The following is a 905,862-nucleotide window of genomic DNA, read 5'->3' on the forward strand; positions in this document are numbered from 1 at the left end:
GAAGACCCGCGCCATGAGCATCTTGTCCGGGCTGATGTCGATGCCCGGGACGGTGTTCGCCGGCGAGAAGGCCGCCTGCTCGATCTCGGCGAAGAAGTTCTCCGGGTTGCGGTCGAGCGTGTGGATGCCGACCTCGATCAGCGGGTAGTCGCTGTGCGGCCACACCTTGGTCAGGTCGAACGGGTTGAAGCGGTACGTCTTGGCGTCTTCGTACGGCATGACCTGGACCGAGACACGCCAGGCCGGGAAGTCGCCGCGCTGGATCGCCTCGTAGAGGTCGCGGCGGTAGTAGTCGGCGTCGGCGCCGGCGAGCTGCTCCGCCTCGATGCCGGTGATCTCCTCGTTGCCCTGCAGGGAGTGGAAGTGGTACTTCACCCAGAAGCGCTCGCCGGCCGCGTTGATCCACTGGTAGGTGTGGGAGCCGTAGCCCGGCATGGTGCGCCAGGAGCGCGGGAGGCCGCGGTCACCCATGAGGTAGGTGACCTGGTGGGCGGACTCCGGCGACAGCGTCCAGAAGTCCCACTGCATGTCCGCGTCGCGCAGCCCGGAGCCGGGGAGGCGCTTCTGCGAGTGGATGAAGTCGGGGAACTTGATGCCGTCTCGGATGAAGAAGACGGGGGTGTTGTTGCCGACGATGTCGTAGTTGCCCTCGGTCGTGTAGAACTTCACCGAGAATCCGCGCACGTCGCGCCAGGTGTCCGGCGACCCCTGCTCACCGGCGACGGAGGAGAACCGCTGGAGCGTCCGCGTGCTGGTGCCCGGCTGGAAGACCGCGGCCTTGGTGTAGGCGCTCACGTCGCCGGTCACGACGAACTCGCCGAACGCGCCGCCGCCCTTCGCGTGGACGATGCGCTCCGGGATCCGTTCCCGGTTGAACTGGGCGAGCTTCTCGACGAGGTAGCGGTCGTGGAGCGCGGTCGCGCCGTCCCGCCCGGAGGTCAGCGAGTGTGCGTCGCTGGCGACCGGCGTTCCGGTCTGGGTGGTGGTGTAGTCGTCCGACATTCTTCTCCTCGTGCTTCTTCTTTTTCGCTGGTATTCACTGGCAGGACGGACACAGCCCCCAGAACGTGACCTCGGCCGTGTCGACCAGGAACCCGGCGGCATCCGATGGGTGCAGGCACGGCGCGTGGCCCACGACGCAGTCGACGTCGGCGACGGCGCCGCACGACGAGCAGACCACGTGGTGGTGGTTGTCGCCGGTGCGCCGCTCGTAGCGCGCAGCGGACCCTGCCGGTTCGATTCTCCGCAGGAGTCCTGCGGAGGTGAGGTCGCCCAGCACGTTGTGGACGTTCTGGATGGAGGTGCCCGGCAGCGTCGGCTGCAGTGCCCGGAACACGGAGTCGGCATCGGCGTGCGGGAGCTGGTCCAGCGCGTCGAGCACGGCGATCCGGCCGCGCGTCACCTTGAGTCCGGCGCCGCGCAGTGCGCTCTCCGGCCGGTCCGTGTCCATAACGTCGACCCTAGCCGGATGTTTTGAATAACTAAAAATACGCGGTGTCCCGGGCGTGGCGCTCGGTGATCGGCCGTCTCCGCAGTTCGACCGGGTGTTCGAAGGCGCGGGTGACCGGGCCGACGGCCTTCTGGATGGTACGCAGCGCCTCGGACTCGGTCTGCGCCTGGACCGACACCACCATGCGTCGCTGATCGCGGATTCGGATGACCGTGAGCTCCATGATTCCCCTTCGTTCGGCCGGGGCGGGTGAACGCCCTCATTTATCTAGACGGGGCAGTCCACCTGTCATGACGCCGGATCGATGATCTCAGCGCGAGCGCGAACGCAGCCGGGTCTCTTCGAGGTCGAGCAGGGACTGAGCCTCGGAGAGCACACGCGATGGGTAGGCGCCGCGCGCCCTCTCCAGCAGCAGGCGGCTGCGCTCGGCGTCGACGACGGCGAGCCGGAGCGTCCGGTAGACGTGGTGCGGTCGGTTCTCCTGCGACGTCTCGCTCATCACCGTGCGTTCCCAGGCCGACTCGGCGCGCAGGTACGACGACTGCCTGACCCGCTCGACCACTTCGGGATCGACGGGGGTCGTCGTCTCCGCCGCCGACTCCGGATCGTCGAGCACGGCCAGCCCGGCTTCGCTCAGGTCGTCGAGCAGTTGTGCCAGGAGGCGGCGATCGGCGCCGGTGTCCGCCCCCTGGAGGCCGAGGGTGCGGATCAGCCACGGCAGCGTCCCGCCCTGCAGCACGAGGCTGACGAACGCCACCGTGAAGGCGATGAGGATGAGCTGCGGGCGATAGGGGATGTCGCCCGGCAGCGACTGAGCAGCCGCGAGCGTGACCACTCCGCGCATGCCGGCCCAGCCGAGCACGACGCCGCCCTTCCAGTCGATCGCCTCCTGGCGGTACTCCTCCAGGTCGCCCCGATGTCGCTCGTAGCGCTGCTCGGCCCGCTGCTTGCGGAGCGCCTGCCAGCGGTAGCGCACCGGATGGTCGCGGAAGTAGCTGATCATGAGCCATTCCCGGAGCACGGCGTTCTCGGCGTGCTCCGCCCGTTTTCGGAGGCCCAGGATGAGCGGCACGATCAGCACGAACCGGATCACGATCAGCGAGAACACCGCGATGAGCCCGAGTCCGATCGCGTTCCAGACGCTCAGGATCTCGGGGTGCTCGACATCGGCCACGAGGGTGCGCAGTTCGAGCCCGATCAGCAGGAACACGCCGTTCTCGAGCAGGAACTGGATGGTGCGCCAGTTGATGGCGTCGCTGATCCGGGCCTGCGCGCTGAAGTGCCGCGGCGCTGCGTGACCCGTGTACAGGCCGGTGATCACCACGGCGAGGACGCCAGAGCCGTGCAGTGCCTCCGTCGGGGCGAAGGCGGCGAAGGGCACGACGACCGAGAGCGCCGTGTCGAGCACGGGGTCGCTGAGCTTGGAGCGGACCCAGACGGAGACGAACCCGACGACGAGGCCGATGGCGACGGCGATCACCACGGCGGTGAGGAAGTCCACCACTCCGGCCCATGGCGTGGTCAGGGCCCCCAGGGCTCCGGCCAGTGCCGTGCGCAGCAGCACCAGTGCCGTCGCGTCGTTGACGAGGCCCTCGCCCTCCAGCACGGTCAGCAGCCGGGGCGGCAGGCCGAGCTTCCGTCCGACAGAGGTGGCGGCGACAGCGTCCGGCGGGCTGATGATCGCGCCGAGCGCGATGGCGGCCGCCAGGCTCAGATCCGGCAGCATGGTGAACAGGACGAAGCCGGAGGCGAACGCCGTGATCACCACGAGCACGACGGAGAGCCCGGCGATCGGGGCGAGATTCCGCCGGAAGTCGGTGAGCGGGACGGAGATCGCAGCCGCGTAGAGGATGGGCGGCAGGAGTCCGTCGAGGATGATCTCCGGGGGCACCTCGATCTCTGGCACCCCAGGCAGGAACGACAGAACGACGCCGACGATGACCAGGATGATCGGCGCCGCGACGCCGAGCTTGCGGGCGAAGGCGGCCACGCCGACGATGACCGCCACTGCGATCACGGCGTAGACGCCCAGCTCCATCTCCTCAGCGTACGGGGAGGCGGCCGGAGCGCCAGGGGTGCCGCGTCGGTGAGGGGTGCGCCTCAGCGGTGTGCGCGGAGCCCGTCGACGGCCATGGCGATCACGCGGTCGCGCTGCGCGTCGTCGTCGAAGGCGACGCCGGCGATGCCCGAGACCATGCGGATGACGTCGCCGATCGTGGCGTCGTCGCGCAGTTCGCCCGCCGCCTGAGCGCGGTGCAGCAGCGGCTCTCCGGCGTCGTAGAGGGAGGTGCGGCAGCTCAGCAGGACGGGGGAGTCCTTGTTGAGTCCCTCGATCAGGGCCCGCTTGGTCCCGACGTACGTGACGAAGCGGCGCAGCCACGCCTCGACCGCATCCCACGGCTCGAGGGAGCCGGCCTCGTCGGCCGCGCGGACCACGGCGGCCACCTCGTCGATGTAGACCGCCTCGACCAGCGCGTCCCTGGTCGGGAAGTTGCGGTACAGCGTGCCGATGCCGACGCCCGCGCGCCGCGCGATGTCCTCCAGCGGAGCGCCGGCGCCCTGCTCGGCGAACGCCTCCCTCGCCGCGGTCAGCAGCGCGTCGAAGTTGCGGCGGGCGTCCGCTCGCTGCGGGCGCGCCACGCCGAGGGTAGGGGTCTGAGTGCCGGTCACGGCGTCGATCCTTTCACGGATTCCTTGGAAAGGGTTGCGAAGCGGAGGCTGCCTCCGGTATTGTCATTCTCGTAACCGGAGGAACCCTCCGAACGGAGCCTCCCTCCATTCTAGCCCTTTTCGGGCATCACCTCGAGAAACGGAACCACCGAGAATGTCTCGATCCCACCCCGGACTGACCTTCGCCATCCTGGCGCTGAGCGTCGGTTCCTTCGCGACCCTCCAGTCGCTCGTCGTCCCCGTCCTCCCCGTCATCCAATCCGACCTGCACACGACCACCGCAGGCGTCACCTGGACCATGACCGCGTGGCTGATCGCCGCCGCCGTCGCCACACCGCTGCTCGGCCGCGTCGGCGACCTGGTCGGCAAGCGCCGCATCCTGGTGCTCGCGCTGCTGGCCGTCGGCGTCGGAAGCGTCGTCGCCGCTGTAGCCCCGACGATCGGCGTCGTCATCGCCGGCCGTGTCATCCAAGGCCTCGGCGGGGCCATGTTCCCGCTCGCCTTCGGCATCATCCGCGACGAGTTCCCTGCGCGCCGGCTGCCGTCCGCCATCGGCGCCATCGCCTCCATCATTGCCATCGGCAGCGGGCTGGGGACGGTCCTCGCCGGTCCGCTCGCGGCCGCCCTGAGCTGGCGCGGCCTGTTCCTCCTGCCCGTCATCCTCACCGGGACGGCCGCCGTGCTCGCGATGATCTTCATCCCCGAGTCGCCGACCCGCGCCACCGGCCGGGTGAACCCGTGGGCCGCTGTGCTGCTCTCCGGCTGGCTGATCGCCCTGCTGCTGCCGCTCAGCACCGGCGCGCAGTGGGGATGGTCGTCGCCCGGCGTGATCGGTCTGTTCGCCGCCGCCGCTGTGCTGCTCGCCGCCTGGGTGCTGGTGGAGCTGCGCTCCGCGAGCCCGCTCGTCGACATGCGCCTGATGCGCGAGCCCGGCGTCTGGTCGATGAACGCGGCAGCCGTCTTCATCGGCGCCTCCATGTTCGCCGTGTTCGCGTTCTTCCCGCGGTTCGTGCAGACGCCGGCCTCCACCGGCTACGGTCTCGGCGCTTCGGTGGCGGGGTCCGGCATGCTGATGCTCCCGATGCTCGTCACGATGGCGGTGACCGGGTTCCTCAGCGGCCCGCTGGCCCGCTGGGTCGGTTTCCGCGCCCAGATCGTGCTCTCCGCCGTGATCATGGGCGCGGCGAGCCTGTCGCTGGCGTTCCTGCACGGGTCCCTCCTGGCGGTCGCAACCGCCTCCGGGGTGTTCGGCATCGGGCTCGGGCTCATCTACGCCGCGATCACGAGCGTCGTCGTGCAGAGCGTTCCGGCCACCCAGACCGGCATCGCGAGCGGGATGAACGCCAACCTGCGCACGGTCGGCTCGGCCGTCGGCGCCGCCGTGATGACCGCTCTGGTCACCGGAGCGATCGCGCCCGACGGGCTGCCCGCGGAGAGCGGCTACACCGAGGGCTTCGCGACAGCGGGAGTGCTCGCGCTCGCCGCGGGCGTCGTCACCGTCGTGGCCGCCGGCATCATGCGGGCGGCACGCAACCGGACCGCCGTGGAGGCCGTAGCGGTGACCGCCGACCCGTTCGCCGCCGACATCGAGGCGGCGGGCGAGCTCGCCCTCCTCCCGGAGGCGGCCCTGAGCGAGGCCGCAGAGATGGCGCGCCTCGCCGCGAAGGTCGACGGCGAGCAGGACGGGGGACGGACGCCCGTCCGCGAGACTCTCGAAGTCGCCTGACGATACGACGATCGGTCGGCACGGCCATCGGTCAGCGAAGCGGTCACCCGGTGAGGGCGGCCGCTTCGCTGCGCCAGCGGGCCAGGAGCGACCACGGATCGGGCGCCCCTGCGGCGACGCGGGCGACGTGCTCGAGCAGAGCCGCATCCGTCTCGAACCACTCGGTGCCGGGGATGCGCAGGTGTGCGAACTGCTCGTGCCGACGGTGCTCCAGCGCGCGGTCTCCCCGCTCGAAGGCCAGTACCTCGTCGTGCGGGAGGGCACTGAACCGCTGGGTCGGATTGGCCGTGGTCCCGATCTTGATGCGGTCGCTGTACCGCAGGTAGTAGACCACGTCGACGCGGGCCGCCGCCGGTTGCTCTGGCCGTGGCTCGCCGACGCGCCACTCGCAGACGGCGCAGATCCAGCCGGAGGGGTACCGCACGCCGAGCCGTGAGCCGCAGAAGGCGCACGGTGACGGCAGGAGGTCGGTCACGCCGAATTGCGCGTCGACTTCGTCGTGCGCCTCCAGGAGGTGCGGCAGGCAGAGCCGGAGCGAGGCGCCCGGGTGCGCCGGCCTGTCGCAGAGCGCGCACGGGGTGTCCATGTCGGGAGGCTAGCCCGGCCCACCGACAGCGGTCAGCGCCGGCTTCACCACTGGCTCAGCGCGGCGGGCGGCACCGGATGACGTGGAGGTCGCCGCTCAGGCCGAGCGGTCCGTCGGCATGGGCGGTCAGCACGGTGACGCCGCGCCGCAGGGCCAGCTCGCGGCCGCCGGAAGCGCCGCCTGCGGCCTCCACCGTCCCCTCTCCGTCGAGCACGACGATCACCGAGAACCCCGGGTCCAGCTCCCGCGACCCCGAGACGCGGATGCGCTCCGCCGAGAAGAAGGGGTCCGCCTCGCCGGGGAACAGCGTCTCGGCGCCGCGGACCTGCCGCAGTGCCGCGATGCGGTCTTCCGGGGTCGCATCGCGGACGAGCCCGTCGATGGCCGTGTCGAGGTCGAGGCCGAGCAGCGCCTCCCGCTCGGTCAGGCTGCGCCGTTCCAGGAGCACGGAGAGGTCGGTCGGCTGCTGCAGCTCGACCAGCGTCACCCCCGGCCCGATCGCGTGGGCGAGTCCCGCAGGTACCAGCAGCGTGTCCCCGGACGACAGCGGGACCGTGTTCATCGCCGCGAGCATCGCCTCCGCGTCCTGCCCCGCCCACCAGACGCGCACCTCCTCCGGCGACACGGCGCGCCGGAAGCCGAGGGCTGCGTAGGCGTCCGGCTCCGCCTCGATCACCGCCCAGGCCTCCGTCTTGCCGAGCGGGCTGCCGAGGTGGCGCGCTGCGAAGGCGTCGTCGGGGTGGTAGTGGACGAAGAGTCGTTCTGCGGTGTCGAGCAGCTTCACCAGGAGCATGGTGCGGGCGCCGAAGCGTTCGACGTGCGCAGTGCCCAGGAAGGACACGGGATCGGCGGCCACGGCCTCCCGCAGCGTCCGGCCGTCGGGCAGCACGGTCAGTCCCACGCCGCCGCCGGCGAACACCTCGGTCGTCGATCCGACGAAGTCCTCCGGAGTGAACGGGCTCCGCTGCGGGGTGCCGCGGAAGCGGGCGATGCCGGCGCCGCCCCGGTAGGGACGGTCGAGGGGCTGGTTGGGGCCGAGCAGCAGCGGCGTCGCGGTGGTCACCGACCACAATGTAGTACCGCTGCGGTCAGGCGCTCGCCACGCGGTCGATCGCGAAGTTCTGATCGAAGATCCCGTCGGGGTCCCAGTGGGCCTTCAGGCGCCGGAGCCGGTCCAGTGTCTCCGGCGGGAACGCGTCCTCGACGCGCTCCGGCGCGTGACCGGACTCGAAGCTCAGGTAGAGGCCGTCCATCAGCTCGCGGCTCTCCTGCCATGCCGCGTCGAGGCTCTGCAGGCCGTTCATGGAGACGGCCGTCACCGAGAAGTTCTGGTGGCGGTGGGCGTACGCGGTCGCCGAGGAGGGGACGTCGTTGATGGCGCCACCGACGGATCGGAGCTGGATCATGTCGGCTTCGCCGCCGCGGGTGAGCGAGGCCAGGCTCCGCGAGATCCGCCTGTCCAGGTGGACCGCCAGGCCGGTGCGAGTGACGGCCGTTTGCTGTCCGGAATGGACCGCACCGGAAGTCGGGAGGACGTCCGCGTAGGCCGTGGCCTCGGCCCGCCGGCCGACCACCTGCCCGATCCGGGTGAACGGCTCGAGGGCCCGAACCGCTGCGTCCGTGTCGGTCCCGGCGAAGACGACGGTCGCCTGCGCGAAGGGCTGTGCGCCTCCGAAGAGATAGAGGAAGGCCGAGATCGAGCGCGGCGCGCTCTCGACCGTCGCGCCCCAGCGCTCGAGGAAGCCCGCCGTGTCCGCGATCGCGTACGCGAAGGACGCGTGGACGACGGAGGCGTCGGTCGATGCACGGAAGCGGAAACCGGTGACGATTCCGAAGTTCGCTCCGGCGCCCCGGACGGCCCAGAACAGGTCGGGCTCGTCCGTAGGGGACAGCGTTCGGACGACACCATCCGCCGTCACGATGTCCGCCCCGACGAGAGAGTCGATGGTCAGCCCGTGCTTGCGTCCCATCAGGCCGATGCCGCCGGTGGTGGCGAGGCCGCCCACGCCGACGTCACCGGAGTCGCCGGAGCTGATGGCCAGCCCCCACGGCCGAAGCGTCGAGGCGACCCGGCCCCAGCGCGCACCCGGCCCGACCTCCACGACGCGGTCGTCGATCCGCTCGATGGTGGAGAGGGCGCCCAGGTCGATGACCGTGCCTCCGACGTTGGTCGAGATGCTGCTGATGCCGTGGCCTCCGCTGCGGACGGAGAACGGGCCGCCCTCCTGCCGCGCGAAGGCGAGGGCCTCCGGGACCTCGGCGGGGACGCGCGGGCGGACGACCGCGGCGGGGGAGCCCTCAGCGCTGTAGACATGACGGACGAGCGGGTAGCGGTCGTCGCCGGGACGGATGATGTCGAGCACGGCTCCTCCTCAGAGCGTGGGAGCCTCGGCCTGCGGGCCGGCGCTCTTGTCGACGAAGTACTGGACAGGCGTGTCGGTGAGCGGACTGGTGCCCGCGAGGAGTTCGGCGACGTGGACCCCGATCTCCTCGCCGTCGATCCAGCGGAGGTCGTCGATTCCGGCCAGCCGGCGGGCGCGGGTGCGCACCACGCCGAGGATCACCTCGTAGACACGTGCGCCCCGGCCGGCCATCTCCGCGGCGATGGTCCGGGTCATCGACTTCGTGGCAGCGGCGGTCAGCGCGACACCACCACCGCCGGGGAACGCGATGTCGGCGCTCAGCCCGTTGAGCTGAACGAGCACGCCGTCGCGCGAGATCAGCGGGTACAGCGCCCGGTAGGCGCGGAACACCGCGGTCTGGTTCTCGGCGACGAGCGTGTCCCACTCGGCGTCGGTGAGGGCGAGGAGCGGCTTGCGCCCCTGATCGCCCCAGGAGGCGATGGTCACGACGACACCGTCGAAGCCGCCGTACTCCGCTTGTAGCGCCTGCACCGATTCGCGGAAGTCCGGCGACAGTGCGTCGAGCACGGCCGTGCGCAGGTTCTCGTCGCCGACGCGTGCGGCGAACTCCTCGGCTCGGGAGGCGCTCCTGCTGGTGGCGATGACGCTCGCCCCGCGGGCGAGCAGCGCCCGGACGACTCCCTCTCCGACGCCGCCGACGCCGCCCACGACGAGGATGGTGCTGGTGCGGAGGTCCTGAGCGGGGGCGGCCCAGCTCGGCTCGGTGATCGTGTTCATGAGTCCTTCTTCTCTGCTTCGGTGTTGGTCTCCGCGGTCCTGCGGATGTGGCTCAGCAGGCTGTCGAGCGCCTTCTCCAGACCGTCCAGCTCCTCGCCGGTCAGCCCGTCGGCGAACCATCGGCGCGCCGAATCCAGGTGCGGCCCGATGGCGCGCCGGTACAGCGTCCGGCCCTCCGGCGTCAGGCGGGAGAGCGTCGCTCGCCCGTCCTCGCCTCCCGCCGGCCGGGTCTCGACGAGGCCGCGCTTCTCCAACCGCCGCAACTGGTGGGCGAGCCGGCTGGAGTCCCAGCCGATCGCTCGGGCGCACTGGGCCGGCCGGACTCCCTCCTCGTCGTTCGAGTGGAGGTGCGCGAGGACGGTGAATTCGGCGTCGGAGAGTTGCGCGTCGTTCCAGAGGTCCCGGCCGACTTCGCGGCGGAGGGCGTCCATGACGAGTTGGAGCGTTTCCCAGGTGTGGAGTTGCTGAGGCGACATTCTTGCTGACACGTCAGTAATCATGCATCATTGCTGACGTGTCAGCAACCGATTTCGCCTCAGGCGGAAGCGGTGCCCGCAGACGCGTACCGCTCGGCGAGCGTCGCGAACGCGTCGGCGAGTTCCGGGGGCCCCACGACCTCCATCCGCACCTCGAACCTCCCGAACGATGCGGCGAGTGCGCCCCACGACCATGCGCCGGCCTCCAGGCTGCACCTCCGCTCGTCGATGGGGGTGACCGAGCCGTCTCCGGCGAAGGGGAGGACGTCGCGCGCGGGCAGGTCGAGGATCACCGTGCCCCGGCAGGGCCAGTCGTTCGTGTCGGCTCCCTTGAACCGCGCGGACACGAACTCGTCCACGTCGCCGCCGGGCACCGTGCGCGGCGCGAAGCGTGCGCCGTTGGGGATCCGCAGCTGAAGGCGATCGACGCGGAAGAGGCGCCAGTCCTCGCGGTCGAGATCCCAGGCGAGGAGGTACCACCGCCCGCGGGAGGCGACCAGATGGTGCGGTTCGACGCGACGGGGGGCGAGCGGCTGCCGGTCGTCGGTGCCGGACCCGCTGCCGCTGACATAGTCGAAGCGGAGGGTCTCGCGATCGCGGATGGCGTACGCCACGGCAAGAAGCACGTCGAGCGAGACGTCCGTGGGCGCCGCATCGCCGGGCCCACCCACGGTGGTGACTTCGAGCGCGTCGAGGCGGTGACGCAGCCGTGACGGCATGACCTGCCGGATCGTGCCGAGCGCGCGGACCGCCGCCTCCCCGATTCCCGCACCCGTCGCCGGCGCAGTCCGCAGCGCGATGGCCACCGCCACAGCCTGATCGTCATCGAAGAGCAGGGGAGGCAGTTCGTCGCCCGGGTCGAGCCGGTAGCCGCCGTCGGGTCCCATCGTCGAGCCGATGGTGTAGCCCATCTCCCTGAGGCGCTCGACGTCACGACGAACGGTGCGATCGCTGACCCGCAACCGCGACGCGAGGACCGATCCCGGCCAGTCGCGCCTGCTCTGCAGCAGCGACAGCAGGCTGAGCAGCCGCGATGTCGTGGTCATGTTCTCGACCCTATGTGCTGTCTAGGACAGAAATAGACCTATACGGCTGAGACGCTGAATCGTCGAGCCGATCGGGCCGACCATGAAGAGGAGCAGAGATGACCATCCAGACGACACCCCACCTGAACTTCCGCGGCGACGCTCGCGAGGCGCTGGAGTTCTACCAGTCCGCCTTCGGAGGCCACGCCGTCATCCACACGTACGCCGACTTCGGGATGCCGGCCGAGCTGCCGGGCGCGGACAAGGTCGTCTTCGGCCTCGTCACCGCCGAGAACGGATTCCGGGTGATGGGCTACGACATCCCCGGGCGAACGGAAGGCTCGACCGCAGGAGGCGGCTCGACCCGGCGCGAGAACAACACCACCGTCACGGATCAGGCGTCGTTCGTCTCGATCAGCGCCGCCACCCTCGACGAGTTGCAGGCCTCCTGGGATGCGCTCGCCGTGGACGCCGTCATCGTCGAGCCGTTGGCCGCCTCCGCCTGGAGCGCCGGATTCGGCATGCTCACGGACCGGTTCGGCGTCACCTGGAGCGTCAGCGTCAGCGCGTAGACGCCCCCGTCCGCTCTCGCCGCAGACGTCGGCGCCGCCTCATACTGAACCCATGGCTGAGGGAACGAAGGCAGATCCGTGGACGCTGACGACGGCACCCGGGTCGAGCGAGTACACCATGTGGCGCGACGAGGAGGCCGGCCCGCCTGCGCTCGTCTGCCAGGTCGGTTCCACGACCCTGAAGTACCACCTCAGTGCGATCGACGATCTCGCCGCCTGGTTGCGCGAACAGGGCGACTGGGTGCCGCTCGGCGCCGCCGACGAGCAGAAGCCGGCCGCCGACGGTTCGGTCGAAGCGTGGGGACGCTCCGAGACCAACCCCGTCGGCGGCTGGTACGGGCTGCGCAAGGGCTACCGGGGGCGGTTCGGGATGTACCTCCCGCCGCTCCTGGAAGCCCTCGGCCTGGCCGAACTCACCCACGACGCCCGCAACAACCGGGTGCGGGCGCTCTGACCGGGCAGTTCAGCGACGAGTAGCCCGCCCACTCCGCGCTGACGCCCCTCAGCTCAGGCTCGGCGACTGCAGGGGCGCGGATCCCAGAACGTCGAGCAAGGCCAGAGCCTCGGCGTCGCGCGAGCCGTGAGGTGCCGAATACAGGACGAGTTGCTGGTCGCGGTCGGAGAGTGTGAGGGAGTCGCAGTCGACCGTCACGTCCCCGACGAGTGGATGCCGGAACGTCTTCGTGAGCGTCGGCGCCGACTGCACATCGTGCCGTTCCCAGAGGCGTGCGAAATCGCTGCTGTTCGTTCGGAGCTCTTCTATGAGGTCGCGGACAGCCGGGTCAGAGGGGTACCGGGCGCCGGCTACGCGGAGTCGCGTCACGACCCTGTGCCGGAAAGCCGCTTCATCGGAGATTCCGTACATCGTCTCGCGGGGCCCAGCCGGCGCGAGAAACGCCTTGCGCGCGAGGTTGCGGTCCGCCGGGTCGAGCGACCCGAAATCCTCCATGAGCGCGGCGGCGAGATCGTTCCAGGCCAGAACGTCGAAGATCGCCGACGTCACGAACCCTGCGGTCTGCGGAAGTCGCTGTAGAAGGGCGACGATGCTCGGGCGGACGTCTCTGCAGTGCAGACGCGACTGAACCGACGCAGTGCCTGCCAGGAGGTGGGCGTGTTCCGACTCTGCATCGGTCAGGAGCAGTGCGGCCGAGATCGCGGCCAGCACCTCGCTCGACGGCCGCGGTGCCCGCCCTTGTTCCAGCCGCACGTAGTACTCGGTGGAAATGTGGGCCAGCACCGCCACTTCCTCCCGGCGAAGTCCCGGCGTCCGTCGTCGCGGACCCGGGGCCAGCCCCACATCCTGCGGGGACAGTCGCTCCCGCCGGCTGCGGAGGAACAGACCGAGTTCTCGCTTGTCCATGCGCCCAGTCTGCTTCCTTCCTGGCCGCGGATCGTAGTACCGGTGGTGCCTGCCTCCGCAGCCTCCGGCCGGCGGAGGCTGGGGACATGACAGAGATCATCGCCCCATCCTCAATCGGCCTGCTCACCGGGAAGGTCGTTCTGATAACCGGCGCCAGCCGCGGAATCGGTGAAGCGGCAGCTCGCTTGTTCGTGCGGGAGGGCGCGTCCGTCGTGCTCGCAGCCCGTGACATCCGCGCCCTCGAACGCATCGCCTCCGAGCTGCGCGCAGGCGGTGGCACAGCGGATGCTGTCGCCCTGGACCTCGCCGAGCCGGCGAGCATCCGATCGACCGTCGATCGCGTGGGCGAACTCCACGGTCGCATCGACGGGGCGTTCAACAACGGCGGCGTCATCCAGCGGCCGGGTGCTCTGGATGCTACGAGCGGCATCGACATCGACGCCCAGTTCTCCGTGAACTTCCGCGCGCATTGGACGGCGATGACCGCGGAGGCGGCCCTGATGAGGGAGGGCGGTGGCGGCGCCATCGTCAACACCTCGAGCATCGGAAGCCGCCGTGCCAACGCCGCGCTTCCGGCCTACGGCGCGATGAAGCGAGCACTGAACAGCATCACCGAGACCGCCGCTGTCACCTGGGCGCCCGACGGCATCCGTGTGAACGGCATCGCCCCGGGGGGAACGTCCACGGAGATGATCGACGCGTGGGAGAGGGCGACGCCGGGAGTCATCGAGCGGCTCTCGGCACGGATTCCACTCGGGCGGATGGCCGACCCCAGCGAGATCGCTGAGGTCGCCGCGTGGTTGCTGAGTGACCGTGCTTCGTATGTCACCGGCGCCATCGTGCCGGTGGATGGCGGCGCCGGAGCCTGAGCTGTGGCCGAAGTCTCGGGCTGCCGGTAGCGTGGCCCAATGGCGGATAGCGGTCGCATGAGTGTGCTCACCTCCCAGCAGGACGATTTCCCCCGCTGGTACCAGGACGTCCTGGAGAAGGCCGAACTGGCTGAGAACGGTCCGGTGCGCGGCACGATGGTGATCCGACCGTATGCCTACGGCCTGTGGGAGCGGATGCAGGCCGAGGTGGACCGGCGCATCACGGCGACCGGAGCCGAGAACGTCTACCTGCCCCTGTTCATCCCGCAGTCCTACCTGGAACGGGAGGCCGAGCACGTCGAAGGCTTCAGCCCTGAGCTCGCCGTGGTCACGCACGCGGGTGGCAAGCAGCTGTCCGAACCGGTCGTCGTCCGGCCGACGAGCGAAACCGTGTTCGGCGAGTTGATGTCCAAGTGGATCCAATCGCATCGGGATCTGCCGATGCGGCTGAACCAGTGGGCGAACGTCGTGCGGTGGGAGATGCGCCCGCGCCTGTTCCTGCGGACCTCCGAGTTCCTGTGGCAGGAGGGGCACACCGCGCACGCCACCCAGGAGGATGCGAACGCCTATGCGTTGCGGATCCACCTGGACGTGTACCGCGACTTCTTGCAGAACGTTCTTGCGATCCCCGTGCTCGTCGGAGTCAAGTCCCGTCGCGAGCGGTTCGCCGGGGCGATCAACACGATGACCTGCGAGGCGATGATGGGCGATGGCAAGGCGCTTCAGATGGCCACCAGTCACGAGCTGGGCCAGAACTTCTCGAAGGCATTCGATATCACCTTCACCGACAGCTCCGGACAGGTCGAAACGTGCTGGACGACGTCGTGGGGTTCCAGTACACGCATGGTGGGCGGGCTGATCATGGCGCACGGTGATGACCGGGGAATCCGCATCCCGCCCCGTGTCGCACCGGTGCAGGTCGTGGTCGTCGCCGTGAAGGACGACGAGCGGACGCTCACCACCGCTTCGTCACTCGTCCGTGAACTGATCGCGACCGGGGTGCGCGCCCGCCTCGATGATCGGACCACGCAGGGCTTCGGCCGGCGTGCCACGGAATGGGAGCTCAAGGGTGTGCCGGTCCGGCTGGAGGTCGGGCCCCGAGATCTCGAATCCGGCCGGGCGACGATCGTGCGACGCGACAGCGGCGCCAAGGAAGCGGTCGCGCTCGACGCGATCGGCACAACTGTCGTCGATCTCCTGGAGACGATGCACACCGAGATGATCGAGGCAGCCCGCCGGCGACTTACGGCCCGCACGGTGGAGGCGACCTCCGTGCCCGAGGCTCTCGACGCTGCGAGAACGGGCTTCGCACGAATCCCATGGAAGCAACTCGGCGAGGAAGGCGAGGACGCGCTCAACCGCGAAGCCGTCAGCGTCCGCTGCCTGCAGACCCGCGAGGGGACAGTGCCGGGCAGCGCAGACCCCGACTCCGAGCTCGTGGCGATCGTCGGGCGGAGTTATTGACCGGAGCTGCTCAGCACGCGCTCCAGCTCCGCCAGGGTCGGCGGCATGGCGCCGGCCCTCGCCACGGTCAGCGCAGCTGCGTGGGAAGCCATCCCGCCCATCGACAGGAGCGTGTCGTCCGACACGGCGCCGGCTCGAAGCTCGGGCAACGCGTGGCCGAAGACCGCGCCCGCGATGAGGCCCGCCATGTACGCATCTCCGGCGCCGATGGTGTCGACCACCGACGTGCGCGGTGCGTCGACCCCCACCTCCGACGAGCGGGTCCTCAGGATGCTCCCCCGCTCGCCCAGGGTGAGCACCGCCACAGCGGCGCCGTGATCCACGATCCAGTCCAGGACCGAGCGGTGATCCCATCCGGGAAACAGCCAGGCCGCATCCTCGTCGCTGAGTTTCACCAGGTGCGCGTGCCCGCTGTACCAGCCGACCATCTCGAGGGTGCGCGGTCGATCCGGCACGAGTGCAGGCCGCACATTGGGGTCGAAGGTGACAACGGTGTCCGGATGCAGGCCCTCGACCAGTCTTCTCACGGTCGTCGCGCCCGGCTCCAGGAGGGCGCCGAGCGAGCCGGTGTGGAAGACGGCGGTCGTCGGCGCAGCGATCGCCCTGAGCGTCCACTCGAGATCGAAATCGTAGCGAGCGACTCCGTTCGCATCGACCTGCGCCGTGGCGACGGATGTGCCGCCTTCGGCGGCCTCCACGATCGTCTCCACGTGCGCCGTCGCCAACTGGGCCGCCAGCAGACGACCGTTGTCGTCGTCCCCCCAGGACGTCGCGAACGTCGTCGGAAGACCGAGGCGGCCCAGCCCGAACGAGACGTTGAACGGGCTGCCTCCGGCGTGCGCGGTCCGTACGCCTTCTCGCTCGACGACGTCCACCAGAGACTCGCCGACGACGAAGACGCCGGCCGTTACGCCCGTACTCACGCGACAGGCTCTAGCCAGGTCAGCCTCGAACGCCCGCCCACCGCCAGCGGCTCCAGCTGCAGGTTGAAGCGGGCGCAGTAGTCGGCTGATTCGTGTGCCTGGAACGCAGCAGTGGACTCGTACTCCTCGTACACGAAGAACCTGTCTCGGCGGCTCGCCATGGTGAAGACCTCGAATCGCCGGTTCCCGGGCTCTGCTCGAACCTGCACGCCGTAGTCGGTCAGGAGCGAGGCGATGGCGTCTTCCGCGCCGGGGAGGGCGTCGATTTCCGCGTACAGGAATCGGGCATCGCTCACTCCTTCTGCGCTCCCGTCATGATCGCCACGGCGTCCGTCATGGAGTGCGACTGCGGGGTGATGGTCGCCGCGCGCTTGCCGAGCCGCTGAATGTGGATCCGGTCGGCCACTTCGAACACGTGAGGCATGTTGTGGCTGATGAGGATCACGGGGATCCCCTTGTCGCGCAGTCGTTTGATCAGGTCGAGGACCTGGCGGGACTCGCGCACGCCGAGCGCGGCCGTGGGCTCGTCCAGCACGACGACCTTCGAACCGAAAGCGGCTGCTCGGGCCACAGCGACGGCCTGGCGCTGGCCGCCGGAGAGGTTCTCGATGGGGACGGCGACGTCCTGAAGCGTCGAGATCCCCAGCTCGGTCAGCTCCGCCCGTGCCCGCTGCCTCATGGTCTTGGTGTCGACCATGCGCAGAACAGAACCGAGGAAGCCGGGCCGGCGCAGTTCACGGCCGAGGTACATGTTGGCGGCGACGTCGAGGGCAGGCGACACGGCCAGCGACTGGTAGACCGTCTCGATGCCGGCTTCTCGCGCGTCCTGCGGGCGGCGGAAGTGCACGACCTCGCCGTCCAGCCGGATCTCGCCCTCATCCGGGATCTCCGCCCCGGTGAGGCACTTGATCAGTGTCGTCTTGCCTGCGCCGTTGTCGCCGATGATTGCGAGCACTTCGCCCTCGAACAGTTCCAGGCTGACGCCATCGAGTCCGACGACGTGACCGTAGGTCTTGACCAGGCGGCGGGCCGACAGGATCGGCGTGCGGGTCTCGGTGATGGTCGTGTTCACTTTCGTACCTTTCGGATCCACTGGTCGATGGACACAGCGACGATGACGAGGATTCCGACCGCGAGGGTCTGGTAGAGCACATCCAGCCCGGCGAGGGCGAGCCCGTTGCGGAACACGCCGACGATCAGCGCACCGAGGAGGGTGCCCCAGATATTGCCGCGACCGCCGAAGAGGCTGGTCCCGCCGATGACCACGGCGGTGATGGCGTTGAGGTTCGCGTCGACGGCGGCATTCGGGCTGGAGCCGTAGTCGCGACCGATCTGGATCCACGCCGTGAGCGCCACCACGACTCCGGCCACCAGGTAGACGCTGAGAAGGACTCGGCTGACGCGGATACCCGTCAGGCGGGCCGCCTCCTTGTCATCGCCCACGGCGTAGACGTGTCGTCCCCAGGCGGTGCGAGCGAGGGCGAAGCCCATGACGACGTAGAGCAGGATCATGAGCAGCACGCCGTAGGTGATGTCCACGCCGAAGACTCTGAGGGTCAGGCCGGTCCAGGTGAGAAGACCGGGCATGGAGGTTCCCTGGACCGTTGCGCCGTTCGAGATCAGCAGCGTCAGTGCGGTGAAGACGCTCAGGGTTCCCAGGGTGACGATGAACGGCGGCAGGTTCAGCCGGGTCACGAGCAGGCCGTTGATGAGTCCGGTCGCGAGTCCCGTGATCAGGCCGAGCAGCAGCGCGACGATGCCGGGAAGGCCCAGCCCTACTGCAGCGTTGCCCATGACGATGGAGCTGAGGACCATTGCTGCGCCGACGGAGAGGTCGATGCCCGCGGTGAGGATCACCAGCGTCTCGGCCACAGCCAGCGTTCCGATGACGGCGACCTGCTGGGTGATCAGGGAGAGATTGGTCGGTGCGAGGAAGCGCGGGTTGATGATCCCGAAGACGATGATCGAGATGACCAGGACGATCGCCGGGCTGATCGCGGGATAGCGGTGCAGCACCTCGCGCACTCGCATCATCGGTGTCTGACGGTTGATGAACTCGTCCGCGAGATTCAGCGACGAGGTCGGCGGGGAAGTTGTCGTATTCGGATTGGTCACGGTGGATCTCCAGTGATGTGTGTTCAACCGAGGGGAGGGCGCCCCGCTGGGGAGCGCCCTCCCCGTGGATCAGTTCTGCCAGCAGGTCGTGGCGCCCTTAGTGGCGTCCACGCTCTCGAGGCCCGAGACGGCCTTGTTCGTGATCAGGGTGGAACCGGTGTTGAAGAAGTCGAGACCGTCGCTGGTCTTGGGCTTCTCACCGCCCCGAGCGATCTTCGCGATGGCTTCCATGCCGAGCGAGGCCATCTTCGACGGGTACTGCTGCGCGGTGGCCCCGAGGATGCCGTCCTTCACGTATCCGACGCCGGTGCAGCCGCCGTCGATGCTCACGATCGTGACGCTGTCCTGCTTGCCGGCGGCCTTGAGTGCCTGGTACGCGCCATATGCGGCCGGTTCGTTGATCGTGTAGACGACGTTGATGTTCGGGTTCTTGGAGAGCAGGGTCTCCATCGCCGTGCGGCCGCCGTCTTCGGCGCCCTGCGAGGCCTGATGCCCGACGATCTCGTACTGACCGCCCGTGCCGCCGGTGTACGAGCCGCTCGCGTCCTCGCCGCCGTTCTTGCTCTTGTCGCCGACATCGATGCCCATGCCGGAGAGGAACCCGTGGTCGCGGTCGACGTCGACCGAGACGATCTGGTCGGAGAACAGGTCGATCATCGCGATGACGGCCTTCTTGCCGCCCAGCGTGTCCGCCGTCCACTTGCCGATGGACTCGCCTGCAGCGAAGTTGTCGGTCGCGTACGTGATGTCCACGGTGTTGGCGGGGTTCGGGGGCGTGTCCAGTGCGATCACATAGAGGCCGGCGTGGCGCGCCTTGCCGATTTCGTTGTTGACCGCGGGCCCGTTGGGCGTGATCAGGATTCCCTTGTCGCCGCGGGAGATCGCGTTCTCGATCGCTTGGATCTGGGTGTCCGTGTCACCGTCCTTCTTGCCGGCGGCCAGGGTGAGCTTCACGTTGTTCTTCTTCGCGTCCGCTTTGGCGGCGGTCTCCATGGCGACGAAGTACGGGTTGCTGGTGGTCTTGACGATCAGCGAAACGCCGACCTCGTCATTCGGCCCTGCGGTCGAGCCGCCGGCCGAGCCGGACGAGCAGGCGGTCATGGTGGCGGCGACGGCGGCAGCCATTGCGAGTGAGGCGAGGGCGACCTTGCGGGATCGACGCGGGAATCGGGTGGGCATCTTCGGCCCCTTTCTGTCGGAGGGCCTGATGCCCTGACAACGGTGTCATCGGCCATGATGACATACCCGGGAACATTTCGCTACACTCGTTCACACGGCGGAGATGGGGCGTAATGACATCGTTATCGGGCGTTGGACCAAGCGCGGCCCGGCGAGTGACGATCCGCGACGTCGCCCGCGAGGCGGGCGTCGGTATCAAGACCGTGTCCCGCGTCATCAACAACGAACCCAATGTGGCGCCGGCCACGGGGGAGCGCGTACGTGCCGTCATCGCACAGTTGCAGTGGGAGCCGGACAGCCTCGCCAGCAACCTGCGACGGGTGCATGCCCGCACCAAGTCGATCGGGCTGCTGCTCGGAAGCGTGGACAATCCGTTCGCCGCGACGATTCACCGCGCCATCGAGGACGTGGCGGCGCAGCACGGTGTCGCCGTGCTCGCGTCCAGCCTCGACGAAGATCCCGTCCGCGAAGTTTCCGCAGTGGAGAACTTCCTGCGTCGCAAGGTGGACGGGCTCATCCTCACCTGCTCGACCGGCAGCCAGGCGTACCTCTCCGAGATCCTTCCGGAGAAGGTCCCCGTCGTCTTCATCGACCGGGAGCCATCCGACTACATCGCAGACGTGGTGCGCTCGGACAACTTCGGCGGGGCGGCGATGGGCACCCGTCATCTCCTCGGCCGCGGCCACCGCCGGATCGCGGGGATCTTCGACAAGACCGGAATCTGGACCGCGCAGCAGCGCAAAGCCGGCTTCCTCAGCGCCCTCGACGAGTTCGAGGTGGACGAAGGTCTGCGCACCGTCGTCGATGACGTCACGACCTCGGCGGCGGCCGAAACGGTCGTGCAGAACCTCCTCAGCTCGCCGCGACCGCCGACGGCGATCTTCAGCAGCCAGAACCTGATCACGGTCGGCGTCGTCCGCGCCCTCCGCAAGCTGGGCCGCCAGCACGAGGTCGCCGTGGTCGGCTTCGACGAGATCGAGCTGGGAGACCTCCTCGATCCCGGCATCACGGTCATCGCGCAGCATCCTGCGCGAATCGGGACGATCGCCGCCGAGCGGATGTTCCAGCGGCTCGAGAACCGCACCTCGGACGCGGTTCACGAGGCTGCAGACCTGGTCTCGAACGTGGACCTCGTCATCCGCGGCTCGGGAGAGATCGCGCCTCCGCTCCTGTAGGTCATTGCCATGCCTGCCTGATCGGGTCCATCATGCCCGCGTGACGAGTCGGGACGAGCCGATCGGTCGCGGGACATGAATCCGGCGGCTCGTCGAGTGCAGCGCGTCTACCTGACCCTGATGCTCGGCAACACGCTTGCCGCGTCGTTGATCTGGGGTATCAATACGCTCTTCCTGCTCGACGCGGGGCTGTCGAACTTCGAGGCATTCGCTGCGAACGCGTTCTTCACCGCCGGCATGGTCGTCTTCGAAATCCCGACGGGTGTCGTCGCCGACACGGTCGGACGGAAAGCGTCGTATCTGCTGGGCACGATCACCCTGTCGGTGACGACCGGCTTGTACTGGATGCTGTGGCTCTGGCACGCGCCGTTCGTCTGGTGGGCGATCGTGTCGGCGCTGCTCGGCCTCGGCTTCACGTTCTTCTCCGGCGCGGTGGACGCCTGGCTGGTGGACGCGCTGGCGTTCGCCAAGTACGCGGGGAGTCTCGAGGCCGTGTTCGGCCGGGGCCTGGTCGTCACGGGGATCTCGATGTTCGCCGGATCGGTTCTCGGCGGCATCATCGCCCAGGCGACCAATCTCGGTGTGCCGTTCCTGTTGAGGGCGGGTGTGCTCGTGGTCATGCTGGTGTTCGCCGCCATCGTGATGAAAGACCTGGGCTTCACGCCCGACCACTCGATGCGCCCGGTCGCGGCGACCAGGAACGTGCTGAAACAATCGATCGATCACGGGCTGCGCAGACGGTCGGTGAGGTGGGTGATCCTGTCGGCGCCGTTCGCCTCCGGTGTCGGGATCTACGCCTTCTACGCGCTGCAGCCGTACCTGCTCGAGCTCTACGGTGACAAGACGGCGTACTCGATCGCGGGGCTCGCGGCCGCCATCCTCTCGTTGGCGCAGATCGCGGGTGGCGTGCTCTCCGCGCGCGTCCGGGGGCTGTTCGCGAAGCGCACCACGACGGTGATCGGGGCATCGCTGGTGAGCATCCTGATTCTCGTGGCACTCGGGCTGACCAGCCTGTTCTGGTTGGCGGTCGTCTTCCTGGTGATCTGGGGTTTCGTGTTCGCGGTGGCCGGTCCGGTTCGTCAGGCCTACCTGAACGACATGATCCCGTCGAAGCAGCGTGCCACCGTGCTGTCGTTCGATTCGCTGTTCGGCAGCCTCGGCGGAGTCTTCATCCAGCCGGCGCTGGGACGTGCGGCCGACCTCTGGGGCTACGGCACGTCGCTGGTCATCGGCGGAGCGGTCGAGCTGATCGGCATCCCGTTCCTGTTCGCCAGCCGGCGCCAGAAGGACCCGGCCGACACCAGGACGCTGCAGACGGACTCGGCGTCGGTCGAGCCGGGGGCTGCAGCGGCGGCCGACCCGGATGCGGCCGGGCCGCGGCCATCGTGAGCTGCGAACTCAGACCTCCGAGCCATCTCCGATTTGCGGCGACCACTCAGATGTCGGTGGTTTCCCCTAAATTGGGGGCTAGGAGAAAAAATCCCCAAAACACAACATGTAGTGGAATGACAATCGTGTCATTCGGGTTATATAGTGGGTGAACACCGCGGGAACGCGGGACACCACGACTTCAAGGGGAGGCCATCATGGACTACGAAAACGACAGCGTTGGCGGCTACTCGGTTCCCGTCGACCCCATGGACTTGCTGCAGTGCGACAGCTGCCAGTAAGGCGCTAGCACCGAGCACGAAGACCCCGGAGGCCCAGGCCTCCGGGGTCTTCTGTCATCCCGGGGCGTGCATCCGCCGGTCGGTAGAATCGTCGGGTGCCAGTGAATCCAGAGCTGCAGGGGCGGGAATTCCCGCCGACCCGGCCGTACCTCGTGGGGCGTGAGAAGGTGCGCGAGTTCGCGCGGGCCGTCTTCGCCACCGACCCGACCAGCTACGAGGTGGAGGCTGCGCGCGCCGCCGGCCACCGCGACCTGGTGGCGCCGCCCACGTTCCCCGTCGTGGTGCAGGAGGCCACGCTCGCGCAGCTCCTCGCCGAACCGGACTCGGGCATCGACTTCAGCCGCGTGGTGCACGGCGACCAGCGCTTCAGCTTCAGCCGCCCGGTGTTCGCCGGCGACGAGCTGACCGCGACGCTCCGCGTCACGTCCGTCAAGACGCTCGGGGCGCACTCGATGGTCACCGCCGAGTCCACCATCGTCGACGCGGACGGCGCGCACGTCGTCACCGCCACCTCCACCCTGGTCGTTCGAGGAGACGAGTGATGGCCACGACTGACACCAACCCGGGCAGCACGCCCGACTTCGACGCTCTCGCCGTCGGCGACGTGGTCGCCGAGCGCACCGTCGAGCTGAGCCGCGACTCGCTCGTCCGCTACGCGGGCGCCTCCGGTGACTTCAACCCCATCCACTACCGCGACGACATTGCGACGTCGGTCGGGCTCCCCGGCGTGATCGCCCACGGGATGCTGACGATGGGGCTGGCCGTCCAGCCCGTCGTCGACTGGGCCGGCGACCCGGCGCTGGTCGCCGACTACCAGGTGCGCTTCACGCGCCCGGTCGTCGTCGACCCGTCCGAGGGCGCGACGGTGACCGTGACGGCGAAGGTGGGGCAGCTGGATGCGGAGGCGCGCGTCGCCCGCATCGACCTGACCACGACCTTCGGCGGCGAGACCGTGCTCGGCAAGGCGCAGGTCCGCGTCCGGTTCGCATGACCGACGTCACCCCGGCCCTCGCCGAGCTCACGACGATCCGCGTCGGCGGAGCGCCGGCGGCGTTCGTCGCTGCGGACGACCGCGAAGGACTCGTCCAGGCGGTCCGTGATGCCATCGCGTCCGGCGAGGAGTGGTTCGTCCTAGGCGGAGGATCGAACCTGGTCGCGAGCGACGAGGGCTTCGACGGGACCGTCGTCCACGTCCGGACGCGCGGCGTCGAGCGGCTCCCCTCGCCGGTCGGCCGCGTGCGCATCCGGGTGCAGGCGGGTGAGCCGTGGGACGACCTGGTGGCGCTGACGGTGCGCAACGGGTGGACGGGCGTCGAGGCGCTCTCCGGCATCCCCGGATCCACCGGAGCCGCACCGGTGCAGAACATCGGGGCGTACGGGCAGGAGCTGGAGTCGTCGCTGGTCGGCGTCGAGTTCTTCGACGAGCAGACCGGCGAGGTGGTGTACCTGGGGCGCGCGGAGCTCGGGCTCGGGTACCGCACGTCCGTCCTCAAGCGCGGGCGGCGCGGGGTCGTGCTGTCCGTGGACCTCGAGCTGGACGACAGCTCGGCCACCGACGGAGTAGGGGCGCCGTTGAGCGCGCCCGTCGCGTACGGCCAGCTCGCGGACGCTCTGGCGGTGCCTCTCGGATCCCGCGTACCCGTCGCCGAGCTGCGCCGGGCCGTGCTGGCGTTGCGTTCGTCCAAGGGCATGGTCCTCGACCCGACGGACCCGGACTCCGTCAGCTCCGGCTCGTTCTTCACGAATCCGATCGTGTCGGAGGGCTTCGCCCGCTCGCTCCCGGCCAACGCTCCGCGGTGGCCACAGGAGCCGCAGGAACCGGATGCCGTGATCGGGCTGCCGCCCGGCGGTGTCCATCCGCTCGATGTCCCGCCGCTCGCGACCGCCGAGTACACGGTGAAGCTCAGCGCGGCCTGGCTCATCGAGAATGCGGGGATCCGCCGAGGCTTCGCGCTGCCGGGGTCGGGCGCCGCGATCTCGTCCAAGCACACGCTCGCCATCGTGAACCGGGGGAGCGCGACGGCTGCGGATGTCCTGCAACTCGCCGAGTTCATCCAGTCCCGGGTGCAGGCTGAGTTCGGCGTGGTGCTGCAGCCGGAGCCGGTCATGCTCGGCGTCGCGCTCTGACGGCGGATGCGCAGCCGCCATGGGGTGGACGCCCCGCGAACTCTGAGAGTATTCTCACGCCCGGCTCCCTAGGCTGAGTCCACCGCGGCGCGCTGGCGTCGACGTGGAGTGAAGGGGACGACATGGGATTCCTTGACCGCCTGCTCGGACGGGAAGAGCCGAAGGGGACCGGTGGCGGACCGCAGAACGCCGCATACCCGCCGGCGCCACCCGCGGCGCCGGGACCGCAGGCCAACGGCCCCGCCCGCAGCGACGACGAGATCGCCGTGGAGCGCTACCGCTACCTGCTGCGCACAGCGCCGCCCGAGACCATCGAGCAGGTGCACGAGGAGGCGTTCGCGAAGCTCAGCCCGGAGCAGCGACGACTGCTCTTCCAGCAGCTCAGTGAGAGCGCGCCGACGGGGGAGCAGCCGCGTGGCGACGACCCGCGATCGCTCGCGCAGTCGGCGACGCGCTCCGAACTGCGGCAGCCGGGGACGCTCGAGCGAGCGCTCGGCGGCGGGCGTGGCATCGGCGTCGGCGGCGCCGGCGGGATGGGATTCGGCAGCATGTTCGCGAGTTCGCTGTTGGGCAGCGTCGCGGGTTACGTCATCGGCTCGGCGCTCGTCAGCGCCTTCCTGCCTTCGCCGTGGGACAACCAGGCGGACGGCGGCGGCGACCAAGGCGGCGACAACCAGAACGCGAACGACCAGGGCGGCGACAACGGCAGCGGCGACAGCTCGGGCGACAGCGGTTCCGGTGATGGCGGTACGGGCGACGGCGGCGCCGGCGACGGATCGGTTCAGGCCGCCGGCTGGGACGGCGGTGGCGACACCTCGGGCACCGATTCCGGCTGGGGCGGCGACCAGGGCGGAGGCGACTGGGGCGGTGGCGGTGACTGGGGCGGCTTCGGCGGCGGCGATTTCGGCGGAGGCGATTTCGGCGGAGGCGACTTCATCTGATGCGCGGGTGGGCGGGAGCACAGCGCATGCTTCCGCTCAGCTCCGCGCCGCCGCTGCGAACGGCAGCACAGCCGCGGCGCCCGCACGCAGCAGTTCCTGTCCGGCGACGGTGATCGTCCAGCGGCTGTCCACCAGATCGTCGACCAGCAGCACCGGAGCGCCGGGCGGCAGTTCCAGCCCCTCCGCCGAGAAGCGGTCCCACACGGATGCCAGGCGGAACGCGCTGTTCCCTCCCGGCTGGCCGGACGGGGGTCCGCCCCGCCAGGCGAGCGTTCCGGCGTACGGCAGCCGTCCGACCGACGCAAGGCCGCGGGCGAGCGACTCGATGAACTGGGGCCGACGCCGGGAGGGCAGCGCGACGACCGCGCCGGGGCGCGCCTGCCAGTCCCATTGGGCCAGCACGCGGACGCAGGCATCGAGAACGGCCGGAGGGATCGGCTGGTCCGGAGCTCCGTCTGCGAGGAGCTCTCGAAGGCGGCCGCCCCATCCCAGGTCGGTGAGCCGCGCCAGGGCCCGGCCCGTCTGAAGCTGCTGCTCCGGCTTGAGCTTGCCCTTCACCCCGACGCCGAGCCGGTCCGCTCCTGTCGGCCACAGCTTGCGCGGCTCGATCTCTACCCCCACCCGGTCGAGCAAGGACCCGACCTCGCCGGCGGTAGCGCCATCGACCTCGGCCGGATACCAGACGCCGGCGCAGTTGTCGCAGCGTCCGCACGGCCCGGCGGCCGGATCGTCGAGTGCGCGCTGGAGGAACTCCATCCGGCACCCGGTCGTCGACTCGTAATCGAGCATGGATCGCTGCTCGGCCTCCCGAGCTGCGGCGATCCGCGTGTACCGCTCCTCGTCGTACCGCCACGGCACGCCGGTCGCCACCCAACCGCCGCTCACCCGACGTACGGCGCCGTCGACGTCGAGGACTTTCAGCAGGAGCTCGAGGGTGGACGCGCGCAGGTCGACGCGGCTCTCGAGCACGCGGGTGGATTGCGGTTCGGCTCCCAGCGCCTCCAGCACCGCCGTCGCCTTCTCGTGCGAGGGCATCGACGCCGTGGCGAAATACTGCCAGATCGCCTGGTCCTCCGGGCCCGGGAGGAGCAGCACGTCGGCGTTCTCGGTCGCGCGGCCGGCTCGCCCGACCTGCTGGTAGTAGGCCACGGGCGAGGACGGCGCGCCGAGGTGCACGACGAACCCGAGGTCGGGCTTGTCGAACCCCATTCCGAGCGCGCTCGTGGCGACCAGGACCTTGACCTCGTTGCGCTTGAGCCGACCCTCCAGATCCTCCCGCTCGGCCGTGTCGGTCTGGCCGGTGTACGCATGGGCTTCGTGGCCCGCACGGCGCAGCACCCGCGCGGTGTCCTCCGCTGCCGACACCGTCAGCGTGTACACGATGCCGCTGCCGGGGAGGTCGTTCAGGTGACCGGCCAGCCAGGCGAGCCGGGTGGTCGCGTCGGGAAGCGGCAGGACGCCCAGGCGCAGCGATCGGCGCGCCAGCGGGCCTCGGATGGTCAGCACCTCGGCTTCGCGGCCGGCCCCGAGCTGTTCGACGACGTCGGCGACCACGCGTTCGTTCGCCGTCGCGGTGGTCGCCAGGACGGGCACGCCGTCGGGCAGCAGCGCGATGAGGTCGCGCAGCCGGCGGTAGTCGGGGCGGAAGTCGTGACCCCAGTCGGAGATGCAGTGCGCTTCGTCGACGACCAGCAGACCGCTGCGTTCGACGAGTGCCGGGAGCTGGGTGTCGCGGAACTCGGGATTGTTCAGCCGTTCGGGAGACACGAGAAGGACGTCGACCGAGTCGTCGCGCAGACGCGCCGCCACGTCCTCCCACTCGTGCCGGTTGGCGGAGTTGATCGTCACCGCCCGCACGCCCGCACGCTCGGCCGCGGAGACCTGGTCGCGCATCAGGGCCAGGAGAGGGGAGACGAGGATCGTCGGGCCGGCTCCTCGCGCCCTCAGCAGCATGGTGGCGACGAAGTAGACCGCAGACTTGCCCCACCCCGTCCGTTGCACGACGAGCGCCCGGCGGTGGTCGTCGACGAGTGCGCTGATCGCCTCGAACTGCCCGTCGTGGAACTCCGCCTCCGGTCGCCCGACCAGGGCGCGGAGTCGGAGGAGGGCATCGTTCGTGGTGGTCATGAAGACATCGTCTCAGGGACGCCCGACGTGCGAGCGGCGATGCGGACATCTGTGGAGACAGAGGTCCGCATCGCCGCTGTGGACGAAAACGCTGTGGACGAAACGCGAGCGCTATCCCCGGGGCACGACGCGGCGCCGCTGCGAGGCGCGAAGGCCGCCCAGCAGCGCCGACACGACGATGACGAGGCCGAGGACGGCCGCCGCCAGCGCCCAGGCGGATCCGGGCGTCAGCGAGGCCAGCCAACTGCCGGCCGCGTCCGCCCGCTCTGCGGAGGACACGATCCACAGCGTGACGGCGGCGAAGACGGTGAGGAGTGCTCCCCACACCACCCCTCCCCAGCGGATCGGCGCCGGCGCTGCGGACGAGGTGGGAATCTGCTGCTCGGACATCTCAGGTCTCCTGTTCGTTCTGTTCTCAGTGCTGCAGGAGGACCGGCGGGCCCTCCGCGGTGATCCGGAACCCGGCGACGCCGTCACCGGCCAGGATGAGCGCCGCGACGGTCAGCACCGCGAGCAGGATCCCCAGGAAGATGAGGAAGCCGCTGCGTCGGCGGGCGAATCCGGCGACGAGGACGACCACTCCGACGACGAGCGTGGCCGCGGCGAGGCCTGCCGCCGTGGTGAAGCGGGCGACATCGGTCAATTGCGGCCAGAGGATGGCCACCAGCGAGCCGGCCACGAGTGCGAGCCCGACCGCGAGCCAGCCGATGGCGGCTCCCACTCGCGGGTTCGCGGCGCGATAGGCCTCCCGGCGTGCGGCGGCGTCCGCCGTCGCGACGGCGACCTGGGCGCGCAACTCGGCGGAACGCTGCGCCTTGACCGTGCGCATGTCGGCGGCGAGGCGCTGCTTCCAGGCGGCGTGGTCCGCCCGCCACTGCGCCTGCCGCTGCTGCCAGTCGGCGACCTCCTCGGTGGACGCGCCCTGCTGGGGCGTCGGCGGGGGCGCAGGCTCTGACGCGACGTCGAGCTGGACGGTCTCCGCGGTCCCGGCCGGATCGGGGACCGTGGTCGCCCCTGGCGCGCCGGCAGCACCAGCAGCGTCAGCAGGGGCAGCGTCAGCAGGAGCAGCAGTACCGGCAGGAGGCGCGGTCGCCGACGGCGTAGCGGCCCCCGCCTCCCACACACCCGGTGCCGTCCGTCCGGTCGCACGTGCGTCCGAATTCCGCACCGCCACGACGATCAGCGCCACCACGGCGCCGATCACCACGAGCGTCCACACCAGCCGCCCGACCAGGTCGCCCCAGGCGGAGACGTCCCAGAACGCTCCGTGCGCCCACCAGAACCCGCTCGTCCAGGGGAGCAGCGATAGCAGCAGCATCACGCCGATCGCCACGACCGGCGGTTCGAAGTCGCCCTCGAACAGGCTCTGCAGGTGGATGCGGCCGTCGCGGTCCGGAAGAAGGGCCCAGGCCGCCGCATAGAGCAGCAGCACCGGAGCGCCGAGGATGCCGGCGACGACCACGATCCCTCGCACGATCAGCGGGTCGATGCCCAGCCGGTACGCGATCCCGGCGCACACGCCACCGAGCCAGCCGTCGGCGCGGACGACGCCGAGGCCGCGCATCCAGTCGAAGAAGCGGGTCCCGCGACCGGAGAAGCCGGTCCGCGGCCCGCCGTACGGATTGCCGGGAGTCCCCACCGGCCGGGTGGATTCGTTCTGTGCCATGGCTCTCATCCTGGCCGGGGCGTCCGGCCGGGGGTATCCGGTGAACCCCTGAGCCGACCCTGATTGCGGCCCTCCACGGGTGCGGGGGCGCTCGGGGTCTGCTTGGATCGTGGCATGTCCTCCACGGCTCCCGCCGGCCCGCGCACGGTCGCCGGTCGACCTCCGCTCGCGCGCCCGCGCTCGTGCGTGGTGAGCGGGGTGAGCGCCGGGCTGGCCGACCACCTGGGCTGGCCCGTCACCGCGGTGCGCTGGGCATTCGTCGGGGCGTCTCTCCTCGGCGGGGCAGGCGTCCTGCTGTACCTGTGGCTCTGGGCGCTGACGCCGCTGCGGACTCCCTCGCCCGCGGACCCGGCGGAGGGGGTGAGCCGGCGGGTGAACATCCCGTGGGTGCTCGCGGGCGCCGGTGCCACTGCGGGGATCGCCGCGATCGTGCTGGCCGCGGGCGGGGCTCTCGGCGCGGGTTTCGGCGCCTTGATCGCCTGCGCGGCGCTGCTCGTCGTGGCCGTCGCCTGGGAGCAGCTCGCCGACGAGGAGCCCGCCGCCTTCTCCCCGCTCTCGCCGACCGCGTTCCGTCTGTCGTCCGGCGCCTTCCTGGTGGTCGTCGCTCTGGCGCTCGCCGTCACCCAGGATGCCGGAGGCCCCGGCGTGCTGTGGCTCGGCATCCTGATCACGATCCTCGCCGGCGCCGCCGTGCTCGTCGCGCCGTGGGGGCTACGACTCTGGCGGGAGCTCATCTCCGAGCGCACCGCCCGTATCAAGGAGGAGCAGCGCGCCGAGATGGCGGCGCACCTGCACGACTCCGTTCTCCAGACGCTCGCCCTCATCCAGAACCGGGCCGGCGCGTCGAGCGAGGTGGGCCGGATCGCCCGCGCCCAGGAGCGGGAGCTGCGGGAGTGGCTGTACGCCGACGCCGCGGCGGTGACCGGGGACCGGGAGCGCGACGTGAGCGGCGAGCTGCGGGAGGTGGCCGCGGCCCTCGAGATCGACCACGCCGTCCACTTCGATGTGGTCGCCGTGGGCGAGCCCGTGAGCGACGCGCCCTCCGAACTGGGCGCCGCGGCACGGGAGGCCATGCTGAACGCCGCGCGCCACGCCGGCGGGGAGGTCTCCGTCTACATCGAGCACGGCGAGGGCCACGTCGACGTGTTCGTCCGCGACCGGGGGCACGGTTTCGACGTCGCCGCCCTTCCCGAGGGGCGCCTCGGCGTCAGAGAATCGATCATCGGGCGGATGCGCCGCGCGGGCGGTCAGGCGACCGTCGCCGCGCGCGACACCGGCACCGAGATCCAGCTGAGCATCGACCTTCCGAGCGAGACGACATGACCGAACCCACCGACAGCCCCTCACCCGTCACGGTGGTGGTCGTGGACGACCACTCCATCTTCCGCTCCGGGCTGCGCGCCGACCTCGACGAGCGGCTGCACGTGCTCGGTGAGGCCGCCGACGTGGATGCCGCGGTCGCCGTCATCCTGGAGACGCGCCCGGATGTGGTCCTGCTCGACGTGCACCTGCCCGGCGGCGCGGGAGGCGGGGGTGCGGAGGTGATCCGCCGCGTGCTGGACGGCGGCGCCTCCAGCCGATTCCTCGCTCTCAGCGTCTCCGACGCCGCAGAGGATGTGGTGGGCGTCATCCGCGCGGGAGCCCGCGGCTACCTCACCAAGGGCAGCTCGGGCCGGCAGGTGAGCGATGCGGTGCTCGCGGTGGCCGGCGGCGACGCCGTGTTCTCGCCGCGGCTCGCCGGTTTCGTCCTGGACGCCTTCGGCGCCGCCTCGGGAGAGCAGGCCGAGTCGACCGACGAGCTGGACCGGCTCTCGGCCCGCGAGCGGGAGGTCATGCGGCTGATCGCCCGCGGCTACGCGTACAAAGAGGTGGCGGCCGAGCTGTTCATCTCGATCAAGACCGTCGAGACCCATGTGTCGGCGGTTCTGCGCAAGCTGCAGCTGTCCTCCCGGCACGAGCTGACGGCCTGGGCACTGGAGCGGAAGCTCCTCTGATCGACCGCTTTGCGGGCGACTGCCGCCGTCCCGTACACTTGACGCGGTGGTTGAATCTGCCAAGCTTTTCTGCGCCCTTTTTTCCAGGTGCGGCGACGGCAGAAGTGCCGCGTCGGCCCCGGGCATCCGCAGCACGTTCGGATGTTCGATCGGCTAGCCTGGATGAGATGGCGACGTGAGGTCTTGCGATTCGCTTTCCTAGGGCGGTAGCTCAATTGGCAGAGCAGCGGTCTCCAAAACCGCAGGTTGCAGGTTCGATTCCTGTCCGCCCTGCAAGTCGGCACTCTGGTGCCGATCCACGAAAGGTGTAACGAGGTGGCCCGAAAGGTAATCGACGAGCCGAGCGAGGAGATCGTCGCGAACGCGAGGAAGGATCGCGCCGAGCGGCGCAACCCCTTCGCGCGGATCGCCCTGTTCATCCGGCAGGTCATCGGCGAGCTCAAGAAGGTCGTCACGCCGACCCGCAAAGAGCTGTTCAGCTACACCGGCGTCGTGCTCGTTTTCGTGATCATCATGATGGCTCTTGTGTCCCTCCTTGACTGGGTGTTCGGCATGGGTGTCGTCTGGGTCTTCGGAAATCCGAAGTAGACGACGTCGATCGGGCCGCACGGGCCCTCCCGACAAGAAATGGAATGAATTCAGTGTCTGAGACGAATCGCGACGACGTGGACTGGGCCCCCGCTGCCGAGCAGTCCTCCGAAGACGACGAGGCGCAGACCGGCAACGTCCTCGCGAGCGAGGACGAGGCGTCCGACTCCGCCGAGCACGAGGCCCTGCACGTCGTCGCCGACGACGGCACCGAGGTCGACCTCGACGCGGTGCTGGATGCGATGGCGGAGGCGGTCGACCCCGAGGCCGACCGCGTGGTCGAAGAGGCCCTCGAGGTCGATGACGCCGACGAGGCCGAGGCGGCCGCAGAGGCCGTCGAGGGCGAGGAGGAGGACGCGGTCGCCGATCCGTACGAGGCGTTCCGCACCGAGCTGCGCTCCAAGATCGGCAAGTGGTACGTCATCCACTCGTACGCGGGCTTCGAGCGCCGCGTGAAGTCCAACATCGAGAACCGCATGGTCTCGATGAACATGGAGGACTACATCTACGAGGTGCAGGTCCCCATGGAGGACGTGGTCGAGATCAAGAACGGCCAGCGCAAGATGGTCAACCGCGTGCGCATCCCCGGCTACGTGCTGGTCCGCATGGACCTCAACGAGGACAGCTGGTCGGTCGTCCGCCACACGCCCGGTGTCACCGGCTTCGTGGGCAACGCGCACAACCCGACGCCGCTCCGCTTCGAGGAGGCCTTCTCGATGCTGAAGAGCCTCGTGCAGATCGAGGCAGCGCCGGCCAAGGGCGCCGCGAAGGGCCAGAAGGCCGCTGCGCGCGTCATTCCCGCCGAGGTCGACTTCGAGATCGGCGAGACCATCACCATCAAGGAGGGCTCGTTCGCGGGCCTGCCTGGTTCGATCAGCGAGATCAAGCCGGAGAGCGGCAAGCTCACCGTGCTCGTGTCGCTGTTCGAGCGGGAGACGCCGGTCGAGCTCAGCTTCGACCAGGTCACGAAGCTCTAGGGAACATCCAGAGCCTCCGGACTGTTTCCCCCCGAGGATTTCAATTCACCGGGTCTCGGAAGGGCCGAGAAACCGGGAGAGCGAGACGGCTGCGGCCTGACCCGCTCGAATACACAAAGAAGGAAGAGACATGGCACCGAAGAAGAAGGTCACCGGTCTGATCAAGCTTCAGATCAACGCCGGCGCTGCCAACCCGGCCCCGCCGATCGGCCCGGCCCTGGGTCAGCACGGCGTGAACATCATGGAGTTCTGCAAGGCGTACAACGCGGCCACCGAGTCGCAGCGCGGCAACGTCATCCCGGTCGAGATCACCGTGTACGAGGACCGCTCGTTCACGTTCGTCCTGAAGACCCCGCCCGCGGCCGAGCTGATCAAGAAGGCCGCCGGCGTCCCCAAGGGCTCCGGCGTCCCGCACACCACCAAGGTCGGCAAGCTGACCCAGGAGCAGGTGCGCCAGATCGCCGAGCAGAAGATGGTCGACCTCAACGCCAACGACATCGACGGGGCGTCGAAGATCATCGCAGGCACCGCCCGTTCGATGGGCATCACGGTCGAGGCGTAAGCCTGACCCCCTCAAGACATCTCGTGGAAGAGCCGGCCAGGCTCGCACCACATTCTCGTTAGGAGAAATCTCATGGCACAGAAGTCCAAGGCCTACCGGGCCGCGGCCGAGAAGATCGAGGCCGGAAAGTTCTACACCCCCGCCGAGGCCGTCGCCCTGGCGAAGGAGACCGGCTCCGCCAAGTTCAACTCGACCGTCGAGGTCGCGCTGAAGCTCGGCGTCGACCCGCGCAAGGCGGACCAGATGGTCCGCGGTACCGTCATTCTTCCTCACGGTACGGGTAAGACCGCCCGCGTCATCGTGTTCGCCACCGGCCCCGCAGCCGAGGCGGCCATCGCGGCCGGTGCAGACGAGGTCGGCGGCGCCGACCTCATCGAGAAGGTCGCCGGTGGCTACACCGACTTCGACTCGGCCGTCTCCACCCCGGAGCTCATGGGCCAGGTCGGCCGTCTCGGAAAGGTGCTGGGCCCGCGTGGCCTGATGCCGAACCCGAAGACCGGCACCGTCACGCCGGACGTGGCCAAGGCCGTGTCCGACATCAAGGGCGGAAAGATCGAGTTCCGCGTCGACAAGCACGCCAACGTGCACTTCGTCGTGGGCAAGGCGGGCTTCACCGCCGAGCAGCTGAACGACAACATCTCGACCGCCCTCGAGGAGGTCGTGCGTCTCAAGCCGTCCGCCGCGAAGGGTCGCTACATCCAGAAGGGCGCCGTGTCGACCACGTTCGGCCCGGGCATCCCGCTGGACGTCAACGCCATCTGAGTTCGCTCCGCGAACATCCCCGAAGGGTCGGGACCGCTCGTCGGTCCCGGCCCTTCCGGCGTTTTCCAGTGCCGCCGGGATATTTGCGCGATGAGAATTCTTCATCCTGGGCAACGGACGCAACAGAAGGTTCTACCCCCTCTTGTGGTGGTAGAAGACGCAGGTTTAGGGTCGCTTCTGTCGCGCGTCGCGCGGCGGCTCACTGTCGAGTCCGTCCGAATCGAAGGATGACATCCATGACACGTCGCACCACTCGATCCCTCCACAAGAGGGCGCTCGGGATCGTCGCCACCACGTCTGCCGTGGTGGCTTTGTCATTGGCGGGGGCATCAGCGGCCGGCGCCGCCGACCGCGTGCCGTACGCCGGCTCCGTCCCAGCGTGGGCCACCGCGGCCAACGACACGGGAGCGGCCCCCGCGGCCGCCACGGTGCAGGGCGAGATCTACCTGCCCCTGCGAGACCAGAAGGGCGCGGAAGCGCTCGCCAAGGCGGTGTCGAACCCGCTGGACCGCGGTTACCGCAAGGCATTGTCGCCGCAGCAGTGGATCAACCGGTTCTCGCCCACGAAGGCCGACTTCGATTCGGTGGTCAACTTCATCAAGGCAGCAGGGCTCACCATCCAGGGCGTCCCGGACAGCCGCCAGTACGTGGTGTTCCGTGGAACGCCCGACCAGCTCGGCTCCGTGTTCGGAACCTCGCTGCACACCTTCAAGCACGGTGACCACGACCTGATCGCGCCGGCCTCCGCTCCGTCGGTCCCGGCATCCATCGCCTCGAAGGTGTCGGCGATCAGCGTGGAGCAGTCCCGGACCACCACGCGTCCGGATTCGATCAAGCAGGGCGATCTCGGCGCCTCCGGCGACCCGCAGGTCTCGCGCAAGATGGCGGCCGCGGCGCCGGTGATCGACGCGCCGTGCTCGCAGTACATCGGCCAGAACGTCGTGACGGTCCCGTCCGCGTACAACGGCCAGACCCAGTACAGCACCAACAACTGCGGCTACACCCCGGCGCAGCTGCGCAGCGCGTACGGCCTGACCGACCTGGCGAAGAAGGGCATCAACGGCACCGGCCAGACGGTCGCCATCATCGACGCGTACGCCAGCCCCAGCATCCTCAAGGACGTCAACAGCTACTCGCAGCAGAACGGCGAGCCGACGCTGACCAACTCGAGCTACCAGCAGCTGGTGCCGAGCCCGAGCCAGTTCACCGACCAGGACCTGTGCCAGCAGCCGAGTGGATGGCAGGGTGAGCAGACGCTCGACGTCGAGTCGGTGCACGGTGTGGCTCCCGGCGCGCGCATCCTGTACGTCGGCGGAACGGACTGCTCGGGCGGCCTGGACATCGCGATGTCGAAGATCCTCGACAACAAGCTCGCCAACATCGTCAGCAACAGTTATGGCAACCTGGGCGAGGCTGTCCCGTCGGACGTGATCCAGGGCGAGGTCAACCTGCAGCTCCAGGCGGCGGGCGAGGGTATCGGCCTCTACTTCTCCAGCGGTGACAACGGCGACGAGGTCGCGAACCTCGGCTACGCATCGCCCGACTTCCCGGCGTCCTCCCCGTGGGTGACCTCGGTGGGCGGCACGAGCACCGCGATCGATCAGAACGGCAAGATCGCGTGGGAGACCGGCTGGGGCGACCAGTTCGACCAGATCGTCAAGAACGCGAACGGCACCCTGAGCTACGCCCAGCCGCTGCCGGGCACGCGTTTCGTCGGCGGGGCGGGCGGTGGCGTGAGCGCCGTCTTCGCCCAGCCGGACTACCAGCGCGGGATCGTGCCGGCGGCTCTGGCACAGGGCAAGCGCGTCTCCCCGGACGTCGCGGCGCTCGCCGACCCGTACACCGGCTTCTCGATCGGGATCCGGCCCATCGTCGACGACACCACCCTCGCAACCGGCGACTACATCAACGAGACCTACGGCGGAACGTCGCTGGCCTCGCCGATCGTCGCGGCTCAGATCGCGATCGTCCAGCAGGCCGCCCACACCACCATCGGGTTCGCCAACCCGACGCTGTACGGCGTGAAGCGCATCCTGCCGAACGCGTTCCGCGACGTTCAGCCGCAGAACCCGCCGCAGGCGCTCGTCTACACCAGCAAGATCAGCGGCAACACCTACCTGATCACGATGGACCAGGACACCTCGCTGAAGACCGCGAAGGGTTACGACGACGTCACCGGACTCGGCGGCGTGTCGTTCGACCTGCTCAGCTGGGTCGCCCAGGGACGGCACTAGCCGCACCAGCGCCAGCGCAGCACCACCGACCGGCCGTCTCCTGATCGGAGGCGGCCGGTCCGCTGTCTAGGCTGGAGGGGTGACTCTCACCATCCGCCCGGCCGTCGCCGGTGACGAGGCCGCCCTGGCGGCCGTCGCCGCCGTGACCTTCCCGCTGGCCTGCCCGCCGCACACCACCGACGAGGCGAAGGCCTCGTTCATCGCGCAGGTGCTCTCAGAGGAGCGGTTCGCCGAGTACGTGTCGGACGGTGACCGGCGGCTCCTCATCGCCGTGGACGGCGACGGCGTCGCGGTCGGCTACACCATGGTCAACCTGGGCGAGCCCGCCGACGACGACGTGCGCGCCAGCATCCGCCTGCGGCCGAGCGCCGAGCTGAGCAAGTGCTACGTGCTCCCGGGCCACCATGGCGAAGGGGTCGCGGGCCGGCTGATGACCGAGAGCGTGCGCGTCGCGGCAGAGTCCGGGGCGGCCGGGATGTGGCTGGGCGTGAACGAGGAGAACGCGCGCGCTCAGCGCTTCTACGGCAAACACGGCTTCGAGCGCGTCGGATCCAAGCGCTTCCTGGTCGGCGACCGTTACGAGGACGACTGGGTGATGGAGCGCCCGCTCTAGCCCTCGGCGACCTTCACGACGACCTTGCCGCGGGTGTGTCCGCTCTCGATCGCGGCGTGAGCATCGGCGATCCGGTCGAGCGGGAAGATCTGGTCGACGTGCACACGTACGTTCCCCGCCTCCAGCAGCCGCGCGATGACCGCGAGGGTGTTGCCGTCCGGAGCCACCTTGTAGTGCGTGCCGCGCAGGCCCGCAGCCGCGACATCCGCTTCGAAGGTCGGCCAGCTTCCCGTCGGCGCGTTGATGATCAGGCCGCCCGGGCGGACCGCCGCCAGGGAGCGGGTTCCGGTGTCGTCGTGGACGTTGCCGACGAGGTCGATGACCACGTCCGCGTCGTGCACGACCTCCTCGAAGCGGGTCGTGGTGTAGTCCACGACCTCCGCGGCGCCGAGCGACCGGAGCCAGGAGGCTTTGCCGCCGGAGGCGGTGGCGATGACGTGGGCGCCGAAGTACGAGGCGAACTGCACCGCGAAGTGCCCGACGCCGCCGCTTCCGGCGTGGATGAGCATCCTCTGCCCCTCGTGCGCCTTGGCGACCTCGACCACCATCCCCCAGGCGGTGAGCGCGGCGAGCGGCGCGGCGGCCGCCTCGATGTGCGAGAGCGTGGCCGGCTTCCGCACCACACTCAGAGACGGGACCGAGAGGTACTCGGCGTAGCTGCCGCCGTAGCGGGGCACCATCACCATCCCGAACACCTCGTCTCCGGGGCGGAGCGGATGGGCGCTGTACGGCGACTCGACCACCACTCCGCTGAAGTCGTGGCCGAGGACCGCGGGGAAGTTCTGGATGGCGTCGAAGACGCCCCGCCCGGAGCGCGTCTTGGCGTCGAGCGGGTTGACGCTCGCCGCCACCACCTTGATGATGAACTCGGCGTTGACCCGGTCGGGGTATGCGGTCTCGCCGATCCGCAGGGAATCGGGACCGCCCGCGCCGTCGAGCAGCGCCGCTCGCATCGTCTTCGGCATTCGTCATCCCCTCGTCGTCACCCGCTGCTCTCGAGCGGTGTCCCCCCAGTCAAGCCCGGACATGATTCACCGGTGTTACGGAGGGGTCACCGCATGTGAACACTCTGTTTCGGATACCCCCAGTACGTTCCCAGCGACGCGCCGGTTAGGATTCATCGACCCACGACCGAGGAGCCGCCCGTGCGACGATTGCTGCGCATCGCCCGCGAGCCGTTCGCCGTCCCCTCCTTCGCCCGCGGATGGCAGCGCGCGGTGCCCCTGCTTCTCGGTCTCGGCACCCTTTGCGTCCTCGGCGGCCTGACGATCATCTGGGCGGCCCGCCTGACGGTGCCGTACGCGGTCTACGTCAGCGAGCTCGGCGCACATGGAGCGGCCACCGCCGGGGCGTTCGCGGTCGCCCTCCTGCTCATCGCCTCCGGCGGGTTCGCCATCGCGCTGGCGAGCGGCCACGTGCGGTCCTCTGCGCCGGTGCTCAGCCGCTGGGCGCCGGCGGTCACGCTGGCCTTCGCGGCCGTCTGCTTCGTGCTCGCATCGCAGGTGACGTGCTCGGCCTACTGCCCGGTGCCGCTGGTCGACCCGAAGTCGACGCCGCAGGACCTCATCCACACCGTGTCGGCGGTGCTCGGATTCGGGGCCGCCTGCTTCGCCATGCTGCAGGTGGGTTTCAGCCGCGCCCTCCCGCGCGTCTCGCGGCTGTCGCGGGTCAGCTGCGCCACCGTGGCCGTCATCACGATCATCGGCGGCCTGCTCGCCATCGTGCGCGTCGGGGCGGATGTCGGCGCCTGGCTGGAGCTGATCGGCACGACGGTCGCCGTCGCCTGGATCGCGGTCTACGCCGTCGCGCTGACGCGCATCCCGCTCGCTGTCGCACCCGAGCCGGTGGAGGCGCTCGCCGAAACCGTCGCCGACCCGGCTGCGGGATCGGCCGCCGGCGCGGCCGCAGAAGTCGCCTGACGCAGCACCTCGATGAGGTCGGCGGCCAGGCTCACCAGCTTGGCGATCTCGGCGTCGTCGCGGTCCACCCAGCGGCACTCCGGCTCGTCGCGGAGCGGGACGAAGCCGTCGTGCTGCTCCCAGACGAACAGGGTGCGCTCGGCGCCGAGGACGTACTGCTGCCACCAGATCTGGCGGAGGTACGGGCGCGGGATGCTGCGGAACGGCTTGTTCGTCGTCTTGATCTCGGCCAGCTCGATGCGGCCCTCCGAGCGGAGGATCAGGCCATCCGGCGTCGCCAGGTGGCGACGATCGCGTTCGGCGTGGAAGAGCAGCTCCGACGGCTCGATGCCGTGCGTCGCGGCCACCCAGGCGGCGATCTCCGGCTCACGTGAGCGGCCGTGCTGGGTGAAGACGTTCCCGCTGAAACCGCTCCCGTGGAGCTTGTCGTATGCGGCCGCCCGGATCGAGCGCGCGCTGGAGAGCTTCGCGACGTCGGTCGCGGTGATGCCGCGGCTGCGGGCACGCAGCCAGCCCACCCGGTCGCTGGAACGCGCGACGACGCGCGCCAGGTGTCCCGTCTGGCCGGGGATGGCCGGGACGACGGGGACGGGCGCCGGCCGCGCCGGACTCAGATCCGCTAGAACGGCCGGCCGGTACAGGTCGGCGTTGCGGTACGGAGCGGAGTCGAGCACTCCTCCATTGTGCCGCCTCCCGCCGACCCTCGCCGTCACTCCACGCGCGTCGCCCCGAGTTGCCGCCGGGCCTCGTCGATCGTCGCCAGCGTGTCGACCGCCTCGTCCAGCGGATGCAGCGGCGACTCGGTCCGCCCCTCGGCGACATAGCGGGCGAGCGCTGCGGCCTCGTACGCCATGCCCTCGCGGTACGGGCGCCCGTACGGGTCGCGCCAGTGCGCCGCGAGAGTGCCGTCGCTGCGGAAGACGCGCAGGCCGCTCGGTCCCCAGAACGGGCTGTCCAGCTCGACCCGGCCCGCGCTCCCGCAGATGGTGGCCAGCGACGGCGTCCCGGCGAGGAGGCTGGTGCTCAGCAGTGCCTGGGCGCCGTGTGCCGACGACAGCACGAGTGCCGCCTGCTCGTCGACCCCGGTCGGGGCGAGGGTGCCCGTCGCGACGATCCCGGCGGGCGCGCCGAGCGCGAACGACGCCCACGACACGGTGTACACGCCGAGGTCCAGGAGCGCCCCTCCCGCCAGCGCAGGATTCCAGAGCCGGCCTGACGGATCGTAGGCGGCTCTTCCGCCGAAGTCGGCCGTGACGACGCGCAGCTCGCCCAGCGCCTCCCGGTCGAGGAGCTGCCGGACGATGTCGGTCTGCGGCAGGTAGCGCGTCCACATCGCCTCCATCGCGAAGACGCCGGCTCGGCGGGCCGCGGCGACGATCCGCCCCGCCTGCTCGGCGGTCACCGCGATGGGCTTCTCGATGAGGACGTGCTTGCCCGCCGCGATGGCGAGCAGCGCGTGCTCCAGGTGCTCGCTGTGCGGCGTCGCGACGTAGACGACGTCCACATCGGGGTCGGCCACGAGCGCATCGTAGGAGCCGTGCGCGCGATCCACGCCGTGCGCAGCAGCGAACGCCCGGGCGCGCTCGATCGAGCGGGAGCCGGCAGCCACCACGCGCTGGGTGGTGTGACGGTGCAGGGCGGCGGTGAAGTCGGCCGCGATCCCACCCGGTCCGAGCACGCCCCAGCGCAGCGGAGGCGCGTCGGCGGGATCGGGATGGCGGGGTTCGGGCAGGTCGGCGAGCGTGTCCGTCATCGGGGTCAGACCGGCTGCGGGTTCGAGACCGTGGGCGCCTGACGTGTGCCCGCGACAGGAGCCGCCCAGCGGACCCCGTTGGCGAGGACGCGCCGCACCTGCGGGTGGAAGTACACCGGGTACTCCTGGTCGCCGGGGCTGAAGTAGAAGATCTTGCCTCGCCCGCGGGTGAACGTGACGCCGGAGCGGAACACCTCGCCCCCGGTGAACGAGCTGATGAAGACCACGTCGTCGGGCTTCGGGATGTCGAAGAACTCCCCGTACATCTCCTGGGCGTCGATCACGATCGGCTGGTCCACGCCCTCGGCGATGGGATGCGCCGGGTCGACGTTCCAGACGAGTTCGCGCTCTCCGCCCTCCGGGTTTCGCCACCGCAGCGAGCAGGTGGTTCCGAGCATCCGGATGAAGATCTTCGAGAAGTGCCCTGAGTGCAGGACGATCAGGCCCATCCCGCCCAGGACGTGCTGGCGGACGCGCTCGACGACGTCATCGGAGACGCGGTCGTGGGCGATGTGGCCCCACCACAGCAGCACGTCGGTCTCGGCGAGCGACTGTTCGCTGAGGCCGTGCTCGGGGTCGTCGAGGGTGGCGGTGCGAACGGCGACGTCGTCGCCGAGGAGCTCGCTCAGCCCCTCCGCGATGGCGCCGTGGATGCCGCGCGGGTAGATCGCGGCGATCTCGGGCTGGGTCGCCTCGTGGACCCCTTCATTCCAGACGGTGACGCGCACGGTCATGGTCATGCTCCTTTCGTGGCGGATGCGGTCGCGGTGGCGGTCTCGGTGACGTGAGCCAGCCGCACTTCGGCGCCGATGCGTGCCGACTCGTAGGCGGCGTCGATCACGCGGGCCCGATCCAGCGCGAGCGAGCCGTCCCAGTCGGACCAGTGGTCGGGGTCGGCCACGTGCTCGAGGAACGTCTCGACGACGGCCAGGTGGCCGCGGCCCGGATCCGCCGTGACGGTGATGTCCTCGCTCTGCTCGCCGTCGCCGGTGAAGATGGTGAGCTCGCCGGAGGGGGCGTAGTCGACCACGCGCAGGTCCGCCCCGCCCTCCGTGCCGTACAGGGTGATGCCGAACTCGTCACCGGCGGGCCGGTAGGCGGCCCAGCTGGTTTCGATGACGATCGAACCGCCGCCGTCGAGGCGCAGCAGCAGGCTGGCGAGGTCTTCGACCTCGTATGCCGATCCGACGTGCTGTTTGCCCGCGCTCGCGCCGCCGCGGCCGCGGATGCCCAGCTCGGCGTGCGTGACGGCGGAGACGGCGGTCACGCGCGGCTCGCCGAAGAGGTGCAGTGCGTAGTCGAGCACGTGCACGCCGATGTCGATCAGGGGACCACCGCCCGCCATCTCCCGGTTGGTGAACCAGCTGCCGAGCGCCGGGATGCCCGCCCGCCGCAGCCAGATGGCCCTCGCGTGGTACGGGCGCCCGATCTGCCCGGCGTCGATGGCCGCCTTCAGCGCCTGGATGTCACCGCGGCGGCGGTGGTTGAACGCGACCTCCAGCACCCGGCCGGCGCGGTGGGCGGCGTCGACCATCGTCTGTGCCTCGGCGGCCGTACGGGCGATCGGCTTCTCGCTGAGGACATGGATGCCCGCATCCAGCGCCCCGACGGCGATCGGGGCGTGCAGGAAGGTCGGGACGGCGACGCTGACGACGTCGAGGTCGCCTTCTGCGACCAGGTCCTTCCAGTCGCGGTGCAGCCGGTCGAGGCTGTACTGCTCGCCGAGTTCGGCGCGCGGCCCGTCCTCCATGCCGGCGATGGTGACCAGCTCGACGCCGGGGAGGGCGTCGTACGCGGCCATGTGCTGCTGGCCGGCCCAGCCGAGGCCGATGACTCCTGCGCGGAGGGGGCGGCCGAGGGGTTCGCTGTTGGTGCTCACGGCATTCCTTTCATGGGGTGCTTTCACTGTGTGCGTCAGGTGCGTTGTCGAATCGATTCGAGAAGGTCGGTGGGAGTGCGTCTCATGCCGGTGTACCCCGTTCAGCGGAAGAGGGAACGGGGTGTCCCGGCGTCCGGATCGAGTGCGCGTTGGACGACCATGATGGCGGCTCCGATCACCCCGCCGGTCTCGCCGGATCGCGACTGCGTGATGGTGAGGTGCTGCGTCGCCAGCGGTGTGGACCGCTGGTAGACGACTTCGCGCATCCCGGCGAGCAGTTGCTCGCCGACGCGGGAGAGGCTTCCGCCGACGACGATCGTCGACGGGTTGAGGAGGTTGACGCACGTCGCGACGACCGCCCCGAGATCGCGGCCCGCCTGGCGGATCGCGCTGTGCACGGCAGGGTTGCCGCTGCGCGCGAGCTCCACGACGTCATCGCTGGTCGACGCCTCGAAGCCGGCCTCGGCGAGTGCCCGGGCGATGGCAGGGCCGCTCACCAGCGACTCCAGGTCGGCGTCCTGCACTCCGTGGCTCGGCGTATCGGTGCCGAACGGCACGCGTACGTGGCCCAGATCGCCCGCGGATCCGAGGGCCCCGCGCTGCAGGCTGCCCCCGCTGATGATGCCGGCGCCGACGCCGGTCGCCACCTTGATGAACAGGAGATCCGTCTCGTCGGGCCACATCAGCGCCTGCTCGCCGAGCGCGAGCAGGTTCACGTCGTTGTCGACCAGCACCGGAACGTCGAAGACGCGGCGGATGTAGTGCGGGATGTCGAAGCGGTCCCACCCTGGCATGATCGGCGGGTTCACGGGCAGGCCGGTCGAGTGCTCCACCGGCCCCGGCACTCCGACGCCGACGCCGATGAGCTCGTCGGGCTGCCGACCGGAAGCGATGTACAGCTCGCTGGCCACCTCCAGCGCCCAGTCGAGGATGGGCTCCGGGCCGTCGGCGATGCTCAGCCTCCGGGATTCGCTGGCCGTGATGGTGCCCGCCAGATTGGCGAGGGCGACGATGCCGTGGGTGGCTCCGAGGTCGATCGCCACGATCACGCGGGAGTCCGGATTGAACCGGATCCGGGCGGGCGGTCGTCCGCCTGACGACACGTCGTCGCCGGCGGGCGCCACGAGCCCCGCCTCGGTGAGGATGTCGATCCGGGAGGCGATGGTCGAGCGAGCCATTCCCGTCAGCTCGGCCAGCTGCGCACGGGTGCGGGGGATGCCGTCGCGCAGGATCGCCAGCAGCTCCGCGGCGTCTGCGGCGACGAGCACCGAATCTCGCGCGCTGTCGGTCATGACGGTATTGAACCACAGTGCCGGTCCGCCACCTAAAGATATGCATTCACCCGTCGACTTTTGTTTGACATCCGGCAAAAGCCGAGCTTGAATGGAGGCGCGCCTTCCGGCGCGTCCACCCCGCTTCCACCCCATTTACCTCGACGAGGAGAACAGTGTCGACGTCAAAAGTCTCCGTGCAGCTGTACACGGTCCGAGAACTCCTGACCGAAGACACGGTCGGCACCCTCAAGCGAATTGCCGACATCGGGTTCACCCAGGTCGAGCCGTTCGCATTCCTCACCTTCGGTGATGCGCTGCGCGACGGCCTGCGCGAAGCGGGTCTCTCCGCGCCCACGACCCACCAGGGTTTCATCGGCGGCGACCTCGACGAGGTGTTCGAGTCGGCGAAGGCTCTCGGCATCCAGACCGTGATCGACCCGTTCGTCGCACCGGAGCGCTGGCAGAGCGCCGCCGACATCGCGCAGACCGCCGAGGGGCTCAACGCCGCTGCCGAGGTCGCGGCCCGCCACGGCATCCGTGTCGGTTACCACAACCACGACCACGAGATCTCGAACACCATCGAGGGCGTCACCGCTCTCGAGTTCTTCGCGGGTCAGCTGGCTCCCGAGGTCGTCCTCGAAGTCGACACCTACTGGGTCGCGGTGGGCGGGGCCGACCCCGTCGCCCTGCTCCCCAAGCTGGGCGACCGCGTCGTCGCGCTGCACATCAAGGACGGGCCGGGCACGCACGAGACGAAGGACCAGGTCGCCGTCGGCCAGGGCTCCCTCCCGATCGAGCAGATCATCGCAGCAGCCCCCGACGCCCTTCGCGTGATCGAGCTCGACGACTCCCGCGGCGACCGATTCCAGGCCGTCGCCGACAGCTTCGCCTTCCTCAACGGCAAGGGCCTCGCATGAGCGGCGGCCCGGTCGGAGTCGGCGTCATCGGCGCCGGAGTCATCAGCAACCAGTACCTCGAGAACCTCACCGCCTTCCCTGACCTCGACGTCCGCTTCGTGGCCGACATCGACCTCGAGCGCGCCAAGGCGCAGGCCGAGAAGTTCGGCGTGCCCGGGTCGGGAACGGTCGAGGAGCTGCTGGCTGACGACGGCATCGAGATCGTCGTCAACCTGACGATCCCGAAGGTGCACGTGGAGGTCGCGCTGCAGGCGCTCGCCGCCGGCAAGAACGTGTGGAGCGAGAAGCCCTTCGCGCTCGACCGTGCGAGCGGTCAGGAGCTGCTCGAGGCCGCGCACTCCCGCGGGCTGCGGGTCGCGACCGCGCCGGACACCTTCCTCGGCTCCGGCATCCAGTCCGCCCGTCGTCTCATCGAGAACGGTGACATCGGCGCACCGCTCACCGCGCTCACCCTGATGCAGAGCCCCGGCCCCGAATCGTGGCACCCGAACCCCGACTTCCTGTTCCAGGAGGGCGCCGGCCCGCTGTTCGACATCGGCCCGTACTATCTGACCGCTCTGGTGCAGATCTTCGGTCCGGTCGCACGGGTCAGCGCGAGCGCGTCTCGCGCGAAGGAGACCCGTGTCATCGGCTCCGGTCCACGTGCCGGCGAGGAGTTCGCGGTCACCGTGCCGACCCACGTCAGCGCCCTGTACGAGTTCGAGACCGGCCAGACCGCGCAAGCGGTGTTCAGCTTCGACTCGAAGCTCGGGCGCACCCAGTTCGAGGTCGCCGGGGTCGAGGGAACGGTCGTCGTGCCGGACCCCAACACCTTCGAGGGCGAGCTGCTGGTGCACGGGGTGGATGGAGTGAACACCGTCCCGTCGACCGGCACCACCGACACGCGCGGCATCGGCGTCGTCGAGCTGGCACGGGCCATCCGCGCCGGGATCCCCGAGCGGGCCTCCGGCGAACAGGCCTACCACGTGCTCGACATCATGGTCTCGACCATCGAGGCGGGGGAGTCCCGCACACCGGTCGAGGTGCAGAGCACCGTCGACGTGGCTCCGGCCCTGCCGGAGGACTGGGACCCGCGAGCCGCGACCCTGCGGTGACCGACGACATGACGGACGCAAGCGCGACGAACGGCGGACTCACCCGCCGCGACGAGAGCACCGCCGGTTCGCGCCTCCGGGTGGCGATCGTCGGCGGTGGGTTCATGGCCGAGGTGCACACGCGCGCCGCACGGGCGGCGCGAGCCGACCTGGCCGGCATCGTCTCGTCGACGCCCGAGCGGTCGGTCGCGGCGGCCGACCGTCTCGGCATCGCCCGGGCGTACGGCTCCCTCGACGAGCTGCTCGCCGATGACACGATCGACGTGGTGCACGTCACCACGCCGAACGCCCTGCATGCCGAGCAGGCGGCCGCCGTACTCGCCGCAGGCAAAGACGTGGTCTGCGAGAAGCCGCTGACCACCTCCGTGACCGATGCCGAGTCCCTGGTCGCTGCGGCCGAGGGCCGGACGGCGACCGTGCCGTTCGTCTACCGGTTCCACCCCATGGTGCGCGAGGCGCGCTCCCGGTTCGCCTCGGGCGAGGCGGGCAGCGTGCTCAGCATCAACGCCTCCTACCTGCAGGACTGGCTGCTGGGCGCCGCCGACGACAACTGGCGCGTCGACGCCGATCAGGGCGGCCGGTCGCGCGCCTTCGCCGACATCGGATCGCACCTGGTCGACCTGGTCGAGTTCATCAGCGGCGACCGGGTCAGCCGGGTCGCCGCCACGAAGCGGACCGTCTTCGCCGAGCGCGCCGCCCACGCCGGTATCACCACCGAGGATTCGGCCGCCGTGGTCATCGAGACGCGCTCCGGCGCACTGGGTACCCTCCTCGTCTCACAGGTGGCGCCAGGCCGCAAGAACCGGCTCTGGCTCGAGATCGCCGGCAGCTCCGAGAGCGTCGCCTTCGACCAGGAGCAGCCGGAGACGCTCTGGGTGGGTCGCCGGAAGGGCAGCCTCCTGATCCCGCGCGACGCGGACCAGCTGAGCCACGACGCGGCGCGTCTCTGCGTGGTGCCCTCCGGGCATCCCCAGGGCTACCAGGATGCGTTCAACGCGTTCGTCGCCGACAGCTACGCGGCGGTCGCGGGCGAGAGCCCGGAGGGGCTGCCGCGCTTCACCGACGGCCTGCGGGCCGTGCGGATAACGGACGCGGTGATCGACTCGGCCGAGTCGGGAACCTGGATCGAGATGGGAACAACGAATGACTGATGTCACCAGCGGCGACAGCGCCACCGAGTCGGGTCGCACGCACCCGGTCACCCTCTTCACCGGCCAGTGGGCCGACCTGACGCTGGAGGAGGTGGCGAAGTACGCCTCGGAGTGGGGCTACGACGGCCTCGAGATCGCCTGCTCGGGCGAGCACCTCGACGTCTGGCGCGCCGCCGAAGACGACGCCTACCTGCAGGGCCGCCTCGACATCCTCGACCGCTACGGCCTGAAGGTCTGGGCCATCTCGAACCACCTGAAGGGTCAGGCGGTCTGCGACGACCCGATCGACTTCCGCCACCAGGCCATCGTCGGCTCGAAGGTGTGGGGCGACGGCGACCCGGAGGGCGTGCGCCAACGCGCAGCCGAAGAGCTGAAGCTGACGGCGAAGGTCGCCCGCAAGCTCGGCGTCGACACGGTGGTCGGCTTCACCGGCTCCAGCATCTGGCCGTACGTCGCCCAGTTCCCGCCGGTCCCCGCTGAGGTGTTCGACCGCGGCTACCAGGACTTCGCCGACCGCTGGAATCCCATCCTCGACGTGTTCGACGGCGAAGGCGTGCGCTTCGCCCACGAGGTGCACCCGTCCGAGATCGCCTACGACTACTGGACCAGCGTCCGCACGCTCGACGCGATCGATCACCGTGAGGCGTTCGGCTTCAACTGGGACCCGTCCCACATGATGTGGCAGGACATCGACCCGGTCGGCTTCATCGTCGACTTCCAGGACCGCATCTACCACGTCGACTGCAAGGACACCCGCCTCCGGCCCAAGAACGGCCGTGCCGGAGTCCTCGGGTCGCACCTGCCCTGGGGCGACCCGCGCCGCGGCTGGGACTTCGTGTCCACCGGCCACGGCGACGTGCCGTGGGAGGACGCCTTCCGGGCACTCGAGTCGATCGGCTACGCCGGCCCCATCTCCATCGAGTGGGAGGACGCCGGGATGGACCGCCTGCACGGCGCGAAGGAGGCCGTCGGCTACATCCGCTCCCTGCTCTGGAAGCAGCCGACCGCGTCGTTCGACGCGGCCTTCAGCAACCAGGACTGACCCGGGCTCGCCGGTCGCGCACCCACCCCCGGATCGCGGCGACGATCGACGCGAGGATGACGACCGACGCGAGGATGACGACCGAGGCGAGGATGACGACCGACGCGAGGATGACGACCGACGTCCTTGAAGAAGGTACGCTCGCGCCCGGCTAGGCTCGGGGCGTGACGGGCACTGAGGAGACCATCAAGGGCGAGGACTGGTACGGGCGCGAGCTGGACGGGGTGGAGTACACCGGCGTCGTGTTCGACGACGTCGACATGACCGAGCTGAGGTCGAACGGCGCGACGTTCACCGAGTGCGTGTTCCGGAAGGTCCGCTTCAACGTGAGCGAGCACACCGACTCCGCGTTCGTGAACTGCCGGTTCGAGTTCTGCAACTTCTTCGACAGCGCCTTCCGCCGGTGCAAGCTGACCGGCAGCATCTTCCAGGGCTGCGAGTTCGCCCTCCTGAAGGTGGAGGGCGGCAACTGGTCGTTCGTCGGCCTGCGTCGGGCGGAGCTGAAGGGCGCGTCGTTCGAGGGCGTGCGCCTGCGCGAGGCGGACCTCTCGGAGGCCCGGTGCCAGGAGGCCCGATTCGAGGGCTGCGACCTGAGCGCCGCCGCACTGACCGGCGCGGACCTCACCGCCGCCAGCATCGCCGGGAGCGACCTCACGGGCGTCGACCCCTCGGAGGTCGTCCTGCGCGGAACCGTGATCGACGAGCGGCAGGCCGTCGTCCTCGCCGAGGCGCTCGGGATGGTCGTGGTCCCGGTTCCCCGGTAGCCGCTTTCGGTGTTACGATACGGAACGTGTCGTATTCCGAATCCTCCCGCCGACGCGGTCGCCCGCGCGACGAAGCTCTCGACGCGCACATCCTGAGCACGGTCAACGAACTGCTCACGGAGCGCGGCTACGACGGCGTCTCCTATGAAGAGGTTGCCCGCCGTGCCGGGGCATCCAAGCCGACGCTCTACCGACGATGGGCGACGAAGCGCGACATGGTGGTCGCGGCCGTGAAAGCAGGCCCCGCGGGGCGTGACGACGATGGCCCGATCGACACCGGCTCCCTCCGCGGTGACCTCCTCGCCCTCTGCCGCAGGCTCCTCACCACGATGCAGTCCACCGACGGGCAGACGGCGCTCGCACTCCTGGAGGCCGGCTTCGACGATCCCGAGCTGGGCGAGACGATCGAACAGACGGTCGGGCCCACCGGCGCCCGGCTGCCGGCGTCCGTCGTCGCCGCGGCGGTCGCCCGCGGCGAGCTCCCCGAGGGCGTCGATCCCTTCGCCTTCGAGGAGGTGACGGGGTCGGTCCTGCTGCTGCGGCGGCTGAACGGCCTGGCGACGCCTCCCGAGTACCTGGAGGCCCTGGTCGACGCCGTCCTGATCCCGGCCCTGCAGGCAAGCGCGAAGCGGACCGGCGCCCTCCCGGCCGGCATCTTCTCCGGCCGCACGTCAGGCGACGCCGGCGCCTGACGCACCGGCGCACTCCTTCCCACACTCACCCGCACAACCTCCGAGGAGACCCATGCCCACCATCGACGGATTCACCTACGCCACCATTCCCGGCCAGGCAGGCGTCCCCCTCCACGTCGCCGTCGGAGGTTCAGGCCCCGCGCTCGTGCTGCTGCACGGCTTCCCGCAGACCCACTACATGTGGCGGGAGGTGGCTCAGCGCCTGGCCGCGGAGCACACGGTCATCGTCCCCGACCTCCGCGGCTACGGCGAGAGCGGAAAGCCGGAGGAGGACGGCCCGGAGACCTACTCGAAGCGCACGATGGGGGAGGACGTCGTGTCCGTCGCCGCCGCGCTCGGCCACGACCGTTTCGGGCTGGTCGGCCACGACCGCGGAGCCCTCGTCGGCGTGCGCGCGGCCCTCGACCACCCCGACCGGGTGCGGTACCTGGGCATCCTCGATGTGCTTCCGACCCTGGACACCTGGGAGGTTCTGCACGGCGTCGACGCGAAGGTTGCCTGGCACCTCTACCTGATGGCGCAGCCGGTGGGCCTCCCCGAGCGGATGATCGCAGCGGTCGCCGAGGACTTCTTCGCGTCCTTCCTCGATGCCTGGGACACCGACGGCTCCACGTTCACTCCGGAGGTGCGCCGGCACTACATCGACAGCTCGGTGGACGCCGTGCCCTCGATCGTCGCAGACTACCGCGCCAGCGCCGGGATCGACCTGGAGCAGGACCGCGCCGACCGGGAGGCGGGACGGCGCCTCGCCATGCCGGTCGCCGTCCTGTCGCAGGACTGGGGGTCGCAGCTCGGCTTCGACGCGAGCGCGATCTGGGGCGCCTGGTCGGACGACTCGACGTACCAGCCGATCGACGCCGGCCACTTCATGGCAGAGGAGAAGCCGGATGACGTCGCACAGTTCATCCGGCTTCTCGCTGCCCGCTCCCGCTGAGCGGGCGACGGCTCAGGCGACCTCGGTCACCGCGCCGTGCTTGATGTGGAGCCGCCGCTGGGCGCGCTTCGCGACCGCGGTGTCGTGGGTCACGATCACCACGGTGAGCCCGCGGTCTCGCCACAAGCCCTCGAGGAGGTCCATGATCTCGTCACGGGTCTCCTCGTCCAGGTTGCCGGTCGGCTCGTCGGCGAGGAGGACCTCAGGGTCCTTCACGAGGGCGCGCGCGATGGCTACCCGCTGCTGCTGACCGCCGGAGAGCTCGGAGGGCAGGTGGTTGCCGCGGTCGGCGAGCCCGACGGAGGCGAGCGCCTCGGCGGCGCGCCGCTTCCGCTCGGCGGAGCTGACACCCAGGGGGGCGAGCGCCGTCTCCACGTTCTCCTGGGCGGTGAGCGTCGGGATGAGGTTGAAGCCCTGGAAGACGAAGCCGATCTCCTTGGCGCGGATCTTCGCCAGCCGGGCATCCCGCTGCTTCGAGAGGCTGTCCGCGCCCAGCTGCACCGAGCCGGACGTGGGCCGGTCGAGCGCGCCGAGCATCTGCAGCAGGGTCGACTTGCCGCCGCCGGTGGGGCCCTGGATGGCGACCAGCTGGCCGTCGGGGATCTCCAGGGTGACGTCGTTCAGTGCGACGACCTGGCGCTTGGACTGGGTGTACTTCTTGGTCACATCGGTGAGGGTGTACATCGTTTGCTCCTTGGGTGGTGACCGGCTCAGGCGACCGAGCGGAGGGCGGCGGCGGGGCGGAGGCGCGATGCGCGCCAGCCGCCGATGGCTCCGGCGAGCAGGCCGCCGAGGACGGCCAGTGCGACGGCGCCGACGATGATCCACATCGTGACGGGTGCGTGGAGCGCGATGTCCGCAGAGGTCGTCGCCGCTTGGCGTGCGGCGCCGAACGCACCGCCCCCGCCGAATCCGGCACCGCCCCCGAACCCGGCGCCGCCGGTCTCGGCCCCGGTCCCCGTTCCGGTCCCTGCGCCTGCCCTGGTGGCCCCGGCCGCGTTGGCGACTCCGTGGCTGATGCTGCCCGTCAGGGTGGGCGAGACCAGGTTCACGACCAGGACGCCGAGGAGGCCGACCGCGACGCCGATCACGCCGCCGATGAGGCCCTGCACCACGGACTCGCCGGCCACCTGGCCGACGACGCGGCCGTTGGACCAGCCGATGGCCTTCAGCGTGCCGAACTCGCGCGTGCGCCGGGTCACGCCGGAGATCGTGAACAGGATGGCGATGAGGAACGCTGCGGCCAGCACGATGACCGAGAGCCAGGTGCCGAGGTTGCCGATGAGTTCGCCGGCGCTGCCGAGCGAGCCGGACACGGTGGAGGCGAGGTCGGCCTGGGTGCTGACGGTCGCGCCGGAGACCGCCTTGGTGAGGTCGGTCTTGATCTGGGCGATGTCGCCGGACGAGGCCGCCTTCACGTAGACCGAGGAGATCTTGCCGCTCTGGCCGGCCAGGGTCTGCGCGACGTCCAGCGGGATGTACGCGTTCGCGGCCGTGGTGGAGTCGGAGCCGGTGGCCGCGACGATGCCGATGACGGAGAAGTCGGTCCCGCCGATCGTGATCTTGTCGCCTACGGCCTTGCTCGCGGTCTTGGCGTAGCTCGCGTCGAGCACCACGACGTCCTTGCCCTTGTCGGCCGCGGCGAAGCTGCGCCCGCCGGTCAGGGTGACGGAGGCGAGCGGTCCGACCGACTTGCCGGCCGGGTCGAGCCCGAGCACCGAGAACGAGTCGACGGTGAAGGAACTGCCGCCGGCGCCGTCGGAGCCGCCGGTCGGCGGGGCGGTCGACTGGGTCGCCTGGCCGCTCTGGCGCTCCTGGCGGAGCTGGGCGAAGTCGGGCAGCGTGCCGCTGAAGCTGGTGTTGGTGAGGGAGAGCACGGCAGCGGCCGCATCCACGTTGTTCACCTTCTCGACGGTGGCGAGCGTGGTCGCGTCCATGACGGTGGTCCCGCGGGTCGCCTGGAGCCGGGAGGTGTTCACCTGCCGCGCAGTGCCCGTGTCGGTTCCGGCGTTCGCCCCGAAGTCGAACCGCGGTCCGCCTCCTGCCGCCTGGTCGGCGGTCGCACCCTGGGCGGCGGCGGGCTGGCTGACCGTGATGTCGGTGCCGACGCCGTAGACGGACTGCAGGACACTCTCCTGCGCTTGCTTCACGCCGGCGGAGACGGCGTTGACGATGATGACGAGGGCGATCGCCAGCGCCATGCCGATGGCGATGATGATCGTCTGCTTGCGGCGGTTGAACAACTCGCGCCGCAGATAGGTCCCGAACATTGGCTTCCAAACTGTGCTGTCGGATGAACTTCTTGCGGGAGGTTAAGGACCGCCGTTTTCGAGCCCCTATGGCGAAGCTATGGGTTAGCCGTGTGCGGTCCACCCTGTGGGATGTCACACGCTGTGCCGCTGCCGTGTCTGCATGTTCAGAAGCCTCGAGAAGGAGAGAACCATGCAGAACCGGACGCACGTGATCGTCGTCGGAGGCGGCTACGCGGGGGTGACCGCAGCCAACCGTCTCACCCGGAACGACGCGGTGCAGGTCACGCTCGTCAACCCGCGGCCGGTGTTCGTGGAGCGGATCCGGCTCCACCAGCTGGCCGGCGGGTCCGACGATGCCGTGGTGGACTTCGGCGACGTGCTCGCGCCATCCGTTCGGTTGCTCGTCGGCGCCGTCGAGAGGATCGACGCGTCCCAGCGCAGCGTCCGGCTCGCCACCGGCGAGGTGCTCGGCTACGACTACCTGGTCTACGCGGCTGGCAGCGGCGGCGTGGTCGCCGACGTCCCTGGCGCGCGCGAGCATGCGCTGCCCATCGCCGACCTCTCGGACGCCCGACGGCTGCGCGCCGCGCTCGCCGAGGTCGATGCCGCAGCGCCGGTCGCTGTGGTGGGCGCCGGCCCTGCCGGCATCGAGGTCACCGCCGAGCTGGCCGAGGGCGGACGAAACGTGGTGCTGCTCTGCGGAGGGAGTCTGGGCCCCACCCTGCACCCGCGAACGCGCCGGTCCGTCCACCGGCAGCTGGCCGCCCTCGGCGTGACCGTGGAGGACGGCCCCGGATCCCGAGCGGTGTCCGTGTCGGCGGATGCGGTGGAGCTCGCCGACGGTCGCATCCTGCCCAGCGCCATCACCGTCTGGACGACCGGCTTCTCCGTCCCCGAGCTGGCGCGGCGCAGCGGCCTGATCACCGACCCGATCGGCCGCCTCCTCACCGACGAGACGCTGACCAGCGTGGACGACGACCGCATCGTGGCCGCAGGGGATTCGGCGGCGCCCTCCGGTGTCCCCCTGCGGATGAGCTGCCAGGCGGCCGGCCCCCTCGGCGGGCACGCAGCCGACACCGTTCTGCGCCGGATCGCGGGGGAGACCCCCGAGCCGTTCTCGATGGGCTTCGTCGGTCTCTGCCTGAGCCTCGGGAGGGAGCGCGGCATCTTCCAGGTCGAGCATCGTGACGACACGGCGACGGCCATGCGCATCGACGGTCGCGCCGGAGCCCGGGTGAAGGAGCTGATCTGCTGGGGCACCGTGAAGCAGCTCTCGCTCGAGGCGCGGCACCCCGGGATCACACGCCTGCCGGCGGTCCTCGGGGACCGCGGCCGCCGCCGTATGATCGCAGCGGGGGACGTCCTGGCGACGGCCGCAGACAGGGGATGAGGATGGGCTCACGCGTGCCGGATCCGGCGACCGAGGTCTTCGTCGCCAACCGCAACCTCCTCTTCACCGTCGCCTACGAGCTGCTCGGTTCCGCGGCTGACGCCGAGGACGTGCTGCAGGAGACCTGGCTGCGCTGGTCCGGGGTCGACCACGACGAGGTCCGCGAGCCGCGCGCGTACCTCGTGCGGATCGCGACCCGGCTGGCCCTCAACCGTCTCCGCAGCGCTCAGCGCCGGCGCGAGACGTACGTCGGGCCGTGGCTGCCCGAGCCGCTGCTCACGTCTCCGGACGTCGCGGAGGACGCCGAGCTGGCGGAGAGCGTGTCCATGGCGCTGATGGTCGTGCTCGAGACCCTCGGGCCGACCGAACGCGCGGTGTTCGTGCTCCGGGAGGTCTTCGGGTTCGAGTTCGCGGAGATCGCGGCGGCCGTCGACAAGTCGCCCGCGGCCGTGCGCCAGATCGCCCACCGGGCCCGCGAGCACGTGGAGGCGCGCCGCCCGCGGGTGGCCGTCTCTGCGACGGAGGCGCGCGCCGCGCTGGAGACCCTGCGGGTCGCCCTCGAGAGCGGCGACCCGCGCCCGATGCTCGATGTGCTCGCGCCCGACGTGGTCCTGCTGAGCGACGGCGGCGGCATCAAGCAGGCGGCGCTCCGCCCCATCGTCGGGGCCGACAAGGTCACGCGCTTCGTGGCAGGAGGCCTCAGCAAGGCCCCGGCGGAGGTCACCGTCCAGACGACAGTCGTGAACGGCAGCCCGGCGCTCGCGGTCTACGTGGGCGGCGAACTGGATGGCATCCTCACTGCGCACCTGGACGGTGGCAGGATCGACGGCCTCTACTTCGTCCGCAACCCGCAGAAGCTGACCAGAGTCACGGAGGAGACAGCCCTCTCCCGTCGCTGACGGGAGAGGGGCGCCGCTCAGAGACTTCATAGGTTGTGCAAAGACGGCATCCATTCGCCTCCTCATAATGGGAAAGGTGACCATCAACACTCGCGCCGCCACCGGCCCCTCCAGCCAGCCCCGAAGCCTCCTGCGCCGCGCGGACGGCAGCGCCATCCGGGTCCTCGTCGTCGACGACGAGGCGACCCTCACGGACCTGCTCGCGATGGCACTCCACTACGAGGACTGGGACGTCAAGACGGCCGCGAACGGTCAGCAGGCCCTCCAGCTCTCCCGCGAGTTCAAGCCGGACGTCGTCGTGCTCGACATCATGCTTCCGGACATCGACGGCCTGCAGGTGCTCTCGCGCATGCGGGCGGACGGCAACGAGGCGCCGGTCCTCTTCCTCACCGCGAAGGACTCGCTCGACGACCGCATCGCCGGTCTCACCGCGGGCGGCGACGACTACGTCACCAAGCCGTTCAGCCTGGAGGAGCTGGTCGCGCGCCTCCGCGGGCTGCTCCGGCGCTCACGTGCGGCGGTCGCCGACCACGACGACCCCGTGCTGATCGTCGGCGACCTGGTGCTCGACGAGGACAGCTACGAGGTGCACCGCGACGGCGATCCCATCCAGCTCACGGCCACCGAGTTCGAGCTGCTGCGGTTCCTGATGCGCAACCCGCGCCGGGTGCTCAGCAAGGCGCAGATCCTCGACCGGGTGTGGAGCTACGACTTCGGCGGGTCCTCCAGCGTGGTCGAGCTGTACATCTCGTACCTGCGCAAGAAGATCGACGCCGGTCGCGCGCCCATGATCCACACGGTCCGGGGCGCCGGCTACATGGTGAAGGCCGCGCAGTGACCTCAGCCCGCGTCGCGGGTGCCCCACCGACCGCCGCCCCACCGACCACCGCACCGGACGCCCGACCCGCGAGACGCCGGTTCCCCCGCCTGCGGCCGTTCCGCTCCTGGACGCTGCGCAGCCGCGTCGTGCTCGTGGTCGTCGCGATGCTGGCGGTGCTCGGCGCCGTGATCGGGACCGTCAGCGTCTTCGCCCTCCAGAACTACCTGATGCAGCGGCTGGACGGGCAGCTCACCTCCGCCCTCGAACGCGGACAGCACGCCGCCGACCGCATCAACGCCGGCGGCCCGACCGTGCCCGAAGCGGCCGGGGTGGTCCAGACTCCCGGGCAGCCGACGGGAACCCTCGGCGCTGTCCGCAGCGCGGACGGCGGCCTGCTGTTCCGCCCGGTGATCCTCGCCGACCGGCCACCGGACTCCTCCGCCAACCAGCCGCTCGCTCCGAAGCCGGTGACGATCGACGGGCTCGCCCTCCTGAGCGTTCCCGCTGACCAGAAGCCACGCACAGTCGACCTCGGTCCGGCCGTCGGCTCGTACCGCATCGCGGCGGCGCAGCTCAGCAACGGCGACAGCGTCATCATCGGCCTGCCGCTCAGCGACGTGAACGCCACGGTCGCACGGCTGACGCTCGTCATCGTGCTGGTCACGCTGGCCGGTCTGGTGTTCGCCTTCCTGATCGCGAATGTGGTGGTGCGCCTGGCGATGCGCCCGCTGGAGCGCGTCGCCGGCACCGCGGAGCAGGTGGCGTCGCTGCCGCTCGACCGCGGCGACGTCGCGCTCTCCGTCCGGGTGCCGGAGGCCGACACCGATCAGCACACCGAGGTCGGAAAGGTGGGAGCGGCCCTCAACCGGATGCTCGGGCACGTGGCGTCGGCCCTGACCGCACGCCAGGCGAGCGAGCAGAAGGTGCGCCAGTTCGTGGCTGACGCGAGCCATGAGCTCCGCACGCCGCTCGCCTCCATCCGCGGCTACGCCGAGCTGACACGGCGCGCCCCGCACGAGCTCCCGCCGGACGTGACCCGCTCCCTCGGCCGCATCGAGTCGGAGGCGACGCGGATGACCTCCCTGGTAGAGGATCTGCTGCTGCTGGCGCGCCTCGACGAGGGCCGCGAGCTCGACCGCGACCCGGTGGACGTGACCCTCCTGCTGGTGGACGCGCTCAGCGACGCCCACGCGGCAGGCCCCGACCACGAGTGGATGCTGGACCTGCCCGACGAGCCCGTCGAGGTGCTCGGCGACGCTCCTCGGCTGCACCAGGTGCTGATGAACCTGCTGGCGAACGCCCGGGTGCACACGCCCGACGGCACGAAGGTCACCGCGGGTCTCCGTGCGGACGCCGAAACGGGCACGGCGGTGATCACGGTCGCCGATGACGGCCCCGGCATCCCCGAAGAACTGCAGGCGACGCTCTTCGAGCGGTTCGCCCGGGGCGACAGCTCGCGCAACAGGGCCACCGGATCCACCGGTCTGGGACTCGCGATCGTCCACGCTGTCGTCCTCGCTCACGGGGGAGAGGTGACGGTCGCCAGCGAGCCTGGCAGCACCGTCTTCACGGTGAGGCTCCCGCTGGCGCCCGCTCCGGAGCCCGCGGCAGCTCCGGCCCCGGCGCCGGTCAGCGCGGATTGACCCGATTTGCGCCGGAGGACGGCATCCCGTACTCTGATCGGAGCCAAAGACCGCTGGTCGTCGTGCATGCATGACCGAAGATCCACTCAGGTGGGCGCCCGCGCAGGTGTATGAAGCAAGTTCCGCAGTCTTCTGCGTCGCCAGCTCCGTGCCTCTGCGCCGGAGCTTTTTTCTTTGCCTGCGGCACCGTTGCCCAGCGACTTTGGCGGGCACATCGCCTCCGCGATGTGCGACGAAGAAGATTGAGGAGTAGGCCATGGCGAACAAGGAAGCCACGGTTGCCGAGCTCGAGGGACTGTTCGAGAGCTCTGCCGCCGTTCTGCTGACCGAGTACCGCGGTCTCACTGTTGCCCAGCTCAAGACGCTGCGCAAGTCCATCAGTGAGCACGCGACGTACGCCGTGGTGAAGAACACGCTGACCAAGATCGCGGCCAACAACGCGGGCATTTCGTCGTTCGACGACGAGCTCGCGGGGCCGTCCGCGATCGCCTTCGTGCACGGTGACCCTGTCGCCGTCGCGAAGTCGCTGCGTGACTTCGCCAAGGCAAACCCTCTGCTGGTGGTCAAGGGCGGTTACTTCGACGGTAACGCCCTGACCGCAGAAGAGGTAGGCAAGCTCGCCGACCTCGAGTCCCGTGAGGTTCTGCTGGCCAAGCTGGCCGGCGCCTTCAAGGCCTCGCTGTTCGGAGCCGCATATCTGTTCAACGCACCGCTGTCGCAGGCCGTTCGCACGGTCGACGCGCTGCGTGAGAAGCAGGAGTCCGCTGCCTGAGTCCTCACGGACCAGGACAGCGGTGAGTAACCACACACACTAAGGAGAGAACAATGGCAAAGCTGTCGACTGACGAGCTGCTCGACGCGTTCAAGGAGCTCACGCTCATCGAGCTGAGCGAGTTCGTGAAGAAGTTCGAGGAGACCTTCGAGGTCACCGCCGCCGCCCCCGTCGCCGTGGCCGCCCCGGCCGCCGGTGGTGCGGGCGCCGCCGCCGAAGAGGTCGAGGAGAAGGATTCCTTCGACGTCGTCCTCGAGGCCGCCGGTGACAAGAAGATCCAGGTCATCAAGGAGGTGCGCGCCCTCACCAGCCTCGGCCTCGGTGAGGCGAAGGCCCTCGTTGACGGCGCACCGAGCACCGTGCTCGAGGGCGCCAACAAGGAGACCGCCGACAAGGCGAAGGCTCAGCTCGAAGAGGCTGGCGCCACCGTCACCCTCAAGTAGTCGACGCCCCGTCGGGGCTCTTCTGCAGACAGGCTGACAGTCGTCTGATCGCGACGCGGACTCCTCCTTTATAGAGAGTGTCCGTGTTGTGGAGGGCGTCGCCCCCGCAATGGGGCGACGCCCTCCGTGCGTTTAACGACGTCCGGACGCGGATGCTCAACCATCCCACGCGTCCGATCGCGCCTGCCCGCGTGCATCGGTGTGCAAGGACGCACAACCGGAAGAAGAACCACGATGAGTACCAGCACCTGGCGTGCCTACGCCTCCGCACTGCGCGACTTCGGTCACGCGATGCTCCACGGCGAGGACCGCGACAGCGGTTGCCACCCGCCGGATCTGTGCCGCAGGACCCTCCTCTACGACAGGTACCTGCGGTAACACCTCTGAAGCGCCCTCGGCCAGCCCGGCCGGGGGCGCTTCGTCGTCAGTCGCTCCGTCGCCCCTCGCCCCTAGACTCCGACCGTGACTGCCGAACCCGATGACGTGACCGAGACCCGCACCGCCTACGACCTCGTCGCGGAGGACTACGCCGAGCTGCTCCAGGACGACCTCGCGGAGAGCACGTACGACCGCGTGATGCTGGGCGCCTTCGCCGAGCTGGTTCAGCGGGCCGGAGGCGGGCTGGTCGGCGACCTCGGCTGCGGCCCCGGGCGGATCGCCGGATATCTGGCAGGCCTCGCGCTCGACGTGGTGGGCATCGACCTTTCGCCCGGGATGGTGGAGGTCGCCCGGCGCGACCATCCCGCCATCCGCTTCGAGGTCGCCTCCATGGCGGCGCTGCCGTTCGCCGACGGGCAGCTGGCCGGCGCGCTGGCGTGGTACTCCGTCATCCACACGCCGGAGGAGCGGCAGGACGAGCTCTACGCCGAGTTCGCCCGGGTCGTCCGCCCGGGCGGCGTGCTGCTCCTGGCGTTCCAGGTGGGGGAGGAGGTGGTGCACCTGACGCACGCGTACGGGCACGCCCTCGAACTGCACACCCGCCGGCAGGTTCCGGAGCGCGTGCGCTCGCGGCTCGCGGAGGCGGGGTTCACTGTGCAGGCCGAGCTGACCCGGCAGCCGGTGCCGCCGGAGAAGTCGCCGCAGGGCTACGTCCTCGCCCGCCGCGAACTTGATTAACATAGGCAAGCTATATATAATTGTTCTCATGCCCGAGACTCCCGAACTCCACCAGATCCTCGGCGACCTCGTGGTCGCCGCACACCGCCTCACCCGTCTCGCCGCCCGCGTCACCGGGAGCACCGAGTCGCCTGCGACCTGGCGCACGCTCAGCGTCCTCCAGACCGTCGGCGCGATGCGCCTCGGCGAACTCGCCACGCACAGCCGGGTCTCGCAGCCGACGATGACCAAGATCGTCCGCAACCTCGTCGACGCCGAGTGGGTCAAGCGCATCGCCGACACCGCCGACGCCCGCGCCTGGCAGATCGCCATCACGGCGAAGGGCGCCGACGCGCTCCAGACCTGGCGGGACGAGCTGTCCGCCGCTCTCGTGCCGATGTTCGCCGACCTCAGCGACGACGAGCTCGCCGCCATGCGATCAACCGTCGAGATCATCGGGTCACGCGTCGACCTCTCCGCCGCCGCCTCGGCCGCGCTGGCCGGCAGCCGCTGACCGCACCCGCCCTCGCACCCCCACCTCCCCATCCGCAGAACAGCCAAGGAGCCGACACACCTCCATGTCGCATGAAAGCCCCACCAGCATCCTGAAACAGCCGACCGCCGTCTGGGCGGTCGCCTTCGCGTCCGTCATCGCCTTCATGGGCATCGGGCTCGTCGACCCGATCCTCCCGGCGATCGCCAAGAGCCTCCAGGCGACACCCACCGAGACGGAGATGCTCTTCACGAGCTACCTGCTGATCACCGGCATCGCCATGTTCTTCAGCAGCTTCATCTCCAGCCGCATCGGCGCGAAGAAGACGCTGCTGATCGGACTCGCCCTGATCGTGGTCTTCGCGCTCGCCGCCGGCCTCTCGCAGAACGTCGAGTCGATCATCGGGTTCCGCGCCGGCTGGGGCCTCGGCAACGCCCTGTTCATCTCCACGGCGCTGGCGACCATCGTCGGTGCGGCGTCCGGAGGCACCTCGTCGGCCATCATCCTGTACGAGGCGGCCCTCGGGCTCGGCATCGCGATCGGCCCGCTGCTCGGCGGGCTGCTGGGCAGCTGGAGCTGGCGCGGCCCGTTCTTCGGAACGGCCACCCTGATGGCGATCGGCTTCATCGCGATCGTCTCCCTGCTCAAGAAGAACCCCGAGAAGCCGCAGCCGACGCGCCTGTCCGCTCCGTTCCGCGCGCTCGGCCGTCCCGCTCTCGGCTTCCTCGCCGCCGCCGCGCTGTTCTACAACATCGGCTTCTTCGTGCTGCTGGCCTACACGCCGTTCGCGCTGGTGCCGCTCGGTGTCGAGGATGCGATCACGCTGGGCCTGATCTTCTTCGGCTGGGGCCTCGCACTCGCCATCACGTCGGTCCTGGTCGCTCCGCTGCTGACCGCACGGATGCCGCGCACCCGCGTGCTGTGGCTGGTCATGCCACTGCTCGCGCTCGACCTGCTCGCCGCCGGCCTGTTCGTCAGCTCGCTGGTCGCGCTGATCGTGTGCGTGATCGTCGGCGGGCTGCTGCTCGGCATCCTGAACACGGTGCTGACCGAGTGCGTGATGGAGGCCACCGACCTGCCACGCTCCGTGGCGTCGAGCGCCTACTCGGGCGTCCGCTTCCTCGGCGGGGCGATCGCGCCTCCCGCGGCCACGCTTCTCGCCGCCATGGTGGGCCCGGCGATGCCCTTCTACGCCGGCTGCATCTCGGTGCTCGTCGCCACCGCGCTGATCCTGATCGGCCACAAGCACCTGAAGCGGGTGGATGCGCCGCACGAGTCGACCCAGCAGGAGGCCGAAGTGCTGTCCCTCGCGGACGCCGACTGAGGCGGACCTCCGGGCCAGCCCCGAAGAACCCCCGATATGCGGAGAGCCGCCCCGGCCTAGCCTGGGCGGCTCTCCCCGTCATACGGGCCCCGAAAGCCCGACGGGCGGCCTCCATGTGCTGACCGTGCCTACCCGAAAGGCGCGCTCAGCCGGACGGCCGCGAAACCATTCTCTCAGAAGCCCGGCTGTTCTCCGGCGTCAACGCGGCGGCGCGGTGGATGATCGCACCACCAGGCTGACCGGCGAGCGCACGGAACCGGTCCGGGGCTCGGCGCCTGCCAGCTCGTCCAGCAGTATGCGCGCCGCCGTCGCTCCCTGCTCGAACGGGTCCTGCGCCATCGTGGTCAGCCCGAAGCCCGCCGCGTAGTCGTGGTCGTCGATGCCGATGACCGAGAGGTCGTCCGGCACGCGGAGGCCGTGATCCCCGGCCGCCAGGATCGCGCCGAAAGCCATCTCGTCGGAGCCGGCGAAGACCGCGGTCGGCCGCGGTCCAGGGCGGCCGAGCATGCGGTGCATCGCCGCGCGGCTCTCCGGCAGCGAGAAGCCACCGGGGATGACCCACTCGGGACGGACGGGGAGTCCCGCGTCGCGCATCGCATCCTTGAAGCCGTGCAGCCTCCCGATCGGCACCTGGCTGTTGAGGCCCTCCTCGTCCTCGCCGCCGAGGTGCGCGATCGCGGTGTGACCGAGCGAGATGAGGTGCGTCGTGGCGGTGTAGGCGGTGGACGTCTCGTCGATGCCGACACTGCGCAGACCCTTCACCGGGCCGCCGACCACAATCGTCGGGTGACCCAGCGAGGCCAGCTGCTCCCGCTCGTCTGTGGTGAAGTCGAGGCAGAGCGCGAGGAGCGCGTCCGTGCGCTTGCGCAGGATGCTGCGGTGGAACACGCGCTCACGGTCTCCGCGGTGGCCGCCCAGGTTGAACAGGATCATGTCGTAGCTGGCCGACCGGAGTTCCGCATCCACGCCCTCCAGCACCTGGGTGTAGAACCAGCGGCTCACCGACGGGACGACGACCCCCATGGCGAGGGTCCGCCCGCTGGCGAGGCCGGACGCGCTCGACGACGCGACGTAGCCCAGCTCGTCCGCCGCCTGGCGCACCGCCGCCCGCGTCTTGTCCGACACGTTCGGGAGCCCGCGCAGCGCCCGCGAGACGGTGGCCGTCGAGACGCCCGTCGCGCGCGCGACCTCCTCGATCCCGGGCATGGGCGCGCCGCTCAGACGTCCTGCTGGGCGCGCAGCAGCGCCTCCTCGGCCTCCTGCCGCCGCGCCAGGATGCGGCGGCGCAGCTGCAGGAGGCCGATGAAGGCGAGCACGAGCGCCAGCAGCGTGAGCGCCCACCCGAGCGCCGGTTCGCCGGTCAGCTCGCAGAAGAGCGTGATCCCGAAGAACGCGACAGCGAAGAAGCCGACGAAGCCGAGGCCGACGTCGACCATCTCACGGGAGTCGCTGAACCGCATGGTCAGCCCTTCACGCCGCCGGCCGTCAGACCCGCGACGATCCGGCGCTGGAAGATCAGCACCAGGATGATCAGCGGGACGGTGACGATCGTCCCGGCCGCCATGATCGCGGTGTACGGCTCCTGGTGCGGCTGGCTGCCGGTGAAGGAGGCGATGGCCACGGTGACCGGCTGGGTCGCGTCGCTCGACAGCTGGCTGGAGATCAGGAACTCGTTCCACGACGAGATGAACGCCAGGATCGCGGTCGTGAACACCGCTGGGGCGGCGAGCGGCAGGATCACCTTGCGGAACGCCTGCGCCTGCGTGCACCCGTCGATGCGGGCCGCCTCCTCGAGGTCCCACGGCATCTCCCGGAAGAACGAGTTCAGCGTGTAGACCGTCAGAGGCAGTGCGAACGAGATCTCCGGGATGATCAGCGCCTGGTAGGTGCCCATCCAGCCGATGTTGGTGAACAGCTGGAACAGCGGCGTGATCAGCGCGACGCCGGGGAACATCGACGCGGCGAGGATGATGCCGAGCACGATGCCCTTGAACCGGAAGTCGAGCCGGGCGAGGGCGTACGAGGCGAAGATGCCGACGACCAGCGAGATGGCTGTGACGCAGAGCCCGATGAACAGCGAGTTCAGCAGGGCGCCCGGCAGGTTGTTGCCGAGTTTCGTCGAGAGCGCCGTCGCGTAGTTGTCGAGCGTGACGTGGGTGAACCAGGGCGTGTTGTCGCTCGTGAAGCCGACCTCGCGGAACGAGGTGACGACCATCCAGTAGAACGGCAGGAGGCACCAGATCACGATCACGAGCGCCTGGATGCCCGTGCGGGCACTGGCGTTCCGGCGACGGCGCCCGGAGCGGTTGGTGGTGCGGGTGCGGGGGAGCGCGCCCGCTTCGGCGGTTGCGGCGGCCTGTCCGGCGACGGCGGTCATCACTTCGCCCCCTTCTGCTGGGTCTCCTGTGTTCGGACCACGTTCGTCCCGAGCAATCGGACGAAGATGAACGCGATCAGGAAGATGATGATGAACGTGATGGTGGAGAGTGCTGCCGCGCTGTTGAACCCTTGCCTGATCTGGTCGACGACCAGGATCGACAGCGTCGTCGTGGCATGACCTGTGCCACCACCGCCTCCGGTCAGGATCTGCGGCAGGTCGTAGATGCGGAGCGCGTCGAGCACGCGGAACAGGATGGCGACCATGAGCGCCGGCTTCAGCAGCGGCAGTGTCACACGCCAGAACCGCTGCAGGGTGCCTGCGCCGTCGACCTTCGCCGCCTCGTAGACGTCCTCGGGGATGACCTGGAGGCCGGCGAGGATGAGCAGCGCCATGAACGGCGTCGTCTTCCAGGTGTCCGCGATGATGACAGCGAAACGGGACGCCCACTCGTCACTCGTCCAGAGGATGTGAGCGCCGAGCACGGCGTTCGCGACACCGGCGACCGAGAAGATGAAGAACCAGAGCTTCGCGGTGACGGCGGTCGGGATCGCCCACGGGATGAGGATCGCGGCGCGGACGAAGCCGCGGCCGCGGAATGCGCGGTTCATGATCAGCGCGAACCAGAGGCCGAGCAGGGTCTCGAGGACGACGGTCGTCACGGTGAAGAAGAAGGTGACGAACACGGCGCTCCAGAAGCTGGAGCCGAGGTTGCCGGGCGGGCAGCTGATCGTGGTGCCGTTCGGCCCGGCGCACTGCTGGAACAGCCAGTGCGCGTAGTTCTGGAAGCCCGCGAAGCCGCCCTGCACGAACAGGCCGGTGGCGGGATCGAGGCCGGCGTCCTTCTGGAAGGACATCACGATCGCGCTGACCACCGGATAGCCGATGACGATGGCGAGGAGGACGAGCGTGGGGACGATGAGGTAGAGGGCCCAGCGACTCTGCTGGCGGCGGTTCTTCTTGACGCCGGCGCGGACAGGCGGTGTGCCGTCACGACCGGTCTGGGTGGACGAGGGGGCGACGACGTTCGACGTTGACATGTGTGCCTCCGGAGGAGATCTGGGTAGGGGTGGGGCCGGGCGGCGGGAGAGTTCCCGCCGCCCGGCGACCGATTCCGGCCGGGCTCAGCCCGCCGTGGCGGTCTGGATCGCCGAGGACATGTCCTTCAGCGCCTGGTCGACCGTCTTGTCGCCCTTCAGCGCTGCGTACGCGTTGTCCTGAACGGCCTTGGTGATGGCCGGGTAGAACGGCGACACCGGACGGGGCACGCCGTTGGCGATCGACGTCTTCAGGGTCGACAGGTACGGCAGCTGGTTGTTCAGCGCGGGGTCGTCGTACAGCGACGACACCACGGGTGCGAGCGATCCCTGGGTCACGAAGAACTTCTGCGTCTCCTCGCTCTGCAGGAACTTCAGGAACTCGAACGCGGTCGCCTTGTGCTTGGAGTACACGCTGATAGCCGCGTTGTGACCGCCGAGGCTCGAGACGCCCGGCTTGCCGGCCGTGACGCCCGGCAGCGGTGCGATCCCGAAGGTGTTCTTCACCGTGGACGAGCCGTCGGTCTTGGCCAGGTTGTAGACGTACGGCCAGTTGCGCAGGAACAGCAGCTTGCCTGCCTCGAACGCCTGCCGGCCCTGCTCCTCCTGGTAGGTGATGGCCTCTGCCGGGATCTGCCCGTTCTTGAAGCCGTCCACCAGCCGGGTGAGTCCCGCCTTGGCTTCGCTCGAGTCGACGGTGACCTTCTTGCCGTCCTCGCCGACGATGGTGCCGCCGTTGGTGTTGATCGCCTCGGCTGCATTCACCGTGAGGCCCTCGTACTGCGCGAACTGCCCGGCGTAGCAGCCGATGCCCTGCGCCTTGGCGATGTCGCAGTCCTTGAGCATGTCATCCCACGTCTTCGGCGGGGTGGTGACCAGGTCTTTGCGGTAGTACAGGATGCCGCCGTCGGAGGTCTGGGGTGCGGCGTACTGCGTGCCGTTGTAGGTACCCGACTTGACGGTCGGCGCGAGCAGGGACGAGTTGTCCATCTTGAACGTGCCGGTCAGCGGCTGCAGCCAGCCCTTGGCGGCGAACTCTGCCGTCCAGACCACGTCGACATCGACCACGTCGTAGTTGGAGTCCTTCGCCTGGAAGTGCTGGACGAGGTCGTCGTGCTGCTGGTCGGCCTGGTCGGTCTGCTCCTTGAAGGTGACCTTCTCGTTCGGGTGGGCGGCGTTCCACTTCTCGATCAGCGGGCGGACGACGTTGGAGTTGTCCTTGCCCTGCACGTAGGTGATCGGGCCCTTGCTGTCGGTGTTGGCGCCGGCGTCGCCGCCGCCGCTACCCGACCCGCCGCCACCGGTGCATCCGGCCAGTGCGAGGCTCGCCAGGGCCACACCGGCGATCACGGAGAGACGCGCTGCTTTCATTTCACTCCTCATTGAGCTCTTGGTGCGGGCGCGGCTGCGCCCGGGCTCACCGTACCCCGACCGTCGCGCGTCATGCAAGCGTTTACGTCAAGCGCTTGCATCACGGTTCCGTCACGCGGGACCCCGGCCCGGTCCACCCCCGAGGGAGGGCTACGCTGAATCCATGAGCGGGATGCGCGGCATGGGTGGCGGCGGCCGCGGGCGCATCAGCGGCGGCGACGCCGAGGCGCAGCGGGCGATCAACGCCGGCGCGCCGAAGATCCCGCATCTGTTCCGCCGCATCGTCGAGCTGTTCGCGCCGCACCGGATGGCCATCGTCGTCACCATCGCGCTGGTGCTCGTCGGCGCCGCGCTGACGGTCGTCCCTCCGCTGCTCACCGAGCGCGCCTTCGACCACGGGCTGTTCCCGCCCGGCGGCAAGCCCGACCTCCCGGTGCTCGTCGAGATCGTCGTCATCATGCTCGTCGTCTTCGTCGCCTCCGCCCTGCTCGGCGTGTGGCAGACGTACCTGACGGCCTCCGTCGGCAACAAGGTGATGGGCGCGCTGCGCATCCGGCTGTTCTCGCACCTGCAGTCCATGGAGCTGAGCTTCTTCACGCGGACCAAGACCGGCATCATCCAATCGCGGCTGCAGAACGACGTCGGCGGGGTCGCCAGCGTCCTGACCAACACGATGTCGAGCATCCTCGGCAACACCGTCACGGTGATCGCCGCCCTCGTCGCGATGCTCCTGCTCAACTGGCAGCTGACGATCGTCGCCGTCGTGCTGATGCCCATCCTGGTGATCGCGCAGCGCCGGGTCGGCCAGGTCCGCGCCAGGATCGCCACGAAGACGCAGGAGTCGCTGTCGGACATGACGGCGATCACCCAGGAGACCCTGAGCGTGTCCGGCATCCTGCTGTCGAAGAGCTTCAACCGGCAGGGCGCGGAGGTGCAGCGCTACTCCGACGAGAACGGCAACCAGATCCGCCTGCAGGTGTCGCAGGCGATGAGCGGCCAGTGGTTCTTCGCGATGGTGAACGTGTTCCTCTCGTCCATCCCGGCGATCGTCTACCTGGTCTCGGGCTGGCTCATCCTCGGCGGTGCGCCCGACATCACGGCGGGAACCATCGTCGCGTTCACCACCGTGCAGGCGCGACTGCTCTTCCCGTTGCTCGCGCTGATGCGCGTCGCGCTCGACCTGCAGACCTCGGGCGCGCTCTTCGCCCGCATCTTCGAGTACCTCGACCTGAAGCCGGCGATCGCCGACCGCACGGACGCGGTGCCGGTCGACCCGGCGCGCGACCTGGGGCGCATCGAGTTCGACCACGTCGTGTTCCGCTACCCGGACGCGCGCGAGGGCGAGCGCAACACCCTCGACGACGTCTCCTTCGTCATCCGGCCCGGCGAGTTCGCCGCCTTCGTCGGCCCGAGCGGCGCCGGCAAGACCACGGTGTCGTACCTGATCCCGCGGTTCTACGACGCGACGAGCGGCCACATCCGCTTCGGCGACGCGGACGTCCGCGACCTGCAGCAGGAGTCGCTGGTCTCGCACATCGGGGTGGTCAGCCAGGAGACGTACCTGTTCCACGCCACCATCGCCGAGAACCTGCGCTACGCGCGGCCCGACGCGACCGACGAGGAGCTGGAGGATGCGGCCCGGCGGGCGAACATCCACGAGACGATCGCCGGCTTCCCCGACGGCTATGCGACCGTGGTCGGGGAGCGCGGCTATCGGCTCTCCGGCGGCGAGAAGCAACGGATCGCGATCGCCCGCGTGCTGCTCAAGGACCCGGAGGTGCTGATCCTCGACGAGGCCACCAGCGCGCTCGACACCATCTCGGAGCGGGTGGTGCAGCAGGCGCTGGACACGGCCTCCAGCGGCCGCACCACCATCGCGATCGCCCACCGGCTCTCGACGATCGTCTCGGCCGACGTGATCTTCGTGATCGACCACGGGCAGGTCGTCGAGCACGGCACCCACCGCGAGCTGCTCGACCTCGGCGGCGTCTACTCGCGGCTGTACCGCGAGCAGACCGAGACGGTGGTCCTGGAGGAGTAGGCCGCGCAGGCCGCGGTGAGAGTTAGACTGGGCTAACTTTCGCGAGCAGGCGGGGAGGCCGGATGAGCGTCGACGTCACCGAGCGCCGCCCCCGCGCCGCGCCCGCGCGCATCCTGCTGCTGCTCGGGCCGGCCTTCGTGGCCGCGATCGCCTACGTCGACCCGGGCAATGTCGCCGCCAACCTGACCGCCGGCGCCCGCTACGGGTACCTGCTGGTCTGGGTGCTCGTCGCCGCGAACGCCATCGCCGTCTTCGTACAGTACCGCTCGGCGAAGCTCGGCATCGTCACCGGGCGCAGCCTCCCGGAGCTGCTGGGGGAGCGGCTGGGGACGGGCGCGCGGCGGGCGTACTGGGTGCAGGCCGAGCTCGTGGCCGCGGCGACCGACATCGCGGAGGTGATCGGCGGCGCGATCGCGCTCAATCTGCTGTTCGGCCTCCCGCTGCCTCTCGGCGGTCTCATCGTCGGGGTCGTAGCGATCGGCATCCTGGCGGTCCAGACGCGGCGCGGTCAGCGGCCGTTCGAGGCGGTCATCCTCGGGCTGCTCGCGGTCATCGCGGTCGGTTTCCTGGCCGGGCTTTTCGTGAGTCCCATCGACTGGGGGCAGGCGGCCGGCGGTCTGGTGCCGCGGTTCGACGGCGCCCCGACGGTGCTGCTCGCGGCGAGCATGCTCGGCGCGACGGTCATGCCGCACGCGATCTACCTGCACTCGGCACTGGCGCGCGACCGGCACGGCGCGACACCGGACGAGCAGCACGACGCCGGCCGGATCCGCACACTGCTCCGGGCGACCCGGCTGGATGTGGTGCTCGCGCTGGTCCTCGCCGGTGCGGTCAACATCGCCATGCTGCTTGTCGCCGCTGCGTCGCTGCGCGGTGTCGCCGGGACGGACACCATCGCGGGCGCCCACGCTGCGATCTCCTCGGCGTTGGGCCCGGCCGTCGGTATCGTGTTCGCGGTCGGCCTCCTCGCCTCGGGCCTGGCCTCCACGTCGGTCGGCAGCTACGCGGGGGCGACGATCATGGGCGGTCTGCTGAAGCTGCGGGTGCCCCTGCTCGCCCGTCGGGTGGTGACCCTCATCCCGGCGGTCGTCATCCTGGCCCTCGGCGTGGACCCGACGTGGGCGCTGGTGCTGTCGCAGGTGTTCCTCAGCCTCGGGATCCCGTTCGCGATGATCCCGCTGCTGCGGCTGACCGGCTCCCGGGCCGTCATGGGCGACGCCGTCGACCCGGTCTGGACGCGCATCCTCGGCGCGGTCGTGGCCGGCCTGGTCGTGGTGCTCAACCTCGTCCTCGTCGTGCTGACCGTCACCGGCGGCTAGCTCGCCAGCCGCGTGTGCGCCCCTGCGTCACGTTCGCGCCTGCGCGCCCCGTAGCGCACGTTACAAACGGGCGCACTCACTCCGCGTGCGTCCTACGGCACCGGCCGGGTAGCCACCCAGAGGGCGGCGGCCTCGGCCTCGCCGAGTGTCACCGCGGCGCCGGCGACGTACACGGTCAGCACGCCGGCGAAGGCGGGATGCCGTTCCACGGTGAGCGCGGTGTCCAGCCCGATGCCGCGCTCGCCGAGAGAACGGAGGACGGCAGGGTCGGCGTCCGAGATCCGGACCACGGTGAGGGACGCGGCGGGAGGGGCCGCGAGCAGCGGCACCGCGTCCGGCCGGCGGGGGGTGCCGTCGGCAGTGGGGATGGGGTCGCCGTGCGGATCGCGCGCCGGGAAGCCGAGCCGGCGGTCCATCCGCTCCACCAGGTCGTCCGAGACGGCGTGCTCCAGCACCTCCGCCTCGTCGTGCACCTCGTCCCAGCCGTAGCCGAGCTCCTCCACCAGGAAGGTCTCGATCAGCCGGTGCCTGCGCACCATCGCCACGGCGTGCCGGCGGCCGGCGTCCGTGAGCTCGACGCCGCCGTACCGCTCGTGCGCGACCAGCCCCTGCTCGCCCAGCCGCCGGATGCCGTCCGACACGGTCGCCGCCCGCACGCCCATCCGCTCGGCCAGCTGCTTCACGGTGACCGGCCGATCCGACCATTCCGTGGCGGTCCAGATGATCTTGAGGTAGTCCTGAGCGACGGACGACAGCTCGGACACGGACATGAGGCGATTCTAGGGCGGCCCGTCACGGGCTCGTCCGCGACGGGCCGCGCTGTTAAGGTGGGTCGGGTGAAGTACGCAGAGACCATCATCGACTTGGTCGGCGACACTCCGCTCGTGAAGCTCAACAGGCTGACCGACGGAATCGCGGCGACGGTGCTCGTCAAACTCGAGTACCTGAACCCCGGAGGTTCGTCGAAGGACCGCATCGCATCCCGCATCATCGACGCTGCGGAGCAGGACGGGCTGCTTGCGCCCGGCGGCACCATCGTGGAACCGACGAGCGGCAACACCGGAGTCGGGCTCGCCCTGGTCGCGCAGCAGCGCGGCTACCGGTGCGTGTTCGTCCTCCCCGACAAGGTGGGGGAGGACAAGATCAACGTCCTCACCGCCTACGGAGCGGAGGTGGTGGTGACGCCCACGTCGGTGCCGCCCGAGCATCCCGACTCCTACTACTCGGTGTCCGACCGGCTCGCCGCCGAGATTCCGGGGGCGTTCAAGCCCAACCAGTACTTCAATCCGAACGGGCCGCGCAGCCACTACGAGACCACCGGTCCCGAGATCTGGCGCGACACCGACGGACGCGTGACCCACCTGGTCGCGGGCGTCGGGACCGGCGGCACCATCACGGGGACAGGACGGTACCTGAAGGAGGTGTCCGAGGGGCGCGTGCGCATCATCGGCGCCGATCCGGAGGGCTCGGTCTACTCGGGAGGCACCGGCCGCCCCTATCTGGTGGAGGGCGTGGGCGAGGACTTCTGGCCCGGCGCCTACGACCCCGAGGTCGTCGACGAGGTGATCGCGGTCAGCGATGCCGAGGCGTTCCGGATGACGCGTCGGCTGGCGCGCGAGGAGGGCATCCTCGTCGGCGGCTCCAGCGGCATGGCCGTCGTCGCCGCGCTCCGAGCCGCGAAGGACCTGAGCGCCGACGACATCGTCGTCGTGATCCTGCCCGACGGAGGCCGCGGCTACCTCGCCAAGATATTCAACGACCGGTGGATGCAGTCCTACGGCTTCAGCGAGGTGCCCGACGAGTCGACGGTGCACGACGTCGTGAAGACCAAGCGAGGCGACCTGCCCGACCTGGTGCACACGCACCCGTCGGAGACGGTGCGCGACGCCATCCAGACGATGAACACCTACGGCGTCTCACAACTGGTGGTCCTCACCGCGGAGCCGCCCGTCATGATGGGCGAGGTCGCCGGCGCGCTCGACGAGCGCTCGCTGGTGGACGCGGTCTTCAGCGGGCACGCCGAGATGAGCGACTCCGTCGGCACGCACCTCGGCGAACCGCTGCCGCTCATCGGCATGAACGAGTCGGTGACGGCGGCGCGAGCAGCGCTGGCGAGCGCCAGCGCCCTCCTGGTCACCGACGGCGGCAAGCCCGTCGCGGTGCTCACCCGCCAGGACCTCCTCAACTACTTCAGCGACTGACGCTGCCTCAGACGCACCACGCGAGACGGAAGAAAACGACCATGACACACGGCTTCGCCACGCGCGCCATCCACGAGGGTCAGGAGTTCGACCCCACCACCGGCGCCATCATCCCCCCGATCTACCAGACGTCGACGTTCGTCCAGGACGGCATCGGCGGCCTCCGCAACGGCTACGAGTACGGCCGCGGCGGCAACCCGACGCGCACGTCCCTCGAAACCCTGCTCGCGTCGCTGGAGGGCGGCGTCCGCGCGCTGTCGTTCGCGTCGGGCCTCGCGGCGGAGGACGCCCTGCTGCGGGCGGCACTGCGCCCGGGCGACCACATCGTCCTCGGCAACGACGCCTACGGCGGCACCCACCGGCTGATCGACCGCATCCACAGCGAGTGGGGCATCCGCAACACGACCGTCGACCTCGCCGACCTGGATGCCGTGCGGACGGCGCTCGGAACCGACGGCACGCGGATGCTCTGGATCGAGACGCCGAGCAACCCGCTGATGAAGATCAGCGACATCGCCGCGCTCGTCGAACTGGGGCATGCGGTCGGCGCGGTCGTCGTCGTGGACAACACGTTCGCCTCCCCGGCCCTGCAGCAGCCCCTCTCGTTCGGGGCGGACGTCGTCGTGCACTCGACGACCAAGTACCTGGGCGGCCACTCCGACGTGATCGGCGGGGCGCTCGTGTTCGCGGACGAGGAGCTCGCCGCGAAGGCCCAGTTCCTCCAGTTCGCCGCCGGCGCCGTCTCCTCGCCGATGGATGCGTGGCTCACCGTCCGCGGCATCAAGACGCTGCAGGTGCGGGTCCGTCGGCACAGCGCCAACGCGCAGGCGATCGCGGAGGCGCTGGTCGGTCACGCCGGGGTCGAGACGGTGTACTACCCGGGGCTGCCGGACCACCCCGGTCACGACCTCGCGGCGCGGCAGATGAGCGGCTTCGGCGGGATGCTGTCCGTCGCGCTCGCCGGGGGTGCGCAGGCGGCGCGCCGGTTCGCGGAGTCGACCCACGTGTTCCAGCTGGCGGAGTCACTGGGCGGCGTGGAGTCGCTGATCGGCTATCCGTCGGAGATGACCCACGCCTCGGTGAAGGGAACGCCCCTCGAAGTCGCGGACAACATCGTCCGGCTCTCGGTCGGTATCGAGGACGTCGACGACCTGCTGGAGGACGTGGAGCAGGCGCTCGGTCGGTAGCCGGCGCTAACCTCGCCGCATGGACCAACGCATCAGCCTCGTCACGCTCGGCGTCTCCGACCTGGGGCGCTCGCGCGCCTTCTACGAGGAGGGGCTGGGCTGGGTGCCCGCGGACGCGCCCGAGGGCGTCGTCTTCTACCAGCTGCCCGGGATGGCGTTCGCTCTCTTCGGCCGCGACGATCTGGCGGAGGACGCCCGGCTGCCGATCGACGGTGCGTTCAGTGGCATCACCCTCGCCTGCAACCAGCGGTCGGAGGGCGACGTGGATGCCGTGCTCGCGCAGGCCGCGGCGGCCGGCGCGCGCATCCTGAAACCGGCCGAGCGGGTGTTCTGGGGCGGCTACTCCGGCTACTTCGCCGATCCCGACGGCCACGTCTGGGAGGTGGCGTACAACCCCGGGTGGACGCTGGCGGCCGACGGAACGCTCACCGTCGGCTGAGTCTCGCCCGCCGATTCGTGACGAATGCGGCGTTACCCCATCCCGATTCGTGACGAATGTGGCGTCTCGCGGCGCTGAGGCACCGATTCGTCACGAATCGTGCACGGCCACCGGGTACAGGCGCGTCGCCCGCTCGAAGAAGCGCGGGGGAGTCGGGTCGGCCTCCACGTGGCCCGTCCGGTGGAGGCAGCGCAGGTCGGCGAAGAGGCCGGGGAGGCCGAGGAGGTGCAGCTCGTCCACGGTGATGCCGGGGCACTGCGTGATGAGGGCGAGCAGCCGGGCCCGCGCGGCGTCGTCGCCGCGCTCGGTCAGCAGCGTCTCGCTGAACGGCACCCGTGCCGTCGTGTCCCACATGGCGACTCCTCGCTCGTGCCTGCGCGACGACGATTCGTTGCGTGGCAGAGTCAGTTATAGGGGAAGCCTCAGCGCCCGGCAAATGGTATATGAGGGAATCCACATGGATGCGCCGCAAACGCGCAACTAATCGGCATCGGCACCCTGGGCGCGACCGGACCACTGCGCGGGATCTCCTGGGCGGATTCACGGGAGGCGGGGGCTTGTCCGGGTGCCGCGCGCCACCGATAGTGGAGGGGTGAGGACTTTCGGGGTGGAGGAGGAGCTCCTCCTGGTGGACGAGCGCGGGGCGGCTTCGCCCGTCGCGCCTCTGCTGCTCGCCGACGCCCCGCCGGTCATCGACGGACCCTCGGTGAGTGCCGAGATCCAGCAGGAGATGATCGAGACGCAGACGCGTCCGCAGCTCCGGACCGGCGAACTGCTGCTCGACATCATCGCAGGGCGCGAACTGGCAGACGGTCTCGCCCGAACGCACGGCGCCCGTGCGGCCGCGGTGGCCATGTCGCCGATGCGGCTGCGCCCGCATGTCACGGAGGACCCGCGCTACGCGACCATGATCGAGCGCTACGGGCTGACGGCGCGCGGAACCCTCGTCTGCGGTTTCCACGTCCACGTCGGCATCGAGTCGCGCGAGGAGGGCGTCGCGGTGCTGGACCGCATTCGCACCTGGCTGCCCACGCTGCTCGCGCTGAGCGCCAACTCGCCGTTCTTCGGCGGCGCCGACACAGGGCACGCGAGCTACCGGTTCGTCGCCTGGCACCAGTGGCAGAGCGCAGGACCCACCGACGTCTTCGGATCGGTGGAGGCGTACGACCGGTTCGAACGGTTCCTGGTCGACACCGGCGTCATCCTCGACACGGGGATGCTGTACCTGGATGCGCGCGTCTCGCGGAAGCATCCCACCGTCGAGATCCGCGTCGCCGATGTCTGCCTCGATCCCCGGGACGCCGCCACGATCGCGGCCATCGTCCGGGCGCTGGTCGACACGGCCGTCGCCGAGTGGCATGCCGGGGTCGCGCCGGCGGCCGTCCCGTCCGCAGCCCTGCGCCTTGCCGAATGGCAGGCAGCACTCACCGGGGTCGCCGGGATGCTTCCGCACCCGGTCACCTGGCGGGAGGCCTCCGCGGGGGAGGCCGTGCAGGCGCTGCTCGGGCACACCTCGGCGGCGCTCGAGGCGAACGGCGACCTGGCGGTGGTCCGTCGGGGCCTGGAGCGCATCCAGCAGACCGGGGGAGGAGCCGGCCGGCAGCGCGCCGCGTTCGCCCGCCGTGGGCGCATCCGCGACGTCGTGGCGCACGTCGTCACGGCGACCCACGAGCAGTCGGAGGACGACGACCTGGTCGTCGCATGACCGCCGCCACTGCGCGTCACGCGCCCTTCCGTGCGCACGCGATCGCGCCTATTCTGCGGTCATGACGGAGAAGGAGCTCGCGCACCAGCACGCCGTCTACACCTACGGCTCGCTGCCGCTCACCCTGATGTACAGCCCGACCGCCACCGCCGCGTGGGAGGTCTACTACGGCGGCGAGTACCTCGGCCTGATCGAGGAGGTGCACACCACGGGGGAGCTGTGGCCCGCCTTCGTCGCGCGCCTTCCCGGCGAGGAGGACGCCGGCGACGGCATCCCCGCGAGGGACTGGCGGGTGGCCGTGGAGATCCTCGCAGGTCAGGCCGGTCTCTAGAAGGCGAACTGCGACCACTCGTCGCGCGCCAGCTCCATCTGCTCGCCGCGGGAGTCGACGATCCAGGCGTCCGGTGTGCAGGCCACATAGGTGCACAGCAGCGTCTCGCTCGCCCAGCCGTCCGCGGTCCGCACCCACCGGACCAGATGGACGTCCGCCCCCACCTTCGGAACGTTGCCGATCGGAGTCTCGAAAGTCGTCACGCTGCACTCCTTCCCCCGGTGCCGCCTGTCTGAGACCGACACTAGCGGGGTACAGGACCGGGGGACAAGAGGTGCCGTGCGTCAGTTGCCGCTGTCGTCCTCCAGCGGGTCGAACTCGTCGTGCTCCGGCTCGAAGACGCCGTCCGCGTCATACGGTTCATCGTCGCCGCCCTCGGCGATCGCGTCGACATCCACCGGTTCGCCCGACGGCGTCTCCGGCCAGTTCTCCTTGGCGTCGGTCATGGCACACCCCTTCCCGGATGCTCTCAGGGCGATCGTAGACGCGCGGCGGTGCACCGAGAAGGCCCGTCACTCGCCGGGCTCACGGCCGGTGAGCCGCACCTCCTCCACGTCGAGGCGGCGCTGCACGTCGCGGAGGACGATGTCGTCGATCTCGCCCTCGTCGCGCAACCGGACGACCTCCTCGCGCTTGCAGGCAAGCAGCGCCAGGCGCAGCTCGGTGTCCTGGCGGCTGCGCTCGACGGCCTCCTCGCCGCCCTCCGACTCGTCTTCGGCCTCCAGCAGCTCCAGGTGCTCCTCGAACTCGTTCTGGATGCGCTCGCCGAGCTCGGGGTCGACACCGAGCCGACGCACCAGCTGCGGGAGCTCGTCGAGTGCCGCGCGGGTGGCGGTCGTCTCGGCGAGCCGCAGTTCGTGTCCGACGGCCTCGTCGCCCGGCAGCTTCGCCCAGCGGACCAGGCCGGGCAGCACCAGGCCCTGGACGACGAGGGTCACGATGATCACTCCAGTGGTGACGAAGACGATGAAGTCCCGGCCGGGGAAGGGATGTCCGGAGCCGATCGTGGCGGGGACGGCCAGCGCGGCGGCGAGGGAGACCGCGCCCCGGAAGCCCGACAGGCTGCTGACGACGCGCCAGCGATTGCTCATGCGCCTCGCCTTCTGCTTCGGGCGGCGGTCGAGCAGGCGGATCAGGAACACCGTGGCGAACTGGAAGACGAACCGCACCGCCACGATCGCCACGGTGACGGCGACGATGGCGACCAGCCCCAAGCCGAGGTCCCGGGTGGCCAGTTCACCGACCGACCGCGGCAGCTCGATCCCGACCAGGACGAACAGGCTCGCATTGAGCAGGAACGTCGAGAACGACCAGAAGGCGTCGGACTGCCGCCGCCCCTCAGCGACGCCGATCCGCGGCGCGGCCTGGCTGATGATGAGTCCGGCGACGACCACCGCCAGCACACCCGACGCGTGGATGAGCTCCGCGAGCAGGTAGGCCGTGAACGGAGTGAGAAGCATCGCGATGTTCTGCGTGATCGCGTCGCGCAGCCGCCGGCGCGCGAGGATGGCCGCCCAGGCGACGAGGGCGCCGATCGCGGCGGCGGCGAGGTAGGCGAACAGGAACGTGACGGTCACCGCACCGAGGCTCACATCGGCGTCGCCCACGGTGAATCCGACCGCGAGCGACCACAGCACGAGCGCGGTCCCGTCGTTGATCAGGCTCTCGGCCCGGAGGATGGTGACGTTGCGGCGCGGCAGCGCATGGGTGAACGAGGTCATCGCTGTCGCATCCGTCGGGGCGACGGCGGCTCCGAGCACCCAGGCCGGACCCCACGGGAGGCCGAGGCTGTGCGCGAGGACCGCGACGGCTGCGGCCGTGACCACCACCAGGCCGGTGCTCATCAGGACGATGCTGCGCAGGTTCGACCTGATCTCGCGCAGCGACGTGGTGAGGCTCTCCCAGTACAGGATCGCCGGGAGGAAGAGGAACAGCACCACCTCCGGCGCCAGTTCGATGTGGCGGAACAGCGGGACGAGCCCGATGAGCACGCCGAAAGCCACCAGCAGCAGCGGCTGGGCGACGCCGATCCGGCGGGCGATCACCTTCGTCAGCAGGGTGGTCACGCCGATCACGACGAGCAGTTCCAGTCCGAGCACGCGCCCTCCTCGTCGTCATCCTCCCGCGGCGGGGCGGGCGGCGGAACCTTCAAGCGGCTGAGAGTGAGCGCATAGAAAGTGCGGAGGAGACGCATCAGAGCGCCATACCGCCGCGAAAGGTCACGGGAATGTCACGACGCGAGGGTGTCGGCATGACGCACGAAACCTCCATCCCCGAACCGCCGGTCCTGGCGCTCGACGTCGTCGTCCCCGTGTTCAACGAGCAGGCGACGCTCGAGACGTCCATCAACCGCCTCCACGACTACCTCACCCGCTCGATCGGGTGGAGCTGGCGCATCACGATCGCGGACAACGCGAGCACCGACTCCACGCCCGGCATCGCGGACTCCCTCGCCCGGGTGCTCCCCGGCGTCGACGCGGTGCACCTTCCGCTCAAGGGGCGCGGCCGCGCGCTCAAACAGGTGTGGCTCGCGTCGCCGGCCGAGGTGCTGGTCTACCTCGACGAGGACCTGTCAACCGACCTCGCCGCCCTGCCGCCGCTGGTCGCGCCCCTCTTGTCCGGGCACTCCGACCTGGCGATCGGGACTCGTCTCGGCCGCTCCGCGCGGGTGACCCGCGGAGGCAGGCGCGAGTTCATCTCCCGGAGCTACAACTTCCTGCTGCGTCGCACCCTCGCCGTCGGATTCAGCGACGCGCAGTGCGGGTTCAAGGCGATCCGGAGGGAGGTCGCTCAGCGGCTGATCCCGCTGGTCGAGGACGACGGCTGGTTCTTCGACAGCGAGCTCCTCATCCTGGCGGAGCGCGCCGGCCTGCGCATCCACGAGATCCCGGTCGACTGGATCGACGACCCGGACAGCTCGGTGGACATCGTCGGGACGGCCCGCGCAGACCTGAAGGGCATGTTCCGGGTCGGCAGCAACCTGGCACGGGGCCGGATCCCGCTGGACTCCGTCTACGCCGAACTGGGCAGACGCCCGTTCGCGCCTCCCTCGCCGCCGGGCTTCTTCGGCCAGGTCCTCCGCTTCGGCGTCGTCGGAGTGCTCTCGACGGTCGCCTACGCGCTGCTCTACCTGCTCCTCCAGGGCGTGATGTCCCCGCAGGCGGCGAACTTCGCCGCGCTGCTCGTCACCGCCGTCGCCAACACCTGGGCGAACCGCCGCTTCACCTTCGGCGTGAACGGTCCGGGGATGGTGCGTCACCAGTTCCAGGGACTCGTCGTCTTCGGGATCGCGTGGGGCCTCACCAGCGGATCGCTGGCGGTCCTGCACACGGCCGCACCCCAGGCGTCCGCGCACGTGCAGCTGATCGTGCTGACCGTCGCGAACCTGGTCGCCACCCTGCTCCGGTTCGTGCTGCTCCGGCTCTGGGTGTTCCGCTCGGCACGCCGGCGGCCGGCGGCGACGGCTCCGCCCGTCGCCGGTCCCGTATCCGTCCCCGCCCCCGCCCCCGTCCTCACCGTGACAGAGAAGAAGTGATCGCCATGACTGCCACCACCACGACCCCCGCGACCGTGTCCTCCCCGCCGTCGGCGGCCTCGCCTCCTGGGCGCCTGCGCGGGATGCTGCTCCGTCTGCTGCGCGGCCGCGCAGGAGCCGCGACCTGGGAGCGTCCGGCCCTGCTCGGCCTCCTCGCCGTCACCGCGCTGCTGTACCTCTGGGACCTTGCGGCCAGCGGCTACGCCAACTCCTTCTACTCGGCGGCTGTGCAGGCGGGTAGCGAGAACTGGGAGGCGTTCTTCTACGGCTCGAGCGACGCCGCGAACTCCATCACGGTCGACAAACCGCCCGCGAGCCTGTGGATCATGGCCCTCTCGGTGCGCCTGTTCGGGCTCAGCTCGTGGAGCATCCTGGTCCCGGAGGCGCTGATGGGGGTGGCGACGGTCGGCCTCGTCTACGCGATCGTCCGTCGCCGCTTCTCGGCGCAGACCGCGCTGCTCGCCGGCGGGGTGCTCGCGATCACGCCGGTCGCCGCCCTCATGTTCCGCTTCAACAACCCGGACGCGCTGCTGGTGCTGCTGCTGACACTCTCGGCGTACCTGACCCTGCGCGGCATCGAGACCGGGCGCCTCCGCTGGGTGGTCTGGGCCGGCGTCGCCGTCGGTTTCGGGTTCCTGACCAAGCAGCTCCAGGCATTCCTGATCCTGCCCGTGCTCGCCGGCGTCTACCTGGCGGCGGCCCCGGTGTTGTGGCGGAAGCGGTTCGCCCATCTCCTGGCAGCGCTCGCCGCCGTCGTCGTCTCCGCCGGCTGGTGGGTCGCCATCGTGGAGCTCGTGCCCGCCTCCCTCCGGCCGTACATCGGAGGGTCGCAGACGAACAGCTTCCTGGAGCTCACCTTCGGCTACAACGGGCTCGGCCGGCTCACCGGAGCGGAGACCGGTTCGGTGACCGGCGGCGGAGGAGGGAACACCGGAGGAGGGATGTGGGGTGCGACCGGCATCCTGCGGCTCTTCGAGAACGAGATCGGCGGTCAGATCACCTGGCTGCTCCCCGCAGCGCTCGTGCTGTTCGTGGTGGCCCTCGTGCTCGGGCGGCGGGTCGGCCGAACGGATGCGCGACGCGCGACGCTCGTCGTCTTCGGGGGGTGGCTGGTGGTCACCGCCCTCGCGTTCAGCTTCATGGCCGGCATCTTCCACGCCTATTACACGGTTGCGCTCGCCCCGCCGCTGGCCGGAGTGGTCGCCATCGGCGCCTCCCTCGCCTGGCGGGGGCGCCGGCGGCTCTGGGTGCGCATCGTCTCCGCGGTCGTCGTGCTCGGCACCGGCGTGTGGGCCTGGGTGCTGCTCAGCCGAGCCGCGGACTGGCTGCCCTGGCTGAAGGTCGTAGTGCTCCTGGTCTCCGTGGTGGCAGCGGTGCTGCTCCTCCTGCCGCCGCGCCGGGCTCTGGCGGTTCCGACGATCGCCGCTGCGCTCATCGCGGGGCTGCTGGCTCCCTTCGCCTACACGATGGAGACGATCACGACCGCGCACACCGGGTCGATCGTCACTGCGGGACCCGCAGTGGCGAGCGGGATGGGCGGACCGGGCGGTGGACGCGGGTTCGGCGGCGGCGCCGCGCAAGGTGGTGCGGGTGCTGCGCCGGGCGGCGCGGGTGCAGCGCCGGGCGGCGCGGCGGCTCCGGGAGCGGCGACCGGGACCACCGGCCGCGCGGCAGGCGGTGGGATGGGCTCGCTCCTCGGCTCAGGCACCGTGGGAACGAAGATCGCCGCGCTCCTGAAGAGCGACGCGTCCCGCTACACCTGGGCGGCCGCCGCGATCGGCTCCAACTCGGCCGCGGGGTATCAGCTCGCGACCCAGGAGGCCATCATGCCGATCGGAGGCTTCAACGGTTCCGATCCGTCGCCCACGCTGGCGCAGTTCAAGGCCTACGTCGCCGCCGGCCGCATCCACTATTTCATCGCGGGAGGCGTCGGCGGCCAGTCGAACGGCGGGAGCAGTGCGTCGAGTGAGATCGCAGCGTGGGTGGCCGATACGTTCACCGCGCAGACCGTGGACGGGGTGACGTTCTACGACCTGACCTCCTGAAGCGACCGATGTCGGGGGTCCGCGCCATCATGGCATCATGACGGAACGCGGGCCCTCGACCACGCCCGCGCCCGGCGCGGAGCACGAGCTCCCCGACCCGCGCGTCCCGGCGGCACCGCACGGCCGGCTGGGTGTGGCCGGCGGCACCGCGCTGTACATCGCTGCGGTGCTCGGCACGGGCATCCTCGTGCTACCGGCGCTCGCGGCCGCTGCCGCGGGGCCGGGGGCGATCATCGCCGTGGCCGCGCTGGCCCTCATCTCGGTCCCGCTGGCCGGTACCTTCGCCGCGCTGGCACGACGCCACCCGGACGCGGGCGGCGTCGCCACCTTCGCCCGCCGCGCCTTCGGGCCGGATGCGGCCAGGATCATCGGCTACTGGTTCTTCTTCGGGGCGTCGATCGGCGCGCCGATCGCGGCGCTCATGACGGCCCGCTACGTGGTGGCCGTGATGGGAGGCGACGGAGCCACGACGACCCTCATCGCCGTCGGCCTGATGGTGATCCCGGTCGTCGTGACGGCGTTCGGTGTCCGCTTCGCAGCCTCCGTCCAGCTCGTGCTGTCGGGAGCTCTCGTAGCCGTCCTGTTGTTCGTACTGACGGCGGCAGCCCCGCACGGCCAAGCCGCCCACCTGCAGCCGCTCCTCCCGCACGGCTGGGCGGGTGTCGGCCTCGCGATGAGCCTCTACATCTGGGCGTTCGCCGGGTGGGAGGCCGTGGCCGGGATCGGCGGCGAGTTCCGTGACCCGCGCCGCGACATCCCGAGGGCCACCGCCCTCGCACTGATCATCGTCTCGGTCGCGTACCTGGCCATCCAGACGGTGACCGTCACGGTGCTGGGCGACCGTGCGGCCTCCAGCCCGGTGCCCCTCCTCGACCTGGTCGAGGTGGCGACCGGCCGCGGCGGTGCGGTGGTCGTCGCGGTGATCGCGGCCATCGTGGTGACCGGAGTGTTCAACGCCTACCTGGCGGCGTTCAGCAAGCTGGGTGCGGCGATGGGACGCGACGGCGACCTGCCCGCCTGGTTCGGGCGCGGGGTCGAGAACGGAGCGGTGGCCCGTCGGGGGCTGCTCCTCTCGGCGGTCGTCATGGCCCTGTACTCCGTCGTCGTGCTGGCGAGCGGCGATCTGCAGCCGTTCATCCTGGTGCAGACGAGCATCGCAGCTGCGGTCTACGGGCTGGGCGTCGCCTCCGCGGTGCGGCTGCTTCCTACGCGATCGGTCGGCTGGTGGATGGCCGTTGTCTCCTGTCTGCTCGCCGCCGGACTGCTCCTGCTGGCCGGATGGCACCTCGTCTTCCCCGCGGGGGTCGCTTTGGTGGCGGTGATCGTGGGGATGTTCGCCCGTTCGTCGCGGCGCCGTGGCCTCAGTCGCCCGGCCGCGGATCGCGCATAATAGGGGCAGCCGCGAGGCGGGCCCCAGCTCTCGCCGCCACGCCGGCCGATCGCGAGAGCAGGAGGGGCTCAGCATGACGGAGCATCAGCGCGCCCCCAGCATGCGCGACGTCGCCGCGCTGGCCGGAGTCTCGCATCAGACCGTCTCACGCGTGATCAATGGGCACGCCAGCATCCGGGAATCGACCAGGCAGCGCGTGCGCGACGCGATGCTGCAACTCCACTACCGCCCCAACCGCGCCGCCCGCGCCCTCGTCACCGCGCGGTCGCGCACCATCGGCGTCCTCTCGACGTCGGCCGCGGCTCTGTACGGGCCGGTGTCCAGCATCAACGCCATCCAGGATGCCGGGCGCACGGCCGGCTACTCGGTCGCCGTCGCCCAGCTCCCGGACCTCAGCCGTGAGTCGATCGCCGCGGGCGTCGACCATCTGCTCGCCCAGTCCGTCGAGGGCATCGTGGTCATCGCTCCCCAGGAGGTGGTGATCGAGCAGCTGGAGACGGCGGCGCTCGATGTGCCGTACGTGACGCTGCAAGGCGGGGCCTCCTCGCTGCAGCGCGAGCTGACGGTCGACCAGGTGGCCGGCGCCCGGGCGGCCACCAGGCACCTGATCGATCTCGGACACGAGCGCATCGTGCATCTCTCCGGCCCTCTGACCTGGTTCGAGGCGCAGGCACGCGCGCACGGGTACCGCACGGAGTTGGGGGAGGCCGGGCTCGAGGCCCCGTCGGTGCGGGAGGGCGACTGGACGGCCGAATCCGGGTACCGCCTGGGCCTCCACGTGCTCGATGACGCCGCTGTGACCGCCGTGTTCGCCTCCAACGACCAGATGGCACTCGGCGTCTATCACGCAGCGAACGAGCGGGGCCGCCGCATCCCCGACGACCTGAGCGTGGTCGGCTTCGACGACATCCCGGAGGCCGCCCATTTCTGGCCGCCGCTCACGACCGTCCTGCAGGACTTCACAGAGCTCGGACGGCGCAGCGTCGAGAGCCTGGTGGCCGAGATCGAGGGCGGCCGGGAGCCGACAGCCGTGAGCCTGCTGCCCGACCTGATCGTGCGGAGGTCCACCGCGCAGCGTACGTGAGCGCGGTCGCCCGGGGTACCGCAGGGACGTCGGCTCGGTCGATCGGCGGTTCGCCCGTCGGAGGTTCGGCCTAGGCTGGTCGCCATGAGCTCGCGCGACGTGGAATCGGTGTCCGCAGGCTCCGCATCCCGACCACCGGCCACGGCCGGAGGCGTGCTCAGTCCCCAGTTCCGGTGGACCAGTATCGGGATGTGCCTGCTGATCACCCTCGCCGCGTTCGAAGCGCTCGCGGTGACGACGGTCATGCCCGCGATCAGCCGGGAGCTCGACGGCGCCGCGCTGTACGCCTTCGCTTTCGCCGGTCCGCTGGCGGTCGGCGTCGTCGGGATGGTGTCGGCCGGAGCGTGGGCCGACCGCAGCAACCCGCGGTCGCCGCTGATCGCCGCCGTCGCCCTGTTCATGACCGGCCTGCTCATCGCCGGCACGGCCTCCACGATGCCGATCTTCGTCGTCGGGCGGCTCGTCCACGGCCTGGGTGGCGGGGCGCTCACCGTCGTCCTCTACGTCATCGTCGCGCGTGTCTACCCGCCGCGGCTGCACCCGCAGATCTTCGCCGGGTTCGCGGCCGCGTGGGTGATCCCGTCGCTGATCGGACCCTTCATCGCGGGAGTGCTGGCCGAGACCGTCGGCTGGCGCTGGGTGTTCCTCGGCGTGGTCGTGCTGACGGCCCTGGCGATGCTGATGGTCGTCCCCGTGATGCGCGCAGTCCTCGGCGCTCCGCTGTCGCCCGCGCCCTTCCGCGCCGCCCGGCTGCTCTGGGCGGTGCTGCTCGCCGCCGCCGTCCTGGCGCTGACCCTCGCAGCGGAGGCGACCGGGCCCGTCCTGTGGATCGCCCCGGCGCTGGCCGCTGTGCTCGCCGCCTTTGCGATCCGGCCGTTGATCCCGGTGGGCACACTCCGCGCTCGCCGCGGCCTCCCGAGCGTCATCCTGATGCGCGCGCTCGTCGCCGGGACGTTCTTCGCGTCGGAGGTGTACGTGCCCTTGATCATGGTCACCCAGTACGGACTCTCGGCGGCGATCGCCGGGCTCGCATTGACAGCCGCCGGGCTGACCTGGTCGGGCGCATCCTGGGTGCAGGGTCGCTTTCCGGGGATCGGCCACGGCTTGGCCGCCCGCCTCGGAGCGCTCGGTCTGACGATCGCGTTGGCCTCCCTCATCGCAACGGCGCTGTGGCACCTGAACCCGGCGATCGTGGTGGTCGGCTGGGCGTTCGCCGGGGCGGGGATGGGCATCCTCTACCCGCGGCTCGGCGTGCTCACCCTGGAGTACTCGAACCCTGACGACCAGGGGTTCAACAGTTCGGCGCTCACCATTGCCGATTCGACGGGGTCGGCGGTGGCGCTGGCCGCGACCGCGATCGTGTTCGCTGCGCTGCGTGGGCTTCCCGGCGGTTGGCCGTTCGTCGGCGCGTTCGCCATTGCGGCGGTGCTGTGCCTGGTCGCGTGGGTCGTCGGACCTCGGCTGCGCCGGCGCTGACGGCCGGACGCGGGTCGCGCACGGGCGCCTGATCGCACGAGCGCGGACTCAGCGCGCCACCCGTTGCACGGCGGCGTCCGCTTCCTCGACGATGGCCCGCATGCCGTCTTCCGCCGCGGCCGCGTCTCCCCGGCGGACGGCGGCGGCGACCTCCTCGTGCAGCCGGATCGCCTCCGGGTTGGCATTGTGGGGCATGAGGGCGTGAGCTGTCCGCCCGTTGAGCGCCTCCGCCACGGCGCTGTTGAGCGCCGCGAAGACCGGGTTGCCGGACGCCTCCAGCAGGATCCGGTGGAAGTCCCGGTCGTGGGCCAGATACTCGTCTCGGTCGGCGGAGCGTTGGGTCGCCGACATCCCGACGATCGCCGCTGTGAGCGCGCCGCACTGCTCAGGTGTCGCCCGCGAGCTCGCCAGCCGGGCTGCGACCGGTTCGACGGCGAGCCGGAGTTCGCTGAGGTCGCCGAGCGCGTCGAGACGGTCGGGCCCGGCCAGGCGCCAGCCCAGGATCCGGGGGTCGAGGGCCTGCCACTGGCCGGCGGGCAGGACGACCGTCCCGCGTCGCCGGCGGGCCTGCACGAGACCCAGCGACTCGAGCACGCGGATGCACTCGCGGAGGACGGTGCGGGAGATGCCCAACCCCTCGGGCGTCAGGACCGTCCCGACCGGGATGTCGCCGGAGACGATCCGGGCGCCCAACGACGCAATGGCCTGCTCATGCAGGGAGCCGGGCGCTGGCTGGGTCACACTTCATTATCGGCGGCGGGACACGTCGGGTCAAAGCGGCTCGCCCCACGGATACATCAGCTAATACCTTCATTGATTAGACACAAATCAGATTTATTCCTAGAGTGTTCGTGCCCTACCCGCATCACGACCGAGGACGTTCATGACTACATCGATGCTCACGCTGCTCACCGCAGCGGCCCCCGCCCCCACTCCCCAACCGACAGCCCCCGAGGGGCAGCTCATCATTGCGGCGATCGCCGGTATCGCCGTGATCGTGGTACTCATCACCTGGCTCAAGCTGCACCCCTTCCTCTCGCTCCTCCTCGGCTCCCTGGTCGCAGGCATTGCAGGAGGGATGGCGGCGGATACGGCCGTCGCCAGCTTCATCACGGGCTTCGGCAACACGATGGGCAGCGTCGGCGTGCTCATCGGCCTCGGCGCGATGTACGGCAAGCTGCTCGCTGACTCGGGTGGCGCCGACCGCATCGTCGACACTCTCGTGTCTCGGACCAGTGCGCGGCTCCTGCCCTGGACGATGGGCGCGGTCGGAGCGATCATCGGCCTGCCGATGTTCTTCGAGGTCGGTCTCGTGCTCCTGATGCCGGTCATCATCCTGGTGACGCGCCGCTCCGGGCTCCCGCTGATGCGGATCGCGTTGCCGACGATCGCCGGCCTCTCCGCCATGCACGGACTCGTGCCGCCGCATCCCGGCCCGCTCGTCGCGATCGGCGCCCTCGGCGCCAACCTCGGGCTGACCCTGGCCTTCGGCGTGATCGTCGCCATCCCGACCATCGCCATCGCCGGGCCGCTGTTCAGCCGTCTTGCGGCGAGGTGGGTGCCGGTCGGCGTCCCGGCGCTGTTCGTTCCGGAGGAGGGCGAGACCCGCCGGCGCCCGACGTTCGCGGCGGCGCTCGCCAGCATCCTGCTGCCGGTCGTGCTCATGCTGGGCAAGGCGGTCGCGGACATCGCCTCGCCGACCGCCTCGCCGGTGTGGAAGGTCGTGCTCGACTTCCTCGGCACGCCGGTCATCGCGCTGACCGTCGCCGTCCTCGCCGGCCTCCTGCTGCTCGGAGTCGGCGGCGGGATGGACCGTAAAGCGATCTCGACAAGCCTCGGCGCATCGCTTCCGCCCATCGCCGGGATCATCTTCATCGTCGGCGCCGGCGGCGGCTTCAAGCAGGTCCTCGTCGACACCGGAATCGGGCAGGTCATCGCGGGCTGGGCGACCGGCGCCAGCGGCATCGTCGTGCTGCTGCTCGCGTGGACGGTCGCGGCGCTCATCCGCGTCGCGACCGGGTCCGCGACGGTCGCGACGGTCACCGCAGCCGGCATTCTGCTGCCGCTCACCGAGCACCTCTCGACGCCGATGGTGTCCCTCATGGTGCTTGCGATCGGAGCCGGCTCCGTGTTCTTCTCGCACGTGAACGACGCCGGGTTCTGGCTGGTGAAGGAGTACCTGGGCCTGAGCATCCCGCAGACGCTGAAGAGCTGGACGGTGCTGGAGTGCCTGATCTCGCTCGTCGGGCTGACCGGTGTCCTCCTGCTGAGCTTGTTCGTGGGCGGACTGGGGTGAGCGCCCGCGCGGTCGTCGTGATGGGGGTGGCGGGGTGCGGTAAGTCGACTGTCGCCGAGCTGCTCGCGGAGCGCCTGGACTGGGAGCTGCTGGAGGGTGACGCCCTGCACCCGGCGGCGAACGTCGAGCGCATGGGGGCGGGCATCCCGCTCACCGACGACGACCGCGCTCCCTGGCTCGCCGCCGTGGCCGCGTGGATGGACGAGCGCCTGCGGACCGGCCGCTCGGTCGTCATCGCCTGCTCCGCCCTGGCGCGGCGCTACCGCGATGTGCTGCGGCGCGACGAGGTGGTGTTCGTGCACCTGACCGGCTCACCCGACTTGCTGGCCGAGCGCCTGGCGTCGCGCGAGCACCACTTCATGAAGTCGGGGATGCTGCAGTCGCAGCTCGCCACGCTGGAGCCGCCCGCCGACGACGAGCAGCACCTCACCCTCGACATCGCCGAGACGCCTGCCGCCCTCGCCGCCCGCGCCGCCGCCGCCCTCTGACCGCTTCCCCTCTCCCCACCGTCGAGTCCGCAGATTCTGCACACGACACGCCGTGCGCGCGTGCAAAGTTTGCGGACTCGACGGTGGGGAGCGGAGGTCGGAGGGGGCGGGAGTCAGGCGCGGGCGGCGGCGTAGGCGGCGCGGATGGAGGGGTGGGTGTCGACGGGGAGGGCGGCGGAGGTCTCGACACTCCAGGTGGGCCGTGTTCCGGTCAGTGCCCACGCCGCCTGGACGGCTGCGCCGTCGGCGACGTACTCGCCCGGCGCGGGAACCTCGATCGGCGCGTCGAACACCTGCGCGGCGACCTGCGCGACGGCCGGGTTCTGCGCTGCGCCGCCGATGAGCAGGACGCGGCGCTCGCGCACCCCGGCCGCGCGCACGGCATCGAGGCCGTCGGCGAGTCCGCAGAGCATCCCCTCGATCGCTGCGCGCGCCAGGTTGGCGGGGGTCGTCGAGGCGAGCGTGAGCCCGTGGATGCTGGCCTTCGCGTCCGGGAGGTTGGGGGTGCGCTCGCCCTCGAAGTACGGAACGAGCACCACACCGCCCGATCCCGGCTCTGCGGAGAGGGCGAGCGTCGCGAGTCCGTCGTGGTCGACGGACAGCAGCCCGGCGATCGAGCCGAGCACGCGGGCGGCGTTGAGCGTGGCGATGAGCGGCAGGGAGAGACCCGACGCGTCGGCGAAGCCGGCGACCGTGCCCGAGGCGTCCGCGATGGGCGCGTCCGTCACGGCGAACACCGTGCCCGAGGTGCCGATGGAGACGACGACGTCGCCTTCCGCGGCACCGAGTCCGAGGGCGGCTCCGGCATTGTCTCCGGCTCCCGGTCCCACCAGCACGCCAGCGGGAGTGCGTCCGGCCGCCTCGGACGGGCCGAGCACACGCGGAAGCACCACGACGCCGGACCCAGCAGCAGCAGCCGGTGCGTCGGCCGACCCCGCCTCCCGCCCTGGCCGCCCGAGCGCCCGCTCGAACAGGTCGAGGTCGTACGCGCCGGAGGCGGCGCCCCAGTATGCGGTGCCGCTGGCGTCCGAGCGGTCGGTGGTGAGCGCCTCCAAGTCCGGGCCGAGCTCGCTCTCGCCCTCCGGGCCGTAGCCGCGCAGCCTCCAGGTCAGCCAGTCGTGGGGGAGGGCGACGGCCGCGACGCGGGCGGCGTTCTCCGGCTCCGCGTCGCGCAGCCAGCGCAGCTTGGTCGCTGTGAAGGACGCGACCGGCACGACGCCGACCCGAGAGGCGTACTCCTCCGCGCCGACCTCGTCGATCAGATCGCGGGCGGCCTGCGCCGAACGGGTGTCGTTCCAGAGCAGGGCGTCGCGGATCACGCGACCCTCTGCATCCAGCACGACCATCCCATGCTGCTGCCCGGCGACCGAGATCGCGGCGACGTCGTCGAGCCCGCCCGCCTCGGCCAGCGCCTCCTGCAGCGCCGACCACCAGGCGGCCGGGTCGACCTCCGTCCCGTCCGGATGTGCGGCACGCCCCGAGCGCACCAGCGCACCGGTCTCGAGGTCGCGGACGACCACCTTGCAGCTCTGGGTCGACGAGTCGACCCCAACGACGAGCGTCACGGAGTTCCTTTCAAGCCCACTCCCACCCGCCGTCGAGTCCACGAATTCTGCACGTTTTCGGCGCGAGAACGTGCAAAAAGTGTGGACTCGACGGTGGGCGGAGGCGGAGGCGGAGGCGGAGGCGGAGGGGGGAGGCGGAGGGGCGGGGCGGGGCGGGGCGGTTAGCGCGCGTTGAGGAGGTGCTCGAGGGCGAGCTGCTGCAGGCGCACGAAGCCGAAGCCCTTGCCGCCGAAGTACGCAGCCGCGTCGAAGTCCTCGAAGGCGCTCCGGTCGGCCAGCAGGTCGTCGTACGACTCGCCTTCGCCGAGGGTCGGCTGCGACAGCTGGGTCACGCGGGATGCCTCGAGCGCCTCCTGAACCTCCGGGTCGGCGCGGAACGCCTGCGCGCGCTCCTTGAGGAGCAGGTAGGTGCGCATGTTGGCCGCTGCGGAGTCCCAGACGCCCGTGATGTCCTCGGTGCGGGACGGCTTGTAGTCGAAGTGACGCGGGCCCTCGTAGGCGGGTCCGCCGTTGGGGCCGCCGTTCTCGAGCAGGTCGACGAGCGCGAACGCGTTCTGGAGGTCGCCGTGGCCGAACACCAGGTCCTGGTCGTACTTGATGCCGCGCTGCCCGTTGAGGTCGATGTGGTAAAGCTTGCCCTGGTACAGCGCCTGGGCGATGCCGGCGGCGAAGTTGAGGCCCGCCATCTGCTCGTGCCCGACCTCCGGGTTCACGCCCACCAGCTCCGGCCGCTCCAGCGTCTCGATGAAGGCGAGGGCGTGGCCGACCGTCGGGAGCAGGATGTCGCCGCGCGGCTCGTTCGGCTTCGGCTCGATGGCGAAGCGGATGTCGTAGCCCTTGTCGGTGACGTAGTCGCCGAGGAGGTTGACGGCCTCGCGGTAGCGCTCGAGGGCGGCGCGGATGTCTTTCGCGGCGTCGTATTCTGCGCCCTCGCGGCCGCCCCACATGACGAAGGTCTTCGCGCCGAGCTCGGCGGCCAGGTCGATGTTGCGCAGCACCTTGCGCAGCGCGAAGCGGCGCACGGCGCGGTCGTTGGAGGTGAAGCCGCCGTCCTTGAAGACCGGAGCCGAGAACAGGTTGGTGGTGACCATCGGCACGATGATGCCGGTGTCGGAGAGCGCCTGCTTGAGGCGGTCGATCTGCTTCTGGCGCTCGGCGTCGGTCGAGCCGAAGGCGAAAAGGTCGTCGTCGTGGAAGGTGAGGCCGTAGGCGCCGAGCTCGTCGAGCTTGTGCACCGCCTCCACCACGTCGAGCTGGGGACGGGTCGGGCCGCCGAACGGGTCGGTGCCGTTGTAGCCGATGGTCCACAGTCCGAACGAGAACTTGTCGGCACGGGTGGGGGTGAGACTCATGATGTTCCTTCAGCGTCGTCGGTGATTTGTTGTTTCAATAAACTTATACAGCACCAGGAGGGTGCAGCGCGACTCCCCTGGGCGGATTCGGAGGACTTCGGATTCGGAGGACCGCGGAATCAGAGCACTTCGGTGAAGACGGCACCCACGGTAGCCGCTTCGACCTCCGACGTCACCAGGCGGGCGTCGTCCAGCGTGACGGCGTGCACCGGCCCGGTGATCGTGAGCGAGGCCGAGGTCTCGCGGACCGCGCACGACGGACCGATCCACAGCTCTACCGCGCCCGGCTCCACGATCCGGCGCATCGCCGGGTCGGAGAACGCGAGACGGGTGGTCGGCACGGCGAGCCGGACGACCGCCTCCTCGCCGGGCTGAAGCTCCACACGTCGGTAGCCGAGCAGTTGCGCGACCGGACGCGTCACGCTGGCGTGGACGTCCCGCGCATACAGCTGCACCAGGTCGGTCCCGGCGCGCTCGCCGGTGTTGCGGATGCGCACGGTCGCCGTGAACGTCCCGCCGGCGGCGACCTCGGGGTCGACCGTCAGCTCCGACCGCTCGAAGGTCGTGTACGAGAGTCCGTGTCCGAACGGCAGCACCGGAGTGCTGTCCGCGCTGGTGATCTCGTTGGGCCCGCCGAGCAGCGGGTGGAGGTACGAGTACGGCTGCGCGCCCGCCGAGCGGGGGAGCGACACCGGCAGGTGCCCGGACGGGGCGACCCGACCCGACAGCACTGCGGCGATCGCGGCGCCGCCCTCTTCGCCGGGGAAGAAGGCCTGCAGCACGGCCGCGGGCGCCGTCACGCCCTCCACCGCCCAGCCGATCGCGTACGGCCGGCCGGAGAGGACCACGAGCACGACGGGTGTGCCCGTGGCGACGACCCGCTCGACGAGCTCCCGCTGGATGCCCGGCAGCTCGAGGCTCTCGACGTCGTTGCCCTCACCGACCGTTCCGCGGCCGAACAGGCCCGCACGGTCGCCGACGACGATCACGGCGACATCGGAGGCGCTCGCGGCGGCCACGGCTGCGGGGATCCCCGACCGGTCGTCGCCCTCCACCGCGCAGCCGCGCTCGTGCACGACCGAGGCGGACGGGAACTCGCCGCGCACCGCCTCCAGCACCGAGGGCAGCTCGAAGCCGAGCGGGACCTCCGGGTGGTGGGCCAGCACATGGTTCGCGAACGAGTAGCAGCCCATCAGGGCCTCCGCCTCGTCGGCGTTCGGGCCGAGCACGGCGATCCGCGCCGGGGCGTCCGCGAGCGGGAGGGTGCCGTCGTTGGTGAGCAGCACCAGCGACTCCTCGGCCAGCCGCAGCGCGACCTCCCGGTGGGCGGGCGTGTCCAGGTCGATGGAGGTGGGCGGTTCGTCGAACGTGGCGTCGAGCAGCCCGAGCTCCTCCTTCTGCGCGAGCACCCGCAGGACCGCGCGGTCCACGAGCGCGACGTCGGTCCCGCCCGAGCGGATGCGCTCGGCGAGCGGCTCGAGGAAGGCGTCGCCGGTCGGCAGCTCCACGTCGATCCCGGCAGCCAGCGCCAGGGCGGCGGCCTCGCCGAGATCCGCCGCGACACCGTGCATCGTGTGCAGGAAGGCGACCGAGAAGTAGTCGGAGACCACCGTCCCGTCGAAGCCCCACTCGTCGCGCAGCACGCCGGTCAGGTACTCCGGCGATGCGCCGATCGGAACGCCGTCGAGCTCGGCGTACGAGTTCATGACCGACCGCACACCGCCATCCCGCACGGCCATCTCGAACGGCTGCAGGAGGGTGTCGCGCACCTCGCGCGGACCGGCGTGCACCGGGGCGTGGTTGCGCCCGGCCTGCGACGCCGAGTAGCCGACGAAGTGCTTCAGCGTGGCGTGGACGCCGGCGCCCTGCAGGCCGCGGACGTACGCGGTGCCCAGCGTCCCGACGACGTACGGGTCCTCGGCGATGCATTCGTCGACGCGTCCCCAGCGCGGGTCCCTGATCACGTCCAGCACCGGAGCGAGCCCCTGGTGGATGCCCAGCTCGCGCATCGAGAGCCCGATCAGCCCGGCCATCTCCTCCACCAGCTCAGGGTCGAAGGACGCACCCCAGGCGAGCGGCGTCGGGAAGGTCGCCGCCTTCCAGGCTGCGAGCCCGGTGAGGCACTCCTCGTGCACGAGCGCCGGGATGCCGAGCCGCGTCTCCTGGGTCAGCCTCCGCTGCTCCGCCCACAGCCAGGCGGCGCGCTCGACCGGGTCGACCGGCCGGGTGCCGTAGACGCGCGTCAGCTGGCCGAGGCCGTGCGCGGTCATGTCCGCATAGGCGCCCGGGTTGCCCATCTCGCCGGCCATCGGAGCGACGAGTTCGTCGCCCTTGTCGACCCAGTAGCCGACCAGCTGGGCCAGCTTCTCCTCCAGTGTCATGGAGGCGAGCAGGGCGCTGACGCGCTCGGAGGGCGCGGACGAGCGCGGGAGGGATTCGGTCATGTCGATCTCACTTCTCGATCTGAAGAGTCGGGCGTCAGCCCTTGACGGCGCCGGTCAGGCCGCCGACGATGCGGCGCTCGAACAGGCTGAAGAACACCAGCGCCGGAATCATGGACAGCGACGTGAACGCCAGCACCTTGGCCGTATCCACGGAGTACTGCGACGAGAACGCCTGCACTCCGAGTGGCAGCGTGAACGTCGCCTCGTTGTTGAGGAGGAAGAGGGGCAGCAGGTAGCTGTTCCAGCTGGCGATGAAGGCGAGGATGCCCACGGTGATGACGCCGGGCATCGACAGGCGCAGCACCATCCGCCAGAAGAAGCCGAGCCGGCTGCAGCCGTCGATGAAGGCGGCCTCCTGGATCTCGTCGGGGATCGCGCGCAGGAACGGCACCAGGATGATGATCGTCGTCGGCAGCGCGAATGCGATCTGCGGGAGGATGACGCCGACCAGCGAGTTCATCAGTCCGAGGTTGCGCACCACGATGTACAGCGGGGTGATCGCCACGGTGATGGGGAACATCAGGCCGGCCGCGAACAGCGCGTACAGCAGGCCGCGCCCGCGGAAGCTGTAGCGGGCGAGCACGTAGCTCGCCATCAGGCCGAGCAGGATGACGCCGATCGTGGTCACGACCGCGACGATGGTCGAGTTGCCGACCTCCGCCCAGAAGGTGCCGCCGGTCAGGACGTCGATGTAGTTCTGCACGTTCCACGGGTTGGGGAACCCGGCAGGGTCGACGGTGATCTGCGAGTTGGTGCGGAACCCGCCGAGCACGATGTACGCGATCGGGGCCAGCATCAGCGCGATCACGACGAGGGCGATGAAGTAGACGCTGGGGGAGCCCCAGGGCAGAGCCTTCGCCTTCTTGCGATCCGGGGCATTCAGGACGCCGGGGGCGTCGGGAGCGTCCGGGATGACGACCATCGCGCTCATCGCTTCTTCCTTCCGGTGCGCCTGTCACCCGTGATGGCGCCCTCGGTGTCGCGACGGAGCACGAACCGCTGGTAGAACAGCGCGACGATCAGGGAGATCAGGAAGATGACGACGGCGACGGCGTTTCCGTAGCCGAAGTTGCCGGCGTTGCGGCCGTTGGCGACCATGTAGGTCGCCATGGTCGAGGTGCCGGCGGTGGAGGCGACGTACTGGCCCCAGATGATGTACACGAGGTCGAACAGCTGCAGTGCGCCGATGATCGACAGGAAGGCCCAGATCCGCAGCGTCGGGCCGAGCAGCGGGAGGGAGATCCTCCGCTGGATCTGCCAGTACGACGCGCCGTCGAGGGCGGCCGCTTCGTACAGCTCCTCCGGGATGCCCTGTAGGCCGGCGAGGAAGAGGATGACGGCGAAGCCCACGTACTTCCAGGTCAGGATGGCGAGCAGCGTCCAGATCGCGATGCTCGGGTCGGACAGCCAGTCGTGGGCGAGGAAGCCCATCCCGATGTTCTTGAGGAAGCCGTTGAGCGCCCCGTTGGTGGAGAGCATCAGGCTCCACCCGGTGCCGACGACGACCTCGGCGATGACGTACGGCACGAAGATCAGGACGCGGATGATGGACTGGCCGCGCATCTTCCGGTTGAGCAGCAGGGCCAGCAGGATGGCCACCGGCCCCTGCAGGACGAGCGAGCCGATCACGATCAGGCCGTTGTGCATCAGGGCTTGCTGGAAGGCGGAGTCCTGGAGGATCGTGACGTAGTTCTGCAGGCCGACGAAGTCGGTCGCTGGACCGTAGCCCTGCCAGCGGAAGAAGCCGTAGTAGGCGGCGATCACGACCGGGAAGATCACGAACGCCAGGAAGACGATCGCCGCGGGTCCCGCCAGCAGCAGGATCTCGAGGCGCATGGCCCAGCCGGTACGCCGGCGGCGCCGCGGCGACGGGAGCGACGCGACCGCGCCGCTCCCGTCGTGCTGCGCGAGACCCGACTTCGGCAGGACGCCGGTGGTGGTGTTCTCGCGGGTGTTGCTCACGAGTACTGTCCTCAGCCCTTCTTCGCGGCGTCGTTCGCCGCCTGGATGAGCTGCTTCGGGTCGCTCTTGCCGGCGAGCATGTCGACGACCGCGACGTTCAGCGCGTTTCCGACGTTCTGGCCGAGCACGGTGTCCAGCCACTGCGAGACGTACGGGGCCGCGTTGTAGGCCTTGAGGACGTCCTTCAGGTAGGGCTCGGTGACGACCTTCTGCGCCTCGGCGTTGACCGGCGGGGCATTGAAGGCCTTGTAGTAGGCCTCCTGCTGGTCGGTCGTGGCGACGAAGTTCAGGAAGTCGGCGCACTCCTTGGGGGCCTTGACCGAGCACGAGTACCCGTCGACGCCTCCCATGATGGAGCCGGGCTCACCCTTGCCGCCGGAGACCTCCGGGAACGGGTAGAAGCCGAGGTCCGGAAGCGGCTTCGTGTCGGGCGTGAGCGATGCGATCACTCCCGGGTCCCAGGCGCCCATGAGTTCCATGGCCGCCTTGTGGTTGGCGACGAGGCCGGCCGAGCTGCCAGCGCCCTGCTGGGCGGACGTGGTGAGGAAGCCGTCGTTGAATGGCTTGGTGGCGGCGAACTTCTGCAGATCCTCCGCGGCCTTCAGCCAGCAGCCGTCGCTGAACGACTTGGAGTCGGCGGTCTTCTCCATCGTGGAGCCGGCGCACTCGCGCAGCGCGAACCAGTAGAACCAGTGCGCGGCGGGCCAGGCGTCCTTCGCGCCGAGCGCGATCGGGGCGACGCCGGTGGACTTCAGCTTGGTGACGTCCGAGTTGAGGTCGTCGATGGTCTTGGGAGCGTCGGTGATCCCCGCGGCCTTGAACAGGTCCTGGCTGTAGAAGAGACCGCCCGGGAGCACGGCGATGGGCATCGCCCACACCTTGTCCTGGTAGGTCTCCGCCTTGAACGAGCCGGAGGAGATGTTCTTCTTGGTCGTGGAGTCGATCTTGCCGGTGATGTCCATCAGCTGACCGGCGTTGACCATGGCCGCCATCTTCCCGCCGCCTCGCTGCAGGAAGATGTCGGGGGCGTCGCCGGAGTTGAGTGCCGTCTGGAGCTTTCCGTCGAGGTCCTCGTTCTGGATGGACTGGACCTTGATGGTGACGTTCGGGTTCGCCTTCTCGTAGGCGGCGACAGCGTTCTTCCAGAACTCCTGGCCGGGGCCTGTTGTGGAGTTCTGCCAGAGGGTCATGCTGACCTTGCCGTTGCTGCTGGAGCTGTCGGAGCCGCCGCTGCACCCGGTGAGGGCGAGCGCGCCGGCCATCACGACGGCGGCCCCGGTGAGGAGCTTGGTGCCTTTCATGTGATTCCAACCTGTTCTCTTCGTTGAGGTGGGGACGGATGGAAGTGTCGCAATTCGCCGGGAACGTGTCAAACGTTTTCGAAAACCTTTTCTACGGTAAGCTCTGGCGGCATGGGACGGCGTCCGACGATCAATGATGTGGCCGAAGCGGCAGGCGTTTCGGTCGCCACGGTGTCGAAAGCGGTCAACGGTCGCTACGGCGTCGCGGTCGAGACGGTGGAGCGCGTTCTGCAGGTCGTTCAGGAGCTCGGCTACGAGTCGAGCCTGGTCGCCAGCTCCATGCGCTCCCGCCGCACGGGGGTGATCGGAGTGCTCGTCGCGGACTTCGAACCGTTCTCCGCCGAGATCCTCAAAGGCGTCGGCGCGGCCCTCCACGACTCCCGCTACGACCTCCTCGCCTACAGCGGCTCGCGCCAGCCGTCGAGCGAGGGTTGGGAGCGCCGCTCGCTCAGCCGCCTCAGCGGAACGCTGATCGACGGGGTCATCATGGTCACTCCCACGGTGGTCAGCGCGAACGCGGACGTCCCGATGGTCGCGATCGACCCGCACACCGGCCGCGCCGACGTTCCGACGGTGGAGTCGGACAGCTTCGGAGGCGCGCGCAACGCGACGGCGTTCCTGATCAGGCTCGGTCATCGCCGCATCGCCTACGTCGCCGGCCGCCCGGACCTGCGCTCGTCGAGCCTCCGGGATGCCGGCTACCGCCACGCCCTCGGGGAGGCGGGGATCCCGTTCGACCCGTCCCTGGTCGCGGTGGGGCGCTACGAGCACAACACGGTGCGGGAGGTCGCGCTGCCGCTCCTCCGCCGGCCGGACCGTCCGACAGCGGTGTTCGCCGCGAACGACGTGTCGGCGATCGCCGTGATGGAGGTGGCGGCGGAGATCGGCCTGGACGTGCCGCGCGACCTGTCGGTCGTCGGTTTCGACGACGTGCCGGAGGCCTCCCAGTACAGCCGCCCGCTCACCACCGTGCGGCAGCCGATGCAGGGACTGGGCGCGGCGGCGGCCGACCTGCTCGTCGGGCTGATGAGCGGCGAGACGCCCGAGCGCATCCACCTCCGCCTGCCCACGAAGCTGGTGCGGCGGGCGACGACGGCGCCGCCGGGGGAGTGACGGCGCGGGGTTTCGTGCTCCTGAATTCCGCGGTGCGCGGCTCCTGTTTTCAGGAAATCGCGCCCGCGGTCCTGTTTTCGGGAGATCGAGCGCCGTGCGCCGGTCCTGTTCTCAGGAGATCGAGCGCCGTGCGCCGGTCCTGTTCTCAGGAGATCGAGCGCCGTGCGCCGGTCCTGTTCTCAGGAGATCCTTCGATGTGGGTGTCTGCCAGTCCTGAATTCAGGACGTACGGCAAGGTGTGGTGGCCGTTCTCCTGAAAACAGGACCCTCTCCCGCCCTTCCTGAAAACGGGACAGCCACACCCTTCCGGCCACACCCTCCCGGCGAGGCCCAGCCAGCGCCACCTCAGCGCCGCCTCAGCGCCGCCCCCGCGCCGCCTCAGCGACCGAACCGCGCCGCCAGCCACCCGGCCTGCGTCCGCCACTGCGCGGCCCCGCCCCCTTCGTGGTCGTTGAACGGGTACACCTCGATCGCGCGGTCTTCGGCGGCGAGGTGGTTGTACGCCGCGAACGTTGTCGACGGCGGCACGACCGTGTCCATCAGCGCGACCGAGAACAGCGACGGGGCGTGGATGCGCCGGGCGAAGTTGACGCCGTCGAAGTACGACACCGTCCGGAAGACGTCGGCGACCTCGTCGCGGTGCACGGACAGGTAGGTGGCGAGCTCCCGGTAGGGGCCGTCTGCCGCGACCTCCACTCCCCGACGGAACGCGCAGAGGAACGCGACGTCCGGCATGACGGCGGCGACGCCGCCGGCGAGGGCTCCGGCGGCCAGCGCGATCCCGCCGCCCTGGCTGCCGCCGGTGACGGCGATCCGGTCGGGGTCGACGAACGGGAAGCCGCGGGTCGCGTCGACGGCGCGCACCGCATCCGTGAACACTCGCCGGTAGTAGTAGCTCTCCGGCGCGTGGATGCCGCGGGTCATCACGCCGGGCGTCGCCGGTCCGGAGCCGTGCGGGTCGGGGGTGTCGCCGCCGCTGCCCCAGCCGCTGCCCTGGCCGCGGGTGTCGACGAAGACGTGCACGTAGCCGGCCAGCGCCCAGCCGACGTTCTCTCCGGCGATGCCGCGCCCGCCGCCGTAGCCCTGGAACTGCACCACCGCGGGGAGCGGTCCGTCGGCGTTCAGAGGACGCGACACCCAGGCCCGCACCGGCTCGCCGCCGAAGCCGGGGAACACCAGGTCCTCGACGATGAGCTGCGTCACCGGCGTGTCCGCCGGGGTGAGCTCCGGGGTTCCGCCCGCGGCTCGCGCCTCCGCGATCGTCCGCTCCCAGAACGCGTCGAAGTCGGCGGGTTCCTGCACCTCCGGACGGAAGGCGAGCAGTTCGGCGTGGGTCAGGTCGGTGAGCGGCATCGGTCTCGCTTTCGGTGCGGGTTTCGGTCGAAGGAGGGCGTGGCCGACATTGTGGCACAGCCGCAGTCAACCCCGACCTATCTCAGGTCGTGACCACGATCTTCCTCCCCGCGTTCGTTCCCGCGTCGAACCTCCGGTGCGCGTCGACAACGCGGCCCACGTCGAAGGTGGTGTCGATCGCGGGGCTCAGCCTCCCGAGGCGCACCGCGGACCGGTACGCCGCCTCCATGCGCGCCACCACCTCGGGTTGCAGGAGGTCGTCGTACCCGCGGTAGCCCACGACCGTCACCGACCCGTCCACGGGCTCCGGCGTGGGCCGGCTGTCGAGGAAGCCCGCGGCGACCAGCGTGCCCCCGGCACGCGTCGACCGCAGCAGGTCGCGCTGCCCTGGACCGCGGACCAGGTCGAGGACGATGTCCGCGCCCGCTCCGCCGGTGAGCCCGCGGACGGCCGCAACCAGGTCGTCGCGACCGCTGACGACGACGGAGGCCGCGCCCGCCGCGAGCAGGTCGTCGCGCTTCCCCGGGTCCCGCGTGATCGCGATCGGTGTCGCCCCGAACTGGCCAGCGAGCTGCATCGCCGCGCGCCCCACGCTCCCGGAGGCGCCGGCGACGAGGACGACATCGCCCGCGCGCATCCCGGCGCGTTCGACGAGCGCTCCGTACGCCGTCGAGAATCCGACCCACGTCGCCGCTGCTTCCACGACGTCGAGGCTGCCGTCCGGCCGCGCGAAGACGGCGCTCGCCGGGAGCGTCGCGTAGTCGGCATAGGTGCCTCGGGCGACCGGGTCCGCGACGACCGCGACGACGACCGGGTCACCGACCCGCAGGCTCACGGTTCCCGGGCCCACCGCATCCACGACGCCTGTCGCCTCGACGCCCAGGCGGGAATGCGGCAGGGCGATCGGGGCCGGCGACATCCCGGAGCGCATCATGACGTCGAGCGGGTTCAGCGCGAAGGCCTCGATGCGGATGCGCACCTCCCCCGCCTCCGGTTCGGTGACGGGCTCTTCGACGATCCTCAGCACGTCCGGCCCTCCGAACTCGTCGAACACGACCACTCGTGGCATTGCGACTCCTCTCCGCCCGTACCCGGGTCTCCGCCCATACGGGCTGTGCACTTTCCTTCACGCTACGGACGGGCCGGTTACCCGGAGGTACCGTGGATCCATGCAGAATGCTGCGGGTCCGGTGTTCCTCGCCGACTGCCCCGCCCGGCAGGCGGTCGAGATCGTGTCCGACAAGTGGGCGGCGGTGGTGATCCATGCGCTGAGCAGGGGGCCGCGCCGGCACGGCGAAATCGTGGAGGCCATCGGCGGCGTCTCCCGCAAGGTGCTCACGGAGACGCTGCGTCGGCTCCAGCGCTCCGGTCTCGTCGAACGCGTCGAGGAGCCGCCGAGGCGCATCGAATACCGCCTCACCGATCTCGGGCTGACGTTGCTCGGACCGATCGAGGCGCTGAACGACTGGGCGAGGACCTACGGCGAGGCGGTGACCGAGGCGGAGGAGGCGGAGGAGGCGCAGGAGGCGCAGGAGGCGCAAGAGGCGGCGGCGTCCTAGCGCGGCCTCCGACGTGTGCGACAGTGGCAGCATGCCCGCACCGAGCCGTCCGACACTGGAGGCGATCGCCCGTGAGGCGTCCGTCTCGCTGTCCACGGTCTCCAAGGTGCTGAACGGACGGCCAGGAGTCTCCACGGCGACCCGGCGCCGCGTGGAGGACCTGCTGCACGACTCCGGGTATGCGAGGCGCGGCGTCGACGCCGAGCGCGGCGACTCCGTCGAGCTGGTCCTCGAGAACCTGGCGAGCGAATGGTCCGTGGAGGTCATCCGCGGCGTTGAGCGGGTGGCGCGCGAGAGCCGACTCGCGATGACGCTGTCGACCATCGGCGATTACCACGCGGTCGGCGACGAACTGATCACGGGGGTTCTGCGCCGCAAGCCGGTCGCGATCGTGCTGCAGTTCTCCAACCTCACCGCCGACCACCGGCGACAGCTACGCACCCGCAACATCCCGTTCGTCGTCGTCGACCCCGCCGGCGACCCTCCGACGGACGTCCCTGCCGTCGGCGCGACGAACTGGGCGGGCGGGCTGACGGCCACCCGGCACCTGCTGGGGCTCGGGCACCGCCGCATCGCCGCCATCGGCGGTCCCTCTGACCTGATGTGCTCCCGGGCCCGGGTCGCGGGATACCAGGCGGCGCTCCAGGAGGCCGGCGTCCCGGCGCCCACGCACGTCGACGGCCACGGCTTCTCCCGCGAGGACGGCGAGCGGGAGGGACGGAGGCTGCTGACCAGCCAGGATCGGCCGACCGCGATCGTCTGCGCCAACGATATGCAGGCGCTCGGTGTGTACGACGCGGCGTTCGCGCTCGGACTCGACGTGCCGGGGGATGTGTCCGTCGTCGGCTTCGACGATGCGCCGTCGGCGTCGTGGGCCCGTCCGCCGCTGACGACCATCCGGCAGCCGCTGCAGGAGATGGCGGAGGAGGCGACCCGGCTCGCCCTCCGGCTGCGCGTCGGGCCCATCGAGAGCACCCGGATGGAGCTGGCGACGACCCTGGTCGAGCGCGGTTCGACCGCCCCTCCCCGGCGCTGACGAAAGTTTTCCAACCGCCTCCCGAAACTTGTCTCGCCTTCCGAGGCGCTCTAGCGTCGCACGGGGACGAACTCAGGGAGGCCGACGATGACCGTCGAACCGCAGCTCACCGTCGCCATGATCGGCTACGGCTTCATGGGGGCAGCGCACTCGCAGGGCTGGCGCACGGCTCCGCGCTTCTTCGATCTGCCCGCAGAGCCCGTGATGACGACCATCGTCGGGCGCGACGCGGAGCGGGTGGAGGCGGCGCGCGCGAAGTTCGGCTGGCAGCGCGCCGAGACCGACTGGCGCCGCGTCATCGACGATCCGGAGATCGACATCGTCGACATCTGCACGCCGGGCGACAGCCACGCCGAGATCGCCATCGCCGCGCTCGACGCAGGCAAGCACGTGCTCTGCGAGAAGCCGCTCGCCAACACGGTCGCGGAGGCCGAGGCGATGACCGCGGCTGCCGAGCGTGCCGCGGCGAACGGCATCCGCTCGATGGTCGGCTTCAGCTACCGCCGCGTCCCGGCGATCGGCTTCGCCCGCCGGCTGGTTCAGGAGGGCCGGCTCGGCGAGATCCGCCAGGTGCGTGCGTTGTACCTCCAGGACTGGCTGACCGACGAGAACGGACCGATGACCTGGCGGCTCGACAAGGCCTCCGCCGGCTCCGGCTCGCTCGGCGATATCGGCGCGCATGCGGTCGACCTGGTCGAGCACCTCACTGGCTCGCGGCTGAGCGGCGTCTCCGGGACGCTGGCGACGTTCGTCGAAGAGCGCCCGCTGCTCGGCGAGACGGTCGGCCTGTCCGGCACCGCCTCCGAGGAGCGCGGCCGTGTGACCGTGGACGACGCCGCCTGGTTCACCGCGCGCCTCAGCGGGGGAGCAGCGGCTGGAGCGATCGGCGCTTTCGAGGCCACCCGGTACGCGACCGGTCGCAAGAACGCGCTGCGACTGGAGCTCAGCGGCTCACGCGGAGCCATCGCCTTCGACCTGGAGGCGATGAACGAGCTCCAGTTCTACGACGCGACCGCCCCAGCCGGGGAGCAGGGTTTCACGCGCATCCTCGTCACCGAGCCCGAGCATCCGTACATGGCGAACTGGTGGCCGACCGGGCACGCCATCGGCTACGAGCACGCCTTCAGCCACGAGGTGGTCGACTTCGTGACCGCCATCCAGGCCGGAACCGAGCCGGAGCCGTCGTTCGCCGACGGCCTCCACATCCAGCGCGTCCTCGACGCCGTCGAGCGCAGCGCGGCTGACGGCAGCGCCTGGACCCCGATCGACTGACAGAGCCCGATCGACTGACAGAGAAGGAAGCATGAGCAAGAACGCACTGATCGTCCGTGGAGGCTGGGACGGGCATATGCCCGTAGAGACCACAGACCTCTTCATCCCGTTCCTGGAGCAGAACGGCTTCGAGGTGCGGGTCGAGGAGGGCACTCCCGTCTACGCCGACGAGTCCTACATGGACACGGTCGATCTGGTGGTCCAGGTCAACACGATGAGCACCATCGAGGACGCCGAGTTCCGCGGCCTCCGCCGGGCCGTCTTGAACGGCACGGGGATGGCCGGCTGGCACGGCGGTATCGCCGACTCGTACCGCAACAACGCCGACTACCTGCACATGATCGGCGGCCAGTTCGCCCACCACGCCGGCAAGGACCCGGCGGAGCGAGTCGGCGACCAGTCCGACAACTACATCCCGTACACCGTGCACATCACCGACTACGGCAAGACCCACCCGATCACCGAGGGGATCGAAGACTTCGGGCTGGTCACCGAGCAGTACTGGGTGCTGAGCGACGAGTACAACGACGTGCTGGCCACCACGACGCAGGCGGTGCGGCCGTGGGACTCGTGGCACCGCCCGGTCACCTCGCCCGCGATCTGGGCCCGCCAATGGGGCGACGGCCGCATCTTCGTCTCCGCCCCCGGCCACCGCCTCGAGATCGTCGAGAGCCGGCCGGTCCGCACCATCATCGAGAGGGGGATGCTGTGGGCAGCCCGCTGAACGTCGGCGTCATCGGAGTCGGCGTCATCAGCCGGCAGTACTTCGAGCACTTCCCGCAGCTCCCGAACCTCCGCCTGACAGCGGTCGCCGACCTGGACCGCGAGCGCGCCGCCGCCGTCGCCGCCGAGCAGGGGGTCGCTGCGCTGACGGTGGACGAGCTGCTCACCGACGCCCGAGTGGATGCGGTTCTCAACCTGACCATCCCGGCCGCGCATGCGGACGTCGCAGTGCGCGCTCTCGAGGCGGGCAAGCACGTCTACGGCGAGAAGCCGCTGGCCCTCTCGACGGAGGAGGCCGCCCCGGTCCTGGAGCGCGCCTCCGCCCTGGGACTCCGCGTCGGCAGCGCTCCCGACACGGTGCTCGGGACGGGCATCCAGACCGCGCGGGCCCTGCTCGACGACGGACGGATCGGCGACCCGGTCGCGGCGGCGGTCGCCTGGAGCGCGCCCGGTCACGAGCTGTGGCATCCCGCCCCCGCGTTCTACTATCAGCCGGGCGGCGGCCCGCTGTTCGACATGGGCCCGTACTACCTGACCAGCCTGGTGACCTTCTTCGGACCGGTCGTCCGGGTGTCCGGCGCGGCGGTGCGCTCCACGCGGGAGCGCCGGATCGGAACGGGCCCGAACGAGGGCACCGTCATCCCGGTCGACGTGGACACGCACGTGACGGCCATCCTGGAGCACGCCTCCGGCGTCGTCTCGACGGTGACGGTCTCCTTCGAAGTCTGGGCGACCCGCACCCCGAAGTTCGAGGTGTACGGCACCGCAGGGACGATCGCCGTCCCCGACCCGAACATGTTCTCCGACACCGTCGAGCTTGCGACCGCCGATGACCGCGAATTCCACCCGGTGCCGGTCGCAGCCGGATACGCCGACGCTGGGCGCGGCTACGGCCTCGCCGACCTCGCCCGGGCCATAGAGACCGACCGTCCGGACCGGGCCTCCGGCGAGCTGGCGTTCCACGTGCTCGAGATCATGGAGGCCGTGCTGCGGGCAGGCTCGACGCACACGGTGGTCGAGCTGGCCTCGACGGTGGAGCGCCCGGCCGCAGTGCCGCTCGGAGCCCGCCCCGAGAGCTGGTGACGGCTCCGTGGTGCTGCCGCGCTGACGTCAGCTGGTCAGCAGCGCGCCGCCGTTGACGTCGAGGATGGTTCCGGTGACGAAGTCGTTCTGCATCAGGTAGAGGTGTGCCATCGCGATCTGCTCCGGCTCGCCGACGGCTCCGACGAGTGTCGCCTGCGCAAGCTGGGCGAACATCGCGTCACGCTGCGACGCCGGGATGCCATCCCACATCGGTGTCTTGACGGCGCCGGCGCGGACGGCGTTGACCCGGACCGGGGCGAGCTCCACCGCGAGGCCCCGCACGAGGCCCTCCGCCGCCCCGGCCCCCGCGGCTGCGAGCGCGGCGCCGGGCCTCGGCCGCTGTCCGACCGTGCCGGTCGTGAGCGAGATCGAGCCCGTGGGCCGCAGGCGTCCGAGCGCGTGCTTGACGACGGTCACGGCGCCCCAGAATCGCACGTCGAGGACCGCCCGGGCGTCCTGCAGGTCGAGTTCGGCCAGGGGTCGAGGTGTGAACTCGTCGCCCGCGGTGAAGACCAGGTGATCGGGCTTCTCGAACCGCTCGAGGACGGCGCCGACCTGCGCATCGTCGCGCACATCGAGCACGGCCCCTGTGCACCCGTCGGGCAGTTCCCGCAGCGCTGCGTCGATGCGCTCGCTGCTCCGCGATGCGATCGTCACGTTCGCACCTTCGAGAGCTGCTGCCTGTGCCGTCGCCAAACCCATGCCGGAGCTTCCTCCGACGACGAAGACGTGCTGTCCATCCATGTTCATCCGTACCTCATCCATTCGTGCCTCCCAGCAATTGATGTCTCATTGAGACATGAGGCAGGCTAACACAGTGATGTCCCAGCGGGACATGGCTGGTAGAGTCGGCGCATGACCAGGTGGCGACCCGAGGGCGAGGAGCGCCTGCGCACGGCTGCCATGGAGTTGTTCCTGACGTACGGATACGACAACGTCACCGTCGCCCAGATCGCGGAGCGTGCAGGGCTGACGCGGCGCACGTTCTCGCGCTACTTCGCCGACAAACGCGACGTGCTCTTCGCCGGCTCCGAGCAGTTGCCCGTGGCGCTGGCAGACGCGTTGAGGCAGGTGGACCCCAGGCTCGGCCCGTTCCCGGCCATGCTGCAGGCTCTGGCCGATGTCGGCGCGCTGCTCGGTGAACGGGTCGCCGACCATGCTGCGCAGCGTCGCGAGGTGATCTCCGGGAGTCCGGAGCTGCAGGAGCGCGCGCAGGCAAAGTACGCTGCCGTTTCCGACGCCCTCGGCGCGGCGTTGGTGGAGCGTGGCGCCGACCCGTCGACATCCACGCTTTTCGCGGATGTCGGCGTTGCGATCTTCCGCAGAGGCTTCGAACGGTGGACCGACGCCCCCCATGAAGCCGACCTGGCGTCGCGCATCCGCGAAGCGGCCGGTCAACTCCGGGATGCGGCAACAGGGATCACCGCCGACTGACCGGCCTCGACGTACGGTGATCCAGCCGGCGTGAACGGCCGACCGCGGGTCGGGCGTTATGGTCGATGCATGTCTGCATCCGACCTGAGCACGGTCCGCCCCAGCGCGGGCGGAGCCACGGATGCGCTGCGCCGCAGCAACCTGGCGACGATCCTCGGGCTGGTCCACCGCGACGGCGCCCTGTCGCGCAGTGACCTGACGCGACTCACCGGGCTCAACCGCTCGACGGTGGGCGACCTGGTCGCCGAACTCGCCGGACTCGGTCTGGTGGAGGTGGATGAGACGCCCGGCGGCGGCCGCGCCGGCCGGCCGAGCCCGGTGGTCCGCGTGTCGGACAGCGTCGTCGCGGTCGCGGTGAACCCCGAAGTGGATGCGGTCATCGTCGGCCTCGTCGGGCTCGGCGGGAGGGTGCTCAAGCGCGTCCGCATCGAGACGGCCTCGGCCCGTTCGGCGACCGAGACGGTCACCCTCGCGTCCGCGGGGATCGCCGGGATGCTGGCAGGAGAAAGCGGACGGCGCGTCGTCGGGATCGGCGTCGCCGTCCCAGGGCAGGTGCGCCTCTCCGATGGCATGGTGCGCGAGGCGACGCACTTCGGCTGGGTGGACGAGCCGCTCGCAGCGCGACTGTCTGAAGCGACCGGCCACCGGGTCTGGGCGGCGAACGCTGCTGTCCTGGGTCTGCGCGCCGAGAGCGCGTTCGGCGCGGGCCGAGGCGTGGACGACCTGGTGTACATGATCGGCGGGGCCTCGGGCATCGGCGGCGGCGCGATCGGCGGCGGACGCCTTCTCACGGGATCCGCCGGCTACGCGGGCGAGTTCGGCCACACCTTCGTCCGCTCCGACGGCCGCCACTGCTCATGCGGCTCCCGCGGATGCCTCGAGGCCGAGGTGACCCAGGCCGAGCTGCTGGAGGCGGTCGGTCTGGAGTCGGCGCAGGCGCCGTCCCTGGGGGAGCGCTTGGCGGCGGCGGACGACCCGGCGGCGCTCGCCGTGATCGAGCGCGACTACGCCCTGCTGCAGATCGCCACCCGGAACGCGGTGAACGTCTTCAACCCGTCGACGCTGGTGCTCGGCGGCTTCCTCGCGGCGCTGTACCGCGGCGGACGTGCCCATGGAGCGCCGGACCTGCTCGCCGAGGCGGTGCACTCCTCCCGGGAGGGCGTCGTCGTGTCGGAAGCGGCGCTCGGCCCGGACCAGCTGCTCATCGGCGCGGCCGAGCTCGTCTTCTCCGAGCTGATCGCCGATCCTGCTCGCGCGCTCGCCGCGGCATAATCCCGTTCCGCACGGGATAACGCGAATGTTGTTAAGGCGAACTAACTGTTTTCGGCTGAAAATGCAGCGATGAGAGCGACAAGTCCGGCTTGCATTCTCCTCCATCGTCGCTTATGTTGTGTTCACCAACAAATGCATCGGAGTGGCTGCGAAGCCTGCATACGCGCGTCCACTCCACTACAAGGAGGTAACAGATGCGCAAGAGGCACCTCGCGATCGGCGCCGTCCTGGCCGCCGGTGCGCTGATGCTGGCCGGCTGCTCCGGCTCATCCCCGTCGTCCGACAGCACCGACGGCAAAGGCAAGACCCTCACGCTCTGGCACTACGAGAGCGAGGACTCGGCCATGGGCAAGGCCTGGAACGAGGCCATCAAGGAGTTCGAGTCCGAGACGGGCGCGAAGGTGAAGTTCGAGGCCAAGGCGTTCGAGCAGATCCGCTCCACCGCCTCCCAGGTCCTCAACTCCAACCAGGCGCCCGACATCCTCGAGTACAACAAGGGCAACGCGACGGCCGGCCTCCTGGCCAGCCAGGGCCTGCTCAGCAACCTCGACGATGCCGTCAAGAAGTACGGCTGGGACAAGAAGCTGGCCTCCAGCCTCCAGACCACCGCCAAGTACGACGACAAGGGCATCATGGGCTCCGGCTCCTGGTACGGCATCCCGAACTACGGCGAGTACGTCGAGGTCTACTACAACAAGGACATGTTCGCGAAGTACGGCATCGAGGTCCCGAAGACCTACGACGACTTCGTCGCCGCCCTCCAGAAGTTCAAGGACAACGGCGTGACGCCGCTGGCCGAGTCGGCGGCCGAGTACCCGCTCGGCCAGCTCTGGTACCAGCTCGCGCTGACCAAGGCGAACCGGTCGTTCGTGAACGACTACCAGCTCTACAAGGGCAAGGTGAACTGGCAGGGCCCCGAGCTCTCGAATGCCACCAAGACCGTGGACGACTGGGTGCAGAAGGGCTACATCTCCAAGGACTCCTCCGGCCTGAAGGCGGAGGACGCCGGCACCTCGTTCATCGCAGGCAAGTACCCGATCTTCTTCTCGGGCAGCTGGTGGTACGGCCGGTTCCAGACCGAGATCACCAACTACCAGTGGGGCACGTTCCTGTTCCCCGGCACGAAGCTGTCGCCCGGATCGGCCGGCAACATGTGGGTGATCCCCGAGAACGCCAAGAACAAGGGCCTCGCCGAGAAGTTCATCGACATCACGATGAGCGACAAGATCCAGGCGATGATCGGCAACAACGGCGGCGTCCCTGTGGCGGCGAAGACCAGCGACATCACCGATGAGAAGTCGAAGGAGCTGATCGCGAACTTCAACACCCTCACCGGTGAGGACGGCATCGCGTACTACCCCGACTGGCCCACGCCGACCTTCTACGACCAGCTGAACGCCGGCCTTCAGGAGCTCATCAACGGCACGAAGACTCCGGCCGACGTCAACAAGGAACTCGGCTCCGAGTACCAGTCCGGCGTCGACGACATCGTCAACCAGTAACCCCACCCTGCCGTCCCCCCACCCCCCACCGTCGAGTCCGCACGTATTGCACACGACACGCCGTCTGAGCGTGCAGAAATCGTGGACTCGACGGTGGGTGGGAGGGCCGCGGCAGGGCAACGCAAGGAGAGAACGCATGAGCGAGCTCAGGGTCGCGGTTCGCGCACGGAGCGAGGGCGTAGAGGGCGCGGGGCGCCAACGGCACCCGCGCAAGCGCAGCGAATCGTTGGTGCCCGGGCAGGGGCACGGCCGGTTCTGGCTGTACCTGCTCCCGGGGTTCGTCCTGCTGGCGGTGATCGTCCTGGTCCCGCTGGTCTGGAACATCTACCTCAGCTTCACCAGCTACCGAGGCATCCGGCCGCCCAAGTTCATCGGCCTGAACAACTGGGTCCGCCTGTTCGGCGACGAGAAGTTCTGGACGTCGTTCGGCAACTCCATCGCGATGGTGATCGCGATGGTGGTGATCCCGACGCTGGTCGGCCTCATCCTCGCCGCGATGCTGTTCGACCTGATCGGCAAGAAGTTCGGAGGCCGGCTCGCCAGCTTCCTCCGCGCCACCTACTACCTGCCGCAGATCCTCCCGGTCGTCATCGCCGCGATCGTGATCGGCTGGATCCTGCGGCCCGACAACGGCGCGCTGAACACCATCCTGCAGACCGTCGGCCTCGGCCAGTTCGCCCACAACTGGCTCGGCAGCCCGGACACCGCGCTCGCGTCGATCATGGCGGTGATGGTCTGGGTCCAGATCGGCTACCCGGTCGTCATCTTCATGGCCGCGCTGCAGCGGGTCGACCCCGAACTCTATGAGGCGGCGGAGCTCGACGGCGCCAACTGGTTCCAGCGGTTCCGGTCGATCACCGTGTCGATCATCCGCCCGGAGATCTTCGTCGTCACCCTCACCTGCACCATCGCCGCCCTGAAGGTCTTCGGCCCGGTCTACACCCTCACCCGGGGAGGCCCCGGCACGGCGACCATGGTGCCGAGCGTGTACTCGTACAGCGAGTTCTTCCAGAGCCAGCAGGTGGGATACGGCGCCACGATCGCGACGGCGCTGACCGTCGTCATCATCGCCGTCTCGGTGCTCTTCATGATCGCCCAGAACCGCGCAGAGCGCAGGGAGAACGAGATCTGATGTCCACCACCATCACGCGTCCCCGAGCGGACGTCGCTCCCGCGGAGCCCCGCCGGCTGAAGCGGCAGAAACCGCGCAAGACGGCGACCGACTGGATCATCCTCGTCGTCGCGATCGTCATCGGCGTCGCCATCGCGTTCCCGTTCCTGCTGATCGTGCTGAACTCGTTCAAGAGCCCGGCCGACTACAACAGCGGCGGTCCGCTCCAGCTGCCGACCTCGTTCTACACGGACGGGATCGTCAACTTCTGGAACCGGGTGAACTTCCCGGAGAAGCTGTGGAACTCGTTCTTCATCTCCGGGATGGTCGCGCTGCTCTCGGTCGTCCTCTCGGTGCTGAACGCCTACGCGCTCGGCATCGGCCGGGTGAAGGCGCGGACCTGGATCATCGTGCTGTTCCTGCTGGCGAACATGCTGCCGCAGGAGGCCCTCCTCTACCCGCTGTACTACATGTTCAAGCAGGTGGGGCTGTACGACAACGTGTGGGCCGTCATCATCATTTTCACCGTCATCCAGAGCGCGTTCGGCACCTATCTGCTGTCGAGCGTGTACGGCACCTTCCCCAAGGAGGTGCTGGAGGCCGCATCGCTCGACGGCGCCGGCCGCTGGCGCATCCTGTGGCGCGTCGTCGTGCCGATCTCGCGCCCCACGCTGAGCGTGCTGCTCATCTTCTTCTTCATCTGGACGTGGAACGAGTTCCTGATCCCGCTGACCTTCCTGGTGTCGAACGACAACCAGACCGTCCCGGTGGCGATCAGCGTGCTGCAGGGCGACCGGCTGATGGATGTGACCACCACGTCCGCGTCGGCGCTGCTCGGCCTCATCCCCACGCTCATCTTCTTCCTCATCTTCCAGCGCACCCTGACCCGCGGCATCACCGCCGGCGCGGTCAAGTAACCGGAGCATCCCCGCATGAAGTTCACCGATGGTTTCTGGATGCTGCGCGACGGCGTCACGCCGATCTACGCCCAGGAGGCGTACGACGTGGCCGCCGGCGACGGCACCCTGACGATCACCGCACCCGCCAAGGTCATCGAGCGCCGGGGCGACACCCTCAACCGCCCGACGTTGACCGTCACCCTCAGCTCGCCGCTGCCCGGAATCGTGGGCGTCCGGATCGAGCACTGGCAGGGCGTGCGCGCCCAGCCCGGATTCGAGCTCCGGACGGAGGACGGCCATGCCGAGGTGTCGGTGGACGACGAGGCAGGGACGCTGACGACCGGCGGCCTCACTGCCACCGTGAAGCGCGGCGCCCCCTGGTCGCTGACCTTCTCGGCCGGAGACCGCGTGCTCACCTCGAGCGGCCACAAGTCGGTCGCCCACCTCACGGTCGACAGCGACGGCACCTACGTGCACGAGCAGCTGGCGCTCGGCGTCGGCGAGCTGGTCTACGGGCTGGGGGAGCGCTTCGGTCCGCTGGTCAAGAACGGCCAGGTGGTCGACGTCTGGAACGCCGACGGCGGCACCTCCAGCGAGCAGGCCTACAAGAACATCCCCTTCTATTTGACCAACCGCGGCTACGGGGTGCTGGTGAACCACCCGGGACACGTCTCGTACGAGATCGGGTCCGAGACGGTCGAGCGCGTCCAGTTCTCCGTGCCGGGGGAGAGCCTCGAGTACTACCTGATCTACGGTCCGACGCCGAAGCAGATCCTGGAGCGGTACACCGCGCTGACCGGCCGGCCGGCTTCGGTGCCGGCCTGGTCGTACGGGCTGTGGCTCTCCACGAGCTTCACCACGGCGTACGACGAGGAGACGGTCACGTCGTTCATCGACGGGATGGCCGAGCGCGACCTCCCGCTGTCCGTGTTCCACTTCGACTGTTTCTGGATGCGCGAGTTCAACTGGTGCGACTTCGAGTGGGACCCGCGCACCTTCCCTGACCCGGAGGGGATGCTCGCCCGGCTGCACGAGAAGGACCTGCGCGTCTGCGTCTGGCTCAACCCGTACATCGGGCAGCGGTCCCCATTGTTCGCGGAGGCGGCGGAGGCCGGCTACCTGGTGAAGCGGCCCAACGGCGACATCTGGCAGTGGGACCTGTGGCAGGCGGGGATGGGCCTGGTCGACTTTACGAACCCGGACGCCACCCGCTGGTACCAGGACAAGCTGCGCGGACTGATCGCCCAGGGCGTCGACTGCTTCAAGACCGACTTCGGGGAGCGTATCCCGCTCGAGGTGGAGTACTTCGACGGCTCGTCCCCGGAGCGCATGCACAACCTGTACACGCAGCTCTACAACGAGGCCGTGTTCGAGGTCCTGGAGGAGGCGAAGGGCGCGGGCGAGGCCGTGCTGTTCGCGCGCTCGGCGACGACCGGAGGCCAGCAACTGCCCGTCCACTGGGGCGGAGACAACACCTCCAGCTACGAGTCGATGGCCGAGACACTGCGCGGCGGACTGTCCCTGGCGCTCAGCGGATTCGGGTTCTGGAGCCACGACATCGGCGGCTTCGAGGGCACCCCCGACCCGGGCGTGTTCAAGCGCTGGACGGCGTTCGGCCTGCTGTCGAGCCACTCGCGCCTGCACGGCAGCGACTCGTACCGGGTGCCGTGGGCGTTCGACGAGGAGGCGGTCGAGGTCACACGGGCGTTCACGAAGCTGAAGCTGCGGCTGATGCCGTACCTGTTCGCCGCGGGCCAGGAGGCGCACGCGGCGGGAACGCCGGTGATGCGGCCGATGCAACTGGAATTCGCCGGCGACCCCGCGGTCGACTACCTGGACCGGCAGTACATGCTCGGAGCCGACCTGCTGGTCGCGCCGGTCTTCTCGGCGTCGCAGGTCGAGTTCTACCTGCCTGCCGGCACCTGGACCGAGTGGTTCTCCGGCGAGCAGGTGGAGGGCGGACGCTGGCTGCGGCAGACGCACGGCTTCGACAGCCTCCCGCTGTACGTGCGGGAGGGTGCGGTGCTGCCGCTCGGCGCCCGCGACGACCGGCCGGACTACGACTACCGCGAGGGGCTGACCCTGGTGGCGTACCCGGGGCCGGACGGGACGCGGAAGGTGCGCGTCACGACGCCGGACGGCGAGGTCGCCGAGTACACGGTGACCCGCAGCGGCGGAGCCCTCACGGCGTCCGGTCCGACCGAGTACCCGCTCACGCTCCGTGACGCCGCGACCGGCCGCACCGCCGCCGCGGTGGCCGGCACGGCCTCCCTCCCTTCCGTCCCGTGATCCTTCCGCCGAGTGGTGAGCAGATGTCGCAACTCGGCGACAATTCGAGCATCTACTCACCGCTCGGCGGATGAGACCGGGGGCGGACGGTAGGGTTACGGGGAAAATGGACAGCAGGGCGACGGCGGGCACGAACCTCGACACGGTGCGGCGGCACAACCTCGCCACCGTGCTCGGCATCGTGCACCGGGAGGGTCCGCTGGCGCGCTCGCTGCTCACCCAGGCGACCGGCCTGAACCGCTCGACTGTCGGCGCGCTGGTCGGCGAGCTGGCCGAGCTCGGGCTGGTGCAGGAGCGTGAGCCGGCAGTCAGCAACCGGGTCGGCCGCCCGTCGCCCGTGGTCGCCGCCGACGGGCGTGTGGTCGCCCTGGCGGTGAACCCGGAGATCGACGCCGTGACCGTCGGAGTGGTCGGGCTGGATGCGGCCGTCCGCCGGCGGGTGCGGTACCCGACCGGCCACATCCCGACCGCTGCGGAGGCCGTCGCCATCGTGTCCGCGGTCATCGACGGACTCCGTCCCGACCTCGCAGCGGCGACGCGCGTCGCCGGCGTCGGCGTCGCGGTCCCCGGGCTGGTCCGCGAGGAGGACGGCGTGGTGCGCCTCGCTCCGCACCTGGAGTGGTCGGAGGAGCCCTTCGCGTCGGCCCTGGCGGAGGCCACGGGCTTCCCGGTCCTGGCCGCCAACGACGCGAGCCTGGGCGCGAACGCCGAGCGCCTGTTCGGCGCGGGCCGCGGGGCGAGCGACCTCGTGTACCTGAATGGCGGCGCGTCGGGCATCGGCGCCGGAGTGATCGTCGGGAGCACGCCGCTGACCGGGATCAGCGGCTACGCCGGCGAACTCGGTCACACGCTGGTCAACTCCGCCGGGGTGCGCTGCCACTGCGGCGCGATCGGGTGCCTGGAGACCGAGGTGAGCCAGGGCGCTCTGCTTCGTGTGCTCGGCATGGAGGCCGCCGACGCCGACGAGCTGGAGCGCGGACTGTCCGCAGCGGTGGAGGCGGGGGAGCCGTCCGTGCTCGCCGAGGTCGACCGCCAGGTCCGCTTCCTCGCCACCGCGCTGCGCACCGCCACCAACGTCTTCGACCCGCAGCTGATCGTGCTGGGCGGGTTCCTCGGCGCATTGCATGCGCTCGACCCGGAGCGCCTACCTCGCCTGGTGGCGGAGCAGGCGCTGGCCGCGAGCGCCGAGCGCCTCACCATCGCGCGCGCCGAGCTGGGGTCCGACATCCTCATGATCGGCGCAGCAGAGCTCGCCTTCCGGCCGTTGCTGGCCTCGCCGGCCTCCTGACCGGGGGACCGATCCGGGGGACGGTGAGCGACTGTTCCCCCAACGAACAACATCGTGGCCGCAATTGCGATGCGCACGTTCACATCGCCGCGCCTCCCAGTATAGGATTGCTCGTACCCGGCGGATCGAATCGATTCGAGAATTCGGGTTCGACAGCACCGCGGAGCAACCGCGGTGCTCTTCTCTTGCGTCCGACGGCGGGCGCGGCCCATCCACCTCTCGACTCGCCAAGGACCCTCGTGACCACCGTCGTGCATCCCGGAGACTCGCTCTCCGGCCGCCAGCGCCTCGCCTACATCCTGATTCTGGGCGCCCTGACCGCACTCGGTCCGTTCACGATCGACACCTACCTGCCGGCGCTGCCGACCCTCCAGAACGACTTCGGGGTCTCGACGGCTGCGATCCAGCTCACCCTCACAGCGACGACGATCGGCTTCGGCGTCGGTCAGCTGCTGGTCGGGCCCTGGTCGGACAAGATCGGGCGGCGTGTCCCCCTGATGGTCGCCACCGCCGTGCACATCATCGCCTGTCTGGCTGCGGCGATCGCGCCCAACGTCGAGTTGCTCGGCGTTGCCCGCGCCCTGCAGGGGATCGGCGCGGCCGCGGGCGGCGTCGTCGCGATGGCCATGGTGCGCGACCTGTTCGGCGGCCGTCCCCTGGTGCGGATGCTCAGCCGCCTCGCGCTCGTCAACGGGCTCGCGCCGGTGCTCGCGCCGGTCCTCGGGTCTTGGCTGCTGCTCGTGATGCCGTGGCGGGGCATCTTCGTCGTCCTGGCGGTCTACGGTCTCTTCGTGGTGACCTGCGTCGCACTCTGGATCGTCGAGACGCTGCCGAAGGCCCGCCGCCATGGTCCCGGGCATTCGAGCGTCGGGCAGCGCTACAAGGCTGTCCTCAGCGACCGCGTCTTCGTCGGCATCGCCATCGTCGGCGCGGCCAACTTCACCGGCCTGTTCTCCTACCTGTCGTCGAGCTCGTTCATCTTCCAGGAGATCTACCGGTTCAACGCGCAGCAGTATGGGCTGCTGTTCGCCGTCAACTCGATCGGAATCATCATCGGCGTGCAGTCCGCCGCACGGATCACGAAGTACGTGGGGCCGCAGTGGATCCTGGCCTGCTCCACGCTCGTCATGTTCCTCTCGTCCGTGACGATCGTCGTGCTCGACCAGGCGCACGTGGGGCTCTGGGGCATCGTCATCCCGCTCTGGTTCTTCATCTGCGCCTGCGGTTTCGGCTTCCCGTGCGTCCAGGTGCTGGCGCTGAACGGGCACGGCCACGAGGCCGGGACGGCAGCCAGCCTCCTCGGCGCGCTCAACTTCGGAACGGCCGGCATCGTGTCCCCGATCGTCGGCATCCTGGGGGTCGGGAGCGCTGCGCCGATGGGAGCCGTCATGGCGATCTGCGCCCTCGTCTCGATCGCGTCGCTCTGGCTGGTGGTGCGTCCGCGTACGGTTCCCGAACTCGCGCACTGATACGCCTCTGGAGTCCGGAGGGGCTGCGGGTACGGTGACCGTATGAGCGAGCGCCAGGTCCCCGGTCCGAAGACGGATGCGGAGGGGCACGACCTCGCGGGAGCGGCGAAGGTCAGCCGGCGCTGGCCGGTCGTGTCGGCGTCCGTGGCGGTCGGGCTCGTCGTGATCCTCGGGGTCATCATCGCGTTGCGCCCCCGGCTTCCGTTCGAAGTCGACACCGAGTGGATGGGCGAGATCGTCGAGCACCGCTCGCCCCTCTGGCTCGGCCCGGCGCTGTTCTTCAACTACGCGGGAGGCGGCATCGTCGGGTCGGTCGTCGTGCCCGTCGTGATCTTCCTGCTGCTCCTGGCGTTCCGCAGACCGTGGGGCGCCCTGTTCTTCGCGATCGCGAGCGCGGCGTCGGTCCTGTGCGTCCAGCTCCTCAAGCTCACGGTCGGGAGGGCGCGCCCCAGCGAGATCCTGGTGCACGCCGACGCCGGTTCATTCCCGTCGGGGCATACGGCGAACGCGGCCACCATGGTCGTCGTCCTGGGCATCCTCTTCCCCCGGGTGTGGGTGTGGTGCCTCGGGGTAGCGTGGGCCATCCTCATGGCCGTGAGCCGCACCTACCTCGGCGCCCACTGGATCAGCGACACCATCGGCGGCCTGCTGCTCGGCGCGGGGGTCACGATCATCGTCTGGACTCCGCTGGCGCACCGGCTGGCCGTGGAGGCGACGAAACCCCATCCGTTCTTCCTGGCCCGTTCGCCGGCCTAGGTCAGACTCTCTCGGCCGCGGCGTAGGCGCCCGGAGTGGAGCCGACGACCGCCTTGAACTCGCGGCTGAAATGCGCCTGGTCGGCGTACCCGAGATCGGCCGCCAGGGCGGCCAGAGTCGGTGCGTCCGCCTCGCGGAGGGCGGCAGCGGCCTCTTGCAGCCGGTAGCGCTGGATGAGCCACTTGGGCCCGAACCCGATGTGCCCGACCACCAGGCGTTGCAGGTGGCGCACGCCCATCCCGAAGCGATCGGCCAGCTCCTCCACCCGCAGCAGGGTGCGGTCGGTCTCGACAGCTGCGACGATGCGGTCGACGAGCCGCGCGTCGTCGTCCGGCTCGGGGAGGGTGTCGAGCCAGGTCTCGAAAGCGTCGATGGCGCCCCGGGCATCGTCCGCGACCATCGCCTCCCTGACCGCGGCCGTCATCGTGCCGGTTCCCACCGCCGGGAGTCGATCGAGAGGCAGGACATCCGGCACGGTTCGGAGGGAAGCGCCGGCCCAGTCGCGGGCGGTGCCCGGGTGGAGCAGGACGCCGAAGGCCCATCCGGATCCTTCGAGCGTCCGGGAGCCGAGACCGCGGTGCGCCCGGAAGAGCGCTGCGGAGCCCGGCTCGATCACGAGATTCGCGGTCGGGTACTCGAGGACGTCCTGTCGCACGGCGACACCGTGAGGAAGCGACCAGCGGGGCATCCAGTAGTGACGGACGAACAGGGCCGCCCGCCCATCAGCGGCGTGGCGTTCGATGCCGACGGGGGAGGACATCCGGCTCGGTGTGAGCAGACCTTTGCTCCGCGGCTCGACCCCGGTGCGCACCGACATGACGCCATCCTGACACGAGAGGAGGCGGCCATGCGGCGGGCGGCCAGCGCCAGGCGCCGCCAGGCGGCCACCCGACTCAGCGCACGATACGGATGCGCTCGAACCAGTAGAGGAGCCGCGGCCAGGCGCGACGCAGCTGGTTCAGCGTCATCGGCTCCTCCGGCCGGGTCACCGGCACGTCGAGCTCTTCTGCCACATGCTCCATGTCGCCGGGGGACCAGAACTGCCCGCGCATCCGGATGAGCAGCCGTCCCTCCTTCGAGGCGACGAACAGCTGGGGGAGGACGTCGAGCGTGCTGCCCTCGTAGACCTGCACCACGATGACGGCGCCCGCCTCGCCGGGCGCGACGTGCGTGGTGCGGCCGAAGAAGCCGCGCTCCCGCACACCGTCAGGACCGAGGATGATCGTCGTGTTGAGGAACGACGCGACGCCGACGATCGTCGCCGCGATCACGACCAGGTGGGCGACGAGCACGAACGGCCATCCCGGACCCGGGATGGTCAGCCAGTAGAGGACGGCGAACACCGGCGTCGTGAGAGCGAGCACCGTGACGATGCCGCGGGTGAACAGGTGCCGGTGCGGGCGCAGCACGGTCTCGCGGGTCATGCCCGCGTCCCGGTCCACGTCGGTCTGCTCACTCACCTCACGAGCCTGACCGATCACGGGCCCCTCCGGTAGCGGCATTTTGGGGGACACCCGTACAGGGGTGCCCCGGCGCGAGCCTCAGCCGGCGGCCCTGGCGATCAGCGCGCGGATCCGCTCCTCGTCGTCGGTCGTCAGGTCGAGGATCGCGAAGGCGACCGGCCACATCGTCCCGTCGTCCAGCTGCGCGGGGTCGTTGAATCCGAGCGTCGAGTACCTGCGCTTCTCCGAAACTGCTCGACGCGTTCTGCGCCGATCGGAACATGCCGTCAGTGTGCCGAAGTCTGTTCCGGGAAAGGCGGGAGTTCGACGCGGTCGTGGAAGCTCCTGCCCATCGCGATGCCGGCAACTTTCGGAAGGCCCATCATTGTCAACGCGGTGTTCCTCGTGAGAAGCTGCAATCTGTTCTTCGGGGCGAACGCCAAGCCCAAGCCCCGTGCGGCGTCCTGCTTGGAGCGGATCAGCGGGGCCAACCGCTCGTGGTAGCGCGTGAACGCCTCCGTGTGGTCGTTGGTTCGCGCGAGTTCCGCCGCCAGCGTGTACGCCTCGACCATGGCGAGCGCCGTCCCCTGCCCCGCGAGGAATGACGGGCACGCGCCGGCGTCGCCGACCAGGGCGACGCGGCCGGTCGACCACGACTGCATCGTGATCTGGCTCACCGAGTCGAAGTAGAAGTTCTCGGCGCGGGACATGGCTGCGAGCATCTCGGGGACTTCCCATCCCGAGCCTTCCAGTTTCTCGCGCAACAGGCCCTCCTGTGCGGGGCGCTGGGCAGGCACCTCGCCGTCGTGACGCAGGCTGAACAGGAGCAGCGTGGCATCCTCGCGAAAGGAGAGGCGGACCGCCTGAAACCCGACTTCGGCGTACATCATCGCGACGAGTTCGTCGCGTTCCGGATACCGCTCCACCTCGAATGCGGCCACCACCATGCCGAGATACTTCTCGAACAGCTCATCCGGTCCGAACGTCAGCTCGCGCACCCGCGAATGCAGACCATCCGCGCCGATGACGAGATCGAAATCGCGGACGCTCCCCTTCTCGAACGTGACGTGGACCCGGTCGCCGTCGTCGGCGAGCTCCCGAACCGTATCGCCGAGCATGAGCTCCACAGCGCCGTCGATCGAGTCGTAGACGACCTGGGCGAGATCGGTTCGCGGAATGCTCAGATACCTGTCGTTCGATTCGATGACGGCTTCCGGGTTGAATGACGCGATCCTGCGTCCGTTCCGATCGATCGCCCTCGCCTCGGTGAACACGTACCCGCGTGTCCGGAGCTGGGGCACGATCCCCATCCGCTCCGCCACGTCGAAACCGGCTCCCCAGAAGTCGATCAGATATCCGCCGGTTCGCAGAGCCGGCGCGTGTTCGACGATGGTGACGTCGTGATGCAGCTTGTTCAGCCAGAATGCAAGCGTGGGGCCGGCGATTCCGGCTCCCACGATCAAGACCTTCACGTCAATCTCCTCTCTCCCGCTCCCATCGTCACGGGGTGAGCAGCGTCTGCTGATACAGCGCCAGCCGGGGCCGTCCATCCAGAACGGTGTAGACGCTCGCCATGTAGGCGACGAACGGCTGCGTCACGCCGGCGCGCGTTGCGCGGGCGCGGTAGACCAGCGCTGCCGAATCGGGTCCGATCGCAATCCGTCGGAAATCGGAGAGATCGTATGCGTCCCAGGGTGGGGAATCCTCGAGGCTGCGCGCAATGGTCGCACGATCCAGCACAGTGCCATCGACCAGGATCATCACGGCTTCGGACGTCATGAGGGCTTCGTAGAAGGCGCCGGCCGTGGACGAGCACAGCGCGTCCCACCCGGCCGTTTCGATCCGGATCAGTTCGTCGATGGACAACGTCTCCACACGAGGGCACAGTTCTCGTCCGCCCGGCGGCTCGGGCGGTCGAGGAGGCGTTCGGCGATGGATGGTCATGGCTCAGCGCGTTACGGCGCGCAGGACATCGGTGGTGTGCAGCCACCCGACCAGGCGGCCCTCACTGACGACGGGAAGGTCGTCGGTGGCTGCCGCATCCACGACGTCGTCCAGCACAGTCGAGAGGTGCTGGTCGGGAGCGAGGGCGGTGGCACGCACCGTGATGTGCTCCACCGTCGCACTCGCGCTTCCCTCGTCCGTCGCGAGTGCCTGCGCTGCGTCGGCTGCGGTGAGGATGCCGATGAGTTCTCCATCGGGACCGATCACCGGTGCAGAGCGGCGACGGGCGTCGGCCAGCGTGGCGAACGCCTCGCCGGCGGCCTGATCGGGGGCGAGGGTGGGAGGCGGGTCAGCCATCACATCCCCGACGCGCGTCGTGGCGAACCCCCGCCGTGCCGGGTCGTGGAGGTCGACCCCCCGGCGGGTCAGCTTCCGGGTGTAGATGGTGTCGCGGCTGAGCAGGCGCGACGTGCCGGTCGCGACGATGACCGCGAGCAGCAGGGGCAGGATGATGCTGTATTCGCCGGTGAGCTCGAAGAGGATGAGTCCGGCCGTGATCGGCGCCCGGGTCGCACCGGCGAACACGGCTGCCATGCCGACCAGGGCGAAAGCGCCGGACTGTCCTGCGAGATCCGGGACGGCCAGTCCGATCGCCTGACCGGCGGCGGCCCCGAATGCGGCGCCGACCACCAGGCTGGGGGCGAACACGCCCCCGGAGCCGCCGATGCCGATCGTCAGGCTGGTCGCAACGATCTTCGCGATCACCAGCAGCAGGAGGAAGCCGATGGCGTACTTCCCGGCGATGCTCGCCTCGAGAACCGGGTAGCCGACCCCGTACAGCTGGGGCAGGGCGAACAGCACGAGACCCACGAGCAGGCCGCCGACCGCCGGGCGTGCCCACTCCGGCCAGCGCCAGGCCCGATCGCAGAGGTCTTCGATGGCATAGAGGATCCTGCTGAACAGCACGCCGACCGCCCCCGCCGCCAAGCCCAGGGCCATGAACAGGAGGTACTCGGACGGTCGGGCGATCGAGAACGAAGGCAGGGTCAAGAAGGGGTGGTCGCCGAGGATGGACCGTGCGATAACGGAGGCGGTGATGGACGACAGCATCACGGCGGCGAAGGAACGGGTGGCGAAGTTGCGCAGGATCAGTTCCAGGGCGAAGAAGACGCCGGCGATGGGTGCGTTGAAGGTGGCGGCGATCCCGCCGGCTGCTCCGCAGGCGACGAGGGTGCGAAGCTGGTTCTCGGGCATCCGGGTGATGCGACCGAGCGTCGAACCGAGGGCGGAGCCGATCTGGACGATCGGCCCCTCCCGTCCCACCGATCCGCCCGAGCCGATCGTGATCGCCGATGCGAGCGCCTTCACCACGGCCACCCGGCCGGGGATGGGCCCGCCCTTCCTGGCGACCGCGTACATCACTTCCGGGACGCCGTGGCCTCGCGCTTCGCGCGCGAACCGGTGGACGAGGGGTCCGTAGATCAGCCCGCCGACGGCCGGGGCGAGAATGACGAACGCCCCGCCGAGCCAGGGGACCCAGGGGTTGGCTGGGTGGCCGGACGTTGCGGCGTAGTCGGGCGTGCCGGTGAACAGGAGGGTCGCCGTCTGCACGAGCCACCGGAACGCGACGGCTGCCAGCCCTGCCCCTGCGCCGACGACGACGGCGGCCGCCATCAGCGGCGCCGATCCGGCGGCCGCGCCCTGAAGCCATGAGCGCAATCTCGTGCCTGAGCCCGACAATGAGTTGACGAGTCGTTCCGCGACCGCGGTCACTGTTCCCCAATCGTGTATTGCTGCAACTGTTGCATGAATGCACAAAAAGCGTAACACTGGAGGCGCTATGGATAGTCACGGTTTTCCTCACGAGGCGACGGAGGCGACCCTGCGGGCGTCCCGTGCCCTTCTGGGGATCGTCGCCCGGTCGGTCGCCGACGCTCTCGAGAGCGTCACGCTTCCGCAGTTCCGGGTGCTCGTGGTCCTGGCCGGTTCCGGGGGGATGCGGATGGGGGCGTTGGCGGCACGGGTGGGGGCCGTGCCGTCAACGTTCAGCCGCACGATCGACCGGATGGTCGACGGCGGATGGGTCGAGCGACGAGAGAGCCCGGAGAGCCGGAGGGAGATCCTCGTGGAGCTCTCCGATCAGGGACGACAGCTCGTGGAGCTGGTGACCGACAGGCGCCGCCGTCAGGTGGCGGCGGTCCTCACCACTCTGACGCCGGCCGAGCAGGAACGGGTGATCGAGGGCTTGGAGCTGTTCTCGGGCGCGGCGGGCGAGCCGACGCCGGAGGACCTCCTGATCCTCGGCCTCTAGGTCCTGTGGTCGCGCATCTGGTGACCGGAACGGCTGGAGGGGTCGGTCACGTGCCGGGCAGGAGCGTGTCGAGCATGTATTCGAGTTGCTCTGCGGTGAAGGCGCCCGGGTGCCGGACGAGGACGCGGCCGGACGGGTCGAGGATGACGGTGTAGGGCAGGCCGGTGATGTGGAACCGGCCAGCGATGGCGCCGTCTGCGTCCGTCGCCAGCGGGAAGCGGACCCCGCTGCGCTCGGCCAACGCCCGGGCCGGGGCGACGGAGTCGGACACGTCGATGCCGAGCAGGTCGGCGCGTCCGGCGAACTCGGCGGCGGTCTTCTGCAGGGCGGGCAATTCCTCCGTACAGGCGGAGCAGGTGCTCGCCCAGAAGTTCAGCACGGTGTAGCGCCCGTCCTTCTGACCGGTGCCGTAGCGGCCGGCGCCGGTCAGAGCGGGGAGTGCGAACGGCTGCGGTGTCGCGCCGACTCCGGCATCAGTGTCCGAGAGGTCGGCGGGGGCGGAACCGCCGACCGTCGCGCGCTGGGCGGCGGGGAGCAGGTCGACGGCCTCCTGCGCCATCGTGTGGGCGAAGGCGGCGGTGCTGGCGGCGTCGGTGCCGAACTGGCCGAGCGCTCGTTCGGTGCCGGAGGGGTCGATGAAGAAGATCTCTGTGCCGTGCACGACGGAGCGGTCGGCGGCATCGAGCTGGATGGGCACTCCGTACGCCTGCGCCACGGCGGCCAGCTGGGCGGCCGGCGCCGTCCCGAAGTACCAGTTCGCGGCCGATCCCAGTCCATGCGCGGTCGTCCAGTCCGCGACGTCGCTCACAGCCGGATAGTACGGATTCGCATTGATGGAGACGAAGGCGACCCGTTTGCGGAGCGCGCCGAGGTCGCTGTCCGCCTTGGCCACATCCTGTGCGAGCAGGGTGCACAGGTCTTGGCACCGGTCGTCGTTGAAGCTCAGCACGACTGCGCGGCCGCGGAACTCGTCGGCCGTCATGGGCCGCCCATGCTGGTCGGTGAGGCTGTAGCCGGGTGCGACGGAGGCGGCGTGTCCGAGCGGGTCGAGCTGGAGGAGGTCCGCGGCGGCGGCGGAGATGCCGGGAGCCGTCGGCGCGGTGGCTGGAGTGGACGGCGGAGAGGGGATGGCCGCTGCTACGAGGACGCCGGTGAAGGCCGCCAGAACCGCGATGGCTGCGACGATCAGGGGCCAGGTTCGGGCGGGTCGACGGGTCACTGTTCCTCCGTGTCGTTGATGCGGTGCCTTCTGCGCGCCACGGCCACTCCCGCCAATCCCGTGAGAACGACCGCTGTGGCGATCGTCCCCAGCGCGAGCGGGTGGGCGGACACGGCCGACCCGAGCGAGCCGGCCGCTGCCTGGACGAGCGCGATGACGGACGGCTGAGCGGGTGGCGCGATGAGGACCCGGACGCCATAGCTGAGCAGGTAGATTCCGACGCAGGTCAGCACGATCGCCGCGATCCGGGGCATGTAGCGGGCGACGCGCCGGCCGCCGAGGCGGACCGCCTCCGCTCCGACGAGGGCGGCGACGATGCTGCAGGCCGAGACGAAGACGCCCATCCCGAGCGCGTAGGCGAGCGCTGCGGCCACGGGGGCCAGGGGGGTGCCGGAGGTCACGGACGGAGACGCGGCGGCGAGGAAGAGGGGGAGGGTGCAGCCGAGCGAGGTGACGGCGAAGGCTGCGCCGTAGCCCGCCATGGCAGGGACATCGCGTCCGGAGCGGAACGGCAGGGCGAAGGCGGGAAGTCGCAGGGAGCGCCCGGAGGCGCCGAACACGCCGACGACGAGCAGGATGAGCCCGAGCGCGGCGGTGAACGCCGGCGTCCAGGCCAGCCCGAGCGTGAGTCCTCCGGCGGTGGCGATGCCGACGACGGCGAACACCGACACGAATCCGGCGGTCATCGCCGCCGACGCGCGCAGGGCGCGGAGGATGCGGACGTGCCTGCGATCCTCGTCGGCGCCGAGGAAGACGCTCAGGTAGGCCGGAAGGAGCGGGAAGCCGCACGGGTTCAATGTCGCCGCAAGTCCGAGGGCGAAGGCGTAGACCAGCGCGGTGCCGGTCACAGCTCGTGCCTCCGGTCGTAGCCGGCGAGGCGCTGGAGGTACTCGTTGTACTGCAGACGCTCTGCCTCGGCCCGCGAGGCCGAGCGTTCGTTCCTGCGGGTCGTGCGCTCGTCCGACCGCTGCCACTGCAGAAAGAGGACGCCGAGCACGATCAGGGTGGGGAGCTCGGTGAACCCCCAGGCGATCCCGCCGCCCACCGCCTGATCCGCGAGCGGCGAGATGCCCCATCCGGGAACCGGCGCGCGGTAGAAGCCGACGACGAGGCTGACCGACATCATCAGCATCACGCCGAAGAATGCGTGGAACGGCGTGGTGGCGCCGAGCTCCAGGATCCGCACCGTCGGGGCGGCGTACCGGCGGAGCCCGCGCGACGTCTGGCGCGGAGACGGGTCGATCCCGAGCACGCACCAGAAGTACAGGAACCCGATGGCGAGGAAGTGCAGCAGCATCAGGTTGTGCCCCCACATGGTGCTCATCAGGGCGTCGAAGACCGGAGTGAAGTAGAGGCCGTAGAGGCTCACCAGGAAGAACGACAGCGACGTGACCGGGTGCGCGAAGAAGCGCGCCACCCGACTGTGGAGGACGGCGAGCAGTCCCCGGCGCACGGACCGCACGCCGGGCGGCCGCGCGGGCAGCGCGCGCAGGGCAAGCGTGACCGGCGCTCCGAGGACGAGGAAGATCGGCGCGAACATCGACAGCACCATGTGCTGAACCATGTGGGCGCTGAAGAGCTCCATCCCGTAGCCGTCGATACCCGTCGCTGTCATCGCCAGCACGATCACCACCCCCGCGCTCCAGCACAGGGTCCGGTGAACCGGCCAGGAGTCCCCCCGGATCCGCAAGCGTACGACGGCGACGAGGTAGGCGGCGAGCAGCACGAGCATCAGTGCCGGGATGATCGGCACGGGCTGGGGGTGGAAGGCGGCCATCCGGGCCGGCGTCGGGGGGCTGGTCGGCATCCACATGAGCCCGGTCATCCGCGGTGGCGCAGGCGCGGGCGAGCCGGGCGGCGCCGAGGCCACGAGGAGGATTCCGAGCGATGTCATGAACGCTGCTGCCAGTTCCGAGTGGTGCATGAATACAACTGTTGCAAGACTACACGGATCGTCGAGAACTCGTATGTCCGCTTGACTCACGACGGCAGTGGCGTACGGATGCATTCATGTCGATCACCTCCGGAGGCGTCGACCTCCACGCCTTGACGGCCGCACTGGCTTCCCGGGTCGACGGCGAGGTGCGATTCGACGACGGATCGCGCGGCGCCTACTCGACCGATTCCTCCAACTACCGGCAGATACCGATCGGGGTGGTCGTCCCGCGGACCGTGGAGGCGGCGGTCGAGACCGTCATCGTGTGCCACGAGCTCGGCGTTCCGCTGCTCAGCCGCGGCGGAGGGACGAGCCTGGCGGGCGAATGCACGAACAACGCCGTGGTCATCGACTGGAGCAAGTACTGCAATCGGCTGGTCTCGGTCGACCCCGAAGCGCGCCGCGCCGTCGTCGAGCCCGGTATCGCCCTCGACGATCTGAACGCCGAGCTGGCCGAGCACCGTCTGATGGTCGGACCGAAGCCCGCGACCCACTCGCACTGCACCATCGGCGGGATGATCGGCAACAACTCCTGCGGCTCGACCGCCCAGGCCTACGGGAAGATGGTGGACAGCGTCCGCCGACTGGAGGTGCTCACCTACGACGGTCTGCGCCTGTGGGTCGGCCCGACGTCGGAGGAGGAGTTCGAACGGCTCAGGGCCGAAGGCGGCCGGCGCGCCGAGCTCTACGAGGGAATGCGCGCCCTCGCGGACGAGTACGGCGACGACATCCGCGCCCGGTTCCCGGACATCCCTCGACGGGTCTCGGGCTACAACCTCGACTCGCTCCTGCCGGAGGCGGAGTTCGACGTCGCCCGGGCGCTGGTCGGCTCGGAGTCGACCCTCGTCACGGTCCTGCAGGCCGAGCTCGATCTCGTGCCCGTCCCGCCGGAGAAGACCCTGCTGGTGCTGGGGTTCCCCTCGATCGACCAGGCGGCCGACGCGGCGCCGGCCATCGCGCCGTACGAGCCGACGATGATCGAGGGCCTCGACGACGTGCTGGTGGGCAACCAGAAGATCAAGCGCGAGAACGCCGATGCGCTGAACCTGCTGCCGGAGGGGCGCGGCTGGCTGGTGGTGGAGCTCCCCGGGCAGACCCCGGACGAGGTGCGGGACAAAGCGAGGCGCCTGCGCGCCGCCCTGGAGAAGCGGGACCCGGCCCCGACGGTGCGCGAGTTCGACGACCCCGCGCATCAGCGCCAGATCGTGGAGGTCCGGGAGGCCGGTCTCGGTGCGTCCGCTTGGATCCCGGGCCGCCCGGACACGTGGCCGGGCTGGGAGGACGCCGCGGTGCCGCCGGACAGGCTGGGTGACTACCTGCGCGACTTCGGCGGGCTGCTGCGCGAATTCGACTATGACGACGTGTCTCTGTATGGACATTTCGGGCACGGCTGCGTGCACTGCCGCATCCCCTTCGATCTCACCACCGAGCACGGCATCGCGCAGTACCGCGCATTCATCGGGCGGGCCGCTCACCTGGTGGCCGACTACGGCGGTTCGTTCTCGGGCGAGCACGGAGACGGGCAAGCCCGGGGCGAGTTGCTGCCGATCATGTTCGGCGAGCGCCTGATCGAGGCGTTCGAGCGGTTCAAGGCGCTCTTCGACCCGGACGACCGGATGAACCCCGGCAAGGTCGTCAAGCCGTACCGGGCGACGGAGAACCTGCGGCTCGGCACGGAGTACCGGCCGAAAGTGGACGTTCAGCTGCACTTCTCATACCCGCACGACGAGGGCCGGTTCGACCGGGCGGCCCTCCGCTGCGTGGGCGTCGGCAACTGCCGGAGCCACTCCGGCACCGTGATGTGCCCGTCGTTCCGGGCGACGAACGAGGAGGAGCATTCGACGCGCGGGCGCTCCCGGCTGCTGTTCGAGATGCTCAGCGGGGACTACCGGCCGGGACCGGTCGAGGACGGCTGGCGCTCCACCGAGGTGCTCGACGCGCTCGACCTGTGCCTGGCGTGCAAGGGCTGCCGCTCCGACTGCCCGGTGGAGGTGGACATGGCCACGTACAAGGCGGAGTTCCTCTCGCACCACTACGAGGGCCGGCTGCGTCCGGCCGCCCACTACACGATGGGCTGGCTGCCGCTGCTCGCGCGTCTCGTCCGGGTCGCCCCGGGCCTGGTCAACCGGGCGGCGCGGCTGCCCGGGCTCTCTCGTCTGGGCAAGCGCCTCGGCGGCATCTCTCCCGATCGGCCCGCCCCGCGGTTCGCGCCCGAGCGGTTCACCGACTGGTTCGCGAAGCGGCCGCCCGCGCCTCCCGCCCCGCTGGGCGACGTGATGATCTGGCCGGACACCTTCACCGACAACTTCCACCCGTCGATCGGGCGGGCCGCGGTGACGGTGCTCGAGGACGCGGGCTACCGCGTCGTCCTCCCGCCCGGTCATCTGTGCTGCGGCCTGACCTGGATCTCCACCGGGCAGCTGGGAGTAGCAGAACGGATGCTGGCGCATACCGCGGAGCACCTGGCCGCCGCCCTCGGCGACGACGTGCCGCTGGTCGGCCTGGAGCCCAGCTGTCTCGCGGTGTTCCGCTCGGACGCGCCGGAACTCCTGCCAGAGAACCCGGACATCGCCCTGGTCGCTTCGCGCGCGACCTCCTTCGCGGAGCTGCTCGAGCGCACCCCCGACTGGTCGGTTCCCCATGTGGGCGGCAGCGCCGTCGTGCAACCGCACTGCCACCAGCACGCCATCGGCGGGTTCGCCCCCGACCAGCGCATCCTCGACGCCGCGGGCATCGAGACGACGACGGTGGAGGGGTGCTGCGGCCTGGCCGGCAACTTCGGGTTCGAGGACGGCCACCTCGACGTGTCCGTCGCCGCGGCCGAGCATGCCCTGCTCCCGGCGATCCGGGACGCCGGGCCGGGCAGTCGCGTGATCGCCGACGGGTTCAGCTGCCGGACGCAGACCGAGCAACTGTCCGACGCCTCCCGGCCGCTGCATCTGGCCGAGGTGCTCGCCATGGCGCTGCGCTCTCGCCGCGGTGAGCCCAGTGGCGTGGACCGCCCGGGACGCGAAGCCGAGCGCATCCCGGCCGACGCCGTGGAACGCGCCCTCAGCTCTCCCCGGGTGCGCGAACGGTCATGAGGTGCGGGCCCGCCGTCGTCGCCGTGGGCTCCGGTCGGTGCACACCCCGTGGGCGGTAGCCGAGCGCATCCGCTGCGCCCACGATGTCGGCGAGGTACCAGATCGTCGCAAGCCACATCTCCGTGCCCTGGAGGCCGGGAAGGGTTCCGGCGCGGAAGCCGAAGCCCTCGCCGTCGACCCATCGCTCGAGCGCGGCGTCGAGCAGCCGACGGGCCGTCTGGTCGACCTCGACCCTGCGATAGCCCGAACCGCGGGTCAGCCAGAGCGGGTGCGCGACGTCCAGGATGTTGCAGGCGTCGTGGCGATCCTCGGCGAAGGAGCGGACATCCTGCACGTGCGCGAGAACGGTGTCGACCGCCCGCTCGGGGTAGGGCAGGGGAACGCCGAACTGCGCGAACGTCCCCCGTGTCGCGCGGTAGAACCCGTTGACGAGCTGGAGACGGCTGCCGTCGGTGGCGACGCGCCCCCACATCCCCGTCGCCGGATCGGCGTGGGTGACGAGCCAGCCGAAGAGGGCCTCGCGCAGACCGGAGGGCAGGGTGTCGCCGCGGTGGTCGCTCCACAGCACCGCGGTGCCGAGTGCGTCGACCCACGCGCCGGCGTTCCACGCCTGCGCCTCCCAGGGGAGCGCGTCGCAGAACGAGGCGAGGTCCGCCGCGGAGGATGAGGTGACGAGCGTGAGCGGGTGCGGGAAGACCGAACCGAGCAGGTCGAGGGCGTAGCCGACCGACAGCACGTGGTACGCCGAGTCGCCGTCGAGTTCGGCTGGACCGGCGGGCGAACCGTCGGGGAGCAGGGAGGGGACCAGGCCGGTCGCGGGGTCCTGCCATCCGCGGAGCCGCGCCGCCTGCTCGTCGCCGGCAAGCTGCGGAGGAGCGCTTCCGATCAGGAGGTCGGCGATCTCGATCGCGTCGGCCTGTGCACGCACGGACGGGGTGGTGCCGGGCCGGTCGACGAAGAGCCGACGATCGGCATCCCAGGAACGTTCGAGGATGGCGTGGCCCTGCCCACGGGCCCGATCGGCGAATGCGGCCAGACGCGAGGGCAGATCACCGGGCTCCGGAGCGGCATCCGCCGGGGCGATGCGCCACCGGATGCGGCGCGCGGGATTCCCGCCGACGACCGCGCCGGCGGGGACGTCTTTCGTCACCACCGCGCCGGCCGCGAGCACTGAGCGGTCTCCGACGGTGACGCCGTCCAGTATCACGACGTGCGAGCCGATCCAGACGTCGTCGCCGACACGAACGCCCGCGGAGGTCAGCGGCTGCCGGAACACGGGGAGGTCCGGATCGCTCATCGTGTGATTGAAACCGAGGATCGACGTGTGAGCGCCGATGCGGACCCCGTCACCGAGTTCGACCCGTCCCCGGACGACGGTGTACGGGTTGATGCTGCAGTCGGCACCCGCGCGGAGCGACCCGGTGAGGTAGGCGCCGGCCGCGATGTACGTCCGATCGCCGAGCCGGAGCTCGTCGTTGTCGACGGCGGCGAGCTCGGAGACGAAGCATCCGTCGCCGATGTCGTGGTGGGGCCGCCTGCCCAGCTCCTGCAACGCCTCCCGCTGGCGCTGCTGCCGGGATTCGTCGGCCTCCGCCCAGAACCGCCACGGCGAGTAGTCGAGCGGGCTGCTCATGCTCCGCGCTCCGGAGCCGGAGCGGTGGACGCCCGGACGTTGAGTGCGGGGTTCACCGTCACCCGGTGGACGGGACGCGACGGGTCCTCCAGCCGCCGGAGGAGCAGGTCGACCGCAGCAGCGCCGAGCGCCTCCCGGGGCGGCCGCACGGCGGTCAGCGCGGGAGAGAACATGGCCGCGACCTCGTCGTCGTACGCGATGATCGACAGGTCTTCCGGCACGCGAATGCCGCGGGCGAGCGCCAGATCGGCGAACGCCATCGCCTCCGCGTCGGGATGCACGAGCAGCGCCGTCGTCCCCCGCTCCACCGCGGTGTCGAGAGCCGCGTCGACCGCGGCCGAGAACTCCGGGCTGGTGCGGTCGGGCAGGAACGACTCGAAATGCTCGGTCGGAGTGAGGTCCAGCTCCCGGCACGCTGCATCCCAGCCCTGCGAGATCTTCCGCGAGGTGGGAGAGTCGCGCGAGATCACCAGCCCGACCGTCCGGTGGCCGAGGCTCGCCAGGTGCCGCGCGGCGAGCACGGCGCCCAGCGCATGGTCGGAGGTCACGGACTCCACCGGTTCATTGCCGGGCAGCACGATGGCCTCCCGTTCCACGAGCACGCTCGGCACGCCGCACTCGGCGAGCCACTGGATGACATCCTGGGCGTGCGGGGTGTCGGTGTTCGGCGCGACGATCAGGCCGTCGACGCCCTCGGCGTTGACGAACCGCTCCAGCACGGGCCGCTCGTCCTGCAGCGAGTACGACGCGGCGCGGACGAGCACCCGAACGCCGCGACGGCGCGCCTCCTGCTCCATGCCGCGCGTAACGCCCGGCCAGTAGTAGTTCAGGGACGGAACGAGTACGGCGATCGTGCGGGGGGCGCCGGACTCCTCCGGCGACGACGGTGCCACCTCGTCGTCCTCGTCCGCGATCACGACGGGCGGCACCGCACCGCCATGGATGCGGACGAGCAGGCCCTCGTCCTCCATCTGGGCGAGGTCGCGGCGCAGCGTGACCGGTGAGACCCCGAGTTCGTCGATGAGTTGCGAAATGCGCACGACCCCGTCGCGCGAGAGCGACGCCAGGACGTGCGAGCGCCGGGCCGGCGCGAGCAGGGAGTAGTTGGCCTTGTCGTTCATCGGGGTTCCTCTGTGGTCGATACGAACAGTTCTACCGTGACCGAGAGCGCGCGGCGGTCTGTGACGACGAGCTCGAGACGGGTGAGTCGTGAGCCCCAGACGGAGGTGAGGAGCGGGTCGTCGAGTTCGAGCGCTGTGGTGCGCGCCTCGACCTCCGACGGCCACTTCACCACGACGGGGCGGGCGCCGTCGAGGGGCGTGATGCGGGCGCCGCCGTGGGAGAGCCGGACGTCGCCGGCGAGGAGCATCCGGACGGTCGTCTCCGGCTCCGGGTCGCCGGCGGCCCACGGGTCGAGATCCCAGGTGTCGTCGACGCGTACGCGCGGGACGCGTCCGCGGTCCAGCGCCACCCGACGGCGCCAACTGCGCAGGCCGGGCAGGTCGTACGCGCCGGCGAGGTCGAGGGCGAGCCCGCCGTCCTCAGGGCGGACCTCGCGCGCCGCGAACTCTTCACCGGCGGACTGAGCGACACCGCGCACCTCCGGCACAGAGTGCCACGAGCTCTGCATCGTCCAGATGCCGTAGCGGTCCGGACCGAAGGTCTGCGCCGTGTAGGTCGGCCGACCGGCGTCGACCACCACCGGCACTCCGTCGACCGCCACGATGAACGAGCCGACGTCGTTGTGGTTGTGGGACTCGCCGTTGTGGCCGCCCTTGGCCGCCAGTGCCAGGCCGCGAGAAGTGCCCGTGGCCTCCCTCGCGATGGCGAGTTGGACAGAGGGAAGCCAGACATCCCGGGGCAGCGGCGGCTCCGTGGTGGTCGCCGCCACCCACTGCTCGTCGCTGATGGCCCGCAGGAGCCGCCCGAGGCCCTGCTCTTCGGTCGCGGACGGCGTGCCGTGTACCCGGTGGGAGGCCGCGAACGCCTCAGCGTCGCTGTCGCCGAATCGCCGCGCCGCACGATGGAGGGCCGACCAGGGCAGTCCGGTGGGCGGCTTCGCCCGGCCGTCTGCGACGTTGACGAACCACTCGCCGCCGAGCTGCATCGAGTGCGGGTAGGCGACGGTGGCGCGAAGCGACGGGATGCCTGCGGCGTACGCATCCACCGTGCTTTCCGTCGCGGAGGCGAGGAGGTCCAGCGCCTCGAGTGCGCGGAGCGCCCCCTCCCACCAGTAGCCGTACCCTTCGTCGATCGCGCCGTCGTCGGGCAGTACGGCGAGGAAGCGGTCGAGATCCGCCACGGCGGTGGCGACCACGCGTCCGCGCAGCTCGGCTTCGCCTGGCCCGTCGAGCAGCCGAAGCGCAGCAGCCAGCACGTTGGCGTGGATCCAGGCGTTCCAGTTGATCGGGGGGCGCTCGTGGCCGATCCACCACCAGTCACGACGGTTCAGGAACGGCTCGAAGACGCGACGGGATGCCTCGAAACGGATGCGCGAGCGCAGGCCCGGGTATCGCTCGTCCAGGGCGTCCCCGAGAACGTGGTCCGCCCAGGCCAGCTGGGCCACCGCCTCCCCGGCCCCCAGATCGAGGAAGGGGTCGTCGGCCACCGCGACGATCGAGCCGTGCCGGGCGAACGCGTCGTCGTGCGCGGGCCAGCACCACGAGCTCTGCTCGCACAGCAGCGTGATCCCGTCGGCGACATCGTCGATCCGCGCGTCGTCGAGCGTCACCGCGGCCGCGACGACGGCGCGGCTGAGCCGCCGCTGCCGGGCGAAGGCCGCGTCCTCCCAGGCCGAGCGGTCGCCATCGCGGTGATACCTCGCGGCGTCGCTCGCCAGCGGCTGCGGCCAGGGGGTGCCGTGCTCCTCCGCCGCTGCGGCGAGGATGGGATCGACCGTCGCAAGGTCGGCGGCGATCGCTGCCCAGGCGGCCCGATCGGTCGCGGACGGAACCGGCAGAGCGCGATCGGCGGAAACCAGGAGGCCTGTGGGATTGAGCTGTCCGAAGGCATCGTGGAGGGGACCGTGAACTGTGGCGGATGCGGCGGCCGCGGTCATCCGGTGCTCCTCTCCGAGCGGTAGGCGGCAGCATCGCTTCCCGGTGCGCCCATGATCGAAAATGATCGTATCACGATCAAGTAACGTGTTGTGGTGATCGTTTTCGTTTGCTAATCTCCCAAAGTGATCACGATGATCGTGGTCCTGCCTCAGCCCATTCGAAGGAGAATTCGTGAGCACGCCGCTGGTCGACACCCGGTCGGACTGGACCCGGGACCAGTGGACGGCGCACGCGGATCGACTTCTCGCCGGAGCCCGCCGCTGGGCATCGCCCGGCAACGGACGGATCACGCCTCCCGGCGCTGAAGGCGGCTACGGCCGCGCCGTCGATGGGCTCGAGGGGTTCGCGCGCACCTTCCTCCTCGCCGGCTTCCGCATCGCGGGGGAGCGGGGGCAGGGTGTGGACGCGCTCATCGACTTCTACGCGAAGGGCATCGCGACCGGAGTGGACCCGGACGCCGCCGACCGCTGGGTCCGCCCGGAGGAGCACGCGCAGGCCAAGGTGGAGGCGGCCTCCCTCGCCCTCATCCTCGACATGACCCGTCCCTGGCTCTGGGAGCGGCTCGACGAGCAGACGCAGCAGCGCGTCATCGACTACTTCTCGGCGATCGTCGGCGACACCACGTACCCGCGCAACAACTGGCTCTGGTTCCGGATCGTCGTGGAGACCTTCCTCCGCTCGGTCGGCGGGCCGTGGTCGGCGCGGGACATCGCCGACGATCTCGGCCGGCACGACTCGTACGTGCGGGCCGACGGCTGGATCGCGGACGGCGTCGAGCGCTCCTTCGACCACTACACCGGCTGGGCTCTGCACCTGTACCCGATCCTCTGGTCGCGGATGCAGGGCGCCGCCGACCTCTCCGGCGGTCGCACCGCACAGGATGTGGCCGCGCTCGATCGCTACCTGGTGGACGCCGTGGCCCTCGTCGGCGCAGACGGGTCGCCGCTCATCCAGGGCCGCAGCCTCATCTACCGCTTCGCCGCCGCCGCGCCCTTCTGGGCCGGCGTGCTCGCCGACGTCCCGTCGTCGTCGATGGGCCGGCTCCGGCACGCGGCGAACCTCGCGGTGACCCACTTCGCGGAGGCCGGCGCGCCCGACGAGCAGGATCTGCTGACGATGGGATGGCACGGCGACTGGCGCCGGCTCGCCCAGTCCTACTCGGGCCCGGCATCCCCGTACTGGGCGACGAAAGGGATGCTCGGCATCTCCCTCCCCGCCGACCACCCTGTGTGGACCGCTCCGTCCGAGCCGCTTCCCGTCGAGGAGGGCGACGACCTGCGCGTGATCCGTGCCGCCGGCTGGCTCGTCTCCGGCACGCAGGCCGACGGGATCGTGCGCGTCGTGAACCATGGCACCGACCACTCGACGCCCGGCTCGTCGGTCGGCGACTCGCCGATCTACACGCGGCTCGGGTACAGCACGGCGACCGCACCGCTGCACGACGGCCGCGCCTGGCGCGAACCGCTCGAGCAGTCCGTCGCTCTCGTGGACGACCGCGGCCGCGCCTCCCATCGCGCGGGCATGGAGTTCCTCGAAGCGCGACTCGACGGCGACGTCGCGGTCGGCGCCTCCCTCGCCCACGCCCACTGGATCGATCCGGCCGAGTCCCAGATCCGGCACGGATCCGGCATCACCGGCGCCGCAACCTCGGCCGGGCGCATCCTCACGGTCTCGCTGGTCCGCGGCCCGTGGGAGGTGCGGCTCGTCCACCTCGACCACGCCGATGGCAGCGCGAGAACCCTCCGTATCGGCGGATGGCCCCTCGCCGCCGACACCGCCGTCGCGGCCTCCGTCAGTGGCTCCCTCGCCCGCGTCACCCTCCCCCAGGGCGATGGCGAGCTCGAGAGCAGCGTGCGGCTCCTCGCCGGATCGGGATCCGCCGCGATCGTCGAGCGGAACGATGCCAGCCCGCTCGGCTCCACCGCGGCCGTCCCGGTCATCGAACGGGATGCTGCAGCACCCGATGAGTGGACCGCCGTCCTCGTGACCCTCGACGCCGCGCAGTCCGGCGAGCCCGGGCGCGCCGCGCTCGCTCTCGACGACGACCGGCTCGCCGTCACCTGGCCCGACGGTGCGACCACCGCCCACGACCTCACCACCTTCCGATCCGCGACCCCGACGGCTCGGTAGCCCAGACCCGGTAGCTCACGACCGGGAACCCATTGCAAAGGAGCAGCATCCCCATGAATCGCAAGTTCACAGCCGCGGTGGCCGTCGGCATCGCCGCCACGCTGTCGCTCGCGGGCTGTAGCGGCGCCGCCTCGCCGGCGCCCTCGGCCTCGTCCGACAACACGCCCGTCACCATCTCGATATCGGGATGGAGCCTCCAGACCACGCCGGAGTTCCAGGTCCTCGCCGACGGCTTCCACAAGGAGCACCCCAACGTCACCGTCCAGGTCAAGGACTACGACGCCGCCAACTACGCGACGCTGCTGACCGCCGACCTCGCCGCGGGCACCGCACCGGACGTCGTGGCGATCAAGCAGGTCACCGACATGGTCACCTTCGCCTCCGGCGGGCAGCTGGTCGATGTCTCCGACGTCAAGCTGACGAACGGCATCAAGGGCGCGAGCTCCTACAAGCTCGATGGCAAGCAGTACGCCATCCCCTACCGCCTCGACGGCAACGTCCTGTTCTACAACAAGGACCTCTTCAAGGCCGCCGGCGTCGCCGACCCCGACGGTTCGTGGACGTGGGACGACTACACCGCCGCCGCCGAGAAGCTCAAGACCGGCCTGAAGGCCGCCGGGAGCTCGGCGCTGCCCGCGTATCTTCACACCTGGAACTCGCAGGTGCAGGGCTTCGCGACCGCTCAGGCGTCCAAGGCGGACATGCTCTCGGGCAACTACTCCTACATGAAGCCGTTCTACGAGCAGGCGCTGAAGATGCAGGACGACGGGCTGCAGCTGCCCTTCGCCACCGCGTCGGCCAACAAGACGACCTACCAGGCCGAGTTCGGCAAGCAGCAGGCTGCGATGGAGCTGATGGGCTCCTGGTACGTCGCCACGCTCCTCGCCCAGCAGAAGAGCGGTGACGCCGACACGTTCCAGTGGGGCATGGCCCCGGTGCCGCAGCGCACGTCGGCGACCGCCGGCACGGACAAGACCCCGGTGACTTTCGGTGACCCCACGGGCTTCGCCATCAACGTCAAGACGGACGGCGCAAAGCTCACCGCGGCGAAGGAGTTCCTCTCCTACATCGAAAGCGAGAAGGCCGCAGAGTCGCTCGCCCAGATCGGTATCTCCCCGGCGCTGGTCACGGATGCGGTGACGAAGAGCTTCTTCGGTCAGCAGGGCATCCCGACCGACTCCCTGTCGAAGTTCGCGTGGGGCAGCCAGAAGATCGCCCCGCAGAACCCGCCGTCGCCGAAGACCCCGATCGCCTCGACCGCACTGACCGCGATGCACAGCGCGATCATGACCGGCTCGACGTCGCTCGACAAGGCCATCAGCGACGCCGGCGCCCAGTTCAAGAACCAGGCCGGCTGATCCGACTCCCCGGGTGGGGCGCGTCGCCTGGCGCGCCCCACCCCATCCCCTCACTTCCACGAACCGTAAGGACGAGCACATGACGGCGATCGCCACCGACGTCGACACGTCACCGGCCCCGCGCCTCCCGCGACGCAGGTCGAAGTTGCGGATGCGCAACACGATCATCGGGTGGAGCTTCATCCTCCCGAACTTCCTGGGCTTCGGGTTGCTGACGCTGATCCCCGTCGTGACGCTGTTCTACCTCGGCTTCACGAACTGGAACATCTTCGGCACCGCGAACTGGACAGGTCTCGCGAACTTCCAGCGCCTGCTGGGCGACACGACGTTCCACACCGCTGTGCTGAACACCTTCTACTTCGCGATCCTCCACATCCCGCTCACGTTCGTCGTCTCGCTGGGGCTCGCGCTGCTGCTGAACACCAAGCTGCGCGGCGTCGCCTTCTTCCGCACGGCGGCGTTCTTCCCGTACATCACGTCGATCGTCGCCATCGCCGTCGTCTGGAACCTGCTGTTCAGCCCGCAGTACGGGCCGATCAACCAGCTCCTCCACTCCATCGGAATCGCCAACCCGCCGACCTGGCTGCAGTCGACCACGTGGGCCATGCCCGCCACGGTGATCGTCAGCACCTGGCGTGACATGGGCTACTACATGATCCTGTTCCTGGCGGGACTGCAGACGGTGCCGCGCGAGCTGCACGAAGCGGCCCGCGTCGACGGCGCCGGCGTCTGGCAGCGCTTCTGGAACGTGACGATCCCGTGCCTGCGGCCGACGACCTTCTTCGTCACGGTCATGCTCACGATCAACTCGTTCAAGATCTTCGACCTGATCCTCGTGATGACGAACGGCGGTCCGGGCAACTCGACGCTGGTGCTCTCGCAGTTCATCTACCAGACCGCCTTCGTGCAGAACCAGTTCGGCTACGCATCGGCGGCATCCATCGTCCTGTTCTTCATCTGCATCATCGTGACGATCATCCAGTTCCTCATCAACAAGCGACGGAGTGCCTGATGAGCGCGATCACCGAACCCGGCACGCTCCAGACGAGCCTTCAGGAGCTGGCCGAGCGTCCTCCTCAGCGCGAGCCGCGCACGCCGCGAAGCCCGGCGCGCCGTGTCGGCCGTGTCGTCGGCTATGTGGTGCTCGTCATCGCCGCCTTCGCACTGCTCGTGCCGTTCTTCTGGATGGTGTCGAGCTCGCTGAAGCCGGCCAACGACGTCTTCTCGGTCCCGGTGAAGTGGCTCCCAGAGACGTGGGACTGGAGCAACTACGCCGACATCTGGACGCACTCGAACATCATCGTCTGGATCCGCAACACGCTCGTGCTCGCGATCGCGGTCACGATCCTCCAGGTCTTCACCGGCTCGTTCGCCGCCTACGGCTTCGCGCGGATGAAGTTCCGCGGCCGGGATGTGCTGTTCCTGGGCTACATCGCGACCATCGCGGTGCCGTGGCAGTCGTACATGATCCCGCAGTTCATCATGCTCTCGAAGATGCACCTCGCGAACACGCTCTGGGCCATCATTCTGCTCCAGGCGTTCAGCGCCTTCGGCGTGTTCCTGATGAAGCAGTACTACGAGACGATCCCCGAAGAGCTCTCCGAGGCCGCCAGGATCGACGGCCTGAGCGAGTACGGCATCTGGTGGCGGATCATGGTGCCGCTGTCCGTGCCGGCGATGGCGAGCCTCACCCTCCTCACGTTCGTCACGGTGTGGAACGACTACCTGGGCCCGCTCATCTACCTGCGGAACCCGGACCTCTGGACGCTTCAGCTCGGGCTGCAGACATTCGTGAGCAACCAGTACGCCGCCAACTACGGGCTGATGTTCGCCGGTCTCGTGATCTCGGTCGTGCCGATCGCCGTCGTGTTCCTCCTCGGGCAGAAGTACTTCGTCGAGGGCATCGCGACCAGCGGAATGAAGGGCTGACGGCGATGCGACGGATCTCCCACGGCTTCGCCTCGACGGCGTTCGACATCGTCTACCTGGGGCTTGCGACCAGCGTGATGCTCGTCGTCGCGAGCCTGCCATTGCTGCTGCTCGCCATCGGGACCGACCCGGTCGAGAGCTGGCCCTACCTCGCCGTGGCAGCGGCGCTCGCCGCCCCCGGCATCAGCGCGGCCTTCACGGTGTTCCGCGAGCACGGGCACACCGGGGTGGGGCCGTTCCGCGGCTTCCTCCGGGGATACCGGGCGACCTGGCGCAAAGCGCTCGCGATCGGGGCGGGCACCGCGGTGCTCCTGGTCGTGCTGCTCGTCGACGTCCGCGCGCTCTCCGCGTCGGCCGTCGGCGTGGTGGTCGTGCCCGTGCTCCTGATGCTGAGCGTCCTCACGCTCGCCGCTGGAATGCTCTCGCTCGTCGCCATCGCGGAGGTGCCGATCGCGCGGATGCGCGACGTCGTGCGCGCGGCCGTGCTGCTCGGCGTGCGGCGGTGGTACCTCACCCTCGTGTCGCTGCTCATCGGCGCCGTGCAGATCGCACTGTTCGCGAACGTGCCCGCCATCGCGGCCGGTGTCACCGCCTCCGCCGCTCTCTATCTGATCTGGGCCAACGGCCGCTACACGCTGCGCCCCGTGCTTCCGGCCCCCAGGCCGGTGACCGACTGACCGCCACACACTCTCCAAAGCCGATTCGACAAGGACTGCCACGCATGACCTCTCTCTCCTCCGCCCCCGGGCATCTCGACGCCGTCCGGACCGAAGCCCGCACGGCACTCGAGGCGGCGATCGCCACCACGCGGCGCAACATCGAGAAGTTCGGCGCCGCCTACCCCGACGACACGACGGCGGACGGCGTCTACCCGGTGCGCCCGGCCTCGCGGGACGTTCCCGAGGGCGGTAACCACGGCTGGACGACCAGCTTCGTCCCCGGCATGCAGTGGATCGCGTGGGAGGCCACCGGGGACGACGAGTTCAAGGAGGCCGCCCTGCGGCACGCCCGCGACTTCGAGCGCCGGGTGGACGAGGGCCAGGACCTGGACACGCACGACCTCGGGTTCCTGTACAGCCTCTCGTGCGTCGCCGCCTGGCGTCTGACGGGGGACGAGGAGGCGCGACGCGCCGCGCTGGCCGCCGCCGACCACCTGATGACCCGCTTCCTCGAGCCGGCCGGCATCGTGCAGGCGTGGGGCGACCTGTCCGACCCGCGCCAGGCGGGCCGCACGATCATCGACAGTCTGATGAACATGCCGCTGCTGACCTGGGCCTCCGAGCAGACGGGCGACGAACGGTACGCGGAGGCCGTGCAGCGGCACACGCTCCAGCTGCACGACCACATCCTGAGGCCCGACGACTCGACCTTCCACACCTTCTACTGGGACGTCGAGACCGGCGAGCCCCTCCGCGGTGCGACCGAGCAGGGCGCGCACGACGACTCCTGCTGGGCGCGCGGCCAGGCGTGGGGCATCTACGGCTTCGCCCTCAACTACCGCGCCACGGGCGACGAGCGGTTCCTCGACGCGTCGCGCCGCTGCGCTGCGTACTTCCTCGCGCACCTTCCCGCCGACAGCGTCGCGTACTGGGACCTCGTCTACACCGACGGCAGCTCTGCGCCGCGCGACAGTTCGGCGGCCGCGATCGCCGTCTCCGGTCTGCGCCAGCTAGCCGTGCTGGAGGACGACCCGGAGGCGGCCGCGCGCGCGACGGAGGCGGCCGATGGGATCCTCGCCTCCCTCATCGCGGACTACACGCCGGAGGATGAGGCGTCGGACGCCCTGATTCTGCACGGCGTGTACAACCTGCCAGGCGACCACGGCGTCGACGAAGGCAACCTGTGGGGCGACTACTTCTACCTGGAGGCGCTCCAGCGCACGGTGGACCCCGAATGGGAGCTGTACTGGTGAGCCCGGCGCGACCCCGAGGGGAGGCGCCATGCGGTTCGTGACCTTCCGCACGCAGGACGGCGAGCGGCCCGGCGCGGTCCTGTCCGGCCCCGACGCAGGCGCCGACTCCGACCGGATCCTCGATCTGTCCGACATCGCATCGCGCGTCGAGGACCTCCTGGCCGATGGCGCGCTGCTCGCGCAGGCCCGCACAGCGGCCGAGACGGCAGACGCGACCGCGCTCCCATCGCTCGGCTCGGTGAGGCTCGCCGGCCCCGTGACGCCGGGCAAGATCCTCTGCCTCGGCTACAACTACCGGGGCCACGTGCCGGACGGCGTCGATCCGCGAGCGGACGACCCCGAGTGGCCGGACGTCTTCGTCAAGACGCCCAACACGTTGGGCGGCCCCTCGGACGCAGTGCCCATCCCGCCGGGCGCGACCGACGTCGACTACGAGGGGGAGCTCGCCGTCGTCATCGGGCGCCGAGCTCAGCGGGTCCCGATCGAGGACGCCCTCGACCACGTCGGCGGCTACACCATCCTGAACGACGTCTCCGACCGGGCCTGGCAGCGCCGGCAGAGCCAGTGGGCGCTCGGCAAGTGCTCCGACGGCTTCGCACCGCTCGGCCCGTGGGTGGTGACGCCCGACGAGGTGCCCGACCCGCAGAACCTCCTCGTCGAGGTGGTGCGCGACGGCGTCGTCACGGTCTCGCAGTCGACCTCGACCACGATCTTCAGCGTGGCGTTCGTCATCCACCACCTCAGCCAGGTCCTGACGCTCGAGCCGGGCGACGTCGTCTCCACCGGCACCCCGCAGAAGCTCCCCGCCGCTCAGGAGGCGCACCGCCCGCTCGCCGGCGGCGACGCCGTCACCGTCCGCATCTCGCGCATCGGCGAGCTCACCACCACCTTCAGCAGTGCCAGGGAGGCCGCAGCATGATCCTCGATTCCTTCCACCTCGACGGCAAGGTCGCGCTGGTCAGCGGATCCAGCCGGGGTCTCGGCCAGGGCGCGGCGATCGCGCTCGCCGAAGCCGGCGCCGACATCGCGCTGCTCGACCGGGGCGACTCCTCCGAGACCGCGGACCGCATCCGGGCGCTCGGTCGTCGGGTGCACCGCATCCGCCGCGATCTCACGTCGGCGACGCCCACCGAGCTGTCGGATGCGGTCGCCGAGGCGATCGCCGAGCTGGGCGGTCTCGACATCCTCGTCAACAACGCCGGCACCATCCGGCGTGCGCCCGCCGCCGACTACTCCACGAGCGACTGGGACGACGTGCTCGCGGTCAACCTCGACGCCGTGTTCCACCTCTCGCAGGCGGCCGGCCGCCACATGATCGCGCGGGGGAGCGGCCGCATCATCAACGTGGCGTCGATGCTGTCCTTCCAGGGCGGCGTCTTCGTCCCCGCCTACACCGCGTCGAAGCACGCGGTCGCCGGGCTCACGAAAGCGCTCGCCAACGAGTGGGCGGCCGCGGGTGTCACCGTCAACGCGATCGCGCCCGGCTACATGGCGACCGACAACACGGCGGCCCTGCGCGCCGATGAGGAGCGCGAGGCGTCCATCGTCTCCCGCATCCCCGCAGGACGCTGGGGCACGCCGGCCGACCTGCAGGGCATCTTCGTCTTCCTCGCCTCGGATGCCGCCGCCTACATCACCGGGGCGATCGTGCCGGTCGACGGCGGCTGGCTCGTCCGCTGACCCCTAGATTCGAAAAGGAGAATTCATGACCACCCCCATCGAACAGCGCTACGCGACCAACCCTGCCCAGATCCCGGGGATGACGACGCAGGAGCTGCGCGACGCCTACCTCATCCCCGAGGTGTTCGACCCGGGCGAGATCCGCCTCACCTACACCCACCACGACCGCATCGTCCTCGGCGGAGCGACCCCGGCCGGAGGCGTCCTCGAGCTCGGCGGCTACGCCGAGATCCGCAGCGACTACTTCCTCGAGCACCGCGAGCTGGGGATCGTGAACGTCGGCGGCGCCGGGACGGTGACGGCGGATGGCGAGGTCTACGAGCTCGTGAACGGCGCGTGCCTGTACCTCGGCCGCGGCATCCGCGACGTGTCGTTCGCGGGCGACACGGCGCAGTTCTACCTCTTCTCCGCCCCCGCGCACACGGCCTACCCGGCTGCACTCGTCTCGCCCGGCGAGGGCACCGTCCGCGAGCTCGGCGACCAGGAGACCAGCAACCGCCGTACGCTCAACCAGTACATCCACGAGAACGGGATCAGGAGCTGCCAGATCGTCATGGGCGTGACCCAGCTGCACCCCGGCTCCATGTGGAACACCATGCCCGCGCACACGCACGACCGCCGCACCGAGTGCTACCTGTACTTCGACGTGCCGGAGGACGCGCGTGTCATCCACCTTCTCGGCGAGCGCGAGGAGACCCGTCACCTGGTCGTCGCCGACCGGCAGGCGATCATCTCGCCGAGCTGGTCGCTGCACTCCGGCGTCGGTACGGCTGCATACTCGTTCGTGTGGGCGATGGCGGGCGAGAATCAGACCTTCGACGACATGGACGCCGCGCCGGTGACCGAACTCCGGTGACCGCGGTGCTGCTCGCCGCCGGCGAGACGATGGCGATGGTCGCTCCGCGAACGGCGGAGCGACTGCACGCCGCCGACGCCTTCCGTGTCGACGCTGGAGGCGCCGAGTCCAACGTGGCCGGTCACGTCGCCGCCCTCGGGCACTCCGCCGCGTGGTTCAGCCGGCTGGGTGCGGATCCGCTGGGCGACCGCATCCTGAACCGCCTCGCGGCTCGCGGGATCGACGTGTCGACGGTGGTCCGGGATGCGGCCCACCCGACCGGGCTCTACGTGAAGGACCCCGGCCACGGCGTTCACTACTACCGCGCCGGGTCCGCCGCCTCCTTCCTCAGTGCGGCCGACGCCGACGCGGTCGACCTCGCGGGCGTCCGCGTGCTGCACGTGTCGGGCATCACGGCGATCATCTCGCCGTCGGCGGCGGAGTTCCTCGAACGTCTCATGGTGCGCGCCCACGCCGCCGGAGTGCTCGTCAGCTTCGACGTGAACCACCGCCCCAACCTGTGGGACGCCGAGACCGCCGGTGCGGTCCTCGCACCGTTCGCCGCGCGCTCCGACATCGTGTTCGTCGGGCGCGACGAGGCGGAGCGGCTGTGGGGAACGGCCACGGCCGAGGAGGTGCGCGCCCTCCTCCCCGACGTCCCGGAGCTCGTCGTGAAGGACGGAGGGCACGGCGCGACGGCCTTCGTGGGCGACGAGGCGGTGTTCGAGCCGGCCCTCCGGGTCGATGTGATCGAAGAGGTGGGAGCGGGCGACGCCTTCGCCGGCGGCTACCTCGCGACGGTGCTCAGCGATCCGCCCGAAGGGAACGCATCCATCGACCGACGACTGCGCGCGGGGCACGCCCGCGCGGCCCTCGTCCTCGCCACGACGAGCGACTGGGCAGAAGAAGAGGAGCAGGTATGACGGACTGGTTCGAAGAGGCCTTCGCCGGAGCGCCGCTCATGGCGATCCTGCGCGGCATGGGGGAGGAGCGCTCCCTGGCGCTGTCGTCGACGGCGTGGGATCTCGGCATCGACGCCGTCGAAGTGCCGCTCCAGACCGCCGAAGACGAGCGCGCCCTCCGCGCGGTCGTGCGTCTCGGAGAGGAGCGCGGCAAAGTCGTCGGGGCCGGCACCATCCTCACCGTGGAGCAGCTGGATGCCGCAGCCGCGGCGGGCGCGCGGTACGTCGTCTCGCCCGGCCTCGATGCCGCCGTCGTGCGCGCGGCGCAGGAGCGCGGCATCCCGATCCTGCCCGGCGTCGCGACGCCCAGCGAGGTCCAGGCGGCGCTCGGTCTGGGCCTGACCTGGCTCAAGGCCTTCCCGGCGACCTGGCTCGGCACGCAATGGTTCGCGCACATCCGCGGTCCCTTCCCGCAGGTGCGGTTCGTCGCGACCGGCGGCCTGAACGCCGCCAACGTCGGCGACTACCTCGCGGCCGGGGTGCGGGTCGCTGCGGTGGGCTCGGCGCTCGAAGACCCTGCCCAGCTCGAGCTCATGGCGCAACTGCTCGCGCGACGCTGACCGTCGACGCGCGGGCGTTCAGTTCGGGCAGCACGTAGGTGCGCTGGACCGGCCGCCGGGCGCCGTCCGTCAGTCGCGCGACCATCGTCTCGACCACCAGCCGCCCGACGTGCTGACGCGGCGGCCGCAGCGCCGTGATGGGCGGCTCGGCGCTCGGCGCCACCTCGTCGTCGTACGCGATGATCGCCAGGTCCCCGGGGATCGACCAGCCGTGGTCGAGCGCATGCTGCTGCAGGAGCACGGCCTGCGGGTCGGAGTGCACGAAGAGCGCTGTGGTCGACGTCTGCCGGCAGCGCTCCAGCAAGCCGGCGATGGAGACCTGCCGGGCGTCCACATCCATCTCCTCCAGCGTGGCGGCGACGTCGACCGTGCATTCGAGACCAAGCTCGCCGATCGCCCTGTCCCAGCCGCGGCGAAGCTGCCAGGAGGTCGGCGAGCCTGTCGACGTGAGGATGCCGACACGCCGGTGCCCGAGGCTGGCGAGGTGGCCGACCGCGAGCGATCCGCCGAACACGTGGTCCGTGGTGACCCACTCGAGGCCGGTGACCGCGAGCGACGACGGCGCGCGGCGCTCGGCGAGCACCACCGGGATCGGAAGGGACTCGAGCCAGCCGAGGAGCGCCCGGCCATCGGCGCCGCGGGTCTCCGGGGCGGCGATCAGCCCGTGGAGGGTGCCCGACTGCACGAGCGTCGCGATCTGCCTGCGCTGGTCGTCGACGGAGTAGCTCGCGCCGCGCAGCACCAGCTGCACGCCCTGCTCCGTGGCCGCGGAGCGGGCGCCGACGATGATCTGCGGCCAGTAGTAGCTGAGCGAGGGGACCACCATCCCGACCCGGAACCGGATGGGCGCATCCGCCGAACCGCCGGCGCGGGCGGTCGTGTCCAGCCGGCTCCGCAGGGTCGCCCCGCCGTGCACGCGCGTGAGGAGGCCGCGGTCGCCGAGGTGGCCGATGTCGCGCCGGATCGTCAGTTCGGCGACGTCGAGCAGACGCGCCAGCTCCGAGACCCGGACGGACCCGGTGCGCTGCAGTTCGGCCAGGATCCGCTCGCGCCGCGACACGGCGAACGGCCGCGGGTCAGAGCTCTCGTTCATGAGGCCACACGATAGCGGACTTGTGTGGAATGGAGCGGAGTAGTTCGAATCCATTCGATTCGGTTCGTTTCTGTTCGGTTCTCTTCCGCTCCGCTGGGTATCGGCAGAAGGATGACAGCCGCAGATGAAAGTCCGCCTCGTCGCGGAGGCGGAGGACGGAGACAGAGATGTCGGAGGCGATGGCGCCCCGTACACGGTCCTGGCGGCGAATCCGCGGGGCGGTTGTGACCATTGCGAGCGCCGGCGTGCTCGCGGCATCCATCGGCTTTCCGGCCGTGGCACAGGCGGCGGTGACCGATCCGGTCGTGGTGACGCTGAACGGCGCAGACGTCGCGTCAGCGGCCAAGAACGTCAACGGCCTCACCTTCAAAGGCTTCGGACTGCTCTCGGGCAACTCGACCAGCTCGTTGCTGATGGACTACAAGGCGCAGCACCCCGACAAGTACTGGCAGCTCGTCCAGACCCTCTTCGGCGGCACCAACCCGATCATGAACACGGTCAAGATCGAGATGGGCAACGACCGCAACACCTCCACCGGCCCCGAGGCCGCGACGATGCGCACCCGTGCCGAGTACCCGAACGTGCAGCGCGAGCCCGGCTTCCAGCTGGCGGCCGACGCCCAGAAGGTCGCAACGGGCACCGTGCACGTCAGCCTCCTGCGCTGGAGCCGCCCGACCTGGGTGACGACGGATGCCGACCAGTACATCTGGTTCAAGAACACCGTCCTCGCCGCGTACCGCGAATACGGCATCATGGTCGACTCGATCAACCCCGACACGAACGAGACCGGCACTCCGAACATCGCGCTGTACGAGTCGTTCTCGGGCTGGCTGCGCGCCGACACGAAGGGCTACGAGGGCGCGACGGCCGACGACCCCAACAACGGCTTCCGGAGCGCCGAGGAGTCGCGGCTGTTCCACAGCATCAAGACGATCGCCGCAGACACGGTCGGGACACCGCCGCTGTCGTTCGGAAACGCCATGACGGCGACCGACCCGACACTGCGCAACGACGTGGACGTGGTCGGATTCCACTACAGCAGCGCCGACGACGCCAACGGCAACATGAAGAAGCTCGCCCAGCAGTTCGACAAGGAGGTGTGGAACTCCGAGGGCCAGTCGACGTTCTCGAGCTCCGCCGACCGGCCGAACAACAACGCGAGCGACGAAGCCGGCGGCGCCGGGACGCAGTTCGGCGGCACCAACAGCGCGCTCGAGATGGGCAACTGGATCACCACGGGGTTCGCCGCCTCCAACCGCACCTTCAGCATCTTCCAGCCCGCGATCGGTTCGTTCTACGACGGCATGCAGTACTCCTCGAAGGAGCTCGTGAGCGCGCGCGACCCGTGGTCGGGATGGACGTACTACGACGGCGGCCTCGACGTCCTCGCCCAGTTCACGCAGTTCGCGAAGCTCGGCTGGGAGAACGCGGACAACAGCGCAGGCATCTGGCGGGCGATCCCGCAGGCGTCGGCGAGCCAGCTCGGCACGGGCAACCCGCCGAGCGGCGCCCGGACGGGCGGGGCCTCGTACACGACCCTCGCGGCACCCGACGCATCGGACTTCTCGACGGTCATCGTCAACGACAGCTCCTACACGCGCACCTACAGAATCGCCGCCAACGGCCTGAACCTCGGCGACGACACCACGATGGAGCTGTGGGAGACGCGGGCCGCGGACGCCGGCCAGGCCTACGATGCGAACTACCTGAAGCCGGTCGATGAGCTCCAGCCGGGGGCCGACGGGTCGTACACGTTCACGGTCAAGCCCTGGTCGACGCTGACGGCGACGACCCTCGACCACGCCACGAAGGCGCCCGACGGCACGCTCACGCCGAAGGCCGGCTACGGCAACACCCTGCCGACCTCCACCGAGTACACGGCGGCCGACGGCGGACGCGACGTGCTCGACACGGATGCGTCGGGCGCCACGAACGGTGTGACCGACGACTCCTACCTCTACGCCGACGACTTCGACTACGCCGACGAGGGCGACGTGAAGACGTACGACGCTGCGACCGGCACGCTCGTCGACAGCGGGGAGTCGTACCTCGACAGCCGCGGCGCGAAAGTCAAGCCCGCCGGAACTCCCGGCGTCGCGACAGTCGACAATGGAGCCACCCCGCGCTACACGAACGACACGAACGGCGCGTTCGAGTCGGTTGCGACGAGCGATCCTGGTCACGGCCGCGTGCTGCGACAACAGGTCGGCCCTGGGATGGCGGGCAGCGCCTGGAACGCGGGCGACCCGAAGACGACGATCGGCGACGGCCGGTGGGCCAACTACACGGTGTCGTCCGACGTGGCGTTCGAGGCGGCGGCTTCGGGCGAGTACGCAACGATCGGCGCCCGCGAGCAGGGCGGCACGGCGAACGGGCAGAACGTCTCGGCCGCCGAGCTGAAGGTCGACCCCACCGGCGCCTGGACCTTCCTGCGCTTCGGCGCCGCCATCGCCAGCGGCACCGTCGCCGGAAACGCCGGAGTCGCCTTCAAGCCCGGTGCAGGAGTCTGGAACACTCTCGCCGTGACCGTGGCCGGATCCGTCTACAGCGCCTCGATCAACGGCACGCAGATCGCGACGTACACCGATGCCTCCCCGCAGGCCACGGGCCGCATCCAGCTCGGATCGAGCTTCGACTTCGTCGACTTCGACAATCTGAAGGTCACGACGGTTCCCGGCTACACGCCGTACTACACCCAGCTCATCGACGGCATGCACCAGGCGAGCTGGGCGAACCGCTCGACGCCGGTGCTCCAGTTCGACAGCGGCTGGAGCAACATCAACGGCCAGGGGATGTTCGAGTACCAGCGCACAGCTTCCAACAGCACGCGTCAAGGCGCCGCGATGACCTACACGTTCGCGGGCACCGGGCTCGACATCATCGGCACGAACACCGGTAAGCCGACGCTGAACGTCACCGTGGACGGGACCCAGGTGGTGGCGAACGCGCCCACCTGGGCCGCCGGAAGCGAGCGCACGGCGTTCGAGCTGCGCGGCCTGAGGAACGGCACGCACACCGTGGTCGTCGCGACCGCCAACGCGAGCCCGATCGACGTGGATGCGGTGGGCGTCATCACCGCGAACGCCGACTCGTCCGCGGTCGACACGGCACCCCTGGCCGCAGTGGTCGCGAAGGGCGACGCGCTGCACTCGGACGACTGGAGCGCGGACTCCTGGTCCCGGGTGAGTGCGGTGCTGAAGGACGCGCACGCTGCCCTCACGGATCCGTCCTCGTTCGGTCTCGACGCCGAAGGCGCCGCCGCGATCACCTCCCGGCTGACGGCGGCGATCGATGCGCTCGTGCCAAAGGACGTCAGCACGGACGTGCGCGATCTCGGAATGATCGCGGTGTCGACGGCTGGACGCGCGCTGCCCAAGACCGTCTCGATCGACGACTCGGATGTCGCAGCCACCTGGGATGCCGCCTCCCTCGCGGCGGCCGCCTCGACAGCGGAGCTCGGCAGCTTCACGGCGACGGGACGCGCGACGGACAAGAATTCGGCCGGGGTGTACCAGCGCTTCAGCATGGTCGTCCTGATGGTGCCCGCGAACCTCGCGTACTTCGTCGACTCCGGCGCATCGACGTCGGCGGCTCCCTCCGCCTACGCCGCCGCAGCCGCTCTGTTCCCATACCTGCAGAACGGCACAGCCGACCAGAAGTGGGACGGCACGGCCACCGGCTCCACGTGGGGCTACTCCACGACAGCGACGACCGTCGCGGCCGGCACGCCGACCGACTGGGGATCCTCCTACGTCGGCGCCGATTACAACAAGCCCGTCACGTACCACCTGAGTCTGCCCGCGGGCAGCTACAACATCGTCGGCGTGCAGGCGCCTCGCGCCGGCCTGACGACGAACGTCTACTCGAAGGTGGGCGTCCACGGTGGCTCCGCCACGACGGTGACGGCGGTCTCGAACGGGTCGGTCACGCCCGTCGCGCAGCGGATCACCCTCGACGCGCCCGCGGTCGTCGATCTGGAGTTCGGCACGAACGGCACGAGTGGCTACAACGCCCGGCTCGCACTCGCCTACGTTCAGGCGCTTCCGCGCGACCTCGGTGTGCAGGGGACCGTGGGCCTCGCGGACGCGCTGCCCGACACGGTCACGGTCGGTGGGGCGGAGACGGCGGTCAGCTGGGACGCCGCATCCGCTGCGCAGCAGCGCACCCTGTACGGCACGCTCACCGTCTCGGGCACGATCGGCGCAGACAAGGCGCCCATCGTCGCCTCGTACGAGGTGATCCCGAAGGGGCTCGTGTACTTCATCGACTCCGGCACCAACGGCGCCGCCTCGCCCGAGTACAGCGCGGTGCAGCTGTCGGTGCCGAGCCTCCTCAACGGCGCCGTCGACCAGGCGCAGCCCGCTGCCGGCCAGTGGGGCTACGACCCGAACGGGATGGTGACGAAGTCGTCGACCGACATCACCAACAAATTCTCGACAGGGCTGTACCAGAACACCACCCGGCTGACCTATCACCTGCCGTTGCCGGCCGGGACGTACACACTCACCGGCGGCTTCACCGAGTGGTGGAACCTCGCCCGGTCGATGTACCAGACCGTGTCGGTGAACGGGACGGAGCTGGCGAAGGGGAGCGTCCCGCTGTCGGGCACGAACACGCCGCTCACCGCGGACCTCACCTTCACGCTGACCGCGCCCGCCACCGTCGACTACGTCGTCACCAACGAGGGCGCAGGCAGCGAGAAGCCCGTCATCTCCTGGCTGGCCGTCGCGGATGTGACCAAGGCGGCGGCTCCCAGCGACGTCACGGCTGTCACGACGGGCGACACGTCCGTCCGCGTCTCGTGGGCCCCGTCGTCGCCCACCGGTCTCGGGTTCACCGGGTACCGCGTCTACGACGGAGACGACTCCACCCCGGTGTGCACGACGACGAAGACGTCATGCACCATCACCGGGCTCGACCTCGGCTCCACGCACACCTACACGGTGACCGGCGTCAACCAGCTCGGCGAGGGCTCCCCCTCTGCAGCATCGAACCAGGTCACACTTCCGGACGTGCGGTCGGACGATGGCGCCACCTCGGCTCCCGGCAAGGCGGTGCTCTCCTCGAACGACGGATGGGACAACGGGCTGAAGGACGGGACGTTCGACATCACCATGAACCTCTGGTGGGGCGTCAACGGTCAGCTGTTCCGGCTGTACCAGGACGGCACGCTCGTGAAGTCCGTGCGGCTCCCGATGGTGTCGCCTCTCGGCCAGCAGGCGGTCGTCCACATCGACGGCCTGAAGAACGGCACCTACACGTTCACCGGCGGACTGGAGAACTCGAAGGGCACCACGGCCACCCAGCCGCTCACCGTGAAGGTGACGGATGCGTCGCCGGGCACACCGGTGCTGTCCGCGGGCGCCCAGCGCGCAGACGGCTCGTTCGCCCTCTCGGCGGACCTGTGGTGGGGGACCAACGCGACTTCGTACACGTTCCGCGAGGGAGCCACCGTGATCGGCTCCGGCAGCCTGACGGCCGCCACCCCGAGCGCCCAGCACGCGTCGGTCGACGTGACGGGTGCATCCGCCGGTACCCACACCTACACGGTGACGTTCACCAACAAGGCAGGCTCCACGACGAGCAAGCAACTCTCGGTCAAGCTCCGCTGACGCGCTATCGTCGAGCGTGTTCGCCGAAGGAGGTCGATGGTGCCGATCACGGACCCGCTGCGGCCTGTCCCTCGGGGCTTCGCCACCGGCGAGTTTGCGCTCCGTCCGATCACGGCGGCCGATGCGGAGGCCGACCATGCCGCGCTGATGGAGACGCGCGAGGAGCTGCGTTCGTGGGAGCAGACCGCGTGGCCCGAGGACGACTTCACGGTGGAGGCGAACCGCGAGGACCTGGCCGGCCTCGAACAGCGGCATCGGGAGCATCGCGCCTACACCTACACCGTGACGGAGCCCGGCGGCGGCCAGTGCCTGGGCTGCGTCTATGTCTTCCCCACAGAAGCCACGTTCCTTGCGAAGTCCACCGTGACCGCCGTGACCGCGGATGCGTGGGCGGACGTCGAGGCCGTCGTCTATTTCTGGGTTCGCCGCACGCGCATGGAGACCCGCATGGACGAGCGTCTGCTCTCGGAGCTCCGCACCTGGTTCAGCGGCGGAGAGTGGGGCCTCCAGAACGTCGTCTTCGTCACGAGCGAGCTCTTCACGCATCAGGTGGAGCTGATCCAGCGCACCGATCTGGGCCTGGAATTCGAGCTGGAGGAGCCCGGCAAGCCCGCGAGATACCTCGTCTACGGCTGACGGACCGCCATGCACCAGCTCACCCGTGACCAGGCGCGCCGCCTCGCCGTGCAGGCGCAGCTGCTGGACGCCGATCGTCCGGACGACGTGGTCGGGATCGCAGAGCAGCTCGGCGCCATCAAGATCGACCCGACGGCGACCATCGCCCCGGCGGAGCACACCATCCTGTGGTCGCGGATCGGCCCGACGTACGACAGGGGCCAGCTCGCGAAGGCCGTCGAATCGGACCGGCTGCTGTTCGAGTTCGACGGTGCCTTCCGCCCGGTGAGCCTGCTGCCGTTGATGCTGCCGGCAATGCGCCGCTGGCCGCGCCGCGAGAGCAGCAGGCAGTGGCTGGAGGCCAACGATGCCTTCCGGATCGAGATCCTGGCACGGCTGCACGCGGAGGGTCCGCTCCTCGCGAGCGAGATCCCGGACACGGCGCAGGTGGCTCGTCCACCGGACGGTTGGTACGGGCCCAACCAGGTGGTGCACATGCTCGACTTCCTGCAACGGCAGGGGGAGGTCGCCATCGTTGGCCGCGAGGGGCGCCACCGGCGGTGGGACCTGGCCGAGCGCGTGTATCCACAGGGCCTCCCCGAATACGCCGAGGAGGAGGCCGAACGCCTGCTGAACGAGCGGAGGCTGCAGGCGGCCGGCATCGCCAAGCAGAAATCGCCCTGGACCCCGGTGGGGGAGGCCGGCGAGCCTGCGGTCGTCGAGGGGATGCGCCAGAAGTGGCGTGTCGACCCGGAGGCGCTCGCGGCCCTCGAGAACGACCCGGGCGGCCGTGTGGCCTTCCTCAGCCCGTACGACGGCATGCTCTTCGACCGCCCGCGGCTGCGCGAGCTGTTCGATTTCGACTACGTGCTCGAGCAGTTCAAGCCGAAGCCGCAGCGGAGGTTCGGCTACTTCGCCCACCCGATCCTGCTGGGCGACCGATTCGTGGGGATGCTGGACGCCGAGGTCGACCGCGAGCGCGAGGAACTCCGGGTCACGGCCGTGCACGAGTTCGTTCCTTTCGACGAGGACGAGCTCGAGATGATCCACGCCGAGATCACGGACCTGGGCCGGTGGCTGGGCGTCGACGTCCCGGAGTGGTGAGACAGTATGAGAGGTCTCAGGGCCGCTCGGCCCCTCGTTGAAGATCAACCACTCAGCTCGGTCGAGGACTATCGGCTAGCGCTTCGCGATCACCTGCCACGTGTTCGCATCGCCACCGGCGTATTGGACAACGATGGTCGTGTGCTTCCAGTCGTCGCGATGTGGTTCAGAGGGCTAATCGGCTACCTCTTCTTCTAGGGTAAGGCGACGACCGCTTCCGCACACGTTTCCCGCGGCTTCAAGAACTCCCGGGTGATGCCTGCGACCCGAAAACGGAAACACCTCGGGTCTTCGCGGGACGTTATGAGACCAATATGGTCCTGGACGTGCTCGTATCGAGCACGATCCTCACAACAGTCGAGCGCGATCCTCACAACAGGCAGCCGGTGTTTGGCAGGCGCCAAGTCCTATATCCAAGTCAATATGCGCGGAATCGTGGCGAGGCGCCGGATGCCGCGACCAGTGACGTGGCCTAGTTGACGTGCGCCGTCCGGTGATCCGGACGTTATCCAAACGGCAATGTCGGACGTGTTCGGTATTCTTCTTGGCACGTACCAACGAAAGGACCTCGGTGCCCGAAGAGGCCGATATTGACATCGATTCAACCAGCCATGGCGGTCCCGCAGAGCCGCTGACGCCATCTGGGACTCTTCGAGAGGATCTCCTGGAGTTCTTGTTGGACTTATGGACGAGCCAGCGGGAAGTCCTCCGGCTCGCGAAGCAGTGGTCGCGATATGAGGGAGAGATCGATGCGGCAACGGAGCGAGCGCTCGCGGCGATGGGTTCGAGCGGAGACGACTTGCTTGCGGGGGTAGAGGCGGCCCGGGCCGAATTGCGATCAGACTCTAAGCTGTCGTCCGATCAAAAGAACCAGGCCCTTAGGCGTGCCCTTCAGAGCATGCCTAACGAACGAGCCCAGAAGGCGAATGGACGCGCCGGGGCCGCTTTCCGAAGCGTTACCAATCGTCGAAAGGATTTGGGCCTCCTTTCCTCGCAGCTGGTCACTTTGGTTGCCGATTTTGAACTGTTCGTTTTGAGGGTCACGACTGCTTGGCTCGAATTCGATTCGTCACACGTAGCTGACCGAAAGAAGGAGCTGTCGTTCGAGCAGTTGCAACGATTTGGTTCGGTTCACGAGATACGCCAGTCAATGGTGGACACATTTCTCGAAGAACACATGCGTAAGTCCGCCGCATCGTGGTTCAGCGCATTCTGCTCGATGCTGAATGCCGACAAGATTGAAGGTTCAGACGACTTTGTAACGCTTGAGGTGTTCCAGCGGCGTCATATCATCGTGCATCATGGCGGCCTTGTTTCGCGGCAGTACATGAACCAGCTCGCCAATCACAAGCACAGTGCGAAGCTCGGGGACCATCTCCCTGTGGACCTAACGTACGTTGAAAATGCAGCAGACGCCCTGGCGATCGCCGCGCATTCCATTACAGTTGCCGCTCTCTTTCAAACGGTCAAGTCGGCAGATGAACGCACGTGGGTCGAAACTGAGGTCGGGGAACTCACCTTTCTTCTGTTGAACCAGGAGCGCGAGAAAGTCGTGGAGCGCTTCGTTAGCAAGTTCAGGCTTGATCGGATTAGGCGCGAGTTTTCGCAGGGGCAGATCAGAGTCAACGGTTGGATTGCCGCCAAGCGACTTGGCCACGGAGATGAGGTCCGTGCGCAAGTCGAAGCGTGGGATGTCGAGGCAAAGGACGACGGCTTTAAGCTCGCCAAAGCCGCACTCCTTGGGCGGCTGCATGATGCCGAGAAGTACAGCAAGCGAATGATCGCCGCGGGCGAATTCTCGCCGTACGCCATTGGCACGTGGCCTCTATTTGAAGACATCCGCGAGGAGCTGCTCAAGGCGGTTGACGCCAAACCGTCTCCATCGTCACGGCCCTTTAATTTCTTGCGCGTCATTTCCCCCGATGCCGCCAGCAAGAAGGACGCCACTGAGAACGGGAAGTAGCCGCGATCGGTAGCAAGAATGGTGCTAACCAGACCGCGGTTTATCTGGTTAGATAGTTGGAACCGAACTCAGCGAAAGGGACGATATGTCCGGAGAAGACTTCTGACGCATCTCTTTGTAACACCAAGAGAGGGAGCCGCATCGCGGCTCCCTCTCTTTTTCGCTAGAGTTGCGGCGGTCCCTGCATCGTCCGGGGCGAATACGAGTATGGGATCCTCTGTTTTTCCAGACGCGCTCGCCAGCGCGCGCCTGACGGCGTCCGGCCAGATGCAGGGCGAATCACCGTCATCGCCCTGCGCGGCGGCTAAATCCTCTCCACCCACACCATCGACCCTGACCGCTACTACTGGCGAAACCAACAAGAAGAGCCCGGCCGATGGCCGAGCTCTTCTCAGTAACCTAATGTCGCGACTCAATGTCACCTATGTCGCGACTCAATGTCACCTATGTCGCGACTCATCACAATTGGCGGAGAATGGGGGATTCGAACCCCCACGCAAGCCTTCTAATGGCCCGAGAAGCCGCCAAGATCGCCGGAATTCCGGGCATTTCGTGGGCTTTGTGATGACAGCGATCGCGTGCGATTTCAGAAAAGTGTGGGCAAAGTGTGGGCACGGACTTCATCGGCCGTCTGCAACACGCACCGTTGGCGTCACCATTCACGTGATCACTTGCCGCTGGTCGCCGCTGCCATCTCGCAACCAGAGGGGTGCGCGCCAGCAGCGCTAAAGATCTCCAGACTCTTCGGCCGGTGGAGCCCCTCACTTTGCAGAGTCCCGCCAACCAAACTGAGCTTGGAGACGGGCTGGGCAGGACGGACTGGTACATGATGGAACCTTTCCGGCCGATCGGACACTAGGGGATATGAGCAACGTTGGATCGGACGAGGCGGACGCCTGGTCCCTGGCGCGAGACGGGGATCCTGACGCGTTCACGTCCCTGTTCGACAAGCATCGCGACCGCGTCTTCGGTCACGCGCTGCGACTAGTCCGTCAGCCGCACGACGCAGAGGACGTCACTGCCGTGGTCTTCCTGGAGGCCTGGCGTCGCCGCGACGCCGTCCGCGTTGTCGACGGCTCGATCATCGCCTGGCTCCTGGTCACCACGAACAACACCGTGCACAACCTCGAACGCGGTCGCCGCCGTCACCGCGGGGCGCTCGCCCGCATGTCCGAACCCGGTCTCGAGCCTGACCACGCCGACGGCGTCGCCGACAACCTAGACAACAAGGAACGGGACCGACGCGTTCGGGACGCGTTCGCCAGCCTGTCGACCGCCGATCAGAACGTGATCACGCTCTGCGTGCTGGAGGAGCTTCCGCTCGCCGAAGCGGCACGCACCCTCGGCGTCCCCGTCGGGACGATCAAGTCCCGGCTCTCCCGCGCCAAACGCCGCCTCGGCGATCTCACGCTCGCCTCCGAACCTATCCAGCCCGCCTTCGAAGGAGGTGCAGAATGACCGCCACCGGCCCCGTCTTCGATCCGGCGCGCAGCGCCATCCTCCGCGACATCCTCCACGAGACCGTCGCCAAAGCGCCGGCGCGACCGACGCGCACCCGTTTCGCTCTCGTCGGCGGTCTCGTCGCAGCGGCCGTCCTCCTCGCGGGGGGAACCGCCGCCCTGGCACTCAGCGGCGCCCTGCACTTCGGACCGTCGGAGCCCGCGCCCGCGCCGGCTCCGACACCGAGCATCACCTCCACGCCGGCCCCGACGCCCACGTCGACACCGTCTAGTCGCCCCATCGCCGTTCAGACCACACCGATCCAGCGGCATGACGTCAACGAATTGGGATCGACGCCGTGGTCGCTGGACCTCCCCGGTACCGGACGGTCCTGTGAGCAGCGCCACGTCTACGACATCGCCGACGGCCTCGCTCTTGTTCAGCTGGGGGCACATGTCGTCGGCGACGGCAGCCCGGATTGCAACGATGACCTGCAGCACGTCTCCGTGTCTCTCGTCGACACGCGACAGGGCACGCCCATGTGGACGCGCGAATGGACCTGGCACGCTGCGCCACTGTACGACGTCGGCGTCATGGTTCTCGGCACGTCGGGACGGATCCTCGTCGTCGACGAGGCGTTGGGAGGCGGACCGCATGACGTCATCGACCTTGCCACCGGTCGGACTCTGGCGGACTTCGCCGGCGAGAAGGCCGACATCCTGCTCAACGCGCAGGCCGTCCCGGGTGATTCGGGCGACATCGTCATGAGTACTCCCAACTCGATCGTCCGGGTCGACCCCCGCGACGCGCACAGTCCTCGGTGGTCAACGGACATCCCTGGCAAGTCGGCTTCGGTCTACCCGATGGTGGGCGACACCGACTTCCTCCCTGTCAGCATTCTGTTGAACGCGCCCGGTCCCGACGGGGGCCCCTACGAGTCCGCGCGCATCGACCTACAGACCGGACGGCTAGACCCTGGACCGAGCGCCATTGCGCTCATCCAGACCGACTCCCATCCAGCGGTGATCTCCCAGTACACCGCGGGACAGCCCACCGAACTGACCGGTCTCGATCGGTCGGGCCAGGCAACCTGGACTCGGCGGCTCCCACCGGGCTCCGATGTCCGGGCCGTCAGCACATCGACCAGTGTCCCTGGTACCGACGTGAACTATCCGGGCGCGTCCGACCTCATCGCCGTCGTATCTACCTCCGGGATGACCATTCTGGAATCCGCCTCCGGAACGGAACGCTGGTCCGCCTCCACGGCACGATGCGGGTTGACGGACCGTGTCGCCGGGTCCTCCCCTCTCGTCACCGTCTTCCTCGATCCCGAGCACGACACCCTGACGGTCGTCCACGACGGCACCGGCACCTGTACCTTCACAGCGTCGACGGGAGCACCTCGGCCGCTGCCGGATCTGCCGAGCGGGTCGGCGCTTTTCTTCGGCCCTGACAACACCTACGTGTTCACGAACGAACCGAGTGGCGACCTCACGGCATTCGACCGACAGACGGGGACGAAGCTGTGGAGCTCGACCGCTACGAATCCGGGCTCATGGTTCTTCGCAGGCGGCTATCTCGTGCGCTTGAACGGCGACCAATTGACAGCGGTGGGCTGAGACGCTGCGGATCAGGAGCCGACGATGGCAAACTGCGCCGCGCGTCGGTCGACCGTGTCAGAAACGAGCCTGGATGGAGCTCCGGGCTCGCAGCCGACGGCCTTCCTGGGAAAGCGCACGGCGAGGAGGGCGGCGGGTGCGCCTGGCCGGCCCAGATTGCTGCGCTAACGCAGGCCAGAAGACTCGGGCCAAAGAGGGCACAGACAAAAAAGAAGCCGCGAACGGAGAGGACAAATCAAGGGAGAGGGCGACGGAATCAAGAGATCGCAACGTACGGAGGAAGAACGAATCGGACACGCAGCCGATGAATGACGATCGAAGGCAATGCACGTAGGCACTCTTTTGAGTGGACCGTGTTATGTCTCAGGACATAGGTGACGAATCTGCCTCAGGACATCGGTAACACTTCGGCGGTCTTTGGTGGTGACACTTCTCCCCGATCTTTGAGGAATGAGCCGTGTCGAACCCGTTGATCCCCGTGTCCGTCTCGCGATCGCCCAGTGGCCACCGGATGCCCCGCGCGGGTCGGTGACCACCTTCTGCACCGAGCACGGCATCTCCCGAAAGACCTTCTACGAGATCCGCAAACGCGCGGCGGAGGACGGCCCCGCCGCGGCGCTCGAACCCCGATCCCGTCGCCCTCGAGCCAGCCCAGGCAAGATCACCGACGAGATCAAACAACAGGCCATCCAAGTCCGGGCCGCGCTGGAACAGTCCGGCCTGGACCACGGCCCAATCAGCGTCCACGACAGGATGCGGGCGCTTCGGATCACCCCGGTTCCCGCGGTGTCCTCACTGGCCCGTATCTTCCGCGACGCCGGCGTCGCCCGCCTCGAACCGCGGAAACGACCACGCGCCTCCTACCGCCGGTTCGTCTATCCGGCGCCGAACGCCTGCTGGCAGATCGACGCCACCGAATACGTCCTCACCGCAGGGCGCAAGTGCGTCATCTTCCAACTCATCGACGACCACTCCCGCCTCGCCGTCGCCTCCCACGTCTCCTTGACCGAGAGCTCGGAAGGCGCGATCGCCGTGGTCACCAAAGCAATCCGGATCCACGGTGTTCCCCAGCGGCTGCTGTCGGATAACGGTATGGCGCTCAACCCATCCCGGCGCGGGTTCGCCGGGCAGCTGACCACCTACCTCGCCTCCTTCGGCGTCGAGGCGATCACCGGCAAACCATTCAAACCCACCACCCAAGGCAAGAACGAGCGCTTCCACCAAACCCTGTTCCGCTACCTCGACAAGCAACCCATCGCCGCCACCCTTCAGCAGCTGCAGGAGCAGGTCGACGCGTTCGACATCATCTACAACACCCAACGACCCCACCAAGCCCTCCCCGGACGCATCACCCCGCAGCAGGCCTGGCAGGCCACCCCGAAAGCCGAATCACCAAGGCCACCTGCACACGACTCCCGACTCGGACGCCGTGACGACGGCATCCGCGTCAAGCTCGTCGACCGCGGCGGCAGCGTCGAGTTCCACGGCATACGATTCGGCATCGGCCGCGACTACAGCAAGAAACGAATCGCGATCATGGACACCGGCCCCACCATCATGTTCTTCGACCTGGGCGGCACCCTCATCATCGAACAACCCTGGCCCTCACCCGGCGTCAAATACGTCAGCAACGGCCGACCCCGCGGCCGACGACCCAACCCCACCCCAGAAGAACCGTCACCGATGTCCTGAGACATCAACCGCTACCGATGTCCTGAGACACTTCCGCTTCCGATGTCCTGAGACATCACACTTTTGAGTGGACCGAAAAATCGCCGGAATGTCGGGGGTCGCGTGTAAACCCAGTTGCATGGCCAAACGGGGGAGCTTCGGCAGGGTTGAACGACGCGTGGCGTCCTATGCGCGGCAGCGGCAGGAGCACGAGGTGGCGGCTGCTCGACGTGCTGAAGGGCGCCAGCTTCAAGTCGTCCACAACCTCGAAGCAGAGCAGCTACGAGCGTCGGAATCCCAATCGCGCACGCGGACAGATGCGCTTCGACGACTGCATCACCTTGGCCAAGACCTAGACCGTCTGCGACGAGAAGAAGATGCGCTCCTGACCGATCGGGACGAACTAATCTCCCAGTTGAGGCAACTAGGAACCAGTTGGAACGCCATCGCAGCGGCCACCGGGCTGAGCCGACAAGCGCTCAGCAGGCGTACTTCCAAGACCCAGGGGTGGTCGTGATGACTTTCCTTCCGCCCCGCACGGAGCAGCCTGGCGCGTTGAGACGCCGAGTCAAGGGTGCAGCTCCGCTGCATCGCGAAGCGACGCGCAGCGCCCTTGACACGGCCTCTCAACGCGCGATCCTCCTTTGTCGGGGTGGATGCAGAGATGCGGGTCGCGTGAATCACTGGTGCGCGTCAAATCGACTCGTAGAGCACAACGTGTAAGTAAAAGTTCATCGCGCAGATAGCCGGCTCAGGAGCCGAGCAAGGAGGTCGAGGTGGGAACCGTCACTCCCTACGAAACGGGCGGCGGCCGTCGATGGCGTGTGCGCTACCGGACGCCGGATCATCGACAGACCGACAAACGTGGCTTCACGACAAAGCGCGATGCTGAGCTGTTCCTAGCCAACATCGAAGTTTCCAAAGCCGCTGGCTCGTACGTCGATCCGCGCGCCTCGCGGATCACGGTCGGCGAACTCGCCGTCGACTGGCTCGCCAACAAACGCCAAGCGATGAAGCCCTCCAGCTTTCACTCCGTCGACACCTCCTGGCGCGTCTACGTGGAACCACGTTGGTCCACTACCGCCGTCGGCTCGATCCGGCCCAGTGCCGTTGAGCAGTGGATCCGCGAGCTCGGCGAAGGCTCGGCCGTCTCGACGCAACGCGTCCGTTGGACCGCGGACGAGTCGCGCCCGCGATCCGCCACCGTGGTGCTGCGGGCGCTCGGCGTGCTTGCCGGCATTCTCGACGTCGCTCTGAAAGACGGTCGCGTCGCGAAGAACGTCGCCCGCGGCGCCGACGGGACGCCCCGCAAACACTCGAGCAAGACCCGCCGCTACCTGAGCCATGAGGAAGTTATCCGCTTCGCCGAGGCGGCCGATACGGACATGCAGGCGACACTTCTGATCGTCTTGGCGTACTGCGGACTTCGATGGGGCGAGGCAACTGGGCTGCGTGTGCGGGACGTCGTGATGCTGCGCCGACGACTGCAAATCAATCGCACCGCGACCGAAGTGAACGGAAACGTCGTGGAGGGTCTCCCTAAGACTTGGGAGAAGCGTTCCGTCCCATTCCCACCATTTCTCGCCGAACCCCTAGCGCGCCTGTGCGAAGGGAAGGAGCCCGACGACCTGCTGTTTTCGGACCGCTTCGGCGGCTTCCTGAGGCGCCCCAGCGCCAGCAACAATAAGCGCTCCTGGTTCCTGACCGCTCTCGCGGGAGCAGGCCTCGAGCGGCTCACACCGCACGACCTCCGCCATACCGCCGCGAGCCTCGCCGTCAGCTCAGGAGCGAACGTGAAAGCCGTCCAACGGATGCTCGGACACAAGTCTGCGGCGATGACGCTGGATACCTATGCAGACCTCTTCGATGATGACCTGGATGCGGTTGCGATGCGCCTAGATGCCGGAGGCCGTCAGAAAAATGTGGGCAAAGTGTGGGCACAGCGAGGGCGCAGCGACGACTAAATGAACCCTGGAGTGCCGAACTTCTGCGCTACCACTGGGATCGCAGGGCAGAAGCCGAAAGGATAAATTGGCGGAGAATGGGGGATTCGAACCCCCGAGGGCTTGCACCCAACACGCTTTCCAAGCGTGCGCCATAGGCCACTAGGCGAATTCTCCTGACGTCGCCGTTCGCTGTCGCGGCCGGCGGCTCACAGAATCATACTCGATCCGCGGAGGGCGGACGCGCACACGGCGTCCAGCGGCACCCGCTACAATGGTTCCCGGCTCCCCACGTGGCGCCATCCAGGCCAACTCCCCCAGGGCGGAAACGCAGCAAGGGTAACCCGGCTCTGGCGGGTGCGTGGGGGGTCTTTTTTCGTCCAGCCTCCGGCCATCGGCTCCGCGTATATTGAGCCGAGCAGTGCCGGGTCTTCTACGCCTTGTAGAATGACTCGTGTCTCTTCTGTAGAGCAGCGCAGAGCAGTGGATGGACGGGGTGCCGCAGGTGACCGAGCAGCTGACCGAACTGGCGACTGAAGCCTTCGTCGTGGGCTTCCCGCTGGTCTTCGACCTGGAGCAGGTCGTGCGCTTGACCACGGACGGCGTCGGCAGCATCCCGGCGACCCCGTACAACTCGTTCGGCCACGCCCGCGAGCTGGCCGGCCCGGACGACGACTTCGTCTCGGTCAACAACGACACCCTGTACTCGATCGCCCAGGTGGACCTCGGCGTCGGGCCGATCCGGCTCAGCGTGCCGGAGGCGGGGGAGCGCTACTACGTCCTGCAGTTCGTGGACGCCTGGACGAACAACTTCGCATACGTCGGCACGCGGGCGACAGGGGGAGGCCCGGGCGAATTCCTGCTGCTGCCTCCGGACGCAGAAGCGGACACCGAGGCGGACGTCGCACGGGCGAGCATCCCTGCGATCCGCTTCCCCACCCGGGTCGCCACCATCGTCGGCCGCTGGGCGGTGGACGGCGAGGAGGACCTCCCCGCGGTCCACACCCTGCAGGATGCGCTCACCCTGACGCCGCTGCACGAGACGCTCGTGCCGCCGGAGGGTGTCCCTCAGGTCGTCCCCACCGAGGGCGAAGCGCTCGACTTCTTCGAGAAGCTGCGCGTCTGGTCGCAGGCGTTCCCCCCGGCGGAGCGCGACCGGCCCGCCCTCGACTCGTATGCGCCGCTGGGCGTTGTGAGCCCGTACACGATCGCCGAGCAGCCGGAGGGCGTCCGCGACGCGCTGATCGAGGGTTACGCGCTCGGCAAGGAGGCTCTGGAGGCGTCGCTGCACACCGCCGGCTCGTTGCGCGACCACTGGCAGGTCGACCTCCACGTCTTCGACTACAACCTGGACTTCTTCGAGGTCGGCGCGCTCGACTCTCCCGAGTGGAAGCTCCCGGATCCGCGGACGCGCTACGCGCAGCGGGCCGCGGCCGCCCTCGCCGGTCTGTGGGGCAACCACGCGTACGAGGCCGCCTACCTGATGACCTACGAGGACGCGGCAGGCGAGCCGCTCACCGGAGAGCACGAGTACCGCCTGCACCTGCACCAGACCCCGCCCGTCGGCGCGTTCTGGTCGCTGACGATGTACGACCTTCCGCACTTCTACCTCGTCCGCAACCCGCTGGGCCGCTACTCGGTGGGCGATCGGACACGCGGGCTGGTCTACGACGACGATGGAGGACTGACCATCACCATGAGCGCTGCACGACCGACCGACGAGAAGGCGGCCGCCAACTGGCTGCCGGCGCCCGAGGGGGCGTTCCGGCCCATCCTGCGGCTGTACGCGCCCGGGGATGAGGTCCTCGACGGCCGATGGTCCGTTCCGGCGATCGAGCGGGTCGGCTGACGTGGCGCGCTCCATCTACATCACCTCCGCGGAGGGCCACACCGGCAAGTCGACCGTCGCCCTTGGGGTCCTGGAGGCCCTCCGGCACTCGGTGGGCCGGGTGGGCGTGTTCCGTCCGATCGCCCGCTCGACCGAGGAGCGCGACTACGTGCTCGAGCTGCTGCTGCAACGGACGACGGCCGAGCTCTCGTACGAGGAGGCCATCGGCGTCGGCTACGACGACGTCCACGCGGACGCGGATGCTGCGCTCGCCGAGATCGTGCGGCGCTTCCGGGCCGTGGAGGCGCAGTGCGACACCGTCGTCATCCTCGGTTCGGACTACACCGACGTGGGGAGCCCCACCGAGCTCGCGTACAACGCCCGGATCGCCGCGAACCTGGGCGCCCCGGTCCTGCTCGTGCTCGGCGGACGGATCGGGCAGGGCTTCGGTGAGCGGCTGGGTCAGGCCGACCCGCGCTCGCCGGAGGAGCTGCGGCAGCTCGCGGAGCTGGCGATCGCCGAGCTGCGGGCCGAGCACGCGGGCCTGCTGGCGGTCGTGGCGAACCGCGCCGACGCGTCCCGCCTGGACGAGATCGTCGCCGCGGTGGGGACCGCCGTCGGCGCGGCCGCGGTGGCGGCCGGCAGCAGCGACCGTCCGCCGGTGTGGGCCATCCCGGAGGACCCGTTCCTGGTCGCGCCGAGCATCCGCTCGATCATGGAGCAGACCGAGGGCGAGCTGATCGCGGGCGAGGAGGCGCTGCTCGCGCGCGAGGCGCTGGGCGTCGTCGTCGCCGGCATGTCCATGAACAATGTCCTGCCCCGGCTCGTCGACGGCGCTGTAGTCGTCGTTCCCGGCGACCGCACCGAGGTGCTGCTGGCCGTGCTGATGGCGAACGCGTCGGGCACATTCCCGTCCATCGCCGGCATCGTGCTCAATGGCGGGTTCGACCTGCCGGAGCCGATCGAGCGGCTGCTCGTCGGCCTCCGCTCGCCGCTCCCGATCGTGCGCACGCGGATGGACACCTACGAGACGGTCGTCCGGATCACGCACGCCCGCGGCCGGCTGGCGGCCGACTCGCAGCGCAAGTACGACACGGCGCTCGCACTGTTCGAGCGGCACGTGGATGCGGGCGCCCTGCTCTCGCGGCTGAACGTCTCCCGCCACGACGTGATCACCCCGCTCATGTTCGAGTACGACCTGATCGAACGGGCGCGGGCCGCGAAGAAGCACATCGTGCTGCCGGAGGGGGAGGACGACCGCATCCTGCGCGCGGCCCACACCCTCCTGGCGCGCGGCGTCGCGCAGCTGACGATCCTCGGCGAGCCGTTCGAGGTGCGGTCGCGGGCGATCGAGCTCGGGCTCGACCTGTCCGGCGCCGAGGTGCTCAGCCCGTTCGACGACGTGCTGCGCCTGCGGTTCGCGGAGGAGTATGCGCGGCTGCGGTCGCACAAGGGCATCACGGTCGACCAGGCCGCGGACACCGTCACCGACGCCTCCTACTTCGGCACGATGATGGTGCACCTGGGCCTGGCCGACGGGATGGTGTCGGGCGCCGCGCACACGACGGCCCACACGATCCGTCCGGCGTTCGAGATCATCAAGACCACGCCGGGCGTGTCCGTCGTCTCCAGCGTCTTCCTCATGGCGCTGGCCGACCGCGTCCTGGTCTACGGGGACTGCGCGGTCATCCCGGACCCGACCGCCGAGCAGCTCGCCGACATCGCGGTCTCGTCGGCGAAGACGGCGCAGCAGTTCGGCATCGAGCCGCGGGTGGCCATGCTGTCGTACTCGACCGGCGACTCCGGCGCTGGGGCGGACGTGGAGAAGGTGCGCACCGCGACCGAGCTGGTCCGGGGACGCGCGCCGGAACTCGCGGTGGCGGGTCCCATCCAGTACGACGCCGCGGCGGATGCGGCGGTCGGCGCGGCCAAGATGCCCGGCTCGGATGTGGCCGGCCGGGCGACCGTGTTCATCTTCCCCGACCTCAACACCGGGAACAACACGTACAAGGCGGTGCAGCGGAGCGCCGGCGCCGTCGCGATCGGTCCTGTCCTGCAGGGGCTGCGGAAGCCGATCAACGACCTCTCCCGGGGCGCGACGGTCGACGACATCGTCGACACCGTGGCCATCACCGCGATCCAGGCGGCCCTCTCATGAGCGCCGTCCTCGTCGTCAACAGCGGCTCGTCCTCCTTCAAGTACCAGCTGATCGACAGCGAGACCGAGGAGTCGCTGGCGTCGGGACTGGTGGAGCGGATCGGCGAGAAGAGCGGGCACACCACGCACCGAGGGCCGGACGGCACCACCGAGCGCACGCTCGAGATCCCCGACCACACAGCGGGCTTCCGTGCGATGCTCGACGCCTTCGCGGCGGAGGGGCCGAGCCTGGAGGAGAACCCGCTGGCGGCGGTCGGCCACCGCGTCGTCCACGGCGGCAAGCGCTTCTTCGAGCCGACCATCGTGACGCCGCTCGTCGAGATCAACATCGAGGACCTCTCCGACCTCGCGCCGCTGCACAACCCGGCGAACCTGGAGGGCATCCGGGCCGCGAAGAAGGCCTTCCCGGACGTGCCGCACGTCGCCGTCTTCGATACCGCCTTCCACCAGACGCTCGCACCGGAGGCGTACACGTACGCGATCGACGCGGCGCTCGCCGAGCGCCACCGGGTGCGGCGCTACGGCTTCCACGGCACCTCCCACAAGTACGTGTCGGAGGCGGCGGCCGCCTTCCTCGGCCGCCCGCTCGGCGAGCTGAAGCAGATCGTGCTGCATCTCGGTAACGGGGCGTCGGCGTGCGCCGTCGACGGCGGACGTTCAGTCGACACCTCGATGGGCATGACGCCCCTCGAAGGTCTGGTCATGGGGACGCGCTCCGGCGACCTCGACCCGGCCGTGCTCATCCATCTGTCCCGCCGGGCGCATCTGTCGACCGACGAGCTGGACGAGCTGCTCAACCGGCGCAGCGGGCTCCTCGGGCTCTCCGGCCGGGGCGACATGCGGGATGTCCGTCATGCCGCCCGCGACGGCGACGAGCAGGCGCGGCTCGCGCTGGATGTGACCGTGCACCGGCTGAAGCACTACATCGGCGCGTACACCGCCCTCCTCGGCGGCCTGGACGTGCTGACCTTCACCGCGGGCGTCGGCGAGAACGACGCCGCACTGCGCGCCGACGTGCTCACCGGCCTCGAGGTGCTCGGCATCCGGCTCGATCCCGACCGCAACGCCGCCCCGTCGCACGAGGCGCGCGTCATCTCCACGGACGACTCCGCCGTGACGGTGCTGGTCGTCCCGACCAATGAGGAGCTGGAGATCTCCCGGCAGTCGCTGCAGGCCGTCCGGGAGTCCACCGGCGGCTGACAGGAGACGGCCATGCGGCGACGGAGCGGCGACGGCGGCAGGCGAGGGATGCCTCGACGGCGTCTCCGTTCGCGCCTCGCCGTCGCTGTGGCGGCGGTCTGCGCGGCCGTCCTCGCCCTCCCGGCGCTGGTCGGGTGCACCGCGACCGACGGAGGCGGCGCACGGTTCGTGACGCCGCCGCTCGTCCGGTACAGCGCGGTGCTGTGGCCGGTCCCGCTGCAGCTGGTCGGCGCCGAGCCCGGGGCGCGGCTGCGGCTGACGGCGCACCTCGTCACTGCACGCGGCTCCTGGACCTCCGCGGCGACGTACACGGTCCCGGCGGCGGGGACGCTCGACCTGGCGCACGCCCGTCCACAGCTCGCCCCCTTCACCGAGCCGGACTCCGCCGGGCTGTTCTGGTCGCTGCGCGGCCCGCGAATCTCCGGGACCGCGGCCGTCCGGCAGTGGATGCTCGAGACCAGCCACGTCACCATCACGGCGTCGGACGGCGACCGCGTGGTCGCCTCCCGTCGCTTCGAACTGGACGGGCTCGCGGCCTCCCAGTCCGTCCGCACGCTGTACACGCGCGACCTGCGGCCGGCGATCGACCCCCGTCTGCCCCGCGAGACGCACGAGGACGTCCCGCTGGGCACCTTCTTCAGCGCGGCGACCCTGGAGCACCCGCGCACACCGATCGTCCTCATGTTCGACGACACCACCCCCGGCGCATCCGCGGACTATGTCGCGCCCTTGATGGCGCAGTTCGGCGCGTCGGTGGTCCGCGTGCCGGTGACGACGGCGACGGACGGCATCAGGGCGACCGGCATCATCTCGGCGACGACGGTGCAGGCCGTGTTCGACTGGCTCGCGCAGCGGCCGGACATCGAGCAGGATCGGCTCTTCGTCTACGGCACCGGCGCGGCCGAGCAGCTGGCGGTCTGGGCCGCGACCCGGTTCCCCTCCCGCGTGTACGGACTCTTCCTCGCGGGCGGCACACCTGCGCTGCTGTGCCTGCCGGGCACCGGCGTGAGCCCGGCCTTCGAGGATGCGGCCGGTGTGCCGTGCCTGTCGGACTCCCGGACCGTCGTGCCGTCCGCCATCCCGCCGATCGACGGTGTGGAGGGACCCGTCGTCCTCGCCTGCGGAGAGCGGGACGAGGTCCTGCCCGGCGCCTGCGACTGGCAGCGCGCACTCGCCTCGACCCGCAGCCCTCGAGCCGGCGACTCCGTGGTCTACGCGGTCGGCGCGGCGCATCCCGTCTCCGTTCCGCCCGGGCTGCCGCTCTCCCTGCCCGCGTCGGGAGGCCAGCCCACCGAGAAGGCGCGCGTCGCCTTCTGGAACGCGGTCGGCCGCGCGCTGCTGAAGGCGGACCTCCAATGACCGGGCGTCGCCTGGCGCGCCTCCTCCGAACGGCAGCGGTCGCGGCCGCCGTGGCGCTCGCCGCGTCGTCGTGCAGTGCCGCCACGGTGGGCGGCCCGCGGTTCGTCTTCAGCCGGTTCGGCGACGGGATGACGCAGCCGGTCGGCATTCAGCTCACCGGCCTCGAGCCGGGTCACCCGGTGGTGGTCGCCGCACGTGCGCACACCTCGGCCGGCTGGTACGACGCGCAGGCCGTCTACGCCGTCCCTCCCGACGGCCACGTGCGCCTGTGGTCGGAGGAGCCGGTCGTCGCCCCGTACCCGCGCCCCGACGGCTCCGGCCTGCTGTGGAGCCTCGCCGGCCCGCCGATGAGCCAGCAGCAGCTCGAAGGGCAATGGGTGTTCGGGTCGCTCGACGTGCGGTTCACCGCCGAGCAGGACGGCCGCGTTGTCGCCTCCGCTCCACTGCACCGGGCGCCGCTCGCCGCGGGCACCAGCGACCGGGATGTGCTCGGCAGCGACCTGATCGCGACCGGCGACCCTGAGGCGTCGCAGATCGCGCCGGCCGCTCGTGTCGCCGGCCTGGTCGAATCCGTGCCGACACCGGTCGACCTGCGCCCGGGCGTCATCGTGATCGACGGCGACGACGGGGGCGCGTCCGGTGCTTTCGTGGCGCGGATGATCGCGTCGGCCGGGTTCCCCGCGGTGGTCCTCCCCGCCTTCGTCCCCGCCGGGCGGATCCCCGGCTCCGCCGCGCTGTCGGTGGAGACGTTCGACGCCGTCCTGAGCTGGTTCGCGACCCTGCCGATCGTCGACGAGGATCGCATCTTCGTGTACGGGACGGGCCGCGCGTCGTCCCTCGCCCTGTGGTTCGCGGCGAACGATCCGAGCCGCATCCACGGGGCGTTCGCGGCGAGTGGGGCCACAGCGCTGCAGTGCACCTCCGCCTCGGGCAGCCCGCTGCTCATCCAGTACGGGCGCGCCCTGCCGTGCGCCAACCCGGAGCGTACGATCGCCGACACCGACATCCTCCCGCTGCAGCGCATCCCAGGTCCGCTGGTGCTGGCGTGCGGAACGGCCGACCGGCTCCTCCCGACCGCCTGCGACTGGACGCGCGCCGGCCAGGCGGCACGCGGAAGCGTCGACGGGGATGCCTTCCTGTACATCGATGGAGCCGGACACGACATCACCACGCCGCCGCTGCTGCCCATCGGGCTGAGCGAGCAGTCGCCGGGGACCGCGCAGGCCACCGAGGACGGGAGGGCGGCCTTCTGGGCGCTCGTCGTCGGCAAGCTGGCGGGGGCGATCCGGCCATGAGGCGCGTGGCGGCCCTCCTCGCGGTGCTCGGGCTGGCGCTCGTCGCGCTGGTGGGATGCGGTCCGGCCCCGAGCGCGGTGGGTCCCCGTTTCGAGGTGAGCGAGGAGCCGAGCGGGGTCTGGGAGCCGATCCACGTCCGTGTCGTCGCGCTGCCGCCCGGGGCGCGCGTGACGCTGAGCGCGTCCACCCTCGACGGGGCGCTGTGGAAGTCGCAGGCGGTGTACATCGTGCCGTCGTCCGGGGTCGTGGACCTGGACACCGAAGCGCCGATCCAGGCGCCGTTCACCGGCGCCGACGGGATGGGGCTGTTCTGGTCGCTGGGCACGGCCTCCGGCGCCTCGGCCACGTCCGCCCAGCAGTGGGGCGGGGCCAGCATGTCGGTGGACCTGGAGGCGGTCGTCGACGGTCGACGGGTCGCCGCGCGCCGCATCCACCGGGTCGGGCTGACGTCGGTCGCCCCGTCGCGCGCCGTCTTCGACGACGGCATCACCGGCGACTACTTCCAGCCGGCGACCGCGTCACCGGCGCCCGAGCCCGCCGTCCTGGTGCTCGACGGGACGGACCCGGGCGCGCCGACCGGGGTGCTCGCGGCATCCACCCTCGCGGCCATGGGCTATCCGGCTCTCGCGTTCTCGACCTACGGGTCGGCGGGCGAGCTGAACATGGTGCGGACGCTCCCTGCGGAGCGCGTCGTGGCGGCGCTGAACTGGCTGCGCGAGCAGCCCGGTGTCGACCCGCGGCGGGTCTACGTCTTCGGCACGTCCCGTGGCGCTCAGCTGGCGCTGTGGACGGCCGTCGCGCATCCGGAGCTGGTCTACGGAGCGATCGCCCCGGCCGGGACGACGGGCTTGGTCTGCCCGTCGCCGGTGCCCGGTCCCGCCGTGACCGTCGGCGGCGCCTGGGTGCCGTGCGTGAGCGGGACGCGGGACGTGACGCGGGCATCCGTGCTCGACCTGACGCGCATCCGCGGACCGGTCGTGCTGGGCTGCGCCGGCCAGGACGAGCAGCTCGACAACGCCTGCACGTGGATGGACGTGGCGGCGGCGGTGCGTCCGGCGCACGGAGGCGACGCGTACGTCCACGCCCCCGACGCGACGCACCTGTTCTACGTGCCGCCGTACACGCCGCTCTACCTTCCTCCGCCGCCCGCCGCGCAGGCCACGGAGGCCGCCAGAGTGTCGCTCTGGTCGGCCATCGCGCGGGCGCTGGACGTCCGCGGGCCCTGAGGCCGGATCCCCACCCGAATGTCGGCGGCGCCAAGTACCATGTGTGAGTGGTAACCGCCCTGTATCGCCGCTATCGGCCAGACACCTTCGCCGAGATGATCGGCCAGTCCCAGGTGACGGAGCCGCTGATGACCGCGCTGCGCACCAACCGGGTCAACCACGCCTACCTCTTCTCGGGCCCCCGCGGCTGCGGAAAGACGACGTCCGCCCGCATCCTGGCCCGCTGCCTGAACTGCGCAGAGGGCCCCACCGACACTCCGTGCGGAAAATGCGCGAGCTGCATCGAGCTCAGCCGCGACGGCGGAGGCTCGCTCGACGTCGTCGAGATCGACGCGGCCAGCCACAACGGCGTCGACGATGCCCGCGACATCCGGGAGCGGGCCATCTTCGCGCCCGCCCGCGACCGGTACAAGATCTTCATCCTCGACGAGGCGCACATGGTGACGCCGCAGGGCTTCAACGCGCTGCTCAAGATCGTCGAAGAGCCGCCGGAGCACGTGAAGTTCATCTTCGCGACGACCGAGCCCGAGAAGGTGATCGGGACCATCCGCTCCCGCACCCACCACTACCCGTTCCGGCTGGTGCCCCCGGCCCAGATGCTCGAGTACGTGCAGAGCCTGTGCGACAGCGAGGGCATGACGGTCGCGCCGGGAGTGCTCCCGCTCGTCGTGCGCGCGGGCGGCGGCTCGCCCCGCGACACGCTCTCGCTGCTCGACCAGCTGATGGCCGGCTCCGAGGGCAGTGCGATCGAGTACGAGCGCGCGGTCGCGCTGCTCGGCTACACGCACGCTGCGCTGCTCGACGACGTCATCGACGCCATCGCTGCACGGGATGCGGCGGGCGCGTTCGCCGCGGTCGACCGGGTCATCCAGACGGGCCAAGATCCGCGGCGCTTCGTCGAAGACCTGCTCGAGCGGCTCCGCGACCTCATCGTCGTCGCCGCGACGAGCGTGGAGGGCGCCGCCGCGGTCCTCCGCGGAGTGCCGCAGGACGAGCTCGACCGGATGGGCATGCAGGCCATGAAGTTCGGCGCGGCCGAGCTCAGCCGCGCCGCCGACATCGTCAACGCCGCCCTCACCGAGATGACGGGTGCGACCTCCCCGCGACTGCACCTCGAGCTGATGATCGCCCGCGTGCTCGTCCCGTCGAGCGACGACAGCGAGCGCGGGGCTCTCGCCCGCGTTGAGCGGCTCGAGCGCCGGGTCGGCGTCAGCGACGCCGTCGCGGCGGAGTCCCGCGAGCGTGTGGAGCCGAGTGCGCGTCCCGAGCGATCGGCCGCGCCGGTACGACCGGCGGCTGCTGCTCCCGCGGCGGCTGCTCCCGCTGCTTCTGCTGCTCCTGCGGCAGCACCCGCGGCACAGCCGGTGGCGGCGCCCGCGGCCGAACCGGCCGCGCGTCCCTCCGAGCCGGCCCCTGCCGCCGCCGCGCCGGCCGCTGCCGAGCCTGCGGCGAAGCCCGGTGCCGCGCCGGTCTCCACGCAGCAGGTCAAAGACTCGTGGCCGCAGATCCTCGAGGCGGTCCAGCGCGCCAAGCGCAGCGCCTGGATGGTCGTCTTCACGGCCCAGGTACGGTCGCTGAACGACGACGTCTTGACGCTCTCCTTCCCGAGCGATAACGACGTGCAGAGCTTCCGGCAGCCCGAGGCGGGTGGCGCACCGGGTGTCAGCGAGTACCTGCGTCAGGCCATCGTGGAGGTGCTCGGCATCCGCGTGAAGTTCATCGCGCGCGCCGACTCCGCGCCCGGTGGGGGTGGCTCGCCGCGTCCGTCAGCCGGTGCGCCGTCGGCGCCGACAGCCGAGACGTGGCCCGGCGCGGAGCCGGGCGGAGCTGCTTCGGCTGCGCCCGCCGCTCCCGCGCCTACCGCAGCTCCCGCGCCTACCGCCGCTCCCGCGCCTACCGCAGCTCCTCGGGCGAGCGCCTCCGGCCCTGCGACCACCACGGACACGCCCGCGGCCTCCGTCACCGAATGGGCGACGGTCACTATCCCGTCGTCCCCGCTTGCGCAAGAACCCGCCACGGCCGTCGCGGTCACCGCCTCCGTCGCGACGCTCGAGCGCCCCGCCCAGGCAGCGGCACCGTCCGCTCCTCCTGTCGCGGTCCCGGCCCCCGCCGATCTTCCGGACGACGAGCCGCCGTTCGACGACGTCCCTCCGCCCGAGAGCGAGCCGCCGTTCGAGCCGCCCGTTCCCGACGAGCCGACCGGGGACTGGGCCGCCGCCCCCGCTGCTTCGCCCGCCGCCGCGCGCCCGGAGCCCGCCCCCGCCGCGCGCTCCGCGCGCCCGTCCTCCGCCCCGGCAACCGGCTCCCGCACGCCGACCTTCCAGCAGCCGCAACGCTACGGCGAGGCGGTGGTCCGCGAGATCCTCGGTGCGACCTTCATCGAGGAGCAGCCAGCGCCTCCGACCCCGGGGATGAGGTAGCCGGTGTACGAAGGCATCGTCCAGGAGCTGATCGACGAGCTGGGGCGGCTTCCGGGCATCGGCCCGAAGTCCGCGCAGCGCATCGCGTTCCACATCCTGCAGACCGAGACGTTCGACGTCACCCGCCTCGCCGAGGTGCTGCTCGAGGTGCGCGACAAGGTCCGCTTCTGCGAGATCTGCGGCAACGTGTCCGAGCAGGAGACGTGTTCCATCTGCCGTGACCCGCGCCGAACGCCGTCGCTCATCTGCGTCGTCGAGGAGGCGAAGGACGTCGTCGCCATCGAGCGCACCCGGGAGTTCCGCGGCCTGTACCACGTGCTCGGCGGCGCGATCAGCCCGATCGACGGCGTCGGCCCCGACGACCTCCGCATCCGCCAGCTGATGCAGCGCCTCGCCGACAACACGGTGCAGGAGGTCATCATCGCGACCGATCCCAACCTCGAGGGCGAGGCGACCGCGACCTACCTCAGCCGGCTGCTCACCACCCTCGACATCCGCGTCACGCGGCTCGCCTCCGGACTGCCCGTCGGCGGCGACCTCGAGTACGCCGACGAGGTCACCCTCGGGCGCGCATTCGAGGGCCGGCGCCAGGTCTCCTGACCGCATCCGTCACATGAAGGAACGGTGATATCCCGGCCGGTAGGATGGGAAACCCGTGAGTTCAGGAGAGTCCGTGGCCCTCATCGTCCAGAAGTTCGGCGGATCGTCCGTCGCGACAGCTGAGAGCATCAAGCGCGTCGCGAAGCGCATCGTCGAGACGCGCAAGGCCGGCAACGAGGTCGTCGTGGCGGTCTCCGCCATGGGCGACACGACGGACGAGCTCGTCGATCTGGCGCACGAGGTCACCCCCATCCCCGAGCCCCGCGAGCTCGACATGCTGCTCACGGCGGGCGAGCGCATCTCGATGGCCCTGCTCGCCATGGCGATCAAGAGCATGGGCTACGACGCCCGCTCGTTCACGGGCAGCCAGGCCGGCATGATCACCGACGCGCAGCACGGCTCCGCCCGCATCGTCGACGTCACCCCCGGCCGCATCCAAGACGCTCTCGGCGAGGGCGCCATCGCCATCGTGGCCGGTTTCCAGGGCTTCAGCCGCGAATCCCGAGACATCACCACGCTGGGCCGTGGAGGCTCCGACACGACCGCGGTCGCCCTCGCCGCGGCCCTGCACGCCGAGGTCTGCGAGATCTACACCGACGTCGACGGCGTGTTCACGTCGGACCCGCGCCAGGTTCCGCTCGCCCGCAAGATCGACCGCATCACGAGCGAAGAGATGCTGGAGCTGGCAGCCGCTGGGGCGAAGGTCCTGCACATCCGCGCCGTGGAGTACGCCCGACGCCACAACGTCACGCTGCACGTGCGCTCCTCGTTCTCCAACAAAGAGGGCACCTACGTGCTCAACGAAGCGGCGGCGGCCGAAGCCGCCAAGAAGGATGGAACCGTGGAAGAGCCCATCATCTCCGGCGTTGCCACCGACCTGAGCGAGGCCAAGATCACCGTCGTCGGCGTCCCCGACGTCCCGGGCAAGGCCGCGCAGATCTTCAAGATCGTCGCGAAAGCCAACGCCAACGTCGACATGATCGTCCAGAACGTCTCCGCCGCCGCGACCAGCCTCACCGACATCTCCTTCACGCTCCCGAAGGCCGAGGCGCAGCGCGTTCTCACCGCCCTCACCGCGGAGCGCGACGAGGTCGGCTACCAGTCGCTGCAGTACGACGACCAGATCGGCAAGCTTGCCCTCGTCGGCGCCGGGATGCGCACCAACTCCGGAGTCTCGGCGAAGCTCTTCGAGGCGCTGTACGACGCCGGAATCAACATCGAGATGATCTCGACGAGCGAGATCCGCATCTCGGTCGTCACCCGGGCCGACACGGTGGCCGAGGCCGCCCGTGTCGTGCACACCGCCTTCGGGCTCGACGGCGACGAGAAGGCCATCGTCTACGCCGGGACCGGCCGCTAGTCCGATCGCGGGAATAGCCGCGCGCAGCACGGCATTGACTTCACCAACCGACCCGAAGGGGCTGACATGAGCGAGTTCACCGATACCGAGAGCACGGGCTTCGACGTCGCCGTGGTCGGCGCGACCGGCCAGGTGGGAGCGGTCATGCGCCGCCTCCTCGAAGAGCGCGACTTCCCGGTGAAGAGCATCCGCTTCTTCGCGTCCTCCCGTTCCGCGGGAACGACCCTCACGTTCAAGGGCGAGGAGATCACTGTCGAAGATGTGGCGACGGCCGACGTCTCCGGAATCGACATCGCCCTCTTCTCCGCCGGCGCCACCGGCTCCAAAGCGCACGCCCCCCGCTTCGCCGAGGCGGGAGCCATCGTCATCGACAACTCCAGCGGCTGGCGGATGGACCCGGACGTTCCGCTCGTGGTCTCGGAGGTCAACCCCGACGCCATCGCGGAGGCGCGCAAGGGCATCATCGCGAACCCGAACTGCACCACCATGGCGGCCATGCCCGTCCTCAAGCCCCTGCACGACGAGGCCGGCCTCACCCGGCTGGTGGTCAGCACCTACCAGGCCGTCTCCGGTTCCGGCCTCGCCGGTGCCGAGGAGCTGGCGGAGCAGGCACGCGCGGCTGTCGCCGACGAGCACCTGCTCGACCTCGTGCACGACGGCTCCGCTGTGACCATGCCCGACCCGGTCAAGTACGTGCGCCCGATCGCGTTCGACGTCATACCGCTCGCCGGCTCGATCGTCGACGACGGGCTGAACGAGACGGACGAGGAGAAGAAGCTGCGCAACGAGGCGCGCAAGATCCTCGGCCTCCCGGAGCTGCTGGTCAGCGGTACGTGCGTGCGCGTCCCCGTCTTCACCGGGCACTCGCTGTCGATCAACGCCGAGTTCGCCAAGCCGATCAGCGCAGAGCGCGTCGCCGAGCTGCTGGCGGATGCGCCCGGAGTTCAGCTGACCGACGTGCCGACGCCGCTGCAGGCGGCCGGAAGCGACCCGAGCTTCGTGGGCCGCATCCGCGCCGACGAGGGTGCGCCCGCGGGCCGCGGCATCGCCCTCTTCGTGAGCAACGACAACCTTCGCAAGGGCGCTGCGCTTAACGCGGTGCAGATCGCCGAACTCGTCGCCGAGCGCCTGGCCACCCCCGTCACCGCGTAGCCCAGCCCATCCATGGGTCGCAACACGCCGCTATCCTTCGTCGATAACGGCGTGTTGCGTCCTGGGGATGCATCGGCGGCGGGAATTGTCTCGATATCGAGAGATCCAGGGCGCCCGCACCGAGGGTGGATGCCGCTCCCGTCATAGGATTGGGGGGTGAGCAATTCTCCCATCGACGTCGTCCTGATCGGCGGCGGCATCATGAGTGCCACGCTGGGGGCCATGATCCAGCGCGTCCAGCCCGACTGGAGCATCCGGATCTACGAGCGCCTGGGCGAAGTGGCCCAGGAGTCGTCCAATCCGTGGAACAACGCCGGCACCGGCCACGCCGCACTCTGCGAGCTCAACTACATGCCTGAGGCGTCGGACGGCACGGTCGACCCGGCGAAGGCCATCAGCATCAACGAGCAGTTCCAGCTCAGCCGCCAGTTCTGGTCGAGCCTGGTCGCCGCCGGCGATCTGCCCGAGCCGAACACGTTCATCAACTCGACCCCGCACATGACCTTCGTGCGCGGCCGCGACAACGTGCGCTACCTGCGCAAGCGCTTCGAGGCGCTCAAGGACCAGCCGCTGTTCTCCGGGATGGAGTACTCGGAAGACCCGGCGGTGATCGGCGAGTGGACCCCGCTCCTGACCAAGAAGCGCAGCCCGAAGCAGCGCATCGCGGCCACCCGGGAGACCGCGGGCACCGACGTCGACTTCGGCGCTCTGACCCGCGCCCTCATCGACAACCTGGTCGAGAACGGCGCCGAGCTCGCGCTCAACCACAGCGTCCGCAGCATCAAGCGCACGAAGGACGGCCTGTGGAGGCTGCGCGTCCGCCACGAGGTGGGCCACACCACGCACGTCGCCACCGCCCGGTTCGTGTTCGTCGGCGCGGGCGGCGGTGCGCTGCACCTGCTGCAGAAGTCCGGCATCCCCGAGATCAACGGCTTCGGCGGGTTCCCGATCTCCGGGCAGTTCCTCCGCACGACGAACCCGAAGCTGGTCGCGCAGCACCAGGCGAAGGTCTACGGCAAGGCCGCCGTCGGTGCCCCTCCGATGTCCGTTCCGCACCTCGACACCCGCGTGGTCGACGGGCAGGCCTCGCTGCTGTTCGGGCCGTACGCCGGATTCAGCCCCAAGTTCCTGAAGACGGGATCGTGGTTCGACCTCCCGGGTTCGGTGCGTCCAGGCAACCTCGGGCCGATGCTCGCCGTCGCCCGCGACAACTTCGACCTTATCAAGTACCTCGTCGGCGAGCTGCTGGCGAATCGCGCCAAGAAGCTCCAGGCGCTGCAGGAGTTCATGCCGACGGCGAAGAGCGAGGACTGGGAGCTCATCACCGCAGGCCAGCGGGTGCAGGTGATGAAGAAGGACGCCAAGAAGGGCGGCGTGCTCCAGTTCGGCACCGAGGTCGTCGCGGCCGAGGATGGCTCGATCGCCGGTCTGCTGGGGGCCTCGCCGGGCGCATCCACCGCGGTCCCGATCATGGTCGACCTGCTGAAGCGCTGCTTCCCGGACCGCTTCGCGGGCTGGCTGCCGACCATCAAGGAGCTCATCCCCACGGTCGGCACCACGCTCAACGACCGGCCGAAGGAGGCGCAGCGCGTGCTCGCCACCACGGCCCAAACCCTGCACCTGCAGAACTAGCGACGCTGGACCTGCAGAACTAGCGACGCTGGACGTCAGCGTGGGCGACCTGTTATGGTCGTCCACGCTATGAAGTGAGAACCTCCTGACGTCCCGCGCCTGAGGCGCCGTCGATGTGAGTGAGGACCCTTCGGTCATCGCGCTGCCCGACCAGGCACTGCCTGTTCAGTCATTCGGGCGCTCCAGCGCCGCTCACGACGGAGACCGCCCGGCGGGAACCTGCTCCCTGTGGAGCGCCCGGAAGGACGGTTCCCCATGCCAACGATCACTCTCACACCCCTCCGCGCCGACGGCGTCTCCGTCGTCTACGGCGACCGCCGGGTGCTCACCGACGTCTCGCTGACGGTCGCTCCCGGCCGGCGGCTGGGCCTCATCGGCGAGAACGGCGTCGGCAAGTCGACTCTGCTCCGTGTCCTGTCCGGGAGCGAGACACCGGACGCGGGGGTGTTCACGCGCCCGGAGCGCACCGGCTTCCTGTGGCAGGAGGTCCGGTTCGAGCCGGGTGACACGCTCGCTGCACTGCTCGAGCACGCGCTGTCCGAGGTCCGCTCCATCGAGCGCGAGCTGCAGGATGCCGCCGACGGTCTCGAGTCCGGCACCGCGGCGGCCGCCGCCCGGTACGACGCCGCGCTGGCCGCGGCCGAGCGGGCGGAGGTCTGGAGCGTCGACGCGCGTCGCGACGAGCTGCTCGCCGGCCTCGGAGTGGGCGACATCCCGCTGGGCCGGCGGCTCGGCGAGGTGTCCGGCGGTCAGAGGAGCCGGTTCGCCCTCGCGGCGCTCCTGCTCGGACGACCGGATGCGCTCCTGCTGGACGAGCCCACCAACCACCTCGACGACGATGCCGCCGCTTTCCTCGAGCGGCAGCTGAAGGGATGGGCGGGACCGGTGATCTTCGCCAGTCACGACCGCGCATTCCTCGACGCCGTGGCGACCGGACTGCTCGACCTCGACCCGGCGAAGTCCGGCACGACCGTGTTCGGGGGCGGCTACAGCGCGTACCTGGCTGAGAAGGACGCGGAGCGGGCGCGCTGGGAGAAGCAGTTCGCCGACGAGCAGCTCGAGCTGAAGGAGCTCGAGCACGCCGTGGACGTGACCGCTCGGTCCATCGCCTGGTCCGGCAAGATCCGCGACAACGACAAGTTCGTGAAATCGGTGAAGGGCAACGCGCTCGACCGCCAGATCAGCCGCCGCATCCGCAACGCGGAGGGCCGGCTGGAGGAGCTCCGCGCGGAGCAGGTGCGGAAGCCTCCCCCGCGGCTCGCGTTCGCCGGCATCCCCTCCGGGTTCCAGGCGCTGGGCGACGACGCGGGCCTGCTGGTGCAGGCGCGGGAGGTCCGCATCCCCGGCCGGCTCGACGTCGACGAGTTCTCGGTCCCGGGCGATGCGCGCATCCTCGTCACCGGGGCGAACGGCGCGGGCAAGTCGACGCTGCTCTCCGTGCTCGCCGGACGCCTGGAGGCGGTCAGCGGGTCGGTGCAGCGCAGACGGGGACTGCGGGTCGGGCTGCTGGAGCAGGATGTGCGGTTCTCGGACCCCGGCGCCTCGCCGCGACGGATCTACGAGTCGGCGGTCGGGGAGCGGCGGGCGGAGACCGTCCCGCTGACCTCGCTCGGGCTGATCGCTCCGCGCGACGCGGACCGGCCGGTGGGTGCCCTCTCGGTCGGTCAGCAGCGGAGGCTCGCGCTGGCGCTCATCGTCGCCCGGCCGCCGCACCTCTTCCTGCTGGACGAGCCCACCAACCACCTTTCGCTGCGGCTCGCCACCGAGCTGGAGGAGGCGCTGGGCGCATACCCGGGCGCAGTGGTGGTCGCCAGCCACGACCGCTGGCTCCGGTCCGCGTGGGAGGGAGAGACCGTACGGCTTGCTTAACCTTCGAACCTATGTTCGAATGGAGGCATGCGTTGGAGTGGTCAGGAGCTGTCGGTCGATGAGCCGTCCGCCCTGCCCGGGCTCGCCCGGCTGAACAACCTCGTCCGCTCTGTGCGGACACCCGACTTCGCCGGCATCACGTTCCACGAGGTGCTGGCGAAGTCGGCGCTCAACCGCATCCCGGGCGGCGGGGGCCCGATGCCGTTCGGCTGGACGATCAACCCGTATCGCGGCTGCTCGCATGCCTGCGTCTATTGCTTCGCGCGGCCGACCCACACCTATCTCGACCTCGACTCGGGCAAAGACTTCGACAACGAGATCATCGTCAAGGTGAACGTCGCCGAGGTCCTGCGCAAAGAGCTGGCCAAGCCCAGCTGGGGCCACCATCCCGTCGCGCTCGGCACCAACACCGATCCCTACCAGCGGGCCGAGGGGCGTTATGCCCTCATGCCGGGCATCATCGATGCGCTGGCCGACTCCGGCACCCCGTTCAGCATCCTCACCAAGGGGTCGCTGCTGCGGCGCGACCTCGATCGCCTCGCCGAGGCGAATACGCGCGTGCCCGTCGACCTCGCCATGTCGATCGCCGTCTACGACGACGAGCTGCAGCAGTCCGTCGAACCGGGCACGCCGACCACCAAGGCGCGACTGGCCACGGTGACGGCGGTCCGCGAACACGGACTCGACTGCGGCGTTTTCCTGATGCCGATCATCCCGTATCTGACCGACACGCGGGCGCACCTCGACGAAGCCCTGCGGCAGGCGAAGGAGGCCGGAGCGACCTCGGTGCTGTACTCGGCCCTGCACCTGAAGCCCGGCGTCAAGGAGTGGTTCTACCTCTGGCTCGGGCGCGAGCATCCCGAGCTCCTCCAGCAGTACCGCAGCATGTACGGCCGGGGAACGTACGCGCCGCAGGAGTACCGGCGCTGGCTGGCCGACCGCATCAAGCCGCTCATCCGGTCGTACGGGCTCGAGCGCGGGCAGGAGGATCCGCTGACCGGGGGCGTGCGCTCGAGCGCGCTCGGGATGCTGCGCGACGACGACGGGGAGCGGCAGCCCGTCGTCAGTGCGTCGCTCACCGGGCTGGGGGTGCAGCCCACGCTCTTCTGAGCATCGTCGGCCGGGGTACAGTGCACCGGGGTACACAGCGGCCCTCGGGGATGTCATAATCCGGGAGGGACCGGCGAATGCTCGGGCGGAAGGGACGGACGTCGTGTCGCTCGGTCTGCCCAGCCACCTGGCACGACCGGCGAACTCGCGCGCCCTCGCCACGGCCGCCCGCTGGGCGGGGCTGGTCTGCCTGGCCGCAGCCGTCGTCAACGTCCTGAGTTCGACCCTCCAGTACGACAACCCGACCTCCTGGGTGACCCTGCTGGTCCTCGTGCCCATGGTCGCCCTGCTGCTCCTCCTCGCCCGCGGCCGGACCGCCGTGCTCACCATCGCGTACCTGCTGGTCGGGACCGTCTGCACGTACTTCTACGTCGTCGCCCTGCTCACGGGCACACCCACGTATCGCGACACGAACCTGTTCGTCATCGCACTCCCCGTGGTCGCCATGACGCTGGTCGGAGGAACGGGCACCGGCGCGATGGCCGGCATCCTCTGGGCGACGCTCGGCTTCGCACTGGCGGAGGCCGCCGTCATCCTCGGCGCGATGACGGCTCACCGGACGTACGTCCCGGATGCCATCTCGCTGGGCGCCTACCTGTTGCTCGTCGGCGTGCTGGCCTTCGACGGGCTCACGCGCGGCACGCGGTCGCGTGCGCAGACGGCCCTGCACCGGGCCGTGCGCGACGCGCGTCTGATCGACCTGCGCCGCGAGATCCTGGCGGCCGCCACCGCCGACCTCCACGACACCGTGCTCAGCGAGCTGATCGCCGTCGCCGGCTCCCGGCCGGGTCCGATGGATGAGCGGCTGACCCGGCGCATCGAGGCCGACCTGCATGGTCTGGGGCAGCAGGTGCCCGGTGCGGGCCCGGCGGGGCCGGGGGACGAGAGCCTCCCGACCGAGGCGGACCCCTGGTACGACAGCGAGCTGCACCGGGCGATCGAGGCGGCGCGCGACGAGGGCCTGACCGTCGACATCTCCGGCGACCGCGGCTCGTTCGTCGGCCTCGACACCGAGGTCCGCCGTGCGGTCGGCCTGGCCGTGCGTCAGTGCCTGGTCAACGTCGTGCGGCATTCGGGCAGCCCGACCGCCGAGGTCGCCCTGTCTGAAGGGGCCGACTCGCTCTCGGTGATGGTGGTGGACGGCGGCAGCGGCTTCCCCGCCTCGGGCCCGGCCGCCGACCGGCTCGGCCTGCGCCAGTCCGTCCAGGACCGCATCGCGCGCGTCGGCGGCAGCGTCGACATCTACTCGACCGCCGACGTCGGCACCACAGTGATCCTGACGGTTCCGACCGGAGCAGTGGCGGAGCAGGCGGGAGGCGGCGCCGGATGACCGCGCTCTCCTCGCAGGCGATCATCGGCGCGCGTTCGGCGGTCGTCGAACGCACGCCGCAGCGCCTCGACCCGCTCGGCGCCCAATCCGCCTGGCTCCTCGTCCCGCTGCTGGGCGGTCTCGCCGTCGTGTACGCCGTCTGCTCGACGATCGGCCACGCCGGACAGCTCCGCGATCCGGCGCTCGCGGTGATCGCGATCGGGGTGCTCCTGCTCGCCGCCGTCGTCGCCTCCCTCCGATCGCATCCCGGTCTTGCTCCGTTCGGCCGGTGGACGCATTTCTCCGTGATCCTGACCGCGCTGACGGCCGCCTGCCTGTTCACGTCCTCGGTCTGGGGGCGCAACGCGCGCATCCAGGACGACTGGGGTCAGATCGCCGTGGCACTGCTCCTCGTGGCGATGCCGCTGTACCGGCCGATCGGCGAGGTCGCCGGTTCGGCGATCGTCTCGGCGCTCGTCCTGGGCGCCCTCGCCGCGGCCCAGCACTCGCTCGTCATCGTCTCCGCTCCTCTGGTGTACGCGAGCGTGGCGGCGACGCCCATCCTGGCGCTCGCGGCCGGTGGTGCGGGCTACGCCTGGACGCTCACCGGCGAGACGCTCCGCTGGCGGGAGGTCGCTCGCGAAGGCCAAGCGCGTCTCGAGGGCGAGCTCCGTCAGGCGGCGGAACGCATGGTCGCCCAGGAGCGCATGACCTTCCTGAACGCCGAGGCGGTGCCGTTCCTCACCGAGCTCGTCCGGCGCGGGACCGTGACGGAGGAGGATGCCGGGACCGCGCGCGGGATCGCCGACCGGCTCCGCGGCATGTCCGTCCGCGCCGTCGGCCGTCCGTGGCTCGCCGACACCCTCGACCTCGCCCTCGGCTCGCGCGCCGCGCTTCCGGGTGCGGGTGGGGAGGCGCCCGCGGAGCGCGTCGACGATCCCGACCACCTCGAACGGGTGCTGACCGCCGACCAGCGCGCGATCGTCGGAGCCCTCATCGCGACGGTCGCCGCGCGTCCCGGCCTCGACCCCTCCACCCTGGTGATCTCCGCCCGCGGCGCGCAACGACCCGTGTTCGTGCTCTCGGCGCACGTCGATGAGGCGCGGTCGGAGCTGCGCCGCGAGCTCCTGCCCTTCGTGAGCTCCCTCAACGCGCTGGCGATGCGGGCCACCATGCGGGTGCGCGGCGTCGAGCTGACCGTGCGGTTCGCCTATCCGGTGGAGACGTTCCCGTACCCTGAGGGGAGAAGACGATGACTCCTCCGCACTCCGATCCGACCGCCGGCGCCCCCGCAGCCCCGTCCGAGCCGCGCATCCGCCTGGCGATCCTCGACGACCACGAGATCCTGCTCGACAGCCTGGCCTCCTGGATCGAGCGGAACGCCCCGGAGTTCGACCTCGTCGTCCGCGCGGCGAGCTGGCTCGAACTCGTCCACAGCGACGCGTTCCCGACCGATCTGGTCATCATGGACCTCCAGCTCAAGGAGTCGGTGTCGATCGGCGCCCGCGTCCGCACCTGCCGTGCGGCGGGCGCGAAGGTCGTCGTGCTGAGCGCTGTCGACACCCCGGAAGACAGGGACGCCGCGCTCGCGGCCGGAGCGATCTCCTACGTCAGCAAGTCGCAGCCGATGACCGAGCTCGTCGCCGCGGCGCTCGCAGCGGCCGGCCGGGGACCGGGCAGCAGCACCCCCACGCCGCCGGCCTGGCGGCCCAAGCCGCTCATCCCGGACTCGGCTCGTCCCCGCTTGAGCGACGGCGAGCGGCAGGCGCTCGTCCTCTACGCCGACGGACGGACCACCTCGGAGGTCGCCCGCGCGATGAACGTGCAGTACGAGACGGCGAAGACGTACCTGCGACGGGTGCGCGAGAAGTACGGGAAGGCGGGGCGGCCCACCAGCTCCCGCGCCGATCTGATCCGCCGCGCCGCGGAGGACGGCTACCTCACCTGACCCGCGTCCGCGGTCCGGGTCGCCGCTCCGCATAGGATCGGTGCGTGGCAAAACTGTATTTCCGCTACGGCGCGATGAACAGCGGCAAGAGCACGGCCATGCTCCAGGCTGCATACAACTACGAGGAGCGCGGCCATCGCGTCCTGCTCGCGAAGCCGTCCATCGACACCAAGGGCGACCTCGGCATCCTGTCGCGGCTGGGCGTCACCCGCCGGGTCGACTTCCTCATCGCTCCGGAGACGGATGCGTACGGCGCGTTCCAGCGGCACCGCGAGCGCACCATCAAGCGCTTCGACACCGATGTGAGCGCGCTGCTCGTGGACGAGGCCCAATTCCTCACCGAGGCGCAGGTCGACGACCTCCTGCGCATCGCTCTGCTCGACGACGTGCCGGTGCTCGCCTACGGCATCCGCACCGACTTCCAGACGGTGGCGTTCCCGGGCAGCCGCCGCCTGCTGGAGGTCGCGCACAGCCTCGAGGAGCTGAAGACGATCTGCCGCTGCGGCCGAAAAGCGATCTTCAACGCGCGCAAGATCGACGGCGTCTTCGTCTTCGACGGCGACCAGGTCGCCATCGACGGCGCGTCCGTCTCGTATGAAGCGCTGTGCGGCAACTGCTACCTTCAGGAAAGCCGCGGCGTCCTCAACAACGGCCGTCGGCGCTGGCCCGTCGACGCGGCACCCGCCTACGTCGACGAGCCGGACCCGGACTTCACCTAGGCTCCCTCCACCCGAAGGAACTGGACACCATGAGAATCTCCGTGATCGGCTGCGGCTACCTCGGGGCCGTTCATGCGGCGTCGATGGCCCACCTCGGCCACGACGTCGTCGGCATCGACGTCGACGAGGCGAAGATCGCCTCCCTGTCCGTCGGCCGGGCGCCCTTCTTCGAGCCCGGCCTCCCGGAGGTGCTCGAGTCGGCGGCAGCGTCAGGACGGCTGCGCTTCACCAGCGACTTCGCCGCCGCGGCGGACGCCGACATCCACTTCGTGGCCGTCGGAACGCCGCAAGTCGCAGACGGGGATGCCGCAGACATGCGCTTCGTCGACGCCGCCTTCTCGTCGCTGCTGGAGCACGTGAAAGATGGCGACCTCATCGTCGGCAAGAGCACCGTGCCGGTCGGGACGGCCGCGCGCCTCGCCGAGCTGATCGCCGAGAAGCAGCCGGGCGCGACGCTCGCCTGGAATCCGGAGTTCCTGCGCGAGGGCTTCGCGGTCAAAGACACCGTGAGCCCGGATCGCCTCGTCTACGGGGTCCCGGACGGCGCGGCCGGAGAGCGCGCGACCGGCCTCCTGAACGAGGTCTACGCGTCGGCCGTCGCCGCAGGTACGCCGGTGATCTCCACGGACTACGCGACGGCGGAGCTCGTCAAGGTGTCCGCCAACGCCTTCCTCGCGACGAAGATCTCGTTCATCAACGCGATGGCCGAGATCGCAGAGGTCACCGGCGCCGACGTGACGAAGCTCGCCGACGCGATCGGACACGACGCCAGGATCGGGCGACGTTTCCTGAACGCCGGGGTCGGCTTCGGCGGGGGCTGCCTGCCCAAGGACATCCGCGCGTTCAGCGCGCGGGCCCGCGAGCTCGGTCAGGGCGACGCCGTCCGCTTCCTGGACGAGGTGGACAAGATCAACCTGCGTCGCCGGACGCGCGTCGTCGAGCTCGTCCGTGAGGAGGCGGGAGGTCTGGCGGGTGTGCGCGTCGGCGTTCTGGGGCTGGCGTTCAAGCCGCACTCCGACGACATCCGCGACTCCCCGGCCCTCGAGATCGCCATGCGGCTCGCCGAGGCCGGCGCGCTCGTGACGGCGACGGACCCGCAGGCGGTGGAGAACGCGCGCCGCCGTGCGCCGGGCCTGGTGTTCGCCGACTCGGCGGAGGAGGCGGTGCGCGACGCGGATGTCGTCTTGCTGATCACCGAGTGGCCCGAGTTCACGGCCCTCGACCCGGTGGGGATCGGCGCGCTGGTGGCGCACCGGACCATCATCGACGGCCGCAACTCGCTCGACCCGGCGGCGTGGCGTGCAGCGGGCTGGACGTACCGCGGCCTCGGCCGCTGAGCCTTTCCGGCGGTTCCTGGAGTCGCCCCTTTTTGGGGGCGCCAAAAAAGTGAGGATTTGTTAGATTTGTCGCATGGCGACAGGTCTGACCGTGCCGGACGCGCCGCCGCGTCCTGACTCCGCAGCGCAGCCCACTGCGCGGCGGCGCCGTCGGCTGACCCATCCGGCCGGCATCACGGTCCTGTCCGTGATCGGATTCGTGCTGCTGTTCGCCATCGTGTGGATCGGCGTGCGCGGCTTCCTGGCGCAACGCGCCCTCAACGACGCGGTTCCAGCCGCAGAGCGCGTGACATCAGCGGTCGGCTCCGGCGACCTCGCCACGGCCGGCCGGGCCGCGGACGAACTCCGGCAGCGCACCGGTGACGCCGCCGCTCTCACCTCCGACCCGATCTGGATGACCGCGGAGGGCGTGCCCTGGATCGGGCCCAATCTCACAGCAGTCCGCACCGCCGCCGCAGCCTCCAACACCGTCGCCGCGCGGGTCGTGAAGCCGCTGGTCGCCGCGGGCGGCGCCATCGATCTGCGAGGACTCGCCGTCACCAACGGGCACATGGAGCTGGCCCCGCTCGTCGCCGCCCAGCCCACTGTGGCCAAAGCGGCCACCGCTTTCGCCGCGGCACGCGCCAGCGTCGCCTCCATCGACACCGGGGCCCTGGTGAACCCCGTCGCCGGGGGGATCGACCGTCTGCACGGCGTCCTGGACAAGGCGGCTCCGTCCGTCCAGGCTCTCGGGAATGCGGTGCGCCTGCTCCCCTCGATGCTCGGGGCCGGTGGACCCCGCGATTACCTGCTCGTGGCGCAGAACCCGGCGGAGTTGCGTTCCACCGGTGGCCTGATCGGAGCGGTGGCGCTCATCCACGCCGATGGGGGAGCGGTCTCGCTGCAGCGCCAGTCGGCAGGCACGGCTATCGGCCCCTGGGAGGCGCCAGTCGCCGACGTCCCGCTTGCGACGCAGGGCCTCTACGGTCCACTCGTCGGCCGCTATCTTCAGGACGCCAACCTCACACCGGACTTCCCACTGGCCGCGGCCACCGCGGCCCGGATGTGGACAACCGCGTACGGCGGATCCGTCGACGGCGTCATCACGGTCGATCCCGTCGTGCTGAGCGGGCTGCTGAAAGCGACAGGACCCGTGACGCTGCCGAGCGGAGACCGTCTCACCTCGTCCAACGCCGTGAAACTGCTGCTGAGCGACGTGTACCGCCGGTATGCCGAGCCTGCTCAGCAGGACGCCTTCTTCGCCTCGGCGGCGACGGCGGTCTTCGATCGGATGTCCGCCGGGGGAGTGGACGGCAAGAAGCTCCTCAGCGCCTTCGCCGCTGCGGGCCAGTCGCGCCGTGTGCTGATCTGGAGTGCGCATGGGAGCGACCAGAAGGTTCTCGCGGGGACGACGCTCGCTGGCGCTCTCCCGCGGTCGAACCTGTCCTCTGCCGGCATCGGCGTCTACTTCAACGACGCGACCGGCTCGAAGATGGACTACTACCTCGGCAGCTCGGTGGCGGCCGGCTCTGCGGTGTGCCGGGCCGACGGCAAACCGTCGACCGTGGTGAGCGTGACCCTCACCAACCGCGCCCCCGCAGACGCCGGAGCTTCCTTGCCCCGTTATGTGACCGGAGGCGGGACGTACGGTGTCACTCCCGGGAACATCCGCACACGGGTGGCCGTCTACGGTCCCTCCGGCGGCCTGCTGGCCGCCACTCAGAGCGACGGAGCCGACTATGCGACGGTGGCCGGAGTGGACACCTCGCGTCCCGTCAGCCTCTTCACCGTGGAGCTGGCGCCGGGCCAGTCCAAGACCGTGTCGGTGCAGTTCCTCAACGTGAGCCAGACCGCGGCGAACCTCGATGTCGTGACGACGCCGACCCTTCCGGGTGACGGCTCGACCCCCGATGTGGGGGCACAAAAGGCGGTCGCGCCCATTGTCGTACAGTGCAGTTCGGTCGTAAAGTGAGTTTTATTCAACTCCCGACCTAAGCCGGGGCCCTAACTGGAAGGCGGGCCGATGTTCAAGAAAATTCTGGCGGCGATCGCCGTGACCGCGGGGCTGCTGGTTGCCGCACCCGCGGCCGCGAACGCAGTCGACTACACGAACGGCGCGCAATGCTCCTTCGACGTCAGCGTCGTGGAGGCGGGTGGATCCGCGACCCTCATCTGCATCCCCGGAACCTGGTCGCCCGGTGAAGCGATCGACTGGACCGTCACCGGCCAGAACGGCGCCTCCTTCAAGCTGGCCTCGTTCAGCACCGCAGACAGCAGCCTCCACTTCGTCAAGCACTCCAACGCGGACGGCAGCGACGTGCTGTCGGTGACGCTGCCCGCAGACGCCTCCGGCACGTACAGCGTCGTCGGGCACGGTCAGACCAGCGGGCACGAGTGCCCCGCGACCCTGACCGTCCTCCCCGCCGACCAGGCCAGCAGCACCATCAACGACCCGGGCAGCAGCGACGGGCTGGCGCACACCGGATCGGTCGTCGCCACCTGGGCGATCTGGATGGGCGGCTCGCTCGTCGTCCTCGGCCTGATCGCGCTGGCGCTCATCGCCTGGCTGCGCAAGGTGAAGACCACGTCCTGACCCCTTCCCCGCCCCCACGCCGATTCCCGGTCGAGCTTCACGCTCGGCCGGGAATCGCCGTGTGACGGGGAATCCCGACGCAGGAGGCCGCGTTGGAGTCAGGGTGAGCGCCACCAGCATCCCCCTCAACGTCCTCGACCTCGCCAGCCGTCCTGCCGGCGGAACCAACGCCGACGCGGTCGGCGGCACGGTGAGGCTCGCCCAGGCGGCCGAGCGGCTCGGCTACGACCGTTTCTGGGTCGCCGAGCACCACGGCATGCCGGGCATCGCCTCCAGTGCCCCCGCAGTGCTCATCGCCGGTGTCGCGGCCGCCACCGAGCGCATCCGCGTCGGCAGCGGTGGAGTCATGCTCCCCAACCATGCGCCTCTGGTGGTGGCCGAGCAGTTCGGCACGCTGCGCGCCCTCTACGGCGACCGCATCGATCTCGGGATCGGCCGAGCGCCGGGCACCGATGGCGCGACCGCGATGGCCCTCCGCCGGAGCCCTGAGGGCCTCGGCGTCGACGACTTCCCGCAGCAGCTGCTCGACCTGTTCGGCTTCTTCTACGGCGGCATGAGCGACGCCAACCCGCTGCACGGCATCACCGCCGTCCCGGGGCTGGGCGACGCGCCGCAGGTGTGGCTGCTCGGCTCCAGCGGCTACAGCGCTCAGGTGGCGGCCGCACTCGGCCTCCCCTTCGCGTTCGCGCACCACTTCGCGGGCGAGAACACGGAGGCGGCGCTCGACCTGTACCGGTCCCGCTTCGAGCCCAGCGACATCCTGAGTGCGCCGCACACCATGATCGCCGTGAACGTGGTGAGCGACGACGACCCGCAGACCGTGCGCGCGCAGTCGCTCCCCGGGCAGCTATCGTTCCTGCAGATGCGTCGCGGGATGAAGCCGGAACCCGTGAGCATCGAGGAGGCGCTCGCCTACGCGTTCACGCCCCTGGAGGAGGAGTTCATCGCCTCCCGCACCGCCCGGCAAGCCATCGGCACGCCGGACGAAGTCAAGGCGCGCCTGGACTCGCTCCTCGCTTCGACGCAGACCGACGAGCTCATGGTCTCATCGGGCGCGGCCACGGTGGAGGGGCGCATCCGGTCGCTTGAGATCGTCCGGGAGCTGTACCCCGCCGCATGACGCACCGTGACGGCGGCCCGCGCGGTGGCCGTCGTCGCGAGGTACCGTTGGGCCTCATCCCGGACCCCGAGGCAAAGGCGGAACCCATGTCGCACCCACTGACCGTGGTCGGAGTGAGCGGAAGCCCCACCCACCCGTCGCGGACCACCGTGCTCGTCGACGACGTCGCCCGCTCGTACGCCGAAGCGGCCGGGGGCGTCGCCCGCACCATCCAGCTCGCCCCGCTGCTGCCGGAGCTGGGCGCAGGGCCGTTCCGCAACAGCCTGAGCCCCATCGTCACCGAAGCGCTGGAGGCGGTGGAGACCGCCGACATCCTCGTAGTCGGATCTCCCGCCTACCGGGCGACCTACACCGGGCTGTTCAAGCTGTTCTTCGACCACATCGGCCAGTACGCCCTCATCGACAAGCCGGTGGTGCTCACCGCGACCGGTGGAAGCGACCGCCACGCCCTCCTGGTGGAGCACCAGATGCGGCCGCTGTTCGGCTTCTTCCAGTCGCTCACCGTCCCGCTCGGTATCTACGCGGCCGAGAGCGACTTCGCCGACTACGAGATCCGCTCCGAGGAGCTGCGTGCCCGCATCGACACCGCGGTCGCGCGCACACTGCCCCTCATCCGCGCGAACATCGACCCGGAGGCCCGGTTCGTGGGCCGCGAGTTCGCCCGGCCGGACGCGTTCTAGGGAGCTACGCCCCAACGACAGAAGTGCCGGAGCGAATCGCTCCGGCACTTCTGTTTTGGTCGGGGTGACAGGATTTGAACCTGCGGCCTCTTCGTCCCGAACGAAGCGCGCTACCAAGCTGCGCCACACCCCGAAGGCCTCATCCAGGATACACGAGCGCGGCTGTGCTCATGACCACGGGGAGGCCGGGAAGCCTAGGACGCGGCGGTCAGAGTGACCAGCGAGGCCTCCGGGCGGCAGGCGAAACGGACGGGCGCGAAGATCGATGTTCCCAGGCCCGCCGAGACGTTGAGGTAGGCGGAGCGGAAGGCGTGACGCCACACGCTCAGGCCCTTCACCTGGGTGCGCGGGATGTCGCAGTTCGTCACCAGCGCGCCGAAGCCCGGCACGCACACCTGGCCGCCGTGCGTGTGGCCGGCGAAAATCATCGCGGCGCCGTAGGTGACGAAGGCGTCCAGCACTCGCCGGTAGGGGGAGTGGGTGACGCCGATGGTCACCGCCTGTCGCTCTGAGGCGACTCCTTCGTCGGGCCACGTGGTGTCGTCGGAGAACGGGTCGTTCTCGCGCAACTCGTCGAGCGCGCCGGGGATGGCCTCCACCCGGTCGTAGCGGATGTGCGGGTCGTCGACGCCGAACAGCTCCAGGTGGGTGCCGCGCACCTCCATCGCCGCCGCCCGGTTGTCCAGGTCGACCCAGCCGAGGTCGCGGAAGAACGCGGTGAGGGAGGCCGTGTCGAGGCGGGCGGCCGACGGCGCCTTCTTGGTGCGCGACGGCCCCAGGAAGTACTTCAGCGGGTTCTTCGCCTGCGGGCCGAAATAGTCGTTCGAGCCGTGCACGAACACGCCGGGGATGCCGCGAAAGCCCTCGTAGGCGGCGCGGACGCCGTCCAGGCCGTCCGCATGACCGAGCACGTCGCCGGTCTCGACGATCAGGTCCGGCTTCAGCCGCGCGAGCGACCGGATCCACTCCTGCTTGTCCTGCTGCCACGGCGCCATGTGGAGGTCGGAGAGGTGCAGGACCCGGATGGGCTGAGCGCCGGCGGGCAGCACGGGCACGCTCACCTCGCGCAGCGTGTACGCACGCCGCTCCACGAGCGAGCCGTAGGCGAACGCCGCGGCGCCTGCACCGGCCACGAGGGCCAGCGCGGACGCCACGGGACGCAGAGCTCGTCCGGCCACTAGCCGTTCGCGCCCGGTGTCGGGGGCGGGCTGCCGCCGGCCACGGTCAAACTGATCTGGGTGCCCGGCTTGGCAGGAGTCCCTGCGGCCGGGTCCTGCGCTTGGACGATACCGGAGGGGCTGTTGCCGCCGGAGTTCTTGGCGCCGAAACCGGCAGCCGCCAGCGCCGCCGCAGCATCCGAGTACTTCTGTCCGACGACGTTCGGCACGGCCACCAGCGAGCCGTTGCTGGTGAACAGCGTGATCGGTGTGCCCTTGCCCACCTGCGTTCCGGCGGGCGGGTCGGTGGCGGAGATCGTGCCGGCCGGCGCCACCGAGTCCTGGGGCCCGCCGTCGGCGGAGTCGAGGCCGAGGCCGGTCAGGATCGACTTCGCCTCGTCGGGCGTCTTGCCGGTGAGGTCCGGCACAGCGACCTGGACGCCGCGGGTGAGCTTGTCCGGTGCCGCCGGGAAGTCATCGCCGCCGTACTTGCCCACGGCGGCGGTCATCATGGTGCGCATGACCGCGGTGCGGGCGATGGCCGGAGTCGTCCCGTGCGTCGGGTAGATGCGCCGCATGTCCTGGTGACCGCTGACGTTGCCGACCCAGTAGGCGCCCGCGACCTTGGTTGTCGAGGCGACGAGCCAGAGCTGCTCGTTCCCGTCGGTGGTGCCCGTCTTGCCGAGCATGTCCTTGCCGGTGCGGTTCATGCCGGACGCGGTTCCGTTGCCCTGGAGAGGGCCCTGGAGCGCCTTGGCCATCGTGTTCGCGACCGCCGGATCGACGGCTTGAGTGCACTTGCTCGCGGGAGGTGCGACCTCCTTGCCGCTTCCGTCCACGATCTTGTCGATGGCGACGGGCGTGCAGGTCATGCCGTTGTTGGCGATGCCAGCGAAGGCCGTGGCCATGGTCAGCGGCGCGATGTTGTTCGTGCCGAGGACGGAGCCGGGGTCGGAGTTGAGGTCTGCTCCCGTGGCAGTGTGCACGCCGAATGCCTGAGCATCCTTCTTGATGTCGCATAGGTCGAGCTGCGAGGCCATCGATACGAAGGCCGTGTTGATGGACAGCGTCGTCGCGCTCTGGGCGCTACGGATACCTTCCTCGCCCGTTGAGTCGTTCGTCGGCCTGTAGGTGCCGTTCCAGTCGCCCGTGCACGAGTTCTTGAACTTCGTGTAGGTGCGAATGTTCGCGTTCACCGACTCATTGAGCGAGTGCCCCTGCTTGAGCCACTCGGCGAGCGTGAACACCTTGTACGTCGAGCCGACCTGGAAGCCGTTCGAGCCGCCGTAGTCCTGGTCGGTGGCGTAGTTCACCGAGGTGTACTGCTTGCCTGAGTTGAGCACCTCGGGGTCCTGGCTGTAGGTCTTGTTCTGGGCCATGTAGAGGACGCGGCCGGTTCCCGGCTGCACTCCGGTGAGAACCGCCCCAAGATCGATGTCTCGGTACGTCTGCGGGACGTAGTCGGCGATCGTCGACTCGGCCACCTGCTGCAGCTGCAGATCGAGCGTCGTGTAGATCTTGTAGCCGCCGCGGTTGAGGTTTCCGGTTCGCGTGTCCCGGTCGGCGCCGAAGGTCGGGTCGTTGAGGATGATCTTCTGGACGTAGTCGCAGAAGTAGGCGGAGCCTCCGGCGGTCTGGCAGCCGCGCGCGGACGGCGTGATCACCGGCTGGATGGGCGTCTTCACGGCCTCGTCGTACTGCGCCTTCGTCAGCTTCTTGTACTCGTACATCTTGCCGAGGATGTAGTCGCGGCGCTCTTTGTTCTTCGCGTAGCCGTCGGCTGCGCCGTTGGTCTTCGACGCGGGGTCGTCGATCTTCAGGCTGGTCGGCTCGTTGACGATCGCGACCAGGCTGGCCGCTTGCGCCGGAGTGAGCGCTGCGGCGGTCGTGTTGTAGTAATAGTGCGCCGCGGCCTCGATGCCGTAGACGGATCCGCCGAAGCCGGCGATGTTGAGGTACCCGACCAGGATCTGGTCCTTGGTGTACTTCTTCTCGATGCCGATGGCGTACTTCATCTCCTTGACCTTGCGGTCGGGGGAGACGCCCGTGGAGTCGTCCACGCACTGCTGGTACTTGGTCTTCTGCTCCTTGGTCTTGACCGGGAGCGCCTCGCACTTCTGCAGCAGCACGTTCTTCACGTACTGCTGGGTGATCGAGGATCCGCCCTGGACGCCGCCGCCGGCGACGGTCGACAGCACACCACGGACGGTGCCCTGCACATCCACGCCGCCATGGCTGTAGAAGCGAGGGTCCTCACCGGCGATCGCCGCGTCCTTGGCCGCCTGCGAGATCTGGTTGAAGGCGACGGGGAGACGGTTCTGGGAGTAGAAGGTGGCGAGCGGGACGTCCTGGTCGCCGTTCTTCGCATAGATGGTGGTCGGCTGGGCGAGCTGGTCGACGTTCAGGAACTCCGGAAGACCCTCGAACACGCCGATGCTGTTATTGGCGGCCATACCCGTGACCGCGATCGCGGGGGTGACGGCGGCGGTGACCAGAAGACCGGCCACGACACTCATGCCGATGAACGCACCGGCGGCGCCGAGCACACCTCTAGCCTGTGGTTTTTGCGCAGACATAGGATCAGAGTAGGTGATGAACCTGCAAATCCCCCCGAACCGAGGAGCACAATGCCGCGCTGGGAGTACCTGACCACCCCGCTGATCATCCACAACACCGCCGCGATCCTGAACAACTGGGGCTCCGAGGGCTGGGAACTGGTGCAGATCGTGACCGGTCCGGAGGGCGGACTCGTGGCCTACCTGAAGCGGCCGATTGAGGACGGGGAGCAGGCCTGATGGCCGACGTGGAGGCGCGTCTGGCGCAGCTCGGCATCGAACTTCCCGCCGTGGTCCCGCCCGTCGCCGCGTACACGCCGGCCGTCCTGGATGGAGGCTACGTCTACACCTCCGGGCAGCTGCCGATGGTCGCGGGCGCCCTGCCCGCCACCGGCAAGGTGGGCGAGGGCGACGGCCTCGTCTCCGCCGCGGACGCGAAGGAGTACGCCCGGACCTGCGCACTCAACGCCCTGGCGGCTGCGAAGAGCGTCCTCGGTTCGCTGGACCGGGTGCGTCGTGTGGTGAAAGTCGTCGGCTTCGTCGCCTCCGACCCAGCGTTCACCGGGCAGCCGGGCGTCATCAACGGCGCGTCCGAGGTGCTCGGCGAGATCTTCGGCGATGCCGGGGTGCATGCCCGCTCCGCTGTCGGGGTGGCGGTCCTGCCGCTCGACTCTCCCGTCGAGGTGGAGCTGATCCTCGCCATCGACTGACGATGATGCGATCGACGAAGGGGCGGCGCCGGGTTGGCGCCGCCCCTTCGTCTATCGACCGATGGTCAGGACAGTTTGGCCTGGATGGAGCTCATCACCGCGGTGTCGGCCAGCGTCGTCGTATCGCCGACCTCGCGTCCCTCCGCCACATCCCGGAGCAGTCGCCGCATGATCTTGCCGGAGCGGGTCTTCGGCAGCTCCGACACGATGAAGATGTCGCGCGGGCGTGCGATCGCGCCGATCTGCTGGGCCACGTGCTTGCGGAGCTCGGCGGCCACATCCAACGCTTCCGCCTGCTCGAGCTGGTTCTGCTTGATGATGACGAAGGCGACGACGGCCTGCCCGGTCGTCTCGTCGTTCGCTCCGACCACGGCCGCCTCGGCCGTGAAGGGATGCGCGACCAGGGCCGACTCGATCTCCGCCGTCGAGAGGCGGTGCCCTGAGACGTTCATCACGTCGTCCACCCGGCCGAGCAGCCAGATGTCGCCGTCGGTGTCGTAACGAGCGCCGTCGCCGGCGAAGTACTTGTCGCCGAACTTGGACCAGTACGTCTCCGTGAAGCGCTCCGGGTCGCCCCAGATGCCGCGCAGCATGCTCGGCCACGGCTCGGTGACGACGAGGAGGCCGCCCTGGTCCTTGCCGACCGGGGTCCCGGCCTCGTCGAGGATGTCGATAGAGATCCCGGGCAGCGGCACCTGCGCGCTTCCCGGCTTCAGGGTGGTGACGCCGGGGAGGGCGGAGATCATGATCGCGCCCGTCTCGGTCTGCCACCAGGTGTCCACGATCGGAGTGCTGTCGGCGCCGATGACCTCCCGGTACCACATCCACGCCTCGGGGTTGATCGGCTCACCCACCGACCCGAGCACGCGGAGGCTCGAGAGGTCGAACTTCTGTGGGTGCTGGCGTCCGATCTTCATGAACGAGCGGATGGCCGTGGGCGCGGTGTAGAAGATCGAGACCTTGTACTTCTCGATGATCTCCCACCAGCGGCCGGGGTGCGGTGTCTCCGGAGTCCCCTCGTACATCACCTGCGTGGCGCCGTTCGCCAGCGGGCCGTAGACGACGTAGGTGTGGCCGGTGATCCAGCCGACGTCGGCGCTGCACCAGTACACGTCCGACTCCGGGTGCAGGTCGAACACGTTCTTGTGGGTGAAGGCCGACTGGGTGAGGTAGCCGCCCGAGGTGTGCAGGATGCCCTTCGGCTTGCCCGTGGTGCCCGAGGTGTAGAGGATGAACAGCGGCTGCTCCGCCGGGAACGCCTTGGCGACGTGGTCGGCGTCGACGAGTGCGAGCTCGTCGTGCCACCACAGGTCGCGGCCCTCGGTCCAGGCGACCTCGTTCTCGCCGCGCTTGACGACGAGGACGTGCTCCACGGTGTTCGCCTCGCCGCTGAGCGCGGCATCCACCGCGTCCTTCAGCGGGAACACGCGGCCCTTGCGCCAGCCGCCGTCCGCGGTGATGACCAGCTTGGCCTCGGCGTCGTCGATGCGGGAGCGCAGGCTCTCCGCGCTGAAACCACCGAACACCACCGAGTGGATGGCGCCGATGCGCGCTACGGCGAGCATCGCGACGACCGCCTCCGGGATCATCGGCAGGTAGATCGCGACGCGGTCTCCGGCGCGGATGCCGAGACTGGTGAGCAGATTGGCCGCCTTCTTCACCTCGGCGGTCAGCTCGGCGTACGTGATCGAGCGGCTGTCGCCGGGCTCGCCCTCCCAGTGGATCGCGACCCGATCGCCGTTGCCGGCCAGCACGTGCCGGTCGAGGCAGTTGTAGGCGACGTTCAGCTCGCCGTCGTCGAACCACTTCGCGAACGGGGGCTCGCTCCAGTCGAGGGTCCGCGTGAACGGCGTGTGCCAGTGGAGGAGCTCACGGGCCTGGTCCGCCCAGAACCCCAGGCGGTCGTCAGCGGCGCGCTCGTAGAGGCCGGCGTCGGCGACCGCTCCGGCGGTGAACTGCTCGGACGGCGGGAATCGGCGGGCTTCGTGGAGCAGGTTGTCGATTGTGTTGCTCATGGGGAGGCTTTTCGCTCCTTTGCGATGCGGTCGATACAGGTCGTGGCGCGACAATGCCTGACTCTACAACCTGGCGGGAGTCGCTCCCACGGAGACTTGCGTTTGCATCGATTCTGCGTAAACTGGTGCCCGGCCGAATGTAAATTCGTGCGTGCGGCGCAATCGATTCCCCCCAATCCTGCGCCGCAGTGGCCGCACCTGTTCCCCCCAATAGGTGCGGCCCCCCTTTTTTAACCGGCTTTGACCGGGCGCGCGGTCGCGGATCGGTGTTTCGTCCCCGATTCCGCGGGCCGCCGGACTTCTCCACAGATCGATCGCCCGCCGCTCATCCGCGCAGTCGGATTCGTAGCGTCGTGGCATGACAACCGATACGACAGCGTCTCCTCCGGACGAGCCGGGCCTCTGGCGCACCTTCGGCCCGCTCGCCCCCTACCTCCTCCGTCCCGGTCTCACCGACCTGTTCCTGATCGGGAACGGCGAGCTGTGGAGCGACGGCCCTCCCAATGGACTGCGTTGCGAGGAGGGCTGGAGCGCCGAACCCGACGGCGCCCGTGAGCTCGCGGTCCGGCTGATCGCGGCCGGTGGGCGTCACATCGACGAAGCCACCCCGTTCGTCGACGTCCGGCTGCGCGGCGGAGTGCGCGTGCATGCCGTCCTGCCGCCGGTGTCGACCGGAGGTGCGCTGCTGTCCATCCGCGTGCCCTCGCGCCGACAACCGGTGCTGGAGCAGCTCGTCGCCAGCGGAGCCGTGAGCCCGAGCGATCATGACCTGCTGCTTCATGCGGTGGCGGCGCGTACCAATCTGCTGATCTCAGGCGCGGGAGGCTCGGGGAAGACGACGCTGCTCGCCGCCCTGCTGGCGAACGCCCCGCCGACAGAACGCATCGTCGTGATCGAAGACGTGGCCGAGCTCCGCATTCCGCACCCTCACGTCGTGGGGCTGGAGACGCGCCAGCCGAACGTCGAGGGCGCCGGCGGCATCGGATTGTCGCGGCTGGTCCGGGAGGCGCTCCGCATGCGGCCTGACCGTCTCGTGCTGGGCGAGTGCCGGGGAGAAGAGGTGCGCGACCTCCTGGGCGCCCTGAACACCGGCCACGACGGCGGAGCCGGAACGCTGCATGCGAACTCCCTCGAAGACGTGCCTGCCCGCTTGGAGGCGCTTGGCGCGCTCGCGGGGTTGACCGACCAGGCGCTCGCGCGGCAGGCGGTCAGCGCCATCGGGCTGGTCGTCCACCTCGAGCGCACGGACGGGATCCGGAGGATCGCCGCCTTCGGGCGGCTGGGCGCCGGCACGGATGGGCGTCTGACGGTGCAGAGGGTCACCGACCGGGCAGGGAATTCGCCGTGAGGAGGACGAAGGCGGGTGCAGAAGCGGACTGGGTCGCAGGCCTGGCGGAATCGCTCGGCGTGCTTCTCGACGCAGGACTGACGCCGCGATCGGCATGGACAGCGGTCGCGGCGCATCGTGCCCATCCCGTCGCTCGCGCAGTCGTCGCCTCACTCGGCAGCCAATCGTCTTGTGCACGCGCCATCGTCGAGGCCGCCGCCACGGACGACCTGCGGACGATCGCCGCCACGTGGCAGGTCGCCGAGGCGTCCGGTGCGCCGCTCGGGCACGCGCTGCGCTCGGTCGCGGAGACGCTCAGAGACGTGGCGGAGGCCGAAAGGGAGAGCGAAGTGGCGCTGAGCGGTCCCCGGGCCACCGCTCGCCTCGTCTCGTGGCTGCCTCTCGCCGGGGCAGCGCTCGCGCTGATGCTGGGGGCGGACCTGATCGGCACTGCCGCCTCGACCGCCGGGGCACTGTCCCTCGGCGCCGGCGCGGCGCTCCTGCTCGGCGGTCAGTGGTGGATGCGGGCCCTGGTGAGCAGGGCGCTCCGCCGAGGTCCCGTGCCGGGACTCGCCGAGGAGCTGATCGCCGTCGCGCTGACCGGAGGAGCCTCGATGGAAGCCGCCGTCCGCGCTGCTCGGCGCGCCGTCGAAGCTGCCGGCCTGCCGGAACCGGACGATGGCGCTGCCCGCGCGCTGCTTCGCCTGGCCGAGTCGGCCGGTGCGCCGGCGGTCGAGATGCTCATCGCGTCGGCGCGTCAGTCGCGCCGGGCGGCCCGCGCGGAGGCCCGGCGGGCCGCGGCGACCTTGGGCGTCGCACTCATGCTGCCGCTCGGCGTCTGCGTTCTGCCGAGCTTCCTCCTGCTCGCCGTCGCGCCGCTCGTTCTTGCTTTGTTGTCCTCCACAGTCGGTGGCCTGTCATGAGTTCTCCACAGATCGAGCGCACCCGCGACCGCCGCGGGTCGGGTCCCGAAGGATGGGAACCGAAGGACATAGCGCGGGGCACGAACGAGAGGAGAACCCATGCGGCTGACGATGAAGAGGTTTCGGAGGTTCAGGGGTCGATGGGCCGACGACCGCGGGGCGGCGACGGCCGAGTACGCCATCACGATTCTCGCGGCGGTCGGCTTCGCCGGGGTCCTGGTCGCGCTTCTCAAGGGCGACGAGGTCAAGGGCATCCTGTCCGACCTGGTGCACCGTGCGCTCTCCGGGGGATGAACGGGGCAGCGTCAGCGCGGAGTTCGCGGTGGCCTTGCCCGCCGTCCTCGCCTGTCTCGCGCTCTGCCTGGGTGCGGTGGCAGGCACGGCCCAGTACGCCGGACTTGTGGGCGCCGCAGCGGTCGCCGCCCGCCTGGTGGGGCGGGGTGACGACCCAGGAGGCGCAGGTGGGACGGTCCGCGACGGCGCCGAGCTGGCGATCACGAGAGACGGAGACCTGGTGTGCGTGTCGATGACGGCGGCGAACGGCGGAGCGTTGGCCGCAATCGGGGTCCGGCTGACCGCACGGGCGTGCGCGCTCGACGAGGCGGTTCCTCCGTGAGGCGGCACGGGGTCAGAGGTCGCTTGGCGGATGACCGCGGATCGGGCTCCGTGCTTGCGCTCGGCATCGTCTGCGCCGTGCTCTGCGTGGCCGCGGGCGGTGCGGCGGTGGACGGAGCTGCGGCCGCGCACTCCCGCGCGGCCGCGGCAGCCGATCTCGCGGCGCTCGCCGCAGCAGACGTGGCTTCAGGACGGGCGCCCGGCGTTCCGTGCGAGACCGCCGGCATCGTGGCGCGCGCCAATGGCGCCGACCTCACGCGATGCGATCAGGCAGGCGTGATCGTGGAAGTGACCGCCTCGACGCCGTACCTCGGGATGGCGGCCTCCGTATCCGCTCGCGCCGGTCCTCCGGAAGGAGGGTGACGTGAGAGGGCGCTCAGTCGAAGACCGTCTCCAGATAGCGGTAGGACACGGCGGTGGGCTGGAGCCCGTGGCCGTCGTCGGAGGCGTACTCGCGTTCGGTGCCGGAGGCCCGGACGTAGAGATAGTGCTTCGAACCGACCGGCGCCGTGATCTCCAAGCGGGGGCGGGCGTCTCCGGAGTCGAGGAATCCGGTCGAGATCGTCTTGCCCTCGAGCGGGCCGTCGATCAGTTTGGCGGTGTACATCATCGTCGTTGCCATACGGCCATTCTCCTCCTGCTGGAGGGCGTGGCAAGAGAGCAGCGACGGGTCCTTCCACAGTTCCGACGAGCGGCGGCGGGACTGCGCCCAGGGCGAACTCCGTGGGACGGATTAGGCGGACAAGCGGCGAAGGTGTGTATGGTTTGCCTGTCGGACGACCGGCCCTCTGGGGCGTGGGCGCCGCCGCCGGGGGAGCGGACCACGCCGGTCCAGTCGTGGACGACAGTCAGCTGTGGACGACACAGCGTGTGCATATTAAGAGGAGTCAGGTGCCTGACACGAAGAAACTCGTCATCGTCGAGTCTCCGAACAAGGTGAAGTCGATCGCCCAGTATCTCGGCGACGGCTACGAGGTCATGGCCTCGGTCGGGCACATCCGTGACCTCATCGAGCCCAAGAACCTCCCGCCGGAGCTCAAGAAGGGATCGCTCGGCAAGTTCTCCGTCGACGTCGAGAACGAGTTCGAGCCCTACTACGTGGTCTCCGACCAGAAGAAGAAGACGGTCGCCGACCTCAAGCGCGCCCTCAAGAACGCCGACGAACTCCTGCTCGCGACGGATGAGGACCGCGAGGGCGAAGCCATCGCCTGGCACCTCGTCGAGGTGCTGAAGCCGAAGGTCCCCGTGAAGCGGATGGTCTTCCACGAGATCACCCGTGAAGCGATCGAGAAGGCTCGTGACAACACCCGCGAGATCGACACGGCACTGGTCGACGCGCAGGAGACCCGGCGCATCCTCGACCGCCTCTACGGCTACGAGGTGTCCCCGGTGCTGTGGCGCAAGGTCGGCCCCGGTCTCTCCGCGGGCCGCGTGCAGTCCGCAGCCACCCGGCTGGTGGTCGACCGGGAGCGCGAGCGTCTGGCCTTCGTCCCCGCGTCGTATTGGGGACTCACCGCTCAGCTCGCCCCGGAGGAGGGCAACGCCTTCGACGCCCGGCTCGCCCGGCTCGACGGAACACGGGTCGCCACCGGGCGCGACTTCGACGACCACGGCCGTCTCACCTCCGAGGCCCGGACGCTCGACGAGGCGTCCGCGACGGCGCTCGCCGACGCGATCCGCAGCGAGACCACAGAGGTCGCCGTCTCCAAGGTCGACTCCAAGCCCTACTCGCGGCGACCGGCCGCGCCGTTCACCACCTCCACGCTGCAGCAGGAGGCCGCCCGCAAGCTGCGCTTCTCGGCGCGGCAGACCATGAGCGTCGCCCAGTCGCTCTACGAGAACGGCTACATCACCTATATGCGCACCGACTCCGCGTCGCTGTCGCAGCAGGCGATCAATGCGGCGCGCACGCAGGCCGCCAAGCTGTACGGACCCGAGACGGTCCCGGACAAGCCGCGCACCTACGCCTCGAAGAGCAAGAACGCCCAGGAGGCGCACGAAGCGATCCGCCCGTCAGGAGAGACCTTCCGCACCCCGAGCGAGCTGGAGCGGTCGCTGCGCGGACCGGAACTGCGGCTCTACGACCTGATCTGGAAGCGCACGGTGGCCTCCCAGATGGCCGACGCCAAGGGGCAGACGGCCTCCGTCACCGTCGAGGCGCGGATCACCGAAGGCCCGCTCGACGGCACGCTGGCCGAGTTCACCGCGAGCGGTACCGTCATCACCTTCCGCGGCTTCCTGAACGCCTACGAGGAGGGGAAGGACGAGGAGCGCAACGCGTCCGACGCCGCCGAGGCGAAGCTGCCCCCGCTGACCGAGAAGCAGCCTCTCGGCGTACAGGACGTCGCGGCCGACGGCCACGAGACCACCCCGCCGCCCCGCTACACCGAGGCCAGCCTCGTCAAGTCGCTGGAAGAGCTCGGGATCGGCCGGCCCTCCACGTTCGCCAGCATCATCTCGACGATCATCGACCGAGGCTACGTCACACAGCGCGGTCAGGCGCTGGTGCCGAGCTGGGTCGCGTTCTCGGTGGTCCGGCTGCTCGAGGACTACTTCGGCGACCTGGTCCAGTACGACTTCACCGCCGAGATGGAGGACGACCTCGACCGCATCGCAGACGGAGAGGCGGAGCGGGTCGACTGGCTCAACAGCTTCTACTTCGGCAGCGGCAAGCACAAGGGACTCCGCCGGGTCATCGACAACCTCGGCGAGATCGACGCGCGCAGCATCAACTCGATCACGATCGACGACGGCGTCACGCTCCGCATCGGCAAGTACGGCCCTTACCTCGAGGTCCCCGACCCGGAGGCCGGCCCCGACGCGCCCCCGCGGCGGGTCAACATCCCGCCGGAGCTGGCCCCCGACGAGCTCACCCCCGCCAAGGCCCACGAGCTGATCGAGGCGCCGGTGCAGACGGACCGGGTGCTCGGGAGCAACCCCGAGAACGGCAAGCTGGTCCTCGCCAAGGACGGCCGGTTCGGCCCGTACGTGACCGAAGCCGACCCCGAGGACGAGACGACGGCCGACCCGGCCACCGGCGAAGTGACCGAGCCGGCGAAGAAGACCAAGAAGGCCGCGGCCGCCAAGCCGCGCACCGCCTCCCTGTTCAAGTCGATGGACCTGGCGAGCATCGACCTCGACACGGCGCTCAAGCTTCTGTCGCTGCCGCGCGTCGTCGGAATCGACCCGGAGTCCGGCGACGAGATCCAGGCGCAGAACGGCCGCTACGGTCCCTACCTCAAGAAGGGCGCCGACACCCGGTCCCTGCCCAGCGAGGACGACATCTTCGAGATCGACCTCCCCGGGGCGCTCGAGCTCTACGCTCAGCCGAAGTACGGCAACCGCCGTGCATCGAGTGCGCTCAAGGAGTTCGAGGCCGACCCGGTCAGCGGCAAGCCCATCCGGATCAAGGACGGCCGCTTCGGTGCATACGTGACCGACGGCGAGACGAACGCGACCATCCCGCGCGGGGAGACCGTCGACGAGGTCGACTTCGCGCGCGCCGTGCAGCTGCTCGCCGACAAGCGGGCGAAGGGACCGGCCAAGAAGCCGGCCGCCAAGAAGCCCCCCGCCAAGAAGCCGGCCGCGAAGAAGCCGGCTGCGAAGAAGCCGGCCACGACGCGGACGACCGCCGCGAAGAAGACCGCCGAGTGAGCCGCGGCCTCTTCATCACGCTCGAGGGTGGGGACGGTGTGGGCAAGTCCACCCAGGCCGCCCTCCTCGAGGAGTGGCTGACCGGACGCGGCCGCACCGTTGTCCGCACCCGAGAACCGGGCGGCACCGACGCGGGCGTGGAGATCCGGGAGATCGTGCTGCACCACCGCGGTGACATCGCCCCGCGCGCGGAAGCGCTCCTCTACGCCGCCGACCGGGCCCACCACGTGGCCACCGTCGTGCGGCCGGCCCTGTCGCGCGGAGAGGTCGTCCTGCAGGACCGCTACCTCGACTCGTCCGTCGCGTATCAGGGCGCCGGCCGCGTGCTCGACGCCCAGCAGATCCGCGACCTCTCGCTCTGGGCTGCGGAAGGCCTCCTCCCGGACCTCACCATCCTCCTCGACCTCGACGAGGAGTCCGCCCGCGCCCGGCTCGACCGGTCCCGCACCCGCTACGACCGGCTCGAAGCCGAACGATCCGACTTCCACGCGCGTGTGCGTGCGGCCTACCTCGGCCTCGCCGAGGACGAGCCGGACCGTTTCCTCGTCGTCGACGCCGGCCGGCCGGTGGACGAGATCGCCGCGGAGATCCGCGAGCGGCTCGCGGACCGCGTCTGACCGCTGCGTCGCCGTGTCCGCTGTCCGACCGTGTCCGCCGTGCCAGCTAGCCTGGAACCCATGACGGTGTGGGACGAGCTGACGGGGCAGGACGAGGCGATCGAGGTCGTCCGGGCCGCCGCCGAGGGGTCCGCAGCGCCGTCCGCGACGGGTTCGGCGACCGGCCGCGGCATGACGCACTCCTGGCTCATCACCGGGCCGCCCGGGTCCGGCCGCTCCAACCTCGCGTTCGCCTTCGCCACAGCCCTGCTCAGCCCCGGCACGCCGGAAGGAGACCTCGCCACTCGGCGCCAGGTCGAGGCCCGGACGCATCCCGACCTCGCCGTGCTCAGCACCGAACGCGTGATCATCTCGATCGACGAGGTCCGTTCGCTCGTCGCCAGCTCGCAGTTCTCCCCGTCCGTCGGGCGCTTCCGCGTCATGATCATCGAAGACGCCGACCGCATGACCGAGCGCACGTCCAACGTGCTGCTGAAGGCGCTGGAAGAGCCGCCGGAGCGGACGGTGTGGATCCTGTGCGCCCCGAGCGACGCCGACCTGCTACCCACCATCCGGTCCCGCGTTCGTACCGTCCGTCTCCGCGTGCCGAGCGTCGGCGACGTCGCAGAGCTGATCCGGCGCCGCGACGGCGTGGACCCGTCCACGGCCGAGCGCGCCGCCCGCCACGCGCAGAGCCACATCGGGATGGCGCACCGGCTGGCGACCCACGAAGAGGCCCGCCGCCGCCGCGAGCAGACCCTCGAGCTCGCGCTCGGCATCCGCTCCGTCTCCGACGCGGTCCTCGCGGCGGCGAGCCTGCTGGAGATCGCGGGAGCCGACGCCAAGGCGATCACGGAGGAGCGCGAGGCGGAAGAGCGTGAGAACGCGCTGCGCTCGCTCGGGATCGAACCCGGTGGGACGATTCCGCCGGCGCTGCGCGGTCAGCTGCGCCAGCTCGAGGAGGATCAGAAGCGCCGAGCGACACGCAGCCTCCGCGACGGCATCGACCGGATCCTCGTCGACCTGCTCTCGCTGTACCGCGACGTGATGATGATCCAGCTCGGCAGCGACAGCGAACTCGTGAACATCGAGTTGCGCGACCAGCTCGATGCTCTCAGCGCCCACACGACTCCGGCCGCTACGCTCGCCGCGATGGATGCCGTCGCGACCGCGCGGGAACGGATCGACGGCAATGTCGCCCCGGCCCTCGCGCTCGAGGCCATGCTGACCACGATCCTGCGCGGCACGACCGTGCGAAAGGGGAGCGACCTGTGATCACCAGAACCGGCCGGGCCGGCTCCGGCCGAGCCGTCCAGCGTCGTCGGGCCGTCCGCACCGCCGCTGTAGCGGTGGCCGCGGTCGTCGCCCTCACGCTCACCGGCTGCGTGACCTGGTTTCTTCCGGCGAAGGCGCCCGCGACCTCCACGCCGGCATCCGAGAAGGTCTCCGCCGCACTCCAGCCGTACTACAGCCAGGTGCTGCACTGGACGTCCTGTTCGAGCGGCAAGCAGTGCACGACGGTGAAGGCGCCCCTCGACTGGAACGACCCGGGGGCCGGGCAGGTCAACCTGGCGCTCATTAGGCAGGCCGCGAAAGGCACCAAGCAGGGATCGCTGCTGACCAACCCCGGCGGCCCCGGCGCCTCCGGTTTCGACTTCGTCAAGGACTCCGTGGACTACGTCGCCGATGCGACCCTCCAGGACCACTTCGACATCGTCGGGTTCGACCCCCGCGGGGTCGGACGCTCGACGGCGGTCAAGTGCTACGACGCCAAGCAGATGGACGACTATCTCTACGGGATCACGCCCGGCGTCCGCGGGTCCGACCAGTGGATCGCGGAGAACACCACGGTCGCCAAGGATTTCGGGAAGGCCTGCCAGAAGAACACCGGCGCCCCTTTGCCGAAGGTCGACACGGTGAGCGCGGCGCGCGACCTCGACCTGATGCGCGCGACCCTGGGCGACACGAAGCTCAACTACCTCGGCTACTCCTACGGCACCTACCTCGGCGCGGTCTACGCCGGGCTGTATCCCGGCAAGACGGGTCGCCTCGTGCTCGACGGCGCCCTCGACCCGGCGGCCACCAACTTCGAGGTCACCGAAGTGCAGGCCAAGGGCTTCGAGAGTGCGCTCCGCGCCTACCTGAAGAGCTGCCTGACCCAGAAGGGCTGCCCGTTCATGGGAACGGTGGACGACGCCATGGCCACCGTCGCGCAGCTGCTCGCGGCCGTGGAGAAGAGTCCCATCCAGAACTCCGACGGGCGCGAGCTCGGCGCGAACACGCTCGTGACGGCGATCATCACCCCGCTATACGACGCGACGGCGTGGTCGTACCTCGACAAGCTGTTCGACTCGGTGATGAAGGGCAGCGCATCGGTCGCGTTCACCCTGGCCGACACGTACAACAACCGCTCGGAGGACGGCACGTACTCCGACAACTCGACCGAGGCGTTCGTCGCCATCAACTGCCTCGACTACACGTACGACGCCGACCCGGCGCTGATGCGGCAGCAGGCGGCGGAGCTGGCCAAGGCGGCACCGGTGATCGGCCCGTACATGGCGTACGGCGATATCGGCTGCGCCAACTGGCCGTACAAGGCGACCGGGCACCGGGGCCCCATCTCCGCTGACGGATCCGCTCCGATCCTAGTCGTCGGCACGACGAACGACCCGGCCACCCCGTACGTCTGGGCGAAGAACCTGGCGTCCGAGCTGCAGAACGGCCACCTCCTCACCTACAAGGGCGAGGGGCACACCGCCTACAACAAGTCGAACTCCTGCGTGAACGACACCGTGGACTCCTACCTGGTGAAGGGCACGATCCCCGAAACGGGGAAGACCTGCTGAGAGTGGTGCAATTTTGCAGGGGATGAAATAATCGTGATCGTGTCTGCGGCTCCCGTTTCCACCCTGACCGAGCTGGGCCTGCGCGAGCGCAAGCGCATCGCCACCCGCCGGGCGATCCAGCTCGCCGCCGTGGAGCTCGCGGGCGAGCGGGGCTTCGACCGCGTGACGATCGACGAGATCAGCCACGTGGCGAACGTGTCGCCGCGCACCTTCTTCAACTACTTCCCGTCGAAGGAGTCGGCGATCATCGGCGAACTCCCGGAGCTCCCCGACGCCGAAACGATCGACCACTTCGTCACTGCGGGCCGGGACGAGCCGATCCTCGAGGGCATCAGCACCCTCCTCATCGCCGCCATCGACGTGGGCGACACCGGTGAGCCCGACCAGAGCGACGGCGCAGAGGATGCGCTCAACATGCAGCGCATCCACCGTCTCCGCCGGGCGCTCCTCAAGGACAACCCGGAGCTGTTCGCCTTGCGCATGGCCAGCATGCACAAGTTCGAGGATGCGCTCAGCGGGGTCGTTCAGCGCCGGCTGGAGCACGACGATCCGTCGCTCGCCGACGACCCGGAGACGTTGCACCAGCGGGCGCGACTGGTCACCTACGTCGCCTTCGCCGGGATGCGGCACGCGTGGTCGTGCTGGGCCGATCATGGCGGCGTCGAGCCGCTGTCGGACCGGCTGCGGAGCTCGTTCGAACAGCTCTCCGCGCTCGGCACACAGGTCCGCTGACCCGTCCTCCGCCGCTGTTCGAGACTCCCGCTTGGATCGGGTAAGCTATCTGACTGTGCGTCGAGCGGAAGCCCGGCCCACGCCGCCCTAGCTCAGTCGGCAGAGCATCTCACTCGTAATGAGAAGGTCAAGGGTTCGATTCCCTTGGGCGGCTCTCTTCGGCCCCATCCACGGCACCAATCGCGGATGGGGCCGTTCCTGTTTTCTGCCCGGTGGACACGGATATGTGTTTTCCCGTGCACGGGGCTGGTCCGGGGGGTAGCCTGGTCACAAAGTTGAGGATCAATCAAGTCTGCCCGAGGCTGTCATGAATGCATCGAGATCCCACCGGGCGCGCACGCGCGGCCTGTTCGCCGCAGCGCTGAGCGCGCTGCTCCTCACCGCCGCAGCGCTCGGGTCCACGGCCCCCGCGACGGCCGACACGATGCCGCCGGATCCGACGAACCCGGCGTCGCCGCCGACGGTCGGTGCGACCGCGCTGCCCACGGTGCAGATGGACGGGGTCGCATGGTCCCAGACCGTCGTCGGAGATACGGTCTACGTCGCCGGCAAGTTCACCACTGCTCGGCCCGCCGGTTCTCCCGCCGGCTCCAACACGACTCCACGCAGCAACTTCCTCGCTTACAACATCACCACAGGTGTGCTGAACACCTCCATCAACGTTCCGCTGAACGCCCAAGCGCGTGCGGTCGTGGCCTCCCCCGACGGATCCCGGGTCTACGTCGGGGGGGATTTCACGACGGCGGGAGGGGCGACCTTCTACCGGATCGTGGCGATCAGCACCGCCACCGGTCAGCCCATCGCTTCGTTCCGGCCGGTCATCGACAGTCAGGTGCGGGCGCTCGCAGTGACCAACACGGCTGTGTACGCCGGCGGAACCTTCTCGAGCGTGAATGGCGTGGCACGCGGTCGCATCGCGAAGCTGGATCCCACCAACGGATCCCTCGTGAGCTCCTGGACGGCCTCTGCGGACGCCCCGGTGAGCGCGCTGGCGGTGAGTCCCGACGGTAACAGGGTCTACGCCGGCGGGTCCTTCGCGAACATGAACGGCGCTTCCCACTACGGCCTGGCGATGCTGAGCGGCGCGACGGGCAGCGCACTCCCATTCCCGACGAACACCGTCGTGCGCGACGCCGGAGTCAACGCGGGCATCACCTCTTTGGCGGCCACCGCCGACCGGGTGTACGGCTCGGGCTACGTGTTCGGCTCCGGTGGGAACCTGGAGGGCAGTTTCGCCGCAGACGGCACCACCGGGGCCCTGATCTGGCTCGAGGACTGCCACGGCGACACCTATTCGGTCAAGCCGCTCGGCGACGCTCTCTACCTCACTGGGCACCCCCACGATTGCCGGAACGTCGGCGGCTTCCCCGACACGAATCCACGGACCCACCACCACACGATCGCCTTCTCGAAGGCACGTACCGGGACGCTGACGAACGATGGGAACCGGTCCTACGCGAACTTCCGGGGCCAGCCCTCGCCCACGCTCCTCAACTGGTTCCCCGCATGGACGGTCGGCACGTTCACGGGTCAGAGCCAGGCGGCGTGGACGGTCGACGGGGACAGCCGGTACGTAGTGGTCGGGGGAGAGTTCCCCTCGGTGAACGGGATGGCCCAGTACGGCCTGACCCGCTTCGCCTACGACTCGGTCCGGCGGAGCACGACGGGGCCGAACAACAACACTGCGCTCACGCCTACTGCTGCCTCCACCACGGCCGGCCAGGCGACCGTCAGTTGGACGGCCACCTACGACCAGGACAACGTCTCCCTCACCTATGCGCTCGCGCGTGACGGGGACACCGCGCATCCGGTGTACCAGACCACACGCAGCTCGGTGTTCTGGAGCCTGCCGGCGATGTCGTTCACCGACACCGGGCTCGCCGGTGGCAGCGCGCACACGTACACGCTCACGGTGACCGACCCGGACGGCAACCGCATCTCGCGCGTCGGCAACCGCGTCACCATAGCGGGCGGCGGGGCCAACCAGCCTCCGACGGCATCGTTCACGGCCGCCGCGAACGGCCTCGCCGTCTCCGTCAACGGCAGCGGCTCGAGCGACCCGGACGGCACCATCGCGTCGTACGCCTGGAACTTCGGCGACGGAGCCACCGGCTCCGGAGTGACCGCCGGGCACACGTACGCCGCCGCCGGAACGTACACGATCACGCTCACGGTGCGCGACAACGCGGGCGCGACGGCGACGACGACACGGCAGGTGACCGTGGCCGCGACGTCCGGGACGACCCTCGCCTCGGATGGCTTCGGCCGGACGGTCACGGGAGGCTGGGGCTCCGCGGACACGGGCGGAACCTGGACGGCGTCCGGGACCACCACCTCCTACTCCGTCGCCTCCGGAACCGGGCAGATGGTCGATCCGGCCGGCTCGACGAAGAGCGAGACGCTCGGCGGGGTGTCGTCGACGCGGGCCGACTCGACCATGACCTTCACCACGGACGTGTCGCCGACGGGAGGTGGCGTATTCGTCTCCGCGATCGCCCGGCAGGTCGGCACCTCCACGTACGAAGGCCGCGCGTGGCTGAGCGCCGCCGGCGCGGTCCAGGCGCAGCTCCTGGTCAACGGCACATCCGTGCAGTCGGTGACCGTGAGCGGCCTGACCTATGCGGCCGGGAACCAGCTGAGCCTCCGGGTGCAGGCGGTCGGCACGTCGCCGACCACGCTGCGGGCGCGGGTCTGGTCGTCGACGCAGGCGGAGCCGGCCGGCTGGCAGGTGAGCGCGACGGATTCCACGGCTGCCCTGCAGGCTGCGGGGGCGGTCGGATTGCGAGCATACCTGTCCTCGGCGGCGACGAACACGCCGGTGACCGTCCGCTTCGACAACTACCTGGTCTCGGCGGTTCCCTGAACAGCGGCCGCCATCGAGGGCGCGTAGCGGCGTTCAGGTAGCCCGGGTAACATACCCGGATGCACGAATCGGACCAGCCGGTCACCGGACCCGACCCGTCCAGCGTCCCGACTCCTCCCACTCCAACCGACACGTCGCCCGACTCCGAGCCGCCCACGAACACCGGCTCGGGCCGTCGCGCGGCGGTTCGCCCTCCGGTCGGAGGCGGGATCGGCGCCGGCGTCATGGCGGCGATCCGGAAGCACCCGAAGACGTGGATGGCGGCCGCGGGAGCGGTGGCGTTCGTCCTCCTCGGGACCGGGAGCGTGGCGCTCGGCGCCACCATCGGTGCGCCGGCCGCAGCGGTCGGCGTCGCAACCACCTCCTCGGCCACGCCTTCCCGCACGGCGACACCCACGCCCACACCGACCGCCGACCCCGCGCGCCCGGTGCCCGCCGCCCAGGCGGCGGCCACGCGCGTCCGCACCTGCTCGGTCGCCGGCCTCGCTGCGGACGGCCGCCTCGGCAGCCTCGAAGCGCAGGTCGTCAACGCCAAGACCGGACAGACGCTGTTCGACCGCAACGGGGTGAAGCCGGGCCCGACGGCCTCCGTGCTCAAAACCCTCACCTCGGCGGCTGCGCTGGCGACCCTCGGACCGGACTACCGCGTCTCCACGACGGTCGTGGCAGGCAGCACGCCGGGTCAGGTCGTCATCGTCGGGGGAGGGGACGTGACCCTCTCGCGCCTGCCGGACGGCCAGGCCTCCTTCTACACCGGTGCTCCGAAGATCCAGGATCTGGCGAACCAGGTGAAGCAGGCGATGGGCGGACAGCAGATCACCTCCATCGTCGTCGACGCCTCCCTCTTCGGTGCGCCGTTCTGGCAGCCGAGCTGGGACGAGCACGAGGAGCGCATCGTCGAGGGCTCGACCCCGTACATGACGTCCCTCATGGTGGACGGCGACCGGGACGACCCGACCGCGGTGGAGTCGCCCCGCAGCACGGACCCGGTGTCGCGCGCGGTGCAGTACTTCCAGCAGTACCTGGGCACGAACGTCGGCGTCAGCCAGGGCGTTGCCCCGGCCGGCGCACGCCAGCTCGGCGCCGTGCAGTCGCAGCCGGTGACGACCCTGATCGACCAGGCCATGAAGGTCTCCGACAACACGATCATGGAGGAGCTCGCCCGTCTGGTCGCGATCAAGAACGGCGCGGGCAACACCTTCGACGCGCTGAACGCCGGCGTCCTGGCGGGGCTCAAGGGCTACGGGATCGACACTTCGGGCATCCACATCGCCGACGGCTCCGGGCTCAGCGCCGACAACGCGGTTCCGCCCTCGTACCTCACCCAGCTCTTCATCAAGGTGCTGAACCGGCAGAACGGTCTCGGCGTCATCTACGACGGCCTCCCGGTCGCCGGCAAGTCGGGCACGCTCGGGCCGGGCTACAACCGGTTCACCGGCTCGAGCTCGGTCGCGCGCGGGTCGGTGTTCGCGAAGACGGGATGGATCGACAACGGATACACGCTGTCCGGCATCATCAACTCCGCAGACGGCACCCCGCTGACGTTCGCCGTGTTCGCCCTCGGCAACGTCGGGGACAACGCCAAGCAGGCGATCGACAGCCTCGTCGCCGGCTTCTACAGTTGCGGCGACAACCTCTCCAACGGCTGAGCCGGCGACCACAGAGCCGACCGGAGCGAAAGGACGAGCATGGGCACCGCGCTCTTCATCGTGGACATCCAGAACGACTTCACCGAGGGAGGCGCGCTCGCGGTCGCGGGCGGAGCCTCGGTCGCCGCGGCGGTGACCGCCCACCTGCGTGAGCATGCCGACGACTACGACATCATCGTCGCCAGCCGCGACTGGCATGACGCCGACAACGACAACGGTGGCCACTTCGCGGTCGACGCGGAGCCGGACTTCGAGGACAGCTGGCCGGTGCACTGCGTGGCCGGCACGGCAGGCGCCGACTACCATCCGGCGTTCGACACCTCGCGCGTGACCCACCACGTCCGCAAGGGGCAGGGCGTGCCGGCGTATTCGCTGTTCGAAGGGACCACCGACTCGGGAGGGACGGTGCGCGACCTCCTCGATCAGTACGGCATCCAGACGGTCGAGGTCGCGGGGCTCGCCACGGACTACTGCGTCCGGGCATCGGCCCTGGATGCGCTCGCTCACGGACGAGAGGTGCGTGTGCTCACCTCCTTGGTGGCCGGTGTGGCGCCGGTCAGCTCGGAGGCGGCCCTGGCCGAGCTGGCGCAGGCGGGGGCCGAACTGGTCGTCTGACGGCGTGGACGACGGCGACACAGCGCGCTACGCTGATTGCTAGCTCATCTAGTAATCAGGAGGCGAAGTGTCGAAGGGTGTCCGGGATCGAGGATCTGCCCCCGAGCCCGCCCGCTGGCTGCGGATCGTCGTGCCCGCCGTGCTGGTGCTCATCTGGCTGACGCTGGCCGGCATCGGAGGACCGACGTTCGGCAAGCTCTCCGGCGTCTCCAGCAACGACCAGGCGGCCTTCCTCCCGGCCAGCGCCGAGTCGACCGAGGTGCAGGAGTGGCAGAAGCGCTTCACCGACTCCGGCTCCATTCCGGCGATCGTGGTCGTCGAAGCCGAGCAGACCATCCCGAAGAGCGAGCTCGCGACGACCTACGCCGAGCTGGGGACGAAGCTGGGTGCCGTAGACGGCGTCCAGGCACCCGCCGACGGAGCGAGCACCAGCGTGGCCGGGCCGATTCCGTCGGAGGACGGCCGGGCGGTCGAGTACATCGTCCCCATCGTCGACTCCAACGAGGTGAAGACGGTCGTGGCCGACCTGCGTGCAGTGGTGACGGATGAGGCCCCCGAGGGCACACGCGCCTGGGTCACCGGACCGGCCGGGCTCACCGCCGATCTGGTGAGCGCCTTCGGAGGCATCGACGGCATCCTCCTGCTCGTCGCCGTGGCCGCCGTGTTCGTCATCCTGCTGCTGGTCTACCGCGCGCTGCTGCTGCCGTTCCTCGTGCTGCTCACGTCGGTGTTCGCGCTGTGCGCGGCGATCCTCCTGGTGTACCTGTTCGCGCTCTGGGGCTGGATCACGCTGTCCGGGCAGAGCCAGGGGATCCTCTCCATCCTGGTCATCGGCGCTGCGACCGACTACTCGTTGCTGCTCGTCGCCCGCTACCGCGAGGCCCTCGAGCAGCAGTCGTCCCGCTGGGTGGCCATCGTCCGGGCCTGGAAGGCGGCGTTCGAACCGATCCTCGCGTCCGGCGTGACGGTCATCCTGGCGCTGCTCTGCCTGCTGTTCTCGGACCTCAACTCCAACAAGAGCCTGGGGCCGATCGCGGCGATCGGCATCGTCTTCTCACTGCTGTCGGCGCTGACCTTCCTGCCCGCACTCCTGGCGGTGTTCGGCCGTGCCGCGTTCTGGCCGTTCCGGCCGGTCGTCGGCGGGCGTCCCCTGAAACACGCCGAGGGCGAGGCGCCGGTCGGCCTGGAGGGCGTGCACGGGCTGTGGCGGCGCATCGGCGGGCTGATCGGCCGTCGCCCGCGCGTCACCTGGATCGTGTCGTTCGTCCTCCTCGCCGCCTGCGCGCTCGGCCTCACCCAGCTGAAGGCGAACGGTGTCCAGCAGACCGATGTCGTCCTGACCCAGTCGGATGCGGTGAACGGTCAGGCGATCGTCGCGAAGCACTTCGACGCGGGGTCCGGCTCGCCGGTGCTCATCGTCGCGCCCGAGGCGCAGGGGGATGCGGTGCTCGCGGCGGCGAAGAGGACCGACGGCATCGCCTCCGCCGCCTTCTACACCGGAGGCGGCCGGCCGCAGCCCGGTGTCGTGGCGGACCCGGTGGTGAAGGACGGCCGGGTGCTCATCCAGGCCACGCTCGCCTCCGAGCCGGGTTCGGCGAAAGCGGAGGCGGTGGTGAAGGACCTGCGCGGCTCGTTGTCGTCCGACGGGTCGGTCCTGGTCGGCGGCGTGACCGCCATCGCCCTGGACACGAACGAGACCGCGCAGAGCGACCTGGCCAAGATCATCCCGATCGTGCTCGGGGTCATCCTCGTCATCCTGATGCTGCTGCTGCGCTCGATCCTGGCGCCCGTGCTCCTGATAGGCAGCGTCGTGCTGTCGTACGCGGCGGCGCTCGGGATCTCAGCGCTGGTGTTCGACAACGTGTTCGGCTTCCCTGGGGCGGATGCGGCGGTGCCGCTGTTCGGCTTCGTCTTCCTGGTTGCGCTCGGCGTGGACTACAACATCTTCCTGATGACGCGGGTGAGGGAGGAGTCCCTCCGCATCGGGACGCGGCCGGGCATCTTGCGCGGGCTCGGCCTCACCGGAAGCGTCATCACCTCGGCGGGGGTCGTGCTGGCGGCGACGTTCGCGGCGCTGGCCGTCATCCCGATCCTGTTCCTGGTGCAGATCGCGTTCATCGTCGCCTTCGGGGTGCTGCTCGACACGGTCATCGTGCGCACGCTGCTGGTTCCGGCCGCCTCGTACGACATCGGCCGGGCGATCTGGTGGCCGTCGAAGCTGTGGAGGGACCGGCAGCGCGAGGCGCGGGCGGAGGTGTCGTCGTAGCGGGGTGCAGCCGGTGCCGTGACAGAGTAGTGGCATGACGCGCATCCACGTCGACCGGCACCCCGGACCGGATCCAGTGCTGCTGGTCCACGGCTTCGCCTCCACGGGCGCGCTGACCTGGGAGGCGACAGGATGGGTGGCGGCGCTCGCCGAGGCGGGACGGGGTGCGATCGTCCCCGACCTGCGCGGCCACGGCGGCAGCGACGCTCCGCACGACCCGGCCGCGTACTCGCCCGAGCTGTTCGCCCAGGACCTGCTGGCCGTCCTCGACGAGCAGGGCGTCGAGAGCGTCGATGCTCTCGGCTACTCGATGGGCAGCTGGGTCTCGCTCGCGCTCGTCGGGATCGCCCCGTCCCGCGTCCGCCGACTGGTGGTCGGCGGTGTCGGGACCGTCGAGCAGTTCGCCCGGTGGGGCGTCTCCGCCGTTCAGGCGGCGCTGCGGGACGAGGACGCCGGGCTCGATCCCGCCAGTCCGCTCGCCCCGCTGCTCGCCTCCCTGCGCCAGGCTCCCGGAATCGACCGGGAGGCGCTGGCGGCGTGCGCGGCGGGCATGGCCGCACACCCCCTCCCGCTCGCCAGTACGGTGCCCACCCTGCTGGTCGTCGGGGAGGTGGATCCGGTGACGGAGGGCGCGGACGAGGCGGCACGCCTGCTCGGCGCCGAGCTGGTCGTCCTGCCGAAGCGCAACCACGTGACCACCCTCAGCGCCCGCGCCTTCAAGCAGGCCGCCCTCCCGTTCCTGGGAGCTTCGGCGCTCGCACCGTAGGCGCGTACCGTGCGTCGTACGATGTGCGAGGACCGAAGGAGGGCCGCATGGTCGACGCGCTCGATGCCGAGCTGATCGCGCTGCTGGCCGCGGAGCCCCGGCTGGGCGTGTTCGAGGCGTCCCGGCGGCTGGGGGTGGCACGCGGGACCGTGCAGGCGCGGCTGGACCGGCTGCAGCGGAGCGGCGTCGTCCGGGACTTCGCACCCACCATCGACACGGAGCGGCTCGGCTACCCGGTGACCGCGTTCGTCACCGTCGAACTGGCGCCAGGCGGGGACAGCCTCGCGGCGACCGTCGTGCAGCATCTGGAAGCCATTCCCGAAGTTCTGGAAGTGCACCGCGTGACGGGGCCGGGCGACCTCATGGTGCGGGCGGTGGCGCGCACCAATTCCGACCTGCAGCGCGTGATCGACCGCATCGGCGCCGACGACGCGGTCCGGCGGACCTCGACGGTGATCGCCCTGACCGCCCTGATCGACCACCGCACCGTGCCGCTCGTTCGAGCAGCGGTCGCGCCGGAAGACGACCCCGTGACCACAGAGGAGGAACACGACTGATGGACGAGAAGGCTCTGCTGGAGCGCGTGCCCGACAGGCTCTACATCGGAGGCGAATGGACGACCGGATCCGCGGGGACGTTCCCCGTGTTCGACCCGGCGACCGGGAACCGCATCAAGGAGATCGCCGACGCCTCACCCGAGGACGGCATCCGGGCGCTGGATGCGGCGGTGGCGGCCGCTGACGCCTGGGCCGCGACGCCGGCGCGAACCCGCGGTGAGATCATGCGCCGTGCCTTCGACCTGCTGCAGGAGCGCCGGGACGAGTTCGCGCTGCTGATGACGCTCGAGATGGGCAAGCCGCTGGCGGAGGCCAACGGCGAGGTGACCTACGGCGGCGAGTTCCTGCGCTGGTTCTCGGAGGAGGCGGTCCGGATCACCGGCCGCTACGGCGAGAACCCCGAAGGCACCGGGCGGATGATCGTGTCGCAGCATCCCGTCGGGCCGTGCTTCTTCATCACGCCGTGGAACTTCCCGCTCGCGATGGCGACGCGGAAGATCGCGCCGGCGCTCGCCGCAGGCTGCACGGTCGTGATCAAGCCGGCCGAACTGACGCCGCTGACGACGCTGTACTTCGCGCAGCTGCTGACGGACGCGGGGCTGCCCGCCGGTGTGCTCAACGTGGTGACCACGACCTCCTCGGGCACGGTGTCCGCGCCGATCATCGCCGACTCGCGCCTCCGCAAGCTGTCGTTCACCGGCTCCACCGCCGTCGGCAAGAAGCTGCTGCAGCAGGCCTCCGAGAACGTGCTCCGCACCTCCATGGAGCTGGGGGGTAACGCGCCGTTCGTGGTGTTCGACGACGCCGACCTCGACAAGGCGGTGGAGGGCGCCATGCTCGCGAAATTCCGCAACATCGGAGAAGCGTGCACGGCCGCGAACCGGTTCATCGTCCACGAGGACGTCGCCGACGAGTTCGCCCGCAGGGTGACCGAGCGCGTCGGCGGGCTGAAGATCGGGCGCGGCACCGAGGACGGGGTGACCATCGGACCGCTGATCAACGAGGGCGCGGTCGACAAGGCGGCTTCGCTGCTGCAGGATGCGGTCACGCGCGGCGCGTCCGTCCTGACCGGCGGTTCGCGGCTGGAGGGCTCCGGCACGTTCTTCGAGCCGACCGTGGTGACCGATGTGCGGCCCGGGAGCGAGATCCTCCGCGAGGAGATCTTCGGGCCGGTGCTGTCCATCATCCGGTTCTCGGACGAGGACGAAGCGGTCCGGCTGGCCAACGACACCGAGTACGGGCTGGTCTCCTACGTCTTCACGAAGGACCTGGCTCGCGGCCAGCGGATGATCGAACGGCTGGAGACCGGGATGATGGGCCTGAACGTCGGCGTGGTGTCCAACGCCGCAGCGCCGTTCGGCGGCGTGAAGCAGTCCGGACTCGGCCGCGAAGGCGGCTTCGAGGGCATCCACGAGTACCTGAACACCAAGTACACGCTCACGCCGAACCCGTTCGGAGTGTGACATGGCGGCCACAGAAGCGGTCATCGTCGACGTCGTCCGCACCCCGTCAGGGCGTGGGAAGCCGGACGGCGAGCTGTCCGACATCCACCCGGCCGACCTCCTGGCCGGTGTGCTATTGGAGATCGTGGGACGCACCGGGATCGACCCAGCCGTCATCGACGACGTCATCGGCGGCTGCGTCACCCAGTCCGGCGAGCAGGCGGGCAACATCATCCGCACGGCCGTGCTCAGCGCCGGCTTCCCGGAGAGCATCCCGGGGGTCACGATCGACCGGCAGTGCGGGTCCAGCCAGCAGGCGGCCGCGTTCGCGGCGCAGGGAGTGATGGCCGGGGCCTACGACGTCGTCATCGCCTGCGGGGTGGAGTCGATGAGCCGGGCCCCGATGGGGTCGAACGTGCAGGGGGCGGCGCTCGGCGGCGAGCTGCTCAAAGGCCGGTACCCCGACGGACTCGTCAACCAGGGCGTCGCGGCGGAGCTGATCGCCGACCGCTGGAGCTTCGACCGTGCGCAGCTCGACGACTACGCCGCCTCCTCCCACGGCCGGGCGGCGTGGGCTGCAGCCGACGGTGCGTTCGACGGCGAGCTGGTCGCCGTGCCGACCCCCGACTCCGGCAGCGTCGTCGCCGACGAGACGATCCGGCCGGGGACGACGCCGGAGAAGCTCGCCCAGCTGCAGCCGGTGTTCCGCACCGACCGCCTGGTGGCGCGCTTCCCGCAGCTGGAGTGGCGGATCACGGCGGGCAACTCGTCGCCGCTGACCGACGGGGCATCCGCAGCGCTGATCATGAGCGCGGAGGCGGCGAAGCGGCTCGGTTTGCGTCCGCGCGCCCGCTTCCACTCGTTCGCCGTGGCGGGCAGCGACCCCCTGCTGATGCTGACCGGCATCCTGCCGGCGACGCGCAAACTGCTGGAGCGCAGCGGTGTGCGGATGGACGAGATCGACGCGTACGAGGTCAACGAGGCGTTCGCGCCGGTGCCGCTGCTCTGGCAGCAGGAATTCGACGCCGACCCGTCCCGGCTGAACCCGCGCGGCGGCGCCATCGCCCTCGGCCATGCGCTCGGATCGTCCGGAACACGCCTGCTTGCGACCCTCCTGAACGAAGTGGAGGCGCGCGGCGGCCGATACGGCCTCCAGACCATGTGCGAGGGTGGCGGCACGGCGAACGCGACCCTCATCGAAGTGCTGCGCTGACCGGCGCAGTGCGTCCAACCGATCGAAACGAAGGAGAACCATGCAGCTCGACGGATGCTCCGCCCTCGTCACCGGTGGTGCGAGCGGACTAGGAAACGCCACAGCGCAGACCCTGACGGAGGCCGGCGCGAGCGTCGTGATCCTCGACCTCCCGCAGTCGGAGGGGGAGAAAGCGGCGACGGCACTCGGCCCGACCGCCCGCTTCGTCGCCGCCGACGTGACCGACGAAGCGCAGGTGCAGGCGGCCGTGGATGCGGCGTCCGAGCTGGCGCCGCTGCGGGTGGTCGTGAACTGCGCGGGGATCGCCACCGCCGAGAAGGTCCTCGGCCGGGAGGGACTGATCCCGCTCGCGCACTTCGAACGCGTGGTCCGGGTCAACCTGATCGGCACCTTCAACGTCGTGCGGCTGGCTGCGGCCGCGATCGCGCAGACGGACCCCGTGGGGGAGGAACGCGGCGTGATCGTCAACACGGCGTCGGTCGCCGCGTTCGACGGCCAGATCGGGCAGCCGGCCTACTCGGCCTCCAAGGGCGGGGTCGCCGCGATGACGCTGCCGCTCGCCCGCGAGTTCGCGCGCAGCCTCATCCGCGTGATGACGATCGCGCCGGGCATCTTCGAGACGCCGATGATGGCGGGCCTGCCGCAGGCTGCGCAGGACTCGCTGGCCGCCCAGGTGCCGCATCCATCGCGCCTCGGCCGCCCGTCGGAGTACGCGGCCCTGGTCCGCGCGATCGTCGAGAACCCGATGCTCAACGGCGAGACCATCCGCCTCGACGGCGCCATCCGCATGCAGCCCAAGTAGCCCGCGCCTCCCTCCCGATTCGTGACGAATCCGCGGAATCGCGGCGCCGAAGCCCCGATTCGTCACGAATCAGGCGCCGGAGTGGGCCTCCAGGAAGGCGTACACGTCGGAGTCGTCGACACCGGGGAAGGACCCGGACGGTAGCGGCGACAGGATGTGCGCGTGCAGGCGGGCGCTCGGCCACGCCTTCCCCGCCCAGCGCCCCGAGAGGTCCGCCGGCGGGCGCTTGCAGCACGACTCGTCGGGGCAGCGCGACTCCGCACGAACGGTCGTCTCCCGCCCGCGGAACCACTTCGCCTCGTCGAACGGCACGCCGATGCTGATCGAGAAGCCGCCCTCCGCCGTCGTCCCGGTCTGCGTGGCGCACCAGTAGGTGCCCGCGGGCGTGTCCGTGTACTGGTACAGCTCCGTCGTGCGGTTGGTGTGCGTGAACGCGGTGCGGGCGCCCCATTTGCGGCAGACGACCTGGCCCTCGATCGAGCCGGTCACGTCCGTGGGCAGCGGCAGTCCGTCGTTCTCGTACCCCTTGTACAGCGCGCCGTCGTCGCCCACCCGGAGGAAGTGCATCGTCATGTCGAGGTGACTGGTCGCGAGATTGGTGAGCCGCAGCGCGGCGGCCTCGTGGGTCACACCGAATGCGTCGCGGAAGTCCTCGACCGCGACGTCCTTGTCCTTCTTCGCCTGCTGCAGGAACCCGACTGCGGCATCCCTCGGCATCAGGCAGCAGGCAGCGAAGTAGTTGATCTCGAGGCGCTGGCGCAGGAAGTCGGCGTACGACTTCGGCCGGGTGTGCCCGAGCAGACGGTGCGCCATGGCCTGCAGGGCCATCGAGCGGAGGCCGTGACCGCCCGGGATGGACGCCGGCGGCAGGTAGATGCGGCCGTTCTCCAGGTCCGTGATGGAGCGGGCCGAGCGTGGGAGGTCGTTGACGTAGATCAGCTCGAAGCCGAGCTTCTCGGCCATCACGCTGACCTCCCGGTGGGTGAGCGCGCCGCGGACGTGCCCGGACGCCCGCACCTGCTGCTCCGCCAGCTCCTCGATCTCGGGGATGTAGTTGTGCTGGGCGCGCATCCGCTCGCGCAGCTCCGTGTTCGCCCGGCGGGCCTCCTCCGGCGTCGCGATCGCCTCGCTTGCGCGCCGGCTCAGCTCCCGGTGCAGCCCGACGAGCGACCGGAGGGTCTCTGTCGGCGTCCCCTTCGTCGGCTTGACGGCCGGGAGCCCGAGCGACGCGTAGAGCGGACCGCGCTGCGAGCGCGCCAGCTCGATCTCGAGCGCCGCGCGCTCGTCCGGCGGCTCGGTGGACAGTAGGTCCGCCGTCTGCACGCCGAGCGCAGCGGCCAGGGCGCCGAGGAGCGAGATGCGCGGCTCCCGCTTGCCGTTCTCGATCAGGGAGAGCTGGCTGGCGGCCACGCCCGCGGCGGCACCGAGGTCGTCGAGCGTCAGCCCGCGCCGGATGCGGAAGTGCCGGATGCGGTGGCCGAGCGTCGCGACGTCGATGTCCTGCGGCTCCGAAACCAGGGGAGTGCTCATCCCTTCACGATAGCGAAAGAACCGCGATTCTTACAGGGGAATCCGTCTGTTAGACGACCGGAAGATCGCGGAAGCTGGATGCAACACCACTTCTTTCCACGAAAAGGACACCGCTATGAGCATCGCCGAGCTGCCCCTGACCGACGCCGCCCCGTCCGGCGGGCTCGCCGCCGTGCGTGCCTGGGTGAGCGACATCGCGGCACTGACCCAGCCCGACGAGGTCGTCTGGTGCGACGGCTCGCTGGCGGAGGCCGACCGGCTCACCAAGCAGCTCGTCGCCGAGGGAAAGCTCATCCGGCTGAACCCGGAGTGGCGCCCCAACAGCTTCCTCGCCCGCACCGACCCGGGCGACGTGGCGCGGGTCGAGGACCGCACCTTCATCTGCTCCCTCGACGAGTCCGACGCCGGCCCGACCAACAACTGGCGGGAGCCCGAGGGGATGCGGGCCGAGCTGCGCGGCGTCTTCGCCGGAAGCATGCGCGGCCGGACGATGTACGTCGTCCCGTTCTCGATGGGACCGGTCGGCGGGCCGCTCTCGCAGGTCGGCCTCCAGCTCACCGACTCGGCCTACGTGGCGGTCAGCCTCGGGATGATGACCCGCGTCACCGAGACCGTCCTCGACCTGATCGATGCGGGCCAGCCGTGGGTTCCGACCGTGCACAGCGTGGGCTACCCGCTCGTCGACGCGGAGGGCGTCCGCCGGGACGACGTGCCGTGGCCGTGCGACACCACCAAATACATCGTGCAGTTCCCGGATACGCGCGAGATCTGGTCGTACGGATCCGGGTACGGCGGCAACGCCATCCTCGCCAAGAAGTGCTTCGCGTTGCGGATCGCGTCCGTCATGGCACGCGACGAGGGCTGGCTCGCCGAGCACATGCTCATCATCAAGGTGACCTCGCCGGAGGGGCGCGCCTTCCATTTCGCGGCGGCGTTCCCGTCGGCGTGCGGCAAGACCAACCTCGCGATGCTGGAGCCGAGCATCCCCGGCTGGAAGGTCGAGACGATCGGCGACGACATCGCCTGGCTGCGACCGGGGCCGGACGGGAGGCTGCGGGCGATCAACCCGGAGGCCGGGTTCTTCGGGGTCGCGCCGGGCACCGGCGAGAGCACCAACCGCACGGCGGTCGAGACGCTGTGGGGCAACACCATCTTCACGAACGTGGCACTGCGCGACGACGGGGACGTCTGGTGGGAGGGGCTGACCGACGAGCCGCCTGCACACCTGATCGACTGGGAGGGGAAGGACTGGACGCCCGAGAGCGGTCGCCCGGCCGCGCATCCGAACTCCCGCTTCACCGTGAGCGCCGCGCAGTGCCCGTCCATCGCCGACGACTGGGATGCCTTCGACGGCGTGCCGATCGACGCCATCCTCTTCGGCGGCCGTCGTGCGACCAACGTCCCGCTGGTGGCTCAGGCGCGCGACTGGCGGCACGGGGTGTTCCTCGGTGCGACGATCTCGTCCGAGCGGACGGCCGCGGCGGAGGGCACGGTCGGGGAGCTGCGGCGCGACCCGTTCGCCATGCTCCCGTTCTGCGGCTACAACATGGCCGATCACTGGGCGCACTGGCTGGAGGTCGGGGAGTCGCTGGGCAGCGCGGCGCCGGCCGTGTTCCAGGTGAACTGGTTCCGCAAGGGCGACGACGGCCGGTTCCTGTGGCCCGGCTTCAGCGAGAACGCGCGGGTGATCGAGTGGATCGCGCGGCGCGTCGAGGGCAGCGCGGGCAGTGTCGGCACACCGATCGGACGGCTGCCCATCGCCGACGAGCTGGACCTCGACGGCCTCGACCTGCCCGCCGAGGACGTGGGCGCCCTGTTCGAGGTCGACGCGGACAGCTGGCTCGCCGAGTGCGACCTCACCGAGGAGTTCTTCGACCGCTTCGGCTCCCGGGTCCCCGCCGCCCTGCGCGCCGAGCTCGCCTCCCTCCGCTACCACCTGCGCGCCTGACCTGCCGCCTCCTCGGGGCCTCCCGCCCCCGTCGAGTACACAAAAACTGCACGCGAATCGCCCGATTCGCGTGCAGTTTTTGTGTACTCGACGGTGGGGGGTCAGACGAGGAGCTGGTGCTTGGCGAGGTCGCGGTAGAGGGGGGTGGTCTCGACGAGCTCGGAGTGGGTGCCGGTTCCGATGACGCGGCCGTGGTCGAGCACCACGATCTGGTCGGAGTCGACGACCGTGGAGAGGCGGTGCGCGATCACGAGGAGCGTGCGGTCCTCCGCCACTGCGTCGATCGCCTCGCGCATCAGCTGCTCGTTGCGGCCGTCCAGGCTGGAGGTGGACTCGTCCAGCAGCAGCACGGGAGGCGCGGCCAGCAGCGCACGGGCGATCGCCAGCCGCTGGCGCTCGCCGCCGGACAGCATGATGCCGTCCTCGCCGACCGGTGCGCCCAGACCCAGCTCGTTGCGCTCGAGCACCTCGGTCAGGTTGACGGCGTGCAGCACGTCGACGCACTGCTCGTCGGTCGCGTCGGGCGCCGCGAGCGTCAGGTTGTCGCGCAGCGAGCCGGCCAGCACGGGCGCATCCTGCTCCACGTAGCCGATCTGCGAACGGAGGGCGACCCGGTCGAGGGTGCGCACGTCCATCCCGCCGAAGCGCACCTCGCCGTCCTGCGGGTCGTAGAACCGCTCGACGAGCGCCAGGATGGTCGACTTGCCGGCGCCGGACGGTCCGACGAGCGCGGTCCGCTTGCAGCGCGGTACGCGGAAGCTGACCCCGTGCAGCACGCCGCCGTGCCGGGAGGACGCGGCGTCTGCTCCGGCGCCCGCGGCGGCCTCGGCCTCCGCGACCACATCCGTGCCGGTGAGCGCCTCGAACGCCAGCCGCTCGGGGGACGGCTCGGCCGGCGCAATTGCACCCGCGCCCGCTGCCTCCGCCGCTACGCCCTCGGCGTCCCCGGCCCCTTCCGGATACGCGAACCGCACATCCACGAACTCGATCGCCGGCGCCTCCGGAGCGAGCCCCTCGTTCGCCGCGCCGATCGTCATCGCGAGCGGCGCGAGCTCGCGGTCGTGCTGGTCCTCGGTCGGCAGGTCGAGGATCTCCTGGATGCGCCCCAGCGCACCGAGGGCCGAGTTGACGGCCGCGATGGCCCCGAACGCCTGGCCGAGCGGCAGGATCATCATGAACAGGAAGAGGATGAACGCCACCAGGTTCGAGATGGTGATCGCACCGCTCGCCACGCGGAACCCGCCGACGCCGAGGACGACGAGGAACGACACCTGCATGGCGATCCCGGCGACCGGCACGACGAGTGCCGAGATCTTCGCGACCTGGATGCCCATCCGCCATGCGCCCGTCGCGTCGTCGTCCACCGCGGCCACCTCGCGCTCGGTCGCGTTCGCAGCGCGGATCGTGCGCACCGAGCTGATCGCGCGCTCCACCGCGGCGGCGAGGTCGCCCACCTTGTTCTGCGCCTTCTGGCTGGCGACCCGGATCCGCCCGGACAGCAGCACCACTGTCACCACCGAGACGGCAACGACCAGCACCGTGAGCCCGAGGAGCACTGGGTCGATGATGAGCATCGCGATGAGCGCGCCGACGAAGGTGAGGGCACCGCCGATCGCCTCGACGAGACCCTGCGTGAGCACCGCGCGCAGGAGGGTGGTGTCGGATCCGACGCGCGACACCAGGTCGCCGGTGCGGCGGGTGTCGAACTCGCTGATCGGCAGCCGCAGCAGCCGTCCGACCAGCTTGCGCCGCGACGACAGCACGACGCCTTCGCCCGTGCGCTGCAGGAGGTAGTGCTGATAGCCCGAGATGAGGCCGGACACGACGACGAGCGCGACGAGACCCCAGACCAGGCCGTTCAGCGGCTGCTGCTTGCCGACCAGGGTGATCACCTGGCTGACCAGCAGCGGCTGCGCCAGGCTCGCCGCAGCGCCCAGGATGCTGAGCACGACCACGACCGAGAGGACGCGCTTGTGCTCCAGGAGGTAGGGGAGCAGCTGCGAGAACCGGGCACGGGGCCCGGCGTCGTCGGTGGGGCGGCCGAAGCCACGCCGGCGACGGGGCGCGGTGGTGGACGTGGTGGACATGACGGTGTCTCCGTTCGGGGGAGGAGGGGCGTCGGAGCGGCGGCGCTATTACCTTCGACCGTACTTCCTATGGACTGCCTGTTTGCTGAAACGGCCGAACCCGACTGCGCAACGCGACTCCACAGCGCGACTGCACGATGCCCGTCCCGAATGTCCGAGGTCGCGGCTACAGTGCTGAACTATGCCGCCCGTCATCGCCGCTCGCGACCTGGTCAAGAAGTACAAGGAGTTCCCGGCCGTCGACGGCATCAGCTTCGAGGTCGAGCCGGGGGAGTCCTTCGGACTGCTCGGCCCCAATGGCGCGGGCAAATCGACGACGATGCGGATGATCGGCGCGGTCTCCACGCGCTCGAGCGGCGACCTCAGCATCCTGGGTCTCGATCCCGACCGCTACGGGCCCGAGATCCGCTCGCAGCTCGGGGTGGTGCCGCAGGCGGACAACCTCGACACCGAGCTGCGCGTGCGCGACAACCTCATCGTCTACGGGCGGTACTTCGGCCTCGCCTCGTCGCACGTCCGCACGCGGGCGGACGAGCTGCTGGCCTTCGCCCAGCTGGAGGACAAGGCGAAGGCGAAGGTCGACGACCTCTCTGGTGGCATGAAGCGCCGGCTCACGATCGCGCGCGCCCTGATCAACGACCCGCGCATCCTGCTGCTCGACGAGCCGACGACCGGACTCGACCCGCAGGCGCGCCACATCCTCTGGGACCGCCTGTTCCGCCTCAAAGAGCAGGGTACGACGCTCGTCCTCACCACCCACTACATGGATGAGGCCGAGCAGCTGTGCGACCGGCTGGTCGTCGTCGACAAGGGCACGATCATGGCGGAGGGGTCGCCGGCCGCCCTGATCCGCGAGTACTCCACCCGCGAAGTGCTGGAGGTGCGGTTCGGCTCCGAACGCAATGCGGAGGTCGCCGAGACGCTCGGCGGCATCGGCGAGCGGATCGAGGTGCTGCCCGACCGCATCCTCGTCTACAGCGAAGACGGGGAGGCCGAGCTGGCGCGCATCGCCGAGCGCGGCCTCCACCCGCTCACCAGCCTGGTGCGGCGATCCAGCCTGGAAGACGTCTTCCTCCGGCTGACGGGGCGGAGCCTGATCGAATGAGCACCACGCAGGAGGCGGGGGAGGCGCGAGCGGCGCAGGAGGCGCTCGCGGCCGCCGTCCGCCCGCGCCGGTTCGGCGCGTGGTACGTCGCGGAGCACCGCTTCCGCGTCATGCGGTCGTATCTGCAGACCGTGCTCGTCACCGGCTTCGGCAACCCGCTGCTCTACCTGCTCGCGATGGGCCTCGGGCTCGGGAGTCTGGTCAGCGCGAGCATTGGTCCGAACGCCGTCGACGGGGTCAGCTACCTGGTGTTCGTCGCCCCGGCCCTGCTCTGCACCGCTGCCCTGACGGTGGCGAGCGAGGAGTTCACCTACCCGATCATGCTCGGGTTCAAGTGGAATCCGACGTTCTACGGAATCAACGCCTCGCCCATCGCCCCCGGGCAGATCATCGACGGCGTGATCATCTCCGTTGTCGCCCGGCTGCTGGGCACGAGCGCGGTCTACTTCGCCTTCATGGTGCTGTTCGGCGCGGTGCCGAGCCCGTGGGGCTGGGTCAGCATCCTCATCGGCACGCTCGGCGGTCTCGCCTTCGGTGTGCCGATCATGGCCTACGTGGCGACCCTCGAGCAGGACACCGGCCAGATCGCCATGCTCATGCGTTTCGTGCTGCTGCCGCTGTCGCTCTTCTCCGGCACGTTCTTCCCCTTGTCGAGCATGCCCGCGTTCCTGCAGTGGATCGGCTGGATCTCTCCGCTCTGGCACTCCACCGAGCTCTCGCGCGTGGTCACGTACGGGATGAGCGAGCCGGTCTGGCTCTCCGTGGTGCACGTGCTGTACCTGCTCGCCCTGTTCGTCGCCTTCTGGGTGTGGGCGCGCCGGATCGCCGCGAGGAGGCTGAACAAGTGACCGCGACCGACGAGCGTCTCGCCGAGACGGGCACCCGGTCCCGCGCCGTTCGCGCCCTCTACGCGGGCAACGCCCGCTCGGTGATGCAGCGCGGCTGGTCGGCCACGCGCAGCACCAACTGGCTGGTCATCGTGTCGGGCTTCTTCGAGCCGATCTTCTACCTCCTGTCGCTCGGCATCGGCTTCGGGTCGCTCGTCGGGAGCATCCACACCTCCTCCGGTCAGACCGTGCCGTACGCGGCGTTCATCGCGCCGGCGCTGCTCGCGACCGCGGCGATGAACGGCGCGGTGTACGACTCCACCTGGAACGTCTTCTTCAAGATGCACTTCGCGAAGCTCTACGAGGGGATGCTGGCCACCTCCCTCGGGCCGCTGGATGTGGCGCTCGGCGAGATCCTGCTCGCCCTGCTGCGCGGGGCCCTCTACGCGGTGGGGTTCATGCTCGTGATGCAGGCGCTCGGCCTCAACCTGTCGTGGTGGGCGCTCCTCGCCCTGCCGGCGGTGCTGCTGATCGCCTTCGGCTTCGCCAGCTTCGGGATGGGCATCACCAGCTACATGAAGACGTTCCAGCAGATGGACTGGATCAACTTCATCCTGCTGCCGATGTTCCTGCTGTCGGCGACGTTCTACCCGATCACCGTGTACCCGGAGCCGATCCAGGCGATCATCCGCGCGCTCCCGCTGTGGCACGGCGTGGAGCTGGTCCGCGGGCTGACGACCGGCGACGTGAACCTCGGCATGCTGTGGCACGTGCTCTACTTCGCCGTGATGATCGTGCTCGGCCTGGTGCTCACGACGCGTCGCCTCCGCGCCCTCTTCCTCGACTGAAGAAGCCGCCGAGTGGTGAGTCGATGCTCGAATCCGGGACGGATTGCGACATCTGGTCACCACTCGGCGGCTACCGAGCCAGGCCGAGGGGTCAGCTCACGTTGTCGGTGAAGTCCACATCGCGCGTCTCCTTCGAGAGGAGCAGCGCGATCAGGGTCAGCACGCCGGCGAGCGACAGGTAGACGCCCACCCAGACCGTGCTGCCGTGGGCCGAGGTCCACAGCCAGACCGCGATGGTCGGGGCGACGGCCGCGCCCAGCACGCTGGACAGGTTGTAAGAGATCGCCGAGCCCGTGTACCGCACGTTGGTCGGGAACAGCTCCGGCAGCTCCGCCCCCATCGGGCCGAAGGTGAGCCCCATCAGCGTGAAGCCGATGATCAGCAGGGCCATCGTGCCGATGGTCCCGCCCGCGAAGAGCGGAACGAAGAGCAGACCGAAGACGATGATCCCGATGGTCACCCAGATCAGCGTCTTGCGGCGGCCGAAGCGCTCCGCCAGCGGACCGGCGACGAGCGTGAAGATGCCGAAGAACACGACGCCGATGATGAGCATCACCAGGAAGTCGTTGCGGCTGTACCCGAGGCCGGGCACGAAGCTGCCGGCGGCGAACGTCTTGCCGGCCTTCTCGGCGGCGGCCTGCGCCTGTGCCGGCGTGGCGGCGGTGGTGCCGTAGGTGAGGGTGAACGCCGTCATCAGGTAGAAGAGCACGTACGTCGCCAGCATGATGAATGTGCCGAGCACGATCTGCCACCAGCTGGTGCGGAAGACGCGCGCCAGGGGCAGCTTCGCGACCTCGCCGGTGTCGACGACCTTCTGGAAGGCGGGCGTCTCGACGAGCTTCAGCCGCACGTACAGGCCGACGATCACCAGCACCGCGCTCAGCAGGAACGGGATGCGCCAGCCCCAGGCGGCGAAGCCCTCGGGGGAGATGGTGAGGCTCAGGATGAGGAACAGCACGTTCGCGACGATGAAGCCGATCGGGGCGCCCATCTGCGGGAAGGTCCCGTAGATCGCGCGCTTGCCGGCCGGAGCGTTCTCGGTCGCGAGCAGCGCGGCGCCGCTCCATTCGCCGCCGAGCCCGAGGCCCTGGCAGAAGCGCATCACGACGAGCAGGAACGGAGCCCAGAACTCCCAGCCGGGAACCTGCGCGGTCGGCAGGCAGCCGATCAGGACGGTCGCGATGCCCATGGTGAGCAGCGAGCCGACCAGGGTGCCCTTGCGGCCGATGCGGTCACCGAAGTGGCCGAACAGGATCGAGCCGACCGGTCGCGCGATGAAGGCGACGCCGAACACGGCGAACGACGAGAGGAGGGCGGTGGTCGGGTCCTCGCTGGTGAAGAAGAGCGAGGGGAAGACCAGGACGGCGGCGGTCGCGTAGACGTAGAAGTCGTAGAACTCGATCGACGTGCCGATGAGGCTGGCGAGGATGACGCGTCCGCGGGTGTTCGCGGGCGCAGGGGCGATGACGGGGGCCGTCGTAGACATGCGTGTGGAGAGCTTCCGAATAACGAGGGGAGGGTGCACGGCGCGTGCGCGGCGTCGGTCGGGCGGAAGGCGCGCGGGGCAGGGGTCGGACGGCGCTTGTGGCGCACCCTCTAGCCTATGCGCGCTCCGGGAGCGGTCCCAATCGGGCGCTCGGTACGCTGGGGGCATGGAAACACTCTTCGCCGTCCTGCATGTCGTCGCCGCCGTCTTCATCGTCGGCCCCATGGCCATCCTCCCGATGACCGCGATGCGCGCGGTGCGTGCGGGGGACGCCCGCCAGGTGGAGACGCTGGCGAAGTCGACGAACCTGCTGTCACTACTCTCGCTGCTGGTCGTGCTGTTCGGGTTCGGCGTCATGGGCCTGGCCGACAAGAAGTACGACCTCAGCATCACGACGCCGTGGATCCTGTGGTCGATCATCCTGTATGTCGTCGCCCTCGGGCTGACGCTCTTCGTCGTGGTGCCGACCATGCGTCGCGCGGGCGAGGCGCTGCGCGACGGCGCCGCCTCCCGCTACCCGCAGATCGCCGCGGGTTCGGGTGTAGCGAGCCTGCTGCTGCTCGCCGTGGTCGTGCTCATGGTCTGGAAGCCGTAAGGCCGCATACTCGGCAGCATCCGCCTCTTGACGGGAGGCGGGCTTCGCTCTACCGTTGTACTCAACAAGCTGGTTGATTAACGAAAAGGTTGAACATGACGGGGGACAAGGCTCTCGACAGGGCGTTCACCGCGCTGGCCGACCCGGTGCGCCGCGCGATCGTCGCGCGGCTGAGCCGGGGTCCCGCCACGGTGAACGAGCTGGCGGAACCGTTCCCGATCTCGCTGCAGGCGGTCTCCAAGCACATCAGCGTGCTGGAGGCGGCCGGGCTGGTCTGGCGGACCCGCGACGCCCAGCGCCGCCCCGTCCACCTGGACGCCGCCGCGCTCGAACGCCTGACGTCATGGATCGACCGCTACCGGCTCGAAGCAGAGGCCCGTTACCGCCGCCTCGACGCCGTCCTCACCGACACGCACACGAAGCACCCGACAGGGGAGAAGGAATCATGAGCAATCCCGTCACCATCGAAGTCGTCGAAGGCACCTCCTACGCCGACCTGTCCCGAGAGTTCGATGCACCGGTGGAGGCCGTCTTCCGCGCCCACACCGATCCTGAGCTGTTCGCGCAGTGGATCGGCCCGCGCAGCCTCACCACCACCATCCGCGAGTGGGATGCCCGCCCAGGCGGCGTCTACCACTACGAGCAGCGCGACGAGGACGGGGTCTACGCCTTCCGCGGCGTGTTCCACTCCGTGGTCGAGGACGAGCTGATCATCCAGACGTTCGAGTACCTCGGGGCGCCGGGCGAGGTGAGCCTCGACCGCCTGCGGTTCGAGCAGCTGCCCGGCGGCCGGACCCGGCTCGTCGGCCGGTCGGTCATGACCTCGCGCGAGGCGCTCGAGCAGATGGTCGCCAGCGGTATGGAGTACGGCGTCCGCGAGGGCTACGAGAAGCTCGACGAGCTCCTGACCCGGACGGCCGCCTGATGGCTGTCCGCTACCTCCACGCGGTCGTCTCCGTCGACGGCTTCATCGCCGACGAGCACGACGACGTCGGCCCGCTGCACGACTGGTACTTCAACGGCGACCATCCGCTCGAGGTCGAGGACCATCCCGAGGTCCACAGCGGCCCCTTCCGCGTGTCGGCGGCCTCCGTCGACTACGTGAGCGGCATCTGGACCCGGCAGAAGGCGCTGGTCATCGGCCGCCGCCTCTTCGACCAGACGAACGGGTGGGAGGGGCACCCGCCGGCGAGCGACCACGTCGTGGTGGTGTCGCACCGCCCGAAGCCGGCCGGGTGGCATCCCGAGGCCTCGTACCACTTCGTCGGCTCGGTGGCGGAGGCCGTCGACCTCGCCACCGAGCTCGCCGAGGGCGGAGAGGTGGGCATCACCGCTGGCGACATCGGCGGCCAGGCGCTCGCGCTCGGGCTGGTCGACTACGTCGCGATGGATGTGGTGCCCGCGGTGTTCGGGAGCGGCAAGCGGTATTTCGGCTCGTTCGCCGACGGGCCGCTCCTCCTCGACAGCCCGGACGTGCTGATCCAGGGGGAGGGCGTCCTCCACCTGCGGTATCCCGTCCGGCGCTAGCCGGCGGAGCAGCGGCGCTCAGCCGCGCAGCGCGCGGAGGGTGAGGGCCGTCGAGAGCGCGGCGTGCGCCGCCTCGGCGCCCTTGTCCTCCTTGGAGCCGGGGAGCCCGGAGCGGTCGATGCCCTGCGCCTCGTCGTCGAGCGTGAGCACCCCGAAGCCGACCGGCTTGCCGGTGTCCAGCGCGACGCGGGTGAGCCCGTCGGTCGCCGCGGCGGAGACGTACTCGAAGTGGGGCGTCCCGCCGCGGATGATGACGCCGAGGGCGACGACCGCATCCGCGCCGGACTCCAGTGCCGCCTTGCTGACGACGGGGAGCTCGAAGCTGCCGGGGACGCGGACGAGCGTGTGCGTCGCCCCGGCGGCGTCGAGCGTCCGCTGGGCGCCGGCGATGAGGGCCTCGCTGATCGTCTCGTGCCAGCTGCCGGCGACGATGACGACGTTCAGGCCGCTCCCGTCGATCCGCTCCTGGGCGCTGGGCGCTCCTGCTCCGCTCATCGTGTGGTCCTTCCCGCCGCGAAGCCCGCGGTCGTCTCGTTCGTGGTCGTCTCGTTCGTCGCTGTCTCGGGGTCGATGTCCCCGATCGCGTGCCCCATCCGGTCGCGCTTGGTCTCCAGGTAGCCCTCGTTGAAGGCTCCGACGCCGACGACGAGCGGTACGCGCTCCTCGACGGCGATGCCGTGCTCCTCGAGCTGGCGCACCTTCTCGGGGTTGTTGGTCAGCAGGCGCACCGATTCGATCCCCAGGTCCTGGAGGATGGCCGTCGCCGCCCCGTAGTCCCTGGCGTCGATCGGCAGGCCGAGGGCGAGGTTGGCGTCGAGCGTGTCGAGCCCCTCCTCCTGCAGCTTGTACGCGCGCAGCTTGTTGATCAGGCCGATGCCGCGGCCTTCGTGCCCGCGCAGGTAGACGACGACGCCTCCCTCGCGCTGGATGGTGTCCATCGCCGCGTCGAGCTGCGGGCCGCACTCGCACTTGAGCGAGCCGAACGCCTCGCCGGTCAGGCACTCGGAGTGCACCCGCACGAGCGTCCCGTCGCGCTGCGGAGTGCCCGCAACGATCGCGACGTGGTCGGCTCCGGTCATCCGGTCGCGGTAGGCGCGCATCCGGAAGGGTCCGTGCGTCGTCGGGACCGTCGTCTCCACCTCGAAGATCACGCGCGAGGTCTCCGGGATCGGCGCGACCGTCTCGAGCGGCTGGTCGCAGTGGAACTCCTGCAGGTACGCGATCAGCGTCTCGATCGTGATGACGAGCACGCCCTCCCGCCGGCCCAGCTCGATCAGGCCGGGGAGGCGCATCATCTCGCCGTCGTCGGCGACGATCTCCGCGATGGCGCCGACCGGTGTCATCCCGGCCAGGGTCAGCAGGTCGACCGCGGCCTCGGTGTGCCCGTCGCGCTCGCGCACGCCGCCCTCGACGGCGCGCAGCGGGAGGATGTGGCCGGGGCGGTGGAGGCTGGACGGCGTCGAGTCCAGGTTGGCCAGCACTCGCAGCGTGTGCGCCCGGTCGGCCGCACTGATGCCGGTGGAGAGACGGTCTGCCGCATCCACGCTGACCGTGTAGTTCGTGCCGCGCGAGTCCTCGTTGTTGACGACCATGACCGGCAGTTCGAGCCGGTCGGCGATCTCGTTGGTCATCGGCGCGCAGATGAAGCCGGACGAGTGCTTGACCGTCCAGGCGATCCACTCCTGGCTGGCGAGCTCGGCGGCGAGGACGACGTCGCCCTCGTTCTCGCGGCTCTCGTTGTCGACGACGATGACCGGCCGCCCGGCGCGGAGTTCCGCGAGGGCCTCCGGGATGCTGGCGAGACTCATGACGCGCTCCGTTCGTTCAGTGCGGGTTCGAGCGCGAGCATGCGCTCCACATGACGGGCGAGGATGTCCGTCTCGATGTTGACGCGATCGCCGGGCTTCCGGTCGCCGAGGGTGGTGGCGCCGAGGGTCTCCGGGATCAGGGACACCTCGAACCAGCCGTCCTCACGTCCGCCGCCGACCGCGCTCACGGTCAGCGAGACGCCGTCGACGGCGATGGAGCCCTTGCGGGCGACGAGCGGCGCGTGCTCCGGGTCGAGCGAGAGCCGGACGACGCGCCACGCGCTCCCGTCGGTGACGGAGAGCACGGTGGCGGTGCCGTCGATGTGCCCCTGCACGATGTGCCCTCCCAGGCGGTCGCCGACCTGGGCGGCGCGCTCCAGATTGACGCGACGGCCGGGCTGGATGTCGTCCAGTGTGCTGATGGCGAGCGTCTCGGCCATCACGTCCGCCGTGAAGCTGTCGGCGTCCTTGCCGATCACGGTGAGGCAGACGCCGCTGACCGAGATGGAGTCGCCGTGGCGCGCGTCGCTGACGGCCAGCGGCCCCCGCACGGTGACGCGGGCGGCGTCGGCGGTGCGCTCGACGGCGGTGATCTCGCCCAGCTCTTCGATGATTCCGGTGAACATGCGTTCAGCCCTCCTGGGTGCGGGTCGGGGTCGGGGTCTGCGGGAAGATGTCGGCGCCCCGGACGTCGACGGGGTCGCCCACGGTACGGGTGGCGCCGTCGGGAACGGGGACGGCGCGGAGGAGGAGGTCGCCGCCGAGCCGTTCGACGTCGAGGATGCGCAGCCTCCGCTGCTCGCCGATGTTCTCGACGCCGATATCGCCGAGTGCGAGCCGCGGGCCGCCCAGCAATGTGGGCGCGAGATAGATCGCGTATTCGTCCACGAGGCCGGCCGCGACGAACGCGCTCGCCAGGGTGGGGCCGCCCTCCACGTAGATGCGGCGGAAGCCGCGCTGGTGCAGGTCGGCGACCACCTCGGTGAGGTCGTGCGTCCCCTCGAAGATCACCGGGTTGGGGTGGCGGAACACCGCGGCATCCTTCGGGATGGCCCGGGTGCCGATGACGACAGGCGTCGGCTGCGTGCCCATCAGCTCGCCGGCGTCCCCACGTGCGGTCAGACTGGGGTCGTCGGCGAGCACGGTTCCGGTCCCGACGACGATCGCATCGGAGGCCTCGCGCTGCTCGTGCACGCGCTGCCGGGCGGCCGCTCCGGTGATCCAGCGGCTCGTGCCGTCAGCGGCGGCCGCACGGCCGTCCAGGCTGCTCGCCCACTTGACGACGATGTAGGGCCGGCCCAGCCGGGCCGTGGTCAGCCAGTCGCCGAGGAACGCGTCGATCTCGTCGCGCAGGACCCCGCCGATGACCTCGACGCCGGCCTCGCTGAGGCGCTCGGCGCCTCCGCCGGAGTGGTGACCGGGGTCGTCCGTGCCGTAGACGACACGGGAGACGCCCGCGGCGATCAGGGCCTCGGAGCAGGGGCCGGTGTGGCCCCAGTGGTTGCAGGGCTCCAGCGTCACGACCGCGGTCGCGCCGCGGGCGCCGCCCTCCGGCAGCTTGCTCAGCGCGTCCACCTCGGCGTGCGGGGTGCCGACACCGCGGTGCCAGCCCTCGGCCAGGATGTTCCCCTCTGCGTCGAGGAGCACGCAGCCGACGCGCGGATTCAGGCCCCGGGCTGGGCCGTTCGCGGCGAGCTCGAGCGCCGTGCGCATGGGGGCTTCCCACGTCATCCCGTTGCCATCCTGTCTCTCACTGGAGACGTGTCACCGGGGTCGCGTGGGCGCCAGCCCATGCGGGCTGCCCACCGTGCTTCCTCCCATCCGGACTGAGCGGCAGGCTCTCACCTGCACGCATTACCGTCGGTGCCGGAATTCCACCGGCTCAGCAGGACGCCTGGGCGTCCCGCTCGCGGACTGTCACCGCCGGTTCGGACTCTCACCGACCCCGGAGCACGTATTTCGTTGTCGAGGGTATCAACGCGCGGCGCCGCCGCCTATTCCCTGGGGCGGATGCGGCCTCCCGTTACGTGGGCGGTGACGGTCTGCGGATTGCCTGCGGACGGTCTGCGGCGGGCTACGCGGCGGTGACGGCCTCGTCGTCGGTCACCGCGTGGAGCGCGCCGGACGGCGACGGCTCGACCGGGCTGACCGGCTGCGTCAGCTGGACCAGCGCCCGCGCGGTGCCCTCGTCGACGATGAGGTCCGTGATCAGCCCGGCGGCCAGTGCGCCGCGCAGGCTGTGCACCTTGGAGGGGCCGGAGACGATGCAGACCCGGCGCGGCACGCGCTTGATCAGGTCGATGTCCGGACCGCTGGCCCGCTCATTGAGCGCGATGCCGTGGTGGCTGCCGTCCTCGCGGAAGAAGACGGTCGCCACGTCGCCCACCACGCCCGACTCGTCGAGCGAGGTGTAGTCCGCCTGGTCGAGGTAGCCGCCGGCGTAGACGTGCGAGCGCACCTCCGAGAAGGGGGAGCCGAGGCCGAACAGGGCCACATCCATCCGCTCCTGGATGTCGAGGATGCGGCGCGTGCTGCGCTCCCGCCACATGGCGTTCTTGGTCTCCGGGTCGTCGAAGAGCGCAGGAACGGGGAACTCCTGGATGGTGCCGGAGTAGGTGTCGCCGAAGCGGCGGAGGATCTCGGACGCGTACAGCACACCGGTCGTGTAGGTGTTGCCCGCGCCGTTGAGCTGCACGAACTCGACGTTGTGCAGCTCCTTCGGAATGAGGTGGCGGCTGAGTGCGCTCATCGTCGAACCCCAGGCGACGCCGACGGTCTGGTTGGAGTCGATGAAGCGGTCGAGGATGCGCGCGGCGGAGATCGCCACGCGCTCCAGCCGGTCGACGTCGCTGATCGCGCTCGGCATCGGCACGATGTGCGCGGCGATGCCGTACCGTTCGTGGATCGCCTGCTGGATGCGCGATGCACCTTCGTGCGGTTCGGCGATCTGGATGGTGACCAGGCCGGACGAGCGGGCGTAGCTGAGCAGCCGCGAGACGCTGGAGCGCGACGTGTGCATCTCGTGCGCGATGGCCTCCATCGTCAGGTCCTGCATGTAGTAGAGGTGACCCGCCTTGAGGGCGTCGCGGACCTTGTCGGGCAGGTGCTCGGTGTCGGGCTGGGGCATTCGGGGCCTTCTTCGCTGGGGCGGCGTTCTCGGGGCGATCGAGGCGCTGCACGTATGTGCATCCGGCTTGATCGAAGTTGTGCTGCCACCGAAGACTATAGCTGCACAGCACCTTCACGTCAGAAGCAACAGGAGAAGATCGTGACGACGTCGTCGAACACCCGCACCGAGGTCCAGCGCCTGGCCGAACGCCCGCGAGCACAGGTGCTCGTCGTCGGCGGCGGCATCAACGGGCTCGGAACCTTCCGCGACCTCGCGCTCCAGGGCGTCGACGTCGTCCTCGTCGAGCGCAACGACTTCGTGTCGGGCGCCTCCGCCGCCTCCAGCCACATGATCCACGGCGGCATCCGCTACCTCGAGAACGGGGAGTTCCGGCTCGTCAAGGAGTCGGTGACCGAGCGCAACGGCCTCCTCAAGATCGCGCCGCACTACGTGAAGCCGCTGGAGACGACCATTCCGATCTTCTCCACGTTCTCGGGCATCCTCGCCGCCCCGCTCCGCTTCCTCACCCACAAGCAGGGCAAGCCGAAGGAGCGAGGCGCGTTCCTCATCAAGACCGGCCTGACGATCTACGACTCCTTCTCTCGTGACGGAGGCTCGGTGCCCCGGCACAGCTTCCACGGCCGGAAGAAGTCGCTGGAGGCGCTGCCCGCGCTCAACCCCGGCCTCAAGTACACCGCCACCTACTTCGACGCCTCCGTCCACGATCCCGAGCGGCTGGCGCTCGACGTGCTCGCCGACGGACTCGCCGCCGGTCCGCACGCCCGTGCCGTCAACTACGTGGAGGCCATCGGCGCCCGCTACGGAGGCGTGCTGGTCCGCGACCGCGAGACGGGCACGGAGTTCACCATCACCGCCGACGTGGTCGTGAACGCCTCCGGACCCTGGACGGACCTCACCAATGAGGCGCTCGGCCAGGGGACCCGGTACATGGGAGGGACCAAGGGCTCCCACATCGTGCTGGACAACCCGGAGCTGCTCGAGGCCTGCGCCGGCCGCGAGATGTTCTTCGAGAACAACGACGGTCGCATCGTGCTGATCTACCCTCTCAAGGGCCGGGTGATGGTCGGCACCACCGACCTCGAGGCGGACATGTCGGAGCGCGCGGTGATCACCGAGGATGAGATCGACTACTTCATCGAACTCGTCTCGCACGTTTTCCCAACGATCCCGGTCACCCGGGAACAGATCGTCTACACGTTCTCGGGCGTTCGTCCGCTGCCCCACCACGACGACACCGCGCCCGGATTCGTCTCCCGCGACTACCGGATCGTTCCGGGCACGGTCGCCGGCCTCGGCGACACCACCGTGTTGAGTCTCGTTGGCGGCAAGTGGACCACGTTCCGCGCCCTCAGCGAGCACCTCGCGAACGAGACGCTGCAGGCGCTCGGCGCCGAGCGCACCGTTCAGACGCTGGGGCTCCCGATCGGCGGAGGCGCCGGGTTCCCGACCACGCCGCAGGCGGAGCGCGACTGGATCGCCCGCTACGGCGCGGATGTCGGCGTCGAGCGCGCAACGACGCTGCTGCACCGCTACGGCACCAAGGCCGCCTTCGTCATCGATGCGATCGCCGGCTGGGACGGGGAGGATGCGCCGCTCGCTGCAGCGCCCACCTACTCTCACGCCGAGATCGACCACCTGGTCCGGAACGAGCACGTCGTGCACCTGTCGGACATCTTCCTGCGGCGCACCAGCCTCGCCTTCACCGGAGCGGTCAGCCTCCCGCTCGTGCACGAGATCGGCGCAATCACGGCAAACGCGCTGGGATGGTCGCCAAATCGGCGCACGGAGGAGGAAGATTCGTTCGTAGCGGACCTCGCCGACGCCCACCGGGTGCAGCTCAAGTCGGGAGACGGGAGCGAAGCCGCAGCTGTTCGATAAATGCACGAACGTGCATTGCACGGTTCTTGTCAAGGTGAGCATGACCGCAATAGCGTTTTCCTGCCCACCCTGACGAGATCCACCCCACAACGCACAACAGGGTGCGGGTCAACTGAACAACTGGAAGGTCAACGTGGACAATATCGGTGTAGATTTCCTGTCTGAGTTGGTGGGCACAGCGATGCTGGTCCTCCTCGGAACCGGTGTCGTGGCGAACGTCGCCCTCATCAAGAACAAAGGCTTCAACGGCGGGTTCCTGATGGTGAACATCGGCTGGGGCATCGCGGTGTTCTCCGGTGTGGTCGTCGCCTACAACTCCGGCGCGCACCTGAACCCGGCTGTGACGCTCGGCCTCGTGGCGAACAACGCCAAGACGTTCGGCAGCGCCGCCGCGCACACCCTGGTGCCGGTCAATTTCATCACGGTGCTCCTGTACATCCTGGCCCAGCTGATCGGTGCCATCATCGGCGCCGTGCTGACCTGGCTCGCGTACAAGAACCACTTCGACGAGGAGCCGGACCCGGCGAACAAGCTGGGCGTCTTCTCGACCGGCCCGGCCATCCGCAGCTACGCCTGGAACCTCGTCACCGAGATCATCGGCACCTTCGTGCTGGTGTTCGTGGTGATCGCCTTCGGACACCAGCCCGGTCAGGCTCCCGGCCTCGCGGCCCTCGGCGCTCTCCCCGTCGCCCTCCTGGTGATCGGCATCGGTGCGAGCCTCGGTGGTCCGACCGGCTACGCCATCAACCCTGCCCGTGACCTCGGCCCCCGCATCGCGCACGCGATCCTGCCGATCCGCGGCAAGGGCACGAGCGACTGGTCGTACTCCTGGGTTCCGGTCGTCGGCCCCGTCATCGGCGGCCTGATCGCCGGATGGCTGGCGCTGCTCCTCCTCCCGATCATCAAGTAAGACCCGGGGGCCGGCCGGGAAACCGGCCGGCCCCTCCTGCTCCACCCCCACAGAACAAAGGAGTCACCTATGGCCGACTACGTCGTCGCCATCGACCAGGGCACGACCAGCACCCGAGCGATCATCTTCGACAAGAGCGGCTCGATCGTCTCGAGCGGGCAGCTCGAGCACGAGCAGATCTTCCCGAAGGCCGGCTGGGTCGAGCACAACCCGATCGAGATCTGGAACAACGCGCGCGAGGTCATCGGCCTGGCGCTCTCCAAGGCGGACCTCACGCGCCACGACATCGCCGCCGTGGGCATCACCAACCAGCGCGAGACCGCCGTCGTGTGGGACAAGAACACGGGCGAGCCCGTCTACAACGCGATCGTCTGGCAGGACACGCGCACGCAGCCGATCGTGGACCGCCTGGCGGCCGACGGCGGCACCGAGCGGTTCAAGCAGATCGTCGGCCTCCCGCTGGCGACCTACTTCTCCGGCACCAAGATCGTCTGGATCCTGGAGAACGTCGAAGGGGCCCGCGAGCGGGCGGAGGCCGGCGACCTGCTGTTCGGCACGACCGACAGCTGGGTGCTCTGGAACCTGACCGGCGGCACGGACGGCGGCGTGCACGCCACCGACGTGACCAACGCCTCCCGCACCCTGTTCATGGACCTGGAGACGCTCACCTGGCGGGACGACATCCTCGAGGTGTTCGGCGTTCCCAAGTCGATGCTGCCGGAGATCAAGAGCTCCTCCGAGATCTACGGGACGGTCGAGTCCTCCAGCCTGCTGCGAGAGGTCCCGGTCGCGGGCATCCTCGGCGACCAGCAGGCCGCGACGTTCGGCCAGGCCGCGTTCGATCCCGGCGAGTCCAAGAACACCTACGGTACGGGCAACTTCCTCATCTTCAACACGGGTGAGGAGATCGTCCACTCGAAGAACGGTCTGCTGACGACGCTGGGCTACAAGCTCGGCGACGCCGCTCCGCACTACGCGCTGGAGGGCTCCATCGCCGTCACCGGCTCGCTGGTGCAGTGGCTGCGCGACAACCTCGGCATCATCTCCAGCGCACCGGAGATCGAGGAGCTCGCCAAGACGGTCGACGACAACGGCGGCGCCTACTTCGTGCCGGCGTTCTCCGGGCTGTTCGCGCCGTACTGGCGGGCGGACGCGCGCGGCGCGCTCGTCGGCCTCACCCGGTACGTCAACAAGGGTCACATCGCCCGCGCGGTGCTGGAGGCCACGGCGTTCCAGACCCGCGAGGTGCTGGATGCGGTCAACGCCGACTCCGGTGTGGACCTGCAGGAGCTCAAGGTCGACGGCGGCATGATCGCCAACAACCTGCTCATGCAGTTCCAGGCGGACATCCTCGGCGTGCCGGTCGTCCGGCCGGTCGTCGCCGAGACGACCGCCCTGGGCGCCGCCTACGCGGCAGGTCTCGCCACCGGGTTCTGGGCGGACCTGGACGACCTGCGCAAGAACTGGCAGGAGGACAGCCGCTGGACCCCGAACATGGAGCCGGAGGAGCGCGAGCGTCAGCTGCGCCTCTGGAAGAAGGCCGTCACGAAGACGTTCGACTGGGTCGACGACGACGTGCGCAACGCCTGACCTGCCCCACCTCGAAGCGCCGTCCGGCTCACGCCGGGCGGCGCTTCGCCGTTCCGGGCGCATCCATGGGGCGCAACACGCCGCTATCGCGCGGCGATAGCGGCGTGTTGCGCCCCACAGATGGTGGGATCAGGCGAGGAGGGGCGCGAGCTCGGTGAGGGAGCGGATGGTGCGGACGCCCGCGTCGAGGGCGTCGCGCTCGTCCTCGGGCGACGGGATCGCGTCGCGCCGGTTGAGCCAGACTCCGGTGAGCCCGGCGCGGGCGGCGCCGATGGCGTCCGTACGCAGCCGATCGCCGACGTACGCGGCCTCGCTCGGCTCGATGCCGTAGAGCTCGCAGGCTGCGTGGAAGATCGCCGCGTCCGGCTTCACGACGCCCAGCTCGCCGGAGGCGATCAGGCGCTCGATGCGGGCATCCAGGCCGACGGCCTCCACCTTGCGCCGCTGGAAGGCCAGGTCGCCGTTGGTGATCAGCCCGAAGCGCACGCCCGGGAGGGTGCGCACCAGAGCATCCAGCGCCGGAAGTGCATCGTCGTGCAGTGACCAGGCCGCGACGTAGTGCTCGAAGTAGTCGGCGAACCAGGCGCTCGCCTGCTCCGCGCTCAGGGCGACGCCGTGACGGGCGGCGAAGTCGCGGGCGCGAGCCTGCCGCTGGCCCTCGAAATCGAGTTCGCCGGCAAGGTAGGAGTGGTAGTGCTCCTCTTCGAGGTCGTGCCAGATCGTCACGACCTCGTCGGCCTCCAGGGCCCCGTAGGGAGCGCCGAGCGCCTCGGCATAGCGGAGGATGCCGACTTCGACGGCCGCCCGGTGCGCGAACAGGGTGTCGTCGAGGTCGAACAGCACGACGCGGGGCATGCTCACGGCTCCGTGTGGACGAAAGTGCTGTGCGGCCAGCCGTCCGCCGGACTGCGTGGGTCGTCTCGCAGCAGTGTGCCCCTCCACTCATCGAGGCGCTCACCGCGCTGCTCGGCTCCCTGCGGCACGACGCCCTCCCAGCGGAAGCCCGTGCGGCGGGCGACGGCTGCGCTGGCCGCGTTGCCCACCAGCGCTCGCCACACCATCCGGGTGAGGGCGAGGCCGTTCGGTGCGGCGCCGAAGCCGTAGTCCACAGCGAGCCGCACGGCCTCCGACATGTGGCCCCTTCCGCGGGCCTCCGGGGCCATCCAGTAGCCGATCTCGCCCTGCCGCTCGCGGATGTCGCCGATGCTGACCATTCCGACCAGGACGCCGTCGGCCCGGACGGCCCACGTGCAGACCCGGCCGCTCGCCCAGCCGTCGGGCACGACCTTCGTCACGAACCCGACCGCGTGCTCCCGGCGGTACGGCGACGGCACGGTCGTCCAGCGGGCGATCGCCGGGTCGGCGCACACCTCGGCGATGCGGTCGATGTCCGCCTCAGCGGGCACGGACAGCGTCACCCGCGTGCTCGTCAGGGTGACCGGCTGCGGCATCAGCGGCTCCGGCGGAGGAAGCCCACGCGGTCGTAGACCTTCGCCAGCGTGCTCTCGGCGATCTCGCTGGCGCGGTCGGCGTTGGCGGCCAGGATCCTGTCGAGCTCGCCGGGGTCGGCGAAAAGGTCGAGCGCCCGTTGGCGGACCGGCGCGAACTCGTCGACAACCACCTCTACGAGGCCCTTCTTGAAGTCGCCGTAGCCCGTGCCCTCGTACTCCAGCTCGATCGACTCGATCGACCGGCCGCTGAGCGCGGAGTAGATGACCAGGAGGTTGGAGATGCCGGGCTTGCCCTGGCGGTCGAACGACACCACGCCGTCGGTGTCGGTGACCGCCCGCATGATCTTCTTGCGCGTGACCTCGGGCTCGTCGAGCAGCCACACGATGCCCGAACCGGACTCGGCCGACTTCGACATCTTCGACTCCGGATTCTGGAGGTCGTAGATGCGTGCGCTCTCCTTCAGGATCATCGCCTGGGGGACGACGAACGTGTCCCCGTAGCGGCTGTTGAAACGCTCGGCCAGGTCGCGCGTCAGCTCCACGTGCTGCCGCTGGTCGTCGCCGACCGGGACCACCTCGGCGTCGTACAGCAGGATGTCGGCGGCCATCAGCACCGGGTAGGCGAACAGCCCGACTGAGGTCGCCTCAGCGCCCTGCCTCGCCGACTTGTCCTTGAACTGGGTCATGCGCGACGCCTCGCCGAATCCGGTGATCGTGTTGAGCACCCAGGCCAGCTGCGCGTGCGCGGGGACGTGCGACTGCACGTAGAGCGTGGAGGCGGACGGGTCGATGCCGGCGGCGATGTACTGCGCGGCGGTACGCCGGGTCTTCTCGCGGAGCTCGGCCGGATCTTGCGCGACGGTGATCGCGTGCAGGTCGACGACGGAGAAGAACGCGTCGTGCGTGCTCTGCAGTTCTTTCCACTGCAGGAGCGCGCCGATGTAGTTGCCGAGGTGGAGCGAGTCGGCCGAGGGCTGCATGCCCGAGTAGAGGCGGGGGAGGTTGGTCATGATTCTGCTTTCGAGAGTGTGGGGGAGTGGATGCGCAGGCCGTCAGAGCGCGTAGTCGACGACCACGGGGGTGTGGTCGGACCATCGCTCGTCGTAGGCGGCCGCGCGGTCCACCGCGACGTCCTTCACTCGTGCCGCGAGGGCGGGAGTGGCGAGCTGGTAGTCGATCCGCCAGCCCGTGTCGTTGTCGAACGCCTTGCCGCGCCACGACCACCACGTGTACGGCCCGTCGACCTCGCCGGCGTGCTTGCGGACGACGTCGACCCAGCCGAGGCCGGCTCCGTCGTTGTAGGCCGCGTCGCCCTCGGCTCCTACGATTCGGTCGAAGTAGGCGCGCTCGTCCGGCAGGAAGCCGGCGCGCTTGACGTTGCCCTTCCAGTTGCGGATGTCGAGCGTGCGATGGCCGACGTTGAGGTCGCCCATCACCACGGCCAGCTCGTTGTGCTTCTGCAGCTCGGGCAGCCGCGCCTCCATCGCGTCGAGGAAGCGGTACTTCTCTACCTGCTTCTCGGTGTCGGCCTCGCCCGAGTGGACGTAGGCGCTGACGACCGTGAGCACCGTCCCGTCGACCTCGTAGTCGGCCTCCAGCCACCGGCCGGCGCTGTCGAAGTCGGTCGGGCCTAGCTCGACCCGGTGGATGGCTGCCCGATGCCGGCTGGCGATCGCGACACCCGCTCGGCCCTTGGCCGTTGCCGGGTCGTGCACCACATCCCAGTCGTCGCCGAGGAGCCCCTGCAGGTCTTCGGTCGAGGCGCGGACCTCCTGGATCGCGAGGATGTCGACGTCGCGCCCATCGAGCCAGGAACTCATGCCCTTGCGGAAGGCGGCGCGGATTCCGTTGGCGTTGATCGTGGCGATGCGCACGGGACTCGAGGGCATGCCTCCAGCCTACCGGGGGCGGCCGACAGCGCCCTCGTCCAGCACATCGTTGAGCTGCTGCTCGGCCTTGGCCACCCTCCGCTGCGCCGGAAGCCGGCTCAGCCAGCCTGCCCGGCTCAGGTCGTCCTGCGCCTCCTGCAGCTCGGCGCGGGCGACCAGCTCCCTGGCCTGGTGCTCCGCCGCGGCCCGCTCCGCGGCCTCCTGCTCGGGCGTGACCCGGCGCGGTGAGAGACCGCGGTCGAACATGCCGATTGCGATCCACGAGGCCGACAGCAAGATCACCCGCGAGATCAGGTTGAACCACAGCAGCAGACCGACGAACACCGCGAACGTGGCGAGGAGGGGGTTCTTCGACGAGCCGAAGAGGAGGCCGCTCAGCACGCTGAGCCCCGCCAGCACGAGCGAACCGAGCAGGACTCCGAAGAACAGGTTGCGCCACGGTATGGCGACGCGCGACATCACCCGGAACATCGCACCGAGGGTGACCAGGTTGAGGAGCACGGACACCACCAGGCCCGAGAAGCGGGCGACGGCGTTCGTCCAGAACGAGTCGGAGCTGACGCCCATCCAATCGAGCAGCAGCGTCAGCGTCTGCGTGCTCAGGATGGTCAGCACCGCCGAGACGATGAAGAGGGCGCCGAAGATCAGCGCGAGCCCGAGGTCGCGGATCTTCTGCAGCACGTAGTTGGTCGCGTCGCGGCTGAGGCCGAAGACGGCGCGCACGGCCTGGCGCGTGTAGAAGAGCCAGCCGATCGCGGTCCAGATCAGGCCGATCGCCGCGATGACGCCCGTCCAGCCGAACGATGTCGCGCTCTGCAGCTGGGTCTCCGGAATCACCCCTGGCGTCGACGGGGTGGCGATGAGGCCGGGCACCGTACGGTTCAGCAGTGCGACGAGGGCGTCGAACACCTGGTCGTTCCCGGAGAGCCAGACGCTGGAGATCGAGAACCCCACCCACACGGCCGCGAAGACCGCGAACAGGGACTGATAGCCCATCCCCGCGGCGCGCAGATTGCCGTCCGAGTGCGAGTAGTTGATGTAGACCCGGTACGGCCGGAGGGCCTGCACCCATTTCGCCCAGCGCGACACCCGGGCGACCGGCCGCTCCAGGCGCTCCTTCAGCGGCTCTGCACGTTCGAGGAGATGCTCGGTGAGCGTCTCCTCGGGTTCGACGGTGCCTTGCGCGCGCTGAAGCGCCGGATCCGGCTCCGCAGCCGAGCGTCGGGGCTTCCTGGCCATGTGGTCAGGATAGCGACGAGGGTCAGGGGCGGCCCCGCATGATCGCCTGCTTGACCTCGGCGATCGCCTGCGTGACCTGGATGCCGCGGGGGCAGGCGTCGGTGCAGTTGAAGGTCGTGCGGCAGCGCCAGACGCCCTCCTTGTCGTTGAGGATGTCGAGACGCACGGCTGCGTTGTCGTCGCGCGAGTCGAAGATGAAGCGGTGCGCGTTGACGATCGCGGCCGGTCCGAAGTACTGGCCGTCGGTCCAGAACACCGGGCAGGACGAGGTGCACGCGGCGCACAGGATGCACTTCGTGGTGTCGTCGAAGCGGGCGCGGTCGGCGACCGACTGGATGCGCTCCTTGCCCTTTTCGGGCTTGGAGTTGGCGACGAGGAACGGCTGCACCTCGCGGTAGCTCTCGAAGAACGGCTCCATGTCGACGATGAGGTCCTTCTCGAGCGGCAGGCCCTTGATCGCCTCGACGTAGATCGGCTTCGAGATGTCGAGGTCCTTGATCAGCGTCTTGCAGGCGAGGCGGTTGCGGCCGTTGATGCGCATCGCGTCCGAGCCGCAGATGCCGTGCGCGCAGGAGCGGCGGAAGGTCAGCGACCCGTCCTGCTCCCACTTGATCTTGTGCAGGGCGTCCAGGATGCGGTCGGTCGGGTACAGCTCGACGTCGAAGTCCTGCCAGCGCGGCTCGCTGTCCAGGTCCGGGTCGAACCGGCGGATGATCAGCGTGACGGTGAACGACTGCACAGGGGCCTCGGGGGCCGGGGGAGTCTCGAGGACGGCGTTCGACATCAGTACTTCCTCTCCATCGGCTGGTAGCGGGTCACCACGACGGGCTTCCAGTCGAGCGTGATGTGGTCTGCGGCATCCGACGAGTGCGGGTCGCCGGTGAGGTAGGCCATCGTGTGCTTCATGTAGTTCTCGTCGTCGCGCTTCGGGAAGTCGTCGCGCATGTGGCCGCCGCGGGACTCCTTGCGGTTGCGCGCGGAGTAGACGACGACCTCGGCGAGGTCGAGCAGGAAGCCGAGCTCGACGGCCTCCAGCAGATCGGTGTTGTAGCGCTTGCCCTTGTCCTGCACCTGCACCTTGCGGTACCGGTCGCGGAGCTGGTGGATGGTCTCGGTCACCTGGGCGAGCGACTCGTCGGTGCGGAACACCTGGGCGTTCCGGTCCATCTCGTCCTGCAACTCCTTGCGGATGGCCGCGATGCGCTCCGTGCCGGTCGACGTGCGCAGCTCGTCGATCATGCCGCGGACCGCGGCGGCAGGGTTCTCGGGGAGCGGGACGAACTCGGCGGTCTTGACGAACTCCACTGCGTTGTTGCCCGCGCGCTTGCCGAACACGTTGATGTCGAGCAGCGAGTTGGTGCCCAGACGATTGGAGCCGTGCACCGAGACGCAGGCGCACTCGCCGGCGGCGTAGAGGCCCGGCACGACGGTGGTGTTGTCGCGCAGCACCTCCGCCGCGGTGTTGGTCGGGATGCCGCCCATGGCGTAGTGCGCCGTCGGCATCACCGGGACCGGCTCGACCACGGGGTCGACGCCGAGGTAGGTGCGGGCGAACTCGGTGATGTCCGGGAGCTTCGTCTCGAGGACCTCGGCGCCGAGGTGGGTGCAGTCGAGGAGCACGTAGTCCTTGTGCGGACCGGCTCCGCGGCCCTCCGCGACCTCCTGCACCATGCACCGGGCGACGATGTCGCGCGGCGCGAGGTCTTTGATCGTCGGGGCGTAGCGCTCCATGAATCGCTCGCCCGAGGCGTTGCGCAGGATCGCTCCCTCGCCGCGGGCGCCCTCGGTGAGGAGGATGCCGAGGCCGGCCAGGCCGGTCGGGTGGAACTGGAAGAACTCCATGTCCTCCAGCGGCAGGCCCTTGCGCCAGATGATGCCGACGCCGTCGCCGGTGAGGGTGTGGGCGTTGGAGGTGGTCTTGAAGATCTTGCCGAAGCCGCCGGTGGCGAAGATGATCGCCTTCGAGTGGAAGACGTGCAGCTCGCCGGTGCTCAGCTCGTAGGCGACGACTCCGGCCGGCTGCGGGACCCCGTCCACGTCGGTCATGATGACGTCGAGCACGTAGAACTCGTTGAAGAAGTTGATGCCGAGCTTGACGCAGTTCTGGAACAGCGTCTGCAGGATCATGTGGCCGGTGCGGTCGGCCGCGTAGCAGGCGCGGCGCACAGGCGCCTTGCCGTGGTCGCGGGTGTGGCCGCCAAAGCGGCGCTGGTCGATCTTGCCCTCAGGGGTGCGGTTGAACGGCAGGCCCATGTTCTCGAGGTCGATGACCGCGTCGATGGCCTCCTTGGCGAGGATCTCGGCCGCATCCTGGTCGACCAGGTAGTCGCCGCCCTTGACCGTGTCGAAGGTGTGCCACTCCCAGCTGTCCTCCTCGACGTTGGCGAGCGCTGCGGCCATGCCGCCCTGCGCCGCACCCGTGTGGGAACGCGTCGGGTAGAGCTTCGAGATGACGGCGGTCCGGGCGTGCGGGCCGGCCTCGATCGCCGCGCGCATCCCGGCGCCGCCGGCGCCGACGATGACGATGTCGAACTCGTGGTAGTGGACGCCGTCGATGACGGTGGATTCAATGGCTTCTGTTGTCACAGGTTTTCCGTGTCGATTCGCGGTTCAGGATGCGGTGATCTGGGATCGGCCCGGTCAGTGCGCCGGGCAGAAGGACGGCAGGTCGGCGGCGGCCGCGCCGGCGGGGCACGGGTCGAACGTGAAGATCACGAGCGTGCCGAGCACGACGAGGACGACCACGGCGGCCAGGATGGCCCACTTGAGGATGAGGTTGACCACCCGGTTGTAGGCGTAGTCGTTCACCAGCGTCCGCATGCCGTTGCCGCCGTGGATGAGCGCGAGCCAGAGCATCAGGAGGTCCCAGACCTGCCAGAACGGCGTCGCGTACTTGCCGGCGACGAAGGCGAAGTCGATCTGCTTGACGCCGTCGCCGAGGACGAGGTTGATCAGCAGGTGGCCGAAGATCAGGATCACGAGCACGAGGCCCGATGCCCGCATGTAGATCCAGCCCCACTTCTCCCAGTTCTTGCCGCGGGAGGAGCGGGCGGTGGGGGTGCGCGGCGCTTCGATGGTCGTCACGTCAGTTCACCTCCGAGAAGATGTGGATGAGCTGCGTCGGGACGAAGCCGGCCATGAGGATCACCCAGAGGGCGATGACGATCCAGATCATGACCTTCTGGTACTTGACGCCCTTGCTCCAGAAGTCGATCAGGATGATCCGGATGCCGTTGAAGGCATGGAAGATGATCGCCGCGACCAGGGCCATCTCGCCGAAGCCCATGATCGGGTTCTTGTAGGTGCCGATCACCGCGTTGTAGGCCTCCGGGCTCACGCGGAGGAGCGATGTGTCCAGGATGTGGACGAGAAGGAAGAAGAAGATGGCCACGCCGGTGATGCGGTGGAGGACCCACGACCACATCCCCTCGCGGCCTCGGTACAGTGTGCCGCCGGGCCGGGTCTTGGCCGGCTGCAGCGTCCCTGTCGCTTGGTCTGACACGGGACAACCCTCCCTGGTTGCGATTCGCTTCATCGGGGCGCGGTGAGCGCAGCGCAAGTCTATGCCGGGACCGCCCCCGACGCCTCTTAGGGTGACCTCAGTTATCTCGACGTCGAGATAACTCCGCCTCGACGGTGGCTGCGCTGCGGCGTACCGTCCACCCCATGACACAGGACGAACCGATCATGCACGGAAGTGCCGACGCCACCGACGAGTCGAAGGTCGCCGGGATCGTGGAGCAGGTGCGGGCGGATATGCAGTTGCGGGGCTCGGAGGACAGCGAGCGGCTGCTCAAACAGCGACTCGCGGACGCCGGCATCCAGCTGCCGCAGGAGGAGATCTCGCGGCTGGTGCAGGAGATCCAGAACGGCCCGTCCGTCGTCGACTAGAGGACGTCCGTGGAGCCGGTGATCTTCAGCGCGTCCACCACCGACTTCACCCGCTGGGCGTTCTCGCTCGTCGTGACCAGGAGGGCGTCGGGCGTGTCGACGACGACGATGTCCTTCACCCCGATGAGGCTGATGACGCGATTGCTCTGACTGACGACGATCCCGCTGGACGAGTCGGACAGCACCCGGGCGTTCTCACCGAGGATGGCGAGATCCGACTTGCGTCCGCCGGAGTTCAGCTTCGCCAGTGAGGCGAAGTCGCCGACGTCGTCCCAGTCGAAGTAGCCGGGGATGACCGCCAGCCGTCCGGCCGCGGCGGCCGGCTCGGCGACCGTGTAGTCGATCGCTATCTTCTCCAGCGCCGGCCAGATGCGGTCTACCGCCGGCCCGCGCGTCGCCGGGTCGTCCCAGGCCTCCGCCAGCTCGAGCAGCCCCGCCAGCAGTTTCGGCTTGTTCCGGCCGATCTCCTCCAGCAGCCGGTCGGCGCGCGCGATGAACATGCTGGCGTTCCACAGATAGGAGCCGTTCTCGAGGTACCGCTCGGCGGTCTCCAGGTCCGGCTTCTCCTTGAAGGAGCCGACCGCGAGGGCGCTCGGCGCGCCCGGGACCTCGAGGCGGTCCCCGTAGTGGATGTAGCCGAATCCGACCGCGGGCTCGGTGGGCCGGATGCCGATCGTCGTGATGTAACCGGCTTCCGCCGCAGCCGCCGCCTCCCGCACTGCGGACTGGAACAGCGGCAGGTTCTTGATGACATGGTCGGCCGCGAACGAGCCGATGATGACGCCGGGCTCGCGGCGCTCCAGGATCGCGGCCGCCAGGCCGATGGCCGCGGTCGAATCGCGCGGCTCGGACTCCAGGACGACGTTCGGGTCGGCCAGCGCGGGGAGCTGCTGCTCGACCGCGAGCCGGTGCGCCCGCCCGGTGACGACCATGATCCGCTGCTCGCCGGACAGCGGCACCAGCCGGTCCCAGGTGTCCCGCAGCAGCGTCTGCCCCGAACCGGTCAGGTCGTGGAGGAACTTCGGCGCGTCGGCGCGCGACAGCGGCCACAGCCGCGAACCGATCCCGCCGGCCGGGATCACGCTGTAGAAGCGTTCGATGGGCGGCCCCTGGGTGATCCTGCGGTGCTGAGTCATGGCGAAAGGATACCGAGCGGTGCCGGACACCGGCCGTTCATCGTGGCGACACCGGCGGCTCGTAGCGTGAGGGCCATGCGGGTCGCGGTGGTCAGCGAGAGCTTCCTCCCCACAGTCAACGGGGTCACGACGAGCGTGCTGCGGGTGCTCGACCACCTCGCGGCCCACGGGCACGAGGCGATCGTGATCTGCCCGGACGCGGGGGCGCCGGCCGAGTACGCCGGCTTCCGCATCCACCAGGTCCCGTCGATCGCGTACCGGCAGTTCCCGGTCGGGCTGCCGAGTCCGCAGGTGCAGCGCATCCTCGCCGGGTTCGGGCCGGACGTGCTGCACGCCGCCTCGCCGTTCTTCTTGGGGGCGCAGGCGATCGCGGCGGCGAACCGGCTCGGCGTGCCCTCCGTCGCCATCTACCAGACCGACGTCGCCGGCTTCGCCCGGCGCAACGGACTCGGCGTCACTTCGGCCATCGCCTGGAAGTACGTCCGGTGGGTGCACGAGGGCGCCGACCTCACCCTGGCGCCCTCCGCCGCGAGCGAGTACGACCTCCGGACTGCAGGGGTGAGCAGGGTCGGCCGCTGGGGCCGGGGTGTCGACCTCGAGCGCTACCACCCCAATAAGAGGAGGACACCGGCCGCTGCCGCACTCCGGGAGCGGCTCTCGCCGGACGGCGAGACCGTCGTCGGCTACGTCGGGCGGATCGCTCCCGAAAAGCAAGTGGAGCGGCTGCGCGCGCTGCGCGGCATCGGCGGGCTCTCCGTCGCGATCGTGGGCGACGGGCCGTCCCGCGACCAGGTCGCCCGCGAGCTCCGCGGACTGAACGTGCACTGGCTGGGCCGGCTCGGGGGAGAGGACCTGGCCACGGCCTATGCGGCCTTCGATGTCTTCGCGCACACCGGATCCGAGGAGACGTTCGGCCAGACCGTGCAGGAGGCGCACGCCTCGGGGCTGCCGGTGGTGGCGCCGCGCGCGGGCGGCCCGATCGACCTCGTCGAGCACGGAGTGGACGGACTGCTGTTCCCTCCGTCCGACGACCGGGCGCTGCGCGCGGCGGTCTCGATGCTCGTCCACGACGGCGCCTTCCGGCGACGGATGGGGGAGGCCGGACGACGGGCGGTGCTCGGCCGCAGCTGGGATGTCATCTGCCGCGAGCTGACCGGTCACTACGAGCAGGTCATCCTCAGTGCCGTCACCGGGGTGGGAGCGTACAGTTAGGTGGCCCCAGCGGGCCGTCTTCCTCTCTCGAGATCCCCGGAGGTGACCGATGGCCAACCTGAACCGACGCGGCATCCCCATGCCCTTCGTGACGCGCACCCGGCGGGTCGAGCCTCCGTCGCCCTCCGTCCCTCAGCAGCCGGTCGACCAGGCTCCGGGGCGCCGCAGCATGGTGGACAGCGCGATCTACGCACACGGCGTCCGGGTCGCCTCGCCGACGACGCTCTCCGACACCTATACGGCGCTCGCCGCCACCCCGGGCGGCGTCGCCTGGATCGGGCTCTACCGGCCCAGTGAGCAGGAGCTCCTGTCGCTCTCGGAGGAGTTCGACCTCCACCCGCTGGCGATCGAGGACGCGATCGTCGCCCACCAGCGTCCGAAGCTGGAGCGGTACGACACCGTCCTCTTCGTCGTGCTCAAGGCGGCGAACTACCTCGACGTCCCTGAGGAGGTCGACTTCGGCGAGCTGCACCTCTTCGTCGGACCGAACTTCGTGATCACCGTGCGCCATAGCGAGTCCCCGGACCTATCGCACGTCCGGCAGCGGATGGAGAGCGAGCCGGAGCTGCTGGCGCTCGGGCCGCAGGCGATCCTCTACGCGATCATCGACGCGGTGGTGGATGCGTACAGCCCGGTCGTCGCGGGTCTCGCGAACGACATCGACGAGATCGAGACGCAGGTGTTCGGCGGCGACGCTCTGGTGTCGCGGCGCATCTACGAGCTGTCGCGCGAGGTCATCGACTTCCAGCGGGCGACGCACCCGCTCTCGGCGGTGATGCTCGCGCTCGAGCGAGGGTCGACCAAGTACGGGGTGACGCAGGAGCTGGAGCGCCGGCTCCGCGACGTCGCGGACCACCTCACCCAGGTGAACGAGCGCGTCGACGGCTTCCGCTACCTGCTGCGCGACATCCTGACGGTGAACTCCACGCTGGTCTCGGAGCGGCAGAACGAGGAGATGACACGCCTCGCGCACTCCAGCCACCGGCAGGGCGAAGAGGTCAAGAAGATCTCGTCCTGGGCGGCGATCCTGTTCGCGCCGACGCTCATCGCCGGCATCTACGGCATGAACTTCACGCACATGCCGGAGCTCAGCTGGCCGCTGGGCTATCCGCTCGCGGTGCTCGCGATGGTCGGGTTGAGCGGGCTGCTGTATTCCATCTTCAAGCGCCGCGGCTGGCTCTGAACGGACCTCCCCGAACGGGTGACAGGCTGCTCGAATGAGCACGTGCCAATCGGGTGAGCATTTGTAACGCTTGCATGAAGAAGCCGGATTTTCGAACGGCGCTGTTCGTCACATTCGGTAACGTGAACCGCAGAAGCCTGCGATTACCCGCGCGGCTACGCATCTTGGAGGAACAACCTTGTCAATCACAGCCCGTAAGGCCGGCCTCGTCGGCCTGGCGGCGGTCGGCGTCATGTCGCTGCTCGCCGCATGCTCGGCTGCCCCGTCGGACAGCTCGTCCGGTGGCGCCGCGAAGAGCGACTTCCAGCCCTGCATGGTCTCCGACTCCGGTGGATTCGACGACCACTCGTTCAACCAGCTCGGCTATGAGGGTCTCCAGCAGGCCGCCAAGTCGCTGAACGTGAAGTACAAGTCGGCCGAGTCGAAGAGCGAGAACGACTTCGCCCCGAACATCGACAGCATGGTCAACGCCAACTGCAACCTGGTCGTGACGGTCGGCTTCCTGCTCAAGGACGCGACGGAGAAGGCCGCGAAGGCCAACCCGGACGTCAACTTCGCGATCATCGACGACAACGAGATCACCGCGAAGAACGTCAAGCCGATCATCTTCGACACTGCTCAGGCCGCGTTCCTGGCCGGCTACTCGGCCGCCAGCTACTCGAAGACCGGCATCGTCGGCACCTTCGGCGGCATGCAGATCCCGACGGTCACCATCTTCATGGACGGCTTCGCCGACGGCGTGAAGTACTTCAACGACCAGAAGGGCAAGTCGGTCAAGGTCGTCGGCTGGGATGTCGACAAGCAGAACGGCTCCTTCACCGGTGGCTTCGACGCCAATGAGACCGCGAAGAACACGGCTCAGGGCATCATCGACCAGAACGCCGACGTGATCATGCCGGTCGGCGGTCCGATCTACCAGTCCGCCGCGCAGGCCATCAAGGACTCGGGTAAGCCGATCGCGATGATCGGCGTCGACGCCGACGTCTTCCAGTCCGACCCGACCGTGAAGGACCTGCTCCTCACCTCGGTCATGAAGGGCATGAAGCCGGCGACCAACGACGTCGTCACCCAGGCGGCCAAGGGCAAGTTCGACAGCACTCCGTACGTGGGCACGCTGAAGAACGACGGCGTCGGCCTGGCCCCGTTCCACGACTTCGCCTCGAAGGTGGACTCGGGCCTGCAGGGCGAGCTCGACAAGATCAAGGCCGGCATCATCGACGGCTCGATCAAGGTCACGTCGCCGTCGTCGCCCAAGCAGTAACTGCGACGAGAACGCATCGACGGGGAGGTCAGCTGCGGCTGGCCTCCCTGTCGCGTTCCGCACTTGTCGCTGACGCTCATCTGAGCACACACTGACATATGTGCAAAAAGGTAGGTTGAACAAGCTCTGTGCTCTTGGGCGAGTAGAGAAGGAAACCCCACCCGAATGAAGCTCGAACTCCGCGGCATCACCAAACGCTTCGGTGCCCTGGTCGCGAACGACCACATCGATCTCACGGTCGAACCCGGCGAGATCCACTGCCTGCTCGGCGAGAACGGCGCAGGCAAGTCCACCCTCATGAACGTGCTCTACGGCTTCTACCAGGCCGACGAGGGCGAGATCCTGCTCGACGACGTCGTCCAGCGGTTCGCAGGCCCCGGCGACGCCATGAAAGCGGGCATCGGCATGGTGCACCAGCACTTCATGCTCATCCCGGTCTTCACCGTCGCCGAGAACGTCATGCTCGGTCACGAGCAGACGAAGCTCGGCGGCCGACTCGACCTGAACGCCGCCCGCGCTCAGGTGCGCGAGATCTCCGCCCGCTTCGGCTTCGACGTCGACCCGGACGCGCTGGTCGAAGACCTCCCGGTCGGCGTCCAGCAGCGCGTCGAGATCATCAAGGCGCTCTCCCAGAACGCGAAGGTCCTCGTCTTCGACGAGCCGACCGCGGTGCTCACCCCGCAGGAGACCGACGAGCTGATGGCGATCATGCGCCAGCTCAAAGAGCAGGGGACCGCGATCATCTTCATCACGCACAAGCTGCGCGAGGTGCGAGAGGTCGCCGACCGGATCACGGTCATCCGCCTCGGGAACGTCATCGGCGAGGCCGAGCCGACCGCGACGAACGTCGAGTTGGCGTCGATGATGGTCGGCCGTGCGGTCTCGCTGACCGTCGAGAAGGAGGCCGCGACGCCCGGTGCGCCGGCGCTGGTGGTGAAGGACCTCTCGGTGATCGATCCGATCGGTCAGCTGGTCGTCAACAACGTCAGCTTCGAAGTGCGCGCCGGCGAGATCCTCGCGATCGCGGGCGTCCAGGGCAATGGACAGACGGAGCTGACCGAGGCGATCATCGGCCTCCAGCCGCGCGTGCAGGGCGAGATCCTGCTCGACGGGAAGCCCATCCAGGGCCACAGCGTCCGCCGGGTCCTCGACGCGGGTGTCGGGTTCATCCCGGAGGACCGCAACGAGGACGGCCTGGTCGGTGAGTTCACCATCCAGGAGAACCTGATGCTCGACCGGTCGACCGATCAGCCGTTCGTGAAGAGCGGCAACATCCAGTTCTCGTATCTCAAGGACTTCGCCGAAGAGAAAGTGCGCGAGTTCGACGTGCGCACCCAGTCCATCGACACCAAGGTCGGGAGGCTCTCCGGCGGCAACGCGCAGAAGGTGGTCCTCGCCCGCGAGCTCAGCCGCGACCTGCGCCTGTTCGTCGCGGCGCAGCCCACCCGCGGTCTCGACGTCGGCTCGATCGAGTTCGTGCACAAGCGCATCGTCGAGACGCGCGACGCGGGCATCCCGGTCATCGTCGTCTCCACGGAGCTCGACGAGGTAGCCGCGCTCGCGGACCGCATCGCGGTGATGTACCGCGGGGGAATCGTAGGAATCGTGCCGGGTGACACGTCTCGTGACGTCCTCGGACTGATGATGGCCGGCGAGACGCCGGAGCAGGCAGGAGCAGCAGCATGACCGGGACCGACACGGCGCCGGCCCAGCCCGCCGGGCCGGGGAGCACGCCCCCCGCGCCCGCACACGACGAGGAGCCCTCGCGCTGGAACCAGGCGGTCCGCGACATCATGAGCGGACCGGTGGTCATCTCGATCCTGGCCGTCGTGCTGGCTCTGGTCGTCGGCGCCATCCTCATCGCCATCACCGACCCCCAGGTGCAGAAGGCCGCGGGCTACTTCTTCGCCCGCCCCGGCGACACGTTCTCGGCGATCTGGACCTCGGTGTCCAACGCCTACGTGTCCATGTTCCAGGGTGCGATCTACAACTTCCGCCGCCCCTCCTTCTCGGCGGGCATCCGGCCGCTCACCGACACCCTGACCTTCGCGACGCCGCTGATCGTCAGCGGTCTCGGCGTCGCGCTGGCGTTCCGCGTCGGCCTGTTCAACATCGGTGGACAGGGACAGCTCCTCATCGCGGCCGCTGCAGCGGCATGGGTCGGCTTCTCGTTCAACCTGCCGCCGGTCCTCCACCTGGTGCTCGCGGTGATCGCCGGCATCGTCGGCGGGGCGATCTGGGCCGGGATCGTCGGCCTCCTGAAGGCGCGGACCGGTGCGCACGAGGTGATCGTCACGATCATGCTCAACTACATCGCGTTCTACCTGATCGCGTACATGCTGCGCACGAAGGGTCTGCTCCAGGCGCCGGGATCGAACAACCCGAAGGCGCCGGCCGTCCACGCGAACGCCGTCTTCCCTCCGCTGTTCGGCGAGCAGTACAACCTGACCTGGGCGTTCGTGATCGTGATCGCGGCGACCGTGTTCGTGTGGTGGCTGATCAACCGGTCGAGCCTCGGCTTCCGCTTCCGTGCCGTCGGTGAGAACCCCAACGCCGCGCGCGTCGCGGGCATCAACGTCAAGAACATCTACGTGTACGCGATGCTGATCGCGGGTGGTCTCGTCGGCCTCGCCGGCGCGAGCCAGGCGCTCGGCGTCTTCCCCCAGGGCATCAGCTCGGGTGTGGATGCGGGCATCGGCTTCGATGCGATCACCGTTGCGCTGCTCGGCCGCTCCCGGCCGTGGGGCGTGTTCATCGCCGGTCTGCTGTTCGGGGCGCTCAAGGCCGGCGGTTACACCATCCAGGCGGCGAACGACATCCCGATCGACATCGTCCTGATCCTGCAGTCGCTGATCGTGCTGTTCGTCGCCGCCCCGCCGCTGGTGCGCGCGATCTTCCGTCTGCCCGCGCCGGGGAGCTCTCCCCGGAGACCGGGTCCCATCGTCACGAAGGAGGTGGAGGCCAAGTGAGCACCACCGCCCCCGTCGTCCCCGACTCCTCGCCGATCGTCCTCGAGAAGGCCGAGATCCGCTCCTGGAAGGCGCCGATCGCCTTCGCCGTCTTCGTCGTGATCAGCGTCGTGCTGTTCTTCGGCTTCGCGCGGCACGGCCAGAGCACCTTCCGGTTCTCCGAGAAGTCGGACGCGATCACCCTCCCGAACCTGACGGTCGACACGTTCGTCACCACGACCGTCGTGACCGTGCTGCTGATCGGGCTGACGGCGCTCAGCGCGTATTACTCGTACCGCGCCAGGACGACGCCGATCTGGGTGGTCATCGTGTTCGCGCTCCTGTTCATGTTCGCGTTCCTCGCCTGGGCGGGATCGGGTGAGCTGCCGGTGCCCGTCACCGGTCTGCTCCTCGGCACGATCAGCCTCTCCGTGCCTCTGGTGTTCGGTGCGCTGGGCGGCGTCATCTCGGAGCGGGGCGGCGTCGTCAACGTCGCCATCGAGGGTCAGCTGCTCGCCGGCGCCTTCGTCTCGGCGATGACGGCCACCCTCACCGGCAGCTGGGTGGTCGGTCTCCTGGCCGCCCTCGTCGCCGGCGTGCTGGTCTCGTTCGTCCTCGCCGCCTTCTCGATCAAGTACCTGGTCGACCAGGTGATCGTCGGCGTCGTGCTGAACGTGCTCGTCACCGGCCTGACCAGCTTCCTGTACTCGACCGTCCTCGCCGGGGATCCGCAGCTGCTGAACCACCCGCCGCGCCTGCCGGAGTGGCCCATCCCGCTGCTGAGCGACATCCCGGTCATCGGCCCTGTGCTGTTCCACCAGACGATCATCGAGTACCTCATGTACATCGCGATCTTCGCGGTCTGGTTCGGACTGTTCAAGACCCGCTGGGGCCTGCGCCTCCGCTCGGTCGGCGAGCACCCGGAGGCCGCGGACACGGTCGGCATCAACGTCAACAGCACGCGGTTCTGGAACGTCTCCCTCGCCGGAGCCGTCGCCGGCCTCGGTGGCGCGTACTTCACGCTGGGCTCTGTGGGCGCCTTCTCGAAAGAGATGACCGCCGGACAGGGCTTCATCGCCCTCGCGGCCGTGATCTTCGGCCGCTGGGATCCGATCCGCGCGACCCTCGCCGCCCTGTTGTTCGGCTTCGCGTCGAACCTGCAGAACGTCCTGGGCATCATCGGCTCGCCGGTCCCCAGCGAGTTCATGCTGATGCTGCCCTACGTCGTCACCATCTTCGCGGTCGCCGGCCTGGTGGGCCTGTCCCGGGCTCCGGCCGCCGACGGAAAGCCGTACATCAAGTCATGAGCGCACAGAACCCGACCCCGGAGTCCATCGACTGGGAGGCCCTCCGTTCGGCCGCGAACGAGGCCATGAGCCACGCCTACGTGCCGTACTCGAAGTTCCCGGTGGGAGCGGCGGCTCTCGTCGACGACGGGCGCGTCGTCAGCGGCTGCAACGTCGAGAACGCCAGCTACGGCGTCACGCTGTGCGCCGAGTGCGGACTGGTGTCGTCGCTCGCCATGACAGGCGGCGGCCGTCTCATCGCCTTCACCTGCGTCGACGGCGACGGCGCCACGCTGATGCCGTGCGGACGCTGCCGTCAGCTGCTGTACGAACACTCGGCCGAGGGGATGCTGCTGGAGACCGTCTCCGGCATCCGCACCATCGACCAGGTGCTGCCCGACGCGTTCGGGCCGCGCCAGCTCGCCGCCTACGCGGCCGAGCACGAGAACGACTGAACAGGAACACCTCTGTGACCGATCTGACCGGAGAGGTCGAGGCGTTCGACGCCGTCGACCTCATCAGGACCAAGCGCGACCGCGGCGAGCTGAGCACGGCGGAGATCGACTGGCTGGTCGACGCGTACACGCGCGGCTACGTGGGCGACGAGCAGATGTCCGCGATGACCATGGCGATCTTCCTCAACGGGATGACCCGCCGCGAGATCAAAGACCTGACCCTCGCGATGATCGCGTCGGGCGAGCGGATGGACTTCTCGGGGCTCGGGAAGCCGACCGCCGACAAGCACTCCACCGGCGGCGTCGGCGACAAGATCACCCTGCCCCTGATGCCGCTGGTCGCCACCTTCGGCGTCGCTGTGCCGCAGCTCTCGGGCCGAGGACTCGGCCACACCGGGGGGACGCTGGACAAACTGGAGAGCATCCCGGGCTGGCGCGCGAGCCTCAGCAACGAGGAGATGTTCGAGCAGCTGCGGAACGAGGGCGGCGTCATCTGCGCGGCCGGCTCCGGCCTGGCTCCGGCCGACGGCAAGCTGTATGCGCTGCGCGACATCACCGGAACAGTCGAGGCGATCCCGCTGATCGCCTCGTCGATCATGTCGAAGAAGATCGCGGAGGGCACGAGCGCGCTCGTCCTCGACGTGAAGTTCGGGTCGGGCGCCTTCCTCAAGGACATCGAGCGCTCGCGCGAGCTCGCCAGGACCATGGTCGAGCTGGGCCGGGATGCGGGTGTCGCGACGTCCGCGCTCCTCACCGACATGAACGTGCCGCTCGGCCTGGCCATCGGCAACGCGAACGAGGTCCGCGAGTCGGTCGAGGTCCTCGCCGGCGGCGGCCCCGCCGACATCGTCGAGCTGACCGTCGCGCTGGCCCGCGAGATGCTGACGCTCGCCGGCCGCCCCGACGAGGATGTGGAGGCCGCCCTGAAGGACGGGCGCGCCATGGACAAGTGGCGCGAGGTCATCCGCGCCCAGGGTGGCGACCCGGATGCGGCGCTCCCCGTTGCGAAGGAGACCCACACGGTGGTCGCGGACGCCGACGGAGTGCTCGTCGAGCAGCAGGCGCTGCCGTTCGGCATCGCCGCGTGGCGGCTCGGGGCCGGCCGCGCGCGCAAGCAGGACCCGGTGCAGCACGCGGCCGGGATCGACCTCCACGCCAAGCCCGGCGACGAGGTCCGCGCCGGCCAGCCGCTCTTCACGCTGTCGGCCGACGAGCCCGCCCGGTTCGAGCGCGCGCTGGACGCCCTGGAGGGCGCCTACCGCATCGCGCCCGCCGGGACCGCGTTCGAGCGCGGCCCGCTGATCGCCGACCGCATCGCCTAGGGTTGGACTCATGAGCGACGCCTGGAACGAGTACGAGCTGGCCGACGGAACCGAGATCCGTCCCCTCCCGAAGGTCTCCCTCCACGATCACCTCGACGGCGGTCTCCGCCCGGCGACCGTGCTGGAGCTCGCGGAGGAGATCGGCCTGGAGCTTCCGGCGACCGACGCCGCAGAGCTCGGCCGCTGGTTCGCCGAGAAGTCCAACTCCGGCTCGCTCGTCGAGTACCTGAAGACCTTCGACCTGACCACCGCAGTCATGCAGACCCGCGAGGGTCTCACCCGGGTCGCGCGCGAGTTCGTGCAGGACCTCGGCGAGGACGGCGTCGTCTACGGCGAGGTCCGCTGGGCGCCCGAGCAGCACCTCTCCCGCGGCCTGAGCCTCGACGAGACGGTCGAGGCCGTGCAGGAGGGGATCGAGCAGGGAATCGACGACGTGCGCAATGCGGGCGGCCGCATCCGCGTGGGCCAGCTGGTCAGCGCGATGCGGCAGAACGACCGCGGGCTGGAGATCGCCCAGCTCGCCGTCCGGCACCGCGACCGCGGGGTGGTCGGCTTCGACATCGCCGGTCCTGAGGCCGGGTTCCCCGCCTCGAACCTGCGCGACGCGTTCGACTACCTCGCCGCCGAGTTCTTCCCGGCCACCGTGCACGCGGGCGAGGCCGACGGCCTGGACAGCATCCGCGGCGCCCTCCTCGATGGCCGCGCCCTGCGTCTCGGCCACGGTGTGCGCCTGGCCGAGGACATCACCATCGAGCGTCAGGACGACGACAACACGTACGTGACGCTCGGCTCGCTGTCGCAGTGGGTCAAAGACAGGGAGATCGCGCTCGAGACGAGCCCGACCTCCAATCTGCAGACCGGCGCGATCGCGGCCTGGGGCGACGACATCCTCGACCACCCGTTCGACCTGCTCTACCAGCTCGGCTTCCGGGTGACGGTGAACACCGACAACCGCCTGATGAGCGGCACGACGCTCACCCGCGAGCTCAGCATCCTCGCCGACGCCTTCGCCTACGACCGGACAGACCTGGAGATCTTCCAGCTCAACGCCGCTGCCGGAGCGTTCCTGCCCCTGGAAGAGCGTGAAGAGCTGGCCGAGATCATCACAGCAGGTTTCGAGGGTTCGTAACCCCCCGGGCGTTACTCTGAACTCATGTCACTGCCACCGCTGCCTGATTCCGCCATCACCGTCGGCGCGCACGCCGTCGACTGGCGCCAGGCGGTCGAGCTGGCCGGCGAGGCGCTGGCCCGCTCGGGAGCGACCGAGCAGGGCTACGGACAGCGCATGATCCAGGTGATCGAGGAGTTCGGGGCGTACATCGTGATCGCGCCGGGCCTCGCTCTCGCCCACGCCCGGCCCGGGCCGGATGTGAATGCGGACGGCCTCGCGGTCGTCACCCTCGACGAGCCGGTGGTCTTCGGCCACCCGCACAACGACCCGGTCTCGGTGGTCCTCGGCCTCGCCGTGTCGACCCCGGAGGCGCACGTCACCAGCGTGGCGGAGCTCGCCAACGTCTTCAACGATCCGGAGGCCATTCCCGCGCTCGCGGCCGCCACCGACGTCGCCGAGGTGCAGCGCATCCTCACCCTGAGCGAAGAAGAGGCGTCGCGGTGAAGATCGTCGCCATCTGCGGCGTCGGCGTCGGCACCTCCGGCATCCTCAAGGTGAACGCCGAGCGCGTGCTCGACCGGCTCGGGATCGACGCCGACGTGACGGCCTCCGACGCCGCCCACATCGACGAGGCGGCGGCCGACGCGCAGGTCGTCCTGACGTCGCCGGAGCTCGTCGACCGCATCGGCCGGACCAACGCCGACGTCATCGTCGTGAACAACTACTTCGACCTCGAGGAGCTCGAGCAGAAGCTCGACGAAGCGCTGGGCTGACGCCCGCCGCTCGCCAGACTCCCGTCGCTCGCCCGACTCCTGTCGAGTAGCGACCAGATGTCACCACTCGACCCGAATTCGAGCATCGACTCACCACTCGGCGGCGGCGGGATGGGCCGGACGGCGGGTCAGTCGCGGAGGAGGGCGTCGATGAGGCCGGGGAAGCGCGCGTCGAGCTCGTCGCGGCGCAGCTGGATCTCGTGCGTGCGGCCGCTGACGATGGTGCGTGTGACGCCGGCCTCACGGAGGGTCTTGAAGTGGTGCGCCATGGTCGACTTCTGGATGTCGACGCCCCACTCGGTCATCGACTTGGGATGCGGGCGCCCGTCGGCGAGCACGCGGACGATCTGCAGGCGGATGGGGTCGCCGACCGCGCGCAGCACGTCGACGAGCTGCACGTCTGCGATGTCGGGGGTGGGGTAGTCGGTCATGCTCACCAAAAACTGTTTGACAATCATCGAACAATAGTCGTACCGTGACAGTATGACATCCGTCGAACAATCGTACCGCAGAAGCCTCCCCGCCCTGCTGGTGCTCGCCCTGGCGCTCTTCGTCGTCGGCACCAACGCATTCGTGATCGCCGGCCTCCTGCCCAGAGTCGCGGCAGGACTTGGCGCCACCGCCACTCAGGTGAGCTGGTCCATCACCAGCTACAGCCTCGTCGTCGCCGTGGCCGCGCCCGCCGTCTCCATCCTGCTGCCGCGCGTCCCGCGGGCGACACTGATGGCGACAGGGCTCGCGGTCTTCGCCCTCGGAACAGCCGTCTCGGCGCTCGCTCCGGACCTGACGCTGTTCATCGCCGGGCGCACGTTCTCCGGGTTGGGCGGTGCGGCACTCGTGCCGACGGCGACCGCCGCGGCGGCCTCCCTCGCGCGCCCCGGCAAGCGCGGTCAGGCGCTCGCGATCGTGGGCGCCGGGTTCACCCTGGCGACCGCGGTCGGGTCTCCGCTCGGCACCGCACTGGGCGGCGCGGCGGGCTGGCGGTTCGCGCTGTGGTGCATCGTCGGCATCGCTGTGGTGCTCGTCGTCGCCATCCCGCTCGTGGTTCGCGGTGTTCCGGTCCCTCCGTCCGTCTCGCTCAGGCGCCGGCTCGCCCCGCTCGGCGATCTCCGGATCGTCGCGCCGCTCGGCACGACCCTCCTGATGATCGCCGGCTTCAACATCGTCTACATCTTCTCGGCGGCCGTCACCCACGCCTCGACCGGCGGGTCGGGAGCGCTGCTCGCCGTGCTGCTGCTCGCCTACGGCGCGGCCGGCGTGGCGGGCAACACGGTGGCCGGGCCGCTCACCGACCGGTTCGGCAGCCGACCGGTGGCGGCGGTCGCTCTCGCGGCGCAGGCCGTCACCCTCGTCGTGTTGGCGTTCACCGAAGCATCCTTCGCCGCGTCGGTGGTCGTGTTCGCCCTGTGGGGCGTCGCGGCGTTCGCCATCGCCATCCCCGTGCAGCACCGGCTGGTGCACGTCGAGCCGGAGAACGCGGCCCTCTCACTCTCCTGGTATTCGACCGCGATGTACGTCGGCATCGCTGTCGCCCCGCCGATCGGCACGCTGGCGCTGGCCGCGGGCGGACCGGTGGCGGTCCCGCTGGCGGGAGCGGTGGTCAGCGTCGCCGCACTCGCGACCTTCCTGCTGGGATACCTCGCCAGGGCGCCGCGCGCCGTCACGGTGTAGACGCCGGGCCGGAGCCGGCGGTGGGCTGCGGCCGTCGGCGGGATGGCGGATAGCCGCGCCGCGGATGGCCGCCATCCCACCGCGAGGTCCTACGCCGTGAGCAGCCGCATCGCCTCGCCCAGCTCCGCCACGCGGGCGGTCGCCGTCGCGCGACGCTCCTCGACGGTGCCCTGGTTGCTGGAGGCGTCGATGTAGATCTTCAGCTTCGGCTCGGTGCCGCTCGGGCGCACCATCACCCGCGAGCCGTCCTCGAGCAGGATGCGCAGCACGTCGCTGGGCGGCAGGCCGCCGAAGCCGTCGCGCAGGTCGTCGATCTGCGCGACCTTCACCTCGCCGAGGTGGCTGGGCGGGGTCGACCGCAGTGCCGACATGATCTCGCCGATACGGGACAGTTCGGTGACACGGATCGAGATCTGGTCGCTGGCGAAGAAGCCGAACCGCTCGGCGAAGGCATCGAGCCGCTGCGCGACCGTCACCCCGTCTGCCGCCAGTCCGTTCGCGAGGTCGAGGAACGCCACGGCTGCTGAGATGCCGTCCTTGTCGCGGACGGTGTCCGGGTTCACCAGATAGCCGAGAGCCTCCTCGTACCCGTAGATGAGCCCGGGAGCCCGGGACACCCACTTGAATCCGGTGAGGGTGTCGGCGAAATCGAGGCGGTACGCCGCAGCGACCGCCGCCAGTGCGGGGGAGGAGACGATGGAGCAGGCCAGCGCCCCGAACGGACCGCGCTCGTCCGCCTGGGCCACCGCGAGCTCGGCGGCGCGCCAGCCGAGCAGCGCGCCCACCTCGTTGCCGGAGAGCCGGCGGTAGCCGTCGGCGCTGGACGCGTCCGGGATGGCGACGGCGAGGCGGTCGGCGTCGGGATCGTTGGCGATGACCAGGTCGGCGCCGGCCTCGCGCGCGGTCGCGAAGGACAGGTCCATCGCGCCCGGCTCTTCCGGATTCGGGAAGGCCACGGTCGGGAAAGCCGGGTCGGGATCGATCTGCTCGGCCACAGGCGTGGGGGAGGCGAAACCGGCACGCGAGAAGACCTCGCGAGCTGTCCGCCAGCCGACGCCGTGCATGGCGGTGTACGCGAACGAGACGGCGTCACGCGGCGTCGAGGTGGCAGCCACAGCGACCGTCGCGTCGATGTACGCCTGCTCGACGTCGTCGGACGCGACCTCGTAGCGGTCCGAGCGGGGCAGGTCGGCAACGCTGCCCCGGGCGACGTCGAGGATGTGCGCGGCGATCTCCGCATCGACCGGCGAGACGATCTGCGAGCCGTGATCCTCTCCGCCGAGGTAGACCTTGTACCCGTTGTCGTTGGGCGGGTTGTGGCTGGCGGTCACCATGACACCGGCGCTGGCCTCAAGATGCCGGACGGCGAAGGCGAGGACGGGGGTCGGCAGGAGGCGCGGGAGCAGCACCGCGCGGATTCCGGCGCCCGCCATGAGCTCCGTCGTGTCGCGCGCGAAGACGTCCGAGTTCTTGCGCCCGTCGTAGCCGATCACCACGGACGGGGTTCCGCCCTCGGTGTGCTCGAGCAGCCAGCGGGCGAAACCGGCGGCCGCCTGGGCCACCAGCACGCGGTTCATCCGGTTGGGGCCGGCGGCGATCGCGCCGCGCAGGCCGGCCGTGCCGAACGCCAGGCGCTCGTCGAAGCGGGAGTGCAGCTCGGCGAGCGCATCGGCAGACCCGGACTCGGCCTCCACGATCAGGGCGTCCAGCTCGTTGCGGGTCTCGGGATCCGGGTCCTGGGCCAGCCAGGCGCGGGCCTCTTCGAGGAGCTGCGCGGTGTCCTTCGTGCTCACAGGACCTCCACGATCTGGGCGAGCAGGGCGCTGATCACCGGCTCGGCCTCGCGGCCCGCGTCGATGACCTCCTGGTGGCTGAGCGGGGTCTTCTGGATGCCAGCGGCCAGGTTGGTGATGAGGGACATGCCGAGGATCTCCATGCCCGCCTGGCGCGCCGCGATCGCCTCGAGGGCGGTGGACATGCCGACGATGTGGCCGCCCATCGCCTTCGCCATCTGCACCTCGGCGGGGGTCTCGTAGTGCGGACCGCGGAACTGCGTGTAGACGCCCTCGTCGAGCGACGGCTCCACCGTCCGGGCGATCTCGCGCAGCCGGGAGGAGTAGAGGTCGGTCAAGTCGATGAAGGTCGCTCCCTCCAGCGGCGAGTCGGCCGTCAGGTTGATGTGGTCGCTGATCAGGACGGGCGTGCCCGGCTTCCAGTGGTCCTTGATGCCGCCCGCGCCGTTGGTGAGGACCATCGTCTTCGCTCCGGCAGCCGCGGCCGTGCGGACGCTGTGGACCACCCGGCGGACCCCGTGGCCCTCGTAGTAGTGGGTCCGTGCGCCGATGACGAGCGCGTGCTTGCCGTTGGCGAGGCGGATCGAGCGCAGCGTCCCGACGTGCCCGGCCAGCGCCGGCTTGCTGAAGCCGACGATCTCGGTGGCGGGGACGGTGGCGACGGTCTCGCCGATGAGATCCGCGGCCTTGCCCCAGCCGCTCCCGAGCGTGAGGGCGATGTCGTGGCGCTCGACGCCGGTCTTCTCGGCGAGTTGGGCGGCTGCCTGGCGCGCCACCCCGAACGGGTCGGCAGCCGGGTCGTCGAGCGGGTTGGTGGTGGAATCCAGCATGAGGCAACTCTACTGAGCCGACGGCTTTCCACAGGTCCGTGACCGGTTGCGCATCGGTGCACCCCCATACGGAAGAATGGTGGCCATGTCGTATGAATTCGAGCGCAAGCAGCGCATCGCAGTGCTCGGTGGGGGCCCCGGAGGATACGAGGCGGCACTGGCGGGCGCGCAGCTCGGAGCCGAGGTGACGCTGGTGGAGCGCTCCGGCGTGGGCGGTTCAGCCGTGATCACCGACGTCGTACCCTCCAAGAGCCTGATCGCGACGGCGGAGGCGACGAACTCCATCGGCGAGGCGACAGACCTGGGCGTCCAGTTCTTCCACCGTGGCGAGACCGGCAAGCCGGTGCGCCCGGAGATCGCGGTCAACCTCGCCGCCGTCAACAAGCGGCTGGTGGGCCTCGCGCGGCAGCAGTCCGAGGACATGCGGGCCGAGCTCGTGCGCTCCGGCGTGCGCATCGTCAACGGCGAGGGCCGGCTCGACGGCGCAGGCGCCGTCATCGTCTCCACCGCGAAGGGCGACTCCGGCACCGACTTCGACCGGGTGGAGGCCGACACGATCGTCGTGGCCGTCGGCGCCTCCCCTCGGGTCCTCCCGTCCGCCGTTCCCGATGGGGAGCGGATCATGACGTGGACGCAGCTGTACGACCTCCAAGCGGTCCCGTCCCACCTCATCGTGGTCGGATCGGGCGTCACGGGCGCCGAGTTCGCCTCCGCCTACACCGCGCTCGGCTCCAAGGTCACGCTCATCTCTTCCCGCGATCAGGTCCTCCCGGGCGAGGACGCCGACGCGGCTGCTGTGATCGAGAACGTCTTCCGCCGGAACGGCATGCAGGTGCTGTCGAAGTCGCGCGCCGAGTCGGTGGTCCGGACCGCCGACGGCGTCGTCGCCACGCTCACCGACGGCCGTACGATCGAGGGCTCGCACTGCCTCATGGCGGTCGGCTCCGTCCCGAACACGGCAGGGATCGGTCTCGAGGAGGCCGGGGTGCAGCTCACGAAGTCCGGCAACATCCGCGTCAACCGCGTGGCCCGCACCTCCATCCCGAACATCTACGCCGCCGGCGACTGCTCCGACTCGCTGCCGCTCGCCTCCGTCGCCTCGATGCAAGGCCGGACCGCCGTGTTCCACGCGATGGGGGACGCCGTGAACCCGATCGAGCTGAGGAACGTGAGCTCGAACATCTTCACCCAGCCCGAGATCGCCACGGTGGGCTGGAGCCAGAAGCAGATCGAGGAGGGCATCGCGCAGGGCGACATCTACAAGCTGCCGCTTAAGTCGAACCCGCGCGCCAAGATGCTCGGCATCCGCGACGGCTTCGTGAAACTGTTCGCGCGCACCGGCTCCGGCACGGTCATCGGCGGCGTGATCGTGGCGCCGCGCGCCTCCGAGCTGATCTTCCCGCTCGCGCTCGCCGTGGAGCAGCGCCTGACGGTCGACCAGGTCGCCCGGGCATTCACGGTCTACCCCTCGCTGTCCGGATCCATCACCGACGCCGCGCGCGCCATGCACATCGTGGTCTGACCAGGCGGCCGGGGGATGGAGATCGGGCTGGTCGTCGGCGTCCTCGCCGTGCTGGCGATCGCAGCGGCGACGACCATCGGGCCGAAGTTCGGTGTGGCGTCACCGCTCATCCTCGTGGTCGTCGGCATCCTGGTGAGCCTGCTGCCGTTCGTCCCGGCTGTGACCATCCAGCCGGAGTGGATCATCGCGGGAGTCCTTCCCCCACTGCTCTACTCGGCGTCGGTGTCCATGCCGGCGATGAACTTCCGGAGGGAGTTCGGGGCGATCGGCGGACTGTCGGTCCTGCTGGTGATCGTCAGCTCGCTGCTGCTCGGCCTGTTCTTCGCCTGGGTCATCCCCGGGCTCGGACTGGGATGGGGGGTCGCGCTGGGGGCCATCGTGAGCCCGACGGACGCGGTCGCGACCGGCATCGTGAAGCGCGCCGGCATCTCGCCCCGGGTGGTGGCGATCCTCGAGGGTGAGAGCCTCCTGAACGACGCGACGGCGCTGGTGCTGTTACGTGCAGCCATCGCTGCGGCCGGCGCGGCGACGTTCACCTTCGGCGCGGTCACGCTGACGTTCCTCTACTCCGTGGTCGTCGCCGTGGTCTTCGGCGCCGTGGTCGGCTGGCTCAACCTGATGGTCCGGAAGCGCGTGAAGGAGGCGACCGTCAATACGGTCATCTCCTTCACGGTGCCGTTCATCGCCTCCATCCCCGCCGAGGCGCTCGGTGCCTCCGGACTCGTCGCCGCCGTCGTCGCGGGCCTGGTGACCGGAAGCCGCGCGCCGCGACTGCTCTCGCCGGAGCACCGTCTGTCGGACGCGCAGAACTGGCGGACGGTCGAGCTCATCCTCGAGGGGCTCATCTTCCTGACGATGGGTCTCGAACTGTTCGGCATCCTGCAGAAGGTGCAGAACGACCATGCCGGGGTGCTGCCGGCGATCGGCATCGCCGCCGGTGCGCTGCTGCTGACCATCCTGGTCCGTGCCGGGTTCGTGGCGCCGCTGCTGGCGCTGCTGTCTCGGCGCCATCGCCGGTCGCAGCGGATACGGCCGCGGCTGGAGCAGCTGCAGCAGCACCTCACCGACCCGGAGGCCGTGCAGCGGGGGATCGCACAGCGGGTGGGGCCGTCCGACACGCGGGCGCTTCCCCCGGGGGCCGAGACCGTGGTGCCGGAGGATGCGGGCGAGGAGGCGCTCGCCGTCGAGGGCGCGCTCGCCGCTCCACGTCTTCCGGACGCGGTGTTCCAGGATCCGCGTTCCGACCGACGCACCGGGCGCCCGCGCACGAGTCGCCCGCGCACCGGTCGCCCGCGCACCCTCTCTCCCAAGGAGGCCGAGCGGCGGCGGCGACGTCTGGCGCGGCGGGGGATCCCGACGGTCGAGAACCTCACCCGCTTCGCCACCCGGCTTCGGCGCCTGCTCGCCGACATCGACTACTTCACCGGTGCGCCGCTCGGCTGGCGCGAAGGCACCATCGTGGTCTGGGCGGGGATGCGGGGAGCCGTCACCGTGGCGGCCGCCCAGTCCCTGCCGGAGCAGACACCGGGACGATCGGTGCTCGTGCTGATCGCGTTCCTCGTCGCCGCCGGCTCCCTACTTCTGCAGGGCGGGACGCTCGGCCCTGTGCTGCGCCTCGTCAAGCCGGCCGGCGCGGATCCGGAGTCGGAGCGGGAGGAGCGGCGCCGGCTCATGGAGCTGCTCTACGAGGCAGGGAAGAAGGTTCCGCAGCCCGCGACGACGGAACGAACGCCGGAAGCCTTCGCCGAGCACAAGGCTGCGCGCCTGGCCCGGCTGCGCGCACAGCGCGACGCGCTGCTGGACGCCCGCGACGACGGCACCTTCAGCGCCGACGTGCTCGCCGGGGCTCTGAGCAACCTGGACGCCGACGAGATCAGCATCGACCTCAAGGGCGACCCGACGGAGGCGACCGGCTGACGGGTGCTGCGTCCTGTTTTCAGGAGGATCGGCGCGTGCGTGGCGGTTCCTGTTTTCAGGAGATCCGCGTGTGCGTGGCCGTTCCTGTTTTCAGGAGATCCGCGTGTGCATGGCCGTTCCTGTTTTCAGGAGAACTGACGCCCGTGGGGCGATCCTGTATTCAGGAGAATCTCCCACTCCTGGACGGTCCTGTTTTCAGGAGATCCGCGGATTAATGCCTCGTGAGTCCTGAATAAAGGCCTGACAGCGCGGTTGAGTCCCGGTTCTCCTGAATTCAGGACGGGAGGAACCGTCCACAGGCTTGTGTGAGGGCTAGTTATTCACTGATCTTCGGCCGCTCCTCTGCGGAGCCGGCGGCCCGGCGAGAGTGGGGGTATGCAACCGAACCCTCTCTTCACCACGCTCCAGCAGTACGGCGGAATCGCCACACGCGCGCAGCTCATCGGGCATGGCATACCAGCGCGAGAGATCGGCGACGCTGTCCGTGCTGGCAGCATTCACCGAGTCCGCCGCGCCCACTACGCGACCGCGCAGGCCGATCCACGGGGGCTGGTCGCCGTCCGCGTTGGAGGAAGGCTGACCGCCGGTTCGGCGACGCGCACCTACGGACTCTGGGGCGGATCCACTGTGCCTGTCCACGTGCGTCTTCCGTCCAATGCAGCGCGCCTACGCCCACCCCACGCGCAGGGGCGCGTCCGTCTCCATTGGGTCGACGGAAGGCTGGCGCGCGAATGCTGGCGTGACGACCCCGAGGAATCGCTGCTGGGGGCCGCTCGCTGGGAGCCCGACGAGACGGCTATCGCGATCCTCGATACAGCCGTCGGCCGAGGCGTCACCACCATCCCTCACCTGACCCGGCTCTTCGCGGACGAGAGCCCGCGACTCCGACGACTGGTCCAGGGCGTCCGGCTGGGCTCCGAATCCGGCATCGAATCGCTCGCGCGCCAGAGGCTTGAGAAGGCGGGACACGAGGTGGAGCAGCAAGTGCTGGTCCCCGGGGTCGGGCGGGTCGACATGCGCGTCGACGGAGGCCTATTGGTCGAGTTCGACGGCTACGAGACCCACGGATCGCGGGAGGCGTTCGAGAGAGACCGAGTGCGCGACAGCAGCACGCGCCTTCAAGGCCTGCCGATCGTGCGCTTCAGTGCACGTCAGGTGCTCCAGCAATGGCCGACCGTCGCGCGCACGATCGCACGGATAGCTGCCGAACCGGCTGGGATGGGTGCGCCGTGATGGAGCGCCGTGAACGGCGCGACGAGCTCCGGCGCGACCGGCGCCGACCCGACGAGCTCCGACTAGACGATGTTCAGAAGGAGGTGTCCCGACGAGACCGTCTCGCCGACCGAGGCGTTGATTCCGGCGACCGTACCGTCTTTGTGGGCGGTGAGCGGCTGCTCCATCTTCATGGCCTCGAGGACCAGCACCAGATCGCCCTTCACCACCGGGTCACCGTCGGCCACGGCCACCTTGACGACGGTCGCCTGCATGGGCGCGGTGACGGAGTCGCCTGTCGCGGTCTCGACGGCGTGCGCGCCCCCGCGTCGCCGCGGTGCGGCGGTGGTCGCCGCGGGCTCGCCGGCGCCCCCGCTGAGCAGCTTGGCCGGAAGGGAGACCTCGATGCGCTTGCCCTCGACCTCGACCACCACGTTGCTGCGGCGTTCGGCGGCGGGCTGGTCGCCCAGCTCACCCGACCACGGCTCGATCTGGTTGTCCCACTCGGTCTCGATCCAGCGGGTGTACACCGAGAACGGCTCGCCGTCCTGCGGCGCGAAGGCCGGGTCGCGGACGATCGCGCGGTGGAAAGGGATCACCGTCGGGAGGCCGGCGACCTCGAACTCGTCCAGTGCTCGGCGAGAGCGCTCGAGCGCCTCCTCGCGGCTGGCGCCGGTGACGATGAGCTTCGCGAGCATGGAGTCGAAGGCGCCGCTGATCACGTCACCCGCCTGGATGCCGCTGTCGACGCGGACGCCTGGTCCGCCGGGCGCTTTGAAGACGTGAACAGGTCCGGGGGAGGGGATGAAGCCACGGCCGGCGTCTTCGCCGTTGATCCGGAACTCGAACGAGTGGCCGCGCGGCGCCGGGTCGTCGTAGTCCAGCTCGCCGCCCTCGGCGAGACGGAACTGCTCCCGGACCAGATCGATGCCGGTGACCTCTTCAGAGACGGGGTGCTCCACCTGGAGCCGGGTGTTGACCTCGAGGAACGACACCGTCCCGTCCTTGCCGATGAGGAACTCGCAGGTCCCGGCACCCTGGTAGCCGACCTCCTTCAGGATGGCCTTCGACGAGGAGTACAGCTTCTCGGTCTGCTCAGGGGTGAGGAACGGCGCAGGCGCCTCCTCGACCAGCTTCTGGTGACGGCGCTGCAGCGAGCAGTCGCGCGTGGAGACGACGACCACGTTGCCGTATGCGTCGGCCAGGCACTGCGTCTCGACGTGGCGCGGCTGGTCGAGGTACTTCTCGACGAAGCACTCGCCCCTGCCGAAGGCGGCGATCGCCTCGCGGGTCGCCGACTCGAACAACTCGCCGACCTCCTCGCGAGTTCGGGCCACCTTGAGGCCACGGCCACCGCCGCCGAACGCCGCCTTGATGGCGACGGGGAGGCCGTAGACATCGACGAAGTCGAGGACCTCGGCCGCATCGGCCACCGGGTTGAGCGTGCCGGGCGCCAACGGTGCGCCGACCTTCTCCGCCACGTGGCGGGCGGAGACCTTGTCGCCGAGGCGCTCGATCGCCTCGGGCGACGGACCGATCCAGGTCAGGCCGGCGCCGATGACGGCGCGGGCGAAGTCCGCGTTCTCGGCCAGGAAGCCATAGCCGGGGTGGACGGCGTCGGCGCCCGACCGGCGGGCGACCGACAGGATCTTGTCGATGACCAGGTACGTCTCAGCGCTGGTCGATCCGTCGAGCGCGTACGCCTCGTCAGCGAGACGGACGTGGAGGGCGTCGCGATCCTGGTCCGCGTACACCGCGACGGACGCGATACCGCTGTCCTTCGCCGCACGAATGATGCGGACGGCGATCTCGCCGCGGTTGGCGATCAAAACCTTGGTGATACGTGGCACAGTTCCCTAGCCTATTGCTCGATATCGAACGCCATTTGGTCGAACCCGACAAAAATGCGGGATCGCAAGCTCCGGCAGCCTACAACGAACCGCGTGCCCGCCGGGCGAATCAACGCGACGGCGACGGGCGCGACGGCGACGGGCGCGACGGCGACCACAGCGAGGTCCACTCCACTCCGAGTTCGCGGACCAGGCCACGAAGAGTGGAGAGCGAGAGCCCCACCACCGTGCTGGGGTCGCCCTCCACACGCGTGATGAACGGACCGCCCAGGCTGTCGATCGTGAACGCGCCGGCGACCTCCAGGGGTTCGCCGCTGGCCACGTAGGCGTCCACCTCGTCGTCCGTGATGTCTGCGAAGGTCACTGACGCGTGAGCGACCGCGCCGGTGGCGGCGTTCTCGCGGCCGTCGCGGTGGTCGATCAGCCAGTGGCCGGAGTGCAGGAGGCCGGTGCGACCACGCTGCTGCAGCCAGCGCTGCCGGGCCACCTCGGGCAGGTGCGGCTTGCCGTGGATGGCGCCGTCGATCTCGAAAGCGGAGTCCCCTCCGAAGATCAGGCCGTCGATCGGCTCGCCGTCCAGAGTGCCGCGCACGGCCTCCGCCTTGAGTCGTGCCAGCAACTGCACCATGGCGGCGGCATCCAGGGGGCCGTGCTCGGCCTCGGCGGCGGCGACGGCGGCAGGCTCGTCGACGTGGGACGGCACGACGACGGGCTCGATACCGGCGGCCCGCAGCAGCGCGAGGCGGGCGGGCGACGTGGAGGCGAGGTAGAGGCGCATGGTGACCTATGGGATGCTCGAAGGATGCCTGATGAGGACGACGGAAACCGCGCAGAGAACGAGGTCGAGCTCGACATTACCAACGTGGCGCACGGCGGCGTGTTCGTCGCGCGGCACGAAGGACGGGTCGTCTTCGTGCCCGACACGATGCCGGGGGAGCGGATCCGCGCCCGGATCGGCGACACCAGCCACGACCGCTTCTGGCGGGGCGAGATCGTCGAGGTCCTGGAACCGTCGCCTGAGCGGCAACCGCACGTGTGGCCGGCCGCCGCCGCGGACAAGCCGCCGACGGAGCGCGCGGGCGGGGCCGAATTCGGTCACATCCGGCTTGCTCACCAGCGGGAGCTGAAGCGCCGGGTCATCGAAGATGCGCTGCAGCGCACCGCCAAGCTCCCAGCCGAAGCGATCGCAACGGCCGGGGCCGGCGGGGGCCCGGTCCGAGTGGAGCCGGTCGAGGGCGAGACGCCCGACGGCACCGGCTGGCGCACGCGCGTCCGGCTCCAGGTGGACGACCGCGGACGGATGGGACCGTTCGCGCCCCGCTCGCACACCGTCGTCCCTGTCGGCGAGCTGCCCCTCGCGACCGACGAGGTCCAGGAGGCGACACCCTTCGGGCAGCTGTTCGCCGGCGCAGAGTCCGTGGATGTCGTCGCCACGGGCCTCGGCGCCTCGCACGTCCTCGTCAACGACGCCCCCGTCCGTTCCGGCAAGCGCACCATCAGACCCCGACGACGTCCCGTTCCCATCCGGGAGCAGGTCGGCGACCGGGAGTTCCGGCTCGACGCACGCGGTTTCTGGCAAGTGCACCGCGGGGCCGCGCAGACCCTCACCGCGGCGGTCCAGTCGGCCGTGGACGAGGCGCTGTTCGACCCCAGGGCTGCCAACCTCGACCTCTACGGCGGGGTCGGGCTGCTCGCCGCCGCCCTCGGCGACCGCTTCGGCTCCACCCTCCGCATCACGTCGGTGGAGAGCAGCGAGACGGCGACCGACGACGCGGCAGAGAACCTGGCGGACTGGGTGGGCGCATCCGCCGTGACCGATCGCGTGGAGCGCTACGTCGCCCGGCTCGCCGCCGACGCATCGGCCGCCGAGCGTGCCCGGCTCCGGGCAGCGACCGTCATCCTCGACCCGCCCCGATCCGGCGCGGGCCGGGAGGTTGTGGACGCGATCGCCTCCCTCACGCCCGCGCAGGTGGTCTACGTCGCCTGCGACCCCGTGGCACTGGCCCGCGACCTCGCCTTCTTCGCCGGCCACGGCTACGGGCTCCGCGGGATGCGAGCGTTCGACCTCTTCCCGAACACACACCATGTCGAAGCGGTCGCCACGCTGACGCGCTGAGCAGGGAGACCGTCGCAATGCATTCACCCCCTACGATGGTCAGCATGGTGCGGGTGGCAATCGTCGATGATCACGAATCCGTGCGCCTGGGGCTGAAGGCCGCCTGTCAGGACGCAGGGTACGAGGTTCTCCTCACCGCGCCCACCGTCGACGACTTCGTCGCCCAGCTGGGCGCGCAGGAATGCGACGTCGTCGTGCTCGACCTGTCCCTCGGGGACGGCTCCAAAGTGACGGACAACGTCAAGCGCGCACAGGCGACAGGAGCCGCGGTGCTCGTCCACAGCATCGCCGACCGCGTCGCCAGTGTCCGGGAGGCGCTCGCGGCCGGGGCGGCAGGGGTCATCCCCAAGTCCTCGCCGACCACCACCGTCATCAGCGCGATCGCGACCGTGGCACGCGGCGACGTGCTGAACAACCTGGAGTGGGCGACTGCGATCGACGCGGACAGCGACTTCGCGAAGGCCCAGCTCGGGCGGCGCGAGCGCGATGTCCTCCACCTCTACGCGTCCGGTCTGCCGCTGAAGGCCGTCGCGGCGCAGCTCGGGATCGCGAACTCCACGGCGCGCGAATACCTCGACCGCATCCGCGTGAAGTACGTCGAGGTGGGGCGCCCCGCGCCCACCAAGGTCGACCTGCTGCGTCGCGCGGTGGAAGACGGGATCCTTCCGGGACTCGATCCCGAGACCGGCAATGAGCGTCCCTAGCGGGGTACGCCCCGGGCTGCCGCTCGAGTCGGCCAAGCCCCGGAACCCCCTCAGCCGCGCTCGGATCGAGCGCATCTCCGACCGGACCGTGTCAGCGTTCGGCCTGGTGTTCGGCCTGCAGACGCTGCCGACCGCGCTCGGCCAGCTGGGCGACCTCCGAGAGCCGTGGGGAACGGTGTGGATGGTCACCATCTTCGGCGGTCTCGCCCTCACGGTGATCCTCGCCATCGTCCAGCGCGGTGTGAAGATCGCGATGGGCGTCCTCTCCGTCCTCTACCTCGCCGCGATCGTGACCTGGCCGCTGCTGGCGGCCGATCCGTCCGCCTTCGGCTCCGACAAGCCCTGGGTCTGGTTCCTCTGCTCGGTGTTCACGGCCTTCGCCGCCGTCGCCTTCCCGCTCTGGCTGGCGATCGCCTACACCTTCGTGACCCCGATCGCCTACGGCATCGTTCGTGCCCTCCCGGCGGGCGGCGGGGCGGGTTTCGAGCTGGCGGCCCTCGACACGATCTACGCCCTCATCCTGGGCGGCGTCATCCTGGCCATCATCGCCATGATGCGCCAGGCGTCGAGCGCGGTCGACACCGCCCAGAGCCAGGCGCTCGACCGGTACGCGAACGCCGTCCGGCAGCACGCGACCGAGGTGGAGCGGGTGCAGGTCGACGCGATCGTGCACGACAGCGTCCTCACCACGCTCCTCTCGGCGGCCTCGGCCCGGACGCCGGAGCAGAAGGAGCTGGCCGCCGCCATGGCCGCGGACGCCATCGGCCACCTCCATGCCGCCGAAGCTGCGACCCCGGAGGACCAGTCGGCCGTCGGGCTGGACCGTCTCACCGAACGCCTGGTGACGGCGGCGAACGCGTTCTCGTCGCCGTTCGAGGTGGCGGTGCGTGACGTCGAGGTGCACACCCTGCCCGTGAATGTGGCCGAAGCCGTCTACTCCGCGACCGTGCAGGCGATGGTGAACAGCATGCAGCATGCGGGCGGGCCGGACATCCACCGCGCGGTCTCCATCCGCGGTGGCGGACCGGCCGCGACGGTCGAGGTCGTCATCCGCGACGACGGGCGCGGGTTCACCGAATCGGAAGTGCCGGCGGAGCGGCTGGGGCTGCGGATCAGCATCCGTGACCGCCTCGCGAAGGTCGGTGGTCGCGCGCGGATCGAGTCGGAGCCGGGGGCGGGGACGACCGTGACCATCCTGTGGCCGTCCGCCGACCAGCCGCCGCTCGGCAGCTCCGCCGTCTCCGCGGGGATGCACGAGCCGGCCGTCGCGGGCGGCCAGGAGGCGGCCGAGTGATCACCCTCAACCGCGTCCTCTTCCTCATCCTCGGTGGGCTCTTCTCCGCCTACCACCTCTTCCTCGCCCTCTCGTCCCTGTCGACGCCGCGGACGACGGGACCGGCGATCGTCGCGATGGTCCTCTACGGCATAGCGACCGTGCTGAGCCTCTGGCCGACCAGCCCCACGAAGATGCCGTTGTGGCTGGCGGCGTTCGATCTCGCCGTCTGCGTGGTCATCCCGATCCTGGTCACCAGTCAGCTGGACCCGGCCAAGGACAACGGCTATGCGACGTGGTACGTCGCGGCGGTCGGCACGCTGATGACGATCTGCGCCGTCCGGCGACAGCAGGTGGTGGCCTGGCTGGGTGTCGCCGTTCTCGCCATCCAGACCGTGGTCTGGGCGGGTCCTGGTGCGCTCGCCGGCCTCGGCGTGGTCGGCTCCGTGGTCTGGGTCGGTGTCGCCGTCGTCATTTCGGGCTCGCTGGCGAAGGCGGGACGCGACGCCCTCCAGTTCGCCCGCGCCGAGCGTGAGGCGACCGAGTGGCAGGCGGCCCAGGAGGCGCACGTGATGGAGCGGCAGCTGCGCCTGCGGCAGACGTACCGGGTGGCTGCGCCGATGCTCGCGGAGATCGTCCGCCGCGGCGGCGACCTGACCGAGGCGGAGCGGCGCGAGTGCCGCTACCTGGAGGGCGCCATCCGCGACGAAATCCGCGGACGACGGTTGCTCAACGACGATGTGCGGCGTGAGGTGATGGATGCCCGCCGCCGTGGTGTCGTGGTCAGCCTCCTCGACGAGGGCGGCATCGACGACCTGGACCAGCGCGGGCTCGAGTCGGTGCTGCACCGCCTCGCGGAGGCGATCCGCGGCACGACCACCGACAAGCTCATCGTGCGGACGGTGCCGCGCTCCTCCAAGACCGCCGTCACGGTGGTGGGCCTGCGGATGTCGGACGACGGCGCGGCCAACGCGCTCGGCGCGGAGTCCGAGGACGACGAGGTCGACCTGTGGCTGGAGATCCCGCGCCCCGTCGCCTGACCCGCCGATCCCACATTCGTGACGATTCGGGGCTCTGAGGCGGGCGAAGCCCGCATTCGTGACGAATCGGGGCGGCCGCGACGCCACCGAGACCGGGGGTTAACGAAGAGAAAGGGGCCGACACCCGAATTGTCGGCCCCTTTTCAAACCCCGAGTCAGGGCGACAACCCGAATATCGCCCTGACTCGCCCCCAAAGCACTCGCCCGCTTACCCTAGTCGGCGAGTGATTGGCGGTGTGACTCACGAGGAGAGACACCTAGCAATATCTATAGTGGCTGCGCTCCCAGAAAATACATAGTCGTCATTTTGGAGGACACCTGGGGGACATTTCACGACCCCCGTTCGAGGCGCATCCACTGAATCACTCATGACCCGCACTCGGGGGATGCCCCAACTGGGGTACATATCGGGTCGACTCAGCCCGAGAAGGAGCGCCAGGCGCCGGGCCCCGGCCGCAGCTCGGTCCGCAGCGCGCGCTGTGTGCGCGCCCACGCATCCGGGTGCTGCGACGTGCGCGCCTTCTTCGCGGCGGCGGCCTGCTCGGCGGCAGCGGCGGCCAGTACCGCGGTCACGGCCGCGACCTCCTCCGGCGTCACGCCACGCGTGAGGAAGCGGAGCTGCGAGGGATCGAGGGCCGGGCCGTTCGGCTCGGCTGCGTGCGCGCCGCTCACAGGGGGATGTTCCCGTGCTTCTTCGGCGGCAGCGTCGCGCGCTTGGTGCGGAGCGCTCGCAGCGCCTTGATCACGGAGATCCGCGTCGCGGCCGGCTCGATGACGCCGTCGAGCTCGCCGCGCTCCGCGGCGAGGAACGGGCTGGCGACGTTGTAGGTGTACTCGTTCGCGAGCTTCGTGCGGACTGCGGCCACATCCTCTCCGGCCTCCTCCGCCCGCTTGATCTCGCCGCGGTACAGGATGTTGACGGCGCCCTGGCCGCCCATTACCGCGATCTCCGCGGTCGGCCAGGCCAGGTTGATGTCGGCGCCGAGCTGCTTGGAGCCCATCACGATGTAGGCGCCGCCGTAGGCCTTGCGCGTGATGATGGTCACGAGGGGGACGGTCGCCTCCGCATACGCGTACAGCAGCTTGGCGCCGCGGCGGATGACGCCCGTCCATTCCTGGTCTGTGCCGGGGAGGTAGCCGGGCACGTCCACCAGCGTGAGGATCGGGATGCTGAACGCGTCGCAGAAGCGCACGAAGCGCGACGCCTTCTCGCCGGCGTCGATGTTCAGCGTTCCGGCCATGGAGCTCGGCTGGTTGGCGACGATGCCGACCGAGCGTCCCTCCACCCGTGCGAAGCCGATCACGATGTTCGGCGCGAACAGCGGCTGGATCTCGAGGAACTCGCCGTCGTCGACGATGCCCTCGATGACGGTCTTCACGTCGTAGGGCTGGTTGGGGGAGTCCGGGATGACGGTGTTGAGGCGGCGGTCCGCGTCCGTGATCTCCAGCTCGGGCTCGGTCTGGAAGGCGGGGAGCTCCGCCAGGTTGTTCTGCGGGAGGTAGCTGAGCAGGGTGCGGGCGTAGTCGAGCGCGTCCTCCTCGTCGCTGGCGAGGTAGTGCGAGACGCCGGAGATCTTGTTGTGGGTGAGCGCGCCGCCCAGCTCCTCGAAGCCGACGTCCTCGCCGGTGACGGTCTTGATGACGTCGGGGCCGGTGACGAACATGTGGCTCGACTTGTCGACCATGATGACGAAGTCGGTGAGGGCGGGGGAGTACACCGCGCCGCCGGCCGCCGGGCCCATGACGATGGAGATCTGGGGGATCACACCGGAAGCCGCGGTGTTGCGGCGGAAGATCTCGCCGTACTTGCCGAGGGCGACGACGCCCTCCTGGATGCGCGCGCCGCCCGAGTCGAGGATGCCGATCATCGGGACGCCGGTCTTGAGGGCGTGGTCCATCACCTTGATGATCTTCTCGCCGGCGACCTCGCCCAGCGAGCCGCCGAAGATGGTGAAGTCCTGGCTGAAGACGGCCACATTGCGGCCGTGGATGGTTCCGACGCCGGTGACGACGGCGTCACCGTACGGGCGCTTCGCCTCCATGCCGAACGCGTGGGTGCGGTGCCGGACGAACTCGTCGAGCTCGACGAACGACCCCTTGTCCAGCAGCAGGTCGATGCGCTCGCGGGCGGTCAGCTTGCCCTTCGCGTGCTGCTTCTCGATGGCCGCCTCGCCGCTCGCGGTCACGGCCTCGTGGAACCGTTCCTTCAGGTCGGCGAGCTTGCCGGCGGTGGTGGTCAGGTTGGGCAGCTGGTCGGTCTGACGGCGTTCGGTGTCGGTCACGCCGTTCACTCTACCGGCCAGTCGAACGGCCGTGCCGTTGACGAAACCCTACAAATCCGGGCGCTTGCGCTGGCGGAGAGTCCCAGTGCGAGAGACTGGGCGCATGGAGTTCCGACGCAGCCGAACCATCGTCCCGGTGCTCGAGGTCCTGCCGGAGGCGGGCTCGACCAACGACGTCCTGAGCGCCCGGGCGGGCGACCTGCCCGATCTGGCGGTGCTGGTGACGGACAACCAGACCGGGGGCCGCGGCCGCCTCGGGCGGGTCTGGGTGACTCCGCCCGGATCGGCGCTCGCCATCTCGGTGCTGCTCAAGCCGGTCGATCTGCCGCCGGCGGCGTACGGCTGGTTCCCGCTGCTCGCCGGGCTGGCGATGAGCCGCGCACTCGGCCCGCTGGTTCCGGGAGGCGTCCAGGTCAAGTGGCCGAACGACGTGCTGATCGAGGGCGACAAGGTCTGCGGCATCCTGGCCGAGTTGCTGCCGGGGATGTCCGGGCTGGTCATCGGGGCCGGGGTCAACCTCCGGCAGACGCGCGAGCAGCTCCCGACCGAGACCTCGACGTCTCTCGCCCTGGCCGGCGCCTCCGCGTTCGATGCCGACACGGTGCTCTCCGCCTACCTGATCGAGCTCACCCGGCTGTATCGCGACTTCCTGGCCGCCGCGGGCGATCCGCTGCGCAGCGCGCTGCGCGACGAGGTCGTCGAGGCGTGCCACACGGTGGGCCGGGCAGTGCGCGTCCAGCTCCCGTCGGGCGACGATCTGGTGGGGACGGCCGTCGGCATCGACGAGGACGGCCGGCTGGTCGTCGAGTCGGATGCGGGCCGCACCGCCGTCGCAGCGGGCGACGTGACGCACCTGCGGTATTAATTGAGCATGACCACCAGCCCGGACGGGACTCCAGAGCAACCCGCCCAGCCTCCCGAGCGTGTGATCGCCCGGCTGCGGTCGAACGCACGGAGGCTCTTCTGGCCCAGCCTCGTGCTCATCGCAGCCGCTGGGGCGGTCGGGTACTTCGCCGGCCGGCTGGACGAGGTCTGGGAGGTCGTCCTGCTCTGGTCCGCCGCGGCGGCCGTGGTGCTGCTGCTCTTCCTGCTGCCGCTGGCGGCCTGGCTCAGTCGCCGCTACACGATCACCACGCGTCGGCTCATCATCCGGCACGGATTCTTCGTGCGGGTGCGCCAGGAGCTGTTGCACAGCCGCGGCTATGACGTCTCGGTGCGCCGCACCTGGTTGCAGAGCGCGTTCCGCTCGGGCGACGTGCTGATCAACTCCGGGCTGGAGCATCCGGTCGTGCTGAAGGACGTGCCGAAGGCCGACCAGGTGCAGCGGGCGCTGTCGGAGCTGATGGACCACTCGCAGACGGTCGTCGCGGTCCGCCGTCAGCAGTCGGAGTCAGTCTCCGACGAGACCACCGTCTGGGGCAGCCGCTAGCGTCGAAGCAGTGCGTGTGGAGCCCGTCCGCGTCGAGACGGTCGCAGCAGGGGCTGTCCGGCGGCCGCGACGGTCCGGCGAGAACACCCACCAGCGGTAGAACGCGAACCGGAACACGGTGCCGAGCGCCAGCCCGACCACGTTGTTGGAGATGTTGTCGGCCAGGAGGCTCTGGAAGCCGAGCAGGTAGTGCGAGACCCAGACGCAGAGCAGGGGGATGGCCATCCCGGCGAGGCTGACGATGAAGAACTCCACGCCCTCGCGCGTCGCGTTCTCGTTGCGGTTGCCCGAGAACGCCCAGTAGCGGTTGCCGACCCAGTTGGTCCCGATCGCCACGAGGGTGGCGATCGCCGTCGCGTACAGGGTCTTATGGGGAACGTTCGCCAGCACGACCAGCATCAGGAGGTTGAACACGATGAGGTTCACCACGAAGCCGACGGCGCCCACCGCGCCGAACTTGATCAGCTGAGGGAGGAGCCGCGCCTTGTGCGTCGGAGTCCGGGTATCGGTCGTCATGCCCCTGCCTGGAGATGCGGGAAGATGGTCTGTGTTCTCGTCACAGTACGCGTGAGAGGTTTCGCGTTCCTGTGAATGCCCCGGTCCAACATGATAAGTATCAGAGGAGCGACGATCCATGGCTAGTCACATCATCGGAGTGATCGGCGGCGGCCAGCTCGCCAGGATGATGATCCCCCCGGCGGTCGAGCTCGGTGTCGAGCTCCGCGTGCTGGAGGAGGCCGAGGGCATGAGCGCGGACCTGGCCGCGACGGGCGTCGGGGACTACCGCGACCTCGACACGGTGCTGGCGTTCGCCGAGACGGTCGACGTCATCACCTTCGATCACGAGCACGTCCCGCAGGCGATCCTGCGGGAGCTGGTCTCGCGCGGCATCCCGGTGCACCCCGGTCCCGACGCGCTGCTGTACGCGCAGGACAAGCTGCAGATGCGGGCGAAGCTCAGCGAGCTCGGCTTGCCGGTGCCCGACTGGGCGGCAGTGGAGTCCGCCGGCGAGCTGGGCGCCTTCCTCGCCGATCACGGCGGCCGTGCGGTGGTGAAGACCGCGCGCGGCGGCTACGACGGCAAGGGCGTCCGTGTCGTGTCGGACGCTGCAGGGGCGGACGACTGGTTCCTCGCCCTCGCGGAGGACGGCCGGGGCGGGGCGCTCCTCGTGGAGGAGCTGGTTCCGTTCCGTCGGGAGCTCGCGCAGCTCGTGGCGCGCCGCCCCTCCGGCGACATCGCGGCGTGGCCGGTCGTCGAGACGGTGCAGCGCGACGGCGTGTGCGCGGAGGTGGTGGCGCCCGCCCCCGGCTCCGCGGGGCGCGTTGCGGAGGTCGCGGAGGACATCGCGCGCCGGGTCGCCGACGGCCTCGGCGTGACGGGTGTTCTGGCGGTCGAGCTGTTCGAGACGACCGACGGGCGCGTCCTCGTGAACGAGCTCGCGATGCGGCCGCACAACAGCGGGCACTGGTCCATCGAGGGGGCGGTGACCGGCCAGTTCGAGCAGCACCTGCGGGCGGTCCTCGACCTCCCTCTCGGGTCCACGGAGCCGCGCTCCGACTGGTCGGTGATGGTGAACATCCTGGGCGGGCCGTCCGAGGGCACCCTGCTGGACCGGTACCCGGCGGCGCTCGCCGCGCATCCCGAGGCCAAGTTCCACGGCTACGGCAAGGCGCCGCGACCGGGGCGCAAGGTGGGCCACGTGACCGTCGGAGGCGACGACCTCGACGACGTGGCGTACCGGGCGCGCGCCGCTGCGGCGTTCTTCGAGGGCTGAGTCAGCTGCCTGCGGGCTTGGCCGTCGCCGGGTGCAGGGCCTGGCGGACGAGCTGCCGGATCTGCGTGTAGTCCGGGTCGGTCGGGTCGATCGTCGGCGGCACCAGCTCCAGCTGCTGCACCGGCAGCTTGCGGGTCTTGAGTCCGAGATCGACGAAGTAGCCCAGCATCGACTGCGGGATGTCCGTCTTCATCACCTGGGCTCCCGCCTTGGCGATGTCCTGGAACTTCGACACCACGTTGACCGGGTTCACCTGCTTGAGGATGGCGTCCTGCAGCTGCCGCTGGCGCGCCATCCTGTCGTAGTCGGAGGAGCCGTGCCGGGCGCGCGCGTACCACTGGGCGTGGTAGCCGTCGAGGTGATGGTTGCCCGGCTCGATCCACTCGACGACGCCGTTGAGGTTCTCGTCGCCGCCGATCGGGATGCGGTCCTTCACCGTGATGTCCACGCCGCCGACGGCATCCACCAGGTCGGCGAAGCCCTGCATGTCGATGAGGACGTAGTACTGGATGGTGAGGCCGGTGGCGCCCTCGAGTGCGTCCCGCATCGCCTCGATGCCCGGCTGGCTGTTGTTCTTCGTGGCGTTCGGGTACAGCTTCGGCTTGTAGAGCTCCACCTCGGTGTAGATCGAGTTGAGCTGGCAGACGTCGACGTCGCACCGGTCCTGGTATCCGTAGCCGTCCGGGTACAGCTTGTGGAGCGGGGACGACGCGGTGAACGGGACGGGGTCGAGGTCGCGGGGGAGGCCGATGGTGACGGCCTGGCCCGTGTTCGCGTCGACGCTGACGATCGACATGCTGTCGGGCCGCAGACCCTCCCGGTCCGGTCCCGCATCGCCGCCGAGCAGCATGATGTTGTACCGGCCGTCGACGGGAGGCTGTGACGGCCCGGCCGAGAAGATGTCGCCGAGGGTTCCGCGGGCCGAGCCGGCGACGACGGACGCGTACCCGGTGGTGCCGGTGAGGATGACCAGCACGAGCACGGAGAACGCCGCGATCCAGCCGCGCGAGCGCGGCGCCGTGCGGACCAGGCGGACGAGCCGGAGGGTGTCGAGGGTGAGCACCACCCAGAGCACCGCATAGGCGATGAGCAGCGCCTGGACCAGCGTGAGGCTGCCGGCCTGCGTGAAGAGGGTGTAGACGGCCATGGGGGCGACCAGGTAGACGACCAGCGTGACGATCGCCAGAAGCCAGAGGAGCACCGTGGCCAGAACGCCGACCCGGCCCAGCCGCCGGTTGCCGGCGAGCAATTGCGCCGACCCGGGCAGGAGCACGTTCATGGTGACCAGCCACCAAGCGCGCTTGGTCATGGTGTGCGACGACGAGGCGTCGGGATGGCGCAGGGGCGTTGCGATGGTCATGGCGTCGGACTCACAGCTGCGATTTGAGGGCCTGGTTCTTCTGCTCGACGCTCGCCTCGAGCTCCGCGGCGAAACGCTCCAGCTTCTGCGCCAGACCCTCGTCGGAAGTCGCCAGGATCTTCACGGCCAGCAGGCCGGCATTGCGCGCGCCGCCGATCGAGACGGTGGCGACGGGGACGCCGGCGGGCATCTGCACGATGGAGAGCAGGGAGTCGAGGCCGTCGAGGCGGGCCAGCGGCACCGGGACGCCGACGACGGGAAGGGTGGTCACGGCGGCGAGCATGCCGGGCAGGTGGGCGGCTCCACCCGCCCCCGCGATGATGACGCGGATGCCGCGCCCGGCGGCCTCTTTGCCGAATGCGATCATCTTCTCGGGGGTGCGGTGGGCCGACACCACCTCGACTTCATGGGCGACATCGAACTCGCTCAGCACGCGCGATGCCTCCTGCATGACCGACCAGTCGGAGTCGGATCCCATGACGACGGAGACCAGCGGAGCGGTGGATGCGGGCATGCGAACATGCTAGGCGGCGCCTCGCGCACGGCGGGCGCGCCACGCGGAGCGCACCCAGCTGACCCCTGAACAGGTCACAGGAACTGCCCAGGGCAAGCCCGTAGCGTCGCCGCCCTATGACGGGTACAGGTGGAACGGTGGAAGAGAAGACGAGACAGGCGACGGGTGGCCGGCTGGCCGCGCTCGACGGTCTGCGAGGCCTCGCCGCGGTGGTGGTGCTGCTGCACCACGCCCTGTATACGAACCCGGACTTTCCTGGTGCGCCAGGGGGAGGCAGGGCTCCGGCCGGCTCCCCGATGTGGTGGATCAGCTACACGCCCCTGAAGCTGTTCACGGCCGGCGTCGAGTCGGTGATCGTGTTCTTCGTGCTCTCCGGGCTGGTCGTCACGCTCCCCGTGATCCGGAAGCGCGGCTTCGACTGGGTCTCCTACTTCCCTCGCCGTGCGGTGCGTTTGCTCGTTCCCGTGATGGCCTCCGTTCTTCTCGCCGCGGTCTGGGTCATGGCCATCCCGCAGAAGTCGACGCAGCCCGACGGCACCTGGCTCAGCAACTCGTCCACCCCCGACTTCGGCTGGAAGTACATCGTCCAGGCGTGGGACCTCCTCGGCGGAGACGGCCAGATCAACAACCCCCTGTGGTCGCTGCGCTGGGAGCTGATCTTCTCGCTCGCTCTGCCGATCTTCGCCGTGCTGGCGCTGGCGGTGCGGAAGTGGTGGATCGGCGGCCTCGCGGCGGCCTGTGCGCTCACCTACCTGGGTGCTTACGCCGGCTCGGGCGAGCTGCAGTACCTGCCCGCGTTCTTCGTCGGAGCCGTGATCGCCGTCCGTCTGGACGCGGTCCGCAACGTCGCCGCCCGGATCAACACGCACTGGTACCGGCACCCGCTCTGGGCGGGACTGACGATCGGCAGCCTCCTGCTGCTCATCGCGCCGTGGCTGGTCGGGCCGAGCATCGGGTTGATGCCAGAGCTCGACGCCGTGCTCAAGGGGATGGTGCCCCTGGCGGCCGCCGGCCTCGTCGTGGCGGCACTCGGCTGGAACCCGCTGCGGGCGACGCTGGAGACGCGCCCCGTGCAGTTCTCGGGGACGATCTCCTTCAGCCTCTACCTGGTCCACGTGCCGATCCTGATCTTCAGCACGTACCTGTTCGCTGGCCAGCCCTGGTACGTGGCGCTGATCTTCGGCATCCCGGTCGCCGTGGTGGTGGCCGTCGGATTCACCTGGCTGATCGAGAAGCGCAGCCACGGCTGGGCCAAAGCGGCGGGCGTCTGGGCATCCGCCCGTTACAGCACCTGGTTCGGCCGCGACGACGTCGCGGAGCGCGAGCCGGAGCGCGAACGCACGGGCGAGCTCCACGGCGAGCGTCGGGACTCAGTCGCGGACGCTCGCCGCTAGTTCCTGCTCGGAGCCGGAGCCGGAGCCGGACCTGGAGCCCGCGGCCGCTCCTGCATCGGTCGCTTCCGCTCCTGCATCGGTCGCGCCTGCCCGGCGTGGGCCGACCGGCTCGGTTCGGGAGGCGAACGCGCCCCCGACCGTCCTGCCCACGCTCTTGGAGAGACGGTGGGCCGGCTTCTCGACCACCAGGTAGAAGAGCGACCCAGCGACGAGTGCGGTGGGGACCGCCAGAGCGGCGACCCTGGTCGGTCCCCAGCTGCCGAAGAGGTAGCTGAAGGTGACGATGATCGGGACGTGGACGAGGTACAGGCTGAACGAGATCGTCCCGAGCCATCTGAACGGCTGATGCGACAGCACCCGTGCCAGCAGGCGCCACTCCAGGCAGCACAGCAGCAGGCCGAGAGCGGCCACGGGCTGCAGGGCCTCCAGCAGGACCGCCAGATTGGACGACGTCGTCATCCAGTGCGCGACCAGCAGCACGGCGGACCCGAGTGCGACGACCAGCCAGACCAGCCAGCCCCAGCGACGCGCCGCGAGCGCTGCGCCCACGCGCTGGATGCGCTCCAGCTGCGTCGCGGCGACGACTCCGAGGAAGAAGCCGGGCAGGTAGCGGAAGGCGGGCGCGTTCGCGTAGAACCCGCAGAGCACGATCGCGACCACCAGGGCGATGAGCAACGGCCACCAGCGTCGCAGGAGAACCGCCAGCCCGACGAACACCGGGAGCAGCAGCGAGAACGCCATCTCCCAGTAGATGGACCACAGCGGGTTGTTGATGAACCAGGAGCCCAGGCTGGGGTCGAGCGAATGGACGACATCCCAGACGCCGGGGCGGAGAACCGAGGTCGTGGACACCCAGGAGCTCATCGCATGCTGAGGGAGCTGCGGGACCAGCCAGGCGAGCGCGGTCGCGAACAGCAGCGAACCGATCACAGGAACGCCGATGCGAGCGATGCGCCGTGGGTAGTACGACATCCAGTCGAAGGCCCGCGGACCGAGCACCGGCAGACTCAGCACGAAGCCGGAGAGCACGAAGAAGACGACGACGGCTTCCGGGCCCGCCGTGAAGATCTTCAGCGGCGTGTAGGTGAACCACCAGCCGATGCTGCCCGCGACAGGTCCAGACATGCCGGGCGAGGAAATGTACGCCGACGAGATCGCGGGGGTGAGCAGCGAGGCGTGGTGCGCCAGCACGATGAGCGCGGCGATACCACGGAGGCCGTCCAGCGAGGTGAGCCGGGAGGCCGACCGGGTGACGGAGGTCGGGGTGGCAGGTGACATGAGAGTGGGGGTGGTGCGCGGATCAGAGGTCGGCGTGGAGCTGCCAGAGGCGCTCGGCGGAGTCCCGCCAGCTGAACGCTCTGGCGCGGTCCGAGGCTAGCACGCGCAGCCGGGAGCGCAGTCCGTCGTCGGAGAGCACACGTCCGATCGCCGCGGCGAGGCGTTCCGGGTACCCGGCGTCGGTTTCGCCGGCGGGGCGCTCAACGGCCAGCCCGGCGCCGCCGGCAACCTCGACCAGAGCGGGATCGTCGGAGTGGATGACCGGCAGCCCGAACTTGAACGCCTCCACGACCGGCAGCCCGAAGCCCTCGGCGACACTGGGGAAGACGAAGACGGTCGCGCGGTCGAGCACGACGGCGAAGTCGGCGTCGTCGAGCCGGCCGAGTGCGCGCACCCGGTCCTCGGGAAGGCCCGCCGCCGCGGCCACGCCGGAGGCCGACGTCTCACCCAGGCGGTCCGGGCCGACGATGAGCAGGGGCATCTCCTGCGCATCGGGCAGGGCGACCGCGCGGATCAGGTCCGCCACGCCCTTGCGCGGCTCGATGGTGCCCAGGGTCAACGCGTACCGGTCGGAAAGGCCGAGGCGTTCTGCGCGCTCGTCGGCGTCCGCCGGGAGGCGCAGCGTCGTGGCGGGTGCGCCGCCGATCACCCGGATGCGGTCGCCGAAGTCGAAGCGGTCGCTCAGCCGATCCGCCACGGCGTGCGTGGGAACGACGACGGCGTCGGCGAACTTCCGTGCCCGCCGGGTCATCGCCTTGGTCCAGGCAGCGGCGGCCGAGCCGAGGGAGGACGGGTGCGTCCAGGCCAGGGTGTCGTGGATGGTGACGGCGAGCTGCTCCGCGGAGACGCCGCGATCGTGGCGGCGCAGCGGGGCGAGCAGGGTCGGGGCGTGCAGCATCCCGAGCGGACCGCCGACCGAGAGGCCGGACTGCCACGCGAGCGCCAGTTCGCGTCGTGCGAGCGGAAGTCTCGTGATGCTGCCAGCGCCGGGGAGGCGCTGTCGGAGGTCGGCCAGCGTCTCGTCGCCGACGGCGGAGACGATCGCCTCCACGTCGCAGCCCGGCGGCGCTGTCGCGATGAGCTGCCGGGTGAGCTCCTCGGTGTAGCGGCGGCTCCCTCGCGGATGGTCGCCGACGAGGTCGTCGACCATCACTCTGAGGGTGGTCATCCTGCTCCCGTCTCGCCGGTCCGTTCGGATCCTATGAAACCATGACCCGGCCCGGAAGACGCTGGACGTCGGCCGCGGTCAGCAGGGCGGCAGCGTGTTCAGGCTCGAACCGAGCACCGCCGTCCCGCCCAGGAGGTACACGGTCTGCGTGTTCTGAGCCGCGAGGTCTGCCAGGACGGACCGCGGGACGCAGCTGCCGTTCGTCGTGAAGAGCGGTGCTCCCTTCGCAGCGGCCAGCGCGGACCCGGCCAGCGCGTCCGGGAACCCGAAGCCGCTCGCCAGATACGCCGTGCTGAAGCTCGGGAAGGAGGTGCGCCCGACCGCTTCTGCGGTCTCGAACCGGTCGCCGCCCCACAGCCGCGTCACCGTGGCGCCGTTGGCCGCCAGGCCCGAGGCGACACCGGCGGTGATCACGTTTTCGCCGCCGACCACCTTCACGGACGTCGTGCCCTTCGCCGTGAGGAACGCCTTCGTGCCGGCGTCGAGGGCCGAGGCGCCGCCGTTCACGAGGACGACGGGGGAGTGGAGGGCGCCCGCCGCCGCGCCGGCCGCGAGGGCGTCAGGGAAGTTCGTCCCGGTGGCGACGAAGGCGGTGGGGATCGAGGTCCCGAAGGCCTTCGTGGCCAACTGTTGGGAGGTATCGAAGCGGTCGACGCCGGCGATGCGGGTGACCGGCGGCCCGAGCTGGCGGAGAGCCGACTCGACGGCAGTGGGCACCGCGTTGACGCCGCCCACGATGACGATGCTCTTCGGTTGCAGAGAGACGATCTCGGCCCGGACGGCGTCCGACAGCGTGTACCCGACCAGGAGCAGGGGGCCGCCCTCCTTCGCGGCCGCCGGCCCGGCGCTGAGCGCGTCCGGATAGTTGAGACCGGTCGCGACGTAGACGGTGTTCGCGGTGGCCGGGTAGGCCTGCTTGGCGATCTCGACGCTGGTCGTGAAGCGGTCCGATCCGGCCACCCGCTGCGTCGGGATGCCGACGATGGACAGCGGGCCGGAGACCGCAGGGCCGAGGGAGTACGTGCCGTACGCAGCGCGGACCGTGTAGCTGGTGTCCCCGGTGGGTGCGCCCGTCAGCGAGACGGACCAGGCGCCGTTGACGACGCTCGCCACTCGGGGCGTCGCCTCGTTCGCGAGCTGCAGGCGGACGGTGGTCCCCGGTGTGGCACCGCTGATGGTCCCGGAGACGACTCCGCCCTGGGTGACGCGGTTGGTGGCCGGGAGGGACGTCACGGCGACGGTCGCGGTCACCGAGACGGCGGGCTCCCAGGTGGAGGCGTAGCGCGACATGACGCTCGACCGCCCGGAGCTCGAGACCATCGGGTAGAAGGCGGTGTAGTAGTCCGGGTCGGTGCAGGCGACGTCCGGGCCGGCCGAGACCAGCCCGACCGCGGTCGTGCCGGTCATCGCGGCGCCGCCGCTGTCTCCGTGGTCGGCGCAGGTGCTGGCGATGATGGAGTTCACGGTGTGGGTTCCGTCAGCGGCGAGGACGGAGACGGTCTGGTCGGTGGCCAGGACCGTTCCGCACGTCCAGCCGGTCGTCGAACCGCTCTTGCAGAGCGGGGCGCCGACGACGGCGGCTGCGATCCCGGTGACCGCGTTGGGGGCGGTGCCGAGCGGCGCCCCGGTTCCGCCCGCGCCCCAGGTGAGCGCGGAGGCCTGGGGCGCGTGTCCGGCCGTGAGCGCGATGAGCGACGAGTCGGAGTCGCTGCCGAACTGGGTGCCTCCGGCGACCCAGCCGCCGAGCGCGCCGCCCGGGGTGCCGCCCGACCCGGTGTAGTTGCTGGGGCCGGTCATCGACAGCTCGTACGTCGTCGAACCGGGCAGCACGCAGTGCCCGGCCGAGAGCAGCTGAGGAGCGTGATTCGCGAGGCCGTAGCCCGGGAACGCCGCAGAGCACCGGGCCGCGTCGGTCGCGTTCTGGATGAGATAGGGCTGGCCGCCGTACACCTCGCCGGCGAGGGGATGCAGAGCGAGGCTGGGCAGGGTGTGCTCGGGAGCCTCGCCGACGACCGCGGCCGCTCCGGCGTCGCGGGCCAGGGCGACCGTCGTCGGATCGGACGAGTAGACCGTGATCGCCGTCCCGTCGAGGTGGGCATCGGCCTCCGCGCCGGTCCGCGTGCGCAAAGCGGCGACGAGCGCGTCGGCATCCTGTGCGGCGGCCGCTTGCGCCAGGTACTGCTCGGGCGAGACGTGCAGGTCGCGCTGCACCGCCTGGGCGACTCCCGGATCGAGTTTCGACGCCGCCGAGCGGAAGGACTCCGCCGAACGCCGCTCGAGGCGCGGCAGCGCCGGCTCCGTGGCGTCGGCTCCCGAGCCGGTGCCCGAATCAGTCCCCGGACCGGAGGTGGCCTGCGGCGCCGACGCCGACACCGCAGTAGCGGCCGGGGTGGTCGCCGCGAAGGCGGGGACCGGAGCCAGGACGGCCAGTCCGGTCGCCGCGGCGACAGCGATAGTGAGTGCTCGGTTCACGGAGATTCCCTCGTCAGCTGGCGAGGTCGGACCGGTGTCCTTCGATCCCCCGCATGGTCGGTGCTGCGAGTCAACCTAATGCTCGCGCCGAAGCCGCCACAAATCCCCCATGCGAGGTATGGCCGCAATGCGGACTTAAGCGAACAAGCCCTCGCGGGTGGCCTCCGCCAAGGCGTCGCGCCAGGGGCGCATCGGAGCGAGCCCCGCCCGCGACCAGGCGGCGTGCCCGAGCACCGAGTAGGAGGGGCGAGGGGCCGGGCGCACGAAGGTGGAGCTGTCCGTGGGCTTCACTCGCTCCGGGTCGAGCCCGGCCTCCGCGAACACGGCGCGTGCGAACTCGAACCAGCTCGCCTGTCCGGAATTCGTCCCGTGGTAGACCCCGGCGGGGGCGTCGGCATCGAGCAGGGCGACGATCTGGGTGGCGAGGTCGCCGGTCCAGGTCGGCTGCCCGAGCTGGTCGTCGACGACGCTCACCGTCTCGTGGCTCGCCGCGAGCTTCACCATGGTCTTCGCGAAGTTGGCGCCGCCGGCGCCGTAGAGCCATGCGGTGCGCACGACGAAGGTGCCGTCCGGGTGGGCGGCGATCGCGAGCTCCTCACCGGCGGCCTTGGTGCGGCCGTAGGCGTTGATCGGGTCGCGCGGGGTGTCCTCGGCGTAGGGCGAGGTCGCGTGACCGTCGAAGACGTAGTCGGTCGAGACCGTCACGAAGCGTGCGCCGTGCTGGGCAGCCGCCACAGCGAGGTTCCCGGTGCCGAGCGCGTTGATGGCGAAGGCGTCGTCCTCGTGCGTCTCGGCGTCGTCGACCTTCGTGTACGCCGACGCGTTGATCACGACATCGTGTCCGGAGACGGCCGCGATCACCGCGTCGCGGTCCGTCACGTCCAGCTCAGCACGGGACAGAGCGGTCACCTCACGCCCGGAGAGGGCCTTCCGGAGGTCCTGTCCGAGCTGTCCGGCCGCACCGGCGATCAGGTAGCGCGCCATCAGTTGTCGAGCGCCGCGCGGGCCTTGAGCGGCTCCCACCAGGCGCGGTTGTCGCGGTACCACTGCACCACGTCGGCCAGGCCCTGCTGGAACGGAACGAGCGGCTCGTAGCCCAGCTCGGAGCGGATCTTGGAGATGTCGACCGAGTACCGGAGGTCGTGGCCGAGGCGGTCGGCGACCCGGTCGACGTACGACCAGTCCTTGCCGGTCGCATCGAGGAGGAGCTGGGTGAGCTCTGTGTTGGTGAGCTCGGTGCCGCCGCCGATGTTGTAGATCTCGCCGGCGCGGCCGTTCACCAGCACCATCGCGATGCCGCGGGTGTGATCGTCGACGTGCAGCCAGTCGCGGATGTTGTTGCCCACGCCGTACAGCGGGACGTGCTTGTCGTCGATCAGGTTGGTGACGAAGAGCGGGATGACCTTCTCGGGGAAGTGGTACGGCCCGTAGTTGTTCGAGCAGCGCGTGATCGAGAGGTTCAGACCGTGGGTGCGGAAGTAGCTGCGGGCGAGGAGGTCGCTGCCGGCCTTCGACGCGGAGTACGGCGAGTTCGGCTCGAGCGGACGGTCCTCCGCCCACGAGCCCTCGGCGATCGAGCCGTAGACCTCGTCCGTGGAGACGTGGACGAAGCGCTTCAGGTTGCTGCGGAGCGCCGCATCCAGAAGCTGCTGCGTGCCGAGGACGTTCGTCTCGACGAAGATCGACGCGTCGCGGACCGAGCGGTCGACGTGCGACTCCGCCGCGAAGTGCACCACGGCGTCCACGGTCGGGAAGAGCTCGTCGAGCAGGCCGCCGTCGCGGATGTCGCCCTTCACGAAGGTGTAGCGCGGCGAGTCCGCCACCGGCGCCAGGTTGGCGAGGTTGCCGGAGTAGGTCAGCGCGTCGAGCACGACGACCTCTGCGCCCTCGAGGCCGGGATAGGCGTCCTGCAGCGTGCGCCGGACGAAGTTGGAGCCGATGAAACCGGCGCCGCCGGTGACGAGAATCTTCATGGGGGTAGGGGACCTGCCTCACGAGTCGTGGATTACCGGGGAGATTCTACCGGGTCGGGCCGGGAAGCCCTTGCGCTCGGGTGAGCACGGACCGCTAGGCTGCCGATCATGGTCTCGGGGGGAATGCGGGCACGGACCCGCGCACTGGTCACAACTCTGCTCACGATGTCGGTCATGGCGCTGGCGCTCACGGCGGCGACGCCGGCCACGGCCGACGACGGCTCGAAGGCCGACGCCTACTACGCCGCGGTTGCGAAGGCGTCCGCGGGCCGGACGCCGACGGAGCAGCAGGAGAACGCCAACGTCGCCTCGGCGCTGGGCGCTCCGGCCGCGGGCGGCTCCGTGCACGCGCTTGCCGCGGCGGACGCCGATCCTGCGAGGTTCGTGGCCGGGAATCTGGCCAGTGACGCCGTCTTCTTCAACGGGGGGGCATGGAACGAGGGTCAGATCTCGTCGTTCCTGAACTCCAAGGTCACGACGTGCACGGGCACGACGCCCACCTGCCTGAAGTCGTACACGACGGCGACCGTGACGAAACCGGCCGATGCGATGTGCAACGGGTACACGGCGGCCGCTTCGCAGTCGTCCGCACACATCATCGCGACCGTGGCGACGTCCTGCGGGATCAACCCGGTCGTCCTGATCGTCCTGCTGCAGAAGGAGCAGGGGCTGGTGACCTCGACCGCGCCGTCACAGGACGCCTACGACTTCGCCACCGGCTGGAACTGTCCGGACACCGCCGAGGGGTGCAGCACCAACACGGCCGACACCACGGGATTCTTCAACCAGGTCTACGGTGCTGCCTGGCAGTTCAAGCGGTACGGCTACGGGAGTGACTTCGGCTGGTTCCCGGTCGGAAAGGTCAGCCCGGTCCGCTACAACCTCGATGCGGGCTGCGGCAGCAAGCAGGTCGCGATTCAGAACAAGGCCACCGCGGCGCTCTACTACTACACGCCCTATACCCCGGACCAGGCGTCGCTCGACAGCTACCCGGGCGAGGGCGGCGCGTGTTCGGCGTACGGCATCCGCAACTTCTGGATGCTCTTCAACGCCTGGTACGGCTCCTCGACCGCCGGATCGGTGCCCTCGTCCCAGCGCGTCGCAGGCGGCGACCGCTTCTACACGGCGGCGGCGATCTCGCAGGCGGCCTACCCCAGCCCGGCCGCAGGGACGGTCACCGCGTTCGTCGCGAACGGGCTCGACTTCCCCGACGCGCTCGCCGCAGCGCCCGCGGCGGCGAAGGCCGGCGGTCCGCTCCTGCTCACGATGCCCGGCGCCGTCCCGGCGGCGACGATGAACGAGCTGGCACGGCTCAAACCGCAGAAGATCTACGTCGTCGGCGGTCCCGCCGTGATCGCCCAGGCCGTCCTCGACCAGCTGGCGACCGTCCAGCCGAACCAGTCCGTCGAGCGCATCTACGGCGGCTCCCGCTTCGACACGTCGATCCAGATCTCCGAGAAGATCTTCGGCACCAGCGCCGGCGCTCACACTGCGTACCTCGCCTCGGGCCTCGGCTTCCCGGACGCCCTGTCGGCGGGCGGGGCGGCCGGAGCGCACGGCCAGCCCGTCCTCCTCGTCAACGGCGGCCTCGCCACGGCCGACTCCGGCACCGTGAACGCGCTCGTCGCGCTCGGCGTCACCACCGTGAAGATCGTAGGAGGGACGTCCATCATCTCCCCGGACTTCGAGTCGAGCCTGCGCAGCCTCGGTTTCACCGTCGCGCGGGTGTGGGGCAGCGACCGTTTCGCGACGAGCATGGTCGTCAACCAGGACGCGTTCGGCACGGCGGCGATCCCGGCGGCGTTCTTCGCGTCGGGGACCACCTTCCCGGACGCACTCGCCGGAGCGGCATGGGCGGGCAAGACGCAGAGCCCGCTCCTCGTCACCCAGGCGGGCTGCATGTACGCCGGAAGCGCCGAGATCGCGATGCGCTCGCAGGTGCTGACCACCCTCGGCGGTGGGAATGCGCTGGGTGATCAGGTGGGGGGCCTGGCGGTCTGCCAGTAGACTCTCGGGGTGCAGATCCGTGAACTGAGCATCCCAGACTCGTACGAGATCACTCCGAAGCAGCACGCCGACGATCGTGGCGTGTTCCTGGAGTGGTACCGGTTCGACCGGCTGGAGGAGGCCGTAGGCCACCGCCTCGACCTCCGGCAGGCCAACACGTCGGTGTCCCGGCGCGGCTCGGTGCGCGGCATCCACTTCGCCGACATCCCGCCGGGACAGGCGAAGTACGTGACGGCAACGCACGGTGCGGTCCTCGACTACGTGATCGACATCCGCGTCGGCTCGCCGACGTTCGGGCAGTGGGACTCCGTGCTCCTCGACGACACCGACCGCCGCGCGATCTACATCGCGGAGGGGCTCGGCCACTGCTTCGTCGCCCTCACCGACGACGCGACGGTGAGCTACCTGGTGACGGACGTGTACAACCCGGGCCGCGAGCATGGGATCAACCCGCTCGACCCGGACATCGCCCTCCGCTTCCCGGACCAGGCGGGCGAACCGCTGCTCTCGCCGAAGGACACGGAGGCGCCCTCCCTCGCGGAGGCCGCCGCCTCGGGCCTCCTCCCCACCTGGGACGAGGCGCGGGCGTTCTACGCGTCGCTCGACGCGTCCACTCACGACGGAGGCAACTGACCGATGCGCGGCATCATCCTGGCCGGAGGCTCCGGCACGCGACTCTGGCCGATCACCAAGGGCATCTCGAAGCAGCTGATGCCGATCTACGACAAGCCGATGGTCTACTATCCGCTGTCCACGCTGATGATGGCCGGCATCGACGAGATCCTCATCATCACGACCCCGGAGTACAACGAGCAGTTCCGGGCGCTCCTCGGCGACGGTTCGCAGCTCGGCATCCGCCTGGAGTACGCGGTCCAGGAGTCGCCGGACGGTCTGGCCCAGGCGTTCATCATCGGCGAGGAGTTCATCGGCGACGAGTCGGTGGCGCTCGTGCTGGGGGACAACATCTTCCACGGGACCGGGCTCGGTTCGTCGCTGCGCAACCACAGCTCCATCGACGGCGCGCTGATCTTCGCGTACCAGGTGAGCAACCCGACCGCGTACGGCGTCGTCGAGTTCGACGACGACTTCAAGGCCATCTCGATCGAGGAGAAGCCGGAGAAGCCGAAGTCGAAGTACGCCGTGCCCGGCCTCTACTTCTACGACAACTCCGTCGTCGAGATCGCCAAGACGATCGAGCCGAGCGCCCGCGGCGAGCTGGAGATCTCCACCGTCAACGAGCGCTACCTGGAGGCCGGACGGCTGCAGGTGCAGGTGCTCGACCGTGGCACCGCCTGGCTCGACACGGGGACGTTCGAGTCGATGATGCAGGCCTCCGAGTACGTGCGGGTCATCGAGGACCGGCAGGGCTTCAAGGTGGGCTGCATCGAGGAGATCGCCTGGCGCGCCGGCTGGATCGACGACGGCCAGCTGGAGGGCCTCGCCGCTCCTCTGGTGAAGAGCGGGTACGGCTCGTACCTGCGCGCGCTGCTCGACCAGGAGTGACCGTCGCTCGCCTTCAGGCGAGTAAAGCTCACAATATCGCCGCTATGTGAAAGAATTCGCAGGAATACTGCGTCGCGACGCCGTTTTGTTGCAGGCGGCAACTAGGCTCGCGGTGTGACGCCCCCTCGCCACCCGTTCCGCCTGCTCACCGCCGCGCTCTCCGTGCTCGCCGTCGTGATGGTGGGCGCGCTCGCGGTGCCCGCTCCGACGGCCGAGGCGGCGAACGCCTCGGACTTCCGGGCGGGCTACATCATCAGCGACTCGAACTTCTACAACGGGGCCGCGGCGGATGCCGGGGCGATCCAGGGCTTCCTGAACAGCAAGGTCCCGGCCTGCCGGGCCGGTTACACCTGTCTGAAGGACTACCGCGAGTCCACCTACTCGCGCACCGCCGACCCGATGTGCGCGGCGTACACGGGTGCGGCGAACGAGACGGCCGCCGCCATCATCGCCAAGGTCGGGACCGCCTGCGGGATCAGCCAGAAAGTGCTCCTCGTGCTCCTCGAGAAGGAGCAGAGTCTCGTCACGGACACCTGGCCGACGAGCGGCCAATACCAGAAGGCCACCGGGTTCGCGTGCCCGGACACCGGTCCGTGCGACCCGAACACCCTCGGCTTCTACAACCAGGTGTACAAGGCGGCGTGGCAGTTCAAGCGCTACGGCAACCCGCCCGGCACCTCCAACGCCTTCACGTGGATCCCGGTCGGTCAGGTGAGCGCCATCCGCTACAGCCCCACAGCCGCTTGCGGATCCGCGAACGTCCTGGTCCGGAACGCCGCCACAGCAGCGCTCTACTACTACACGCCGTACCAGCCCAATCCTCCAGCGCTCGCGAACCTGTACGGCACGGGCGATGGATGCTCGGCCTACGGCAACCGCAACTTCTGGCGGCTCTACACGGACTGGTTCGGTTCGACGACGTCGGGCGTGCCGCCGATCGGCAACTTCGAGTCGGCGAATCTCCAGCCGACGGCCTTCACGATCGGCGGCTGGGCTCTCGATCAGACGCTCAGCTCGATCTCGGTCAACGTCCAGATCACCTGGAAGACGCCGACCGGCACCACCACCACGACGGTCGCTGCCAACGGAAGCCGTCCGGACGTCGCCGCCGCGTATCCGAACGCGGGCGCGGCGCACGGGTTCACCGCGAGCGTGCCGCGCAGCGGCGACGGCCAGTACACCGCCTGTGTGACTGCGCTGCCCGCGTCCGGCAACCCCTCGGGGCCGACGGACCTCGGTTGCCGCGCCCAGTTCTACTCGAGCGCGCTCGGCGGCGCACCGGCGGGCTACCGTGTGCAGGGCTCCGACCGGTACGCGACCTCCGTCGCGGTGTCGCAGTCCGCCTATCCCACTCCCGGCGTCCCCGTGGTCTACCTCGCGTCCGGCCAGGGCTACGCGGACGCGATCGCGGCCAGTGCCGCAGCCGCCGCCCAGAAGGGACCGCTTCTGCTCACCACCGGCGGTGACGTGCCGGCGAGCGTGATGGCCGAGGTGAAGCGCCTGGCTCCGCCGAAGATCGTCGTGGTGGGCGGTCAGAACGTGATCGCCGATGCGGTGCTGGCGAAGCTGGCGACCATCCAGCCGAACGTGCAGCGGATCGCCGGCTTCGACCGCTTCGAGACATCACGGCAGCTGGCGAAGTACGCCTTCCCCGGTGCGACGGGCGCCTACTTCGCGGGCGGACTGAACTTCCCCGACGCGCTCTCCGCTGCGTCCGCGGCCAGCGCCGCCGGTCAGCCGGTGCTGCTGGTGAGCGGCTTCGGCGCGGCGGACGCCGCCACGGCGGGCTTCGTGTCGACCGCAAAGCTGAAGTCGGCCACCGTGGTCGGCGGCCCCGTGATCGTGTCGCCCTCGTTCGACTCGTCGCTGCAGGCGGCGGGACTCGCGGTCACACGCGTGGGCGGAGCGGACCGGTACGACACCAGCCATCTGGTCAACGCGCAGCGCTTCTCCTCGGCGGGAACGGTGTTCGTGGCCTCCGGCATCGACTTCCCGGATGCGTTGTCGGCAGCCGCAATGGCCGGGGCGGCCAAGGCGCCGCTGTACCTGTCGCCCGGCTGGTGCCTCCCGCGATCGGTGGGCAACGACATCGTGGCCATGAAGGCCTCCACGGTGTACTTCATCGGAGGTCCCGCGGCCCTGAGCGGTGCGGTCAGCGGCTACATCGCCTGCTGAGCGGGAACCGGGCCGACCGGCCGTCGACGGCTCAGCGGCTGTCGTCGAGCTGCAGGTAGCGGTAGAACTCCGCCTTGCGCTCGGCGAGGGTGTGGTGCTGGTTGGTCTCGTCGAGGACGAACTCCAGCGGCGTGTCCACCTTGCGGAGCAGCCAGCCGCGCTTGCGCGCGTAGCCGCACATCCAGATGTCTTCGAGGAACGCGAAGTACCGGGGCAGCGTCGTGAAGAACGAGAGGTCGGAGACGATGTCGAGGTCGCACGCGCAGCCGCCGGTCCCGACGTAGCTGACGCGGTCACCGGGCTCGGCGGGGGTCCGCGCCCAGTAGTCGCCCTCCATGGTCCAGGCCCAGTAGCCCGCGATGGTGTGCGGTCCGGAGGCGTCGAGCAGGTCGGTGAGGAAGTGGTCGCTGATGTCCTGGTCGTCGTCGAGCATGACGAATGTGCCGCGCTCGCCTGCCGTCCACAGCCGTCGTGCCACGAAGAAGCGTCCGAGGCCGCCGATGTTGACCGGGCTGCTGAACAGGGAGACGGAGGCGAGGGCGCCGTGCGCCTGATAGGCCGCGATCCGCTCGCGGTAGTAGGCGTCGTCCGACGGACGGTTGTTCCAGAGGAACAGGCGCACCCGGGTGCCCTGCTGCGCGTCGAGCTGCGTCAGCACGGCGTCGATGCGTTCCCGCCGATTCCACAGGCACATGATGACCGCGAGGCCGTCCGGCTCGCCGTGGCGCAGCAGTTCGCGCATCCGGAACCGACCGGCGCGATACCGGCGCATCGCTGCACGCCAGCGCACGGCGGAGACTGCGCGGCGGGCGAAGGAGGCCGCGCTCACCGGGAGACCCACCACAGACGTCCCCACAGCCCGAGTCGCACCGCGAGCCGCAGCGGAGCGAAGTACCAGGCGGAGTAGCGGCGGGAGAGGTAGCGGTAGGCGCTGTCGTGGTGCGCCTGCTCCATGCGCTTGCGCTCCCGGGAGGTCGAGTGCGCGCCGGTGTGGGTCACCACGGCCTCCGGGATGTAGACGTTCCGCCAGCCCGCCTTGCCCAGCCGGTCGCCGAGGTCGACGTCCTCGAAGTACATGAAGTACCCCGGGTCGAATCCGCCGAGCTGACGGTAGGCCTCGCCGCGGATCAGCAGGCAGGCGCCGGACAGCCATCCCGCGTCGCGCCGCGTCTCGGTCTCGCCTTCGGCGCGGTAGCGCACCGTCCATGGATTGCCCGGCCAGATCCGGCCGAACAGCGCGTGTGCGACGCCGGTGCGGAGCGAGGGGAGGCGGCGCGCGGACGGGTACACGGTGCCGTCCGCGTCCAAAATCTTCGGGCCGAGCGAACCGGCGCCCGGCAGCTCTTCGGCGGCGGCGACCAGCGCATCCACGGCCCCGGGGGTGAACACGACATCCGGGTTGGCGACGAGGATGTAGTCGGGATCGATCGCCGCAGCGTCCACGGCGCCGCGGACACCTCCGCCGTACCCCTCGTTGTCCGGCAGCTCGACGAAGCGGAAGCCGGCCGCGGCGACCGCGGCGCCGACCTCCGCAGCCTCGGCGGACGCGTTGTCGGCCACGACGACCTCATCCAGGTGTCCCGCCGTCGCGAGTGAGTCGAGAAACGGATGGATGGTGTCCGCGGAGTTGTAGGTCACCGTGACCGCGAGGACCTGCGGGGCGGCGCGGCGGGCGTCGCCGGTGGGAGTGCCGGTCACGCCGTCGGCTCGACGACCTCGGGGACGGAGTGCACCATCCCGACCGCGAGCGGGAAGTACGCCACGTCGAAAGAGCACGCCTGCGGCATGTCGGAGAGGTGCTGACCGGCCAGGTGCATCAGTGACGCGTTCACGAAGTACTTGCCGGCTCCGAAGTGCGAGTCGCGCAACAGGAAGGCGACGGTGCGCCGTTCCTTCAGCCGGGAGAGCTCCACGCCGATGCGCTTCGTCGTGGTCCCGTAGACCGGCTGGCCGAGCGTGTTGTCGATCTGGATGGCGCACATCCAGTCGTCGATGCCCTCGTCGTGCTCGAGCTCGACCTCGATGCGCAGGTCGTCGCCGGGGTGCACGGGCTCGCCGGGCTCGCGGCCGTCGGCCCAGGCGCGTGCGCCGACGACGCGGGCGTGCTCGACGGCCGGTTCGCCGTGCTTCGAGGCGTGCACGGCTGCCTCCGCCTCCGCCTCGACCACGCGGCGGTCCTCGAGGATGTTGCGGAACTCGGTCACGGCGCCGCCGGGCTCGCCGTCGTACACGACGTGGCCCTTGTTGAGGAGGATGGCGCGGTCTGCGAGCTCGGTCACCTGGCTGAGGTTGTGGGTGACCAGGATGATCGTGCGCCCCTCCTGCTGGAAGGAGCGGATCTTGTCCAGGCACTTGCGCTGGAAAGCTTCGTCGCCGACCGCGAGCACCTCGTCGACGAGGAGCAGGTCGGGATCGGTGTGCACGGCCACGGCGAAGGCCAGGCGCACGTACATGCCGGACGAGTAGAACTTCACCTGGGTGTCGATGAAGTCGCCGATGCCGGAGAAGCTGAGGATCTCGTCGAAGCGCTCCTCGGTCTCCTCCCGGGTCAGCCCGAGGATCGACGCGTTGAGGTAGACGTTCTCGCGGCCGGTGAGGTCGGGGTGGAAGCCTGCGCCCAGTTCGAGCAGTGCGGCGATACGCCCGCGGCGGGCGACGCTCCCGCTGGTCGGGTCGATGATGCCGCCGATGACCTTGAGCAGGGTGCTCTTGCCTGAGCCGTTGTGGCCGATCAGCGCGACCGTGTGCCCGGCCTGGATGTTCAGCGTGACGTCGCGCAGCGCCCAGAACTCCTCGCGGTGCTCGCGGCCGCGGCCGAAGGCGACCAGGCGCTCCTTGAGCGAGTTGTCCTTGCGGATCACGAAGCGCTTCGAGACGTCGGTGACTCGCACGATCTCGGGCGTCTCGGCCTCTTCCGCGGCCTCCCGCGTTGTCGTCATGTCCGTCGTCATGTCACACCACCTGCGCGAAGTTGCCCTGCAGGCGCGCGAACACGCGCTGGAAGCCGAACAGGAGGCCGAGGCCGACCACGAAGGCGATGCCCATCCGGAGCAGCAGGAAGTCCGGGTACTGGGCCGTGGTGTCTCCGGCCACCCACATGGCCTTCTGGAAGCCGAGCACCGAAAGCGTGATCGGGTTGTCCGTGTAGATGTCCAGCCAGATGCCGTAGCCGAGCAGCTTCGCGACCATGGACCAGGAGTACACGATGGGGGAGGCCCAGAGCAGCAGCAGGAGGATGACCTCCACCAGGTACTGGACGTCGCGCAGGTACACGTTGACCGCCGCGAGCATCAGCCCGAACGCTGTCCCGTAGAGAAGGAGCAGCAGCACGGACGGGATGAGGTACCAAGCCTGCTCGTGCAGCGGCGGCTTGCCGACGACGATCGTCGCGATCAGCAGGATGGCGAACTGGATGATGAAGTTGAAGGCGGCGGAGCCGACGCTGGCGAGCGGGAAGATCTCGCGCGGCAGGTAGATCTTCTTGATCAGACCGGCGTTGCTGAGGATCGACGCGGTCGTGCCGCCGATGATCTCGCTGAACAGCCCGTACGCCGTCAGGCCGGTGAAGACGTAGATCGCGAAGTCGGGGATGCCGTGCTCGGCGCCGAGGATCTTGCCGATCACGATGGCGTAGATCAGCAGCTGGGTCAGCGGGCGGACCAGCGTCCAGACGAAGCCGAGGACGCTGTCCTTGTAGCGGGACTTGAGGTCGCGGCGGACGAGCAGCGAGAGCAGCTCGCGGTGGCGGAGGATGTCCCGGATTGCGGCGAGGGAGCCGCTGGATTTGTCGTCGCCGCTGACCGTCACCATCCGCTCCTGGGAGAGCGCACGATATCGATCCAGTGCAGTCATTCGGTCGTCAATCTGTTCTCGGGCGTTCGATGGATTATAGCTTGGAGCGCCGGGCGGCGACCCAGTTGGAGGCGGCGCGCAGCGGCCGGGTGAGCTTCCACGAGGAGCTGCTCTCCAGACCGTGCACGCGCTTGTGCAGGTCGTTCACGATGCGGGTGCGCTCGGACACGATACCGGCGATCCGGTCGGGCGCCGGCGTCGGGTCGGAGCAGAACGCGACAAGCGGGCGCAGCGTGTGCTCCCAGGTGTGCTCGCTCGCGTACGCGGCGATGTTCGCCGCGATCCTCTCTCGGGCCGCCCCGTCGTAGAGCAGCTCCTCGATCGCCTGCGCGAGCGCATCCACGTCCTCCGGCGGCACCACACGGCCCAGGTCGTTGTCGCGGATGATGTCGGCGAACGTGTCGCCGTCGGTGCTGATGATCGGAAGGGACGCCCAGAGGTAGTCGAGGATGCGCGTCCGGAAGCTGAACGCGGTCTCCAGGTGCTCGTAGTGCGTGCTCACGCCCAGGTCCGCGTCGAGCAGGAAGTCGGCACGGTCGGCATAGGGCACCCAGGAGTCGTTGAAGAAGACCGCCTCGCCGGTGAGCCCGAGGGCGTCCGCCCGCTCGCGGGCCTGCACGGCCATCCGCATGGTGGGGATGTTCGGGTTGGGGTGGACGGCGCCGAGGAAGAACAGGCGCAGGTCGGGGTGCGACCGGCGGGCGACCGCGACCGCCTCGATCAGCGTCAGCGGATCGAACCAGTTGTAGATGCCGCCGCCCCAGACGATCACCTTGTCGTCCGGCCCGATTCCGGGGACGGTGCCCTTGATGCCGTGCCGCTTCTGCACGGGAGGCTCGTTCTGCACGCCGAACGGGGCGACGTCGAGCAGGGAGCGCAGGCTCGGGTCGCGGTCGTACGTCTCGGGGTTGATGCGCGCGAGACCGGCGAGCTGGCCGAGCCAGAAGTCGCGCTGCTTGTCGGAGGCGCAGACCAGGAAGTCGGCTCGCTCCAGCTGGTCGTTCAGCACCTCGACGGTGTCGATGGCGACGGCGAGCCGATCCACCGGAGCGAGGTCCTTGCCCTGCTCCAGCTGCTCCAGATGCATGGGGTCGTAGATGTCGGCGACGATGATGGTGTCCGTCGCCTTGATCCACGGGTGGCTGCGCAGGATGTGCCCCTGGAACACCAGCACCTCCGCCCAGTCCACGTGGGCGCGCAACGCGGTGTCGTCCGCGAACGCGACGTGGAAGCGGTCGCTGGAGATGTCGGCCACGCGGTTCGTGGAGATGAGTCGCACGTCGCCGATGGCGCTGAGCGCCTGGGCGATCTCCCAGGCGCGGATGGCCGGACCGGCCATCAGCTCGCCCAGCGTGTCCGGCGTCACGACGAGGATGCGCCGCCGTGCGGTCGTGGTCGCCTCGCTCGTGCCGGCGCTCGAGTCGGTGATCGACATGGTGCTCCTTGCTTCTGGTCGGGCGGGACGGCCTCCCACCGGCTCGGGCTTGACCGGAGGAAGGCGACACCGCGGGAGGCCTCTCGCCCGCGTACGGGTAAGCGCCGAGCACGAAAGCCGCTCAGGAGGCTACCACCGCTTCCCGGGAAGCAGCCGAGCCGCCCGGTCGGCCAGACGGACCACGCGGCGCCGGCGCAGCATCCCGAGCTGTTCGTTCAGTGCCCGGTTCTCGTCGCGGGCGGCGTGCAGTTCGGCCTCCGTGCGGGACCGGCGGTCGTCCGCCTCGGCGACGCGCCGGTCGAGGTCTGCCAGGGCCAGGCCGATGGCCCGGTCCACCGGCTCCCTCGTGCCGTCGATGGGGCGGTCGGCGACCGGGGAGGGCACCCGCTCGGCGATGCGGGTGTCGAGCCGGTACTCGCCGGCGGCGACTCCGGCCTCGAGCTCCTCCGCATCCGGGTGACGACAGAGGTAGAGCGGGTACAGCACTCCGGCGAGCAGCCGCCGGTAGTCGCGCATGCCGTGGTGGTTGGGGCTCGGTGTCAGGTCCGAGTTCTCGTAGGCGCTGCCGGCGTTGCGCACCTTGCGGCTGTACTGCTCCCAGGAGCGCCAGGGGAAGTGCAGCACCTCCACCTCGAGTCCGGCGGGGACCGGACCGCGGTTCTCCAGGTTGACGAAGTGGTTGCCCTGCACGACCTCGACGTCGGGATCGCCGATGTGGACGGCGTCGTGGGTGGCGTGCGCCTTGAGGCCGACCCGGTTCAGCCCGGCAGTGTCGCGGAGGTCGCGGTAGACCAGGCGCTGCAGGCCGGTGCCGGCGAGGGCGGCCGGGCCGATCATGTCGTGGACGGGCACGTCGAAGGCCTGGATCTTCTTCGGGATGCCGGAGAAGACCTCCGCGAGGGTGGGGCCGTCGGCGCGCGGCAGCCAGAACTCGTCCGCATCCGCGTTGACGACCCAGTCGGCTCCGTGCTCGGTGGCCGCTTCGCGCGCCATCCGCGTGACGGTCACCGCCTGCTGCTTCCGGTGCTCCGGGTCGTGATGGAGGACGATGCGGCCGTCGGCCGCGTAGGACTCGAGCAGTTCGGCCGTGCCGTCCACCGATCCGTTGTCCGTGACGATGAGCGTGTCGACGCCCTGGGCCAGATGATGGTCGATCATCGCGCCGACGATGTCGGCCTCGTCGCGCACCATCAGGGTCATCGCAAGTCGCACAGTCGCCTCCTCGGCACCAGTCTAGGCGGGGCGTCCTGAGCATCCTCCCGGCTAGACTTGCCCGGATGACCCCATGGATGAGCCACGCACAGCGCGCGCTCGGCCGGCTGTTCCCCCCGCAGTCGGCAGCGGGGAAGGTGCTTCGCGCAGGCAAAGAGGCAGCGCGCGCCTTCCGCACCGAGTTGCGCCCCGTCGCGCCCGCGAACGAGGACGAGGATCGCGGTCCCGGCCTGACCGACTACGCCGAGTGGCGGGCGCAGCAGCCTCCGCTCGCACCGCTTCCCGCCGGGCCGGCGACCACCTTCCTGGTCATCGTCGAGACGGCGGCGGCCGGCGACGAGCGCGAGGCCGCTCTCGTTCAGATCACTCTCGACAGCATCGCCGCCCAGGTCGCGCTCGAGCCGCGGACGCTCGTCCTCCCCTCCGGGACGCCGCTGCGCGAGGTGCTGCCGGACGTGGAGGAGGACTTCGTGCTCTTCCTGAAGGCCGGTTCGGTCCTCGACCCCCGCGCACTGGAGCAGGTGGCCAAGGAGCACAGGGTCGACCCGGTGCGCCGGGTCATCGCGTTCGACTCCGATCGTCTCGCCGCCGACGGGACGCGCGTCTCGCCGCTGTTCCGGCCGGTCTGGTCGCCCGAGATCATGCTCGGCGCGAACTACCTGGGCCGGGCGTTCGCCATCCGTGTGCCGGATGCGCGCGCCGCGACCGGCGTGACGCTCGACGACCACGGCGTGTGGCGGCTGCTGCTGCGCTCCGACCTCAGCGACGCATCCGTCGGGCGCGTCCCGCACGTGCTGCTCTCGGTTCCGGACGAACCGCAGGCGGCCGCAACAGCGGAGGACGCCGCGATGGTGGCGCGCGCTCTGCGCGATCGCGGCGAGAACGCGACTGCGGAGGTCGCCCACGGCATCGTCCGCGTCCGGTTCCAGCCTGAGCGGTGGCCCACCGTCTCGATCGTGGTCCCCACCCGGCACGGCCGCGCGAACCTGGAGCGCCTGCTGCCGAGCCTGGCGACGACGGACTACCCGGGGTTCGACGTCACCGTCGTCGATAACGGCGGCGAGAGCGACGAGAACGAGGCCTGGTACGCCGGGCTCGATGCGGGCATCCCCGTTCGGCATGTCTGGTGGACCGAGGAGCCGTTCAACTACTCCCGCGTCAACACCGCGACCGCCCGGTCGACCTCGGGCGAGATCCTCGTCTTCCTCAACGACGACACCGAGATCGTCGACGGCGGCTGGCTGCGCGAACTGGTCGGGATGCTGCACCGCGAGGGTGTGGGAACGGTCGGGTTCCAGCACCGCACGGGAGACGGGCTCGTCCAGCACGGCGGCGTGATGCTGGGCCCGGGCGGGTTCGCCGCGAACCTGTTCGCCGGCATGAGGCCGGACGACGACTCCCTGATCGGGCCGGTGCGCTGGTACCGCGACACGCTGGCGGTCACTGCGGCCTGCGTCGGCATCCGGCGGGAGCTCTTCGAGGAGGTCGGCGGCTTCGACGAGCGCTTCCAGCTGACCGGCAGCGACGTGGTCCTCGGTCTCGACCAGATCATCCACGGCAGGCGCAACGTCGTCATCCCGTTCGACGCGGTGCGGCACTTCGAGTCGCTCACCCGAGGTGCGCACGCGCCGCGGTCCGACTCGTTCGCCAGCTACTGGCGCTACCAGCCGTGGCTGGCCGCTGGTGACCCCTACGTCTCGCCGAACGTGTGCCGTCTGGTCGAGGTCCCCCGGTTCGCCGCGGTCGACGATCCGCCGCCCCTGCAGCTGACGATGGCCGGTCTCGGGCGGCCGTGGAAGTCGGACGCGCAGCAGTCCACGATCTCCGAGGACGCGACGGCACTGCTGCCGCTGGCGACCATCACCGCGGAGGAGGTGGAGCAGGTGCTCGCGACGCACCGTGCCACCACCGGCCGCCGGGAGGTGCGGACGATCAACTGGCTGCTGCCCGGTTTCGACCTCCCCTTCTTCGGCGGGGTCAACACGACGCTGCGGATCGCGGACAAGCTGGCGCGCGAACACGGTGTCGCCAACCGGTTCCTGATCAACGGGCATCCCGCGAACGAGTTCTACGAGTCCGCGATCGTCGCGGCGTTCCCGGGGCTCGCCGGCTCCGAGGTGGGCAACTACTACGGCACGGAGGAGGGCCTCGCGGCCGTTCCGCCCGCCGACGCCGCGATCGCCACCTTCTGGCTGACCGCACGCGACGTCGCCAAGACGCCGGGCACGCCGCGCAAGTTCTACCTCATCCAGGACTACGAGCCGTCGTTCTACCCGGCCAGCACGATGTTCGCGATGACGGAGCAGACCTATCGGCTCGGGCTCTACGGCATCTGCAACACCCGCAGCATGCACGACATCTACGCAGGAGGGTACGGCGGGACCGCCACGTACTTCGAGCCGGCTGTCGACCGGTCGATCTTCCACAGCGACGGCCGCGAGAGGCAGTCCGATGAGCCGGTCACCATCTTCGCCTACGCCCGCGATCACTTCAGGAACTGCTGGGAGCTCGTCTACGCGGCGCTGAGCGAGATCAAGCGGCGCTACGGCGACCGGGTGCGCATCGTCGCGGCCGGTGCGAAGTACCTCCCGCCGAGCGCGGACTTCATCGACCTCGGCCTGCTCGACTACCGGGCGACCGGCAGGCTCTACCGCGAGACCGACATCGGGATCACTCTGCAGATCTCCCGTCACCCGTCGTACCTGCCGCTCGAGCTGATGGCGAGCGGTGCCGCGATGGTGGTTCCGGATTCGCCGTGGTTCCGCTGGCTGTTCCGGCCCGGCGAGAACGCGCGGACCACGATGATGACCTACGAGGAGGTGGTCGCCGGCCTCGACGAGCTGGTGCGCGACGCCGAGAGCCGCCGCCGCATCGCCGCGGCGGGCGAGGCAACCATCGACGCGGCCCACTCCGACTGGGAGGCCGCCCTCGACGGGATCTACGACTTCCTGTGCGACCCCGAGGCGACAGCGCTGCCGACGGACGCGCCGCAGTGGGTGGCGCCCTGACTTCTGGCGCCCTGACTTCTGGCGCCCTGACTCCTGGCGCCCTGACTCCTGGCCGTCAATCCGTCACGGCTCAGCCGGCCGGAACCACCAGCGACGCGACGTAGACGACGACGCCGAGACCCGTGAGGATGCCGAGCGGCACCCTCCGCTTGGGGAACAGCAGCGCGGCGCACGCCAGTGAGAACGGGAGCAGCGAGATCCCGTAGCGCGACGGAAGCGGGAACGGGTACGTCCCGAGCGACAACTGCGTGACCACGGTGAGCACGGGCGCCGAGACGACGACCGCGATGAACGTCGCCAGCGCCAGGGCGGCCTTCCGGCGGCCCCAGCGGGAGACGATGACGAGGCCCAGGACTCCGGCGATCGCGAGCCAGGTGGTGATGAGCTGGATGATGAGCCCCGGCGCGCGCATGACCGTTCCGGTATCGCCGACGCCCGCGGCGGCTCCGCCGAGGAACGACCCCGCCTGCGAGATCAGCTGGGTGATGCCCAAGGGAGGCGGCGGGGCGCCGAGCTCGGGCGCCGGGCCCACGGCGACTGCTGAGCGGAACGCCAGCCAGACCAGCTGGATCGCGAAGGCGGCGACCACTCCGATCACGGCGGACAGCGCGCGACGGTCGCGGAAGAGCGCCCCGATCCAGGCCCAGCGTCCGGTTCGCGCGCGGTATGCCGGGATGGCGGCGCGGATGATGAGGAAGATGGCTGCGGCCGCCACAGCAGCGAGGTTCTGGACCTTCAGGAGTGTGACGAACGCGGCTCCGGCGGCGAACCAGGCGATGCCGCGGCCGCGGAGGTCGACGAGGGTCGCTAGGAAGAGCATCAGCGCGCCGGCGGGCAGGGCGGTCGCATCCGTGCTGACGTACGTGTTGGACCAGTAGGCGGGCAGCGAGCCGACGATCAGCAGGGTCGCCCCGAATGCGGCCGGTGTCGGCAGGCGCAGCCGGCGCAAAGCGTAGAACATCAGGAGCGCCGCCGCGGCCAGCCACAGGGCGCCGGCGAAGCGGCCCGCGTCGGTCAGGTCGACGCCGAACCAGGTGAGCGGCTGGGCGAGCACCCAGGTGATCGCGAAGTAGGCGGGGCTGTAGATGTCGGCAGAGGTCTTGCCGTCGATCGGGAAACGCTTGTCGTTCTCGGCGACCGTCCGGGAGCAGCGGTCGTCCGGTGTGGGAGCCAGCAGCCGAAGCCCGCGGCAGCCGAGCTGCGTGCGGGCGTAGAGACCGGCCTCCTCACCGCGGTGCACGACACCCTGCGTGGGCACCTTGGCGAGGTAGTCGATGTACTGGTACTCGTCGATCGGGGACAGCGTCTTGTGCTGCGGCACGTGCACGATGCCGACCAGCAGGGAGGCGATGACGAGCAGGACCGGCGCGAGCAGCGCCCGCCGGCTCACCCGTCGGCGGGGTGCGGCAAGAGGGGCAGAACTCATGGATGGGGCCTCACGGGACGGCGGTCGGACGACCGCACCAGCCTAGCGGGGCGCCGGCCGAGGCGGGCGGTCGGGCGGCCGCCCGGGCCCGCTTGGTAGGCTGGCGGGCGGATCCGCCAGGGAAAGGACCCCATGCCCACCACGCGCCCCGGAGTCGTCTCGGTCGTCCTCGTGAACTTCCGAGGCACCGACGACACGCTCACCGCCATCGACCACCTCGGAAGGCTCGACTGGCCCGCCGACCGGCTCGAGATCGTGGTGGTGGAGAACGCGTCCGGCGACGACAGCGCCGAGCGCATCCGCCGGGAGGCGCCCCACGTCGTCCTGATCGAGTCCAAGGCGAACCTCGGCTTCGCGGGCGGCTGCAACCTCGGTGTGCGGTCGGCCTCGGGCGAGTACGTCGCGTTCCTCAACAACGACGCCAAGCCGGACGCGCGGTGGGTCCGTGCGGCCGTCGAGCGGTTCGAGTCCAGTTCCCGCGTCGGCGCCGTCGCCAGCCGGGTGCTCGACTGGGACGGCGAGAAGGTCGACTACATCGGCTCGGCCATGACCTGGTTCGGCCAGGGCTACAAGCCGCTGACCGCGCAGCCCGTGCCCTCCACGCCGGACGTCCCGAAGGACGTGCTGTTCGGCACCGGTTCGGCGATGTTCGTCCGTCGCTCGGTGTACGAGGCCCTCGGCGGCTTCGACGAGCGCTTCTTCATGTTCTTCGAGGACGTCGACCTCGGCTGGCGGCTCAACCTGGCCGGACACCGCTTCGTCTACGAGCCCGCGTCGCTGGCCTTCCACAAGCACCACGCCTCGATGTCGTCGTTCGGCGCCTTCAAAGAGAGCTATCTCCTGGAGCGGAACGCGCTCTTCACGCAGTACAAGAACCTGGGGGAGGAGGCGCTGGCGACGGCGCTTCCGGCGACCCTCGCGCTGACCGTCCGGCGCGGCGTGGCCAAGGGCGGCCTCGACTCCACCGAGTTCGACCTCCGGAAGGGCGGCTCGAACGATCCCACGATGGAGATCGACAAGGAGACGGTGGCCGCTGTCTACGCCATCGACCAGTTCGTGGAGCACCTGCCGGGGCTCACCGCCGACCGCGAGCGCATCCAGAGCACCCGGGTCGTCGCCGACAGCCGGATCTGGTCCCTGTTCGGCGAGACCGACGCCCCCTCGTACACGGATGAGCACTACCTCGAGGGCTACGACAAGCTGGCCACGGCGTTCCCGGTGACCGAGAGCCCTGCGGTCACCCGCGTCCTGATCATCACGGGTGACCCGATCGGCGCGAAGATGGCCGGGCCGGCCATCCGCGCCTGGAGCATGGCCGAGGCGCTGTCGAAGGACAACGTGGTGACGCTCGTCTCGCTCGCCGGCATCGAGCCGGTGTCGGCCCCCTTCCACGTCGTGCACGTGCGCCCAGGAGACGACCGAGCCATGCGCGCCCTCGAGCGCGAGAGCGATGTCATCGTGTTCCAGGGCCTCGCGATGGCGCTGTTCGAGAGCCTCCGCAAGACCGACCGGATCATCGTCGCCGACGTCTACGACCCGATGCACCTGGAGCAGCTGGAGCAGGGCAAGGAGCTCGGCCGGGCGCAGTGGGACAAGCAGGTCCTCGACGCGACCGACGTGCTCAACGAGCAGCTGGAGCGCGGCGACTTCTTCCTCTGCGCCTCGGAGCGCCAGCGGCACTTCTACCTCGGGCAGCTCGCCGCCCTGGGCCGCATCAACCCTGCGAACTACGACGACGACCCTGACCTCGACGGACTCATCGACGTGGTCCCGTTCGGGCTCTCCGAGACGCCGCCCGCGCACGAGCGCGACGTGCTGAAGGGCGTGCTCCCCGGAATCGGGGCGGACGACAAGCTCCTCCTCTGGAGCGGCGGCCTCTACAACTGGTTCGACCCGAAGTCGCTGATCGAGGCCGTCGCCCGGCTCTCGGAGACCCACGACGACGTCCGGCTGTTCTTCCAGGGCACCAAGCACCCGCACCCCGGCGTCCCGGAGATGGGCATCGTCGCGGAGTCGCGCCAGCTCGCCCGCGACCTCGGCGTGCTGGATCGAGCGGTCTTCTTCAACAGCTCCTGGGTCGACTACGCCGACCGGCAGAACTACCTGACCGAGGCGGATGCGGGCGTCAGCACCCACTTCTCGCACGTCGAGACGACCTTCTCGTTCCGCACGCGCATCCTCGACTACCTCTGGGCCGGCCTGCCGATGGTGGTCACCGAAGGCGACCACTTCGCGCAGCTGGTCGAGGAGGAGAAGCTCGGCGTGGTCGTGCCCTCCGGCGACGTGGATGCGCTGGTCGCGGCGCTCGAGACGGTGCTCTACGACGAGAAGTTCATCCGCGCGGCGAAGCGCAACGTCGCCCGTGTGCGGCAGCGCTACTTCTGGGGCGTGGTGCTGGCACCGCTGGTCGACTTCGTCGCCGACCCGCGTCACGCGGCCGACCTGCTCGCGCGCGGGGTGGTCGGCTCGGGAGCTCCCGTCCGCCGGACCACCACGCGGCGCAAGAAGCACGGCATCCGCCACGATGTGGGGCTGTTCTTCCACTACATGCAGAACGGCGGCCCGACGGTCGTGGTGAAGAAGATCCGGAGCCGGCTGGGGCGGCGGTGACGGACGTGCAGCCCGCGGGCGCACCGGGGATCTCGGTCGCGCTCTGCACGCACAACGGCGCGCGGTTCATCCGGCGCCAGCTGGCGGGCATCCTCGCCCAGACGCTCCCGCCGGAGCAGCTGGTGATCTCCGACGACGCGTCGGCCGACGACACGCTGTCGATTCTGGAGCAGGAGCTGTCCGCGCACCGTGCGTCCGGGGCGCCGACGCCGCGGACGCTCATCCTGCGCAACGAGGCCCCGCTCGGGGTCACCGCCAACTTCGAGCAGGCGCTGCGCGCGTGCGACGGCCACCTCATCGCGCTGAGCGACCAGGACGACGAGTGGGAGCCCGACAAGCTGGAGCGGATGGCGGCGTACTTCGCGTCGCGCCCCGGGCTGGGCTTCCTGCACACCGACGCGACCCTGATCGACGACGACAGCCGCCCGGCCGGAGGGACGTTGTTCGGCGTCCTGGAGGTGACGGATGCCGAGCGCGCCGCGGTGCACTCGGGCCGCGCCTTCGACGTGTTCGTCCGGCGCAACCTCGCGACAGGGGCCACGGCGATGATCAGCGCCGAGCTGCTGCAGGCCGCGCTGCCCTTCCCGCCGGAGTGGGTGCACGACGAGTGGCTGGCGATCCAGGCGGCCGCCCGCGACCGGCTGGAGCTGAGCGAGCGTCCACTCACCCGGTACCGGCGCCACGACGAGAACCAGATCGGCGCGGGGGACCCGACGCTGCGCCACAAGGTGGGCCGCGTGCTCGGCCGGCGCGGTGACCGGAACCGCATGCTCGCCGTCCGGTCGCGACTGCTGGCCGACGCGCTGGCGACTGCCGAGGGGGTCTCCGGCGACCACAGGGCGCTGGCCGAGGAGAAGGCCGTGTTCGAGGCGACGAGGGCGGGCTTCCCCGCCAACCGCCTCGCTCGCGCCGTCCCGGTGCTGCGCCTGGCCGCTCGCGGGCAGTACCCGCGCCTCGCTAGCCGAGGACGGCTGGACGTGCTGCGCGACCTGCTGCAACCCGCCTGACCTGAGCCCGGATGGGCTCGGACGCCGTCGCCCGGAACAGCAGAACGGCCGCCCCGGCGTAGACGACGGTCGCGACGATCAGCACGGTGACGATCCCGCCGGGCGGAGTCCAGGCGGGGGAGCCGAACAGGAACGTCCGGAACGACCCACCCGATCCCACGGCGTAGCGGCGCAGCACGGTCTCGAACGCCCAGAGCTGGCCGATCGCCGCGCCGGCGACGACCAGGATGCGCAGGCGCAGCCAGGTATGCCGGGAGCGGAATGCGTCGCCGCCGAGCAGCGCGGCGAGTCCGATGACGAGGCAGAGGAACAGCGGGAGGTTGTAGCGGCCCTGCCAGATCATCCCGCCACCGTGGATGTAGACCGCCTGAACGATCGCGGGGAGCAGCAGGAAAGCGGCCACGAGTACGGCGGCGACCAGCAGCCGGCGCCCGCGGAGGACCAGGAGCGCACCGAGGGCCAGCGCGCCGATCGCCACTCCCCAGGCGTAGAGCACACCGTCGGGCGCGGGGGTGTCCAGCCAGCCGAACAGTCCCACCAGACCCTGCGAGTACCCGACCGTGCCCAGCAGCACCCGCTGGAAGCCGGTGACCGGCGACGCGCCGACCCCCGGGAACTGCAGTGCGTCGTCCGGGTGAGCGATGGCATTGGCGAGCGAGTTGGTGCCGAGCGTCCATCCCACCGCCGCGATCGTGCCCGCGACCACCGTGGCGACGGCGACCAGCACGGCCGGCGTCCTGAGCAGTTGCAGGATGGCGCCCCGGCGGGCGAGGAGCAGCGGCACGACGAGCGCGGCGAGCACCCACAGCGGGGACAGGCCGCGGGCGTTCACGGCGACGACCGCGGACACGGCCACTACGGCGGCCCGCCCGCGCAGGCGCGCCGGGTCGGGGGAGAGCGTCACCGCCAGCATCCCGCAGAAGACAGCGAGCGTCGCCGTGGCCTCTACCGCGCTGGGGTTCACCGTGCCGCTCAAGAAGATCAGCATCGGCGTCGCGGCGACCCCGAAGGCGAGGATCGGCAGCCGACGCTCGCGGAGGCTGGACACCACGGCGAAGGCCAGCGCCGCGAACAGGGCGGTGAGGACGGCGCTGGCGATGCGCATCGCCACCAGGCCGCCCGCGTCGTGGAAGAGCAGCGACGGCCAGCCGACGAGGGCGTAGTAGAGCGGGTTGTAGAGCCCGGCGGAGGTCGGTGCGACGACGGTCGCGGCCGGATCCTCGCCGGCCGGGAGCGGGCAGGCGGCCGGCACGGAGGGGCGGAAGGCGTAGCAGGTGGTGCGATGGGCGTCCGCGACGTACTGCGGGACGTGCACCAGGTTTCCCCAGGCGGACGGGTCGCCGAACAGCTCACCGCGCACGACGCTGGCTGCGCGGACGATATGCGCCGGTTCGTCCGGCGAGGCCGACGGCGGGGTCGCCCAGGCCCAGACGGCCCCGAGGATCGCGAACACCGCCCAGGCGGCGAAGAATGCGCGCACCGGTGTGCCGGGGCGTCGACCCGACGTGAGAGCGAGGATCCGCGGGGCCGGGCGCGTGGGCGTCTCGACGGAGGCGGTCACCGGAGCGCGTCGGACGTCAGCGTCCGCGGGCCGGCAGCGGTGGCAGGATGCACGGCCACACGATAGCGGACGCCCGTTATGAGACGGGAGCGGTGACGGCCTGCGGCGTGTCGTCGGTCACGCGGAGCACGGAGCGCAGGGCCAGCCACGAGCCTCCGGCCAGGAGCAGCGCGAAGATCACCAGGAGCACCAGGTTGCCGCCCGGCGGCGCCCACGGCGGCGAGCCGAGCAGGAACGCCTTGAGCGACCCGCCGTCGCCGACCGAGTAGCGGCGCAGCGTGTTCTCGAACGCGTAGAACTGCGCGGCCGCCAGCGCGACCACGACGATCCAGCCGAGCCTCCGCCACGCGCCCTCGCCCACCGCGAAGGCGATCCTGTCCGACAGCAGCACGGCGAGCCCCACGATCAGGCAGAGGAACAGCGGGAGGTTGTACCGGCCCTGCCAGATCACTCCTCCGCCGGTGATGTACACGCCCTGGACGATCGGGGGCAGCAGGACGAAGGCCGCGAGCAGCAGCCCGGCCAGCAGCAGCGCCCGCGAGCGGAGGAGGGTGAAGGAGGCGAGCAGCAGCACGCCGATCGCCGCCGTCCACACGAAGAACACTTCCGGTGGCGCCGGGGTGTCCAGCCAGCCGAACAGCCCGATGACGCCGTGCGCGTACTCGACCGTGCGCTCGAGGGTGATGAAGAAGCCGCTGAACGGATTGGTTCCCACACCGGCGAAGTGCTGCGGCGTCGACTCGGGATGGTCGACGGCGTTGAGCAGCGAGTTGCTGCCCAGCGTCCACGCCATCGCGGCGATCGTCCCGGCGACGACCACCGCGGCGGCGACGAGCACCTGACGCCGGCGCAGCAGCGCCCAGAAGGAGCGGCGGTCGAGGAGCACGAGCGGCAGGGCCAGCGCCAGCAGCACCCACAGCGGAGACAGGCCGCGGGCGTTGACGGCGACGAACCCGGAGACCGCCACCACCGCAGCGGCGAGGCCGAGCCGGACCTCCGGACCGCCGCGCACGATCGACAGCACACCGGCGAACACCGCCAGGGTCGCGGTGGCCTCGAGCCCGTTCGGATTGACGGACGCGTTCAGGAAGAGCGTGAGCGGCGTCACGGCGACGGCGAAGCCGAGCACCAGGAACGGCGACGGGTGCCGGCGCCAGAGGACCAGGAACGCGAGTGCGGCGAACAGCGAGGCGAGGATGCCGCTGACGATCCGCATCGCATAGATGCCGGCGTCATTCGAGAAGAGGAGGCTCGGCCAGCCGACCGCGTAGTAGTAGAGCGGGTTGTACAGCCCGGCGGTCGTCGTCCCGGTCGTCAGCGCACCGGGATCCCGGGGGTCGGCCTGCGGGCAGTTCGCCGTGACCTCGGGATGGAAGGCGAAGCAGGTCTCGCGCTGGGTGTCGGCGATGTAGCGCGGGACGGTCACGACATGGCCGTCGGCGGAGGGCGTCCCGACCAGCTGCCCCCGGACGACGCTCGCCGCGCGCACGATGTGCGCGGGTTCGTCCGGCGACCCGGAGATCGGAGTGGCCAGCGCCCAGACGGCCGACAGCGCGGACAGCAGCGCCCACACCACCAGGAACACCCGCCCGGGCGTCCACGTGGCCCGGACGGCCGTGCGGGACGCGCCGCCGGCCGTGGTCGCCCGCACCGGTCAGTCCTTCTTCTCGGTCAGTGCCGTCACCCGGGCCGTGAGCTCCTCGAGCTCCAGCTGCTGGATGGCATGCCGCTCGGCCAGGGTGCGCGTCTTGCTCTCCAGCTGGGTGAGCTCCGAGCTGTGCTGGATGCAGACCAGGAACAGGACGGCGATGCTGACGAAGAACACCAGGTTGACGGGGAGGCCGATGCCGATCAGGCTGCCCAGCCAGTCCAGGATCTGGGGGAAAATGCCGATGATCAGGGCGAGCGTCCCCGCGACCAGCCACCAGATCGCATGCCGTTCGCGCATCCGGCCGCGGCGGAGCATCTCGATGACGACCACCAAGGTGAGCAGTGCGGCGACGATCCCGAAGATGTAGGAGAGCAGTGACATGTCAGACCACCGTCGTCTCGGTGATCGCGGCGCGCGGGCGGATGACGGCGACGACGAGGGCGAGGAAGGCACGCGCGAGGTACACGGCCGACTTGAACGGATTGTGGCTCGGCGTGCCCGTCGTCCGCGGGCGCATCGAGACGGGGACCTGGCTGACCTTCAGCCGGGCACGCGCGGCGATCACGAGCGCCTCGACCGTGTCGCCCAGGTACTCGGCCGGGTAGGCGCGGGCGAAGAGGGCGACGGCGCGCGGGCCGTTCGCCTTGAAACCGCTCGTGGTGTCGTTGAGCTGCGTTCCGGTGATCCGGCTGAGCACGACCGAGAGCAGGCGCATCGCCCACTTGCGGGGCCCGCGGACCGCGTAGGCGCCCTCGCCCGAGAAGCGCGCGCCGATCGCGATGTCCGAATCGGCCAGTGCGTCGAGCAGCGCGGGAACGCCTGCCGGGTCGTGCTGACCGTCCGCGTCGATCTGGACGACCACGTCGTACCCGTTGGTCAGGGCGTACTGGAAGCCGAGGCGCATCGCGCCTCCGACGCCCATGTTGAACGGCAGGCGGGCGACGAGCGCGCCGGCGGCGGTGGCGCGCGCCGCGGTCGCGTCGAGGGAGCCGTCGTCGACGACCAGGACGGAAACGCCCGGGAGCTTCTCGCGAACCTCTGCGACCACCGTGGCGACCGACGCCTCCTCGTTGTAGGCGGGCATGACGATGAGCGTCCGTTCGAGGGACGGGGGCATGGGGTTCACCTTACTGGTCATCGCGCCGCCCGATTCGTGAACACATGGCGGAGGAGGGAGCTGCGGCCGTCGCGGTCGCCGACGCGGATCGCACCAGGGAGCTTCGTCGCGGCATTGAGGCGGCTGGTGACGTGGCGCCGGGCCGCGCGGGCGGCGCGCCGCCATCCCATCGCGTCGAGGTGTGCGGCGACGTCGTGGAAGAACCGTCGCTCCTCGTCGAACCGGCCGCCGTAGCGGGCGGTCGACGACGAGACGCTCGCCTCATGCCGGCGGTAGCGGAAGGTCGGCTCGGGAAGCAGCGCCATCGTCCCCCCGCGGGTGATGATGGTCAGCTGCAGGGCCAGGTCGAGGACGATCTCGTACTCGGGGTCGAAGCCGTTCGCCGCGCGGACCGCTTCTGTGCGCCAGCAGATCGACGGGAAGTACGTCCAGTTGCCGCGCAGCAGGCTCACCGCGAGGCGCTCTCCCTGCAGGATGACCGGGTGCGACTTCGACGGCCGGGACCAGCGCTTCACGCGGTCGGCCAACGGCAGCACCGCGCGGCCGCGATCGGAGATGACGCTCACCTGCGGCTGGAAGTAGGACGTGCCGGGGAAGCGCGCGACGGCCGACCTCATCTGTGCGATGTAGCCCGGCTCCAACTCGTCGTCGCAGCCCATCAGCACGAAGTGCTCGCTCTCGACCAGCTGGAGGGAGCGCGAGAAGTTGCCGCTCACGCCGAGGTTCGTCTCGTTGAGCAGGTACTGCACCCGCGGGTCGCCGATGCTCTGCACCCATTCGCCGGGCGTACGGTCCGGATACTGGTCGTCGATGACCACCAGCCGCCAGTCCGGGTCGGTCTGGGCGAGGACGCTCGTCACGGCGGCACGGAGCTGATCCGGGTCGCCGTAGAACGGCATCATGATGTCGATGGTCACGTCGGGGAGGGGGCCTTCGTCGGGTTGGGTACCTGGCTCGGTCGTTACTATCTTCGCACGCGGAGATCGGGAGCTCAGGTCAGAGCGGCTCGGCGGCGGAGCCCGAACGTGCCCGTCGGCCAGGAGATGACCGCCGCTGCGGCGAGGGCCGCGAGGAAGGCCAGCGAGCCGACCACCCACACCCAGATCGGGCCGAAGGGCAGCGACCACCACCAGTCCGTGCCCGCATCCAGGTTGAGGCCCTGTGCCGCCTCGCCCGTCACATAGCGCCGGAGGTTCGTGTACAGCGCGACGTGGTTCGCGATCCATAGTCCGCCGACGATGAGGATCAGCTGCACCCCGGAGAGGCCGAGTCCCAGCCGGCGGAAGCCCCACAGGCTGACGCCGACGAACAGCAGCAGCAGCGGGTAGATGTAGCGCGGCTGCACGCCGTTCCCGACCGTCACCCGGTCGTGGACGAGCACGTAGAGCGGGACGACGACCAGCGCAACTCCCACCAGGCCGACGGCCAGCGCCTTGCGCAGAGGCGCGTAGCGGAGAGCGCCGAAGGCGACGCCCGCGACGAGGACCACCGACGGCACCCAGACGATCGCGGGCATCAGCGTGTCGAGCCAGCCCAGTCCCCAGGTGCCGAGCGAGCCGGTCCACAGGGAGGGCAGCTGCAAGAGGTTGGCGACCGCGAGCGCGAGGGTCTGTCGCCCCGAGAGCGGCGCGGCCGTCTCGGGGTTGATGACGCCGCCCTGGCTGCCGGTGAGGAAGAAGACGACGCAGACGATCGCGAGCACGAGCGTGAGGATCGACCGGAGCCAGAAGTCGCGCGTCCGCTCGGCCTTCAGCAGGACCACCACGACCATGGCGAGGACGGAGTAGGTCGCAGCGTCGGAGCGCGCGCCGGCGCCCATCAGGGTGGCGACCGTCGCCAGGGCGCCCAGGCCGATCATCCTGCCGCGGCTCTGCGCCTCGTAGAAGCCGACCAGGCACAGCCAGAGGGTGACCGCCGAGATCGCGGCCCAGCCGGACGGATTGACGCTCGGGATGATGAACATGCCGAACGGCACCAGTGCGATCGTGCCGCCCCAGAGGACGAGCCCACGCCGGGGAGGCGACAGCAGGAGGAACAGCGCCGTCAGCAGTCCCACGAACAGCAGGCAGTTGAACGCGCGCATGGCGAGAACGGAGGCTGCGGTGTCCTGGCTGACGAAGACGCTCATCGTCAGGTAGAACACCGGCGGGTAGCCGTGGTCGTTGAACGTGCCGCGCTTGGACTTCTCGAGCTGCTGGGACGCTGCGTCGGGGCAGCGGCCGCTGTGCAGGATGTCGAAGGCGTAGCACTTGGCGGCCTTCGTCACGGAGGCCGGGACGCGCTTGACGCCGGGGTCGGAGGTCGACTCGCAGAGCCCGGCGCGGTCGCCCTGGGCGCACCAGATGCTGCCCAGGTGGTAGTCCTCGTCGGGGCTCGCGCCGACCGGCGAGGCGAACGCCCAGGAGAGCAGGGCGACCAGCAGGGCGACCGGGATCAGCGCCGCGATCACCGTGCGCACGGGACCGAGACCGAACAGGCCGCGCCTGGGGGCCGTCGGTGCGGCCTCCACGTACTCCACGTCGGCGGTCATCGGGCCGTTCCCGCCGGTCCGGCGACGCGATCGACGACGACCTCGCGCTCCTCGGCGGCGGACTGCATCACGGCCTCGGCGACGGCCAGCGTCGCGAGCCCCTGCTCCATCGTCACGATGCCCGGACGGCCGTGCAGGATCGCGTCGCGGAACGCCTCGTGCTCGATGCGCAGCGGCTCGCGCTTCTTCAGGGCGTACCGGATGACCGAGCCCTCGGCCACGCCGCGGAAGGCGGAGACCGCATCCCACTCGGTGGCGTCGGTGCCGTTCTCGTAGAACGTGAGGTCACCGCTCAGCGTGTCGGCGACGAAAGCGCCGGACTCGCCGGTGACGACGGTGATCCGCTCCTTCATCGGCGACATCCAGTTGACCAGGTGGTTGGTGATGATGCCGTCGTCGAGGCGGCCGTTGAAGGCCACCAGGTCTTCGTGCGGGCGCCCGCTGCGACGAGAGGTGTTGGCGTGGACGGTACGGAACGGGCTCTGCGCCAGCCAGGAGGTCAGGTCGATGTCGTGGGTGGCGAGATCCTTGATCACGCCCACGTCCGCGATGCGCGCCGGGAAGGGGCCCTGGCGCCGGGTGGCGATCTGGTAGACGTCGCCCAGCTCGCCGGCCTCCAGACGCATCCGCAGGTTCTGCAGGGCCGGATTGAAGCGCTCGATGTGGCCGACGGCGCCGACCAGGCCGCGCGAGCGGAACGCCTCGGTCATCCGGGCGCCCTGCTCGACGTCGGCCGCGATCGGCTTCTCGACCAGCGCATGCACGCCGGCGTCGGCGAGGCGGAGGGCCACCTCCTCGTGCATGGTCGTCGGGACGGCGACGACGGCCGCGTCGATCCCGGAGGCGAGCAGCAGGTCGAGGCCGGCGTGGACCGGCACGCCGCCGATGTCGGTCTCGATGGCGAAGGGGTCGACGACTCCGGCGAGCTCCACGCCGTCGAGCTCGCGGATCACGCGGGCGTGGTTGCGTCCCATGACGCCGAGGCCGATCACGCCGTAGCGGAGGGCGGCGCCGGAGCGCGGGGCGGCCATCAGCGTCCCGCCTGGGCGAGCGCGTTCACGGCCGTGACGATGCGGTCGAGGTCGGCCTCGGTCAGCGACGGGTGCACAGGCAGCGAGAGCACTTCGCGGGCCGCGCGCTCGGTCTCGGGGAGGACGTCGTTGCGCCCGAAGGACGGCAGCCGGTGGACGGGGACCGGGTAGTACACGCCCGAGCCGATCCCGTACTCCTCACGAAGCGCGCGGGCGAAGCCGTCGCGATCCTCCGGGACGCGGATCGTGTACTGGTGGTAGACGTGCTCGATATTCGCGGCGACCGGGGGAGTGACGACGCCGGAGAGCTCCCGGTCGAACCGGGCTGCGTTCCGGCGGCGGTCCGCCGTCCAGCCCGCCAGCTTCCGGAGCTGAGCACGGCCGATCGCCGCGTGCAGGTCGGTCATGCGGGCGTTGAAGCCGGCCAGCTCGTTGCGGTACTGCGCCTCCATGCCCTGGTTGCGGAGCAGGCGGACGCGGTGGTCGATGTCCGCGTCGGCCGAGACCACCATCCCGCCCTCCCCGGAGGTCATGTTCTTGGTCGGGTAGAGGCTGAACATGGCGAACGCGCCGAAGGTGCCGACGGGGCGGCCGTCGATGGTGGCTGCGTGGGCCTGGGCCGCGTCCTCGAACAGCGCGAGGGAGTGGTCGTCCGCCAGGCTCTGCAGTCCCGCCATGTCGGCAGGATGGCCGTAGAGGTGGACCGGCATGATGGCCGCGGTGCGGGGGCCGATCAGCTGCGCGACGGAGGCCGGGTCCAGGGTGAAGCTGTCCGGGTCGATGTCGGCGAAGACCGGCTCGGCGCCGGCCAGGACCACGGCGTTGGCGGTCGCGGCGAAGGTGAACGACGGGACGATGACCTCGTCGCCCGGGCCGATCCCCGCGGCGAGCAGGCCGAGGTGCAGTCCCGAGGTGCCGGAGTTGACCGCAGCGGTCCTCCGCCCGTCGACCAGGGCCTCCGAGAACTCGGTTTCGAATGCGGCGACCTCCGGCCCCTGGGCGAGCATGCCGCTGCGCAGCACGGCGTCGACGGCGGTGCGCTCCTCGTCCCCGATCAGGGGTCGGGCGGCCGGGATGAATTCTTGCTGGGTCATTCGATTCGTTCGAGAGCGCCGTTCGCCTCTCGGTACCTTTCTCCGGATTGCGGGCAGGTCCATACGCCGCCCTCTTCGCGCAGGGGGACCCCCGCGCGCCCGACCCAGCCGATGCGGCGGGCCGGCACACCGACGACGAGAGCGTGGTCGGGGACGTCCTTGGTGACGACCGCGCCGGCCGCCACCGTCGCCCAGCGGCCGACGGTCACGGGGGCGACGCACACGGCGCGCGCACCGATCGACGCGCCCTCGAGCACGGTCACGCCGACGGGCGTCCAGTCGGAGGCCGACTTCAGCTCGCCGTCGGGGCTGACAGCGCGCGGGTACTGGTCGTTGGTGAAGACGACCGCCGGACCGATGAACACGCCGTCGCCGACCGATGCGGGCTCGTAGACCAGCGCGAGGTTCTGGATCTTGCAGTTGTCCCCGATGGTCACGCCCGCTCCGATGTAGGCGCCCCGGCCGACGATGCAGGAGCGGCCGATCGTGGCGTTCTCGCGGACCTGCGCGAGGTTCCAGATCTTCGTCCCCTCACCCACGACCGCGTCTGCGGACACGTCGGCGTCGGAGGCGACGAAGGTCACGTGGCGGTCCTCTCGGGGTTGCGGCGGACACGGAAGCGGCGTCCGCAGTCGAAAATACCAGTTCCTCGCTCGGAGGGCCGTGTCACAGCCTTCCGCTTCACGACATGATTGAATAGGGGTGCCCTGCTCAGGACACTCGAAAAGGCATCCACCACGCACATGATCGTCTTCATCTACGGAACGACGGCGGAAGCGATCAAGCTCGCTCCCGTGATCCGTCGCCTCCGGGCTCGGGGCAATCGCATCCAGCAGTGGGTCACCATGCAGCACACGGACGCGCTCGAGAAGGTGATGGGGCAGCTCGGTCTGGGCGAGCCCGACGTGGTGATCGCGCACGGCGCGAAGGGCCGGCCGCTGCGCGGAACGCGCGACGTGCTCACCTGGGGCGGCACCGTCGCCGGCTGGCTGCGGCGCAACCGCAAGCGGCTGAAGCGGACTCTGCCCGCCGACACGGTGATCGTCGTCCACGGCGACACCATGACGAGCGTCGCCGGCGCCTTCATCGCGAAGCGCCTGGGCGTGCCGTGCGCGCACATCGAGGCCGGCCTCCGCAGCGGCAACTGGCGGCACCCGTTCCCCGAGGAGCTCGACCGGCGCATCGTCGGCACCATGGCGACGGTGCACTACACGCCGTCCGAGGAGGCCACGCACAACCTCGCCAAGCGCGACAACGTGGTCTACACCCACGGCAACACCGCCCTCGACGCTGTGCTCGACCACGGCGAGCAGGCGGGGACTTCGGAGGAGCCGTTCGGCGTCGCGCTGCTGCACCGGTTCGAGTTCATCTCCAACGCCCAGCTGGTCGACGACACCCTCGCCGTGCTCCAGGAGAGCCCCATCCCGCTCCGGCTCATCGTCGACGTCTTCAACCGCGAGACGCTGGAGAAGGCGCTGGAGAAGACCGGCGGCGACCGCATCCAGGTCATCCCCAAGCTGAGCCACGACGCCTTCGTCGAGCTGCTGAAGCAGGCCGCCTTCGTGGTCACCGACTCCGGAGGCGTCCAGGCCGAGAGCGCTCTGCTCGGCCTCCCCACGCTCATCCACCGCAAGGCGACGGAGCAGGCGGAGGGCATCGGCCGCAACATCCTGCTCTCGGAGTGGGATCTCGGGCGGCTGCGCGGCTTCCTCACCGACTACGCCTCCATGCGCCACGAGCTCGAGCGGCCGGAGTTCTCGCCCTCCGACATCATCGTCGCCGACCTGGTGAGCAGGGGGTACGCCGATTAGCGTCGACCCGGCGGGCGCGCCTGCGAGCGGCGCTCGCGGCATGGTCGCGCGGCACGGCCGCGCGCTCGCCGAGATCGGCATCGTCAGCGCCCTCGGCATCGTGGCCACGACCGCGTTCCAGATCATCACCATCCGAGGTCTCGGCCCGTCGTCCTACGGTCTGCTCGCGGCGGCCCTCGCGCTGATCAACGTCGCCGCGATCGGCAGCTCTGCCCTGCGCAACTCGGTGGCCGTCGGCACGGCCGAGGCGCTGAGCGGCGCCCTGACGCCGGCCGCGGCCGGCCGTCGTCGGCTGGACGGCTCGTTCATCGAAGCCCTGGTCCTGGGTGGTCTCGGCACCCTCGGCGTCTTCGCCCTCTCGTCGACGCTCGCCGCTCCCGGAGCGGTCGGGCTCGTCACGGTGCTCCTCACGGCTGCCGCGATGATCCCGAACTTCCTCTTCGCCCGCGCCCAGGGCCGGCTGCAGGGCGCCGGCGACTCGCGAGCGGTCGTCTGGTGGTCGACGGGCGCGCAGATGGCGCAGGCGGTGCTGGCGCTGGTGGCCGTGCTGCTATCCGCGGAATCCAGCGCCATCCTGGCGATCCTGGTACTGACCGCCCTCGCCGGCGCCGTCGGCGCGAGCCTGCAGGCGCGCCGGGAGGCCGTGCCGCTCACCGGGCGGCCCTTCACCGTCAACAGCACCGTGGTGCTGCTGCTCACCATCGGCTTCGCCTGGCTGACCAACGCCGACGTCGTCTTCGTCCGGGCAGGGACGCCTCAGGATGTCGCCGGCGCCTACGCCGCTGCTGCCGTGCTGATCAAGACCACCCTCATCGTGCCCGCGACATTCTCGCTCTACCTGCTGCCGCGCTTCGTACGGTCCCGGGGGAACGCCGCCCTCACCAACCTCGGCGTGACCGTCATCCTGGTGATCACCGCGCTGACCGGTGTGGCGATGTTCGTCATCGTCGCGGTCGCAGGCGGCTGGATCGTCGGCCTGCTGTTCGGCTCCCACTACGCGCTCACCGGGCAGATCGTCGTCGGGTTCGCGATCGCCTGGCTGCCGTGGGCGCTGGCGCAGGGCATCCTCGTGCGGATCACGGCCGCCGCCTCGCGGGTGGCGCTCGCCGTTTTCGCGGTCGCGACGCTCGCCCAGTGGGCCGCGGCCACCCTGACCCTGCCGAACATCGACGCGTGGCTGGTGGCCAACGGCGTCGTCGGCCTGTTCGTCTTCGTCTCGCTCTACGCCATCCACTGGGTCCTGCTCCGTCGTCACCGCGAGGCCGCACCGGCCGACGCGGCCGAGGAATAGCGGAGGCCGTCATCACCAGTTACGAACCGCTCAACGAGCCGCTGCCCGCCCGCGCAGAGGGCGACGCGCCCGCGCAGGCGGGAGCGCGGTCGTCGGTCGCGCTCATCCTGGGCGCGACGATCGTGTCGGGGCTCAGCGGCTACCTGGTGACCTGGCGGGTCTTCACCGCGAGCGGGGCGGCGGGCTACGCCGTGTTCTCGGTGTTCTGGTCGGCCCTGTTCCTCGTCGTCGGCGTGCTGTTCGGCGTCCAGCAGGAGGCCACGCGGGCCGTCGCCCAGGCGGAGCGGGAGGCAGGCACGGCGGAGCGGGAGGCAGGCACGGCGACACAGAACGGCCGACGGTCCTCGATCTGGCTGTTCGCGGCCGGACTCGCTGTCGTGGTCCTGTCGGTCGTGCTGCTGACCGCGCTGCTCTGGGCGGCCCCGTCGCTCGGGCAGGATCAGGCGGGACTTTCCGTCTTCGTCGCGATCGGAGCCGCGTTCAACTGCCTGGTCGCCGCGGGTTCCGGCGTCATGGCGGGCAGCGGGATGTGGCGGCAGCTGGCGAGCGTCGTCGCGCTCGACGGCGTGCTCCGGGTCGTGTTCGTCCTCCTGGCGCTCGCGATGACGACCGAGCCCTGGGTGCTCGCGCTGGCCGTCATCCTGCCGTTCCCGCTGGCGCTGGCCGCCGTCTTCCTGAGCGCGCCGCGCGCACTGATCGCGCGCGCCGTGGTGCCGGAGCGGATGCGCGGTCTCGCCGTCAACACGCTGCGGACCATGATCGCGGCGTCGGCGACGGCCGTCCTCATCAACGGGTTCCCGCTCATCCTGTCGTTCTTCTCGAGCCCGGCAGGACACAGGCAGCTCGGTTCGCTGGTGCTGGCGGTCACCCTCACCCGCGCGCCCATCCTGGTGCCGCTCATGGCGCTCTCCAGCTTCCTGGTCAGCCAGTTCGCCCGGGCGCCGCAGGGCGCCTTCCGGCTGGTGACGCGCCTGTCGGCCCTCATCGCCGGCGTGGTCGCCGTGCTGTGCCTGTGCGCCTGGGCCTTCGGCGTCCCCGTGGTGAAGGCGGTGTTCGGTGCGCAGTTCGACCTCGACGCCGGGACGCTCACGGCGCTGGTCGCATCCTCCGGGATGATCGGGATACTCTGCGTCACCGGGTCCGCGGTTCTGGCGCGCAACCTCCACGGCGGCTACGCCATCGGCTGGGTCGCTGCGTCTGTCGTCACCATCGCGCTGCTGTTCCTGCCGCTGCCGCTGGAGGGCCGCGCGGCGCTCGCGCTGGCCGCCGGTCCCGCGGTCGGCATCCTCGTCCACCTCTGGTGGCTGCGGCGGGCGCCGGCCGGCGAAGCCGCCGGAGCGGGGCCCGTCGGGCCGGCCGCCGCGCCGTCGATCGGGGAGGAGCAGCGGTGACGCCCGAGCCGCAGCCGATTCCCGACCTCAGCATCGTGATCGCCTCCTACGATTCGGCGCCGTGGCTGCCCAGCACCATCGCCTCCCTCTGGGCGGCCCTCGAACGGTCCACCGTCGCCGCCGAGATCGTCGTCGTCGACGACGGCTCCACCGACGGCACGGCGGCGGTTCTCGCAGAGCTCGCCGCCGCATCGCCCGTTCCGTTCCGTGTGGTCTCGCAGGAGAACCGCGGCCGCTTCCTCGCCCGCTGGGAGGGTGCGCAGGCGGCGCGCGCCGACCGGCTCCTGATCTTCGACTCGCGCCTGCTGATGGGCGAGGACTCGTTCGCATACCTGGACCGCGTGGACGACGACCTCGGTCGTCCGCCGTGGAACGGCCACGTCCCGACGGACCCCGCCTCGCCGCTGGTCGGCCGGTTCTGGGAGGTGCCGACCCACATCTTCTGGGGCGACTACCTCGCTCACCCGCGGCCCACCGAGATCTCGCTCGACAACTTCGACCGGGCGCCGAAGGGGACGGGCTGCCTGGTCATCGACAAGCAGCTCTTCCTCGATGCCTGCCGGGCGGCGTGGCCGGAGGAGAACGCCCACCTGGTCTCCGACGACACCAAGCTGCTGCGGTTCGTCTGCGAACGGCGTCCGCTCCGGCTCGACCCGGGATTCCGCGCGCTGTACCGGCCGCGGACGACGGTGCGCGGCTTCCTCCGCCACGCGTACGACCGTGGCACGCTCTTCGTCGACAGCTACGCGGGGACGAGCCCACTGCGCAACGCCGTCCTGCTGGCCCTCGCCATCGTCCCCGTGCTGGCGGTCGCCGCGCTGGTCGTCGCGCTGGCGTTCGGCGCGTGGTGGGCGGTCGCCGTCATCGTGGCCGTCGTGGTCCTCGGGATCGCGGCGCCTGCTGCGGCTGCAGCGGCGCGCCGCGCGCCCGGTCGTGCGGTCGCGGCGTACCTGACCTACGTGGTGCCCTTCGGTGCGGTGTTCTGGGCCGGACTCGTCCGCGGCCTCCGGGTCCACCGGCGGTCGTTCGCCCGCTGACCGCGCGCGCCCCGGTCGCGGCTCAGGCCGTGTCGCGGTGCGGCAGCCGCAGCCTCCAGCTCATCCCCTGCGACGCCTTGACCGTGCAGATGATGAGCAGCATCCACCCGGACTCGACCAGGATCGAGCTCTCGAACACGCTCGTCACGAGCAGCGCGACGAGGACCAGCGGAGCCCAGGCGTAGACGACGCTTCGCCGGTTCGATGCGAGCAGCCAGGACCGGCCGAAGGCCAGGGCGATGAGGGCGATGAAGAGCAGCAGCCCGATGATTCCGACCTGCAGGTAGACGTCGAGGTAGGCGTTCAACCCGTTCGCATGATAGACGCCCGTCGCCGCCTGGATCGCGGTGAACGGGTACAGGTCGGTCGGCCACGAGCCGACCCACCCCCAGCCCACCGTCTGCTGCACGGGGATCAGCTGCCAGATCTGGATCCACAGCTGGTAGCGCACCTGGAAGTCGGCGCGCGCGTTGAGCAGGTCGATCACCCGCGTCCGGTAGATGTACGCGACGATCAGGACGGCGACGGTGACGACCGCCAGCCCCCACTGGACGTACACGCGCCGGTGCGCCGGCACCCTCCGCATCAGGTACAGCGCCAGCGTGGCGAGCCCGACCACCACCGACACCGCCGCGATGACGGGGGAGTGCGCCAGGAGGATGCAGAGCCCGGCCAGCGCGATGGAGAACGCCGCCACCGGAGGACGGACGGATCGGGTGCGGAGCTCGACGAGGAAGGTCACGAACGCGATCAGCGCGACGATGCTGAGCTGATTGCGCGACCCGAACAGCCCCTGGATCGGGCCGCCGAGCGCGATGTTGCCCTGGATGCCGAGGAACCGCATCGGGGCGTCGAGCAGGAGGCCGCTGAGCACCTCCAGGGACAGCGACAGGGTGAGCAGGAAGCGCAGCGCGTCGCCGACCACCCGGACGATCTGGATGGCGTCGCGGACCAGCGCGATGTAGACGGCGAGGAACGCGAAGATCAGCTGGTAGATCACCGCGCCGAGCGTCGCCCACTGGTACTGGCTCCACAGGATCGACAACGCGCACCAGCCGACGAACAGCAGGGCGGAGATCGGCAGCAGCCCGTGCCACTCGATCAGCCGCCACTGGGCGGCGAACGACAGCGCGGCCAGCACCACCAGGACCCCGAGGGCGCCGATGAGCCCGGGCCAGCCGATGAGGGCGCGGATGGCGTGTGTGGAGAACCCGGTGATCACCGCGAGCAGGGCGAGCGTCGAGGTGAAGCGGGCGGAGCCCAGGAACTCGGTCACCGCGTGCGGCACCAGGGTCCGTCGGGGCGTTGCCATACACAGAATCCTAGGGGGAGGGTCGCTGCGCCACGGCTTTCAGGACACTCCCGCCCCGCCCCGCTTGGTCGCGACCGCCAGCGTCACGAGAAGCGCCCATCCGCCTTCGATGAGCATGCGGCTCTCGGCGAAGCTCTGGGCGATCAGGGCGGCGAGCAGCAGCAGCGGCAGCAGGGCCGTCGCCGTGTACGGCGCGTCGTCGACGAGCTTCGTGCGCGGTCGGTCGACCGCCACGAACCAGGAGCGGCCGAAGGTCGTCAGCACCAGCAGGATGAACACCACGAGTCCGACGATGCCGAGCTGGAGCCAGACGTCGAGCCAGGCGTTGTGGGCCTGCAGGTATTCGACGCCGTTGCGGGTGGCGAGGCCGTCGAACGGCTTCACCCAGGGCGCCCAGTAGCTCACCCACCCCCAGCCGAACACCGGACGCTGCTGCGCCAGGCCGATCACGGCGTGCCAGATGTCCAGACGCCCGGTGAGGTCTTCGCTCTTCCCGAACAGCGCGGGGATGCGGGAGGCGAACACCGACACCAGAACGACGGCCGCGACGACGACGGCGAGGGCCGTGAGGTAGACCGGTGTGCGGCGTGCCGGGCCCACCCGGCGCGTCCACGCGGCGAAACCGAAGACGACGGCGACGGCGATGGCCGCCGCGATGACGGTGGCCGAGCGGGTGAGCGCGAGCGTGAGGACCGCGACGACGAGCCAGCTCGCCGACGATCCTCGGCGCACCGTCCGGTCGGCCAGCTGGATCGCGAACACGATGATGGACAGCAGAGCGATCATCGCGAGCAGGTTGCTGTTGCCGACGATGCCTTGGATCGGTCCGCCGTGGAAGAGCAGGTCCCGGCTCCAGAAGAAGGCGGAGGGCAGCTTCCCCGACGGGACCGGCTGCGCGGGGGTGAGGGGGAGGACCGGCTGCCGGACGACGACGGCGACGATCAGCTCGAACAGCAGGGAGAGCCCGAGGATCCAGCGGAATGCGTTGCCCAGCGCGCTCAGCAGTGCGGTGAGCCCCAGCCGCAGCCCCAGGAACAGACCGCCGACCGTCGTCGCCAGCTGCGCGAGCACGCCGAGGGCGCTGGCTCCGGAGTAGGCCGACCAGGCGATCGAGACGAGGGCGAGGGCGAGGAACAGCACCAGTGTCTTGGGCGTGGTCCGCCAGCGGAACGTCGGACGGGAACGCACCAGCAGCACACCGGTGACCATCGCCAGCACGCCGGCGAGGATGAAGTACCCGGGCCAGCTGATCAGGTCGCGCCAGAAGTCACCGGCGAACAAGGTGAAGAGGACGACGGACGCGAGGACGGCCTCCCCGCTGCCGGTGGCGGCACGCGCGGCACGGATCCGGTCGTTCAGCGCGGTCGGCCGGCTCGTCGCTTCAGCGGAATTGCTCACCGGCGCAGGATAGCTCACGCGTTCGGCATGGCGACGAAGAGCCTGCCCGCGCCGGAGGCGACCGTCACGGTGCGCTCGTCCTCGGTGATCAGCGCGGCCTCCCCGCGGGTCAGCGTGACGGAGCCGTTCCCGCCGGCGAGTTCGAGCGCGCCCTCGGTGCAGAGCGCGATGGCCGTCCCGGTCAGCGGGACCTCGGCGGAGGCGACGCCTACCCCGACGTGCACCACGTCGAGGCGGAAGTCGGGCACGTCGGGCCGGAACTCCTCCACCCCTGGTCCGGGATGCCGGGCGGCGAGCGGCGTCGCATGGATGGGCGTGAAGTCGAGCACGGAGACCAGCTCGGGGACGTCGATGCGCTTGCGCGTCAGACCGCCGCGCAGCACGTTGTCGGAGGCGGCCATCAGCTCGATCCCGAGGCCGCGCAGGTACGCGTGGATGTTGCCCGCCGGCAGGTACAGCACCTCGCCCGGCCGCAGGGTCGCCCGGTTCAGGAGGAGCGCGAGCACGATGCCGGGGTCCCCGGGGAACGCGTCGTCGAGCATCCGCACGGTGTCCGCGTCGCGGTCCTCGGGCAGCGCGCGTGCAGCGCGCACCACCTCGGCGACGAGCAGGTCGACGTCGGTGTCGCCGCCGAGCAGCCACTCGGTCGCGCGCCGCAGTACCGTGCCCGGCTCGCCGTCGAGGGTGCGGGCGAAACCGGAGATCACCGCACCGCCGGCCGCGCCCTCCGCCAGGCGCTCCAGCGCGACACGGCTCTCCGCCGGATCGCGGAACCCGCACAGCGCCTCGAACGGGTCGCTGAGGGCGAAGATCAGCTCGGGCTTGTGGAACGGGTCCTTGTAGTTGCGGTCCGGAGAGTCCGGAGCGAGTCCTGCGGCGTTCTCTCGTTCGAACCCGGCACGAGCCTGCTCGGGGGAGGGATGCGCCTGCAGCGACAGTGGTCCGTCCGCTGCCAGCACCTTCAGCAGGTACGGGAGGTCGCTGGTGCGCTCCCAGGCGGCGAGATCCTCCGCGCCGTCGGCCAGCGCCGGGTCGAGCACCCGGGCGGGGGAGCCGGGATGGGCGCCCAGCCACAGCTCCGCCTCCGGGCTGCCGCTGGGCTCGGTGCCGAGCAGGCCGGCGATGGCCGTCGTCGAGCCCCAGGCGTAGTCCCGCGGAGTGTTGCCGATGCGCACAAACATGCGTCCTGATCCCTTTCGTCGCGTTGGACCAAACTACCAATCGCTTTGTCCGCCGAGGCGCGGGTGCCTAGGCTGACGGCGGCCCGACCATCCCTGTGGACGCACTGGAGCACACATGCCCTTCGAGACCATCGCCGGAGACTTCTACGGCTTCGAGAACCTGCTCACCGACCGCGAGAAGGAGTTCATCGCGAATCTCCGCTCAGAGCTCGAGTCGGAGATCAAGCCGATCGTCAACGAGTTCTGGGAGAAGGCGGAGTTCCCGCACCAGATCGTCGAGGTGCTGCACCGCACCGGCACGATCGGTCTCGGATTCCCTGAGACCGCGGCGTTCGAGAACTCTGCCGTGTTCCGCGGCTGGGTGGCGCTGGAGCTGGCTCGCGTCGACGCCTCGGTGAGCACCTACGTCGGCGTGCAGAACGGCCTGGCCCTCGGGGCGATCGGCGTCTGCGGTTCGGACGAGCAGCGCGCCGAGTGGCTGCCGAAGCTGTCGAGCGGCGAGGTGCTGGGCGCCTTCGGGCTCACCGAGCCGACCTCCGGCTCCGACTCGGCGCAGGGCCTCAAGACCGTCGCGACCCGGGACGGCGACAACTGGGTGCTGAACGGCTCGAAGCGCTGGATCGGCAACGCCACGTTCAGCGACATCACGGTGATCTGGGCGAAGAGCGCGGAGGACGGGCAGGTGAAGGGCTTCATCGTCCCCAACTCGACGCCCGGCTTCACCACCACCAAGATCGAGGGCAAGCAGTCTCTCCGGATCGTGCAGAACGCCGACATCACGCTCGAGAACGTGGTCGTGCCCGAGTCGCTCCGCCTGCAGAACGCGAACAGCTTCAAGGACACCGCCCGCGTGCTGCGCCTCACCCGCGCCGAGGTGGCCTGGGCGGCCGTCGGCGTCGCGGTCGGGGCCTACGAGGCCGCTCTGCGCTACACGAAGGAGCGCGTGCAGTTCGGCAAGCCGATCGCCTCCCACCAGCTGATCCAGGACCTCCTGGTCAAATCGATCGGCAACATCACCGCCTCCATCGGCCTGTGCACCCGGGTGTCGCAGATGCTCGACGACGGCGAGCAGCGCGACGAGCACTCGGCGCTGGCGAAGGCGTTCGCCACGGCCAGGATGCGCGAGACGGTGGCGTGGTGCCGCGAGGCCCTCGGCGGCAACGGCATCGTGCTCGACTACGACGTCGCCCGCTTCTTCGCCGACGCGGAGGCCCTGTACTCGTACGAGGGCACCCGCGAGATGAACACCCTCATCGTCGGCCGCGCGATCACGGGCCAGGCCGCGTTCGTCTGATCGCTCACGGGCCTCGGCTCCTCGGGCGGGTCCGTCTCCGGCGGTCCCGGTAAGGTGGGAAGCTCCATCGAGCAGCAGGAGGACCGCCCGTGGCGTGGTTGGTGACCGGAGGCGCAGGCTACATCGGAGCGCACGTCGTGCGGGCGTTCCGGCAGGACGGCATCGACGTCGTCGTGGTGGACGACCTGTCGAGCGGGCACGAGGAGTTCGTGCCGGCCGAGGTGCCGTTCTACCGGGGCACGATCCTCGACGGCGATCTGCTGAAGCGCATCTTCGCCGAGAACGCGATCACCGGTGTCGTGCACGTGGCCGGCTTCAAGTACGCGGGCGTCTCCGTCCAGCGGCCGCTGCACACGTACGAGCAGAACGTAACGGCGACGGCGGTGCTCCTGGCCGCCATGCAGGAGGCGGGCGTGGACGCGATCGTCTTCAGCTCGTCCGCGGCCGTCTACGGCACCCCCGATGTGGACATCGTCACCGAGTCCACTCCGAAGAGCCCGGAGTCGCCGTACGGCGAGTCGAAGCTGATCGGCGAGTGGCTGCTCCGCGACCAGGGCGTCGCGGCGGGTCTGCGGCACACCTCCCTGCGCTACTTCAACGTGGTGGGATCGGGCGACCCGTCGCTGCGCGACACCAGCCCGCACAACCTCTTCCCGCTGGTGTTCGACGCGCTCGCCGAGGGGCGGACGCCGCGCATCAACGGCGACGACTACCCGACGCCCGACGGCACCTGCGTCCGCGACTACATCCACGTCGCCGACCTGGCCGTCTCGCATGTCGCGGCCGCGAAGCGGTTGGATGCAGGGGCGCCCATCGAGCCCGTCTACAACCTGGGGAGCGGTGACGGCGTGTCGGTCGGCCAGATCATGTCGACCGTCGCCGACGTGACCGGAATCGCGTTCACCCCAGAAGTGGGGCCTCGACGGCCGGGGGACCCGGCGAGGATCGTGGCCTCGGGAGAGCTCGCCGCGCGCGATCTCGACTGGAAGATGCGGCACACGCTCGACGAGATGGTGCGCAGCGCCTGGGAAGCACGCCAGGCGGCGTCCTGACACCGGTCCCGGCCGAGTCCGATCCACCGGGCGTGTCGCGATTGTTGTCGTTAACCGGCGCGTCGCGAACTCTCGACCAGCGGTCAAGGCTTTACGATTCGCGACTTGACGTGAGCGAATGACAACGGTGTAATTAGTGGCACACGGGAATCTCGTGTTTCAGCAGTTCATGGGTGGGGAGACCGATATGCCAGTGCCCGAATATCGTGCCGGGGTACCCGACGACTGGTTCATCGATCCGGTCCGGCTCGGAGTCCCGGGCGTCCGGCCTGCGGAGGTCGAAGACGACAATCCGCTCGCCTGGCAGTCCGACGCGCTATGCGCCCAGACGGATCCGGAGGCGTTCTTCCCCGAGAAGGGCGGTTCCACTCGCGACGCCAAGCGCATCTGCACCTCGTGCGAGGTCCGCTCGCAGTGCCTCGAGTACGCGCTCGCCAACGACGAGCGGTTCGGAATCTGGGGCGGGCTCTCCGAGCGCGAGCGCCGCAAGCTCCGCAAGCGCGCCGGCTGAGCGACCGACACACCGCCGGCTAATCCGCGCCGCGCCCGAGCCAAAGACGGGATCGGCGCGACCCCAACCTAGGCTGACTGGCGATGTATCCGAGAGTCACCGCCATCGTCGTCGCCCAGAGCGGCGGCCCCCACCTGCAGCGCACTCTCGACGCCCTCGCGGAGCAGACCCGTCGACCGGACGCCGTGATCGCCGTCGATTGCGCGTCGCCGGACGACGCCGCACGACTGCTGACCGAGGCGCAGCCCACCCAGCTGATCTCGCTCCCCGAGAAGCTCCCGTTCGGCGCTGCGGTCGCCGCCGCCGTCCGGGTCCTGCCCCCCACCGCAGGACCCGACCAGCTGTTGTGGCTCCTCGCCCAGGACACCGCCCCCGAGCCGCAGGCGCTGGAGGCCCTCCTCGCCGCCCTGGAGGTCTCTCCCTCGGTCGCCGTCGTCGGGCCGAAGCTCGTCGACTGGGACGACCCTGCCTTCATCCGCGAGTTCGGGGAGGCGATGACGCCGTTCGGCGCCTCCCTCCCGCTGGTCGAGAACGAGCTCGATCAGGCGCAGCACGACGGTCTCAGCGACGTGCTGGCCGTGTCCAGCGCCGGGATGCTGGTCCGCCAGGCGCTCTGGGAGCGCCTCGACGGCTTCGACCCCGCCCTCCCGAACGTGGACGACGGACTGGACTTCTGCACCCGCGCCCGCCTCGCCGGGTTCCGGGTGACCCTCGTCGCCCACGCGCGCGTCGCGATCGCCGGCGACGGCCTCGCCGGACCGAACCTCTCGCCCAAGTGGAGCGTGCGCCGTCGGCTGGCGGGGGAGCGGCGCCGCGCCCAGCTGCATCGGCGGATGGCGTACGCGCCCGGCTGGACGGTGCCGCTGCACTGGCTGACGCTGGTCCCGCTCGCCATCCTCCGCGGGCTCGTCCGGCTGCTGCGCAAGGAGCCGGGGTCGATCGGAGGCGAGCTGGGGGCCGCCTTCCGCGTCGCATTCTCGGGGCTCGCCGTCAGCAACGCACGTCGGAGGCTGGCCTCCGCGCGCGAAGTGGGATGGGCGGCCGTCGCGCCGCTACGCATCCCATTCGCCGAGGTGCGCCGCGCCCGCGCACTGAAGCGCGAGGCCGCGCTGGTGCGGCAGCAGGGCGAGCGGCAGGACCTCGACTTCTTCGGCACCGGCGGGGGATGGGCGGTGCTGGCGGCCCTGCTCGTCGGGCTCGCGCTGTTCTTCCCGCTGATCGGGTCCGGAGCCCTCAGCGGAGGCGGTCTGCTCCCGCTCGACACCTCGGTCGGACAGCTCTGGGCCAACCTGGGCTACGGCTGGCGTGACGTGAGCCTGGGCTTCACCGGAGCCGCCGACCCGTTCTCCGCGGTGCTCGCCGTGCTGGGCACCCTGACGTTCTGGCAGCCGTCCCTGTCGCTCGTGGTGCTGTGGATCGTCGCACTGCCACTCGCGGCGCTCGGCGCCTGGCTGGCCGCCGCGCGCCTCACCACGCGCGGCATGCTCCGCGCCTTCGGCGCCCTCGCCTACGCGCTCGCCCCGACGGTCCTGGTGGCCCTGCAGGGCGGTCGTCCGGCGGCCGTGCTCGCCCACGTCCTGCTGCCGTGGCTGTTCTTCGCGGGGCTCGCCGCGCGGCGGTCCTGGGCCGCCAGCGCCACGACGGCCCTGCTCGCCGCCGCGACGGTCGCGTGCGCGCCCATCCTCATCCCCGCGCTCGTCGTCGCCTGGATCGCCGCCATCGCCTTCGGCGGCCGGCGGGCTGCCAGAATCGCGTTCATCCCGCTCCCGGCCGTCGTCCTGTTCGCGCCGCTCGCCTGGCAGCAGATCTCGCGGGGCGCCTGGCTCTCGATCTTCGCCGACCCCGGAGTCCCGCTCGACGCTCGGCAGACCCCCGCGTGGCAGCTCGCGCTGGGCTTCCCGGACGGCACACTCGGCGGCTGGCACGAGCTCGCCGCGAGCCTGCACCTGCCCGCCGCGTCCGCGACCATCCTCGTGCCGATCCTGCTCGCCCCGCTCGGCATCCTCGCCATCCTCGCGCTGTTCCTGCGCGGGACGGTCCGCGCGATCATCGCGCTGCTCGTCGCGTTGGCCGGCTTCCTCACGGCGGTCCTGGCGCTGCACCTGCAGCTCGCGACCTCCGGCGGCACCGTCGTCCCGATCTGGCCGGGCAGCGCGGTGAGCCTGTACTGGCTGGGTCTCATCGGAGCGGCGGTGCTCGCGCTGTCGGCGATCGGGCGTTCCGCCGTCTACCCGGCCTGGGTCGCGATCGTCACGCTCGCCGTTGCAGCGGTCCCGGTCGGCATCGCGACCCTGAACGGGCACGCCGCCGTCGTCGAGAGCGACGGCCGCACCCTCCCTGCCGTGGTGACCGCGAAGGCGGCGACGCAGCCGCGCGCGGGGACGCTGCGGATCGTCCCGGAGCCGGGAGGCGGCATCCGCGCCGACATCGTCCGCGGCAGCGGCGACACGCTCGACCGGCAGTCGACCCTGGCGAACACCGAGCGCGCGCTCACGCCCGGTCAGCGGGACCTCGCTCAGCTCGCCGGCAACCTGTCCTCGCGCAGCGGCTACGACGCCTCCGCCGAGCTGAAGCGGCTCGGCGTCGACTTCGTCCTGCTGACGCCCTCGGCCACTGCGCTCGGGTCGACGGACACCTCGGCCGCCGATGCCACCCGCTCGCGTGCCGAGGTCGCAATGGATGCGAACCCGCTGCTCGCGCCGGTGGGCGCCACCGGAACGGGACGGCTGTGGGCGTTCGACCGGGCAACGTCCGCGGTTCCCGAGGCGGCGCAGATCCCCGTCGACGCGGGCGGTCTGTGGCGGGTGCTCGTCCTGGTGGTGCAGGGACTGGTCATCGGCGTGACGCTGCTGCTGGCCATCCCGACGTCGCGCTCCGCCGACCGCGTCTCCGAATTGAGCGCTCGCCGGCCGCGCGGCCGGAAGGGCGCAGAGCGCGCTGTGGAGCCGGACGACGAACCCGAGACACCAGAGGGCGCAGGAGACGGCGTCGCCGACGAGAGCCTGGACGAGTACGAGGCGGAGCCCGACGACGAGGCGGTCGTCGAGTCCGCCGAGGAGGACGAGGCGCAGGAGGCGGCGGAGGAGCCGGCGGCCGGGCCGGAGCCTGTCGCCGAGCCGGAGCCGGCGGCCGGACCGGAACACGCGGACGACCGCGTGACCACGCCGCCCGGCCCCACCACGCTCGAGGACGGCCTCGAGGAGACCATCATCCGACCCCGACGCAGCTTCGAAGGAGGCGACCGTGGCTGACCGCAAGGGACTCGCGCGCATCGGCATCCGTGCCGCCGGTGGGCTCGTCGGCGTCGCCTTCGCCGTCGTGGCGATCGGAGGCGCGACGCTGCTGCCGCTTCCGGACTTCGCCATCGGCGCGCCCGCGCAGACGGTGACGCCGGTTCCGGCGGACCAGCAGCGCGTCTGCCCCGGTCCGCTGCTGCAGCTCGCAGCGGATGCCGGCGCTGCGACCCGCCCGAGCTCCGTCGGGGAGGCCACGACGGTCACCGACGCAGACGGAGCGGACGTCCGTACCCAGACGCTCAAGCCGGACGCCGACGCGGAATCCAGTGACGAGGCCCCGCTGCTGGCGACCGTATCCACGCCCCAGGGGGCGAAGACGCCTCCGCTGATCGCCGGCGCGCAGCTGCAGAACGCCGCAGCAGAGGACCTCGCCGGACTCGCCGCCGCTGCGTGCGCCGAGCCGAGTGCGGACACCTGGCTGGCCGCCGGCTCGACCGCCCTCGGCCAGACCAGCCTCGTGCTGCTGGCGAATCCGAGCGCCGTGGACGCGACCGTCGACCTTGCGATCTACACGGAGTCCGGCCCGGTAAGCGCTCCGGGCGCGACCGGCATCATCGTCCCGGCAGGGGCACAGAAGGTCGTGGCCCTCGCCGGGCTGGCGCCGTCCGCCTCCGCTCCTGTGGTTCACGTCACCACATCGGGCGGGGAGGTCGTCGCCTCCCTCCAGCAGAGCTTCGAGCAGGGCATCCAGCCGCGCGGCGCCGAGATCGTCGGGGCGACCGGCGCCCCAGGACGGCAGCAGATCATCCCGGGCGTCACCCTCGCTTCGATGAGCGCCATCGAGGGCGCACAGTCGGCCGAAGGCGTCGGCGTCGACTTCCCCGTCGTGCGCCTTCTGGTGCCGGGCGATAAGGACGCCCAGGTGACGGTCGGCGCAGTGGGCGAGACGGGGACGGCCGCGGGGAACTCCTACGCGACCACGGTGAAGGCCGGAACCGTTGCGGAGATCCCCCTGGACAACCTGAAGGACGGCAGCTACACGGTCACCGTGAACTCGAGCGTCCCGGTGGTCGTGGCGGCGCGCACCTCCGTGATCGGGAGCAAGACGCGCGACTTCACCTGGTTCTCGTCGGCCCAGCCGCTGCTGCAGAAGACCCTCGCCGCCGTGCCGAGCGGGTACACCCCGACCCTGCACGTCGCGAATCCGGGCGAAGCCGACCGGACCGTGACGGTGCAGAGCCTGGACGGCGGCGGCTCGCCGATGAAGCTCACCGTCCCGGCGGAGGGGGGAGCGGGCACGCAGCTGAAGCCGGGCACCTACCGGCTGACCGGCGCCGACGGACTGACCGCCAGCATCAGCTTCGCGACCGACGGGCGCTCCACCAGCTACGCGCTGACGCCTCCCGGACCGCTCGCTGCGCCGATCACGGTGTATCCGAACTAGGCCCGTCTCAGAAGTGCCGGTAGCGGTCCGGCGCCAGATCCCACGGGTCCTTGCCGAGCAGTTCGGCAACGGCACGGAAGACGCAGCCTTCGATGTACATCCGCCGGTGCAGCTCGTCGTCGCGGTGAAGCTTCGTGAGGCGCTGGATGGGCACCCGGTAGAGCACGATGCGACGCCGGCCCGCATCCACGCGCCAGCGGTCCACGCCGTCGTCGCCGGAGTTGCCGATCGGGGTCGCCGCGACCTCGAAGTGCACGTCGGCCAGCTCCTCCGGCCAGACCCCCTTGAGGTAGTCGGCGGTGGAGGCGACGGTCATGTCGAAGAAGTCGATCCGGTTCTGCAGCATCGGCAGATGCGGACCGGTCACCGGGCCGCGCGCACCCCGGCCATGGCGGCTCCGCCAGCGGCTCGTCGCCGGCGGCTGACTGCTGGTGCAGCGATTGCGGGGCATGTCGCCATCCTACGTCCGCGGCCCTCCGGTAGGCTCAGGGCCAAATGTTGAGCCGTCCGTGTTCCCGAGTCGCGTGCCCGCGAGACGCCGTGCAGACGCTCACCTACGTCTACGCGGACTCCATGGCGGTCATCGGTCCGCTCAGCCTGTCGCACGAACCGCACTCCTACGACCTGTGCGCCATCCACGCCGAGCGGCTGTCTGCGCCGCAGGGCTGGCAGATCGTGCGCCACGTCGGCGTCACCGACGCTTGAGCCGACCGTCGCGGTAGGTTAGGGCCATGAGCACGCCCCGGGATCCCCGTCTCCAGTCGATCGTCAAGACCTACGACATCCGCGGGCTGGTCGGGTCGGATCTGACGGAGGATGTGGTCGAGGCCATCGCCGCAGCTTTCGTCGACGAAGTGGATGCGTCGGGCACGGACGTCATCGTCGGACACGACATGCGCGACTCCTCTCCGGCCTTCGCCGCCGCGTTCGCCCGCGGCGCGCAGGCCCGGGGCGCCGATGTCGTCTCGATCGGGCTGTGCTCCACCGACGAGTCGTACTTCGCGTCCGGGTCGCTCGGAGCTCCGGCCGCGGTGTTCACGGCGAGCCACAATCCGCCCACCTACAACGGCATCAAGCTGTCGCGCGCCGGTGCGCAGGGCCTCAGCATGGACACCGGGCTCGGCGCGGTCCGCGACCGCGCAGACGCGTACCTGCGTGACGGTATCCCGACGGCGCCGACCACCGGATCGTTCCGCGAGGAGGATGTCCTCGACCGGTATGCGGCCTACCTGCGGTCACTGGTCGACCTGAGCGGGATCCGCCCGATCACCGTGGTCGTGGATGCCGGGAACGGCATGGGGGGCCTCACGGTCCCCGCGGTGCTCGGCGAGGCCGCAGGGCTCCCGGCGCTTCCGATCACGATCGTCCCGCTCTACTTCGAGCTCGACGGCACGTTCCCCAACCACGAGGCGAACCCGCTGGAGCCGAAGAACCTGGTCGACCTGCAGCGCGCGGTGGTCGAGCACGGCGCCGACCTGGGGCTCGCCTTCGACGGCGACGCGGACCGCTGCTTCGTCGTCGACGAGCGCGGCTCCGCTGTCACCCCGTCCGCTGTCGCCGCCATCGTCGCCGTGCGAGAGATCGCGCGGGCGCGCCGGGAGGACCCGGACGCCGAGATCACGGTCATCCACAACCTGATCACCTCCAACATCGTGCCGGAGACGATCGAGGCGGCAGGAGCCGTCCCGCTGCGCACCCGGGTCGGCCACACCCTCATCAAGGACGCCATGCGACGCTCCGGCGCCGTGTTCGGCGGGGAGCACTCGGCGCACTACTACTTCCGCGACTTCTGGAGCGCCGACAACGGGATGCTGGCCGCGATGCACCTGCTCGCCGAGTTCGGCGCCCAGGAGCGCCCGCTCTCCGCGCTCGCGGCCGAGTACACCCCGTACGCGATGTCCGGCGAGATCAACTCGACCGTCGCCGACGTCCCCGCGGCATTCACTCGCGTCGTGGAGGCGTTCGCCCACCGCGCGGAGTTCGACGAGCTCGACGGCCTCACAGTCACCGGTCGGGTCGGCCAGGACGAGCCGTTCTGGTGGTTCTCCGTCCGCCCCTCCAACACCGAGCCGCTCCTGCGGCTCAACGTGGAGGCCGGCGACCACGCCACCATGGCGCGCATCCGCGACGAGGTCCTCGCGCTCATCCGCAGCTGACCCTCCCTCCACCCCCTCGATCTCATTCCCAGATTCGTGACGAATCGGGGATTCGACCCTGCCATTCGCCACATTCGTCACGAATCGCCGCCGCGCGCTGAACCCACATTCGTGACGAATCGGGGCTCCGGCGGCGCCGATTGCCACATTCGTCACGAATCGGCACCGGGCGGCGGGCGGGAGCGGCATGCCAGAATGGGGGCATGCCAGCACCCACCTCGACCGCCCTTCCCTTCAAGGTCGCCGACCTGTCCCTCGCCGAAGCGGGACGACACCAGATCCGCCTCGCCGAGAACGAGATGCCCGGGCTGATGGCCTTGCGCGCCGAGTTCGGCGACGCCCAGCCGCTCGCCGGAGCCCGCATCGCCGGCTCCCTGCACATGACCGTCCAGACCGCCGTGCTGATCGAGACCCTCGTGGCGCTCGGCGCGCGCGTCCGCTGGGCCAGCTGCAACATCTTCTCCACGCAGGACGAGGCGGCGGCCGCCATCGCCGTCGGCCCGCACGGAACGCCGGAGGCCCCCGCCGGTGTGCCGGTGTTCGCCTGGAAGGGCGAGAAGCTCGACGAGTACTGGTGGTGCACCCAGCAGATCTTCGACTGGTCGGAGGAGGCCGCCGCCGACGGCGCCGACTACCTCGGCCCGAACCTCATCCTCGACGACGGCGGCGACGCCACCCTCCTCGTGCACAAGGGGCGCGAGTTCGAGCAGGCCGGCGCCGTTCCCGACGACTCGGAGGGCGACAGCCACGAGTACCGCGTCATCCTCGCTGCGCTCCGCGCGTCGCTCTCGCAGTCGAAGGACCGCTGGACCCGCATCGCCGCGGACCTCCTCGGTGTGACCGAAGAGACCACGACCGGCGTGCACCGCCTGTACGAGCTGGCCAAGGCCGGCCAGCTGCTGTTCGCGGCGATCAACGTCAACGACTCGGTCACCAAGAGCAAGTTCGACAACAAGTACGGCATCCGCCACTCGCTCCCGGACGGTCTCAACCGCGCCACCGACGTGCTGATCGGCGGCAAGGTGGCCTTCGTCGCCGGGTACGGCGACGTCGGCAAGGGCGCGGCGGAGGCGCTGCGCGGCCAGGGTGCGCGGGTCATCGTCAGCGAGGTCGACCCGATCAACGCGCTGCAGGCCGCGATGGACGGCTACCAGGTCGCTCGCCTCGAGTCCGTGATCGATCAGGTCGACATCCTGATCACCGGAACGGGCAACCTCAACGTCGTCACGCTGGACCACCTCCTCGGCCTCAAGCACCTCGCCATCGTCGCCAACGTCGGTCACTTCGACAACGAGATCGACATGGCGTCGCTGGAAGCGCTCCCGGGCGCCGAGAAGGTCGAGATCAAGCCGCAGGTGCACGAGTGGCGCCTGCCGACCGGCCGCAGCATCCTGGTGCTCTCCGAGGGCCGCCTGATGAACCTCGGCAACGCGACCGGGCACCCCAGCTTCGTGATGAGCAACTCGTTCACCAACCAGGTGCTCGCCCAGCTCGAGCTCTACGTGTCGCCAGAGAACTACCCCGTCGGCGTGTACGTGCTCCCGAAGCACCTGGACGAGAAGGTCGCGCGGCTGCACCTGGACGCGCTGGGCGTGGAGCTCACCACGCTGACCGACGAGCAGGCCGCCTACATCGGCGTGCCGGTCGACGGGCCCTACAAGGTCGACCACTACCGCTACTGATGGCACTCGACTTCGCCGACCGGGAGCTCCCCGGCGGCCTCATCCTGCGGGTGCGTGCGGAGCGCGACGCCCCGGCGCTCGCTGCCGCCTATCAGCGCAACCGGGGCCACCTCGCGCCCTGGGACCCGACCCGGACCGAGGACTTCTTCACCGAGGACGGCCAGCTGCAGCAGACCCGCGAGCTGCTGGCGCTGCGCGAGATGGATGCCGGGCTCCCGCTCGTCCTCGTCGAGGGCGACGAGATCGCCGGCGGGATGACGTTGAGCGGCATCGTGCGCGGAGCGTTCCAGTCCGCGACCGTCGGCTACTGGCTGGACCGCAACCACACCGGGCGCGGTCTCGCGTCGGCGGCGCTGGTGGCCGTCATCGAGGCGGCCAGAGACCAGTACGGGCTGCACCGCATCCAGGCCGCGACACTGCTGGCGAACCATGCGTCGCAGTCGGTTCTGACTCGGGCGGGCTTCGAGCGCATCGGAGTCGCGCCGAACTACCTGCAGATCGCCGGCCGTTGGCAGGACCACGTGCTGTTCCAGCGCATCCTGCACGACTGAGCGGGCGACCTGGCGGGCGTCAGGGCGGAGGTCAGGCGGGGGGCCGCGCCTGGGGTTCCTCGGTGTCCGGCCCGGGCGGCTGGTACGGGGGGCCGGCCAGCTCGGGGGCGGCACGGCCGGCGCGCAGCAGCCGGGCGTGCAGGATGTCGCCGACGAACAGGTCGTAGACCAGGACGCCGATCACACCGCCAATGAGCGGCCCGAGGATGGGCACCCACATGTACCCGCTGAACCACGGGCCGTTCCCCGGCACCGCCAGGTCGCCCCATCCCGCGATCCAGGCGAGGAGCCGCGGGCCGAGGTCACGGGCGGGGTTGATCGCGTAGCCCGCGTTGGCGCCGTAGGACATGCCGATCGCGGCGACCGCGAAGCCGATGATCAGCGGTCCCAGGTTGGATTGGACGGCCGTGTTCCGCAGGTCGATGACCGCGACGACGAGCAGCACGAGGAACATCGTCCCGACGATCTGGTCGAACAGCGGCCCCCACATGTTCCCGTTGTAGTACGGGGCGGGGAAGGTGGCGAAGATCGAGAAGGAGGCGAGCGTGTGCCCGTTCACCTTCGGGGGCTTGCTCGCGGTGTCGAACGCGCCGATCGCCGCGGCGTACACCCCGAGCACCAGGGCAGCGCCGACGAAGGCTCCGAGCAACTGCGAGAGCATGTACGGCAGCACCTTCACCCAGGCGAAGCCGCGCCGCACCGCGAACGCCAGTGTCACCGCCGGGTTGAGGTGCGCGCCGCTGACGCCGCCGGCGACGTAGATGCCGAACACGACCGCCATCGCCCAGCCCCAGGTGATGAGCAGCCAGTCGCCTGCGCCGAGGAAGAACGTCGTCGGGCCCTCGGTGCGGCCGGACCCCGGCAGCGCGGCGACAGCCATCGCGACGACGCCGTCGCCGAACGCGATGAGGACGAATGTTCCGAGGAACTCCGCGAGGCACTCGCCCCACAGACCGCTCCTGCGCTTGAGCCCCCAACCTCGGACGAGGACAGGGATCGTGTCATCGGACATTCCGCACCTCCAGAGGGAAGCGGCGTGTCGCCACGTCGATATAATAAGTGTTGCGCAACCTTTGCGATTGCGCAATGAATTTTTCCGCACCGTCTGTGAGGAGGCCCGGATGGAGCTGCAACCCCTTCCGGACGAGGACGGCGGGCACCGCGTGGTCCATCCCGCGATCCTCTACGTGGGCACGCCGGTGCTCCTGCTCGCGTCCCGCAATGACGACGGCAGTGCGAACCTCGCGCCCGCCTCCTCGTACTGGGCGCTCGGCAGGATGCTCGCCCTCGGGCTGGAGACCGACGGGCACACGCTCACGAACATTCGCGAACGCCCGCAGATCACGGTCAACTTCCCGTCGCCGCCGCTGTGGCGCGCGGTCGAGCGCATCGCCGACGTGACCGGCCGGGCCGAGGTCCCGGAGGCGAAGGCCGGCCGATACGCGCACAGCGCGGACAAGTTCGCCGCGGCGGGGCTGACACCACAGCCCTCCGACGTGGTCGACCCGCCGCGGGTGCGCGAGTGCCTGCTGCAGCTCGAGGCGCAGGTGCGGCGGGTGACGCCGGGCGTGACCGGTGACTACGCCATCGTGGAGGCCGAGGTCGTCCGCGTGCACGCCGACCCCCGGATCGTCCGCGACGGCGACCACATCGACCCGCTGGCGTGGCAGCCGATCGTCTACAGCTTCCGCCACTACTTCGGAATCGGCGAGCCGTTGGGCGCACGCGGCTCCGCCATCCCCTCGCCCGCCGCCTGGGGAGAGGAGTCGGAAGAGTCGGAAGAGCCGGAGGGCGGCGACGCGGCGTGCTGGCTCGCCTCCGTCTGCCCGGAGTGCGGTGCGATGCGGGAGGCGCCCGGCGCGTGCCGGCGCTGCGGCGCGGCCTAGGGCGTCACCGCCGAGTTGACCGGCCGGTCGCGGTGATCGGCGTCAGTCCGGGAGTTCGGCGAAGGCGCGCACCGGGAACGTGCCGAACCCCTCGATCGCCGGCGGCGCAGCAGTGAACCGCGCACCGCGCTCGGGGAGCGCTGCGAGGTTCGTCAGGTGCTCGACGACGTGGATGCCCGCGGCGAGCAGGAGGCTGTGGGCGGGGCGTGTGCCGCCCGACTCGGTGTCGTCGATGTTGAGGGAGTCGATGCCGACGAGCGCCACTCCCGCGCCGACGAGCAGCCGGGCGCCCTCCTCGGTGAGGAACGGCGCACCTTCCGCATAGGCGGGGGAGCCGAAGTGCTCGTCCCAGCCGGTGTGCAGCAGCACCGCGCCGCCGGGCGCGCCGATCCCGCTGAGCGCGGAGGCGGTGATGCCGCGGCCGCTTCCTGACGGCACGTGGACGACCTCGGCGGGGAGACCGACGAGGGTCGACAGGTCGAGGCCGGCGAGGTCCGGCCCCTCGGCGTAGCGGTGGTACGGGCTGTCGAGGTAGGTGCCGGTGTTGCCGATCATCGTGATGACATCCATCGCGAACTCGGTGCCCGGAGCGTAGACCGAGCGCGACGCCTCACGGGTGAGATGCGGAGTGATGGTCGGCGCCGGGAGTCCGGGATAGGTGACCAGCCCGGCACGGATGGGGTGGCTGAGGTCGACGATGCGAGGGCGGTGAGGCACGGGACTCCTGGGGTCGGCGGATTCAGGCGGCGGATCGCTGAGAGGCTCATTCCGTCAGCGGCGGGTCGTCAGCGGTCGGGGAAGCCGTGCGGCAGCGCGCCGAGTACGGGGTCGAGGCGTTCCAGCCGCTGCCGTTCGAGCGCCAGTCCGCGCGCGTCGCGCTCGCGGCGGAGCGCGGCGACGGCGACGAGGAACGTCTCCGCGTCGACCGGCGGTAGGGGCGAGACGTACGGCGCCGCTTCGCGGGCGAGCTCGGTGCTGAGGCCGAGCCGGGCGGCCGGCGTCAGGTCCGGCGCCTGCCGGACGAATTGCGCGATCCGGCGGGAGAGGCGGTCGGGCAACCGCGCGACATCCGCCGTCCTCGCCCAGTCGGTGAGGTGCGGGGCCAGGTAGAGCGTGAGCGGCGTCGGCCGCGGAACGCGCACCAGCTGGCTGTAGGTGCCCGCGACCAGGTCGCCCAGCCGCTTGGAGCGGGCGTTGAGGAGGCCGGTGAGCGCCGCGATCGCCCCGACCGTCATGAATATCTCCAGCACACCGACGAGCGCCCGGATGAAGGAGTGCCGGAAGCCGATCGCACCGCCGTCGTCGCGGACGATCCGGGCGCCGACGGCCAGCTTCCCGAGCGACCGACCGCGGGAGGCGAGCTCGACGGTGGTGGGGAGGATGACCGTCCCGAACACCAGGATGAGCACGACCAGAGCGCGCGCGAGCGCCTCGTCGAGGCCTCCACCGGTGGCCGCGAGCAGCAGGATGCAGCCGAACATGACCAGCATGTAGGTCAGCCAGTCGATGATGGTCCCCGCCGCCCGCAGGATGTAGCTTGCGGGCTTCACATCGAGGGCGACGGCCTCGCCCGTGAACAGTTCGCGCTCGTCCTGCGACACGCTCCCCGCCCGGGCCTCCGTCATAGATAGCATCTAAGCAGATGGACCTCGACGCATACACCGCCGCGCACAGCGCCGACTGGGAGGAGCTCTCCCGGCTGGCTGCGAAGCGACGCCTCGAGGGCGCGGAGGCCGACCGGCTGATCGACCTGTACCAGTCGGGGGCGGCCGACCTGTCGGCCATCCAGACGAGCGCCGGCGCGACCGCGGTGGGGGACCGCCTCTCGCTCGCCCTGTCGTCGGCGCGCCTCCGCTTCACCGGCGCGGGATCCAATCTGTTCTCGCAGGTGCCCCGATTCTTCGTGCTGCAGCTGCCTGCGGCCCTGTACCGCCTGAGGTGGATCGTGCTGGGGGTCGCCGTCGCGACGGCGATCATCGCCACCCTGTACGCGCTGTGGATCACCGGCAACCCGGACGTGCTGCGGAACCTGGGCGACGACGCCGACCTGCGCCGCTACGTCGAGCACGACTTCATCGACTACTACTCGAACAACCCGGCGGCCTCGTTCGCCGGTCAGGTCTGGACGAACAACGCCTGGATCGCCGCACAGTGCATCGCCTTCGGCATCACGGGCGTCTACGTGCCGTATGTGCTCATCCAGAACGCCATCGGCGTCGGCACGGCCGCCGGCGTCATGTTCGCGTACGGCCGCGGCGACATCCTGTTCTCGTACATCGTGCCGCACGGCCTCCTGGAGCTCACCAGCGTCTTCGTCGCCGCGGCGGCGGGTCTCCGCATCTTCTGGTCCTGGATCGCGCCGGGTGCGCGTACGCGGGGTCAGGCGCTCGCCGAAGACGGGCGCGCCCTGTTCACCGTCGCGGTCGGCTGCGCGATCTCGCTGTTCGTCTCGGGCCTCATCGAGGGATTCGTGACGCCGTCGGGCCTCCCGGTCTGGGCGAAGATCGGGATCGGCGCGCTCGCTTTGGCCGCATTCCTGACCTACATGCTGGTGCTCGGACGTCGCGCGGTCCGCGCGGGCGAGACCGGCGACCTCACCGAGTACGAGGCAGGGGCGCGGCGCATCGTCGCCGGCTGACCGGCTGTCTCGGCTCTTCGGCTCTTCGGCTCTTCGGCTGAGGCGGTGGAGGCTGTGGAGGCCGGAGACCGTCAGAGCCGCCCGGCCGCCTTCAAGGCCAGATAGCGGTCAGCAAGCGCGGGCGGCAGATCGGCGGGGGCGCCGGTGACGACATCGCCACCCAGCCGCCGGACGGCCGCGGACACCCGGCTGAGGTCGAGCAGCGACCGCTCGGCAGCAGCCGCCCGGTACACCGCCTCGCGGTCCGTGCGCTGCCGGGTCGCCTCCAGGGTGTCCGGGTCGGTGACGCTCGCGACGACCACGAGATGCTTGGCCGTCAGCTGGGGGAGCACCGAGAGCAGTCCGCGGGAGCCGCCGGGCGACTCGATCGAGGTGAGGAGGACGACCAGCGACCGCTGCGACGTCACCGACGCCACCTGTGCGGGCACCGCCGACCAGTTCATCTCGATGAGGGCCGGGTCGATGCCGGCCATCGCATCCACCATCCTGGACAGCAGCTCGGGACCGCTCGCCCCCTGGACGCGCCCACGCATGACCCGGTCGAAGGCGATCAGGTCGACGCGGTCGCCGGCGCGCGACGCGAGCGCGGCCAGCAGCAGGGCGGACTCGAACGCCGTGTCGAGACGTGGCTCGTCGGCGACCCGGGCGGCGGAGGTGCGGGCCGAGTCGATCACGATCACCACACGGCGGTCGCGCTCCGGGCGCCAGGTGCGCACCATGACCCGCGCGCCGCGGCCACCCGACGGGTCGTGCCGCCGCGCCGTCGCCCGCCAGTCGATGGACCGCACGTCGTCGCCGCGGACGTACTCCCGCAGCGAGTCGAACTCGGTGCCCTGGCCGCGGAGCAGGACAGTCGTGCTGCCCTCGAGCTCGCGCAGCCGCGCCAGCCGGGACGGCAGGTGCTTGCGGGCGGCGAACGGAGGGAGCACCCGGATGCGCCCGGGGGCCTCCAGGGTCGCCTGCCGCGCCCACAGGTGCAGCGGTCCCCACGAGCGGATGGTCGCCGTGCCGACCCGGCGCTCGCCCCGCCGCCACGGTCGCAGCGACGAGACCAGCCGGCGCCGCTCCCCGGCCGGAATGCTCACCCGGGTCCGGCTGGGCTCCGCTCCGGCGGAGGGCTCCCAGGCGTCGCGGACGACGCCGCGCAGGACGCGCCGCCCGGTATTGGTGACGTACAGCTCGGACGCCGCCTCGGCGCCCAGACGCACGCGTGCCGGGAGGCTGCGCTGCAACGAGACGTTCCGGGGGGAGGCGGCCAGGATCAGGTCGACCGCTCCGAGCGCCACGGACAGCACGATCCACCCGCCGAGCGCCGCGTACGCCGTCGCATCCCGCGCGCCGAGCAGCACGACGGGGATGACGCCGAGCGCGAGCAGGGCGACGAAACGTCCGGATACGGTCACGCGGCGGCCTAGATCGGGACCTGGACCTGCTGCACGATGGAGCGCAGGATCGCGTCCGCCCCGACACCCTCCAGTTCCGCCTCCGGCCGCAACTGGATGCGGTGCCGCCAGACCGGCAGGAGCATCGCCTGCACGTGGTCGGGGGTGATCGACTCGTAGCCCGACAGCCACGCCCACGCCTTGGCGGCCGCGAGCAGCGCCGTGGTTCCGCGGGGGCTGACGCCCAGCCGGACGGAGGGGCTGCGCCGGGTCGCCCTGGCCAGGTCGACGATGTACGCGAGCACGTCGGCGTTGGCGCCGACAGCCGCCGCCGATTCGCGGGCCGCTGCGAGGTCCGCGGCGCCGAGCACCGGTGTGACGCCCGCGGCGGTGAGGTCGCGCGGGTTGAAGCCGGCCGCGTGACGGCGCAGCACCTCCACTTCGGTGTCCCGCTCGGGAACGTCGAGGGTCAGCTTCAGCAGGAAGCGGTCGAGCTGCGCCTCGGGCAGCGCGTAGGTGCCCTCGTACTCGATCGGGTTCTGGGTCGCCGCGACGATGAACGGGTCGGGCAGGCGGCGGCTGACGCCGTCGACGCTGACCTGCCGCTCCTCCATGGCCTCCAGCAGTGCCGACTGGGTCTTCGGAGGCGTCCGGTTGATCTCGTCCGCCAGCAGGATGTTCGTGAACACCGGCCCCTCCCGGAACACGAACCCGCCGGTCTGCGCGTCGTAGACCAGGGATCCGGTCACGTCGCCGGGCATCAGGTCGGGCGTGAACTGGACGCGCTTCGTGTCGAGGCTGAGCGCGTGACTGAGCGAGCGCACCAGCAGCGTCTTGGCCACGCCGGGCACGCCCTCGAGCAGCACGTGGCCGCGCGCGAGGAGGGCGATCATGAGGCCCGTGACGGCGCCATCCTGGCCGACCACGGCCTTGCCCACCTCGGCGCGGACCGCCGCGAGGGCGGCGCGCAGCCGCTGAGCGTCGGCGGCGGGGCCGGGGGTCGGCGGATGGGAGGTTCCGGTCGTGACGTCGGTCATGCATCCATTCTTCCGGTTGGGCCCGGGGCGGGCGGTGCAGCAGAGGGGGAGACGGCGACCGCGGTCGCGCGTTCGAGCTGCGCGAGGTCGTCCGAGAGGGCGAGGAGGTCGCGGTCGGTGGTGGGGATTCGGTCGAGGAGCACATCCGCCACCAGGGCGCGAGGGGAGCGCGTGACCGCCGCGACCGCGTCCGCGACCTCGTGCGTCGTCGCGGTCGACGGGAGGCCGACGAGCAGGGAGAGCCGCCCGATCGTCCCGACCCGGAGGGCGTCGGCTGCGCGCAGCCGCGCGGACGACCGCTGGTACAGCCGCGCGCGTCCCTCGCGCGTCTCGCCGGCGCGCACCACGACGGGCAGGTTCTCGACGACCAGCGGGCCGAAGCGCCGGCCGCGCCAGATCGCGGCCGCGAGGAACACCGCGATCAGCAGCAGGACGACGGGGGTGACCCATCCTGGCGTCAGCGCGGCGATGTCGGGAGGGCCGGTGACCGGACGGTCGCCGAGCGACGGGAGGTACCAGACCAGCGTGCGGTGCCCGCCGAGCAGGTTCAGGGCGAGCGCGGCGTTGCCCAGCCGGTCCACCCCCTCGTTGCTGATCACGGCCGAGGAGCCGAGCAGATAGACGGTGGAGTCGTCGAAGGACGTGCGGACGAGGGACGCGCGCCCCGATCCATCGGTGAAGCACGCCACGCCGTCGCCGGTCACGCGGTACGTGCCAGGGAGGCCGGGGGTCTGGCTGTCCGTGATGCTGCGCGGGTCGATGCGGCCGGCGCGTTCGGCCGCTCGCACTCCGCAGCCGGCCGACACCGGTCCGCGCGGCTCGCCTGCAGCGCTGATGTCGGGCGCGATGGTCCCCAAGGCCCGGAAACCCGGCTCCACGACGACGAGGGTCCGGCCGTCGCCGGCGAGAGCCCGGTATCCGGAGGCGGGGAGGTTGGCGTCAGGGTCGTACACGAGGACGGTGGCGTCGTCCGCCGCGGCCGAGCGGGCCTCCGCCAGCGTGGTGACGGACTGGACGGCGACACCCTGCCCCCGCAGTACCTGGGCGACGGCCTTCGCACCGCCCGGCGCCGGATTCGCGGGGTCGAGCGGCGTGCCGGCCCCTGTGCGGCCACCGGTGAGGAGGATGCCGAAGAACGCGATCAGGACGGCGATCGCCGCGAGCACGAGCCAGGGCACTGCGCGGCGGGCGGTCCGCCGCACGGTGGGGGACACCGCACGGGCGTCGGCGGGCGGGGGAGCATCCGCGCGGGCGGTGTCGGCCTCCTTCTGCCGTACGGGGGCGGGCGCGCTCATGCGAGCACCCCCGGAACCTGGATACGAGCCCTCTGCAGCCGCTGATCCAGCGCGACCAGCTGCTGGTACGCCGCCTCCGTACCGGGGCGGTCGAGGTAGCGCACCTCGTCGAAGGAGCGGGCCGCTTGACGGAGGGATTCGCTCTCCTCCGGAACGACCGCTGCGGCGCGCTGCGCGAACTCGGCGGCGGTGGTTCCCGGCGTCACCTGCACCAGGGTGCGCTCATCCAGTCCGGCCGCGATGGCCCGGAACTGCTCCTCGACGGCGAGGACCCAATCGCCTGCCCGGGCGGCCTTCTCGGCCGCCGCGCGCAGTTCGGCGGGGGTCCGGGAGCTGTCGGCGCCGAAGAGGGAGCGCCGCTCGAGCGAGGAGCGCCGGTTGAGGCGCGGCCGCCCGAAGACGAAGAAAGCGGTCACGATGAGGCCGGCGACGATGAGGACGACGACGAGCAGCAGCACAGGACCCGCATCGCCGCCCGGCCCTTGGAAGAGCGACGCCAGCCAGTCCTGCACCGCCTTCGAGGCGAGGTCGAACCACGTCGGCTTGGCGGCCTGGTACTCCGGGCGCGCCAGTTCGTCGCGCAGCCACTCCTGCGCCTCCGGCGAGCTCGGGTCCACCGGGATGTCGACGTGGATCACGATCAGCCGGCTTGCCACCCGGCCGGCGGCTGCTGCGGGAACTGCTGCGGTCGCTGAGCGGGAGGGAGGTACGGGTCGGACAGGTCCTGCCCGGTCTGCCGGCCCTCCACGAATCGCACCAGCTCCAGGTCGAGCCCTTCCTTGCGCATCCGCAGATCGATGTAGAGCAGCGAGACGGCTGCGGTCTGGATGACGCTGCCGATGGCTCCAACGATGGAGGTCACGATGCTCGCGAGGACGTTGACGCTGAGCTGGGTGACGAGGAGCTGCGTCATCGTCTCCCCCGAGCTCGAGCTCGCCGAGGTCGGGGCGAAGACGCCGCCGAGGAAGCCCCCGAGCAGCCCGAACGGGATGCCGATCACCTGCGTGATCGCGTACACGATCACGCCGACCAGCGCGATGATCCCGAAGGTGCGCCAGAAGTAGCCGTTCGTCAGCCGCCAGGAGCGCTGGACGGCGGCCCGGAGCGGCAGGCGCTCCAGCACGATCGCGCTCGGGACCATCGCGAGTTTGGTGTTGATCCAGACAGCCAGCGGGATCAGCCCGAGACCGCCGAAGATGCCGACCAGCACGGCGCCGATGGTGCCGGCAGGACCGCCGAGCATCGCCAGCGCCACGACGATCGCGGCGACGAGGGCGAGGGCGACGATCCAGGCGAGGGCGAACAGCAGGGTCCAGCCGATCAGGGCGCCGATGCGGCCGCGGATCAGCTGCCAGAGGGCACGGAAGGTCAGCTTCTCACCCAACGACTCGCGGGCGACATCGCCCACGATGACGCCCTGCAGCAGTGCGCTAAAGATGCTGGTGATGACCAGCGAGAGCACCCCGAGGACGACCGTGCCGCCGATCAGGCCGGCACGCAGCGCGGGCTGATCGCTGATGTCGCCGGAGACCAAGCGGCCGACCAGGAGTGCGATGGCGCCGGCCACGAGCACGGTGACCACGATGGAGGGGATGCCCTGCAGGAGCAGCGCCGCGCCGACCGTGATCCGCGGGTTGCGCCGCAGCGCCTGGAACGGTGCGGCCAGCAGGGGCCCGAGGGTGAGCGGACGGAGCGGGATGAGCCCCGGTTTCGGTGGCGGGGTCCAGCCGGGCTGCGCGTACGCGGGACCGTACTGCTGCTGCCAACCGGGCTGCTGCTGGCCGTACTGCGGGGGCTGCTGCTGCCCGTACTGCGGGGGCTGCTGCCCCTCCTGCCCGGACGGCCCCTGCGATCCCGGCGCCTGCCAGTTCTCTTCGTCGGTCACGCCGTGCCCTTCCGTCCCCCGCGTCGTGCGATGGTCCCATGCTGGCACATCGGCCCGGCGAGCGATGTCCCGTCCACAGGGCACGTCATGGTTTCATTCAAGCCGGTAGCAGCCTGCTCCATTACGCTGATCATGTTGTCCGCGGCCACGGCCGCTCGAGAGGGGTTCGGAGAGACGTCCGACATGACAAGTCGCATCCTGGTGGTCGACGACGACACCGCGCTTGCGGAGATGATCGGCATCGTGCTGCGCACGGAGGGATTCGACCCGGTCTTCTGCGAAGACGGATCGCTCGCCGTGGACACGTTCCGGTCCGCAAAGCCCGACCTCGTGCTGCTCGATCTGATGCTCCCTGGCCTCGACGGCATCGAGGTCTGCGGCCGCATCCGTGCCGAGTCCGGCACCCCGATCATCATGCTGACCGCGAAGTCCGACACGGCCGACGTCGTGAAGGGGCTGGAGTCCGGCGCCGACGACTACATGGTGAAGCCGTTCAACCCGAAGGAGCTCGTCGCGCGCATCCGCACGCGGCTGCGCCCCACCCCGACCGCTCCGCCGTCCGACGAGCTGACGGTCGGCGACCTCGTCGTCGACGTCGCCGGTCATGAGGTGCGCCGCGGCGACGCGCGCATCGCCCTCACGCCGCTGGAGTTCGACCTCCTGCTCGCGCTCGCGTCCAAGCCCCAGCAGGTGTTCACGCGCGAGATGCTGCTCGAGCAGGTCTGGGGCTACCACTACAAGGCCGACACCCGGCTGGTGAACGTGCACGTCCAGCGGCTCCGGGCGAAGGTCGAGCAGGACCCGGACAACCCCAAGATCGTCATGACCGTGCGCGGCGTCGGCTACCGCGCCGGCGCGGTCGCGTAGCGCGGAGACCCTCATGCGCTTGCGGTGGCCGACGCGGGACGAGTGGCGGCAGGCGCCGTCCCGTCTCGTGCGCCTCTGGCGCGGCTCGCTGCAGCTCCGCACGGTCGCCATCACCCTCCTGCTGACCGGCGTCGCCATCCTCGTCACCGGCGTCTACATGGCGCTCAGCATCAGCAACGACCTCTACCAGTCGCGCCTCGACCAGGCACTGCGCGACTCCAGCCGGGCCACCACCACGGCCCAGTCGACCCTCAACGCGTCGGACGTCTCCTCCGGGGACGGCGGCAAGAACCTCCTCAACACTGTGCTGCAGAGTGTGCAGGCGTCGACGTCCAGCCGGCTGGTGGCGGCCTATCGGGTGCCCGGGCAGGACACGGGCGTGCTCGCACCGCCCGACCGCGGCAGCCCCGCCATGAACTCCGTCATCTCGGACGAGCTGCGGGCCAAGGTGCAGAGCGGAGGGACGAAGCAGTTCTACCAGTCGGTCGCGCTCCCGGCGGGCACCGGCGACACCGATCCCGGCATCGTCGTCGGCTCGCAGCTGACCCTGCCGTCGTACGGCAAATACGAACTGTACATCGGCTACAACCTGCGCGACTCCGAGAACACCCTCCTCTTCGTGCAGAACACCCTGCTCCTCGCCGGGCTGGCGCTCATCCTCCTCATCGGCGCCATCACCTGGGTGATCGTGCGGTTCGTGGTCGAACCGATCCGGGTCGCCGCGCGCACCAGCGAGCGGCTGGCTGCGGGAGATCTCGCCGTCCGCATCCCCGAGCGCGGGGAGGACGTCTTCGCGACGCTCGCCCGCTCGTTCAACGGGATGGCGGACAGCCTCCAGAGCCAGATCAACCAGCTGGGGACGCTGTCGCAGCTGCAGCAGCGCTTCGTGTCGGATGTGTCGCACGAGCTCCGCACCCCGCTCACCACGATCCGGCTGGCGGGTGACGTGATCTACGACCAGCGGGAGGCGTTCCCGCCCGCCACCGCCCGCACGGCCGAGCTGCTGCACACCCAGGTCGAGCGGTTCGACCGGCTGCTGTCCGACCTGCTCGAGATCAGCCGGTACGACGCCGGGTCGGTCGTGCTCGACGCCGAGCCCACCAACCTCGTCCGGCTGGCCGAGGACTGCGTGGACGAGCTGCGCACCCTGTCGGAGCAGAACGGGTCGGAGCTCGCCCTCGACGCGCCCGGTGGCTACTTCGACGTGCCGATGGACCCGCGGCGCATCCGGCGGGTGGTCCGCAACCTGATCGGCAACGCGATCGAGCACGGGGAGGGCCGGCCGGTCATCGTCACGGTCGACAGCAACGAGAGCGCGATCGCGCTCACCGTCCGCGACTACGGGATCGGGATGAGCGCGGAGGACATGGCGCACGTCTTCGACCGCTTCTGGCGGGCTGACCCGTCCCGAAAGCGCACGCTCGGCGGCACGGGACTGGGGCTCGCCATCTCCCTCGAGGACGCGACGCTGCACGCCGGCTGGCTGCAGGTGTGGTCCGCTCCGGGCGCGGGGTCCTGCTTCCGGCTCACCCTCCCGCGCGTCACCGGCCGCGAGATCACCGGCTCTCCGCTGCCGCTCCCGCCCGCGGACGCGGGGGCGACGATGCCGCAGCAGGCAGGCACCGGAAGCGAGGCGCGCGCATGAACGGACGCCGACGGACCGCGCCGGTCCGCACCCTCCTCGCGGCCATGACCGTGCTGGTGCTCGCCGCGCTCGCCGCCTGCGCCAGCATCCCCGACTCAGGGCCTGTGCGCCAGGGCGGCCCGGTGGCCCAGGTGAACGACCCGCTCGACCTCGACTTCAACCCGTCGCCGCCCGAGAACGGCGCCAGCCCGCAGCGGATCGTGCAGGGCTTCATCGACGCCGCCTCCAGCCCGAAGAACAACTTCCAGATCGCCCGCGAGTACCTCACGCACTCGATGGCGGCGAACTGGAACCCGGACGAGTCCGTCACCGTCGACGACGGCCGGAACCGCTCCTACGAAGACCAGGGGTCGCTGTGGCGGGTGGATGTGACACCCGTCGCCAACGTGGACGCGGTCGGCGCTTACCGTCCGGTCGCGAGCACGGCTCCGGTCGGCCTGAACTACCAGCTCTCGAAGGAGAACGGCGAGTGGCGGATCTCCGTCGCCCCGGACGGCGTCGTCATCGACGAGCCGACGTTCCGTGCGGTGTACAGCCAGCAGACGCTGTACTTCTTCAGCCCGGGCTACTCCTACCTCGTGCCTGACGCGCGCTGGTTCCCCGCGCGGGTCGCGTCCGCGGCCACCCGCGTGGCCAGCTCGCTGCTCGCCGGTCCCGTGGCGTGGCTGAACGGCGCGGTCGTGACGGCCTTCCCGAAGGGCACGCAACTCGCGGTGCCCTCGGTGACCACATCGGGCGGCGTCGCGCACGTGGACCTCAGCTCGGAGGCCGGGCAAGCGGATCCGGGCCAGCTGCAGAGGATGCAGTACCAGTTGGAGCAGTCCCTCGGCAGCTTGGCCCAGAGCGTGCAGCTGTCGATCGAGGGCAACACCCAGCAGGTCCCGTCGCTGAGCGCCGCGGCGGCCCCCCTCCGGAACCCGCCCGTCGACTCGCGCGCGTACGTCGCGCACGGGGATGTCTTCGGTCCGCTGAACGGCGACACCGTCACCGGTCTCAGCGGGCTGAGCGAGAAGGTGGCGGCTCTGCACCCGACCGCGATCACCCTGAGCGCCTCGCGTGACCAGGCGGCGGTGCTGTCCCAGGCGGGGGTGTACTCGGTGCGCAAGACCGGCGATCCCGTGCGCGTGGACGGCCGGCCCGGGCTCATCGGTCCGTCGCTCGACACGGACGGCTGGGTCTGGTCCGTGCCGGGCGCGTCGCCCGACGCTGTGCAGGTCGCAGCGGCCAACGGCGGGGATGCGCACGCGGTGGCCGTGACGTGGCCCAACGCCACGGCCATCCTGGCGCTGGCGGTCTCCCGTGACGGCACCCGCGTCGCAGCGCTGCTGCGCACGGCGACGGGCTACTCCCTCATGGGCGCGGGAATCGTCCGCGGCGGCAACGGATCGCCGACTTCGCTCACCGAGCCGATCGAGCTGGCTGTGCCCGCCTCCGGGGCGGAATCCATCTCGTGGACGAGCGACCTGACCATCGCCGTGCTGAGCACGACCACCGGTCAGGCGACCAGCATCGCGCAGCAGTCGGTGGGAGGCGAGCAGACGACGACCTCGGGACCGGCGGGCGGGCGCACCATCGTCGGAGCGGCGGGACTTGCGCCGTATGTCGTCCTCAGTGACGACGGCACGCTTCTGGCCCCGACCGGCACCGGCTGGCAGGCGCAACTGGACAAGGTGTCGGCCGTGGCGGTGCAGCAGGGACAGCCGTAGTCCTGTCCACAGCCCGTCCCTAGGACCGGGTTCTCCACCGATTCGCCGCTCGCGGCCCGCGGCGCCGCCGAGCCCGCGAAGCTCGAACCATGACAGCACACACCCTGGTCCGTGAGTCCCTCCTCGACGCTGCGGCGATCGTCCTCCCTGTGCGGTGCGCCGGCTGCGGCCGGCCCGACCGCACGCTGTGCGACGAGTGCCTCGCGGCACTGCATCCGGCTGCGCAGCGGGAAGAACTCGACGGGATCCCGCTATGGTGGGCGCTGCACTACGACGGAACGGCGAGGCGAGTGCTCCTCGCCTACAAAGACGGCGGGCGGACCGACGTGGCGCGTGCTCTCGCACGCGCGCTGCGCTGCGCCGTCGTCGAGGCCCAGCGAGATGCCGAGCGTCGCGACGGGAGCGCGGCGCTGCTCCCGGTGCTCGTCCCGTCCACTCGTGCGGCCTGGCGTCGGCGCGGCTACCATCCCACCCGATCCGTGCTCGCCCGCGCCCACATCCTGGTGCCGCCGCTCTGGGGCGCCCTGCGGCTCTCCCGGCAGACGGCCGACCAGGCGGGGCTCACCCTCGACCAGCGTTCGGGGAATCGCGCAGGCAGCATCGTGGCCTCCCGCCGTCTCGCCGGCCGTGACTGCCTGATCGTCGATGACATCGTCACCTCCGGGGCGACCGTCGCGGAGTCGGCCAGAGCGATCCGGGAGGCGGGCGGACGCGTAGCCGGGGTGGCGGCGATCGCCCGGACGCCGCTTCGGTCCGGTGCCGGCTCTCAGCGGCCGCTCAGCGGACGCACCGGGAATGCCGCCTGTTTTCCTGTTTCTTAACCGCAGAAGGCGCACTACGGTAGTCGAAAAGGCGCGAGCGATCCGCCCTTCCTCAACCGGGCGGTCATCGCGCCGGATCAGGGAGGTCTCCATGGACATCAACATCATCGGACGCAACCTGGGCATCACTGATCGCTTCCGGGAGTACGCCACCGAGAAATCGGAGAAGGTCGCACACCTGGCCGAACGAGCCATCTCGTTCGAGATCAAGGTCAGCCGCCACAACGAGAAGCTGGGCAGCCCGAACGGCGACGACCGCGTCGAGCTGACTCTCGTGGGGCCGAAGGCCACAGTGAGATCCGAGGCGACGGGGCAGGACAAATACGCTGCCTTCGACATCGCCCTGGGAAAGCTTCTGGAGCGGGTGCGCCGAGCGAAGGATCGCAGGAAGGTGCACCGGGGTCAGCACAGACCGACCTCGCTGCGCGAGGCGAGCACCGACGGCTTCAGCGCTGTCGGCCTCGCGGCAGCTCCTGTGGCCGTGCTCGACCAGGTCCGCACCGGAGCGACGCCGGCCGTATCCGATGAGACGGAGGAGACCGCGGAGGCGGAGGAGGAGTACTGCCCCGTCGTGATCCGCAAGAAGGTCTTCGCCTCCGTGCCGATGACCGTGGACGACGCGCTCTACTACATGGAGCTGGTCGGTCATGACTTCTATCTCTTCGTCGACCAGGAGACCAAGCGTCCCAGCGTCGTGTACCGCCGCAAAGGCTGGGACTACGGCGTGATCTCCCTCGACGACGAGGCAGACGAGCTGCAGGAGGTCGCCACCGCTGCGCGGAAGCTCGGCTGACGGGCTCTCCTCACACCACGCCGATGGCGACCGCCCGGGCGGCGGTCGCCATCGGACGTTCATCCAGGCGCCTCTCAGCCTCCACAGGTCGAACGCGGGGGCTGAACAAGTAGCATGTCTCTAGCGTCGGCGGAGTCTGCCGTCCGGCGTGCGTCCGTCGAGGCGCCGGGCCATCGGCCCGACCGAGCGTAAGTGGAGTGCATCAGTGGCCTCAGTTCTTGAAAAGGTCCTCCGTGTTGGCGAGGGCCGCACCCTCCGTCGGCTGGAGGCGTACGCGCGGGCGGTCAACGCCCTCGAAGACGACTTCAGCGAACTCACCGACGAGGAGCTCGCGCGCGAGACCGTCGAGCTGCGCGAGCGGTACGGCAACGGCGAGTCGCTCGACGACCTGCTCCCGGAGGCGTTCGCCGCGGTCCGGGAGGCCGCGAAGCGGACGCTGGGCATGCGGCACTTCGACGTGCAGCTCATGGGCGGCGCGGCCCTTCACCTCGGCAACATCGCCGAGATGAAGACCGGTGAGGGCAAGACGCTCGTCGCGACGACGGCGGCCTACCTCAACGCGATCGCCAGCCGCGGCGTGCACGTCATCACGGTCAACGACTATCTGGCGAGCTATCAGTCCGAGCTGATGGGACGCGTCTTCCGTGCCCTCGGCATGACGACCGGTGTCATCCTCGCCGGGCAGACGCCGGAGGAGCGCCGCGAGATGTACGCGGCCGACATCACCTACGGCACGAACAACGAGTTCGGCTTCGACTACCTGCGCGACAACATGGCCTGGCAGGCGAGCGACATGGTCCAGCGCGGCCACTACTTCGCCATCGTCGACGAGGTCGACTCGATCCTCATCGACGAGGCGCGAACCCCCCTCATCATCTCCGGCCCGTCGTCCGGCGAAGCCAACCGGTGGTTCAACGAGTTCGCCAGCCTGGCGAAGCGCCTGACCCCGGACGTCGACTACGAGGTCGACGAGAAGAAGCGCACGGTCGGCGTGCTCGAGCCCGGCATCGAGAAGGTCGAGGACTACCTCGGCATCGACAACCTCTACGAGTCGGCCAACACGCCGCTGATCTCGTTCCTCAACAACGCGATCAAGGCGAACGCGCTGTTCAAGCGCGACAAGGACTACGTCGTGATGAACGGCGAAGTGCTCATCGTCGACGAGCACACCGGCCGCATCCTGGTCGGACGCCGCTACAACGAGGGCATCCACCAGGCGATCGAGGCGAAGGAGGGCGTGGAGGTCAAGGCCGAGAACCAGACCCTGGCGACTGTCACGCTGCAGAACTACTTCCGCCTCTACAAGAAGCTCTCCGGTATGACGGGTACGGCCGAGACCGAGGCCGCCGAGTTCATGAGCACCTACAAGCTCGGCGTCGTCCCGATCCCGACCAACAAGCCGATGCAGCGCATCGACCAGCCGGACCTCGTCTACAAGAACGAGAAGTCGAAGTTCGACCAGGTCGTCGAAGACATCGTGAAGCGCCACGAGAAGGGCCAGCCGGTCCTGGTCGGCACGACCTCCGTCGAGAAGAGCGAGTACCTCTCGCGGCTGCTCGCCAAGAAGGGTGTGCGGCATGAGGTCCTCAACGCGAAGAACCACGCCCGTGAAGCGGCGATCGTCGCACAGGCCGGTCGCCTCGGCGCGGTCACCGTCGCCACGAACATGGCGGGTCGCGGTACGGACATCATGCTCGGCGGCAACTCGGAGTTCATCGCCGTCGCCGAGATGAACGCCCGCGGTCTCTCCCCGGTCGAGACGCCCGACGAGTACGAGGAGGCCTGGGAAGAGGTCTTCGAGAACGTCAAGGCGCAGGTCGCAGAAGAGGCCGAGAAGGTCGTCGCCGCCGGCGGGCTCTACGTGCTCGGCACCGAGCGCCACGAGTCGCGGCGAATCGACAACCAGCTGCGCGGGCGTTCCGGCCGTCAGGGCGACCCGGGCGAGAGCCGCTTCTACCTGTCGCTGACCGACGACCTGATGCGCCTGTTCAACTCCGGTGCGGCCGAGAGCCTGATGGGGCGCAGCAGCGTGCCGGACGACATGGCCATCGAGTCCAAGGTCGTCAGCCGCGCCATCCGCAGCGCCCAGTCGCAGGTCGAGGCCCGCAACGCCGAGATCCGCAAGAACGTGCTCAAGTACGACGACGTCCTCAACCGCCAGCGCGAGGCCATCTACAGCGACCGTCGGCACATCCTGGAGGGCGACGACCTGCACGAGCGCGTGCAGCAGTTCCTCACCGACGTGATCGACGACATCCTCGACCAGCACACCGGCGAGGGAAGCGGAGACGACTGGGACTTCGACGCGCTGTGGGCAGAGCTCAAGACGCTCTACCCGATCGGCGTCAGCATCGACGAGGTCATCGCCGAGGCGGGGAACAAGGGCAAGATCAACCGCGAGTTCATGCGGCGCGAGATCCTCTCCGACGCCCGCATCGCCTACCAGCGCCGCGAGGAGTCCCTCGGAGCGCCGGCGATGCGCGAACTCGAGCGCCGCGTGGTGCTCTCGGTGATCGACCGCCGCTGGCGCGACCACCTCTACGAGATGGACTACCTGAAGGACGGCATCGGCCTGCGCGCCATGGCGCAGCGCGACCCGCTGGTCGAGTACCAGCGCGAGGGCTTCGCGATGTTCCAGCAGATGATGGGCGCCATCCGCGAGGAGACCATCGGCTTCCTGTTCAACCTCGAGGTCGAGGTCAACCAGGCGCCCGGCGAGGTCGAGTCCCCGGCCGTTGCCGCCAAGGGCCTGGCCCGCGGCGAGGGCGCCACGGCGCTCAGCTACTCGGCCCCGGCCGAGCAGGGCGGCGTCGAGGTGCGCGACCAGCGCGGACAGCTCGAGAAGGCAGCCACAGCCCGTGCCCAGCGCGCCCAGCAGCAGGACGCCGCCCCGGCGCCCGCGCCTGCACAGGGCGCCACGCAGCGCGGTGCGTTCGGTCAGCGCGTCGACGCCTCCGACGACCAGGCGCCCGTGAACCGCGCCGAACGCCGGGCCCAGGCCAAGAAGCGCTAGCGCCGGCCTCACCCGGCAACCCGGAACGGCGGTCCCTATCGGGGCCGCCGTTCCGCCTGTCGGTCATCCGCCGAGTGGTGAGCACATGTCGCAACTCGTCGAGAATTGGAGCATCTACTCACCAGTCGACCGACGCCCATCCGCGCCGTCCGTCAGAGCACGTTGATCGCGCTCGCCCGCCAGCGCTCCCGGTGGCGCTCCAAGCGGATCGCCACGGCACGCGACCGCGCCGGCTGGTGCACCAGCACCACCGCCTCCACGACGCCTTCCGACGGGGCGGTGAGGTGAGGGTCGCCGATCCGCATCCGCGGTCGGAGGGTGTCTCCTGGCGAGACGGCCCGCAGACGGGCGGCCAGCATCGTTCGGCGCAGCAGGTGCACGTATACGGAATCGCTCACCCAGCGTCCGATCTGGTCGAGCGGGCGGGCGCCGGAGAGGATCTCCACGGCGCAGCGGGCGAGGTTGGCGCAGAGCGTCGCCGGGTCCGGGTTGGCGGTCTCCGCGATGACGGCGACGCTGTCGGCCACGGCCGGCACGGTGCGTGCGACGCTGTCGGTGTCGGCCGGCACGGTGCGTGCGACGCTGTCGGTGTCGGCCGGCACGGTGCGTGCGATGCTGCTGGCCGCAGTCGGCAGGCTCTCGGCCTCGGGCGGCGCGGTTCGCGGCATAGGGCGGGTCATCGGGTTCGGCCGGCCGGTCGGTTCGATCGCGGGGGCGAGGGCCGAGTGGTGCATGGAACTCCCTGGTGAAGTGTGTCGGTGGTCCGTGATGAAATAGACCTGTGATATGTACGATGCTCACTTAAGCAGGGGGTCACGCGTCGGGCCAGGGCATATGCGCCCTGTGGATAACTCCCGTCATCGCGACAGGTCGGCCGTTTAGGATGGGGTGGTGTCGACGCTCAGTGATCTCGTCCATGCCCACGGCCGCTCCTCCGAGGAGGACGTCGAGTGGCTGCACGGACTCGTCGGCGACTGGCAGCTCCTTGCCGACCTCGCCTTCGCCGACATCGTGCTCTGGGTGCCGACGACGGACGACGACTTCGTCGCCGTCGCGCACGCGCGGCCATCGTCCGCGGCCACGCTGTTCTACCGTGACTTCGTCGGGCAGCGGATCAAGCCGGAGTGGCGGCAGCAGGTGATCGACGCCTTCCGGTCGAAGCAGATCATCGACACCTCGGCGCCAGACTGGTACGAGGAGACCCCGACGCGTGTCCGGGCCGTCCCCGTCATCCGCCGGCTCTCCGTCCACTCGCCCGACACGGCCGAAGAGCCGGTCGCCGTGATCACCCGCCACACCAACCTGAGCGAAGCGCGCACCCCGAGCCGCCAGGAGCTGACCTTCAACGAGTGCGCGAACGACCTGTTCAACATGATCGCCACGGGCGACTTCCCCGACCTCGGCGCTCCTGCGGCTCCCCGCCGCGGCGCTCCGCGTGCGGCCGACGGACTGATCCGCCTCGACGTCGACGGCACGACCACCTTCGCCAGCCCCAACGCCCTCAGTGCCTTCAACCGGATGGGCTTCACCGGGGAGCTCGAGGGGGAGTCCCTCGCCACCGTGACCACGGGCCTGCTCGCCGGCACGATCACCGTCGACGAGTCGCTGCCGCTCGTCGTGACCGGCCGCGCACCGTGGCGCACCGACATCGAGGCGCGCGGCGTCACCGTGTCGCTCCGTGCCATCCCGATCCGTAACCGTGGCGAGCGGGTCGGCGCGATCGTGCTGTGCCGCGACGTATCCGAGCAGCGCCACCAGGAGCGGGAGCTGATCACCAAGGACGCGACGATCCGCGAGATCCACCACCGCGTCAAGAACAACCTCCAGACCGTCGCATCGCTGCTGCGCATCCAGGCCCGCCGCACGCACTCGGAGGAGGCTCGGGAGGCGCTCAGCCAGGCCATGCGACGCGTTGCGGCCATCGCGGTCGTCCATGACACGCTGTCGACCGGGCTGGCCCAGATCGTCGACTTCGACGACGTGTTCGACCGCGTGCTGCTCCTCGTGGCCGAGGTCGCCGCGAGCCACACGACGACCGTGCACCCGAAGAAGACGGGCCGCTTCGGCTCGCTGCCGTCCGAGTACGCGACCCCGCTGGCGCTCGCTCTCACCGAGCTGGTGACGAACGCGGTGGAGCACGGCCTCGCCGGCCGCGAGGGCCAGGTCGAGATCGTCGCCCACCGTTCGGAGGAGTCGCTGACGGTCAAGGTCGTCGACAACGGCTCCGGCCTCCCCGAGGGCAAGGTCGGCAGCGGCCTGGGGACGCAGATCGTCCGCACCCTGATCCAGGGCGAGCTCGGTGGCGCGATCGACTGGCACACGATGATGGGCCAGGGCACCGAGGTGACCATCGAAGTGCCGCTCCACTACCTCACCAAGATCTGAGGCTGCGCCGCGCCTGAGCGGCGATACGACGCGGGCACGAAGGATGCGGGCGCGAAGAACGCGGGCACGAAAAAGCCGAGGAGGCGCTCGGTGCTAGGTGTGTGAGCGCCGCCTCGGCGGTGTCCGTCGCGCGGCTGAGAGCCGCGCCGACAAGCCGTGGTACGCGGGGGAGCGGGCCGGCCTCAGGAGGCGCGGCGTGCACGAGCGGCGCGGCGCTTGAGCGCGCGACGCTCGTCTTCGGAGAGACCGCCCCAGACGCCCGAGTCCTGACCGGTCTCGAGGGCGTACTGCAGGCAGATCTCGGTCACGGTGCAGCGCGCGCAGACCGCCTTCGCCTTGTCGATCTGGTCGACCGCGGGTCCGGTGTTGCCCACCGGGAAGAACAGCTCGGGGTCCGCGGTGAGGCAGGCGGCTTTGTCGCGCCAATCCATGAAGATGTGCTCCTTGTTTACTGGGGTTCCTGACCGGAGGTGGCCATAGAATGCAGATAAGCAGCCGGGTTGCAGGGTGCTTAGATCCGTGGGGAATCAGACCTGCCCACGACCCTGTGAGCGTTAACTCGACCGTTGAATATGCTCCCATAGCGGTTATCCCGAATCAATAGTTTTGTATGGGATAACGCTGAGAACACCAGCCGGAAACGTCAGGATGCTATAGTGCCCGACCCCCAGAACGCCGCCGACCCCCGGAACGTCTCCGGCGTCGCTCCTGCTGCCGCCACATCGCGTCCCGCCTTCCTGGTGGCGCTGACGGTCCTCCTGGCGCTCGAAGCTCTCCTGGTGCTGGCCCTGGCGGTCTGGCTGCTGATCGACCTCCTCACCGTCCGTCCGGTGTCCTACCCGTCGGCCGTCGCGATCACGGTGCTCGCCTTCCTCGCTGCCGCCTGGGTGATCGCGACGACGGTGGGGCTGCTGCGCCGTCGGAGCTGGGCGCGCGCCTCGGCCGTGACCATCCAGATCCTGCAGGTGGCGGTCGCGGTCGGATGCTTCCAGGGCCTCTACGCGCGGCCGGACCTCGGCTGGGCGCTCCTGATCCCGGCCGTGGTGGCCGCTGTGCTGGCGCTCACGCCATCGGTCGTGCGCGCCACCGCCCGCAACACGGAGCAACACGAATAGGAGCTGACGGGAACAAGCTGCACACTCGGTCTGTTATGTCCGATATCGTGACCGATCTCTCTGTACAGCCCTCCGCTTCCCCGTCGACCATCGACCGCGCCCGCGACAGCTGGGATGCCTGGCATGCCGACCGCCTGCGGGCCGTGGCCGCGCCGACCGGCAACCTGGCGCTCATCGAGACGCGCTGGCTCGCCGCGGACGACTCGACCACCCCGGAGGAGGCCCTGGCCGGCCGGCCGGAGACGGTCACCGCCACCGGCCTCTCGCGCCGAAGCCTGGAGACCGGGGAGCTCGAGCGCGGCATCCGGCTCTGGGACGCGCAGTCGCCCGCGATCCGCGCGTTCGAGACCATCGAGGTCTTCCCGTTCGACCCCAGCTGGGTGATCGAGGCGACGTTCACGCCGGTCTCCGACGACCGCACCATCCCCTTCGAGCACATCCGCGACAACGGGCTCACCCGTGAGCTGGTCGTGCCCGGCGATATCGCCTTCGAGCGCGAGGGCGTGGCGTACACGCTGAGCGCCTTCGACGACGACGGCACGCTGCTGCTCGTCTTCGGCGACCCGACCAACGGGGCGGATGGCGAGGACGGCACGTACGCCTCCGGCCGGTTCCTGTTCGTGGAGCGGGACGGCGACCGTGTCGTCCTCGACTTCAACCGCGCCTTCGTGCCGCCGTGCGGCTTCTCGGACCAGTACAACTGTCCGCTGCCGCCGCGTAACAACCGCTTCGCCGTGCCGGTCACCGCGGGCGAGAAGCGCGTCGTCCTCCGCGACGGCTCGCAGCACTGACCGCAGCACCGACGTTTTCCCTTCCCCCCACAGCACACAGCACAGCACTGGAGAACCCGTGAGAAAGTCTTCCCTGTTCGCGACGCTCGCCGTCGGCCTGGCTTCGGCCCTGGCCCTCGCCGGGTGCGCGGGCGCATCGTCCTCGTCGGCCGGCGGCAGCGACGCGACCATCGCCATCGGCTCGCTCTACGAGCCGGTCAACCTCGACAACACGGCCGGTGGCGGCCAGGGCGTCACCGAGGCGCTGAACGGCAACGTCTACGAGGGCTTGTTCAAGCTCACCGACGACGGCAAGGTCCAGCCGCTGCTCGCGACGAAGTACACCACCAGCGCCGACGGCCTGACCTACACCTTCACACTCCGCGACGGCGTGAAGTTCCACTCCGGCAAGGCCCTGACCAGTGCCGACGTGAAGCGCAGCATCGAGCGGGTGACGGCCGACGACTCCCAGTCCGCCCGAAAGTCGCAGCTCGCGGTCATCAAGAACATCGAGACTCCGGATGACAAGACCGTCACCATCACGCTGTCGTCGCGCTCGATCTCGCTCCCGTACAACTTGAGCTACGTCTGGATCTACGGCCCGGGAACGTCGAACTACAAGACCGCCGAAGACGGCACCGGCCCCTACAAGCTGGGTACGTGGAAGCGCGGCAGCTCGCTCAGTCTCGAGCGCTGGAGCGGCTACTGGGGCGACCAGGCGAAGAACAAAGAGGTCGAGTTCGACTACTTCACGGACGCCTCGGCGCTCTCGAACGCCCTTCAGACGAAGCAGGTCGACATCGTCACCAGCATCCAGAGCCCGGACGCGCTGAGCACGTTCAAGGGCAACAAGGACTACACGATCTCCGACGGCAAGTCGACGACCAAAGAGCTCCTGGCCTTCAACGACAAGGTCGCGCCGTTCAACAACGTCGAGGTGCGCAAGGCGGTCTACTCCGCCATAGACACCAAGAAGCTCCTCAACTCGATCTGGGGCGACTACGGCACACTGATCGGGTCGATGGTCCCGCCGAGCGACCCTTGGTACGAGGACCTCACCAAGGTCAACCCGTACGACGTCAACCTGGCCAAGAAGGAGCTGGCCGAGGCCGGATTCGCGAACGGCTTCAGCTTCACCCTGGACACCCCGACGTACGACCCGCACCCGGCCGTCGCCGAGTTCCTGAAGAGCGAGCTCGCCAAGGTCGGCGTGACGGTGAACATCAACTCCATCTCGGCCGACGAGTGGTACACCAAAGTGTTCAAGAACCACGACTTCACCGCGACGCTGCAGGAGCACGTCAACGACCGCGACGTGGTCTGGTACGGCAACCCGGACTTCTACTGGGGCTACGACAACCCGCAGGTCACGACGTGGGTGAACGAGGCGGAGCAGTCCAGCACGACCGCCGAGCAGACCGCCAAGCTGAAGCTGGTCAACGAGCAGATCGCGAAAGATGCGGCCAGCGCGTGGCTGTACCTGTACCCGCAGATCGTCGTCGCGGACAGCAGCGTCACCGGCTACCCGGTGAACGGGCTGAACTCGCAGTTCTACGCGTACGACATCGTCAAGAAGTAGGGAATCCTCCACACCCCTCGCAGTACTGCACACCTCGATGCTCGGGGAGCCGGCCGGCTCCCCGAGCATTTAACCTGGGATGACCATGGCTTCCTACCTCTTGCGTCGCACCGCGTTCCTCGTGGTGTCGCTGCTGCTCGCCATGGTGGTGCTGTTCTTCCTGCTCCGGGTGCTCCCGGGCGACCCGTCCAACGCGCTGCTGTCGGTCGGCGCCACCAAGGAGCAGATCGCGGCGGCGCAGCGCCAGGTGGGCAGCGATCAGCCGCTGCTGCAGCAGTTCTTCGGCTGGTTCGGGAGCCTGCTGACGCTGAACCTGGGGGAGTCGTTCATCAGCTCCCTGCCGGTCGGCCCGGAGATCGCGGCGCGGCTCTCCGTGACGGTGCCTTTGACGCTGCTCTCCTTCGGTCTCGCGCTCGTCCTCGCCCTCCCTATCGGTTTCATCGCGGCCTGGAAAGCCGACCGCTGGTACGGCGTCGTCCTGTCCGCGTTCTCGCAGCTCGGGATCGCCGTGCCGGTCTTCTGGGTCGGCATCCTCCTCGTCGATGTTTTCGCAATCACGCTGGGCTGGTTCCCGTCCGGCGGCTTCCCGCGCGACGACTGGGAGGATCCGTCGGCGGCGCTCACCTCGCTCGCGCTGCCGGTGGTGACGATCGCGATCGTCATGAGCGCCTCCATCTCGCGGTATGTGCGCAGTGCGACGCTCGACGTGATCGGCAGCGACTACCTGCGGAACGCCCGGGCGCTCGGTTCCGGGTTCACCCGTTCGATGTGGAGGCACGGCGTGCGCAACGGCGCCGTTCCGGTGATCTCCGTTCTCGGCATCGAGCTCGCCACGACCTTCCTCGGCGCGGTCGTCGTCGAGAGCGTCTTCACTCTGCCGGGCCTCGGGAGCATGCTCCTGAAGGCGATCGAGCAGCACGACTACCCGAACATCCAGGGCATCCTGTTCGTCTCGACGCTGCTGGTCCTGATCGTCGGCTTCCTCGCCGACATCGCCCAGCGGCTCGTCGACCCGCGCCTTCGCCGCAGCATCTCGGGCAACGCATGAGCGCGATCGTCGAGCAGGCCGTCGAAGCGGCGGCGCCGGAGCCGGGGGAGCAGACGCGGAGGCGCGCGCGCCGGTCCGTCACGCTGGGGATCGGGCTCACCCTCGTCGGCCTGGTGGTCGTCGTGGCGGTCGTCTCGTTCTTCTGGCTGCCCTACGCGCAGTCCGACACCTCCGGCACCCGGCTGGAGCAGCCGAGCGCCGCGCACTGGCTCGGAACGGACCGCTTCGGCCGCGACCTGCTCACCCAGCTGATGATTGGGGCGCGGATCGCCCTGGCCGTGGGCCTCGGATCGGTGGCGATCGGCGCGGTCGTCGGCATCACTCTCGGCCTTCTGGCCGCCTTCGCCACGAAGTGGCTCGACGACACCCTCTCGGCCGTGCTCGACATCCTGATCGCCTTCCCGACGCTGCTGCTGGCCATGCTCATCGTGGCGGCGCAGGGAGCCTCGCTGGGCACGGCGATCGTCGCGATCGGTCTCGCCATGTCCGCCGTCGTCGCCCGGCTGACCCGCGTGCTCGCCAAGCGTGTGCTCGCGCAGCAGTATGTGACCGCGGCGCGCACGTCGGGGACCACGTGGCCGGGGATCATCCTGCGCCACATCCTTCCGAACATCTGGCCGACCCTCAGCGTGAACCTGGCCCTGCAGTTCGGCGTCGCGGTGCTCGCGGAGGCGAGCCTGTCGTACCTCGGCCTCGGCGCCCCGCCCCCGAACGCGTCCTGGGGACGGCTGCTGCAGGAGGCTCAGGGCACCGTCTCCACGGCGCCGGCGGGGGCCATCGCTCCCGGTGTTGCGCTCGTAGTGCTCGTGATCGGCGTGAACCTGGTCGCCGACGGGCTGCGCGATGTCGCCGACCCGACGAGGAGGAGGTCGCGATGAGCCCGTCGACGCACCCGGGCCCGCCCGCCGAACCGGACGAGGCCGTCGTCATCGACGTTGAGGGCCTGTCCATCGCAACCCGCGACGGCGCGTCGCTCGTGCAGGACGTCTCGTTCCGGATCGCCGCGGGCGAGCGCCTGAGCCTCATCGGCGAGTCCGGGTCGGGCAAGTCGCTGACGTCGTTCGCCCTGACCGGGCTGCTTCCGGACGGCCTGACCGCCGCAGGCAGCGTCCTCCTCGACGGAGTCCAAGTGATCGGGGCACGCGAGCGCGACCTGGTCCCGCTGCGCGGTCGCGTCGCGTCGACGGTGTTCCAGGAGCCGATGACCGCGCTCGATCCGTTGATGCGGCTCGGCCGACAGGTCGCAGAACCGCTGCGGCGGCATCTGGGGCTGCGCGGCGACGCGCTTCAGCGGGCGGTGCTCGACGCGCTCGCCGAGGTCGGCCTCCCGGAGCCCGAGCGCATCGCGCGCGCCTACTCATGGGAGATCTCGGGCGGCCAGCGCCAGCGTGTCGCGATCGCCGCGGCCCTGGCCTGCCGCCCGCGTCTGCTGATCGCCGACGAGCCGACCACTGCGCTCGACGTCACCGTGCAGGCCGACGTCCTGTCGCTCTTGGAGCGGCTGGTGGGTGAGCGCGGGATGTCGCTCCTGTTCGTGAGCCACGACCTCGCCGTGGTGTCGCGAATGGCCGAGCGCGCCCTGGTGCTGCGCGGCGGCCGGGTGGTCGAGCGGGGCACGATCGAGCAGCTCCTCCGGACGCCCAGGGATCCGTACACGGCGGAGCTCGTCCGGAGCGCCCGCGAGCTGGATTCCGCACTGGAGGTGCGATGACCGCCATTCTGGAACTGCGGGACGCCGGCTTCCGCTACCGACGTGCCCAGGCGCCGGCGCTCCACGGAGTGTCCTTCTCGATCGAGAGCGGACGCAGTGTCGGCCTCGTAGGCGAGTCCGGCGCAGGCAAGACGACGGCCCTGTCGCTCCTCCTCGGCCTGTCCCGTCCGACCAGCGGCGCCGTCCTGTTCGACAGCAAGCCCCTGGATGCGCGTGATCGGGAACAGGTCCGCCGGTTCCGCCGCAGCGTTCAGCCGGTCTTCCAGGACCCGTACTCGTCGCTCGACCCGCGGCAGAGCGTCGGGCGCATCGTGGGGGAGCCGCTCGCCTCCCTCCGCGTGGCCTCCGGCGCCGATGCCCGCGACCGCGTCGCCCGTGCCCTGGAGGCGGTGGCCCTGCCCGCGGACGCCGCAGGCCGGTACCCGCACGAGTTCTCCGGCGGACAGCGGCAGCGCATCGCGATCGCGCGTGCCATCGTGTCACGCCCGCGCGTGCTGTTGGCGGACGAGCCCGTCAGCGCCCTCGACGTGACCACGCGCATCCAGATCATCGACCTCCTGGGCGAGCTCGCGGCAGCGGAGGGCATGACCGTCGTCATGGTGTCCCACGACCTGGGTGTGGTCGCGGCACTCTGCGCCGAGACCGTGGTGCTGCAGGGCGGCCGCGTCGTCGAGCAGGGGGCGACGCGAGACGTACTCGGGGCGCCGCAGGACCCCTACACGCGGCGACTCCTCGCGTCCGTCCCCCGGCTCCCGGCCTGACCCGCCCCGGAGCCCGCGGCCGCCGAGTGGTGAGTAGATGTCGCAACTCGGCGCGAATAGGAGCAACGACTCACCACTCAAGGCTGGGAGGGGGGAGAGGGGTGCGGCTAGGCGTCGATGGCTAGCTTCTTGCGGAGCGACGCGACGTGACCGGTCGCCTTCACGTTGTAGAGCGGGAGCCGGAGCGAGCCGTCGGGGTCGACGACGAAGGTGGAGCGGATGACGCCCTCCACGGTCTTGCCGTACAGCTTCTTCTCGCCGTACGCGCCGTACGCCTTGTGCACCGCGAGGTCTTCGTCGGAGAGCAGCGGGAAGTTGAGGCCCTCCTGCTCCTGGAACTCCTTGTTCGTCGCGGGCACGTCCTTCGAGATGCCGATCACCCGGTAGCCGGCCGACTTCAGCGAGTTGAGGTTGTCGCGGAAGTCGCACGCCTCCGTCGTGCACCCGGGCGTCATCGCCGCCGGGTAGAAGTACACGATCACGTTGTCGCCGGCGAAGTCGCCGAGCGAGACCGTGTCGCCGTCCTGGTCCGTCAGGCTGAACGCGGGAGCCTGCTCGCCCGCTTCGAGTCGCACATCCGTCATAGGGCCATTCTTGCAGCGAACGGGAGCGCCGTCAGCGCGCGAACGTCTCCAGCAGCCGCTGCAGCGAGTCGAGCCGCGCGCGGCCCGCTTCACCCAGCCGGCCCTCCTGGACCGCTTCGATGATCGCGCAGTCGGGGGCGTCGGGCAGGTGGGTGCAGCCGCGGGGGCAGTCCTCGGCGAGCTCTGCGAGGTCGGTGAAGGCCTTGAGGATGCTGTCGGTGTTCACATGGCCGAGACCGAACGACCGAACGCCCGGGGTGTCGATCACCCAGCCGTGGCGGCCCGCTTCGTCCTCCACCCGCAGCGACACGGTCGACGACGACGTGTGGCGGCCGCGACCCGTCACCTCGTTGACGCGCCCGATCGCGCGTTTGGCGCCCGGCACCAGGGCGTTCACCAGCGTCGACTTGCCGACCCCGGAGTGGCCGACGACGACGGTGTCGTGGCCGATCAGGGCGTCACGGATGTCGTGCACCGGGATGTTGTCCTGCCGGCTGGTGAAGACGGGCAGGTCGAGCCCGGCGAAGTTGGAGAGGAACGGCGCCGGGTCGGCGAGGTCCGTCTTGGTCACGCAGAGCATCGGCTCGATCCCCGCGTCGTACGCTGCGACGAGGTAGCGGTCCACCAGCCGGGTCCGAGGCTCGGGATTCGCGGCGGCGACCACGATGAGCATCTGGTCGGCGTTGGCGACGATCACGCGCTCGACCTCGTCGGTGTCGTCCGCGCTGCGGCGGAGGAGGGTGGTCCGGGGCTCGATCCGGACGATCCGGGCCAGCGTGCCCTCCTCGCCGGTCGTGTCGCCGACGACCGCGACCCTGTCTCCGTTCACGATCGGATTGCGTCTCAACTCGCTCGCGCGCGCCGCCGTGATCTGCTGCTCCTCGTCGGTGCCTTCACCGAGGAGCACGGTGTAGCGGCCGCGGTCGACGCCGAGCACCCGGGCGATGCGCGCGTCCGCATGCTCGGGCCGGGTCTTGGTGCGCGGGCGGTTGCCCTTCGGGTTCGGGCGGGACCTGATGGTCGACTCGTCGTAGAGGTCGAGCTCGTCGTCCTCGTCGCCGTCCGCCCACCAGGGCCCCGTGCCGTCAGTCACCGAGTTCCGAACGGTCGTGCAGCATACGGGTCCAGAGCTCGGTGAACTGGGGGAGGGTCTTCGCCGTCGTGGCCACGTTCTCGATCTCGACCCCCGGGACCGCGAGACCGACGATGGCGCCGGCCGTCGCCATCCGGTGGTCTTCGTAGCTGCGCCAGACGCCGCCGTGCAGCGGGCGCGGCTCGATCCTCAGTCCGTCCTCGAGCTCCGTCACCGCACCGCCTAGACCGTTGATCTCGGCGGCCAGCGCGGCCAGGCGGTCGGTCTCGTGGTGACGGATGTGCCCGATGCCGGTGATCTCGCTCGGTCCGTCGGCCAGTGCCGCGATCGCGACGAGCGCCGGAGCGAGCTCACCGCCGGTGGTCAGGTCGAGCGTCACGGCGTTCGGGCGCTCGGGCCCGGTCACGGTCAGGCGGTCGCCGTCCCGGGTGACCGTCGCGCCGAAGAGCGGGAGGAGGTCGGCCAGGTCGGCTCCGACCTGCGTCGTCGCCGCGGGCCATCCCGTGATCGTGACGGTGCCGCCGGTGACCACCGCGGCGGCCAGGAACGGCGCAGCGTTGGAGAGGTCGGGTTCGATGTCGACGTCGCGGGCGGCGATGGGGCCCGGCGCGACGATCCAGTGCCCGACCTCCGGCGACTCCACCGTCACTCCGCGCTCCGCGAGGGCGGCGATCGTCATCTCGATGTGGGGGAGGCTGGGAAGCCGCTCGCCGGAGTGCGTCAGGTCGAGACCGTTCTCGAACCGGGAGGCGGAGAGCAGCAGAGCGCTGACGAACTGGCTGGAGCTGGACGCATCCACCTCGACGGCGCCGCCCGTGACGATGCCCGTCCCGTGCACGGTGAACGGCAGGGAGCCGCGGCCGTCGTCGTTCACGTCCACACCGAGCGCCCGCAGCGCGGCGATGATGGCGCCCATCGGCCGGCCGCGTGCGGAGTCGTCAGCGTCGAACATGGTCGGGCCGAGCGCAAGACCGGCGATCGGCGGCACGAACCGCATGACCGTCCCGGCCTGCCCGCACTCGATGGTGGTGCTGCCGAGGAGCTCGTCGGCGGGGGTGATCAGGAGATCGGCCCCGAAACCTCCGGACCCCGGCCGCTCCTCCACGCCGACGCCCAGCGACCGCAGCGCCTCGGCCATATTCGCGGTGTCGCGCGAGTGCAGCGGGGCGCGCAGCAGCGACGGGCCGTCGGCCAGCGCCGAGAGCACCAGCTCCCGGGCGGTCAGCGACTTGGACCCGGGCAGCGACACGGTCGCCGTGACGGGGCCGTCGGCGAACGGCGCCGGCCACAGCGTGTTCGGCTCATCCGAGCGGTTGTCGCCGTACGGGTCGAAGTCTGGGGCGGAATATTTCGAGATCAGCATTGTTGTCAAGATTATCCGTGTTCCCGCCACCAGGAAGGATCAGTCCATGGCCGCCACCGCCGTGCTCGACGCCCCACGCGTCGCCACCCGCCGGTCGGCCGTCGACGCATCCCGCCGGGGCGCAGTGCGTGCGGCGGAACTAGACTGGCCGGTGATGAGCACCGAAACCGAGGATACGGGCCACCTCTTCGAGGAGCAGGCCCTGCCCTTCATGGATCAGCTGTACGCGGCTGCCCTGCGCATGACCAGGAACCCGTCCGATGCGCAGGACCTCGTGCAAGAGACCTTCGTGAAGGCGTACGCGGCCTTCGGCCAATTCCAGCAGGGGACCAACCTGAAGGCGTGGCTGTACCGCATCCTCACCAACACCTTCATCAACACGTACCGCAAGAAGCAGCGCGAGCCCTACCAGGGGACGATCGACGAGCTCGAGGACTGGCAGCTCGGAGGCGCGGAATCCATGTCCTCGTCCTCCAGCCGTTCCGCCGAGGCCGAAGCGATCGACCACCTGCCGGACAGCGCCGTCAAGGACGCGCTGCAGGCCATCCCGGAAGACTTCCGGCTGGCCGTGTACCTCGCCGATGTCGAAGGTTTCTCGTACCAGGAGATCGCCGACATCATGAAGACCCCGATCGGCACCGTGATGAGCCGCCTGCATCGCGGCCGTCGCATGCTGCGGGAGCTTCTGACCGACTACGCGCACGAGCGCGGGCTCTCCGCCGTTCAGGGAGACCGGGCCGTGCAGACCCCCAGGAGCAAGAGATGACCGACTGCGGATGCGAGAAGGCGAAAGCCGAACTCGAGGAGTACCTGCGCAACGAACTGTGCAGCGAGGATGCTGCCGACGTGCGCGAGCACCTGGCGAATTGCGCCGGCTGCTCCGATGAGGCCCACCTGAGCGTCGTGCTGACCGAGGTTGTGCAGCGGGCGTGCAAAGAGACCGCGCCCGAGACGCTGCGCACCGAGGTGCTGCTGCGGATCCGCTCCTTCCAGGCGACCGCCCACTAGGCGGGTCCGGCCAGAGGTCGAGGGGTCGGGAGGTCGGGCTAAGCCGCGCTTCCCGAGCCGACCTCGTGGAGGAAGAAGAGCCCGCCGAGCGGGTCGGTGACCTGCGCGAAGCGGCCGAACTCGCTGTCCCAGGGGTCGCGGACGACCGTGCCGCCCAGCTCGACGACGCGTTGGGATGCCGCCGCAGCGTCGGCGACTCCGAAGTAGATCACCCAGTGCGAGGGGACGCCCTCCGGGAGCATCCCGTTCGCGTCGTACACACCGCCGCTCGGGGATGCGGGGTCGCCGAAGGTCGAGTAGCGGAAGTCGGCGGTGTCGCCGAGGACCTGCGTCCTCCAGCCGAAGACATTCGTGTAGAAGGCGATCTGGGCCGGGAAGTCGCGCGCGTACAGCTCGTGCCAGGCCGGCGCTCCCGTCTCCGCCACGAGTTCGAAGCCGCGGTGCTGCTCCGGATCCCAGACACCGACCACCGCGCCGCCCGGATCCGCGACCACGGCCATCCTGCCCTGGTCCCCGACGGTCATGGCGGGCGCGATGACCTGCGCGCCCGCCTGCAGGGCGGCCTTCTCGACCGCGTCGGCGTCCTCCACCAGCAGGTAGGTCAGCCAGCTGTCGCCCTGCTGGCCGCCCATCACGGGCCCGAGACCGGCCACGGCGCGACCGTCGCGGCGAAAGGTCACGTAGCCGCCGTACTCCTCGCCCGCGGCGTCCGCGGTCCAGCCGAACAGGCTCGTGTAGAAGTCGCGGGCGCCGGGCACGTCGGTGCTCGCGTAGTCGACCCAGCAGGGCTCTCCGAGGCGGTGGTTCGTCACGACGGTCATGCGCTCACGCTACGCCGCGGCGGCGGTTACGTGAGTGCGGCGTGCCGTCACGACTGCGGCCGCGCGACGCACCGCAGTTGTGACGCAATGCCGCAGTCGTGACGCGACGCCGCTGCCCGCTACAGGGTCAGCGCGCGCTGGATGAGGACCGACTGCTCCTGCGCATGGCGCTTCGCGGAACCGGCCGCCGGGGAGGCCGACGGTGGACGCGAGACGACGCCGAGCGGGCGCGGGCCCAGCTTGGAGGTCTCCAGGATCATGTACGGCCAGGCGCCCTGGTTCTCCGGCTCATCCTGCACCCACACCAGCTCGGCGTTGGGGTAGGAGTCGACGGCCGCCTTCAGCTCGGCCGCGGGGAGCGGGTAGTACTGCTCCACGCGCACCAGGGCGATCTCCGGGTTCGGGTTCTTCTCGAGCTCGTTGAGGAGGTCGTAGTAGAGCTTTCCGGCCAGCAGGAGGACGCGCTTCACGGAGTTCTTGTCGGTGATCCGCTTGTCGTCGATCACCGGCTCGAAGCGGCCGTGCGTGAAGTCCTCGACGTTGCTCGCAGCACCGCGCAGCCGCAGCATCGCCTTCGGGGTGAAGACGACGAGCGGGCGCCGCGGGCGGGCGTACGCCTGGCGGCGCAGCAGGTGGAAGTACGACGCCGGGGTGGACGGACGGGCGACGGTCATGTTGTTCTCGGCGCACATCTGGAGGTAACGCTCGATGCGGGCGCTGGAATGGTCCGGCCCCTGGCCCTCGTAGCCGTGGGGGAGGAGCAGCACCAGCGACGACCGCTGGCCCCACTTCTGCTCGGCGGACGAGATGAACTCGTCGACGATGGTCTGGGCGCCGTTGGCGAAGTCGCCGAACTGGGCCTCCCAGAGCACCAGCGCGTCCGCGCGCTCGACCGAGTACCCGTACTCGAAGCCCATCGCGGCGTACTCGCTCAGCAGCGAGTCGTAGATCCAGAACTTGGCCTGGTTGTCGCTGAGGTTCGCGAGCGGCAGCCACTCCTGGCCGTTGACCCGGTCGTGGAGCACGGCGTGGCGCTGGACGAACGTCCCGCGGCGCGCGTCCTGCCCGGCGAGGCGCACCGGGGTGCCCTCGACCAGCAGCGTCCCGAGGGCCAGCAGCTCGCCGAAGCCCCAGTCGATCCCGCCGTTGCGGCTCATCTCGCTGCGCTTGTTGAGCAGCTGCTGCAGCTTCGGGTGGACGGTGAACCCGGCCGGCGGGTTGTTGAACGCGTCGCCGATCATGTGGATGACCTGCTCGCTGACCGCCGTGGTCTCCGGCTCCCCGACGTTGTCGTCGTTCTGGTGCGGCTGCTCCAGGTCGCCGGAATCGCCCGGGGTGAGGATGGGCGTCGAGTTGGTCTGCGCCGCGTGCGTCTCCATGAACGCGCGCTCCAGGCGGTCCTGGAAGTCGCGGTGCGCCTGCTCGTACTCCTCTTCTGTGATGTCGCCGCGGCCCACGAGCGCCTCGGTGTAGAGGCGGCGGACCGAGCGCTTGGCCTCGATCAGGCTGTACATCAGCGGCTGCGTCATCGAGGGGTCGTCGCCCTCGTTGTGCCCGCGGCGGCGGTAGCAGACGAGATCGATCACGACGTCGCGCTTGAACTCCTGGCGGTACGCGAAGGCGATCTCCGCGACGCGGACCACGGCCTCCGGGTCGTCGCCGTTCACGTGGAAGATCGGCGCCTGGATCGTCTTCGCGACATCGGTGGAGTACACCGAGCTGCGGCCTTCGCCGGGAGGCGTGGTGAAGCCGACCTGGTTGTTGATGTTGACGTGGATGGTGCCGCCGGTGCGGTAGGCCCGCAGCTGCGACATCTGCATCTGCTCGACGACGATGCCCTGTCCGGCCATGGCGGCGTCGCCGTGGATGAGGATCGGGAGCGTCAGGAACGTACCGGCCGGGCGACGGTCCTGCTTGGCCCGGACGATGCCCTCGAGGACGCCGTCCACGGCCTCCAGGTGCGACGGGTTCGCGGCGAGATACACCGCGATCTCCTCGCCGCCGGCGCCCTTGAAGGTGCCCTCGGTGCCGAGGTGGTACTTGACGTCGCCGGAGCCCTGCACGGTGCGCGGGTCCTGCGTGCCCTCGAACTCGCGGAAGATCTGGCCGTAGGTCTTGCCCGCGATGTTGGTCAGCACGTTGAGGCGGCCGCGGTGCGCCATGCCGATGGCGACCTCGTCCATCCCCGCCTCGGCGGCGCCCTGCAGGATCGAGTCGAGCAGCGCTATGGTGGACTCGCCGCCCTCCAGGCTGAAGCGCTTCTGGCCGACGTACTTGGTCTGCAGGAAGGTCTCGAACGCCTCCGCCTCGTTGAGCTTGCCGAGGATGCGCAGCTGCTCGTCGTGGGTCGGCTTCTCGTACGGGCGCTCCAGCTTGTCCTGGAACCACTTGCGCTGCGCCGGGTCCTGGATGTGCATGTACTCGATGCCCACGGTGCGGCAGTACGAGTCGCGGAGCACGCCGAGGATGTCGCGCAGCTTCATCTTGCGCTTGTCGCCGCCGAACTGGCCGGTGACGAACTCGCGGTCGAGGTCCCAGAAGGTGAGCCCGTGGTTCTCGATCTCGAGGTCCGGGTGCGAGCGCTGCTTGTACTCGAGCGGGTCGATGTCGGCCATCAGGTGGCCGCGGACGCGGAACGAGTTGATCAGCTCCTGGACGCGGGCCGTCTTGTCGACGGCGCTGGCCAGGTCGACGCTGATGTCCGGGTTCCAGTGGATCGGCATGTACGGGATGCGCAGCTCGGCGAAGATGTCCTCGTAGAAGTTGCGCTTGCCGATCAGCATCTCGTGCACGATCTTCAGGAACTCGCCGGAGCCGGCGCCCTGGATGACGCGGTGGTCGTAGGTGCTGGTGAGCGTGATGGTTTTGCCGATGGCGAGGCCGGCCAGCGTCTTCTCGCTGGAGCCCTGGAACTCGGCCGGGTACTCGAGCGCGCCGGCGCCGATGATCGCGCCCTGGCCCTTCATCAGGCGGGGGACCGAGTGCACGGTGCCGATGCCGCCCGGGTTGGTCAGCGAGATGGTGGTGCCGGCGAAGTCGGCCGCCGTCAGCTTGTTGCTGCGGGCCTTGGTCACGAGCTCTTCGTAGGCGGAGAGGTAGTCGCCGAAGCGCATCGTGTCGGCGCGCTTGATGCTGGGGACGAGAAGGGCACGGGTGCCGTCGGGCTTCGGGAGGTCGATCGCGATGCCGAGGTTGATGTGCGCAGGCGCTACGACCGACGGCTTGCCGTCGACCTCCTCGTAGAAGACGTTCTGGCTCGGGAACTCCTTGAGCGCCTGGATGAGCGCCCACCCGATGAGGTGCGTGAAGGAGACCTTGCCGCCACGGGCGCGCTTCAGGTGGTTGTTGATGACGATGCGGTTGTCGATCATCAGCTTGGCCGGGATGGTGCGGACGCTGGTCGCCGTCGGAACGGTGAGCGACGCATCCATGTTGCTGGCCAGCGACTTGGACATGCCGCGGAGCGGCGTCACCTTGTCTTCTTCAGCCGCCTCGACGGTGGCGTTCGGTGCGGTGACCGGTGCGTCGGCGGGAACCGGCTGCGGCTTCGGCGCGACCGACGTGGTGCGCGCGACGGGCTGCTGGCCGATCACGGGGATGGGCGTGGTGACGGGCTTCGGCTCGTTCGGGTGGGGAGCGGGAGCGCCGCCCGCCGGTGCGGCCGGTGTCGTCGGCTCGGAGGGGGTGGGCGCGGTCGGTTCCGCGGGGCTGGGAGCGGTGGGCTCCGCCGGGGTCGGCACCGTCGGCTCGGACGGGGTGGGGGCGGGGGTCTCGCTCGGCGACGGCGCCTCGCTCGGAGACGGAGTCGAGTCGTCGGCCACGGCCGGGTGGTAGTTCTCGAGGATCGGCCACCAGGACTTGTCGACCGAATTCTTGTCCTGGATGAACTGCTCGTACAGTTCGTCCACGAGCCACTCGTTGGCTCCGAATTCGCCCGAGGAACCGTCTTCGGTGCCCACTCCGGTCAATTGGCTCGACACAGCCGATCGCCCACTCTCTCCATCGATTTCGTACCGATCGGACGGCTGCAGGCCGCCCGCTTCATCCGATCATCAAGCCTAATCCCATCGGCGCTCCGGTGCGGGCGACGAGCCTGGCGGGATACCGTTAATCCCATGCAGTTCTATGGAACGTCGCCCCGTCACGACCTCACCTACTCCGACGTGTTCCTCGTGCCGTCGCGCTCGAACGTCACGAGCCGGCTGGACGTGTCCCTCGCCCCGAACGACGGGACCGGCGCGACCATACCGGTCGTCTCCGCGAACATGAACTCGGTGACGGGCAAGCGGCTCGCCGCGACGCTCGCCCGCCGGGGCGGGCTCGGCGTCCTCCCGCAGGACATGCACCTGCAGGACCTGGACGAGGCGATCCGCTGGGTGAAGGCGCAGCCGGTCGCGTTCGACACTCCGTACGACGCGCGTCCGGAGGAGTCGGTGGCCGACGTGCTGCGGCGAATCCCCGCAGTGGAGGGTCACGGCATCGTGGTCAGCGACGGCGGCGGCGCCTACCTGGGCTGCCTGGCCGCCGTCCAGCTGGGCTCCGCCCTCCCGGACGCCCGGATCGGCGACCTCCTGCACGGCGCTCTGACCTCCCTCGACGCGGAGGACCTGACCGACGGCAAGGCGGCCTTCCAGGTGATGGATGCGGCCGGCCTCGAATTCGCGCCGGTGCTGCGCCACGGCCGCGTGGTCGGGACGCTGTCGAAGCGCAGCGCCCTGCGCTCCACCATCTACACCCCGGCGCTCGATGCGCACGGACGCCTGCGTGTGGCCGCGGCCGTCGGCATCAACGGCGACGTCGCGGGCAAGGCGAAGGCGCTCGCCGCGGCCGGCGTCGACGTTCTCGTCATCGACACCGCCCACGGCGACCAGGACGGCATGATCCGCGCCATCCGCATCGTCAAGGAGCTCGGTCTGGGACTGCCGATCGTCGCGGGGAACGTCGTCACGGAGCAGGCGGTGCGCGACCTCGTCGCCGCAGGCGCCGACATCCTGAAGGTGGGCGTGGGCCCTGGCGCGATGTGCACCACGCGCATGATGACGGCCGTGGGCCGTCCGCAGTTCTCGGCCGTACTCGAGACGAGCGCCGCAGCACGTGAGCTCGGGGCGCACGTCTGGGCGGACGGCGGCGTGCGCTACCCGCGCGACGTCGCCCTGGCGCTCGCCGCCGGCGGCGCCTCCGTGATGATCGGCTCCTGGTTCGCGGGGACGATCGAGGCGCCGGGCCAGCTCGACCGCGACGCGAAGGGCGGCCTGTTCAAGGAGAGCTGGGGCATGGCCTCCACCAAGGCGGTCAAGGGCCGCTTCGAGCGGCTGGACGCCTACGAGCTGGCCCGCAAGGAGCTCTTCGCGGAGGGCATCTCCAGCTCGCGCATCTACCTCGACCCGCTGCGGCCCTCGGTCGAGGACCTGATCGACATGATCACCACCGGTGTGCGCAGCTCGTTCACGTACGCGGGCGCGCGGTCGCTGCCGGAGTTCCACGAGCGCGCGCTGGTCGGCATCCAGTCGGCGGCGGGCTACGAGGAGGGCAAGGCGCTGCCCGTCAGCTGGTAGCCGGTCAGGAGCGCCGGGTGGCGTCCTGGACCTCGCCGACGAGCTCCTCGATGATGTCCTCGAGGAACAGCACCCCCGCCGTCGCGCCCTCCCCGTCGACCACGCGCGCCAGGTGGCTGCCGGAGCGGCGCATCGTCGCCAGCGCGTCCTCCAGGTCGCTGCCCGAGAACACGGTCACCAGACGCCGGATGCGCTTCGCGGGGACCGGCAGCTCGAAGCCGGTCTCCTCCAGGTCGAGCACGTCCTTCAGGTGCAGGTAGCCGGTCGGCTCTCCGTCGGCGTCCGGCACGACGTAGCGGCTGAAGCCATGCTTGGCGACCGCCTTCTCGACGTCCGCCGGGGTGGGCGACGACGGGAGGGTGACCAGGGCATCCAGGGCCACCGCCACATCCCGGACCTTCTTCTCGGTGAACTCGAACGCGGCCGTGAGGGCGCCGGTGCGGTCGGTGAGCACACCCTCCCGGGTCGACTGCGACACGATCGTCGCCACCTCGTCGAGGGTGAAGGTGCTGGCCGCCTCGTCTTTCGGCTCCACCCGGAACAGGCGGAGCACCGCGTTCGCGCTCGCGTTCAGCGCCACGATGATCGGCCGGACCGCGCGCCCGATGCCGACCAGGGGCGGAGCGAGCAGCAGCGCGGCCTTGTCGGGCATCGAGAAGGAGATGTTCTTCGGCACCATCTCGCCGAACACCACGTGCAGGAACGAGACGACGATCAGCGCGACGATGAAGGCGATCGTGCCGATGACCTCCTCGGACCACCCGGTGGCGTGCAGCGGCACCTCGAGGAGGTGGTGGATGGCCGGCTCCGACACGTTCAGGATGAGCAGCGAGCAGACGGTGATGCCGAGCTGGGTGGTCGCCAGCATCAGGGTGGCGTGCTCCATCGCGAACAGTGCCGTCTTTGCGCTTCGCTTGCCGCGCTCGGCGAGCGGCTCGATCTGCGAGCGGCGAGCGGAGATCACGGCGAACTCGGCGCCGACGAAGAAGGCGTTGACCGCGAGCAGCACGACCAGCCAGGCGATTCCGGCCCAGTCACTCATGGGCGGCCCCCTCTCCGTTCGCCGTCTCTGCCACCGTCACCGGGTCGGGTGTGTAGCGGATCCGGTCGACGCGGCGGCCGTCGAGGCGCTCGACGCGGAGCGTCCCGCCCTCGATCGGGACCTCGTCGCCCACCTTCGGCAGCCTCCCGAGCTCGTTCATCACGAAGCCGGCCACGGTCTCGTACGGGCCCTCCTCCGGGACGGTCACCCCGGCCCGCTCCTCCAGCTCGTCGGGGCGAAGGATGCCGGGGAAGGTGATCGAGTCCCGGCCGCGGATCACGCCAGCGCGGGTGCGGTCGTGCTCGTCCGCGACCTCGCCGACGATCTCCTCGACCAGGTCCTCCAGCGTGGCGATGCCGGAGGTGCCGCCGTACTCGTCGACCACGATGGCGAGCTGGTAGCCGCGGGCGCGCAGCTCGCCGAGCAGCGTGTCGAGCCCCATCGTCTCCGGGACGCGCAGCGGGTCGGTCATCAGGGCGGACACCGGCACGCGCGACCGGCGCTGCCTCGGCACGGCGACGGCCTGCTTGACGTGGACGACACCGAGCACGTCGTCGATGTCGTCGCCGATCACCGGGAACCGCGAATAGCCGGTCCGCCGGGCGAGGTCGCTGACCGCGTGGGCCGGGTCGGTGCGCTGCACCGCCTCGATGCGGGGGCGCGGCGTCATGACGTCGGAGGCGGTGCGGGACGAGAAGGCGAGCGTGCGGCTGAGCAGGGTCGCGGTGTCCTCCTCCAGCACGCCGGCGCTCGCCGAGCGGCGCACCAGCGACGACAGCTCGTCCGCGGTGCGGGCGCCGGACAGCTCCTCCTTCGGCTCGATCCCGAGCAGCCGGAGGAACCCGTTCGCGGTGCCGTTGAGCACGGCGACGAACGGGCGGAACACCGCCGTGAAGACGGTCTGGACCGGGATGACGAGCTTGGCCGTCGCCAGCGGAAGCGCTAGCGCGAAGTTCTTGGGGACCAGTTCGCCGAGGATCATCGACAGCAGCGTCGCGACGGCGATGGCCACGATGGAGGCGATGGGCACGACGGCGCCCTCCGGCAGCCCGGTCGCCGTGAGCGGTCCGCGCAGCAGGGAGCTGATGGCCGGCTCCATGGTGTAACCGGTGAGCAGCGTGGTCAGGGTGATGCCGAGCTGCGCACTGGACAAGTGCGTCGAAGTGATCTTCAGCGCCGCGATGGTCATCGTCAGCCGGGACTCGCCGCGGTCACGACGCGCCTCCAGGTCACCGCGATCCAGGTTGACCAGCGCGAACTCGCTGGCGACGAAGAGGCCGGTGCCGACCGTGAGCAGGAGGCCGACCGCGAGCATGATCCACTCAGAGAGCACGGCGTTCACCTCGCACGCTCCGCCAGCGGGCGCACCGTGAGAATGGGCTACGAGAGGGAGGGTCGTCCATGTGCCCGCAAGTATATCGAGGCGGAGAGCGACGCCTGCGGGAGTTCTCAGGCGGATTCCCAGGTGGGGTCGGCGCCGAAATTCTCGGGTCGAATTCTCGGGTCGAAATTCTCAGCGACGTGATGACCGCGTCATAGGGGCCGGACAGGGCGACGGCGCATCCTCGCTCCCGAACCGAGAGGAACGATATGAGCGCCACCACCCCCGACGTCCCGCCCTACCAGGCCGGCCCGGCGGCGGCCGGGAGGCCCGCGCCGCAGCCCGCGCCGCAGTCCGCGCCGCAGCCGGCGCCGCAGCCCGCGCCGCAGCCCGCGCCGCAGCCGGCGCCGCAGCCCGCGCCGCAGTCCGCGCCGCAGCCCGCGTACGCGCAGCCGCCGCAGGGCGCGTGGCAGCAGCCGCAGCAGACCTGGCAGTCGCCGGGTGCGGCGTCGCGTCAGGAGCGTTCGGACCGCGGGAGCATCCTTCGTCGCTGGCCGACCTGGGCGCAGAACACCGCGCTCATCGTGGGCGCGGTCGCAGTTCTCGTGGTCGTGTTCTTCGCCGGCTTCTTCACCGCCCACGCGACGGACGGCGCCGGCGGCGGATTCGGCACCGGGCAGAACGTCGGCCCGCGCCAGTTCGGCGGCCAGGGAGACTACGGCGGCTTCGGCGGCCAGGGCTCGCAGGGCGGGACCGGCTCGGACGGCTCGGGCACCCAGTCGGGCGGCACGAGCGGCAACGGTTCCTGAATTCAGGAGATCATCGTCGTGCTCCGGCCGTCTGAACCCTGGAGGTCTTGCCGTGATCGGCCCGTCCTGAATTCAGGAGATTGCAGTGCGGAGCCGCTCCCAGGTCCTGAATACGGGACCAGCAGTGCGTCCGGGGCCGAATCTCCTGAAAACAGGATCACCCGCTAGTCGAACCTCCTGAAAACAGGACCGTCGCTGGCCGGGTCTCCTGAGAACAGGAGCTGCCGTGGTCGCCGGCATCAGGTGGTCCCGACATGCCGTTACCCCAAGGGCGTAACGGCATGTCGGGACGAGTAGATGGGCGACCGGGGCGGGTGCGGAGGCGACGGCTCCTAGAACGAGGATTCCAGTCGTCCCGGGGAGGGCGGCGGCGCGTAACATGCGGCCCGGATGAAAGAAGGAATCCTCATGTTGGAGTCGTATGTGACGTACTCCGTCCTTCCTGCTTCCGACCTGCAGCGGGCCACCACGTGGTACCGCGACAAGCTGGAACTCGAACCGGAGCAGACCGTCGAGGGCGGTGCCCTCTACAGCACCGGAACCCAGTCGAAGATCTACGTGTACGAGACCGGGAACGCCGGAACCGCCCAGAACACCGCGATGTGCTGGCTGGTGCCGGACATCGAGGCGACCATGGCGCACCTGAGGGAACGGGGGGTCCAGTTCGCCGACTACGACTTCCCCGGCCTGAAGACCGAGAACGGGATCGCGACCGACAGCATGGGCAGGTCGGCGTGGTTCCAGGACAGCGAGGGCAACTACCTCTGCCTGACCCAGCAGACCTGACCCGGACCCGCCGGGCCCGCGGGGCCCGCCGGACACCCCGGACACCCCGGACACCCCGGACGACCCGGACGACCGCAGCAGCCGAGCGCGGCCCCGCTCAGCGGCGCCAGCGCGCCCGGACGTACTGCGGCGGCCAGTAACCGATCTCGACGCCGAGCTCGTGCGCGGCGCGCAGGGGGAAGTGCGGGTCGCGGAGGAGTTCGCGCGCCAGCATGACCGCGTCCGCCTGCCCGCTCTCCACGATCTCCGCCGCCTGCTGCGGCGTCGTGATCAGGCCGACCGCGCTCACGTCGACGTCGGAGGTGCTGCGCACGTGGTGCGCGAACGGGACCTGGTAGCCCGGCTCGACGGGGACGCGGATGCCGGCCTGGATGCCGCCGCTGGAGATGTCGAAGAAGTCGGCTCCCGCCTCCTGCGCCCAGGTGGCGACGGTGGCGGTCTGGTGCTCGTCCCAGCCTCCCTCGGCCCAGTCGCTCGCCGAGAAGCGGACGAACAGCGGAGCCTCGGGCGCCTCCTCGCGGACGGCGGCGATGACGCGAAGCAGCAGCCGTGACCGGTTCTCGAGCGAGCCGCCGTACTCGTCGGTGCGCTGGTTGGAGATCGGGGACAGGAACTGGTGCAGCAGGTAGCCGTGCGCGGCGTGGAGCTCGAGCACGCGGAAACCGGCCTCGATCGACCGGCGGGTGGCGGAGCGGAAGTCGTCGACGACCTTGTCGATGCCGGCAGCATCCAGCTTTGCTGGAACGTCGTACCCGTCGAAGGCGACCGCGGACGGCGCGACCGTCCGCCACCCGCCCTCGGACTCCGGAACGGTGCCGGTGCCGCCGGTCAGCCCCCAGGTGGACGCCTTCCGGCCCGCGTGGGCGAGCTGGATGCCCGGGACCGCGCCCTGCTCGTCGATGAACGCGGTGATCGGCTTCCACGCGTCGCGCTGCTCGTCGGTCCAGATGCCGGTGTCCTCCGGGCTGATGCGGCCCTCCGGACTCACCGCCGTCGCCTCACTGAAGACGATGCCGCTTCCGCCGACCGCGAACCCGCCGAGGTGGACCAGGTGCCAGGTGTTCGGGATGCCGGACCGGTCGAAGACCGAGTACTGGCACATCGGCGAGGTCCAGATGCGGTTGCGCACGGTGACGCCGCGCAGGGTCAGGGGATCGAAAAGAGTAGGCATGCTCCTATCTAAGACTGCAGACCTTCCAGATATGCCCGGAGGTCCTTCGGAGTCGTGAAGACGTGTCCGGCGATGCCGAGGGCTTCTGCGCCGCGCACGTTGGCCTCCTTGTTGTCGATGAAGACCGTCTGCTCAGGCGTCACGCCGAGCTCGGCCATCACGTGCTCGAAGATGTCCGGGCTCGGCTTGATCGTGCCGAGTTCGCCGCTGACGAAGACCTTCTCGAACAGGTCGCCGAGCGTGCCGTGCCGGAAGTAGGACCCGAAGTCGCGGCCGGCGTTCGAGAGCAGCGCCAGCCGGGTGCCGCCCGCTTTCAGGTCGAGCAGCACCTGGAGGGTGTCGTGGTCGATGCTGAGCCAGCTGCGGAAGTCGGCCAGCCAGAGCCGGTGGATGGTCGCGTCGCCCCAGCTCTCGCCCAGCTCCCGTTCGATGCCGCGCCAGTACGACTGGATGCTGAGCGTGCCCTGGTCGAGCGCATCACGGTGCCGCCAGTAGGCGGGCCAGAACACCTCCGCGTCGCCGCCCGCCAGCTCGGCCAGCACCGCACGGTCCTCCTGCGTCGGGGTCGTCGAGATGACCTCGCCGTAGTCGAACACGATCACCTTGCCGGGGATGCCGATCGCCATGCTCTCAACCTATCGTGAGGTCCGGAGGGGTTCTATGGACGATGAGGGAGTGGAGGCGCCGGTGACGGGATGGCAGGGCTGGGACGAGCGGGACGCCGTGGCGTGGATCGCGGTGCCCCAGGAGTCGAGCGACAAGTACTCGCGCGGTGTGCTCGGTGTGGTCATCGGCTCCGACCGCTACCCGGGGGCCGCCGTGCTGGGCGTCGAGGGCGCGTCGCGCACGGGTGTTGGGATGATCCGCTACCTCGGCGCCGACCGCCCCAGCGACCTCGTGATGCGACGCCGTCCTGAGATCGTCACAGCGCCCGGCCGCGTGCAGGCGTGGCTGATCGGTTCGGGCATGGACCCGTCCTCCCGCCCGGACGACGACGCGCAGCGACTGCGGGCGGCCCTCCACGACGGCGTGCCGCTGGTGATCGACGCAGGCGCGCTCGACCTGGTCGGGCGCGCGGCGGGGCCGGTCATCGTCACGCCGCACTTCCGCGAGCTCGCCGGGATGCTGGCCGCGGGCGCAGACGACGACTCCGACGCGGTGACGGCCGACGACATCGCCGCCGATCCTGCGGACTGGGCGATGCGCGCGGCCGACAGCCTCGGTGTGACCGTGCTCCTCAAAGGGCACACGACGTACGTCGCCGCGCCAGGCGGTCCGCGGTACGCCGTGACGGCAGGGCCGGCGTGGCTGGCGACCGCCGGCAGCGGCGACGTGCTCGGCGGCGTGCTCGGCGCCCTGGTGGCGACGCACGCCCGCGAGATCGACGAGGACGGCCACGCGGCGCTCGCCGCCCTCGGCGCGACGGCCGCGTGGGTGCACGGCCGGGCCGGGGAGCGGGCCGCGGCCGGCGGCCCGATCGTCGCGCTCGACATCGTGGGCGCGCTCCCTGGTGTCGTCCGGGACGTCATCCTGACCGTCGCCGACGCGGCCGGCTGACCGCTGATGGCCGCAGTTCAGGACCCCGCCCACGGCATCCCCTAGGATGTGGCCTCATGGGGATGGAAGCGGCGCCGATTCCCGTCCCGGCGACCCCACGGGCAGAACCGGGAGCGCTCCGCCGGGCCGTCCACAGCCCGCTCACCCTGTGGATCGGCTTCCTCCTCGTCCACCTGATCATCAGCGGTCTGGCGCTCGACCAGGGCAAGGGTCTCGGCGACGTCTTCCTCGTCTACAAGCCGTGGGCGCAACTGGCCGCGCAGGGGACCCAGATCGTCGGGGTGAACTCCGACTGGGTGTACCCGTTCGGGGCGATCGTCCCCATCATGCTGCCGTTGCTGTTCGGCGCCGACGGCTACGTCTGGGCCTGGCTCAACATGGTGCTGCTGCTCAACGCCGCCGCCTTCGCCGTGCTCATCGTGGGCCGGGAGCCTCGGCGCATGATCGCCGCCTGGTGGTGGCTGGGCTTCCTGCTGCTCCTCGGCCCGATCGCCGTGGGGCGGCTGGATGCGGTCTCCGCGTCGCTGGCGATCGTCGGGCTGCTCTGGCTGACGCTGCACGAGCGCGCGGCCGTCGTCGTGCTCACCGCGGCCACCTGGATCAAGGTGTGGCCCGCCGCCATCCTGCTGGCCGCCGTCGTGGCCTTGCGCTCGCGGCGGCACATCATCCTGGTCGCCGTCGTCACCTCGGCCATCATCGTGGCGGTCCCGCTGATCTTCGGGGCCGGGTGGCACGTCCTCAGCTTCATCACCATGCAGACCGATCGCGGCCTGCAGATCGAGGCTCCGATCAGCACGATCTGGATGTGGCAGGCGGCCTTCCACGTGCCGGGCGCGGAGGTCTACTACGACGGCCGGCTGCTCACCTTCCAGGTGAGCGGGCAGGGGACGGAGGCGGCGGGCTCGCTGATGAACCCGCTGTTCGCCGTGACGGCGGTCGTCGTGACGCTGATCGGGGTCCGGGCGCTCCGGCGTGGGACGCCGTACACGCGGATCCTGCCGGAGCTGTCGCTCGCGCTGGTGACGGCGTTCATCGCGTTCAACAAGGTGGGCTCGCCGCAGTACGTCGTCTGGCTGGCTGCACCGGTCGTGATCGGCCTGGCGTACCAGGGTCGCGGCTTCCGGACACCCGCCGTGCTCGTGCTCGTGACCGCCGGGCTGACGCAACTGCTCTATCCCTTCCTGTACGACTGGCTGCTGGTACCCGATCCGGCGATGGTGGCCGTGCTGACGGTGCGCAACCTGATGTATTTCGTGATCCTGGGCTGGACCATCGCCGCGCTGTGGCGACGCAGGCACCGTCAGGAGGCGGCGGGCGACCTCGTCCCCGCGCACGCCTGGCCGTTCCGGTCGGAGCCCGGCGCGCACGCGGAACCGATCGGCGGCGCTCCGCGCTGACCGACGCTGACCGGCGGCGTAGCGTGGGTTCCGCGGTCGGATGAAGGAGGAAGACATGCTGGTGGCGTTCTCGGTGGCCCCGAGCGGGGGAGAAGGTGCGGATGCGTCGGTGCACGACGCCGTCGCAGCGGCGGTGCGCGTGGTGCGCGAGTCCGGCCTCCCGAACCGCACCGACGCGATGTTCACGACGATCGAGGGGGAGTGGGACGAGGTCTTCGACGTCGTCCGCAGAGCGACAGAGGCGGTGGGCCGATTCGGAACGCGGGTCTCGCTCGTGCTGAAGGCCGACATCCGCCCGGGGTACTCCGGCGAGCTCGACGGCAAGGTGCAGCGCCTCGAAGCTGCGATCGAGTCCGGGGACTGACGTGGACGTCTACACCCTGGTCACGCTGTTCTACGGGCTGTTCGTGACGTTCGGGCCGTTCCTCGCCATTGTCGCCGTCCTGGTCGGCGGGCTGCTGCTCGGCTGCGTGATCGTGGCGATCGTCGGCGCCGTCCGCACGCGGCTCTCCCCGCCCGAGGAGACGCGCGATGTGGATGTCGCCGAATTCTTCGAGGAGCAGACGGCGGCCGTGGGCGCCGGCGACCGCGGCTAGGACCGTCCGCTGGTCTCCTCACGGAGGCGGCGGCGCGCGCCGGCCTCGGACGCCGCCACGACGAGTGCCAGGATGGCGACCGCACACGCGACGGACGCCAACGCGGGCAGGCCCAAGCCCGCGAGCATCAGCAGCAGCGGCAGCGTGACGGCCGGGATCGCCCACCGCAGGACGGTCTGCCAGGAGTCCCCGAACCGCCGCGCGATGACGGCGTTCGTCAGGTAGAACAGGGCGATGCCCCCACCGAGCGACACCGACAGTGCCGGCGGGAGCGGAACGGCCGGATGGGAGATGGCGGCGGCCAGCGCAGCGGACAGCGCCGTGACCCCGGCGAGCAGCAGGAACGGCAGGAAGCCGACCGTGTCCCGGATGCCCCGCATATCGCCGCGGGCCAGGAGTCGCTCAAGTCCGCTCTGCATGGCATCCGTGCCGTAGAGGAAGAACGACCAGGCCAGTCCGGCGGCGATGGCGAGCCCCAGCAGGCCCACAATGCCGGAGGCGATCGTCCAGCTGCTGCTCACCGCCGCGACGATGCTCAGGACGGATTCGCCGAGGACGATGATCACCAGCAGCCCGAACCGCTCCGCCAGATGCTCGACGTTGACGCCCGCGAACGCCCCGCTCGACCAGCGGCTGGTCGTCAGCAGCAGGAGCACCACCTCCAACGCGATCGCGATCGCCCAGAGGACGAAGTCGGCGGGATGCGGCAGCGCGATCGAGACGAGCCAGAGGACCGCACTGAGGCCGTTGTACGCCAGGACCCTGGCGCGGGCCGCCGGTCCGGTGGACCACGACGACTGCACCCAGAGACACAGGAGCAGGACGCGCAGCAGTCCGTTCCCGGCCGCGAACAGCCAGGCCCGATCGCCCGCAGCTTCGGGAGCCGCGACGGCCATCGCTCCGATCGGGAGCATGGCGATCAGCATGACCACGGAGAGGCGGCGCCGGCTGAACTGCGGAGAGAGGTCCACCACGACAGTCAGATTGACCCACGACCACCACACGGCTGCGAACAGAGCGACGAAGAGCGCCAGAGTGCCGAACGAGGGCTGCACGTGGAGGACGTGGGCCAGCTGCCCGACGAGTGCGACGAAGACGAGGTCGAAGAACAGTTCCATCCAGTCCACCCGCGAGGGGTCCCTGTCACCCCAGGCAGCCATGGTGGCAGCGTAGCGGAGCGCCCACCGCGGCGTTCCGTGCCATGGCCGCTGCGGGTCGAAACGATTCGATATAGGCTGGGCCGGTGACCCTCCTCATCGACGGGCCGACGAAGATGTCGTCGGCCCGTATCCGTCTTGCCCTGCTGGCGCTCGCCCTCGGGGGCTTCGGCATCGGCTCCACCGAGTTCGTCGCGATGGGGCTGCTGCCCAACATCGCGCACGACCTGCTGCCGCAGCTGTACGCCACGTCGCAGAACGAGGCGAACGCGCAGGCCGGGTGGATCATCTCGGCCTATGCGCTCGGGGTCGTCGTCGGCGCTCCGACCATCGCGGCGTTCGCCGCGCGCTGGCCGCGCAAGAAGCTCCTGCTCTGGCTGCTGGTCGCCTTCACGCTCGGAACGGTAGCTTCGGCGGTCGCTCCGACCTTCCAGCTGGTCATGCTCGCCCGCTTCGTCTCGGCACTGCCGCACGGCGCCTACTTCGGCATCGCCTCGCTGGTCGCAGCCTCCCTGATGGGTCCGGGGAAGCGGGGCCGCGGCGTCGCCTTCGTGCTGTCCGGGCTGACCATCGCCAACGTCATCGGCGTCCCGACGATCACGTGGATCGGTCAGCACAGCGGCTGGCGCATCGCCTACCTCGTGGTCGCGGCGATCTTCGCCCTCACGTTCGCGGCGGTCGCGTTCCTCGTCCCGTGGCAGGCCGGCGACGCCCGCGCAACGGTGAAGAACGAGCTGAAGGCCTTCACCCGATTGCAGGTGTGGATGGCGCTGCTCATCGGCGCCATCGGCTTCGGCGGCTTCTTCGCCGTCTACACCTACATCGCGCCGATCGTGACCACGATCACCGGCTACCCGGAATCGTTCGTGCCGTTCGTCCTGGTCGTCGCCGGGCTCGGGATGACGGTGGGCAACATCCTCGGCGGACGCGCGGCCGACCACAGCGTCCGGCGCAGCATGCTGCTGTTCTTCGTGATCCTGCTCATCGGGCTCGGCGTCCTGTGGCTCACCGCGGCCAGCATCGTCGGCCTGATGGTGTCGGTCTTCGTCGTGTCGGGCGCGTGCTCGGCGCTCTCGCCGACCATCCAGACCCGGCTGATGGATGTGGCGCGCGACAGTCAGTCCATCGCTGCGGCGCTCAACCACTCGGCCCTCAACATCGCCAACGCCGCGGGCGCCTTCCTCGGCGGGCTGACCATCGCGGCCGGCCTCGGCTACCTGTCGCCGGTCGTCGTCGGCGCGATCCTCGCGGTCGCAGGCCTCGGTCTGGCGCTCGTCTCGTTCGGGATCGACCGCTCGCGCGTCCGCCGTGGTGTGAACACCGGCGCGGTGCAGGCGCAGCGACCGGAGCCCGTCTCCGTCGACTGAGAGCCGCCGGCCGCATGACGGCCGACGCCGCCCATATGGCGGCCGACGCCGCCCCGTCAGTCGTTCTGGAGGAGGATGCCGTCCTGGATGGCGCGCTTCCGCAGCGCGACCTTCGTGCCGACGTCGTATCCGGCCACGCGGTACTTCTCGCGGATCCGCTTGAGGTAGCTCTTGGCGGTCTCGTCCGAGATGCCGAGCTGGAAGGCGACCGCCTTGACCGGCTCACCCGCTCCGTAGAGCGCCATCACCCGGCGCTCCTGCGCGCTGAGCTTGGGCGCCCCGCCGGCCTCGCCCGCGTTGAGTGCCAGGTCGAGCTCGGCGGAGATGAACGACTCGCCTTTGCGGGCGGCGCGGATGGCCTCCACGATCATCTCGGCGTCCTCGCTCTTCACCAGGTAGCCCATGGCGCCCGCGGCGAGAGCCTCGCGCACGACGGCCGGCTCGGAGTACGTGCTCATCAGGACCGTCGCGACGCCGGTCGTCTTCAGCGTCGACAGCTTCAGCGAGATCGGGATGTTGTCCTTGAGGTCGAGGTCGAGCAGCACCACATCCACCGGGAACTCGGGATGGGTCAGCAGTTCCGGCCAGCTCGCGACGGCGGCCACCATCCGGATGTCGTCCGCAGCGTTGCGGATCCACTCGGTGAGTGCTCCGAGGAGCATCTTGTGGTCGTCGACGATTGCGATCCGAATCGGCGGTTCCTCGCCCATGTCGTGCCTTTCTCTGTGCCTCGGCTGGTTCAGCCCAGCTCCGCAGAAATGTCCCTCACCGTGGTGATCTCGATACGCAGGGTCGATCCGGAGAACGACTCGACATAGCGGCCCACTTTACGGATAGCTTGCCATGCCGCGGGGTCTACCCCGTTTCGCGGCACACCGCTGGTCGAAATGGCGATCGTCATCGTCGCGCCGGGGTTGGCGGTCCGCGGGTAGGTCCCCACCGGCCGGGAGAGGTCGAGCGTCAGCGTGCGCGGAGCTCCGGCCCCGGTCCGGACCGGGTCGCTGATCAGCAGCCAGACGGCGGTGAGGAGACCGTCGCGCTGGTCGCGGTTGAGCCCGGCCGCCAGGCCGTCCGGGTCGGTGAGTGTCACGGAGGGTCCGAGCAGAGCCGACTCGGTGACCGCGTGGTAGAGCCAGGTCTCTTTGCGGCCCTGGATGAGATGGAGGCGGAGCTCGGTGGCGATGCTCGCCGCGGCATCCGCGGTGTCCTCATCGAGGGGCAGGCCGGTGCGGCCGGTGGCGACGCCGTCGAGCAGTCGCTCGGCGGCCAGGTCGAGACGCGCCAGCTCCTCCGAGGCGAGCATCCCGATCGCGTAGCCGGGGGAGACGACGGTGCTCTGCACCTGCACCAGATCGAGCTCGAGCTGCACCAGCGTGCGCAGGGAGCGCACGATCTGCACGCCGACGAGTGGAGGGGCGACCGCGATCGCGACGGTGACGAAGCCGGGGCCGAGCAGCTGCGGGTCGGGCAGGGACCGCCAGACAACGGTCACGGCGAGCACGGCGCCGAGCGCGGCCGTGGCGAGCACGATGTCGCGCGCCGGCCGGACGGGGACGCACAGCAGCAGGGCGGGGCCGACGGCCGCGGCGGCCGTCAGCGGCACGATGGCCCCGCCGAGCGGCCACGAGCCGAGGATGTCGAGCACTACCGCGGCGGCCCAGACCCCGAGCGCGCCGAGGTACAGCCAGAGCGGCAGCTCGTCAGGCAGGCGGAGGCGCAGCACCAGCGCTGCGATGAGCGTCACCGCCACGAGCACCCAGGCGGCGATCGACAGCCCGAGTCCCGGGTACTCCGGGATGTTCAGCCCGAACAGGATGAGCAGGAACGCGATCAGCGCCACGGTGGCGACGTTGAAGCCCAGGTCGAGGCGCGCGCGCCCGAGGGCATCCCGCTCGTCTCCCGCCGCACCGCGGGCGATCGGGCTGCGGGGGACCGTCCGCTCGTCGAGCCTGGTCACTTCGGCACCTCCAGTACGACGGTCGTCCCGCTGCCCGGGGAGGAGAACAGGCGGGCGTTGCCGCCCACGTCCCGGAGCCGGGCGACGATCGACTCGGTGAAGCCCAGGCGGCCGGAGTCGATGGTGGCGACGTCGAAGCCCTTCCCGGCGTCCGTCACCATCGCCCGGACGTTCGTCTCGTCGTCGGTGATCGTCACGTGCGCCTCGTTGACGCCGGAGTGCCGTCGGACGTTCTCGAGGCACTCGCCGAGCGCCAGCAGGAAGGCGTCCAGCACATCGGAGGGCAGCAGCACCTGTCCTGCGCCGTGCCAGTTGACCTCCAGGCCCATCCGCCGGAAGCGCTGCTTGACCGACTCCAGCGTCTTGCCGAGGGTGGACTCCTCCACCGGCTTCAGCTTGTAGTCGCCGGAGCGGGCCGGGTCCGGGGTGAAGCCGAGCCGGAGCTGGCGGAGCAGCGCCGCATCCTCCGCCGCCTGCTCGCGGAGAGCCGCGTGACTGACGCCGACGCCGGAGTGCGCCAGCAGGGTGAGCGTAGCGAGCACCGTGTCGTGCAGCAGGCGTGCGCTCTGCCGCCGGCGCGCCTCCGTCTCACTCGCCTGCCGCTCGACGCGGTACGCCCGGCTCATGGTCGAGATGCGCTTCAGGGTCCGCGGGACCGTGCGGGACAGCCACACGCCGGTCGCAGTCAGGGCGACCCAGCCGGTGACGGTGAACACGAGCGGCTCCACCAGCCGGGAGCCCGTCATCCCGAGCGTGACGCCCAGTGCGGCCAGCGTCGCGACGGCGGAGACGCCCAGGAGCAGCACCCGGGAGCGCGACGTGACCGCGAGCACGGCGACGCAGGCGACCGATGCTGCGCCGATCACTCCGACCGCGCTGATCGCGGAGGGGCCGAGGGCCTGCCCGGGCAGCAGGTGGATCAGGATGAGCGCGACGCCCGAGACCACGATCACCCACATCCAGAGCGTCAGCCGGAGCAGGGCGGCGAGCTGCCACTGGGCGAACCCGAGGCAGACGACCAGCACCAGCGACGCCAGGTAGAGCGGCAACGGCAGGGAGCCGGGGACGGTCAGGCAGAGCAGTGCGGCGACGGTCGCGGTCAAGCCGACGGTGCGAGCCGTCGAAGCGAGGAGACGATCACGCTCCTTCTGGATGCGCGACATGCCCCTCCATCCTCCGTCAGGCGACGAGGAGCCGTCTCAGCTGCGTGCTGACCGCGTCGTCCTCGATCAGGAACCCGTCGTGGCCGAAGTCCGAGCGGATCACCACTGGAACTCTACCGTCCAGCGTGTCCGGAACATGGTAGGCGATGCGCTCCTGGCCCTCGACGGGGAACAGGCGGTCGCTGTCGATGCCGACGACCAGCGTGCGCGCGGTGACGCGGGACAGGGCGGCGGCGATCCCGCCACGGCCGCGGCCGACGTCGTGGGAGTTCATCGCCTCGACCAGCGTGATGTAGCTGTTGGCGTCGAAACGGCGGGTGAACTTGTTGCCATGGAAGTCGAGGTACGACTCGACCGCAAAACGGCCGCCACCGCCGAGCGGGCTGATCCCGCTCTGCCAGGCGCGCTGGAAGCGCTCGTTCAGCTCCGAAGGGCTGCGGTAGTTCAGCAGCGCCATCCGCCGGGCGAGCGCCAGCCCGCGGTGCGGCCCGTCGCCGTCGTCGGCGTCGTAGTACTGCCCGCCGCGGAACAACGGGTCGGTGCGCACGGCCTCGATCTGCACCGAGTTGAGGGCGATCTGGTCGGCGGTAGAGAACGGGGGAGCGGAGATCACGGCGAGCCGCTCGACGCGCTCCGGGAAGGTGACGGCCCACTCCAGCGCCTGCATCCCGCCCATGGAGCCGCCGACAACGGCGGCCCACCGCTCGATGCCGATCGTGTCGGCGAAGACCGCCTGCGCGTTGACCTGGTCGCGGATGGTGGTGAACGGGAACCGCTCTCCCCACTCCGCTCCGTCCGGAGCGAGGGACGCAGGACCGGTCGTGCCCTGGCAGCCGCCCAGCATGTTCGGGACCACGACGAACCAGCGGTCGGTGTCGATCGCCTTGCCGGGGCCGATGATGCCCTGCCACCAGCCGGCCGTGCGGTGCCCGGGGCCGGCGGCTCCGACCGCGTGCGAGTCGCCGGTGAGGGCGTGCAGCACCAGCACGGCGTTGTCGCGCTCGGGCGAGAGCTCGCCCCACGTCTCGTACGCGATCCGGACGTACGGGAGGCTCTCGCCGCTCTCGAAGGCGAAGGCGCCGATCCCCGCGAACTTCCGGTCGCCGGCTGCGTCGGACTCCTTCCAGGCGCCGCTCGCGGGAGGCTTGCCGAGCAGAGTCCTCGCCTGCGCCTCCGTGATGAAACTCGACGGCGCCGTGTCGGCGGATGTCTGCCACTCCATGCGTCCCATTCTCCCGGACCCGGCCCTCCGCTCGCGCTCTGTTACGCCCACCGTCGAGTACACGAAAAGTGCACGCAGAACCGGGGTCGTGCGTGCACTTTTCGTGTAGTCGACGGTGGGGGGGCTCCCCGAGGGGCGGCGTCAGCCCCGGTCGTGCCTGCTGTCGGTGTGCCGCTCGGGGTCTCCGGCGCCCTGCTCCCCGCGCCGGAGCTTCTGCGTCCGGTCGGCCAGGTAGTTGACGATGGTCGCACTCGCGGTGCCGAGGATGAACACCCCGCCGATCATCAGGACGACGGCCAGCAACCTGCCCTGGACCGTGACCGGGTAGTAGTCGCCGTAGCCGACGGTCGCCATGGTCACGCACGCCCACCAGACGGCGTCGCCGAACGACCGGATGTTCGCGCCGTGGGCGTAGCGCTCCACCTCGAACTCGGCGAGCGAGATGACGTAGATGAACATGACGACGAAGCTGCCCGCGATGATGAGGACGCGACGTCGCAGGTGCGACGAGGTGTTCCCGCCGAGGGCAGGGACCCGCTGGAGGGTCGTCAGCAGACGGAACGGGCGGGCCATCGGCAGGAACACGGACAGCAGGTCGACCGGGTTGTGCCGGACGAAGGCAAACTTGTGCCGGGCCAGGGTCAGCCGGACGACGTAGTCGACCAGGAAGAACAGCCAGACGGTGGCCAGGATGCTGAAGAGCGTGACGGTGAGCCATTGCGACTTCGACTCGTCGAGGATGTTCCACGAGTAGGCGATCAGGAAGAGCACGCTGGCGCCGATGCCGGGCCAGGCGGTGGCCCGCTCCCAGCGGAGGCGCTTCCGGTCGTCCTCGTCCATCTCAGTCCTTGATCCGGAGCTCGCCCTTGTGTAGCCGGTAGGGGGCCGCCTGTGCGACCGGTTTCACCACGATGAGGTCCAGGTCGACATGACGGGGCAGGGTCAGCGCGTGGACGATCGTCTCGGCGACGTCCTCCGCCGAGAGCGGCTCGGCGACGTCCTCGTAGACGGCGTCGCGTCGCGCCGTGTCCCCACCGAAGCGCACCAGCGAGAACTCCTCGGTCGCGACCATGCCGGGTGCGACCTCCACCACCCGGATCGGCTCGCCGTTGAGCTCAAGCCGCAGGACCTCCGTCAGGGCATGCTCCGCGAACTTGGCCGCGTTGTACCCGCCGCCGCCGACGTACGCGGTCAGGCCGGCGATGGAGGTCACAACGGCGATGTCGGCATGCCCGCTCTCGGCGGCTCCCGCACGCAGCAGCGGCAGCAGTGCGGAGATCACGCGCTTGGTCGCGATGACGTTGATCTCGTACATCCACACCCAGTCGTCGACGCTGGAGGCTTCGACCGAGTCGAGGCCGTGCGCTCCGCCCGCGTTGTTAACCAGGGCGTTGACGCCTCCCGTCGCGGCGAGGTGGTCGCGGAGCGCATCCACGTCCTCCTGCTTCGTCAGGTCGGCCGCGAAGACCTCGGCGCCGGTCTCGTCGGCCAGCGCACGGAGGCGGTCCTCGCGGCGCGCGACGCCGACGACGTCCCAGCCCTTCTCGCGGAAGGAGCGGACCGTCGCCGCCCCGATACCCGAACTCGCTCCCGTCACGACGACTCGTCTGCTCATGAGGCCATTGTGTCGGGTTACGGCGTGTTTCGGATACGTTGCCCGGGCGGGGCGGCGCGTCTAGCCTGCTGAGAACAGGCGGTGGCCGACCGCTCGCAGACCCTGCGCTTCATGCGCCCCCAGACCCGAAGGAGAGACGCCATGACCGACGCCGCCCACTGGCAGTTCGAAACCAAGCAGATCCACGCCGGAGCCGCACCGGACCCGGTGACGAACGCGCGTGCCACGCCGATCTACCAGACCACCTCGTACGTGTTCAACAACGCCGAGCACGCCAAGAACCTGTTCGCGCTCGCCGAGTTCGGCAACATCTACACGCGCATCCAGAACCCGACGCAGGCGGTCGTCGAGGAGCGGGTCGCTGCGCTCGAAGGCGGCACCGGCGCCCTCCTGGTCGCGTCCGGCCAGGCGGCCGAGACGTTCGCCGTGCTGAACATCGCGCAGGCCGGCGACCACATCGTCTCGTCGAGCTCGATCTACGGCGGCACGTACAACCTGTTCAAGTACACGCTGGCGAAGCTGGGCATCGAGACGACCTTCGTCGAGAACCAGGACGACGCCGAGGAGTGGCGCCGCGCCGTCCGCCCGAACACCAAGCTGTTCTTCGCCGAGACCATCGGCAACCCGAAGATCAACATCCTCGACATCGAGCTCGTCGCCGGGGTGGCGCACGAGGCCGGCGTCCCGCTGATCGTGGACAACACGATCGCCACGCCGTACCTGATCCGTCCGTTCGAGCACGGCGCCGACATCGTCGTCCACTCGGCCACGAAGTTCCTCGGCGGCCACGGCACCGTCATCGGCGGCGTGATCGTCGACGGCGGGAAGTTCGAGTGGACGAAGAACGTCGAGAAGTTCCCCGGCCTCACCGAGCCGGACCCGTCGTATCACGGCGCCAGCTACACGACCGCCGTCGGCGACGCCCTCGCCTACATCATCAAGGCGCGTGTGCAGCTGCTCCGCGACCTCGGTGCGGCGATCGCGCCGGCGAGCGCCTGGCAGCTCATCCAGGGCATCGAGACCCTCTCGCTCCGCGTCGAGCGTCACACGCAGAACGCGCAGGAGATCGCCGAGTTCCTGGAGTCGCACCCGGACGTCGCGTCGGTGAACTACTCGGGCCTCCCGACCAGCCCTTGGTACGCCGCCGCGAACAAGTACGCCCCCAAGGGCGTCGGCGCGGTGCTGTCCTTCGAGCTCAAGGGCGGTGTGGATGCGGGCGCCGCGCTGGTCGACAACCTGTCGCTGTTCAGCCACCTGGCCAACATCGGCGACGTGCGCAGCCTGGTCATCCACCCGGCCTCGACCACGCACTCGCAGCTGACCCCGGAGCAGCAGCTCACCGCCGGCGTCACCCCCGGGCTGGTCCGCCTCTCGGTCGGCCTGGAGAGCATCGACGACCTGAAGGCCGACCTGACCGCCGGTCTCGCCGCCGCCCGCTCCGTCGCCGAGGCCGCCCGCGCCTGACCCGCGCCTGACCCTCGGGGAGCCCCCCGCCGTCGAGTACACAAAAAGTGCACGCAGAACCCCGGTTCTGCGTGCACTTTTTGTGTACTCGACGGCGGGCGTCACCCGGCGGCGGGGGTAAGGCGTCGGGCGGCGAGGGCGTCAGTCGGCGACGGCGACGCACTTGCGGAGGAGGGCGAGTGCCTGGCGGGCGTCGGCGGCGGTGAACGACTGGCGCTCGCCGCCGCGGTCGCGGACGACCCGCTCCAGCAGCTCGGCGTGCTCCGGCCAGCGCTCGGCGGCGTAAGCGGCGGCCGCCGTCTTGGACAGCACATCACCCGTCTCGATGGTCGCGACCAGACGGATCGGCCCGAGTGCGGCCCAGCGCACCGTCTCGGCCCGGATGGGCGCGTCGTCCGCGCGATCGGCGATCTCCTTCTCGAGGCCGTCCCCGATGCCCTGCCAGTAGTCGCGCAGGTTCTCGCGCGAGAAGGCGACGACACCCTCCGCGGTCTCCGGGTGCCGGTCGGAGGTCGGCGACCAGATCACGTCGCCGCCGTCGACGACCCCCTGGACGCCGGACTCCAGCTCCCGCCAGGTGATCCAGCTGAGTTGGGCGCCGGAGAGGGCGGAGACGAGCACGCCCTCGACGACCTGCGGAGCCGTCTCGACCGCATCCGGACCGCGAGCGATCTCCGACTCGGTCAGGTAGACCCCGTCGATGTGCGGGTCGGAGGCCGCGTGCAGCGGGGCCAGGGCCGGGAGGTCGTCGACCGGGTCGCGGGTGACGACGAACACGACGTCGATGTCGCTGATGCCGGGATGCCAGTCCCCGGCGACCGCGGAGCCGGTGACGATCGCGCGGCTCACCAGGCCCGGCGCCAGCCTCCGTTGCTCCAGCAGGAACTGCGTGAGGGCGTCGGCGACGGGAGGCGGCAGCTGCTCGGACATGGTCACTCCAATGCGGGTTCGGGGTCCGCGAACGCCAGCCGCGGCACGAAGAAGAGGAGCACGGCGGCGACGAGAGCGCCGAGGCCGCAGATGGTCCACACGAGCATGTAGCCGAACAGGCTGGCGGCTGTGGCGGTGACCGTCGCCGCTCCGGTCAGCAGCACGACGCCGAAGACCGCGGAGGCGAAGGACCCGCCGATCGTCTTGGTGGTGTTCGTCAGCGCCGTCGCGACTCCCGTCTGACCGCGGGGCGCGGCGGCGGCCGCGGCGGCGGGAAGCGCGCCGACGAGGGCGCCCGATCCGAGGCCGGCTATGGCCATGTTGACGAACACCTGCCAGGTCTGCAGGTGGAAGGGCAGGAATAGCAGGTATCCGGCCGCGACCAGGAAGGCGGCGCCGATGAGTGTCACCCGCGGCGACAGCCACGACGAGATCAGCGGGAAGAGCAGCGCCCCGACGATCATCGAGATCAGGTACGCGCCGATCAGGATGCTGCGCTGACCGGCCGACAGTCCGAGCCCGTAGCCGTTCGCCGGATCGGTGCCCGCGTAGGTGCTCAGCGGCGCCTGCGCGCCGAGAAGGCTGATCCCGATCAGCCCAGCCGTCAGCTGCACCGGCCACATCGCCGGCTGCCGCAGCACGCGCAGGTCGACCGCCGGGTCGGCCTGCCGCAGCTCCCACCTCCCGAACGGGATGAAGGCGAGGATGCCGAGGACAATCAGCGCCCACACCCACCAGGTGCCGACGCCGTTCAGCCGCAGGAAGGTCAGGCCGGACGTGATGAGCAGGAGGCCCAGCGCGAGCAGCGTGAAGCCGACCCCGTCGAGAGTGCGCTGCCCCGGCGCCGGCTCCGACTCGGGCACGCCGAACAGGATCGCGAAGAACACCAGGGTCACGGCGACCGCGGGCACCATCAGCGTCAGCGCGACGTTCCCGCCGAGCGCGCCGAAGAGCAGCCCGGCGCCGACCGCACCCAGGATGGCCCCGGCCTCCAGCGCGACGACGAGCAACCCGGCCGCCCGGCGCGTGCCGGCCGCCGCCGTGCCCGTTCGACGCCCTCGGTCGAAGATCAGCGCCACCTCGAGCGGCAGCCAGACGACGTAGAAGCCCTGCAGGGCGAAGGCCAGCAGGTAGCTGACGAAGTCGCCCGAGAACGCCAGGGCCCACGTCGCGAGCGCGGTGAGGGCCGTCGCGACCAGCAGGATCCGCTTGTGCCCGAACATGTCGCCCAGCTTCGCGAGCACGGGGACGACCAGGGCGGAGACGAGCAGCTGGGCGGCCTCGAACCAGTTGTAGTCGGCGTCGTGGATGCCCAGATGCCGGACGATGTCGGAGATGAGCGGCACGTAGTAGCCCTGCAGGACGCCGCTGGTCAGCTCCACCAGCGCCAGCCAGCCGATCAGGGCGGCCGTCGTGCCGATGGCGACGTTCGCCCTGCTCCGGGTCGACGTCTTCTCCGAGGTCATGCGCGGATGCTAACACCCGGGCGCCCCCGGTACGGTAGAGCAATGGCCAGCGAACTCGACGATTCCGGAGCAGACGTCCTTCAGGAGACCGAGCGGGAGGTTCTGGGCTGGCTGGAATTCGGTGAGGCGGCGCGCCACCTCGCCGGTGAAGTGGTGGAGTCCGGGTTCGAGCCGGACATGGTCGTGGCCATCGCGCGCGGTGGCCTCCTGCTCGCCGGGGCGATCTCGTACGCGCTCGGGATCAAGGCCTGCGGCGCGCTCAACGTGGAGTTCTACACCGGGGTCGACTCGCGGCTGCCGGAGCCGGTCGTCCTCCCCCCGATGCTCGACTCGGCGGCGCTCGAGGCGAAGCGGGTGCTCCTCGTCGACGACGTCTCCGACTCCGGCCGGACCCTCGCCATGGTCGTCGACCTGATCGCCGCCTCGCGTGCCGACGTGCGGACGGTCTGCCTCTACTCGAAACCCCGCACCGTGCTCGAGCCCGACTTCGTCTGGCGCCGCACCGATCGTTGGATCACCTTCCCGTGGTCGGCGCTCCCGCCGGTGACCTCCGCGACCCACTGACCGGAGCAGGGGGAGTCTCGGTGCCGAAGACCCTCGCGGAGCTCGCCGCCGACGGCTCCATCGACCCCGGATGGGCGCAGGCGCTCGAACCGGTCGCCGACCGCATCGCCGCGATGGGCGACTTCCTGCGGGCAGAGGTGCAGGCCGGGCGTCCCTACCTCCCTGCCGGCGGCGCCGTGCTGAGGGCGTTCCGCGCACCCCTGTCCGAGGTGCGCGTCCTCATCGTCGGCCAGGACCCGTACCCGACGCCCGGCCATCCCATCGGCCTGTCGTTCGCAGTCGAGCGCCACGTCCGTCCGCTGCCGCGCAGCCTCCAGAACATCTACCGCGAGTTGCGCGACGATCTCGGACTGATGCCGCCTCCGCACGGCGACCTCAGTGCCTGGTCGGAGAACGGCGTCATGCTGCTCAACCGCGTCCTCACCGTCCGGCCGGGAGAGCCCGCGTCGCACCGGGGCAAGGGGTGGGAGGCCGTGACCGAGCACGCCATCCGCTCGCTCGTCGCCCGCGGTCGCCCGTTCGTCTCGATCCTCTGGGGCCGGGACGCGGCGACGCTGAAGCCCCTCCTCGACGGCAACCCGGTGATCGAGTCGGCGCACCCCAGCCCGCTCTCTGCGTCGCGCGGTTTCTTCGGCTCCAAGCCCTTCTCGCGGGCGAACGCGCTGCTCCAGCGCGCAGGCGAGAAACCGGTCGACTGGTCGCTGCATCCGTAACACCGCCGCAATGCGCGCGACGTAGGCTGGAGGTGCGTGAAGGAGGTCGGCGTGCTGGAAGAGGAGTACCAGGAGCGGCGCGTTCTCCCGCGTCACCTGCGCAAGCAGGAGCCGCCGGAGACGCCGTTCGAGTACGCCATCCGCGAGGTGCGGCCGGAGGACCTGCCGCACATCCGCGAGATCTACAACCACTACGTGGCCAACAGCACCGTCACCTTCGACGAGGATGCGATGACCCTTCGCGAGTGGAAGAGCAAGTACGCGTACCTGAAGAAGCTCGGGATGCCGTTCATCGTCGCCGAGTCGCCGAGCGGGCAGATCCTCGGCTACGCGCTCGTCCAGCCCTGGAAGCAGAAGCGGGCCTACCGGTTCACGGTCGAGAACTCGATCTACCTGGGGGCGGCCTCCACAGGCAAGGGCCTCGGGCCTGTGCTGATGCAGGAGCTCATCGACCGGTCGAAGGCGGCCGGTCTCAAGGAGATCATCGCGGTCATCGCCGACAAGGGCGCTGAGGCGTCCATCCGGATGCACGAGAACTTCGGCTTCACCGAGATCGGGCGGATGGGCCGCGTGGGCTACAAGTTCGACCGGTGGCTCGGCACGGTGCTCATGCAGAAATCGCTGAAGTAGGGGCGGTCCGGCGCTAGGCTCGCCCACGTGACCACCGCCAACCACCGAAACAGCACAGCCGTCGGAACCGCCACCGCCCCCGGCCAGGTAGCGCCCGCCGTCCAGGCGCCCGCGAACCTGCCGCTGCGGAAGCGCCCGGTCGACATCTTCTTCATCGTGATGTTCTCGCTGTTCATCGTCACCTGCATCATCAGCGACGCGATCCCCACCCTCGGGATCCCGCAGACCGCGACGACGACGAACATCCTCGCCCAGTGGAACTACACCTACTCGTCGCAGTACGACCCGTTGTACATGCACGAGCCGCTGTGGCTGCGGTTCATCACCGGGACGAGCGCCTTCGTCTACCTGCCGTTCTACGTGCTGCTGGTCGTCTGCCTGGTGAAGGGGTTCAACTGGATCCAGCTGTTCGCCGTGATCTACGCGACCATGATCATCAGCCTCACGGCCATCCCGATCTTCGGCGTGGAGTTCTTCGGTCCGGTCGGCGACCGCACGCCGAACCCGGTCGTGTTCCTGCTGTACAACGGGCCGTATGTGCTCGTCCCGCTCCTGCTGCTGATCAGGATGCGGAAGCCGCTGCCGTTCACGAGGAGGTTCTGATGCCGCTGCTGGAAGACCTGACGGTGTACGAGGACGAGGGCCGCTACGACGTGTACGACCACTCGTTCCCCGACGAGGATGCGGCGCTCAGCCGGGGCCGCCTGCTCGGCGCCGTCACGGTGACGGCCGACGGCGAGTACCTCCCGTCCGGCGAGGGCGCCCGGTATCCGTACATCGCGCCGGCGCGCACGATCGACGAGGCGCTCGCCGCCTTCGTCGGCTCCGCCTGACGCGTTTCGCGCGGCTGAGCAGTGACTGCCGCTGTTTGTCACACGTGCGGCTGCGCGCGCAGCAGCAGTTGTGACGAACGGGCGCGCTCGCGGCCGCCGGCGCCTACGCGGGGTGCTTCGCGCCCAGCTCGAGCAGGCCGACGCCGCCGACCACCAGCACGAGGCCGGCGATCTGGACCCAGGTGAGCGACTCCTTGAAGAACACCCAGGAGATGATCGCGATCGCAGCGACGCCGACCGCCGACCAGATCGCGTAGGCGATCCCGAGCGGGACGCCACGGCCGAGGGCCAGCGACAGCGCGAAGAACGACGCCAGGTAGCCGACGACGACGATGAGGAAGGCCCACCACCGCGCGTTCTCGCCCGTCGTGAACTTGAGGAACGTCGTGGCGACCACTTCGGTCACGATGGCGACGCCGAGGAAAAGGTAGCCCAGCACGAGGACCACGCTAGCGACAACCGGGCCCCCATCGCCGTCGCCCGGGCCGTGATCGCGAACCTCTCCTAGCAGCGCGCTATGAGTTCACTGCGCGTTCTATCGCCGGTCGCCATCGCGTCTTAGCCTGAAGGCACCGACATCGTCGAACGGAGCGGACGCCGCGCCGGGCGAGTGAGGCCGATGGCATCAAACCGTGGCCGGGACCGCACAGGTCCCGGCCACGTCCATGCCCGGCGTCGACCACCGGCGTCGACGACCGGTGCCGCGTCAGCTCCGCGGCGTCGCCCGCCCCAGCACGGCGTACCCCGCGACCGCGGCGAGAACGGTCGGCAGCAACAGCCATGCCGACACGCCGATCGGTCCGCTCGCGACGAACCAGTCGCCCACGGCGGGCCAGCTCTGGGTGAAGGTGATGACGGCGATCGCGCCGACGATCAGCAGCGCCAGGACTGCGCCGGCGGCCAGGATGCCGTTCACCCGCCAGCGCATGAACAGCCCCGCCGAGAACGCGCCCACCGCGAAGAAGAACAGCATCGCGCTGAAGACGATGAACAGCCGGCCCCAGACGTTCTCCCCGGCGAAGTAGACCGACGTGAAGAGGTGGCCGCCGAGTCCCCAGCCGTTCGTCCACTCCTCGACGGCGGACAGGAGGGTGAACCCGATCGCGTATCCGGCCGCCAGCAGCAGGAAGGTGAGCCCCGCGCCGAGCGAGAAGTCCCGCCGCGTGACGCTGTAGCCGAGAGCGAAGGGGAAGGTGGCGGAGACCACCTGGATCGCCACGACGAGCATGTAGACGAAGATGTAGAACCCGCCGCCGCTCCACTGGGTCCCCTCCATGGCGTCCGCCCGGTCGGTTCCGGACGTGGAAGCCCAGATGATCCACCAGACCAGCCAGTTCACGAGCGTGATGAAGCCCATGATCATCGCAGGGACCCAGATCACGGTCCACTTGTTGACCATGTTGAGCCGGACGACGCGCCAGATGCGCTGCCCGCCGGCGGGCGCCGGGCGGAGGGAGGGTGCGGGGACGTGATGTGCTGTGGTCATGCGCTCTGCTCGATTCCGGTCGTGCTGATGGCGGTCTTGCGGACGATGAGCTGCTGGAGGGACACCGGCGCCAGCTCGAGCCCGGCGGCCGCGGCCGCGGCACGGTCGGTCGGTTCGAGGCCGCCGACCGTGACGGAGGCCAGGCCGCCCAGGCCCTCCCGGTGCAGGACCTCCCGCCCGTGGACGAAGGCGTCGACGGCGCCGCGCTGGCCGACCACCGTGGTGGCGGAGGTGCGCAGCGCTTCCGCGTCCTCGTCGAGAAGGATGCGCCCCTGGTCGATGACGATCACCTGTTCGAGCAGATTGGCCACCTCGTCGATCAGGTGGGTGGAGAGCACCACCGTTCGCGGATGCTCCGAGAAGTCCTCGAGCAGCCGGTCGTAGAACAGCTGCCGTGCGACCGCGTCCAAGCCGAGATAGGGCTCGTCGAAGAAGGTCAGCGGAGCGCGGGAGGCGAGGCCGACGATCACTCCCACCGCCGAGAGCTGACCGCGCGAGAGCTTCTTCATCCGCCGGCCGAGCGGCACGCGGAACTCCTCGACCAGCCGGTCGGCGAAGTCGGCGTCCCAGTTCTCGAAGAACCAGGGTGCGCTGCGGAGCACGTGCTTCGGCTGGAAGTCCTCGGGGTAGCGCTGGCTCTCTTTGATGAAGCAGATGTCCTGGAGCACCCGGGCGTTCTCGGTCGGAGCGCCCCCGAAGACGCGGATCTCTCCGCGGGTTGCGAAGTCCTGGCCGGTGATGAGCTGCATCAGCGTGGTCTTGCCCGCGCCGTTGCGGCCGAGCAGCCCATGGATGCGGCCGGGAGCGATGGTGAGGGAGACGTCGTCGATCGCGGTGAAGGAGCCGAACCGCTTCGTCAGTCCGTTGACCTGCACGGCAGGTCCGGGGAAGGGGAGGGTGGCGCTCATGCGCTCACTCCTTTCGTCGGGGAGGCGTCGGCGGCCTCGGTCTGCGCAGCGGTCCGGATCATCCGGGAGAGCTGCTCGGTGTCGATGCCGAGCTTCGCGGCCTCGGCGAGCAGGGGACGGAGGTACTCGTGCGGGAAGGCCTGGCGGCGCTTGGCGATGAGCCGCTCCCGCGCTCCTTCTGTGACGAACATCCCGATCCCTCGCTTCTTGTAGAGGATTCCTTCGTCGACGAGGAGGCCGACGCCTTTCCCCGCGGTCGCAGGGTTGATCCGGTGGAAGGCTGCGAACTCGTTCGTCGACGGCACCTGTGTCTCGGCGGGGTAGACCCCGTCGATGATGTCGTCTTCGATCTGCTCGGCGATCTGCACGAAGATCGGCGTTCCCTCTTCGATCATCCGAGGTTCACCGGTTCATTACTCATGTAACTAACCAACCAGGTACGACCGCTCTGTGTCAAGAGGCAGTCGGCCGCGTCATAATTCGGGTAGACGGAACGTCCTACAGGTATGACGTGGATCCTGATCATCGCCGCCGCCGTGCTGGCAGTGGCCGCGGCCGCCTGGGCGGCGCGGTGCGTCGGCCGTCGGCTGGCGCTGGCGGTCGTCCGGCCTCGGGCACGGCCGGTGACCCGCATCCACGGCTGCACGGCGACGAGCGTCACGCTGGAGGCGGACCGGCGCACTCTGCATCGCGGACAGTTCGGGCTCTGGTTCGGCGACGGCGGTCACGCCGTCGTCGGGCACACCCGAGCGCACGATCCGGCAGCGGGAACGGTCACCCGGGAGCTGCTGGAGGTGACCGGCGACCTGGAGGCCGTCGACGCCGGCTACTGGACGGGGCACCTCCATGCCGGTCCGGCCGCCCTGCGCCGTCCCTTCCGGGAGGTCGTGATCGACGTGCCGGGCGGCGCCGCTCCCGCCTGGCTGATCCCAGCAGGGGCGCCCGGGCGTCGGGCGACCTGGGCCGTCCACATCCACGGCTGGGCGAGCACGCGCGTCACCGCCCTCCGATCCGTCCCGGCGACGGAGGCCGCCGGGATGACCTCTCTCGTGGTGTCCTATCGCGGCGACGGCGAAGGTCCTCCGGCTGCCGGCGGCGCCTCGCTGCTCGGACTGCGCGAGTGGGAGGACGTGGATGCGGCGATCGGCTACGCCGTCGACCACGGTGCGCAGCGGGTCGTTCTGGTCGGCTGGTCGCTCGGCGGGGGCATCGCGCTTCAACTGAGCGAGCGGAGCGCGCATCGCGCCGTCCTCGATCGTCTCGTCCTGATCGGCCCGGCGTCGGACTGGCGCGCCGTCATCCGGCAGGGTGCCACCGAGCGCGGCCTGCCGTCGTGGACCGGCGGCCTCGTCGTGCGCACGCTCGCCGACCCGGTGAGGAGTGCCCGGCTGGGGCTGCCGGAGCCGATCGATTTCGACCGGCTGGACTGGACGCGGCCCGGCCGCCTCACCCTCCCCACTCTGGTCATCCATTCGGAGGGCGACCGCACGGTCCCGTTGTCGTCGTCGCTGCTGTTCGCGATGGCCAACCCCCGGCTGGTCCGCCTGGAGGAGCTGTCGCCCGCGGAGCACTCGTGGGAGTACAACCTCGACCCTGCCGCCTTCAACCGGGCGGTCATGGAATTCCTCGAGGGCGACCCCCACCTCGGCTAGCTCCCTCGGCCGGCTCCCTCGGCTAGCCTGGCAAAATGGCCGACCTTCACGAGCTGACCGCGCTCGAACTGTGGCAGGAACTCCAGTCCGGGCGCGTCTCGCCCCGAGAGCTGGCCGAGCACTACCTGGAGCGCATCGAGCGGCTGAATCCGCAGCTCGGCGCGTTCGTCACCGTGACCCGCGACGAGGCGCTGCGCCGGGCCGACGACGTGGCGGCGTCCGTTCCGAGGACGGCGCCGCTCTGGGGCCTGCCTTCCGGAGACAAGGACCTGTGGATGCGCGCCGGCGTGCCCACCGGGTTCGGCTCCCGGTCGATGACGGGCTTCGTCCCGGAGACCAGCGACGAGATCGTCGAGACGCTCGACGCCGCCGGGGCGGTCAGCCTCGGCAAGACCAACGCGCCGGAGTTCGGCCTCCCGGCGTACACGGAGTCGCTGGCCGCACCACCCGCGCGCAACCCGTGGAACCCCGAGCTCGGGGCAGGCGGTTCCAGTGGGGGAGCCGCGGTGGCCGTGGCGAGCGGCATGCTCCCGTTCGCACCGGGGTCCGACGGCGGCGGCTCCGTCCGCATCCCCGCGGCGGCCTGCGGCCTGGTCGGGCTGAAGCCCACGCGGGGGCTGGTCCCCGCCGGCAGCGGAATCCCGTCGCTGGCCGGTCTCGTCGTCGACGGGCCCCTGGCCCGCACCGTGGCGGACGCCGCGCTGCTCCTCGACGGGATGATCGCGAAGCGCAACGGGCGGATCGACCACCACTACACGCTGCGGGCTCCGTACGACGACGACGGCCCCTTCCTCGGCACGGCCGTGCGCGGGGAGGGTCGCTTCCAGCTCGGGGTGATGACGACCTCCGCCTGGGACGGGGCCTACGACATCGCCCTCGCACCGGAGGCGACGGAGGCGCTCGCCGTGGCCGTCGACGCCCTGGCGGCGCTGGGCCACGGGATGGAGGAGACCGCACTCGAGCCGGATGACACGTACGCGCCGGCCTTCCGGACTATCTGGCAGGCCGGTGCTGCGCGCCTCCCGGTCGAGGGGGAGAGGCTCGGACTCCTGGAGCCGCTGACCGCCTGGCTGGTGGGGCGCGGCCGGTCGCTGAGCGCTCGGGAGCTGAGCGAGGCGCTCTCGGCGCTGACCGCGTACGAACGGTCGTTCATCCAGCAGCTGTCGTCGTTCGACGCGGTGCTCACCCCCGCGATGGCGCTCACCCCGCGGCCGGTCGGCTGGTACGACCAGGAGGATGGCGAGCGGAACTTCGCGCAGCAGGTGCAGTACACGCCCTTCACGTCGATGCTGAACGTAACGGGGCTGCCCGCGATCGTCCTCCCGGTCCTGCAGACGCAGGACGGCCTCCCGATGGGTGTCCAGCTGATCGGCCGCCCCGGCGGGGAGCGGACCCTGTTGTCCCTCGCCGCCCAGCTGGAGCGCCGGTTCCGCTGGCAGGACCGACGCCCTCCGGTGTGGTGACGCGCGAGCAGAACGCGCCCGGCTGGAAAGCGCGCATTCACCGCCGACGACGTCTTCAGTAGCATGCCCGTGTGAGCGACCGGGAGAGCTTCGGGTCCGTGCTCGACGAGGCCGTCGCCATCGCCGGGCGCTGGCTGGCCGGCACACGCGACGGTCCCATCCCGCCCAGCGCCGACATCGAACAGGTGAAGGATGCCCTCGGCCGCACGCTCCCGGAACGCGGGCCTGCGCCCGAGGACGTCCTGCGGCGGATCGCTGCGGGCATCGAGCCCGGCCTCATGCGGATCGGTTCGCCGCGCTTCCACGGCTGGGTGATGGGAGGCACGCAGCCTGTCGCGCTCGGCGCGGACTGGCTGGTCGGGGCCTGGGACCAGAACGCCGGCCTCCGTACGGTCACGCCCGGCGTCGTCGCGGCGGAGGAGCTCGCCGCCTCCTGGCTTGTCGACCTGTTCGGGCTGCCGGCGACTGCCGAAGTCGGGTTCGTCACCGGGGCGACCGTCGCGAGCCTCGTCGGACTGGTCGCCGCCCGGGACGAGGTGCTGCGCCGGGCGGGATGGGATGCCGCGGAGCGGGGGATCGCCGGGGGACCCCGGGTGCGGTTCCTGGTCGGCGCCGAGCGGCACGGCTCCGTCGACAGTGCGGGCCTGGTCATCGGGCTGGGTCGCGCCCGTGTCGTGGAAGCGGACGAGCAGGGGCGGATGCGCCCGGACGCCCTGCGCGCCGCCCTGGCCGACGACAGCGGGCCGGCCATCGTCTGCCTGCAGGCGGGCAACATCCACTCGGGCGCCTTCGACCCGCTCGACGAGCTGATCGGGATCGCCCACGATGCGGGAGCGTGGGCCCACGTCGACGGCGCCTTCGGCCTCTGGGCCGCCGCTGCGCCGGGGCTGCGCTCTCTGACCGCCGGGCTGGGGAAGGCCGACTCCTGGGCGACGGACGCCCATAAGACCCTCAGCACTCCGTACGACTGCGGGATCGCGGCCGTCGCGGATGCCGGGGCCCTGCATCGTGCGGTGGCCCAGCATGCGGCCTACCTGGCATCGTCCGCGGGCGTCGCGGACCCGGCCGACCGTGTCCTGGAGCTGTCCCGTCGCGCCCGAGGTGTCCCGGTCTACGCGGCCCTCGCGCAGCTCGGGCGGCAGGGCGTGGCGGACCTGGTGCAGGGGCTCGCGGACGCGGCGACCGTGATCGCGGAGGGCATCCGCGCCATCCCCGGGGCCGAGGTGCTCAACGACGTGGTGTACACCCAGGTCTGCGCCGCGTTCGGCAGCGACGACCGCACCCGGGCGGTCGGCGAAGCGCTCCTCGCGGAAGGGACGGCGCTCGCGTCCCCGTCCAGCTGGCATGGGCGGGCGGTCCTGCGGTTCTCGGTCAGCAACTGGCTGACGGATGCGGAGGAGGCCGGGCGAACGGTCGCCGCCGTCCGACGCGCGGTCGATACGACCGCCTGACACGGCGAACGCGGCCGTCAGCGTCCCGCCGCGTACCCCTGCATCCCGCGCGGGTTGGCTGCGGCGCTGAGCACGCCCGTCTGCGGGTCGCGTCCCACCGACGAGAGCCGGCCGAGCGACCAGTCGCCCGCCCGTGTCACGCGGTGGCCGCGCGACTCCAGCTCGGCGATCACCTCGTCGCCGAGCCGCGCCTCCACCACTGCTCCGGCGGGCACCCAGGTGCGCGGCCAGAACGACTCCGCGATGGAGGTGGTGTGCAGCGCCGGCGCGTCGATCGCCTGCTGGGGCGTGTAGCCGCCCACCAGTGTGCGGAGCAGGTAGAGCAGCTGCCACTGGTCCTGCTGGTCGCCTCCCGGCGAGCCGAGCGCCGTCACCGGCACGCCGTCCCGGAGCACCAGGGTCGGCGTCAGCGTCGTCCGCGGGCGCTTGCCGGGGGTCAGAGTGGAGGCGGATCCAGGCTCCAGCCAGGTCATCTGCAGGCGGGTCCCGAGGCAGAAGCCGAGCTCGGGGATGGTCGGCGACGACTGCAGCCAGCCCCCGGAGGGCGTCGCCGAGACGATGTTGCCCCAGCGGTCGATCACGTCGATGTGGCACGTGTCGCCTCGGGTCTCGCCGCTCCGCGAGACCGTCGGCTCGCCGACGCCCTCCGCCGCGACGCCGCTGGGCGGGGTGTACTCGGTGCGCAGCGGCGGCAGGAACGGCTCGGCGCCCGGGATGCGCCCAGGACGGAACTCGGCGGACGCGCGCTCCCCGATCAGCGACCGGCGCTCGGCGGCGTAGCCGGGGGAGAGGAGGGTGTCGAGCGGCACGCCGGCGTCGCCGAAGTAGGCGTCGCGGTCGGCGTAGGCCAGCTTCTGCGCCTCCAGGATGGTGTGGGCGCCGAGCGCGGTCGACGGATCGAGGTGCGCGTCGTCGAAGCCGTCCAGGATGGCCAGCGTCGCGAGCAGCGCCGGCCCCTGGCCCCAGGCGCCGGTCTTCGCGAGGGTGTGGCCGCGGAACTCCAGCGTTACCGCATCCTCGTACCCGGCCCGGTACGCCGCGAAGTCGTTCTCGGCGATGACGCCGGCGTGGTCGCCGCCGTCGGAGTGCCGGTGCGGCGTGCGGACGAACGCGGAGGCCGCCTGCGCGACGGTGCCGGTTGCCCACTCCCTCCGCGCCGCCTCGATGCGCTCCTCGCGCGTCGCCGCGGCGTCGCCCGCTCCGATCAGCCCGCGCAGCACCCGCGCATAGGCCGGGTTCGTGATCAGCTCGCCGGGCTCCGGGATGCGGCCCCCGGGCATCCAGTGCTCGGCGGAGGTGGGCCAGTGCTCGGCGAACAGCGGCGCGACCGTGCGGATGGTCGCGCACACCCGCTCCAGCACCGGGTGGCCCTCCTCGGCGTACTCGATCGCGAACGCGAGCACGTCCGACAGTTCCCAGGTGCCGTGGTCCTTCAGGAGCAGCAGCCAGGCGTCCACGGCGCCCGGCACCGCGGCGGCCAGGGATCCGGAGCCGGGAACCAGCTCGAGCCCCTCCGCTCGGTAGTGCTCGGGAGTCGCGGCGGCCGGAGCGGGCCCCTGGCCCGACAGCACGACCGGCGTCGGGTCGCCCGCCGTCGCGAACAGGGCGACCAGGTCGCCGCCCGGCCCGTTCAGGTGCGGCTCCACCACGTGCAGGACGAATGCCGCCGCGACGCTCGCGTCGAAGGCGTTGCCGCCCCGCTCCAGCACGGCCTGCGCGCTGGCCGTGGCCAGCCAGTGCGTCGACGCGCTCATGCCGAAGCGGCCCTGCAGGGTCGGCCGGGTGGTGAAGGCGGGAGCCGGGGTGAAGCCCATGGCTCAGCTGACCGGTCCGGTGTACTTCTCGCCGGGGCCCTTGCCGATCTCGTCCGGGATCGCCGAGGCCTCGCGGAAGGCGAGCTGCAGAGAGCGGAGGCCGTCGCGCAGGCTGCGCGCGTGCTGGTCGCCGACGTGGGGCGCGCTCGCGGTGACCAGCCCGGCCAGGGCGTCGATCAGCTTGCGCGCCTCATCCAGATCGGTCTGGTGCTCCGGGTCGTCGGCGAGGCCGCACTTCACGGCTGCCGCGCTCATCAGGTGCACGGCGGTGGTGGTGATCACCTCGACGGCGGGCACCTCCGCGATGTCGCGGGTGGCCTCGGCGACGCCCTCCTGGTCGTCGCGCTGGTGGTCGCCGGAGGCGTCGAAGGTGAAGGATGTGTCGCTCACTGCTTTCCTCTGTTAGAATCGTTCGGGCTCCGGGACTTCTGTCCCGGTACGAAAGTGGAGATTCCTCCCACCCGCGCTTGACCGTTTTACAGGTTACCGGGTTGTTGCACTCCGCCACCGCGTGCGAACGCGGGGGTAGTCAGGGTGCTGTACCAGGCTTGCGATCGTCAGATCGCAGGCCGTGCTGGTGCGTGGAACCTCCTCTTTCGCCGGACCGTCACCGACAGTCCGTGGCCGAGAGCAATCGCTTGATCAGAGGAGACAGACATCAGCGATCCCCGTACGAATGACCGTATCCGCGTCCCCGAAGTTCGACTCGTCGGCCCCAGCGGTGAGCAGGTCGGTGTCGTCAAGATCGAGGTCGCACTGCGACTCGCGCAGGAGGCAGACCTCGACCTGGTCGAAGTCGCGCCCAATTCCAAGCCGCCGGTCGCCAAGATCATGGACTACGGCAAGTTCAAGTACGAGGCTGCGCAGAAGGCCAAGGAGGCCCGGCGCAACCAGGCGAACACCATCCTCAAAGAGGTGCGGTTCCGCCTCAAGATCGACAAGCACGACTACGAGACCAAGCGCAAGCGCGCCGAGGGCTTCCTGAAGTCCGGCGACAAGGTCAAGGCGATGATCCTCTTCCGCGGCCGCGAGCAGTCGCGTCCGGAGCAGGGCGTCCGCCTCCTGCAGCGCTTCGCAGAAGACGTCGCCGAGCTCGGCACCGTGGAGTCCAACCCCACGATCGACGGCCGCAACATGGTGATGATCATCAGCCCGCTCAAGAACAAGTCCGAGGCCAAGGCCGAGGCCAATGCAGTACGTGCCGCATCCAAGGCGCGCGCCCAGGGGCGCGACCAGGATGAGGTTGCTGAGACAGCCGACGCTGCTCAGTCCGACGAGAGTTCGCCCGCCCAGGCGACGAACGAGGAGAAGTAATGCCCAAGCAGAAGACCCACTCCGGCGCCAAGAAGCGCTTCAAGATCACCGGCAGCGGCAAGGTCATGAAGCAGCAGTCCGGCATGCGCCACAACCTCGAGGTCAAGTCCACGAGCCGCAAGCGCCGGCTGAACGCCGAGCAGGTCGTCCCCGAGGTGGACGCCAAGGTCATCCGCCGGATGCTCGGCAAGTAACCCGTACGCAGACTTCTAGAAGCACGAAGGAAATCGACTAATGGCAAGAGTGAAGAGGGCCGTCAACGCCCACAAGAAGCGTCGGGTCATCCTCGAGCGCGCCGAGGGCTACCGCGGGCAGCGGTCGCGCCTCTACCGCAAGGCCAAGGAGCAGGTCACCCACTCGCTCGTCTACGCCTACCGTGACCGCCGCCAGAAGAAGGGCGACTTCCGCCGCCTCTGGATCCAGCGGATCAACGCCGCCTCGCGTGCGAACGGACTGACCTACAACCGCTTCATCCAGGGCCTCGGCCTCGCGGGTGTCGAGGTCGACCGTCGCATCCTCGCCGACCTGGCCATCACCGAGCCCGCGACCTTCGCGGCCCTCGTCGAGACGGCCCGCAAGGCGCTCCCGGCCGACACCTCGGCTCCCAAGGCGGACGCCGCGGCGTAACCCGCACCTCCACGAACGGCCCGGTCGACACGTCGACCGGGCCGTTCTGCGTGTCTCGGGTCAGCGGCCCGTCCGCGAGTGCGGTGCGGCGGAACGAGTGCGGTGCGGCGCGCACCCGCAGTTGCACCGCGGCGCCGCAGTAGTGCCTCACTCGGTCGGCGCGACGGCGTCCAGGGCGGCGAGGTGGGCGGGGGTGAGGGCGACGCTGCCGGCGGCGACGTTCTCCTCGAGGTGCGCGACGCTCGCGGTGCCGGGGATGAGGAGGGTGTTCGGCGCGTGCGCGAGCAGCCAGGCCAGCCCGACCTGCGCGGGGGAGGTGCCCGTCTCGGCGGCCACGCGGCGCACCTCGGGGTCGTCCGCGACCTTCGGGAACTGCGGGAATCCGCTTCCGAGCGGGAAGAACGGCACCCAGGCGACGCCTTCCGCGGCGCACAGCGCCAGGGTGTCCTCGAACTCGCGGTTCAGCAGTGAGTAGGCGTTCTGCACGCACACGATCCCGGCGGGGAGGGCGCGGCGCACGGTCTCGGTCCGCACGGCGCTGAGCCCGATCCCGCCGATCAGCCCCTCGTCGCGGAGGGCGATCAGTTCGGCGAGCTGGTCGTCGAGGTCGGGGATCTCGTCCTCCGGAAGCTGGAGGCCGGGACCGACTTCGGGCCGGCGCAGGTTGACCACGTCGATCCGGGAGCGTCCGAGTGACCGGAGGTTGTCCTCCACCTGGGCGCGCAGGTCCTCCGGCCGCTGGGCGAGTGCGATGGGAGTCGGTCCCTCGGAGCGCACGGCGCCCACCTTGGTGACGATCGCGACGGAGTCCGTGTCACCGAACGCGCGCCGGAGGATGTCGTTCGAGACGCTGCGGCCGTAGAAGTCGGCCGTGTCGATGTGGTCGACGCCGAGTTCGGCCACCTGCCGCAGCAGCGCGACTCCGGACTCCCGATCGTCCTCGTAGCGCTCGAGGGACATCGCGCCGTAGCCGATGCGTGCGACCTCCCGGCCGCCCAGTGGGAACGTCCCGCCGGGGCGGGTGGTGGTGTCCGTCATGTCTCCTCCTAGACTGTACGAAGCGGAGGAGCCTCCGCTCGCCCTGACCGTACCACTTAACCGGAGGTGCCTCCACTTTGAGCGCCGATCCCGTCGCCGCCGCTGAGCGCAGACCGCGGGCCGATGCGGCCAGGAACCGGTCCGCCATCCTCGATGCCGCGCGCGCCGCGTTCACGACGACCGGCCCCGAAGCCTCGCTGGAGGGCATCGCCCGGGCGGCCGGCGTCGGCATCGGGACGCTGTACCGCAACTTCCCGGCCCGGGAGGACCTGGTCGCCGCCGTCTACGAGAACGAGCTGAGCGCCGTGCTCGCGCGCGCCGGCTCCCTCCTCGACGAGTACGAGCCGGAGGACGCCCTCCGCGCCTTCATGCGCCTCTACTCCGGCTTCATCGCGACGAAGCGGGGGATGGCCGAATCGCTGCGCGCCGGCGGGGAGCGGACCGCGGCGGCGTCGGCGTGCACCCGGCAGCGGGTCGACGGCGCCATCGCCCCGCTGCTCGCGGCCGGGGTGTCGCGCGGTATCTTCCGTGGCGACGTGTCCGCCGACGACGTCACGGCGGCGATGGTCGGCGTGTTCCTCACCACCGCGGGAAGCAGCGACGACGGGCAGACCGACCGGCTGCTGGACCTCGTCGTCCGCGGGCTGCGCGCACGGTGACCTGAGGCCTCCCCGCACCCTAAGCTGGTGCCATGCTGGACAACCCGCGCTCGCCGCGCGTCAGGGCCGTCGCCAAGCTCGCCAAACGCTCCGCCCGTGCAGAGACCGGACTGTTCCTGCTGGAGGGGCCGCAGGCCGTCTCCGAAGCCCTCACCTTCCGGCCGGAGCTGGTCGTCGACCTGTTCGCGACGCCGACGGCGCTCGAGAAGCACCCAGAGATCGCCCGTGCGGCCGCCGACGCCGACGTGGAGGCCGAGTACGTCTCCGAGCACGTGCTCGACGCCATGGCCGACACGGTGACCCCGCAGGGCTTCGTGGCCGTCGCCCGGCAGTTCCCGGTCTCGATCCGGGAGATCTTCGACGCTTCCGTGAAGCTGGTCGCGGTCCTCGAAGAGGTGCGCGACCCGGGCAACGCCGGCACGATCATCCGCGCTGCCGACTCGGCAGGCGCGGACGCCGTCGTGCTCACCGGCCGCACCGTCGACCTGTACAACCCCAAGGTGGTGCGCTCGACGACGGGATCGCTGTTCCACCTCCCGGTCGCCGTCGGCGCCGACCTCGCCGATGTGGTGGGCCGCGCCCACTCCGCCGGGCTGCAGGTGCTCGCCGCCGACATCAAGGGGGAGGACCTCCTCGCGGCCCGTCGCGACGGGGAGCTCGCCCGGCCGACCGCGTGGGTCTTCGGCAACGAGGCGCACGGTCTGGAGGACGACCTCCTGGGCCTCGTCGACCGCGTCGTCACCGTCCCGATCTACGGACGTGCCGAGTCCATGAACCTCGCGACCGCCGCGTCGGTCTGCCTCTACGAGTCGGCGTTCGCGCAGCGCGCCTGAGCGGATCCCTCCACACCCTTCACGGCTCTCCACAGTCCGGCACCGGGTCGGGGAGCCGTCGCATGCGCCGACTAGACTGGGTGACCGTGTCAGATACCACGGAGATCACCGAATCCGCGGTCGAGGCGGCTGTCGGCGCGGCCCTCGCCGCGATCGATGCCGCGCACGACTCGGCGGCGCTGAAAACGGTGCGCCACGACCACGCGGCCGAAGGCTCGCCGCTCGCGCGCCTCAACGCGAGCATCCGCTCCCTCCCGGGCGACCAGAAGGCCGCGGCGGGCAAGCTCGTCGGCGGCGCTCGCGCCCGCGTCAACCAGGCGTTCACGGCGAAGGAGGCCGAGATCGCCGCCGCGGAGGAGGCCGCCCAGCTCGCCGCAGAGGCGGTCGACGTGACGGCGCTCCCGTCCCGCTGGACCCCCGGCGCCCGCCACCCGCTCAGCCTCCTGCAGGAGCGCATCGCCGACATCTTCGTCGGCATGGGCTGGGAGGTCGCAGAGGGGCCGGAGCTCGAGAGCGAGTGGTACAACTTCGACGCGCTCAACTTCGACGCCGACCACCCGGCGCGCGCGATGCAGGACACCTTCTTCGTCGAGCCGACCGACGCGCACCTCGTGCTCCGCACGCACACGTCGCCGGTGCAGCTGCGCGCCCTCCTCGGCGACGAGCTGCCGGTGTACCGGATCGCGCCGGGCCGCGTGTTCCGCACCGACGAGTTCGATGCGACGCACCTCCCGGTGTTCCACCAGACCGAGGGCATCGCCGTCGACAAGGGCCTGACGATGGCGCACCTGCGCGGCACGCTCGACCACTTCGTCAAGACGCTGTTCGGCGACGAGGCCAAGGTGCGCTTGCGCCCCAACTACTTCCCGTTCACCGAGCCGAGTGCCGAGCTCGACCTCTGGCACCCGACCTTCAAGGGAGGCGCGCGCTGGATCGAGTGGGGCGGCTGCGGGATGGTGAACCCGAACGTCCTGCGGTCGGCGGGCATCGATCCCGACGTCTACTCGGGCTTCGCGTTCGGCATGGGCGTCGAGCGCGCCCTGATGTTCCGGAACGACGTCAAGGACATGCGCGACATGGCCGAAGGCGATGTCCGGTTCTCCCAGCAGTTCGGAATGGTGGTCTGATGCGCGTCCCCCTGAGTTGGCTCGGCGAATTCGTCGACCTCGAGCCCGGAACGACCCCGGAGGAGGTGCACGCCGCCCTCGTGTCCGTCGGGCTCGAAGAGGAGGACATCCACACGTTCGACCTCAGCGGGCCGATCGTCGTCGGCCAGGTGCTCTCGTTCGTCGAGGAGCCGCAGAGCAACGGCAAGACCATCCGCTGGTGCCAGGTGCGGGTCGCGCCCGAGGGCCAGAAGGCCGCCGACGGCGGCGCCGACGTCCGCGGGATCGTCTGCGGCGCCCGCAACTTCTTCGAGGGCGACAAGGTGGTCGTGACGCTGCCCGGCTCCGTGCTGCCCGGACCGTTCCCGATCGCTGCGCGCAAGACCTACGGGCACGTGTCCGACGGCATGATCGCGTCGGCGCGCGAGCTCGGGCTCGGCGAGGACCACGACGGCATCCTGCGCCTGACGACGCTCGGTCTCGACCCGGAGGTCGGCGCCGACGCGGTCGCCCTGCTCGGGCTGGACGACGCCGCTGTCGAGGTCAACGTCACGCCCGACCGCGGGTACGCGTTCTCGGTGCGCGGCATCGCCCGCGAGTACTCGCACGCCACCGGAGCGGCCTTCCGCGACCCTGCGGACGCGGTCGCGGTGGCCGTGGGGGACCACCCCAGCGGCTTCCGTGTGACGATCGACGACGACGCGCCACTCCGCGGCAACGTCGGCGCCAGCGTCTTCGTGACACGCGTCGTCCGCGACGTCGACGGATCGCGACCGACACCGGCGTGGATGATCGCCCGGCTCAAGCTCGCCGGCATCCGATCGATCTCGCTCATCGTCGACATCACGAACTATGTGATGCTCGAGCTGGGCCAGCCCATCCACGGGTATGACCTCGACCGGCTGTCCGGCGGCATCGTCGTGCGCCGTGCGACGCCCGGCGAGACCCTGGTGACGCTCGACGACCAGACGCGGAAGCTCGACCCGGAAGACCTCGTGATCGCCGACGACTCCGGCGCGATCGGCCTGGCCGGCGTCATGGGCGGAGCCTCCACCGAGATCCGCGCCGAGACGCGCAACGTGCTGATCGAGGCGGCGAACTTCGACCCCGTGTCGATCGCGCGCACCGCCCGCCGGCACAAGCTTCCCAGCGAGGCATCGAAGCGCTTCGAGCGCGGCGTCGACCCGCAGGTCGCCGTCGCCGCCGCGGCGCGCGTCGTGCAGCTGCTCGAGCAGCTGGCCGGCGGTCGTCCCGACGAGCTGGGCTCGCTGCTCGACGCCTCGGTCACGGCGGAGCCGATCGGCCTGCCCGAGGGCTACATCGCATCGCTCATCGGCGTCGCCTTCAGCGACGACGAGGTCCGCGGTGCGCTGGCGGAGATCGGCGGAACGGTGACCGAGACGGCCGGAGGCCTCCTCGTCGCCCCGCCGACCTGGCGTCCCGACCTGCGCGACAAGTCCGACCTCGCGGAGGAGGTCGCCCGGATCGTCGGCTACGACCGCATCCCCTCCGTGCTGCCCGTCGCCCCGCCCGGCCGCGGCCTCAGCCGTGAGCAGCGCCTGCGCCGAGCGGTCGCGCAGACGCTTGCGGACAACGGCGCCACCGAGGTGCTGTCGTTCCCGTTCGTGGAGGAGGCGCAGAACGACCTCTTCGGCTCGGCGGAACCGGGCGGGCGCGTTCCCGCTGTCCGCCTGGCGAACCCGCTGGACGCGACCGCGCCGTATCTGCGCGTCTCCCTGCTTCCGGGGCTCCTCGACGTGGCCAAGCGCAACCTGGCCCGCGGTCTGGTCGACCTGCGCGTGTACGAGCTGGGCACCGTCTTCCGTCCGGCCGAGGGCTCGCTGGGCAGCGAGACGCTGCCGCCGGGGGCCGCGCTCCCGGGCGCGGACGTGCTCGCCGGACTGAACGCCGGTATCCCCGCCCAGCCGCGGTATGTGGCAGGGCTTGTCGTCGGCGACGTGGTCGGCAAGCAGCCGGGCGTTCCCGCCGTTGCGGCCGGCCTGGCCGACGCGCTCGACATGGTCCGCCAGACGGCGGCCGCCGTCGGGGTGACCGTCGACGTCGAGCAGTCCTCGCACCAGGCGCTCCACCCCGGCCGCACGGCGCAGCTCGTCGCGCTCGGCGCCGACGGCTCCCACACGCCGGTCGGCGTCGCCGGCGAGCTGCTGCCCGCGCTCGCCCACGAGCTCGACCTTCCGCGCGTGGTCGCGGTGTTCGAGCTCGACCTCGACGCGCTGGTCTCCGTCGCTCCCGCGGACGTGGTCGCAGGCGTCATCGCCGGCTTCCCGGCCGCGACCCAGGACCTGTCGCTCGTGGTCGGCGCAGAAGTGCCCGCGGGCGAGGTGCTGCGCGCGGTCCGCGAGGGCGCGGGCCCGCTGCTGGAGGGCATCCACCTGGTCGACGACTACCGCGGTGCGGGCATCCCGGAGGGGCGCAAGAGCCTCACCTTCGCGCTCCGCTTCCGCGCCGACGACCGCACCCTCACGGCGGCCGAGGCCACCGAGGCGAAGCTCGCCGGTTCCGCCCGAGCCGGCGACCTGTTCGGCGCGACCATCCGCGAGTAGCGGCCGCACCGCATCTAGTGGTCCCGACATGCCGTCACCCCTCGCGGCGAGACGGCATGTCGGGACCATTGGTTTCTGCAGACGCGGATTTGGCGGGGGCCGGGGAGGGCGCGCTAGGGTTGTCCCATGCTTTCCGTCCGGTGCACCGACTCGACGCGTGCGGCTTTCGCCGCCCGCGCCCTGCGCCGACGCCTGCGCGACCGCCGAAGCTAGGCGGCGTTCCGGGCGGTCCTCGTGCAGTGGATCGACGTGGGCGCCGCCGTCGCCGAGACAACCGTCGTCCACTCGAAAAGGAACAAGCATGACTTTCTCGGTCGCTGTCGCAGGCGCATCCGGATACGCGGGCGGTGAATTGCTGCGCATCCTCGCCGGACACCCCGACTTCGAGATCCGCACGGTCACCGCGCACCAGAACGCCGGTCACCCGCTGATCGCCCACCAGCCGCACCTGCGCTCCCTCGCGCACCTGACCCTGCAGGAGACCACTGCGGCGAACCTCGCCGGCCACGACGTGGTGTTCCTCGCGCTCCCGCACGGCGCCTCCGGCGAGATCGCCGCCCAGCTCCCCGATGACACCGTCGTGGTCGACTGCGGCGCCGATCACCGGCTGGAGGACCCGGCCGACTGGGCGGCGTTCTACAGCGGCGAGCACTTCGGCGCCTGGGCATACGGCGTTCCGGAGCTGCCACTGGCCGCAGCAGCGACTGCGGGCGACACCGCCGCCGCAGCGAGCGACACCGCAGGCGACACCGCCGCTGCTGCAAACACCACCGCCGCCGCCCCCAAGCAGCGCACCGCCCTCCTCGGCGCGCGCCGCATCGCCGCTCCCGGCTGCAACGCCAGCGCCGTCTCGCTCGCGCTCGCCCCGGGCATCCAGGCGGGGCTGGTCGAAGAGCAGGACATCGTCGCCGTCCTGGCCGTCGGCCCGTCGGGCGCGGGCAAGTCGCTCAAGACGATGTACCTCGCCAGCGAGATCCTCGGCTCGGCCAACCCGTACGGGGTGGGAGGGACGCACCGGCACATCCCGGAGATCCAGCAGAACCTGCGGAAGTCGGGCGCCACCGCCCCGACCATCTCGTTCACCCCGGTGCTGGTGCCGATGTCGCGCGGCATCCTCGCCACCTCCACCGCCCGGGTGAAGCCGGGAGTGACGACCGAGCAGGTGCAGGCGACGTGGGAGGCCGCCTACGCCGGCGAGCCGTTCGTCCAGGTGCTGCCTGCCGGGACCCTGCCACGCACGGCCGACGTGCTCGGAGCCAACACGGTCCTGATCGGCGTCGCGCTCGACGAGGCGGCCGGCCGCGTCGTCACGGTGCTCGCCCTCGACAACCTGTACAAAGGGACGGCCGGAGCGGCCATCCAGTCCGTCAACATCGCCCTCGGCCTCGACGAGACCGCGGGCCTGACCGTGAACGGAGTCGCGCCGTGAGCGTCACCGCCGCATCCGGATTCGCCGCAGCCGGGGTCGTCGCCGGGCTGAAGGCCAGCGGCAACCGCGACCTGGCCCTGGTGCACAACCGCGGCCCTCTGAACTCCGCAGCCGCCGTCTTCACCACCAACCGCTGCAAGGCCAACCCGGTGCTGTGGAGCGAGCAGGTCATCCAGGACGGCGTCGTCTCCGCGATCGTGCTCAACTCGGGCGGCGCGAACTGTTACACCGGCGCGCAGGGCTTCCAGACCACGCACGCCACGGCGGAGGCCGTCGCGTCGCACCTGGGCATCTCCGCCGGGGACGTGCTGGTCTGCTCCACCGGCCTGATCGGCGAGCAGCTTCCGCTGGACGCCCTGCTGGGCGGCGTGAAGACGGCGGCCGCAGCGCTCGCTCCCGACGCGGGGCTCGGCGCGGCTCAGGCCATCATGACCACGGACACCCGCCCCAAGGAGGCCGCCCACCGGTCGCCGGCGGGCTGGACGGTCGGCGGCATGGCGAAGGGCGCCGGGATGCTCGCGCCCGGGCTCGCCACCATGCTGGTCGTGCTGACGACCGACGCAATGCTCACCTCCGAGCAGCTGGATCGGGCCTTGCGCGCGGCGACCCGCGTCACCTTCGACCGCCTCGACTCGGACGGCTGCATGTCGACGAACGACACGGTCGCCCTGCTCGCCTCCGGGGCGAGCGGCGTGGAGCCGGGGGAGTCCGAGTTCGCCGACGCGCTGACGGAGGTCTGCCGCGACCTGGCCGAGCAGCTCCAGGGCGACGCCGAGGGCGCATCGCACGACGTCGCGATCGAGGTCGTCAACGCCCGCAGCGAGGAGGACGCAGTGACGGTCGGCCGTGCCGTGTCGCGCAGCAACCTGTTCAAGGCGGCCATCTTCGGGAACGACCCCAACTGGGGCCGGGTCCTGGCCGCCGTCGGCACCACCGACGCCGAGTTCGACCCGTACGGCATCGACGTCGCGATCAACGGCGTCCAGGTCTGCACGGCGGGGGAGCCGGACCAGCCGCGCGAGCTCGTCGACCTGACCCCGCGGGCGGTGCACGTCCTGATCGACCTGCACGCGGGCGACGAGACGGCGACCATCCTGACGAACGACCTGACGCACGACTACGTCCACGAGAACAGCGCGTACGCGAGCTGATGGCGATGACGGAGTCCCTGATGACCGACGAAGCGGCCGCCGACCACGAGGCGGCGGCGACCAAGGCTGCGACGCTGATCGAGTCGCTGCCCTGGCTGAAGACGTTCCACGACCAGATCATCGTGGTGAAGTTCGGCGGCAACGCCATGGTGAGCGAGGAGCTGCAGCGCAGCTTCGCCGAGGACATGGTCTACCTGCGCTACGCGGGCATCCGCCCGGTCGTCGTGCACGGCGGCGGACCGCAGATCTCGGCGATGCTCGACCGTCTCGGCATCGACTCCGAGTTCCGCGGCGGCTACCGGGTGACCACGCCCGAGGCGATGGAGGTGGTGCGGATGGTGCTGACCGGACGCATCAACCGCGACATCGTCGGCAACATCAACAAGCACGGACCGCTGGCCGCCGGCCTTTCGGGTGAGGACGCCGGACTGTTCCAGGGCCGCCGTCGCGCTGCGGTGATCGACGGCGAGGAGGTCGACCTCGGCCTGGTCGGAGACGTCGTCGCGGTCGATCCGGAGGCGGTGCTCACGCAGCTGGCGGCGGGTCGCATCCCTGTCGTGTCCTCCATCGCGCCGGATATCGACGACGCCGGCCAGGCGCTCAACGTGAACGCTGATGCGGCGGCCGCCGCGCTCGCCGTCGCGCTGGGAGCCGCGAAGCTGGTCATCCTGACCGACGTCGCGGGTCTCTACCGCGACTGGCCGAACCGCGACTCGCTGCTGTCGAAGATCGAGGCGGACGACCTCCGGGAGCTGCTCCCGTCGCTGGAGTCGGGCATGATCCCCAAGATGGCGGCGTGCCTGGATGCGGTGGACGGCGGAGTGGCGAAGGCTGCGATCATCGACGGCCGGATCGCGCACTCCATCCTGCTGGAGGTCTTCACGCAGTCCGGAATCGGGACGGAGGTGGTGCCCGCGTGAGCGAGGCACTGGAGGAGAACGTGAACGGGCAGATCGATACGGCGCAGTGGCGGGACGGCGCCTGGAAGGCGCCGTTCGGCGAATCCATCATGCGGACCCTGGCGACGCCGAAGCGCATGCTCGTGCGCGGCGAGGGCTGCCGCGTGTGGGACATCGACGGCAGGGAGTACCTCGACTTCCTCGCCGGGATCGCCGTCAACGCGCTCGGCCACGGGCATCCCGCGCTGGTCTCGGCGGTGAGCGCCCAGATCGGGACGCTGGCGCACGTCTCGAACTACTTCTCGACGCCGTCGCAGCTGGAGCTGGCGCAGCGACTGCGCACCATCACGGGAGCCGGAGAGGGCGGCCGCGTGCTGTTCGGCAATTCGGGCGCCGAGGCGAACGAGGCCGCGTTCAAGCTGGCGCGCCTCAACCGCGGTCCGCACGGCCGCCGGACCCGGGTCCTCGCCCTCCACAACTCGTTCCACGGACGCACCATGGGCTCGCTCGCGCTCACCGGCAAGCCGCCGATGCGGGAGCCGTTCGAGCCGCTGCCCGGTGGCGTCCAGCACATCGACTCCACCATCCACGCCCTGGAGGCGGCGATCGACGACCGCGTCGCCGCCCTCTTCGTCGAGCCGATCAAGGGGGAGGCCGGCGTGCTCGACCTTCCGGCCGGCTTCCTGCAGCGGGCGCGGGAGCTGACGGAGCAGCACGGCGCCCTCCTGGTCGTCGACGAGATCCAGACCGGCATCGGCCGCACGGGGAAGTGGTTCGCCTTCCAGCACGACGGCATCGTCCCGGATGCGGTCACTGTCGCCAAGGGCCTGGCCGGCGGTGTGCCGATCGGAGCGCTGGTGACCTTCGGCCGCGCCTCCGACCTCTTCACCCAGGGTCAGCACGGTTCCACCTTCGGCGGGAACCCGCTCGCGACGACGGCGGGCAACGCCGTCCTCGCCGAGATCGAGCGCGCCGACCTCGTCGGGAACGCCGCTCGGCGCGGCAAGGAGCTGAAGCAGATCATCCGCGAGTTCGACTCGCCCCTGATCGGCGCCGTGCGCGGCCACGGCCTGCTGATCGGGATCGGGCTGACCGACGGCGAGGCGCACCGGCTCTCCGACGCCGCCCTCGACCAGGGGCTCATCATCAACGCGCCGAACGAGTCGAGCATCCGCCTCGCGCCCCCGCTGATCGTGGGTGACGCCGAACTCGCCGACTTCCGCGAACGATTCGGCCGCGCCCTCGCCTCCCTCTGATCCCGACATCCCGTTCTCCGACTCCCGTCCGACGACTTCCGAACAGCACGAAAGGGCCCGCATGACCCGGCACTTCCTCCGCGACGACGACCTCTCGCCCGCCGAGCAGGCCGAGGTCCTCAGCCTCGCGGCCGACCTCAAGCGCGACCGCTTCTCGGCGAAGCCGCTCGCCGGTCCGCAGACCGTCGCGGTGATCTTCGACAAGACCTCCACCCGCACCCGCGTCTCGTTCGCCGTCGGGATCGCCGACCTCGGCGGCAGCCCCCTGATCATCCAGAGCGGCGAGAGCCAACTCGGCGGCAAGGAGTCGCTCGCCGACACCGCGCGCGTACTGGAGCGGATGGTCGCCGCCATCGTCTGGCGCACCTATGCGCAGTCGGGGCTGGAGGAGATGGCCGAGGGCACGCGCGTCCCCGTCATCAACGCGCTGTCGGACGACTTCCACCCGTGTCAGATCCTCGCCGACCTGCTGACCGTGCGCGAGCACAAGGGGCGCACCGCCGGCCTGACGATGAGCTACTTCGGCGACGGCGCCAACAACATGGCGCACTCCTACCTGCTCGGCGGGGTGACCGCGGGCATGCACGTCCGCATCGCCTCCCCGGCCGCATACGCGCCCGCGGAGGCGATCGTCGCCGACGCCCGGGCGATCGCGGAGCGGACCGGCGGCTCGGTCGCCGTGCTCACCGACCCGGCGGAGGCGGCGGCCGGCGCGGACGTCGTCGTCACGGACACCTGGGTGTCGATGGGCAAGGAGGACGAGAAGGCCGAGCGCGTCGCCGTCTTCGGCGACTACACCGTCGACTCGCGGCTGATGGGCCTCGCAGCCCCGGACGCGGTGTTCCTGCACTGCCTCCCCGCGTACCGCGGCTACGAGGTGAGCGCCGAGGTGCTCGACGGCCCGCAGTCGGTCATCTGGGACGAGGCCGAGAACCGCCTCCATGCGCAGAAGGCGCTGCTCGCCTGGCTGCTGGAGAAGAACACGGAGGCCGCAGCATGACGGACAGCACCGAGAACGGCGGCGTCGGCGCAGGCGCCGGCGTCGGCAAGACCGGCGAGGGCTCGCTCTGGGGCGCCCGGTTCGCCGGCGGCCCGTCGCCCGAACTCGCCGCGCTCAGCAAGTCGACCCACTTCGACTGGGAGCTCGCGGCCTACGACATCGCAGGGTCACGTGCCCACGCGCGCGCCCTCGCGGCCGCCGGCTACCTCACGGCCGAGGAGCTCGACGGGATGCTGTCCGCGCTCGACGCGCTGGACCGCGACGTCGCCTCCGGCGCCTTCAGCGCCGCCGAGACCGACGAGGACGTGCACGGCGCCCTAGAGCGCGGGCTGATCGAGCGGGCGGGCGCCGACCTCGGCGGCAAGCTGCGCGCGGGCCGCAGCCGCAACGACCAGATCGCGACGCTCATCCGGCTGTACCTCCGCGACCATGCGGGCGTCATCGCCGAGCAGCTGATCGCGCTGGTCGACGCCATCGCGTCACAGGCGGGCGCACATCCTCACGCCGTCATGCCCGGGCGGACGCACCTGCAGCACGCGCAGCCCGTGCTCCTGGCCCACCACCTGCTCGCGCACTGTTGGCCGCTGGTGCGGGACCTCGACCGGCTGGCCGACTGGGATGGCCGCGCCAACGTGTCGCCGTACGGCTCGGGGGCGCTCGCCGGGTCGACGCTTGGCCTCGACCCGCTGCTGGTCGCCCGCGAGCTGGGCTTCGCCCGCAGCTCCGAGAACTCGATCGACGGGACGGCAGCACGCGACGTCGTGGCGGAGTTCGCCTTCGTGGCGGCGCAGATCGGCGTCGACCTCTCCCGGTTCGCCGAGGAGATCATCCTGTGGAACACGCGCGAGTTCGGCTTCGTCACCCTCGACGACTCCTACTCGACCGGCTCGTCGATCATGCCCCAGAAGAAGAACCCGGACATCGCGGAGCTCGCCCGCGGCAAGGCCGGCCGGCTGATCGGCAACCTGACGGGGCTGCTCACCACCCTCAAGGGGCTGCCGCTCGCGTACAACCGCGACCTCCAGGAGGACAAGGAGCCGGTCTTCGACTCGGTCCGCACCCTCGAGACCGTGCTGCCCGCGTTCACCGGGATGGTCGCGACCCTGCGCTTCCACACGGACAGGATGGCGGAGCTGGCGCCCCAGGGCTTCTCGCTCGCCACCGACGTGGCGGAGTGGCTGGTGAAGCAGCACGTGCCGTTCCGCACCGCCCACGAGCTGAGCGGGAGCCTGGTGCGCGTCGCCGAGGGGAACGGCCTGGAACTGCACGAGGTCTCCGACGAGCAGCTGGCCGCGATCTCGCCGCTGCTCACACCGGAGGTGCGCTCGGTGCTGTCGGTGCAGGGTTCGGTCGGCAGCCGCGACGGCGTGGGCGGCACCGCTCCCGCTCGCGTCGACGAGCAGCTCGCCGCGCTCACCGAGCAGGTCCGCCAAGCCGCCCTCGGCCTCCACGCCTCCCGAAGGGACCTCGTCTGATGGCCCGATTCCAGCCCGAGCGGAAGCATCCGTGGATCATCCCGACGATCGTCGTGGTCGCCGTCGCGGTGGTCGTGGTCGGGCTGATCGTGGCAGTCGCCGCGGGCGGCCGGATCTTCTGACGTGACCCTGTACCGGCCAGCGCGCGAGGAGTTCCTGGCATCGTCGCTGGAGGTGGCCCCGCGCCTCCTCGGCGCCGTGCTCCGGCACGACTCTCCGGACGGGCCGGTCGCCCTGCGCATCACCGAGGTGGAGGCCTACATCGGCGACGGCCTCGACCCCGGGTCGCATGCCTTCCGCGGCCGGACCAAGCGCAATGCGGTCATGTACGGGCCACCCGGGCACCTGTACACGTACTTCACGTACGGGATGCACGTGTGCGCGAACATCGTCTGCTCGCCGGAGGGCGAGGCGTCGGCCGTTCTCCTCCGCGCCGCCGAGGTGGTCGAGGGGGAGGAGCTGGCAGAGCTGCGCCGCGTCGGGGGAAGCGGGAGGCGCATCCCGCACCGCGACCTGGCGCGCGGACCGGCGCGGATGGTCGTCGCTGCCGGGATCGTCCTGGCGGATGACGGCGCCGACCTGTTCGCCCCGCCGTTCGAGCTGCTGCTGCCGACCGAGCAGGCCCCGTACGCGACCGGCCCGCGGACGGGCGTCTCGGGCGCCGGGGGTGGACTCGCGTTCCCGTGGCGGTACTGGCTCGCGGACGACCCGACTGTCTCGCCCTACAAGCGGCACCCGAAGTCGCACGACTGACGGGCGCAGCGGTCGCCGCCTCGGCTCAGCCCGCGACGATCCGGAAGGTCCCCGCGCAGACGCACGCCCAGACGATGCTCGTGAGCGTGCCGATAAGGAACCGTTCGCGCGCCTCCGGCTGCTCCAGCTCGGTGAAGCGGCCGACGCCCTTGATGGCGATCAGGACTGCGAGCCCCTCCGGGAATCCGGCCATGATCGTGCCGGCCGCCGCGAACCGTTCCAGCAGCCCGATGGTCGTGCCGCCGCGGAGCACTTCACGCGTCGTCACGCCCTCCGGGGTGAGTGCGCGCACCAGGATGCCGCCGTGCGCGCTGGGCTCGGTCGTGCTGCGCGTCGCGAGGGCGAGCACGAGCTGGGAGGCCGGCCAGCCCCCGAGCACCGCGAGCGCCAGCGCCACGAGCCCGATCAGGAGGCGGAACGCGAGCGGTGCGTGCTGCGCGGGGAGGAGCACGACGATGAAGGACGCCGCGAGCAGGCCGGCCGCGCAGTACACGAGAGGGCGCCGCGGCGTGCGAAGGGTCGCGACGATGCAGCCGAGCGCGGCGACCAGCATGAGGAGCGCCAGGACCCAGAGCGCCCGGGGGAGCGCCGGTCCGAGCAGTGCGGCGATCGGCGGCCAGCTCGTCATGCGTCCTCCTCGGGGTCGGGCGCACCGGTCTGCCGAGCATCGGCGCGCGCCAACAGCCTAGTCAGCGCCGGGATGGCCGCGAACTCGACCCGCAGACCGGCAGCCCGTGCACGGTCGCTGGCGGACTGCGGGGTGATACCCAGCCGGGCTCCCGCTTCGGCCTGGGTCAGGCCGGACGAGACCAGGTCGTACAGCTCCCATCCTGCGGCGCTGCGCCCGTCGCGCAGGGTGAGCAGGAGGATGGTGAGCGCCTCCGCATCGGCAGCCGCCTCGGTGTCGACGACGGCCTCCGCAGCGAACCGCGACGCCGCCCGCTTGGCCCGGGTGACGGCGGCGCGGGCGGCGATGAAGGCGTCTCCTGTGGCCTCCCGCGTGTTCTCGGGGAGGGGGAGGCGGACCGTTCCCAGCCCCAGTCCGACGCTCCAGGCGCCCTCCCTGGTCAGGGTGAGGACGAGGTCGAGAGCGGTCGCGGCGTCTTCTGTGGCGACCTGGAGCTCGTCGCCAGCGTTCCGGTCGGGCGCGGCTGCGAGGCGCGGGGCGTAGCGGTCGCGGATGGTGGAAAGCGCGCTTCCGACGAGGTCGGCACGGCGTCTGCTGTCCACCTGGTCGGCGGTCACGACGAACATCGCGGGCTCCTCTCGCTTTTCTTCCGATGGTTCTTCCGGCCGTCAGGGGTGCAGGCCTGATCCCCAGCATATCAGGACTGTGGGCCTGATCATAGTCTCATCAGGGATCCAGGCCTGATCGCCGTTTCAGGGTGGCGCCGAGGCCGCTGCTACCCTGGTCGGGTGTCCGAAACCGCCCTGTCCGGCCTCACCGCGCAGTCCAACGATCCTTCCTTCTCCGACGTCTGGGACGAGCTGAAATGGCGCGGACTCGTTCACGTGTCGACGGATGAGACCGCTCTGAAGGAGCTCCTCAGGGGTGGACCCATCACCTACTACTGCGGCTTCGACCCGACCGCGCCGAGCCTCCACCTCGGCAACCTGGTGCAGCTCCTGACCATGCGCCGCCTCCAGCTCGCCGGTCACCGGCCGCTCGGGCTCGTCGGCGGATCCACCGGGCTCATCGGCGACCCCCGTCCGACCGCCGAGCGGACGCTCAACACCAAGGAGACCGTCGCCGAGTGGGTCGCCTACCTGCAGGCGCAGGTCGCCCGGTTCCTCTCCGACGAGGGCGAGAACGCCGTGCGGCTGGTGAACAACCTCGACTGGACGGCGCCGATGTCGGCGATCGACTTCCTGCGCGAGATCGGCAAGCACTTCCGGGTCGGCACCATGCTCAAGAAGGATGCGGTGGCCGCGCGCCTCAACTCCGACGAGGGCATCTCGTACACCGAGTTCAGCTACCAGATCCTGCAGGGGATGGACTTCCTCGAGCTCTACCGCCAGTACGGCTGCGTGCTGCAGACCGGTGGCAGCGACCAGTGGGGCAACCTCACCAGCGGGACGGAGCTCATCCGCAAGGTGGAGGGCGTCCACGTCCACGCCATCGGCACGCCGCTCATCACCAACAGCGACGGCACCAAGTTCGGCAAGAGCGAGGGCAACGCGGTCTGGCTCGACCCCGCGCTCACGTCGCCGTACGCCATGTACCAGTTCTGGCTGAACACCGACGACGCCGACGTCATCGACCGGCTCAAGATCTTCACGTTCCTGACGCGCGCCGAGATCGAGGAGCTGGAGCGCGCGGTCGCCGAGGAGCCTTTCAGGCGCGAGGCGCAGCGCCGCCTGGCGTTCGAGGTGACCGCGCTGGTGCACGGTGTCGAGGCCACCGAGGCCACCATCGCCGCCGCCCAGGCGCTGTTCGGCCAGGGCGAGCTCTCCGACCTCGACGCCGCGACGCTGGAGGCCGCGCTCCGCGAGCTCCCCAACACCACCCGCACCGAGCCGCACGCCACGGTGGCCCAGACCCTCGTCGACACCGGACTGACCTCCAGCCTCAGCGAAGCCCGCCGAGCGGTGACCCAGGGCGGCGTCTACGTCAACAACGGCAAGGTCGACGACGCCGAGCAGGCCATCGGGGCCGATGTACTCCCCGGCGACCTGGTGGTGCTGCGGCGCGGCAAGAAGACCCTCGCCGGCGTCTTCGTCGCGAGCCGCGGCTGACGTACGGTTGAACCATGTCGGATGAACCGCAGAGCCCGGGCGAGGACGGCCTGGTCGCGCGCCTCGACGTGATCGAGGAGCAGCCGCTCGACGCGCGCGCCGACGCGTACGCGCAGCTCCACGAGCAGCTCCGTCGCACCCTGGAGGGCGACGACGAGCATGGCCGGGGCTGAGCGCCGCCTCGACGTCGCACTGGCCGAGCTGGGCCTGGCGCGGTCGCGCTCGCACGCGGCGTCCGTGATCGCCGAGGGCCTCGTCACGGTGGATGGGCGACCCGCTGTGCGCGCCTCTCTCAAGGTGGGCGACGCGCAGCGCATCGAGGTGGCCGGCGCCGACCACTACGTCAGCCGGGGAGCGCACAAGCTGATCGCAGCGCTCGACGCCTTCGCCGTCGACCCGGGCGGCCGGGTCGCGCTCGACGCGGGCGCCTCCACGGGAGGGTTCAGCCAGGTGCTGCTGGAGCGCGGCGCCGCACGGGTCATCGCCGTCGATGTCGGGCACGGCCAGCTGTCTCCCGCGCTCGACGGGGAGGCGCGGCTGGAGTCCTACGAAGGGGTCAACGTCCGCTCGCTGACCGCCGCCTCCCTCGCCGGGCTGACCGGGGACGACGTGCGCCCGGACCTGGTGGTGGCCGACCTCTCGTTCATCTCGCTGACCCAGGTGCTGCCGGCGCTGGTCGCGACGGCCGTGCGCGGTGCGGACTTCGTCCTGCTGATCAAGCCGCAGTTCGAGGTCGGCAGGCAGGGCATCCGCGAGGGCGTGGTCCGGGATGCGGGCCTCCGCGCCGACGCGGTCTCCGACGTGCTCTGGGCGGCCCACGACGCGGGGCTGGGCACCGCGGGTCTGATCGCCTCGCCGATCGCCGGCGGACACGGCAACAAGGAGTTCCTGGCGTGGCTGCGAGCGGGTGCACCGGACCCGTCCGGGCTCCGGGATGAGGTCGTGCGCGTTTCGCGCTAGGTGAACGTTCTCCACAAACCCGGCCTGCTGGCCTCGTCCTCGGCGAGAAAACAGACAGAATGGGAGGACGGCTTTCGAGAGGAGACGACGTGGCACCGATCGGTGAAGCGACGCGATACATCCTCGTCGTCGCGCACACCGGTCGTCCTGACTCCCTCGAGGCAGGTGTCCGCGTGTCCCGGCAGCTGCTCGACGCGGGCGTCGTCCCGGTTCTGAGCGCCGACGAGCGCAGAGACCTGCTGGAGGCCGACCCGTCGCTCGACGCGGTGCTCGTCCTCGGCGACGACATCGCTCCGAACGAGCTGGAGCTGGTGATCGTGCTGGGCGGTGACGGCACCATCCTGCGCGCCGCCGAACTGGTGCGCGGCTGCTCGGCGCCGCTCCTCGGCGTCAACCTCGGCCACGTCGGCTTCCTGGCCGAGAGCGAGCGCGACGACCTCGAGACCGCGGTCGCACGCGGGCTCGCGAAAGACTACGAGGTCGAGGAGCGCATGACGCTCTCGGCGCGCGTCAAAGTGGGCCGCGAGGTCGTCTACGAGAGCTGGGCGCTCAACGAGGCGACGGTCGAGAAGGCGAGCCGCGAGCGGATGCTCGAAGTGGTCATCGAGGTCGACGGCCGGCCCATGTCGAGCTTCGGCTGCGACGGCGTCGTGATGTCGACGCCGACCGGCTCCACCGCGTACTCGTTCTCGGCGGGCGGCCCGGTCGTCTGGCCGGGCGTCGCCGCCCTCCTGCTCGTGCCGCTCAGCGCGCACGCTCTGTTCTCCCGTCCCCTCGTGGTCGACGCCGACTCGTCGCTCGCGGTCGAGCTGCTCGACCGCGCCGGCGGTGCGGGCATCCTGTGGTGCGACGGCCGCCGCCCGTTCGACCTGCCGCGCGGCGCCCGCGTCGTCGTCCGCCGTTCGCCCATCCCGGTGCGGCTGGCACGACTCCACCCCGGTCCCTTCACCGACCGGCTGGTGCACAAGTTCGACCTCCCGGTCACGGGTTGGAGGGGGCCGGCGGGGCGTGACTGACGTGCGCGGAGGCATCGAGGAGATCTCGATCAAAGACCTGGGCGTCATCGCCGACGCCTCGCTGCCGCTGGGATCAGGGTTCACCGCGATCACCGGCGAGACCGGCGCGGGCAAGACGATGGTCGTGACGGCGCTCGGGCTCCTGCTCGGCGAACGCGCCGACAGCGGAGCCGTCCGCCTCGGCAGCCCGCAGGCCTGGGTCGAGGGTCGGTGGCGCGTGCCGTCGTCGGGTGACGTCGTGGATCGCGTGCGCGACACCGGGGGAGACGTCGACGCGATCGACGCGCACGAGGCCGAACTGGTGCTGAGCCGGTCGGTGTCGGCCGAGGGGCGCTCGCGCGCCGTGGTCGGCGGCCGCAGTGCGCCGGTCGCAGTGCTGACGGAGCTGGGCGAGCAGCTGGTGGTCGTCCACGGTCAGTCGGACCAGATCCGGCTGCGGTCCGCCGTCGCCCAGCGCGCGGCTCTCGACCGCTTCGCCGGCCCGGCCTTCGCCGAGGCGCTCGCGGGGTACGAGCAGGTCTTCCACCGCTGGCGCGACAACCGGGCGGAGCTCGACGACCTGATCGCCGACCAGGACCGCCGTGCGCGCGAGGCCGAGGACCTCCGCGCGGCGATGGCCGAGATCGAGGCCGTCGCACCACAGCCGGGGGAGGACGACGAACTCGCCGAACGTGCCGAACGCCTGACCAACCTGGAGGAATTGCGGCTCGCCGCCTCGGGTGCACGGGAGCTGCTGAGCGCCGAGGAGTCCGAGGGCGCCGACGCGCTGGGCCTGCTCGACAACGCGCGCCGCCAACTGGAGCGGATGGCTCCCCACGACAACGCCCTCCAGCCCCTCGCCGAGTCGGTGGCAGAGGCGAACTACCTCGTCTCCGACATCGCCGCGCAGCTGTCGACCTACCTTGCGGCGCTCGACACCGACGGCGCCCACGAGCTCGACATCGTGCAGGCGCGTCGCTCCGAGCTCGCCGGGTTGGTGCGCAAGTACGGCCCGACGCTCGACGACGTGATCCGCACGCTCGAGACGGGAAGCCTGCGGCTGCTGGAGCTCGACGGCGACGCCGACCGGATCGGCGAGCTCACCCGCGAGGTGGAGGACGACGCCGCGCTCGTCGCCGAGCTCGCCGCCGACCTGAGCGCCGAGCGCACCGCGGCGGCCGCGCGGCTGGCCGAGGCGGTCAGCGAGGAGCTCTCCGCCCTGGCCATGCCGGACGCACGGATCGTCGTCGAGGTCACGCAGCGCGATCCGGAGGACCTCAGCACGTACAGCGCCATGGGCCGCGATCAGGTCGCCATCCTGCTGCAGCCGCACCCGGGCGCCGAACCGCGCCCGCTCGGCAAGGGCGCTTCCGGGGGCGAGCTCTCGCGGGTGATGCTCGCCATCGAGGTCGTCATCGCGGGCAGTGATCCGGTCCCGACCTTCATCTTCGACGAGGTCGACGCGGGCGTCGGCGGAGCCTCCGCCATCGAGATCGGCCGGCGTCTGGCGCGTCTGGCGGAGTCGGCGCAGGTCATCGTCGTGACGCACCTCGCCCAGGTCGCCGCCTTCGCCACCAACCACCTCACGGTCGTGAAGGGCAGCGACGGCGCGGTCACGGCCTCCAGCGTCCGCCGGCTCGACGGCGACGAGCGCATCGCCGAGATGGCGCGTCTGCTCTCCGGCCTGCCCGACTCCGAGAGCGGCCTCGCCCATGCCCGGGAACTGGTCGACATGGCGTCGGCGGCGCGGGACGGGCATCCATCGGTGATAAGCTGAGAGCCCGTGGTGGATTATTCAGACGCGGGCCCCTCGAGCGGCAGATCTCAGACAAACGGCACTACCAAACACATCTTCGTGACCGGTGGTGTCGTTTCTTCGTTGGGGAAGGGGCTGACGGCCGCCTCCCTCGGCAATCTCCTCACGGCGCGGGGCCTGCGTGTCGTCATGCAGAAGCTCGACCCCTACCTGAACGTGGATCCGGGCACGATGAACCCGTTCCAGCACGGTGAGGTCTTCGTCACCGACGACGGTGCGGAGACCGACCTCGACATCGGCCACTACGAGCGCTTCCTCGACATCAACCTCGGGCAGTCCGCCAACGTCACCACCGGCCAGATCTACTCCAACGTCATCGCCAAGGAGCGCCGCGGCGAGTACCTCGGCGACACCGTCCAGGTCATCCCGCACATCACCGACGAGATCAAGCGGCGGATGCGCCTCCAGGCGCAGCCCGGTCCGGACGGCGAGCCCGCCCCCGACGTGATCATCACCGAGATCGGCGGGACGGTCGGCGACATCGAGTCGCAGCCGTTCATCGAGTCGGCCCGCCAGGTGCGCCACGAGCTGGGCCGCAAGAACTGCTTCTTCGTGCACGTCTCGCTGGTGCCCTACATGAACGCGTCCGGCGAGCAGAAGACCAAGCCGACCCAGCACTCCGTCGCCGCCCTCCGCTCCATCGGCATCCAGCCGGACGCGCTCGTGCTCCGCAGCGACCGACCGGTCTCCGAGAGCAACAAACGCAAGATCGCGCTGATGTGCGACGTGGACGAGCAGGCCGTGGTGAACGCGGTCGACGTGCCGAGCATCTACGACATCCCGACCATGCTCCACCAGCAGGGCCTCGACGCGTACATCATCGACCAGCTCGGCCTCGACAAGGCCAACGACGTCGACTGGAACGGCTGGGCCCGCCTGCTGGAGTCGGTCCACGACCCGAAGCACGAGGTCACGATCGGTCTCGTCGGCAAGTACATCGACCTCCCCGACGCCTACCTCTCGGTCACCGAGGCGCTCCGCGCGGGGGGATTCGCGCACCGCACCAAGGTGAAGCTCAAGTGGATCCCGTCCGATGAGTGCCAGACGCCGGAGGGGGCGTCGACGCAGCTCAGCGACGTCGACGCGATCTGCGTGCCCGGCGGCTTCGGCGTCCGCGGCATCGAGGGCAAGGTCGGTGCCCTGCGCTTCGCGCGTGAGAACGGCATCCCGGCGCTCGGGCTGTGCCTCGGCCTGCAGTGCATGGTCATCGAGTACGCCCGCAACGAGGCAGGGCTCGGCGGCGCGTCGTCGTCCGAGTTCGACCCGGAGACCGAGTTCCCGGTGATCGCCACCATGGCCGAGCAGGTCGACATCATCGCCGGCGGCGACCTGGGCGGCACCATGCGCCTCGGCCTCTACCCGGCGACGCTGGCCGACGGCTCCCTCGTCTCGGAGCTGTACGGCGCCGACGAGGCGTCGGAGCGTCACCGCCACCGCTACGAGGTCAACAACAACTACCGCGAGCAGATCGCCGACGCCGGTCTCTGGTTCTCCGGCACCTCGCCGGACGGCCACCTGGTCGAGTACGTCGAGCTGCCGCGGGATGTGCACCCGTTCTACGTGGGCACGCAGGCCCACCCCGAGCTCCGCTCCCGCCCGAACCGTGCGCACCCGCTGTTCGCCGGTCTCGTCGGCGCCGCACTCGAGCGCCAGAAGGCCAGCCTCCTGTTCGAGGTGGCCGAGGCCGACGCCGAGATGGTGGCAGAGGCCTGATGGCGGACAGCGTGGTCGACAGTGTCGCGGACAGCGTCGCAGGCGACCTGAACGACCAGCCGTTCCGCCCAGAGGTCGTCTCCACCGAGACGGCCTTCGAAGGCAAGATCTGGAACGTCCGCCGCGACGTCTTCCGCTACAACGGCGACGAGATCACGCGGGAGTACGTGGACCACACCGGCGCCGTCGGCATCCTGGCGCTGGACGACGAGGGGCGGGTGCTGCTCATCCGGCAGTACCGGCACCCCGTCCGCCACCGCGACTGGGAGATCCCGGCCGGCCTGCTCGACAAGCACGCGGAGGACCCGCTGACGGCGGCCCAGCGCGAGCTGAGCGAGGAGGCCGACCTCCAGGCCGACGAGTGGAACGTGCTCGCGGACGTCTTCACCAGCCCCGGCGGCAACGACGAGTCCATCCGGATCTACGTCGCCCGCGGCATCCACTCGACCGGCTCCGAGTTCGCCCGCGAGGCGGAGGAGGCCGACATCGAGGTGCGCTGGGTGCCGCTCGACGACGCGGTGGAGGCGGTGATGCAGCGCCGGGTCCACAACGCGCCGCTGATCATCGCCCTGCTGGCCGCGAAGACCGCCCGTGAGCAGGGCTGGACGTCGCTCGGCGCCGCCAACGAGCCCTGGCCGAGCCATCCCAAGCTGAGCAGATGACCGTTGCGGCCGAGGTCGACGCGTTCCTCCGGCACGTCGCGATCGAGCGGGGGCTCTCGGCCAACACGGTCGCGGCGTACCGTCGCGACCTCGCCGTCTACAGCGCCTGGCTGGAGGCGGAGGGGATCGGCGACCTCCAGCAGGTGACGCCCGCGACGCTGTCTGCGTTCGCGGTGCACCTCGGGACCCGCGCGGAGTCGCCGCTGACCGCCTCCTCGCTCGCCCGGATGCTGTCGACGGTCCGCGGGTTCCACCGGTTCCTGCTCGACGAGGGCCGGGTGGAGGCGGACGCGTCGCGCGACCTGCGGCCTCCCAAGCTGCCCAGCCGCCTGCCGAAGGCCATCTCGGTGGAGCAGGTGTCCGCACTGCTGGCCGCGACCGACGGCGACGATGCTGGCGCGCTGCGCGACAAAGCGCTGCTGGAGCTGATGTACGCCACCGGCGCCCGCGTCAGCGAAGCGGTCGGGCTCAACGTGGACGACGTGATCGACGCCGACGTCGTCCGCCTCACCGGCAAGGGCAGCAAGCAGCGGATCGTCCCGCTGGGCAGCTACGCGCAGGAGGCCGTGTCGGCGTACCTGGTGCGGGCGCGTCCGGTGCTGTCGGCGAAGGGCCGGGCGACGCCGGCACTGTTCCTCGGGATGCGGGGGGCGCGGCTGTCCCGGCAGAACGTGTGGCTGATCATCCGAGCCGCCGCCGAGCGCGCGAAACTGGACGTCGAGATCTCGCCGCACACGCTCCGCCACTCGTTCGCCACGCACCTGCTGGCCGGGGGAGCGGACGTCCGGGTCGTGCAGGAGCTGCTGGGCCACTCGTCCGTCGCGACGACCCAGATCTACACGCTGGTGACGGCCGACACCCTCCGCGACGTGTACGCGACCTCCCACCCGCGCGCCCGCTGACGCCTCCGCTCGCTGGCACCTCCGCTCGCTGCTGCGGCCCGTTGCCGCCCCTCGCTGCCGCCCGTACCCGGAGCGAGTGCAGCCGTTTGTCACGTTTGCTGCTGCGCGCGCAGCAGCACACGTGACAAACGGCAGCACTCACGTGGATCAGCGCGCGTGGAGGCGGCGCGGCGCGCGTCGGCGCAGCCAGACGTAGACGGAGCGGCCGTCGGCCCCGGCGCGCCGGGTCGCGGTGAACCCGAGTTTGCGGAGCACGCCGAACGATGGTGCGTTCCACGTCGCGACCGTGGCCCACAGCATCGGGAAGCCGGCGCGGAACGCGGCGTCGGCCACCGCCGAGGCGGCCTCGGTGGCGTAGCCCCCGCCGACGTGGCCGCGCAGCAGCTCGTACGCGATCTCCGGCTGGGAGGCGCTGGCCCGTCCGACGACGAGGCCGCAGTACCCGATCGCCTCGCCGGTCTCGGCCAGCTCGATCGCGTACAGGCCGAAGCCCTGCTCGTCGAACCGGCGGCGCTGCGCGTCCAGCCGTTCCCGCTCCTCCTCGACCGACCCGGGCGGGGGCCCGAGGGGATGCTCCGCGAGCAGAGCGAGGTTCCACTCGGCGTCGCGCCCGTCGCGCGGGCGCAGACGCAGACGCGGGGTCTCCAGGGCGGACGGCATCGGCTGCACGCGGTCAGCGTACCGAACCGCCGGGCCCACGCCCCGCAAGCGGGGCACGGCGCGGATAGACTGTCCCCTTGAAAGACCGCCCACGAGAGGGACGAGGAACACGCAGGTGACGCGCAACGACGAGGTCGAGACCCAGCTTCCTGGCATGGATGCCGCATCCATCGCCGTGAAGCCCGGCCCCACCGGTCGCCCTCAGCGCGCCTTCCCGGCGCCCGCCCCGCTGACGCAGCACGGACCCGCCAAGATCATCGCCCTCTGCAACCAGAAGGGTGGCGTCGGCAAGACGACCACGAGCATCAACCTCGGCGCGTCGCTGGCCGAATACGGCCGCCGGGTCCTGGCGGTCGACTTCGACCCGCAGGGCGCGCTCTCGGCCGGCCTCGGCGCGCACACGCACGACGCCACGACGATCTACGACCTGCTGCTCAACCGCAACGCCGACGTTCAGGGCGCCATCCAGTCGACCTCGACGCCCGGGCTCGACATCATCCCGGCGAACATCGACCTCTCCGCCGCCGAGGTGCACCTGGTCAACGAGGTCGCGCGCGAACAGATCCTCGCCGGGGTGCTGCGCAAGGTCGCGAACGACTACGACGTCATCCTCGTCGACTGCCAGCCGTCGCTCGGCATCCTCACCGTCAACGCGCTGACCGCCAGCCACGGCGTGCTCATCCCGCTGGAGTGCGAGTACTTCGCCCTGCGCGGCGTCGCCCTGCTGATCGAGACGATCGACAAGGTGCGCGAGCGGCTCAACCCGGCGATCGAGCTCGACGGCATCCTCGCCACCATGTACGACTCGCGGACGCTGCACTCGCGCGAGGTGCTGGAGCGCGTCGTCGACGCCTTCGGCGACCGCGTGCTCGAGACGGTGATCTCGCGCACGGTGAAGTTCCCGGACGCGTCGGTGGCGGCCACCCCGATCACGCAGTTCGCGCCCGAGCACCAGGCGGCGGAGGCGTACCGTCAGCTGGCGCGGGAACTGGTGTTCCGTGGCGCCGTCGCCTGAGACGGCCGAACCGCGGGGCACGGCCGAACCGGCGGGTGCGGGCACGGGCGCGGCCGAACCGGGCGAGACCGCGGGCTTCCGCGTTTCGCTCGGCGAGTTCGAGGGCCCGTTCGACCTCCTCCTGTCGCTCATCACCAAGCACGAGCTCGACATCACCGAGATCTCGCTGAGCCGCGTCACCGACGAGTTCATTGCCTACCTGCGCGACCTCGACACCGACGAGAGCCTCGACGAGGCGAGTGAGTTCCTCCTGGTCGCGGCCACGCTGCTCGACCTGAAGGTGGCCGGGCTGCTTCCGCAGGGCGAGCTGGTGGATGCCGAGGATGTGGCGCTGCTCGAAGCCCGCGACCTCCTGTTCGCCCGGCTGCTGCAGTACCGCGCGTTCAAGGAGGCCTCGTCCTGGTTCGCTGAGCGGTTGGAGGCGGAGGGCGCACGGCATCCCCGCCTGGTGCGGCTGGAGGACAAGTTCCGTCAGCGCACGCCGGAACTGGTGTGGACGCTCAGCCTCGACGACTTCGCCGCCCTCGCCACGCTGGCGATGACGCCGCGCGAGATCCCGACCGTCGGCCTCGACCACCTGCACGCCCCGCTGGTCAGCATCCGGGAGCAGGCGGCGATCGTGGTCGGTATGCTGCGGCAGGGCGAGCCGATGAACTTCCGCCAGTTGGTCGCCGGCGCCGAGCAGAAGGGCGTCGTGGTGGCGCGGTTCCTCGCGGTGCTGGAGCTGTACCGGCGCGCGGCGATCGCCTTCGAGCAGCTGGAGCCGCTCGGCGAGCTGACGCTGCGGTGGACCGCGGAGCACTGGTCCGAAGAGAACCTGTCGAACCTGGGAGCCGATTATGACGGTTGAGAACACGGCCGAGACACTGGAGGTGACGGACACCACCGAGGTGCCGGCCCCGGTCGAGGACGCGCAGATCGAGCGCGCGCTGGAGGCCATCCTGATGGTGGCGGACGAGCCGATGAGCGTCGTCACCCTGGCGACGGCGGTCGGCGCGCCGGTGAAGCGGGTGCGCGCGGCGCTGGCAGCGCTCGTGGCCGACTTCGACGGTGAGGCGGGCGGTGCGGACGGCGGGGCGGCTGGGGTCGCTGGCGGCGTGCCGGGCGGCGCGCCGGGCGGCGTGCGTCGCGGCTTCGAGCTGCGGGAGGTCGGAGGCGGCTGGCGCATCTACGTACGCGAGGAGTACGACGCGGTCGTGTCCGGGTACGTCCTCCAGCAGAACCCGACGAAGCTCTCGCAGGCGGCGCTCGAGACCCTCGCCGTGATCGCGTACAAGCAGCCGATCAGCCGCGGTGCGATCGCCTCCATCCGGGCCGTCAACGTGGATTCGGTAGTGCGGACGCTGCTCGGCCGCGGCCTCATCACGGAGCTCTTCACGGACAGCGAGACCGGCGCCATCAACTACGGCACGACCGACCTGCTGCTCAGCCAGCTGGGCATCAACTCCATCGACGAGCTGCCGAAGATCTCCCCGCTCCTGGCGGACGGCGCGGACGGGTTCGAGGGCGATGTCCGCTGAGAACGGGGCGCAGGGAGAGCGCCTGCAGAAGGTGATGGCGGCCGCCGGTGTGGCGTCGCGGCGCGTGTCGGAGGACCTCATCGTGGCCGGCCGGGTGTCGGTCAACGGCGTGGTCGTCACCGAGCTCGGGAAGCGCGTCGACCCGCTGGTGGACCGCGTCGCCGTCGATGGAACCGCCGTCCAGCTCGACACCTCCCGCCGCTACGTGATGCTCAACAAGCCGGTCGGGGTGGTCAGCTCGATGCGCGACGAGCAGGGGCGGCCGGACCTCTCGCGCTTCGCCGCCGGGTACCCGGAGCGGCTGTTCAACGTCGGCCGGCTGGATGCGGAGACCTCGGGCCTCCTGATCCTCACCAACGACGGCGAGCTGGCGCACGTGCTCGCGCATCCCAGTTTCGGCGTGACGAAGACGTACGTCGCGCGGGTGCGCGGCATCGTCACCCCGCAGACCATCGGCCGCCTGACGAAGGGCGTCGAGCTGGAGGACGGTCCGATCGCGGCGGACAAGGCGAAGCTGCTGCAGTCGAACCCGCGCGGCGACGACTCGCTGGTCGAGATCACGCTGCACTCCGGCCGCAACCGGATCGTGCGGCGGATGCTCGCCGAGGTCGGGCACCCGGTCGTGGAGTTGGTGAGGCGGCAGTTCGGGCCGCTGCACCTCGGCACGCTGAAGGCCGGGCAGTTGCGGGACCTGACGAAGGACGAACTGGGGCAGCTGCTGACCATCTCGCGCCAGGGCGAGTGAGCCGTACTGCACACCGGGTGCCTGTTCCTCCTGAATTCAGGTCCCGGATGCGGTGTCATCTCCTGAAAACAGGACCGCGAACCGCGTCTCCTGAATTCAGGAGATTCGGCTCGGGTGGTGCTTGTGGGGCCTTTACTCAGGACGTACAGCACCCCGAGAACCCGTTTCTCCTGAGATCAGGACCCACACGCGCGCCGATCTCCTGAAAACAGGATCGCGAACCCCCGTCTCCTGAATTCAGGAGATTCGGCTCGGGTGGTGCTTGTGGGGCCTTTACTCAGGACGTACAGCACCCCGAGAACCCGTTTCTCCTGAATTCAGGACCCGCACGCGCGCCGATCTCCTGAATCCAGGACCGGCACCGGGCACGATCTCCTGAAAACAGGGGCCCGTGGCGCTGGCTAAGGTGGACGGGTGACTGACACTCCTGCCCGCCTCGCCGGTCCCGTCCGCGTCGTCGGCGCGGGGCTGCTCGGCGCCTCCGTCGGACTCGGGTTGCGCGCCCGCGGTGTCGACGTGCTGCTCGCCGACGCCTCGCCCGCCCACCTGCGGCTGGCCGCGGACTATGGGGCCGGGCGCATCGACGACGGGGGAGTGGAGCCGGCGCTGATCGTGGTGGCAGTGCCGCCCGACCTGACGGGTCGCGTCGTCGCCGACGAGCTGGCCGCCCATCCCACCGCGGTCGTCACCGATGTGGCCAGCGTGAAGGTGGCCCCGCTCGCCGAGCTGGAGGAGTCCGGGCTCGACCTCGCTCACTACGTCGGCGGGCACCCGCTCGCCGGGCGGGAGCGCGGCGGTCCGTCCTCTGCGCGCGCCGATTTGTTCATCGGCCGCCCCTGGGTGGTCGCCGCGCGCCCCGAGAATCCGCGCTCGGCGGTCAACCTCGTGGAGGCGCTCATCCTCGACCTGGGTGCAACGCCCGTCGAGATGGAGGCCGACGAGCACGACGCCGCCGTCGCCCTCGTCTCGCACGCTCCGCAGATCGTCTCCTCCCTCATGGCGAAGCGGCTCGCCGACTCGCCGGACGCCGCCCTGGCGCTCGCGGGGCAGGGCGTCCGCGATGTGACCAGGATCGCCGGGAGCGAGCCGGAGCTGTGGGTGCAGATCCTCGGCTCCAACGCTCCGGCGATCGTCGAGATCCTGCGGGCCTACCGCGACGACCTCGACCGCGTGCTCGCAGCCCTCGGGGATGTCGACGCGTCCGGCGCCCGCCGCACCATCGCGGAGGAGATCGCCGGCGGCAACATCGGCGTCTCGCGCCTCCCGGGCAAGCACGGCCAGGACCGCAGGTATTCGCGCTTCGTGGTGATGGTGGAGGACCGCCCGGGCGAGTTGGCCCGCCTGCTGCACGAGCTCGGTGAGCTGGGCGTCAACATGGAGGACCTGCGGCTCGAGCACTCCCCGGGCGCGCCGTTCGGCCTCGCCGACATCGCCGTGCTGCCCGAGGTGGAGCACCGCACCGTGAAAGACCTGACCGACCGTGGATGGAGGATCACCGGATGAGCGACCCGATCGTCGTCGCCGTGGACGGACCCGCCGGGAGCGGCAAGTCGAGCGTCAGCAAGGCGGCCGCCCGCCGCCTCGGCTGGGCGTACCTCGACACCGGCGCCGCGTACCGGGCGCTCAGCTGGTACGTCGTGGAGCGGCGTCTCGACCCGAGCGACTCCCCGGCCGTCATCGACGCCCTCCCGGACTTCGACTACCGGATCGGCACAGACCCGGACACCTACCACGTGTTCGTCGGCGACGCCGACGTGACCGAGACCATCCGCACGCCGGAGGTCACCGCGGTGGTCAGCGCGATCGCCCGCGTGCCAGAGGTGCGTGCGTTCCTCACCGCGCTGTTCCGCGACATCATCCGGCGCACCGAGCAGGACGGCATCGTCGTCGAGGGCCGGGACATCACCACGGTGGTCTGCCCGGATGCTCCGGTGCGCATCCTGCTGACCGCCGACGAAGCCGTTAGAATGGCGAGGCGTTCCGCGGAGCTGGCCGGCCATTCCGCCGCGCACGTCGGCGAAGCGCTGCGGCGGCGCGACGCGGCCGACGCCCGCGTGGTCGACTTCATGAACGCCGCGGACGGTGTGACCACCGTCGACTCCACCCTCCTCGACTTCGACCAGACCGTCGACGCGGTCATCCAGGTCGTACAGAAAGCAGCACATGTCTGACATCGAAAACGAGCCCACCGGCGACGACGACCTCGTCGCCCGGCTCACCGACCTCGACGAGGACCTTGCGGTCCAGCGCGCGAACGCCCTGCGCAGCGGGCTCGACGAGTACGAGCTCGACGAGACCGACCTCGACCTGCTCGAGATCGCCGGCGAGGATGTGGAGGGCATCACGTACCTCCCGGCCCTGCCGGTCCTCGCCATCGTCGGCCGCCCGAACGTCGGCAAGTCGGCGCTCGTGAACCGCATCCTCGGCCGCCGCGAGGCCGTCGTGGAGGACACGCCCGGCGTGACGCGCGACCGCGTCTCGTACCAGGCGGAGTGGAACGGCCGCCGGTTCACCCTGGTCGACACCGGAGGCTGGGAGCCCGACGCCCGCGGCATCGACGCCTCCGTCGCCGCCCAGGCCGAGGTCGCCATCGACCTCGCCGACGCTGTGCTCTTCGTCGTGGATGCGACGGTCGGCGCTACGGCGACCGACGAGCGCGTCGTCCGCCTGCTCCGCAAGACGCAGAAACCCGTCTTCCTCGCCGCCAACAAGGTCGACGACGCCCGCCAGGAGCCGTACGCGACCGAACTGTGGTCGCTGGGTCTCGGCGAGCCGCATCCCGTCTCCGCATTGCACGGCCGCGGTGTCGCCGACCTGCTCGACGAGGTCCTGAAGGCCCTCCCCGAGGAGTCCGCCTTCGCCAAGCGCGAGATCGGCGGCCCCCGCCGCGTCGCGATCATCGGACGCCCCAATGTCGGCAAGTCGTCACTGCTCAACAAGACGGCGGGGGAGGAGCGCGTGGTCGTCAACGACCTCGCCGGCACAACCCGCGACCCTGTCGACGAGCAGGTCGAGCTCGGCGGCAAGGTCTGGCGCTTCGTCGACACCGCCGGCATCCGCCGTCGCGTGCACCTGCAGCAGGGCGCCGACTTCTATGCGTCGCTCCGCACCTCCACCGCGCTGGAGAAGGCGGAGGTGGCCGTCGTCGTCCTCGACGTCAGCGAGCCGATCAGCGAGCAGGACGTCCGCATCATCGACCTGGTCCTCGAGTCCGGCCGTGCGCTGGTGCTCGCGTTCAACAAGTGGGACCTCCTCGACGACGAGCGCCGCCGCTACCTGGAGCGCGAGATCGAGCAGGACCTCGCGCACGTCTCGTGGGCGCCGCGCGTCAACATCTCGGCGCGCACCGGCCGCCACCTGGAGAAGCTGGTCCCGGCGCTCGAGCTGGCGCTCGAGTCGTGGGACACCCGCATCCCGACCGGCAAGTTCAACGCCTTCCTGGCCGAGCTGACGGCGGCGCACCCGCACCCCGTCCGCGGCGGCAAGCAGCCGCGCATCCTGTTCGGCACGCAGGCGTCGAGCCGCCCGCCGACATTCGTGGTGTTCACGACCGGCTTCCTCGACCCCGGCTACCGGCGCTACATCATCCGCCGCCTCCGCGAGGTCTACGGCTTCGAGGGCACCCCCATCGTCCTCAACATGCGCGTCCGCGAAAAGCGCAAGCGCTAACGCCGCCCGCCCGCACCTCTCGGGCTCGCCGCCCACCGTCGAGTCCACACTTTCTGCACGCGACACGCCGCGAGGGCGTGCAAAAAGTGTGTACTCGACGGTGGGCGGAGGCGCGCGAGACGGAGCGCGCGCGAGGCGCGGAGGCGCGAGACGGAGCGCGCGCGAGGCGCGGAGGCGCGCGAGACGGAGCGCGCGCGAGGAGCGGAGGGGCGCGAGACCGAGCGCGCCCGAGGCGCGGAGGCGCCGGACGGAGCGCGCGCGAGGACTCAGCGCTGGCGGGCGACGTCGAGGATGGGCGCGAACGCGTCCGGCGCGTGGATGACCACAACCGGCGCCGTTCCGCCCGGGAACAGCCGCGCGACGTCGGCCGGGTCGGCCCGGTCGTCCAGCGTGATGTCGATCGACTCGCGCCAACGGCCGTCCGCGAGCCGTTGCACCGTGGCCTCCCACGTGATCCCCGGGGTGGCCCTGGCCTGCAGCCGCAAGTGGATGCCCACGGCGCGCTGGCGCGCCAGCAGCGACAGCAGTCCGCGGTATACCGCGGTCCGTCCGGCGTCGATCAGCCACGGATCGAGCTCGCGGACCAGCAGGTCGGCGTTCCAGAGGATCGTCGTGGCGAACCCGCTGCGCGACTGGTAGACGTCCACGGCGATCACGCCCGGGAGACGGCGCACCGTCTGCCGGAGCGTCCCGCGCGTGATGCCCTCCTCGACCGTGCTGTGCAAGTAGAGAGGCACCGACGGTCGCGGCGGCAGCCCGCCCGCGCGCATCGTGGCGTGGTCGTGGATGCGCTGCGGCCCGTCGAAGAACGCCGCCAGCTCCCGGAGCAGCACCCGCACCCGCTCGTCGGGCGGGTCCGCCTCCACCGCCGCCGCCGTGTCGGCGTACGCGGTCGACTGGTGCAACTCGCCGATCCGGAACCCGTGCGTCAAGGGCGGCCGCGCCTTCACCGTCAGGAACGGCGCGCCGGCCTCCGTCCGCAGCGGGTTCTCCCGGCCCTCCACCCGCGGCACCGGGTCGAGCACGTGCTCCAGCGCGAGCACGCCGACCGAGGCCGGCACCGCAATCCGCCCGAGCGGCGAGCCCGCCACCAGCAGGTGCGTCACCGCGAACCCGGCCGCCGTGGCCGATGCCGCCACCTGCGCCGCCACCATCCCGCCCAGGCTGAATCCGGCGAGCATGACCGGTTCGCCCGGCCGCACACCCGCATCCCGCATCGTGTCGAGCGCTGCGCGGGAGACCGTCGGCTCCACACCGCCGCCGATCAGCAGGTCGGCCGTGAGGTCGTTGGGCGCGGCGCCGGCGCGCGGGTGCCATGACTTCGTGCTGGCGAACTGCACCATCCATCGCCGTCCGCCCTCGCCGCCGATTTCGACCACCCGGACCAGGCCGACGTCGGCTCGGTCGTCGAGGTCCGGATCGCAGAGGTCGTCGATCTCGCGCTGGCTGAGCAGCACCTCCCGCAGCGAACGCACCGAGCGCCGCCGCATCACCCCGGCGGCGATGCCCGGCTGGCCGAGCGGGTCGGGGGAGGGGCCGAGCGGCAACCCGAGCAGCCCGGCCGGAATGTCGGGGAGGCCCGGCGTCGGGACGTAGTCGTCCGGACCGTCGGGATCGTTCCACCAGTCCAGCACGTCCCGGATGAGCGGGAACGCGTGCGCCAGGAAGTCGTCGTACCCGACGCGCGCAACGTCCTGTCCATCCCTCAGCAGCCCGCGCCGGTGACCGAGCCCGACCACCTTGCGCAGAAAAGCAGGCAGTGTGAACACCGCGACGTACGGCCGCGCCCGCCAGCGCGGGAGGAAGACGCCGACGAGCGACACCAGCAGGGCCAGCGGAGCGAACAGCGCGCCGGCCACCCGCGCCGTCCCGCCGATCGTGCGCGGCACCAGCGACAGGTAGAGCCCGCTCAGCGCGATCCGACGAGCTCGACGGGTCGACGGCGGCGGCGACGCGAACGGATACGGGAAGCGCTGCCGCCGTTGCAGGGAGAACCAGACCCACGCCGCGGCGACGCCGATCAGCCACCCGACGACCGCGATGACGGCCACGACCAGGCCGACGGCCGCCAGAAGCAGCCCGAGCACGAACGCGACCGGGATCCCGACGATCAGCCCGACGACGAACGCCAGCCGATCGGCCCACCCGCGGCCCCGCCACAGCTGCGGGGACGGCTGCGACGGCATGCGGTCAGCCTAGCCCGGCCCCTCCGACACTCCCGGAGGCTCGATGCGAATGTATGGAAACGTCACCAGGCAAGCGCGACACGCCACGGCGCTGTGTGAAACTTCCCACCCGCGTGCCCCCAAAGGAGGGGCGACCACAAGGGGGGTATTTGTACCCCGGTCTGTCCTCACTAGTGTGGACAACAGGGAGCCACCCGACCGTGCCCACCCGAGGGCCGGGCTCCTGACTTTCAAGGACGCATACCCGAACATGAGTTCTCACACCTCCTACACCCCTGCCCGGAAACGCCAGCTCGGCTCCGAGAAGCGCACCGAACCCCTCCCGACGGTCCACCCGAAGCCGTCGGACCGGAAGATCACCTGGAGCCGTGTCGCCATCGTGCTGACCGTCCTGTTCTGGGCGATCTACGTGGTCACCACGATCATCCGCCAGTTCATCGACAGCGGCAGCCAGAACTTCCGCTTCACGATGGAGGCCATCGGCTACACGGTCGTGGTGACCTTCCTCACCTTCTCGGCCCTCATGTACCTGGTCGCTCGGCAGGGCGCCCTCCAGCGCTTCCAGAAGCACGTCCGCGTGCCGCGCGCCGAGATCGACCGCCACTTCGCCGAGAACCAGCCGAGCATCACCGTGCTGGTGCCCTCGTACGCGGAGGAGCCGGAGGTCGTGCGGATGACGCTGCTCTCCGCCGCCCTGCAGGAGTTCCCGTCGAAGCGCGTCGTCCTGCTGCTCGACGACAACCCGAACCCGACCGAACCCGCCGTACGGGAGCGCCTCGAGGCCACCCGCGACCTCGCCCACGACATCAGCGCGACCCTCGCCGAGCCGCGCTTCCGCTTCTCCGACGCGCTGATGCGCTACGAGCTCGCCGACGCCGGCGTCTACGCCACTGACGATGCCGCCCGGGAGCTCGCCGATCACTACCGCTGGGCCGCCCAGTGGCTGTACGACCAGGCCGACACGCACACCGTCGAGGACCACGTCGACGTCTTCTTCGCCGACCAGGTCCTCCGGGCCCTCGGCGACGACCTGGCGCTGACCGGGGAGGCCGTCTCCGCCGCCCTCGCCGAGGGCGCCTCCCTCACCTCCAAGCGCGTCGCGCAGCTCTACCGCCGGCTCGCCTGGACGTTCGACGCCGAGCTCGCCGTGTTCGAGCGCAAGAAGTGGGCGTCGCTCTCCCACGAGGCCAACAAGGCCATGAACCTCAACGCCTACATCGGCCTGATGGGAGGGACCTACCGTGCCGAGGAGACGCCGGAGGGTCCCATCCTGAACCCGGTCCCCGCCGGCCAGCGCCGCCCGGGCGACATCGACGTCCCGGACAGCGACTTCCTGCTGACCCTGGATGCCGACTCGATCCTGCTGCGCGAGTACTGCCTCCGGCTCACCTACTTCCTGCAGCAGCCGGACAACGCCCGCGTGGCCGTCACGCAGACGCCGTACTCGTCCTTCCGGGGGGCAGGCACGCGCATCGAGCGCCTAGCCGGTGCGACCACCGACATCCAGCACATCCTGCACCAGGGCAAGTCGTACTACGGCGCCACGTTCTGGGTGGGGGCGAACGCGGTGATCCGCAAGCGCGCGCTGGACGACATCGTCGAGACCGAGTTCGTCGGCGGGTTCGAGGTGCGCCGGTACATCCAGGACCGCACGGTCATCGAGGACACCGAGTCGAGCATCGACCTCGGCACCCACGGCTGGACGCTGTCGAATTACCCGGAGCGCCTCAGCTACTCGGCCACGCCGCCGGACTTCGGCTCACTGATCGTTCAGCGCCGCCGCTGGGCGAACGGAGGCCTCCTCATCCTCCCGAAGCTGTGGCGCCAGGTGAAGGAGCGGAAGCGCCGCGGCGAGACCGTCTCCCGCATCGAGCTGCTGCTGCGCGTCAACTACATGGCGTCGATCAGCTGGGCGAGCTTCGGCCTGGTGTTCCTGCTGGCCTACCCGTACGACGGACGTCTGCTCAGCCCGATGGTGCTGCTCGCCGCCCTGCCGTACTTCATCAGCCAGGCCGCGGACCTCCGCTACAGCGGGTACAAGGCCACCGACATCTTCCGGATCTACGGCTTCAACCTCATCCTGCTGCCGGTGAACCTGGCCGGTGTGCTCAAGTCGATCCAGCAGTCGCTGACCGGCAAGAAGATCCCGTTCGCCCGCACGCCGAAGGTGAAGAACCGCACGGCCTCGCCGTTGCTCTACGTGATCGCGCCGCTCGCCATCGTCGGGTTCTCGCTGTTCACCCTGTGGCGTGACGTCAACGCGCACAACTGGGGCAACGCCGCGTTCGCCGCGTTCAACGCCACCCTCGCGATCTGGGCGATCGTCGCCTACATCGGCATCTGGAACAGCATCGTCGACATCTGGCTCGGGATGACCAAGCCCCTCTACGTGGACAAGTCGCGCAAGCGCGCGGCCGCCGAGGTGGAGCCCGTCACAGCCTCCATCGACTGGCGCTCGGTGCTCTACCACGGCCACGCCGGGGGAGACGTGCCGCACCTGGCCGGTGTCGGCGCCGTCGTCGAGGCGCCGGCCGCCTCCGACGAGGCTGCCGGTCGCGCGTCGGATGAGGTGGATTCGGCCGAGTCCGATGGGGCCGAGTCCGGCGCCACCTCTGGCGAGAAGCAGGCCGCCTGATGGCGCGGTCGAAGAAGGCGTCCGCGGACGGCGGTGCGGGCGCCGTCGAGCGCGCGCAGGCCCCGGAGTCGACCGGCGGCCGTCGGCTCTCCGCCTGGCGGGTGATCGGCGCGGCCCTCGTCGCGATCGTCGTCGTGTCCGTCGGTGCCGTCGGCCTGCAGTGGTGGAGCGCCCGAGCGGCCGTGGACGTGAAGCCGTGGTTCGCCTCCTACGTGGACGTGACCGCGACCCCGCGGTTCGCGTTCGAGAGCATGGGCGGCACGGCGACGAAGGATGCCGTCCTCTCGTTCGTCGTGTCCTCCAAGAAGGACGCGTGCGCGCCCAGCTGGGGAGCCGCCTACTCGCTCGACGAGGCCCGCGGTTCGCTGGATCTGGACCGCCGCATCGCGCGCCTCCAGCAGCAGGGCGGGACGGTCGCCGTCTCGTTCGGCGGCCAGGCGAACGACGAGCTGGCCGTGAAGTGCGTGGACCCGTCCGCGCTGAAGAACGCGTACGCCTCCGTCGTCGACCGCTACAAGATCGGCACCATCGACCTGGACCTCGAGGGCAGCGGACTCTCCGACAAGGACGCCGCCGCCCGCCGCGCGACGGCCATCGCCGCGCTGCAGCAGGAGCGCCGCGCCGCCGGCAAGAGTCTCGCCGTCTGGCTGACCCTCCCGGTCTCGCCGTCCGGCATGACCTCCGACGGCACCGACGCGATCGCGGCCATGCTCAAGGCGAAGGTCGACATCGCCGGCGTCAACGTGATGACGATGGACTTCGGCGGCGCCAAGGACCCGAAGGCGTCCATGGCGAAGTCCGCAGAGTCGGCCGTCTCCGCCGCCCAGCGGCAGCTCGGCATCCTGTACGACCGGGCGAAGCTGCACCAGAGCGACCCGAGCCTGTGGGCGAAGCTGGGCGCCACCCCGATGATCGGGCAGAACGACGTGCAGGCGGAGGTGTTCACGCTCGCCGACGCTTCCTCCTTCAACGCCTGGGCCGTCTCGAACGGGCTCGGCCGGATGTCGATGTGGTCCGCGAACCGGGACAAGACCTGCGGCTCGAACTACGTCGACCTGACCGTCGTGTCGGACGCCTGCAGCGGCGTCTCGCAGGGCAAGAAGACGTTCGCTTCGGTGCTCGGCACGGGTTTCGACGGTCACATCGCGCTGGGGGAGGGCGCCGTCACCACCGCCGAGCCGACCTCGACCGCCACCGCCGACGACCCCGCCACCTCGCCGTACCCGATCTGGGCCACCAAGAACTCGTACCTGAAGGGCGCCAAGGTCGTCTGGCACCACAATGTCTACCAGGCGAAGTGGTGGACCAAGGGCGACGTGCCAGACAACCCGGTGCTGAACGCGTGGGAGACCCCGTGGGACCTCGTCGGCCCCGTCCTGCCCGGTGAGACTCCCATCCCGCAGCCGACCCTCCCCGCCGGGACGTACCCGACGTGGAGCGGAACCGCCCCGTACGATAAGGGCCAGCGCGTGCTCTTCGACGGCGTGCCCTTCGAGGCGAAATGGTGGACGCAGGGCGACAGCCCGGAGGCCGCCAGCGCCGACCCCGACTCGTCCCCCTGGGCTCCGCTCACCCAGGACGAGATCGACCAGATCATCGGCGGCTCCGGCCGCTGAACCAGAATCGGCGGCGGGACGCTGACTCCCCCCATCGCGTCCCGTCGCCGACTACACCTGGACTCCCGCTGCGGGGCGGGAGCCTCCGGGCGCCCGAGCGCGCCTGCCTGTGCAGGTGCGTCGGCGCAGTGCCGGCGGGGATGTGCGTGCCTTCGGGTGGTGCGCCACGTCCCTGCCGGCACACTAGCTCTCCGCTGCGGTCGTGTGTCCGCTCTCGTGCTGACGCCGCCGAGTTGCGACATGATGTCACCGCTCGCCCCGGATTCAGACACCTACTCACCACTCGCCGGCGCCGCGGCGCTCGGGTGCTCGTGCACAGGACGCGTCGCCGACACGGTAGGATGGTCGAGTTGCTTCGTGCGGCCCCGGCCGTAGGGACGACAGCGGGCTGTGGCGCAGCTTGGTAGCGCACTTGACTGGGGGTCAAGGGGTCGCAGGTTCAAATCCTGTCAGCCCGACCGCAAAAAGCCCCGGAACTACGCGGATCTCGCGGGTTCCGGGGCTTTCGTTGTTTTGGGCTCAAGCGCCCTGTGTGTGCAGTGTGTGTGCATTCCGGTTTTCGCGGGGCACCAGTGCGGCGGCACGCTCGGATGCTTCACGATCCGCGGACCCAACCAAGTGGCTGTAGATATCCGCGGTGATGCTGACACTGGTGTGGCCCAGCATCTTGGACACGAGAGCGATATCCGTTCCGCTTGCGAGCAACAGTGACGCGCTCTCGTGTCGCTGTCCATGGAAGGTCATCTTGGGCAGGTTTGTCATGCGGCGAAGCTTCTCGAAAGTGCGGGTGGCGTACTGCGGCTTTAGGGGCTGTCCGTCCGGCATAGTGAACACGTAGCCGGTATCCGTCCACAGCTCCCCGAGTGCTTCAGCTTCTTCGCGCTGGGCTAGCTTCCACCTAATGAGCACGTCCGAGAGAACGTCGCTCAGCGTTAGGGTGCGCCTACCCGAGTCGGTTTTGGGCTCCCCTTCGCTGATTGCGTGTCCCGCCTGCGTGCGGTTGTTGCGGATGGTCAGCGTCCGGCGGGCAAGTTCCACGTCATCCCAGCGAAGCCCGATCACCTCACCGCGCCGCAAACCGCTGAACATCGAGAATTCGAACATGCCGCCGAGACGGTGGTGACTGGCAGTGTCCAGATAGACGCCCACCTGTCCCGGCTGCCACGGCTCGAACTTCTTCTTCTGCACAACGGGCAACTTGAGCCCCGCGCCCGGGTTATGGTCGATCAGATCGTCATGCCACGCCGCCTTGAGCGAACCCTGCACGACCGCGGCGATCCTCCGTACCGTTGTCGCGCCCCGACCACTGCTCACGAGGTCGTCAATGAACGCGTTGACGTGAAAGCGGCGAATGTCCGTGAGTTTCATACGGCCCAGGGTCGTGGGCTTTATGTCGTTGCGGATGTATCGGGCGTAGTTGTCTGCGGTGGTGGCTCGCAGCCCCTCTCCTGTTCGCTGCCGCCGCTCAAACCACTGGTCGATGTAGTCGGCGTATAGCTGTTTGCTCGGTGCCACGTAGGTGCCGGCATCGATCTTGCTGGCCGCAGCGTTGCGTGCCTTTTGTGCTTCCTGCTTGGTGCGGAATCCGGCCTGGCGGATCTGCCGGCGACGCCCGCTCTTAGGGTCGATCCCGGCAGCCAGGTAGTACGCCCATGTGCCGTGTTTCGGGTCCGAGGACAGTTTGAGGCAAGCCGTTCCCAACTGTTTCCCCTGATCGTCTCGGCAGCCGCAGCGGCGATAGACGCTCTCAGCCATTGTCTGTCTCCATTTCGTAGATCCACCCAGAGGCCCTGTCGTGTTCGTCGTAGAACCGTGCGAAAGGGATGTTGAAGGCGGTAGATGCTTTCCAGAGTTGTGCGGCTGTGACCTCATGTCGGCCGTTCCAAATGGCTCGGGCTGCCGAGTAGCTCACCCCGAGCAGTTCGGCCGTCTGCTTGCGACTGAGGCCGTGCCAGATGCATGCGAGGCGGATGTTCTCGCAGAGGCACACACGCAGTGAGGGTGTGGGGGCCTCGCGGACCCCCACACCTGGGCGCACCGTGCTCTGACGTAGCAGCGTCGGAGCGGTCGCCATGTTGGTCATGTTCAGCGGCCTTCGGTCCCGAGGGCTTCGAGCTTGTCGGCCTGGCTACGCATGAGGGCAGGAAGCGCTTCGTAGGTGGCCGCCAGTCGACGCAGATCGTCGGCCGTCATGTCCTCGTAGATGCCTTCGAGCCACACTGACGCGTGAGGGGCTTCGTCGCCCGTGCGGATGATGGAAACCTCCACTTCGCCGTTGTCGAACTCCACGTCCGCGTGGTGTGCCCAGCGGTCGGGCTCGACGCCGGGTTCGTGCCAGCTTCCGTCGCACTCGGGGAAGTCGCACGGGGCGGCCTTCGCGTCGGCGTAGGCGGCTCGCATGGCGTCGGTTTCCGTGGCGTCACGGATGGTTTCGTTGTTGTCGGCTCCGGTAGCCTTGTTGGTGTTCATTTTGATGCACTGCCTTTCGAGTGTTGTTGCATCGGGTGGACTGCCCTTACGCCTGTTTGCCCAGGCGTGAGGGCCTTTTACTTCCGCCGATCGGCGGGAGACGGGGGAGTGGGCAGGAGCCCTCTCTTGCGTGCTTCGGAAACCCAGCGCGACGCTGTTGGGTACGTCTTCTCAAAGTGGAATGCGACCGCCGCAATCGGGCTTTCGTCAGCCTCCTCAGCTGACTCGTAGACCCGGGCCACCTCTTCGAACAGTTCAGGGGTCATGCGGGCGCGGGTGCGTCGCGGCGGATTCGAAGGTTCACGCACTTGATTTGCCGGGTGGCGCGCCCTTGCGGCGGCAACCTTCGAGCCGTATGTGGTGCCGTAGAAAGCTTCGAGGTCTTCGGGGTCAAGGCGTTGTTTGGACTGCGTAAGTGCCAGCGTTGCGTAGCTGCGCCACCATTCAAGCGGCTTGTTTTCGGTGATGCGCTCCAACGCCTTGTCGGCGTCCATCTTCGGCGCGATCACACTTAGCAATCGAACCTCATCGTCCTCGGGGTCCGCAAAAAATAGCAGCCATGCAAGGAACGGCCGTTCGTCGTCCTTCGACCTGACGTAGCAAGCGAAACGCTGGGGCAGCCCGCCGTCTTTTATCTGTACGCGCTCCGGGTCGTCTCCGATGATGAACGGTTGCCAGCCGATACCGACGACCAACTCAAGATCCTCCGGTGCCTCGAAGAGGGCCAGTAGCGGGTCGCGTGTGCTGCTCATAACGTCATTCAATCACACTCATAACCACTTATGCAACTAGTCAAGTGCGCGCAATTCTTCTGATTGAGCGGCCCTATGAGCGTCGGTGCGTTCCGTGGGCGGAGGTGAAAGTTAGGGTCCATGTTACGCTATGAGTATCGAAACAATGCGTATGGAGGTCATAGTGGCACCAATGACAGCAGCGGAGCGGGAGGAATTTGAGGCCCGGCCGTGGAACACCACCCACAGCACATCCCTCTACCTCGAAATGGGGATCAATCAGACGAGGAAGGCAATCAACGCCGGCGAGCTGCCGGGAATCCGCGTAGGCGGTCAGATCCGTGTGCCCACCGCAAGATTGCTTGCCCTGTTGGGTGAGTGAAGAGAACGGTTGTACAAGTAAACAGTTCGGGTCCGGACCAACCCAGAGGCCGCAACCGAAATGACTAGAGAGAATGACAACAATTGGTTTCTCGAACATTTCAGCCTTACGTTCCCATGGGAACATTCCTAGCCTCGTACGACCTCAATGGTGAGGCAATCATCCCCCCTCGATTCGAAGAGGCACCGTTAGAAGACATTGCCCGCGCGACCGCTGCACACCGTTGGCTTGAGCAGCAGGCCGAACTGCGTGGCAAGCGCATCAACCAACTCACTCGCGGCGAAATCGAGCCGGACGACATCACGAACGCTCGCGCCGACCGAGGCACCCATGTTGACCCGGTTGGCAACGGCATCCTGGCCCGCTGGAACAACTGGCGGCAGCCGCTCAAGCGTAAGTACAAGTTCAGCGACGGCTACATGGTGCTCACTGACGACCAAATTCGTGCGCTCAAAGATGCGGGATCTGGAAGCGGCATCCTTCCGCACACGCTCACCTGCTCTCAGGTGGAAGCGGTGGTTGGAGGGGAGGCCCGATGAACCACAAGCTGCAGCATCGTTCGCGCCTGCGCTACCCGTGGGCCGTTGACGGCTTCACCATCGACTTTGACCGGCATGCCCTCCCGCTGACGCACCGCCGCGACACGGCCATTCAACTGGCCATGCAGGCGTTCGACCTCGACCATTTGGAACGCGAGTACGCCATTGCGCTCAGCCCGGCGGACTTCACCGAATACGGGATCCCCAAGACTGACCTCCGCAAGATTGCCGCGCGTCTCGTTTCCCAGGGCTACCGCCTTGACGATCTTGAGCGGCGATACGGGGTGACTCTCCAACCCGAAGATTTCGACCCGGACCTGTTCACCGAGTCCGAAAAGCGTGCCGTGTGCAACGCATTCTGGCGTCGCGGCAAACCCACTGAAGACCTCGAAAAGCACTTCGGAATTCCCGCCCAGCGCCGGGCGTCCAATGACTGAGGCGCGGCACCTGCGGCCACTCGTAGACGCGATCCGCACGCTACCCGAACTCATGCAGGCACCGCCGCCAATGGAAGTCGTGGCCGACACCTTCGATGAAGGCACCGTATGTCTGCTTGCCGGGTACTGGGGCACTGCAAAGTCGTTTGTAGCTGTGTCACTCAGCGGTGCCCTCGCCACCGGAACCGAATGGTACGGACGGCAAGCCCAGCAGCGTCGGGTCCTTTACGTCGCCGCTGAAGGCACCTACGGCATTGCCGCGCGGTTCGACGCTTGGGCGAAGCACCACGTACGAACCATTCCGGAACGTGAGCTAGAAGTGCTCACTGTCCCCGTCCAGCTCAATGACCCAGAGAAGGTCGAAGAGTTGTGCAAAGCAATCCGCGCACACGAATACCGGTTCGTCGTAATAGACACGCTCTCCAAATCCATCGTCGGCATGGACGAGAACAGCGCCAAAGACATGTCCGGCGCAGTCGGCGCACTCTACGACATCCTCGACGCCACCAACGGCGGAAACGTACTCGTCGTCCACCACACAGGCAAAGACAAAGCCACCGTCCGCGGATCCTCCGCCCTCGAAGCCGGCGTGGACACCGTCTACCAGATCGACAAAGACGGCGACCTGTTCAGGCTCCATCGCACCAAGCGCAAAGACGGACCCATGGAAGACGAACGATCCTTCGAACTCATCCCCGTCGAAGACACCAGTTCCGTCGTCCTATCCGTCCGATGGGGCGCGGACATGACGAACAACGCAAAAACTCTGCTGTCCATCCTTGTCCAAGACTTCGGTGCGAGCGGAGCAACCAAAGCTGAACTCCGCTCCGTCTCAAACATGGCGTCATCCAGCTTCTTCCGGGCAGTCAAATCCCTGACAGAACAAGGCCTCATCCGCAACACAGGAACAGACGCACGCCCCCACTACAAGCCCGTATCCCTCGACCTCAACCAGTAAGCGTGTCCACCATGTCCACCCCTGTCCACATCCCCCAGATATGTCCGTCCACCCCCGCCTATATAGCGGGGACAACGGACACCAGCGAACAAGGACCCAACCAAACAACCCAGGCACCACACCGAAGGAGCAGCATGCACACCACCAAGAGGAGTCGTGATCAGCGTGCGTGCGTCGTCGGTGCTATCTGCCCGAACTCCCCGCGTGCGCGTTGGGTGGCCGGCTATGGGCTGCACACACAGTGCACACACCACCCTGTAGCCCGGGCTATCACTGGGCTGTACGGGGCAGCACCTGTCGCAGTGTCAAGTGCGTGGGCTACGGCCGGCAAGGCACAGCGGTGGGGTGAGCTGGCCGCGGAGACTCCTAGCACCACCCCCGCGGGCCCCCCTTTCTCCGGACGCGAGGCCCGCGCCATAGGGCGATTTTTATGTGAGGTGTTTTTGAAACTCGGTTTTGGTGGTGGTGGCTGTGAGGTCTAGTCGGTTGAAGCCTGCGTATTGGGTGGCGTTGCGGCGGGTGCGTGGTTTGGATGCTGAGGCTGAGGCTGCGATTCGTGCGTATGTGCGTGCGGTGGTTTGGGAGTCGGCTGGGTTTCGTGTTGCGGCTCGGGATTTGCGGAGGGAGTTGGAGGGGTTGGTGGGTGATGAGTGAGCGGTATTTGAATCCGGATGGGTCGGAGTGGTCGGAGGCCTTCAAGGGCCAGCGTCCGCCGTTTCAGCGGGGTAACCGGTTGTCGGTAGGGAATCGGGGGCCGTTGAAGCATGGCGCGCATTCTCCGCGCATGTATTCGTCGGTGGCTTTGGAAATTGAGCGGGACCTGAAGGCGACTCCGGGGCTCGAGTATTTGTTTGAGCGGGAGTTTAAGGCGGATACGTGGGCGTATTGCGTGGCGCAGGCGCGTGCGGATCTGGTGGAGGCGTGGATGGATCGGATGGGGTCTGTGGAGGATTGGGCGCAGGCTGCCGAGGGTGGTGTGTCGTCGCCGTCTGAGGAATTTTTGGAGTTGTCGAGTCGTGCGTCTACGTGGGCAACGCGTATCGGATTGGTGCCGAATATTGGCGCTGAGGTGACGGCCCGGATTGTTGCGGCCCGTACTCGGATTGAGTTGCGCGAGCGTCGGAGGGCGGAGAAAAAGGCGGAGCGGGAGGCTATGAAGCTTGCGTATCGGCGGGCGGCGCATCCGTTGGATTTTGACGCTGAGGGTAATCTGCGGTCGGTTGAGGACCGGTTGAAGGATATCCGTGGGGGTGAGTCGGATGGACGCTGAGTCGTTCACGTATTTGAATGAGGATGACGGTTCGTTGTCGATTCTCGACACGGACGCACTGGATAGGCATGTGGCGGCGATCTTCGCGGAGATCACGATGAGCGGTCTACTGGATCATGACCGGGCTGCGGTGGCGTTGGCTGATTTGGCTGCTGCTACGTCTACGGCGTATGTGCGGGTTGTGGCTATGCGGGTTGTTGAGTTGGTGGCGCAGGCTGCGTTGTTCGAGCTGGTTCCGCTTGTGTTGCCTGCGGTGTTCCGCCGGTTGAACGGTTTTGTTATGACGTACCGCCGTTTGAGGCCGTGGGATGAGCATTTGCGGTTCAACCCGGAGGTGCCGGCCGGTGAGTGAGGAGTCGGGGGCGCAGGCGGACAGTCGGCGTGGGGGCGTGTTTCGCGAGGGTGGCAAGACGGTTGTACCGGATGCTCTGGCCGGTTATGTGCTGTCGCTCATCATGACGAACCTGGGGGAGCTTCGGCGGCGCAAGTTGGGGTATGTGCGTGTTGAGTTGCTTGAGCTGCTGGACCAGTTGACTGTTGCGCAGGAGGCCCATACGGCTAGTTCCGTCAACGGAACCGCCGTTATTGATAACGATAGAATTGGGGTATCGGCAGGGGGCAACTTGTCTCCCATTCTTCCCCCTGCCGTCCTCTCCGTGGATCGGGTGGCCGATCAGTTGGGGTGCAGCACGCGCCATGTGACGGGGCTGCTGCATTCTGGTCGGCTTCGGGGTGAAAAGCACGGTCGACAGTGGATTGTCATGCAATCCGATCTTGATAACTACATGACGGGGAAGGCTGCCTAATGGCGAAGCTGGAAAAGGTTACTGAGGCCGATATTTCGGACGCTCAGGAGGCACTTGAGCAGGGTCGCCAGGCGCTGGCCCAGGCCCACGATGCGTTTGTGCGCGGTGACGGCGAGTGGTCCGCTTACAAGGATCAGGAAGCCGTGGTGGAGTACGCCGAAGCGTCGATTTTGCGCCTGGCCCACGCGAAGCGCGAGTACGAACAAGGAATTCGCCGGGAGGAACTGGCGAAGCTTCGCAGTGAGATCGACGCGTTTTCGCTCTCTTCTGGCGATGAGTTCTCAAAGCTCCTGGATCAGGCGGAGTCGGCTTTGGTGGCGTTCGCTACAGCCTTCCAGGATCGCAATCAGAAGGTCGACGACTGGAAGGCCCGCATGAAGGCTTTGAATGTTCTGCCGCTTGGGCCGTCGCGTCTGGTGCCGCCTCAGTCGGAGGCCGGTTTGGGATGGGCAGACAACTACGGGGATGCCGACGTGCAGGCGGGAAACCGGAAGTTCAAGCGCGTCTATTCCGCTGGCTTCCTGACAAGCCTTCTGGTGAGCCTGGGTATTGAGCGTCACGCGCCTGAATACTTCTTCGACACCCACGGCGGCGCGAACGTCACAGATATTGCCTTGGTGCGTTCGGCTGTCGCCGCAATCGACCACGAGTCGCCTGCTATCCCCGATGATGCCGTGTTCTTCCGCGGTGCTGGCGGTGGGGTCATTGTGACCGATAAGGCACACGCCTTCTCGGCTGAGATTCAGAAGCGCGACCACATTGAGCAGATCACGCGTCAGGAAGCTTTGAATGGTTGAGCAGCGCGACGACGCATGGGTAAAGAGCGCGTCCCCGGAGGCAGTTCACGCAGCGTTGAACGCGGGGGAGCTGGTGCAGGTGCTTGGTGGGAAGACCCCCGCCGAACTTGACCACGCCGCGCATGTTGCGTTCACCCCGAAGCGGTTGCTCGCCGAAGCCTACAAATTCGAGTCTCATGAGCAGTTGGTTTCTGTGTCCAATCACTACGGCTCGACCATGCTCGCCGCGAAGCGGGCGGACATGTCCCCGGCACAGTTGGAAAAGCTGAACTGGGTGGAGTCCGCGACGCCGGCCGACGTGTATGCAGCGGAGCAGGCGGGGGATCTCGACAGTTTGCTCGGCCGTGATGTGGTCAACGAAGCCACACGGATCGCTGCCATTCAACAGCGGCTGCGTGACGCGGTCGGCGGAGTCGGGCACTGAATGGGAATCACCTATCACTTCGACCTTCATCTCGACGAGATCGCGGCGAACCTACAAGCAGCACTGACGCCAGCCGCAATGAAGGCTATGGAAGCGGTGATCCGCCCAGAGGTTGCACGGCAGACCCCCGTTGAGACGGGTCACCTTGTGGGATCCGAAGATGTGCGCCCGATTGAAGACGGCTCGGAACTGTTCATCCCCGGCCCCTACGCGGCCCGGCAGCATTTCAGTCTCCACTACCACCACAACACGGGGAACGCGTTGTTCCTTGAGTTGCCCATGGTGTCTCGTGCTGATGCCGCATTGCGGATGGTTGCGGAAGACCTAACTGACCTGTAACAGCAACACAAAACAGATGTGCAAGCCACCCATTGCGGTGGCTTGAGTCATTTAAGGAGAGCACACCGACATGGCATTGCCTGACTACACAGAATTTCTTGACCCCCTGGTCATTCCGATCCGAGGCAAGAACTACACCATCCCCCCGATGAGCTTCGAGGCCGGTCTGCGTATTGCACCGATCTTGGAGGGCAACGTCCCGGAGGGCCTTACCGACGATGACGTTGCTTCCCTCGTGCTGGGGCCGGTGGCAGACGAATTGCGGGCAGATGGGGTGCCCTTCGATGCGTTGAATCGGGTGTACCTGACCGCCCTATCTGAGTACCGATTTGGGCGCGAAGCCGCCGAACTTATGTGGAAGACCGGTGGTGACCCAAAAGCCCTAGAGGAAGTGGTCAGAGCGGCGACGAACAGGGCGACCCGCAGGAAGGCCCGGAAGGCATCGACGCCCTCGCCCAGTACGGGCGCGGCAGCTACGACGAAGCGACGGGCCTCTACGAGTACTACGAAGACGTCCCCCAGGAGCTGACAGCGGAGGCGGGGCAACCTATCCAGCTTTCGCGGATCTTGGCCCATTGGCCGTTGCTCGAATCCGATTTTCAGTCTGAATACGGCCACGACCTGTCACTCCCGGAGATCCGCAATGGCCGGACCTGGCGGTGGTTTCTCGTCCGCGTCAACGGACTGCTGGCCTCAGATACGCGTCTTTACCGGGCACTCACGCCCCAACCCGAACAACTCCACATTGACCCTGACAAGGAACCTGAATCTTGAGCGAAGGACCGATTACTGTCGGCAGTATTCGCGGCGACCTCAAACTAGACGCATCCGACTGGTTTGAGAAGCTGTCTGCCGCTGACGCTGCCGCCAAGAAATTGGGCAACGCCAGTCCGACCGTCAGGGTTGACGCGAAGGTCGATTCGGCGTTGGCGAAGCTTGCTGCTGTCGACGCCGCGCAGAGGAAGCTTGACCTGTCCACGGCGTCTTTGCGGTTGGCGTATCAGCGCCTTGACGAGGTCCAGACGAAGGGCGGCGCTTCTCAGTCGCGGCTCATGTCGGCTCACCTTGCGGCGCAGCGGGCGGAGCTGGCGCACGAGTCGGCAACCCGGATGCTTGCCGCAGCCCAGGCGCAGGAGACTGCCGAAACCGATAAGGCTACAGCTGCCACGGGACGCCTGAACAACGCCAACAACGGATCGGTGCAGCGGTGGCAGTTGATCGCGGCCGCGATTGCCGCACTTATCCCATTGCTTGGTCCTTTGGCTGGCTATGCGGCCGGTGTCGGCGGTGCGCTCGCCGGTATGGGGGCGGCCGGCGCTCTCGCCATTTACGGCATCATTCAGGCGATCCATGACGGCACAGTGGCCGGGGCCGATTATCAGCGCGGGCTCGACAAGCTCAAATATTCGCTGGATTCGCTGGGGAACACGGCGGCCAACCGGATGCTGTCTTCGTTCGGTCAGGCCGTCTCGATCATCAGCATGGCGTTGCCGAACCTGAACAATCAGGTGGGGGTGTTCGCCGGCTACGCGGGCCGTATCGGCACAACCGTGTTGCAGGGCGTAATCAACGCACTGCAAGTGCTGAATCCGTTGTTTGTGCAGGGTGCGGGATATGTTGAGCAGCTCGCAGCCGGGTTCGCGTCGTGGACCTCTAACGGTGGGCTTGAGAAGTTCACCACCTACGCAATGGGTGTGCTGCCGCAGGTTGGCGCCACTCTCGGATCTTTGGCAACGCTGGCGTTCCATGTGGTCGACGGGTTCTCGGCGTGGGGCGGCCCGATTCTTACGGTGCTCAAGGCTGTCGCCGATGCGCTGAATGCGATTCCTACGTCAATGCTGCCGGTGGTTGCCGCGGGTGCTATCGCCGTCGCTGCGGCATTCCGTACCTGGTCGGGGGTCAAGGGATCCATTGACGGGGTGAACGGGTCGCTAGGACAGACCGCCGCCAGCAGTAAGACCGCGTTCGCCGCCATCATGCAGGGCGTGCTCGCGGCCGATGCCGCCATTTTGGCTGGGACCGCTTCTCTGGCTGCGGGCGTCAAGCAGTGGCAGGGCCTTTCCAAGAGTGGCGACGGATGGTCTGAGGCTGTCCGAAAGGGCAACATCAACGTCAACAATTTGGGGCGGACGCTCCAGTCGGTTGGTGGTTTCTGGAACGACTTTGCGAACAACGCCGACATTGCGGGCACCTCCGTACGGCCCCTGTACGACAACGTGAAGTCTCTGGATCAGGCCATTGCTTCGGCTACCCCAGAGGATGCCGCGAAGGCTTACAAGCAGCTTGAGGGGCAGATGAGGGCTGCCGGCAAGTCCTCGGCGGACATGGCCTCCCTGTTCCCGGCGGCGACCGCTGCGATTCATGCGCAGAAACAGGCGTCCAGCGAGGCAGCCGCAGCGGCACGCGACAATGCGGAAGGGCTCGACGCTTCCGAAATGTCCGCGAAGCAGACGTCGGATGCGATGGACAGGCTGAACAAAGCCCTGAAAGGGCTTGGATCGGCGCAGTTAGATGTGTCGTCCGCCAACATTTCGTTCTCGCAGTCGATTGCTGACGCTACGCAGGCCGTCAAAGATAACGGGGCCACGCTCGACCTGAACACGCAGAAGGGCCGCGACAACCAAAAGGCGCTCGACAACATTGCGCAGTCGGGGATTGCGTTGGTTACCGCGCAGCAGGCGGCCGGGGCTAGCACTGGTGATCTGACGGCGAAGATGGGCAGCGCCCGCGATTCGTTCATTGCCGCTGCGGAGCAGATGGGGTTGAACGCCGCTGATGCTGGGCACCTGGCCGATCAATACGGGTTGGTTCCGAGCAACGTTCCCACAGCGTTCACCACGTCTGGGGCGGCGCAGGCAATGGCGGACGCCGCCGCAGTGAAGGCGGCGTTTGACGCGGTGCAGCGATCCATCACGATTCGGGTGAACACCATTGAGACGCGTTCGACCACGCTCTCTGATCTGAACGGTTCTCAGTCCGGCTCTGGTCGCGGCGGAACGTTCCGAGACGGCGGCACCATCCACGCGGCAACGGGGCTCACAGTGCCCGGTGGCGGGTCGTCAAGCATCGATTCAGTGCACGCCATGTTGGCCCCGCTTGAGGAGGTCATTTCAAACCGGTTCGGGCAGGCGTCCCGCAACCGCGGCTTGCTCAAGCTGGTCAACTCGGGTGCTGGCCCGGGCCAAATCGCGTCATACGCGAATCAGCAGGCAGGCGGATCCGCTGGGGGCGGACCGCTCAACGTCAACGTCATTGTCACGTCTAAGGGCGGCATTGACCTCACTCAGTACATCGACGTGCGCGCCGATGCCGCCTTCGAGAAGGGCAGCAACCGCGTCGCGCAGCAACTCCAAGGGGGCCTCTTCTAAATGGCTACATTCACAATGACGCCGCCGTCGTACGGCAAAGTCGTCGGCCGGTTCCTCGTCGCAATCGGTGACGGTGTCGACGCCGACACATACCCTGACGGTGTAGTCCCCACCGGCACCATCACGTTCACCCCCTCCGTGACGAAAGTGCTTGTTGCGAACGGTTCCCCGGACCCGTTCACCTACGAACTGCAACCCGTCACCGCCACCCTGGACTCCTCCGGGTACCTGTCATTCAACAACCAGACCGGTGTGTGGTTGGTTGCCACCGATGACACCAATACCAACCCGACCGACTTCAGCTACACGGTGCAGTACAACATTGCCTACACGGGTGGTGTCATCGACCGGTCGAAGTTCGACATTAAGGTTCCCACTTCCGTATCGAGCGATCCCACCACCTTCACGGATCTCACGAGGGCTGCGCCGATTGCCACCTCCACGGGTACCGCAATCGTCCAGGGCCCCGCTGGACCGGTCACTGACCTGACGATAGGTACTGTCACCACGGGAACGCCAGCAGCAAGCATTACGGGTTCAGCTCCAACGAAGCGACTCAACCTCGTCCTCCCCGACAGTGGTGGAGGTGCGGTGTCACTGGTCGACGCGCATCTGACGGGCACCCCTACAGCGCCCACCCCTCCGACGACCAACAACAACACGACCATTGCCACGACCGCGTTTGTTCAAGCGGCGATTGCGGTGCTCACCGCCCTCACCGCCAACTGTGGCTTGGTCGGCTACAACGCCTCCACTCACACTTGGCCAGCGCGGCCGTCCACTCCCGGCCCAGTCGAATGGATGAGCACCAACGACCCGGCCGCTATTCAACCGCCCGCTATGGCTATCGGCGATTCGTGGGTGCAGCACCCGGACGCTGTCTGATGGCAGGAATCAGCGGCTCCCGCGTCTTCGAGAGTTCCGAAGGCTCACTGTTGGAGCAGACGACCGTCCAGGATCTTCTACTTGTGTTCCTCCACGGGGATCATCGAGGATTCGTTGCAAGGGTCGATGAGCTACTCAAGGCCGGTGACGGTTTGGCACTAGTGGCGATGCTTACGAATGAGCACTGCAATCTTCTGGACTATCTTGTTGGCCGTGATGCCGCCCTCAGCTATGTGGGTGAGCGGGCAATCGAAATCGACCTCACGAGCATCGACCAGATTTGACGGTTCTCTCCGGCTGAAACCTGGCCGGACGCCTCATCACCGCGCTACCGTTTCGGCATGTTTGGAGGCGACCCGCAGGACTGGCACGACGTCATTCTGCGCGGACCCGACGGAGACGAACGCCACTCCCTCCCGTTTCTGCAAGGTCGCCCGCCAGGAGTTGTGCGCCTACCTACGGAGGATGAATGGTTCGAACAATTCGCCCTGGACGCTTGGGAGGCAGAGATCCCGGTATACGTCTTCACGGGGTTCGTGCCCCGCGACGACTGACCCGGCAGGGTCGTGGTTCTAGGTGACCCAGACCAGGTCGACCCGTGAAGGATCAATCGCCCGAATGCCTCGTGGGCGCGGCTGGATAACCGCATACCTCAACACAGACCTGACGATCGCATGTTGCCGTTCAAGGTTCAACTGATCCCACGAGCGAGCGAGAGCAACCCGGCTACTCTCAAATTCGGTGAGAGCGTTCGTTCCGGTGGCTTGATCGAGCCGGAGCACCGCGTCCAGCCGCCGTTGATCTGCGACCTTACGGGCGGCCGAATAGTCTGCACGGGAGAGTTCACCTGCTCCCAGCATTTCGGCCAATTGGGTAAGGACTTCCTGAGCTTTGGCCAGATCGGCGACCTCTGCCGAGTACCGCTCCTCTCCGGACGCTCGACTGGCCAGGAACGCCTCCATGCCCGGGCTCTCTAACCGTGCAAGAACGACACCCGCTATCCATTGCTCGATTTGCAGAGAGTTGATGGACAGTTGGCCACATCCGTCCTTGCCCGGTACTGGTGTGCAAATGTACCGCCGGATTCCTCGATTGCTTGAGCTGTAAAGCTTCGATCCGCACTTGCCACACCTGAGCATGCCGCTGAGCAGGTAGCGGCGAGGAGATGCCATCGACGGCGCGTTCTTACCTGCTAGGACGGCGAGCACTCGGTCGTGCTGCTCAGGGGTGATTATCGGTGGCCACATGGCCGGCCCGATTGGCTCGCCGCGGTGATAGCGGATGCCTGCGATTCTGCCGCCGAGCAATATCCCGCGGAGAGTTTGCACATTCCACGTCTTAGAACGGCCGACTGTCGCAATCGGTTGCTTGTTAATCCACCGTCCAAGGGAGTTCATCGACTCGCCTGCAATGTAGCGCGAGACGAGGTCGCGGATGACTATCGCTTCCGATTCGCGAATGGTGAGTTTGTCGGCTTCATAGCCGAAGGGCCGCCCACCTCCACCGTTTGGCTTGCCCATCTCGGCGTTTTGAAGCATCTTGCGCCTCAACCGAGCAGACTTCCGGCCCGACTCCGCAGCGGCCATAGCGCTCGTGATGCGTGCGACCATGAGGCCGTTGTCGTTACCCAAACCAATGTCGCCAGTGACCGTCGTCACATCCACGCTCGCTGCCGTGCAGACGTCGATGAACTGTTCAAGCTCAACGGGGCGTCGCGTGAGCCTGTCCAAGTGGTAGACGAGGACCGCGTCAATTCGATGGTCCGCAATGTCCACCATCATGCGTTCGTAGTTTGGCCGCGGTTTCGCTGCATACGCTGATACGTCGTTGTCCACATATTCGTCTGCGATCACCCAGCCGCGGTCGATGGCGAGGTTGCGGCAGTCTTCAAGTTGGCGCTGAACGCCCAACCCGTCGCCCGCCTGGTCGGACGATATGCGGGCATAGATCGCTGCTGCTTGCACCTGCTTCATGGGGGCACGATACGTCCGACTACTAGGTTCGGCGGGGGTGTCTTTCGCACCCATCGGGCACAGAGGGGTGTGGTTTTCCGACGTTCAGCCTGCTGGGTGCGGGTTCGGTGGCCCCAGCCAGTAGCCGCCTGTTGGGGTGTTGTCGTACCGCACGAGGTCGTCGGCGCGTTCGAGCGATTCACACACGGCCATTAGGCGGCGCTCGGCGGGGTCAAGGTCCCAGCGGATCACCAAGTATTGGTCGGTGCCGCGCTTGTCCGTGTAACGCCGGATGACGGCTTTGGGTAGCACCGGACTGTCGCGCATGACCAACCAGGTGTCCCTGTCGTAGCGAATTGGCTTTGGGCGGGCCACACGAACATTAGAACATATGTTCGAATTGCCGTGTAACGGATGCTGGGCATAACTTCCAGTTGTGACTCTCAGGGACTCCGTACCGCCGTACGACGATGCCGAGGAAGCAGTGAACACCGCAATGCTTGCGGGGCTTGCAACAATTCCTGCCGTGGGCGGCCCACTCGTTGAGATCGCCTCCGGTCTTCTATCGAGAGTGCGAGCGAAACGGCAATACGAGTTCGACAAGTACGTGGCTGCGGCGATCGAGTCGCTGCAATCGGAGGGGCACCCCACCGTCCACGATATTTTGGACTCCTCGGAATTCATGGCTGCCTACGAGAAGGCATCGCGGTCTGCCGCTGAATCCGCTACGACAGCGCATAGAAGGCGTCTCGCATGGGTGGCTGCCCAGATGGGCGAGTGGAGCAGCGCGCCGCAGGCGCTGAGACAGCAGATGTTCGCGATGGTGAACGACATGGAGGATTCACACGTTCGAGTGCTCTCATTCTTGGACGACCCCGTAGCGTTCATCAGCCGAGCGGACTCGGATTGGTCGCCAGATTCGGTGCTAATGACCTCCCTCCCTGAACTGATTATTCAGTGGGTATTTCAGCGGCAGACGGGATCGCAAACGTTGACCGAGATCATCACGGCGTACCTCGAAAATAACAAGTTGGCGCAGGTACCACAGGCGAGCATGACGGGTGCCGGGGCTCTCTCATGTCACACAACGGAACTTGGGCGGGATCTGCTCCACTTCATCCAGTTTCCAGAGTCGTAGTCAGCTGAGGTTTCGGATGATGGAGAGGACTCCAATCACAATGGCCGTCGCGCCGACGATGATCCCTGCGACAGCGAAGCCTCGCCCGCGCAGAGGCTTGCTCGCGTAACCGCCAATCGAAATCATCAGGCCCAGCACGCCAAGCGCCGCGCCAAAGTAGCCAGTGACTCCAAACACGAAGGCCGACAGCGAGAGCACGAAGCCCGTCACGCTAACGGCGTTCATCGGGGTCCGGGGGGCTTGCACGACGAGAGGCGCATAGGCGTCCGTCCACTGCTGTCCGTCCCACCAACGCATGCGTCCCTGATCGTCGTTGTACCAACCGGCGGGAGTGGTGGGCGGGGGAGGCGTCACGTTCGACATATCGGAAGGCTAGAGGGATCCTCATCTACTGGGTATCCGTGCGCACACCCACTTCGGGGGTCATTCCGGTCCAATCGGATCCAACCGGATCCATATGGATGACAGCCCGGTTGGACGTTCAGCGATAACCCGCAACACTGTCGCCATGACCGACAAAATTCTGGTCGCGCAAGTGCCTGCTGCGGCCGTCGAGCTGGGCCTAAGTCCAACCCGGCTGCTGCGGATCTTGCTTGAGGCGACCGATGCCGAGTGAGCCGTGGGTAGACTCCGAACGCCTTGCTGAGCATCTAGGTAAGTCGGTGTTCACGGTTCGCCGTTGGGCACAATCGGGGATCATTCCCGGCCGCAAAGTAGGTGGGGGCTGGATGTTCCGCGTTAGCGAGGTAGACGACAGCGTGAATAGACAGCCGGCCGATCCTTGGATTCAGTCTCCGCGCTCGCGTGGAAGGCGGCGGATCACCTAGTACCCAGTTCGGGAGAATCACCCACATAAGTGTAGAAACGCTCCACATAGGTACGTCCCACAGTCCATCCAATTGGGCTACGACGATATGAAGATGAAAGATCAACCGACTGAGGGCCAGACGATTGAACTGTGCGCCCGACTGCTGCGCATGGAGCCGTGGAAGCTTGAGTACCTCCTGGCGTCGGAGGGACTGCTGTGAGCTACGTGGAACCGTGGGTTGGCGTGCCCGAGGTCGCAAGGCACCTCGACAAGAAGCCGTACACGATCCGCGAGCTGGCGAAATCCGGTGCCATCCCCGGCGTAAAGCTGGGTTCCGAATGGCGATTCAAGTTGAGTGACATTGACGCTCACCTCAGGCGGCCACTAGACCCGTGGGTGCAGTCGGCGAAGTCGCGGGGGAGAAGGCGGGCGCGGTAAGCAGGGGCACGTCAGCGAACGTCGCACCTTGCCGCTACTATCCAGACATGACGTTTTCGTTTTCGCAGCTACGCTAGCCCACTCGGGGCCAGCGACTTTCGAAAGGAAACCTTCCGATGAAGGCTGCGATTTGCGACGCGTTGTTCCACGTTTTCGGCCGCCATGCTTGCTGCATACCCCCGCCTGGACCGCCCGTATCGGCCAGAAATGGGACACGTATGATGTTGCCCCGTTCAACCTCTACAACATCACCTTTCAGGTGCAGTCCTGGATCCGGAGCAACCTGAGCGACTAGCTCGGCGGCTAAGCGCCCAACTCCGCTGATCTGTCGGCGTTGGGCGCTTCCGTGTGTGCGCGCGTGTGTGCAGTGTGACGACTTGCGTCGGTTTCGATGGGTGGTTCGGTGCTTGACCAACGGCCTGGAAACCAGAGAACTGAGTGCGATTGCGGCGCATCGGTGGTTCCCGGTTGCGTGGGCTACTTCCCTGGGGGTCAAGGGGTCGCAGGTTCAAATCCTGTCAGCCCGACGTAGTGAAAAAGCCGGTGGGCACGAGGTCGCTTGCGACCTTCGTGTCCACCGGCTTTTTCGCTACTCGCTGCTGTCAAATGGGGTCCCCGCACGCGAGGGGCCCCGGGCGCCGACCCGAGCGAAGCGAGGGCCGGCGTCTGGGGTAGCGTGTGGGGCGCAGCTCGCAACGCCCGTGGAGAACCCTCGGCTTATAGCCAAAACGTGGGCTTATAGGCCAAAACGTGTGTCTGGGTCTCTTCGGTCATGCCGCGGTGGGAAGGACCGACACACCCACCGCGGAGCAGGTCTACGCCCTCATGAAGGGACCCCGCCTCACCCAGCTGTCCTTCGCCTACGACACCGTCGACTCCGCCCCGATCAAGCCCCCCGACGGAACGAAGGCGAAGGAGCTGCGCGCCGTGAAGCTCTACGAGGTCAGCCTGGTCCCGGTCGGTGCGAATCAGGACACCAACGTACGCAGTCAAGAGCGCAGGGACCGGCCGGCGCATCCACCGACACGCTGGCCCTGCGCCTCCGCATCCTCAGCGCGGAGCGCTCGCGCCCAGTTTTGCCGCTCTGGCCGGATCATCTTGTGTCCCCCGTGGAAAGAGTGCATCGTTCGAAGGGGAGAGTGGATCATGACTCCTACGCCAAGCTCGACCCGTGAGGGGCGAACGTGAAGCCCCGCGCTGCGGGGGTCCTAGCCGTCATCTGCGCGCTTCTGCTTGCGGTCCTCGGCGGCTTCTTGATTGCAAGGCCACCCTGGAGCATCCTGGGCGCCATCGTCCTGGTCGGGGCGAGCATCCTCCTGTCCGTCGGAGCAGTGTGGTTGCTCCGTCGCTCGTGGTCCGACCCGTGGCCGCCGTATGTCACCCCGACGCTGGAAAAGCGGCTACGGCGGTTCCGCATTCTGTTGATTCTGAACAGCGTTCTGTTGGTCGCCGTGGTCACGCTGACGGTCTACGTGGTCGTTAGCCATGACTGGGGGAGGCTGCTCTTCTCTGCACTGCTTTTCATAGTGGTTCTGAGCAACCTCAGCATGAATCAGCGCACCCTGCGGTACTTACGCGTGGTTCAGTCGGACCAGTCGAGTTCGGAGCACCACGCCTGAGCCGCACGCGCCGCGCATGGCGCACGGCCGCGTCGGCAAGGGAGTCGCGGCGCACTCTTCCCGGCAGGTAGCCGGTACCCGGGGGAAATGACCAAGCCGTGCCGCCCGCGGGCAACTCCGTGCAGGAGAAATCGAGCAGTGTCCGCTCGAGGCGGGCCAGCACCTGCCCCAGGTCGCTCATGACGGCGCGCGCGGGAGCTGTCGCAGGGGCGGAAGTGGGACGCGCCGGAGCTGTAGCGCAGGGTCGCGGTTTCCGGATCATCCCGGTGCGCCGACCGCGCGGCGGCGCTCCTCCGGGTTGATGAGGAGGTCGACGAGGTCTGTGCGTTGCTCGATCGAGCCGAGCCCGAGGGGCAGCGCCCGGACAGCGGGGTCCTCGATGTGCGCAACCAGGACGGAGGCGATCGCCGGCTCCGCATGCAGGTAGGGGCGATCCCAGAAGGGGATGGTGGCAGTGCTGACCGTCTCCGTGAGGGAAAGGTCGTTCTGCATGTCCAACAGCACGCGAAGAGACGCCGCCAACGAATCCTGGCGGTCCCGCCAGCTGTCCGCGCGGAGGGTCTGGTCGATCGACGCCCCGACGGTTGGAGCGCACTCGAGCTGTCCGAACATGGCCCCCAGCCACTTGGCGTAGGGGGGCCAGCGCTGTTCGAGGAGGAAGGCCAGGTGCATCACGACGTGGCTGAGTCGCCCCGCGATGATCCGTGATCCGCGGTCGTCTCCTGCGTCGCCGGCACGGCTCATGAGCGGCAACTCTTGGCCGAGACGGATCCAGTCCGCGGCGAGCACGTAGCGCCAGACATCGTCCGGGTACCAGGTCAGGGCCGACCTGGCGCGTTCGACTTCGCCTCCATCGTCGGCGAAGAGTGGTCCGGCGGTGACCTCCAGGACGGATTGTCCGGAAAGCGAGAGCCAGTCCTGTGCCGACAGCCGTTCTCTGGGATCAAAGCCGAGGCGGGAGACGAGGAAGGAGGTCAGCGTGCCGACCTCGATGTGATGTTGGGCCGCGGATTCGCCGGTGAAGGCGAACCGGACCGGCAGGCCACGGAACTGCAGGGGCAACCTGCTTTCGAGTTCCGTCTCCACCGGCGAAACGAGGTCCGGAGGAACCATGAGGTTCAGGCGCAGGCCCCAGTCGTGATCCCGTGACACGGCATCATCGAGACCGAGCACATCGGAGCCGCCACCGAGTCGTCCCGCGGCGTGCTGCAGACCCGGGAACCGGTCGGCGAGAAGCGGTTTCACAACCTCCTGATAGTAGCTACGAGAGAGCTCGATACCGGTTGGCACAGCCTCAGGCGTCATCGGGCGGCCCGCTCCCATCGTTCGCGTGCGTGGTTGTGATCCTAACCGGCGGGCTTCCGCACAACGGTCTGTTTCATCGCCTTCCGTTCGACGTCTGCATGTGAGCGAACGAGAAGCGACGTCGAGTGTGGCGATCCGGCATCACTTCGACGCTGCGCCGGGCGTGGTCTGGGCAGCATGGACAGAGCCTCGCCTGGTGCGGCGGTGGTGGGGTTCGGACCCCGGCGGCCAGGTGACGTCTCTCGCGCTCGATGTGTGCCCAGGCGGTGAGTTCACGATTTCCTTCGAAGACCCCGGCGGCGAGCAGCACACCAGCTTCGGCGAGTACCTCGTGGTCGAGCCCCTCGCCGAACTCGTTTTCACCTGGTCGTGGGCAAGCGAACCTGGGAACACCTCTCGAGTCAGCGTTCTCTTCCGCCCAACCGGTTCTGGCACTGAGATGCGGTTCGTGCACGGCGACCTTCGTGGCGAATCCCAACACGACTACGAACCGGGCTGGCGGCGCACGTTTTCGAAGCTCGACCGGGTGATCGCCGAGTGGCGCGGATAGAGGCGGACACCGCAGGGGCGCACCATCGCATCCCGCCCGTGGACGTCACCCTCCGTACGACGAACTGATGACCATCGGCGTCCCGTTCGCCGAGCAGATCTGCCCCGCGAGTGAGTCGGCTGCCGTGAAGTCCCCGAGGGGCGCGTGAAGCATCCCGCCGGGGTGGTAGCCGTCGCCGGTGAGCCAGGACGCGAGCGGCGGGATGACCGTCCCAAGCAGGCCACCCGTCGTGCCGTCGTGCTGAGTCGATTCGGAGAGCGCGGTGAGTGCTCCCTTGGCGGAGGCCGTCTTCTGCGCCCATCCGGCGTCGGTGAGGTCGCCGTGGTCGTGCGCCTGGTCGGCGTTCCAGAATGTCTGTACGAGCGTGCTGAGGGCCGCGCACTCCTTCTTCGTTGCCGGGTCCGGTCTGAACGTGTTCGGACTGAAACGGAGGTCGGCCGCGAACCGTGTGTCGTCCGGCACGACGAAGTCGACGCGGACGTGGCTTCCGGCCGCGGTGGTGCCGAGGTCGAAGTCGAAGGCCTGCGCGCCTCCGCAGCTCCCTGACCGGCTGTCCATGCTGCCGATCGCCGGCGCGACTTCGTAGAGCCCGGAGGTGCACGAGAAGTCGACATGGAGGCTGTGAGCCCCAGACGGCATGACCAGCTCCAGGTCGGTCCGCCCTGTGTGGTACAGGCGACCCGTCGGCCAGCTCGCGGTCGACACCTTCGCCGTGGCTGCCGGCGTATGCACCGATACGGCGGTGGTGCAGCCGGTCAGCGCAGCCGCGGCGACGAGTGCCCCGGCCAGCACAGCCAGGCAGCAGGTAATGGGCGTCCGATGCGTCCCGGTCATGGTGTCCTCTCGCTCATCCGTCCAGGAGTCCCAGCCGGACGACCTTGCGGACCGCGTCGATCCGGGAGGTGGCGCCCAGCTTGGCGTAGATGTTCGTCGTGTGGCGCTTGACGGTGCCCTCGGTGATGCTGAGCCGCCCGCTGATCTCGCGGTTCGTGTAGGCGTGGGCGATCATCCGGATCACCTCCAGCTCGCGATCGGTGAGGATCCGGTTCGCTTCGGGCGGCGAAGTTTCGCCGGCGGGCGTCGAGGCAGGTCGGGCTCCGGCGATGAGGTCCCGCAGGGATCGAGCATCGATGCTCTTCACAGCGAAGGCCGATGCACCCGCACGGAGAAGCTGTCGCTGCAGCACGGCATCGGTGTGCATGGTGAGAACCACGATCGCGGTGGATGGCGAGCACCGACGCACCGCGGCGATCGTCTGATCCGCTGTTCTTCCCGGCATCTCGACGTCCAGCAGCAGCACGGCGGGCCGTTCCCGTTCGACCAGCCGGACGGCCTCATCGCCGTCCGCCGCCTCGCCGACCACCTCGACGGAGTCCCGGATGAGCGCGCGCACCCCCTGGCGGAACAGCGCGTGGTCGTCCGCCAGCACCACCGTCCTCCTCATGCGCGCTGCTCCGCGAGTCCGAGTGTGAGGCTCACTGTGGTGCCGCCCCCTGGTCGCGTCTCGATGGCGAGCTCCGCCCCGATCAGTTCCGCCCGCTCCTGTGCCGTGATGAGGCCGAGCGCTCCTGGGCGGATGTTGTCGCGCTCGAATCCGGCACCGTCATCGGCGATGGTCAGCAGGAGCCGGTCGCTGGTCCACGTGGACGTGACCTGGATGCGCGTCCCGCCGGAGTGTCTGCGGGCGTTGTGGATCGCCTCCCGGGCGATGACGAAGGCTTCCTCCCGGAGACCGGACGACAGCGGACGCGGTGCGCCCTCGCTCCGGGCGACGACCTGCGGGGTGTCCGGGCCGAGGTCGGCGACGTAATCCGCGATGGCCTGGTCGAGGTACTTGTCGCCGACGGAGTGCCGCAGGTCGACGGCCAGGGAACGCGTCTCCTCCAGGGCGGATTCCAGCAGGTGCAGCGCCTCGCCGATCAGGGGGTCGGGCGCGTCCGTGTGCTGCATCCCCAGTTGGATGCGCTGCATACCCGCGGCGATGCCATGCGCGACGCGGTCATGGAGTTCGCGGGAGATGCCGAGGCGTTCCTCGCGGTGGGCGACGGCGAGCCGTTCGAGGAGCACATCCACGTAGGCGACGGAGGCCGGCGCGACGCTGTCCATGATGGACCGGTTCAGGGCCCGGGCCACGGCCGAAGGGTCCGGGCGGTCGGGACGCTGGGAGAGTTCTCCTTCCAGCTCGTCGAGTGCGACGTCGAAGAGGACGGTCGCGGCGGTCAGGCTGTCGATGGGGTGGATGTGCTGGCGAGCACGGGCCTGCCCCACGTCGAGAACCGGGGGAGCGGCCTCGTCGGCGGAGAGTCCTAAGCGGCGGACGGTTGCGCGCAACACGGTGCTCACCTGGGCACGGAGCTGATCCGCGACCTCCGGGTCGGCAGTGAGGGGACTGTTACGGGCCGCGAGCCGCCGGATGAGTTCGTGAACGACGGAGGCCTCGATCGTCGCCAGACTCGACGGTCCGTCGGTAAGGGGCTCACTCGACTCCACACGGCCATCTTGCCGGGTACAGGGCACTGCAGGCGCGTCTCAGCATGTGACTTTCGGCACATTCCGCCCGCAGCCTCGGTCGCCTAGCCTGCTGTCAGGCGTCAGCTCTCGGGGGGAGGTGGCGCGAGGGGGGCAGGTTCGGGGGGACCTGCCACCCTCTCTCATCGCCGCTGACCTAGAATCTGGCCATCAGGATGATGCCGAGCGCAGGGCATCCCTTTCCGAGCGCACATCGGGCGTCGGCGTAAAACAGAGGAGTGATTGGAGGTCGCGAATGGGCGTTCCTCCGTTGGTGAGCGGCCGAGATCGGCCAGTGAGCCTCGCCGTCCTGCGGCTCGCTGACAGAGTGCTTCAGGCTGTCGGCTGCGTCGGTGCCGGCGTTTATCTCGTGGCGCTGACCCTCTTCGCCGTATGCACCCTTGTGCCGGATGGCGCCGGGTTGCCATCCGCCAGCGTTGACATCCTCATTGCCTCAATCGTGCTGTTTCTCGCTGTCGTCCTCTCTCTTGCCTTTTCAGCCGTGCAAGTGGCAGCTTTCGCGCTGCGCCGATACGTACTCGAGAGGCGACAAGAAGCGACGACTACGACGTCCGCGTCTGCATGACCTGCCGGAGCGCCAGGCGGAGCTGCGCCTCGATGCGGCGGGCCTGCTCGCTGCTCACGCCCTCGACGCCGAGGCGGCGCTCGGAGCCGCCGCAGCGGTCGCCGTCTCGGGTGAAGTGGATGGCGATCCGCCCGTCCGCGAGCACCGGCTGCTGCTCGCCGCAGTGTGCGCATTCGGAGAAGCTGAACGATCCCATGTCACCACGGTAGGAACCGCGTGTTTCTGTGGCATTGCGGTCGGGAGAAGTCTTGGTGACGGCGGAGCTAGGCGAGCGGTCCTCGGTCGAAGAGCCGCTCCGCGTCGCCCCGCGTCAGTATCCCGTCGCTGACGTACATCGAGAGGGTACGCACGACCGGCGACTCGGGGGCGACTGTCAGCGGGTTCACCCACGCGAGCGCCGAGCCGACGCCCGGGTACTCGCCGACGCGGGCGAACCACGGGTCGTCGGACTCGGGAGGGGCGGTGAACAGCACGGAGGCCGGCGCGCCATCGAAGTGAGAGGTCCAGAGCAGCCAGGGGGAGCGGCTGCCGTTCACGGCCTCCTCGCCCTCGGCGTCGCGAGTGCGAACCGAGGCGTCCCGGCAGGGCGCGAACCGCCAGAAGAATCCGCCGTAGCCGGCGCCCGCACGCCCGAGCGCCCCGGGACTGGTGAGGGTGACAGCCGCATCCACCGCCTCCAACACCAAGCGGAGCGTGAGTTGCCAGGTGCGGTCGTCGACACCCTCGGCATGCCACTCGCGCTGCTCGCGGAGGAGTGCGCTCCCGTCGGCGTCAGGCCACGAGAGCTCCTGGCGCACCGAGGCCACGTCGGACGACGAAGCGTCGACGTCGATCGTCCCGTGGGTGCCGCCCCAGCGGTACGCCCCGGAGCCCTGCTGGTAGTCGGGGCCTCCCCAGAAGTTCGTGACCGGCCGGCCGGCCGCCGCGACCCCCGGCATCGCCACGCCCACCCCGAGGTGCCACGGATGGTCGAGCGGAAGGTGATCGGTGAGCGTCACTCCGCCGAGCGTGCGCACGGGATGCAGGTACGGCCGCGGCGAGAGGGAGGCAGCCCGTTCACGACCGTCGCGGCTGAACGCCACCACGCGGTTCCCGACGACAAGGCCGGCGCCCTCCGCATCAGCGGGAGCCCATGGCAGTCCCAGCTCCGTGAACGTCGCCTCCGCTGCCGCAGCGCGTTGAACATCCCGCGAGATCCCGCGAACGATCAGACGCTCGTCGTCTCCCGCACCGACCCGGTCGACGAACCGGGCCGGGATGACGCGGGGAGGCGGGCCCGTCCGCACTGCCTCCAGCACCGTCATGTACGCCTCGGTGTCGTCCAGTGCGCTCAGGAGGTCGACCTGCCCCGCTCGCGCCTGCAGCAGGTTCTCGAGCAGGTCGTCCCGCCCGAACCGCTCGGCGCGCTCACCGGCAGCATCCACCACCCGCACCTCGTCGAGCACGTAGAAGAAGGTCGCCGTCGCGTCCGACCCGTGCACGGTGACGTACGGCTCGGCCTCCTCGGGGCCGCAGAGCGTGAGCGCGCAGGTGAGGTCCGGCTCGCGTCCCGGCCGGCGCACCCGGACGACCGTCGTGTCGTCGGTCTCCGTGTCGTTGGCGCGGAACGCATCCAACTCCACCCGCAGCACGTCGGTCGCCCGCCGCACCCCGGCGACCCGCATCGCGGTGATGACCGCGTGCGACAGCGCGTTCGTGGCGACGCCGTCGACCACATCCACGCCGTCGAGGGTGCGCTTGCCGGCCCACCGCGAGCGGGTGAAGTACGACAGCGGACGTGTCCAGCTGCCGACCGCGGTGATCGCACGCACCTCCCCGAGGTCCCCGCCCTCGATCGCCGACCGCAGCCACGGGATGGCGTGCGAGCCGAGGCTCTGGAACCCCACCTGCACGAGCCGCCCCGCCCGCGCCGCCGACTCCCGCAACCGGCCGAGCTGCGCCAGGGAGGTGACCGGCGGCTTCTCGAGGTACAGGTCCGCTCCGGAGGCGAGCACCTGCTCCGCCAACTCGAAGTGCGTGTGCAGCGGAGTCGACACGATCACGACGTCCAGGTCCGACTCTGCGGCGAGGAGGGAACCCAGCTCCGGGTACACATGCACGGTGTCGGCGAGCGACCCGGGCGGGAGGGGCGCGGGCTCGGCCACCGCGACCAGCTCCGCACGTCCGAGCCCGGCGAGCCGCGCGAGGTTGCGGCGGTGGACGGCGCCGAACCCGTTGGCGCCGACCAGCGCCACCCGTGCCGCGCCTCCACTCACCGGGTCCCCTCCTCTATCCGCGAAACCGGGTCAGTCCTGCGACGTGCGCGCCTCGACCCGCGTCGACGAGCGGCGCTTGGTCACGGCCGCGAGGGCTGCGGTGTCCAGGTCCTCCAGTCCCATCCTCGCGGTCTCGCGCGAACGCCAGGCGGCGGCAGCGGAGACCAGCGACAGGAGCAGGGTCGCGGTGCCGATGACGAGCGGCACCGACGAGCTCCCGGGAGGGGCGATCGCCGCGAAGATGCTCGGCAGGAAGCCGGTGAGGAACAGCGCGATGTTCTGCGACACCGCGAAACCGGTGACCCGGGTGCGGGTCGGGAACAGCTCCTGGAAGAAGCTCGCGAAGGTCGCGTTCCACAGCTGGTACAGGATGCCGAAGATCAGGATGGCGAGCACGATCGTCAGCGGCACGTTGCCCGAGCTGACGACGAACAGGTACGCGAACGAGAGCAGGCCGGCGGCCAGCGGGCCGAAGATCATCAGCGGGCGACGGCCGATGCGGTCGGAGAGCCGTCCGAAGAACGGGATGAGGATGATCGCGACGATGTTCGCCATCACCGGGATCCACAGGTAGACGGAGGGACTCATCCCGACCCCGTAGGCGGGCTGGGTGGCGTAGGCGGTGCCGAAGACGACGACGGTGGTGCCGATCACGTTGGCGAGGCCCATGCAGACGCAGCGGAACACGGTCCAGCCGTTCTGCCGGAACAGCTCGGCGACCGGCACGCGCGGCACCTTCGCGGTCTTCTCCTCCCGCAGGAACGCGGGCGTCTCCTCCACCCGGGAGCGGATGATCAGGCCGGCGACGATGACGACGACGCTGAGCAGGAACGGGATGCGCCAGCCCCACGCGAGGAACGCCTCGTGAGAGAGGAACGTCGACAGCGGGATGAAGCTGGCCGAGGCGAGGATGCTTCCCGCCTGCGTGCCCTGCAGGCTGAAGCTGGTGAGGAAGCCGCGCCGCTCCTGCGGCGCGTATTCGACGATCATCGCGCTGGCGCCGCCGAGCTCGCCGGCGACGGCGAAGCCCTGGATGAGCCGGAGGACGACGAGCAGTATCGGCGCGAGGACCCCCACCTGCGCGTACGTCGGGAGGAGGCCGACCAGCAGCGTCGAGAGGCCCATCACCATCATGGCGAAGACGAGGACCTTCTTGCGGCCGTACTTGTCACCGAAGTTTCCGAGCACGAAGGCGCCGAGGGGGCGGGCCACATAGCCGACGCCGTAGGTGGCGAGCGAGGCGATCAGGGCGACAGCCGGGCTCTCGGAGGGGAAGAAGACCTGCGGGAACACCAGGGCGGCGGCCGCTGCATAGATCGAGAAGTCGTAGTACTCCAGCGCACTGCCGACCCAGCCGCTCATCGCGGCCCGTCGCGGCATCCGTCGCGCATCTGCCGATGTCACTTCGTCGGGCATCGTCTCTCCTGTCATCGTTGACCGTATGGGTAAGCGCTTTCCGAACGCTTCGTCGTAGATTAGCCCTGAACCGTTTCAACGTCAACAGTCTCCCTCTCATCGGAGAAGCGCCGCCGCCGAAACGCCCGCCAGGATAGGTTGGAGCCGTGAACGAGAGGGCACCCACGCTGTCGGAGGTCGCGGAGCACGCCGGCGTCTCCCTGGCGACCGCATCCCGCGCCCTCAACGGCAGCACCCGCACGGTGAATCCCGAGCTGCGGGAGCGCGTGCTCGCGTCCGCCGTCGCCCTCGGCTACAGCGCGAACCTGCAGGCGCAGGCCGTCGCGCGCGGGACCAGCAACGTCGTGGCCCTCGTCGTCGGTGACATCGCCGACCCGTACTTCGCCGCCATCGCCTCCGGAGTGGTGCGGGTCGCGGACGAGCGGGGGCTCGTCGTCACCATCTCGGCCACCGGTCCGTACGTCGGCGACGCCTCCGTCGAGCGGGAGAAGTCTGCGCTCACGGCGTTGCGCGGGCAACGACCGCGCGCCGTGGTGCTTGCCAGCAGCCGGGTGGTCGGCGCACCGACCTCCGAGCTGCCGTCACGCCGCGTCGCCGTGATCGGCGGAGGGGCGTCGGAGTTCGCGACCATCGACGTCGACAACCGCGGGGGAGCCGCCGCGCTCGCGACCGAGCTGCGGGCCCTCGGGTACCGCGATTTCGCGATCCTGGCGGGGCCGGAGGAGCTCGTCACCGTGCGCGACCGGGTCGAGGGCTTCCGCTCGGTCGTGCCGTCGAGTTCCGTCATCCACGCGGAGTTCTCCCGGGAGGGCGCAGAGCGGGCGACCGCAGACCTGTTGGCGTCGGGCGAGCGCCCGGAGTGCATCTTCGCCGTCAGCGACGTCATGGCCCTCGGAGTGATGGCCGCGCTGCGGAAGGCCGGCATCGCGCCGGGAACAGAGATCGCAGTCGCGGGCTTCGATGACATCCCGCTCGTCGCCGATGTCACCCCGGCCCTCACCTCCGTGGCCCTTCCCCTCGCCGACATCGGTGCTCGGGCGCTCGATCTGGCGCTGTCCGGACACACGGACGCGTCCGCTTCGACCGCGGCGGCCGCCCAGGTCCGGCTCCGCGCCTCCACGCCACGCCGCTGACGCCGGGCCCGCTCACGGCGACCCGCTGGCCCAGGGCTTGACACCTCCCCGACGTGGGCTAATGTAGCGACCTGGTAAGCGCTTTCTCGCGCGCGTGCCGATCACCGTCGATCGGAAGGAAACCCTGTGTCCGACACCGCCACCCCCTCGGTCCGCCTCAACCGCGACCAGCGGAACGCCTTCATCGCGTCGCTGCTCGGTTGGATGATGGACGCCTTCGACTACTTCATCATCGTGCTCGTCTACGCCGAGATCGGGGCGGAGTTCAACGTCCCCCTCGAGCAGATGGCCTACCTGACCACGATCACCCTGATCATGCGCCCGGTCGGCGCCTACCTGTTCGGATTGTGGGCCGACCGGATCGGGCGTCGCATCCCGCTGATGGTCGACGTCTGCTTCTACTCGATCGTCGGCTTCCTCTGCGCCTTCGCGCCGAACTTCACGGTGCTGTTCATCCTGCGGCTGCTGTACGGCATCGGGATGGGCGGCGAGTGGGGCCTCGGCGCTGCGCTCACCATGGAGAAGGTCCCGCGCACCCGCCGCGGCTTCTACTCCGGGATCCTGCAGGCAGGCTACTCGGCCGGCTACCTGCTCGCGGCGCTGGCGTTCCTCCTGGTCCACTCCGTGCTCGGGCTGAACTGGCGGTGGATGTTCGCGCTCAGCATCCTGCCCGCGCTGATCACCCTGATCATCCGTTCGCGGGTGAAGGAGTCGGAGGTCTGGGAGAACACGCAGGTGAAGATGCGCAAGGCCGGCACCTCGATCCGCCGGGTCTTCTTCGACGGCAAGGTGCTGCGGCGGTTCGTGTACCTCGTCATCCTGATGGCCGCGTTCAACTGGATGAGCCACGGCACGCAGGACATCTACCCGACGTTCCTGAAGGCGACCGACCACGGCGGAGCCGGACTGGATGCGGCGACCGCCGGGTGGATCGCCGTCGTGTACAACATCGGCGCGATCGTCGGCTGCATCGTCCTCGGCGGCCTCTCGGACCGCTGGGGACGGAAGGCGACGATCATCCTGGGCGCGGCGCTGACCCTGCCGATCATCCCGATCTTCGCGTTCTCGACCACGGCCGGCCTGCTCTGCCTGGGCTCGGCGCTCATCCAGTTCACGACTCAGGGCGCCTGGGGAGCCATCCCGGCGCACCTCAACGAGATGTCGCCGAACGCCATCCGCGGCTTCTACCCGGGCGTGACCTATCAGCTGGGAAACGTGATCGCGGCGTTCAACCTGCCGATCCAGCAGGCGCTGGCGCCGCAGCTCGGCTACGGGTGGGCGATGGCGTCGACCGTCGGCATCGCCGCCATCGCGGTCATCGTGCTGACCGCGCTCGGCAAGCAGGCGAACGGGATCGACTTCACGGCGGTGCCGGCCGACGCGACGGCATCGGCCTCGACGCGGGCGCGGTAGCGGCCTCCCGGCGCGGCGAGCAGAGCGGGCGGTTCCGCCTTCACGGAGCTTCTGGTACGCTCGGGTAAGCGCTTTCCCAACGCGAAGACGCGAACACACGCAGTCACGAAGGAGTACACGTGTCGTCGATCGGCATCATCATGAACGGCGTCTCCGGGCGCATGGGCTACCGGCAGCACCTGGTGCGGTCGATCCTCGCGATCCGCGAGCAGGGGGGTGTGGAGCTCTCCGACGGCCGCCGGGTCCAAGTCGAGCCGCTGCTGGTCGGACGCTCGGAGGAGAAGCTGGCGGAGCTGGCCGAGCGGCACGACATCGCCGACTACACCACCGATCTGGATGCCGCGCTGGCCGACGACCGCTGGCAGATCTACGCGGACTTCCTGGTGACGCAGGCGCGCTCGGCCGCCATCCGCAAGGCGATCGCCGCGGGCCGGGCGATCTACACCGAGAAGCCGACCGCCGACAGCTTCGAGGAGGCCCTCGAACTGGCCCGCCTCGCCGCCGCAGCGGGAGTCAAGAACGGCGTGGTGCACGACAAGCTCTACCTGCCCGGCATCCGCAAGCTGAAGCGCCTGGTCGACTCCGGCTTCTTCGGCCGCATCCTCTCGGTGCGCGGGGAGTTCGGCTACTGGGTGTTCGAAGGCGACTGGCAGACCGCGCAGCGGCCCAGCTGGAACTACCGGGCCGAGGACGGCGGCGGCATCGTCGTCGACATGTTCCCGCACTGGAGCTACGTGCTCGAAAACCTCTTCGGGCGGGTGGAGTCGGTGTACGCGCAGGCGGCGACCGAGATCCCGCAGCGCGTCGACGAGCAGGGCCGGCCGTATGCGGCGACGGCGGACGACGCGGCCTACGCGATCTTCCAGCTCGCCGGCGGCGTGACGGCGCAGCTCAACTCCAGCTGGACCACACGCGTGAACCGCGACGAGCTGGTCGAGTTCCAGGTCGACGGCACCCACGGAAGCGCGGTCGTCGGGCTGTTCGGCTGCAAGATCCAGCCGCGCGACGCCACACCGAAGCCGGTGTGGAACCCCGACCTGGCCGACACGCACGACTACGCCGCCGACTGGATCGAGTCGCCCGCCAACGAGGTGTTCGAGAACGGGTTCAAGACCCAGTGGGAGGAGTTCCTGCGGCACGTGCTCGAGGATGGGCCCAACCGGTACGACTTCCTGGCCGGCGCCCGCGGCGTCCAGCTGGCGGAGCTGGGTCTGCGCTCCTCGCGGGAGGGCCGGCGGATCGAGCTGCCGGAGGTGTCACTCGCATGACGGCCGTCACCCTCCTGAACGCCGACGGCACGACCGCGGCCGCCGACCTCGGCGACGCGCCCGCCTTCGAGCGCCCGACGGCCCCGCTGCGGTCGCGAGTCGCCTACGCGGCGGCCCACGTCATCCCGAAGCCGTGGGGCGACAACGTGCCCGGCGCTCCGGCCGACATCGACTGGGATGCGACCCTCGCCTTCCGCCGGCACGTCTACTCGTGGGGGCTCGGGGTCGCGGACGCGATGGACACGGCCCAGCGGAACATGGGCCTCGACGCCGCCGCCACGCGCGAGCTGATCGCCCGGAGCGCGGCGGACGCCCGCGCGGTGGGTGGATCGGTCGTCGCCGGGGTCAACACGGACCACGTCGACGAGGCGGTCATCCCCCTCGGCGCCGTGATCGACGCCTACACGGAGCAGCTGCACTTCACCGAGGAGGCCGGTGCGGGGGTCGTCCTGATGGCGAGCCGGCACCTGGCCCGGGCGGCGGAGTCGGCGACCGACTACGAGCGCGTGTACGGCGAAGTGCTGGCTGCGGCCTCCACGCCGGTCGTGCTGCACTGGCTGGGTCCGGCGTTCGATCCGGCCCTCACCGGTTACTTCGGCTCGCGGGAATTCGGCCCCGCCGCCGAGACGGTGCTGCGGATCATCGAGGCGGCGGACGGGCGGGTGACGGGCATCAAGATGAGCCTGCTCGATGCGGACGCCGAGCGGTCACTGCGGGCCCGGCTGCCCGAGGGCGTGCGGATGTTCACCGGCGACGACTTCAACTACGTCGAGCTGATCGAGGGGGATGGGCCGAGCCGGGGAGACGGCGGGGAGGGCATCCACTCGGACGCTCTGCTCGGCGCGTTCGCGTGCCTCGCCCCTGCGGCGTCGGCGTCCATCCAGGCGCTCGACCGGGACGACCCTGCACGCTATCGCGAGATCCTCGCTCCCACGCAGGAGCTGTCGCGTCAGGTGTTCGCGGCGCCGACCTTCCACTACAAGACCGGGGTCGCCTTCCTGTCGTGGCTCAACGGGCACCAGGAGGCGTTCTCGATGGTGGGCGGGATGCACTCGGCCCGCAGCCTCCCGCACCTGTCCGAGATCGTCCGCCTGGCTGCGGCGTGCGGTGCGCTGGAGCTGCCGGAGCTCGCAGCGGCGCGCTGGAGTTCCCTCCTGCGACTGAACGGAGTGGACGCATGAGCCGGCCCGAACCGCGCCTGTCGATCAACCAAGCCACGATCAAGTACGCGGCGCTGGCGGACGCCCTCCGGGTGACCGCGGAGGCGGGCGTCGAGTCGATCGGGCTGTGGCGCGAGCCCGTGGCCGAGGTCGGACTCGACGCGGCGGCCCGGATGGTGGCAGAGTCCGGCCTCCGCGTGTCGAGCCTGTGCCGGGGCGGGTTCTTCACCGCTCCCGGGGGGCCAGAGCGCCGGGCTGCGCTCGATGAGAACCGGCGGGCCATCGAGGAAACGGCGCGGCTCGCTGCAAGCGGCGCACCGGGCTCGGCTGCCGTCCTGGTCGTGGTGGCCGGCGGCCTGCCGGACGGATCGCGTGACCTGGCCGGCGCGCGCGAGCGGGTCGCCGACGCGGTGGCCGAGCTGGAGCCGGAGGCGCGCGCAGCCGGCGTCACGCTCGCCCTCGAAGCGCTGCACCCGATGTACGCCGCCGACCGGGCCGTGCTCTCCACCCTGGGCCAGGCGCTCGACATGGCGGAGCGGTTCCCCGCCGAGTCGGTGGGCGTCGTGGTGGACACCTTCCACGTCTGGTGGGACCCGCAGCTCCCGGAGCAGATCGCCCGTGCTGGGCGGACGGGGAGGATCGCGAGCTATCAGGTCTGCGACTGGGTCACGCCGCTGCCCGCCGACGTGCTGCTGGCGCGCGGGATGATGGGCGACGGCCACATCGACTTCCCTCCCATCACGGCGGCGGTCGAAGCGGCCGGCTACACCGGCGACGTCGAGGTCGAGATCTTCAACGAGGTGATCTGGGCCGCCGAACCGGCCGCGGTGGTCGCCCGGACGGCGGAGGCGTTCGACCGGACCGTGGGACTGCGACGAGTGAGCGCGTGACCGCGACGGCTGCGGCCTCCGGTCGTCCCGTGGGAGGGTAGGCGCGTGAGCGTCATCGTGGTCGCGCCGGACTCGTTCAAGGGGTCGGCGTCGGCCGCTGCCGTCGCGTCGGCGCTCGCCGAGGGCTGGCGGTCGGTGCGGCCGGACGACGAGCTGGTCCTGGCTCCCATGGCGGACGGCGGCGAGGGAACGCTGGACGCGTTCGCCGTGGCGGCGCCCGGGGCTGTCCGGCATCCGGTACGGGTGCTCGGGCCTGACGGTTCCGCCGTCGACGCCAGTTGGCTTCAGCTCCCGGACGGCACCGCAGTCGTCGAGCTCGCCGAGACGAGCGGGCTGGGCCTCATGCGCGAACTCGCGCCGTTCGACGCGCACACCGTCGGCTTCGGCCAGGCGATCGCCGCGGCCCTCGATGCCGGCGCGTCGGCGTTGCTGCTCGCGATCGGCGGGAGCGCATCGACGGACGGCGGCGCCGGGATGCTGTCCGCGCTCGGCGCCCGGTTCCTGGACGCCGATGGACGGCAGGTCCCGACGGGCAACCGCGGCCTCTCCGTGCTGGAGCGCGTGGACCTCGGCCGCCTCCGGCCTCTCCCGGCGGGCGGCGCGCGCATTCTGAGCGATGTGACGAGCCCGCTGCTCGGTCCATCCGGGGCGGCAGCCGTGTTCGGCCCCCAGAAGGGCGCCACCCCGGCCGACATCCCGCTGCTCGAGGAGGGGCTGCGACGGCTGGCGGAGGCTCTGGCGGGTGAACGACCGGTCTCGCCGGACGAGAACGGCGCGGGCGCCGCCGGAGGGACCGGGTTCGGCCTCCTCGCGTGGGGTGCGCGCATGGCGCCGGGCGCCGTCGCCGTTGGTGAGGCGCTGGGTCTCCCGGCTGCGATCACCCGGGCGGATGCGGTCATCACCGGTGAGGGCCGCTACGACTCCCAGTCGGCTGCGGGCAAGGTGCCCGCGTACGTGGCGAAGCTCGCGCGGTCGTCGGGCGTCCCGCTGCTCCTGGTGGCGGGCGCGGTCGAGGCCCCGACCGACGGCTTCGCCGATGCCGTCGCACTCGCCGCCCTCGCCGGCTCCAGGGAGGCGGCGATCGCGGATCCTCTGCACTGGGCGTTCGCGGCCGGAACATCCCTGGCCCGCCGGGTCGGCTAGGGTGGCGGCTGTGACAGACCAGCGGCGGGCGTAGCCCGTACCCGACCGCGCGTCTGCTCGTCCGTAGTCATTCGGGGGAGATGTTCATCTTCCGACTCTCCCCATTGCGGGGTGGACGTGCCAGTCTATGTCCACGCGGCGTCACGCCGCCGGTCACCGGCCAGGTGAGGAGACGACATGTCGGACTTCGAAATCCCTTTGGGCAACACGCCGAAATGCGGCGCGGAACTGCACCTGGTGAGGTGGGTGAGGGTCGGAGGCGAGTGGCGCGCCGAGACGCTGCTGGTCACCTACCGGGCCGCCTCGCACGATGAGTGGCTCGTCGAGCAGCACGGACAGCAGCAGAGCCTCGACCGGAATCAGTGGCTGGTGTTCCAGCCCTGACCCGCGCTATTCGCGCGCGACGATGCGCGTCAGCCGGTACGTCGCGGACGAGTCCCCTGTGCGCTCCGCCAGATCCCACACCTCGAACATCTCGCCGTCGGGGGTGCCGATCGAACGGCGGATGCACTGCGGAGGACCGACAGTGCCGTCCGGCGAGGGGAACGTCAACACCTCCGCCGCCGCCTCCGGACCCACGGGAAGCAACGTCACCGTCGTGCACTCCATGGCGCACCCCCGTCCGCTCGGGCGTCACCCTACGCCGCTCCGCCCGGATGGCGACAGGACCCATCTCGAGTACAAGGGGGCGGCCCCACCCGGGATCAGCGCGGGATGACGTTGAGGTTGCCGGCGAACAGGTTCGCAGGGTCGTAGTGCCGCTTCACGGTGGCGAGACGGGCGCGGGTGTCGGGCGGGTAGACCGCCGCCGCCTCCTCACCGGTCGCGGAGCTGAGGAAGTTCACGTAGGCGCCGTCGACGTACGGGGCGAGCCGATCCCACAGCGCGTCGAATCCGGTGCGCGCCGTGTCGATGACCGGTGCGGGGCCGGCGATCGTGGTGGCCACCATGAGTTCTGCGTCACGGTGGGCGTACGCCGTTGCCTCTCTCGGAACCGCCGACACGGCGCCCCCGAGACTGCGGATCGTGAGGAACGGCGAGCCGGGTGCGGCAGCCACCGCTGCCAGCGTGGAGAGCACCCCAGGCACCTCAGCCGGCCCGACCAGGCCGTTGCGCGTGACGAGCCGGATCCCCGGCGGTGGCACCGCGCCCTCGGCCAGGACGCCAGCATACGGAGTCGGGGCGACGGTGTCCGCGAGAAGCGTTCCGAGCCGGCGGAGCGGGTCGATCGCGGCAGCCGCCTCCTCGGCGTCGTCACCGTCGAAGCAGAGATGGACGACGACGGGCGCCTCCGCTCCACCGGCGAACGGGTTCGCCAGCTCGATGGTGGTGGTCAGCCCGAGGGGCGCCGTGCGGAGGTGGTCCGCCCATCCAGACAGCACGGCCACCGCTTCGGATGCAGGGAACGAGAGCGCCCCGAAGGAGACGTCCGTCGTCCGGTGGGCGACGAACTCGAACGACGTGACGACGCCGAGGTTGCCGCCGCCGCCACGGAGCGCCCAGAACAGGTCGGAGTTCTCGTCGGCGCTCGCTCGCACGACCGAGCCGTCGGCCGTCACCACCTGCGCCGCCAGGAGGCTGTCGATCGTCAGGCCGTAGGCGCGCACCTTCCAGCCCATCCCGCCGCCGAGCGTCAGCCCGCCGACGCCGACGCTCGCGGTGTCGCCGGACGAGATGGCCAGGCCGTGCGGGGTCAGTGCGGCGGCCACCTGGCCCCACGTCGCACCGCCGCCCACGCGCACCACCCCGTGCGCGTCGTCCAGCACCTCCACCGCGTTCAGCTCGGCGAGGTCGATGACCGTGCCGCCATCGTTGGTGCCGAAACCGGGGAAGCTGTGCCCGCCGCCGCGGACGGCCAGCGGGCCCTGCTGCGCCGCCGCGAAGCGGACGGCCGCCTGCACGTCGGCCGCAGTGAGCGGGCGGAGCACCCGCGCCGGTCGTCCGACCGCCAGCAGGGTACGGCTCGCGGACTCGTAGTCCGCTCCGCCTGGCTCGATGATGGCGCCGCCGAAGCCGGGGTCGAGGGTGTCGAGAAGGTCGGTCATGAAGTTTCTCCTGTCGTCGATGCGGGGTGTTCCCGCAGTGTGGGTCGTGCATGAGACGACGGGAGGCGTCGGCCTGTGACAGCGGACACCGATGTCACATCCGGCAGGCGTCCGGCGTCTCGTGTATGAGTGCCATCACCAGGAAGGGGAACCATGTTGCAGAACGAGGGACTGGATGAGTTCGTCGCCCACCGGGATCTGCTGTTCACGGTCGCGTACGAGATGCTCGGCTCCGCCGCCGATGCCGAGGACGTCCTCCAGGAGACGTGGATGCGCTGGGCGGCGGTCGACCACGGAACCGTGGAGTTCCCGCGGGCGTACCTGGTGAGGATCACCACCCGGCAGGCGCTGACCCGGCTGCGCGTGCTCGGCCGCCGCAAGGAGCTGTACGTCGGGCCATGGCTGCCGGAGCCGCTCCGGACGGCTCCGGATGTCGCGGACGACGTCGAGCTGGCCGACAGCGTATCGACGGCGATGCTGCTCGTCTTGGAGACCCTGAATCCGGTCGAGCGCGCCGTCTTCGTGCTGCGCGAGGTGTTCGACGTGGACTACGACGAGATCGCGGACGCCGTGGGCAAGACGCCGGCCGCGGTGCGGCAGATCGCCCACCGCGCCCGGGCGCACGTCGCGGCACGGCGCCCACGGGTCGCCGTCACGGCGGCCGAGACCCGCGCGGCGCTCGACGCGTTCCGGAGGGCGGTCGAGACGGGCGAGATCCAGCGGCTCGTCGACGTGCTCGCACCGGATGTCGTACTGCTCGGCGACGGAGGCGGCATCGTGCAGGCGGCCCTCGCCCCGGTGCTCGGACTGGACGCGGTCATGACGCTCCTCGCCCGGATCTCGGTGGGCGTCGTCTCGGTGACGGATTCGGAGGTGAATGGGCGCCCGGCGCTCATCATGACCTCCGGCGACAGCATCCAGGCGGTGGTGACGACGCGCGTCCAGGAGGGGCGCATCGCCGCCCTCTACATCGTCCGGAACCCGGAGAAACTCTCCCGCCTCGCCGAGCCCACGCCCCTCCGCCGCTGACGCTGCTCAGAAGTCGACGGGGTCCCGCTGGATCGGGCAGGTCATGCAGTGGCCGCCTCCGCGTCCCCGGCCCAGTTCCGCGCCGACGATCGGGATGACCTCCACTCCGGCCTGCTCGAGCAGGGCGTTGGTGGAGGTGTTGCGGTCATACGTGTAGACGACTCCCGGGCGGAGGGCGACCGCGTTGTTGCCGCTGTCCCACTGCTGGCGTTCGGACTCGTAGTTGTCGCCCGCGGTCTCGATCACGGTCAGCTTCGGCAGGCCGAGCGCTTCGGCCACCACCTCGACGAAGCTGCGCTGACCGTGATCGATCACACGCACTCCCGGGGCGGTGTCCTCCGGTACGAGGGTGAAGGTGTGCACGCCGTCCATGATCTGCGGGTAGAGCGTGACGACGTCCCGGTCGGCGAAGGTGAAGACCGTGTCGAGGTGCATCGCGGCGCGGAGCTTGGGCATTCCGGCGACGATCACCTTCTCGGCGGCGCCCCGCTCGAACAGCGCGGCTGCGAGCTGCGTGATGGCGTGCCGGGAGGTGCGCTCGCTCATCCCGATCAGCACGACACCGTTGCCGACCGGCATGACGTCGCCGCCCTCCAGCGTCGCCTGGCCCCAGTCCAGCTCCGGGTCGCCCCACCAGACGTTCGCGCCCACGAAGTCCGGGTGGAAGGAGTAGATCGCCTTCATCAGGAGGGTCTCGTCGTGCCGCGCCGGCCAGTACAGCGGGTTCAGCGTCACGCCGCCGTAGATCCAGCAAGTGGTGTCCCGCGTGTAGAGCGTGTTCGGCAGCGGAGGCATCAGGTACTCGCGCACGCCGGTGGACTCCCGGGCCAGGCTCACGTAGTCGGTGCGGTAGTCCTCGGGCAGGTCGGAGGTCGCGAGTCCGCCGATCAGGTAGCGGGACAGCTCGGACGGCGCGAGCGATTCGAGGTACGCGCGCGTGCCCTCCATGAGGCCGATGCCGACCTCGCCTGGCACGATCTTCCTGTCGAGCAGCCAGCCGCGGGCGACCGGGTCGGCGACCGTCTCGCCGAGGAGCTCATGCAGCTCCACGACCTCCACGTCGTTCGAGCGGAGGTCGCTGACGAAGGCGGCATGGTCCTTGATCGCGTTGTCCACCCACATCACGTCGTCGAACAGGAGGTCGTCCGCATTGGTCGGCGTGAGCCGGTGGTGCGCGAGCCCGGGGGAGCAGACCAGGACTTTGCGCAGCCGCCCCACCTCGGAGTGGACGCCGTAGCCGGAAGAAGTGGACGTGTCGGTCATCGCGATGCCTTTCCTGGATCAGTACGGAGGTGCGTGCGGGAGCTCAGATCGAGATCCAGCCGAACGAGAGGGCGACGATCGCGGCCACGGCGCCGATCACCGCCACGGCCAGGATGACGAGCTCGCGCCCGGTGAAGACCCGGCGGCCCTGCTCGCGGCGGGCCATGATGAAGAGGATGGTGGCCGGCGCGTAGATGATGAACGACAGCAGCACGAACGTGACACCCGCCGCGAAGAGCAGGTACAGCGTGTAGATCGTCGCGAGGACGGCGATGATCGCCTCCCTCCCGAAGCCGCGCGGACTGTCGCGATACGTGTCCCTCGTGATGATCAGCTTCATCGCGTACAGGGCGACCAGGAAGAACGGGATGAGCGTCAGCGCGCTGGTGAGGTCGAGCGCCAGGTTGAACGCGTCGTGCGAGAAGTAGGTGATGATCAGCACGACCTGGACGAAGATAGCGGTCATCAGCAGCGCGGGCACCGGAACGTCGGCCGTGTTGGAGCGCGCCAGGAACCGCGGCATGTCGGCGTCCTTCGCAGCCACGAACAGCACCTCGGCCGCCATCAGCGACCACGCCAGGTACGCGCCGAGGACCGAGACGATCAGGCCGATGCTCACGAACCACGCGCCCCACGGACCGACCGCTGCGGCGAGGACACCGGCCATCGACGGTTGCCGCAGTTTCGCGATCTCGCCCATCGGCAGGATGCCGTAGGACACGATGGTCACCGAGGCGAAGATCGCGAACACGCTGACGAAGCCGAGGATCGTCGCCCGGCCGACATCCTGCCGGCGCTTGGCGTGCCGGGAGTAGACGCTCGCCCCCTCGACGCCGAGGAAGACGAAGACGGTGACCAGCATCGTTCCCGTGACCTGGTCGAACAGCGACCCGGCGTAGTCCGCCCCGCCCCAGTTCTCGGCGAACACCTGCGGCTTCAGGACGAAGATGCAGAGCAGGATGAACACGACGATCGGGACGATCTTCGCGACGGTGACGATCCGGTTGATGACCGCCGCCTCCTTGATCCCGCGGCGGATGAGGAGGAAGAACCCCCACAGGCCGACCGACGAGATGCCGATCGCCAGGATGCTGTCGCCCTCGCCGAGTGCCGGGACCACCGCGCCGATGGTCGACATGATGAAGACCCAGTAGAAGACGAGGCCCATCCCGGCGCTCGCCCAGTACCCGATGGCCGAATAGAACCCGAGGTACTGCCCGAAGCCGGCCTTCGCGTAGGCGTAGACCCCGGCGTCGAGTTCGGGTTTGCGGTTGGCGAGCGTCTGGAACACGAAGGCGAGCATCAGCATCCCGAGCCCGGCGATCGACCAGGCGATGAGCGCCCCGGCGACCCCGGTCTCCTGCGCGAACCGGCGGGGGAGCGAGAACACGCCCGCCCCGACCATGGACCCGACGACCATGCCGGTCATCGTGAGCATCGACAGTTTGGCTGCCGGCGCCTGCTGCAGTGGTTTGTCGGTGGTCGTCACGGGCCCTCCCCAAGGGTGTGAACTGTCGTCGCGCGCGAACGGGCACAGTCAACTCGCCCAGGTCCCCGGGAGGCAAGGACTGATTTTCCGGCAATCGCGCTTATATACCCCAGGCATTAGCTGCTTTACCCGTAACCAGTAGAATGCACAGGTATCCCGGAGGAAAATTGCAGACGATTTACGACGGCGCCCGGATCATCGGCCGCGAGAACATCCGTTTTGGTGACCCTGTTCTGATCGACGATTTCGTCCTCGTGGTCGCCCGCGAGACAATCACCCTCGGGAATTACGTGCATCTGGCCTGCTTCTCGTCCATCACCGGCGGGCAGGAGGTCGAGCTCGGGGACTTCGTCGCCCTCTCGCAGGGCGCCCGCATCCTCACGGGGACCGACGACTTCACCGGCTGGGGCTTCGGCAACTCCACTTTGGACGAGGCCTACCGCAACACCACGCGAGCGCCGGTCAGGGTGGGCCGCTTCTGCGTGATCGGCGCGAACGCGGTCGTGCTCCCCGGCGTCACCATCGGCGAGGGAGCGACCGTCGGCGCCGGAACGGTCGTCACCCGGGACCTCGAACCGTGGGGGGTCTACCTCGGGAACCGGCGGCTGCGCGACCGCGACCGCGACGGCGTCCTGGCGACGCATCGCGCTTTTACGGAGGGACGACGACCATGAACTCACCGCTTCCGTTCGAGAGGCCGGTCTACGTGAGTCGTCCGGCCCTCCCGCCGCTGACGGAGTACGTCCGCCGGCTGGAATCCATCTGGGCGAGCAACATCCTCACCAACATGGGCCCGATGCACGAGATGCTCGAACTCGGCGTGGGAGAACGGGTCGGCGCCGGGCGCGTCTCCCTGTGGAACAACGGGATGAGCGCCCTCCTCGCGGCCGTCAGCTCGCTGCAGCTGCAGCGGCGCAAGGTGGTCGTCACGCCGTTCACCTTCCCTGCGACGGTCCACGCGATCTCGCTCCTCGGGCTCGAACCGGTCTTCGTGGACATCGACGACGACTCCCTGACCATCGACCCGTCGCTCATCGAGGAGGCGCTCGACCCGGAGGTGGGGGCCATCCTCGGAACGCACGTGTATGGCCGTTTCTGCGATACCCGTGCCATCGACGCGATCGCACGTGAGCACGACCTGCGGGTGGTCTACGACGGCGCGCACATCTTCGGCAGGTACGCACCGGTCGTCACCGACGAGCCGCACCGGCTCGGGGACATCACCATGCTGAGCTTCCACGCGACGAAGCTGTTCCACACGGTCGAGGGCGGCGCGTTGATCACCGCCGACCAGGAGACCGACCGGCAGCTGCGCCTGATCCGCAACTTCGGGATCGTCAACGAGCACGACGTGAAAGGACTCGGCCTCAACGGCAAGATGTCCGAGGTGCACGCGGCGATGGGGCTCTCGATGCTCGACATGATGGACGCCGAGATCGACCAGCGGGTCGGAGTGGCATCCCGCTACGTCGAAGCGCTCTCCGGCATCCCCGGACTCCGGATCGTCGCGGGGGGAGACGGAACCGTGCAGTACTTCGTCCTCCGGATCGATGCAGACCAGTTCGGCAGCAGTCGCGACGACCTGCACAACACCCTCCGCTCGCTGAACGTGATCAGCCGCAAATACTTCTCACCTCTCTGCAGCGATGTCGAGCCCTACAACACCCTCCCCAGCGCGCAAAACCTACCGGTCGCCCGGAAAGCGGCTGAGGAGGTCCTCGCGTTGCCGCTGTACGGCGGCCTCAGTCTGGAGGATGCGGATCGCATCGCGGAGATCGTCAGCTGGCACCAGAAGGGCGGAATACTGTGACCAGACCGGTTGCGACGGTGTTGCTCGTCACCCACAACCACATCGGCTTCATCGACAGGGCGATCGCGTCCATCGAATCCCAGGAGTCGCCCTACCCGTTCGACGTGCTCGTCGCCGACGACGCCTCCACCGACGGGACGCGCGAACGGCTGCTGGAGTGGGCTGCGAGCAGCGAGCTCGACATCACCGTGCTCGCTGAGGCCCCACGCCTCGGGATCACCCTCAACTACGCGCGCGGGTTCTCCGCGGCGCAGGGCGAGTTCGTCGGCGTTCTGGAGGGCGACGACGAATGGATCTCGGTCGATAAGCTGCGGCTGCAGGTCGAACACCTCCTCGCGCATCCCGAGCACTCGATGGTCGCCTGCCGGGTGCTCCTGCACGACGAGTCGACGGGAAGCGCCAGCATCGCGCCGGCGATCGGCTTCGCACGGATGTGGACGCCGGTCAACGCCCGTCGGCTGGCGGAGGTGAACTGGTTCGCGACGTTCAGCGCCTGCATGTACCGGGCCGACGCCCTCGAGCGGCTGTCGCCGGAGGTCTTCGAGATCACCTCGTACGACTGGATGGTGAACCTGTCGGTCCTCGCCTTCGGCGACGCCGGGTTCATCCCGCAGGTGCTGACGCTGTACCGTCAGCATTCCGGCGGGGAGTGGTCCAAGAAGTCCCACCGGGAGCGCGACGAGCGCATCCGGCACCTCCTCCCGCGGTACATCGAGCTCTCCAGCCCGGAGGTGCAGGTCGAGCTGACCCGCCTGCTGCACGACCTCGAGTCGCGGGCCGTGCAGCTCGCCGACGTGCTCGACGGCGCCGTGACGCCGCTCCCGACGCAGACGGCCCTGCCCATCCCGCGCAGCATGGGCCCGGCGCCCCGGGTCTCGGTGGTCATGACCTCGTACAACCACGCCCGCTGGATCGAGGAGGCGATCTCGAGCGTGCTGGACCAGACCATGACGGATCTGGAACTGATCGTCGTCGACGACGCCTCCAAGGACGACTCGATGGAGGTCGTCGCCCGCTTCGCGGACCCGCGGATGCGCGTCTACCGCTTCGACACCAACCAGGGGGCGGCGTCCGCGCTGAACTTCGCCGTCCAGCAGGCGCGGGCGGAGTTCGTCGCGGTGATCAACTCGGATGACGCCTGGGAGCGGCACAAGCTGCAGCGGCAGCTGGACGCCTTCGAGGCGCACCCCGAACTGGGCGCGGTCTTCACCAGCGCCCGCTTCGTGGGGGAGGATGGCGAGCTGCTCGCGCCCGAGCGCATCCCGCACTGGCACAACGTCTTCCGCCAGCGCAACCGCTCGCAGGCGCAGTGGCTGCGCTACTTCTTCGAGAACGGCAATGCGCTCTGCCACCCGAGCGTGCTCATCCGGCGCGAGTTCTACATGGAGCACGGGCTGTACGACAACCGGATGCGCCAGCTGCCCGACTTCGACCGCTGGATCGCCCTCGTCAAGCACTGGCCGATCCACGTGCTCGGGGACGAGGACCTGGTCCGCTTCCGGCTGCTGGAGGCGGAGCAGAACGCGAGCTCGAACAGCCGCGCCAACGTCATCCGCGGCTTCAACGAACACATCGCCGTCGACGAGCGGTTCTTCGAGGGCTGCAGCGACGAGCTCCTGGTCGAGGCGTTCGGGGACGCGATGGTCAACCCGCACATCACCTTCCCGGACGAGCGCGAATGCGAGATCGCCCTCCTCTGGTGCAATCTGCCCTGTGCGATGTCGGAGCCCAACCGGGTCCACGGCCTGCGCAGCCTCCGGACGCTGCTGGGAGACGAGAACACCTCCCTGCTCATGCGGTCGCGGTACGGCTTCACCGAGCTGAACCTCCACGCGATCGCCGGGACGGAGACCCACGAGATGTCGGCGGTCACCCGCGAGTGGCTGTCCCAGCTGGAGCAGGGCGCGACCTGGCGGGGCGCCGTCATGACCACCCCGAGCGGTGAGCTGGCCCGCCACGTCTGGGCGCGGATGCGCGAGGTCCCCGTCCGCAGCTGGCCGGGACGCGCCGTCCGTCAGTTCCGTCAGGTGGTCGGCCGGTGACCACCGAAGGTGGCGTCGTCATCCTCGACGACATCTTCCCGAACCTCGCCACCGGCTTCCGCGTCGCGGAGTTCAACTGGCTGATGAAGCGGGATGCGGTCTCGCGCGTGCTCACCACCCAGCCGCTCCTGCACCTCCTTCCCGAATACGCGACGCGCTATCCGGAATTCGCGGAGCGGGTCGAGCCCTACACAGTGGACGAGCTGCGCGGCGCCTCGCTCGCCTGGATGACCTTCCTGAACAACGCGGCGTACTTCCTGGACGACCTGGAGGCCACGGAGACGCCGTTCGTCGTGACCCTGTACCCGGGCGGCGGTCTCAACCTGGGCGACCCGGAGGCGGACGCCAAGCTGGCGGCCGTGCTCGCGTCTCCGATGCTGCGGGCAGTGATCACGACTCAGCCGCGTGTCACCGAATACGTTCGGGCCCTGGCTCCGGAGGTGGAGCTCCAGGAGATCCTCGGCGTGGTCGTGAACCCGCTCTACCTCGGCCCCGGCGCCGGCTTCCGCACCGACTACTACCCGGGCGGCGCCTCCACGCTTCGGCTGGCCTTCGCCGCGCACAAGTACACCGAGCGCGGCCTGGACAAGGGCTACGACCTGTTCCTGGAGGTGCTGCGCGGCCTCAGAAGCACTGGAGTGCCGGTCGAGGGCCATGTCATCGGCGGGTTCTCCGAGGACGACATCGACGTGACCGATCTGGGCGATGCTCTCACGTTCCATGGCACCCTCGAGGCGGAGGACCTGAAGACCGTCTTCGGCTCGATCGACCTCGTGGTCTCGCCGAACCGTCCGGGCGTCCTCTCGGCGAAGGCGTTCGACGGCTTCCCGCTCGGCTCGGTGATCGAGGCGGCGCTCTGCGGCGCCGGGATCGTCGCCACGGACGCTCTGGACCAGAACCGGCTGTTCATGGACGGCAGGAACATCCTCATCGTCCAACCGGACGCCGATGACATCGTGCATCGCATCGTCGAGTTGATCGACGCGCCCGGCGGTATCGGCCGGCTCGCGCAGGCCGGGCTCTCGGTCGCGCGGCGCGGCTACGGCATCGACAGCCAGCTCCGGGCGCGCCTCGACGTGATGGAGCGGGCGCTGCTGCCGCTGGAGGAGCCGGTCGCGGGCTGAGCGCCGCCGCTCGGCGGTTCAGACGGTCGGCAGCGAGTCGAGGTACGCCTTGATCGTCTCATCCGCGGGGCCGACGGCCTGCAGGTCGCCGCGGTTCAGCCAGGCGGCCTGGTCGCACATGTCCGTGACGGTGTCCATCGAGTGGCTCACCAGGACGACCGTCTTGCCGGCGGCGCGGAAGTCGGCGAAGCGCTGCTTGCACTTCTCCTGGAACTCGGCGTCGCCCACGGCGAGAACCTCGTCAACGACGAGGATCTCCGGGTCGACGTTGATGGCGATGGCGAACCCGAGGCGGACGTACATGCCGGAGGAGTAGTTCTTCACCGGCTGATCGATGAAGGCCTCCACGCCCGAGAAGTCGATGATCTCGTCGAGCTTCCTGGTCACTTCCTTCTTCGTCATCCCGAGGATGGAGCCGTTGAGGAAGATGTTCTCCCGGCCCGTCAGTTCGGGGTGGAAGCCGCTGCCGACCTCCAGAAGGGCTGCCACACGCCCGCGGGCGGTGATGGTGCCGGACGTCGGGTTGTAGATCTTGGCCAGGCACTTGAGCAGAGTCGACTTGCCGGAGCCGTTGCTCCCGATCAACCCGAACGTGGAGCCGGTAGGAACCTCGAACGACACGTCCTTGAGCGCCCAGAAGTCGTTGTGGACGGACACGCGCCCGCGCATGATCGCCGACTTCAGCGACTGATTGCGCTCCCGGTAGAGGCGGAAGCGCTTGCTGACCTGGTCGACGGTGATCGCTGCCTCGCTCACAGGGCCTCCGCCAGGTCTTTCTCTTTCGCCCGGAAGACGAGCCAGCCGACCGCGAAGACGATCACGGCGGCGACGACGCAGTAGGTGACGTCCTCAGGGGCCGGCCAGCGGTTGTCGTACAACAGGTTGCGGAACACGGCCACGAAGCGCTCCATCGGGTTGAGCCGGTACAGGTCGTAGACGGTGATCGACGTGCCGAGGAGGCCTCCCGCGTGGGCAGACCGCTCGGCGATCAGGTCGATCGGGTAGATGATCGGCGTGAGGAACATCCAGATCTGCAGCAGGATGCCCACGAAGTGCTGGGTGTCGCGGAAGTACACGTTCGCGATCGACAGCATCAGGGCGAATCCGGCGGCGAACACCGCGAGCACGATCATCATCAGGATGACGGCCGGCAGCCAGGGGAGGACGAACGCTCCGCACAGGGCAAGCACGACGACCAGCACGGTCATTTCGAAGAGCCAGTTGAAGCCGATGGCGCCGACGGTGGACAACGGGAGCACCAGTCGGGGGAAGTACACCTTCTGCACCAGGCCGGCGTTCGCGAGGAGGCTGCCCATCCCGGAATTGACGACCGCCGCGAAGAACCCCCACGGGAGCAGCCCGCAGAGCAGCCAGACCGGGTAGATGTCGAGCCCGCTCGGGTTGCCGGGAGGCGGGGTGGCCCGCAGGATGAAGGCGAAGACGATCGTGTAGACGAGCATGCTCGCCAGGGGGTTCACGAGCGACCACAGCTGACCGAAGACCGTGCGCTTGTACTGACCGCGGATCTCGCGCAAGGTCAGATTGGCGAGCAGTTCGCGCGCCGAAAGCACTTCCTTGACGTATGACATAGTCCCTCGTTAGCTGACCGGCCGGACGAAGGCCAGGCTCAAATCTACCGGAACGGAGACCGGCCGCCTGCCGTCGCTGCTGGGAAGGTGGGGAATCCGCTACTCGCAGGCGATGCCGTCGCCGTCACGGTCCAGCTTGCGGGAGTACCCGGGCTCGCCGACGTGCAGCGGGGCTTTGCCCGCGGCGCGGACGGCGTCGCAGTTGGCGTAGGTGACGTCGGGAGCCGGAGCAGGAGCCGGAGGCGCGGGGGCGGGTGCGGGTGCGGGTGCTGGTGCCGGGGCAGGAGCGGGTGCAGGAGCGGGGGCAGGTGCGGGGGCCGGGGCGGGTGCCGGCGCGGGAGCGGGCGCGAACGCCGACGCGATCGCCGGCTGCGACGCGCATCCCGACAGGATCCGGCCCATCGCGGCCTTCTCGGCGGAGGTGACCCACAGCCCGTAGGTCGCCTTCACGCTGATCTGGCGGGCGACGTACTCGCAGCGGAAGCCCGTGTTCGCGGGCAGCCAGGTCGCCGCGTCCCCTGCGGACTTCTGCTCGTTCGACCTCCCGTCGACGGCGAGCAGGTTCAGCGGGTCGTTCGCCAGGCTGACCCGCTGTGCCTGGGTGAGCTGCTGGGCGCCGGTCACCCAGGCGTTCTGCAGCGGGACGACGTGGTCGATCTGCACAAGGGCCGACGTCTTCTCTCCGCGGATGAAGTGGATCGTCCGGCCGGTGTACTTGTCGTCGAGCGTCCCGGAGAGGACGCGGCACGATCCCTGGCGTACGGTGCCGGTCAGGTCGCGGGCGAGGATGTCGTTGCGGGTGTCGCACCCGTTGCGGTCGACGTCGAGCCATGCCGCGCCGAAGTCGGTGGTCCGCTGGTAGCCGGTCGCCGCCGCCTTGCCCTTCACCGGGAGCGTGGCGAGCACGTCGATCGCGGTCTTGGAGGCGATGCTCTCGCTCGTGAGGGCGACGGCGGGGGCGCTGTCCGCAGCGACGACGGTGGACGGGTCGAGGGGCTCTCCCGGCGTGGCGGTCGGCCTCGGGCTCGCTGTGCGAGTCGGCGTGGCGCTCGCCGTGGACACGGCGGCCACCGGAGCGGTGTCGACCGGGCGCGTGCTGCCGGCCACCCCGGCGCCGACGATCATCAGCAGGACGGCGCCGCCTGCGACCGTGGCGGCGATCGGCCGCGATGCGGGCAGCAGCGCCCACCCCCGTCGCCGTGTCAGCACCGTGTAGAGGGCGGTGAAGAGGCCGACCAGGCCGAGGATGACCAGGAGCGTCCCTGGGCCGGCTTGGGAGACGAGCAGAAGGAGGATGAGGGTGAGCCCGCCGCCCACCCAGGTCCCCGGCCCGATCCGGCGCTTCTTCGTGGAGTCGCTGGCCGCGGGCGTGACCGTCCCGGGCTCGGCGGTGTGCGGCGTCCAGACGGCACCGTCCCACCAGCGCAGCTCGGTCGGTTCGTCGGGGTTCGGGTACCAGCCCGCTGGGGGCAGGGAAGCAGGATCAGTCACGTGAGTCTTTCTCGTTTCGGGCCGAGAGCAGGCTAGCGGGAAACGGGTCGTCTGGTACGGAAATGCCCCCGAATGGGGTGCGTCGGCGTGTTCGCTGTACGAATCCTGTGCATCGATTCCCGACGGGCCTCAACGATATATCGTTGAGTATCGCTGACGACTGGAGGCATACCATGTCCACTTCATTCCCCACCGGCGGGTTCGGCCGTATGGACCCGGATTCCATGTGGCAGGCGTTCGAACAGCTGCGATCGACGTTCGAGAAGAAGGTCGGGCCGCGCATGGGACGCGGCGACGTCCGCGCCGCCGTGCTCAGCCTCCTGAGCGAGAAGCCGATGCACGGGTACCAGATCATCCGCGAGATCGAGGAGCGCAGCGGCGGCAGCTGGAAGCCGAGCGCCGGCTCCGTCTACCCGACGCTGCAGCTGCTCGCCGACGAGGGCCTGATCACCGCCGAGGAGTCGAACGGCCGCAAGACCTATGCGCTCACTGAGGCCGGCCGCGAGGTCGCCGCCGCAGAGGCGGGGACGCCGTGGCAGACCGAGGGGCCGTCCGGCGCTCGCCGCCCGTCGACCGGCGCGCTGCCCAAGGCGGGCGTCGAGCTCGCGCAGGCGGCGGCGCAGGTGCACCGCACCGGGACGCCCGATCAGGTGCAGGAGGCCGTGACCGTGCTGGAGGAGGCGCGCCGCCGGTTGTACGCGATCCTCGCCCAGGGCTGACGGGGTGACGTCGGAGCAGGCGCCCGCTGCGGTGCCCAGGGCCACCGCGGCGACGCCCGCCACTCGCGCGCGCTACCGGCGCATCCTCCGCTTCGCCGGATGGAACCTGGCGGTCACCTGGTGGTACGAGCTGTTCCTGCCGCGTATCGGGCTCTCCGGCGTCGCCGCCCGCACGCGGTCGAAGCGGATGCGGCGGTTCGCCCAGCGCTTCCATGGGCTCGCAGTCGAGCTCGGTGGGCTGATGATCAAGGTGGGGCAGTTCATGTCGTCCCGCCTCGACGTCCTCCCTCCTGAGATCACCAGCGAGCTGGAGGGGCTGCAGGACGAGGTCCCGGCGGTGCCGTTCCCGGCGATCCGGGCTCTCGCCGAAGCGGAACTCGGCGTGCCCCTCGAGAGTGCCTTCGCGTCGGTCGACGAGACGCCGGTCGCCGCCGCCTCCCTCGGGCAGGCCCACCGCGCCCTCCTGACACCGGAGACCGCGGCAGAGGCCGGGATGGAGGCGGTCGTCATCAAAGTGCAGCGGCCCGGCATCGACGCGATCGTGGATGTGGACCTGGCCGCACTGCGCCGGGTCGGGCGCTGGCTCAGCCACGTCCGCCTCGTCTCGGACCGCGTCGACGCGCCCGCCCTGGTGGAGGAGTTCGCGGCGACCAGCCTTCAGGAGATCGACTACCTGCATGAGGCCGCGAACTCGGAGCGCTTCGCGGAGGAGTTCGACGGGGACGACCGCGTGGCCGTGCCCGTCGTCGTCTGGGAGCGGACGACCCGCCGCGTGCTGACTTTGGAGGATGTGACGGCGATCAAGATCACCGACGCGGCGGCGCTGCGAGCGGCCGGGATCGACCCGGCCGACGTGGCGCCCCTGTTCGCCGAGGTGATGTTCGACCAGCTGTTCAGCAGCGGGTTCTTCCACGCCGATCCGCACCCGGGCAACATCTTCGTCACCCCGCGCCCAGGGACGGGCGACCGACCCTGGACGCTGACCTTCGTCGACTTCGGGATGATGGGGGAGGTGCCGCCCGGCACGCGCAGCGGCCTCCGCAAAGCGTTGATCGCGGCCGCCTCGCGCGACGGACGTGGACTGGTGGAGGCCATCCAGGACGTGGGCGTGCTGCTCCCGACGGCGGACACGGGCGAGCTGGAGCGGGCGATGACCCACCTGTTCGCCCGGTTCGGCGGGATGGGCTTCGCCGAGCTGCGGGAGGTCGACCCGCGGGAGTTCCGCGAGTTCGCGATCGAGTTCGGGGACGTCGTGCGCTCGCTGCCGTTCCAGCTGCCCGAGAACTTCCTGCTGATCATCCGCGCCATGTCGCTGACGTCGGGCGTGTGCAGCGCGCTCGACCCGTCCTTCAACCTCTGGGACTCGGTGGAGCCGTACGCGGGGCAGCTGCTGCGCGACGAGCGCGGCAACGTCGTTCAGGATGTGGCGCAGCAGGCGCTCGAGCTCCTCGGCCTCGCCTGGCGGCTGCCGAAGCGGCTCGATGCTCTGGTGACGCGGGTCGAGGATGGCAACCTGGCCGTGAGCACCCCGCGGCTGGAGCAGCGCGTCGCGCGCCTCGACCGGACGGTGCGGCGGCTGGTCGCGGCAGTGGTCTTCGGCGGCGTGGTGATCGCCGGTGCGATCGTGCACACCGCGGACCAGGTGCTCGGCGTCGTGCTGCTGGTAGCCTCCGTCGTTCCGCTGGCGTTCACCGTCTTCACAGGGCGACGGGGGAGCTGAGGCGGAATACCGCCTGGTCGGTGTGCGTTTCACCTGACATGGCAACCACCGAGATCACCTCGACCAACCACGACCAGACCGTCTCCGACGGCATCGTGCTGCTCGACTTCTGGGCCGACTGGTGCGGCCCCTGTCACATGTTCGCCCCCGTCTTCGAGAAGGCGTCCGAGAAGCACTCCGACATCACCTTCGGCAAGATCGACACCGAGGCCCAGCAGTCGCTGGCCGCGTCGTACGGCATCCAGTCGATCCCGACCCTCATCGCGTACCGCGACGGCATCCCCCTGTTCTCGCAGGCCGGCGCGCTGCCGGGCGAGGCGGTGGAGGACCTGATCGAGCAGATCCGCGGCCTCGACATGACCGAGGTCCGGAAGCAGTACGACGAGTTGAAGGCTGCGGCCGAGGCTCAGGCCGCTGCCGGCGGCGCGGGCACGGGCGCGGGCGCGCAGTCGCAGAGCTGAGCGCGTCGTCGCGTGGGGCGCGGGCCTGCCGAGAGGCGGGTGCCGCGCCCTTTTTCGTGCCTCGGGGCGGGTTTCGTGTCCGGGGGCGGGTTTCGTGTCCGAGGGCGCTCCTTTTTTCAGGAGTATCCGGGGTGCGATGAGTTCCTGTTTTCAGGAGATTCGGGCTGGCGCGTGCTTCTGAGTCCCTCATTCAGGACGTGGGAGTCATCCTGGGCCGATTTCTCCTGAGAACAGGAAGCGCGAATCTCCTGAAAACAGGAGCGCATCTCCTGAGAACAGGAAGCGTGGATCTCCTGAGAACAGGAGCCCCGCCGGCCCGTCACTCCGTGCCCGTACTGGTCTCGCTCGGCGGGTCGCCGGTCACGGCTCCTCCGAAACGGAGGGGCGGCCACTCGGCGTCTTCGCAGCGGGCGCAGCCAGCACCCGCCTCACGTACGCCATCACCACCGACGCCCCGATCAGTGCGATGCCGAGCGGCGGCACCACCTGGGCGATCAGCCGCACGACCAGGTCGATCCCGACGAGGAAGCCCTGGTCGACACCCGTCGATGCGTCGTGCTGCAGCGTCAGCGCGTAGCCGAGTTGCGGCAGCAGTGTGGTGAGCAGCAGTCCGGCGAGGGTGAGGGCGATTCCCCACCACAGCACCACTTTCGGTCGCAGCCTGGTTCCGGTCACGAGCGTCCCCCTTCGTCGCGGTTCCCCCGATGCTAGCGGGCCGCGAGCGACGCGCGAAGCGAGTCCGCCCTCACCCGCGCGCCACCGCCCTCACCCGCGCGCCGCCGTGCTCGCCCGCGCCACCAGCGCGGGCTGGAACTCGACGTGCACCGGCGGGGCGTCCGGCTGCGCGGTCAGCTGCAGCAGCAGGTCCATGGCGGTGGCCCCGATCTCCTGGCTGGGTTGACGGATGGACGTCAGCGGTACGACGGCGGCCGACGCGAACGCGATGTCGTCGTAGCCGATCAGCGCTACATCCTCCGGCACCCGGATCCCGGCCTGAAGGAGGCTCTGCAGCAGGCCGATCGCGACCAGGTCGTTGGCGGCGAAGACGGCGTCGGGCCGGTCCGAAGCGCGGCGCCCGGCCAGGGCGGCCCCGACGCGCTGGCCGCCCTCCAGGGTCAGGTTGTCCGTCTCCAGCGTCTCCACCCCGGAGCCGGGCAGCGTCGAGGCGATCTCTTCCGCCACGCCCCGGTAGCGGTCCGCGACCTGCTCGATCGCGAACGGGCCGCCCGCGTACGCCACGCGGCGGAAGCCCTGCTCGACGAGGTGCGACGCGGCGAGGCGTCCGCCCGCGACATCGTCGACGGCCACCGAGCTGAATGAGCGGTCCAGGCTGGTGCGGTCGACGAGCACCGAGGGGATGCCGCGCTCGCGCAGCCGGTGCAGGCGCGGGATGGCGTCCCCGACCGGCGAGATCAGCACACCGCGGATGCGCTCCTGCTCGAACATCGTCAGGTAGTTCGCTTCGCGCTGCTCGTTCTCGTCGGAGTTGCCGACGAGAACCGAGAGCCCGTCGCGTGCGGCGCGGTCCTCGGCCCCGCGGATGAGGGAGGCGAAGAACGGGTTGCCGACGTCGAGCACGACCATGCCGATTCCGCTGCCCTGGCCCATACGCAGCTGGCGTGCGGCGTTGTTCCGCACGAAACCCAGCTCGGCGATCGCCGCCTGCACACGTTCCAGCACTCCGTCCGAGACCCGCTCGGGACGGTTGAGGACGTTGGAGACGGTCCCCACCGAGACGCCGGCGAGGGCGGCGACGTCCTTGACGCTGGCGGACGGCATAGGGCTCCTTCGATCGAGGCAGTGCTGGCATCGTATCGACGTTTCACCGCGGAAGCCAGCAGATATCGTCGCGGGACTTGACGTGTCGATCGAACTCTGGCAAGGTCATTTTCACGTTTCAAATTGAAACGGTTCACACTCGACGCGGAGAAACGTTCCCGACAATGACGTCCCCAGCAACTCCCGCCCCCGGAGGGCCACCGGTCCTCGAACTGCGCGGCGTCGCCAAAGCCTTCGGGCAGGTGATCGCCCTCAGCCGCGCCGACCTCCTGGTCGAGCAGGCGTCCATCCACGCGCTCGTCGGTGAGAACGGCGCGGGCAAGTCCACTCTGGTCAAGATCGTGGCCGGCCTCTACCAGCGCGACAGCGGGGAGATGCGGTTCCGCGGCGAGACGGTCGACTTCGGCACCACGGCGGAGGCGAAGGCCGCGGGCATCGCGGTCATCTACCAGGAGCCGACGCTCTTCCCCGACCTCTCGGTCACCGAGAACATCTTCATGGGCCGGCAGCCCACCGACCGGCTCGGTCGCATCGATCGCAAGGGGATGCGCACGGAGGCGCGCGAGATCTTCCGCCGGCTTGGCGTGCACATCGACCCCGACCGCCTCGCCGAGGGTCTGTCGATCGCCGACCAGCAGCTGATCGAGATCGCGAAGGCGATCTCGCTGGATGCCCGCCTCCTGATCATGGACGAGCCGACGGCCGCGCTGTCGGGCGTCGAGGTCGAGCGGCTCTTCGCCGTCGCCCGCAGCCTCCGTGACGAGGGCCGCGGCATCGTCTTCATCTCGCACCGCTTCGACGAGGTCTTCTCGCTGTGCGACCGGATCACGGTCATGCGCGACGGCGCCTACGTGTCGACGGACAGCACGGTCGATGTCTCCGAGGACGAGATCGTCCGCCGGATGGTCGGCCGCGACGTGACCGATCTGTTCCCGAAGCAGGAGACGACGATCGGCGAGCCGCTGCTCGTCGTCGAGCACCTGACGTCGCCCGGCGTCTTCCACGACGTCAGCTTCACCGTCCACGCCGGAGAGATCGTCGCCCTCGCCGGACTGGTCGGCGCCGGCCGCAGCGAGATCGCCCGCGCCGTGTTCGGCGTCGACGGCTACGACTCGGGGAGCGTCACGGTCGAGGGCCGGTCCGTCCCGAAGCGCCGCCCGACGGCAGCGATGGCCGCGGGCCTGGCGCTCGTCCCGGAGGACCGCCGCAAGCAGGGCCTCGTCCTGGAGGAGTCGGTCGCCCGGAACAGCACGCTGGCCATCCGCACCAAGCTCTCCAAGCTCGGCTTCATCCGCAGCGCCGCCGAGAACGAGGCGTCGCGCGTCTGGGCGAGCCGCCTCCAGCTCAAGACCAACGCGCTGGACACCCTCGCCGGGACGCTCTCCGGCGGCAACCAGCAGAAGGTCGTCCTCGGCAAGTGGCTGGCGACCGACCCGCGCGTCCTCATCATCGACGAGCCGACCCGCGGCATCGACGTCGGCACGAAGGCCGAGGTGCACCGCCTGCTCTCCGAGCTCGCCGGCCGGGGGATGGGCATCCTGATGATCTCGTCCGAGCTGCCGGAGGTGCTCGGGATGGCGGATCGCGTGCTCGTCGTCCGCGAGGGCCGCATCACCGCCGAGCTCGACCGCTCCGTCGCCGACGCCGAGAACGTCATGTTCGCGGCGACGCACGCCCTCGAGGAGGCCGCCCGATGACGACACCGACCCTCACGCCCGAGAAGGTGCCGAACGCAGGACTGCGGATCGCGCGCTCGTTCGTCCGGGCACGCGAGACGGGCATCCTGGTCGCGATCCTCGTGGTGATCGCGGTGACGACGGCGATCAACCCGTCGTTCCTGTTCAGCGCCGACGGCTGGCGCGACCTCCTGCTGACGCCCGCCATCCTCGCGCTCGTCGCGATCGGTCAGGCGATCGTCATCATCACCCGCAACGTCGACCTCTCCGTCGGTTCGGTGGTCGGCCTGACGGCGTACCTGACGGGACGGCTGTTCGCCGACATCCCGGGCATCCCGATCATCGCCGTGTTCGTGATCGGCGCCCTCGCCGGCGCCGTGCTCGGCCTGGTGAACGGCGCGCTGGTCGCCTTCGGGAAGGTGCCCGCGCTGGTCATCACCCTCGGCACGCTGTACGCGTACCGCGGCATCGACGTGCTCTGGGCGGGCAGCAACCGGATCAACGCGAGCGACATGCCGTCCACGTTCCTGGGGCTCGGGACCGGGTCGTTCCTCACGATCCCGTACCTCACCATCCTCGCGGTGCTCGTGATGCTGATCGCCGGATGGTTCCTGCGGAACCGCCGCGGCGGCCGCGAGCTGTACGCGATCGGGTCGGACCCCGCGGCGGCCGAGCTGTACGGACTCAAGGTGACCCGGCGTGTCCTGACGGCGTTCGTGCTGTCCGGCGCGACCGCCGGGCTTGCGGGCGTGCTGTTCGTCGCCCGCTACGGCACGGTCAGCTCGCAGACCGGCTCCGGCCTTGAGCTGCAGGCGGTCGGAGCGGCCGTCATCGGCGGCGTCGCGATCTTCGGCGGGAGCGGCTCCGTCTACGGCGCCGTGCTCGGCGCGGTGCTGCTGCTCACCATCAACCGGGCGCTGCCCATCCTCGGAATCCAGGACTTCTGGCAGCAGGCGGTCGTCGGCGTGCTCATCATCGGCGCCATCGTGCTCGATCGCGTGCTCGCCCTGCGGCTGTCCCGCCGCCTCGTCGCAGAAAGGGAGGTCGCCGCGTGACCGACACCCGCGTCTCCACCGCCGCGCCGACGCGCACCTACCCCGACTACAGCCGCCCGCTCTGGCAGCGCTGGCTGCTCAGCCGCGAGACGGCCGTGATCGCCGCCCTGATCGTCGTCGCGATCGTCGCCTCCGCCGTCGTGCAGAACTTCGGCACGACGGTCACCCTCGGCTTCCTGCTGCTGGATGTGACCCCGATCCTGATGATCGCCCTCCCGATGACACTCGTCATCGTGACCGGGGAGATCGACCTCTCCGTCGCCAGCACCCTCGGGCTCAGCAGCGTCCTCCTGGGCGTGCTGACCAAGGCCGGCTGGCCGATCGAGGGGGCCATGGTGGTCTGCCTCGTGGTGGGGCTGGTCTGCGGAGCGGTGAACGGGTTCCTCGTCACCGTGGTCGGCCTCCCATCGCTGGCGGTCACCATCGGAACGCTGGCGCTGTTCCGCGGCATCGCGGTCGGGCTCCTCGGGACGACGGCGATCACGGACTTCCCGTTCTTCTGGCAGAACCTCGTGCAACAGCGCTTCGGCACCTCCGGCATCCCCGTGGTCATGGTGCTGGTCGTCGTGCTCATCGTGGTCTTCGCCCTGCTGCTGCACGCGACCCCGTACGGCCGCGGGCTGTTCGCCCTGGGCCTCAGCTCGGAGACGGCCGCGTTCTCCGGCGTGAACGTCGCACGCACCAAGTTCGTCGCCTTCCTGCTGACCGGGCTGATCGCGGCGCTCGCCGGCATCTACTGGACGCTGCGCTACGGCAGCGCCCGCGGCGACAACGCGGTCGGCCTCGAGCTCTCCGTGATCGCGGCGGTGCTGCTCGGCGGCGTCTCGATCTTCGGCGGCAAGGGCGCGATGCACGGCGTCGTCGCCGGCGTGCTCCTGATCGGCGTGCTGCAGAGCGCGCTCCGGCTCGCGAACGTCAGCTCGGACGCCATCAACATCATCACCGGCGTCCTCCTCATCCTGTCCGTCCTGTCGCCGCGCATCCTCGCCTGGGCGCGCGGCTCCCGTGCCCGCCGACGGCGACATCAGCCGTAGCGGTCCTGCTCCACCTGCAATCACCCACCCCGAAAGGAACAACGATGTTGCCCTCCACCTCGCGCCGCACCAAGCGCCTGATCGCCCTGGGCGCCGGCGTCGTCGCCGTCGCGCTCGCCGTCACCGGCTGCTCCAGCAGCTCCGGATCCAGCTCCGGCTCCGGCGACAAGAACTACAAGATCACCTTCCTGCCCAAGAACCTCGGCAACCCCTACTTCGACACGTCCGACAAGGGCGGCGAGACCGCAGTCAAGTCGTTCAAGGGCACCTACAACCAGGTCGGTCCCTCGACCGCGACCGCCGACGCGCAGGTCAGCTACATCAACACGCTGACCCAGCAGCAGGTGGGAGCGATCGTGCTCTCGGCCAACGACCCGACCGCCCTCGGCAGTGCGCTGACGCAGGCGAAGTCGGCCGGCGTCAAGATCGTCACCTTCGATTCCGACACCGACGCCAAGTACCGCGACGTCTTCGTGAACCAGGCGACGGCTGAGGGCATCGCCAAGGTCCAGGTCGACACGATCAGCAAGGAGATCGGCGACAGCGGCGAGGTCGCCATCCTGTCGGCCGCGGCCAACGCCACGAACCAGAACGCCTGGATCGACCTGATGAAGAAGGACCTGGCCAAGGACCACCCGAACGTCAAGCTCGTCGACACCGTCTACGGCAACGACGACGACCAGACCTCCTTCGACAAGACGGCGGCCCTGCTGCAGACGCACCCGAACCTGAAGGGCATCATCTCGCCCACGACGGTCGGCATCGCCGCGGCGGCACGTTACCTGAGCACCTCCGACGCCAAGGGCAAGGTCAAGCTGACCGGGCTCGGGACCCCGAACCAGATGCGCGAGTACGTCAAGGACGGCACGGTCGACGAGTTCGCGCTGTGGAACCCGGAGGACCTCGGCTACCTGGCCGCCTTCGCCGCGAAGGCCCTGATCGACGGGACCATCACCGGCAAGTCCGGCGACTCGTTCAAGGCGGGAAAGCTCGGAACCTTCAAGGTTGGCGACAAGGGCACCGTGCTCCTGGGCGACCCGTTCGTCTTCAACAAGGACAACATCGACAAGTTCCACTTCTAACCTCCCGCCCCACCCTCTCCTGCCAATCGAGTGGTGAGTGGATGTCGCAACTCGGCATCGATTCGGGCATCTGCTCACCACTCGACGGCATCGCCAGCCCCTGACGAAAGGCCCCCCGTGCAGCGTGCGTGCTTCCGGTTGCGCGTCGACCCGGTCCACCTGGACGAGTACCGGGTGCGGCACGCGGCGGTCTGGCCCGAGATGCTGGAGGCCCTCAAAGAAACCGGGTGGGACAACTACTCGCTGTTCCTCGCCGCCGACGGCTGGCTGATCGGCTACGTCGAGGCGCGGGACGACTACGCGTCCGCCCAGCAGCGGATGGAGCTCACCGAGGTCAACGCCCGCTGGCAGGCCGAGATGAGCCGGCTGTTCGACGGACTGGACGGGGCCGCCCCGGATCAGTCGTTCGAGCTGATCCCCGAGATCTTCCACCTCGAGGACCAGCTGGAAAAGCTTCGCGATGACAACACACGAAAGGCGCAGGACATTGACTGACTTCACGTCCATCCGCGACCGGCTCGCCGTGCAGGCGATCGAGCTCCCGAGCTGGGCGTTCGGCAACTCGGGCACCCGCTTCAAGGTGTTCGGCACGCCGGGCACCGCCCGCGACCCGTACGAGAAGATCGCGGACGCCGCGCAGGTGCAGAAGCACACCGGCCTCGCCCCGAGCGTCGCGCTGCACATCCCGTGGGACCGGGTCGAGAAGTACGCCGACCTGAAGAAGCACGCCGAGGACAACGGCGTGGCGCTGGGTACGATCAACTCGAACACCTTCCAGGACGACGACTTCAAGTTCGGCTCGGTCACCCACTCCGACGACCGGATCCGCCAGAAGGCGATCGACCACCACTTCGAGTGCATCGACGTGATGAACGAGACCGGATCGCGCGACCTGAAGATCTGGCTCGCCGACGGCACGAACTACCCGGGTCAGGACTCGATGCGCGCACGTCAGGACCGGCTCGCCGACTCGCTCGCCAAGATCTACGAGCGGATCGGGGAGGGCCAGCGGCTGGTGCTGGAGTACAAGTTCTTCGAGCCGGCGTTCTACCACACGGATGTTCCGGACTGGGGGACCAGCTACGTCCAGACGGCCGCCCTCGGCGACCGCGCGGTGGTCTGCCTCGACACCGGCCACCACGCACCGGGCACGAACATCGAGTTCATCGTCATGCAGCTGCTGCGGCTCGGGAAGCTCGGTTCGTTCGACTTCAACAGCCGCTTCTACGCCGACGACGACCTGATCGTGGGCGCTGCGGACCCGTTCCAGCTGTTCCGGATCATCTTCGAGGTGATCCAGGGCGGCGGCTACGGCAACCCCGACGTCGCGTTCATGCTCGACCAGTGCCACAACCTGGAGGCGAAGATCCCCGGGCAGATCCGCTCGGTCCTCAACGTGCAGGAGGCCACCGCGAAGGCCCTCCTCGTCGACCTCGACGCCCTGGACGCCGCGCAGCGCGCCAACGACGTGCTCGCCGCCAACGCCGTGTTCATGGATGCGTTCAACACCGATGTCCGCGCCGACCTGGCGGCCTGGCGCGAGTCGCGCGGCCTCCCGGCCGACCCGATGGCGGCCTACAAGGCCAGCGGCTACCAGCAGAAGATCGAGGCCGACCGCGTGGGCGGCACCCAGGCCGGATGGGGGGCATGAGCATGACCAACGAGACCGTCGCAGCGCTGATCGCCCGCTCCAACCGTCTGGGCTCCGACCCGAGGAACACCAACTACGCCGGCGGGAACACGTCGGCCAAGGGCGCCGAGACCGACCCGGTCACCGGCGAGCCGGTCGAGCTGCTCTGGGTCAAGGGCTCGGGGGGAGACCTCGGGACCCTGAAGGAGTCGGGCCTGGCCGTCCTCCGGCTCGACCGCCTCCGCGCGCTTCAGAACGTCTACCCCGGCGTCGACCGCGAGGACGAGATGGTCGCCGCGTTCGACTACACGCTTCACGGCAAGGGCGGGGCAGCACCCTCCATCGACACCGCCATGCACGGCCTGGTGGATGCGGCCCACGTCGACCACCTGCACCCCGACTCCGGCATCGCCATCGCGACCGCCGCCGACGGCGAGCAGCTGACTGCGGAGATCTTCGGCGGCCGGGTCGTCTGGGTGCCGTGGCGGCGCCCCGGCTTCCAGCTCGGGCTCGACATCGCCGCGATCAAGGCGGCGAACCCGGAAGCGATCGGCACCGTCCTGGGCGGCCACGGCATCACCGCGTGGGGAGACACCAGCGAGGAGGCCGAGGCCAACTCCCTGTGGATCATCGAGACGGCCGCCGCCTACATCGCGGAGCACGGCCGTCCGGAGCCGTTCGGTCCAGCGCTTCCCGGCTACGAGCCGCTGCCGGAGGGGGAGCGGCGTGCGAAGGCGGCCGCGCTCGCTCCGCACCTGCGCGCCATCGCCTCCACGGACCGCGTGCAGGTGGGCCACTTCACCGACTCGGAGGTCGTGCTCGACTTCCTCGCGTCCGCCGAGCACCCGCGACTCGCAGCGCTGGGCACCTCCTGCCCGGACCACTTCCTGCGCACCAAGGTGAAGCCGCTGGTGCTCGACCTGCCGGCCGACGCGTCGATCGAGGACTCCGTCGCCCGGCTGGAGGAGCTGCACGAGCAGTACCGCGCCGACTACCAGGCGTACTACGACCGGCACGCGACCGCCGACTCCCCGGCGATCCGCGGCGCCGACCCGGCGATCGTCCTGATCCCCGGCGTCGGGATGTTCTCCTACGGCAAGGACAAGCAGACTGCCCGGGTGGCCGGCGAGTTCTACGTCAACGCGATCAACGTGATGCGCGGCGCGGAGGCGCTCTCCACCTACGCGCCCATCCCCGAGTCCGAGAAGTTCCAGATCGAGTACTGGGCGCTCGAGGAGGCGAAGCTGCAGCGGATGCCGAAGCCGAAGCCCCTCGCCGGCCGGATCGCGCTCGTCACGGGCGCGGCCTCCGGCATCGGCAAGGCCATCGCCACCCGGCTCGCGGGCGAGGGGGCGTGCGTCGTCATCGCCGACCTCGACCTGGAGAAGGCGCATGGCGCCGCCGCCGAGATCGGCAACACCGATGTCGCGATCGGTGTCGCCGCGGACGTGACCGACGAGAAGGCGGTCGACGCCTCGATCCGGGAGGCCCTGCTCGCGTTCGGCGGGCTCGACCTGGTGGTCAACAACGCCGGCCTGTCGATCTCGAAGCCGCTGCTGGAGACGACGAACGCCGACTGGGATCTGCAGCACAACGTGATGGCGAAGGGATCGTTCCTGGTCTCGCGCGCCGCGGCGAAGGTGCTGATCGACCAGAAGCTGGGCGGAGACATCGTCTACATCTCGTCCAAGAACTCCATCTTCGCCGGCCCGAACAACATCGCGTACTCGGCGACGAAGGCCGACCAGGCGCACCAGGTGCGGCTGCTGGCGGCGGAGCTCGGCGAGCACGGCATCCGTGTCAACGGCATCAACCCGGACGGGGTCGTGCGCGGCTCCGGCATCTTCGCCGGCGGCTGGGGCGCCAAGCGCGCCGCGGTCTACGGGGTGCCCGAGGAGGAGCTGGGGAAGTACTACGCGCAGCGCACGCTGCTGAAGCGCGAGGTGCTGCCGGAGCACGTGGCCAACGCGGTGTTCGTGCTGTGCACGAGCGACCTCGACCACACCACCGGCCTCCACATCCCGGTCGACGCCGGGGTGGCGGCCGCCTTCCTGCGATGAGCGGGGCTGCGATGAGCGGGCTGCGATGACCGGCACTGCGGGCGCCACCGGCACCGTCGCGGCGGTCGACCTGGGCGCGACGAGCGGCCGTGTCATGCACGCGCGCGTCGGCGCGGACACGCTCGAGCTGACCGAGGCCGCCCGGTTCCCGAACACGCCCGTGCGGGTGTGGGAGGGCGACCGCGCCGCCTTGCACTGGGACGTGACGGCGCTGTTCGCGCACGTCCTCGATGGGCTCGGCTCGGTGGCCCGGTCCGATCCGGGGCTGGCGGGCATCGGCGTGGACTCGTGGGCGGTCGACTACGGCCTCCTGCGCGGCGGCCGCCTGCTCGGCGAGCCGTACCACTACCGGGACGAGCGCACCGAGCGCGGGGTCGCCCTCGTGCACGACGCGGTCGAGGCGGGGGAGCTGTACCGGCAGAGCGGACTGCAGTTCCTTCCGTTCAACTCGCTCTACCAGCTCGCTGTGGATGCGGCCGACGGCACGCTCGACCTGGCCGACCGCTTCCTGCTCGTCCCGGACCTCCTCACCTTCTGGCTGACCGGCGCCCAGCAGGCGGAGCGGACCAACGCCTCGACGACCGGTCTGCTCACCGCGGAGGGCGCTTGGAACGACGGGCTGATCGACCGGCTCGGGCTGCCGCGCGCGTCCTTCGCGCCGCTGGTGGATGCGGGGACGTCCGTCGGCGGGCTGCTCCCGTCGCTCGCGGGCGATCTCCCGTTCGCCGGGTCCGGGCCGGCGGTCACGGCCGTCGGCTCGCACGACACCGCGTCGGCCGTCGTCGCCGTGCCGATGGACGCCTCCCGCGCCGCCTACATCTCGTGCGGCACCTGGGGGCTCGTCGGCGTTGAGCTTTCCGAGCGAGTGGTCTCCGAGGAGGGCCGCGCCGCCAACTTCACGAACGAGGGCGGCGTCGACGGCCGCATCCGGTACCTCCACAACGTCATGGGGCTGTGGCTGCTGAGCGAGTCGCTGCGGGAGTGGCAGCGCCGCGGCCTGCACGTCGGGCTGGAGACGCTGCTCGCGGAGGCCGCCGAGCTTCCGCGCCCGGCCGAGATCTTCGACGCCGACGACCCCCGCTTCCTCGCGCCGGGCGACCTGCCGTCGCGCATCGCGACCTGGTTCGAGGAGCGCGGGCTGCGCGCACCCGCCTCGCCCGCGGGCATGGTGCGCGTCATCGTGGAGAGTCTCGCCGCCGCCTTCGCCGACACGGTGCAGCAGGCCACCTCCCTGACCGGCGTCGGCGTGGAGGCGATCCACATCGTCGGCGGAGGCGCCCGGAATGCGCTGCTGTGCCAGGCCACCGCCGACCGCAGCGGGCTCCCAGTGCTCGCCGGGCCGGTGGAGGCCACCGCCATCGGCAACGTCCTGGTGCAGGCGCGCGCCGCCGGCCTCCTCACCGGCGACCTGGAGACGCTCCGCGCCCTCGTCGCCCGGACCACCCCGATCGTCCGTTACGACCCTCGATAGGATCCCTCATGGTCACCCGTCAATTTCCGAAGCCGGTGGAACTGCTGGAGTTGATGCAGTTCAAGAAGCCGGAGCTGAATCTGAAGAAGCGGCGCCTGGAGTCGGCGCTGACGATCGAGGATCTCGCCAGGATCGCTCGCCGCCGGACGCCGAAGGCCGCGTTCGACTACACCGAGGGTGCGGCCGAGGGCGAGCTGTCGCTGGCGCGGGCGCGGCAGGCGTTCCAGGACGTGGAGTTCCACCCCTCGATCCTGCACGACGTGTCCACCGTCGACACCTCGTGCGAGATCTGGGGCGGTCCGTCGGCGCTCCCGTTCGGGATCGCGCCGACCGGCTTCACCCGCCTGATGCAGACCGAGGGCGAGACCGCCGGGGCCGGAGCGGCCGGGGCGGCGGGCATCCCGTTCACGCTGTCCACGCTGGGGACGACCTCCATCGAGAACGTCAAGGCGGCGAATCCGGCGGGGCGCAACTGGTTCCAGCTGTACGTGATGCGGCAGCGGGAGATCTCCTACGGACTGGTGGAGCGGGCCGCGCAGGCCGGGTTCGACACCCTGTTCTTCACCGTCGACACACCCATCGCCGGGGCGCGGTTGCGGGACAAGCGCAACGGGTTCTCCATCCCGCCGCAGCTGACCTTGGGGACCATCATCAACGCGATCCCGCGGCCATGGTGGTGGTACGACTTCCTGACCACCCCGAAGCTGGAGTTCGCGTCGCTGTCCGCCACCGGCGGCACGGTCGGGGACCTGTTGAATGCGGCGATGGACCCGTCGATCAACTTCGAGGACCTCGCGGTCATCCGCCGGATGTGGCCGGGGAAGCTGGTCATCAAGGGTGTGCAGACCCTGGAGGACGCCAAGATCCTGGTCGATCACGGGGTGGACGGGATCGTGCTCTCCAACCACGGCGGCCGGCAACTGGACCGCGCCCCGATCCCGTTCCACCTCCTCCCGACCGTGGCGCGGGAGGTCGGGCACCACACTGAGATCGCGATCGACACCGGCATCATGAACGGCGCCGACATCATCGCCGCCTACGCCCTCGGCGCCAAGTTCACCCTGATCGGCCGCGCCTACCTCTACGGCCTCATGGCCGGCGGCCGGGAGGGCGTGGACCGCACCATCGCCATCCTCACCGACCAGCTCATCCGCACCATGAAACTGCTGCAGGTGAACTCGCTGGCCGAGCTCGGCCCGCAGCACGTCACCCAGCTGGCGCGGCTGCAGCCAGTCCGCCGCGAGGAGTCGCGCGTGGAGGCCGACGCCTAGCCTCGGTCCCCCCGTCAGCGCGGCGTGAACTCGTAGACGACCGCCGACCAGTGGTCCTCGAGCTCGTCCCAGGCCTCCGGTCCGTGGAAGGCGAGCGCGTACTGGACGTTGAGCAGCGGGCCGAGAACCTCCAGTACGTCCGGCAGGAACGGCGTGCCGGGCGGGAAGCCCAGGCCGAAGCTGTGGATGATGCTGTCGTCCGCCGCGCGCAGCCACACGCCCCAGCCCTGGGCGACGGGTGTCGCGACGACCCGGAACACGGTCGCGGGGTCGTAGTCGGCGGGGAGGGCGTCGGGCAGCTCGGTCATGCTGCAACGCTACAAGCCGGCCGCCATCCCGGGAACAAATCGAGCCTCGTCATAGTTGATTGACATGTCAACTGCTTCGGTTGACGTCAGACCTGAAACGAGGACGGCATGACCGACTCCGGCACTGCTCAGCGCACCGCTGAGCGCCTCACCGACCGCGAACTCGCCGTCTGGCGCTCCCTGCAGGACACCACCACCGAGCTGCGCCGCCGCCTGTCGGCCGAGCTGCAGCAGGTGGAGCTGTCGCCAGGGGACTACGCCGTACTGCTCGCGCTGACCGAGGCGTCCGACCGCACGCTGCGCTCATCCGAACTCGCGGACGCCATCGACTGGGAGCGCAGCCGCGTCTCGCACCACCTCGGGCGGATGGAACGGCGTGGGCTGATCCAGCGCACCGACTGCCCCAGTGACAACCGCGGCGCCTTCGTCGTCCTCACCGAGGACGGCTTCCAGGCCATCCGCCGGGCCTCCGGACCACACCTGCGTGCCGTGAAGCGTCTGTTCGCGGACGTGCTCGACGCCGACCAGCTGGAGGCGCTGGCGGACGTTCTCGACACCCTCCGCACCCACCTCGACTCCCCGGAAGGAGACCGCTCATGACCCGCTCCCGTCGGCGACCGCACGTCGCCATCCTCGGTGTCGGACATGTCGGCTCGGCGCTGGCCCGCATCCTCCTGGACGCAGGTTACGACGTCGACGTGGCCGCCTCGGGCGACCCGCAGCGCATCCAGCTCATCGCGTCCGTCCTCATGCCGGGCGCCCGCGCAGCCTGGGCCGCCGACGCCGTCGCCGCGGCCGACGTGGTGATCCTCGCGATCCCGCTGCACCGGTTCGCCGGACTCGACCGGTCGATGCTCGACGGCACGATCGTCATCGACTCGATGAACTACTGGGCGCCCACCGACGGCGTTCAGCCGCTGTTCGAGGACCCCGTGCTGACCAGCAGCGAGGTCGTCCAGCGCGAGCTGCACGGCGCCTTCGTCGTGAAGACGTTCAACCACATCGGCTACCACGAGATGGAGGAGGACCGCCGTCCCGAGGGCACGCCCGGCCGGCGGGCGCTCGGCGTCGCGTCCGACCATCCCGAGGCCGCTGCACTCGTCGCCTCGCTCATCGAGGACGTCGGCTACGACGCCGTCCTCGTCCCGACCCTGCGCGACGGAGCCGCCTTCGAACCGGGCGGCCCGGTCTTCGGCGCACAGCTCGACGCGGCCGGCTTCCGGACCGCCATCGAGGACGAGACCGCCCTGGTCGCCTGACCCTCACCCGCATCACCGCATCACCCGTAACACCCACACCCGAAAGCACTCGCACAATGAACACCGCACCCCAGAGCTTCCCGCTCACCTTCGGCCTGAACACGTTCGGCGACGTCACCGGCGACGCCGAGGGACGCCCGATCTCGCACGCGCAGACCATCCGCGACCTCGTCGAGCACGGCATCGCGGCAGAGGACGCCGGCCTCGACTTCTTCGGAATCGGCGAGCACCACACCGACGACATGCCGCTCTCGGCGTCCGACGTCGTGCTCAGCGCCATCGCGGCGCGAACCGAGCGCATCCACCTCGGCTCCGCGGTCACCGTGCTGAGCTCGGACGACCCGGTCCGCGTCTTCCAGCGCTACTCCACCCTCAACGCCGTCTCCGGCGGCAGGGCGGAGGTCATCCTCGGCCGCGGCTCCAGCATCGACTCGTTCCCGCTGTTCGGGTTCGAACTCTCGGACTACGAGGAGCTGTTCGAGGAGAAGACGAACCTGTTCGCGCACCTGCTCGAGGGCGGTCCCGTCACCTGGGAGGGCAGCACCCGGGCCGGACTGCGCGACCAGGATGTGGTCCCCCACCTCGACACCCCCCTGCCGACCTGGATCGGCGTGGGCGGCAGCCCGGAGTCCGTCATCCGCACCGCCCGCTACGGCTTCTCGCTCATGCTCGCCGTGATCGGGGGACCGGCCTCCCGGTTCGCCCCGTACACGGAGCTGTTCCACAAGGCGCTGGAGCAGTTCGGTCGCGGACCGCAGCAGGTCGGCCTCCACTCGCCGGGGCACGTCGCCGCCACCGACGAGCAGGCGCGGGAGGAGTTCTGGCCGCACTACCGGGACATGATCACCAAGGTCAGCGCGACCCGCGGCTTCGCGATCCCGACCGAGGGCTCGTTCCGGCGCGAGCTCGGTCCGGACGGCAGTCTCTACGTCGGGTCCCCGGAGACCGTCGCCGCCAAGATCGCGGCGAACCTCCGGGCGGTCGGCGCCAACCGATTCGACCTGAAGTACGGCATCCCCGGCATGACCGACGAGTCGCTCCTCAGCGCGATCCGGCTCTACGGCGAGGAGGTCGTCCCGCGGGTGCGCGACCTGCTCGCGTGACCGGGGCGGCCTCCGCAGCACATCATCCCTCAGCCGTGCGCTCCAGGATGAGGAACCGCGCCCCGTAGGCGGGGACGCTGAGCGGGAAGCTGCTCAGGTCGTCCACCGTCCCGACCTCGCTGCCGTCGGCGGCGTCCGTCACTACGGCCCGGTTGGGGAGCGCCTCCGAACGCACCGTGCCGTCCACGGCCGTTCCGGTCATGTTCAGCACGGTGAGCTGCACGATGGGGAGGCCCTGCTCGTCGAGCGTCTCCAGCTCATGCACCATCACCAGCATCCCGGGGTGGGCGACATCGGGCACGTCGACCTGGCGCGCCGTCGCGATGCCCCACTGGTTGCGGATGCGGAGCAGCTGGCGGAGCCGGCTCGCGAACGAGGTGCGCCGCTTCAGCTGCTCGGGCAGTGTCCCGTACAGCGCCCGCGCCCGGGGCATCCCGGAGGCGGACCGCTCGGCCTCCGGGGCGACGCCGAGCAGGTCGTGGGCTCCGCGCTCCACCCAGCGGGTGTCGCCCTCCGCGATCAGGTCGGCCACCTGCTGACGGGGGAGCGTGAGGGCGCCGAGGAGGTCCCAGCCGGACAGCGCGAACACCCCCGGCTGCCAGGCGTTGAACGCCGCGAGCAGCAGGTGGGCGTCGCGGATCGCCGGGATGTCGGCCTCGGTGATCGAGTCGAGCGTCGCATGGCCTTGGGTCGCCGCGATGAGGGAGGCGGACGTGCAGGCGATGCCGTTGGTGGTGAACACGAGGTTGTAGTCGGCCGTCGGCTGCGTGATCGCCTCGGTGAGGTCGGCGCGGATGCGCTGGGCCAGCTCCCCGCCGCTGATCTCCTCGCCGCGGAACGTGTAGACGTCGTTCTGGTGCAGCGTCGCCCAGTGGACCAGCTCGTAGGTGAGCTCGTCGTGGTTCTGCATCCCGTGCACCAGGTTCACCGGTTCGACGCCGAGCTCGAGGGAGGTCCGCAGCGTCAGCCGCAGGAACTCGGTGTCGCCCGTGGCGAGGGCGTGGTGGTACGCGGGCCGGTTGATGAAGTCGTACGACAGGTCCGCGCCGACGGCTCCCGTATCGCGGATGTCCTCCACGGTCAGGTTCAGTTCCTGGAAGGTGAAACCGCCGACCTTGCGCACCATGCCGGCGATGATGTGGTTCGCTGCGTGCGAGAGCGGGTGACCCTCCGACCAGGCGGGCATCCCCTCCGCGCTCTTCTCCACGCCGAGGAAGCCGTTCGCATCCAGTCGCAGGGCGCTCGTCCCCAGGTCGCCCAGTGAGTGCAGGGCGTCGCCGATCACCAGGCGCATCCCCGAGAAGGTCGGGTCCAGCCAGTTCACCGAGGGCTGGCCCTCCTTGAAGTAGTGCAGGTACACCCAGCGGCGGGTGATGCCGTCGACGCCGATGACCGGGGCCGTGGCGCTCCAGTTGGTCTCTTTCACGCCCGGGGCGAAGAAGATGACCCGCTGCAGCTCTCCGATGATGTAGCCGCGGTCGGCGAGGGCGGCCTCGGTCGATTCGTCCAGGTTGACGGAGTCGCGCCCCTCGGGCACCTCGGGAAGCAGGTGCCACTCGTCCGGCGGGATCTCGACCATGTGGTAGATGCCGGGGTAGTCCTTGTACGCCATCTCGGCCAGGCGGAAGTCGGCCCCCTTGCCGGTGTGACCCGGCACGATGTCGTCGATGACGCTGCCGCCGTGCTCCTCGGCGATGTCGGTCAGCCGGCGGAAGGTCTCCTCGTCGCCGAACGCCGGGTCGATCTGGGTGCCGATGCGGTCGAAGTGCCCGTCGACGCTCGGGGTCTCCTGCCAGCCGCGGATGCCGCCCGCCCGCTTCACCGGGCCGGTGTGGACGCCGTTGATCCCGATCCGCTGGAACGCCTTCCACAGCTCCGGGTCGGCCAGCGCCGTCAGGAAGGACTCGCCGGCCCGGGTGATCAGCGAGATCGGGTAGGCGGTGAACCAGACGTCGGAGGTGGAGACCGCACGGCGCGCGTCCGGGCGGGCGTACGGGTTGCGCCACATGCTGGGCGAGCCGGAGAGCTGACGGCTCAGCACGTCGGCATCCTTCAGCATCGACTGACGCACCAGCCACTCGACGTAGGCGGGGTTCTGTCCGTTCGCCGCACGAGGGTCCGAGAAGGTGCGGCGGATGCTCCCGCCACGGAGGTTGGCCCGCGGACGCAGGCGGCGCGGGCGCGCCGGGTACAGCTGCTCGTCGTAGGTGATCTCCTCCGGCGGCGCCTGGTCCTCCGGGTCGACCTCCGGTTCGGGCGTCGCCTGCCCCTCCGCCATGGTCCGGACCTGCTCGGTCACCTCGGGTGCCTCGTCGTCCACTCGGTCTCCTTCCGTGACTGCGAACGGTCAATTGTGCTGTGCGGTGGCCGCGGGCGAAGAGCCGTGCGGGTCACTCGCTCAGGCGTTCGATGAGCTGGCCTCTGGTCAGCCGGGACACGTTCCGCAGTCCACGGGTGCGCGCCACATCGCGGAGCGCCTGGACCGTCAGCTTGTCGAGCTCGGGGTCGTGCTCGACGGGGGTGGTCACGGAACCGGCGAACTCGACGGTCTCCTCCACGCCCTCGTCGCGGACCGACGGCAGGGGAGGGGTCAGGTTAACCGGGTCGCCGTCCTGCCGGTGGTCGGAAGCGGCGCCCGGCGAACGACCGACCAGCTCCGCCAGTTCGTCCTCCAACTGACGGGCGCGCTTCTTCGCCTTCTTGCGGTCGAGCTTCTCAGCGGCGGCCCGCGCCTCCGCGACCGCCTCCTCCGCGCGCTCGAAGGCCTTGGCCGCCGCCTTCTCGAGCTTCTTCTGCTTCGCCATCGCACTCCTTCCCGTCACCATGCACGGTGCCACCTCGCGGACGGGAGGGCAAGCAGGAGCTCGGGAGGGCTTCGTCGCCGACGCTTCCCCCGCTCGGACGGCCTTAGCCTGCCGAGGGTTCGCGCGGCACCCGTTGAACGCCGAGAGCCACCGGGATACCGTCCAGCGGATCGGGGCGCCCCGGGCATCCTCAGCCCACCGCAGCCGCGCCCCGCGACGAGGAGGAGCCGACATGGCGGCACATGCGGGCGAGAAAGCCCAGAAGACCGGAGACTTCTACTGTGCGAAGTGCGACGAGAAGGTCCACGTGACGCAGGGGGACACCATCCCGAAATGCCCGAACGGGCACTCCGAGTTCGAGACCCGGCGCAACGAGCCGGGCAACAAGAGCTGAGGCGACCGCCGAGTGGTGAGCAGATGGCGCAACTCGTCCAGAGTTTGCGCATCCACTCACCAGTCGATGGATGGGCGGGTCAGTACGCGAAGTGGATCTGGGCGCGCTGGCGCCGGGGGGTCTCGATCTCGTCGACGATGGCCTTCGCGAAGTCCTCGCCGCCGATGAAGGAGGCGCCCTCCGCGTCGAACAGGGCGACGTCGTCGCCGACGCGGTAGGTTCCGCGTGGCTCCTCCTTCGGCGCATACGCGCCGTAGGCGGCGGCCGGGCTGACGAAAACCCAGTCGAGGCCCTCCGGCGCGTTCTGGATGAAGTCCTCCAGCACCGCGTTCAGCTCGCGCGCCTCGTCGGCGAATTCTGCCGGGACGTCGCCCTCGGCGAAGCGGGGCGCGCCGGGTGCGGGGCGGAGCGAGCTGAAGCCGCCGATCACGACGAGACGCGCTCCGGATGCGGCGGCGAGCTCCGCGAGGCGGCGGTAGCGGCGGCCGAGAGTGCCCGCGCTCTCGCCGCGCGGCGAGACGGTCGCGACGATGGCGTCCGCGCCCTCGACGGCCTGCTCCGGCTGGTCCGCCGACCCGGTGAAGTAGCGCACGCCCTCCACAGGCTCGGCCGGCTCCGACCGGCTCAGTGAGATGACCTGGTGGCCGCGCGACGCGGCCTCCTGCGCGATGTGGGTTCCGGTGAAACCGGTGCCTCCGATGATGCTGATCTGGGCCATGTCGCCGCCTTTCGCGGGGCGACTGTCGCCCCTTCCTCGGACGGCAACCCGGGGTCCGCGGCGATTCTTCCCACTGTTACGCAGTGCGACCGGCGCGGCAGCTCGCCGCTCAGGCGCGCGGCGGCCCTTCCGGCCTCGGCTGGGCCGGGTTCGTCGGCACGCCGTGCGACGGCGGGTTCATCGTCGGGCCACTCGTCGCGGGCGATACCTTGCTGCCGCCGGCAGCCCCCTGGCTCTGCGTCGGGGAGTCGTCGGTGACCGGCCCGCTGGGCTCCGCGCCGTTCCGCAGCTCCTGCAGCCGGTGCTCCAGCACCTGGACGATGGGGAGGCGGTCGCCGTGCTCGCGCTCGAAGGCGAGCAGCTGCTCCACCCCGGTGGCGTCGAGCCCGTGGATCCGGCTCGGCAGTTCGCCGGTGGTGATGTGGTCGTAGTCGGGCAGCGGGAGTTCGTCGCGGGTGCGGTCGCTCATGCTGTTCCTTTCGTTCGGGATGTCGGGAGGAGGCTCATGCGGTGGGCGCATCCGGCCGGTCGAAGCCGGGGCCGACGCCGATCGGGACGCCGGCCTCCGGGTGGTTCAGGTCGAACGCCGGCGACTCCGAACGGATGCGCGGGATCGACGTGAAGTTGTGGCGGGGAGGCGGGCAGCTGGTCGCCCACTCCAGCGACCGTCCGTAGCCCCACGGGTCGTTGACAGTCACCTTCGGCGCGTGCCGCCAGGTGATCCAGACGTTCACGAAGAACGGGAGGACGCTGACCGCGAGGATGGCCGCCCCCACCGTCGAGAGCTGGTTCATCCACTCGAAGCCGTCACTGGGAAGGTAGTCCGCGTAGCGCCGGGGCATGCCGACGACACCGAGCCAGTGCTGGATGAGGAACGTCGTGTGGAAGCCGATGAACAGCAGCCAGAAGTTCCACTTGCCGAGCCGTTCGTTGAGCATCTTCCCGGTGAACTTCGGCCACCAGAAGTAGAAGCCGGAGAACATCGCGAACACGACGGTCCCGAACACCACGTAGTGGAAGTGCGCGACGACGAAGTACGTGTCGGAAACGTGGAAGTCGAGCGGCGGCGAAGCGAGGATGACGCCGGTCAGGCCACCGAACGTGAAGGTCACCAGGAAGCCGATCGCCCAGAGCAGCGGTGTCTCGAAGGTCAGCGACCCTCGCCACATCGTCCCGATCCAGTTGAAGATCTTCACTCCGGTCGGCACCGCGATCAGCACGGTCATGAGCGAGAAGAACGGCAGCAGCACCGAGCCGGTGACGTACATGTGGTGCGCCCACACAGCGACCGAGTACGCGCCGATCGCGATGGTGGCGTAGATGAGCGTCTTGTACCCGAAGATCGGCTTCCGGCTGAACACCGGGAACACCTCCGACACGATCCCGAAGAACGGCAGCGCGATGATGTAGACCTCCGGATGGCCGAAGAACCAGAACAGGTGCTGCCAGAGGATCGGGCCGCCGTTCGCCGGATCGAAGACGTGCGCTCCGTAGATCCGCTGCGCTGCCAGGGCGAACAGCGCTGCGGCGAGGATGGGGAAGGCGATGAGCACCAGGATGGACGTGACCAGCGTGTTCCAGGTGAAGATGGGCATCCGGAACATCGTCATTCCGGGGGCCCTCATGGTGATGATCGTCGTGATGAAGTTGACCGCGCCGAGGATGGTGCCGAAGCCGGAGAGCGCCAGCCCCACCACCCAGAGGTGGCCGCCGATGCCGGGCGAGAAGGTGTTGGACGAAAGCGGCGTGTACCCCGTCCAGCCGAACGACGCCGCACCCTGCGGGGTGAGGAAGCCCAGCATCACGATCGCCGATCCGATGGCGTAGAACCAGTAGGCGATGGCGTTCAGCCGGGGGAAGGCGACGTCCGGTGCGCCGATCTGCAGCGGCATGATGACGTTGGTGAACCCGGCGAACAGCGGCGTCGCGAACATCAGCAGCATGATCGTGCCGTGCATCGTGAAGGCCTGGTTGTACTGCTCCTTGGTCTGGAAGACCTCCAGCCCCGGCTGGAACAGCTCCGCCCGGATCATCAGGGCCAGCACGCCGCCGAACAGGAAGTACCCGAACGACGTGGTCAGGTAGAGGTAGCCGATGGTCTTGTGATCGGTCGTCGTGAGCCAGCGGAGGATGCGCTCGCCCTTCGGGATCGGCGGTCGCTCCTGGGTCGTCGGGGGCGGCGTGGTGGCCGTCGCGGTCATAGGCCTCTCCTTCCTCGGATGCGCCCAGAAAACCGCGCGGATTCATCCGGCAGGAGGGCTTGACTTGCGCTCGGACGCAGGTGCTAGTTCATCCCCATGAAGACGACGGAACGCATCATGTGGTTGCTGGCGGGCTTCTTCGTTGCCTCGACGATCGTCTACACCGTGTGGACGATCCTCTGGGACCAGGAACGGATCGCCCAGGACCCGAACGGAGACGAGGGCAACCCCATCGAGTGGGCCGGCACCATCCCTCTGTTCCTTGCGGCCATCCTGTCGGTGCTGATCGCGTACTACGTCCGCCGCTCCCTCCGGGCGCTGGGGGAGACGCCGCCCTCGGACCGGACCGACGCGAACATCGATGACGACGACCCCGAGCAGGGCTTCTTCAGCCCGTGGAGCTGGTGGCCGATGACCCTGAGCATCAGTGCCGGCCTCGTCTTCGTCGGTCTGGCGGTCGGGGTGTGGCTGTGCTTCATCGGAGCCGTCGCGGCCGTCATCAGCATCGTCGGCCTCGTCTTCGAGTACTACCGCGGCGTGTTCGCCCGCTGACCCTTCCCGGGTCAGGCAGGGATGTGGTGGAGCTGGAGCCACAGCTCCAGCAGCCCGATCTGCCAGAGGGTGTTGCCGCCGACCGGGCCGTAGGTCCCGTTCGGGTCGGCGAGCAGCCGCTCCAGGTGATCGGTCTGGAAGATGCCCCGCGTGCGCGCCTGCGGCGACGTGAGCACGGACGTGAGCAGGGCGACCATCGACGCGTCGAGGTGCCGGACCCCGGGGACCGGGAAGTACCCCTTCGGCCGGTCGACGACCTCCGGGGGCACGAGCTCGCGCGCCAGGTCCTTGAGGATGCCCTTGCCGTCCTGGTCGGCCTTGAACTCCGGAGGGCACTGGGCGGCGAGCTGGACCAGGTCCTGGTCGAGGAACGGCACCCGGGCCTCCAGGGACCAGGCCATCGCCATCGAGTCGAGGCGCTTCACCGGGTCGTCGACCATGAGGGTGTGCGTGTCGAGGCGGAGCACGGCATCCAGCGCGGTCCCCGCCCCTGGAGCCTCGAGGTGCTTCTGGAGGAGGTGCTCGGCCACAGCCCCGGAGGGGCGCCGTTCGGCAGTCACCACCTGCGCGAGCTCCTCGTGGTCGTACTCCGAGAACGCCCGGGTGAAGACGCGGTGCGCGTCGCTGCGTCGCACGCGGGCGGCCGGCTGGTGGTAGTGGTAGCCGGCGAAGACCTCGTCCGCGCCCTGCCCGGACTGGACGACGGTCACGTGCTCGGCGACCGCCTGGCAGAGCAGGAAGAACGCCGTGACGTCGGGTGTCGTCATCGGCTCCGTCATGGCGTTCACCGCCAGCATGATCGACGACGGCATGCTCGCCGCACCGATATGCAGCTGGTGGTGATCGGTGCCGAACCGCGCGGCGACCAGATCCGAGTACTCGAACTCGTCGCCTTCCTCGCCGCCGGCCGCGTCGAAGCCGATGCTGAACGTCGGGATGCCGTCGAGGCCCGACTCTGCCATCAGAGCCACGATCAGACTGGAGTCGACTCCGCCGGAGAGCAGCACGCCGACCGGGACGTCCGAGACGAGCCGGCGTTGGACCGCTGTCCGCAGCGACGTGTGGATGGCCTCCCGCCAGTCCCGCACGCTCCAGTCGGCCTTGGCCGGGTCGCGGTCGTAGTCCGGGTGCCAGTAGACGCGGTCGCGGGTGCGGCCGTCGAGATCGATCGTGCGGATGGTCGCGGCCGGCAGCTTCTTCACCCCGGCGAGGATGCTGTGCGGAGCCGGCACGATCGAATGCCAGCTCAGGTAGTACTCCAGCCCGACCGGGTCGATCGTCGTGTCGATCCCGCCGCCGGCCAGCAATGCCGGGAGGGTCGAGGCGAAGCGGACGCCGCCGTCGACCTCCGCGACGTACAGCGGTTTGATGCCCAGCCGGTCTCGGATCAGCAGCATCCGCTCCCTGTGGCGGTCGAACAGGGCGATGGCGAACATGCCGACCAGACGGTCGACGAAGTCGTCGCCCCACCGGTCGTAGGCGGCGAGGATCACCTCGGTGTCGCTCTCGGAGCGGAACCGGTAGCCGTCGGACAACTCGGCGCGCAGCTCCCGATAGTTGTAGATGCAGCCGTTGAAGACGACGACGAGGCCGCGCTCGTCGTCGACCATCGGCTGAGCACCCGCGTCGGACAGGTCGATGATCCGGAGCCGCCGGTGGCCCAGTGCCACCCGGCCGTCGTGCCAGGCGCCGTCGCCGTCCGGTCCCCGAGCACTGAGCGCTCCTGTGATCCTGCCGACCGCCTCCACGTCCGCGTCGTCCCGCCATCTGATCTCACCGGCTATCCCGCACACGCCCATCACTCCTCGAGTCGGTAGGCAGGCAATCACCGGATGGAGGCGGGGAAGAGGGCTTGACACCGTCCCGCGCCGGGCATCTCCGGGGGAGCGCTCGCGGGCATACCACGCCGGCCGCCGCCGTCAAGCACGCGACGCCGTGTCTGCGTCGTCCGATGCTCGGGCCATGAGAACATTCGGTGTCGAGGAGGAGCTCCTCCTCGTCGACGACGACGGACGGACGGCTCCGGTCGCGGAGTCGGTGCTGGGCGGCGCCGAGCAGAGGGATGCCGGTGGGCCACAGCTCGCACGCGAGATCCAGCAGGAGATGATCGAAGTCATCTCGCGGCCGCACGAGACCTCCGCGAGATTGCTCGAGGAGGTCTTCGCGGGCCGCGCGCGAGCGGAGGCCGAGGCCGCGCGCTTCGGCGCCCATGCCGTCGCGCTCGCGGCATCACCGCTTCCGTCCCGGCCCCATCCGTCCGAGACCGCGCGCTACCTGGGTTTCATGGAGCGGTACGGCCGCACGGCGCGGACCTCGCTGACCTGCGGGCTCCATGTGCACGTCTCGGTGGATTCGCCGGAGGAGGGCGTCGGAGTGCTCGACCGGATCCGCACCTGGCTGCCGCTGCTGGTCGCCCTGAGCGCGAACTCCGCGGTCGTGGACGGCGAGGACACGGGGTACGAGAGCTTCCGCTTCGAGGCCTGGAACCGCTGGCCCGGGAGCGGACCGACCGAGGTCTTCGGCTCCGTGGACGCGTACCGGGAGTTCGAGGAGGGTCTGCTGTCCACTGGCGTGATCGTAGACCAGGGGATGCTGTACCTCGACGCGCGGCTGTCGCGCACGCATCCCACCGTGGAGGTCCGGGTCGCCGACGTCTGTCAGGACCCGGGGGATGCGGTGACGATCGCCGCCGTCGTGCGCGCGCTCGTCGAGACGGCGGCCCGGGAATGGCAGGCGGGACTGAAGCCGTGCGACGTCCCCGCGACGCTGATCCGTCTCGCGTCCTGGAAGGCCGCGCTGTGCGGCGTGGGTGCGGAGCTGCTGCATCCCGTCCGGATGCGGCCGGTCCCGGCACGGGAGGCGGTGCGTGAGCTGTTCCTGCACATCGCCGACAGCGCGGACGATGCCGGAGACGGGGAGGTGGTCCGGAGCGGGCTGAGCACGATCCTCGCGCGCCGCACCGGGTCCACCATGCAGCGCCGGGCGTTCGCCCGCAGCGGCGACCCCGGCGATGTCGTCCGCGAGGCTCTCCGGGTGCACCAGCGCTCCTCGGGGTCCGTCGCCGCTCTCGCCGACGCCGCTCTCGCCGACGCCGCCGTTCTCGCCGACCGGCAGCGGACAGGGGAGGAGGTGGCCGGACGTGGGAGTGCTCGAGATCAGGGACTTCAGCTATCCCGTCGATGACTTCACGCTGGCGCATGTGCGCGCGGTCCTGGAGAACACACTGCCGGAGTTCCCGTACATCGACATCTCCCTGTTCTTCTCGGGGACCGACCGGGTCGAGTTCCGGATCAGGGACGAGCGCGACTACTCCATCTACGTGAGGGAGTGGCCTGCGCTGTGCGACCAGTGCCTCGGCGACCTGGTGAACGAGGTGATGCTCAGCGGACGCCTCGCCATCGTCGGCGGCTTCCGCGCGGGTCGGCGTGAGCACGACGTCCAGGCGTGACAGGTTCGGAAGGAGAACGACATGGCAATCTACAACGGAGGACGTGCGGTGGTGTTCTACATCGTCGGAGCGATCCTGGTCGTCGCGGGGGTGGTCTGCCTCACCCGGTTCGGCGTGGAGACGCCGGGCCGGAACGACAGCGCACAGTACGTCGCCTGGAACGTCGGCTTCACCGTGGGGGCGGCGATCCTGCTCGGGATCGGCGTGCTGCTGATCGCGATCGGGTTCGTCCGGGGACGCCGCCGGCGCGCCGTGCAGCACGCCGGACCGTCGCGCGACCTGGAACCGGGGGCGACCTCCGAGGTGCGCCGCTAGCCTGCGTCCATGCTGCTGCGTGCGTCGGAGGTGGGCCCTACGATCGACCCATGGCCGACACCTCCCGCCCCGCACCCGAACCGCTCGTGGTCGCCGACCAGGCGGCGTGGCGCGCCTGGCTCGACGAGCACGAGACGGAGCCGGACGGCGTCTGGCTCGTCCTCGCCAAGAAGGGCACGACGGAGCCGACCAGCCTGACCTACGACCAGGCGGTCATCGAGGCGCTGTGCAGCGGGTGGATCGACGGCCAGCGCCGATCCCGGGACGCGGCGACGTTCCTGCAGCGCTATACGCCGCGGCGGACGTCGTCGCTCTGGTCGGAGCGCAACATCCGCTTGGTCGAGGCGCTCATCCAGGAGGGGCGAATGCGGCCCTCCGGACATGCCGAGATCGAGCGCGCCAAGGCCGACGGCCGCTGGGAGCGCGCCTACGCCGGGTCGGCGACGATCCAGGTGCCCGACGACCTCGCGGCTGCGCTGGCGGCCTCGCCCGCCGCGACCGAGACCTTCGAGCGACTGAACGGGCAGAACCGGTACGCCGTCCTGCACCGGATCGTCACCGCACCCAGTGCGACCAGCCGTGCGAACCGCCTGGCCAAGCTCGTCGGGATGCTGGAGCGCGGCGAGACGCCCTACCCGCAGTGACCTCTCCGGCCTGACGGCTTCGGTCAGACCCCGCGCTTGCCCGCGCGGTGGCGCTCCCGCAGATCGACGAGGCCCACCACGAGCGCGACCGCGAGCAGTGCCAGCGTGACGAGGTAACCGCCGCGGACCGCCGCGTGGTACTCGCTCACCGGGTGCGACCCACCGCCCGGGACGGTGGCGAAGAACACCGCCGTCACCAGGGCGACACCGACCGCCGTGCCGATCCGCTGCCCGAGCTGGGCGATCGACCCGGCCGCGCTGCCCTCCTCGGGCGGCACCTCCGACAGCGTCAGCGTCTGGTTCGGTGAGATGACCAGTCCGCCGCCGAGGCCTCCGATCAGCGTCGACCCCGCCATGAACCACTCGGCTGCGGAAGGAGGCGCCAGCGTCGCGGAGGCCAGCAGTGCGCCGATGCCGACGATCACCACGATCAGGCCCACCACGACCAGTGCTCGGCCGAACCGCTGCACCAGCCTCCCCCCGATGAACGCCGACACGGCAGCGCCCAGCGCGAACGGGACACTCACCAGGCCGGCCGCGAGCGGCTGCGCGTGCAGGCCCTCCTGGAGGAACAGCGTGGTCACCAGGAAACTCGCGGGGAGCCCCGCGAAATAGACCGTCGCGATCAGGATGCCGTTCCGGTACGACGCCGTCCCGAACAGTTCCAGGTGCACGATCGGCGAGAGCCCGCGCTTGCGGTACGCCCGCTCCCAGAACAGGAAGGCGACACCGGCGACGGCGAAGGCGATCAGCCAGAGCCAGCGGAGCGGGTCGTCCGTCGACGAGCCCGTCGTCAGGAGGAACGGCAGCATCAGCCCGATAATGGCGACCGCGAGCAGCCCCAGCCCGACGGGGTCGAGCTCCGTGCCTCCCTCGCCGCGGTGCTGGTCGCGGGGAAGGAAGCGGAGGGCGAAGAACAGCGCGATCGCTCCACAGGGCACGTTGAACCAGAACAGGAGGCGCCAGCCGTCGGTGGGACCGCCCAGAGCGATGAGCGAGCCGGCCAGGGTCGGGCCGATCGCGGTGGCGATGCCCACCATCGCCCCGAAGACGCCGAACGCCCTCCCGCGCTCCTCGCCGCGGTACAGCTGCTGGATCATCCCGAGCACCTGGGGCATCTGCACGCCGGCGGCCGCGCCCTGCAAGAACCGCGTCACCGTCAGCCAGACGATCCCCGGAGCCAGCGCGCACAGGGCACTCGCCACGCTGAAGCCGATCAGGCCGATGACGAACATCGCACGCCGTGAGCGCGTGTCGCCCAGCCGCCCCGACGGGATGAGCGACAGCCCGAAAGCGAGCGCGTACCCGGCCACGATCAGCTGCAGCTGCGTCGAGTCCGCGTGCAGCGAGCGCTGGATGGACGGGAGCGCGACGTTGACCCCCGACAGGTCGAGGATGGTGAGCGCCCCGACCGCGATGCATACGGCGAAGGCGGGGCCGCGGCGGCGCTGGGCGTCACCGCTGTCCGCCGCTGTGGGGCCGGGGGAGAGGTGGGTCACGCCGACACCGTACGCCGGTCCGCCTCCCGTCTCGCCCCCACCTCCGCCCACCGTCTCGCCCCCACCTCCGCCCACCGTCGAGTACACGATTTCTGCACGCCCGCACGGCGTGGCGCGTGCAAATAGTGCGGACTCGACGGTGGGGGGAGGAGGAGCGGAACGGGAGGTGACGATTCGGTGAAGACGGAGGGTGGGGGAGTCCCGGGGGGCGGAAGGGGCGCTAGGGTACCCGCGTAAGGCCTAGGAGGGGAACGGCCATGAACGGACTGTCATCCGCCGGCGCATTCGCCACGGCGATCGCACTCGCAGCGATCGTGCTGGGGATCGCGCCGGCCGGGAGCGCGATCGAGCCTGCCGTGCAGGCGGTCGATCTGGTGGTCGCCGGTGTCGCGGGGGCGGCAGCGGCGACGTGCCTGGGGATCGCGGGGGGTGCGCGCCATCGGCGACGCCGGGCGCGCTAGCGGGAGCGCCACCCGGCGACACCGGGGGCGCTAGCGGGAGAACCGCCCCGACCGCAAGGGGTACCCCGAAAAGTTGACAACCCTCCCAGGTGTGTGGAGCATCGGGGGGATGACGTTGGTGGACGGAACCCTCGAGGACTTCGCCCGCGATCTGGAGATCGCGCTGGCGCAGCGCCACGTCGTGGCCGCGTATCAGCCGCAGATCGACGTCCTCGATGGCTCGATGGTGGGCGTGGAGGCGCTGGCCCGCTGGACGCATCCCGATCGTGGCGCGATCTCGCCAGAGGTGTTCGTCGACATCGCCCAGAAGGCGGGGCTGCTGCCGCTGCTGACGGCGCGCATCATCGCCGACGTGACCGCCGACTACATCGCGGGCTCCGCGATCGACATCGCGGTGAACGTCTCGGCGACACAGCTGGAGGACCCGTCGCTGTACGACATGTTCGAGGGGGCGTTCGCCACCGGCCGCTGCGATCCAGCGACGCTGATCGTCGAAGTGACCGAGAGTGAGAGCATCGCCCACCCGGAGCGGGTGGCCGGGCCATTGGAGGCGCTGGCCGCCGCCGGTGTGACGATCTCGGTGGACGACTTCGGCACCGGTCACTCGTCGTTCGCCCGGGTGGAGGCGCTCCACGCCACGGAGTTGAAGCTCGACAAGAGCCTGGTGCAGGCGGACGGGCGGGTCCACGAGGTTGCGCAGATCATCACGGAGGCCCACCAGCGCGGGCTCCGCGTCGTCGGCGAGGGCGTCGAGCGGCGCGACCAGCTCGACCGCCTGGCCGCAGCAGGCTGCGACCGCGCTCAGGGCTACTGGATCGCGAAGCCGCAGCCGGCGAAGGACCTGATCAGCTGGTACCGCAACCGCGCCTGAGCACGCCGCTCAGAGCGCGCCCCTCAGAGCGCGCCCCTCAGAGCGCGTCGAACGAGTCGATGTCGACCCGCGGCTCCTCCTGGCGCGCAGCGGGAGGATCGACCTCGATCTGCGCCCACGTGACGGGCATCCCGGGGGAGAACAGCACATCGACGCCGGGCCCACCGCGCAGCGGCGGGATGGTGACGTAGCCGCCGCCGGCCCGGACGGCCTCGAGGATCTTCCCGCGCAGGTCGTTCACCGGATCGGGAAGGAAGTAGTCCTTTCCGTCGACCGTGAGGCGGTGAACGATCATGTGGTGGATCCTTTCCGTTCGCGTGCTGTAGAACACTATCGCGCGGTCACGATACACCCGTATTCCGGCGTATAAGCTCGAACGCAGCGCCGATGGCGCGGCTCTCAGACATTGAAAGGCATCCGTGGGCACTCTCCGCTACGACGGCGAAAGTTATGAACTGGACGACCGTCTCCTGTTCCACATGCAGATCGCGATCAGCACGAAGCTGCGCCGTGGCGAGAACTTCTTCCTCACCTGGCCGGTCGCCGCCGAGCTGGGCAGCGGCCGGCACACCATCTGGGTCGACAACGGCGTCCCCCTGCACATCTTCTTCTCGGGATCCAAGGTCCCGACGCTCAACAAGGACTGGATCGAGGCCATGATCCAGACCGGTAGCAGGGCTTCCGGAATGATCGTCATGGAGGAGTCGGAGATGCGTCCTCCGGGCCAGCGATGACGCCGGGCCAGCGCTTATAGCGGAACGATTTGGGGAAAACAAGGCCCCCCGATTTTCTTGCTTCACCGGACGGGTAGTTCGATCATCTAACTAGGTCACCGACATGACCCGCGACGGATTGAGAAGTAAGGAAAGAACCATGGCCGAGCAGCTCGCCGACATCATCGATCTCCCCACCGAGTACGTCTCCTGGCACTCGCCGGCGGAGGCGCTGTGGGTGGCCTCCACGCCGACTTCGTACGTGGGCATGGTGGACCGCAACCACGACGGTTTCGTCGCCACCGACTGCACCGGCCGCGAGCTGGGCGTCTACGGGACGCTCGAGTCCGCACGCGTGGCCGTCTACGGCGCCTGGGTCGCTCCGGCGCCGGCCGAGCAGCAGACGGAGCACGCGCTCATCGCCTGATCCCCCGAACCCCCCGGCCGGCGTTTCGGGTGCGCCCACCGGGCTCTGGAGGAACCCCGGCACCGTTCTGGTGCCGGGGTTCCACCGTTTAAACCGGCAGAGGCCACCGGAGGCCGCGAAGAACCCCGGCATCTCAGCTGAGCGACGGCTCCGCCAGCGCCTCCGCCACCGCCTGCTCCACCGTGAGGTCCCGCCCTTCCGCCACGGCGGCTGCCAGCCGCCCCGGCTGCGTCGCCGCGGCCAGACGGTCCAGGTAGCGCTGATGGAAGGTGAACGTCGGCCCGTTGTGCGTGCCCGACCGCTCCCGCAGGGCGTGCGCCGCCCCGGCCAGCCGGCCGGCCCGTTCCACATCCCCGGCCAGAGCCCCGACCGCCGCCAGCCCCTCCAGCCCGTACGCGATCCCCTCGATGTGGCCGAGGGAGGTCGAGAGCGTCACGCTGAGCATGAAGTCCTTGCGCGCGTCCTCGGGCGACCCGAGCAGAAGGTGCGCCCAGCCCAGGTGGTAAGCGGCGATGCGGCCACCGACCGCATCTCCGCTCCGCTGGGTGAGCGCCAGCGACTCGTCGAACCGGTCGAAGGCGGTCCGGAGTGACTGCTCGAGCAGCGCGACCCGGCCGAGGAGCACCAGCGCCATGGCCTCGCCCCAGACGTCGTCCGTCTCGCGGAAGAGGGTGAGGCTGCGGTCCATCACCTCCTGGGCCCGCGCTGTGTCCGGCCGCTCGCCGGCCAGCAGCGCGAGCGCGAGCGAGATCATCGCCATGGCCTCACCGGAGCGGTCGGCGCACTGCCGGAACAGGTCGGAGCTCTCCTGGAGGTCGGCCGCGACGCGTCCGTCCGGGTCCTTCCAGAACCGGATCGTCCTCGTGAAGTAGAGGGCGATGGCCCGGGTGCGGTCGTGCAGCGCGTCGCCCGATTCGAGGGGTTCGTCCATCCAGGTGCGGACTTCGCCGAGCAGGCCGATCACCCAGAAGTAGAGGAACAGGTTGAAGGCGAGCTGGGCCGCGCGGTCCCAGTCGCGCCCGTCGAGCAGGTAGCGTTCGGCGGCGCGGAGGTTGTCGCGCTCGTCGCCGAGCCGCTGCAGCCACTCGCGCTGGCCGCCGGTTTTCAACGGGAGCCGGGCCCGGGCGCTGAGGTCGATGAAGAACCGCGCGTGTGCATCCCGGGCGCTCTGCAGCTCGCCGTCGGTCTGCAGCTGTTCCCGCGCGTACTCGCGGACGATCGCCTGCATGGTGAAGCGGGGCCGGTCCTCGCTGTCGTGCTGGGAGACCAGGCTGGAGTCGACGAGGACGGCCAGGTCGCTGAGCACGTCTGCGGCGCCGCCCTCCGCACCGACCGACTCCGCGGCCTCCAGGGTGAACCCGCCCTCGAAGACGCCGAGCCGTGACAGCAGCGTCCGCTGGTCCGCGGTGAGGAGCTGCGTGCTCCATTCGATGGTGCGCCGGATGGTCTGCTGCCGCTCCGGGAGGTCGCGCGAGCCGCCGACGAGCACCGACAGGCGGCGGTCCAGGCGGTCGAGCAGCTCGGCGGGGGAGAGCACCCGGATGCGCGCGGCGGCCAACTCGATCGCGAGCGGCGCGCCGTCGAGAGCGGCGCACACCCGCGCGACGGCCGCGGCGTTCTCCGGCGTGATCTCGAAGTCGGGCTTCACCGCGTGCGCGCGCTCCACGAAGAGGCTCACCGCGGAGTCTTCGGCCAGCGGTCCGACCTCGTAGCTCTGCTCGGCGCTGACCCGGAGCAGGGCGCGGCTGGTGACCAGGAGCGAGAGCCCGGGGACCGCCGCGAGCAGCCCGGTCAGCATCGGGGCGGCATCCAGGATCTGCTCGAAGTTGTCGAGCACCAGCAGGATGCGGCGGTCGCGCAGCGCCGTCACCAGGTTGTCCAGGATGGGCGCGTCACCGGTGTCGCGTACGCCAAGTGCCTGGGCGATCCGGTTCGGCACGCGCTGCGGGTCGTGGACGGCCGAGAGGTCGACGAAGACCGCGCCGTCGTCGAAGTCCTGCGCGGCGGCGCGCGCCGCAGCGATCGCGAGCCGGCTCTTGCCGATCCCGCCCGGCCCCGCAAGGGTGACGAAGCGCGTCCCGCGGGCGAAGCGGTCGGCGATCGCCGCGATGTCGTCGTCGCGACCGACCAGAGCAGTCAAGGGCATCGGGAGGCGGACCGGCTCGACGACGCGGTCGCCGTCGCTCGCGACGTCGGCCGTGACGAGCGCACGGCTCTGGTCGAAGCGCTCGGCGAGCAGGATGGCCAGGTCGTTCTGGAGGAGCTGCGCGAGTTCCCGGGGCGTCTCGAAGTACTTGTAGGCCGCGCGGTCGTCGTCACGGATGCGGGCGAGCAGGGTCGCCAGCTTCGGCTCGCGACCGGGCGCCGGGCTCTTCACGTAGAGCAGGCGGGGGAGGTCGGGCGGGCAGAGGTTGTACTCGTCCTCGAGACCGGACACCTCCTCCTCCGGGGCGACCCAGCCATAGCGCTCCCAGTAGAGGCCGACAAAAACGTCGCTCTGCTCCAGGTACGCCCGGTAGAGGTCTCGGGGAGGATGCGGCCGGGCGCCGAGTTCGAACATCACGGGTGCGAGGTGGAGGCGCTCGATGGCGGTCCGTGCTGCCCGGCGCTCGTCGGCGAGCTCCTGCAGCGTGGAGGAGACGAAGATCCGGAGCCGCTGGTCCGGCGTCCGAATGACATGAGGGGTGCTCATGTAACGTCATTGTGTTGCGTTCGTGTGGAAATGTACAGGGATGGCGGCGGTTTTGTATCACCTGTCGGGCCTGCCGCGCAAGGCTCTATCCCCGCTCGGTCCGGGGATGTTTGCTAGGGAGGTGAAAGAAATCGCCTGGTACGTCCTTGGATTCTCCGCCGCGGTCTGCGCGATGGCTCTCGGACTGCTCCTGGCGCCCGATGCAGCGGACGCCGCCGAGGGGCCGGGAGGGCTGCTGCAGCACCTGACCAGCACCGAGTGGGCCGACCTCCTCGTCGCCCTGCTCTTCGGAACGATCGCCTTCGTGAGCGGGAGCTACCTGTCGTCCCGGGCGGCCGCGGCGGCCGATGACGCGCGGCCCGCAGCGACCGCGTCTCCGGCGGCGGAGCTCATCCCCGCGGAGTCCGCGGCGTGAGCCCCACCGCCTCCGCTCACATGTCGCGGTAGCGCTTGGCCGCGGCGAGCGCCTCGCGGAGCCCGTCGGCGTCGTAGCGGCGCACGTAGGCCGGGGTGTCGCGCTGCGCGCGCCAGCCTTCGGCCAGCTCGCCGACGTCGACCGCGTCGAAGCCGAACTGGTCGATGAGGGCGGCGACGCGCTCCCGCGCTCCGGCGTCGTCGCCGGCGACGATCAGCGCGCGACGGCCGGGTGTGCCGGCCGGGAGGCTCTGGCTGGTCAGTTCGGCGGCGCCGATGTGGTTGAACGCCTTCACGACGTGCGACTGCGGAAGCACCTTCTGCAGACGCTCCGCCACCGTGGTGGATTCGTCGTCGAGTTCGGCGATGTGACCGTCCCGGTGCGGGTAGTAGTTGTTGGTGTCGATCACGATCTTGCCGGCGAGCTCCTCGACCGGCAGCGTGGCCTCCGCCGCGAGCGGAGTGGTGACGACGACGATGTCACCCGCGGCCGCGGCCTCTGCGGGGGTCGACGCACTGGCGTGCTCGCCCAGTTCCTCCACGAGCGTCTGGAGGGTCGCGGGGCCCCGGGAGTTGCTGAGCACCACGTCGTAGCCGTTGGCGACCGCGAGGCGCGCGAGCTGGGAGCCGATGTGTCCTGATCCGATGAGTCCGATAGTCGTCATGGGGTGGGGAACAGCGCCGGTCGCATGCCCATTCCCGCCCTCTCTCAGCGGATCAGCCGCACAGGTCGACGCCCGCCGAGGTCAGGATGACCGTGCGGTTCTGCTCGGCCAGCGCGTCGGAGTACTTCCCGCTCGCGTCCGTCTCGCTCTTCCAGCCGCACCACTGGAACCCGACCCCCGCGGTCTGCAGCAGCGACGCCGGCACGCCGAGCCCGACGAGCGCCGTCGTGACGGCCTCCGCCCGGCGCAGGGAGAGCGCGGTGTCCGCGGTGTTGTCCGTGGCCTGATCCTTGGAGGCGGTCCCGGTGACGGTCACCGGCTTGCCGTTCTGCAGGATGGCCGGCACGAGGGTGGCGAGCACCTTCTGGGCGGCGGCCGGGTCGGAGAAGTCGGCTGTGTCCTTGGTGAACAGCAGGTCGCTGTTGCGGATGACGACGGGATGCGACCAGTCGGTCTTCGTCGCGACGGCCTCCACGCTGACGGGCGTGACCGCAGGCAGCCCCGCCGCTGCATTCCCGGACGCGGGCTCCGGCAGGAGCGAGAGCGTGCCGCCCGCGGCCTTCACGACGGCCGACCAGATGGCCTCGAGATTGCTGCGGGCGGGGACCGTCAGCGGCTGCTGCGCGCCGGCGACGTCGCCCATCCCCGACCAGTACACCGTGACGCCCTTCAGATCGGTCGGGAGCAGGTTGCGCGCGGTCAGGTCGGAGACGACCTGGGCCGGGTCGGCGTAGAGCAGTCCGGTCCCGGCGAAGTTGAGCGGGTCGGTCGTCTGGAGGCCGCTGCCGACGACGATGACGCCCATCGGGTCGCTGCCGAGGTCTCGGGCGGCCTGGTCGATCGCGCTGAGGAAGTCGACCTCCGGTGCGGAGGCCTTCAAGCCGTCGATGTAGGAGGTGACGGCCGCGAGCTTGGTGCGCTGGTCGTTCTGGCAGACGATGGCGTCCTGCGCCGACGAGCCGAGCGCCGTCGTGCCCATCACCTGCGGGGTGCCGGACGGCACGACGACCGTCACGCTGCCGTTGGTCTTGCCCGCGGCGGCGAGCTGGGAGGAGGCGGACGCCGGAAGTGCGACCACCGGGGCGTTGGCCGTGCTCCCCGCCACGACACCGAGGTTGCGCTTGTGCGACTGGTCGCACGCTTCGCCGGACGCGGTCGCCGGAGTGCACGCGGTCAGGCCGGCGCAGACGGCGACGATGGCCGCGGCGGCGGCCAGCAGACGGGAGCGCGTGCGGGTCACTGGATGCCCCCGGTCGCGCCGGGCGCGCCTGGCGCGGACGGTGTGGACGGCGTGCCCGCCCCTCCCGGCGGCAGCGGCGGGGTCAGGTCCGGCCCCTCCAGGCTGCGGCGGGACCGCAGCTCGCGGATGATCTGGCTGGTGCTCTCCGGGTCGCGCTCCCGCTGCGCCAGCCGTGTGGCGAGCTGGGCGCGGACCACGTCCATCCGGGAGTGGAAGATCACCCGGGCCCCGGTGTACCGGATGGCGTCGTGGGTGTCGAGCTGCAGCGCCGACCGCATCCGCTCCTGGGCGGCGGCGGCCTCCCCGAGCAGGCGATCGCGGTGCACCCGGAGCCGCGCGGCGTGGGCGTGCGCCTTCTCGGCCGCGGTCAGGAGCGGACGCGTGGTGAGCCAGGCGACCACGAAGCTGACGGCGCCGGAGGTGGTGAGCACGCCGAGCATGAGGAAGGCCATGATCGTGTCGGGGGCGGTCCACGAGAACCCGGCGGGCGCAGCGGTCTGCGATCCGCCGACCAGCCCGGTCAGGCCTCCGGCGCTCTGGGCGTCGATTCCGGCCTTGATCCGGGCTATCGTCACGCCGGCCAGGATGGCCGCCCAGACGAGTCCGAGAACGATGGAGGTCGCAATCCAGCGGCGCGACATCACCCCGGCCTGCACGCGCCGGAGCAGGATGGCGATGACGTGCGGGAGGGTGACCACCGCCAGCGAGATGCCGAGCGTGATGATGTACATCTGCAGGCCGATCGAGCCGTACTGGCTGTCGTTCCGGAGCAGCAGCGTGAGCGCCTGGGCGAGCAGGATGTAATCGACGGCGATCATGGCGGCGAGCAGCACGTAGACCATCGCGTGGGCGAACGGGGAGACGTGCCCGACCCGCGGGCGCAGTCGGGGAGGGCGGGTGACGATATCGCGAGCCATGGCGTCCTCTCAGGCGTAGGTGTGGAAGTCGGGATCCTGGGCGGCGAGCTTCGCGTCCAGCCGTTCGACGTCGAGGTCGGCGCGGCGGATGTCGTCCTCCGCGCGTGCCAGGGCCCGCCGGATCAGCTCCTCGCGGGCCTGGGCCTCCGCAACGCGTGCGGACGCTGCGGCGACGTTGCGCGTGCGCTGCCGCTCCAGGTCGGCGACTCCGGCGCGCTCGAACGCCGCGAGCTCGTGCTCGAAGACCTCCAGCGTCTCCACATCGACGGCGTGCCGCATGCGGCGCAGGCGCCACAGCAGCCGGCGGCGCAGGCCACCGGTCCGCGGCACGCGGTAGTCCTTCAGTCGTTCACGCCGGGGCATCGGTCCTCCTGTGGTCGGCCTCGTGAGGGGCGATGGGGTGCAGCGCGTCGACGGCCGTGCTCCGCGAGGTGAGCCAGCCGGCGCGGCGGAGCACCGGCGGGTGCGGCCCCACCCGGCCGGAGGTCGCGTTGCGCAGGGCGCCCCAGTAGACGGCGGCTTTCTCGTCCGAACGGTCGAACATCCGGGCCGCCCGCAGTTGCGCCGTCGTGAAGCGCGCGTTGATGAGTGCGCTCAGCTGGTCGGAGCGGCGGTGCGCGCTTCGGATACGGCGCTCCAGCCTCCGCAGCTCCTCGACGGCCGGACCGCTGCCCTCGTGCAGCCGATAGCGGTCTGCGTCGGGGAGCCGGTCCAGCCGCTCCTCGTACGCGTCGAGGTCCGCGCGCAGCGCGGCCGTGACGACGCGGTGCTCGGTGAGCTCGCGTCGCATGTGCCGGAAGAAGCGCTCCTCCTCGCGGCGGGCGAACCCGTCCGCCCTGGCCTGGAGGCCGGCCACCGTGGGCGTCGAGGCCTCCTGCGACGACGCATCCCTGTCGTGCACCGCCGCAGCGTCGCGCAGCGCGGCCCTGGACAGGCGGCGTCGGGCGAAGGGCCCCAGTCGGAGCGGCTGCGTCGTCATAGGGGGCGAGCGTAGGGAGCGGTTCTGTGCGTCCCCTAGGTGAATGTCGAAGGAAGCCCGAACGTGACCCAACCGTGACCCCGGATAGGGTGAATCGGTGACCCAGAACGAGACCGCCGGCACCGTGCTCGAACTGCGGGACGTCACCTTCCGGCGTGACGGCACGCACATCCTCGACGGCATCGACCTGGCCGTCCGGGCGGGGGAGCACTGGGCGCTCCTCGGACCGAACGGCGCGGGCAAGTCCACCGTCCTCGGCTTCTGCGGAGCGTTGGCCTTTCCGACCTCCGGCACGGTCGACGTGCTGGGCAGCAGGCTCGGGCGGGTCGAGCTGCAGGAGCTCCGTCGGCACATCGGCCATGTGAACCCGCGCCACCCGGTGCGCTCGCCGCTCACCGTCATGGAGGTCGTCCTGACCGGGATCACCGGCACCCTGGAGCCTCCCATGCGCTGGCAGGCGGAGCCGGCGGACGAGCGCCGTGCCCGGGACCTCATCCACTCGGTCGGGCTGGACGACCGTCTGGGCGCCCGCTGGCCGACCCTCTCGCAGGGGGAGCGCGGCCGGGCGCTGGTCGCGCGGGCCCTGATCTCCGCGCCGCGGCTGCTGCTTCTCGACGAGCCGACCACCGGCCTCGACGTCGCCGCGCGCGAGCAGCTGCTGGAGACGATCGACTCCCTGGCGCACACTGCTCCCGAGCTGGCCTCCGTGCTGGTGACGCACCACCTGGAGGAGCTGCCGGAGACGACGACCCACGCGCTGCTCATCGCACACGGTCGCACGGTCGCCAGCGGCGATATCGACGACGTGATCACCACCGACACGGTGACGCGCGCGTTCGAGCACCGCATCCGGGTCGAGAAGGCCGAGGGCCGCTGGAGCGCACGGGCGGTGCGCGAGCGGCCGATCGCCGCCGTAGCGCAGGGCGAGGGCAGATGACGGAGTTCGCGATGGCCGACGACGGCACGTCGATCGCCTTCGAGGAGCACGGCGTCGGCGTGCCGGTGCTGCTGATCGCCGGGCAGGCGACCGGGATGCACGGCTGGGGTCCGTTCGCGGACGCCCTCGCGCGCGACTTCCGGGTCGTGGTGTACGACCACCGCGGCATCGGAGAGAGCGGGCTCGGCGACCCCGCCGACTACTCCACGCGCCTCTTCGCGGAGGACGCGGTGTCCGTGCTCGACGCGGCGGGGATCGCGGCCGCGCATGTCGTCGGGCACTCCATGGGCGGCCGGGTGGCGCAGTGGCTGGCCGCCGACCATCCCGAGCGGGTGCGCCGGCTCACCCTGATCGCCACCACCTCCGGCGACCGGAGCGCCGCACGTCGCGACCCGTCGGCGGTCGCCGACCTGCTGAGCGGCGACAGGGAGCGGATGCTCCCGCTGTTCTTCGACGACGCCTGGGCGTCCTCCCACCCGGCGGAGGTCGACGGCTTCTTCACGCGCGTCGCCTCCCGGCCCGCGCTGCGCGGGCACTTCGCCGCGAGCAGGGACCACGACGGGTCGGCGGTGCTCGACCGCATCCGCTCCCAGACGCTGGTCGTCCACGGCAGCCACGACGCGCTCACCCCGGTGTCGCACGCGCACCTCCTCGCGGACCGCATCCCGCACGCGACGCTGGCCGAGTTCGAAGCGCGCCACGGCCTCCACCTCGACACCCGCGAGGTGGAGGAGGCGGTGCGTGCCTTCCTGCTGCCCGAGGGACAGCGCGCCCGCACCTGATCCCGGCGGCCGGCAGCCGGGTTCAGGCGACCGCGAACGCGCCGTCGCCGGCCGCTCCGACGAACTCGGCGTAATCCGCCTCCGCCTGGTCGGCATACCGGGTCGCCCACTCGGCGGACGCCCGCAGGAACGTCGGCCCGGAGCCCAGATACCCCGACACGAATGCCGCCTTCGGCGAGCGGGCGTGCGCCCGCGCGAGCACCGCTCCGCAGGTGCGGGCGTAGTCGGAGAACTGCGACGGGTTCATCGTCGGGATGTCGAAGGAGGCGTTCCGGTTGCGGAAGCGGCGCATGTAGAAGGCGAACCCCTCCACCCGCAGGAACCCCAGGAACGGGTCCGACACCGCCTGCAGGATGCGCTGGCAGGACACCACGCGGTAGCCCTGCTCGTCCGGCAGGAGGCTGAGGTCGAGGTACCCCGGCAGCGCCGCGACCCCGCCGAAGCGTTCGACGACCGAGGGCTCCGCCTCCTTCAGCTGCAGCAGCACCACCTCACCGACCGGTCCGCGCAGGGCGATGACGAAGCAGCGCGTGCCGACGCTGCCCACTCCGACCACTCTCCGGGCGACGTCGTCGAGCGTCAACTGGGAGGCGAGCAGCGCGGTGTTGGGCGGCAGGGATGCGCGGTACCGCTCGTACGCGCCGAGCGCGAGCGCCTGGATCTCGGGCTCCGCGCGGGTGAGCACGGGCGGACGCTCCACGAATCGCAGCGTCCCGTCCTCGTTCGTCTCCAGGATCTTCCGTCCCACCCGGTCGCTCGTCCGCTTGCGCGACGCCTTGGTCACCTGATCGATCAGCCGCCACGTGTCGTCGCTGAGTATCCGGCGCCCGGAAGCGCGCTGCACGGCCATCGGTGTGAAGTACCGCGGGATGATGGGCATCTCGAGGGCCTGCCGGAGAAAGTCGCGATAGGCGCCGGCCGTCTCCTCGGTGATCCGGCGGGTCTGCTCGGCGGGGAGGCCGAGGGATCGCCCGGCGAGGACCACGCTGGCCAGCAGCCGCTTCACGTCCCACTCCCACGGCCCGACGGTCGACTCGTCGAAGTCGTTGATGTCGAACACCATGGCGTCCTCCGGCGACCGGTACATGCCGAAGTTCGACAGGTGCGCGTCCCCGCAGATCACCACCTCCGCTCCCGTGCTGGGAGCGGTCGCCAGGTCGGCCACCTGGATCGCGGCCGTCCCCCGGTAGAACGCGAAGGCGTCGGCGCTCATCCGCTCCACCCGGAGGTCGATCAGGTTCTGCAGGCGGTTCTCGTGCTGCGCCCGCAGTATCCCGATCGGGTCGCGGCCGGGCGATGGCGAGTAGTCCGCCTGCGCCGAGCGCGGGAGGAGACGGCGGGCGGCCCGGCCCGCTTCGAACAGTTCTGCCGGGGTGAGCGGCGTCTCCGTGCGCTCGCCGGCCTCCGTGACATCCAGAGTCATGCGCGTCCCCTTCCAGGAGGGATCCGCCTCCCGCGGTGTGGCGGGGGGTGCGGACGCGCTCATCATAGGTCTGCGCGAGACCGCTAGGGTATGCAGAATGCACGGATGGATCGAGCACGGGCGCGAGGACGGCGCGGTCGCAGGTCGGGCCTGTCCGCGGAGGGTGCGGCGCCGCTAGCATCGGCCGCACACGGGCCGGACGGCCGTGCGTGAGGAGACCGCGATGATCCCGTTGACCGTGGGCACGATGGTGGAGGCGCCGGACCGCCCGGCCGTGATCGACGGGGCCCGCTTCAACCGGCACACCTTCTGGTGCGGCCAGAGCGGCTCCGGTAAGACCTACGCGCTCGGCGTGGTCCTCGAGCAGTTGCTGCTGAACACCGAGCTGCCGATCGCCGTCTTCGACCCGAACGCGGACTTCACCGAGCTGACCCGCACCCGGGACGACGTGGATGCGGTGGATGCGGCGCGCTGGGCGGACCTCGGCATCCGGGTGTTCCACTCCAGCACGCCCCGGGAGCCGCAGCTCAGGATCCGCTACGTCGACCTCAGCGTCCGGTCCAAGGGGTCGGTGGCGCGCCTCGACCCGATCGCCGACGAGGAGGAGTTCAACGCCCTGCTCCATCTCGACCCCGGGCCGGCCATGGCCTCCCGCGAGACCTTCCTGCCGATGCTGACCACCTCGGCGGACTCCGCGCACCGCCGCCTCGGCCTGCGCATCGACAACCTCGGCATCCTGGAGTGGCCGCTCTGGGCGTTCGGCGGTTCGTCGGCCTCCACGGTCGTGCAGGAGCGCCCCCGGGCGGTCGTGCTGGACCTCGGCGGGTTCTCGCACCCGGGGGAGCCGCAGGCGGCGGCGCTGGGCATCCTGGAGGACCTGTGGGATCGGCGGATGGAGCGGCGTCCCGTCCTGATCGTCATCGACGAGGCGCACAACTTCTGTCCGCCCGTGCCGCGGTCGACGGTGGAGGCGCAGCTGACGGAGCAGCTCATCCAGATAGCCGCGGAGGGGCGCAAGTTCGGCCTGTGGCTGTTCCTCTCGACACAGCGGCCGACGAAGATCCATCCCAACGTGCTCTCGCAGTGCGACAATCTGGGGCTGATGCGGATGAACTCACCGCGTGACCTGGCGGAGCTGGCCGACGTGTTCGGCTTCGTGCCGCATCAGCTGCTGGAGCAGTCGCCGTCGTTCCGCAAGGGGGAGGCGCTGTTCGCGGGGACCTTCACGGACGAGCCGCAGCTGGTCCGGATGGGCCGGCGCCTCACGGTGGAGGGCGGGAGCGACCTCACGGTCGAGGCGCGGACGGCCTGAGCACCGTCTACCGACTCCCCGTCGGCCGGCCCTTCGCCTCCTGCCGCTGCGCCTTCCTGAGCGCGGCATCCTCCTTCATCAGCTCGCGGGTGTGACGCAGGTCGCCGATATAGGGCCGCCACAGCCGGGACCGCGGGTCGGCGTCGACGAGCACCGCACGCACCAGCAACGTGATCGGGATGGCGAGGATGGCCCCGATCGGACCGAGGACCACCGCCCAGAACAGCACCGCGAAGAACGTCAGCGTCTGGCTCAGGGCGACCGCGTTGCCGACCACCTTCGGCTGGATGACCGACTGCACGATCGCGTTGACGACGCCGTAGATGACGATGATCGCGATGACCGTCGGCCACCCTCCGGTCAGGAAGCCGAAGACCAGGGGCGGGATCAGAGCGAGGAAGTAGCCGACGTTCGGGATGAAGCTGCACAGGAACGACAGGATCGCCCAGAGGAGTGCGGCAGGGACGCCGAGAACCCACAGTGCCAGCCCGTTGATCACGCCCTGGACGAGCCCGAGCACGGTGGTGACCACCATGTAGCGCCGGACGCCGTGCCCGAAGCTGCTCAGCGCGAAGACCAGGTTCGGCCGCGCCGGTTCGAGCTGCTTCAGGAGTGTCGGCGTGTAGGCCGCGTCGGCCGGCATGAGGATCAGCATGGTCAGCACGACCACGAGGAAGGCCGTCAGACTCAGCGCGCTGCCCAGGAGGCCCGAGAAGAACCCGACGAACTGGGACGGGTCGAAGCCGGCCTTGATCTGCTGGACCTGCTGCGGACCGAGACCGATCGTCTCCGCCCACTGGGCGAGCTGGTCCCCGAACTGCTGCAGCTGCGGCTTGTACTGCGGGAGCATCCCGATGAACTGCGCCATGGCGACGATCAGCAGGCCGATGAATCCGGCGAGGAGGGCGAACACCGTGAGCGCCACCGCTCCGGTAGCGACGCCGGAGGGGGTGCCGTGCCGTTCCAGCCAGACCCGCACCGGCTGGGCGCAGATCGTCAGGACAAGAGCGAGCAGGGTCGGGGCCAGGATGCCGGCGATCGCGCCCATCCCGAATGCGACCACCACGGAGGCCGCCAGGATCAGCAGGATCGACAGGCCGCGGCTGATGCCGACGCCCGCGGAGCTCTCGGCGTCCGGGCCGGCGGGCGGCGTCTCCTCTGCGCGGGTGCGAGTGCGGCGGCGGAACGGCCAGATCCCTCGCCGACCGGGTGCTGCGACGGGCGCGGCGGACGGAGCCGATCCTGTGGCGTCGTCGGTCATGGTGGTGCCTCCCGATCGAGCGTGGGCCGTGCCGGTGCCGGAGCGCCGCGCGGGAGATGGGTCCGTGCGGCGCTCCGGCGGGCGCGTCACACGGTGGGGGCTGCCGGGGGAACGGTCGGTGCGACCGTCGGCGCGGTTGCGCCGGGGGCGGCGGACGATGCCGCCGGTGCTCCGGTCGACCCCGGGTGCGCTCCGGAGAGCGCGTGCGCCTTCAGGTGCGCGAACTCCTCCGGGGTGATGGCTCCGGAGTCGAGCAGGGACTTGGCCTTGGCGATCTCGTCGGCCGGGCTCGACGCCGCCACCTGGCGGATGTAGTCGTCGGTCGCGGACTGCACCTGCCGCGCCTCGCGCTGGTTGCGTTCGGCCATCCCCGGTCCGCGCGCGATGAGGTAGACGAGTGCGGTGAGGAAGGGCACGAAGATCAGGAAGATGATCCACAGCGCCTTCCACCAGCCGTTCAGCTTGTGGTCGCGGAACAGGTCACTGATGATGGCGAAGAGCGCGAACAGATAGGCCACGAAGGCGAAGCTCCAGAAGAAGAGCCAGATGACGCTCCAGAAGTTGCTCCAGTCCATGATGGGATTCCCCTCTCGACTCCAGCTCGCATGTCTGGATGTGCGGTGAGAGTAACGCGGCCGGAGTTCGCACGGCTAGACCGTATTTCGCGTGGCCCTGCGGGCTCAGGAGAGGAGTTCGAGCTCGGCGGTCAAGCGGTCGACGATCTCCGAGGCCAGGTATCCGAGGTGTCCGACGGAGGAGGCCAGCGATCGGCCCGCGGCGGTGTGGAGTGCGGTGCCCCAGACCGCCGCCTGGAGCGGGTCGGCGCCGCGCGCCGCCAGCCCCGTGATCGCTCCGGCCAGCGCGTCGCCGCTGCCGGAGGTCCCCAGCCCGGCGTCCCCGTCGCCGACCGTGAGGAGCCGCCCGTCCGGCGAGGCGATCCTGCCGAAGCACGAGACGACGGCACGGTACCGGCGCGCGAGCTCCACGGAGTCCGCGTCCAGGTCGTCCACGTCGCGCCCGAGCAGGCGCGAAGCCTCGTCGGTGTTCGGGGTCAGGATGCGCGGCCCGGTCCCGGCGAGGCGGGGATGCCCGGCCAGGGCTCCGAGCGCGTACGCGTCCAGGACGAGGACGGTGCCGCGGCCGGCGGCGCGAGCAGCGCGGGGCAGCATGCGGGCGGTCTCGGCGGCATCGTCCAGCCCAGGCCCGAGAAGGACGGCGTCCGCGCCGGCGAGGTCGTCCGCCGCGAGGCGGATGCCGGTGCCGCGAACACCGCCCCCCGCTGTCTCCGGCAGCGGGACGACGCCCGACTCGGGCACGGCGACGGCGACGTGGGCGGCCACCGACCGGCCGACGGCGAGGGTGAGACGGCCCGCGCCGACGCGCAGCGCCGCCCGGCCGGCCAGCATCGCGGCGCCGGGGGAGCGCAGAGCGCCGCCGACCACCAGGACCTGTCCGCGCGAGCGCTTCGAGCCCGACGGCTCGGGCAGCGGCCAGGAGCGGAGGAGGTCCGGCGTCACCTGCTCTGCTGTCGGTCGTTCAGGTCGGCGGCGCTCAGGCATCCGTCCTGACCTCCCCGGGATGCTCGGTCGCGGGAAGGCCGGCGTCGGCCAGGTGGCTGTCGTCGGCGAACGCCTCCAGCGTCCAGCCGGCGCCGTCGAAGGTGAGCTCGGTGACCGAGGCGTTGGCGACGGGATGCGTCAGCAGGTACTGCGCGAGCTGTGCCTCCGTCATCTCGAGAAGCACGTAGAGGAACAGGCTCACGACGGCGTCGTGCGCGAAGACGACGACCACGCCTCCTTCCGCGAGCGCGTCTCGCAGGAAGGAGCGGATGCGCAGCGCCACGTCCGTCCACGACTCGCCACCCGGCGGACGGTAGTAGAACTTGCCCGTCCAGCGGCGACGCTCGGCCTCGAGCGGGAGCCGGCGCTCCACGCCGATGGCCGTCAGCCGATCCAGGATGCCCAGCTCGCGATCCCGCAGGCGCTCATCGAGCCGAAGGACGACCTCCTCGCCCAGCGCGAAGCGCGCGGTCTGCACGGCGCGACGGTAGGGCGAGCTGAACAGCACGGCGTCCGCCGGGAGCGCCTCGCGCAGCCGGGAGCCGAGTGCGGTGGCCTGGCGCTCGCCGAGCGGGGAGAGGGTGACGTCGGCGTCACGTGCTTCGACGGCGACCACGTCGGCGCCTGATGCCTCGGCCGCGGCGGCGGCCACGTTCGCGGTGCTCTCGCCGTGACGGATCAGGAGCAGGGTGCGAGCGGTCATGCCGAGGACTGTACGCCCGCCCTCCCCGCGAAGGACTGGGTGCCGAGCACGCTCAGCAGCGCCAGCTTCTCGGCGGCCTCCGTGCGCGGCGGAGCGGTCAGCACGAGCAGGCACTGCGACTGGTCCTCGGTGAACAGCGCCTGGCAGTCCAGTTCGATCGCGCCGAGCTCGGCATGGATGAGGGTCTTGTGGTCCTCGAAGCGGCGCGCGACCTCGTGCCGCTCCCACAGCTCCGCGAACTCCGGGCTCTCGGCCAGCAGCGCCCGCACGAGTTCGCCGGCGCGGGATCGCGGCCCCATCGCTCCGTACGCGTCCCGCAGCGCCGCCACCTGCGCGCGGCTCTGGCGCGCCCGATCCTCCTCCGGATACTGCGCGCGGGCGTTCTCCGGGTCGGTGAACCAGCGGTAGTACTCGCTGCGGGCGAGCCCGGTGTAGCCGGAGCGGTCGCCGAACAGCGCGACGGCCATCCGGTTCTGCACCAGCGTTTCGCCCACGTTCGAGAGGACCAGCGCCGGCGTGTCCGACAGCCGGTCGAGGACCCGCTGCAGGGCGGGGGAGACGTGCCCGACTCCCGAGAAGCGGTCGGGGGTGTTGTGCCCGGCCACTCGGTACAGATAGTCGCGCTCGTCGTCGGTGAGCCGAAGCGCACGTGCCAGCGACGACAGCATCTGCTCACTCGGCTGCGGTCCGCGGCGCTGCTCCAGGCGCGTGTAGTAGTCGGTCGACATCGCGGCGAGGAGAGCGACCTCCTCCCGCCGCAGCCCGGGCGCGCGTCGGCGGGCGCCCTCCGGCAGCCCGACGTCGGACGGGTGGAGGTCCTCCCGATGACGCCGGAGGAAAGCGGCGAGGGCAGCACGATCCATTCCTCCATCATGGGGCCCTCGCCGCTGCGGAACCAGGGATCGCGGATCCCTGGATGAACGGTCCGCTTCCTCCGGCCCGCCGGTCGCCGGACAGTGGAGGCATGAACATCTCAGGGAACACCGTCTTCATCCCCGGCGCCACCAGCGGCATCGGGCTCGCCCTCGCCGTCGCGCTGCACGAGCGCGGGAACACCGTCATCGTTGGGGGCCGTCGCGGCGAACTGCTCGAACGGATCGCCGCCGAGCATCCCGGCATCGACACCGTGCGCATCGACACCGCCGACCCCGACAGCATCCGGGAGGCCGCCGCAGAGGTCCTGTCCGCGCATCCCGACCTGAACGTCCTGATCGCCATGGCCGGCATCATGCGCGTGGAGGACTGGCACACGCCGGCCGGCTTCCTCGAATCCGCCGAATCGATCGTCAGCACGAACGTGCTCGGCCCCATCCGTTTGATCGCGGCCTTCGTCGAGCACCTTCAGACCCGGCCGGATGCCACCATCGTGACCGTGTCCTCGGGTCTCGCGTTCACGCCGCTCGCCGCCACTCCGAGCTACAACGCGAGCAAGGCGGCCATCCACATGCTCAGCGAGAGCATCCGCCTCCAGCTGGCCGACACGTCCGTCAGGATCGTCGAGCTGGTGCCGCCGGCCGTCCGGACCGGGCTGCTGCCCGGCCAGGAGGAGAGTGAGTTCGCGATGCCGCTCGACGAGTTCGTCGCAGAGGTGATGGAGCTCATCGAGACGCAGCCGGACGTGAAGGAGCTGCAGGTGGAGCGGGTCAAGTTCCTCCGCTACGGCGAGGCCCGCGGCGACTACGACAGCGTCGTCCAGGTCCTGAACGCCTCCGACCCGCACGGAAAGGAAGCCGCGTAGGCCGGCACTCCGCTGCCGTCGACCGGTGAGTCCCGCCTCAGCGGTCCGCCAGCTCGGCAAGCAGCGAGCCGAGTTCGGCCGGTCGGGTGAACATCGGCCAGTGCCCGGTCGGCAGCTCCACCACGTCGAGGTGTTCCAGCCGGCCGACCTCCGCCAGCACCGGCGAGCCGCCGTCCACCCACGAGCGGAGGTCGGCCGGCGTGAACTCGCAGGCCACGATGGTGGCGGGTACGGCCCGACGCCGGCTGTCGTCGGCCAAGCCGATCGGACTGGTGGGGACCGCGCCGGGCTCGGGCACCGCCGTGCGGCGGAACTCCTCGCGCTGCTCCTCCGTGAGGTCGACCAGGTCGGCATCCTCGAAGTCGTCCCAGGCGAGCAGATCGATCTCGCCGTCCACCGGTGTGAGGTCGCCGGCGATGATGCCGCCGGGTCCGAGCGGCCAGGAGTCGACGTACACGGTGCGCGAGATCCGCTCCGGTCGCTCGCCTGTCGCCGCATAGGAAAGCGGACCGCCTCCCGAGTGGCCGACGAGCACGACGTCCCGCTCGCCCGGCTGCCCGACCTCGTCGATGCGTCGCACGATCGCATCCACCTGGTCCCGGACGCCGATGCTGCGGCGGTCGACGTCGCGCGACTCAAGGCCTGGCAGCGTCAGAGGATGCGCGTGGTGCCCCGAGCGCTCGATGACGGGGGTCACCTCCCGCCAGGCGTCGGCGTTGAGCCAGAATCCGGGAACGAGGACGATTTCCATGGGCCGACGGTAGCGCAGCGGTCCGACATCAGGGGAGGCCGGTCAGAGCAGCGGAAGCCTGCCCACGATCTTGTCCACCCGATTGCGCGGACCGACCACGCTCACAGCCGAGAGACGGAAATCGACGGATGCCGTGGCGCCGACCGTCTCGAGGTACTCGTCGTAGACGCGGGTCTCCTGCGCCGCGGCCGGCATGTCCGCGACGAAGACGCCGTCCGCCGCCTCCGCCTTGCTGCGGATAACCGCGAGCTGCTCCCGCGTCGCGCGGAGGACCGAGCATCCTGCCCAGGGGAGACCGGGATGGGCGCTGCCGTCCGCATCCACCGCTGCGGGCCCGAGCAGCCCCGTCACGTGGGACGCCGTCGCCGCCGCCACGCAGATCGCGGCGTTGGCGGCGACGCCGGGGGCGAGCGACTCCTCCACCACGACGACCCACTTGAGCCGGGCGGAACGGGTGGGAGCTGCGGTGTCCACTTCGTCCGGAGCGAAGCCGACGGTGCTGGTCATACGGTGTCCTCTCGTTCGGTGTCAGGAGGCTGAATCTAGCGAAACGGGAGGCCCTGCGGGCGACGGCCGAACTTTGTTCGGCTGAAGCGCTATTCTCGGCTTCATGGACGAACTTGATCGGGCGATCCTGCGGGAACTCCAGTCGGATGCGCGGCGCAGCAACCGCGACATCGCCGCAGCGGTCGGGGTGTCGCCGAGCACCGCCCTGGAGCGCACAAGGGCGCTGCGGAGGCGGGGCATCATCCGCGGCGCTGTCCTCGACGTCGACCTCGCGGCCATCGGGCGACCCGTGCAGGCACTCATCGCGGTGCGCATCCGGCCGCCATCCCGGCCGGTCATCGAGGGCTTCCGCGACTGGGTCGCGTCGCTGCCCGAGACGCTCGGCGTGTTCGTGACCAGCGGCAACGAGGACTTCATCGTCCACGTCGCGGTGGCCGACAACGAGAGCCTGTACGCCTTCGTGATCGACCGGCTGACCCAGCGGAGGGAGATCGCCGACGTGCGCACCTCCGTGGTCTACGAGCACCTGCGGAACGGCAGCCCCGAACCGGTGAACTGATTCGTGACGAATGCGGCCTCCCGCGCCGCCGAAGCACCGATTCGTCACGAATCGCACACGCGCCCTGGCGACGTCCGCCCTCGGGGCTACGATGTGCGGCACCGCATCCCTCGAGAGGAAACACGCATGCCCGCACTGACCGACACGTTCACGCTCTCCAACGGCGTCACCATCCCCAAGATCGGGTTCGGCACCTGGCAGATCCCGGACGGACCGGAGACCTACGACTCCGTCCGTGCGGCGCTCGACGCCGGCTACCGTCACATCGACACGGCCCGCGCCTACGGCAACGAGGCGAGTGTCAGGCGTGCGGTGCGCGACAGCGGCATCGACCGTGACGAGATCTTCATCACCACCAAGTGCCCCGCCGAGGTGAAGGACGCCGATGGCGCCCGGCACGCGCTGGAGCGCTCGCTCGCGCTGCTGGACCTCGGCCGCATCGACCTGTACCTCATCCACGCGCCGTGGCCGTGGAACGCGCAGGGCAGCGACCACCGCGCCGGCAACATCGAGGTCTGGAAGGTCTTCGAGGAGGCGTACGAGTCCGGCAGCACCCGAGCGATCGGCGTCAGCAACTTCGTGGTCGCCGACCTGGAGTCGCTCATCGACGCGACGGACGTCGTCCCGCACGCCAACCAGATCCGCTGGTTCGTCGGCAACACCCAGCCCGAGACGACCGCCTACAGCAAGGAGCACGACATCCTCGTCGAGGGGTACTCGCCGCTGGCGACCGGCCGCCTCCTCGACAACCCAGACATCAAGGGCATCGCGGAGAAGTACGGCAAGTCGGTCGCGCAGGTCAGCATCCGCTACCTGCTGCAGAAGGACATCCTGCCGCTGCCGAAGTCGACGACGCCCAGCCGCATCGTCGAGAACGCCGACGTCGACTTCGAGCTCTCTGCGGACGACGTGGCCGCGCTGGACGCCCTCGACGCGGGTGAGTGACGGCCGGGCGAGTGACGGCCCGGCGAGTGACGGCTCGGCGGCCCTGTCGATGATTCGCGGCACAGCGGAATAAAGCCGCCCCTCCTGCGTTGGACTTGAGTGCACAAGGCTCAACTTTCAGAAACAGGAGAACACGTGCCTGAGAACTTCACTCCCGACGGTGACAGCGCCAACTCGTTCGACGAGTTCCTCGCTCGGTACCTCGCGGGTGAGCGTGCGCGTAACGCACGCTCCATCGACATCAGCCGCTTCCTCAGCCGGCGCACCCAGGAGATCCTGGCGGAGGCCGGGCGCTTCGCCCTGGAGCACGGGCACAGCGAGCTCGACGCGCTCCACGTGCTGCGCGTCATGGCCGAGCAGGACCCGGCCGCCGACGCCATGCGCCGCATCGGCGTCGACCCCGCCCGGGTCGCCGAGGCCGCCGAGTCGCGCCTGCCCGCCCCGGGCGACACGATCCACGCCGACGGCGCCTCCATCACCGGACCGCTGCAGCGCGCCCTCTTCCACGCCTACCAGGTGGCCCAGGCCTCCGGTGCGACGTACATCGACCCCGAGCACGTCTTCTTCGCGCTCGTGATCGGACGCGACGCTCCGGCCGGCCGTGTGCTGCAGGCCGCGGGCGTCACCCCGGAGGCCCTCACCGACGCCATGCGCCAGAGCACGACCGTCGGCGGCGGGCAGCCGGGCGACCAGGAGGCCGCGGACGGCTCCGAGACCCCGATGCTCGACCAGTTCGGCACCGACCTGACCCAGCTCGCCCGCGACGGCAAGCTGGACCCGGTCATCGGCCGCCTCGACGAGATCGAGCAGACGGTGGAGATCCTCTCCCGCCGCACCAAGAACAACCCGGTGCTGGTCGGCGAGGCCGGCGTCGGCAAGACCGCGATCGTCGAGGGCCTCGCCCGCGCGATCGTGGCGGGCGACGTGCCCGAGCAGTTGCAGGACAAGAAGGTCGTCTCGCTCGACCTCGCGGGGATGGTCGCAGGGACCCGGTACCGCGGCGACTTCGAAGAGCGGCTCACCAAGCTCATGGACGAGATCAGCGCAGGCACGGACGAGCTGATCGTGTTCATCGACGAGCTGCACACCGTTGTCGGCGCCGGAGGGGCCGGCGAGTCCGGCGGCATGGACGCGGGCAACATCCTCAAGCCGCGCCTTGCCCGCGGCGACCTGCACCTGGTCGGCGCGACCACGCTCATGGAGTACCGCCGCATCGAGAAGGACTCGGCGCTGGAGCGGCGCTTCCAGCCGGTGACCGTCGGCGAGCCCTCCATCGAGGACGCCGTGCTCATCCTGGACGGGCTCCGCCCGGCCTACGAGGAGCACCACGGCGTCCGCTACACCGACGACGCGCTCCGCGCAGCGGTGGAGCTCTCCGACCGGTACATCTCGGACCGCTTCCTGCCCGACAAGGCGATCGACCTGATCGACCAGGCGGGCGCCCGCCTGCGCCTGTCGCTGGGCAAGCGCGTGGACTCGTCCGCTCTGATGGAGCGTCTGGCCACCCTGGAGTCCGAGAAGAACGCGGCCGTCGCCGCCGAGCACTACGAGGAGGCGTCGCGCCTGCGCGACGAGATCGAGGCCGTGCAGCGCTCGCTGGATGAGCTCGCGTCCGCTCCCCGGGTGGATGCGGTGGTCGGCGAGCCGGAGATCGCGGGCATCGTGTCACGGGCGACCGGCATCCCGGTGTCCCGTGTCGGCGAGGCCGACCGCGCGCGCCTGGCGCGGCTCGAGTCGGAGCTGCACGAGCGGGTGATCGGTCAGGACGACGCGGTCGTCGCGGTCGCGAAGGCCGTGCGCCGCAACCGCACGGGCCTCGGCGACGAGGGCCGCCCGGTCGGCAGTTTCCTCTTCCTCGGCCCCACGGGCGTGGGCAAGACCGAGCTGGCGAAGTCGCTCGCGGCCTCCCTCTTCGGTTCGGAGAAGGCGATGGTGCGGTTCGACATGAGCGAGTTCGGCGAGCGCCACACCGTCGCCCGCCTGGTCGGCGCCCCTCCCGGGTACGTGGGCTACGACGAGGCCGGCCAGCTGACCGAGCGCGTGCGCCGCAACCCGTACTCGGTGGTGCTGTTCGACGAGATCGAGAAGGCTCACCCGGACGTGTTCAACCTGCTGCTGCAGGTGCTCGACGACGGCCGGCTCACCGACGGTCAGGGCCGCACGGTCGACTTCCGCAACACGGTGGTCATCATGACGTCGAACCTCGGTTCGGAGTTCCTGGCCTCCCGCAGCGGAGCGCTCGGCTTCGTGCCGATGGGGTCGGACGGGTTCGCCTCGGAGAAGGACATCCGCGACCGCGTGATGGGCAAGCTCCGTGAGGCGATGCGTCCGGAGTTCCTGAACCGCATCGACGAGATCGTGCTGTTCCGCAAGCTCGACGCCGTGCAGCTGCGCGATATCGTCCGCCTGCTGCTCAACGCGACCGCTTCCCGGCTGGCCTCCCGCGACATCGCCTTCGAGGCGACGGACGCGGCGGTCGCCTGGATCGCGGAGACGGGCTACGAGCCGGAGTACGGCGCCCGCCCGCTCCGCCGCGTGATCCAGCGCGAGGTCGACGACCGCATCGCGGAGCTGATGGTGAGCGGCGAGCTGGCCGAGGGCGGCCGCGTCCTGGTGGACGCCGAGGCCGGCGACCTGCGTGTCGCCGCCGCCCCCGCCGCGTTCCCCGTCGCCGCGTAACCCGCCCCTCCCTCTCCCGATCGCCCGAGGCGCCGGTCCTGTTCTCAGGACCGGCGCCTGCGCATCCCGGCGAACTACTGGTCCCGACATGCCGTTGCGGCTCGACGGATTACGGCATGTCGGGACCACTAGATGCCCGCGGCACCGGCGCGCCCGGCGGCGGCGCATGTGCGCATCCTGAACATCTCCGAAGCGACGCACACGCAACCCCCTGGAGTCGTTCAGCATCCCCTGGTTGCCTGGAGGGCGTGCCCGATTCCGACCGACCCCGCAGTTCCGCGCGCCTGGCCGCCCTCGACGAGCGACTGGAGCCCGTCAAACGTTTCGAGCTGAAGCCCGCCCGTACGCGCGGCGGGCTGATCGCCCAGTTCCTCGGACTGGCGCTGGTCGCCGCCGTGCTCAGCTCGCTGTTCCTGCTGCCCGGGTTCCTCGGGCTGGGCGCCACCGCCGCCGCCGGTGTCAGCGACTTCGACGCGCTCCCGGCCGATCTGCACATCCAGCAGTTCGCCCAGAACTCGACCGTCTACGCCAAGCAGGGCGGTCAGGATGTGCCGATCGCCACCTTCTTCGCCCAGAACCGGCAGGACGTCGCGTTCGACCAGATCGCGCAGACCATGAAGGATGCGACCGTCTCTGCCGAGGACCCTCGGTTCTACACCGAGGGCGCCGTCGACATCTGGGGGACCCTGCGCGGCGCCGTCGCGACCGTCGCCGGGGGCGATGTGCAGGGCGGCTCCTCGATCACGCAGCAGTACGTGAAGAACGTCGAGGTCGAGAAGTGCGAGGCGCTGACCAGCCAGAAGAAGGTCGAGGCCTGCTACACGGACGCGGCCGGCGTCACCCTGCAGCGCAAGGTGCAGGAGATGCGCTACGCGGTCGAGGTGGAGAAGAACTACAGCAAGAAGGACATCCTCACCGGGTACCTCAACGTCGTCGGATTCGGCGGCCAGGTCTACGGCGTGCAGGCGGCGGCGCAGTACTACTTCGGCACGACCGCCGCGAAGCTGGACCTGGCGCAGGCCGCGACGCTGGCGGCCATCCTGAACAACCCGGCGAACCTGCGCATCGACCAGCCGGACTCGAAGGACAACGGCGCCGCCAACGGCTACGCGCTGACCAAGGCGCGCCGCGACTACGTGCTCGACCGCATGTACATCACGCACACGATCACGAAGCAGCAGCGGGACGCGGCGAAGGCGACACCCATCCAGCCCACGATCACGCCGACCACGCAGGGATGCGCGGCCGCGCAGCAGTACAACGCCGCGTTCTTCTGCGACTACGTGCGGGATGTGATCCTCACCGATCCGGCGTACGGCGCGACCTCCGACGACCGGCTGCAGACGCTGAACCGCGGTGGTCTCAAGATCTACACGACGCTGAACCTCGACCTGCAGCAGGTCGCGCAGGCGTCCCTCAGTAAGTACATCCCGGGCTCCCGGCCGGGAATCGACCTCGGGGCCTCGAACGTCGCTCTCGAGCTGGGCACGGGGCGCATCGTCACGATGGTGCAGAACCGCGCGTTCAACAACACGGACACTCCGATCGACGGCACGACGGCCGTCAACTACAACACCGACGAGGACTACGGCGGCTCGCAAGGCTTCCAGACCGGCTCCACGTTCAAGGCGTTCGACCTGGCCGCCTGGCTGGAGTCCGGCCATAGCCTGTACGAGACGGTGAACGCGTCCCAGCATGTCTTCCCGACCTCGGACTTCACCAACACCTGCGCCGACATCAACGGGCCCGCGTGGCCGGTCACCAACGACGAGGGATCGGCGAGCCGGCTCTCGGTGATGTCCGCGACCGCGGAGTCCGTCAACACGGCGTTCGCCGAGATGGGCACCAAAGTCGACCTGTGCTCGATCCTGAATGCTGCGAAAGGCCTGGGCGTCCACCTCGCGTCCAAGAGCAGCTCCTGGGTGCAGACGCCGTCGCTGATCCTGGGTACGAACTACATCTCGCCGCTCACCATGGCGACCGCGTACGCGGGAATCGCGAACAACGGGATGGTGTGCACGCCGATCGCCATCGACCGCGTCGTCAATGCGGACGGAACCGACCACAAGGTGGGCAAGACCTCCTGCACGCAGGGCCTCAAGCCGGAGATCGCGGCCGGCGTCGCCTACGCGCTGCAGGGCGTCATCAAGGGCGGAGGGACGGCCGCGAGCGCCAACCCGTACGACGGCGTGCCCATCATGGCGAAGACCGGCACCACCGATGACTCGCTCGAGAACTGGCTGATCACCTCGACGACGAAGGTCGCCCAGGCGACCTGGGTGGGAAACGTGTCCGGTTCGACGCCGCTGCGTTCGCTGTACTTCAACGGCGTCGGCGGCGGGAACGTGAAGTTCTCGATCGCCAAGCCCATCCTGAAGGCGCTGAACGCGACCTACGGCGGCACGGACTTCACCGAGCCCACCGACGCCGTGCTCTACGGCAGCCAGATCACCATGCCGGACGTGACCGGCAAGGCCCCGGACGTCGCGCAGAAGCTGCTGGAGGGGCTCGGCCTCGACGTGACCGTCGAGTCCACGCCGGTCGACAGCGACAAGCCGGCCGGAACGGTCGCCGCGAGCGACCCGGCGGCGGGCGCCTCGGTGGAGGACGGCGATTCGGTGACGCTGACGGTCAGCAACGGCCGCAACATCGGGTCGACGCCCGCCCCGACGGCGACGGGAGGCGGCGGGCCGTCGCCGACGCCGACCGGTTCGAAGGACGGCGGCTGAGCGGGCGCGGCTGACGCGCGCGTCCCGGGTCGGGCGGCCGGCTCGTCCCGATCAGGCGGCCAGCGCCTCCACGCCCGGCCACGCCTCCAGGATGCTGGCCCGCAGCGCGTTCGACCGCTCGGCGAACACCCGCTGGCGCCGCACGTACTCGGCCTTGCCCTCGGCGGTCTCGATGGCCACCGGCTCCGCTCCCCAGGGCCGCATGTCGTACGGCGACGCCTGCATGTCGAGGAGCCGGATGTCGCGCGCCAGCTCGAACGCGTCGAGGAGCACCTCGCCGGGCACGAGCGGGCCGAGCTTCATCGCCCACTTGTAGACGTCCATCCCGGCGTGGAGGCAGCCGGGCTGCTCCAGCTCCGGCTGGGTCTCGCGGGTGGGCGCATACCGGTTCAGCGGCACCGCCTTCGGCGTGAAGAAGCGGAACGCGTCGATGTGCGTGCAGCGCAGCTCGTGCGTCTCGACGACCGCGTCGGTCGCCTCCTGACCCAGGCGCAGCGGGACGGGATGCCGGTGCTCGTCCTGCCGGTAGACCATGGCCCACTCGTGCAGGCCGAAGCAGCCGAATCGTCCCGGGCGTGCCGCCGTGGAGCGGAGGATGCGCTCGACGGTCCGCAGAAGCGGCGCCTTCTCGACCTCCATGGCGGTGCGGTCGACGACGAGCGAGTCCGGGGCGGCGCCCGGCACGTACCAGCGCCAGGAGGCACGCGGCTCGCCCGCAGCATCCGCCAGCTCGACGCCCGGCCCCGGATGCCACCGGCGCAGCTGGGCGGGGGAGTACGAGTAGTAGGTGAACAGGAAGTCCCACACCGGATGCTTCTCGCCCCGCGCGGCGCGAGCCCGGTGATCGGCGGTCAGCGCCTCGGCGCGTTCCGCGTGGGCGCGCTCGCGTTCCCGCCAGACCGCTGCGGGCAGCGCGAGGGTTTCGGGAAGGGCGACGGTCACCCTTCGAGGATACGTTCCAGCGGGTTGTCGCGGAGCTTGCGCTGCACGCCGCCGTCGACCAGGCGACGTGCAGACGTGTCCGGCTTCCGTTCGGCCTGGTCTGCGACGCAGGCGCCGAACTCGGCCGCGAGCTCCAGCCGCGGGTAGGCGGTGAGCACCTCGCGGCGGAAGTCGAGCGGGAGGTCGTCGGCGCGGGCGCCCGAGATGTCGAGCGCGGTGGCGATCTCGAGCAGGTGCCCTTCCGCATCCATCGCCGGGTCGACCTCTGGCCAGTTGTGGCGCACGATCACCTCGTGTGCGCGGATGCGGCGCTCCGGAGCCCACCCGGCGCCAGCGGTCAGCGCGATCGCGACGTGCCCGGCGGCATCCTCGTAGGCGAGCGTGTTGTTGTCGAACTCGGGCACGATGCCGAGGTCGTGCAGTAGGGCCGACACGTAGAGCAGTTCGTGGTCGGCGGTCAGTCCCTGCTCGACGGCGAAACCCTCCGCCCACAGCCACGAGCGCTGCACGTGGTTCAGCAGCGACGGCGAGTGGTAGGTCGTGGCGATCTGGACCGCAGCGCGTGCAGCGGCCGTGTCCGGGCGTGCGAAGTCGGAAATACGCATATCCTCATCCTGGCGGATGCAGGAGGGGGATGCCCGCCGAGTTCCTGCACGGACCCCGATTGGAGACGTGATGGATCAGAACAGTGGAGTGACGGCCAAGTCGACCAGTGTACGAACACTGTCGCTGTGGCTGGCGATCGGGGTGCTGGTCGCAGCAGCGGTCCTCGGATCGGTGTTCATCATCGTGGGAGACCAGGCTGCGGTCGCGGGTCGGGCGTGGCTCACCCTGCTGCTCGCCGCGGCCTTCGCCGGGGTGGTGGTCCTCGACTCCGCCGTGGCCGACGGGCCGAACCGGTGGTACCTGCCGGTGTCGATCGGGATCAATGCGCTCCTCTTCGTGATCGGGATCCTCAAGATCTGGGGAGGCTTCTACCAGCCGGAGGACACGGGCGACGCGGGCGTATGGATCGGTCAGCTGTTCCTGTTCCTCTGGATCGTGATCCTCCTGCGCGTCGCGCTGCTCGTCACGCAGACCTACGGGCTCCGTTTCGTCCGCCGCGCCACGAAGCAGCTCTCGCGGGTGTTCGCCACGCTCGCGCTGGTATTCGTCTGGCTCACCGCCGTGCTCCTCGCTCTGCCCGCAGCACTTCCCTCGGTGGATTGGAGCGACGTCTGGTGGCGTTACGTGGGAGCGTCGGCGCTCGTCACGGTCGTCCTGTTCCTCATCCCCGTCGTCCTGCTCGCCTTCGAGCCGCGGCAGCCGCGAGCGCAGCAGCCGGTGCCGCCGTACGGGTACGCGCCGTACCCGCAGCAGCAGCAGTATCCGGGTGCGGCGCAGTACCCCGGGCAGCAGTACCCCGGGCCGCAGTACCCCGGGGCGCCGCAGTACGGCGCTCCCGGGCAGTACCCGGCGGCACCGCAGTTCGGCGCTCCCGGGCAGTACCCGCCTGCGCCTCAGTACGGCGATCCGCAGCAGTACCCGGTCCCGCAGCAGCAGCAGCCGGTCCCGCCGCCGCAGCAGCAGCCGGTCCCGCAGCAGCCGCTCGTTCCGCCGGTCCCACCCCAGCCGCCCGTTCCGCCGGGACCGCCGCAGGGCGAGTGGGCGCCTCCGGCCTCCGAGCCCGGGCAGCAGCCCGACGACTGAACGCCGCTGGGCGCAGACTCAGCCGGCCGGGTGCAGCACGGCGATCCCCGCCGTCGGCGTGGAGTCGGCATCCTGCAGCAGCCGCGCCGCCTCTCCGAAGCCGACCGCCCGGCTGACCAGGTCCTGCGGACGCACCCGTCCCGCCGTGACCAGGGCCAGCATCGCGGGGTAGTCGACGGCCGCCATGCCGTGGCTGCCGAGCACGTCCAGCTCCCAGGCGATCACCCGGCCGAGCGGCAGCTCGGGCACGGCGGTCGCCAGCAGCCCGACCTGGACGTGGCGCCCGCGCCTGCGGAGCGACAGGATGCTCGCCGTGGCCGTCTCCGCCGACCCCACCGCGTCGACGGAGGCGTGCGCTCCGCCCCCGGTGATCTCGTGCACGTGCTCCGGGGCGGCCGCGCCGGCCGGGACGACGGCTTCCGCGCCGACACTCGTCGCGAGCTCGAGAGCCGCGGGGGAGCGGTCCACCGCCACCACCCGAGCGCCCAGCGCGACCGCGACCATCACCGCGCTCAGCCCGACGCCACCGGCTCCGTAGACGGCCATCCACTCGCCCGGCTGGATGCGCGCCCGCTCCGTCACCGCTCGGTGGGCCGTCGCGAAGCGGCAGCCGAGAGCGGCGGCCGCGTCCGCATCCACACCATCGGGTATCCGCACGAGGTTGGTGTCCGCAGCCCGCACCGAGACGCGTTCGGCATGCGACCCCCAGTGGGTGAAGCCGGGCTGCGTCTGCCACGGACACACCTGGGCTGCTCCCGACCGGCACCATTCGCAGGTGCCGCAGCCGTTGACGAATGGAGCCGTCACCCGGTCACCGGGCCGCCAGTGGTCGACACCAGCGCCGACCGCCTCCACCACGCCGGCGAACTCGTGGCCGGGAACGTGGGGCAGGGCCACGGAGCCGTCATGCCCGGCCCAGGCGTGCCAGTCGCTGCGGCACAGCCCGGAGGCGTCCACCCGGATGACCGCGCCGCCATCGGGGACCACCGGGTCGGGCAGGTCCGCCACTTCCACCGGACCGCCGAACCGTTCGTAGTACAGCGCTTTCATACGTCCTCCTGGATCAGCCGGGCGACAGCGGGGAGATCCGCCTCCGCCCAGTTCAGCTCGCTCAGACGGCCCACCGACAGCCAGTGCAGCGCGTCATGGTCCGTGCTGGCGGTGGGCGCGGCTCCGTCGAGCCGGCAGTCGTAGCAGGCCAGGTCGATGGAGCGACCGTCCGCCCTGACCGTCACGGTGCGGTCTAGCAGCGCGCCGACGTGGATGGCCACCCCGAGCTCTTCGCGGATCTCCCGCCGCAGCGCGGCCTCCGGCGCCTCACCCGCCTCGACCTTGCCCCCGGGGAACTCCCACGACCCCGCCGCGTCCTTCCCCGGCGCACGGCGGCACGCGAGGACGCGGTCGCCGTCACGGACGACGGCGGCGACGACGAGAAGCGGCTGCACCACTCCATCCTGCCCTGCGCCCGGACGGGAGGCCGCACCGCTAGCATCCAGGTATGTCGCAGAGCGCGCCCGTGCGGCGGCCGGCCGTCGTCGTGGGCCTCGCCGCCAGCCTCCTGGCCCAACTGGCGATGATCGTCGTCGGGGTGTGGCTCCTCGTGCTCGCCGAGGACGACGCCACGACGCTCGAACTCCTCGCCAGCTGGTGCGGCATCGGCACGATCTACCTCATCGTGGTGCTGATCGTGCTCGGCCGGGTGTCCCGGCGGCCGGACGCCCACGGCGACCGCCCTGCGCGGTGGGAGACCGGCCGGATCGCTCGGCTGGTGTCGATGACCGCCACCATCCTGTCGAGCCTGATCGGGCTCGCCGCCGCGATCCAGGTGCTGGCCCTCCACAACGATCCGCAGATCGGGTCCTTGACCGATGTCATCGGTGTGTGGTCGATGCTGCTCGCCTGGGGTTTCCTGCACTGGGGCTTCTCGCAGATCTACTTCCAGCGCTACTTCGCCGCGGCCGAGCCGTTGTTGCGTTTCCCTCGGGCCGCCGGGGCGCCGCCGACCGAGCCGCGGTTCGTCGATTTCGTCTACTTCGCCTTCACGCTCGGCACCACGTTCGCCGCCTCCGACGTGGAGGTGCTGAGCACCCGGCTGCGCTGGACGGTCGTCTGGCACTCGGTGCTCAGCTTCTTCTTCAACGGCCTGATCATCGTGCTCGCCCTGAACACGATCATGTCCGGCGCGAAGTAGGCGGTCAGAGCAGCGTCTCGACGCCCAGTCGCACCCGGTCGCCCAGCTCGACCCCCTCGGCGCGGCGCACCGCGGTCTTGATGGGGACCACGTACGACCCATCCGACTGGGGGAAGATCGACGTCGACCAGCGGGAACCGCCCAGCGTGACGGAGACCTTCACCGAGTCGAAGCCCGCAGGGGGATGCGGCTGCAGGCGGATCTCCTCCGACACCTCAAGCGGCAGCCGGGCGAAGACGTAGAGCTCGCGCCGGGACGCCCAACGGAACAGCTCGGTCTCGAACTCGTAGCGGTAGCCGGCCATACGCGCCACGCTACCGGTCACGGGTGACAGTGAAAAAGGTGAACCGTCGGTGCGATCGGACAGAATGGAGGGAGGCGGCACGACGACCGCCGGTCCGAGGAGTCCCATGCGCTGGCCGAAGTGGTTCCGCAGGCGTGCCGAGAAGACGACGCGCACGCGTCCCTTCGACGAGCACGCCCTCCCGGAACCCGCTACGCCGACGCTCGAGCAGTCGGTGGAGGAGGGCATGCTCCTCGCGGAATACGCCACCCGCATGTCGGTGAAGAACCACATCGTCGTGGACACCATCCAGTACGGCAACTCGTACGATCCAGCGCTGCACGCGATGGAGGCGGCCGCCATGCTGCGCGAGCTGGCTTCCGAGCAGGGCGTCGCGGCCGGACGGATCGAGGAGGAGCTGGAGACCGCGGAGAACCTCGGCGGCGACGCCGAGCACCCGCACGACTACCGGCGCATCGACGTCGACAACCTGCGGCTCCGGCGGGATGCGGCGATCGCACTCGCTGCGGCACTCCGCGCCAAGGCGGACTCCGAGGAGGAGCTGCTCACGCTCGTGGAGCGCGGCAGGAAGGACGCCTGGGACGAGGTGGGGCGCGCCATCGAGGCCGGGCTGGACGCGTTCTCGGGCGCCGAAGCGCTGAAGGCCGACTACGAGCGCGAGAAGCCGGCGCGATTGAAGCTGCTCATCTGGCGCGACCTCGCCCGGCTGGAGGAGCAGCGCACGGGTTACTGATCCGAGCGGAGGCTGACCGGCGGCACCAGGTCGCCGACCTCCGACCGTACCCAGATGTCGCCCGTCTCGCGTTTCTCCGCACGCGTTGCGAACCGGTACAGGAACATCCGTGCCCGGACGGCGCGCGGCGGCTCCCCGCCGAACGGGTCGCGGCGCAGCAGCTTAAGCGTCGGGCGGTCCGCCTCCAGCAGCCGCAGCAGGAACACCTCGAACCACGGCGAGTCGCGTGAGCCGAGGGCGAGGAACCACATCAGCCAGTCGAGCCTCAAGTGATACGGAGCGAACTGGCGGGGGACCCGCCGCGGGTCGCCCGGCTTGCCGCGGAAGCCGTACTCCAGCCAGCGCGCATCCGGGTCGAGCGGATCGTCGGCGGTGCCCTCGACGACGACCTCGTAGCGCTCCTTCGTCACGCTGCCGAAGGCGCCGTACGCGTTCACCAGGTGCCAGCGGTTGAAGCTGGCGTTCATCAGCTGGCGGCGTGAGAACAGGTTCTTCAGCGACGGCCAGCTCAGCACGACGAGGAACACGGTCGCGGCGACGGCGACCACGGCGAACCAGAGCGGGACGTCGGGCGCGCCGAAGCCTCCGACGTGCGCGCCGCCGAACATCCACGACCAGACCGGGTCGCTGATCGCGGAGGCCGCCAGCACGATCGTGATCCAGTTCAGCCAGGCGAAGTTGCCGGTGGCGACGAGCCACAGCTGGGTCAGCACCATGATGATCGCGGCGACGCTCGCCGTCGGCTGCGGGGCGAACAGGAACCAGGGCACGATCAGCTGCGCGAAGTGGTTGCCGAGCACCTCCACGCGGTGCCACCACTTCGGCAGGAGGTGCGCGGTGCGGCTCAGCGGATTCGGCATGGGCTGCGTCTCGTGGTGGTAGTACAGCGCGGTCAGGTCGCGCCAGGAGCGGTCGCCGCGCATCTTGATCATCCCGGCCCCGAACTCCAGCCGGAACACCAGCCAGCGGACGAAGAACAGGATGGTGATCGGCGGTGCGCTGTCCCAGGCCCCCAGGAAGGCGACGACGAAGCCGGCCTCGCAGATCAGGCTCTCCCAGCCGAACCCGTAGAACGTCTGCCCGATGTTGACGATGGAGAGGTACAGGAACCAGACGATCAGGAAGACGGGGACGAAGACGTAGCTGGGGACGAACTGGCCGAGCCCCAAGACCACGAGCGCCGACAGCACGGCGCCGGTCCAGGCGACGCCGCGGAGCAGCCGGTCGGAGTACCGCCACCGGAACAGCGTCGGCTGGCTTCTGGCGTACGGATGCCGCAGGAACCGGCGCGCGGGAAGCAGCCCGTTATCGCCGAGCAGGGCCGGGAACTGGTTCACCGCCGACAGGAACGCGACCAGGTACAGCGCCGCGACGCCCCGCTCCAGGATCTCGCGCGCGATCGTGTAGTCGTCGCCGGCCAGCCACCCGGTCAGCCACGCGGGGAACTCCATCCGCACCACCTCGCCGTCGGAACGGCATCACCGTACGCCGGGGGAACCGGCGGCGCGAGGGAGGGCGGAGGCTGCGCCGGGGGTCAGGCCGCCAGTTCGGCGTCCAGGCGGATCGGGCGGTGGTCGGAGGCACCGGCGGGGAGCACATCCACGTGCTCGATCTCGAAGCCCGTCGAGGTGACGAAGTCGAAGTAGCCGGAAAAGAACTTGTAGCGCAGGTAGGTGGGCTCGGTCGTGCGCTGGAGCGTGTAACCGGACGTCGTCAGGTGGCGCTCGAGGCCGCGGATGAACCACGGGTAGTTGAAGTCGCCCACCATCACGGCGGGCGTGTCCGGCGAGAGCGAGCGCATCCCGTCGTGCGCCGCGGCGATCTGTTTGCGGCGCAGCGAGTTGAGCGCGGTCAGGGGCGCCGCGTGGAAGGAGCCGACGAGGATGTCCTCCCCGTTGTCCTTGTCGCGCAAATGGACGGCGAGCAGTCGCTCGTTCGCCGGGGCGAGCACGCGGTCGTGCAGCGACTTCTGCACTGCGAAGACCTGGCTGTGCAGGATCTCGTAGCGCTCGTCGCGCACGTAGATGGCGAGGCCGAGCCGGTTGGCGCGCGTGGTGTCGGCGAGTGCCAGGTGGTGCAGTCGTTGCGGGAGTGCCTCGCTGTCGCACTCCTGGAGGCACAGGACGTCGACGTCGTACGCCTCCGCGATCCCCGACAGCTCACCGCTCGCGGCGTGCTTGCGGAGGTTGTAGCTCACGATCCTCAGGGTCATGCACCTCTTCTCGACGACCACCGTCGTGGGCGGCGCTGAGACGCGCCTGCTCTGCCATTCTGGCCCACTCCCGACACGGCTCAAGCGACGCGGCGTGTTCCCACAAGGAATTCACATCACGGCTACCGGCGGTTCGAACGGTACGGTGGTCGCATGGCGCAAGACGCGGTCGTCCTCACCGTCCCTGGACCCCACGGCGACCGGGAGGTGCGCATTTCTTCCCCCGGCCGGGTGATCTTCCCGCAGGACGGCATCACGAAGCTGGACCTCGCGAACTACCTGGTGGCGGTGGGCGACGCGTTCGTGCGCGCCAACGGCGACCGGCCGGTGTCGCTGCAGCGGTTCCCGGAGGGGATCGAGGGCGAGCAGTTCTTCTCCAAGAACCCGCCGCGCGGCACGCCGGGCTACGTGCGGGCGGTCCCGGTGGTCTACCCGAGCGCCCGGTCCCATCCCCAGTTGGTCATCGACGAGCCGGCCGCAGCGGTCTGGGCGGCCCAGATGAACACCGTGGTGTTCCATCCCTGGCCCTCCCGCGCCGAGGACTCCGACAACCCGGACCAGCTGCGCATCGACCTCGATCCGCAGCCGGGCACCGGCTTCGCGGAGGCCGTGCCCGCCGCCCTCGAGCTGCGGAACGTGCTGCAGGAGGCCGGGCTCACGGCCTTCATCAAGACCTCGGGCAACCGCGGCCTCCATGTGTTCGCCCCGGTCGCCCCCGAGCGCGAGTTCCTGGATGTGCGGCACGCCGTGATCGCGGCGGCCCGCGAACTGGAGCGCCGCATGCCCGAGCAGGTGACCACCGCCTGGTGGAAGGAGGAGCGCGGCGAGCGCATCTTCGTCGACTTCAACCAGGCCAACCGCGATCGCACGATGGCCGGAGCCTACAGCCCGCGCGCGCTGGCGCACGCGCCGGTCTCCGCGCCCATCACCTGGGACGAGCTGGAGCACGTGTCGCCGGAGCAGTTCACTGTGCTGACCATGCCGGAGCGGCTGCGGACCGTCGGCGACCCGTGGGAGTCGCTGGGCGACGAACCCGGACGGATCGACGACCTGCTGGGCTGGTGGGAGCGCGACCTGGCCGACGGCCTGGGCGAGCTGCCGTTCCCGCCGGACTACCCGAAGATGCCGGGGGAGCCGCCGCGCGTGCAGCCGAGCCGCGCCAAGAAGGCGTAGTCAGCCGGGCGTCGACGCCGACTCCGCGGCGCGGGCCGCTGCCGAGAGGTCGGAGACGAATGCGTCGTAGGCGGCGTCCCAGCCCGGGTCGTCGCGCAGCCGCAGCAGCGCGGACGGATGCGTGGTGATGAGCACCCCTCGCCCGTCGGATCCCTCCTGGACGTGGCCCCGCTCCTGACCGATGCGGACCGGCCGGCCCAGCACGCTGCGACCCGCCGTCGCGCCGAGGCACACGACGACGCGCGGGCGAACGGCGGCGAGCTCGGCCTCCAGCCAGGGGTGGCAGGCGACGATGTTGCCGACGGCGGGCTTCTCGTGGATGCGGCGCTTGCCCTGCTGACGGAACCGGAAGTGCTTCACGGCGTTGGTGACGTAGACGTCGCCGCGGTCGATCCCGGCGTCAGCCAGCGCCTGGTCGAGGATGCGCCCGGCCGGACCGACGAACGGGGCGCCCTCCACATCCTCCCGGTCGCCGGGCTGCTCGCCGACGAGCATCAGCGGGGTGCCTGCGCGCCCGGCCGAGAAGACGACCTGCGTCGCGTCCCGGTACAGCTCGCAGCCGCGGCAGCCGGGGGCCGCGGCGCGTAGCGACTCCAGGTCGCGCTCGCCGGGGAGGTACTGCTCGGCGCCCGGCCGTTCCTCATCCGCCATGCCGCCCACGGAACCACCGGGCCGGGCTCGACGCAACGGGCCGGCGGCCGGATCGCGGGTCAGGTCAGCACGTCACCGAGATCGTACGCGATCGGCCGGTCGAGCTGCTCGAAGGTGCAGGAGCGGGCCTCCCGGTCGGGGCGCCAGCGCTCGAACTGGGCGGTGTGCCGGAAGCGCATCCCCTCCATCTGGTCGTACCGCACCTCCAGCACGCGCTCCGGGCGCAGGCGGACGAAGGAGACGTCCTTGCTGCCGGAGAAGCGGCTGCGGTCGGTCTCGCCGGTGACCGCCTCGCCGCTCTCGTCGCGCTCCACCAGGGGCTCCAGTTCGTCGATGAGCTCCAGCCGCTTCTTGTCGGTGAACGCGGAGACGCCTCCCACGTTCCGTAGCTGCCCGTCGTCGCCGTACAGGCCGACGAGCAGGGAGCCGACGCCGCGTCCGCTGGTGTGGATGCGGTAGCCGAGCGCGACCACGTCGGCGGTGCGGTGGTGCTTGATCTTCAGCATCGTGCGCTTGTTCGGTGCGTAGGGTCCCGCGAGCGGCTTGGCGACGACGCCGTCGAGGCCGGCGCCCTCGAACTCGACCAGCCAGCGCTGGGCGACATCCAGCTCCGTCGTCGTGCGCGTCAGCTGGATCGGCGCGGGGAGGTCACCGGCGAACTCCTCCAGGGCGGCGCGGCGCTCGGCGAACGGCCGATCGACGTACGACTCGTCGCCGATGGCCAGCAGGTCGAAGGCGACGAACGTCGCGGGGGTCTGCTCGGACAGCAGCTTCACGCGGCTGGCGGCGGGGTGGATGCGCTGCGACAGGGCCTCCCAGTCCAGTCGCTGCTTACCGGCCTCGCCGGTCGGGACGACGATCTCGCCGTCGAGAACGCACGGCCCGGGGAGGATGCGGCGGAACGCCTCCACCAGTTCGGGGAAGTAGCGCGTGAGCATCTTGGAGCCGCGGCTGCCGATCTCCACCGACTCCACCGCCCCCGCGCCCTCCGGGCCGCCGCCCTCGGCGTAGACGATGGCGCGGAATCCGTCCCACTTCGGCTCGTAGCTCACGCCGCCCGCGACGCTGTCGGGCGCGGGGACGGCCGGGACCGCCTTCGCGAGCATCGGGGCGATCGGGGAGGAGGCGGAGGGTCGCATGCTCCGATCATGCCGCGAACCGCGGAGAGGCGGAAGGGACGCGGCCGCTGAGCTCCGCGTCCGGGACGACGCTGGGGATGCGCCGGGAGAGCGCCGGGGTGAGGTAAGGCTTGCCTATACTGGACGACGAAATGTACCGTCCCGATCACGCCACCCACACCGCGACGACCGCGCATCACGACGACCGCGTCCAGTTCCTGGTCGTCGGCGACGAGACCTCCCTCGCTCAGCTCGAGGCGGAACTCGCGCTGCTGCCACTGTGCGCCCGCGGGCGCGTCTTCGTCGAGGTGGAGGACGCCGAGCAGGTCTTCGCTCTGGCGACGCCGATGCGGATGACGGTCACCTGGCTGGCCCGCTCGCACCGCAGCGGCCGGCCCGGAACGGGGGAGCGCTGCGCCCGCGGCGAGGCCGGTTCACGTGCCGTCCGCGCCTGGTGCGACGAGATGCTGTGCGACGGCCCGGGGGAGACCCGCGCGATCGTCACCGGCGGCTTCACCCTGGCGACGGAGGTGCGCGACCACCTCATCCACACGGTCGGCATGTCGCCCGACGCGGTCGCCGCCCCCACCCTCCGCTGACGCGCGCAGCCCGCGCAGCCCGATCTAGTGGTCCCGACATGCCGTTACGACCGGCGTCGTAACGGCATGTCGGGACGAGTCGTTTGCCGGGTGGTCGCGCGGGCGGGACGGGTCAGGCGGGGACGGCGAGGCCCGTGAGCGTCTCGCTCGCGGCCCACAGGTCGCGGCCGAGCTGGGCGTTGCGCGCCTGCGGGTTGGTGCGGCCGTTCGCGGTGAGCCGGTCGAAGTAGGTGCCGCTCGGCGCGCCGACCGGTGCGGGACCGGCGAGGAACAGCAGCGGCGCAGCGCCCGCGGCCACGGAGATGCCGAAGCTGCTGCGGGTCACCAGGTGCCCGAACCGGATCAGCGGTGACGAGTTGCCGAAGTTGGTGGCGATGGTGCCCGGATGGAACGAGTAGGCGCTGACACCGGTGCCGGTCAGCCGCTCCGCCAGTTCCGACGCGAACAGGATGGTCGCCAGCTTGGCCGTGCCGTACGCGCGCCAGCCGCCCTGCCAGGGCCGGCGCTCCCAGTCGAGGTCGTCGACGCGGAGGCTGCCGAAGCGGTTGGCCATGCTGGCGGTGGAGACGACACGGACGTCGCGACCGGAGGCCGCGGTTTCGATGAGCCGCGGGCGCAGCAGCGCCGTCAGCAGGAACGGGGCCAGGTGGTTGGCCTGGATGGTCCGCTCGTGCCCATCCACCGTGATCGCGCGCTCGTGGTACAGGCCGCCCGCGTTGTTCGCGAGCACGTCGATGGTCTCGTACCGGTCGAGGAGGGCGGCGGCCAGGGCCCGCACGTCGTCGAGCCGCTCGAAGTCGGCGAGGAACGGCGTCGCGCCGATCCGCTCCGCGACTGCACGGGTGCGCTCCGGGTTGCGGCCCACCACCGCGACCTCGTCGCCTCCCGCGGAGAGCTGCTCGGCGGCGACTACGCCGATCCCGGAGCTCGCCCCCGTGATCACGATCGTGCGCGTCATCGGTAGCCGCCTTTCTCGAGGCCCGCCTCGATCTCGAACCGGTTGTGCAGCGGGTCGCGGCCCGCTACCACGTAGAGGAGCGGGAACAGCATCCCGTACCGCTGCCACTGCCGCTTGTGCACGGCTTCGTGCTCCAGCACGTCGTCCGTGACGTTCTGGTCGGTCAGGTAGACGCCCCCGACGCAGGATCCGCCACGCCCGAACGTGCGCTTCGGCATGCCGCGGAAGACCGTCAGTCCGGCGCGCCGCTCCACCCGGCCGGTGCTCCACACGAAACCCCAGACGTGCCCGACCGCCGTCGCGTACAGGTAACCCAGCCGGCTGACGGGGGAGTCGAGCAGCAGCCGGCCGAGCGGGGTGCGGTCGAAGGCGGTCACTTCTCGGGCCGGCCGTAAGTCTCGAGCAGGCGCAGCCAGACCTCGCTGATCGTCGGGTACGACGGCACCGCGTGCCACAGCCGGTCGAGCGGAACCTCGCCGACGACGGCGATGGTCGCCGAATGCAGCAGCTCGCCGACGTCCTGGCCGACGAAGGTCACGCCGAGGACGACCCTGCGGTCCTCGTCCACGACCATCCGGGCGGTGCCCTCGTAACCGTCCGCGACGATGTGAGCGCCGGAGACGCTGCCGATCGCGTAATCGACGACGCGGATGCGGTAGCCGGCCTTCTCGGCCCGTGCGGCGGTCAGCCCCACCGACGCGACCTCCGGGTCGGTGAAGGTCACCTGCGGGACGGCCTCATGGTCGGCCGTCGCCACGAAGGCGCCCCACGGTTCCAGCGAGACCTCGCGGCCGCGGGCCCGGGCGCCGATCGCGTCGCCGGCGGCGCGGGCCTGGTACTTGCCCTGATGTGTGAGCAGGGCTCGGTGGTTGACGTCGCCGACACCGTAGAGCCATCCGCCGTCGACCGGCTGTCCGTCGGCGTCGAGCACGCGCATGCTGTCGTCCACGTTCAGCCAGGCGCCCTCCTCCAGTCCGAAGGCGTCCAGGCCGATCCCGAAGGTGCGGGGCAGGCGCCCGGTCGCGACCAGGAACTCATCCGTCTGGAGGACCGTGCCGTCATCGAGCTGCAGCCGGAACGCGTCGTCGTCGGTGCGCTCCACCCGCTCGATGTTCGTGTCGAGGTGGAGGGTGGCGCCGAGCTTCTTCAGCGATTCGGTGACGAGTTCGCCGGCGAACGGCTCCTCCCCGCCGAGCAGCCCATTGCGCGCGATCAGGTGCACCTCGGTGCCGAATCCGGCGTAGGCGGTGGCCATCTCGGTCGCGACGACTCCTCCTCCGAGGATCGCCAGCGACATCGGCACCCGCTGCGCGCTGGTGGCCTCGCGGCTCGACCACGGTTCGCTCTCGCGAAGGCCGGGGATGTCGGGCATCAGCGCCGCGGAGCCGGTCGACACCGCGACCGCGTGCTTCGCCCGCAGGACGGTGACCGTCCCGTCCTCCGCCGTCACGGTGACCTCGCGCGGCGCGGTGATGACGCCCCAGCCGCGGACCAGGTCGATGCCGGCCCCGTTCAGCCACTCGACCTGGCCGTCGTCGTGCCAGTTGCTGGTCATGTCGTCGCGGCGCTTCAGCACGGCGGCCACGTCCAGTGGATCGGTGACCGCCTCGCGCACGCCGCCCACCTTCTGGGCCGCGCGCAGCAGGGCGCCGCTTCGCAGCAGGGTCTTGGAGGGCATGCACGCCCAGTACGAGCACTCGCCGCCCACCAGCTCCGACTCCACGATGACGGTGCGGAGACCGCCCTGCGCGGCACGGTCGGCGACGTTCTCGCCGACCGCTCCCGCTCCCATCACGATGACGTCGTAGTCCCTGGTCTCGGTCATGGTCTCTCCTGCTCTGCGCGGCGCTGCCGCTCTCTGCCTGTGGTCGTCGGGCTATTCGTCGTCGGGGTCGGAACGGATCGGAAGGAGGGGAGCTAGCGGCCCACGAATCGGGCCTCCGTGCGCGCGAGAAACGCCTCCATCCCGATGCGGGCATCCTCGCTGCCCACCAGCCGCACCAGGGCCGGCTGCAGCTCCGCCTCGGCGGCCGCGTCTCCGTCGCGCACCGCGCGCTTCGCGTTGGCGAGTGCGGCCTGCACGGCGAGCGGAGCCTGCGCGGCGACCCGCTCGGCCAGCTCGAGCGCCCGGTCGAACTGCGCGCCGTCGTCGACGACCTCCTGCACCAGTCCCATCCGGTGGGCCTCCTCGGCGTCGAAGAGGTCGCCGGTGAGGATGTAGCGCATGGCGTCGCCCCAGCCTGCGGCCCGCGGGAAGCGCAGGGTCGCCCCGCCGAAGGGAAGGATGCCCCGCGTGACCTCGATCTGGCCGAACCGCGTCCCGCGGGCGGCGACGACGACGTCGGAGGCGAGCATCAGCTCGATGCCGAGGGTCAGGCAGGTGCCCTGCACCGCGATCACGACCGGCTTGGTGAGCTGCTGCCCGGAGACCTGCCACGGGTCGACCCCGTCCGGGCCGACGAAGGAGAGCCCGTCCGCTCCGATCCGTGGCCCGAGATCGGCCAGGTCGAGCCCGGCGGTGAAATGCTCGCCGACCGCATGCACGAGCCCGACGCGGAGTTCCGGGTCGCGCTCCAGCTCGCCGTAGGCGTCTGCGAGGAGGCTGAGCAGCTCGAAGTCGGCGGCGTTGCGCTTCTCCGGGCGGTTCAGCCCGATCAGGAGGATGTGGCCTCGCCGCTCGGTGAGGATCTTGGGCTCGGTCATGGCTCCCACGCTAGCGCGCCGCGTCCTGCGGAACGGGCCCGGTGAGCGCCCCCAGGATGCGGAGGATCACGCCCAGGTCACCCGCGGCGGCGTCCGGCGTCTCCGGCGCGAACTCCGTCAGGCCGGCCCCGGCCAGCTCGAACCGCGCCCGCAACGCACGGATGGCCTCGGTGAGCCGCCCGATCTCGACGCCGAACGGCTCCGGCGCCCCGAGGCCCTCGATGGTGCCGGGGTCGAGCACGTCCAGGTCGACGTGGAGGTAGACGGAGTCGGCGCCGGTCGCCTCCACCGCCCGCACGATCGCCTCCGCGTCGTCCAGCTCGCCCGGTCCGACGACGCGGATGCCGGTGCTGTCGATGAACGCCGACTCGCCGTCGTCGAGGGCGCGCGTCCCGGCCAGGACGAGCTGCGCGGGGTCGAGGCGGTTCCCGTCCGTCGAGGCGAGGCCGTCGGCGCCGTCGCCGAGGAGCGCACGGACCACCATGCCGGTGAACGCGCCGGAGGGGGACGACTCCACGCTGTTGATGTCCGCGTGCGCGTCGAACCAGACCACGGCGACGCTGCCGGCCGGCCGCGCGGCGAGCACGTGCTGCACGCTCGCCAGCTCGACGCCGCAGTCGCCGCCGATCGTGACGACCGGCGCCTCCAGTAGCGCGAGCTCCGCCTCCGTCGCGTCGCGCACGGCGACGAGCGACGAGAACCGGTTCACGCCGGATCCGAGGGATTCGCCTGCAGCAGCCGGAACGGGGACCTGGTGCGTGCGGGCGGTGGGGAGGTCGCCGCGGATGGCGTCGGCGCCGTCGATCAGGCGCATCGCCCGGGAGGAGCTGGACCCCTGCCACTGCGGGACGACGAGGAACGACGCGGCGCTCACTCCTCCGAACCCGACGTCACGGCCGCCTGCGCACCCGACTTGAGGGCGGCGAGCCGGGCCTCCACCTCGGTCATCTCGCCGAGGTCGTCCAGCTGCTCGAACTGGGCGTCGAGGCTGGAGGCGGCCAGCTCCTGCGCACCGCGCACCTTGGCCTCCTCCCGCCGGATCTTCTCCTCGAACCGGGAGACCTCGCTGGTTGGGTCCATGATGTCGACGCTCTTGACGGCATCGATCACCTGGGCCTGCGCCTGTGCTGCCTTCGCGCGGGCGATCAGCTCGGAGCGCTTGCTCTTCAGCTGCTCCAGCTTCTCCTTCATGCCGTTCAGCCCGGACTTCAGCTTCTCGACGACCTCGGTCTGCGCGGCGATCTGCGGCTCGGCGGCCTTCGCCTCGTTCTCGGACGAGATCTGCCGCTGCAACGCCACCTTCGCCAGGTTGTCGAACTTGTCGGCATCGGCGCTGTTGCCGGAGGCCCGGTACTGGTCGGCCTGACGGCTCGCGGCCAGGGCTTTGTCGCCCCACTCGCTCGCGGCCTCCACGTCTTCACGGTGGTCGTCCTCCAGCAGCCGCAGATTGCCGATGGTCTCGGCGATCGCGCTTTCGGCGTCGGCGATGCTGTTGGTGAAGTCGCGGACCATCTGGTCCAGCATCTTCTCCGGGTCCTCCGCCTGATCGAGGAGGGCGTTGACGTTCGCCCGCAACAGTTGCGAGATCCGCCCGAAGATGGACTGCTTCGCCATGTGCTCTTCCTTTCGCTCCGCCCGGATGGGCGATCGTGCCGTGCCTGTCAGAACCGTCCGCCGCCGCGCCTGCTGCGCGTGCCGCCTCCGCCGAAACTGCCGGCGCTGAAGCCGCCGCCGCCGCCGAAACCGCCGCCGCCGCCGCCCATCCCGCCGCCGCCGCCCATCCCGCCGCGCAGCACCGAGTCGATCAGGATGCCGCCGAGGATCGCGCCCATCGCGCCGCTTCCGCCGCCACGACCGGTGCCGCCGCCGAACACGCCGCCGAGGCCGCCGGGCATCCCGCCCATGCCGCCCATGCCGCCCATGCCGTCCATCCCGGACGGGAACCCGCCGACGTCCTGCTGCGCGAGCTGCGTCGCCTCGTCCGCGAGCTGGGCGGCCCGCTGGGCCTGCGCAAGCGCGGACACCGCGTCCGTGGCCGCCGTCTGCTCGGCCAGCCCGGCCAGCCGGCCGGCCTCCGCCAGCCGGGTGCGGGCCTCCGGCCCGACGGCCCCACGGCGCGCGGTGATGAAGTCCTGGCAGGCGGAGACCCGCGCCCGCGCAGTGAGCAGCGTCTGCTGCAGCATCGACTGCGCCCGCTGCGCCTGGGCGCGCGCATCCCGGACGCCCTGCAGCACGGCGTCGATGGAGCGGTTGGCTGCGTCGAGCCGCTGCGCGAGCTCCAACGGGTTGATGCGCCCGTCAGCGCCTCCTAGGCCTCCGGCGCCCGCCGCGCCTCCCGCGCTCAGCGCCGCCTGCACGTCGTCGACCGTCTGCTGCGTGCCGGCGACCGCGGCCGCGATCGTCCCGCCCGGATCGCCCGCCGCGGCGAGCGCACGCGCCTCGGCCAGGTCGCTGCGCAGCTCGGCGAGCGTGCTGTCCATCGACTGCTGGGCTGCCGCCAGGTCGGCGCCGAGCCGGTCGACCGCGTCGAGCAGCAGTTTCGCCTGGTCGGCTGACTCCTCGGCCGCCCGCACTCCGACCGCCGCAGCGCCCGCGTCGCCGCCTGCGGCCTTCTGTGCGGCACCCGCGAGCGCCGTGTCGGCGAAGTCGAGCCGCTCCGTCGCCTGATGCACGTTGTCCTGCACCGTCGCGAGGGAGGCGTCGGTGTAGCGCTGGGCGAGCGCCTCCAGTGTGCTCGTCGTCGCTGCGAGCCGCTGGCGCAGCGCAGCAGCCTCAGCCGCGATCTCGGCCGAGGCCTCGGGGATGCGCTTCTCGAGCGCGCGCAGCTCGTCGAACGCGTCGGCCTGGGCGTCGAGCCGCTGGTTGGCGGTGGCACAGAGCTGGACGATCTGGATGTTCCACTCGCGCCGCTGCTCGTCGGTGTCCGGCTCCGCGTCGTCGAGGCGCTGCTTCAGCGTGAACGCTTCGTGCAGCTGGCCCGTGGCCGCATCGAGGGCGGCCTGGAACGGGACCACCGCCTCCGCACCGTACTGCGCCGTCGCGAAACCCAGTTCGTCCTCACTGGTGCGGATGGCGTCGTCGGTCTGGACGAGAGCCGACCCGGCGCGGCGTTCGAGCTCGCTCAGCGGAATGGTCTGCAACTCGCTCTGCGGCGTCGCCGGTCCGGTGACCGCCTGCTTCTTTCGGGAGCCGCGGGAGCGCACCACGACGAACACGACGACGCCCACGACGATCACGCCGGCGAGGAACAGCCAGAAGAAGACCGCGCCTCCACCACCGCCGCCCACTGCGTCGGAGAGCCCGCTCGCGGCGGCGACACCGGCCCCGGCCCAGTCGCCCGCGTGCAGTTTCGGCTCGATGTCGTTCTGCTCGATGCTGTCGAGCTGGTCCGGGCTCACCGGTCCGTCGTCGTCCCCGGAGAGGTAGTACGTGCGGCCGTCCGTCGCGACGGCGAGCAGGTAGTCGCGCTGTCCCAGCCCGTTGCGCGCGGCTGTCTCATTGGCCCAGTCCGCAGCTTCGGTCGGGTCGGTGAAGTCGGTGACGTAGACGACGTAGAGGTCGATGCGGTGGTCGTCGTACAGCTTCTTCGCCGCAGCGGCGACGCGCGCCTCCTCCGCTCCGCTGAGGACCTGCGCCTGATCGACGACGTGACTGGGGCCGAGGTCGACCGGGTCCTGGGCGGCAGCGGGCGAGGCCTGGACCACGACCGGTCCGGCCATCAGCCCCAGCGCCAGCAGGGGCCCGGTCAGCAGACGTCGCAAGCGCATCCACCCACTCTCTCGGGTCCGGCTGTCATCCAGCCGAGTCTATGCGGGCTCCCTGGTGGTGTCACTGTTTCGGCCTGTTACGGCCACCCGTGCGAATCGGCGCGGAGGCTGCTGGGATGGAGGGACCCGGTCGAGAGGAGGAGCGCATGTCGCAGGCGCCCACCCTGGCCGTCGTCGAGGCCACCCGCTACCGGGACCACGACCCCGCCTACCACGACTACGTGCAGCTCCTGGTGGGCTCGGTGATCGCCGAGGCCCGCTCGCAGGGCTGGACCGTCTCCCGTCACGCGGCCGACCGCGGCCCGGAGGCGCTGCTCGCCGAGACTGCTGCCGCCGACGCGGTCGTGATCGTCGGCGGGGAGGACATCCACCCGCGCTTCTACGGCGGCCCGACCGGCTACCCGCACGAGTCGCGGCACCTTCCGGTGGCCGACGCCGCGCAGCTCGAGCTCGTCCGCGCCGCGATCCGCAACCGGACGCCGCTGCTGGGCATCTGCCGCGGCCTCCAGATCGTCAACGTCGCCCTCGGCGGGACCCTCGTGCAGGACCTCGGTGAGGAGTGCGGCCACGTCAACCGCGGGGTGCCGATCCCGCAGGTGCTCACCACGCACAGCGTCCACCCGGTCGACGGCAGCCGTCTCGCCGATCTGCTCGGCGACGGCCCCGTGGAGGTGCGGAGCGCCCACCACCAGGCGGTCGACGCCCTCGGCGCCGACCTCGTCGTGACGGCGCACTCGCACGACGGGCACGTGGAGGCGGTCGAGCACCGGGAGGCTCCGCTGCTGGCCGTCCAGTGGCACCCGGAGGACATCGCGGCGCCCGAGGGGCAGCTTGCGGCGCTCCTCGGCGCGCTGTCGGCGCGCATCGCCGTCGCGGCCTAGAGGCCGCCCTCATCGAGTGGTCCGGACATGCCGTTCTGCGCCGGGCGTGACGGCATGTCGGGACCACTAGATGGGCGGGATCAGGACGCCGGCCAGCCCTGATCGCCGATCAGCGGCACGAATGCCACGGCACCCAGCTTCGTCTCGCGCAGCGTCCCATCCGTCTCGGCGGTGAACGCCGCGAGGTGCTGCGCGCGCCCCGGCCGCCCCACCGGCATGACGATCCGCCCACCGAGCCGCAGCTGGTCGACCCAGGCCTCCGGAACCGCTGGGCCCGTCGCCGCCGCGACGATCGCGTCGTACGGGGCCTGTGGAGGCCAGCCCAGCGTCCCGTCGCCCGTCACCACTTCGACGTCGTACCCGAGCGCCGCCAGCGTCCCCGCCGCCGCGACCGCCAGCTCCGGGTGCCGCTCGATGCTGACCACCCGGCCCGCCAGTTCGGCGATCACGGCGGCCGCGTAGCCGGAGCCGGTCCCCACGTCGAGCACGGTGTCCTCCGGGCGGATGCGCGCCGCCTGCAGCATCAGCGCGACGATGTACGGCTGCGAGATCGTCTGGCCGTGCCCGATGGGCATCGGATGGTCCTCGTACGCGTACGCCGCCGCCGAGGCCTCCACGAAGAGGTGCCGGGGCACGCGTCGCATCGCGTCGAGGACGCGCTGGTCCTCGATCCCGCGCGGGGCGAGCTGCTCCTCGACCATCCGCGCGCGCTGGAAGAGGTGATCGTGGTCCGTGAGGCTATTGAACCACCGCGGCCGGTCGCTCCTCCAGGGTGCTCCGCGCGTTCTGCACCGCGGCGAGGTCCGCGCCCGCCGATTCGAGCGCCAGCAGGGCCGCGCCGAGGATGGGCGCGGCCGTGACCAGCTCCATCCGGGCCGCCGGAGCGCGCTCCGCGAGCAGGCGTTCGATCGTGCCGAGCAGGCGTTCGTCCCGTCCGCCGATGACCCCGCCGCCCAGGACGACGGGCACCGGCCGGTCGAGCAGGTCGAGCCGCCGGAGCGTCGTGACGGCGAGGGTGGCGATCTCCTCCGCCTGCTCGTCGACCAGGCCTCCGGCGATCGGATCGCCGTCGCGGGCGCAGGCGAAGACGGTGGGGGCGAGGCGGGCGAGCTCGCTGCCGGGCAGGCGCCCGAAGTGGATGGCCTCGATGACGTCCTGGACGCCGGCGAGCCCGAGAGCTGCCGGCACCGCGACCTGGAGTGCCGTCGGAGCGCCGCGACCGTCGGCCGCCCGCGCCGCGAACCACAGTGCGCGCTCGCCGAGGTGCCAGCCTCCGCCCCAGTCGCCGGAGATCGTGCCCAGCGATGGGTAGCGGACCACGCGGCCGTCGGAGCGCACGCCCACGCAGTTGATGCCGGTGCCGCAGACGACGGCGACGGCGTCCGGCTCGCCGGTGCCGGCTCGGAGGAGCGCGAACAGGTCGTTCTCGACGGTCGCGTCCGCCCACGGAGTCCCGGAGATCGCGCTCCGGAACTCCTCGATCTCGCCCGGCAGGTCGAGCCCGGACAGGTACAGGTTGGCCGCGGCGATCGGACGCTCACCCGTCCGCTCCAGGAGGGTCCGGATCAGCGAGGAGACGAGCCCGGCCGAGGCGGCCATCCCGATCACGTGCGGGCTGGAGGTGCCGGTCCGTGCCTCCGCGAGCACCGTCCCGTCCAGCTCGAGGGCGACCGCGTCGGTCTTCGAGCCGCCGCCGTCGACCGCGACCGCGATCGGCGCGGGGTCGCCGCTCATCGTGCCCACGCCAGGTGCTCGCGGTTGTGCGCGATCAGCAGGTCGGTGAGCCGCTCCGCCCGGTCGTACTGCCCGACGAGGGGATGCGCGAGCATGGCGCGCAGGACGCGGTCACGTCCGCCGTGGACGGCGGCGTCGAGGGCGAGCCGTTCGTATCCTGCGACGTGCGCGATCAGGGCGGCATGGTCGTCCGGCAGCGGGTCCACGGGCAGAGCCGTCACACCGCGCGCGTCCACGGTCGCCGGCACCTCGATCACGTGATCGTCCGGCAGGAACGGCAGCGTCCCTCCATTGCGGAGGTTGACCACCTGCACATCGCCGCGGTCACCGGTCAGCGACGCGATCAGGTCGACCGCCGCCTCCGAGTAGAAGGCGCCGCCGCGTTGCGACAGCTGCTCCGGCTTCGTGTCGACGGTCGGGTCGCCGTACAGCTCCAGCAGCTCTCGCTCGACGCGCTGCACCGCCTCCGCCCGCGTGGGGGAGTCGAGCTGCTCGCGGAGCACCTCGTCGTGCGCGTAGTAGTACCGCAGGTAGTAGCTGGGCACGTCGCCGAGCAGCCGCAGTAGCGAGGCCGGCAGCTCTACCTCCTCGGCGAGCTGCTCGAGCCGCGTGCCGAGGAGCTCGGGCAGGACGTCCCGTCTGCCGGAGTCGTCGGTGACGAGCGCCGACCGCTCCCAGGTGAGGTGGTTCAGCCCGACGTGTCCCAGCTGCACCTGCGACGGCTCGACCCCGACCAGTCCGGCGAACCGGCGCTGGAAGCCGATCGCGACGTTGCACAGCCCGACCGCGCGGTGGCCCTCCTGGAGCAGCGCCCGCGTGACGATGCCGACCGGGTTCGTGAAGTCGACGATCCACGCGTCCGCCTTCGCGTGGCGGCGCACCGCCTCGGCGACCCGCAGCACGACAGGGACTGTCCGCAGCGCCTTGGCGAAGCCTCCTGGGCCGGTCGTCTCCTGGCCGATGCAGCCGCACTCGTGCGGCCACGTCTCGTCGCCGTGCCGGGCCCGCTGGCCGCCGACCCGCAGCTGGACGAGCACGACATCCGCCTCCGAGACGCCCGCGACCAGGTCGGAGGTCGGCACGATTCGGCCGGGATGCCCCGCCGCGCGGAACATCCGCTCGCTCATCCCGCCGACCAGCCGCAGCCGCTCCGGGTCCGGGTCGACCAGCCACAGCTCCTCGATCGGCAGCACGGAGCGCAGCCGCGCGAAGCCGTCGATGAGCTCGGGGGTGTAGGTGGAGCCGCCTCCGATGACGGTCAGTTTCACGGGTTATCCCTTCACGCCGGTGAGTGTGATGCCCTCCACGAACACGCGTTGGGCGAAGAAGAAGATCAGGACGACGGGCACGGTGACGAGCATCGTCATGGCCATGGTGAGGCCCCAGTCGGTGCCGTGGACACCCCGGAACGAGGCCAGGCCGTAGGCGACCGGCCAGGCCGCCGGGTTCTCCGAGGTGTAGAGCAGAGGTCCGTAGTAGTCGTTCCAGGAGGCGAAGAACATGAAGATCGCGGTCGCCGCGATCCCCGGCTTCGCCATGGGGAGTACCACGCGCCAGAGCACGCCGAACTCGCCGTTGCCGTCGATGCGGGCCGCGTCCGAGTACTCGCTCGGGATGGTCAGGAAGAACTGCCGCAGCAGGAAGATCGAGAAGGCGTCGCCCAGCAGGTTCGGCAGGATGAGCGGCCACAGCGTGCCGGTCAGCCCCAGCTGCGACCACAGCACGTAGATCGGGATGGCGGTCACCTGCGGCGGCAGCAGCATCGCGATGATGATGACCGTGAACAGCACGCCCGAGCCGCGGAACCGGATCTTCGCCAGCGCGTAGGCGGCCGGCACGCTCGACACCAGCATGAACACCGTCGCCAGGACCGCGTACATCGCCGAGTTCGCGAACCACTGCGCCAGCGGGACGGTCGTGAACACCTTCACGTAGTTGTCCCACTGGAACGGCTGCGGCCACAGCGACGCGGTCAGGGTCTGCTCGCTCGACATCAGCGAGGTGAGGAACACGAAGACCACCGGCGCGATGAACAGCACGGCGAGGACGACGAGCACCGCATGCTCTGCGATCCACGACAGCGTGCGGCGGGTGCGCGCAGACCGCGGCGAGGGGATGCGGCGGAAGGGCGGCGGGCCGCTCGGCGTCGTCGTGCCGGGGGTGAGGGTGGCGGAGGTCATTGGGCGCCTTCCGGGGTGAACGCCTTGAAGCGGCGCAGCAGCAGGACGAGGATGACGGCGGCCACGACGAACAGCAGCACGGCGAGCGCCGACGCGTAGCCGAGCTGGTACGTGCCGAAGCCGCGCACGTACAGCCACTGCGTGTAGGTCAGGAGCGAGCCGTCGGGGTAGCCGAGGTTGGTGGAGATGCCCTGGCCGACCACCGCCTTGCCCGACGCGACGGAGGAGGCGACCGCGGCTTCCGTGAAGTACTGGATGGCCGCGATGACGCCGGTCACGGCGGCGAACAGCAGCACGGGCGAGATCGACGGCATCGTGACGTACCGCACCTTCTGCGCGCCGGACGCCCCGTCGAGGGATGCGGCCTCGTACTGCTCGCGCGGCACGTCCAGCAGCGCGGCCAGGAAGATGATCATGATGTCGCCCATCACCCAGATGCCGAGCAGCACCAGTGAGGGCTTCGACCAGGCCGGGTCGTTGAACCACAGCGGTCCTTTGATCCCGAACCAGGCGAGCACCTGGTTCACCGGCCCGGTGCCCGGGTTGAAGAGGAACACGAACGCCACGACGCTCGCCACCGGAGGGACGAGGGCGGGCAGGTAGAACACCGTCCGCCAGAGACCGGAGGCCCGGCGGGCCCGGGCGAGGAGGCCGGCGATGAGCAACGCGAACGCCGTCTTCACCGGCACCCAGATCACCACGAACCAGAGGGTGTTCAGCGTCGCCAGCCACACGTTCGGGTCCTGGGTGAACAGGTACTCGTAGTTGCGGAGCCCGATCCACTGCGGCGCCGACACCAGGTCGAAGCGGGTGAAGGAGTAGTAGACCGACGCGATCAGCGGGTAGACGAAGAAGATCAGCAGCCCGAGCAGGGCGGGCGACAGCAGGGCGAGCGTCACCAGGTTGCGGCGGCGCCGTCCGGAGGACCGGCGTGCGGGGCGGGCGGTGACCCGCCCCGCACGGTCGATGGTGGTCGTCATGGCGTCGGGCTCACGGACCGGTGCTCAGCGCGAGGGCGTCGTCGATCTGCTTGTCGACCGCCTTCAGCCCGGCGTCGAGGTCGCCGCCCTGGCTCTGGTACTTGTTCCACCAGTCCTCGAACGACTGCTGGTAACCGGCGCCGAGCGGGCTGGCCGGGGTGGTCTGCACGTTCTTGTCCGACGCGACGTCGAGGAACGTCTTGTACTGCTCCGACACCTCCAGCTTCGGCGAGTTCAGCGCATCCTTCGTGGTGGGGACGTTCTTCAGCCCGTTGGCGAGCTTGACCACCGCGTCGGTGTCCGTCGTGAGGTACTTCAGCAGCGCCCACGCCAGCTCGGGCTGCTTGGAGCCCTTCGAGATGCCGATGATGTTGCCGGTGATGTACCCGCCGCCGTAGAGGTCGGTGTGGCCGTCGGCCGTCGGGAAGGGAGCTGTGCCGTAGTGCAGGTTCTTCGCCTGGTCGTCGATGAACGCCGTCCGGTATTCGCCGTCGAGGTTCATCGCCACCTGGCCGGTCTGGAACGCGTTGTCGGCCGAGAACTCCTGGCCGAGCCCCGAGGTGAAGGCGTTGAGCTTGTCCCAGCCGATCTTGTCGACGAACCCCTTCTGCCAGGTCATCAGCTCCTTCCAGCCCTCGCTCGAGCCGATCGCGCTGGTGCCGTCCGCCTTGAGCCACTCGGCGCCGGCGGCGGGACCGTAGTGCGCGGCCGAGTTCTCGTACCAGCCCATGGTCGGGTTGAAGCCGAGGGTCTTGATGGACCCGTCGGCTTTGAAGGTCGTGAGCTTCTCGGCCATCGACTCCAGCTCGCTCAGTGTCTTGGGCGGAGCGGTGTAGCCGGCGGCCTGCAGCAGGTCGGTGTTGTAGTAGAGGCCGTAGACGTCGGCGAGCATCGGCATCGCGCAGCGGGTGCCCTTGTACTCGGTGTACGACTTCACGGTGTCCGAGAACTGGCTCATGTCGACGCCGTCGCGGTCGATCACCTTGTTCAGGCTCCGGAAGGCGCCGTTGGAGCAGAAGTTGCCGACGATGTCGGTGGAGTACGACAGGCCGACGTCGACTTTGCTGCCGGTGGCGATGGCCTTCTGCAGCTTCTCGTCGTCCTGGCCGGAGTGCACATCGACTTTGATCTTCGGGTACTTCTTCTCGAAGTCGTCGACGACCGACTGGATGACCTTCGCCTCCCGGTCGGAGAAGAAGTGCCAGAACGAGACCGTTCCGCTGAGGTCCTTGGGGGTGGTGTCGGCGAAGTTGGCGCCGCCCGACCCTCCGGAGCATCCGGAGAGTGCGAGCGCGGCGGCTGCGGTGATCGCGGCCGCTGCGACGAGATGACGGTGTTTCACGGGTGTGGCTCCCTCACTGTTGGTGGTGCGGGTGGATGGTGCAGGGCGGGGCGCGGATCGCTACGGTGCGATCCGCGACACTTCGGCGAACAGTGCGTCGCGCACGTCGCCGATGAGGTGCTCCCGGGCTCCGCGGAGGACGGGATGGGCGGCGACGCCGGTCGCGACGACGCTGCGGTCGCCCCAGGCGGGGCGGAGTTCTGCGGTGACGAGCTCGGCGAGCCGGGGGCCGCCGGCGAGGCCGGTCGCTCCGCCGAGGACGACGAGCTCGGGGTCGAGCAGGGCGAGCACCGGAACGACGCCGACGGCGACGCGCCGGGCGAGCTCGCCGAGGAGCCGTTCGCGAGCCTCGTCTGCTCCCTCCGCTCCCTGGAACTGCGCGGACAGTCCGTGGGAGGCTGCGAGCCGGGCGACGGCCGGGCCTCCGATGAGGTCCTGCAGATCGCGGGCCTCCTCGTCCAGCTCGGCGGCGGAGCGCGGGATGGGCAGGTAGCCGATCTCGCCGGCGCCCCCCGAGGCCCCGCGGTGGACGCTCCCGCCCTGGTCGACCGACAGCCCGAGGCCTTCGTCCATCCAGAGCAGGGCGAAGCCTCCGGTGTCGCGGCCGGCCCCGTCGGTCCGCTCGGCGAGGGCTGCGAGGTTCACGTCGTTGTCGATGTGCACGGCGATGCCGAGTGCGTCGGAGAGGCGCTTGCGGATGCCCTGCTTCGGCCATTCGGGAAGCGTCTCGATGTAGGTGAGCTCGTCGGTGCGCGGGTCGAGCGCGCCCTGCACGCCGATGCAGACGGCGCCGACGCGCTGGGCGTCGGCGCCCGCTGCGTCGCAGGCGGCGTCGACGGCCAGGCGGAGGTCCTCCTCCGGGCTCCGTGCGGCGAGAGGGGTGACGGCGATGGGGCGTTCCGCGCCGGCGGCGTCGACAACGGTCGAGCGGATCGACTCTGCATCGATGTCGACGGCAACGCCGAGCATTCGGTCGGTGCGCACCGCGTAGCTGGCGGCGTTCGGGCCGCGGCCGCCGGAGACCTCGCCGACGACGTGGATAAGTCCCGCCGTCTCGAGCCGCGAGACCATCTGGGCGGCCGTCGGCTTCGAGAGCCCGGAGAGCTCGCCGATGCGGGTGCGGGTGAGGACGCCGTGCTCCAGCAGCAACGACAGCGCGGTGCGATCGTTCGTCTCGCGCAGCCACCCGGGGGTGCCGCGAACCGGTCCGGCCATCCTCATCCCTTCGTTGGAACGATGTTCTCGGGTGAATGTATCAGGAAAGTTTCTTTATAGTAAAGCTCCTGTTTCGAACTGAACGATGCGGGCGGCTGCAGCGTGCATCAGGTGGAAGGGATTTCACCATGAGAACCACCACGAAACCTGCACGGATCGCTGCCCTCACCGCCGGGACGGCCGCTGTCCTCCTGGCGCTCGCCGCCTGTTCCTCCGCCGGGGGAGGAGGCTACGCGGCGCCCTCCGCGCCGTCTGCGCCACCCGCCTCCGCCGCGTCGGGGGCCGCCTCCGGCACAGTCCTGAAAACCGGCTCGACCACCCTCGGCACGGTCGTCGTCGACGGCAAGGGGATGACCGCCTACGTCTTCGACAAGGACACCCCGAACGCCACCAGCAGCGCGTGCACCGGGGCGTGCGCCTCCCTGTGGCCGGCGATCGAGACCTCCAGCGACCACCCGACGGTGACCGGCGTCACCGGCACGGTCGGCACCATCACCGGCGTCGACGGCAAGAAGCAGGTCACGCTCAACGGACTCCCGCTCTACACGTTCGTCAACGACAAGTCGATCGGCGACGTGACAGGTCAGGCGTACGGCGGGATCTGGTGGGTCGTCGGAGCCGACGGGGCGAAGATCGCCGGCACGTCCTCGTCGTCGTCCTCAGCTCCCGGAACGGGCTACTCGAAGTGAGCGCCGCCCGCGTGCGCGCTCAGGCGAACGCGCGGGCGTGCTCCACCAGCCGGTCGAAAGCCGCATCCAGGTCCGGGTCCACGCGCTGACGGTCCGCGTCGGCGAGGAACCACTCCACGATCTCGCCAGCGCCCCGGGCGAACGGCACAGGGGCGGGCGAGGTCGGCACCAGTGCCTTCACCTTGCTGTTGTCGAAGTGCATGGAGTGGGCCTTGTCGCCGAGAAGTCCGGGCCCGACCTCCGGGACCACCGCCGCGATCGACTCGCTCGACACATGCACGAGGTCGGCCTCCACGCCGAGCGCCTCCGCGAGGTCGCAGTAGATCCGATCCCAGGTCGGGGCTTCGTCGCCGGTGATGTGGAAGCTGTCGCCCACGGCCTCCGGAAGCCCCAGCAGGCCGACGAAGGGCACGGCGAAGTCGGTGTTGTGCGTGATGGTCCACCGGCTGGTGCCGTCGCCGTGGACGACCACGGGGGCGCCGCGGCGCATCCGCTCGAGGTCGGTCCAGCCTCCGGTCGTGGGGATCAGCGTGCGGTCGTACGTGTGCGACGGACGCACGATCGTGACCGGGAAGCCGCGGTCGCGGTACGCCTCCATCAGCAGCTCCTCGCAGGCGATCTTGTCGCGCGAGTACTGCCAGAACGGGTTGCGCAGGGGAGTGGACTCGGTGACCGGCATCCGCGACGGCGGCTTCTGGTACGCGGAGGCCGAGCTGATGAATACGAACTGGCCGACCCGGCCCTCGAACAGGTCGAAGTCGGTCTGCACGTGCTCCGGGGTGAAGGCCAGGAACTCGGCCGCCACGTCGAAGCTGCGCTCGCCCAGGACCTGGTGAACGCTCTGGGGGTCGCGGATGTCCGCGTGGAGCACCTCAGCCCCGTCGGGCAGCGGGCGGGTGGAGCTGTTGCCGCGGTTCACCACCGTGACCTCGTGACCGCGTTCGAGCGCCTCAGCGACGCATGCCGAACTGATCACGCCCGTCCCGCCGATGAAGAGTGTGCGTGTCGCTGCCATCCCCGCTCCTTTACGTTCCGGTCGGGACCTGCCCCGAATGGACAGGCTAGTCCCGAGAGGCGTCGCAGGCGAGGCGGCCGGTTGCGGCGGGCGGTTAGGCGGGCGCGCGTACACTGCTTCGCGAATCCCGACTGTGAGGAGTCCGCCCACCCGTGTTCGCCCTGCGCAGCTGGCCCGGCCTGGCCGTCGCCTGCCTCCTGGCCGTCGTCGTCGCCGTCGTCGTGACGGCCGTCCTCGCGCTGATCCTGCGGCTGATCGGCCGTCGGCGGCAGTGGCCGGAGCTCCTGATCCGCCGCTCCCGCATCCCGTTCCGGCTGTTCCTGCTGGTCATCGTGCTGTGGATCGCCGTGACGATCAGCCTCCCGCCCGACGTCAGCGCGGCGTGGCGCAGCGGCATCCAGCACACCTTCCTCATCCTCGCCATCGCGACCGGCGTCTGGTTCGCCGCAGCGCTGGTGCTCTTCGTCGAAGACCTCGGGCTCGCCCGCAACCGTCTCGACGTGCCCGACAACCGGTATGCGCGCCGGGTCCGCACGCAGGTGCTCATCCTCCGCCGCCTCACCGTGGTCGGCGCGATCGTGGTCGGACTCAGCGCGGTGCTGCTGACCTTCCCGGCGTTGCAGGCGGCCGGCGCGAGCCTCCTCGCCTCCGCCGGCATCGTCGGCATCATCGCCGGTGTGGCGGCGCAGTCGAGCCTCGCCAACCTGTTCGCCGGCATCCAGCTCGCCTTCTCCGACGCCATCCGCATCGACGACGTCGTGGTGGTGAACCAGGAGTGGGGCACCATCGAGGAGATCACCCTCACCTACGTGGTCGTCCACGTCTGGGACGACCGGCGGCTGGTCCTGCCGTCCACCCACTTCACCACGCAGCCGTTCGAGAACTGGACCCGCCAGCACAGCGAACTGCTCGGCTCGGTCGAGTTCGACCTGGACTGGCGGGTCTCGACCGGCGGGATGCGCGCGGAGCTGAACCGCATCCTCGCCACCACCGACCTGTGGGACCACCGCACCGGAGTCCTGCAGGTGACGGATGCGGTGGGCGGCTGGGTGCGCGTCCGCGTCCTCGTCACCGCGAAGGACGCGCCCACCCTGTTCGACCTGCGCTGCCTGGTGCGCGAACGGCTGATCGACTGGATGCAGCGCCACTCTCCCGCCTCCCTGCCGCGCCAGCGCGTGGAGATCACCGAAGAGCAGGAGCCGCTGGAGCGCCCGCCGCGGGTCCGCACGGAGGAGGAGGGCCGGCTGTTCAGCGGGTCGCCGGAGGGGGAGCAGCGTGCGCAGCAGTTCACCGACGCGATCCCGATCATCCGCGACCCGGAGGGCGAGCCGCTCGGGGTCGACCCGGATGACGTGGCGGCGACCTCACCCGCGCCGACTTCACCCTTGCCAGCGAACAACGAGGAGAACCGATGACCGACGGTCCCGACGAGCAGCACCTCCGTCCGGAGGGCATGGACGACGCCACCGTGGATGCGCTCGGCAAACTCTCCGAGGCCCTGGAGGTCGTGGAGCACGCCCGCGGGCTGCTGTACGGCTTCCACCGGCTGACCGGCACGGCCGACTTCACCCTCGGGGATGCCGTCGTCGCGCTCCGCGACGCAGGCCACACCGAGCTCGCCGACCGGATCGAACGGGAACTGCTCGGGCGGAACGTCATCAACGGCCGGTGGACGTTCCAGATCGTCGAGGACTTCGACGACGGCTACTACGCGACGTTCCGCCGGCTCGAGGGCGAGGCGCGTGACACCCTCGCCGGCGGCCGCCGCCACATCTTCGAGTCCGAACTCAAGGAGCAGCGGCGGACCGGCGGCGAGCCCGGCCACGAGGCGCGGCCGTAGCTCCGCCGATAGCACCGCCGGGCGTCCTGAATTCAGGACGCTCGCTTCCGCCCGTGCCGCCGCACTCGGCGAACTCACAGCAAAGACGGGACCATCCCCGCCTCCACCCGTGTTCCTACTACTGACGGCGTCGCAGCCAGCGCGCCGGACGAGGAGGAAACGTGACACAGGACTACCGCAAGAGCACGGAGGCCGTCGCCCAGCTGACGCCGCAGCAGTACGCGGTGACGCAGGAGGCCGCCACCGAGCCGGCGTTCCGCAACCAGTTCTGGAACAACCACGAGGAGGGCCTGTACGTCGACATCGTCTCGGGCGAGCCGCTCTTCGCGTCCGTGAACAAGTACGACAGCCAGTCCGGCTGGCCGAGCTTCACCGTCCCGGTCGAGCCAGACAACATCGTCGAGAAGACCGACCGCACCTACGGGATGGTGCGTACCGAGGTCCGTTCCGCCCACGGCGACAGCCACCTCGGGCACCTCTTCGACGACGGACCCGCCGAGGCGGGCGGACTCCGCTACTGCATCAACTCCGCGGCCATGCGGTTCGTCCCGCTCGCCGAGCTCGAGGCCGCGGGGTACGGCCAGTACGCCCACCTGTTTCAGAAGTAGCAACGACATCAAGGAGACAACAATGACGCAGAAGGCCATCCTCGCAGGAGGCTGTTTCTGGGGAATGCAGGACCTCATCCGCAAGCTCCCCGGCGTGGTGAGCACGCGGGTGGGCTACACCGGCGGCGACGTCCCCAACGCCACCTACCGCAACCACGGCGGCCACGCCGAGGCGATCGAGATCGAGTACGACCCCGAGCGCACCAGCTACCGCGACCTGCTCGAGTTCTTCTTCCAGATCCACGACCCGTCGACCAGGAACCGTCAGGGCAACGACGTCGGCACCGGCTACCGTTCGGCCATCTTCTACGAGGACGACGAGCAGCGCCGGATCGCCGAGGACACCATCGCCGACGTCGACGCCTCCGGCCTCTGGCCCGGCAAGGTCGTCACCGAGGTGACCGCCGCCGGACCGTTCTGGGAGGCCGAGCCGGAGCACCAGGACTACCTCGAGCGCATCCCGTGGGGCTACACCTGCCACTTCGTGCGCCCGGGCTGGAAGCTCCCCAAGCGCGAGACAGCGGCCAACTAGCGGCCGCGGTCTACGGCGCGCTCCAGCAGCACGGCCACCTCCATGTGGCCGGTCTGCGGGAACATGTCGAGCACACGCCCGGCCCGGATGCGGTACGACGGCATCCGGGCCAGGTCGTGAGCCAGGCTCTTCGGATTGCAGCTGGAGTAGACCACGCTCTGCACGGAGGACTCCTCCAGCCAGCCCGCCAGCTCCGCGCCGATCCCTCGGCGGGGCGGGTTCACGATCACGAGCTCCGGCGCCGCTGCGGCGCCGAGGGCGAAGGCGGTGGCGTCCCCGGCGCGGAACGCCACCTGCGGCAGGCCCGCCGCAGCGGCACTCGCGCGTGCGCTCCGCACAGCCTCCCGGCTCGTCTCGACCCCGACCACCCGGCGGCCCGGCGCGGCGACGTGCAGCGCGAAACCGCCGACACCGCAGTACAGGTCCCACACCGACGCGGGCGCTACATCGTCCACCCAGGCGGCGACCTGCGCGTACAGCTCCGTCGCGACGGCCGTGTTGGTCTGGAAGAAGCTCTGCGGCCGCAGCCGCAACGACACGGCGCCCATCCGCATCGGCAGGGCCGACTCCCGGGTGAGCGCCACATCGGTGTCGCCCTCGACGACCGCTTTGTGCTCCGGCTGGAGGTTCACGGTGACGACCCGAACTTGCGGCAGCTCAGCATGCAGCCACGACAGTCCCGCGCGCACCCGCGCGACCGTCTGCTCGGTCCGGGCGACGAAGCGCACCATCAGCTCCCCGTCCGGCGACTCCGTCACCAGCACGAACTTCAGCTCCCCGCGCCGCTCCGGCACCCGGTACGGTTCCAGCCGCTGCCGCGAGACGAACTCCGCGAGAACGGGCAGCGCCGCCCGGATCCCCGGCGCGCAGATCCCGCACTCGCGCAGGTCGACGCCGCGGCCCGCCTCATCGAGGATTCCGACCGTCGGCGCATCGACCGTTCCACTGATGACCATCTTCGCCTTGTTGCGGTAGCCCGCCTCGGCGCTGGCCACCGGCGGCAGCCAGTGCGCCTCGCCGAACGGCGCCAGGAGCTCGCGCGCCAGGCGCTCCTTGCCCTCGAGCTGCTCAGCGTAGGGGACACCCATGAGCGTGCACGAGCGGCATACGCCGGCGTCGAAGTACGAACAGTCCATGGCTCTCGATCGAATGGTGCCCCCAGTAGGATTTGAACCTACGGCCTTCTGCTCCGGAGGCAGACGCTCTATCCCCTGAGCTATGGGGGCCAGGGTGCCCAACCAGGCTAGCATCCCCGCGGGAGCGCCTGCGACAACCGGCGGGCGTCCTCCGGGCCGCCCCAAGCACGTCCTCAGGACGTCGGGACGTTGCCCAGAATGCTCTCCATCAGCGGCGCAGCGTCGCCCGGCTCGAAGAACGCCGTCGACTCGGCGACGATCCAGTAGCTGCCGCGGAACACCTGCACCTCGCCGGAGGTGCCGGGCTTGAAATACCCCTCGATGGTCGGAGGAACGCCGTAGGTCGGCACCGGCTTCGAGTCGGTGATGGCTGCGTTCTTCAGCCCTTCCAGCTGGCCGGTGGGAGGCTTCGCGACCGCGACCTGGATGACGTCGCCGCTCGTCTGGTTGAGCCAGGCGCAGGCCACGCCCTTCCAGTCGGCGATCTTCTTCTCGAGCGAGCCGTCCTTCGGTGCATAGCCCGGGTCGGCCCCGTAGTTCGGGTTGAAGGCGTAGACCTGGTCGGCGGTCAGCACCTGATCGCAGGTCAGTCCGACGGGCGTCGGCGGGTCCGTCGGCGTCGGCGTCGCCGTCGGATCGGGGGCGGACGACCCTCCGCCCTGGGCGGAGCCGGCGGTCGGGGAGGCGGCCGGCTTCGCCGACGGAGCGCACCCCGAGAGGGTGAGGGCGGCCGCGAGCCCGACAGCGGTCATCGCGGTGAGGAAGGCAAAGCGCCGGGAGGTGGAGGGCATGCTGCGTTTCGTCTCTCTGCTCGGCGCGCGCCGTGCGGGAGCGCGCGTCCGCGATGACCCTATCAACCCGCAGGTCGGTGCACGCCGCGAGCGCGCCCGGCGCCCCGGTAGAATCGTTCCTCATGACTCCCGCTGACCTCTCCACCGCCCTCCTCGACATCGTCACGACGGTGGTCGAGCAGCGACGCGAGGCCGGCGCAGACGTCCCGGAGCTGGTGCTGACCGTCGACGACGTCCCGCTGGAGCGGCCCAAGAACCGCGACCACGGCGACTGGGCCTCCAACGTCGCGATGCGTCTGGCCAAGAAGGTCGGCGCGAACCCGCGCGAGCTCGCCGAGCAGATCGCGTCGGCCGCCGCCGGGATCGACGGCGTCGCCTCCGCCGACGTCGCGGGGCCCGGATTCATCAACTTCCGGCTGGATGCCGCCGCGGCCGGGCAGCTCGCCCAGACCATCATCGAGGCCGGCGACGGCTACGGTCGCGGCAACCTCTACGACGGCCTGCGCGTCAACCTCGAGTTCGTCTCCGCCAACCCGACCGGCCCCGTCCACATGGGCGGCGCCCGCTGGGCCGCGGTCGGTGACAGCCTCGCCCGCATCCTGCAGGCCGAGGGCGCGGACGTGACCCGCGAGTACTACTTCAACGACCACGGCTCGCAGATCGACCGGTTCGCGCGCAGCCTGCTGGCCGCCTACCTGGGCGAGCCGACCCCGGAGGACGGCTACGGCGGCGCGTACATCGGCGAGATCGCCGACCGCGTCGTGGCCGAGGCGCAGTCCACGGGGACGGACCTGTCGCAGCTCCCGCGCGACCAGCAGCAGGAAGTGTTCCGCTCGATCGGCACCCAGCTCATGTTCGAGGAGATCAAGGAGCGCCTGCACTCGTTCGGCGTCGACTTCGACGTCTACTTCCATGAAGACTCGCTGCACGAGTCGGGGGCCGTCGAGCGCGCCATCCAGCGCCTCCAGGAGCAGGGCCACATCTACGAGGCCGACGGCGCGATCTGGCTGCGCACGACCACGTTCGGCGACGACCGCGACCGGGTCGTCATCCGCTCCAACGGCGAGCCGGCGTACATCTCGGGCGACCTCGGGTACTACCTCGACAAGCGCGAGCGCGGCTTCGAGCAGAACATCATCATGCTGGGCGCCGACCATCACGGCTACATCGGCCGGATGATGGCCATGGTGGAGGCGTTCGGCGACGTTCCCAACGTGAACCTCCAGATCCTGATCGGCCAGCTGGTCAACCTGGTGAAAGACGGCGAGCCGGTCCGGATGTCGAAGCGCGCCGGCACGATCGTGACGCTCGACGACCTGGTGGATGCGGTCGGCGTCGACGCCGCCCGCTACGCCTTGGTCCGCTCCTCCACCGACTCGCAGCTCGACATCGACCTCGACCTGCTGGCGAAGCGGAGCAACGAGAACCCGGTCTTCTACGTGCAGTACGCGCACGCCCGCACCCGCTCCGTCGCCGCGAACGCCGAGAAGGCGGGCGTCGACCACAGTGCCTTCGCCCCGGAGCTGCTGACGCACGAGACGGAGTCCGCCCTGCTGGGCGGCCTGCAGGAGTTCCCGCGCGTGGTCGCGCAGGCGGCCGAGCTGCGCGAGCCGCACCGCGTCGCCCGCTACATCGAGGAGCTGGCCGGTCTGTACCACGCGTGGTACGCAGTGAGGGACGGCTCGACGCGCGTCCTCCCGCACGGGGACGAGCCCGTGACCGACCTGCACCGCACGCGACTCTGGCTCAATGACGCCACCGGGCAGGTGATCCGGAACGGGCTCGGCCTGGTCGGGGTCTCCGCGCCGGACCGCATGTGACCGACAGCGACCGAGGAGGCCGCCGATGAGCGACAGCACGACCCGGGTGCTCCCGGATGCGGACGGGGCGGCGCCGCGCCGTCGGCGTCCGCGCTGGCTGCGCCTGCTGCTCGCGATCGGCATCCCGGTGGTCGTGATCATCGTGCTGCTCGTGATCGTCGACTCGGCGGCGCGGGCCTATGCAGAGCAGCGGGTGTCGGACGAGATCCAGAAGAACCTGCCGTCCGACGTCCAGGGCACGGTGACGACGCACATCGGCGGCTTCTCGGTGATCCAGCAGTACCTCTCCGGCTCGTTCGAACGGGTCGAGCTGGATGCGCCGAACGTGGTCGCCCAGGGCGCGCCCCTGAGCGCCAAGCTGGTCGCGACCGGCGTTCCGACCGACTTCTCGAAGCCGATCGCCCACGCCACGGGCACGCTGTCCATCAGTCAGGAGTCGCTGAACAAGCTGGTGAAGATCCCGGGCGCGACGGGCGATATCACGCTCGGCGACGGGACGATCGGCTACGACGGTTCGATCGACCTGCTCGGTCTGCCGGTGGGTTACACGGTCACTGCGACCCCGCAGGCGGCCGGCAAGCAGGTGCTGCTGAAGCCGGAGAAGGCCTCCCTGACGACGGGCGCGGGCAACGTGAACCTCGATCGGCTGCTGCAGGCGCTCACCGCCCAGGGACCGTTCCCGGTGTGCGCCGCCCAGTACCTGCCGGACGGCGTCCAGGTCGCCGACATCTCCGTGACGTCCGGCCATGCGACCGTCCAGCTGACGGCCTCCGACTTCGTGATGGACCAGAAGTTCCTGAACAGCAAGGGCAGCTGCTCGTAACACGCACGAAGGGCCCTCCGCGTCCTCGATAGACTTCTGCTGTTTCTCCATCCGGCTTCAGGGGCCAATCCGGGTCCGCTCGCCTAGGAGGCCCCCACTCGTCGCGACCCGTGAGGATCCCTATGGCCACTCCCGAGACCCCTGTCCCCAATCCGCTGGCGCCGCCGTGGCTCCGCGTCCCCGCTGACGCGAACGACCTCGCGCCCGGTCTGTGGTCGCGCACGGCGCACCGCACCGCCGGGGGCGAGCTGACCGTCGGCGGACTGTCCGCCGCTGAGCTCGCCCGTCGGTTCGGCACTCCTGTCTATGTCATCGACGAGGAGGATGCGCGCGACCGCGCCGCCGAGGTGCGTTCGGCCTTCGACCGCGCTTTCACCGAGATCGGCACCGCGGCCAAGGTCTACTACGCCGGCAAAGCGTTCCTGAGCGTCGAGGTGGCTCGGTGGATGGACGCGGCCGGCCTCTTCATCGACGTCTGCAGCGGCGGAGAGCTGGCGGTCGCCCTCGCGGCGGGCGTCGACCCCGAGCGTCTCGGCTTCCACGGCAACAACAAGTCCCTGGCCGAGATCGACCAGGCCGTCGGTGTCGGCATCGGCGCCATCGTGATCGACAGCCTCCAGGAGATCGACCGGGTCGCTGCAGCGGCCGAGCGCCACGGCGTGGTGCAGAGCGTCCGGCTCCGGGTCAACAGCGGCGTGCACGCGCACACGCACGCCTTCCTGGCGACCGCGCACGAGGACCAGAAGTTCGGCATCGCACTGGAGCACGCGGTGGAGGCGGTCGAGCAGATCCGCAGCCACGCCTCCCTCGCGTTCCGCGGCCTGCACTGCCACATCGGCTCGCAGATCTTCGGTGCGGACGGGTTCGCTGAGTCCGCCTCCCGCCTGCTGACTCTGCACAAGCGGCTGCTCGACGGGGGAGACGTCCCCGAGCTCAATCTGGGCGGCGGTTTCGGGATCGCGTACACCGCGGCCGACGACCCCGCTCCGATCGAGCAGCTCGCGCGCCTGATCGCTGCGACCGTGGCTGCGGGATGCGAGGAGCTCGACATCCCGACGCCGGTCGTCGCCTTCGAGCCCGGACGGTCGATCATCGGCACCGCCGGCCTCACCCTGTACACCGTCGGGACGACGAAGGACGTGCCGGTCACGTTCCAGGACGACGGCGAGACGGCGGTCCGCCGCTACGTGAGCGTCGACGGCGGGATGAGCGACAACGCCCGTACGGCGCTGTACGAGGCGGAGTACTCGGTCCGGATCGCCGGCCGCAGCTCACAGGCGGCCGCGCAGCTGGTCCGCGTGGCCGGCAAGCACTGCGAGAGCGGTGACATCGTCGTGAACGCCGAGTACCTGCCGGGCGACGTCGTGCCAGGCGACCTGCTGGCCGTCCCGGCCACGGGCGCCTACTGCTTCGCACTGTCCAGCAACTACAACTACCTGGGGCGGCCGCCCGTCGTCGCGGTGCGCGACGGAGAGGCCCGCGTGCTCGTCCGCGGCGAGACGATCGACGATCTCCTCGCTCGCGACACCGCCTACGACCGCGGCACCGTCCGCAGCCTCATCTCGAAGGAGAGCGACCGCGCATGATCGAGTACCGCAACCTCCGTGTCGCCCTGCTCGGGGCCGGCTCCGTCGGCTCCCAGGTCGCCCGACTGCTGCTGTCGCAGGGCGACGAGTTCGCCTCCCGGATCGGCGCCCGCCTGGAGCTCGTCGGCATCGCCGTGCGCGATGTGGACGCCCCACGCGACGTCGAGCTGCCGCGCGAGCTCTTCACGACCGACGCCAGCTCCCTGATCCTCGGCGCCGACATCGTCGTCGAGCTGATGGGCGGCGTCGAGCCGGCCCGCGGCTACGTGCTGGAGGCCCTGAACTCGGGAGCCGACGTCATCACGGCCAATAAGGCGCTGCTCGCGACGCACGGACCCGAGCTGTTCGAGGCCGCCGAACAGGTGGGCGCCCAGCTCTACTACGAGGCGGCCGTCGCCGGCGCCATCCCGATCATCCGCCCGCTGCGCGACAGCCTGGCGGGGGACCGCATCAACCGCATCCTCGGCATCGTCAACGGCACGACCAACTTCGTGCTCGACCGGATGGACGTGAACGGCGAGACGCTCCAGGACGCCCTCGCCACGGCCACCGACCGGGGATACGCGGAGGCCGACCCGACCGCCGACATCGGCGGGTACGACGCCGCGCAGAAGGCCGCCATCCTCGCCAGCCTCGCCTTCCACACGACCGTCCCGCTCGACCGTGTCTACCGGGAGGGCATCACCAGCGTCGACAAGGCCCAGGTGGATGCTGCGCGCGAGGCGGGAGCGGTCATCAAGCTCCTCGCGATCTGCGAGCGCCTGACCGACCCGGAGACGGGGGAGGAGGGCGTCTCCGCCCGCGTCTACCCGGCACTGATCAGCCGCGAGCATCCCCTCGCCGCGGTGCACGGCGCGCACAACGCAGTCTTCGTCCAGTCCGCCGCCGCGGGTGACCTCATGTTCTACGGCGCCGGTGCGGGCGGCGTCGAGACCGCCTCCGCCGTGCTCGGCGACGTGGTCTCCGCGGCGCGCCGGCACGTGGTCGGCGGCCCCGGCGTCGCGGAGTCGACCCACGCCGGCATCCCGGTGCTCGACATCGGCCGCGTGGTCACCCGCTATCAGATCACGCTCGATGTGGAGGACCAGCCCGGCGTGCTCGCCGCGGTCGCACGGATTCTCAGCGACGGCGGGGTCAGCGTCGAGACGGTCCAGCAGTCGGTGCCCAGCAGTCACACGGGTCCTGTCGTCATCGCGGGTAACGCGGACCTCGCGGCGGGCCTCCCGATTCACGGCGGAGCGACCCCCACCGCTACCCTGGTGATCGGCACCCACGAAGCCGAGGAGGCCGCACTCGCGGCCACCGTCGAGGCTCTCGCGGCGAGCGACGTCGTGATCGCCATCTCTTCCGTTCTCCGAGTCGAAGGATCGTAATGCCCCAGCCGAAGCCCTACAGTCGTCAGTGGCGCGGCGTCCTGCACGAGTATGCGGACCGCTTGAACATCTCCGACGCGACTCCGATCGTGACCCTCGGCGAGGGCGGAACGCCGCTCATCCCGGCCCCCGCGCTGTCCGCGCGGACGGGCGCGCAGGTCTACGTCAAGTTCGAGGGCATGAACCCGACGGGCTCGTTCAAGGACCGCGGCATGACCATGGCCATCTCGAAGGCCGTCGAGCACGGCGCGAAGGCCGTCATCTGCGCCTCGACCGGCAACACCTCCGCGTCGGCCGCCGCCTACGCGACGCACGCCGGCATCCAGGCCGTCGTGCTCGTGCCCGAGGGCAAGATCGCCATGGGCAAGCTCAGCCAGGCGATCGCCCACAACGCCCAGCTGCTGCAGGTGCAGGGCAACTTCGACGACTGCCTCGATATCGCGCGCGAGCTGGCCACCAACTACCCGGTCCACCTGGTCAACTCGGTGAACCCGGACCGCATCGAGGGTCAGAAGACCGCCGCCTTCGAGGTCGTCGAGGCCCTGGGCGACGCTCCCGACTTCCACCTGGTCCCGGTCGGCAACGCGGGCAACTACACCGCCTACCACCGCGGCTACTCCGAGGAGCTGCAGCGTGGCGAGTCGACGAGACTCCCGCGGATGTTCGGCTTCCAGGCCGCCGGGAGCGCACCGATCGTGCTCGGCCACGCCGTGAAGGACCCCGACACCATCGCCACCGCCATCCGGATCGGCAACCCGGCCTCCTGGGAGCTCGCGCTCAACGCGCGCGACGACAGCGACGGCTGGTTCGGCGCGATCGACGACGCCAAGATCCTGGAGGCGCACCGCATCCTCTCGGCCGAGGTCGGCATCTTCGTCGAGCCGGCGTCCGCGATCAGTGTCGCAGGCCTCCTCGAGCGCTCGGAGGCCGGCGCGATCCCCGCCGGATCGACCGTCGTGCTCACCGTCACCGGCCACGGCCTCAAGGACCCGCAGTGGGCCCTCCGCACCGCGGACGGCTCCGACGTGCAGCCGACCGTCGTGCCCGTCGACACCACCGCCATCGCCGACGTGCTCGGCCTGGTCCCTGGATCCGGCACGTCCGCGGCCGAGAACGCCGAGGCCACCGCGTGACCTCGCCGGATCTGCGCGGCCGCACGGTCGTGGTGAAGGTTCCCGCGACGAGCGCGAACCTCGGCCCGGGCTTCGACACCCTCGGCCTCTCGCTCGCGCTGTACGACGAGCTCGAGGTCTCGGTGCGCGATCAGCCCGGCGCGACCGTCGAGGTGACCGGCGTCGGCGAGGGCGAGGTGCCCACCGACGAGAGCAACCTCGTCGTGCGCGCCATCGCGCACACCTTCGAGGCCGTCGGCGTCCCGCTGCCCGGCCTGAACCTGCGCGCCCGCAACAGCATCCCGCACGGACGAGGGATGGGCTCCTCCGGCGCCGCGATCGTCTCCGGCATCATGGCGGCCAAAGGCCTCCTGGAGGGTGTCGTCGACCTCGACGCGCAGCAGCTCCTGGCGCTCGCGAACGACATGGAGGGCCACCCCGACAACGTCGCTCCCGCCCTGTTCGGCGGCCTGACCATCGCCTGGGTGACGCCCGAGGGCCCGCGCTTCAAGAAGCTGATCGTGCACCGCGGCGTCTCGCCGCTCGTGCTCGTGCCCGAGCACGTGATGTCCACTGCTCTCGCTCGCAGCCTCCAGCCGCAGTCCGTCCCGCACGAGGACGCGGTCTTCAACGTCTCCCGATCTGCACTGCTCGTCGCGGCCCTCATCCAGAGCCCGGAGCTGCTGCACGCCGCCACCGAGGACAAGCTCCACCAGAGCTACCGCGCGTCGGCGATGCCGGAGACCGACCGGCTGATCACCCTGCTCCGCGAGAACGGCTTCGCCGCCGTGGTCTCCGGCGCCGGGCCCTCGATCCTCGTGCTCGGCAGCGACCCGAGTCAGCGGCTCGCCGCCGCGAAGCTCGTGGAGGAGGCGGCGCAGACCCGCTGGCAGCCTCTGATGCTGGCCGTCGACTTCAAGGGCGCGACCGTGACCCGGGTGGAACCGGTGCAGCAGGAGGCCGCGACGACGCACTCTGACACACCGGTGGCCTAGCGTCCGAGGCGCAGCCGCCGAGGTGGTAAACTGCAGACGCACCCGAGAAGGACCCGCGTCACGAGCGAATCCAGCTTTCCGGGTGATCTCCTAGCAATCATGCCGTCACTCCTGCCTGCCTTCCCGGTTCCCCGGGCGGCGACGTAGCGCGGATCAGAACGCAGCGCGTATCGGCAGTTCATGTGACGAAGCTTCACAGACGGCGCGCATAGGCGCGCCGGGGGAAAGGATCCTCTTCCGTGACTGATGTCGAACTCCACGCCGGGGGCGTGGACACCAGCGACCTGGCCTCGCTCAAGGTGGCAGAGCTGCAAGCTCTCGCCGCCGGGCTCGGGCTCCAGGGCGCAACCCGGCTCCGCAAGGGCGAGCTGGTCGAGGCGATCGCTGCCGCACGTGCGGCCGCCGCTCCGACCGACGCCGCCGAGCCGGTGCACACCGAGAGCCCTGTCGACGTGGAGGCCGCACCGGCCGCCGCCTCGCAGGTGCTCACCGAGCCGCTGATCGCCGAGCCGCTCATCGCCGAGCCGGCCGGCGCCGAGCGCGTCGAGCCCACCGTGGGCGACCCGGTGCTGCCGCAGACCGATGCCGCCGCCGACGCGGGGGCGCAGGCGCCCGCCGAGCCGCGTCGTCGCGGCTCCCGCCGGGTCAGCAGCCCGGACGGCACCGGTATCGCCACCGGCAACGGTGTCGCCGCCGGCGCGCACGTCAACTCCGGCGACACCGGTGTCGAGTCGCTCATCCCCGATGTGGATGCGCTCCTCGACTCGGCCCTCGCCTCCCGCGAGCAGGCCCGCGGCCCGCTGAACGGCGAGCAGGCGCAGGGCAACGGCCGCCGCCGCCGCGGACGCGGCCAGGGCGGTCAGAACGGCGACCAGGCCCAGGAGGCCGCGGGCGCGCCCGCCCAGAACGGGCAGCAGAACGGCGAGCAGCCGCAGGAGCAGCCCGAGGGCGCCCGCCAGGGCGGCGAGGCCCAGCAGGCCGACCAGGCCGAGGGCCAGAACGAGCAGCAGGGCACCGGCCGCAACCGCCGCAACCGCAACCGCAACAAGAACAGCGGCCAGCAGAACGAGCAGGGCCAGCAGGGCCAGCAGGGACAGCAGCAGGGACAGGGTCAGCCCAAGGACCTCCAGCAGGGCGGGCAGGGTCAGCAGAACCGCGGCCAGCAGGACCAGCAGAACCGTGGCCAGAACGCCCAGAACGACCTCGCAGAGGGCGAGCGCGGCGGACGCTACCGCGACCGCAACCGCAAGCGCCGCGGCGGCCCCGCCGGCGACGAGTTCGAGCCCGAGCTGAGCGAGGACGACGTCCTCATCCCGGTCGCCGGCATCCTCGACGTCCTCGACAACTACGCGTTCGTCCGCACCACCGGCTACCTGCCCGGTGCGAGCGACGTGTACGTCTCGCTCGGCCAGGTCAAGAAGTACAGCCTCCGCAAGGGCGACGCCGTGGTCGGCGCCATCCGCCAGCCGCGCGACAACGAGAACAACACGCGCCAGAAGTACAACGCGCTGGTCAAGGTCGACTCGATCAACGGGCAGACCCCCGAGGAGGCCGCGGCGCGCGTCGAGTTCGGCAAGCTGACGCCGCTGTACCCGCAGGAGCGCCTGCGGCTCGAGACCGAGCCGAGCAAGGTGACCCAGCGGATCATCGACCTCGTCGCCCCGATCGGCAAAGGCCAGCGCGGCCTCATCGTCGCGCCGCCGAAGGCCGGCAAGACGATCGTGATGCAGCAGATCGCCAACGCGATCACCGCCAACAACCCCGAGGTGCACCTCATGGTGGTGCTGGTGGACGAGCGGCCAGAAGAGGTCACCGACATGCAGCGCACGGTGAAGGGCGAGGTCATCGCCTCCACCTTCGACCGCCCCGCCGAGGACCACACGACCGTCGCCGAGCTCGCCATCGAGCGTGCGAAGCGCCTGGTCGAGCTGGGCCACGACGTCGTCGTGCTGCTCGACTCCATCACCCGCCTGGGCCGTGCGTACAACCTGACCGCCCCGGCGTCGGGCCGCATCCTCTCCGGTGGTGTGGACGCGTCGGCGCTGTACCCGCCGAAGCGCTTCTTCGGCGCCGCCCGCAACATCGAGCACGGCGGATCGCTGACCATCCTGGCGTCCGCTCTCGTCGAGACCGGCTCCAAGATGGACGAGGTCATCTTCGAGGAGTTCAAGGGCACCGGCAACATGGAGCTCCGCCTGTCGCGCCAGCTGGCCGACAAGCGCATCTTCCCGGCCGTCGACGTCAACGCCTCCGGCACCCGCCGCGAAGAGATGCTGATGGGCCAGGACGAGGTCAAGATCACCTGGAAGCTGCGCCGCGCCCTCGCCGGGCTGGACCAGCAGCAGGCCCTCGAGATCGTCCTCGGCCGCCTGAAGGAGACCTCGAGCAACGTCGAGTTCCTCATGCAGGTGCAGAAGTCGATGCCCGAGCCGGCCAACGGTCGCGGTGCCGCGCACTCGCACGGCCACGAGAACGACCACCGCTAGCAGCGTTCAGCGCCCGTCCGCCGTGCCTTCTGCACGGTGGGCGGGCGCTTCGGCGTTCCCCGGCACCTCCCGCAGAAAGAAGACCCCATGTTCGAATCGGTGAACACGCTCATCGCCGAGCACGACGACCTGCAGCAGCAGCTCTCCGACCCGGACCTGCACAGCGACCCTGTGCGCTCCAAGCGAGTGAACCGCCGCTACGCGGAGCTCTCGCGCATCGTGGCGTCGTACAACGAGTGGCGGCAGCTCTCCGACGACCTGGAGGCCGCCCGCGAGCTGGCCACCGAGGACGCGGCGTTCGCCGAAGAGATCCCGGGTCTGGAGGAGAGCCTCGCAGCCTCCACCGAGAAGCTGCGACGTCTCCTCATCCCGCGCGACCCGAACGACAGCCGCGACGTGATCATGGAGATCAAGATGGGGGAGGGCGGCGCCGAGTCGGCCCTGTTCGCCGGCGACCTGCTTCGGATGTACCTGCACTACGCCGACTCCAAGCGCTGGAAGGCCGAGATCATCGAGCAGACCTCCAGCGACCTGGGCGGGATCAAGGACGTGCAGGTCGCGTTCAAGGGCAGCTCGACCGACCCGGCCGAGGGAGTCTGGGCGCACCTGAAGTACGAGGGAGGCGTCCACCGCGTGCAGCGCGTGCCGGCGACCGAGTCGCAGGGCCGCATCCACACCTCCGCCGCCGGCGTGCTCGTCTTCCCGGAGGTGGACGAACCGGAGGAGGTCGAGCTCAACCCGAACGACCTCAAGATCGATGTGTTCCGCTCGTCCGGCCCGGGCGGTCAGTCGGTCAACACGACCGACTCCGCTGTGCGCATCACGCACGTGCCGACGGGCATCGTCGTGTCGATGCAGAACGAGAAGAGCCAGCTCCAGAACCGCGAGGCGGCGATGCGCGTGCTGCGCGCGCGCCTGCTCGCGCGCCAGCAGGAGGAGGCCGACGCCGAGGCGGCCGAGTTCCGCAAGGGCCAGATCCGCACGATGGACCGCTCGGAGCGCATCCGCACCTACAACTTCCCCGAGAACCGCATCGCCGACCACCGCACCGGCTACAAGGCCTACAACCTGGACGCCGTCATGAACGGCGCCCTCGACCCCGTCATCGAGTCGAACATCCACGCCGACGAAGAGTCTCGCCTAGCCGCCCTCGCCGACTAACCCTCCCTCGGTCCTCCGCCCACCGTCGAGTACACGATTTCTGCACGCCGCAACGGCGTGTCGCGTGCAGAAATCGTGTACTCGACGGTGGGGGCAGGCCGCGTCAGCGAAGGGCGGTGGTGGCGCGGTCGCGGGTCGTGAGGTCGCGGTGGGTGGCGGCGGCGCGCCAGCCGTCGGCGGTCAGGAGGTCGCGGATCGCCGCGCCCTGCAGCTCGCCGTGCTCGAGCACGAGCGTGCCGCCGGGGTGCAGCAGGCGCTGGGCGACACGCGAGATGGTCCGCACCACATCCAGCCCGTCCGGGCCGCCGTACAGGGCGGCGTGCGGGTCGTGCAGCCGCACTTCGGGGTCGCGCGGGATGGCGTCGTCGGGCACGTAGGGCGGGTTCGAGATCACCACGTCCACCGTCCCATCGAGCTGCGGCAGCGCGTCCGCGAGGTCGATGAACACCGGCGTCAGGTTGGTCGTGCCGACCTCGTCGATGTTGCGGCGCGCCCAGATGAAGGCCTCGGGCGAGTTCTCGACGGCGTAGACGCATGCGTGCGGCACCTCCGTGGCGAGTGCGAGCGCGATCGCGCCGCTCCCCGTCCCGAGGTCGACGGCGACCGGAGCCGGCGAGGGGATGGCGCGCAGCGCGTCGATCGCGAACTGAGCCACCTGCTCCGTCTCCGGACGGGGCACGAATACGCCGGGCCCGACGTTCAGCTCGAGCGAACGGAACGGCGCGCGCCCCGTGATGTGCTGCAGCGGCTCGCGCGCGGCGCGGCGCTCGACCAGCCCCCGGAGCCGTTCGGCGTCCTCCCCTGCGACCTCCGCATCCATCACCACCAGGGCCTGCACGCGGCCGCGGCTGACGCCGAGCACATGCCCGAGCAGCAGCTCGGCGTCGACCTCCGGATCCGGCACGCCGGCCCGGCCGAGTACGGCTGCGGAGTGCTCACGAAGCGTGCGGGCGGACACGGGAGCGGAGGCGGAGCCGGGCGTCGGGGAGCTGGGGTTCATGGCCCGACGAGCCTACCGTCCCGTCACACACCGTTCGGTCGCCTCCCGTCCCGTCACACAGCTTCCGGACGAGGGCTCGGCGTCTAGAGTGGTGACGCGTTCGCATCCACCGTCACCTGTACGAGGAAGAGGCCCATGCCCGGTCACATCTACGACAACATCACCCAGGCCGTCGGACGGACGCCGCTCGTCCGGCTCAACCGGCTCACCGAGGGGGTGGACGCGACCGTGCTCGGCAAGCTGGAGTTCTACAACCCCGCCGGAAGCGTGAAGGACCGCATCGGCGTCGCCATCATCGAGGCGGCCGAGAAGGAGGGCGCGCTGCGTCCGGGCGGAACCATCGTGGAGGCCACGAGCGGCAACACCGGCATCGCCCTCGCAATGGTGGGGGCCGCGCGCGGATACAAGGTCATCCTCGCGATGCCGGAGACCATGAGCAAGGAGCGCCGCGTGCTGCTGCGCGCGTTCGGCGCAGAGATCGTGCTGACGCCCGGACCGGATGGGATGCGCGGCGCGGTCGAGACGGCCCAGCAGATCGTCGAGAGCACCGAGAACGCCATCTGGGCGCGGCAGTTCGCGAACGAGGCGAACCCCGCCATCCACCGCGCCACCACCGCCGAGGAGATCTGGGCGGACACCGACGGCGGCGTCGACATCTTCGTCTCCGGGGTCGGGACGGGCGGCACGATCACGGGCGTCGGCCAGGTGCTCAAGGAGCGCAAGCCCGAGGTGAAGGTCGTCGCGGTGGAGCCGCTCGACTCGCCCATCCTGAACGGCGGGAAGCCCGGCCCGCACAAGATCCAGGGGATGGGCGCCAACTTCGTGCCCGAGATCCTCGACACGACCATCTATGACGAGGTCGTCGACGTGTCGTTCGAGGACGCGCTGGACGTGGCCAAGAAGCTGGCCAGCGAGGAGGGCATCCTCGCCGGGATCTCGTCTGGCGCGATCGTCTGGGCGGCGCTGCAGCTCGCGAAGCGCCCCGAGAATGCCGGGAAGACCATCGTCGCGGTCGTCTGCGACACCGGTGAGCGGTACATCTCCACGCCGCTGTGGGCGGACCTGCTGGACTGAGCGGAGTGCCGATCTTCCGGGCGCGGGAGGACCTCCGCAACGCCCAGCGCCACGACCCCGCGGCCCGCGGCGGCTTCGAGATGGCGGTCGCCTACTCCGGGCTGCACGCGGTGTGGGCGTACCGGGTGGCCCACAGGATGTGGTGCGCCGGCCTGCGGACGCCCGCGCGCTTCCTGTCCCAGTTCGCACGGTTCCTCACCGGCATCGAGATCCACCCCGGCGCGCGCATCGGCCGGCGCTTCTTCATCGACCACGGGATGGGCGTGGTGATCGGCGAGACGACCTGGATCGGCGACGACGTCATGCTCTACCACGGCGTGACCCTGGGCGGCCGGGGGAGCGGGCATGGCAAGCGGCATCCCACCGTGCATGATGGCGTTGTAGTCGGCGCCGGCGCGAAGGTGCTCGGCGCGATCACGATCGGCGAGCACTCCGTCATCGGAGCGAATGCGGTCGTCACGCACGACGCGCCGCCCTACTCGCTCCTGGTCGGTGTCCCCGCGCACCCTCGCCCGCGCTCCGGACACGAGCAGATCCCCGGCGACACCTACCTGGACCCCGCGCTCTACATCTGACCTCCGCCCACCGTCGAGTACACACTTTCTGCACGCGACACGCCGTCCCGGCGTGCAAGATTCGTGTACTCGACGGTGGGCGGTGTGGGCGGTGCCGCAGAGGGGCGTCAGCGGCGGGCGCGCTCGATCGCCTCGCGCTCGCGCTTGCGGGCCTCGCGCAGCTTGGACTCGGCCTCGCGGCGGGCCTTCACCGCCTCGCGGACGGCTTTGTCGCGCGGAATCGGCTGGGGCAGCGGCTCGGGGGCGACAGGTTCGGCGCCACCGCGCTCCCCGATGTAGCGCTCGATCCCGTCGAGGATGCGGTCGAGTCCGAACGCGAAGTCGTCCTGCTCACCGCCGTCGGCGTCGGCATACGCTCCGGTGGCGACCAGCGGCGCGAGGTCGGGGAACCGCTCGGGCGTGACGAGCTCCGCGAGCGCACGCGTGAAGGCCTCCCCGTACGCGGGAGGACCGTCGGCCTGCCGCGAGCGCGTCACGTCCCGCTCGACCACACCGATGGCGCGTGCGTACGACGACAACAGCAGCGCCGTCGACATCTTCTCGGCGTCGGTCAGCGGCAGTGACCGCATCTCGCGGAGACCCCAGTCGAGCACGGCCAGGTTGTTCGGCATGAGCGGGATGCCGCTGATCGGGATGTCGGGGAACCAGGGATGCTCGCGCATCACCTCGATCGTCGCCATCGCCCAGCGCCGCAGCCCGTCGCGCCAGTGGTGGTCGTCCCCCTTCCCGGCCAGTTCGTCGTCGGCGGGGATCGGGATCGCGCACACAGCGTCCTGCATGAGGGCGAGGACGTCGTCCTTGCTGGTCACGTAGCGGTACAGGGACATCGTCGTGAAGCCGAGCTCCCCGGCGATCCGGCTCATGGAGACCGCCCCCAGCCCTTCCGCGTCGGCCAGGTCGATCGCCGCGTCGACGATCCGCTCGATGCTCAGCTCGCGCTTGGGCCCGCGCTGCGGGTGCTCGGCGACGCCCCAGCTCAGGGCGACGGCGCGCGGGAGCGCCTCTTCGACGTCTTCTGGCATCTGCGCGCCTTCCCGGGTGAGGTGTTGACACCCATCCTAGAACTGTGTATCACTTAAACAACCGTATGCGACATAAACAGTTTACGTGACACACAGTCGAAAGGAACCATCATGAACCGACCGGCGATCGACGTGACGGGGGTGCGCAAGACGTTCGGCGCGCAGACCGTCCTCGACGGCATCGACCTCCGCGTGGAGACGGGCAGCGTGTTCGCGCTGCTCGGCCCGAACGGAGCGGGCAAGACCACGCTCATCAACATCCTCGCGACGCTCGTGGAGCCCGACGCGGGCACCGTGACCATCGCTGGGCACGACCTCGCCTCCGATGCCGACGGCGTCCGGCGGGCGATCAGCGTCACCGGCCAGGCAGCGGCGGTGGACGGCGTCCTCACCGCGGAGGAGAACCTGCGCATGATGGCGCGGCTCTCCGGCTTCACCCCGGCCGAGGCGAAGAACCGCGCGAGCGAGCTCATCGAGCGCTTCGACCTCGGCGGTGCGGCGCGTAAGCGGGTCGCCACCTACTCCGGCGGGATGCGCCGCCGGCTCGACCTAGCGCTCAGCCTGGTCGCCACGCCTCCGGTGATCTTCCTCGACGAGCCGACGACCGGGCTCGACACGCGCAGCAGGCAGACGCTGTGGGACATCATCCAGGACCTCGCGCGCCGGGGGACCACCATCCTCCTGACCACGCAGTACCTGGAGGAGGCCGACCGTCTCGCCGACCGGATCGCCGTCCTCGACCGCGGCGTGATCGTCGCGGAGGGCACGGCCGCCGAGCTCAAGTCCCAGGTCGGCGGCGAGGTCGTCGAGCTGCGCGACGGGAGGGGCGACATCGTCCGCGAGCTGCCCACCGATGGAAGCGTGGAGGCGCTGCGCACGGCGATCGACGAACTCGACGCCCTGCACGTCCCCGGCGGGTCCATCGGCATCCGCAAGCCGTCGCTCGACGACGCATTCCTCGCACTGACCGGCCAGCAGGCCGGCACGACATCCACCACTCCGACCACCGTCACCGCGATCCAGAAGGAGGCCGTCCGATGACCGCCCTCACCGTCCCCACCCGCCCGGAGCGGCCGGTCACGCCGCTCACCAGCGCCCGCGTGTTCGTCGGCCGCAGCATCCGCCACTCTCTGCGCGACGTCGAAGCGCTGACCATGGCGATCGTCCTGCCCGTCATGCTGATGCTGCTGTTCACGTTCGTGTTCGGTGGCGCCCTGGATGCGGAGGGCGGCTACGTGCAGTACGTCGTGCCCGGCATCATCCTGCTCTGCGCGGGCTTCGGCGCCTCGAGTACCGCGGTCGACGTCGCGCGGGACATGAGCGACGGCATCGTCGACCGGTTCCGCACCATGCCGCTGCGCTCTCGCGGGGTGGTGACGGGCCATGTGGTCGCCAGCCTCGTGCGGAACCTGTTCGCGACGGGCGTCGTGATCGCGGTGGCTCTGCTCGTCGGCTTCCGGCCCACCGCCGACATCCTGCAGTGGATGGGAGCGCTCGGCGTGGTCGCGTTGTTCATCCTCGCCATCACCTGGCTGTTCGCCGGGCTCGGGCTGGCAGCGAAGAGCGCGACCGCCGCAAGCGGCTACGGCTTCGCGCTGCTGTTCCTCCCGTACCTGTCGAGCGCCTTCGTGCCGACGGACACTATGCCGAGCTGGCTGCAGTGGATCGCCGAGAACCAGCCGATCACGCCGATCATCGAGACCATCCGCGCCCTGCTGTTCGGCCGCGACCCCGGCTCCGACCTGTGGTGGGCCCTCGGCTGGTGCGCCCTCATCATCGCCGCCGCCTACGTCTGGTCCGCCTGGCTCTTCCGCCGCTCCGCCGCGCGCCGCTGACCCGCCCGCTCCCCACTGCCGAGTCCACACTTTTTGCACGCCGCCACGGCGCGTCGCGTGCAGAAAGTGTGGACTCGACGGTGGGGGGAGAGGGGAGGGGCGTCAGCGGGGGCGGGAGGCGAACGCGTGGATGGCGTCGAGCATTCCGGCCGTGTCGAAGGAGCCGTCCTCGTTCTTCGCGAAGTGGTAGGCGTGCATGCCGCAGGCGCGGGCGCCCTCCACGTTCGCGGTCGAGTCGTCGAAGAGGATCGCGTCGGAGGGGTCGATCCCGAACCGCCCGAGCGCCCGCGTGTAGATGCGGCGCTCGGGCTTCCGCGCGCCGAGCACCGCAGAGACGAGGTCGTTGCCGCCGAGCACGTCCACGATCTCGGGAGTGAGCACCGGCAGCGAGTCCTTGAACGGGATGGGGTTGTTCGACAGGAGCGACACCGTCCCGAGCCCTGCCGCCTCGTGCAGCGCGGCGATGGCGCCGGGGATGGGCGTCATCGCGGCCTTGCGCGCCTCCTGCCACTCGGCGAGGCTCAGCCGCGCACCTGTCACTTCGGCGAACGCGTCCAGGTACTCCTCGCTGGTCGAGTACTCGCCGATCTCGGCCGCCCGCTCGTGGCCGCCGGCCCACCAGGAGGAGGCGAGCCGGTACTGGCTCACACCCCCGAGCTCCGCGAGCTTCGGCAGCCGCTTGTGGAAGTCGTAGTCGTAGAGCGTCTTGTCGCAGTCGAAGAAGTAGACATCCATCGCTCCCAGTATCGTCCTCCCAGTCTGTCCCTCTACGCCCCGGCTATCATTGAGCCGTCATGGCTCCCATCTACGACTGCTCGGTCGACTCCGAGCTGCTCACCGGCATGCGTCTCGCGCGGGCGGCGATCGGTCGCGGCGAACTCGTCGTCATCCCCACCGACACCGTCTACGGCGTCGCTGCCGACGCGTTCAATCCCGCTGCTGTCCAGCGCCTCCTCGACGCGAAGGGACGCGGCCGTCAGTCGCCGCCTCCGGTGCTCGTGCCCGGCATCCCGACCCTTGCAGCGCTCGCCGAGCAGGTGCCCGACGAGGTGGATGCGCTGGTCAAGGCGTTCTGGCCCGGCGGCCTCACCATCGTGCTGCCGGCCTCGCCCTCCCTGGTGTGGGATCTCGGCGAGACCAAGGGGACCGTCGCGCTCCGGATGCCGAAGGACACCATCGCGCTGGAGCTGCTCTCCGAGACCGGCCCGCTCGCCGTCTCGTCCGCCAACCTGACCGGTCGTCCGGCCGCGCGCACCGCTGCGGAGGCTGAGGCGATGCTCGGCGACTCCATTTCCGTCTACCTGGACGGGGGAGAGGCCGGTTCCGCCTACGACCGCGTCGAGGGCAAGGACTCCTCGTCGACGATCGTGGATGCGACGGCGCTCGCCTCGGGCTCCGGGGGTCTGCGCATCCTCCGCCACGGCGTCGTGTCGGTCGAGCAGCTGCGGGAGGTCGTCGGCGACGCCCTCGCCGCGCCGTCGGACGCCTGACCCGTGACGCTCCTCCTCGCCCTCGCCCTGATCTCGGCGGTCATCACCTTCGGGATGTCCTTCGTCGTCTACAAGCTCGCGATGCGGTACAAGCTGTACCCGAAGATCCGGGCGCGTGACGTGCACACCCGCCCGACGCCCCGGCTCGGCGGTGTCGCGATGTTCCTCGGCATCCTGGTCGCCTTCGGCGTCTCCTGGCTGCTGTCGAGCCAGTTCGGCGTGCTCTCGCTGATCTTCTCGGATCAGGGGCCGATCCTGGCCATCCTCGGAGCCTCCCTGCTCATCGTCGTCATCGGTGTGGCCGACGACATCTGGGACCTCGACTGGATGACGAAACTGGCCGGCCAGTTCGTGGCCGCCGGACTCGTGGCCTGGCTGGGCGTGCAGATCTACTCGCTGCCGATCGGCGGTCTGACGGTCGGTTCGCCGGTGATGTCGATCATCATCACCCTGTTCGCGATCGTGCTGGTGATGAACGCGATCAACTTCATCGACGGCCTGGACGGCCTGGTCGCCGGCGTCGCGCTCATCGCGAACGGCACCTTCCTCGTCTACACGTATCTGCTGCAGCGCGAGATCAGCCCGCAGAACTACTTCAGCCTCGCGGGAGTGATCGCGGCGATCCTCGTGGGGGCGTGCGCCGGCTTCCTGCCGCTGAACTGGCATCCGGCGAAGATGTTCATGGGGGATGCCGGCGCCCTCCTCATCGGTCTGCTCATGGCGACCTCGGCCATCTCGGTGACCGGCACGATCAACCCGGAGGCCCTGCAGACCCTCGGCAAGTCGTCGCTGGTGCCCGCGTTCATCCCGGTCATCCTGCCGTTCGCGGTGCTCGTCGTACCGTTGCTCGACTTCGGCCTCGCCGTCATCCGGAGGCTTCGGGCGGGCAAGTCGCCGTTCAGCGCCGACCGCAAGCACCTCCACCACCGGCTGCTCGACATGGGCCACACCCACCTGCACGCCGTGCTCATCTTCTACGCGTGGACCGCCGTGCTCTCGATCGGCTGCCTGCTGTTCTTCTTCGACCCGTACTGGATGGCGATCGTCTTCGTCGCCATCGGGCTGGTCGTCTGTACCGCCTTCACGCTCGCTCCGCTCAGTCGCCGCAAGGCGACGGAGGCCGTGGCGGAGCTCGCCCCCGCCGGCAGCCGTGAAGCCGTGGAGACCGCACGATTCGACCAGCTCGACGCCGCGAGCGAACGCACCGCGGCGAAGACGACGCCCGCCCTCACCGAGGAGTCCCGATGACCGACCACACCGACGGCGCCCCGGCGCAGCCGACCTCCACACCCGTCCTCCGGGATGTGCTCCGGTACGGCCTGATCCTGGCCGGTGTCATCGCCGTCGTCGGGATGCTGCTGGGCGGCCTCTTCGCCGGCTGGGTCGGCGTCACCAGCGCCCTGATCGGAACCGCCATGGCCGCGGTGTTCCTGTCGATCACCGCGCTCAGCATCCTGATCGCCAACCGCTTCATCGGTTCCGACCTCTTCGTCGGCCTCTTCTTCGGCATCGTGCTGGGCGGCTGGATCGTGAAGTTCGTGCTGTTCCTGGTGCTCGCGATCGTGCTGCGCGACCAGCCCTGGATCAACCCGGTGGTGCTGTTCCTGAGCCTGATAGCGGGCGTGATCGGATCGCTCGTGGTGGATATGATCGCGGTCTTCCGCTCGCGCGTGCCCTACGTCAGCGATGTGACCCTTCCAGGTGAGAAGCGCTGACCCGTATCCAATTCGTTATGGGCTGAAAACTCTTGTAGAGTTATCAGTGATCCCCCACCCGTTCGCGCTCAGAACCCGTGACGTGCGAGAAGTGCAGGGTGCCCCACCGTTCGTCGTCGCGAGAGCCATGAGCTCGACGCCCCGAAACAGGAGATAGCGCTGTTAGCTAACGCTGTGAACCTGCTGGTCCAGGCCGCAAGCTCCGATGATGGAAGCTTCCAAGGTCCCTCGATCAACGAGTTCTTCCCCCCGACCCTGTTCACCATCGGTGGCCTCGAGTTCAACCGCATCATCGTCGTCCGCATCATCGCGACGATCGCGCTGATCCTCATCTTCTGGCTCGGCACGCGCCGGATGCGCCTCATCCCCGGCCGCTTCCAGTCGGTCGTCGAGATGGGCCTCGACTTCGTCCGCGTCAACATCGCGGAGGACCTGCTCGGCAAGAAGGACGGCCGCCGCTTCCTCCCGCTGCTGACCACCATCTTCTTCATGGTGCTGTTCTTCAACCTCACCGGCATCATCCCGTTCCTCAACATCGCGGGCACCTCGGTGATCGCGGTCCCGATGCTGCTCGCGATCGTCGCGTACGGCGCGTTCATCTACGCGGGCGTCAAGAAGAGCCCGGCGAACTTCTTCAAGAACGCGCTGTTCCCGCCCGGCGTGCCGTGGCCGCTGTACATCATCGTGACGCCGATCGAGTTCGTCTCGACGTTCATCCTGCGTCCGATCACGCTGACCCTCCGACTCCTGATGAACATGGTGGTCGGTCACCTCCTGCTGGTCCTGTTCTTCACCGCGACCACCTTCTTCTTCTTCAACGCGGGCGGGTTCTGGTCTCTCTTCGGCATCGGAACCTTCGCCTTCGGGTTCGTCTTCACCCTGTTCGAGATCCTGGTCGCAGTCCTGCAGGCCTACGTCTTCGCACTGCTCACCGCTGTCTACATCCAGCTGGCAGTCGCCGAGGAACACTAAGAACGATCCGCGCACCCGCACGGATCGCCATCACGGAAGGAAACACACACAGTGGACATCGCTGCAATCAACGGCAACATCGCCACCGTCGGTTACGGCCTCGCCGCCATCGGCCCGGCCATCGGCGTGGGCATCGTCGTCGGCAAGACCATCGAGGGCGTGGCCCGCCAGCCTGAGCTGGCCGGTCGTCTCCAGGTCCTGATGTACATCGGTATCGCGTTCACCGAGGCGCTCGCCTTCATCGGTATCGCTACCTACTTCATCTTCGTCTGAGTCCTCTTTTCTCACTCAGTAAGGAGGAACCATGCTCAGCAGTGTGGTGATCACCGCGGCGGAGGAGCAGCACAACCCGCTCATCCCCGCGTGGCCGGACATCATCGGTGCCCTGATCTGCTTCATCGTCATCCTGTTCTTCTTCTGGAGGCTCGTCCTCCCGCGTATGAAGAAGCTGCTCGATGAGCGTGCAGAGGCGATCGAGGGCAACATCGAGAAGGCCGACGAGGCTCAGCGCAAGGCCGAGGCCCTGCTCGAGGAGTACACCGCCCAGCTCGCCGAGGCCCGTGCCGAGGCTGCGAAGATCCGCGAGACGGCTCGCACCGACGGTCAGAAGATCGTCGCCGAGGCCCGTGAGGCCGCGTCGGTCGAGGCCGCACGCGTGACCGCGCAGGCTCAGGCGCAGCTCGACGCGGAGCGTCAGACGGCGCTCGTGCAGCTGCGCGGCGAGGTCGGCTCGCTCGCGATCGACCTGGCGTCGACCGTGGTGCGCGAGGCTCTCGACGAGGACAAGCGTGCTCAGGCCATCGTCGACCGCTTCCTGGCGGACCTCGAGGCAGACGAGCAGAAGGCAGGATCGGGCAACTGATGGGAAGCGCCACCAGAGAAGCATTGGCCCGGTCCGTGTCGGCACTCGCCGACCTGGGATCCAAGGCCGATCTGGCGACGGCTGAGGACCTGTTCGCCGCAGGACGGGTCGTCGCAGACTCGGCCCAGCTCCGAGCCGTCCTCAGCGACCCCACGGCCGATCCGGCGGCGAAGTCGACGCTCGTGAAGCGCATCTTCGTCTCGCTGCCGGAGGAGACCGTCGGCCTGCTCGGCGTGATCGTCGCGCAGCGCTGGTCCAGCCATGACGACCTGCTCGCCGCGATCGAAGAGCTGGGGATCCGTGCGATCGCCGCCTCGGCGCCGCGGAACGTCGACATCGTGTCCGAGCTGTTCACCTTCGGAGGCGCCGTGACCTCCGATGCGCAGCTCGAACTCGCGTTGCGCAGCAAGCTCGCCTCGAGCGACTCGAAGGTCGCCCTCGTGGAGCGCCTGCTCGGTCCGCGGTCCTCGAAGCAGACGGTCGCCATCGTGCGGCAGCTCGTCGAGCAGCCGCGCGGCCGCAGCATCCGCGAGTCGCTCCGCGCAGCCGCCCGCATCGTGGCGTCGCAGCACCGCCAGACGATCGCGACGGTCTACGCCGCGTCCCCGCTCCCCGAGACCCAGGCCGAGCGCCTGCGCTCCGTGCTCAGTGCCACCTACGGCGACCTGAAGATCAACCAGGTCGTCGACCCCTCGATCATCGGCGGATTGCGCGTACAGATCGGTGACGACGTCATCGATGGAAGCATCGCGTCGCGTCTGGCCGAACTCCGGCTTCAGCTGGCGGGCTGACCGCCCCAAGATAGGAATCACAATGGCAGACATCCAGATCAGCCCCGACGAGATCCGCGACGCCCTCAAGGACTTCGTCAGCAGCTACGAGCCCGGCGGCGCGCAGGCGACCGAGATCGGCCACGTGCTGGACGCCTCCGACGGCATCGCGCACGTCGAGGGCCTCCCGAGCGTGATGGCCAACGAGCTCATCCGCTTCTCCGACGGCACCCTCGGCCTCGCCCAGAACCTCGACGAGAACGAGGTCGGCGTCGTCGTGCTCGGCGAGTTCGACCAGATCGTCGAGGGCATGGAGGTGACCCGCACCGGCGAGGTCCTCTCCGTCCCTGTCGGCGACGGCTACCTCGGCCGCGTGGTCGACCCGCTCGGCAACCCGATCGACGGCCTCGGCGACATCGCCAGCGAGGGCCGCCGCGAGCTCGAGCTGCAGGCGCCCGGCGTCATGCAGCGCAAGTCGGTGCACGAGCCGCTCCAGACCGGCATCAAGGCGATCGACGCCATGATCCCGGTCGGCCGCGGTCAGCGCCAGCTCATCATCGGCGACCGCCAGACCGGCAAGACCGCGATCGCGATCGACACGATCATCAACCAGAAGGCCAACTGGGAGTCGGGCGACGTCAACAAGCAGGTGCGCTGCATCTACGTCGCGATCGGCCAGAAGGGCTCGACCATCGCCTCGGTGAAGGGCGCGCTCGAGGACGCCGGCGCGATGGAGTACACCACCATCGTCGCGGCTCCCGCCTCCGACCCGGCCGGCTTCAAGTACCTGGCTCCCTACACCGGATCGGCCATCGGCCAGCACTGGATGTACGGCGGCAAGCACGTCCTCATCGTCTTCGACGACCTGTCGAAGCAGGCCGAGGCCTACCGCGCCGTGTCGCTGCTCCTCCGCCGTCCGCCGGGACGCGAGGCCTACCCGGGTGACGTCTTCTACCTGCACTCCCGCCTGCTGGAGCGTTGCGCCAAGCTCTCCGACGAGCTGGGCGCCGGCTCGATGACCGGCCTGCCGATCATCGAGACGAAGGCGAACGACGTCTCCGCGTACATCCCGACCAACGTGATCTCGATCACCGACGGCCAGATCTTCCTCCAGTCCGATCTCTTCAACGCCAACCAGCGTCCGGCGGTCGACGTGGGCATCTCGGTGTCCCGCGTCGGTGGCGATGCGCAGGTGAAGTCGATCAAGAAGGTCTCCGGCACGCTCAAGCTCGAGCTGGCGCAGTACCGCTCCCTCGAGGCGTTCGCGATGTTCGCGTCCGACCTCGACGCGGCCAGCCGCCGTCAGCTGGCGCGCGGCGCCCGCCTGACCGAGCTCCTCAAGCAGCCGCAGTACTCGCCGTACCCGGTGGAGGAGCAGGTCGTCTCGATCTGGGCCGGCACCAACGGCAAGCTCGACGAGGTCGCGGTGGAGGACGTCCTCCGCTTCGAGTCGGAGCTGCTGGACCACCTGCGCCGTAACACCGACATCCTCGACACGCTGCGCGAGACCAACGTCCTCGACGACGACACGGTCGCCAAGCTCGGCTCCGAGATCGACGCGTTCAAGCTCGAGTTCCAGACCGGCGAGGGCAAGCCCCTCGCATCGGTCGGGCGCGAGGAGTTCGACGCGATCGACCAGGACGAGGTCGACCAGGAGCGCATCGTCAAGGCCAAGCGCTGAGCGCCGCCGCGATCGCAGAATAGGTAAGAGGAGACACATGGGAGCACAGCTTCGGGTCTACCGGCAGAAGATCAGGTCTGCTCAGACGACCAAGAAGATCACCCGTGCGATGGAGCTGATCTCCGCCTCCCGCATCCAGAAGGCGCAGGCGCGGGTCGCCGCCAGCTCGCCGTACGCCCGCGCCATCACGCGCGCGGTGTCGGCGGTGGCGACCTACTCCAACGTCGAGCACGTCCTGACCACGGAGCCCGAGAAGATCGAACGCGCTGCGATCGTCATCTTCTCCTCCGACCGCGGTCTCGCCGGCGCGTTCAACTCGAACGTGCTCAAGGAGTCCGAGAAGCTCGCCGAGCTGCTGCGCAGCCAAGGCAAGGAGGTCGTGTACTTCCTCGTCGGCCGCAAGGCGCAGGGCTACTTCAGCTTCCGCCGCCGCGCGTTCGAGCGCGTCTGGACGGGCAACACGGACGCTCCGGAGTTCGAGCAGGCCAAGGAGGTCGCCGACGCGATCCTCGAGTCCTTCCTGCGCGACGCCGCGGACGGCGGGGTGGACGAGATCCACATCATCTACAACCGCTTCGTCAGCATGCTGACGCAGGAGCCGCAGGTCGTCCGCCTGCTGCCCCTGGAGGTCGTCGAAGGCGTCGAGGAGCCGGACCGCACCCAGGTGCTCCCGCTCTACGAGTTCGAGCCTGATGTGGCGACGGTGCTCGACGCACTGCTGCCGGTCTACATCGAGAGCCGCATCTTCAACGCCATGCTGCAGTCCGCCGCCTCCAAGCACGCGGCAACGCAGAAGGCGATGAAGGCGGCGAGCGACAACGCCGACAAGCTCATCACCGACTACACCCGTCTGGCCAACAACGCCCGTCAGGCGGAGATCACCCAGCAGATCTCCGAGATCGTCGGCGGCGCCGACGCCCTGAGCTCGGCAAAGTAAACGTCCTACGAGAGAGATAAGAATCATGACTACCGCTACCGCCGAAGCCCAGGCTTCGACCGCGCAGCCGGGTGGCGTCGGGCGCATCGCGCGCGTCACCGGCCCGGTCGTCGACATCGAGTTCCCGCACGATGCGATTCCCGGCATCTACAACGCTCTGAAGACCACGATCACCATCGGCGACGAGTCGAACGAGATCACCCTCGAGGTCGCGCAGCACCTCGGCGACGACCTGGTCCGCGCCATCGCGCTGAAGCCGACCGACGGCCTGGTCCGCGGCGGCGAGGTCCGCGACACCGGCGCTCCGATCAGCGTGCCCGTCGGCGACGTGACCAAGGGCAAGGTGTTCAACGTCACCGGCGACGTGCTCAACGCGGAGCCGGGCGAGACGATCGAGATCACCGAGCGCTGGCCGATCCACCGCCAGCCGCCGGCGTTCGACCAGCTCGAGTCGAAGACCCAGCTGTTCGAGACCGGCATCAAGGTCATCGACCTCCTCACCCCGTACGTCCAGGGCGGCAAGATCGGCCTGTTCGGCGGTGCCGGCGTGGGCAAGACCGTCCTCATCCAGGAGATGATCCAGCGCGTGGCGCAGGACCACGGTGGTGTGTCGGTGTTCGCCGGTGTCGGCGAGCGCACCCGTGAGGGCAACGACCTCATCCACGAGATGGAGGAGGCGGGCGTCTTCGACAAGACCGCGCTCGTCTTCGGCCAGATGGACGAGCCGCCGGGAACGCGTCTGCGCGTCGCCCTGTCGGCTCTGACGATGGCGGAGTACTTCCGCGACGTGCAGAACCAGGACGTGCTGCTCTTCATCGACAACATCTTCCGGTTCACCCAGGCCGGCTCCGAGGTGTCGACGCTGCTCGGCCGCATGCCGTCCGCGGTGGGCTACCAGCCGAACCTGGCCGACGAGATGGGTCAGCTGCAGGAGCGCATCACCTCGACGCGTGGTCACTCGATCACGTCGCTGCAGGCGATCTACGTCCCGGCCGACGACTACACCGACCCGGCGCCCGCGACCACCTTCGCCCACCTGGACGCCACCACCGAGCTCTCCCGTGAGATCGCGTCGAAGGGCCTCTACCCGGCCGTCGACCCGCTGACCTCGACCTCGCGCATCCTCGACCCCCGTTACCTGGGCGAGGACCACTACCGCGTGGCCACGACGGTCAAGCAGATCCTCCAGAAGAACAAGGAACTGCAGGAGATCATCGCGATCCTCGGTGTCGACGAGCTGTCGGAGGAGGACAAGATCACGGTGTCGCGTGCGCGCCGGATCCAGCAGTTCCTCTCGCAGAACACCTACATGGCGAAGAAGTTCACCGGTGTCGAGGGCTCCACGGTCCCGCTGAAGGAGACCATCGAGTCGTTCGACGCCATCGCCAAGGGCGAGTTCGACCACGTCGCCGAGCAGGCGTTCTTCAACGTCGGAGCGATCTCCGACGTCGAGGAGAAGTGGGCGCAGATCCAGAAGGAGAACGGCTGAGATGGCCGTCCTCACCGTCAGCGTCGTCGCCGCCGACCACGAAGTGTGGTCGGGCGAGGCGAGCATGGTCGTCGCGCGGACCGTGGAGGGGCAGATCGGTATCCTGCCCGGCCACGAGCCGCTGCTCGCCATCCTCGCCGAGGGCGAGGTGCGCGTGACCCTGAACGGGGGCGAGTCGATCACGGCGAACGCCGATGACGGCTTCCTCTCCGTCGAGAACAACACGGTCACTGTCGTGGCCCGTCAGGCCGAGCTGGTCTGAGATGGCTGAGCAGCAGCCGGGAGCCCCGCTGGAGCGCCAGTTCGGAGACGTCCGCGTCCCGATGCTGGTGGCGATGGCGGGGCTTCCCGGTTCCGGCAAGTCCACCCTCGCGGAGATCATCGCCGGCCGGATCGGCGCCACGGTGATCTCGGTGGACCCGATCGAGGCCGCCATCCTGCGCGCCAACATCGACTCCGACCAGCCGACCGGTCTCGCCGCCTACCTGGTGGCCGAGACCATGGCCGAGCAGGTGCTGCTCTCGGGTCACTCGGTCGTCGTCGACGCCGTGAACGCGGTGGAGCCCGCGCGGCTCCAGTGGCGTGACCTGGCCGCGCGCAGCGGCGTGAAACTGCGGGTCGTCGAGACGGTGTGCTCCGACCCGGAACTGCACGAGAAGCGCCTCGCCAAGCGGTCGGGCCTCGTCGCGGCGTGGGCGGTCGAGCAGAGCACCGACGAGTACGACGAGTGGAAGGGCGCCTGCGGCGCTCTCCCGCGGATCACGCTCGACACGGCCGCTCCTCTGGGCGAGAACGCGAACGCCGCCCTGGACTTCGTGGAGGGCTAGGGTGCTCATCCTGCTCCCGCCCTCTGAGACCAAGAGGGACGGGGGAGCGGGGTCCCCGCTCGCCCTGGATCGTCTGAGCTTCCCCTCGCTGCATCCTGTTCGCCGGGAGGTGGTGGAGGCTGTCGTCGAGCTCGCGTCGGATCATGAGGCCGCCGTGCGCGCCCTCAAGCTCGGGCCGAAGCAGGCGGGTGAGGTGGAGCGCAACCGGGCCATCCCGTCGGCGCCGACGATGCGGGCGTTGGAGCGGTACACGGGAGTGCTGTACGACGCGTTGGACGCGGCGAGCCTCAGCGAAGCAGAGTGGGAGGTGGCCTCCCGCTCGGTGGCAGTGCAGTCGGCGCTCCTCGGTCTGGTGGGCGCCGCGGATCCGGTTCCCGCCTATCGGCTGTCCTTCGACTCCCGGCTGTCTCTGAAGCGTGGCGCGGCGTCGCTGAAGCGGCGTTGGTCCGTCGCCGGGGCCGCGGCCCTGCGGGATCGGGACGACCTGCTGCTCGATCTGCGGTCGGAGGGGTATGCGGCCCTGGCGCCACTTCCCGACCGCGACGGGGCCCACTACGTGCGGGTGCTCGCGCGCGACGAGAGCGGCGAGGTGCGCGCGCTGAACCACTTCAACAAGCAGGCGAAGGGCCTGCTTGCACGGGCGCTGATCGAGGGGGGTGCGGCGTTCGGATCGACGGACGAGCTTCTCGGCTGGGCCGCCGGTGAGGGCTACGAGCTCCGTCCTGCCGGCGACGGGTCCCGCGATCTTCAGCTCATCGTGCCGGAGGTGCGCGGCGTTCCCGGCAGCCTGATGGCCTCGCTACGCGCCTGAGCGCTGGGTCCGTGAGCGCTGGGCCGCCGGTTCACGGCGAACGTACAGTGGTGCAGTGTTGGAAAGTGAGATATGCTCACAAGCAAGAGAGAGGATCACTGATCCGAGGACGTGGGCGCAGAAATGCTCTTACGGCCTCACTTAGTCGGGCCGATGTGTGGTGGCCGGCGTGTCATCCCCACACGTCGTTTCCACACCGGAGTGTGAGTGCCGATAATCCGCCTGCGGTCGGGCACGAGCGGTAGCGTCCTCACCAGCGAGAATCCGGCGTCGGAGCCACATCCGCCGTCGGCCCGACTCTCTCGGTACTGCCTCCAGGCTGCTCGGTCTTCGGGTTGCTCGGCCTCCGGGCTGCCCGGCCTGCAGATCGCCCGGCCTGCGGGCTGCCGGTCTCCGGGCTGCTCAGGCCCGGAAGCAGCCCTCGAAGTGGTCGTCGACCATACCGGTCGCCTGCATCAACGCGTACATGGTGGTCGGCCCCACGAACCGGAAGCCGCGGCGGCGCAGTTCTTTGCTCAGCGCCGTCGACTCGGCCGTGACCGCCGGGATCTCTCCCCAGCTTCGCGGCCGCCGCTGATCGCGCGGCTCTGGTGCGAAACCCCACATCAGCTCCTCGAGCGGGACGTCGAGCGCCAGCACTGCGCGGGCGTTCGAGATCGTGGCCTCGATCTTGCCGCGGTGACGGATGATGCGCGCATCCTGCAGCAGCTGCAGGACGTCGTCCTCCGTCATCGCGGCGACCCGCTCCGGCTCGAACCCGAGGAAGACCTCCCGGAACGCCGGCCGCCGTCGCAGGATGGTGATCCACGACAGCCCCGCCTGGAAGCCCTCGAGGCACAGCTTCTCGTACAGGGCGCGCGGATCGTGCTGGGGGCGGCCCCACTCCTCGTCGTGGTACCGCCGGTACTCCGGGTCGCTTGCCGACCAGGAGCACCGGGACAGGCCGTCGTCCCCGACGACGAGAGCCGATCGGATGGGCGTCGGTGGAGTGGTGGACGCGATCGCTACGCTCTCGTCGCTCATGCGGCCAGCAGGATCCCTTCGTGCTCGAGCAGCCAGAGCTTGGTGGGAATGCCGTCGCCTCCGCTGTAGCCGGTCACCCGGCCGCTGGACGAGAGCACCCGGTGGCAGCCCACGATGATCGGAATCGGATTGGCGCCCACCGCGCCTCCGATCGCACGCCCGTAGCCGGCGTGGCCGAGGGATGCGCCCAGCTCTCCGTACGAGACGAACGTGCCGAACTCCAGCTCGGAGAGCCGCTCCCACACCGCCTGGCGGAAGGGTGTGCCGTTCAGGCGCACCGGTACGTCGAACGCGCGGCGTGAACCGGCGAAGTACTCGGCGAGCTGCGCGACCGCATCGTCGAGCACGGGCGTACTGCGTTCGGGATGGTCGTCGAGCGGCAGCCGGCCGGCCCGTTCGATCGAGAGCGACGTCACGGCGGTGCCGTCGCTGGTGAGTTCGAGCCGCCCGATGGGGCTCGTGGTGCGGAGGAGATAGGCGAAGGAACTGCTCATGGGTCGACTCTAGAGCGCACGACCGACCCTCCACTCGCGGGATTCGGACATCGGGGAGAACTCGCATCCACCGCCCCCTGTGCACGATTCCTCGCCGCCCGTCATCTCCGCCCCTCCCTCCCGCCGTACTCGCGTCGAGTGGTGACTCGATGTCGCTATTCGGCGCCAGAAACAGCATCAACTCACCACTCGGCGCCAGGGCGGAGGCCGGGGGAGGGCGCGGGAGGGCGCGGGAGGGCGCGGGAGGCCGCGCCTAGACTCGAAGGATGGCGAACATCGAATACCGCACTCTCGGACACTCGGGGCTCGTGGTCTCCACCATCGGCCTCGGCTGCAACAACTTCGGCCGGAAGGACACCGCCACCGAGACGCAGGAGGGGACGGACGCCGTCATCGGCGCCGCGATCGACGCGGGCGTGACCCTGTTCGACACCGCCGACATCTACGGCAAGGAGCGCGGGCTCTCCGAGACCCTGATGGGCAAGGCCCTGGAGGGGAAGCGCGACCGGATCGTCCTCGCCACCAAGTTCGGGATGGACATGGCCGGCGTCAACGGGCCCGACTGGGGCGTCCGCGGTTCGCGCCGCTACATCCGCCTGGCCGTCCAGAGCTCCCTCCGCCGGCTCCGCACCGACTGGATCGACCTCTACCAGCTGCACCAGCCGGACGGCGTGACCCCGATCGAGGAGACGCTGGACACCCTCGACGACCTCATCGCCGAGGGCAAGATCCGGTACATCGGCCACTCCAACCTGACCGGCTGGCAGATCGCCGAGGCGGAGTTCACCGCCCGGCTCCACGGCCACCCGAAGTTCGTCTCCGCACAGAACGAGTACAGCCTCCTGGCGCGCGACGCCGAGCGCGAGGTGCTGCCCGCCGTGAACAGGTACGGACTCGGCTTCCTCCCGTACTTCCCGCTCTACAACGGCCTCTTCACGGGCAAGTTCACCCGGGAGGGCGGCCCGGCCGACAGCCGGATCATGCACCTCCGCAGGCACCTGCTCGAGAACGCTCCGTGGGATCGGATGGACCGCTTCCAGACCTTCTGCGACGACCGCGGCGTCACCATGCTGGAGGCGACCTTCGCCTGGCTGTTGGCCCAACCGGGACTCACCAGCGTGATCGCCGGGGCGACCAAGCCCGAGCAGATCGTCGCTAACGCGGACGCCGCCACAGCGTGGACGCCCACCGCCGTGGACGTCGAGGCGATCTCGGGGATCTTCGCGACGAACTGAGCGGAAACGCTTGTGAGTGAGCACTCACTCCGGTTAGCATGACGGCATGCAACAGGATGCCATGAGCGATTCGCCGCGCACGCGCGCGCAGCCCATGGCGGCCGAGGAGCGCAAGGCGATGATCATCGACGCCGTCATCCCGCTCCTGCTCGAGCACGGCCGGAGCATGACCTCCCGGCAGATCGCCGAGGCGGCCGGAATCGCCGAGGGCACCATCTTCCGGGCCTTCGGCGACAAGGAGACGCTGGTGCAGGCGGCGATCGAGAAGTACCTCGATCCGGAGCCGCTCCGCGAGGCGCTGCGCAGCATCGATCCGGCGCTTCCGCTCGAGAACAAGGTCCGCGCCATCCTGTACCTGCTGCGCGAGCGCTTCCACAGCGTCATGCGGATCATGCCGGTGATCGGCCCGCAGCGTCCGCCGGTACCGCAGGAGCGGGGCGAGTTCGCCCGCATCATCGCGGGCATCCTCCAACCCGAAGCCGACGACCTCACCATGCCGCCGGAGCGGGTGGCTCACATGCTCCGCCTGATCAGCTTCTCGTCGGCGTTCCCCGCTCTCAACGAGGGCATCGAGTTCGGCGTCGACGAGCTCGCCCGCATGGTCCTCGTCGGCATCGCCGGCACGTCGCCGCACCTCGCACCGTCACCCACCACCCCGTCCACCACCCCGTCCACCACGGAGGCATCATGCTCCTGAGACTCCTCGGCCGTTTCCTGCGGCCGCACTGGCCGCTCCTGATCGGGGTGATCGTCTTCCAGCTCGCGCAGTCGCTGCTGTCGCTGTGGCTCCCTACGCTGAATGCCGACATCACCGACAACGGCATCGCGAAGGGCGACACCAGCTACATCCTGTCGGTCGGCGTCGAGATGCTGGCCGTCACGCTGGTGCAGGTCGCGTGTGCGATCACGGCCGTCTACTTCGGCGCCAAGGTCGCCATGCTGGTCGGCCGCGACCTCCGCGAGGCGATCTTCCACCGGGTCGGCGAGTTCTCCGAGCGAGAGGTGTCGTCGTTCGGCGCGCCATCGCTCATCACCCGGAACACCAACGACGTGCAGCAGGTGCAGATGCTGGTGATGATGACCTGCACGCTGCTGGTCTCCGCGCCCATCCTCGCCGTCGGCGGCATCGTGCTCGCCATGCAGCAGGACATCGACCTGTCGTGGCTGATCGCAGTCAGCGTCCCCACCCTCCTCGTGGCGGTGAGCATCATCATCTCGCGCATGGTCCCGCTGTTCCGGCGCATGCAGGAGCGCATCGACCGGGTCAACCGCGTGCTTCGGGAGCAGCTGAGCGGCATCCGGGTCGTGCGCGCGTTCGTCCGCGAGGACGTGGAGACGAACCGCTTCCGGAAGGCGAACGACCAGGTCACCGACACGGCCCTCAAGGCGGGCCGGCTGTTCGCCCTGATGTTCCCGATCGTCATGCTGGTGCTCAACGTCTCCAGCGTCGCCGTCATCTGGTTCGGGTCGTTCCGCATCCAGGACGGCTCCCTCCAGATCGGGACGCTGACCGCCTTCCTGCAGTACCTGATGCAGATCCTCATGGGCGTGATGATGTCGACCATGATGGCCGTGCTCGTCCCGCGCGCGGCCGTCTGCGCCGACCGGATCGGCGAAGTGCTCGGCACCGAGTCCTCGGTCCGCGTCGCAGAGGACCCGATCACCGAGGTGTCGGCGCATGGGACGGTGGAGTTCGTCGACGTGGGCTTCTCGTACCCGGGCGCGGAGCATCCCGTGCTCACCGACATCACCTTCCTCGCGGAGGCGGGCAAAACGACCGCGATCATCGGCAGCACCGGTGCCGGCAAGACGACGCTGGTCAACCTCATCCCGCGCCTTTTCGACGCCACCAGCGGCATCGTGCTGGTGGACGGAGTCGACGTCGCCGACCTCGACCCCGAGGTCTTGTGGTCCCGGATCGGGATCGTTCCGCAGAAGCCGTACCTGTTCTCCGGAACCGTCGCCTCCAACCTCCGCTACGGCAACCCGGACGCGACCGACGACGAGCTCTGGCACGCGCTCGAGGTGGCACAGGCCCGCGACTTCGTCGAGGCGATGCCGGAGCGGCTGGAGGCGCCGATCGCGCAGGGCGGGACCAACGTGTCCGGCGGTCAGCGCCAGCGGCTGGCCATCGCGCGGGCGCTGGTGCGGAAGCCGGAGATCTACGTCTTCGACGACTCCTTCTCGGCGCTCGACACCGCAACCGACGCCCGCCTCCGCGGGGCGCTGGCCCGGGACGTGGCGGACGCGACGATGATCGTCGTCGCCCAGCGGGTGTCCACGATCGTGGATGCCGACCAGATCATCGTCCTCGACGACGGCCGCGTGGTCGGCCGGGGGACGCACGACGAGCTCGTAGAGAACAACCCGACGTACGCGGAGATCGTGTCGTCGCAGCTCGCGGCTCAGGACGCGGCGTAAGGGAGACAGGGATGAGCGACAAGACGACGGCTCCGGCCCGGCCTGCGGGCCCTCCGATGCGGCGCGGCCCCGGCGGCGGCGGACCGTTCGGCGGGATGGGCATGCCCGTCCAGAAGTCCATGAACTTCGGCCCGAGCGCCAAGCGACTGCTCGGCCGGCTCCGCCCGGAGCGGCTGGCGATCGCGGCCGTGACACTGCTGGCCGTGATCTCGGTGACCTTCGCCGTGCTCGGCCCGAAGCTGCTCGGCAACGCGATCAACCTCGTGTTCGCCGGGGCGATCTCGCTGCAGTTCCCGTCGGGGACGACCCAGGCGCAGATCATCGCCGGCCTGCGCGCACAGGGCCAGAACCAGCTGGCCGACCTGCTGTCCGGGACGACGTTCACGCCCGGCGCCGGCATCGACTTCACCGCCGTCGGCACCACCCTGCTCTGGGTTCTCGCGCTGTACGTGCTGTCGTCGGTGTTCAGCTACCTGCAGGCGTACGTGCTCAACGGCGTCACGCAGCGCACGGTCTACCGCCTGCGCGCGGACGTCGAGGAGAAGCTCCACCGCCTCCCGCTGAAGTACTTCGACGGGATGCAGCGCGGCGAGCTGCTCAGCCGAGTCACCAACGACATCGACAACATCTCGCAGTCGCTGCAGCAGACGATGAGCCAGCTCCTGACGTCGCTGCTGACCGTCATCGGCGTGATCGTGCTGATGTTCGTGATCTCGCCGCTGCTGGCCGTGATCGCACTGATCACCATCCCGCTGACGCTCCTCATCACCACGGTGATCGCGAAGCGGTCGCAGAAGCTTTTCGTGGCGCAGTGGCGGCACACCGGTGAGCTGAACGGCCAGATCGAGGAGGCCTTCACCGGCCACTCGCTGGTGAAGGTGTTCGGGCGCCACCGCGAGGTGGAGGCGCGCTTCCGCGAGAAGAACCAGGAGATGTACCGCGCGAGCTTCGGAGCGCAGTTCATCTCGGGCATCATCATGCCGGCCATGATGTTCGTCGGGAACCTGATGTACGTCGCGATCGCGGTCGTCGGGGGCCTCCAGGTGGCGAGCGGCGCGATGCAGCTCGGAGACGTGACGGCGTTCATCCAGTACTCGCGGCAGTTCACCCAGCCGCTCACGCAGCTCGGCTCGATGGCGAACCTGCTCCAGTCCGGTGTGGCCAGCGCCGAGCGCGTCTTCGAGCTGCTGGATGCGGACGAGCAGTCTCCGGACCCGAAGGCCCCGGAGAGCCCGGAGGGCACCAAGGGCCTGCTCGCCTTCGAGGACGTCTCGTTCCGCTACGTCGAGGATACGCCGCTGATCGACGACCTGTCGCTGGTCGCCCAGCCGGGCCAGACGGTCGCGATCGTCGGCCCGACCGGTGCGGGCAAGACGACGCTGGTCAACCTCATGATGCGCTTCTACGAGCTCGACGGCGGCCGCATCACGCTGGACGGCGTCGACATCGCGACCATGAGCCGGCACGATCTGCGCAGCCGGATGGGCATGGTGCTGCAGGACACCTGGCTGTTCAAGGGCACCATCCGCGACAACATCCTGTACGGCCGGCCCGACGCGACCGACGAGGAGGTGCTGGACGCTGCGCGCGCCACGTACGTCGACCGGTTCGTGCATTCGCTGCCGGACGGCTACGACACCGTGCTGGACGACGAGGGGTCGAACATCTCGGCCGGCGAGAAGCAACTGCTGACCATCGCGCGGGCCTTCCTTGCGCGGCCGAGCGTCCTCATACTCGACGAGGCCACTTCCTCGGTCGACACCCGGACCGAACTGCTCGTGCAGAAGGCGATGAGCGCCCTCCGCGCCGACCGCACCTCGTTCGTGATCGCGCACCGGCTGTCCACCATCCGCGACGCGGACCTCATCCTGGTGATGGAGGCCGGCCACATCGTGGAGCAGGGCACGCACGCCGAACTCCTCGCCCGCGGCGGCGCCTACTACTCCCTCTACAACGCACAGTTCGCGGGCGCCGCAGGGGAGTAGGGGTTTCTGCGGGTAATTCGGGGGTAAGCTTGGTGCATGGCCAAGATCACCTCGGTAACCCAGCACGCGGAAGCTGCGCGTCTCGGCCCGCACGACCTCGCGCGAATCCTGGTGGCTGGCCTCGGGCCCACCCTTGTGGCGGCGATGACGGGATCGAAGGATCGCAAGCTTCCGTCGAAGTGGGCTCGGCCCGATGGGCCGGAACCCGGTGACGACTTCCAGAGGCGCCTGCAATTCGGTCATCGGGCGTGGACCGCGCTCGTCCTCAACGAGAACGAGCATGTGGCACGGGCGTGGTTCATCGGTGGCAACCCGTTGCTCGGCGAGGCGACTCCGATCACCGCGATCCGCGAGGACCGCGGAGCAGATGTCATGCGGGCCGTCGACGCTTTTCTCGCCGGTTACCAAGACGTATGACCGGCGGCGCCGACGCCCGCACGTGCACCACAACCGGACTACGACTCCTTCCGGTCACCGACGACCCGATGTTCCGTGTGGCCGTGAACCGATACGGGGCGCTCTCGGCGGTCGAGCGCGAGCCCAGTGGGAACTCCCAGGCATGGGGGCGGTTCGACTCGCCTGGGCGAACAATCTATTCGGCGCAAGAACGGGAAACCGCGTTCTCCGAGGTCATCGCCCAGTTCAAGCGCCAGTTGGGGGCGGTCGACCCACTCGAGGCTGATGCGGCCGCGTTGGGCATGACTCGCAACGAATTCCTCGAGGAGGTCGCTGCCCAGTGGTCAGAGAGGTCGTTCATGGGGCTCGGAGCGGTGCCCGCCTGCTGGCGATACGACCGAGGCATCTACCAGCTCCATGCGCGACCTGGGGGCTGGTGGATCGATCTCGACCACCCCGACACGATTGCCCGACTCGAAGTGGAGATGGAGCCGCTGCTCGCCCGAGAGCACGTCGCGATGCTGACGACGGCCGTTCTCACCGGCGAGAACCGACGCGTCACCACGGCGATCGGCGAGCGGCTTCGTCGCTGCCGATTGGACGACGGCTCGAAGGCACGCGGCCTTCAGTTCCGGAGCAAATTCGGCGGCTCGTGGTGCCGCGCGATCTGGTGGCCCGACCCGGAGGACGATTGGGAGGCCGACATCATCGCGCTCTCTGGGGAGCGCATCCTCCTCAGCGACGAACATCTCGCTCGCGCGAGTGAGCGCTTCCGCATTCGCGTCTTCTAGCCCAGTTCGCCGGCGCACCGGGGGAGTAGGTCACTGCTCCTTCAGGCGGGAGGCGAACGCGCGCACGCACCAGAAGGCGCCGTAGGCGATCAGGCCGAGGGCGATCAGGATCAGCAGGAAGACGCCGAACGGCACCTGCGTCAGCGCCTTCAGGCTTCCGTCGAGACCGCCGGCCTTCTCCGGGTCGGCGGTCAGCGCGCCGAAGACTACGAGGCCGCCGACGATGACGAGGGCGATCCCCTTGGACACGTAGCCGACCCGGCCGAGCATCGTCGTGATCGTCGCCCAACGGTTCGGGGGGAGCCGGAGGTCGCGCTCGAAGCGGTGCGTGACCCCGTTGAACACGAACACCACGCCGACGCCGACGACGATCAGCCCGATGGCTGCCAGTATGAACACGCCGCCGGGCATCGCGAGCAGCTTGGCGCTCGAGGACTTCTCCGACGACGACGAGTCCTTCCCGCCTCCCGAGGCGATCGAGATGGCGACGCCTGCCAGGATCGCGTAGACGACGCACTTGACGACTTCGATCAGCTTCTCGCCGGGCCTGTGGGCGGTGATCGCCTGGAGGATCTGCCACGCCGCGAGGAAGATCAGCCCCACGATGACCGCCCAGAGGACGAACAGGCCGCCCGGGACCGCCACGAGCGCCTGCAGGGCGCCCGACTGGTCGGCGTTCCCGCCTGCGCCGAACGCCACGGCCAGCGCGATGATGCCGATGAGGATGTGCAGGAGGCCGATCGCGGCCAGTCCCACCCGCGCGAGAGCGCGGACGACGGGCTGGCGCTCGACACGGGAGGCGGCCCGGGTGGGTGAGGTCATGGGGTGAACGGTACCCGGCGTTCCGGGCTTCCGGAATCTCGGGTACCGTAGAGGACTGAGTCCGCCGCGTCGTCACGCGGCGGCGAGATCTGAATAGAGGAGGCCGGCATGGACATCGACCTCAGCGTCTTGCGTCTCATGGAGCGCGAAAAGGAAATCCCGTTCGACGAGCTGGTGCAGATCATCGAGCAGGCGATCCTGACCGCTTATCTGAAGCACACCAACCAGGCCGAGCACCGTCATGGCCACAGCGACCAGCCGCCCGCCGCGCGCGTGCACCTGGATCGTAAGACCGGCCATGTCACCGTGTACGTGCCCGAGCTCGACGACGACGGCAACGTCGTCGGCGAGGCGGAGGACAGCCCCAGCGACTTCGGCCGGATCGCGGCCTTCGCGGCGAAGCAGGTGATCAACCAGCGGCTGCGTGACATCGCCGACGACGCGGTCCTCGGCGAGTTCCGCGGGCGCGAGGGTGACATCGTGGCCGGCGTCATCCAGCAGGGCCCCAACCCGAGGATGATCCACGTCGACCTGGGCTCGGTGGAGGCCATCCTGCCTCCCGAGGAGCAGGTGCCCGGCGAGGAGTACACCCACGGCTCGCGCATCCGCGTCTACGTGACGAGCGTCACCAAGGGGACGAAGGGTCCCTCCATCACCGTCTCCCGCACGCACCCGGCCCTCGTCCGCAAGCTCTTCGCGCTCGAAGTGCCGGAGATCGCGAGTGGAGTCGTCGAGATCGTGTCCCTGGCCCGCGAGGCCGGTCACCGGACTAAGATCGCCGTCCGCGCGACCGAGCCGGGTGTGAACGCAAAGGGCGCGTGCATCGGCGAACTGGGCCAGCGGGTCCGGGCCGTGACGGCGGAACTGAACAACGAGAAGATCGACATCGTCGACTACTCGCCCGACCTCTCCACGTTCGTGGCCAGCGCCCTGTCACCGGCCAAGGTGACCAGCGCGTTCGTCATCGACGAATCGCTCAAGGCGGTTCGTGCCCTCGTTCCCGACTACCAGCTGTCGCTGGCGATCGGTAAGGAGGGCCAGAACGCCCGGCTCGCGGCCAAGCTCACCGGCGCGAAGATCGACATCCAGCCGGATTCGATCCTCGACCGCGACTGAGGCCGCTCACTTCACGTAGGCGCCCAGCGACGACTGGACGCCGTCGCTGATCACGCTGCTTCCTCCCACGACGGAGATGTGCGACGGGCCGATCCTGCTCAGCTGGCCGCCGACGGTGGCCGGGACTGCCCCGCCGAGGGTGAGGAGCAGCGGTGCGCCGCTCTTCCCCGCGGCCGCGGAGGCCGAGAGGGCGTCCGGGAAGTCGACGCCCGAGGCGACGAACGCCGATGCTGTTCCGGCCGGGAACGACGCGGCGACGGCTGCGCTCGTCGCGAAGCGGTCGGAGCCACTCACCCGGGTCACCGAGCCGGTCGTGTACGCCGTGAGTCCGTTGAGAACGGCGTCGGAGACGGCAGCCGAACCCCCGACGACGACGATCGACTTCGGGGCGAGCCTCTGCAGCTCGATGACCGTCGGGGCGGGGATCCACGCCTGGGCCGTCAGCAGCAGAGGCGCACCCGCGGCTCGTGACGCGAGGGCTCCCGCGGCCAGCGCATCCGGGAAGGACTCGCCGGACACCAGATACGCGACGGCCGGGCCCGCCGAGGCCGTCGCGCGCGAGACCGCGGCGCTCGTCGCATACCGGTCGGCGCCGCTCACCCGGGTCACCGACCCGGATGTGTAGCTCTTCAGCTGCGTGACGACGGATTCCGCGATGCTGTCGGCGCCGCCGAGGACCACGATCGATCCCGGATGGAGGCGCTGCAGCTCCGTCTGGACCGCCGGCGGAATGGCGCCGGGTTGCACCAGGAGCATCGGGCCGCCGGCTCGGGCTGCGGCCGGCGACCCCGCGAGGGCGTCCGGGAACTGGAGGCCGGACGCGATGTACGCGACGGGAGCGTTCGCCGGGAAGGTGGCGGCCGAGACGGCGGCGCTGGTCCCGAAGCGGTCGGCTCCGGCGAGGCGGCCGACCTTCTGCGCGCTCGCGGGCAGCGCGTAGGCGCGGAGCTTGCCGCCGCCGTCGGTGAAGTAGAGCCGCCCGTTGACGACGATCGGGCTCTGCCAGTGCAGGCCGGTCGCCCCCGCTGCGTCCGTCCACAGCTGCGACCCGGTGGCCGGGTTCAGTGCACGGACTCCGCTCTTGGAGAGGTAGAAGAGCACCCCACCGGCGATGACCGGCGTCGTCCCCGCGATGGTCTGCTTCCATACCGGGACGAGCGACGGCGTGCCACCGGTCGCCTGCAGCTTGAGTGCGGAGATGCCGCTGTTGTTCGCGACGAACACCCAGGAGGTTCCCGAGCCGTCCACCCAGTTCGCGGGCTCGGTGAGGACCTGGCCTCCTTGCGGGACGTCGATCGACTGGAGCTCGCCTCCCGTCGCGCCCGGATGCCCGGCGCCGCTGAGGTTCGCGGTGTTCAGCAGCCGGATCTTCGCGTCCTTGCCGCTCTGCACTGCGAGGTGCGTCACCGTCGAGCCCGCGGGCGGAGCGACCACCTGCGGGGCCGTGCTGCCGAGGTCGAGGTCCTGACTGTTGAGGTCGGCGTAGTCGGAGGGCGTGTAGCTGTCGACGGGGCCGCCGTTCGCCCCTGAGCCGTCCGGGTTGATGGCCAGCACGGTGTCGCCGAAGTCGTGCGTCCCGTCGAAGACCGAGTTGCCGGTGGAGAACAGGACACGCTGCGTGCCCGGGTCCCACACAACGCTGGGCCGGGCCCATACGGCCGACTGCACGTTCGCGCAGCCGCCGGCGGCGATGTGGGTCGTCACGGTGCTGCACAGCGAGTTGAACACGCGCTGCGCCCCGGAGGCGAGGTCGATGGTCGTGACGTGCCCCTGGTAGTCGCCGCGGTCGCCGGGGTAGCCGCCGTTCGACACGTAGAGGTACGTGTGCCCGCCGGTGCCGACGATGGTCAGCGCGGGGGAGCTCTTCTCGTCGTACGGCTTGACGGTCGCGACCTCGGGCCAGCCGCCGGTCGTGGTCTCCACGCCCGTGCCGGTCGCGTACTTGTGCACCTTGCCGTCCAGGCCGTAGCTGTACACGAACGCACCGGCCGGGTCGATGGCGGGGGAGGAGGTGGTGTAGCACGTGGTGCTTCCGTTGTTGATCGTGCAGGAGCCGGGCCCGTTCTGGTGCTTCCAGACCTCGGCGCCTGTTGTGGCGTCCGTCGCCGTGATCCAGCCGTCCTTCGTCGTGGTGAAGAGCAGGTCGCGCGTGCCGCCGGCGGTGGAGACGCCCGGCTGCTCGACGGGAGGCCCGTCCGAGACGCCGGGCAGGGTCGCCGTGAACAGCGGGGTGAGCGATCCGACGGTCGACGGAATGATCTGCGTCTCCGAGGCGTTGACTCCATAGTGCGAGGGGCCGTTCCCGAACTGGCTCCAGGCGACGGATGCCGCCGCAGCAGGCGCTACGACGGGCTGCGCAGCCTGCGCCGCCGTCACGGCGGCAACAGCCATCCCGGTGGCGATCAGGATGTGCAGGGCACGTCGTCCGGCGGGCTTCGCTTCATCGCGGGGTGTGTGCATGGTCCCTCCCGCGCGAAGTGTCCGCCGGTCCTGGCGAGCTGGCAAGTCCTCCAGGCGACGGACAACCGTCTGCGCCGGTAGCCTGGAACAGCCGGTGGACCGTCCGTTCGGCGCACAGCGCCGGGAGGAGTAAGATGGAACCCGTCAGAACGTGCGTCGGATGCCGTTCTCGCGCTCCCCGGTCCTCACTTCTGAGGATCGTCGCCCAGAATTCGCACCTCGTGGTGGATCCGTCCGCCACGCGACCTGGGCGGGGTGCGTGGCTGCATCCGGTCGACGAGTGTCTCGACCTCGCAGTGAAACGCCGGGCCTTCGGGCGGGCGTTGCGCGTGGAGGGGATGCTCGACACCGCGACCATCCGGTCGCACCTCAAAGAACAGGCTGAAGAAGTTGACTTCACATGAGTGACAACCGATGAGCGGCTCGAAATGAGACCCGTCCACCACTAACGCCTGCCCCTGTCTGGGGTGGGCCCAGACAGGAGAATTGTGGCTGCAAAACCACGTGTACACGAGGTCGCGAGCGAACTCGGCGTCGACAGCAAAGTCGCGCTCGCGAAACTCAAAGAGATGGGCGAGTTCGTCAAGGGACCGTCCTCCAGCATCGAGCCTCCGGTAGCCCGCAAGCTGCGCGCCGCCCTCGAGGCCGAGGGTCACTCGGGCTCGGCCAAGCCGGCCGGTGACAAGGCGACCGCTGCTGCGCCGAAGGCCCCCGCCCAGGCTCCGCGCCCGGCCGCTCCGCGCCCGGCGCAGGCACAGGCTCAGGCCGAGGCTCCGGCTCCGGCCGCGGACGACGCTGCGACCGGCCCGAAGCCGGCTGCGCCGATGTCCGTCGCCGAGCGTCAGGCCGCAGCAGAGAAGGCCGCAGCAGAGAAGGCGGCCGAGAAGGCAGCTGCGAGCACCGGTGCCGCCGAGGGCAAGCCCGCGACCTCCGACGCGGTCAAGCCGTCGACGCCGCGTCCCGCCGGCGGGGGCATCCCCCGTCCGAGCGCCCCGCGCCCGGGCAACAACCCGTACTCGTCGAACCAGGGGATGGGCCAGCGCACTCCGCGCCCCGGCAACAACCCCTTCTCGTCGTCGCAGGGCATGGGGCAGCGCCCCTCGCCCGGCAACATCCCGCGTCCGACCCCTCCGCGTCCCGGCTCGCCGCGCATCGGCGCGCCCGGCCAGGGCGGCGGAAACCGCCCGGGCCCGCGCCAGGGCGGCGGCGGTCGTCCCGGCTTCCAGCAGCGCCCCGGTAGCGGCGGCGGTGCAGGTGCCGGTACCGCCGGTGGCTTCCAGCGGCCCGGTGGCGGCTTCGGCGGCCCCCGTCCCGGTGGCGGCGGTGGTCGTGGCCGTGGACCCGGCGGTGGCACCGCCGGCGCGTTCGGTCGTGGCGGCGGCAAGAGCAAGGCTCGCAAGTCGAAGCGCGCGAAGCGTCAGGAATTCGAGATGCGGGAGGCTCCGTCGCTGGGCGGCGTGACCGTTCCCCGCGGTGACGGCGGCACGGTCGTCCGTCTGCGCCGAGGCGCCTCGATCTCCGACTTCGCCGACAAGATCGACGCCAACCCGGCATCGCTGGTCACCGTCCTCTTCCACCTGGGAGAGATGGCGACCGCGACCGAGTCCCTCGACGAGGCCACCTTCGAGGTGCTCGGCGAAGAGCTCGGCTACAAGATCCAGGTCGTCTCGCCCGAGGACGAGGACAAGGAGCTCCTGGAGGGCTTCGACATCGACCTCGACGCCGAGCTGGAGGGCGAGTCCGACGAGGACCTCGAGATCCGGCCCCCGGTCGTCACGGTCATGGGCCACGTCGACCACGGTAAGACGCGCCTCCTCGACGCCATCCGCAACGCGAACGTCGTCGCCGGCGAGGCCGGCGGCATCACCCAGCACATCGGTGCGTACCAGGTGTGGACGGAGCACGATGGCATCGAGCGTGCCATCACCTTCATCGACACCCCCGGTCACGAGGCGTTCACCGCCATGCGTGCCCGTGGTGCGCAGGTCACCGACATCGCGATCCTCGTGGTCGCGGCGGACGACGGCATCATGCCGCAGACCATCGAGGCGCTGAACCACGCCCAGGCGGCCAACGTGCCGATCGTGGTCGCGGTCAACAAGATCGACAAGCCGGACGCCAACCCGGCCAAGGTGCGCCAGCAGCTCACCGAGTTCGGTCTGGTGGCGGAGGAGTACGGCGGCGACGTCATGTTCGTCGACGTCTCCGCGCGGAACGACATCGGCATCCAGGACCTCCTGGACGCGGTGCTGCTCACCGCCGACGCCGGTCTCGACCTGCGCTCGAACCCCAACAAGGACGCCCGAGGCATCGCGATCGAGGCCAAGCTCGACAAGGGCCGCGGCGCCGTGGCGACCGTGCTCATCCAGTCGGGAACGCTGCGCGTCGGCGACTCGATCGTGGCGGGAACGGCTTACGGCCGCGTCCGTGCGATGGCCGACGAGAACGGCGAGGCCGTGCTCGAGGCGGCGCCGTCGCGTCCGGTCCAGGTGCAGGGTCTCTCCAGCGTCCCGCGCGCCGGTGACGTGTTCATCGTCACAGAGGAGGACCGCACCGCCCGCCAGATCGCCGAGAAGCGTGAGGCCGCGGAGCGCAACGCGCAGCTGGCGAAGGCCCGCAAGCGCATCTCGCTCGAGGACTTCACCCGTGCTCTGGAAGAGGGCAAGGTCGAGGCGCTCAACCTCATCATCAAGGGCGACGTGTCCGGTGCCGTGGAGGCGCTGGAGGAGTCGCTCATGAAGATCGAGGTCGACGAGTCGGTCTCGCTCCGCATCCTGCACCGCGGCGTCGGCGCGATCACCGAGTCGGACATCGACCTGGCGACGATCGACAACGCGATCGTGATCGGCTTCAACGTCCGCCCGGACGTGAAGGCGCGCGAGCGTGCGGCCCGCGAGGGTGTGGATGTCCGCTTCTACTCGGTCATCTACAACGCCATCGAGGACATCGAGAACTCGCTCAAGGGCATGCTCAAGCCCGAGTTCGAAGAGGTCCAGTCCGGTGTCGCCGAGATCCGCGAGGTGTTCCGCTCCTCCAAGTTCGGCAACATCGCCGGTGTCATCGTCCGGTCCGGAACGATCACGCGCAACGCCAAGGCGCGCGTCATCCGCGACGGCGTGGTGGTGGGGGACAACCTCGCCATCGAGTCGCTGCGCCGGTTCAAGGACGACGTCACGGAGGTCCGTACGGACTTCGAGGCCGGTATCGGTCTCGGCAAGTACAACGACATCCAGATCGGCGACGAGATCGAGACGACGGAGCTGCGGGAGAAGCCGCGCGTCTAGTCGAATGCAGTGAAGGCCCGGCGGTTCACCCCGCCGGGCCTTCCGGCTTCGTCGAGAAACTCACTAGGAGGGTAAGTTCCATGGCCGACCCGGCTCGCGCGAGGAAGCTCGCGGACAGAATCAAGGAGATCGTCGCCAAGCGGCTCGACCGCGGACTGCGCGACCCGCGCCTCGGCTTCGTGACCATCACGGACGTCCAGGTGACCGGCGACCTGCAGCACGCAACCGTGTTCTACACGGTGTACGGCAGCGAGCAGGAGCGCGAGGACAGCGCTGCGGCGCTCAAGGCGGCGACCGGCATGCTGCGCAGCGAGGTGGGCAAGAACATCACCGCCCGCTTGACGCCGACGCTGGAGTTCCAGCTGGATGCGATCCCCGAGAACGCGGCCCACATCGAGGACCTGCTGCGGGAGGCGCGCGAGCGCGACACCGAGGTGGCCGGCCTGGCCGCCGGCGCCGCGTACGCCGGCGACGAGGACCCGTACGTCAAGCCGCGCACGCTTGACGACGAGGACGAGGACGCCACCTCCTGAAACTGCTGGTCCCGACATGCCGTTACGCCGAAGCGCATGACGGCATGTCGGGACCACTGGATCGCGGCGGTCCTAGGCTGACGGCATGTACGCCGTCTCGTTCTACGATGCCGACCCGGATGCGGGTCCCGAGCACTTCCAGCGGCTGGTTGCGACCTACCCCCGCCACCGCGCCTACCTCGACGAGTTCGCCAAGGGCGGCGAGGTGCTCATGATCGGCACCTTCGGCGACCCGGCGACGCAGGGCTCCATGGCGATCTTCCGGTCGCGGGAGGCCGCGGAGCGCTTCGTGGCCGGCGACCCCTTCAACACGGAGGGACTGGTGTATCGGAACCGAGTCCTGGACTGGGATCCGCTGGAGTTCCCCGCTCAGGGCAGCGTGTAGCCGCCGTCCGCTGCGACAGCCAGACCGTCGGCGAGGAGGCCCGCGAGCGCACGGTCGCGCTGCACGGCATCGGGCCAGATGCCGGCAAGTTCGGACGCCGTCACCGGAATGTGCGACGCTCGCAGCTCGGCGAGGATGCGCCCGCGCACCTGCCGGTCGCTTCCCTCGTAGCGCTTCTGTACGGCCTTCCGCGGGCCGTCGTACTCCGGGTAGCCGGCCTGACGCCACGCGCACGCGTCCGCAAGCGGGCAGACGTCGCAGCGCGGCGAGCGGGCGACGCAGACGATGGCGCCGAGCTCCATCATCCCGGCGTTGAAGGCGGCGGAGGTGGGGCGGTCGTCGGGGAGCAGAGCCTCCATCGCGGCCAGGTCGCGGCGACCGGGCGGAGCGGGTTCGGCCCGCCCCTCGACCGCGCGCGCGATCACGCGGCGGATGTTCGTGTCGACCACCGGGTGCCGGTTCCCGTACGCGAAGACGGCCACGGCCCGGGCGGTGTAGTCGCCGATGCCGGGGAGCGCGAGGAGGGCATCCACATCCTCCGGCACCACGCCGCCGTGCTGCTCCGTGATCGCCACGGCGGCCGCGTGCAGCCACAGCGCTCGGCGCGGGTAGCCGAGCGACTGCCAGGCGCGGACCGCCTCGCCCGGCGGCACCGCGGCCAGGTCGGCGGGTGTCGGCCAGCGCGTCAGCCACTCCTCGAGTCGCGGGATGACCCGGCTGACCGGGGTCTGCTGGAGCATGAACTCGCTGACCAGTGTTCCCCAGGGGGTGAAGCCGTCGCGGCGCCACGGCAGGTCGCGCCGGTTGGCGTGGTACCAGGCCACCACCGTCCCGGCGAAGTCATGCATGCATCGAGGCTAACCGGTGGCGCGGCCCCCGCTCGTCCCAGGGTCTCGCCTGGGCCCCGATGCGGTGAGCACCGGACGCAACCGAGCACCGCCCCTGGGCCCCAATGCGGTGAGCACCGGATGCAACCGAGCGCAGCGCCTGTGCCGTCAGCCGGCGAGCAGCGGTCGCATCCGCTCGACGACCTCGTCGGGGAGGAGGAACGTGCCCGAGCGCTCGACCTCGTGCACCAGCTCGGTGATCGCCGCGTTGATCGGCGCGCCGATCCCCGCCCGCCGCGCCTCGTCGACGACCGCGCCGTTGAGATAGTCGATCTCGGTGAGCTGGCCGCGCCGGATGCTCTGCAGCGTCGACCCGGGGTTCGGCGTCGCGCCCATCCGTCGCTTCATCAGCAGCGGTACGGCCTGGGCGGCCCACCGCGGCGCGTGGGCGACGACGCGCAGGATGCGGTCGTCGAGGCCCTGGATGCTCCCGAAGCGAACCCCGCGCGCATAGCCGACGCGGGTCGCCTCCTGCAGGCTCGCAGTCATGATCGGGCGAAGGCGACGGTCCCCGAGAGCCTCCTGTGCGCTGAGGTCGGTGATAGCGGGGAGAGCGTTGATCTGGTTGACCATGAGCTTGGTCCACTGCGCGCCGGTGAAGTTGTCGATCGCGAAAGCGGGCATGGCGGCATCCAGGATGCGCGCGGCGTCCACGGCCGCGGGCGGCGGTGCGCCGTCGCCCGCACCCAGGTAGGTGTTGGCGGTCGTGGTGACCGAGACCCGCCCGGGGGAGAGGTAGCTCGCGGCGTACAGAGCGAGTGCGCCGACGCACTCGGAGTCCGGGAGCAGCTCCTGCGCCTCGCGGAGGCCGGCGAGGCCGTTCTGGACGACGACGACGGTGATCCCGCCGAGCAGGGCGGCGTTGGCCCGGATCGCCGCGCCCGCATCCTGCGCCTTGGTGCACACGAAGACGAGCTCGGGAGTGGCCTGCAGCGTCTCGGCGACCGCCACGCGGGCGGTGTGGGCGCCCCAGCCTCCATCGAGCCGGAGGCCGCCGTCGCGGATGGCGGCGAGCTGCTCCCCGCGGGCGGTGACCTCGACGAGGTGACCCACCCGGTCGAGGAGTGCGGCGATCGTGCCGCCGATGGCTCCCGCTCCGATCACGCCGATACGCACGCCCTCCAGCCTAACGGCGGCGGGCCGGCGCATCCCTGGGACGCAACACGCCGTTATCGCGGCTGGATAACGGCGTGTTGCGTCCCACGGATGGGCGGCGAGGTCAGTCCGCGAGGACCGGCGCCGGCTCGGCGACCGCCAGAGCCTCGCCGGCGGCGACGGCGGCAGACCCGCCCGCGGGGGACACGGTCGCGGGGGACACGGCCGCGGGGGAGTCGGCGTCGCGCGCCGCGACCGCGGCGGCGGCGCGGGCGGCAGCGCGGCGACCCGGCAGCGCCAGCGCGATGAGCGCGGCGGCCGCGAGCACGCCCGCGCCCACCCACACCGCCGGGATGGCCGCATCCACATAGCCGGTCGGCGTGAGCGTCCCTCCCGCGCCGGTGAACACGGCGGTCAGCACCGCGACGCCGAGCGCGACCCCCACCTCGCGGAGCGTCGAGTTGGTGCCGGACGCCTTCGCGTGATCCGCCGGTCGCATGTTCGCCAGCACGGCCGTCGAACTCGGAGCGAAGACGAGCCCCATGCCGATCCCGGCCAGCAGGAAGGGCGGCCACATCTGCGAGTAGGGGAGCGTGGCCGACAGGGTCAGCGCGATCCAGCCCATCCCGACGGCGAGGAGCGCGAGACCCACGACGACGGGGAGGCGGGTCCCGGTCCGCGACGACACCAGCCCGGTGAGCGGCGCCACCACCATCGGAGCGAGAGTCCACGGCATGGTCATCACTCCGGCCTCCAGCGGGGTGTGGCCCTGCACCACCTGCAGGAACTGGATGAGGATGAAGATCGCGCCGAAGATCCCGAAGCTGAAGGTGACGCCGACCAGGTTCGCGACCGTGAAGCTGCGGTCACGGAACAGGCGCAGCGGCAGAAGCGGCGCGGTCGCCCGCGACTCCCAGAGCACGAACGCGATCAGGAGGGCGGAGCCGCCGATCAGCGGGACCAGCACCTCGGCGCTTCCCCAACCCGCATCGTTGCCGCGCACGATGGCGTAAACGAGGCCCAGGACGCCTGGGGCGGCGAGCAGCAGCCCCACCACGTCGGCGCGGACGCGCTCGCCGAAGCTGTTCGGCAGGGCGAGCACCACCAGCGGGATGGCGATGACGCCGAGCGGGACGTTGAGCCAGAAGATCGCCTGCCAGTTCCAGCCCTGCACGACCGCGCCGCCGATCAGCGGGCCGAGGGCGACGCCGAGGCCGGAGATGCCGCCCCAGATGCCGATCGCGGCGGGTCGCAGGCGGGCGCTGACGCTCCCCGCGAGCAGCGTCAGGGAGAGCGGCAGCAGCGCGGCGGCGCCTGCACCCTGCAGCGCGCGGGCCGCGATCAGCATCCACGGCTCGGTGGCGAGGGCGCTGGCTGCGCTGGCCAGGGTGAAGACGGCGATGCCGGCCAGGAACACCGACCTCCGCCCCAGCCGGTCGCCGAGGCCGACCGCCATCAGCATCAGTGTGGCGAAGGTGAGCGTGTAGGCGTTGACCACCCACTGCAGCTCTTCGATCGACGCCGACAGGTCGCGGGCGATGACCGGCAACGCGCTGGTGACGACCAGGTTGTCGAGGGTCGCCATGAACATGGGCAGGGAGGCCGCGACGATGGCCAGCCAGACGGGCACGGCGCGGGTGCGCGGTGCGGTGGATGCGGTCATGCTGCGCCTCCCAATGTGGTTATTCAATGATTACAAGCCCTGACACTAGTAATCGACTGATAACCTGTCAAGAGTGACGGACAAGAACAGCGAGCGGATCCCGTCGGCGGAACGCCGGGTGCAGATCCTCGAGGCCGCCAGCCGGGTCTTCGGCGAGCGCGGCTACTTCGGCGCGACCACGGACCAGATCGCACGGGAGGCCGGCATCAGCCAGCCCTACGTGGTCCGGATGTTCGGCGGCAAGGAGAACCTGTTCGTGGGCGTGCTGACGCGCTCGCTGGAGCGGCTCCTCGTCGCGTTCACCGAGACGATCGAGCAGTGGAAGGCCGAGGGCTCGCCGGTCCAGGCGGAGCCTCCCGCGAGCGTCACGGTCACCGGAGCGCACGGCGAGATCGGTCGCCGGCTGGGCCTCGCCTACGTCAGCCTGATCGAAGACCGGGGGCTGCTGCTGTCGCTGATGCAGGCGTTCAGCATGGGACAGGACCCGACGATCGGCGGCAAGGCGCGCGACGGCTTCCTGACCATCTATCGCCTGCTCCGCGAGGAGGCCGGCTTCGCGCCCGAGGAGGCGCGCTCGTTCCTCGCAGAGGGGATGCTGCTCAACACCCTCCTGGGCTTGCGGCTGACCGACGAATACGAGAAGGACGACGCGGCCACCGAGCTGATCGAGTGCACGTTCCGCACGAAGCTGCAGCTCGTGCTCGACCTCTCCGCTCACGAAAGTGCGCGGGCATGACGGGTAGCGGCCTCATCCTGATCGACAAGCCGGACGGGATGACGAGTCACGACGTCGTCGCGCGCGTCCGCCGGGCGGCAGGCACGCGCAAGGTCGGCCACGCCGGGACGCTCGACCCGATGGCGACAGGGCTCCTCATCGTGGGGGTGAACTCCTCCACCCGGCTGCTCACCTTCATCGTCGGCGCCGACAAGGAGTACCTGGCCACCATCCGCCTGGGCGCAGCTTCGACGACGGACGATGCGGAGGGCGAACTCCTGGAGGCCGCGTCGCCGGCCGCGCTGGCCGCGATCACCGCGGAGGACATCGCCGCCGGCATCTCCCGGCTCACCGGCGAGATCGAGCAGGTGCCGAGCTCGGTGAGCGCGATCAAGGTGGACGGCAAGCGCGCGTACGCCCGCGTCCGGGCGGGGGAGACGGTCGAGCTCAAGCCGCGCGCCGTGACCGTGTCCGAGTTCGAGCTGCTCGGCACGCGGCGCAGCGAGACGGCGATCGACCTCGACGTCCGCGTCGTGTGCTCGTCGGGGACGTACATCCGCTCGCTCGCCCGCGACCTCGGCGCGGGCCTCGGCGGCGGTTCCGGCCTCGGCGGTCCCGGCGTCGGCGAGGGCCTCCACGGTCCCGGCGTCGGCGGTCACCTCACCGCGCTCCGCCGGACGCGCGTCGGAGCCTTCTCCGTGCACGACGCGCACGATCTCGCTACTCTCGATGCGCAGGCCGCGCTCATCCCGGCGGTGGATGCGGCCAGCAGGCTGTTCGAGCGGCTCGACCTCACCGAGCAGCAGGCCATCGACCTCACCCACGGCCGGCGCATCCACATCGCCGACCGGGAGGGACCCGGAGGCGAGCCGGTCGCCGCCGTCGCGCCGAGCGGAGCACTGGTGGGACTCATCGAGTTCCGCGGAAAGGAAGCCAGGACCCTCGTGAACTTCCCCACGGAGGAAGCCGTCGCCCCGACGGACGGCACCGCATGATCGAGTGGTTCACCACGGTCCAGGTCGTCGTGGCCTGCGCCGCGGGCATCCTGTGCCTCGTGCTCGGGCTGATCGGGAGGCTGCCCGGCGACGTCTCCATGGGCGCGGTCGCCGTCGTGGAGCTGCTGCTGATCGTGCAGCTCGTCCTGGCGATCGTCGGTCCGCTTGTGGGCAACGGCCCGTCGGGGAGCCTGGCCGAGTTCTACATCTACCTGATCTCGGCGCTCATCCTGCCCCTCGCGGGAGGGTTCTGGGCGCTGATCGAGCGGAACAGGTGGAGCACCGTCATCCTGGGCGGAGTGTGCCTCGCCATCGCGGTCATGGTCTACCGGATGGGCCAGATCTGGTTCGTGCAGGGCGCGTGACCGGCCCTCGCGGCAAATAGAATCGAAGCGATGTCCCACCACACCATGTCCGCACGCACGAACTCCGACCCGTCGTCCCCGAGGCGCCGGATGACGGGCGTCGGACGGGTGCTCGTCTTCGTCTACGGCGTCCTCGCGCTGGCCGCGACCGGGCGCAGCGTGTTCCAGATCATCGACCGCTTCCACGAGGCGCCGGTCGCGTTCACACTGTCCGCCCTCTCGGCGGTCGTCTACATCGTCGCCACCATCGCGCTGGTCGCACCCGGGCGCGTCTGGTACCGCGTCGCCTGGATCACCATCAGCTTCGAGCTGGCCGGCGTGCTCGTCATCGGGACCTTGAGCCTGTTCGCGCCCGCCGCGCTCGGCCTCCATGACATCGACCCGTTCGGGCGCGACGCGACGGTCTGGTCCGTGTACGGGATGGGCTACCTGTTCATCCCGCTCGTCCTCCCGGTGCTCGGGCTGCTGTGGCTGCGGTCCCACCGTCCGCGCGTGGGAGCGGCGTCGTGAGGGTCTTCCACGCGGTCTCCGAGATCCCGGACGGCTGGGGTCCGAGCGCCGTCACGATCGGCAAGTTCGACGGCGTCCACACCGGTCACCGGGCGGTCATCGACCGGCTGCGCGCGGTCGCCGCAGAACGCGGGCTCGTCTCGACGGTGATCACGTTCGACCGGAACCCGCTCGAAGTCCTCGCCCCCGAGAAGTGCCCGGCGTCGCTGGTCAGCAACGCCCAGAAGCTCGACCTCCTGGCCTCGACGGGGATCGACGCGACGCTGATGGTCGCGTTCGACCGCGCGCTCGCCGCCCTCGAGCCCGAGGAGTTCGTGCACCACATCCTCGTCGACCGGCTGCACGCGGCCGCGGTGCTGGTGGGCAGCGACTTCCGCTTCGGCGCGCGCGGCGCCGGCAATGTCGCCCTGCTGCGCAGCCTCGGCGAGACGTATGGGTTCACCGTCGAGCTGATCGACGACGTCCGGCCGGAGCACGGCCGCCGGGTATCGTCGACGTGGATCCGGGAGCTGCTGGCGGACGGCGACGTCCGCCACGCCACCGAGCTGCTCGGCTCGGCGCCGACCGTCCGCGGCGTCGTCGTGCACGGCGCGGCACGAGGGCGAGAGCTGGGCTTCCCGACGGCGAACCTGTCGCCGGAGTCGGAGGGCCTGATCCCGGCCGACGGCGTCTACGCCGGGTGGTTGACGGACGGGGGCGAGCGCTACCCCGCCGCCATCTCCGTGGGGAACAACCCGACCTTCGAAGGCGTGCCCCAGAAGCAGGTCGAGGCGTATGTGCTCGACCGCGAACTCGACCTGTACGACCACCGGGTGGAGGTGTCCTTCGTGGAGCGCATCCGCGGCATGGTCGCCTACACCGGAGTGGACCCGCTGATCGCGCAGATCGCCGACGATGTCGAACAGGCGCGCCGCATCCTCGGGACCGACAGCGTCGACAGCGTCGCCGACGCCGCGACCGGCGCGGGCTCGGCCACGGAGACCCCGACCGTCGCAGGCGAGCCCTCCTGATGGCGGACGGCATCCCGGCCGCCGGCGCGCGGCCGCTCTGGCACGGGCGTGCGATCGCGCTGGTCGGCATCCTGCTCGTCGCCGCCAACCTCCGCACCGCCGTCGCGGCGCTGTCGCCGATCTTCGCAGAGATCCGCACCGATTTCGCCGTGACGAGCATCGGCGTCGGGCTGCTCGGGATGCTGCCGCCGATCTGCTTCGCGATCTTCGGGCTGATCGCGCCCTCCTTCACCCGGCGCCTCAGCCTGGAGGCCGTGGTGCTGCTCGCGCTCGGCGTCATGCTGCTCGGCCACGTGGTCCGGGCGGCGGCGCCCTCGTTCGCGGTGCTCGCGATCGGGTCGGCGATCACCTTCGCCGGCATGGGCGTGGGCAACGTGCTGCTGCCACCCCTGGTGAAGCGGTACTTCCCGGACCGGATCGGGCTGGTGACGTCGCTGTACGCGACGGTCATGTCGGTCTCCACGCTACTGCCGCCGCTCGTGGCGGTACCGGTCGCCGACGCGGCGGGCTGGCACGTGTCGGTCGGGATGTGGGGCGTCGTCAGCCTGCTGGCGCTGCTGCCCTGGCTGCGCATCCTGATCACCCATCGGCCGGCTCATCCGGACAGCGACGTGGAGGTCGAGAAGGCGCAGCCGGCGATGGCCGGACGGGTCTGGCACGCGCCGCTGGCCTGGTCGCTCGCCGTGATCTTCGCGGTCTCGAGCCTCAACGCGTACGCCATGTTCGCCTGGCTGCCCGAGATCCTGCACGACGTCGCCGGGGTGTCGGCGGCCGACGCCGGCGCCCTGCTGTCGGTGTATGCCGGGATGGGCATACCGGCCGGGCTGCTCGTGCCCCTGCTCGCCGCGCGCATGCGGAACGTGGCGCTGCTGATCTACGCCGGTGTCGCGTTCTTCATCGTCGGGTACCTGGGGCTCATCCTGGTTCCGGGCACGGCGACGTGGCTGTGGGTGGCGTTCGCCGGCCTCGGTCCGCTGCTGTTCCCGCTGTGCCTGGTGCTCATCAACGTGCGGACCCGCACCCACGCGGGCGCCGTCGCCCTCAGCGGCTTCACGCAGGGGCTCGGCTACACCCTCGGTGCGCTCGGGCCGCTCGCCGTCGGCGTGCTGCACCAGCTGACGTCCTCCTGGACGCTGCCCCTGATCGTGCTGACCGCCACCGCCCTCGCCGCGGCGGCCGCCGGCGCCGTCGCCGCGCGCCCCCGCCACCTCGAAGACTGACCCGCCCCTCCGCCCTCCGCGCCCCTCGCGCCGCTCCGCCCTCCGCGCCCCTCCGCCCAGCCATCGAGTCCTCACTTAATGCACGATTTCAGCCCGGAAACGTGCATTAAGTGAGGACTCGATGGTGGGGGGCGGGGTCAGGGGAGGAGGTGGGCTCGGTGGATGAGGGCGGCGGCGCCGATGAGGGGGCCCTCGGAGGAGAGGGCGGACGGGACGATACGGACCTTGCGCACGAACGGGAAGTAGTGGTGCTCGATGACGGCGCGCATGTGGTCGAAGAGGTCCGGCGTCGAGTGCGAGAAGCCTCCGCCGATCGCCACCAGCTCCAGGTCGAGCAGCGCGGTCGCCGACGCGATCGCGCGCCCGACGGCCTCGCCGGTACGGGCGATCGCCTCGCGTGCGACGAGGTCGCCCGCGGCGTAGGCGGCCGCGAGCTCCTCGCCGGTCGCGCCCTCGAAGCCGTGCTGCCGCGCCCACGCGACGGTGTGCGGACCGGAGGCCATGGCCTCCAGTGCGTACGGGTTGCCGAAGGTGTCCTCTCCACGGATGTCGCCCACCTCGACGTGTCCGATGTGGCCGGCGTTGCCCGTCGGACCGGTGATGACGCGGCCATCGACGATGAGGCCGCCGCCGATCCCGGTCGAGATGACCATGCCCATGACGTTGTCGACGCCCTGCGCGGCGCCCACCCAGTGCTCCGCCATAGTGATGGCGACGCCGTCCATCTCGAGGGTGACGGGCACCTCCAGGCCGAGCTCGGCGGCGACGCCGGCGACGTAGTCGCGCATCGGGTAGTCGCGCCAGTGCGGCACGTTGAGCGGCGAGACGAGCCCGCGCTTCCGCTCGATCGGACCGGCGCTGCCGATCCCGACGCCGACGATCCGCCCGCCCGACGGGAGGGAGGCGGCGGCCGCGCGGACGACCCCGCCGACCGACTCCTCGAGCTCCGGAACGGTCGCCTCGCGGCCGGTGGGGCGCCGGTGGCGCGACCCCTCCACGAGGCGGCCGTCGGCGTCGACGAGGGCGGCCTCCACCTTGGTCCCGCCGAAGTCGACGGCGAGAGCGTAGGCAGGGGAGGATGCGGTGGAGTCTGTGGGCACGAAGCAACGATAAACGAAACGGACTCTGCTCATTTGAGCACTCACCACGCACATGTTGCTCGGCTGCGCACCCCTTCCTAAGCTGGAGGGGTGGGCCTGAACGATTCGGATGAGATCCTCGCCGTCAAAGCCGCAGAGCTCTACTACGAAGCGGGCAAGACGCAGGACGAGATCGGCGTCGCACTGAACGTCTCCCGCTGGAAGGTGGGCCGTCTGCTCGTGGCTGCGCGCGAGCACGGCTTCGTGCGCATCGAGATCGTGCATCCGAGCGCCCGCCGCTTCTCGCTGGAGCGCGAACTCTGCGGGTTCTACGGGCTGGACGACGCCGTGGTGGTTCCGGCCGCGGAGTCCGACGCCGAGGCCCAGGGCCGGGTGGCGCAGGCCGCCGCGGACTACCTGACCACTCTCCGGCCGGTCCCGCGCACGCTCGGCGTCAGCTGGGGCCGCACCCTCCATGCCGTCGCCGCGCGCTTGCGCCCGGGGTGGGCGGTGGGCGTCAACCCCGTCCAGATCAACGGGAGCGTCTCCTCCACCCGCCAGGCCACCGCGGCGGCCGACACTGCCGTCGTCATCGCGCGCAAGGCGCAGGGAACCGCGACCCTGCTGCCCAGCCCCGCCATCTTCGAGCACGCCGCCACCCGGCGGGCGATCGAGGCCGACCGCTCGGTGCAGAGCGTGCTCGAGCTCGCCCGCAGCGCCAACGCCTACCTGTTCAGCGCGGGCGTCGTCGACACCAGTTCGGTCCACGTCGACTCCGGGTACCTCTCGGTGGAGGATGTGGCAGCGCTGGCCGAAAGGGGAGCGGTCGGCGACGTGGTCGGGCGCTTCATCACCGACGACGGGCAGGTCGCCGATCCGGATCTCAACTCGCGCACGCTGGGCCTCAGCCTGGACGAGCTGCGGGCGGCCCGCACCTCCATCGCGGTGATCGCGGGCGAGGCCAAGCACCGGGTGGCGCACGCCGTCGTCGCGAGCGGACTCTGCACCACGCTGATCACCGACGAGGCGACCGCGAACGACCTGCTCGGGCGGACGGCGCCGGGCGCGCAGGGTGCGCAGGCCGCGCCGGGCGCGTCGGGTACTCGTCCCGCGCCGGCCGACGCCCTCGCGAACCAGTAGCACCCAGAGGATTCACCAGCATGACGACCACCAGCATTTGGAGGACCACGTGACCATCGAGACAACGCCGCCCGTGCGCACGCTCGCGCCGGCGGCCCGCGCCGTCGAGGTGCTCGGCAGCGACCTGACGGAGGCGTCGCTGCGGCGCTACCTCGGCGGCATCCCGGGAGTGGATGCGGTCGGGCTGGAGCAGCGCGCCGCCGGCCTCGGCACGCGGTCGATCAAGACCACGAGCAAGAAGTGGGCTCTCGACACGATCATCGAGCTCATCGACCTGACGACTCTGGAGGGCGCGGACACGCCGGGCAAGGTCCGGTCGCTGGTCGCCAAGGCGCTCACGCCGGACGCGTCCGACCCCTCCACGCCGCGGCCCGCTGCAGTCTGCGTCTACGGCGACATGGTGCCGTACGCGGTCGAGGCGCTGGGCGCCGCGCACGCGGGCGCGATCCGCCGTGCAGGAGCCGAGACGGATGGGCACAGCGGCGGCGTCAACGTCGCCGCCGTCGCCACCGTGTTCCCGAGCGGACGCGCCTCCCTCCGGGTCAAGCTCGCGGACACGGCCGACGCCGTCGCCGCGGGCGCGGACGAGATCGACATGGTCATCGACCGCGGCGCGTTCCTCTCCGGCCGCTACGGCCACGTCTTCGACGAGATCGTCGCGGTCAAGGAGGCCTGCCGGCGTGATGACGGCACGTACGCCCACCTCAAGGTGATCCTGGAGACCGGTGAGCTGAACACGTACGACAACGTTCGCCGAGCCTCCTGGCTGAGCATCCTGGCCGGCGGCGACTTCATCAAGACGTCGACCGGCAAGGTCTCGCCCGCCGCCACGCTCCCCGTGACGCTGCTGATGCTGGAGGTCGTCCGTGACTGGCACCTGCTGACCGGCGAGGAGATCGGGGTGAAGCCGGCCGGCGGCATCCGCTCGTCGAAAGACGCGATCAAGTACCTGGTGACGGTCGCCGAGACGGTGGGCGAGCGGTGGCTCCAGCCGCACCTGTTCCGGTTCGGCGCGTCGAGCCTCCTCAACGACGTGCTCCTGCAGCGCCAGAAGCTGGCCACCGGGCACTACTCCGGCGCCGACTACGTGACGATCGACTGACCCGACAGCCAGACCCGACAGCCAGACCCGACAGACAAGAGAGCTGACACCATGAGTTTCCTCGAATACGCCCCGGCTCCGGAGTCGCGGTCGATCCTGAACCTGCGCGACGAGTACGGCCTGTTCATCGACGGCGAGTTCGTCGCCGGTCACGGCACCCCGTTCCAGACGATCTCTCCGGCGACGGAGGAGCGCCTCGCGACCATCGCGACGGCCGACGCCTCCGACGTCGACACCGCCGTCGCAGCGGCGCGCCGCGCGTACGACCGGGTCTGGTCGCGGATGAGCGGCTCCGATCGCGGCAAGTACCTGTTCCGGATCGCACGGCTCGTCCAGGAGCGCGCCCGCGAGCTCGCCGTGGCCGAGAGCCTCGACAACGGCAAGCCGATCAAAGAGAGCCGGGATGTCGACGTCCCGCTCGTGGCCGCCTGGTTCTTCTACTACGCGGGATGGGCGGACAAGCTGGAGCACGCGGGCCTCGGCCCCGCGCCGCGCGCGCTGGGCGTCGCCGCGCAGGTGATCCCCTGGAACTTCCCCCTGCTGATGCTCGCGTGGAAGATCGCGCCGGCGCTCGCGGCGGGAAACACCGTCGTGCTGAAGCCGGCCGAGACCACTCCGCTGACGGCACTGCTGTTCGCCGAGATCGTCCAGCAGGCCGACCTCCCCGCGGGCGTCGTGAACATCGTGACGGGCGCTGGGGAGACCGGCCGCGAGCTGGTCGCGCACCCGGACGTCAACAAGGTCGCCTTCACCGGCTCGACCGCGGTGGGCCGGGAGATCGCCCGGAGCGTCGCGGGCACGAGCAAGAAGCTGACCCTCGAGCTGGGCGGCAAGGCCGCGAACATCGTCTTCGACGACGCGCCCATCGACCAGGCGATCGAGGGCATCGTCAACGGCATCTTCTTCAACCAGGGCCACGTCTGCTGCGCGGGCAGCCGCCTCCTGGTGCAGGAGAGCATCCACGACGAGGTCGTCGACCGGCTGAAGCGCCGGCTGTCGACCCTGCGGCTGGGCGACCCACTGGACAAGAACACCGACATCGGCGCGATCAACAGCGCGGAGCAGCTGCAGCGCATCCGGGAGCTGTCCGACATCGGCGAGGCGGAGGGTGCTGAGCGCTGGACCGCCGACTGCGCGATCCCGGAGAACGGCTTCTGGTTCGCACCGACCATCTTCGACAACGTCTCGACAAGCCACCGCATCGCCCGCGAGGAGGTCTTCGGCCCGGTGCTCTCGGTGCTGACCTTCCGCACGCCGGCGGAGGCGATCGCCAAGGCCAACAACACGCCGTACGGGCTGTCGGCCGGCATCTGGTCCGACAAGGGCAGCCGCATCCTCGCCGTCGCCGACAAGCTCCGCGCAGGAGTGATCTGGGCGAACACCTTCAACCGCTTCGACCCGGCCAGCCCGTTCGGCGGCTACAAGGAGTCCGGCTACGGGCGCGAAGGCGGCCGGCACGGCCTCGGCGCGTACCTGGTGCCCGGACGGTCGGTCTCGGCGCCCGTGTCCATCCCCGCCCGCCTCGCTCGCAAGGGAGCCACCAAATGAGCCGCTTGGCCGTTCCGAAGACCTACAAGCTGTACATCGGCGGGAAGTTCCCGCGCAGCGAGTCCGGCCGCACCTACGAGGTGCTGTCGGCGAAGGGCGCCTTCCTCGCGAACGCCGCCAAGGCCTCCCGCAAGGATGCCCGCGACGCGGTCGTTGCCGCGCGTGCCGCCGTCTCCGGCTGGTCCGGAGCGACCGCCTACAATCGCGGACAGGTGCTCTACCGGATCGCCGAGCTGCTGGAAGGGCGCCGGGCGCAATTCGTCGACGAGATCCAGAAGGCCGAGGGCGTCTCCGCGGGTGCGGCGACGGCGCAGGTGGACGAGGCGATCGACCGCTGGGTCTGGTACGCGGGCTGGGCGGACAAGTTCGCGCAGGTCGCGGGCAACGCCAACCCGGTCGCCGGCCCGTACTTCAACATCTCCGTGCCGGAGCCCACCGGCGTCGTCGGCATCGTCGCGCCGCAGGACTCCAGCCTGCTCGGCTTCGTCAGCGCGGTCGCGCCGGCACTGGTCGCAGGCAACAGCGTCGTGGTCGTCGCGAGCGAGCGCTTCCCGCTGTCGGCGATCAGCCTCAGCGAGGTGCTGGCGACGAGCGACGTCCCGGGGGGTGTGGTCAACATCCTCACCGGGTCGCCGGCCGAGATCGCGCCGTGGCTCGCGTCGCACGCCGACGTGAATGCGCTCGACCTGGTCGGCGCGGGGGACCTCGACTGGGTCGACCTGCAGATCGCGTCGGCAGAGACGCTGAAGCGCGTGCTGACCCCCGAGAACGGCTCCGACGCTGCCGCTCCGTCGCTCGACCGCATCGCGTTCTTCACCGAGACGAAGACGGTCTGGCACACCAAGTCGCTGCTCTAGCCCATCCACCGATTCGTGACGAATCGGGCATCTGACACGTGCTGAGCACCGATTCGTCACGAATCGTGCCTCGCTAGCGCCTCGGCCGATTCGTGACGAATGCGGCGTCTGGCGCGATGTAAGCGCCGATTCGTCACGAATCGGGAGGAGGCGAGTGTTCTTCCGATGCAGCAAGTTGTGAGGGAGTATGGGAGGAGGCGGGGGAGACGAGGGGAGGCCGACGATGGCGGACGAGTGGAGACCGGAGCACGGTGAGCTGGCTCTCGTCGGCGACAGCCTGACGCAGAACGGCGACTGGGATGCGCTCCTCCCCGGCGAGGCGGTCCGCAATTTCGGGATGGCCGGCGACACCACCGACGACGTCATCGCGCGCCTCGGCGACGTGATCGACGCCCGGCCGGCGACGGTCGCCCTCCTCATCGGCACCAACGACCTCGCCTGGCGCCGATCGGTCGAGCACGTGGTCCGCAACATCGAGACGATCCTCGTGACTCTGCGCCGGGAGCTGCCCGATTCGCGCATCCTGGCCCAGTCCGTGATGCCGCGCGGGCACGAGTTCGCCGACCAGATCCGCGACATCAACCGCCACCTGTGGCAGTTCGCGCCCGGTGCGCACGCCGGCTGGCTCGACCTGTGGCCCGCTCTCGCGCTGGAGGACGGCGAGCTGAACCCCGCCTACACCGAGGATCGCCTCCACCTGAATTCCGACGGCTACCGAGTCTGGGCGGGCGAACTCGCCCCCGCCCTGGAGCGCATCCGCGACCTCCCCCCGAACTCCCGCGCCATCACCCTCCCCGACCTCGGCGGCGCCGCCTGACCCACCCCTCGCGGCATCCGCCCACCGTCGAGACACACTTCTTGCACGCCCCCGCGGCGTGTCGTGTGCAAAAAGTGTGGACTCGACGGTGGGGGGAGGGGTCAGGAGGCGCGGAGGAGCGCGGCGTAGACGGCGATGCCGCGGAACCACGTGGCGGTGCGGATGCGCTCGTCACGGGCGTGGAGGGCGGCCCGCTCGTCGGCGCTCAGCTCGAACGGCGTGAACCGGTAGACGGCGTCGCAGATGCCCGTGAAGTGCCGGCTGTCGCTCGCTCCGAGCATGACGTAGGGGGTCACGACGGCCCGCGGGTGCACGGCGCCGATCGCCGAGGCCAGCCGATCCCAGTGCGGACCGTCGGCCGGGGAGACGGGCGACGGCTCGCTGGCGTCGACCGCCTCCACCCGGACGGCGTCGTCACGGATCGCCCGCCGCAGGTGCGTGAGCGTCTCGGCCACCGACGAACCGACGGCGATGCGTGTGTTGACGACCGCCTCCGCCGTCTCGGGCAGGGCGTTCGCGGCGAGGCTGCCGCTCAGCTGTGTGACCGCCGTCGTGGTGCGGACCATCGCCCGCGTCTCGTCGCTCAGCCGGCCGAGGACCGTACGGAGGAGGGGCTGCAGCCGGCGTGCGCGGGTGAACACCGCGCGCAGCGGACCGGTCGCATGGGCGCCCAGCATCTCGACCATCTGCAGGGTGGTCTCGCTGAGCCGGGCCGGGAACGGCCGGGCGTTGAGCCGGGTGATCGCGCGCGCCAGGCGAACGGTCGCCGTCATCCGCGGGGGAGTGGAGGCGTGCCCGCCGTGCTGCTCGACGGTGAGCCGCACGCTGGTGATGCCTTTCTCGCTCACACCGACCACCGCGATGGGCACGTGGACGCCCGGGAAGATGCGCTCCACGACCGCGCCGCCCTCGTCCAGGACCAGGGCCGCACGGATGCCGCGCTCGTCGAGCGCCGCGGCGATCGTCCGCCCGCCCGAACCGACGGTCTCCTCGTCGTGACCGAAGCTCAGGTAGACGTCATGAGCCGGCTGGAAGCCGGTGCGCACCAGCTCCTCCACGGCCTCCAGGATGGCCACCAGCGCACCCTTGTCGTCGATCGCCCCACGGGCCCACAGCGTCTGGTCCTCGCCCGCGCCCGTGAGTTCGGCGGCGAACGGGGGATGCGTCCATCCCTCGGCGGTCGCCGGCACGACGTCGTAGTGCGCCATCAGCACGGTCGGCGTTCCGGACTCGCGTCCGGGCCAGCGGTACAGGAGGGAGTGGCCGTGGCGCTCCCGCTCCAGCGTGGAGTGGAGGGCCGGGTACAACTGGGGGAGGGACTCGATGAAGTGGTCGAACGCTGCCCAGTCGGTGTCCTCGACGACGTTCCGCGACATCGTCGGGACGCGCAGCAGTGTGCGGAAGCGCTCCAGCGCGGCTTCCCGCTCCAGCGCGGCTTCCCGATCCAGCGCGGCGGCCTCCTGCCCCGGCGCGCCCGGCCCCGGGTCACTCACCGGCGGCCGTACGGAACGCGTCGAACGCCGCGTCGTTGAACAGCACGAACCGGACGTGCTCCACCGAGCCCACGCCGGAGGACAACACGGCCCGCACGGTGCTGATCGCGATGCGCGCCGCGTCGTCGAGCGGCCAGCCGTAGACGCCGGCCGAGATCGCCGGGAAGGCGACCGTCCGCGCACCGAGTTCGCGCGCCACGCGGAGGGAGGAGCGGTACGCGTTCTGCAGCAGCGGCGTCCGGTCTTCGTCCGGGGACCAGACCGGCCCGACCGCGTGGATCACCCATCGAGCGGCCAGGTCGCCCGCCGTGGTGGCAACCGCCTGCCCGGTCGGGAGGCCGCCGGGCAGGGTGGTCGCCCGCAGCTGCCGTGTCGCTTCGAGGATCGCGGGCCCGCCGCGGCGATGGATGGCCCCGTCGACGCCGCCGCCGCCCAGCAGCGAGCTGTTGGCGGCGTTGACGATCGCGTCGACGGTCTCGTCGGTGATGTCCCCGCGGACGATGCGGATCAGTTCTGTGTCGGTCATGCCCGCCTCAGCCCCGGTTGTTGGAGAGTTCGTAGACCTTCAGCAGCTCGGCGATGGCGTCGTCGCGCGCGCTGCCTCCCTCTTCGAACATCTCCGAGACGTGCGTGCGGAGGTGGTTCTCGACCAGGAGTTTGTTGAGCGAGCCGAGGGACTTCTGGATGGCGAGCGACTGGGTGAGGATGTCGATGCAGTAGTCCTCGTTCTCGATCATCTTCTCGAGCCCGCGAAGCTGCCCTTCGAGGATGCGCGTCCGGTGCAGCGCACGCTTCTTGATGTCTGCGATCACCCCCTCAGGATAGGCCGGATCCGGCATACCCGGTGGGGGTAGCCGCCCCTGAAGAATCGGGGCGGCGGCGCTGTGCATCCCTCGCGGATACACGAACGCCCCCCGGTCAATATCCCCCTAACGGGGGGGTAGGGGTGGACATACCGCTGGGTCTATCCTCCAGGGAGGGGTTGAGAAATATTCGTTTAACAGGAAAGGCCCGACTTTGCTGAAGAACCTCAGCCCGCTGCTGTCCGGCGCGCTCCTGAGCGCGCTCGACGCCATGAGAGATGGCGAGACACTGACCCTCGTGGGCAGCGGCTACCCGGAAGACCAGATCACCGCACCCGTCATCCACCTGGGTGACGACGTCACGACAGAGGCCGCCGCCGAGGCGATCCTCTCCGTGTTCCCGCTCGATACCGAGAGCTCCTCGCCGATCGTGTTCCTGGACCTCGCCGACGAACCCTACGACGTACCCGACGTCGCGTTCGCAGTGAACGGGATCGCGTCCGACGCCGAACTCCGCCGAGTCCCCATGACCCGTCTCGAACTCGAGCCGTTCCTCGAGCTCGCCCGAACGTCCGCCGTCACGGTGCGGGTCGGCGCCGATGCGCCGCCGTGCGCCTTCCTGCTCCGCCGGGGAGTGCTGTAGCCCGCAGCGCACCCCCGTACACAGCATCCCGCAGCACCACGTCGCCCGCCCGGGCCGGAGAAACAGAGGCCTCCGCGACCGGGCGGGCGCACCAGGTCACGGGCGCCGCGTAGAGTTGTGTCCCGTGTCCAGACCACACACGCCGCAGCCGCCCGCCTTCAACCGCGCTGCTCTCGCGCCCGGGCTGCTGGGGGCCATCGTCCTGCTGGCCGGCCTGGCACTGCTCGGCAGCGACTGGTACCTCTACGTCCGGTACGCCGTCAGCATCCTCGCGCTCATCCTGTGCGTGTTCGCCGTGCAGGCGAAGCTGTGGTGGTGGCTGGTCGGTCTCATCCCGATCGCGGTGGTCTGGAATCCGATCTGGCCGTTCCCGCTCACAGGGATCGTCGCGCAGGCTTTGTCGCTCGCGGGCGCCGTTCTCTTCGTCGCCGCCGCGGTCACGATCAAGATCCCTGCAGACACTCGTCGCTGAACGGCTCCGCAGCCGGTAGAATGGTGCTGCGCGGCCGTCCTGTGCCGCGCGCTCCCGGCGTCAGCCGCGTGAGTCCGGTCCACTCGGTACCGGTCCTCCCGCCCCCGCCGGCCTCACGACCACACGGCGTCGCGCCCTCCGGCAGCGCGCGGCGCCTCCCCTGGAGGACCATGTCTCGTTCCGGTCAGCGCACCAGCCCGACCAGGCCGCAGCAGCAGCGGAAGAACCGGCACGCCAACAACGACGGGCTGATCCCCGTCCTCGCCCGCAAAGTGCGCGAGGTGGAGGCGAAGGCCGTCGACGGCAAGAAGCTCGGCCCCACGAACCGCACCAAGTTCCAGGTGATCGCGTTCCTGATGCGGGAGGAGCGCGCCAGGGCCAAGTCCGACCCGGACCTGAGCGACGCGGCGCGCGCCGAGCAGCTGAAGCGGCTGGACGGCATCGCCACCATCCTGGCGAAGACCGCAGCGCGCGACACCTCGCTGATCTCGCTGCTCGAGAGCGAGTCCCCGTCGACCGCCACCGCGCAGAAGATGCGCCGGGACTGGCTGCTCGAGTCGGGCACGGAGCTGTCGCCCGACGACCTGATCATCACGGTGGAGCGGCCCGTCGCAAAGATCGACAGCGTCATCCCGCCGGAGCTGGCCGAGAAGCAGGTCGTTCCGCAGTCCGTCAAGGCGCGTCAGCTCTCCAACCCGTTCCTGGCCCCGGACCTCTCGCGGCTCACCCCGCCGGCCCCGACGCCGCGCCGGCGCCTCGACTCGTGGGAGCTGCTCGGCCCGCTGTTCAAGTCGTTCGAGTACGGCGCAGGCGGCCAGGCGGCCAGCATGGAGCTGCCGCCCGCGCCGCTGCTCGACCGCTACTCGCCTCCCGGCACGGAGCTGATGCACCACCAGTCACGGTTCATCGAGAGCGTCCGCCAGGGGCATCGCAGCTTCCTGCTCGCCGATGAGCCGGGCCTCGGCAAGACCGCGCAGTCGGTGCTCGCCGCCTCCGTCGCCGGCGCCTATCCACTGCTCGCCGTGGTGCCGAACGTCGTGAAGATGAACTGGGCGCGCGAGGTGGAGCAGTGGACGCCGATGCGGCGTGCCACGGTCATCCACGGCGACGGGGAGGGCCTCGACGCCTTCGCCGACGTCGTCATCGTCAACTACGAGGTGCTGGACCGGCACCTGTCCTGGCTGAGCACGCTCGGCTTCAAGGGCATGGTGGTCGACGAGGCGCACTTCATCAAGAACCTGCACTCGCAGCGCTCACGCCTCGTGCTCGGGCTGGCCGACGCCATCCGCCAGGCGACGCCGGACCCGCTGATGATCGCCCTGACCGGTACGCCGCTGATCAACGACATCGACGACTTCAAGGCGATCTGGCAGTTCCTCGGCTGGATCGACGGCAACAAGCCCACTGCTCAGCTGATGGAGCACCTGGAGGAGACGGGGCTCACTCCCGCCGACTTCGGCTTCTACGCGGCGGCGCGCGAGGCGGTCATCGACATGGGCATCGTCCGCCGCCGCAAGCTCGACGTGGCCGCCGACCTCCCCAGCCGGCGCGTCGTCGACCTGCCGGTCGAGCTGGACGACGAGCTGGGTCGCTCCATCCGCCAGGCCGAGAAGGATCTGGCCGCGCGGCTGGTCGCCAAGTTCCACCGTGCTGCGGCGGCCGGCCGTCCCGACTCCTTCGACGGCGACGACGAGGCGCACCGCCGCCACCTCATCCGCCTGGTGGCCCAGTCGGAGCTGGAGGAGTCCAAGTCCTCGAAGTCCGGCGACAACGTGTTCACCATGGTGCGCAAGATCGGCCAGGCGAAGGCCGGGCTGGCGTCCGACTACACGGCCCAGCTGGCGCGCTCCGTCGGCAAGGTCGTCTTCTTCGCGAAGCACATCGACGTGATGGATGCGGCGGAGGAAGCGTTCGCGGCCCGCGACCTGAAGACGATCTCCATCCGCGGCGACCAGTCCGCACTGGCGCGCCAGAAGGAGATCGACGCGTTCAACAACGACCCGGAGGTCGCGGTCGCCGTGTGCTCGCTGACCGCCGCCGGTGTGGGCCTCAACCTGCAGGCGGCCTCCAACGTCGTCCTCGCCGAGCTGTCCTGGACGGCTGCCGAGCAGACGCAGGCGATCGACCGCGTGCACCGCATCGGCCAGGAGGAGCCGGTCACGGCCTGGCGGATCATCGCCGCGCAGACCATCGACGCCAAGATCGCCGAGCTCATCGACGCCAAGCAAGGCCTCGCCGCTCGCGCGCTCGACGGCAGCGACGTGGAGGTCGGCTCGGCCGACTCCGTGCAGCTCGACGCGCTGATCACCCTGCTGGAGGGCGCGCTGGCGTAGCGGTCGGCCTTCGGTGTCGTCTCAGGCGATCCCGGCGTCGTCCGGGTCGAGGGGGACGGGCCGGTCGTCGTCCGGGAGGAGCTCGTCGTCCTCGTCGTCGATCACAGGAACGTCCTCCGGGTCGTGCACCACCGGCTCCGGCTCGTAGTCGGTCTCCTGCGCCTCGCGGAAGTCGTCGAGGTCCTCGTCGTCTCCGTGTTCACGTCCTCTGGGGTCGCTCATGCCCCGAGGGTACCGCCGGGCGACGCGCGCAGGAAGGCCGTTCTCACTCCAGCTCGATGACGAAGAAGGGGCCGCTGTCGTCGTGCTCGATGTGCGCCGTCCCGCGGAATCCGGCGAAGTCGCCGGTTCCCGTGCCGGGAACGATGTTGCCGAACGCGGAGGCGTCGCCCGGGTGCTGCAGCGCGCCGTGATGCACGGTCACGGACCCGCTGCGGCCATCGTCCAGCCGTCCCGTGATGCGCTCGGCGGCGAGATACCCGCGGCCGCCCTCCTCGGTCCCCGAGGAGACGAAGTGTGCGATCGACTCTCCGACGAGTCCTTCGCTGTAGGTCTTCCGCATGACCACCGCGCCGAGCCAGTCGTCGTCGGCGCCGGACAGTCCGAGGCCGGGCAGTTCGGCCGGCTCCCAGCCGGTGACGGTGAAGCGGGCGGTGATGGTCTCTGTGCTCATGCGTTCACCGTAGACGGGCCGGAGTCCGCCGCGCTTGAAATTTCGCGACAGAGGAAATGTGGGCTAGACAGGGCATATGCCCCATCATTCCCAGGTCGAGATCGAGCGCAAGTACGACGTGGAGGCCGAGGCGCGCCATCCCCAGCTCGTCGGTGTCGGGGCGGTCGCCGTTCAGGGTGAGCCTGTCCGCCACGAACTGGTCGCCACCTACTTCGACACCCCCGACCTCGCGCTGGCGCAGCAGCGGACGGCCGTGCGCGTCCGGCGCGGCGGCCACGACGCCGGCTGGCACGTCAAGCTCCCGGCGGAGGAGGGACGGACCGAGCTGCACTGGCCGCTCACCGACGACGACGAGCCGCCCGCAGAACTGCGGGAGCACCTGCGCTCGATCATCGGGGACGCGCAGCTCGTCCCGATCGCCCGGGTCACCAACCAGCGCGACAGCGTCGTGCTGCAGGACGCCGCGGGTTTCGAGGTCGCGGAGCTGACCGACGACCACGTCCGGAGCGAAGATCTGCGCGCCGGCGGCACGCGCGAGTGGCGGGAGTGGGAGGTCGAGCTCCTCGCCGGCGCCCCGGACACGCGGGAGCGCCGCACCGCGCTGCTCGACGGGATCGAGGAGCGCCTGCTCGCCGCAGGAGCCCGGCCGTCGGCCAGCTCGTCGAAGCTGCAGCGCGCCCTCGGACTCTGATCCGCCTACCACCGGACGACGTCTCCCGTCCAGTGCGATTTTGTGCAGCCCCTCCGGGGCGGGCATGATTCAAGCACGCACGAGAAACGGAGCAGCATGAAGATCGGCATCCTCACCAGCGGCGGCGACTGCCCGGGCCTGAACGCGGTCATCCGCGGGGCGGTCCTGAAGGGGGACCGCGTCCACCGCTCCGAGTTCGCCGGCTTCCGTTACGGCTGGCGCGGTGTCGTCGACGGCGACATCATGCCGCTCGACCGGCACAGCGTCCGCGGCCTCTCGCGCCAGGGCGGCACGATCCTGGGCTCCAGCCGCACGAACCCGTTCGAGGGCGAGAAGGGCGGCCCCGAGAACATCCAGCGGATGATGGACGAGCACGAGATCGACGCCATCATCGCCATCGGCGGCGAGGGCACGTTGACCGCCGCCCGCCGCCTCACCGACGCGGGCCTCCGCATCGTCGGCGTACCGAAGACGATCGACAACGACCTCGCCGCGACTGACTACTCGTTCGGGTTCGACACGGCCGTCGAGATCGCGACGGAGGCGATCGACCGCCTGCGCACGACGGCGGAGTCGCACCAGCGTTGCATGGTGGTGGAGGTGATGGGCCGCCACGTCGGCTGGATCGCCCTCCACTCGGGCATGGCCGGCGGCGCCCACGCCATCCTCATCCCGGAGCAGCCGCAGTCGATCGAGCAGATCTGCGAGTGGGTGGAGTCGGTCCGCGACCGCGGCCGTGCGCCCGTGATCGTCGTCTCGGAGGGTTTCCACCTGGACACGATGGAGGAGGCCCACTCGCACAAGGGCCTCGACGCGTTCAACCGTCCCCGCCTCGGCGGCATCGGAGAGATGCTCGCCCCGATGATCGAGGAGCGGACCGGGATCGAGTCGCGCGCCACCGTCCTCGGCCACATGCAGCGTGGCGGCGTGCCGAGCGCGTACGACCGCGTGCTCGCCACGCGCCTCGGTATGGCGGCGGTCGACGCGGTCTACGAGGGCCGCTGGGGCTCGATGGTCTCGCTGCGCGGCACGGACGTCGTCAACGTGTCCATCGCGGATGCGACGGGCGGTCTGAAGACGGTGCCGGATGCGCGGTACGAGGAGGCGGCGCTCCTCTTCGGCTGAGGTGCTGCTCTTCGGACGACTCCCTGCTCCTCGGACGACTCCCTGCTCTTCGCGGGCTGGCGGGTCTAGGCTCCGTGCTACGAGAGGGAAGGAGCCTGTCCGTGCCGCGATTCGTCCAGTTCGAGGAGTTCGGGTCCCGCGACTACCTGCGGGTGGTGGATCGGGAGCGGCCGTGGCCGGGCCCCGGCCAGATCCTGGTGCGCGTGATGGCGGCGGGACTGAATCCGATGGACTACAAGGCCTACCGGGATGAGCAGGCGGCGGCCCGCATGGGTGTGACGCTGCCCAGCGGCATCGGGATGGACTTCGCCGGATTCGTCGAGGACCGGGGCGACGGGGCGACGCGATTCGAGCTGGGACAGGCGGTCTTCGGCACCGCCCCGTTCGCGTCGATCGCCGACTTCGTCGTCGTCCCGGAGGACGGACAGGTGGTCGCCAAGCCCGACGCCCTGACCTTCGAGGCGGCAGGATCGCTCGGCGTCGTCGGGCGCACGGCCATGGCCAGTGTCCGCTCCCTCGACCTCCACGAGCGCGACACCGTGCTCGTCAGCGCGGCGGCGGGCGGTGTCGGCGTGCTCGCCGCCCAGCTCGCGGTACGGGCGGGCGCGACGGTGATCGGCACGGCGAGCGAGGAGAACCACGACTTCCTGGAGTCGCTCGGCGTCATCCCCGTCGAATACGGGGAGGGGCTGGCCGAGCGGGTGCGCGACGTCATCGACGACGACCATGTCACCGCCGTGCTCGACAACCACGGCCCTGACACCATCGAGGCGGCGCTGGAGCTCGGCGTTCCGATCGAGCGTGTGAACAGCATCGTCGCGTTCGGTCCGGACGCGCACGGCGCGCGGAACGTCGGCGGCAGAGCGGCCGGCAATGACGAGCTCGCCGAACTCGCCGACCTGCTGGCCGAGAACGAGCTGGTGCTGCCGATCGACTCCATCTACCCCATCGAGCGGACGGTCGAGGCGTACGGGAGGCTGGAAGCGGGCCACCTGCGCGGCAAGGTCGTCATCGTCACCGACTGAGCGGCCGGCCCGTCCCGGCCCACGAGAGGAGCATCCATGATCGCAGAGGACATCGCCCGGCAGCTCCGTGCCGCTGGGTTGCGCTGGCAGCCGGCCTCCGGGGACACCTTCGCCATCGACCGGCCCGGCATGGAGGGCGAGCGGTTCACGGTCAGCGAGATGACCATCGAACCGCACCACTTCGACACCGGCACCATCCTCGGGTTCAACGGCACCACGGAGTGGGCACTCGACTCGCTCGCGGTCGAGGACGCGCTGTGGATCCCGCGCGAGGACCAACTCCGCGAGCTGCTGGGCGGCAGCTTCCGCCATCTGGCGCGCACCCCGGACTGCTATCGGGTCACGGTGTTCTTCGGCGACGAGGAGCGGATGTTCGAGCACGACGACGCCGCTACCGCGTACGCGCAGGCGCTGCTCTCGCTGATCGGGGCATCGGTCTCGTAGTTGGGGGCTCGGGCGCTCAGGCGTCGAGCGCCGCGGCCCCGAGCGCGGACGGGTCCCGCACGGACGGGTCCAGCACGGATGCGTCGAGGTCGGCGACGCTTCGCGCGCCCGCCAGCCCTAGCGTGATGTCCAGTTCGGCGATCGTGTTGCGGAGCAGCTCGTGCACGCCGGTCTCGCCGGCGAGGGCGAGGGCGTAGACGTAGGGGCGCCCGAGAGCGACGGCCCGCGCGCCGAGGGCGAGGGCGACCACCGCATCCGACCCCGTGCGGACGCCGCTGTCGAAGATCACCGGCATGCTGTCGGGCACGGCCTCCACGATTGCGGGCAGCGCGTCGAGCGCGGCGACCTCTCCGTCGATCTGGCGGCCGCCGTGATTCGAGACCTGCACCGCATCCACACCCGTGTCGGCGGCACGGCGGGCGTCGTCAGGATGCAGGACGCCCTTCAGCACGATCGGCAGGCGCGTGCGCTCGCGGAGGAACGCCAGGTCGTCCCAGGTGAGGGAGGGGTCGGCGAACACATCGAGGAAGGTCTCGACCGCCGCCAGCGGCTCACCGGACCGCAGCTTCTCGCGCAACGGCCCGGGGTGGTGGCGCAGGATGCTGGCGAAGGAGGCGAGTGCGGCAGGCGTGGGCGTCGTGGATGCGCGTCCACCGCGGGCCGCTCGCTCGCGGAGAAGCTCCCGGAACACGGGATCGCTGGTGTACTGGGCGATGCCGAGTCCACGGCTGAACGGCAGGTAGCCGAGGGAGAGGTCCCGCGGCCGCCAGCCGAGCACGTGCGTGTCGAGGGTGACGACGATCGCCTCGCAGCCGGAGCGTTCCGCACGCGCCACCAGGCTCGCGACCAGTTCGCGCGACGAGCTCCAGTACAGCTGGAACCAGCGGGCGGCGCCGGGGGACGCGTCCTCCATGGCCGCGGCGACCTCCTCCATCGGCTGCGAGGCCTGGGTGGAGAGCATGGCGGGTACCCCGAGGGCTGCCGCGGCGCGCGCGGCGGCGGCATCGCCTCCTCGGCGGGCGAGCTCGAGCACGCCGATCGGCGCGAGCAGCAGCGGGGTGGGGCGCCGGACGCCGAACAGCTCGACGGACAGATCGCGGGCGGAGACATTGCGGAGCACGCGCGGGACGATCCGCCGGCGCCGGAATGCCTCGAGGTTGGCCTCCGCCGTCCGCTCGAGCCCGGCGGAGCCGGCCACGTAGGCGAAGGCCGCTGCGCTCATCCGCCGCTGGGCCGCGCGCTCCAGTTGCGTGAACCCGACCGGGATGCGCGGCCGGCGGCCGGACACCCCCGCCCGGTAGATCTCCGACTGGGCATCGCGTCCGGCGTTCGAACTCATGACCACATCATCCACTGGTCCCGACATGCCGTCATCCTCCCGGTGCGGTGACGGCATGTCGGGACCACTCCATGGGACGCAACACGCCGTTATGCCCGCGCGTGAACGGCGTGTCGCGTCCCATGGATGCCGACTAGCGGCGGCGGCGTGGCTTGGGGGCCGAGCGCGGGCGTTTGCGGGCGCCCTGTTCGGCCTCCCGGGCTGCGACGTCGGGGTTGCGGGAGCTGTGCGCCGTGCGGCCGCGGACGATCCCGATGAACTCGTCGACGAGGGGATGCTGCCCCTCGCGCGGCCAGGTCAGGCCGATGCGGCTCTGCGGGGCGTCCACGACAGGGAGCGCCACGACGTCCTTACGCCGCAGCGCCTTCGCGACGGAGGCGGGGAGCAGTGCGATCCCGTCACCTGCGGCGACGCTCCGCAGCAGCGCCTCGGACGGCTCCCCGCCGACGCGCGGTTCGTCGGCGAGATGCGCGAGGCGCAGCGGCTCCTCCTCCAGCGTGAGCAGGTGCTCGTGGTGCATCACCGCGACGATGTCCTCCGCGTAGAGCGGGATCAGGTGCCGGTCGTCGTCCGGCTCGGCGTCGCGGGCGAACACCATGTCGGCGTCGCCCGCGGCGAGGGCCGCCAGCGGGTCGCCGCTCGGGCGCGCCACCAGCTCGACGCGCGGGAACCGCTCCTCGAACGTGCGGGTCCACTTGCCGACGGTGACGCCGAGCGGGAAGGCGAGGGAGAAGCGGGAGGACACGCGTCGAGGGTAGCGGACGGTAGCCTGGGGGACATGAAGGCGCAGACCATGAAAGCGGCCACGGCGGCCAAGAAGCTCGGCATCTACCTGCCGGCGGCGCCCGACGACTTCCGCGACCGCGAGATCAGCCGGACCGAGCTGGACGGCCTGATCGCCGATCCGCCCGAGTGGCTGCAGACGCTCCGGTCCGAGGGCCCCCACCCCCGCGACGTCGTCGCCCGCAAGCTCGGCGTCTCCAACTCGGGTCTCGCCCGCGGAGGGGTCACGGAGGCGCTGACCACGTCCGACATCAAGGCGCTCCTGGCCGACCCGCCCCAGTGGCTGGTCGACGAGCGGGCGACGCAGGCGGCGGTGCGCGCCGAGAACGCGCGCGTCAAGCAGCGCGACGCCGAGCGCGCGGCCCGGCGCGCTGCCGACGAGCGCTAGAGCCGGCTACTGCATCCGGGCGGTCACATCCCCGCGGTTACATCCCGGAGGGCTGCGTCCCGTCCGGGGAGCGGGTCGCCGACCGCGCCGCCCGCGCGATGGCCTGCGGACCGGTCACCAGGGCGCGGCGCCACGGGGCGACACCGTCGATCTCGACCTGCAGCGAGAAGCTCAGGATGGTGCGGATCAGCACGATGATCCCCAGCACGAACGCATCGGTGAGCGAGGGCGTCGACGTGACGGTCTTCACGAGGTCGGCCGCGACCAGGATCTCGAGGCCCAGCAGGATGACGCCGCCGAAGCTCTCGCGCAGCGTCTTGAACGCCGCCGCGCCGCTCCGCTGACGCCGCCAGGCGACCAGCGCGAGCCCGATCGCCACGAGGAAGCCGATCGCCATGGCGGCGACGCCGGCGAACTCGAACGCCGTGGCGGTCTCCTCGAACAACAGGTGCGCATCCATGCGCTCATCGTGCCACGTAGAATTCTCCGGTGCCTCCCGAATCTCCGGCCGATCCCGGCCTCGACCCCGACGACCTCGCCGTCACCCTCCGCGTCCTCCAGCAGCTGCACGAGCTCGACCAGGAGCACCCGGACTACGTGACCGTGCGCCGGGCGACCGCGCACATGTTCAAGGCGTCGAAGCAGGCGAGGAAGCGCGAGCTGCGGCGCCAGGTCGCTGAGGCGGACCGGGCCGTCATCGCGGCCACCGCGACCGGGGCGCCTGACCGCATCGACGACGAGACCCGGGGTCGGGAGCTCACCTCCAGCACCACCGGTTCCCGGACGGCGGGGACCCTCCTCACCTCCCAGGCCTGCTACATCTGCAAGCAGCAGTACACCGAGGTCGACTGGTTCTACCACCAGCTCTGCCCGTCCTGTGCGGCGTTCAGCCACCTCAAGCGCAACGCGCGCACCGACCTCACCGGCAAGCGCGCGCTCCTCACCGGCGGCCGCGCCAAGATCGGCATGCACATCGCCCTGCGGCTGCTGCGCGACGGCGCGCACCTCACCATCACGACCCGATTCCCGCGCGACGCGGTCCGCCGCTTCTCGCAGCTCCCGGACGCGGGCCAGTGGCTGCACCGGCTCCGGGTCGTGGGCATCGACCTGCGCGACCCGTCCCAGGTGATCGCGCTCGCCGACTCGGTCGCCGAGCGGGGATCCCTCGACATCCTGATCAACAACGCGGCGCAGACGGTGCGGCGCTCGCCCGGCTCCTACTCCCTCCTCGCGGAGGCGGAGACGCAGCCGCTGCCCGACGGCCCGCTGCCCGAGCTGGAGACCTTCGGCCACACCGCCGACCCGCACCCGCTGGCGCTGGAGCGCTCGGTGGCGGCGCACCCGCTGCTGTCGGCCGCCGACGTGCGCGGCACCATCGCCGAGCTGGCGGGCACCGCCGTGCTCACGGCGGACGACCTGGCCGCGGAGGCGATGGCGGCCGGCTCCTCGTCGCTCGCCCGCCACGCGGACGGCACGGCCATCGACGCGGGCGGTCTCGTGCCGGATGTGGCCCACGTGAACAGCTGGACGCAGGCGATCGGCAGCATCGATGCTCTGGAGCTGCTCGAAGTCCAGCTCTGCAACCAGACGGCGCCGTTCATCCTCATCGACCGTCTGCGACCGTCTCTCGCCGCCGCCGGCCGCTCCTACATCGTCAACGTGTCCGCGATGGAGGGCGTCTTCGGCCGCCGCTACAAGGGCGCAGGCCACCCGCACACCAACATGTCGAAGGCCGCCCTCAACATGCTCACCCGCACCAGCGCCGCGGAGCTGTTCGAGACCGACGGCATCCTGATGACCGCCGTCGACACCGGGTGGATCACGGACGAGCGTCCGCACCACACCAAGGTCCGGCTGGCCGAGGAGGGGTTCCACGCGCCGCTCGACCTGGTCGACGGCGCCGCCCGGGTCTACGACCCGATCGTCCGCGGCGAGGCCGGCGAGGACGTTCACGGAGTCTTCTTGAAGGACTACCGTGCGTCGGCCTGGTGAGCAGTACGCTGGCGGCGGGGACGTGAGCGAAGGGACTGGGATGCCGAGCACACCACCCGACGTGCCGCGCGTCACGCCGCGGGACGCCATCCCGACACCCGGGCAGGCCCGGCCGATCCCGGAGGTCGCGAAGGGCGGCCGGATGCGGCACTGGCTGCTCAGCGGCCTCGTCGACGAGCGCGGAACCCAGCAGGGCCCGCACGGCCGCAACCCTGACCGCACCCACACCTGGTGGCAGGTCATGTGCCTCACCGGCGTCGACTACTTCTCGACCCTCGGCTACCAGCCCGCCATCGCGGCGCTCGCCGCCGGGCTCGTCTCGCCGTTCGCGACCCTCGTCCTCGTCGCGCTGACCCTGCTCGGGGCGCTCCCCGTCTACCGCCGGGTCGCCCGCGAGAGCTTCAAGGGCTCCGGGTCGATCGCCATGCTGGAGCGGCTGCTGCCCTGGTGGGCGGGCAAGCTCCTGGTACTGGTCCTGCTCGGATTCGCGGCGACCGACTTCATGATCACCATCACGCTGTCGGCGGCGGACGCGTCGGCGCACGCCATCGAGAACCCGTACTCACCGGGATGGTTCCACGGCAACAACGTCCTCATCACGCTTTTCCTGCTCGCACTCCTGGGGGCCGTGTTCCTGAAGGGGTTCAAGGAGGCGATCGGCATCGCCGTGGTCCTCGTCGCGGTGTACCTGGCGCTCAACGTGGTCGTGGTCGGCACCTCCATCGTGGAGGTGTTCCAGCATCCCACCCTGGTCGACGACTGGTGGGGCGCGCTGTTCCGTCAGAACGGCAATCCGCTCATCGTCGTGGGAGTCGCGCTCATCGTCTTCCCGCGCCTGGCGCTGGGCCTGTCCGGCTTCGAGACCGGCGTCGCGGTCATGCCGCAGATCAAGGGCCGGCCGGACGACGACCCGGCGTACCCGAAGGGGCGCATCCGCGGCGCCGGCCGGTTGCTCACCACGGCCGCGATCATCATGAGCGTCTTCCTGATCACGTCGAGCTTCACCACGACGCTGCTCATCCCGCAGAAGGACTTCCAGCCGGGCGGTCCGGCCAACGGTCGCGCCCTGGCGTACCTCGCGCACGAGTACCTCGGCAACGGGTTCGGCACCGTCTACGACATCAGCACCATCCTGATCCTGTGGTTCGCCGGCGCCTCGGCCATGGCGGGCCTCCTGAACCTGGTGCCCCGCTACCTTCCCCGCTACGGGATGGCGCCGCAGTGGGCGCGCGCCGTCCGCCCCCTGGTGCTCGTGTTCACCGCGATCGCGTTCCTCATCACGCTGATCTTCCAGGCCAGCGTGGATGCGCAGGGCGGCGCGTACGCGACCGGCGTGCTGGTGCTCATCACGTCGGCGTCGCTGGCGGTGACCCTCTCGGCGCGGCGCAAGCGGCAGCCGAGGCGGATGGTCGTGTTCGGGATCATCACCGCGATCTTCGTCTACACGACCATCGACAACGTGATCGAGCGGCCCGACGGCCTGCGGATCGCGGCCCTGTTCATCCTCGCCATCCTGATCGTGTCGATCGTTTCGCGGATAGGGCGCTCGTTCCAGCTGCGCGCCACCTCGGTGACCTTCGACGTGACGGCCCTCGACTTCATCCTGGAGGACGCGGAGGAGGGTGAGATCCGGATCATCTCGCACGAGCCCGACGTCGACACCACGACCGAGTACGCGCAGAAGAACAAGGACGAGCGCAAGTTCAGCCACATCCCGCAGCGCTCGCGCACCATCTTCCTGGAGGTGCTGCGCTCCGACTCCTCCGACTTCGAGGAGGATCTGGTGGTGCACGGCGTCATCAAGCACGGCTACCGGGTGCTGCAGGTGAAGAGCGGAAACGTGCCCAACACCATCGCGGCGGTGCTCATCGAGGCCCGCGACGTCACCGGGGTGGTGCCGACCATCTACTTCGAGTGGACGGAGGGCAACCCGATCTCGAACATGTTCCGCTACCTCATCACCGGCGTGGGAGAGGTGGCGCCGGTCACCCGCGAGGTGCTCCGGGAGGCCGAGAAGGACATCAAGCGGCGACCGGCCGTGCACGTGTCCTGAGCGGGTGTCCGCTGTCCGCAGTCTGCGGCGGCTACTCGACCGCGAACTCGAGCCAGGCGAGGCCCCGCAGGTCGAGGCACAGGCGACCGGCGCGCTCCGACGCGACGGCCAGCACGTCGCCGCAGACCGAGCAGCGCATCACCAGCCCGTGCTCGTCCACGTACACCCGGCCGCGCGCGACGACGGACTGGTCGCCGCAGTTGCCGCAGCAGCCGACCGCTGTCGTGATGTCGGCGGCGAAGACCTCCGACAGCAGGCCGGCGGCGGCGTTGCCGTCCAGAAAGTCTTCGTTCGTTCGATTGGTCTGATCGGTCATGGCGTGCCTCCGATGCCGCCGTAGCGCTCGGTGCGGATACGGGCCGGGTCGTGGCCGGCGTCGACCAGCCAGCCGGAGACCGCCTCGACGAACGGCGTCGAACCGCAGATGAAGAAGGTGGGGGAGTCGGAGGCCGGCAGCGTCCGCTGCATCAGACCCTCGGCGGTGAGGCGGCCGGGCTTCGCCTCCGAACCGGGCGGCGCCTGGCGCGTGTAGACGTAGTCGAGCTGCAGCGGAGCAGCCTGGTCGGTGGCGAGGGCTGCCAGTTCGTCCCGGTAGTAGCCGGAGAACGGCGCGCGCAGCGAGTAGAGGAGGCGGAACGGAGCACTGCTGCCGGCCGCCGCGTGCGCACGGGCCATCGACATGAGCGGGACGACACCTGAGCCTCCCGCGATCAGCTGCACAGGGGTGGAGTCACCGTTACGCCAGACGAACCAGCCACCGACCGGCCCGCGCACCTCCAGCTGGTCGCCATCGTTCAGGCCGCGGACCAGGTACGGCGAGACTTCGCCGTCGGCGAGCTCCTCCACGGTCAGCTCCAGCTCGTCGTCGGGGAGCTCCTGCGGTTCGAGCGCGCCACGGCCACCGCCCGAGGCGATGGAGTAGGAGCGCACCGCCTGGTACCCGTCCGGCGCGGTCAGCCGGATATCGACGTGCTGCCCCGCGAGGTGGCCGTGCAGGCCCGGGATGCGCAACCGGATGGTGCGGGCCGTCGGGGTCTCCATCCGTGTGCCGACGACATCGGCCACCCGCCATACGCTGCTCACCAGTAGCGCTGTTCCTTCCAGGGGTCGCCGTACATGTTGTAGCCGTTCTGCTCCCAGAAACCCGGCTGGTCCTGAGGGAGCATCTGCAGGCCGTTGACCCATTTCGCGCTCTTCCAGAAGTACAGGTGCGGGACGAGGAGGCGTGCGGGGCCGCCGTGCTCCGGCTCCAAGTCTTTGCCGTCGAAGCTGTGGGCGACCCAGGCCTTGCCGCCCAGGAGGTCGGCCAGCGGCACGTTGGTCGTGTAGCCGCCGTAGCTGTGCGCCATCGTGTACTCGAACGTCGTGTCCACATCCTCGAACAGCGTGTCGAGTGCCACACCGCGCCAGGACGTGCCGAGCTTCGACCAGCTGGTGACGCAGTGGATGTCGGTGCTCACGTCCTCCTGCGGCAGAGCCTGGAACTCGTCCCAGCTCCAGCGGTGGACGTCGCCCTTCTCGGTGGTGATCGTGAACGCCCAGTCGTCTTTCGCGATGCGGGGCGTCGGGCCGGCGGAGAGCACCGGGAAGCCTTCGGTCAGATACTGACCGGGAGGGAGGCGCGGGTCGTCGGTCCTCCGACGCCCGGAGAAGCCGGACGAGATGATTCCCATGGGCGAAGCTTATGGGCTCTGGTCCCGGCCGGTCTATGGTGAAGAGCATGACCGCCGTGAATCTGGGGCTCCCGCTGCGTGCGGCGGCGCCCGGCGCCGCGCCGGCCGCCACGGCCGCCGCTGCGGTCGCTCCTCCGAGCACCGAGGGGCGTCCGGAGCACTTGGGGCTGCTCGACCGCTTCGGGCGTGTCGCTCGCGACCTGCGGGTGTCGGTCACTGAGAAGTGCTCGCTTCGCTGCACCTACTGCATGCCGGCCGAGGGACTTCCCGCGATCCCGCGCGACGACCTCCTGAGCGCTACCGAGATCGCCCGGCTGGTCGGGATCGGCGTGCGCGACCTGGGCGTCCGAGAGGTCCGGTTCACCGGCGGCGAGCCGCTGATGCGCGTCGACCTCGCCGAGATCATCGGACTCTCGGCGGCCGCCGCCCCCGGTATCGACCTGTCGATCACGACCAACGGCATCGGGCTGGACCACCGCATCCGCTCGCTCGTCGACGCCGGACTGACCCGTGTCAACGTGTCGCTCGACACGGTCGACCGCGAGCACTTCGCCCGACTCACCCGACGGGACCGCCTCCCCGCGGTGCTGGCCGGCATCCACGCCGCGCATGACGCCGGGATGACGCCGCTGAAGCTCAACGCGGTCATGATGCGTGACACCCTCCAGGACGCCCCCGCGCTGCTGCAGTGGGCGCTGGAGAACGGCTGCCGCCTGCGGTTCATCGAGCAGATGCCGCTCGACGCGGAGCGGTCGTGGCTTCGCGAGAACATGGTGCCGGCAGAGGAGCTGCTGGCCGTGCTGAGCGAGCGGTTCACCCTGGTGGAGGCCGGCCGCGACGATCCGCACGCCCCGGCCGAGGAGTGGCGCGTCGAAGGCTGGACGATCGACGGCGCTCCTGCGACGGTCGGAATCATCGCCTCCGTCACCCGGTCGTTCTGCGCGGCCTGCGACCGGACGCGCATCACCGCTGAGGGGACCGTTCGCTCGTGCCTGTTCGGCGACGACGAGACCGACCTGCGCGGCCTGCTGCGCGGCGGCGCCGACGATGCCGAGATCGCCCGCTGGTGGCGGGCAGCGATGTGGGGCAAGCAGGCGGGACACGGGATGGAGCGGGAGGGGTTCGCGCCGCCCATCCGCAGCATGGGAGCGATCGGTGGCTGAGGTCCTGGTGCGGTACTTCGCCGCGGCGGAGGAGGCGGCCGGCCGGCCCGAGGAGCGCGTCGAGTTGCAGGATGCGACGGTCGGCGGCCTCCAGGCCGAACTCGTCGCGCGCTACGGCGAGCCCATGGACCGCGTGGTCCGCTCCGGCTCGTTCCTGGTCGGCGGCGTCGTCTCGCGCGATCCCTCCCGCGCCCTCACCGCCACCGTCGACGTCCTCCCCCCTTTCGCCGGCGGCTGACCCCCCTCCCGGGGCTCCCATCCACCGTCGAGTCCACACTTTTTGCACACTTTCGCGCCGAAAACGTGCAAAAAGTGTGGACTCGACGGTGGGGGTTACGCCGGGGAGATGGTGACGGCGTCGGGCGGAACGGAGAGGGCGACGCGGGAGCCGACGCGCAGGCGGAGGTCGGCGACGACCGCGGGCGGCACGAGGGCGTCGAGGCGGTCGGTGCGGACCCGGACGAGGTCGGCCTGCGGCTCCAGCGCGGTGACGGTCGCCGGGATGAGCGGGGTGGGTGCGGCGGTGTCCGTGGCGGGGGTCGGTGCGGCGGCGCGCGACGCGGTGGCGGCGGGGGTCGGCGCTGTGCCGTCGGGCGCGAGGAGGCGCACGGCGGAGGGACGCACCGCCGCCCGGACCGGCGACCCGACGGCGATCGGCGACGTGACCGTGCCGGGGACCCGCATCCCATCGGCCGTCTGCAAGCCGTCGTGGGTGCGGACGCCGGTCAGCAGCGTCAGGCCCGAGAGCTCGGCCGTGAAGGGATGCCGCGGCCGTTCGAGCACCTGGCGCGTCGGGCCGTCCTCCACCACGCGACCGTCGTGGATCACGGCGACGCGGTCGGCGAGGAGGTAGGCGTCGAGCGCGTCGTGGGTGACGAGCACGGTGGTCCGCCCCGCGAGCACGTCCGCCAGCATTCCGCGCACGTCGGCCGCCACGCCGACGTCGAGAGCCGACAACGGCTCATCCAGGAGCAGGAGTCTCGGCTCGGCGGCGAGGGCGCGCGCGATGGCCACGCGCTGCGCCTGGCCGCCGGACAGCTCCGACGGCCGGCGGTCGGCGAAGGCGGTGGTGCCGGTGCGCCGCATCCACTCGTCGGCACGCTCTGCCGCTTCCGCGCGGGTCGCGCCGCCCGAGCGCGGTCCGAAGGCGACGTTCGAGCGGACGCTCAGGTGCGGGAACAGGAGGGCGTCCTGCGCGAGCAGGGCGACGCCGCGGCGGTTCGGCGGCCGCCAGACGCCCGGGAGGTCGAACAGCACGTCGTCGCCGAGCGTCGCACGCCCGGTGTCGGGGCGGAGGAGGCCGGCGAGCATCCCGAGCACCGTCGACTTGCCCGCGCCGTTCGGACCGAGCAGGGCGAGCGTCTCCCCGTCGGCCACCGCGAGGTCGACCATGACGTCCCGCGCCGCAGACGACGCGGACACACGCAGGCTCACGCCGCCGTCTCCGCGGAGGGCGCCACGGCCGAGCGACGCCGGGCGCCCCAGGGCCGTACCCGCTCGCCGGCCCCGTGCGCCACGGCGACCACCACGATCGCCACCGCGACGAGGACCAGCGATAGCGCGACCGCCGCATCCGGGTCGGTCTCGCGCTGCAGGTAGATCTCCAGCGGGAGCGTCCGCGTCACGCCCTGCAGGCTGCCCGCGAAGGTCAGCGTCGCGCCGAACTCGCCCAGCGCCCGGGCGAACGACAGGATGGCGCCCGACACCACCGCGGGGAGCACCAGCGGCAGCGTGACCCGGAACAGCACCGACGACGGCCGGGCGCCGAGCGTCGCTGCGACGGCCTCGTAGCGCTCGCCGGCCGAGCGGAGTGCACCCTCCAGGCTGAGCACCAGGAACGGGAGCGCGACGAACGTCTGCGCGATCACCACGGCCGGGGTCGAGAACGCCACGTCCAGCGCCCCGCCGAGCACCCCGCGGCGACCGTAGAGGGCCAGCAGCGCCAGGCCGCCGACGACCGGCGGGAGCACCAGGGGCAGCAGCACGATCGCCCGCACCACGCGCCGCCCCGCGAACGGCACGCGGGCGAGCGCGATGGCCATCGGGATGCCGAGCACCAGGCAGCCGGCCGTCGCCAGCAGCGACGTGCGCAGGCTCAGCAGCAGGGCATCCACCGACGACGGGGAGGTGATCAGCGGGATGAAGTGGGCCCAGTCGACGCGCGCGGCCATCGCCACCAGCGGCAGCACCACGAAGAGCGCTCCGACCACCGCGACGGCGACGATCCAGCGCGGGACGCCGAGCCGCGCCGCCCGCGTGCTCGCAGATCCGCTCATGGTCGCCCGCTCATGGTCGCCCGCTCACGGTCGCGGGCTCACGGAGCACCGAACCCGGCCGCGGCCAGCGCCTTCCGCCCGTCGGGTCCCGCGACGAACGCGACGAACGCCGCGGCGCCGCCCGGGTTCGGCGCATGCACGACGGTCGCAATGGGGTAGACGTTGACGGTCGTCGCCGCCTCCGGGAACGGCACCGACTGGACCGCTGCGCCCGCACCCTTCACATCCGTCCGGTAGACGATCCCCGCATCCGCTTCTCCCGACCGGACCTTGCCCAGCACGTCGGTCACCGACGACTCCTGGCTCACCGGATGCAGCGTCACGCCCGCGGACTTCTCGACCGCCGCCGTCGCCGCACCGCACGGCACCTGCGGCGCGCAGACCACGGTCTTGACCGACGGGGAGGCCAGGTCGGCGAAGCTCTTGACGTGCGCGGGGTTGCCAGGAGGGACGGCGATGGCCAGCACGTTGGTCGCGAAGTCGGTCGGCGTCCCATCGATCACCGCACCCTTCACGGCCTTGGTCATGTTCGCCTCGTCGGCGGAGGCGAACACGTCGGCCGGCGCCCCGGCGGTCAGCTGCGAGACCAGATCCGATGACCCTGCGAACGAGAAGGTCACCTTCGCTCCGGGATGCGCGGCCTCGAACCGGGAGCCGAGCTCGGTGAACGTCTTCGTCAGCGAAGCGGCGGCGAAGACCGTCACGGTGCCGGTCACCGGTGCGCCTGTGGACGGTGTGCCGGTGGCGGCCACGGTGGCCGTGGATGCGCCGGACGGCGTAGCGCTGCACCCAGTGAGTGCGGCCGCGGTGAGGACGAGGGCGGCAGCGACGAACGCGGCACCCCGGATGCGTGCACTCACCGGGCACCCGCCGGCGCCTCGACGATGACGTTCGTCGCCTTGATGACCGCAACGGCGACGGAGCCGAGCTCGAGGCCGAGGTCGCGCACTGCCTCGCTGCTGATCAGGGACACGACGCGGTGCGGCCCGCACTGCAGCTCCACCTGGGCCATCACCCGGTCGGCGACGATGTCGGTGACGAGTCCGACGAAGCGGTTGCGCGCCGATCCGGCCGAGCCCGACGGGTCGGCGGGCAGGACGGCGTTCTGCTTGGCCAACCGGGCGAGTTCCAGGCCGTCCACGACCGTGCGTCCCGCCTCGTCGCGGTCACTGGAGAGCGTTCCGGCGTCGATCCAGCGGCGGACGGTGTCGTCACTCACCCCGAGGTAGAGCGCGGCCTCTTTGATCCGTATCTGCGGCATGATACTCATCGTAGAGCCGCGGATGCGGATTCAGAAGGCTAGAGGCCCACCCACTCCGAGGCGCCGTCGGTGAAGTGCTGCCGCTTCCAGATGGGGACGCGCGCCTTGATGATCTCGACGAGCTCGGCGCACGCGGCGAACGCCTCCGCCCGATGCGGCGCAGCGACGGCGGCGATCAGCGCGAGATCCCCGATGGTCAGCGAGCCGATGCGATGCTGCGCAGCGACCCGCAGACCGGTGGTCCGCGCAACCTCCTCGCAGCACTCGCGCAGGAACGCCTCGGCCTCGGGATGCGCCCGGTAGTCGAGCGAGACGACGCCCTTGCCGCCGTCATGATCCCGGACGATGCCCTGGAACGAGACCACCGCGCCCGCCTCCGCCCGCCACACCCACTCGTCGACGTTCGACGGGTCCAGCGGGTCCGGGGTGACACTCGCGAGGACGTCGCTCATCGGTGGTCACCTCCGCGCAGCTGGTCGAGCAGGTGCGGGAGGAGGTCGTCCAGCACCTCGAGTCCGTCGACCACGCCGCCGCGGGAGCCGGGCAGGTTGACGACGAGCGTGGACCCGGCGACGCCGACCAGTCCGCGGCTCAGAGCGGCGAGCGGGGTCGCCTGAGCGCCGCGGGCGCGCAGCGCCTCTGCCACGCCGGGGAGCTGGCGGTCGAGGAGGGCGGCGGTCGCCTCCGGCGTGCGATCGGTGGGGGAGACGCCGGTGCCTCCGGTGGTGATGAGCACGAGGGGATGCGCGGCGACGGCCTCGCGGAGGGCCGCATCCACGTCGGCGTCGGCCACAATCCGGACGTCCGCGGGGAGGCGGCGCTCGGCGAGCCAGTCGGCGATGACGGGGCCGGTGCTGTCCTCGTAGACCCCGGAGGCGGCGCGCGTGGAGGCGACGACGACGATGGCGTCGGCGGTCGGGGCTGCCGGGTCGGGTGCGGCGGGGTGGGGGGCGGCGGCGGCTGAATCGTCGGCGGCGTGCTCGGTGGCGACGGGCGCGACCGCTCCAGCCGCCTCCGCGCCGTCTTCGCCCCGCCTCCATTCGCCGCGCTTGCCGCCGCTCTTGGCGACGAGCCGCACGTCGGTCAGGCTGGCCGCCGGATCCACCGCCTTCACCATGTCGTGCAGGGTGAGCCCGGCCACCGCTACCGCGGTCAGCGCCTCCATCTCGACTCCCGTGCGCCCGTGCGTGCGGGCGACGACCTCGATCTCGATGGCGCCCGCGTCCGGGTCCAGCTCGAAGTCGACGCGCACCGAGTTGAGCGGCAGCGGGTGGCAGAGCGGGATGAGCTCGCTCGTCCGCTTCGCCCCGCCGATCCCCGCGATGCGGGCCGTGGCGAGGACGTCCGCCTTAGGGAGTTCGTCGGCGGCGACCAGCCGGACGACCTCCGGCGTTGTCACGAAGCGTCCGCGGGCGACAGCCTCGCGGTCGGTCTCGGGCTTGCCGCCGACGTCGACCATCCTGGCTCGCCCGTCGGCGTCGAGATGCGTGAGCTGCGTCATAGCGTCCAGACTGCCACGGTCGCGCCCGACTCCAGCGCGTCCGCCTCCTCCGGGACGTCGATCAGCACATCGGCCTTGGCCATCCCGGCGACGAGATGCGAGGACGGACCCGAAACCGGAGAGACGCCTCCCTCACCGTCGAGCAGGCCGCGCAGGAACTGGCGGCGGCCCGGGATGCTGCGGACGGCGTCGGTCAGGGCCGCCTCGGCCGGCGGCAGGTCGGGAAGGCCGGCGGCCGCGCGGAGCGGCCCGCGCAGGAAGACCACGAACGACACCTGCGTGCTCACCGGGTTGCCGGGGAAGGCGAACACCGGGATGCCGCCGATCACCGCGGTCGCCTGCGGGCCGCCCGGCTGCATCGCTACCGTCGTGACGTCCGCGCCGTGCGGGAGCAGCACCTCCCGCACCACCTCGTACGCGCCGTGCGAGATGCCGCCGGAGGTGATGACGAGGTCGCAGCCGTGCAGGGCCTCGTCGAGGATGCGCTGGAACGCCTCCGGGTCGTCGTCGCTGCTCGTGCGGAGCGACACGGTGGCGCCCGCCTCCTCCACCAGTGCGGCCAGCGCGATGCTGTTCGCGTCGTACACCTGCCCGAACGCAGGGGTGCCCGACGTCACCAGCTCGGTGCCGCTGGTCAGGATGCCCACACGCAGCCGGGCGCGGACGGTCACGTTCTGCACGCCCGCAGCCGCCAGCGCGGCGAGGTGGCGCGGCCCGAGGCGGGTTCCCGCCGGGACGAGCACGTCGCCGCGGCGGACGTCGCTGCCACGCTCGCGCACGTATTCGCCCTTCACGCGGGAGCGGCGGATCTCGACCACGGCGCCTGCGAGGTCGTCGTCGCGGCCGAGCACCAGCTCCGTGTCCTCGACAGGGACGATCGTGTCGGCGCCGGTGGGGACGGGCGCGCCCGTCATGATGCGCAGCGCCGTCCCGGAGATCAGCGAGACCGGGCTGGTGTGCCCCGCCGGGATGTCACCGCTCACCTCGAGGGCGACCGGGGCGCTCGCGATGTCCGCGGCGCGCACGGCGTAGCCGTCCATCTGCGAGTTGCGGAACAGCGGCAGGTCGACCTCGGAGCGCACCTCCGCGGCGGTGACCCGGCCGAGCGCGCGGTCGAGCGGGACCGCCTCCTCCGCCGGCTGCTCGGAGAGGGGTTCGAGCATCCGCGCGACGAGCGCCGCGTGCTCCTCGACGCTGCGGGGCCGTGCGGTCGGGTCGCCTGTCATGCGTTCAGTATCCCGCGTCGGGCCCCCGCTGACAGGTCCCATGGTTGCATCTGCTGGTCCCGACATGCCGTTACGCGCCAGGGGGTGACGGCATGTCGGGACCACTGGATGCGCGCGACGCGCGAGCGGGCGGGTCAGTAGCGGGGGAGGGTGGGGTCGACGTCGCGCGCCCACGCGTCGAGGCCGCCAGCGAGCACGAGGCCGGGGACGCCGGCCTCGGCGAGCAGGCGGCGGGCCGTCTCGGCGCGGATGCCGTGGTGGCAGACGATGACGAGCGGGTCCTCGGGGAGGCGCTCCGCCACCCCGGCCGGATCGCTCTCGACGACGCCGAGCGGCACCAGCAGCGAGCCCGGCAGCTCGACGATGTCGGCCTCCCACGGCTCGCGCACGTCGAGCAGCGTGTGCGGCTCGCCGGCGAGCAAGCGCGCGTTCAGCTCCGTCGGCGACATAGTCTCGCTGACACCGCAGAACAGGTCGTAGTCGATCAGTCCGGTGACCGGCGCGGCCGACGGATCTCGCTCGTACGCCAGCTCACGGAAGCTGCCGCGCAGCGCGTCGTGGACGACCACCCGGCCGAGCATCGGCTCTCCCGTCCCGGTGATGAGCTTCAGCGCCTCGCCGACCATCACGCCGCCGATCACGCCGCAGACCGACGGAAGCGCTCCCGCCTCCGCGCAGCTCGCGACGCTGCCCGGCGCCGGCGGGACGGGGAACAGGTCCCGGTACGTCGGCCCCTGCGCCGCCCAGCTGAGCCCCGCCTGGCCTCCGGTCTGATGCACCGCGCCCCAGATGACCGGGAGGCCGGCCAGCGTCGCCGCATCGTCGACCAGGTAGCGGGTCGGGAAGTTGTCGCTGCCGTCGAGCACCAGGTCGAAGCCGGACAGGATGCGCTCGGCGTTCTGCGCCGTCAGGCGCTCGGGGAAGAGGCGCACGTCGACCTCGTCGCCCAGCTCGCGCACGACCTCCGCGGCCGACTCGACCTTCGGCCGACCGACCTCCGCAGGAGTGTGGATGCTCTGCCGCGGCAGGTTGCTGAGCTCGACCCGGTCGTCGTCGACGATCCCGATGGTGCCCACGCCGGCGGAGGCCAGGAGCGGCAGCACCGCGGAGCCGAGGCCGCCCGCCCCCACGACGAGCACCCGCGCGGCACGGATCCGGCGCTGCGCCTCGGGCCCGAAGCCGGGCAGCTGCGTCGTGCGGGCGTAGCGCGCAGTGCGTTCAGGGGTGAGCTCGGGTCCGGGTGCGACCAGCGGCGGGAGGGCCATGGCTTCAGCCAATCACACGTCCGCGCTCGCTCACACCACGGTGACCTGCACCGTGTGCAGGCCCGTCGCGCCGTCGGGCACCACATCCCGGACCGTGGAGGTCTGCACCAGCCCCTTCGCGTCGGTCGCGCGCACCCGCAGCGTGTGCGCGCCGGGTGCCGCATCCCACGCGTACCGCCACTGCCGCCAGGTGTCCGGCGAGATCGCGTCCGCGAGCGTCGCCTCCTGCCAGGGCCCGTCGTCGACGCTCACGTGGACCGCACTCACGCCGACGTGCTGCGACCAGGCGACCCCGGCGACGGCGACCGTCCCCGCCTTCACCTGGCGCCCCGCAGCCGGCACGTCGATGCGGGAGGACAGCTTCACCGGCCCGCGCTCGGACCAGCCGCGGTCGGTCCAGTAGGAGGTGTGCTTGTCGAACCGGGTGACCTCCAGCGAGACGACCCACTTCGTCGCAGAGACGTAGCCGTAGAGCCCTGGGACGACCATCCGCACCGGGTAGCCGTGCTCGAGCGGCAGCGGCGTGCCGTTCATCCCGACGGCGAGGATGGCGTTGCGCTCGTCGGTCAGCGCCGTCAGCGGCGTGCTCGCGGTCCAGCCGTCCTGGCTGGTGGAGAGCACCATGTCGGCATCTGCGGACGGCCGGGCGCGAGCCAGGAGGTGCCGGATCGGGTAGCCCAGCCAGGTGGCGTTGCCGATCAGGTCGCCGCCGATCTCGTTGGAGACGCAGGTCAGCGTGGTCGTCGACTCCTCCAGGGGCAGCTTCAACAGCTCCGCGAAGGTGAGCTCGACCTCCTGCTCGACCATCCCCGTGATCCGCAGCCGCCAGTCGTGCGGGTCGATCCCGGGGATCTGCAGCGCGGTGTCGATCCGGTAGAAGTCGGCGTTCGGCGTGACGATCGGCGAGAGGCCGGGGATGTCGAAGGAGGCGCCGGCCGGGATGGGCGCGGCGGTCTGGGCGGGCTGCGGCAAGCGGATCGCCGCGCGCGCCGCGGACGCCGTGCGGAATCCGTTCGCCACCGCCTGACCGATCACGAGGGCGAGGGCGCCTCCCGCGGCGGTCGCAGCGGTCGTACCGACGAACCGGCGGCGGCTGACCCGCCCGCTCGGTGCGACACGGGTCGGCTCCGTGTCGCGCAGCATCCGGATCAGAGCGCCGAGGACGAGGATCGCGATCACGGCCGCCAGCGCGGACGGCACGGCATCGACGATTCCGTTCCCCGAGCGGGTCAGCGCGGCCAGCACGCCGACCGCACCGCCGATCCCGATCAGGATGCGCCCCACCGGCGGGCGGATGCTCTCCAGCCAGCCGGCGAGGCCCGCGCCCAGGACCACGACGACGGCGAGCGACACGATGAGGAAGGCCTTGTCCCCGGTGCCGAACACCGAGATGACGGCCTCCTTCAGCCACGGAGGCGCCAGGTCGATGACGAGCGAGCCGACGGTGAGGATCGGGCTGCCGTTCTGCACGACGAACGCGCTCACCAGCTCCGCTGCGCCGACGCCGGCGAGCACGCTCGCGACACCGGCCCCGGCCGGTCGCCAGAAGTCCGTCATGCCGCCAAGATATGTCCGCCGGCTGTGCGCGCGCCACGAGGCGGGAGGACGTGACAGGCTGGGGGTGATGTCCGACTCCACCCCACCCGCCGCCCGTCGCCTCCGTGTCGAGGACATCCCCGGCTGGGCGGGACCGGGCTCCGTCTCAGAGGATGCCGTCTACGACACGTTCGTGAGCTGGGTGGAAGAGGGCGGCATCCAGCTGTACCCGGCGCAGGACGAGTCCGTCATTGAGGTCATCGACACGGCCAATCTCATCCTGAGCACCCCCACAGGAACCGGGAAGTCGCTCGTCGCGGTGGGCGCCCACTTCGCCGCCCTCGCCCGCGGCGAGCGGACCTACTACACCGCGCCCATCAAGGCTCTCGTCTCGGAGAAGTTCTTCGCACTCGTCGACATCTTCGGCGCAGAGAACGTCGGCATGACGACCGGCGACTCGGCGGTCAACGCCGACGCGCCCATCGTCTGCGCGACGGCCGAGATCCTCGCCAACCTGGCGCTGCGCCACGGCGAGGACACCCCGGTCGGGCAAGTCGTCATGGACGAGTTCCACTTCTACTCGGACCCGGATCGCGGCTGGGCCTGGCAGGTGCCCCTGCTGACCATGCCGCACACGCAGTTCGTGCTCATGTCGGCGACCCTGGGCGACGTCACGGCGCTCGCCGCCGACCTGGAGCGGCGCACCGGTCGCGCCACCGCGACGGTCACCGGCGTCGAACGCCCCGTCCCGCTCCACTACTACTACGAGGTGACGCCGGTCCACGAGACCATCGAGGACCTCCTCCATACCGGCCAGTCGCCGATCTACGTCGTCCATTTCTCGCAGCTGGCCGCCCTGGAGCGCGCCCAGTCCCTCTCCAGCGCCAAGATCGCCAGCCGCGAGCAGCGGGAGGCGATCGCGGACCTGATCGGCGGCTTCCGATTCACGACAGGCTTCGGCAAGACGCTCGCGCGCCTCCTGCGCCAGGGCATCGGCGTGCACCACGCGGGGATGCTGCCCAAGTACCGCCGCCTGGTCGAACAGCTCGCCCAGCGCGGGATGCTGCGCGTGATCTGCGGGACGGACACCCTCGGCGTCGGCATCAACGTGCCGATCCGCACGGTGCTGCTGACCGCCCTGACCAAATTCGACGGCACCCGGATGCGGCAGCTCAACGCGCGCGAGTTCCACCAGATCGCGGGACGCGCGGGCCGGGCGGGCTACGACACTGCAGGAACGGTGGTCGCCCAGGCGCCCGAGCACGAGTCCGAGAACCTGAAGGCGATCGAGAAGGCGGGCGACGACCCGAAGAAACGCCGCAAGATCGTGCGCAAGAAGGCGCCGGAGGGGTTCGTCTCCTGGGGCGAGCCCTCGTTCCGGCGGCTGGTCGAGGCGGAGCCGGAAACCCTGACCTCCTCGATGCAGATCACCAGCGCCATGCTGATCAACGTGATCGGCCGCGGCGGCGACGTCTACGGGCACGTCCGCGCCCTGGTCTTCGACAACCACGAGCCGTGGAAGCGCCGGCTGGCGCTCGCCCGCCGGGCGATCGAGCTGTACCGATCGCTGCTGACCGCCGGTGTGGTGGAGGCCGTGCGCCGCGGCGACGAGGTGGAGATCCGCCTCACCGTCGACCTGCAGCCCAACTTCGCGCTCAACCAGCCGCTGTCGCCGTTCGCGCTCGCCGCCTTCGAGCTGTTCGACATCGAGTCGCCGGTCTACGCGCTCGACATCGTCTCCGTCGTGGAGGCGACCCTCGACGACCCGCGACCGGTGCTCTCCGCGCAGCAGTACCACGCCCGGGGCGAGGCGGTCGCGGCGATGAAGGCCGAGGGCATCGAGTACGAGGAGCGGATGGAGGCGCTCGAGGAGGTCACGCATCCCAAGCCGCACGACGTGCTCCTCCACGAGGCGTTCGCGACCTACGCCTCCAGCCAGCCGTGGGTGGCCGACTTCGAGCTGCGGCCCAAATCGGTGGTCCGCGACCTGTACGAGCGGGCGATGACCTTCGGCGAGTTCATCGCGTTCTACAAGCTGGCGCGCTCAGAAGGCGTGGTGCTCCGGTACCTCTCGGATGCCTACCGTGCCCTCAACCAGACGGTGCCGCTCGACCTGCGCACCGAAGACCTCCGCGACATCGTCGAGTGGCTCGGCGAGCTGGTGCGCCAGGTCGACTCCAGCCTCCTCGACGAGTGGGAGGAGCTGGTCCACCCGGACGCCGCCCGCCACGCGGCCGAGTCGGCGGAGCTGGCGCCGCCCGCGCCGCGGAATGTCACCACCAACCGGCGCGCCTTCTTCGTGCTGGTCCGCAATGAGCTGTTCCGCCGGGTCCAGCTCGCCGCACTCGACCGCGTACACGACCTCGGAGTGCTGGAGGCCGAAGCGGCCGTCCTGGCGGGTGCCATCCCTCCCTTCACCGAGGCGCAATGGGACGACGCCCTGGAGGGGTACTACGCCGAGCACGACGAGATGCTCACCGACGCCTCCGCCCGCTCGGCCGCGATGATCCTCGTCGACGAGAAGCCCGAGGGGGAGGACGGTGTCTGGCGCGTGCGGCAGATCATCGCCGACCCGGACGGGCACAACGACTGGGGGATCAGTGCGGACGTGCTGCTCGAGGACTCGGCGCGGGAAGGCGTGGCGGTGGTCCGGGTCACCTCCGTCGGGCGGCTCTGAACGTGCCAGGATCGCTCTCGGTTTGACCCCCGCGGAGCCGCCGTGTGAGTATCGTCACGGTGTCTGCACAGCGCCAGGTCACTTGCATGAACTCCCGATGAAGACTTCGATCGGGAGCAACGGCATCCGACACGGAAAAGAGAACGGTGGACGTCCCCCTCATCGTCGTGCTGGTCATTCTGCTGGCGCTCTTCTTCGACTTCACCAATGGCTTCCACGACACCGCCAACGCGATGGCGACACCCATCGCGACCGGTGCCATGCGGCCGAAGGTAGCCGTCGCCCTCGCGGCCGTGCTCAACCTGATCGGTGCGTTCCTCTCCACCGAGGTGGCCAAGACGATCTCCGGCGGCATCATCCGCGAAGGGGACGGCGGCGTGCAGATCACGCCGGTGCTCATCTTCGCCGGCCTGGTCGGCGCGATCGTCTGGAACATGGTCACCTGGCTGTTCGGCCTGCCGTCGTCGTCGAGCCACGCCCTCTTCGGCGGTCTGATCGGCGCGGCGATCGTCGGGGCGGGCATCCAATCGGTCGACTTCCTGGTGGTGCTCGACAAGGTGATCCTGCCCGCGGTGATCGCGCCGTTCACGGCCGGCGTCGTCGCGTGGAGCGCGACCAAGCTGGCGTACTGGGTCACGCGACGGTACGACGGGCGCCCGGACGGCCGCGGCGGCTTCCGGTACGGCCAGATCTTCTCGTCGTCGCTGGTCGCGCTCGCCCACGGCACGAACGACGCCCAGAAGACGATGGGCGTCATCACGCTCACGCTCATCTCGGCGGGGCTGCAGCCGACCGGTTCCGGCCCGGAGATCTGGGTCGTCGTGGCCTGCGCCCTGGCCATCGCCGCCGGAACCTACTCGGGTGGGTGGCGCATCATCCGCACCCTCGGCCGCGGACTCACGGAGGTGAAGCCGGCGCAGGGCTTCGCCGCCGAGACCAGCACGGCCGCCACCATCCTCGCCTCCAGCCACCTGGGCTTCGCGCTCTCGACGACGCAGGTCGCCTCCGGGTCGGTGATCGGGTCCGGCCTCGGTCGCCGCGGCTCGTCGGTGCGCTGGGGGACCGCCGGTCGCATCGCGGTCGGCTGGCTGCTCACCCTCCCGTCCGCCGCCATCGTCGGTGCGCTCGCCGGCATCCTCGCCGACGTCGGACCGGTCGGCGTGGCGATCGACCTGATCGTCGGAGCGGCGGTGGTCGTCTACATCTTCTGGCGCGCCTCCCGCAACCGCGTCAGCAGCGAGAACGCCGTCAAGCCGGTGCCCTTGCAGGGCAAGAGCGAGGTCGCCGCCTCCGCCAAGGCCGTCAAGATCAAGAAGGTCAAGCCGCTGAAGCGGCCGCGACAGCGGAAGGAGTCCGCATGATCGACTGGGGTGCTTTCGTCCTGGTCTTCGCCGCCGCGCTGATCGGCTCGTGCGTCGTCGTCGCCTTCTACGCGCTCGGGACGCGACTGCTCGCCGCCGCTGGGCGCGCACTGTTCGTCGAACCGGTCGAGTTCACCGACGCGATCACGGTGCTCACCCCCGAGAAGGCTGCGAAGCTGCAGCGCAAGGCCGAGAAGGCGCAGCGCAAGAACCCGCTCACCGCCGCCCAGAAGCGCCTCGCGCTGACCGGCGCGTACACCTGCTTCACCGTATGCGCCCTCGCCGTCATCTACGGCCTGTACCTCATCATCCCGTTCTTCCACCAGTAGCCCGTCCCGGTCCTCGCACATTCGTGACGAATCGGCGGTGTGCGCTGGCGAGAGCCCCGATTCGTGACGAATCGCGCGGCACTACAGGGTCTCCCGATTCGTGACGAATGTGGGGAACGTGGAGGCCGGAGCCCGCATTCGTCACGAATCTGCGGCGGTGCGAGGGAAGGGACGGAGGGGTCAGTCGGTGCCGCGGACCCGCGAGATCGCGTTCATCACGTGGTAGACGGCGATCGCGGCGATCGCGCCGAGGGCGATCCCGTTGAAGGTCAGCTGGCCGAGGTTCAGGGTGAAGTCGCCGACGCCGATGATGAGCGCCGTCGCCGCCGTGAACTGGTTCTTCGGCTTCGAGAAGTCGACCTTGTTGTCCAGCCAGATCTTCACGCCGATGATCCCGATCAGGCCGTACAGCGCCGTCGTGACACCGCCGAGCACGCCGGCCGGGATGGTGTTGATCACAGCGCCGACCTTGGGCGACAGCCCCAGCAGGATGGCGACGGCACCGGCCACCCAGTACGCCGCCGTCGAGTAGACGCGCGTCGCGGCCATCACGCCGATGTTCTCGCCGTACGTGGTCGTCCCCGAGCCGCCGAAGAACCCGGCGATCGTCGTGGCCAGGCCGTCCGCGAACAGCGCTCGGCCGGTGACCCGGTTGACGGAGGGATCGGTCAGCTGGGCGACACCACGGATGTGGCCGACGTTCTCCGCGATCAGCACGAGCACCACGGGGAGGAACGCGGGCAGGATGCCCCACGTCGACGCCGGGGCCGTGAACGGGTTCGCGGGGAGGGCGAACTGCGGCAGGCCGATCCACGCCGCCTTCGCGACCCCGCTGAAGTCGACCTGACCGACGATCACGGCGAACACGTACCCGACGGCTACGCCGAGGAAGATGGACAATCGTCCCAGCATCCCGCGGAACAGCACGGTGCACAGGATGACCGCCGCCAGCGTGACCAGGGCCGTGATCGGGGCCTTGGCGAAGTTGGCGCCCGCGGCCGGGGCCAGGTTGAACCCGATCAGGGCGACGATCGCCCCGGCGACGACGGGAGGCATCAGGCCGTCGATCCATCGCGTCCCCGTGGCGAGGACGATCAGTCCGACGATCGCGAGCAGGATGCCCGTGACGACGATCCCGAAGAGCGCCGACGGCATCCCGTGCGCCTTGGTCGCGGCGACGATCGGCACGATGAACGCGAACGACGAGCCCAGGTAGCTGGGGAGGCGGTTGCCGGTGATGACGAGGAACAGCAGCGTGCCCACGCCCGAGAACAGCAGCGTCGTCGCGGGCGGGAAACCGGTCAGCAGCGGGACCAGGAAGGTCGCGCCGAACATCGCGACGACGTGCTGCGCGCCGAGACCGATCGTGCGCGGCCACGTCAGCCGCTCGCCGGGCAGCACGATCTCGTGCGCCCGCACCTTCTTGCCGTCGCCGTGCAGCGTCCAGGGCAGTGCCATGCGTGTCCTTCACTGGTCTCGAGTCGGAATAGGCTGGGATCGCGCACTCGCGCGTACTCGAGGAACCTGAGTTTCCGCCGAGCCGACCAGCCCAACGATCTTACGGGAGTCCACCATTTCCGCTTCGACCAGCGCGCCCACCACCGCTCCCGGGCGCCTCGACCGCTTCTTCGAGATCACCGCACGCGGCACCACCTGGGGCACCGAGGTGCGCGGCGGTGTGCTGACCTTCGTCACGATGGCCTACATCGTCATCCTGAACCCGCTCATCCTGGGCGGGACCAAGGATGTCGTCGGCCACTCCCTCGGGACCGCTCAGGTCGCCGCGGTGACCGCGCTCAGCGCCGGCGCCATGACGCTCGCCTTCGGTCTGATCGCGCGCCTGCCGTTCGCGTTCGCCGCCGGCCTCGGCATCAACTCCTTCCTGGCCGTCAACGTGGTGAAGATCGTGACCTGGCAGGAGGCGATGGGCCTCGTCATCATCAACGGCATCATCATCGTCCTGCTGGCCGCGACCGGTCTGCGGCGGCTCATCTTCAACGCGGTCCCCGCGCCGCTGAAGACGGCCATCACCGTGGGCATCGGTCTGTTCATCGCTTTCATCGGCTTCGTCGACAGCGGCTTCGTCCGCACGACGACGCTGTCGTCGCCTCCGGTCCAGCTGGGCGAGGCCGGCTCGATCGCGACACTGCCGACCGTCACGTTCCTCATCGCGCTGGTCATCATGGGCGTGCTGATGGCTCGCCGCGTCAAGGGCGCTCTGCTCATCGGGATCGTCGCCGCGACCATCGTCGCGATCATCGTCGAGGCGATCTGGCGGGTGGGCGAGTCCGGGGCCAAGAACCCGGACGGCTGGAACCTCACCGTGCCGCAATTGCCGAAGTCGCTGGTCTCGCTGCCCGACCTCAGCCTGGTCGGCCAGTTCGACCTGTTCGGCGCCTTCGGCCGCATCGGCGCGCTGGCCGCGATCATGCTGATCTTCACCCTGGTCTTCACCAACTTCTTCGACGCCATGGGGTCGATGACGGGCCTCGCCCGCAGCGCGGGCCTGTCGAACGAGGACGGCACCTTCCCGCGCCTGCAGTCCGCGCTGATCGTGGAGGGCGTCGGCGCGATCGTCGGGGGCGGCACCTCCTCGTCGTCCAACACGGTGTTCGTGGAGTCCGCCTCGGGCATCGGCGAGGGCGCGAAGACCGGCTTCGCCAGCGTCGTCACCGGCGTGCTGTTCCTGCTGGCGATGTTCTTCACGCCGCTGACCCAGGTGGTCCCGCTGGAGGTCGCGGCCGCTGCGCTGGTCATCGTCGGTGCGCTGATGGTCGTCCAGATCCGTCACATCGACTTCAGCGAGTTCTCCGTGGTGCTTCCGGTGTTCCTGACGATCATCGTGATGCCGCTCACCTACTCCATCGCCAACGGCATCGGCGTCGGCTTCATCAGCTGGGTGCTCGTCCGCTCGCTCGCCGGAAAGGGGCGCGAGATCAGCCCCCTGCTGTGGATCGTGGCCGCCGGCTTCCTGATCTACTTCGCCCGCGGTCCGATCGAGGGTCTGCTCGGCCAGGTCTGACGGGCCAGGTCCGACCCGCCAGGTCCGACCCGCCAGGTCCGACCGGTCGGACCTGACCCGGGGGTCGCCCTCAGGGTCGAATCGGGGGTTATCCGGATACCGTCCGGACGGCCGCGACGCTTGACTGGATGCATGACCACCACCACCAGCACCCCGTACCAGACCGTCGCGCCCGTCCGGACGCTCAGCATCGCCAGCTTCGCGCTCGGCGCGGCCTCCATCGTCTTCGGATGGACGCTCGTGGCACCCGTGGCCGGCCTCGTCCTCGGCATCATGGCGCTGAAGCGCGAGCCGCTCGGCCGCACCTGGGCGATCTGGGGCATCGTGCTCAACGCCGTGATGCTCGCGGGGATCGCCCTCGTCGGCATGGCTCTGCTGATCGGAGTCGGCGTCGGCTTCGCCGCCCTCCCGTTCGCCTGGATCTGACCGGCCTGCGACCTCCGCATCCTGAGGCTGAGACAATGGGGGGATGGAACCATCCCCCCTCGTCCGGCCGCGCAGCTACGTCACCCGCGGCCGTAAGACCGAGGCCCAGTCGCGGGCCATCGAAGAGCTCTGGCCGGCCTTCGGCCTCGAGTTCGACGGTTCGCCGCTCGACCTGGAGGCCGCTTTCGGCCGGACGGCCCCGCGGGTCGTCGAGATCGGCTTCGGCAACGGCGAGAACCTCCTGACGCTGGCCGAGCGCCACCCGGACCGCGACTTCGTCGGGATCGAGGTGCACGGCGCCGGTATCGGCCGGGTGCTCGGCGCGATCCGGGATGACGGACTCACCAACATCAGGATCATCCGGCATGACGCCGTCGAGGTGTTCGAACGGGGGCTCGCCGCCGCGTCCCTCGACGAGGTGCTGATCTTCTTCCCCGACCCGTGGCCGAAGGCCCGGCACCACCGGCGCCGGCTGATCCAGCCCGAGGTCGCCCCGCTGCTCGCACGCGCCCTCACCGACGACGGGGTGCTCCGGCTCGCGACCGACTGGGAGCCGTACGCCGAGCACATGATCGACGTGCTGGATGCGGAGCCCGGGCTCGTGAACCTCGCCGGTGATGCGCGTTTCGTTCCGCGCCCCGACGACCGCCCTGTCACGAAGTTCGAGCGCCGCGGCGAGCGGCTCGGGCATGCCATCTTCGACCTCGCGTACCGCCCCGCCCGCTGACGCGCGTTCAGCGACTGCGGTGCCGCGTCACGAGTGCGCCGCGGCGCCCCGGCGCATTCGTGACGGCACGCAGCAGTCGCGGCCGGAAGCGTCCCTAGGATGGGCGCATGACGCATGCGCGCACGGTCGACGAGCTCCGGTCCTCCTTCGAGCGAGGGGTGACCAAGCCGCTCGCGTGGCGGATCGGGCAGCTGCGGGCGCTCCGCCGGATGCTCACCGAGCGCTCCGCCGAGTTCGAGGACGCCCTCCTCTCCGACCTCGCGAAGAACCCGACCGAGTCGCAGATCGCCGAGCTCGGGTTCGTCGTCGGCGAGATCGACCACACGCTGAAGCACCTGCGCCGCTGGCTGCGGCCGCGCCGCGTGCCGGTGCCGGGCGCGCTGCTCCCGGCACGCGCCTCCACGATCCTGGAGCCCGTCGGCGTGGTGCTGGTGATCGCGCCGTGGAACTACCCCGTGCAGCTGCTCCTGGCGCCGCTGGTCGGCGCTCTGGCCGCGGGCGACGCGGTCGTGCTGAAGCCGAGCGAGCTGGCCCCGGCGACGTCGTCCGCGATGGCGCGGCTCGTCCCGGAGTACCTCGACCGTCGCGCTGTCGCCGTGGTGGAAGGGGGAGTGGAGGAGACGACGGACCTGCTCGCGCAGCGCTTCGACCACATCTTCTACACGGGCAACGGCAGGGTCGGCCGCATCGTGGCCGCGGCCGCTGTCGAGCACCTCACCCCGGTCACCCTGGAGCTCGGCGGGAAGTCGCCCGTCTACGTCGACGGCTCGGTGGACCTCGCCACCACCGCGCGACGCATCGCCTGGGGCAAGTTCATGAACGCCGGCCAGACCTGCGTCGCGCCCGACTACATCCTGGCGGACCGCTCCGTGGTGGTGGACCTCGCGGCCGCGCTGCGGGATGCGGTCCGCGACCTGTACGGCGACGACCCGGCGCAGAGCCCGGACTATGGTCGCATCGTCGACGACCGCCAGTTCACCCGCCTGACCGGGATGCTCGCCTCCGGGACCGCTGCCGTCGGCGGCGAGCACGACGCCGCCACCCGCTACCTCGCGCCGACCGTGCTCGTGGACGTGGCCCCCGACTCCCCGGCGATGGCGGAGGAGATCTTCGGCCCCATCCTCCCGATCATCGGCGTCGACGGTCTCGACGCGGCCATCCGGTTCATCCGCGCCGGCGACAAGCCGCTCGCGCTCTACGCCTTCACGACGGATGCGCGGGCGCGGCGGCGCATCCTGACCGAGACGAGCTCCGGCGCTGTCGGCTTCGGAGTCCCCGCGGCGCACCTCGCGGTGGCCGGCCTGCCGTTCGGGGGAGTGGGACCCAGCGGCTCCGGCGCGTATCACGGCGAGCGGTCGCTGCGCACGTTCAGTCACGAGAAGGCGGTGCTCAGCAAGCCGCTCGGACCGGACACGCTGCAGCTGATCTACCCGCCATACACGGAGGGAAAGGACCGCTTCGCGCGCGGCCTGCTGCGCAAGCTCGGCTGATCGACACTATGTCGAACAATCCGCAGACGGGCATACATGACGTCCAGTGAGGGGCCAGGTGCCAGGGGTAGGCTCGGCGTTGCCGGAGGCCACGAACGTCCGGCACAAGAGACACATGCCAACGCACAACGAGAGGCAACGGTGCCAACCGTGAACCCGACAGCAACGATGGACGATTCGAAGACTTCGCCCCTCCCGATCATCACGGATGCCGTGATCGACGCGTCCGAGAACGTCTCCGACGTTCCGGCCCAGAGCGGCGACGGACGCCCCACCCGCACAGAGAGCGACTCGCTCGGCACCCGCGAGATTCCCGCGGACGCCTACTGGGGCATCCACACCTCCCGGGCCCTCGAGAACTTCCCGATCGCGAAGCGACCCATCTCCGTCTACCCCGATCTGGTCGTCGCACTCGCCAGCGTCAAGCAGGCCGCGGCGCGCGCCAACCTCGAGATTGGCGTGCTGGAGCCGCACAAGGCCGAACTCATCGACCGCGCGTGCCAGCTCATCATCGACGGCCGCTTCCACGACCAGTTCGTCGTCGGCGTCATGCAGGGTGGAGCGGGCACGTCGACCAACATGAACGCCAACGAGGTCATCGCGAACCTCGCGCTCGAGCTCGACGGCCACCCCAAAGGCGACTACGCGCACATCCACCCGATCGACGACGTCAACCGCAGCCAGAGCACGAACGACACGTACCCGACGGCCATCAAGATCGGACTCACGTTCGCGCTCGGCCACCTGCTCGACGAGCTCGCGCTGCTGCGCGACTCCTTCGCCCACAAGGGCGAGGAGTTCCGCAACATCCTGAAGGTCGGCCGCACCCAGTTGCAGGACGCGGTGCCGATGACCCTCGGACAGGAGTTCCACGGGTTCGCCACCACGCTCACCGAGGACCACGCGCGGCTCACCGAGACCAAGTGGCTTCTCGCCGAGATCAACCTCGGCGCCACCGCCATCGGCACGGGTATCACCGCCGACCCCGGCTACGCCGCCGCCGCTGTCCGCCACCTCAACGCCATCACCGGACTCAACCTGGAGACGGCGCCCGACCTGATCGAGTCGACCAGCGACGCCGGCGCGTTCATGTCGTTCTCCGGCTCTCTCAAGCGCAGCGCGATCAAGCTCTCGAAGATCTGCAACGACCTCCGCCTGCTGTCGTCCGGTCCCCAGGCAGGCCTGGGCGAGATCAACCTCCCGCCGCGCCAGGCCGGGTCCAGCATCATGCCCGGCAAGGTGAACCCGGTGATCCCGGAGGTCGTCAACCAGGTGGCCTTCTCGGTCGCCGGCGCCGACGTGACGGTCACCATGGCGGCCGAGGGAGGCCAGCTCCAGCTCAACGCGTTCGAGCCGGTGATCGCGCACTCGCTGCTGCAGAGCATCACCTGGATGACGCAGGCGTTCCGCACCCTCCGCGTGAACTGCGTCGACGGCATCACCGCGAATGAGGAGCGCCTGGGCGCCATGGTGGGCTCGTCGGTCGGCGTCATCACCGCGCTGACCCCGCACATCGGCTACGCGGCCGCCGCGGCGCTCGCCAAGTCGGCCCTGCTCACCGGCCACAATGTGGCCGACCTGGTCGTCGAGGCGAAGCTGATGAGCCGCGAGGAGGTCACGCGCCTGCTGTCGCCCGCGCGCCTGAGCGGGCTCGAGGTCATCACGACGGCCATCCCGGTCATCGAGGCCGACGCCATCGCGGAGGCGCGGCAGGAGACCGAGTGATCGCCGCCCGCTGAGCGGGCTCCGGCGGGTCAGTTCCCGCCGGACTCCGCCTCGCGGAACAGGGCGATCATGTCGCGTCCCAGCTGGTGCGGCGCGGTCTCGCACGGGCTGTGCCCGGTGCGGTACACGGCGAGCCGCGCGCCGAGGGCTTTCGCGTTCGCCGCGTGCAGATGGGTCGGCCACAGGTCGTGGTCGCCGGTCACGACCAGCAGGGGGATTCCGCTGGCGGCCACCTGCACCCGCACGTCCGGCACCTGCTTCATCAGACCGACGATGTCGTCCACGCTGGAGCGCCGGGTCAGGGAGAAGCGGGACCGCACGAACGCCAGCCGGCTGTCGGAGACGCGGTTCCTGTTCGTGACGATGCCCCAGATCATGAGCCCTGCGCCCTGACGTGCGGTGGTGAGCCAGCTGAGCCAGCCGATGATGCGGACGCCGCGGAAGGCCTGCCCGGGCTCGGGGGGAGCGGTGAGCAGGGTGAGGGAGCGGAACAGATCGGGTCGTTCGACCAGAGCAAGCTGGGCCAGGATGCCCGCGAACGAGTAGCCGAGCACGTGGGCCGGCCCGCCCTCCTCAAGGAAGGCGATCACGTCCCCGACGAGCAGGTCGTACGTGTAGTGGCCGCCGCCCGCCGGCGGCCCGGCCTCGGCCGACTCGTACTGCCCGGCCATGTCGAAGCTCTGCACGTGGTACCCGGCGGCGACCAGGATGGGCGCGAGCAGGTAGAAGTCCTCCTTCGACCCGGTGACGCCAGGAATGAGGACCACGCGGGGGTCGGCCGGGTCGCCGAGGGAGGCGACCGCCAGCTCACCGCTCGGCGCACGGAACCGGGAGAACACGGTGCCGACCGGGGCGACGGACCAGTCGATGTCGGGCAGGGCGGCATCGAGGCGCGAAGCCTCGTCGTCTCCGCCCGTCACGGGTCGCCGCTCTCCGATGGACACGGAACTACGCTAGCCCACCGGGGGCTCGCTCCGTCTCACGTGACCCGGCAGTAGGTAGTGAGATAGCCGATCCCGCCGATCGACACTGTGACCGTCGACCGGTCGCGCAGGAACACGGGAGGCGTCCGCGAGTAGCCCGCGCCGCCGGGGCTGCCGGTGGAGATCAACGTCCCCGGCGGGATGGTGACCGAGCGGGACAGGAACTCGATGAGCTCGGGCACGGACCGCACCATGTCGGCCGTCGAGGCGTCCTGCAGGATGGTGCCGTCGACGTTGGTCGTCAGCCACAGGTCTTGCGGGTCGGGGACCTCGTCCGCGGTCACGACCACGGGACCGGTCGGGGTGAAGCCGTCGAACGACTTGCAGCGCGACCACTGGGCCTCCGAGAACTGGAGGTCGCGCGCGGTGATGTCGTTGACCACCGTGTAGCCCCAGACATAGTCGAGGGCGTCGCGGACCGAGACGTTTCGTGCGGGCTTGCCCATGACGACGCCCAGCTCGGCCTCGTAGTCGACCTGGGTGGAGAGGTCGGCCGGCCAACTCGTCGTGCCGCCATGCCCGGCGAGGGAGTTGGGCCACAGGTTGAAGACGGTCGCCGCCTTCTCGCTCCGGAGCTTCAACTCGGAGGCGTGCGCGGCGTAGTTGGCGCCGATCGCGATGACGTGCGGCGGCCGGAGGATCGCTGACGCGTGGCGGAGTTCGTGGACGCTCGGGAGGCCGGCCCCCGTGGCCTCCATCGCCGCCTCCGCCTCGGCTACGACGCCGCGGACCTCGGCGAGCCCCTCGTCGCCGCGCTCGATCAGCTCCTGCAGATCCCGCGGCGGCTGCGCCATCACCTCGTCGAGGAAGAGCGCTCCGTCTTCGATGACGGCGGCCAGGCGGGGCTTTGGATCTGCGGCGGTGCTGAGGTGCGAGAATCTCACCGATACAGGCTATCGGGGATGCGGCCCGCAGCCGAACGCGCCGGCTATCGGGCGAACCACTCCGCCAGCCGCTCGGCGATCTGTTTGACATCCTCGATCCGCCCAGCGGCCACGGCTAGGACGAAGTCGAACATCGCGTCCTCGTCGTACTTCTCCTCGAAGCCGTTCATGGCGAAGAACAGGGCGCAGAGGATCCATCCTGTCCGTTTGTTTCCATCGATGAGAGCGTGATTGCGAAGCAAGGAGTGCAAGAGCGCCGCGGCCTTCGTATGGATGTCGGGGTATGCGTCTCTCCCGAAGAGCGTCGCACTCGGACGTTCGAGAGCGGACTGCAGGAGCACGGTGTCGCGGACATAGCGGAGCGGCTCGCCACCGTGGACGGCTCGAATGACGACGAGGGCGTCTTCCAGCGTCGGATACCTGGTGTTCACGCGTCCCTGAGGCGCTCGATCAGCCCCGCGTTGATGTCGACCAGTCGATCGACGATCTGCTGGGTCGTGTGATCGTGTGCGGCGACATAGGAGTCGACAGCGTCGAGCACGGTAGCCGTGAAAGTGGAGTGCGTGTCGGCAGCGATGGCTGCGAGCGCGGCAATCTGATCTTCGCGGAACGCGATGAGCTTCTTGCTTCGGCGCGGGGTGGCGGTCTCCGGCATCGTGGTCCCCTCCTATATACTGCGGTCGACACAGTATATACCCGGGTTGTGGGCCGTCAGGCCACGGCGCCGGGCGCCTCGTTCTGCTCGTCGCGGGCGCGGCGGCGGCGCACGATCCGGCGGCGCCAGGGGGACTGGTCCGGCAAGTGCATGCTGAGGGTGGTGTACGCCCAGCGCAGGCGGCGACCGAAGCCGTTCAAGGTGGCGAACGGCCGGGCCGAGATTCCGACGGTGAGCCGCTCGTCGTAGCGGACCACGGTCTCCATCGCCAGGTGGAAGGAGAGGTCGAGGTCGTCGTGGATGTCGCTGCGGTCGCGGTGGACCCGGTCGCGCACCTCCAGCCACACCTCGCGGCGCATCGCGAAGTTCGAGCCGAAGATCGGCGGGTTGCCCAGCCACAGTCCCATCGACCAGAAGTAGCCGCCGATGTACAGCACCTGCCCGATGCCGGCGACGAACGGGTTTCCGTCGTAGAAGACGCCCCGGCCGGTCAGCACGCCGACCTCGGGGGCGTCGACCAGCTCCGCCTCGATGTGCAGCAACCAGTCCTCCGGGGGCCGGGAGTCGGCGTCGAGGCGGGCGATGATGTCGCCGGTGGCCGCGTCGTACCCGGCGGAGGCCGCAGGCCAGATGCCGCGCACCGGCTGCTCGACGACCCGGGCCCCGGCCGAGCGGGCGACGGCGGCGGTGTCGTCGGTGCTGCCGTTGTCGACCACGACGATCTCGTCGGCCGGCCGCAACTGGACCGCCAGGGCGGCGAGGCAGCGGGCCAGCATCTCGGCGTCGTCGAGTACGGGGATGACGACGGACAGGGAGGGCACGAATGCGATCCTACGCGTGCGCGGTGGAGCTCACCTTCTCACGCACGCCAGAGGTGGAGGCCGGCGTAGCTGCGCCAGGGCGCCCAGCGCGTCCCGTAGGCCGCCAGCGCCTTGGGCTCCGCCGGCAGCCCGAGCCGCGCGGCGCCCTGCCGCAGGGCGAGGTCGCCGGTGAGCAGGATGTCGGGGCTGCCGAGCACACGGAGCGCGATGTAGCCGGCGGTCCAGGGGCCGATCCCGGGCAGGGCGAGCAGTCGCCGCTCCAGCTCTTGGCGGGATTCGCCGACGTCGATGCGGAGGCTGCCGTCGGCGAGCGCCTCCGCCGCGCCGATGATCGCGTCGATGCGGCGCGCGGGTCCGCGGAGCACCTCCCGTCCGCGTTCGGCGATGGCCTCCGCGGTCGGGAACAGCCGGGTGAACGAGGCGCTGGCAGGAGCGCCCCCGCCCGGCGCCTCCAGTGCGACCGGCTCGCCCAGCGCGTCCGTCAGACGCGTGAGCGCCGTCCGGGCTGCCGCGACCGACACCTGCTGCCCGATGAGGGCGCGGAACACGATCTCGTCCGCGTCCACCGCGCCGGGGAGGCGGAGGCCGGGCCGCGCCGCGACGCTGGGAGCGAGCGCAGGGTCGGCCGACAGGACGGCGTCGATCGCCTCCGCGTCAGCATCCAGGTCGAGGAGCCGGCGCACACGGGCGACCAGCGGTGCGAGGTCCGCGACGTCGGACAGTGCCGCGTCGCACTGCACCGACGGCGCCGCGGGCGTCCCGGTCGCGGTCAGGCGCACCACGGCCGGGCCGTGCGGCAGCCGCAGGGCACGTGTGTACGAGCCGTCCGCTCCTGCGGCCTCCACGCCCTCGATCGCCCGCGCGGCGAGGAACCCGATGACGGATGCTCCGTCGAACGGGGCCCGAGCCGGCAGCCGCAGCCCCAGCGAGACGGCGCCCGCCTGCCGGTGCGCCGCCACCGGTGCACGGCGCGCGGCCGCACGGATGGCGCCCGGCGTCAGCCGGTACACCTCGGCCACGGTCTCGTTGAACTGACGGACACTGCTGAACCCGGCGGCGAACGCGACGTCGGTGATCGGGAGGTCGGTGCCGGTGAGCAGCAGCCGCGCCGTCTGCGCCCGGTGCGCCCGGGCGAGGGCGAGCGGCCCCGCCCCCAGCTCGGAGGTCAGCACGCGATTCAGGTGACGCGGTGTGTAGCCGAGCCGGCGGGCGAGGCCGGGGACGCCCTCCCGTTCGACCGTGCCGTCCGCGATGAGGCGCATGGCGCGTGCCGCCAGGTCGTCCCGTACGTTCCACTGCGGAGAGCCGGGCACGGCATCCGGCAGGCAGCGCTTGCAGGCGCGCAGCCCCGCCTCGTGTGCGGCCGCGGCGGTGAGGTAGAAGGAGACGTTGCCGGGCTTCGGCGTGACCGCCGGGCAACTGGGCCGGCAGTAGATGCCGGTGGAGTGGACACCGGTGATGAACTGCCCGTCGAACCGCGCGTCCCGTGCGCTCATCGCCCGGTACCGCTCGGCGAAGACCGGGTCCGTCAGCGGGTCGGCCGCCCGCGCGGCGGCGGCGGAGGAGACGGGGTGCGCGATGCTCATGCCCTCAGCCTGACACCATCCACCGACAGGGAATAGCGGGAATCGGACATCAGTGCAGACCGCCCTGCGCTGTCCGCCCATTGGCTCTGGATAGCCTGGACGCATGGATGTCCTCGACTGGCTCTCGTCCGCTCTCGGCGAGGAGGCGCTCGCCGACGGTGTGCTCACGACCGACCCGGCCCTCCTCGATGCGGCGCGGACCGACCGCTCGGGCTGGGCGGCGGAGGGCTCGCCGCGCGCCATCGTCACCGCGCGATCGGTCGAGCACGTTCAGGCCACACTGCGGGCGGCGAGCGAGTTCCGCGTCCCCGTCGTCCCGCGCGGAGCGGGCACCGGCCTCGCCGGGGGAGCGAACGGAACGGACGGCTCGATCGTCCTCGACGTCTCCTCGATGAACCGCATCCTGGAGATCTCGGCCGAGGATCAGCTCGCCGTGGTCGAGCCGGGCGTGATCAACGGCGACCTCAACACCGCGCTCGCGCCGTACGGGCTCTTCTTCGCCCCCGACCCGGCGAGCAAGGCGATCTCGACCGTCGGAGGCAACATCGCCACGAATGCCGGCGGCCTGCTGTGCGCCAAATACGGCGTGACGCGGGAGGCCGTCCTCGCGCTCACCGTCGTCCTCGCCGACGGGCGCATCGTCCGCACCGGTCACCGCACCGTGAAGGGCGTCACCGGCTACGACCTCACCGCCCTGTTCGTGGGATCGGAGGGCACCCTCGGCGTCATCGTGGAGGCGACCGTCCGCGTCCAGCCCATCCCGCCGGGGGAGCCGGTGACCCTCGGGGCGCTGTTCGCCGACGTCCGGGCGGCGGCCGAGGCGTCCGCGCGGATCACCGCAGCCCAGCTGCGGCCGGCCGTCATGGAGCTGCTCGACGCCCCGTCGCTCGAGCGGATCTCCGCGTACCTGGGCCGCGACCGGATCGAGGAGGCGTTCGGCGCGAGTGCCGGCGCCGCCTATCTGCTCGTGCAGTTCGACGGGCCGACGGCAGGTGCGGACGCCGGAGCCGCCGGCCGCCTCCTGGGGGAGACCGGCGGCTCCGTCCGCGTCGCCGCGGACTCCGAGGAGGGCGAGCGCCTGCTCGCGCTGCGGCGCGCCTTCCATCCGGCGCTCGCGTCCGGAGGCGAGGTGCTGATCGAGGACGTCGCCGTTCCGCGCTCGCGCATGCCCGAGATGTTCGCCGCGATCGAGCGGATCTCCGAGCGCTACGGCATCCCCATCCCGACTGTCGCGCACGCCGGCGACGGCAACCTCCACCCCAACTTCGTGTACACCGGTGACACTGTGCCCGATGCGGTGTGGGATGCCGCCAACGACCTGTTCCGCGCCGCGATCCAGCTCGGTGGCACGCTCACCGGCGAGCACGGTGTCGGCGTGCTGAAGCGGCGGTGGCTGGCGGACGAGCTCGGCCCGGACTCGTACGAGCTGCAGGTGAAGCTGAAGTCCGTGTTCGACCCGCTCGGCATCCTCAACCCGGGCAAGGTGTTCGGCGGCCGCTGACGGACGCGGGCCCTTAACAGACTCGACCCCCGGTGGTGCGGCGATGCCTGCAGCGCTCCCGGGGGATCGAGTTATGCCATTAAGAATGCTCCGCCGCACGGCGGAGCGCAACCCCCGATCGTCGCGGCGTCGTCCGGCGGCGTCCGGCGGCGTCCCGCTCAGGCGCCGGCGGTCGGTGCGGGCGTCGGACGTGACGTGTGCGCGTGCACCGGGAGGTGCACGATCCGCGTCGCCGTCACGGTATCGCCTGAGCGGAACCCCAGCGCGCCGATCCTGTCGCCGACAGCGAAAGAGGCCTGCGTCGCCGGGCTCTTCTTCGTTCCGAACGCGGTGCTCGAGCTCACCTTCACCGTGACGGTCGCGCCCGAGGCGGCGTGGATGGTCCAGCTGCCGCCGTCGATCGCGGTGATGGTGCCGACGGCGCCGTGGGCCTTGCGTCCGGGGTGCTTGCCGCTCTTCGACGCGTGAGTGTGGGAGGCCGTGCTCGCCATCGGCGCGGATGCGCTGGACCGCGTCCCGGCGATCGCCGCAGAGACGCCCCACGCCGTGCCGCCGGCGACGACGATCACGGCCAGGACGGCGGCGACGATGCTGAGGCCCAGCACGCGCCGGCGGAGGGAGGCGGGGGAGGCGCCGGCCGGCGTCTCCGGGCTCTCGCTGCCGAGCGGCCGGGTGGGCTGCTCGTCGGGTTGCGGGTTCTCATCGATGTTCATGGTCCCCAGCGTCGCAGCGGGATGTCAGCGCAGTGCCGGGGCTGTGTAAGAGGACGGTAAAGAGACGCTGAACTCCGCGCCGCCTTCCGGCGCGCGTGTCACCGCGATCGAGCCGCCCATCCGCCCCACGAGACGGTGCGCTATCGACAGTCCAAGGCCCGTGCCGACCGACCGCACGTCCCGGTAACGCGCGTGCAGGGCGCCGCGTTCGAACGCGATCGCCGCATCGTCGGCGCTGAGGCCCGGACCTCCGTCGCGGACGGCCAGCCGGACGACGTCGCCCTCGAGCCGCGAGGCCACCACGACCGGGCCTCCTTCGGGCGTCACCCGGAGGGCGTTCTCGATCAGACCGTCGACAACCTGTCTCAGCCGCATCTCGTCCGTCGTGACGACGACCGGCGTGCTCGGGATGTCGGCCGCGAGCAGCACCCCGGCACGCGAGGCGGCGCCGCTCCAGGCGGTCACCGCCCGCTCGACGGTCTGCCGTGCATCCACGCGTTGCGCGTCGAGGGTGAAGTCGTCGGCTTCGAGTCTGGCGAGCTCCAACAGGTCGTCCAGGAACAGCCGCAGACGCTCGGACTCCGCGGACAGCACTCGGCCGGCCTGCGCGACGTCGTCCGGGGCGACGACACCGTCGGCGAGCGCCTCCGCATAGCCCCGGATGGCGGTCAGCGGGGTGCGGATCTCGTGCGACACCGAGAGGAGGAACTCCCGCTGCCGGTCCTCGCTCACCGACAGGGCCGAGTCCAGCCCGCGGAGAGCCCGGGCGATGTCGTCGATCTCGGCGACGGGCTCCTGGTCGATGACGACGCCGCGGCGACCGGCGGCGAGCTCTCTCGCGCTCGCAGCCAGCCGGCTCAGCGGCTTTCCCAGTCGCCGGGCCAGCAGGATGCCGGCGACGCTGGCCGCGCCGAGGCCGACCACCAGGGCGACGATGAGCCACCGGACGAGGTCCGCATTGGCGGCGGCGATGTCGGCGACCTTGCGCACACCGACGATCCCGCCGCCGTCCGGGGTGGGGATCCCGACGAGGACGGCATCCTTCCCGCCCAGCGTGGTGGTTCCGGACACGGCGTGTCCTGCCCGCAGCTGTCGCACGACCGCCGGCCCCACGGAGCGTCGGGCGCCACCGGTCACCGTACCGTCGGGAAGAACCGTGGCGAACCGGTCGCCGAGCGCCTCCAGCCGGGCCTCGGCGACGGGGGATCCGGTCGCCCGTGCTTTCACGAGTGCTGTCGCCTGCGCCTTCAGCTGCTGGCGGGCCTGGCTCTCGGCGACGCTCTGCACCACCTGGAGCGAGATCAGAGCGGTGACGAGCACGGCGATGAGGCCGACCACGAAGGTGGCGAGCATGATCCGGCCGGTGAGGGAGGAGGCCCACCACCCCCGGGCCGGCCGTCGTTCAGCCATCCTGTTCCGCCGCGCTGTAGCCGACTCCCCGCACGGTCCTGATCAGGTCGGACGCGTCCCCCAGCTTCACGCGCAGCTGCGCCACATGCACGTCCACGGTCCGGCTGCTGCTGTAGTCGGCGACTCCCCAGACGGAGGAGAGCAGTTGTTCGCGCGTGAACACCCGTCCTGGCTGCGACATCAGGTGCTCCAGCAGGTCGAACTCGGTCGCCGTCAGCTCCACCCGTCTGTCCGCGACGTCGACGCGTCGGCGGACCGGGTCGAGCCTGACGTCTCCGATCCGTCGAAGCTCGGGCCGGGCCGAGACGGTGGAACGGCGGATCAGGGCGCGCACTCGGGCGACCAGCTCACGGGGCGAGAACGGTTTGGTCAGGTAGTCGTCCGCGCCGAGTTCCAGGCCCAGGATGCGGTCCACCTCGTCGTCGCGCGCCGTGACGAAAACGACAGGCGTCCAGTCGCCGCGTGCGCGCAGGACGCGACAGAGTTCGAGCCCGTCGACCCCGGGGATGCCGATATCGAGCACGATCGCGGCGGGGTGGAGGCGGGAGACGGCCGCGAGAGCCCTGGCTCCGTCGGTCTCGGTGTGCACGCCGAAGCCGGCGTTCGTGAGATACAGCCGTTCGAGGTCGACGATGCTCGCCTCGTCTTCGACGATCAGCACCAGACCCTTGTCTTCGCCCACTCCACCATCCTGCCGGGGGCGGCGACGTCGCCGGGTCGTTTCGCGGTCGCCTTACCGTTTCTTTACATTGCGCTCTCACGTTCCGAACGCGTCGGGCGTGCACTCGGCGCATGGCTTCTCTGCATCCCCGTCCCTGTGCGACCATCGCGCTCTCGATCGCTGCGGCTGCGGCTCTCGTCCTCGCCGCCGGGACCGCCGCCGTCACAGCGGCGGCGGTGAGTGCCGCGACTCCGCCGAGCGTGCCGACCGCGGGCTTCCCGTCCGGTGGCAGCAATCCGGGCATCTTCACGGACACCTGCGCGCCGGCCTCCCGGGCGCCGAACGATCCCATCATGATGCCGGGGATGACCGGGATGTCGATGCAGCACGACTTCTTCGGCAACCGCTCCGTGACCGCCTCCTCGACCGCGCCGAGACTCCGCGGCGGTTCGACGACGTGCTCCACGACGGCCGACTCGTCCGCCTACTGGACGCCCGTGCTGTACCAGAACGGCCGGGCGCTCACCCCCTCCCGCACGCTGCTGTACTGGCGCACGCCGGCGGGCATCGCGGCGACCACGACCAGCATGCCCAGCGGCATCAGCCTCATCGCGGGGGACGAGACGGCCACAGCGCCGCAGAGCACGTCCGTCGTCGACTGGACCTGCACGACCACGGCCGCCGAGCCGCGCCCCGCCCGAGGAGACGCTCCGCACGACTGCCCGGCCGGGTCGCAGCTGCGGCTCGTGATCACCTTCCCGAACTGCTGGGACGGGCACACCTTCGACGGCCGCGACCGGTCCGGCGCCGTGTATGCGACCGACAGCGGATGCCCCGCCTCGCACCCGGTCCACATCCCGCAGCTCGTGCTGCACGTCAGCTATCCGACCTCCAGCGGTGCCGGCATCACCCTCTCCACGGGACCGCAGACGCAGGGACCGCCCGTCACCGGGCACGCCGACTTCGTCAGCGGATGGGACCAGCAGCGGATGGACGCCGACGCGGCCGCCTGCGACACCGCCCAGGTGCGCTGCGGCCCGGTGCGCGGCGCGGACGCTCTGCCGGAAGGCGGTAAGAGCGCGAGACGGTCGTGATGACGCCGGGCCGCACGGGTGCGCGCACAGCGAACGCGCTTTGACGCGGCCCGCGCGCACCGGTTGGATGGGTCACATGGCAGAAGACACCAACCAGAAGCCCGAAGTCGACGCTCCAGAGGGCCCGGCTCCCGAGACCCTCGAGATCGTCGACATCGTCGAGGGCAGCGGCCAGGAGGCCACCCCCGGCGCCAAGGTCGACGTGCACTACCTCGGCGTCGAGTACGAGACCGGCGAGGAGTTCGACTCGTCGTGGAGCCGCGGGCAGTCGATCAACTTCCCGCTCAACAACCTCATCAAGGGCTGGCAGGAGGGCATCCCCGGCATGAAGGTCGGCGGACGCCGCAAGCTCACCGTCCCGCCGGCGCTCGCCTACGGCCCGGCCGGCGGCGGTCACCCGCTGTCCGGCAAGACCCTCATCTTCGTGATCGACCTGCTCGGCGTCAGCTGAGCGGTTCCGCGAGACCGCAAGCGCTCCCTCGGCAGTCGCCGGGGGAGCGCTTCGCGTTTCAGGCGGGTTCTTTCAGGCGGCTCAGAGGCTGGCGGGCTGCATGCGGGTGGGGATGGCGATGCGGTTCCAGATGTTGATGGTCGCGATGGCGAGCAGCAGGTTCGCCAGTCCGGTCTCGCCGAATTCCGCAAGCGCCCGCTCGTAGAGCTCGTCGGGGAGCCCCTCCTGGTGGATGAGGGTGACCGCCTCGGTCAGTTCGAGCGCGGTCCGCTCCCGGTCGGTGAACCAGGGGGACTCGCGCCAGGCGGCGACGGCGAAGACCTTGCGCAGCGGCACGCCCCGGCCCTGGAGGTCGACGGAGTGCATGTCGACGCAATAGGTGCAGCCGTTCACCTGCGATGCGCGGAGCTTGATCAGGTCGCCGAGGGGCTCCTCGACTACTCCGCCGACGTAGCCGTCCAGGTTGACGACCTTGCGGTACCCCTCGGGGGTGACGGACGGGAGCTGGATTCGTTCTGTCATGACCCCAACGCTAGGGACCTCAATGGCGCGGTGTAAGATCCAATTCCACCGATTCTGATCGGACCAATCGGAGGTGCGCTGTGGACATCCACGTCGCCATCGCCGGGCGGGGCGACCGCGCCGAGCGCATCTACCGCCAGCTGCGGGACGCCGTGCTGGATGGCCGCCTGCGGCACGGCGACCGGCTTCCGGCGACCCGGGAGCTCGCGGAGCGCCTGCAGGTCTCGCGCTCGACCGTCTCCACCGCGTACGAGCGCCTCACCGCCGAGGGCTACCTCGTGTCGCGCGTGGGAGCAGGCACGTTCGTCGCCTACGCGGCGGCGGCTCGAGGCTCTCTGCGGGGTGAAGGCCGCGGCGCCGCGCGACCGTCGGCTGCTCGGCCGACAGCCGCCTGGCGCCAGGTCGACGACCCGCTGTGGGCCGAGCCGCTGCCCATCGCGTACGACTTCCGCATCGGCTCGCCCGACCCCGCCCTGTTCCCGCTGGAGACCTGGCGCCACTACGTCGCCGCCGAGCTGCGCGGGTCCTTCGTCCGCAGCGCGGACTATGACGACCCAGCGGGAGTCGCGCGGCTGAGGGAGGGGATCGCCCGCCATCTCGGCGTCTCCCGCTCGGTCGCGGCGGAGCCCTCCGATGTGGTGGTGACGAGCGGCGCTCAGCAGGCGTTCGACCTCCTCGCCCGGGTGCTGCTGCGCCCCGGTGACACGGTCGCCGTCGAGGATCCGGGCTACCCGCCGATGCGTCAGCTGTTCGAGATGGCCGGTGCGCGCGTTGTGCCGGTGCCCGTCGACGGCAGCGGCCTGCGCGTCGACCTCCTTCCGCCCGCGCGGCTGGTATACGTGACGCCATCGCACCAGTTCCCGCTCGGCGGAGTGCTCCCGCTCGAGCGCCGCGTCGCCCTGCTGGAGTGGGCCGCGCGGTACGACGCCGTCATCGTCGAGGACGACTACGACAGCGAGTACCGCTTCGGCGCCCGGCCCCTCGACCCGCTGCAGCGTTTGGATTCCGAGGGCCGCGTGGTCTACGTGGGCACGTTCTCCAAGACGATGCTGCCCGCCCTCCGGCTGGGTTTCGTCATCGCTCCGCCCGCGCTGTTGCACGCGCTGCGTCACGCCAAGCGGCTGACCGACTGGCACAACGACACGGTGACGCAGCGGGCGATGGCCCGGTTCCTCGACTCGGGAGGCTTCGCCCGCCATCTCCGATCGGCGACGCGGGTGTATGAGGAACGCCACGCACTGCTCCTGCGGGAGGCCGGCGGGCTGCTCCCCGGCCTGGAGCCGGTGCCGTCGGCGGCCGGGCTGCACCTTGCGCTCCTCGCCCGGGCCGGCGATCGGCACTTCGATGGGGCTCGCATCGCCGAACGGGCGGCTGTCGCAGGGGTCGGCGTGCAGCCGGTCTCCCGGTTCCGGCTGGGGCACGGGCCGGACGGCATCCTCCTCGGCTTCGGCAGCATCACCGCCGCGCAGATCCCGGACGGCCTGAGGATCCTCGCCGACGCGATCGCGCGCGAGGACGTCGGCGCAGCGGACCGACGGGTGGAATGATCGGAGGATGACGTCCCCGGATGCCGCCGCAGCCTCCGCGGCGCCGACCCCGCCCGCGCCGCCCATGCCGCGACGCCGCGGCCGGCCTGCCGATGTCGACCCGGAGCAGGTGGCCCTGCTGGCGCTGCGGCACTTCGGCGAGCACGGGTACGAGCAGACGACCATGGATGACATCGCCGAGCTCGCCGGCATCGGCCGCCGCACGCTGTTCCGCTACTTCCCGAGCAAGCCGGCCCTGGTCTGGGGCGGCATCGAACCCGTCGTCGGTCCCATGCACGCCGTCCTCGAGGACGCCCCGGCCGGCTGGTCGGTGCGCGAAGTCCTGGCGCACGCCGTCACGTCGGCGCTCACCCTCTCGCCGGAGGCGGAGGAGGCCACCCGGCGCCGCCTCGCGCTGATGGGCGCGCACCCCTCCCTGATCGGCTTCGGCCTCACCGGGATGTCGGCCCACCGCGGTCTGCTCCTGGGTTTCCTCGCCGGGCGGCTCGGAGTGGATGCGGACAGCCTGCGCGCCCAGGTGACCACGGATGCCGTCAGCTCCACGATCTTCTCGGCGCTCCTGTGGTGGGCGCGCGAGGACGACGGCGCGCCCGCGCCCGTGGTCGTCGCGGCGATCGACGCCGTGCTGGGCGGCATCTGAGGCGCCACCTCCGCTCGCCGCCTCTCGCCGCCTCTCGCCGCCGCGCGGTCCGGGCGAGTAGCGTGAGGCCATGCCGATCGAAGACACGTTCCCGCACGGCACCCCCATCTGGGTGGACCTGCAGAGCGCCGACCAGCCCGCCGCCGCCGACTTCTACCGCGAGCTGTTCGGGTGGGAGGTCGGACCCGCGCGGCCGGAGACGGGCGACTTCGCCCTCGCCACCGTGCGCGGTGTCGCCGTCGCCGCACTCGGCCCGCTTCCCAGCGACGACGTGCCGACCGCATGGACGGCCTACTTCGCTGTCGACGACCTCGGGGCGGCGGCCGACGCGGCTCGCGCCGCGGGCGGCACCGTCCTGTTGGAACCAGCAGAGACCGTGCCCGGCATCCGGCTCGCGATCGTGGCCGACCCGGCCGGCGCCGTCGTCGGGCTGTGGCAGCTCCGCGAGCAGAACGCGCCGTGGCTCCGCGACGAGCCGGGGGCGGTCGACTGGCTGGAACTCGTCGCCGCCGACCCAGCGTCGACCTTCCGCTTCTACGAGTCGGTGCTCGGCGTCGGCGTCAGCGAGATGCGTGTCGGCGACGAGCCGTACGGGCTCTTCGATGTGGGGGAGACCAGCGTGGCCGGCGCCTACACATCCGACGGTTCGGATCCGACTCACTGGCTCGTCTACTTCAACGTGGCCGATCTCGATGCCGCAGCGGTGCGGGCCGCAGAGCTCGGCGGCACGCTGCGCACGGAGCCGCTCTCGGCACCGGGCGTCGGCCGCTGGGCCGAGATCGTGGACCCGCAAGGGGCGGTCTTCGCCCTGCTGGAACCGGAGCCCGAGCCGCTCTGACGCCCGCTCTCACCCCCGTCCGCGCGGACGGTCGCGCCCGGTGCTTCTGGTAGACTCTTCCAGTTGCCGTCGAACGGCCGCGGATCAAGAGAGCCCAGGCATACGGCCCCGGGCACCGCGCAACGAGCAGAAAGGGGATCCCTCTATGGCGCTGGATGCAGACACCAAGAAGGCGATCATCGAAGAGTACGCTACCCACCCCGGTGACACCGGATCCCCCGAGGTGCAGGTCGCGATCCTCACCAAGCGGATCAAGGACCTCACCGAGCACCTCAAGGAGCACAAGCACGACCACCACTCGCGTCGTGGCCTGCTTCTGCTGGTCGGTCAGCGTCGCCGTCTGCTGGGTTACCTGGCAGACATCGACATCAGCCGCTACCGCTCGCTCATCGAGCGTCTCGGCCTTCGTCGCTAGTCTTCGATCGACTCCGCGAACTTCTTCGGAACGGGTCGTCACCCCAGGGCATCAGCCCGGGGTGGCGGCCCGTTCTGCGTGTCCGGTGGGTGCGCGTCCCGGCCTCAAGCCGCCGGGGTGCCGGCAGCCACCGCCTGACGCCGCCGCTCGGCCGACTGGTCGAGCAGGGTGGCCGCGACCAGGGCCGCCGCCACCAGGGCGATGCCGATCGTCACGCCGACCAGACCGATCACCGGCGAGGCCAGGGGCAGCAGCAGGATGAGGACGAGCGCGATCGCCGTCTTGAGCGGCCGGATGACCACCTCCGGGACGAGCGGAGCATGCAGCACGTAGAGCATCAGCAGGAACACCGCGACGGGCACCGCGATCGCGTACTCGACGGCGGTGTCGCCGCCGCCGGAGTGCGCAGCGCCGCGCTGAACGGCCACCTCCAGCCCGGCACCGAGGGCGGCAAGCGATCCGAAGACGAAGTAGTGGCCGTAGCCCCAGTAGAACGACCGACCTCGGCGGGTGCGCAAGCCCTCGGCGGCCGGCTCGAGGAAGTACAGCCACCAGAGCGCGAACAGCAGCACCAGTCCGGCCGCGGCGATCCACACCAGTGCTCCGGAGAACCCGGACCGCGCCAGGCCGCTCTGCACACCGACCGCGGAGGCGGACACCGACTCGCCGAGCACGATGATCGTGAACAGCCCGTACCGCTCCGCGATGTGGTGCGGATGCCAGGTCGTCATGCCCGGGCGCTCCGCCCAGACCGGGACGAGCAGCTCCAGGGCCGCACCCGCGACGAACAGGTACACGGCCACCTGGGCCGGGAGGAAGCCCCAGGCGACCCAGAGCAGCTGGACCGCGGCGATCCCCCCGGCGTACCGGAGAGCCGTCGTGCGGCCCGCGGGGAACTCGACGGCCGCTCGGACCCACTGCCCGATCAGGGCGAACCGCATGATCAGGTACCCGATGATGATCGCCGTGAAGTTCTGATGCTCGAACGCCGCTGGCACCCCGGCGGCCAGCACGAGCACGCCGCCCATCTGCACCAGCGTCATCAGCCGGTACGGCACATCGTCGGTGTCGTAGGCGGAGGCGAACCAGGTGAAGTTCATCCACGCCCACCAGATCGCGAAGAACACCATCAGGTACAGCGGCAGCTTGGTGAGCATCTCGCCGGACTCGCCCGCGTGCGCCAGCTGCCCGGCGACCTGCGCGATGGCGACGACGAAGGTCAGGTCGAACAGGAGCTCCAGCGGGCTGGAGACGCGGTGCCGCTCGTCGGTCGAGCGTCCGGTCATCGGGATGCGGAACGCACTGGTCATGTGCGCCAGCATAGGAGGATGCGCCGTCGTGCCGTGCTGCCCCTCCCGATCGCCGTCTATCTGGCCGCGGTGGCAGCGGTCACGCTCGACCCGTCACCCGGCGACCCGGCGGGCAACCCGCTGCTGCGCTCGCTGCTCCGGGCGGTCTCCTCCGTCCCGGGCCTCGGCTGGGTCGACTACGACGTCGCGGAGTTCTCCGCCAACATCCTGCTGTTCGTCCCGATGGGCGTGCTGTTCACGCTGCTGCTCGGCGTCTGGAGGTGGTGGATCGCGGTGGCGATCGGCGTCGCCGCGACGCTCGCCATCGAGTTCTCGCAGCTGTTCATCCCGTACCGCGTGAGCGACGTCCGCGACCTCGTCGCCAACACTCTGGGCACGCTGGCCGGCGTCGTGATCGTGGTGCTGGCCGCCCGGCGCGGGCGTCGCCGTTCGCGGGTGGGCCGGGCGTCGTAGGGTGGCGGCGTGGAGACGCTGGTGAAAGAGCGACGGGATGCCCCCGCGGGCTTCTTCGAGGCGGAGGCCGCGGGCCTCCGCTGGCTGGGCGAAGCGCAGGCGGCCGGCGGGGCACGTGTCGTGCGGGTGGAGGGCGTGGCGGGAGGACGCATCGAGCTCGAACGGATCAGGGAGTCGCGGCCGACGCCCGAGGCGGCGCGCGCGTTCGGTGCGGCGCTGGCCGCGACCCACGCCGCCGGTGCGGCGGCGTTCGGTGCGCCACCCGATGGGTGGGACGGTCCGCTCTTCATCGGACGGCGGCCGCTCCCTTCGGCCCACGAGTCGAGCTGGGGGCGCTTCTACGCGCGGGATCGGGTGCTCCCGTACCTCGACATCGCGGTCGATGCCGGCACGGTGAGGGCCGCAGAGCTCTCCGTGATCCGCGAGGCCGTCGACCGGGTCGCGGCGGGGGAGTTCGACGACGACGAGCCGCCGGCGCGCCTGCACGGCGACCTCTGGAACGGCAACCTGCTGTGGGACGCGCAGGGCGGCATCCTGATCGACCCTGCAGCCCACGGCGGCCATCGGGAGACCGACCTGGCGATGCTCGACCTGTTCGGTGCGCCGTACCTGGAGGAGATCGTCGCCGGATACGACGACGCCCGGCCGCTGCGCGCCGGCCGGCGGGACCGCATCCCCGTGCATCAGCTCCACCCGCTCGCGGTGCACGCCGCCGGCCACGGGCCGTCGTACGGGCGCGCGCTCGCCGACGCGGCCCGGGCGACGCTCGCCCTCTGAGACACGACCCTCCACTCTTCCCTCCGTCGTCCAGAGGGAGGATGATTGCGTTAGCGCAATCAAGGGAGATGATCATGGTCGACAGCGAAGAGCGCGACCTCGTCGAAGGCCGCTACACCCAGGCGGAACCCGAAACCGCCGACCTGCGGAAAGTCCACGGCCGCTACACCGGCACAGCCGAGGACGACCCGATCGAAACGGAGGAGCTCGGCGCCTACGTCGGAGCCCAGCACGACGGAGAGCCGCCGCTGGTGCGCAGCACCCATCAGCGAATCGGCAACTACCCGCGTGCGGAGCACGAGACCCACGCGGAGGACGAGACCCACGCGCAGGACGAGACCCACGAGGAGCACCGGGACTGACGGATTCCGCGGGCGCCGGCCGACCCCGGCGCCCGCGGACACCGCGGTCTGCGGCGTGCCTCGCCTTCACCAGGCAGAGGGCGTCCTGATAGGATGGTGGAGGTCGGCAGTACGCCGATCGACCGGAGCAGGCTGGCAGGAGCTGGTCCTCGGTGGTGGTATCCGGATGCGGTGGCCGTGAGGCAGCAGACCGCAACCGTGTATTTCTACTGATGGCCAGACGGGCTCAGCCCCACGCACCCGCATGGGATGCCGCGTACACACGACGTGTCGAACTGCCTGTTCGGGCTCCGGTGCTCTGAATGAGCACTGCGAAGTCGCGTCCACACGGGACCGCGACGTTAAACAAAGGAGACAGACCTCTTGGAAGGTCCTGAGATCAAATTCGCCGAAGCCGTTCTCGACAACGGCCGCTTCGGCACCCGCACCGTCCGGTTCGAGACCGGACGCCTCGCCCAGCAGGCACAGGGCGCCGTCGCCGCCTACCTCGACGAGGAGACCATGCTGCTGAGCGCCACCAGCGCCAGCAAGCACCCGAAGGACAACTTCGACTTCTTCCCGCTGACCGTCGACGTCGAGGAGCGCTCGTACGCCGCAGGCAAGATCCCCGGTTCGTTCTTCCGGCGCGAGGGCCGCCCCTCGACCGAGGCGATCCTGGTCTGCCGTCTGATCGACCGGCCGCTGCGCCCGTCGTTCGTCGAGGGCCTCCGCAACGAGGTCCAGATCGTCATCACCGTCCTGAGCATCGCTCCTGACGAGTTCTACGACGCCCTGGCCATCAACGCCGCCAGCCTGTCGACGCAGATCTCCGGTCTGCCGTTCTCCGGCCCGATCGCCGGTGTGCGCCTCGCGCTCATTCCCGGCAATGGCGCGCACGAGGACCAGTGGATCGCCTTCCCGAAGGCCGAGCAGCTGAAGGAGGCCGTGTTCGACCTCATCGTCGCCGGCCGCGTCCTCACCAACGAGGACGGCTCCGAGGGCGACGTCGCGATCATGATGGTCGAGGCGGAGGCCACCGAGAACAGCTGGAACCTCATCCAGGGCGGTGCCGTCAAGCCCAACGAGGAGATCGTCGCTCAGGGCCTCGAGGCCGCCAAGCCGTTCATCCGTCAGCTCGTCGGCGCGCAGAACGTCATCGCCGAGCAGGCCGCCAAGGCCATCGCCGACTACCCGGTGTTCCTGCCCTACTCGCAGGAGACCTACGACAACGTCGCGGGCCTCGCCTACGACGACCTGGTGAACGTCTACCAGATCGCCGACAAGATCGAGCGACAGAACGCCGACGACGCCCTCAAGGAGCGCGTCAAGGTGGCCCTCACCGAGAAGGTGGAGGCCGGCGTGCTGCCTGCCGAGGTTCTGACCCAGTTCTCGGCCGCCTACAAGTCGGTCTCGAAGGTCGTCATGCGCGGTCGCGTGCTGCGCGAGGGCATCCGCATCGACGGTCGTGGGCTCACCGACATCCGTCCGCTCGACGCCGAGGTGCAGGTCATCCCGCGCGTCCACGGCTCGGCGATCTTCCAGCGCGGCGAGACCCAGATCCTGGGCGTCACCACGCTGAACATGCTCAAGATGGAGCAGCAGATCGACTCGCTGTCGCCCGTCACCAAGAAGCGCTACCTGCACCACTACAACTTCCCGCCCTACTCGACCGGTGAGACCGGCCGTGTCGGGTCGCCGAAGCGTCGCGAGATCGGGCACGGCTTCCTCGCCGAGCGCGCCCTCGTGCCGGTGCTGCCGAGCCGCGACGAGTTCCCGTACGCGATCCGTCAGGTGTCCGAGGCTCTCGGCTCCAACGGCTCAACGTCGATGGGCTCCGTCTGCGCCTCCACCCTGTCGCTGCTGAACGCCGGTGTGCCGCTGCGCGCCCCGGTCGCCGGCATCGCCATGGGCCTGATCTCCGACGTCGTCGACGGTGAGACCCGCTACGCGGCGCTCACCGACATCCTGGGCGCGGAGGACGCGCTCGGCGACATGGACTTCAAGGTCGCCGGCACCAGCGAGTTCGTCACGGCGATCCAGCTCGACACCAAGCTCGACGGCATCCCGTCGTCGGTGCTGGCCGGCGCGCTGAAGCAGGCGAAGGACGCCCGTACGACGATCCTGAGCGTGCTGAACGCCGCGATCGACCGTCCGGACGAGATGGCCCCCACCGCGCCGCGCGTGATCTCGGTGCAGATCCCGGTCGACAAGATCGGCGAGCTGATCGGCCCGAAGGGCAAGACGATCAACGCGATCCAGGACGAGACCGGCGCCGAGATCTCCATCGAGGAGGACGGCACCGTCTACATCGGCGCCACCGACGGCCCCTCGGCCGAGGCGGCCCGCGCCCAGGTGAACGCGATCGCGAACCCCACCAACCCGGAGGTCGGCGAGCAGTTCCTCGGAACCGTCGTCAAGATCGCCGCGTTCGGTGCGTTCGTCTCGCTGCTCCCCGGCAAGGACGGCCTGCTGCACATCTCCGAGGTCCGCAAGCTCGCCGGTGGCAAGCGCGTGGAGAACGTGGAGGACGTGCTCGGGGTCGGCCAGAAGATCCTGGTCCAGATCACCAAGATCGACGACCGCGGAAAGCTGTCGCTCGCCCCGGTGATCGCCGAGGACGAGAACGCTGCGGAGTCCGCTCCCGCCGCTGAGGTTCCGGCCGAGGCACCCGCCGAGGCGTAACCCTCACGCACCACACGAAGGCCGCGCCGGTTCCCCGGCGCGGCCTTCCTGCGTCCCTGGAGGAGGCGCCGGTCAGGCGTCGCGGGTGAGGAGCGGGCGGAGGCGGTAGGGGATGAGCTCGCCCATGTCGAGGGAGGTCTCGGCGCGGTCGACACCCTCCGTCGACTGGATGACCCCGGTGATCCGGAACAGATCCTCCGCGTCGGTGCACACCACGCGCAGCAGCAGGTCGGACGGCCCGGAGAGGCCGTGCGCCTGCACGATCTCGGGGATCGCCGCCAGCGACTCCACCACGGCCGCCAGGCGCTGCTGCTGCACGTGCACGTTCACGAAGGCGGCCAGCGGGTACCCGGCGGCCCGGGCGGAGATCCGGCGCTCGAACGACAGGAACGCGCCGCTCCGCTCCAGCTCGGCGACCCGGGCCTGCACCGTGTTGCGGCTGAGGCCCAGCCGGTCCGCGAGGGACACATTGGTCGATCGCGGGTCGTCCGCCAGCGCCAGGAGGATGCGGCGGTCGGTCTTGTCGAAGCTGCGCATGGTGTGAAAAGTAGCACCTCCCGGCTGTCGCGGATAGAGCATCCTGCACGGTCGACACGCCGATGGTTGTGCGCGCTGATCCGACAGCGTAGCCTTCCCTCTAATTCCGGCAAGGAGGCCGGAAGCCGGTCGGCGCGCCACAAGCTCCGCCGCCCGGGCGCGAGAGTGAAGGTTGCGTGAACCGTGACGATCGACAATCAGCCCGCCACCCGCCGGGGTGGCTCCCACACGGACCTCGATGGCCTCGGCGAGCTGGGTCTCGCCGGGATCGACCTGGTGAGCCTGCTGGACGCCGAGGGCACCCGCCACGAGGACGACCGCTACGACGCCTGGGTCTCGGACATCGGAACCGACCAGCTGCTCGCGCTCTACGAGGACATGCGGGTCATCCGCCGCATCGACGCCGAGGCGACCGCCCTGCAGCGTCAGGGCGAGCTGGGGCTCTGGCCGCCGCTGCTGGGCCAGGAGGCCGCGCAGATCGGCTCGGGCCGCGCCCTCCGTTCGGACGACTTCGTCTTCTCCAGCTACCGTGAGCACGGCGTCGCCTACTGCCGCGGCGCGGGCCTCGTCGACCTGCTGCGCGTCTGGCGCGGCACCACGCAGAGCGGCTGGAACCCGTACGACATCAACATGGCGACGCCGCAGGTCATCATCGGCGCGCAGACCCTGCACGCGACCGGCTACGCGCTCGGCATCCAGGCCGACGGCACCGACGCCGTCGCGGTCGCCTACTTCGGCGACGGCGCCACCAGTGAGGGCGACGTCAACGAGGCGCTGATCTTCGCCGCGACCTACGCCGCCCCGGTCATCTTCTTCTGCCAGAACAACCAGTACGCGATCTCGGAGCCGGTCTCGCTGCAGGCGCAGCGTCCGATCGCCGACCGCGCGCCGGGCTTCGGCGTGCCGAGCGTGCGCGTCGACGGCAACGACGTCCTCGCCGTGCTGGCCGTCACCCGGGCGGCGCTCGACCGCGCCCGCTCGGGAGGCGGTCCGACTTTCATCGAGGCGGTCACCTACCGGATAGGCCCGCACACGACCGCCGACGACCCGACCCGCTACCGCGACGCCTCCGAACTGGACCTCTGGCGCGGCAAGGACCCGGTGAGCCGCGTGGAGGCGTACCTGCACGCGCAGGGCGCCTTGACCGAGGAACGCCTGGCCGCCATCGTCGCGAAGGCGGACGCCGTCGCCGCCGAGATGCGCGCCGGCATCACCTCGCTCGCCGACCCCGACCCGCTGTCCGTCTTCGACCACGTGTACGCCGAGCCGCACACCGGGATCGCGCGCGAGCGCGACCACTACTCGCGCTACCTGCGCACCTTCGTCGGGGGTGACGAGCGATGACGGCACTGAGCATGGCGAAGGCGATCAATGCGGGCCTCCGCCGGGCGCTGGCCGAGGACGACCGCGTGGTCCTGATGGGCGAGGACATCGGCACCCTGGGTGGTGTCTTCCGCGTCACCGACGGGCTGCAGACCGAGTTCGGCCCACGCCGGGTGATGGACTCGCCGCTCGCCGAGTCGGGCATCCTCGGCACGGCGGTCGGCATGGCGTACCGCGGCTACCGGCCGGTGGTGGAGATCCAGTTCGACGGCTTCATCTACCCCGCGTTCGACCAGATCGTGAACCAGGTCGCCCGCATGCACTACCGCACGCAGGGTGCGGTGCGGATGCCGATCGTCATCCGCGTTCCGTTCGCGGGCGGGATCGGTTCGGCCGAGCACCACTCCGACTCTCCGGAGGCGTACTTCGCCCACACCGCCGGCCTCCGCGTGGTCAGCCCCTCCGACCCGCAGGACGCCTTCACGCTCATCCAGCAGGCGATCGCGTCCGACGACCCGGTGCTGTTCTTCGAGCCGAAGCGCCGCTACCACGCGAAGGGCGACGTGGATGAGGACGCCCCGCTCGCCGACGCACGCCCGATGGGCACCGCGCGGGTGCTGGCGCAGGGCAGCGACGTCACGCTGGTCACCTACGGCGGCCTGGTGCAACTGGCACGCGACGCCGCTGTGGCGGCAGGGGACGACGGCGTCTCGGTGGAGGTCATCGACCTGCGTTCTCTGTCGCCGCTCGACCTCGACACCGTCGTCGCGTCGGTGAAGCGCACCGGCCGGCTGGTCGTCACGCACGAAGCGGCCCTCTCCGGCGGCCTCGCGGCCGAGATCTCGGCCTCCATTACCGAGCGCTGCTTCTACCATCTGGAGCACGCGCCCGTCCGCGTCACCGGGCACGACATCCCGTACCCGCCGGCACGGCTGGAGGCGGCGCACCTGCCGGACCTGGACCGCATCCTGGACGGCATCGACCGCGCCATGGACCGGCCCAACTCGCTGACCGGAGTGGAGGACTGATGGCCGTCCGCGAGTTCGCACTGCCCGACCTCGGCGAGGGGCTGACCGAATCGGAGCTCGTCGCCTGGAAGGTCGCGGTCGGCGACACCGTGCAGCTGAACCAGATCATCGCCGAGGTGGAGACGGCCAAGGCGCTCGTCGAGCTGCCCGCGCCCTACGACGGGCGGGTGTCGCGCCTGTTCGTGGAGCCGGGCGTCACCGTCGCGGTCGGGGAGCCGCTGGTCGCGTTCGAGGTGGAGGCGGGGGAGACCCCGGAGGCGGAGCCGCCGGCTGCGCCGGAGGACGGCGGAGGGCAGCGTCCGGCCCCCGAGGTGGACAAGCGGGAGCCGACGCTCGTCGGGTACGGCGCCCGTCCAGAGTCCGGGGCTCGGCCCGCTCGGCGCGCGCGGCCGGGACTGGCCATCGGGCGGGGGGCGCCTGTCGCGCCTGCCGCTCCCGTCGCGCTGGCCGAGCGGCCGCGCGCCACCCCGCCCGTCCGCAAGTTCGCGCGCGAGCACGGCATCGACCTCGCATCCGTTGTCGGGTCGGGCGAACGCGGGCTGATCACGCGGGGCGACATCCAGTCGTTCGTGGAGCACGCGGCTGAGGAGACGACGGCGGCGGCCTCCGCGGGGTCGCGCGAGAAGCGCATCCCGATCCGCGGCGTGCGCAAGGCGACGGCGGAGGCGATGGTCCGCAGTGCGTTCGGCGCGCCCCAGGCGACCGTGTTCCTGACCGTGGATGCGACCCCGACGCTGGAGCTCGTCGCGCGGCTCCGGACGCAGCCGGAATTCGCGGACGCCCGACCGGGCCTTCTCGCCGTCGTCGCGAAGGCGCTCCTGATCGGCATCCGCCGCACCCCCGAGGTGAACTCCCGCTGGGATGAGGCTGCGAACGAGATCGTGCAGGCGGACTACGTGCACCTCGGCATCGCCGCGGCCACCCCGCGCGGCCTGATGGTCCCGGTGATCCGGGATGCCGACGCGATGGCGCTGGCCGCCATCTCCGGCGCCATCCGGCAGCTCGCCGAGACGGCCCGGGCGGGCCGGACCGCGCCCGCCGACCTCAGCGGCGGAACGATCACGATCACCAACGTCGGCGTCTTCGGCGTGGACGCGGGCACGCCCATCCTGACGCCGGGAGAGGCGGCCATCCTCGCCGTCGGCGCCGTCCGGCGGCAGCCGTGGGAGCACGACGGCGGCATCGCCCTCCGCGATGTGCTCACCCTCGCGCTGACGTTCGACCACCGCATCGTCGACGGCGAGCAGGCGTCCCGCTTCCTCGCCGACGTCGGCCGCATCCTCGCCGACCCCGCCTCCGCCCTCGCCCTCCTCTAGCTCGAACCGGGCCGCCCACCGTCGAGTACACGATTTCTGCACGCGACACGCCGCGCGGGTGTGCAGAAAGTGTGGACTCGACGGTGGGGGGACGCCCCGAGGAGGAGGGGAGGAGGGGTCAGGCGTGGAGGGTGGGGTTCAGGGTGACGCCGGCGGTGCCGGCGCGGCGGAGCACCTCGACGGCGCCGGTGAGCGAGTTGCGGCGGAAGAGCAGGCCGGGCATGCCGGAGAGCTCTGCCGCCTTCACGGTGCGCGGGCGGCCGTCGGCCGTGAGCGGCTCGCCGACCAGGACGACCTTCGTCCCGGCGGTCACGTAGAGGCCCGCCTCGACGACCGAGTCGTCGCCGATCGAGATGCCGATGCCCGAGTTCGCGCCGAGGAGCGCGCGCTCGCCGATCGACACGCGGTGCGTTCCGCCGCCGGAGAGCGTTCCCATGATGGAGGCTCCGCCGCCGATGTCCGAGCCGTCGCCGACCACGACGCCCTGCGAGATGCGACCTTCGACCATGGAGGAGCCCAGCGTCCCCGCGTTGTAGTTCACGAATCCCTCGTGCATCACCGTCGTGCCCGGCGCCAGGTGCGCCCCCAGGCGGACGCGCGAGGCGTCCGCGATCCGCACCCGGTCCGGGGTCACGTAGTCGAGCAGTTGCGGGAACTTGTCGACGCCAGACACCTGGATGCCGGCGCGCTGCAGCCGCGGACGCAGCCGGTCGAGGTCGGCCGGGTTCACCGGCCCGGCGTTGGTCCAGGCGACGATCGGCAGGTGCGCGAAGATCCCGTCGAGGTTGAGTCCGTTGGGGCGCACCAGGAGGTGGGACAGCAGGTGCAGCCGCAGGTAGGCGTCCGGCGTCGAGGCGGGAGGCGCATCCAGCTCGATCTCGACGGTGACGATGTCGATCCGTACGTCGCGCCGCGGGTCGTCGCCCGCCAGTTCTTCGAACTCGGCCGGGGCGATCCAGCGGTCGCGGCCGGCCGGGAGCGAGCCGAGCCGCGGCTCCGGGAACCAGGTGTCGAGCACGGTGCCGTCGGCCGAGACCGTGGCCAATCCGTACCCCCAGGCGGTACGCGGGGCGGCGGGCACGGCGGTGTTCTCAGGCACGTCGGAAGGCATGCCCCTAGGTTAGTAGGGTGCAGAACAGCAGCGTGTCCCTGGACCTCAGCACCACCTCCATCGAGCTGACCCGTCAGCTCTGCGACATCGAGTCCGTCTCCGGCGACGAGGCGACGCTCGCGGACGCCATCGAGGCGTCGCTGAGCGGATCGCCGCATCTGGAGGTCATCCGCGACGGCGACGCGATCGTCGCCCGCACCAATCTCGGCCGCGAGCGCCGGGCGCTCATCGCCGGGCACATCGACACCGTTCCGCTGAACGACAACCTGCCGACGCGTTTCGAGGAGCACGACGGCATCCGCTACCTCTGGGGCCGGGGCACCGTCGACATGAAGGCCGGCGTCGCCGTCCAGCTGAAGCTGGCCGCCGAGCTGACCGACCCCGCGATCGACGTGACGTGGATGTGGTACGACCACGAGGAGGTCAACGCCGAGCTGAACGGCCTCGGCCGCCTCGCGCGCAACCGGCCCGACCTGTTCGTCGGCGACTTCGGCATCCTGGGCGAGCCCAGCAACGGCGTCGTGGAGGGCGGCTGCAACGGCAACCTCCGCGTCGAGGTCCGCACGTACGGGCTGCGCGCGCACTCCGCCCGCGGCTGGGTGGGCGACAACGCCATCCACAAGGCGGCGCCGATCCTCGACATCCTCGCCGCCTACCAGGCCCGCGACGTGGAGGTCGACGGGCTCGTGTACAAGGAGGGACTGAACGCCGTCGGCATCTCGGGCGGGGTGGCCGGCAACATCATCCCGGATGAGTGCATGGTGCACATCAACTACCGGTTCGCGCCGTCACGCAGCTCGCAGGAGGCCATCGAGCACATGCACGAGCTGTTCGGCGACTACGAGATCACCGTGGTCGACCGCGCCGACGGCGCGCGCCCCGGACTGGACGCTCCGCTCGCGCAGGAGTTCGTCGCCGCGGTCGGCGGCGTGGCGAAGCCGAAGTACGGCTGGACGGACGTGGCCCGGTTCAGTGCGATGGGCATCCCGGCGGTCAACTACGGCCCCGGCGACCCGCTCAAGGCGCACGCCGACGACGAGCGCGTCGACGTGGAGCAGATCGTCGCGGTCGAGGAGGGGCTGCGTGCCTGGCTCACCGGCGCCGGCGCCCGCTGACCCCGCCGCGGTCCCCGATTCCGCCCGAGCCCATGCGCTCGGGCGCGGCCCCTGGTGGACCCTGTGGTGGGTGCGGGTGCTCGCGGTGTACCTCGCGGGCCGGGTGGTCACGACCGTCATCCTGCTGAGCTTCGCGGCGGGGGAGGGCGTGAACGCCTGGACCTCCGCCTCGCCGGACTACTTCACCTTCGCCAACATCTGGGACGGCCGCTGGTACCAGTTCGTTGCGAGTGGAGGCTATCCCGCCTCTTTGCCGACCAGCGACGGCATCCATGTCACCGAGAATGCCTGGGCGTTCCTTCCCGGCTATCCGGGCCTGGTGGACGCGGTCATGTTCCTCACCCGGCTGGAGTGGCCGGTCGCGGCCGTGCTGGTGTCCCTCCTCGCCGGTGCGGGCGCCGCGCTCGTGTTCCATCGGCTGCTGCGCCGGGTCGGCCTCGGTGCGTCGGCGAGCCTGTTCGCCGTCGTGCTGTTCTCGTTCTCGCCCGTCTCGCCGCTGTTCCAGGTGGCGTACGCGGAGTCGCTGTACCTCCTCCTCCTGGCCGTCGCCCTGCTGCTCCTGGTGGAGCGGCGGTACGGCTGGCTGTTCCCCGTCGTGCTCGCCATGGCCTTCACCCGGCCGAGCGGACTCGCGTTCGCGCTCGCCCTCGGGATGCACGTCGTGTACCGCTGGGTGCGTCGCCGCGACGACCCGTTCCCGGTTCGCGAGCGGGTGCTGAGCGTCTCCCTCACCGTCTTCAGCGGGGTCGCCGGCCTCGCCTGGCCGGTGATCGCCGCGATCGGAACCGGGTCCTTCACCGCCTACACCGACACAGAGCTGGCCTGGCGCGCGCCCTATATCGGCTTCACCCACCTCGTGCCGTTCTCGCCGTGGTTCCAGGGCGCCGACTGGTGGGCGAGCGCGATGCTGGGCATTCCTGGGTGGGTCGGAATCGTGGTGCTGGTGGTGCTGATCGCGCTGTTCGGCATCCTGCTCTTCTCACCGGCGGTGCGCCGGCTGGGCGTCGACGTGCGCTTCTGGATCGCCGCCTACAGCCTCTACCTGCTCGCCGTGTTCTTTCCGCAGTCGAGCACGTTCCGGCTGCTGATGCCGCTGTTCCCGCTGCTCGGAGCCATCGCTCTGCCGCGCAGCCGCGTCTATCGGGTCGGCATGGTGCTGCTCTTCATCGCCCTCCAGGTGGGGTGGGTGGCCGTCTGCTGGACGATCGACGGCTACGACTGGTCACCACCGTGACACCCACGATTTCCGCAGGCCCGCACGGATGTCGGATAATAGGAGGACATCCACGAAAGGGGAGCTGCATGGCGGCCATGAAGCCGAGGACCGGGGACGGGCCAATGGAGGCTGTGAAGGAGGGACGGCTCATCATCGTGCGTGTGCCGCTCGAAGGTGGGGGACGACTGGTGGTGTCCGTCAACGACGCGGAAGCCAAAGAGCTCCACGACGCTCTAGCGAACGTCGTGACCTCCGCCTGACCAACGCTGTACCGAGAAGGGCCCCGATCGTACGATCGGGGCCCTTCTGGCGTTCAGCGTCTTGCGTGTGCGTGTCGAATGCGTCCTACGGCGCGAGCTTGGTGATCTGCAGCAACCCCTCGCCGGCCGGCGACAGGGCGGCGATGACCGCTCCGGAGGCCGAGGTCTCGGTGATGAGGGTGCGGAACCCGGTTGCGACCTCGTCGCGGGCGGCGGGGTCGGCGACCCGTCCGCGCCACAGCGCGCGGGCGACGAGCACCGTCCCGCCCGGGCGAACCAGGCGCAGGCCGTGCTCGACGTACTCGATGACGGACTGCGGGTCGGCATCGACGAAGACGATGTCGTACGAGTTCTCGTTCATCCGCGGCAGAACTTCGAGGGCCCGGCCCGGGATGAGGCGCACCCGGTTCGAGGGGATGCCCGCCTCGGTGAAGAAGGCGCGCGCGTGCTGCTGGTACTCGACCTCCACGTCGATGGAGGTGAGCTGCGCCTCCGTGCCGCCGGTGAGCAGCCAGAGGCCGGAGACACCGACGCCCGTGCCGATCTCGACGACGTTCTCGGCGTGCGTGGCCGCCACCACCACGGCCGCCTGAGCGCCGGTCGCGGGGGAGATGGGGTCGATGCCGAGCTCGAGCGACTGCTGGCGTGCCCGGGCGATCACCTCGCTCTCGACGACCACGTCGTCGGCGAACCTCCAGTTCGAGTCCTTCTCTGACACAGTGCTCCCGTCGGTCAACCCTCAGGATACGGTCGGCTCCCGCAGCATTCGTGGAGGCATCGCCGCGATACCCTGGAATGGTGTTCGGGCTGACCTTCGACAAGCTGCTGATCGTGGCGGTGATCGCGGCGTTCGTCATCGGCCCCGAGCGCCTCCCCGCGTACGCCGCCAAGCTCGGTCAGCTGGTGCGCTCGCTGCGCGACTTCGCGAACGGCGCGAAAGACCGCATGCGCGACGAGATGGGCCCCGAGTTCGACGACGTCGACTGGAAGAAGCTGGACCCCCGGCAGTACGACCCGCGCCGCATCATCCGCGAGGCGCTGCTCGAGGACTCACCTGCCGAGCCCACCAGCGCGATCAAGCCGGTGACTCAGTCGGCGTACGCGCAGCGCAAGATGCCGCTGGTGGCGGGCGCTGTTCCGCCGTACGACACCGAATCCACCTGACCGCCTTCCGCGCGATCGGCGGCGGTGACGCTACGCTCACGACATGATCGCTACGGAGCAGTCGCTGACCCGGGCGACCGTCGCGCGGTACGCCATCGGCTCGCTGGGTACGGGCGGCTTCTCGACTCTCCCCGGCCTGGTCCTCGTCTACTACCTGACCGACTCGCTCGGCGTCGCGGCGATCGTCGCGGGCATCGTCGTCACCGTCGCGAAGGTCTGGGACGTCATCATCGACCCCGTGATCGGCGCCCGCAGCGACCGGATGCTGGCAGCGCGCGGCTCCCGACGGCCGATGATGCTGCTCGGGGCGATCGCGCTCCCGGTGTTCTTCCTGCTCACCTTCGCCGTGCCGCCGGGGACGGCACCGGGTGCGGCCGCCGTCTGGGTCTTCGTCGCCTTCGTGCTCACCGCCACGGCGTTCAGCCTGTTCCAGGTCCCGTACATCGCGCTCCCGGCCGAGCTGGCCTCCGGCTACGACCAGCGCACGCGGCTGCTCACCTGGCGGGTGGTGGTGCTCACCGCGGCCATCCTGCTGTTCGGCGCCGGTGGACCGGCCCTCCGCTCACTGGGCGGTGGCAACTCGTTCGCCGGGTATGCGCTGATGGCGTTGGTCGCCGGCGTGGTGATCGGCGTCGGGATGGTGGTGTCCGCGTTCGTCGCGCCCCGCGGCCTCCCGGGCGACCCTCCTGCGCGGCAGAGCATGATCGCGACCGTCCGTTCCAACTACGCCGCCGGAGTGCGCGTGCTGCGCGAGAGCCAGCCGTTCCGCGCGCTGCTGCTCGCCTTCCTGCTGCAGGGGCTGGCCACCGGGCTGATGCTGGCCGGTGCGAACTACGTGGCCACCTGGGTGCTCCACTCGGAGGATGCGGTGACGTTCCTCTTCATCGCGCTGATCGCGCCAGCGCTCGTCGTCGCCCCGCTCTGGGGAGTGATCGCCCGGCGGATCGGCAAGGAGCGGGGCTTCGCCGCGGCCAGCATCCTGTTCGGGCTGGCAGCGCTCTCCATGGTCGGGCTGCTGTGGGCGCCGGGGGCGTGGGTCTACGCTCCCGTCGCGGTCGCCGGAGCGGCCTACGCGGGCATGCAGTCCCTCCCGATGGCGATGCTGCCGGACGTGATCTCGCACGACGCCCGCCGCAATGGCGCAGGTCGTGCCGGCACGTTCGGCGGCATGTGGACCGCGGGGGAGACGACCGGGATGGCGCTTGGCGCCACCGTGCTCAGCATCGTGCTCGCCGTCAGCGGCTACGTCTCGCGCAGCGCGGCCGCCGGGGACGCCTCCCAGCCGAGCAGCGCCGTCGCGGGGATCGCCCTGAGCTTCAGCGTCGTACCCGCCCTCATCATCGCCGCCAGCCTGTTCCCGCTGGCGCGCTACCGGCTCCGGAAGGAAGACATCGATGACGTCGTTTGACAGTGGCGCGATCCTGGGGCGGTTGGAGGAGCTGCGGTCCGCCGACGCGCCGACCCACGGCGGCCGGGTGCTCAGCTACGTCTACGATTCGGGGAGGCCGGAGCTCGACGAGCTGGCGGCGCAGGCCATGCGCCTGGTGCAGCCCGTGAACGGGCTCGACCCGACGACGTTCACCTCGGTGGCCGTGATGGAGCGGGAGCTGGTCGGATTCGCCCGGGACCTGCTGCACGGCGACGACGAGGTCGTCGGCTCGGTCACCTCGGGCGGGACCGAGTCGTGTCTGCTCGCGGTCAAGACCGCCCGCGACGTGTGGCGCGCGGCAGGCGGTTCGGGCACTCCCCGGTTGCTCGCGCCGGTGACCGTGCATGCGGCGTTCCAGAAGGCGGCGGCGCTGTTCGACCTCGCTCTCGACCTGGTGCCGGTGGATGCGACGACCGGCCGGGTCGACGCCTCCGCCCTGATCTCGCGGATCGGCGCGGACGTCGCGCTGGTCGTCGTCTCGGCGCCGTCGTACCCGTACGCCACGCTCGACCCGGTCGGGGAGGTGGCGGCCGCGTGCGCGCAGGCGGGAGTGGCCTGTCACGTCGACGGCTGCATCGGCGGCTGGATCCTGCCCTTCTGGACCGACGCAGACGGAGCGCCGCTGCCCGGCTGGGACTTCCGCGTTCCGGGCGTCACCAGCCTCTCCGCGGACCTGCACAAGTACGGGTACGCGCCGAAGGGCTCCAGCGTGCTCCTGCAGCGCGACCGGGACCGGCAGCGCCGGCAGTACTTCGCGACCACCGGATGGCCCGGCTACCCGGTGGTGAACTCCACGCTGCTCGGGTCGAAGTCGGCCGGGGCGCTCGCCGCGTCGTGGGCGATCGTGCAGGCGCTGGGGACGACAGGGTTCGCGGAGCTCGCCGAATCGTGCCGGCGCGCGACGCGCGGCCTCCAGGACATCCTGGGCGACATCGAGGGATTGCGCGTGGTGGGCGAGCCGACCGGTCCGCTCCTCGCGGTCGCCGCGGACGACGCCGTGCCGGCCGACCGCCGCGTCGACCCGCACTACTGGGCGGACCGCGTCCGCCGCCGGGGCTGGGTGCTGCAGCTGCAGCCCGGGCTGGAGCAGACGGACGGCACCCGGCTGCCGCGCACGACGCACCTCACGATCACGCCGGTCACCGAGGCGCGGATCGACGAGTTGGAGGCCGCCCTGCGCGGCGCCGCGGACGAAGCGAGGGGGGTGCCCCCGGTCGACGGGAATGCCGTGCTGGCGTCACTGCCCAGCGAGCTGGTCGCGGGCCTCACCTCCGGCGCGACGCTCGACTCCGCGACCGCCGCGCACATCCTCGCTGCGATCGGCCTCGCCGGCGGCTCGACTCCCGGCCTTCCCGACGACCAGGCGCCCCTCCTCGCCCTCGTGGAGGCGCTCCCGCTCCCCCTCACGGAGCGCCTCCTCACCGAACTCCTGGCCCGAGCCGTGGAACCTCCCGTCCGTCCCGACTCTGCCCCCCGCTTCGCGGCGCCGACTGGTGAGTAGATGCTGTAATTCGGGCCGAATGGTGACTTTATGTCGCTACTCGGCGGGGTAGTGGCCGGAGGTCAGCGGACGGAGAGGCCGAGCTTGCGGCCGGCCAGGCCGCGGCTGCGCGTCGCCAGCCGCTCCGCCACCGCACGGATCGCCACCGCGGCCGGATCGGCGGGGTCGGTCACCACGATCGGCGCCCCCGTGTCGCCGCCGGCGCGAAGCGGGATGCTGAGCGGCACGCTGGCGAGCAGCGGAACCTCCTCGTCCTGCCCGGCCGACAGCCTCCGGGCGACCTCCGCGCCGCCACCGGAGCCGAACAGGTCCAGCACGGTGCCGTCCGGCTGCACGAGCCCGGCCATGTTCTCGATGACGCCGATCACGCGCTGGCCGGTCTGCCGGGCGACGACGCCGCTGCGCTCCGCCACGTCGGCGGCGGCCGGCTGGGGCGTGGTGACGACCAGCACCTCCGCGCCGGGCAGGAGCTGCCCGACCGAGATCGCGACGTCGCCGGTGCCGGGCGGCAGGTCGAGCAGCAGCACATCCAGGTCGCCGAAGAACACGTCCGAGAGGAACTGCTGGATGGTGCGGTGCAGCATCGGCCCCCGCCACGCCACCGCCGCGGAGGCGGAGTCGACGAACATCCCGATCGACACCACCTTCACGCCGTAGGCGACCGGCGGCAGGATCATGTCGTCGACCCGCGTCGGCCGCGGGGCGACGCCGTTCTCGTCAGTGAGGCCCAGGATGCCGGGGATCGAGAAGCCGTGCACGTCCGCATCCACGATGCCGACCCGGAGACCGCGCTCCGCCAGCGCGACCGCGAGGTTGGCCGTGACTGTCGACTTGCCGACGCCGCCCTTCCCGCTGGTCACGGCGTAGACCCGGGTCAGGGAATCGGGCCCGAACTGCTGGCCGTGGGCCGGTCGCCCGGCGCGGAGCTTCTCGGTCAGCGCCCGGCGCTCGGCCGGTGTCATGACGCTGACGTCCACAGCGGCGGCCGTCACGCCAGGAACGGCGGATGTCGCAGCGCGCACGTCCCGCTCGATGGCGTAGGCCGCGGGGCAGCCGACGATGGTCAGCTTGATGCCGACGGTCGCGCGGCCGTCCGCATCCACCGCGACGTCGCCGACCATGTCGAGCTCGGTGATCGGCTTGCGGATCTCCGGGTCGAGCACCGCGGCGAGGGCGCTCCGCACCGCGCCCGCGAGGTCGGCAGTGCCGTCCGCTCCGCGCTCAGGCACGCGCCTGCTCGCCCTCGCCCGCGTCGCTCCTCTCGAGATCCTCGAGCAGTGAACGCAGCTCGGCGCGGATGAAGTCCTTCGTGGCCATGTCCTTCACGGCCAGCCGCAGCGCGACGACCTCTCGGGCCAGGTACTCGGTGTCGGCGAGGTTGCGCTCGGCGCGCTGCCTGTCCTGCTCGATCTGCACCCGGTCGCGGTCATCCTGCCGGTTCTGCGCGAGCAGGATGAGCGGCGCGGCGTACGACGCCTGCAGCGACAGCACCAGCGTCAGCGCGATGAAGCCGAGCGCGGCCGAGTCGAAGCGCCAGGAGTTCGGTGCGAGCGTGTTCCACGCCATCCAGGCGACGACGAACACCGTCAGGCCGAGCACGAACCACGGCGTGCCCATCGCCCGCGCGATCCATTCGGTGAACCGCCCGAAGCGGTCCCTCGACTCCACCGGACTGCGTCGCAGTACCGGGGTGCGGAGTCCTTTGGGGGCGTCGAGCCCCGCGTCCTGCCTACCTCGCGCCACTTCCGCCCCTCCTTCCGTTCACGATGCGGATGCTGCCGGTGGTGTCGGACGGGACCGTGCGTTTCACGGGCTCGTCCTCGTCTTGACTTCGCCAGTCGTCGGGGAGCAGGTAGTCGAGGATGTCGTCGATGGTCACCACCCCGACGAGTCGGTGCTTGTCGTCGACCACAGGGAGCGAGACGAGGTTGTACGAGGCGAGGATGCGCGACACCTCGGCCGCCGACGTGTCGGCGGTGACGGGCTCCAGGCCCGGGTCGAGCAGGGTGCCGAGGCGGACGTGCGGCGGGTAGCGCAGCATCCGCTGGAAGTGCACGACGCCGAGGAAGCGACCGGTCGGCGGCTCGTACGGCGGCAGGGTCACGCAGACCGCGGCGCCGAGGGCGGGCGCGAGCTCGTGGCGGCGGATCAGGGCGAGGCCCTCCGCGACCGTCGCGTCGGCCGAGACGATGATCGGCTCGGTCGTCATCAGTCCACCGGCGGTGTCGGGGTTGTAGCTGAGGAGCATGCGGACGTCATCCGCCTCCTCCGGCTCCATCAGCTCGAGCAGGTGCTCGCCGCGCTCGTCGGAGAGCTGTGCGATCAGGTCGGCGGCGTCGTCCGGCTGCATCTGGTCGAGCACATCGGCGGCGCGGTCGTCGTCGAGCTGGGCGAGGATCTGCACCTGCTCGCTCTCCGGCATCTCCTCCAGCACATCGGCCAGGCGGTCGTCGGGCAGCTCTTCTGCGACCTCGAGCATGCGCTGCTGCGGGAGGTCGAGGAGGGTGTTGGCGAGATCGGCGGGCTTCAGCTCCGAGTAGGTGGCGATCAGTTGCTCGGCCGACTGCGCCTCCCCGCGGTTCTGCTTCTCCCGCACCTCGTTCCAGGTGACGAACGTGGTCGCGCCCTTGCCGAACGGGGAGGCGCCGGTCTTGGGCTTGCGGACGAAGAGCTGGCTGACCGCCCAGTCGCCCGTCTCCGTCTCCTCGATCGCGACGTCCTCGATCGTGGCCTCGCCGCTGCCGTCCGCGAACACGACACGGCGACCCAGCAGCTCCGCGATGACGCGGACCTCACCGCCGCGCTGCTCGAAGCGGCGGACGTTGATGATGCCGTTGGTGATGATCTGCCCGCTGCCGATGCTGGTGACGCGGCCGATCGAAAGGAACACGCGACGCTTGCCGGGAATCTCGACGATGAGCCCGACGACCCGCGGCGGATCGTTCTTGCGGTACACCACGAGCACATCGCGGACCTTGCCGACCCGGTCTCCCACGGGGTCGAACACGGTCGTCCCGGCGAGTCGGGCGACGAACACTCTGGCGGCACTCACCCTCATAACTTAGTCCTCGCGGGTGAATGGAGGCTGGTCGCTGGGCCGCGGACAGGCGCGGATGGAACAATGGGGGGATGAGCACACCTGGCCCCTTGAACGGGCGCAACCGCATCCTCTTCCCGACGCTGCCGCGCGGCGAGGTCGTGGCCACCTTCGAGAGCTATCCGGAGGCGCAGCAGGCGGTGGATGTGCTGGCCCGCGCCGACTTCCCGGTCGACAAGGTCTCGATCGTCGGAAGCGACCTGAAGAGCGTCGAGCGGGTCACCGGCAAGCTCACCTGGGGCCGTGTCGCGCTCGCGGGGGCGGCCTCCGGAGCCTGGCTGGGACTCTTCTTCGGCCTGCTGCTCATCATCTTCTCGCCGACGGTCAGCCTCGCGTTCGTGTTCGCCGCGCTGCTGCTCGGCGCCGGGTTCGGGATGCTGTGGGGCATCGTCTCGTACGCCGTCAATCGCCGCCGTCGCGACTTCACGTCGGTGCAGCAGGTGATCGCCACCAGCTACTCCGTGCTCGTCGACTCCGATCTCGGGAACCGCGCCCGCAACCTCCTGCAGAGCGGGGGAGCGGAGCAGCCGTCGTCGGCCTCCTCGGCCTCCGGCTGGACGCCGCCCGCGCAGCCGCAGCACCCGTCCGACCCGCCGCCCGCGCCGCCGGCCGGCGACGAGCGCCCGCCCGCGCCTCCCGCGTAACCCCCTCCGCCTCCCACCTCACGAGATGGGAGGTGGGTTAGGAGCGGCGGATCCAGGTCTCGACGTCGTCGGGGGTGCGCGGGATGGCCGCCGAGAGGTTCTCGCCGCCGTCAGCGGTGACGAGGATGTTGTCCTCGATCCGCACGCCGATGCCGCGGAAGCGCTCCGGCACCGTGAGGTCGTCCGGCTGGAAGTACAGACCCGGCTCGATCGTGAACACCATGCCCGGCTCCAGCACGCCGTCGAGGTAGAGCTCGCGGCGCGCCTGAGCGCAGTCGTGCACGTCGAGGCCGAGGTGGTGGCTCGTCCCGTGCACCATGTAGCGCCGGTGCTGCTGGTTGTCGGCCTCCAGGGCCTCCTCCGCGCCCACCGGCAACAGCCCCCACTCGGCGGTGCGCCGAGCGATGACGGCCATCGCCGTGGCGTGGATCTCGCGGAACCGGACGCCGGGGCGGACGATCGCGAACGCCGCGTCCGCTGCCTCCAGCACCGCCTCGTAGATCATCCGCTGCGTCTCGCTGAAGCTCCCGTCGACCGGAAGTGTGCGAGTGATGTCGGCGGTGTAATAGCTGTCGAGCTCGACGCCGGCATCCAGGAGGATGAGGTCGCCGGGGACGACCGGACCGTCGTTGCGCGTCCAGTGGAGGATGCAGGCGTGCGGCCCGCTCGCGGCGATGGTGTCGTAGCCGACCGTGTTGCCGTCGGCCCGTGCGCGCCCGTTGAAGACGCCCTCCACCAGCCGCTCGCCGCGGGGATGGGCGGTGATCCGCGGGAGGTCCGAGATCACGTCGTCGAACCCGCGCGCCGTGGCGGCGACGGCCGCGCGCAGCTCGCCGATCTCGAAGTCGTCCTTGACCAGGCGGAGCTCGGACAGGTCGCGGGCGAGCGTGTCGTCCTCGCCGTGGTCCTCCGGGTCGCGGTCGCCGTCGGTGTCGTCCCAGAGCAGCATGCGGGCGGCATCCACCTCGTCGGTGATCGCCGGGTCCGCGTCGCGGAGCACGACCGTGTCGCCGTCCACCGCATCCAGCACCGCCCGCACCTCGGCGATGCCGCGCGTGGGGAGGCCGAGGTCGCCGGCCACCTGCGCGAGCGACGGGCGCGGCCCGATCCAGAACTCGCCGATCTCGGGGTTGGCGTAGAACTCGTCGGAGTCGCGCCCTGCGCGCTCCCGGAAGTAGAGGGTCGCGTCGTGCCCAGCGGCGGTCGGCTCGAGCACGAGGACGCTGCCCGGCTCCGAGTCGGACCCCCACCCGGTGAGATGCGCGAAGGCGGAGTGCGCGCGGAACGGGTAGTCCGTGTCGTTGGAGCGCTGCTTCAGCCGCCCGGCCGGGATGATCAGCCGCTTGCCCGGGAAGAGCTCCGACACGCGCGCACGGCGGGCAGCCGCGTACTCCGCCTGGCGGCGCGGCTCCGGGATCACCTCCGGGCGCTCCGCCCACCCGCTCCCGATGTACTCCCGGAACGCATCCGACCCCGGCGTCGTGGAGCGGTTCTGCGTGGCGCGCGGCGCCTGATCGGTCTGTGCTGGCGTGGACTGCGACATGCCGACCATTCTTCCACTCCTAGGATGTTGAGCATGGCTGATGGACGACGGTTCCGCGGTCCCGTCGATCTGCACACGCACTCGAGCGTCTCGGACGGCACGGAGACCCCGACCGAGCTGGTGCGCGCTGCGGCCGTCGCCGGGCTCGGGACGGTGGCCCTGACCGACCACGACTCCACGGCGGGCTGGGCCGACGCCGCCGCCGAATCGGTGCGCTCCGGAATCACGGTCATCCCGGGCATGGAGCTGTCCACCCGCATCGAGTTCGCCAGCGTGCACATGCTCGGCTACCTCTTCGACCCGGCGAACGCGCCGCTGGTCGCCGAGACGCAGCGCATCCGCGAGGGTCGCATGCGGCGTGCGGAGGACATGGTCCGGCGCATCTCGGCGGACTACGACATCACCTGGGACGATGTCCTCGCCCAGGCGACGGAGGGTGCGACGGTCGGCCGCCCGCACATCGCCGACGCGCTCGTCGCCCGCGGGCTGGCCTCCGACCGGAGCGCCGCGTTCGCCGGCATCCTGCACTGGCGGAGCGGCTACTTCCAGCCGCACTACGCGCCGGAGCCGCTGACCGGAGTCCGGCTCATCCGCGGCGCGGGCGGACTGCCCGTGCTCGCGCATCCGGCGACGGGAGGCCGCAGTCGCGTGATCCCGGAGGACCGGCTGCGCCGCCTGGTCGACGCCGGACTCTTCGGCCTCGAACTCGATCACCGCGAGAACACCGCGGACGGAGTGGCCCGGCTGCGTGAGCTCGCGACCCGGTACGGCCTGCGGATCACCGGCTCCAGCGACTACCACGGCGCGGGCAAGCCGAACCGGCTGGGGGAGAACACGACCGATCCCGCCGTCCTCGACGCGATGATCGAAGAAGCGACAGGCGCGGCGCCTTTCTACGCTCCGTGACGTCCAGCGCATAGCCTGGACCCGGCGGGGGATCGGGAAGCGAGGTGCACGGGTGAGACGGTTCTGGCGAGGTTCGGCGGTCGCTGCCGCCCTGACGGCGGCCCTGGTCATCGCGGGAGGCGCAGCCCCGGCCAGTGCGGACTCCTACCCGTCGTGGGACGACGTGCAGGCGGCCAAGAACAACGCGACCGCGGCCCAAGCCGAGGTCGACCGGATCAACGGGCTGCTGCAGAGCCTGCAGAGCGCGGCGAACGCGGCAGGCGATCTCGCGGTGAAGCGCCTGGGCGAGTACGGCACGGCGGAGGCCGCTCTGCAGACAGCGACGGCCAAAGCCCAGGATCTCGCCCAGCGGGCGCAGGACGCCTCCGCGAAGGCCGACGAGCTGAAGGCGCAGAGCGGGAAGCTCGCCGAACAGCTCACGCGTGCCGGCACATCGTCCGTGTCGCTGCGGCTGTTCCTCAGCCCGAACGCCTCCAGTTCAGACTCGCTCCTCTACCAGCTGGGCGCCGTGTCCAAACTGGCCGACCGCTCCAGCGCGCTGTTCGCGCAGGCCAGCGCCCAGAAGAACCTCGCCACGTCGCTGAGCGCGCAGGCGGCCGACGCGCGCAGCATCCGCGACCAGCTGGCGACGGCGGCGAAGAAGGCGCTCGACGTCGCCACCGCGGCCAAGCAGGCGGCGGATGCGCAGCTCGCCGACCAGAAGAAGCACGCCGACACGCTGTATGCGCAGCTCGCCGCCCTCAAGAACACGGAGGCGTCCGTCGAGCAGAAGTACGCGGAGGGCCAGGCGGCGGCCGCGGCGGCTGCTGCTGCCGCCAACCCCGGCGGAGGGTCCGACGGCGTCGCTCCACCGCCCGGCATGGTCGTGGACCCGGCCGGTGCGCAGGCATACGCCGCGAGCCGGCTGGCGGCCTACGGCTGGGGGAGCGACCAGATGCCGTGCCTGATCAAGCTGTGGAACCACGAGTCCGGCTGGCGTGCGGACGCCTACAACACGTCGAGCGGCGCCTACGGCATCCCGCAGGCGTGGCCGGCGAGCAAGATGTCGAGCGCGGGCCCCGACTGGATGACGAACCAGAACACGCAGGTGAACTGGGGACTGGACTACATCAACCGGTCCTACGGCTCACCGTGCGCGGCGTGGAACTTCGAGATGAGCCACGACCCGAACTGGTACTGAGGTCAGTCGGCCGGCGGTCAGCTGGCGGGCGTAGCTGCCGAGCCGCCGCGCGAGCGGCGACGGCGGCGGCGCGGTGCGCTGTTCCCGTCGCGGTGCTGCGAGCCTCCACCATCGTGCGCTCCGGTCGCGGTCGCGTGATCTCCGCTCTCGGAGGTCGTGGCGGGTGCTGAGGTCGTGCTGCTCGCCGTCGACTCGTCGCTGCCCTGTCCACCCTGACCCGACCCGCCGCGCGTGCGGCGACGGCGGCTGCCGGAGCGCTCCGAGGCGTCCGGTCCGCTGGCGTCCGTGCGGTTTCCGCGCGCGGTCTCCGGCGACTTCACGGCCGGGGTCGACTTCAGTCGCCCGCGGACGCCCGCGGGGATGTCGAGGTCGCTGAAGAGGTGCGGCGACGACGAGTAGGTCTCCGTCGGCTCCGGCTGGCCGAACTCCAGCGCCCGGTTGATGAGGGCCCACTTGTGCAGGTCCTCCCAGTCGACGAAGGTGACCGCGATACCGGTCTTGCCTGCGCGGCCGGTGCGGCCGGCGCGGTGCAGGTAGGTCTTCTCGTCGTCCGGGATGGTGTGGTTGATCACGTGGGTGACGTCGTCGACGTCGATGCCGCGGGCAGCGACGTCGGTGGCGATCAGAATGTCCTTCTTGCCGGCCTTGAACGCCGCCATCGCGCGCTCGCGCTGCTCCTGGTTGAGGTCGCCGTGCACGGCCGCCGCGTTGAAGCCGCGGTCGTTCAGCTCTTCGACCAGCTTGGCTGCGGCGCGCTTGGTGCGGGTGAAGATCACGGTCTTCCCGCGGCCCTCGGCCTGCAGGATGCGCGCGATCACCTCGTCCTTGTCGAGCGAGTGGGCCCGGTAGATCAGGTGCTTGATGTTCGCCTGGATCTGGCCCTCGTCGGGGTCGGTGGCGCGGATGTGCACAGGGCGGGTCATGAAGCGGCGGGCGAGCGCGACGATCGGGCCGGGCATGGTCGCCGAGAACAGCATGGTGTGCCGGGTGGCGGGCGTCTGGGCGAACAGCTTCTCGATGTCGGCGAGGAAGCCGAGGTCGAGCATCTTGTCGGCCTCGTCGAGCACCATCTCCTGCACGTTGCCCAGGTTGAGGAGGCGCTGCCCGGCGAGGTCGAGCAGACGGCCGGGGGTGCCGACGACGATCTGCGCGCCGCCCTTGAGCTGGGCGATCTGGCCCTCGTAGGCCTTGCCGCCGTAGATGCTGGCGATGGAGGTGGGCCGGCCGGCGGCGGCGGTCTCGAGGTCTTCGTAGACCTGGATCGCGAGCTCGCGGGTCGGCACGACGACGAGCGCCTTGACGCCCGGCTCCGGGTTCGGGCCGAGGCGCTGGATCAGGGGGAGGCCGAAGCCGAGTGTCTTGCCGGTTCCGGTCTTGGCCTGACCGATGATGTCCTGCCCGGTGAGGGCCAGCGGGATGGTCTGGGTCTGGATGGGGAACGGCTCGATGATGCCCTTGGCGGCGAGCTGGTCCACCATGTCCTGGTCGATGTTGAGTTCTGAGAAAGTCACTGGTGAGATGCCTGTCGATTCGATGGGAGTGTCCACGCCCTGTTCTCTGTCGCAGGCGTAGGGCCGTCGATCCTGCGCCGACGGCGTGACAAGCCTACTGGACGGTCCCGATACACTGCTGAGCGTGTCAACTTGGTTCATCCGCCGACGGCCGGCCGTCGAGCTCCCGCGCCTCACTCCGCGGGCTCGTCCTGTCGCCACCGTCCGGGTGGATCTGCACGAGGCGATGCCGGATCTCGTGCCCTACCTGGGCCAGGCCGCGTACCTGCAGCTGGAGCAGTTCGAGACGCTGTCGCGGGTCGCCGCAGAGGCGGAGGACCTGCGGGCGAAGGAGCCGATCTCGGCTGCCGCCGGCCACGCCCTGTCGAAGCACCAGGGCATCGTCGCCGAGCTGCGCCGCCGCGGGGACGACCCGGCAGCGGCGATGCAGCCGTTCGCCGCAGAGATCGAGGGCTTCAGCGCGCTGCTCGTCGGTGCCGACTGGCGCGAGACGCTGCTCTCGGCGCTGGTCACTGGGGGCCTGCTCGACGACTTCTTCATCCGGCTCGCCGGCGGACTCCCCGGAGATGTGGGCCCCCGGATCGCGCACCTGCTCGGCTCCGAGTCGGGTCAGGAGGGCGTGCTGGAGGTGCTCCGCGCCGAGATCGGGGCGGACCCGCTGCTCGGTTCGCGCCTCGCCATGTGGGGTCGCCGTCTGGTCGGCGACACCCTCCTGGTCGCTCGCTCCGCTCTGCACCTGTCGGGCAACCGCGCGACCGACGAGGAGCGGATCGAGCCGATCTTCACCGAGCTGATCGCCGCGCACACGCGGCGGATGGACGCCCTGGGCCTCACGGCCTAGCCGCCGCGGGCGTGCGCGTCAGCGCGCGATGGCGCCCTTCGCGAGCTGGTGCAGCAGGCGGTCGTCGCCGGCCGCGCGGAGGCGGCCGATGAGGAGGTCGGCGACCGCCACCACGAGCGCGGTGCCGAGCAGCGTGATCCACCAGATCCAGCCGCCGTTCCACTTCAGGCCCGCCCAGGTGAGGACGACCCAGAGGACGGAGGCCGACACGACGCCGATGGCCGGGACGAGCGCGGAGCCGTGGGTGTGCCGGTTGGGCAGGAAGTAGCGACCGGCGAGGCCGATGATGGCGCCACCGAGGACGACGAAGAGCAGTTCCACGAGAGGGAGGCTAGCCGACGAAGCCGATGCGGCGCGATTCCTCGGTGCCGAGCTCGACGTAGCCGATGCCCGCGGTCGGGACCACGTAGAGGCGGCCCTTGTCGTCGGTGAGCTTCAGGACGCCGCCGTTCGTGAGCGCGGTCTCCACCTGCCCGGTGAGCTCCTCCGCCGAGAGCGACGACTCGAAGCTGAGTTCGCGAGGGGCGTTGACGATTCCGATGCGGATCTCCACGTTTGGTGCCTTTCGAGTCTGACCGGCGGGTGTGAGTTCAGACTACGGCACACGGCTCGCGGCCCCCGGTCACGTTCTCTGTCGGCGGACGCCGATACCGTGAAAGCCATGACCACCCGAGCCTTCCGGATGCGCGCGGAGCGGGCCGTCGGGACCGGCGGTCCGCCCGTCGGCAGCGCGGCGCTCGACGGCGCCCAGTCCGAGGTGCTCGGGCTGGCGGACGGCGCTTCCGCAGCGGTGCTCGGCGCGCCGGGGACGGGCAAGACGACGACGCTCGTGGAGGCCCTCGCAGAGCGGGTGCTCGGCCGCGCCTACGGAACGGACGAGGTGCTCGCGCTGAGTGCCTCGCGGACGGCGGCGACGGCGCTCCGTGACCGCCTCGCCCTGAGGCTGGGCGTGCCGACCCAGGGCCCGCTGGCCCGGACCGCGACATCACTCGCCTTCCAGCTGGTGGGCGAGCGCGCGCGACGCGTCGGGGCGGAGCCGCCGCGCCTCCTGACCGGAGGCGAGCAGGACCAGATCATCGCCGAACTGCTCAGCGGCCACATGGAGGACGGCACGGGTCCGCACTGGCCGGAGCCGCTCGTAGACGAGGTGCGCGCTCTGCGCGGCTTCCGCACCGAGCTCCGGGAGCTGATGGCGCGCTGTGCCGAGCACGGGGTGACGCCATCACGCCTCTCCGAGCTGGGCGCGATCACCGGGCGGGACGAGTGGCGCGCGGCGGCCCGGTTCATCGGCGAGTACCAGTTGGTGGTCGACAGCTACCGTGGCGGGTTCGTCGATTCCGCCGAGCTGATCGCGTCGGCGGTCGCCGTCGTCCGCGACGGCAGTTCCCTCGATCGCCTGCGCGTCGTGTTCGTCGACGACCTGCAGGAGGCCACGGTCGCCACGGTCGCGCTGCTGCGCGCCTTCGCCGAGCGCGGCGTGGCGGTCGTGGCGTTCGGCGACCCGGACGTTGCCTCCACCACCTTCCGCGGCGCCGAAGCCACGGCGCTGGGCCAACTGGAGTCGCGCCTCGGCGTGGCGGTGACGCGGTTCGTCCTGACCACGGCGCACCGCCAGACTCCGGCCCTTCGGGAGCTGACCGCCCGCGTCACCGAGCGGATCGGCACGGCCGCTGCCGGTGTGCAGCGCATGGCGTCCGCGGGCCGCGAGGAGCCGGATCCCGGTGCTCCAGATCCCGGCCTCCCCGAGGCGCGGCCGGAGATCGTCCGGCTCGTTGCGGCCTCCGCCCCCTCCGAAGCGTCCCGGCTGGCGCGCAAGCTGCGCGAGCGGCACCTGCTCGACGGTGTGCCGTGGAGCGAGATGGCCGTGATCGTGCGATCGGGCGCACACGTCCCGGCGCTGGCGCGCGCGCTCGCCGTCGCCGAGGTGCCGACCACCACCAGCATCGCCGGACGACCCCTGCGCGACGATGTCGCGGCCCGGCAGCTCGTCACGGTGGCGGGCGTGCAGCTCGGCACGGTGGAGCTCACCCCGGCGGTCGCGACCGAGCTCCTGCTCGGCCCGTTCGGCGGCCTCGACAGCGTCAGCCTGCGGAGGCTGCGGCTCGCCCTGCGCCAGGAGGAGCTGGCCGGTGAGGGCAACCGCCCGGGCGATGAGCTCCTCGTGGAGGCGCTGCAGCATCCTGCCCACCTCGCCACGATCGACGCCGCTCCCGCCCGCCGCGCCGGACGGCTCGCCGAGACGCTGCGATCCGGCCGCGAGAAGGCGGCGCAGGGTTCCTCCATCGAGGAGCTGCTGTGGCACATCTGGGAGCGGAGCGGCCTTGCGGCGCGCTGGCTGGAGCACTCCCAGCGCAGCGGAATCGTCGCCGACGAGGCGAACCGTCACCTCGACGGGGTCGTCGCGCTCTTCACGGCGGCACGCCGGTTCGTGGAGCGGTACCCCGAACGCCCGGCGTCCGACTTCGTGGTCGAACTCCTCGGGGCGGAGGTTCCGGAAGACACGCTGGCCGCGCGCACCTCAGGGGAGGCCGTCCTGGTCTGCACCCCCAGTGCGGCGATCGGTCGGGAGTACGAGGTGGTGGCGGTCGCGGGGCTCCAGGAGAGCGTCTGGCCGAACCTGCGGCTGCGGGGCTCGCTGCTGCACCCCCAGGACCTTCCCGACGCGCTGGAGGGCCGCGCGACGGCGACCGAGGACGAACGCGCCGAGGTCCTCGGCGACGAGCTCCGGATGTTCGCGCTCGCCGTCTCCCGCTCGCGCGGCCAAGTGCTGCTCACCGCGACGGCGAACGACGACGAGCAGCCGTCCCCGTTCCTCCGGCTCGCGGGCGACCTGGCGGTCGACGACGTGGACGACGGGGCGCATCCCCTGTCGCTGCGCGGCATGGTCGGGCGCCTCCGCCGCCGGCTCGTGACGACCGGGGCGCCGGATGCCGCCCAGGCGCTCGCCCGCCTCGCAGACGCGGAGGTCGAGGGCGCCGATCCGGAGTCCTGGTACGGGCTCCTCGAGCCGTCCACCACCGAGCCCCTGGTCGACCTCGACGATCCCGAAGCGGTGGTGCGGGTGTCGCCGTCACGGCTGGAGACCTTCGAGAAGTCGCCGCTGGCCTGGTTCGTCGACACGATGGCGGCCTCCCCGAGCGGCCTGGCAGCCGGCATCGGCACCGTCGTGCACGCCGTGATGGAGGAGGCGAGCACCAGTGAGGAGCGCGACCTCAGCGTCGAGCGGCTCTGGCAGGGCATCGAGCGACGCTGGGGCGAGCTGGCGTTCGAATCGCCCTGGCTGGAGGAGCGCGAGCGTCGGCGCACACGCACGCTGACCGCCGGCGTCTCCGAGTACCTGCGCGACTTCGAACGAGCGGGCGGCGCGCTGCTCGGCTCGGAGGGCGCCTTCGAGCTCCGGATCGGCCGTGCGCTCGTCCGGGGCACCATCGACCGCGTCGAACGGACGCTGGATGGCACAGTCGTGATCGTCGACCTCAAGACCGGCAACCGCACACCGACGGCGGCTGAGGCCGCCGATCACGCTCAGCTCGGCGCCTACCAGCTCGCCATGGAGCACGGGGCGATCGAGCAGGCCGCCGACCTGCCCTCAGGCGGGGCGAAGCTGCTCTTCGTGTCGAAGGGTGTGCGCGGCAAGGGCTACCGGGAGGTCGCCCAGGACCGCGTGGACGACGAGCGCCTGCAGCGGCTGCGCGAGCGGGTCGCGGGAGCAGCGGAAGGGATGGCGTCCGCCTCCTTCGCCGGCGTGGTCGACCTGGGGGAGCGCGACCCGCACGGAAAGTACGAGTACCGCATCCACCTGGTCCCCGCCGTCAGCGCAGGAGGAGGAGCATGACGGACGAGGCCACCCACATCGACGACGACGGCCTGCTGGAGTGGGCGACCGAGGAGGCCGGGCTCGACCTGGTCGAGCAGGCGTTCTCTCTGGCCGAGCCGGAGGAGCCGGACGGCCTGGACGGCGTCGCGCGGCGACGGCCGGCCCGTTCCCTCGGTGCGGCCGCCATCGCGGAGGCGCTCGGGCTGCCCATCCCCACACCGCAGCAGCAGGCCGTCATCGAGGCTCCACTGCGACCGGCGATCGTCGTGGCAGGTGCGGGCAGCGGCAAGACCGAGACGATGGCGAACCGCGTGGTCTGGCTGCTGGCCAACGGGCACGTCCGGGTTCCCGAGATCCTCGGGCTGACGTTCACGCGCAAGGCCGCAGGCGAACTCGCCGGGCGCATCCGCACCCGGATCGAGCAGCTCGTCGCTTCCGGCGTCACGGACGTCGAGTTCGATCCCTTCGAAGCGCCCGAGGTCGCGACCTACAACGCCTTCGCGAACGCCATCTTCCGCGAGAACGCCCTGCTGATCGGCCGCGAGCCGGAGTCTGCGGTGCTCAGCGAGGCGTCCGCCTGGCAGCTCGCCCGGCGCCTGGTGGTGACCAGCACCGACAACCGGCTGGTCGAGCTCGACCGTGGCGTCGAAGCGGTCACCAGTGCCGTGGTCGGGCTCAGCCGCGCGCTCAGCGAGAACGTCGCCGACGCGGACCAGGTCGAGCGGATGGTGGAGGGGTTCGGCCGGATCGCCGAGCTGCCCACCGGCAATGGCCGGGTGAAGGAGCTGTACGCATCGGTGCGGTCGGCGGTCGACGCCGTCGGCTCGCTTCCCCCGCTGCTCGATCTCGCTCGCGCTTTCGACGCAGAGAAGCGCCGCCGGGGCTTCGTCGAGTACTCGGATCAGGTCGCTCTCGCGCTCGACGTCTGCGAACGCCTGCCCGGCGTGGTCGCCGACTATCGGCGTCGGTTCCGGGTGGTCCTGCTCGACGAGTATCAGGACACGTCGGTCGTGCAGACGCGGCTGCTGTCGCGCCTGTTCGCCGGGCGGCCGGTGATGGCGGTGGGCGACCCGCATCAGTCGATCTACGGCTGGCGCGGCGCCAGCGCGGCGAACCTCGGCCGCTTCTCCGCCGATTTCTCCTCCGATTTCGCCGCGGACGAGTACGCACTGAGCACCAGCTGGCGCAATCCCACCCGCGTGCTCGACGCCGCCAACGTGCTGGTCGCCCCGCTGACCGCGGCCGCCCCGGTGCATGTCGAGCAGTTGCAGCCGCGCCCGGGAGCAGTCCCCGGCGAACTCTCGGCCGTGTTCGAGCAGACGGTCGCCGACGAAGCGGACAGCGTCGCGCTCTGGCTCGCTGCGCGGCTCCGCGAGCGCGACGACGATGGCGCGCCACCCAGCGCGGCGCTGCTGTGCCGATCGCTGAAGAAGATCGACGTCTTCACCAGCGCCCTCACGCGGCACGGCGTCCCGTACCATGTGCTCGGCCTCGGCGGACTGCTGGAGCATCCGGTGATCGCCGACCTGGTGAGCGCGCTCCGGGTCATGCACGATCCGACGGCCGGGTCGGAGCTGATCCGCCTGCTGACCGGCGCCAAGTGGCGCGTCGGCGCCAAGGACATCGCGGTGCTGCGCGATGTCGCCTCCTGGCTCGCCGAGCGGGATCACCGCCACCAACGGCTCGATCCGGAGCTGCGCGACCGGCTGCGCCGCTCGGTGGCCGGCGAGGAGGGCGCCTCCCTGGTCGATGCGCTGGACTTCGTCGTCGAAGCGCCCGACGGGCACTCCCTCCTCCAGGGCTTCAGCCCGGCCGGCCTCGAGCGGATGCGCGACGCCGGACGCCGCCTCGATCATCTGCGCTCGCGCGTCGGCCTCGACCTGCTCGACCTGGTCACGCTGGTGCAGCAGGAGCTCCTGCTCGACATCGAGGTCGCAGCGAACGAGACCGCGCAACTGGGCCAGGCCAGTCTCGACGCCTTCGCCGAGCAGGTCGCCTCCTACCTGGCGGCCGATGACCAGGCGACGCTCGGCTCCTTCCTCTCCTGGCTGGCCGAGGCGGAGCAGCGCGACAATCTCGCCCCCCGCAGCGAGGAGGCTGAGCCCGGCACGGTGCAGATACTGACCATCCACGGCGCCAAAGGCCTGGAGTGGGATGTGGTCGCCGTCCCGCGACTGGTCGACGGCGAACTGCCCGGCCCTCCGCAGAGCAGGAAGGGCTGGCTGGCGTTCGGGCAGCTGCCCAACGAGTTCCGCGGCGACTCCGCCGAGCTTCCCGTCGTCGCCTGGCGGACCGCCGAGACCCAGAAGGACGTCCACGAGTCGATCGCCGAATTCGAGGAGGAGAACGTCGCCCGCCACCTCGATGAGCAGCGTCGTCTGATCTACGTCGCGGTCACGCGCGCTCGGCGGCGCCTGCTGCTGAGCGGGTCGTACTGGTCGACTCAGACGAAGCCGCGTGGGCCCGGCTCCTACCTCCTGGAGTTGCAGGAGGCGGGACTCCTCCCGGAGGACGCCTTCCCCGAGTGTGCCGAGCCCGACGAGAACCCTCTCGCCCTGTCCTCGACAACGCTGACGTGGCCGTTGGAACCGCTGGGGAGCCGCCGCACCCGGGTGGAGCAGGCGGCGGATGCTGTTCGTCGCGCCCGCGACCGCGGCACCGGCGACGGCGGCGTGTACGCCCGCGACCTCGACCTCCTCCTGGCAGAGCGGGCGCGCCGCACGGAGGAGGCCGGGCTCGTCGAGCTGCCCGCTCGCATCCCGGCGTCCCGGTTCAAGGACTACGTCACCGATCCGGCCGCCGTCGCGTCGGCGCTCCGCCGCCCCATGCCCGAGCGACCGTATCGCCAGACCCGGCTCGGCACGCTGTTCCACGGCTGGGTGGAGGAGCGCTTCGGCACCGTCGCGGGAGCAGCCGACGAGCTCGACGCGTACAGCGCCGAACTCGACGACCCGGCCGGCGACGTGCTCGAGGCGGAGCGCTTCGCCGAGCTGAAGGCCACTTTCGAGAAGAGCGCGTGGTCCGGACGCCGGCCGGAGGAGGTGGAGCTGGAGATCCACATCACCCTCGCCGGGCAGGTGGTCGTGTGCAAGCTCGACGCGGTCTACCGCGCCGAGGACGGCCTCCACGACTACCAGATCGTCGACTGGAAGACCGGCAAGGCTCCGCGCGACGCGGACGACCTGGAGCGCAAGCAGCTGCAGCTCGCCCTGTACCGGCTGGCGTTCGCGCGCTACGCAGGGGTCGATCCGGAGCGGATCGACGCCGTCTTCTACTTCGTCGCCGACGACCGCGTGGTGCGGCCGGAACGGCTCTACTCGGAGGAGGAGCTGACGTCGCTCTGGTCGTCGGCCACCGGCTTCATCCCGCCCGAGCGGCGGTAGCCCTCCGGCCGGTCGCCGGGGGTACGGTCGAGCATGGCCTCCACGTCGCCGACGGCCATGATCGGTCCGGTCGCGGTCGACAGCGGGTTCATGGAGTTGGTGTGCACCCGCTCCACCAGGCCGTCCAGCATCTCGACCGCGTCGTCCACGATCGTCTGGTCGCGCACCTCTCGGCCGTGGAGCAGCCAGCGGGCGACCTCCAGCTCGGCGTAGAGCATGGCGCGCTGGGTGAACTGGCGGTCGGTGGCCACCTGACGAGTGGAGGCGTAGGCGCCGAGCGCGCCGTCGGTCGCATCCGGGTTCATGGCGAGCAGCCAGTGCAGGTCGCGGGCGGGGTCGCCGACCCGCAGCGCCGACCAGCCGAGGACGCCGCCGACCACGTCGTCCTCGACGAGGAACGCATCCGCGGTGAGGGAGCCGTTGATCACGGTGGGCTGGAACTGCCAGATGGAGTGGTCGGCCGCGGCGTCGCGCCAGCGGTCGCGGAGGGCCGTCGGCAGCAGCCCCGTCGAGGCGGCGGACTCGATCACCGCGTTGGCTGCGGCGAGGCACTCGGCGGCGGACAGGACCGGGAGCCCGGCCTCCCCGACGAACGCGGTCGGCAGTGCGTGGATGGCGGCGATGGCGTGCCCGATCGAGCCGGCCAGGCCGTCGCCCGGCGGCACGTCGTCGACGGCGATGTGGTGACCGGGCAGGAAGTCGTAGACGACCGCGCGGGTTCCGCCGACCGGCGCCTGACCGAGGTAGCGGGGCACGTCGAACGGCAGCCGGCTGCGGATGCCGGCGGTGAGCGCGCGCAGCGCGACGAGGTCGGCGCTCTGCTCGCTCTCCGCCACCTGCGACGTGGGAACGCGGACGATGACGGTGGCCCCGTCCCGGGTGGCGAGCAGCGCGGAGTCGAAGTCGCCGGAGCCGCCGGCGCTGTGGGTGCGAGCGCCGGAGACATCGAGGTCGGGGACGGCCGAACTGGCCAGCGCGGCTAGAGTGAGATGGGATCTGGCCATGCACCCAGGCTAATCGGGCCTTCCTGCGACGGCCGTCCGCCACGCCCCGAAAGGACCTCGATGTCGTCCGCCCCGACTCCTGCTCTGCCGCTCGCCGCGCTTCCGCTGTCGCGCCATGCGACCGACCGCGACCACGCGGCCCGATCGCGGCCTGCGCTGTTCGACGAGCTGTGGCAGGAACCGACGACCCGGGTGCTGGCGCTCTGGAAGGGCCGGACGCTCGTGACGGCCGAGAGCATCGACGCTGCCACACCGGCCGCCGACGGCTGGTCGGCTCCGGATGCGGGACCTGCCGAACTCGAACTGCTTCCTGTCGAGCGGGTCACCTCTGCGCTGATCCGCGTCTACCTGGGCCGCACCACGGTCGCCACCGCTGCCGAGCCGGTCGGCACCGCTGTCGTGCTGGAGGTGCTGACCGACGCCGCCGCGCAGGAGCTCGAGCCCGACGAGGCACGCTGGGCGTCCCTGCGGACGGTCGCCACAGCACTGACCGACCGCGATGCCGGCCTCTTCACCGAGGCGCTGGCCATGGCGAACTGGCACGCCTCGCACACCCACTGCCCGCGCTGCGGATCGCCGACCGTCGTGGAGCAGGCCGGCTGGGTCCGCCGCTGCCTCGAGGACGGCTCCGAGATCTTCCCGCGCACCGACCCCGCCGTGATCGTCACCGTGCTGGACACCGACGACCGGCTGCTGCTCGGCTCCAACGCGATGTGGGAGCACTCGCGGTACTCGCTCCTCGCCGGGTTCGTCGAGCCGGGGGAGTCGTTCGAGGCGGCCGTGGAGCGCGAGATCTTCGAGGAGGCCGGCATCCGCGTGGTGGAGGCGCGCTACAAGGGATCGCAGCCGTGGCCGTTCCCGGCGTCGGTGATGGTCGGGATGACGGCCCGTCTCGCCGACGATCAGCCCGCGGCGGCGCTCGACCCCGACGGCGAGGAGATCCTCGACCTGCGCTGGTTCAGCCGCCAGGAGCTGTGGGAGGCGCGGGACCAGATCATCCTGCCTGGGCGCTCCTCCATCGCGCGCTCCCTGATCGAGGACTGGTACGGCGGCCCGCTCGACGAGCCGCCGGCGCCGTGACCGCCGAGGCGTCCGGACCGGACGCCCTGCTCGCCGGACTGGACGCACAGCAGCGCGTGGCCGCCGAGGCGCTGTTCGGTCCGGTCTGCATCCTCGCCGGCGCCGGCACCGGCAAGACGCGCGCGATCACCCACCGCATCGCGTACGGCGTCGCCTCCGGCGCCTATGCGCCCAACCGGGTCATGGCGCTGACGTTCACCGCTCGCGCCGCTGCCGAGCTGCGGGGGCGGCTGCGTCAGCTGGGCGCGGGCGGCGTCTCCGCCCGCACGTTCCACTCGGCCGCCCTGGCACAGCTGAACTACTTCTGGCCGCAGGTCGTCGGCGGGCAACTCCCGTCCGTGCTCGACGGGAAGGGGCGCATCCTCGGTCACGCGGCGGAGTCGCTCAAGCTCAAGGTGGACACGGCGACGCTGCGCGATCTCGCCGCCGAGATCGAGTGGCGCAAGGTCTCCGGCCTCGGGATCGACCAGTACACCGCTGCGGGGCGTCCGACTCCGGGCTCCCTGTCCGCCGAGCAGGTCGCCGACCTGCTGCAGCGCTACGAGGACCTGAAGGACGAGCGCAAGCAGATCGACTTCGAGGATGTCCTCCTCGCCTGTGCGGGCATGATCGAGAGCGAGCCCGCGGTCGCGATGCAGGTCCGCGAGCAGTACCGCTTCTTCGTCGTCGACGAGTACCAGGATGTCTCCCCGCTGCAGCACGACCTCCTTGGTCTGTGGCTCGGGAAGCGCAACGACCTCTGCGTCGTGGGCGATGCGAGCCAGACGATCTACTCGTTCGCCGGAGCGCGCAGCGACTACCTGCTGGGCTTCGAGCACGAGCATCCCGGCGCCACCGTGGTGCGGCTAGAGCAGAACTACCGGTCGACGCCCGCGGTGATCGACGCGGCCAACCGCTTGATGCGCGGGCGTTCCGGCGCGCTCACGCTGCGCCCGGCCGAGCTACCCTCCCACGGCGGTGACCTGAGCGAGGTCGCCGTGTCGGAGCCGGCGGCCTACGAGGACGACCGGGCGGAGGCGCGAGCCGTCGCCGAGCAGATCGCCGCCGAGCTCGCCGCGGGCGCCAAACCGGAGCACATCGCGGCCCTCTACCGCATCAATGTGCAGGCGGCGGCGCTGGAGCAGGCGCTCGGCGACCGGGGGATCAGCTATCAGATCCGTGGCTCCAAGCGGTTCTTCGACCTGCCGGAGGTGCGGCAGGCGGTCATGTCGCTCCGCGCGGCCAGTCTGGTCGCCACCGAGGAGCCGCTGTTCCGTTCGGTCAGCGACGTGCTCCGTTCGCTCGGCTGGTCGGTGCAGCCTCCCGAGGGACGCGGGGCCGTCCGGGAGCGCTGGGAGTCGCTCAACGCCATCATGGGCCTCGTCGACGAGCAGCCCCCCGGGCAGACCCTGCGCGGCTTCACGGACGAATTGCACGCCCGTCAGGCCGGACAGCACGAGCCGACGATGTCGGCCGTCACGCTGGCGACGCTGCACGCCGCCAAGGGCCTGGAGTGGCCGTCGGTCTACCTGGTGGGACTGAGCGAAGGGCTCGTCCCGATCAGCTATGCGAGCACCTTCGAGCAGGTGGACGAAGAACGCCGCCTGCTCTACGTCGGTATCACCCGCGCACGCAGGAGGCTGCGGCTCAGCTGGGCGGCGCGCGGCAACCAGCCGGGCAGGCCGTCTCTCCGGCAGCCGTCGCGGTTCCTGGCCGAGCTGCGCCCGGCGGTCGGCCGCCCGGCGGCGGCCCACCCGGCGGCGGCGGCCCACCCGGCGGCGGCCCACCCGGCGGCGGCCCACCCAGCGGCGGCCCACCCGGAGGCCCCCCGCCCGGACGTCACGGCGGCAGACCCAGGCAACCGCACTCGGGGTGCGGCCGCCACGTCCGGCTGACCCAGTCCGCGCCACCCGACGGAAGGCGCGCGCTCGCACCCGGGACTGCCCGGCCGGCTCGCAGATACGTCGTCAGCAGCGCGGCCGCGCGCGCCGCGGTCGCCCCAGCCGCGATCGCGGTCTCGCCGTGCGCAGGTCGCGTGTGCAACTGCGTCGCCATCGCGGGCCAGGCGGCATCGGCATCCGTCCTGTGGAGGTCGAGGCAGCGCAGGCACGGGCCGCGGCCGGGCAGCACCAGCGGGCCGACGGTCACTCCCGTGTCGCCGAAGACCACTGGCAGGTGAGCGACGTCGCGCCGCAGCCAGCGCACGTGCCGGTGCGGCTCGACGGCGTAGGACGCCACCACGACGGCTGCGTCCGCGCGCTCGACCGCGGGATCGGACCACTCCAGTCCGCTCCGGACCTCGACGCCGGCTTCGGTCAGCATCCGCTCGAGCGCGGCGGCCGTGGGACCGGCCCCGTCGAGCACGACGAGGGACGGAGCGGGCACCGGCGACGGGGACGCCAGTGCGGGCGCGACCCGATCCAGCAGGGCGTCGGCGGACCCATCGGGCGCTCCCGCTCGGGAGGCGATCAGCTGCAGTCCCTCGGGGGTGACCCCGCCGGATAGTGCGACCAGCATCCGCTCCTCGGCGTGCGTCACGCCCTCGAGGACGAGGACGGGGTCGTCCACGCCGAACTGGATGCTGTCGGGAGTGCGCCAGACGCGGGGGATGCGGGAGTCGAGGACGTGGACCATCCTCGAATCCTGCCGGAGCGCGGAGGTCGATCAGCGGTTCTCCACAGGTCGACCTCAGCGACGAGAACTGTCCACAGGGTCAGCCTTCGGTCGGCCGGTCCCTGTCGTCCCGCAGCAGGTCCTCGATGGCCTGATCCAGGGCGTCCTGCTCGGGCTCCTGCCCCGTGGCCGCCGCGGTCAGACGGGCGACGAGTGCCGACGGGTCGTCGAGGTCGGACGACTGGGGGAGCAGGTCCGGGTGCGACCAGAGGTCGTCGCGGGCATCCATCCCCACCGCGTCGGTGACCGCGCGCCACATGGCGGCGGCGTCGCGCAGCCGGCGCGGGCGCAGCTCCAGGCCGACCAGCGTCGCGAACGCGGATTCCGCCGGGCCTCCGGAGGCCCGGCGGCGGCGGACGGTCTCGGCGATTGCATCGGCCCGCGGCAGCAGCCGGGTGGCGTTCGCGGTGACGACGTCGACCCAGCCCTCCACCAGTGCCAGCACCGTCTCGAGGCGGGCCAGCGCCTCCTGCTGCTCCTCGGAGCGCGGCGGGATGAGGCGGCCGCTCACCATCGCCTCCCTGAGCTCCTCCGGGTTCGACGGGTCGAAGTTCTCGGCCAACGACTCCAGCGCATCGGTGTCGATGCTGATGCCCTTGGCGAAGGCCGTGATCTGGGTGATCAACTGCAGTCGCAGCCACTTCGCGTGACGGAACAGCCGCGCGTGGGCGAGCTCGCGGACCGCCAGGTACAGCTGGATCTGGTCCTCCGGGATGTCGAGCCCGTCGCCGAAGGCCTCGATGTTCTGCGGGATCAGGGCCGCCTGGCCGTCGGGAAGCAGCGGGATGCCGATGTCGCCGCCGGAGACGACCTCCTTCGACAGCTGCCCGACCACCTGGCCGAGCTGCATCGCGAACAATGCGCCGCCGATGGAGCGCATCACCTGCCCGGCGTTCTGCAGCATCGCCTGCATCTCCTCTGGCGCCTGCTCGGCGAGCACACGGGTGAGGGCGTCCGAGATGCTGAGCGCCACCGGCTCTGCCAGCTGCGACCAGAGGGGCATCGTCTGTCTCGCCCATTCGGTCCGGCCGATCAATTCGGGGGAGGCGCTGAGTCCGGCCACCCCGGTCGCCTGGTCGAGCCAGAGCGACGCGACATGGAAGGCCTGATCGAGCGAGGCGCGTTCCGCCGGCGTGACCGTCTGGGCGCTGTCGGACGCGAGCTGCCGCGCCTGCTGCTCGGCGATGTCCCAGTTGATGCCGCCGCTGGGGTTCATCAGCGCGTTCTGGAGCTGGCCGAGGAGGGCCTGGATGCTGGCCGGGTCGTTCGGGAGGCCGGCAGCGCCGGCCAGCCGGCTCGGGTCGATGGATGCGCCGTTCCCGGACAGGAACTGGCTCAGCATGTCGCGGAACTCGTCGTCCTCGCGGTCCGGGTCCTGGTCGTCGTTGCGATCGTCGGCCATGGTCAGCGTCCCTCTTCTCGAAGTGAGCCGGCCGTCGGTACGAGCGCCGTCGGCTCGGCTTCAGGCTCATGATCTACGCTAGCCGCTGGTGCCGGGGAGGCGGGTATGAATTGGCCTATGCTCGCCTTCGGGCCGTGCGCCCGTGGCGAACACTGCTGTGACGAGCACTGAATGAGAGGACGGGCCGTGACCCTGTTCAGCGACGACCAGCACACGCCGCAGGGCTACGGACCCGACGGCTCGCCGGTCCGGGTCGCGCCGCCGCGCCGCGTCATCGCCGGGTGGATCGCCATCGGCATCGCCGTCGTCCTCGCCCTGGTCCTCGCGCTCGCGCCCGCACCGTTCGTGATCGAGCAGCCCGGTCCCGTCTTCAACACGCTGGGAACCGACCAGGCCGTCGGCTCCCCGTCGGGCGGCGATGCCAAGCAGCTCATCAGCATCCCGGACGAGAAGACCTATCCGACCTCTGGCTCGCTCGACCTCCTCACGGTCTCCGTCGTCGGCAACCCCGACCAGCGCCCCAGCTGGTTCGAGATCGCGAGCGCCTGGTTCCAGCCGAGCAAGGCCGTGCTGCCGCTCGAGAGCGTCTTCCCCCCGGGTACGACGACGGAGCAGTCGAACGCACAGAACGCCGCTCTGATGGTGGACTCGCAGCAGGATGCGATCGCGGCCGCCCTCAACCAGCTCGGCTACACCTTCCCTCAGCACGTCGCGGTGAAGCAGCTCATCACCGGAACGCCCGCCTCCAAGGATCTGAAAGTGGGGGACGAGATCACCACCGTCAACGGAACGGCCATCAGCAGCGTCCAGGGGCTGCGCGACGCCGTGAAGGCGAACGGCACGGGCACAGCCGCCGAGCTCGGAATCGTCCGCGACGGCGCCGCCTCCACCGTCGCCATCACGCCGACCGAGTCGCAGGGCCAGGTCGTGCTGGGCATCGGCGCCGGGATGGACTACACCTTCCCGTTCGACGTGAAGATCCAGCTCAACGACGTCGGCGGCCCCAGCGCCGGCCAGATGTTCGCGCTCGGCATCATGGACAAGCTGACCGCCGAGAACCTCAACGGCGGGAAGCGCATCGCCGGAACCGGCACCATCGACAATGTCGGCGAGATCGGCCCGATCGGCGGCATCCGGCAGAAGATGTACGCCGCGCGCGACACCGGTGGAGCGTCGTACTTCCTCGCGCCGGCGTCCAACTGCGACGAGGTCACCGGCCACATCCCGTCCGGATTGCACGTCTTCGCCGTGAAGACGCTCGCCGATTCCCTCAAAGTCCTGAAGGCGGTGCGGGAGGGGAGCAGCACGTCCGCCCTTCCCACCTGCCCTGCAGGCTGAGCACATCCGGGCCGCAGCGTTCTCCAAGCGTCTGCTGCCTAGGATGGTTCTCACCCCCGCCACGCGAGACCAAGAAGGCCATACGTGAGTTCAACAGCCGCAGTACGACCCGCAGGCCGCCGGCGCGCGGCGATCTGGATCACTCTCGGGGTGATCGTCGCGGTCGTGATCCTGTTCTTCGTCTTCGCAGGGCTGTACGCCGACATCCTCTGGTACCAGCAGCTCGGGTACCTCAACGTGCTCACCACGCAGTGGTTCGCCGGGATCACGATGTTCTTCATCGGGTTCCTCGGGATGGCCCTGCCGCTCTGGCTGGCCATCCAGCTCGCGTACCGGCTGCGGCCGGTCTACGCGAAGCTGAACTCCCAGCTCGACCGGTACCAGCAGGTGATCGAGCCGCTGCGCCGCCTGGCGATGTACGGCATCCCCATCGTGTTCGGCATCTTCGCCGGTGTCTCGTCGGCGAGCCGGTGGGAGACGGCCGCGCTGTGGCTGAACGGCACCTCGTACGGCAAGACCGACCCGCTGTTCCACCTCGACATCGGCTTCTACCTGTTCGCCCTGCCGTTCTACCGCAGCGCTGTCGGCTTCGCGTCGGCGGTCGTGCTGATCTCGCTGCTGGCGACGCTCGCCACGTGCTACCTGTACGGCTCGATCCGCGTGAACGGGCGGGAGGTCCGCATCTCGCGCGCCGCCCGGGTCCAGATCTCCGTGATCGCAGCCCTCTACCTGCTGCTGCAGGGCGTCAGCATCTGGCTCGACCGCTACGCCACCGTGACCGACTCCAACGTCAACGACATGATCAACGGAGCGGCCTACACCGACGTCAATGCGACCATCCCGGGCCGCGCCATCCTGGCGGGCGCTGCCGTGTTCGTGGCCATCCTCTTCGTCGTCACCGCCTTCGTCGGCCGTTGGCGCTTCCCGATGGTCGGAACGGCGCTGCTGATCGTCGCCGCCCTCGTCGTCGGCGCGATCGTGCCGTGGGTCGTTCAGCGCTTCCAGGTCGACCCCAGCCAGAAGACGCTCGAGTCGCCATACGTCCAGAAGGGGATCGACTCCACCCGCGAGGCGTACGGGCTGAGCGACATCGAGACCGTCCCGTACAACGCGAAGACCACGGCCGAGCAGGGCGCCCTCCGGCAGGACGCGCAGACGACCGCGCAGATCCGCATCCTCGACCCCGCCGTCGTGAGCCCCTCGTTCCGGCAGCTGCAGCAGTTCCGGCAGTACTACGCCTTCCCCGAGAAGCTCAATGTCGACAGGTACAACCTCAACGGCACGCAGCAGGATGCGGTGGTCGCGGTCCGCGAGCTGCAGCAGTCCGGGCTCGGCGGCACCAGCAACTGGTTCAACGACACCATCGTCTACACCCACGGCTACGGTCTCGTCGCCGCCTACGGCAACCAGCGGTCGCCAGACGGCCAGCCGGTGTTCATGGAGTCCGGCATCCCGACGACCGGGACCCTCGGCACCTACCAGCCGCGCATCTACTTCGGTGAGCAGTCACCCACCTACTCCATCGTCGGTGCACCCTCCGGCAGCAAGAAGGTGGAGCTCGACTACCCGGGCGGCGCGAACGGCGCACAGCAGACCTACACCACGTTCGACGGCAACGGAGGACCGAAGCTCGACAACGTCTTCAAGCGGCTGGTCTACGCCCTGAAGTTCCAGGATGAGCAGATCGTGCTCTCCGACGCGGTCAACAGCGACTCGCAGATCCTGTACGACCGCGATCCGATCAAGCGCGTGCAGAAGGTCGCACCGTACCTGACGCTCGACTCGCAGGCGTACCCGGCGGTCGTGGACGGGCGTGTGAAGTGGATCATCGACGGCTACACGACGAGCGACCAGTTCCCGTACTCGCACGTCGGGAGCCTCAGCGACGCCACGGCCGACAAGGACACCCCGAAGCCCGCCTACGCCTTCGACGACATCAACTACATCCGCAACTCGGTGAAAGCGACCGTCGACGCGTACGACGGCTCCGTGACGCTGTACGCGTGGGACACCAACGATCCGGTGCTGAAGACGTGGGAGAAGGTCTTCCCGGGGAACGTCAAGCCGGTGAGCGACATGAGCGCGCAGCTGATGAGTCACGTCCGCTACCCGTCGGACCTGTTCAAGGTGCAGCGGGCGGTGCTCGGCCAGTACCACGTGACCGACGCCGGCTCGTTCTACTCGCGTGAGGACGCCTGGACCACGCCCAACGACCCCACGTCGCCGTCCAGCAACCCGGCGCTGCAGCCGCCGTACTACCTGACCATGAAGATGCCGGGTCAGGACTCGCCGGCGTTCTCGCTCTACTCCACCTTCATCCCGGCGGGTACGAGCGAATCCAGCAGATCGGTGCTCAAGGGCTATCTGGCCGTGGATGCGGATGCCGGCGACACCAAGGGGAAAGTGGCGTCCGGCTACGGCAAACTCAGACTCCTGCAGCTGCCATCGAGCGACACCATACCGGGGCCCGGCCAGATGCAGAACCAGTTCGACTCCGACCCGACCGTCTCGCAACAGCTGAACCTGTTGCGGCAGGGTAAATCGGAGGTCATCAACGGCAACCTGCTGACCCTGCCGGTCGGAGGCGGTCTGCTCTACGTGCAGCCGGTCTACGTCCGATCGTCGGGCGAGACCAGCTACCCGCTCCTGCAGAAGGTGCTCGTGGCCTTCGGCGACAAGATCGAGTTCGAGGACACCCTGGATCAGGCGCTCGACGCCCTGTTCGGCGGCGACTCGGGCGCGTCCGCCGGGGACAACAACGTTCCGACCACGGGCGGCACCGCGACCGGTGGGCAGACCGGCACCGGGACGACCACCGGGGGAAGCTCCGGCGGCAGCTCGGCGGCGGGCAACACGGCCCTGCAGCAGGCACTGCAGCGCGCGAACCAGGCGCTCAGCGACAGCCAGGCGGCGCTCAAGTCGGGGGACTGGGGCGCGTACGGCGAGGCTCAGCAGCGTCTGCAGCAGGCGATCGCGGACGCCGTGGCGGCCGAAGGCCAGCCGGCGGCCAAGTAGCGGCAGCACCTCGAAAGCGGCCCGTGCGGATCTCGCGCGGGCCGCTTCGCTGCGTCGAGAGGTGGCCCGTCGGCGGTCCTGAATTCAGGAGATCGACCAGCCTGGCGGTCCTGAATTCAGGAGAATGGCCGGCCTGGCGGTCCTGAATTCAGGAGAATGGCCGGCCTGGCGGTCCTGAATTCAGGAGAATCGGGCCGCGCCGTGCTCCTGAGTCCTGAATAGAGGGCTGGGAGGGCCCGTCCGCACCGCTTCTCCTGAATTGAGGCTGGCCGGCCTGGCGGTCCTGAATTCAGGAAATCGGGCCGCGCCGTGCTTCTGAGTCCTGAATAGAGGGCTGAGGGGGCCCATCCGCACTGTTTCTCCTGAATTCAGGAGATTGGCCGGCCCGGCGGTGCCTGAATTCAGGAGAATCGGGCGGTGTCGTGCTCGTGGATCCTGAATAAAGGGCTGAGAGGGCCCATCCGCACCGTTTCTCCTGAATTCAGGAACCGTCGCGGGAGGTGGCAGACGGGGAGAGCTCCGCCCGCTATGTTCGGGCGCCGTTCGAAGTGGCCACTCGCGCACGCATCACACGTGCCGCTTCTCGCGTCCACACCGGAAAAGTCCCACAAAAGTGTTGCCAGGACTTTGATTGTCAGGTTTACTAACAAACATGGTGATCGACCAGGGCACGCGCTTCGCGACCGCCGAACGCACTCCGCAGCCCGACCGCGGCCTCGTTCCGGGTCGCGCCCTGCGACCGCGGACCAAGGTGCTGCCGGAGCACGCCAGGGGCCACAACCGATCGCTCGTGCTGCAGTCTCTGTACCGCGAGGGGAGGGTGAGCCGAGCGGACCTCGCCCGCACGACGGGCCTCACCCGCGTCACCATCTCGGACCTGGTGGGGGAGCTCATCGCCGAAGGTCTCGTCGTCGAGCTCGGTCAGCGCGACGACGCGCGCCCGGGAAAGCCGGCGGTCCTGCTCGACGTCGACCGCGGTGCCACGCAGATCCTCGGCGTCGACCTGAGCGAGCACGCCGTCTTCCGTGGCGCCGTCCTCGACATGGACGGGCGCATCCTGAGCACGACGGAGATGGAGCTGGCCGGCAGCCGCGGCGCCGAGGTGACGGACAAGGTGCTCGCGCTCGTCGAACGGCTGGTGGAGCAGGCGACAGCGCGCGTGCTCGGCATCGGCATCGGCTCTCCTGGCATCGTGGATGCAGAGGGCACCGTGGCGGCCGCCCCCAACCTCGGGTGGGTCGACGAGCCGCTGCAGCGCCTCGTGGCCGAGCGCACCGGGCTTCCCGTCTTCGTCGCCAACGACGCCAACGTCGCGGTGCTCGCCGAGCACGGCTTCGCCGACGCACAGGGCGACATGATGCTCGTGAAGGTCGGCCATGGTGTCGGATCCGGGCTGCTGGTGGCGGGGGCGCTGGTCTTCGGCAGCCGCTTCGCCGCCGGCGAGATCGGCCAGGTGATGGTCGGAACCGATGACGGCCCTGAGGGGTCGTACGACCGCGAGCGCACCCTGGAGGCCTGGCTTGCGGTCCCGCGGCTCGAGTCGCGCGTCGCGGCCGCCGAGGCCGCCGACGCCCCCGTCGAGCCGGTGCTGCGGGAGGCCGGTCAGCGCCTCGGCGTCGCTCTCGCTCCGATCGTCGGTGCACTCAACCTCTCCGAGGTGGTGCTGAGCGGTCCGGAGGAGTTGATCGACGGCGTCCTCCTGGAGGCGGTCGGTGAGACGCTGCGGAACCGCACGATGGCCGGCTTCCACTCGGGCGTCACCATCCGGATGACGAGTCAGGGCCGCGACATCGTGCTGCGCGGCTGCGTGGTGATGGTGCTCTCCGCACAATTGGGGGTGTCCTGATGACGCTGGTGGCCGACCCGGAAGTCCGGGTGGACGCACCGGTCGCCTTCGGGTTCGCGCCCGGCGTGCGGGAGGCGCTTCCGCGATTCCGGGGCCGCTGCACCGTGGTGCGACTGGCGACGCTGGACAACGACGTGCTCGGCGTGCCGCGCTGGTACACGCTGCAGGAGGCCTGGGCGGAGCAGGGGAGCACCGCCGCGTCGCGGTGGGCCGGGAATCCGGTCGTCTCCGTGTCCGCCTCTGACGACCCGGAACTCGTGCTCGCCACGTCCACCCCCGTCGTCGTGGTCGGCGCCGACAACGCGGCCAACCGCTGGGCGCGCCAGGTGGTGGATGCCATCCGGGAGACATGCAGGTCTGTGCTCGTGGTCGACATGGGCCCGAGGCCCGACCCCTCCTACGCGGATATCGCCACGTTCGGGTTCGACAGGCAGCACGGCGCCGCGCTCCTCGCGCTGCTCACCGCCTCCTGAACACCGACGGGCGCGGGCCACGCGCCTCTTCTGCGACCCTCAGCCGGCCCAGCTGATCCCCAGTGCCGAGCGCAACGCGTGCTGCGCGGCCCCACGGTAGGGCTGGTCCTGTGCGACACGCGCGTACCGGAATCCGAGCGGCATGGCCGCCTTGACGGGATGGCGTGCGGCCTCCGCGCGCAGGTGCCCGATGAACTCCGGCCCCAGGCGGGGAGCTGCGCCGCCGAGCACGATGTTCGGCACGTCGAGCGCCGCCCCCACCAGGAGCAGCGCCCGTGCGAGGACGCGCGCGCCGTCCGCGATCCGCCGCCGCGAGTCCGGTGTCGCTGCGAGGGCGGCGAGGTCGAGCGCCTCCAGGTCCGTGCCGTGCGGAAGCCCGAGCAGGCTGGTCACCGACACGATCTCCTCCAGGCACCCCCGGTTTCCGCATGCGCACACCGGCGCCTCCGGGCCGAACAGCACGGGCACGTGGCCGATCTCGCCCGCGCGGTGCGACGCGCCGGCGACAACGACGCCGTCGATGATCACCGCAGCTCCGACGCCGGTGCTCAACGAGACGAAGAGCTGGCTGGCGCCGAAATCGTCCGCGCCGGGCTCGTCGATGGCGGTGACGGTGGCGGTCGAGTCGGCGATGGCCTCCGCGTCCGCGTCGTTGATGAGATGGATGGGTGCGTCGACGATGCCGGAGAGCTCGCGGGCGAGGTCCACGTCCGTCCAGCCCAGCTGTACGGACTCGCGGATCAGCGGGCCGTCGGCGATGCCGGGCACCTGCACGCCCACTGCCACGATCCGCGCCGTGGTGGCGGACACGAGCCGGCGGACCACCGAACGCACGTCCTCGAGCGACCCCGGTGTCGCGGGCCGCTGCGACGCCTCCGCGACCTGCGCTCCGAGGAGGTCGATCACCGCGCCGCGGACCAGCCCCGGCTGCACGATCAGCGCGAGGAGGACGTGATCCTCGGCGGCGATCCGCAGCGTGGTGGCGCGTTTCCCCCCGGTGCTCTCCGCGAGTTGTCCCTCGACGACGAGGCCGTCGGCGATCAGTCCGGCGAGCAGGGAGGACACGGTGGCGCTGGTCAGTCCGGTCCGGCGCGCGATGGCTGCCCTGGTCGCCGTGCCGTTGCCCGAGAGCACCAGCTGCAGCGCGGTCGTCAGGTTGCGCTCGCGGACCGCCGCCTGCGTCGCCTTCCCGTGCTCCTCTGCCACTGCTGCTCCGCCCTGTCGTTGCGACACGACCCTAGCGAATCCACGACTCCGCCGCCGCACGGCCGGCGCCTCGCCGGCCTTTGCGTGTTCACGCGCGGGGTTTATCCTGACGACGCCCGGTCACGGGCGGTGGTCGACGCGGGGGACGACATGGATGTTCTGGGTACGGATCGCAGCTTCGCCAGCCTCTCCACGGCCGACCTGCTCGAGGCGAGAGACCTCTACCACTGGCACCTGCTCAACAAGAAGAACGTGGTCGGCACGGCGGTCGGGCTGTACCTGATCCGCTCCGACGACCCCTGGCCGGCCGGTGAGCGCCCCGCGACGAGAGTGGCCGGGCGTCGGGCTGCGAGGACGGCAGTGCGCGGAGAGCGCACGTTCGAGAACTCGGAGGTGCGCGACTACTCCTGGCCGTGCATCCTCGTGCTCGTCGACGAGTGGATCCCCGCCGACCGGTTCGGCGCGGGCGAGTCCCAGGCGTCGCCGGACGATCTGGTTCCGTCGACGCTGTACCTGCCGGACGGCAGGACCGCGCCGGTCTGTGTCGTGAAGGTGACGACGGCGCCACCGGACGATTCGCTCCTCCCACCGCGCACCTGGCCGGCCGGGCGGATCGGCGGCGGCTTCCCGCTCGTGAGCGACACGCAGGGCGTGCAGGAGCTCGGCAGCGTCGGAACGCTGGTCAGCGACGGGCACACCGTCTTCGCCCTGACGAGCCGTCACGTCACCGGGCCGGCAGGGAGCCCGGTGTCGAGCATCCTGCACGGACACGTCGCACCGATCGGCCGTGCGAGCGCGCATCAGCTCACGCGCAAGCCGTTCTCGGAGGTGTACCCGGGGTTCCCGGGACTGCGCAGCTTCGCGACGCTCGACGCGGGACTGGTGGAGGTCGACGACGTCACCCAGTGGACGTCCCAGGCTTTCGGGCTGCCGCGGGCGGGGGAGCTTGCCGACCTCAACGAGCTCAACATCGGGGTGCGGCTGATCGGAGCGAACGTGCGCGCCTTCGGCGCGGCCTCCGGTCAGTTGCGCGGCCGCATCGCCGCCCTGTTCTACCGGTACCGCAGCCGCGGCGGCTTCGACGACGTCACCGACTTCCTGATCGCTCCGCTGCCGGGCGAAGAGGACTCCCGCCCGGGTGACTCGGGAACGGTCTGGTACCTGGTGCAGACGGACGGCGCGCCGCTGCGACCGCTCGCGCTGCAGTGGGGTGGGCAGGGCTTCCTGGGCGCGTCCGGCGTCGGCTACGACTTCTCGCTCGCCACGAGCCTGACGAGCGTGCTGCGCCTGCTGGATGTCGAACTCGTCGTCGACTACAACACCGGCCCGCAGCCGTTCTGGGGGAAGACCGGCCACTACACGATCGCCACCTTCGCCTGCGAACAGGTCACCGACGCGAAGCTGAAGAAGCTGATGGTCGCCAACGAGGACCGCATCAGCTTCCCTCTGCAGGGCCTTGGCCACACCGCGATCGACACGACGACCGTCGCCGGCAAGAAGAACGGCGGGTTCGTCCCGCTCGCCGACGTGCCCGACCTGATCTGGAAGAACCTCCCCAGCGCGGTGAAGGGAGGCCGTGACACCGCGTTCCGGACGGGGCCGGAGCATCCCACTCACTTCGCCGACATCGACGAGCCGCTGGACGGGACCACGCTGCGGGAGCGCTGCGTCGCCGATCCGGCCAACGTGTCGGTCTCCGTATGGCAGGACTACTACACCCGCCTCGGGCACACGCAGCCGGACAAGCGCGGCCTCCTGCCGTTCCGGGTCTGGCAGTTCTTCGAGGAGATGGTGGCGGCCATCCAGGCGAAGGACGCGACGCGGTACGTGGCGGCGGCCGGTCTCGTGGCGCACTACGTCGGGGATGCCTGCCAGCCGCTGCACGGCTCGTATCTCTCCGACGGCCTCCCGGACGGCACCGGCTCGGGGGTGCACTCCGCCTACGAGTCGACCATGGTCGACCGCCATGACACGGAGATCGTCACCGCCGTGGCCGGGGCGCTGGAGACCGCGACGCGGCCCGCTGGCGTGAAGTCGGGGGAGGAGGCGGCCGTCGCCGTGGTGCAGCTGATGGACCGGTCGGCGAAGGCGGTCGACCCTCACACCCTGGTGATGGCCTACGCGGCGGTGGCGAAGAAGGCCGGCGACGCCTCCGTTGCCGTCACGGACGCCCTGTGGAGCCAGTTCGGGCCGCAGACGGTCGGTCTGTTCGTCGACGGGGCGCAGACGCTGGCGACGATCTGGCAAAGCGCATGGAAGGCGGCGGGAGGCGCCGGCGCATTCTCGGCCGCACAGCTCGCGGCGGTCGACGAGGCCGCGCTGCAGAAGCTCTACGAGAACCCAGCGTTCGTCCCGTCCCTCGTGCTGGACGACATCGCCCCCGTGCTGCACTGAGGGATGACTGCTGCGCCGCGTACCGTTTGCGGCGTGTCGCCGCGCCGCAGTCGTGACGCCGCACCGCAGTCGCGTCGTCGGGCCGCGCGCACGGGAAAGGCCCCCTGACCGGAGAATCCCCGGTCAGGGGGCCTTAGTGGTTGCGGGGGCAGGATTTGAACCTACGACCTCTGGGTTATGAGCCCAGCGAGCTACCGAGCTGCTCCACCCCGCGGCACAAGAAGAAACTCTAGCACGGGATTGGGGAGGGGTGAAATCGCGAACACCTGCCCGGGCGCGCCCCGTCGTGTGAACCGGTCGTCCTACTAGAGTCATTCCGAGATAGGGGATGCGATGGCGAGTGCCGTGACGAAGTTCCGGGTAGTGGTGGTCGAGGACGACCCGGACGTGGCCTTCTTCATGAAGACCGTGCTGGAGAAGCGGGCGGACGCCGTGGCGATCGCCGTCACCGATCCGTCGCTGGCTCTAGCGCAGATCGCGGAGTTCGAACCGGACCTCGTGATCACGGACATCGAGATGCCCGGGATCTCCGGCCTCGACCTGCTCAAGGAGCTGCGCAGCCACTATCCCGGGATGCCGGTCGTCGTGATGACGGCGCACGTCTCGGTCGACTACGCCGTCTCGGCCCTGCGCGCGCAGGCGGACGAGTTCCTGACGAAGCCCGTGGCGTCCGCCGAACTGGTGGCGATCGTCAACCGGCTGGCGGCAGAAGGGCGCGTCAAGCGGGCGGCCTCCCGGCAGCAGGTCGTGCTCGCCGTCGGTGCGCATCCGGACGACGTGGAGATCGGCGTCGGCGGCATCCTGGCGGCCCATCGCGAGGCCGGCAACCAGGTGGTCATCCTCACCCTGTCGCGGGGCGCCCGCGGCGGGGATGCGAACGACCGCCAGCACGAGTCCCTCGCCTCCGCCGAGCTCCTCGGGGCGCGCCTCTTCCTGGAGGACCTGGAGGACACGCACATCTCGGCTGCGGACCCCACGGTCGGGATCATCGAGCGCGTCGTCGCCGAAGTGCAGCCGGACATCGTCTACACGCACTCGTCGCACGACCGGCACCAGGACCACCGTGCGGTGCACGCCGCAACCAACGTCGCCACCCGTTCCGTGCGGACGGTGTGCTGCTTCCAGAGCCCGTCGGCCACCATCGACTTCCGGCCGACGCGCTTCGTGCCGATCGACGGCTTCACCGAGACGAAGCTGCGCCTGATCGACTGCTTCCGTTCCCAGACCGAGCTCCGCGCCTACCTGGAGCCCGACTTCGTGCTGGCGACGGCCCGCTACTGGTCGCGTTTCGGCGGGGGCAAGAACTGCGAGCCCCTGGAGGTGATGCGCGACACCGCGGACATCTCCGTCCCCGCCTCGACGCTCTCCGCCGAGGCCCGCTACCCCGGAACCCGACAGTAAGAGGACCGCGAATGACCGACACCACACGAACCCGCGTCCTGGTCACGGGCGCCGGCGGCCCCGCGGGCGTCGCCGTCATCCGGTCGCTGCTCGCGCGGGACGACGTGGACGTGTTCAGCGCCGACATGGACGGCTGGGCGAGCGGGCTGTACCTGGTGCCCGAGGACCGTCGGCGCATCGTGCCGGCCGGCCGGTCCGACGGGTTCGTCGATGCGCTCATCGCGATGAGCCGGGAGGACGGCATCGACGTGCTCTTCTCGACCGTGGATGTGGAGCTGCCCGGTCTCGCCGCCCGTCGCGACGAGCTGGAGGCCGTCGGCACCAAGCTGGCCGCGCCGTCGCACGACACCCTCGTCACCTGCCTGGACAAGTTCGCGCTCGTCCAGCGCGTTGCCGGGCAGGCGCGCATCCCGGAGACGCGGCTGCTGAACCGGGAGGGCGTCGGCGCCGGCTGGACCTTCCCCGTCATCATCAAGCCCCGTTCCGGTGCAGGGTCGCGCGGCGTCCGGCTGATCCAGGACCGCGTCACCCTGGAGGCCCTCGGGACCGACGAGAGCATCATCATCCAGGAGAACCTGCCGGGGGAGGAGTTCTCCGTCGACGTGCTCGCCAGCCTGGACGGCGACGTGATCGCCGCTGTGCCGCGCTCGCGGGAGCGGGTGGACTCGGGCGTGTCGATCGCCGGCCGCACCGTGCGCCGGCCGGAGCTCTCCGACACCGCGGCCGCTGTCGCCCGGGCGATCGGGCTGACCGGCGTCGCGAACGTCCAGCTGCGGTACAGCACCGACGGCGTCCCCGCCCTGCTGGAGGTGAATCCGCGCTTCCCCGGCGCGATGCCGCTGACCATCGCCTCGGGCGTCGACATGCCGTCGCTGCTGCTCGACCTGGTCCTCGGCCGTCCGGTGCCGTCGGCCGTCGACTTCGAGGAGCTCGCGAACGTGCGCTTCCTGGAGGACGTCTTCCTGAGTCCGGCCGACGTGCTCGTCTCCGAGAACGCCGCGCATGCGGAGGGACCGGAGGAGTGAGCGTCACCGAGGCGGACCGCCTGCCCGCCCTGCTCCAGGGCGACTTCCACGTGCACTCCACGTTCTCGGACGATGCCAGGAGCACGCTCGCCGAGAACATCGCGGCGGCGTCGGCGGCCGGTCTCCGCACCATCCGGCTGACCGACCACGTGCGCGCGTCGACCACCTGGGTGCCGGAGTTCCTCCGCTCCGTGGCGGCCGAGCGCGTCCCGGACGGGCTGACCGTGGTGACCGGCGTGGAGGCCAAACTCCTCGACGCGACCGGCGCCGTCGACACCCCCACCGATCTGATCGTCGGTCCCGGTGGCGTGGATGCCGTCGTGATCGGCGACCACCAGTTCCCCGGAACGGACGGTCCCTGGTCTCCCACCGCCACGCGCGAGCGGCTCGACGCCGGCCTCTCGGAGGACGACGCCCTCGACCTGCTGATCGAGGCGAGCATCCGCGCGATGGAACGGACCCGTCACGCGCAACTCGCCCACTGGTTCTCGATCCTGCCGAAGGTCGGGCTGGATGAGGCGCAGCTGGGGCCGGAGCGCCTCCTCGCGTGGGCCGAGGCCGCCGCAGCGACGGGCACCATCGTGGAGGTCAACGAGAAGTGGGCCTGCCCTGGTCCCGCCGCCATCACAGCGCTGCTGGACGCCGGTGCGCGTATCGTGGCCTCCACCGACAGCCATCTCGCGAGCGACGTCGGGCGCTACGTACGCGTCCCCGAGCTGCTCGCGGCCGCCGCCGCAGAGAGCCGTGCAGAACGGGAGGGAGCCCGATGAGCCCCGTCGAACCATCGGCCGAGCTGCGCGAGCGCATCCAGGACGAGCTGGAGCGCAACCGCCGCTGGGAGTACCGACTGCCCGCGTACGCCGGGGTGGCCCTGCTCGTCTGCGCCGCCATCGTCGTCGTGCGTGTGGTGTTCCTGCATGTCTGATCCCGGCGCGAAGCGCGTCGTGATCGCGGACGACGACGACGACATCCGCGGGCTGATGACCATCGCCGCGAAGCGGGCTGGTGTCGAGATCGTCGCGGCCGTCGACAACGGGCGGGACGCGCTCGACGCGGTGCGGTCGGGGGGCGTCGACCTCGCCGTGCTCGACATCTCGATGCCCGGGCTCAACGGCGTGGAGGTGGCGGAGGCCATCCGCTCGGACGACCTCACCCGCTCGACACTCATCCTGATGGTGTCCGCGTCGGTGCAGCTTCTGACCGACCACGGCGTCGTCGCCGACCGTTCCGACAGTTTCATCGTGAAGCCGTTCAGTCCCCGGGTGCTGTCCACGCGCATCCGCGAGATGCTGCAGCTGGAGGAACCGGCATGACACTCGACCGCTGGCTCAGCCGCCTCCCGATCGACTCGCCGTCGGCGTTCATGAAGCAGGTGCCGACGATCATCGGCTTCGCCATCGCCGTGGTGATCGCCGCAGTCCCGAACGGAGTGCCCGTCACCAACGGTCCGCTGTTCGTCGCCGGCGTCGGGCTCGTGGTCGTCGCCTCCATCCTGTCGCTCGTCATCCCGTGGCGCCGGCTGCATGCGGAGTGGGCCGTCGTCGTTCCCGTCCTGTCGCTGCTCGCGGTCGGCCTGCTGCGCCTCGGAACCGGTTCGGCGGTGTCGCCGTTCGCGGTGCTGACGCTACTGCCGTTCGTCTGGATCGCCTCCGAGGAGGGGCGCCTCAACATCCTGATCGCCGCGCTCACGACGTTCGTCGTGCTGCTCGCGCCGCTGGTGGTCGATCATGTCGCGCACACGGCCGGTGACGTGGTCCGTGCCTTCTTCTCGCCGATCATCTACCTGATCGTCGCGATCGTGATCAACGAGCTCGCGCACAGGATGCGGATCCAGTTGGCCGCAGCGCACGAGGCGAGCGAGCAGCAGCAGCAGCTTCTGGCGCAGGCGGTCACCGCGCAGGACGAGCTGGTTCTCAACGAGGCGCGCCTGAAGACCGCCAACCGGCTGATCCAGAGCATCTGGAACGCGGTCACTGAGCAGTCCGTGATCGGCACCGACCTCGACGGGCTGATCGACGTCTGGAACCCGGGCGCCGAGAAGATGCTCGGGCTCACCGAGAAGCAGGTGCTCGACGGCAAGCATCACGTCATCGACTTCCATCTGGACTCGGAGCTCTCCGAGCGCCTGCAGGACATGGACGCCCGCTTCACGACGGTGGCGAGCACGGACGAGTTCTCCGCGCTGGTCGACACGGTGCGTGCCGGTTCGGCAGACGTCCGGGACTGGACCTACGTCCGCCCGGACGGCAAGCGGGTCGCCGTCCAGGTCGCCGCGACTCCGCGGCTGGACGAGAACGGCCACCGCGTCGGCTTCATCTTCGTCGCCACCGACATGACGCAGGCGCGGGAGTTCGCCCGGCTGAAGGACGAGTTCGTCGGCCTGATCTCGCACGAGCTGCGCACCCCGCTCAGCTCGATCCTCGGGTACCTGGAGCTGATGCGCGACGACGAGGACTCCCCGTTGTCGGAGGAGCAGCTGCAGTACCTGGCGGTCGCAGAGCGCAACGCCCATCGCCTGCTGCGGCTGGTCGGCGACCTGCTGTTCACCGCGCAGGTGGAGTCGGGACGCTTCCCGCTGGACATCAAGGACGTCGAGCTCTCCGCTGTCGTCTCCGCCTCCGTCGAATCGGCGCGCCCGGTCGCGGCGAACGCCGGCGTGACGCTGCTCGGCGAGGTGCCCCCGCTGCCCCTGGAGGTGCGCGGCGACACGCTGCGTCTCGGTCAGGCGGTCGACAACCTCGTCTCCAACGCGCTCAAGTTCACTCCGTCCGGCGGGACCGTCACGGTGTCGCTGCGGCGGGACGGCGAGCAGGCCGTGATCGCCGTCGCGGACACCGGCATCGGCATCCCGGCCGTGGAGCTCAGCCAGCTCTCGCAGCGGTTCTTCCGGGCGTCGACCGCCACGCGGAACGCCGTCCCCGGCGTCGGCCTGGGGCTCACCATCACCAAGGCGATCGTGACGGCGCACGGCGGTCGCCTGGACATCGCCAGCGAGGAGGGCGTCGGGACCTCGATCAGCATCGTGCTCCCTGTGGAGACGCCGCAGCCGGTGACCGAGGCGATCCCGCGGGCGGAGATGGCGCCGTGAGCGACCGGCCCGCCGAACTCACCATCGACGACCGCGTCGTCGGGGTGGCCGTCGCCCAGTTCGCGCCGGGGGAGGACCGCGTCCACAACCGGGATGTGGTGAGCGGTCTGATCGCCGTCGCCGCGTCGCGCGGAGCCCGGCTGGTGATCCTGCCCGAGTACGCCTCCTTTTTCACCGACCCGCTCGGAGCGTCGTTCGCCCGGAACGCGGAGGGTCTCGACGGCGACTTCGTGGGAGCCCTGTCGGCCGCCGCACGTGAGCACGCCGTCTTCGTCGTCGCCGGGCTGGTCGAACGGACCGACGAGGCCCACAAGTTCTCGAACACCCTGGTCGCGGTCGATCCCGCCGGCGACGTTGTCGCGACGTATCGCAAGCAGCATCTGTACGACGCCTTCGGCGCACAGGAGTCCGACTGGGTGGTTCCCGGTGGGCTGGAGGAGCCGCAGACATTCGAGGTGGACGGCGTGGTCGTCGGCCTGCAGACCTGCTACGACCTGCGCTTCCCCGAGGTGACGCGGCGTCTCGCGGACGCCGGTGCCGATCTCGTCGCGGTCCCGGCCGAGTGGGTGCGCGGGCCGCTCAAGGAGCACCACTGGACGACGCTGCTCGCCGCCCGTGCGATCGAGAACACGCTCTACGTGGCCGCCGCCGACCATCCGCCGGCGATCGGCATCGGCGCGAGCGCGATCCTCGATCCGATGGGCGTGACTCTCGCCGGCCTCGGCGAGACCACCGGCGTCGCCGTCGCGGAGGTCTCGACGGCACGGATCCGCGACGTCCGGGGGCGCAACCCCGCGCTGCGGCTCCGTCGGTACCGCGTCATCCCGCTGTGATCGCGGCGAGCCTCCTCGCCGCCTCCTCCAGCACCTCCAGGCGCTTGCAGAACGCGAAGCGGACCAGCGACGCCGTCCGCGCCGCGTAGTCGGCCCGGCTGAAGGCGCCGAGCGGGACGGCGACCACGCCGGCGAGCTGCGGCAGCGCGCGGCACAGCTCGACCGCGTCCGGGTAGCCGAGCGGAGCGGCGTCCGCGACGACGAAGTACGTGCCGTCGGACGGGAAGACACCGAACCCCGCGGACCGCAACCCGGCGGAGAGGACGTCGCGCTTGTGCGCCAACGTCTCGGCGATGCCGGTGAAGTAGGCGTCCGGCAGCCGCAGGCCGGCCGCGATGGCCGGCTGGAACGGCGCGCCGTTCACATAGGTCAGGAACTGCTTCACCGCGAGCACCGCCGTGACGAGGGCGGGCGGCGCCGTCAGCCAGCCGACCTTCCACCCCGTCGTGCTGAACGTCTTGCCGCCCGACGAGATCGCGACGGTGCGCTCCCGGGCGCCGGGAAGGGATTCGATCGGGATGTGCTCCGGCCCGAAGCTGAGGTGCTCGTAGACCGAATCGGTGACGATCACGGCGTCGTGCCGGTCGGCCAGCTCGACGACGAGTTCGAGGGTCTCTCGGTCGAGCACGGCGCCGGTGGGGTTGTGCGGTGTGTTGATCAGGATGATCCGGGTCCGGTCGGTCACCGTGTCGCGCAGACGGTCGAGATCCGGCCGGAACACGGGAGGTTCGAGCGGCACCGTGCGGTGCACGCCCCCGGCCAGGGCGATCACGGCGCCGTACTCGTCGTAGTACGGCTCGAAGGTCACCACTTCGTCGCCGGGCTCCAGCAGCGCGAGCAGCGTCGCGGCGATCGCCTCTGTGGCGCCCGCGGTGACGAGCACCTCGCGGTCGGGGTCGACCTCCAGCCGGTAGAAGCGGCGCTGGTGCTCCGCCACAGCGAGGCGCAGGTCCGGGATACCGAGGCCGGGCGGGTACTGGTTCTCGCCACCGCGGATGGCCGCGACCGCGGCCTCCAGCACCTCGGCGGGCCCGTCCTCGTCCGGGAAGCCCTGCCCGACGTTGATGGCGCCGGTGCGCGTCGCCAGCGCGCTCATCTCGGCGAAGATGGTCGGTCGCACGGTGCCGTCGGCGCCGAGCAGGCCCGCACCGGCCGCCGTCCGGCGCCAGGCTCCAGGAATCGTCATGGAACCACGCTACGGCCTTACTCGCACCGGACCCATCGGATACGTTGTGGAGAGTCATCGACATGCAGAAGGTCGCCCACAGCAACAGCAAATAGAACGCTCAGGTTGGCATCCCAAGCTGTCTGTGCTTGGAAGGAGCAACACCATGACCGACACCCCGAACACCCCGGAGCCCGCGAAGCCCCAGCACGACGCCGACACCGACGCGGTCGTGGATGCTGCCGCCGGCTCCGAGCAGCACCCGGCCGCGGCGGCGCCGTCCGCCGAGGCCCCCGCGCAGCAGCCGACGGCGGAGCAGCCGACCGCGCCGGAGCAGCCGACCGCGCCGGAGCAGCCGACCGCGCCGCAGCAGCCGACGGCGGAGCAGCCGACGGCGGAGCAGCCGACGGCGCAGCAGCCGACGGCGCAGCAGCCCATCGCCCAGCAGCCGACGGCGCAGCAGCCGACCGCTGACCAGCACTACACCCAGCCGACGCAGCCCGTGCACCCGCAGCCCTATGGCCAGCCGTACGGCCAGCAGCAGCCGCACTACGGCAACGGCGCCTTCGGGCAGCCGGCCGGATACGGCCAGCAGCCGTACGCCCCCAACGGCCACCAGCAGCCCTATGCCACCGCGCCGGGCTCCGCTGCGCCGGGCGCCACGACCACCGCGACGCAGGCCAAGCCCGCGAAGCGCGGCAACACGGGGCTCATCATCGCGACCCTCGCCATCGGCGCGCTCATCGGCGGTGTCGCAGGCGCCGGAGCAGGCGTCGGAATCTTCGCCGCGACGGACGCGGGCAACGCCACCATCAAGACCGTCTCCGGACCGCAGAACATCACGGTCAACGACGCGAACGACGCCAGCACCATCACGGCCGTCGCCGCCAAGGCGTCCCCGAGCGTCGTCACCATCTCGGTGACCGCCTCCAGCTCAGGCGGGACCGGCTCCGGAATCGTCCTGACCTCCGACGGCTACGTGCTCACCAACACGCACGTCGTCACGCTCGACGGGCAGGCCTCCAACGTCAGCGTCACCGTGACCGACAACGACGGCAAGATCTACACCGCAAAGGTGGTCGGCACCGACCCGACGACCGACCTCGCCGTGATCAAGCTGGACAACGCGTCCGGCCTCACCCCGATGACCTGGGGCGACTCCAGCAAGCTGAACGTCGGCAGCACGACGGTCGCCATCGGCGCCCCGCTCGGACTCTCCGGCACCGTAACCGACGGCATCGTCAGCGCGCTCAACCGCTCCATCAGCATCGCCTCCTCCGCCGCCCCCAAGGACGACTCGAACAGTGGAGGCGGCAGCCAGAACCCGTTCAACTTCGACTTCCCCGACCAGGGCGGCTCCGGCTCGCAGCAGCAGCAGCAGACGGCGACCCAGGGCACGATCTCGCTGCCGGTCATCCAGACCGACGCGTCGATCAACCCCGGCAACTCGGGCGGCGCGCTGCTGAACAGCAAGGGCGAGCTCATCGGCATCAACGTCGCCATCGCGAGCGCCGGTGGCTCCAGCACCGACGGCTCCCAGTCGGGCAGCATCGGCGTCGGCTTCGCCATCCCGTCCGATCTCGCCAAGCGCGTCTCGGACGAGATCATCAAGAACGGCTCCGCAACGCACGGCCTGCTGGGCGCCTCCGTCGCGGACGCGAGCAGCGACACCAAGGCCACGACCGTCGGCGCGCTCGTCAAGAGCGTGACGGGTGGCGGGGCGGCCGCGAACGGCGGGCTGAAGGCCGGCGACATCATCGTCAACCTGAACGACACTCCGATCACGAACGCCACCGACCTGACCGCGCAGGTCCGCGCGCAGGCGGCGGGTTCGAAGGTCGACGTCACCTACATCCGCGACGGTCAGACGAAGACCGCCTCGGTGACCCTCGGATCGCTCCCCGCCGAATAATCGGTTCCAACCTCTCCGCAAGGCCGTCCCGCAGCCGCGGGGCGGCCTTCCGAGGTTCGCCGCAGGGGCGGCTGATAGGCTCGACGCCGACCGCTACACCGAAGGATCAGATGCCGGACGACGCCGTGAACACCCTCCCGGGTGTCTCGTACGTGATGCCCGTTCTGAACGAGGTCACGCACGTCAGAGCGGCCGTCGACAGCCTGCTCGCGCAGGACTACGCCGGTCCCTTCGAGGTCACCATCGCGCTCGGGCCGAGCATGGACGGCACGACCCGGCTCGTCGAAGAGCTGGCGGCGGTCGACGACCGGATCCGTGTCGTCGACAACGCGGTCGGCTCCACGCCGGCCGGGCTGAACCTGGCCATCCGCGAATCGCGGTACCCCATCGTCATCCGAGTCGACGCGCACAGCGTCCTCCCTCCCGACTATGCGCGAATCGCGGTCGAGACCATCCTGGAGACCGGCGCCGACAACGTCGGCGGCCTCATGGATGCGCAGGGCACCACGGACTTCGAGCGGGCCGTCGCGCGCGCCTACGGCAGCCGGGTCGGGCTCGGGGGCACCAAGCTGCACGTCGGCGGCGAAGCAGGGCCGTCCGAGACCGTCTACCTGGGCGTGTTCCGGCGTGACCGCCTCCTCGAAGTCGGCATGTTCGACGAGGAGATCAAGCGCGGTCAGGACTGGGAGCTCAACCGCCGCCTGCGCACCACCGGCGGCACCGTCTGGTTCACCCCGCGTCTCAAGGTGACCTACCGCCCCCGCCCCAACCTCTATCGCCTGGCACGGCAGTTCTTCTCCACCGGCATCTGGCGGGGGGAGCTCGCCCGGCGGTTCCCGGCCTCCAACGGGCTCCGCTACTTCGCACCGCCCGTGATGGTGCTCGGCGTGGCGATCGGAACGCTGCTCGGCATCGCCGGGATCGTCCAGGCCGCCCTCGGCGCCGCACCCTGGCTGCTGTGGGGGTTCGCAGCGCCGGTGCTGTACGCGGTGATCGTCGTCGTCTCGGCGCTGCTGTGGGGGCGGCGCGACGGTTTTCGCCCGTTCCTGTGGTTTCTCGTAGTCTTGCCGTGCATCCACTTCAGCTGGGGCGTCGGGTTCATCCTCGGATACCTGTCGCTCACCCGCAACATCACAGCCCACACGGGAAGGTAGGCATGACCGCACCCGGACCCTCGGCGCACGGCGCCCGTCCGTCCTCGATCGCCGAGCTCCGGGCGGTGGCGCAGCCCCCCGAGGTCCGCGGCCGGCGCAACGCGGAGCACTGGACGGCCTCCCTCTACCTGCGCAACCTCTCGCCGTACCTCACCTGGGTGCTGCTGAAGACCTCGATCTCCGCCAACGGCGTGACCGGGCTGATGATCCTCACCGGATGGGCCACCGCGGCCTCGCTGCTCATCCCGGGCATCGGTGGCGCGGCCCTCGCCCTGGTGCTCGGCCAGCTGCAGATGCTGGTCGACTGCTGCGACGGGGAGGTCGCCCGCTGGCGGGGCACGTCGTCGCCGGCCGGCATCTTCCTGGACAACGTGGGCCACTACTCGACCGAGACCCTCATCGCGATCGCACTGGGCATCCGGGCGGCGGGTTATCCGTTCGAGACCCCGCAGGACTTCCTCTGGACCAACCTCGGCACCCTGCTCGCCCTGATCATCGTGCTCAACAAGGCTCTGAACGACATGGTCCGGGTCGCCCGCGCCAATGCCGGTCTGCCGAAGCTCGCGGACACCCAGTCCGAGTACGCGCCCACGCACGGCGCGGTCGCGACGCTGCGCAGGGCGGCCCGCTTCCTGCCGTTCCACCGGCTGTACCACTCGGTCGAACTGACCATCCTGATCTTCGTCTTCTCGATCGTCGGCCTGTTCATCGGTGCGGCCCTGGCCGATCGCATCCTGCTCTCCGCGCTGGTGCCGCTGTCGATCCTCGCGCTGGTCGGCCACTTCGTGACGATCATGGCGTCGCGGCGGGTCCGTGGCTGACGAGCGGCTCCAGCCGCCGGCGATCGCGGTCGTAGTGCTCACCCAGGGCACTCGGCCGGCAGAGCTGCGCCGCGGTCTCGAGTCGGTCCTCGCTCAGGAGGGCGTCACGACCGACATCGTCGTCGTCGGCAACGGGTGGGATCCCGGCACATCCGATCCGCCGCTCCCTGCCGGCGTGCGCGCGCTCGCCCTGCCCGAGAACGTGGGGATCCCCGCCGGTCGCAATGCCGGGGTCCCGCTCGTCGCGGGAGACTGGCTGTTCTTCCTCGACGACGACGCCGACATCCCGTCCTCGACGTTCCTGGCCGACGCCGTCGCCCTGCTGCAGAGCGATCCGGGCATCGGCATGGTGCAGCCGCGCCTGCGCGTGCCCGACGGCACTGCATCGCCGCGACGCTGGATCCCGCGGATCCGCAAGGGCGATCCCGAGCGGTCGAGCAACGTCTTCGCGGTCCTGGAGGCCGTGATCGTCCTCCCCAGGGATGTCTTCGAGCGAGCGGGAGGCTGGGCGGCCGAGTTCTTCTACGCTCACGAGGGGATCGACCTGGCCTGGAAGGTCTGGGACCAGGGCAAACGCGTCTGGTATGCGGGCGACCTGGTGGCGGAGCATCCGTCCGTCTCGCCCACTCGTCACTCGTACTACTACCGGCTCAACGCGCGCAACCGGGTCTGGCTGGCCCGGCGCAACCTCCCGGTCGTCCTCATCCCGCTCTACGTCGGATCGTGGACGGGCATCCAGCTGCTGCGCTGGTTCCGCAAGCCGGCCGTGCTGCGCGCCTGGTTCGGCGGATGGGCGGAAGGGTGGCGCACCGACCCGGGGGAGCGGCGGCCGCTGCGCTGGCGCACGATCGCGCGGATGACCGCTGCGGGCCGGCCTCCCATCGTCTGAGCCTCACCCGGCGATCCTGCTGCTGGGTCAGCCGGCGGCTCGTTCGCCCGGCTCGTCGTCCCCGGTCCGGGAGGGCGCCTCAGACGCCTTCGGGAGGCCCTCGATCGCTCGCGGCCCTGCGGCACCTTCGAGCGCGGCCGGATCGGACCCGCCGTCGTTCGGCTGGGAACGGCGGGGAAGGGCGCCGCGGAGCGCCTTGCCGACACGGACGGCGCGCTCGCCGGTGGCTCGGCCGACGCGTGCAGCGCCTTCGCCTGTCGCGCGCGTGACGCGGACGGCGCGGTCGCCGGTCGCCGATCCCAGGCGCCGAACGGTGCTCGGCCCCTCGATCGGCGTCAGGGCCGGCGGAATGACGAGTGGAGGCGGCCCGAAGGCCAGGCGGGCATTCTGCACGATCCGGCGCCCGAGGATGTTGTTGCCGGTGCCGCCGATGACGGCGCCCACGCCGAAGGGGATGGCGCGGGCGAGGATGCTCGCACCGCCCCGGACGGCGAACTGACGGATGAAGACGCTCTTCAGGCGATCCACCAGAGGACCGACGACAACGGTGGGAAGGCTGGAGGTCACCAGTTCGCCCCAGTAGGCGCTGCGGGTCACGCCGGCCCCGCCGAACTGGCCGGCGAGCTGCCGGACGAGGTCGGAGCCCTCCCGCCCGAGCATCATGGTGAGCACGAGCGCCCGAGCCCGTTCGGGGTCGTCGACCGCGATCCCGTGCAGCTCGCTCATGGACTGCGCGTACAGGGCGGTGGCCTCCAGGAAGCCGGCGGTCTCCAGACCGGACAGGGCGAGCGTCACGCCTGTGCCGATGGCGGGGATGACCGCCGTGGCACCGACGGCCGCACCGCCGCTCGTCACAGCGGCGAGGTACCGGCGCTCGAGGATGCGTGCCAGCTCGTCGGCCGACGCCTCGGGGTTGCGGCGCCGGATGCTGCGCAAGTGCGCCAGCACGGCGGGCCGCTGGATGCCGAGGAAACGGTCCAGGGTGGTGTTCAGAGCGCGCGGGGTGTCCCCGCCTCGCTGCGGACCTCCGGTGACGGAGATGATCGGTTGCTGCTTCTTGGCCATCTCCGTAGAGTGTAGGCCGCTTGCCCGGGAGCGCCATCGATGGAGTCAGGCGCCGTCGATGGAGTCAGGGGATCACCGCGGTCGACGCGCACGGCGATCGCGTTCGTGAAGGTACTCGTGTGCGGACAGCACGCGGAAGTCTTTCGGCAGATGCTCCCGCGTGATGTCTTGCGTCAGCACGGCGACGTCTGTGCCGAGGGCGGCGGCGATCCGGACGATGGTGAGCAGACTGGGATTGGCCCGTCCGCGCTCGATCTTGCCGAAGTTGGTGACGTGCATCGCGGCGAGTCCGGCGATGGCCTCCTGGCTGAGGCCCAGCTCGACACGGGCCTCCCGGATGCGCTCGCCGAGGAGCTTGGCGGCGGGAGCGGCGGAGTTCTTCATGATGCCTCTAGTACACGGCCACCGATGCCGCGGCTCCAGAGCGCGAGAACACCCTTTGTGGAACCTCGCGCTTTGCGCACCGGAAATAGAGGTGATGCACACATCTCGATCGGGGACGAGCCGGCCCGGACCGCCGGCGGCGGCCCGGGCCGGGTTCAGAGACTGATCTGCCAGAGGTACTCCCGGCCGTCCGGCGGGAACCACCGGACGACGAGAACGGTGTCGCGCGAGGGATGCGGCCCTGTCACGCTGGCGAGCACGGACTCGCCGGGCAGCACCGAGCACGGCGCGCTCACCCGCAGTCGTGAGCTCCCCGCGATGCTGACCGTGACCCCGTGCAGGGTCTCACGGCCGCCGTTCACGAGCCGGTAGTGCGGCGGGGTGGTGCGATCGACACTCCACGGGACGGGGTAGGCGAGGCGCCGGGGACGGAGTGCGGGGGAGGGACTGCGGAGAAACCGGAGACGATTCATGCGACGAACCTAACGAGCCCCTCCGACGCTCCCGGGCCCGGAATCGGGCACAAAAGCCACTTCGGGGGAGAACTCGTCGAATTAGTTTCTGTGGACGATTCCTGATGACGCCGATTCAGCCGCTGACCAGGGGTTCGATCAGGTCCCGTAGTCGGCGTTGTAGAGCGCGAGGACCTCGTCGATGGGGCCGTCCAGGACGAGGGAGCCCTTGTCCAGGTACAGGCCGCGCTCGCAGAACCGCCGCAGGTCCTTCTCGTTGTGCGAGACGAAGAACAGCGTCCGGCCGCCGGACAGGAGCTCCTCGATACGGCGGTAGCACTTCTCGCGGAAGCCGCGGTCCCCGACCGCCAGCACCTCGTCGACGAGCAGCACCGGCTCCTCCAGCTGCGAGATCACAGAGAAGGCGATGCGGACCTTCATTCCGCTCGACAGGTGCTTGTACGGGGTGTCGACGAAGTCGCCGATCTCGGCGAAGTCGATGATCTCACCGAAGCGCTCGTCGATCTGCGCCCGCGACATCCCGTGGAGGCCGGCCGTCAGGTAGACGTTGTCGCGCACCGTCAGGTCGTCCACGAAGCCGCCCGTGATCTCGATCAGCGGCGCGACGCCGTCGGTGACCTTCACGGAGCCCTCGTCGGGCAGCAGGACGCCGGCCACCAGCTTCAGCAGGGTCGACTTGCCCTGGCCGTTGCGACCGACGACGCCGATCGCCTCGCCCGGCTGGACCTGGAAGCTGACGTCGCGCAGGGGCCAGAAGTCGTCGGGGCGGGTCCGGCGCTCGCGGGACGAGAACAGGTCCTTGAACGAACGGCGCGCCCCGCGGTTGCGACGGAAGCGCACACCCAGGCCGTCGACGGCGATCACCGGTGCCACTCAGATCTCCTTCAGCACGTCGCGCTCGAAGCGCTTGAACACGGCCCAGCCGATCCCCAGCAGCACGAGCGACATCGCAGCGCTGACGCCGACCAGGAACCAGTCGAGCTCCTCGCTGAAGAAGGCGGACCGGTAGAGGCTGAAAATGCCCGTCAGCGGGTTGAAGGCCGACCAGAAGTGGAGGGAGAACAGCACGTCGGTCTGCGCCCCCGGATGCTCGGTCAGGTACGCGGCACAGTGCCGTGCGGCCACGCCGTCACCGCATCCGCCCGGCAGGTCGCGCGCACTGTAGATAATGGGCGATGCGTAGAACAGGAACCGCAGGGCGAGCTTCACCGCGCGCTCCAGGTCGCGGAAGAACACGACGAGCGGAGCCACGATCAGGCCGACGCCGACCGTCAGGACCGTCTGGATGAGGATGGCGACCGGGAACAGCAGGACGTCGATGTTCAGCTTGGCGCCCGAGATGATCGCGAAGAACGCGAGCACAGGCAGGGAGAGCAGGAACTCGATCCCCTTGGAGGCGACGATGCGGTTGACCCAGATGGTCCGCGGGATCATGGTCGAGCGGATGAGCTTGGCCTCGCGGATGTACGCGCGCGTGCTGTCGGACACGGCGCCGTTGAACCACATCCACGGCAGCAGCGCCGCCAGCAGGAACACGATGTACGGGTTCTCGCCGACATCGCGCTTGAAGATCACGGTGAAGACGAACCAGTAGATCCCGCTCATCACGAGCGGGTCGAGGATCGACCAGACGTAGCCGAGGACGCTCGTGGAGTAGCGGACGCGCAGGTCGCGCTTCGTCAGCAGCCACAGGGAGTGCCGGTAGCGCGTGAAGGGCGAGCGCTGCGCAGGGCGCACTTCAGTCGGGGTACTGGTCACGAGAACCCATCGTATTGATCGAAGCTGCGTGAGGGCTCACGCGGCGGCTTCGACTATACGAAAAGATTCGCGCGCTCCAGGTCCTCCTGGAAGTCGACCTCGACGGCGTACAGGTCGGAGATGTCGACCGGCTCGGCCAGCAGGTGGTCCTGCTCGATCGCGAGCTCGATGCCGCGCTCGAAGTAGTCCTGGTCGCCGACGCGCTGCAGCTGACGCAGCAGGGTCGCCTTGTCGGCCGACGAGATGTAGTTGATGCCGACCGCTTCGCCCAGACCGTTCTTGACGGTCTTGGAGAGCTCCTGGATGTAGCCCTCGGGCCCGGTCGTGTACTTGACCTCCTCGTCGGCGACCGACGAGGTGTTGACCGTGACGAAGGTCTGGTCGCGGGCGACCATCGCGGCGCCGCGCACCAGGACGGCGGGGTCGAAGACCACGTCGCCGTTCATCCACAGCACGCCGCCGGGGCCGGAGGCCTGCAGGGCGCGCATGAGGCTCTTGGAGGTGTTCGTCTGGTCGTACTGCTCGTTGTAGACGAACTGGGCGTCCGGGAACGCCTCGATGATGTGCTCCAGCTTGTAGCCGACGACGATCGTCACCTGGGCGTCTTTGCCGAACGCCGCGTGGATGTTGTCGAACTGCTGCTGCATGATCGTGCGGCCGTCGTTGAGCTCGGTCAGCGGCTTGGGAAGGCTCCGTCCGAGTCGGCTCCCCATGCCGGCCGCCAGAATCACTACCTGGGTCGTCACAATCATCTCCTTGGTCGTGCGGGCCCCGGACACGTTTCACGTTCACGTTCACACTGACGTGTTCACCCAGGGTTCATCCGCGTGTGAGGCGATCGACACGTCGTGTACCGATTCCCTCCGAATGACTGCCCCAGACTACCGGGGGCCCCTGTCGGGGGGCAGGGGTTGACGGATGTCGTTGTTGGGTCGTTATGTTCCTCACAGGACTTTCCTAGGCGCCCGGGCAGGCGGCAGGCCCGTCCAAGGGGTTCGCACCAATGAAGGTATTGGTACGTTAGCGGGGTGAGTTCCGAGCACCGCCGTCCCCAGATCGCCGACCCCGCCGAGGATCGGGAAGAGGGAGTGCAGCCGGAACCGCAGAGGGGGGACACCATGGCGGAGGCCGCAGAGCCGACAGCCGCGCAGAGCGAGGCGGAGGCGGCTCCACCGCCGCGGAACGCCCAGAAGCGGGCCCCGGCCAAGACCGCGGCCGCCGCGGCCGGGACGAGCACGCGCGCGCCGCGCAAGCGGGCGACGCCCGCCAAGCCGCGCTCGACCGCACGCAGCACCGACACCGCACGCAGCACCGACACCGGACGAAGCACCGATCAGGCGCGACCCGTCGCCGAGGCCGCGCCGGCGCCTGTCCTCGACACGCGTCCGACCGTGCTGTCGGTCGGCGGTCTGCACAAGCGCTACGGCGATACGGTGGCGGTCGACGGTGTGAGTCTTGACATCAAAGAGGGCTCCTTCTACGGCATCGTCGGACCGAACGGCGCAGGCAAGACCACCACGCTCTCCATCGTCACCGGTCTGCTGCGTCCGGATGCCGGCCGCGTCGTGGTGCACGGCGTGGACGTGTGGGCCGAACCGGTGCGCGCCAAGCACATCATCGGGGTCCTTCCCGACAAGCTGCGGCTGTTCGACCGGCTGACGGGAGCGCAGTTCCTGCGCTACGCCGGGACGCTGCGGGGATTGAGCGCCAAGACCGTCCGCGCCCGGACCACCGACCTGGCCGCGGCGTTCGGGATCGAGGACGCACTGGACCGCCTGGTCGCCGACTACTCGGCCGGGATGACGAAGAAGATCGCGCTCGCCGCCGCCATGATCCACTCGCCGCGGCTGCTGGTGCTCGACGAGCCGTTCGAGTCCGTCGACCCCGTCTCCGCCGCGAACATCATCGACATCCTGCAGCGGTACACCGCGGCCGGCGGTACGGTCGTCGTCTCCAGCCACGGCATGGACATGATCCAGCGGGTGTGCGACAGCGTCGCCATCATCGTGCGCGGGCAGGTGCTCGCCTCCGGGACCATCGACGAGGTCCGCGGGGAGCAGACGCTGGAGGAGCGGTTCGTCGACCTCGCCGGCGGTCGCAAGGCAGCGGAAGGCATGGAGTGGTTGCACAGTTTCTCGGACTGAAGCTGCAGATCATGGGGAACGCCTTCCGGCGCTCCCCATGGCAGGTTCTCGGTCTGGTGATCGGGCTGCTCTACGGAGCCTTCATCACCGTCGTCGTCGTCGGGTCGCTGGTGGCCGCCCGTGTCGTCGACGACAGCGCCGCCACGCACAGCGTGGTCGTGGTCATCGGCTCCGTCGTGGTCGCCGGCTTCGCGCTGCTGCCTCTGCTGTTCGGCGTGGACGACACCCTCGACCCTCGCGAGTTCGCCCTGTTCGGCATCCCGAACCGGACGTTGGCGACCGGTCTGCTGCTGGCCGGGCTGATCGGCATCCCGGCCCTCGTGCTCATCATCTGCAGCGCTGCGACGGTCGTCACCTGGTCGCAGAACGCGGGAACGGTGCTGCTCGCGCTGATCTCCGCCGCCGTGGTCGTGCTCACCTGCGTGCTGGTCTCGCGCGTCGCCACCGCCATCGCGCACACCCTGCTGGCCACACGCCGGTCCCGCGAGGCGGGCGGGGTCATCGGCATCCTGCTGCTCGTCCTGATCGCGCCGGTGCTGCTGCTGCTCCTCACCGTCGACTGGGGGCGCGACGGACTCGGCGCCCTGGGCGGCTTCGCCGGCTGGCTGGCCTGGACGCCCCTCGGCGCCGCCTGGTCCGCCCCGGGCGAGGCGGCGCAGGGCGCCTGGGGGATCGGCCTCCTGCAACTGCTGATCGCGCTGGCGACCCTCGGCCTGCTCTGGCTGGCCTGGACGGCCCTGGTGGCCCGGGTCGTCGCCTCTCCCGAGCGGGAGGCGCGCTCGAAGGCGTACCACGGACTCGGCTGGTTCGACCGGCTGCCCGGCGGTCCGACTGCGGCGATCGCGGCCCGCTCGATGACCTACTGGGGCAGGGACGCCCGGTACTGGGTGTCGATCGTGCTCATCCCGGTCATCCCCATCTTCGTCATCGTGGCGCTGGCCCTCGCCGGGCTGCCGCCGCACTACATCGCGCTCGTGCCGCTGCCGCTGGTGTGCCTGTTCCTCGGCTGGAGCATCCACAACGACCTCGCCTTCGACAGCACCGCCATCTGGTTGCACCTGGTCTCCGGCACACGCGGCGTGTCGGACCGGGCGGGCCGGATGTTCCCGCCGGTCGTCGTCGGCATCCCGGTGCTCATCGTCGGATCGATCGTCACCACCATCGTCTTCGGCGACTGGGCCGTGCTCCCTGCGGTCGCAGCGCTGAGCGGCGCGATCCTCGTGATCGGACTCGGTCTGTCCAGCATCTCGTCTGCGCTCTTCCCGTATCCCGCCACCAAGCCGGGCGACAGCGCGTTCACGCAGCCGCAGACCTCGGGGGCTTCGGCGGCAGTGGTCCAGTCCCTCAGCTTCTTCGCCATCCTGATCCTGGCCTCGCCCGTCCTGGTGTTCCTGGTCCTCGGCCTGACGGTCAGCCCGTTCTGGCTGGGCATCGCTCCGGTCGTCGCCGTCCTGATCGGCTTCGCCACGCTCTTCTTCGGGCTGTGGCTGGGTGGACGGATCGTCGATCGCCGTGGGCCGGAGCTGATGGCGTTCGCCAACCGCAACGACTGATCCAGAAGCGTCCCGACCCCGGGCGTCTACACTGGAACCATGAACGAAGCGAGCATCTCCGAGCCCGGCGGCATGCCCAGCGGCGGCGGTGCGACCACGCTCGATCGCGAGCTGGAGGAGCTCCTGCAGAACCAGGAGCCCGGCGACCACGAGCGTTTCTCGCACTACGTGAAGAAGGAGCAGATCCTCGAGTCCGCGATGACCGGCAAGCCGGTGAAGGCGCTCTGCGGCAAGATGTGGACGCCGAACCGCGACCCCGAGAAGTTCCCGGTCTGCCCGACCTGCCGCGAGATATACGAGGGCCTGAAGGGCGAGTAGACCGCCGCCTCCGTTGTCACTCGAAGATCGTCGGGAGCACGGGGTCGCCTCGACCGAGCCGGAACGCCTCGTCCGGCAGTTCGCCCATCGCCAGCTCGCGGTGCTCGCGCGCCCGCCGCGTCCCTTCGACGCCCAGGTGCTCGCGGTGCACCTCGCCGCGCGTGACGAGCGGGGTGAGGAGGTCGCGTCCTGTGTCGTCCGGGACATCGCCCTTCTCGACGATGTGGACGACCTCCGCCACCGCGGTGCCCGCCGCATCCAGCCGCCGCACCGGGTGCTTGCGGCCGCCGACGCTCGCCTTGCCGTCCGACTTCTTCGCAACCGGGATCCACTCGCCCGAGCTGCCGTTGCTGCGGTGCGCGACGAGCTTGTAGACCATACCGGAGGCCGGGTTGCCGGAGCCGGTGACGACCGACGTGCCGACCCCGTACGAGTCGACGGGGGAGGCGGCCAGCGCCGCGATGGTGAACTCGTCCAGGTCGTTCGTGACGGTGATCCTCGTTTTGGTCGCGCCCAGGTCGTCCAGTTGCTCGCGCACCTGCTTCACCAGCTTGGGAAGGTCGCCCGAGTCGAGGCGGACCGCGCCGAGCTCAGGGCCGGCGACCCGCACGGCGGTCTCGATCGCCGTCCGCACGTCGAACGTGTCGACCAGCAGCGTGGTGCCCGGCCCGAGCGCATCCACTTGGGCCCGGAAGGCCGCCTCTTCCGAGTCGTGCAGCAGCGTGAAGGCGTGGGCCGCTGTTCCCATCGTCGGAACGCCCCAGGTGCGGCCAGCCTCCAGATTGGACGTCGCAGAGAAGCCCGCGATGTACGCTGCGCGGGCCGCCGCGACGGCCGACCGTTCGTTCGCGCGCCGGGAGCCCATCTCGGCCAGCGGCCGGCCACCGGCTGCGGCGACCATCCGGGCGGCCGCCGACGCGACGGCCGAGTCGTAGTTGAAGACGCTCAGCAGCAGCGTCTCGAGGATGACCCCCTCGGCGAACGGCGCGTCCACGATGAAGAACGGCGACCCCGGGAAGAACAGCTCGCCCTCCCTGTAGCCGCGGATCGTGCCAGAGAAGCGGTAGTCGGCGAGCCAGTCGATGGTCTCGTCCCGCACCACGTGGTTCTCGCGGAGGTACTGCAGTTCGGCATCCTGGAACCGGAACTGCTCGATGAGCTCGAGCAGCCGGCCCGTGCCGGCGAGGACGCCGTAGCGGCGCCCGGCCGGGAGACGGCGGGTGAACGCCTCGAACACGCACTCCCGGTCGTGCGTCCCCGCGAGCAGCGCGGCGTCGAGCATGGTGAGCTCGTAGCGGTCGGTCAGAAACGCGGAGGACGCCGGTCTTTCGGTCACGTCGCCAGCCTACTCACGACCGCCCAGCGACCGCCCAGCGGACGGCCGGGTAGGCTGGACTGCTGTGACGGATGCACCGATTGGGATCTTCGACTCGGGTGTCGGCGGACTGACCGTCGCCCGGGCGATCCGCGATCAGCTGCCGAACGAGTCGCTGCTCTATGTGGGCGACACCGCGCACTCGCCGTACGGGCCGAAGTCCATCGCCGACGTCCGCCGCTACTCGCTCGAAGTGCTCGACTTCCTGGTCGACCAGGGCGTCAAGCTGCTGGTGATCGCCTGCAACACCGCCTCCTCGGCCATGCTCCGGGATGCTCGCGAGCGGTACGACCTACCGGTGATCGAGGTCATCCAGCCTGCCGTGCGGCGTGCCGTCGCTGCGACGCGGACCGGGCGGGTCGGGGTGATCGGCACCGTCGGCACCATCGCCTCCCGCGCCTACGAGGACGCCTTCGCCGCCGCTCCGACGCTCGAACTGTTCACGCAGGCCTGCCCGCGCTTCGTCGAGTTCGTGGAGGCCGGCGTCACCTCCGGCGAGGAAGTGCTGCGGGTGACCGTGGAGTACCTGCGGCCGCTCCGCGAGGCAGACGTCGACACGCTGGTCCTCGGCTGCACCCACTATCCGTTCCTGAAAGGCGCGATCTCGTACGTGATGGGGGAGGGCGTCTCGCTCGTCTCCAGCGACACGGAGACCGCGAAGGACGTCTACCGCACGCTCGTCGGCCAGGGCCTGGAGCGGCGCTCGACGCAGCCTCCGCTGCTCCGCTACGAGGCGACCGGCTCGGACGCCGACGACTTCCTGCGCCTCGCGCACCGCTTCATCGGCCCGGAGGTCCAGGCCGTCGACCTGGTCCACACCGGCGTCATCGACCTGCCGCTGTAGAGCATCCACCCCCACTCGAGGAGATCCCCGTGACCGACATCACCCGCGCCGACGGCCGCACCCCCGACCAGCTCCGCCCCGTCACCATCGAGCGGGGCTGGAGCCGCCAGGCCGAGGGCTCCGCGCTGATCTCCTTCGGGAACACGAAGGTCCTCTGCACGGCCTCCTTCACGAACGGCGTCCCGCGCTGGATGTCCGGAAAGGGCCGCGGGTGGGTGACGGCGGAGTACGCCATGCTGCCGCGTTCCACCAATGAGCGGATGGACCGCGAAGCGGTGAAGGGACGGGTCGGCGGCCGCACGCACGAGATCAGCCGTCTGGTCGGGCGGAGCCTGCGCGCTGTCGTCGACATGAAGGCGCTCGGCGAGAACACGATCGTGCTCGACTGCGACGTGCTGCAGGCGGACGGAGGGACGCGGACGGCCGCCATCACCGGCGCCTACGTCGCCCTCGCCGACGCCCTCGAGTGGGGCCGCGAGCACCGCTTCATCGGGCAGAAGGCGACTCCCCTGATCGACTCGGTGTCCGCTGTGTCCGTCGGCATCATCGACGGAACGCCCATGCTCGACCTCGCCTACGTCGAGGATGTGCGGGCCGAGACCGACATGAACGTCGTCGTGACCGGCCGCGGGCTCTTCGTCGAGGTGCAGGGCACCGCGGAGGGCGCACCGTTCGACCGTACCGAGCTCAACTCGCTGCTCGACCTCGCCCTCGCCGGCACGACCGACCTGACCGCCATCCAGACGGCAGCTCTCGCCCCCACCGCCGGCGCCGCAGAGGCGTGAGCGTGGTCCGGGTCGTCCTCGCCACGCACAACGCGCACAAGGCGCGGGAGTTCCAGCAGATCCTGGGCAGCGAGCTTCCCGGCCTCGAGATCGTCACGTATGACGGACCGGAGCCCGTGGAGGACGGCACCAGCTTCGAGGAGAACGCGCTGATCAAGGCGCGCACCGCCGCCGAGCACACCGGGCTGCCGGCGCTCGCCGACGACTCGGGCATCTGCGTGGATGTGATGGGCGGCGCCCCCGGGATCTTCTCGGCGATCTGGTCGGGCACCCACGGGGACGCCGCGGCGAACCTCCGGCTGCTGCTCGATCAGTTGGCCGACATCCCGGATGCCGCCCGCGGCGCGCACTTCACCGCCACGCTCGCGCTGGTCGTCCCCGGCGGCGAACCGACAGTGGTGCTCGGCGTCTGGCCGGGGAGCATCGCCCGGGAGCCGCGCGGCGACAACGGGCACGGCTACGACCCGATCTTCGTGCCCGACGGCCACGACGTCACCGCCGCCGAACTCGACCCGGCGGAGAAGAACGCCGAGAGCCATCGGGCCCGCGCGTTCGCGGCGATCCTGCCGGCGCTGCGGGAGCTCGCCGAGGCCGGCGGGCGCAGCTGAGAACGGCACTCATTCCCATCAGGGTCCGCCCTCTGGCGGGGGCGCCGACTTCTCTCTACCGTTGAAGTCGAGATGAGTCACGACCACGCCCACACCACCAACCGCAACCGCCTGCTGATCGCTATCGGCATCGTGGCGGCGGTGCTCGTCGTGGAGGTCGTCGGCGCGTTCGTGAGCGGGTCGCTGTCGTTGCTCGCCGATGCCGGGCACATGCTCAGCGACCTCGCCGGCCTGATCATCGCGCTGGTCGCCACCATCGTGGCCGCGCGCCCGGCGACGGACCGGCAGACCTTCGGGTACCGGCGGGCGGAGGTCTTCGGAGCCCTGATCAACGGGCTCATCCTGGTCGTCGTCGCGGTGACCGTCACCATCGGGGCCATCGGCCGCCTGGTCGGCGGCGAGAGCGACGTGCACAGCCTCCCGATGCTGATCGTGGCCGTCATCGGGCTCGTCGCGAACCTGGGGGCGCTGCTGCTGCTCCGCCCGGCTGCCGGTCGCTCGATCAACATGCGCGGCGCCTACCTGGAGGTGCTGGGCGACCTCGTCGGATCGGCGACGGTCATCGTCGCCGCGGTCGTCATCCTCACCACCGGGTTCATGCCGGCGGACGCTATCGCCTCCCTGCTGATCGCCGTGCTGATCGTGCCGCGCGCCGTCTCCCTGCTGCGCGACGTGGTGCGGGTGCTGAGCGAGGCGGCGCCGGCCGATACGGACGTGGCGGAGATCCGCGACCACATCCTCGGCACCAAAGGAGTGGTCGCAGTACACGACGTCCACGTCTGGGCGATCACATCGGGGGCGCCCGTCTTCACCGCGCACGTCGTGTGCGAGCCGGCGGTCTTCCGCTCCGGCCGCACGGGTGCCCTGCTCGACGAGCTGTCCGGCTGCCTGTCGTCGCACTTCGACGTCGAGCACTCGACCTTCCAGCTGGAGCCGGCCGAGCACGCGGCCCACGAGGACGAGTTCCACCGCTGAGCTGTGGTCGGACCTCCGGCGCTGGACGGCGGAGCCGGCGGCGCGGAAGCGGAGGCTCAGGCCTCCGGGCGGGTGCGCGCCGGCTCGTCGACGACCGGGGGAGCGGCGACGGCCTCCGCGTCGGGCTGACGCTTCGCCTTGCGGAGCGACCGGAAGTAGTGGAACAGCGTCGGGATCAGCGTGATGACGACCGCACCGATGAGGATGACGTCGATGTACTTCGCGACGAAGTCCGCAACGGGCGGGATGTAGCCGATCAAGTAGCCGAAGTACGTCACTCCTGCACCCCAGAGGAGGGCGCCGATGGCGTTGTAGAGCGAGTACTTGCGGTAGCTCATGTGGCCGACGCCGGCCGCGACCGGCGCGAAGGTCCGGACGATCGGGACGAACCGCGCGACGATGATCGCGAGCGCACCGAAGCGCTCGAAGAATCTGTTCGTGCGCCGCACGTTCTCCATCGAGAACAGGCCGGACTCCTTGCGTTCGAAGACCTTCGGCCCGGCCTTGTGCCCGATCAGGTACCCGACCTCGCCGCCGACGAAGGCAGCGAACGCGATGGCGAGCGCCACCCACCAGATGTCGACCCCGAAGACCAGCGACGTGTGCGTCAGCAGCCCGGAGATGATCAGCAACGTGTCGCCGGGGAACAGGAAGCCGATCAGGAGGCCGGTCTCGGCGAAGATGATGCCGCACACCACGAGCAGCGCCCACGGACCCGCCGAGTGGATGATGGCGGTCGGGTCGAGCCAGGGAATGAGGCCGGCGTGATGGATCACTGTTCTCCAGGAGGGATCGGTGGGAAAGCTGTGGCCGAGTTTAGCGGCGGCTGATGGCCGGAACCTGCACGAAGCGTGCGAATTGCGGCCAGATCGAAAAGATCATCCCCTGGGTCTACACCCGGTGCGGGAGAAGGGACTCGAACCCTCACGCCGTGAAGCACAGGAACCTAAATCCTGCGTGTCTGCCAGTTTCACCACTCCCGCGGTCGCGCAGTGCGCGGCTACGACATTAGCTCATGGACGCGCGGAGCCACCTCCGTGCCGTACAGCTCGATCGAGCGCATCAGGTCGGCATGCGGAAGGGTGCCGTTGCTCATCTTGACGTCGAACCGGGAGGCGCCGAGGCCCTTCGCCGCGTAGACGATCTTCTGCGCAACGGTCTCCGGCGAGCCGACGACGAGTGCGCCGTCGGGCCCTGCCTCGTGCTCGAAGCGGGCTCGGGAGGCCGGCGGCCAGCCGCGCTCGCGGCCGATCCGGTTGCTCATCACCTCGTAGTGCGGCCAGAGCGTGTCCTTCGCCTCCTCGTCCGTCTCGGCGATGAAGCCGGGGGAGTGGATGCCGATGGGCAGCGACGTGTCCTGCCCGAACTGCTCCAGCGCGTTGCGGTAGAGCTCCGAGAGCGGCTGGAACCGCATCGGGCCGCCCCCGATGATGGCGAGCATCAAGGGAAGACCGTAGTGGGCGGCGCGGACGACCGATTCTGGGCTGCCTCCGACGCCGATCCAGGTCTTCAGCTGAGCGTGCTCCACGTGCGGGTACACGGACTGATCGGTCAGCGGGGCGCGCAGCTGTCCGGTCCAGGTGACCGGCTCCTGGGTGCGGAGGGCGGCGAAGAGGCCGAGCTTCTCCTCGAACAGTTCCTCGTACTGCGAGAGGTCCAGCCCGAAGAGCGGGAACGACTCGACGAAGGATCCCCGGCCGAGGATGACCTCCGCCCGACCGTTCGAGACCCCGTCGAGCGTGGCGAACCGCTCGTACACCCGCACGGGGTCGTCCGAGCTGAGCACCGTGACGGCGGAACCGAGGTGGATCCGGTCGGTCCGGCCCGCGATCGCGGCCAGCACGACCTCCGGTGCGGAGACGGCGAAGTCCTGCCGGTGGTGCTCTCCGACGCCGAAGAAGTCGAGTCCGACCTGGTCGGCCAGCACCCCTTCCGCGACGACGTTCCGCAGCACCTGCGCCTGCGGCAGCGGTGTGCCGTCGGCGTCGAGCGTCACATCTCCGAAGGTATCGATCCCGAGTTCCAGTGTTCCGGCCATGGCCCTGCCCTCAATTCATGCGTCTGCATGGAAGGTAGCACTTGCGCCGGTGGCGGTATTCCCCCTTCGCGCCCCGGTCAGGCCGGCCGTGGCCTCCGTGGCACGTAGCGCGGGATGTAGCGGGCGAGCATCCCGGCTCCGACGAGGCCCAGGATGCCCATGACACCGCTCGCGAAGGAGATCGAGACGAGCGCCGTGAGCAGCGACACGAACAGCGGCGCCGCGGCCTGGCCGGCGTCGGCCGAGAACCGCCAGGCGCCCAGGAACGGCGCGGGCCGGTCCTTCGGGGCCAGGTCCGCGCCGAGGGTCATCACGATGCCGGCTCCCACGCCGTTCGCGACCGCCAGGAACAGCGAGGAGCCGATGTACCAGGCGACGTCGGCGCCGAGGTCCTGCGAGAAGGAGAGCATGAGGAAGCCCAGACCGAGGCCCACCATCGACGGGATGGCGCTCCACATCCGGCCGAACCGGTCCATGATCTGACCGCTCGAGTAGAACAGGGCGAAGTCCACGGCGCCCGCGATGCCGATGATCAGCGCGGTGTTCGATTCGCTGAGCCCGATGGAGACCGCCCACAGCGGCAGCAGCACGGTCCGCGCCGATCGGACCGCGGCGACGAGCGATACTCCAGCGCCCATGCGGGCCAGTACCTCCCGGAACGACCAGATCGTGCGAAACAGCCCGTGCGTGCGCTCCTCGGCATCCTCCTCGCCGGCGGTCACCGGGGTTCCGGACTCGTCGGCGACGCGCGTCGACGGGCCGAACATCTTCTCGGGGTCCGGCAAAGCGATCAGCACGATGACCGAGCCGAGGCAGCTGACGATGAAGATCCAGAACACCGACTGCGTGGAGCCGGTGGCGGCGATCACCGCGGAGGCGATCAGCGGTCCGATGAACCAGCCGCCGCGGAAGATGCCGCCGAGCGTCGACAGTGCCCGCGCCCGGTACTGCACCGGGACGTACGTCGTCATGAAGGCGTGCCGGGCGAGGGCGAAGACGGCCGTCGCGACGCCTACCAGGAAGATCCCGCCGGTCAGCACCCAGTAGTTCGGAGAGAGCAGGCAGATCACCACACCGATGATGGCCACGATGGCCGCACCGATCATCGAGGTGCGCTCGCCGAAGCGCGAGACGACCCATCCACTCGGGATGTCGCCGGCCAGCTCGCCCAGCATCACCATGGAGGCGATGAATCCCGCCATCGCCAGATTCGCTCCGAGATTGCCGGCGGCGACCGGGATGATCGGGATGATCGCGCCCTCGCCGATCGAGAACAGCAGCGTGGGGAGGAAGGCGGCGAGTGCGACGGAGCGGAAGCTGAAGGGGCGCTCGTCGGAAGTCATCTCCTTAACACCGTACAACTTTCTCCGGCCGCGCTCTCCGGCTCCGCCCCAGCGGCCGCCCGGTAGGCTGGAGGGGACATGATCGAACTCGACCTCTCCTCCCAGATCGCGGACCTGCGCTCCACCTTCGACGACATCACCGCGGTGGTCGACGTGCCCCGGCTCCGCGCCGAGATCGCCGACCTGAGCGAGAAGGCGGGAGCGCCCGACCTCTGGGACGACACCGCCAATGCGCAGAAGGTGACCAGCGCGCTCAGCCACCGCCAGTCGGAGCTCGGCCGCATCACCGCGATCGAGCGCCGCCTCGACGACCTGGAGGTGCTCGTCGAGCTGGCCAACGAGGCCGACGACGAGGAGTCCGCCGCCGAGGCCCGGGCCGAGCTGCAGTCGCTGCAGACCGCGCTCGGAGACCTCGAGGTGCAGACGCTGCTGAGCGGCGAGTACGACGACCGCTCTGCGATCGTCACCATCCGCTCGGGCGCCGGCGGCGACGACGCCACCGACTTCGCCGAGATGCTCATGCGGATGTACCTGCGGTGGGCCGAGCAGCACAAGTACCCGGTGAAGGTGATGGACACCTCCTACGCCGAGGGGGCGGGCATCAAGTCCGCGACCTTCGAAGTGGATGCGCCGTATGCGTTCGGCACGCTGTCCGTGGAGGCCGGCACGCATCGTCTCGCCCGGATCAGCCCGTTCGGCTCCGCGGACAAGCGGCAGACCTCCTTCGCGGCGGTCGAGGTCATCCCGCTGATGGAGGAGGCGACCGAGGTCGAGGTTCCCGAGGGCGACATCCGCGTCGACGTCTTCCGCTCCTCCGGACCGGGCGGCCAGTCGGTCAACACGACCGACTCCGCGGTGCGCATCACGCACCTCCCGACCGGTCTCGTCGTGTCGATGCAGAACGAGAAGTCGCAGATCCAGAACCGCGCGGCAGCCATGCGCGTGCTGCAGACCCGCCTCCTCCTGCTGCAGCGAGAAGAGGAGGCCGCGAAGAAGAAGGAGCTCGCCGGCACCATCACGGCCAGCTGGGGCGACCAGATGCGCTCCTACTTCCTCTACGGCCAGCAGCTGGTGAAAGACCTGCGCACCGGGTACGAGTCCGGCAACCCCAGTTCGGTGTTCGATGGCGACCTCGACGGCTTCATCGCCGCGGGCATCCGCTGGCGCGCAGGCAACAAAGCGGAGGCTCAGGCGTAACAGCGCCGGCACGCACCGCACGCCCGGCTCGCTGTCAGGCTTGCGGCCCGTTGGCATGTCGCTACTGCGGAACGCCCCGGGACTGCTTAGTCTCAAGGGGTCATGATCCGGTTCGAACACGTATCCAAGCAGTACGCGGGCACGGCTCGCCCTGCGCTGAACGGCATCAACCTGGAAGTGCTGCGCGGAGAGTTCGTCTTCCTCGTCGGCGCCTCCGGGTCGGGCAAGTCCAGCTGCCTGCGACTCATCCTCAAAGAGGAGAAGCCCACCAAGGGCAACATCCACGTGCTGGGGCAGGACCTCGGCACGATCTCGTCGCGCAAGGTGCCCTACTTCCGCCGCAACATCGGCGTCGTCTTCCAGGACTTCCGCCTGCTGCCGAACAAGAACGTCTTCCAGAACGTCGCGTTCACGCTGCAGGTGATCGGCAAGTCGCGGGGCTTCATCCAGGAGGCCGTGCCCGACGTCCTGAAGATGGTCGGACTCGACGGCAAGGCCCAGCGACTGCCGCACGAGCTCTCCGGCGGTGAGCAGCAGCGCGTGGCGATCGCCCGCGCCGTGGTGAACAAGCCGCAGGTGCTGCTCGCCGACGAGCCGACGGGAAACCTCGACCCCGCGACCAGCGCCGGCATCATGGCCGTGCTGGAGCGCATCAACGCCGGAGGCACGACCGTGCTCATGGCCACGCACGAGGCGGCGATCGTCGACCAGATGAAGCGCCGCGTCATCGAGCTCGTCGGCGGCCAGATCGTGCGCGACGAGCGCCACGGCGGCTACGGCTTCACGGCCGCTGTGCCGATCGCCCAGCCGCTGGAGCGAGACGAGCCGGTGTCGGCCGCCGCCCCCGTATTCGCAGGAGGGTTCCCCGCCCAGCAGGCCGAGGCTCCCATGACGCGCCCGCACGCGCCGACCTCCACGCCGACCGCCCCCGTCTCGGTCCCGCAGCAGACGGCCCCCGTGCAGCAGACGGCGCCCGTGCAGCACCCGGCGCACGTCCAGCAGCCCGCGCCCGTGCAGCAGCCGGCCCCCGTGCAGCAGGAGCAGCCCGCCTATCCCGCTCCCGTGCAGTTCGCGGCCGCTCCGGTTGCGCCGGCGCCGTCGTCGGAGGAGCTGCCGGACCACCTGAACTTCACCGCCAACCTCGACCTCAGCGGGCTGCGCGACGGCGCCGACCGCGACGGCGACCAGAATGTGGGGCCGACGAAATGAGATTCGGACTCATCTGGTCGGAGGTCGGCAACGGCCTCCGCCGCAACCTCTCGATGGTGGTCTCCGTCATCCTGGTGACCTTCATCTCCCTCACCTTCGTCGGGACGGCCGTGCTGCTGCAGATGCAGATCGGCCAGATGAAGACGTACTGGTACGACCGGGCCCAGGTCGCGGTCTACATGTGCACGCAGACGGACAACTGCGCCGGCGGCGCCGCGACGGACCAGTCGATCGAGGCCGTCAAGAAGCAGCTCGAGTCGCCGGAGCTCTCGCCCTACATCCAGAAGTTCTACTTCCAGGACCAGAAGCAGGGCTACGACCAGTTCAAGCAGCAGTTCAAGGGCAACCAGATCGCCGACTTCGTCACGCCGGACATGATCCCGCAGACGTTCTGGGTCAACCTGAAGGACCCGAACAACTCGGCCGTGCTGACCGAGACGCTGTCCGGATCCGCCGGCGTCCAGAGCGTCGTCGACCAGCGGAGCTACCTGGATCAGATCTTCAGCATCCTGAACGCCGCGAGTTACACCGCGATCGGGATCGCGGCGCTGATGCTCGTCGCCGCTGTGCTGCTGATCGCGACGACCATCCGTCTCTCGGCGTTCTCGAGACGCAGGGAGATCGGGATCATGCGGCTCGTCGGAGCCTCGAACAGGTTCATCCAGACGCCGTTCATCATCGAGGGTGTGATCGCCGCGCTGATCGGCTCTGTCCTGGCGTCGGTCGTGATCGCGGTCGGGGTGCAGTTCTTCGTGCGCGGATACCTGAGCGACCGCATCCAGTCGATCAACTTCGTCGGCATGGAGCAGGCCTGGCTGGTGATCCCGATCCTGGTCGTCATCGGCATCGTCCTGGCGGCAGCGTCCGCCAACTTCGCCATCAAGCGCTATCTGAAGGTCTGACCCGCCCGCTCGACTCGCCGGCACGATAGACTGGTCCGCTGCCCGGCACGGTGCCGGGCGGCATCCCGTGCGACGTCAGGAGTGAGCAGTGCCGAAGGAACGTGGTCAGAAGGTCGTGGCCACCAATCGCCGTGCGCGCCACGACTACACGATCGAGGACACCTTCGAGGCCGGTCTGGTCCTGACCGGCACCGAGGTGAAGTCGCTGCGGCTGGGCCGTGCGTCGCTCGTCGACGGCTACGCCTTCGTCGACGGCGGCGAGGCGTGGCTCGACGCCGTCCACATCCCCGAGTACGCCGACGGCACCTGGAACAACCACGCTCCGCGCCGCAAGCGCAAGCTGCTCCTGCACAAGGCGCAGATCCTGAAGATCGAGAACAAGGTCAAGCAGGGCGGCTACACGATCGTGCCGCTGTCGATCTACTTCAACGATGGGCGGGCCAAGGTCGAGATCGCGATCGCCAAGGGCAAGCGCGAGTACGACAAGCGCCAGGCGCTGCGCGAGCGACAGGACAACCGTGAGGCTCAGCGGGCGATGTCGACCCGCAACCACCTGGGCGAGTGACCTCCGGCTGACCGGATCTTCCGTCAGTGGGGAGTGCGAGACTGAGGGCATGGATTCCGTCGCGCAGCGCCTCCCGATCGCAGGAACGTACAACTTCCGTGACGTGGGCGGCTATCCGGCCGGCGGGGGAGTGACCCGCTCGGGCAAGCTGTTCCGCGCCGACGCGCTCGGGCGGCTCGGCGAGGCGGGCCGGGAGGGGCTGCGGGAGCTCGGCATCCGCATCGTCATCGACCTGCGTGATGACTTCGAGGTGGAGGGACTGCCGGACGACCTCGAAGGTCTCGACGTGGAGGTGCTGCATCTGCCCGTCTTCGAGGGCTCCGGCGCCTCCGCTTCCACTGTGGGCGCGACGATCGTGCACCTCTACGACAAGATCGTGTTCCAGCACACGGACGTGATCGTGCGCGCCCTGCGCGAGATCGCGGACACTGGCGACGAACCCGTCGTGGTGCACTGCACCGCGGGCAAGGACCGCACGGGAATCGTGATCGCTCTGGCACTGCTGGCGGTCGGGGTCGACCGCGAGACGGTGGTGGAGGACTACGCCGCCACCGAGGCCAACCTGGCCGGCCCATGGCTGGAGGGCATGCTCGAGCTCGTCCGCGGCTACGGTGTCGAGGTCACGCCGGACCTGCGGATCATCCTGGGCGGGAGCCCGCGGGAGGCGCTCGAGACGACGATCGACCGGATCGAGGAGCGTCATGGGAGCGTTCGCGACTATCTGCTCGCCGCTGGGCTCGATGAAGTGGAGCTGGCGAAGCTGCGCTCCGTCCTCGTCGCACCCGCCTGAGCGGAATTCTCATCGGACCCATAACCGCCTCCCAGCGGCATCCGGGCTCGCGCCTGCTTTCATGTGATCATGAGCAACACCCAGCCGACCGAGCCGCTGCCGCCTCGTCCTGACCAGCCGACCTCGCCGTACCCGCCGAACGAGGCGGGCGTGCCGCGCGCCGTGCCGGCGGAGCCGTTCTACAAGCGCCACGGGCTGGCGTTCGCCATCTCGACGCTGGTGCTCTCGATCGTGGTCCTGCTCGGGCTGTTCACGGCGGGGGCCTTCGCCGTCGCCAGCGTCGTCACGCATGTGGGGGAGCGGATGATCTCGCACGCACAACCTCAGGAGCCGCAGCAGCCGCAGCCCGGTGTGCCGGGCCTTCCTGGTCGGCCGGGTGACGGGAGCGGCTCCGGTGGAGGAAACGGCGGAGGCCAGCAGGGCGGCAACGGGAATCCCGCTCGGGAACTCGTCCGCGGGACCATCGCCTCCCTGTCCGGCGACACCTGGACGCTGACCAAGCAGAACGGCGGCACGGTGACGGTGAAGCTGGATTCCTCCACCGCCTTCGGTCTGCCCGGCCAGCCCGCGTCGAAATCCGATTTCGCGAAGGGCGACGCGGTCATCGTGGTCGGGAAGGCCTCCGGAGGGACGGTGACGGCCACCCGCGTCCTCAAGCTGGCCGGTTACCCCACCCGTCCGCCGTCGACGCCGGGGACGTCGCAGACGCCCGGTTCCTGAGCGTTCATCCCGGCTTCGGGGGGCCGACCCGGCTCAGAGGGCCGCCGGGCTCAGGAGGGCGACCCGGCTCGGGAGGCCGCCCCGGCCTCAGCTCGCCGAGAACCGGGCGTGCACCTGGACCGCGATCGTCAGCTCCTCCGGTTTCAGGGCGAGGGTCGCGCCGCCCGTGCCCGCCGACATCGCCCGTGCGGTCAACGGCTGCACCGGCTGGCCGGGAGCGGACCCGTCTCCGAGCATCCCGGGGTCGCTCAGGGCGAGCGGCTTCACGGTGGTGAGCCCGAGGCTGGTCGCGTAGACCGTCGCCTTCGCCACCGCGTTCTCGACGGCGCGACGTCGCGCCTCCTGCGTCAGAGACTGGCGGCGGGCCTCGGTGAGCGACCAGGCGACGCCGTCGACCGTGACCCCGTCGAGCAGGGACGTCACTCCCACCCAGTCGGAGAGCGCGGCCAGGTCGCTGAAGAGGGCGTCGATGCCGATCTCGGCGTGGTGGACGACATCCTGGCGGCTGCCGTCCGCCGCCCACGGCCGCTCGCCCCACACCCGCAGCTGATCGGACGACCACTGGGTCACAGGGCCGCTCTGAGGGTGATGGAGTTCGCGGAGCTCGGCGCTGAGGGAGAGCTGTCGCTGCGTGGTGAGCGCGAGCACGTCCTCCCGTGCCGGCCCTTCGTACGAGACGCGCAGCCGCACCGCGCCCCGCTCAGCCGGATGCCGCAGCTCGTACTCGCCCTGGACGGTGATGATCGTGTCGGCCATTCACCGATCGTGGCATAAACCGCCGGGCCGAGATGTTGTAGACTGTGAAGCTCGCCGCTCGTCGGCGGGATCTGCATCTGAAGAACTCAACAGCGCGTGACAGCGACCCGGCCACTCGGCCGCGCATGGGGATGATCGGTTTCGACATTGTCTGCGTGACTGTGAGAAGCGGGTCGAGGATGCATGGTTATCTCGTTAACGATCCATGCAAAAAAATAAGTGCCAATAACAAGAGCACTGTCTCGGCTCAGGCCGACTTCGCCCTCGCGGCGTAAGTCCACCTCCGCCATTTAAGAGACCGTCAGTCCGGGAATCGTCCTCTACCCGGGTCCTGGCGTCAGCTAGGGGACTTGCTTCTGCGTTGAGCATCAGGGCGCAGAGGGACTTCCACTGATACTGGGTCCGTCGGAGCAGGTGCCAGCGACAAGCTCCGGGACCGAGAAAGCGTCTTCACTGGATACGCCCGTAGAAGGCACATGACCACAGCAGTGGACGGGGGTTCGATTCCCCCCATCTCCACCATTCGGTCGCTGTCACGCGTTGTTCGAGAGTTGGTATCTGCGTATGGACGCAGATGAGCCGATGTGTGGTCGTCTTCCGGACAGCCAATACGTGGAGCTGGGGTCGCCTTCGCCGGATTCGGGCTCGACTCGGCGTTCGTCGCTCTCGCCGGCTACCTCTTCATCCAAACCGCCCTCGCTCTCTTCACCGGCACGGCCCCGACAGCGTCGGTGGAATCGTCTGGACGGGCATCACGGCGGTCACCATGTTCGTGCTCGCGGCACTCAGGACCCGAACCGGCGCGCACTGCCCGGTGCTCCAGAAAGAGGGCCGCGTGGCCATGATCGACGGCCTGCCGGCCGCGGTGCTGCTCGGCGTCCCGGTGAATACGGCCTTCCGCGCACCCGCGGCAGCGTGATCGCCTCTCGTGGCGCCGAGTGGTGAGTAGGTGCGCCTATTCCCGAGGATTTGCGACATCTGCTCACCACTCGGTCGGTCCCAGCCTGTCCTTAGATACCTCTCGCGGTGGATGCCCGCAGACGTCAGGCGGCGCACCATGAGCGCATGTGGGTGCGTCGTCTCGTCATCGCGGTTGCCGCGTACGCTCTCTTCGCCGGCAGCCTGGCCGTCGTCTACGCCGTTGTGCAGCACAACGGCCGGAATGCGGTCGAGGATGCGCCGCGCCAGCTGCTTAGCTCCACTGTCGATCCGTCTTCCGAACCACATGAGGAACTTGCCCGATTCCAAGGTGTCTTCTGGGTGCGCTACGACGCCGGCGACCGTCCCATCGCCGGAAACGGGTACCTGCACGGCACGATCGCCACGGTGCCTTCCGGAGTGCTGGCCACTGCTCGGGAAGCAGGGGAGGATGCGGTGACCTGGCAGCCGGAGAACGGCCTGAGATTCGCGATCGTGGCGGAGGATGTCGGCCACGGTGATGTCATGATGGCCGGTGCGTCCCTCGACCGCACAGAAGGCAGAGCGGACGCCACGTTGCTCTACGTCCTCCTCGGCCTCATCGCCGGCGCTGTGGTCGTCGCGGTCGCCTGTGCAGTCGACGCGCTCGTGCGCCCTCTTGTCAGCGCGCGCCGCACGCTGCCAGGGTGAGGCCACGACGACAGGGCGGCGGACGGCATGAGCGGACCGGCGCGAGACCTCGGCTGAGCATCCGGGAGGCGCACGCGTGTGGGTGGCACTAGGGCAGATCCTGCCGATATCGCTGGCAGAGGCGCTCAGTTCCGTGCCGATCATGGCGATGATCCTCATCCTGCTGTCGCCGAGGCGAAAGGAGTCCGCGATCCCGTTCCTCATCGGTTCGGTCGGCGGGCTCGCGCTGGTCGTGACCCTCGCGACGATCATCGCGATCGCCCTCCCGTCTCCGGGTGCCCGGAAGCCTGACCTGGCCGGCGCGATCGCTCAGATCGTCGTCGGCGTCGCGCTCGCGGTCCTCTCGGTGATCGCGTGGCGACGGTCGCGTCATGCCGAGAACACCGGCGACATGCCCCGATGGCTGGGAGCCGCCTCGAGGATGGGCCGCTGGTCGGCGTTCGGGCTGGCCGTCGTCCTGAACGTCCGGCCCAAGGCGCTGCTGCTCGCGCTCGCTGCCGGCCTCAGCGTCCGGTCCGCTGACATCGACGTCGGGAGCATCGCGATCGTGCTCGCGGTCTACGTCGTCATCGCGGCGTCCACCGTCGTCGTGCCGATCGTCGCCGCGACCGTCTCGCCGACGTCGACCGAGCGGCGTCTCGTCTCCGCTCGCGCCTGGCTGGGGCGCAACAGTTCGGCCGTGACGTCGGTGATCCTCCTGATGGTCGGCGTCGTCATCATCGGGAACGGCCTCGCGTCCCTGTGAGCCCGGCGGCCGTGTCGGGCGCGACCTTCTAGGCTGGGCGGATGACCATGGAAGCCGCCGCTCTGCTGGAGGGGCCGCGCGGGCGTCGGCTCGCGCTCGCCGCTGCGCTGGATGCCGTCGACGGCCACCCCTGGCTGACGGTCCCCGAGCTGGCCGTGCAGCTCGCCGAAGCGCCGGTGGACGCGCTCCCGAGTCTTCTGCCCGCCCTCGTGGCGACGGTGGACAGCGCCCGCTACTGGCAGCAGCCCGACGATGAGGATGTGCTCGCCCGGCTGCCCGAGTTGCGGCCCGCACTGCTGCATGCTGCCGACGCCGTGCTGCGGCATCCGGACGCGGCGGCCTGGGGCGAGCCCCTGGAGGCGCACGATCAGTGGGAGGTCGAGTTCGACCTCCCGGATCAGCCCGTTTCACCTGTGGCAGCCGGGACGGAGCCCGACTGGGGCGAGTGGCGGGAGGAGGCGGTCGCCGAGGAGTTCGCGGCCCGCACCGATCGCCCGCAGGATCCGGCGGCCAACTGGGGCGGCTCCTGGTGGAGCATCCCGTTCACCCGCCCGGCGACGCTGGCGACGACGCGCACACTGAGCGGGGCGCCCGCAGGGTTGTCTCTGGTGGAGGACCGGATGGACTGGGGCTCCGCGATCGCCTCACCGGTTCGGGTCGCCGACCCCTCGGTCTACGAGGTGACGGGGCCCGAGTCGTGGGCCGGGCTGTGCCGCCGGTTCCCGCTGGAGGTCACCGCCTCCCGTCGCCACGACTGGTACCGGACGACGGGTCGTGTCGGAAGATGGCTGATGCCGGATTGGGCGGCCGTCGCGCAGCACTACGACGGCGTCCACCTCACGGTCCTGGCCTACCTGGGCCTGGCCGGCGCGGTCATTCCGGTCGGTGAGGACGCCGCGTCCGTGGTCGCCGGCTGGGCTCCAGATGAGACGTGGTGGCTGCGCCGCGAGCGGGTGCGGGTGGATCGCGGGCAACGGGTGGCGTGGGAACTCGGTGATGACGGCGAGTGGTTTCGCTCCTCAGCCGACGGCTCAGCCGACGTCCTCGACGGCGTGCCGGATCGCGCCGACCGCCAGATGGAGCATGGCTCCGACGACGCCGAGTGAGCCGAAGCCGTTCGCGAACGTGAACAGGGCGCCCGCTCCTGCGGGGTCGTTGCCGGAGACGACGAACCCGACAACGTAGAGAACCGCTGAGGCGAGCAGCGCGACGATGTAGATCGTCATCAGCACCGCGAGCGGCAGGCTGGGAGTGCGCCTCCGCCGTGCCGTCCCGGCCGATTCGGTCATGGTGCCGCCCTCCACTCGCGGATCGTGAACCGCTACGGGGAAACCGTCGCACGCCGTCCGGACGGTTGGCTAGCCACCTTCGCAGCGGGGTTTCCGTTCGCTGAATTAAGGTACTTGCCGGACGCGACACCGTGGACGTACCTTCAGGCCACGCGGAGCGATCGTCGCTCAGTGAAGGGATCGGAGCTGTCATGACTTTCTGGGATTTTCTTGTCTGGTCGTTCTGGTTCTACCTGGTCATCGTGTGCATCTCGATCTTCATCCGGGTGATCATCGACATCTTCCGCGACCATGAGCTCAACGGCTGGGCGAAGGCGCTGTGGATCCTGTTCATGGTCGTTGTGCCCTTCCTCGCCGCGTTCATCTACCTGATCGCCCGCGGCGGACGCGTGGCACAGCGGAGCGCTGCCGGCGCCATGCAGGCGCAGCAGGACACCGACCAGTACATCCGTACGGTCGCCTCCACAGGGTCGGCCGCGGGGGAGATCGAACAGGGCAAGAAGCTGCTCGACAGCGGCGCCATCACATCCGCCGAATTCGAGACGCTGAAGGCAAAGGCCCTCGCCGGAACGGCGTGAGGAAGAGGGGTCTAGCCACGGGGCCGTCGAAGGCGCACCCTCCAGCTATGAGCGAAGCCGACATCACCGCCGCGACCACGCTGGGTCCCGGCCACTCGCGCGGGGGGATCCCCCTCAAGATCCATCTGGGCGAGCAGGAGTACTCCGCGCTCGTGCACGTCGCCCGGCGGCGACATACGACGGCCTCTGAGCTGGTGGAGGAGCTGGTGCTCCACGCACTGGAGCACGCCGACGTGCCTCCCGCTGCAGAGAGTTCCGTCAAACGGCCCCACACCACATACGAGGCGGCGACGCACGGCTATCGGCCGGATTGACCAGGAGCGACGACAATGAGTCTGATCGATGACGCGCTCACAGCCAATGCCGCGCTCGCCGCGGAGTACGAACCGGCGATCCCCGGCCGTCCGGCGCCGAAGATCGCCATCCTCACCTGTGCCGATCCGCGGCTGAGCAGTCTCGTCCGCCTCCTGGGGCTGGAGGACGCGGACGTCGACCTCATCCGGAACGTCGGGACGGTGGTCGATGACGACTCGATCCGCTCGCTCATCGTCTCGACACGCGTGCTGGGCACCACGGAGATCATGATCGTCAACCACGACGAGTGCGGGCTGACCACGTTCACCGACGACGAGCTGGAGTCGCGCCTACGGGAGGAGACGGGCGCCGCGCCGATCGCACCGGCAAGGTTCTACAGCTTCATGGATGCGGAGCAGAACACCCGCGAGCAGGTCCTCAAGACGCGGACGCACCCATGGATCTCGCCCGACGTGGCGGTCCGCGGATTCGTGTTCGACGTCCACACCGGAATTCTGACCGAGGTGGACGCGCAGCCGTCTGCCGGTCTCTAGCTGCTGGCCGCGCATGCCGAGCCGCGAGATGCAGGAGGTGCTGTCCCTGCTTGCGGAGCGGCAGCGCGCCGCGGCCGCGGCGCCTGCGCCGAGTGTGGACGAGCAGCGCGCGTCGTTCGAGCCGGCGGGGGAGGAGCATCCGCTGCCCGGCGACGTCGTGGTCGCCGCGGTGACGGCGCGCGGCGTGCCCGCGTACTGGCTGGACCCGCCCGGGGTCCGTCCCGATCGGGTCCTGCTGTTCCTGCACGGGGGAGGCTTCCGTCTCGGATCGCTGGCGAGCGATGGAGAGCTGGCCTCGCGGCTGGGACGGAGCGCCGGGATGCGGGTCCTCTTCCTCGAATACCGGCGCGCGCCCGAGCACCCGTACCCTGCGGCGATCGACGATGTCCGGGCGGCATGGCGATGGCTGGTGGATGATCAGGCGCTGACCCCGTCGTCGCTCGCCATTGCAGGCGACTCGGCGGGAGGGGGTCTCGCCGTCGCGCTCCTGGTCTCCCTTCGGGACGCACACGACCCGCTGCCATCCGCCGCCGTCCTCATGTCGCCCACGGTCGACCTGACCGGCTCGGGCCGCTCGATGACGGAGCGCGTGGACCAGGATTTGATCTCCACTCCCGGACTGCTCGCCGAACTGGCCTCCGACTACCTCGCAGGCACGGACCCGCGGACTCCGTCGGCCTCGCCGCTGTTCGCCTCCCTCGCCGGGCTCCCGCCGCTTCTCATCCAGGTGGGCACGGCCGATCTGCTGCTCAGCGATGCGGAGCGGCTCGCGGCGTCAGCTTCGGAGGCCGGCGTCGACGTCCGGCTGGAGGTGGGAGAGGGACTGCCGCACGTCTACCCGCTGATGGCCGAGACGCCGGAGGCGCAGGAGGCGACCGATCGGAGTGGGGCGTTCCTGCGATCGCTCGTTCGGTGACCGCGTGCTCCCCTCAGGCCATCATCCTGCGGACAGTGCCCAGTCCAGCGCGACCCCGAGGGCGGTCAGCACCGAGACGTGTCCTTCGCGCGGACGGATCCACAGCTCGCCCCGCGGCAGCCGTTCGAGCATCGCTGCGGCATGAGGAGCCGGGACCACGCGGTCGGCTCCGCCCTGGACGAGCAGGACGGGTGCGGCGACGGAGCGCAGCTCGACACCCCACGGGGACACGTAGGCGAGGTCGTCGTCGGCCTCGCCCGCCGGGCCTTCAGCGGCGCCTGCGCCCGCATCGGCGCCGAGCGCGCCCCAGGCGCCGTTGAGGGTCTCGTAGTCTCGCGCCGTGAACGAATCGGGGTCGAACTCCGCCGTCTCCGCGTACCGGAGACGCGCCTCGCGTCCGGACAGCGCCGCCCGCAGACCGCCCGGATCGGCCATCCCCGAGAACCAGTCGGGCGACCGGTCGAACGGGGCGATCCCCGCGAGCGTGACGACGGAGGTGGCGCGATCACCGGCCAGCGCTGCCAGGGCGAGGGCGTGGGGGCCGCCGCCGGAGGTGCCGATGGTCACGAAGCGCTCCACGCCGACTGCGTCGACCACGGCCAGGACATCGGCGGCGGCATCCGCGACAGACCGCCCTGGGCGCTCGTCCGATCCCGGATACCCGGGCCGCGCGACGGAGAGCACGCGCATCCCGCGCTTGGACGCCTCGGCCGCCACCGGCTGGATGACCGCACCGGTCTGCGGGGTGCCGTGATGCCAGACGAGCACGGGGGAGGAGGCATCCCCTCCGGTGTCGAAGTAGCGGACGGACCGGCCGTCGGCGGTGCGGAACTGCTGCGCCTCGGTCACGGCTGCCATCCCTCCACCTCGGCGAGCAGCGCATCCTTGCGCTCCCGGGAGGCGAACGACGCCTCGATGGAGGTGCGCGCGAACCGTCGCGCCTGGTCCTCGGTGAGCCCCAGCGCATCCCGGACCGCTGCGAAGTTCTGGCCGGCGTAGCCGCCGAAGTAGGCGGGATCGTCGGAGTTCACCGTGACCCGTACGCCTGCGTCGTCGAGCCGGAGGAGCGGGTGGTCGCGGAGGTCAGGGGTCGCCTGCAGCCGCACATTCGACAGCGGGCAGACGGTCAGCGGGATGCCCTCCCGGGCGAGCCGCGCCACCAGCTCCGGGTCTTCGATCGAGCGGATGCCGTGATCGATGCGCTCAGCGCCCAGCAGGTCGAGCGCTTCGTACACATAGGCGGGGGGACCCTCCTCGCCGGCGTGCGCGACCGCGTGCAGACCGGACGCGCGGGCGCGGGCGTACACGGCCTCGAAGAGCGACGGCGGATAGCCGACCTCGGCGGAGTCGAGCCCGACGGCGACGATCCGGTCCCTTCGGGCCAGGCCGGCGGTGAGCGCCTCCTCGGCGGAGGCGACGGGCTGGTCGCGCAGGAAGCAGAGGATGAGCGCGCCCGTCATCCCGAGCTCCCGCTCCGCCTCGTCGAGGGCGTCGCCGATGCCGTCGACGACGTCGTTGAACGCGACGCCCCGTGCGGTGTGGGCCTGCGGGTCGAAGAACAGCTCGGCATGGCGCACGCCCTGGGCGTGGGCTCTGCGGAGGTATCGGCGGGTCAGCTCCGCGAAGTCGTCGCGTGTGCGCAGGACCGCCATCGTCGCGTAGTACAGGTCGAGGAACGACTGCAGGTCGTCGAAGTCGTACTGCGCAGCCAGCTCGTCGACCGAGGCGTAGGGCAGCTCGATGCCGTTGCGCGCCGCCAGCTCGAAGGCGAGCTCCGGCTCGAGCGTTCCCTCGATGTGGAGGTGGAGCTCTGCCTTCGGGAGCGCGAGCAGGGCTTCGTCGGTGAGGGCGCCGTTGGTCATGCTCCCGATCCTCTCATCGACCGGCGACGTCGCCCACGCCCAGCAGGATCTTGCCGCGATGCGCCGACGACTCCATCCGCCGGTGCGCGGCGGGTGCGTCCCCCAACGGGAAGACCGAGTCGATGACCGGCCGGATGCGACCCTCCGCCAGCAGCGGCCACAGCTCGGCGCGCACGGCGGCGATGATGGCCGTGCGCTCGGCCAGCGGCCGCGCTCGCAACGTCGTCCCCTGGATGCTCGCGCGCTTCCGCATCAACAGGCCCATGTCGACGGAGGCCGGCTCCCGGTCCCGCACCGCGATCGACAGGATCCTGCCGCCGGTGGCGAGAGCCTCCAGGTCGCGGGCGATGTAAGCTCCGCCGACGATGTCGAGCACCACATCCACACCGCGCCCGTCGGTGAAGGCGAGCGCCGCCTCCACGAAGTCCCGTTCGCGGTAATTCACCGCCGCCTGGGCGCCGGCCTCCCGGCAGAACTCCGCCTTCTCGTCGCTGCCGGCGGTCGCGATGACGTCCGCGCCCAGGGCGCGACCGACCTGGATGGCCATGGTGCCGATGCCGCTCGACCCGCCGTGCACCAGCAGTGCCTCGCCGGTGCCGAGCCTCCCGAGCTGCACGACGTTCGACCAGACGGTCGCCGCGACCTCGGGGAGGCCGGCCGCCTCGACGAGGTCCACCGTGTCGGGAACAGGAAGGACGAGACCCGCGTCGACGGTGACGAGTTCGGCGTAGCCTCCGCCCGGGAGCAGGGCGCACACCCGGTCGCCGACATGCCATCCGTCTACGTCATCGCCGACGGCGTCGACGATGCCGGACACCTCGAGCCCCGGCCACTCGGGAGCGCCGGGAGGGGACGGGTAGAAGCCGCGGCGCTGGCTGAGGTCGGCGCCGTTCAGGCCGGCAGCCGCCACCCGGATGCGCACCTCGTGCGCCGCCGGGACCGGATCCGGACGGTGCTCGACGCGCAGCACGTCGGGGCCGCCGGGTTCCGTGACGACGACGGCACGCATCAGCGGCGGCCCGTCCCGCCCGGGACCGCCGCCCGGTCTCCGCGTGTCCCGAGCACATCCCGGATCCGCACCTTGCTCGAGTACTCGATCGAGCCGTACCGGAACAGCCGCACGGCGATGCGCAGCACCACGAAGGCCAGGACGAACAGCTCGACGATGATGATGATCGCCTGCCACAGCGGCAGCGAGCCGAACGCGTTGAGGATGAGCGCGGTGATCGGCGCCGTGTATGGGAAGTACGCCAGCAGCTGCACGATCGGCGACTGCGGGGAGCTGATGGCGAAGCCGGACGCGTACAGCGGGATGACGACTGCGAAGATCACCACGGAGAAGAGAGGTGCAGCATCCTTCGCGGTCGGCATGACGGCGCCGACCGCGACCAGTGTGCCGGTGAACAGGGCGAAGCCGCCGATCAGGATGAGCGTCCCGACGATCATCTTCTGGGGGTCGAAGACGAGGCCGCTGAGGTCGAGGCTGGGGATCTGCAGCTGGTCGCGGAAGAACAGGTACCCGACGACCATCGGCAGCGCGAACACCGCGAGCTGGATGATCCCGATGGCGAACAGCGAGATCACCTTGCCGAGCAGCAGGTTCGTCGGGTTGATCGTCGTCAGGATCATCTCCGTGACGCGGTTCTCCTTCTCCTCCAGCGTCGAGTTCAGCATCTGGTTGCCCAGGAAGACGATGACGATGAAGAACGCTGCGAGGAACACCAGGGCGGGCAGGATCGCCTCGAAGCCGGGCGCGACCTTGCCGCCCTCGAAGGTGGTGGTCGCCGTCTTGACGTCGCCGCGGAGCACCGAGACGGTGGTCGGGTCGTCGAGCTTCTGCTCGACGCTCGCGGACAGGAGCGATTCGGCTACCGCCGAGTACTTGCTGTTCTGGAAGAGGCCCGCGTCCTCCCCGTAGACCCGGATCGTCTGCGTCGCAGGGTCCGCCGGGTACGCGAAGTAGGCCGGTGTCCCGCCGACCTGCACCTCCTCGACGCCCTCCGCCTCGGAGCGGATCTCGGTGCCGCCGTACTGCTTGGCGATCGCCGGGTCGATCAGGTGGGAGGAATCCGAGTAGAGGAACTCGAACCGCGCGTTCTTCTGCTGGTCGGCGGTGTTGCTGGTGGAGACGTTGGAGGCGATGATCAGGCCGCCGAGGCCGAAGACCAGGATCGGGAGGATGAGGGTGATCGCCCAGAACCGCCGCTTGGTGACGGTCCGGCGGAACTCGAACCCGATGACGGTGCTGAGGTTGTGACGGGCCATGGCTTCAGTCCTCTTCCCGGCTCTCGGCGCCGTAGACCTCGACGAAGATGTCGTCGAGCGACTTGCGGGTGGGTGCGAAGCGCGACACGCTCACGTCGGCGTCGACGAGTTCGCGCAGGATGGCGGCGGGGTCTGCGCCCTCGGCCGGCTCCAGCTGCGCGTGCCCTCCGACATCCGACAGCACACGGTAGGCGGCGGAGCCGGGCAGCTCGCCCGCGTAGTCGAGGTGCAGGATCGTGCCGCCGAACTCCTCCTGGACCTGCTCGACCGTCCCGTAGGCGCGTGCCGCGCCGTCCTTGAGCAGGATGACGCGGTCGCAGAGGCGCTCCACCTCCTCCATCTGGTGGGTCACCATCATCACGGTGGAGCCTGCCCGTTTCTGGTCGTCGATGATGTCCATCAGGAGGCGGCGGTTGACCGGGTCGAAGCCCTTGGTCGGCTCGTCGAGGATGAGCAGCTCCGGGTCGTTCATGATCGTGACGCCGAGCTGGACCTTCTGCTGCTGACCGCCGGACAGCTTGTCGAGCCGAACCTTCTCTTTGTCGCCGATGCCGACGCGCTCCAGGTACTCGCGGGACCATCGGCGGGCCTGCTCGGCGGCGAGGCCCTTGAGGCGGCCGAAGTAGACCATGACGTCGATCACGGACTCCTTCTTGTAGAGTCCGCGCTCCTCGGGCAGGTAGCCGAGCCGTTCTCCCGCTTCCGGGCTGAACGGGCGTCCATCGATGTGCAGCACTCCCGCCGTCGGCTGGTAGATGCCGAGCAGGGCGCGGATCGTCGTCGTCTTGCCGGAGCCGTTGCTGCCGAGGAATCCGAACGTCTCACCGCGCTCGATGTCGAAGCTGAGGTCGTGGATGACCGTGGTGCGGCCGAAGTCCATCCGGAAGTTCGCGATGTGGACCAGCGGCTCCGTCGTCGTGGGGGTCGGTGCGCTCACCCGAGCCAGCCTAGGGCAGCAGGAGGTCTGCGGGGCGAGGACTTTCCGGGTTCAGGCCAGTGCGGTGAGAAGCGCGTCGTGGATCAGCCCGTTGGAGGCCAGCGACGAGCCGTTGCCCGGCCCCGAGGCGCCGTCGACGGACGTGAAGCGGCCGCCGGCCTCCTGAACGATCGGGATGAGCGCCGCCAGGTCGTACGTCTTCACGTCGAACTCGCCGACAGCGTCGAGGAGTCCCTCCGCCAGCAGCATGTACGACCACATGTCGCCGTAGGCGCGGTCGCGCCACACCTGCCGGGTGAGCGCGATCAGCCGGTCCAGGTAGCCCGCCTGATCCCACTGGGCGATGCTCTGGAAGCTGAGGGAGGCGTTCGCGAGGTCGGAGACGCCGGAGACACGGATGGCGCGGGGTTCGGCTCCGGGGGTGTCCGTCGTCCAGGCTCCGCCTCCCGTCACCGCCCACCAGCGGCGGCCGAGGGCGGGGGAGCTGACCACGCCGACGCGGGGGACGCCGTCGACGGCGAGGGCGATCAGCGTGCCCCAGACCGGCACCCCCCGCAGATAGTTCGCGGTCCCGTCGATCGGGTCGACGATCCACTGACGCGCAGTGTCGCCCTGTGTGCCGTACTCCTCGCCGAGGATGCCGTCGTCCGGCCGTTCCGCCGCCAGCGCTTCGCGGATCGCCCGCTCGACGGCAAGATCGGCCTCGGTGACGGGGGAGCGGTCGGGCTTCGTCTCCACGTGCAGGTCACGGTCGCGGAACCGGCTCAGCGCGATCCGGTCCGCTTCGTCGGCCAGGCGCAAGGCCAGGGCGAGATCGGGGTCGGCGTCGGGGCCATTGGAGGGCGATGTTGCGGTGTCGGTCACAGCGACGAGCCTATCGGCGGCCTTGGCAGGCGGGCCAGCGAAGTGTACCGATGGAGGCATGCGACGGATCGTGTATGCAGGAACGGCCTTCTACACCGGCGACGCACTCGCGGAGGCGTTGCTCGAATACTCCCGGGCCCTCGCCCGGCACGGCATCGCCGACACGGTGATGGTGCCGGGACGCACGGGCCAGGGCGAAGTCGGCGACGTGGAGGTGCTGATCGGCCCGGCGAGCCAGATCGTCAGCGAGCCCGCCGACCTGATCGGGCCCGACATCGAGGACGAGGAGCTCGTCGCCCACCTCCGGCGGCTGACGGCTCAGCTCGCGCCGGGCAAGCCGGAGGAGGAGGCGACGGCGGCGGACGACGAACGGCAGGGTCAGGAGCAGCCGTCCTGATCCCACCCCTTGTTGCGGGAGGGTCGGGCCCAATACGCTCGCCCTAGCCCGGGCAGGGCGGAGCGGAGGCGGCATGCGATTCATCCGTCGACCCGTGGGATCCGCTCGACCCGTGGGATCCGCTCGACAGGCGGAGGTGGCCCGCGAGTCCGACTCGATCCTGCGCCGAAGGCCGTTGCTGTTCGGCTACCTGGTGACCCTCGGCGCCATCGGCGCGGTGGTCACCGGCCTCATGCTGTACGGCCTCCGGTCGATCCTGTTCTCGGTGTTTCTCGCGCTGTTCGCGACCGTCGGGCTGGACCCGCTCATCCGCTGGTTCCAGCGGCGCGGAATGAAGCGTGCGTGGGCCATCGTGACGGTCATCCTGATCATCGTCGCGGTGCTCGTCGGCATCCTCTGGGTGGTCGTCCCGCTGATCGTGCAGCAGATCGCGTTCCTGGCCACAGCCGTCCCGCACGAGATCGCGGTCCTGCGAAGCGAGGGCTGGTACGACACCGTCAATGAGGCGACCAACGGCGTGCTCGCTGAAGTGGTCGGTTGGATCTCCCAGCAGGTGCAGGACCCGGCGACCTGGGCGACCATCGGGAACGGGCTGGTCGGCTTCGGTCTCTCCGTGCTCAACGCGGCGACAACCGGCTTCTTCATCGCGATCCTGACCATCTACTTCATCGCCTCGTACGACTCCACGAAGCAGGCGGCGTACCGGCTGGTGCGCCGCTCGAACCGCGACCGATTCGAGGGTTACGCGGAGCGCATCCTGCAGAACTTCGGCAAGTACCTGAGCGGGATGGTGATCCTCGCCTTCTGCAACGCGGTGTACAGCCTGATCCTGCTGCTCGCCACCGGCGTGCCGGGCGCGTTCCTGATCGCGCTCGCCGCCTTCTTCATCACGCTCATCCCCCTCATCGGCACGGTCCTGACGACCATCGTGATGTCGATCCTCGCGTTCATCCACTCGCCCGTGAGCGGCGTGGTCGTGCTGGTGCTGATGCTCGTCTACATGCAGGTGGAGGCGTACATCCTCACGCCCCGGGTGATGGGCAAAGCCGTGCAGGTCCCCGGATCGGTCGTCCTCATCTCGGCGCTGGCCGGCTCCACCCTGTTCGGGCTGCCCGGCGCGCTGGTCGCGATCCCCATCTCGGCGGGCATCATCCTGATCATCAAAGAGATCGTCATGCCCCGCAAAGAACGCAGCTGAACCGAGCGATCCTCGATTGGCAACGGACGCCGATCGGATGCTAGTGTGGAGCCTCGGTTCGGGAAACCGAACCGGATGCGCCTCTAGCTCAATCGGCAGAGCAATTGACTCTTAATCAATGGGTTCAGGGTTCAAGTCCCTGGGGGCGCACGAGTCACCGCGAGGTGGTGGGAAGCCCCCGATCCGCTGGAAACAGTGGGGTCGGGGGCTTCTTCGATGTTCGGGGTCGTAGCGTGATGGTCTGGCCTGTCGTGCGTCACCCTTCAACGACCGCCACCAGGAGAATGGGGCGCCGGCGGGTGGGTGGTTTTCGGCACAATAGCGTTCTTCATCGGTCTCGTCGGCACCATCCGGCTCCTCTAGGCCACGCCTCACCCGCAGAAGGGGTGCTAGCCCGTTTCGGTGTGATCTCGGTAAATGGACTACCGTCTGCGAGGTGCCCGCCGACCACCCGCGCCGTGGCTCCCACGAGGGCGCGTGCAGTTGCTTCGAGCTCGACGAACGTTCCTGCGGTGGCAGGGTCGGGCCAGGAGGTCCCCTCGGGAGTCGGATCCAACAGGCAGACCGTAGCGGACGGGTGTGCCCGAACCAAGGGAGCGAAGCGGTCCGCCGCCGTCCTGAATTCAGGAGATTCGGCGTGCTCGCGTGCCGAGGGTCCTGAGAAAAGGCCGGAGGAGCGTCCGTGGGCCCATTTCTCCTGAGAACAGGAGTGCGGGAAGGACGCGGATGCGTGGCTTCACGGTCGGTAGTCGCGGTTGCGCCGTTCGTACAGGTCCCGCGCCTGCGGGTCACCCGACCGGGAGCCGCTGCCTAGCGAACTGCCGATCGTCATGAGCGCAGCGACCAGGCGGCGCCACACAGCTCGGAACGCCCGGCGTACTCCGGATCCGCCGTCGTGCGATTCAGCAGCCATGAAACCCCCGTGGCCGAACCTACCGCGCTTAGCCCCACGGGCGTGACTCCAGCTCCGCAATCGCGATTCTTTTGTGCGTCGGGGACACTGGGTGGCTGATCCCTCAGCGACAGTTGGCCTCCGCCGCGGCCTGGTCGAACGAGTAGAACGTGACCGCGTCCAGCATGGTCTGGCGGAGTTGCGCTCGATGAGCCTCTATGAAGGCAGCGACGTCGGGGGCGATGGGGGAGCGCGCCGACTGCTTGGTCGCGACCGCCACGATGCAGCGCGCGGTCGGATCGGTGGTCCACCGGCCGTGGATGCTCTCGTCCGGTTCCCACGGCGCCACCCCGCTCACCAGGACCATCCCTTGGTCGATGCCGGCGCTACGCAGGGTCTGATCGACTCGGCCGAACCCTGTAGGACCGTCGTTCCAGACCAGCGCAGACGTGTGCAGCGCCGCCGCGAGCGCGAGAGCGAGCACGCTGACGCCGACTGTCCGCAGAACCACGGTGAGTCCTCGGGAAGCGCGGGGGCGCAGCAACCAGACGCAGCCGATCCCGGCGAGCAGGCAGAGCGCCCACGACCATGCGTAGTAATACGACGGGAGGGCGTTCTTCGCGATGAACAGGTAGAAGATCATCAACGGCGCCAGGGCGAGGAGGAGGTACACCACCAGGACTCGGTTGCGGCGATCGAACAGCGCCGCGAACCCACCGATGACGAACACGGCGACTGTGAGGCGGCCGAAGCCCTTCCATGCGAAGTAGAAGTTGGCCCACCAGGGCGGGTGGGCGGTCGCAACGCTGCCGAGGTCGATCAGATGCCCGGTGGCGTTCTGCGCGGCCTGGAATTCGATGAGGTCCCGCAGTCCCATGACGATCCCGATCGGCCAGTACACGAGCAGGACCGTCGCGGCAAGAGCGACCGCCGCGACCGCCAGCGCGATGAGCACCTCCTTGGCCTTGCGGCGGAGGAGGATGAGCACGAGGAAGGCCGGGATCATCACGGCGGTCGTCGGCTTGCTGGTGGCTGACAGGCCCAGGCATACCGCGGCAACACCGATCCAGACGACGGATCGGCCGCGGTGCCATTGCCACGCCGCCGCCATGGCTGCGATGGCAAAGAACACCATGACCGGGTCGAGCACCGCGAAGCGGTCCAGACGGAACTCCGTCGACGCTGCGATTCCCCGGGGGAGGAGTAGCCAGAACGCCGTCGGCACCAATGCGGGCAGCCAGCCGAGTTCCGGCCGCAGCCAGAGGAAGACGATGACCCCGCCGATGACCGTGAGAGCTCCGACAAGCAGACGAGGGGCGAGTGGACCCTCCCCGAACACCAGCTGGATCGCACCGAACAGGTACTTCGCCGTCGGCGGCTGCTCGTGGTTGGCGGCGAGGTCCCCATGGAGATAGAGGCGGCCGACGAGGACGTACTGCGGTTCGTCGGCGTTGGGCGTGGCAGTAGCGATGCTCCACAGGGACTGGTAGGCGCCCCACAGGAAGACCAGCGCCAGAGCCACCCACCGCACCGATAGCCGGTCGAGGAACCGTATCGCCTGCGCTCTGGGCGCATCTACGGGAATCGTCGTGGTCGGGGCGGTGGTGGTCATCGGCTCTCGCTGGTCGTCTCAGTCGTCGCCGGGGCGGTGGAGGGCGTGGTCGAGAGGGCACGGCGGCGCCGCAGCAATCGCCGAGGGATTCCGGCCAGGCCCCACCCTGTGACGCGCAGCATCGCCTCCACCACGATCCCGCCCGTCATCTTCGAGGCGCCCAGTTCTCGTTCGACGAACGTGATCGGCACTTCGACGACCCGCTGTCCCGCCGAATACGCTCGGCGCAGCATGTCGATCTGGAAGCAGTAGCCGCGACTCACGACCCCCTCCAAGTGGATGCGCTGCACCGCATCCGCGCGATACGCCCGGTAACCGCCAGTGACATCCTTGGCTGGGATGCCCAGGGCGAGCCCCGCATACAGGCTTCCGCCCTTGGAGAGCAGACGTCGTCGTGTGGGCCAGTTGACGATGGATCCGCCATCCACCCAGCGGGAACCGACAACGACATCGGCGTCGGCGATCGCGTCAAGAAGCCGGGGCAGTTGCTCGGGCTGGTGGGACCCGTCAGCATCCATCGCCACGATCACGTCGTAGCCCCGATCGAGGCCCCATCGCATCCCGGCGCGATACGCCGCTCCCAGCCCCGACTTGCCCGTGCGATGAAGGACATGAACGCTGCCCTCGTCGAGTGCGATCCGATCGGCGAGCTCGCCGGTCCCGTCGGGCGACGCATCGTCGACGACCAGCACGTGAACCTCCGGCGTCGCCGCACGAATCCGCGTCGCCATCCCCGCAAGGTTCTCTCGCTCGTTGAACGTCGGCATTACGATCAGCGCGCGCATGCATCCCCAAGACCTGTGATGAATATCGGTGGCCGCGAGCGGCCGCGAGCCATTCTGCCACGCCTCGATCGTGGGGGTGGAGCACCGAGGCTGTCAGGGAGCACCGGCCTCTTGCTTTGCCGGACCATGTCTCGCGTGTTAGCCTGCCCCGCGCAGAGACACCAGCAGAAAGTACCAATGCGAAACCGAGAACTCGACGCGCTCCGCGGCCTAGCCGCCGTGTCTGTTCTGCTCTACCATGTCTTCGCTCTGAACTGGTCGACTCTGCAGGACGGCGTCTACCTGAAGCCAGCAGCGAATCCCCTGGCCAACGTCTTGATCTTCTCGCCGCTCCATGTGGTGTGGCTCGGGGCCGAAGCGGTCTTCCTCTTCTTCATCCTGTCTGGATTCGTTCTGACGAAGGCTGCGACCCGTCCACAGTTCTCGCTGGCGGCGTACTACCCGAGCCGGGTCGTGCGCCTGTACGGGCCCGTTCTCGCGGCGATCGCGCTGGCCCTTCTCTCGTACCTCCTGATCCCGCACACCGTGGGTCCGGGCACTCCGCCGACCATTGCCTCGCTTCCGACGTCGTACCCGCTGATCGACATCATCCATGACGCAACTCTGCTCGGCGGTACGTCGAACGCTATCGGGACTCTGTGGTCGCTGCAGTGGGAAGTCGTGTTCTCGCTCGCCCTTCCGGTTTACATCCTGCTGGTGCGTCGATACCCGGTGCCGGCCTCGATTATCGCCCTGGTGGTGTGTCTGCTCGGCTGGGCGAACAACGACCCGGCGACGAGCTACCTGCCGATGTTTTTCTTCGGCGCCCTCCTTGCTCAGTTCTGGGAGCAGGTGGCGCGCGCATTTCGGTTCCTGACGGCCGGTCGCTGGTGGTCGCACGTAGCCGGAATCGTTCTGGTTTTTGGCGCGATCACCGCGATGACGTCGTACTTCGTGCTCGGTCGCTCGCTCGAGGCGCACGGGATTCCGGCCAGAGTCGCTACCGTCCCGTTAGTGCTGGTCGGCATCGTCGCGCTGATCGTGGTGGGGACGCAGTGGCGACCGCTGAGCCGGCTGTTGACCACCCGGGTGCTGCTGTTCCTCGGCACGATCTCGTTCAGCCTGTACCTGGTGCACCGGCCGCTGATGATCGCGGTGGCCTTCCTTCTCGGGACCGGGCCGGTCCCTGCAGTTGTGACGATCGTGGCGGCGCTGGCGGTGGCCACCGGTTTCTATTTCGCGGCCGAACGGCCGCTCCACCGGCTGTCGCAGCGAATCGCTCGCTCGGTGAAGGCGGAGTCCGCGCAACCTGACGCCGACCGCGAGTTGGTCCGCTCCCCAGACTGAGGCCGGCTCAGTCGGCGACTAACGATCGCGCGCGATGACCGAGAAGTCCTTCTCCCCGTCCCCGGCCTCCACGGCCCGCTGCAGTTCGGCGGCGACGAGCGCGGCCGCCGGGAGCGCGGCGTCGGCCGTGGCGAGCATCAGCCGGAGGTCCTTGGCCAGCAGGGAGGCGGAGAACTGCGTGTCGTCGAAACTGCCGGACGTGACCACTGGTCCCTTCATTCCGGCGATCGGGGCGATCGTCGTGAGCGGCAGGACGTCCAGCACCTCCTCGGCCGACATCCCGCCTGCCTCACCCAGCCGCAGGGTCTCCATGAGCGCCTCCATGGAGATGGCGAGGGCCAGGTTCGCGACGAGCTTGGCGACGGCCGCCTTCGCCGGCGCATCGAAGGTCCGGATCTTGTCCGGATCCGCCCACAGACTGACGATCGAGCGCGCCTGCTTGGCCGCCTCCCGCTCGCCGCCGATGAGGACCGCGAGGCTCCCGGCGCGGGCGGGAGCGAGCGACCCGACGACCGGGCTGTGGACGTAGCGGACGTCGGCGGAGGAAGCCCAGGCGGCGAACTCCTCCGCGTCGGACGGCGCGACGGTCGTGACGTCGATCCAGAGCGCACCGGAAGGGAGGGGGAGTCCCGGTTCGATCACCGTCTCCCGCACCGCGTCCGGGCCGAAGAGCACGGTCACCACCGCCTCCGCGCCCTCCACTGCTTCTGCCGCCGTCGCTGCGACCCGGGCTCCGCGCCGGCCGACGGTCTCTGTGGGCCCAGGGGAGCGGTTCCAGACGGTGACCGTATGCCCGGCGTCGATGAGGTGGGTGACGAGCTCTCGGCCCATCCGGCCGAGCCCGAGCAGCGTGATGTCCATGGGCCCCACTCTGCGCCTGCCCGTCCCGCAGCGGAAGGGGGTCAGCCGGCGCTGGGATTCCTTTCGAGCAGAGCGACCCCGATCTTGGAGTCCGCCATGCCGTAGAAGACCCAGTCGCGTCCGTCGACGGTCTCGATCGCGGTCGGGAAGACGACGTTGGGCACGATGCCGCTGCGTTCGTCGTCCGTCTCGGCCGAAAGGAGGGGCTCCTCCGTCCGGTCGATGACGCGCCACGGCTCGTCGCCGTCCAGGATCATCGCGCCGGCCGCGTAGTTGACGTTCTTCTGCTGCGCGACCCCCCGCTCCAGCCGTCCGGTCACGCCGTGGTGGAGCAGCAGCCAGCCCTCCGGCACCCGTCGGGGCGCAGGCCCGGCCCCGATCTTCAGCTCCTCGAAGGGGAACTCAGGCCCGGCCAGGAACCGGTTCTGCCGCCACCGCGCCAGCTCGCGCAGATCGGCGCGCACGGCGTCGAGCGGGATGAAGGCGATCCAGATGCTGGGCCTGCTCTCGCGGGCGGGTGGATGCTCCCCCTCGCCCGGCCGGACATCGCCGAGGTCCCAGACCGGCCGATGCAGCACGGCGAGAGCCGGCGTGCCATCGGGAGCGGTGACCGGCTCGGGGAAGAACACGGTGTCCTTGTTGTGGAACAGGGCGAGGTCGATCCCCAGCTCGTCGTCGTACTCGAACGACACCGGTCCGAGGCGGCGCCAGGCGCGCAGGTCGTCGGAGACCGCGACCGCGGTGCGCGGACCGAGCGGCCCGTAGGCGACGTAGGTCATGACATGCAGCCCGAGGGCCGGGATGAACGTGACGCGCGGATCCTCGACTCCGGAGTTGCTGCGGCCTCGCTCAAACGGGCGGTCCGGCTCCAGTACGACGCCCTGCCGCTCGACCGCGACCGGGACGCCGTCCTCCACGACGACGCGGGCGAGTCCGATGCGGGAGACGTTCTCCTCGGCGACGAGGCGCGGCAGGAGGTACAGCTCGCCGTCGAGCCCGCGGCCGGACGCGGGGTTGAGCACACCTTCCGCCTCGAGGGGATCGCCCGCGACGGGGGTCATCACCACGCCGGCGCGAGACAGCCGATACGGAAACGGGGTCATGCGTCCACCTCCCGGTAGAAGTACAGTTCGCGCTCGGACGGGGGAGCATCCCAGCCCTGAGCGAAGGACCAGCGGCCGCCGAGCTTCGTCAGACCGCCCCAGGCGAGCGAGCCGCCCCGGTTCAGCGCCTGCTGCCGGAAGGGCTCGTCCCGGTCGTAGAGCGCCTGGGCTGCGGCGAAGTCGCCGTGCTCGTCCGCGTAGAAGAAGTCGAGCACCAGGCGGTCGCCGTCGACGGCCGCGCAGGCCACCTCGTAGAGCGAGCCGCCGAGCGTCGACAGGTCGAGGTACGGCTGCTCGGCGAACCGCCAGTCCAGCCCGTCGGCGGAGTGCCCGACCATCGGGCGGCCACCGCATCCCTCCGACAGGAACATCAGGTACTCGCCCCGGATGCGGACGGCCCGGCCGTGCTCGTCGCGAGGGATCACCGCCCCCTTCGCCCAGTACTCGGACACGTCGTACGGGACGACGAGTCCGCGCTTCTCCCAGTGGTCGAGGTCGTCCGAGACCGCCGACATGATGTCGACGGCGACGGAGCCGTCCTCCCGGCGCCAGATGGCGTTGTAGAAGAGCACGTAGCCGTCGTCGAGCCGGTAGACCTTCGGATCCTCGCAGCCGAGAGCCTCCGTGGCGAGCGTCGGGAAGATCACCGGATTGGCGGGGGAGTCGTGCCAGGCGCCGTCTCGATGGACGGCATGCCCGATCCTGCTCGACGTCGACTCCTTCCGGGGCGACGCGCGGTAGAACAGGTGCAGCTCGTCGCCGCGCTCGATCACCGTGGGGTTGAAGATCGAGTCGCTCGTCCATCCGATGCCGGTGGGGTCGTCCCACTGCCCGTCGAGCCGGAAGGTGAGCGCGTCGTCCCGCTCGAACGGCCCGATCGCCCAGTCCGGGCGCTCCGGGTAGTGCGCCGAGAACTGGTCGGTCGAGATGCGATCGGTCAGCGCGTTGGTGTGCGCCAGCGCTTCCCGGTAGCCGGCGAGCAGCGCGTCGCGGTCGGCGGGTGGTGTGAGCGGGCTCATCCTTTGACCGACGATCCCAGGTCGCTGGACGTGAAGTAGCGCTGGAACACGATGAACAGCACCACGACGGGAGCTGCCAGCACCACCGCACCGGCCAGGATGGCGCCGTACGGGTTCGTGCTCGACCCGGCGACCGTCGAGATGTAGTTCGCCAGCGAGACGGCCAGCGGCTGCAGGCTCGCCTCCTTCGTGATGAGGAACGGCCAGAGGAACTCGTTCCACGGTCCGATGAAGGTGAGCAGCAGAGCCGTCACCAGCGCCGGGCGGACCAGGGGGAGGGCGATCCGCCAGAGCAGGGTGAACTCACCGGTGCCGTCCACTCGAGCAGCGTCGAACAGCTCGCGCGGCAGCTGGAGGAAGTACTGCCGGAAGATGAGCACCGCCGCCGAGTTGATGACGAACGGCAGGATCATCCCCAGGTAGTTGTCGGCGAGGCCGTAGTTGCGTGCGATGAGCACGTACAGCGGGATCATGAGCAGCTGGAACGGGATGGTCTGCACCAGCAGGGCCAGCGCGAACGTCACGCCACGGCCGCGCCACTGCAGGATCGCCAGGGAGTAGCCGGCGAGCACGCCGAAGACCACCGTCCCGAGCAGCACCCCTCCGGTGAAGATCCCGGAGTTCACCAGGCCGGTGAGCAGGTTGATGCGCGAGTTGATCTCGGCGTAGTTCTGGAGCGTCAGATTCCCGGGATTGGGGAAGGCGCCCGCGACCGAGGTGTCAGGCGAGGTCTGCAGCGACCCGATGAACATGTAATAGAACGGGAACAGGAATGCGATGGCCCCGAGGGTGAGCACGATCCCCTGCAGGATCGCCTGCCGACGGCTGAGCCGGCGCGGCGCTGCCAGGTCCCTGCGGCGCTTGCCGCGCCCTGTCGGTTCGAGCGCGTCGATGCGCGGTGCTGTCTGCGTCATCAGTCCCTCCCTCCTGCGAAGCGGTTCTGGAGCCAGCCGATGATCAGCACGCCGATGACCAGCACGACGCCGATCGCGGACGCATACCCCGGGTGGCCCTGCTGGATGCCCTGCTGGTAGATGAGCAGCACGGGGCTGGTGGAGTGCCCGTCCGGGCCGCCGCCTCCGGTCAGGAGGTACGGCTCGGTGAACAGGTTCGCGCCGGTGATCGTGGAGAGCAGCAGCACGAGCACGGTCGCCGGGCGGACGCCCGGGACGGTCACCGAGAAGAACTGCCGGACCTTGCCTGCACCGTCGGTGGCGGCCGACTCGTACAGCTCGGTGGGCACGTTCTGCAGCGCCGCGAGGTACAGCAGGATGTAGAACCCGAGGCCCTTCCAGGTCACGTAGATCGCGATGGTCGGCATGGCGAGCACCGGACTGGAGAGCCAGCTGGGGCTCGGCGCCAGCGGCCCCAGGATCTGGTTGACCAGCCCGTTCTGTCCGAACAGGAACAGCCAGACGCCGATGATCGCGACGCTCGCGGTCACGTACGGCACGTAGTAGCTGACCCGGAGGAACGTCCGGAACCGCACGATGCTGTTGAGCCCGGAGGCGAGCAGCAGCGACAGGATGACGGTGAGCGGCACGTTGATGATCAGGAAGATGCCGACGTTGGCGAACGACTGCAGTACGGCGGGATCCGTGAACGCCTGGACGTAGTTGTCCAGTCCCACGAACGGCCGGTCGACGTTCGCGCCGGGCGCCGCGAAGAAGTAGTCGAAGAACGACATGTACACCGCGAAGCACAGCGGGAACGCGAAGATGACCAGCACGAACACGATGTACGGCGCGCTGAACAGCCAGCCCAGCGGGTTCCGGCCGAGGATGCGCTGCACCAGCGGCGCGCGGTGGCGCCGGCCGGTGCCGGCGGCGGGCGCTGTGCCCGCCGCCGGACGAGCGGAGGTGGTGGTCATGGCTACTTCTGCGCCTGGAGCTTGTCGATCTTCTGGGCGGCCGCCTTGAAGGCGTCCTCGACCGATCCGCTGCCGTTCACGACGGCCTTCGTGTAGGCGTCGCGGAGAGCCTGCATCTGGGCGATCGTGTTGGTGCCGGTCGGGTCGTCGGTGGTGTGGGCGCTCTGCGCACCGAACTCCTTGTACGCCGGGTGCGCGCTGAAGTAGTCGGCGTACGTGGTGGCCACGTCGGTGCGGATCGGCATCTGGCCGGTCACGTCGAGCAGCTTGCCGTCCTGCGCCTTGCTGGTCGCGAACTTGATCACATCCCACGCCGTGCCCTGGTTCTTGCAGGAGGTGTACATGCCGATGTTCTTCGCATCCGGGAAGGTGTAGGTCTCGTCGGCGGACTTGCCGTCCTTGGTCGGGACGGGGACCGAACCCCACTGGACCTTGTCGCCGTAGTAGGCGATGGCCCAGGGGCCGACGATGGCCATGGCGGCCTTGCCGTCGGCGAACGCGTCGCCCTGGTACTGCTCGGTGCCGGCGAGTTTGTCGCTGTAGATCTGCTTCCAGAAGTTCGCGACGTCGAGCGAGTCCTGGCTGGTGATCGCCGCCTTGCCGTCCTCGATGAACGTCTTCCCGCCGGTCTGCGCGGCCAGAAGCGGCAGGTAGTCGAAGTTCACCTGGAAGAACTCGCTGGTCGGCGCCGGGTAGATGGCGTACGGGGCAGCTCCGGAGGACTTGATCTTCTGGGCAGCGGCCAGGAAGTCGGCGTAGGTGCTGAGCTTCGGGTTGTTCGCGTCGAGGCCGGCCTTCTGGAAGATGGCCTTGTTGTAGAAGATCATCACCGGGTTCTGCTTCCACGGCATCTGGTAGTAGTCGCCGTCGGCGGACTTGTACTGCTTCGCCGCATCACCGCTGCGGGCCTCGATGTACTTCGCGCCGTCGGAGAACGTGGAGAGGTCGACCAGTCCGCCCTGCTTCTGCCACTGGCCGGTCGCGGCGGGGAGGTTGTTGAAGACCAGGCACGGGGTCGTGCCGGCCGTGATCGCGGCGCCGATGACCTCCTCCGTGCTCTTGCCCGCGGGAACCTCCTGAGCCTTGATCTGCTCCTTCGGGTGCGCGGAGTTCCAGGCCGAGACCATCGACTTGCCCCACTGCACCTCCTGCGCGTTGTTCGAGTACCAGATGGTGATCGGGCCGTGGGCCTTTATGGCGTCGCTGGAGCCTCCTCCGCTCGACCCGCAGGCGGCGAGCGTTCCGGCGATCACGCCGGCGGTGAGGAGGGCGGCGGCGAATCTGCCCCGTCGCAGAGTGTTGTTTCGCATGGTGTGCCTTTCGTGGGGGTGAGGGTTCAGCGGGCCGGCGGCGCGGTCGAGGCGCGCACCACCAGGCGGGCGGGTGGCAGGGCGACATCGCCCGGCTCCCCGTCCTCCACCAGCCGCAGCAATGCGGTGGCGGCGGCGATGCCCCAGCCGCCGGGGTCGTTGTCGAGGGTGGTGAGGGACGGGTAGACGAACGACCCGATCTGGGAGCCGTCCAGTCCGGTGACGGAGAGCTCGCCCGGCAGGTCGAGCCCCCGTTCGTGCGCGACGCCCATCCCGGCGATGGCCATCGGGTCATTGCCGTAGACGATCGCCGTGGGGCGGTCCTCGCCGTCGAGCAGGGCGGCTGTGGCGGCAGCCCCCTGCTCGGGCGAGAAGTCGGTGGGGACGATGAGAGGGCGGAGTCCTGCTTCGTGGGCCGACCGTTCGAAGCGTTCCCGGCGCCGGAGTCCGTGCAGCATCCGCTCGTCGCCGGACACGTGCGCGATGCGGCGGTGACCCAGCCCCACCAGGTGCGCGACGAGGTCGTCGATGCCGGCGTCGTAGTCGCGCGTGATGACCGGGAACGGGCTGCCACCGGGAGGGGCGCCCAGCGACACCGCGTACGAGCCGAGCCGCTCGATGAGGGGGATGCGCGCGTCGTCGGCGAGTAGGTCGGTGAGGAGGAAGCCGTCGACCCGCTTGTCGGCGGCCAGGCGTGCGTAGGCGCGCTCTTCGGCCGCAGCGTCGGGCACGACGGTGAGGACCAGGACGTTCCCGCGCTCGGACAGCACCGTCTCGACCCCGGCGATGAAGGCGGCGAAGAACGGGTCCACCTCGATCGTGCGCGGCTCGCGGCGGAGCACGAGACCGAGCGCGTACGCCCGTCGCGTGGTCAGTCCGCGTGCGCCGGGGTGCGGCGTCCAGCCGAGCTCCTTCGCGGTCTGCAGGATACGTTCACGCGTCTCGTTCTTGACACCGGGCCGGTCGTTGAGGGTGAGCGACACCAGCGACTTGCTCACGCCGGCAACCCGCGCGACGTCGTTGATCGTGACGTTGGCCGGGCTCATCGCGGGCTCACCGTGGTGAAGCCGCCCGGCGGCACGACCACGAAGCCGTGGGCGCCGACGGTCTGCGACCGCCCGACCAGGCGGCCCGCGAAGTCGTACGCAGTCGCCGTCACCGGTGCCGACGCGTCGATCCGCTGAGGAACGGGGAGCTTGGTCGCGTTCACGTAGACGTCGAGGGAGGAGCTGCCGGTGAGGCCCAGATGCGAGACGACCGGCTGCACGATGACGGCGTCGAGCCGGGCGGTGCCGTGGACGGTCGCGGTCAGAGCCGTCGCCTGCGCGGGAACCGGGACGGGCAGCGTCTGGGGGAGCAGGAACACCGGGCTCGGGGCGATGCCCTGCTCTCCCGCGCGGACGTTGTCGCTGTGTCCGAGGGGAAGCGCGAAGCGACCGACAGCGGCGGTCCAGCTGGTCGTCCCCGAACCACCGGGGCCGAGGTCGGCGATCGGCAGGATGCGCGCGGCCGGGTGACCGGCGGGAAGCGCGATGGTCACCGTCGAGCCGTCTGCGGCCTGAAGGTAGGCGCCGCCGGACCAGTTGGCCGAGCCCGTCCAGGCGGACGGCGGGGTGACCGTGGTGACGGGGCCGGTGGTCGTGCCGCTCTCGGCCTCCACGACCGTGAGTCCAGCGGTGACGGCGGTCCGGGTGAGCGAGGTCGCTGCGCGGGCGATCGCGGGATGCGCATCCAGGGCCAGCATGCTCAGCTCGGTGTGGATGACCGACTCGGCTCCGCAGTTGCGGTTGACCGTGCCGTCGGCGGCGATGCCGTCGACGCAGACACCGGTCGCCGGATCGTAGGCGGGCGTCCCGGCGCGGTTGGCGCCGAAGTACCACGCGGCCTGTGCCCCGGCGAGAGCGGCGAGCCCGGTCGCGTGCGTGGCGTCGGAGGCGGCGACCAGTCCTTCGAGGCGGGAGTCGACGCCGTACGCGATCTGGGTGCGGTCGGCGGGCGTGGGTGTCCAGCCGTTGTCCGGGCCGCCGGTGGTGAGCAGTTGCGCGGTGAACTGGGCCAGGTCCGTCGACGCCGCGGTCTGCAGCCGGGTGTCGCCGAGCACGCCGGCGGCCGCGGTGAGGGCTGCCGGCTGCATGCCGGCCCAGGCGTGCCAGAACGTCGGGGAGTTCGCTTCCGGCAGGAGTGCTCCGAACGGCCACTGGCCGATGCCGCCGCTCTGCAGCCGGGAGACGCCGTCGGCGTAGCGCGCGAGGGCTGTCCGCGCCGTGGTGTCACCCGGCTGGGCGCCGACGAACGCGCTCAGGCCGAGCACGGCCTCCGCGGTCGCACCGGCGCTGCCGACGATCAGCCAGCCGGGGACCGTCACCCCGTCGGCGACCTGTGTCTGCGGGTACTGCCCGAGCGACTGACGCTGGAGCGCGCCGAGCGCGAGGTGCATGCGATCGGCCAGGAACGACGCGAAGGCCGGGTCGGCAGACCGGAAGCCCGCGTAGCCCTCGCCGAGTGCCCACACGGTTCGTGCCAGCCAGAACGACTCGGCCGAGTCGGACGGGTCGGGCAGCTCCTTCGGAATCGCGGACGGGTTCAGCGTGCCGTCGTGCTGCTGCCAGAGCACCACATTGCCTGAATTCGGGCCCTCGGAGGTCTGCAGATAGGTCAGCGAACGCAGCAGCTCGTACGCGCTGGTGCGGCTGCTCGCCGTGCCGTTCTGCTTCCAGTCGCGCAGGTACACGACGGCGGCACGCGAGATGTCGTCCGCGTCGTAGGCGCCCTGTGCGTACCACCCGCGTGCCGCATCGGTGATCGGGCCGCCGCCGACGCGATGGAAGCTCCCGTCGGACTGCCGGTCGGCGTAGACCCAGGGCGCCCGCGCTGTCGGCTCCTCCGCTGCCCGGTAGGTGGTGTGCCCCGCGACCCCCGGCAGGAGTGGGACGTCGTCGAGCAGGAAGTCGAGGTGGGAGAGGTTGGTGAGCTTCGCCGGCGCCGGGGTGGCGGCCTCGCTGGTGACGTTCACGCCGGGATTCGCGGCCTGGGCGGGCAGTGCCGCACCGGTGACGGCGAGTGCCGTCCCGAGGACGAGGGCGAGCGCCGCCCGCGGCATGGTGACTTCTCGGTTGCGCATCGTCGCGGCCCCTCATGGTTGCGCGCCCCAGGATCCAGGGCGTCATCTAAACCGGTTTAAAGGACGGTAGGCCCAGCTCTCGGGAAAGTCAATGCGGACTCTTGCGGACGCCCCCGGCCCGCGACCAGACTGGCCGCACCGCGACCGACCGCGCCGCACCGATGGGGCAGGAGGATCACCTGTGGAGTACAAGGACATTCCCACCAAGGCCGACGTCGAACAGATCGCCGCGCTGCGGAAGCCCGGCTGTGTGAGCATCTACCTTCCGACCGGCACGACGCCGGCCGAGGCCGACCGGGCGCGCATCGAGCTCAAGAACCACCTCGCCAGCGCCGCGCGGGCTCTGGAGGAGCTGAAGGTCGACAAGGCCCGCATCCGGGCGGTGCATCTGGAGGGGGAGCGCATCCTCGACGACCGCGACTTCTGGCGGTACCAGTCCCGATCCCTCGCGGTGTTCCTCGACGGCGACCTGGCCGAGACGTTCCGCCTGCCGAACCGGCTCGGCACGTCCTGCGAGGTTGCGGACCGCTTCTACGTGAAGCCCCTGCTGCGGGCGCTGACTTTTCCGCAGTCGGCGCTCATCCTGGCGCTGGCGGGCAACTCGGTGCGGCTGCTCCACATCACGCCGGATCTCCCTCCGGAACGCGTCGACGTACCGGGGATGCCGCGTGACGTCGCAGCGGCGGTCGGCCTCTCGTCGGTGAGCGGCCGGTCGCCGGATGGCCGCGTCCAGGGATCCGAGGGCCAGAAGGTCCGGATGCTGGAATACGTGCACGCGATCGATCGCGCCCTGCGCCCGGTGCTCGCGAATTCCACCGAGCCGCTGATCCTCGCGTCGTCCGAACCGCTCACCGGGATCTTCCGGGGCGCGGCGGAGCACCCCCGGCTGGTCGCCGAGACGATCGCCGGCAACCCGGAGGACAAGACGGACGCCGAGCTCGCCGCCGCCGCGCGCGGCGTTCTCGACCGGTTGTACGCGAGCAAGGTGGCCGCTCTCCGCCAGACCTACGAATCGCGCATCGCCGCGGGCACGGCGCTCGTCGACCTGAGCGACATCGCCCGCGCGGCGACCTTCGGCGCGATCGAGTCCCTGGTGATCGACATCGAGCGCCGCGTCCCCGGAACAGTCGACGAGGAGACCGGCGCGATCTCCTTCGGCCCGGACGACGCGCAGGGCGACTACGGGGTGGTGGATGAGATCGCGCGACGGGTGCTGACCTCCAACGCCCCCGTCTACGCCCTGCGCGGGGAGGACGTCCCGGGCGGAGGCGCCGCCGCCGCGGCGGTGCGCTACCCCGTCTGACCCGCGGGTATCACCGCTCAGCGGCGGGGACGGACCGCCAGCACCAGGAACTCCTGCACGGCGGCGAGCCAGTCGTATACCGCCCGCTGCATGGCGGAATCCTGGTCGTGGATCTCGCCCTCGTCGCCGTCCTGGTGGATGCCCAGTCGCGCCGCGAGGACCAGCCGGATGTCGGTGATCGTCCGCAGCCAGGCGGTCGCCTGCGCGGCGTCCAGGGAGACGGTCACCGGGCCGTCGAGCGCGTCGCCGAGCGTCTCGATCACCGTCCGCGCGCCGGCCTCCTTGCGTTCGGCGAGCCCGGCCGCGGTGAACCGGCGGAACTCGGCCGACGCCTCCGGGTCGTCCGGGTAGGCATCCGGCAGCAGCCGCCGCAGGGCGGGATCGCCCGGGGCGCCGTCCAGATCCTCCGCCGCGGAGGCGCGCGCCAGCTCCACCGCCTCCTCGGCCAGCGAGAGCAGCAGCCGCGCCTCATCCGGCCGGAAGCGCGCGGACACCGTGCCGTCCCGCCGGCGGCGGAACGGGATCACTGGTCCGCCTTCCGGAGCGTGGCCCAGAGGCCGTAGTCGTGCATGGCCTCCACGTGCCGTTCCATCTCCTCGCGCGTGCCGGTCGCGACGACCGCCTTGCCCTCGGTGTGGACGAGCATCATCAGGCGCTCCGCCTCCTTGCGGGGGAAGCCGAAGTAGGTCTGGAAGACGTACGTCACGTAGCTCATCAGGTTGACGGGGTCGTTCCAGACGATCGTGATCCAGGGCGAACCGAGCTCCAGGAGCTCGTCGGTCCTGGTGTCCTCGAGTGTTCCCGCTTCGGTCGCGGGGGCCGAGCTCACAGCGCGACGCCCCCGATCGCGTCCGCGGCGCGGACCAGCGCGAGGTGCGTCAGCGCCTGGGGCGTGTTCCCGGCGTGCGAGTGGCCTTCCACGTCGTATTCCTCGGACAGCATACCGACGTCGTTCGCCAGGCCGACGAGCCGGTCCATCAGCCGGACGGCGTCCTCCCGACGGCCGGAGGTGGCGTACTGTTCGACCAGCCAGAACGAGCAGGCGAGGAACGGGTGCTCGCCAGGCGGGAGGCCGTCGACGCCCGTCTCGGTGCGGTACCGAAGCAGCAGCCCATCGCGGAGCAGGTCCTCCTCGAGCGCCCGGACGGTGCCGAGCATCCTCGGGTCGTCGGCGTCGACGTACCCGACCTGCGCGAGCTGCAGCAGGGAGGCGTCCACTTCGGTGGAGCCGAAATGCTGCACGTACGTGCCGCGGTGCGCGTCGAACCCGTTGGCCTCGATGTCGGCACGGATGGCCTCGCGCTCCCGCTTCCACCGTTCGACCGGGCCGTCGAGACCGTACTGCTCGACCGCGCGGATGGCGCAGTCGAAGGCGGCCCAGACCAGGCCCCGGGAGTGGGTGAAGTGCTTGGGCTCGTCGCGGATCTCCCAGATGCCGTGGTCGGGCTCGCGCCAATGCTGCTCCAGGTAGCCCATCAGCGCCCGCTGCAGCGCCCACGAGAAGCGTGTCTCCGGGTTGCCGGCGCGGCGGCCGCGGTCGAGGGCGAGCATCACCTCGCCGACCACATCGGACTGGAACTGGGTGGACGCGCCGTTCCCGATCCGTACCGGATGCGCGCCCTGGTAGCCGGGGAGGCTGTCGATGATGCGTTCGTCGAGGTCGCGCTCACCGGCCAGTCCGTACATGATCTGCACGTCGCCCGGGTCGCCGGCGATCGCGCGCAGCAGCCAGTCGCGCCAGTGGTCGACGTAGTCGTTGTAGCCGTGGGCGAGGAGGACGGCGATGGTGAGGGAGGCGTCGCGCAGCCAGACGTAGCGGTAGTCCCAGTTGCGTTCGCCGCCGAAAGCCTCCGGCAGGGAGGTCGTCGCGGCGGCGACGATGCCGCCGGTCTCCAGGTGCGAGAGCGCACGCAGCAGGAGGAGCGAGCGCACCACCTCGTCGCGGTACGGGCCCTGGTGCTCGCAGCCGCCGGCCCAGTCCGTCCACCACTCGCGGGTGTGCTGCAAGGCGGACTCGACGTCGAGCGCAGGCGGAGCGACCCGATGCGAGGGGAACCAGGTGAGGACGAGGTCGACCGTCTCGCCGGCGGCGACGGTGAAGGTCCCCTGATGCGAGTGGTTGGCGGCGTGGAGTTCCGTCCCGCGCACCACGATCGCGTCCGGGCCGGCGACCGCGATGAGTGCGTGCGGGTGCTCCGACTTCTCCTGTCGTACCCACGGTATGGCCGAGGCGTAGCCGAACCGGATGCGCAGGTCCTGCTGCATGCGCACCTTCCCGCTGACACCACGCACCCGCCGGATGATGTCGGCGCGGTGGTCGTCCATCGGCATCAGGTCGGTGACCTCCACTTCGCCGGTGGGCGTCACCCACCGGGTCACCAGGATCATCGTGTCCTTCTCGTACTGCCGGGTGCTGATGGCGGACGCGTCGGAGGGCGCCACCAGCCAGCGGCCGTGGTCTTCTGTGCCGAGCAGTGCGCCGAACATCGAGCGGGAGTCGTAGCGCGGAAGGCACAGCCAGTCGATGCTTCCGTCCTTCCCGACGAGGGCCCCGGTGAAGCAGTCACTGATCAGGGCGTAATCCTCGATGGGGAGCGACATATTCCCAGTATGGCCGTACTGTGATCGGCATGACGCAGTCCGTGGACACTCTTGTGATTCTCGGAGCATCAGGCGATCTGACCTCGCGCCTCCTGCTCCCCGCCATCGGACAATTGCTCACAGACCAGCCCGATCGAGCCTTCACGCTGGTCGGGTCGAGCAGCGACGAGCTCGACGATGACGGCTGGCGCTCGATCGTCCAGACGTCGTTCGCCACCGTGGAGGCGAAGGGCGAGGCCGTCGATCGGCTCCTGGCGAGCACCCGCTACGTGAAGGCGGATGCGACGAGCGCCGACGATCTGAAGAGCCTGCTGGACGCCGTGGAGGGCGTACCAGGACTGTACTTCGCGCTTCCACCCGCGATCACGGCGAAGGCGTGCCGGGCGCTCGGCACGTTCCCGTTGCCGAAGGGGCTGACGCTGGCGCTCGAGAAACCGTTCGGCACCGACCGGGAGAGCGCCATCGCGCTGAACGCGCAGCTCGCCCAGCTGGTACCGGAGGACCAGATCCACCGGGTCGACCACTTCCTCGGCCGGTCGAGCGTGCTCAACGTCCTGGGGGTGCGCTTCGCCAACAGCATCCTGGAGCCGATCTGGGACGGGCTGCACATCCAGAGCGTGGACGTCATCTACGACGAGACCCTCGCTCTCGAAGGCCGCGCCCGCTACTACGACGGCGCCGGCGCACTGATGGACATGATCCAGAGCCACCTGCTGCAGGTGATGGCCGTGCTGGCGATGGAGCCGCCCTCGACGCTGGGCGCGGAAGACCTGCGCGACGCGAAGCAGCTCGTGCTGCGCGCGACGAAGGTCTGGGACGGCGATCCCGTCGCCGCGAGCCGCCGCGCCCGTTACGCAGCAGGCGAGATCGACGGCCGCACGTTGCCGGCCTACGCCGACGAGAGCGGTGTCGACCGGTCGCGGGAGACCGAGACACTCGCCGAGGTGACGCTGCAGATCGACACGTGGCGCTGGAAGGGCGTGCCGTTCACGCTGCGCTCCGGGAAAGCCCTCGGGAGCAGGCGGCGCGAGATGGTGATCACCTTCGCTCCGGCACGGCAGGTTCCCGTCGGGCTCACGGGCGCATCGGAGCCGGTGAAGCTGCGGCTGATGTTCGCGCCGGACGAGATGTCGCTGGAGATCAACATCAACGGCTCCGACGACCCGTACGAGCTGGAGCGCGCCACGCTGAAGGCCGAATTCGGTCCTGGCGCGCTGCTGGCCTACGGCGAGGTCCTGGAGGGCATCCTCGACGGCGACCCCACGCTGTCGGTCCGGGCCGACACGGCGGTCGAGTGCTGGCGGATCGTGGAGCCGGTGCTCAGCGCGTGGCGCGACGGCAGGGTACCGATCGAGGAATACCCGGCGGGGTCGCAGGGGCCGGCGGACTGGACGCCGCTGGGCTGAAGTCCGCTGGGCTGAAGTCGGCTGGGCTGAGCGCTGCCGCGGTCGGCGTCGTCCGGTTCAGGCGGCGGTGCGGTGCGAGACGAGCGGGAACTCGCCGGTCACCGGCTTGCGGAGGTCCGTCCACTGCGTGATGGGTGCGGGCTCCCAGCTGAACGCGGCCGGCTCGGCCTCGGCGACGGGAGCCTCCACCACTGTGTGGGGAGCATCGGCGTCGACCTGCGTAGCCGTCGGTGCAACCTCGGTGTCGACAGCGACCGCGACAGCCACCGGCTCGTCGGTGACCGCCGGGGCGAGGTGCTGCGGCTCGGAGAGCGACTCCCCGGCCTCCAGCCGTCGGCGGGCCTCCGCGATCGCGGCGGCGATGCCGACCGAGACGGACTGGGCGAGGATCGAGTGGAAGATGGTGTCGGTGTCGTCGTTCGCGCGGCGGACGACCGTCCACTCGCCGTTCTCACCGATCAGCTCGGCCACCTTGGTGTGCACGAGCTCGAGGATCTGGGCATCCGTCAGCTGCGGAACCGGAGCCGCCGGCTCTGCCGCAGCGTGTCGCCTACGACCAAACATCGCGCACCCCTTCCAGGTTCACCTTTGAATACAAGTGTCCTGGACGTTTCTGGTGCGACACGGCGCAACACGCCGGGAATTCTGCGGAAATCTCCGGGTCAACGGCCCTTTCGTGCGCCGATGGGCGTCGACTCGCGCTCGGAGGCCTCCTTCGACTCCTGCAGCACCGCTCCGACGGCGAGAGCGAGCGAGATCGCCGCGTTGATCCACATCAGGGGGACACGCCAGTCGCGCACGCCCTTCTTGGACGACTGGACGGTGGTCCACAGGCCGAAGGCCGCACTGAGCACGGCTCCATTGAAGAGGTACTTGCGCATCCCGTTCCTTTCGCTGTCGTCCCGTAGCGTACGCTTCCACCGTCGGGACCGGGAGGAGGAGGATGCGCACCGCGATCGTGGGCGCCGTGCTCCTCGTGCTCGGCGGCATCGCCGTGGCGACGGGCCTTCTACCGATCGCGGAGGCGGTCGCGCTGTGGGACCGCGTCTGGCCCATCCTGCTGTTCGTCGTCGCCATCACCGTGGTGACCGAGCTGGCGGCCGAGGCCGGCGTCTTCACCGTCCTCGCACAGCAGACCGCGCGGTGGGGCCGCGGACGCGCCTGGGTGCTGTGGCTCCTGGTGGTCGTGGTGGCCGCGCTGAGCACGATCTTCCTGTCGCTCGACACGACCGCCGTGCTGCTCACGCCGGTGGTCATCGTGATGGCCAGACACGCCGGGCTCAGCCCGCTCCCGTTCGCCCTGACGACGGTGTGGATGGCGAACGCCGGCTCCCTGCTGCTCCCGGTGTCGAACCTCACGAATCTGCTCGCCCAGCACACGATGGGCGACCCGACCCCCGCGGCCTTCGCCGCGCTGATGCTGGCGCCCGCGCTCGTCGCCATCGTCGTGCCGATGATCGTGGTGTTCGTCATCGCCCGGAAGTCGCTGGTCGTCCGCTACGAGACGGGGGAGGAGGACGGCATCGAGGACCGGGTGCTGTTCTGGGTGTCCGGCGCCGTGGTGGTGGCGCTCATCCCGCTGCTCGTGTCCGGACTGCCGGTCTGGTTGCCGACGACGATCGCGGCCCTGCTGCTCGCCGTGGTGTTCCTCGTCCGACGGCGCGGCGTCGTGCGCTTCGGTCTGCTCCCGTGGCAGCTGGTGCTGCTCGCCTCCGGGCTTTTCCTGTTCATCGAGGCGCTGCACGCGATCGGCCTGGGCGCGCTCATGGCGGCGGTCTCCGGCACCGGCGACTCGCCGCTCGCACTGCTGCGCCTGTCGCTCACCGGGCTGGTCGGCGCGAACGCGATCGACAACCTCCCGGCCTACCTGGCGCTGGAGCCGGTGGCCGACAGCCCTGCCCGGCTCGCGGCCCTCCTGATCGGGGTGAACGCGGGCCCTCTGATCACGCCGTGGGCGTCGCTGGCGACCCTCCTCTGGCACCAGCGGCTGACCTCGTTCGACGTGGAGATCCGCTGGAGCCGGTACATGCTGCTCGGGCTGATCGTCGCGCCGGTGACGGTGGTGCTGGCGACCGTCGCCCTGGCGCTCACCGTCTGACCCCGGCTGCAAACTACTCGTCCCGACATGCCGTTACGCCTGCAGGCGTGACGGCATGTCGGGACCACTCGATGCACTACTCCGCCGGGAGGAGCTGCGCCGCGTTGATCACGCGTCGCCGGGCCACGGCGATCAGTGCGAGCGCGAACCCGAACGCCGCCCACAGGAGCAGGCCGCCGAAGCCGCGCCACGCGTTCGCCGAGCCGTCGATGGCCCCCTGAAGCGCCGTGATCGCGGGCGACGTCGGCAGCCAGGGGAGCGCCGCGTCGAAGAAGCCGGGCGCCGTCGAGACGATGCCGGAGGCCAGGGTCACCACCACGACCAGCATCGAGAGGAACCGCCCGATACCGCCGAGCAGGGCGACGAGCCCGTGGTTCACCGCGGCGAACGCGACCCCGGCGGCAGCGGCCAGTGCGGCGAAGCCGAACCAGTGCCCGACGTCCAGTCCGAGGGCGGGCGCCATCACGCCGGCGACGAGCGCACCCTGCACGACGCCGAGGACCGCAGCGGGCACGAAGCCGTCCAGCGCGATCAGCCCGGCGGCCCGGGAGGTGAGCAGCGCACGGCGGGAGAGCGCCTGCAGCACCAGGAAGGTGGCGAGCGCGCCCAGCCACAGGGCGACGGAGGCGAACAGCGGGATGCTCGACGTTCCGAACGCGGTCGTCCCCGACGCCTTCTGCGTGACCGGCTCCGCGGCCACCTTGGACAGGCTCGTCCGCTCGCCGCTGTCGTAGCTGGGCAGCTGCGTGACGGCGGTGTGCAGGCCGGTGGCGAGCGACGACGCTCCGGAGGCCGACTGGTCGGCGCCCGAGGCGAGCGCGGGGATGCCGTCGCTCAGCTGCTGCACGCCGGTCGCGAACTGCTGGGCGCCGTCCGCCGACTGCGACGCGCCGGAGGCCAGCTGCTGGGCGCCGGAGGCGGACTGCGCCACGCCTCCGGTGTACTGGCCGAGCTGCCCGGCGAAGGTCTGCGCTCCGGTCGCCACGCCCGCGGCGTATGCCTGCGCGGTGTTGAGGTTGGTGAGCTGGCCGGCCAGCGCGCTGCAGAGCGCCCCGAGCTTCGGATCGACGATGGGCGGCGCGCAGTTCTGCTGGGTCGCCGCGGTGATCCCGCTCGCGGCGGGCGTCAGGGAGGACGAGGTGGCGGTCGCGGAGTCGGCCAGTTTCTGCGCGCCCTGCTGCAGAGCCGGACCGTTCGCGGCGAGCGTCCCGAGTCCATCCGCCAGCCCGGACGTGCCGTCGGAGAGCTGCGAGATCCCGCTCGCCAGCGAGGACGCGCCGGTCGAGAGCTGCGCGGCCCCATCAGCCAGCTGGTGCGTGCCGCCGGCGAGCTGGGTGAGCCCGCTCGACAGCTGGTCCGCGCCGGTCGCCGCCGTGCCGAGCTGTTCGCTGAGCGTGTTGAACCCGACGTAGACGTTCGCGATGTACGTCGACGTCAGCTGCTTGTTGAGCACCGAGGTCGCCGTCGTGGTGACCGCCTGGCTGATCGCCGGGTCGACGAGCTTCGACTCCTTGCTGGTCCGCACGTCGATGGTCGCCTGCGTGGCGTCGGCCGCCGAGCCGGCGGTCGACGTGGCGGCCTTCGAGAAGTTCTTCGGGATGGTCACGACCGAGACGTACTCGCCGCTCGCCAGTCCCTTGTTCGCGTCCTTCTGGTCGGTCAGCACCCAGCTGAAGTTGTCGCTCTTCGTGTCGAGCAGCCCTGCGGCCATCTGCCGCCCGAGCGGCACCGTCTGTCCGTTGACCTTCACCGGCTGGTCGAGGTTGACGACCGCCGCCTTCACGTCGTGCAGTCGCTCGGTCGGGTTCCAGAGCGCCCAGACGAGCAGTCCGCCGATGACGATCGGCACCAGCAGGATGCCGACGATGGTCAGCCAGGTGACGCGCTTGTCGGAGCGCATCCGCTCCAGCGAGAACAGGGAGCGCGGGCGGCGCAGCGGGGAGGTGGGGGTCGTCATCAGGCGTTGGCCTTCTCGAGGTGGGCGCCGTGCTCGGCGCGGTCGGGGTCGGAGGTGTCGGAAGCGGGGACGGCGGAGGCCCGGGGCTCGTCGTCCAGGTCGACGGACGTGGGCTCTGCGGTGTCGGGCAGGAGATCGTCCAGCCCGGAGGGGTCGACGCAGCTGACCACGAGGGCGAACGGCCGCTCCTCGACGCGGGCGCGGCTGAGCGCGGCGGTCAGCTCGGCGCGGATACGGCGGCGCTCGACCGGGTCGGTCATGCTGTCCACGGCGTCGAGCGCGAGCAGCTGCGGCCGGCTGGCGAGCGCGTGCCGGAGGTCGTCGACCGGCGTCTCGGCGGCATCCATCCGAACGACGGAGGTGCGCGAGCGGACCGCGGAACCGCGGGTGGGGAGGACGAAGCCGGCGACCTTGACGGTGCCCTGGTCGACGCGGGTGCGGCCGGTGATCGCCATCAGCAGGGCGAGCGCCGCAGTGCGGTCGCCGCCGTGCACGACCAGCACCTCGCCGTCGCCGAGGCGGAACGACACGTCGCCGACCAGCTGCCGCTTGCGAGCGGTCACGCTCAGCCCGTCGGCCGCGGCGACGGCGCCGGATCCCGGCTCCGGCCAGTCGGCGAGCTCCAGCTCCTTCTGCAGGCCGTCGCCCTCCACGTCGAACGAGGGGAGGATGCGGTCGAGCCAGCGCGGCATCCACCAGGCCTTGTCGCCGAGGAGCTGCAGTACGGCGGGTACGAGCGTCATGCGGACGATGAAGGCGTCGACGAAGACGCCGACGGCGAGCCCGAGGGCGATCGGCTTGATGGAGGCGTCCCCTTCCGGCACGAAGGCGGCGAAGACGGAGATCATGATGATCGCGGCAGCGGTGACGACCTTCGCCGAGCCGACGAACCCGCTCTGGATGGCACGCCGTGCGTTCCCGCCGTGCACGTAGTCCTCGCGGATCCGGCTGACCAGGAACACTTCGTAGTCCATGGCGAGGCCGAACAGCACGCCCATCAGGATGATCGGCATGAACGAGATGATCGGGCCCGTCTTGTCGACGTGCATGACATCCGAGAGCCAGCCCCACTCGAAGACGACGGTCACGGCGCCGAACGCGGCGCCGACGGAGAGCAGGTAGCCGAGCGCCGCCTTGATCGGCACGGCGATGGAGCGGAACACCATCGTGAGCAGGATGAGCGACAGCCCGACCACGAGGATGCCGAAGGGGAGGAGGGCGTCGCCCAGCCGGGACGACACGTCGATCTGCGCGGCCGTGTTACCGGTGACCTTGAGGTCGACGCCGTACTCGTCGAGGAAGTGCTGGTGCTTGGAGCGGATCTCGGCGACCAGGTCGGCGGTCTTCTGGTCGTTCGGGCCTGTCGTCGGGACGACCTGGACGATCCCCGTGTCGGCGGTCGCATTCGGCGTGGCGAGCGGAACGGAGGCGACGCCGGGAAGATCGGCGATCTCGTCGCCGATCTTCGTCATCAGCCCGACGGGGTCGGTGCTGGAGATGATCGACCCGGTGACGATGAGCGGACCGTTGTAGCCGGGGCCGAAGTGGTCGGAGACGAGGTCGTACGCGACGCGCGCCGGGGAGCTCTCCGGCTGCGAGCCGGCGTCGGGGAGGGCCAGTCGCAGCTGCAGGGCCGGGATGGCGGCGATACCGAGCCCGACGATCACCGCGATCACGGTGACGATCGGGATGCGCGTGACCGCCCGGACCCAGCCGCGGAAGAACCCGCCGGGGATTTCGGCAGTCGCCGCGTGCGCGATGGACGGCGCAGCGGTCGCCGGTTCGGGTGCGGCCTCCGTCGCATCCGCTGCGTTGTCCGCGTCGGCTGCGGTCTCGGCGCGTCGCCGCTTCTTCTCCGCACGGGCGGCCTTGCGGCGCCCGGGCGTGAGCCGCGCTCCCGCGAAGCCGAGCATCGCCGGCGTCAGCGTGAGCGCGACCAGCACCGCGACCGCGACGGCCGCGGACGCGGCGATGCCCATGGTGGTGAGGAACGGGATCCCGGCGACCGCGAGGCCCGCGAGCGCGATGATCACGGTGATGCCGGCGAAGAGCACGGCGGAGCCCGCCGTCGCCACCGCACGCGCGGTCGACTCCTCCGGTGGCACTCCCGCCTTCAGCTGGCCTTGATGCCTGCTGATGATGAAGAGCGAGTAGTCGATCCCGACGGCGAGACCCAGCATGAGGGCCAGCATCGGAGTGGTGGACGAGATGGAGCCGAACAACGTCGCCACGAAGATCAGGCACATCGAGATGGCGACGCCGAGCAGGGCGGTGATCAGCGGCATGCCCGCCGCCAGGAACGACCCGAAGGTCACGATGAGGACGACGAGTGCCACGCCGACGCCGATCAGCTCTGTGGCCGACAGCGTCGGCAGGTTCTGCGAGAACAGCTGGCCGCCCACCGCGGACTTCGAACCCTCCGGCAGCTGCTTCGCCAGGTCGGCTCCTGCGTCCTTGACCGCCGTCTTGGTGGCGTCGGTCACCGTGGTCATCTGGCCCTTCAACTGGACCGTGATGATCGCGGCCGAGCGGTCGTCCGAGATGAGGTTCTTGACCTGCTTCGAGTACGGCGAGGAGACGCCGGAGACGCCAGCGATGTCGCCGATCGCGGTGACAGCCTTCTCGATCGGCTGCTTCACGTCGCTGTCATCGACGGTCTGACCGTCGGGAGCGACGACGACGACCTGCGCCGTCGTGCCGCTGACCTGCGGGAACGTGCGGCTCAGCGTGTCGAGAGCCTCCTGCGACTCCGTTCCCGGGATGCTGAAGCTGTTGTCGGTGCCCTGGTTGAACAGCAGTGCGCCGCCGCCGAGCACGGCGAGGAGGGCGATCCACACGATGACGACGAAGCGGCGGGCGCGGTAGGCCCACCGGCCGACCGAGTACAGGAGCGAGGACACGGGTTCTCCAGTGGGTGAGTACCGAAAGCGACGACAAGGGTTCGATACATCCTTGTATCCGTACAGAACCGTATCGGATACACTGCTGTATCGAAGTCGGATTCAGGAAGGTTTCAGCTTGAACAGCACGACTCTCAGTAAGGCCGCGCCGGCCGATGGGCCCGACGACGCGCCCACCGAATCGGCACGCCGTCAGCGCACCCGGGCGCGCCTCCTCGACGCGGCGTTCGAGGTCTTCGCTGAGCACGGCGTCCGCGCGGCAAGCGTCGAGACCATCGCCGAAGCCGCAGGCTTCACGCGCGGCGCCTTCTACTCCAACTTCTCCAGCAAAGAGGAGCTCTTCTTCGCCCTGATGGAGCGTGAGAAGACGATGCGGCTGGAACAGCTCGACACGGGCGTCGCCCAGTTCCTGACCCCGCTCGTCGGGCAGCACGGAGCAGAGCTCGGCGACCAGGAGGTCGTCCAGACCATCACCCGCATCCTGGAGCTGCAATCCGACGACCGCCGCTGGTGGCTCGTGCAGGCCGAGTTCCAGCTCATGGCGCTCCGCGACCACTCGATCGCCGCCGACTACCTGCGCTACCAGGACGAGTTCTTCGCCGACCTCACCGAGATCGTCGTCGAGGCCCTCAGCAGCGCTCGCCGCCGGTTCACCATCGACCCGGAGGAGGCGGTCCGGGTCATCGCCGAGCTCTGCGCCAACGGCGAGGCGCGTGCGGTGCTCGCAGACGACGAGCGCAGTTTCACCGAGCGGCTCTCGGCGTCCGTTCCGGCCATCCTCCTGGCGCTGACCGAGCGGATCTGAGCGTTCCCCAAGGGTCCGCGGCTACAGTCTTCAGGATGCGACCCGAAGCATCCCGAGACCACCGCGCACTGCGGCCCTCCCGCGTGCTCCGTGCCGTCGCCGTTCTGGCGGCGGCCTCCGCTGCGCTGCTGCTGACTGCCTGTTCGGGGTCGCCGACGAGTGCCGAGACCCCGCGTGCTGCGGCGACGGCCGTACCGGCGCCCACCTCGACCCCGGATCCCTTCCCCAAAGAGCCGTTGACGGCCTCCACACGGTACGTCGCCCTGGGCGACTCCTTCGCCGCCGGGATGGGCGCCGGCGCCGAGCAGGGCTCGTGCCGGCTCAGCGCCAACAGCTACCCGTCGGTGTTCGCCAGGAAGTCCGGCATCGACCTGATCGTGAACGCGGCGTGCGCGGGAGCCACCACCTCCGACCTGCTGAAGCACCAGCTGATCGCCCTCGACGACCGGACCGACCTGGTCACCGTGAGCATCGGCGGCAACGACCTCGGCGTGGCCGCCATCGCCGGGGACTGCGCCGCGGGCAAGGCGACGGCATGCCGCAACGAGGTCACCGCGGCGCTGTCGCTGCTGAACGTTCTGCCGGACCGGCTCGACACCGTCTACAGCGCCGTCGCGCAGGCGGCTCCGAACGCACGCATCGTCGTCACCGGGTACACCCTCCTCTATGACGCCTCCGATCCGAATGCCCCGGACTTCCAGACGGCCGCCGCGATCAACGCGGCGACGCTCGGGCTCAACGAGGTGATCAGGCAGGCCGTGGACGACCAGCGGGCCGAGGGCAAGCCGATGACCTACCTGCCCGTCGACTTCGCCGGCCACGCCATCGGCGACAGGAGGCCGTGGCTCAACACGTCGGGCTCGGCTGTCTTCCACCCGACGGCCGCCGGGTACACGGAGTACGCGAGCCGGCTGGTCCAGCTGCTCGGCACAGCGCATTGACCGTCCCGGGGCGGCCTTCGAGGACGCTGGTACCCTGACTGGTGTCTCACGTCCCGACCCTTCGAGGGAGTTGACCCACCATCACCGCGACGCCTCAACCGACGAACTCCGCGACCGATACCGTGCCGGACGGTGACACGTACGAACTGATCATCGTGTCCAACCGGCTCCCCGTCGACCGGGTGGTCGACGAGAGCGGGAACGCGGACTGGCGGCCGTCGCCCGGCGGTCTCGTCGCGGCGCTGGAGCCCGTGATGCGTTCGCAGGACGGCGTCTGGATCGGCTGGGCCGGCGTCGCGGGCGAGGAGATCGAGCCGTTCGAGGCCGGTGGCATCAACATCCTGCCCGTCCCGCTCTCCGACCAGGAGCTGCAGGAGTACTACGAGGGCTTCTCCAACGACACGCTGTGGCCGCTGTACCACGACGTGATCGCCCAGCCGAGCTACCACCGCGAGTGGTGGGACACGTACGTGCGGGTGAACCGGCGGTTCGCCCAGGCCGCGGCGTCGGTCGCCTCGGCGGGCGCCGTCGTCTGGGTGCACGACTACCAGCTGCAGCTCGTCCCTGCGATGCTGCGCGAACTGCGGCCCGACCTCGTGATCGGTTTCTTCAACCACATTCCGTTCCCGCCGTACGGCATCTACTCGCAGCTGCCGTGGCGGCGCCAGATCATCGACGGCCTGCTCGGCGCCGACGTCATCGGCTTCCAGCGCGTCGCCGACGCGGGCAACTTCTCCCGGGCCGTCAGGCGCCTGAAGGGCTTCGAGACGCGCGGGCCGATCATCGAGGTGCCGATCGACACCGACGACCCGGAGGCCGGCTCGCACCGGCACGTTACGGTGGACCGCCGCGGCGGCCTGGTGCGCACCGTGCTCGCGCGGGCGTTCCCGATCTCCATCGACGCCGACCAGTACCAAGAACTCGCGCGGCGGCCCGAGATCCAGGCGCGGGCCCGCGAGATCCGCGAGGAGCTCGGCAACCCCGAGAAGATCATGCTCGGCGTCGACCGCCTCGACTACACGAAGGGGATCGGGCACCGCCTCAAGGCGTTCGGCGAGCTCCTGGAGGAGGGGCGCGTGCGGGCGGAGGACGTCACACTCGTGCAGGTCGCCAGCCCCAGCCGGGAGCGGGTCGAGACGTACCGGCAACTGCGCGACGAGATCGAGCTGACGGTCGGCCGCATCAACGGGGACTACTCCACGCTGGGTCACACCGCGATCGCGTACCTGCACCACGGCTACCCCCGCGAGGAGATGGTGGCGCTGTACCTCGCCGCCGACGTGATGCTGGTGACCGCCCTGCGCGACGGCATGAACCTGGTCGCGAAGGAGTACGTGGCGACGCGCGTGGACGAGGACGGCGTGCTCGTCCTCAGTGAGTTCGCCGGCGCCTCCGACGAGCTGCGCCAGGCACTGCTGATCAACCCGCACGACATCGAGGGCCTGAAGGCGACCGTGATGCAGGCGCTGGCCATGCCGAAGCGCGACCGCACGCGGCGGATGCGTGTCCTCCGCAAGAAGGTGCTCACCAACGACGTCGCCCGCTGGTCGGCCTCGTTCCTCGACGCCCTCACGCGTCGGGCGCACGGCGACCACCCGCTGCAGGACCCTCCGGTCAACCGCCGCTGAGTCCTGTGCCGCCTCCCCCCTTTCGCCTCCCGCCACCGCTCTCCGCAACTCCCGCTGAAGGACGCATGACCGACACCGCCTCCCACCGCCCGTCCGACTCCGCCCTCGCCCTCGCCGGCGCGCTGCAGAAGCTGGCGAGGGCCGACCGGCTGCTCCTCGCCCTGGACTTCGACGGGACGCTGGCGCCCTTCGTCGACGTTCCGCGCGGCGCGCGGGCGTTGCCGGAGTCGAAGGCTGCTCTCGACCGGCTGGAGCGGCTGCCGCGAACGTGGGTGGCGTACGTCTCGGGTCGCCCGCTGACCAGCCTGGAGACCGTCACCGAGGCCGACGCGGACGCGCTGCTCATCGGATCGCACGGCGTCGAGATCCGCTTCGGCCGCGACGGGGTCTCGCTCGACCTGTCACCGGAGGAGCAGGACACGCTGACCCGGCTGGGGAAGGCGCTGGGCAACCTGGTGGACAGCATCCCCGGGACCAAGCTGGAGACCAAGCCGGTCGGTTTCGGCGTGCACTACCGCCAGGTGGCGGGGGAGCGCGGCGCCGAAGTCGTCTCCCGCGCCAGGGAGGCTGCGGCGAGCGTCAGCGATGCGCTCACCATCCGCGACGGCAAGGACATCATCGAATTCTCGGTGCGCGAGGCGCACAAGGGCGACGGCGTCGAGCGCCTGCGCCAGTACACGCAGGCCACCGCGGTGCTGTTCGCCGGCGACGACGTGACCGACGAGGACGGCTTCACCGTCCTCCGCCCGGACCGCGGCGACGTCGGCATCAAGGTCGGAACGGGCGAGACCGCTGCGCAGTACCGCGTGGCCGACGAGCGCGCCATCGCGACCCTCCTGGGCCTGCTCGCCCAGGCCCGCGAGGCCCACGTCGGCTGATTCGTCCTCCGCACATTCGTGACGAATGCGGCGTTTGCGCGCCGCTATCCCCACATTCGTCACGAATCGTGCGCGGTGAAGGGGGAGGCGGCACATGGTCGGAGCGGCATTCGAGACGTCCTAGAGTTGTTCCATGCCTGAAGTCGATTGGAAACCGCGTTCGCGCGTCGTCACGGACGGGATCGAAGCCACCACCAGCCGCGGGATGCTCCGCGCCGTCGGCATGGGAGACGAGGACTGGGAGAAGCCGCAGATCGGCATCGCCTCCTCCTGGAACGAGATCACCCCCTGCAACCTCTCGCTCGACCGTCTCGCGCAGGGCGCGAAGGAGGGCGTGCACGCCGGAGGCGGCTACCCGCTGCAGTTCGGCACCATCTCCGTCTCCGACGGCATCTCGATGGGCCACGAGGGGATGCACTTCTCGCTCGTGTCGCGCGAGGTCATCGCCGACTCGGTGGAGACCGTGATGATGGCGGAGCGCCTCGACGGCACCGTCCTGCTCGCCGGCTGCGACAAGTCGCTCCCCGGCATGCTGATGGCGGCAGCGCGGCTCGACCTGTCGGCGGTCTTCCTCTACGCGGGCTCCATCGCCCCGGGCTGGGTGAAGCTCTCCGACGGCACCGAGAAAGACGTCACCATCATCGACTCGTTCGAGGCGGTCGGCGCGTGCAAGGCCGGCAAGATGAGCGAAGAAGACCTCAAGCGCATCGAGTGCGCCATCGCTCCGGGCGAGGGCGCCTGCGGCGGCATGTACACCGCCAACACCATGGCCTCCGTGGCCGAGGCGCTCGGGATGAGCCTCCCGGGCTCCGCTGCGCCGCCCTCGGCGGACCGCCGCCGCGACTACTACGCGCACCGCTCGGGCGAGGCCGTCGTCAACCTGCTGCGCAAGGGCATCACGGCGCGCGACATCCTGACCAAGAAGGCGTTCGAGAACGCGATCGCGGTCGCGATGGCGTTCGGCGGCTCCACCAACGTCGTGCTGCACCTGCTGGCGATCGCCCACGAGGCCGAGGTCGATCTCACTATCGACGACTTCAACCGGATCGGCGATAAGATCCCGCACATCGGCGACCTGAAGCCGTTCGGCAAGTACGTGATGAACGACGTCGACCGCCACGGCGGCGTCCCGGTCGTCATGAAGGCGCTGCTCGACGCCGGACTGCTCCACGGCGACTGCCTCACCGTGACAGGCAAGACCGTCGCCGAGAACCTGGCCGAGATCAACCCGCCCGCACCGGACGGCGAGGTCATGCGGACGCTGGACAACCCCATCCACCCGACCGGTGGCATCACCATCCTCAAGGGCTCCCTGGCTCCGGACGGCGCGGTCGTCAAGACGGCCGGCTTCGACGCCGAGGTGTTCGAGGGTCCCGCGCGCGTGTTCGAGCGCGAGCGGGAGGCGATGGATGCGCTGACCGAAGGCCGCATCTACGCGGGCGACGTGGTCATCATCCGCTACGAGGGTCCGAAGGGCGGGCCGGGGATGCGCGAGATGCTCGCCATCACCGCGGCCATCAAGGGCGCGGGTCTCGGCAAGGATGTACTACTATTGACGGACGGACGATTCTCAGGCGGCACAACCGGCCTGTGCATCGGCCACATAGCACCCGAAGCGGTGGACGCAGGTCCCATCGCCTTCGTGCGCGATGGTGATCTGATACGGGTCGATATCGCGGCTCGCTCCCTCGACCTACTTGTCGACGAGTCAGAGCTGACCGCCCGCCGTGAAGGCTGGGCGCCTCTTCCTCCGCGCTATACCCGTGGCGTTCTCGCGAAGTTCTCCAAGCTCGTGCGCTCCGCAGCAGAAGGAGCGGTCACGGGCTAGGGCTTACGCGCCGGCACCAACCATCTTCGTACGTAAGGGACTGATAAGGCATGTCCACGGATGCAACCCCCAGCACTGTGTTGCCGTCCGCGACGCCCGGTAAGGCGTCGCCCGAGATCCTGACCGGCTCCCAGTCGGTCGTCCGCACCCTCGAGCTCCTCGGCGTCACCGACGTCTTCGGGCTCCCGGGCGGCGCCATCCTGCCCATCTACGACGCGATCATGGACTCCACCCGGATCCGTCACATCCTCGTCCGGCACGAGCAGGGCGGCGGCCACGCCGCCGAGGGCTACGCGGTCGCGGGCAACAAGGTGGGCGTCGCCATGGCCACCTCCGGCCCCGGCGCGACCAACCTGGTCACTGCGATCATGGACGCCCACATGGACTCCGTCCCCGTGGTCTTCATCACCGGTCAGGTGTTCTCCACCCTGATGGGCACGGACGCGTTCCAGGAGGCCGACATCGTCGGCATCACCATGCCGATCACCAAGCACTCGTTCCTGGTGAAAGACGTGGCGGACATCCCGTCGACCATCGCCGCGGCGTACCACATCGCAGGCACCGGCCGCCCGGGTCCCGTCCTCGTCGACATCACGAAGGACGCGCAGCAGAACACCGGCCCGTTCGTGTGGCCGCCGAAGGTCGACCTTCCGGGCTACCGGCCGATCACCAAGGCGCACGGCAAGCAGGTGCTGGCCGCGGCCCAGCTGCTCGCCGAGGCCAAGAAGCCGGTGCTCTACGTCGGCGGCGGCGTCATCCGCGCCCGCGCCTCGCGGGAGCTGCTGGAACTCGCGGAAGCCACAGGCGCGCCCGTCGTGACCACGCTGACCGCGCGCGGGGCGTTCCCGGACACCCACGCGCAGCACCTCGGCATGCCGGGGATGCACGGGACGGTCCCCGCAGTGCTCTCGCTGCAGGAGTCCGACCTGATCATCTCGCTCGGCGCCCGGTTCGACGACCGGGTGACCGGCAACACCTCCCTGTTCGCGCCCAACGCGAAGATCGTGCACGTCGACGTCGACCCTGCCGAGATCTCCAAGATCCGCATCGCCGACGTCCCCATCGTCGGCGATGCCAAGGACGTCATCGTCGATCTGACCGCGGCGTTCCAGGACGCCACCCGGGCGGGCAAGCCCGAGCTGGTCGAGTGGTGGACGTACCTGAACGGCCTCCGCGAGGAGTTCCCGCTCGGCTACAGCGCCACCAGTGACGGCCTCCTCGCCCCGCAGTACGTCATCCAGCGGATCGGCGAGCTGACCGGGCCGGAGGGCGTGTACACCGCCGGCGTCGGCCAGCACCAGATGTGGGCGGCGCAGTTCATCAAGTACGAGCGTCCCAACTCGTGGCTGAACTCCGGAGGGGCCGGCACGATGGGCTACTCGGTGCCTGCCGCCATGGGCGCCAAGGTCGCCCAGCCGGACCGCGTGGTGTGGGCGATCGACGGCGACGGCTGCTTCCAGATGACCAATCAGGAGCTCGCCACCTGCACGATCAACGACATCCCGATCAAGGTCGCGATCATCAACAACTCGTCGCTCGGCATGGTGCGGCAGTGGCAGACCCTCTTCTACGACGGCCGCTACTCCAACACCGACCTGAACACGGGCCACGACACCGTCCGCGTCCCTGACTTCGTGAAGCTGGCCGAGGCGTACGGCGCCCTCGGCATCCGCGTCACGAAGGAGGAGGAGGTCGACGCCGCGATCAAGCTCGCGCTCGAGACGAACGACCGTCCGGTCGTCATCGACTTCGTGGTGAGCGCCGACGCCATGGTGTGGCCGATGGTGCCGCAGGGCGTCAGCAACAGCTACGTCCAGTACGCCCGCGACCACAGTCCGTCCTTCGGAGGGGAGTGACCATGAGCACGCACGTTCTGAGCCTCCTCGTGGAGGACAAGCCGGGTCTGCTGACCCGCGTCGCCGGACTGTTCGCCCGGCGCGGCTTCAACATCCACTCGCTCGCGGTGGGCACCAGCGAGGTCGAGGGCCTCTCGCGCATCACGGTCGTCGTGGATGTGGAGGAGCTCCCGCTCGAGCAGGTCACCAAGCAGCTCAACAAGCTGATCAACGTGATCAAGATCGTCGAGCTCGACGCTGCGCAGTCGGTGCAGCGCGAGCACCTGCTGATCAAGGTGCGCGTGGACAACTCCACCCGCTCGCAGGTGCTCGAGGCCGTGAACCTGTTCCGCGCCCGTGTCGTCGACGTGGCGACCGATGCCCTCGTCATCGAGGTCACCGGCGACAGCGGCAAGACCCAGGCGCTGCTCAAGGTGCTGGAGCCCTACGGGATCAAGGAGATGGCCCAGTCCGGCCTCCTCGCGATCGGCCGTGGCGGCAAGTCCATCACCGAGCGCGTGTTCCGCAATTGACTCCCTCTCTCGAGAACCGAACCAGCAAGGAGAAGCACCAAGTGGCTGAGATCTACTACGACAACGACGCGGACCTGTCGATCATCCAGGGCAAGAAGGTCGCCGTCATCGGCTACGGCTCGCAGGGGCACGCGCACGCGCAGAACCTCCGCGACTCGGGCGTCGAGGTCGTCATCGGCCTCAAGGAGGGCTCGAAGTCGAAGCCCAAGGCCGAGGAGGCCGGCTTCCGCGTCCTGAGCGCGGCCGACGCCGCCGCGTGGGCCGACGTCATCGTCATCCTCGCGCCGGACCAGGTGCAGCGTCACCTGTACGCCGACGACATCAAGGACAACCTGCAGGACGGCAACGCGCTCGTCTTCGGGCACGGCTTCAACATCCGCTTCGGCTATATCGAGGCACCCGAGGGCGTCGACGTCATCATGGTCGCCCCGAAGGGCCCGGGCCACACGGTCCGTCGCGAGTACGAGGCCGGCCGCGGCGTGCCGGTGATCGTCGCCGTCGAGAAGGATGCGTCGGGCAACGCCTGGCCGCTCGTGCTCTCGTATGCCAAGGCGATCGGCGGCCTCCGCGCCGGCGGCATCAAGACCACCTTCACCGAGGAGACCGAGACCGACCTGTTCGGCGAGCAGGCCGTCCTCTGCGGCGGCGTCTCGCAGCTCGTCCAGTACGGCTTCGAGACCCTGACCGAGGCCGGCTACCAGCCGCAGGTCGCCTACTTCGAGGTCCTGCACGAGCTGAAGCTCATCGTCGACCTGATGTGGGAGGGCGGCATCGCCAAGCAGCGCTGGAGCGTCTCCGACACCGCCGAGTACGGCGACTACGTCTCGGGCCCGCGCGTCATCGACCCGCACGTCAAGGAGAACATGCAGGCCGTGCTGTCCGACATCCAGGACGGCACCTTCGCCAAGCGCTTCATCGCCGACCAGGACGCCGGCGCGCCGGAGTTCCTGGAGCTCCGCAAGAAGGGCGAGCAGCACCCCATCGAGGCCACCGGCCGCGAGCTGCGCAAGCTCTTCGCGTGGAACGCCTCCAACGACGACGACTACGTCGACGGCGAGGTCGCCCGCTGAGCGAGCCCAGCATGGGGATCACCGCCCAGTAGTCTCGGGGTGCCGCACGCGACGCGTGCGGCACCCTTCCGCGTGAGGAGCTGAGCCGATGGGCATCGCCGTCGAGATCGCAGTCCAGGATGTCGCCGGCGTCCGCATCGCGCTGGCGGAGGGCGCCGACCGGGTCGAGCTGTGCACGGCGCTCGGGATGGGCGGGCTCACCCCGTCCGCCGCGCTGGTGCGCTCGGCCATCGCGGAGGCGCGGCAGCAGGAGCGGCCCGCGTTCGTTCACGTGCTGGTCCGCCCGCGTGGCGGCGGTTTCGTCTACGACGCGGACGAGGTCGCGCTGACCGTCGCCGACATCCGCTTCGCCCGGGAGGCCGGCGCCGCTGGCGTCGTGATCGGCGCCCTCGACGAGCGGGGCGAGGTCGACCACGACGCCGTCCAGCGGTTCGTCCGGGCCGCAGAGGATCTCGCGGTCACCTTCCACCGGGCGCTGGACGTCGCGGCCGATCCTTTCGCCGCCCTCGACGACCTGGCCGCGCTCGGCGTGCGCCGCGTTCTCACCTCCGGCGGCGCTCTGCGCAGCGGCGACGGTGCGGAAACACTCCGCGCGCTGGCCCAGCGGGCGGCAGGGCGCATCGAGGTGATGGCCGGCGGGGGAGTGCGTATCGACGACATCCCGCTGCTCGCCTCCACCGGGGTGCAGGCCGTGCACCTCTCCGCGCGCGGATCCGTCACCGGTGCGCCCAGCGGCCCAGGTGGGGGCGACGCTGCGTACGACATCACCGATCCGGCGACGGTCGCCTCCGCCGTGGCCGCTGCCCGCGCGCTGCGCTGACCGGCCATCCTCCACCGCGAGCATCCACAGGCGGCGTAACGCAGCGAAAGGCGCATCCGGCCTCCCGCTAGAGTTAAGCCTTCAGCGCCCCACCGACCGTGGCGCATTTCTTCCCAAGCCAGCCCTCGCACCTCGAAGGAACTGCCACGTGACAAAGCCGGTCGTCCTGATCGCCGAAGAACTCTCGCCCGCCACCGTCGACGCCCTCGGGCCCGACTTCGAGGTCCGCTCCGTGGACGGGACCGACCGGCCGGCGCTGCTCACCGCGGTCGCCGACGCCGACGCGATCCTGGTGCGCTCCGCGACCAAGGTCGACGAGGAGGTCATCGGGGCGGCGAAGTCGCTCAAGGTCATCGCCCGAGCCGGCGTGGGCCTCGACAACGTCGACATCAAGACCGCGACGACCGCGGGCGTCATGGTGGTCAATGCACCGACCTCCAACATCATCTCGGCGGCGGAGCTGACCGTCGGCCACATCCTCAGCCTCGCCCGCCACATCCCGGCCGCGCACAGCGCGCTGGCGCAGGGGCAGTGGAAGCGGTCCAAGTACACCGGCGTCGAGCTCTACGAGAAGACGATCGGCATCATCGGTCTCGGCCGCATCGGCGCCCTCATCACCGCCCGCCTGCAGGCGTTCGGGACGAACGTCATCGCGTACGACCCGTACGTGACCAGCGCACGGGCGCAGCAGCTCGGCGTGCAGCTCGTCACGCTGGACGAGCTGCTGGCGCAGTCCGACTTCATCACCATCCACATGCCGAAGACGCCGGAGACCACCGGCATGATCTCGGACGACCAGCTGGCCCTGATGAAGGACACCGCGTTCATCGTCAACGTCGCGCGCGGCGGCCTGATCGACGAGGAGGCGCTCTACCGTGCGCTGACCTCGGGAACCATCGCGGGCGCCGGCCTCGACGTCTTCGTCTCGGAGCCGCCGCAGGACTCGCCGCTCCTGGCGCTCGAGAACGTCGTCGTCACGCCGCACCTCGGCGCCTCCACGGATGAGGCGCAGGAGAAGGCGGGCGTCTCGGTCGCGCGCTCCGTGCGTCTCGCGCTCTCGGGCGAGCTCGTCCCCGACGCGGTCAACGTCGCGGGCGGCGTGATCGATCCCTATGTCCGCCCCGGCATCCCCCTCGTCGAGAAGCTCGGCCAGGTGTTCTCCGGCCTCGCGGGCAGCCCGGTCACGAGCGTCGACGTCGAGGTCCGCGGCGAGCTGGCCGACTACGACGTCAGCGTGCTCAAGCTCGCGGCGCTCAAGGGAATCTTCACCAACATCGTCAGCGAGACCGTCTCGTACGTCAACGCGCCGCTGCTCGCCGATCAGCGCGGCATCGAGGTGCGCCTCATCACCGACTCGGTGAGCGAGGAGTACCGCAACCTCATCACCCTGCGCGGCGCCCTCAGCGACGGCTCGCAGGTCTCGGTCGCGGGCACGCTGACCGGCCCCAAGCAGATCGAGAAGATCGTCGGCATCAACGGCTACGACGTGGAGGTGCCGGTCGCCGAGCACCTGGTCGTCATGGTCTACGACGACCGCCCCGGCATCGTCGCGGTCTACGGTCGCGAGTTCGGCGAGTCCTCGATCAACATCGCGGGCATGCAGATCGCCCGGACCTCCGCAGGCGGCAAGGCGCTCAGCGTCCTGACCGTCGACTCGCGGGTGCCGGACGGCCTCCTCGAGAAGGTCCGGCTGGCGATCGACGCCGACCTGATGCAGGAGATCGACATCACCGAGGCGTGATCCGCGGAGGCTGTGGCAGGCGGCCAGGAAGAAATTTCTCCCGGACTGTCGATTCCGGCGGTTGAATTGCGTCGTAGGGGTGTCGATATCCCTACGAAGCAAGGAGACACCATGTCCGACGAGTACGTTCTGCTCATCCGCGAGCCCAACTGGAACCCCCAGGAGATGACCGCGGACGAGTGGCAGGCCGGCATGGCCGGTCACCAGGCGTTCCAGGAGGCCGTCGCGGCCGCCGGCGAGCGCATCGTCGCCAGCAGCGCGCTGCAGGAGGCGACGCACGCCACCCGCATCACCCCGGGCGCCGACGGCGCGCCGGTCTTCACCAGCGGACCGTTCGGCGAGACCAGCGAGGTCATCACCGGTTTCTACAGCTTCACGGCAGCCAGCAACGAGCAGGCTCGCGAGCTGGCCGCGCTGTGCCCGACGAAGGGCTCGATCGAGCTGTACCCGGTGCTGGTGCTCGACGCGGTGCGCTGAGTGACGCGGTGGGCTGAGTGACGCCGGCCGCCGGGGACGACGCCGAGCGGTCGGAGCGCGACCGGATCGAGAGGGCGTGGCGGGAGGAGGCCCCGCGCATCCTCGGCGCCGTCGCGCGCACGACGGGCGACCTCCTGCTCGCGGAGGACGCGGTGCAGGAGGCGCTCGTGCGCGTCCTGCAGGAGGCCGGGCGTGGCCGCGTGCCCGCCAATCCGGCCGCGTGGATCACCACTGTGGCGCGCCGCGTCGCGCTGGACGAGTTCCGGCGCGAGCGCACGGCGGCCAGGGCGGGGTCCGCCTTGGCCGCAGAACTCGCGCGTTCCGAACGCGCCGACGTCGAGGATCGGCGGAGCGACGAACCGGGGGAGGGGAACGTGTTCACCGGCGACGAACGACTGGAGCTCATCCTCCTGGTCGCGCATCCCGCCCTCGCGGCGGAGGCGCGCGTCGCGCTTGCCCTGCGATTCGTCTGCGGGGTGCCGACGGCGCGGATCGCCGAGGCGTTCCTCGTCTCCGAGCCGACGATGGCGGCGCGGCTCACCCGTGCCAAGAAGCGCATCCATGCGTCCGGCGTCCGCCTCGCCCTCGACGACACCGACGATGTCGCCCGTCGCATGCCGGATGCCCTCACCACGATCTACCTGCTGTACACGGTGGGGCACCAGACAGCCGACGCCTCCCTGCGGCTCGACGCGATCGCGCTCGCACGCGACGCGCACCGCGCGGTCCGCGATCGGGAGAGCTCCGGCCTCCTGGCCCTGCTGCTGCTGACCGAGGCGCGCCAGGCAACGCGCCTGACCGCGGACGACGAGTTCGGGATGCTGCGCGACGCGGACCGGTCCCTCTGGAATGTCGCGCTCATGGCCGAGGGGGAGCAGCTCGCGGCCGAGGCGCTGGCCGGCGACGGGCGGTACGCCCTGCAGGCGGGCATCGCCGGCCTCCACGACATCGCTCCCACGTGGGAGGCCACGGACTGGCCCGCCATTGCGCGCCTCTACGACGGCCTGGTGCGGCAGTGGCCGAGCCCTTCGGCCCGGCTCGGACGGCTGGTGGCGCTGGGGCACAGCCCGGATGCGGGACCCGATGTCGGTCTCGCCGGCCTCGCCGACGACCAGGACCTGTTCCGCGGGGCGACGGCGTCGCAGGCGCACGCCGCGCGGGCGGCGCTGTTGCAGCTCGCGGGCAGGGATGCGGAGGCGGCCGACTCCTTGCGGCAGGCCATCGCCGCGACGGCGGACGAGCGCACCGGACGCTCGCTCGCCCGGCTGCTGGCGTCGCTGGAGTGACGCCGACTCAGCCGGCCGGTTCGGCCAGCTGACGGACGAGCGCGATCAGGTCATCCACGTCGGTCTCGTCGCGCAGCACGTTGTTCGTCGCGGGCAGCAGGGCGGTGTTGTAGTACATCCCGTCCCCGATGAGCATGATCGTCCGTGCGACCAGGGGATCGCCGACCGTCTCCTGCAGCACCTCCAGCCAGCGGCGCTGCGCGCCGGCCAGGGCGTCGCGAGCCCGCGGGTCGTCCGCTTGCGCCAACCGCGCGATCGCGACCATCGCCCGTTCGAAGCGCGAGTCGGTGGGGATGGAGGTGCGGAGGAAGTAGTCGACGGGTCCCTTCTCAGAGGTCCGCATGCTGGCCACATCATCGTCGATGAGGGCGGCGAAGCGGTCGAGCACCCCGGCGGCCAGGGCCTCCTTGGAGGCGAAGTGGTACAGCAGGCCGCCCTTGGAGACCCCGGCGCGGGCCGCCACGGCATCGAGGGTGGCCGCCCGCTCGCTCTGCTCCGCCAGCAGCTCCTCGAAGGCGTCGAGCACGCGATCTCGCGCGGAAGGGGCGGAGGAGGCGGGGGCGGCGTCACTCGGCATGACCACATCGTAGCTCGCGATGGTTGCCACTGTACCGTCCAGACGGTACAGTAAACACATGTCCTCGACCGCCGCACCCCGCATCACTGCAACCGACGTCCCCGCCCGGGCCGGCGGGCGCGGGTGGGCGGCGCTGGCGGTGCTGATGCTGCCGACGCTGCTCGTCTCGGTCGACAACACGGTGCTGAGCTTCGCTCTCCCGTCCATCTCCGAGGCGCTCGAGCCGAGCGCGACCGGGATGCTCTGGATCGTGGACGTGTACCCGCTCGTGCTCGCCGGGCTCCTCGTCGCCATGGGCAGCCTGGGCGACCGGATCGGCCGTCGCCGGCTGCTGCTGATCGGCGCGACCGGATTCGCGACGGTGTCGGCACTCGCGGCCTTCGCGCCGAGCGCGGAACTGCTCATCGCCTCCCGCGCCGCACTGGGCGTCTTCGGGGCGATGCTGATGCCCTCCACGCTGTCGCTGCTGCGCAGCGTGTTCGCCGACCGGGAGCAGCGGCGGCTCGCCATCGCGATCTGGGCGTCCGGCTTCGCGGCGGGATCCGCCCTCGGCCCGATCGTCGGCGGACTGCTGCTCGAGCACTTCTGGTGGGGTTCCGTCTTCCTGCTCGCGGTGCCCGTCCTCATCCCGCTGCTGGTGCTTGCTCCGCTCCTCGTCCGCGAGTCGCGCGACCCGGCCCCCGGGCCGGTCGACGCCCTCGGGATCGTGCTCTCGCTGCTCACGATGGCGCCGATCGTCTACGGCATCAAGTCGCTCGCGGTCGACGGCCCGTCCGTGCTCGCCGTGGTCGCGATCGCCGGTGGCGCCGCCTGCGGGGCCCTGTTCGTGCGGCGGCAGCTGCGGCGGCCGGTGCCGATGCTCGACATGCGGCTGTTCACGTGGCCGGCGTTCAGCGGAGCGGTCGTCGTCAACCTGCTCAGCGTGGTGTCGCTGGTCGGCTTCCTCTTCTTCGTGTCGCAGCACCTGCAGCTGGTGATCGGGCTGACTCCGCTGCAGTCGGGCCTCGTGCTGCTTCCCGGGCTGGTGACCATGATCGTCGCGGGTCTGCTCGTCGTGCCGGTGGCTCGACGCATCCGACCGGGAGTCGTCATCGCCGCCGGACTGACGCTCTCGGCGGCCGGCTACCTGCTGGTGGCGGTGACGGGAGGCGGTGCGCCCTGGAGCATCCTGCTCGCCGCGTTCGTGCTGCTCGGCGCCGGCATCGGCGCAGCGGAGACGGTCTCGAACGAACTCGTCATCTCCACCGCTCCGGCAGAGAAGGCGGGCGCTGCGTCGGCCGTCTCGGAGACGGCCTACGAGCTGGGCGCCGTGCTCGGCACGGCGACGCTCGGGACGCTGATCACCGCCTCCTACCGCGCGGCCCTCGTCGTGCCGTCCGGCCTCACGGCCGGGCAGGCGAACGCGGCGGGGGAGACGCTGGGCGGCGCCGTCTCGGTCGCCCGCGGGCTGCCCGGGCCGCTGGCCGACCAGCTGCTGGAGTCGGCACGATCCGCCTTCGACAGCGGCGTGGGTCTCACTGCGGTGATCGGCGTGGTCCTGGTCGCGACCGCCGCTGTCGTTGCGCTGGTCACCCTCCGTCGCGTCCGGGCCTGATCGGAGCGACGGTGCACGGCGATAGGGTGGCTGTACCGGTTCCGCATCCATCAGCGCGAGGAGTCCCATGTCCCGTTCCGTCAAGCTCGCCGTCATCCCGGGTGACGGGATCGGCCCGGAGGTCATCGCCGAGGCGGTGAAGGTGCTGGACGCAGTGACCGCCGGAGGCGCGCTGGCGTTCGAGAAGACGCACTTCTCGCTCGGAGCGGACCGGTACCTGGCGACGGGCGACGTGCTGACGGACGACGACCTGGAGGCGATCGCGGCTCACGACGCCATCCTGCTCGGCGCAGTCGGCGGAAAGCCCGGCGACCCACGTCTCGCCGGCGCGAACATCGAGCGGGGCCTGCTGCTCAAGCTCCGCTTCTCGCTCGACCACTACGTCAACCTGCGGCCGACGACCCTGTTCCCGGGGATCGCGAGCCCGCTCGCGAATCCCGGCGAAGTCGATTTCGTCGTGGTCCGGGAGGGCACAGAGGGGCCGTACGTCGGCAACGGCGGCGCCATCCGGCAGGGCACTCCGCACGAGATCGCGAACGAGGTGTCCGTCAACACCGCGTACGGCGTCGAGCGGGTGGTGCGCTACGCCTTCCAGCAGGCGGAGCGCCGCCGCAAGAAGCTGACCCTCGTGCACAAGACCAACGTCCTGACCTTCGCCGGCGGACTCTGGAAGCGGATCGTCGATGCGGTCGCCGCCGAGCACCACGGTGTGGCGGTCGACTACCTCCATGTCGATGCCGCGACCATCTTCCTGGTCACGGATCCTGCTAGATTCGATGTGATCGTCACGGACAACCTCTTCGGCGACATCCTCACCGACCTCGCGGCCGCGATCAGCGGCGGCATCGGGCTGGCGGCCTCCGGCAACATCAACCCGGCCGGAGCCTTCCCGAGCATGTTCGAACCGGTTCACGGATCGGCACCCGACATCGCCGGCCAGCAGAAGGCCGACCCCACCGCCGCGATCCTCTCCATCGCGCTCCTTCTCCGCCACCTCGGCGAAGAAGGACTCGCCCAGCGTGTCGAGCAGGCGGTGACCGCCGACCTCGCCGAGCGCACGGGCGCTGTGCGAACGACCGCCGAGATCGGCGACGCGATCGCCGCGCGCGTGGCGCAGAATTGAATCACCGTCGCATAAAGGACCAGTCATGACCTCGACCAGCATCTCCCTCACCAGTGGCCCCACCGAGACGTCGGGCCTGCTCTGGAACGTCAGCCGCAACGAGGCCGCCCGCGAGGCGGCCGAACGTGCCGAGATCCTCGCGGACCCCGGGTTCGGCAACTACTTCACCGACCACATGGTCGACATCTGCTGGTCGGCGAAGGGAGGCTGGCACCGCCCGCGCGTCTCGCCCTACGGTCCCATCCAGCTCGAGCCCTCGGCCGCCGTCTTCCACTACGCGCAGGAGATCTTCGAAGGTTTGAAGGCGTACCGCCACGCCGATGGCTCGATCTGGGGCTTCCGGCCGGAGGCGAACGCGGCCCGCATGCAGCGCTCGGCGTACCGGCTCGCCCTCCCGGAGCTCCCGGTCGAGCACTTCCTCGACTCGCTCAAACAGCTCATCGCCGTCGACGGCGACTGGGTGCCGGATGCAGCCGAGACAAGCCTCTACCTGCGTCCGTTCATGTTCGCGAAGGAGGCGTTCCTCGGTGTCCGCCCGGCGAACAAGGTCGCGTACTACCTGATCGCGAGCCCCGCTGGGGCCTACTTCCCGAGCGGCGTCGCCCCGGTCTCCATCTGGCTGTCCGACCGCTGGTCGCGCGCAGGCAAGGGCGGCACGGGTGCGGCGAAGACGGGCGGCAACTACGCGTCCAGCCTGCTGCCGCAGGCCGAGGCCTACGAGCACGGCTGCGCCCAGGTGCTGTTCCTCGACTCCGTCGAAGGCACGTACCTCGAGGAGCTCGGCGGCATGAACGTCGTGCTCGTCTACAAGGACGGCACACTGGTCACGCCCGAGTCGGACAGCATCCTGGAGGGCATCACCCTCGACTCGGTGCTGCAGCTCGCCCGCGACCGCGGCCACGCCGTCGAGCGCCGCAAGGTCACGATCGACGAGTGGCGCGACGGCGTGGAGTCCGGCGAGATCGTCGAGGTCTTCGCGTGCGGCACCGCGGCGGTCATCACTCCGATCGGCGAACTCAAGTCCGACACCTTCACGGTGGGCGACATCACCGCCCCTCCCGGCGAGCTGACGATGTCGCTGCGCCAGGAGCTGACCGACATCCAGTACGGCCGCGAGCGCGACCGCCACAACTGGATGTACCGCCTGGACGCGTAGTCGCCATGGTGTTCGCGGTGGTCGGGCCGGGCGCGGTCGGCGGGCTGTTCGCGTGGCTGCTGCAGCGCGCGGGCGAGGAGGTCGTCGCCGTCGGCCGGCCGGCGACCGTCGAGGCGATCCGTCGGGACGGGATCGAAGTCCGCAGCGCAACGTTCGGCGACGGCGTCGAGCGGGTGCGGGCCGAGACGGAGGTGCCCGCGGGCGCCAGCGTCATCCTGGCGACGAAGGTCTACGGGCTGCAGGATGTGCTGCCCGGAATCGTCGACGCCCGGCCGTCCGAGGTGATCTCGTTCCTGAACGGCGTCGAGCACATGCGCCCGCTGCGGGTCGCCCTGCCGGACACACCCGTGGCCGGGGCGTCCGTCGCGGTGTCGGCGCTGCGCGTCTCCACCACCGTGGTGGACCACCGGAGCCCGTTCGTCCGCGTTGAGGTGCCGGAGAGCGCGGCGCGCTTCGCCGCCGTCCGGGCGCTGACCGACGCCGGACCTACTGTGCGCGCCGGCGGCAGCGAGGCGGAGGTGCTGTGGGCGAAGTTCCGGTTGCTCGCCTCCCTCGCCCTGCTCACCTCCTATTGGCGGCAGCCCGCGGGCGCGGCGCTCAGCGAGGATCCGGAGCTGACGGAGGCCGTCGTGGCGGAGGTCGTCGCGTGCTCCGTGGCCGAGGGTGTCGCAGCGTCCGAACTCGACCTCGTCCGGGCGCTGCGCAGCGTGCCGGGCGGGATGCGGACCTCCCTGCAGGAGGACCTGGCCGCCGGCGCGCCCAGCGAGCTGGACGCGCTCGGCGGTGCTCTGGTGCGCATCGGCGAGCGCCACAGCATCCCGACGCCCGCCATCGCCCGCATCGTGACGGGGTTAAGCTCGAACACGTGAAGATTGCACGGTTCAGCCACACCCGCGACGGCGAGAAGTCGCCGGTCATCGATTACGGCATCGTCGACGAGGACGCCCTCGTCGTGCTCGCCGGCGACCCGATGTTCGCCGGCTTCGACACCACGGGGGAGCGCGTCCCGCTGGCCAAGGTCGGCTCGCTGCTCGCGCCGGTCATCCCGCGCTCCAAGGTCGTCGCGGTCGGCAAGAACTACCGGGAGCACGCCGCAGAGATGGGCGGGGAGGCGCCCGGCGAGCCGCTGCTCTTCCTGAAGCCGAACACCGCCGTGATCGGCCTGGGCGACGCGATCATCGCGCCGCCGCAGTCGGAGCGCGTCGACTACGAGGGCGAACTGGCCGTCGTCATCGGTAAGATCGCCCGCAACGTCCGCGCCGAGGATGCGGCGGAGCACATTTTCGGGTACACCGTCGCCAACGACGTGACCGCGCGCGACCTGCAGGAGAAGGACGGGCAGTGGACCCGCGCGAAGGGCTTCGACACCTTCTGCCCGCTGGGCCCGGTGATCGAGACCGAGCTGGCGCCCGACGCCGTGCTGCGCACCCGCCTCAACGGGGAGCTGAAGCAGGAGGCGCCGATCAGCGACATGGTGCATGACATCCCGTCGATCATCGCGTACGCCTCCAGCGTCTTCACCCTCCTGCCCGGTGACGTCATCCTGACCGGGACGCCGTCCGGCATCGGGCCGATGAAGCCGGGCGACACGGTGGAGGTGGAGGTCGACGGCGTCGGCTCCCTGGTGAATCCTGTGCGCGCCCCGAAGTAGGCCTCCCGGTAGGATCGGAGGCGTATGTCTGACACGATCGCACACCCGTTCTCCGAAGCCACCGGCGCCGACGTGCGCGTGCGCTTCTGCCCGTCGCCGACCGGCACGCCCCACGTCGGGCTGATCCGCACCGCGCTGTTCAACTGGGCGTACGCCCGGCACACCGGCGGCAAGCTGATCTTCCGCATCGAGGACACCGACGCGGCACGCGACAGCGAGGAGAGCTACCAGCTCATCCTGGAGGGCCTGCGCTGGCTGCGACTCGACTGGGACGAGGGGATCGACGTCGGCGGCCCGGACGGACCGTACCGGCAGTCGCAGCGCTACGACATCTACCGCGACCTGATCGAGCGGCTCGTGGCCTCCGGTCACATCTACGAGAGCTTCGCCACGGCGGAGGAGATCGAGGCGCGGAACGTCTCGCTGGGTCGCGACCCGAAGCTCGGCTACGACAACTTCGAGCGCGACCTGACCGTGGAGCAGAAGGCCGCCTACCGGGCGGAGGGCCGCCAGCCCGCACTGCGCCTTCGCGTGCCGGACGACGACCTCAGCTTCGACGACCTGGTGCGCGGCGAGATCACCTTCAAGGCCGGCTCGTTCAGCGACTTCGTGGTGGTGCGCCCCAACGGCCACCCGCTGTACACGTTCGTGAACCCGGTCGACGATGCGCTGATGGGTATCACGCACGTCCTCCGCGGCGAAGATCTGCTGTCCTCCACGCCGCGCCAGATCGCGCTGTACTACGCGCTGATCGACGCCGGCGTGACGACGTTCGTGCCCCGTTTCGGCCACCTGCCGTACGTGATGGGGGAGGGCAACCGCAAGCTGTCCAAGCGCGACCCCGAGTCGAGCCTGTTCCACCACCGCGACCGCGGATTCATCCCCGAGGGCCTGGTGAACTACCTGGCGCTGCTGGGCTGGTCGCTGACGCACGACCGCGACGTCTTCTCGCTGGAGGAGATGGTGGCGGCGTTCGACGTGAAGGACGTCAACCCGAACCCGGCCCGCTTCGACCTGAAGAAGGCGGAGTCCATCAACGGCGATCACATCCGGCTGCTCGACCACGCCGACTTCGCGGAGCGCACCATCCCGTACCTGGTCGCTGCGGGCGTCGTGGAGGAGCCGCTGAGCCCCGCCCAGCATGCCGTCCTCGACCAGGCCGCGCCGCTCGTTCAGGAGCGCGTGCAGCTGCTGGGCGAGGCGCCCGGGATGCTGGGCTTCCTGTTCACGGACGCCGCATCCCTCGTCGTCGAAGACGACGCCCGCGCGTCTCTGCCCGAGAACGCCGGTGAAGTGCTCGCCGCATCCCTCGGAGCCCTGGAGCTGGTGCCGGAAGCCGAGTGGACGCACGACGCGATCGAGTCGGCGCTGCGCGACGCACTCGTCGAGGGCCTGGGGCTCAAGCCGCGGGTCGCCTTCGGGCCGTTGCGCGTGGCCGTCTCGGGCCGCCGGGTGTCGCCCCCGCTGTTCGAGTCGATGGAGATCCTGGGCAAGGCCGAGACGATCGCGCGGCTGGACCGGCTGTCGGCCGCATTGGCGTAGAGCCATGGCGAGCGAGTCGTACGAGGTCGTGGTCGTCGGCGGCGGGCCGGCCGGCCTGTCGGCGGCGCTGAACCTCGCGCGGGCGCGGCGGCGCGTCCTCGTGGTCGACGGCAACCGGCCGCGGCACGCCGCGACCCTGCTGGCGCACGGCTTCCTCACCCGCGACGGCGTCTCCCCGTTGGAGCTGCGCCGCCTCGGACGCGAGGAGGTCGACGCCTACGAGAACGCGACGGTGGTCTTCGCCCAGGTCGGCGCGGTGGAGGTCGAGGGCGACGGGTTCCGCGTCACGGCGCGCGGCGTCCGGGGCGGAGCGGACGTCGACGTCCGGACCGACACCATCCTCATCGCGACGGGCGTGACGGAGGCCATGCCGGCCATCCCGAGCCTGCGCGCGTACTACGGCACCCAGCTCCACAGCTGCATCGAATGCGACGGGCACGAGTCGGCGGGCCTTCCGCTCGCCCTCATCGGCGAGACGCCCGACGTCGCCGAGCGGGCGCTGCTGCTGACCCAGTGGACCGACGACCTCATCGTGTTCACGAACGCCGCCGACGTCGTGGACGCCGAGGAGGAGCGGATGCTCGCGCAGCTCGGCGTCCGGATCGAGCGCGGCAGGATCGACGACGTCGTCGGCGAGAAGGGCGTCATGACGGGCATCAGGATGGAGGACGGTTCCGTGATCGAGCGGGCCGGCGGATTCCTCCGCCCGGTGTGGTCGCCGGCGCTGTCGTTCGCCGACGGTCTGGACCTCGACCGCGACGCCGAGGGCTACCTCCTCACCGACGCCCAGGGCCGCACCTCCCTCCCCGGCGTGTACGCGGCGGGGGAGACGACGGCGCCCGGTCCCCAGCAGCTGATCGTCGCCGCGGGCTCCGGAGCGGTCGTGGCGGCGGCTGTCAACCGCGACCTCATCGGGCTCGCTCTGGACGGGGCCGCCGTTTTGTAGTCCGGACCACAGGTAGGCTAGAGTTGGTTCTCGTGCCCGGGCCACGGTCCGAAGCAGTGGGGTATGGTGTAATTGGCAACACGGCGGTTTCTGGTACCGTTGTTCTTGGTTCGAGTCCAGGTACCCCAGCCAGAGCGCGAACGTTCGAAGGCCCGGTTCTCCGGGCCATTTCGTTTTCCTGACCCGGTTTCCCGCGGCGTCGTCCTGCGCCGCTCGCGCCGCGATCTGATCGTCCCGACACGCCGTCATCCGGTGGTGGGTGACGGCATGTCGGGACGAGTGGATGCGTCCGCGGCGGGATCAGCCGAGCGACTCGATGTGGGTGCCAGTGATGCTGACCAGGTACCCGCCCGCGAAGGTGAGACGCTCCCGCTCTCGGAGGTCACGGCTCCACAGCACGTCGCCACTCGCGATGTCGTAGGCCGTGGCGACGGTCAGCGGGTAGCTGCTGGCGTAGGCAGCGGTGACCCCCGGCAGGTCCAGGGCCGCTCGCGGCAGGTCGGTGGCGGTGAGAACCGCGCCCGAGGACGCGTCGATGGCGCACAGCGCCCCCTGCTGCTGTTCGAAGAAGACGACACCCCTCTGCCGGTCAAGCAGGACCGCCCCGGACGGCCCGCAGAGCGACTGCGTGTTGTCCACGATCACCGTCCCGGTTGCGGCGTCCACCAGGGTGCTCGTGCCCGGGCGGGAGAGGACCAGCATGCCCGACGATTCATCAGCCAGCGTCTGTGACGACTTGCCGGCCAGCGCATCCGAGGTGGGGAGTCCGTACACGTAGCCCCCCTGCCAACCGTCCTGGTGCCAGAGCTCGTCTCCGGCGAGGTCGGTGGCGGTGAGACGCCCGGTTCGCGGATCGATCGTGGTCACGACGTCGCCGAACACCATCCTGTTTATTGAGATGATGTAGTCGCCCGGTTCGTACTGGCCGGTCTGGACGTCGACGCTTCCCGTCGCCGCCCCGGTCACCCCGGGAACAGAGAAGACCACATCGGCTCTGGGGGTGAGGCCGGCGGCCGCATCCAGATCCGCAGAGGAGCCGGGAAGCTCCGTGACCCAGCGGGGATCCGCCGGGTCGCGGGGATCGATGCGCATCACGCGAGCCGAACCGACCGGGGCCCCCTGGGCGTCCACCTTCTGGGAGGTGACCAGCACGTCCCCCGACGTGCCGGCCACCGCGACGGCTCGATCGAGTCGCAGATCGGCGGGAACGCTGACGTGTGCTTCCGTCACTCCCGTTGCGAGATCGATGACCTCGGTCGGGCCGTCGCCGCGCGCGTCGAAGAGACCGCGGCCCGACGTTCCCAGGACAGTGAACCCCACGGCCCCGATCAGCTGCTTGCGCGTGAACGTCCATTCGCGCGTCCACAGCACCTTCCCGTGCTCGGTGTCGACCAGGGCCATCCCGATGTCCTCCGTGTTGCGGTCCGGCTTGTCTCCGCACGGGCTTCCCTCGTACTCCTTCGGGCGCATCCCGGTCAGGAACACGGCCCTCCCGTCGGACAGGTTGTAGGCGCTCGTTCCACGGCACTCGTCGTTCGCTCCCGGCAGGTCGAGCGACCAACTCGGGTGGTCGGGCAGGCTGCGGACGTCGTGCGGGGTGATCGGCGCGGACTGCACGAGCGGCCGAGGCGTCGGGGTGGGCGTCGGGGTGGGAGTGGGTGTCGGGGTCATGGTCGGGCTGTGGGTGGGCGTCGGCACCGGAACGGGCGCCGGCTCCGGTGCTCCCAGGTGGAGGACGCCGGTGAGCGCCAGCGCGGCCGTGCCTCCGGCGACCGCGAGCGCAACGCCGGTGAGGGCGCCGACGATGGCGAACCGGGCGCGCCGCTCGCGACGGGGCTCGTCGGCGACGGTGTCGAGCAGGAGTCGCCGGATCGCGGCACTGCGTTCTGGGCTGAATTCCGTGGTGCTCATCGTGCACCTCCTTCGAGGATCGTCGGGTCGGTCGGTGTGTCTGTCGTGGCGTCGGCCGCGGAGGTCGCGGCGGTGGCGGCGCCGGTGAAGGCGGCGAGTCGCTGCTTGGCACGCGAGAGACGGGATTTGACGGTGCCCTCCGGTACGCCGAGGGCCTCCGCGGCCTGGCCGGTGGTGAGCTCCTCGAGGACGCACAGTGTGATGACGTCCTGGTCGCGTTGGCTGAGCCGGGCGAACGCCTCCCGCACCACGCGGGTGCGCTCCTCGCGGTCGATGGCCTCGTCCACGGCCGGGGCGTGGTCGTCCTGCGGTGCCGGCTGGGGCAGCCTGGTCAGTGCGCTGCGATACCGGCGCAGGCTGCGGGTCTGGTTGCGGACGGTGTAGTTCGTGGTGACCAGCAGCCAGCCGATGATCGACCCGTCCACCAGGCGGACGCTCTCGCGTTTGCGCCACGCCTCCAGGAAGACGATCGCGGTGACGTCCTCGGCATCGTGGCGCGTGCGGAGGAGCCGCAACGCATGCCAGAAGACGCGGTCGCGATGCCGGTCGAACAGCGACGCGAACGCGGGGCCGTCCCCGCCGCGTGCCGCCGACCAGGCCGCAGCCTCGTCGAAATCATCTGTGCTCATACCCACTACTGTCCGATCGTGCCCCGACGGTTCCATCCCGCGGTCGGGCGACGCGAGCGTATCAAGGCTGCACCTCCTGTCCGTCCTCTGCGCCGGCGGCCCGAGTGGATCCGCGTGCCCCGTATTGGGGTAGACGGAAACCGGGCGAATGGTTTTGACTGAGCGGGATGCTCGTGCGACCACAGCGAGCCGGATCGAAAGTGAGCCGCCGTTGCGTGATCGCGCCGCCGCCGCCGTCCCTGCCTCCTCCTACGTCTCGACCTCACCTCCTGGCACCCGGCGACGCACGATCGGGATCGTCGCGGCCGCAGCGCTGACCGTCGCCGGGGTCGCCGTGGCTGGTGTTCCGGCCACCGCCACTCCCGGAACCTCCGGGTACGAGCAGGCGTTCCAGACCAGCGTCGGCGGCACCGTGACCGATGTTGCCGTCGACTCGTACACGGCTCAGGCCTTCGCGGCGCGTCCGGCAGCAGTGGATGTGCTGGACGAGATCACCGGTGAGGCCACCGCGACCATCCCCCTCCCCGGGGCCGCCGCTCCGCTGCTCGACGCCGACGCGACGCGTGCCCTGGTATGGGCGCTGGACGCCGGGCACAACACGCTCTCCCGCATCGACGAGCGCACGAACACCGTGACCGGGACGGCCACCATCCCCGGCGACCTCCGCGATCTCGCCGTCGATCACACGACCGGCAAGGTCTTCGTGACGACGGGAAGCGGCGGCTCCGTCGTGCCCGTCGACGAGACGACGCTCGCGCTCGGGACGGCTGTTCCGGTCGGCGGGACCGCCACGCGGATCGGCGTGGACGCGTCCGCCGGGACTCTCTGGGTGGTCGACGCTGCGGCTCCCTCGGTCTCGCTCGTCGACGAGGCGACCTCGGCGGTGACCGGAACGGTGCCCCTCGCCGCGGTCCCGGCCGCGATCGCCGTCGACGCGGCGCACCACAAGGCCTACGTGGGGTCGCCGACCGCCGACACGGTGACGGTCGTCGACGGAACCGCCAAGACGGCGTCGTCCATCGCCGTCCCGACGGGTTGGGGGACCGGGATCACCGCACTCGGCATCGACCCGTCCACCCAGACCGTGATCGGCAAGAACGGCATGCAGCTGTTCCGCATCGACACGACTACGGGGTCGGCGAGCACCTGGAGCACCGACCACGGGAGCGTGGTCACCACCCCGGACATCGTGGTCGACGTCTACACGAACACGGTGATCTACGGCGCGCAGGCCTCCGTGCTCGCCGACTGGGAGCCGATCTCGTTCCTCGGGAGCGTCTCCGGGGTCGTGCCGGCCGGTGCGCACTACTCGCAGACCATTTCGGCGTGGTCCCTGTCGCTCGACTTCCCGATCGGCTTCGCCGTCACGTCGGGCTCGCTGCCTCCGGGCCTGACCCTGAACGGCGACACCATCTCGGGCACGGCGACGACGCCGGGCACCTATACCTTCGGTCTCACCGCGACCATTCCGAACTTCGGCGACTCCGTGACGCAGACGTACAGCCTCCACGTGGTGACCGTCGACCGCACGGCGAGCAGCGACCGGTTCGCGACCTCGGTGGAGGTCTCGAAGGCGGCGTACCCGGACCCGTCAACGGTCGGCACCGTGTACGTCGCGAACGGGATCTCGTTCCCCGACGCGCTGTCGGGCGGCCCGGCCGCAGCGCAGGACTCCGGTCCGCTGCTGCTGACCGCTCCTGGGTACCTGCCCGCGACGGTGGCCGCCGAGATCAGCCGCCTGCACCCGGCCCACATCGTGGTCGTCGGGGGCCCGGCGGTGGTGAGCGCCGACGTTCTGACCGCGCTCTCGAAGCTGTCGCCCGACGTCAAGCGCGTGTACGGAGGCGACCGGTTCGGCACGTCGCAGGCGGTGATCCAGCACAGCTTCACGTCGGCTCCCACGGTCTACGTCGCCACCGGGCTGAACTTCCCCGACTCCCTCAGCGCGGGCGGCGCGGCTGGTAGCCTCCACGCCCCGCTGCTGCTGGTCAACGGCAACGCGACCTCGGTCGACCCGACCACGGCCTCCCTGCTCCAGTCGCTCGGAACCAGCAGGATCGTCGTCATCGGCGGCTCGGCGGTGATGTCGCCGTCCCTCGTCGCGGACTTCGCGCGGTTCGGCACGGTCGTGCACCTGGCCGGCGCCGACCGGTTCGACTCGTCGCAGCAGATCGTCGAGACGGCGTTCCAGAACAGCAACCGGGTCATCCTGGCGAACGGGCTGAACTTCCCGGACGCCCTCGGCGCCTCCGCGTGGGCCGGCAAGACCGCGTCGCCGCTGTTCATCACGCTGGGAGGCTGCGTGCCGCAGCGGACGCTGGACGACATCTTCTTCCTCGGAGCGACGAATGTCACACTGGTCGGCGGCCCGGCCGTGCTGAACTCGGATGTCGCGGGGCTGACGAGTTGCGGTGGCTACTCGATCATCGCGCCGGCCTACCCCGCCGTCGCTCCGGTGACGTCGAAGCTGAAGAAGGCGGCGGGCGGATCGGTCGTGTACGACCACCCGGTCGCGCCGTCGCTGCCCGTCAACCCGCGGACGCACGGCACCGCAGGCCGCTAGGCCGCTCATCCGCTGGTCCCGACACGCCGTCACCCCCTCGCGCGTGACGGCATGTCGGGACGACTCGTTCATCGGTGGGAGGTGGTCGTGTGCGATCCTTCCTGTAGCGCCGCCGGGCCGCTAGGGTGTGGACAAGGGGGTTGATCGCATGAGCGCACTGATGGTGGAGCTGGAGCGGGACGAGCGCCGGCGTCGCAGGGTCGCCGCACTGGTCGTCGCGAGCTGCCTGACCGGAGTCGGCACCTGGCTGGCGCTGCCCTTCGGCATCGTGGTGCTGACGAGAGGCGACCTCCTCGGCTGGGTCCTCATCGCGGCAGGCATCGTCCTGCTCGCCGCCACTGTTGTCGCGATCGTCGCCGCGCGTCGCCTTCGCCGGGCGCCGGAGAGCGCAGAGGGCAAGGCGAACCCGGTGTTCGACGAGCCGCGGCCGTCGTCGGATCCGCGCGGCGGCTACTCGATGGTCGGCTCGCAGCTGGGTTCTCGGTAACACCGAGACTCGCGGTTCCCGCGCGCCGATAGGGTGGCGGGATGGCAGCGAGAGCGATCGTCATCGGTGCGGGTGTCGTCGGGGCAGCGACGGCCTGGTCGCTGGCGCGCGAGGGAGCCTCCGTCCTGGTGCTGGAGGCGTTCGAGCGCGGGCACGACCGGGGCTCGTCGCACGGTGCGACGCGGATCTTCCGCCACGGGTACGCCGAGCAGGACTACGTCCAGTTGTCGGTGCGGGCGCTCCAGGGCTGGAAGCACCTGGAGCGGGTGAGCGGACGGCGTGTCTTCGACCGCACGGGAGCCGTCGACCACGGCGACCGGGATGTCCTGCACGCGATCGCCGAGGCCCAGGAGGCGGCCGAACTGCCGTACGAGTGGCTGACCGGCTCCGAGGCGGCGCAGCGATGGCCGGGCCTCCGCTTCGAGGAGCACGTTCTATTCAGTCCCGGCGGCGGGCGCTTGCGGGCCGCGGAGGCGGTGGACGCGCTGCTGGACGCCGCGGGCGCCGCGGGTGCCGAGCTCCGCTTCGGCATCCGGGTCGACGGAATCGCCGCGGACGGGGACGGCGTGTCCGTCACCGCGTCGGATGGCGTCCACACGGCGGACCGCGTCGTGGTGGCCGCCGGATCGTGGACGCCCGAGCTGGTGCGGCCGTGGCTGGCCGCCCACGACATGGATCTTCCGACGGTGACGGTGACCGAGGAGCAGCCGGCCCACTTTCCGCTCCGCGCAGGTTCGGCCGAGGAGGAGGACGCGTGGCCCAGCTTCGTGCACCATCCCACCGGTGACGGCGTGGCGGGGGAGGCGCTGCCGAGCGTGTACGGCCTCCTGACGCCGGGCGAGGGCGTGAAGGTCGGCTTCCACGGGACCGGGCCGGAGGTCGACCCCGACCGCCGCGACCGCACGATCGACCCGACGCGGCTGGGGCGGCTGCAGGAGTACGTGGCCGGGTGGGTCCTCGGCGTCGATTCCACCCGCCCGGACGGGATCAGCTGCCTCTACGACAGCACGGAGCAGGAGGACTTCGTCCTCGACCGCGTCGGGCCCGTCGTGATCGCGACCGGCTTCTCCGGTCACGGCTTCAAGTTCGGTCCGGCGCTCGGCGACATCCTCGCCCGCCTCGCATTGCACGACGAGCCCGCGCCTCCGCGCTTCCGCCTCGCCGTCGCGTCCGCGGACGAGTAGGCGCATTCACCGCTGGGCCGCCGGTAGGGTGGCCGCATGGCGGACGTGGAGATCCGGCCGGCGCGGCCGGAGGAATGGGCGGAGGTCGGCGGCCTGCGGTGGGATTCGGTGGCGGATCTCGGCGGAGTGGCGGTCGACCCGCGCGAGGTGTTCGCGGCGGCGTTCGCCCGCTGGGCCGGCGAGCACGCCGACGGTCACGAGTGCATCGTGGCGGTCGCGGGTGATCGCGTCGTCGGGATGATGTGGCTCGCGATCGTGCCCCGGGTGCCGAGCGCCAAGTCCTTCGACCGGGCGTCCGGCGACCTGCAGTGCGCGTACGTCGTCCCGGAGCTGCGCAACCGCGGCATCGGCGGAAGGCTGATGGAGGCGGTCCTCGCCCGGGCGCGCGACCTGGGCCTGGAGCGCGTCACCGTCCATTCCAGCCCCCGCGCCGTCCCCGCCTACGAGCGTCACGGCTTCGCGCCCGAGGACCGCCTCCTGCACACCTACCTGAGCGCTAGACCTGGGCGCCGAGCTTGAAGCCTTGGGGGGTGTCGGTTTTGCGGGTGTAGGAGAAGCCGTCGGCGCCGATGGTGACCTCCATCTCGGAGTCGTCGGTGCGCGCGGTGAGCGGCTGCGGGTTGCCGTCGAGGTCGAGGACGAGCGACGCTTCGGTGTACCAGGAGGGGACGACGGGGTTGCCCCACCAGTCGCGGCGCTGGTTGTCGTGGACGTCCCAAGTGACGACCGGGTTGTCCGGGTCGCCCGTGTAGTAGTCCTGCGTGTAGATCTCGACGCGGTGGCCGTCCGGGTCGCGCAGGTACAGGTAGAAGGCGTTGGAGACGCCGTGGCGGCCGGGACCCCGCTCGATGCAGTCGCTGCGGCGGAGGGCGCCGAGCTTGTCGCAGATGGCGATGATGTTGTGCTTCTCGTGCGTGGCGAAGGCGACGTGGTGCATGCGCGGGCCGTCGCCTCCCGTCATCGCGGTGTCGTGCACGGTCGGCTTGCGGCGCATCCAGGCGGCGTAGGTGGTGCCCTCCTCGTCCTGGATGTCCTCGGTGACGCGGAAGCCCAGGTCCTCCATGTACTTCACGGCCTTCGGGACGTCGGGGGTGACCTGGTTGAAGTGGTCGATCCGCACCAGCGCGCCCGGGGTGTAGAGGTCGTAGCGCCAGGCGAGGCGCTCCACGTGCTCCACCTCGTAGAAGAACTCGTACGGGAAGCCGAGCGGGTCCTCCACGCGGACGGAGTCGCCGACACCCTTCGTGAAGCCCTCGGGACGGCGCTCCACGCGGCAGCCGAGCTCGGTGTAGAAGGCGACGGCGCGGTCCAGGTCTTCCGGAGTGCGCACGCGGTAGGCGAAGGCGGCGACGGCCGCGACCGGTCCCTTCCTGAGGACCAGGTTGTGGTGGATGAACTCCTCGAACGACCGCAGGTAGACGGCGTTCTCATCCTCCTCCGTGACGACAAGGTCGAGCACGTCGACGTAGAACTCGCGGCTCGCGGCCAGGTCGGTGACGACGAGCTCCATGTACGCGCAGCGGACGACGTCCGGCGGCGTGGCGGAGGGGGTCGGGATGCGGTCGGCCGGCGCCGCGATCGGGTCGGAGCCGGTCACGGTGGGCTCCGGGGAGCCGGGGGTGATGGTCATGGTGCTGCGTGTCCTCTGCGTTGAGTTCTCTGGGGTTGAGTTCGGGGTGTCGAGTGAGGTGTGCGGGTCGAGTGGAGGTCGTCAGGCGTCGCCGGCGTCCTCGGCCGCCTCGACGGCCTCCTCCGGTTGGTGCACGGTGGCGCCGAACCGGGCGGTGTGGACCGGGCCGAGGGTGATGTGGACGGCCTGCTGGTCGGTGTAGAAGTCGATCGAGCGGTAGCCGCCCTCGTGCCCGAGACCGGACGCCTTGACGCCGCCGAACGGGGTGCGCAGGTCGCGCACGTTGTGCGAGTTCAGCCACACCATCCCGGCCTCGACGTTCTGCGCGAAGGTGTGCGCGCGGCCGAGGTCGCTGGTCCAGATGTACGCGGCGAGTCCGTAGCGGACGCCGTTGGCGAGCTCCAGCGCCTCCTCGTCGGTGTCGAACGGCGTGATCGCCACGACCGGTCCGAAGATCTCCTCCTGGAAGATGCGCGCGTCGGGTGCGACGTCCGCGAAGACCGTCGGCGCGACGTAATTGCCGTGCTCCAGCCCCTCCGGGCGGCCGCCGCCTGCGAGGAGGCGGCCCTCCTGCTTGCCGAGCTCGACGTAGCTCATGACCTTGTCGAAGTGCTCGGGGTGCACGAGCGCGCCGACCTCGGTCTTCGGGTCGTGCGGGTCGCCGACGACGATGTTCTTCGCCCGCTCGGCGTACCGGGTGAGGAACTCGTCGTAGACGGGGCGCTCGACGAGGATCCGGGAGCCGGCCGTGCAGCGCTCGCCGTTCAGCGAGAACACCCCGAACAGGGTGGAGTCGATGGCGGCGTCGAGGTCGGCGTCCGCGAAGACCACCGCGGGCGACTTGCCGCCCAGCTCCATCGAGAGGCCCTTCAGGAACGGCGCGGCGTTCGCGAAGATGATCTGCCCGGTGCGGCTCTCGCCGGTGAACGAGATGAGCGGGACGTCCGGGTGCTTCACCAGGGCGTCTCCGGCCTCCTCGCCGAGCCCGTTGACCAGGTTGAAGACGCCGTCGGGCACACCCGCGTCGCGGAAGATCTCAGCCCAGAGGCTCGCCGACAGCGGCGTGAACTCGGCGGGCTTCAGCACGACGGTGTTGCCGGTCGCGAGGGCCGGGGCGAGCTTCCAGCTCTCCAGCATGAAGGGCGTGTTCCACGGGGTGATGAGTCCGGCGACGCCGATCGGCTTGCGATTGACGTAGTTCAGCTGGCTGCCGGGCACCGTGTAGGCGTCGTCCGCCTGGGCGACGATCAGGTCGGCGAAGAAGCGGAAGTTCTCGGCAGCGCGCTGCGCCTGGCCGAGGGCCTGGGTGATCGGGAGGCCGGTGTCGAAGGTCTCGAGTTCCGCCAGCCGGGCGTCCTGCGCCTCGACGGCGTCGGCGATGCGGTTCAGCACCCGGGCGCGCTCGCGCGGCTTCATCCGGGGCCACGGTCCCTCAGTGAACGCGCGGCGTGCCGCGGCGACCGCGAGGTCGATGTCCTCCTTCTGACCGGCGGCGGCCTGCACGTAGGTCTCGTTGGAGACCGGGTCGAGCACGTCGAAGGTCGCGCCGGAGACGCTGTCGACGAACGCGCCGTCGATGAAGTGCTGGATCGTGTCCGGAAGGTTGTCGGGGACGTGGTGGGTGAACCCTGCGTGCTGCGCCATGCGCGGCCTCCTGTCGGTGGGAACGGTCAGTGCTGCTGCTTGTGCTCGCTCTGGTACGCGTGCAGCGAGTCCAGGGTCGCCAGGCGGTGCCGGCGGGCGGCGAGCTCGATGTCCAGCGCGTCGGCGCCGGATTCGATGAGAGTGAGGATCTGCTCGTGCTCGTCGACCGACTCGCGCGCGCGGCCGGGCACGAAGCTGAAGGTGGAGTCGCGGAGCACGGTCAGGCGGTTCCAGCCGCGGTGCACCAGGTCGAGGATGTGCGGGTTGGGGCACTCCTCGAACAGCACCGCGTGGAACTCCTGGTTGAGCTGGGTGAAGCGGTGCGGGATGAAGTCGTCGAGGCAGGCGATCATCTCGCGGTTCACCGCGCGCGCCCGGGCGATGTGGTCGGCGGACAGCAGGGGAGCGGACAGCTGGGTGGCCGCACCCTCGACGAGCGCCAGGGTCTCCATCGTGTAGGTGTACTCGGCCTCCTGCAGCAGGGCGACCTGGGCGCCGACGTTCTTCTCGAACGTGACCAGGCCCTCCGCTTCGAGGCGCCGGATGGCCTCCCGCACGGGGACGACGCTGATGTCGAGCTCCCCGGCGATCTGGCCGAGCACCAGCCGGAACCCCGAGACGTACCGGCCGTCGTCGATCCGGGCGCGGATGAACTCGTACGCGAGCTGCGACTTGCTCGGCGATGCCGTCTTCAGTGCTGCGTCGACCATGCGCGGTACCTCTCTCTCCAGGCGGCGTTCATCGGGAACAGTCCGTCGACGGGGTTGCCCGCCGCGACCTGCTCGGCGATGAACTCCTCTTCGCGTTCCTGCTCGATGGCGTCGGCGACGACCTCCTCGACGAGGGAGGGCGGGATGACGAGCAGGCCGTCCGCGTCGCCCACGATCACGTCGCCGGGCTGCACCGCGGCGCCGCCGCAGGCGATCGTCACGTCCGTGTCCCACGGCACGTGCTTGCGCCCGAGCACAGCCGGGTGGGGGCCGTTGTGGTAGGTCGGGATGTCGAGCGCGGCCACCACGGCGAGGTCGCGCACGCCGCCGTCCGTGACAATGCCCGCCGCCCCGTTGACCTGCGCACGGAGGGCCAGCACGTCGCCGACGGTGCCGCTGCCGCGCTCGCCCCGGGCCTCGATGACGAGCACCTCGCCGGGACCGACGGCATCGAAGGCGCGCTTCTGGGCGTTGTAGCCGCCGCCGTGGGAGGCGAACAGGTCTTCGCGGTGGGGGATGTAGCGGAGGGTGCGGGCGGTGCCGACCACCTTCGTCGTCGGCCTCGTGGAGGTGAGGCCGTCGATCGAGACGTCGTTCAGGCCGCGCTTGCGCAGCTGCGAGCTGAGGGTGGCGGTCGCGACGCTCGCCAGCTTCTCGCGCAGCACGTCGGTGAGGACGAAGGCCGGTTCCGGCTGCCTGCCGTAGGCCTCCGCCCGCTGGTGGTCGTCGACGCTGGGCTTTGTGCCGAAGTCGCCGAAAGGGATGGCGCCCTCGGTGATGCGGGTGACCAGGCGGCCGGTGCTGGGAGCGCCGGGTGCGGTCGGCGCGTCGACCTCGACCTCCACGGTGTCGCCCGGTTCGGTGACGGACGACCCGGCCGGCGTGCCGGTGAGGATGATGTCGCCGGGCTCCAGGGTCATCAGCTGCGAGAGGTCGGCGACCAGGCGGCCGAACGGGAACAGCAGGTCGTCGGTCGTGCCCTCCTGGACGAGCTCGCCGTTCCGCCAGGTGCGGACCCGCAGCGTGTCGGGGTCGAGGGAGGCGGCGGGCAGCACGACGGGGCCGAGCGGGGTGAAGCCGTCGCCGCCCTTCGAACGGACGTTGGAGCCCTTGTCGGCCGCGCGGAGGTCGTAGAGCCCGAAGTCGTTGGCTGCCGTGACGCCCGCGACCGCGGCCCAGCCGTCCTCCGGCGACACGCGGCGGGTCGGCCGGCCGATGATGAGGGCGATCTCACCCTCGAAGGCGAGCAGTTCGGTGCCTGCGGGTCGCTCGAGCGCGTCGCCGCTGGCGGCGATCGACGAGGAAGGCTTGAAGAAGTAGGAGGGCTGCGCGGGAGTGCGGCCGCGCTGCGCGGCGCGCGAGCGGTAGTTCAGGTGCACCGCGACGATCTTGCCGGCCGTAGCACGCAGCTCGGCCGCGTCTCGCTGGGGGCTGCTGTCCGTCACAGGTGTCGGCTCCTCGTCGTCGGGGAAAGATCCGGATGGACCGTATTCGAGATCATATACAATCCTGACTCACTCGGCAAGGATCAGTAGCTCGCAGGGGCGGGACCGTCGGAGACGGTCCCGATGAACCGGCCGGCCAACGCTTCGGAGGCCCGGGCGAGCAGCGTGACGTCGGCCCCGACGAGCACGTACGCCGCGCCGGCCGCGACGTAACGGTCGGCCGTCGCCGGGTCGAAGGCGTTCACGCCGACCGGTGTTCCGGCGGCACGTCCGGCCTCGATCACGCCTTCGACGGCCGCGATGACGTCGGGATGGTTCTGCTGCCCGAGCAGGCCCATCGACGCGGCGAGGTCCGCCGGGCCGACGAGAAGCGCATCCACGCCGTCGACGGCGGCGATCGCAGCGGCGGCGTCGAGCCCCTCCACGGTCTCGATCTGGACGGTCAGCGAGACCAGGTCGCTCGCGCGTGCCAGGTAGTCGGGGATGCGGCTCCAGCGAGAGGAGCGCGCCAGTGCGCTACCGACCCCGCGGATGCCCTGCGGCGGGTAGCGCACGGCGCGCACGACCGCCTCGGCCTGCTCGACGCTGTCGACCATCGGCACCAGGACGTTCTGGGCGCCCAGGTCCAGCAGCTGCTTGAGCACGACGGTGTCGCCGAAGGGCGCCCGGACCAGCGGCACAGCCGGATAGGCCGCGACGGCCTGCAGCTGGGCGAGGATCGACTCCAGCCCGACGGGGGAGTGCTCGCCGTCGACGAGGACGATGTCGAGGCCGCTGCCGGCGCAGATCTCCGCGACGAGCGGACTGCCGGCGCAGGACCACATCCCGAACAGGGTGCGGTCCGCCTCGCGGAGCCGGTCGGCGAAGGTCGGTGCGGCGTTCAGACGAATCGGCATGTGACGGCTCCCAGGGTTCCGTAGTCGGCGTGGACGGTGTCGCCGCGCTCCACCCACATCGGGCGGGTGAACGATCCGGCGAGGACGATGTCCCCGGCCTCCAGGCGGCTGCCGTGCTGCGCCAGCTTGTTGGCGAGCCACGCGACGCCGGTGGCCGGGTGGTCGAGCACGGCGGCGGCGACGCCGGACTCCTCGATGGTCTCGTTGCGGTAGAGCAGCGCACTCACCCAGCGGAGGTCGACCGCATCCACGGCCACCGGCCGTCCGCCCACCACCATCCCGCCCATCGCGGCGTTGTCGGAGATGGTGTCGACGATCGTCCGGCCCTGCATCTCGATCCGGGAGGACAGGATCTCGAGGGCGGGGACGACGTAGCGGCTGGCGGAGAGCACGTCGAACAGGGTCGCGTCGGGGCCTTCGAGCGGCTCGGCGAGCACGAACGCGAGCTCCACCTCGATCCGCACGTTCGAGTACTGGTCGAAGGGGATGACGGCGCCGGTCTCGTGCACCATGTCGGCGAAGATCGCGCCGTAGTCGGGTTCGGTGATCCCGGTGGCCTGCTGCATGACCTTGGAGGTGAGCCCGATCTTGCGGCCGACCAGCCGGCGGCCGTCGGCCAGCCCCCGTTCGACCCAGAGCCGCTGCACGGCGTAGGAGTCCTCCACAGTCATTCCGGGGTGCCGTGCGGTGAGCAGCGGCACCGTCGAGCGGTCCCGTTCGGCGGCCGCGAGTTCGTCGGCGATGGCCTGGATGGTCGGGCGATCGAGCACGGAGGGCTCCCTTCGACGTCGGAGGAGGGGCGACAGCCCCGAGGGGATCGTATATCTTCCCGTACACCCCCGGCGTCCCCCTGCCCGGAAATGCCAGCGAACAGGCAGGGGGATCGCGCGACTCCGATAACGTGGCTACGTAGCTACAATGAAGGAGGAGGCGATGGCTGTCATCACTGCACGCGCATTCAATCAGGATGCGTCCGCGGCCAAGCGAAGCGCCGCGACGGAACCACTCATCATCACCGACCGTGGTGAGCCCTCCTTCGTGCTGCTCACCTACGCCGAGTACGAGCGTCTGACCGGGGGGCGGCGCAGCATCATCGATCTGCTCAGGCAGGACGGCGACGACGACGGCGACGTGACGTTTCCGCGAGTTCAGATCGTCGCGAAAGCGATCGACCTGTGAAGTACCTCCTCGATACTGACGCCCTCTCGGCTTCGCGCCGTCCCGATCTGGCGCATCCGGGCATTGTCCGATGGCTGGCCCTCCAGGAGCCGTATGCACTGCACATTTCAGCCATAACCGTTTTCGAGATCGAGTTCGGGGCCAGCCTGAAGGAGCGTACCGACCCGGCGCAGGGGGCGCGACTGCGGCGATGGATCGATGAGGTGCTGATGGTCTTCGGAGACCGTATCCTGCCGGTTGATCACGAGGTAGCGTCGATTGCGGCCGGATACCACGTGCCCGACCCTCGTCCGGAGCGAGACGCCTTCATCGCGGCGACAGCGGAGGTGGCTGGCCTGATCGTTGTCACGCGGAATACGCGCGACTTCGCGCGGTTCGATGTGCCGCTGTGCAATCCGTGGGATACCGGAATGCTCACCGAGAGCGGGCGGGCAGTGCTGCGCGGATGAGGACCTGCGCCGCCGCCCGGGCGTCGGAGGCGGCGTCCGGCGTCCCGGCGATCGCGGCGGTGGTCTGCGCGCCCTCGGCCAGGATGGCCAGCTGCGGCGCGAGCGCGGGGGAGGCGCCGGCGTCCGCGGCGATCGCGGCGACGAACTCCTGGAACGACTCCTTGTGCGTGCGGGCGGCCTCGGCGACGCGGGGGTCCGCGGCCCCGAGCTCGCCGAAGGCGTTGATGAACCCGCAGCCGCGGAACGTGTCCTCCACGAACCAGTCGGCGAGGTAGTCGTAGATCGCGAGGAGCTTCGCCTCCGCCCCCTCGACGCTCGCGACGCGGGCGGCGACCCCGGCCGTCCACAGTTCGTGGCGTTTGGCCAAGACCGCCAGCACCAGGTCGTCCTTCGAGGGGAACAGTGCGTACAGCCTGCGGAGCGACACGCCGGCGGCATCCCTCACCTGGTCCATGCCGACGGCGTGGAATCCCCGCGCGTAGTACAGCGCATCGGCCGCGTCGACGATCCTGCTGCGAAGTTCTTCATCCACCATTCTTCCACTGTACCTTGACGCGAGAACGATTGTTCTCGTACACTCGGAATCACCGCGAGAACGATCGTTCTCGCAGCCGAGGATCAACGAAAGGACTGCGACGATGTCGTACATCACCGTCGGAACCGAGAACAGCACGCCGATCGAGCTCTTCTACGAGGACCACGGGTCCGGGCAGCCGGTCGTGCTGATCCACGGCTTCCCGCTCGACGGCCACTCGTGGGAGAAGCAGACCGTCGCCCTGCTCGACGCCGGCTACCGCGTCATCACCTACGACCGCCGCGGCTTCGGCCGCTCCAGCCAGGCCGCGACCGGCTACGACTACGACACCTTCGCCGCCGACCTGAAGGTCGTGCTCGACACCCTCGACCTCCACGACGCCGTGCTCGTGGGCTTCTCGATGGGAACCGGCGAGGTCGGCCGCTACGTCGGCGCCTACGGCACCGAGCGGGTCGCCAAGGTCGCCTTCCTCGCCTCCCTCGAGCCCTTCCTCCTGAAGACCGACGACAACCCGGACGGCGCCGCGCCGCGCGAATTCTTCGAGGGCATCGTGGAGGCCGTCAAGGCCGACCGCTACGCGTACTTCACGCAGTTCTACAAGGACTTCTACAACCTCGACGAGAATCTCGGCACCCGGATCAGCGAGGAGGCCGTGCGCAACAGCTGGAACATCGCCGCCGGCAGCGGCGCGGTCGCATCGGCCGCCGCTCCGCTCACCTGGTTCACCGACTTCCGCGCCGACATCGAGAAGATCGACGTCCCCGCGCTCATCCTGCACGGCACCGCCGACAACGTCCTCCCCATCGACGCCACCGCCCGCGCCTTCCGCAAGCTCCTTCCCGAAGCGGACTACGTGGAGGTCGAGGGCGCGCCCCACGGTCTGCTCTGGACGCACGCGGCCGAGGTGACGGAGGCGCTGCTGGCCTTCCTGCGCAAGTAGCCGCGGAACGATCAGCGCGGCGTGGACCTCGGGCGGTCCGCGCCGCGCTCTCGTGCCGCCCTCTCGTGCGCCCCGGGCCGTCAGCCGAGGCGTCTCCGCTCGGCCCACACATAAAGGGCCAGGTACGCCACGAAGGAGCCGGCCAGCCCGCAGACGAGCAGGGCGGCCGAGGGGCGACTCCAGAGGATCTCTCCGGCTCGCAGCGGGATGGCCAGCAGGATCAGGACGAGACTCACCAACTGCGCCTGGAAGATCTGGCGGAAGGCGCTCCAGCGGCTGTCGCGCAGCATCCACAGGTTCACCATCCCGGGCAGCGTCAGGATCGCCCCGGACACCCGAGCGGTCAACGGCGTCAGCGGCCACGGCCACACCGAGACGGCCGTCGACGGGGCCGCGAACAACACGAGGCCGATGGCCAGCGAGCAGAGGCCGATCAGCGCGAGGACGACGCGCACCCACCCGGGCACGACGGCGTCCCGCTGCCGTGGCGAGCCCGGATCCTCCCCGCGGTTGACGAGCATCGCGGCGAGCACCAGGAACGGCGTGGCCACGTAGAGCGTCACCCAGACGATGAACGACAGCCGCCCGAAGTGGAAGCGGTCCCAGTGCAGGAAGGTCGCCGCGGCGAGGAGGGTGGCGAACAGCAGGACGGCCGGGAATCCATGACGGACGGCGCTCCAGCGGTTCGGACGCACCACGTGCACGAAGAAGACGATTCCTCCCGCATACGCGCTGCCGAGCAGCATCGCCGTCAGCGGGGGACGGATGGTCCACGCGAACAGCAGGTCCGTGCTGTCGGCCAGCGGGTAGAGCAGCACGAAGGCGGCCGCCAGGAACGGGACGATGATGGCGCCGACGATCCGTGTGTACGGGTGGACTCTGTCCGTCATGCCGGGTGCCCCTCCGCGACCGTGACGGCCTCCTCAGGCGGGAGGCCGCGGCCGTCGGCGACCGCCGCGTCGAAGCTGTCGCGGTCGGCGCCGGCACCCAGCATCCGGTCGACGAAGAGCTGATGGAACGAGAACGCCGGTGCGTTGTGCAGCCCGGTGCGTTCGCGGAGAGCCGCAGATGCGCCGAGCAGCAGTCCGGCCCGCCGGACGTCTCCGCCGAGCGCCGCGACGGCGACCATTCCCTCGAACGCGTACGCGATCCCCTCCGCGTGGCCGAGCCGGTGGGAGAGGGCCAAGCACTCCGTGAAGTCGGAGAAGGCGCCGGTCGCGTCGCCGAGCAGCAGCCGCGCCCAGCCCCGATGGTGCTGCGCGATGGTCACGCCCAGTTCGTCTCCGTTCGCGAGAGCGAGGGCCAGGCTCTCCTCGAACCGGGTGAGCGCCGTGTCGACCTGCTCGCGGAGGAGGGCCACCCGGCCGAGCATCACCAGCGCCATCGCCTCGCCCCAGGCGTCGCCGCACGTCCGGAACAACTGGACGCTGGCCTCCATCGCCCGGTCGGCGGTGACCGCGTCGGGCTGCGGAGAGGCGAGCGCCGCCAGCGCGAAGGAGATGAGCGCCAGCGCTTCGCCGTCGGGATCCCCAGAGGCGCGGAACAGGTCCGCGCTCTGGGTGAGCCTCTCGGCGACCGTCCCGCTGCGGTCCTGCCAGAAGGAGATGGCCTGGGTGAAGTACAGCGCGATCGCCCTGGTGCGGTCGTCGAGCGGGTCTGTGGTCGAGAGAACCGTGTCCATCCACCCCCTCACCTCCCCGAGGAGGCCGGCGACCCACCAGTAGATGAAGAGGCTCCACGCCAGATGGGCCGCCCGCTCCCAATCGTGCTGATCGAGCAGGTGGCGTACGGCGGCGCGGAGGTTGCCTGTGTCCGCGTTCAGGCGGATGACCCAGTCGTGCTGCGCCGCGCCTTCCAGCGCGATGTCCGCCTGGTCGCCGAGACGGAGGTAGAAGGCGGCGTGCGCATCCCGCACGGCGGTGAGGATGTCCTCGTCGCCGAGCCGCTCGAGAGCGTATTCGCGAACAGTGGCCAGGACGGAGAACCGCGCGTCGGCGGAGTCCTCGTGCTGTTGGACCAGACTGTTGTCGACGAGGGCGGAGAGCGCCGAGAGCACGTCGGGCACGGCGCTCGCCACGGCCTCGGCGGCCTCCAGCGAGAACCCGCCCTCGAACACGCCGAGACGCGCGAGCAGCGCGCGCTCCGGTTCCTCGAGCAGTTCGGCGCTCCAGTCGATCGTCGCCCGCAGCGTCCGCTGGCGCTCGGGGAGGTCCCGGGCGCCGCCGACGAGGAGGGGCAGCCGCCGGTCGAGCCGTCGCGCGAGGTCGGCGGGAGGCAGCACCCTGACCCGTGCCGCGGCCAGCTCGATCGCCAGTGGTACGCCGTCGAGCGCTGCGCACACGCGGGCGATGTCGTCCCTGTTGGCCGGAGTGATCTCGAAATCAGGACGGACGGCGTGGGCGCGGTCTACGAACAGGGTCATCGCCTGATCCGGCGGGAGCGGTCCCAGCTCGTAGCGGTGCTCCCCGCCCACGCGCAGCAGGGAGCGGCTCGTGACGATGGCGGAGATGCCGGGCGCTGCGGAGAGGAGGGTCGTCACGACGGGCGCGGCGGCGAGCGCCTGCTCGAAGTTGTCCAGCACGAGCAGCAGGCTGCGGTCCTGCAGCGCGGTGACCGCCTTGTCGGCGAGCGGGGCGTCCCCGGTGTCGCGCACGCCCAGGGCGCGGGCCAGAGCTCCGAGGACTCCGGGCGCATCGTGCGCCGGAGCGAGGTCGACGAAGACCGCTCCATCGGCGAAACGGTCTCCGAGTGCTGCTGCCGCAGCGATGGCGAGGCGGCTCTTGCCCATCCCGCCCGGCCCGGTGATCGTGACCAGCCGGGCGCCGTCCGCGACGATGGTGCGCACCGCCTCCACATCGGACTCGCGCCCGATGAGCGGGGTCAGCGAGGCGGGGAGGCCGGAGCCCTGCGGCGTATCGGGGCCGGTGATGTGCTGAGCGGGGGTCGACGCGGCCCGGCTCAGCTCGAAGCGCTCCGCGAGCAGCACGGCCAGATCGGCCTCCAGCAGCACCTGCAGCTCCTGCGCCGACTCGACGTGCTTGAACGAGGCCCGGTCGTCGGAGCGGATCCGATCGAGCAGCTCGGTCAGACGCGGCTCACGGCCGGGCGCCGGGTCCTTGATGTAGATCAGCCGGGGGAGCTGCGGCGGGCACAGGTTGTACTCGTCCTCGAGCCCGGAGACCTCCTCGTCCGGGGCGACCCAGCCGTATCGTTCCCAGTACAGCCCGACGAACACGTCGCTCTGGTCCAGATAGGCGCGGTACAGCTCCCTCGGCGGGTGCGGCCGGGCTCCCAGCTCGAACATGACCGGCGCGAGGAGCAGGCGCTCGATCGCGGCCCGCGCCGCCCGGCGTTCGGGGGCGAGCTCTTTGAGGGTCGAACTGACGAAGACCCGCAGCCGTTGGTCCGGGGTGCGGATCACGCGCGGCGCCGCGCACATGCCCGCATTCTGTTGCTTCGCGGCCACTGTGCACCAGTGGGCACATTGCGGCCACCGCCCCGTTGCGTCGGATCCGAAATCGTATATCATTGCCGGATCGGAGCGCCGCTCCGGACAACGATGTCGCACCATTCCGGGAGTACACAACGATGAGCACATCCCCCTTCACACCCACCGGCAGCATCCGATCGCACACGGATCGCCGCCGGGTCGTCTTCGCCACGGTGATCGGCACCACCGTGGAGTGGTACGACTTCTTCATCTACGCGTCGGCCGCCGGGCTCGTCTTCGGCCAGCTGTTCTTCGCGCCGGCCGGCCCGCAGTTCGCAACCGTGCTGGCGTTCCTCACCGTCGGCGTGAGCTTCCTGTTCCGCCCGCTCGGCGCGTTCCTGGCCGGTCACTTCGGCGACCGCTACGGCCGGCGTCGCGTCCTCGTCGTGACGCTGATCCTGATGGGAGCCTCCACCGCCCTCGTCGGACTGCTGCCGACCTACGAGGCGATCGGTGTCGCTGCGCCCATCCTGCTCATCCTGCTGCGCGTCCTCCAGGGCATCTCGGCGGGAGGCGAGTGGGGCGGCGCGGTGCTCATGGCCGTGGAGCACGCCCCGACCGCACGGCGCGGCCTGTTCGGCGCGTCGCCGCAGATCGGCGTCCCGCTCGGACTGCTGCTCGCCTCCGGCGCCATGGCGCTGATGACGCTGATCGCACCGGGCGACGCGTTCGTCGCCTGGGGCTGGCGCGTGCCGTTCCTGCTGTCCGTCGTCCTGATCCTGATCGGCTACTGGGTCCGCCGCCGCGTGGAGGAGAGCCCGGTGTTCACCGAGATCGCCGAGCGCCGCCAGCGCACCCGCATGCCGATCGTGCAGGTGTTCCGCAAGCACGCCCTCCTCGTCATCATCGCGGCGTTCGTCTTCGCCGGGAACAACGCGGTCGGCTACATGACGACCGGTGGCTACATCCAGAACTACGCGACCAACCCGGACGGTCCGCTGAAACTCGACCGCGGGCCCGTCCTGTGGGCTGTCGCAGCCTCCGCGGTGACGTGGCTCGCCGCGACGTGGTTCGCCGGCTGGATCAGCGACCGCATCGGCCGCCGTACGACCTACATCGTCGGGTGGATCCTGCAGCTCGTCGGCGTCTTCACCCTGTTCCCGCTGGTGAACACCGCGAACGTCGGGATGCTGTTCCTCGGCCTCGCCATCCTCACCATCGGTCTCGGCTTCACCTACGGGCCCCAGGCGGCGCTGTACTCGGAGCTGTTCCCTGCCTCCATCCGCTTCTCGGGGGTGTCGATCTCGTACGCGATCGGCGCGATCCTCGGCGGCGCCTTCGCGCCGACCATCGCCACCGCCCTGGTGCAGGCGACCGGGAGCACCCTGTCGGTGACCTGGTATCTCGCAGGGATGACCGTCCTCGGCCTGATCGCCACCCTGCTGCTGCGCGACCGGACGGGCATCCCGCTCGGCCCGGACCACGAGGCCGAGCAGGCGGTCAACCCGATCTACGGGGCCTCGCAGCACGTCGAGCCCGCACGCGACACGGTCCGGAGCTGAGGCGGAGCGGCGGTGTCGGCCGACCGGTCGACCCGACCGGTCGGCCGACGGTCAGGCCGCGATGAAGCGCAGCAGGTGCGGCGCGATCGCGTCGCCCGACACGTCGTGCGTCTGGCCGGCCACGATCTCGAACGTCCCGTCCTGGGCGCCGGAGGCCACTCCTTCGGCGCCCAGGCGCAGGAAGTCGGGCGTCTGCTCGCCGGCCAGGCCCAGCACGGGCACGGCGATCGCCTGCAGCAGCTCGTCCGGGATACGGCTGTCGCCCATGGCGGCGTCGTCGTAGGCGAGGGTCGGGGCCAGGGCGAGTGTCGCCTCCCAGGCGGGGGAGCGGCGCATCCCCTCGATGCCCGCCTCGGGAACGCCGACCCGTCGCAAGAACAGTTCGACCGCTGTGGCCCGGTCGCCGGCCGCGAGCGCATCCTGGAGCTGCCGCGTGTACGCCTCGGCGGACGGCAGCATCGGGTCAGGGAGGTAGGGCGGCTCGTAGACGGCGACCCTGGGCACCCGGGACGGCCCGAGAGCGGCGGTCGCCGCGAGCGCGAGTCCGCCGCCCGACGACATCCCGAACAGCGTCGCCGTGCCTCCGGCGACCTCGACCAGTGCCGCGATGTCCTCGATCTCGCGGGCTACGGCCGTGGCGCGCGCGGCCGGGTCGGCCAGCGCGTCCGTGCTCTCGCCGCGACCGCGCCGGTCGTACAGCACGACGCTCACCCGGTCGCGGAGGGCCGCGGCGATCGGCCGCATCGGCCCCGCGTCGCGGAAGCAGGACGCGCCGTCGACGAGGATCACAGCGGGGCCAACCCCGTCGACCTCGTAGCCGATGGTGCTTCCGTCAGAGGAGGTGAGGGTGCTCATGGGACGTCAGCGTATCCCCAACCGGTGTCATCGGCCCTGGCGCCGCCGCACTCCGAACCCGATCAGGACGCCGCCGCCGATCGCGACGAGCACTCCGGCGCCGCGGACCAGCCACTGCACATCGCCGGCTGCGGCATCCACCAGCAGCGGCCCCGCCAGGCCGACGACGACCAGCGCGATCCCGGCGATGAAGAACCACGGGGACCCGTTGGTGCGCTCGACCATGCGCCCGAGCCTACCGGCGCACGCCCTCCGCCGTCCCGGGCGCAGCCTCCGCCGAGTGGTGACAACATGTCGCAACTCGCCAGGAATAGGCGCATCTACTCACCACTCGGCGGCGTGCTGCACGGATGCTGCACGGATGCGCGCACGTATGCGGTACCCAGCGGGATTGAAGCGGGCCCCGCTAACGTTGTGGTCCGTATGCGCACCGAAACCGTCCTCGACACCGCCGCCCTCCGCGCGGACTTCCCGATCCTCGCCCGCGAGGTCAACGGGCGCCCGTTCGTGTATCTGGACTCGGGCGCGACCTCGCAGAAACCGCGGCAGGTCCTCGACGCGGAGCGGGCGTTCGCCGAGCAGTACACCTCCGCCGTGCACCGGGGAGCGCACACGGTCGCGGGCGAGGCGACCGAGTTGTTCGAGGCGGCCAGGGCCCGCGTCGCCTGGTTCGTCGGGGCAGAACCCGAGCAGCTGGTCTGGACGTCCAATGCGACCGAGGGGATCAACCTCCTCGCGTACGGGATGTCGAACGCGTCCCTCGGGCGTGGCGGCGCCGCGGCGGAGCGCTTCCGCCTGGGAGCCGGCGACGAGATCGTGGTGACCGAGGCCGAGCACCACGCCAACCTCATCCCCTGGCAGGAGCTGGCGGCACGCACCGGGGCCGGCCTCCGGGTGATCGGGGTCGGCGACGACGGGATGCTGCGGCTCGACCAGGCGGCCGAGCTGATCGGTCCGCGCACGAAGGTCGTCGCGTTCGCGCACGTCTCCAACGTGCTCGGCGGCATCAACCCGGTCGCCGAGCTGGTCGCGCTCGCGCACGCGGTCGGCGCGCTGGTGGTGCTGGACGCCTGCCAGTCCGTCCCGCACCTCCCCGTGGACTTCGCGGCGCTCGACGTGGACTTCGCCGTCTTCTCGGGGCACAAGATGCTCGGCCCCACCGGCGTCGGCGCCCTCTACGGCCGCAGCGAGCTGCTGAACGCGCTGCCGCCGTTCCTCACCGGCGGGTCGATGATCACGCAAGTCACGCTCGAAGGCGCCGAGTACCTCCCGGCGCCGCAGCGGTTCGAGGCCGGAACCCAGCGGGTCTCGCAGGCCGTCGCCCTCGCGGCAGCGGTCGACTATCTCGACGCGGTCGGCATGCCGCAGATCGAGGCGCACGAGGAGGCCCTGGGCGAGCGGCTGCTCGCAGGACTCGGCGAGCTCGAGGGCGTCCGCATCCTCGGCCCCGGCCCGGGAATCCCGCGGGTCGGGCTGGCCAGCGTGGTTGTGGAGGGCATCCACGCGCACGACGTCGGTCAGTTCCTGGACGACCGCGGCATCGCGGTCCGTGTCGGCCACCACTGCGCGCAGCCGGTGCACCGCCGGTTCGGTGCGACGGCGAGCACGCGCATCAGCACGTACCTCTACAACACGGCCGACGAGGTGGATGCGGCGGTCCAGGCGATCGCGGACTCCCGCGTCTTCTTCGGTGTGGCGGGCGCAACGACGGGAGTCAGCCGATGAGCGACCTGCAGAACCTCTACCAGCAGGTGATCCTCGACCACGCGCGAGAGAAGCACGGCTTCGGCCTGACCGGCGACGAGGCGGCGGCCTCCCACCAGTTCAACCCGACCTGCGGCGACGAGGTCACGGTCGGCGTGCGGACGGCGCCCGACGGGCGCATCCTCTCGATCGGCTGGGAGGGGCACGGCTGCTCGATCTCGACGGCGTCCGCCTCGCTGCTGAGCGACCTCGTCGACGGGGTGGACAGGGAGCGGCTGGCCGCCTCCATCGGCGCCTTCCGCGAGCTGATGCACTCCAAGGGCGCCCTCGACGGCGATGAGGAACTGCTCGGCGACGCCGTCGCACTGGCCGGCGTCTCGAAGTACGTCACGCGCGTCAAGTGCGCGATGCTCCCGTGGGTCGCCCTCGAGGACGCGCTGCTCAAGTCCTCCTGACGCGCCCTCCCGCGGCCCGTCCGCGCCGCCGTCCTCGGCGCGCGTGCTTGCTCGCGAGTGCTGCCGCTCGTCACGATTGCCGCTGCGCGCGCAACAGCAATCGTGACAAAGGGCGGCACTCGCGAGTGGTGGGCACGTCGCTACGGCACGGGGGCGAGGTCCGCCTCGTCGGCGATCGCCTCCAATGCGCTCGGAAGTGACGGGAACGTGGTGCCGTAGACGAGCCCGGACGGGCCTGCGGCCGTCCACGCCTGCGCGCCCTTCGCCACCTTGCCCACCAGGTAGCGCTTGTGGCCGCCGAGCACCTGGCGCTGCGCGATCGGCAGGGTCAACGGGAACGCGTAGACGTCGCCCTGGGGAGTGACGACCAGCTCCCAGCGGGCCCGCCCCGGGTTGAACTTGCTCGTGAAGATGCGCGACATGATCGACCGTTTGTACCGCGCCGCCGCTCGCGGCCGCCATGAAGATGACGACCTGTTGCGAAAGCCTGCGCCGCGTTACGCGGGGGTCGCGCTCGCGCGGAATCCGGTCGGGTCAGGGCTCCAGCCGTGCGAGCCACGCGGTCAGGATGCGCTCCAGGGCCGCCGCGTCCGCCGGATCGAGCTCGTCGACGAGGCGGCTCTCGTTGGCCAGGTGGTCGGTGAACGCCGCGTCGATGACCGCGCGACCCCGGTCGGTGAGGGCGATGACCCTCCGTCGGCCGTCTCCCTCGGATGCTCGACGGGTGACGAGCCCTGCGCCTTCCAGCCGGTCGATGCGCTTGGTCATGCCGCCGGTCGTGATCATCGTGTGCTCGGCGAGTTCTCCGGCCGTGCGCTCGTACGGCGCCCCCGCCCGCCGCAGGGTGGCCAGGACGTCGAAGTCCCCTTCCGCGAGTCCGTGGGCCTCGTAGACGGCCGTCAGCTCGCCCGTCAGCCGCAGGGCGACCCGGTGCAGCCGGCCGATGACGCCCTGGGGGGAGGCGTCGAGGTCGGGGCGCTCGCGCCTCCATTCGGCTTGGATGCGGGCGACGGCGTCGGGTGTGCTGTCCATCCCTTCACAATACCTTCCGGGGAAGCTATATTGTCTTCCATGGAAGATAATAAGTCGGGTGTTGGATGGCGTGGGCTGCCGGCGACCTGGATGATGGTGACGGCCATCGCCCCGATCGCGTGGGGCTCGACCTACGTCGTCACGAAGGCCGTACTGCCCGACGAGCCGCTGTGGGGCGCCGTCATCCGTGCTCTGCCGGCCGGGCTGCTGCTGCTCGCGCTCGGGAGGCGGCGCCCGCGCGGAGCCTGGTGGTGGCGGTCGGCGCTGCTGGGCGTGCTCAACACGGGCGGCTTCTTCGCGCTCGTCTACGCCGTCGCCCAGCGGCTGCCCTCCGGGGTGGCGGCGACGGTGATGGCCGCGTCGCCGCTGGCGATGATGGCCGCGGGGCGGATCATCCTCGGCCAGCGTCCCCGTGTCCTGGCTCTGCTCGGCGGGGCGGCTGGGATCGCAGGCGTCGCGCTGATGCTGTTCGGCGGGGACGGTTCGGTCGATCTGTTCGGCATCCTGCTCGCGGCAGTGGCCCTGGTCGCGTCGGCCACCGGCTACGCTCTCGCCACCCGCTGGGGAGCCGTCGACCTGATCTCCTCCACCTCCTGGCAGCTGCTCGCCGGCGGCCTCCTCGTGCTCCCCATCGCCCTGATGGTGGAGGGAGCACCACCTGTGCTCGATGGACCGGCCATCGCGGGCTTCGCCTACGTGACCGTGGTGGCGACCGCTCTCGCCTTCGTGGCGTGGTTCGCCGGCTTGCGCCACCTCCCCGCCGGGACGGTCGGCCTCATCGGGCTCCTGAACCCCGTCACCGGCGTCGTCCTCGGCGCGTTGGTCGCCGCCGAGGCGCTGACCGTGCGGCAGCTGCTCGGGCTCGCGATCGTCCTTGCGGGCATCGCGCTCGGCCAGGTGCGGCGCGGAGGTCGGAGCGCAGCGCGTCAGTCGCCGAGCGACTCCAGGAAGCTGCGGGTCGGGGCGAAGAAGGTGCTTCCCGTCGCCGCGGTGGAGAAGTCGAGGATGCGGTCGTAGCTGCCTGCGGGATCGCCGACGAACATCCGCTCCAGCATCCGCTCGATCACCCAGAGCGCGCGCGAGTAGCCGATGAAGTACGTGCCGAACTCCCCGTGCCCCGGTCGGCCGAACGGCATGTTGTCGCGCAGGATCTCGTGCTCCACGCCCGCCTCGTCGACGATCGTGGCGAGGGTCTTGTGCGACTTCTGCCCGTGCTCGGCGTCGGGGAGCTCGATGTTCTCCACCTTGGTGCGCCCGATCACGCCCTCTTGCGAGGGAACGGGGAGCCGGCTCCAGCTGCCCAGGTCGTGCAGGTACTTCTGCACGACGACGTAGCTGCCGCCCGCGTGGTCGGGGTCCTCGTCGCCGACCGTCGTCGCGTCGGCCATGTCGCCGCCCGCGGGGTTCGCGGTGCCGTCGACGAAGCCGAGGAGGTCGCGGGCGTCGAAGTAGCGGAAACCGGTCACCTCGTCCACCACCTGCACGGCGTCGCCGAGGGCGTCGAGCAGCTGGCGCTCCAGTTCGAAGGTGAAGTCGCCGCGTTCCGCCCGGATGTGGAAGAGCAGGTCGCCCGGTGTCGAGACCGCCGTGTGCACCGGGCCCGCGATCTCCTGGAATGGGTGGAGTTCTCGCGGCGGCGTCGTCTCGGTCAGCCGCGACCACAGCTGCGCGCCGATGCCGACATTGCAGGAGAGGCGGGCGCCGAGGTCGCGGAAGCCCACCGTCTTGACCTGGTCGGTGATGCCGCCGAGCACGCCCTTGACCGTGGCGAGCGCCTCCGGGGTGTCCTCGACGGTCACCACCAGGAAGACCGCCGCGCGCGAGAGCGGCGCGTCGACGCTCTGCGGGTCGATGGGGACGCGCTGCCAGGGCTGGTCGCCGGTGTTCGCCATGAGGTCATGCTGCCGTACGCGCGTGCCCCATCGCCACTCCGGGCTGGTAGACGGCCGGCCGACTCCTGGGCCGGCCGACTCCTGGGCCGGCCGACTCTAGGCTGGAGGGATGACCCTCCCCAGCACCGACACCGTCGTCACCTACCCGGACGGCGACCTCGCCTCCTCCGGTACGGTCGTTCACCTGCAGCCGCTGCCCGACGGGCGCACGGCGGTCGTGCTCGACCGGACCGCGTTCCACCCGGTCGACCCGGTGTGGCCGGATCAGCCGGCCGACGCGGGGGAGTTGCGGACGGCCGAGGCGACCTACCCGATCGTGGACGCGGTCGTCGGCGCGACCGACGGCGAGACGCTGCACGTCGGCGACGCACCGGTCCGAACCGGGACGGAGGGCTGGGCGTTCGTGGTCTGCCACCTGGTGGACGACGCGACCGGACTGCGGGAGGGTGCGGCGGTCGACGTCAGCGTGGATCCCGAGCGGCGCCGCGCGCTCTCCGCCGGCCACACCGCGTGTCATCTGGCGTCGCTGGCCCTCAACGACGCCCTCGCGCCGCTCTGGACCAAGGAGGCGCCCGCGGATGGACGGGGCCGGCCGAACTTCGACCAGCTCGCGATCACCACCTCCCGCATCCTCCCGGACGGGTCGCTCGACGAGTACCGGATCGGCAAGAGCCTGCGGAAGAAGGGCTTCGCCGCCGCCGAGCTGGCCTCCCGGCTCGACGAGGTGTCGGCCCTCGCCGACGAGGTGCTCGCCGGCTGGGTGGCGACCGGAGCGCCGGTCGGCATCGTGCGCGACCCCGACGGCGACACCGACGGCATGCGCCTGGGCGACCGCCGCCGCTGGCGCGCCGAGCTCCCGGAAGGCGTCGTCGAGATCCCGTGCGGCGGGACTCACCTGCACTCGCTGGCCGAGCTGTCGGCCGTCACCATCGCGCTCGAACTGACAGAGGCGGAGGGTGCGCTGGCGCTCGGCATGAGGACGACGGCCCTGCCGGCCTGACAGGCGGCGCCGACCCGAACCGAGCCCGGGCTGAGACTCAGTGGGGGAGGAACGGCAGCGCCACCGCCACGACGGCGAGCGCGCCCGCCAGCCCCCAGCCGAGGCGGACCCACTGCGCGCTCCGGACCTCGCGCTCGATGACTTCGAAGCGCTCCACCGTCTCAGCCGACGGTGCGACCGGCCGCCAGGTCGCGGGGTCGTCGAACAGGGCGGCCGCTCGCGCGACCGTGTCCGCATCCAGCCGGGGAGGGCGTCGCGACAGCCCGCGCACCAGGCCCTCTGCGCGCAGCACGGTCGCCCGGGCCGGCGGCTGCCGGAGCCGCAGCTCCTTCGCGCCCACCACCACGATCACCGGCTCCACGGGAGCCTCGATGCCCGCTCGCATCAGCAGCCCGCGCACTCGCGACGCCTCCAGGTCGGCGTTCCGCAGGTACGGCTGCTTGCTGCCGCCGACGTAGACGGCGCGCTCGTACACGGTCACCCGCGCACCGCGGTGGTGCTTCGTGTTGATCACGAAGACGCCGCCAGGGCCGACGACCAGATGGTCGACGTCGGACTCGCCGGAGCCGACCGGAACCGCATGGAACGCAGACCAGCCGCCCGGCAACCTGCTCAGCAGGGCGCCGACCTCCCGCTCACCGAGAGCTCCGGTGAACCACGGCTGGGCGTCGTCGATCAGCGGGCCGACACCGAGTGCGCGGGCCAGCGGGGAGCGGGGAGGCGCCGCCTCCTGCAGCCGCACCACCTGCTCCATCACCGCCGCGCCGGGGGCCCGGTCGCGCATCCGCTGTCCGCTCACCCGCCAACCGTACAGAGCGGCCGGCCTGCGCCCCAGTCCCCAGTCGGGGACGGCCTGCGGAGGCTACCCCTGTTCCGGGGACCGGTGGGTGCGCGGCAGCTCGTCGTCGCTCGGGAGACGCTCCTCGAGCGACTCGTTGTGCTCGGCGACGGCGTCCAGCCGGTCGTCGGCGGTGTCGCCGAGGTCGTCGACGGCTTCGGTCAGCTCGTCGGCGTCGCGGGGCTCTGCAGTGTCGTCCGGTCGATCGGTCATGCGCCGCACTGTACGCCGCGTCAGACCTGGATGCTGACCTCGTACACCTGATCGGTCGGGTGCCCCGCACGCTCGTGGATGCGCATCAGCGCCTCCTTCGACGGTCCGGTCGACAGGCAGAACACCTTGCCGCTTTCCGGGTCGAGCCACGCGCGCTCGATGTGGACGCCCTCCTCGCCCTCGATCGCCGCGTCGGCGTCGTGCGCCTCCTGCAGCTCGTCATGAGTGACTCCGACGAATCCGTCGTGGACGTCGATGAATGTAGCCATGATCGGCTCCTTTCTCTCTTCTCGAATACTGCGTCCCTTGGCGCGCAACGGCATCGGTCGTCCTGCCGATCCCGGTCGGATCGCCTGCCCGTCGGTGCGCGCCCGGCGCTACACTTCGCGCATGAACGCGGGGTCGCCGCCGAGGAGCGGCGCGGTGCGGGTCTGCCCGCTTTTCGTCGGACGCGAGGACGAACTGGCCTCGGCGCTTCAGCGCCGGGCGGAAGCCGCGTCGGGCCGGGGTGGCATGCTCCTCATCGGCGGGGAGGCGGGCATCGGGAAGTCGCGGCTGATGGACGAGCTGACGCTCGGGGCCGGCGGCCGGACGGCGCACGCGGAATCGTTCGCGCGGGACAGGCAGACTCCAGGGCTGCTCCTGCTCGGGATCGCCGCCGGGCTCCGCGAGACCGGCGACGACGCCTCCTCCGAGCTGCTGCGATCGCTCGTGACCGGCGCCGCCGAGCATCCCGACGCGGCCGGGGTCGCGCGGCGGTTGCTGGTGGCCGACCTGGTCACCGCGCTGGTGGATGCGCTGAGGGTCCCGCTCCTGCTCCGCATCGAGGACCTGCACTGGTCCGATCAGCTGAGCCTCGACGTTCTGCGCCGCGTGTCGGTGCACCTCCCGGAGCTTCCCTCGTTCGTCGTGGGGACCTACCGGACGGAGGAGTCCGACGCCGATCCCGACTTCACGGCCTGGCGGATCGATCTGGTGGCGCATCGGCACGCCGAGGAGGTCCTGCTGACGCGGCTGGACCAGGAGGGGACGCGGCGGATGCTCGCGTCCATCCGGGGGACGGAGCCCGCCGAGGACGACGTGGACCGGATGCAGGCGGCCGCCGACGGCATCCCGCTGCATGTGGAGGAGCTGGTGGCGACGGGCGTCGGCGACGTGCCGGAGACGGTCGGAGAGGCGGTCCTGGTGCGCAGAGAGCGGCTCTCACCGGACGCGGCCCTCGTCCTCTCGGCGGCCGCGGTGATCGGGCGCCGCTTCGACGCACCCCTGCTCGCTGTCGTCCTGGGCGAGGCGTTCGCGGGGGAGGAACCGGATCGTCCCCGGATCGACGCGGCGATCGACGAGCTCATCGCCCAGCACTTCGTCGTCCCGTCCGGGCCGTCGTTCGACTTCCGCCATGCGCTGATCCGGGACGCCGTCTACTCCGCCCTGCCGCGAGGCGACCGCCGCGCGATGCACGCCCGCGTCGCCGTGGGTGCGGACGGCCTCCCCGACGCGGTCCTGTCCCTCCACAGCGAGCGCGCGGGCCGAGCGGACGAAGCGTACGAGCGCGCCCTCCGCGCGGCGGACCGCGCCGCCGCGCTGTCCGCCCACCGGGAAGCCGTGCAGCTCTACCGCCGCGCGGAGCGCACGGTCCCGTCCGGGACGCCTCCGGCGGAACGCGCTCGGCTGCACCGGTCGCTCGGGGCCGAGCTCGCGGCCGCCGACGCCAACGACGAGGCCGAACGGGAGTTCGTACGCGCCATCGAGCTGTTCCGGGAGGCCGACGAGCCGATCGAGGCAGCCTCCGTCGTCCCCGCCCTCGTCGCGGCGCGGCACCTGCTCGGCGCGGGGTACGACGCGCGGGTGAGCGAGTTGCTACGCGCGCTCGACTGGATGGATGGGGCCGACGTCCCGCCGGCCGCGACGCTCGCGCGCGGTCGCCTCCTGTCGGCGCTCGCCGCTGCGGCCATGCTCGACCGCCGACTGGACGAATCGCTGGCCTACGCCGGTCAAGCCAGACCCCTCCTGCCGGACGGGGCGCCAGAACGCTTCGATCTGGAGGCCACCCGCGGATCCGACCTCGTGTTCTCGGGGGCCGGAGAACCGGGCTGGACCGTGCTCGTCGGAGCGGCGGCCGGGGCAGCGGCAGCACGCCTCGAAGCTCAGGCGGCACGCGCCTACCGCATGCTGGCATCGAGCGCATCGGTGCTGCTCCAGTACGAACGCGGCGACCGCTGGCTGCGGGAGGGCATCGAGTACGCCACGCGGATCGAGCGCTGGAACGACGCCCACTACCTGATGGCGCACCTCGCGCACGTCCGCTGGGCTACCGGTGATCTGGCGGAGGCCGAGCGGCTCGCCGAGCGTGCTCTCGCCGACGGCCGTGGAGGCATCACGACCGAGATCACCGCTCTGCACGTCCTGGGGTATGTCGCCATCGCGCGCGCCGACGCGCCCGCAGCGGAAGCTTCGCTCTCGCGCGCGGCGGAGCTGGGGGAGCGGATGAACGAACTGCAACGGCTGTCGCCGGCCCTCTGGGGGCTCGCCGAGACGGCGCTCCTCCGGGCTGATCCGGTGCGTGCTGCCGAGCTGTCCGAGCGGGGGCTCGCGGAGTCGGCGCGGGTGGAGGATGCCGCGTACCTGTTCCCGTTCGCGGTGACCGGCACGCGGGCGATCCTCGAGCTCGACGGCCCGACTGCGGCCCGCGACTGGCTCGCACGCGTCACAGAACTCCTGCGCAAGCGGGGTATCCCCGGCACCGAGAATGCCATCGTGCACGCGGAGGGCCTGATCGCGCTGCGCGAGCGGAGGCTGACGGCGGCTAAGGAGGCGCTGGCCGCTGCGTCGACGGGATGGTCCGGGCTCGGCCGGTGGTGGGAGGGGATGCAGTCCCTGCTCGACGGGGCGGAGGCCGCCCGTCGCACGCGCGGCCCCGCGGAGGCCGCCGAGCTGGTCGGCCGCGCACGGGCGGCTGCCGTGGGTGCGGGCGCCACGGCCCTGATCGAGCGGTCGGAACGGCTTCAGCGCCGGCTGTCGGAGGGCGTGGAGGCGGGGGTCCTGTCCGCGCGCGAGCAGGAGGTGGCGCACCTGGTCGCCGCCGGCTGCACCAACCGCGACATCGGTGCCAGCCTGCACATCGCCCCCAAGACGGTCGCGACGCACGTCGAGCACATCCTGGCGAAGCTCGGGGCGTCCCGCCGCGCCGAGATCGCGGCGTGGGACGCGGGTCAGCCCGGGCCACGGGCTCCGGTTCCCCCGCATGCGCCCGTTCCGACCCACCCGCGCGGCGAGGGATAGCATGCAGAGCATGAGCCGCATCGAAACCGGGATCGTCTCCTACACCGTCTCCGGCGACTACCTCGCCCGCGTCGGCGCCGACTTCGACACGGAGGCGGTCGACGACGCCATCCTCGCCGAACTCAACAGGATGCTCCCCGAGGGCATCGTTGTGGAGCGCAGCGGACGCGTCCTGGCCGAGGAGGAGCTGGCCGACCGGGCGCGCTCGCTCGACTGGGACGAGTTGCTGAGCCGCATCGACGTCGACCAGATCCTCGCAGAGCACGGGCGCTGATCCGTTTCTCGCGGGCACGGGCGCTTCTGTGTGAGCGCGTCATTGTGAGTGCGTCAGCCCGTCAGCGTGACCGCTTGACCGCGTCGTAGGCGGCGAGCGCCGCGCGCCGGGTCTCCTTCAGGTCGACGATCGGCGCCGGGTAGTCCGGAGTGTCCCATTCCGGGACGAACCGGCGGACGTAGTCCCCACGCGGGTCGAACTTCTCGCGCTGCAGTTCGGGGTTGAACACACGGAAGTACGGCGCCGCGTCCGCCCCGCTGCCCGCCACCCACTGCCAGTTGAACGGGTTGTTGGCGGGGTCGGCATCCACCAGCGTGTCCCAGAACCACTGCTCGCCGTGCCGCCAGTCGACGAGCAGGTTCTTGATGAGGAACGACGCCGTCACCATGCGCACCCGGTTGTGCATGACTCCGGTTCTCCACAGTTCCCGCATCCCCGCGTCCACCAGCGGGATGCCGGTGCGACCCTGGTGCCAGGCCCTCAGCGCGGAGCGATCCAGCGGGGGCCACGGAAAGGAGTCGTACTCGCGATGGATGTTCACGGTCGCCAGATCCGGATGCTCGAACAGCGTGTGATAGGCGAATTCCCGCCATCCGAGCTCCGACTGGAACGTGGCGAGCGCTTCGGCCGCCGGGCGGTCTCTGCGGTCGTTCGCTGCGTGCCAGACCTGGTGCGGGCTCAGCTCACCCCAGCGAAGACGCGGAGAGAGCCGGGAGGTGGCATCGATACCCGGCACGTCCCGGCCTTCCCGATACGAGCCGAGGTCGTCCGCCAGAAAACGCTCCAGCTGATCGTGGGCGGCCTCCTCGCCCGGCTCCCACGTCTCGCGGAGGCCGTCGGCCCAGTCGGGTCGTGTAGGAAGCAGCCCCAGTTCGTCGAGCGTCGTCGCATCGCTCGCCTCCGGCGCGCGGGCTCCGCGCAGCCGTTGTGGAGCGGCAGCGGGTTTACGCGGCGGAGGCGCCGCCAGGCACGCGCGCCAGAACGGGGTGTACACCGAGAAGGGCGTGCCCTGGCCGGTGCGGATCGTCCACGGCTCGAAGAGCAGGTTCGCGCCGAAGCTGGCGGCCTCGAGTCCCTTCTCCCTTGCCGCCGATTTCACCGCCTGGTCGGTGGCCCGCTCCACGCCGCCGTAGCGCCGGTTCCAGAACACGGCGCCGGCACGCGACTCGCCGAGGAAGCGCTCGATGACGGGTTCGCCCTGTCCTCGCAGCACCGTCAGGCCGGCGCCGAGGCGCTCCAGCGACGCGGTCAGCGACGCGAGGCTGTGGTGCAGCCACCAGCGCGCCGCCGATCCCGGCGGGCGGAGCCCCGGAGTCTCCTCGTCCCAGACGAAGACGCAGAGCACCGGCCGGCCGGAGTCCGCGGCCGCACGGAGGGCCGGGTTGTCGGCGACACGCAGGTCGTCGCGGAACCAGACGACGGCAGGCCGGTCCTGCTCGTTCCCCGAGCTCACGATCGCGTGGGCTCAGAGATCGATGGAATCGCCCGGTTCGAGGGGATAGAAGGTGCCACCGTTCTGCTCCGTCGCCCACTTCAGGCGTGCGTTCGACATGTCCTTGCCGCCGCGCGACAGCACCATCTCGTGGATGGGGAAGCTGCGCTTCGGCTTCACGGCGAGCACGTAGTCCATCGTCTCGGCGATCTTCATCCACGGAGCGCCGGCGGGCGCGGCGAGCACGTCGACCTCCACACCCTCGGGGATCGAGAAGGAGTCGCCCGCGTAGTACAGCGTGTCGTTCACCAGAACGCCCACGTTGTCCACGACGGGGATGCTTTCGTGGATGACCGCGTGGCGGCCGCCGAAGAAGCGCAGAGAGAACGGTCCGGCCTCAACGGAGTCGCCCGGGTGCACGACGGTGATGTCGAAGTCCGAAGCGGCCGCCGCGACGCCCTCCGGCGCGTAGATCGTCGCGTCGGGGGAGAGGTCCAGCACGCGGTTCAGCTGCTCGGGAGTCCAGTGGTCCGCGTGCTCGTGGGTGATGACCACCGCCACCGCGTCGGCGGTGTCGGTGAGCGGCGAGGTGAAGCTTCCCGGGTCGATGAACAGCTTGCGGCCGTCCTGTTCGAGGAGCAGGCCGGCGTGTTCGAACTTCGTGAGTCTCATGGGTCCACAAAATACCGGAAGAGATGCGCACACAAGCGCGCGGCGGTTGAGGAATATACCCCTGGGGGGTACTGTTGCGAGCGATATGGACGAGACGAACGAGCCCGCAATGGCGGCACCCCGCGAAGCCGGACACGACCACCACACCCACCACACCGGCGTGACCGACGCGCCGGTGGCGCACGGTCACGAGGGTCACCATGACCACGCAGAACACGACCACGGCGCGCACGATCACGAGGGTCACCAGGGCCACGCCGGTCACCAGGGCCACGCCGGTCACGACCACGGCGCCCACGACCACTCCGGCCATGCCGGCCACGACCCCGCGATCTTCCGCCGCAAGTTCTGGCTGACGCTGGTCCTGACCATCCCGACGCTGGTCTTCTCACAGGGACTGCAAGAGATCCTGGGCCTCGACGGCCCGCGCTTTCCCGGAAGCCAGTTCATCCCCGCCGTCTTCGGCGTCGTCATCTTCTTGTACGGCGGACTCGTCTTCCTCCGTGGGGCGGTGGACGAGCTGAAGGCGAAGCAGCCGGGAATGATGACCCTCATCTCGCTCGCCATCGTCGTCGCCTTCGGTTACAGCGTCGCGGTGACGCTCGGGCTGCCGGGCATGGACTTCTGGTGGGAGCTGGCCACGCTCATCCTGATCATGCTGCTCGGGCACTGGATCGAGATGTCGGCGGTGATGGGTGCGCAGGATGCCCTCGGCGAGCTGGCGAAGCTCCTGCCCGACACGGCAGAGCGCCTCTCGGACCCGCACGGGGAACCGGAGACGGTCGCCCTCGCCGAACTCCGCGTCGGAGATCTCGTGCGCGTCCGTCCCGGATCGGCGGTGCCTGCTGACGGCGAGATCGTCGACGGCCGGAGCGACGTCGACGAGTCGCTGCTGACGGGCGAGTCCCGGCCGGTCACCCGGGGACCGGGGGAGCAGGTCGTCGCCGGCAGCATCTCCGGAAGCGGATCGCTGGTCGTGCGTGTCGGCCGCACGGGCGGCGACACGGCACTCGCGGGCATCATGAAGCTCGTCGCCGATGCGCAGGCCAGCAAGTCCGGCGCGCAGGTGCTCGCCGACCGCGCCGCAGCCTGGCTCTTCTACGTCGCGCTCGCCGTCGCGATCGTGACGCTCGTCGTGTGGACGATCGTCCGCCCCGGCGATCCGGCGTTCATCCTGGAGCGGGTCGTCACCGTGCTGATCATCGCCTGCCCGCACGCGCTCGGACTCGCCATCCCGCTGGTCGCCCAGATCTCCACAGCGCTCGGCGCGCGGAAGGGTCTCCTGATCCGCGACCGCCACGCCATGGAGGATGCCCGCCGCATCGACGTCGTGCTGTTCGACAAGACCGGCACCCTCACCGAGGGGCGGCAGGGAGTCGCAGCCGTGGTCGCCGCCGACAGGGATGGTGAGGATGCCGAGCAGACCCTCCTGGCTCTGGCGGCCGCCGTCGAAGCACCCGCTGAGCACCCGATCGGGGCGGCCATCGTCCGCGAGGCACGCAGCAGAGGACTCGCCATCGCACCCGTGTCCGGCTTCGAGGCGCTCGGTGGGCGAGGCGCGTCGGCCACCGTGAACGGCGACGTCGTGACCGTCGGCGCCCCCCGTCTTCTGGCCGAGCGCGGACTCTCCGCACCCGCGCACCTGTCGGAGGCGGCGGAGCACGCGGGCAGCCAGGGCCAGACGGTCGTGTACGTGCTGGACGGCGACCGCGTGCTCGGGCTGATCGCGCTCGCGGACGTTGTCCGGCCCGAATCGCAGGAGGCCGTCCGCGCGCTGCGCGACCGCGGCATCCGCGTGGCCATGCTGACCGGCGACTCCCGTGCCGTGGCCGACAGCGTCTCCTCCCAGCTCGGCATCGAGGAGGTGTTCGCGGAGGTTCTCCCTGGGGACAAGTCGGGGACGGTGGCGCGGCTGCAGTCGGACGGCTCCCGGGTCGCGATGGTCGGCGACGGCGTCAACGACGCGCCCGCTCTCGCCCAGGCGGATGTCGGCATCGCGATCGGCGCGGGCACGGATGTGGCGATCGAGTCGGCAGGGGTGGTGCTCGCCGCAAGCGACCCGCGTGGTGTGGCCGCCGTCATCACGCTGTCGCGCGCCACGTACCGGAAGATGCTGCAGAACCTCGCGTGGGCCACCGGCTACAACGTGATCGCGCTGCCTCTCGCGGCGGGCGTCGCCATCGGCGCAGGCATCGTCGTCTCGCCGGCGTTCGGGGCCGTGCTGATGTCGATCTCGACCATCGTCGTGGCGCTCAACGCCCAACTGCTCCGCCGCCTGAAGCTCTGACTCCGGGCGACAGCCTGCACTGCGGGCGCGCGCGCCGAACCGGCCGCGCGCCCCGCGTGTGTCATCATCGGGCACTGTGACCACAACTCCGCGGGCCGTGGTCGTCGCGGTCAATCCGATGGCCTCCTTCGGCCACCGCCGCGACGTCGGCCCCCGCGTCGTCGAACGGCTGCGCAACGCCGGACACCGGGTGGTCGTGATGGACGAGGCCAATATCGAGCTGCTCCGCCGCGAGACCGCGAAGGCCATCGCCGACGGAGCCGACGCGCTCGTGGTGGTGGGCGGCGACGGGATGGCGAACCTCGGCATCGACCTCGTGGCCGAGACGGACCTCCCTCTCGGGATCGTGCCGAGCGGCACCGGCAACGACCTCGCCGATGGCTTGGGCATCCCCATCCACGACACGGAGGCCGCGATCGACCTCCTGATCGCCGCGCTGGAGCGGGAGCCGCGACGCATCGACGCCGGGACCATCCGGCACGGGGAGCTCACCACCTGGTTCGGCTGCGTCGTCTCGGCCGGCTTCGACGCCACCGTGAACGAGCGCGCCAACCTGATGTCCCGCCCGCGCGGTCGCAGCCGCTACATCGTCGCACTGCTCCGGGAGCTGGCGACCCTGAAGGCGCGGCGGTACCGCATCCACGCCGACGGGCGCGTGCTCGAGGTGCAGGCGATGCTGGTCTCGGTCGCCAACAACCGGTCGCTGGGCGGTGGGATGCGCATCGCGCCGGACGCCGACCTCGCCGACGGTCGCCTGGACCTCTTCATCGTCGAGCGCATGTCGCGTCTACGTTTCCTCCGCATGTTCCCGAAGGTCTTCCGCGGCGAGCACACCACGCTGCCGGAGGTCACGCTGCTCCCGGTGAGCAGCGCCCGCATCGAGGCGGACGGCGTGATCGCCTACGCCGACGGGGAGCGGATCGGGCCTCTTCCGATCGACGTTTCGGTCGTCCCCGGCGCCCTCCGGGTGCTCGCTTGAGGCACCTCCACGAACCTGCTGCGACGCGCCCGGGAGTCCGGGGCCGTTTTGGCACCCCGACCCCATCTGTGGCATGATCTTCTAGTTGCCAGACGGCCCCATCGTCTAGCGGCCTAGGACGTCGCCCTCTCACGGCGGTAACGCGGGTTCAAATCCCGCTGGGGTCACCATCGCCCGCTTCCCTCTGTCTGACAGGGGAAGCGGGCTTTTTCATGTGCTCGGCGCTCCGCCCTGCAGCACAGCCACTCGGGGCTTTCGTTCGAGATGGCGCAGGATGTCGACGCCTACCGTACCGCCAAGGCTGAGGATGATGGTGGCCGGGTCAGCCTGGCGAGCTCCGCGACAGCCTCGATCGGTGACGTACCGAATCGACTTCACGAACGCAGCAGCGAGACAGACTCGGAAGCTTCCGCGTTCGCTGACGCCTCCTGTCACAGCGCGATGACGCTGACCTGGTCCTTGCCGCGGTCCTTCGACCGGTACATCGCCTTGTCCGCCACGCGCAGCAGCTCCGGCCCGTCGAGGACGCGCGAACCGCCGGGCCGGTGGACTGTCACGCCGACGCTGGCGGTGATCGCGCGCTGCCATCCGTCGTCGTGGAGGGGCTGCTTGATCGCCACGCGGATGCGCTCGGCGATCGCCGCGGCCGCGTCGTGGTCGGTGTTCCGGCAGACGATGATGAACTCGTCGCCGCCGTAGCGGCAGACCAGGTCGTCGCCGCGCACGGCCGCGTTGAGCCGGGCGGCCACGAGCTTGAGCACGGTGTCGCCCGCCGTGTGGTCGAGCTCGTCGTTCACCGACTTGAAGTCGTCCAGGTCGACGAAGATCAGGGCGAGCGGCTCCTGCCGCTCGATCGCCTCCGTGACGCTCGCTGCGATGTGCGTGCGGAGCAGCACCCGGTTGGCGAGACCGGTCAGCGGATCGTGCAGCGCGATGGCCGCGAGCTGCGCCTGCAGCCGCAGACGTGCGACGGTCTGCGCGGCCTGGCGGCAGAGCGAGCGGAGCAGGTCGATGGCGTGGTCGTCGAGTTCGGGAGGCCGGGAGAAGTAGCAGGCCAGCGTCCCGATCGGCGCGCCGCCCTGCAGCAGCGGAGCAGTCAGCATCGAGTCGAGGCGCGCCGCCCGGAGGGCGGTCGCCGTCTCCGGGTGGTCCTGTCCGTCACGCACCGACCAGGTGACCACGGCGCCGGCCGCACCCGCCGCGACGGCCTCCGCGGGCAGCCCACCGGGCAGGAGATCCGGATCGAGGGGCACGCTGCCGCCCGCCAGGCGCGGGTGGCGGTCGTCGAGGAAGACGGCGGCTGCGGCCGCCCCCAGAGCCTCCTGGGCGCTCGCGGCGAGTGCGCCGGCCAGAAGCTCGACGGTGTCGCTCTCGCCGAAGGCGGTGGTGGCGTTCTGCAGGATGCGCGTCCGCGCCTCGGAGCTCTCGGCGATGCGACGCGCGGCCAGCAGCTGTCGCTCATAGTCCTGGCGGTGGCTCGCGTCGAACACGGCGACGTGGATCACCGGGGTGCCGTCCGCCTTGTCGACCACGGCGTTCACCAGCACCGGCAGCGCCGCCTCACGCGCAGTGCGGAACGCCAGAGCGACCTCCCTCACCTCACCCTGCAGGTGCAGGATCGGCAGGAACCGGGTCTCGTAGAAGATCTGGGCGCCGGGTTCGAGGAGGTCGGCGAGCGGAGTGCCGGTCAGTTCCTCCGCGCTCCAACCGGTCCACGAAGAGAAGGTGCCGTTGATGCGGACGATCCGGCCCTTCTCGGTCACCGTCAGGAGGCCGCACGGCGCCCGGTCGTAGAGATCGGCCGCGGAGACCGCCGGCACGGAAGCCGGCGTCTGCTCCGTCACAGACGGCTCCGGATGGCCTCCGCCAGCTCGTCCGGCCCGGACAGGTTGGGGCAGTGCCCGCTGGCGTCCAGCTGCACGAACTCGCTTCCGGCGATCTGCTGGTGCACGTACCGCCCGACCACCGTCGGGGCGATCGCATCCTCCGAGCACTGCAGCACGATCGTCGGGACCGTCACCTCCGCGAGGTCGACGCGGTTGTCCGAGAGGAAGGTCACCCGAGCGAAGTGGCCGGCGATGACCGGGTCGGTCCGGCAGAAGCTCGCGGTGAGCTCCGCGCCCACCTCCGGGCGGTCGGCGTTCCCCGCGATCACCGGGGCCATGACCTCCGACCAGCCCAGGTAGTTCACATCCAGCGCGTCCAGCAGCCCGTCGATGTCAGCACGGGTGAATCCGCCGAGGTAGTCGGCGTCGTCGATGTAGCGGGGCGACGGCCCGACCAGGACGAGGCGTCCGAATCGTTCGGGGGAGCGGTTGGCGGCGAGCACGCCGATCATGCTGCTGACCGAGTGCCCGACGAAGACGACATCGCGGAGGTCGAGGGCCTCCAGGATCTCCAGCACGTCGTCCGCATAGCCCTGGAGGGAGTCGTACTTGGCGCGGTCGTACGCGGACAGATCGGAGGAGCCCGCCCCGACGTGGTCGAAGACGATCACCCGGAAGTCCGCTTCGAAGTGCGGGACCACGCGGCTCCAGACCTCCTGGCTGCAGCCGAAGCCGTGGGCGAAGACGATCGGGCGTCCCGCCGGATTGCCGTACTCGTGCACGTTGTTGCGGCGAAGCGGGTCGACGGTCTCGATCGTCAGCGTCATCCACGGAGTCCCATCTGCTGTTCACACACCGATACGGGTGCGAGGACCGGTCCCTCCAGCGCTCTCCCGCCGTATCCGCACTGTGAGCCTACCGGCCGTCGGCTGAACGATCCCCGCTATCGCGTTCCTCGGTGCAGAGCCTGCCCCGGACCACCGACCCGGATAGGATGGTGGGAGCGAAGGGGAGTATCCCGGACGGTTCCTGCGGGCGGCGACGCGCGCAGCACCGGCGCTGCGCACGTCATCACGGCCCGCCATGGCGGCGGACCCGGGCGCAGGGGCACCGCGAGGTGCGGGAGAGACTTTCGGCCGTCGTCCGCGCCCTTCGAAAGGTTTCTTCCATGGAACTCGCCCTCCCCGCCTGGTTCGAGATCGGCTCCTTCGTCGTCCTCGGCCTGGTCCTGGCGTTCGACCTGCTGTACGTGTACAAGCGGCCGCACATCCCGAGCCCGCGCGAGTCGGCGCTGTGGGTGTCGTTCTACGTCGCCCTCGCCCTGGTCTTCGCGCTGCTCATGCTGACGATCGGGGATGCGGAGCACGCCGGGCAGTTCCTGGCCGGCTGGCTGACCGAGTACAGCCTCAGCATCGACAACCTGTTCGTCTTCGTCATCATCATGGCGAGGTTCAAGGTGCCCAGGAAGTACCAGCAGGAGGTGCTCATGGTGGGCATCATCCTGGCGCTGGTCTTCCGCGGCGTCTTCATCGTGCTCGGGGCGGGGCTCATCGCCAGCTTCAGCGCGATCTTCTACCTGTTCGGCGCCTTCCTGCTGTGGACGGCCTTCAACCAGGCGTTCGGCAACCACGACGACGAGGGCGGGGAGGACTCCTGGTTCATCCGTTTCGCCCGCCGGCACCTCAAGGTGTCCAGCCAGTACGAAGGCAACAAGCTGCGGACGACGGTCGCCGGCCGCCGGATGTTCACGCCGCTCATCATCGTCTTCCTGGCGCTCGGGACGACGGATCTGCTCTTCGCGCTGGACTCCATCCCGGCGATCTTCGGCATCACCCAGAGCCCGTTCATCGTCTTCACCGCCAACGTCTTCGCGCTGATGGGCCTGCGCCAGCTCTACTTCCTGCTCGGCCACCTGCTCGACAAGCTGGTGTACCTCAAGTACGGCATCGCGTTCATCCTCGCCTTCATCGGCGTGAAGCTGGTCTTCCATGCGATGCATGAGAACGAGCTGCCCTTCATCAACGGCGGCGAGCACATCGAGTGGGCTCCCGACATCAGCACGTGGACGTCTCTCGCGGTGATCGTCGGTGCGATGCTTGTCGCTACGATTGCAAGTCTGGTGAAGCTGCGGATGAGCGGCACCACCGTCGCCGCCGCCATCGACGGCGACGAGCCAGAACAGGACGACACCGACGCTGCGGCCGTCGACGGCATCCAGGAGGACCCCCGCACATGAGCTCTCTCGTCGGCGTGAGCGTCCGCAGCGACACGGGTGCGGTCCGGCACGTCAACGAGGACAGTGCTCTGGCGCAGGATCCCGTCTTCGTCGTCGCCGACGGCATGGGAGGTCACGCGCGCGGCGACCTGGCGAGCCGCACGGCGGTCGAGAGCCTGGCTCGCACGCTCCAGCCGGGGACCCGCCCGACTCCGGATGAGGTCGTCCGCGCGATCGACGAGGCCAACGCCGCCGTGCGCGCCCTGTCCGGCGCGGACGAGTCCGGCGCCGCGGTCGCAGGCACCACGCTCACGGGTGTCGTGCGGGTGAGGGTCCCCGAGCTCGCCGCCGAGCAGTGGATGGTCGTCAACGTCGGCGATTCGCGTGTCTACTCGTGGAACGGCCGCGATCTCCGGCAGCTGACGATCGACCACTCGGCGGTGCAGGAGCTGGTGGATGCCGGGCTCATCACCGAGGAGCAGGCGGCCGTCCATCCCGAGCGGAACGTCATCACACGGGCTCTGGGCGCCGAGGACTTCGTCGACACCGACAGTGTGCTCGTCCCCGAGGAGGGGCGGCAGATCTTCCTGGTGTGCTCGGACGGCCTGACGCGCGAATTGAGCGACCGCAGGATCGCCGAGATCCTGGCGGAGGCGCCCGCCGACCCGGCCGCGGCCCTCGTCGACGCGGCGAACGACGCCGGTGGCCACGACAACATCACCGTGATCGTGATTGAATCGGTGACCGGGGAGGACACGCAGGCCCCCGTCGACACGCGGGAACGCGCGGACGACGGCAGCGGTCGCGCGTTCGACGACACGCAGCCGAGGGAGTAGTTCGTCCGTGTTCGAGGTTCAGCAGGCGGCAGCAGGGGAGTGGGCGGTCGTCGCGGGCGGTGGACGGGCGTTGCTCGTCGCCGAGACCGATCCCGTCCGGCTCCGCGGCCTCCTCGTGGCCGTGCGTGCCGGGTTCGCCGAGACGCTCGACGGTCTCGTCGCGGCAGGCCTCAGCCGCACGCCGTCCTTCGCCTTGCTGGACGCCTCCGCCGAGACGGTGCTCCTCGCCGTGCGCGGAACGGCCGCCGCCACGGTGACCGAAGACGGCCGGGAGCGGTCCGTCCGCGCCACCGGGGTCTCGTCCTGGGTGGAGACGCAGCTGACCGGTGCGGAGACGGTCACCCTGGGCGACGGAGCGTCGCGCGACACGCTGCCGCTCGTGGAGGGCGTCGTGCGTTCATCAGGACTGGCCTGGTCCGCCGATGAGCGTGAGGAGGCGGGAGCCACCGTGGCCGCACCGCCGCGGCGCGAACGCGACACGGGACCGGTGGATGCCGTCGCCGCCGAGGCGATCGTGGCCGGCCCTGCTGTCGAGCCGTTCGCCGCCGCAGAGCCCGACGAGCACACGCGCGTCCCCGAGGCGACGCTCACCGAGGTCGCGGCCGCGTCCGCGCCGTCCGAGACCACCGGCTACGACCACCTGTTCGGCGCCACGATGGTGCGCAGCGTCGAGGAGGCGGCCGTCCGTCCGGAGGACGAGGAGGCCGCGCCCGCCCGCATCGACCTCCCCGGCTTCATCACCGACTCCTTCCCGCCCGCCGCCGGAAGCCTGGAGGGCGACCACGACGGCCTGACGATCATGAGCGGCGACCTCCCACGGCGCGGTGAGCCGACGGCGCCGGTGGAGACCCCCGAGTCCGAGCCGGTGCCCGAGCGCCAGCGCTTCGCGGTCCTGCTCTCCGACGGCCGGCGCGAGCCGCTGTCGGTGCCGGTCGTGGTCGGACGCGCGCCCAGCGTCTCCGCGGTTCCGTCGCTCCGCGGCGCGCGACCCGTCACCCTCACGACCGCCGAGGACGACATCTCGCGCTCGCACGTCGCCGTCGCCGTCGAGGGGGACAGCGTCGTGGTCACCGACCTGCACTCCCGCAACGGAACCATGGTGGTCCTTCCCGGCGCGTCGCCGCAGAAGCTGCGGAGCGGCGAGCCGACGACGGTCGTGCTGGGCACCGTCATCGACTTGGGAAGCGGCGCCACACTGACCGTCGAGGCCGCCGGATGAGGCGCATGGCGTCGCAGCCGCCGGAACTCGACGGCTTCCACTTCATCCGTCTTCTCGGATCCGGCGGATTCTCGGACGTCTTCCTCTACGAGCAGGAGCTGCCGAAGCGCAGCGTCGCCGTGAAGGTGCTGCTGACCGATGGCGTGGATGAGGCGGCGCGGGCCCGGTTCGTGGACGAAGCGAACGTCATGGCGCGGCTGTCCGCGCATCCCTACATCGTCACCATCTTCCACGCAGGGGTGGCGGGCGACGACCGGCCGTTCCTCGTCATGGAGTACTGCTCCGGGCCGTCGCTGGCCGACCGGCTGAAGCGCGAGCGGATCGGCGTGGAGGACGCGCTGCGCACCGGGGTCCGGCTCTCCAGCGCGGTGGCGACGGCGCACGCGGCCGGCATCCTCCACAGGGACATCAAGCCCGCCAACGTGCTGACGAACGCCTTGGGCTGGCCTGCGCTCACCGATTTCGGGATCGCCTCGGCCCTGGAGGAGCTGCCCGTCCACACCACGACGCTCTCCGAGTTGCGCAGCTCGCCGTCGGACACGTCCACTTCCGGCAGCCGGAGCGTCGGACTGAGCGTGCCCTGGTCGCCGCCGGAGATGTTCGCCGACGACCCGGAGCCCGACGTGCGCAGCGACATCTTCTCGCTGGCGGCGACCGTTTACACCCTTCTCGCCGGCCGCACTCCGTTCGAGGTCCCCGGCCGCTCCAACGGCACGCTCGACCTGATGGGACGCATCGAGCGCGGGATGATCACCCCGCTGGACCGAGCCGACGTCCCGTCGTCGCTCACCGCCGTGCTGCGCCGCGGCATGGCGACGCGCCGCGAGGACCGCTACCAGTCGGCCGTCGACTTCGCCCGCGCGCTGCAGCGCGTCGAGCTGGAACGCGGCCTCGCCCCGACCAGCATCGACGTTCCGAACCTGAGCCTGGGGGATGCCCGGCCGGCGCCCGTCGCGGGGGACGAGCAGGAGACGCGCGCCCGGTCGGTCGCGACCATCCACGCGCAGCCCGAACCCGTTGCGCCACGAGAGGCCGCACCGGCACCCGCAGACGCGCCGGCACCCGCAGCTCCACCGGAGCCGGAGGCGACCCGCGTCCGCGGCGTGGTGCCGGTCTCTCCGGAGGCGCCGGCGCGGGCCACGCGCGGTGCGACGGCTCCGAGCACCGCCGACGTCGCCGAGCACACCGTCCTGCGTGCGCGACCGGCCACAGCACCCGGGGACGAAGCGGCGGCGACGGACGAGCCGGTCGATACGGCGACCGACGACCCCTCGACTCCCCGCGACCCCCGCCGACGCATCCTGGCCTGGATCGGTGCGGGAGCGGCAGCCGTGATCGTCCTCGGGATCGGCGCCGTCGTGGTGTCCAACGCCCTCGCACCCGCCGCCTCCCCGAACACCTCAGGAGCGCGACCCGGAGACGACAGCGGCATCGCCGTCACCGTCGTGCCGCCCCCCGTGCTCGTCTCGGCCGTCCGCGCCCCCGACGGCGCCAGCGCCACCTTCGCCTGGAAGACGCAGGACCCGCAGAAGAGCGACCAGTTCACCTGGGTGCAGGAGGGGACGACGAACGGCCCCTCGGTGATCGCCGATCCGACGGTCACCGTCACCGGACTGACGCCTGGCGTGCCGGTCTGCATCGACATCGCGACTGTCCGGGCGGGCCGCACCTCCCAGTCGCTGAAGGCGTGCGCCTCGTGACGGCGCCCGCCAAGCCGCTCGCGGTCGAGTTCTGCGGCGAGCACTACGCGGTGGAGCCCGGCATCGAGTTCGGCATCGGACGCGAGGCCGAGCTGACCATCGACGACAACCCGTACCTCCACCGGCGGTTCCTCACCATCGGCCACGACTTCGGGATGTGGTGGCTGAGCAACGTCGGCACCCTCCTGACCGCCACCGTGACCGACGCAACCGGCACCATGCAGGCGTGGCTCGCGCCGGGCGCGAAGCTCCCGATCGTGTTCCAGACCATGCACGTCATGTTCAGTGCGGGCGCGACGACGTACGACTTCACCATCTCGAGCGAGGAGGACTGGTTCGACACCGCCGTCCGGGTGGATGCCGCCGGCGGCTCGACGACGGTCCTCCCGGTCACGCTGACGACGAGCCAGCGGCAGCTCATCGTCGCTCTCGCCGAGGGCGTGCTGACACAGACCGTCCCCGGCCGGGGCACCATCCCGAGCTCTGCGGAGGCGGCCGAACGCCTGGGCTGGAGCATGACGACCTTCAACCGGAAGCTCGACAACGTCTGCGACAAGCTGGACAAGCTGGGTGTCGCCGGCCTCCGCGGCGGACGCGGGAAGCTGGCGACCAACCGCCGGGCGCGGCTCGTCGAATATGCGGTGACGACCCGGCTGGTCGGGGTCGAGGACCTCCCGTTGCTCGACCGGCCCTCCGCAGTTGACCTGCCCGCCGCCCCGGAGGATGGTGGGGCGGACGACTGACGCGAAGACGCGTGGCCCGGCGGGAATGGGGAGTCCTCCCCATTCCGGACGCGTCAGGGGGTCGTGTTAGCGTTTACGCGACTTTCCAGCCCGGGGGATAGCAGATCTTGGTTTCGTTGAGCA

The 905,862-nt window shown here is 70.2% G+C and carries 850 protein-coding genes, 11 tRNA genes, 2 other RNA genes, 2 pseudogenes and 1 riboswitch (1 of these 866 cut by a window edge); of the genes and pseudogenes, 514 read left to right on the forward strand and 351 right to left on the reverse strand.

Annotation, left to right across the window (positions count from 1 at the left end):
• From SB754_RS01520 to SB754_RS01540, 5 genes are all read right to left on the reverse strand, one after another.
• Positions 1 to 1,002, reverse strand: partial view of a catalase gene (locus SB754_RS01520; RefSeq protein ID WP_410780590.1) — the 5' portion only. It extends 492 nt beyond the left edge of the window; only the first 1,002 of its 1,494 coding nucleotides appear in the window; it begins with the start codon at positions 1,000 to 1,002; its stop codon lies beyond the left edge, outside the window.
• Between the two features lie 34 nt (positions 1,003 to 1,036).
• Positions 1,037 to 1,450: a Fur family transcriptional regulator gene (locus SB754_RS01525; protein ID WP_410780591.1), complete on the reverse strand. Its 414-nt coding sequence runs from the start codon at positions 1,448 to 1,450 to the stop codon at positions 1,037 to 1,039.
• A gap of 31 nt (positions 1,451 to 1,481) precedes the next feature.
• On the reverse strand, positions 1,482 to 1,673 hold the full coding sequence (locus SB754_RS01530; RefSeq protein WP_410780592.1) for a hypothetical protein: 192 nt from the start codon (positions 1,671 to 1,673) through the stop codon (positions 1,482 to 1,484).
• An 87-nt stretch (positions 1,674 to 1,760) separates the two neighbouring features.
• On the reverse strand, positions 1,761 to 3,488 hold the full coding sequence (locus SB754_RS01535; protein ID WP_410780593.1) for a cation:proton antiporter: 1,728 nt from the start codon (positions 3,486 to 3,488) through the stop codon (positions 1,761 to 1,763).
• Between the two features lie 62 nt (positions 3,489 to 3,550).
• Positions 3,551 to 4,120 (reverse strand): TetR/AcrR family transcriptional regulator, encoded by a 570-nt coding sequence (locus SB754_RS01540; RefSeq protein ID WP_410780594.1) that lies wholly within the window; start codon positions 4,118 to 4,120, stop codon positions 3,551 to 3,553.
• Between the two features lie 154 nt (positions 4,121 to 4,274).
• Between SB754_RS01540 and SB754_RS01545 the strand changes: the two genes are divergently transcribed.
• Positions 4,275 to 5,846, forward strand: coding sequence for an MFS transporter (locus SB754_RS01545; protein WP_410780595.1), 1,572 nt, complete (start codon positions 4,275 to 4,277; stop codon positions 5,844 to 5,846).
• A gap of 43 nt (positions 5,847 to 5,889) precedes the next feature.
• Here SB754_RS01545 and SB754_RS01550 read toward each other — a convergent pair whose 3' ends face one another.
• The 6 genes from SB754_RS01550 to SB754_RS01575 all read right to left on the reverse strand — a co-directional run bounded on the left by SB754_RS01550 (position 5,890) and on the right by SB754_RS01575 (position 11,094).
• Positions 5,890 to 6,432, reverse strand: a complete 543-nt coding sequence (locus SB754_RS01550) for a GIY-YIG nuclease family protein (RefSeq protein WP_410780596.1) — start codon at positions 6,430 to 6,432, stop codon at positions 5,890 to 5,892.
• Between the two features lie 55 nt (positions 6,433 to 6,487).
• Positions 6,488 to 7,495, reverse strand: coding sequence for a class I mannose-6-phosphate isomerase (locus tag SB754_RS01555; protein ID WP_410780597.1), 1,008 nt, complete (start codon positions 7,493 to 7,495; stop codon positions 6,488 to 6,490).
• Positions 7,496 to 7,520: 25 nt separating this feature from the next.
• Positions 7,521 to 8,795, reverse strand: coding sequence for an FAD-binding oxidoreductase (locus SB754_RS01560; RefSeq protein ID WP_410780598.1), 1,275 nt, complete (start codon positions 8,793 to 8,795; stop codon positions 7,521 to 7,523).
• 9 nt (positions 8,796 to 8,804) lie between these two features.
• Entirely contained in the window at positions 8,805 to 9,572 is a 768-nt protein-coding gene (locus tag SB754_RS01565) for an SDR family oxidoreductase (RefSeq protein ID WP_410780599.1), read from the reverse strand.
• Entirely contained in the window at positions 9,569 to 10,003 is a 435-nt protein-coding gene (locus tag SB754_RS01570) for a MarR family winged helix-turn-helix transcriptional regulator (RefSeq protein ID WP_410780600.1), read from the reverse strand. Before SB754_RS01570 ends, SB754_RS01565 begins: the two co-directional genes overlap by 4 nt.
• Before the next feature lie 104 nt (positions 10,004 to 10,107).
• The gene (locus SB754_RS01575) at positions 10,108 to 11,094 is read right to left on the reverse strand and encodes a helix-turn-helix transcriptional regulator (protein WP_410780601.1); all 987 of its coding nucleotides are present in this window, start codon (positions 11,092 to 11,094) and stop codon (positions 10,108 to 10,110) included.
• A 98-nt stretch (positions 11,095 to 11,192) separates the two neighbouring features.
• Between SB754_RS01575 and SB754_RS01580 the strand changes: the two genes are divergently transcribed.
• Positions 11,193 to 11,645 (forward strand): VOC family protein, encoded by a 453-nt coding sequence (locus SB754_RS01580; RefSeq protein ID WP_410780602.1) that lies wholly within the window; start codon positions 11,193 to 11,195, stop codon positions 11,643 to 11,645.
• A 52-nt stretch (positions 11,646 to 11,697) separates the two neighbouring features.
• Positions 11,698 to 12,099: a DUF6855 family protein gene (locus SB754_RS01585; protein WP_410780603.1), complete on the forward strand. Its 402-nt coding sequence runs from the start codon at positions 11,698 to 11,700 to the stop codon at positions 12,097 to 12,099.
• 48 nt (positions 12,100 to 12,147) lie between these two features.
• Here SB754_RS01585 and SB754_RS01590 read toward each other — a convergent pair whose 3' ends face one another.
• Positions 12,148 to 13,005 carry a helix-turn-helix transcriptional regulator gene (locus SB754_RS01590; RefSeq protein WP_410780604.1) on the reverse strand — a complete coding sequence of 286 codons (858 nt, stop codon included), beginning with the start codon at positions 13,003 to 13,005 and terminating at the stop codon, positions 12,148 to 12,150.
• Between the two features lie 86 nt (positions 13,006 to 13,091).
• On the opposite strand from SB754_RS01590, the gene SB754_RS01595 reads away from it, so the two are divergent.
• Together SB754_RS01595 and proS are read left to right on the forward strand one after the other, a co-directional pair.
• Positions 13,092 to 13,874, forward strand: a complete 783-nt coding sequence (locus SB754_RS01595; RefSeq protein WP_410780605.1) for an SDR family NAD(P)-dependent oxidoreductase — start codon at positions 13,092 to 13,094, stop codon at positions 13,872 to 13,874.
• 39 nt (positions 13,875 to 13,913) lie between these two features.
• A complete protein-coding gene (proS, locus tag SB754_RS01600) occupies positions 13,914 to 15,338 on the forward strand; it encodes a proline--tRNA ligase (RefSeq protein WP_410780606.1) in 1,425 nt (474 codons plus the stop codon).
• On the opposite strand, the gene SB754_RS01605 is transcribed toward proS, so the two are convergent.
• The 5 genes from SB754_RS01605 to SB754_RS01625 all read right to left on the reverse strand — a co-directional run bounded on the left by SB754_RS01605 (position 15,332) and on the right by SB754_RS01625 (position 19,555).
• Positions 15,332 to 16,261 (reverse strand): carbohydrate kinase family protein, encoded by a 930-nt coding sequence (locus SB754_RS01605; protein WP_410780607.1) that lies wholly within the window; start codon positions 16,259 to 16,261, stop codon positions 15,332 to 15,334. The two genes, proS and SB754_RS01605, sit on opposite strands and share 7 nt — an antisense overlap.
• The gene (locus SB754_RS01610) at positions 16,258 to 16,557 is read right to left on the reverse strand and encodes a putative quinol monooxygenase (RefSeq protein ID WP_410780608.1); all 300 of its coding nucleotides are present in this window, start codon (positions 16,555 to 16,557) and stop codon (positions 16,258 to 16,260) included. The genes SB754_RS01605 and SB754_RS01610 overlap by 4 nt, the downstream gene beginning before the upstream one ends.
• A complete protein-coding gene (locus tag SB754_RS01615) occupies positions 16,554 to 17,333 on the reverse strand; it encodes an ATP-binding cassette domain-containing protein (protein WP_410780609.1) in 780 nt (259 codons plus the stop codon). Before SB754_RS01615 ends, SB754_RS01610 begins: the two co-directional genes overlap by 4 nt.
• Positions 17,330 to 18,376: an ABC transporter permease gene (locus tag SB754_RS01620; protein ID WP_410780610.1), complete on the reverse strand. Its 1,047-nt coding sequence runs from the start codon at positions 18,374 to 18,376 to the stop codon at positions 17,330 to 17,332. Before SB754_RS01620 ends, SB754_RS01615 begins: the two co-directional genes overlap by 4 nt.
• A gap of 69 nt (positions 18,377 to 18,445) precedes the next feature.
• Entirely contained in the window at positions 18,446 to 19,555 is a 1,110-nt protein-coding gene (locus SB754_RS01625; protein ID WP_410780611.1) for a substrate-binding domain-containing protein, read from the reverse strand.
• A 155-nt stretch (positions 19,556 to 19,710) separates the two neighbouring features.
• On the opposite strand from SB754_RS01625, the gene SB754_RS01630 reads away from it, so the two are divergent.
• The 6 genes from SB754_RS01630 to SB754_RS01655 all read left to right on the forward strand — a co-directional run bounded on the left by SB754_RS01630 (position 19,711) and on the right by SB754_RS01655 (position 25,468).
• Positions 19,711 to 20,730, forward strand: coding sequence for a LacI family DNA-binding transcriptional regulator (locus SB754_RS01630; RefSeq protein WP_410780612.1), 1,020 nt, complete (start codon positions 19,711 to 19,713; stop codon positions 20,728 to 20,730).
• 75 nt (positions 20,731 to 20,805) lie between these two features.
• Positions 20,806 to 22,119, forward strand: a complete 1,314-nt coding sequence (locus SB754_RS01635) for an MFS transporter (RefSeq protein WP_410780613.1) — start codon at positions 20,806 to 20,808, stop codon at positions 22,117 to 22,119.
• 376 nt (positions 22,120 to 22,495) lie between these two features.
• Positions 22,496 to 22,942 (forward strand): MaoC family dehydratase N-terminal domain-containing protein, encoded by a 447-nt coding sequence (locus SB754_RS01640; RefSeq protein ID WP_410780614.1) that lies wholly within the window; start codon positions 22,496 to 22,498, stop codon positions 22,940 to 22,942.
• Positions 22,942 to 23,391, forward strand: a complete 450-nt coding sequence (locus SB754_RS01645; protein ID WP_410780615.1) for a MaoC family dehydratase — start codon at positions 22,942 to 22,944, stop codon at positions 23,389 to 23,391. Before SB754_RS01640 ends, SB754_RS01645 begins: the two co-directional genes overlap by 1 nt.
• Positions 23,388 to 24,527 carry a UDP-N-acetylmuramate dehydrogenase gene (locus SB754_RS01650; protein ID WP_410780616.1) on the forward strand — a complete coding sequence of 380 codons (1,140 nt, stop codon included), beginning with the start codon at positions 23,388 to 23,390 and terminating at the stop codon, positions 24,525 to 24,527. Before SB754_RS01645 ends, SB754_RS01650 begins: the two co-directional genes overlap by 4 nt.
• A 122-nt stretch (positions 24,528 to 24,649) precedes the next feature.
• Positions 24,650 to 25,468 (forward strand): hypothetical protein, encoded by an 819-nt coding sequence (locus tag SB754_RS01655; protein ID WP_410780617.1) that lies wholly within the window; start codon positions 24,650 to 24,652, stop codon positions 25,466 to 25,468.
• A gap of 36 nt (positions 25,469 to 25,504) precedes the next feature.
• On the opposite strand, the gene SB754_RS01660 is transcribed toward SB754_RS01655, so the two are convergent.
• From SB754_RS01660 to SB754_RS01670, 3 genes are all read right to left on the reverse strand, one after another.
• Entirely contained in the window at positions 25,505 to 27,595 is a 2,091-nt protein-coding gene (locus SB754_RS01660; RefSeq protein ID WP_410780618.1) for a RecQ family ATP-dependent DNA helicase, read from the reverse strand.
• A 111-nt stretch (positions 27,596 to 27,706) separates the two neighbouring features.
• Positions 27,707 to 27,985 (reverse strand): hypothetical protein, encoded by a 279-nt coding sequence (locus tag SB754_RS01665; protein WP_410780619.1) that lies wholly within the window; start codon positions 27,983 to 27,985, stop codon positions 27,707 to 27,709.
• A gap of 25 nt (positions 27,986 to 28,010) precedes the next feature.
• The gene (locus SB754_RS01670; RefSeq protein WP_410780620.1) at positions 28,011 to 29,261 is read right to left on the reverse strand and encodes a PspC domain-containing protein; all 1,251 of its coding nucleotides are present in this window, start codon (positions 29,259 to 29,261) and stop codon (positions 28,011 to 28,013) included.
• 114 nt (positions 29,262 to 29,375) lie between these two features.
• Between SB754_RS01670 and SB754_RS01675 the strand changes: the two genes are divergently transcribed.
• From SB754_RS01675 to SB754_RS01715, 9 genes are all read left to right on the forward strand, one after another.
• A complete protein-coding gene (locus tag SB754_RS01675) occupies positions 29,376 to 30,584 on the forward strand; it encodes a PspC domain-containing protein (RefSeq protein ID WP_410780621.1) in 1,209 nt (402 codons plus the stop codon).
• On the forward strand, positions 30,581 to 31,255 hold the full coding sequence (locus SB754_RS01680; protein ID WP_410780622.1) for a LuxR C-terminal-related transcriptional regulator: 675 nt from the start codon (positions 30,581 to 30,583) through the stop codon (positions 31,253 to 31,255). Before SB754_RS01675 ends, SB754_RS01680 begins: the two co-directional genes overlap by 4 nt.
• Before the next feature lie 200 nt (positions 31,256 to 31,455).
• A tRNA-Trp gene (locus tag SB754_RS01685) sits at positions 31,456 to 31,528 on the forward strand.
• Between the two features lie 42 nt (positions 31,529 to 31,570).
• On the forward strand, positions 31,571 to 31,843 hold the full coding sequence (gene secE, locus SB754_RS01690) for a preprotein translocase subunit SecE (protein WP_410780623.1): 273 nt from the start codon (positions 31,571 to 31,573) through the stop codon (positions 31,841 to 31,843).
• 53 nt (positions 31,844 to 31,896) lie between these two features.
• Positions 31,897 to 32,820, forward strand: coding sequence for a transcription termination/antitermination protein NusG (gene nusG, locus SB754_RS01695; RefSeq protein ID WP_410780624.1), 924 nt, complete (start codon positions 31,897 to 31,899; stop codon positions 32,818 to 32,820).
• Between the two features lie 130 nt (positions 32,821 to 32,950).
• Entirely contained in the window at positions 32,951 to 33,382 is a 432-nt protein-coding gene (gene rplK / locus SB754_RS01700) for a 50S ribosomal protein L11 (RefSeq protein ID WP_410780625.1), read from the forward strand.
• A 72-nt stretch (positions 33,383 to 33,454) separates the two neighbouring features.
• Positions 33,455 to 34,144, forward strand: a complete 690-nt coding sequence (gene rplA, locus SB754_RS01705) for a 50S ribosomal protein L1 (RefSeq protein WP_410780626.1) — start codon at positions 33,455 to 33,457, stop codon at positions 34,142 to 34,144.
• Positions 34,145 to 34,380: 236 nt separating this feature from the next.
• Positions 34,381 to 36,378, forward strand: coding sequence for a protease pro-enzyme activation domain-containing protein (locus SB754_RS01710; RefSeq protein ID WP_410780627.1), 1,998 nt, complete (start codon positions 34,381 to 34,383; stop codon positions 36,376 to 36,378).
• Positions 36,379 to 36,457: 79 nt separating this feature from the next.
• Complete coding sequence (locus SB754_RS01715; RefSeq protein ID WP_410780628.1) at positions 36,458 to 36,991, forward strand: GNAT family N-acetyltransferase; 534 nt, start codon at positions 36,458 to 36,460, stop codon at positions 36,989 to 36,991.
• On the opposite strand, the gene SB754_RS01720 is transcribed toward SB754_RS01715, so the two are convergent.
• Positions 36,988 to 37,956: an NADP-dependent oxidoreductase gene (locus SB754_RS01720; protein WP_410780629.1), complete on the reverse strand. Its 969-nt coding sequence runs from the start codon at positions 37,954 to 37,956 to the stop codon at positions 36,988 to 36,990. The two genes, SB754_RS01715 and SB754_RS01720, sit on opposite strands and share 4 nt — an antisense overlap.
• Before the next feature lie 327 nt (positions 37,957 to 38,283).
• Between SB754_RS01720 and SB754_RS01725 the strand changes: the two are divergent.
• Positions 38,284 to 38,736 (forward strand): annotated as a pseudogene (locus tag SB754_RS01725) (DUF998 domain-containing protein); the annotation flags it as partial.
• Positions 38,737 to 38,786: 50 nt separating this feature from the next.
• Here the strand turns inward: SB754_RS01725 and SB754_RS01730 are convergent.
• The 5 genes from SB754_RS01730 to SB754_RS01750 form a co-directional block, all read right to left on the reverse strand.
• Positions 38,787 to 39,623: a YqaJ viral recombinase family protein gene (locus SB754_RS01730; protein WP_410780630.1), complete on the reverse strand. Its 837-nt coding sequence runs from the start codon at positions 39,621 to 39,623 to the stop codon at positions 38,787 to 38,789.
• Positions 39,620 to 40,663 (reverse strand): Gfo/Idh/MocA family protein, encoded by a 1,044-nt coding sequence (locus tag SB754_RS01735; protein WP_410780631.1) that lies wholly within the window; start codon positions 40,661 to 40,663, stop codon positions 39,620 to 39,622. The genes SB754_RS01730 and SB754_RS01735 overlap by 4 nt, the downstream gene beginning before the upstream one ends.
• A 5-nt stretch (positions 40,664 to 40,668) precedes the next feature.
• The gene (locus SB754_RS01740) at positions 40,669 to 41,403 is read right to left on the reverse strand and encodes a ThuA domain-containing protein (protein WP_410780632.1); all 735 of its coding nucleotides are present in this window, start codon (positions 41,401 to 41,403) and stop codon (positions 40,669 to 40,671) included.
• On the reverse strand, positions 41,400 to 42,542 hold the full coding sequence (locus tag SB754_RS01745; RefSeq protein ID WP_410780633.1) for a Gfo/Idh/MocA family protein: 1,143 nt from the start codon (positions 42,540 to 42,542) through the stop codon (positions 41,400 to 41,402). The genes SB754_RS01740 and SB754_RS01745 overlap by 4 nt, the downstream gene beginning before the upstream one ends.
• Before the next feature lie 101 nt (positions 42,543 to 42,643).
• The gene (locus tag SB754_RS01750; RefSeq protein WP_410780634.1) at positions 42,644 to 43,834 is read right to left on the reverse strand and encodes an ROK family protein; all 1,191 of its coding nucleotides are present in this window, start codon (positions 43,832 to 43,834) and stop codon (positions 42,644 to 42,646) included.
• Between the two features lie 176 nt (positions 43,835 to 44,010).
• Between SB754_RS01750 and SB754_RS01755 the strand changes: the two genes are divergently transcribed.
• The 7 genes from SB754_RS01755 to SB754_RS01785 all read left to right on the forward strand — a co-directional run bounded on the left by SB754_RS01755 (position 44,011) and on the right by SB754_RS01785 (position 50,410).
• Positions 44,011 to 44,733, forward strand: a complete 723-nt coding sequence (locus SB754_RS01755) for a sugar phosphate isomerase/epimerase family protein (protein WP_410783241.1) — start codon at positions 44,011 to 44,013, stop codon at positions 44,731 to 44,733.
• Positions 44,730 to 45,827, forward strand: a complete 1,098-nt coding sequence (locus tag SB754_RS01760) for a Gfo/Idh/MocA family protein (RefSeq protein WP_410780635.1) — start codon at positions 44,730 to 44,732, stop codon at positions 45,825 to 45,827. Before SB754_RS01755 ends, SB754_RS01760 begins: the two co-directional genes overlap by 4 nt.
• Before the next feature lie 8 nt (positions 45,828 to 45,835).
• On the forward strand, positions 45,836 to 46,978 hold the full coding sequence (locus SB754_RS01765; protein ID WP_410780636.1) for a Gfo/Idh/MocA family protein: 1,143 nt from the start codon (positions 45,836 to 45,838) through the stop codon (positions 46,976 to 46,978).
• Positions 46,971 to 48,020, forward strand: a complete 1,050-nt coding sequence (locus SB754_RS01770; protein WP_410780637.1) for a sugar phosphate isomerase/epimerase family protein — start codon at positions 46,971 to 46,973, stop codon at positions 48,018 to 48,020. The genes SB754_RS01765 and SB754_RS01770 overlap by 8 nt, the downstream gene beginning before the upstream one ends.
• 164 nt (positions 48,021 to 48,184) lie before the next feature.
• A complete protein-coding gene (locus SB754_RS01775; RefSeq protein WP_410780638.1) occupies positions 48,185 to 48,784 on the forward strand; it encodes a pentapeptide repeat-containing protein in 600 nt (199 codons plus the stop codon).
• A 26-nt stretch (positions 48,785 to 48,810) separates the two neighbouring features.
• Positions 48,811 to 49,476 carry a TetR/AcrR family transcriptional regulator gene (locus SB754_RS01780; RefSeq protein WP_410780639.1) on the forward strand — a complete coding sequence of 222 codons (666 nt, stop codon included), beginning with the start codon at positions 48,811 to 48,813 and terminating at the stop codon, positions 49,474 to 49,476.
• A gap of 52 nt (positions 49,477 to 49,528) precedes the next feature.
• A complete protein-coding gene (locus tag SB754_RS01785) occupies positions 49,529 to 50,410 on the forward strand; it encodes an alpha/beta fold hydrolase (protein ID WP_410780640.1) in 882 nt (293 codons plus the stop codon).
• Between the two features lie 12 nt (positions 50,411 to 50,422).
• Here the strand turns inward: SB754_RS01785 and SB754_RS01790 are convergent, their stop codons facing one another.
• Together SB754_RS01790 and SB754_RS01795 are read right to left on the reverse strand one after the other, a co-directional pair.
• Positions 50,423 to 51,094 carry an ABC transporter ATP-binding protein gene (locus SB754_RS01790; RefSeq protein WP_410780641.1) on the reverse strand — a complete coding sequence of 224 codons (672 nt, stop codon included), beginning with the start codon at positions 51,092 to 51,094 and terminating at the stop codon, positions 50,423 to 50,425.
• 26 nt (positions 51,095 to 51,120) lie between these two features.
• Positions 51,121 to 52,680: an ABC transporter permease gene (locus SB754_RS01795; RefSeq protein WP_410780642.1), complete on the reverse strand. Its 1,560-nt coding sequence runs from the start codon at positions 52,678 to 52,680 to the stop codon at positions 51,121 to 51,123.
• A 172-nt stretch (positions 52,681 to 52,852) separates the two neighbouring features.
• Here SB754_RS01795 and SB754_RS01800 point away from each other — a divergent pair, with 172 nt between their 5' ends.
• The 10 genes from SB754_RS01800 (at position 52,853) to SB754_RS01845 (ending at position 61,541) form a co-directional block, all read left to right on the forward strand.
• Entirely contained in the window at positions 52,853 to 54,052 is a 1,200-nt protein-coding gene (locus SB754_RS01800; RefSeq protein WP_410780643.1) for an NAD(P)/FAD-dependent oxidoreductase, read from the forward strand.
• Positions 54,053 to 54,054: 2 nt separating this feature from the next.
• Positions 54,055 to 54,951 carry an RNA polymerase sigma-70 factor gene (locus SB754_RS01805; RefSeq protein WP_410780644.1) on the forward strand — a complete coding sequence of 299 codons (897 nt, stop codon included), beginning with the start codon at positions 54,055 to 54,057 and terminating at the stop codon, positions 54,949 to 54,951.
• Positions 54,952 to 55,018: 67 nt separating this feature from the next.
• A complete protein-coding gene (locus tag SB754_RS01810) occupies positions 55,019 to 55,789 on the forward strand; it encodes a response regulator transcription factor (RefSeq protein ID WP_410780645.1) in 771 nt (256 codons plus the stop codon).
• The gene (locus SB754_RS01815) at positions 55,786 to 57,414 is read left to right on the forward strand and encodes a sensor histidine kinase (RefSeq protein ID WP_410780646.1); all 1,629 of its coding nucleotides are present in this window, start codon (positions 55,786 to 55,788) and stop codon (positions 57,412 to 57,414) included. Before SB754_RS01810 ends, SB754_RS01815 begins: the two co-directional genes overlap by 4 nt.
• Before the next feature lie 256 nt (positions 57,415 to 57,670).
• Positions 57,671 to 58,186, forward strand: a complete 516-nt coding sequence (rplJ, locus tag SB754_RS01820) for a 50S ribosomal protein L10 (protein ID WP_410780647.1) — start codon at positions 57,671 to 57,673, stop codon at positions 58,184 to 58,186.
• A gap of 53 nt (positions 58,187 to 58,239) precedes the next feature.
• Positions 58,240 to 58,629 carry a 50S ribosomal protein L7/L12 gene (gene rplL / locus SB754_RS01825; protein ID WP_064110997.1) on the forward strand — a complete coding sequence of 130 codons (390 nt, stop codon included), beginning with the start codon at positions 58,240 to 58,242 and terminating at the stop codon, positions 58,627 to 58,629.
• A gap of 234 nt (positions 58,630 to 58,863) precedes the next feature.
• Positions 58,864 to 59,007: a hypothetical protein gene (locus SB754_RS01830; protein ID WP_410780648.1), complete on the forward strand. Its 144-nt coding sequence runs from the start codon at positions 58,864 to 58,866 to the stop codon at positions 59,005 to 59,007.
• Positions 59,008 to 59,091: 84 nt separating this feature from the next.
• The gene (locus SB754_RS01835; RefSeq protein ID WP_410780649.1) at positions 59,092 to 59,745 is read left to right on the forward strand and encodes a class I SAM-dependent DNA methyltransferase; all 654 of its coding nucleotides are present in this window, start codon (positions 59,092 to 59,094) and stop codon (positions 59,743 to 59,745) included.
• A 28-nt stretch (positions 59,746 to 59,773) separates the two neighbouring features.
• The gene (locus SB754_RS01840) at positions 59,774 to 60,238 is read left to right on the forward strand and encodes a MarR family winged helix-turn-helix transcriptional regulator (RefSeq protein WP_410780650.1); all 465 of its coding nucleotides are present in this window, start codon (positions 59,774 to 59,776) and stop codon (positions 60,236 to 60,238) included.
• A gap of 64 nt (positions 60,239 to 60,302) precedes the next feature.
• Positions 60,303 to 61,541: an MFS transporter gene (locus tag SB754_RS01845; protein WP_410780651.1), complete on the forward strand. Its 1,239-nt coding sequence runs from the start codon at positions 60,303 to 60,305 to the stop codon at positions 61,539 to 61,541.
• A gap of 198 nt (positions 61,542 to 61,739) precedes the next feature.
• Here SB754_RS01845 and SB754_RS01850 read toward each other — a convergent pair whose 3' ends face one another.
• From SB754_RS01850 to SB754_RS01870, 5 genes are all read right to left on the reverse strand, one after another.
• Complete coding sequence (locus SB754_RS01850; RefSeq protein ID WP_410780652.1) at positions 61,740 to 62,747, reverse strand: LacI family DNA-binding transcriptional regulator; 1,008 nt, start codon at positions 62,745 to 62,747, stop codon at positions 61,740 to 61,742.
• An 11-nt stretch (positions 62,748 to 62,758) separates the two neighbouring features.
• A complete protein-coding gene (locus SB754_RS01855) occupies positions 62,759 to 63,001 on the reverse strand; it encodes a hypothetical protein (protein ID WP_410780653.1) in 243 nt (80 codons plus the stop codon).
• Between the two features lie 2 nt (positions 63,002 to 63,003).
• A complete protein-coding gene (locus tag SB754_RS01860) occupies positions 63,004 to 63,918 on the reverse strand; it encodes a carbohydrate ABC transporter permease (protein ID WP_410780654.1) in 915 nt (304 codons plus the stop codon).
• On the reverse strand, positions 63,918 to 64,958 hold the full coding sequence (locus SB754_RS01865; protein ID WP_410780655.1) for a carbohydrate ABC transporter permease: 1,041 nt from the start codon (positions 64,956 to 64,958) through the stop codon (positions 63,918 to 63,920). The genes SB754_RS01860 and SB754_RS01865 overlap by 1 nt, the downstream gene beginning before the upstream one ends.
• 84 nt (positions 64,959 to 65,042) lie before the next feature.
• Entirely contained in the window at positions 65,043 to 66,326 is a 1,284-nt protein-coding gene (locus tag SB754_RS01870; RefSeq protein WP_410780656.1) for an ABC transporter substrate-binding protein, read from the reverse strand.
• A 163-nt stretch (positions 66,327 to 66,489) separates the two neighbouring features.
• On the opposite strand from SB754_RS01870, the gene SB754_RS01875 reads away from it, so the two are divergent.
• Together SB754_RS01875 and SB754_RS01880 are read left to right on the forward strand one after the other, a co-directional pair.
• A complete protein-coding gene (locus SB754_RS01875) occupies positions 66,490 to 68,367 on the forward strand; it encodes an ABC transporter ATP-binding protein (protein WP_410780657.1) in 1,878 nt (625 codons plus the stop codon).
• Positions 68,368 to 68,429: 62 nt separating this feature from the next.
• Positions 68,430 to 69,686 carry an Nramp family divalent metal transporter gene (locus tag SB754_RS01880; protein ID WP_410780658.1) on the forward strand — a complete coding sequence of 419 codons (1,257 nt, stop codon included), beginning with the start codon at positions 68,430 to 68,432 and terminating at the stop codon, positions 69,684 to 69,686.
• Positions 69,687 to 69,778: 92 nt separating this feature from the next.
• Here SB754_RS01880 and SB754_RS01885 read toward each other — a convergent pair whose 3' ends face one another.
• On the reverse strand, positions 69,779 to 70,456 hold the full coding sequence (locus SB754_RS01885) for a metal-dependent transcriptional regulator (RefSeq protein WP_410780659.1): 678 nt from the start codon (positions 70,454 to 70,456) through the stop codon (positions 69,779 to 69,781).
• Positions 70,457 to 70,522: 66 nt separating this feature from the next.
• On the opposite strand from SB754_RS01885, the gene SB754_RS01890 reads away from it, so the two are divergent.
• From SB754_RS01890 to SB754_RS01900, 3 genes are read left to right on the forward strand one after another with little or no spacing between them, the layout of a single operon-like run.
• On the forward strand, positions 70,523 to 71,887 hold the full coding sequence (locus SB754_RS01890) for a cystathionine beta-synthase (protein WP_410780660.1): 1,365 nt from the start codon (positions 70,523 to 70,525) through the stop codon (positions 71,885 to 71,887).
• Between the two features lie 2 nt (positions 71,888 to 71,889).
• Entirely contained in the window at positions 71,890 to 73,074 is a 1,185-nt protein-coding gene (locus tag SB754_RS01895) for a cystathionine gamma-synthase (protein ID WP_410783242.1), read from the forward strand.
• Between the two features lie 19 nt (positions 73,075 to 73,093).
• Positions 73,094 to 73,513, forward strand: a complete 420-nt coding sequence (locus SB754_RS01900) for a VOC family protein (protein WP_410780661.1) — start codon at positions 73,094 to 73,096, stop codon at positions 73,511 to 73,513.
• Positions 73,514 to 73,603: 90 nt separating this feature from the next.
• On the opposite strand, the gene SB754_RS01905 is transcribed toward SB754_RS01900, so the two are convergent.
• Entirely contained in the window at positions 73,604 to 73,867 is a 264-nt protein-coding gene (locus SB754_RS01905) for a hypothetical protein (protein WP_410780662.1), read from the reverse strand.
• A 238-nt stretch (positions 73,868 to 74,105) separates the two neighbouring features.
• Here SB754_RS01905 and SB754_RS01910 point away from each other — a divergent pair, with 238 nt between their 5' ends.
• Together SB754_RS01910 and SB754_RS01915 are read left to right on the forward strand one after the other, a co-directional pair.
• Complete coding sequence (locus SB754_RS01910; protein WP_410780663.1) at positions 74,106 to 75,218, forward strand: glutamate--cysteine ligase; 1,113 nt, start codon at positions 74,106 to 74,108, stop codon at positions 75,216 to 75,218.
• A gap of 61 nt (positions 75,219 to 75,279) precedes the next feature.
• On the forward strand, positions 75,280 to 75,549 hold the full coding sequence (locus SB754_RS01915; protein WP_410780664.1) for a hypothetical protein: 270 nt from the start codon (positions 75,280 to 75,282) through the stop codon (positions 75,547 to 75,549).
• Here SB754_RS01915 and SB754_RS01920 read toward each other — a convergent pair.
• The 3 genes from SB754_RS01920 to SB754_RS01930 all read right to left on the reverse strand — a co-directional run bounded on the left by SB754_RS01920 (position 75,546) and on the right by SB754_RS01930 (position 77,648).
• Entirely contained in the window at positions 75,546 to 75,752 is a 207-nt protein-coding gene (locus tag SB754_RS01920) for a hypothetical protein (RefSeq protein ID WP_410780665.1), read from the reverse strand. The two genes, SB754_RS01915 and SB754_RS01920, sit on opposite strands and share 4 nt — an antisense overlap.
• A gap of 81 nt (positions 75,753 to 75,833) precedes the next feature.
• Positions 75,834 to 75,995 (reverse strand): hypothetical protein, encoded by a 162-nt coding sequence (locus SB754_RS01925; protein ID WP_410780666.1) that lies wholly within the window; start codon positions 75,993 to 75,995, stop codon positions 75,834 to 75,836.
• A 66-nt stretch (positions 75,996 to 76,061) separates the two neighbouring features.
• Positions 76,062 to 77,648, reverse strand: a complete 1,587-nt coding sequence (locus SB754_RS01930) for a Na+/H+ antiporter (protein ID WP_410780667.1) — start codon at positions 77,646 to 77,648, stop codon at positions 76,062 to 76,064.
• 152 nt (positions 77,649 to 77,800) lie between these two features.
• On the opposite strand from SB754_RS01930, the gene SB754_RS01935 reads away from it, so the two are divergent.
• The 5 genes from SB754_RS01935 to SB754_RS01955 all read left to right on the forward strand — a co-directional run bounded on the left by SB754_RS01935 (position 77,801) and on the right by SB754_RS01955 (position 85,079).
• Positions 77,801 to 79,084 (forward strand): glycosyltransferase, encoded by a 1,284-nt coding sequence (locus SB754_RS01935; protein WP_410780668.1) that lies wholly within the window; start codon positions 77,801 to 77,803, stop codon positions 79,082 to 79,084.
• A gap of 5 nt (positions 79,085 to 79,089) precedes the next feature.
• The gene (locus SB754_RS01940; RefSeq protein WP_410780669.1) at positions 79,090 to 81,129 is read left to right on the forward strand and encodes an ArnT family glycosyltransferase; all 2,040 of its coding nucleotides are present in this window, start codon (positions 79,090 to 79,092) and stop codon (positions 81,127 to 81,129) included.
• A 37-nt stretch (positions 81,130 to 81,166) separates the two neighbouring features.
• Entirely contained in the window at positions 81,167 to 82,519 is a 1,353-nt protein-coding gene (locus SB754_RS01945) for an APC family permease (protein WP_410780670.1), read from the forward strand.
• 73 nt (positions 82,520 to 82,592) lie between these two features.
• On the forward strand, positions 82,593 to 83,603 hold the full coding sequence (locus SB754_RS01950; RefSeq protein WP_410780671.1) for a LacI family DNA-binding transcriptional regulator: 1,011 nt from the start codon (positions 82,593 to 82,595) through the stop codon (positions 83,601 to 83,603).
• Positions 83,604 to 83,687: 84 nt separating this feature from the next.
• On the forward strand, positions 83,688 to 85,079 hold the full coding sequence (locus tag SB754_RS01955; protein ID WP_410780672.1) for an MFS transporter: 1,392 nt from the start codon (positions 83,688 to 83,690) through the stop codon (positions 85,077 to 85,079).
• Between the two features lie 48 nt (positions 85,080 to 85,127).
• Here the strand turns inward: SB754_RS01955 and SB754_RS01960 are convergent, their stop codons facing one another.
• Positions 85,128 to 85,820 (reverse strand): FadR/GntR family transcriptional regulator, encoded by a 693-nt coding sequence (locus tag SB754_RS01960; protein WP_410780673.1) that lies wholly within the window; start codon positions 85,818 to 85,820, stop codon positions 85,128 to 85,130.
• 142 nt (positions 85,821 to 85,962) lie between these two features.
• Here SB754_RS01960 and SB754_RS01965 point away from each other — a divergent pair, with 142 nt between their 5' ends.
• Both SB754_RS01965 and SB754_RS01970 read left to right on the forward strand, forming a co-directional pair.
• Positions 85,963 to 87,375, forward strand: a complete 1,413-nt coding sequence (locus SB754_RS01965) for a GntP family permease (RefSeq protein ID WP_410780674.1) — start codon at positions 85,963 to 85,965, stop codon at positions 87,373 to 87,375.
• A gap of 20 nt (positions 87,376 to 87,395) precedes the next feature.
• Entirely contained in the window at positions 87,396 to 87,863 is a 468-nt protein-coding gene (locus tag SB754_RS01970; RefSeq protein ID WP_410783243.1) for a gluconokinase, read from the forward strand.
• Between the two features lie 113 nt (positions 87,864 to 87,976).
• On the opposite strand, the gene xylB is transcribed toward SB754_RS01970, so the two are convergent.
• The 6 genes from xylB to SB754_RS02000 all read right to left on the reverse strand — a co-directional run bounded on the left by xylB (position 87,977) and on the right by SB754_RS02000 (position 96,487).
• Positions 87,977 to 89,428, reverse strand: coding sequence for a xylulokinase (gene xylB, locus SB754_RS01975; RefSeq protein ID WP_410780675.1), 1,452 nt, complete (start codon positions 89,426 to 89,428; stop codon positions 87,977 to 87,979).
• Positions 89,429 to 89,589: 161 nt separating this feature from the next.
• The gene (gene xylA / locus SB754_RS01980) at positions 89,590 to 90,780 is read right to left on the reverse strand and encodes a xylose isomerase (protein WP_410780676.1); all 1,191 of its coding nucleotides are present in this window, start codon (positions 90,778 to 90,780) and stop codon (positions 89,590 to 89,592) included.
• Between the two features lie 119 nt (positions 90,781 to 90,899).
• Positions 90,900 to 93,224: a glycoside hydrolase family 3 N-terminal domain-containing protein gene (locus SB754_RS01985; protein WP_410780677.1), complete on the reverse strand. Its 2,325-nt coding sequence runs from the start codon at positions 93,222 to 93,224 to the stop codon at positions 90,900 to 90,902.
• A gap of 34 nt (positions 93,225 to 93,258) precedes the next feature.
• A complete protein-coding gene (locus SB754_RS01990; RefSeq protein ID WP_410780678.1) occupies positions 93,259 to 94,155 on the reverse strand; it encodes a carbohydrate ABC transporter permease in 897 nt (298 codons plus the stop codon).
• Positions 94,152 to 95,186, reverse strand: a complete 1,035-nt coding sequence (locus tag SB754_RS01995) for a carbohydrate ABC transporter permease (RefSeq protein WP_410780679.1) — start codon at positions 95,184 to 95,186, stop codon at positions 94,152 to 94,154. The genes SB754_RS01990 and SB754_RS01995 overlap by 4 nt, the downstream gene beginning before the upstream one ends.
• 11 nt (positions 95,187 to 95,197) lie before the next feature.
• Positions 95,198 to 96,487, reverse strand: coding sequence for an ABC transporter substrate-binding protein (locus tag SB754_RS02000; RefSeq protein WP_410780680.1), 1,290 nt, complete (start codon positions 96,485 to 96,487; stop codon positions 95,198 to 95,200).
• 111 nt (positions 96,488 to 96,598) lie between these two features.
• On the opposite strand from SB754_RS02000, the gene SB754_RS02005 reads away from it, so the two are divergent.
• Complete coding sequence (locus tag SB754_RS02005; protein WP_410780681.1) at positions 96,599 to 97,600, forward strand: LacI family DNA-binding transcriptional regulator; 1,002 nt, start codon at positions 96,599 to 96,601, stop codon at positions 97,598 to 97,600.
• A 378-nt stretch (positions 97,601 to 97,978) separates the two neighbouring features.
• Here SB754_RS02005 and SB754_RS02010 read toward each other — a convergent pair whose 3' ends face one another.
• Entirely contained in the window at positions 97,979 to 98,953 is a 975-nt protein-coding gene (locus tag SB754_RS02010; RefSeq protein ID WP_410780682.1) for an acetylxylan esterase, read from the reverse strand.
• A gap of 82 nt (positions 98,954 to 99,035) precedes the next feature.
• Positions 99,036 to 100,022 carry a zinc-dependent alcohol dehydrogenase family protein gene (locus SB754_RS02015; protein ID WP_410780683.1) on the reverse strand — a complete coding sequence of 329 codons (987 nt, stop codon included), beginning with the start codon at positions 100,020 to 100,022 and terminating at the stop codon, positions 99,036 to 99,038.
• A gap of 100 nt (positions 100,023 to 100,122) precedes the next feature.
• Here SB754_RS02015 and SB754_RS02020 point away from each other — a divergent pair, with 100 nt between their 5' ends.
• From SB754_RS02020 to SB754_RS02040, 5 genes are all read left to right on the forward strand, one after another.
• Positions 100,123 to 100,512 (forward strand): winged helix-turn-helix transcriptional regulator, encoded by a 390-nt coding sequence (locus tag SB754_RS02020; RefSeq protein ID WP_410780684.1) that lies wholly within the window; start codon positions 100,123 to 100,125, stop codon positions 100,510 to 100,512.
• 31 nt (positions 100,513 to 100,543) lie between these two features.
• Positions 100,544 to 101,548 (forward strand): LacI family DNA-binding transcriptional regulator, encoded by a 1,005-nt coding sequence (locus SB754_RS02025; RefSeq protein WP_410780685.1) that lies wholly within the window; start codon positions 100,544 to 100,546, stop codon positions 101,546 to 101,548.
• Between the two features lie 87 nt (positions 101,549 to 101,635).
• On the forward strand, positions 101,636 to 102,820 hold the full coding sequence (locus SB754_RS02030; RefSeq protein WP_410780686.1) for a Gfo/Idh/MocA family protein: 1,185 nt from the start codon (positions 101,636 to 101,638) through the stop codon (positions 102,818 to 102,820).
• 31 nt (positions 102,821 to 102,851) lie between these two features.
• The gene (locus tag SB754_RS02035; protein WP_410780687.1) at positions 102,852 to 103,544 is read left to right on the forward strand and encodes a ThuA domain-containing protein; all 693 of its coding nucleotides are present in this window, start codon (positions 102,852 to 102,854) and stop codon (positions 103,542 to 103,544) included.
• Positions 103,529 to 104,626: a Gfo/Idh/MocA family protein gene (locus tag SB754_RS02040; protein WP_410780688.1), complete on the forward strand. Its 1,098-nt coding sequence runs from the start codon at positions 103,529 to 103,531 to the stop codon at positions 104,624 to 104,626. The genes SB754_RS02035 and SB754_RS02040 overlap by 16 nt, the downstream gene beginning before the upstream one ends.
• Positions 104,627 to 104,653: 27 nt before the next feature.
• Here SB754_RS02040 and SB754_RS02045 read toward each other — a convergent pair whose 3' ends face one another.
• Positions 104,654 to 105,376 carry an SDR family oxidoreductase gene (locus SB754_RS02045; protein WP_410780689.1) on the reverse strand — a complete coding sequence of 241 codons (723 nt, stop codon included), beginning with the start codon at positions 105,374 to 105,376 and terminating at the stop codon, positions 104,654 to 104,656.
• 105 nt (positions 105,377 to 105,481) lie between these two features.
• Here SB754_RS02045 and SB754_RS02050 point away from each other — a divergent pair, with 105 nt between their 5' ends.
• The 9 genes from SB754_RS02050 (at position 105,482) to SB754_RS02090 (ending at position 116,646) form a co-directional block, all read left to right on the forward strand.
• The gene (locus tag SB754_RS02050; protein WP_410780690.1) at positions 105,482 to 106,060 is read left to right on the forward strand and encodes a TetR family transcriptional regulator; all 579 of its coding nucleotides are present in this window, start codon (positions 105,482 to 105,484) and stop codon (positions 106,058 to 106,060) included.
• Positions 106,061 to 106,129: 69 nt separating this feature from the next.
• Positions 106,130 to 107,332: an ROK family protein gene (locus SB754_RS02055; protein WP_410780691.1), complete on the forward strand. Its 1,203-nt coding sequence runs from the start codon at positions 106,130 to 106,132 to the stop codon at positions 107,330 to 107,332.
• 194 nt (positions 107,333 to 107,526) lie between these two features.
• Positions 107,527 to 108,834 (forward strand): ABC transporter substrate-binding protein, encoded by a 1,308-nt coding sequence (locus SB754_RS02060; RefSeq protein WP_410780692.1) that lies wholly within the window; start codon positions 107,527 to 107,529, stop codon positions 108,832 to 108,834.
• A gap of 136 nt (positions 108,835 to 108,970) precedes the next feature.
• A complete protein-coding gene (locus tag SB754_RS02065) occupies positions 108,971 to 109,966 on the forward strand; it encodes a carbohydrate ABC transporter permease (protein WP_410780693.1) in 996 nt (331 codons plus the stop codon).
• Positions 109,966 to 110,862 carry a carbohydrate ABC transporter permease gene (locus SB754_RS02070; protein WP_410780694.1) on the forward strand — a complete coding sequence of 299 codons (897 nt, stop codon included), beginning with the start codon at positions 109,966 to 109,968 and terminating at the stop codon, positions 110,860 to 110,862. Before SB754_RS02065 ends, SB754_RS02070 begins: the two co-directional genes overlap by 1 nt.
• A gap of 15 nt (positions 110,863 to 110,877) precedes the next feature.
• Complete coding sequence (gene yicI, locus SB754_RS02075) at positions 110,878 to 113,133, forward strand: alpha-xylosidase (protein ID WP_410780695.1); 2,256 nt, start codon at positions 110,878 to 110,880, stop codon at positions 113,131 to 113,133.
• Between the two features lie 106 nt (positions 113,134 to 113,239).
• Entirely contained in the window at positions 113,240 to 114,421 is a 1,182-nt protein-coding gene (locus SB754_RS02080; protein ID WP_410780696.1) for an ROK family protein, read from the forward strand.
• Between the two features lie 239 nt (positions 114,422 to 114,660).
• Entirely contained in the window at positions 114,661 to 115,890 is a 1,230-nt protein-coding gene (locus tag SB754_RS02085; RefSeq protein ID WP_410780697.1) for a multidrug effflux MFS transporter, read from the forward strand.
• Positions 115,891 to 115,932: 42 nt separating this feature from the next.
• The gene (locus tag SB754_RS02090) at positions 115,933 to 116,646 is read left to right on the forward strand and encodes a phosphatase PAP2 family protein (protein ID WP_410780698.1); all 714 of its coding nucleotides are present in this window, start codon (positions 115,933 to 115,935) and stop codon (positions 116,644 to 116,646) included.
• A 1-nt stretch (position 116,647) separates the two neighbouring features.
• Here SB754_RS02090 and SB754_RS02095 read toward each other — a convergent pair whose 3' ends face one another.
• The 5 genes from SB754_RS02095 to SB754_RS02115 all read right to left on the reverse strand — a co-directional run bounded on the left by SB754_RS02095 (position 116,648) and on the right by SB754_RS02115 (position 121,751).
• Complete coding sequence (locus tag SB754_RS02095; RefSeq protein ID WP_410780699.1) at positions 116,648 to 117,463, reverse strand: helix-turn-helix domain-containing protein; 816 nt, start codon at positions 117,461 to 117,463, stop codon at positions 116,648 to 116,650.
• Positions 117,464 to 117,539: 76 nt separating this feature from the next.
• Positions 117,540 to 118,106, reverse strand: coding sequence for a hypothetical protein (locus tag SB754_RS02100; RefSeq protein ID WP_410780700.1), 567 nt, complete (start codon positions 118,104 to 118,106; stop codon positions 117,540 to 117,542).
• A gap of 269 nt (positions 118,107 to 118,375) precedes the next feature.
• Complete coding sequence (locus tag SB754_RS02105; protein ID WP_410780701.1) at positions 118,376 to 119,638, reverse strand: FAD-binding domain; 1,263 nt, start codon at positions 119,636 to 119,638, stop codon at positions 118,376 to 118,378.
• Positions 119,589 to 119,963 carry a nuclear transport factor 2 family protein gene (locus tag SB754_RS02110; RefSeq protein WP_410783244.1) on the reverse strand — a complete coding sequence of 125 codons (375 nt, stop codon included), beginning with the start codon at positions 119,961 to 119,963 and terminating at the stop codon, positions 119,589 to 119,591. Before SB754_RS02110 ends, SB754_RS02105 begins: the two co-directional genes overlap by 50 nt.
• Before the next feature lie 72 nt (positions 119,964 to 120,035).
• Positions 120,036 to 121,751, reverse strand: a complete 1,716-nt coding sequence (locus SB754_RS02115) for a chloride channel protein (protein WP_410780702.1) — start codon at positions 121,749 to 121,751, stop codon at positions 120,036 to 120,038.
• A 121-nt stretch (positions 121,752 to 121,872) separates the two neighbouring features.
• On the opposite strand from SB754_RS02115, the gene SB754_RS02120 reads away from it, so the two are divergent.
• Positions 121,873 to 122,343, forward strand: coding sequence for a MarR family winged helix-turn-helix transcriptional regulator (locus SB754_RS02120; RefSeq protein WP_410780703.1), 471 nt, complete (start codon positions 121,873 to 121,875; stop codon positions 122,341 to 122,343).
• Between the two features lie 46 nt (positions 122,344 to 122,389).
• Here SB754_RS02120 and SB754_RS02125 read toward each other — a convergent pair whose 3' ends face one another.
• From SB754_RS02125 to SB754_RS02135, 3 genes are read right to left on the reverse strand one after another with little or no spacing between them, the layout of a single operon-like run.
• Positions 122,390 to 123,562: a redoxin domain-containing protein gene (locus SB754_RS02125; RefSeq protein WP_410780704.1), complete on the reverse strand. Its 1,173-nt coding sequence runs from the start codon at positions 123,560 to 123,562 to the stop codon at positions 122,390 to 122,392.
• A complete protein-coding gene (locus SB754_RS02130) occupies positions 123,559 to 124,410 on the reverse strand; it encodes a cytochrome c biogenesis CcdA family protein (RefSeq protein WP_410780705.1) in 852 nt (283 codons plus the stop codon). The genes SB754_RS02125 and SB754_RS02130 overlap by 4 nt, the downstream gene beginning before the upstream one ends.
• Positions 124,407 to 125,486, reverse strand: a complete 1,080-nt coding sequence (locus SB754_RS02135) for a cytochrome c oxidase assembly protein (protein WP_410780706.1) — start codon at positions 125,484 to 125,486, stop codon at positions 124,407 to 124,409. Before SB754_RS02135 ends, SB754_RS02130 begins: the two co-directional genes overlap by 4 nt.
• Before the next feature lie 86 nt (positions 125,487 to 125,572).
• Here SB754_RS02135 and SB754_RS02140 point away from each other — a divergent pair, with 86 nt between their 5' ends.
• Positions 125,573 to 128,581, forward strand: coding sequence for an FAD-binding and (Fe-S)-binding domain-containing protein (locus SB754_RS02140; RefSeq protein ID WP_410780707.1), 3,009 nt, complete (start codon positions 125,573 to 125,575; stop codon positions 128,579 to 128,581).
• Here SB754_RS02140 and SB754_RS02145 read toward each other — a convergent pair.
• The 3 genes from SB754_RS02145 to SB754_RS02155 are packed head-to-tail and all read right to left on the reverse strand — an operon-like array spanning position 128,550 to position 133,272.
• A complete protein-coding gene (locus SB754_RS02145) occupies positions 128,550 to 130,214 on the reverse strand; it encodes an acyltransferase (protein ID WP_410780708.1) in 1,665 nt (554 codons plus the stop codon). The genes SB754_RS02140 and SB754_RS02145 overlap by 32 nt on opposite strands.
• Positions 130,211 to 131,335, reverse strand: coding sequence for a substrate-binding domain-containing protein (locus SB754_RS02150; RefSeq protein WP_410780709.1), 1,125 nt, complete (start codon positions 131,333 to 131,335; stop codon positions 130,211 to 130,213). The genes SB754_RS02145 and SB754_RS02150 overlap by 4 nt, the downstream gene beginning before the upstream one ends.
• Positions 131,332 to 133,272, reverse strand: coding sequence for a heparinase II/III family protein (locus tag SB754_RS02155; RefSeq protein ID WP_410780710.1), 1,941 nt, complete (start codon positions 133,270 to 133,272; stop codon positions 131,332 to 131,334). The genes SB754_RS02150 and SB754_RS02155 overlap by 4 nt, the downstream gene beginning before the upstream one ends.
• Positions 133,273 to 133,444: 172 nt before the next feature.
• Between SB754_RS02155 and SB754_RS02160 the strand changes: the two genes are divergently transcribed.
• The 11 genes from SB754_RS02160 (at position 133,445) to SB754_RS02210 (ending at position 144,639) form a co-directional block, all read left to right on the forward strand.
• On the forward strand, positions 133,445 to 135,403 hold the full coding sequence (locus tag SB754_RS02160; RefSeq protein ID WP_410780711.1) for a DUF2264 domain-containing protein: 1,959 nt from the start codon (positions 133,445 to 133,447) through the stop codon (positions 135,401 to 135,403).
• A 53-nt stretch (positions 135,404 to 135,456) separates the two neighbouring features.
• The gene (locus SB754_RS02165) at positions 135,457 to 136,761 is read left to right on the forward strand and encodes an ABC transporter substrate-binding protein (protein WP_410780712.1); all 1,305 of its coding nucleotides are present in this window, start codon (positions 135,457 to 135,459) and stop codon (positions 136,759 to 136,761) included.
• A gap of 79 nt (positions 136,762 to 136,840) precedes the next feature.
• Entirely contained in the window at positions 136,841 to 137,773 is a 933-nt protein-coding gene (locus SB754_RS02170) for a carbohydrate ABC transporter permease (protein ID WP_410780713.1), read from the forward strand.
• Entirely contained in the window at positions 137,773 to 138,690 is a 918-nt protein-coding gene (locus tag SB754_RS02175; RefSeq protein WP_410780714.1) for a carbohydrate ABC transporter permease, read from the forward strand. Before SB754_RS02170 ends, SB754_RS02175 begins: the two co-directional genes overlap by 1 nt.
• 5 nt (positions 138,691 to 138,695) lie before the next feature.
• Positions 138,696 to 139,367: a DUF624 domain-containing protein gene (locus tag SB754_RS02180; protein ID WP_410780715.1), complete on the forward strand. Its 672-nt coding sequence runs from the start codon at positions 138,696 to 138,698 to the stop codon at positions 139,365 to 139,367.
• 44 nt (positions 139,368 to 139,411) lie between these two features.
• Entirely contained in the window at positions 139,412 to 140,602 is a 1,191-nt protein-coding gene (locus SB754_RS02185) for a glycoside hydrolase family 88 protein (RefSeq protein ID WP_410780716.1), read from the forward strand.
• 28 nt (positions 140,603 to 140,630) lie between these two features.
• Complete coding sequence (locus SB754_RS02190) at positions 140,631 to 141,521, forward strand: fumarylacetoacetate hydrolase family protein (protein ID WP_410780717.1); 891 nt, start codon at positions 140,631 to 140,633, stop codon at positions 141,519 to 141,521.
• Entirely contained in the window at positions 141,518 to 142,282 is a 765-nt protein-coding gene (kduD, locus tag SB754_RS02195) for a 2-dehydro-3-deoxy-D-gluconate 5-dehydrogenase KduD (RefSeq protein WP_410780718.1), read from the forward strand. The genes SB754_RS02190 and kduD overlap by 4 nt, the downstream gene beginning before the upstream one ends.
• A gap of 25 nt (positions 142,283 to 142,307) precedes the next feature.
• Positions 142,308 to 143,138, forward strand: a complete 831-nt coding sequence (kduI, locus tag SB754_RS02200) for a 5-dehydro-4-deoxy-D-glucuronate isomerase (protein WP_410780719.1) — start codon at positions 142,308 to 142,310, stop codon at positions 143,136 to 143,138.
• Positions 143,135 to 144,040 carry a sugar kinase gene (locus SB754_RS02205; RefSeq protein WP_410780720.1) on the forward strand — a complete coding sequence of 302 codons (906 nt, stop codon included), beginning with the start codon at positions 143,135 to 143,137 and terminating at the stop codon, positions 144,038 to 144,040. The genes kduI and SB754_RS02205 overlap by 4 nt, the downstream gene beginning before the upstream one ends.
• Positions 144,037 to 144,639, forward strand: a complete 603-nt coding sequence (locus tag SB754_RS02210; RefSeq protein WP_410780721.1) for a bifunctional 4-hydroxy-2-oxoglutarate aldolase/2-dehydro-3-deoxy-phosphogluconate aldolase — start codon at positions 144,037 to 144,039, stop codon at positions 144,637 to 144,639. Before SB754_RS02205 ends, SB754_RS02210 begins: the two co-directional genes overlap by 4 nt.
• Here SB754_RS02210 and SB754_RS02215 read toward each other — a convergent pair.
• The gene (locus SB754_RS02215; protein WP_410780722.1) at positions 144,611 to 145,732 is read right to left on the reverse strand and encodes a substrate-binding domain-containing protein; all 1,122 of its coding nucleotides are present in this window, start codon (positions 145,730 to 145,732) and stop codon (positions 144,611 to 144,613) included. The genes SB754_RS02210 and SB754_RS02215 overlap by 29 nt on opposite strands.
• A 224-nt stretch (positions 145,733 to 145,956) precedes the next feature.
• Between SB754_RS02215 and SB754_RS02220 the strand changes: the two genes are divergently transcribed.
• The 8 genes and pseudogenes from SB754_RS02220 (at position 145,957) to SB754_RS02255 (ending at position 161,720) form a co-directional block, all read left to right on the forward strand.
• Positions 145,957 to 151,344: a fibronectin type III domain-containing protein gene (locus SB754_RS02220; RefSeq protein ID WP_410780723.1), complete on the forward strand. Its 5,388-nt coding sequence runs from the start codon at positions 145,957 to 145,959 to the stop codon at positions 151,342 to 151,344.
• Between the two features lie 36 nt (positions 151,345 to 151,380).
• The gene (locus tag SB754_RS02225) at positions 151,381 to 151,980 is read left to right on the forward strand and encodes an N-acetyltransferase (RefSeq protein ID WP_410780724.1); all 600 of its coding nucleotides are present in this window, start codon (positions 151,381 to 151,383) and stop codon (positions 151,978 to 151,980) included.
• 9 nt (positions 151,981 to 151,989) lie between these two features.
• Positions 151,990 to 153,063, forward strand: a complete 1,074-nt coding sequence (locus tag SB754_RS02230) for a DNA glycosylase AlkZ-like family protein (RefSeq protein WP_410780725.1) — start codon at positions 151,990 to 151,992, stop codon at positions 153,061 to 153,063.
• 571 nt (positions 153,064 to 153,634) lie between these two features.
• On the forward strand, positions 153,635 to 155,026 hold the full coding sequence (locus tag SB754_RS02235) for a hypothetical protein (RefSeq protein ID WP_410780726.1): 1,392 nt from the start codon (positions 153,635 to 153,637) through the stop codon (positions 155,024 to 155,026).
• A gap of 864 nt (positions 155,027 to 155,890) precedes the next feature.
• Positions 155,891 to 156,484: an RNA polymerase sigma factor gene (locus SB754_RS02240; RefSeq protein WP_410780727.1), complete on the forward strand. Its 594-nt coding sequence runs from the start codon at positions 155,891 to 155,893 to the stop codon at positions 156,482 to 156,484.
• A complete protein-coding gene (locus SB754_RS02245; RefSeq protein ID WP_410780728.1) occupies positions 156,481 to 158,085 on the forward strand; it encodes a PQQ-binding-like beta-propeller repeat protein in 1,605 nt (534 codons plus the stop codon). Before SB754_RS02240 ends, SB754_RS02245 begins: the two co-directional genes overlap by 4 nt.
• Positions 158,086 to 158,613: 528 nt before the next feature.
• A pseudogene (locus SB754_RS02250) lies at positions 158,614 to 159,803 on the forward strand (integrase core domain-containing protein).
• Between the two features lie 729 nt (positions 159,804 to 160,532).
• Entirely contained in the window at positions 160,533 to 161,720 is a 1,188-nt protein-coding gene (locus SB754_RS02255; RefSeq protein ID WP_410780729.1) for a tyrosine-type recombinase/integrase, read from the forward strand.
• A 68-nt stretch (positions 161,721 to 161,788) separates the two neighbouring features.
• Here the strand turns inward: SB754_RS02255 and SB754_RS02260 are convergent.
• Positions 161,789 to 161,876, reverse strand: a tRNA-Ser gene (locus SB754_RS02260).
• Positions 161,877 to 161,979: 103 nt separating this feature from the next.
• Here SB754_RS02260 and ffs point away from each other — a divergent pair.
• From ffs to msuE, 23 genes are all read left to right on the forward strand, one after another.
• An RNA gene (ffs, locus tag SB754_RS02265) (signal recognition particle sRNA small type) lies at positions 161,980 to 162,076 on the forward strand.
• Positions 162,077 to 162,195: 119 nt separating this feature from the next.
• Positions 162,196 to 163,548 carry a DUF1254 domain-containing protein gene (locus tag SB754_RS02270; protein ID WP_410780730.1) on the forward strand — a complete coding sequence of 451 codons (1,353 nt, stop codon included), beginning with the start codon at positions 162,196 to 162,198 and terminating at the stop codon, positions 163,546 to 163,548.
• Between the two features lies 1 nt (position 163,549).
• Positions 163,550 to 165,685 carry a phosphate acetyltransferase gene (pta, locus tag SB754_RS02275; protein WP_410780731.1) on the forward strand — a complete coding sequence of 712 codons (2,136 nt, stop codon included), beginning with the start codon at positions 163,550 to 163,552 and terminating at the stop codon, positions 165,683 to 165,685.
• Positions 165,682 to 166,884 carry an acetate/propionate family kinase gene (locus SB754_RS02280; protein ID WP_410780732.1) on the forward strand — a complete coding sequence of 401 codons (1,203 nt, stop codon included), beginning with the start codon at positions 165,682 to 165,684 and terminating at the stop codon, positions 166,882 to 166,884. The genes pta and SB754_RS02280 overlap by 4 nt, the downstream gene beginning before the upstream one ends.
• Positions 166,885 to 166,896: 12 nt before the next feature.
• Positions 166,897 to 168,243, forward strand: a complete 1,347-nt coding sequence (locus tag SB754_RS02285) for an acyl-CoA thioesterase/BAAT N-terminal domain-containing protein (protein WP_410780733.1) — start codon at positions 166,897 to 166,899, stop codon at positions 168,241 to 168,243.
• Positions 168,240 to 169,538: an acyl-CoA thioesterase/BAAT N-terminal domain-containing protein gene (locus SB754_RS02290; RefSeq protein ID WP_410780734.1), complete on the forward strand. Its 1,299-nt coding sequence runs from the start codon at positions 168,240 to 168,242 to the stop codon at positions 169,536 to 169,538. The genes SB754_RS02285 and SB754_RS02290 overlap by 4 nt, the downstream gene beginning before the upstream one ends.
• Positions 169,535 to 170,764 (forward strand): acyl-CoA thioesterase/BAAT N-terminal domain-containing protein, encoded by a 1,230-nt coding sequence (locus SB754_RS02295; RefSeq protein ID WP_410780735.1) that lies wholly within the window; start codon positions 169,535 to 169,537, stop codon positions 170,762 to 170,764. Before SB754_RS02290 ends, SB754_RS02295 begins: the two co-directional genes overlap by 4 nt.
• Positions 170,765 to 170,811: 47 nt before the next feature.
• A complete protein-coding gene (locus SB754_RS02300; protein ID WP_410780736.1) occupies positions 170,812 to 173,184 on the forward strand; it encodes a DNA polymerase III subunit gamma and tau in 2,373 nt (790 codons plus the stop codon).
• A 3-nt stretch (positions 173,185 to 173,187) separates the two neighbouring features.
• A complete protein-coding gene (gene recR / locus SB754_RS02305; protein WP_410780737.1) occupies positions 173,188 to 173,784 on the forward strand; it encodes a recombination mediator RecR in 597 nt (198 codons plus the stop codon).
• A gap of 73 nt (positions 173,785 to 173,857) precedes the next feature.
• Positions 173,858 to 175,144 carry an aspartate kinase gene (locus SB754_RS02310; protein WP_410783245.1) on the forward strand — a complete coding sequence of 429 codons (1,287 nt, stop codon included), beginning with the start codon at positions 173,858 to 173,860 and terminating at the stop codon, positions 175,142 to 175,144.
• 66 nt (positions 175,145 to 175,210) lie between these two features.
• Entirely contained in the window at positions 175,211 to 176,296 is a 1,086-nt protein-coding gene (locus tag SB754_RS02315; protein WP_410780738.1) for an aspartate-semialdehyde dehydrogenase, read from the forward strand.
• Positions 176,297 to 176,452: 156 nt separating this feature from the next.
• A complete protein-coding gene (locus SB754_RS02320) occupies positions 176,453 to 177,928 on the forward strand; it encodes a malate:quinone oxidoreductase (protein ID WP_410780739.1) in 1,476 nt (491 codons plus the stop codon).
• Between the two features lie 255 nt (positions 177,929 to 178,183).
• Positions 178,184 to 179,797, forward strand: a complete 1,614-nt coding sequence (locus tag SB754_RS02325; RefSeq protein ID WP_410780740.1) for an ABC-F family ATP-binding cassette domain-containing protein — start codon at positions 178,184 to 178,186, stop codon at positions 179,795 to 179,797.
• A gap of 27 nt (positions 179,798 to 179,824) precedes the next feature.
• Positions 179,825 to 180,907, forward strand: coding sequence for an Rv2578c family radical SAM protein (locus SB754_RS02330; protein ID WP_410780741.1), 1,083 nt, complete (start codon positions 179,825 to 179,827; stop codon positions 180,905 to 180,907).
• A 103-nt stretch (positions 180,908 to 181,010) separates the two neighbouring features.
• Positions 181,011 to 182,237: a sensor histidine kinase gene (locus SB754_RS02335; RefSeq protein WP_410780742.1), complete on the forward strand. Its 1,227-nt coding sequence runs from the start codon at positions 181,011 to 181,013 to the stop codon at positions 182,235 to 182,237.
• Positions 182,234 to 183,472 (forward strand): hypothetical protein, encoded by a 1,239-nt coding sequence (locus SB754_RS02340; RefSeq protein WP_410780743.1) that lies wholly within the window; start codon positions 182,234 to 182,236, stop codon positions 183,470 to 183,472. Before SB754_RS02335 ends, SB754_RS02340 begins: the two co-directional genes overlap by 4 nt.
• Positions 183,469 to 184,164 carry a response regulator transcription factor gene (locus tag SB754_RS02345; protein ID WP_410780744.1) on the forward strand — a complete coding sequence of 232 codons (696 nt, stop codon included), beginning with the start codon at positions 183,469 to 183,471 and terminating at the stop codon, positions 184,162 to 184,164. Before SB754_RS02340 ends, SB754_RS02345 begins: the two co-directional genes overlap by 4 nt.
• A 44-nt stretch (positions 184,165 to 184,208) precedes the next feature.
• Complete coding sequence (locus SB754_RS02350; RefSeq protein WP_410780745.1) at positions 184,209 to 184,883, forward strand: thymidine kinase; 675 nt, start codon at positions 184,209 to 184,211, stop codon at positions 184,881 to 184,883.
• Between the two features lie 29 nt (positions 184,884 to 184,912).
• A complete protein-coding gene (locus tag SB754_RS02355; RefSeq protein WP_410780746.1) occupies positions 184,913 to 186,220 on the forward strand; it encodes a UDP-glucose dehydrogenase family protein in 1,308 nt (435 codons plus the stop codon).
• A gap of 73 nt (positions 186,221 to 186,293) precedes the next feature.
• A complete protein-coding gene (locus SB754_RS02360; RefSeq protein WP_410780747.1) occupies positions 186,294 to 188,171 on the forward strand; it encodes a DUF4012 domain-containing protein in 1,878 nt (625 codons plus the stop codon).
• A 51-nt stretch (positions 188,172 to 188,222) separates the two neighbouring features.
• Entirely contained in the window at positions 188,223 to 188,792 is a 570-nt protein-coding gene (locus tag SB754_RS02365; RefSeq protein WP_410780748.1) for a hypothetical protein, read from the forward strand.
• A gap of 103 nt (positions 188,793 to 188,895) precedes the next feature.
• Positions 188,896 to 189,912, forward strand: coding sequence for an LLM class flavin-dependent oxidoreductase (locus tag SB754_RS02370; protein WP_410780749.1), 1,017 nt, complete (start codon positions 188,896 to 188,898; stop codon positions 189,910 to 189,912).
• Between the two features lie 86 nt (positions 189,913 to 189,998).
• On the forward strand, positions 189,999 to 190,592 hold the full coding sequence (gene msuE, locus SB754_RS02375) for an FMN reductase (RefSeq protein ID WP_410780750.1): 594 nt from the start codon (positions 189,999 to 190,001) through the stop codon (positions 190,590 to 190,592).
• A gap of 56 nt (positions 190,593 to 190,648) precedes the next feature.
• On the opposite strand, the gene SB754_RS02380 is transcribed toward msuE, so the two are convergent.
• The 3 genes from SB754_RS02380 to SB754_RS02390 all read right to left on the reverse strand — a co-directional run bounded on the left by SB754_RS02380 (position 190,649) and on the right by SB754_RS02390 (position 194,295).
• A tRNA-Pro gene (locus SB754_RS02380) sits at positions 190,649 to 190,725 on the reverse strand.
• 61 nt (positions 190,726 to 190,786) lie between these two features.
• Positions 190,787 to 191,770, reverse strand: a complete 984-nt coding sequence (locus SB754_RS02385) for a metallophosphoesterase (RefSeq protein WP_410780751.1) — start codon at positions 191,768 to 191,770, stop codon at positions 190,787 to 190,789.
• Positions 191,770 to 194,295, reverse strand: coding sequence for a transglycosylase domain-containing protein (locus tag SB754_RS02390; protein WP_410780752.1), 2,526 nt, complete (start codon positions 194,293 to 194,295; stop codon positions 191,770 to 191,772). Before SB754_RS02390 ends, SB754_RS02385 begins: the two co-directional genes overlap by 1 nt.
• An 81-nt stretch (positions 194,296 to 194,376) precedes the next feature.
• Here SB754_RS02390 and SB754_RS02395 point away from each other — a divergent pair, with 81 nt between their 5' ends.
• Positions 194,377 to 194,544, forward strand: a complete 168-nt coding sequence (locus SB754_RS02395) for a DUF4177 domain-containing protein (RefSeq protein ID WP_410780753.1) — start codon at positions 194,377 to 194,379, stop codon at positions 194,542 to 194,544.
• Positions 194,544 to 195,014 (forward strand): RidA family protein, encoded by a 471-nt coding sequence (locus SB754_RS02400; RefSeq protein WP_410780754.1) that lies wholly within the window; start codon positions 194,544 to 194,546, stop codon positions 195,012 to 195,014. Before SB754_RS02395 ends, SB754_RS02400 begins: the two co-directional genes overlap by 1 nt.
• Before the next feature lie 65 nt (positions 195,015 to 195,079).
• Here SB754_RS02400 and acs read toward each other — a convergent pair whose 3' ends face one another.
• Entirely contained in the window at positions 195,080 to 197,029 is a 1,950-nt protein-coding gene (gene acs / locus SB754_RS02405; RefSeq protein WP_410780755.1) for an acetate--CoA ligase, read from the reverse strand.
• 358 nt (positions 197,030 to 197,387) lie between these two features.
• Between acs and SB754_RS02410 the strand changes: the two genes are divergently transcribed.
• The 5 genes from SB754_RS02410 to SB754_RS02430 all read left to right on the forward strand — a co-directional run bounded on the left by SB754_RS02410 (position 197,388) and on the right by SB754_RS02430 (position 200,257).
• Positions 197,388 to 198,377 (forward strand): TadA family conjugal transfer-associated ATPase, encoded by a 990-nt coding sequence (locus SB754_RS02410; RefSeq protein ID WP_410780756.1) that lies wholly within the window; start codon positions 197,388 to 197,390, stop codon positions 198,375 to 198,377.
• A complete protein-coding gene (locus tag SB754_RS02415; protein ID WP_410780757.1) occupies positions 198,374 to 199,279 on the forward strand; it encodes a type II secretion system F family protein in 906 nt (301 codons plus the stop codon). Before SB754_RS02410 ends, SB754_RS02415 begins: the two co-directional genes overlap by 4 nt.
• A 99-nt stretch (positions 199,280 to 199,378) precedes the next feature.
• The gene (locus SB754_RS02420; RefSeq protein ID WP_410780758.1) at positions 199,379 to 199,573 is read left to right on the forward strand and encodes a DUF4244 domain-containing protein; all 195 of its coding nucleotides are present in this window, start codon (positions 199,379 to 199,381) and stop codon (positions 199,571 to 199,573) included.
• 28 nt (positions 199,574 to 199,601) lie between these two features.
• Positions 199,602 to 199,895 carry a hypothetical protein gene (locus SB754_RS02425; protein ID WP_410780759.1) on the forward strand — a complete coding sequence of 98 codons (294 nt, stop codon included), beginning with the start codon at positions 199,602 to 199,604 and terminating at the stop codon, positions 199,893 to 199,895.
• Positions 199,896 to 199,918: 23 nt separating this feature from the next.
• A complete protein-coding gene (locus SB754_RS02430) occupies positions 199,919 to 200,257 on the forward strand; it encodes an Rv3654c family TadE-like protein (RefSeq protein WP_410780760.1) in 339 nt (112 codons plus the stop codon).
• 13 nt (positions 200,258 to 200,270) lie between these two features.
• Here SB754_RS02430 and SB754_RS02435 read toward each other — a convergent pair whose 3' ends face one another.
• Positions 200,271 to 200,516 carry a hypothetical protein gene (locus SB754_RS02435; RefSeq protein WP_410780761.1) on the reverse strand — a complete coding sequence of 82 codons (246 nt, stop codon included), beginning with the start codon at positions 200,514 to 200,516 and terminating at the stop codon, positions 200,271 to 200,273.
• Positions 200,517 to 200,785: 269 nt separating this feature from the next.
• On the opposite strand from SB754_RS02435, the gene topA reads away from it, so the two are divergent.
• The 15 genes from topA to SB754_RS02510 all read left to right on the forward strand — a co-directional run bounded on the left by topA (position 200,786) and on the right by SB754_RS02510 (position 219,895).
• Positions 200,786 to 203,548, forward strand: coding sequence for a type I DNA topoisomerase (topA, locus tag SB754_RS02440; RefSeq protein WP_410780762.1), 2,763 nt, complete (start codon positions 200,786 to 200,788; stop codon positions 203,546 to 203,548).
• Positions 203,545 to 204,165, forward strand: a complete 621-nt coding sequence (tmk, locus tag SB754_RS02445; protein WP_410780763.1) for a dTMP kinase — start codon at positions 203,545 to 203,547, stop codon at positions 204,163 to 204,165. Before topA ends, tmk begins: the two co-directional genes overlap by 4 nt.
• Before the next feature lie 60 nt (positions 204,166 to 204,225).
• Positions 204,226 to 205,419 carry a DNA polymerase III subunit delta' gene (locus SB754_RS02450; RefSeq protein ID WP_410780764.1) on the forward strand — a complete coding sequence of 398 codons (1,194 nt, stop codon included), beginning with the start codon at positions 204,226 to 204,228 and terminating at the stop codon, positions 205,417 to 205,419.
• Positions 205,416 to 206,990: an alpha/beta hydrolase gene (locus SB754_RS02455; protein WP_410780765.1), complete on the forward strand. Its 1,575-nt coding sequence runs from the start codon at positions 205,416 to 205,418 to the stop codon at positions 206,988 to 206,990. The genes SB754_RS02450 and SB754_RS02455 overlap by 4 nt, the downstream gene beginning before the upstream one ends.
• Before the next feature lie 39 nt (positions 206,991 to 207,029).
• Positions 207,030 to 207,722 carry a TetR family transcriptional regulator gene (locus SB754_RS02460; protein WP_410780766.1) on the forward strand — a complete coding sequence of 231 codons (693 nt, stop codon included), beginning with the start codon at positions 207,030 to 207,032 and terminating at the stop codon, positions 207,720 to 207,722.
• Positions 207,723 to 207,803: 81 nt separating this feature from the next.
• Positions 207,804 to 207,876: transfer RNA gene (locus SB754_RS02465), tRNA-Thr, on the forward strand.
• 153 nt (positions 207,877 to 208,029) lie between these two features.
• A complete protein-coding gene (locus SB754_RS02470) occupies positions 208,030 to 210,585 on the forward strand; it encodes a PKD domain-containing protein (RefSeq protein ID WP_410780767.1) in 2,556 nt (851 codons plus the stop codon).
• A gap of 59 nt (positions 210,586 to 210,644) precedes the next feature.
• Entirely contained in the window at positions 210,645 to 212,234 is a 1,590-nt protein-coding gene (locus SB754_RS02475) for a D-alanyl-D-alanine carboxypeptidase/D-alanyl-D-alanine-endopeptidase (RefSeq protein WP_410780768.1), read from the forward strand.
• Between the two features lie 39 nt (positions 212,235 to 212,273).
• Positions 212,274 to 212,849 carry an isochorismatase family protein gene (locus SB754_RS02480; protein ID WP_410780769.1) on the forward strand — a complete coding sequence of 192 codons (576 nt, stop codon included), beginning with the start codon at positions 212,274 to 212,276 and terminating at the stop codon, positions 212,847 to 212,849.
• A gap of 67 nt (positions 212,850 to 212,916) precedes the next feature.
• Complete coding sequence (locus tag SB754_RS02485) at positions 212,917 to 215,115, forward strand: MMPL family transporter (RefSeq protein ID WP_410780770.1); 2,199 nt, start codon at positions 212,917 to 212,919, stop codon at positions 215,113 to 215,115.
• Positions 215,116 to 215,149: 34 nt separating this feature from the next.
• Positions 215,150 to 215,881, forward strand: coding sequence for an alpha/beta fold hydrolase (locus tag SB754_RS02490; protein ID WP_410780771.1), 732 nt, complete (start codon positions 215,150 to 215,152; stop codon positions 215,879 to 215,881).
• A gap of 47 nt (positions 215,882 to 215,928) precedes the next feature.
• Positions 215,929 to 216,438, forward strand: a complete 510-nt coding sequence (locus tag SB754_RS02495; RefSeq protein ID WP_410780772.1) for an Lrp/AsnC family transcriptional regulator — start codon at positions 215,929 to 215,931, stop codon at positions 216,436 to 216,438.
• Entirely contained in the window at positions 216,438 to 217,901 is a 1,464-nt protein-coding gene (locus tag SB754_RS02500; RefSeq protein ID WP_410780773.1) for an NAD-dependent succinate-semialdehyde dehydrogenase, read from the forward strand. Before SB754_RS02495 ends, SB754_RS02500 begins: the two co-directional genes overlap by 1 nt.
• A 1-nt stretch (position 217,902) precedes the next feature.
• On the forward strand, positions 217,903 to 219,093 hold the full coding sequence (locus SB754_RS02505) for a thiolase family protein (protein ID WP_410780774.1): 1,191 nt from the start codon (positions 217,903 to 217,905) through the stop codon (positions 219,091 to 219,093).
• 40 nt (positions 219,094 to 219,133) lie between these two features.
• Positions 219,134 to 219,895 (forward strand): 3-hydroxyacyl-CoA dehydrogenase, encoded by a 762-nt coding sequence (locus tag SB754_RS02510; protein ID WP_410780775.1) that lies wholly within the window; start codon positions 219,134 to 219,136, stop codon positions 219,893 to 219,895.
• Between the two features lie 69 nt (positions 219,896 to 219,964).
• Here SB754_RS02510 and SB754_RS02515 read toward each other — a convergent pair whose 3' ends face one another.
• Positions 219,965 to 221,425, reverse strand: a complete 1,461-nt coding sequence (locus SB754_RS02515) for a helix-turn-helix domain-containing protein (RefSeq protein ID WP_410780776.1) — start codon at positions 221,423 to 221,425, stop codon at positions 219,965 to 219,967.
• Positions 221,426 to 221,540: 115 nt separating this feature from the next.
• Between SB754_RS02515 and SB754_RS02520 the strand changes: the two genes are divergently transcribed.
• A complete protein-coding gene (locus SB754_RS02520) occupies positions 221,541 to 223,373 on the forward strand; it encodes a phosphoenolpyruvate carboxykinase (GTP) (RefSeq protein ID WP_410780777.1) in 1,833 nt (610 codons plus the stop codon).
• 101 nt (positions 223,374 to 223,474) lie between these two features.
• Here the strand turns inward: SB754_RS02520 and SB754_RS02525 are convergent, their stop codons facing one another.
• Entirely contained in the window at positions 223,475 to 225,460 is a 1,986-nt protein-coding gene (locus SB754_RS02525) for an ABC transporter ATP-binding protein (RefSeq protein WP_410780778.1), read from the reverse strand.
• A 181-nt stretch (positions 225,461 to 225,641) separates the two neighbouring features.
• On the opposite strand from SB754_RS02525, the gene SB754_RS02530 reads away from it, so the two are divergent.
• From SB754_RS02530 to SB754_RS02540, 3 genes are read left to right on the forward strand one after another with little or no spacing between them, the layout of a single operon-like run.
• Complete coding sequence (locus tag SB754_RS02530) at positions 225,642 to 226,565, forward strand: ABC transporter ATP-binding protein (protein ID WP_410780779.1); 924 nt, start codon at positions 225,642 to 225,644, stop codon at positions 226,563 to 226,565.
• A complete protein-coding gene (locus SB754_RS02535) occupies positions 226,562 to 227,413 on the forward strand; it encodes an ABC transporter permease (RefSeq protein WP_410780780.1) in 852 nt (283 codons plus the stop codon). The genes SB754_RS02530 and SB754_RS02535 overlap by 4 nt, the downstream gene beginning before the upstream one ends.
• Complete coding sequence (locus SB754_RS02540; RefSeq protein WP_410780781.1) at positions 227,410 to 228,240, forward strand: ABC transporter permease; 831 nt, start codon at positions 227,410 to 227,412, stop codon at positions 228,238 to 228,240. Before SB754_RS02535 ends, SB754_RS02540 begins: the two co-directional genes overlap by 4 nt.
• Before the next feature lie 91 nt (positions 228,241 to 228,331).
• On the opposite strand, the gene SB754_RS02545 is transcribed toward SB754_RS02540, so the two are convergent.
• Positions 228,332 to 229,726 carry an MFS transporter gene (locus SB754_RS02545; RefSeq protein WP_410780782.1) on the reverse strand — a complete coding sequence of 465 codons (1,395 nt, stop codon included), beginning with the start codon at positions 229,724 to 229,726 and terminating at the stop codon, positions 228,332 to 228,334.
• 166 nt (positions 229,727 to 229,892) lie between these two features.
• Between SB754_RS02545 and SB754_RS02550 the strand changes: the two genes are divergently transcribed.
• From SB754_RS02550 to SB754_RS02565, 4 genes are all read left to right on the forward strand, one after another.
• Positions 229,893 to 230,321 carry a DUF2269 family protein gene (locus SB754_RS02550; RefSeq protein ID WP_410780783.1) on the forward strand — a complete coding sequence of 143 codons (429 nt, stop codon included), beginning with the start codon at positions 229,893 to 229,895 and terminating at the stop codon, positions 230,319 to 230,321.
• A 95-nt stretch (positions 230,322 to 230,416) separates the two neighbouring features.
• The gene (locus SB754_RS02555; RefSeq protein ID WP_410780784.1) at positions 230,417 to 230,770 is read left to right on the forward strand and encodes an ArsR/SmtB family transcription factor; all 354 of its coding nucleotides are present in this window, start codon (positions 230,417 to 230,419) and stop codon (positions 230,768 to 230,770) included.
• The gene (locus tag SB754_RS02560; RefSeq protein WP_410780785.1) at positions 230,767 to 231,246 is read left to right on the forward strand and encodes an SRPBCC family protein; all 480 of its coding nucleotides are present in this window, start codon (positions 230,767 to 230,769) and stop codon (positions 231,244 to 231,246) included. The genes SB754_RS02555 and SB754_RS02560 overlap by 4 nt, the downstream gene beginning before the upstream one ends.
• Positions 231,246 to 231,848 (forward strand): dihydrofolate reductase family protein, encoded by a 603-nt coding sequence (locus SB754_RS02565; protein ID WP_410780786.1) that lies wholly within the window; start codon positions 231,246 to 231,248, stop codon positions 231,846 to 231,848. The genes SB754_RS02560 and SB754_RS02565 overlap by 1 nt, the downstream gene beginning before the upstream one ends.
• A gap of 18 nt (positions 231,849 to 231,866) precedes the next feature.
• Here the strand turns inward: SB754_RS02565 and ribH are convergent, their stop codons facing one another.
• From ribH to SB754_RS02590, 5 genes are all read right to left on the reverse strand, one after another.
• Positions 231,867 to 232,343 (reverse strand): 6,7-dimethyl-8-ribityllumazine synthase, encoded by a 477-nt coding sequence (gene ribH / locus SB754_RS02570; protein ID WP_410780787.1) that lies wholly within the window; start codon positions 232,341 to 232,343, stop codon positions 231,867 to 231,869.
• The gene (gene ribA, locus SB754_RS02575) at positions 232,340 to 233,656 is read right to left on the reverse strand and encodes a GTP cyclohydrolase II (protein ID WP_410780788.1); all 1,317 of its coding nucleotides are present in this window, start codon (positions 233,654 to 233,656) and stop codon (positions 232,340 to 232,342) included. The genes ribH and ribA overlap by 4 nt, the downstream gene beginning before the upstream one ends.
• The gene (locus SB754_RS02580; RefSeq protein ID WP_410780789.1) at positions 233,653 to 234,282 is read right to left on the reverse strand and encodes a riboflavin synthase; all 630 of its coding nucleotides are present in this window, start codon (positions 234,280 to 234,282) and stop codon (positions 233,653 to 233,655) included. Before SB754_RS02580 ends, ribA begins: the two co-directional genes overlap by 4 nt.
• Before the next feature lie 4 nt (positions 234,283 to 234,286).
• Positions 234,287 to 235,387: a bifunctional diaminohydroxyphosphoribosylaminopyrimidine deaminase/5-amino-6-(5-phosphoribosylamino)uracil reductase RibD gene (ribD, locus tag SB754_RS02585; protein ID WP_410780790.1), complete on the reverse strand. Its 1,101-nt coding sequence runs from the start codon at positions 235,385 to 235,387 to the stop codon at positions 234,287 to 234,289.
• Positions 235,388 to 235,459: 72 nt separating this feature from the next.
• A riboswitch (FMN riboswitch) is annotated at positions 235,460 to 235,614 on the reverse strand.
• Positions 235,615 to 235,730: 116 nt separating this feature from the next.
• Positions 235,731 to 236,783 carry a sugar-binding transcriptional regulator gene (locus SB754_RS02590; RefSeq protein WP_410780791.1) on the reverse strand — a complete coding sequence of 351 codons (1,053 nt, stop codon included), beginning with the start codon at positions 236,781 to 236,783 and terminating at the stop codon, positions 235,731 to 235,733.
• A 141-nt stretch (positions 236,784 to 236,924) separates the two neighbouring features.
• Here SB754_RS02590 and SB754_RS02595 point away from each other — a divergent pair, with 141 nt between their 5' ends.
• The 3 genes from SB754_RS02595 to glpK all read left to right on the forward strand — a co-directional run bounded on the left by SB754_RS02595 (position 236,925) and on the right by glpK (position 241,164).
• The gene (locus tag SB754_RS02595; protein WP_410780792.1) at positions 236,925 to 238,664 is read left to right on the forward strand and encodes an FAD-dependent oxidoreductase; all 1,740 of its coding nucleotides are present in this window, start codon (positions 236,925 to 236,927) and stop codon (positions 238,662 to 238,664) included.
• 133 nt (positions 238,665 to 238,797) lie between these two features.
• Positions 238,798 to 239,574 (forward strand): MIP/aquaporin family protein, encoded by a 777-nt coding sequence (locus SB754_RS02600; protein ID WP_410780793.1) that lies wholly within the window; start codon positions 238,798 to 238,800, stop codon positions 239,572 to 239,574.
• Between the two features lie 69 nt (positions 239,575 to 239,643).
• Positions 239,644 to 241,164, forward strand: a complete 1,521-nt coding sequence (gene glpK, locus SB754_RS02605) for a glycerol kinase GlpK (RefSeq protein WP_410780794.1) — start codon at positions 239,644 to 239,646, stop codon at positions 241,162 to 241,164.
• Positions 241,165 to 241,293: 129 nt separating this feature from the next.
• Here glpK and SB754_RS02610 read toward each other — a convergent pair whose 3' ends face one another.
• The 9 genes from SB754_RS02610 to sdhC are packed head-to-tail and all read right to left on the reverse strand — an operon-like array spanning position 241,294 to position 249,245.
• Positions 241,294 to 242,019 carry an HAD family hydrolase gene (locus SB754_RS02610; protein WP_410783246.1) on the reverse strand — a complete coding sequence of 242 codons (726 nt, stop codon included), beginning with the start codon at positions 242,017 to 242,019 and terminating at the stop codon, positions 241,294 to 241,296.
• A 2-nt stretch (positions 242,020 to 242,021) separates the two neighbouring features.
• On the reverse strand, positions 242,022 to 242,615 hold the full coding sequence (locus SB754_RS02615) for a GNAT family N-acetyltransferase (RefSeq protein WP_410780795.1): 594 nt from the start codon (positions 242,613 to 242,615) through the stop codon (positions 242,022 to 242,024).
• Positions 242,615 to 243,625 (reverse strand): tryptophan--tRNA ligase, encoded by a 1,011-nt coding sequence (gene trpS, locus SB754_RS02620; protein ID WP_410780796.1) that lies wholly within the window; start codon positions 243,623 to 243,625, stop codon positions 242,615 to 242,617. Before trpS ends, SB754_RS02615 begins: the two co-directional genes overlap by 1 nt.
• A 42-nt stretch (positions 243,626 to 243,667) precedes the next feature.
• Entirely contained in the window at positions 243,668 to 244,504 is an 837-nt protein-coding gene (locus SB754_RS02625; protein WP_410780797.1) for an exodeoxyribonuclease III, read from the reverse strand.
• Positions 244,505 to 244,513: 9 nt separating this feature from the next.
• Positions 244,514 to 245,743 (reverse strand): YihY/virulence factor BrkB family protein, encoded by a 1,230-nt coding sequence (locus tag SB754_RS02630; protein WP_410780798.1) that lies wholly within the window; start codon positions 245,741 to 245,743, stop codon positions 244,514 to 244,516.
• Positions 245,744 to 245,765: 22 nt separating this feature from the next.
• A complete protein-coding gene (locus SB754_RS02635) occupies positions 245,766 to 246,527 on the reverse strand; it encodes a succinate dehydrogenase iron-sulfur subunit (protein WP_410780799.1) in 762 nt (253 codons plus the stop codon).
• The gene (gene sdhA, locus SB754_RS02640; RefSeq protein ID WP_410780800.1) at positions 246,527 to 248,329 is read right to left on the reverse strand and encodes a succinate dehydrogenase flavoprotein subunit; all 1,803 of its coding nucleotides are present in this window, start codon (positions 248,327 to 248,329) and stop codon (positions 246,527 to 246,529) included. Before sdhA ends, SB754_RS02635 begins: the two co-directional genes overlap by 1 nt.
• A gap of 54 nt (positions 248,330 to 248,383) precedes the next feature.
• Entirely contained in the window at positions 248,384 to 248,827 is a 444-nt protein-coding gene (locus tag SB754_RS02645; RefSeq protein ID WP_410780801.1) for a succinate dehydrogenase hydrophobic membrane anchor subunit, read from the reverse strand.
• Position 248,828: 1 nt separating this feature from the next.
• Positions 248,829 to 249,245, reverse strand: a complete 417-nt coding sequence (sdhC, locus tag SB754_RS02650; RefSeq protein WP_410780802.1) for a succinate dehydrogenase, cytochrome b556 subunit — start codon at positions 249,243 to 249,245, stop codon at positions 248,829 to 248,831.
• 164 nt (positions 249,246 to 249,409) lie between these two features.
• Between sdhC and SB754_RS02655 the strand changes: the two genes are divergently transcribed.
• Positions 249,410 to 249,634, forward strand: coding sequence for a hypothetical protein (locus tag SB754_RS02655; RefSeq protein WP_410780803.1), 225 nt, complete (start codon positions 249,410 to 249,412; stop codon positions 249,632 to 249,634).
• On the opposite strand, the gene SB754_RS02660 is transcribed toward SB754_RS02655, so the two are convergent.
• Entirely contained in the window at positions 249,631 to 250,770 is a 1,140-nt protein-coding gene (locus SB754_RS02660; RefSeq protein WP_410780804.1) for a mannose-1-phosphate guanylyltransferase, read from the reverse strand. The genes SB754_RS02655 and SB754_RS02660 overlap by 4 nt on opposite strands.
• A gap of 75 nt (positions 250,771 to 250,845) precedes the next feature.
• Here SB754_RS02660 and SB754_RS02665 point away from each other — a divergent pair, with 75 nt between their 5' ends.
• The 11 genes from SB754_RS02665 (at position 250,846) to SB754_RS02715 (ending at position 262,321) form a co-directional block, all read left to right on the forward strand.
• Positions 250,846 to 251,982 (forward strand): glycosyltransferase family 4 protein, encoded by a 1,137-nt coding sequence (locus SB754_RS02665; RefSeq protein WP_410780805.1) that lies wholly within the window; start codon positions 250,846 to 250,848, stop codon positions 251,980 to 251,982.
• A 49-nt stretch (positions 251,983 to 252,031) separates the two neighbouring features.
• The gene (locus SB754_RS02670) at positions 252,032 to 253,165 is read left to right on the forward strand and encodes a magnesium and cobalt transport protein CorA (RefSeq protein ID WP_410780806.1); all 1,134 of its coding nucleotides are present in this window, start codon (positions 252,032 to 252,034) and stop codon (positions 253,163 to 253,165) included.
• A 178-nt stretch (positions 253,166 to 253,343) separates the two neighbouring features.
• The gene (locus SB754_RS02675; RefSeq protein WP_410780807.1) at positions 253,344 to 254,426 is read left to right on the forward strand and encodes a BMP family lipoprotein; all 1,083 of its coding nucleotides are present in this window, start codon (positions 253,344 to 253,346) and stop codon (positions 254,424 to 254,426) included.
• 165 nt (positions 254,427 to 254,591) lie between these two features.
• Positions 254,592 to 256,112: an ABC transporter ATP-binding protein gene (locus tag SB754_RS02680; protein WP_410780808.1), complete on the forward strand. Its 1,521-nt coding sequence runs from the start codon at positions 254,592 to 254,594 to the stop codon at positions 256,110 to 256,112.
• Positions 256,109 to 257,395: an ABC transporter permease gene (locus SB754_RS02685; protein ID WP_410780809.1), complete on the forward strand. Its 1,287-nt coding sequence runs from the start codon at positions 256,109 to 256,111 to the stop codon at positions 257,393 to 257,395. Before SB754_RS02680 ends, SB754_RS02685 begins: the two co-directional genes overlap by 4 nt.
• Complete coding sequence (locus SB754_RS02690; protein WP_410780810.1) at positions 257,392 to 258,681, forward strand: ABC transporter permease; 1,290 nt, start codon at positions 257,392 to 257,394, stop codon at positions 258,679 to 258,681. The genes SB754_RS02685 and SB754_RS02690 overlap by 4 nt, the downstream gene beginning before the upstream one ends.
• Positions 258,678 to 259,115, forward strand: coding sequence for a cytidine deaminase (locus SB754_RS02695; protein WP_410780811.1), 438 nt, complete (start codon positions 258,678 to 258,680; stop codon positions 259,113 to 259,115). The genes SB754_RS02690 and SB754_RS02695 overlap by 4 nt, the downstream gene beginning before the upstream one ends.
• 14 nt (positions 259,116 to 259,129) lie before the next feature.
• On the forward strand, positions 259,130 to 260,437 hold the full coding sequence (locus SB754_RS02700) for a thymidine phosphorylase (protein WP_410780812.1): 1,308 nt from the start codon (positions 259,130 to 259,132) through the stop codon (positions 260,435 to 260,437).
• Between the two features lie 10 nt (positions 260,438 to 260,447).
• Positions 260,448 to 261,566, forward strand: a complete 1,119-nt coding sequence (locus tag SB754_RS02705) for an adenosine deaminase (RefSeq protein WP_410780813.1) — start codon at positions 260,448 to 260,450, stop codon at positions 261,564 to 261,566.
• 24 nt (positions 261,567 to 261,590) lie between these two features.
• Positions 261,591 to 262,052 carry a PTS sugar transporter subunit IIA gene (locus tag SB754_RS02710; protein WP_410780814.1) on the forward strand — a complete coding sequence of 154 codons (462 nt, stop codon included), beginning with the start codon at positions 261,591 to 261,593 and terminating at the stop codon, positions 262,050 to 262,052.
• On the forward strand, positions 262,049 to 262,321 hold the full coding sequence (locus SB754_RS02715; RefSeq protein ID WP_121259595.1) for a PTS sugar transporter subunit IIB: 273 nt from the start codon (positions 262,049 to 262,051) through the stop codon (positions 262,319 to 262,321). Before SB754_RS02710 ends, SB754_RS02715 begins: the two co-directional genes overlap by 4 nt.
• 128 nt (positions 262,322 to 262,449) lie before the next feature.
• Here the strand turns inward: SB754_RS02715 and SB754_RS02720 are convergent, their stop codons facing one another.
• Positions 262,450 to 262,752 (reverse strand): ArsR/SmtB family transcription factor, encoded by a 303-nt coding sequence (locus SB754_RS02720; RefSeq protein ID WP_410780815.1) that lies wholly within the window; start codon positions 262,750 to 262,752, stop codon positions 262,450 to 262,452.
• A gap of 52 nt (positions 262,753 to 262,804) precedes the next feature.
• Between SB754_RS02720 and SB754_RS02725 the strand changes: the two genes are divergently transcribed.
• Positions 262,805 to 263,992, forward strand: a complete 1,188-nt coding sequence (locus tag SB754_RS02725) for an MFS transporter (RefSeq protein WP_410780816.1) — start codon at positions 262,805 to 262,807, stop codon at positions 263,990 to 263,992.
• An 89-nt stretch (positions 263,993 to 264,081) separates the two neighbouring features.
• On the opposite strand, the gene SB754_RS02730 is transcribed toward SB754_RS02725, so the two are convergent.
• The gene (locus SB754_RS02730) at positions 264,082 to 265,785 is read right to left on the reverse strand and encodes a phospho-sugar mutase (RefSeq protein WP_410780817.1); all 1,704 of its coding nucleotides are present in this window, start codon (positions 265,783 to 265,785) and stop codon (positions 264,082 to 264,084) included.
• Positions 265,782 to 266,615: a purine-nucleoside phosphorylase gene (locus SB754_RS02735; RefSeq protein ID WP_410780818.1), complete on the reverse strand. Its 834-nt coding sequence runs from the start codon at positions 266,613 to 266,615 to the stop codon at positions 265,782 to 265,784. Before SB754_RS02735 ends, SB754_RS02730 begins: the two co-directional genes overlap by 4 nt.
• Before the next feature lie 85 nt (positions 266,616 to 266,700).
• On the opposite strand from SB754_RS02735, the gene SB754_RS02740 reads away from it, so the two are divergent.
• The 3 genes from SB754_RS02740 (at position 266,701) to SB754_RS02750 (ending at position 271,287) form a co-directional block, all read left to right on the forward strand.
• Positions 266,701 to 268,137, forward strand: coding sequence for an NAD(P)H-quinone dehydrogenase (locus tag SB754_RS02740; protein ID WP_410780819.1), 1,437 nt, complete (start codon positions 266,701 to 266,703; stop codon positions 268,135 to 268,137).
• 15 nt (positions 268,138 to 268,152) lie between these two features.
• The gene (locus tag SB754_RS02745; protein ID WP_410780820.1) at positions 268,153 to 270,054 is read left to right on the forward strand and encodes a cation:proton antiporter; all 1,902 of its coding nucleotides are present in this window, start codon (positions 268,153 to 268,155) and stop codon (positions 270,052 to 270,054) included.
• Positions 270,055 to 270,429: 375 nt separating this feature from the next.
• Complete coding sequence (locus SB754_RS02750; RefSeq protein ID WP_410780821.1) at positions 270,430 to 271,287, forward strand: hypothetical protein; 858 nt, start codon at positions 270,430 to 270,432, stop codon at positions 271,285 to 271,287.
• Between the two features lie 62 nt (positions 271,288 to 271,349).
• Here SB754_RS02750 and SB754_RS02755 read toward each other — a convergent pair whose 3' ends face one another.
• Complete coding sequence (locus SB754_RS02755) at positions 271,350 to 273,116, reverse strand: acetyl/propionyl/methylcrotonyl-CoA carboxylase subunit alpha (protein WP_410780822.1); 1,767 nt, start codon at positions 273,114 to 273,116, stop codon at positions 271,350 to 271,352.
• Between the two features lie 109 nt (positions 273,117 to 273,225).
• Positions 273,226 to 273,894, reverse strand: a complete 669-nt coding sequence (locus SB754_RS02760; protein WP_410780823.1) for a Maf family protein — start codon at positions 273,892 to 273,894, stop codon at positions 273,226 to 273,228.
• Positions 273,895 to 273,918: 24 nt separating this feature from the next.
• Here SB754_RS02760 and SB754_RS02765 point away from each other — a divergent pair, with 24 nt between their 5' ends.
• The 4 genes from SB754_RS02765 to SB754_RS02780 are packed head-to-tail and all read left to right on the forward strand — an operon-like array spanning position 273,919 to position 278,249.
• On the forward strand, positions 273,919 to 275,232 hold the full coding sequence (locus SB754_RS02765) for a class I SAM-dependent RNA methyltransferase (protein WP_410780824.1): 1,314 nt from the start codon (positions 273,919 to 273,921) through the stop codon (positions 275,230 to 275,232).
• A 44-nt stretch (positions 275,233 to 275,276) separates the two neighbouring features.
• Complete coding sequence (locus SB754_RS02770) at positions 275,277 to 275,936, forward strand: response regulator (RefSeq protein WP_410780825.1); 660 nt, start codon at positions 275,277 to 275,279, stop codon at positions 275,934 to 275,936.
• Complete coding sequence (locus SB754_RS02775; protein WP_410780826.1) at positions 275,923 to 277,230, forward strand: sensor histidine kinase; 1,308 nt, start codon at positions 275,923 to 275,925, stop codon at positions 277,228 to 277,230. Before SB754_RS02770 ends, SB754_RS02775 begins: the two co-directional genes overlap by 14 nt.
• On the forward strand, positions 277,227 to 278,249 hold the full coding sequence (locus tag SB754_RS02780) for a hypothetical protein (RefSeq protein ID WP_410780827.1): 1,023 nt from the start codon (positions 277,227 to 277,229) through the stop codon (positions 278,247 to 278,249). Before SB754_RS02775 ends, SB754_RS02780 begins: the two co-directional genes overlap by 4 nt.
• A gap of 417 nt (positions 278,250 to 278,666) precedes the next feature.
• On the opposite strand, the gene SB754_RS02785 is transcribed toward SB754_RS02780, so the two are convergent.
• Together SB754_RS02785 and SB754_RS02790 are read right to left on the reverse strand one after the other, a co-directional pair.
• On the reverse strand, positions 278,667 to 278,921 hold the full coding sequence (locus SB754_RS02785) for an acyl-CoA carboxylase epsilon subunit (RefSeq protein ID WP_410780828.1): 255 nt from the start codon (positions 278,919 to 278,921) through the stop codon (positions 278,667 to 278,669).
• Positions 278,918 to 280,540: an acyl-CoA carboxylase subunit beta gene (locus SB754_RS02790; protein ID WP_410780829.1), complete on the reverse strand. Its 1,623-nt coding sequence runs from the start codon at positions 280,538 to 280,540 to the stop codon at positions 278,918 to 278,920. The genes SB754_RS02785 and SB754_RS02790 overlap by 4 nt, the downstream gene beginning before the upstream one ends.
• Positions 280,541 to 280,634: 94 nt before the next feature.
• Between SB754_RS02790 and SB754_RS02795 the strand changes: the two genes are divergently transcribed.
• Positions 280,635 to 281,396 carry a biotin--[acetyl-CoA-carboxylase] ligase gene (locus tag SB754_RS02795; RefSeq protein ID WP_410780830.1) on the forward strand — a complete coding sequence of 254 codons (762 nt, stop codon included), beginning with the start codon at positions 280,635 to 280,637 and terminating at the stop codon, positions 281,394 to 281,396.
• A gap of 6 nt (positions 281,397 to 281,402) precedes the next feature.
• Positions 281,403 to 281,960, forward strand: a complete 558-nt coding sequence (locus SB754_RS02800) for a PH domain-containing protein (RefSeq protein WP_410780831.1) — start codon at positions 281,403 to 281,405, stop codon at positions 281,958 to 281,960.
• Here the strand turns inward: SB754_RS02800 and SB754_RS02805 are convergent.
• A complete protein-coding gene (locus SB754_RS02805) occupies positions 281,922 to 282,476 on the reverse strand; it encodes a GtrA family protein (RefSeq protein ID WP_410780832.1) in 555 nt (184 codons plus the stop codon). The genes SB754_RS02800 and SB754_RS02805 overlap by 39 nt on opposite strands.
• Before the next feature lie 118 nt (positions 282,477 to 282,594).
• Between SB754_RS02805 and SB754_RS02810 the strand changes: the two genes are divergently transcribed.
• Entirely contained in the window at positions 282,595 to 283,734 is a 1,140-nt protein-coding gene (locus tag SB754_RS02810) for a 5-(carboxyamino)imidazole ribonucleotide synthase (protein WP_410780833.1), read from the forward strand.
• A 1-nt stretch (position 283,735) separates the two neighbouring features.
• Here the strand turns inward: SB754_RS02810 and SB754_RS02815 are convergent, their stop codons facing one another.
• A complete protein-coding gene (locus tag SB754_RS02815) occupies positions 283,736 to 285,094 on the reverse strand; it encodes an LCP family protein (protein ID WP_410780834.1) in 1,359 nt (452 codons plus the stop codon).
• Between the two features lie 10 nt (positions 285,095 to 285,104).
• On the reverse strand, positions 285,105 to 285,608 hold the full coding sequence (purE, locus tag SB754_RS02820) for a 5-(carboxyamino)imidazole ribonucleotide mutase (protein WP_410780835.1): 504 nt from the start codon (positions 285,606 to 285,608) through the stop codon (positions 285,105 to 285,107).
• A 116-nt stretch (positions 285,609 to 285,724) separates the two neighbouring features.
• On the opposite strand from purE, the gene SB754_RS02825 reads away from it, so the two are divergent.
• Complete coding sequence (locus tag SB754_RS02825; RefSeq protein WP_410780836.1) at positions 285,725 to 287,002, forward strand: acyltransferase family protein; 1,278 nt, start codon at positions 285,725 to 285,727, stop codon at positions 287,000 to 287,002.
• Here the strand turns inward: SB754_RS02825 and SB754_RS02830 are convergent.
• From SB754_RS02830 to rfbB, 5 genes are all read right to left on the reverse strand, one after another.
• Entirely contained in the window at positions 286,979 to 288,280 is a 1,302-nt protein-coding gene (locus SB754_RS02830) for an acyltransferase family protein (protein WP_410780837.1), read from the reverse strand. The genes SB754_RS02825 and SB754_RS02830 overlap by 24 nt on opposite strands.
• A gap of 22 nt (positions 288,281 to 288,302) precedes the next feature.
• Entirely contained in the window at positions 288,303 to 289,448 is a 1,146-nt protein-coding gene (locus SB754_RS02835) for a glycosyltransferase family 4 protein (protein WP_410780838.1), read from the reverse strand.
• A 78-nt stretch (positions 289,449 to 289,526) separates the two neighbouring features.
• Positions 289,527 to 291,920: a cell wall-binding repeat-containing protein gene (locus SB754_RS02840; protein ID WP_410780839.1), complete on the reverse strand. Its 2,394-nt coding sequence runs from the start codon at positions 291,918 to 291,920 to the stop codon at positions 289,527 to 289,529.
• Between the two features lie 135 nt (positions 291,921 to 292,055).
• Positions 292,056 to 292,904: a dTDP-4-dehydrorhamnose reductase gene (rfbD, locus tag SB754_RS02845; RefSeq protein WP_410780840.1), complete on the reverse strand. Its 849-nt coding sequence runs from the start codon at positions 292,902 to 292,904 to the stop codon at positions 292,056 to 292,058.
• Positions 292,904 to 293,893: a dTDP-glucose 4,6-dehydratase gene (gene rfbB, locus SB754_RS02850; protein ID WP_410780841.1), complete on the reverse strand. Its 990-nt coding sequence runs from the start codon at positions 293,891 to 293,893 to the stop codon at positions 292,904 to 292,906. The genes rfbD and rfbB overlap by 1 nt, the downstream gene beginning before the upstream one ends.
• 108 nt (positions 293,894 to 294,001) lie before the next feature.
• On the opposite strand from rfbB, the gene SB754_RS02855 reads away from it, so the two are divergent.
• From SB754_RS02855 to SB754_RS02870, 4 genes are all read left to right on the forward strand, one after another.
• A complete protein-coding gene (locus SB754_RS02855; protein ID WP_410780842.1) occupies positions 294,002 to 295,900 on the forward strand; it encodes a cell wall-binding repeat-containing protein in 1,899 nt (632 codons plus the stop codon).
• A gap of 9 nt (positions 295,901 to 295,909) precedes the next feature.
• On the forward strand, positions 295,910 to 296,533 hold the full coding sequence (locus SB754_RS02860) for a dTDP-4-dehydrorhamnose 3,5-epimerase family protein (protein WP_410780843.1): 624 nt from the start codon (positions 295,910 to 295,912) through the stop codon (positions 296,531 to 296,533).
• 3 nt (positions 296,534 to 296,536) lie between these two features.
• Positions 296,537 to 297,403, forward strand: a complete 867-nt coding sequence (gene rfbA / locus SB754_RS02865) for a glucose-1-phosphate thymidylyltransferase RfbA (protein ID WP_410780844.1) — start codon at positions 296,537 to 296,539, stop codon at positions 297,401 to 297,403.
• Positions 297,404 to 297,517: 114 nt separating this feature from the next.
• Positions 297,518 to 299,578 (forward strand): cell wall-binding repeat-containing protein, encoded by a 2,061-nt coding sequence (locus SB754_RS02870; RefSeq protein WP_410780845.1) that lies wholly within the window; start codon positions 297,518 to 297,520, stop codon positions 299,576 to 299,578.
• Positions 299,579 to 299,609: 31 nt separating this feature from the next.
• On the opposite strand, the gene SB754_RS02875 is transcribed toward SB754_RS02870, so the two are convergent.
• The 6 genes from SB754_RS02875 to SB754_RS02900 all read right to left on the reverse strand — a co-directional run bounded on the left by SB754_RS02875 (position 299,610) and on the right by SB754_RS02900 (position 306,077).
• Entirely contained in the window at positions 299,610 to 300,407 is a 798-nt protein-coding gene (locus SB754_RS02875) for a glycosyltransferase family 2 protein (RefSeq protein WP_410780846.1), read from the reverse strand.
• Entirely contained in the window at positions 300,404 to 301,276 is an 873-nt protein-coding gene (locus SB754_RS02880) for a glycosyltransferase family 2 protein (RefSeq protein ID WP_410780847.1), read from the reverse strand. Before SB754_RS02880 ends, SB754_RS02875 begins: the two co-directional genes overlap by 4 nt.
• On the reverse strand, positions 301,273 to 302,529 hold the full coding sequence (locus SB754_RS02885; RefSeq protein WP_410780848.1) for an ABC transporter ATP-binding protein: 1,257 nt from the start codon (positions 302,527 to 302,529) through the stop codon (positions 301,273 to 301,275). The genes SB754_RS02880 and SB754_RS02885 overlap by 4 nt, the downstream gene beginning before the upstream one ends.
• 1 nt (position 302,530) lies before the next feature.
• A complete protein-coding gene (locus SB754_RS02890; RefSeq protein ID WP_410780849.1) occupies positions 302,531 to 303,430 on the reverse strand; it encodes an ABC transporter permease in 900 nt (299 codons plus the stop codon).
• Positions 303,431 to 303,464: 34 nt separating this feature from the next.
• A complete protein-coding gene (locus tag SB754_RS02895; protein ID WP_410780850.1) occupies positions 303,465 to 304,865 on the reverse strand; it encodes a glycosyltransferase family 4 protein in 1,401 nt (466 codons plus the stop codon).
• Positions 304,866 to 304,994: 129 nt separating this feature from the next.
• Positions 304,995 to 306,077, reverse strand: a complete 1,083-nt coding sequence (locus SB754_RS02900) for a glycosyltransferase family 2 protein (protein WP_410780851.1) — start codon at positions 306,075 to 306,077, stop codon at positions 304,995 to 304,997.
• 65 nt (positions 306,078 to 306,142) lie between these two features.
• On the opposite strand from SB754_RS02900, the gene SB754_RS02905 reads away from it, so the two are divergent.
• Positions 306,143 to 309,085: a glycosyltransferase gene (locus tag SB754_RS02905; RefSeq protein ID WP_410780852.1), complete on the forward strand. Its 2,943-nt coding sequence runs from the start codon at positions 306,143 to 306,145 to the stop codon at positions 309,083 to 309,085.
• Between the two features lie 70 nt (positions 309,086 to 309,155).
• Here the strand turns inward: SB754_RS02905 and SB754_RS02910 are convergent, their stop codons facing one another.
• Complete coding sequence (locus tag SB754_RS02910) at positions 309,156 to 310,511, reverse strand: hypothetical protein (RefSeq protein WP_410780853.1); 1,356 nt, start codon at positions 310,509 to 310,511, stop codon at positions 309,156 to 309,158.
• Between the two features lie 132 nt (positions 310,512 to 310,643).
• Here SB754_RS02910 and SB754_RS02915 point away from each other — a divergent pair, with 132 nt between their 5' ends.
• Positions 310,644 to 313,121 carry a glycosyltransferase gene (locus SB754_RS02915; protein WP_410780854.1) on the forward strand — a complete coding sequence of 826 codons (2,478 nt, stop codon included), beginning with the start codon at positions 310,644 to 310,646 and terminating at the stop codon, positions 313,119 to 313,121.
• A complete protein-coding gene (locus SB754_RS02920; protein ID WP_410780855.1) occupies positions 313,118 to 314,128 on the forward strand; it encodes a glycosyltransferase family 2 protein in 1,011 nt (336 codons plus the stop codon). Before SB754_RS02915 ends, SB754_RS02920 begins: the two co-directional genes overlap by 4 nt.
• Here the strand turns inward: SB754_RS02920 and SB754_RS02925 are convergent.
• From SB754_RS02925 to SB754_RS02965, 9 genes are all read right to left on the reverse strand, one after another.
• Positions 314,079 to 315,689, reverse strand: a complete 1,611-nt coding sequence (locus SB754_RS02925) for a DUF2142 domain-containing protein (protein WP_410780856.1) — start codon at positions 315,687 to 315,689, stop codon at positions 314,079 to 314,081. The two genes, SB754_RS02920 and SB754_RS02925, sit on opposite strands and share 50 nt — an antisense overlap.
• Before the next feature lie 76 nt (positions 315,690 to 315,765).
• Positions 315,766 to 317,340, reverse strand: a complete 1,575-nt coding sequence (locus SB754_RS02930; protein WP_410780857.1) for a DUF2142 domain-containing protein — start codon at positions 317,338 to 317,340, stop codon at positions 315,766 to 315,768.
• A 3-nt stretch (positions 317,341 to 317,343) separates the two neighbouring features.
• On the reverse strand, positions 317,344 to 317,721 hold the full coding sequence (locus SB754_RS02935) for a DUF2304 domain-containing protein (protein WP_410780858.1): 378 nt from the start codon (positions 317,719 to 317,721) through the stop codon (positions 317,344 to 317,346).
• A gap of 1 nt (position 317,722) precedes the next feature.
• Positions 317,723 to 318,457, reverse strand: coding sequence for a glycosyltransferase family 2 protein (locus SB754_RS02940; RefSeq protein ID WP_410780859.1), 735 nt, complete (start codon positions 318,455 to 318,457; stop codon positions 317,723 to 317,725).
• Positions 318,458 to 318,474: 17 nt separating this feature from the next.
• Positions 318,475 to 319,374 carry a glycosyltransferase family 2 protein gene (locus tag SB754_RS02945; RefSeq protein WP_410780860.1) on the reverse strand — a complete coding sequence of 300 codons (900 nt, stop codon included), beginning with the start codon at positions 319,372 to 319,374 and terminating at the stop codon, positions 318,475 to 318,477.
• A gap of 74 nt (positions 319,375 to 319,448) precedes the next feature.
• Complete coding sequence (locus SB754_RS02950) at positions 319,449 to 320,987, reverse strand: DUF2142 domain-containing protein (protein ID WP_410780861.1); 1,539 nt, start codon at positions 320,985 to 320,987, stop codon at positions 319,449 to 319,451.
• Positions 320,984 to 322,018, reverse strand: a complete 1,035-nt coding sequence (locus SB754_RS02955) for a Gfo/Idh/MocA family oxidoreductase (protein WP_410780862.1) — start codon at positions 322,016 to 322,018, stop codon at positions 320,984 to 320,986. The genes SB754_RS02950 and SB754_RS02955 overlap by 4 nt, the downstream gene beginning before the upstream one ends.
• Positions 322,018 to 323,112 carry a DegT/DnrJ/EryC1/StrS family aminotransferase gene (locus SB754_RS02960; RefSeq protein ID WP_410780863.1) on the reverse strand — a complete coding sequence of 365 codons (1,095 nt, stop codon included), beginning with the start codon at positions 323,110 to 323,112 and terminating at the stop codon, positions 322,018 to 322,020. Before SB754_RS02960 ends, SB754_RS02955 begins: the two co-directional genes overlap by 1 nt.
• Entirely contained in the window at positions 323,109 to 323,696 is a 588-nt protein-coding gene (locus SB754_RS02965; protein ID WP_410780864.1) for an acyltransferase, read from the reverse strand. The genes SB754_RS02960 and SB754_RS02965 overlap by 4 nt, the downstream gene beginning before the upstream one ends.
• Before the next feature lie 159 nt (positions 323,697 to 323,855).
• Between SB754_RS02965 and SB754_RS02970 the strand changes: the two genes are divergently transcribed.
• Genes SB754_RS02970 through SB754_RS02985 form a run of 4 tightly spaced genes read left to right on the forward strand, consistent with a single transcriptional unit; the run spans position 323,856 to position 328,642 of the window.
• Positions 323,856 to 324,923: a UDP-N-acetylglucosamine 2-epimerase gene (locus SB754_RS02970; protein ID WP_410780865.1), complete on the forward strand. Its 1,068-nt coding sequence runs from the start codon at positions 323,856 to 323,858 to the stop codon at positions 324,921 to 324,923.
• Between the two features lie 40 nt (positions 324,924 to 324,963).
• Complete coding sequence (locus SB754_RS02975) at positions 324,964 to 326,214, forward strand: hypothetical protein (RefSeq protein ID WP_410780866.1); 1,251 nt, start codon at positions 324,964 to 324,966, stop codon at positions 326,212 to 326,214.
• A complete protein-coding gene (locus SB754_RS02980; protein WP_410780867.1) occupies positions 326,097 to 327,605 on the forward strand; it encodes a lipopolysaccharide biosynthesis protein in 1,509 nt (502 codons plus the stop codon). Before SB754_RS02975 ends, SB754_RS02980 begins: the two co-directional genes overlap by 118 nt.
• On the forward strand, positions 327,602 to 328,642 hold the full coding sequence (locus SB754_RS02985) for a glycosyltransferase family A protein (RefSeq protein WP_410780868.1): 1,041 nt from the start codon (positions 327,602 to 327,604) through the stop codon (positions 328,640 to 328,642). The genes SB754_RS02980 and SB754_RS02985 overlap by 4 nt, the downstream gene beginning before the upstream one ends.
• A 22-nt stretch (positions 328,643 to 328,664) precedes the next feature.
• Here SB754_RS02985 and SB754_RS02990 read toward each other — a convergent pair whose 3' ends face one another.
• Genes SB754_RS02990 through manA form a run of 3 tightly spaced genes read right to left on the reverse strand, consistent with a single transcriptional unit; the run spans position 328,665 to position 332,533 of the window.
• Positions 328,665 to 329,954 carry an exopolysaccharide production protein gene (locus tag SB754_RS02990; protein WP_410780869.1) on the reverse strand — a complete coding sequence of 430 codons (1,290 nt, stop codon included), beginning with the start codon at positions 329,952 to 329,954 and terminating at the stop codon, positions 328,665 to 328,667.
• A gap of 39 nt (positions 329,955 to 329,993) precedes the next feature.
• Positions 329,994 to 331,352 (reverse strand): O-antigen ligase family protein, encoded by a 1,359-nt coding sequence (locus SB754_RS02995; RefSeq protein ID WP_410780870.1) that lies wholly within the window; start codon positions 331,350 to 331,352, stop codon positions 329,994 to 329,996.
• A gap of 14 nt (positions 331,353 to 331,366) precedes the next feature.
• The gene (gene manA / locus SB754_RS03000; protein ID WP_410780871.1) at positions 331,367 to 332,533 is read right to left on the reverse strand and encodes a mannose-6-phosphate isomerase, class I; all 1,167 of its coding nucleotides are present in this window, start codon (positions 332,531 to 332,533) and stop codon (positions 331,367 to 331,369) included.
• Between the two features lie 115 nt (positions 332,534 to 332,648).
• Here manA and SB754_RS03005 point away from each other — a divergent pair, with 115 nt between their 5' ends.
• The 5 genes from SB754_RS03005 to SB754_RS03025 all read left to right on the forward strand — a co-directional run bounded on the left by SB754_RS03005 (position 332,649) and on the right by SB754_RS03025 (position 340,070).
• Positions 332,649 to 333,827 carry an acyl-CoA dehydrogenase family protein gene (locus tag SB754_RS03005; protein ID WP_410780872.1) on the forward strand — a complete coding sequence of 393 codons (1,179 nt, stop codon included), beginning with the start codon at positions 332,649 to 332,651 and terminating at the stop codon, positions 333,825 to 333,827.
• Between the two features lie 89 nt (positions 333,828 to 333,916).
• Complete coding sequence (gene galE / locus SB754_RS03010; RefSeq protein ID WP_410780873.1) at positions 333,917 to 334,879, forward strand: UDP-glucose 4-epimerase GalE; 963 nt, start codon at positions 333,917 to 333,919, stop codon at positions 334,877 to 334,879.
• Positions 334,880 to 335,066: 187 nt separating this feature from the next.
• Positions 335,067 to 335,390: a WhiB family transcriptional regulator gene (locus SB754_RS03015; RefSeq protein WP_410780874.1), complete on the forward strand. Its 324-nt coding sequence runs from the start codon at positions 335,067 to 335,069 to the stop codon at positions 335,388 to 335,390.
• An 83-nt stretch (positions 335,391 to 335,473) separates the two neighbouring features.
• Complete coding sequence (locus SB754_RS03020; RefSeq protein ID WP_410780875.1) at positions 335,474 to 338,641, forward strand: glycosyltransferase; 3,168 nt, start codon at positions 335,474 to 335,476, stop codon at positions 338,639 to 338,641.
• Entirely contained in the window at positions 338,634 to 340,070 is a 1,437-nt protein-coding gene (locus SB754_RS03025) for a DUF5719 family protein (protein ID WP_410780876.1), read from the forward strand. Before SB754_RS03020 ends, SB754_RS03025 begins: the two co-directional genes overlap by 8 nt.
• Positions 340,071 to 340,077: 7 nt before the next feature.
• Here SB754_RS03025 and SB754_RS03030 read toward each other — a convergent pair whose 3' ends face one another.
• Complete coding sequence (locus SB754_RS03030; RefSeq protein ID WP_410780877.1) at positions 340,078 to 340,521, reverse strand: metallopeptidase family protein; 444 nt, start codon at positions 340,519 to 340,521, stop codon at positions 340,078 to 340,080.
• Positions 340,522 to 340,565: 44 nt separating this feature from the next.
• On the opposite strand from SB754_RS03030, the gene SB754_RS03035 reads away from it, so the two are divergent.
• From SB754_RS03035 to SB754_RS03050, 4 genes are all read left to right on the forward strand, one after another.
• A complete protein-coding gene (locus SB754_RS03035; RefSeq protein WP_410780878.1) occupies positions 340,566 to 340,775 on the forward strand; it encodes a DUF3499 family protein in 210 nt (69 codons plus the stop codon).
• 26 nt (positions 340,776 to 340,801) lie between these two features.
• Positions 340,802 to 342,226, forward strand: a complete 1,425-nt coding sequence (locus tag SB754_RS03040) for a phosphomannomutase/phosphoglucomutase (protein ID WP_410780879.1) — start codon at positions 340,802 to 340,804, stop codon at positions 342,224 to 342,226.
• 203 nt (positions 342,227 to 342,429) lie between these two features.
• The gene (gene ahcY, locus SB754_RS03045; protein ID WP_410780880.1) at positions 342,430 to 343,908 is read left to right on the forward strand and encodes an adenosylhomocysteinase; all 1,479 of its coding nucleotides are present in this window, start codon (positions 342,430 to 342,432) and stop codon (positions 343,906 to 343,908) included.
• Complete coding sequence (locus tag SB754_RS03050) at positions 343,908 to 344,459, forward strand: GNAT family N-acetyltransferase (RefSeq protein ID WP_410780881.1); 552 nt, start codon at positions 343,908 to 343,910, stop codon at positions 344,457 to 344,459. Before ahcY ends, SB754_RS03050 begins: the two co-directional genes overlap by 1 nt.
• Before the next feature lie 31 nt (positions 344,460 to 344,490).
• Here SB754_RS03050 and SB754_RS03055 read toward each other — a convergent pair whose 3' ends face one another.
• A complete protein-coding gene (locus tag SB754_RS03055) occupies positions 344,491 to 345,471 on the reverse strand; it encodes an MIP/aquaporin family protein (protein ID WP_410780882.1) in 981 nt (326 codons plus the stop codon).
• 109 nt (positions 345,472 to 345,580) lie between these two features.
• Here SB754_RS03055 and SB754_RS03060 point away from each other — a divergent pair, with 109 nt between their 5' ends.
• Positions 345,581 to 346,345: a flavin reductase family protein gene (locus tag SB754_RS03060; protein WP_410780883.1), complete on the forward strand. Its 765-nt coding sequence runs from the start codon at positions 345,581 to 345,583 to the stop codon at positions 346,343 to 346,345.
• A gap of 42 nt (positions 346,346 to 346,387) precedes the next feature.
• Here the strand turns inward: SB754_RS03060 and SB754_RS03065 are convergent, their stop codons facing one another.
• Positions 346,388 to 347,062 (reverse strand): cyclase family protein, encoded by a 675-nt coding sequence (locus SB754_RS03065; protein ID WP_410780884.1) that lies wholly within the window; start codon positions 347,060 to 347,062, stop codon positions 346,388 to 346,390.
• A 68-nt stretch (positions 347,063 to 347,130) separates the two neighbouring features.
• Positions 347,131 to 347,970, reverse strand: coding sequence for an RDD family protein (locus tag SB754_RS03070; protein WP_410780885.1), 840 nt, complete (start codon positions 347,968 to 347,970; stop codon positions 347,131 to 347,133).
• Positions 347,971 to 347,987: 17 nt separating this feature from the next.
• On the opposite strand from SB754_RS03070, the gene SB754_RS03075 reads away from it, so the two are divergent.
• Positions 347,988 to 348,983 carry a stage II sporulation protein M gene (locus tag SB754_RS03075; RefSeq protein WP_410780886.1) on the forward strand — a complete coding sequence of 332 codons (996 nt, stop codon included), beginning with the start codon at positions 347,988 to 347,990 and terminating at the stop codon, positions 348,981 to 348,983.
• 71 nt (positions 348,984 to 349,054) lie between these two features.
• On the opposite strand, the gene SB754_RS03080 is transcribed toward SB754_RS03075, so the two are convergent.
• From SB754_RS03080 to SB754_RS03100, 5 genes are read right to left on the reverse strand one after another with little or no spacing between them, the layout of a single operon-like run.
• Positions 349,055 to 350,386, reverse strand: coding sequence for a DUF58 domain-containing protein (locus tag SB754_RS03080; protein ID WP_410780887.1), 1,332 nt, complete (start codon positions 350,384 to 350,386; stop codon positions 349,055 to 349,057).
• 8 nt (positions 350,387 to 350,394) lie between these two features.
• Entirely contained in the window at positions 350,395 to 351,402 is a 1,008-nt protein-coding gene (locus SB754_RS03085; RefSeq protein ID WP_410780888.1) for an AAA family ATPase, read from the reverse strand.
• Positions 351,399 to 352,697, reverse strand: coding sequence for a DUF4350 domain-containing protein (locus tag SB754_RS03090; protein WP_410780889.1), 1,299 nt, complete (start codon positions 352,695 to 352,697; stop codon positions 351,399 to 351,401). Before SB754_RS03090 ends, SB754_RS03085 begins: the two co-directional genes overlap by 4 nt.
• Entirely contained in the window at positions 352,694 to 353,335 is a 642-nt protein-coding gene (locus tag SB754_RS03095) for a DUF4129 domain-containing protein (protein ID WP_410780890.1), read from the reverse strand. The genes SB754_RS03090 and SB754_RS03095 overlap by 4 nt, the downstream gene beginning before the upstream one ends.
• A 2-nt stretch (positions 353,336 to 353,337) precedes the next feature.
• Positions 353,338 to 354,582, reverse strand: a complete 1,245-nt coding sequence (locus SB754_RS03100; protein WP_410780891.1) for a hypothetical protein — start codon at positions 354,580 to 354,582, stop codon at positions 353,338 to 353,340.
• A 183-nt stretch (positions 354,583 to 354,765) separates the two neighbouring features.
• Here SB754_RS03100 and mtrA point away from each other — a divergent pair, with 183 nt between their 5' ends.
• From mtrA to secA, 6 genes are all read left to right on the forward strand, one after another.
• Positions 354,766 to 355,449, forward strand: coding sequence for an MtrAB system response regulator MtrA (gene mtrA, locus SB754_RS03105; protein ID WP_410780892.1), 684 nt, complete (start codon positions 354,766 to 354,768; stop codon positions 355,447 to 355,449).
• 13 nt (positions 355,450 to 355,462) lie between these two features.
• Positions 355,463 to 357,094 carry an MtrAB system histidine kinase MtrB gene (gene mtrB, locus SB754_RS03110; RefSeq protein WP_410780893.1) on the forward strand — a complete coding sequence of 544 codons (1,632 nt, stop codon included), beginning with the start codon at positions 355,463 to 355,465 and terminating at the stop codon, positions 357,092 to 357,094.
• The gene (locus SB754_RS03115) at positions 357,091 to 358,800 is read left to right on the forward strand and encodes an LpqB family beta-propeller domain-containing protein (RefSeq protein ID WP_410780894.1); all 1,710 of its coding nucleotides are present in this window, start codon (positions 357,091 to 357,093) and stop codon (positions 358,798 to 358,800) included. Before mtrB ends, SB754_RS03115 begins: the two co-directional genes overlap by 4 nt.
• Positions 358,801 to 358,889: 89 nt before the next feature.
• Positions 358,890 to 359,621: a ComF family protein gene (locus tag SB754_RS03120; RefSeq protein WP_410780895.1), complete on the forward strand. Its 732-nt coding sequence runs from the start codon at positions 358,890 to 358,892 to the stop codon at positions 359,619 to 359,621.
• Positions 359,622 to 359,712: 91 nt separating this feature from the next.
• A complete protein-coding gene (hpf, locus tag SB754_RS03125; RefSeq protein WP_410780896.1) occupies positions 359,713 to 360,414 on the forward strand; it encodes a ribosome hibernation-promoting factor, HPF/YfiA family in 702 nt (233 codons plus the stop codon).
• 205 nt (positions 360,415 to 360,619) lie between these two features.
• On the forward strand, positions 360,620 to 363,427 hold the full coding sequence (secA, locus tag SB754_RS03130; protein ID WP_410780897.1) for a preprotein translocase subunit SecA: 2,808 nt from the start codon (positions 360,620 to 360,622) through the stop codon (positions 363,425 to 363,427).
• A 152-nt stretch (positions 363,428 to 363,579) separates the two neighbouring features.
• Here the strand turns inward: secA and SB754_RS03135 are convergent, their stop codons facing one another.
• The gene (locus SB754_RS03135; protein ID WP_410780898.1) at positions 363,580 to 364,161 is read right to left on the reverse strand and encodes an Rv3235 family protein; all 582 of its coding nucleotides are present in this window, start codon (positions 364,159 to 364,161) and stop codon (positions 363,580 to 363,582) included.
• Between the two features lie 157 nt (positions 364,162 to 364,318).
• On the opposite strand from SB754_RS03135, the gene SB754_RS03140 reads away from it, so the two are divergent.
• Positions 364,319 to 365,812 carry a sensor histidine kinase gene (locus SB754_RS03140; protein ID WP_410780899.1) on the forward strand — a complete coding sequence of 498 codons (1,494 nt, stop codon included), beginning with the start codon at positions 364,319 to 364,321 and terminating at the stop codon, positions 365,810 to 365,812.
• A gap of 182 nt (positions 365,813 to 365,994) precedes the next feature.
• Here the strand turns inward: SB754_RS03140 and SB754_RS03145 are convergent, their stop codons facing one another.
• Positions 365,995 to 366,243, reverse strand: coding sequence for a WhiB family transcriptional regulator (locus tag SB754_RS03145; protein WP_018190103.1), 249 nt, complete (start codon positions 366,241 to 366,243; stop codon positions 365,995 to 365,997).
• A gap of 225 nt (positions 366,244 to 366,468) precedes the next feature.
• On the opposite strand from SB754_RS03145, the gene SB754_RS03150 reads away from it, so the two are divergent.
• The 7 genes from SB754_RS03150 to SB754_RS03180 all read left to right on the forward strand — a co-directional run bounded on the left by SB754_RS03150 (position 366,469) and on the right by SB754_RS03180 (position 372,796).
• Positions 366,469 to 366,927: a hypothetical protein gene (locus SB754_RS03150; protein ID WP_410780900.1), complete on the forward strand. Its 459-nt coding sequence runs from the start codon at positions 366,469 to 366,471 to the stop codon at positions 366,925 to 366,927.
• 35 nt (positions 366,928 to 366,962) lie between these two features.
• A complete protein-coding gene (locus tag SB754_RS03155; RefSeq protein WP_410780901.1) occupies positions 366,963 to 367,718 on the forward strand; it encodes a DUF1684 domain-containing protein in 756 nt (251 codons plus the stop codon).
• 58 nt (positions 367,719 to 367,776) lie between these two features.
• On the forward strand, positions 367,777 to 369,276 hold the full coding sequence (locus SB754_RS03160) for an ABC transporter substrate-binding protein (RefSeq protein ID WP_410780902.1): 1,500 nt from the start codon (positions 367,777 to 367,779) through the stop codon (positions 369,274 to 369,276).
• A gap of 85 nt (positions 369,277 to 369,361) precedes the next feature.
• The gene (locus SB754_RS03165; protein WP_410780903.1) at positions 369,362 to 370,324 is read left to right on the forward strand and encodes an ABC transporter permease; all 963 of its coding nucleotides are present in this window, start codon (positions 369,362 to 369,364) and stop codon (positions 370,322 to 370,324) included.
• Positions 370,321 to 371,202, forward strand: a complete 882-nt coding sequence (locus tag SB754_RS03170; RefSeq protein WP_410780904.1) for an ABC transporter permease — start codon at positions 370,321 to 370,323, stop codon at positions 371,200 to 371,202. The genes SB754_RS03165 and SB754_RS03170 overlap by 4 nt, the downstream gene beginning before the upstream one ends.
• Positions 371,199 to 372,035, forward strand: a complete 837-nt coding sequence (locus tag SB754_RS03175; RefSeq protein WP_410780905.1) for an ATP-binding cassette domain-containing protein — start codon at positions 371,199 to 371,201, stop codon at positions 372,033 to 372,035. The genes SB754_RS03170 and SB754_RS03175 overlap by 4 nt, the downstream gene beginning before the upstream one ends.
• Positions 372,032 to 372,796, forward strand: coding sequence for an ABC transporter ATP-binding protein (locus SB754_RS03180; protein ID WP_410780906.1), 765 nt, complete (start codon positions 372,032 to 372,034; stop codon positions 372,794 to 372,796). The genes SB754_RS03175 and SB754_RS03180 overlap by 4 nt, the downstream gene beginning before the upstream one ends.
• Before the next feature lie 107 nt (positions 372,797 to 372,903).
• Here SB754_RS03180 and bcp read toward each other — a convergent pair whose 3' ends face one another.
• Genes bcp through aroA form a run of 3 tightly spaced genes read right to left on the reverse strand, consistent with a single transcriptional unit; the run spans position 372,904 to position 375,836 of the window.
• Positions 372,904 to 373,380, reverse strand: coding sequence for a thioredoxin-dependent thiol peroxidase (bcp, locus tag SB754_RS03185; protein WP_410780907.1), 477 nt, complete (start codon positions 373,378 to 373,380; stop codon positions 372,904 to 372,906).
• Positions 373,381 to 373,411: 31 nt separating this feature from the next.
• Entirely contained in the window at positions 373,412 to 374,473 is a 1,062-nt protein-coding gene (gene rsgA / locus SB754_RS03190) for a ribosome small subunit-dependent GTPase A (RefSeq protein ID WP_410780908.1), read from the reverse strand.
• Positions 374,466 to 375,836: a 3-phosphoshikimate 1-carboxyvinyltransferase gene (gene aroA, locus SB754_RS03195; RefSeq protein WP_410783247.1), complete on the reverse strand. Its 1,371-nt coding sequence runs from the start codon at positions 375,834 to 375,836 to the stop codon at positions 374,466 to 374,468. Before aroA ends, rsgA begins: the two co-directional genes overlap by 8 nt.
• Before the next feature lie 46 nt (positions 375,837 to 375,882).
• Here aroA and SB754_RS03200 point away from each other — a divergent pair, with 46 nt between their 5' ends.
• Together SB754_RS03200 and SB754_RS03205 are read left to right on the forward strand one after the other, a co-directional pair.
• Positions 375,883 to 376,602 carry a sigma-70 family RNA polymerase sigma factor gene (locus SB754_RS03200; protein WP_410780909.1) on the forward strand — a complete coding sequence of 240 codons (720 nt, stop codon included), beginning with the start codon at positions 375,883 to 375,885 and terminating at the stop codon, positions 376,600 to 376,602.
• Positions 376,599 to 376,844: a zf-HC2 domain-containing protein gene (locus SB754_RS03205; protein ID WP_410780910.1), complete on the forward strand. Its 246-nt coding sequence runs from the start codon at positions 376,599 to 376,601 to the stop codon at positions 376,842 to 376,844. Before SB754_RS03200 ends, SB754_RS03205 begins: the two co-directional genes overlap by 4 nt.
• 38 nt (positions 376,845 to 376,882) lie before the next feature.
• Here SB754_RS03205 and SB754_RS03210 read toward each other — a convergent pair whose 3' ends face one another.
• Positions 376,883 to 377,665, reverse strand: coding sequence for a VOC family protein (locus SB754_RS03210; RefSeq protein ID WP_410780911.1), 783 nt, complete (start codon positions 377,663 to 377,665; stop codon positions 376,883 to 376,885).
• Positions 377,666 to 377,784: 119 nt separating this feature from the next.
• Positions 377,785 to 381,645: a multifunctional oxoglutarate decarboxylase/oxoglutarate dehydrogenase thiamine pyrophosphate-binding subunit/dihydrolipoyllysine-residue succinyltransferase subunit gene (locus SB754_RS03215; protein WP_410780912.1), complete on the reverse strand. Its 3,861-nt coding sequence runs from the start codon at positions 381,643 to 381,645 to the stop codon at positions 377,785 to 377,787.
• Between the two features lie 135 nt (positions 381,646 to 381,780).
• On the opposite strand from SB754_RS03215, the gene SB754_RS03220 reads away from it, so the two are divergent.
• Positions 381,781 to 383,220, forward strand: coding sequence for a GuaB1 family IMP dehydrogenase-related protein (locus tag SB754_RS03220; RefSeq protein WP_410780913.1), 1,440 nt, complete (start codon positions 381,781 to 381,783; stop codon positions 383,218 to 383,220).
• Between the two features lie 4 nt (positions 383,221 to 383,224).
• On the opposite strand, the gene SB754_RS03225 is transcribed toward SB754_RS03220, so the two are convergent.
• A complete protein-coding gene (locus tag SB754_RS03225; RefSeq protein WP_410780914.1) occupies positions 383,225 to 384,262 on the reverse strand; it encodes a hemolysin family protein in 1,038 nt (345 codons plus the stop codon).
• A complete protein-coding gene (locus SB754_RS03230; protein ID WP_410783248.1) occupies positions 384,255 to 385,577 on the reverse strand; it encodes a hemolysin family protein in 1,323 nt (440 codons plus the stop codon). Before SB754_RS03230 ends, SB754_RS03225 begins: the two co-directional genes overlap by 8 nt.
• A 275-nt stretch (positions 385,578 to 385,852) precedes the next feature.
• On the opposite strand from SB754_RS03230, the gene SB754_RS03235 reads away from it, so the two are divergent.
• Both SB754_RS03235 and SB754_RS03240 read left to right on the forward strand, forming a co-directional pair.
• A complete protein-coding gene (locus SB754_RS03235) occupies positions 385,853 to 386,392 on the forward strand; it encodes a hypothetical protein (protein ID WP_410780915.1) in 540 nt (179 codons plus the stop codon).
• 408 nt (positions 386,393 to 386,800) lie between these two features.
• The gene (locus SB754_RS03240; protein ID WP_410780916.1) at positions 386,801 to 387,178 is read left to right on the forward strand and encodes a VOC family protein; all 378 of its coding nucleotides are present in this window, start codon (positions 386,801 to 386,803) and stop codon (positions 387,176 to 387,178) included.
• 97 nt (positions 387,179 to 387,275) lie between these two features.
• Here SB754_RS03240 and SB754_RS03245 read toward each other — a convergent pair whose 3' ends face one another.
• Positions 387,276 to 388,349: an NADH:flavin oxidoreductase/NADH oxidase gene (locus SB754_RS03245; protein ID WP_410780917.1), complete on the reverse strand. Its 1,074-nt coding sequence runs from the start codon at positions 388,347 to 388,349 to the stop codon at positions 387,276 to 387,278.
• A gap of 8 nt (positions 388,350 to 388,357) precedes the next feature.
• Positions 388,358 to 388,975: an HAD family hydrolase gene (locus SB754_RS03250; RefSeq protein WP_410780918.1), complete on the reverse strand. Its 618-nt coding sequence runs from the start codon at positions 388,973 to 388,975 to the stop codon at positions 388,358 to 388,360.
• Between the two features lie 34 nt (positions 388,976 to 389,009).
• Between SB754_RS03250 and SB754_RS03255 the strand changes: the two genes are divergently transcribed.
• The 4 genes from SB754_RS03255 to SB754_RS03270 are packed head-to-tail and all read left to right on the forward strand — an operon-like array spanning position 389,010 to position 391,899.
• On the forward strand, positions 389,010 to 389,906 hold the full coding sequence (locus tag SB754_RS03255; RefSeq protein WP_410780919.1) for an NAD(P)H-hydrate dehydratase: 897 nt from the start codon (positions 389,010 to 389,012) through the stop codon (positions 389,904 to 389,906).
• A gap of 56 nt (positions 389,907 to 389,962) precedes the next feature.
• Positions 389,963 to 391,303, forward strand: coding sequence for a hypothetical protein (locus SB754_RS03260; RefSeq protein WP_410780920.1), 1,341 nt, complete (start codon positions 389,963 to 389,965; stop codon positions 391,301 to 391,303).
• A 55-nt stretch (positions 391,304 to 391,358) separates the two neighbouring features.
• Positions 391,359 to 391,667 (forward strand): MTH1187 family thiamine-binding protein, encoded by a 309-nt coding sequence (locus SB754_RS03265; protein ID WP_410780921.1) that lies wholly within the window; start codon positions 391,359 to 391,361, stop codon positions 391,665 to 391,667.
• A 1-nt stretch (position 391,668) separates the two neighbouring features.
• Complete coding sequence (locus SB754_RS03270; RefSeq protein WP_410780922.1) at positions 391,669 to 391,899, forward strand: hypothetical protein; 231 nt, start codon at positions 391,669 to 391,671, stop codon at positions 391,897 to 391,899.
• Here SB754_RS03270 and SB754_RS03275 read toward each other — a convergent pair.
• Positions 391,896 to 393,059 carry a low temperature requirement protein A gene (locus SB754_RS03275; RefSeq protein WP_410780923.1) on the reverse strand — a complete coding sequence of 388 codons (1,164 nt, stop codon included), beginning with the start codon at positions 393,057 to 393,059 and terminating at the stop codon, positions 391,896 to 391,898. The two genes, SB754_RS03270 and SB754_RS03275, sit on opposite strands and share 4 nt — an antisense overlap.
• A gap of 83 nt (positions 393,060 to 393,142) precedes the next feature.
• Between SB754_RS03275 and SB754_RS03280 the strand changes: the two genes are divergently transcribed.
• Positions 393,143 to 394,423, forward strand: a complete 1,281-nt coding sequence (locus SB754_RS03280; RefSeq protein ID WP_410780924.1) for an MFS transporter — start codon at positions 393,143 to 393,145, stop codon at positions 394,421 to 394,423.
• A 56-nt stretch (positions 394,424 to 394,479) separates the two neighbouring features.
• Here the strand turns inward: SB754_RS03280 and SB754_RS03285 are convergent, their stop codons facing one another.
• The 6 genes from SB754_RS03285 to SB754_RS03310 form a co-directional block, all read right to left on the reverse strand.
• Positions 394,480 to 395,133, reverse strand: coding sequence for a response regulator (locus SB754_RS03285; protein WP_410780925.1), 654 nt, complete (start codon positions 395,131 to 395,133; stop codon positions 394,480 to 394,482).
• 29 nt (positions 395,134 to 395,162) lie between these two features.
• A complete protein-coding gene (locus tag SB754_RS03290; RefSeq protein WP_410780926.1) occupies positions 395,163 to 396,380 on the reverse strand; it encodes a hypothetical protein in 1,218 nt (405 codons plus the stop codon).
• On the reverse strand, positions 396,377 to 397,543 hold the full coding sequence (locus SB754_RS03295) for a sensor histidine kinase (protein ID WP_410780927.1): 1,167 nt from the start codon (positions 397,541 to 397,543) through the stop codon (positions 396,377 to 396,379). The genes SB754_RS03290 and SB754_RS03295 overlap by 4 nt, the downstream gene beginning before the upstream one ends.
• A gap of 16 nt (positions 397,544 to 397,559) precedes the next feature.
• Complete coding sequence (locus SB754_RS03300; RefSeq protein WP_410780928.1) at positions 397,560 to 398,765, reverse strand: homoserine O-acetyltransferase; 1,206 nt, start codon at positions 398,763 to 398,765, stop codon at positions 397,560 to 397,562.
• A 141-nt stretch (positions 398,766 to 398,906) separates the two neighbouring features.
• A complete protein-coding gene (locus SB754_RS03305) occupies positions 398,907 to 399,605 on the reverse strand; it encodes a potassium channel family protein (RefSeq protein WP_410780929.1) in 699 nt (232 codons plus the stop codon).
• A gap of 1 nt (position 399,606) precedes the next feature.
• A complete protein-coding gene (locus SB754_RS03310) occupies positions 399,607 to 400,380 on the reverse strand; it encodes an SDR family oxidoreductase (protein WP_410780930.1) in 774 nt (257 codons plus the stop codon).
• Between the two features lie 141 nt (positions 400,381 to 400,521).
• On the opposite strand from SB754_RS03310, the gene SB754_RS03315 reads away from it, so the two are divergent.
• Complete coding sequence (locus SB754_RS03315) at positions 400,522 to 401,844, forward strand: bifunctional o-acetylhomoserine/o-acetylserine sulfhydrylase (protein ID WP_410780931.1); 1,323 nt, start codon at positions 400,522 to 400,524, stop codon at positions 401,842 to 401,844.
• A 141-nt stretch (positions 401,845 to 401,985) separates the two neighbouring features.
• On the opposite strand, the gene SB754_RS03320 is transcribed toward SB754_RS03315, so the two are convergent.
• Together SB754_RS03320 and SB754_RS03325 are read right to left on the reverse strand one after the other, a co-directional pair.
• Positions 401,986 to 402,774, reverse strand: coding sequence for a nucleotidyltransferase domain-containing protein (locus tag SB754_RS03320; RefSeq protein WP_410780932.1), 789 nt, complete (start codon positions 402,772 to 402,774; stop codon positions 401,986 to 401,988).
• Between the two features lie 2 nt (positions 402,775 to 402,776).
• Positions 402,777 to 404,240: an MFS transporter gene (locus SB754_RS03325; protein WP_410780933.1), complete on the reverse strand. Its 1,464-nt coding sequence runs from the start codon at positions 404,238 to 404,240 to the stop codon at positions 402,777 to 402,779.
• A gap of 42 nt (positions 404,241 to 404,282) precedes the next feature.
• Between SB754_RS03325 and SB754_RS03330 the strand changes: the two genes are divergently transcribed.
• From SB754_RS03330 to SB754_RS03350, 5 genes are read left to right on the forward strand one after another with little or no spacing between them, the layout of a single operon-like run.
• On the forward strand, positions 404,283 to 404,804 hold the full coding sequence (locus tag SB754_RS03330) for a phosphoribosyltransferase (protein WP_410780934.1): 522 nt from the start codon (positions 404,283 to 404,285) through the stop codon (positions 404,802 to 404,804).
• A 20-nt stretch (positions 404,805 to 404,824) separates the two neighbouring features.
• Positions 404,825 to 405,517: a uracil-DNA glycosylase gene (locus SB754_RS03335; RefSeq protein WP_410780935.1), complete on the forward strand. Its 693-nt coding sequence runs from the start codon at positions 404,825 to 404,827 to the stop codon at positions 405,515 to 405,517.
• 51 nt (positions 405,518 to 405,568) lie between these two features.
• Positions 405,569 to 406,147: a GNAT family N-acetyltransferase gene (locus tag SB754_RS03340; RefSeq protein WP_410780936.1), complete on the forward strand. Its 579-nt coding sequence runs from the start codon at positions 405,569 to 405,571 to the stop codon at positions 406,145 to 406,147.
• Between the two features lie 27 nt (positions 406,148 to 406,174).
• Positions 406,175 to 406,750, forward strand: coding sequence for a DUF2781 domain-containing protein (locus SB754_RS03345; protein WP_410780937.1), 576 nt, complete (start codon positions 406,175 to 406,177; stop codon positions 406,748 to 406,750).
• On the forward strand, positions 406,750 to 406,980 hold the full coding sequence (locus SB754_RS03350) for a hypothetical protein (protein ID WP_410780938.1): 231 nt from the start codon (positions 406,750 to 406,752) through the stop codon (positions 406,978 to 406,980). The genes SB754_RS03345 and SB754_RS03350 overlap by 1 nt, the downstream gene beginning before the upstream one ends.
• A gap of 103 nt (positions 406,981 to 407,083) precedes the next feature.
• On the opposite strand, the gene SB754_RS03355 is transcribed toward SB754_RS03350, so the two are convergent.
• From SB754_RS03355 to SB754_RS03370, 4 genes are all read right to left on the reverse strand, one after another.
• Positions 407,084 to 407,419, reverse strand: coding sequence for a DMT family transporter (locus SB754_RS03355; protein ID WP_410780939.1), 336 nt, complete (start codon positions 407,417 to 407,419; stop codon positions 407,084 to 407,086).
• Positions 407,420 to 407,686: 267 nt separating this feature from the next.
• The gene (locus SB754_RS03360) at positions 407,687 to 408,466 is read right to left on the reverse strand and encodes a hypothetical protein (protein WP_410780940.1); all 780 of its coding nucleotides are present in this window, start codon (positions 408,464 to 408,466) and stop codon (positions 407,687 to 407,689) included.
• Entirely contained in the window at positions 408,463 to 409,374 is a 912-nt protein-coding gene (locus SB754_RS03365; RefSeq protein ID WP_410780941.1) for an ABC transporter ATP-binding protein, read from the reverse strand. Before SB754_RS03365 ends, SB754_RS03360 begins: the two co-directional genes overlap by 4 nt.
• Positions 409,371 to 409,769, reverse strand: coding sequence for a GntR family transcriptional regulator (locus SB754_RS03370; RefSeq protein WP_410780942.1), 399 nt, complete (start codon positions 409,767 to 409,769; stop codon positions 409,371 to 409,373). The genes SB754_RS03365 and SB754_RS03370 overlap by 4 nt, the downstream gene beginning before the upstream one ends.
• A gap of 111 nt (positions 409,770 to 409,880) precedes the next feature.
• Here SB754_RS03370 and SB754_RS03375 point away from each other — a divergent pair, with 111 nt between their 5' ends.
• The 3 genes from SB754_RS03375 (at position 409,881) to SB754_RS03385 (ending at position 413,940) form a co-directional block, all read left to right on the forward strand.
• Positions 409,881 to 411,026, forward strand: coding sequence for an alpha/beta hydrolase family protein (locus tag SB754_RS03375; RefSeq protein ID WP_410780943.1), 1,146 nt, complete (start codon positions 409,881 to 409,883; stop codon positions 411,024 to 411,026).
• A 35-nt stretch (positions 411,027 to 411,061) separates the two neighbouring features.
• Positions 411,062 to 412,489, forward strand: a complete 1,428-nt coding sequence (locus tag SB754_RS03380; RefSeq protein WP_410780944.1) for an amidase — start codon at positions 411,062 to 411,064, stop codon at positions 412,487 to 412,489.
• Positions 412,490 to 412,560: 71 nt separating this feature from the next.
• Positions 412,561 to 413,940 carry a pyridoxal phosphate-dependent decarboxylase family protein gene (locus SB754_RS03385; RefSeq protein WP_410780945.1) on the forward strand — a complete coding sequence of 460 codons (1,380 nt, stop codon included), beginning with the start codon at positions 412,561 to 412,563 and terminating at the stop codon, positions 413,938 to 413,940.
• Between the two features lie 17 nt (positions 413,941 to 413,957).
• Here SB754_RS03385 and SB754_RS03390 read toward each other — a convergent pair whose 3' ends face one another.
• Positions 413,958 to 415,754: a gamma-glutamyltransferase family protein gene (locus SB754_RS03390; protein WP_410780946.1), complete on the reverse strand. Its 1,797-nt coding sequence runs from the start codon at positions 415,752 to 415,754 to the stop codon at positions 413,958 to 413,960.
• A gap of 3 nt (positions 415,755 to 415,757) precedes the next feature.
• Positions 415,758 to 416,144, reverse strand: a complete 387-nt coding sequence (locus SB754_RS03395; protein ID WP_410780947.1) for a DUF1844 domain-containing protein — start codon at positions 416,142 to 416,144, stop codon at positions 415,758 to 415,760.
• Positions 416,145 to 416,411: 267 nt separating this feature from the next.
• Between SB754_RS03395 and infC the strand changes: the two genes are divergently transcribed.
• From infC to rplT, 3 genes are read left to right on the forward strand one after another with little or no spacing between them, the layout of a single operon-like run.
• Complete coding sequence (gene infC / locus SB754_RS03400; RefSeq protein WP_410783249.1) at positions 416,412 to 417,068, forward strand: translation initiation factor IF-3; 657 nt, start codon at positions 416,412 to 416,414, stop codon at positions 417,066 to 417,068.
• Entirely contained in the window at positions 417,068 to 417,262 is a 195-nt protein-coding gene (rpmI, locus tag SB754_RS03405) for a 50S ribosomal protein L35 (protein WP_410780948.1), read from the forward strand. The genes infC and rpmI overlap by 1 nt, the downstream gene beginning before the upstream one ends.
• A gap of 40 nt (positions 417,263 to 417,302) precedes the next feature.
• On the forward strand, positions 417,303 to 417,695 hold the full coding sequence (rplT, locus tag SB754_RS03410; RefSeq protein ID WP_410780949.1) for a 50S ribosomal protein L20: 393 nt from the start codon (positions 417,303 to 417,305) through the stop codon (positions 417,693 to 417,695).
• A gap of 147 nt (positions 417,696 to 417,842) precedes the next feature.
• On the opposite strand, the gene SB754_RS03415 is transcribed toward rplT, so the two are convergent.
• Entirely contained in the window at positions 417,843 to 418,733 is an 891-nt protein-coding gene (locus SB754_RS03415) for an aldo/keto reductase (RefSeq protein WP_410780950.1), read from the reverse strand.
• 77 nt (positions 418,734 to 418,810) lie between these two features.
• Here SB754_RS03415 and SB754_RS03420 point away from each other — a divergent pair, with 77 nt between their 5' ends.
• From SB754_RS03420 to SB754_RS03475, 12 genes are all read left to right on the forward strand, one after another.
• Positions 418,811 to 419,392: a TetR/AcrR family transcriptional regulator gene (locus SB754_RS03420; RefSeq protein ID WP_410780951.1), complete on the forward strand. Its 582-nt coding sequence runs from the start codon at positions 418,811 to 418,813 to the stop codon at positions 419,390 to 419,392.
• A 32-nt stretch (positions 419,393 to 419,424) separates the two neighbouring features.
• Positions 419,425 to 420,225: a TrmH family RNA methyltransferase gene (locus tag SB754_RS03425; RefSeq protein ID WP_410780952.1), complete on the forward strand. Its 801-nt coding sequence runs from the start codon at positions 419,425 to 419,427 to the stop codon at positions 420,223 to 420,225.
• Positions 420,226 to 420,311: 86 nt separating this feature from the next.
• Positions 420,312 to 421,352: a phenylalanine--tRNA ligase subunit alpha gene (gene pheS, locus SB754_RS03430; protein ID WP_410780953.1), complete on the forward strand. Its 1,041-nt coding sequence runs from the start codon at positions 420,312 to 420,314 to the stop codon at positions 421,350 to 421,352.
• A complete protein-coding gene (gene pheT / locus SB754_RS03435; protein ID WP_410780954.1) occupies positions 421,352 to 423,895 on the forward strand; it encodes a phenylalanine--tRNA ligase subunit beta in 2,544 nt (847 codons plus the stop codon). The genes pheS and pheT overlap by 1 nt, the downstream gene beginning before the upstream one ends.
• A 301-nt stretch (positions 423,896 to 424,196) precedes the next feature.
• On the forward strand, positions 424,197 to 425,324 hold the full coding sequence (locus SB754_RS03440; protein WP_410780955.1) for an N-acetyl-gamma-glutamyl-phosphate reductase: 1,128 nt from the start codon (positions 424,197 to 424,199) through the stop codon (positions 425,322 to 425,324).
• Complete coding sequence (argJ, locus tag SB754_RS03445) at positions 425,321 to 426,475, forward strand: bifunctional glutamate N-acetyltransferase/amino-acid acetyltransferase ArgJ (RefSeq protein ID WP_410780956.1); 1,155 nt, start codon at positions 425,321 to 425,323, stop codon at positions 426,473 to 426,475. The genes SB754_RS03440 and argJ overlap by 4 nt, the downstream gene beginning before the upstream one ends.
• A gap of 20 nt (positions 426,476 to 426,495) precedes the next feature.
• Positions 426,496 to 427,395, forward strand: a complete 900-nt coding sequence (gene argB / locus SB754_RS03450) for an acetylglutamate kinase (protein WP_410780957.1) — start codon at positions 426,496 to 426,498, stop codon at positions 427,393 to 427,395.
• On the forward strand, positions 427,392 to 428,630 hold the full coding sequence (locus SB754_RS03455; protein WP_410780958.1) for an acetylornithine transaminase: 1,239 nt from the start codon (positions 427,392 to 427,394) through the stop codon (positions 428,628 to 428,630). The genes argB and SB754_RS03455 overlap by 4 nt, the downstream gene beginning before the upstream one ends.
• 61 nt (positions 428,631 to 428,691) lie before the next feature.
• Positions 428,692 to 429,630 carry an ornithine carbamoyltransferase gene (argF, locus tag SB754_RS03460; protein WP_410780959.1) on the forward strand — a complete coding sequence of 313 codons (939 nt, stop codon included), beginning with the start codon at positions 428,692 to 428,694 and terminating at the stop codon, positions 429,628 to 429,630.
• Entirely contained in the window at positions 429,627 to 431,105 is a 1,479-nt protein-coding gene (argH, locus tag SB754_RS03465) for an argininosuccinate lyase (RefSeq protein ID WP_410780960.1), read from the forward strand. The genes argF and argH overlap by 4 nt, the downstream gene beginning before the upstream one ends.
• Positions 431,105 to 431,227, forward strand: a complete 123-nt coding sequence (locus tag SB754_RS03470; protein ID WP_410780961.1) for a hypothetical protein — start codon at positions 431,105 to 431,107, stop codon at positions 431,225 to 431,227. Before argH ends, SB754_RS03470 begins: the two co-directional genes overlap by 1 nt.
• A gap of 1 nt (position 431,228) precedes the next feature.
• Positions 431,229 to 431,858: a DNA-3-methyladenine glycosylase gene (locus tag SB754_RS03475; protein ID WP_410780962.1), complete on the forward strand. Its 630-nt coding sequence runs from the start codon at positions 431,229 to 431,231 to the stop codon at positions 431,856 to 431,858.
• 25 nt (positions 431,859 to 431,883) lie between these two features.
• Here the strand turns inward: SB754_RS03475 and SB754_RS03480 are convergent, their stop codons facing one another.
• Both SB754_RS03480 and SB754_RS03485 read right to left on the reverse strand, forming a co-directional pair.
• On the reverse strand, positions 431,884 to 432,486 hold the full coding sequence (locus tag SB754_RS03480) for a hypothetical protein (RefSeq protein ID WP_410780963.1): 603 nt from the start codon (positions 432,484 to 432,486) through the stop codon (positions 431,884 to 431,886).
• Positions 432,483 to 433,112 (reverse strand): DNA-binding protein, encoded by a 630-nt coding sequence (locus tag SB754_RS03485; RefSeq protein WP_410780964.1) that lies wholly within the window; start codon positions 433,110 to 433,112, stop codon positions 432,483 to 432,485. Before SB754_RS03485 ends, SB754_RS03480 begins: the two co-directional genes overlap by 4 nt.
• A 162-nt stretch (positions 433,113 to 433,274) precedes the next feature.
• Between SB754_RS03485 and tyrS the strand changes: the two genes are divergently transcribed.
• The 8 genes from tyrS (at position 433,275) to xerD (ending at position 441,642) form a co-directional block, all read left to right on the forward strand.
• Positions 433,275 to 434,594, forward strand: coding sequence for a tyrosine--tRNA ligase (gene tyrS, locus SB754_RS03490; RefSeq protein ID WP_410780965.1), 1,320 nt, complete (start codon positions 433,275 to 433,277; stop codon positions 434,592 to 434,594).
• 14 nt (positions 434,595 to 434,608) lie between these two features.
• Positions 434,609 to 434,767, forward strand: a complete 159-nt coding sequence (locus SB754_RS03495; RefSeq protein WP_410780966.1) for a hypothetical protein — start codon at positions 434,609 to 434,611, stop codon at positions 434,765 to 434,767.
• Positions 434,754 to 435,554 carry a TlyA family RNA methyltransferase gene (locus SB754_RS03500; RefSeq protein WP_410780967.1) on the forward strand — a complete coding sequence of 267 codons (801 nt, stop codon included), beginning with the start codon at positions 434,754 to 434,756 and terminating at the stop codon, positions 435,552 to 435,554. The genes SB754_RS03495 and SB754_RS03500 overlap by 14 nt, the downstream gene beginning before the upstream one ends.
• Positions 435,555 to 435,652: 98 nt before the next feature.
• Positions 435,653 to 436,570: an NAD kinase gene (locus SB754_RS03505; RefSeq protein WP_410783250.1), complete on the forward strand. Its 918-nt coding sequence runs from the start codon at positions 435,653 to 435,655 to the stop codon at positions 436,568 to 436,570.
• The gene (gene recN / locus SB754_RS03510; RefSeq protein WP_410780968.1) at positions 436,563 to 438,326 is read left to right on the forward strand and encodes a DNA repair protein RecN; all 1,764 of its coding nucleotides are present in this window, start codon (positions 436,563 to 436,565) and stop codon (positions 438,324 to 438,326) included. Before SB754_RS03505 ends, recN begins: the two co-directional genes overlap by 8 nt.
• 9 nt (positions 438,327 to 438,335) lie before the next feature.
• Complete coding sequence (locus SB754_RS03515; protein ID WP_410783251.1) at positions 438,336 to 440,078, forward strand: CTP synthase; 1,743 nt, start codon at positions 438,336 to 438,338, stop codon at positions 440,076 to 440,078.
• Complete coding sequence (locus tag SB754_RS03520; RefSeq protein WP_410780969.1) at positions 440,078 to 440,740, forward strand: NUDIX domain-containing protein; 663 nt, start codon at positions 440,078 to 440,080, stop codon at positions 440,738 to 440,740. Before SB754_RS03515 ends, SB754_RS03520 begins: the two co-directional genes overlap by 1 nt.
• Positions 440,737 to 441,642: a site-specific tyrosine recombinase XerD gene (xerD, locus tag SB754_RS03525; RefSeq protein ID WP_410780970.1), complete on the forward strand. Its 906-nt coding sequence runs from the start codon at positions 440,737 to 440,739 to the stop codon at positions 441,640 to 441,642. Before SB754_RS03520 ends, xerD begins: the two co-directional genes overlap by 4 nt.
• Positions 441,643 to 441,789: 147 nt before the next feature.
• Here the strand turns inward: xerD and SB754_RS03530 are convergent, their stop codons facing one another.
• On the reverse strand, positions 441,790 to 442,302 hold the full coding sequence (locus SB754_RS03530; RefSeq protein ID WP_410783252.1) for a GNAT family N-acetyltransferase: 513 nt from the start codon (positions 442,300 to 442,302) through the stop codon (positions 441,790 to 441,792).
• Between the two features lie 115 nt (positions 442,303 to 442,417).
• Here SB754_RS03530 and SB754_RS03535 point away from each other — a divergent pair, with 115 nt between their 5' ends.
• The 7 genes from SB754_RS03535 to der all read left to right on the forward strand — a co-directional run bounded on the left by SB754_RS03535 (position 442,418) and on the right by der (position 449,251).
• Positions 442,418 to 443,317 (forward strand): ParA family protein, encoded by a 900-nt coding sequence (locus SB754_RS03535; protein WP_410780971.1) that lies wholly within the window; start codon positions 442,418 to 442,420, stop codon positions 443,315 to 443,317.
• Entirely contained in the window at positions 443,301 to 444,167 is an 867-nt protein-coding gene (locus tag SB754_RS03540; protein WP_410780972.1) for a segregation and condensation protein A, read from the forward strand. Before SB754_RS03535 ends, SB754_RS03540 begins: the two co-directional genes overlap by 17 nt.
• Entirely contained in the window at positions 444,157 to 444,837 is a 681-nt protein-coding gene (scpB, locus tag SB754_RS03545) for an SMC-Scp complex subunit ScpB (RefSeq protein ID WP_410780973.1), read from the forward strand. Before SB754_RS03540 ends, scpB begins: the two co-directional genes overlap by 11 nt.
• The gene (locus SB754_RS03550; RefSeq protein WP_410780974.1) at positions 444,827 to 445,582 is read left to right on the forward strand and encodes a pseudouridine synthase; all 756 of its coding nucleotides are present in this window, start codon (positions 444,827 to 444,829) and stop codon (positions 445,580 to 445,582) included. Before scpB ends, SB754_RS03550 begins: the two co-directional genes overlap by 11 nt.
• Positions 445,583 to 445,996: 414 nt before the next feature.
• Positions 445,997 to 447,085, forward strand: coding sequence for a prephenate dehydrogenase (locus tag SB754_RS03555; RefSeq protein ID WP_410780975.1), 1,089 nt, complete (start codon positions 445,997 to 445,999; stop codon positions 447,083 to 447,085).
• Positions 447,082 to 447,753 carry a (d)CMP kinase gene (gene cmk, locus SB754_RS03560; protein WP_410780976.1) on the forward strand — a complete coding sequence of 224 codons (672 nt, stop codon included), beginning with the start codon at positions 447,082 to 447,084 and terminating at the stop codon, positions 447,751 to 447,753. Before SB754_RS03555 ends, cmk begins: the two co-directional genes overlap by 4 nt.
• A complete protein-coding gene (der, locus tag SB754_RS03565) occupies positions 447,746 to 449,251 on the forward strand; it encodes a ribosome biogenesis GTPase Der (RefSeq protein ID WP_410780977.1) in 1,506 nt (501 codons plus the stop codon). The genes cmk and der overlap by 8 nt, the downstream gene beginning before the upstream one ends.
• Before the next feature lie 266 nt (positions 449,252 to 449,517).
• On the opposite strand, the gene SB754_RS03570 is transcribed toward der, so the two are convergent.
• A complete protein-coding gene (locus tag SB754_RS03570) occupies positions 449,518 to 451,437 on the reverse strand; it encodes a hypothetical protein (protein WP_410780978.1) in 1,920 nt (639 codons plus the stop codon).
• Positions 451,438 to 451,687: 250 nt separating this feature from the next.
• On the opposite strand from SB754_RS03570, the gene SB754_RS03575 reads away from it, so the two are divergent.
• From SB754_RS03575 to SB754_RS03585, 3 genes are all read left to right on the forward strand, one after another.
• On the forward strand, positions 451,688 to 454,072 hold the full coding sequence (locus SB754_RS03575) for a glycosyltransferase family 2 protein (protein WP_410780979.1): 2,385 nt from the start codon (positions 451,688 to 451,690) through the stop codon (positions 454,070 to 454,072).
• Positions 454,072 to 455,688: a chitinase gene (locus SB754_RS03580; RefSeq protein WP_410780980.1), complete on the forward strand. Its 1,617-nt coding sequence runs from the start codon at positions 454,072 to 454,074 to the stop codon at positions 455,686 to 455,688. Before SB754_RS03575 ends, SB754_RS03580 begins: the two co-directional genes overlap by 1 nt.
• A gap of 384 nt (positions 455,689 to 456,072) precedes the next feature.
• Positions 456,073 to 456,146: transfer RNA gene (locus tag SB754_RS03585), tRNA-Pro, on the forward strand.
• 61 nt (positions 456,147 to 456,207) lie between these two features.
• Here the strand turns inward: SB754_RS03585 and SB754_RS03590 are convergent.
• The 4 genes from SB754_RS03590 to SB754_RS03605 form a co-directional block, all read right to left on the reverse strand.
• Entirely contained in the window at positions 456,208 to 457,443 is a 1,236-nt protein-coding gene (locus tag SB754_RS03590; protein WP_410780981.1) for a tyrosine-type recombinase/integrase, read from the reverse strand.
• Complete coding sequence (locus tag SB754_RS03595) at positions 457,436 to 457,771, reverse strand: helix-turn-helix transcriptional regulator (protein ID WP_410780982.1); 336 nt, start codon at positions 457,769 to 457,771, stop codon at positions 457,436 to 457,438. Before SB754_RS03595 ends, SB754_RS03590 begins: the two co-directional genes overlap by 8 nt.
• A gap of 2 nt (positions 457,772 to 457,773) precedes the next feature.
• A complete protein-coding gene (locus tag SB754_RS03600) occupies positions 457,774 to 458,157 on the reverse strand; it encodes a hypothetical protein (RefSeq protein ID WP_410780983.1) in 384 nt (127 codons plus the stop codon).
• 77 nt (positions 458,158 to 458,234) lie between these two features.
• Positions 458,235 to 458,909 carry a hypothetical protein gene (locus SB754_RS03605; RefSeq protein ID WP_410780984.1) on the reverse strand — a complete coding sequence of 225 codons (675 nt, stop codon included), beginning with the start codon at positions 458,907 to 458,909 and terminating at the stop codon, positions 458,235 to 458,237.
• Between the two features lie 130 nt (positions 458,910 to 459,039).
• On the opposite strand from SB754_RS03605, the gene SB754_RS03610 reads away from it, so the two are divergent.
• The 13 genes from SB754_RS03610 to SB754_RS03670 all read left to right on the forward strand — a co-directional run bounded on the left by SB754_RS03610 (position 459,040) and on the right by SB754_RS03670 (position 469,377).
• Entirely contained in the window at positions 459,040 to 459,270 is a 231-nt protein-coding gene (locus SB754_RS03610) for a hypothetical protein (protein ID WP_410780985.1), read from the forward strand.
• A gap of 116 nt (positions 459,271 to 459,386) precedes the next feature.
• Positions 459,387 to 459,809 carry a hypothetical protein gene (locus SB754_RS03615; RefSeq protein ID WP_410780986.1) on the forward strand — a complete coding sequence of 141 codons (423 nt, stop codon included), beginning with the start codon at positions 459,387 to 459,389 and terminating at the stop codon, positions 459,807 to 459,809.
• Positions 459,806 to 460,246: a hypothetical protein gene (locus SB754_RS03620; protein ID WP_410780987.1), complete on the forward strand. Its 441-nt coding sequence runs from the start codon at positions 459,806 to 459,808 to the stop codon at positions 460,244 to 460,246. Before SB754_RS03615 ends, SB754_RS03620 begins: the two co-directional genes overlap by 4 nt.
• 70 nt (positions 460,247 to 460,316) lie before the next feature.
• Complete coding sequence (locus SB754_RS03625; RefSeq protein ID WP_410780988.1) at positions 460,317 to 461,204, forward strand: AAA family ATPase; 888 nt, start codon at positions 460,317 to 460,319, stop codon at positions 461,202 to 461,204.
• 784 nt (positions 461,205 to 461,988) lie between these two features.
• The gene (locus SB754_RS03630) at positions 461,989 to 462,474 is read left to right on the forward strand and encodes a hypothetical protein (protein ID WP_410780989.1); all 486 of its coding nucleotides are present in this window, start codon (positions 461,989 to 461,991) and stop codon (positions 462,472 to 462,474) included.
• Positions 462,464 to 462,826, forward strand: a complete 363-nt coding sequence (locus SB754_RS03635; RefSeq protein WP_410780990.1) for a hypothetical protein — start codon at positions 462,464 to 462,466, stop codon at positions 462,824 to 462,826. Before SB754_RS03630 ends, SB754_RS03635 begins: the two co-directional genes overlap by 11 nt.
• A 37-nt stretch (positions 462,827 to 462,863) precedes the next feature.
• A complete protein-coding gene (locus SB754_RS03640; protein WP_410780991.1) occupies positions 462,864 to 463,280 on the forward strand; it encodes a helix-turn-helix domain-containing protein in 417 nt (138 codons plus the stop codon).
• Positions 463,280 to 464,077: a hypothetical protein gene (locus tag SB754_RS03645; RefSeq protein WP_410780992.1), complete on the forward strand. Its 798-nt coding sequence runs from the start codon at positions 463,280 to 463,282 to the stop codon at positions 464,075 to 464,077. The genes SB754_RS03640 and SB754_RS03645 overlap by 1 nt, the downstream gene beginning before the upstream one ends.
• Positions 464,070 to 464,501: a hypothetical protein gene (locus tag SB754_RS03650; protein ID WP_410780993.1), complete on the forward strand. Its 432-nt coding sequence runs from the start codon at positions 464,070 to 464,072 to the stop codon at positions 464,499 to 464,501. The genes SB754_RS03645 and SB754_RS03650 overlap by 8 nt, the downstream gene beginning before the upstream one ends.
• Complete coding sequence (locus tag SB754_RS03655; protein ID WP_410780994.1) at positions 464,502 to 464,840, forward strand: hypothetical protein; 339 nt, start codon at positions 464,502 to 464,504, stop codon at positions 464,838 to 464,840.
• 770 nt (positions 464,841 to 465,610) lie between these two features.
• Entirely contained in the window at positions 465,611 to 468,208 is a 2,598-nt protein-coding gene (locus SB754_RS03660) for a hypothetical protein (RefSeq protein WP_410780995.1), read from the forward strand.
• A gap of 15 nt (positions 468,209 to 468,223) precedes the next feature.
• A complete protein-coding gene (locus SB754_RS03665) occupies positions 468,224 to 469,093 on the forward strand; it encodes a hypothetical protein (protein WP_410780996.1) in 870 nt (289 codons plus the stop codon).
• Positions 469,093 to 469,377, forward strand: coding sequence for a hypothetical protein (locus SB754_RS03670; protein WP_410780997.1), 285 nt, complete (start codon positions 469,093 to 469,095; stop codon positions 469,375 to 469,377). The genes SB754_RS03665 and SB754_RS03670 overlap by 1 nt, the downstream gene beginning before the upstream one ends.
• Before the next feature lie 288 nt (positions 469,378 to 469,665).
• Here the strand turns inward: SB754_RS03670 and SB754_RS03675 are convergent, their stop codons facing one another.
• Together SB754_RS03675 and SB754_RS03680 are read right to left on the reverse strand one after the other, a co-directional pair.
• Complete coding sequence (locus SB754_RS03675; protein WP_410780998.1) at positions 469,666 to 471,066, reverse strand: recombinase family protein; 1,401 nt, start codon at positions 471,064 to 471,066, stop codon at positions 469,666 to 469,668.
• Positions 471,067 to 471,150: 84 nt separating this feature from the next.
• Positions 471,151 to 471,372, reverse strand: a complete 222-nt coding sequence (locus SB754_RS03680) for a hypothetical protein (protein WP_410780999.1) — start codon at positions 471,370 to 471,372, stop codon at positions 471,151 to 471,153.
• 109 nt (positions 471,373 to 471,481) lie between these two features.
• On the opposite strand from SB754_RS03680, the gene SB754_RS03685 reads away from it, so the two are divergent.
• Positions 471,482 to 472,183 (forward strand): hypothetical protein, encoded by a 702-nt coding sequence (locus tag SB754_RS03685; RefSeq protein ID WP_410781000.1) that lies wholly within the window; start codon positions 471,482 to 471,484, stop codon positions 472,181 to 472,183.
• Here the strand turns inward: SB754_RS03685 and SB754_RS03690 are convergent, their stop codons facing one another.
• Entirely contained in the window at positions 472,184 to 472,546 is a 363-nt protein-coding gene (locus tag SB754_RS03690; RefSeq protein WP_410781001.1) for a DUF2510 domain-containing protein, read from the reverse strand.
• Between the two features lie 242 nt (positions 472,547 to 472,788).
• On the opposite strand from SB754_RS03690, the gene SB754_RS03695 reads away from it, so the two are divergent.
• From SB754_RS03695 to SB754_RS03710, 4 genes are all read left to right on the forward strand, one after another.
• A complete protein-coding gene (locus tag SB754_RS03695) occupies positions 472,789 to 473,010 on the forward strand; it encodes a helix-turn-helix domain-containing protein (protein WP_410781002.1) in 222 nt (73 codons plus the stop codon).
• A gap of 224 nt (positions 473,011 to 473,234) precedes the next feature.
• Positions 473,235 to 473,429 carry a helix-turn-helix domain-containing protein gene (locus tag SB754_RS03700; RefSeq protein ID WP_410783253.1) on the forward strand — a complete coding sequence of 65 codons (195 nt, stop codon included), beginning with the start codon at positions 473,235 to 473,237 and terminating at the stop codon, positions 473,427 to 473,429.
• Positions 473,430 to 474,179: 750 nt separating this feature from the next.
• Complete coding sequence (locus SB754_RS03705) at positions 474,180 to 474,617, forward strand: HK97 family phage prohead protease (protein WP_410781003.1); 438 nt, start codon at positions 474,180 to 474,182, stop codon at positions 474,615 to 474,617.
• Entirely contained in the window at positions 474,614 to 475,048 is a 435-nt protein-coding gene (locus SB754_RS03710; RefSeq protein WP_410781004.1) for a hypothetical protein, read from the forward strand. Before SB754_RS03705 ends, SB754_RS03710 begins: the two co-directional genes overlap by 4 nt.
• A gap of 258 nt (positions 475,049 to 475,306) precedes the next feature.
• Here SB754_RS03710 and SB754_RS03715 read toward each other — a convergent pair whose 3' ends face one another.
• Complete coding sequence (locus tag SB754_RS03715; RefSeq protein ID WP_410781005.1) at positions 475,307 to 476,293, reverse strand: DUF4037 domain-containing protein; 987 nt, start codon at positions 476,291 to 476,293, stop codon at positions 475,307 to 475,309.
• 160 nt (positions 476,294 to 476,453) lie between these two features.
• Between SB754_RS03715 and SB754_RS03720 the strand changes: the two genes are divergently transcribed.
• Positions 476,454 to 476,903 (forward strand): SRPBCC family protein, encoded by a 450-nt coding sequence (locus SB754_RS03720; RefSeq protein ID WP_410781006.1) that lies wholly within the window; start codon positions 476,454 to 476,456, stop codon positions 476,901 to 476,903.
• A 45-nt stretch (positions 476,904 to 476,948) separates the two neighbouring features.
• On the opposite strand, the gene SB754_RS03725 is transcribed toward SB754_RS03720, so the two are convergent.
• The 6 genes from SB754_RS03725 to SB754_RS03750 all read right to left on the reverse strand — a co-directional run bounded on the left by SB754_RS03725 (position 476,949) and on the right by SB754_RS03750 (position 483,668).
• Positions 476,949 to 477,737 (reverse strand): hypothetical protein, encoded by a 789-nt coding sequence (locus SB754_RS03725; RefSeq protein WP_410781007.1) that lies wholly within the window; start codon positions 477,735 to 477,737, stop codon positions 476,949 to 476,951.
• Positions 477,738 to 477,750: 13 nt separating this feature from the next.
• Complete coding sequence (locus SB754_RS03730; RefSeq protein ID WP_410781008.1) at positions 477,751 to 478,347, reverse strand: response regulator; 597 nt, start codon at positions 478,345 to 478,347, stop codon at positions 477,751 to 477,753.
• Entirely contained in the window at positions 478,344 to 479,393 is a 1,050-nt protein-coding gene (locus SB754_RS03735; RefSeq protein WP_410781009.1) for a sensor histidine kinase, read from the reverse strand. Before SB754_RS03735 ends, SB754_RS03730 begins: the two co-directional genes overlap by 4 nt.
• Positions 479,394 to 479,974: 581 nt before the next feature.
• Complete coding sequence (locus SB754_RS03740; RefSeq protein WP_410781010.1) at positions 479,975 to 480,193, reverse strand: hypothetical protein; 219 nt, start codon at positions 480,191 to 480,193, stop codon at positions 479,975 to 479,977.
• A gap of 67 nt (positions 480,194 to 480,260) precedes the next feature.
• Complete coding sequence (locus SB754_RS03745; RefSeq protein ID WP_410781011.1) at positions 480,261 to 482,252, reverse strand: DUF6807 family protein; 1,992 nt, start codon at positions 482,250 to 482,252, stop codon at positions 480,261 to 480,263.
• A gap of 30 nt (positions 482,253 to 482,282) precedes the next feature.
• Positions 482,283 to 483,668, reverse strand: a complete 1,386-nt coding sequence (locus tag SB754_RS03750; RefSeq protein WP_410781012.1) for an MFS transporter — start codon at positions 483,666 to 483,668, stop codon at positions 482,283 to 482,285.
• 146 nt (positions 483,669 to 483,814) lie between these two features.
• On the opposite strand from SB754_RS03750, the gene SB754_RS03755 reads away from it, so the two are divergent.
• The 7 genes from SB754_RS03755 (at position 483,815) to SB754_RS03785 (ending at position 491,059) form a co-directional block, all read left to right on the forward strand.
• Positions 483,815 to 484,801: a LacI family DNA-binding transcriptional regulator gene (locus SB754_RS03755; RefSeq protein WP_410781013.1), complete on the forward strand. Its 987-nt coding sequence runs from the start codon at positions 483,815 to 483,817 to the stop codon at positions 484,799 to 484,801.
• Positions 484,802 to 484,927: 126 nt separating this feature from the next.
• A complete protein-coding gene (locus SB754_RS03760; RefSeq protein WP_410781014.1) occupies positions 484,928 to 486,214 on the forward strand; it encodes an MFS transporter in 1,287 nt (428 codons plus the stop codon).
• A gap of 119 nt (positions 486,215 to 486,333) precedes the next feature.
• On the forward strand, positions 486,334 to 487,482 hold the full coding sequence (locus tag SB754_RS03765) for a Gfo/Idh/MocA family protein (protein WP_410781015.1): 1,149 nt from the start codon (positions 486,334 to 486,336) through the stop codon (positions 487,480 to 487,482).
• The gene (locus tag SB754_RS03770; RefSeq protein ID WP_410781016.1) at positions 487,479 to 488,663 is read left to right on the forward strand and encodes a dihydrodipicolinate synthase family protein; all 1,185 of its coding nucleotides are present in this window, start codon (positions 487,479 to 487,481) and stop codon (positions 488,661 to 488,663) included. The genes SB754_RS03765 and SB754_RS03770 overlap by 4 nt, the downstream gene beginning before the upstream one ends.
• Positions 488,660 to 489,532, forward strand: coding sequence for a sugar phosphate isomerase/epimerase family protein (locus SB754_RS03775; RefSeq protein ID WP_410781017.1), 873 nt, complete (start codon positions 488,660 to 488,662; stop codon positions 489,530 to 489,532). The genes SB754_RS03770 and SB754_RS03775 overlap by 4 nt, the downstream gene beginning before the upstream one ends.
• A 45-nt stretch (positions 489,533 to 489,577) precedes the next feature.
• The gene (locus tag SB754_RS03780; RefSeq protein ID WP_410781018.1) at positions 489,578 to 490,675 is read left to right on the forward strand and encodes a glycerate kinase; all 1,098 of its coding nucleotides are present in this window, start codon (positions 489,578 to 489,580) and stop codon (positions 490,673 to 490,675) included.
• Between the two features lie 177 nt (positions 490,676 to 490,852).
• On the forward strand, positions 490,853 to 491,059 hold the full coding sequence (locus SB754_RS03785) for a hypothetical protein (protein WP_410781019.1): 207 nt from the start codon (positions 490,853 to 490,855) through the stop codon (positions 491,057 to 491,059).
• A 6-nt stretch (positions 491,060 to 491,065) separates the two neighbouring features.
• Here the strand turns inward: SB754_RS03785 and SB754_RS03790 are convergent, their stop codons facing one another.
• Both SB754_RS03790 and SB754_RS03795 read right to left on the reverse strand, forming a co-directional pair.
• A complete protein-coding gene (locus SB754_RS03790) occupies positions 491,066 to 491,269 on the reverse strand; it encodes a hypothetical protein (protein ID WP_410781020.1) in 204 nt (67 codons plus the stop codon).
• Positions 491,270 to 491,379: 110 nt separating this feature from the next.
• Positions 491,380 to 492,720, reverse strand: coding sequence for an FAD-binding oxidoreductase (locus SB754_RS03795; protein WP_410781021.1), 1,341 nt, complete (start codon positions 492,718 to 492,720; stop codon positions 491,380 to 491,382).
• Positions 492,721 to 492,873: 153 nt separating this feature from the next.
• Here SB754_RS03795 and SB754_RS03800 point away from each other — a divergent pair, with 153 nt between their 5' ends.
• Positions 492,874 to 493,749, forward strand: a complete 876-nt coding sequence (locus SB754_RS03800; RefSeq protein ID WP_410781022.1) for an RNA polymerase sigma-70 factor — start codon at positions 492,874 to 492,876, stop codon at positions 493,747 to 493,749.
• A 6-nt stretch (positions 493,750 to 493,755) separates the two neighbouring features.
• On the opposite strand, the gene SB754_RS03805 is transcribed toward SB754_RS03800, so the two are convergent.
• Entirely contained in the window at positions 493,756 to 495,012 is a 1,257-nt protein-coding gene (locus SB754_RS03805; RefSeq protein WP_410781023.1) for an arginine deiminase, read from the reverse strand.
• A gap of 43 nt (positions 495,013 to 495,055) precedes the next feature.
• Positions 495,056 to 496,501 (reverse strand): basic amino acid/polyamine antiporter, encoded by a 1,446-nt coding sequence (locus SB754_RS03810; RefSeq protein WP_410781024.1) that lies wholly within the window; start codon positions 496,499 to 496,501, stop codon positions 495,056 to 495,058.
• A gap of 167 nt (positions 496,502 to 496,668) precedes the next feature.
• Between SB754_RS03810 and SB754_RS03815 the strand changes: the two genes are divergently transcribed.
• The 4 genes from SB754_RS03815 to SB754_RS03830 are packed head-to-tail and all read left to right on the forward strand — an operon-like array spanning position 496,669 to position 501,477.
• Entirely contained in the window at positions 496,669 to 497,175 is a 507-nt protein-coding gene (locus SB754_RS03815) for an acyltransferase (RefSeq protein ID WP_410781025.1), read from the forward strand.
• Positions 497,172 to 498,311, forward strand: a complete 1,140-nt coding sequence (locus tag SB754_RS03820; RefSeq protein ID WP_410781026.1) for a DegT/DnrJ/EryC1/StrS family aminotransferase — start codon at positions 497,172 to 497,174, stop codon at positions 498,309 to 498,311. Before SB754_RS03815 ends, SB754_RS03820 begins: the two co-directional genes overlap by 4 nt.
• Entirely contained in the window at positions 498,308 to 500,353 is a 2,046-nt protein-coding gene (locus SB754_RS03825; RefSeq protein WP_410781027.1) for a glycosyltransferase family 2 protein, read from the forward strand. Before SB754_RS03820 ends, SB754_RS03825 begins: the two co-directional genes overlap by 4 nt.
• Positions 500,350 to 501,477, forward strand: a complete 1,128-nt coding sequence (locus SB754_RS03830; protein ID WP_410781028.1) for a glycosyltransferase family 4 protein — start codon at positions 500,350 to 500,352, stop codon at positions 501,475 to 501,477. The genes SB754_RS03825 and SB754_RS03830 overlap by 4 nt, the downstream gene beginning before the upstream one ends.
• 18 nt (positions 501,478 to 501,495) lie before the next feature.
• Here SB754_RS03830 and SB754_RS03835 read toward each other — a convergent pair whose 3' ends face one another.
• The 3 genes from SB754_RS03835 to SB754_RS03845 all read right to left on the reverse strand — a co-directional run bounded on the left by SB754_RS03835 (position 501,496) and on the right by SB754_RS03845 (position 504,557).
• Positions 501,496 to 502,233: an ABC transporter ATP-binding protein gene (locus SB754_RS03835; protein ID WP_410781029.1), complete on the reverse strand. Its 738-nt coding sequence runs from the start codon at positions 502,231 to 502,233 to the stop codon at positions 501,496 to 501,498.
• Complete coding sequence (locus tag SB754_RS03840; protein WP_410781030.1) at positions 502,230 to 503,066, reverse strand: ABC transporter permease; 837 nt, start codon at positions 503,064 to 503,066, stop codon at positions 502,230 to 502,232. The genes SB754_RS03835 and SB754_RS03840 overlap by 4 nt, the downstream gene beginning before the upstream one ends.
• Positions 503,067 to 503,165: 99 nt before the next feature.
• Positions 503,166 to 504,557: a DUF1524 domain-containing protein gene (locus SB754_RS03845; RefSeq protein WP_410781031.1), complete on the reverse strand. Its 1,392-nt coding sequence runs from the start codon at positions 504,555 to 504,557 to the stop codon at positions 503,166 to 503,168.
• 173 nt (positions 504,558 to 504,730) lie between these two features.
• Here SB754_RS03845 and SB754_RS03850 point away from each other — a divergent pair, with 173 nt between their 5' ends.
• From SB754_RS03850 to trxA, 3 genes are read left to right on the forward strand one after another with little or no spacing between them, the layout of a single operon-like run.
• On the forward strand, positions 504,731 to 505,276 hold the full coding sequence (locus tag SB754_RS03850) for a PadR family transcriptional regulator (RefSeq protein ID WP_410781032.1): 546 nt from the start codon (positions 504,731 to 504,733) through the stop codon (positions 505,274 to 505,276).
• Between the two features lie 4 nt (positions 505,277 to 505,280).
• Positions 505,281 to 506,996: an ABC1 kinase family protein gene (locus SB754_RS03855; RefSeq protein ID WP_410781033.1), complete on the forward strand. Its 1,716-nt coding sequence runs from the start codon at positions 505,281 to 505,283 to the stop codon at positions 506,994 to 506,996.
• Between the two features lie 38 nt (positions 506,997 to 507,034).
• On the forward strand, positions 507,035 to 507,457 hold the full coding sequence (gene trxA, locus SB754_RS03860) for a thioredoxin (RefSeq protein WP_410781034.1): 423 nt from the start codon (positions 507,035 to 507,037) through the stop codon (positions 507,455 to 507,457).
• 360 nt (positions 507,458 to 507,817) lie between these two features.
• Here trxA and SB754_RS03865 read toward each other — a convergent pair whose 3' ends face one another.
• Both SB754_RS03865 and SB754_RS03870 read right to left on the reverse strand, forming a co-directional pair.
• Positions 507,818 to 508,132, reverse strand: coding sequence for a hypothetical protein (locus tag SB754_RS03865; protein ID WP_410781035.1), 315 nt, complete (start codon positions 508,130 to 508,132; stop codon positions 507,818 to 507,820).
• Positions 508,133 to 508,222: 90 nt separating this feature from the next.
• Positions 508,223 to 509,236 (reverse strand): LacI family DNA-binding transcriptional regulator, encoded by a 1,014-nt coding sequence (locus SB754_RS03870; RefSeq protein ID WP_410781036.1) that lies wholly within the window; start codon positions 509,234 to 509,236, stop codon positions 508,223 to 508,225.
• A 164-nt stretch (positions 509,237 to 509,400) separates the two neighbouring features.
• On the opposite strand from SB754_RS03870, the gene SB754_RS03875 reads away from it, so the two are divergent.
• The 9 genes from SB754_RS03875 to SB754_RS03915 all read left to right on the forward strand — a co-directional run bounded on the left by SB754_RS03875 (position 509,401) and on the right by SB754_RS03915 (position 520,515).
• Positions 509,401 to 510,933: a sugar ABC transporter ATP-binding protein gene (locus SB754_RS03875; protein ID WP_410781037.1), complete on the forward strand. Its 1,533-nt coding sequence runs from the start codon at positions 509,401 to 509,403 to the stop codon at positions 510,931 to 510,933.
• Positions 510,930 to 511,967, forward strand: coding sequence for an ABC transporter permease (locus tag SB754_RS03880; protein ID WP_410781038.1), 1,038 nt, complete (start codon positions 510,930 to 510,932; stop codon positions 511,965 to 511,967). Before SB754_RS03875 ends, SB754_RS03880 begins: the two co-directional genes overlap by 4 nt.
• On the forward strand, positions 511,964 to 513,001 hold the full coding sequence (locus tag SB754_RS03885) for an ABC transporter permease (protein ID WP_410781039.1): 1,038 nt from the start codon (positions 511,964 to 511,966) through the stop codon (positions 512,999 to 513,001). The genes SB754_RS03880 and SB754_RS03885 overlap by 4 nt, the downstream gene beginning before the upstream one ends.
• A 44-nt stretch (positions 513,002 to 513,045) precedes the next feature.
• On the forward strand, positions 513,046 to 514,083 hold the full coding sequence (rhaS, locus tag SB754_RS03890; RefSeq protein WP_410781040.1) for a rhamnose ABC transporter substrate-binding protein: 1,038 nt from the start codon (positions 513,046 to 513,048) through the stop codon (positions 514,081 to 514,083).
• Positions 514,084 to 514,200: 117 nt separating this feature from the next.
• Positions 514,201 to 514,578 carry an L-rhamnose mutarotase gene (locus SB754_RS03895; RefSeq protein ID WP_410781041.1) on the forward strand — a complete coding sequence of 126 codons (378 nt, stop codon included), beginning with the start codon at positions 514,201 to 514,203 and terminating at the stop codon, positions 514,576 to 514,578.
• Positions 514,544 to 515,734 (forward strand): L-rhamnose isomerase, encoded by a 1,191-nt coding sequence (rhaI, locus tag SB754_RS03900; protein WP_410781042.1) that lies wholly within the window; start codon positions 514,544 to 514,546, stop codon positions 515,732 to 515,734. Before SB754_RS03895 ends, rhaI begins: the two co-directional genes overlap by 35 nt.
• Before the next feature lie 2 nt (positions 515,735 to 515,736).
• Positions 515,737 to 517,773, forward strand: a complete 2,037-nt coding sequence (locus tag SB754_RS03905) for a bifunctional aldolase/short-chain dehydrogenase (RefSeq protein WP_410783254.1) — start codon at positions 515,737 to 515,739, stop codon at positions 517,771 to 517,773.
• 25 nt (positions 517,774 to 517,798) lie between these two features.
• The gene (locus tag SB754_RS03910) at positions 517,799 to 519,244 is read left to right on the forward strand and encodes a rhamnulokinase (protein WP_410781043.1); all 1,446 of its coding nucleotides are present in this window, start codon (positions 517,799 to 517,801) and stop codon (positions 519,242 to 519,244) included.
• Positions 519,245 to 519,252: 8 nt separating this feature from the next.
• A complete protein-coding gene (locus SB754_RS03915) occupies positions 519,253 to 520,515 on the forward strand; it encodes an alpha-hydroxy-acid oxidizing protein (protein WP_410781044.1) in 1,263 nt (420 codons plus the stop codon).
• 14 nt (positions 520,516 to 520,529) lie between these two features.
• Here SB754_RS03915 and SB754_RS03920 read toward each other — a convergent pair whose 3' ends face one another.
• The gene (locus SB754_RS03920) at positions 520,530 to 520,823 is read right to left on the reverse strand and encodes a hypothetical protein (protein ID WP_410781045.1); all 294 of its coding nucleotides are present in this window, start codon (positions 520,821 to 520,823) and stop codon (positions 520,530 to 520,532) included.
• 108 nt (positions 520,824 to 520,931) lie between these two features.
• Between SB754_RS03920 and SB754_RS03925 the strand changes: the two genes are divergently transcribed.
• The 3 genes from SB754_RS03925 to SB754_RS03935 are packed head-to-tail and all read left to right on the forward strand — an operon-like array spanning position 520,932 to position 523,185.
• Positions 520,932 to 521,423, forward strand: a complete 492-nt coding sequence (locus SB754_RS03925) for a MarR family winged helix-turn-helix transcriptional regulator (RefSeq protein ID WP_410781046.1) — start codon at positions 520,932 to 520,934, stop codon at positions 521,421 to 521,423.
• Positions 521,420 to 522,082, forward strand: a complete 663-nt coding sequence (locus tag SB754_RS03930) for an NADPH-dependent F420 reductase (RefSeq protein ID WP_410781047.1) — start codon at positions 521,420 to 521,422, stop codon at positions 522,080 to 522,082. Before SB754_RS03925 ends, SB754_RS03930 begins: the two co-directional genes overlap by 4 nt.
• 56 nt (positions 522,083 to 522,138) lie before the next feature.
• Positions 522,139 to 523,185 (forward strand): LLM class flavin-dependent oxidoreductase, encoded by a 1,047-nt coding sequence (locus tag SB754_RS03935; RefSeq protein WP_410781048.1) that lies wholly within the window; start codon positions 522,139 to 522,141, stop codon positions 523,183 to 523,185.
• Positions 523,186 to 523,207: 22 nt separating this feature from the next.
• On the opposite strand, the gene treS is transcribed toward SB754_RS03935, so the two are convergent.
• Positions 523,208 to 525,463 carry a maltose alpha-D-glucosyltransferase gene (gene treS, locus SB754_RS03940; RefSeq protein WP_410783255.1) on the reverse strand — a complete coding sequence of 752 codons (2,256 nt, stop codon included), beginning with the start codon at positions 525,461 to 525,463 and terminating at the stop codon, positions 523,208 to 523,210.
• Positions 525,464 to 525,575: 112 nt separating this feature from the next.
• Positions 525,576 to 525,989, reverse strand: coding sequence for a Rho termination factor N-terminal domain-containing protein (locus SB754_RS03945; RefSeq protein ID WP_410781049.1), 414 nt, complete (start codon positions 525,987 to 525,989; stop codon positions 525,576 to 525,578).
• 232 nt (positions 525,990 to 526,221) lie between these two features.
• On the opposite strand from SB754_RS03945, the gene SB754_RS03950 reads away from it, so the two are divergent.
• A complete protein-coding gene (locus tag SB754_RS03950; protein ID WP_410781050.1) occupies positions 526,222 to 526,383 on the forward strand; it encodes a zinc ribbon-containing protein in 162 nt (53 codons plus the stop codon).
• A 79-nt stretch (positions 526,384 to 526,462) separates the two neighbouring features.
• Here the strand turns inward: SB754_RS03950 and SB754_RS03955 are convergent, their stop codons facing one another.
• From SB754_RS03955 to ctaD, 3 genes are all read right to left on the reverse strand, one after another.
• Positions 526,463 to 527,101, reverse strand: a complete 639-nt coding sequence (locus tag SB754_RS03955; RefSeq protein WP_410781051.1) for an NAD(P)-dependent oxidoreductase — start codon at positions 527,099 to 527,101, stop codon at positions 526,463 to 526,465.
• A gap of 109 nt (positions 527,102 to 527,210) precedes the next feature.
• On the reverse strand, positions 527,211 to 527,570 hold the full coding sequence (locus SB754_RS03960; protein WP_410781052.1) for a hypothetical protein: 360 nt from the start codon (positions 527,568 to 527,570) through the stop codon (positions 527,211 to 527,213).
• Between the two features lie 34 nt (positions 527,571 to 527,604).
• Positions 527,605 to 529,302 carry a cytochrome c oxidase subunit I gene (gene ctaD / locus SB754_RS03965; protein ID WP_410781053.1) on the reverse strand — a complete coding sequence of 566 codons (1,698 nt, stop codon included), beginning with the start codon at positions 529,300 to 529,302 and terminating at the stop codon, positions 527,605 to 527,607.
• A 96-nt stretch (positions 529,303 to 529,398) separates the two neighbouring features.
• Here ctaD and SB754_RS03970 point away from each other — a divergent pair, with 96 nt between their 5' ends.
• The gene (locus SB754_RS03970) at positions 529,399 to 529,854 is read left to right on the forward strand and encodes a cytochrome c oxidase subunit 4 (protein ID WP_410781054.1); all 456 of its coding nucleotides are present in this window, start codon (positions 529,399 to 529,401) and stop codon (positions 529,852 to 529,854) included.
• An 11-nt stretch (positions 529,855 to 529,865) separates the two neighbouring features.
• On the opposite strand, the gene SB754_RS03975 is transcribed toward SB754_RS03970, so the two are convergent.
• Positions 529,866 to 531,647, reverse strand: a complete 1,782-nt coding sequence (locus SB754_RS03975) for an N-acetylglutaminylglutamine amidotransferase (RefSeq protein WP_410781055.1) — start codon at positions 531,645 to 531,647, stop codon at positions 529,866 to 529,868.
• Between the two features lie 169 nt (positions 531,648 to 531,816).
• Between SB754_RS03975 and SB754_RS03980 the strand changes: the two genes are divergently transcribed.
• From SB754_RS03980 to SB754_RS03995, 4 genes are read left to right on the forward strand one after another with little or no spacing between them, the layout of a single operon-like run.
• Positions 531,817 to 533,037 (forward strand): glutamate--cysteine ligase, encoded by a 1,221-nt coding sequence (locus tag SB754_RS03980; RefSeq protein ID WP_410781056.1) that lies wholly within the window; start codon positions 531,817 to 531,819, stop codon positions 533,035 to 533,037.
• Positions 532,994 to 533,302, forward strand: a complete 309-nt coding sequence (locus SB754_RS03985; RefSeq protein ID WP_410781057.1) for a hypothetical protein — start codon at positions 532,994 to 532,996, stop codon at positions 533,300 to 533,302. Before SB754_RS03980 ends, SB754_RS03985 begins: the two co-directional genes overlap by 44 nt.
• A gap of 21 nt (positions 533,303 to 533,323) precedes the next feature.
• Entirely contained in the window at positions 533,324 to 533,617 is a 294-nt protein-coding gene (locus tag SB754_RS03990) for a hypothetical protein (protein WP_410781058.1), read from the forward strand.
• A gap of 50 nt (positions 533,618 to 533,667) precedes the next feature.
• Complete coding sequence (locus SB754_RS03995; protein ID WP_410781059.1) at positions 533,668 to 534,261, forward strand: YdeI/OmpD-associated family protein; 594 nt, start codon at positions 533,668 to 533,670, stop codon at positions 534,259 to 534,261.
• A gap of 23 nt (positions 534,262 to 534,284) precedes the next feature.
• Here SB754_RS03995 and SB754_RS04000 read toward each other — a convergent pair whose 3' ends face one another.
• Positions 534,285 to 535,760 carry an MFS transporter gene (locus tag SB754_RS04000; protein WP_410781060.1) on the reverse strand — a complete coding sequence of 492 codons (1,476 nt, stop codon included), beginning with the start codon at positions 535,758 to 535,760 and terminating at the stop codon, positions 534,285 to 534,287.
• 257 nt (positions 535,761 to 536,017) lie between these two features.
• Here SB754_RS04000 and SB754_RS04005 point away from each other — a divergent pair, with 257 nt between their 5' ends.
• Positions 536,018 to 536,221 (forward strand): hypothetical protein, encoded by a 204-nt coding sequence (locus SB754_RS04005; protein ID WP_410781061.1) that lies wholly within the window; start codon positions 536,018 to 536,020, stop codon positions 536,219 to 536,221.
• Between the two features lie 109 nt (positions 536,222 to 536,330).
• Positions 536,331 to 537,092: an EAL domain-containing protein gene (locus SB754_RS04010; RefSeq protein ID WP_410781062.1), complete on the forward strand. Its 762-nt coding sequence runs from the start codon at positions 536,331 to 536,333 to the stop codon at positions 537,090 to 537,092.
• 37 nt (positions 537,093 to 537,129) lie between these two features.
• Here SB754_RS04010 and SB754_RS04015 read toward each other — a convergent pair whose 3' ends face one another.
• A complete protein-coding gene (locus SB754_RS04015) occupies positions 537,130 to 537,387 on the reverse strand; it encodes a hypothetical protein (protein ID WP_410781063.1) in 258 nt (85 codons plus the stop codon).
• Between the two features lie 124 nt (positions 537,388 to 537,511).
• Here SB754_RS04015 and SB754_RS04020 point away from each other — a divergent pair, with 124 nt between their 5' ends.
• Both SB754_RS04020 and SB754_RS04025 read left to right on the forward strand, forming a co-directional pair.
• On the forward strand, positions 537,512 to 537,826 hold the full coding sequence (locus SB754_RS04020; protein ID WP_410781064.1) for a hypothetical protein: 315 nt from the start codon (positions 537,512 to 537,514) through the stop codon (positions 537,824 to 537,826).
• Between the two features lie 139 nt (positions 537,827 to 537,965).
• Complete coding sequence (locus SB754_RS04025) at positions 537,966 to 538,232, forward strand: hypothetical protein (RefSeq protein ID WP_410781065.1); 267 nt, start codon at positions 537,966 to 537,968, stop codon at positions 538,230 to 538,232.
• 133 nt (positions 538,233 to 538,365) lie between these two features.
• Here the strand turns inward: SB754_RS04025 and SB754_RS04030 are convergent, their stop codons facing one another.
• Positions 538,366 to 540,924 carry an ATP-binding protein gene (locus SB754_RS04030; RefSeq protein WP_410781066.1) on the reverse strand — a complete coding sequence of 853 codons (2,559 nt, stop codon included), beginning with the start codon at positions 540,922 to 540,924 and terminating at the stop codon, positions 538,366 to 538,368.
• Between the two features lie 121 nt (positions 540,925 to 541,045).
• On the opposite strand from SB754_RS04030, the gene SB754_RS04035 reads away from it, so the two are divergent.
• Positions 541,046 to 541,339: a hypothetical protein gene (locus SB754_RS04035; RefSeq protein WP_410781067.1), complete on the forward strand. Its 294-nt coding sequence runs from the start codon at positions 541,046 to 541,048 to the stop codon at positions 541,337 to 541,339.
• A gap of 16 nt (positions 541,340 to 541,355) precedes the next feature.
• On the opposite strand, the gene SB754_RS04040 is transcribed toward SB754_RS04035, so the two are convergent.
• The 5 genes from SB754_RS04040 to SB754_RS04060 are packed head-to-tail and all read right to left on the reverse strand — an operon-like array spanning position 541,356 to position 545,139.
• Positions 541,356 to 542,003, reverse strand: coding sequence for an NADPH-dependent F420 reductase (locus tag SB754_RS04040; protein WP_410781068.1), 648 nt, complete (start codon positions 542,001 to 542,003; stop codon positions 541,356 to 541,358).
• Between the two features lie 52 nt (positions 542,004 to 542,055).
• Positions 542,056 to 543,243, reverse strand: coding sequence for an OmpA family protein (locus SB754_RS04045; protein WP_410781069.1), 1,188 nt, complete (start codon positions 543,241 to 543,243; stop codon positions 542,056 to 542,058).
• The gene (locus SB754_RS04050; RefSeq protein ID WP_410781070.1) at positions 543,240 to 544,160 is read right to left on the reverse strand and encodes a hypothetical protein; all 921 of its coding nucleotides are present in this window, start codon (positions 544,158 to 544,160) and stop codon (positions 543,240 to 543,242) included. Before SB754_RS04050 ends, SB754_RS04045 begins: the two co-directional genes overlap by 4 nt.
• 9 nt (positions 544,161 to 544,169) lie before the next feature.
• Positions 544,170 to 544,523, reverse strand: a complete 354-nt coding sequence (locus SB754_RS04055; protein WP_410781071.1) for a hypothetical protein — start codon at positions 544,521 to 544,523, stop codon at positions 544,170 to 544,172.
• Positions 544,510 to 545,139: a hypothetical protein gene (locus SB754_RS04060; RefSeq protein ID WP_410781072.1), complete on the reverse strand. Its 630-nt coding sequence runs from the start codon at positions 545,137 to 545,139 to the stop codon at positions 544,510 to 544,512. Before SB754_RS04060 ends, SB754_RS04055 begins: the two co-directional genes overlap by 14 nt.
• Positions 545,140 to 545,236: 97 nt before the next feature.
• On the opposite strand from SB754_RS04060, the gene SB754_RS04065 reads away from it, so the two are divergent.
• Together SB754_RS04065 and SB754_RS04070 are read left to right on the forward strand one after the other, a co-directional pair.
• Positions 545,237 to 546,076 carry an ABC transporter ATP-binding protein gene (locus SB754_RS04065; RefSeq protein WP_410781073.1) on the forward strand — a complete coding sequence of 280 codons (840 nt, stop codon included), beginning with the start codon at positions 545,237 to 545,239 and terminating at the stop codon, positions 546,074 to 546,076.
• Complete coding sequence (locus SB754_RS04070) at positions 546,073 to 546,858, forward strand: alpha/beta fold hydrolase (RefSeq protein ID WP_410781074.1); 786 nt, start codon at positions 546,073 to 546,075, stop codon at positions 546,856 to 546,858. Before SB754_RS04065 ends, SB754_RS04070 begins: the two co-directional genes overlap by 4 nt.
• A 22-nt stretch (positions 546,859 to 546,880) precedes the next feature.
• Here the strand turns inward: SB754_RS04070 and SB754_RS04075 are convergent, their stop codons facing one another.
• Complete coding sequence (locus SB754_RS04075; RefSeq protein WP_410781075.1) at positions 546,881 to 548,281, reverse strand: DUF2252 domain-containing protein; 1,401 nt, start codon at positions 548,279 to 548,281, stop codon at positions 546,881 to 546,883.
• Between the two features lie 223 nt (positions 548,282 to 548,504).
• Here SB754_RS04075 and SB754_RS04080 point away from each other — a divergent pair, with 223 nt between their 5' ends.
• Positions 548,505 to 549,593 carry an ATP-binding protein gene (locus tag SB754_RS04080; protein WP_410781076.1) on the forward strand — a complete coding sequence of 363 codons (1,089 nt, stop codon included), beginning with the start codon at positions 548,505 to 548,507 and terminating at the stop codon, positions 549,591 to 549,593.
• A gap of 7 nt (positions 549,594 to 549,600) precedes the next feature.
• Here SB754_RS04080 and SB754_RS04085 read toward each other — a convergent pair whose 3' ends face one another.
• The 5 genes from SB754_RS04085 to SB754_RS04105 form a co-directional block, all read right to left on the reverse strand.
• Positions 549,601 to 550,854 carry an AI-2E family transporter gene (locus SB754_RS04085; RefSeq protein WP_410781077.1) on the reverse strand — a complete coding sequence of 418 codons (1,254 nt, stop codon included), beginning with the start codon at positions 550,852 to 550,854 and terminating at the stop codon, positions 549,601 to 549,603.
• A gap of 86 nt (positions 550,855 to 550,940) precedes the next feature.
• Positions 550,941 to 551,429, reverse strand: coding sequence for an SHOCT domain-containing protein (locus SB754_RS04090; RefSeq protein ID WP_410781078.1), 489 nt, complete (start codon positions 551,427 to 551,429; stop codon positions 550,941 to 550,943).
• Between the two features lie 105 nt (positions 551,430 to 551,534).
• Positions 551,535 to 552,413 carry an NAD(P)H-hydrate dehydratase gene (locus SB754_RS04095; protein WP_410781079.1) on the reverse strand — a complete coding sequence of 293 codons (879 nt, stop codon included), beginning with the start codon at positions 552,411 to 552,413 and terminating at the stop codon, positions 551,535 to 551,537.
• Positions 552,406 to 553,116, reverse strand: coding sequence for a histidine phosphatase family protein (locus SB754_RS04100; RefSeq protein WP_410781080.1), 711 nt, complete (start codon positions 553,114 to 553,116; stop codon positions 552,406 to 552,408). Before SB754_RS04100 ends, SB754_RS04095 begins: the two co-directional genes overlap by 8 nt.
• Complete coding sequence (locus SB754_RS04105) at positions 553,113 to 553,979, reverse strand: helix-turn-helix transcriptional regulator (protein WP_410781081.1); 867 nt, start codon at positions 553,977 to 553,979, stop codon at positions 553,113 to 553,115. Before SB754_RS04105 ends, SB754_RS04100 begins: the two co-directional genes overlap by 4 nt.
• A 101-nt stretch (positions 553,980 to 554,080) precedes the next feature.
• Here SB754_RS04105 and SB754_RS04110 point away from each other — a divergent pair, with 101 nt between their 5' ends.
• Positions 554,081 to 554,854 carry an SDR family oxidoreductase gene (locus tag SB754_RS04110; RefSeq protein WP_410781082.1) on the forward strand — a complete coding sequence of 258 codons (774 nt, stop codon included), beginning with the start codon at positions 554,081 to 554,083 and terminating at the stop codon, positions 554,852 to 554,854.
• 37 nt (positions 554,855 to 554,891) lie between these two features.
• On the opposite strand, the gene SB754_RS04115 is transcribed toward SB754_RS04110, so the two are convergent.
• A complete protein-coding gene (locus SB754_RS04115) occupies positions 554,892 to 555,605 on the reverse strand; it encodes an alpha/beta fold hydrolase (protein ID WP_410781083.1) in 714 nt (237 codons plus the stop codon).
• Positions 555,606 to 555,647: 42 nt separating this feature from the next.
• Positions 555,648 to 556,112, reverse strand: coding sequence for a DUF2000 domain-containing protein (locus SB754_RS04120; RefSeq protein WP_410781084.1), 465 nt, complete (start codon positions 556,110 to 556,112; stop codon positions 555,648 to 555,650).
• A 103-nt stretch (positions 556,113 to 556,215) separates the two neighbouring features.
• Here SB754_RS04120 and SB754_RS04125 point away from each other — a divergent pair, with 103 nt between their 5' ends.
• The 4 genes from SB754_RS04125 to SB754_RS04140 all read left to right on the forward strand — a co-directional run bounded on the left by SB754_RS04125 (position 556,216) and on the right by SB754_RS04140 (position 563,024).
• Positions 556,216 to 556,671 (forward strand): Lrp/AsnC family transcriptional regulator, encoded by a 456-nt coding sequence (locus SB754_RS04125; protein WP_410781085.1) that lies wholly within the window; start codon positions 556,216 to 556,218, stop codon positions 556,669 to 556,671.
• A gap of 126 nt (positions 556,672 to 556,797) precedes the next feature.
• Positions 556,798 to 557,616: an aldo/keto reductase gene (locus SB754_RS04130; RefSeq protein WP_410781086.1), complete on the forward strand. Its 819-nt coding sequence runs from the start codon at positions 556,798 to 556,800 to the stop codon at positions 557,614 to 557,616.
• A 135-nt stretch (positions 557,617 to 557,751) separates the two neighbouring features.
• The gene (locus SB754_RS04135) at positions 557,752 to 560,295 is read left to right on the forward strand and encodes an ATP-dependent Clp protease ATP-binding subunit (RefSeq protein ID WP_410781087.1); all 2,544 of its coding nucleotides are present in this window, start codon (positions 557,752 to 557,754) and stop codon (positions 560,293 to 560,295) included.
• A gap of 248 nt (positions 560,296 to 560,543) precedes the next feature.
• Positions 560,544 to 563,024, forward strand: a complete 2,481-nt coding sequence (locus SB754_RS04140; RefSeq protein ID WP_410781088.1) for a penicillin-binding protein — start codon at positions 560,544 to 560,546, stop codon at positions 563,022 to 563,024.
• 51 nt (positions 563,025 to 563,075) lie between these two features.
• Here SB754_RS04140 and SB754_RS04145 read toward each other — a convergent pair whose 3' ends face one another.
• Together SB754_RS04145 and SB754_RS04150 are read right to left on the reverse strand one after the other, a co-directional pair.
• Entirely contained in the window at positions 563,076 to 563,966 is an 891-nt protein-coding gene (locus SB754_RS04145; RefSeq protein WP_410781089.1) for a 3-methyladenine DNA glycosylase, read from the reverse strand.
• Positions 563,963 to 564,571, reverse strand: a complete 609-nt coding sequence (locus SB754_RS04150) for a cyanamide hydratase (RefSeq protein ID WP_410781090.1) — start codon at positions 564,569 to 564,571, stop codon at positions 563,963 to 563,965. The genes SB754_RS04145 and SB754_RS04150 overlap by 4 nt, the downstream gene beginning before the upstream one ends.
• 70 nt (positions 564,572 to 564,641) lie before the next feature.
• On the opposite strand from SB754_RS04150, the gene SB754_RS04155 reads away from it, so the two are divergent.
• Positions 564,642 to 565,655: a hypothetical protein gene (locus SB754_RS04155; protein WP_410781091.1), complete on the forward strand. Its 1,014-nt coding sequence runs from the start codon at positions 564,642 to 564,644 to the stop codon at positions 565,653 to 565,655.
• A gap of 18 nt (positions 565,656 to 565,673) precedes the next feature.
• On the opposite strand, the gene SB754_RS04160 is transcribed toward SB754_RS04155, so the two are convergent.
• Together SB754_RS04160 and SB754_RS04165 are read right to left on the reverse strand one after the other, a co-directional pair.
• Positions 565,674 to 566,705: an alcohol dehydrogenase catalytic domain-containing protein gene (locus tag SB754_RS04160; protein WP_410781092.1), complete on the reverse strand. Its 1,032-nt coding sequence runs from the start codon at positions 566,703 to 566,705 to the stop codon at positions 565,674 to 565,676.
• Entirely contained in the window at positions 566,702 to 567,100 is a 399-nt protein-coding gene (locus SB754_RS04165) for a (deoxy)nucleoside triphosphate pyrophosphohydrolase (protein ID WP_410781093.1), read from the reverse strand. Before SB754_RS04165 ends, SB754_RS04160 begins: the two co-directional genes overlap by 4 nt.
• A gap of 53 nt (positions 567,101 to 567,153) precedes the next feature.
• Between SB754_RS04165 and SB754_RS04170 the strand changes: the two genes are divergently transcribed.
• A complete protein-coding gene (locus SB754_RS04170) occupies positions 567,154 to 567,846 on the forward strand; it encodes a DUF1345 domain-containing protein (RefSeq protein ID WP_410781094.1) in 693 nt (230 codons plus the stop codon).
• Between the two features lie 4 nt (positions 567,847 to 567,850).
• Here SB754_RS04170 and SB754_RS04175 read toward each other — a convergent pair whose 3' ends face one another.
• Complete coding sequence (locus SB754_RS04175) at positions 567,851 to 568,171, reverse strand: DUF1905 domain-containing protein (protein ID WP_410781095.1); 321 nt, start codon at positions 568,169 to 568,171, stop codon at positions 567,851 to 567,853.
• An 85-nt stretch (positions 568,172 to 568,256) separates the two neighbouring features.
• Here SB754_RS04175 and SB754_RS04180 point away from each other — a divergent pair, with 85 nt between their 5' ends.
• Positions 568,257 to 568,883: a hypothetical protein gene (locus tag SB754_RS04180; RefSeq protein ID WP_410781096.1), complete on the forward strand. Its 627-nt coding sequence runs from the start codon at positions 568,257 to 568,259 to the stop codon at positions 568,881 to 568,883.
• Here the strand turns inward: SB754_RS04180 and SB754_RS04185 are convergent.
• Entirely contained in the window at positions 568,877 to 570,334 is a 1,458-nt protein-coding gene (locus tag SB754_RS04185; protein WP_410781097.1) for a lipase maturation factor family protein, read from the reverse strand. The two genes, SB754_RS04180 and SB754_RS04185, sit on opposite strands and share 7 nt — an antisense overlap.
• 83 nt (positions 570,335 to 570,417) lie before the next feature.
• Positions 570,418 to 571,095 carry an endonuclease/exonuclease/phosphatase family protein gene (locus tag SB754_RS04190; protein ID WP_410781098.1) on the reverse strand — a complete coding sequence of 226 codons (678 nt, stop codon included), beginning with the start codon at positions 571,093 to 571,095 and terminating at the stop codon, positions 570,418 to 570,420.
• 153 nt (positions 571,096 to 571,248) lie between these two features.
• Between SB754_RS04190 and ligD the strand changes: the two genes are divergently transcribed.
• Positions 571,249 to 572,268 (forward strand): non-homologous end-joining DNA ligase, encoded by a 1,020-nt coding sequence (gene ligD, locus SB754_RS04195; RefSeq protein WP_410781099.1) that lies wholly within the window; start codon positions 571,249 to 571,251, stop codon positions 572,266 to 572,268.
• Here ligD and SB754_RS04200 read toward each other — a convergent pair whose 3' ends face one another.
• Both SB754_RS04200 and SB754_RS04205 read right to left on the reverse strand, forming a co-directional pair.
• Positions 572,269 to 572,919 (reverse strand): UdgX family uracil-DNA binding protein, encoded by a 651-nt coding sequence (locus SB754_RS04200; protein ID WP_410781100.1) that lies wholly within the window; start codon positions 572,917 to 572,919, stop codon positions 572,269 to 572,271.
• A 59-nt stretch (positions 572,920 to 572,978) separates the two neighbouring features.
• Positions 572,979 to 574,058 carry an ATP-dependent DNA ligase gene (locus tag SB754_RS04205; protein ID WP_410781101.1) on the reverse strand — a complete coding sequence of 360 codons (1,080 nt, stop codon included), beginning with the start codon at positions 574,056 to 574,058 and terminating at the stop codon, positions 572,979 to 572,981.
• Between the two features lie 131 nt (positions 574,059 to 574,189).
• On the opposite strand from SB754_RS04205, the gene SB754_RS04210 reads away from it, so the two are divergent.
• Positions 574,190 to 574,636: an SIP domain-containing protein gene (locus SB754_RS04210; RefSeq protein WP_410781102.1), complete on the forward strand. Its 447-nt coding sequence runs from the start codon at positions 574,190 to 574,192 to the stop codon at positions 574,634 to 574,636.
• A 112-nt stretch (positions 574,637 to 574,748) separates the two neighbouring features.
• Here SB754_RS04210 and SB754_RS04215 read toward each other — a convergent pair whose 3' ends face one another.
• The 7 genes from SB754_RS04215 to SB754_RS04245 all read right to left on the reverse strand — a co-directional run bounded on the left by SB754_RS04215 (position 574,749) and on the right by SB754_RS04245 (position 582,064).
• The gene (locus SB754_RS04215; protein WP_410781103.1) at positions 574,749 to 575,594 is read right to left on the reverse strand and encodes an SDR family NAD(P)-dependent oxidoreductase; all 846 of its coding nucleotides are present in this window, start codon (positions 575,592 to 575,594) and stop codon (positions 574,749 to 574,751) included.
• A complete protein-coding gene (locus SB754_RS04220) occupies positions 575,591 to 575,971 on the reverse strand; it encodes a Fe-S oxidoreductase (protein ID WP_410781104.1) in 381 nt (126 codons plus the stop codon). Before SB754_RS04220 ends, SB754_RS04215 begins: the two co-directional genes overlap by 4 nt.
• Complete coding sequence (locus SB754_RS04225) at positions 575,968 to 577,419, reverse strand: dihydrolipoyl dehydrogenase family protein (RefSeq protein WP_410781105.1); 1,452 nt, start codon at positions 577,417 to 577,419, stop codon at positions 575,968 to 575,970. Before SB754_RS04225 ends, SB754_RS04220 begins: the two co-directional genes overlap by 4 nt.
• Positions 577,420 to 577,511: 92 nt before the next feature.
• The gene (locus tag SB754_RS04230) at positions 577,512 to 578,297 is read right to left on the reverse strand and encodes a crotonase/enoyl-CoA hydratase family protein (protein ID WP_410781106.1); all 786 of its coding nucleotides are present in this window, start codon (positions 578,295 to 578,297) and stop codon (positions 577,512 to 577,514) included.
• Between the two features lie 10 nt (positions 578,298 to 578,307).
• The gene (locus SB754_RS04235) at positions 578,308 to 579,171 is read right to left on the reverse strand and encodes an arginase family protein (RefSeq protein ID WP_410781107.1); all 864 of its coding nucleotides are present in this window, start codon (positions 579,169 to 579,171) and stop codon (positions 578,308 to 578,310) included.
• Complete coding sequence (locus SB754_RS04240) at positions 579,168 to 579,911, reverse strand: PspA/IM30 family protein (RefSeq protein ID WP_410781108.1); 744 nt, start codon at positions 579,909 to 579,911, stop codon at positions 579,168 to 579,170. Before SB754_RS04240 ends, SB754_RS04235 begins: the two co-directional genes overlap by 4 nt.
• Before the next feature lie 47 nt (positions 579,912 to 579,958).
• Complete coding sequence (locus tag SB754_RS04245; protein WP_410781109.1) at positions 579,959 to 582,064, reverse strand: TPM domain-containing protein; 2,106 nt, start codon at positions 582,062 to 582,064, stop codon at positions 579,959 to 579,961.
• 146 nt (positions 582,065 to 582,210) lie between these two features.
• Between SB754_RS04245 and SB754_RS04250 the strand changes: the two genes are divergently transcribed.
• Positions 582,211 to 582,945, forward strand: a complete 735-nt coding sequence (locus SB754_RS04250; protein ID WP_410781110.1) for a gamma-glutamyl-gamma-aminobutyrate hydrolase family protein — start codon at positions 582,211 to 582,213, stop codon at positions 582,943 to 582,945.
• 80 nt (positions 582,946 to 583,025) lie between these two features.
• Here the strand turns inward: SB754_RS04250 and SB754_RS04255 are convergent, their stop codons facing one another.
• The 7 genes from SB754_RS04255 to SB754_RS04285 are packed head-to-tail and all read right to left on the reverse strand — an operon-like array spanning position 583,026 to position 590,396.
• Positions 583,026 to 583,646 carry a protein-L-isoaspartate(D-aspartate) O-methyltransferase gene (locus SB754_RS04255; RefSeq protein ID WP_410781111.1) on the reverse strand — a complete coding sequence of 207 codons (621 nt, stop codon included), beginning with the start codon at positions 583,644 to 583,646 and terminating at the stop codon, positions 583,026 to 583,028.
• A gap of 37 nt (positions 583,647 to 583,683) precedes the next feature.
• On the reverse strand, positions 583,684 to 584,679 hold the full coding sequence (locus tag SB754_RS04260) for an N-acetylglucosamine kinase (protein ID WP_410781112.1): 996 nt from the start codon (positions 584,677 to 584,679) through the stop codon (positions 583,684 to 583,686).
• Positions 584,676 to 585,947, reverse strand: a complete 1,272-nt coding sequence (locus SB754_RS04265; RefSeq protein WP_410781113.1) for a 6-phospho-beta-glucosidase — start codon at positions 585,945 to 585,947, stop codon at positions 584,676 to 584,678. The genes SB754_RS04260 and SB754_RS04265 overlap by 4 nt, the downstream gene beginning before the upstream one ends.
• A 3-nt stretch (positions 585,948 to 585,950) precedes the next feature.
• Positions 585,951 to 586,859, reverse strand: a complete 909-nt coding sequence (locus tag SB754_RS04270) for a carbohydrate ABC transporter permease (protein ID WP_410781114.1) — start codon at positions 586,857 to 586,859, stop codon at positions 585,951 to 585,953.
• Positions 586,856 to 587,839, reverse strand: coding sequence for a carbohydrate ABC transporter permease (locus tag SB754_RS04275; RefSeq protein WP_410781115.1), 984 nt, complete (start codon positions 587,837 to 587,839; stop codon positions 586,856 to 586,858). The genes SB754_RS04270 and SB754_RS04275 overlap by 4 nt, the downstream gene beginning before the upstream one ends.
• Positions 587,840 to 587,849: 10 nt before the next feature.
• Positions 587,850 to 589,181, reverse strand: coding sequence for an ABC transporter substrate-binding protein (locus SB754_RS04280; RefSeq protein ID WP_410781116.1), 1,332 nt, complete (start codon positions 589,179 to 589,181; stop codon positions 587,850 to 587,852).
• Between the two features lie 60 nt (positions 589,182 to 589,241).
• Complete coding sequence (locus SB754_RS04285; protein ID WP_410781117.1) at positions 589,242 to 590,396, reverse strand: ROK family protein; 1,155 nt, start codon at positions 590,394 to 590,396, stop codon at positions 589,242 to 589,244.
• 128 nt (positions 590,397 to 590,524) lie between these two features.
• On the opposite strand from SB754_RS04285, the gene SB754_RS04290 reads away from it, so the two are divergent.
• Positions 590,525 to 591,085, forward strand: coding sequence for a hypothetical protein (locus SB754_RS04290; protein WP_410781118.1), 561 nt, complete (start codon positions 590,525 to 590,527; stop codon positions 591,083 to 591,085).
• A gap of 19 nt (positions 591,086 to 591,104) precedes the next feature.
• Here SB754_RS04290 and SB754_RS04295 read toward each other — a convergent pair whose 3' ends face one another.
• Positions 591,105 to 592,100, reverse strand: coding sequence for an SDR family oxidoreductase (locus SB754_RS04295; RefSeq protein WP_410781119.1), 996 nt, complete (start codon positions 592,098 to 592,100; stop codon positions 591,105 to 591,107).
• A 152-nt stretch (positions 592,101 to 592,252) separates the two neighbouring features.
• Here SB754_RS04295 and SB754_RS04300 point away from each other — a divergent pair, with 152 nt between their 5' ends.
• The 4 genes from SB754_RS04300 (at position 592,253) to msrA (ending at position 595,080) form a co-directional block, all read left to right on the forward strand.
• The gene (locus tag SB754_RS04300) at positions 592,253 to 593,515 is read left to right on the forward strand and encodes a mechanosensitive ion channel family protein (protein ID WP_410781120.1); all 1,263 of its coding nucleotides are present in this window, start codon (positions 592,253 to 592,255) and stop codon (positions 593,513 to 593,515) included.
• A complete protein-coding gene (locus tag SB754_RS04305) occupies positions 593,512 to 593,940 on the forward strand; it encodes a hypothetical protein (RefSeq protein ID WP_410781121.1) in 429 nt (142 codons plus the stop codon). Before SB754_RS04300 ends, SB754_RS04305 begins: the two co-directional genes overlap by 4 nt.
• Before the next feature lie 161 nt (positions 593,941 to 594,101).
• A complete protein-coding gene (gene msrB, locus SB754_RS04310) occupies positions 594,102 to 594,548 on the forward strand; it encodes a peptide-methionine (R)-S-oxide reductase MsrB (protein WP_410781122.1) in 447 nt (148 codons plus the stop codon).
• Between the two features lie 22 nt (positions 594,549 to 594,570).
• Positions 594,571 to 595,080, forward strand: coding sequence for a peptide-methionine (S)-S-oxide reductase MsrA (gene msrA / locus SB754_RS04315; protein WP_410781123.1), 510 nt, complete (start codon positions 594,571 to 594,573; stop codon positions 595,078 to 595,080).
• Here the strand turns inward: msrA and rlmC are convergent.
• From rlmC to SB754_RS04330, 3 genes are all read right to left on the reverse strand, one after another.
• Complete coding sequence (rlmC, locus tag SB754_RS04320; protein WP_410781124.1) at positions 595,077 to 596,216, reverse strand: 23S rRNA (uracil(747)-C(5))-methyltransferase RlmC; 1,140 nt, start codon at positions 596,214 to 596,216, stop codon at positions 595,077 to 595,079. The two genes, msrA and rlmC, sit on opposite strands and share 4 nt — an antisense overlap.
• A gap of 14 nt (positions 596,217 to 596,230) precedes the next feature.
• Positions 596,231 to 596,306, reverse strand: a tRNA-Arg gene (locus SB754_RS04325).
• Between the two features lie 83 nt (positions 596,307 to 596,389).
• Positions 596,390 to 597,007, reverse strand: coding sequence for an iron ABC transporter ATP-binding protein (locus SB754_RS04330; RefSeq protein WP_410781125.1), 618 nt, complete (start codon positions 597,005 to 597,007; stop codon positions 596,390 to 596,392).
• Between the two features lie 122 nt (positions 597,008 to 597,129).
• Here SB754_RS04330 and argS point away from each other — a divergent pair, with 122 nt between their 5' ends.
• The 8 genes from argS (at position 597,130) to prfA (ending at position 608,363) form a co-directional block, all read left to right on the forward strand.
• On the forward strand, positions 597,130 to 598,827 hold the full coding sequence (gene argS / locus SB754_RS04335) for an arginine--tRNA ligase (protein WP_410781126.1): 1,698 nt from the start codon (positions 597,130 to 597,132) through the stop codon (positions 598,825 to 598,827).
• A gap of 25 nt (positions 598,828 to 598,852) precedes the next feature.
• On the forward strand, positions 598,853 to 599,650 hold the full coding sequence (locus SB754_RS04340; RefSeq protein ID WP_410781127.1) for a DUF2993 domain-containing protein: 798 nt from the start codon (positions 598,853 to 598,855) through the stop codon (positions 599,648 to 599,650).
• Between the two features lie 122 nt (positions 599,651 to 599,772).
• On the forward strand, positions 599,773 to 601,236 hold the full coding sequence (lysA, locus tag SB754_RS04345) for a diaminopimelate decarboxylase (protein WP_410781128.1): 1,464 nt from the start codon (positions 599,773 to 599,775) through the stop codon (positions 601,234 to 601,236).
• On the forward strand, positions 601,233 to 602,609 hold the full coding sequence (locus SB754_RS04350) for a homoserine dehydrogenase (protein ID WP_410781129.1): 1,377 nt from the start codon (positions 601,233 to 601,235) through the stop codon (positions 602,607 to 602,609). The genes lysA and SB754_RS04350 overlap by 4 nt, the downstream gene beginning before the upstream one ends.
• Positions 602,609 to 603,742, forward strand: coding sequence for a threonine synthase (gene thrC / locus SB754_RS04355; RefSeq protein WP_410781130.1), 1,134 nt, complete (start codon positions 602,609 to 602,611; stop codon positions 603,740 to 603,742). The genes SB754_RS04350 and thrC overlap by 1 nt, the downstream gene beginning before the upstream one ends.
• Entirely contained in the window at positions 603,739 to 604,716 is a 978-nt protein-coding gene (thrB, locus tag SB754_RS04360) for a homoserine kinase (protein ID WP_410781131.1), read from the forward strand. The genes thrC and thrB overlap by 4 nt, the downstream gene beginning before the upstream one ends.
• Before the next feature lie 239 nt (positions 604,717 to 604,955).
• The gene (gene rho, locus SB754_RS04365; RefSeq protein ID WP_410781132.1) at positions 604,956 to 607,202 is read left to right on the forward strand and encodes a transcription termination factor Rho; all 2,247 of its coding nucleotides are present in this window, start codon (positions 604,956 to 604,958) and stop codon (positions 607,200 to 607,202) included.
• Between the two features lie 87 nt (positions 607,203 to 607,289).
• Entirely contained in the window at positions 607,290 to 608,363 is a 1,074-nt protein-coding gene (gene prfA / locus SB754_RS04370; RefSeq protein ID WP_410781133.1) for a peptide chain release factor 1, read from the forward strand.
• Between the two features lie 103 nt (positions 608,364 to 608,466).
• Here the strand turns inward: prfA and prmC are convergent, their stop codons facing one another.
• A complete protein-coding gene (gene prmC / locus SB754_RS04375) occupies positions 608,467 to 609,363 on the reverse strand; it encodes a peptide chain release factor N(5)-glutamine methyltransferase (protein ID WP_410781134.1) in 897 nt (298 codons plus the stop codon).
• 135 nt (positions 609,364 to 609,498) lie between these two features.
• Between prmC and cysK the strand changes: the two genes are divergently transcribed.
• A complete protein-coding gene (gene cysK / locus SB754_RS04380) occupies positions 609,499 to 610,437 on the forward strand; it encodes a cysteine synthase A (protein ID WP_410781135.1) in 939 nt (312 codons plus the stop codon).
• Between the two features lie 5 nt (positions 610,438 to 610,442).
• On the forward strand, positions 610,443 to 611,012 hold the full coding sequence (gene epsC, locus SB754_RS04385) for a serine O-acetyltransferase EpsC (RefSeq protein ID WP_410781136.1): 570 nt from the start codon (positions 610,443 to 610,445) through the stop codon (positions 611,010 to 611,012).
• 107 nt (positions 611,013 to 611,119) lie between these two features.
• On the opposite strand, the gene SB754_RS04390 is transcribed toward epsC, so the two are convergent.
• Positions 611,120 to 612,034 (reverse strand): TetR/AcrR family transcriptional regulator, encoded by a 915-nt coding sequence (locus tag SB754_RS04390; protein ID WP_410781137.1) that lies wholly within the window; start codon positions 612,032 to 612,034, stop codon positions 611,120 to 611,122.
• A 111-nt stretch (positions 612,035 to 612,145) separates the two neighbouring features.
• On the opposite strand from SB754_RS04390, the gene SB754_RS04395 reads away from it, so the two are divergent.
• Together SB754_RS04395 and SB754_RS04400 are read left to right on the forward strand one after the other, a co-directional pair.
• Positions 612,146 to 613,075: an ATP-binding cassette domain-containing protein gene (locus SB754_RS04395; RefSeq protein ID WP_410781138.1), complete on the forward strand. Its 930-nt coding sequence runs from the start codon at positions 612,146 to 612,148 to the stop codon at positions 613,073 to 613,075.
• Entirely contained in the window at positions 613,072 to 613,869 is a 798-nt protein-coding gene (locus SB754_RS04400) for an ABC transporter permease (RefSeq protein ID WP_410781139.1), read from the forward strand. Before SB754_RS04395 ends, SB754_RS04400 begins: the two co-directional genes overlap by 4 nt.
• A gap of 102 nt (positions 613,870 to 613,971) precedes the next feature.
• On the opposite strand, the gene SB754_RS04405 is transcribed toward SB754_RS04400, so the two are convergent.
• Positions 613,972 to 614,604, reverse strand: coding sequence for an HAD family hydrolase (locus SB754_RS04405; RefSeq protein WP_410781140.1), 633 nt, complete (start codon positions 614,602 to 614,604; stop codon positions 613,972 to 613,974).
• A gap of 59 nt (positions 614,605 to 614,663) precedes the next feature.
• Between SB754_RS04405 and SB754_RS04410 the strand changes: the two genes are divergently transcribed.
• The 13 genes from SB754_RS04410 to SB754_RS04470 all read left to right on the forward strand — a co-directional run bounded on the left by SB754_RS04410 (position 614,664) and on the right by SB754_RS04470 (position 625,423).
• Positions 614,664 to 615,359, forward strand: a complete 696-nt coding sequence (locus SB754_RS04410) for an L-threonylcarbamoyladenylate synthase (RefSeq protein WP_410781141.1) — start codon at positions 614,664 to 614,666, stop codon at positions 615,357 to 615,359.
• Between the two features lie 3 nt (positions 615,360 to 615,362).
• The gene (locus SB754_RS04415) at positions 615,363 to 616,607 is read left to right on the forward strand and encodes an MraY family glycosyltransferase (RefSeq protein ID WP_410781142.1); all 1,245 of its coding nucleotides are present in this window, start codon (positions 615,363 to 615,365) and stop codon (positions 616,605 to 616,607) included.
• Positions 616,604 to 617,074, forward strand: coding sequence for a hypothetical protein (locus SB754_RS04420; RefSeq protein ID WP_410781143.1), 471 nt, complete (start codon positions 616,604 to 616,606; stop codon positions 617,072 to 617,074). The genes SB754_RS04415 and SB754_RS04420 overlap by 4 nt, the downstream gene beginning before the upstream one ends.
• Positions 617,075 to 617,248: 174 nt before the next feature.
• Positions 617,249 to 618,046 carry a F0F1 ATP synthase subunit A gene (gene atpB / locus SB754_RS04425; RefSeq protein ID WP_410781144.1) on the forward strand — a complete coding sequence of 266 codons (798 nt, stop codon included), beginning with the start codon at positions 617,249 to 617,251 and terminating at the stop codon, positions 618,044 to 618,046.
• Positions 618,047 to 618,097: 51 nt separating this feature from the next.
• Positions 618,098 to 618,319 (forward strand): ATP synthase F0 subunit C, encoded by a 222-nt coding sequence (gene atpE, locus SB754_RS04430; protein WP_064111451.1) that lies wholly within the window; start codon positions 618,098 to 618,100, stop codon positions 618,317 to 618,319.
• Between the two features lie 31 nt (positions 618,320 to 618,350).
• Positions 618,351 to 618,908 carry a F0F1 ATP synthase subunit B gene (locus SB754_RS04435; protein ID WP_410781145.1) on the forward strand — a complete coding sequence of 186 codons (558 nt, stop codon included), beginning with the start codon at positions 618,351 to 618,353 and terminating at the stop codon, positions 618,906 to 618,908.
• On the forward strand, positions 618,908 to 619,699 hold the full coding sequence (locus SB754_RS04440) for a F0F1 ATP synthase subunit delta (protein WP_410781146.1): 792 nt from the start codon (positions 618,908 to 618,910) through the stop codon (positions 619,697 to 619,699). Before SB754_RS04435 ends, SB754_RS04440 begins: the two co-directional genes overlap by 1 nt.
• Before the next feature lie 22 nt (positions 619,700 to 619,721).
• Positions 619,722 to 621,359 carry a F0F1 ATP synthase subunit alpha gene (gene atpA, locus SB754_RS04445; RefSeq protein ID WP_410781147.1) on the forward strand — a complete coding sequence of 546 codons (1,638 nt, stop codon included), beginning with the start codon at positions 619,722 to 619,724 and terminating at the stop codon, positions 621,357 to 621,359.
• Positions 621,360 to 621,396: 37 nt separating this feature from the next.
• On the forward strand, positions 621,397 to 622,296 hold the full coding sequence (locus tag SB754_RS04450) for a F0F1 ATP synthase subunit gamma (RefSeq protein WP_410781148.1): 900 nt from the start codon (positions 621,397 to 621,399) through the stop codon (positions 622,294 to 622,296).
• Between the two features lie 25 nt (positions 622,297 to 622,321).
• Entirely contained in the window at positions 622,322 to 623,785 is a 1,464-nt protein-coding gene (gene atpD, locus SB754_RS04455) for a F0F1 ATP synthase subunit beta (protein ID WP_410781149.1), read from the forward strand.
• 1 nt (position 623,786) lies between these two features.
• Positions 623,787 to 624,047, forward strand: coding sequence for a F0F1 ATP synthase subunit epsilon (locus SB754_RS04460; protein WP_410781150.1), 261 nt, complete (start codon positions 623,787 to 623,789; stop codon positions 624,045 to 624,047).
• A gap of 1 nt (position 624,048) precedes the next feature.
• Positions 624,049 to 624,612, forward strand: coding sequence for an AAA family ATPase (locus SB754_RS04465; protein ID WP_410781151.1), 564 nt, complete (start codon positions 624,049 to 624,051; stop codon positions 624,610 to 624,612).
• Between the two features lies 1 nt (position 624,613).
• Positions 624,614 to 625,423 (forward strand): YaaA family protein, encoded by an 810-nt coding sequence (locus tag SB754_RS04470; protein ID WP_410781152.1) that lies wholly within the window; start codon positions 624,614 to 624,616, stop codon positions 625,421 to 625,423.
• 402 nt (positions 625,424 to 625,825) lie between these two features.
• Here the strand turns inward: SB754_RS04470 and SB754_RS04475 are convergent, their stop codons facing one another.
• Together SB754_RS04475 and SB754_RS04480 are read right to left on the reverse strand one after the other, a co-directional pair.
• Entirely contained in the window at positions 625,826 to 626,446 is a 621-nt protein-coding gene (locus SB754_RS04475) for a DNA-3-methyladenine glycosylase I (protein ID WP_410781153.1), read from the reverse strand.
• Positions 626,443 to 626,940 carry a methylated-DNA--[protein]-cysteine S-methyltransferase gene (locus SB754_RS04480; RefSeq protein ID WP_410781154.1) on the reverse strand — a complete coding sequence of 166 codons (498 nt, stop codon included), beginning with the start codon at positions 626,938 to 626,940 and terminating at the stop codon, positions 626,443 to 626,445. Before SB754_RS04480 ends, SB754_RS04475 begins: the two co-directional genes overlap by 4 nt.
• A 266-nt stretch (positions 626,941 to 627,206) precedes the next feature.
• Between SB754_RS04480 and SB754_RS04485 the strand changes: the two genes are divergently transcribed.
• From SB754_RS04485 to SB754_RS04510, 6 genes are read left to right on the forward strand one after another with little or no spacing between them, the layout of a single operon-like run.
• On the forward strand, positions 627,207 to 628,175 hold the full coding sequence (locus tag SB754_RS04485; RefSeq protein ID WP_410781155.1) for an aldo/keto reductase: 969 nt from the start codon (positions 627,207 to 627,209) through the stop codon (positions 628,173 to 628,175).
• A 46-nt stretch (positions 628,176 to 628,221) separates the two neighbouring features.
• Entirely contained in the window at positions 628,222 to 628,872 is a 651-nt protein-coding gene (locus SB754_RS04490; RefSeq protein WP_410781156.1) for a TetR/AcrR family transcriptional regulator, read from the forward strand.
• A complete protein-coding gene (locus SB754_RS04495; protein WP_410781157.1) occupies positions 628,863 to 630,596 on the forward strand; it encodes an ABC transporter ATP-binding protein in 1,734 nt (577 codons plus the stop codon). The genes SB754_RS04490 and SB754_RS04495 overlap by 10 nt, the downstream gene beginning before the upstream one ends.
• An 11-nt stretch (positions 630,597 to 630,607) precedes the next feature.
• Positions 630,608 to 632,581, forward strand: coding sequence for an ABC transporter ATP-binding protein (locus tag SB754_RS04500; RefSeq protein ID WP_410781158.1), 1,974 nt, complete (start codon positions 630,608 to 630,610; stop codon positions 632,579 to 632,581).
• A 36-nt stretch (positions 632,582 to 632,617) separates the two neighbouring features.
• Positions 632,618 to 632,998: a hypothetical protein gene (locus SB754_RS04505; RefSeq protein ID WP_410781159.1), complete on the forward strand. Its 381-nt coding sequence runs from the start codon at positions 632,618 to 632,620 to the stop codon at positions 632,996 to 632,998.
• Positions 632,995 to 633,768, forward strand: a complete 774-nt coding sequence (locus tag SB754_RS04510) for a hypothetical protein (protein ID WP_410781160.1) — start codon at positions 632,995 to 632,997, stop codon at positions 633,766 to 633,768. The genes SB754_RS04505 and SB754_RS04510 overlap by 4 nt, the downstream gene beginning before the upstream one ends.
• A 30-nt stretch (positions 633,769 to 633,798) precedes the next feature.
• Here the strand turns inward: SB754_RS04510 and SB754_RS04515 are convergent, their stop codons facing one another.
• Positions 633,799 to 634,590, reverse strand: a complete 792-nt coding sequence (locus tag SB754_RS04515) for a DUF1206 domain-containing protein (protein ID WP_410781161.1) — start codon at positions 634,588 to 634,590, stop codon at positions 633,799 to 633,801.
• Between the two features lie 108 nt (positions 634,591 to 634,698).
• Between SB754_RS04515 and nusA the strand changes: the two genes are divergently transcribed.
• The gene (gene nusA, locus SB754_RS04520; RefSeq protein ID WP_410781162.1) at positions 634,699 to 635,706 is read left to right on the forward strand and encodes a transcription termination factor NusA; all 1,008 of its coding nucleotides are present in this window, start codon (positions 634,699 to 634,701) and stop codon (positions 635,704 to 635,706) included.
• 6 nt (positions 635,707 to 635,712) lie between these two features.
• Here the strand turns inward: nusA and SB754_RS04525 are convergent, their stop codons facing one another.
• Positions 635,713 to 638,166, reverse strand: coding sequence for a cell wall-binding repeat-containing protein (locus SB754_RS04525; protein WP_410781163.1), 2,454 nt, complete (start codon positions 638,164 to 638,166; stop codon positions 635,713 to 635,715).
• Positions 638,167 to 638,300: 134 nt separating this feature from the next.
• Between SB754_RS04525 and SB754_RS04530 the strand changes: the two genes are divergently transcribed.
• From SB754_RS04530 to SB754_RS04545, 4 genes are all read left to right on the forward strand, one after another.
• A complete protein-coding gene (locus SB754_RS04530) occupies positions 638,301 to 638,570 on the forward strand; it encodes a YlxR family protein (protein ID WP_410781164.1) in 270 nt (89 codons plus the stop codon).
• Between the two features lie 84 nt (positions 638,571 to 638,654).
• On the forward strand, positions 638,655 to 641,450 hold the full coding sequence (gene infB, locus SB754_RS04535; protein WP_410781165.1) for a translation initiation factor IF-2: 2,796 nt from the start codon (positions 638,655 to 638,657) through the stop codon (positions 641,448 to 641,450).
• Positions 641,451 to 641,530: 80 nt separating this feature from the next.
• Positions 641,531 to 641,983, forward strand: coding sequence for a 30S ribosome-binding factor RbfA (rbfA, locus tag SB754_RS04540; protein WP_410781166.1), 453 nt, complete (start codon positions 641,531 to 641,533; stop codon positions 641,981 to 641,983).
• Positions 641,984 to 642,068: 85 nt separating this feature from the next.
• Positions 642,069 to 642,368, forward strand: coding sequence for a YciI family protein (locus SB754_RS04545; protein WP_410781167.1), 300 nt, complete (start codon positions 642,069 to 642,071; stop codon positions 642,366 to 642,368).
• On the opposite strand, the gene SB754_RS04550 is transcribed toward SB754_RS04545, so the two are convergent.
• The 3 genes from SB754_RS04550 to SB754_RS04560 all read right to left on the reverse strand — a co-directional run bounded on the left by SB754_RS04550 (position 642,353) and on the right by SB754_RS04560 (position 646,013).
• Positions 642,353 to 643,216, reverse strand: coding sequence for an A/G-specific adenine glycosylase (locus SB754_RS04550; protein WP_410781168.1), 864 nt, complete (start codon positions 643,214 to 643,216; stop codon positions 642,353 to 642,355). The two genes, SB754_RS04545 and SB754_RS04550, sit on opposite strands and share 16 nt — an antisense overlap.
• Before the next feature lie 147 nt (positions 643,217 to 643,363).
• Positions 643,364 to 644,371 carry a ketopantoate reductase family protein gene (locus tag SB754_RS04555; protein WP_410781169.1) on the reverse strand — a complete coding sequence of 336 codons (1,008 nt, stop codon included), beginning with the start codon at positions 644,369 to 644,371 and terminating at the stop codon, positions 643,364 to 643,366.
• Between the two features lie 103 nt (positions 644,372 to 644,474).
• Complete coding sequence (locus SB754_RS04560; protein ID WP_410781170.1) at positions 644,475 to 646,013, reverse strand: DHA2 family efflux MFS transporter permease subunit; 1,539 nt, start codon at positions 646,011 to 646,013, stop codon at positions 644,475 to 644,477.
• 73 nt (positions 646,014 to 646,086) lie between these two features.
• Here SB754_RS04560 and SB754_RS04565 point away from each other — a divergent pair, with 73 nt between their 5' ends.
• From SB754_RS04565 to SB754_RS04590, 6 genes are read left to right on the forward strand one after another with little or no spacing between them, the layout of a single operon-like run.
• Positions 646,087 to 646,749 (forward strand): TetR/AcrR family transcriptional regulator, encoded by a 663-nt coding sequence (locus SB754_RS04565; protein WP_410781171.1) that lies wholly within the window; start codon positions 646,087 to 646,089, stop codon positions 646,747 to 646,749.
• Complete coding sequence (truB, locus tag SB754_RS04570; RefSeq protein WP_410781172.1) at positions 646,746 to 647,723, forward strand: tRNA pseudouridine(55) synthase TruB; 978 nt, start codon at positions 646,746 to 646,748, stop codon at positions 647,721 to 647,723. The genes SB754_RS04565 and truB overlap by 4 nt, the downstream gene beginning before the upstream one ends.
• A complete protein-coding gene (locus tag SB754_RS04575) occupies positions 647,720 to 648,088 on the forward strand; it encodes a hypothetical protein (protein WP_410781173.1) in 369 nt (122 codons plus the stop codon). Before truB ends, SB754_RS04575 begins: the two co-directional genes overlap by 4 nt.
• A 30-nt stretch (positions 648,089 to 648,118) precedes the next feature.
• On the forward strand, positions 648,119 to 648,598 hold the full coding sequence (locus SB754_RS04580) for a hypothetical protein (RefSeq protein WP_410781174.1): 480 nt from the start codon (positions 648,119 to 648,121) through the stop codon (positions 648,596 to 648,598).
• Positions 648,595 to 649,608 (forward strand): bifunctional riboflavin kinase/FAD synthetase, encoded by a 1,014-nt coding sequence (locus SB754_RS04585; protein ID WP_410781175.1) that lies wholly within the window; start codon positions 648,595 to 648,597, stop codon positions 649,606 to 649,608. Before SB754_RS04580 ends, SB754_RS04585 begins: the two co-directional genes overlap by 4 nt.
• On the forward strand, positions 649,608 to 650,828 hold the full coding sequence (locus SB754_RS04590; RefSeq protein ID WP_410781176.1) for an MFS transporter: 1,221 nt from the start codon (positions 649,608 to 649,610) through the stop codon (positions 650,826 to 650,828). Before SB754_RS04585 ends, SB754_RS04590 begins: the two co-directional genes overlap by 1 nt.
• Before the next feature lie 137 nt (positions 650,829 to 650,965).
• Here SB754_RS04590 and SB754_RS04595 read toward each other — a convergent pair whose 3' ends face one another.
• Entirely contained in the window at positions 650,966 to 651,928 is a 963-nt protein-coding gene (locus SB754_RS04595; RefSeq protein ID WP_410781177.1) for an ROK family protein, read from the reverse strand.
• 90 nt (positions 651,929 to 652,018) lie between these two features.
• On the opposite strand from SB754_RS04595, the gene SB754_RS04600 reads away from it, so the two are divergent.
• From SB754_RS04600 to SB754_RS04620, 5 genes are all read left to right on the forward strand, one after another.
• Entirely contained in the window at positions 652,019 to 653,047 is a 1,029-nt protein-coding gene (locus tag SB754_RS04600; protein WP_410781178.1) for a sugar-binding transcriptional regulator, read from the forward strand.
• Between the two features lie 49 nt (positions 653,048 to 653,096).
• Positions 653,097 to 654,149 carry a deoxyribose-phosphate aldolase gene (gene deoC / locus SB754_RS04605; protein ID WP_410781179.1) on the forward strand — a complete coding sequence of 351 codons (1,053 nt, stop codon included), beginning with the start codon at positions 653,097 to 653,099 and terminating at the stop codon, positions 654,147 to 654,149.
• A 51-nt stretch (positions 654,150 to 654,200) separates the two neighbouring features.
• Positions 654,201 to 655,697: an aldehyde dehydrogenase family protein gene (locus SB754_RS04610; RefSeq protein ID WP_410781180.1), complete on the forward strand. Its 1,497-nt coding sequence runs from the start codon at positions 654,201 to 654,203 to the stop codon at positions 655,695 to 655,697.
• Entirely contained in the window at positions 655,694 to 656,554 is an 861-nt protein-coding gene (locus SB754_RS04615; RefSeq protein ID WP_410781181.1) for an aldehyde dehydrogenase family protein, read from the forward strand. The genes SB754_RS04610 and SB754_RS04615 overlap by 4 nt, the downstream gene beginning before the upstream one ends.
• A gap of 223 nt (positions 656,555 to 656,777) precedes the next feature.
• A complete protein-coding gene (locus SB754_RS04620) occupies positions 656,778 to 657,371 on the forward strand; it encodes an SGNH/GDSL hydrolase family protein (RefSeq protein ID WP_410781182.1) in 594 nt (197 codons plus the stop codon).
• 101 nt (positions 657,372 to 657,472) lie between these two features.
• Here the strand turns inward: SB754_RS04620 and SB754_RS04625 are convergent, their stop codons facing one another.
• From SB754_RS04625 to SB754_RS04635, 3 genes are all read right to left on the reverse strand, one after another.
• Positions 657,473 to 658,747: a M20/M25/M40 family metallo-hydrolase gene (locus SB754_RS04625; protein WP_410783256.1), complete on the reverse strand. Its 1,275-nt coding sequence runs from the start codon at positions 658,745 to 658,747 to the stop codon at positions 657,473 to 657,475.
• Between the two features lie 109 nt (positions 658,748 to 658,856).
• On the reverse strand, positions 658,857 to 659,390 hold the full coding sequence (locus tag SB754_RS04630; protein WP_410781183.1) for an O-acetyl-ADP-ribose deacetylase: 534 nt from the start codon (positions 659,388 to 659,390) through the stop codon (positions 658,857 to 658,859).
• Positions 659,391 to 659,397: 7 nt separating this feature from the next.
• Positions 659,398 to 659,676, reverse strand: a complete 279-nt coding sequence (locus SB754_RS04635) for a metal-sensitive transcriptional regulator (protein WP_410781184.1) — start codon at positions 659,674 to 659,676, stop codon at positions 659,398 to 659,400.
• A gap of 205 nt (positions 659,677 to 659,881) precedes the next feature.
• On the opposite strand from SB754_RS04635, the gene SB754_RS04640 reads away from it, so the two are divergent.
• From SB754_RS04640 to SB754_RS04650, 3 genes are all read left to right on the forward strand, one after another.
• Positions 659,882 to 660,310 (forward strand): RbsD/FucU domain-containing protein, encoded by a 429-nt coding sequence (locus tag SB754_RS04640; RefSeq protein WP_410781185.1) that lies wholly within the window; start codon positions 659,882 to 659,884, stop codon positions 660,308 to 660,310.
• Between the two features lie 124 nt (positions 660,311 to 660,434).
• Positions 660,435 to 660,782, forward strand: a complete 348-nt coding sequence (locus SB754_RS04645) for a DUF6804 family protein (protein ID WP_410781186.1) — start codon at positions 660,435 to 660,437, stop codon at positions 660,780 to 660,782.
• Between the two features lie 170 nt (positions 660,783 to 660,952).
• Entirely contained in the window at positions 660,953 to 663,115 is a 2,163-nt protein-coding gene (locus tag SB754_RS04650; protein ID WP_410781187.1) for a DEAD/DEAH box helicase, read from the forward strand.
• A 21-nt stretch (positions 663,116 to 663,136) separates the two neighbouring features.
• Here the strand turns inward: SB754_RS04650 and SB754_RS04655 are convergent, their stop codons facing one another.
• Positions 663,137 to 663,337, reverse strand: coding sequence for a hypothetical protein (locus tag SB754_RS04655; protein WP_410781188.1), 201 nt, complete (start codon positions 663,335 to 663,337; stop codon positions 663,137 to 663,139).
• Between the two features lie 43 nt (positions 663,338 to 663,380).
• Entirely contained in the window at positions 663,381 to 663,788 is a 408-nt protein-coding gene (locus tag SB754_RS04660; RefSeq protein WP_410781189.1) for a DUF3224 domain-containing protein, read from the reverse strand.
• A gap of 76 nt (positions 663,789 to 663,864) precedes the next feature.
• On the opposite strand from SB754_RS04660, the gene SB754_RS04665 reads away from it, so the two are divergent.
• From SB754_RS04665 to SB754_RS04680, 4 genes are all read left to right on the forward strand, one after another.
• A complete protein-coding gene (locus SB754_RS04665; RefSeq protein ID WP_410781190.1) occupies positions 663,865 to 664,479 on the forward strand; it encodes a CYTH domain-containing protein in 615 nt (204 codons plus the stop codon).
• A gap of 96 nt (positions 664,480 to 664,575) precedes the next feature.
• Positions 664,576 to 665,604 carry a 6-phosphofructokinase gene (locus SB754_RS04670; protein ID WP_410781191.1) on the forward strand — a complete coding sequence of 343 codons (1,029 nt, stop codon included), beginning with the start codon at positions 664,576 to 664,578 and terminating at the stop codon, positions 665,602 to 665,604.
• 101 nt (positions 665,605 to 665,705) lie between these two features.
• Positions 665,706 to 666,629 carry an NADP-dependent oxidoreductase gene (locus tag SB754_RS04675; protein WP_410781192.1) on the forward strand — a complete coding sequence of 308 codons (924 nt, stop codon included), beginning with the start codon at positions 665,706 to 665,708 and terminating at the stop codon, positions 666,627 to 666,629.
• Positions 666,630 to 666,665: 36 nt separating this feature from the next.
• Positions 666,666 to 667,073, forward strand: a complete 408-nt coding sequence (locus SB754_RS04680; protein ID WP_410781193.1) for a hypothetical protein — start codon at positions 666,666 to 666,668, stop codon at positions 667,071 to 667,073.
• A gap of 16 nt (positions 667,074 to 667,089) precedes the next feature.
• On the opposite strand, the gene SB754_RS04685 is transcribed toward SB754_RS04680, so the two are convergent.
• Together SB754_RS04685 and SB754_RS04690 are read right to left on the reverse strand one after the other, a co-directional pair.
• Positions 667,090 to 668,412, reverse strand: coding sequence for an alpha-hydroxy-acid oxidizing protein (locus tag SB754_RS04685; RefSeq protein ID WP_410781194.1), 1,323 nt, complete (start codon positions 668,410 to 668,412; stop codon positions 667,090 to 667,092).
• 133 nt (positions 668,413 to 668,545) lie between these two features.
• Positions 668,546 to 669,157 carry a LysR family transcriptional regulator substrate-binding protein gene (locus tag SB754_RS04690; RefSeq protein ID WP_410781195.1) on the reverse strand — a complete coding sequence of 204 codons (612 nt, stop codon included), beginning with the start codon at positions 669,155 to 669,157 and terminating at the stop codon, positions 668,546 to 668,548.
• A 33-nt stretch (positions 669,158 to 669,190) separates the two neighbouring features.
• On the opposite strand from SB754_RS04690, the gene SB754_RS04695 reads away from it, so the two are divergent.
• Complete coding sequence (locus SB754_RS04695; protein ID WP_410781196.1) at positions 669,191 to 669,583, forward strand: DUF5997 family protein; 393 nt, start codon at positions 669,191 to 669,193, stop codon at positions 669,581 to 669,583.
• A 37-nt stretch (positions 669,584 to 669,620) separates the two neighbouring features.
• Here the strand turns inward: SB754_RS04695 and SB754_RS04700 are convergent, their stop codons facing one another.
• Entirely contained in the window at positions 669,621 to 670,043 is a 423-nt protein-coding gene (locus SB754_RS04700) for a DUF1622 domain-containing protein (RefSeq protein WP_410781197.1), read from the reverse strand.
• Between the two features lie 29 nt (positions 670,044 to 670,072).
• On the opposite strand from SB754_RS04700, the gene SB754_RS04705 reads away from it, so the two are divergent.
• Together SB754_RS04705 and SB754_RS04710 are read left to right on the forward strand one after the other, a co-directional pair.
• The gene (locus SB754_RS04705; protein WP_410781198.1) at positions 670,073 to 671,575 is read left to right on the forward strand and encodes an SDR family NAD(P)-dependent oxidoreductase; all 1,503 of its coding nucleotides are present in this window, start codon (positions 670,073 to 670,075) and stop codon (positions 671,573 to 671,575) included.
• Positions 671,576 to 671,717: 142 nt separating this feature from the next.
• On the forward strand, positions 671,718 to 673,628 hold the full coding sequence (locus SB754_RS04710) for an amino acid transporter (protein ID WP_410783258.1): 1,911 nt from the start codon (positions 671,718 to 671,720) through the stop codon (positions 673,626 to 673,628).
• Between the two features lie 31 nt (positions 673,629 to 673,659).
• Here SB754_RS04710 and SB754_RS04715 read toward each other — a convergent pair whose 3' ends face one another.
• From SB754_RS04715 to SB754_RS04725, 3 genes are read right to left on the reverse strand one after another with little or no spacing between them, the layout of a single operon-like run.
• Positions 673,660 to 673,944 carry a DUF6510 family protein gene (locus SB754_RS04715; RefSeq protein ID WP_410781199.1) on the reverse strand — a complete coding sequence of 95 codons (285 nt, stop codon included), beginning with the start codon at positions 673,942 to 673,944 and terminating at the stop codon, positions 673,660 to 673,662.
• On the reverse strand, positions 673,941 to 674,693 hold the full coding sequence (locus SB754_RS04720) for a ferredoxin reductase (protein WP_410783259.1): 753 nt from the start codon (positions 674,691 to 674,693) through the stop codon (positions 673,941 to 673,943). The genes SB754_RS04715 and SB754_RS04720 overlap by 4 nt, the downstream gene beginning before the upstream one ends.
• Before the next feature lie 14 nt (positions 674,694 to 674,707).
• Positions 674,708 to 675,301, reverse strand: coding sequence for a sulfite oxidase-like oxidoreductase (locus SB754_RS04725; RefSeq protein WP_410781200.1), 594 nt, complete (start codon positions 675,299 to 675,301; stop codon positions 674,708 to 674,710).
• A 47-nt stretch (positions 675,302 to 675,348) separates the two neighbouring features.
• Between SB754_RS04725 and moaA the strand changes: the two genes are divergently transcribed.
• On the forward strand, positions 675,349 to 676,464 hold the full coding sequence (moaA, locus tag SB754_RS04730; RefSeq protein WP_410781201.1) for a GTP 3',8-cyclase MoaA: 1,116 nt from the start codon (positions 675,349 to 675,351) through the stop codon (positions 676,462 to 676,464).
• Positions 676,457 to 676,702 carry a MoaD/ThiS family protein gene (locus SB754_RS04735; RefSeq protein ID WP_410781202.1) on the forward strand — a complete coding sequence of 82 codons (246 nt, stop codon included), beginning with the start codon at positions 676,457 to 676,459 and terminating at the stop codon, positions 676,700 to 676,702. Before moaA ends, SB754_RS04735 begins: the two co-directional genes overlap by 8 nt.
• A 95-nt stretch (positions 676,703 to 676,797) precedes the next feature.
• On the opposite strand, the gene SB754_RS04740 is transcribed toward SB754_RS04735, so the two are convergent.
• The 9 genes from SB754_RS04740 to SB754_RS04780 form a co-directional block, all read right to left on the reverse strand.
• On the reverse strand, positions 676,798 to 677,898 hold the full coding sequence (locus SB754_RS04740; protein ID WP_410781203.1) for a sulfate/molybdate ABC transporter ATP-binding protein: 1,101 nt from the start codon (positions 677,896 to 677,898) through the stop codon (positions 676,798 to 676,800).
• Positions 677,895 to 678,740 (reverse strand): ABC transporter permease, encoded by an 846-nt coding sequence (locus SB754_RS04745; RefSeq protein WP_410781204.1) that lies wholly within the window; start codon positions 678,738 to 678,740, stop codon positions 677,895 to 677,897. Before SB754_RS04745 ends, SB754_RS04740 begins: the two co-directional genes overlap by 4 nt.
• Positions 678,741 to 678,778: 38 nt before the next feature.
• Entirely contained in the window at positions 678,779 to 679,600 is an 822-nt protein-coding gene (gene modA / locus SB754_RS04750) for a molybdate ABC transporter substrate-binding protein (RefSeq protein WP_410781205.1), read from the reverse strand.
• Positions 679,597 to 680,001, reverse strand: a complete 405-nt coding sequence (locus SB754_RS04755) for a TOBE domain-containing protein (protein ID WP_410781206.1) — start codon at positions 679,999 to 680,001, stop codon at positions 679,597 to 679,599. Before SB754_RS04755 ends, modA begins: the two co-directional genes overlap by 4 nt.
• 38 nt (positions 680,002 to 680,039) lie before the next feature.
• A complete protein-coding gene (locus SB754_RS04760; RefSeq protein WP_410781207.1) occupies positions 680,040 to 680,453 on the reverse strand; it encodes a molybdenum cofactor biosynthesis protein MoaE in 414 nt (137 codons plus the stop codon).
• Entirely contained in the window at positions 680,450 to 681,502 is a 1,053-nt protein-coding gene (moaCB, locus tag SB754_RS04765) for a bifunctional molybdenum cofactor biosynthesis protein MoaC/MoaB (RefSeq protein WP_410781208.1), read from the reverse strand. The genes SB754_RS04760 and moaCB overlap by 4 nt, the downstream gene beginning before the upstream one ends.
• Positions 681,499 to 682,728, reverse strand: coding sequence for a gephyrin-like molybdotransferase Glp (gene glp, locus SB754_RS04770; RefSeq protein ID WP_410781209.1), 1,230 nt, complete (start codon positions 682,726 to 682,728; stop codon positions 681,499 to 681,501). The genes moaCB and glp overlap by 4 nt, the downstream gene beginning before the upstream one ends.
• Positions 682,729 to 682,862: 134 nt before the next feature.
• Positions 682,863 to 683,993 carry a ThiF family adenylyltransferase gene (locus SB754_RS04775; protein ID WP_410781210.1) on the reverse strand — a complete coding sequence of 377 codons (1,131 nt, stop codon included), beginning with the start codon at positions 683,991 to 683,993 and terminating at the stop codon, positions 682,863 to 682,865.
• 30 nt (positions 683,994 to 684,023) lie between these two features.
• Positions 684,024 to 685,550, reverse strand: a complete 1,527-nt coding sequence (locus tag SB754_RS04780; RefSeq protein ID WP_410781211.1) for a molybdopterin-dependent oxidoreductase — start codon at positions 685,548 to 685,550, stop codon at positions 684,024 to 684,026.
• Positions 685,551 to 685,617: 67 nt separating this feature from the next.
• Here SB754_RS04780 and SB754_RS04785 point away from each other — a divergent pair, with 67 nt between their 5' ends.
• The 3 genes from SB754_RS04785 (at position 685,618) to SB754_RS04795 (ending at position 689,896) form a co-directional block, all read left to right on the forward strand.
• Positions 685,618 to 688,206 carry a DEAD/DEAH box helicase gene (locus tag SB754_RS04785; RefSeq protein ID WP_410781212.1) on the forward strand — a complete coding sequence of 863 codons (2,589 nt, stop codon included), beginning with the start codon at positions 685,618 to 685,620 and terminating at the stop codon, positions 688,204 to 688,206.
• 146 nt (positions 688,207 to 688,352) lie between these two features.
• Positions 688,353 to 689,567: an anion permease gene (locus SB754_RS04790; RefSeq protein ID WP_410781213.1), complete on the forward strand. Its 1,215-nt coding sequence runs from the start codon at positions 688,353 to 688,355 to the stop codon at positions 689,565 to 689,567.
• Positions 689,564 to 689,896: a peptidase gene (locus SB754_RS04795; RefSeq protein ID WP_410781214.1), complete on the forward strand. Its 333-nt coding sequence runs from the start codon at positions 689,564 to 689,566 to the stop codon at positions 689,894 to 689,896. The genes SB754_RS04790 and SB754_RS04795 overlap by 4 nt, the downstream gene beginning before the upstream one ends.
• Before the next feature lie 180 nt (positions 689,897 to 690,076).
• Here the strand turns inward: SB754_RS04795 and SB754_RS04800 are convergent, their stop codons facing one another.
• Positions 690,077 to 691,354: a uracil-xanthine permease family protein gene (locus tag SB754_RS04800; RefSeq protein WP_410781215.1), complete on the reverse strand. Its 1,278-nt coding sequence runs from the start codon at positions 691,352 to 691,354 to the stop codon at positions 690,077 to 690,079.
• A gap of 115 nt (positions 691,355 to 691,469) precedes the next feature.
• Between SB754_RS04800 and SB754_RS04805 the strand changes: the two genes are divergently transcribed.
• From SB754_RS04805 to SB754_RS04825, 5 genes are all read left to right on the forward strand, one after another.
• Entirely contained in the window at positions 691,470 to 692,918 is a 1,449-nt protein-coding gene (locus SB754_RS04805; RefSeq protein WP_410783260.1) for an NCS2 family permease, read from the forward strand.
• Between the two features lie 132 nt (positions 692,919 to 693,050).
• Entirely contained in the window at positions 693,051 to 693,344 is a 294-nt protein-coding gene (locus tag SB754_RS04810) for a hypothetical protein (RefSeq protein WP_410781216.1), read from the forward strand.
• Between the two features lie 43 nt (positions 693,345 to 693,387).
• Complete coding sequence (gene trmB / locus SB754_RS04815) at positions 693,388 to 694,071, forward strand: tRNA (guanosine(46)-N7)-methyltransferase TrmB (protein WP_410781217.1); 684 nt, start codon at positions 693,388 to 693,390, stop codon at positions 694,069 to 694,071.
• Positions 694,072 to 694,178: 107 nt separating this feature from the next.
• Entirely contained in the window at positions 694,179 to 695,561 is a 1,383-nt protein-coding gene (locus SB754_RS04820) for an aldehyde dehydrogenase family protein (RefSeq protein ID WP_410781218.1), read from the forward strand.
• A gap of 168 nt (positions 695,562 to 695,729) precedes the next feature.
• Entirely contained in the window at positions 695,730 to 697,286 is a 1,557-nt protein-coding gene (locus SB754_RS04825) for an aspartate ammonia-lyase (protein ID WP_410783261.1), read from the forward strand.
• Between the two features lie 29 nt (positions 697,287 to 697,315).
• Here SB754_RS04825 and SB754_RS04830 read toward each other — a convergent pair whose 3' ends face one another.
• From SB754_RS04830 to SB754_RS04855, 6 genes are read right to left on the reverse strand one after another with little or no spacing between them, the layout of a single operon-like run.
• Positions 697,316 to 698,230 (reverse strand): alpha/beta fold hydrolase, encoded by a 915-nt coding sequence (locus tag SB754_RS04830; protein WP_410781219.1) that lies wholly within the window; start codon positions 698,228 to 698,230, stop codon positions 697,316 to 697,318.
• 35 nt (positions 698,231 to 698,265) lie between these two features.
• Positions 698,266 to 699,153: a fumarylacetoacetate hydrolase family protein gene (locus SB754_RS04835; RefSeq protein ID WP_410781220.1), complete on the reverse strand. Its 888-nt coding sequence runs from the start codon at positions 699,151 to 699,153 to the stop codon at positions 698,266 to 698,268.
• Between the two features lie 44 nt (positions 699,154 to 699,197).
• Positions 699,198 to 699,584, reverse strand: a complete 387-nt coding sequence (locus tag SB754_RS04840) for a type II toxin-antitoxin system death-on-curing family toxin (RefSeq protein ID WP_410781221.1) — start codon at positions 699,582 to 699,584, stop codon at positions 699,198 to 699,200.
• Positions 699,581 to 699,808 (reverse strand): hypothetical protein, encoded by a 228-nt coding sequence (locus SB754_RS04845; RefSeq protein WP_410781222.1) that lies wholly within the window; start codon positions 699,806 to 699,808, stop codon positions 699,581 to 699,583. Before SB754_RS04845 ends, SB754_RS04840 begins: the two co-directional genes overlap by 4 nt.
• A gap of 56 nt (positions 699,809 to 699,864) precedes the next feature.
• On the reverse strand, positions 699,865 to 700,629 hold the full coding sequence (locus tag SB754_RS04850; RefSeq protein ID WP_410781223.1) for a glycosyltransferase: 765 nt from the start codon (positions 700,627 to 700,629) through the stop codon (positions 699,865 to 699,867).
• 38 nt (positions 700,630 to 700,667) lie between these two features.
• Entirely contained in the window at positions 700,668 to 702,215 is a 1,548-nt protein-coding gene (locus SB754_RS04855; RefSeq protein WP_410781224.1) for a DNA-3-methyladenine glycosylase 2 family protein, read from the reverse strand.
• A 103-nt stretch (positions 702,216 to 702,318) separates the two neighbouring features.
• On the opposite strand from SB754_RS04855, the gene SB754_RS04860 reads away from it, so the two are divergent.
• Entirely contained in the window at positions 702,319 to 703,716 is a 1,398-nt protein-coding gene (locus SB754_RS04860) for an FAD-binding oxidoreductase (protein WP_410781225.1), read from the forward strand.
• Between the two features lie 158 nt (positions 703,717 to 703,874).
• Here SB754_RS04860 and SB754_RS04865 read toward each other — a convergent pair whose 3' ends face one another.
• Genes SB754_RS04865 through SB754_RS04875 form a run of 3 tightly spaced genes read right to left on the reverse strand, consistent with a single transcriptional unit; the run spans position 703,875 to position 706,521 of the window.
• On the reverse strand, positions 703,875 to 704,429 hold the full coding sequence (locus SB754_RS04865) for a DUF5666 domain-containing protein (RefSeq protein ID WP_410781226.1): 555 nt from the start codon (positions 704,427 to 704,429) through the stop codon (positions 703,875 to 703,877).
• 24 nt (positions 704,430 to 704,453) lie between these two features.
• Positions 704,454 to 705,839 (reverse strand): ATP-binding protein, encoded by a 1,386-nt coding sequence (locus tag SB754_RS04870; RefSeq protein WP_410781227.1) that lies wholly within the window; start codon positions 705,837 to 705,839, stop codon positions 704,454 to 704,456.
• Entirely contained in the window at positions 705,832 to 706,521 is a 690-nt protein-coding gene (locus SB754_RS04875; RefSeq protein ID WP_410781228.1) for a response regulator transcription factor, read from the reverse strand. Before SB754_RS04875 ends, SB754_RS04870 begins: the two co-directional genes overlap by 8 nt.
• Before the next feature lie 110 nt (positions 706,522 to 706,631).
• Between SB754_RS04875 and SB754_RS04880 the strand changes: the two genes are divergently transcribed.
• Together SB754_RS04880 and SB754_RS04885 are read left to right on the forward strand one after the other, a co-directional pair.
• Positions 706,632 to 707,594: a DUF1996 domain-containing protein gene (locus SB754_RS04880; protein ID WP_410781229.1), complete on the forward strand. Its 963-nt coding sequence runs from the start codon at positions 706,632 to 706,634 to the stop codon at positions 707,592 to 707,594.
• A 76-nt stretch (positions 707,595 to 707,670) separates the two neighbouring features.
• Entirely contained in the window at positions 707,671 to 708,045 is a 375-nt protein-coding gene (locus tag SB754_RS04885; protein WP_410781230.1) for an FKBP-type peptidyl-prolyl cis-trans isomerase, read from the forward strand.
• An 81-nt stretch (positions 708,046 to 708,126) separates the two neighbouring features.
• Here the strand turns inward: SB754_RS04885 and SB754_RS04890 are convergent, their stop codons facing one another.
• Complete coding sequence (locus tag SB754_RS04890; RefSeq protein ID WP_410781231.1) at positions 708,127 to 708,567, reverse strand: carboxymuconolactone decarboxylase family protein; 441 nt, start codon at positions 708,565 to 708,567, stop codon at positions 708,127 to 708,129.
• A gap of 80 nt (positions 708,568 to 708,647) precedes the next feature.
• Here SB754_RS04890 and SB754_RS04895 point away from each other — a divergent pair, with 80 nt between their 5' ends.
• The 4 genes from SB754_RS04895 to rpsO all read left to right on the forward strand — a co-directional run bounded on the left by SB754_RS04895 (position 708,648) and on the right by rpsO (position 712,007).
• Positions 708,648 to 710,114, forward strand: coding sequence for a PLP-dependent aminotransferase family protein (locus tag SB754_RS04895; RefSeq protein ID WP_410781232.1), 1,467 nt, complete (start codon positions 708,648 to 708,650; stop codon positions 710,112 to 710,114).
• A gap of 7 nt (positions 710,115 to 710,121) precedes the next feature.
• Positions 710,122 to 710,754 carry a TetR family transcriptional regulator gene (locus SB754_RS04900; protein WP_410781233.1) on the forward strand — a complete coding sequence of 211 codons (633 nt, stop codon included), beginning with the start codon at positions 710,122 to 710,124 and terminating at the stop codon, positions 710,752 to 710,754.
• Between the two features lie 70 nt (positions 710,755 to 710,824).
• The gene (locus SB754_RS04905; protein ID WP_410781234.1) at positions 710,825 to 711,592 is read left to right on the forward strand and encodes a VOC family protein; all 768 of its coding nucleotides are present in this window, start codon (positions 710,825 to 710,827) and stop codon (positions 711,590 to 711,592) included.
• A gap of 145 nt (positions 711,593 to 711,737) precedes the next feature.
• Positions 711,738 to 712,007, forward strand: a complete 270-nt coding sequence (gene rpsO, locus SB754_RS04910; RefSeq protein ID WP_090036365.1) for a 30S ribosomal protein S15 — start codon at positions 711,738 to 711,740, stop codon at positions 712,005 to 712,007.
• 104 nt (positions 712,008 to 712,111) lie between these two features.
• On the opposite strand, the gene SB754_RS04915 is transcribed toward rpsO, so the two are convergent.
• Positions 712,112 to 713,317, reverse strand: a complete 1,206-nt coding sequence (locus SB754_RS04915) for a low temperature requirement protein A (protein WP_410781235.1) — start codon at positions 713,315 to 713,317, stop codon at positions 712,112 to 712,114.
• Positions 713,318 to 713,335: 18 nt separating this feature from the next.
• On the opposite strand from SB754_RS04915, the gene SB754_RS04920 reads away from it, so the two are divergent.
• The 4 genes from SB754_RS04920 (at position 713,336) to SB754_RS04935 (ending at position 717,570) form a co-directional block, all read left to right on the forward strand.
• The gene (locus SB754_RS04920; protein ID WP_410781236.1) at positions 713,336 to 713,770 is read left to right on the forward strand and encodes a VanZ family protein; all 435 of its coding nucleotides are present in this window, start codon (positions 713,336 to 713,338) and stop codon (positions 713,768 to 713,770) included.
• An 18-nt stretch (positions 713,771 to 713,788) separates the two neighbouring features.
• The gene (locus SB754_RS04925; RefSeq protein WP_410783262.1) at positions 713,789 to 714,547 is read left to right on the forward strand and encodes a fructosamine kinase family protein; all 759 of its coding nucleotides are present in this window, start codon (positions 713,789 to 713,791) and stop codon (positions 714,545 to 714,547) included.
• 74 nt (positions 714,548 to 714,621) lie between these two features.
• Entirely contained in the window at positions 714,622 to 714,909 is a 288-nt protein-coding gene (locus SB754_RS04930; protein ID WP_410781237.1) for a hypothetical protein, read from the forward strand.
• A gap of 363 nt (positions 714,910 to 715,272) precedes the next feature.
• A complete protein-coding gene (locus tag SB754_RS04935; protein ID WP_410781238.1) occupies positions 715,273 to 717,570 on the forward strand; it encodes a polyribonucleotide nucleotidyltransferase in 2,298 nt (765 codons plus the stop codon).
• 72 nt (positions 717,571 to 717,642) lie between these two features.
• Here SB754_RS04935 and SB754_RS04940 read toward each other — a convergent pair whose 3' ends face one another.
• The gene (locus SB754_RS04940; protein WP_410781239.1) at positions 717,643 to 718,107 is read right to left on the reverse strand and encodes an Lrp/AsnC family transcriptional regulator; all 465 of its coding nucleotides are present in this window, start codon (positions 718,105 to 718,107) and stop codon (positions 717,643 to 717,645) included.
• Between the two features lie 183 nt (positions 718,108 to 718,290).
• Here SB754_RS04940 and pdhA point away from each other — a divergent pair, with 183 nt between their 5' ends.
• The 3 genes from pdhA to SB754_RS04955 are packed head-to-tail and all read left to right on the forward strand — an operon-like array spanning position 718,291 to position 721,774.
• Positions 718,291 to 719,451 (forward strand): pyruvate dehydrogenase (acetyl-transferring) E1 component subunit alpha, encoded by a 1,161-nt coding sequence (gene pdhA, locus SB754_RS04945; protein ID WP_410781240.1) that lies wholly within the window; start codon positions 718,291 to 718,293, stop codon positions 719,449 to 719,451.
• Positions 719,448 to 720,458, forward strand: a complete 1,011-nt coding sequence (locus SB754_RS04950; RefSeq protein WP_410781241.1) for an alpha-ketoacid dehydrogenase subunit beta — start codon at positions 719,448 to 719,450, stop codon at positions 720,456 to 720,458. The genes pdhA and SB754_RS04950 overlap by 4 nt, the downstream gene beginning before the upstream one ends.
• The gene (locus SB754_RS04955) at positions 720,458 to 721,774 is read left to right on the forward strand and encodes a dihydrolipoamide acetyltransferase family protein (RefSeq protein WP_410781242.1); all 1,317 of its coding nucleotides are present in this window, start codon (positions 720,458 to 720,460) and stop codon (positions 721,772 to 721,774) included. Before SB754_RS04950 ends, SB754_RS04955 begins: the two co-directional genes overlap by 1 nt.
• A 118-nt stretch (positions 721,775 to 721,892) precedes the next feature.
• Here the strand turns inward: SB754_RS04955 and dapD are convergent, their stop codons facing one another.
• Entirely contained in the window at positions 721,893 to 722,885 is a 993-nt protein-coding gene (dapD, locus tag SB754_RS04960) for a 2,3,4,5-tetrahydropyridine-2,6-dicarboxylate N-succinyltransferase (protein WP_410781243.1), read from the reverse strand.
• 17 nt (positions 722,886 to 722,902) lie between these two features.
• On the opposite strand from dapD, the gene dapE reads away from it, so the two are divergent.
• The 3 genes from dapE (at position 722,903) to SB754_RS04975 (ending at position 725,476) form a co-directional block, all read left to right on the forward strand.
• Positions 722,903 to 724,000 (forward strand): succinyl-diaminopimelate desuccinylase, encoded by a 1,098-nt coding sequence (dapE, locus tag SB754_RS04965; protein ID WP_410781244.1) that lies wholly within the window; start codon positions 722,903 to 722,905, stop codon positions 723,998 to 724,000.
• Positions 723,969 to 725,234, forward strand: a complete 1,266-nt coding sequence (locus SB754_RS04970; RefSeq protein WP_410781245.1) for a hypothetical protein — start codon at positions 723,969 to 723,971, stop codon at positions 725,232 to 725,234. The genes dapE and SB754_RS04970 overlap by 32 nt, the downstream gene beginning before the upstream one ends.
• A 68-nt stretch (positions 725,235 to 725,302) precedes the next feature.
• Positions 725,303 to 725,476: a DUF3117 domain-containing protein gene (locus SB754_RS04975; RefSeq protein ID WP_310128484.1), complete on the forward strand. Its 174-nt coding sequence runs from the start codon at positions 725,303 to 725,305 to the stop codon at positions 725,474 to 725,476.
• An 85-nt stretch (positions 725,477 to 725,561) separates the two neighbouring features.
• On the opposite strand, the gene SB754_RS04980 is transcribed toward SB754_RS04975, so the two are convergent.
• Positions 725,562 to 726,194 carry an O-methyltransferase gene (locus SB754_RS04980; RefSeq protein WP_410781246.1) on the reverse strand — a complete coding sequence of 211 codons (633 nt, stop codon included), beginning with the start codon at positions 726,192 to 726,194 and terminating at the stop codon, positions 725,562 to 725,564.
• Positions 726,195 to 726,274: 80 nt separating this feature from the next.
• On the opposite strand from SB754_RS04980, the gene SB754_RS04985 reads away from it, so the two are divergent.
• The 3 genes from SB754_RS04985 to SB754_RS04995 are packed head-to-tail and all read left to right on the forward strand — an operon-like array spanning position 726,275 to position 729,570.
• Positions 726,275 to 726,640, forward strand: a complete 366-nt coding sequence (locus tag SB754_RS04985) for a twin-arginine translocase TatA/TatE family subunit (protein WP_410783263.1) — start codon at positions 726,275 to 726,277, stop codon at positions 726,638 to 726,640.
• A 43-nt stretch (positions 726,641 to 726,683) separates the two neighbouring features.
• The gene (locus SB754_RS04990) at positions 726,684 to 728,048 is read left to right on the forward strand and encodes an MFS transporter (protein WP_410781247.1); all 1,365 of its coding nucleotides are present in this window, start codon (positions 726,684 to 726,686) and stop codon (positions 728,046 to 728,048) included.
• Positions 728,035 to 729,570, forward strand: a complete 1,536-nt coding sequence (locus tag SB754_RS04995; RefSeq protein ID WP_410781248.1) for a pyridoxal phosphate-dependent decarboxylase family protein — start codon at positions 728,035 to 728,037, stop codon at positions 729,568 to 729,570. Before SB754_RS04990 ends, SB754_RS04995 begins: the two co-directional genes overlap by 14 nt.
• Positions 729,571 to 729,632: 62 nt before the next feature.
• Here SB754_RS04995 and SB754_RS05000 read toward each other — a convergent pair whose 3' ends face one another.
• The 3 genes from SB754_RS05000 to SB754_RS05010 are packed head-to-tail and all read right to left on the reverse strand — an operon-like array spanning position 729,633 to position 732,622.
• On the reverse strand, positions 729,633 to 730,799 hold the full coding sequence (locus SB754_RS05000; protein WP_410781249.1) for an Mrp/NBP35 family ATP-binding protein: 1,167 nt from the start codon (positions 730,797 to 730,799) through the stop codon (positions 729,633 to 729,635).
• A complete protein-coding gene (locus tag SB754_RS05005) occupies positions 730,792 to 731,313 on the reverse strand; it encodes a DUF1003 domain-containing protein (RefSeq protein ID WP_410781250.1) in 522 nt (173 codons plus the stop codon). The genes SB754_RS05000 and SB754_RS05005 overlap by 8 nt, the downstream gene beginning before the upstream one ends.
• A complete protein-coding gene (locus SB754_RS05010) occupies positions 731,300 to 732,622 on the reverse strand; it encodes a magnesium transporter MgtE N-terminal domain-containing protein (RefSeq protein ID WP_410781251.1) in 1,323 nt (440 codons plus the stop codon). Before SB754_RS05010 ends, SB754_RS05005 begins: the two co-directional genes overlap by 14 nt.
• Positions 732,623 to 732,699: 77 nt before the next feature.
• On the opposite strand from SB754_RS05010, the gene SB754_RS05015 reads away from it, so the two are divergent.
• On the forward strand, positions 732,700 to 733,311 hold the full coding sequence (locus SB754_RS05015; RefSeq protein ID WP_410781252.1) for a general stress protein: 612 nt from the start codon (positions 732,700 to 732,702) through the stop codon (positions 733,309 to 733,311).
• Positions 733,312 to 733,348: 37 nt separating this feature from the next.
• On the opposite strand, the gene SB754_RS05020 is transcribed toward SB754_RS05015, so the two are convergent.
• The gene (locus SB754_RS05020) at positions 733,349 to 734,854 is read right to left on the reverse strand and encodes an aminopeptidase P family protein (RefSeq protein ID WP_410781253.1); all 1,506 of its coding nucleotides are present in this window, start codon (positions 734,852 to 734,854) and stop codon (positions 733,349 to 733,351) included.
• Positions 734,855 to 734,887: 33 nt separating this feature from the next.
• Here SB754_RS05020 and SB754_RS05025 point away from each other — a divergent pair, with 33 nt between their 5' ends.
• Positions 734,888 to 735,760, forward strand: coding sequence for a PHP domain-containing protein (locus SB754_RS05025; RefSeq protein ID WP_410781254.1), 873 nt, complete (start codon positions 734,888 to 734,890; stop codon positions 735,758 to 735,760).
• A 52-nt stretch (positions 735,761 to 735,812) separates the two neighbouring features.
• Positions 735,813 to 736,940 carry a coiled-coil domain-containing protein gene (locus tag SB754_RS05030; RefSeq protein WP_410781255.1) on the forward strand — a complete coding sequence of 376 codons (1,128 nt, stop codon included), beginning with the start codon at positions 735,813 to 735,815 and terminating at the stop codon, positions 736,938 to 736,940.
• A gap of 17 nt (positions 736,941 to 736,957) precedes the next feature.
• Here the strand turns inward: SB754_RS05030 and SB754_RS05035 are convergent, their stop codons facing one another.
• A complete protein-coding gene (locus tag SB754_RS05035) occupies positions 736,958 to 738,451 on the reverse strand; it encodes a DEAD/DEAH box helicase (protein ID WP_410781256.1) in 1,494 nt (497 codons plus the stop codon).
• A 124-nt stretch (positions 738,452 to 738,575) separates the two neighbouring features.
• On the opposite strand from SB754_RS05035, the gene SB754_RS05040 reads away from it, so the two are divergent.
• On the forward strand, positions 738,576 to 739,292 hold the full coding sequence (locus SB754_RS05040) for a ferritin-like fold-containing protein (protein WP_410781257.1): 717 nt from the start codon (positions 738,576 to 738,578) through the stop codon (positions 739,290 to 739,292).
• A gap of 18 nt (positions 739,293 to 739,310) precedes the next feature.
• On the opposite strand, the gene SB754_RS05045 is transcribed toward SB754_RS05040, so the two are convergent.
• Positions 739,311 to 739,613 (reverse strand): hypothetical protein, encoded by a 303-nt coding sequence (locus SB754_RS05045; RefSeq protein ID WP_410781258.1) that lies wholly within the window; start codon positions 739,611 to 739,613, stop codon positions 739,311 to 739,313.
• A 10-nt stretch (positions 739,614 to 739,623) separates the two neighbouring features.
• Positions 739,624 to 739,845: a DUF3107 domain-containing protein gene (locus SB754_RS05050; protein ID WP_410781259.1), complete on the reverse strand. Its 222-nt coding sequence runs from the start codon at positions 739,843 to 739,845 to the stop codon at positions 739,624 to 739,626.
• Positions 739,846 to 739,953: 108 nt separating this feature from the next.
• On the opposite strand from SB754_RS05050, the gene SB754_RS05055 reads away from it, so the two are divergent.
• Both SB754_RS05055 and SB754_RS05060 read left to right on the forward strand, forming a co-directional pair.
• Entirely contained in the window at positions 739,954 to 743,127 is a 3,174-nt protein-coding gene (locus tag SB754_RS05055) for an ATP-dependent helicase (RefSeq protein ID WP_410781260.1), read from the forward strand.
• The gene (locus SB754_RS05060) at positions 743,124 to 746,492 is read left to right on the forward strand and encodes a UvrD-helicase domain-containing protein (RefSeq protein WP_410781261.1); all 3,369 of its coding nucleotides are present in this window, start codon (positions 743,124 to 743,126) and stop codon (positions 746,490 to 746,492) included. The genes SB754_RS05055 and SB754_RS05060 overlap by 4 nt, the downstream gene beginning before the upstream one ends.
• Here SB754_RS05060 and SB754_RS05065 read toward each other — a convergent pair.
• Positions 746,423 to 747,496, reverse strand: coding sequence for a phosphotransferase (locus SB754_RS05065; RefSeq protein ID WP_410781262.1), 1,074 nt, complete (start codon positions 747,494 to 747,496; stop codon positions 746,423 to 746,425). The genes SB754_RS05060 and SB754_RS05065 overlap by 70 nt on opposite strands.
• Before the next feature lie 60 nt (positions 747,497 to 747,556).
• Between SB754_RS05065 and nudC the strand changes: the two genes are divergently transcribed.
• Positions 747,557 to 748,576, forward strand: coding sequence for an NAD(+) diphosphatase (gene nudC, locus SB754_RS05070; RefSeq protein ID WP_410781263.1), 1,020 nt, complete (start codon positions 747,557 to 747,559; stop codon positions 748,574 to 748,576).
• Complete coding sequence (locus SB754_RS05075) at positions 748,573 to 750,450, forward strand: ATP-dependent helicase (protein ID WP_410781264.1); 1,878 nt, start codon at positions 748,573 to 748,575, stop codon at positions 750,448 to 750,450. The genes nudC and SB754_RS05075 overlap by 4 nt, the downstream gene beginning before the upstream one ends.
• On the opposite strand, the gene SB754_RS05080 is transcribed toward SB754_RS05075, so the two are convergent.
• Both SB754_RS05080 and SB754_RS05085 read right to left on the reverse strand, forming a co-directional pair.
• Positions 750,395 to 751,189: a hypothetical protein gene (locus SB754_RS05080; protein ID WP_410781265.1), complete on the reverse strand. Its 795-nt coding sequence runs from the start codon at positions 751,187 to 751,189 to the stop codon at positions 750,395 to 750,397. The two genes, SB754_RS05075 and SB754_RS05080, sit on opposite strands and share 56 nt — an antisense overlap.
• A 79-nt stretch (positions 751,190 to 751,268) precedes the next feature.
• A complete protein-coding gene (locus SB754_RS05085; protein ID WP_410781266.1) occupies positions 751,269 to 752,630 on the reverse strand; it encodes a zinc-dependent metalloprotease in 1,362 nt (453 codons plus the stop codon).
• Between the two features lie 186 nt (positions 752,631 to 752,816).
• Here SB754_RS05085 and SB754_RS05090 point away from each other — a divergent pair, with 186 nt between their 5' ends.
• The 4 genes from SB754_RS05090 (at position 752,817) to SB754_RS05105 (ending at position 759,302) form a co-directional block, all read left to right on the forward strand.
• Positions 752,817 to 753,968 carry a PDZ domain-containing protein gene (locus tag SB754_RS05090; protein WP_410781267.1) on the forward strand — a complete coding sequence of 384 codons (1,152 nt, stop codon included), beginning with the start codon at positions 752,817 to 752,819 and terminating at the stop codon, positions 753,966 to 753,968.
• A gap of 84 nt (positions 753,969 to 754,052) precedes the next feature.
• Positions 754,053 to 756,983: a UPF0182 family protein gene (locus SB754_RS05095; protein WP_410781268.1), complete on the forward strand. Its 2,931-nt coding sequence runs from the start codon at positions 754,053 to 754,055 to the stop codon at positions 756,981 to 756,983.
• A gap of 652 nt (positions 756,984 to 757,635) precedes the next feature.
• Positions 757,636 to 758,829: an ROK family transcriptional regulator gene (locus tag SB754_RS05100; protein WP_410781269.1), complete on the forward strand. Its 1,194-nt coding sequence runs from the start codon at positions 757,636 to 757,638 to the stop codon at positions 758,827 to 758,829.
• Entirely contained in the window at positions 758,829 to 759,302 is a 474-nt protein-coding gene (locus tag SB754_RS05105) for a hypothetical protein (RefSeq protein WP_410781270.1), read from the forward strand. The genes SB754_RS05100 and SB754_RS05105 overlap by 1 nt, the downstream gene beginning before the upstream one ends.
• A gap of 39 nt (positions 759,303 to 759,341) precedes the next feature.
• Here SB754_RS05105 and SB754_RS05110 read toward each other — a convergent pair whose 3' ends face one another.
• Complete coding sequence (locus tag SB754_RS05110) at positions 759,342 to 760,535, reverse strand: ROK family protein (RefSeq protein ID WP_410781271.1); 1,194 nt, start codon at positions 760,533 to 760,535, stop codon at positions 759,342 to 759,344.
• Positions 760,536 to 760,658: 123 nt separating this feature from the next.
• Here SB754_RS05110 and SB754_RS05115 point away from each other — a divergent pair, with 123 nt between their 5' ends.
• Complete coding sequence (locus SB754_RS05115) at positions 760,659 to 762,902, forward strand: S1/P1 Nuclease (protein WP_410781272.1); 2,244 nt, start codon at positions 760,659 to 760,661, stop codon at positions 762,900 to 762,902.
• A gap of 137 nt (positions 762,903 to 763,039) precedes the next feature.
• Here SB754_RS05115 and SB754_RS05120 read toward each other — a convergent pair.
• Positions 763,040 to 763,116 (reverse strand) — tRNA-Met (locus SB754_RS05120).
• Positions 763,117 to 763,235: 119 nt separating this feature from the next.
• Here SB754_RS05120 and SB754_RS05125 point away from each other — a divergent pair.
• From SB754_RS05125 to SB754_RS05155, 7 genes are read left to right on the forward strand one after another with little or no spacing between them, the layout of a single operon-like run.
• Positions 763,236 to 764,303 (forward strand): response regulator, encoded by a 1,068-nt coding sequence (locus SB754_RS05125; RefSeq protein WP_410781273.1) that lies wholly within the window; start codon positions 763,236 to 763,238, stop codon positions 764,301 to 764,303.
• Between the two features lie 11 nt (positions 764,304 to 764,314).
• Entirely contained in the window at positions 764,315 to 765,328 is a 1,014-nt protein-coding gene (locus tag SB754_RS05130) for an ATP-grasp domain-containing protein (protein WP_410781274.1), read from the forward strand.
• Positions 765,325 to 766,098: a PHP domain-containing protein gene (locus tag SB754_RS05135; protein WP_410781275.1), complete on the forward strand. Its 774-nt coding sequence runs from the start codon at positions 765,325 to 765,327 to the stop codon at positions 766,096 to 766,098. The genes SB754_RS05130 and SB754_RS05135 overlap by 4 nt, the downstream gene beginning before the upstream one ends.
• Positions 766,095 to 766,253: a hypothetical protein gene (locus SB754_RS05140; RefSeq protein ID WP_410781276.1), complete on the forward strand. Its 159-nt coding sequence runs from the start codon at positions 766,095 to 766,097 to the stop codon at positions 766,251 to 766,253. The genes SB754_RS05135 and SB754_RS05140 overlap by 4 nt, the downstream gene beginning before the upstream one ends.
• Positions 766,246 to 766,641 carry a two-component system response regulator gene (locus tag SB754_RS05145; protein ID WP_410781277.1) on the forward strand — a complete coding sequence of 132 codons (396 nt, stop codon included), beginning with the start codon at positions 766,246 to 766,248 and terminating at the stop codon, positions 766,639 to 766,641. The genes SB754_RS05140 and SB754_RS05145 overlap by 8 nt, the downstream gene beginning before the upstream one ends.
• Positions 766,638 to 768,416: a sensor histidine kinase gene (locus SB754_RS05150; protein ID WP_410781278.1), complete on the forward strand. Its 1,779-nt coding sequence runs from the start codon at positions 766,638 to 766,640 to the stop codon at positions 768,414 to 768,416. Before SB754_RS05145 ends, SB754_RS05150 begins: the two co-directional genes overlap by 4 nt.
• Complete coding sequence (locus tag SB754_RS05155; RefSeq protein WP_410781279.1) at positions 768,413 to 769,249, forward strand: carbon-nitrogen hydrolase family protein; 837 nt, start codon at positions 768,413 to 768,415, stop codon at positions 769,247 to 769,249. The genes SB754_RS05150 and SB754_RS05155 overlap by 4 nt, the downstream gene beginning before the upstream one ends.
• Here SB754_RS05155 and SB754_RS05160 read toward each other — a convergent pair.
• Entirely contained in the window at positions 769,236 to 770,435 is a 1,200-nt protein-coding gene (locus SB754_RS05160) for an aminotransferase class I/II-fold pyridoxal phosphate-dependent enzyme (RefSeq protein ID WP_410781280.1), read from the reverse strand. The two genes, SB754_RS05155 and SB754_RS05160, sit on opposite strands and share 14 nt — an antisense overlap.
• 145 nt (positions 770,436 to 770,580) lie before the next feature.
• On the opposite strand from SB754_RS05160, the gene SB754_RS05165 reads away from it, so the two are divergent.
• From SB754_RS05165 to SB754_RS05180, 4 genes are all read left to right on the forward strand, one after another.
• Complete coding sequence (locus tag SB754_RS05165; protein ID WP_410781281.1) at positions 770,581 to 772,326, forward strand: trypsin-like peptidase domain-containing protein; 1,746 nt, start codon at positions 770,581 to 770,583, stop codon at positions 772,324 to 772,326.
• A gap of 110 nt (positions 772,327 to 772,436) precedes the next feature.
• The gene (locus SB754_RS05170) at positions 772,437 to 773,480 is read left to right on the forward strand and encodes a glycosyltransferase family 2 protein (RefSeq protein WP_410781282.1); all 1,044 of its coding nucleotides are present in this window, start codon (positions 772,437 to 772,439) and stop codon (positions 773,478 to 773,480) included.
• Between the two features lie 2 nt (positions 773,481 to 773,482).
• The gene (locus SB754_RS05175; protein ID WP_410781283.1) at positions 773,483 to 774,301 is read left to right on the forward strand and encodes a CDP-alcohol phosphatidyltransferase family protein; all 819 of its coding nucleotides are present in this window, start codon (positions 773,483 to 773,485) and stop codon (positions 774,299 to 774,301) included.
• A complete protein-coding gene (locus SB754_RS05180; protein WP_410781284.1) occupies positions 774,294 to 775,190 on the forward strand; it encodes a glycosyltransferase family 2 protein in 897 nt (298 codons plus the stop codon). The genes SB754_RS05175 and SB754_RS05180 overlap by 8 nt, the downstream gene beginning before the upstream one ends.
• A 27-nt stretch (positions 775,191 to 775,217) precedes the next feature.
• On the opposite strand, the gene SB754_RS05185 is transcribed toward SB754_RS05180, so the two are convergent.
• The 6 genes from SB754_RS05185 to SB754_RS05210 all read right to left on the reverse strand — a co-directional run bounded on the left by SB754_RS05185 (position 775,218) and on the right by SB754_RS05210 (position 779,616).
• A complete protein-coding gene (locus tag SB754_RS05185; RefSeq protein WP_410781285.1) occupies positions 775,218 to 776,255 on the reverse strand; it encodes a hypothetical protein in 1,038 nt (345 codons plus the stop codon).
• A 72-nt stretch (positions 776,256 to 776,327) separates the two neighbouring features.
• Positions 776,328 to 776,639 (reverse strand): helix-turn-helix domain-containing protein, encoded by a 312-nt coding sequence (locus SB754_RS05190; RefSeq protein ID WP_410781286.1) that lies wholly within the window; start codon positions 776,637 to 776,639, stop codon positions 776,328 to 776,330.
• Positions 776,640 to 776,794: 155 nt separating this feature from the next.
• Positions 776,795 to 777,112, reverse strand: a complete 318-nt coding sequence (locus SB754_RS05195) for a hypothetical protein (protein WP_410781287.1) — start codon at positions 777,110 to 777,112, stop codon at positions 776,795 to 776,797.
• A 138-nt stretch (positions 777,113 to 777,250) separates the two neighbouring features.
• The gene (locus tag SB754_RS05200; protein ID WP_410781288.1) at positions 777,251 to 777,985 is read right to left on the reverse strand and encodes an ABC transporter ATP-binding protein; all 735 of its coding nucleotides are present in this window, start codon (positions 777,983 to 777,985) and stop codon (positions 777,251 to 777,253) included.
• Positions 777,986 to 778,849 carry an ABC transporter permease gene (locus SB754_RS05205; protein ID WP_410783264.1) on the reverse strand — a complete coding sequence of 288 codons (864 nt, stop codon included), beginning with the start codon at positions 778,847 to 778,849 and terminating at the stop codon, positions 777,986 to 777,988. It abuts the gene before it with no gap.
• A 74-nt stretch (positions 778,850 to 778,923) separates the two neighbouring features.
• Positions 778,924 to 779,616, reverse strand: coding sequence for an NTP transferase domain-containing protein (locus SB754_RS05210; protein WP_410781289.1), 693 nt, complete (start codon positions 779,614 to 779,616; stop codon positions 778,924 to 778,926).
• A 372-nt stretch (positions 779,617 to 779,988) separates the two neighbouring features.
• Between SB754_RS05210 and SB754_RS05215 the strand changes: the two genes are divergently transcribed.
• From SB754_RS05215 to SB754_RS05225, 3 genes are read left to right on the forward strand one after another with little or no spacing between them, the layout of a single operon-like run.
• A complete protein-coding gene (locus SB754_RS05215; protein WP_410783265.1) occupies positions 779,989 to 781,014 on the forward strand; it encodes an ABC transporter ATP-binding protein in 1,026 nt (341 codons plus the stop codon).
• Entirely contained in the window at positions 780,990 to 782,567 is a 1,578-nt protein-coding gene (locus SB754_RS05220; RefSeq protein WP_410781290.1) for a hypothetical protein, read from the forward strand. The genes SB754_RS05215 and SB754_RS05220 overlap by 25 nt, the downstream gene beginning before the upstream one ends.
• A 39-nt stretch (positions 782,568 to 782,606) precedes the next feature.
• Complete coding sequence (locus SB754_RS05225) at positions 782,607 to 782,885, forward strand: DUF3039 domain-containing protein (RefSeq protein WP_410781291.1); 279 nt, start codon at positions 782,607 to 782,609, stop codon at positions 782,883 to 782,885.
• Positions 782,886 to 782,901: 16 nt separating this feature from the next.
• Here the strand turns inward: SB754_RS05225 and SB754_RS05230 are convergent, their stop codons facing one another.
• The gene (locus SB754_RS05230; protein WP_410781292.1) at positions 782,902 to 784,221 is read right to left on the reverse strand and encodes a nicotinate phosphoribosyltransferase; all 1,320 of its coding nucleotides are present in this window, start codon (positions 784,219 to 784,221) and stop codon (positions 782,902 to 782,904) included.
• Between the two features lie 64 nt (positions 784,222 to 784,285).
• On the opposite strand from SB754_RS05230, the gene murI reads away from it, so the two are divergent.
• The 4 genes from murI (at position 784,286) to SB754_RS05250 (ending at position 787,472) form a co-directional block, all read left to right on the forward strand.
• Complete coding sequence (gene murI, locus SB754_RS05235) at positions 784,286 to 785,104, forward strand: glutamate racemase (RefSeq protein WP_410781293.1); 819 nt, start codon at positions 784,286 to 784,288, stop codon at positions 785,102 to 785,104.
• 29 nt (positions 785,105 to 785,133) lie between these two features.
• Positions 785,134 to 785,889, forward strand: a complete 756-nt coding sequence (gene rph, locus SB754_RS05240; RefSeq protein ID WP_410781294.1) for a ribonuclease PH — start codon at positions 785,134 to 785,136, stop codon at positions 785,887 to 785,889.
• A 2-nt stretch (positions 785,890 to 785,891) separates the two neighbouring features.
• Positions 785,892 to 786,497 (forward strand): RdgB/HAM1 family non-canonical purine NTP pyrophosphatase, encoded by a 606-nt coding sequence (gene rdgB, locus SB754_RS05245; protein WP_410781295.1) that lies wholly within the window; start codon positions 785,892 to 785,894, stop codon positions 786,495 to 786,497.
• 72 nt (positions 786,498 to 786,569) lie between these two features.
• Entirely contained in the window at positions 786,570 to 787,472 is a 903-nt protein-coding gene (locus tag SB754_RS05250) for a cation diffusion facilitator family transporter (protein WP_410781296.1), read from the forward strand.
• A gap of 56 nt (positions 787,473 to 787,528) precedes the next feature.
• On the opposite strand, the gene SB754_RS05255 is transcribed toward SB754_RS05250, so the two are convergent.
• The 4 genes from SB754_RS05255 to SB754_RS05270 all read right to left on the reverse strand — a co-directional run bounded on the left by SB754_RS05255 (position 787,529) and on the right by SB754_RS05270 (position 790,853).
• Positions 787,529 to 788,248: a DedA family protein gene (locus tag SB754_RS05255; RefSeq protein ID WP_410781297.1), complete on the reverse strand. Its 720-nt coding sequence runs from the start codon at positions 788,246 to 788,248 to the stop codon at positions 787,529 to 787,531.
• 125 nt (positions 788,249 to 788,373) lie between these two features.
• Positions 788,374 to 788,455: transfer RNA gene (locus SB754_RS05260), tRNA-Leu, on the reverse strand.
• Positions 788,456 to 788,472: 17 nt separating this feature from the next.
• The gene (locus SB754_RS05265; protein WP_410781298.1) at positions 788,473 to 789,510 is read right to left on the reverse strand and encodes an LLM class flavin-dependent oxidoreductase; all 1,038 of its coding nucleotides are present in this window, start codon (positions 789,508 to 789,510) and stop codon (positions 788,473 to 788,475) included.
• A gap of 77 nt (positions 789,511 to 789,587) precedes the next feature.
• Positions 789,588 to 790,853 (reverse strand): MFS transporter, encoded by a 1,266-nt coding sequence (locus tag SB754_RS05270; RefSeq protein ID WP_410781299.1) that lies wholly within the window; start codon positions 790,851 to 790,853, stop codon positions 789,588 to 789,590.
• A 78-nt stretch (positions 790,854 to 790,931) separates the two neighbouring features.
• Here SB754_RS05270 and prfB point away from each other — a divergent pair, with 78 nt between their 5' ends.
• The 6 genes from prfB to SB754_RS05300 all read left to right on the forward strand — a co-directional run bounded on the left by prfB (position 790,932) and on the right by SB754_RS05300 (position 796,236).
• The gene (prfB, locus tag SB754_RS05275) at positions 790,932 to 792,050 is read left to right on the forward strand and encodes a peptide chain release factor 2 (protein ID WP_410781300.1); all 1,119 of its coding nucleotides are present in this window, start codon (positions 790,932 to 790,934) and stop codon (positions 792,048 to 792,050) included.
• A 102-nt stretch (positions 792,051 to 792,152) separates the two neighbouring features.
• Positions 792,153 to 793,259 carry a cell division ATP-binding protein FtsE gene (gene ftsE, locus SB754_RS05280; RefSeq protein WP_410781301.1) on the forward strand — a complete coding sequence of 369 codons (1,107 nt, stop codon included), beginning with the start codon at positions 792,153 to 792,155 and terminating at the stop codon, positions 793,257 to 793,259.
• Positions 793,256 to 794,161 carry a permease-like cell division protein FtsX gene (gene ftsX, locus SB754_RS05285; protein WP_410781302.1) on the forward strand — a complete coding sequence of 302 codons (906 nt, stop codon included), beginning with the start codon at positions 793,256 to 793,258 and terminating at the stop codon, positions 794,159 to 794,161. The genes ftsE and ftsX overlap by 4 nt, the downstream gene beginning before the upstream one ends.
• An 88-nt stretch (positions 794,162 to 794,249) precedes the next feature.
• The gene (smpB, locus tag SB754_RS05290) at positions 794,250 to 794,726 is read left to right on the forward strand and encodes an SsrA-binding protein SmpB (RefSeq protein WP_410781303.1); all 477 of its coding nucleotides are present in this window, start codon (positions 794,250 to 794,252) and stop codon (positions 794,724 to 794,726) included.
• Between the two features lie 49 nt (positions 794,727 to 794,775).
• Positions 794,776 to 795,516 (forward strand): tyrosine-protein phosphatase, encoded by a 741-nt coding sequence (locus SB754_RS05295; protein ID WP_410781304.1) that lies wholly within the window; start codon positions 794,776 to 794,778, stop codon positions 795,514 to 795,516.
• Positions 795,517 to 795,585: 69 nt separating this feature from the next.
• Entirely contained in the window at positions 795,586 to 796,236 is a 651-nt protein-coding gene (locus SB754_RS05300; RefSeq protein WP_410781305.1) for a DUF5666 domain-containing protein, read from the forward strand.
• Between the two features lie 87 nt (positions 796,237 to 796,323).
• Here the strand turns inward: SB754_RS05300 and SB754_RS05305 are convergent, their stop codons facing one another.
• Positions 796,324 to 796,992 carry an SIMPL domain-containing protein gene (locus tag SB754_RS05305; RefSeq protein ID WP_410781306.1) on the reverse strand — a complete coding sequence of 223 codons (669 nt, stop codon included), beginning with the start codon at positions 796,990 to 796,992 and terminating at the stop codon, positions 796,324 to 796,326.
• 127 nt (positions 796,993 to 797,119) lie between these two features.
• Here SB754_RS05305 and ssrA point away from each other — a divergent pair.
• From ssrA to SB754_RS05330, 5 genes are all read left to right on the forward strand, one after another.
• Positions 797,120 to 797,514, forward strand: a transfer-messenger RNA (tmRNA) gene (gene ssrA / locus SB754_RS05310).
• Positions 797,515 to 797,758: 244 nt separating this feature from the next.
• The gene (locus SB754_RS05315; protein ID WP_410781307.1) at positions 797,759 to 797,911 is read left to right on the forward strand and encodes a hypothetical protein; all 153 of its coding nucleotides are present in this window, start codon (positions 797,759 to 797,761) and stop codon (positions 797,909 to 797,911) included.
• A gap of 146 nt (positions 797,912 to 798,057) precedes the next feature.
• Positions 798,058 to 798,600, forward strand: a complete 543-nt coding sequence (locus tag SB754_RS05320) for a hypothetical protein (protein WP_410781308.1) — start codon at positions 798,058 to 798,060, stop codon at positions 798,598 to 798,600.
• 76 nt (positions 798,601 to 798,676) lie between these two features.
• Positions 798,677 to 799,345 carry a GAP family protein gene (locus SB754_RS05325; protein ID WP_410781309.1) on the forward strand — a complete coding sequence of 223 codons (669 nt, stop codon included), beginning with the start codon at positions 798,677 to 798,679 and terminating at the stop codon, positions 799,343 to 799,345.
• 41 nt (positions 799,346 to 799,386) lie between these two features.
• The gene (locus tag SB754_RS05330; protein WP_410781310.1) at positions 799,387 to 800,451 is read left to right on the forward strand and encodes a hypothetical protein; all 1,065 of its coding nucleotides are present in this window, start codon (positions 799,387 to 799,389) and stop codon (positions 800,449 to 800,451) included.
• On the opposite strand, the gene SB754_RS05335 is transcribed toward SB754_RS05330, so the two are convergent.
• Complete coding sequence (locus SB754_RS05335; RefSeq protein WP_410781311.1) at positions 800,377 to 800,634, reverse strand: hypothetical protein; 258 nt, start codon at positions 800,632 to 800,634, stop codon at positions 800,377 to 800,379. The genes SB754_RS05330 and SB754_RS05335 overlap by 75 nt on opposite strands.
• Before the next feature lie 191 nt (positions 800,635 to 800,825).
• Here SB754_RS05335 and SB754_RS05340 point away from each other — a divergent pair, with 191 nt between their 5' ends.
• Genes SB754_RS05340 through SB754_RS05355 form a run of 4 tightly spaced genes read left to right on the forward strand, consistent with a single transcriptional unit; the run spans position 800,826 to position 802,976 of the window.
• Positions 800,826 to 801,212 carry a hypothetical protein gene (locus tag SB754_RS05340; RefSeq protein ID WP_410781312.1) on the forward strand — a complete coding sequence of 129 codons (387 nt, stop codon included), beginning with the start codon at positions 800,826 to 800,828 and terminating at the stop codon, positions 801,210 to 801,212.
• Between the two features lie 47 nt (positions 801,213 to 801,259).
• Entirely contained in the window at positions 801,260 to 801,526 is a 267-nt protein-coding gene (locus SB754_RS05345; RefSeq protein WP_410781313.1) for a hypothetical protein, read from the forward strand.
• Positions 801,527 to 801,541: 15 nt separating this feature from the next.
• Complete coding sequence (locus SB754_RS05350; RefSeq protein WP_410781314.1) at positions 801,542 to 802,060, forward strand: beta-class carbonic anhydrase; 519 nt, start codon at positions 801,542 to 801,544, stop codon at positions 802,058 to 802,060.
• Between the two features lie 13 nt (positions 802,061 to 802,073).
• Positions 802,074 to 802,976 (forward strand): alpha/beta hydrolase, encoded by a 903-nt coding sequence (locus SB754_RS05355; protein ID WP_410781315.1) that lies wholly within the window; start codon positions 802,074 to 802,076, stop codon positions 802,974 to 802,976.
• Positions 802,977 to 802,997: 21 nt separating this feature from the next.
• Here the strand turns inward: SB754_RS05355 and SB754_RS05360 are convergent, their stop codons facing one another.
• Genes SB754_RS05360 through SB754_RS05385 form a run of 6 tightly spaced genes read right to left on the reverse strand, consistent with a single transcriptional unit; the run spans position 802,998 to position 808,904 of the window.
• Positions 802,998 to 803,834: an alpha/beta fold hydrolase gene (locus SB754_RS05360; RefSeq protein ID WP_410781316.1), complete on the reverse strand. Its 837-nt coding sequence runs from the start codon at positions 803,832 to 803,834 to the stop codon at positions 802,998 to 803,000.
• Positions 803,822 to 804,838 (reverse strand): adenosine deaminase, encoded by a 1,017-nt coding sequence (locus SB754_RS05365; RefSeq protein WP_410781317.1) that lies wholly within the window; start codon positions 804,836 to 804,838, stop codon positions 803,822 to 803,824. The genes SB754_RS05360 and SB754_RS05365 overlap by 13 nt, the downstream gene beginning before the upstream one ends.
• A gap of 13 nt (positions 804,839 to 804,851) precedes the next feature.
• On the reverse strand, positions 804,852 to 805,847 hold the full coding sequence (locus tag SB754_RS05370; RefSeq protein ID WP_410781318.1) for an NAD(P)H-quinone oxidoreductase: 996 nt from the start codon (positions 805,845 to 805,847) through the stop codon (positions 804,852 to 804,854).
• A complete protein-coding gene (locus SB754_RS05375; protein WP_410781319.1) occupies positions 805,847 to 807,103 on the reverse strand; it encodes an ABC transporter permease in 1,257 nt (418 codons plus the stop codon). The genes SB754_RS05370 and SB754_RS05375 overlap by 1 nt, the downstream gene beginning before the upstream one ends.
• Positions 807,104 to 807,107: 4 nt before the next feature.
• Positions 807,108 to 808,040: an ABC transporter ATP-binding protein gene (locus SB754_RS05380; protein ID WP_410781320.1), complete on the reverse strand. Its 933-nt coding sequence runs from the start codon at positions 808,038 to 808,040 to the stop codon at positions 807,108 to 807,110.
• A 51-nt stretch (positions 808,041 to 808,091) separates the two neighbouring features.
• Positions 808,092 to 808,904, reverse strand: coding sequence for an inositol monophosphatase family protein (locus SB754_RS05385; RefSeq protein WP_410781321.1), 813 nt, complete (start codon positions 808,902 to 808,904; stop codon positions 808,092 to 808,094).
• Positions 808,905 to 808,962: 58 nt separating this feature from the next.
• Between SB754_RS05385 and SB754_RS05390 the strand changes: the two genes are divergently transcribed.
• From SB754_RS05390 to SB754_RS05400, 3 genes are all read left to right on the forward strand, one after another.
• Entirely contained in the window at positions 808,963 to 809,301 is a 339-nt protein-coding gene (locus tag SB754_RS05390; protein WP_410781322.1) for a hypothetical protein, read from the forward strand.
• A 112-nt stretch (positions 809,302 to 809,413) separates the two neighbouring features.
• Complete coding sequence (locus tag SB754_RS05395) at positions 809,414 to 810,499, forward strand: AI-2E family transporter (protein WP_410781323.1); 1,086 nt, start codon at positions 809,414 to 809,416, stop codon at positions 810,497 to 810,499.
• Between the two features lie 77 nt (positions 810,500 to 810,576).
• A tRNA-Lys gene (locus tag SB754_RS05400) sits at positions 810,577 to 810,649 on the forward strand.
• Between the two features lie 586 nt (positions 810,650 to 811,235).
• Here the strand turns inward: SB754_RS05400 and SB754_RS05405 are convergent.
• The 3 genes from SB754_RS05405 to SB754_RS05415 form a co-directional block, all read right to left on the reverse strand.
• Entirely contained in the window at positions 811,236 to 811,412 is a 177-nt protein-coding gene (locus SB754_RS05405) for a hypothetical protein (RefSeq protein ID WP_410781324.1), read from the reverse strand.
• Positions 811,413 to 811,515: 103 nt separating this feature from the next.
• On the reverse strand, positions 811,516 to 813,003 hold the full coding sequence (locus SB754_RS05410) for an ArnT family glycosyltransferase (RefSeq protein WP_410781325.1): 1,488 nt from the start codon (positions 813,001 to 813,003) through the stop codon (positions 811,516 to 811,518).
• Positions 813,000 to 813,788, reverse strand: a complete 789-nt coding sequence (locus SB754_RS05415) for a polyprenol monophosphomannose synthase (RefSeq protein ID WP_410781326.1) — start codon at positions 813,786 to 813,788, stop codon at positions 813,000 to 813,002. Before SB754_RS05415 ends, SB754_RS05410 begins: the two co-directional genes overlap by 4 nt.
• A gap of 135 nt (positions 813,789 to 813,923) precedes the next feature.
• Between SB754_RS05415 and SB754_RS05420 the strand changes: the two genes are divergently transcribed.
• The gene (locus tag SB754_RS05420) at positions 813,924 to 815,114 is read left to right on the forward strand and encodes an acyltransferase family protein (protein ID WP_410781327.1); all 1,191 of its coding nucleotides are present in this window, start codon (positions 813,924 to 813,926) and stop codon (positions 815,112 to 815,114) included.
• Between the two features lie 18 nt (positions 815,115 to 815,132).
• Here the strand turns inward: SB754_RS05420 and SB754_RS05425 are convergent, their stop codons facing one another.
• From SB754_RS05425 to SB754_RS05460, 8 genes are read right to left on the reverse strand one after another with little or no spacing between them, the layout of a single operon-like run.
• Entirely contained in the window at positions 815,133 to 815,975 is an 843-nt protein-coding gene (locus SB754_RS05425; RefSeq protein WP_410781328.1) for an NAD(P)-dependent oxidoreductase, read from the reverse strand.
• A 41-nt stretch (positions 815,976 to 816,016) separates the two neighbouring features.
• Complete coding sequence (locus SB754_RS05430) at positions 816,017 to 817,078, reverse strand: glycosidase (protein WP_410781329.1); 1,062 nt, start codon at positions 817,076 to 817,078, stop codon at positions 816,017 to 816,019.
• Positions 817,075 to 818,097: a hypothetical protein gene (locus tag SB754_RS05435; RefSeq protein ID WP_410781330.1), complete on the reverse strand. Its 1,023-nt coding sequence runs from the start codon at positions 818,095 to 818,097 to the stop codon at positions 817,075 to 817,077. The genes SB754_RS05430 and SB754_RS05435 overlap by 4 nt, the downstream gene beginning before the upstream one ends.
• Positions 818,094 to 819,011, reverse strand: coding sequence for a carbohydrate ABC transporter permease (locus SB754_RS05440; RefSeq protein ID WP_410781331.1), 918 nt, complete (start codon positions 819,009 to 819,011; stop codon positions 818,094 to 818,096). The genes SB754_RS05435 and SB754_RS05440 overlap by 4 nt, the downstream gene beginning before the upstream one ends.
• Complete coding sequence (locus SB754_RS05445) at positions 819,011 to 819,967, reverse strand: carbohydrate ABC transporter permease (RefSeq protein WP_410781332.1); 957 nt, start codon at positions 819,965 to 819,967, stop codon at positions 819,011 to 819,013. The genes SB754_RS05440 and SB754_RS05445 overlap by 1 nt, the downstream gene beginning before the upstream one ends.
• 2 nt (positions 819,968 to 819,969) lie before the next feature.
• Entirely contained in the window at positions 819,970 to 821,277 is a 1,308-nt protein-coding gene (locus tag SB754_RS05450) for an ABC transporter substrate-binding protein (protein WP_410781333.1), read from the reverse strand.
• A 26-nt stretch (positions 821,278 to 821,303) separates the two neighbouring features.
• Positions 821,304 to 822,323: a LacI family DNA-binding transcriptional regulator gene (locus tag SB754_RS05455; RefSeq protein WP_410781334.1), complete on the reverse strand. Its 1,020-nt coding sequence runs from the start codon at positions 822,321 to 822,323 to the stop codon at positions 821,304 to 821,306.
• Positions 822,320 to 824,398 (reverse strand): hypothetical protein, encoded by a 2,079-nt coding sequence (locus tag SB754_RS05460; RefSeq protein ID WP_410781335.1) that lies wholly within the window; start codon positions 824,396 to 824,398, stop codon positions 822,320 to 822,322. The genes SB754_RS05455 and SB754_RS05460 overlap by 4 nt, the downstream gene beginning before the upstream one ends.
• A 181-nt stretch (positions 824,399 to 824,579) precedes the next feature.
• On the opposite strand from SB754_RS05460, the gene SB754_RS05465 reads away from it, so the two are divergent.
• Positions 824,580 to 825,701, forward strand: coding sequence for a hypothetical protein (locus SB754_RS05465; protein ID WP_410781336.1), 1,122 nt, complete (start codon positions 824,580 to 824,582; stop codon positions 825,699 to 825,701).
• Positions 825,702 to 825,718: 17 nt separating this feature from the next.
• On the opposite strand, the gene SB754_RS05470 is transcribed toward SB754_RS05465, so the two are convergent.
• Genes SB754_RS05470 through SB754_RS05480 form a run of 3 tightly spaced genes read right to left on the reverse strand, consistent with a single transcriptional unit; the run spans position 825,719 to position 828,302 of the window.
• Complete coding sequence (locus tag SB754_RS05470) at positions 825,719 to 826,228, reverse strand: DUF2017 domain-containing protein (RefSeq protein WP_410781337.1); 510 nt, start codon at positions 826,226 to 826,228, stop codon at positions 825,719 to 825,721.
• The gene (clpS, locus tag SB754_RS05475) at positions 826,225 to 826,530 is read right to left on the reverse strand and encodes an ATP-dependent Clp protease adapter ClpS (protein WP_410781338.1); all 306 of its coding nucleotides are present in this window, start codon (positions 826,528 to 826,530) and stop codon (positions 826,225 to 826,227) included. Before clpS ends, SB754_RS05470 begins: the two co-directional genes overlap by 4 nt.
• Positions 826,527 to 828,302 carry a glycoside hydrolase family 15 protein gene (locus SB754_RS05480; RefSeq protein WP_410781339.1) on the reverse strand — a complete coding sequence of 592 codons (1,776 nt, stop codon included), beginning with the start codon at positions 828,300 to 828,302 and terminating at the stop codon, positions 826,527 to 826,529. Before SB754_RS05480 ends, clpS begins: the two co-directional genes overlap by 4 nt.
• Positions 828,303 to 828,331: 29 nt before the next feature.
• Here SB754_RS05480 and SB754_RS05485 point away from each other — a divergent pair, with 29 nt between their 5' ends.
• Positions 828,332 to 829,708, forward strand: coding sequence for a glucose-6-phosphate dehydrogenase (locus SB754_RS05485; protein WP_410781340.1), 1,377 nt, complete (start codon positions 828,332 to 828,334; stop codon positions 829,706 to 829,708).
• Positions 829,709 to 829,765: 57 nt separating this feature from the next.
• Here SB754_RS05485 and SB754_RS05490 read toward each other — a convergent pair whose 3' ends face one another.
• Both SB754_RS05490 and SB754_RS05495 read right to left on the reverse strand, forming a co-directional pair.
• Positions 829,766 to 830,272, reverse strand: coding sequence for a hypothetical protein (locus tag SB754_RS05490; protein ID WP_410781341.1), 507 nt, complete (start codon positions 830,270 to 830,272; stop codon positions 829,766 to 829,768).
• A 98-nt stretch (positions 830,273 to 830,370) separates the two neighbouring features.
• Positions 830,371 to 830,589 (reverse strand): hypothetical protein, encoded by a 219-nt coding sequence (locus SB754_RS05495; protein WP_410781342.1) that lies wholly within the window; start codon positions 830,587 to 830,589, stop codon positions 830,371 to 830,373.
• A gap of 62 nt (positions 830,590 to 830,651) precedes the next feature.
• Between SB754_RS05495 and SB754_RS05500 the strand changes: the two genes are divergently transcribed.
• On the forward strand, positions 830,652 to 831,806 hold the full coding sequence (locus SB754_RS05500; protein WP_410781343.1) for an SLC13 family permease: 1,155 nt from the start codon (positions 830,652 to 830,654) through the stop codon (positions 831,804 to 831,806).
• 76 nt (positions 831,807 to 831,882) lie between these two features.
• Here SB754_RS05500 and SB754_RS05505 read toward each other — a convergent pair whose 3' ends face one another.
• Together SB754_RS05505 and SB754_RS05510 are read right to left on the reverse strand one after the other, a co-directional pair.
• On the reverse strand, positions 831,883 to 833,763 hold the full coding sequence (locus tag SB754_RS05505) for a YhgE/Pip family protein (RefSeq protein ID WP_410781344.1): 1,881 nt from the start codon (positions 833,761 to 833,763) through the stop codon (positions 831,883 to 831,885).
• On the reverse strand, positions 833,763 to 836,663 hold the full coding sequence (locus SB754_RS05510) for an MMPL family transporter (protein ID WP_410781345.1): 2,901 nt from the start codon (positions 836,661 to 836,663) through the stop codon (positions 833,763 to 833,765). Before SB754_RS05510 ends, SB754_RS05505 begins: the two co-directional genes overlap by 1 nt.
• Before the next feature lie 118 nt (positions 836,664 to 836,781).
• Here SB754_RS05510 and SB754_RS05515 point away from each other — a divergent pair, with 118 nt between their 5' ends.
• From SB754_RS05515 to SB754_RS05570, 12 genes are all read left to right on the forward strand, one after another.
• Entirely contained in the window at positions 836,782 to 837,468 is a 687-nt protein-coding gene (locus SB754_RS05515) for a TetR family transcriptional regulator (protein ID WP_410781346.1), read from the forward strand.
• A gap of 35 nt (positions 837,469 to 837,503) precedes the next feature.
• Positions 837,504 to 838,409, forward strand: a complete 906-nt coding sequence (locus tag SB754_RS05520) for an SGNH/GDSL hydrolase family protein (RefSeq protein WP_410781347.1) — start codon at positions 837,504 to 837,506, stop codon at positions 838,407 to 838,409.
• A gap of 122 nt (positions 838,410 to 838,531) precedes the next feature.
• Complete coding sequence (gene otsA / locus SB754_RS05525) at positions 838,532 to 840,037, forward strand: alpha,alpha-trehalose-phosphate synthase (UDP-forming) (RefSeq protein WP_410781348.1); 1,506 nt, start codon at positions 838,532 to 838,534, stop codon at positions 840,035 to 840,037.
• Between the two features lie 65 nt (positions 840,038 to 840,102).
• A complete protein-coding gene (otsB, locus tag SB754_RS05530; RefSeq protein WP_410781349.1) occupies positions 840,103 to 840,915 on the forward strand; it encodes a trehalose-phosphatase in 813 nt (270 codons plus the stop codon).
• A 133-nt stretch (positions 840,916 to 841,048) separates the two neighbouring features.
• Positions 841,049 to 842,743, forward strand: a complete 1,695-nt coding sequence (ilvD, locus tag SB754_RS05535; protein ID WP_410781350.1) for a dihydroxy-acid dehydratase — start codon at positions 841,049 to 841,051, stop codon at positions 842,741 to 842,743.
• Between the two features lie 50 nt (positions 842,744 to 842,793).
• On the forward strand, positions 842,794 to 844,599 hold the full coding sequence (locus SB754_RS05540; RefSeq protein ID WP_410781351.1) for an acetolactate synthase large subunit: 1,806 nt from the start codon (positions 842,794 to 842,796) through the stop codon (positions 844,597 to 844,599).
• A gap of 2 nt (positions 844,600 to 844,601) precedes the next feature.
• Complete coding sequence (gene ilvN / locus SB754_RS05545; protein ID WP_410781352.1) at positions 844,602 to 845,111, forward strand: acetolactate synthase small subunit; 510 nt, start codon at positions 844,602 to 844,604, stop codon at positions 845,109 to 845,111.
• 41 nt (positions 845,112 to 845,152) lie between these two features.
• Positions 845,153 to 846,181: a ketol-acid reductoisomerase gene (gene ilvC / locus SB754_RS05550; protein ID WP_410781353.1), complete on the forward strand. Its 1,029-nt coding sequence runs from the start codon at positions 845,153 to 845,155 to the stop codon at positions 846,179 to 846,181.
• Between the two features lie 88 nt (positions 846,182 to 846,269).
• Positions 846,270 to 847,001, forward strand: a complete 732-nt coding sequence (locus SB754_RS05555) for a copper homeostasis protein CutC (protein ID WP_410781354.1) — start codon at positions 846,270 to 846,272, stop codon at positions 846,999 to 847,001.
• Positions 847,002 to 847,149: 148 nt separating this feature from the next.
• Positions 847,150 to 848,742: a phosphoglycerate dehydrogenase gene (gene serA / locus SB754_RS05560; RefSeq protein WP_410781355.1), complete on the forward strand. Its 1,593-nt coding sequence runs from the start codon at positions 847,150 to 847,152 to the stop codon at positions 848,740 to 848,742.
• A gap of 111 nt (positions 848,743 to 848,853) precedes the next feature.
• The gene (locus SB754_RS05565; protein ID WP_410781356.1) at positions 848,854 to 849,219 is read left to right on the forward strand and encodes a YciI family protein; all 366 of its coding nucleotides are present in this window, start codon (positions 848,854 to 848,856) and stop codon (positions 849,217 to 849,219) included.
• A gap of 17 nt (positions 849,220 to 849,236) precedes the next feature.
• Entirely contained in the window at positions 849,237 to 850,505 is a 1,269-nt protein-coding gene (locus tag SB754_RS05570; RefSeq protein WP_410781357.1) for an RNA polymerase sigma factor, read from the forward strand.
• A gap of 7 nt (positions 850,506 to 850,512) precedes the next feature.
• On the opposite strand, the gene SB754_RS05575 is transcribed toward SB754_RS05570, so the two are convergent.
• On the reverse strand, positions 850,513 to 851,082 hold the full coding sequence (locus SB754_RS05575; protein WP_410781358.1) for a TetR family transcriptional regulator: 570 nt from the start codon (positions 851,080 to 851,082) through the stop codon (positions 850,513 to 850,515).
• Positions 851,083 to 851,140: 58 nt separating this feature from the next.
• On the opposite strand from SB754_RS05575, the gene SB754_RS05580 reads away from it, so the two are divergent.
• From SB754_RS05580 to SB754_RS05615, 8 genes are all read left to right on the forward strand, one after another.
• The gene (locus SB754_RS05580; protein ID WP_410781359.1) at positions 851,141 to 852,676 is read left to right on the forward strand and encodes an MFS transporter; all 1,536 of its coding nucleotides are present in this window, start codon (positions 851,141 to 851,143) and stop codon (positions 852,674 to 852,676) included.
• A 67-nt stretch (positions 852,677 to 852,743) separates the two neighbouring features.
• Complete coding sequence (locus SB754_RS05585) at positions 852,744 to 853,799, forward strand: 3-isopropylmalate dehydrogenase (RefSeq protein ID WP_410781360.1); 1,056 nt, start codon at positions 852,744 to 852,746, stop codon at positions 853,797 to 853,799.
• Between the two features lie 25 nt (positions 853,800 to 853,824).
• Entirely contained in the window at positions 853,825 to 854,955 is a 1,131-nt protein-coding gene (locus tag SB754_RS05590; protein ID WP_410781361.1) for a branched-chain amino acid aminotransferase, read from the forward strand.
• A 5-nt stretch (positions 854,956 to 854,960) separates the two neighbouring features.
• On the forward strand, positions 854,961 to 855,824 hold the full coding sequence (locus SB754_RS05595) for a ketopantoate reductase family protein (protein ID WP_410781362.1): 864 nt from the start codon (positions 854,961 to 854,963) through the stop codon (positions 855,822 to 855,824).
• Complete coding sequence (locus SB754_RS05600) at positions 855,821 to 856,606, forward strand: fumarylacetoacetate hydrolase family protein (protein WP_410781363.1); 786 nt, start codon at positions 855,821 to 855,823, stop codon at positions 856,604 to 856,606. The genes SB754_RS05595 and SB754_RS05600 overlap by 4 nt, the downstream gene beginning before the upstream one ends.
• Positions 856,607 to 856,630: 24 nt before the next feature.
• The gene (gltX, locus tag SB754_RS05605) at positions 856,631 to 858,148 is read left to right on the forward strand and encodes a glutamate--tRNA ligase (protein WP_410781364.1); all 1,518 of its coding nucleotides are present in this window, start codon (positions 856,631 to 856,633) and stop codon (positions 858,146 to 858,148) included.
• Positions 858,149 to 858,152: 4 nt separating this feature from the next.
• Positions 858,153 to 859,094 (forward strand): NAD(P)/FAD-dependent oxidoreductase, encoded by a 942-nt coding sequence (locus SB754_RS05610; RefSeq protein WP_410781365.1) that lies wholly within the window; start codon positions 858,153 to 858,155, stop codon positions 859,092 to 859,094.
• 57 nt (positions 859,095 to 859,151) lie between these two features.
• Positions 859,152 to 859,226 (forward strand) — tRNA-Gln (locus SB754_RS05615).
• Positions 859,227 to 859,394: 168 nt separating this feature from the next.
• Here the strand turns inward: SB754_RS05615 and SB754_RS05620 are convergent.
• Positions 859,395 to 861,005: a PQQ-binding-like beta-propeller repeat protein gene (locus tag SB754_RS05620; RefSeq protein WP_410781366.1), complete on the reverse strand. Its 1,611-nt coding sequence runs from the start codon at positions 861,003 to 861,005 to the stop codon at positions 859,395 to 859,397.
• The gene (locus SB754_RS05625) at positions 861,002 to 861,634 is read right to left on the reverse strand and encodes an RNA polymerase sigma factor (protein ID WP_410781367.1); all 633 of its coding nucleotides are present in this window, start codon (positions 861,632 to 861,634) and stop codon (positions 861,002 to 861,004) included. Before SB754_RS05625 ends, SB754_RS05620 begins: the two co-directional genes overlap by 4 nt.
• Positions 861,635 to 861,845: 211 nt before the next feature.
• Here SB754_RS05625 and SB754_RS05630 point away from each other — a divergent pair, with 211 nt between their 5' ends.
• The 4 genes from SB754_RS05630 (at position 861,846) to SB754_RS05645 (ending at position 866,387) form a co-directional block, all read left to right on the forward strand.
• Positions 861,846 to 864,197, forward strand: a complete 2,352-nt coding sequence (locus SB754_RS05630) for a cell wall-binding repeat-containing protein (protein ID WP_410781368.1) — start codon at positions 861,846 to 861,848, stop codon at positions 864,195 to 864,197.
• Positions 864,198 to 864,345: 148 nt separating this feature from the next.
• A complete protein-coding gene (locus SB754_RS05635) occupies positions 864,346 to 864,684 on the forward strand; it encodes a hypothetical protein (RefSeq protein WP_410781369.1) in 339 nt (112 codons plus the stop codon).
• A gap of 41 nt (positions 864,685 to 864,725) precedes the next feature.
• Positions 864,726 to 865,868 carry an FAD-dependent oxidoreductase gene (locus tag SB754_RS05640; RefSeq protein ID WP_410781370.1) on the forward strand — a complete coding sequence of 381 codons (1,143 nt, stop codon included), beginning with the start codon at positions 864,726 to 864,728 and terminating at the stop codon, positions 865,866 to 865,868.
• Positions 865,869 to 865,904: 36 nt separating this feature from the next.
• Entirely contained in the window at positions 865,905 to 866,387 is a 483-nt protein-coding gene (locus SB754_RS05645; protein WP_410781371.1) for a GNAT family N-acetyltransferase, read from the forward strand.
• Here SB754_RS05645 and hpaD read toward each other — a convergent pair.
• The 6 genes from hpaD to hpaH form a co-directional block, all read right to left on the reverse strand.
• A complete protein-coding gene (hpaD, locus tag SB754_RS05650; RefSeq protein WP_410781372.1) occupies positions 866,365 to 867,498 on the reverse strand; it encodes a 3,4-dihydroxyphenylacetate 2,3-dioxygenase in 1,134 nt (377 codons plus the stop codon). The two genes, SB754_RS05645 and hpaD, sit on opposite strands and share 23 nt — an antisense overlap.
• An 81-nt stretch (positions 867,499 to 867,579) precedes the next feature.
• Positions 867,580 to 869,142: a 5-carboxymethyl-2-hydroxymuconate semialdehyde dehydrogenase gene (gene hpaE, locus SB754_RS05655; protein WP_410781373.1), complete on the reverse strand. Its 1,563-nt coding sequence runs from the start codon at positions 869,140 to 869,142 to the stop codon at positions 867,580 to 867,582.
• 26 nt (positions 869,143 to 869,168) lie between these two features.
• On the reverse strand, positions 869,169 to 869,852 hold the full coding sequence (locus SB754_RS05660) for a GntR family transcriptional regulator (protein ID WP_410781374.1): 684 nt from the start codon (positions 869,850 to 869,852) through the stop codon (positions 869,169 to 869,171).
• Positions 869,834 to 871,297: a fumarylacetoacetate hydrolase family protein gene (locus tag SB754_RS05665; protein ID WP_410781375.1), complete on the reverse strand. Its 1,464-nt coding sequence runs from the start codon at positions 871,295 to 871,297 to the stop codon at positions 869,834 to 869,836. Before SB754_RS05665 ends, SB754_RS05660 begins: the two co-directional genes overlap by 19 nt.
• A gap of 83 nt (positions 871,298 to 871,380) precedes the next feature.
• Positions 871,381 to 872,193, reverse strand: coding sequence for an HpcH/HpaI aldolase family protein (locus SB754_RS05670; protein WP_410781376.1), 813 nt, complete (start codon positions 872,191 to 872,193; stop codon positions 871,381 to 871,383).
• On the reverse strand, positions 872,178 to 872,963 hold the full coding sequence (gene hpaH / locus SB754_RS05675; RefSeq protein WP_410781377.1) for a 2-oxo-hept-4-ene-1,7-dioate hydratase: 786 nt from the start codon (positions 872,961 to 872,963) through the stop codon (positions 872,178 to 872,180). Before hpaH ends, SB754_RS05670 begins: the two co-directional genes overlap by 16 nt.
• A 148-nt stretch (positions 872,964 to 873,111) precedes the next feature.
• Between hpaH and SB754_RS05680 the strand changes: the two genes are divergently transcribed.
• Complete coding sequence (locus SB754_RS05680) at positions 873,112 to 873,372, forward strand: type II toxin-antitoxin system Phd/YefM family antitoxin (RefSeq protein ID WP_410781378.1); 261 nt, start codon at positions 873,112 to 873,114, stop codon at positions 873,370 to 873,372.
• Positions 873,369 to 873,821: a type II toxin-antitoxin system VapC family toxin gene (locus SB754_RS05685; RefSeq protein ID WP_410781379.1), complete on the forward strand. Its 453-nt coding sequence runs from the start codon at positions 873,369 to 873,371 to the stop codon at positions 873,819 to 873,821. The genes SB754_RS05680 and SB754_RS05685 overlap by 4 nt, the downstream gene beginning before the upstream one ends.
• On the opposite strand, the gene SB754_RS05690 is transcribed toward SB754_RS05685, so the two are convergent.
• Positions 873,787 to 874,356, reverse strand: coding sequence for a TetR/AcrR family transcriptional regulator (locus tag SB754_RS05690; RefSeq protein ID WP_410781380.1), 570 nt, complete (start codon positions 874,354 to 874,356; stop codon positions 873,787 to 873,789). The genes SB754_RS05685 and SB754_RS05690 overlap by 35 nt on opposite strands.
• A gap of 103 nt (positions 874,357 to 874,459) precedes the next feature.
• Here SB754_RS05690 and SB754_RS05695 point away from each other — a divergent pair, with 103 nt between their 5' ends.
• Complete coding sequence (locus SB754_RS05695; RefSeq protein WP_410781381.1) at positions 874,460 to 875,296, forward strand: alpha/beta fold hydrolase; 837 nt, start codon at positions 874,460 to 874,462, stop codon at positions 875,294 to 875,296.
• Between the two features lie 80 nt (positions 875,297 to 875,376).
• Here the strand turns inward: SB754_RS05695 and SB754_RS05700 are convergent, their stop codons facing one another.
• Positions 875,377 to 876,186, reverse strand: coding sequence for a hypothetical protein (locus SB754_RS05700; protein ID WP_410781382.1), 810 nt, complete (start codon positions 876,184 to 876,186; stop codon positions 875,377 to 875,379).
• Positions 876,183 to 878,735 carry a DUF4062 domain-containing protein gene (locus SB754_RS05705; RefSeq protein ID WP_410781383.1) on the reverse strand — a complete coding sequence of 851 codons (2,553 nt, stop codon included), beginning with the start codon at positions 878,733 to 878,735 and terminating at the stop codon, positions 876,183 to 876,185. Before SB754_RS05705 ends, SB754_RS05700 begins: the two co-directional genes overlap by 4 nt.
• A 149-nt stretch (positions 878,736 to 878,884) precedes the next feature.
• Between SB754_RS05705 and SB754_RS05710 the strand changes: the two genes are divergently transcribed.
• Positions 878,885 to 880,288 (forward strand): MFS transporter, encoded by a 1,404-nt coding sequence (locus SB754_RS05710; RefSeq protein ID WP_410781384.1) that lies wholly within the window; start codon positions 878,885 to 878,887, stop codon positions 880,286 to 880,288.
• 51 nt (positions 880,289 to 880,339) lie between these two features.
• Here the strand turns inward: SB754_RS05710 and SB754_RS05715 are convergent, their stop codons facing one another.
• Both SB754_RS05715 and SB754_RS05720 read right to left on the reverse strand, forming a co-directional pair.
• The gene (locus tag SB754_RS05715; protein ID WP_410781385.1) at positions 880,340 to 881,143 is read right to left on the reverse strand and encodes an alpha/beta fold hydrolase; all 804 of its coding nucleotides are present in this window, start codon (positions 881,141 to 881,143) and stop codon (positions 880,340 to 880,342) included.
• Between the two features lie 27 nt (positions 881,144 to 881,170).
• Positions 881,171 to 881,368: a hypothetical protein gene (locus tag SB754_RS05720; RefSeq protein WP_410781386.1), complete on the reverse strand. Its 198-nt coding sequence runs from the start codon at positions 881,366 to 881,368 to the stop codon at positions 881,171 to 881,173.
• Positions 881,369 to 881,566: 198 nt separating this feature from the next.
• Here SB754_RS05720 and SB754_RS05725 point away from each other — a divergent pair, with 198 nt between their 5' ends.
• Positions 881,567 to 882,868, forward strand: a complete 1,302-nt coding sequence (locus SB754_RS05725) for a SufS family cysteine desulfurase (protein WP_410781387.1) — start codon at positions 881,567 to 881,569, stop codon at positions 882,866 to 882,868.
• Positions 882,865 to 883,302 (forward strand): Fe-S cluster assembly sulfur transfer protein SufU, encoded by a 438-nt coding sequence (gene sufU / locus SB754_RS05730; protein WP_410781388.1) that lies wholly within the window; start codon positions 882,865 to 882,867, stop codon positions 883,300 to 883,302. Before SB754_RS05725 ends, sufU begins: the two co-directional genes overlap by 4 nt.
• A 140-nt stretch (positions 883,303 to 883,442) precedes the next feature.
• Here the strand turns inward: sufU and SB754_RS05735 are convergent, their stop codons facing one another.
• Together SB754_RS05735 and SB754_RS05740 are read right to left on the reverse strand one after the other, a co-directional pair.
• Entirely contained in the window at positions 883,443 to 883,724 is a 282-nt protein-coding gene (locus tag SB754_RS05735; RefSeq protein WP_410781389.1) for a hypothetical protein, read from the reverse strand.
• Positions 883,725 to 883,836: 112 nt separating this feature from the next.
• Positions 883,837 to 884,334, reverse strand: a complete 498-nt coding sequence (locus SB754_RS05740; RefSeq protein ID WP_410781390.1) for a MarR family winged helix-turn-helix transcriptional regulator — start codon at positions 884,332 to 884,334, stop codon at positions 883,837 to 883,839.
• Positions 884,335 to 884,373: 39 nt separating this feature from the next.
• Between SB754_RS05740 and SB754_RS05745 the strand changes: the two genes are divergently transcribed.
• Positions 884,374 to 885,351 (forward strand): DMT family transporter, encoded by a 978-nt coding sequence (locus tag SB754_RS05745; RefSeq protein ID WP_410781391.1) that lies wholly within the window; start codon positions 884,374 to 884,376, stop codon positions 885,349 to 885,351.
• Here the strand turns inward: SB754_RS05745 and SB754_RS05750 are convergent.
• Complete coding sequence (locus tag SB754_RS05750; protein ID WP_410781392.1) at positions 885,261 to 886,226, reverse strand: Dyp-type peroxidase; 966 nt, start codon at positions 886,224 to 886,226, stop codon at positions 885,261 to 885,263. The genes SB754_RS05745 and SB754_RS05750 overlap by 91 nt on opposite strands.
• 109 nt (positions 886,227 to 886,335) lie before the next feature.
• Here SB754_RS05750 and SB754_RS05755 point away from each other — a divergent pair, with 109 nt between their 5' ends.
• Positions 886,336 to 887,226 carry a metal-dependent hydrolase gene (locus SB754_RS05755; protein WP_410781393.1) on the forward strand — a complete coding sequence of 297 codons (891 nt, stop codon included), beginning with the start codon at positions 886,336 to 886,338 and terminating at the stop codon, positions 887,224 to 887,226.
• Between the two features lie 37 nt (positions 887,227 to 887,263).
• On the opposite strand, the gene SB754_RS05760 is transcribed toward SB754_RS05755, so the two are convergent.
• From SB754_RS05760 to SB754_RS05770, 3 genes are all read right to left on the reverse strand, one after another.
• Positions 887,264 to 888,025, reverse strand: a complete 762-nt coding sequence (locus SB754_RS05760; RefSeq protein WP_410781394.1) for a nuclease-related domain-containing protein — start codon at positions 888,023 to 888,025, stop codon at positions 887,264 to 887,266.
• A gap of 63 nt (positions 888,026 to 888,088) precedes the next feature.
• A complete protein-coding gene (locus SB754_RS05765; RefSeq protein WP_410781395.1) occupies positions 888,089 to 888,277 on the reverse strand; it encodes a hypothetical protein in 189 nt (62 codons plus the stop codon).
• Between the two features lie 20 nt (positions 888,278 to 888,297).
• Positions 888,298 to 888,546 (reverse strand): SCO4226 family nickel-binding protein, encoded by a 249-nt coding sequence (locus SB754_RS05770; protein ID WP_410781396.1) that lies wholly within the window; start codon positions 888,544 to 888,546, stop codon positions 888,298 to 888,300.
• Positions 888,547 to 888,667: 121 nt separating this feature from the next.
• On the opposite strand from SB754_RS05770, the gene SB754_RS05775 reads away from it, so the two are divergent.
• Positions 888,668 to 891,556 carry a helix-turn-helix transcriptional regulator gene (locus SB754_RS05775; RefSeq protein ID WP_410781397.1) on the forward strand — a complete coding sequence of 963 codons (2,889 nt, stop codon included), beginning with the start codon at positions 888,668 to 888,670 and terminating at the stop codon, positions 891,554 to 891,556.
• Positions 891,557 to 891,566: 10 nt separating this feature from the next.
• Entirely contained in the window at positions 891,567 to 891,830 is a 264-nt protein-coding gene (locus SB754_RS05780) for a hypothetical protein (RefSeq protein ID WP_410781398.1), read from the forward strand.
• Positions 891,831 to 891,891: 61 nt separating this feature from the next.
• On the opposite strand, the gene SB754_RS05785 is transcribed toward SB754_RS05780, so the two are convergent.
• Positions 891,892 to 893,283 (reverse strand): cryptochrome/photolyase family protein, encoded by a 1,392-nt coding sequence (locus SB754_RS05785; RefSeq protein ID WP_410781399.1) that lies wholly within the window; start codon positions 893,281 to 893,283, stop codon positions 891,892 to 891,894.
• A gap of 12 nt (positions 893,284 to 893,295) precedes the next feature.
• The gene (locus SB754_RS05790) at positions 893,296 to 893,934 is read right to left on the reverse strand and encodes an MBL fold metallo-hydrolase (protein ID WP_410781400.1); all 639 of its coding nucleotides are present in this window, start codon (positions 893,932 to 893,934) and stop codon (positions 893,296 to 893,298) included.
• A 109-nt stretch (positions 893,935 to 894,043) separates the two neighbouring features.
• Here SB754_RS05790 and SB754_RS05795 point away from each other — a divergent pair, with 109 nt between their 5' ends.
• The 3 genes from SB754_RS05795 (at position 894,044) to SB754_RS05805 (ending at position 897,370) form a co-directional block, all read left to right on the forward strand.
• Complete coding sequence (locus SB754_RS05795) at positions 894,044 to 896,221, forward strand: heavy metal translocating P-type ATPase (protein WP_410781401.1); 2,178 nt, start codon at positions 894,044 to 894,046, stop codon at positions 896,219 to 896,221.
• Between the two features lie 76 nt (positions 896,222 to 896,297).
• Positions 896,298 to 897,200, forward strand: coding sequence for a YegS/Rv2252/BmrU family lipid kinase (locus SB754_RS05800; RefSeq protein ID WP_410781402.1), 903 nt, complete (start codon positions 896,298 to 896,300; stop codon positions 897,198 to 897,200).
• Positions 897,201 to 897,294: 94 nt separating this feature from the next.
• Positions 897,295 to 897,370: transfer RNA gene (locus SB754_RS05805), tRNA-Glu, on the forward strand.
• Positions 897,371 to 897,631: 261 nt separating this feature from the next.
• On the opposite strand, the gene SB754_RS05810 is transcribed toward SB754_RS05805, so the two are convergent.
• Positions 897,632 to 899,044 (reverse strand): diguanylate cyclase, encoded by a 1,413-nt coding sequence (locus SB754_RS05810; RefSeq protein ID WP_410781403.1) that lies wholly within the window; start codon positions 899,042 to 899,044, stop codon positions 897,632 to 897,634.
• On the reverse strand, positions 899,041 to 899,853 hold the full coding sequence (locus tag SB754_RS05815) for an alpha/beta fold hydrolase (protein WP_410781404.1): 813 nt from the start codon (positions 899,851 to 899,853) through the stop codon (positions 899,041 to 899,043). The genes SB754_RS05810 and SB754_RS05815 overlap by 4 nt, the downstream gene beginning before the upstream one ends.
• Before the next feature lie 341 nt (positions 899,854 to 900,194).
• Here SB754_RS05815 and SB754_RS05820 point away from each other — a divergent pair, with 341 nt between their 5' ends.
• Genes SB754_RS05820 through SB754_RS05840 form a run of 5 tightly spaced genes read left to right on the forward strand, consistent with a single transcriptional unit; the run spans position 900,195 to position 905,739 of the window.
• Positions 900,195 to 901,262, forward strand: coding sequence for a TerC family protein (locus SB754_RS05820; RefSeq protein WP_410781405.1), 1,068 nt, complete (start codon positions 900,195 to 900,197; stop codon positions 901,260 to 901,262).
• Positions 901,259 to 902,077 (forward strand): PP2C family protein-serine/threonine phosphatase, encoded by an 819-nt coding sequence (locus tag SB754_RS05825; protein ID WP_410781406.1) that lies wholly within the window; start codon positions 901,259 to 901,261, stop codon positions 902,075 to 902,077. The genes SB754_RS05820 and SB754_RS05825 overlap by 4 nt, the downstream gene beginning before the upstream one ends.
• 7 nt (positions 902,078 to 902,084) lie before the next feature.
• Positions 902,085 to 903,296, forward strand: coding sequence for an FHA domain-containing protein (locus SB754_RS05830; protein ID WP_410781407.1), 1,212 nt, complete (start codon positions 902,085 to 902,087; stop codon positions 903,294 to 903,296).
• 5 nt (positions 903,297 to 903,301) lie between these two features.
• A complete protein-coding gene (locus SB754_RS05835; RefSeq protein WP_410781408.1) occupies positions 903,302 to 904,996 on the forward strand; it encodes a protein kinase domain-containing protein in 1,695 nt (564 codons plus the stop codon).
• Entirely contained in the window at positions 904,984 to 905,739 is a 756-nt protein-coding gene (locus SB754_RS05840) for a hypothetical protein (protein ID WP_410781409.1), read from the forward strand. Before SB754_RS05835 ends, SB754_RS05840 begins: the two co-directional genes overlap by 13 nt.
• Positions 905,740 to 905,862: the final 123 nt, after the last annotated feature.

This window comes from Leifsonia sp. SIMBA_070, from assembly GCF_046534635.1.
In the GTDB taxonomy this organism is placed as follows: Bacteria; Actinomycetota; Actinomycetes; order Actinomycetales; family Microbacteriaceae; genus Leifsonia.

What these genes read in the sequence shown, in the direction of transcription:
- SB754_RS04125 (WP_410781085.1), top strand. Translation starts at nt 556,216, where the DNA reads ATGGACGAACTTGATCGGGCGATCCTGCGGGAACTCCAGTCGGATGCG.
- SB754_RS02450 (WP_410780764.1), top strand. Translation starts at nt 204,226, where the DNA reads ATGACGGTGTGGGACGAGCTGACGGGGCAGGACGAGGCGATCGAGGTC.
- SB754_RS04505 (WP_410781159.1), top strand. Translation starts at nt 632,618, where the DNA reads ATGGCCAAGATCACCTCGGTAACCCAGCACGCGGAAGCTGCGCGTCTC.
- SB754_RS04795 (WP_410781214.1), top strand. Translation starts at nt 689,564, where the DNA reads ATGATCGACTGGGGTGCTTTCGTCCTGGTCTTCGCCGCCGCGCTGATC.
- ilvD (WP_410781350.1), top strand. Translation starts at nt 841,049, where the DNA reads ATGCCTGAAGTCGATTGGAAACCGCGTTCGCGCGTCGTCACGGACGGG.
- SB754_RS03275 (WP_410780923.1), bottom strand. Translation starts at nt 393,059, where the DNA reads ATGGCTGCCTGGGGTGACAGGGACCCCTCGCGGGTGGACTGGATGGAA.
- SB754_RS05430 (WP_410781329.1), bottom strand. Translation starts at nt 817,078, where the DNA reads ATGACCCCGTTTCCGTATCGGCTGTCTCGCGCCGGCGTGGTGATGACC.
- SB754_RS01675 (WP_410780621.1), top strand. Translation starts at nt 29,376, where the DNA reads ATGTCCTCCACGGCTCCCGCCGGCCCGCGCACGGTCGCCGGTCGACCT.
- SB754_RS04855 (WP_410781224.1), bottom strand. Translation starts at nt 702,215, where the DNA reads ATGAGCATCGCGCACCCCGTCTCCTCCGCCGCCGCCGCGCGGGCGGCC.
- SB754_RS03315 (WP_410780931.1), top strand. Translation starts at nt 400,522, where the DNA reads ATGACCGACGCCGCCCACTGGCAGTTCGAAACCAAGCAGATCCACGCC.
- SB754_RS01575 (WP_410780601.1), bottom strand. Translation starts at nt 11,094, where the DNA reads ATGACCACGACATCGCGGCTGCTCAGCCTGCTGTCGCTGCTGCAGAGC.
- SB754_RS03090 (WP_410780889.1), bottom strand. Translation starts at nt 352,697, where the DNA reads ATGAGCGCGCCCGCCCCCGTACGGCAGAAGGAGGCCGACACCGCCCGC.
- SB754_RS05365 (WP_410781317.1), bottom strand. Translation starts at nt 804,838, where the DNA reads ATGACCAACGGCGCCCTCACCGACGAAGCCCTGCTCGCGCTCCCGAAG.
- SB754_RS01860 (WP_410780654.1), bottom strand. Translation starts at nt 63,918, where the DNA reads ATGACCGCCGTCGCCGGACAGGCCGCCGCAACCGCCGAAGCGGGCGCG.
- SB754_RS01585 (WP_410780603.1), top strand. Translation starts at nt 11,698, where the DNA reads ATGGCTGAGGGAACGAAGGCAGATCCGTGGACGCTGACGACGGCACCC.
- SB754_RS02035 (WP_410780687.1), top strand. Translation starts at nt 102,852, where the DNA reads ATGAGCAAGAACGCACTGATCGTCCGTGGAGGCTGGGACGGGCATATG.
- SB754_RS02240 (WP_410780727.1), top strand. Translation starts at nt 155,891, where the DNA reads ATGAGCAACGTTGGATCGGACGAGGCGGACGCCTGGTCCCTGGCGCGA.
- SB754_RS01855 (WP_410780653.1), bottom strand. Translation starts at nt 63,001, where the DNA reads ATGCGGTTCAGCGACTCCCGTGAGATGGTCGACGTCGGCCTCGGCTTC.
- SB754_RS01965 (WP_410780674.1), top strand. Translation starts at nt 85,963, where the DNA reads ATGACTACATCGATGCTCACGCTGCTCACCGCAGCGGCCCCCGCCCCC.
- SB754_RS04550 (WP_410781168.1), bottom strand. Translation starts at nt 643,216, where the DNA reads ATGCATGACTTCGCCGGGACGGTGGTGGCCTGGTACCACGCCAACCGG.
- SB754_RS04825 (WP_410783261.1), top strand. Translation starts at nt 695,730, where the DNA reads ATGGACGATTCGAAGACTTCGCCCCTCCCGATCATCACGGATGCCGTG.
- SB754_RS04210 (WP_410781102.1), top strand. Translation starts at nt 574,190, where the DNA reads ATGTACCGTCCCGATCACGCCACCCACACCGCGACGACCGCGCATCAC.
- SB754_RS01790 (WP_410780641.1), bottom strand. Translation starts at nt 51,094, where the DNA reads ATGTACACCCTCACCGATGTGACCAAGAAGTACACCCAGTCCAAGCGC.
- SB754_RS05505 (WP_410781344.1), bottom strand. Translation starts at nt 833,763, where the DNA reads ATGACGACCCCCACCTCCCCGCTGCGCCGCCCGCGCTCCCTGTTCTCG.
- SB754_RS01935 (WP_410780668.1), top strand. Translation starts at nt 77,801, where the DNA reads ATGACGCACGAAACCTCCATCCCCGAACCGCCGGTCCTGGCGCTCGAC.
- SB754_RS04485 (WP_410781155.1), top strand. Translation starts at nt 627,207, where the DNA reads ATGGCGAACATCGAATACCGCACTCTCGGACACTCGGGGCTCGTGGTC.
- SB754_RS02065 (WP_410780693.1), top strand. Translation starts at nt 108,971, where the DNA reads ATGAGCGAGCTCAGGGTCGCGGTTCGCGCACGGAGCGAGGGCGTAGAG.
- SB754_RS01760 (WP_410780635.1), top strand. Translation starts at nt 44,730, where the DNA reads ATGAGCGGCGGCCCGGTCGGAGTCGGCGTCATCGGCGCCGGAGTCATC.
- SB754_RS05345 (WP_410781313.1), top strand. Translation starts at nt 801,260, where the DNA reads ATGAGCGAAGCCGACATCACCGCCGCGACCACGCTGGGTCCCGGCCAC.
- SB754_RS05020 (WP_410781253.1), bottom strand. Translation starts at nt 734,854, where the DNA reads ATGTCGCAGTCCACGCCAGCACAGACCGATCAGGCGCCGCGCGCCACG.
- SB754_RS05750 (WP_410781392.1), bottom strand. Translation starts at nt 886,226, where the DNA reads ATGGCGAACACCGGCGACCAGCCCTGGCAGCGCGTCCCCATCGACCCG.
- SB754_RS04130 (WP_410781086.1), top strand. Translation starts at nt 556,798, where the DNA reads ATGCCCGCACTGACCGACACGTTCACGCTCTCCAACGGCGTCACCATC.
- SB754_RS05725 (WP_410781387.1), top strand. Translation starts at nt 881,567, where the DNA reads ATGCGCACCGAAACCGTCCTCGACACCGCCGCCCTCCGCGCGGACTTC.
- SB754_RS02120 (WP_410780703.1), top strand. Translation starts at nt 121,873, where the DNA reads ATGGATAGTCACGGTTTTCCTCACGAGGCGACGGAGGCGACCCTGCGG.
- SB754_RS04200 (WP_410781100.1), bottom strand. Translation starts at nt 572,919, where the DNA reads ATGGCGGATGAGGAACGGCCGGGCGCCGAGCAGTACCTCCCCGGCGAG.
- SB754_RS04285 (WP_410781117.1), bottom strand. Translation starts at nt 590,396, where the DNA reads ATGGCCGGACCGGTTCGCGGCACCCCCGGGTGGCTGCGCGAGACGAAC.
- SB754_RS03750 (WP_410781012.1), bottom strand. Translation starts at nt 483,668, where the DNA reads ATGCCCGACGAAGTGACATCGGCAGATGCGCGACGGATGCCGCGACGG.
- SB754_RS03730 (WP_410781008.1), bottom strand. Translation starts at nt 478,347, where the DNA reads ATGAGGAGGACGGTGGTGCTGGCGGACGACCACGCGCTGTTCCGCCAG.
- SB754_RS03485 (WP_410780964.1), bottom strand. Translation starts at nt 433,112, where the DNA reads ATGTTCGTCGTGACCGCCGACCAGGTGGACAGCAGACGCCGTGCCGAC.
- SB754_RS02330 (WP_410780741.1), top strand. Translation starts at nt 179,825, where the DNA reads ATGCGTTGGAGTGGTCAGGAGCTGTCGGTCGATGAGCCGTCCGCCCTG.
- SB754_RS05295 (WP_410781304.1), top strand. Translation starts at nt 794,776, where the DNA reads ATGGATTCCGTCGCGCAGCGCCTCCCGATCGCAGGAACGTACAACTTC.
- rlmC (WP_410781124.1), bottom strand. Translation starts at nt 596,216, where the DNA reads ATGGACTGTTCGTACTTCGACGCCGGCGTATGCCGCTCGTGCACGCTC.
- SB754_RS02720 (WP_410780815.1), bottom strand. Translation starts at nt 262,752, where the DNA reads ATGACCGACTACCCCACCCCCGACATCGCAGACGTGCAGCTCGTCGAC.
- rplL (WP_064110997.1), top strand. Translation starts at nt 58,240, where the DNA reads ATGGCAAAGCTGTCGACTGACGAGCTGCTCGACGCGTTCAAGGAGCTC.
- SB754_RS02470 (WP_410780767.1), top strand. Translation starts at nt 208,030, where the DNA reads ATGAATGCATCGAGATCCCACCGGGCGCGCACGCGCGGCCTGTTCGCC.
- SB754_RS04465 (WP_410781151.1), top strand. Translation starts at nt 624,049, where the DNA reads ATGGCTGAGCAGCAGCCGGGAGCCCCGCTGGAGCGCCAGTTCGGAGAC.
- SB754_RS01805 (WP_410780644.1), top strand. Translation starts at nt 54,055, where the DNA reads ATGGGCTCACGCGTGCCGGATCCGGCGACCGAGGTCTTCGTCGCCAAC.
- SB754_RS02990 (WP_410780869.1), bottom strand. Translation starts at nt 329,954, where the DNA reads ATGGCAACGCCCCGACGGACCCTGGTGCCGCACGCGGTGACCGAGTTC.
- scpB (WP_410780973.1), top strand. Translation starts at nt 444,157, where the DNA reads ATGACGGTTGAGAACACGGCCGAGACACTGGAGGTGACGGACACCACC.
- SB754_RS03870 (WP_410781036.1), bottom strand. Translation starts at nt 509,236, where the DNA reads ATGCCGTCCGCCAGCGTCAAGGACGTCGCCGCCCTCGCCGGCGTCTCG.
- SB754_RS01985 (WP_410780677.1), bottom strand. Translation starts at nt 93,224, where the DNA reads ATGACCGAATCCCTCCCGCGCTCGTCCGCGCCCTCCGAGCGCGTCAGC.
- SB754_RS02835 (WP_410780838.1), bottom strand. Translation starts at nt 289,448, where the DNA reads ATGACCACCCTCAGAGTGATGGTCGACGACCTCGTCGGCGACCATCCG.
- SB754_RS05360 (WP_410781316.1), bottom strand. Translation starts at nt 803,834, where the DNA reads ATGGCAGCCGTGACCGAGGCGCAGCAGTTCCGCACCGCCGACGGCCGG.
- SB754_RS02855 (WP_410780842.1), top strand. Translation starts at nt 294,002, where the DNA reads ATGGTCTCGGGGGGAATGCGGGCACGGACCCGCGCACTGGTCACAACT.
- argS (WP_410781126.1), top strand. Translation starts at nt 597,130, where the DNA reads ATGACTCCCGCTGACCTCTCCACCGCCCTCCTCGACATCGTCACGACG.
- SB754_RS04100 (WP_410781080.1), bottom strand. Translation starts at nt 553,116, where the DNA reads ATGACCGCTCGCACCCTGCTCCTGATCCGTCACGGCGAGAGCACCGCG.
- SB754_RS01670 (WP_410780620.1), bottom strand. Translation starts at nt 29,261, where the DNA reads ATGGCACAGAACGAATCCACCCGGCCGGTGGGGACTCCCGGCAATCCG.
- SB754_RS02890 (WP_410780849.1), bottom strand. Translation starts at nt 303,430, where the DNA reads ATGACTGCACTGGATCGATATCGTGCGCTCTCCCAGGAGCGGATGGTG.
- SB754_RS02045 (WP_410780689.1), bottom strand. Translation starts at nt 105,376, where the DNA reads ATGAACATGGATGGACAGCACGTCTTCGTCGTCGGAGGAAGCTCCGGC.
- SB754_RS02630 (WP_410780798.1), bottom strand. Translation starts at nt 245,743, where the DNA reads ATGGCCAGGAAGCCCCGACGCTCGGCTGCGGAGCCGGATCCGGCGCTT.
- SB754_RS04290 (WP_410781118.1), top strand. Translation starts at nt 590,525, where the DNA reads ATGAGAACCACCACGAAACCTGCACGGATCGCTGCCCTCACCGCCGGG.
- SB754_RS03075 (WP_410780886.1), top strand. Translation starts at nt 347,988, where the DNA reads ATGGACCTCGACGCATACACCGCCGCGCACAGCGCCGACTGGGAGGAG.
- SB754_RS05480 (WP_410781339.1), bottom strand. Translation starts at nt 828,302, where the DNA reads ATGTCGCTCCCCATCGAGGATTACGCCCTGATCAGTGACTGCTTCACC.
- SB754_RS03600 (WP_410780983.1), bottom strand. Translation starts at nt 458,157, where the DNA reads ATGAACACCAACAAGGCTACCGGAGCCGACAACAACGAAACCATCCGT.
- SB754_RS05125 (WP_410781273.1), top strand. Translation starts at nt 763,236, where the DNA reads ATGGCGAGTGCCGTGACGAAGTTCCGGGTAGTGGTGGTCGAGGACGAC.
- SB754_RS02510 (WP_410780775.1), top strand. Translation starts at nt 219,134, where the DNA reads ATGCAGCTCGACGGATGCTCCGCCCTCGTCACCGGTGGTGCGAGCGGA.
- SB754_RS02170 (WP_410780713.1), top strand. Translation starts at nt 136,841, where the DNA reads ATGACGGCGATCGCCACCGACGTCGACACGTCACCGGCCCCGCGCCTC.
- SB754_RS04510 (WP_410781160.1), top strand. Translation starts at nt 632,995, where the DNA reads ATGACCGGCGGCGCCGACGCCCGCACGTGCACCACAACCGGACTACGA.
- SB754_RS04480 (WP_410781154.1), bottom strand. Translation starts at nt 626,940, where the DNA reads ATGAGCAGTTCCTTCGCCTATCTCCTCCGCACCACGAGCCCCATCGGG.
- SB754_RS03850 (WP_410781032.1), top strand. Translation starts at nt 504,731, where the DNA reads ATGTCCACTTCATTCCCCACCGGCGGGTTCGGCCGTATGGACCCGGAT.
- SB754_RS04800 (WP_410781215.1), bottom strand. Translation starts at nt 691,354, where the DNA reads ATGGCACTGCCCTGGACGCTGCACGGCGACGGCAAGAAGGTGCGGGCG.
- otsB (WP_410781349.1), top strand. Translation starts at nt 840,103, where the DNA reads ATGACCGACACCGCCTCCCACCGCCCGTCCGACTCCGCCCTCGCCCTC.
- SB754_RS05720 (WP_410781386.1), bottom strand. Translation starts at nt 881,368, where the DNA reads ATGGTCGAGCGCACCAACGGGTCCCCGTGGTTCTTCATCGCCGGGATC.
- SB754_RS01625 (WP_410780611.1), bottom strand. Translation starts at nt 19,555, where the DNA reads ATGCCCACCCGATTCCCGCGTCGATCCCGCAAGGTCGCCCTCGCCTCA.
- SB754_RS03500 (WP_410780967.1), top strand. Translation starts at nt 434,754, where the DNA reads ATGGCCGGGGCTGAGCGCCGCCTCGACGTCGCACTGGCCGAGCTGGGC.
- mtrA (WP_410780892.1), top strand. Translation starts at nt 354,766, where the DNA reads ATGACAAGTCGCATCCTGGTGGTCGACGACGACACCGCGCTTGCGGAG.
- SB754_RS02830 (WP_410780837.1), bottom strand. Translation starts at nt 288,280, where the DNA reads ATGTCACCTGCCACCCCGACCTCCGTCACCCGGTCGGCCTCCCGGCTC.
- SB754_RS02655 (WP_410780803.1), top strand. Translation starts at nt 249,410, where the DNA reads ATGACACAGGACGAACCGATCATGCACGGAAGTGCCGACGCCACCGAC.
- SB754_RS04630 (WP_410781183.1), bottom strand. Translation starts at nt 659,390, where the DNA reads ATGACCGACACAGAACTGATCCGCATCGTCCGCGGGGACATCACCGAC.
- SB754_RS04955 (WP_410781242.1), top strand. Translation starts at nt 720,458, where the DNA reads ATGGCCGTCCGCGAGTTCGCACTGCCCGACCTCGGCGAGGGGCTGACC.
- SB754_RS05640 (WP_410781370.1), top strand. Translation starts at nt 864,726, where the DNA reads ATGGCAGCGAGAGCGATCGTCATCGGTGCGGGTGTCGTCGGGGCAGCG.
- SB754_RS05610 (WP_410781365.1), top strand. Translation starts at nt 858,153, where the DNA reads ATGGCGAGCGAGTCGTACGAGGTCGTGGTCGTCGGCGGCGGGCCGGCC.
- SB754_RS03155 (WP_410780901.1), top strand. Translation starts at nt 366,963, where the DNA reads ATGTCCGATATCGTGACCGATCTCTCTGTACAGCCCTCCGCTTCCCCG.
- SB754_RS02175 (WP_410780714.1), top strand. Translation starts at nt 137,773, where the DNA reads ATGAGCGCGATCACCGAACCCGGCACGCTCCAGACGAGCCTTCAGGAG.
- SB754_RS04420 (WP_410781143.1), top strand. Translation starts at nt 616,604, where the DNA reads ATGACCGACCACACCGACGGCGCCCCGGCGCAGCCGACCTCCACACCC.
- SB754_RS05820 (WP_410781405.1), top strand. Translation starts at nt 900,195, where the DNA reads ATGGAACTCGCCCTCCCCGCCTGGTTCGAGATCGGCTCCTTCGTCGTC.
- SB754_RS04005 (WP_410781061.1), top strand. Translation starts at nt 536,018, where the DNA reads ATGAACGGACTGTCATCCGCCGGCGCATTCGCCACGGCGATCGCACTC.
- SB754_RS03035 (WP_410780878.1), top strand. Translation starts at nt 340,566, where the DNA reads ATGTTGAGCCGTCCGTGTTCCCGAGTCGCGTGCCCGCGAGACGCCGTG.
- SB754_RS02940 (WP_410780859.1), bottom strand. Translation starts at nt 318,457, where the DNA reads ATGCCCCCGTCCCTCGAACGGACGCTCATCGTCATGCCCGCCTACAAC.
- SB754_RS04890 (WP_410781231.1), bottom strand. Translation starts at nt 708,567, where the DNA reads ATGACAGAACGAATCCAGCTCCCGTCCGTCACCCCCGAGGGGTACCGC.
- SB754_RS05305 (WP_410781306.1), bottom strand. Translation starts at nt 796,992, where the DNA reads ATGGCCGACACGATCATCACCGTCCAGGGCGAGTACGAGCTGCGGCAT.
- SB754_RS02500 (WP_410780773.1), top strand. Translation starts at nt 216,438, where the DNA reads ATGGACGAGAAGGCTCTGCTGGAGCGCGTGCCCGACAGGCTCTACATC.
- SB754_RS04255 (WP_410781111.1), bottom strand. Translation starts at nt 583,646, where the DNA reads ATGGTCGAGGAGCAGCTCGCCCCGCGCGGGATCGAGGACCAGCGCGTC.
- SB754_RS04490 (WP_410781156.1), top strand. Translation starts at nt 628,222, where the DNA reads ATGCAACAGGATGCCATGAGCGATTCGCCGCGCACGCGCGCGCAGCCC.
- SB754_RS04295 (WP_410781119.1), bottom strand. Translation starts at nt 592,100, where the DNA reads ATGGCAGCGACACGCACACTCTTCATCGGCGGGACGGGCGTGATCAGT.
- SB754_RS02810 (WP_410780833.1), top strand. Translation starts at nt 282,595, where the DNA reads ATGGCTAGTCACATCATCGGAGTGATCGGCGGCGGCCAGCTCGCCAGG.
- SB754_RS02325 (WP_410780740.1), top strand. Translation starts at nt 178,184, where the DNA reads ATGCCAACGATCACTCTCACACCCCTCCGCGCCGACGGCGTCTCCGTC.
- SB754_RS02770 (WP_410780825.1), top strand. Translation starts at nt 275,277, where the DNA reads ATGGTGCGGGTGGCAATCGTCGATGATCACGAATCCGTGCGCCTGGGG.
- hpaE (WP_410781373.1), bottom strand. Translation starts at nt 869,142, where the DNA reads ATGGCGCAGCACGCAGGGTTCACCCACCACGTCCCCGACAACCTTCCG.
- SB754_RS04070 (WP_410781074.1), top strand. Translation starts at nt 546,073, where the DNA reads ATGACGGAGTTCGCGATGGCCGACGACGGCACGTCGATCGCCTTCGAG.
- SB754_RS05165 (WP_410781281.1), top strand. Translation starts at nt 770,581, where the DNA reads ATGACCGACACCCCGAACACCCCGGAGCCCGCGAAGCCCCAGCACGAC.
- SB754_RS05130 (WP_410781274.1), top strand. Translation starts at nt 764,315, where the DNA reads ATGACCGACACCACACGAACCCGCGTCCTGGTCACGGGCGCCGGCGGC.
- SB754_RS02145 (WP_410780708.1), bottom strand. Translation starts at nt 130,214, where the DNA reads ATGAGCAGCCCGCTCGACTACTCGCCGTGGCGGTTCTGGGCGGAGGCC.
- SB754_RS04775 (WP_410781210.1), bottom strand. Translation starts at nt 683,993, where the DNA reads ATGGCCCTCCCGCCGCTGGTCGCACCCGGACCCGAGCTCACCCCTGAA.
- SB754_RS03645 (WP_410780992.1), top strand. Translation starts at nt 463,280, where the DNA reads ATGGCGAAGCTGGAAAAGGTTACTGAGGCCGATATTTCGGACGCTCAG.
- SB754_RS02555 (WP_410780784.1), top strand. Translation starts at nt 230,417, where the DNA reads ATGACGGGGGACAAGGCTCTCGACAGGGCGTTCACCGCGCTGGCCGAC.
- SB754_RS04060 (WP_410781072.1), bottom strand. Translation starts at nt 545,139, where the DNA reads ATGACGACGCAGCCGCTCCGACTGGGGCCCTTCGCCCGACGCCGCCTG.
- ahcY (WP_410780880.1), top strand. Translation starts at nt 342,430, where the DNA reads ATGCCAGCACCCACCTCGACCGCCCTTCCCTTCAAGGTCGCCGACCTG.
- SB754_RS05080 (WP_410781265.1), bottom strand. Translation starts at nt 751,189, where the DNA reads ATGGTCCACGTCCTCGACTCCCGCATCCCCCGCGTCTGGCGCACTCCC.
- SB754_RS01955 (WP_410780672.1), top strand. Translation starts at nt 83,688, where the DNA reads ATGAGCTCGCGCGACGTGGAATCGGTGTCCGCAGGCTCCGCATCCCGA.
- SB754_RS04440 (WP_410781146.1), top strand. Translation starts at nt 618,908, where the DNA reads ATGGGAAGCGCCACCAGAGAAGCATTGGCCCGGTCCGTGTCGGCACTC.
- SB754_RS02410 (WP_410780756.1), top strand. Translation starts at nt 197,388, where the DNA reads ATGACAACCGATACGACAGCGTCTCCTCCGGACGAGCCGGGCCTCTGG.
- SB754_RS02590 (WP_410780791.1), bottom strand. Translation starts at nt 236,783, where the DNA reads ATGCCCCAGCCCGACACCGAGCACCTGCCCGACAAGGTCCGCGACGCC.
- SB754_RS04390 (WP_410781137.1), bottom strand. Translation starts at nt 612,034, where the DNA reads ATGCCAGAAGACGTCGAAGAGGCGCTCCCGCGCGCCGTCGCCCTGAGC.
- SB754_RS05745 (WP_410781391.1), top strand. Translation starts at nt 884,374, where the DNA reads ATGGAAGATAATAAGTCGGGTGTTGGATGGCGTGGGCTGCCGGCGACC.
- SB754_RS05645 (WP_410781371.1), top strand. Translation starts at nt 865,905, where the DNA reads ATGGCGGACGTGGAGATCCGGCCGGCGCGGCCGGAGGAATGGGCGGAG.
- xylA (WP_410780676.1), bottom strand. Translation starts at nt 90,780, where the DNA reads ATGAGTCTCACCCCCACCCGTGCCGACAAGTTCTCGTTCGGACTGTGG.
- SB754_RS05195 (WP_410781287.1), bottom strand. Translation starts at nt 777,112, where the DNA reads ATGAATCGTCTCCGGTTTCTCCGCAGTCCCTCCCCCGCACTCCGTCCC.
- SB754_RS03945 (WP_410781049.1), bottom strand. Translation starts at nt 525,989, where the DNA reads ATGGCGAAGCAGAAGAAGCTCGAGAAGGCGGCGGCCAAGGCCTTCGAG.
- SB754_RS04230 (WP_410781106.1), bottom strand. Translation starts at nt 578,297, where the DNA reads ATGACCGAGCCCAAGATCCTCACCGAGCGGCGAGGCCACATCCTCCTG.
- SB754_RS05415 (WP_410781326.1), bottom strand. Translation starts at nt 813,788, where the DNA reads ATGCGCGCGCTGATCGTAATGCCGACGTTCAACGAGCGAGAGAACCTT.
- SB754_RS03970 (WP_410781054.1), top strand. Translation starts at nt 529,399, where the DNA reads ATGAAGACGACGGAACGCATCATGTGGTTGCTGGCGGGCTTCTTCGTT.
- SB754_RS05335 (WP_410781311.1), bottom strand. Translation starts at nt 800,634, where the DNA reads ATGACCGAATCGGCCGGGACGGCACGGCGGAGGCGCACTCCCAGCCTG.
- SB754_RS03070 (WP_410780885.1), bottom strand. Translation starts at nt 347,970, where the DNA reads ATGACGGAGGCCCGGGCGGGGAGCGTGTCGCAGGACGAGCGCGAACTG.
- SB754_RS03135 (WP_410780898.1), bottom strand. Translation starts at nt 364,161, where the DNA reads ATGCACCACTCGGCCCTCGCCCCCGCGATCGAACCGACCGGCCGGCCG.
- SB754_RS03925 (WP_410781046.1), top strand. Translation starts at nt 520,932, where the DNA reads ATGACCGACTCCGGCACTGCTCAGCGCACCGCTGAGCGCCTCACCGAC.
- msuE (WP_410780750.1), top strand. Translation starts at nt 189,999, where the DNA reads ATGTCGCACCCACTGACCGTGGTCGGAGTGAGCGGAAGCCCCACCCAC.
- SB754_RS02550 (WP_410780783.1), top strand. Translation starts at nt 229,893, where the DNA reads ATGGAAACACTCTTCGCCGTCCTGCATGTCGTCGCCGCCGTCTTCATC.
- SB754_RS01525 (WP_410780591.1), bottom strand. Translation starts at nt 1,450, where the DNA reads ATGGACACGGACCGGCCGGAGAGCGCACTGCGCGGCGCCGGACTCAAG.
- SB754_RS03725 (WP_410781007.1), bottom strand. Translation starts at nt 477,737, where the DNA reads ATGACCGGGACGCATCGGACGCCCATTACCTGCTGCCTGGCTGTGCTG.
- SB754_RS01845 (WP_410780651.1), top strand. Translation starts at nt 60,303, where the DNA reads ATGTCGCATGAAAGCCCCACCAGCATCCTGAAACAGCCGACCGCCGTC.
- SB754_RS04185 (WP_410781097.1), bottom strand. Translation starts at nt 570,334, where the DNA reads ATGGAGTTCCCCGCGTGGCTGACCGGGTGGCTGGCCGGCGACGACTAC.
- rpmI (WP_410780948.1), top strand. Translation starts at nt 417,068, where the DNA reads ATGCCCAAGCAGAAGACCCACTCCGGCGCCAAGAAGCGCTTCAAGATC.
- SB754_RS01795 (WP_410780642.1), bottom strand. Translation starts at nt 52,680, where the DNA reads ATGTTCGGGACCTATCTGCGGCGCGAGTTGTTCAACCGCCGCAAGCAG.
- SB754_RS02290 (WP_410780734.1), top strand. Translation starts at nt 168,240, where the DNA reads ATGACCGGGCGTCGCCTGGCGCGCCTCCTCCGAACGGCAGCGGTCGCG.
- SB754_RS05190 (WP_410781286.1), bottom strand. Translation starts at nt 776,639, where the DNA reads ATGAAGAACTCCGCCGCTCCCGCCGCCAAGCTCCTCGGCGAGCGCATC.
- ilvN (WP_410781352.1), top strand. Translation starts at nt 844,602, where the DNA reads ATGAGCACGCACGTTCTGAGCCTCCTCGTGGAGGACAAGCCGGGTCTG.
- der (WP_410780977.1), top strand. Translation starts at nt 447,746, where the DNA reads ATGTCTGACATCGAAAACGAGCCCACCGGCGACGACGACCTCGTCGCC.
- ribD (WP_410780790.1), bottom strand. Translation starts at nt 235,387, where the DNA reads ATGACGTGGGAAGCCCCCATGCGCACGGCGCTCGAGCTCGCCGCGAAC.
- SB754_RS05060 (WP_410781261.1), top strand. Translation starts at nt 743,124, where the DNA reads ATGACGGACGAGGCCACCCACATCGACGACGACGGCCTGCTGGAGTGG.
- SB754_RS03210 (WP_410780911.1), bottom strand. Translation starts at nt 377,665, where the DNA reads ATGACCGTCGTGACGAACCACCGCCTCGGAGAGCCCTGCTGGGTCGAC.
- SB754_RS03350 (WP_410780938.1), top strand. Translation starts at nt 406,750, where the DNA reads ATGCCGCTGCTGGAAGACCTGACGGTGTACGAGGACGAGGGCCGCTAC.
- SB754_RS04050 (WP_410781070.1), bottom strand. Translation starts at nt 544,160, where the DNA reads ATGGCTCGCGATATCGTCACCCGCCCTCCCCGACTGCGCCCGCGGGTC.
- rfbA (WP_410780844.1), top strand. Translation starts at nt 296,537, where the DNA reads ATGCGCGGCATCATCCTGGCCGGAGGCTCCGGCACGCGACTCTGGCCG.
- manA (WP_410780871.1), bottom strand. Translation starts at nt 332,533, where the DNA reads ATGTTTGTGCGCATCGGCAACACTCCGCGGGACTACGCCTGGGGCTCG.
- SB754_RS04655 (WP_410781188.1), bottom strand. Translation starts at nt 663,337, where the DNA reads ATGAGCGACCCCAGAGGACGTGAACACGGAGACGACGAGGACCTCGAC.
- SB754_RS04665 (WP_410781190.1), top strand. Translation starts at nt 663,865, where the DNA reads ATGCCCCATCATTCCCAGGTCGAGATCGAGCGCAAGTACGACGTGGAG.
- SB754_RS01915 (WP_410780664.1), top strand. Translation starts at nt 75,280, where the DNA reads ATGACGGAGAAGGAGCTCGCGCACCAGCACGCCGTCTACACCTACGGC.
- SB754_RS01870 (WP_410780656.1), bottom strand. Translation starts at nt 66,326, where the DNA reads ATGAAAGCAGCGCGTCTCTCCGTGATCGCCGGTGTGGCCCTGGCGAGC.
- SB754_RS05450 (WP_410781333.1), bottom strand. Translation starts at nt 821,277, where the DNA reads ATGCGAAACAACACTCTGCGACGGGGCAGATTCGCCGCCGCCCTCCTC.
- SB754_RS04260 (WP_410781112.1), bottom strand. Translation starts at nt 584,679, where the DNA reads ATGAGCGGCGACCCCGCGCCGATCGCGGTCGCGGTCGACGGCGGCGGC.
- hpf (WP_410780896.1), top strand. Translation starts at nt 359,713, where the DNA reads ATGGACATCAACATCATCGGACGCAACCTGGGCATCACTGATCGCTTC.
- SB754_RS02090 (WP_410780698.1), top strand. Translation starts at nt 115,933, where the DNA reads ATGAGCGAGCGCCAGGTCCCCGGTCCGAAGACGGATGCGGAGGGGCAC.
- SB754_RS01810 (WP_410780645.1), top strand. Translation starts at nt 55,019, where the DNA reads ATGGGAAAGGTGACCATCAACACTCGCGCCGCCACCGGCCCCTCCAGC.
- SB754_RS04530 (WP_410781164.1), top strand. Translation starts at nt 638,301, where the DNA reads ATGGAACCCGTCAGAACGTGCGTCGGATGCCGTTCTCGCGCTCCCCGG.
- SB754_RS02520 (WP_410780777.1), top strand. Translation starts at nt 221,541, where the DNA reads ATGAGCATCGCCGAGCTGCCCCTGACCGACGCCGCCCCGTCCGGCGGG.
- SB754_RS01595 (WP_410780605.1), top strand. Translation starts at nt 13,092, where the DNA reads ATGACAGAGATCATCGCCCCATCCTCAATCGGCCTGCTCACCGGGAAG.
- SB754_RS02070 (WP_410780694.1), top strand. Translation starts at nt 109,966, where the DNA reads ATGTCCACCACCATCACGCGTCCCCGAGCGGACGTCGCTCCCGCGGAG.
- SB754_RS04695 (WP_410781196.1), top strand. Translation starts at nt 669,191, where the DNA reads ATGAAGGCGCAGACCATGAAAGCGGCCACGGCGGCCAAGAAGCTCGGC.
- cysK (WP_410781135.1), top strand. Translation starts at nt 609,499, where the DNA reads ATGCCCGGTCACATCTACGACAACATCACCCAGGCCGTCGGACGGACG.
- SB754_RS01550 (WP_410780596.1), bottom strand. Translation starts at nt 6,432, where the DNA reads ATGGACACCCCGTGCGCGCTCTGCGACAGGCCGGCGCACCCGGGCGCC.
- SB754_RS04095 (WP_410781079.1), bottom strand. Translation starts at nt 552,413, where the DNA reads ATGCCTGAGCGCCGCCGACCTGAACGACCGACAGCAGAGCAGGTGACG.
- SB754_RS03005 (WP_410780872.1), top strand. Translation starts at nt 332,649, where the DNA reads ATGCCCTTCGAGACCATCGCCGGAGACTTCTACGGCTTCGAGAACCTG.
- SB754_RS02610 (WP_410783246.1), bottom strand. Translation starts at nt 242,019, where the DNA reads ATGCCCCGCGTCGTGCTGTTCGACCTCGACGACACCCTGTTCGCGCAC.
- SB754_RS05780 (WP_410781398.1), top strand. Translation starts at nt 891,567, where the DNA reads ATGAGCCGCATCGAAACCGGGATCGTCTCCTACACCGTCTCCGGCGAC.
- SB754_RS02685 (WP_410780809.1), top strand. Translation starts at nt 256,109, where the DNA reads ATGACCGGGACCGACACGGCGCCGGCCCAGCCCGCCGGGCCGGGGAGC.
- SB754_RS03840 (WP_410781030.1), bottom strand. Translation starts at nt 503,066, where the DNA reads ATGTCATACGTCAAGGAAGTGCTTTCGGCGCGCGAACTGCTCGCCAAT.
- SB754_RS05765 (WP_410781395.1), bottom strand. Translation starts at nt 888,277, where the DNA reads ATGACCGATCGACCGGACGACACTGCAGAGCCCCGCGACGCCGACGAG.
- SB754_RS05540 (WP_410781351.1), top strand. Translation starts at nt 842,794, where the DNA reads ATGTCCACGGATGCAACCCCCAGCACTGTGTTGCCGTCCGCGACGCCC.
- SB754_RS02670 (WP_410780806.1), top strand. Translation starts at nt 252,032, where the DNA reads ATGGCCAACCTGAACCGACGCGGCATCCCCATGCCCTTCGTGACGCGC.
- SB754_RS02010 (WP_410780682.1), bottom strand. Translation starts at nt 98,953, where the DNA reads ATGCCGCTCACCGACCTGACCCACGCCGAACTGCTCGCCTTCCGTCCG.
- SB754_RS03670 (WP_410780997.1), top strand. Translation starts at nt 469,093, where the DNA reads ATGGCAGGAATCAGCGGCTCCCGCGTCTTCGAGAGTTCCGAAGGCTCA.
- SB754_RS03255 (WP_410780919.1), top strand. Translation starts at nt 389,010, where the DNA reads ATGGACGATGAGGGAGTGGAGGCGCCGGTGACGGGATGGCAGGGCTGG.
- SB754_RS03120 (WP_410780895.1), top strand. Translation starts at nt 358,890, where the DNA reads ATGACAGCACACACCCTGGTCCGTGAGTCCCTCCTCGACGCTGCGGCG.
- SB754_RS05115 (WP_410781272.1), top strand. Translation starts at nt 760,659, where the DNA reads ATGGATGTTCTGGGTACGGATCGCAGCTTCGCCAGCCTCTCCACGGCC.
- SB754_RS02055 (WP_410780691.1), top strand. Translation starts at nt 106,130, where the DNA reads ATGTCTGCATCCGACCTGAGCACGGTCCGCCCCAGCGCGGGCGGAGCC.
- argF (WP_410780959.1), top strand. Translation starts at nt 428,692, where the DNA reads ATGACCCGGCACTTCCTCCGCGACGACGACCTCTCGCCCGCCGAGCAG.
- SB754_RS05490 (WP_410781341.1), bottom strand. Translation starts at nt 830,272, where the DNA reads ATGTTTGGTCGTAGGCGACACGCTGCGGCAGAGCCGGCGGCTCCGGTT.
- SB754_RS04590 (WP_410781176.1), top strand. Translation starts at nt 649,608, where the DNA reads ATGGCGGACGGCATCCCGGCCGCCGGCGCGCGGCCGCTCTGGCACGGG.
- SB754_RS04270 (WP_410781114.1), bottom strand. Translation starts at nt 586,859, where the DNA reads ATGACCTCCGCCACCCTCACCCCCGGCACGACGACGCCGAGCGGCCCG.
- SB754_RS01850 (WP_410780652.1), bottom strand. Translation starts at nt 62,747, where the DNA reads ATGCCCGGGATCGAGGAGGTCGCGCGCGCGACGGGCGTCTCGACGGCC.
- SB754_RS02360 (WP_410780747.1), top strand. Translation starts at nt 186,294, where the DNA reads ATGGCGACAGGTCTGACCGTGCCGGACGCGCCGCCGCGTCCTGACTCC.
- SB754_RS02710 (WP_410780814.1), top strand. Translation starts at nt 261,591, where the DNA reads ATGTCACTGCCACCGCTGCCTGATTCCGCCATCACCGTCGGCGCGCAC.
- SB754_RS03770 (WP_410781016.1), top strand. Translation starts at nt 487,479, where the DNA reads ATGACGGCCGTCACCCTCCTGAACGCCGACGGCACGACCGCGGCCGCC.
- SB754_RS02975 (WP_410780866.1), top strand. Translation starts at nt 324,964, where the DNA reads ATGGTCGCGCGGCACGGCCGCGCGCTCGCCGAGATCGGCATCGTCAGC.
- SB754_RS03665 (WP_410780996.1), top strand. Translation starts at nt 468,224, where the DNA reads ATGACGCCGCCGTCGTACGGCAAAGTCGTCGGCCGGTTCCTCGTCGCA.
- SB754_RS02480 (WP_410780769.1), top strand. Translation starts at nt 212,274, where the DNA reads ATGGGCACCGCGCTCTTCATCGTGGACATCCAGAACGACTTCACCGAG.
- SB754_RS04405 (WP_410781140.1), bottom strand. Translation starts at nt 614,604, where the DNA reads ATGGATGTCTACTTCTTCGACTGCGACAAGACGCTCTACGACTACGAC.
- SB754_RS03060 (WP_410780883.1), top strand. Translation starts at nt 345,581, where the DNA reads ATGGAGCTGCAACCCCTTCCGGACGAGGACGGCGGGCACCGCGTGGTC.
- SB754_RS03480 (WP_410780963.1), bottom strand. Translation starts at nt 432,486, where the DNA reads ATGACGAGCTGGCCGCCGATCGCCGCACTGCTCGGACCGGCGCTCCCC.
- SB754_RS03785 (WP_410781019.1), top strand. Translation starts at nt 490,853, where the DNA reads ATGTCGGACTTCGAAATCCCTTTGGGCAACACGCCGAAATGCGGCGCG.
- SB754_RS05225 (WP_410781291.1), top strand. Translation starts at nt 782,607, where the DNA reads ATGAACGAAGCGAGCATCTCCGAGCCCGGCGGCATGCCCAGCGGCGGC.
- SB754_RS02815 (WP_410780834.1), bottom strand. Translation starts at nt 285,094, where the DNA reads ATGACCATCGCAACGCCCCTGCGCCATCCCGACGCCTCGTCGTCGCAC.
- SB754_RS04610 (WP_410781180.1), top strand. Translation starts at nt 654,201, where the DNA reads ATGAGTTTCCTCGAATACGCCCCGGCTCCGGAGTCGCGGTCGATCCTG.
- trxA (WP_410781034.1), top strand. Translation starts at nt 507,035, where the DNA reads ATGGCAACCACCGAGATCACCTCGACCAACCACGACCAGACCGTCTCC.
- rplA (WP_410780626.1), top strand. Translation starts at nt 33,455, where the DNA reads ATGGCACAGAAGTCCAAGGCCTACCGGGCCGCGGCCGAGAAGATCGAG.
- SB754_RS03580 (WP_410780980.1), top strand. Translation starts at nt 454,072, where the DNA reads ATGGCGCGGTCGAAGAAGGCGTCCGCGGACGGCGGTGCGGGCGCCGTC.
- SB754_RS04820 (WP_410781218.1), top strand. Translation starts at nt 694,179, where the DNA reads ATGACGCATGCGCGCACGGTCGACGAGCTCCGGTCCTCCTTCGAGCGA.
- SB754_RS04090 (WP_410781078.1), bottom strand. Translation starts at nt 551,429, where the DNA reads ATGGACTGGAGCAACTTCTGGAGCGTCATCTGGCTCTTCTTCTGGAGC.
- SB754_RS02800 (WP_410780831.1), top strand. Translation starts at nt 281,403, where the DNA reads ATGACCACCAGCCCGGACGGGACTCCAGAGCAACCCGCCCAGCCTCCC.
- SB754_RS03955 (WP_410781051.1), bottom strand. Translation starts at nt 527,101, where the DNA reads ATGGCCCAGATCAGCATCATCGGAGGCACCGGTTTCACCGGAACCCAC.
- SB754_RS04715 (WP_410781199.1), bottom strand. Translation starts at nt 673,944, where the DNA reads ATGACCGATCAGACCAATCGAACGAACGAAGACTTTCTGGACGGCAAC.
- gltX (WP_410781364.1), top strand. Translation starts at nt 856,631, where the DNA reads ATGTCTGACACGATCGCACACCCGTTCTCCGAAGCCACCGGCGCCGAC.
- SB754_RS04650 (WP_410781187.1), top strand. Translation starts at nt 660,953, where the DNA reads ATGTCTCGTTCCGGTCAGCGCACCAGCCCGACCAGGCCGCAGCAGCAG.
- SB754_RS03170 (WP_410780904.1), top strand. Translation starts at nt 370,321, where the DNA reads ATGAGCGCGATCGTCGAGCAGGCCGTCGAAGCGGCGGCGCCGGAGCCG.
- atpA (WP_410781147.1), top strand. Translation starts at nt 619,722, where the DNA reads ATGGCAGACATCCAGATCAGCCCCGACGAGATCCGCGACGCCCTCAAG.
- SB754_RS03415 (WP_410780950.1), bottom strand. Translation starts at nt 418,733, where the DNA reads ATGACGGACACCACCACCCGCCCCGGCGGGACGTTCCCACTGGGCGGC.
- SB754_RS01925 (WP_410780666.1), bottom strand. Translation starts at nt 75,995, where the DNA reads ATGACCGACGCCAAGGAGAACTGGCCGGAGACGCCGTCGGGCGAACCG.
- SB754_RS01945 (WP_410780670.1), top strand. Translation starts at nt 81,167, where the DNA reads ATGACGGAACGCGGGCCCTCGACCACGCCCGCGCCCGGCGCGGAGCAC.
- SB754_RS02340 (WP_410780743.1), top strand. Translation starts at nt 182,234, where the DNA reads ATGACCGCGCTCTCCTCGCAGGCGATCATCGGCGCGCGTTCGGCGGTC.
- SB754_RS02395 (WP_410780753.1), top strand. Translation starts at nt 194,377, where the DNA reads ATGCCGCGCTGGGAGTACCTGACCACCCCGCTGATCATCCACAACACC.
- SB754_RS04080 (WP_410781076.1), top strand. Translation starts at nt 548,505, where the DNA reads ATGATCCCGTTGACCGTGGGCACGATGGTGGAGGCGCCGGACCGCCCG.
- SB754_RS02735 (WP_410780818.1), bottom strand. Translation starts at nt 266,615, where the DNA reads ATGCTGGATTCCACCACCAACCCGCTCGACGACCCGGCTGCCGACCCG.
- SB754_RS03920 (WP_410781045.1), bottom strand. Translation starts at nt 520,823, where the DNA reads ATGACCGAGCTGCCCGACGCCCTCCCCGCCGACTACGACCCCGCGACC.
- SB754_RS03295 (WP_410780927.1), bottom strand. Translation starts at nt 397,543, where the DNA reads ATGTCGCGCATCCAGAAGGAGCGTGATCGTCTCCTCGCTTCGACGGCT.
- SB754_RS03225 (WP_410780914.1), bottom strand. Translation starts at nt 384,262, where the DNA reads ATGAGTGACTGGGCCGGAATCGCCTGGCTGGTCGTGCTGCTCGCGGTC.
- SB754_RS01660 (WP_410780618.1), bottom strand. Translation starts at nt 27,595, where the DNA reads ATGACCACCACGAACGATGCCCTCCTCCGACTCCGCGCCCTGGTCGGG.
- moaA (WP_410781201.1), top strand. Translation starts at nt 675,349, where the DNA reads ATGACCGCCGTGAATCTGGGGCTCCCGCTGCGTGCGGCGGCGCCCGGC.
- SB754_RS03390 (WP_410780946.1), bottom strand. Translation starts at nt 415,754, where the DNA reads ATGGGCTTCACCCCGGCTCCCGCCTTCACCACCCGGCCGACCCTGCAG.
- SB754_RS05775 (WP_410781397.1), top strand. Translation starts at nt 888,668, where the DNA reads ATGAACGCGGGGTCGCCGCCGAGGAGCGGCGCGGTGCGGGTCTGCCCG.
- SB754_RS04915 (WP_410781235.1), bottom strand. Translation starts at nt 713,317, where the DNA reads ATGACCAGTGCGTTCCGCATCCCGATGACCGGACGCTCGACCGACGAG.
- ribH (WP_410780787.1), bottom strand. Translation starts at nt 232,343, where the DNA reads ATGAGCGGAGCAGGAGCGCCCAGCGCCCAGGAGCGGATCGACGGGAGC.
- SB754_RS02625 (WP_410780797.1), bottom strand. Translation starts at nt 244,504, where the DNA reads ATGCCCTCGAGTCCCGTGCGCATCGCCACGATCAACGCCAACGGAATC.
- truB (WP_410781172.1), top strand. Translation starts at nt 646,746, where the DNA reads ATGACGGGTAGCGGCCTCATCCTGATCGACAAGCCGGACGGGATGACG.
- SB754_RS05435 (WP_410781330.1), bottom strand. Translation starts at nt 818,097, where the DNA reads ATGAGCCCGCTCACACCACCCGCCGACCGCGACGCGCTGCTCGCCGGC.
- SB754_RS04870 (WP_410781227.1), bottom strand. Translation starts at nt 705,839, where the DNA reads ATGGCTGAACGACGGCCGGCCCGGGGGTGGTGGGCCTCCTCCCTCACC.
- SB754_RS01950 (WP_410780671.1), top strand. Translation starts at nt 82,593, where the DNA reads ATGACGGAGCATCAGCGCGCCCCCAGCATGCGCGACGTCGCCGCGCTG.
- SB754_RS02000 (WP_410780680.1), bottom strand. Translation starts at nt 96,487, where the DNA reads ATGAAAGGCACCAAGCTCCTCACCGGGGCCGCCGTCGTGATGGCCGGC.
- SB754_RS04110 (WP_410781082.1), top strand. Translation starts at nt 554,081, where the DNA reads ATGAACATCTCAGGGAACACCGTCTTCATCCCCGGCGCCACCAGCGGC.
- SB754_RS02165 (WP_410780712.1), top strand. Translation starts at nt 135,457, where the DNA reads ATGAATCGCAAGTTCACAGCCGCGGTGGCCGTCGGCATCGCCGCCACG.
- SB754_RS05085 (WP_410781266.1), bottom strand. Translation starts at nt 752,630, where the DNA reads ATGGCCGACGATCGCAACGACGACCAGGACCCGGACCGCGAGGACGAC.
- SB754_RS03915 (WP_410781044.1), top strand. Translation starts at nt 519,253, where the DNA reads ATGGTCACCCGTCAATTTCCGAAGCCGGTGGAACTGCTGGAGTTGATG.
- SB754_RS01635 (WP_410780613.1), top strand. Translation starts at nt 20,806, where the DNA reads ATGAATCCGGCGGCTCGTCGAGTGCAGCGCGTCTACCTGACCCTGATG.
- SB754_RS01970 (WP_410783243.1), top strand. Translation starts at nt 87,396, where the DNA reads ATGGGGGTGGCGGGGTGCGGTAAGTCGACTGTCGCCGAGCTGCTCGCG.
- SB754_RS02695 (WP_410780811.1), top strand. Translation starts at nt 258,678, where the DNA reads ATGAGCGCACAGAACCCGACCCCGGAGTCCATCGACTGGGAGGCCCTC.
- SB754_RS04015 (WP_410781063.1), bottom strand. Translation starts at nt 537,387, where the DNA reads ATGATCGTTCACCGCCTCACGGTCGACGGAAAGGACTACTTCCTTCCC.
- SB754_RS02960 (WP_410780863.1), bottom strand. Translation starts at nt 323,112, where the DNA reads ATGACCCAGCAAGAATTCATCCCGGCCGCCCGACCCCTGATCGGGGAC.
- SB754_RS05625 (WP_410781367.1), bottom strand. Translation starts at nt 861,634, where the DNA reads ATGAGCACAGATGATTTCGACGAGGCTGCGGCCTGGTCGGCGGCACGC.
- SB754_RS02420 (WP_410780758.1), top strand. Translation starts at nt 199,379, where the DNA reads ATGCGGCTGACGATGAAGAGGTTTCGGAGGTTCAGGGGTCGATGGGCC.
- SB754_RS05025 (WP_410781254.1), top strand. Translation starts at nt 734,888, where the DNA reads ATGGCTGATGGACGACGGTTCCGCGGTCCCGTCGATCTGCACACGCAC.
- SB754_RS02185 (WP_410780716.1), top strand. Translation starts at nt 139,412, where the DNA reads ATGACCTCTCTCTCCTCCGCCCCCGGGCATCTCGACGCCGTCCGGACC.
- SB754_RS05755 (WP_410781393.1), top strand. Translation starts at nt 886,336, where the DNA reads ATGACCCTCCCCAGCACCGACACCGTCGTCACCTACCCGGACGGCGAC.
- acs (WP_410780755.1), bottom strand. Translation starts at nt 197,029, where the DNA reads ATGAGCAACACAATCGACAACCTGCTCCACGAAGCCCGCCGATTCCCG.
- SB754_RS04225 (WP_410781105.1), bottom strand. Translation starts at nt 577,419, where the DNA reads ATGACCGAGACCAGGGACTACGACGTCATCGTGATGGGAGCGGGAGCG.
- prfB (WP_410781300.1), top strand. Translation starts at nt 790,932, where the DNA reads ATGATCGAACTCGACCTCTCCTCCCAGATCGCGGACCTGCGCTCCACC.
- SB754_RS05740 (WP_410781390.1), bottom strand. Translation starts at nt 884,334, where the DNA reads ATGGACAGCACACCCGACGCCGTCGCCCGCATCCAAGCCGAATGGAGG.
- SB754_RS02725 (WP_410780816.1), top strand. Translation starts at nt 262,805, where the DNA reads ATGACATCCGTCGAACAATCGTACCGCAGAAGCCTCCCCGCCCTGCTG.
- SB754_RS02915 (WP_410780854.1), top strand. Translation starts at nt 310,644, where the DNA reads ATGCCCACCACGCGCCCCGGAGTCGTCTCGGTCGTCCTCGTGAACTTC.
- SB754_RS05455 (WP_410781334.1), bottom strand. Translation starts at nt 822,323, where the DNA reads ATGAGCCCGGCCAACGTCACGATCAACGACGTCGCGCGGGTTGCCGGC.
- SB754_RS04865 (WP_410781226.1), bottom strand. Translation starts at nt 704,429, where the DNA reads ATGAACATCGATGAGAACCCGCAACCCGACGAGCAGCCCACCCGGCCG.
- SB754_RS03995 (WP_410781059.1), top strand. Translation starts at nt 533,668, where the DNA reads ATGGCCGACACCTCCCGCCCCGCACCCGAACCGCTCGTGGTCGCCGAC.
- SB754_RS01830 (WP_410780648.1), top strand. Translation starts at nt 58,864, where the DNA reads ATGAGTACCAGCACCTGGCGTGCCTACGCCTCCGCACTGCGCGACTTC.
- SB754_RS02020 (WP_410780684.1), top strand. Translation starts at nt 100,123, where the DNA reads ATGCAGAATGCTGCGGGTCCGGTGTTCCTCGCCGACTGCCCCGCCCGG.
- SB754_RS05265 (WP_410781298.1), bottom strand. Translation starts at nt 789,510, where the DNA reads ATGGCCGGAACACTGGAACTCGGGATCGATACCTTCGGAGATGTGACG.
- SB754_RS03680 (WP_410780999.1), bottom strand. Translation starts at nt 471,372, where the DNA reads ATGCGCGACAGTCCGGTGCTACCCAAAGCCGTCATCCGGCGTTACACG.
- trmB (WP_410781217.1), top strand. Translation starts at nt 693,388, where the DNA reads ATGGAACCATCCCCCCTCGTCCGGCCGCGCAGCTACGTCACCCGCGGC.
- SB754_RS01530 (WP_410780592.1), bottom strand. Translation starts at nt 1,673, where the DNA reads ATGGAGCTCACGGTCATCCGAATCCGCGATCAGCGACGCATGGTGGTG.
- SB754_RS02280 (WP_410780732.1), top strand. Translation starts at nt 165,682, where the DNA reads ATGAGCGCCGTCCTCGTCGTCAACAGCGGCTCGTCCTCCTTCAAGTAC.
- SB754_RS05500 (WP_410781343.1), top strand. Translation starts at nt 830,652, where the DNA reads ATGCGCACCGCGATCGTGGGCGCCGTGCTCCTCGTGCTCGGCGGCATC.
- glpK (WP_410780794.1), top strand. Translation starts at nt 239,644, where the DNA reads ATGGCCGACTACGTCGTCGCCATCGACCAGGGCACGACCAGCACCCGA.
- SB754_RS02095 (WP_410780699.1), bottom strand. Translation starts at nt 117,463, where the DNA reads ATGTCGGTGCGCACCGGGGTCGAGCCGCGGAGCAAAGGTCTGCTCACA.
- SB754_RS02935 (WP_410780858.1), bottom strand. Translation starts at nt 317,721, where the DNA reads ATGTCACTGCTCTCCTACATCTTCGGGATCGTCGCCGCACTGCTCACC.
- SB754_RS01735 (WP_410780631.1), bottom strand. Translation starts at nt 40,663, where the DNA reads ATGACGGACACGCTCGCCGACCTGCCCGAACCCCGCCATCCCGATCCC.
- SB754_RS05370 (WP_410781318.1), bottom strand. Translation starts at nt 805,847, where the DNA reads ATGCGTGCCGTCGTCGTCACGGAACCCGGCGGCCCCGACGTGCTGCGC.
- SB754_RS05215 (WP_410783265.1), top strand. Translation starts at nt 779,989, where the DNA reads ATGGCGGAGGCCGCAGAGCCGACAGCCGCGCAGAGCGAGGCGGAGGCG.
- SB754_RS04205 (WP_410781101.1), bottom strand. Translation starts at nt 574,058, where the DNA reads ATGCGACCCTCCGCCTCCTCCCCGATCGCCCCGATGCTCGCGAAGGCG.
- SB754_RS05565 (WP_410781356.1), top strand. Translation starts at nt 848,854, where the DNA reads ATGTCCGACGAGTACGTTCTGCTCATCCGCGAGCCCAACTGGAACCCC.
- SB754_RS01880 (WP_410780658.1), top strand. Translation starts at nt 68,430, where the DNA reads ATGAGCGTCGACGTCACCGAGCGCCGCCCCCGCGCCGCGCCCGCGCGC.
- SB754_RS01590 (WP_410780604.1), bottom strand. Translation starts at nt 13,005, where the DNA reads ATGGACAAGCGAGAACTCGGTCTGTTCCTCCGCAGCCGGCGGGAGCGA.
- SB754_RS02050 (WP_410780690.1), top strand. Translation starts at nt 105,482, where the DNA reads ATGACCAGGTGGCGACCCGAGGGCGAGGAGCGCCTGCGCACGGCTGCC.
- SB754_RS03365 (WP_410780941.1), bottom strand. Translation starts at nt 409,374, where the DNA reads ATGAGCGCCACCCTCCCCTTCCCCGGACCTGCCGTGCAGGTCAACGGA.
- SB754_RS03615 (WP_410780986.1), top strand. Translation starts at nt 459,387, where the DNA reads ATGGGAACATTCCTAGCCTCGTACGACCTCAATGGTGAGGCAATCATC.
- ribA (WP_410780788.1), bottom strand. Translation starts at nt 233,656, where the DNA reads ATGAGTCTCGCCAGCATCCCGGAGGCCCTCGCGGAACTCCGCGCCGGG.
- SB754_RS03245 (WP_410780917.1), bottom strand. Translation starts at nt 388,349, where the DNA reads ATGCCTACTCTTTTCGATCCCCTGACCCTGCGCGGCGTCACCGTGCGC.
- SB754_RS03055 (WP_410780882.1), bottom strand. Translation starts at nt 345,471, where the DNA reads ATGTCCGATGACACGATCCCTGTCCTCGTCCGAGGTTGGGGGCTCAAG.
- SB754_RS04040 (WP_410781068.1), bottom strand. Translation starts at nt 542,003, where the DNA reads ATGACGACTATCGGACTCATCGGATCAGGACACATCGGCTCCCAGCTC.
- SB754_RS01875 (WP_410780657.1), top strand. Translation starts at nt 66,490, where the DNA reads ATGAGCGGGATGCGCGGCATGGGTGGCGGCGGCCGCGGGCGCATCAGC.
- SB754_RS02580 (WP_410780789.1), bottom strand. Translation starts at nt 234,282, where the DNA reads ATGTTCACCGGAATCATCGAAGAGCTGGGCGAGATCACCGCCGTCGAG.
- dapD (WP_410781243.1), bottom strand. Translation starts at nt 722,885, where the DNA reads ATGCCTTCCGACGTGCCTGAGAACACCGCCGTGCCCGCCGCCCCGCGT.
- SB754_RS03425 (WP_410780952.1), top strand. Translation starts at nt 419,425, where the DNA reads ATGCTGGACAACCCGCGCTCGCCGCGCGTCAGGGCCGTCGCCAAGCTC.
- SB754_RS03875 (WP_410781037.1), top strand. Translation starts at nt 509,401, where the DNA reads ATGACGTCCCCAGCAACTCCCGCCCCCGGAGGGCCACCGGTCCTCGAA.
- SB754_RS01650 (WP_410780616.1), top strand. Translation starts at nt 23,388, where the DNA reads ATGACCGACGTCACCCCGGCCCTCGCCGAGCTCACGACGATCCGCGTC.
- SB754_RS02140 (WP_410780707.1), top strand. Translation starts at nt 125,573, where the DNA reads ATGTCGATCACCTCCGGAGGCGTCGACCTCCACGCCTTGACGGCCGCA.
- SB754_RS02660 (WP_410780804.1), bottom strand. Translation starts at nt 250,770, where the DNA reads ATGACTCAGCACCGCAGGATCACCCAGGGGCCGCCCATCGAACGCTTC.
- SB754_RS02245 (WP_410780728.1), top strand. Translation starts at nt 156,481, where the DNA reads ATGACCGCCACCGGCCCCGTCTTCGATCCGGCGCGCAGCGCCATCCTC.
- rplK (WP_410780625.1), top strand. Translation starts at nt 32,951, where the DNA reads ATGGCACCGAAGAAGAAGGTCACCGGTCTGATCAAGCTTCAGATCAAC.
- SB754_RS03650 (WP_410780993.1), top strand. Translation starts at nt 464,070, where the DNA reads ATGGTTGAGCAGCGCGACGACGCATGGGTAAAGAGCGCGTCCCCGGAG.
- SB754_RS01940 (WP_410780669.1), top strand. Translation starts at nt 79,090, where the DNA reads ATGACTGCCACCACCACGACCCCCGCGACCGTGTCCTCCCCGCCGTCG.
- SB754_RS02015 (WP_410780683.1), bottom strand. Translation starts at nt 100,022, where the DNA reads ATGCCACGAGTGGTCGTGTTCGACGAGTTCGGAGGGCCGGACGTGCTG.
- SB754_RS02740 (WP_410780819.1), top strand. Translation starts at nt 266,701, where the DNA reads ATGTCGTATGAATTCGAGCGCAAGCAGCGCATCGCAGTGCTCGGTGGG.
- prmC (WP_410781134.1), bottom strand. Translation starts at nt 609,363, where the DNA reads ATGAACCCCAGCTCCCCGACGCCCGGCTCCGCCTCCGCTCCCGTGTCC.
- SB754_RS04215 (WP_410781103.1), bottom strand. Translation starts at nt 575,594, where the DNA reads ATGACGCGCACGATCGTGATCACGGGGGCGAGCTCCGGGATCGGCGTA.
- SB754_RS04085 (WP_410781077.1), bottom strand. Translation starts at nt 550,854, where the DNA reads ATGACCGACGACGCCACAGGATCGGCTCCGTCCGCCGCGCCCGTCGCA.
- SB754_RS03165 (WP_410780903.1), top strand. Translation starts at nt 369,362, where the DNA reads ATGGCTTCCTACCTCTTGCGTCGCACCGCGTTCCTCGTGGTGTCGCTG.
- SB754_RS01580 (WP_410780602.1), top strand. Translation starts at nt 11,193, where the DNA reads ATGACCATCCAGACGACACCCCACCTGAACTTCCGCGGCGACGCTCGC.
- SB754_RS02885 (WP_410780848.1), bottom strand. Translation starts at nt 302,529, where the DNA reads ATGACGACGGACATGACGACAACGCGGGAGGCCGCGGAAGAGGCCGAG.
- SB754_RS04920 (WP_410781236.1), top strand. Translation starts at nt 713,336, where the DNA reads ATGCGCCGTCGTGCCGTGCTGCCCCTCCCGATCGCCGTCTATCTGGCC.
- SB754_RS03880 (WP_410781038.1), top strand. Translation starts at nt 510,930, where the DNA reads ATGACGACACCGACCCTCACGCCCGAGAAGGTGCCGAACGCAGGACTG.
- SB754_RS03375 (WP_410780943.1), top strand. Translation starts at nt 409,881, where the DNA reads ATGACGTGGATCCTGATCATCGCCGCCGCCGTGCTGGCAGTGGCCGCG.
- SB754_RS03590 (WP_410780981.1), bottom strand. Translation starts at nt 457,443, where the DNA reads ATGGCTGAGAGCGTCTATCGCCGCTGCGGCTGCCGAGACGATCAGGGG.
- SB754_RS02530 (WP_410780779.1), top strand. Translation starts at nt 225,642, where the DNA reads ATGCCGCCCGTCATCGCCGCTCGCGACCTGGTCAAGAAGTACAAGGAG.
- SB754_RS02150 (WP_410780709.1), bottom strand. Translation starts at nt 131,335, where the DNA reads ATGAACGACAAGGCCAACTACTCCCTGCTCGCGCCGGCCCGGCGCTCG.
- SB754_RS03260 (WP_410780920.1), top strand. Translation starts at nt 389,963, where the DNA reads ATGGGGATGGAAGCGGCGCCGATTCCCGTCCCGGCGACCCCACGGGCA.
- SB754_RS05790 (WP_410781400.1), bottom strand. Translation starts at nt 893,934, where the DNA reads ATGAGACTCACGAAGTTCGAACACGCCGGCCTGCTCCTCGAACAGGAC.
- SB754_RS04905 (WP_410781234.1), top strand. Translation starts at nt 710,825, where the DNA reads ATGCCGATCGAAGACACGTTCCCGCACGGCACCCCCATCTGGGTGGAC.
- SB754_RS02515 (WP_410780776.1), bottom strand. Translation starts at nt 221,425, where the DNA reads ATGAGCACTCCCCTGGTTTCGGAGCCGCAGGACATCGACGTCGCGACG.
- SB754_RS01905 (WP_410780662.1), bottom strand. Translation starts at nt 73,867, where the DNA reads ATGTGGGACACGACGGCACGGGTGCCGTTCAGCGAGACGCTGCTGACC.
- SB754_RS02155 (WP_410780710.1), bottom strand. Translation starts at nt 133,272, where the DNA reads ATGACCGCGGCCGCCGCATCCGCCACAGTTCACGGTCCCCTCCACGAT.
- SB754_RS05585 (WP_410781360.1), top strand. Translation starts at nt 852,744, where the DNA reads ATGTCCCGTTCCGTCAAGCTCGCCGTCATCCCGGGTGACGGGATCGGC.
- SB754_RS02805 (WP_410780832.1), bottom strand. Translation starts at nt 282,476, where the DNA reads ATGACGACCGATACCCGGACTCCGACGCACAAGGCGCGGCTCCTCCCT.
- SB754_RS02105 (WP_410780701.1), bottom strand. Translation starts at nt 119,638, where the DNA reads ATGGACGGCCCCGGCTGGCGCTGTATCAGCAGACGCTGCTCACCCCGT.
- SB754_RS04760 (WP_410781207.1), bottom strand. Translation starts at nt 680,453, where the DNA reads ATGAGCGACGTCCTCGCGAGTGTCACCCCGGACCCGCTGGACCCGTCG.
- SB754_RS05315 (WP_410781307.1), top strand. Translation starts at nt 797,759, where the DNA reads ATGTTCGTGCTCGCGGCACTCAGGACCCGAACCGGCGCGCACTGCCCG.
- SB754_RS02615 (WP_410780795.1), bottom strand. Translation starts at nt 242,615, where the DNA reads ATGCCGCAGCCGGTCACCCTGACGAGCACGCGGGTGACGCTGTCCGTG.
- SB754_RS04330 (WP_410781125.1), bottom strand. Translation starts at nt 597,007, where the DNA reads ATGCCCTCCACCTCCCGGCGCTTTGCCTTCCTCACCGCGATGACCGCT.
- SB754_RS03310 (WP_410780930.1), bottom strand. Translation starts at nt 400,380, where the DNA reads ATGAGCAGACGAGTCGTCGTGACGGGAGCGAGTTCGGGTATCGGGGCG.
- SB754_RS04940 (WP_410781239.1), bottom strand. Translation starts at nt 718,107, where the DNA reads ATGCGCAGCTTCGACAAGACCGACCGCCGCATCCTCCTGGCGCTGGCG.
- msrA (WP_410781123.1), top strand. Translation starts at nt 594,571, where the DNA reads ATGACGCAGAAGGCCATCCTCGCAGGAGGCTGTTTCTGGGGAATGCAG.
- SB754_RS02775 (WP_410780826.1), top strand. Translation starts at nt 275,923, where the DNA reads ATGAGCGTCCCTAGCGGGGTACGCCCCGGGCTGCCGCTCGAGTCGGCC.
- SB754_RS03610 (WP_410780985.1), top strand. Translation starts at nt 459,040, where the DNA reads ATGAGTATCGAAACAATGCGTATGGAGGTCATAGTGGCACCAATGACA.
- SB754_RS04670 (WP_410781191.1), top strand. Translation starts at nt 664,576, where the DNA reads ATGAAGATCGGCATCCTCACCAGCGGCGGCGACTGCCCGGGCCTGAAC.
- SB754_RS04900 (WP_410781233.1), top strand. Translation starts at nt 710,122, where the DNA reads ATGACGTCCCCGGATGCCGCCGCAGCCTCCGCGGCGCCGACCCCGCCC.
- SB754_RS05485 (WP_410781340.1), top strand. Translation starts at nt 828,332, where the DNA reads ATGACGCAGTCCGTGGACACTCTTGTGATTCTCGGAGCATCAGGCGAT.
- glp (WP_410781209.1), bottom strand. Translation starts at nt 682,728, where the DNA reads ATGACAGGCGACCCGACCGCACGGCCCCGCAGCGTCGAGGAGCACGCG.
- SB754_RS05835 (WP_410781408.1), top strand. Translation starts at nt 903,302, where the DNA reads ATGGCGTCGCAGCCGCCGGAACTCGACGGCTTCCACTTCATCCGTCTT.
- rpsO (WP_090036365.1), top strand. Translation starts at nt 711,738, where the DNA reads ATGGCGCTGGATGCAGACACCAAGAAGGCGATCATCGAAGAGTACGCT.
- SB754_RS05375 (WP_410781319.1), bottom strand. Translation starts at nt 807,103, where the DNA reads ATGGCCCGTCACAACCTCAGCACCGTCATCGGGTTCGAGTTCCGCCGG.
- trpS (WP_410780796.1), bottom strand. Translation starts at nt 243,625, where the DNA reads ATGACCAACCTCCCCCGCCTCTACTCGGGCATGCAGCCCTCGGCCGAC.
- SB754_RS01545 (WP_410780595.1), top strand. Translation starts at nt 4,275, where the DNA reads ATGTCTCGATCCCACCCCGGACTGACCTTCGCCATCCTGGCGCTGAGC.
- SB754_RS05710 (WP_410781384.1), top strand. Translation starts at nt 878,885, where the DNA reads ATGAGCACATCCCCCTTCACACCCACCGGCAGCATCCGATCGCACACG.
- SB754_RS03910 (WP_410781043.1), top strand. Translation starts at nt 517,799, where the DNA reads ATGACCGGCACTGCGGGCGCCACCGGCACCGTCGCGGCGGTCGACCTG.
- SB754_RS02135 (WP_410780706.1), bottom strand. Translation starts at nt 125,486, where the DNA reads ATGCACCACTCGGAACTGGCAGCAGCGTTCATGACATCGCTCGGAATC.
- SB754_RS01565 (WP_410780599.1), bottom strand. Translation starts at nt 9,572, where the DNA reads ATGAACACGATCACCGAGCCGAGCTGGGCCGCCCCCGCTCAGGACCTC.
- SB754_RS03235 (WP_410780915.1), top strand. Translation starts at nt 385,853, where the DNA reads ATGAGCGCCACCACCCCCGACGTCCCGCCCTACCAGGCCGGCCCGGCG.
- SB754_RS01765 (WP_410780636.1), top strand. Translation starts at nt 45,836, where the DNA reads ATGACGGACGCAAGCGCGACGAACGGCGGACTCACCCGCCGCGACGAG.
- SB754_RS05825 (WP_410781406.1), top strand. Translation starts at nt 901,259, where the DNA reads ATGAGCTCTCTCGTCGGCGTGAGCGTCCGCAGCGACACGGGTGCGGTC.
- SB754_RS05425 (WP_410781328.1), bottom strand. Translation starts at nt 815,975, where the DNA reads ATGGACATCACGCTGCTCGGGCTCGGCCGGATGGGCCGAGAGCTCGTC.
- SB754_RS04660 (WP_410781189.1), bottom strand. Translation starts at nt 663,788, where the DNA reads ATGAGCACAGAGACCATCACCGCCCGCTTCACCGTCACCGGCTGGGAG.
- SB754_RS03205 (WP_410780910.1), top strand. Translation starts at nt 376,599, where the DNA reads ATGACCGACTGCGGATGCGAGAAGGCGAAAGCCGAACTCGAGGAGTAC.
- SB754_RS01750 (WP_410780634.1), bottom strand. Translation starts at nt 43,834, where the DNA reads ATGACCGACAGCGCGCGAGATTCGGTGCTCGTCGCCGCAGACGCCGCG.
- SB754_RS04030 (WP_410781066.1), bottom strand. Translation starts at nt 540,924, where the DNA reads ATGAGCACCCCTCATGTCATTCGGACGCCGGACCAGCGGCTCCGGATC.
- SB754_RS01865 (WP_410780655.1), bottom strand. Translation starts at nt 64,958, where the DNA reads ATGTCAACGTCGAACGTCGTCGCCCCCTCGTCCACCCAGACCGGTCGT.
- SB754_RS02495 (WP_410780772.1), top strand. Translation starts at nt 215,929, where the DNA reads ATGGTCGACGCGCTCGATGCCGAGCTGATCGCGCTGCTGGCCGCGGAG.
- SB754_RS05160 (WP_410781280.1), bottom strand. Translation starts at nt 770,435, where the DNA reads ATGACGATTCCTGGAGCCTGGCGCCGGACGGCGGCCGGTGCGGGCCTG.
- SB754_RS04105 (WP_410781081.1), bottom strand. Translation starts at nt 553,979, where the DNA reads ATGGATCGTGCTGCCCTCGCCGCTTTCCTCCGGCGTCATCGGGAGGAC.
- mtrB (WP_410780893.1), top strand. Translation starts at nt 355,463, where the DNA reads ATGCGCTTGCGGTGGCCGACGCGGGACGAGTGGCGGCAGGCGCCGTCC.
- SB754_RS05715 (WP_410781385.1), bottom strand. Translation starts at nt 881,143, where the DNA reads ATGAGCACCCTCACCTCCTCTGACGGAAGCACCATCGGCTACGAGGTC.
- SB754_RS03115 (WP_410780894.1), top strand. Translation starts at nt 357,091, where the DNA reads ATGAACGGACGCCGACGGACCGCGCCGGTCCGCACCCTCCTCGCGGCC.
- SB754_RS03800 (WP_410781022.1), top strand. Translation starts at nt 492,874, where the DNA reads ATGTTGCAGAACGAGGGACTGGATGAGTTCGTCGCCCACCGGGATCTG.
- SB754_RS05620 (WP_410781366.1), bottom strand. Translation starts at nt 861,005, where the DNA reads ATGAGCACCACGGAATTCAGCCCAGAACGCAGTGCCGCGATCCGGCGA.
- SB754_RS05170 (WP_410781282.1), top strand. Translation starts at nt 772,437, where the DNA reads ATGCCGGACGACGCCGTGAACACCCTCCCGGGTGTCTCGTACGTGATG.
- SB754_RS02030 (WP_410780686.1), top strand. Translation starts at nt 101,636, where the DNA reads ATGACCGTCGAACCGCAGCTCACCGTCGCCATGATCGGCTACGGCTTC.
- SB754_RS04120 (WP_410781084.1), bottom strand. Translation starts at nt 556,112, where the DNA reads ATGACCAGCACCGTCGGCTTCGCTCCGGACGAAGTGGACACCGCAGCT.
- SB754_RS03320 (WP_410780932.1), bottom strand. Translation starts at nt 402,774, where the DNA reads ATGTCCGAGCAGCTGCCGCCTCCCGTCGCCGACGCCCTCACGCAGTTC.
- SB754_RS02760 (WP_410780823.1), bottom strand. Translation starts at nt 273,894, where the DNA reads ATGCGCCTCTACCTCGCCTCCACGTCGCCCGCCCGCCTCGCGCTGCTG.
- SB754_RS02190 (WP_410780717.1), top strand. Translation starts at nt 140,631, where the DNA reads ATGCGGTTCGTGACCTTCCGCACGCAGGACGGCGAGCGGCCCGGCGCG.
- SB754_RS03220 (WP_410780913.1), top strand. Translation starts at nt 381,781, where the DNA reads ATGCAGTTCTATGGAACGTCGCCCCGTCACGACCTCACCTACTCCGAC.
- rplJ (WP_410780647.1), top strand. Translation starts at nt 57,671, where the DNA reads ATGGCGAACAAGGAAGCCACGGTTGCCGAGCTCGAGGGACTGTTCGAG.
- SB754_RS04475 (WP_410781153.1), bottom strand. Translation starts at nt 626,446, where the DNA reads ATGAGCGACGAGAGCGTAGCGATCGCGTCCACCACTCCACCGACGCCC.
- SB754_RS03935 (WP_410781048.1), top strand. Translation starts at nt 522,139, where the DNA reads ATGAACACCGCACCCCAGAGCTTCCCGCTCACCTTCGGCCTGAACACG.
- SB754_RS05445 (WP_410781332.1), bottom strand. Translation starts at nt 819,967, where the DNA reads ATGACCACCACCTCCGCTCGTCCGGCGGCGGGCACAGCGCCCGCCGCC.
- SB754_RS05440 (WP_410781331.1), bottom strand. Translation starts at nt 819,011, where the DNA reads ATGACGCAGACAGCACCGCGCATCGACGCGCTCGAACCGACAGGGCGC.
- ctaD (WP_410781053.1), bottom strand. Translation starts at nt 529,302, where the DNA reads ATGACCGCGACGGCCACCACGCCGCCCCCGACGACCCAGGAGCGACCG.
- SB754_RS03175 (WP_410780905.1), top strand. Translation starts at nt 371,199, where the DNA reads ATGAGCCCGTCGACGCACCCGGGCCCGCCCGCCGAACCGGACGAGGCC.
- SB754_RS02210 (WP_410780721.1), top strand. Translation starts at nt 144,037, where the DNA reads ATGACGGACTGGTTCGAAGAGGCCTTCGCCGGAGCGCCGCTCATGGCG.
- SB754_RS02950 (WP_410780861.1), bottom strand. Translation starts at nt 320,987, where the DNA reads ATGACCGCCGACGTGGAGTACGTGGAGGCCGCACCGACGGCCCCCAGG.
- SB754_RS04545 (WP_410781167.1), top strand. Translation starts at nt 642,069, where the DNA reads ATGTACGCCGTCTCGTTCTACGATGCCGACCCGGATGCGGGTCCCGAG.
- SB754_RS05405 (WP_410781324.1), bottom strand. Translation starts at nt 811,412, where the DNA reads ATGGCTGCTGAATCGCACGACGGCGGATCCGGAGTACGCCGGGCGTTC.
- SB754_RS05100 (WP_410781269.1), top strand. Translation starts at nt 757,636, where the DNA reads ATGGTGATCGACCAGGGCACGCGCTTCGCGACCGCCGAACGCACTCCG.
- SB754_RS03030 (WP_410780877.1), bottom strand. Translation starts at nt 340,521, where the DNA reads ATGCCCCGCAATCGCTGCACCAGCAGTCAGCCGCCGGCGACGAGCCGC.
- SB754_RS03625 (WP_410780988.1), top strand. Translation starts at nt 460,317, where the DNA reads ATGGAAGTCGTGGCCGACACCTTCGATGAAGGCACCGTATGTCTGCTT.
- SB754_RS05595 (WP_410781362.1), top strand. Translation starts at nt 854,961, where the DNA reads ATGGTGTTCGCGGTGGTCGGGCCGGGCGCGGTCGGCGGGCTGTTCGCG.
- SB754_RS03040 (WP_410780879.1), top strand. Translation starts at nt 340,802, where the DNA reads ATGAGCACGCCCCGGGATCCCCGTCTCCAGTCGATCGTCAAGACCTAC.
- SB754_RS03605 (WP_410780984.1), bottom strand. Translation starts at nt 458,909, where the DNA reads ATGAGCAGCACACGCGACCCGCTACTGGCCCTCTTCGAGGCACCGGAG.
- SB754_RS01535 (WP_410780593.1), bottom strand. Translation starts at nt 3,488, where the DNA reads ATGGAGCTGGGCGTCTACGCCGTGATCGCAGTGGCGGTCATCGTCGGC.
- SB754_RS05555 (WP_410781354.1), top strand. Translation starts at nt 846,270, where the DNA reads ATGGGCATCGCCGTCGAGATCGCAGTCCAGGATGTCGCCGGCGTCCGC.
- SB754_RS02215 (WP_410780722.1), bottom strand. Translation starts at nt 145,732, where the DNA reads ATGAACGAGAGCTCTGACCCGCGGCCGTTCGCCGTGTCGCGGCGCGAG.
- SB754_RS03805 (WP_410781023.1), bottom strand. Translation starts at nt 495,012, where the DNA reads ATGACCGACACGTCCACTTCTTCCGGCTACGGCGTCCACTCCGAGGTG.
- SB754_RS05460 (WP_410781335.1), bottom strand. Translation starts at nt 824,398, where the DNA reads ATGCGCAACCGAGAAGTCACCATGCCGCGGGCGGCGCTCGCCCTCGTC.
- SB754_RS01655 (WP_410780617.1), top strand. Translation starts at nt 24,650, where the DNA reads ATGGGATTCCTTGACCGCCTGCTCGGACGGGAAGAGCCGAAGGGGACC.
- SB754_RS03570 (WP_410780978.1), bottom strand. Translation starts at nt 451,437, where the DNA reads ATGCCGTCGCAGCCGTCCCCGCAGCTGTGGCGGGGCCGCGGGTGGGCC.
- SB754_RS05705 (WP_410781383.1), bottom strand. Translation starts at nt 878,735, where the DNA reads ATGTGCGCGGCGCCGCGCGTGATCCGCACCCCGGACCAACGGCTGCGG.
- SB754_RS04275 (WP_410781115.1), bottom strand. Translation starts at nt 587,839, where the DNA reads ATGACGACCACCATCGACCGTGCGGGGCGGGTCACCGCCCGCCCCGCA.
- SB754_RS02490 (WP_410780771.1), top strand. Translation starts at nt 215,150, where the DNA reads ATGACGCGCATCCACGTCGACCGGCACCCCGGACCGGATCCAGTGCTG.
- SB754_RS03655 (WP_410780994.1), top strand. Translation starts at nt 464,502, where the DNA reads ATGGGAATCACCTATCACTTCGACCTTCATCTCGACGAGATCGCGGCG.
- SB754_RS02285 (WP_410780733.1), top strand. Translation starts at nt 166,897, where the DNA reads ATGCGGCGACGGAGCGGCGACGGCGGCAGGCGAGGGATGCCTCGACGG.
- SB754_RS05770 (WP_410781396.1), bottom strand. Translation starts at nt 888,546, where the DNA reads ATGGCTACATTCATCGACGTCCACGACGGATTCGTCGGAGTCACTCAT.
- SB754_RS04580 (WP_410781174.1), top strand. Translation starts at nt 648,119, where the DNA reads ATGTCCCACCACACCATGTCCGCACGCACGAACTCCGACCCGTCGTCC.
- SB754_RS04880 (WP_410781229.1), top strand. Translation starts at nt 706,632, where the DNA reads ATGGCTTCTCTGCATCCCCGTCCCTGTGCGACCATCGCGCTCTCGATC.
- SB754_RS04615 (WP_410781181.1), top strand. Translation starts at nt 655,694, where the DNA reads ATGAGCCGCTTGGCCGTTCCGAAGACCTACAAGCTGTACATCGGCGGG.
- SB754_RS04745 (WP_410781204.1), bottom strand. Translation starts at nt 678,740, where the DNA reads ATGAGCGGATCTGCGAGCACGCGGGCGGCGCGGCTCGGCGTCCCGCGC.
- SB754_RS04055 (WP_410781071.1), bottom strand. Translation starts at nt 544,523, where the DNA reads ATGCCCCGGCGTGAACGACTGAAGGACTACCGCGTGCCGCGGACCGGT.
- SB754_RS05355 (WP_410781315.1), top strand. Translation starts at nt 802,074, where the DNA reads ATGCCGAGCCGCGAGATGCAGGAGGTGCTGTCCCTGCTTGCGGAGCGG.
- SB754_RS04410 (WP_410781141.1), top strand. Translation starts at nt 614,664, where the DNA reads ATGGCTCCCATCTACGACTGCTCGGTCGACTCCGAGCTGCTCACCGGC.
- SB754_RS05145 (WP_410781277.1), top strand. Translation starts at nt 766,246, where the DNA reads ATGTCTGATCCCGGCGCGAAGCGCGTCGTGATCGCGGACGACGACGAC.
- SB754_RS02400 (WP_410780754.1), top strand. Translation starts at nt 194,544, where the DNA reads ATGGCCGACGTGGAGGCGCGTCTGGCGCAGCTCGGCATCGAACTTCCC.
- SB754_RS01665 (WP_410780619.1), bottom strand. Translation starts at nt 27,985, where the DNA reads ATGTCCGAGCAGCAGATTCCCACCTCGTCCGCAGCGCCGGCGCCGATC.
- SB754_RS02315 (WP_410780738.1), top strand. Translation starts at nt 175,211, where the DNA reads ATGAGCGAGTTCACCGATACCGAGAGCACGGGCTTCGACGTCGCCGTG.
- SB754_RS04170 (WP_410781094.1), top strand. Translation starts at nt 567,154, where the DNA reads ATGTCGCAGAGCGCGCCCGTGCGGCGGCCGGCCGTCGTCGTGGGCCTC.
- SB754_RS02560 (WP_410780785.1), top strand. Translation starts at nt 230,767, where the DNA reads ATGAGCAATCCCGTCACCATCGAAGTCGTCGAAGGCACCTCCTACGCC.
- SB754_RS04180 (WP_410781096.1), top strand. Translation starts at nt 568,257, where the DNA reads ATGCGCTGGCCGAAGTGGTTCCGCAGGCGTGCCGAGAAGACGACGCGC.
- SB754_RS02295 (WP_410780735.1), top strand. Translation starts at nt 169,535, where the DNA reads ATGAGGCGCGTGGCGGCCCTCCTCGCGGTGCTCGGGCTGGCGCTCGTC.
- SB754_RS04785 (WP_410781212.1), top strand. Translation starts at nt 685,618, where the DNA reads ATGTCCGACTCCACCCCACCCGCCGCCCGTCGCCTCCGTGTCGAGGAC.
- SB754_RS03520 (WP_410780969.1), top strand. Translation starts at nt 440,078, where the DNA reads ATGGCGGACAGCGTGGTCGACAGTGTCGCGGACAGCGTCGCAGGCGAC.
- SB754_RS04460 (WP_410781150.1), top strand. Translation starts at nt 623,787, where the DNA reads ATGGCCGTCCTCACCGTCAGCGTCGTCGCCGCCGACCACGAAGTGTGG.
- SB754_RS05410 (WP_410781325.1), bottom strand. Translation starts at nt 813,003, where the DNA reads ATGACCACCACCGCCCCGACCACGACGATTCCCGTAGATGCGCCCAGA.
- SB754_RS03305 (WP_410780929.1), bottom strand. Translation starts at nt 399,605, where the DNA reads ATGGACGAGGACGACCGGAAGCGCCTCCGCTGGGAGCGGGCCACCGCC.
- SB754_RS04515 (WP_410781161.1), bottom strand. Translation starts at nt 634,590, where the DNA reads ATGACCTCACCCACCCGGGCCGCCTCCCGTGTCGAGCGCCAGCCCGTC.
- SB754_RS04350 (WP_410781129.1), top strand. Translation starts at nt 601,233, where the DNA reads ATGATCGAGTACCGCAACCTCCGTGTCGCCCTGCTCGGGGCCGGCTCC.
- SB754_RS04245 (WP_410781109.1), bottom strand. Translation starts at nt 582,064, where the DNA reads ATGCGCTTGCGACGTCTGCTGACCGGGCCCCTGCTGGCGCTGGGGCTG.
- SB754_RS04115 (WP_410781083.1), bottom strand. Translation starts at nt 555,605, where the DNA reads ATGGAAATCGTCCTCGTTCCCGGATTCTGGCTCAACGCCGACGCCTGG.
- SB754_RS04930 (WP_410781237.1), top strand. Translation starts at nt 714,622, where the DNA reads ATGGTCGACAGCGAAGAGCGCGACCTCGTCGAAGGCCGCTACACCCAG.
- SB754_RS02345 (WP_410780744.1), top strand. Translation starts at nt 183,469, where the DNA reads ATGACTCCTCCGCACTCCGATCCGACCGCCGGCGCCCCCGCAGCCCCG.
- SB754_RS03960 (WP_410781052.1), bottom strand. Translation starts at nt 527,570, where the DNA reads ATGAGCGACCGCACCCGCGACGAACTCCCGCTGCCCGACTACGACCAC.
- SB754_RS01885 (WP_410780659.1), bottom strand. Translation starts at nt 70,456, where the DNA reads ATGTCCGTGTCCGAGCTGTCGTCCGTCGCTCAGGACTACCTCAAGATC.
- SB754_RS02765 (WP_410780824.1), top strand. Translation starts at nt 273,919, where the DNA reads ATGCCTGATGAGGACGACGGAAACCGCGCAGAGAACGAGGTCGAGCTC.
- SB754_RS02060 (WP_410780692.1), top strand. Translation starts at nt 107,527, where the DNA reads ATGCGCAAGAGGCACCTCGCGATCGGCGCCGTCCTGGCCGCCGGTGCG.
- thrC (WP_410781130.1), top strand. Translation starts at nt 602,609, where the DNA reads ATGCCCCAGCCGAAGCCCTACAGTCGTCAGTGGCGCGGCGTCCTGCAC.
- SB754_RS03675 (WP_410780998.1), bottom strand. Translation starts at nt 471,066, where the DNA reads ATGAAGCAGGTGCAAGCAGCAGCGATCTATGCCCGCATATCGTCCGAC.
- SB754_RS05580 (WP_410781359.1), top strand. Translation starts at nt 851,141, where the DNA reads ATGTCCTCGACCGCCGCACCCCGCATCACTGCAACCGACGTCCCCGCC.
- SB754_RS03980 (WP_410781056.1), top strand. Translation starts at nt 531,817, where the DNA reads ATGAGAACATTCGGTGTCGAGGAGGAGCTCCTCCTCGTCGACGACGAC.
- SB754_RS03930 (WP_410781047.1), top strand. Translation starts at nt 521,420, where the DNA reads ATGACCCGCTCCCGTCGGCGACCGCACGTCGCCATCCTCGGTGTCGGA.
- SB754_RS02705 (WP_410780813.1), top strand. Translation starts at nt 260,448, where the DNA reads ATGAGCGACGCCTGGAACGAGTACGAGCTGGCCGACGGAACCGAGATC.
- SB754_RS03300 (WP_410780928.1), bottom strand. Translation starts at nt 398,765, where the DNA reads ATGGAGTGGCAGACATCCGCCGACACGGCGCCGTCGAGTTTCATCACG.
- nudC (WP_410781263.1), top strand. Translation starts at nt 747,557, where the DNA reads ATGTCGTCCGCCCCGACTCCTGCTCTGCCGCTCGCCGCGCTTCCGCTG.
- SB754_RS03265 (WP_410780921.1), top strand. Translation starts at nt 391,359, where the DNA reads ATGCTGGTGGCGTTCTCGGTGGCCCCGAGCGGGGGAGAAGGTGCGGAT.
- SB754_RS02505 (WP_410780774.1), top strand. Translation starts at nt 217,903, where the DNA reads ATGGCGGCCACAGAAGCGGTCATCGTCGACGTCGTCCGCACCCCGTCA.
- argH (WP_410780960.1), top strand. Translation starts at nt 429,627, where the DNA reads ATGACGGACAGCACCGAGAACGGCGGCGTCGGCGCAGGCGCCGGCGTC.
- lysA (WP_410781128.1), top strand. Translation starts at nt 599,773, where the DNA reads ATGGCCACTCCCGAGACCCCTGTCCCCAATCCGCTGGCGCCGCCGTGG.
- SB754_RS04395 (WP_410781138.1), top strand. Translation starts at nt 612,146, where the DNA reads ATGAACCGACCGGCGATCGACGTGACGGGGGTGCGCAAGACGTTCGGC.
- SB754_RS05015 (WP_410781252.1), top strand. Translation starts at nt 732,700, where the DNA reads ATGAGCACACCTGGCCCCTTGAACGGGCGCAACCGCATCCTCTTCCCG.
- SB754_RS02745 (WP_410780820.1), top strand. Translation starts at nt 268,153, where the DNA reads ATGGAGATCGGGCTGGTCGTCGGCGTCCTCGCCGTGCTGGCGATCGCA.
- SB754_RS03240 (WP_410780916.1), top strand. Translation starts at nt 386,801, where the DNA reads ATGTTGGAGTCGTATGTGACGTACTCCGTCCTTCCTGCTTCCGACCTG.
- SB754_RS03360 (WP_410780940.1), bottom strand. Translation starts at nt 408,466, where the DNA reads ATGACCACAGCACATCACGTCCCCGCACCCTCCCTCCGCCCGGCGCCC.
- SB754_RS04995 (WP_410781248.1), top strand. Translation starts at nt 728,035, where the DNA reads ATGACGTCGTTTGACAGTGGCGCGATCCTGGGGCGGTTGGAGGAGCTG.
- SB754_RS04435 (WP_410781145.1), top strand. Translation starts at nt 618,351, where the DNA reads ATGCTCAGCAGTGTGGTGATCACCGCGGCGGAGGAGCAGCACAACCCG.
- treS (WP_410783255.1), bottom strand. Translation starts at nt 525,463, where the DNA reads ATGGCGGAGGGGCAGGCGACGCCCGAACCGGAGGTCGACCCGGAGGAC.
- kduD (WP_410780718.1), top strand. Translation starts at nt 141,518, where the DNA reads ATGATCCTCGATTCCTTCCACCTCGACGGCAAGGTCGCGCTGGTCAGC.
- pheT (WP_410780954.1), top strand. Translation starts at nt 421,352, where the DNA reads ATGCGCGTCCCCCTGAGTTGGCTCGGCGAATTCGTCGACCTCGAGCCC.
- rbfA (WP_410781166.1), top strand. Translation starts at nt 641,531, where the DNA reads ATGGCCGACCCGGCTCGCGCGAGGAAGCTCGCGGACAGAATCAAGGAG.
- SB754_RS03775 (WP_410781017.1), top strand. Translation starts at nt 488,660, where the DNA reads ATGAGCCGGCCCGAACCGCGCCTGTCGATCAACCAAGCCACGATCAAG.
- SB754_RS05670 (WP_410781376.1), bottom strand. Translation starts at nt 872,193, where the DNA reads ATGCCGATTCGTCTGAACGCCGCACCGACCTTCGCCGACCGGCTCCGC.
- SB754_RS04450 (WP_410781148.1), top strand. Translation starts at nt 621,397, where the DNA reads ATGGGAGCACAGCTTCGGGTCTACCGGCAGAAGATCAGGTCTGCTCAG.
- SB754_RS04845 (WP_410781222.1), bottom strand. Translation starts at nt 699,808, where the DNA reads ATGCCGGAGACCGCCACCCCGCGCCGAAGCAAGAAGCTCATCGCGTTC.
- SB754_RS01740 (WP_410780632.1), bottom strand. Translation starts at nt 41,403, where the DNA reads ATGACCATGACCGTGCGCGTCACCGTCTGGAATGAAGGGGTCCACGAG.
- SB754_RS03795 (WP_410781021.1), bottom strand. Translation starts at nt 492,720, where the DNA reads ATGACCGACCTTCTCGACACCCTCGACCCCGGCTTCGGCGGCGCCATC.
- SB754_RS04240 (WP_410781108.1), bottom strand. Translation starts at nt 579,911, where the DNA reads ATGGCGAAGCAGTCCATCTTCGGGCGGATCTCGCAACTGTTGCGGGCG.
- SB754_RS03950 (WP_410781050.1), top strand. Translation starts at nt 526,222, where the DNA reads ATGGCGGCACATGCGGGCGAGAAAGCCCAGAAGACCGGAGACTTCTAC.
- SB754_RS02230 (WP_410780725.1), top strand. Translation starts at nt 151,990, where the DNA reads ATGCACCAGCTCACCCGTGACCAGGCGCGCCGCCTCGCCGTGCAGGCG.
- SB754_RS02180 (WP_410780715.1), top strand. Translation starts at nt 138,696, where the DNA reads ATGCGACGGATCTCCCACGGCTTCGCCTCGACGGCGTTCGACATCGTC.
- SB754_RS03330 (WP_410780934.1), top strand. Translation starts at nt 404,283, where the DNA reads ATGGCCAGCGAACTCGACGATTCCGGAGCAGACGTCCTTCAGGAGACC.
- prfA (WP_410781133.1), top strand. Translation starts at nt 607,290, where the DNA reads ATGTTCGAATCGGTGAACACGCTCATCGCCGAGCACGACGACCTGCAG.
- SB754_RS02225 (WP_410780724.1), top strand. Translation starts at nt 151,381, where the DNA reads ATGGTGCCGATCACGGACCCGCTGCGGCCTGTCCCTCGGGGCTTCGCC.
- SB754_RS03620 (WP_410780987.1), top strand. Translation starts at nt 459,806, where the DNA reads ATGAACCACAAGCTGCAGCATCGTTCGCGCCTGCGCTACCCGTGGGCC.
- SB754_RS03990 (WP_410781058.1), top strand. Translation starts at nt 533,324, where the DNA reads ATGGCAATCTACAACGGAGGACGTGCGGTGGTGTTCTACATCGTCGGA.
- SB754_RS02970 (WP_410780865.1), top strand. Translation starts at nt 323,856, where the DNA reads ATGATCGTCTTCATCTACGGAACGACGGCGGAAGCGATCAAGCTCGCT.
- SB754_RS05390 (WP_410781322.1), top strand. Translation starts at nt 808,963, where the DNA reads ATGCGACGGATCGTGTATGCAGGAACGGCCTTCTACACCGGCGACGCA.
- SB754_RS05330 (WP_410781310.1), top strand. Translation starts at nt 799,387, where the DNA reads ATGACCATGGAAGCCGCCGCTCTGCTGGAGGGGCCGCGCGGGCGTCGG.
- SB754_RS03690 (WP_410781001.1), bottom strand. Translation starts at nt 472,546, where the DNA reads ATGTCGAACGTGACGCCTCCCCCGCCCACCACTCCCGCCGGTTGGTAC.
- SB754_RS04160 (WP_410781092.1), bottom strand. Translation starts at nt 566,705, where the DNA reads ATGAAAGCGCTGTACTACGAACGGTTCGGCGGTCCGGTGGAAGTGGCG.
- rplT (WP_410780949.1), top strand. Translation starts at nt 417,303, where the DNA reads ATGGCAAGAGTGAAGAGGGCCGTCAACGCCCACAAGAAGCGTCGGGTC.
- SB754_RS04025 (WP_410781065.1), top strand. Translation starts at nt 537,966, where the DNA reads ATGGCCGAGCAGCTCGCCGACATCATCGATCTCCCCACCGAGTACGTC.
- SB754_RS04860 (WP_410781225.1), top strand. Translation starts at nt 702,319, where the DNA reads ATGGATGTCCTCGACTGGCTCTCGTCCGCTCTCGGCGAGGAGGCGCTC.
- SB754_RS02565 (WP_410780786.1), top strand. Translation starts at nt 231,246, where the DNA reads ATGGCTGTCCGCTACCTCCACGCGGTCGTCTCCGTCGACGGCTTCATC.
- SB754_RS01840 (WP_410780650.1), top strand. Translation starts at nt 59,774, where the DNA reads ATGCCCGAGACTCCCGAACTCCACCAGATCCTCGGCGACCTCGTGGTC.
- cmk (WP_410780976.1), top strand. Translation starts at nt 447,082, where the DNA reads ATGAGCGACCCGATCGTCGTCGCCGTGGACGGACCCGCCGGGAGCGGC.
- SB754_RS04250 (WP_410781110.1), top strand. Translation starts at nt 582,211, where the DNA reads ATGTCGCAGGCGCCCACCCTGGCCGTCGTCGAGGCCACCCGCTACCGG.
- SB754_RS05690 (WP_410781380.1), bottom strand. Translation starts at nt 874,356, where the DNA reads ATGGTGGATGAAGAACTTCGCAGCAGGATCGTCGACGCGGCCGATGCG.
- SB754_RS02475 (WP_410780768.1), top strand. Translation starts at nt 210,645, where the DNA reads ATGCACGAATCGGACCAGCCGGTCACCGGACCCGACCCGTCCAGCGTC.
- rfbB (WP_410780841.1), bottom strand. Translation starts at nt 293,893, where the DNA reads ATGAAGATTCTCGTCACCGGCGGCGCCGGTTTCATCGGCTCCAACTTC.
- nusA (WP_410781162.1), top strand. Translation starts at nt 634,699, where the DNA reads ATGGACATCGACCTCAGCGTCTTGCGTCTCATGGAGCGCGAAAAGGAA.
- SB754_RS03020 (WP_410780875.1), top strand. Translation starts at nt 335,474, where the DNA reads ATGTATCCGAGAGTCACCGCCATCGTCGTCGCCCAGAGCGGCGGCCCC.
- SB754_RS04625 (WP_410783256.1), bottom strand. Translation starts at nt 658,747, where the DNA reads ATGTCGCGGAACGTCGTCGAGGACACCGACTGGGCAGCGTTCGACCAC.
- atpD (WP_410781149.1), top strand. Translation starts at nt 622,322, where the DNA reads ATGACTACCGCTACCGCCGAAGCCCAGGCTTCGACCGCGCAGCCGGGT.
- SB754_RS04575 (WP_410781173.1), top strand. Translation starts at nt 647,720, where the DNA reads ATGATCGAGTGGTTCACCACGGTCCAGGTCGTCGTGGCCTGCGCCGCG.
- kduI (WP_410780719.1), top strand. Translation starts at nt 142,308, where the DNA reads ATGACCACCCCCATCGAACAGCGCTACGCGACCAACCCTGCCCAGATC.
- ligD (WP_410781099.1), top strand. Translation starts at nt 571,249, where the DNA reads ATGGCGCAAGACGCGGTCGTCCTCACCGTCCCTGGACCCCACGGCGAC.
- SB754_RS03285 (WP_410780925.1), bottom strand. Translation starts at nt 395,133, where the DNA reads ATGGGCGAGGAACCGCCGATTCGGATCGCAATCGTCGACGACCACAAG.
- SB754_RS04755 (WP_410781206.1), bottom strand. Translation starts at nt 680,001, where the DNA reads ATGCCGCAGATACGGATCAAAGAGGCCGCGCTCTACCTCGGGGTGAGT.
- SB754_RS03635 (WP_410780990.1), top strand. Translation starts at nt 462,464, where the DNA reads ATGGACGCTGAGTCGTTCACGTATTTGAATGAGGATGACGGTTCGTTG.
- SB754_RS05815 (WP_410781404.1), bottom strand. Translation starts at nt 899,853, where the DNA reads ATGACGCTGACGATCGAGACCGTCGACCCGCTTCGCCGCAACAACGTG.
- SB754_RS05575 (WP_410781358.1), bottom strand. Translation starts at nt 851,082, where the DNA reads ATGCCGAGTGACGCCGCCCCCGCCTCCTCCGCCCCTTCCGCGCGAGAT.
- SB754_RS04685 (WP_410781194.1), bottom strand. Translation starts at nt 668,412, where the DNA reads ATGAGTTCGAACGCCGGACGCGATGCCCAGTCGGAGATCTACCGGGCG.
- SB754_RS03370 (WP_410780942.1), bottom strand. Translation starts at nt 409,769, where the DNA reads ATGATCGAAGAGGGAACGCCGATCTTCGTGCAGATCGCCGAGCAGATC.
- SB754_RS02005 (WP_410780681.1), top strand. Translation starts at nt 96,599, where the DNA reads ATGGGACGGCGTCCGACGATCAATGATGTGGCCGAAGCGGCAGGCGTT.
- SB754_RS04885 (WP_410781230.1), top strand. Translation starts at nt 707,671, where the DNA reads ATGGCAGAAGACACCAACCAGAAGCCCGAAGTCGACGCTCCAGAGGGC.
- SB754_RS01800 (WP_410780643.1), top strand. Translation starts at nt 52,853, where the DNA reads ATGCAGAACCGGACGCACGTGATCGTCGTCGGAGGCGGCTACGCGGGG.
- SB754_RS04075 (WP_410781075.1), bottom strand. Translation starts at nt 548,281, where the DNA reads ATGACTCTGGATGTCACGGAGGCCGGCGAGCGCACGGAGACGCCGCTC.
- SB754_RS05700 (WP_410781382.1), bottom strand. Translation starts at nt 876,186, where the DNA reads ATGACGGACAGAGTCCACCCGTACACACGGATCGTCGGCGCCATCATC.
- SB754_RS02825 (WP_410780836.1), top strand. Translation starts at nt 285,725, where the DNA reads ATGACGGGTACAGGTGGAACGGTGGAAGAGAAGACGAGACAGGCGACG.
- SB754_RS05055 (WP_410781260.1), top strand. Translation starts at nt 739,954, where the DNA reads ATGACCACCCGAGCCTTCCGGATGCGCGCGGAGCGGGCCGTCGGGACC.
- SB754_RS03630 (WP_410780989.1), top strand. Translation starts at nt 461,989, where the DNA reads ATGTATTCGTCGGTGGCTTTGGAAATTGAGCGGGACCTGAAGGCGACT.
- SB754_RS03380 (WP_410780944.1), top strand. Translation starts at nt 411,062, where the DNA reads ATGGCCGACCTTCACGAGCTGACCGCGCTCGAACTGTGGCAGGAACTC.
- SB754_RS02365 (WP_410780748.1), top strand. Translation starts at nt 188,223, where the DNA reads ATGTTCAAGAAAATTCTGGCGGCGATCGCCGTGACCGCGGGGCTGCTG.
- SB754_RS02680 (WP_410780808.1), top strand. Translation starts at nt 254,592, where the DNA reads ATGAAGCTCGAACTCCGCGGCATCACCAAACGCTTCGGTGCCCTGGTC.
- SB754_RS02895 (WP_410780850.1), bottom strand. Translation starts at nt 304,865, where the DNA reads ATGTCGATCACCGACTCGAGCGCCGGCACGAGCGAGGCGACCACGACC.
- SB754_RS01680 (WP_410780622.1), top strand. Translation starts at nt 30,581, where the DNA reads ATGACCGAACCCACCGACAGCCCCTCACCCGTCACGGTGGTGGTCGTG.
- SB754_RS05495 (WP_410781342.1), bottom strand. Translation starts at nt 830,589, where the DNA reads ATGCGCAAGTACCTCTTCAATGGAGCCGTGCTCAGTGCGGCCTTCGGC.
- SB754_RS03180 (WP_410780906.1), top strand. Translation starts at nt 372,032, where the DNA reads ATGACCGCCATTCTGGAACTGCGGGACGCCGGCTTCCGCTACCGACGT.
- SB754_RS02535 (WP_410780780.1), top strand. Translation starts at nt 226,562, where the DNA reads ATGAGCACCACGCAGGAGGCGGGGGAGGCGCGAGCGGCGCAGGAGGCG.
- SB754_RS03905 (WP_410783254.1), top strand. Translation starts at nt 515,737, where the DNA reads ATGACCAACGAGACCGTCGCAGCGCTGATCGCCCGCTCCAACCGTCTG.
- SB754_RS04810 (WP_410781216.1), top strand. Translation starts at nt 693,051, where the DNA reads ATGACCACCACCACCAGCACCCCGTACCAGACCGTCGCGCCCGTCCGG.
- SB754_RS02905 (WP_410780852.1), top strand. Translation starts at nt 306,143, where the DNA reads ATGACCCCATGGATGAGCCACGCACAGCGCGCGCTCGGCCGGCTGTTC.
- sufU (WP_410781388.1), top strand. Translation starts at nt 882,865, where the DNA reads ATGAGCGACCTGCAGAACCTCTACCAGCAGGTGATCCTCGACCACGCG.
- SB754_RS03595 (WP_410780982.1), bottom strand. Translation starts at nt 457,771, where the DNA reads ATGACCAACATGGCGACCGCTCCGACGCTGCTACGTCAGAGCACGGTG.
- SB754_RS05175 (WP_410781283.1), top strand. Translation starts at nt 773,483, where the DNA reads ATGACCGCACCCGGACCCTCGGCGCACGGCGCCCGTCCGTCCTCGATC.
- yicI (WP_410780695.1), top strand. Translation starts at nt 110,878, where the DNA reads ATGAAGTTCACCGATGGTTTCTGGATGCTGCGCGACGGCGTCACGCCG.
- rfbD (WP_410780840.1), bottom strand. Translation starts at nt 292,904, where the DNA reads ATGGCGCGCTACCTGATCGCCGGTGCGGCCGGACAGCTCGGACAGGAC.
- purE (WP_410780835.1), bottom strand. Translation starts at nt 285,608, where the DNA reads ATGCCCGCATCCACCGCTCCGCTGGTCTCCGTCGTCATGGGATCCGAC.
- SB754_RS05140 (WP_410781276.1), top strand. Translation starts at nt 766,095, where the DNA reads ATGAGCCCCGTCGAACCATCGGCCGAGCTGCGCGAGCGCATCCAGGAC.
- SB754_RS02955 (WP_410780862.1), bottom strand. Translation starts at nt 322,018, where the DNA reads ATGGCCGCCCCGCGCTCCGGCGCCGCCCTCCGCTACGGCGTGATCGGC.
- SB754_RS03440 (WP_410780955.1), top strand. Translation starts at nt 424,197, where the DNA reads ATGACTTTCTCGGTCGCTGTCGCAGGCGCATCCGGATACGCGGGCGGT.
- SB754_RS03820 (WP_410781026.1), top strand. Translation starts at nt 497,172, where the DNA reads ATGAACTCACCGCTTCCGTTCGAGAGGCCGGTCTACGTGAGTCGTCCG.
- SB754_RS05795 (WP_410781401.1), top strand. Translation starts at nt 894,044, where the DNA reads ATGGCGGCACCCCGCGAAGCCGGACACGACCACCACACCCACCACACC.
- SB754_RS03325 (WP_410780933.1), bottom strand. Translation starts at nt 404,240, where the DNA reads ATGACCTCGGAGAAGACGTCGACCCGGAGCAGGGCGAACGTCGCCATC.
- SB754_RS03250 (WP_410780918.1), bottom strand. Translation starts at nt 388,975, where the DNA reads ATGGCGATCGGCATCCCCGGCAAGGTGATCGTGTTCGACTACGGCGAG.
- SB754_RS03015 (WP_410780874.1), top strand. Translation starts at nt 335,067, where the DNA reads ATGCCAGTGCCCGAATATCGTGCCGGGGTACCCGACGACTGGTTCATC.
- SB754_RS01990 (WP_410780678.1), bottom strand. Translation starts at nt 94,155, where the DNA reads ATGAGCGCGATGGTCGTCATCCCGGACGCTCCCGACGCCCCCGGCGTC.
- ftsX (WP_410781302.1), top strand. Translation starts at nt 793,256, where the DNA reads ATGAGATTCGGACTCATCTGGTCGGAGGTCGGCAACGGCCTCCGCCGC.
- rhaS (WP_410781040.1), top strand. Translation starts at nt 513,046, where the DNA reads ATGTTGCCCTCCACCTCGCGCCGCACCAAGCGCCTGATCGCCCTGGGC.
- SB754_RS04700 (WP_410781197.1), bottom strand. Translation starts at nt 670,043, where the DNA reads ATGGATGCGCACCTGTTGTTCGAGGAGACCGCCACGGCGTTCGAGTTC.
- SB754_RS02665 (WP_410780805.1), top strand. Translation starts at nt 250,846, where the DNA reads ATGCGGGTCGCGGTGGTCAGCGAGAGCTTCCTCCCCACAGTCAACGGG.
- rhaI (WP_410781042.1), top strand. Translation starts at nt 514,544, where the DNA reads ATGACAACACACGAAAGGCGCAGGACATTGACTGACTTCACGTCCATC.
- SB754_RS05660 (WP_410781374.1), bottom strand. Translation starts at nt 869,852, where the DNA reads ATGGTCGACGCAGCACTGAAGACGGCATCGCCGAGCAAGTCGCAGCTC.
- moaCB (WP_410781208.1), bottom strand. Translation starts at nt 681,502, where the DNA reads ATGACGCAGCTCACGCATCTCGACGCCGACGGGCGAGCCAGGATGGTC.
- SB754_RS04010 (WP_410781062.1), top strand. Translation starts at nt 536,331, where the DNA reads ATGACGTTGGTGGACGGAACCCTCGAGGACTTCGCCCGCGATCTGGAG.
- SB754_RS05150 (WP_410781278.1), top strand. Translation starts at nt 766,638, where the DNA reads ATGACACTCGACCGCTGGCTCAGCCGCCTCCCGATCGACTCGCCGTCG.
- SB754_RS03200 (WP_410780909.1), top strand. Translation starts at nt 375,883, where the DNA reads ATGGCCGCCACCGCCGTGCTCGACGCCCCACGCGTCGCCACCCGCCGG.
- SB754_RS04500 (WP_410781158.1), top strand. Translation starts at nt 630,608, where the DNA reads ATGAGCGACAAGACGACGGCTCCGGCCCGGCCTGCGGGCCCTCCGATG.
- SB754_RS05270 (WP_410781299.1), bottom strand. Translation starts at nt 790,853, where the DNA reads ATGACTTCCGACGAGCGCCCCTTCAGCTTCCGCTCCGTCGCACTCGCC.
- SB754_RS03145 (WP_018190103.1), bottom strand. Translation starts at nt 366,243, where the DNA reads ATGGATTGGCGCGACAAAGCCGCCTGCCTCACCGCGGACCCCGAGCTG.
- SB754_RS04340 (WP_410781127.1), top strand. Translation starts at nt 598,853, where the DNA reads ATGAGCGACAGCACGACCCGGGTGCTCCCGGATGCGGACGGGGCGGCG.
- SB754_RS05185 (WP_410781285.1), bottom strand. Translation starts at nt 776,255, where the DNA reads ATGGCCAAGAAGCAGCAACCGATCATCTCCGTCACCGGAGGTCCGCAG.
- SB754_RS01710 (WP_410780627.1), top strand. Translation starts at nt 34,381, where the DNA reads ATGACACGTCGCACCACTCGATCCCTCCACAAGAGGGCGCTCGGGATC.
- SB754_RS04150 (WP_410781090.1), bottom strand. Translation starts at nt 564,571, where the DNA reads ATGCGTATTTCCGACTTCGCACGCCCGGACACGGCCGCTGCACGCGCT.
- SB754_RS01570 (WP_410780600.1), bottom strand. Translation starts at nt 10,003, where the DNA reads ATGGACGCCCTCCGCCGCGAAGTCGGCCGGGACCTCTGGAACGACGCG.
- SB754_RS05735 (WP_410781389.1), bottom strand. Translation starts at nt 883,724, where the DNA reads ATGTCGCGCATCTTCACGAGCAAGTTCAACCCGGGGCGGGCCCGCTGG.
- SB754_RS02025 (WP_410780685.1), top strand. Translation starts at nt 100,544, where the DNA reads ATGCCCGCACCGAGCCGTCCGACACTGGAGGCGATCGCCCGTGAGGCG.
- SB754_RS05250 (WP_410781296.1), top strand. Translation starts at nt 786,570, where the DNA reads ATGAGTCACGACCACGCCCACACCACCAACCGCAACCGCCTGCTGATC.
- SB754_RS04560 (WP_410781170.1), bottom strand. Translation starts at nt 646,013, where the DNA reads ATGACCGCATCCACCGCACCGCGCACCCGCGCCGTGCCCGTCTGGCTG.
- bcp (WP_410780907.1), bottom strand. Translation starts at nt 373,380, where the DNA reads ATGACGGATGTGCGACTCGAAGCGGGCGAGCAGGCTCCCGCGTTCAGC.
- SB754_RS03695 (WP_410781002.1), top strand. Translation starts at nt 472,789, where the DNA reads ATGCCGAGTGAGCCGTGGGTAGACTCCGAACGCCTTGCTGAGCATCTA.
- SB754_RS04525 (WP_410781163.1), bottom strand. Translation starts at nt 638,166, where the DNA reads ATGCACACACCCCGCGATGAAGCGAAGCCCGCCGGACGACGTGCCCTG.
- SB754_RS02795 (WP_410780830.1), top strand. Translation starts at nt 280,635, where the DNA reads ATGGAGTTCCGACGCAGCCGAACCATCGTCCCGGTGCTCGAGGTCCTG.
- SB754_RS05340 (WP_410781312.1), top strand. Translation starts at nt 800,826, where the DNA reads ATGACTTTCTGGGATTTTCTTGTCTGGTCGTTCTGGTTCTACCTGGTC.
- SB754_RS01785 (WP_410780640.1), top strand. Translation starts at nt 49,529, where the DNA reads ATGCCCACCATCGACGGATTCACCTACGCCACCATTCCCGGCCAGGCA.
- SB754_RS02750 (WP_410780821.1), top strand. Translation starts at nt 270,430, where the DNA reads ATGCAACCGAACCCTCTCTTCACCACGCTCCAGCAGTACGGCGGAATC.
- SB754_RS02435 (WP_410780761.1), bottom strand. Translation starts at nt 200,516, where the DNA reads ATGGCAACGACGATGATGTACACCGCCAAACTGATCGACGGCCCGCTC.
- SB754_RS05590 (WP_410781361.1), top strand. Translation starts at nt 853,825, where the DNA reads ATGACCTCGACCAGCATCTCCCTCACCAGTGGCCCCACCGAGACGTCG.
- SB754_RS05680 (WP_410781378.1), top strand. Translation starts at nt 873,112, where the DNA reads ATGAAGGAGGAGGCGATGGCTGTCATCACTGCACGCGCATTCAATCAG.
- SB754_RS04495 (WP_410781157.1), top strand. Translation starts at nt 628,863, where the DNA reads ATGCTCCTGAGACTCCTCGGCCGTTTCCTGCGGCCGCACTGGCCGCTC.
- SB754_RS04780 (WP_410781211.1), bottom strand. Translation starts at nt 685,550, where the DNA reads ATGACGGACTTCTGGCGACCGGCCGGGGCCGGTGTCGCGAGCGTGCTC.
- hpaD (WP_410781372.1), bottom strand. Translation starts at nt 867,498, where the DNA reads ATGACCATCACCCCCGGCTCCCCGGAGCCCACCGTGACCGGCTCCGAC.
- SB754_RS02355 (WP_410780746.1), top strand. Translation starts at nt 184,913, where the DNA reads ATGAGAATCTCCGTGATCGGCTGCGGCTACCTCGGGGCCGTTCATGCG.
- SB754_RS03230 (WP_410783248.1), bottom strand. Translation starts at nt 385,577, where the DNA reads ATGCTCGCGGTCGGCCTCCTGCTCACGGTCGGCACCGGCCTCTTCGTC.
- SB754_RS03470 (WP_410780961.1), top strand. Translation starts at nt 431,105, where the DNA reads ATGGCCCGATTCCAGCCCGAGCGGAAGCATCCGTGGATCATCCCGACG.
- SB754_RS05065 (WP_410781262.1), bottom strand. Translation starts at nt 747,496, where the DNA reads ATGGCCAGATCCCATCTCACTCTAGCCGCGCTGGCCAGTTCGGCCGTC.
- SB754_RS03550 (WP_410780974.1), top strand. Translation starts at nt 444,827, where the DNA reads ATGTCCGCTGAGAACGGGGCGCAGGGAGAGCGCCTGCAGAAGGTGATG.
- aroA (WP_410783247.1), bottom strand. Translation starts at nt 375,836, where the DNA reads ATGCTGATCTCGAAATATTCCGCCCCAGACTTCGACCCGTACGGCGAC.
- SB754_RS04155 (WP_410781091.1), top strand. Translation starts at nt 564,642, where the DNA reads ATGGATCAGAACAGTGGAGTGACGGCCAAGTCGACCAGTGTACGAACA.
- SB754_RS04400 (WP_410781139.1), top strand. Translation starts at nt 613,072, where the DNA reads ATGACCGCCCTCACCGTCCCCACCCGCCCGGAGCGGCCGGTCACGCCG.
- SB754_RS04950 (WP_410781241.1), top strand. Translation starts at nt 719,448, where the DNA reads ATGACGGCACTGAGCATGGCGAAGGCGATCAATGCGGGCCTCCGCCGG.
- SB754_RS02635 (WP_410780799.1), bottom strand. Translation starts at nt 246,527, where the DNA reads ATGTCGAACGCCGTCCTCGAGACTCCCCCGGCCCCCGAGGCCCCTGTG.
- SB754_RS01900 (WP_410780661.1), top strand. Translation starts at nt 73,094, where the DNA reads ATGGACCAACGCATCAGCCTCGTCACGCTCGGCGTCTCCGACCTGGGG.
- SB754_RS04190 (WP_410781098.1), bottom strand. Translation starts at nt 571,095, where the DNA reads ATGACCCTGAGGATCGTGAGCTACAACCTCCGCAAGCACGCCGCGAGC.
- SB754_RS05320 (WP_410781308.1), top strand. Translation starts at nt 798,058, where the DNA reads ATGTGGGTGCGTCGTCTCGTCATCGCGGTTGCCGCGTACGCTCTCTTC.
- SB754_RS02080 (WP_410780696.1), top strand. Translation starts at nt 113,240, where the DNA reads ATGGACAGCAGGGCGACGGCGGGCACGAACCTCGACACGGTGCGGCGG.
- SB754_RS04725 (WP_410781200.1), bottom strand. Translation starts at nt 675,301, where the DNA reads ATGGGAATCATCTCGTCCGGCTTCTCCGGGCGTCGGAGGACCGACGAC.
- SB754_RS04710 (WP_410783258.1), top strand. Translation starts at nt 671,718, where the DNA reads ATGCGGCACTGGCTGCTCAGCGGCCTCGTCGACGAGCGCGGAACCCAG.
- SB754_RS04305 (WP_410781121.1), top strand. Translation starts at nt 593,512, where the DNA reads ATGACCGACGGTCCCGACGAGCAGCACCTCCGTCCGGAGGGCATGGAC.
- SB754_RS03530 (WP_410783252.1), bottom strand. Translation starts at nt 442,302, where the DNA reads ATGCCGTCCGCCCTGGAGACCCCGCGTCTGCGTCTGCGCCCGCGCGAC.
- SB754_RS05350 (WP_410781314.1), top strand. Translation starts at nt 801,542, where the DNA reads ATGAGTCTGATCGATGACGCGCTCACAGCCAATGCCGCGCTCGCCGCG.
- SB754_RS05520 (WP_410781347.1), top strand. Translation starts at nt 837,504, where the DNA reads ATGCGACCCGAAGCATCCCGAGACCACCGCGCACTGCGGCCCTCCCGC.
- xerD (WP_410780970.1), top strand. Translation starts at nt 440,737, where the DNA reads ATGACCGTTGCGGCCGAGGTCGACGCGTTCCTCCGGCACGTCGCGATC.
- ftsE (WP_410781301.1), top strand. Translation starts at nt 792,153, where the DNA reads ATGATCCGGTTCGAACACGTATCCAAGCAGTACGCGGGCACGGCTCGC.
- SB754_RS02910 (WP_410780853.1), bottom strand. Translation starts at nt 310,511, where the DNA reads ATGAGTTCTGCCCCTCTTGCCGCACCCCGCCGACGGGTGAGCCGGCGG.
- SB754_RS01645 (WP_410780615.1), top strand. Translation starts at nt 22,942, where the DNA reads ATGGCCACGACTGACACCAACCCGGGCAGCACGCCCGACTTCGACGCT.
- SB754_RS03575 (WP_410780979.1), top strand. Translation starts at nt 451,688, where the DNA reads ATGAGTTCTCACACCTCCTACACCCCTGCCCGGAAACGCCAGCTCGGC.
- SB754_RS03495 (WP_410780966.1), top strand. Translation starts at nt 434,609, where the DNA reads ATGTCGGATGAACCGCAGAGCCCGGGCGAGGACGGCCTGGTCGCGCGC.
- SB754_RS02525 (WP_410780778.1), bottom strand. Translation starts at nt 225,460, where the DNA reads ATGTCCACCACGTCCACCACCGCGCCCCGTCGCCGGCGTGGCTTCGGC.
- SB754_RS03050 (WP_410780881.1), top strand. Translation starts at nt 343,908, where the DNA reads ATGGCACTCGACTTCGCCGACCGGGAGCTCCCCGGCGGCCTCATCCTG.
- SB754_RS04680 (WP_410781193.1), top strand. Translation starts at nt 666,666, where the DNA reads ATGATCGCAGAGGACATCGCCCGGCAGCTCCGTGCCGCTGGGTTGCGC.
- argB (WP_410780957.1), top strand. Translation starts at nt 426,496, where the DNA reads ATGACCGACGAAGCGGCCGCCGACCACGAGGCGGCGGCGACCAAGGCT.
- SB754_RS02545 (WP_410780782.1), bottom strand. Translation starts at nt 229,726, where the DNA reads ATGTCTACGACGGCCCCCGTCATCGCCCCTGCGCCCGCGAACACCCGC.
- SB754_RS05300 (WP_410781305.1), top strand. Translation starts at nt 795,586, where the DNA reads ATGAGCAACACCCAGCCGACCGAGCCGCTGCCGCCTCGTCCTGACCAG.
- SB754_RS01770 (WP_410780637.1), top strand. Translation starts at nt 46,971, where the DNA reads ATGACTGATGTCACCAGCGGCGACAGCGCCACCGAGTCGGGTCGCACG.
- SB754_RS04975 (WP_310128484.1), top strand. Translation starts at nt 725,303, where the DNA reads ATGGCGGCCATGAAGCCGAGGACCGGGGACGGGCCAATGGAGGCTGTG.
- SB754_RS03085 (WP_410780888.1), bottom strand. Translation starts at nt 351,402, where the DNA reads ATGACCGACGTCACGACCGGAACCTCCCATCCGCCGACCCCCGGCCCC.
- SB754_RS05635 (WP_410781369.1), top strand. Translation starts at nt 864,346, where the DNA reads ATGAGCGCACTGATGGTGGAGCTGGAGCGGGACGAGCGCCGGCGTCGC.
- SB754_RS04990 (WP_410781247.1), top strand. Translation starts at nt 726,684, where the DNA reads ATGATCGCTACGGAGCAGTCGCTGACCCGGGCGACCGTCGCGCGGTAC.
- SB754_RS01720 (WP_410780629.1), bottom strand. Translation starts at nt 37,956, where the DNA reads ATGCCGAAGACGATGCGAGCGGCGCTGCTCGACGGCGCGGGCGGTCCC.
- proS (WP_410780606.1), top strand. Translation starts at nt 13,914, where the DNA reads ATGGCGGATAGCGGTCGCATGAGTGTGCTCACCTCCCAGCAGGACGAT.
- SB754_RS05105 (WP_410781270.1), top strand. Translation starts at nt 758,829, where the DNA reads ATGACGCTGGTGGCCGACCCGGAAGTCCGGGTGGACGCACCGGTCGCC.
- SB754_RS04620 (WP_410781182.1), top strand. Translation starts at nt 656,778, where the DNA reads ATGGCGGACGAGTGGAGACCGGAGCACGGTGAGCTGGCTCTCGTCGGC.
- SB754_RS05695 (WP_410781381.1), top strand. Translation starts at nt 874,460, where the DNA reads ATGTCGTACATCACCGTCGGAACCGAGAACAGCACGCCGATCGAGCTC.
- SB754_RS03740 (WP_410781010.1), bottom strand. Translation starts at nt 480,193, where the DNA reads ATGGGATCGTTCAGCTTCTCCGAATGCGCACACTGCGGCGAGCAGCAG.